The sequence below is a fragment of the Blastopirellula sediminis genome, from assembly GCF_020966755.1.
Taxonomy (GTDB): Bacteria; Planctomycetota; Planctomycetia; order Pirellulales; family Pirellulaceae; genus Blastopirellula; species Blastopirellula sediminis.
In genome coordinates, this window is sequence record NZ_JAJKFT010000010.1 from 1 (window position 1) to 922746 (window position 922746).

The window sequence follows — 922746 nt, forward strand, 5'->3', positions numbered from 1 at the left end:
GAGCAATCGCTTAACTAGACGTCTACCATGGGACAGTCTCACTCAGCTCAGCTTGGTCACAACCATATTTATACGAAACCTCACGTCAGCTAACGCTGGCGTGAGGTTTTTTTATGCGCGCTGCGAAACGTTAACCGCCGCGCTGATAACTGCGGCGATATTCGAGCGGCGTCATTCCCATATGCTTGCGGAACTGACGACTAAACGTGCTCTGATCAGAAAATTCATTTTCCATCGCAATCTGGTGGATCGACCGATCGGAACTCGCCAGGTCATGCGCCGCGGCATTCAAGCGAGTCCGAATCTTGAAATCGCGGGCGCTCATCCCAAACACCGCCTGAAATTTGCGATTCAGCTGCCGCGTCGATAACTGAGCCCGCTCGGCGATCTCTTCAATCGTCGCTTTGGCGCCGGCCGACGTTCGCATGAACTCGACCACATCCTCCAGTTCCGAAGCAGGCGCCGCCCAGCGCTGCCCTTCTTTGTAGCTTCGAATTACTCCGGCGACGCCGATGATCTCCGACCCATCCTCGCTATAGACCGGCATCTTGCTGGTAATGTGCCAGTCGAGAATCTTGGTCTCGTCGTAGAAAACTTCGACTCGATTGCGAATTTGCTCCCCCGTCTCCATAACGTACCGATCGTCGGCCCGATATTTATCCGCCACTTCGGTCGGAAAAAACTCCCAATCGTAAGCGCCGACAACGTCGTTCTCATTCGCGAGGCCCAAGCGGCGAATCAATTGCCGATTCGCCCAGATCATTCGGCTATCCCGATTCTTGGTGAAAAAAAATACGTCCGGCAGCGCGTCGTAGAGATTCTGGAGCTGATGCCGCGTCCCCATCTGCTCGAAAAATTGCCGCTGTAGATCGGTGGACATCGCCGCCTCTCGTTGAGTGCTGCTGGAATTGCTTTGAACCAGTTCTCTCCCAAGGCGAATTATGCACGAAACGCCAAATGCCGAAAACGCTAAGCCAGCCGAACCGCCGAAAGAGGGTCATCTGCGCAAAACGGCAGCCGCGATGTACTTTCCGCCGCGGTTGCCCGATTTAGGCGTCGCGACGACAATTAAGGGGAATGCGGCGCTGCTCGCCGCGAGCCCCTAGCAAGAAAATTGGTCGCGAATGTCCTCTCACAAACCTGCTTCCGATCGCATTACCGTCCCCAAGTTCGTCGCCATGAAACGGGACGGCAAGAAAATCTCGATGCTGACCGCGTACGACTATACGATGGCGCAGCTGCTCGACGAAGCAGGAGTCGATTCGGTGCTAGTCGGCGATAGCTTGTCGATGGTAGTGCAGGGACACGATACGACCTTGCCCGTCACGCTCGACGAGATGATTTACCACGCGAAGATGGTTGTCCGCGCGGTTCAACGAGCGCTAGTGATCGTCGATCTGCCGTTTCCCAGCTTTCACCTCGGCGTCTACAGCGCGATCGAAAGCGCCGGACGCGTGCTGAAAGAAACCGGCGCTCAAGCGGTAAAACTGGAAGGGGGCGTTGAACAGGCCGAAGTGATCGCCGGGCTCGTCTCGGCAGGCATTCCGGTCATGGCGCACGTCGGACTTCGCCCGCAGTTGGTGATGCAGATGGGGGGCTATAAAGTTCAGCGCGACGAAGAGCAGCTCATGGCCGACGCGCTCGCCGCGCAAAACGCGGGAGCCTTTGGCTTGGTGCTCGAATGCGTCCCGCGCACATCCGCCGAAAAAATCTCGGCGGAGCTTTCGATTCCGACCATCGGCATTGGCGCCGGCGCCGGTTGCGATGGCCAGGTCTTGGTGGTCAACGACATGTTGGGCCTCACCGGCGGCTACGTCCCCAAATTCGTCAAAGCGTTCGCCGATCTACGCGGGCAGATCTCCAGCGCCGCCAAGCAATACTGCGAAGAAGTTCGCAGCGGCGTTTTCCCCGCGGATGAACATAGCTTCAAATAAGCCCGCAATCCGCGTCAGCAAATCATCGCGTCCACAACTCCGCTGGAGAGAACAATGGCGAATCGCCTTGCCAATGAGTCGAGCCCCTATTTGCTGCAGCATGCCTCGAACCCAGTTCACTGGCGTCCGTGGGATGCGGCTTCGTTAGAGGAAGCGGTCGATGCGGACAAACCAATCTTTCTTTCGATCGGCTACTCGGCGTGTCACTGGTGCCACGTGATGGAGCACGAGAGCTTCGAGAACGCGGCGATCGCCGACTACCTGAACGAACATTTCATCTCGATCAAAGTCGATCGCGAAGAACGCCCTGACCTTGATCAGATCTACATGAACGCGGTGCAGATGTTGACCGGTCGCGGCGGTTGGCCGATGTCGGTTTTTTTGACGCCGCAGCTCAAACCGTTCTTCGGCGGAACCTATTGGCCGCCGACCGCCCGCGGCGGCATGCCCGGCTTCGACCAGGTGCTGCGTGCCGTGATGGATGCGTGGGCAAATCGCCGCGCCATCGCCCTGGAACAATCGGAGAAATTCGCCGAACGCCTGCAAGAGATCGGGCAAGCCGAAGATTCCGGTGAAGCGATCGGCATCGAACTGCTCGATCAGGCGTACAGGTATCTCGAATCGATCTATGACTTCCGCGACGGCGGTTTCGGCGGAGCGCCGAAGTTTCCGCATACGATGGATCTCGAGGTTTGCCTCCGCTATAGCCGCCGCAAACCGGAAAGCCACGCCCTGGAGATGGTCGTCCACAATCTTGACCAAATGGCGCGCGGCGGGATCTACGATCATCTCGGCGGCGGTTTCGCGCGCTACTCGGTCGACGCCGAATGGCTTGTGCCCCACTTTGAGAAAATGCTGTACGACAACGCGCTCCTCACAGGCATCTACGTCAACGCCTATCGCGTGACGAAGCGCGCAGATTTTGCCCGCGTCGCGCGAGAAACGTGCGACTACGTCCTTAACTATCTGACCGACGAGTCAGGCGGCTTCCAAAGCGCCGAAGACGCCGACAGCGAAGGGGAAGAAGGAAAATTCTACGTCTGGAGTCGCCAGGAGATTATCGCCGCACTCGGCGAAATCCGCGGTTACCGCTTCTGCGAAATCTACGACGTTAGCGAGTCGGGCAACTTCGAAGGCCACAACATCCTGAACTTGCCGCAGTCGATTGAAGCTTGGGCGGCGGCCAAGAATGTTGACGCGGTTGAGCTGCGCAGCGAACTGGACGCCGATCGCGCAAAACTGCTCCATCTTCGCGACGAACGGATTCGTCCCAGCAAAGACGATAAGGTTCTCACCAGTTGGAATGGCCTGATGATCGAAAGCCTGGCTCAAGCGGCGGGCGCACTCGGCGAACCGAAGTATCTGGCGGCGGCCGAGAGAGCGGCCGACTTTCTGTTCGACACGATGCTCGATCCGAATGGACGGCTGCTTCATTCCTATCGCCAGGGTGTCGCCAAGCTGGCCGCTTACCTGGACGACTATGCGAATCTCGCCAACGCTTGCATCACGCTATACGAAGCGACCTTCGACGATCGTTGGCTCGATCGGGCGATCGACCTGTCGAACCTGATGATTCGCCACTTCGCCGATCCGGCCGGGGGCGGCTTCTACTTCACCGCCGATGACCACGAACAGCTGATCGCGCGAAATAAGGACCTGTACGACAACAGCGTCCCAAGCGGCAATTCGATGGCGGCGGTCGTGCTGCTACGGCTGAGCGCGTTGCTGGGGAATACCGATCTGCTCGACGAAGCTCTGACCGCGATGCGCGTCGCCGCGCCGCTAATGAAGAAGCATCCAACCGCCACCGGGCAGATGCTGACGGCGGTCGATCGCTACGTCGGCCCGGCCCGGGAAGTGGTGATTCTGGGCGATCCGGAGTCGGGCGATACCCGCGATTTTCTGGCCGCTTATCGCCAGAGCTACACCCCCAAGAGCGTCATCGCCTGCGTTTCGCCGGGAACGACGCCTGAGGAAGATGCCCCGCTGGCCCCGATCTTTGCGGGCAAATCGCCGCTTCCAGACGCGGACGGTACCGTTTTCATTTGCGAGAATTTCGCCTGTCAGCGGCCGGTGACCGCGAAAGAGGCGGTCGCCAATCTAGGCTCCTGATTGGGGGCGAACCGCGGGGCAGGGGGCGTGTCCCGATCGAGGATCGTTCTTTAAAATGAGCGATTCGCTTCGACTTTTTTCCTCCATTTTGACGCCGATAGGGTAACCAACCATGCCGACCGTGCCGCAATTCCAAACGTTTCGCACCGAAATCGCCGGGGTCTCCGTTGTGGATTTGGCGGCGAAATACGGCACGCCGACCTTCGTCTATGACGGGGCGAAAATTGTCGAGCGGATCAACGACCTACGGAAGTTCGACGTCATTCGCTACGCCCAAAAGGCTTGCTCGAATCTGGCGATCCTGGACCTGGTTCGCCGCAACGGCGTGTTGGTCGACGCGGTCAGCGCTGGTGAAATCCGTCGCGCTCTCGCCGCCGGTTTCGTGCCGAAAGGAGAACCGGCGCCAATCGTTTACACCGCCGACATCTTCGACCGCGAAGCGCTGGCTCTCTGCGTCGAACATGGGCTGCATGTGAACTGCGGTTCGCCAGACATGATTGCTCAGCTTGGCGAAGCGGCGCCGGGGAGCGAAATCACCCTGCGTATCAATCCTGGCTTCGGTCATGGTCATAGCCAAAAGACCAACACCGGCGGCCAGCAATCGAAGCACGGCATCTGGCACGAACAGTTGAATGACTGCCTGCTGATCGCCGATCAACATGGCGTTCGCGTCACTGGGCTGCACATGCACATCGGTTCCGGTACCGACCTGGAACACCTGGGCCAGGTTTGCGGCGCGATGGAAAAGGCGGCGCTGGAAGTTGGTCGCACGATCACCACAATCAGCGCTGGGGGCGGCTTGCCGATTCCGTACAACTCGTCGCAGTCGTATGTCGACCTTGATCAGTACTTCGATCTGTGGAACGCCGTTCGCAATCGTCTGCAGGATGCGTTCGGCCACGCGATCTCGCTCGAGATCGAACCGGGGCGTTATCTCTCGGCCGAAGCTGGCTACCTACTGGCCGAAATTCGCGCGATCAAATCGATGGGAGAGAACAAGTTCTACGTCGTCGACGCTGGCTTCAACAATCTGGCGCGACCGATTCTGTACGGTTCGTATCACCCGATGTCGATCGCACTGGCCAGCGGCGAGACCGAAGATCGACCGCATCAGGACGTGGTCGTCGGCGGTCCGCTCTGCGAATCGGGCGACATCTTCACGCAGACCGAAGGGGGCTTCGTCGGGACGCGCAGCTTGCCTGCCGCGGGGATTGGCGATTACCTGGTGATCGAGTGCGCAGGAGCGTACGGATTCGTGATGGGCTCGAATTACAACTCGAAGCCGCTAGCCGCCGAGGTTCTGATCCAAGACGGCCAAACGCACTTGGTGCGCGAACGCCAGTCGTTCGAGAACCTGATCGCTGGCGAACACATTCCCCGCTAGTTATAAGCACTTGGCGCCACCCCGATAGAAAAGACGAGCTATCGGGGGCGCCCCAAAACTCGCTTACGCGCCGCGGGAAGCGGCGTACATCAAACGTTCGTTCTCTTCCATCGAATGCGGCATGATGCCGTGATCCCACGCCGGGAGCATCGTATCGTTTTCGATGTCTTCGATCAGGTCGGCGACCGAGTTGATCACGCGATCAGGTCGAAACGCGTACGACGACAAGTCTTCCGCACGCGAACCGCCGCTGAGCGTCAACGTCGCGTAGTAACCCATCTGCACGGCGCCCAGGATATCGGTTTCCATCGTGTCGCCGATCATCACCGTTTCCCACGAGCGAACGCCTAGTTCCCACTGCGCCGAACGCATCATCACCGGGCTCGGCTTGCCGACGCTGAACGCCGTCTTGCCGGTCGCCTTTTCGATAAACGAAACGGTAGCGCCGCAGCCGCTGCGGGTGCCGCTTTTCGTCGGGCAATTAGGATCGAGATTGGTCGCGATCAATTGCGCGCCATCCAGTACCATCTGCACCGCCGCATCAAGCATTTCCAGCGTGATCGAACGAGCTTCGCCCACGACCACATAGTCGGGCGCGTGATCGACGATCGCGTATCCATTGCGGTGCAATGCGTTGTGCAAACCACCTTCACCAATCACGAACGCCGTTCCGCCAGGCTTCTGTTTCGCCAGAAAGCGAGCGGTCGCCATCGCACAGGTAAAGATTCGTTCTTCTTCGACGTCGATCCCCATCCGATACAACTTGGCCGCCACGTCGCGTCGCGTGCGCTGACTATTGTTGGTCAGGAATAAAAAAGGGATCTGCTTCTTTTTCAGCGTTGCGATAAAGCGGTCCGCGCCGTCAATCAACTGACTGCCGCGGTAAATAACGCCATCCATGTCAATCAAAAATCCAAGGCCCATCGTTCTCTTTCCTTGTAGAGTCGAACCAGCAAACAAAAGGTAGGACCAGACTACGTTAGGCAATTGACATGCCAATTCGACAAGGCGACCGCACTCCACCTAATTACCATCTAACGGATTGGTTTAAGTGAGAATGATGGGCACTGCCTAATTCCTGCGCAGGTGCGACGGCGTTGAGTACCACGTTGCGCTTCGCTGGGCTAGCACTCTGAATTGCGCGCTGCGCACGGGAATCTTGCGTATCTTTGCGCGTGTCGGCGTTTCTTGTGCCGACTTACGTCGATCGGCCTACTAAAAAAAATGGCGAAGTAACGGGGAACTTCCCGCAGCGATTTCTGACAGGTTTTGGGGCGAAGAGCCCGGCACTACAGTCTGCAGCCCCCGAGATGTATAATTAGTCGTTTCCTTCCCACTTTCGCTAGACAAGCAAATAGCGCCATGACCACGACGCTGGAAACCCCGGCATTCGATTTCGCTCCCTACCGCTCGCTCAGCAACGAAGAGCTGACCGATCGCATCAACGCTGTCCGCAGCAAACATGGGAGCCGTCTGCTGATTCTGGGACATCACTACCAGCAGGATGAAGTGATTGCGCTCTCCGATCTCCGCGGCGACAGTTATCAGCTGAGCAAGATGGCGGCTGAAAGCGGCGACTGTCGCAACATCGTCTTCTGCGGCGTCCACTTCATGGCCGAGACCGCCGATATCCTGGCGAACCGTCCTGAGAAAGTCGCCGCCCGCAATGGACAACGGGTCGATGTGATCCTGCCCGACATGGCGGCCGGTTGCTCGATGGCCGACATGGCGGCGATCGAACAAGTCGAAAACGCGTGGGAAGATCTCGGCGAACTGATCGATACGAACGACATCACGCCGGTCACTTACATCAACTCGGCCGCGAGTTTGAAATCGTTCGTCGGCAAGCATGGCGGGATCGTCTGCACGTCGAGCAACGCCGCTTCGGTTTTGAAGTGGGCGTTCGCGCGCACCAGCCGCGTTCTCTTTTTCCCGGATCAGCATCTCGGTCGCAACACCGCGCTGACGATGGGGATCACCAACGATCAGATGCCGGTCTGGAATCCGTACGAATCGGAATATGGCGGCAACACCGAGGATGCGATTCGCAATTCGAAGGTGATTCTCTGGAAGGGTCACTGCAGCGTTCACCAGATGTTCAAGAAGGAACATGTCGCCGCGTTTCGTCGCGACTTTCCCGGCATCAAGATTCTGGTTCATCCCGAATGCATGCAGGAAGTGAACGAGATCGCCGACGTCTCTGGCTCGACCGGCAAGATCATCGAGACAGTCAAGAATGCTCCGGCCGGAACCAAATGGGCGATCGGCACCGAATTGCATTTGGTGAATCGCTTGAAGCAGGAGCACCCGGAGCAGGAGATTCATTTCCTCTCACCGGTCGTCTGTATGTGCGCCACGATGTATCGCATCGACCTGGCGCATCTTTGCTGGAGCCTGGAGAATCTCGACGCCGGAAGCCCGGTCAACGTCGTCCGCGTTGATGACGAGACCGCTGAGTGGTCGCGAACGGCGCTCGAACGGATGTTGAGCGTCAAATAGGTCTCTCGTTGTCGCACGAGATCGGGAACGCGTAGAATTCGTACAATCGGTACGACGCGCACCCGGCCGTAGGAAGATCGGCGGCAGAGAGTATCTCCGCGGAATCGATCCCACAGCGATTGGGGAACGAGTGTTAGAGTTGCCGACGTTTATACGGATCGATCCTCGGATCGAATCGCAACGATCACTTTCCCTGCGGATATCGCTATGTGGTCTCGGATCGCCTTCATCGCCGTTCTGATCGTGATTTTCGGCTCGCTTTTGACTTATAGCCAATTGCAGCACGAGCCGCTCAAGGTCTCCGGCTATATCGAAGCGCAAGATATCCGACTTGGTTCGCGCGTCGGCGGACGAGTCGCCGAAGTGCTGGCCGACGAAGGGGACATGGTCAAACAGGGTCAAGTCCTCGTCCGCTTGGAGCCGTTCGATCTGAACGAACTGCTGGCCGCCGCCAAAGCGGAAACCGACGACAAGCAGGCGCTGCTCGAGAAACTGAAGACCGGCTATCGTCCCGAAGAAATCGCCCAGGCGAAATCGCAAGTCGACGAACTCGCCGCGCGCCTCGAAATGCTGGTCAACGGTCCACGCAAACAAGAGATCGACGCGGCTCGCGCCGAACTGCAAATGGCCTCGTCGCAGTTGGAGTTGGCGCAGTCCAATTACAAACGCGAGAAGGAGGTCTTTGAAAAGGGCGCCGGCACGCAGGAAAAGTTTGATCGGGTCGCTGATTTGTTGCGGGAAGCGGAGAGCAATTCGGTCGTCCGTGAAAACAATCTCTCGCTGCTGGTCGAAGGGACGCGCAAAGAGGAAATCGCCCAAGCTCGCGCCTCTCTGGCGAAGGCGACCGAAGAATACAACCTGATGAAGTCAGGCTTCCGCAAGGAAGACATCGCCCAAGCCGAAGCGGCGGTCGCCGCGGCGAAGGCCAACGTCGCCGCAATCGAGAAACGGATCGATGAGTTAAGCGTCACCGCTCCGACCGATGCGATCGTCGAGGCGCTCGAACTGGAGCCTGGCGACCTGATGCCGCCGAACGCGCCGATGTTGACGCTGATCGATCCGAAGACGCTTTGGGTGCGGGCCTACGTTCCGGAAAACCATCTGAATATCCAACTCGGTCAAAAGTTGCCGGTCACGGTCGACAGTTACGACCAGGAGTTTCAGGGAGAGATCACCTTCATCGCGCGGAACGCCGAGTTCACTCCCAACAACGTGCAAACGCCGGAAGAGCGATCGAAGCAGGTCTTTCGCATCAAAGTGACGCTGCTCGACGGGCTCGATCAACTCCGCAGCGGCATGGCCGCCGACGTCTGGCTCGAGCCGAGAAAGTAACGCGATGAGCGAGCCGGTCATTCGAGTCGAGGGACTCTCCCGCACGTTCGGCGATCTGGTCGCCGTCGACGACGTCAGTTTTGAAGTCGGTCGCGGCGCCATCTTTGGTCTGCTCGGTCCGAACGGGAGCGGGAAGTCGACGATCATCCGAATGCTCTGCGGCGTGCTCCAGCCAACGGCCGGGGATGCGTCGGTCCTCGGCTTCGACGTACGCACCCAGCCGGAAGAGATCAAACGTCGCATCGGCTACATGTCGCAAAAGTTCAGTCTCTATAGCGACTTGTCGGTGCAGGAAAACCTCGACTTTTACGGCCGCATCTATGGACTGACCGATCAGCGTCTGACCGAACGTCGCAAAGCGGTCCTTGATCTGACCGGCCTCGGCGATCGAATCGATCAGTTGGCCGGAACGCTCTCAGGCGGTTGGAAACAACGTCTCGCTTTGGCCTGTGCTTTGATTCATGAGCCGGAGGTGCTCTTTTTGGACGAACCGACCGCGGGGATCGACCCGGTCGCCCGGCGGCAACTGTGGGACTTGTTGTTCGAGCTGGCCGCGCAAGGCGTCACGCTGTTCGTAACGACCCACTACATGGACGAAGCGGAACGGTGCACCGACGTCGGCTACATCTTTATGTCGAAGCTGCTGGTCCTGGGACGTGGCGAAGAGCTGAAACAGCTTCCCGACGTTACTCCCGCAGGGACGAAGCGGCTAGAGATCGACGTCCGTAATCCCTCGGCCGGGCTCACGAAACTGGTCCACGTCCCGCAGGTGCATGACGCGACGCTGTTTGGCGAGATGATCCACGCCCTGGTCGATGAGTCGTATACGGACGAGCAACTTGCCGCCGACCTGGGGACGACGGTCGAAAAGCTTTCGATTCGGGAGATCTCGCCGACGCTGGAAGACGTCTTCGTCACGTTGACCAAGAATGCCGAAGCGCGACGCAACAACGGCGAACCGGCCGAGACGGTCCGTTTGGACTCAATGATCGCCGACGAGGAAGCGGAGGAAGAGTCGGCGCCCTCCCCTCCTCCGCGCAAGCAACACAAGTCGACGCTGACCGGCCATTCGACCGACGGCCTGCTGGCGATCTTCGTCAAAGAGATGTCGCACATTCGCCGCCAGCCGAGCACGTTGTTCTTCATGTTCGTCGTGCCGGTGATGCAGATCTTGATCTTCGGCTACGCGATCGACATTCAAATCGAAAACATCCCGATGGTGGTCTACGACCTGGATGGTCGGCAGGATAGCCAACGGTTGATCGACGCCTTGGTCAATACGCGCAAGCTAAAGTTAATCGACCGCGTCTATGACGAGGAGAGTTTCCACAGGGCCCTATCCTCCGGTCGGGCGAAAGTCGGCGTCCGGATTCCACCAAACTACAGCGATCAGTTGACCCTCGGCCGCCAGGCCGAAATCCAGGTGCTAATCGACGGCAGCGACTCGCAAGTGGCGACCACCGCCCAAAACGCCGTCGCCTTGCTTGGTTTGAACTTGTCGATTAGCCGCGCGAAAAACGTCGCAAGTGAAGTCCAGCTTGCGCCTGCGCGCGATAAGTGGGGCGAATTAGCCCTGCCGATCGACGTTCGCCCCCGCTTGCTCTACAACCCCGACCTGGAAAGCGCCCGGTTCTTCGTTCCTGGCCTGGTTGGGATCATCTTGCAGCTAGTGACCCTCTTCCTGACCGCGTTCGCGATCGTGCGCGAGCGGGAACTTGGCACCCTCGAACAGTTGTTCGTCACGCCGGTTGGTCGGGCCGGTTTGGTGCTGGGGAAACTGGTCCCCTACTCCATCATCGGCCTGGTCGAAATGCTGCTCGTGCTGACCGTGATGGTCTACGTCTTCGGCGTCCCGATCCGGGGCAATTTGCTGCTGCTGACGGCGCTTTCGGCCCTGTTCATCGTCTGCTCGCTCGGCTTGGGATTGCTCGTTTCGACGCTGGCCAAGACCCAGGTCGCCGCGCTGCAGTTCTCGTTTTTAATCATGCTGCCGTCGGTGCTGCTCTCCGGCTTCATGTTCCCCCGCAGCGAAATGCCGCTGCCGATCTACCTGATCACGTTTGCGATCCCGGTGACCTACTTCATCGAAATCCTCCGCGGCATCGTCCTCCGCGACGCCGACTTCATCGACTTGATCCCGTCGATCGCCGGGTTGTCGATCTGCTGCCTGGTGATTTTGACGCTGAGCATCACGCGGTTTAGAAAGCAGTTGGACTAACCCGTCTTCCGACGACGCGTTTTCGTCTTCGGCGTTGCACTCTCCACCAACTCCAGTTTCGGCCGCGGAATCTTGATTCCATAGACGCGGCCGAACTGTTGGTGGAGCTGCATGAAGTTGAGCTCCAGGAACTGGTAATGGGTCCGCAGGGGCGCCGTCATCAGGTATTTGTTGGCCAGCACTCCCATTTGCTCGTCGTATTCTTTTTGCGAGTGGGAATGGGCGTAGCAGCGGCCTGGCAAGCGGCGGATGTCTCCGTCGAACTTCGGGCTGACGTGCCACAGTTCGTGGAAGATGGTGATCAGCTTTTCTTGGAAGACGAGATCCATGAACCGCGGCAGGTAGAACGTCAGGATGTAGAGCATCTCGCGTCCCCGCTCGTCGGCGAGTCTTTGCACTCGGTAGGTCCGTCCGCGGCGTTTGGTGGTCGCTGAGCCCCCTTCAAAGCGAAGCGGCGTCAGCGAGGCGAAGATCCCGTACGGAACGTCCTTGCGGGCCTGGGCGACGGCGACCGCCATCCGGCTGAGATCGATATGTTTCAGCTCAGGCGTGCGAACGACCATGTCGGCGACCAATTGGCGCATGCTCCAGGAGAAGTCGAAGCCCTGCTGCGGGTTTCGCTTCACCAGAGAGATCGGTCGACTTCGCGAAGAGGTCGAAGGTCGCATGCGTGAACCGTCCATCCATGAAAAAAGCCGTTACACTCCACGTGCGGGAGTATAACGGCTTTGGTTTGTCTGAGGCAAAGCGAATTGCGGCCGAAAATGGCCGGAAACGCTCGCTTACTCGGCCGCGGCGGCTTCGCCTTCGAAGGCCGGACGCTGGGCGGCTTCGCTGACGCGGTCCCGTTCGTTGCCGACGAATTCGATGATCGCACGCGTACCGGCGTCGCCCAAACGGGGCGTGGCCAGACGCAGAATGCGGGTGTAACCCCCTTGGCGATCTTCAAACTTCGGAGCGACCTGATCGAACAGGATGTCGACCGCCTGATGGTTGCCCAGCAGGGCGACGCAGCGACGACGAGCGGCCAACGCGGGAGCCTGGGCGTTGTTCCAAGCGACGTAGGCGTCGCTCTTGCGCCATTCTTTGTAGGCTTCGTTGACCTTGCCGTTCGAATCGTACTTCTGCAGCTTGGTCGCCAACTTCTCGGCGGCGCGAATGCTCGGCAACGCATTACGAGCGATGGTGATCACCTTTTCGATGTACGGGCGAATTTCCTTCGCCTTGGTGATCGTCGTGATGATGCGGCCCTTGACCTTCGGAACGTTACGGCCGGCGTCCGGCGTATCGGTCGAGAGGTACTCGTAACCCGATTCATTCACGTCGTCGCTACGGAGCGAGAGGAGCAGGCTGCTCGCCATGTTCCGCATCATCGCCTTGCGGTGAGGGGACGAACGTCCGAGAACGCGGCCTTTTTTTCGATGTCGCATGTTACTAACGTCTTGTAAAACTAACCGTGTGAGTTGCGAATAACGGTCGTCGACTAACGAGGCGCCGATTGAACTCGCATTCCCAAGTGCAGGCCCAGCTCTTTCAGCTTTTCCTTCACTTCGGTCAGCGTCGTTTCGCCAAAGTTACGAACTTCCATCAACTGATCTTCGGTACGGCGAACCAGGTCGCGGACCGTATTGATATTTTCCGATTCCAAGCAGTTGCTGGCACGCACCGACAGGTGCATCTCGGCCAGGCTCATGTTCAGCTTCGATTCCAGCACCGGATCCAGGCCGCTCGATTGCGTACGGCTGGGGATGCTGATCTTCGAGCCGAGTTCGTTGTATTGAACGAACGGATTGAGGTGCTTGCGGAGAATCTTCGCCGCTTCGACCAAAGCGTACTCCGGATGAATCGAACCGTCGGTCCAGATTTCCAGGGTCAGCTTGTCGTAGTTGGTCTTTTGACCAACGCGGGTTTCTTCCACTTCGTAGCGAACGCGAGTCACCGGGCTGTAAACGGCGTCGACCGGGATGATCCCGATTTCGTGTTCAGCGGTGCTGTGCTCGGTCGCCGGCACATAACCACGGCCCGATTCGACGACCATTTCCATCATGAATGGAATTTCGCCGGTGATCGTGCAGAGGTGGATGTCTTTGTTGATGATCTCGACTTCCGGATCGCACTGAATGTCGGCGCCGGTAATCGTGCAGGGGCCCTGCTTTTCGATCGTGATGACCTTGGTCATCTCGGAGTGCTTTTTGACGACGATCGCCTTGGTGTTCAGGACGATCTCTGTCATGTCTTCGACGACGCCCGGGATCGAGGTGAACTCGTGCTGAGCTCCGCGAACCTTAATCTGCGTAACCGCTGCGCCTTCCAGGCTCGACAGCAGGATGCGACGCAAGCTATTGCCGATGGTCACGCCGAAACCGCGTTCAAACGGTTCCGCAATGAACTTGCCGTAGGTTTGCGAGAGGGTTTCGGCTTCGCAATTAACGACGCTCGGCAGTTCCAAACCGCGCCAGCGAATATGCATTGGTTCTCTCCGTTCGACGAACTTCGATACAGCTGTGGGGGGGAAGAGGAAAACGCAGCGACTAGACGCGGCGTTTCTTCGGCGGACGGCAACCGTTGTGCGGAATCGGCGTGCAGTCTTCGATCGAACGAACGTTCAGACCGGCGGCGGCCAGAGCGGTGATCGCGCTTTCACGGCCCGAACCCGGACCCTTCACGCGAACTTCCACTTCCTTCACGCCGAACTTCAGCGCCTTTTCGGCAGCTTGTTGAGCCGCACATTGGCCGGCGAACGGGGTGCTCTTACGGCTACCCTTGAAGCCGCAAGTTCCGGCGCTCGCCCAGCACAGCGAGTCCCCTTTGGCGTCGGTAATCGTGACTTGCGTGTTGTTGAAGGTCGCCTTGATATGCACGACCGCCTGCAAGACGTTGCGACGAATCTTCTTCTTTACTGCCTTGGCCACTGCGCCAATCTCCTGATGTGTGAATGTTCGCTTGATCGAGGCCAGCCATCTGACGAAGGCTAACCCACCTGCAGATTAACGCAGGTCCTTCACGCCCTTCTTGCCGGCGACCGTCTTCTTCGGTCCCTTGCGAGTACGGGCATTGGTGCGGGTTCGCTGACCGCGAACCGGCAGACCGCGGCGATGACGCAGGCCGCGATAGCAAACAATGCGATTCAAACGCTGAATGTTTTGAGCGATTTGTCGGCGGAGCGGACCTTCGACGGTGTATTCCGTTTCCAGCAACCCGGCGATCTTGCTGAGCTCGTCTTCATGGAGCTCGCCCGCCAAACGGTCTTGCGAGATACCAACCTTCACGCACAGCTCGCGAGCGGTGTGCGGGCCGACTCCGTACAAGTACGTGAGCGAAACCCAAGTCGGTTTGTCGTTCGGAATGTCGACACCCATCAAACGGGGCATAACTCTACTCCTGCCAAGACGCCGAAGCGTCGAAATTGCTCTATGTGTTTAAAATTGTACGGTTTACGTGCGACAGACAGGCTGCGGATCGGTCCCAGTGCGGGAAATCTCACAACCGGCAGGTCCAGCGCCGCAGAGCGGTAGACCTATGGCCTAGCCCTGACGTTGCTTGTGGCGGGGATTCTCGCAGATCACGAAAATCCGACCACGGCGGCGGACTACTTTGCACTTGTCGCAGATGCGTTTTACGCTGGCTCGAACTTTCATCGCCTACAGCTTCCAATCAATGCTTATGGTGGAAGCGAGCCAGTATAACGCTCCTCGCGATTGCCTTGCAAGGCCCTCTGAGCAGGAAAAGCAAACGGAATGTCTACCCCAATTCCGAGCCGCTCGCCCAGTGGTAACTTGGACAAGTTCGAGCGGCTTTTTCCTGGTTTTCTGGGGATTTTTGCCAGCATTGCCGCCAGATTTAGAGCCAATCAGCGTACGCTTTTTTCAGGTCGAGCTTGTCCCCGACTTCGGTTTGCAGCACCAGCAGTCGCTGCAAAAGTGCGGAAATTCGCTCGCGCTGCTCCGGTTTGGCCGCCAGATCTTCCATTTCTTGCGGATCGGCCGTCAGGTTAAACAGCTTTACCTTCCCAATCGTCGGGTAGAGGATCAATTTGTAGCCGTCGGCGGTGATCATCCGCTGACGTTCCAGGTAGGCGCCATAAATCGCCTCGTATTGGACGTCCCGCTCGCCGTTGATCACCGGCAGCAAACTGCGGAATTCGACGTGATCCGGCTTGGCGACCCCAGCGATTTCCAGCGCCGTGGCCATCACATCCTGCAGATAAACCGGCACTTCGCACACTTTCCCCTGCGGCAATCCGGGGCCCGAGACCAGCAGCGGCACTCGGACGCTGTGGTCATACATGTTCTGTTTGCCCATCAGCCCATGGTGCCCGCAGGCCAGACCATGGTCGGCGGTGAAGAAGATATAGGTGTTATCCGCTTGGCCGGTCGCCTTCAGCGCGTCGAGGATGCGGCCGATTTGGACGTCCATGTGCTCGATAATCGCGTAATACTCGCTGCGATGAACCTGAATCGCATGCGGAGTTCGCGGGAACGGCGCTAGTTTCTCGTCACGCAGACCTTTGCCGGCGCCCATCGCTTCTTTTTCGGGATATTCCGGCAGAAAGTCGGCCGGCACGTCGGTTTTGTCGGCCGGGTAGCGATCGACAAAGTCCTGCGGCGACTGCCGCGGATCGTGCACCGCGTTAAACGCCAGGTACATGAAGAACGGTTTGTCCTGTTTGGCGGCCGTTTCCAGGAAACCAATCGCATCGTCGGCGACCACTTCGCTCCAATGTTTGCCGCCGGCCCAGAAACCGCCGAACTTCGGATCGGACGGAGACCAGTAGTCCGTGCCGTCCGCCTGCGGGCGATCATAGCCTTGATCGGTCTGATTCGGCATGCCGCCGCGGATATGAGCGCTCGTTGCAAAGGCTTTCGCCGCGTCGGCCGGCACATGCCATTTGCCGGTCATGTAGGTGTCGTAGCCGGCCGCTTTCATGTACTCCGACCAGAATCGCCCAGCGACCCGTTCTTTGTCGGCGGTCTTATAGACCTTTTCTGCATGCCAGACAAAGCGTCCGGTGTTCAGCATCGTGCGGCTGGCGACGCAAACGGCGCCGCTCCACGATCCCATGTTGTAGGCGTGAGTAAAGCGAGTTCCTTGTTTCGCCAACTGATCCAAATTGGGCGTATGGACCATCGGGTGCCCGTACGCTCCGACGCATTCGTAGCTGTAGTCGTCAGCGAACAGAAAGAGAATGTTCGGCTTCTCAGCAGCGGAGGCCAGCGACGTCGTCAGCAAAACGAAGAACAGCGAGGCGATTCTGGACATGTCGAACTCTCGGGGCAGGGCGGGGCGGGATAGGAATCCGATCGGAGATTTCCGTTATAACCGCCAGGGGAGCCGAGGGGCAAAAAGAAAACGCCGGCGAATGGCCGGCGTTTTCGGGCGAAAAGCGGATTTTTCCGGTCGATCAGGCTATTTGACCACGCCGCAGTCGGCAATGGTGATCGTCGCGCGGGTTTTACCCCCTTCTGAACCGAGCGATTCAACCTTCTTCACGACGTCCATCCCCTGCAAAACCCGGCCGAACACGACGTGACGACCGTCGAGCCAGGAGGTTTTGACCGTGGTGATGAAAAACTGCGAGCCGTTGGTGTTCGGGCCCGAGTTGGCCATGCTCAAGACGCCCGCTCCATCGTGGGTGAACTTGAAGTTCTCGTCGGCAAACTTGGCGCCGTAGATGCTTTCACCGCCGGTGCCGTTACCGTTGGTGAAGTCCCCCCCCTGGAGCATGAACTGCGGAATGACGCGGTGAAACGTGCTCCCTTTGTACGACAGCGGCACTCCGGAGCGTCCCTTCCCTTTTTCGCCGGTGCAAAGAGCGCGGAAGTTGGCGGCGGTTTTCGGGACATCTTCACCGAACAAGCCGATCACGATGCGGCCGGCTGGTTGCCCATTGATCGCAATATCGAAAAAGACCTGATCAGTCACTTTGCCCTGCGCCGCAGGAACGGTAGGAGCGGCCAACAAGGTCGAAGCGGAAAGAACCGAAAATGCAGCAATCATCGCCAAGCGCAACATGAACAACTCCGGGGAGAAAGTGTGGTGGATTATTGTGGCAGACCTACATTTTGCCTCTTTCCTCCAATTACCGCCAGACGAACCTGGCGCTGCGCGAATTGGAAGTTCCACTCCCAACATAGACAAACGCATTTTGATCAATGCCCACCTTTCCCAAATTGAATGACCTAAGCCAGTAAATGAGGAAACGGTAAAGATCGTGAGAATTTCCGTTGACGACGGTCAGCGGATCGAAGGTCATCGCCTAGAATCGCCCACTGTACGCGTTTCTGAAGGTGATAGAAGTTTGAATATGATCTCGTTATCTCCGCGAATTTACTTTGTTTTGCTCCTCCTGTTCGCCTTGTTGCATGGGGGCTGCAGTTGTAATTCCGCCGAAAGTCGCTTGGCCTCGATTAGCCTGCGACGTTCGGATGACGACGAAGACCAGCCGACGCCGCCTCCGGCTCAAACGCCGCCGCCCGTCCAACCAGCGGCGACTCCTCCTCCCGCGCAACCTGCAGCAGTTCCTGCGACTCCTCCCCCAAGCGCAGCTCCCAATACGCCGGCAGCCACTCCAACTCCAACGCCGAATCCCAATCCTCCGGCGATGCCTGCCGAAACGGCCCCTCCGGTAAATCCAAAATTTGCGTCACGTCGCGAGCGAATTGAGCAACTGGCGGAGAATCCTCCGGCCGACAAAGCCGAAGAAGCGCGGACCAAGCTTGAAATCATCGGCGAAGCCTTGGCCGACATGATCGTCGACAAGGCGGAGATTCCCTCGGCGGTTCGCAAAGATTCGCGAGGCAACACGCTGCTCGGTTGGCGAGTCGAACTCCTCCCGTATCTGGGCTACGAAGATCTGTACGCCGAATTCGCCGTCGACAAGCCGTGGAACGATAAACAAAACCTGGCGCTCGCCAAGAAGATCCCGCCGGTTTACCAATCGCCGGAGCGCCAGGACGAAGCGACCAACTTCTTAATGGCCTTTGGTCCGACGTGCGCCGCCCGAGCGTCGTCTCCCACCGGACTGGACGCGGTCGGCCGCCGATCGCTCGCCACGATTCCGCTGATCGTCGAAGCGGACGATGCGATGTCGGTCAGCTGGGTCAAACCGTTTGACCTCGAATTCAATCCCGCCGCTCCTCGTGAAGGGATGGGGGAACTCCGGGGTGGATCGATTTTCGTCGTTACCGCCGACGGCAAAGCGCACAAGGTTCCCGCCTCCGTCACGCCGACCGAGATGACTGATTTCTTTGTGCTGGCGAATGGATTCGACATTCGCAAAGTCGCCGTCGCCCAGTCGCAGCCGCAACCGGAAAATGTCGCCGCCAGCGCAACTGCGCCGGCCGACAATCAGATCGCTGCGAACATTCCAGCCAAAATGACTCCCAGCCCGTCGCCGGCTGCGGTCGAACCTGGTCCCGCGCTGGGCGGAGCGCAGCCTGCCCAAACGACGCCCGGGGTTGGCAAACTGCCGATTCCTGATCCCAAGCTGACCGAAGAGGCCGAAATGCGCATTCGCGAGATTTTCGCGAATGAGTTTCGGGGCGCTGATTCCGAAAACCGCCGCGCTGATCTGGCGAAGACTCTCGTCGACGCCGGCAAAAATCTTGGCGACGATCCGGTTCAGCAGTTCGCGATGTATTCGCTGGCCTATCAAATGGCCCAGAAGGGCAAATCCCCGGTGACTGCGAAGGACGCCTTTGACCGTTTGAACAGTCAATTTGAGTTCGACACGGTCAATCAACAGTTGCAACTGTTGCGATTCTCGGCCGAGTACGTCTCGCGCATCCCGCAAGATCGCAAAGAGGATTTCAAGCAGTTGGCGATCAAAATCTGGCAAGTGTCGTACGATCGCAATAACTTCAAAGCGGTCGACGAACTCTTCACGATCATCGAAACGTTCGCTCGCTCGCAAAACGATGCGGCGATGATGCAGCGTATTACCGGCCTGCGGGAAGATGTTTCGGAGGCTCGCAAGGTCTACGCCGACATCGAATCGCAGTTCCTATCGCTCGAACGTCCCTCGTTCAATCCGGAAGGGAACTTGCTGGTCGGACGCTATCTCTGTTTCCATCGCAACCAATGGCAACAGGGAATTCCCTTCCTGGCGAAGTCGAGCAATCAGAAGTTGAAAGACGCCGCTCTGCTCGAGTTGGAATCGCCGACCACTCCCACGCTGCAAGCCGAAATCGGCGACATGTGGTGGGAATCGGTGACCGGCTTCCCCCCGGTCGAAAAGAAGCGAATCCAACGTCGCGCCGCTCAGTGGTACCAGTCAGCCATCGCTGGCTTGCCCAACAACATCGAACGAATCAAAGTCCAGCGGAACCTCGACGAGTACAAGAAACTCTATCCCGGCGAGCCGATCCCGCCGCTCGCTCCGACGCTCGGCACGGCCAGTCGATAGTGAGGGTAGCTGACTGCTCGGTCTAGTAGGGAGGAAGTAGTCGTCGGAATCCATACCCGACGACCAGCGTCAGAAACGCAAGGTTTCTCGGCAGTTCTTTCCACCAGGGAAGTTGCGGCGGTATGTCCGTGGCGCCAGTTTCGACGCTGTCGGCCAAAGCTCCCCCTAGCTCTTTCATCCACCGCGTCGTGCGCGGCCAGTCTCGCAGCCCGGCAATCCACTCCGGTGGGATTCCCGCCGTGCCGGTTCTCGCTCCCACGATACCGCCGACAATCGCCGCCGTAGTATCGGCGTCTCCTCCGCAGCGGATCATCGTTTGGACCGCATTGCGGTAGTCGTTGGGAAAAGAAAGCCATACGTGCAATGCCGCCGGAACCGTATGGTAGACGTAACCGCTGACTCCCTTGCCAAGATCTCGCGAATCTAAAAAGTCCGTGGTCGATTCGCCCGCTTCGACGCTAGCGATCACTTTGGCGACCAAGTCAATCAGTTCTTCCGCAGGCTCGTCCGCAATCGTCTCGGTCAATCGCTGAAAAAAACGCTGCGGGGAAAGCTCCTGATCTTGCCACGAGAGGTTCGTCGCCAGGGCGATCGCCCACGCTCCGAATTCCGCCTTTGGATCGGTGTGCGTGACACGGGTAGAGACACGTACGAACTCGCGTAACTGATCCAAATCGCGAATCGCCGCCCCCAGAATCGGAGCCCGCATCGCCGGGCCATTCCCCGCGGAAAATATCCCGCTGCGCTGCGGAGAAACGCCAACCATCAACCTCGCGCAGGCGATGATGGTGGCCCGCCCAGTCCCAGCCGGAAGCAAGATCCCCCAGCGTTTTAGCCGCCGGGCGAAGTCCGGTAGAAAGCGGTCAACGTCGGTCCCTTGCGCGATCAGCGACTGGGCAACTATGCAGTTGTGCTCGGTATCGTCCGAAATCAAACCGATTCCGGGGATCAGGCGATAGCGATCTGGTTCGCCGAACAGTCGCTCTCCGCGGAGACGAGAAAGATTTTCGTAGGGGAGCCCCAACGCGTCTCCGACTGCGACGCCCAACAGGGTTCCGAGAATCGCGTCCCTTTGCGAGGGTGAATTCTCCGAGATCTCCCGGTCGCTCATGCCCGCATCGATTCCGACATGTAAGTCGCGAACGGCACGAAGATCATCAGCGGAAACCAGGCCGCCAGCGCCGGGCTGATCATGTAGTTCGCTCCCATTCCGCGGCTGGCCATCGTGACGCCGAAGAACAGGATCACGACCACGCCGCACAAGCCGATCGCCACAAAGACGTTGCGGTTGTCGTTCTTCAGCACCAGCGGCAAACCGAGCAGCAGCAGCGTCATATCGAGAAACGGCTGCGTCAGCCGGCTATGGATCTCGACCCGAACGTCGGCGCCAAAGTCGAGCGAACGATTCCGCAGCGCCGAGACGAGCGCCCAAGTCGACGCACTGTTTCGCCACTCGCGACTCGCGGTCAGCTGTTCGAACGTCAGTTCGCTGATGACGAAGCACTGATTGGGCGCGAGCCACGAATAATCTTTCGGCATCATCACAAAGACGTTGTCGTCGCGGTCGAACAGCGACGAAACTTCGGCCAGGTTTTCCGGCTCGGTCACGTTATCGAGCAAGTAACCGCTCGGACGGTCCCCTTCGGCCGGCTTATAGAAGGCGTTATCGGCGTTCAACTTCGTGCCGACGCCCGGTTGCGAACGAGGGAGCCGAAACTTGGGAGCTTCAATGCGCATCTCGTTGGCGAACGTATGATTGCCGCTGATCAGCACGTCGGTCAGGTTATCGTACTTCGGCTGCAGTTGCTTGGCCGATTCGCCAAGCCAATCCTGGGCGTTCCGGCTGAGCGCGTCGGAATATTCCGGCACCACAAACTCGCGATTTAGCGCCCCGAGCACCGCGATAAACGCCACCGCGATAATCACCGGGCGGACGATTCGCTCTTTGGTAATTCCGGCCGCCATCAGCGCGGTCATTTCGTTATGCCGCTGCAGCCAGGTGACCGTAAACATCGCGGCAATCAGCGTCAAAATGCCGCCGGTCATGTTGAAGAAGGTGAAAATCCGCGGCGTGTAGTATTCGATCAGAATCGGAAACGCGCCTCGTCCCGTTTGCTCACCATAGCGGAGGAACTCGTCCAAGTTGTTGAACGAATCGATCACCACATACAGCCCGGTGAAGCTGATGAAGAAGATCAGAAACGACTTGATGAACTGCACGAGCAGATAGCGGTCGATGATGCACACGGCCGGAACCATCTCGACGGTGGTGACGAAAACAAAGCGGAAATCGCCAGAGGGTTATACCCGCCGCACGATTTTTCCCAAAGGTGAATCGGGGACCCCATTCCCCTATACTGGGCGGCATGGCGACGCCGCACTCCCAAAACAACTGGAGAGAATTCACAAGCTGGGCAATCTGGCCTTGGCGGCGTTTGCTATTACCTGCAGCCTGTCCACTTTGTCTCGCGGCGGTGGAATCGAATGCGGCAAGCGCGGTCGAATATTGCCGAGACTGTTGCGAACAACTCGTGAAAGACGCGCTGCGTTGTCGCCGTTGCGGCAATCGCTTGCCTCCCGCGGGTTTGGCGACCGACGCCGGATGTGACTTCTGTCGCGATATGCGACCGAAGTGGGATGGGGTGATCACCCTAGGGGATCACTCAGGCCTGCTGCAACAAGCGATTATCACGGCGAAACAAGCGAGTGGAGCTCCCGTTGCAGCGGCGATCGCCAATTTATTAGCGAGCAAAGTTGCCGAGACCGATTGGCTGGGAACAATTGATCTGGTCGTACCGACGCCGATTTATTGGCTGCGGCGGATTCGCCGCGGAATTAATCCGGCCGAACGGCTCGCCGCCGCGATCGCCAGGCGGCTAAATGTAAAGTTTTGTCCCCATGCGTTAAAAATCTCGCGAATGATGCGTAAGCAGTCGGAACTACGACTTGCCGCACGTCGGGCGAACGTCCGCGACGGATTTCGCGTGAAAACTCCCCATTTGTTGAGCGGCGCAAGCGTTTTGCTGGTCGACGACGTGATGACAAGCGGCGCGACGGCGGCGGAGATAACCGGTAAAATGCGAAAATGCGGCGCCGCTCGCGTAATCGTGGCGGTCGCCGCACGTGCGCCACGCGGCGAAACAGGAAACTAACGTTTCCGGATCACTCGACCACCCGCGGACGGTCGAAGAATCTCGTGCAGTACCGCGCACTGCTAGCAACCCCCTGCGGTCAGATATGAATTCCGAAGAGCAACCCAAAAAACCAAGCGGCATCCAGTCCTTCCGCCGCGCGCTGTTGCGCGGTCTTGGTCTGGTAGCGCCGCCGTTGTTGACGGTGTTGATCCTGATTTGGGTACTCAGCTCGGTCCAGAACTACGTGCTGACCCCGGTCGAGTCGACCGCGCGCTATTTCGTGGCGATGGCGATCCGCGACGTTCAGCGGACGATGCCCGACGCGCAGCCGGGTGACCAGACCGCGATGCTGAACAACGAGGTCTACCACAAGACCCCTAATGGCGACTGGATTCCGGAGTCGGTCTACAACCTGGTCAACGAAAACCTCCACGATCAGCCGCTCCCGTACTCCGGCGCGGCGTTTTATCAGGAATACGTCCAGCTCCGCTTTCTGCGGCGGCAAATCACCATTCCGGCCCTCCTCTGCATCTTCGTGCTGCTTCTCTACTTCACGGGGAAGTTCGTCGCGATTGGGGTCGGCCGGATGCTTTGGACCACGTCTGAGAAGCAGATCCTGCATCGGCTGCCGATCGTGCGCAACGTCTACACGTCGGTAAAGCAGGTAACCGACTTCCTGCTGAACGAACGGGAACTGGAATTCACGCGGATTGTCGCCGTCGAATATCCGCGCAAGGGGATTTGGTCGCTCGGCTTCGTCACCAGCGAGAGTCTGCTCGACATTCGCAGCGTCGCCAACGAACCGGTAATGACCGTTCTGATTCCGACTTCGCCGATGCCGGCGACCGGATTCACCGTAAACGTCAAGAAAAGCGAAACGGTCGATTTGAATATTACCCTCGACCAGGCGCTGCAATTTATCGTCAGCTGCGGCGTCGTGGTGCCGGAACATCAAATGACCCGCGAAACGGCCAATCGGATCGCTACGCAAATCGCCGAGGCCAAGCAGCACGAAGAGACCGAGAATAACGACGACGTTCCTCCGAACGGCGTCCACCAGCCAGTTGTTGAATCGCCCCCCTTCGCGCAAAAATAGACCCCCACCTTTTGCGTCTCAGTCTCGCTAATTCTCGCCAATTGCGGTATTCTGTCGGGGGATACGCAAATCACGATATCAAGGGCGTCGTCCTGGAAAGGGCAAGTTTCCAGCGATGTCGCAATTCCATTGGGCCACCTAATCTCCTCGAGACATATGCCAGCAATTCGGATTGGAACGCGGGGCAGCCAGCTAGCACAGTGGCAAGCCAATTGGGTCGCCGATCAGCTCCGCACTGCCGGGGCCGTCGTCGAAATCATCCATATCGCAACGCAGGGGGACGTAACGCAAGGTCCTCTCGACTCGATCGGCGGACGTGGAGTCTTCACGACCGAGATCCAAGCGGCTCTCCTCGACAATCGCATCGACGTTGCGGTTCATAGTCTGAAGGATCTGCCGACGGAACATGTCGCTGGTTTGCGACTCGCAGCGGTTCCTCATCGCGAAGCGGACGGCGACGTCCTGATCTCGCCGAAGGCGACTGACGTTCTGAGCCTTCCCCACGAAGCGATCGTCGGCACCGGCAGCATGCGTCGTAAGGCGCAACTGCTCCACCTCCGCCGCGATCTCCAGATTCGCGACATCCGGGGAAATCTCGACACGCGATTGCGCAAGCTGGATGATGGCCACTACGACGCGATCGTCCTGGCCGAAGCCGGTTTGCGCCGGCTCGAGTTGTACGAGCGTATCCGCCACGTCATTCCCAAGACGCAGATGCTGCCGGCCGTCGGGCAAGGCGCCCTTGGTCTTGAGATTCGTGAGAACGACGCCGTCGCCGCCAACGTGCTAGCTGCGCTCAATCACGAGTCGTCCTACTTCTCCGTCCTCGCGGAACGCTCGATGCTTCGCAATCTACGGGGCGGATGTCTCGCGCCGGTTGGAGCATGGGGGCGAATTGACGGAGAGAAGCAATTGCTCCAACTCGACGGCGTCGTCGTCAGCGGCGACGGGCATCATAAGATCTCCGCTTCCGCGTGCGGACCGCCCAATCGCGCTGAAGATATCGGTCGCCAGGTCGCCGATCAATTGGCGATTCAAGGCGCCGAACGCCTGATCGCGTTCGCTCGCGCGACCGGCAGCTAGTTCGTCCGGCAAATCACGACGCTTTCGGCAACTCTTTCCGCTAGCGTCTAGCATCTCCTGCGACTCCGGCAATTTCTGCGCGTCCCGTTCGTTGCGTCTCCGCCAACCTCCGCGAAGAATCTGCACGCCGTATCTCTCTCTATTTACGGCACTTGCGACGTTCTCTCCGCGGATTCTCTTTCGCTGCGCACGTTTCGGCACACCCCTTGCTTTGATTGAGCGACGCCTGGGGGGGCGAATCATGGATGAAACGCATCAATGCCATACGGCCTATACATCGCCGCAGAAGGCGCCCAAGCCCAAGCCCAACGGGTCGAAGTGCTCGCGAACAATATCGCGAACGTCGATACCGCCGGCTTTAAGCGCGATCTGGCTGTTCTCCAAGCTCGTTACGCCCAGGCGATTGAAGACGGCAAAGCCTATCCGAACACCGGCTCGATCAACGATGTCGGCGGCGGCGTCTACGTCAGCGAAAAAGTTACCGACTACGCCCGCGGCGTTCTGAAGGGAACCAACGTTCCGACTGACCTCGCGATCGAAGGGGAAGGCTTTTTCCAAATCGACATCGACGGCCAGACCTATCTGACCCGCGCCGGCAACTTCACTTTCACCGCCGAAGGAAACCTGGTTACCGCCTCGGGCAACCCGGTTCTCGATGCGGAAGGGGAACCGGTTCAAGTCGATCCAGAGGCGTTGGCCAACCACATCGGCAACTACTTCGACACCAACGGCTTCGTCACCGTCGGCGGCGACGTCATTCCGCTGGCGATGGTGAAGCCCGCTTCGCTGAGCGACCTGGCCAAGTACGGCGACACCGCGTTCTATCCGCTCGCGGCGGTCGAGCCGCTGGAGTTGGAAGAACGTCAAACGCGTCCCGGCTTCCTGGAAGGCTCCGGAGTCAACTCGATCACCGAAATGATGACGATGATCGAAGCCCAACGCTCCTACGAAGCGAACGTCAACCTGATCAAGAATCATGATGAGATGCTCGGAAACCTGGTAAACCGCGTTCTCCGCCAAGCCTAACCGCCGGCGTCCTTCCCCCTTGGATAAGTAAGAACCATGAGCGTTCAAACCCTTTACACCGCCGCCACTGGGATGCAGTCTCTGCAGACCAAGCTCGACGTGATCTCCAATAACCTGGCGAACGTGAACACGACCGCCTTCAAGAAGGATCGCGCCAACTTCGAGGACCTGTTCTACGACAACCAGGTCTTGCCGGGGCAGCTGGACGGCGCGTCGAACCCGACCCCGACCGGCACCGCGATCGGCTTGGGCGTTCGCGTCTCGAGCACGCAGACCGACTTCCAACAAGGCGCCTTCCGCGAAACCGATCGTTCGCTCGACTGGACGATCCGCGGCAAAGGCTTCTTTCAGGTTCTCGACCCGACGGGCCAAACCTACTACACCCGCGCCGGCAACTTCTCGATCAACGCCAACGGCGAAATCGTGACCGGCTCGGCCGGCATCGGTCGACCGCTCGAACCGTCGATCGTTATTCCGCAAGACACCACCGCCATCGAAGTTTCGTCCGACGGCATCGTTTCGGTGCAGCGTCCCGGTCTCCAGACGCTGGAAGAAGTGGGCCAAATTCAGCTGGCCACCTTCATCAACCCGGAAGGCTTGCTGAAGCTCGGCGACAACCTCTACGCCGAAACGAACGCTTCGAGCGCCGCGATTCAAGGCAACCCGAACATCGACGGCTTCGGCAGCATCGAAAAGGGCTTCCTGGAAGCGTCGAACGTCGAACCGGTCCAGGAACTGATCGATCTGATCACCACGCAACGCTCGTTTGAACTCAACTCGCAAACCGTGCAGGCCGGCGATCAGATCTTGCAGTTGATCTCGAACCTGCGTCGTTAATCGTCCAACGCCTGAAAGAAACCGATTTCCATGCTTCGTCACTTCGCCACCTTCGCTCTGCTGCTGACCGGTTTGACCGGCGCCGCTAGCGGCTACGACGTCGTCCTCCGCCGCGAAGCGGTGGTCGTCGAGTCGATCGTCCGCCTGGGCGACCTGGCCGAAATCGCCGGACCATCGCAGCGTTTTGTGCAAGAGCTGGAGCAGCTGGAACTGTTTCCCGCCCCCAGCTGCGATCGTTCGCGTTTCGTCACGATCAACGACATCCGCGCCCAACTGAGCGCCCGCGGCTTTCATGACGCCGACCTCTACTTCACCGGCGCCAGCCGAACTCGCATCGTGCGGACCAGCGGTACGGCCCCGATCAGCGAAGCGGTTCGCTCAACCGGTTCCGGCGTTCAGCGAACCAGCTGGGACGGCGGCCCGCTCGCCGAAGGGGAAACCTTGGTCGTCCACACCGTTCGCCCGATTCGTCGCGGCGAAGTGATTCAAGCCAAAGACCTGACGGTGCAGCCCCTCAACATCATTCGGACCGAAGGGGACTTTGAAACGCGGATCGAAGCCCTGGTCGGTAAAGAAGCGATTCGCTCGCTGCCGGCCCAACGCCCAATCGAGTCTGGCTCGGTTCAAGAACCGATCGTCATCCATCAGAACGACGTCGTCACCGTGATTGCCAAGATCGGCGGTCTGGCGATTCGCCGCGATGCGATCGCCGTCAGCGACGCCGCCGTCGGTCAACTGCTGACGGTGCAAGCGATCTCGCCCGATTCGCGCCGAGGTCAGGAACGAGGCGAAGTGTTCCAGGTTCGCGCCATCGGCCACGGCCAGGCGATGACCCTCAACAGCGACGAACGTCCGCAGACGACCGTCACCGCTTACCAGGGAGCCCGTTAATGAACCGCACCGCGATCCTATTCTCGTTGCTCCTGACCGCCGCCTGTTCGCTGGCCGCGGCCCAAGGCCCGACTTCGAGCCTGGCCCAGCGTAGCTTGCCGGGCGACCCGTCGGTTCCCGGCGAACAAGTGCAAGGCGCCATCCGCGACCTCAGCTGGTATTACCGCGAACTGCCGCCGCCGCGCAAGATCCAAGCCCAAGACATCGTCCACATTCGCGTCGACGAAGCGGCCGAAATGGAATCGGAAGGGGATCTGAATCGCCGCAAGCAAGCGAACTTCAACGCGATTCTGGCCAACTGGGTTCACCTGGAAAACCTGAAGGCGATCGTACCCGATGAGCAGAACGACGGCTCGCCGCAAATCACCGGTCAATTGACCAGCCGCTATCGCACACAGGGAACTTTGGAAACGTTGGAAGAGGTTCGCTTTCGCGTCGCCGCGACCGTGTTGGAGATCTTGCCGAACGGCACGCTGAAGCTGGAAGCCCAAAAAGAGATCCAGATCAACAACGAAACCTGGACCTACTACCTGCGCGGGATTTGTCGCGTCGAAGACATCGATCCCAACAACGTCGTCATGAGCGAACGCCTGGCGAACCTCAGCATCACCAAACGCGAGACCGGTCACATCCGGGACTCGTACAAACGAGGCTGGGTGCTGAAGATCTGGGACGAATGGAAGTGGTTCTAAGGAGGAACGAAAACATGATCGCAACCGCCATGAAAACCGCCGCCACCCTGTCGTTCGTCTTGATCGCCGCCGCCTCGGTCGCCGCTCAAACGCAGCCGCAACCGCAACCGTTGGTCGCCGAGCGTTTCCAGATCACGCAACCGCTGTCGACGTTCGTCCGGGTCAAAGGCCAGGAAGAAAACTACCTGCAAGGGATCGGCCTGGTCGTCGGTTTGAAAGGAACCGGCGATAAGCAACTGACCCCGACCCACAAAGCGTTGTCGCTGGTCCTGAAGCACCTCGGCAGCAACTCCGGTTCGGGTCCTGATGGCGAATATCTGCCGGAGGCGCTGAAAACCGTCACGAACACCGCGTTGGTCATCGTCCGGGCTCGCGTGCCGGCCGAAGGCGCCGAAGAAGGGGATTTGATCGATTGCGAAGTGAGCGCGCTCGGCGCCAAAAGCCTTGAAGGGGGTTCGCTGGCGATCAGCACGCTGCAAGGTCCGAACCCGCACGACAAAACGGTCTGGGCGATGGCGACCGGCAACCTCGAAATCTTCAGCAAGTCGGTGCCGACCAACGCTCGCATCAAGTCGGGCTGCCGCATCGAACGTTCGATTCGCAACTCGTTCGTCTCGCCCGAGAACAAGGTCTACCTGGTTCTGAACGACGGTTACAAAGATTGGCAGATGGCCCAGGAAATCGTCTTCAGCGTCGGCAACTTGCTGCAAGTCGGCCAGGGCTCGTCTTCCAGCAACCAAATCGCCAAGGCGCTCGATCAGAAGACGATCGAAGTGCAGATCCCGCCGCAATACCAGTCCGATCCGGTCTTCTTCGTCTCGATCCTGATGGATACGCCGATCGTCGACAAACAGCTGAACAACAAGGTCGTCATCAACAAGGCCCGCGGCGTGATCGTCGTCGGCTCGGATGTCGAAATCGGTCCCGACGTCGTCACCCACAACGGCATCAAGATCGAAACGATCGATCCCGAATCGAACAAGTTCGTGCCGCTCAATACGCAGCCGGCCTATGCGACTCGCCTGAAGGACCTGGTCGACGCGCTCAATACGCTCAAAGTTCCGGCCGAGGACGTGATCGACATCATCGTCGCGATCCACGCCCAGGGCAAACTGTACGGCGAACTGGTTTTTGTGAACTAACGACCGTCTGAAAGAAGAATCATGGTCAGCAACGTCAACGCCAATCTGAACGTCGCCGCTCCGACTGCCGAGCAGTTGGAAGTGCGGGAAAAGTTCGACCAATTCGTCGGCGAGTCGTTGTTCGGCCAGATGCTGAAGACGATGCGGAAGTCGGTCGGCAAGTCCGCTTATTTCAACGGCGGCCGCGGCGAAGAAGTCTTCCAATCGCAACTCGATCAACTGCTTGTCGAAAAACTGTCCCAGGCCAGCGCTCAGGAGCTGTCAGGTCCCATGTTTGAGCAATTTATGTCGCAGCAGAATCTCAGCGGCGAATCGAACTCGAGCTCCAACTCGAACGAATCGTCGCAACGCCCCCCTCACTGGAAACAGGTCAGCTTGTTGCAGGCCGTCCAGACGTTGAACGATCAACCGAGCGCTCCGCTGTTGGACGCCTTGGCGTAAATCACCCTTTCTTCGCCAGCCGCTAGAGTAAGGTCTTCGCTATGCCTTTTACGCCCATAGACGACGCGTCGCAAACCTCGGCCGTCGACTGGGAATCGTCCACCGCGGAAGTTCTTCAGGAACTGACCAGCGTCCAGGACGAACTGATCGAAGTGCTCGGCACGAAACGGAGCCAGATGGTCGCTCGGGACATTCCCGGCATGGAAGCGACGCAACAGCGCGAGCTGGAGTTGATCAAGCGGCTCGAGCAACTTCGGGACGCGCGACATTCGCTCCTCACTTCCGCCCAACAGCACGGCTTGCCGAGCGATAGCATCCAATCGCTAGCCGAGATGGCTGATGGCGCCGAAGGAGAGAGACTGCGTGAGATAGCCAGTTCGGCGAAACTCCGGATGCGCACCATCCAGAACGAAACGCTGGTCAACTTCGTGCTAGCCCAACGCTCAGTACTACATTTGTCGCAGATTTTGCAGATCATCGCGACCGGCGGCAAACTTCAGCCGACTTATGAACAGGAGAACTCCGCGCAGCAATACAACGCTCAACAGGGAGGTTCTCTTGTGGACCTGGAATCCTAATTGGGAATTGGGACGGTCCATGGAGAATAGTCAAGGATGACTCTTTACACATCGCTTCAACAAACGAAGAACGCGCTGCTTGCCGCGCAAATCGGGATCCAGGTGACGGGCAATAACATTGCCAACGTCAATACGCCCGATTATCTGCGCGAACGAGTCATCTATACCCCTGCGCCGACGCAAAAATATGGCGGCTTGCTCCTTGGCATGGGGGTGCAGGTCGAAGGGGTCGTTCAACAGGTCGACCATTTTCTCGAAGAACGCCTCCGCAACTCGACCAGCGATCTCGCCAACGGCGAAACTCAGGAAAACGTCTATTTACAGCTTGAGGCGCTGATCGGCGAACTAAGCGATACTGACATCAGCTCGTCGCTCAATGATTTCCTGGGAAGCATCAACGACATCCTGAACCAGCCGGAAGACGTCGGCGTTCGCAACTTGTCGGTCCTCCGCGGTCAGACGCTAGCAGGCGACATCAGCCGCTTATACAGCCGCGCCAAAGAGATTCACACCGATCTCAATAAGCAAATCAAACAATCGGCCAGCGACATCAATTCGCTGCTCAACGATATCGCCGATTTGAACGTCAAAATTACGACGCTGGAAGCGGGGCCGGTCACCAAGAGCGACGCGATCGGTCTCCGCGATCAACGGCAACGCAAATTGACCGAACTGGCCAAGATTATCGACATCAAAGGGGTCGAGCAGGAGAACGGCTCCGTTTCGGTCTTTCTCGGCGGCGAATACCTGGTTATCGATGGCATTGCACGGCAGGTCGAAACGAAAACGGTCGCCGAAAACGGCCTGAACAACGTCAAGCTGACGCTCGCCGGAACCGACTCCCCGATTCAGGTCAACTCCGGCAAATTGAAGGGGTTGATCACCTCTCGCGACGATATTGTCGGCGACTTCCTGGGCAACCTGGACGATTTCGCTCGATCGTTGATCTTCGAGTTCAACCGCGTCTTCTCCAGCGGTCAAGGGGAAACCGGTTATCAGTCGATGACCAGCGAATTCTTCGTCGACGAGTCGGCGATCAACGAGCCGCTCGATCAGGCCGGACTCACCTATACGCCGGTCAACGGTTCGTTCAAGGTCTACACCCTGAACACGGAAACCGGCCTGACCAAGACGGTCAACATCCCGGTCAAATTAAACGGGTTGTCGGACGACACGTCGCTGCAAGATATCGCCGATGCGATCAACAACATTGATGGCCTGTCGGCGTCGATCTCGCTGGACGGACACCTGCAAATCGCCAGCGATTCGGAGAACGTCGAGTTCGCCTTTGGGGACGATACCAGCGGCGCGTTGGCGGCGCTCGGGCTGGGAACGTTCTTTACCGGCACATCGGCCAGCACGATCGGCATCCACGACGCGATCAAAACCGATCCGTCCAAGTTCGCCGCTAGCAAAAACGGCATCGGCGTCGACACCGACAATGCGGTCGATCTGGCCGGATTTTTGGATCGCCCGCTCGATAGCCGCAACGGACAAACGATCGACAACATTTACTCGCAATTGGTCGGCGACGTGACGCAGTCGGCTTCGGTCGCCAAGTCGGTGGCCGAAGGATACCGCGTTTTCAAGGAAACGCTGGATGGGCAAAAGCAAGGGCTCAGCGGCGTCAGCCTCGACGAAGAAGCGGTCAACCTGATTACTTTCCAGCGTCAATTCCAAGCGGCGTCCCGATTGATTTCGGTTATCGACGAACTGTTGGAAGTGCTGGTGAACCTATAACGAATCAACAGAAGTCGCGGTAATTTTTGATGAAAGCGACGCCGAAGACCGCAAATCGGCCGGCGGCGTCATTACGTACGTACCCAATTTTTTTCGACGCGTTCTAAGCGACGCATACCGCCATGACTCGAATCGTACCGGTCCCGACTACCCGCGTAAGCGACGGCAACTTGCAGAGTCGCTTGCTCTCGCAATTAGCGGCGAGTCAGGCCAGCCTATTCAATCTGCAGAACCAGCTCAGCACTGGCCGCCGTCTGCTTGCGCCGAGCGACGACGCTCCGGCGGCGATTCGCGGCATTACGCTTCAGTCGCTGATCGAACGCAAAACGCAGATCAGCGTCAACCTGACGACCAGCCAGTCGTATCTCTCGGCGACCGACACCGCGATGGCCGGCGCTGCGGACCTGCTTTCCGAAATGCGCGGCCTGGCGGTCATCATGGTCGATTCGACGGCGACCGATACGGAAGTCGCCGCCGCCAGTCAGCAGTTTCAAAACGCCCTGCAACAATTCCTGGACATCGGCAATCGCCAGTTCCGCGGTCGCTATCTCTTCGGCGGCTCGAACACGACGACGACTCCCTTTACCTTGAAGAACGGGCTCGTCACCTACAACGGCAACACGAACGGACTGAACAGCTTCGCGGACGTCGACTTGCTGTTCGACACCACGGTCAACGGAAACACCGCCTTCGGCGCGATCTCGCCGGAAGTCAAAAGCAAGATCGACCTGAACCCGGTCCTGACCTTGGACACGAAACTGTCCGACCTGCGGGGCGGCGCCGGCATCGCCAAGGGGAGCTTCGTCATTTCGGACGGCACGAATCCGGTGACGATCGACATTCGCTCGGCCGAAACGATTGGCGACGTGATCAGCTTGATCGAGCGAAATCCGCCTCCGGGACGGAAAATCACGGCGCGAATCGATAACAACGGCCTCAACATCGACATCGACGACGCCGGCGGCGGCAACCTGACGATCCGGGAAGAAGGGGGAAGTCACGTCGCCGCCCAGCTCGGAATCTTGAAGACCAACGGCAACGGCGTGAATCCGATTGAAGGCGCCGACCTCAACCCGATCATCACCAAGGCGACCAAGATCTCCGATCTGCTTGGTTCACGCGCCCAGGCGATTATTTCGTACGCCGGGAATAACAACGACATCGTTTTGAACGCCAAGAACAACGGCGCCGACGCGAACGGCGTTACGTTGAACCTGGTCAACGACGATCTTTTGCAAGCCAAGTCGGGACTCACTAAAGGGAACGAAGTCGTCAGCTTCGCCGAAGACCTGCAGCGTGCGCAAACGACGCTCGACCTGGATGGCGCCGGCAACAGTCTGCTGCTCACCGCCAACTCAACCGACGGCAGTCTCGACGGAGTCCATATCGTCTTCGACTCTTCGGCCGACATCGGCGACTCGGCCGTGATCGGTCCGACGACAACGATCAACGGCGTGAAGACGATCACCGTTCAAATCGACGATACCGACGAAACGTCGCTGCAAACGTTGTCCGACGCCTTTTTGGCGGATGGGCGGTTTTCGGTCGGTTTCGATAACTCGACCGGCGAAACCTACAATCCGTCCAGTTCGGTACTCGCGACCAACAGCTCGAACACCTATACCGCCACCGTCTCGCAAACGGGAGTGAAGGCCCGCGCCGCCCTCCCCTTGTCCGGCGGCAACAACGACTTGATTTTGACCGCCAATCAAGCCGGCATCGACTTCAACAACGTCAATATCGTGATCGACGCCTCGGGCGATATCGGCGACGCCGCGACGGCGACCTATACCGATGACGGAACGACGCGAACGTTGACGCTGTCGGTTGACGACAGCGACGAAACCTCGCTGCAAACGTTGATGAACGCGATCATCGCGGAAGGGAGCTTCTCGGTTCGGCCGGACAACTCGAACGGCAACACGTTCAATCCGTCGTCGTTCGTTTCTTCGGTCGACGACGGTCCGATCGGCAACACCGGCAATAGCGGCGGGGATGAGAACGCGATCTTCGTCCGGGTCGACGCCGATCGCACCAACGCGAATCACCTGGTCAACGCGCTGAACAACAACGCGAAATTCAGCGAACTCTATTCGGCCGAAATCGACGAACACGACACGGTCTCCGACTTTCAGCGCGGCTCCGGACTGGTTGACCTGACCGTGACCGGCACGTTTCAAGGAGGCAGCGGCGCCGACTTTGACGCCGAGTCCGGCCTGCAGATCACCAATGGCGGCGAAACGCAGGTAATCACGCTGGAAGACGCCGAGACGGTCGAAGATCTGCTCAACATTCTCAATGGCGCCGGTCTGGGCGTGTTGGCCGAGATCAACTCGGCCGGTAGCGGCATCAACCTCCGTTCCGTGGTGAGCGGCGGCAATTTCAGCATCGGCGAGAACGGCGGCACGACCGCGTCGCAATTGGGACTCCGCACCTTCAGTGAGTCGACGCTTTTGAGCTCGTTGAACTTCGGGCTGGGCGTGAATACGACCGACGGGACCGACTTTACGATCACGCGTAACGACGGCAAACAACTGGAGATCGACCTCTCCAGCGCCAAGACGGTCGGCGACGTCCTCAATCTGATCAACAACCATCCGGATAACCAGGACGGCAGCCCGGTCGTCGCCAAGCTCGCCGACTTTGGCAACGGCATCCAACTGATCGACGACAATCCAGACGGAATCGGTCGTCTGACGATTGAACGGGACAACCTGAGCACGGCGGCCATCGATCTTGGCCTGATGCCGGAAGGGGCGTTGATCGCAACCGTTTCCGATTCGCCGACCGCGACGCCGGCTGCGGCGACCGTCGAATTCACGCCTCCCGGCGACACCAACAACGCGATTCAAATCACGGCGAATCTTCCCGGCACGACCTTCAACAACGTACAGGTCGAATTCGTCAACTCCGCCGCCTCCGGCGACCAGGCGATCGTCAACTACGATCCGACGACGAAGAAGTTAACGATCGACGTCGATCCGGCGGCGACCACCGCGAATACGGTCATCGCTGCGATCAACGCCGAGGGAACCTTCTCAGCCGATCTCTCCGTTACCAACGACCCGACGAATAACGGCACTGGGCTGATCGCCGACACCGGCGTTCTCGCCGCGACCAACGGAGGAACGCCGGTCGCAGACGCCGAACCAGCCACGGCGTCGGTTTCGTTCGCATCGCCGGAAAACCTGAACACCGGGTTTACGCTCGAATCGCTTTATCCCGGCACGCGGCATAACGACGTCCAGATCATCTTCACCGACACGCTCACCTCCGGTTCGCCGACCGCCGTCTACAACTCGGGAGCGAAAACGCTGACGGTTTCGATCGACGCCGGCGTGACGACGACCGCCGATATCGTCAACGCGATCAACCTTGAAGGGACGTTTCACGCCGAACTTGACCGGAGCGTCGACACGACGAACAACGGAACCGGCACGATTTCGGCGACCGGAACCGTCGGCACGACTTCGGGAGGGACCGCGGAAGTCTTGTCGGGCAAGGACGTCAATCTGCGAGAGACGAAGAGCGTGTTCAACACGCTAATCAAACTGAACGAAGCGATCGTCGATCGCGATTACGTCCAGATCAGCCGGCTCGTCGAGTCGCTCGACGCCGATCTGTCGCGACTTAGCTTCTCCCGCGGAGAGTTGGGGGCTCGTTCGCAAAACGTCGATTTGCTGAAAACGCGGCTCGACGACGACATGATCGAATTGCAGGCCAACCTCTCCGCCGAGATCGACGTCGACTTCGTTGAAGCGGCGTCCAACTTCGCCGCTCAGCAAGCCTCTTACCAGGCTTCGTTGCAGACAATCGGTCAAATCTATCAACTCTCGCTGCTCGACTATCTCTAGTCCGCCGCGGCTCAAGAAGATTTAGCGAGCGGCCTTCTGCGCCGGATGTTCGGATTTTATGGATTCGCCCTCCCCCGGCGGCCGATAATTCAGAATGTTAGAAATTGGGTCGCCGACAGGGCGAACTGCCAGCAATGCATCACTGTTCGAGATGTTTCGACCATGGATATCTACACGGCTCGCTTCGGAAAGCTCGAAATCGCGGATGAAGACGTGATCTTGTTCGCGGACGGCTTGATCGGTTTCGAACACCTGGTCAACTGGATTCTGCTGTCGGACGAAAAGTCGGAAGATCTGGGCTGGCTGCAATCGCTTCAGCAGCCGGAAGTCGCGCTGGCCGTCGTCAGCCCGCGTCGTTTCGCCCCGGAATACCGGGTACGGATGGAAAAAGAAGAGTCTTCGCCGCTCCGTCTGACGGCCGACGACGAAGTCTTCGTGCTGACCATCGTCAGCAAACATGACGACTCTCTGACGATTAATCTACGCGCGCCGGTCGTAATCAATCTGACCAAGCAACTTGGCCGCCAAATTGTGACGACGGACGAGCAGCCGCTGCAGTTTGAAATTCAAAGCGGCGCTTCTTATTACCGCAAAAGCGCCTAGTTCGCTCGAATCTGCAGGCGAAAGTCGGCGGTACATTCGTTTCCGCCGACAGAAGTCGACCATTGCTGCGGATATTGAATGGCGACTCATCAAAGGCCGATAGATGCTACAGCGGCCGGCGCCGCGACAGCGATGCTATCCCGAATCAGGGCCGCTAGCTGACTACCGCTTAAAAGAAATGCCCTACCGTTGTCCGGCGTCGCCGTCAAACGGAATAGAACAGCGCACCGAGGAAGGAGCCTGATATGCTCGTCTTGTCGAGGCATCGTGACGAAAGCATCATGATCGGCGATAACATCGTGATCACGATCGTCGATATTCGTGGCGACAAAGTCCGTCTGGGGATCGCCGCCCCGCAAGATATCCCCGTCCACCGCCAAGAGGTGTACGAAGCGATTCAACGCGAGAATCAACAAGCGGCGCGGTTGCAACCGAACGAAGCCGCCGCTCTCCGTAAGACGAAATAGTTCCGCGCCTCTCTCGCGCAACGAACTATCCCGCCCGATCGTCTTACCTATCGTAATCCGCTCAATGGCGCCTGGCCCGGCGCCTTTCTTTGTCGCTGCTGCGACCCTTTTCTTCACCCTCAAAAGCGCAATGCGTCGCTGCGGGTATGCGCAGCCAAAACGGCAAAAACGCCGGAATTCGACACTCTGTGATGGTCGTAACGCTTGAGACTATTACGTTCTCTAATCGCGCAAGGAAAACTTAGTCAATCACCTAAAGCGTCCAAGTTCGGGTGTCGATAGTCCTTCGATAGATGATCGTGTATAGGATCGGTCGAGCGCTGGCGAGAAATTCCTTCACCAGAGCGAAGCGGCAGGATGACCTGCAGGGGCAGGAAGCCTCCTGAAATGACAAACTAGAAAGGTGTGATTTGGGCTGCGTTTGCAGCCGACCGTTCCGATCAAACTATTTCCCCAGGCGTCGGACGGGCTTCAAAGTAGTCCCTGGATTTAGGAGGGGTGACTCCCAATGACCCGCATCAATACAAACGTAAGTTCGCTAGTCGCTCAGAAGAATTTGGGCCGCTCCAATGCGGACCTCAACACGACGCTCACTCGCTTGAGCACCGGTCTCCGCATTAACAGCGGTAAAGACGATCCGGCCGGTTTGATCGCCAGCGAATCGCTCCGCAGCGATATCACCAGCGTCGAAAAGGCGATTACCAACAGCGAACGAGCCAACCAGCTGATCGCGACCGCCGACAGCGCTCTCGGCCAGGTCAGCTCGCTGCTCAACGACATTCGCGGGTTGATTTCAGAAGCCGCCAATACCGGCGCCCTTAGCGACGATCAGATTGCGGCCAACCAGCTGCAGATCGACTCCTCGCTCGAAGCGATTGACCGTATCGCTCAGGTCACCTCGTTCCAGGGCAAGCGTCTGCTGGACGGTAACCTCGACTTCATCACGCAGAACGTCAACAGCTCGGGCATCGAAGGCCTCCGCATCGACCAGGCCAACTTCGGTACGCAAAGCTCGATCGGCGTCGCCGTCAACGTCGTGAAGCAAGCCACCCGCGCCACCCTCAACTACGGCTTCGGCGCCGTTGCCGACAATCTGGTTCTGGAAATCGGCGGCGCCAACGGTACGGAAGCGTTCAACTTCGCCAAGGGTTCGACGATCGAAGAAATCGCTTCGGCCGTGAACCTGGTTTCGGACGCCACGGGCGTGGAAGCGGTCGTCGAATCGGCCGCCACGAAGGGCTCGCTCACCGTCAGCAGCTTCGGCGCCGACAATGACATCACGTTGACCGCCAACGAAGCTGGATTTGACGCGGGCGACGTCCGTATCAAGTACACCAAGGGTTCGACGACCACCACTTCGGCGACTTACACCGCTCCGGTCGGTGATGACCCGGCCAAGCTGGAAGTGACGCTCGGCGTTTCGGCCTATGTTGCGGCCTCGGTCACCGTCGACACCGCCGGTAACGACAACGCCTTCACCATCACCGCCAACCAGGCTGGCGCTGACGTCAACGGCATCCAGGTCATCCTGGACAACACCGGCGCCAAAGGCGCGGAAACGGTCGACTACGATGCCGACGCCGGCACGTTGACGATCCACAAGGCCGCCACTTCGACCGGCGCCGAAATCGTCGCCGCGATCAACAACGCCGCCACTAACACCCAGGTCTCGGAACTGTTTACGGCCGCTCTGGTCGAAACGACCGGTCCTGGCGCCGGCGCCGGCGTCGTTGCTGCGACGGGCGCCGCGGGCACCTTCGCGGGCGGCGTGGACGGGGGCGACATCATCGCCACGGCCAACGACGTGATCGCTGCGATCAACGCTGCGACCGGCAACGACAAAGTGACTGCGTCTCTCGCCGCCGGCAACGACGGTCATGATACGGTCACCGAGTTCTCGAACTACGCCTACAGCGGCGTCGCCGAAGAAAACAACCGTCTGCAATTCCTGGCGCCTGGCGATTCGCCGAACGTCCGCTTCGTCTCGAACGCCGGCAGCTCGCTCGGCATCGACACGACGACCGACCCCCGCGTCGAAGGTTTGTCGCAATCGATCATCCAGAACGACGACGCCAACGGTACGTTCTCGATCACGGCCAAGCTGAAGGGAACCGAATACGACGGTTACACGATCAGCTTCGTGGACGACGCCAACCTGGCGGGCGGCGGCGACGAATTCGTCGTGCTCGACAAAGAGAATAAGACGATCGAGATTCACGCCGTCGATGGCGCCTCGACCGCCCAGAACGTCGTCGATGCGATCAACAACGACACCTACGTCAGCGACTTCTTCGAGGCCGAAAACTTCGGTTCCAGCGACGGTAGCGACGTTTTGGACTACTCTGAACTGACGATCCCGGCGGCGACGACCGGCGGTCTGGTCAGCGAAGGGACGTTGATCATCAACCTGGAAACCGATGAAGACGGCAACATCAAGACGACCGCCAACGACTTGATCGCCTTCTTCGATGATCCGAGCCAATTTATCTCGGACGCTGGCGAAGCCGCTGCGGCCCTCGCCTACCTGCAAGATCGCGGCATCAGCGTGACCAACGTCGGCGGCAGCGACGGCAGCGGCGTGTTGGCTCCGACCACGTCGGACATCTCGTTCGCGACCAGCGGCACCGAGCTGGAAGACGCTCAAGCCTCCGGCACGACCTATGCGGTCAACGGCGCCACGGCTCAGCTGACGTTCACGGCGATCAACTCGGGCGCCGACTACGACGGCGTCACGGTTCAGTTCGTCAATGACGCGACCGTCACGGCCGGCGTCGACGAACGTGGCGAATATGACGCCGCCTCGAAGACCCTCACCTTCTACATCGAAGAAGGGGTCAGCTCGGCGGACGACATCAAAGCCGCCCTCGACGGCGACTCGACCCTGAGCCTGCTGTTCAGCGCCACCTCGGGCGGTACCGGCGTCGTCACCACCGACGACACCGCGACCCTGACCGGCGGCGTGGTCGACAACGGTTCGACCGACGGCGCCGCGTTGCTCGGCAACTCGGACCTGGAAAACCTGGGCCTGACGTTCCAAGCCACTAAGTTCGGTTCGGATTCGTTCGTCAGCGTGAAGGCCCTCAGCGGCACCTTCAGCCTGACCGACCAGAACGGAACGACCGGGGTCGATCGTTCGACCGGCACCGACGTCGATGTCCGCATCAACGGCATCCAGGCGATCGGCGACGGCTTGAAGGCCTCGATCAACACCTCGTCGCTCGACCTGAGCTTCTCGGTCGGCGCCGATGTGGAAGACGGCACCAACTTCGACTTCCAAATCGTCGGCGGCGGCGCCTTGTTCCAACTCGGTCCGGACGTGGTCAGCAACCAGCAGGCCCGCCTCGGTATCCAGAGCGTCAGCACCGCCACCTTGGGCGGCGTCAGCGGCCGCTTGTTCGAGCTTCGCTCGGGCGGCAACAAGAGCCTGACTTCCGACGTCGGCGGCGCCGCGAAGGTTGTCGATGAAGTCATCAACGTGGTGACCTCGCTCCGCGGTCGACTGGGCGCCTTCCAGAAGACGACCCTGGACTCCAACATCTACTCGTTGAACGATACTCTGGCGAACCTGACCGAAGCCGAAAGCTCGATCCGCGACGCCGACTTCGCCACCGAATCGGCCAAACTGACGCGAGCTCAGATTCTCGTCCAGTCGGGCACCTCGGTGTTGGGTATCGCCAACCAGAACCCGCAAAACGTGCTCAGCCTGCTCCGATAAGTTTCGGGCTGAACAACGCGAAATTACGAAGGCCTCCGCCAACTTTGGCGGAGGCTTTTTTGTTGCGCCATACCGCTTACCTAATCGTAATAAGCTGAAGATCTTACCGCCCGAACGTCGATAAACGATGATGACGCTATCTGTCCATTTGACGTTAACGCAGGCCGCTTGGGCCGCCTGAGAAAGCGACGATCTCCCCCATGGCAGGGATTAGCAGCACTACTGGTCTTATTTCCGGCATCAACATTGTTGATACGGTAACGCAGCTGCTCAAGATTGAAGCCCGACCGCGCGACTTGTTGATCTCCCGCACGACGACAGTCTCGAACGAACAAGGCGCACTCAGCAAGGTCACCGCGGCGATCCTTAGCTTGCAGTTCTCGGCGCAAGCTCTCGGCAAGACTTCGATTTTCAACACGCGCACCGCGCAGACCAGCAACTCCACCGCACTTTCCGCCACGGTTACCGGCACGCCGCGGGTCGGCGTAACGCAAGTTACTCCGGTACGTACGGCACAGGCGCAGCAATACCTCAGCTCCGGCGTCTCCTCCCTCACCGAGGCGCTCAGCGCCGGCTCGATCTCGTTCAGCGCCGCTCCGCGACTCGACAGCGGGATCGAACTAAACCGGCTCAACGGCGGCGACGGCGTCGGGCCTGGCAAGATCAAGATCACCGACCGAGCGGGGGATACCGCCACGATCGATCTTCGCTACGCGACCACGATCGACGACGTCCTCAACGCGATCAATAACAACGACGACATCGACGTCACCGCGACGATCGAGGGCGATCGGATCAAGCTGACCGACAATACCGGCCAGACGACCAGCAATCTGATCGTCAAAGAAGTCTCCGGCGGATCGACCGCCGCCGACTTGGGACTGCGCGACGTCAACGTCGCCGCCAGCTCATACGTCGGCAACGATATTTTCTCGCTCCATAGCGGCACGAAGTTAAGCGAACTGCGCGACGGAGCGGGCATTCGTCTTAGCAGCGACTTAGACGACCTGACGATCACCTTTCGCGACGGCACGTCCCAGAACATCGGCCTGCGGCAGACCGCTCAACCCGAAGCCGCCGCAACCGCTTCGACCTCGACCTCCGATCCGAAATTCAGCATCACGGCCAACAATGCCGGCGACGCTTACGATGGGGTGTCGGTCATCTTCCAAGACAACGGGTCCGTCACCCAGGGTAGCGAAACGGTCGTCTACGACGATTTGGCGAAGACCATTACCGTCCAAATCGACAAAGGTTCGACCACGGCCGCCGACGTCATCAGTGCAATCAACAACGACGCGTCGGCCGGACTCTATTTCACCGCTGCGACGATTGACGGCGGAACGGGCAACGGCTTGATCGACACCGTCGATACCGCGATCACCACCGGCGGAACGGCGCTCTCTTCCGCGGTCACGACGGCAGCCAACGCCAACGCCAGTATCGAGATCAGCGCCGTCAACGCCGGTGGCGACTACGACGGCGTACAGATTCTCTTCGTCGACGATCCCGGCGTCAGCAAGGGAAGCGAAACGGTCATTTATGACGACAGCGATCCCGGCAACAAGACGCTGACTGTCCACATCAAGGCCGGCGAAACGACCGCCGATGACGTGATCGCGGCGATCAGCGGCGATCCGTTGGTGAGCCCGCTGTTTACCGCGGCGAACGTCGTCGGCAGCAACGGCGATGGCTTGATCGACGTCTCCGACACCGGCACGACAAGCGGCGGAACCGCCAACGCCATCGGCATTTCGACCGCTCAATCGGTCGACAGCGTCGTCAAGCTTACGGCCAAGCAATTGGGGGGAGAGTACGACAACGTAACGCTGCGATACGTTAACGACCCGGCCGTCACCGCTGGTAACGAAGTCGTCGAATATGACGACAGTGATCCTGACAACATCACGCTGACCGTCCGCATCCAACAAGGCGCGACCACGGCCGATAACGTCATCGCCGCCATCAACGGCAACGCCACGACGTCGGCTCGCTTTACCGCTGCGACCGCGACCGGCGGTAGCGGAGACCGGATTGTCGACGTCCTTAGCACCGCCGTTACGTCGGGCGGAGCCGCACGAGAGGAACGCTCGCCCCAATCGTTGGGAGACCTGCTGACGATCTTCAATGAAGTCGATCCGACGCGATTGCAGGCGCAAATCTCGGCCGATGGCGATCGCATCGAATTGATCGACCTCTCGACGGACAACGGCGGATCGTTTTCCGTCAGCAGCTTTGGCGACGGCCACGCGGCCGAGGATCTCGGAATCGCGTTTTCGACCGCCAGCGACACGATTTCGAGCGGTCGCTACATCGGCGGGCTCAACTCCAAGTTGATCAGTTCGCTGAACGGCGGCAAAGGTTTTGACCTAGGATCGATCAAGATCACCGACCGCAGCGGCGCGACGGCGACGATCGACCTGTCTGGCGCCGAGACGGTGCAGGACGTCTTGACCGCGTTCAACGATTCGGGACTGGGCATAGAAGCCGAATACAACACAGCCGGCAACGGCATCACAATTCGCGACACGACTGGCCAGTTCTTCAGCAATTTCAAGATCGAGAACGCCGACGCCACCAATTCGGCGACCCAGTTGAACATCGCCGTATCGACCTCGCAGACGAAAGTCGAATCAGGCTCGCTCCATTTCCAATACATCAGTGAGCAGACGGAACTTGATTCGTTGAATGGCGGCAAAGGGATCACGCGCGGCAAGTTCATCATCAAGGACAGTGCCGGCGGCGCCCGCGTTTTTGACCTCTCCGGCGACACGATTAAGACCGTCGGCGACCTGCTCAACGCCATCAATAGCCAAACCGGCGTCAAGGTCACGGCCGAAATCAACGCCACCGGCGACGGCATCAAGATCATCGACCAGGCCAACGGATCTGGCGAGTTGCGGATCCAGGACTCAGGAACGACCGGCACGGCGACTTCGCTCGGCTTGCTCGGGACCGGTTCGATCGCCCAAGGGGACTCGAAACAGAGCATCGTCGGCACGTTCAACAAGACCATCCAGATCGAAGCCGGCGAAACGATCAACGACGTAATCACCAAGATCAACGACCTGGACGCTGGATTCTCGGCGAACGTCTTCGATTACGGCGCCGGTTCCGAGCGATATCGCATTTCGCTCACTTCGGACAAAACCGGCAGCGGCGGCAATTTCCAGATCGACTCTTCCAACTCGCAATTCGAATTTGATGAGACGGTGCGTGGGCAAGACGCCCTGCTCCTGTTCGGCTCGAACGCCAATGGATCGTCCGGGATTCTGACCACTTCGTCGACCAACACCTTTACCGGCGTCGTCGAAGGCCTTAGCGTCACGATCAAGGAAGCGACGAACACGCCGGTCAACATCACCGTTTCCGAATCAGACACGGCGTTAATCTCCGCCGCCAACTCGTTCGTCACGCAGTACAACGCGCTGGTCGACTTGATGGACGACTACACCTCGTTCAATGAGGCGGACAGCTCAACCGGCATCCTGTTCGGCACGAACGTCGCGAACCGGATCGACACGGAACTTGGCGAAATCCTCACAAAGCGTTACGCCGGTCTCGGCAGCATTCAATCGCTGCAGCAGCTTGGCTTCACCTACAACGATAGCGGCAAGCTGACGCTCGACACGACGAAGCTGCAACAAAAGTTTGCGGAAGACCCGGAGGCGGTCGAAGAGTTTTTCTTGAAAGAACAGACGATCAGCGGCGAGAAAAAGAAAATCGGGTTCGCACAACAGTTTGACGACCTGATGGAAGCGTTCGCGGGGGCGAATAGCTCGCTGCTTATCAGTCGAATCGAAGCGTTGCAAAGCAAAATTGATTTGAATCAGTCGCGAATCGACGCCTGGAACGAAAAATTGGAACGTCGCCAGACAGTCCTGCTGAACCAATTTTATGACTTGGAGTCGACGCTCGCCAAGATCCAGACCAATACGCAGTACCTGAGTGCGATTCAGCCAATTACGATCCCCGAAAACTAGTCGCGGATATTCGCACAAAGCCTGACGCTCGAGCGTCCGATAGATATAGCATCCCGCAAGCGAAACTTCTCGAAACTCAACCCGGCGGAACTCATGTTCGAATACGGCGCAACCAATTCCTATCTCGAAACGGAAGTCCTGACGGCTACCCCGCAAAAACTTCAGATGTTGCTGATCGGCGGCGCCATTCGCTTCGCTCAACAAGCGCAACACCTGAAAGACGCTGGTCAGGACGAAGCCGCTTGGGAAGCGCTGCTCCGTTGCCGCGGCATCATCACCGAGATCCTGATCAACATCCGCCCGCAGGTGACGCCGCTGGCAGGACAAGTGGCCGGCATCTATCTCTACTTGTTCCGCGAACTGTCGGACATCCAGATCTCGGATCAGTATGAGAAGATCAGCTCGCTGATCCCGGTGCTGGAAGAAGAACGAGAAACCTGGCGTCAGCTCTGCGAAGCGATGCCCGAAGCTCCCGAAATGCCCCGCGAAGAGGTGAAGGAAATCACCGCCGCCAACTCGAAGCATTTGCTGGGCAATCTCAATGTGGGGCAAGCCCCCAGCGGCGCCCATTGGGGATCACACTCTCCGGCCGCCGGCGAATACGCCTCGGGTCACGGCTCCGGCTTCTCGCTTGACGCCTAGTCGAGCGACATTCGACCTCGCGGCTCGAAATCGGCAAATCTGGTTGCGCTTCCCGGCAACCTGCGGTTCTCTCGATAAGGTCGCCCATCTTCCCCCTATGCCCCGGTTGCGTAGGTCGGGCAGATCGGCGACGATTGAGAGATTCCCCTGCACTTTGCGATTTGACCCGGAGGTTTCCCTTGACCACCTCGACTCAACTGATTCGCGTCGGCCATAGTCCTGATCCCGATGACGCCTTCATGTTCTACGCGCTCGCCGCGGAGAAGATCGATACCGGCGAATATCGTTTTGAACATGAGCTGGTCGATATCGAGACCCTCAATCGTCGCGCGTTCCAGGGTGAATTGGAGCTGACCGCGATCAGCATTCACGCCTACGCCTTCCTGGCCGACAAGTACGCGATCTGCTCGTGCGGCGCCAGCATGGGGGACAACTACGGCCCCATGGTTGTGGCCAAAGAAGCCTGCTCGATCGAAGACCTGAAGTCGAAGACGATCGCGGTGCCTGGCACGCTCACCTCCGCCTTCTTGGCGCTCCGCCTTTGCCTGGGTTCCGACTTTGAGCACGTCGTCGTCCCGTTCGATCAAATCATCGAAGCGGTCGCCGCTGGCGAATACGAAGGTCAGAAGCTCGACGCTGGTCTGATCATTCACGAAGGGCAGCTCACCTTCGGCCGCGAAAAGCTCGAGCTGATCGTCGACCTCGGCGTTTGGTGGCATGACCTGACCGGCGGTTTGCCGCTGCCGCTCGGCGCCAACGGCATTCGCAAGGATCTGGGCGAAGAGAACATTCGCGAAGTGACCCGACTGCTGAAAGAAAGCATCGTCTTCGGCCTGGAACATCGCCAGGAAGCGCTCGACTACGCATTGCAGTTCGGTCGCGGTCTCGACAACCAACTCGCCGACCAGTTCGTCGGAATGTACGTCAACGACTGGACCGTCGACTTCGGCGAAAAAGGACGCGAAGCGGTTCGCCTGTTCCTCCGCATGGGTTATGAAGCTGGCGTGATTCCGACCCTGATCGAACCGGAATTCGTCTCGTAGCGGCTCGCTAATTGGCGAACTGCTCCAAACCGCCCAAACGATAAAAAGGCTCCTTCGGGAGCCTTTTTTTATGCCTGTTTTGCAGCGTTTACAGCGGCACAATCTCCCCCCAAAATGCTACAGTAAATCAGGAAAGATTAACTTTTCTCCATTTGCCGCATACTCTTTAGACATGATCGAACGAGCCTGGCAATCCGAACTCGCCGCCCTGATCTCGGCCCAAGAGCCGAAGTGGATCGAATTTCGGCGACGACTGCATCAAAACCCGGAGCCATCCGGGCATGAGTATCAAACGAGTCTGGCGATTTACCAAGAGCTGAACTCGCTGGGGATCGAACTGCGCATGGGCCCTGAAGGGCGCGGCGTGTTGGCCGAGTGGCGAACGCCGCATGCCGAATCGCTGCCGCAAGCGATCGCGTTGCGCGGCGACATCGACGCATTGCGGATCCACGATCAGAAAGATGTCCCCTATCGCAGCCAATGTCCCGGGCTGATGCATGCCTGCGGACATGACGCCCATGCGACGATGGCTCTGTGGGCGACGTCGCTGGTAGTTGAACTCGATCGCGCTGGCGCCCTTCCCTGGCCGGTCCGACTGCGCACGATCTTCCAACCGGCGGAAGAAACATGCGTCGGGGCGCTCGAGATGATTTCGGTCGGCGCTTTGAAAGAAGTGCGTGAGATCTACGCAACGCATGTCGATCCGTCCCTTCCCACTGGCAGAATCGGCTTGCGCGTCGGTGCGCTGACCGCCAGCTGCGATGCGGTCCGCATCATGATTCATGGTCAAGGAGGACATGGCGCTCGTCCGCACGAGTCGCGCGATCCCATCGCCGCCGCGGCTCAGCTGATCAACGCCTTGTATTTGTCGATTCCGCGCGTGACCGACAGCCAGGATGCGGTCGTGTTGTCGTTCGGCAAGATCCACGGCGGCGAGAACTTGAACGTCATTCCGGAACAGGTCGAACTGTTCGGCACCCTCCGCACCCTCGACTTGAAAGTGCGTCAGCGGACGATCGATCATATTCATCGCATCATCGAAGGGGTGCAGCGTGCGACCGACACCACGATCGAAGTTCGCTTCGACGTCGGCACGAGCGCCGTCATCAATCAGGCAGGCTCCATCACGCACCTGAAAACGGCGATTGTCGAGGCCTTCGGCCATGAAGCGATCTACGAAATCCCCCGAGCCAGCATGGGAGGCGAGGACTTCGCCTTTTACCTCGAACATGTCCCCGGCGCGATGGCGCGGCTCGGTTGTCGGCCTCCCGCCGCCGAACGTGCGCCGCTGCTGCATAGCGCGCTGTTTGATATCGATGAAGCCGTATTAGCGATTGGCGCACGAATGATGGCCAGCGCCGTCATCCATGCGTTTGAACCGAAAGACTAGTCCCCGACCTGCATGCGACCTACTTGATTCCGCTTGAGGAAAACGCCCCGTCATGAGCAAGCTAGTTTTCACCTCCAACGATGCGTTCACCGTTGGAATCGAGCTGGAATTGGGCATCGTCGACGCCAAGACGATGGCTTTGGCGAACTCTGTGCAACAATTGCTCGAAGCGGCGCCGGCCGAGATCGCTTCGCGCATCAAGCCGGAACTGATGCAGTGTTGTATCGAAATCAACACCGAGATCTGCTCGACGATCGATCAGGCCGACAACGACCTCCGCCGCAAATTGCTGTCGGTGCAGACGGTGGCCGATGAACTCGACCTGCGGCTCTGGTGGGGATCGACCCATCCCTTCTCGCATTGGTGCGATCAGAAGGTGACGCAGAACGAGCGTTATTTGAATCTGGTCGAGCTGCTGCAAGAGATGGCGCGGCGCCTGGTCACCAACGGGCTGCATGTCCATGTCGGCGTCGAATCGGGCGACAAGGCCGTAATGATCTGCGATCGGATCATGCAGTATCTGCCAGTGCTGCTCGCATTGTCGACCAGCAGTCCCTTTTGGGAAGGTCGCGATACCGGGCTCGCTTCGCATCGCAGCAAGATCATGGAAGGCTTGCCGACCGCCGGCCTTCCGCCGTTGATGCGCAACTGGAGCGAATACGTCTGGTTGGTCAATCACATGGTCGACACCGGCTTCATCAACACGATTCGCGAGATCTGGTGGGACGTTCGCCCGCATCATAACTTCGGCACGGTCGAAGTTCGCGTCTGCGACATGCCTGGCAACCTCGACGACTCGCTGACCATCTCGGCGATGATCCAGTGCCTGGTCAAGCATCTGTCGGACGAGATCGACCTTGGCGCCTATCAGCACGACTGCCATCCGATGATGGTCCGGCAAAACAAGTGGCGAGCGTGCCGCTTCGGCTCCGACGCCAAGCTGGTCAACTCGTACACCTACGAGGTCGAGTCGGTCAGCACCGTCGTCGCTCGTTTGATCGAGCGTTTGACGCCGTCGGCGATTGAGCTCGGCTGCGAGCCATATTTGCTGCGCGCGCAAGAAATTGCCGACCGACCCACGTGGGCCGATCGGCAACGATTGATTCTGAAAGAAACTGGCGATCCGACTGAAATCGTGCGACGAATGACCGAGCAGTCGCGCATCGAAACGTCAGCAGCCGCTGAATAGCCGCCTTACAGGCCTTACAGGTTGATGCCCTGCGGCTTGAAATAATCTGGTTCCGCGCCGGGGATCCATTTGATGTTGCAGCCGATGCTGGGCGCCTGATCGTCGCTCGGAGTGTCGCCGGCCAGGACGACGTCGACCGCTTTGCGGAGATCTTCGCCGGTCACCGGAACTTCGTTGCCGGGACGGCTCGGATCGAACTGCCCGCGATAGGCGAGCTTCTGATCTTTGTCGAAGACGTAGAAGTCAGGCGTGCAAGCCGCTTTGTACGCCTTGGCGACCGCTTGCGTTTCGTCGTAGAGATAGGGGAACGTGTAGCCCCGTTCTTCCGCTTCGGCGACCATCTTCTCCGGCGAATCGGCCGGGTAGTTGCTCACGTCGTTCGGGCTGATCGCGACGACGGCGGCGCCTTTGGCTTGATACTCTTGGCCAAACGCGGCCAGGTCATCGGCCAGGTGTTTGACGAAGGGGCAATGGTTGCACATGAAGATGACGACCAGCGCCGGGGCTCCGGCGAAGTCGGCGAGCGAAACGGTTTTTCCGTCCACATTGATGAGCGAAAAATCGGGGGCTTGCGTACCGAGCGGCAACATGGTGCTCGCGGTTTTGACCATCGGTCAGACTCCTCTCGTGTTACTAGAAACTAGCGACTCACCCGGTATTGTAGCGCAATCGACGTAGCGCGGAAACCAACCCCGCGTCCCACGCCGCTAATCTCTCCCGACCCGGCGAAACAGTCGATAGGCGTTTTCAGTCGTCAGATTCGCAAATTCTGCGAGCGATTCCCCCCGAGCCGCCGCGACGCAAGCGGCGGTATGAGCGACGTACGCAGGCTCGTTCGGCCGTTTTCCCCGGACCGGCTCGGGACTGAGATAGGGGGAATCGGTCTCGATCAAGATCCGATCCTTCGGGACCATCGTCGCCACTTCCCGCAGATCGCCGCTCTTTTTGAACGTCACCATCCCGGCGAAGCTGATGTACATATCGAGGTCCAAGCATTGCTGCAGTAGCGCTGGCTCACCGGTAAACGAATGCATCACGCCCCGCAGCGGGCCCCGCTTCGCCGCCTCCTCAAGCATCACCACAATATCGTCGCCGCAGTCCCGCATATGGACGATGAACGGAAAGTCACGCTCTTGCGACAACCGCAGATGGCGATCGAAGTAATCTTGTTGCACGTCAAACGGAGCATTGTCCCAATAGCGATCGAGTCCCGTCTCACCGAGCGCGACGACCTTCGGATGCTCCAGCATCTCCACGATTCGCTCCCAATCGCCCGGCTGAACTTCGCCGCAGTAGTTGGGCTGGATGCCGACGGTGGCGAAGATCTCCGGGAAACGCTCGGCGATTTCGATCGCCTTGGCGCTATCTTCGGCCGTGGTGCCGACGACCAACATCCGCGAGACGTTGGCCGCTCTCGCCCGAGCGACGACATCATCGATCTGAGAAATCAGCGTTTCGTCAAAGAGATGGGCGTGGGTATCAAACAGATTCATGAACTTTCGACTCTTCGTTAGGAGGACGCCAGATCGATGGCCGTCTCTTCCAGATTCTTCAGATGTCCTTTGGCCAGTCCAAGCGCCTCTTCGGCGAGCGCTCGCGGCAGCGGTTCATCCGGCAGTTCGTCGACCAGGTCTTCCAACCGTTTGACGAACCCCTTTTGAAAGCGGAGCGACCGCTTCACCAGGTACTGAATCGACAGATCATGCAGCCCGGTATAGTCCATCGGGAAGTTCCCGAGGTGCTCGTCCTGCCCGGTCGCTTCGAGCTGCGTCATGATCTTGTCGACCACGTACTGATGATCATGCGCGATCTGTCGCAACACCTCGACCGCGTCATCATCCTGATATCCGGCCCACGGATGCGTGTAGCTCAGATAGGAATGCAGCGAGTTGCGATGTAGCGCCGCTAGTTGATTCAACAGCCGCGCAGTTGGCGAGGAGATCATGCGACGAAGACTTCCGCGGTTAGGTCAGAATTTGCGACACGGCTTCCAACAGCCAGGCGTTGAGAAAATCCCAATTGAACATCAGCAGCACCAGCGGAGCGGTAACCAGCGCCAAGTATCCGTTTTGAATGATGCCGATCGGCTGCTGCATCGGCGCCGTGTCGTCCGATTCGCCGTCGATCGTCATCACCTTGGCGATTCGCAGGTAATAGAACAAGCTGATCGCGGTGTTCAAACCGCCTGCGATCAACAGCAACATCAAAAAGGGATACGACGTCGCATTCCAGGCCTGGGCGATCGCCGCGAACACTGCGAACTTGCCGATAAAACCAGCCAGCGGCGGCAGCCCGATCAAGCTGACCAGGATCAGCGTCAAGCAGACCGCCACGGTCGGACCCCGCCGCAACATCCCGGCGTAATCTTTGATCTCGTCGCTGCCGACCGCCTGGCGAACGAACGCCACCGCCGCGAAGGCGCCGAGATTCATGAACAAGTAAATCACCACGTACAGCGTCAAATAGGCGATCGCCTGACGGGCCGCATCTTTGTCGACTTCCGCCACCGCAATCGCCGCCGGAACCGCCATCATCATGTACCCGGCATGCGCGATCGTCGAATAGGCCAGCAGACGCTTGATGTTCGTCTGCGCGTAAGCGGCCAGGTTGCCGAAGGTGCAAGTCACCACTGCAATCACCGCGATCAACAGGCAAACAAACTTACGAGCCGGCGAGAGCGGATCGACGGGTTTCGCTTCATCCGCCGCCACTTTCGCATCGACGAAGTTCACCAGTTGTACGTTCGCTTCATCCGCAGCTAGTTGCTCGACGGCGGGAACAGTTTGCTTCGCCACTGCCTCTGGCTGAGCCGGCAGCGTCGTGAAGCCGATCGCCACTCGCACGAGCAGCGCCAGAGCCGCCGCTTTCGATGCGACTGACAAAAACGCGTTCACCTCGGAAGTCGCCCCTTCAAACACGTCAGGGCACCAGAAGTGAAACGGAAACGCCGAGAGTTTGAACGATAGCCCGACGCCGAGCATCAAACCGCCCAGGGCCAAGACCAACACTTCCGATCCGTGGGTTTCCGTGGCGAGCAGTTCGCTCAGCCGGGTCGCCATTGTCGGCAGATGGGCCGAGTTCAACACGCCGCAGAGCAAGCTGATCCCGTACAACATCACGCCGGCGGCGCCAGCGCCGTAGACGGCGTATTTGAGCGCCGCTTCAGAAGCTTTCTTATTCCGTCGCTGCAGCGCCACCATCGCGTACGACGGCACGCTCGCCATTTCGACCCCCATGAAGATCATGATCATGTGGTTCGACGCCACCATCATGAACATCCCGAGCGTCGAGCCGAGCACCAGGACCACAAAGTCGGCGCTGTCATATCGCGGGGAAAGCCGTGTGATCTTCGTCAGCAAAAAGAACAGGAGCAAAAAGAAGAGCAGCAGCGCTTTAATCGCGATCGCAAAACCGTCATGCGTCAGCATGCCGGTGAATAGTTCCGTCGGTTGCAGTGCGCCCATCGAAATCGGAGTCGGCCCCTCGGCGCCGATCGACCAGGGCTGAAACGGCCGCAGCGCGACGAGTGCGGCGATCACGCCGCCGATCCCGAGCCAGACCGAGTCGATCTTCTCCAGCCCCGGCAGCATGCGGCAAAACAGAATCAGCACGATCGCGATCGTCAACGTCAACTCGGCGCCAATCAGAGGCAAGCTCTGCTGGAGCGTGTCGATTCGGAGTTGCTCGATCAGTTGATAAAACATTCGGGCTAGGCCTTGAGGTCGTTAAATTTCGCCGTCCGCCGCGACAACATCGGCCGCTTGCTTATCCACTCCAGGTACGGCGACCGCGGCCGTCTTCTCTTGTTCCGCTCGCTCTTTTTGCAGACGCGGAATCTTCGTCTCCTTCGTCCACGCGGCCAGGTCTTGCACCTGGGCGTCGACCGTCGCATCCATGTAGCGGAAGACGGTGTTGGGGAGCACGCCGAACAAAATCGCCAGCACGCAAAGCGGAACGGCGATCGCCATCTCGCGGAGGTTGATTTCGGTCAGCTCCTCTTCATGCTTCCCTTTGTATTCCGGTCCCAGGTAGACCCGTTGAACGGCCCACAAGATATATCCGGCGGTCAAGATAACCACGAACGCCCCCGCGACCGCGAGGATCGCACTGAACTTCCAGACCGAGAGCACGACGAACGCTTCGCCGATGAACCCGCACAGCCCCGGCAAACCAAGACCCGCGAAGAAGACGATGATCGCCATCGACGTGTAGATCGGCATCTTGCCGAAGAGCCCGCCGAACTCGTTCAGGTTGCGATGATGGACCCGGTCGTAAATGACGCCGACCATAAAGAACATCCCGGCCGAGCTGATCCCGTGCCCAATCATCTGGAACAAGGCGCCTTTGACCCCCATGTTCCAAGAGACCGGATCGCCGACCACCGTCGCGCTCCAAACGCCCAGGCCTAGCACCACATAACCCATGTGACTGACCGAGCTATACGCGACCATCCGCTTGAAGTCGTTCTGGGCGAGCGCCGCAAAGGCGCCGTAGATCATGCTCAACACGCCGATGAAGCAAACGACCCACGCCAGGTCGTAACCGGCGTCGGGACAAATCGGGTAGCAGATCCGAATGATGCCGTAACCACCCATCTTCAGCAGCACGCCCGCCAGGATCATCGAGATCGGCGTCGGCGCCTCGACGTGGGCGTCCGGCAACCAGGTATGGAACGGGACCGACGGCACCTTAATCGCGAAGCCGACAAACAGCAGCACAAAGGCCCACCACTGCAGCGACTTGCCAAAGAGCGCCTCTTTGTCGAAGACTTCCGTATGCTGGCCGAGCTGCTGCAGCGCCAAAATGTTGAACGTGTGGACCGGCGTTTCTAAAGCCGAGATCGTCTCGTGATACTTGGTCGCCGCGGCCAGATGCTCATCCGGCGAACCGATCTGTTCGACCCCGGCCAGGCGGACGTTGCTGTCGACCAACTGCTGCGGCGTCAGTTGCCGCAAGTCGCTGCTGAAGTAGATGATCAGGATCGCAACCAACATCAACACGCTGCCAAAGAGCGTGTAGAGGAAGAACTTGATCGCCGCGTATTCTTTGCGCGGGCCCCCCCAGACGCCGATCAAGAAGTACATCGGCAGCAGCATCACTTCCCAGAAAATGTAGAACAGGAAGAAGTCGAGCGAAACGAAGACCCCCATCATCCCGCCAAGCAGCACCAGGTAAAGGACGCAGTAACCTTTGACATGCTTGTCGATCGTCCAGCTGGCGCCCATCGCGAGCGCGCTGATCAGCGCCGTCAGCACCACCAGAGGAAAGCTGATGCCATCGAAGCCAAGGAAGTAGTCGATGTTGAACGACGGAATCCAGGGATGGCTGACGACGTTCTGCATTCCCGCTTCCGAGATATCGAAAGCGATCGCCTCGTTGGTCGAGAAGGTCATCCCGAACAGCACGACCCCCAGCAGCGCCACCGTAGCGAACAACGTGGCGAACCGGATCGCGTTCTTTTGATCGCCGGGGATCAGCGCTATCAGCGCAGCGGCGGCCAACGGAAAGAATATCAGCGCCGACATGAAGAAAGTGACGAGATCCATAATTCCAATTCCCGCGGCGACAAAACCTCGGAGCAAGCTGCTTTACGTAAACGACTAGCGAGCGAAACCGTATGACCAAAAACTCATCAGCACAAATAACGCCAACGTACCGACGGCGATAAACATCACGTACTGCCGCAGACTGCCGGTCTGCAAGCCGCGGAGCGAACTGCCGGTCTCGTACGTCTTCGCCGCCAGCCAATTGACGGCGCCGTCGATGACGCTGCGATCAACCCACAACTCGCCGGCGCGAGCCAACTGCCGCACCGACCAGGCCAGCCAATTCAGGAACTGGTCGATGCACTGCGTATCAAACCAGGCGGCGCAAGCGGCGATCCCTTTCGCCGGACGGACGAAAAGGTAATCGTACGCTTCGTCGAACCACCACTTGTGAACCAAAAACTTGTAGACCGGCGTAAAGGCTCGCCGGGCGTCGTTCGGGTCGAGCGATCCCCACAGATACATCACGGTCGCCAAAAAGATCCCGCTCATCGCGGCGCCAAACGCCATCAAACCGACCGGCGTCCGAATCTCTTCAGCGTGACTTTTCGACTCATGCAGCCAGACGTAACCCCCGTCGAGGCTCGCCATGTCGGACCAGAGCCCAACCGGACGTCCTTGCTCGATCAGGTTCGCCAATCCATAGTTGCCGAAGATCGGCCACGCGACCGTAACCGCCATCACCGCAAGCACAATCAGCGGCACGTACATGATGCGAGGCGATTCGTGGGCGTGGTGATAACGCTCTTCGTCACGCGGTTCGCCGCTGAAGGTGAGGTACCACATCCGGAACATGTAAAACGCCGTCACCGCTGCGCCGCCGGCCGCCGCATAGAAGAAGATCGATCCCCACAGCGGATTGGCCGAGCGGAACAGATAGGCCTGCTCCAGCATCAAGTCTTTTGAGTAGTAGCCGGAGAAGCCGAACGGAATTCCCAACGCCGACGGCACGCCGACCCCAGCAATCGCCAAACAGCCGATCAGCATCGTATAAGCGGTGTACGGCATCTTCCTCCGCAGCCCGCCCATGGCGGTCATCTCGTTGGTATGCACCGCGTGGATCACTGAGCCGGAGCACATAAAGAGCAAGCTCTTGAAAAAGGCGTGCGTCACCAGGTGCATGACGCCGGCCGTCCAGCCGCCCACCCCGAGCGCGAGCATCATATAACCGAGCTGGCTGACGGTCGAATAGGCGAGCACCCGTTTGATGTCGGTCGCAACGATCGCGATCGAACCGCCGATCAACAGCGTAATGCATCCAATACAGGCAATCACCAGCAACACTTCCGGCGCGAAAACCGGATAGAACCGGGCGACCAGAAAGACGCCGGCCGCGACCATCGTCGCCGAGTGAACCAGCGCCGAAACCGGCGTCGGACCTTCCATCGCATCGGGGAGCCAGACATGCAGCGGGAACTGAGCGCTCTTTCCGACGCAGCCGCAGAAGATGCCGATCCCGGCGACCACCAGCAGCCAATAGCCGTAATGGGTCGAATCCCCTTCCGCTTTGCCGTCACGCCACAGCGGCACTTGCGCCAAGATTTGCGTCTGCAGCGACTCGGTCGTCGTCCCCGGTTCGGCCGAGACGATCAGCTCTTCGACCTTCCCTTTCGCCCCTTGCAGCACCATGCCGTCGGGGACATGCAGCTCATGCAGCCCCTCTTCGCCGGCTGGTCGCAGCAGCGAGAACAAACCTTGCTCGCTCGCCGCGATCGTCCCGTCGCCGTTGCGATCGACGTCCCCAAAGTTGAACGTCGCCAGGCTCGCCCAGATCGCCATCAAGCCGATCAGCATGCCGAAGTCGCCGACGCGGTTGACGATCATCGCCTTGTTGGCGGCGGTCGACGCGCTCTGACGCTCGACGTAGAAGCCGATCAAAAAGTAACTGCAAACGCCGACCAACTCCCAAAAGATGAAGGTCATCGCGATATTCCCCGAGATCACCAATCCCAACATGCTGAAGCAGAAGAGAGAGAGGTACTGGAAGAAGCGGGGATAGCGGCCGGGGCGTTTTAAGTGATGTCCGTTGCGCAGCTCCACCTCGTGATCGGTCACCTCATGCAGCTCTTCATGCATGTAACCGGTCGCGTAGAAGTGAATGCAGGTAGCGATAAAGGTCACGACGCAAAACATGACGATCGTCAGTGCATCGATGTAATAGTTGATCGCGATTTCGGAACCGTAGAAACGGCCGAGCGAATACCAATGCCCCGTGTAGACCGGCGGCATGAAGTGAGGATTGACCGCATGCTCTCCATGCGGATGATCGTGACCATGATCGCCGTCATGCAGCGCCGTGAGCTGCACCGACGGGCGACTGACGGCCGCATGCGCTTCTGCATGATGCGGCGCCGGAGGCGTATGCTTCGCCACCCAGATCGCGCCAGCCGTGAGCGAACACATCGCTGCGGCGGCGATCGCGCCGGTCGCGATGTACGAACCAAGTTGATCGAGCCGCTTGCCGAACAAGAAAATCACGACGAACGAAACGAGCGGGAACAAAACCGCTAGTCCGAGCAGGAACGGCAGACTGTCTTCCGGAGTCAGCATCAGCCCTTCAACTCATTCGCCTTGTCGACGTCAATCGTGGAGTGGTTGTTGTAATAGTTCAGAGCGATCGCCAGCGCGACCGCCGCTTCCGCCGCCGCCAACACAATGACGAACAGCGCCAGCAAACTTCCTTCCAGGCCGAGGTTCTCTTCCCGGAAGTAAGGGCTGGCGAACGCGACGAAGTTGACGTTCGCGCCATTGAGCACCAGTTCGACCCCCATCAGCACGCCGAGCGTGTTCCGCTTGGTCGCCATGCAAACGACCCCGGTCGCAAACAGGAAAGCGCCGACGGCGAGGAAATGGGAGAGCCCGACCGGCTCGGTCAAAAAGTCCATTAGTTCCCTCCTTCGCCGGCAGCGGACGGAACGCTCCGCTTGGAGCGAGCCAAGTAGGCGGCGCCGACCAGCACGACCAGCAAGTGGACCGACACGATTTCAAACGGCAGCAAGTAGCCGACATAGCCCGGCGAATCGAGCTCTGGCTTGTCAGCGCGAACGCCGACGAGCCCCAGGCCGACCTGCGAGGTCAGTTCCGGCTGGCCATACTTCACCTTCGCCAACAGCGGGCGAAGCTTCGCTTCTTCGGCCGGCGTCATTTCGGTTCGATTGTCGGCAGCCATCGCGGCGATGATCTCTTCTTCCGCCGCGGTCACTTCGGCTCGCAAGCGAGCTTGATAGTCGCTCGTCCGCCACGACGGTACGCTGAAGGCGATCTGCGTCAGTAAGGCCAACAGCGACCCGCCGACGATCAGCGCCAGGATCCAGTCGCCCGCTTTCGTCTTCATACTGATGAACGCCTGCTGCGCGGTCAGCATCACGCCGAAGATCAACAGAACCACCGTCCCGCCGACGTAAATCATCAACTGCATCGCGCCGACAAAATGGGCCCCGGTCAAAAAGATCAACCCGCTGGTCGCCGCCAGGCTGATCACCAGGAAGAACGCCATCCGGACGACGTTGTTCGAGACGACCATCGCCAGCGCGAAGCCGCACGCGGCGAACGCCACGAGGTAAAAAAAGACAGTGTGCCAGTTAATCTCGGCGGCCAGTAATAGCGGAAGATTCATCATCGCGACTCCTCCGTCTCATGAGTCGAAGAGAGGGCGACCCGATCGGCTGAATCGTTCTCGAGCGAAGTCTGCGCCTCTTGCTGCGGGCCCCCTTCGACGGCCGAGTTCAGCTCGTACGCCTGAAGCGCGAAGCGTTTTTCCAGACGCTGCATTTCGTCGTCGATATCCTGCACCCATCCTTCGCGAATGTCGGCGCGAGCTTGCATCGGCGCCAGGTCGTTCAAGAAGGGAATGTGCAGTGCGGTCCACATCAGCGAACCCAGAAAGCAGAACGCCGCGATCGGCACGCAATACTTCAGGCACATCGTAATGACCTGGTCGATCCGGAGCCGCGGCAACGTCCAGCGGACCCACATCATCACCAGCACGCCGATGACCGCTTTCAAAATGAAGTTCGCCAGACCAACCAGGTTGGCGAGCGTTTCGAGCGTGAAGTTGTCTTCCGGCACCCAGAAGAAAATCGGGATCGGGCCGTTCCAGCCCCCAAAGAACAAGATGGCGGCCAGCCCGCTGACTAGGAACATCGAGCCATACTCGGCCATGAAGAACAAGCTCCAGCGGATGCCGGAGTACTCGGTCAAAAAGCCGGCCACCAATTCGCTTTCCGCTTCGGCCAGGTCGAACGGGGCCCGATTCACGCTGGCGATGCCGCACGTGAAGTAAACCCAGAACAAGATCATGCAGAACGGATCGTGGAAGAAGAGCCAGTTGCTGAACAGCCCTGACTGCTGATCGCCGATCGTCACCAGGTCCATCGTGCCGGCGATCATCACCGGCACCACAACGCAGATCCCCAGCGGCACTTCGTAGCTGACGACTTGGGCGGCTTGCCGCATCCCGCCGAAGAGCGACCATTTTGACCCCGAACCATACCCGGCCAGAATCACGCCGAACACTTCCAGGCCCAAAACCGCCACGATAAAGAAGAGACCGATATTCAGTCGCACCCCCACCCAGTCGCTGGCGAACGGCAAAGCCATAAACGCGGCGAAGCTGGAAGTCAGCGAGATGTAAGGGGCGAGCTTGAAGAGTAAAGGATCGGCGTCCTTGGGCATCAAGTCTTCTTTGCTGAGCAGCTTGATCCCGTCTGCCAGCGTTTGCAGCCAGCCGAACTTGCCGCCGGTGCGGGTCGGTCCGAGTCGGTCTTGAATACGACCGGCGACCTTCCGTTCGAGCCAGATAAAGAAGACCGCCCCGACCGCGATCACATGCAGCAGCAAGACCGCTTGAATGAGCGCCGCTATCAACCAGCCGAGCCAATCCCAACCCTCTGGAAACCAGGTTGAAAAATAGTCGGCCATTCGTGGGCGATCCTTCCGTTTTGCCGCGTTAAAATTGGGGAAATCTGGGAGCCGTACGCTGCGGATATCATAACGCTCGCCGCTTTCGCTCGAAACCGGCACAAGGGGTAAATCGTCGCCAAAACGCCGCTTTGCGTCTAGCGATCGATCTCACCCATCACGATATCGAGCGAACCGACAATCGCCGGCACGTCAGCGATCAAACAACCGCGGCAAAGTTGCGGGGCGACCGACAGATTGCTAAAGCAGCTGCTACGTGCCCGCGCTCGCAACGGAATCGGTCCCGTACCGTCGCTCACGATGTAAAAACCCATCTGCCCACGCGGGCACTCCGTTTCGAGGTAGGCCTCCCCTTTCGGGAGCTTGGTCGACAACTTGATCGGCGTGCCCCAGTCTCCGGTCGCCTGGCTGTACTTTTCGATTCCCTGACGGATCAGCGCGATCGCCTGGATCACTTCCAGCATCCGGACGTAGAACCGATGCCAACAGTCGCCGAGAATCGCTTCGGACGGAACCGGCGGGTAATCATGATCGCGGGGATAGCTGCCGTTCTTTTCGACGATCACCTCAAAGGCGTAGTCGGCGTAGAGCGACGTGTAGCGCGGATCGCCATCGCGACGCAGGTCATAATCGACCCCCGATCCGCGCAAAACAGGCCCCGAACAGCCATAGTCGATCGCCATCTCCGGCGTCAGCAAGCCGATCCCCGCGGTTCGCTTGATGAAGATCGCGTTGGTCGTCAGCAGCGCGTGATAGTCGAGAATGACCGGCTCAAACTGATCAAGAAACCCCGATAGTTTCTGAACCCAACCCGGCGGCAAGTCGGCCGTCGCGCCGCCGACCGTGATGTAGCTGTAAGTCAGGCGAGCGCCGCACGCGTCTTCCAGCAGATCGAGAATCTTCTCGCGTTCGCGGAACGCATACAGGAACGGGCTGAACGTGCCGAGATCGAGCCCGTACGTTCCCATGCCGACCAGGTGGCTCGCGATCCGGTTCAACTCGGCGATGATCACGCGCAGGTGACGCGCCTTTTCTGGCAGGTCGTAGTTGAGCAGCTTTTCGACGGTCAGCGCCCAGCCGAGATTCATGTTCATGCCGGCCAGATAATCCATCCGGTCGGTGTACGGAATCCATTGCCGCGGCGTCAGGTTCTCGCCGATCTTTTCGGCGCAGCGATGCAGATAGCCGATGTGTGGCGTCGCTTCCGAAACGACTTCGCCGTCGGTGCGCAGCACCAACCGCAACACGCCGTGCGTGCTGGGATGTTGCGGGCCCATGTTGACCAGCATTTCGTCCGTGCGGACATCGATCTCTACAATGCCCGATGTAGGCGCCGTCGCCATAGCCGCTTCGCTCCGCTGATGCCAACCAATTGTGTTCTGTGTCGGTACCGCAGTACCATGCCGGCCTTAGCGCCCGCGAATGCCGTGATACTCCAGCGGCATTTCGTAATCTTTTCGCAAGGGATGCCCGACCCAATCTTCCGGACACAAGATCCGCTCAAGGTTCGGATGCCCGGTAAACCAGACGCCTGACAGATCGTACGCTTCCCGCTCGTGCCAGTCGGCGGTGCTCCAGACGCCGGAAACGCTGGGAACTTCCGGTAGCATTCCCTGCACGTCATCTTTCCAGCGCGGCAGCATCACCTTCACGACGAACGTCGTCTTGTACTGAATGCTGGACAAGTGATAGACCACCTCCAGATGCGGCTCCCAGGCCGACTTGCCCCCCGGTTTCGCATTCGGATCGCAGTAGTCGACGACCGAGATGGAGTTGCAGTAGTTCAGCCGCAACTCTTCCGCGTCGCGCAGATAGCGGCAGACCTCGACCAAACTGCTGGGACTCACTTCCACCCACGGATCAATCGCCGCCGGCTCGACATGCGTCAGCTGATCGCCGAATCGCTTTTGCAGCCGCTCGATCGTTTGTTTTCCGCTCATTTCCGTTCGCTCGTCTTCCTGTCGTCTTTATGTTCGTATCTGGGCAGCTATCGCGACTGGGCCGCTTGTTGCCGCCGGGCCGTAGTGGAGCGAACCGCAGATTCAGGCCCGGCTCGCGTCGCTTCGGTGATAGCCCGCACCCAATCGAGATCACCCCGCTTCCACACGTAGGCGAACCCCATTAACAGGACGGCGAAGAAAACGCCGATGTCGGCCAAACAGGTCCACAAAAGCGAGCGGGCGCCATCGCGCACCGTATTGGTCGAAACGGTCCCGGCGGCGACTTCGTCATTCAGCGATTCGGGCAAACCGAACTCGCGATGCAAACCGATGACCGCCGGCGCGAGGGTCACTCCATTCTCCACGCTCTCGTTGACCACCGGAGCGCTCGGATCGGACAGCTGCGCCGACTTCCCAAAGACAACCGCCCAAGGAAAGAAGAACGCGACTTCGACGTCGAAGATGATGAACAGCAGCGCGACCACATAAAAACGAAGGTCGAACTGAACGAAGCTCGAGCCGATGGTCGGTTCGCCGCACTCGTAGATTTCCTGCTTTTCCTCGCTCGGATTGTTGGGGCGCAAAAACATCCCCAACACGATATTGAAGAGGACGAACCCCATACCGACGCCGCCAAACAACAGCAGGTAGCCGACGATCGTCGTAGAAAGTGTCATTAGGAGTCCAGCGAGGGCGAATTAAACTTGCTTCGCCCGGGGCGTCGATCACCGCGACAAGATCGCCGCAAAGATCGCTACCAGCGGGAGAAGCAATTCAACCCGGATTGTAGAACTACCGGGATTCAATGCAACTAGCCGGCGCTGACGGGTCGCGAATTTCCCGCGGCAGAATGGCGGCCTTCGCCTAGTTCTCGACGACGCAATCGGTCGTGATCGGCTGGCGCCCCGCGAAGCCGGCGTCCATATCGTGCCAATGCGACACGGTCGGCTCGCCTAACTTCCAGCAAAGATAGACCGACTTGCCATTGATGACCGCCGGGAAGTCGACCAGACCTTCCGGGCCGCTCTTCGGTTCGACGCCCAGATCGCGAAGTTCTTCAACGTAGCTCTGCAGCCGTTCCGAATCGCTTTGCAATTCGTCCTTCACCAACCGCAATTCTTCCGCATAAACGCGCGGCGCATTGTCATAGTTGGCCCGACGCTCCAGGTCGACGATCCGTTCGCGGCGCGAGATCACGTCGCGCGAGAGTTCAACGATATCCGCCACGATCGCCGACACAAGCGGCAACATCGCGTTCGCCTGGGCAACCGTGAATACGCGAACCGACGGAGCGGAGGATGAAGTCATCGAAAAACCCGATCGCTGTTCAAGACAAGACTGACTTACCCAAGTCTAAGCCTCGTTAACGGACTTGAAAAGCGACCTACCGCGCTTTCTTGAGCGGAGAGCCGAAGGTAACGATTCTATTGATTGGGACCACCGTGGACCGGCTGGACGATTACCTTCGACTCGGCGACGGCCGTCGGATTCAAGGTGCTTCTCCCCCAGGCGATCTCGACCGGCAGACGCGAGAAATCGACGATCGCCCCGTCACGGCTATAGCTGCTCAGGTCGAGCGTCCCCCCCATGAAAATACAGTCGACCGGGCAGGGCTCGACGCAAAGTGCGCAAAACATGCACTTCGTGTAGTCGATCGTAAAGCCGGTAACGGCAAACCCCTTCGCCCCTTCGACCCGCTCTTTGCCAATGTAGATGCAGTCGACCGGGCAAGCTTTCGCACATTGGTCGCAGGCAATGCAGGTCGTCAGGTCAAAACGGTGAAAGCCGCGATAGCGGGGCGAGACATGGACCGGGAGTTCGGGATACTCGTAGTGCTCGGTAAACGCCTTGCGGTTTTTATCGTAAGTGCTGAACCAATAACGAATTGTAATGGACAGACCTTGGGCGACCGTCACTACCGCGGCGTAGACGTTGCGGAACCAGGTCAACATGACGGATGCATCTCCTTACCCGTATTACAGCGAGCGCGCCCTCAAGATATCGCCATTAGGGTCAACTGTCACGCGTGGACCGGACAAAATGCGACGATTAATCGGGCTCAATTGATTCGTACGCAAAAGGCCTTTGGCGGGCCAGCGCAAACTCGCAAGATCAACTGTAGCAATAACTTAGCAGTTTGCCGCCTGGATAATCCTGGAGAACTGGCGAAGCGCGGCGATTTGTACTAAATGTGCTTTTCCCCTGAAAAAGATTCCAGGTTTTCCTCCGAATGGGCGAGCGCCGTCGCTTGACGACGCACTTTTAGCACGTAGAGTGAAGGGGAAGCGTGTATGCGCACAGGCCGTGCGACGCCTGAGAAGATCGCCTTGGCGCCTGTTGGCTTTCGGCCCCGGCTGATCGGAATTCTTCAGATTTGAATTCCATCAACTGCGGCCGAACCGATTCGGTTCACCAACGATCCAGGTAATTTAACGCAGTCGGGTTTGCCCATCAAGCGCCCGACAAAACCCAGTCGCCAAAAATCGTTCACTCCCCGGTGCTACAACTGGCGACAGTGGAGAAGTAGGAAATGTTGGTTCTCTCAAGGAAAAAGAACGAAAGTATTGTCATTAACAATGACATTACGATCGTGGTCGTGGAAATTCGCGGCGACAAGGTACGCCTGGGCGTAGAAGCTCCCAAGGAAGTCCCGGTGCATCGCCGCGAAGTTTATGATGCGATTCTTCGCAACGAGGCCCAGGAAAAAGCGGGCGCCGATTCGCCCAGTTCCGAAGGCTAGTTGTGAGGTTTTACGCGTTGTAAATTTCCGCTGCGATACTGCACTCTGTGCCGTATTTTTTCCCGTTTCTTGCCCGAACCATCTTCTTTTTTCCGCATCTACCCAGATAAAGCCGTCTCCCGCCTTCACACAGTTGGGACGAGACGCTATTTTAGACCTTTTCGCCTAGGGGCCCCATCGTCTAGTGGCCTAGGACTCCGGCCTTTCACGCCGGCAACACGGGTTCGAACCCCGTTGGGGTCACTCAAAAAATAGCCCTTCTCCACGAGAGGGGCTATTTTTTTGCGCTTGTCGGCTACAACTCTAAAACAGCGAAAACAGCCCTCCCTGTAGCCCCTCGATCGACCATGAAATACGACGCACTCCTCGTTCAGTCGTTTGGCGGCCCGGAAGGTCCGGATGACGTCATTCCATTCTTGGAGAACGTCCTCCGCGGTCGCAACATCCCCCGCGAGCGTCTGCTTGAAGTCGCTGAACATTACCAGCATTTCGGCGGCGTCAGCCCGATCAACCAACAAAACCGCGACCTGATCGCCGCTCTCGAAGTCGAACTGAAAGAGCACGGCATCGACCTCCCGATCTATTGGGGCAATCGCAACTGGTCCCCTTACCTGGTCGATACCCTGACCCAGATGAAAAACGATGGCGTTAAACAGGCGCTCGTCTTCGTCACGTCGGTCTTCAGCTCCTACTCCGGCTGCCGGCAATATCGCGAGGACATCGCCAAAGCCCAGGACGAAATCGGCGCAGGGGCTCCCCGCTGCGACAAGATCCGGACCTACTTCAATCACCCCGGCTTCATCGAAACGATGACCGCCTGCGTCGAGGAGTCGCTCGATCAAATTCCGGCCGAACGGCGCGATGCGGCGGAACTGGTCTTCACCGCTCACAGCATTCCGCTCGGCATGGCGGACAACTGCAACTACGTCAAACAGTTGGAAGAAAGCTGCCGTTTGGTGAGCGAAGCGACCGGTCACGCCAAGTGGCGCTTGGTTTACCAAAGCCGTAGCGGCCCGCCGACGCAACCTTGGCTCGAACCGGACGTTTGCGACGTCATTCGCGAACTTGCCGCCGCCGGCGAAACCGACGTGATCGTCTCGCCGATCGGTTTTATCTCGGATCACATGGAAGTCTTGTTCGATCTCGATACCGAAGCGAAAGACGCGGCCGAAGAAGTCGGACTCAACTTTATTCGCAGCGGAACGGCCGGCGTTCGCCCGCGCTTCATTCAGATGATTCGCGAGTTGATTGAAGAGCGACTCGATTCGAGCCAACCGAAACTGGCCGTCGGAACGATGGCCCCCTCGCACGACTTTTGTCCCGCCGATTGCTGCTTGTACACGCCGCAGCGGCCACGTCCCGGTTAACGCAACCCCAGGGTGACGCAACATGGAACGCCGTCAAATCGCCGACACTTCGCTGTACGTCTCGCCCGTCGCGCTCGGTTGCTGGCCCCTGACCGGCATGACCAGCCCCGGCGTTACCGAAGCGGACAGTCGCGCCACCGTCGCCGCGGCGCTCGACCTGGGGATCAACTTCTTCGACACAGCCTTCGCCTACGGCGCCGCCGGCGAAAGCGAACGCTACATCGCCGAAGTGATTGCTGAGCGTCGCGACGAATACGTCATCGCCACCAAGGCCGGGCTTCACTGGAAAGACGGCAAACAGCAGCGCGACGCTCGCCCCGACACGATCCGCCGCGAAGTCGCAGAGTCGCTACGCCGTCTGAAGTCCGACCGAGTCGAGATCCTCTATCTGCACGCCCCGGACCGAAGCACGCCGATCGAAGAAACCGCCGCCACGTTTCGTCATCTGCAAGAGCAAGGCGCGGCGATCGCCATCGGGGTGTCGAATCTTACGCTGAGCGAAACGATCGAGTTTCACCAGGTCTGCCCGATTCAGATCATTCAGCCCCCGTACAACATGCTGTTTCGTGGGGCCGAAGTCGACCTGATTCCGTGGTGTCGCGAAAACAACGTCGCGGTCGCTTGTTATTGGCCGCTGATGAAGGGCCTGCTCGCCGGCAAAATGACGCTCGATCAAAAGTTCGAATCGTTCGACAGCCGCCCGAAGTATCCATGTTTTCGGGGCGAAGAGTACGCCAAGAACCTGGAACTGGTCGAAAAGCTGCGGGCCATGGCCGAACGGATCGGCAAGACCGTTTCGCAGCTCGTCATTCGTTGGACGATCGATCAGCCGGGCGTCACCGCAGCCCTGTGCGGAGCCAAACGGGTCGATCAGCTAGAAGAGAACGCGGGCGCACTCGACTGGGAATTGTCGTTGGCCGAAGAAGCGGAAATCGCACTCCTCTTGCGCGACCGCGGCATGCCGTACGTCGTCGCCACCGAATAGCGAGTCACGCGGATGAAACGGATCCTGGTCACCGGCTTTGAGCCCTTCGGCGAACTCGCCACCAACTGCACCGAGCTGGCGCTGCGCGAGTTGACGCTGGCCGATCTGGCGCCTGACTTCGAAGTAGAACAAATCATCCTACCCGTCGACTACGCCGCCGCCGGTGCCCAACTCGCCGATCTCTATCGCGAAAAGTCGTACGCCGCGACGCTCCACTTCGGCCAGTCCGGCAAGGCACGTCAGGCCGAGTTCGAGATGTTCGCGATCAATTGGAAACATGTCGGCGCCGCCGAACCCGGCCCGCTCGACCAGGCCGGTCCACATGCGTTTCGCACCGGTCTCGATCATCCGAGTTGGCTCGACGCAATGCGTGCGGCCGACGTCCAAGGGGAACTCAGCTTTCACGCCGGCACCTATCTCTGCAACGCGGTTTACTACTGGAGCCTGCAGCAGAGCGAGCAGATCGGCAATCCTGGCCACGCTCTCTTTGTGCATGTTCCCTTGGCGGCCGAACAGGGTCCGCTCGCCTCAGGCGAATGGCCGGTCGCGCGGATTCAGACGATGATGGCGGCGACGTTCGTTTGGTTGGCGGATCAGGTCGCGTAGCGGTATAGGCGTAGGGCAGGCCGTGCCTGCCGATGTTTCGCACCAGAATCTTATGGGTGCCCCCCCAAAAAAATTTATGTATTCGCGAGTTCCGCCATGTATTGCCGGAAGTTGGTCAGCCATTCACCTCCCACGAAGACCCGGCGCAAACGTGATGTCGAAGTAAAAAAGCTACAAGAATTGACGCCAATCCGCCCGCCCCCTAAAATAACTATCCCCTCAAAATGTACCTGTTCGACTACGCGGAGGCACCATCTCGCATCAAGTCGCCGAGCAACGACTTCAATCAATGAGACATACAAAGGCGAGCCAGACAGTTCCTAACGGAGTGCGTGATTATGAAGATGCATGCGTTTCAGATTTGCTGTCTTACGGGTTTTATCTCAGCATTTACGTGCGTACTTTCCTATGGTCAAGAAGCGCCGCCGATACCGTTGGTCGCCCATAGGGACGCTAACGGAATCGCAATTGAATATCGCCTTGGCGTCCAAGGTGAGTTCAGCCAAGCAGGAGGATTGAAAATAAGTTGGGTCGATGATAACGGGCCATGTCAATGGATGAGGGCTGAGCAGGGAAACGGGTACTCAGCGCTTCAGGTGGGCGACACCATTCTGAGTGTCGACGATACCATCCTTAGGACTCTTGATCAGACGCGGAAGTTGGTTACTCAGGGAGCAATCGACAACTCTGGAACAGTTCGCGTTACCGTGGTGGACGAAACGACGAAACGTCGTTCTCGATATATTGTTTCCCCTACTCGGCTGAAGTTCTTACCCGAAGCCAAAAGAAAGATACCTGAAAACATTCGCGCTAGCGGCGTGCGCATGATAATTGTAGGACAATCGTCCGATCCGGACATTGGTGTCGCGGTCGAGACAAGCGTCGGCAAACTGATCTCTCTTCTGGAATTTGATCGCAACAGGATCGTAAATCGCGACTTAATGCCGTTTGGAGAATCCGTCGCCCTACCAGAACTAAAGGAAATTGCGTTGCTTACAGGCGACCAGGCCGCCGCAGGGACGATTGTTCAGACTATTCGAAATATGAACGTCCAGCCCACCGAAGCATTTGTATTTTTCTATTTTGGTCATGGCGCTTTTAGGCCGAATGCTCAGCCGGACGACCCGTCTGGTGGTCATTATTTCGCAATGCGTAACACCACGGGTTCGGACCTGCCCAGAACAGTGGTAGCGAAGGAAATATGGAAAAAGGGCGCAAGACTTTCGGTACTGATTTCGGACTCATGCAACGTCGAGGCTCCAATCGTATCACCTTACTATCCGCCGCAAGACTCATATTCGGGCGACAATTGGGCGCTCGGAAATCTTTTCCTCGACCATGCTGGAGGGATAGATATAAACAGCGCTTCACGAAATTCATTTGGCTGGGCCGACGACGGAACAGGCTTGTGGTTTACGCATGCATTCTGTCAAGTCGCCGACCCAACTAAATACGGCGACGCGGATTTTGTGGGATGGGGTACTTTTTTGATGCACGTCGCGAGCGTTTCCGACGCATATTTTCAAGAGAGGAAAAGGGGCGCTCCTAACAATCAAGCATTAAGCGAGCAAGAAAACTTACTGCCTGAAGCGTTCAATATCAGCTTGATCCGCACCGATGGCAAAAACTATTAATAATCCCCTACGAGCCATGACCGGGCAACACGCCGTGAAACTGGCGAACATCAAGTAGGTCAGAGAGAGCACTTTTCACATGGCGAATACTTGGAGGAGCGATCGAGAAAGCCGGGGGCGTTTGCCTGAAAACGCGTCGTTGCTCGGCATACGAGTGATAAATGCTCAGTCAACTTGGTTCCACGCATTCGCGAGAGATCGCAGGCGGTATCCAGTCCTACGGTTACTTGCGAACGCATTCCCTCGCTTGCGCTGCGGGCTAGTGTCGGAATAAAAAAAACGCCGCTTGGGTGAGCGGCGTTTTTTTGTTTCGCTTTTTGCGAAGTTCGTCGCTTAGACCTGGAACTGCGAGACCAGCGATTGCAGCTTGCTCGAAATTCCGGCGAGTTGATCGCTTGAGTTTTTCGTCTTTCCAGCGTCTTCCGACACCTTCTGGGCGCCACGATCGACCGAGACGACGTTTCGCGAAATCTCTTCGCCGGCGAGGGCCGACTCTTCCACCGCTTTCGAGACCTGGCGAGCGGCCGAGCTCGACTGGGCGACGTTGTTGGCGATCTCTTTCGTCGCGACCGATTGCTCTTCGATCGCGGCGGCGATCCCTCGCGAAATTTCGCTCAAATTATTGACCACACTGCGAATCGACTCGATCGATTCGACCGAGCCGAACGACGCTTGCTGCATTCCTTTGACGCGAGCGCGGATATCTTCGGTGGCGCCGGCCGTTTGACGGGCCAGTTGCTTCACTTCTTCGGCGACCACGGCGAATCCCTTTCCGGCTTCGCCGGCGCGGGCCGCTTCGATCGTCGCGTTCAAAGCAAGCAGGTTCGTCTGTTCGGCGATGCCTTGAATCAGTTCGACCACCTTGCCGATTTCGTTGGCCGCATCTCCCAACTGTCCAAGTTGGCGACGGCTTCCCTCGGCCAACTGGTTCGCTTCGCTGGCGACCAGATTGGCCTGTTCGGTATTGCGAGCAATTTCGTTGACGCTGATCGACATCTCTTCGACGGCGCTGGCGACGGTATCCATATTGGCCGACATTTGCGTCGCCGACGCCGCGATCGCCCGCATATTGGCCGACATCTCCTCCGAAGCTCCGGCGGCGGAAGTCGATTGCGTTTTCGTATCGTTGGAGACCGACGCCATGCTGGCGGCGGTGTCGTTCATCTCGGTGGCCGAGCGAGCGATCTCCTGGGCGTTGGCCGCCAAATCGGTCATCGCCGCTTGCAAACGCTTCACGACCGTATTCAGCGAGTTGGTCATCGCGCCGATTTCGTCCTCGGTTTCGACCTTCAGCTGCTGCCGCAGATCTCCCTGGGCGACCAGATTCAAAACGCCCATCACTTTGCGAATCGGCAAAATGATCGAACGGCTAAGCAAGATCGAGATCACGACGCCGATCACTAGCGCCACGCCGCTGACGACGCCGACCATGACGAGCGTCGCCTGATTGGAGGCCTGCAGTTGCGGTCCCAGCTCGTCCTGTTCGTCCGTGATGGCGTTCTTCAGCGCGGCGGCTTTCATCGCGACGCTCGGCCCGATGACGTCCAAACGGCCGGTCATCAATTGACGTTCCGTTTGCAGCGCTTCGGCCATCGACGCATAGGCCGTTGCGTACGACTCTTGCGACTGCCGGGTCTTCGCCAACAGTTCGCGGCGGTGCGGATTTTGCAAGTCGGCGTCGAGCTTGGCCAACTCGCCGTCCATCTTGGTCAGGTATTGGTTCGTTTTTTCCTGATGTTCGATTTGCGCAGAATCGAGATACTTATAGACGCTCAGACGAACGCCCATCAGCGTATCCAGAACGGCGCCGGCCGCGGCGGCCGCTTCGGCGTCTCCGTCCGCTTGGGACGAGTTCATGATCTCGACCAGGCAGGTCGACATCTGCGGCCCCTGCACGTCGAGCACGTCGCGCTGCTGGGCGTCGCGCAGACGACGATTGGCGACTACTTGCGTGAACGACTCGTCATATTCGCCGACCAAGGTTTCGATCTCATCGACGATCGCCCGACGCTCCGGCAGATCGATCCGCGACTTCGCTTCCTCAAGCAGTCCCGTGATTTCGCGAGAACGCGCGTTGAATTTTTCAATGTCGCCGTCGCGGCTATAGATGTCGAAGTTCTTGGCGGCGAAACGGGCCATCATCATGCAGTCTTGCAGATTCGAGCAGAAGTTGGAGTCGCGCGCCAACTGGCGATAACGGACGAATCCGGTCGTTGCGTTGCTGAGTCCGTTCCAAGCGACGCCTGCGGCGATGAGCATCAACAACAAAACGGATGCGAAGCCAAGAATGGTCCTCTTGGTCAGGCTCAATCGATTCAACATCTTGCCCGGGCCCTTTGTCTTTCGTACCTGATGTTTCCACTAATAACGAGGTCCTTGCCCCCTCGATCGGCGTGGATTTGCGCCTCAGCAAAAGTAGGCCGCAGTTAACCGCAGACAAACGGCAACTCGCAAGATAGCAGTTTAGTGAAAACGTGCGTTCGATCTCAAAACACGCGCACAGGACGAAACAGCGTCATTGCATTCAGTTAAAGAGACGCTATTCGCCAAAGAAGGATGCCGCGGCAACCCACGCAAAAAGAGGGAGCTCCCCATCACTTCCCGAATAACCGGTACCACGAAACGCCGCCTTGCTTGAAATGCGCGGGCACGGGATGAGAATCTTGCGGCTTGCGAGGATGTCGTCGGAACTACGACGGATCGTGTTCGTGAAGGCGTTTTTCAAACTCGCTGATCTTCTCGATCCGACGAGCGTGACGCCCTCCTTCGAATTCGGTGGTGAGCCAGATTTCGACCATCCGATCGATCAGGCGTTCTCCCAACATGTCGGCCGACAAGCACAAGACGTTGACGTTGTTATGACGCCGGCTCATTTCGGCCGTCAGGTCATCATGGCAAGTCGCGGCGCGGACGCCGGGGACTTTGTTGGCGACGATCGCCATGCCGATGCCGCTGCCGCAGATCAGGATTCCCCGATCGACTTCGCTCGCGGCGACGCTTTGACTGACCGTCGCCGCGATATCTGGGTAATCGACGCTACCGCAATCAAACGCGCCGACGTCATGCACCTCGTGCCCTAGTCGCTTCAGCAACTCGATGATGCTATGACGAACGCTGACGCCGCGATGATCGCTGCCAATGGCGATGCGCATGTTCTGGTTCCCTCCCCTTTTCGCAAAACTTCAGGAGGTCGCCGGCAATTGATCAAGATCAATCGCTCTCACGCGAGCGATGACTTCCGCCTCGATCTGGTCGGCGCACTGTTGGTAGACGACTTCGGGATGACCGATCGGGTCGGCCACGTCGAACCCGTCCAAGCAAAGATTGTGAGTGTAGTCCGCGGCATCGGGCCACTGCGCTATTATCGCGTCCCGATGGCTGCTAGTCATCGTCAAAATCAAATCGGCGTGCTCGATCAGCCGGTCGCTGAGCGGCTGGCTGGCATGGGCCGACAGGTCAAGTCCGCGGTCTCCCATCACTTTGATCGCTTCGGGCGCCGCCCTTCCGCCGGGGAAGGCCGCCAAACCGGCCGACGCCACGATAAAGCCCCGTCCGTCCAGCTCTTCGATCTTGCAACCGAACCGCTCTGCGGCATGCTTTTGCATCAGGACTTCGGCCATGGGACTGCGGCAGGTATTGCCGGTGCAGACGAACACGACGCAGTAGCTGCTGAGACGCTTCAAAACTTTCTCCGAGACGACGCCAGAACGCAAAATCTCTACTTTGTTGCCGACCACGCGGACTACCGTCGACGGCTGGGCGTAGCGGCACTTCCCGCAGTCTAACACCAAACCGAGGGCGTCGCCCAGCGCTTCGGTCACTTCCGCCCCCCGAACGGCGTCCGGCTCGCCGGAACGATTAGCGCTGGTCAGCGCCAAAGGACCAGGCAAAAGCCGCATCGCTTCCTGAATCAGGTCGTGCGAAGGAATCCGAAGTCCGACAAAGCCGCTGGGGGCGATCGCCGGAATCACGCTCGGCGGCAGGCTTTGCACCACGCTGCGCGGATCGTCGCAGGGCAAAACCAGCGTCACGGGTCCCGGCCAACATCGCATCGCCAGCCGTTTCATCAGCGGCGTCGCTTGGGGGACGTAATCGAGCAACTCGTCTTTGCTGCGAATCGCCAGGGCGAAGGGCTGGTTTTTGGGACGCCCTTTCGCTTCCATCAAGCGATCAATCGCGCTCGCATTGAGCGCTGAGACGGCGACGCCGTAGACGGTTTCGGTCGGAAAGGCGACGATTTGCCCTTCGGCAAGCGACTGAACCGCACGGTGGATGACGTCCCGGCGGTCTTCCGCCGCCTTCACGTCGATAACCCGAACTGCCATGCTACGCCGCTTGCGCTCCGCTAGGGGCTTGATCGCCCGAAGTTATTGTCTAGCCAAAAGTTAACTATACGGAATTCCGACCACGCTCCACAAGTGGAAGCCCCAAATCGGCAGAATTATGGCCGAACCGTTGCCCTTATCCCCCTTTTCGCGAAATAATAGGCGGATGATTCGTAAATTGCTCCTATTCTCTGCGCTGCTTGGGCTGCTCGTCGGTTGCGTTCCTCGCTTGGAATCGCCCGGCGGGCTCGAAACGGTTTGGGGCGAGCGCGGCATCTCCAACGGCAAGTTTGAAAAGCCGCGCGCCGTCGCGATGGATGCAGACGACCGCTTGTACATCGTCGATATGACGGCCCGGATCCAGGTTTTTGACCGGGACGGGTCTTTCTTACGCGCCTGGCAAATTCCGGAATACTATCGCGGTCGCCCATCGGGCCTGTCGTTCAACAATGCCGGCGACCTGCTGATCGCCGACACCCACTACAACCGGATGCTGGTCTACGCCGCCGACGGCCGCAAGCTGGACGAGCAGACGATCGGCGGCGTCGAAGGGCACGGTCCCGGCGAATTCGGCTTTGTGACCGACGCCGTGCAGGACTCGCACGGAAATTACTACATCGGCGAATACGGCCAATTCGATCGCATTCAAAAATTCAGCCCAGATGGCGAATATTTGTTTGAATGGGGTGGGCATGGAAGCGAACCAGGACAATTCGTCCGTCCGCAAAATATCGCGATCGACGCGGACGATCGAATTTGGGTCGCTGACGCGTGCAATCATCGGATCCAGGTTTTCGATGCGACCGGCGACAAAGCGGTCCTCGTAAAGATGTGGGGCATCCAAGGCGAAGAGCCGGGACAGCTCAGTTATCCGTACGATCTGGCGCTCGATGGTCAGGGACACGTCTACGTGATCGAGTTCGGCAACCATCGCTTGCAGAAGTTCACGCTGGATGGCGAAAGCCTGGGCGTGTGGGGCGGCAACGGGCGTGAACCGGGACAACTATTTTGCCCGTGGGCGCTGGCGCTCGACAGCCAGGGTCGCGTCCATGTGATCGACTCGAACAATCATCGCGTCCAGCGCGTATCGTTGTAATCCAATCAATTTTTCAAACCGCCTAACAGCTATCGCTTTGCGCTTTTCCAAGCGGTACCATAGGGGGAATAAGCCACCACCTTTTCTGAGATCTCCTGCGGCGCTGCTGCGACGTTCTCCGCGTCAGGCAGTCGCGTCCGTTTCATCACCACCCTTTTCCTTAGCCAAGCGGGCGCACTATGTTCGGAATCGACATCGCGTTCAACAAACCGGCTTGGTTATGGTTGTTGGCGACGCTGCCGCTCCTCTGGTATTTCAGCTACCGCAGCCTGGCCGGACTCGGCCCGGTTCGCCGTTTGATGGCGCTCGGTTTGCGCTCGGCAGTGCTGGTGATGCTGATTTTCGCCCTGGCCGAAGCGCAGTTCCTGCGGGTCAATCATCGGCTGACGGTGATCTACGTTCTCGACCAGTCCCTCAGCATTCCCGAAGAACAACGCGCCGCGATGGCGCAGTACGTCGCCAAGGAAGTCAAAAAACATCGCCAACCGTCGCGAGGCGATCGGGCCGGCGTGATCGTCTTCGGCCGCGAAGGTGCGATCGAAGTTCCCCCGTACGAAGATGACGTGCCGATCGGTCGCCGCCGTCTGATCGGTTTGGATCATATCAAGCAAGACGCGACCAACCTGGAAGCGGCGCTGAAGCTGGCGCAAGCGTCGTTCTCAGAAGACGAAGCGAAACGGATCGTCGTCGTCACCGATGGGAATCAGACGCTCGGCGACGCGCAGCCGATCGCCCGCGCATTGGCCGCGGCCGGAATCGGCGTCGACGTCGCGCCGATCGAACTGTCGAGCCGCTCCGAAGTCGCCGTCGAAAAAGTGACCCTCCCCGACGACATTCGCAAGGGTGAACCGATTCGCACCTCGGTCGTGATTAACAACATGACCGAGCCGACCGAGGATAACGACGGCGTCGTCCGAGGCAAGCTGGTCGTCGTCCGCCGAGCCGGCAAGAACGAAGAAGTGCTCGCCGAACAGCCGGTCGAAGTTCCGCCGGGGAAGAAGGTGCTGACCTTTGAGCATGTCATCGATCGCCCTGACTTCTACACCTATGAAGCGCGATTTCTGCCCGACGAGCGGACCGACGACTCGATGCCGCAGAACAACATCGCCACCGCGTTCACCCATGTCCGCGGCAAGGGGAACATCCTGCTGATCGAAGACTGGACCACTCCCGGCGAATACAACTACCTGGTTGACCGCCTTCGCGCGAACAACCTGGAAGTCGACGTGATGCCGACCAACGAGTTGTTCACGACGCTCGCCGAGCTCCAGCGTTACGACTGCGTCATCCTGGCCGGGACGCCCCGTTCCAGCGGCGCCGAAGCAGGCGACTTGGCCAGCTTCAGCGATCAGCAGATCGAAGTGCTGGTCCGCAACACGCAGCAGATGGGCTGCGGCCTGGTGATGCTCGGCGGACCGCAGGCGTTCGGCGCCGGCGGCTGGGCCAATACCGAGCTCGAAAAAGCGATGCCCGTCGACTTTACGATCAAAGACGCGAAGGTCGTCCCGGTCGGCGCGTTGGCGATGCTGATGCACGCCTCCGAACTGCCGCAAGGCAACTACTGGCAAAAGGTGATCGCCCGCGAGGCGCTCCAGGCGCTCGGCAACTCCGACTACTGCGGACTGATCCACTACGCCAACACCGACCAGTGGCTCTGGACCAGCAACGGGAACGGGCTGATTCGGGTCGGTCCGAACCGGGCCGGGATGCTCGCAAAGATGTCGCGTATGACTCCCGGGGACATGCCGCAGTTCGATCCGTCGCTGCAAATGGCGCTGCGAGCCTTCAATCAGCTCCCGCCGAATGAAGTCGCCGTCAAACACATGATCATCATCAGCGACGGCGACCCCTCCCCTGCCAATCCCTTCACGCTGAGCGCGATCTCCAAAGCCGGCATCAAAGTCACCACCGTCGCGATCGGGACGCATGGTCCGGCGAACAGCCTGGAACTGAAAAAGATCGCCACCGCGACCGGCGGCAAGTATTACGAAGTGACCAACCCGAAAGCGCTCCCCCGCATTTATCAGCGCGAAGCCCGCCGCATCGCTCAGCCGCTGGTCAAAGATCATCCCGGCATGGTTCCGCTCCAGCGTTATCCGCACGAGATGACGACCGGCATCGACGGCTTTCCGTCGTTCGACGGCTACGTGATGACCTCGGTCAAAAACAACCCGCTGGTCGACGTCGCGCTGATCGCCCCTGATCCGGCGCAACATCCCGAGAACGCCACGCTGCTGGCCAGTTGGACCTATGGCCTGGGCCGCTCGGTCGTCTTCACCAGCGACGCCGGACATCGCTGGACCAACCAATGGACCGGCTGGGATGGGTACGACAAGTTCTATACGCAGATGATTCGCTGGGCGATGCGTCCCAGCGGCAACGAAGGAAAGTTCACGATCGCCAGCGAGGCGAAAGATGGCAAAGTCCGCGTCGTCGTCACCGCGATCGACCAGGACGATCAGTACCTGAACTTCCTGAACATCTCCGGCAACGCCGTCGATCCGCGGATGGAATCGCGCGACTTCCGCTTAGAGCAAGTCGCCCCGGGCCGCTACATCGGCGAGTTCGACGCCGACGAATCAGGCAGCTACTTCCTGTCGCTGGTTCCAGGCCCCGGTCAGGCGCCGCTCCGATCTGGGGTGAACGTCCCCTACTCCGCCGAATTTCGCCAACAATTCACCAATCGCAACTTGCTGGAGTCGCTTGCCGAGCTCCAGCCCGCTGGGGGCGAAAAAGGGGCGATGATCGAAGGAAAAATGGCCTTAGGGCGCGTCGACGATCTCCTGGAGGTCGACACCTTTCGGCACAATCTGGCCAAAGCGATCAGCAGTCAGCCGATCTGGCCCCTGTTGGTGGTAATCTGTGCGATCGCTTTTTTTCACGACGTTTTCATCCGCCGGGTTACGATAGGATTACAGTGGCTGAGCCCGGCGTTTAAGTATGTCGGCCGGATGCTCGGCTTCGGCAAGGAAGAAAAGAAAGACGACCGGCTCGAACGGTTGCGGATGAGCAAAGAGAAGGTCGCCTCCGACATCGATCAGCGTCGCGCGAGCACCCGCTTCGAGTCGGACGCTTCCGCTCCCGAAGCCGGAGACGCCGTGGCCGAAGAGCTCGCCTCCAAGACCCCCACCGCGCCGCGCCGAGAACAACCCAAATCTAAGCCAACCGAAAGCGAAGAAGATAATTACACGTCCCGACTGCTCAAAGCGAAGCAAAAGGCTCGCAAGCAACAAGGACGCCCCGGCGATACGCCGCCCCCCAAAGAATAACGCGACCGCTACCACAGCGCGTCCAATGAGACTCGTCATCCAATCACCCGTGAGGAATGCGACATGAGCGTCGGCGAGACGATGCAACAACAAGCGGAAGAATTCCGCAATCGATATAACGCAGTGCGAGAACAGATTGGTCGCGTCATCGTCGGCCACGACGAAATCGTCCACGGGGTTCTCACCTGTCTGTTCGTCGGCGGTCACTGTTTGCTGGAAGGGGTTCCGGGGCTCGGTAAAACGTTGCTCGTCCGGACGCTGGCCCAGACGCTCGACCTGCCGTTCAATCGCATTCAGTACACGCCCGACTTGATGCCGGCCGACATCCTGGGGACCAACATGGTCATGGAAACCCCCGAAGGTCGCCGCGTGTTCGAGTTCCAAAAGGGCCCGATCTTCACCCAGATCTGTCTGGCGGACGAAATCAACCGCGCTACGCCGAAGACCCAATCGGCGATGCTCGAAACGATGCAGGAATTCTGCGTCACCGTCGGCGGCGTCCGCTACGAATTGAAGAAGCCCTTCTTCGTCCTCGCGACGCAAAACCCGATCGAACAGGAAGGAACCTATCCGCTCCCCGAAGCGCAGCTTGACCGTTTCTTCTTCAAGCTGGTCGTCGGCTACTCGACCGCCGAAGAGCTCGCCACGATCATCGATCGGACGACGAAAGGAACCTTCGTCGAGCCCGAAAAGGTGATGGACGGCGAAGAGATCATGAAGTGGCAAAAGCTGATCCGCGAAGTGATCCTGGCCAAGCATGTGCAGGATTACATCGTCCGTCTGACTTTGGCGACTCATCCTGACGGCCCGATGGCCTTGCCGGTCACCAATCAATACCTGCGTTGGGGATCCAGCCCCCGCGGCGCCCAAACGCTCGCCCTCGCCGCGAAAGTCCGCGCCTTGCTCGACGGCCGCTACAACGTCAGCTTCGAGGACGTTCGCCGCGTCTATCTGCCGACGATGCGGCACCGCGTCATTTTGAACTTTGAAGCCCAGGCCGAAGGACTCGATACCGACCACGTTCTGCTCGAAATCCTCGAAAAGCTGCCCGAGAAGAGCGACGACGAGCCGATCACGGCCCGCGTCGTCAGCCGCTAACCGCGGCGCTCGTTCGCTTTCCGTTCGCCGAACCTGGACCCAAGGACGCTACAAACGCGCATGCCTGCCACGACGACTTCCCCTGCCGATCTGCTATCTCCCAGGATGCTGGCCCAACTCGAACGTCTCGAGCTGGTCAGTCGGAAGATCTTTCGTGGGCGGATGAAAGGGGAACGACGGAGTAAGCGAAAAGGACAAAGCGTCGAGTTCGCCGACTTCCGCAACTACGTCCACGGCGACGACCTCCGGTTTATCGACTGGAACACCTTCGCGCGGCTCGACAAACTCTTCCTGAAGCTCTTTCTGGAAGAGGAAGACCTCCACTTTTTCACGTTGATTGACGCCAGCACGTCGATGGACTTCGGCGACCCGACCAAGCTTTTCTTTGCCAAGCAGATGGCGGCGGCGCTCGGTTACATCGGCCTCTGCCGGGCCGACCGCGTTCGGATCGAATCGTTCGGCACGCCTCTTCGCAAACCAGGCCCCGTGCTGCGAGGTCGTCACAGCCTGATGCGGATGCTCGATCATGTCCATCAGATTGAGCCGGGCGAAAACGTCCCGCTCCTCGATGCGGTGAAGTCGTTCTGTCTGCGGAACCAAGGAAAAGGAGTCTTGGTGCTGCTGACCGACTTGATGGACAAGTCAGGCTACGAGGCCGCCTTCCGCTTTTTGACCGCCCAACAGATGGACGTCTATGTGATCCATACCCTCTCGCCGGTCGAACTGAATCCGGAAGAGCAATTGAAAGGGGACCTCCGCCTGGTCGACGCCGAAGACGCCGACGCGGCCGAGATCACCGTCAGTCGTCCGCTGCTCGAGAAGTATCGCAAGACGCTCAACGCGTTTGTCGAAGGCGCCCGGTCGTTCTGCACCAAGCGCGGCATGACCTACATCCTGGCCAATACCGACACGCCGGTCGATCAAGTCGTCTCCTCGTATCTGCGACAGAGAGGACTGGTGCGCTAATGTTTTTGCCGACGCTAGGTTGGTTGGGTTGGACGTTGCTGGCGATCGTGCCGGCGGCGATCATCGCCCTCTACTTCTTGAAGCTCCGCCGTCAGCCGCTCGAAGTCCCCAGCACCTATCTCTGGAGCCGGACGATCGAGGACCTGCACGTCAACAGCCTCTGGCAGCGGCTGCGGCAAAGCATTTTGCTCTTCCTGCAGTTGCTGTTCGCGGTGCTGTTGATCCTCGCCTGTTTGCGTCCCGGCGTACAAGGACAAAAGCTGATCGGCGACCGCTTCGTCTTTTTGATCGACAACTCGGCCAGCATGGGAGCGACCGACGTTACCGATGCGAAAAACCGCCTCGAAGAATCGAAGCGTCGCATCGCCGAAATGATCGATCAGATGCAATCCGGCGACGTGGCGATGCTGGTCAGCTTCGCCGATCGCGCCAAAATTGAACAAGCCTTTACCGACGACCGCCGGATCCTGCAGCGCAAACTAACCGCGATCGAACTGACCAACCGGGTCAGTAACATCAGCGAAGCGCTCCGCGTCGCGTCCGGCCTGGCCAACCCGGGCCAATCGGCCTTTAGCGAAGGAGACGCAGGCGTCGCCGACGCCAAACCGGCGACCCTCTACATCTTCAGCGACGGACGCTTCCCGGCGATCACCGACTTTACGTTCGGCAATCTCGCGCCGATCTACGTGCCGATCGGCGATCCGCTGACCGGCAACGTCGGCATCGTCGCCTTCAGCACGCAGCGCAATCCCGACCGCAATGATGAGCTGCAAGCCTACGCGCGGATCGAACGTGTCGGCGACGCTCCCGAAGAAGTGGTCGCCAACCTCTACTACAACGACGACCTGCTCGACGCCCAAACGGTCAAACTGCCGGCCGAAGGCGCCGCAGGCATTCAGTTTGAACTCGGTACGCTTGAGGCCGGCAAACTCCGTCTGACCCTCGACGTGAAAGACGTCCTCGCCGCCGACAACATCGCGTATGCGGCGATCAATCCGCCTCGCAAAGCGAACGTGCTGATGGTCAGCACCGGGAACGACTATTTCCGTCTCGCGATGGCGACCGAAGCGATTACCCGTCTGGCTCGCGTCACGACGGTTGATCCCAGTTACCTGCAGGAAGATCAATACAAACAGGAAGCGGCGACCGGCGTCTACGACCTGATCATTTACGACAACTGCTCTCCCGAAGTGATGCCCGAGTCGAGCACGCTCTTTTTGGGCGCTGTTCCGCCGGGCGACGCCTGGAAGCTCGGCGAAGAGGTCACCGTCCCGCAGGTGATCGACATCGCGCATTCCCACCCGCTGATGAACTTCATCGAAATGACCAACGTCATGATCGGCTACGCCAATCCGGTCGAAGTGCAGGGGGGAACGACGCTGATCGACTCGCAGCATGGCCCACTCTTGGCGATCGCTCCCCGCAAGGGATTTGAAGACGCGGTCCTCGGCTTCCACTTCCTGATCGAGAAAGACGGCTCGACCTTCTACAACACCGAATGGCCAAAGCGACAAAGCTTCCCGGTCTTCATCAAAAACGTCGTCGAGTATCTCGGCGACGTCCGCCAAGGCGCCGCCGATCTATCAGTCCGCCCCGGCTTACCGGTCGAACTGCGCACCTCCACGCCGGTCGAAGAAGTGAAAGTGACGCCCCCAACCGGACGCGTGCGAGAAATCGGCCGCGAAGGGAAGAACCTCTTCGCCTTCAGCGAGACCGATCAGCTCGGCACGTACGACGTCCGCGAAGGGAACGGCCCCGACGTCACGCAAAGCTTTTCCGTGAACATCTTCGACCCCCAGGAAACGAACATCCTGCCGGCCGAAGCGATCGCCACCGACTGGGGCGAACCGATCGCCGGCCAAAACAGCTGGGAACCAGTCCGCGTCGACTTCTGGAAATGGATCGTCGTCGCCGCGATCGTAGTCCTGCTGCTCGAATGGTGGATCTACAACCGCCGGGTCTATCTATAAAACGCGAGCCCGCAGCGAATGCGCGCCCAATAGTAGCCCGAAGCGCAAGCGAGGGAAATGCGGCCGCAAGCAAATGACGAATGTCGAAGCTCGAATGACGAATCAAGCACGAAGTCGCCAATGACGAAGGCGGGCAACTCCCCACACTAACCCGAGGCGCAAGCCAAGGGAATGCGGCCGCAAGTTCTGCAAAAGGGTGGCCCAGCCAGTTCCCCACAGAACTGGCTGGGTTGCGCAGCAACAAGATGCAGCGCCATCCGGTCGCAAAGCAATCGCACGTTTGCCAACCTCCAACCGCATGGCGCAGCATCTTGTCGCGAAAGCGACCCAACCAGTCGTGACCGACTGGTCGGGCCACCCAGGCCAAGAAATCTCTCTTGCAAAACGCACTGGCGTTTTGTATACTACACCCCTCAAGATGCGGGCGTCTGATCAACCGTCCGCACATTCATTTTCTCTCCGCCTCGAGATCGGACCGAGGCCTCTTTTTTCCAAAGCGCGAAACTCTCGCCGGGATGGCCGTGCGCGCTTGTTTGAGGAAAACGCCAATGCGAAAGGCCCGAATCCGGCGCCTCGGCGCCCTGCTGCGCGCGAAGCAAAAGAAGAAAAGCAAACAGGCCAACAACACGTCGGTGCATGAAGAGCTGATCGAAGCGCAGTGGCTGGCCTGCATGATGACGTACCCCGAGCGGCTGAGCGAAGACGCCCTCCCGCTCCAAATTTTCCAGGTGCAATATCATCGCGACATCTACTCGGCCCTCCTGTCGCTGCACATCACCGGCGACACCGATCAAGACGCGCAGCAGCTCCTCGCCGACCTGCTCACCTACGGCTACGACAAGCTGACCGCGCCGGCCCTGATTCAAGCGGTAATGCACTCCGGCGGTCAGATCGCCAGCATCTCCGACTACGCGGCTGCCTTGCGAAAGCGGCTGACGCCGGAGCCGGTCGAATTGCCGCCGGATGGAGAAATCGTGCGACTTGAACTGGGCGGCGGAAGTTCGTTTCGAACGCTGACCACCGAAGAGCTGTTCGCCGAACAAAAGCCGCGCGAATGGCTGATTGCCAACTTTCTTACGCGCAACGAACCGGCGGTGCTCGTCGGCCCGAGCAAAACGCTGAAGAGTTCGCTCGCGGTCGATCTTTGTGCAGCGCTCGCCAGCGGCGGAAAGTTTTTGAATCATTTCGCCGCCGAAAAACCAGTGCGAGTCGGCTTCGCCAGCAGCAGCCAGCAACAGCAAACGCTGAGCGATCTTACGCAGCGGTGGGGCGAAGCTCGTCAGGCAGCACCAAATCGGAACAATCTGATGTGGTTACTGACCACCGACGATCCAGCCGATCCCGAGACCTTGGGAAAACTCCGCGATTGGATCACGACGCACGAGTTGGAAGTGGTGGTGATCGATGCGATTCGTCTAAGCTCCACTGGAAAACGAAAGCAAGCCGAAGCGCTGCGGACGCTCGCGCAGTGTTGTCTCGACAACGGCGCCACGCCGATTCTTTGCGTGCAAACGCGGAAGGAAATGAAGCCTGGCAAACTCGACGCTGCGATCCTCGCCGGCAGTCTCGACTTCGCCCAGCAGTGGCTCCTCGTGAATCGCCGCCAAAACTATGCGCCGGGGAGTGGAGAGCATCGGCTCTGGTTAACGCTCGGCGGCTACGCCGGCCAAGGTGGCGAATGGGGCGTCGATGTCGACGAAGGAAGATTGACCGACGTAGGGCAGGCCGTGCCTGCCGAAATGGACAGACTCGCAAGAAGAGCGGCAGGCACGGCCTGCCCTACGACTACGACCGGGCGACGCTGGAAAACGATCGTGCACGACGCGGATGCGCTGCAAGACGAAGCGGAACGCTGGAAAGACGCCGCGATGGACGAGCGGATGCGTTCCCGAATTCGCCTGGCGATGACTGACCTGGGCGAGGCGCATGCGACGAAGTTGCGAGTCCGCGAGAACTGCGGCATGAACGGGACGAAGTTCGCCCGGGCGTGGGATCGGATGGTTGCGGCGGGGGAGATTGAAAAGATCGTCAACGAGAAACAGTTCTATTATCCGCGGTATCGATTGATCACGCCGTCGACCGACGAAAAAAAAGAAGCGTCCGAGTCCACTCCCACGATCGAAAAAAATCGCGTCAGCGGTCCAGTCGATCCGAAATCCTCAACCGACGCTCTTCAAAATGCCCCAACGGGGCGATCTAAACGGGATCGATCAATTCGCGTCGTCCATGCGAGAAAAAAATCGTCGTCGCGGTTCAGTCGGTTGGTTTTGACCGTGCACCAGCGCCCGGTTAGAGCGCCCCTTTGGGGCTTCGGAAAAAATGGAAGATCGTGACCCAGGGCTGCGTCGCCGTTGGCGACTGACCCTGGGCTAGGTTAGTTCGCCCCGTTGGGGCGGATGGAAGAGGGTGCGCTGTTTGGCAATTTGGAATTGTTGCGCTGCGGCGTGCGTTGGTTGCTTGCGGCCGCATTCCCTCGGCTTGCGCCTCGGGTTAGTGTGGGGAGTTGCTCGCCTTCGTCATTGGCGACTTCGTGCTTGATTCGTCATTCGAGCTTCGACATTCGTCATTGACTTGCGATCGCATTTCCCTCGCTTGCGCTGCGGGCTACTATTGGGCGCGCATGCACTGCGGGCTTTCTCTGGCCGTGTTCTTACCGTGACTCGTCCGTGGCTTCCGTGTTCTATTTCTTTTTCCGCTACGCTTTGCGGCGCAGAATCAGTCGCGTGATTTCGGGGCGGCAGCGAATTCGCAAGGGGACCGTTCCGCAGAGGCCGCGGGAGACGTGCATGAGGGTGGGCGCTTCGTAGAAGACTCCGCTGGCGTAGCGGACGCCGTAGTGGCTGGGGCTGATCATCGGGCCGATGACCGGCAACCGGATCTGACCGCCGTGATTGTGGCCGGCCAGGACCAGGTCGAAGTCGTGCTGCCGCGCGAAGTGAAAACGATCGGGCGTATGGGCGACCAGGAAGCGGAACAGCCGCTCTCCATCAATTTCCGTCGGGCAAGCGTCGATTCCCTGCACCGTCGACATCCAGGGGGCTTCATCGCCGGCCAAGACGATCGTCTGGCCGCGGATCGTCTTCGGCATCCAGCGTCCGCCGAGATCAACCAATCCCAGTCGCGTCAGTTCGGCTCGAGCCGGCGCGACGTTCTTGAGTCGGGTGTCGTGGTTCCCGAGGACGAAGTAAACCCCTTCCGGCGCCGACAATTTGCCAAGCGTCGACTCGCTCCACTCAATGCAAGAATCGACGTCAAAGATGTCGCCGCTGATGACGATCATCTCCGACTTCAGATCGTTGGCGGCGTCGAAGGCGATCTGATAGAACCGCGGCAAAAACTCGCCGGTCAGATGGAGATCGGAAAGATGCGTGACCGTGAAACCGTCGAGCGCCTTCGGCAGTCGCGGCAACCGGAGCTCTTTCTCCGTCACGACGTATTCGAGAATCTGATTACCAGGAAAGCGATTGGCAAGTTGGACCTTGGGGACCGCCAAATGTTCAACCGGGATTTCGCGGGTCAGCTGGGCCTCGCCGATTTGCTTCGAAGAAAAATAGCCTGCCGCGTGTCGTTCGTCCAAACGATGCTGCACCCACAGCCCAAACGCGATCACCAGTGCGATCCAACAAGCCCAGAAATAAAGGAGCGGAAACTGGAACCAGATCTCGCGGCTGTTCCAATCGATCGCCGGGCCCCAGAGGAAATGGGCGACGAATGCGATCGGCACGATGCCGGTGATCAAGATGATCCCCAGTTCGAGCCAGTCGATGAGCGTCTGCTTCCAGGGGAGCGAATGGACGAAGCAGTGGACGCGGGACCAGAGGGCGATGTGCCCGGCCAGCGCCAGGAAGATCAACAGCCAGATGAGCGGAGAGAGGGCGGGAAACGATGGCATGGGGCAAAGTCGCTGGGCTGGGCGGCGAGCGGCGCCGGACAACAGAAACCCCGCGAGGGAAGCCTTTCGCCCGCCAAGTCGCCAGGCAAGTTATTGCGAAGCGGCTTGGGGTTGGCCGGAGTAGGCTTCGATGATTCGTTCCACGGTCGCCAACAAGTCGTCCAAGCGGAACGGCTTGTAAAGAACGGCGTTCGGCAAGAGCCCGGTCTGGCGCGCCTTGACGATCGAGTGCCCCGGATCGTAGCCGAACCCGGTCATCAGGATCATCGGCACCGGGTTCACAATGTCTTTCAGACGCTGATACAACCGGTTGCCCGACATGTCCGGCAGGTGAACGTCGCAGATGATCGCGTCATAGCCGGCGCCATGCAGACCAGCGCGAACCATGCAGAGCGCTTCGGCGCCGTCATGGGCCGTTTCGATGTCGCAGCCGTAGCGATCGAGCAACGCGTGAGCGGCGCTGCGGACCGATTCGTCTTCGTCGACGACCAGGACGCGGGCTCCTCGCAAGCGCGGGCGAACTTCGGCCTGAACCGAAGCGGGAACCGCTTTGCTCGGCGTCATTCGTTCGCCGACCTTTTGGATCACGCGTTTGATGTCGCGACCGTTTTGAATGATGCGGCGGAGACGATCGACCACTTCTTCGTCGTGACCGATGTACCGTTCCATGACGTTGACGGCGTCATTCAAGATCTCGTCGACCGGCAGCGCGACGGCGCTATGGATCGCTTCGACGCTCGCCTGGGCGGTATTGGCCTGCTGAGCCGACAACAACTCGAGCGTGTTGAGGGCCAGGGCCAGATCGCGGCAGAAGATTTCGAGGAACTGCAGGTCGCTTTCGGTGAAGGCCCGCGGTTCGGGGCTTTCGACGTTGAACGATCCGATCACGGCGTCGTGCAGAATCAGCGGCACGGTCAGCGAGCTCTTCGCCCCTTTGAATCCTTCGAGATAAAGCGGATCCGACTGGGTGTCTTCGCAAAGGTAGCTTTTGCCGGTCGACGCGACGAAGCCGGTCACGCCGTTGTTGGTCGATTGAGCGTACAGCTCACGTTCGGCCGCTTCCTTATCAATGCCGACCGAAAGGAGCGGGACCAGCTCGCCGGTCCGTTGATCGAGCAAGCGAATTTCGATGACGTCGAAATTGAGCAGGTCTTTGGTGTAGTGAAGAATGTTCGACTTGAGGAGCTCGATACGCTCCGAGACCTCCATGTTGAAGATCTCTTCGGTCGTCAGATCGGCCAGTTCGATGCCGGCCTTGTGAATCGCTTCCAGCTTTTGCCGCTGCAAGACCTCTTCGGTGACGTCGCGGATCGTCACGATCAAGTTCTTCGGCGTCGCGTTCGGATTGATGACCGGCGCGGCATGCACCTGATAATACTGATTGTCTTCCGTACGCAGCGTCGAAGTGCTTGGTCGCCCCGACGTCAGGGCGGTGTGGAACGGACAGAAGTCGGGGCCCAGAATTTCAGGACTATTGAGGGCGCCATAAAAATTACGGCCGACTACTTCATCGCAGCCGGCCCAGCGCTGCAAACAGCTGTTCGCCCAGAGTACGGTGTTGTCGCGATCGAGCATCGCAACGCCGTCAGGCATCCCTTCCAGGATTCGCTCGTTCTGCAGAAGGTTACCGATTCGAGAAGAATCTTCGAAGTAATCGGTGCAGATATAGACCCCGTCGAATTCATGATTCTTCAACAGGGCGAAAGTACGGAGCGGCGTCTGCACTTCCGTGATGTCGTAGTCAGTGCGCAATTGCTCCAGGACCGAGTGTTGCCCACCTGGTGCACACAAACAGAGGATCTTGGGTTTACCAGCCAACCCGCATTACTCCTACCGAAACACCTTGACGTTGTAATTATAAGGTCGGTTAAATTTGAAACAACGTCATCGCCTGGGCGTTTCCTTACATACTAAGGTCGGAAGCGACGCCCGCAAACCTGAGAATGCTTTGCCTGACGGTTAGAATCGGAAAAGTCTGCCGACCCCTCCTTGGCCTAGTGATCGGCCGTCGACTCCATGGCGCCGGTGTCAAAATGAAGAGAGAGTTCTTCGAGAGAGAGGTCGGGCTGGAAGTGTTGGAACAGCTTACCGCCTAGAAATCCACCTCTATACTCTTGCTCTGGAGGCAAGACCGACACAGCGACATCTTGCAGTAGTGCAGGCCCCACGCGGAGAGCCGCGATTCGCCCCCGGCGAACCCGCACTTTCTGCTTTTCCAGCACAACCTCAACCCCTTCTTCTGGCGTGTACTGGACGCCAGCACTTTGGGCCATATTGGCGGTCAGAATGATTTCTTCCCCTTGGGGATTCCAGGTAAATATTTGTGGATTGTCCTGATCCAAAACGGCGGCAACCCGTGGCTGACCGTTCTGCAGGAAAATTGGGAGACGCTCATGATTGGCCAAACGCTCGAAGCGAGCGAGCCGGCCGAGTCGTCGTGACAGTGGCTCAAGCGGGCCGATTACCCCCTGCTCTTCCTCGGGGAGTTGGCCGCGAATCTCCGCGTACTGCTGATCTAGATTCACCATATCTTCGCGCAACTGGACCGTGCGCGTCGTCAGGGTCGCCAACAATTGCGCCTGTTGCATCAACAATTCGCGGACATTTGGCAGCGCCGCCAACTTGGCTGGCTCGACGGCGTCGCCGCCGCTGGTCGCCATTTTGCGGAGTCGCTCGATCTCCTGGGCCAGTTCCTTCTCTTGATCGCTGCCGACGGCATGCTCTTTCAGATGCTTCGCCAAGCGATCGATCCCGGCGAGAGTCGCCTGCTTTTGCTTCCATTGGCGAGCGTTGTCGTCCTTCGCCAAGGTCACTTGCCGCTGCACAAAGCTGAGTTGTTGTTCCAGCGAATCGAGCTGCCGCAGCTCCGGCCCGAGATTGGTCTCGGACTGCAAGATCCAGCGTCGTCCGTATTTCACCAACCCGTGCTGCTCGAATAAAGCGTCCGACTCCTCTTGCGCCAGCAAGGGAATGACGGAAAAAAGCAACATGGCCAGGGCCAGGTAGTGTGCGAATCGCGGCAACGAGCTGTCCTGAATGGACTGGTTTTGGATGAGAGCCTTCCATGATGCCGTAGTCAGGCAAAAAACGCAAATACTCAGACAGTTGTTTACATGATGATCGGACGCAACGTGGTTGCCTTTTGACGACGCTAGCGAAACCGATGTGTGGCGAATGTGCATCATTGCCACGCGAGCGTTCTGAAGTAGCGAAAATCGCAAGTCTCAATACTCCAAACACTTACAGACCGGCGAGGCTCTTTTTCGAGTTTTGGCCCGACGCGTGCAATGGATTGGTTTCGTCGCCTGATCTTGCTCCCCTTCCCTCCCCAGGCAAGCTGCGGTCGGTCGCGAGAGCCCTTGTCCCCTCGGGCTCTCGCGACCTCTTTTTTCCTGCCATCCAACGACGCCTGAGCTGAAGAACAACCCACGATGCACTCACGAGATCAAGTTCAATTGGCTGCCCTGCTGGCCACGCACGCTCCGATCCAAATCCGCACCATGCAGCAGATTTCGGCCAAGGGGCTGGAGCAATACTGGACCCACTCCAAGGCGCGACTCGATCGCTGGGGCCGGCTGCTCAAAGACCACTCCGAAAACATCAAAGAGGCCCCCACGGCTGAACTTCCGCGGCATTGGAATTCGATTCGGCCGATCCTCGAAGAAATCCTGATCAGTGACGTTCTGACCCGCATTTGGACCTCCCTCTGCATCGCCTTCGATCGTATCCACCGGAGCGACTCGGCCGAAGCGACCGTTCGCAGCGTTTTCATTGGGCATTTGGAGGCCCGCAATCGGGCGTTGAACCTGATGGTTTACGGCCGCGGTCTCGACGCCGACATGGCGGTCAAACTCAATCGTCTTCGCCGCCGGACCGAACGTTGGACCGACATGCTGCTTGGCTATGTGGCGGTCGCCACCGACGTCCGCAACATGGGCTTCGATAACGAACGCGTGCAGGAGTTCAGCCGCGACATTCGCGAGCAAGCTCGCGACGGTTCGCACAGCGCCGGCTGGCCGCTCCTTCTTTCCTCCGCACTCGACGCGTTCCGCACCAGCACGATCGATACGCCGGCTCACCCCCATCTCAACAAGCAGATCACCGCGGCGATCATGTCCTGCTTCGGGCCGGAGCTATTTGATTCAACCGGCGTAATCCGCCCCTTGTGGGAACTGCGGATCTCCAACTACGCCGACGACACGCAGACGATGGTCGAACAACTCCTGTCGCTGGAATCGCCCGATGCGAGCCTGCCGACCCACTTGGGTCCCGACACCCCCACCCCCCGCTTCTAGCGGGAGTCAGAGCAACGGCCGCACGAAAATCGGCAACAGAAGTATCTTAGGGCGGGATGTCAGTGTAAAATTCGGGTCTGGGTTGTGATTTCTTACGCCCAGTCTTTTACTGTCGATTCCCCCGCTATCCCGCCCTTCATCTGGAGCATCCGTCGTGCGCCGACTGCTTCCCGTTTTGTTGTTGCTCGCTTTCACTGCGCCGCTGTTTGGTCAATCGGTTCTCGTTGAGGCCGAAAGCTTCGACCAACCCGGCGGTTGGAAACTCGATACGCAGTTCATCCGCGAGATGGGTTCTCCCTATCTCTTGGCTCACGGACTTGGCGCCCCGGTCGCCGACGCGACCACCAAGGTCACCTTCCCCGAACCAGGCGAATACAAGGTCTTCGTCCGCACGAAGGATTGGGTCGCTCGCTGGAACGCCCCAGGGACCCCGGGCCGCTTCCAGTTACTCGTGGGCGACAAGCCGCTCGCCGAAACCTTCGGCACGAAAGGGGCCGAGTGGGCCTGGCAAGAAGGGGGCAGCGTGAAGGTCGACGGGAAAGAAGTCGAACTGAAGCTGCATGACCTGACCGGCTTCGACGGTCGCTGCGACGCGATCTACTTCGCCAAAGATGGCTCGACGCCTCCGAACGACGACAAGATTCTCTCGGCCTGGCGCCGCGGTAAGCTTGGTCTCGACGAAAAGCCGACCGAAAAGAGCGGCTACGATCTGATCGTGGTCGGCGGCGGTTACTCGGGCATGGGCGCCGCTCTCTCGGCGGCTCGCCTGGGCTGCAAAGTGGCGCTCATTCAAGATCGCCCGGTCCTCGGCGGTAACGGTTCGAGCGAAGTTCGCGTCTGGGCGATGGGGAACATTCGCCGCGGCAAGTACCCGCGGATCGGCGAAATCGTCGAAGAGTTTTCCGACCACGCGAAGAAGTCCCCCGGCACCTACGAAGAGTTTGAAGACGTGAAGAAAGAAGCGCTCGTTCGCGCCGAGAAGAACATCGACCTCTTCCTGAACCACCATGCCTTCAAGGTCGACATGGATGGCGAAAAGAAGATCGCCGCGGTCCATGCGTTTGACACCCGCTCCAGCGAAGAAAAGCGGTTCACCGGCAAGTTGTTCGTCGACTGCACCGGTCACGGTACGCTCGGCTATCTGGCCGGCGCCGACTTCGAGATGGCCGAAAAAGGTCGCATGGGGATGAGCAACATGTGGGCTTGGGCCGAAGGGGATACGGAACAAAAGTTCCCGGAAACGCCCTGGGCGCTCGACCTGACGATGAAAGACTTCCCCTATCCGCGCGACCATCATGGTCAGTGGTTCTGGGAAAGCGGTTTCGACAAAGATCCGCTCGGCGACGCCGAAGGGATCCGCGACTGGAACCTGCGAGCCGTCTACGGCGCGTTCAATGCGATGAAGAACAAAGATGGCGCCGCCGATCACAAGTCGGCCTTTCTGACCTGGATGGCCTACGTCGGCGGTCCGCGCGAATCGCGTCTGCTCCGGGGCGACGTCGTCCTGAATCAAGACGACATCGTCAGCAAACGAGACTTTACCGACGGCTGCGTCCCCAGCACCTGGTCGATCGACCTCCACTATCCAAAGAAGCAATTCGCCGAAAAGTTCCCCGACAACCCGTTCATCTCGATCGCGGTGCATGACCAACGGGTCGATCGCAACTTCGGCTACCCGGTTCCGTACCGCTGCTTCTACTCGCGCAACATCGACAATCTCTTCATGGCCGGTCGCTGCATCAGCGTCGATCACGAAGCGCTCGGTACCGTTCGCGTGATGAAGACCTGCGGCATGATGGGAGAAGTGGTCGGCAAAGCGGCCAGTCTCTGCGCCACCTACAACTGCACGCCGCGTGAAGTTTACGAACGCTACTGGCCCGAAATGGACGAGTTGCTGAAGCTCCCCGGTAAGGCCCGTCGCGACAACCTGGCGGATGAAATTGAAATCCCGGCGAACGTTCCGGCGCTCGCCGGTCCTTACGGTCCGCCGACCGGACTCGATCCGGCGAAGTTGGCCGGCACCGTCGTCGACGACGCCGAAGCGGAACGGATCGGCAATTGGACCTCCGGCACTGGTCTGCCAGGTTACGTCGGCTACGGTTATCTCTACGCGGGCGCCAACAGCGGCGGCGCCGTTCGCTTCGCGGTGGAAGCTCCCGAAGCTGGTCTGTACGACATTCGCTTCGCCTACCAGCCGCACGAAAACCGCGGCAAGACCGTGCCGATCGTCGTCGAAACGAAGAACGAACGGATCGAAAAGACGATCAATCAGCAAGCGACTCCGCCGATTGAAGGAGGCTTCATTTCGCTGGGCGAATTGAAACTCGACAAAGGGGAAGTCGTCACCGTCGTCGTCGCGACCGCCGGAGCCGGCGGTAACGTCCATGCCGACGCGGTTCAAATCGTCCCTGTCAAAAAGTAAATGACGGAGCCGCAAACGCGCCGCCCGGCCTGGCGACCTTTCGTCCACGCCGGGCGAGTGCTGATTCTGGTCGCCATCGCGCTGATCATCCACTTGGCGGCGACCCTACATGCGCCGGTCGATGACGGCCCGAGTCCGACCGTCGACGTCGCCATTGTCCAAAAGCTGTTTCCGACCGCCGCCAAGATCGACGACAGCGGCGTCCTATTGGACGAAATGGGGCAATCGGTCGGTCGGGTGGTGCAAACTTCTCCGGCCGGCGACAAAGCGATCGGCTTTTCCGGCCCAACCAACGTCCTGATCGGCTTTTCCCCGGAGGAAAAGATCGTCGGGCTCGAGATCCTATCGAGCCGCGACACCCGCGAGCATGTCCGCGAGATCGAGCGGCACGCAACGTTCCTGCATAGCCTGGATGGCTTGACGCGTGACGAAGTCCTCTCCAAGACCGACTTCGACGCCGTCTCTGGCGCAACGCTCACCAGCCTGGCGATGATCGAAGCGATCCAGCGGCGTCTCGGCGGGGTGCAAAAGTCGCTAAAGTTCCCCGATCTACCGGAGCTGAAAGTTGTCCGCAAGCTTTTCCCGGATGCGGAGACGCTGGAAGTCGATGTGGCTTACCCTGCCCTACTCCATGTGAAAGACGCTGCCGGAACTTCACTCGGCAAGTTGCTTCGTACGTCGCCGGCGGCCGACAACCTGGTCGGCTACCAAGGGCCGACCGACATGCTGGTCGGCCTCGACGCCGACGAAAAAGTGATCGGCTTGGCTCTTTCACGTAGTTACGACAACGAGCCTTACGTCGACTACGTCCGGACCGATGATTACTTCCTGGGTCTACTCAACGGTCAGTCGATCGCGGAGCTCTCTGCGATCGATAACGAAACGTTGCAGATCGAAGGGGTCTCCGGGGCGACCATGACCAGTCAAGCCGCGGCGACCGGCATCTATGAAGCAGTGGATGAACTGGTCCGCGCTCGCCAGGAAGAGGAATTCATCGAAGCGAAAGTTCCCTGGATCTATCGGCTTCCACTCCCCCAACTGCGCGAGCGCGACTACAAGACGATCGCCGTCGTCATCGTCGGCGTGTTGCTCGCCTTCAGTCCCTGGCGCGGTAATCCGTGGGCCCGCATTCCGTTTCAGATCTTGGTCTTCGTCTATCTCGGCTTCGCCAATGGGGACTTCGTCTCGCAGGCATTGCTCGTCGGCTGGGCGCAGAACGGCGTGCCGTGGAAATCGGCGTTTGGCCTGGTGCTGCTGGTCGGCGCGGCGCTGGCGCTGCCGATCTTCACGCGGACCAACGTTTATTGCAGCCACCTTTGTCCACACGGCGTGGTGCAGCAATGGACCAAGCGTCGCATCAAGTGGCAATGGAAACCGTCGAAGCAGTTGCTCCCCTGGCTGAAAGCGATTCCCAGCGTCTTGCTCGCTTGGGTCGTGTTGGTCGCGGCGGCTCGCTGGTCGTTTAGCCTGGTCGATATCGAACCGTTTGACGCCTACGTCTGGCACATCGCCGGCTGGGGAACGATCGCCGTCGCCGTGGTCGGGCTGATCGCCTCCCTCTTCACCCCGATGGCCTATTGCCGCTTCGGCTGTCCGACTGGCGCCCTGCTCGACTATGTTCGCTACAATGGAAAGAGCGAATTCTGGACGCGGCGCGATTGGGTCGCCGTCGGTCTGCTCGCTCTCGGCGCGGTGGCGCTGTTGTTCTAAACCCGGCAATCAGGAGGGAGTCCGTGGCGCGCAAAGGAGGCGACTGGCCGCTGCATGCGATCTATCTCGGCGTGATCTTGCTGCTGGCCGGCATCACGCTGAAGTCGGTCGAGTCATTCACGCTCACGCCCACCGCGACCCGTCTGTTGTCGCGTCACGCCGGCCCCTCGACCGCCACCACCGAAGGGGCGATCCAAAGCATGATCGTCGAAAACACCGACCAGCGCCACATGATTCGCCCGCAGAGTTGGGTCGGGTGGTGCCTCCTGTCGGCCGGCGCAATCCTCGTTGCGCACGGCGTCATTCTGAAGGTGAAGTGAGGCCTGATTCGGGTCCTGCGCAATGTGACGGTTTCTCCGCCGCAGATTCGGCTGCAGGGCCGCCTTTACGCGATTTTCATTCGCACGCGTCCAAGTTCTCCGCGAAAATCGCGAATAGCCGAGCAGAACAACGAGAGAAAACATCGGGGGAAGAACTATGAATCTGCTATCGCTATTGATGATCGGGGCGGGCTTTGTCGTCGAAGTACTGGGGGTGCTGTTCTGCGTCGTCAACTCCGGCGATGCAGGGATTAATATGCCCCTTTTGTTCGGCTTCTTGGCGATCGGCTCGCTGCTGACCGTTGGGGGCGTCTTTTGGCACATCTTGAGCAAGCGGCTGTAGCCGCCCCGGCGGCGAATCTACTGGCCGATTCCCACGGCAGTCTGATAAACTAGGCGGAGTGAGTCTCGAAGCTTCCGCCCCTTTTTCGTCCTAGAAAGATCGCCGATGTCCCAGGCCATCGCCGGAGTCGCCCCCAGTGCGAAATCGGAGTCGACCGTCATGACCGTCTGGCCCTCCAATGGAGCGTCAAGACTCGGGCGTTTTTTCGGGCGCTTGTACGAAATCGAAACCGGCGTCGGCTTCCTTACCGTCGGCAACTTGCTCGCCCTGGCGACCAGTCCGATCGGCGCCGCGATTTATCTCTGGCATGCGGCGCCCGGCGTCGGCACCCACTATCGTCTGACGAATCGCCGCGTGGTCATTGAGAAAGGGCTTGACGGCAAGCCCGATCGCTGGGTCGATCTCGATCGCTTCAACCGGATCGAAATCGAAGTTCTGCCGGGCCAGGCCTGGTACCATGCCGGCGACATGATCTTCTATCTCGACGAAGTCGAGACTTTCCGCTTGAGCGGGGTTAGCCGTCCCGAGGCGTTTCGTGCTGCCTGTATGAAAGGTCAGCAGACTTACGTCGGCGTTCGCCAGGCGCTGCAGCGTGAAGCGCAGCTTGCCCGGGCTCGGAGTTAGTTTTAGGCGCCACGTTAGGGCGAAGACATGTTTCAAGCCGGCGAAGACGCCGCAAGAGCATGGCGCCAGTTGTTCGTGTCTAAACCGGGACGATGCTGATCTCTAGCGACGGCAAGTCGACGATCGCGATCGTATGACGGCTGGCGCGGTAAAGAGCGCCCGGATTCAAGACGCGGGTTTGGCCGACGAGGTAGTTGGTCGCCTGATGCGTGTGACCATGGCAGACCAGATCGTACGCGCCGGAGTTGATCGTCGCGGCGAGTCGCGCTTCGTCATGACCATGCAGGAATGCGATCTTCCGCTCTCCCAGGCTCAATTGCCCAAACATTCCATGAAAAGTTTGCCCGGCGGTTTTGATCGCGGCCTGGAGTCCTGCGTGGTCGAAATCGACGTTTCCGACCACGTAATGGGTCGGCCAGGGGGCGAAAAGATCGACGATCGCGTTGCTGCCGATGTCGCCGCAGTGGATCACCTGTTCGACCTCAAATGACTCCAACATTCGAATCGCGGCCCGAGTGAACTCGACCTGACCGTGAGTATCGCTCACAATTCCTATTTGCATCTTCGGTTCCCTGTCCCTGATTCAAATTGGAACGCCGCGTTGTCACGCGACATCATCTCAGCGATTTTTCTGACGGCGCTCTTGGCGATTCCGACCCTCTGGTGGCTGGCCAATTGGTCGCGGCGCGTTTACACGTTTCCGCGCTACATCCTGGCTTGCTTGAACATTGTTCTGGCTCGCGTTTGGTGGCGCACGTCGATTCCGCCAGATCTGCCGATTCCGATCGGCCAAGGCGCCGTTCTAATCGCTAACCATCGTAGCAGCGCCGATCCCTTCTTTATTCAAGTCGCCGCGCATCGCGTCGTCCACTGGATGGTTGCCAAAGAGTTCGTCGAACATCCAGCCCTGGCGTGGTTTTTGCGCCAATCAGGCGCTATCGGGACGAGTCGCGGCGGACGGGACACCAAGGCGATTCGGGCCGCGATTGACCTCCTGAACGCCGGCGAACTGGTCGGCGTGCTGCCGGAAGGTCGGATCAACATGACCGACCAATTGATGCTTCCCTTTCGCCCCGGCGCGGCGATGATCGCCCAACATGCCGGCGTCCCGATCGTGCCGATCTATATCGAAGGGGCGCCGTACGACCGGTCGCCGGCAAGTCCCTTTTTGATGCCGGCGCATGTGATCGTCAAAGTGGGGGAGCCGATCGACTCGTCGACCGGCACGCCGCAAGAGCTGATGGAGCAAGCGACGCGGGCGATCGCCCATCTCGCCGGGTGCGACGACTTCCAGCCGCAGTTGGCCGGACGAGACTGGAAACCGACCCCCGCCGATCTGGAAGCGGCGATGGCCGCCGCCAAAGAGCGGAAACGAAATCGCTAGTTCGACGAAAGCTCAAATTTCAAATCGCCTGCGCCGCTGTCGCCCACCTTCGCCGAGAGGGTCGAATCGGAGTTGTATTTCGCCGGGATGTAATTCATCTGCCGCTTCGGTGCGTCAGCGCCGTACATCGCCACGGCAGTCGGATCGGGCTTTTCTTCCCGAATCGCCGAGATCTCGATGCGGTACTCGCCGGGCATCGCTTCGCCGCTGAATTTGCCGTCGGCGATATCGACGCTGAAGAACTCTCCGTCGGTCCGTCGCAAGTAAATCGAGCCGTCGGGAAGTGGAGTCCCGTCGAGCGTCACGACTCCTTGAATCGGCACTTTGGCCTGTCCGGCCGGCGTACACCCAATTGCAGATACGACCAAAATCAAAGCGGCGATGGTCGCAGTCGCCGCATATTGTTTGCTGTGCATACGGAATGTTCCCCAGATGAATGCGTTCGTCGTCAATTCCTTCGGTCGTTACGATCCGGCAAGAACCTGACCGTCATCGCGGGTCACGATCTTCGCTAATTCCTGCAGCGTTATCGTTTCTGCGGTGAAGTGAACCGAACCGTCGACGTACAACATCATCAAGCCGCCGGGATGGGCGCTATTGAGCGGGATGTTATTGCCGAAGTTGTTGCAAACGCCGGTCGACATGCAAGTGCCGTCGCCGTTGTCCCAACCGGTCTTTTGATTCAGCTTGTAGCGAACCGTCGTTTGATTGAAGGTGCGAGCGTCGCTGCCGGGAAAGTAATTCGGCGGCTTGCGATCGTTGTTGTCGCCATGTCCGCCAATGAAAAAGCCATGCGGCTGACCACCGCGCCAAGTCTTCTTCGAGTTGTCTTTGGTGGTCATATAGTCCCCATGCTCGCCGACGATCGCGACGTTGCTCGTTCCGTCTTGAACCGACGCCATCGTTAGTTTGCCAAATGGAAACAGCATCCCGCCGCCGCTGACGATCCCGCCGGAACAGCAACCTTCGACGCCGGAAGCGCCGCTGTTAGTTCGCGATTCGGTATAGCCGGTGATCAGGCCGTTGATTGCACCAGAGATGCCGACGTAAGTTGGCGAAGTGACGTCGCCGGTCACTCCAGGAGTGAAAGCGCCGGGATTGTTGGCGACCGCTTCAAACGGGGCCGAAGGGCAAACGTAGGTTTCGATCTTGGCGCCCTTCATCGCGTCGACGTTGTTCACGTTTCCCCAGCCGGAGTTCCCCATGTTGAATTGGAATTTGTCGTGCAGATTGTTTTGCTCGACGCCTGGCAACAGAAAGACCAGCCAAGAGGGACCATATCCGCCGCCGGTATCGCGCTGGCCGAACGGGCGTTTGTCATCCGAACTGCCGGGCGGAAAGCGGAGGTAGGTGTCGTGGAAGTTGTGAAGGGCTAATCCCAGCTGACGCATGTTATTGGTACAGCTTGAACGCCGGGCCGCTTCGCGGGCCTGCTGCACCGCGGGGAGCAACAATGCGATCAGCACGCCGATGATGGCGATCACCACTAATAGCTCTACCAAGGTAAAGCCAAATCGATATCTGCGACCCTGCATAAAACACCCCTACAGAAGTAGATGAGAATGACAAAGGGAGTTAGACGCCCACAGAATATCACGCAAAGGACGAATGAATCCAGAAAAATCCTTTTCTGTGCTTATTTTTTCTTCCAAAATTTTATCAAAGCCTGATTCTGGTCAGCGGAGCAGTGCGACTCGATCGCGAAGTTGGCTTCTTCCGTGGCGTAGCTGCGAAGCGACGGCGCCTGGCGTCTCACCGGAACTGAGAAGAGTGAGGATCGGCCCGGACCGGACCATCGGGGAGCCAGGCATAGGAATGTCGGCGATCGCTAGGTTCGAGTCACGAATCGCTTGCTCCAGCGTTTCGCTCCAAACGAAGTCATTGGGAGCGTAAACAAACAACTTTCCGCGTACCTGGTCGGCGGAAGACGCGGGCGTTGCGTTTTCGCCTCGCCATTCTGGAAGCCAGGCCGATAGATGGAGCCGCATCAAGTCGACCGGCAGCAGTTCCATCGCCGCTGTAAACCGCGGATTGATCTCCAGCATCCAGAGCTGATCGGCGTGCAGGACAAAGTCGATGCCGAATAGTCCTTGCAGTTGCGTCGATGCGAGCAGGAATTCAGCCAGACGCTGGAGCGTTTCCTGCACGTTATCAGGCAATGGGATCGGCCCAATCGATCCGGCATATTGAAACGGTTGCGGCGCTCCCCATTTTCGCCCGATCAGTTGCCGCGTCGCCCCTAAAAACCGGGCCTGACCGTCGATTGCGACGAACGCCGCTCCGTACGATCGTCCCGGAATAAAACGCTGATAGACGACTTCTTCGTTATCCGCAGGCTCCGTAAAGCGGCGGATATTCAAGCCGCCGGCCGATCTGCGCGGCTTGATGAGCCAACGTCCCGCACGCGGCGGCGCGGTCACCGTCTCGGGAAAAAGGAAGCCTGCGGAGCGGAGCGTTTGCTGTAAGAGCAGGGGATCGCGAATCGGCGGCAGAGCAGGGGAGGGGACGCCCAACAGCGGGCGAATCTGGGCTGCGGCGGCAAGAACATCGGGATGATTCTCAAGCCCGCCGACGTAAATCCAATGCGTCGCATCGGAGTCGGCCAACCAAACGGGAATGTCGCTGGGAAAACGACTTAGCTGCGTTGCAGGGGCCATCCGCCGCAGATCGGCGTCGGCGAATTGATCGGCGGCGACGGCCGAGATCCCGCTCCGACGTAAACAGGCGACCGCGGCGCGACAACTGCAGCCGACGACGGCGATTCGCGGGGGGAGGGGAGGGGGACTCATGGGAGGTTCAGACCGATTTTTGCGATTTTTTTTCTGAGAGCCGACCCGCAAGAAAATCTCAAGCTATGGTTTCCATTGGGCAAGGACACACTATTTCCATTTCGACTGAACTTTTCACGATTCCCATTGATGCGGATGGCTTCGGCCAAACGCTGCCATATCGCGACGATTCCGCACGAGGCGGTTCGTAGCAAAATCTCTCCCCACCAATTTGTCCATGATAACCGCGTCAGCGCCCAAAGGTCGGCAGCTGCGCTCATTTGCCCAACTACCAGGAGAGTCGAAATGTCGTCGCGTCGCCGTGATCGAGAAAAACCAATCGCAGTACGTCCCGCGCTAAGACGCGGTGTGATCGTCGTGCTGTCCGCCGTGTTGATGATCGTGATGATGGGGTTCATCGCGCTTAGCGTCGACGTCGGCTACATGTTCACCATGCAATCGCAATTGCAGCGTTCGGTCGACGCCGCCGCACTGGCCGGCGCCGGAACGTTGATTGAAGGGGAAGACGTCGCCACGGCGAAAGTGCACGAGTACCTGACTCACAATCCGGTCGGTCTGCAGTGGAAAGAGTTTACGGACGGGGACACCGCCGCCAACGTCGATCTATTCCTCTCTAAATATGGCGACGGCTTGGAACTGTCGCTGGGTCAATGGAATTCGTCGACGCAACGAGTGGAATCAGTCGAAGAGGGCCCAACCACCGTCAGCGTCCGGATGACCTACCAAAACATGCCCTTCTTCTTCGGGCATCTGCTGGGACGCGATTCGTTTGATATTACCGCCGAATCGATCGCCACCTATCAAAACCGCGACATCATGCTGGTGCTCGACCTTTCGGGCTCGATGAACGACGACAGCGAGTTCAAATCGATCGGCCGCTTGGGCTTGGAACACATCTACACCAACTCGCAGCAGATGTACGCCGATCTCGGCTACCCGGTTTACGGGAACCTGACGTTTGATCCGGCATACGCAAAGGCCACTGGTACCGCACCGATTTCGGACGGTCAAGCCCGAACCTCGGTCACCTACCGCGGCCCATCGGCGGTGGTTACGTCGGACAAAGCGATCAGCAAAGTCACCGTGCGAACCAGCGGTGGATCGACCTACAACTACTATCCCAGCGGCGCCACTTCCTATACGGCCAGCCCGAACCAGGAAATCCGCTACGTCTGGATCACCAGCGGCAAAAACGCCGACAACTCGGACCAGGTCCACTCGTTTGACTTTGACGGCAATCGCCTCGCGACGATTCGCAAAGCCCTGGCCCTGGATAACGTCGCCTATCCCTATCCGCAAGGAAGCTGGAACGACTACCTCAACTACTGCCTCGGTACGGGTCAAAATAACGACGCCGGCTACCGCTATAAATTCGGCTACATGAGCTGGATCAATTACTTGCTGGAAAAACGGTACTCCTCCGATGCGACGCCTGACCTGTGGAAGGCCAGCGCTCACCCGATCACTGCGGTGAAAAACTCGGTCGACCTGTTCATTCACTTTATGCAAGAAGGGGATGGACGCGACCGGGTCGGTCTGGCGGTTTACAACGCTCCGAATGGAAACGGTCTGCTCGAATCGACGTTGACCGAAAACCTCGGGTTCATCATGTCTCAAACTCGTCAACGACAAGCAGGCCACTACCACAACTACACCAACATCGGCGGCGGCATGACCACTGGCCGTGAGGAATTGCAGGCCCGTGGCCGCGAAGGCTCGGTCAAGATGATGGTCCTGCTGACGGACGGTCAGGCGAACTGGGTCAACGGCGGCGTGAACAGCACCGCTGCGAAACAGTACGTCATCGACGAAGCGTATCTCTGTAAAGATCAAGGCTTTAAGATCATCACGATCAGCCTTGGCGCCGGAGCCGACACCGCCCTGATGGACGAAGTCGCCCGGATCACTGATGGCGTCCATTTCAACGTTCCCGGCGGCCAATCCGTTGCGGAGTATTCCGAAGACCTCACCGAAATCTTCCGCCAGGTTGCTGGCGCCCGTCCCCTGAAACTGGTGAAGTAGCGTTCACCGCCCCGCCTTTCTCGTGTCCTGCCTTGCTCCGACCGCCGCGCGGCTTTGTGCCTCGCGGCGGTCTTTTCTTTGCGCATCAAGGGGGGAGAGTCTTCCATGGTTGCAATCGCGTGGGGGTTTGATAAGTTTTGCTCTACGGCAATGGCCCCGACCCGATGCTTTTCGCGCTCTGATTTCGCGAAGATGCGCTGCCAGGGACGCCGCCCCCCAACGCCTTTCCTCGAAGCGGCGCCCACTTCGGGACGCTCCATCCAATCTTCACTTTCGGGAGAAACTACGCATGTCGATGTTCATTGGCGAAGCGCTCGCCGGCGATGGCAACGAAATCGCCCACATTGATCTCTTGATCGGTTCCAAGACCGGTCCCGTCGGCGCCGCGTTCGCCAGCGCACTGGCGACCCAAACCGCCGGTCACTCGAACCTGCTCGCCGTGCTCGAACCGAACCTGCTGGTCAAACCGGCGACGGTCACGATCACCAAGGTCACCATCAAGGGCGCCAAGCAAGCGACCCAGATGTTCGGTCCGGCTCAAGCCGCCGTCGCCAAAGCGGTCGCCGATGCGGTCGAAGCCGGCGTCATCCCGAAGGATCAGTGCGAAGACCTGGTCATCGTCTGCGGCGTCTTCATCCACTGGGAAGCGGCCGACGACAAGAAGATCTTCGACTACAACTACGAAGCGACCAAACAGGCGATCGTCAACGCGATGACCGCCAAGCCGACCATCGACGAAGTTCTGGCCGGCAAAGAAAAAGCGGCTCACCCGTTCCGCGGCTTCTAAGCTGCCGACGGCGCTTTCGCTCTTTCGATAACTTCCGAAAACCGTCCCCACCAGGGCGGTTTTCTTTTTTTCGCCCCAAGAGTTCCTCGCATGCCAACCGCTAAAATCCTGTTGCAGCTCGATCCCGACCCGCAAATCAGCACGTTTGACAGCGTCGTCGCCGTCGACTCCGGCGTCGATCAACTCTTTCGCCACGGCGCCGTCAGCGCTTCGCAGGTACGCGATCTCGTCTATGGACTGATCTTCACGCGTTCCCCAGCGGAGCTGAAGAACTCGGCGATCTTCATCGGCGGCAGCGACGTGACGAAGGCCGAAAGCCTGCTCAAAGCGGCGGTCGGCAGCTTCTTCGGTCCCATGCGAGTTTCGATTCTGTTTGATCCGAACGGCGCCAACACGACGGCGGCCGCTGCAGTTATCGCTGCTGGACGCCATCTGGAGTTGGCCGGCGCCGAAACGCTCGTTCTCGCCGGAACCGGACCTGTCGGGCAACGTGCGGCTCGTCTGCTGGCGAGACAAGGAGCGCGTGTCCGCATCGCTTCACGAAAACTCGACAAGGCGACTGCCGTTTGCGATGCGCTGCAAGAGGACGTTGGCGAGGGAACGTTCGTGCCGTATGCGGTAAGTGATGACGCTAGTCTGACGACCGCGCTGGATGGGGCGGCGGTTGTGATCGCAGCCGGCGCGGCGAACGTTCAACTGGCCAGCCAACAGACGCTCAGCCAGGCGAGCGATCTGAAGGTCATGATCGACCTGAACGCCGCTCCGCCTGTCGGCATCGAAGGGGTCGATCCGATGGACAAAGCGAAGGAGCGCGATGGGAGAATCTGCTACGGCGCGATCGGCGTCGGTGGAACCAAAATGAAGATCCACAAACAAGCGCTTGTCCGGATCTTTGAGCGGAACGACCTGGTTCTGAATGCGGAGGAGGCCTACGAGATCGGACTCGGCCTCGAGTAACCCTCGCCGGCATAACCGGCAAGACCGTTACCACCCTAACAGACCGTCGAAAAACGGGGCGACGGGAGGATCAGCGGTCAGCCGAGTGGGACGCAAATGCCGATGCTAGAGAGGAGTCGCACTCGGGGCGACGATTCTCATTGCTGTAAGGCCACGTTCCATGATTCGTACACTGCTGGCATCCCTGACGCTTTGCCTCGCTATGGCGGCGATTGGCCAGGCCGCTCCCCCTTCGTACCTGATTCTGACGCCGCAGAAGTCGAACGCGGCCCCGTACTATGGGCACTACTACCATGGGTACGGCTACTCGGTCAGCACGCCTGCCTACAGTTACGGATATTTCGGCGCGTGCTCAGCGCGCGACACGTGGACCGGGCATACCGGTTACCATCGAGAATACTTCGAGTGGCGCACCTACTAGCCGTCTCTCAACTGACGACTAGCGAGCGTAACCAATGAAGAAGCTGAAGACCTGCGTGCGGTCGCTGTCAGCCTTGTTAACCGGGAACGCAAAGTCGAGCGCGATTGGAGCCTGACCCAACGCCGGAACCGAAATGCGAAGACCGAAACCAGGCGCCACGTCGAATTCATCCCAGACCAGCTTCGTCGATTCTTGGACGGTACCGACGTCGGTGAAAATCACCCCTTTCAACATGTCGTCCGCCGTAATCGGGAAGAGGTATTCGACCGATCCCAGCACGCGGAACGGACCGCCGGTGTAAACGCCCCCTTCGACCGGACCGACGCCGCGGAAGTCGAAACCGCGCAGCGTCGAGTAACCGCCCGCAAAGTAGTTCTCGAAGATCGGCGTATTCGAGCCGGAGAAACCTGCACGAGCCGACAAGCCGAGCGTATGTCGCCCCGAACCGTCCGCACGTTCGCGCAGCAGGAAGTAGCGACGCATGTCGACTTCAGCACGCGGGAAGTTGTAATCGCCGAACGCTTGCTCGAAACTCATTTCGATCAAGTGACCTTCGGTTGGCGCGAACGGCTGATCGCGCGTGTCGTGCGTAATCGTCAACTGGCCGCTGAACAGGTCATGGCTGCCGAGCGCCGCGTTCAACGATGGCGAGGTGTTCAAACGGGGATCCGAGATGTCGACGTTTTCCATTCGGAGGTTGGCGCCGATCGATAAGTCCGGCGTCAAGCGGTAGCCAAGGCCGACTCGACCGCCGACGCGGTTTTCATTCCAGTCGCGATAAATGCGGTCGAAGTAGTAAGCGCTCAAGTTCATGCTGATGTTGGTGCGGAACAGATACGGCTCGGTGAAGGTCGCCATGTAGCGCTGCACCTGCGTACCGGGAAGAGCTTCCAAGCGGAACCCCTGCCCTGCCCCGCGGAACGCCCGTCCGTTCCAGACGTCATCCCAACTGGTCGGAACCGCCGCATAGTCGAAGTTGCGTTCGTCGACGACGATCGAGCCGGTCACGCCCGCGTCCGAGTTCACGCCGACGCCGAACTGGAACCGACCGGTTTGAGCTTCTTGCGCGTTGACCAAAATGTCGGCCGTTCGCCCCGGCAAAAACGGTTGGCGACTCGGATCGTAGACCGGATCGGGACCGACGATCGCATCCGGGCCAAGGGGCGGATTGTAGATCGGGGCGCCGCCGAAAGGACGGCCTAGCGGAGCGACCGAAGCCGGCGGCGGCAACGTTTGCTGTTGAACGTAACCGTTGGAGACCGCTTGATCGTAGGCGTTGGGATTGTAAGGAGCGCCGCCGACGACGGTCGACTGCGGATAGGCGGTAGCGGCCGGCGCGGTGGTTTGACCGGCGACCGGAGCTTGCGGCAGCGGCGGAGCGGTGTACTGCACCTGCTTGATCGGCTCGCCCGAAGCGGGCATTCCATTGCGGTATTGATTGTCATTGCCCGGCGACGATTGGCGATTGGCGCCATCGTCGGTCGCCAAAGCGGCGTCCTGAGCGCGAACGATCGGCGGCTTGCCCGCAGCGACGATCGATTGATCCGTAGTCGGCCCAGTCGAAAACGTTGACGGTATCGCCGCGACCTGCGCACCTGGAGTGGTGCAGCCGACCGCCGCAAAGACGGCGGTAAGCATCGTCAGGCTTGTGAGTTTCCAGCTATATCTCACGAAGGAATCCTTCTCGACCGGGGGGAGGTCGCCTATATCAATGTCGCAGGCTTCAAGGTTACCAAGGCGCAGCGGCAGGAGCCGAGTACCGAGACGGACGGAAGTCGGGTGGAGCGACCTGAGTTCCCATCTGAACAGCCGGAACTTGCGGCTGCTGATACTGACTCGGCTGTTGGTTGTACGTCGGCTGCTGGTACTGAACCGGTTGGCCATAGTACGCAGGCGGCGTCGCAGCTTCAGGACTTTGTCCTCGATAAGTCGGATCGGAAGCGTCACCCCGTTTGTCGGCGATGTCGCTGACTTCCGGCGGTTTCACCTGAATCGTCGGTTTGATTCCGCGATGCGGTTCGTTGACGAACAGCTGCGACGAGACCAGTCGTCGTTCGCTGTCGCGAATCTTGCGAATGTCGATGATGTCGCCCGGAACCAGGTCCAGGCGGTTCAGCACGACGTCGCGTTGCGTATGCGGATATTCGCCGTCGATCTTCACGTCGATGCGACCGACGCGATACTGCTCCCCTTCCCGAATGTCGTAGACCAGGTCAATCTGGCCCGGCTCTTCCAGGAAGCGAGGTTCGGCCTGTACGTCAGCGTGAATGTAACCTTGGGCTCCGTACAAGTCGGTCAGGGCCGCGAGGTCGGAGTTCATCTTCTTCTGATCGAAGAACTGCCCCTCGGTCAGCTTCACTTGCGTGGCGAGTTGCTCTTCGTTGAATTTGGTTTGTCCCACGAAGGCGACGTTGCGGACTTCATAGCGCATCCCTTCGTCGACGACGAAGGTGATGTTCACCCACAACCCCGACTCGGTGTACTCCATGATCCGATTGACCTGGGCTTGGAAGTAACCGAGACCGCGATAGTAAGACGTCAACGCTTCGACGTCCGCTTCGACCTGATCCATGTCGACTTTGCCGCGCACGTACCAGAGGAAACCGGGCTTCGATTTGACCTGGGTCTTCAGACGACCATCGGACGAAATCGAGTTGCCGACGAAGCTGGTCGAAAGGACTCGCGCCAGCGGTCCTTCATGAACCATGAACGCGACGCCGTTGGCGTCGGCGTCCAACCCTTCGACGATCGTCACCGAAGCCATCCCATGACCGCGCGTGCGGTAATATTCTTCCACGCGTCGTCGCGCGTCTTCGACAACAAAGCGATTGAGCGCGCCGCCAACTTCCAGTCCCGATTTTTTCAGCAGCGCTTTGTCGGTCGCCGACTCGTTGCCGATGAATTTCACGTATTGGATCGAGGGACGTTCGAACACTTGGAAAGTGACGACGACCCCTTGCGCCGACTGTTGCGTCAGAATCTTGACGTCTTTGAAAAGCCCGGACTCGGCCAACTTGCGTACGTCGGACTGAATCATTTCCGGATCGAACTCGCGATCGGCTCGCGAACGAATCATCGAGCGAATCTTCGCTTCTTGCGTGTGGTTGTTGCCGGTGATCCGCAAATCGACGATCTGCGGTCGCGTTGGAATCGCGCCCGGTTCGGCCGGGACCGGCGTCAACATCGCCGGATCGATGTTCGCAGGATCAAAACCTTGGGCGAGACTGGTTTCGCTACTCGCAACGAGGAGCGAAAGACCGCACCCGAAACCGAGTGCGAACGCAGCTATTTGGCGGCAATTTAGCACAATATCGTCCTTGAATTCTGGCCCGTCGCGCGATCCGTGCGCGGCGATAGGCGACTAGCCTATGTAAGCGGTTGGGTAGAGATACTGAATGAGCGACGCTACGGCAAGACGGATTCGGCCTTGTTTGCGCAACTGTCAGCAACGCGATACGTTACGCGAGGTCTGGCAAATCGGTTCAGATCGATTTACGCCGCCAGGTGCTAGCTGCTGGCGAACTCGGTCCAGACCCCAGCAATCCGCCGCTGGTGGGGCAAAAACGACGCTTTGTAGCTCATGTGGGGCGACTCGGCGATGTAGAAGCCGAGGTACAGATAGCGTCGGTCGGTCTCGCGACAGAATTCCCACTGTTTGAGAACCGAGTAAGTTCCCAGCGACAAATCGCTCTCGTTCGGGTCATAGCAGCAATAGACAGCTGATAGCGAGTCATCCCCTAAATCGGCGGTCGCCGCCGCCACGAGTCGCTCTTCCAGGTAGTAGCCGAACTCAACCGTCTCGCAACACGACTCGACCAGGAACTCGCCGTACTGATGAGCGTTAATCGCCGCCTGACCGTCGTCAGAAAGACCGCGTCCTTCTTTGTGCAGGTTGTAGATCCGCGCATGCTCCTCATCCGCGATCGGAGCGCCGACGACCGTCCTCAGTACGGCGTCCCCTTTTGCTAGCACGCGACGATGCCGCCGACGCGGCTCAAACTTCTTCACGTCCAACCGAATTGGTTCGCATGCCCGACAGGCGCGGCAGCAGACATGATAGAGATAGATGCCGGCACGACGCGCACCTTGCGAGAGGGCGAGATCGACATCAGCGCCAGACATCGCGGACAAGGGATAATAGAGGGGAAGCCGTGCGCGGCGTCCCGCCAAATAGGGACACTTTTCTTCGTGGTCCCAAACCTTGAATCCGAGGATCTGATCCATGCCGGCGCTCTTCGTTCGCCTTTGCCGATGCAGTCCGCTTTAAAACTCGCCCCCGCCGTTAAAGGCTGAGAAGTCGTCCGGCTCGCGCTCGAACGCGTTTTCAAAGCGGGTAAAGTCGCGGAGCCAAGTCAGCTGAACTTCGCCGACCGGACCGTTACGCTGTTTGGCGATAATGATCTCGGCCTTACCGGCGAACTGATCGCGCTCCTCTCCATGATGATAGTACTCTTCACGGTGTACGAACATCACAACGTCGGCGTCTTGTTCGATAGCGCCCGATTCGCGGAGGTGGCTGAGCTTCGGTCGGTTGTCCTTCGAAGCTTCCGCCTGGCGGTTCAGCTGGGCCAGACACAAGATCGGCACGTCCATTTCACGCGCCATCCCCTTCAAACGGCGGGCGATCTTCGCCACTTGTTCCTGACGGGGGTCATTGGAGTTATCGGGCTCGATCAGCTGCAAGTAGTCGATCACGATCATCCCCAGACGACCATGACGACGCTTGATGCGTCGGGCGCCGGCCGCGATCTGCGAAACCGTACGCGAGGGGGAGTCGTCGACGAATAGGGGCGATTCGGCGACCAGGGCCGACTTCTCGACCAGGCGGCGACGGTCGTCGGCCGAGATCGTTCCGTTACGCAGGCGGTGACCGTTCACCTTGGCGACCGAGCAGAGCAAACGATCGCAAAGTTCGATCGCCCCCATTTCGAGGCTGATGAACAGCACCGGCGTCTTGTCGTGGACGGCGACGTTTTCGGCGATGTTCATCGCGAACGCCGTTTTACCCATCGACGGACGAGCCGCGAGAATCAAAAGCTCTGAACCATGGAAGCCGCCGGTCATGCCGTCCAAATCGGTGTAGCCGGTCGCAACGCCGTCTTCCAGATGTTCGCCGCGAAGACGCGCGTCGATACGTTCCATCGACGCGGTGACGATGTCGCTCATGCTCGACATCGAGTTCGAACTACGGGTGTCCGTAATCGCGAAAATCTTTTCTTCCGCCCGGCTCACCAGGCGGTCCGACTTGTCGTTTTCCTCGTAGGCGTCGCGGAGGATGTCGGTCGCGGCGCCGATCAGATTGCGATTGATCGCTTTGGCGGCGACGATCTGGGCATAGTGCTCGGCGTGGGCGGCGTTCGGAACGCTGTTCAGCACGCGGGCCAGATAGGCGGCGCCTCCGATGAACTCGAAGTCGCCGTCCGCTTTCAGCTGCTCGGCCAACAGCGTCAGGTCGACCTTGCGACCGCTGTCGTGCAGACGAACCATATGTTCGTACAGCTTCTTGTTCGCCTCGTCGTAGAAGTCGTCAGGCCGGACGATCATCACCACTTCGTCGGCGCAGTCAGGGAGCAGGAAGATGCTGCCGAGCACCCCCATTTCCGCTTCCAGATTGCACGGCGGCTGCCGATCGAAGATCTCGCTCGTCGGCTGCTGTTCGCGGTCCGCCTTATCGACGCGTTTGAATTTCGTCTTCATGAGCACCTTCCCTGATTAGCGGTCGATCCGGCGCGGCCATTCGCCGCGGGATCAATCATACTTGGGCGATGTTGGGCGGCAATCGAGCGGCGACCTCAAGCCGCAAAGTCGCGCCGTAAGTCGAACCGCCGCAACGCGCCGCGGCGAAAATCGCGGCGTGAATAACCTGTCGAAAAAAAGAGCCGTCCTGTTGGGGACGGCTCTTGAGAATCGCTTTTGCGGATCGACGGATCGCGGACAATCGCCCCTGCGATGCAATTATTCGTCGCCGGTGACGGTCGGAACAACCCACACTTTGAGTTCCGATTCGATTTCGGCGTGCAGGTGAATCTTGACCGTGTAGAGACCGAGTTCCTTCAGCGGACCTTCCAGGCGAACCTGATCGGCGGTGATCGTGAAGTTCTGTTCCTTCAAAGCCGAGACGATGTCGGCCGGACCAACGCTGCCGTAGAGGTGGCCTTCGTCGTTGGCGTTGGCTTCGATCGTGACGCTCTGGCGGTTGAGCAGGTCGGCGATCGCGCGGAGACCGGCCAATCGCGACTTTTCGATTTCGAGCAGCTTAGCGCGGTGCTTTTCGACCATCCGCTTGTGGTGCGGGGTGGCGATCGTGGCCAGACCTTGCGGGATCAGGTAGTTGTTGGCGTAGCCCGGACGGACTTCAACGACGTCCCCTTGCTTGCCCAGGTGATCAACCGATTGGATCAGCAGCAATTCGATACCGCCGTGCTTCCCTTTGGGGAGACGCTTCCAAACACGTTCACTATGCTTTTCGGCACGAATGCTCGCCATGATCGAAATTCCTCTTGCGTTTCACTCTGCCCAGCGAACTGCGTTCGGGGCGTCTGTTCGGATAATGTAAGGTTGTTTGTTTGGATTAGAACGGGATGTCGTCCGACGAACCGCCGAACGAATCGTAGTCGTCGCCGCCGCCGTAGCCGCCGCCAAAATCGTCGCCGCCACCTTTGTTACCGCCGCCACGATTGGGCGCCGATTGCGGTTGACGACGTTGACCGCCGCCACCACCGCTGGACGGGCCTCCTTGACCAGGGCCGCGAGCGCTGAGCATCTGCATCTTTTCGCCGACGACGCGAAGCTTCGATCGCTTCTGTCCGTCGGTTTCCCAGGTATCGAGCTTCAAGCGACCTTCGACCAACACCGGCGAGCCTTTGCTCAGGTATTCGCTGGCGATCTCCGCCGTCCGGCCCCAGAGCGTCACGTCGACGAAAGTCGTTTCGTCGACCCATTCGCCCGAGGCGGTCTTGCGGCGATCGTTCACAGCCAGCCCGATCTCGGCGACCGCCGAACCGCTTTGGATATAGCGGACTTCGACGTCGCGGGTCAGGTTGCCGACCAGAATCACCCGGTTAAAACTCGCCATGTGTCGATCTCCACTGTGCTTTGTCGGTTCCAGCGTCACCTAAGTAGTGAACGCTTGTTAACCAACAGCCTACCAAATCGGCGCGCCTCGTGCGACTTGCCGTCCCGCAAAATTGCGACTTAGTCGATGTCGGCCGTGGCCGCTTCTTCTTCGTCGGCGGTCGAATCTTCGTCGCTCGGAGCAGCTTCCACCGCGCCGGTCGCGTGGGCGATCAACATGTCGATAATTCGCGGATCGTGCTTCACGAACATGAAGCGGACGAAGTTATCGTTGATGTTGCACTGGTAGGTCAGTTCGGTCAGCTTGGTGCTTTCCAGGCTGAAGTAGGTCAACCAGTAGGTCCCTTTGCGGTGCCCGTTGATCGGGTAAGCCAGGCGTTGTTCGACCCACATGCGGCTCACCAAGAGTTCGCCGCCGAGCTTTTCGACGTATTCCTGAATCTGACCAGCGACGCCGCCCGGATCGCGAGCGTATCGGTTGGAATCCAGGATAAACAGCCCTTCATAAACGTTGGCCGCCAATGTCGATCTCCTAAACGTGATTTGAGTTGTTGCTAACCGAAGTCGGCGTTAGTTGTATTGGTTCATGCAGTACTTGAGGTCGTGAGCGATCCAATCCGCTATGGCCCGCGTCGCGCGGTCTAACGTAAAGTCGATCTCGGCCCGCTCTTGGGGAGCAAACTTCCCCAGGACGAAACTGGATACGTCCCGTCCTTGGGGCAACGGCCCAATTCCGATTCGTAACCGGGGAACTTCGTCCGTCCCCAATTTGCGAAGGATGTCCGACAGCCCTTTCTGGCCGCCCGAGGAGCCTCCGCTGCGAAACCTCAGCGTGCCGATCGGCAAATTGAAGTCATCGCAAACGACCAGCACCGACTCGCAGGGCACTTTGAAAAAATCCAAGGCGGCCCGGACGCTTGTCCCGCTGTTGTTCATAAAGGTGTGAGGATAAAGAAGAATCGTCTTCTCTCCCCCCACGCCAAGTTCGATCACGTTGCCGTTGAACTTGGCTTTTGGCGTTACTCCGGAATTGGCGGCGATCCGATCGAGCGCCTCAAATCCGACGTTGTGCCTTGTTTTTTCGTATTTGGGCCCGGGATTTCCCAGCCCCACTACCAATTTCATGCCACGCCCAGACTTGGCTTTTCAGCCAGCTTAGCGGTAAAAGTCGATGTGTTGGACTTCGAGGCCGTAGGTGTCCCACTGGATGTCGCGCATCACCACGTTGCCGGTAATGTCGCCAGCCAGCTCGATGTTCTTCGCCTTGTGGCGAACAACCGCGGCGAACTCTTCGGCACAAACTTCCAGCGAAATCGACTCTTGCCCGTTGCCGTACAGCACAGCCGGGATTTTGCCAGCGTTACGCAGGCGACGGTTGTTAAGCTTGCCCGTCAGCTCACGCTTTTTAACGTTCAGCACTTCGGCCATCGGAACCCTCGAAACTCGATTGTCTTCTATGGATATTCCGCCGCATTTTACAGCTTCGGCGGAGTCAGGAGCTTCTCTTGCGACTCTTGGGAGAATCGGAAACACGTTATTTTGCCAGATGTTTTGGGGTTTACAAGCCCAAACAAGCGGCTGGGGTGGGAAAACGCAATCGGTTTTCATTTTCTCCGCAGCAGCAGCTAAGTGTTTACGCAGTCTGGCGATAGGGCCGGCCAAGCCGATTTCCCCCTTCTTTTTATAAAACTTTACCCCTGCGTCGCTCGTCATTTGCCAGAGACGGCAAGCGTGGATAGGCTAGATAATTAACGCCGTATCAATGCACCATATTGAGGGGAATTTGTGACCGCACGCGGCCGAGCAGGCTTTACGCTGGTCGAGCTTTTGGTCGTGATCGCGATCATTGCGATCCTGATTGCGCTTCTCCTCCCCGCCGTCCAGATGGCACGCGAAGCGGCTCGCCGGATGCAGTGCACCAATCAGCTGAAGCAAATCGGCCTCGGCTGGCACAATCACCACGATACGTTTCGCTTTCTCCCGACCGGCGGCTATACCGCCAACGTCCATCCGACCTTTACCAGCGGTCGACCGGAGGCGGGAGAGCGCCAGGCAGCCGGCTGGGCGTTTCAGATCCTTCCTTATCTCGAACAGCAGGCGATTCACGAAGGGGCAGGGGGGACGACCACTCTGGAGCAGTCTTCCAACGCCATCGCCGGGGTCATTCCGGGCTATTATTGCCCATCACGACGTTCCGCCTACGCCAAAGGGGAAACAAACGACTGGTTTTGCCGCGTTGACGCCACTGGCGCCTACTTGCCGCGATCGTTCGCCAAACAAAAGCATGGTCAGATCGATTACGCCGCCTCCAACGCCAATGGAACCGGCGTCCTCGCACGCAACTGGTCAGGCACATTCACTTGCTCTTCGTCGCTGACCCCCAGCATCAAGAAGTCGCTACTGCGAATGGCGGACGCGACTGACGGCACTTCCAACACGCTGGTTGCGGCGGAAAAGAAGGTCAATCGCTCGATCATCGATAGCTTGACCGACCGCGAGCAAGGAGACAGCGCCGGCTATGTTTCTGGCTGGGACGGTGCCAGTTCGTCTCTCACCTTCGACACCGTCCGCTCGACGACGCTCGATCCGCAGCCGGACAAAATCAACACCGACGGCCAACAACGCTTCGGCTCGTCCCATCCCGGCGGCTTCACTTCCCTCTTGCTGGACGGCAGCGTCCGCTTCATTCCTTTCACGGTCGATCTGACCGTCTTCTCCAATCTCGGCAACCGCAGCGACGGCAACCCGGTTACGCTCGACTAAATCGAACGCCAAAAACTAGCCCGAGGCGCGAGCCGAGGGAATTCGGTGGGAAGCGACGTTCAGGAACGCCTTCGGCTCCGCGTGCGAATCTCCGGTCGGCGTTTCTCTGCGAATCCAAGCTCTTTCCCTCGGCTCGCGCCTCGGGCTACGATTTCATTCTCACACGCGCGCAAAAAAAGAGCGCCGTCCAAAATGGACGACGCTCCGAATCGCATTGAACTTTGCTTGACTGGACTCGGCGTTACTCACGCATACGCCCACCACGTCTTCGGCCCCCTCCGGGACCTCCCTCCATCATTTCGGGAGACTCGGCGCCGTAACCGTACGGATCGTCAGTGCCGGACGACGACGTTTTCTTGACTTCCGGCGGAGTGAAGTCGAACAGCGAGAAGTCGGTTCGATCCTTCAACTCCTTATGAATCTTGATGTTCCCCTTGGAATCCATCACCAGGATTTCGCCGGGGCTCACCAAACCTTCGTTGACGGCGGGATCACGATATCGACCAGGCAGCCCGTCGCCCCCTCGGATATCGAGCACCACCGCATTGGTATTCATTTGGTAGTCTTCCTTCTTGTCAAACATCAGCGTGCCGGGATTCAGCACCCACATGTCGTCCTCGTCGTTGACCGAGTCGCCTCGTTCGAGCGTGATCTTCTTCGAGGCCAAGGTTCCTTCGGCTTCGTCCCAGGTCACGCCCAGCACGGTCGCCTTCGACTCGCGAGTCGCCATCAGTTGATTGCTTTGCGAGCGAGTGTCACGACCAGCGGCCACGCTGCCGGCGATCACCGACGAATCGATGATCGTCTTCACAACCGGGCTCGGGGCCGAGTACTCGGTTTCGAGACGCGAAGCTTTGCTCAACTTGACCGGATCTTTGCCCGCTTCGGCCTTCTTCAGCGCGACGCGTTCTAGCGTTTCGCGACTCAAGGTCATCGCGGCCGGAGCCAAACCGGGTCCGCCCGACATGCCAGGCTGGCCCCCTTGAGCCGCTCCCATCGGGATCGCCGGGTTATTCGGATCTTCGAGCCAGAGGTTGACTTGGTACTGGTACTGGGTGTTCGGCTTCACGGTGGTGTCGTAGAAACGGAACATCTTCTCTTTCGAGTAGCCGGCGCCGCTCATGCCGCCACCGCTGCTCATACCCCCTTCGTACATCATTCCGCCGCCAGGCATTCCGCCGGCCATGGCGCCGCGACCGCCGCGGCCTGGACGACCACCGGTCATCATGCCGCTTCCGCCGGGACCGCCGTAACCTTCCATACCGGGGTAACCGCCCATCATGCCCGGGTAACTGCCCCCTTCGCCGGCCATTCCCGGCATGCCTGGCATTCCGCTACCTTGCGTGCCGCCAAATCCGGGGAAGAAGTTCGAGTCAGCGTTAAACTCCGGCAGCTTCTGCTCAGGCGCTCCGTCCGGCGAAGTCATTCCGCTGGGATAGCCGCCCATGCCGGGATAACCTTCGCCGAGCATTCCGCCCTGCATCATCGCCGGAGTCCACTTCGGCACTTCCGAATGCCGAGCGTAGTCGGCCGGATCGACCAACAGCATCGGGGCGATCGGGAAGGTGAGGAGCGGATGCGTGTATTCCGGGGGAACCACTTCTTCCGGTCGGAAGGCCCATTTCATCGCATCGGCGAACGCCATCTGCGGGACGAGGTCTTTGTATTGGCTCCAAGTGCCGTCCGGCAGCATCTCGCGACGACGGACGCCGAAACCGATGTATTTCGGCACGTCGCGCTGCGGATCGTAGCCGGCGGCGTCCAACAGAGCCGCATCGAATTCATCCCATTGCTTTTCGAGCGGGATCAATGCGGTCAGCACCACAAAGTTTTTCCATTCGATCCGCGTTCCAGCGGTCGCGCGAGCGGGGCCGAATCGCTTCTGCTGCTCCGGAGACATTACCGGAGGCATATCTTTCTGTTGGGGTCCGCCCGGGCCGCCATAACCGGCGGGACCGTAGCCTCCCTCCATCATGCCGCCGCCGTAAGGGGCGCCATAGCCGCCGCTTTCCATCATGGCAGGACCGCCGGGACCGCCAGATAATGCGTTCATCCGTTTGTCGTCATAGACGAACGGAGCGGCGCCGGCCATCGCCTCCAGCTTTTCGAGCGTCAGGATCTTGGGGTCGGTTCGCTTTTGAATCGACTGATACATCGGCGGGCCGAACTCGGCCATCGCGGCGTAATTGCTGATGTTGATCGGGTTCTGCGCCAGCTCAGCTCGCTGTTCGTAAACCGGATCGGTCCAGCGTTTCTTCTCGACCGGAGTCCACTCCGAATTGTTGATGTTCGCGTTGGCGCTGTCAGCCGCTTGCTTGACCTGATCCGGCGTCACGGTGATCCCTTCACGCTGAGCGCCGAAGTAGATAAACGTCACGACCAGCAACACCGCGACGGCGAAGACGATCTTTTCAACGTGCAAGATCAACTTCGATTTCATGCCGCCGTTTTGCAAATCTAGCTTTTGCATGTCGTAGTTCCCTCACCTTTATGGGAAGCTGCTTCCCGCATGTTCCGTAATATTCGCTCGCCGCGTGGGCGCGTTACAACTAAGACTAACGAACCGCCCGCGATCGCATCGCGGTTTCGCCGTCGGCGCCCAGACCATCTTCCGATTCGCTTTCGTTGGTAATGCCCAACAGCTCTTTGTTCACGGGATTGTAGATGTACACAATGCCGTAAACTTCGATCGGCACGTCGTACCGATTGTCAGCCTTCACCTGGCCGCCCGGCATGCCAGGCATGCCGGCGCCGTACGATTCCGTTTCGTATCCGCCGCCGCTGGGGCCCGCATCAAAACCGCCGCCATAACCGGCGTAACCGCCGCCGTAGGCTCCGCCGGCTCCTGCCGTCGGGTTCAAACGGAGCTGACGCACTTCCAGCATCAGGTCGGCGTTACCGCACTCGACCAGCAACTTGTCGATCTTGCGCTGGTCGATGGTGATCCGCATACGAACCGGCAACCGCTTGGCGACCGCCAGGTAGTAGTCTTCGGTCGTCGGCGTGGTCATCGCCGTCTTCAGGGTTTCGGAGTCGATCTTCTTGTAGTCTTTGTCGACGTAGCGGAACTGAGCCGGGTCAACCGGAGCCATCGCTCCCCCCATGCCGCTACCGTCGCCGTAGGGGCTCTCCATCCCCATACCTTCCATCCCTTCCATGCCCTCCATGCCTTCCATGCCTTCCATCCCCTCCATGCCTTCCATGCCCATTTCGCTACCCATGCCCATCATATCCATCCCCATGCCGTCTTCGCCGGCGCTGGCGAGCATCGGGGGACGTTCGAGTTGGATGCGCTGGTTGGCGACGCCTTTGCCGAGTTCAATCGCTTCGATCCGTTTGATCGCGGCGAGGTGATGCTCGGTCGTGTCGCCGTTGACCGCTTTGATGATGCGCATCAGGTTTTCCAAGACCCAGAGATCTTCCTGAGCGTACAACACTTCACGCGGCGAGGGACGATTATTCGGACGCTTCGACCAGTCGAAGCTCTTGGACTGAATCATCTGCTGATTGGTCGGATCCCAGTCGACGACGGGACGCTTCTTGACGACGGCGCCAGGATTCATGCCCCCCATCGGCATCGCCATAGCGCCCCCTTCGAAACCGCCCATTTCCATGCCTCCGCCGCTGGCATAACCGCCGCCGGCGTTTTCGGCCACGTTCCATTCGGCGCCAATGCTTTCGGCGAGTTTCGGCAGTTCTTCTTTGATGTAGTCGCGATAGAGTTCGCAGAGGGACGTGGTCAGACCGGTGCGTCCCTTGACCAGCTCTTCATCCGGCACCGCTTCAATCGGGCGATTTTGCAGGACCGAATTGACCGTCGCGGCGTAGTCGATGCGGCCGGCGTTCAATTCCTTCGGCCAGACCAATTCTTTCTGCTGCGATTCCCACTGATATTGCCAGCTCTTCGCGATATCTTCGCGATAGCGCGCCAGCCACTTTTCCATTCCTTCCGCGAACTTTTCGTTCGGGTGCTCTTCGGTCGACGCAATCTGCTGCGCCGAGCTTCGCTTCGATTCGATCTCCGACTTTTGTTTCGCCAGATCGGCGTCGATCGTCATCGACGCATAGAGCCAAACGCCCAGCGATGCACACAACACGACCCCGGTCAAAACCCAGAAGCCGTACTTCTTCATCGCGGCGAGAAAGACGCGCATCTTATCCATGGTCTAAAAGCCCTCCTCTGCTGATGCTGCCGCGGCGGCTGCTTCCGCTGCGGCTTCGGCTTCAAGTTTCTTGTTTTCGATTCGCTTGCTCACCGGCGTTTCCTGCCAGCAGAACTGCACCGTGAACTCATAGACTTTGACGGGGATCTTGGCCGGAACGATTTCAACTTCCGTTCCCATCGGATTCATAGGTCCCATGGGCCCCATCCCGCTCATCGGTCCCATGCTGGGAATCATCCCCGTTTCGCCGCCCACGCCCATGGTCGCCGGATCGAAGTCAGGGTTGTCGACCTGGACCGTTTTCGGCACCGAGTCGAGCACGATCACCGGGTGCGAAATCCCCAATTCTTTCATCGAGACTTCGATCATCTGACCGCTGCCGTCATCGAGCGCGATCATGCCGGTGTCGAGTTGGTGGATCAGCGTATTACGCACATATTGCGGACCCGAGTTCTGACGGGCCTTGGTGCTGTTGTGGTAGTGCTTTCCTTTGAGCTGAATCACCCAGCCGCTTTCGGTCGGACCGGCCAGTTCGTCGACGACTTCGCCGTCTTCACCGACCATTTCCATCGCCTCTTCTCCTTCGGCCGGAGTCATTTCTTCTTCCGGTGCAGCAGCGGCGGCGCCAGCGGCCGAGCCCATCGGATTGGCGGCGGCAGGATCGGCTCCATCTCCGGTCGGCGCGACCCCTTTTTCGTCAAGGTCTTCCGCCGTCAAACCTTCTTCGGCCGCTTCTTCCAAGCGTTTGCTGTTGTCGACCGTCTGGCGGTAACGTTCGCGGAGAGAGTCGGAGTACCAGACGCTGACGTCGGGGTAATACTTCGATTCAACGCTATCGATGTACAGGAACGGCCGCTCTTCGATCGGCATCTTCCAGATATCTTCCGGTTTGCCTTCGTAGGTCGGCAGCGAAGCGGTGACCGCTCGCAACAGTTCCGGCCAGAGTCGGCGGTTTTCTTCATTACCGACGACGTAGTTGCCGATCGCCTTCAGGTTTTCGGCGTCGGTCATCGCTTGATCGTCGGCCGACTTGTGCGAACCGCTGATCTGAACAACGCTTTCGACTTGGCGCATCGCACCGGCAAACTTCTCCGGGTCGGCCGTGTTCCAGGCCTTCCAGTGGAAGAAGAAGTTAACCGTGCAGGCCAACAGCAGCGCGGCGACGGCAGCGACGGCCCACGGCTTCTTTTCGCGGATCAGTCGGTCGATCAAGATTTCCTGCGGCAGCAGGTTCGTCTGCAAGCACGACTTCCGCAGCCCTTGCAGACACATGCCGTAGCAGGTCGCAAACGACATGATGTTGTCGCGGAACGCGGCGGACGAGGTGACCTCTGAACCGGAGAGCTTTTGGAAGCCGTCGATTTCGACCGCTTCGTAGCCGAGGTTTTTCGAGAGGTACGAAACCAGGCCCGGCAGCTTCATCGCGTTGCCGACCGGCACGATCCGCGAGATCTTCGCCTTACGGTCAAGGGTCTGGAAGAAGCCGATCGAACGCTGGATGTCGGTGACCAGTTCATTGAACTTCGGCCGCATCGACTGGAAGATCAACTTGGCGTCGTCCGCTTCGCGAGCGTGACGCTTCAGGTGTTCCGCCTTGGCGAAGGTCAGCTTCAGGTCTTTGGTCAGCTGTTTCGTAAAGTGGTTACCGCCGATCGGCAAGCTACGTTGCCAGACGCGGAAACCGTTGGTGATCACCAAGTCGGTCGTTTCGGTCCCCATCGAGAGGATCACGTACGACTCGGGCTGATTGGCCGGATCATATTCTTCTTTGGTCGGGTTCACCGTCAGCAGGTCATGCGCGACGAAGTTGTAAAGCGCGACCGGCGACAGTTGCACGAAGTCGACGTCGATCCCCGCGTCCAAAAACGGCTGCAGCGAGCGGAAGACCTGATCCCGCTTCATCGCGAAGATGCCGATTTCGGTCTCCAGCGAGATCCCTTCTTCGACATGGGCGCCCGGCATCGGCTGGTAGTCCCACACCACTTCGTCCAGCGGGAACGGGATCTGTTGCTTCGCTTCGTATTTAACGATGTCAGGGATGCGTTTAGCTTCTACCGGCGGCGCCTTGAAGAAACGGGCCAGACCGGCTTGCCCCGGAACCGAGATCGCGACCTTGTCGTTCTTCAGCTCGTTACGGGACAGAAATTCCTTCAGCGCATCCCGAATCATTTGTTCGGGGTTCGCGTCCGGAAGCGTCAACAGCTTCGGATATTCGATGTAATCGAAGGCGTCGGCGACAAGCCAGAAACCATCATCATGCACCGTGCATCGCAACGCTTTGATCGCGGCATGCCCGATGTCAATGCTCCAAACGCCTTTCCCAGCAGCCATGTTGGGTCCTCAATTCACTCGAAATGTGCGCAGAAACTGAGCGGTAATATAGCGAAGTCGAACAGGGATTTCCCCTGTACTACAGAAAAGCCAGCCGCCACGTGCTGATCACGAAAAGGATATTAGAACGAAAGATGAGAACTATCGCCGCAGCAGTACTGGGCGGCAGCGTAGTTAATTCTAATGTGGCTGATCCCGTAGTGTCAATGAATTTGCAAGCGACAAAAAACACCGTAAGATACTGGCATCAAAAGAGATACGCCGCAATCTCCTACTCCCGCAATTCGATTTTTTAAGAATTTGCGTCCCCTCTCGCCCTTGAATTGCGCGCAGCGGTTCATGCTGTAACACGTTTAACGACAATAACTTCCGACAAACTAGACCTCAGCGGCGGATGTCGCCCACCACCGTGCGTCGGCTATAATGCCGACTCGTCCGCCTCTGTTCGACGCATCACCACCTGCTGAAGAGCCGCCCCGTTGATGTACCAAGAAGTCTACATTCTGATTCCGTGCCACAGTTTTGAGGACTTTCCGACGCATCATCGCGGAGACGAAGCGACAAGCCTTCTCGCCTGCTGGTCCGCGATTTGGCGTCCGGAGCTAATCGCCGGCACCGGCAAAATGCCGCAATGGGCGCGGATTGATTCTCCGCCCGATGCGCTCGAACAGCGCCTGCTGGTGATTCCGCTGGTCAGCGAAAAAGATATGCAGGCCGGCTTCTCTCGCCGTGCGAAAGAGGCGGGCGCAAAGGTGGTTCGCAAAATCGTCGATCGCGACGAAGCGATTACGGCGGTGCTCGAAGGGCTCGAAAAGCCGGACAATCTGGACGAAGAACTCGCCGCCGACTTCGTCGCGCTTGGTTACTGCTATCTGCAGACCGAACTGTTGACGCGGCAGATGCGTTACTCCAGTAATCTCGACGAAGTCTACTTCAGCGAGAAACTGGTCGCCGCCGCACAGTCGGCCGTGATCGGCGAAACCGAAGCGGCTCGCGTGCTACTGCAAACTTGCTTCGACGTTTTGGCCGAAGAACGAAACAGCTTCTACCCGGTCGACTCCTATTTTCTCGACCTGACGCTCTGCGCTTCGACCACCTTGGGCGACTTGTCGCACGAACTGGCCCAAACGCAGCCCTGTAACGTGGTGGCGAGCGGCGAAGTAATTGAGCAACTGGCCAAGTCGCATCCTGAAACGACGGCGACGCTTCGCGAAAAGCTGAAAGCGAAACAGTGCGGACTCATCGGCGGCGAATACCGCGAAGGACCACTGCCGCTGTACGATCCCGAAACGCTGTTGGCCAACTTTCAGGCAGGACTGGCCGCTTACGAGAAGCGCCTGGAGCATCGCCCGACCATCTACGGTCGTCGCCGCTTCGGCCTCTCCTCGTTTTTGCCGCAGGTGCTGAAAAGCCTTGGTTTTCACGGGGCGATTCATGCGACGATGGATGACGGCAAGTTCACTCACTCGAGCCAAACAAAGGTTTCGTGGCAAGGAAATGACGGCTGCAAGATCGACGCCGTCGCCCGTCCGCCGCTCGACGCCAGCACGGCCGACAGCTTCATCGCCCTCTTCCAACGCTTGAGCGAAGCGATGGACTCCGACCATGTGGCGACGATCTGCTTCGCTCATTGGCCCGGCCGCGTTTCGCCGTGGTACGAAGACTTGCGCCGGATCGCACGTTATTCCAGCGGACTTGGCAGCTTCATGACGGCGGAACGCTACTTCGCCGAAACCGAACTTCCCCCGTATCACGACACGTTCAAAGACGTTCGCTACAACTCGCCGTATCACAAGCAAGCGGTCATTCGCCGCCAATCCGCTCCCATTTCGTCGCATCGCGATCGCGCGGTCGCGAACGCTAAGTTTGACGCAGCCGGCAACATCGAAGCGATTACGGCCCTCGTCTCCGGCCACCCTGGTCCGCGACACGAACTGCATCGCGCCTGGCAGGAACCGGCCGAAACGTCGACCGATACGACCAATGCCGACGCAATCGTCGAAGGGGCGTTGACCCACTTCGCCGCGAAACTGCCGCGTCGCAACGACTCCGCTTCGCCGGCGCTATTGATCGCCAATCCGTACAGCTTTACCGCAGTCGGCGGCTGCGAAACCGATCAACTCTCGTCGCTTCCCGGCGGAAAGGCCGTACTGATCGCCGCCGCAGACAAGAGCGGCCCCCATGCGGTTTGGGAAGCGCCGGCTTGCGGGTACGCCTGGCTGCCGGATGGAGGATCACCGCCGAGCGGCAAATCGCAAACGCTGATCAAGGATGGCATGCTCCGAAATGAGTACATGGAAGTCCATTTCGATCCGATTACGGGCGCGCTCCAATCGATCTACGATTACAAGAGCCGCGGCAATCGCTTCTCACAACAGCTCGCTTTGCGACTTCCGGGCGAACGCCCATCGAGCGGCTCGCGTTACGTCGATCCGGACGAAACGGCGATTTACTCGGTAATGGCGGCCGATTCGATCGACGTCGTCACCAACACGGTGGCGGAAGGGAAAATCAAGGTCGCCGGGCGTTTGCTCAATACGGCGGGACATACGCTCGCCCAATACGAGCAAGTCTATACCCTTTGGCGATCAAGCCGCGTCCTGCAGATTGATATCCATCTGACGCCGCACGAAGAGCCGAAGATGGAGGCGTGGAACTCCTACTTCTGCGCACGCTTCGCCTGGAGCGACGGCTCGGCGTTCCTTTATCGCGATCAACATTGGCAGCGCCGCCGCGTCGACTCGAAGCGGATCGAAGCTCCCAACTACGTCGAGATCGAAAATGGCAAAGCCCGCACGCAGGTCCTGACCGGCGGTCTGCCGTTCCATCAGCATGTGCGGGGACGAATGCTCGATACGATCTTGATCCCGCGCGGCGAAACGGCCCGCAACTTCCGGTTGGGAATCGGCATCGACTTGCCCTATCCGCTGCAAGAGGCGCGACAGCTTACCTATTCGCCTCCGCCACGACTCGAAAGGGCGCCGTCGCCAGCGCCAGGGGATACCTCCTGGGCGCTGCATCTGGATGCGAAAAATGTCATCATTACGTCGTTGAAGCCGCTAACCGTTGGCGAAAATGTGGTCGGGTTTTCGGCGCGGCTGCTTGAAACCGAAGGTCGCCCGGCGAAAGGGAACCTCCGCTGCTTCCGGAACGTCGGCAAAGCGGTGTTGATGGAATTCAGCGGCGAGGCGACCGGCGGCGCGATGACCAAAGAAGATCGCGTCCAGTTCGAGCTGCACGCCGGTCAGTGGCGGCAGATCGACGTCTATTGGGATGGAGAGGCGAAGGGCTAACAGGGAATGATCGTCACTATTGATGGGCCTGCCGGCGCCGGCAAGAGCTCGATCTCGCGCCAAGTCGCCGAGCGGCTCGGCTTCGAGTTCCTCGATACCGGCGCGATGTACCGCGCGGTCGCGTGGGCCGTTCTCCGTCAGAATCGCGAGTTGACCGACGAGTCGGTTGTGGCCGACGTCGCCAGTAAAATCGACATCGACCTTTCCGGCGGACGTGTGTTGGTCGACGGCGTCGATGCGACCGATGAGATCCGTTCCCCCGATGTGACCCAAGCGACCCGCTACGCCGCGTCGAACGTCGCCGTCCGTATGCACCTGGTGGAACTTCAACAACAGTTCGGTCGTGAGAAAGACCTGGTGACCGAGGGACGGGACCAAGGGACGGTCGTCTTCCCGCATGCCGAGTGCAAAATCTTTCTGACCGCATCGCCGGAAGAACGCGCTCGTCGCCGCGTCGCCGATCTCGCGACGCGCGGCGTCTCCGCCGAGTACGACGACATTCTCGCGCAGCAGAATCGCCGCGATGAGGAAGACTCGAGCCGTACCGTCGGCCCCTTGCGCAAAGCGGACGACGCCGTTGAATTATGCACCGACGGCATGACGCCGGAAGAAGTGATCCAGCGTTTGATCGACATCGTGGAAGAGCGACGAGTCTCACTTTGATATGAGCAAAGAAGAAGCGAAGCACGAGCGTTCGTTCGCGAAACGGCTCTGGTATGACGCGCTGCGAGTGATTTCGAGACTCGCGGGGGTCTGCCTGTTTCGGATCCGCGTCTACGGTCGTGAAAACTGGCCGACCGAAGGGGGAGGGCTCGTCTGCCCGAACCATCAAAGCTTTCTTGATCCGCTGCTGGTCGGATTGACCTGCGATCGACGACTGAACTTCCTCGCTCGCCGCACGTTATTCAAGTTTCTGCCGTTTCGGATGTTGATTGAGTCGCTCGACACCATTCCCATCGACCGCGATGGCTCCGGCCTGGCAGGGCTGAAGGAAACGCTCAAACGCCTGAAGCGGGGGGAACTGGTTCTGATCTTTCCCGAAGGGACGCGCACCTCTGACGGCGAACTCCAGCCGCTAAAAGGGGGCTTCATTCCGATGGCGCGTCGCGGCGGCGTTCCGATCATCCCGGTCGCGATCGATGGGGCGTTCGACGCGTGGCCTCGATCGGCCAAATTCCCGCGCCGCAGCGTGATCCATATCCGCATCGCGCCGCCGATTTCGACTGAGATGCTCAACTCGCTCAGCGATGATGAACTTCTGGCGGAACTCGACCGGCGGTTAGCGGAAGCGTTTGCGGCGATTCGCGAAACGCGTGCTCTAGCGTAGACTGGTGCCATGCTCTTGCGGCGTCTTCGCCGGATGAGCATGTCTTCGCCCCGGCAATACGCATTGAAGACATGCTCACTCGGCTGTCGCCGTGAGAGCATGGCGCCAAAGGAATTACGCGACCGGGTCGCGCTGCAAGGAGAGCGGGGCAGGGGAGGCCTCGAGCAGTTCCAGCAGACGCTGCGTGCCGCGGTTCTCGGCCATCTTTTGCTCAGCGGCCGTGATCGGGATCAGAAAAAGAAAGCGGGGCTGTTCGCCGGCGATTTGCGGCAACTGAATCGGCGGCAGAAAGCTGGCCGTTTCGGCGGTCGCAAAGTGGGTGAACTGTGGGGCGACGTCGGCGAACGCTTCGGTCGGAATCGTGTGCCCGTGATCGAAATGAGTCGCATAGCGCCACGGATAACGAGCCAAGCCGGAGAGGGCGCGGCAGGCGTTCTCATCGGCCTCCGACGAGTCGCAGAGGATCCCCAGCTCAATTCGGCGCGAACGCGTATCGCTGTCATCCGCTTCGGCGCCAGGCATCGGCAAAATCGCCATGCCGGCGGTCGCCATGAAGCTGCGACCTTCTTTACTAGACAGGGTGATCGCCAGCGGGGGCCACTTTCCTTGGTCGGCGGCGAAGTAACGCATCGGGTCGGTGTGGAGCGACTTGTAGCTGTCGAGCAATCCTTGCTGGATCGTGCGCCACGAGTCTTCGCCCCATTGACGCAAGAATTCGTCTTCCTGAGTGAAACGCTTCAGCAACACATTCTCGTCGGTCAACGGCCAAGCGACCGGCGTTTCCCCTTTGCAACCGATCGCAAAACCCGGAAAACGATTGGCCGGGCCCCACGAAGGCATGATCGCCACGATCCTATCAAGATGCCAAACGGCGACGCTTTGCTGATCGAGACTCCAGCGGACGTCCCAGTTGTCAGGCTCCAAGTCGGCGATCAGCGCCACCTCGTTGATGTCGGCGTGGGGCAAACGAGGAGGAAGCGCCGCCCGCATTTGCTCTTCGACCTGAGCCGCATCGCGATCGCTGCAGTTGGCGACCCAGAGCGCATGCATCTGATTCGGCGTCTGCGGCGGAAAGACGTAGAGATAGATGCTGTCGTTGTCGCCGTCCGCTTCCAGGATGGCGACTTTCGTTTCGAACAAGTTCGGCTGTTCGCGAAGGATTACAGAGTCTTTCATCCGTCCCTCTCCAGACAGCGGATTAGTACTTGATCAGGCTGAAGCATTCGTGCGGCGCAACTTTGGCGGCGCCTTCCAGGAACTCCAGCTCAATCAGGAAACAGCAACCGGCGACCGTAGCGCCGATCTTCTCGACCAGGTTCGCACAGGCCTTGATCGTGCCGCCGGTTGCGAGCAAGTCGTCGACCAGCAGAACGCTCTGACCTTTGGATACGCCGTCGATATGAATCTCAAGGGTGTCCGTGCCGTACTCCAGTTCGTACTCAAACGAGTGCGTGTCGAACGGCAGCTTGCCCGGCTTGCGAACCGGAACGAAGCCGACTCCTAGCTTCAGCGCCAGCGGCGCCGCGAAGATGAAACCGCGGGCTTCCGCCGCGACGATCACGTCGATCTTCTTCCCTTCGTAGTGGGCCGCCATCTTATCGATGACTGCGCCAAACGCCGTCGGATCGGCGAGCAGGGGAGTGATGTCCTTGAACAGGATCCCCGGCTTGGGAAAGTTGGGAATGTCGCGGATGAAATTTTCGAGTTGGATTTGATTCATCGATTTCGCTGCGCGCAAAAAAAACCACCTGAATGACTAGCGCTCAGGTGGTGAATATACGCGGTTTATCGAAATGGCGAAAGCCAGGGCCGGCCGACCGCCAAAGGAACTAGCGGCGAACCAGGCGGCGCCGGAACGGGCCTTCCAGTTCACGTTCGCGAGGATCCTGGAGACCTTCGGCCAGTTTGCCGAGCGCCTCGGTCTCGATCTGGCGGACTCGTTCGCGGGTCAGGCCGAGCTTCTCGCCGATTTCCTTCAGCGTGTGCGGCTCCATTCCCTCCAGGCCGAAACGCATCCGCAGCACGGTCGCCTCGCGGCCGTCCATCGTCTTCAGCATCTGCATGACGTTCTTCAGATCGTCATGTTCGACCATCTCTTCTTCCGGGTTCTTCAGACGGTCGTCCATCACCATCTCACCCAGCGACCAGCCGCTGTCGGCCTGATCGGTTTGCGGGGTCGAGTTGTAGATTTTGATCGCCTTCTTGATGATCGGCAGCTTCTTCTTCGGCAGGCCGAGGACGCGAGCGATCTCTTCCGGTGTCGGCGTGCGGCCGAGCTCTTCGGTCAAGCGATTGGTCGCGCGACGCCACTTCGAAAGCAACTCGACCATGTAGGCCGGAATGCGGATCGTTTTCGCACAGTTGATCAAGGCGCGTTTGATCGACTGTTTGATCCAGTAGCTGGCGTAGGTGCTGAATCGCGTTCCCATCGCAGGGTCGAAGCCTTCGACCGCTCGCAACAAGCCGAGATTGCCTTCTTCGATCAAGTCCTGCAGGCCGAGTCCTTTGCCGGTGTATCCACGTGCGATGTTGACCACCAAGCGCAGATTCGCCCGAACCATGCGGTCCCGCGCGTTGACGTCCCCTTCGCCGATCATGCGGGCCAGCTCTTTCTCGTCTTTGGCCGAGAGGAGAGCGGTTTCGTTGATCTCGCGCAGGTACGTCTCCAGCGGGCTCTGGACCGTTTCTTCCTTGATCTCTCGTTTCGTATTCGTCGCCATATCGTCCGATAGCTCACGGTGCGGGGGAGGGCGTTGCTGGCACTTAGGGATGCTATCGTCGATGTTGAGCGCAAATCTCAACCCTACGGCAAAACGGCGCAGGTGGACCGAATGTGCGGGAGGTTCGGGCAGGCGCAAAAAAAACGACCCCAACGATTGACTCGTTGGGGTCGTGCTACTTCTAGCGATTGTCGCCCCGAAAAGAGGCGATCGGCTATCCGGATGCTCCGGTTTTAGCCTTCTTCCGATTCGTTGCTGGTGCCGAACAGCGGGCCAGAGGAGCCGAGGCCGCCCTTCAGCTCTTGCTGTTCCTTTTCGGTGGTCGCTTCGGCGGCGGCGGCAGCCGCTTCGTCTTCGGCGGCCCACTGAACACGCTTACGCGACAGACCAATCTTGCGCTCGTCGGTGTCCACGCGGAGGATCTTCACCTCGATGTCGTCGCCAACTTTGACGACGTCTTCGGGGTTCTCGACCTTTTCGTCGGCCAATTCCGAGATGTGGAGCAGGCCTTCCAGACCATCTTCCAATCCGACGAAGACGCCGAAGTTGGTGATCTTGGTGACCTTACCTTTGACCAGCTGGTTCGGCTGGTACTTGTCCGGAATGCTGCTGGCCCACGGATCGAGGTCCATCTGCTTCAGGCCGAGAGCGATGCGGCGACGGTCTTCTTCGATGTTGAGGACCTTGCATTCCACTTCTTGGCCCTTTTCGAGCATTTCGCTCGGGTGACCAATCTTGCGGGTCCACGACATGTCCGAGACGTGCAGCAAGCCGTCGATACCTTCTTCCAATTCGACGAAGGCGCCGTAATTGGTAAGGTTGCGAACCTTGCCCTTGACGATCGAGTCGACCGGGTAACGTTCTTTGATGTTTTCCCAGGGATTCGACTGGGTCTGCTTCATGCCGAGCGAGATTTCCTGCTTCTCTTTGTTGATGCCCAACACGACGACGTCGATTTCATCGCCGATGTTGACCACTTCGCTCGGGTGGCTGATGCGCTTGGTCCACGACATTTCGCTGATGTGGACGAGACCTTCGATCCCTTCTTCCAGCTTCACGAAGGCGCCGTAGCTCATCACGTTGACGACCTGACCGCGAACCTTCGCGCCGACCGGGTACTTGGCTTCGACGCCGTCCCACGGGCTCGGCTGCATCTGCTTCATGCCGAGGGCGATCTTCTGACGTTCGTGATCGATGTTCAAGATTTGAACTTCGACTTCGTCGTCGATCTTCACCACTTCGGTCGGGTGGCCGATGCGGCCCCAGCTCATGTCGGTGATGTGCAACAGACCGTCGATGCCGCCCAGGTCGACGAACGCGCCAAAGTCGGCGATGTTCTTGACGATACCCTTGCGGCGCTGACCGACTTGCAGCTCTTGCAGCAGCGAGTCGCGATCCTTCTGACGCTTCTTTTCGATCAGCGAACGACGGCTGACCACGATGTTGCGGCGTTCTTCGTCGATCTTGAGAACTTCGCACTCGACCTTCTTACCGATGTAATCGGCAATATCGGACGGACGGCGAATGTCGACCTGGCTGGCCGGCAAGAAGACGTTGACGCCGATGTCGACGAGCAGACCGCCCTTGATCTTGCGGACGACAGTACCTTCGACGACGTTCCCTTCCTGGATTTCGGACATGGTCCGATCCCAGTCGATGATCTTCTCAGCCTTTCTCTTGCTGAGGGTGATCATGCCGTGCGGGTCGTCGGTGCGGCCGAATTCGTCTTCGATGTCTTCGACGAGAACCTTGATTTTGTCGCCGGGCTTCGGCGCGTCCTCTTCCTCTTCATCCCACTCGTCGCGGGGAATGCTACCTTCGCTCTTACCGCCGACGTCAATCAGCACGAATTCGTCGTCGACCCGCAGAATGGTCCCTTCGACGATCTTGTTTAGCTCGACAGATTCTTCACGCTCAAATTCCGGCTCAAACGCTCCCGCGTCTTGAACCCAGCTATCGATCAGCGACGTCAACGAATCGTCGCTTTCCAAATTACGAATGAGATTACGATTTACCATGCGAAAAAGAGAAACACCTAGCCAGAAACTTGCGGTCGACCCGGCCTGCCGCTCGTTCGGCTCCAAAGGGTTAGAAACGACTTCCCCGACGTGAGGCGACGCTGCATAGCGCCTTACCAACCGTCAACAATCGGGCGAGAACAGGAAAAAATAGCAAATTTGTCAAGGCCAATCAACTGCGCTACCCCCTCTCAGGTCGCGAATCGAGCATGATCGGCAATAAGGTGGGAAAACTACAGCCGATTTGACGCCCTGCGGAATCCCCTTTCCCTCGCATCTCTCCTAAATTTCTCGCAAATCTTCCCCGCAAATTCTAAAACCGAGCCAGAAATCGAGGGGGATTCAGGGGAAAGGAGGCCAGGCTAACCAGTCGCGACAATTTCCCGCAATTGATCGCAGCCGCGTGGCACATACCAGAGCCCCAAGAGATAGACGACTCATTCGACTCCTTCGATCCGCAAAAACGGGGTGAGAGCCATACGACGCGTTCGGTAAGTGAGACGGAACATGCATTACGGCTCAGCTTTCCCATTCACCTGACCGTCCTCCCAGACTCCCGCTGATCCCAGCAAGAAACGAAAAAGGGCGTCGAAGCATTCCCTTCGACGCCCGTTGGTTAACTAAGTCCAGGCTCTTACTTACCGCCCGGAGCAGCAGGACTATCGGCCATGTCAGGATTGGTGGTATCGACCGTCGATTCCGGCTTCTTTTCGCCGCATCCCAAGACCAAGCAAATCGTCAACATCAAAACAATGGAAGCGAGAAAACGCATATCGAATCCTTCAAACATCGAAATAGGGTGAATATCAAACCATGCCGGCGAGCCGACGACTCATCTAGTTGTCGAACGAACGAGCGTGGCTGTCCGCGACTGCATTTAAACAGAGGTAGGTGCCGTAATCCATTGTGTCCGGAATCGTGTGGACCGACGCATCTCCCAGCAGGCAATTCACGATGCCAGGATGGAAGCTGCCGGGGCCTTGCCATTCGTTGTTAATGTGACGATAGGCGATGTACGAAGGAGTGAAGTAGTACGGGTTGCTGCCGGTCTTGTTGAACCAACCGTCGGCCGTGGCGGCTGCGCCAGCGGGATCGGAGAACGGAGCACGGCGGCTGTAACCAGCGTAACCGGTGAAGACGTAGGCGGGACGTACAACCGCTTCTGATGTGGCCAAACGTGGAACGCCGGCTCCACCCTTCAAGCGATCGCCCCCGTTTTTGTAACCGCTGGCGTTCGTCTCTGAAGCGACGATGGTGTTGCTAGTTCCGTCGACAAAGCTAGCGAAACGAATCTTGCGACCAATCGTAAACGCCCCCGAAAAATCATTGCCCGAGGTGGACGACGAGAAACCGGTCTGCCCCCAACTGGTCAACGTAGCGTCGCTGATACCGGCCGTTTGCCACCAGTGATAACCTTCCGACCCAATGTAATTGGTAATCGAAACGCCGTTAGTCTGGGTGTTGTCCATGTACGTTCCGTCCGAAGGGCAGAGCAGCACGGATGCGACCGGCGCGGCCTGCAAATTGCCTCCGCCGTTGGGAAGCGCCTGATTCCAGGCCGGAGCGGCGAAATTGAATTGTGCATGGAGGGCGCCTTGCTCCAACTGAGGCAGGATCAGCGCGATCCACGTAAAGCAACGAGCCGCTTGAGGATTGCCGACGCCATCCCCCAAAATCGCCAGCGGCGGGAATTCTTTGAACGTGTCGGCGTAGTTGTGCAGCGCCAAACCGATCTGCTTCATGTTGTTGGTGCACTGCATGCGACGTGCCGACTCGCGGGCTTGTTGTACCGCCGGCAATAGCAGGGCGATCAACACGCCGATGATCGCGATCACGACCAACAACTCAACCAAGGTGAAACCAGCACGATTCTGAAAAGTGTGCCGGCGAAACTTTCCTAGACTCATAGTTTCCTCCGCGAATGGTCGACGAGCGCCGACCGACATAAAGATGGAATAGAACGATGACGAAAGGAGCTGCAAAAACGAAAAGGGAGTGCGAAAGCTGGTAGAAAAGTGGCGTGCGCAGCAGCAGAAACTGGAAGGGCCTTGCCAACTCGCCAGCTCGCCGCAATAGCCGAAGATTACACCCCTCATGGCTTGCGAGTCAATAAAATACTATCAAATTGACTTATTTTTAAATTTCGCGAGGGGTCGAGAAATAAAAAAGTCGCCGGAAAAGACATCCAGCGACTTCCTGTCTAACGCAACCATTCGGCCATAAATCGACAGCTATCGACCCTTAATGTCAATCGGAATCTCATTCGCTCCGGCCTAGAACACTCCGGTCAACATGCCAGCTGTTGGATCGGCGTTTTTGCGTGATAGCACGTTGCGATCGGACATGACGCGGAATTCCCCGTCGTCGCCCGTCGCTCCTAATGAGACGCGACCGCCGGGATCTGGATGCCTTTCAATAGATCAAAGTAACGACCGCGGAAAGCTATTCGACTTTCGGAACTAGGCTTGGAAGTTGCCGCTCGACTTCGCCGATGATCGACTCTTCGATTTCGCCGGCGAAAACTTGCGGATGATCGTACCAGATGCGTGAGCCGCCCCCTTCGTAGCCACCTTCTTTAAGAACGCGGGCGGAAGGAACGTACGTACGAACGTCATTGGAATAGGCGGCGACCCAAAGTTTTCCGGCCGGCGCCATTCGCTTGAGACGAAGCGAATAGTCGACCGTCACTTCGCCTCCCAGAAAGACGATCGTCAGATCGTCGGCGAAGGTCCAACTTTGAACCGGGTAGTCGAGATGAGTCGGAATAACTTCCCCTGCTTCAATTCGCTGGACGTACTTTCCAGCATAAAATCCATTGATGCCGCTCTCCTTCGCCATTTCGCGCCACTGATCAAGCGTCGGCAACTCGGCGAAACGGAGCGGTATGTTTTCCAACTGCGTCGAAATCTCTCCGTTGATCGGCCGCATCGGCTCGCCCATCAAACGCACGACTTCATCCCGAATCGCGTGCCCATATTGCTGCGCGAATTCAAGTTTGCCGCGCGGATTTGGGTTCTGGTCGCCGCCGCAACCGATCACGGCCAACGCGACAGCGCCGGGGTATTCCCGTTCCAGGTATTCCGCAGCGTAGCCAGCCCAATCGCCGATAAACGCCGGCGTCGCCGCAATCGTGGTGCAGTGGCACGCATAGCCGACAACCAGCGAGCGGACTTTGTCGTTTGCGTCATAGACGGTCAAAAGCGGCAACTGATGATCGGTGGGACCGCCGGCGGTCCGACGATTCGCAGCGAAGCCGACTTCGCCGATCGCAAACTCCAGCCGAGCAGGCTGTCGGCTCTCGATCGCCACGCTGGCCGCTTTCACAAGCGCCTTCACAAACTCGTCGGTGTAGCGATCGATCGCTTGCTGTTTCTCCGGCGGAATTGGCCGCGCGGGCAAATTCTGCAAGACGCCCGACAGCATCGGCGCATAGTGCGTATGGGTTGCGCAGACCGCCAAGTTCGCGCGAGGAATCTGGTACTTCGCCATCAACTCGCGCGAGACGGCGTCGCTGACGCTCGCCGGCACGCCGCAGTTGTCGACCATCATCAATACGACCGGTAGTTTACCTGGTTCCCCGACGGCCAGTGCACGAGCGTACAACGGCTGAATCGTCTCCGAGACCTCCTGCAATCCGCGTGAAGCATAGCCTGACAACATGATCGGATAGTCAGGCGTAATTTCGACTTTCGCCGTGCCTGCCAAGTAAGGAAAGTCGGCGGCGAACAGACGCACAGTCAGCGAAATCGACAACAAGAACCAAACGGCGAGCACGCCCGGGATTCGGTAGGCCATTAGAAAGACTCTTTTCAGACAGGGGGGAGGAAGGGGCAGGGTGTTTTGGCGGCTAAGTCGGTAAGGAACTGCCGCTGATGAAAAGTGGAAAATGCATTTTAGCGCCTGCTGCGGCTATCCGCGAACCCTTTTTTCTACTCGCTGTTCTTCTGACCAGGGAAAGCGAAATCTCGCAAATTCCCCGGAAAATCCGAGTCAAAGTGAAGTCTATTAACAACCTAAGCAGCTGATTTTATAAGACGAGTCAACGTTGCGATGTGAAATATCAAAGGCCCGCAGCGCAATTGTTCATGGACTCATCTAGATTTCGAGCGATAGTTTAGGGAAATAGCTTGGCGCATGAATTCGGCGGAAACGAATTCGCCAATCTTCGCAGCACTATCAGCGACTTAACGGAGCCGAAAATCGAATCGCGACGATTTGCTCCCAGCTCCGCTCTTGGCTGCCAACGTTTTGCGACTTAGTCGTTCTTTAGATGCCGATTGCGGATATCGATGAGAACGAAGCGCGGTTTAATCTCTTCTTTTATATCGGTGATTTATGAACAACATTATTAGCATCCCAACTTTGCGACGTCGGCGTGGTTTTACGCTAGTCGAACTTCTCGTGGTGATCGCCATCATCGGCGTCTTGATTGCGTTGCTGCTTCCCGCGGTTCAGCAAGCGCGGGAAGCGGCGCGCCGCATGCAGTGCACCAACCAGATGCGACAAATCGCTCTGGCCATGCACAACTTCCACGACACCTATCGTGAACTGCCGCCGGGCAGCCAAGGGAACAATCCTTGGGGACGCGACTCCTATTCGTACTACTGCTTCATCCTGCCGTTCATCGAAGAAACGGCGATGTACGAACAAATCGACTTCACCAACAAGATCAATGGCGCCACCGGACGGGGCGGTCAGGCTCGCATCGCGTTGCTCGACACGATGATTTGCCCGTCGGACGATACCAATATCCAGGAAGAAGGGATTCTGCCGTGGCAAAACGCGCTGCACAACTACGTCGTTTGCTACGGCGACTCGAACTACAACTCCGGCACTCCTTGGAACGTGGTCGACGGCTACGCCGGTCATGCGGGGATGTTCGTTCCGGAAAAGCGAGCCAAGTTGCGCGATGCGACCGACGGTTTGTCGAACACGCTGCTCGTCTCCGAGATCATCACGCCGACCCAGCAAGACATCTGGAGCTCGATGGGTCGTACGCAGGTCGCGATGGGCGCCGGGTTCACCACTTACCTGACTCCGAATGCGGACGCTAACGATCGCACCAATCGTTGCCATACCAACCTGGGCGGAGCTCTCGGCGCCAAGTGCACCGCGCACGCCGACTGGGACTGGGGCGCCAACGTGGTCGCCGCTCGCAGCTGGCACACCGGCGGCGTCAACGCGGCTCTGGCTGACGGCTCGGTCCGCTTCGTCTCCGACACGATTAACGTCACTACTTGGCGCAACCTTGGCGCCCGCAGCGACGGTCAAGTGATCGGCGACTACTAATCGTCTTCTACGAATCTGCCCCATAACGCGAAGCGAATCTTCGCTTCGCGTCTAACTTCGAGGAGTTGCCCACGATGGCGATCACCCCTGCGCACCTACTATCGATTTGCCTCTCCGCACTGCTGCTCGCCGCATCGGTCGGATGCAGCGGGGATGGAAAAACGACCGTGCAAGGAGTCGCAACCTTTAATGGCCAGCCGATAGAAAAAGGCTACGTCGAACTGGCGCCGGTCGGCGGCGTCGGCCAATTCGCCAGCGCTGAAATCAAGGATGGTAAATTCACGCTGCGAACCAACCCTGGTATGCGACAAGTGAAGGTTACCGCTCAAAAGAAGATCGGCGAAACCGCGCCGACCGAGCGAATCCCAAATCCGGAACCGATCTACTTTCAGTTCCTGCCTGCGAAATTCAACACGCAGTCGGAATTGCAGATGGATATTCAAGGATCAACGCTCACGCTCGACCTGCAAGGGGATGAGCTGACGCCCCAGAAGCCTTCCGTCGCAGATATGCAGCGGAAAGCGAAACAAGGGGGAATGTAAACCGCGTTGCCGCGTCGCTGCTATGTTCTAGACGTAGTGCGGCGCGGCCTCTTTTTTTCTTGCGACAGGATTTACATCAACAGCGTCGCCGTCTCGTCGCATTTTTCCCACGGCACGCCGTGACCGCATTCCTCGAGAATCTGCAAGGTCGCGTTCGGTAGATGGGCGGCGTAATACTCGCCGTGGGCCAGCGGAATCATCTTGTCATGCCGCCCCCAAACAATCGTCGTCGGCTGCGTCACGCGATGCAGATGCTGGGGTAGCTTGGGATCGTGCAAATACGGATTCCAACCGACGCGGGCCGTCGCTTCTCGCGCTCGGAGCCACATCAACATCTGCGAATCGTCCGGATTGCGGGGAGTCGTCTCCAAAGCGGCGGGGCTTTCGGGATTAAAGAAGATCAGCTCGCGCAGCTTGTTGAAGTCGTCGATAAACAGCTCTCCCATCGGCGAGCCTTCGACATACAGTCCCGCCGCGGCGATGATTCCCAATCGACTGATCAATTGCGGACGCAAGATCGCCAGCTCCAGCGCCAACCAGGCGCCCAGCGAATAGCCGATCACCGGCACATCTTCCAATTCGAGCGCCGCGAATAAGTCGACGTAGTGCCAGGCCAGGTCATGGATGTCGAGAATCTCGTTCAGCCCTTCGCTCAGCGCAAATCCGGGATGGGCCGGCACGTAGACCGTGTATTTCTCAGCCAACTTGTGATGAAACGGGATCGCTTCGGTTTCGCCGCCGGCCGAGTGGAGATAAACCAGCGGCGGACCTTCTCCCAAAGTCATCAACTGCGTCTTCTTTCCCCCAACGTGGAGGAAGCGATGCTGGACGTTCGCTGGCATGTGCGATCCTGTCGTCAGATCCAAGATAAAGAAGGGGAAGGTAACCGCGTCTAAAGTTTGCCGATCGCCCGCAAGTGCGGCATCACCTGTTCGGCGAACAGGGTCATGTTCTTACAGGCCAGTTCATGCGGCAACGTTCCGAGCTGAAACAGTCCCAGCAAGTTGCCGACCCCTAACTGGTGCGCGTAGGTCTCTAGCTTCTGGCGCACTGTTTCAGGAGAGCCGACGACCGCGTAGCCGCCGCGCTCGATATCTTCGCGAGTTTGGCAAACCGTCATGAACTGCTGGAGCCCGCGCTGAATGCCGGCGATCGAGCGAGCGCTGGTATAGCCTGGCGGAAAAATGACGAGCCCTTTCAGCAAGTTGCGGACGAAGTACCAGAGGTGCTTTTCGTATTCCTCCCACGCCTTCGCATCGGTTTCGGCCACATAGATCGGGAGGAGCCAACCAAGTTGCTCAGGATCGGCCGTATAGCCGTTCTTCTCGCAAGCGTCGCGGAACATGTCAAAGTTCCGCTGAAAGAAGTCGAGATGAAAGTAGGGAATCCCCATGTAGGCGAACCGCCGCTCAGCGACAAACTGAATCGTCTCACGACTCCCGGCGCCGGGGATCCAGATCGGCGGATGCGGCTGTTGAATCGGACGGGGCCAGGGGTTTACGTACCGCAGTTTCCAATGCTGGCCGTAATGCTCGAACGGACCGTTCTCGGTCCAGCAACGCAGCACCAGGTCGAACGCTTCGCGATACATACTGCGAGCATGCGTCGGATTGACCGAGAAGCTGAAATATTCGGGCCCCCCGCCGACGACAAGCCCGGCGATCAATCGCCCGCCGCTGATGCAGTCGATCATCGCGAACTCTTCGGCGACGCGAGTCGGCGAGTTGTAAAACGGCAACGCATTGCCGACGACGGCGATCTTTACCCGCTTCGTTTGCCGAGCCAGGATCGACGCCATCAGATTGGGACTGGGCATCGTCCCGTAGGCGTTCTGATGATGCTCGTTGACGCAGACGCCGTCGAAGCCCAGCTGGTCGGCCAAGACCAGTTGGTCAAGATAATCGTTGTACAACTTGCCGCCATGCGGCGGATCGTACAGCGAGTTGGGAATCGTCGTCCAAGCGCTGTCATACCGCTCCGCAAAATCGGCCGGCAACCGATCCCACGGCATCAGGTGAAACGCGAAGAATTTCATAGCTGCATCCTGCGTGACGACAGTCTCTTCTACCGGCCCTACCATTTACCTTCGCCCAAGCGGCGCGAAGTTGCAAGATCCAGCGGCGACTCGTGGCAATTTGCCAGGGCGGACGTCCTACGACCGTTCGTCACAGTGATTTTGCTGCAGTTCTCGCCAACGCGTTAATAGCAGGCTCAAAATGGAGTCGGCGGCTCGAACCGTTCCGACCATGTCTTGCGTGCTATTCGGCTGTGCGTTGGGAAACTCCATCGCAATGTTGTTGACGAACTCCGAACGGTTCAATCGCCAGGCAGTTAGCCTCCCACGTATGCACTGGACGTTCCACAGTTCCTGGCTGCGGAAAAACTCTTTCACCGGTCCGCTGAATAGCTCCCCCAGCAGCTGTGGGTCCGGAGCCAGTAGAACATAGGACCAATCACCATGCGGCGTCGCTATTTGCGCTCCCGGAACTGCTTCCTCGATGAAGTAGTGCATCCCTCCGAACGGCGTCAAATAGAAGTCGGGAAGCCCAACGTCTTCTTGACACATCATCACCGTCAACGGACAGATCGATTTCTTGCGTTCGGCCGGGCGTTTCGCAGCGATGCGGGCTCGCTCTCCGCTGGAACAGCAAAGGTCCGATTCGCTCATTTTCACTCGGAAGTGCTGCACCTCCCATGGTCGCTGCGATAGAACGCCGCGCATGACCCGCCAGATACTGACGACGTCCCCTGGAATTACCAACGGGTGAACTCGGAACACGGCCGGCCGACTTGCCAACTCGAACTGAAGGTATTCCCAACTGAGTTGTTCGGCTGCGCTAGCTGCAACAAGCGTCTGGCCTTGGGCATCCTGAACGATCAAGCTGCAGAGGATCCAGGTCGCCAGGGTCGTGAAAATCGGCAACATTCCAACGACGACCGCCATTACGTTGATCCAAATTTCCATCGCAGGATCGGGATTTAGATCCTTAAATACCATCGGCCAAAGAAACGGAAAACTCCCCCAGCAAACCACGAAACTCGCGGCGCTGATAAACGTAGTCCACTTTCGAACAAAGCCGGGTCTCAGTTGCGGATGTTTTAGCGCTCCGCAGTAAAACTTGTTTTCGCAACGGAGAACATCGCAACTGGTGTGGTGCCGGCAATGAAACTTGGTCGGCTGTAGCGCGACAACTAACGTCGAGACCGGCAACGGGGCGTCGGCTGGCTCGGCCGCGATGATATCGTCACTCAGGCCCTGGTCTGCCGGTTCTGCGGGACGTGACAGAAAGCTTGACGCTGAAAAAGATTCCGTTTCCGTCGTCGGTCGCTCAGCGATGATTTTTTTCAGCCGGGCTCGTAGCGCTGCCGCGGAATGCTCCGCCGACTCTTCCACCTTGGGCTCGGAAGATGGCGTATCGACGGCGTCGCTGGATGCGGCGACGGAATCTTCCGCGTCGAGTTTCGCTCGACAGTAGGGGCAAACAGTACGCGGAATCCCACTTAGGCCGACATGATGAAAATCCGAATTGCATTTCGGACAGTGAAGCGACGCCAAGATTCAGTCTCTAGTGGGACAAGGTCGTTTCGCCCGTTTCCGCTGGCCGAGCCTACTCGCGGCAACGACGCTTCGCATTTTAGTTCGGGCTTAACACCCACAAAACACCCCTATTTTCCAGCCTTTTTCGCAGTTCCGTTTTTCTTGCCCAGCGCCCCAAGTAAGCGTTGCGATCGTCGAATCCGCCCTTAAGAATGGGCGCATTGGGTTGGCAATCTTCTCTCCATTCGATGCAGTATTTGAGGCGAAACATGCTGGACTGCGATATCGACGGCTGGGTAGCCATCTGGATTGGATCGTTTCCGAAGAAATCCGATTTCAACGCGTACCTGAAAGAGACGTACAGGGACCCGGATGACGATCTGACGCCGATCAGTCAGTTTGCGGTCGATTTGAAAGAAACGTTCTACGACCACGACTTCGTCTTTGGCGAGTGGCATCGAGGAAAGCCGAAATCGGTCGAAACGCTGCTCAAGCCATGGCGTGCCGCCGATTCATTTCTGGAAGCGGCCGTCGCCGCCGCGAAGAAAAAGAAAATCGCTGACGGCAACACCGTAATCATCGCCTACGACCATCAGTACAACTCTAGTCGCTGGCCGAAAGACTCGCCGGTCCGCTTTCTCGGCAACTTCCCCTACGACGAAACTCCGCCGGCGCCGCAGCATGCAGGACATTCCGACGAGGTGGCGACCGTTCTCTTTTCGCCCGATGGAAAGTACGTGGTCAGCGGAGGAGACGACGGGCGAGTCGGAGTTTGGAGCGCCAAGACCGGCGAAATCGTCGTCCCTCCGATCACCGCGTTCAAGGCCAAGCTTGACGACGTCGACTTCCTGGCGTTCTCGGCGAATGGGAAACGGTTGGTCGCCAGCATAGTGAATCAAACTTGCATCTGGGATCCGTTTCCGGAACCGCCGCAAACCACGAAGCCGACTAATTTCGGCACGCTCTTGGTCTCGGCGGATGGCAAATACGGTTTCTATTGCGCGTACGGAAAGGTGCTGGTCTTCGATCTCGACGCCGGTAAGGAAGAGAAGAACCTGTCAAAGAAGATGCCGGCCGAAAACGTGCGCGTCTTGCCGAACGGCAATCTAGTCACCGTCACGCCGAAAAAGCTGTTGCTGTGGGAGCTTGCCAAGACGAAGCAACTGGCCGAGCTCAAAGCCCCCTTCGAACAGCGGGATCTGCTGGAGGTTTCCCCGCAAGGAAAATATGTCGTTACCTGCGGCGGCAACCTGGCGGCGATTTGGGACCTGGCTGGCCGCAAGCTCCAGGCTCAGGTCGAATTCAATTCGGCGGTCGGCGAGTTCGTATTACCAAACGAAGAGGAATTCAGCGTACGGCTGGGGGACAAGAGCATCGTCGTCTGCTCCCTCAAGACCGGGAAGGCGACCAAAACGCTGGAACCAACGTCGAGTCGCTACTTCCGTGTGCAGGCCTCCGCGAAGGGTGACCTGGTCGGTTTGAAAAATGGGCGTCAGGCATTGGTCTGGAACCAGAAGACAGGCAAATTGCTCGGCGAACTCCCCCCGGGCTCGACGGCCGACGACGGCGCGGTCCGTTCTTTTGCGTTCTCCCCCGACGGCAAGCGAATCGCCTTGGGACACCATGACGGCCGGATCTCGATTTACGCAATTGCGGCTGGGAAATTCTCGCTGGTTTCTAAAGGCAGTTAGCGCGTAAAGAATCAGAACTGGCCGTCCGCCAACCAATCAAAATCATTCCATTTTTACGATTATTGGCATTTCTGTTCGGTCCGCGTTATCTTGAAGGGTCACAGCTTCCCTTCCAAAATTCCTTTCCCGCCGCAGGTAATCGCTTATGCTCCGAACAGTCCCATTCCTTACCGTCGCGCTATTTCTGTGCGCCAGCAGCGTCCTCTTGGCTCAAAATAAAGAACGCCAGAAGTTTACGATCAAAGGGGAAATCGTCGGCATGCAAGGCAACGTGCTGCAAGCCAAAGCGTCGGACGGTGCGCAATGGTTGCTGAAAGTGGAAGTGAAGCCCGAAGATATGCAGCTTTCGGGTACGGCCGAAAAAGGATGGCTCGCTCCAGGCATGTTCGTCAGCTTCACCGGCAAGTTTGACGGCCGGGGGAATTCACAAGAGCCGATCGCCGAAGTGACCGTCTTCACGCCTCGTGAAGGAACGCCGCTCGGCGTGACTGAAGAGGCTTCGCTCGGCGGAGTTGGCAACCTGTTCGGCGGTGACGGAGGCGAAGAGGGTAGCAAACCTCGTAAGAAGGCGGCCGACGAAATCTCGACCTACTCGGTAAACGGCCGCGTCTCCGGCGTCTCGCGCGACGGCAAGTTGAATGTCGTCGCCGGTGGAACGCGTTTGACCATCGAACTGGCCGACGAGACCGAAGTGAAGGTCGTCGTCTCCGATCCGCGTCTGATTCGCCCCGGCGACAAGTTTGAAGCGGATGGCTGGTATTACCAGAAAGGGCAGGGGATCGTCTCCGGCAAGTTCATGGTCGAAGCCCAGCCGTTCACCGCTCCCGAAGATCCGAAGCAAGCTCGCATCCGCGCTCGTGAAGAAGCGGAGCGAGGCCGCCGCGGCGGCGACGCGCCGAAAGACGAAGGACGTCCGGCCGCAGAAGGAGAAGGGGGCGCGAAGCCGGAAGCAGGCTAATCGCTTCCGCTAACTCGCCTGACGCTTCGCCTCGCGAAGCGATTCGAACAACTCCAGATGCCTGGTCGCTGCGGCGGCCAGGCTATATTTTTCGGTCACCTCCAAGCGGGCCGCTTCTCCCAACTTGGCGGCCGCCGACGGCTGGTGGATGACGTTGACGATCTCGGCCTGCAAAGCCACCACGTCGTCGACCGGAAAGAGCAGTCCATTGCGACCTGACTCAACCAGCTGACGATTGCCAGGAATATCGGTCGCGATCGCCGGCAAGCCGGCCGCCATCGCTTCGAGCAGCGAGAGCGACATTCCTTCTTCGTGCGACGGCAACAAAAAGAGATCGGCCGCGTCGAGCAAATCCGAGACGTCGTCAAAGACGCCGGGTAAAAAGACCCGATCTTGCAGACCGAGCGACGTGATCCGCTCGCGCAGCTGCGCCTCTTGCGGGCCTTCGCCAACCAGCAACAACTTCGCATCGGGGAAACGCTGCAAGACTGCCGGCCAAGCGTCAATTGCAGTGAGCAGCCCTTTCTTCGGATGAAGTCTGCCGGTATAAACCGCCAGCGGATTGTCGTTGTTGAGCGAGAACGACGGCTGCGCGCTTTGCAGCGCCATGCGTGCGTCAAAGCGTCTTTGCTTGGTGCGAGCCGGCGGAATCGACACGCCGTTCGGGATGAAGTGGAGCTTCTCCGGATCATAGCCGGCCGCCAACAACTCTTCCATGATCGCCGGACTGGGCGCGACAATCGCATCGGCTTGCTGACAGACGCCGCGGATGCGGAGCCCGAAGTTCGCCTCTTGTTGCCAGCGACAATCGCCGGTCTCCCCTCCCCCTTCGGCCCGCAAGATAACCGGCGTCGACGTCTTCTTCAGTCGTTCGACCGCCATGTATGCGCTATGCTTCAGCATCGAGACGTAAACGGCGTCCAGTTCCGGCTGATGCTTTTGCAGGTACTTCCCCAGCGACATCATGTATCGCAACGTTCCCCAGCCGCGCAGCTGCGGATTGGGCAAGCGGAAGATGGGGATCTCGCGATGGACGATCCGTTCGGGCCAAGTCTTGTGCCAGCGCGCAGTCACGATTCGAACGTCGACCTTTTGACGGCGCAGCTCTTGGGCGAGCTTCGCCATCACCATTTCGGCGCCTCCGACCATCGGCCAGAATCGCCGCGTCACCAGGGCGACGCGCATTCCGCTCATTGCGCCCCGGCCGCGATCTCTTCCGGATCGAGCGCCGCCACAAAGGGAAGATTGCGATAGTGGTCGTCGTAGTCGAGTCCGTATCCCACCACGAATTCGTTCGGAATATCGAACGCCGAATAGTCGGGACGATAGTCGACTTCGCAGCGTCCCACCTTGGTCAGCAAGACCATCGAGCGGACCGAAGCGGCGCCGCACTCGTGCATACGACGAACCAGTTCATCCAGCGTGCGACCGGTATCGAAGATGTCGTCCAACAGCAGGACTTCGCGCCCTTCGACCGCCGGCATCAGGTCGATGTTGACGACCAATTCTCCAGAGGTGGTCGCTTCTCCACGATAGCTGCGAGCCTGCAACACGCCGACGCGCAGCGGCATTTCCAACTGCCGGATCAGGTCGGCCATCAGGACGACGCTGCCGGTCAGCACGCCGAGCACCGTGAGGGGGCGACTGTCGTATTGCCGGTTCAACTGGGCCGCTAAATCGCGGACGCCAGCTTCCAATTGCGACTGGGAGATCAGAGTACGCACGATTGATTACAATATGCCGATGAAAGGTCCGATTGGGCCGCAACCTCCGCGACCGGTCGCTATTGTAAGCGAGCCGAATCGAAACAGTAACGCCCTTCGAGCGACCATTTGCGAAAGCGCTGTCCGCCATGACGACCGACATCGGAAATTGGAGCGAAACGACGATCGCCGGGCACCGGTGCTTTTTGTTTGAGCCGGAACAACGAAATCCGCACGGATACGTCGGAATTTATCTGCACGGAGTCCATCTCGGCCGACTGCAAGACAAGATCGAGTTCGTCTCGCAGTTCGAGAAATATGGGCTGCCGATCGTCGCTCCGGTCACCGAGCGCAGCTGGTGGACCGATCGGATCTGCCCCGAATTTGACGCGAATATCTCGGCCCAGCAGCACCTGCTCGAAAACGTCCTGCCGTTCATCGCCGAGAAATATGACGCCCGGCCGCCGCAAATAGGACTGTTCGGAACCAGCATGGGAGGGCAGGGGGCGCTCCGCTTGGCCTACAAGTTCCCCGACAAATTCCCCGTCGTCGCGGCGATCAGCCCGGCGATCGACTACCAAGAGCGGATGCGCCGCGACAGCGAAGATCCCCTCTGGCAGCAGTACGAAACGACCGAAGCAGCGCGGCAGGATACCGCGACGCTCCATATTCACCCGCTCAACTGGCCGCGGCACCAGTTCTTCTGCTGCTGTGCGGAGGACGTCGACTGGTGGGAAAGCTCCGAGCGGCTCCGGATGAAGCTCTACTCGCTGGGGGTGCCGCACAGCTGCGAATTGGAAGTCTGCGGGGGTGGCCACGGTTTTCCATACTACGGAATGATGGCGTCGCGGGTGATCGAGTTCGTCTACGAAAGCCTCGAGAAAGATCGGCGTCGGATCGTCTAGAGCCGAGGGCTCGGCTCCCCCGCTCTCGCGGCGATTGTGATATCGTAGAGCAAACGCGAAGAAGTACTGGAAAGCTTGCTGCATGAAGCGACTGCTGCTGATCATTCCCACGCTCGATCGAGGGGGCGCCGAAAAACAACTGACGATGCTGGCGACCGGCTTGCCGCGCGACCAGTTCGACGTCCACGTCTGCTTACTGACGCGGACCGGTCCGCTCGAAGAAACGCTCCGCGCCCATGACATTCCGATCATCGAGATCCACAAACGCCGCAAGCTCGATCCGCTCGCCTATCTGCGGCTGAAGAAAGAGATCAAGCGGCTCGCGCCCGATATCGTTCATACCTGGATCTTCGCCGCTAACGCCTACGGGCGTTCGGCCGCACAAGCGGTCAAAGTTCCGCACATCATCTGCGGCGAGCGGTGCGTCGATCCGTGGAAGCAGGGGTACGAACTGGCGATCGATCGCTATCTCGATCGCAAGACCGATAAGATCGCCGTCAACAGCTCCGGCGTGGAGCAGTTCTACGTCGAGAAAGGTCGCGATCCGAAGAAGTTCGTCGTGATTCCCAACGGAATCGACGCAACGCCGCCCACTCCGCAGCTAAGCCGCGAGCAACTGATGCGGCAATTGGATCTCCCTTACGACTCTCGCCTGCTCGTCGCGGTCGGTCGCCTTTGGCCGCAAAAGCGTTTGAAAGAACTCATCTGGTCGATGGATATCCTGGGCCGGATTCGCAAAGACGTCCATTTGCTGATTGTCGGAGAAGGCCCGCAGCGCGAACGGCTCGAAAAGTTCTCCCGCCAGGCGAACACAGCCAACTCCGTCCACTTCCTTGGCGCTCGCAACGACGTACCGCAGTTGATGGCCCATGCCGATTGCTTCCTGCTGGCGAGCGGCTACGAAGGTCAGTCCAACGCCCTGATGGAAGCGATGGTCGCCGGCGTGCCAGCCGTCGTTAGCGATATCCCTGGCAATCGCGACCTGGTTATCCCTGAGAAAACCGGTTTTCTGGTCCCCCTAGGGCAGCGGGCTGAGTACTCTCGCTACGTAAACTTCGTTTTGGAGGACGACGACCTGCGCCGGCGACTCGGCCAGGCCGCTCAAGAGCGGATCGCCGCCGAATTCTCGATTCCGCAGATGATCGAGCGGCATATCGCCCTCTATGACGAGGTTGCATCCGCTTAACCCCCCGCCGACGGTGGATTTGGCCCATTTGAGGCGCCGCGAGGGATTTCGAGTTACAATTGCTGAATTGTTTCCGCATTGAGATAAGGACGTGGGAGCGCTGCATGCTCATCGCCAATTGCCCGCACTGTAACGACCCGATCCGCATTCCCGGCGCCGCCAACGCTTCGTCACGCGTTCGCTGCCCCTGGTGCGAAGAGACCTATTTGCTGGCTGACGTCTTCGAACATCTGCCGCCGTTGGTCGAAGTGTTGGAAGGTCCCGGCAGCCAAGGAGAGATCTCGGTCGACAGCGACGGAGACGAATACCAACTTGCCGGCGTTGCGGCAGCGCCCGATTTCAACTTCAAAGAATCGGAAAGCACCGGCTCCAGCTCGCCGGCGCCGATGGCTCGCGTCGAAGGTCGTTCGACCGCGTCGGGACGTCGTCCCGCCAAGAATGGCTCAAACCCTGCGTGGGAAGCGTTCAAGGTGGTCGGCGGCGGCGTCTTCGGGATCGTCATTGCGATGTTCGCAGTGATGTGGATCTCGGGAGACGACAAGTTCCACATCGTGCAGTTCATCCCCTCGTTCGCCTACTTCGCCGTTCCGGAAAACCTCTGGACCGAAGACATGAAGACCGCGGCCGGCAGCAAAGCGGAAGAGTCTCCCGGCGAAACGGAGAAGCCGACGAAAATCGAAGAGCCTGTGAAAGCGGAGAAGGTTCAAGAAGAACCGGCCGCCGCCAATGACGGCCAGGTCAAAAATGCGGTCGACGAAGGAATGAGCAGCTTGAGCGCTGCGTTTAACGAAGCGAAGAACCGCAGCGAAAAGCCGGCGCCCGATCTCGGCAAGCCGGAATTTGAACCGCCGCCGGAACCGCCGGTCGTGGTGAAGCCGAGCCCGAAAGTCGACGCCGCCATCTCCGCCGAACTGGCGAAAGTGACCGCCGAGATCGGTCCGATCGGCGCCGAACTGCCGAGCAAAGAAGAACCGGAGCCGCCGGCACGCCGCGAGCCGAACGTGTCGCTGGCGCCGGAAGGAAAATAGTCGCAGCGAATGCTCGAATCACGAATGTCTAAAGAAGCCCAAATGTCGATTGCATTTGGGCTTTTGTCATTGTTTAGGCATTCGTCATTTCTTCCTGGTCCTTTTTCACATAACAATTATCTGGTGCCATGCTCTTGCGGCGTCTTCGCCGCATGAGCATGTCTTTGTCCTGTCAGATACGCATTGAAGACATGCTTATCCCGCGAAGACGCGGCAAAAGCATGGCACCAACTAACCGAAAGTCTTCGTCTGACGTTGCACTAGTATCCAGCCGCTCCGCCGTCCGGACGGCGACGATCGACGCCACCTTCCAGCTGTCCGGTCTTCGCGTTGACCACGATCACTTCGGCCGAGCCTTGCTTGTCGATCGGATAGAGTTCGTGACCCAAGCCGCGTAAGATCGCGAGCGTATCGGGCGAGAAGCCTTGGTTTTCGTACTGAATCCGCGACGGCAGCCATTGGTGATGGATCCGTCCGGCGTCGACCGCTTCCTGGGCGTTCATCTCGTGATCGACGACGTTCAGGATCGTTTGCAGCACGGTGTTGATGATCGTGCGACCGCCGGGGCTGCCGGTCACCATGAAGAGTTCGCCATCTTTGACCACGATCGTCGGCGACATGCTCGAGAGCATTCGCTTCTTCGGCAACGCGAGATTCGGCTTGGTGCCGATCAAACCGCCGGTGGTCGTCATACCTGGCGCTGCGTTAAAGTCCCCCATCTCGTTGTTCAAGATGAATCCGGCGCCCGGCACGGTGATCGCCGAACCATACGCATACTCCAGCGTGTAGGTCATCGACACCGCATTGCGATCGCCGTCGACGACCGAAAAGTGCGTCGTCTCATCGCTTTCATACGCCCACTCGAAACTCTCCGGAGTCGAGATCGACGCCGCCGATTCGTCAATCGTCTTTCGTAACTCGGCGGCATGCTCTTTCGAGATCAGTCGCGCGACCGGCATCTCCGGATTGAAGTCAGGATCTCCCAGGTATTGGGCACGATCGGCGAAGCTGCGACGCATCGCTTCGGCCATGCGGTGCAGATTGGCGGCCGATCCGGCGCCGGCGGCCCGCACATCGTAACCTTCCAGGATATTGAGCATCTCGATCACGCCGACGCCGCCAGAGCTTGGCGGGCACATGCCGATCACGTCATAGCCGCGATAGGTACCACGCAGCGGCGTACGCTGCTGCGCCGTGTACGACTTCATATCTTCCAGCGTGATCAGGCCGCCATTGGCCTCCATATCTTTGACCAACAGTTCGGCCGTTTCCCCTTCGTAGAACCCGGCCGGTCCTTGATCACGAATCCGCTCCAGCGTTCGCGCCAGATCAGGTTGCTTCAACAGGTCGCCAGCCAGGTACGGCTTGCCATCCTTGGTGAACTGCGCCAGCGAAGCCGGGTATTTCTCAAAGCGATCGATCTGCTCTTTCAGCGAACGCTCTAGCCCATCGCCGACGACAAATCCATCGGCGGCCAGGCGAACGGCCGGTTCGACCAGTCGTTTCCAGGGCAACTTGCCATGCGTCTTCCAGGCCAGGTGAAGTCCAGCGACCGTACCAGGGACGCCGACCGCTTTGTGGCTTTCATGATGCCGCTGGTAGTCGTATTCCCCTTTTTCGTTCAGCCACATTTCAGGATGAGCGGCGGCGGGCGCTTTTTCGCGAAAGTCGAACGCCGTCGGCTCGCCGTCATTGGGGCGGAAAATCAGGAAACCGCCCCCTCCAATATTGCCTGCGGTCGGGTGAGTTACCGCCATGGCGAGTGCGGTCGCGACCGCCGCATCAACGGCGTTTCCTCCCTCCTGCATCACTTCGACGCCAACTTGCGATGCGATGTCGCTTTGCGAAACGACCATCCCGGTCCGGACGCGCGTTGGATCGTTCCCCCCGTTCGCACTTAAGACGAAGTTCAGCAGCATCAATACAGAGAGCGGCAGCGCAACAAGTCGCGACATCGGGCGATACTTTCCTGTCGATAGAGAAGTCGGAAAGGGGCTGTGCAGGTGGTTTTAGGGGATGAGTGGGGTCTCTTTATCATACTCCCCCTCTGCAGATTAAACTGCGGGAAGAAGCGAATTTCGCGAATCTGGCATTCTCTCTGGCGTCGTTTGTTGAAAAACCCTACGATTTACTACGACTAGGGTCGTCTGTGTGCCAGCGCCGGCGACTTCTGCTGCCCCCCCTGATTTCCTCAACAGGACCTCCTCGTTATGCGTAAATCACGTCTTTCCGGCATCTGGATCGGTTTCGCCATAGGCGGTTTGTGCGGCGTCGCCGCGGTCGCCGGCGTTTTGCTGTCCCGTCCGTCCGCCCCCGTTCTGGAAATCCCGGTTCAAGCCAGCGCTACCCGAACCGATACGATGGCCGCCGCCACCGGCGATATCGACTCGAACGCTGACGGGCTCTTCACGCTCGACTTCCTGACGGGCGACTTGCGTTGCTTCGTCATCAATACCCGCAATCAACAGGCCCCGCCCAGCGTTTTCGGCCGCAACGTGATGGGCGACCTGCAGATCGATCCGACCAGCAAGCCGCAGTTTATGCTGATCGTAGGTCGTGCGATGTTCCAAGGGGGCCGCACGGCGAACGCTCGCCCGGCCAACTCGGTTTGCTACGTCATCGACTCCGTTAGCGGCAACTACGTCGGCTATGCGATTCCGTGGCAGGAAAACGTCGCTTCCCGCGGCGGATCCCAGGTTCAGGAACTGATTCCGATCACCAACGGCTCGGCTCGCAACGCGATGATTCGCGAACGCTAATCTGGCCGCGAAACAGCTCGAAATTCGAAACCCCGCGTCCCGTTCGCGGGGTTTTTCATGCGCAGAGGGTTCCTGAGCGGTGGTTGTCGATCTTTTCCTCTCCCCCGTACAATAAACGGCCTATCCCCCCTTTCTCCGCTTCGCAAATACGACATGAAGATTCGCGTTAACGCCGCCGACCATGAAGCGCCCACGGGCGCTACCGTGGCCGACCTGATCGCCCAGCTGGGGATGAACCCCAAGTTTGTCGCGGTCGAATTGAACCAGCAGCTCGCTCCTCGCAAGCGGCACGCCGAGATCCGGCTCGCCGAAGGGGACGAGGTCGAAATCGTCACGCTGGTCGGAGGGGGCTAATGAACGCAATCGCTACGCAGCAGTTCGATCAGCCGCTGAAGATTGGCACGCACGTCTTGAAGTCGCGGCTGATCGTCGGGACCGGCAAGTACGAAACGTTCGAGGTGATGCAGCAGGCGCTGGAACTCTCCGGCTCCGACTGTTTGACCGTCGCCGTTCGCCGCGAACGTCTTTACGATCCGCACGGCCGCAACATCCTCGACTACATCGACCTCGATCGTTACACGCTGCTGCCGAACACGGCCGGTTGTTACAACGCTCGCGATGCGGTCCGCACCGCACGGTTGGGACGCGAGATCTTGGAGGGACTCGAGAACCCCGGCGCTGACTGGGTGAAGCTCGAATGCCTGGCCGATACCAAGACGCTGCTTCCCCATCCGGTCGAAACGCTGATCGCGTGCGAAGAGCTGGTCAAAGATGGCTTTCAGGTTCTCTGCTATACGACCGACGATCCGGTGATCGCGCGGCGTTTGAAAGACCTGGGCGCCGCGGCGGTGATGCCGGCCGGTAGTCCGATCGGATCAGGGCAGGGGATCCTCAACCCGAACAACATCCGCATCTGTCTCGAATACCTCAAGGATGGCGATCCCGACTATCCGGTGATCGTCGACGCCGGCGTTGGCGCCGCGAGCGATGTCGCGGTGGCGATGGAACTGGGAGTCGATGGCGTACTGCTGAACACTGCGATCGCTCATGCCGAAGATCCGCTTCGCATGGCGGTCGCGATGAAGTGCGGCATCGAAGCGGGACGAATGTCCTTCCTGGCGGGACGCATTCCGAAACGGCTCTACGCTTCGGCCAGCAGTCCCGAAGAAGGAGTCATTGGCCAAAAACCAGCGCCGCGCTGGGAAGCCGCTCACGACTGACAACCCAAGTCAAAATGGTGCCATGCTCTTATCGCGTCTTCGCGAGAAGAGCATGTCTTGGTAGCGTTACGCAGGGCAAAGTCATGCTCTTCCGTCGAAGACGCCGTAATAGCATGGCACCGGGTAAATTTAACTAGCGCTAACCGCTGCCGCGAAAGAAACTATGTCCGCTTCCAAACCAAAATTCGCCGCAGCCCTCTCCACGCACGAACTGACCGAAGACGCGATCGCAGAAGTGGTCCGTACGGCGCTCGATCAGCTCTCGGCCCCAGTCGATCTGGCCTTCGTCTTCGTCTCGCCGCAGCATGTCGATCATCTCGAAACGATCGCCACGCAGCTCTGCGGGCTACTCGGCACCGAAAACCTCTTCGGTAGCACCGGCGAAGCGATCGTCGGCGTCGGCCGCGAGATCGAGCATGCCCCGGCGATTTCGCTCTGGCTGGCGCATTTGCCCGGCGTCGAGATTACGCCGATGCACTTGGAGTTTCAGCGTACGCCGGATGGCGGCTCGTTCATCGGTTGGAGCGGGAAACTGCCGCTCCAGTGGCCCGAAGAATCGTCGCTGATTCTGCTTGGTGAACCGTTCAGCTTTCCGGCCGACGCACTACTGGCTCGCATGAACGAAGATCAGCCGGGCGTGCCGATCATCGGCGGGATGGCGAGCGGCGGACATGCTCCCGGCGAAAACCTGCTGATTCATGGCCGCGAAGTGAAGAAGACCGGCGCCACCGCGATTTATCTGCATGGCGCCATCCGTGTGCGGACCGTCGTTTCGCAAGGTTGTCGCCCGATCGGTCAGCCGATGGTGATCACCAAGAGCGAACGGAACGAGATTCATTTGCTTGGCGGACGTCCGCCGCTGGAGATCATCCGCGAGATCTTCGCCAAGCTGCCGACCAGCGACCAGCAACTGGTCAATCGCGGGCTCCACATTGGCCAGGTAGTCGACGAGTATCGCGAAAAGTTCGAGCCGGGCGATTTCATCATTCGCAACGTGATCGGCGTCAACCAAGAGACCGGCGGCATCTCGGTCGGCGACTATGTTCGGCCTGGCCAAACGATTCAATTCCACGTCCGAGACGAACATTCGGCCGACGCCGACCTAAAGCAACTGCTCGCGAAAGAGGCGGGCGGCAAGCCGCTTGGCGCATTAGTCTTTACCTGCAACGGCCGCGGCTCGCGTCTATTCTCGACTCCGGACCACGACGCCGCGTGCATTGAAGCGGCCTGCGGCGATATCCCGTCAGCCGGAATCTTCGCCATGGGCGAACTCGGCCCGATCGGCGGGCAGAATTTTATGCATGGGTTTACGGCGAGCTTGGCGCTGTTTGAGGAAGCTCCTGACGCCTAATTCTCGGCAGAAATCTCGCCAACGGCATCCGCACTCTCTTCGTTGGATTCCACCCGCTCTGGCGCCCAGATGAGCGGCAAGATGGCGATCGTCAAAATCACCGTTTGCCCAATTACCGCGGCCGCGATCCTCTTCTTGTCGTCCGGCCCTGCACCCAAAAAGTGCCTGGTCGCCAACTCGTAGAGCGCGTTGTTGAACGAAGCTAACAGCAGCGCCGCCGGGACGGTCGCAAACAGGGCAAGGCGGCGCAGACGCAGGTCCGGCGAATCGAACGCGAACATCGGTAAAATCGCGCCGAATACTGAAAGCAAAACCATTCGCGGATAGATCGATTGCCAAAACTCTTGGATCGCAACCAGGCTTCCCAGCAACAAGATCACGACCAAAAACCCGAGCAAGAACCGCATCCGATAGCGAAAGTCGGTCATCGGCTCCCGCCTTACGACCGAACGGACGCCATGATGCACCATCGCCATTAAAACAAACTGAAAAACGGCCAACCGCATCCAGTACCACATCGCGTCCCTATTCCCGCTTGAGCTGACCATATAGCCAACCGCTAGTGAATAAAGGATCGCGATGGCGATGCTGCCGAAAACCCGTAGCCAGTCTTCCCCGGCGTCGGTCGTCGCGACAATCGCCAGCAGGCCAACGGTCGCCAACGCCAGACTCTCGACGAGGGGAACATAGTCGTATTGCCCTCGATCGAACGGATCTGTCAGCAGCAATAGCGCGAAGGTTGCGACCATTGGTAGAGCGATCGCAATCGCATACCGCCAGTTTTGCGACTTGCGGGCAGCAGCGCTGCTTCCGCCGCCAAACAGCAGCGGGCCCAGCCCGATTGTCGTCAGCGCGAACTGGATCACCAGGCAAAAATTCCAATCCCAGGTCGTCGTTCCGACTCGGCCCGACGTCGCCCACTCCAGCGCAATCTGGCACAGAAATCCAATCCCCAGCGTCGCCGCCACGCCAACCAGCACAACCAGCCAGCGAATCCGTCGCGAGCGCCAACACGCGGCCAGGGACGGCGCCAGACCAGCCAAGGCCCCTCCACCGCAAAGAATGAGAAAGATGATCGCGCCGTGGGTGACCGTCTCATAGCTGGTCCACCGCATCCTGACGAACAAGGGCCTGGCTCCGGCCGACAGTAGCGCTACCCCAGAGACGATCATCATTAGCGTCAGCAGCGAGAAGTGCGACCGCGGCTCGGTGGCGTCGCGGCGAATCAGCGAAAAGGAAAGCCGCACCGTCCCGGACAAAACGGCGGCCAGCGTCGCTTGCAGCAACAGCGACACGAAGATGTACGTCATTTCAAACGTAAAGGCGGCGGTCTCGATGTAGGCGCCAAAGCAAAAGAAAATCACGGACGTCGCCATCGCGATCGCAGCAAAACCGCACGTTCGCTTCCAAGATATCCCCGGCATCGCCAAGACGATCCCTGCAAAATTGGCCAACGAACTGATCGCGGCGAACGTCATCACCAGCCGATCGAGTCCCTCGAAATGCAGCCCCACCGAACTGACGCAAACCAGACCAATCGCCAGCGTCTGTAGAAAAATGCCCCAACATAACTTGGAGGTGATCGCCGCCGCGCGCGGATCCAGTTCGGCCGCATGCGCGGCTGGCTCCATCTCGTCGGCGGCTAGTTCGGCACTGGTCATGGCTCTTGTTGTAACACGTCGACCACCTGCGGAGGCGATTTTTGTTGCGGAATCGGCTTGCCGGGCGCAAGGAGGATCGGCAACAAGCTCAACGCAATGCTCACCTCTTGAACCCCGACAAAAAAAGCCGCCTCGTAATGGCTCATCACCCTCTCGTCTGGAAACAACATGCTGTGGAGCCAGAGAATGCCGAGCGTATACAAAATCGCTTGCGGCAGGCCGATGACCAACAGCAACACGCGATACCCGGTTCGCTGCGGTACGAACGCTTGTATCGGTCCAATCGCGGCCGTCGCGTTCATTAGCGCTACGGTGAAAAAGCTCGAGACGCGACTGTCGGCCCAATCGTCCCAACCGACGTCGAGCGCTGACGCGATCGCTCTCACCACCCCCATCCCGACGCAAACGGCGGTGACGATCAGGATCAGCGTCAACAAGGAAAAGTGACGCGATTTTGGGGCGCGTAAGTCAAACAATTGCGTCACCACCGCACTCAGCACGGCGACCACCGTGTATTGCAACGCAATGAGGAGCAGCCAGAGATGGAATTCGCTCGAATCGTAGCTATCCCAAAAATAGAGGGTGATGACCGAGGTGACGAGCAACATCGCCAGACTCACCGGCAAACGAATCGTTAATGAGAGGAGCGGGAGTGAGACCAGAGTCCCCAGCAGACTGATCGCCGCGAAGGAACCGGCATAGATCATCAAGATCGCGATGATCATTCCTGGTTGGCCGAACCAGGCGATCAAAAAGAGCAGCCCCCAGATCGCCGCCATCACGACGATCGAAAGGAGAAATCGCCACGACGCGACGTGAGCCGCGTACGGTGCCGGCGTTCTTTGATCAACCTCGGCTGATTCGTTTGCCTCGATTTGGCCTGACACGATTCCCCCGCTTACCCAAACCGTCGAAATCCCGCCAACTCGAGCCCAAAAGCACCATATATTGTGTTGCACGATCCAGAATAGCACCATATATTGAATGCGGAGCTACAAATGATCCGCCAGTCTCAATCCCCATCTCAACCGCCGGAACCGTCGATTCCTTCGCCGCTCAAAGTCTCTCCGTCCTTCTGCCCCAGCGATGTTGCGACCCCGTACGACGCGTTTGCGTGGAGTCGCCGCGACGCGGTCATTCAGTCGTCAGACGGCGAGCCGATCTTTGAGCAGTCAGGCGTCGAGTTTCCCGAGCACTGGAGCCAGACGGCCGTTAACATTGTCGCCAGTAAATACTTCTTTGGCGAGCAAAGAACGGCCGCGCGGGAAAATAGTCTGCGCCAATTGGTCGATCGAGTCGTCCGCACCATCACCGACTGGGGCGTCGCCGACGGCTATTTGAGTCCTGAGGGGGGCGAGATTTTCTATCGCGATCTGGCGTGGCTTTGCCTCGACCAGGCGGCGGCGTTCAACTCGCCAGTTTGGTTCAACGTCGGTCTGCACGACGCCTATGGCGTCACCAGCGATCGCTCGGTCTGGCGGTGGAATCCGTCCGCAGGAAAAGCGACCTGCGATGCTGACGCCTATGTCTATCCGCAAGCGTCGGCCTGTTTCATCCAAGGGGTGCAGGACGACATGCAGTCGATCATGTCGCTGGCCGCCTCCGAGGCACTGCTGTTCAAATATGGCAGCGGTTCGGGAACCGACCTGTCAACGCTTCGGTCGCGACGTGAGGTCCTCTCCGGCGGCGGCAAGCCGTCGGGGCCGCTGTCGTTCATGCGGGTCTACGACCAAGTCGCCGGCGTCGTCAAATCAGGCGGCAAGACGCGCCGCGCCGCGAAGATGCAATCGCTGAAAGTCGAACATCCCGACATCCTCGACTTCATCCAGTGCAAAGCGAAGGAAGAGGCGAAGGCCCAAATCCTGATCGAGCACGGGGGCTACGACGCCGACTTTAACGGCGAAGCGTACAACTCGGTCCTATTCCAGAACGCCAATCTTTCGGTCCGGGTCAGCGATCCGTTCATGGAAGCGGTTGAGCAGAATCTGCCCTGGAAGACCCACTGGATCACGAAGCCGGAAATCGAAGGCCCAACCTATTCGGCTCGCGAACTGCTGAAGCAGATGGCCGAGTCGGCCTGGCAATGCGGCGACCCTGGCGTCCAGTACGACACGACGATCAACCGTTGGCACACTTGTCCGCAGTCAGGCCGAATCAACGCGAGCAATCCCTGCTCCGAGTACATGTTCCTCGACGACTCGGCCTGCAATCTGGCGAGCCTGAACCTAATCCGATTTCGGGCCGCGGACGGGACATTCGACGCGCCACGATTCGCTGCCGCTTGTCGGCTGCTGCTACTCGCCCAGGAGATCCTGGTCGACCGTGCTGGTTACCCAACGGCGACCATCGCCGAGAATAGCCATCGCTTCCGCCCGCTCGGTTTGGGCTACACGAATCTTGGTTCGTTGCTGATGGCCAGCGGCTTGCCCTATGACAGCGACGAAGCTCGCGGGACGTGCGCGGCGATCACAGCGATCCTGCATGGCGCAGCGCTGCGCACCAGCAGCGAGATCGCCGCGGCGCATGGCCCATTCGCCGGCTTTGCCGACAACCGCGACGCCATGTTGGCGGTGGTCGACGACCACGCGGCGGCTCTCGACAAGGTACAACATGCGCCCCCTGCCCTGCTGCAATACGCCAAGGCGCTCTGGAGCGAAGTGAAAACCGCGGGAGAGCGCGACGGCTACCGTAACGCTCAGGCGACGGTCCTGGCGCCAACTGGGACGATCAGCTTTTTCATGGACTGCGACACGACCGGAATTGAGCCGGAACTGGCCCTGGTCAAAACGAAGCGACTCGCTGGCGGCGGAACGTTACTGTTGGTCAACCGAACGGTGAAACAAGGGCTGAAGGCGCTCGGATATGAGCCCAATCAGGTCGACGCAATCACCGAACACCTTCGCACAACCGGTTCGATGGAAAGCGCTCCTCACTTGCGCGAGAGCGACTTGCCGGCCTTCGATTGCGCGTTTCCGGCGAAGCCTGGCGGAAGGTCAATTCCGTGGCGCGCTCACATGGAAATGATGGCCGCCGCGCAGCCGTTTTTGTCAGGCGCCATTTCCAAAACGGTCAATTTGCCCGAGGCTGCAACGCCGCAAGACATCGCCGACGCCTACCTATGGGGCTGGCGGCTGGGACTGAAATCACTGTCGATTTACCGCGACAATTCGAAGCGCAGCCAGCCTCTTTCCAGCGGCCCAGCCGATGCGTTTGCGCCCCATCGTCAAGAGCCAAGTCGTGAGCATTTGCCCGACACGCGGCGCTCGATCACGCACAAGTTCAACGTCGCCGGACATGAAGGTTATTTGACCGTCGGACTCTATCCGGACGGTCGTCCCGGCGAGTTGTTTATCACGATGGCGAAAGAAGGAAGTACGATCGGCGGTTTGATCGATTGCTTTGGAATCGCCTGTTCGATCGCGCTGCAATACGGCGTTCCGCTCGATGTACTTTCGCGCAAATTCTCGCACGTTCGGTTCGAACCGATGGGCGTCACGTCAAGTAGAGAAACGCCAATTGCGGCAAGCGTTGTAGATTACATTTTCCAATGGCTAGCCAAACGATTTACGAACGGGTATGGTAACGACTTCGTAAAAACGAAGCTTGAAGACGCATCCGGAGTTGAAGTGGATGCGTCGCAAACGAAGCATGATTTGCAGCAGTGGTCCGACGCCGGGATGAACGTCGGTCAACATGGTCAGGGAAAGGCCGATAGGAGCGAAATCGCGCCGGCTAGGGAGTTGCCGGCGTTTCACCCGAGGGCAAGGAACGCGGATGCCGACCCAGTGGATGGGACGAACACGGCGCCGCAAATTGACCAGGATTCAGCCAAAACAATGGGGGGCGAACCGTGGCTCGTCAGTCGAACGGAAGTCGCATCGCGAACGACGTTCGGAAGACCCAGCGCGGAGTCGCCTTCAGACGCTCCTATTTGTGATCGTTGCGGCAGTTTGACCGTTCCTTCGGGAACATGTTACGTCTGCCGTAACTGCGGGAATAGCTTGGGATGCTCGTAATGGAATTGTGGGCGGACGTCCCGATCCAACAAGTTCGACAAGCGTGAATGAGAACGTACGCGTTTTTCGGTCCGATTCGGTAAGGGAAACGACGCCTCGAGCATTCCACGCAAAAAATTAGCGGATGTCGCCGGAATGCAGTCCCGACGACATCCGTTTTTTTCTGCGCTATTCTGTTTTACGGCGTGCCGGTTAGCGGCCGGTGAAGCGAGCGTGTGCTTTCGCAACATTTTCACGCTCGTTTGGGGATAACTTGTTGGTCGCGCGTCGATATTCGGCGCTAACCCGCGATGTCGTTCTCCAGCACGATCCGATAGCGGGCTTTGCCAGCCTTCAAATGCGCTAGTGCGTCGTTGACTTTCGACAGCGGGAAAGTCTCGATCTGCGGTGCGATCTTGTGCCGCGCACAAAACTCCAGCATCTTGGCGATCGTCGCCGGACTGCCGATCGGCGAACCGCCGATGGCCCGCTCGGCCATGATCAGCGACATCGCCGGAACCGGAATCGGCTCGAGCACCGCCCCCACCATCATCAGTTTCCCCTTGGGCCCCAGAGCGCTCAGGATCACCGGCCAATCAAGCGGCACGTTGACCGTCGAAAGGATGAAGTCGAGCGAGCCGGCCAGTTTCGCCATCGCGTCCGAATCGCGTGAATTGACGACATGGTGAGCTCCCAGCTTCATCGCTTCTTCCCGCTTCGACTCGCTCGAAGTGAACGCGGTCACTTCGCAGCCCCATTTGTTGGCGAACTGCAACGCCATATGACCGAGCCCGCCGATGCCGATGATCCCAATCCGATGCGTCGGCAGCACGCCATATTGCAGCATCGGATTGAAGACGGTCACGCCGCCGCAAAAGAGCGGGCCAACGTCGGCCGCATTAAGCGAATCGGGGAGCGGCACCGCAAACTGCCAGTCGCAGCGAACCTTGTCGGCGAATCCGCCATGATGGCCGACGATCGTCGCCGACGAACTGGGGCACAGATTGTGATCCCCGCCCATGCATTGCGGGCAAGCCATGCAACTGCCTGACTGCCAACCGACTCCGACCCGCTGGCCGATTTGCAGTCCTTTTACCTGCGAGCCCATCTTCACGATCACGCCGGACGCTTCATGCCCCGGGACCAGCGGATAGGTCGACATGCCCCACTCATTGTCGATCATCGACCAGTCAGAGTGGCAAATGCCGCAGTGGGTTACTGCGACTTCCACCTGATTGTCGAGGAGCGGACCGGCATGATACTCGAACGGCTCCAGCGGAGCGCCGGCCGACGGCGCTGCGAACGCATGAACGACTTCATTCATGGCGAATTCCCTCCTGGTTGTAGAAATGCGAGATTCGCACAGGCGCAGCAGCCTGCGTCGCTGAATTATCTCACATCCGCAGCGAGAGCACTACAATCGAATTGCGTGAAGATTCGTTAGGCCAGCAGCGCTTCGATCGGCCCCGACGAATCGGCGAAGTGGGTCGCCGGCGACCCGATCGCTTGCAGCATCGTCAGCAGCAAATTCGACATCGGATTATCGCGGGTTGATGCGATATGCTGCCCTTGCTTCAAGCGACCGCCCCCTTTCCCACCAACCAACAGCGGCAGATCGTGCGGGTTGTGGGAGTTTCCGTCGCGAAGCCCCGAACCGAACAGAATGACGCTGTTGTCGAGGACGTTGCCATCCCCTTCCGGCGTCGCTCGCAGCTTTTCGAGCAGATAGGCGTACTGCGCGACGTGCCACTTGGCGATCAGTTCATACTGGGCCAGATTCTCTTCTTTCCCTTGGTGGTGCGACAGCTCATGGTGCGATCCAGTGACCCCATCCAGGAACGCAAAGTTGATCGAGCTGACCGAGTTGCCGAACATGAATGTGGCGACGCGGGTAATGTCGGCCTCGAACGCCAAAGCGATCATATCGAGCATCAACCGGGTTCGCTCGGCGTGATCCTTCGGATCGCTGACCGGCGCGGTACGGCCTGAGAAATCGACTTTCGACTTCCAGGTGTTTTGCGACTTCGATTCAACCATCTCCAGCCGCTTCTCGAGCGAACGGACCGATTCGAGATATTGATCGAGACGATGACGGTCGTTGTGCCCCAGTTTGTTTCGGAGCGAGTTCGCCTCGGCGCTAACGCGATCCAGCAGCGGACGGTTCGATCGCCCGTCCGACTTTCCGCTGGCGATCATCGTCATCCGATCGAACGCCAACCGGGGATTAATCTCTTTGGCCAGCGGCTGCGTCGGGGTCCGCCACGAAACGTGGGCGCCGTAGACGCGGGTATAGCCGACCGTTCCGTCGACGCCTGAACTGACCGGCTCGGTCCCGAGTTCCATCGACGGCAGCGGCGTGTACTTGCCGAGCAGATCGGCGGCGACCTGATCGGCCGAGACCCCGCCGCTGTTCAGATTGACGCCGGTCGTTTTGGTGATCGTCGTACCAGTGAGCCAGGCGGCGTCTTTCACGTAGTGACCGTCGCCGGTGTTCGTCGCTTCGTGCCACAAGCCGGAGACGACCGAGACGTCCTCTTTGATGCCAGCGAGCGGTTCTAGCTGTCGCGGCAGTGCATAACCGGTTCCGGTCTCAGCTGGCGTCCAAACTTCCTGACGCACGCCGTTCGGGAAGAAGAGAGCGGCGAAGCGTCGCGGCGCATCGCCGGCGTCCCCTGCGGCGAAGGCAGGGCTCATCGCTTCGAGCCAAGGAAGCGCCAAGGCGGCGGCGCCGGCGCCACGCAGAACAGTTCGACGAGTGATCTTGGGCGTCTTCATTGGCTGATTCTCTTATGTCGAAAGGGCTCGCTCGTCACGATCGCGAGCACTAGTTCCTGGGAACGATAATCATTGTTTTGCAGCCGCTCGACGATCGCCTCGACCGTAGCGACGTCATTGGACGCCAAACCGCGCGCGAGCGCGTAGCCGAGCATCTTCTGCGTCAGGTGGCGCACGAACTGCTCTTTGTTGTCCAGCAGGTATTTCTTCAGACCGGCCTGACCGTCGATCTTCACGCCGCCAGGCAGTACCGCGACCGGATCGATCTTTCCGCCGGAGTCGCTATCGCGCCAGCGGCCGATCTCGTTGAAGTTTTCGAGCGCGAACCCGATCGGGTCGATCCGATTGTGGCAAGTCGCGCAGGCCGGGTTTTCGCGATGCTGCTGCAGCCGAGCTCGTAGCGTTTGCTTCTCGGCGACTTCCTTCGACTCTTCCAGCGGCGGAACATTGGCCGGCGGCGGAGGCAGTTCCACGCCCAGCATCTTGTCGAGCACCCAGACGCCGCGCAGCACCGGGCTGCTGCGACGCGGATACGAGGCGATCGCCATCACGCCTCCTTCCCCCAGGACGCCGCCGCGATAGCGATACTCTTCGGGCAGTTTGTAACGCTGCAGCCGCTGATTGAACTCCCCTTCGATCTTCTTCCGATCGAGCTGGTACATGTCGCACAGTTCGGCATTGAGGAAGGTCCAGTCGGCGTCGATCAGGCTAAGCAGGCTATCGTTCTCGCGCAACATTGACTCGAAAACGTAGACCGGCTGATCGCGCAGCGACGCGACGTGCTGATCTTTCATCCAGCGATGCAGTTCCGGATCGACCTTTTTCGTGTTCCCGAGGTCGGCTGTTCCCAACCACTGACCGACGAATTGGGTCAGCGAATCGTTGAGATTGGTCCCCCGCTCTTTGATCATGCGAATCGCCTGGCGTTTCAGCTCTTCGGGATCTTGCAGCTTGCCGGCGTCGGCCGCTTCGCGCAGCTGCCGGTCAGGCATCGTCGCCCAGAGAAAATAGCTGAGCCTCGTCGCCAACTCATGATTGGTGAGCGGAACCGTCTTGTTCGGCTCACTGGGGGCATCCTCAATCAGGAAGAGGAAGTTGGGGGAGATCAACACGCCCCGCATTGCGTAAAAACAAGCGGCGTCAAAATCAAGCCCATCAGCGCGGGCTTCGTCATACGTCTTCAAGATGGCCGCAAGTTCGTCTTCGGTGGCTGGTCGACGAAACGCACGGTTGGCGAACTCTCGCAAGTTTCGCTTCGCCGCTTCTTGTTCCGGCAGCTTGTCGCTGGGACGTTCGCGCAGCAGTCGCTTGCGCGATGAGGAGTCGTGCGCCGCATAGTCGAGCGCCGTGACCGCGGCGTCGACATACTTCTCGGCGTGAATTGGCGAGATGATCAGCGTCTCGGCCGCGTTGTTAAAACCTTCTCCGCCGGCGGAGTCTTGCGGCAGTCCATTGCCGGCGTCGAAGTGAGCGCCGAGCAAGTCGCGAATCGTGTTCGAGTATTCATGCACCGCCATCCGGCGAAACATCGGCGGGCCGGCGAGCTCTCCTTGCTGACGCACGGCATCCCGCGTCGCCTGCTTGATCCAGTCGACCAGTTTCAGACGAGCGTCGGCGTCCATCGGCTCGGCGTCGTCCGGCGGCATCGAGTGATCGGCCAGCCGCTGACGCAGATTCATCCACTCGTCGTAATGCGTTCCCATCGCACCGGAGTCGGTAAGTTTACTGAGGGTGAAGCCCCCCTCCCTTTCTTCGCCGCTGTGACAATCGGCGCAGGAGACCTCCAGCATCTTCTGGGCGACGACGAAGTCCATCTTCGGCGCTTCGTCCGCGAACGCTTGGGCCATGCAGACCGCGACGCTCATCGCGCCGAAAGCGGCGAGACGAACGAGTCGAGCGCAAAGCTGGGAGTGGAGTTGCATGGAGATCGACTTCAAACGCGAACCGGGAAGGTAACCGCAGCCGCGATTGGGTTGGGTGGGAAAGGGCGAGACGTCAGGAAGTCCGCCGGTGGGAGGGCATTCCTATTGTCGATACAGGCCGGCTTTCGTCAATAGAATGGCGGCACTCCCGTTAGGGGGAATGCTCGCCGATAATGGCGGCTAGCATTAGATTTACGACGATCGATATAAGCTGCCGCTTTCGGTCGATTCAGACGCGACTTAGGCGACCTCGGCGACTACTTCGAGTCGGCCGTCATCAGGCCTTGCCGGGCGGCCTGAACTTCGTCGTACATCTGAGGATTTTCATCGTAAAGGGAGACGATCCGGCGATAGATCAGCCGGGCATGATCGCGATCCCCCTTTTCGAGCGCCTTGTCGGCGAGAACGAGGTATTCGTCCACCGACGAGATTTCCTCGCTCGGCTTCACAACCTTGCGGTTCTTCAGCGTTTCTAGCTCTTGCTGGGCGATCAGGTAGTAGGGGCGCTCCTCGCGCGAATCAGGATGCAGCTTGGCGACCATTTCGTCATATTTCGTCCAGGCAAGAAGCTGACTGCCGAGCGAATCACACTTGCGGGCGGCGGCCAACATTTCTTCGCCGGTGCTACTGTACTGCTTGCCGAGTCGTTCTTTGGTACGCAACCGCGATTCAGCGTCGCTGATCCAGATCTTGTCGACCAAGGCTTGCGCTTCGGCGGCGTGCGGACTGTCAGGATACTTTTCTAACAGCGGCGACAAGTAAGTCTCTTCCGCGAGTTTCCAATCAGTCTCCTTGTCCGATTGCATCAACTTCGCGCCGCGATCAAACAGCTGCTGCTCCGACATCGGCAGGAACGCAAAACCGATCATCCCGATGACCAGCAGCAAACAAAGGACAAGAAACCACGGGCGTTCGTAAATCGGCCCGGCCGGCCCCTTTACCACTTTCTGTTTCAGCAGACGACGCGCGTCTTCTTTGGCGACGCCGGTTGCAATGTTGCTGTTGCGGCCGGCGTTGCCGACGACGGCATGTTCGAGCGAACTGGTTCCGGCGGCGACCGCCGAGCGAGTTTCTCGTAGCGCCGACGCGACCGCTTCCATCGATGCGGGTCGTTTGGCCGGATCGACCTCGATCATCTGCATGATTATCCGGTCGAGCCAGATCGGGCAATCGAGCGCCAACGTCGCAATTCGCGGCGGTTCGATCGCAAATCGCTCGACAGTTGCGTTCGTTTCCCCTTCGGCGATTGGGAAAGGTACGCATCCCGACAAAGCGCGATACATGATGCAACCGAGCGAGAAAACGTCGGTGCGAGCGTCGACGTTCGCTTCGAGATCGAACTGCTCAGGCGCGAGGTATTGTTGGTTTTCGAGCGACGGTTCGGAGACCGGTTCTTTCCGCCAGGCGACGCCGGCCCAGAAGTTGGTCAGCTTTACTTCTAGCGGCAGATCAGGATGCTTCAGTCCTTCGCCGGCCAGCAAGACGCAACAAGGATTGAGACGGAGATGAAAGACGCCGCGCGAGTGCGCGAATTCCATGCCGGCGCAGACCTGCTGAGCGATGTCGAGCAAGACGCCCCACATGATCGTCATCCGGTCGTCCATGTACTGGGCGAACGATTCTCCTTCGACCAGTTCCATCGCCAGAAACGCAGTCGACTCGTCGATACCTGCGCCATAACAACGGACGATATTGGGGTGGTTCAACTTGCGAAGGAGTTCGCTGCGAGCTTGCAGTTGCTTGCGGCCGACCGGATCGGCGGCGTAGCGCGCCGGCAAGATTTGAATTGCGGCTTGGCGATGCTGTTTCAGATGAACGGCGCGAAAAATCTCGGTGTCATGACGACGGTCGAGACGGTTCTCTAGCGCGAAGGGGCCAAGGCGAGACAGAGTTACCATGCGTTTTCTTCAACCTCTTCTCCCCGGTCTTCGGAGAGACTCATTGCGCTTTTTAGGCAACGTATTGGCATCGTGGGTGGTCCCGGTTGCGATCCTTCGCAAGCCGACGCCGGTTGTACAGTATCAAGCTGGGCGTTTAGCTGGCAGCGGCCTTGACGCTATTTCTAGGACGCCGCAACTAGTTCTATCGTTGCGAAATTCGGGCCAAATCCTCCAATTTGGACGATTTTATCACTAACTCCTTATTTTACGCCCAAATTCGTGCGGGAAAGCGCCTCGAAATGAGAAGTGCGCCTCGTCTTGAGACACGCTTCGACGTTGCTCTGTTCGCGGAACCTCAATAGAATCAACCCGCTCTACTCCGCGCAAGTAGCGGAAGAATCTTGAAAATCCCCCTAACTCGTTGGGAAATTGCCATGGATGGCGCCGCCCTACGACTGACGGCTGAGACTCCGCAGGAAGAAATCCTCCGGTTTGGCCGGACAATCATTCAACAAGAAGCCAGCGCGCTCACGGCGATCGCCGAGCGCCTCGACGATCGCTTTTGCCACGCGCTCGAACTGGTCATGCAGTGCCCCGGTGACGTGATCGTTACCGGCATGGGGAAAGCCGGGCTAATTGGTCAAAAAATCGCGGCCACCTTCGCATCGACTGGTACGCCTAGCCATTTCCTCCATCCTGCCGAAGCGATCCATGGCGATCTCGGACGAGTCGACCAAAATGACGTGATCCTCGTCTTTTCGCAAAGCGGCGAAACCGAAGAAGTGGTTCGCTTGCTCCCGTCGCTGAAGTCGCTGGGCGCCCGAATCGTGGCAGTCACTGCCAACGAAAGCAACACGCTGGCTCGCGCCGCGGAAGTGATCCTGCCCCTCGGACCAATCGTCGAAGCCGGAGCCAATCGCCTGGCGCCAAGCACCAGTACAGCCGCGATGCTCGCGATCGGCGACGCGCTCGCGTTAACTTGCAGTTGGCAGCGCGGGTTTCGACCGGAAGATTTCGCGCGTTATCATCCCGGCGGAAGCCTGGGACGCAAACTTGCGCTGGTCGACGAGGTGATGCGTCCCCTCCATGAATGCCGTATCGCTCGCTGCGATCAAACGGTCCGCGACGTCTTTGTCGGCGCATGTCGTCCCGGCCGACGTACTGGCGCGATCATGCTGGTCTGTTCGGAAGGGAAACTGGAAGGCCTGTTCACCGACAGCGATTTGGCTCGCATTTTCGAAACCGGGCGAACGGAACTGCTCGATCATGAGATTTCGAGCGTGATGACCAAGTCGCCCAAAACGGTTACCAGCGGCGTCCGCGTGCAAGCTGCACTAGAAGCGATCGCCAAACTGAAGATCAGCGAGTTGCCGGTCATCAATGCCGCCGGACAACCGATCGGCATGATGGACATCACCGACCTGGTTGAACTCTCACCGTCCAACGCCGGTGAAGAAGCGACCGCCGAGAAGCCGGAATCGCCCTGGACCGTTCCCTTTCCGAACCAGAACGGGGGACCTGCGTAGATGAAACTGGAAGAACGCTGCAAGTCGATTGAATTCATCGTCTCGGACGTCGACGGCGTCCTGACCGACGGGGGCGTCTTGCTTGACAACGAAGGTATCGAAACGAAGCAGTACCACATTCGCGACGGACTTGGCATCAAGGTCTGGCGGAAAGCAGGCTTTCGATTCGGGATCATAACCGGTCGAAACTCGCAAACGGTTCGTCTCCGTTCGTCGGAACTCGGCATCGACGTCGTTCGCCAAGGAGTCGACGACAAACTGACCGTCGCCAACGACTTCCTGAAACACTTCGGTCTGACCACGCAGCAAATGGCCTACATCGGCGACGACCTGCCCGACTTGCCGGTAGTTCGCGTCGCTGGACTGGGGGTCGCCGTCAATGACGCCGCCGCCGAACTGCGGGAAGCGGCCCACTACGTGACTGCCGCGCCAGGCGGACGGGGCGCCGTTCGCGAACTGGTGGAACTGATCCTGAAAGCGCAAGGGCGCTGGGCCGATATCGTTCGCAGCTTCTAAATCGATCGTGATCGTTTTCCTTGACTCCCACCTACCCTATCGACGTAACCCGGCGACAGCGCGATGTTGAATAAGCTCAAGCGAATCGCCATCAGTCTCGCCGTTGTGGTCGGCGCGTACGTTATGTACGCCGTCGCGGTAGTCCCCTGGATTGAGCCGAACCTGCGCCGCGTCGATACGACCGATCAGACCTACATCAAGCCGGACATCGTCGGCCAACAGAAGGAATTTCTGGCGAAGTTCTTTCCTGAGGGCTCGTGGCAATTAGGACGTACGAAGGTTCTCGAAAGCAAACGCATCATGCTGTTGATGCGCGACTTCAAAGAACTGGAGTTCGACGAAAATGGGAACAAACAACCGAATCGTTTGAAGCTGGAACCGGTCACGATCCTGGTTTTTTCGACCGACGATCGCCAAGAACGAATCAACGAACCGCCGCTAATCCTGGAAGGAAAAGAGGCGATCCTCAACTTCAGCGAATTGAATCTCTCGTTCGGCAAGATCGGCGATCTGAACGGCGGCACCTTGGCCGGCGACGTCACCATCCGCCGCGAACCTTCTTCTCCCCAGGCCCGCAACGGAATCGCGATCAAAACGCGCGACGTCGAGATGCACCCTGGCTGGATCGAAACCAAGGCGCCGATCCAATTCCGCTACGGCGGCAGTTCCGGCAGCGGTCGCCATTTGATCGCCAAGCTGGATGAAACGTCGAAGAAGCCGGGGCAAAAGCCTTCGGCGGTCGGCGGCCTCCAGTCGTTGCAATTGAACCACGTCGATCGCGTGCTGATCGCGTCGCAGGGAGGACTGAACGATCCGATTGGACCAAGCGCGGGAGCTCAGCAGGCCAATGCGGCGCCGCTCGAAATCACCTGCAATGGTCCGTTCCTGTTTGACGCCGCGCACAAAATTGCGAGCTTTCGCGAACGTGTCGTCGTTACGCGGCCGACCGAAGCGACGACGCCCGACCAACTGCGCGGCGACTTGATCGAGGTCTACTTCACCGAAGAAGATGAGGAGAAAGTCGCTCAAACGGGCGGCAAGCCGGCCGACGATTCGAAGTCGATGGGCAAATTGAAAGTACAGCGACTGGTCGCCGTCGGTCAACCGGCGACGCTGCAAGCTCCCAGCGCCGGCGCACGTGCGACCGCCCAGCAGTTCATCTACGACGTGATCCGCCGCCGCATCGAAGCGAGCGGCGATCAAACGACCGAACTGGCGAAAGACCAGTGGGTCGTTCGTTCTCCCAACGTTCAGTACGAAATGGCCGAGAACAATCGCGACCTAGGCCGTCTCTGGGCGGCTGGTCCCGGGACGTTTAGCGGCCAACTTGGCAAAGACAACAAGGCGGGCGACGCCGTCCGCGTCGGCTGGCGCGATCAACTGCGGGTCGAACCGAACGAAGCTGGCGAACATGTCATGACGCTGGCCGGCGACGTTTCGGCCGGAGTCGACGGTCGCGGCCAGATCCAGGCCGACAACCTCTACATCTGGATTCGTTCCCTCAGCATCCCAGGCAAGCGTGACAAACAGCTGCTGGCCGATCGCATGCACGCCAACGGTCGCGTCGATATTCGTTCGCCGCAACTCAATGGGCAAACAAAGGAACTAAAAGCCTGGTTCCAATATCCGGAACTCAACGCGGCGCAAAACCTCGATCAACCGAATGAGCAATCGGTGACGCTGGTCCGGCCGGGCTCGAACGTCGTTTCCCCTTCGCCGCCATCGAATCCTTCCGGCATGAACGTTTCGCTCAATCGGAACGAGCAGCCGCAGATGTTGCCCCCGATCGCCTTCGGCGGGGAGTCCGAACCGAACAAAGAACCGACCACGAAGTTCGACATGCAGGGAGACCTGATTCAGTTGGTCTTCATGCGTTTGGCCGAACGGATGCTGGTCGAAAACGCGACGATCTCCGGCCATGTTGAAGTGAAAGAGACGTCGTCGACCGAACCGAACAAGCCGCCGCTGGTCGTCACCGGCGACGTCATTCAGATCGAACACGCATCCTCCCCCAATGCTTACGCCCATGTCGTCGGCGCGCCAGGGATGATTTCGGGACGCGGCATTCAGCTCTTCAGCAATCACCTGCAAATGGATCAGGCCCGCAATCGGGTCTTTTCGCAAGGTCCCGGCGAACTGCTGCTGCCGATGGATCGCGACTTTGAAGGACGCAAGCTGGCGCTGCCCGAGATCTACACGGTTACCTGGCAGGGGAGCCTGGAGGTGATCGGCGATCGGATCATTTTCGATCGCAACATCGCGGTGAGAGGTCGCCCGATGCAGTTCCAAAAAGGACAGCTCGGCCTGGTCACCGAACAACGCCAGCTCAACACCGGTCGCATGGAAGTGGTGCTCGACCAGCCGGTCGAATTCCGTCAGCTCGGCAAAAGCCGCAATCCAAGCGTTCGCCGAATCGAATGCAAACAAGGTTTCAACGCTTACAACCCGACCGTCGAATTTGGGAAGCTGATCAGTATCGACGAGATGCGGGCCGACAACCTGAGCATCGACCAAGTCACCGGCGACATCGTGGTCAGCGGCGCCGGCGCGGCACGCAGCACCCGAATCGGCTTCCGCGGGTTCGATGCGACGATGCAACAAGGTCCCTCCCCTGCTCCGCCGAGCAATCAGCTCACCTTTGTCGAAGTTAACTTCCGCCAAGGGGTTCTGGGGAACATCCATCGCCGGCAGATCTCGTTCCGCGACGTGCACCCGGCGATTTACGGCCCGATCAACAATTGGGGAGAAGCGATCGCTCCCAACTCGCTGCAAGGGCTGCGTGAGAACGACGTCGAACTGGCTTGCGAGGAGTTGACGATCGCACAGCTCGCGTCTCCAAGCGGCACGACGCAATCGATCGAACTGATCGCCAACGGCAACGCCAACGTTCGCGGGCGACTCTATTCGGCGACTGGCGAGCGGTTCACCTACTCGAACGAAAAACAGATGATCGTGCTGCATGGGAGCGGACGCTCGATGGCGCAGCTCTCGTACCAGCAGCAGCTTGGCGCGCCTCGTCAAACTGCGTCGGCCGGGACAATTCATTTCTGGCCGAAGGAACATCGCTTTGAGGCGAGCAACGGTCGTTCGATCGAAGTTTCCAATTTGCCTAAATAGAGCAGCTTGCGCTTTGCATATTTGGCTTCCAATCAGCACGTAGCGTCGCGAATAAAAATGTTCGTGAATTCTGCCTGCTTCGTGCGGAAATTCACTATCACGGCCCGCTCGGCTAGCCCATAACAAGAGTCGCCGCTTCTACCTTACGATCATCTTCTCCGGGAGCCGAAACCCAATGGCAGAGTCGCAATCCGAATCGGAACATGTTGAAAGCTCGCCCGCTGCGGCGCCTCGTCGCAATTGGTTGGCAGCCGTGGGCAAGATCGCCCTCTACTCGTTCTTGCTCTTGAGCGCGGGGACGCTCTTCGCCGCCCAATACGTACCGGAGGTCGCCAATGCGTTGTCGTTCCTCTTGCCGGAAGAAGAGCCCCATAGTTGCTGTTCTCAGAGAAGTAATCCATGTCCTTCGACCATGACGGCTGATTATGCGTCGTACAGCGACGGGGCGAGTTGCTGCCCAAGCAGCAGCGGATGCCCCGCTTCTGGCGGCTGTCCCAATGAAATGCTGGTCACGGAAGTGGATTCGACCCCAGAAACCGATCCGCAACTCGCGAAGGCAGACAATCCACCGATTCCGCCGGTGGTCGACTAAATAAGACCGTTTTCAGAACGATTGTTAGAATTAAAAGAGACGGGCCCAGTCGGGTCACGTCTCTTTTTCGTATGCAATCTTTAGATGTGCCCCATTCGCAAACCGATGGTTAGCAACAGAATGAATAGCCGAAATCATCGTTTTTTCAAAAAATGATTGAAGCCGGGGCCCTGATTATATAAAATCCGTCGTATTCCTATCGTCCGAGTCGCGACGATAAGTCACCAAGTTAGAGAGAACTACCGTGGCAAGCGCAAACGAAGTCCAACATGGGGCCCGCCGTCAGAAACTTGTGAGCGATATTTTGCTTGTCCTGTTTGAAGGTAAGTTCGCTCCGGGACAGCGACTTCGCTTGGAACACCTTGCCGAGCAGTTTGAAGTCAGCGTCACGCCGGTTCGCGAAGCGCTGGTCGAACTGGCCGGTATCGGCGTGGTCGAATTGCAGCCGAATCGGGGCGCGGTGCTCCGCCCTTTCGGTCCGCGCCAGGTCGAAGAGATCTGCCAGGTTCGCCGCATTCTGGAATGCGAAGCGGTTCGCAGCGTCTGCGGGCGGATCGCTCCGTTTGAACTGGAACTGCTCGAATCGCAATTCGCCGAACTCGACTCCGCCAAACGCAACAAACGTTGGTCGCAAAAGACCCGCGAGCAAGACTCGCAACTCCACGAACTGATCGCCGAACGCTGCGGCAGCGAACGCCTGGCGTATGAGATTGGTCGCTATAAGGTTCTGTTCCGCACGCTGCGCGACGCGCGCCACTTGCGCCGATCGTCGCGCGACTACTACGCGGAAATGAACGAAAACGCCGAACACCTGGAGATCGTGCGCGCCATCAAAGCGAACGACTCCAACCGAGCATCCGACGCGATGGCCTATCACATCGAAAAGTCGGTCGAGGCCCTCATCGCCGATTTGTTTGATCCGCAACAGATTGCCGCCGACCGACGCGAGTCCTTTTTAACCCGCCAAACCGTTTCCTCCTGAGGAGCGAATCGTCTGTGAAATGCCTACCTTTTCTCTTCACGACGCTAGTTGCCCTTTTCCTTCCTTCCTCCCTCCTACCTGCCGCTGAAAACGAAAAACCTGTCGATTTCGAGCAGGAAGTTGCGCCGCTCCTTTCGCGGCGTTGCGTCTCGTGCCATTCTCCCAACATCAAAAAGGGAGAATTGTCGCTCGCGAGTCCTGACGACTTGTTGACCAACGGTTTCGTCGTCCCTGGCGATGCGGCCGGCAGCTATCTGCTGGAAGTCGTCGTTCCCGACGGAGACAAACGCCCGGCGATGCCCAAGTCGGGCGAAGTCCTCAGCGAAGCGGAAGTCGACCTGCTCCGCCGTTGGGTCGAACAAGGCGCCGTATGGCCCGAGGGAGTCGTCATTCACGAAGCGTCGAAAGCGGACCGCTCGTGGTGGTCGCTGCAACCGCTGGCGGAAGCCAAACTGCCTGCAGCCGACGAAGCTCCCGACGCCTGGAAACAGAATCCGATCGATCGCTTCGTCTGGGCGAAACTGGCTGAAGCTCAGCTGAAGCCGAATCCTCCGGCCGATCGTCGTACGCTGATTCGCCGTGCGACTTTCGATCTAACCGGCTTGCCGCCGACGCCCGAAGAAGTCGAAGCGTTCCTCGCCGACAATTCGCCGGACGCCTATCCGCAACTGATTGAGCGGCTCCTCGCTTCCCCTCGCTATGGGGAACGCTGGGGTCGGCATTGGCTCGACGTCATTCGCTTCGGCGAAAGTCGCGGCTTTGAGCGGAATCAGATCATCACGAACCTCTGGCCGTTCCGCGATTACGTCATCCGCTCGATCAACGAGGACAAGCCGTTTGATCAATTCATTCGCGAACACTTGGCCGGCGACGTGATCGCGCCAAACACGCCCGACGTCGAAATCGGCGCCGCGTTTCTGGTCGCCGGGCCTTACGATGACGTCGGCAATCAAGACCCGGCGCAAGCGGCCCAGATCCGGGCCAATACGATCGACGAGATCATTCGATCCTCCAGCGAAGCGTTTCTCGGCCTGACCGTCGGCTGCGCCCGCTGCCATGACCACAAGTTCGACGCGATTACGCAGAAGGACTATTACGGTCTGTACGCCACCTTCGCCGGCATCAAACATGGCGAACGCCCCGTCGCCACCGAAGCGGAGCGCAAGGAACGCGAGGAACGGCTTGGCGACTTGCAAAAGCAACAAGCCGATCTGACGCGTCAACGAGACGACATCCAAAAGTTCGCCATCGCCCGCGGTGATGCGAAGAAAGAACATTACGACCAGCTCTGGTCCCGCCCCGCCGTTTCGCGGCAAACGACCGAAGAACGTTTTGCGCCGGTAGCCGCCAAAATGGTTCGCCTGATTGTCGAAGGCCAGGAACGTAATCCGAGCGCGAACAACGGCTACGGCATCGACGAGTTCGAAGTCTGGACCGCCGGCGATAATTCGCAAAACGTGGCGCTCGCCTCGTCGGGAGCGACGGCCGTTGGCGATTCGCGTCATGCCGGCGACTTTGACGCCGCCTACAGCGCCAATCTCACGATCGACGGGAAGTTTGGAGCCCGCTGGCTCGCCGCTGGCCCGCAATTGACGATCACCTTGGCCGAGCCGCAATCGATCGATCGGGTCGTATTCTCCAGTGATCGCCCCGGCGCCGCCGCCGATCATGGAGTCGCGAATTTTGTCAGCGAATACCGCATCCTCGTATCGAGCGACGGCGAGAAGTGGACCGAAGTCGCCAATTCGCACGATCGTCAGCCGGTCAACGAAGCGCATCGCCACAAGCGTCTCTTGGCGGCGGAACTGACCGACGAAGATCGGGCCAATGACGCGGCGCTCGCGGCCAAACTGGCCGAGGTCAACAAGGCGATCAGCCAGGTCCCGCCGCTGCCGGTTTGGTGGGTCGGAACCCGCGACGCCGCGATGGGACCGTTTCATTTGTTCGTAGGGGGAAGTCCTCAGCGAAAAGGAGACGCGGTCACTCCCTGCAGTCTCTCGGGACTCTCGGAATCGGCCCCGACCTACGAACTTCCCGCCGACGCCGCCGAGTCTCAGCGTCGCTTGGAATTGGCCGATTGGATCATCGATCCGCAGAACCCGCTCCCGCAGCGCGTGCTGGCCAATCGCCTCTGGCAGCATCACTTTGGAACCGGAATCGTCGATACGCCGAACGACTTCGGCTACATGGGCGGAGCTCCTTCGCACCCGCAATTGCTCGATTGGCTGGCCGGCGAGTTGGTCAAAGATGGTTGGCATATCAAGCCGCTCCACCGCCAGATCATGCTCTCCCAGGCCTATCAGCAATCGAGCGACTATCGAGAAGATGCGGCGAAAATCGACGGCGACGCCCGGCTGTTGTGGCGATTTCCGCCGCGGCGACTTTCGGCCGAAGAGGTCCGCGACGTGATCTTGCAGATCTCGGACAAGCTCAATCTCGAGATGGGAGGCCCCGGCTTCCGCCTCTACCAATACCTGCAAGACAACGTGGCGACCTATGTGCCGCTCGACGAGCATGACGCGTCGACCTATCGCCGCGCGGTCTATCACCACAATGCTCGTGCGGCCCGTACCGACTTGATGACCGAGTTTGACAGTCCCGACTGCGCCTTCTCGGCGCCGCGTCGCGATGAGACGACGACGCCGCTTCAGGCGCTGACGATGCTCAATCACGACTTCACGCTCGACATGTCGCAGTTCCTCGCCGAGAGACTGCAAAAGGAAGCGGGCGACGATCCGCAAAAACAAATCCAGCGGGCCTACGCCCTCTGCTACGGTCGCGCCCCGACCGAAGCGGAAACGAAAGCCTGCGTCGCCTTGGCGGCCGAACATGGCCTGCCGGCGCTATGCCGAGCACTGCTGAACACCAGCGAATTGATCTACCTTCACTAATCACGGCTGACTCCCCGAGTGCAACGATGAACGCCTACGCCGAACTATCGCGACGCGGATTCTTGGGAAATATCGTGACCGGCCTTTCCGGCGTCGGCATGATCGATCTGCTGTCGCGCAGTGCGCTCGCCAATGAAGCGGCGCCGCAGGTTCAAGCTCCCCACTTCCCCCCCAAGGCGAAACGCGTCTTGCAGGTCTTCTGCCCCGGCGCCGCCTCGCACATGGACTTGTGGGACTACAAACCGTCGCTCGAGAAAATGGCGGGACAGCCCCTTCCCGGCGAGGAGAATTTTCTCTCGTTCCAAGGGAAGAACGGCAACCTGATGCCGAGCCCGTGGGCCTTCAAAGAATCGGGCCAGTGCGGCAAGCCGATCACGACGATGCTCCCGCATCTGTCGCAGCATGCGGACGAGATCGCCTTCATCCACTCGATGCACAGCAAAACCAACACGCATGGTCCCGGCTGCGTCTTCATGAACACCGGGCATACCAGCGAAGGTTTTCCGAGCGCCGGCGCCTGGCTCAGCTACGCCCTTGGCAGTGCGAATCAAAACTTGCCGACCTACGTTGCGATTCCGGACGTCCGGGGCGAACCGCCGAACGGCAAGGCGAACTGGTCGAACGGTTTCCTGCCGGCACGTCATCAAGCGATCGTCATGAGCGATCAGCAGCCCATCCGCAATCTGGCTCGTCCTGATCGAATCGCGGAAGCGGAAGACGCCGCCGCGCGTGCGCTGGTCGCCAAACTGAACCGCGACTTCGCCGACCAATACGCGGCCGAAACCGAACTGCAGGCTCGCGTCGCCGCCTACGAGTTGGCGGCCCGCATGCAGATGTCGGCGCCGGAGGTCTCGAACCTGGCGAGCGAAACCGAAGCGACGCATCAGCGATACGGCACCAGCGACGCTAATCCGCTGAAAGCGGCGTATGCTCGTAACTGTTTGCTGGCTCGGCGTCTGCTGGAACGTGGGGTGCGTTACGTCAACCTTTATTGCGCGTCACGCGCTTCGGGCGTTGACGGTCTGTTGAATTGGGACGCCCACAAGACGCTAAAGCCTGACTATGAGCGTCACTGTCCGATTCTGGATCAACCGACGGCGGCCCTGCTGACCGACCTGAAACAATCGGGGCTGCTCGAAGATACGCTCGTTTTGTGGACGACTGAGTTCGGCCGCATGCCGACCCATCAGGCCGGCACCACCGGACGCGATCACAACCCGGATGGCTTTACCTGCTGGATGATGGGCGCCGGTGTGAAAGGGGGCGTCAGCTACGGAGCGACCGACGAGTTCGGCCGCCGTGCGGAAGTTAATCCAACCACTGTCTGGGACTTCTATGCGACGGTGCTTCACCTGCTTGGCTTCGATCACGAAAAGCTGACCATCTACCACAACGGGCTCGATCGCCGATTAACCGACGTGCATGGTCACGTGATCAAAGAGATCTTGGCGTAACGCGACCGTTCGACTTACTCGGCGTCCGGGACGAAGAGTTCGTTCTCGACGCCGATCTTATCCGTTCGACCAGCAATTGAGGAAGCCGCTCGATCAACCGATCGTAGATAACGTCCAATTCCGCCGATTCCGACGATGGGCTTGGATTCTCCTCATCCTCCGCCAGACGTTCAAAGACCTCGTTGACGCTCTCTTCGGAGAGCGGCGTCTCGCCGAACATCAAATGCCGGGCCTTCGCAAAGTCGTCAGCGATGTCGTTGTAGCCGCACGCTCGCAACAGGCGAAGGTCGTGGTCGTATTCGAGGAAACGTTGGTCGAAATAACCGAAGATTCCGTTGACCATCGTTTCGCCGTAGATGCTTGTCAGGCGGTAGATGAGTTCGTCTGGCCCGCAGAGCGTTTCCTGCTCGTCGAAGACTCGATGAACGAGATTGGTCCAGTAGGTTTCAAAATCCATGTTCATCTTTCCTACTGGGCGTTTAAGCCCGCCGCTTACAGCAAGCTTTCCATCAGCAGCCGCATTTTGCGCATCTCCGCCATCTGATCGACGTCCGGCAGCGGCGGCATGTGGATGGTGAGGGCTCGCTTGTAGTTGACCGATTCGAGCTGCGAGATCACTTTGCCGAATTCGATTTCCCCTTGGCCGACGCGAACATGCATCTGGTTCTTCGTCGTGTCGCGCAAGTAGACGTGGCGGACGTAGCCGAGGATCTTTTCGTAGTTGGCCGGGCTATCTTCGCGGCAGGTGAAATGACTGGGATCGAGCGTGACGCCAAGTCCCTTCACGTTGTCGCAGAGGACTTTAATCGTGTCGGCGTCTTGCGACAAGCAACCGACGTGGGTGTGCATGCTGACGACGATCCCTTCGACGGCGGCGATCGCCACCAACTCACGGAGATGCTCGACCTCTTCATTGAACGGCGTACCGAATTCGCCGGAGGGAACCGTCAGGGACGAAACCTTGACCGCCTTGGCGAGCTTGCAGATCGCTTCAAACTGGCGATAGTGCTCTTCTTTGACGGCGTCGATCAGAACGCGAAAGTTCGAGATGTTCAGGCGCTGCGTATCGCGGCAGATTTCGAGGGCGCCTTCCGGGTCGTTGGCGACCAGACTCGGCTTGAGGTGCTTGCTCGACTCGCTGATGGTGAGATCAACGTTGCTGAATTCGAGATCAACAAGCTTTTCCATGCACTCGCGCATGGGAAGATCAGGAAAACACTCGCTTGAAGCCGAGACGAACACGAGAAGCTCCTTCCGGTCGAAAACATCCACGACGCATACCGAGCGTCGCCATTACGCCTAGTTTTCCCATCTCGCCGCAAAGTCCCGGCGGGGGAAGCGAGAAGCTTACCGAGCAGGGCGACCGAGGACAACAGCAACGTTTTTGGGCGTCGCTAGCACAAGCAGCGCGATATTGGCCACGCCACGGCGAATTGCTTCCAGCCGTCAAAATCCTAAAATATGGCGCAGTCGTCGTCCATGGGGAGCCCTTCCAGGGCGTGACGGCGACCACTTTCCCACTCGGGGGCGACTCACGTCTTATTCTTCATGCGTAAACCGCATGACCCCAAAGCATTGCGGACGGCGCTTGCCGGCCTGCCGGATCCCACATAGAAGGTAACTCGATGAACAACGGACAAACTCCTCCCCCCCAGCAGCCGATCATTATCAAACAAGGCGGCGGCTGGTTTTTGCGGATCATCGCCTTTCTCGGCTGGATGGGCCTGATGTTCGCCGGCCTGATCATCATCGTGCAGCTTGCCGCAACCGCGCAGTATTTCAACGAAGAGGACGGAGTCACCGAGAAGTTCTACTCCGGCGATAAGCTCGCCTCCGACAAGATCGCCCTGATCCGCGTCGAAGGGCTGATCATGGAAGGGGAAGGATACATCCGCAATCAGATCGAACTGGCTAAGAAGGACAAGAACGTCAAAGCGATCGTGCTCCGCGTCGACTCTCCCGGCGGATCGGTCAGCGCCTCCGACTACATCTATCACCACCTCAACGAGCTGCGTAAAGATCGTGAGATTCCGCTGGTCGTCAGCATGGGCTCTTCCGCGACTAGCGGCGGCTACTACGTTGCGATGGCGGTTGGCGACGAAAAAGACGTCATCTACGCCGAGCCGACGACGATCACCGGCTCGATCGGCGTGATCATTCCGCATTACGACGTCACCGGCTTGCTGGAAGAGTATCACATCAAGGACGACTCGATCGCCAGCCACGAGCGCAAGCAAATGCTGAGCATGACCCGCACGATGTCGGCGGATCAGCGTGACCTGGTGCAAGGCCTGGTCAACGATATGTTCACCCGCTTCAAAGACGTGGTGAAAACGGGGCGCCCTGCCTATGTTGCCGACCCCGCCAAGCTGGACGAACTAGCGACCGGCGAAATCTACATGGCGGACCAGGCGGTCGAACTCGGCCTGGTCGACAAGATCGGCTTCGTCGAAGAAGCGATCGGTCGCGCCGCCGAACTCGCGAAGCTCGACGTGAAAAAGACCCGCGTCGTCGCCTACAAAAAGCCGGCGTCGCTGTTCAGCATCGGCTCGGCTTCGGCCGCTAGCCCGACCCAGTCGCTGATGAAAGCGGTCATCGACACGACCTCGCCCAAAGCCTACTTCCTCGACTCGAGCCTCCCGGCGCTGACCGCCGGACTTGCGTCGCCTCAGTAACTTCGGGCGATCGCCTGACGAACAGAGAAAGCTCCCTTGCCGCCGGCAGGGGAGCTTTTTTCATTCTTGCCTTGCGACCAGGCCAAGAAATGGGAAAAGCCGCCTCGCAGGTGCGAGACGGCTTTCGGAGGATGACGTGCTTCGTACTTGGCTTACCAGATGAACTGGCCGCCGAGGTAACCGCCGTGCAGGATCACATCGCCGTTGGAGGGTGTGCTGGCGACGATTCCCAGGTCTTCAAAGTTTTGCGGAATTTGCTCGGTGGCGAGAGCGACGCCCGAGACGCCGACCACGCGGTAGCCGATGTTCATCGAGAAGTGTTGCGTCACTCGGTAGTTGGCGCCGAGGTCGATTTCGCCCAGGAAGCTGACGCGCCCCTTGGTGCCCGAGACGTTGAACGACTGTCCGTTATTCGGGCTGAGAGCGTTGTCGATATAGGCGTAACCGAGGTTGCCGTACATGGCCGAGTCCTGCGAAATCGCATTTCCGTAGGCGCCAAACTTGGTCTTGGCGTACAGGTTCAGGCGATTCCAGTTGTAGTTCATAATCATGCCGAGCTGGGCGCCGATCAGGTTGTTGTCGACGTTGATGTTGTAGTGCAACTCGTCGTCCGCTCCGGTGAAAACGCCGTCGCTCGGATCGGTCGAAAACGACATCGCTTCGCGGAACTTGAAGTATCGCAGACCGGCCAAGGCGCCGAATTGGAAGCAACCGCCGCCATAGTTGCCCGAGTAGAGCGTGGGATCCTGGAACACGTTCAGTTCAACGTTGTAGAAGTCGTAGCTACGTTGCAGACGGTGGGCGGCCGCGTCATTGAAGTAATCGTCGACATTGCTGCCGTCGTACGTCAAACCCTGGAAGTTAGCGTCCAGCGGCGTATCGAGCTGACCGACCAGACCGGCATTGGTGACGGTGTGTTCGTTGGTCCCGCGCACCGCCCAGAAGTCGACTCCCCACGCCCAGTTGCAGCAACCGATGCGACGACCAAAGCCAAGCTGATAGCCGGCGTTCCAGCCCATCGCGGCCGCTTCCGTACCCATCACGCGGGCCGCGTAGTCGCCGCTGTCGTTGGACAACCAGACTTCATTGCCGCGATCGCGCGTCATCGCCAATGCGCCGGCGTAGGCGAACCAAGTCGGGCAGAAGCAATCTTGAAAGCATTCGTCGTAGCAGCTTCCGGTCGAGCAATCGCCGGAATAGCCGTCGGCGGACGGCGCCAACATGCCGGGCTCGAGCGATTCGGCGTACATCTTGTCCGCCGCCGGGGCAGGAGCGTCTTCCGTCAAGGAGACGGGGTGATTGTTTTGTCGCCACAGTTGGGCCGGGCTCTTTTCAGGAGCGAAATAGCTCGGCCGATCAAGCGAACTGGGCTGATCGAGATTGATGGGCGCTGCAAACAGACCGGACGCCGAAAGCGTCAGCGCCAGCGCGGCAGGGAATCGAGAAACCAACATCTCCGGAACTCCTTCAATTTTTTTGGCCCACACGCTGCCTCCAAATTGCAGCCGTGTATTTCCGTTGGCCGTGTGTCAGGTGGAGTCGGACATCCGTTCCGAACAAGCTGACGAGGGGCAACTCTGTCAGCCACTATGCGACACGTCGCTCCATGCGACCTCCGCTACATGCAAGCATCGACGTCGCTAGCAAGACTTGATTGCGGTTTTTGCCGTTGCCTAAATAAAAAACCGGAGATGCCGCTGATGCATCTGGTACAGACGGCAAGACCTGAACTTGAAGCTCCCGCTCCAATCGTCAAAACAAGACAACTCTCCACCACCGCTCACTTTGGGGGCGAAATTTGCGCGCTAATCGCAAGATAGGCCGCAAAAATTGAAAAGCAAAATTCCGGAGGAAAATTTTTCCACCGGTCGTACGAAAGTGCATCCGAAGCGGCACTATTACTTACGACGCATGATATTCTCCCTTCGTCCCCCCAAAGATCGAAACATGGCGATGCGACTCACCTTACGCGTGCTGCTGGCCTACATGCACGGAATTCTCAGCGAAGCGGACGCCGCCGAGATGGACAAAAAGGTCGCAGAAAGCGAGTTCGCCCAGAAACTGATCAACCACATCCGCACGCGGGTAATGCGCAAAGAGCTCTCCGCCCTGGCGGTGGAGGGGGACGGTATTGGCCGCGACGCCAATACCGTGGCCGAGTACCTAGACCACAAACTCGATCCGCAACAGGTCGCGCAGCTGGAACTGCTCTGCTTCGAGTCGGATCGCCATCTGGCCGAAGTCGCCTCGGCCCATCAAATCTTGACGATGGTTTTGGGGACGCCGGCGCACGTTTCGTCTTCGCTCCGCAAACGGGCGTATGGGCTGCTCGGGAACTCAGCGCTACTGCAAACCGATTCCTCGACCGATCTCAACCAGATCCTGACCCCCGACGACCAGCGCTGGAACACCACGGACGAAGCACCTCCCGAAACCGATGACGATGAGCAACATCACATGGCGACCGCCGAGTTGCCGATCGCGATGGTGCTGCCGGAGGAGGAGAGCGAGGAAGAAGAGGTCGACGAAGACGAACTGGCGACCGCCGAGAGCGGATCCGGTTTTCCCAAATGGCTGAGCTTCGCCGCGGTCGTCGTCTTGGCGCTCGCTTCCGGCTGGTTGATCGCCGCCAGCGGCTGGATCGCGCCGCCGCAGTGGCTTACCGGCGGGCCGCAGAAAGTCGCCGATGCGACCGACGGGGAAGAGCCTGCGACCGCAGAGTCGCCGGACGAGAAGAATCCCCCGGTCAAACCGGGCGGCAACGACGTTTCTCGCAATGTGATCAACTCGCTGGATGATATCCCGGCCAAGCCTGAAACCGGGACCGACACAACGCCGCCAACCACGACCGACCCCGGCATGGCGAATTCACCAACTCCCAATACGCCGGCGACGACCGGCCCAGGAACAACCCGGCCGCCGGAAGCCGATATGCCATTTGACAACGTCCCTGGCGTAAAGCCCGGCGGGGCGGAAAATCTCGAAGCGATCGATCCGGCGCTGTTAGAACCTGGTCGACGCGGCGTCTTCCTGACTCACGACATTCAAGCGAACAGATACGCCGCTCCGCCGCACGAAGCGGTACTCAAGCCGTTTCAGCGTTTGATCGTCGGCCCCGGCAGTTATTTCGCGACCGGCGATGATAACACGGCCGCGATGGTCGTCGTTGGCCCGGCCGATCTGCTGCTGACTGACGACAGCCGCGTGATGATTAACCACGGGCAGATCTCGCTTCCCGCGTCGGATAAGCCGATCACGCTCGAGATGGTCGGCGGACTGACCGTTACGATCTCAAACATCACTGGGGAAGGGGAAGTGAATGTCGAGATCAATCGGTTCATGACCGCCGATCAACCGCCGAAATCGCAGGGCTGGATCAAGATCTTCTGCGGCGGACAGTGCGACGTCTCCGTCGCAGACGTCACGCTGACGCTGCTTCAGGCGGACGAACTGATCATGTACTCCGATAAACCTCCCGTATTGAACCATCGCAAACTGGCGCCATCGTGGAGCGTCCTCTATCCCGCGCCGGCCGCCGATTTTGTCCGCTTCAAACTGGACGAGGGAGCAAGGCAGGGAATCGATCCGCTCACCACGCTGCAGCGAATCGCCCTGTCGAACGCCTCGCCGGGCGCTCGGAGCGAAGCGATGCGTCTGTCTGCGGCGGCAGGGCAGGTAGGTCCGCTGGTCGAATCGTTCCACGATCCAACCCTCAGCCAGTTCTGGTCGGCTCATTTCCGCGATCTGGCCGAGCTTTGGTCCCGGGCCGAGCCGAACGAAAAGCCGCAGATCATCGCTGCGCTGCACGCGTTGAGCCCGCAGTTCGGCGACGCGCTGGTCAATCAGCTCGACGCCTACTGGCTCGAAACGTTGACGCAGCCGGAGGCGGTGGAGCTGATCGTGAACCTGGGGCACAACGACGCAGCGATGCGATTATTCGCCTTTGAACGGCTGCAACGGATGACCGGATACACCTTGTTGTACCGGCCCGAAATGAATGAGGCCGAACGAGAAGGCCCGATCTCTCGCTGGTGGGGACGCCTGAGCGCGGGTCAGCTGGCTGGGCGTACGGTCGAGCGGATGCCGAAATAATGGGGCAAATTCCGCTACGGCAGTCCGCAATGCGATAAGCGTGCATCTAGAAGCCGAACCCTCCCCTAGTACCGGTTTGGGGCGTATCGGGGCGGCACAACCGTCTCCGATCTTACCGTGCTTCTCTGTTTCCCACGCATAGCCCGGTTGAATGGGCTTTGTCACGACGCATAATTGTCGATAGAATATCCCGTTTCCATCTAACTGAAGCCTCTCCCATAGAGAGCCCGGTTCCATGGAACCGGTCTCGCTGGAACACGTTTCGAAGGAGTTTTCGTCGTGCAAGTCAATATTTCTACGCGACATGGCCATTTGAGCACGGACTCGCAAGAGACGATTTCCGAAAAAGTACAGAAGCTGACCCGCTTGTTTGAGCGCATCACTTCAGTTGACGTCACCGTCGACCTGGAGCACAACGACAAGCCGGGCGTGGAACTCCGTGTTACGGCCGAACGAACCGACGATTTCGTCGCCGCCGATAGCTGCTCGAGCCTGCTCGGAGCGCTAGACAACACGATCCACAAGATGGAACAGCAACTCCGCAAACACAAAGAGCGGCTGAAAGACCATCGCGGCCCCGGTCTGAAAGATCAGGCCGCCGCTAGCAGCCCCGATTCCGAAGCCTAAATACACGCACCGTCGGAGCCCGATTGCCGGCAAAAGTGCAGTCGGAACGCCGATCCGAGGAAAGGAAACGAAACGTGAAGTTTGCTGACTTCATTTGCGTCAATGGGATCAAACCCGAGCTGGCCGCCCAAGACAAGGAAGGGGTCATCCGCGAACTCGCGGAGAGCCTCGTCGCCGCTGGAGCGATCCAAGCCGAGAACGTCGACGGCATCATCAAAGCGATCATGAAGCGTGAGGAGCTCGGCAGCACGGGCATCGGCCGCGGAATCGCCGTCCCTCACACCAAGCACCCGAGCGTCGAAACGCTGGTCGGCACCGTCGGCGTAAGCAGCACTGGGGTCGAATTCAGCAGCCTGGATGGAGAGAAAGTCCATCTCTTTTTCTTGCTGGTCTCGCCTCCCGATCGCCCCGGCGACCACCTGCGAGCGCTCGAAAACATCTCGCGTCAACTGCGAGACGACATGTTCTGCAAGTTCCTGAAGCAGTCGAAGACCGTCCCGGACATTCAGCAACTGCTGGAAGAAGCGGACAACAATCAATTCGGCTCGTAAGTTCCGCTCTTGCGTCTCCCCGCGGAGACGCCGCGGCATGAATGAGCCGAAGCCGGCGGCACACTTATTGAGATGATCGGTTCGGCCGCCGCCGGTTCGAACGATAATTTTCTGTTGGCGAAATGACCCATCAGCAAGCGACTCGACGAATCGTAATCAAAAATCAGCAGGGGCTGCATGCGCGTCCTGCCGACGCTTTCGTCAAACTAGCGAATCAGTTTCAATCGAATATCGAGATTGAACGCGATACGCTACGCGTCAGCGGCAAAAGCATTCTCGACCTGCTGACCCTTGTCGCCGAACAAGGGGTGCAGTTGACGATTATCGCCATCGGTCCTGACGCCGAAACTGCGGTCGACGCCTTGGCGGCGCTGGTCGATTCGTTCGTCGAAGAAGACGATCAGCCTGACATTCAACCCGACTGAACCCGCTCGGTCCTATGCGTATCCTTCAAGGCATCGCCGTTTCGCCAGGAGTCGCCATCGGCGAGGCCGTCGTTATTGACGACAAAGGGTATCGTATTCCTCGCCGATTCATCGCTCGCGGCGCCGTCGAAGCCGAGATGAAGCGGCTAGAAAGCGCTTTCGCCGCCGTCGGCAAGCAGATCGAGCAAAGCCGCGACGAAATCGCCGGCGAACTCGGTCAGCAATACGGCGCCATCTTCTCCGCTCACCTGCAGATGCTGCAGGACTCGAAGCTCCGGACCGAGATTGATCATCTCGTCAAACAGCGGCACTATTCGGCTGAATACGCGATCACGCGAGCCCTCGGCAAATACAGCAAGTTCTTCGAGAACCTGCCGAACGCCTATCTGCGCGAACGTGCGAACGACGTTCACGATATCGAACGCCGCCTGATGGGCGAGTTGATGGGGAATCGCCGCGAAGCGCTCGAAGAGATCAAATCGCCGGTCGTGGTCCTCGCCAACAATCTGACCCCCAGCGAAACGGCCAACCTCAACCGCGAAATGGTCCTCGGCTTCGTCACCGAAGTGGGCGGCCCCGGCGGTCACACGGCGATCGTCGCCGAAGCGCTCGAAATTCCGGCGGTAGTCGGCGTCGGCGACTTTCTGAACGAGATCTCCGGCGGCGACCTGGTGATCATCGACGGCGACCAAGGGCGGGTCATTTTCCAGCCCGACGACGAAACGATCGCTCGCTACGAGCAAGAAGTCGAAGAGCACCGCAGCTTGGCGGCGCGGCTCGACTTGCTTCGCGATTTGCCGGCCGAACTGCTCAGCGGCGAGCGGATTCACCTTTACGCAAACATTGAATTCCCCCACGAGGTCGACTCGTGCCAGCAGCGCGGGGCCGAGGGAATCGGGCTCTACCGGACCGAATTCCTCTACCTGGGCCAGGACCAGGAACCGACCGAAGAGGACCACTACCAGGTTTACGCCAAGGTGGTCCAGGACCTGGGGGGCGCGCCGATCGTGATTCGCACTCTCGATCTTGGCGCCGACAAAATTGCCCGCAGCGTCGGCGAAAGCCGGGTCGCGGAGTCGAATCCCTTCTTGGGACTTCGCAGCATTCGACTGTCGCTTCGCAATATCTCCTTATTCCGTACGCAGTTACGGGCGATCTTGCGAGCGAGCACCTTGGGGGAAATCCAGGTGATGTTCCCCCTGGTCAGCACCCTGCACGAATTGCGGCAGGCAAAGATGTTGCTGACCGATATCATGGAAGACCTCGACGAAGAGGGTATTCCCTACGACCGCAACCTGAAAATCGGCATGATGGTCGAAGTCCCATCTTCGGTGATCATGCTCGACCATTTCGCCAAGGAGGTCGATTTTATCAGCATTGGCACGAACGACTTGGTCCAGTACACGCTGGCGGTCGATCGTAGCAACAAGGAAGTAGCGGCGCTGTACAACAACTGCGATCCGGCCGTGCTCCGTTTGATCGAAATGACGGTTCGTCTGGCGAAGGAAGCCGACATCAAGACGACCCTTTGCGGCCAAATGGGGGGAAATCCAATCTATGCCATGTTGCTGATTGGGCTCGGTTTGCGTAGCTTAAGTATCACGCCGAGCGCCATTCCCGAGATCAAAAAGGTGTGCCGGAGCGTTTCTCTCGCCCAATGCGAGGAAGTCGCCCGCCGCGTTCGAGAAATGGAAAACGCCCGCGAAATCAAACGCTACCTGCGTGAGGAAGTCCGCAGGGCGGTACCCGAATTATTGATGTAATGCGGACGAAAACGTCCGCGAAAACCGAACACACTACACTTAGTTTCACGACCATTCGACGCAGATAGAGAGTTACGACGTAGCGGGAAATAACGCACCGCCAGGCAGACCGACGCGACCTTATTCGCGAAACTGGGCCAGTTCCTTAAAACGCCGCCCATCGATCATGACGCCAAACAGCCGACTCTGAGATCCATGCGACCCGATCGGGCGATTTCTGTAGATGGAACGCCGCCGACGTCGCTCCCACGGCCTTTTGACGCCGCTTTGCAGTAGCTGACCGACAGAAATCCCCGCATGGAAAACGTCGCAGTGCGACAGTCCCAGCCGCCCCCTTCATGCTGGCGCCTGACTGCCGCGTGACGTTTCGTTTCCGCTTTTCGTCGCTGCTCCAACCGCGCCGCTCCTTACAGCGGCTGCAGGCCGATTCTTATCGGCTCTCCATCTCTGCGCAGAAGGTCGGTCGTGGGACGCAACACACGAAAGACCAGAATGAAGAAGGAAATGCTGATCAACGTATCGCAGCCGGAAGAATGCCGGATTGCGATCGTCGAGGACGGAATCCTCGAAGAGTTCTATCTCGAGCGAACCAGCCAAGACAATTACGTCGGCAACATCTACAAAGGGGTCGTCGTCAACCTCGAGCCGAGCATTCAAGCCGCCTTCGTCGACTTCGGCGTCGGCAAGAACGGCTTCCTTCACATCAGCGACGTCGAACCGCAATACTTCCGCCAAGGAGGCTATGACCCGGCCGAGCAAATCGACGACGACTTCGGCGGCAGCTACGGCGGCGCCTCGGCGGCCGATTTCAGCGACGACGATGACGAACCGGCCGACGAAGAGATCAGCGACTCGGCCGACGACAAAGAAGAGGGAGAAGAAGGTGACGCTCCTCCGAAGGCTCCGCAGCCTCGCGGTCGCGGCCAACGTCGCCCGCAACGTCGCCAACGCCCCGGCATGCGTCCCCGCGTCAAACCGCCGATCCAAGAGATCTTCAAGCGCGGCGACGAAGTCCTCGTCCAAGTCATCAAAGAAGGGATCGGCAGCAAAGGGCCGACCCTCTCGACCTACATCAGCATCCCGGGCCGTTACCTGGTGCTGATGCCGGCCTTGGGCCGCGTCGGCGTTTCGCGCAAGATCGAAGACGATCAGGTTCGCCGCCGTCTCCGCTCGACCCTGCTCGAACTGAACCCGCCCAAGGGGCTCGGCTTCATCGTTCGCACCGCCGGACAAGAACGAAACAAGAAAGAACTGTCGCGCGACATGGCTTACCTGTTGCGTCTTTGGAAGGTGATCGTTCGCCGTCTGAAAAACTCGGTCGGGCCGTGCGATATCTACGAAGAAAGCGACATGATCATCCGGACGATTCGCGACATCTTCTCGTCCGACGTCGACTCGATCTACGTTGATAGCGAACCGGCCTACGAACGCGCCAAAGAGTTCCTGCAGCTCGTCATGCCGCGTCACGTCAATCGCTTGAAGAAGTACGAGAGCAAAGACCCTCTCTTCCACAAGTATCGCCTGGACGAGGAAATCGCGCGAATCAACCAACGCGAAGTTCCGCTGCGTCGCGGCGGTTCGATCGTGATCGACCAGACCGAAGCTCTCGTGGCGATCGACGTCAACAGCGGCAACTTCCGCTATGACGGCACCGCCGAAGAAGCGGCCTACCAGCTGAACATGATGGCCGCCAAAGAAATCGCTCGCCAATTGCGTCTCCGCGACCTCGGCGGCGTGGTGGTCAACGACTTCATCGACATGCGTCGCGAGAAGCATCGCCGCAACGTCGAGCGAGCCCTCCGCGACTCGGTCAAGCGTGACCGGGCCCGGACCAAGATCCTGAAGACGAGCCCGTTCGGCCTGATCGAAATGACCCGTCAGCGGATTCGTCCCAGCCTGAAGCGAAGCGTCTTCAAGGACTGCCCCTGCTGCAAGGGACGCGGCGTGGTCAAATCGGCCGAAAGCATGGCGATCGAAGTGGTCCGCATGCTACTGGCCGCCGCCCATCACGATGGGGCCTCGCATGTGACGATTCGGGTAAACGACGAAGTCGCGACCTACCTGAACAACAAGAAACGCCGCGAATTGGCCCGGATCGAGGAAGATACGAACATCGTGGTTCAGATCTACGGCAGCGAGTCGTTCTATCCGGAGCACCTCGAGGTCGAATGCGTCGACGCGGACGGCCGTAAGCTCCACTTTGACGACCGCCCGGCGGGCAATGGATCACGCCACTAAGTCGTGGGGATATAAAGAGTTACCCCGCTTCGCCCAGAATTTGGCGAAGCGGGGAACTTGGGCCCTCGACAAACAGGCGTCATTTTCATATCTTTGAAGGTTTCCCAAAACGAGTTTGGCCGCTCTAGGTAGTCGTCCAAATTCGTCATCACCAAACAAATCACTGATTTGGCAAGTTCTCAGGTTCCGGCCATGTACGCGATTATCAAAGAAGACGGCAAGCAGATCAAAGTTGAAGAAGGCCAGGAACTGCGCATCGACTACCGCGCCGACGCCACTGCTGGCGACCAGCTGACCTTTGGGTCGGTCCTGTGCGTCTCGGGCGACGAAGGGGTGAAGCTCGGCAAGCCGGTCCTCGACGGCGCTTCGGTTACCGCCGAAGTGGTCGGCGTCGTCCAAGGCCCGAAGCTGGTCGTCCAGAAGTTCCGCCGCCGCAAGAACTCGCGCCGCAAGACCGGCCATCGCCAGCTTTACACCAAAGTGAAGATCGGCAAGATCTCGGTCTAAGCCCGCGCCGGGTCGCACTTCTCGCGATCCAAGCAAACAGACACTCGCAAATGCCAAAGTCAAAACCGACTTTGGCGTTTTGCATGCGCACTCAGTTTGCATAGGATCCGCGATGCCGACCGAGGCCCTGCTCGATCACTTGCAAGTCCAACGACGTTTCCTTTGGTCCGCACAACGGACCCTACGGGTGATTCGCTTCTTTGGCGAAGACGATCTCTTTTCTCGCGCGATCGATTCCGACCAGGCCGCCGGTTACCGGATCGACGGCGATGCCTTGCCCCGGAAACGGCGTCGCGACCGTTTCGATATGTTCCAGCAGTTGGCCTTCTTTCGGTAGTCGCAAGCGATAGATCACGCGTTTGTCATGCCCCGTCGCCAACAGCTCGCCATTCCGCCAGACGCCGCCGGAGATGCTCATGGCGCCAAGGTCGCTGATGACGCTTTCCGGAAACTTCCAGACGCCCAACTCGCGCCACTGGTCGTCGAACTTCACCAGCGCCGTCTCGGCGTTCGCTCCTGTGCCATAGATGGCGAAGACGCACCACCATGCGTCCCCTTCGTGCAACACGACGGTCAGACTTCCGTGCGGCGCCGCGCCGAACGAATGAAAGTCGGTCAGTTCCATCGTCTGCGGATCGTAAACTTTGATCTCGCTCTTCTCCGGCTTCTTCGGAAAATTCGAGTGAGCGCAGTAGAGCTTCCCCTGGTGGAAAAAGCCGCTGTTCAAATGATGCGCTTCGCCGCTGCTGCGACCAACTAGCTTGCCCGAGGCCCGATCGTATTTGGCGACTACCAAGTTTTCGATCGCGTAGGCGAACTTCTCGTCGACCGCCGCCGCTTGCAGCGCCTCAGGCGCCGGCAGCGTCGCCGTCTTGATCCAGCCGATACGCGCGTCAACCGCTTCTTCCACCGACAGCGTCACGGTAATCGCGATCATCAACGTCAGCGCGGCGACGAGAATCAGAGAGAAGAACTTGCTGCGATTGGTCATGACGGCTCCGAAGGTTGGTTTCTCCTAGTCTACTTCCCTCTAGGGACATCAACGACAAGATGCAGCGCCATCCGGTCAGAACTCTCGTCCATCTTTGTTTCCTCAAACGCGGGGAACCTAGCGAGAATTGAGAACGGCAATCACGATTGCAGCCCCATGGCGCGGCATCTTGTTGCTGCGCAACCCAACCAGTTCTGGCGAACTGGATGGGCCACCCGTTGTTTGGGTACTTGGTTGACGCAGGCATTTTCCTACTTGAAGATAGCCAAGACCCTAACTGCCATTTGGAGGCTCAACGCGTGTCCAAGATTCTCATCCTCTACCACAGCAATAGCGGCAATACCGCCAAGATGGCGCAAGAAGTCGCTGTCGGCGCCCAACAAGTCGTCGGCGCCGAGGTTCGCCTGGTCTCGATCGACGAGGCGACCAGCAGCGATCTCGATTGGTGCGAAGGGATCGCGCTGGGGAGCCCCACCAACTACGGCACCGTCAGTTGGCAGATGAAAAAGTGGTGGGACGAACAGCCGATCGAGAATTGGGGCAAACGCGACGGGCGAATCGGCTGCGCGTTCAGCTCGGCCGCATCCTGGGGCGGTGGACAGGAACTGACCTGCATGACGCTGAACGCGATTCTGATGAACTACGGATATCTCGTCTTCGGCGTCACCGACCTGACCGGCCCGCAGCACACGCTCCACTACGGCGCAATCCAAGCCGGCGAACCACGCCAGGAGAAAGAAATCGCCGGCTGCCGCCGACTTGGTCGCCGCCTGGCCGAATGGGTCGCCGTCTTCTTCCATGGCCGCAAGGATCTGCACCCGCTGGAGCAGGAGTATGATCGCTTTGGGCATTTGAAGTAGGGCGACCGGAATGAACGATATCAAGTACGACAATCCCTTCCAATCGCCAACGACGCCGTCCGTTAGTGCTGGCGAAGCGGAACCGGAGATCGTCGCCGCGGGGACGTTGAGCGTCGATGATATCTCTACCGCGCTGCACACGATCCATTCGTATTGGCCGTCGCCGCTCGCTTGGTTCGGGTTTGCGATCACCGTCATGATGGGCCTGCTGGGAGCGTTCGATTCGATTCTGATTCCCTGCCTGACGATCGGCGTCCCATTAATTGGATACGCAGCGTTTGTCGTGATTTCGCGGCAGCTCGCTTATCAGAGCCCCGCCTGGCAATCGCTCTTTCAACGTTTTGGCGATGCGCCGCAGCCGCTACGCATCCGAATGGCTCCCTACTACCTCGAAATCAACTCCCCTAGCCTGAGCGCGATTCTGACCTGGAATCGAATCATTGACATTTTCAACGCCCCCCGCGAATTGATCTTGGTCTTTGAGCCCCAATTTCTGCTCCCGATCCCAGCGCATTTTTTTGAGTGCGAAGCGGACTTTATCGCCGCTGGAAGAATGGCTTATGACAAGCACATGGACCACTCGCGGCGCGATTTAGAACTGCTAATTCCCAAGGGGGCGATCCCGTCACTAGCAACCGCCAATCCCCCCGCCGATGCAGTTGTCGGACTTGGACGCCCCACGTGGCCCGAATTCTATGCAACGGCGACGCAGCTCATGTGGCCCAAGCCAGGGACCTGGTTTCAAATTGGCTCCCTCCTGATGGCCAGTCACCTTGGCGCATTGGCTTTCCTTGAACCCAAAACAAACGTGCTTCACTCGGGCGCCGTCTTCTTTCTTGCGATTTTTGGCTTGATCGCACTTTTTGTCGCCGCTCGTAAGTATTACGTCATCGCGAAGCAATTCCGGCAACAGTCGCGCAGCGAACAGACGCAATGGATCGTCACCGCGGATCAATTGCGTATCGCCACGAGTAGCCTGGCTCTCACGTTTCCGTGGACCTACGTCAGTCGCATCGACGCTCGCAAGGATTGTCTCCTCTTCGTTTTTCAGCGTTTCTATACGGTCTCACTCGCCAAGCGATATTTCTCATCCGACGAAGACTGGCGACAGGTCGTCGCGTGGGCCGTCGAAGCGAAACGACAACTTCAGGAGCGGTAAGTGGTTTCCCCCGTTGAAGACAATCCGTTTCAGTCCCCGATGGCGCCGCAGGCCTCGTTCAGCCAGTCGAGCCAAGACATTTCCGCCCAGGGGAGACTGGACGCGAAGGGAGTCGACCTCGCATTTCAGGCCGTCCATTCCATTTGGCCATCGGCGGCGAGCTGGCTCGGAGTGGGCTTGCTGTTCATGTTGGGCCTTCCCCTCCTAGGAAAGTCGCTAGTCCTGGGGCTTTTGTTGATGGCGCTGCCGTCGACGATCTATGTGGCGAGCGTCGCGACGACTCGATACTTCGCCTATCGCCACCCCGCTTGGCAATCAATTTTGCAACGAGTCTCGGACTCGCCCGAAACGCAACGCTTTCAGATCAATCCGGAGTTTCTCAAAATCGAGTCCCCGAGCTACAGCGTTTATGTCTGGTGGAGCCAAGTCGTCTCCGCCGTCGCCGATTCCAACGTGATTGTGCTGAAGCTCGCATCGGGTCGCCTTATTCCACTCCCAATCTACTTCTTCTCCAGCGACGATGAATTTCATACTGTCAAAAAGTTGGCCCGTTCGCCCCGTCGATACTCCAATCGCACGGCGCAGGCCTCCGTTCCTCCGCTAGAGATCGCCGCTCCGCCTCCAGAGGCAATCATTGGACGTGGAACCCCTAAGTGGCGCGAGTTTTACGCCGGCAAGTCGCGACTCGATCTGGCCCCTCCGCACATCTGGCTGCTGATTTCAGCCATACTTCTCGGCGTCGCCGCCGCCGTCCCCTTCATCCAGATGGATCGTGCGATCGACTTGCGTTGGATGGGCGTCTCGATCGTCGCTTCCAGCTTTACAATCTTGATCACTCTGGACTCCATCATTCGTCTGACGCAGCTTTATTCGGAGTACCGAAGGCAAATTCGGTTCGCGAACACAGAGTGGATCGTCACTGCCGATGAAGTGCGCTACGTGTCGCCTGAATGTTCCGAGGCGTTCTCCTGGCAACATCTCAGCCGCAGCTTGATTCGCCGCGACAACATGATCATCCTCTTCCAACGGAACTACGCCCTCTCGCTTGCGAGGCGCTACTTCGCAACGGACGCCGATTGGGAACAAGTCGTCGCTTGGTCAAGCGACCGTAGCGTCGATTCCGGGATCGCTAGATGAATGGACCACACAACGACAATCCGTTTCAGTCGCCGGTAATCGAGCAGGGCTCCGACGCACCGGCCGGAGAAGCCATCGTCGCCGAAGGAACATTCACGCAGCGCGATCTAAAAGCGACCTATCGCGCCCTCGTCTACAACTGGCGGACCGTCGCGGTCCTGCTCGTCATTTCGCTAGTCATGTTCAGCGGGACGCTCGGTCCGATCGCCGGCAATTATTGGACGATTGGCGCGGCGATCTATCCTCTCTTCTGCCTGGCGCCGCTGGTAGTGATGCTGGAGATTCTTTTTTACGCTCAAACCTATTGGCGAACGAAAAACGCAGAACTGAAGAAAGAGCCGGAGCAGCAGCGAATTACGCTCGACGAGCAGGGAGTTCATTTTGAGTCGCTCAAGATGACCTCGTTTCTTCCCTGGTCCCGTTTCACACGGCTCCAGAAGCGGCGGCGGTTATTGGTCCTGGTGCTGAAACCGTTCGGCTTCATCTCGCTGCCGTCCCACTACTTTGAGAGCCAAGATGCGTTTCTGGCGGCGCGGAAGTTGATCTCCGAGCGGATAGGAACGACCAGCGACGTCGAACCGCCGCCAACCGAAGAATACGTCGATGTCGAAATCCCCGGCGCTGTGAGCGCCGCCGGCACGCTGACCAAGAAAGAGTTCTACACGACCTGCTGGCTACTGGTCCGCAGCGGCATCCTGACGACGCTGCTAATGGTCGCTGGGCTGGTCGGCATTGCGTGCTACTTCGTCGCAGCCGACTTAACGTCTGGTCGAGTGCAAAGCGTACCGGGATCGCTTATGTTTCTCTTCGCGGCGGCGATCTTCTCGATCCGCTGGATCCGCTACTATCTCGGCATCCGCCGAACCTATCGCGACGTCACCAGTCGCGCGCGGATGCGTTGGACGATTACCGCCGAGAAGCTATTCGCCACGTCCGAGACCTTCAACTTGAACATCGGCTGGACCGAGATCAACCGCGTGATCTTTCGCGACGAAGCGCTGATCTTGGTCTACCAGAAAACGCAAGCCTTCACGCTACCGCGACGTTTTTTCGCCTCGGAAGAAGATTGGCTCCAAGTGAACGAGTGGGCGCGGCGACCGGCGAAATCGACGCAGGGTGAGAACGCATGACCGCTGGCGAAAACCCGTTTCAGTCACCGGCCGATATCCCCAATCCCCTGGGTGAAGAGGAGCCGCTGGTTGCCGAGGGAATCCTGACCGCTGCCGATCTGCACGCCGCCTATCGCTTGTTGACCTTCAACCCGAACATGCTGGCGATACTGCTGACCGGCTGCGTCATCGGCGCACTGTTGTTGGGGACGATCCACCCCGAACTCTTCCGCATGGAGTGGGTCGCATTTCATACGATTACCATCGCCGCGTTAACACTGGGGACCCTCAGTTCCCTCTACTTCGTGTTCCCGTACTGGCGGCGCATGCGTCGGCAATTGCTGGCCAGCCCGGAGCGTCAGCGACTTACGCTGACCGCCGCCGGGATTCGCCTGGAAAGCGCCGGCACGGTCGTCAACATTCCCTGGTCGCAGATTCAACGCGTTCGCGCGAGCCGACGAGTCCTCTTTCTGCAAACGAGCACCGGCCGGATGATCTTTGCGCCGGCCCACTTTTTTGAAAGCGAAACGGACTACCGCGTCGCGCGACGTAAAATCGCCGATGGGATGCGCTTCGCCGCGTCGGCGCCAGCTTGGACGCCGCTGGAAGTGGATGCAGCGGCGCCGGTTGGCGACGATGCGATCGTAGCCGAAGGGGAAAACTCGTGGAGGGACCTGCTCCTCTGCTATTGGCATCTTCTGTGGCTGCCGATCTTGTTGTTGCTGCCGATCATCAGCCTGCTGGCCGCCGGCGGATTTTGCCTGCTGGTGCTAACCCTCTTTTTGTTAGAGCCTCATCCTGCGCTCCCGGCGCTCATTCTGCTCCATCTGGCGATCCCGGCCCTGCTCCTTTGGCTCGCGGCCGTCTACTACCGTACGATCCGCCGACAATATCAATCGCAGGTCGCCGGCATCCATCGCAAGTGGACGATCACGAAAGAGTCGCTGGAAGAAACGACGCCGCACGAAAAGACGGAGTATCGCTGGAGCGACGTGACGAAGCTGGTTGAGTACGACGACCGCCTGCTGATGATCCAAAACCGCCGTGACGCCCATTGCTTGCCGCGGAGGTTCTTCGCCTCGGACGACGACTGGCGTCAGGTGCTGGCCTGGGCGCGAGAGAAGAGGGGCTGAGCGAGCGGAAGGTGGGTTGCGCAAGCAAGTATCGCTTGTCGCGCGAAACGTCCTTTCTGCGTTTGCTTCACCCACCCTACATCGAAATCGCTCTCCTACCGTGCTCGTCCGCGTTCTTCGCCGTGGCTTCCGTGTTCTATTCTTATCTACCGGCACAAAAAAACCGGCCGCTGGTTTCCCGGCGGCCGGCTTCTGGTTTATTTCAGGTAAGCGAGGTCGCTTACTTGATGAACAGCATTTCCTGGTAGGTCGGCAACGGCCACAGGTCGTCGGCGACGTAACCTTCCAGTTCGTCGGCGGCGGTGCGAACGTCGGTCATCAGCGGCAGAACGTCGAAGCAGAAGTACTTCGTTTCGGCCAGCAGATCGCCTTCCGGATGCGAGTTGAGCTTCGACTCCAACGCGTTGATGCTGTCCTGCAGCGACTTGACGAGCGTGGTCATCTTGTCGAGCGTGTTGGTGTCGAAGTCGTAACCAAGCATCTTCAGGTTCGCACAAGTCGAGGCCAATTCGTTCTGGTAGCGAACGGCGGCCGGGAAGATCATGGTGCGACCCATCTCGATCATCAGCGACGCTTCGACCTTGATGGTCTTAACGTACTGTTCGAGATAGATGTCGTAGCGGCTTTCGAGTTCACGTTCCGTCAGGACGTTGTACTTCTCGAACAGCTCTTTGACTTCGGATTTTTCGAGGAACGGCAGAGCGTCGGCGGTGGTCTTCAGGTTGAGCAGACCGCGCTTCTCGGCTTCCGCGTGCCATTCGTCCGAGTAGCCGTCGCCATTGAAGACGATCGAACCGTGCTCGGTGATGATCTCGGTCAGCAGCTTCTGCAGTTCCGAGTTCAGCTTCGACGGATCGCCGCCGGTCGCCTTTTCCAAGCGAGTGGCGCAGTAGTCGAGCGATTCGGCGACGATGGTGTTCATCGCGACCAACGGCCCGGCGATCGACATGCTGGAACCGACCGCACGGAATTCAAACCGGTTGCCGGTGAAGGCGAACGGGCTGGTGCGGTTGCGGTCGCCGGCGTCTTTCGGCAGCGGCGGCAAGGTGTCGACGCCGACGGTCAGCGTACCCTTCGGAATCGAGCTGCTGGCTCCGCCCTGTTTGATCTGTTCAAACACGTCGGTCAGCTGATCGCCGAGGAAGATCGAGATGATCGCCGGAGGAGCTTCGTTGGCGCCCAAGCGGTGATCGTTGCTGGCCGAAGCGACGACCGCACGCAGCAGACCCTGGAACTTGTGCACGGCGCGGATAACGGCGGCGCAGAACAGGAGGAACTGAGCGTTTTCGTGCGGGGTGTCGCCCGGATCGAGCAGGTTGCCCTGGCTCTTGCTGCCCATCGACCAGTTGACGTGCTTACCCGAACCGTTGACGCCGGCGAACGGCTTTTCGTGGGTCAGGCAGGTCATGCCGTACTTCTCGGCGACGCGACGCAGCGTCAGCATGATCAATTGCTGATGGTCGGTCGCAACGTTGGCGAATTCAAACAGCGGCGCGATTTCGTACTGCGACGGCGCGACTTCGTTGTGACGCGTCTTGATCGGCACGCCAAGCTTGAACAGTTCGCGTTCGACTTCGAGCATGAAGGCGAGGACGCGATCCGGAATGGCGCCGAAGTAGTGATCTTCAAACTCTTGGCCCTTCGGCGGCTTGGCGCCAAACAGGGTGCGACCCGAGGTGAGCAGGTCAGGGCGAGCGAAGAAGAAGTTGCGGTCGATCAGGAAGTATTCCTGTTCCGGACCAGCGGTCGACGAAACCAAGGCGCCGTCGGTGTGACCGAACAGGTTCAGGATGCGTTGGGCCTGGGTGTTCAGGGCCTGCATCGAGCGAAGAACCGGGGTCTTCTTGTCGAGCGCTTCGCCGGTCCATGAGACGAACGCGGTCGGAATGCAGAGCGTGGTCCCGTTCGGGTTTTCCAGGATGTAAGCCGGGCTGGTCACGTCCCAGATGGTGTAACCGCGAGCTTCAAACGTGGCGCGGATACCGCCGCTCGGGAAGCTGGAGCCGTCCGGTTCGCCCTGAATCAGCTGGCTGCCGCTGAATTCGGCGATCGCGCTGCCTTCGCCGTCCGGCGTCAGGAAGCTGTCGTGCTTTTCGGCCGTAGCGCCAGTCAGCGGATAGAAGACGTGAGCGTAGTGGGTGGCGCCCTTTTCGATCGCCCAATCCTTCAAGGCCGAAGCGACGATGTCCGCGATCGACGCATCGAGCTTCGATCCAGTTTCGATCGTCTTCAGAACCGACTTGAAAACCGGCTTCGGCAGGCGAGACTTCATTTCGGCTTTGCCGAAGACGTTGGCGCCGTAGAGCTGTTGGGTCGTCGTCTCGATGAAGTTCATCGGAGGGTTGGTGGGCTTGTAATTGGTAACCGCCGAAATCGCCGCCATGCGGGGCGAACCGCCAATGGTCAAGGAGTTGCCCGCAACTGCAAAGCTGCCGGTGCCTTTTTCTTTAGACGTGCTGCTCACTACAAATAGCCTTAAATTAGAGAGAGAGGGTTGGGGCTACGCGAAATCGAAAGAGGGCGCCCTGCATTCGTTTCGCCTGAAATTTGAACCGGCGATTCCCCGCTCGTCGAGCAGGGATTAGCCAATTTCTCATAAGTGGTCAAGAAAGAGCAAATTTTGCGCCAGAGCTAGCTGCTCTTTTTTTCCCGAGAATTGGACAAAGCGGCTCGCTGCAACGCCGAACTTGCGCGCAGGTAGTGCTTAGAAATGCCGCAGATGGCGCTCAGCGCGTGTAGCTCCAGTGGCTACCGCCGAATCGATATTCAACCCCGGTAGTAAACGAGAAATTGTGGGTGGTCGGGACGCTTCCCGAGCCTGTTGCGATGTTGTCCATCAGTTCGCAGCGAAAAGCGAGCCAAGGGCGAAAAAAATGTTTCAAACCGATCCCAATGGGGATCGAGAAGTTTGATTGATCCCGATTCACCCCGTTCACGTCATCGTAGCCGTAGTACGTAGCGCCGAGGCCGATCGTTGCATAGGGACGCCAGACCGAGTCTCCCCAAGGGTAGTAGAGGAGATTCGTATCGAACATCATCAGCTGCGCACTACCGTCGATCAGCGGATTTGCGTCGTAGCGCACCTTGCCGTCCCCATAGGCGAACCGGATTTCGGTCCCCCAGTAGTGGTCGAAATCGTAGCCGAGCCGAATCCCCTGCAGCAGCGTGCTGCGTAGCTGGATTTCGTTTCGCTCCAGATCGTTCGTTTCGACCACCCCAAATAAGTAGTCGAAGTGGTAAGGGCGATTTCGCCAGCTGGTGCCGTAGAGCGGTCGTCCGACTCCTTGATGTCTAGCGGGATCATCAGGATTGGAGTGATAGAAGCCGAATCGTTCGTAGATCGCTTGCCGTGGGACCTCGCCGTCATGCACCCAGGGGGGAACTGCACTGTCAGCCCCTTGCGGCATCGTTCGAAAACTGCCGAACTGCGAGAAGTCGTGCCCTTGAGGCTCGAACTTGGCCGCGTCGGTCGGAACCGGCGGGGCCGCCGAAACTTCTTCCTGAGCGCGCGAAGCGGCCGTAATTACGAAAGCTATCGTAATTGCCAGAGAAGCGACGGCGATCGGCAAGCTTCGGCGCATGGTCCTCGTTTCTTGATCCAAAGGGCGGGGGATTGTGATAATTTCGCCGACAGCCGTCAAGATGAAGTAGGTAGAACGGATAAGAAGAGACTGCCGATTACGCTGTCGTTGGCTGTGAAAATGCGCAAACTGTCAATGTATCTGGGGGCTTCCTACGGTTGTCTTGCGTCCCAACTTCGAGAAAATAAAGACAGAACCCCGGCGCTCGTGTCGAACGGCGGGGAGCGACCCGTCTCTAGAGAAGGATCTTTGCGCAATGAACACGCCGTTTTCGGATTTTCGCTCCCCATCGGCTATGGCCTACGCCGAAATGCAACGCCAGCGCCAGATGACGTTGGGCGACTTGCTGTTGGAAAACCGGATCGTCTTTCTGCAAGGCGAGATCTACGACGGCAACGCCAACGAACTGGTGATGAAGCTGTTGTATCTGCAAAGCGAAAACCGCCGGAAGCCGGTTCACTTTTACATCAACTCGCCGGGGGGCAGCGTCACTTCGACGATGGCCATCTACGACACGATGCAAGTGATCTCGTGCCCGGTTTCGACCTACTGCGTCGGTCTGGCCGCCTCGGGCGGGGCCGTCTTGTTGGCTGGCGGCGAAGCGGGCAAGCGGTTCATTCTGCCGCACGCCAAAGTCATGATTCACCAACCGCACGGCGGCGTCGGCGGCCAGGTCTCGGATATCGAAATCCAAGCGGACGAAATCCTGAAGACCCGCGATGTGCTGAATCAAGTTCTCGCTTCGCACTGCAAGCAGCCGGTTGAGAAGATTGCGAAGGATACCGATCGCGACTTTTACATGGACGCCGACGCCGCCAAGGCTTATGGCATCGTTGACGAGATTTTGACCAAGCCGCCGGGCGAAATTGCTGACGAAGAATAGCAAGTTATCGCATCCGCCTCGCGCTTTCATTCAGTCATCTTGAACGGAGTTTCCTTACGATGCCCTTGATTCCTTACGTCGTTGAAAAAAGCGGTCGCGAAGAGCGCGTCTACGACATTTATAGCCGGCTGCTGAAAGATCGCATCATCTTCCTGGGCACCCAGGTCAATGATGATATGGCGAACTGCATCGTGGCCCAAATGTTGTTCCTGCAGTCGGAAGATCCGGCGGCCGACATCCATCTGTACGTTAACTCGCCGGGCGGTAGCGTCAGCGCTGGTCTGGCGATTTACGACACCATGCAGTTCATCACCTGCGACGTCGCCACCTACTGCATTGGCCAAGCCGCGTCGATGGGCGCCGTGCTGCTGACCGCCGGAGCTCCTGGCAAACGTCACGCGCTGCCGAACGCTCGCGTCATGATTCATCAACCGCTCGCCGGGATGCAGGGTACCGCCGAAGAAATTTTGATCCACGCCACCGAGTTCAAGCGTATCAAGCAGAAGCTGAACGAAATCCTGATCAAGCACACCGGTCACACCATCGACCGGATCGAGAAAGATACCGATCGCGATCGATTCATGTCGGCGGAAGAAGCCCGCGACTACGGCCTGATCGATCACGTCATTGAAAAGATGCCGGGCAAATAAGCTCGGCTTCGAGCCTTGGAAAATGGCCAGTCCGGCCGACTTAGTTCAAGCCATGACGCAATTGCACGACACCGCGGCGACATTTTCGGGTCGCCGCGTGGCGTTTCTTGGCAAGTTGGCCGGCATGTCTCGCAAAGACGCCGCCGCACTTCTGTCGGCGGCTGGCGCCAAAGCGGTCGAACGTCCCACCGCCGACATCGACCTGCTGGTGATCGGCGAGAACGACCTGCCGATCTTCGGCGAGATCGACTTTCCCTCCAGCGCCATCCAGCAAGCGGCTGCGGACGGGCGGATCGAGATCATCCAAGAGACGACCCTGTGGGAACGCCTTGGCCTATTGGAAACGCAGCAGCGCATTCAACGTCTCTACACGCCGGCGATGTTGGCCGACTTGCTCAGCGTCTCGAAAGCGATCATCCGTCGTTGGCAGCGCCGCGGTTTGATTCGTCCGGTGCGTGAAGTTCGCAAGCTGCCGTACTACGACATCCGTGAAGTCGCCACCGCGCAAAAGCTCGCGCAGCTGCTCGCATCAGGAACCTCGGCCGACCATATCGAAAAGCAACTCGCATCGCTGCAAAGCTTGTCGAGCTGCGTCGATCGTCCGCTCGAACAACTTTCGATCATTGTCGAAGGGCGCAGCGTTCTGTTGCGGCAAGGCGAAGGTCTGGTCGAACCAGGCGGGCAAATGCGGATCGACTTTGAAAAGCTGGAGCCCGATTGGCTGCCGGAACTGACCGACTCGCCGCCGACCAAGCCGCGCCGCTCGCCTGCGGAACTGGTCGATCTGGCCGCCGAGTACGAAGACGCCGGGCAGTTCAACGCTGCGGTCGAAGCGCTCGAAGCGGCCGCGGCCAACCTGGAAGAATCGGCTGAACTCTATTTCCAACTGGCCGAGCTTTATTACCGTAGCGGCAAGGCCGACTTGGCGGTCGAACGGTACGCCGCGGCGATCGACCTAGAGCCGGACTTCGTCGAAGCCCGGAGCAACCTGGCCTGTACGCTGGTCGAGTTGGAGAAACTCGACGAAGCGGTCGCCCAGTTCCAGGCCGCCATTGCGATTTATCCCGATTATTTCGACGCGCAGTACCATCTGGCCCGGCTTTTGGACCAAATGGGACGCTCGGCCGAAGCGGTTCCCCACTGGGAAGCTTGCCGCTTTTTGGCGCCCGACGACGCCCTGCAGGACGAGGCGGCGGAGCGACTTGCCGGGCAGTCCTGAACCGTCAATCTTGCCCTTCGGCCATTCCCCACTTAAAGTGGTAAATGGAACAGAGATTTGGCGCACGGCGACCAAGCCAGCGGTCGTACACCCCGGGCGCTCTATACCTACGCGCCGCTCTAAGGCGTCGCCTCCGAGGATATTAGGCCCCAATGAAGCTATTGGACAAGTTGGCGGCGCTCTTCAAGTCGAATCGACTCGATATTCCCTCACGTTTTGAGCGAATTCGAGAGTCGATCACCGGCACGATGAGCGAATTCATGGTCGTGCGCGAACACTCGACAGGGCGCATCTACGGCCTGAAGATTCTCGACAAAGAAAAGCAGGAATTCTTCGATTCGCGGTTTGTCGGGCTCAAACGCCCCTGCGAAGGAGAAATTGCCTGCTCGATGAAGCACCCGAACGTCGCCGAGGCGTACGAGCATGGCCTGCTCACCACCGGTCAGCAGTACGTCCTGATGGAAATGGTCGATGGTCGCGGTCTCCAGGCGATGTGCAACGACCATGACCCGCACCTGGAAGGGGAACAACTCAATCTGCTGCGGCAGATGTCGGAAGCCCTGATTTACGTCCACGAGCGGGGCTTTATCCACCGCGACATCTGCAGCCGCAATTTCATCGTTTCCCGCGACGGGAAGCATGTGAAACTGATCGACTTCGGACTGACGTTGCCGGCCAAGCCAGAGTTCATGACGGCGGGCAACCGCACCGGAACCCCCAACTACATGTCGCCCGAGATCGTCCGCCGCCGCCCGACCGACCAGCGATCCGACATCTTCGCATTTGGCGTAACCGCTTACCGTTTATGCTGTTACGAGTTCCCCTGGCCCGCCCAAACCGGTACCGGCAAGGATGCTCTCCAGCACGATACGGTCCCCCCGACCGATATTACGAAAGTCCGCCCTTATATCGATCCCCGCCTGGCCGCGGCGATTCATGCCTGCATTAAGGTCAATCCGAAGGACCGTCCTCAGACAATGCGGGACTTTTTGACGATGATTGCCGGGATTAAGGAGATCGATACGCGGTAGTAACCGCGGCGATTGGCCCTTGCCCCCGGGGCGAAAATCAATAAACTGAGGAGTTTCCACGCGACCAATTTACGGCTCTAGAAGATGATTCGGGCCGTTTCCCAATACCGGAGATAGAACCGTGACCATCGACAAAAGCCTGAAAGTGAAGCGCGGCGGGATTTCGACTCGCAGCGTTTTGACCCGCGTCGAACGCCTCGAAAAGATGCGTGCCGACGGGAAATTCAATCCCGAAACCGATTCGCCGATCGGCATTCCGAAGACGCGCGTCGTCAAAATCTCGATGAAGAAAAAGAAGAAGACGAAGGACGAGTAGTCGTCGCTTCTGCGTCACACGCACAAACAAGAAGAGCCTGGGCCTGTTGGCCTGGGCTTTTTTTGTGCGCCTAGCGAAATGTGGTAGATTTCAATCGCTCCCATTCTTCCACTCCGTCCCAGGAAATAGCCCCGCATGAAGGTCAAGTTGGAATACGGTCGCGTCGGCCTGGAAGCCAATATCCCCGACAACGGCAATGTGCGCACTCTAGCTTACAAAGATGCGCCGCCGCTGGCTGATCCTCATGCAGCGCTCTTAGAAGTTCTGGCCCGTCCCAACGGAGCGCCGCCGCTGTTCGAGCTAGCGCAAGGGAAGAAAGACGCTTGCATCGTGATCTGCGACATCACGCGACCCGTTCCGAACGAGATGATCCTGCGGCCGGCGCTGGAACTGCTGGAAGCGGCCGGCATCGCTCGCGACAAGATCACCATTCTGAACGCGACCGGTCTTCATCGTCCCAACCATGGTCAAGAACTAGTCGAGATGGTCGGCCAGTACATTGTCGATCACTATCGGATTGAAAACCACGACGGCGAGAACCGGGAAGAGCATGTTCACCTGGGAACGAGCCCCAACGGCGTACCGATCTGGATCGATCGCCGCTACGTCGAAGCCGATCTGAAAATCACCGTCGGTCTGATCGAGCCTCACTTCATGGCCGGCTTCTCTGGCGGCCGCAAGTTGATCTGCCCCGGCATCGCCCACATCGACACGATCCGCGCCTGGCACTCGCCTCGCTTTTTGGAACATGAAAACGCGACGATGGGCTGCCTGGTCGACAACCCGGTTCACATTGAGAATACGTCGATCGCCAAAACGGCTGGCTGCGACTTCATCATCAACGTGGTGATCGACGCCCATCGTCACCCGCTGAAGTTCGTCGCTGGCGACATGATCGCCGCGTTTGAAGAAGGGGTCGAGTTCGTCCGGAGCGTCGTCGTCGACACTCTCGACAAACCGGCCGACATCGTCGTCACCAGCAGCGCCGGCTATCCGCTCGACACCACCTTCTACCAATCGGTCAAAGCGATGGTCGCCGCCGCCAAGGTTGTGAAAAAAGGAGGCACAATCATCGTCGCCGCCAGTCTGACCGAAGGAATCGGAAGTCCGCCGTTTACTTCCCTCTTCAGCAAGTACGACAACCTCAACGCGTTCATGACGGCGATCCTCGATCCCGATTGCTTCACGATGGATCAGTGGCAACTGGAAGAACTAGCCAAAGCGGCCCGCCAGGCGAAGATTGTTATGGTATCAGACGGGATTCCGGCCGAACGTCTGAGCGAACTGTTCGTCGAACCGGCTGTGAGCGTCGAAGCGGCGATCGAGAGCGCACTGGCCGAACATGGGAATGACGCATCGATCGCGGTGATTCCTAAAGGGCCTTATGTGCTCGCGCAGTTGGCGTGATGTGTGCCACTGCTGGCTTGTCCAGCAGTGCGAACCTTCCACTAATCTTCCACTGCTGGACAAGCCAGCAGTGCCACCCAATTTTTCACTTGTCCATCGATGACAAACGATGCAGCCGCCGCTTGGCGCCCGACCTGTTCGCTGGAGATGCTCCGTGCACGCAGCGAACTATTGCAGCAAATCCGGCAGTTCTTTCTGTCGCGCGATTTTCTGGAAGTCGAGACGCCGCTTCTCTCGCACGACAGCGTGATCGATCGTCACTTGGATCCGCTCAGCGTGACGCTGTTCGGCGATCCCCGCACGCCGGACGTCGGCAAACAAGCGTGGCTGCAAACTTCGCCAGAATTCGGCATGAAGCGACTGTTGGCGGCAGGCGCCGAGAAGATCTTTCAGCTCTGCAAAGCGTTTCGCGGCGGAGAAGTGGGCCAGCGGCATAACGTCGAGTTCACGATGCTCGAGTGGTATCGCGTCGGCGACGACTATGCGGCCGGTCGAAAACTGTTGGCCGACCTGGCGAGCGAGATCCTCGGCAGCGACATCGAGATGCTCACCTATGCCGAAGCGTTTGATCGCTATGCCAAGATTGATCCACATCGCGCTAGCGGCGGCGAACTTTTGGAGGCGGCCCGCAAGCGACAAATTACAATGCCCGAGTCTTACGACGACTCCGACCGCGATCTGCTGTTGGAATTGCTGCTGACAGAACTGGTTGAGCCGCATCTAGGCGAAAGCGTTCCGACAATCCTTTACGACTATCCCGCGTCGCAAGCCGCTTTAGCGCAAGTCTCTGGCGGAGTTCCGCCGGTCGCCGAGCGTTTTGAGCTTTATGTGCGCGGCATTGAGCTGGCGAACGGCTATCATGAATTGCTCGATCCGCAGCTCCTCCGCTCGCGAAATCAGGCGAACAACCGCGCCCGCGGCGAGGATGGCAAATACCTGTTGCCGGAAGAGAGTCGGCTACTGAAAGCGATGGAGCATGGCTTGCCGGCCTGTAGTGGAACGGCGCTAGGGGTCGATCGACTGCTGATGGTGAAGACCGGCGCTGCGGCGCTCGCGGACGTGTTGACCTTTCCGATCGATCGGGCGTAGGGGTTTCGAAGTTCGAGAAGAATGGAACACGACGGGTGGCACTGCTGGCTTGTCCAGCAATGGGAGATTGGTACCCGGTTCCCGCTGCTGGACAAGCCAGCAGTGCCACCCCAACCAATGCCTCATTTTCTTCGACCGTGTTTATCCGTGTTCTTCATCGTGGCTTCCGTGTTCCATTTCTTCGCGGCAAAAGGCAAAGGGGGCAATCGTCATGAAAAGAATTCCGATCGTCTCGCGCGAGTACAAGGTGATGCTCGAGTCGAACAAATTCGGCGATCTGGATGACGCGGTCACCGACTTTTGGGTCGACCTTTGCTTTTTCGCCCATGGCAATTCGCGTGACGCGACGAAGTCGGCGCCTCTTCGATTGCAGGAAGAACGCGAGATCGTCTTCCTCGATTCTCCCGACCACGAACTACGCAAACATCATGGCTACGTCTTCCGCCGCCGCCAGACGTGCGGCAGTAAAAAGGCGGAGTACACGTTGAAACTACGCGGAGTCGATCGCTATGTCGCGGCCGGCGCTAACGTCGGCGCGGCGGAGAAAGTTGCGGAAAAGCAAAAGTTTGAAGAAGATCTCATTCTTCTTTCCAACAGCGCCAGCAAAACGCTGGTGCAGCATAGTCGCTTTTCGCACAGCGGCGCTGCGACCACCGGCAGTCGGCGCAAGACGCCGACCAACGTCTCCGAAGCGGCCCAACTTTTTCCCGGACTGAAGGGCCTTCCCTGGAGCGAGAAGAAACGGAAGCGGATCCCCCTTTGCGTCGTCAACGACCTCCATCCGCATGAACGGGTCTACGGAGGCGCCGAGTTCGTTTTTGGCGAGAAAAAAGGGGAGCGTGTCAAAGCGGAAGTCGCGGTGATCCTGTGGACGGCCGGAAAAGGGGGGAAGACGATCGCCGCCGAGTTCTCGTTCCGCTACCAGGATAAACGAGAGAACTATCCGCCCGTGGGAGCCGAAATGGCGAAAGATTTTTTTGAAGCGCTGGTGCAACTTTCGGCTTGGGTCCGGCCGACGGCGCCGACCAAAACGGCGATCGTGTACGGGGGCGACGGCGCCTGATGACGGGCCGGTTTTCCCCTTCGGTCGCCGGCGGTAAGATGACGGAGAGCAGGCCGAGTTTCTCCGTCGCCCGGCGCCAATTCCCCCAAGTTTCTTCTGGAAAACTGCAGCCATGTCCGAATTTCGCATCGAAAAAGACTCGATGGGTGACGTTCAAGTCCCCGCCAACGCTTACTACGGCGCCCAGACGCAACGGGCGGTCGAGAACTTTCCGATCTCGGGCTGGAATTTGCCCCCGGCGCTGATCCACGCGATGGGGTGGGTCAAACATGCATGTGCCGTCGCCAATCGTGATCTCGGCAAGCTGACCGGCACCGGCAAGAATCCGCTGAGCGATGAGCAGGTCGAAGCGCTGTTAAACGCCGCCATTGAAGTTCGCGAAGGGAAGTTCGACGGCGAGTTTCCGATCGACGTCTTCCAGACCGGCTCCGGCACGTCGAGCAACATGAACGTCAACGAAGTAATCAGCAACCGCGCGATCGAGATGCTCGGCGGCGATCGATTTGATCAGAAGAAGCCGGTTCACCCCAACGACCACGTCAACATGGGGCAGAGCACCAACGACACCTTTCCGACGGCGATCCACGTCGCGGTCGCGATGCAGATCGAAAACAATCTGTTGCCGGCGCTTGAACGACTGCACGAGTCGCTCGCCAAGAAGGCGATGGAGTGGGACAAGATCATCAAGATCGGCCGCACCCACTTGATGGACGCCACGCCGCTTCGTCTCGGCCAAGAGTTCGGCGGCTTCGCGCGTCAGATCGAACTGTCGATCGAACGGGCTCGCGTCGCCCAAGACGCCGTGCTGGAACTTCCGGTCGGCGGCACCGCGGTCGGCACTGGGATTAACACCCATCCAGAATTCTCGAAGCGCGTCGCGGCCGAGCTCGCCTCCGGCACCGGCATCCCGTTCATCGAAGCGATCAATCACTTTGAAGCGAACGCCCAGCGCGACGGCCTGGTCCAGTGCCATGGCATCCTGAAGACGATCGCCAACACGCTGTTCAACGTCTCGAATAACATCCGCTGGCTCGGCAGCGGCCCGCGTTGCGGTTTCTTTGAAGTGGTGCTCCCCGATCGTCAGCCGGGGAGCTCGATCATGCCGGGCAAGGTGAACCCGGTGATGTGCGAAAGCATGATGCAGGTCTGCGCTCGCGTGATCGGCAATGACGCTACGATCACCATGAGCGGCGCCACCGGCGGCAACTTCCAGCTGAACATCATGATGCCGGTGATGGGACAGACGACCCTCGAGAGCATCCACTTGCTCGCCAGCAGCTGCAACGCCTTTGTCGAATTCTGCAGCGACGGCCTGGAAGCGAACGAAGAAGCGTGCAACGCGTCGGTCGAACAAAGCTTGTCGATGTGCACCAGCTTGAACCCGCTGATCGGCTATGACAAAGCGGCGAAGATGGCGAAGGACGCCTTCAAGACCGGCAAGACGATTCGTGAACTGGCGAAAGAGCAGGGGGAAATCGCCGAGCCGGACCTGAACAAGGCGCTCGATCCGTGGCGAATGACCTTCCCACACGAATAATCGTTACCCCCATCGATTTGCCGAACCAAACGTCCCGACATACGGTAGTGAGTAGAGTAACTCCGCCGATTCGGGACGTTTTTTTATGTCGACGCTTCGCAGCGTGGCCGCCATCTTGACGCTATTGCTAGCGGCGAGTCCCGTCTGCGCCGAGCCGAACGCGTTTCTCTCTGGCGTCGCCAAGTGGGTTACCCTCGAAAACATCCCCACCACCTACAACGACGAGCGGAAATGGGGCGGGCAGAAGGAATTCACCCAAGGGGTAAAGTTCCGCGGCAGCTTCAAGGACTTCAAGGTCGAACGCCGCAAGAAACCGGTCAACCATGGCACTTGGAAACGGTATCACGTCCAGATCCTCAATCCGAAAGACGACATCCAGGTGTCGGTTGAATCGATCGAAGTCAAAGGGGACAAAATCACCACTCGGCTCAACGTCATCGTCAAAGCGACCGCCGAAGCGGAACTGCAAGAGTGGAACCGGGGCGTTCGCCTGATGGGAGTCTCGGCCGTCGCCGATGCGACGATCCGGATGACGCTCGACGCCGAGACCAAGGTCAAATGGAACACGCTCGGCTTTATAGTCGCCGGCGAATTGCAGCCCCAAGTAGTCGCCGCCGACCTGACGCTCCTCCACTTTGAGCTCCAGCGCGTCGGCCTGGCCAATGGCCAACTGATCGAGAAGCTTGGCCATGAGTTGAAAGACGAAGTGGCCGAAAAGATCGATAGCTACGAACCGAAACTGGTCGAGAAAGCGAACAAGGCCCTCGACAAGGAAATCGCCAAGGGGACGTTCAAAGTTGACCTGGAAGAGTGGGTCCGCCAGCAGTTCTAATCGGCGTCATCTTGCGGAGGCGGAATTTCTTCCGACATCAGCGGCGGCTTTACTAGGCGGGCGCCGAGTAATGCCAGCGGTAAATAGAGAAGTAAATCGACATACCCGAACCAATCAGGATGCGGGATCTCGCTCAGATTCATGATCCCGCCGGCCATTGTCGTTAAACCAACGATGAACGCCGACGTATATCGAAACGGCCGCGCGATCGACGCGGCTACCCAACCGCCGACAAAGCTATGCCCCGCATGCGCCGCGAGGGCCAACAAGAAAGCGCCAGCCGGGAGCCCGCCGATAAACTGCGCGACCGCCGCTTCGTCGTTCCAGTCCATTCCTTCCGGCGGAACATAAAACAACAGCGACGCGAGGACAATCAGCAGGTTGACCAGTGAGCCAACCAGGAACCCGGCGAAGACGCCGATGATGATCCAGAAGATCGTTTTCCCGTTGAGCATGGCGTTACCTACTCTTCTTCCAGGCCATGAGGCCGAGCTTGCAGCCCGGCGATGATCAGCGCGGCCCAGCCTGCTAAATAGGCCATTCCGCCAAAGGGAACGAGCATCACGACCGCTTCGTTTTGCGTGAACGCGATGTAGTACAGGGTACCCGAAAAGGCGAGAACGCCGACCAGAAAGCCGAGCGCCGCAATCAGCGCGAACACGCGTCCCCGATCGCTGGCCAACAGCAGCACCCCGACGCCGAGCAGCGCGGCTGCGTGATACATCTGGTAACGGACGCCGATTTCCAAACGTTCCCGCGGCTTGTCGACCTCGGTGATCTGATTCGATTCGAGATACGACTGAAGTGCGTGATCGCCGAGAGCTCCGGCCGCCACGCCGGTTAAACCGCAGATCGCCGCCAGAACAAGTACGAATTTCGCCATGCTTCCGCCCTTAGTAGAGGTAAACTGCCTAACGCTAGTTTACACCAAATTCGGAGGGCGCAAAAAGACGCCGCCGTAGCCGCACTACAAGAGTGCGACTAACGGCGGCCGGAGGTCACGCTGCTTAATATCTGCTGTCGACTAGGAGCCGATGTCTCCCAGGCCGAGTTTTTCTTCTTCTTCCTCTTGAATGATGATACGCGGAGTCACCATCATCATGAGGCTTTGCGTCGAGCGACCGATACCGACGTTGCGGAACAAACGGTTGATGTAAGGCAGTTTGCTCACAACCGGCACGCCCGCTTCGCGGCGTTCTTCGCTGAGACGCTTGATGCCGCCGAGCAACACCGTACCGCCGTCCGGCACGCTGACCGTCGTGGTCACGGTGATGATCGAGAATTCCGGCTGCTGAACCGTCGTACCAGTCGAAGTCTCTTCTTCCGAGTCGTCGGTCGTACCGCCGTCAGCCGCGTCCGGGTCTTGGACGCTCGAGTCGGTACGCGAGGACGAGGTTCCCTCGAAGGTGAACTCTTCGACGTCGCCGATCTGGCTGAACATCGGAATCAGCGTCAAGCGGACGAAGCGACGATCCGCGGAGACGACCGCTTGAACCGTGAGCGAGGTTCCTTCATTCAGAACCACGATCACCGGCTGCTGGGCCGCGGCGAAGTCGCCGACCACCGGCGTAACGCTGGTGACGAACGGACGCTGCGTCGAGTCAGTTACGAACGCCGTCTGACCGTTGAACAACGTCACCTTCGGAGCTTGCATCACGTTCGACCGCAAGTCGCTTTGGGCGGCCTGCATGACGAAGAACGCTTCAATGTCGCTGAGCATGGCGAAGCCGAAGCTACCGCCGATCGAACCGGCCGCGGCCCCGAGACCGCCGATGGCGGGCACCGTATTGCCGAAGCTGTTCTGCGAGAATGACAAGTCGAGGTCCGACGTCGGGTTACCTTCCTGGTCGAGACCGATGGTGATCGACGGGCTACCGTCGCTACCGCGGTTCACGCCGATACCCGCCGTGTTGTCTTTGATGTCGAGATCGAAGTCGATACCGATACGTTCAAAGAAGTTGTCGTTGAGGGTGATGAAGCGAACTTCGATCGTCACCTGCAAGTCTTGCAGACGACGCAGCTGTTCGAGCAGGTCCGCGATCTTGTCGTGAACTTCCTGAGTCTGGCTAACGACCAGGCTCAAGTTGGTCGCGAACGGCTGCACGGCGCCCGGACCACCCAATTCTTCCCACGATTCCGGTTCAATGGTCGTGGTGATCAACTGGATGAGCGAGTCGAAGTCAGGCTGGACGCCGCCGCCCATGCCGCCCGGACCGCCCATGGCCGGGAAACCGAAGTTCCCACCTTGCGGAACGCCGGACTGCACCTGGCCGCTGCCACCCATACCAACGCCCGGGATCAGACCCGGCGGCAGGTTTTGGCCGAGGACCTGGCCATTCGGGCTCGGACCGCCGCCGGCGAAGGTCGACAGGCCGTTCGGCGCCGGCAGCGATTGGATGCCGCCGTAACCGATCGTTTCGTAGGCCGATTTCAAGGCGCCAGCCAAACCAAGGTTGTAGCTGGGCATGAAGTTCGGAATCGGAATCACGAGGTCCGCAACCTGATAGGTCTGTTGGATCATCTTGCGGCTGCGGAACGACTCGCCGGTGATCTTCAGGGCTTCCCCTTCGATCACATAGGCCAGACGCAGCGGCTGCAGGATGTGCAGCAGAGCACTTTCCAGGCGAACCGGCGTGTTCATGTTGATCGTGATCTCGTGGCTCGGGGTCACCCCTTCGCTACGCAAGCCCGCTTCATCGATGATGATGTTGATCCCGACGACGCTGGCCAGCGTGTCGACGACCGTTTGCAGCGGCTGCTTGTTGAACTTCAGATCGACCGGCGATTTCAGAGCCTTGCGAATCCGCTGCTCATCTTCGCTCATCTGCATGGTGCGAGCGTCGTACTTCTTACGCGACTCGGTCAGTTCGCTCCATTGCTTCGGATCCGAGAAGGTAATCGGGTTGTTGTCGTCGTACGGAATCGCCGAATGTTCGACGTTGTCCATCGCCGTCCAGAAACCCTTTTCCTTCGCCTCTTGCAGCAACATGTTGCTGTGCATGCGGCGAGCGGTCGTCGCTTTCCACAGCATGTTCTGCACGATCGGCTCGTTCGGAGCGATTTCGCGGGCCTGGCGAGCCAGAACTTCCGCTTCTTCCCACCGGAGCTGATCCATCAGTTCATTGAACTGGTCGGTAATCTTGACCAGGCGAGCTTCCACTTCGACGTGCTGCTGACGGCTCGCGCGGATCGACTCGTCGACCATGCGATTCTGCTCGTCCAGTTCGATTTGAGCGCGATTGATCTCGATGAAGTTCTTCAGCCCGTCCGTGCTGCGATCAACGCGAGCGAGCAACTGATCCTTCACCTTAGAATCGACCGCCGATTCGGCGACGCGAGTGCGAAGCTTTTCCAGCAATTCCAGGGCGCCCTTCGGATCCGATTCACGCATCCGGTCGGCGGCCGACTGCTCGCGAGTCACCTCGGCGAACAGCTGACGCTGCAGGACCGCTTGTTCGGCGTCGACGGCGTCCAGCGCCGACGGAGCGGTGCTGGTTTGCTTGATTTCGCTACCCAACGGCTGCGTGCTGTAACGCAGGTAGTCTTGCAAACGTTGACGGCTTTGCGGATCCAGCGCGTCTTTGTGGTTCCAGGCCGCCTCAAACAGTTGGCGGGCGCGAACCTTGTCTCCCATCTTCAGCGCGAGTTCGCCGTCTCCCAGCAAACGGAAGCCCGGGCTGTCGCCGCCGGCGTTCCACTGGGCGTTCATGTCGCCGCCCATCGGCATGTTGGCGCCGGCCGGAACGTTACGCGACTGGTCGAATTCCGGCTGATAGATGCTTTGCGAACCGGCGAATCCGGCGGTCTCTTCGCCCGAAGCCTGACGGACTCCGCCGCGAGCGCGGTCGAGTTCCATCATCATGATTTCCGGACGCAGGTCGCCGGCGACGTATTCGCGAGGATTGACGCGAATCGTTTTGGCTTGTTCAAAGTACATTTCGGCGGCGGCCATGTTTCCGCCGTCCATCGCAGCCTTGGCCTGAGCCAAAACGGCTTGTTGTTGATCGTGAGCCGAAGCTCCCGCAGGCACATTCGCCGGCGGCAGGTTACCAACCGGTCCGGCGCCGACGTTTTGCGAACGACGAGCGATTTCGCCCTTCAGCTGATCCGGCGTGAAACGGGCTTGGCTGTAGTCGCCGCCGAGTTGTTCGGCCTGGCGAATCAGTCGTTCGGCGTCTCCCAGTTGATCGTAGGCGATCAAACCGGCCGCTTGTTCCAGCATGACGGCGGCGAACATTTTGCCCGCTTCCGGTCCCGGCGGATTACGATAAACCGCTTCGGTGCGGCGAATCAGATCTTCAATTTTCTCGGGCGAATCCTGGCCAGCCGGAAAGACGACTCCCAGGTTGCGAGCTTGATCGACCAGTCGATGAGCGACGGCCATGTTGCTGCGAGCCAGTTCGCGACGAGCGTCCAACATCAACCGCTTGGCCGAGTCGCCGCTCGACGCTTGGAAGCTGTTGGGGCCGTATTGATCGGCGTAGGGGTTGTCCATCGAAGACGGTTCGGCGACCGGCGGCGTCCGCATCGGAGCGGCTTGGGCCATCAACATGCTCGGCTGAATGCCGGCCGTGATCAGGTCTTCGCGAAGACGATCGACGTCATAGGCGCCCGGCGGCAGCTGAACGTTCAGCTTGGCGGCCTTGTGGTACAGTTCGACCGCGGCGAGCGATTGCCCGTTCGCCAGAGCGGTGCGAGCCTGCCCGATCAAGGTCTCCGCTTCCAATTGCGGATTGCCTCGCATGGCGGCGGTCAGTTCGTTCTGCCCTGGCATTTTGGCGAACCGCATCTGCTCGAGCGTCGCCTTCGCCTTTTCGGGCGTGTCGCGAAACTTGTCATACAGAGGATCGTTCGGCGCCTGGAGCTGCGAGGCGCTGTTGATCAGCGACTCCGCTTGGTCCAGATCGCCGCGCCGCATCGCCTGACGAGCATCGCGAAGCATATCTTGCTGTTTTTGCAAGTCGGCTAGATTGCCGAAGTCTTGCGCCTGGGCGGCGGACCACATCAATGCGGTCGCAACCAGGCAGTACGTCAACGATTTCACGGCGGAATTCAACGCGACTCTCCTTGTCTGATTGAAATGATTGGGGCGTACAGCCGCCCGCCAAATCATCTGAGGAATTCCATTTCTCATAGGTTTATCTCACGCCCCCCAACTACAACTCGCCTTCCGTCCCGCAACATCGGGCAAGCCGGTCCAATTCCCACCGTCGTCGACCCGCAACGCGACTCGACGTCCGACGGAAAAACTCCGTACGGGTGTTGGTTGCGGTGGGTTAAATACGGATTTTCCAAAACCACGTCAAGCTCACCTTGCGCGCAATCATTGCAAAACTGCAGGGCAGCTTTTTCGTAGTCGCTAGCAAACTTCCCAGCCCATTTCTGGCGCCCAAAAGTTCGCGGCAGGTAAATACCGGCAATTCGCCCTACGCCGCAAGGCCAGTTTTGAAAATTTTTTTCGTCCGGCCTATTTCTTCCGGAATTCGTACCAGGTTCGTAATTCGCCCAGTTTGAAGCGTGTCGCCGCAGTCATTACAATGTTCGTTTGAACGTTGTTTCATTCCACGATCGCCCGAGCCTTCTCCCATGCGGCGTTTTTCCGTTTCCTGCGTTCTCTATCTCGCATTTGCATCCGTCGCCTGCGGCGCCGAAACGGAGTCGCTCCATCCGGCGCAAGACTATCGCGCCAAGCGCAGCGAACCGGTTCAACATGACGTCGATTTTTCCATCGTCGTGACCCCTCCTTACCACACGCATAAGTTGCAAGTCTGGGTTCCGGTTCCGCAGACAAGCGCTGGCCAAGAGATTGGTTCCAGCGAGTGGTCGACTTTTCCGCTGGACGTAACGCCGACGATTCACGTCGAACCGAAATACGGCAACAAGTTCGCCTACTTTGAATTCGATGATCCGCAAGGAGCGCAGATCATTCGTCACCGTTTTCAAGCCAAGGTCTGGCAGCTCGATTGGAAGATTGATCCGCTACAAGTGCGCACCGTCGATTCATGGCCGACGGCCTTCGACAAATATCGCGGCGGCGAATCGCAAGCGGTGGTCGTCGACGAGCGTTTCAGCAAACTCGCAGAAGAAGTCGTTCCGACGCTCGGCAATCCGCTCGACAACATGGAATCGATCATGGACTACGTGATCCGCGACTTCCGCTACGATCATGTCGACGCTTCGCTACAAGCCAGTTCGCTACACGCCCTAACGAATCGACATGGTCATTGCAGCGACTACCACGGTTTTTGCGCTTCGATGGGAAGAGCGCTTGGTTATCCGACGCGCGTGACCTACGGACTCTCCCTCTTTCCGAAGAACTCCCCGTCCCACTGCAAGCTCGAAGCATTCTTGCCTCCCTATGGCTGGGTCAGTTTCGACGTGTCGGAAACGCAAAAGTTAATGGCGTCGATTCAGCAGGACGAAATGATCGGCGCAGAGGAGAAGAATCAATTGCTCGCCGCCGCAAAGAATCGGCTGACAAGCGGCTTCCGTGAAAACGCTTGGCTCCTGCAAACCCAAGGGACCGACTATGAATTGGCGCCGAAAGCGAGTCGCCCCGTTCCGGTCGTCCGAACCGCCTATGTCGAGGCGGATGGCGTGCCGCTGCCGGAACCCGATCCGGCCAACGTTGAGAAAAAGGAATTCGCCTGGATGACGGCCCACAAGTACGTCGCCGATCGGGAAGTCGTCAATTCATTCAAAGATCGGGAAACGCTAAACGCCTACACGAAGTAGGGCAGGGGAAACGTGCATTCTGGCCAGTTTCCAGTTAGACTGGAACGATCCTACCCCGAAATCTGCGATCGACGCCCCATGAACGCACGCCAAATCTTCACGACGCTCTTCGTTCTGCTCACCCTTGTCGGAATCAGTCGCGCTGAGCGTCGACCGAATGTGGTCATTTTCCTGGCCGATGATCAAGGTTGGGGAGACCTCAGCTACAACGGCAATGCGAATCTCGCAACTCCCAACATCGACGAGATCGCCAAACAGGGAGCGTCGTTCGACTATTTCTATGTTTGCAGCTTGTGCGCTCCGACCCGCGCCGAGTTCCTGACCGGGCGATTTCATGCTCGCGGCGGCGTCCGCGGCGTTTCGACCGGGCAAGAACGTTTGAACGTTGACGAGCAAACCTTCGCCGAAGCCTTCCGCGACGCCGGTTACGCAACCGCGGCGTTCGGCAAATGGCATAACGGCATGCAGTTTCCTTACCATCCCAACGCGCGTGGGTTCGACGAGTTCGTCGGATTCTGCTCGGGGCATTGGGGGAACTACTTTGATCCGCTGCTGGAGCACAACAACCAACTAATCCGCGGCGAAGGTTTCATCATTGATGATCTGACCGACCGCGCGATGGCGTTTATCGAGCAGCACAAGGACGAACCGTTCCTGTGCTACCTCCCTTACAACACTCCCCATTCGCCGATGCAGGTTCCAGACAAGTTTTACGACAAGTTCAAAGACGCCGATCCAAAGATGCGGAATCGCGATCCGGAGAAGGAAGATCTTGATATGACCCGTTCGGCGCTGGCGATGGTCGAAAACATCGACTGGAACGTCGGCCGCGTGTTGAAGAAGCTTGACGAATTGCAGCTGACCGACGATACGATCGTCGTCTACTTCAGCGACAACGGCCCGAACAGCTGGCGTTGGAACGGCGATATGAAGGGGCGTAAAGGCTCGACCGACGAAGGGGGCGTCCGCTCGCCTTTGTTCATTCGCTGGCCGCAGCGCATCTCGGCTGGCATGCAGGTCGAGCAGATCGGCGGCGCAATTGACCTGGGTCCAACCTTGGCCGAATTGTGCGACGTCAAGTTCCAGCCCAAAAAGCCGCTCGACGGTCGCAGCTTTGCGCCGACTCTGCTGAGCCAGGACAAACAGCCGTTGTACGATCGCTACCTCTTTTCGATCCCGATCAACAAATGGCAAAACGTCAGCGTCCGTTCGCAGCGTTTCCGCCTCGACGCGGCCGGCCATCTCTATGACATCGCCAAGGATGCCGGTCAGCGTAAAGACGTCGCCGCGCAGCATCCGAAAGAGGTCGCCGCCATGAAGAAGGCGGCCGATCAGTTTCGAGAGGAAATTCGGGAGCAGATGGAAGCGGAAGACCGTCCGTTCACCGTCGGTTATGCGCATAGCACGCAATTACCGGCTCGGGACGGCAAACCGCACGGAAATATTCGTCGCAGCGCGCCGGCGCCTAATTGCTCCTATTTCACCGGTTGGAAGAGCGCGGATGACAAAATGACTTGGGACGTTGAGGTTGGTCAGGCCGGCAAATATGAGCCAATCGTCTATTATGCCGCCCCCAAGAGCGTGGTTGGTACGACGTTGGAACTGAGCATTGGCGACAAGAATGCAAGCGGCAAGATTGTCGCTGAGCATGACCCGCCCAGCTATGGCCCCGAACTCGATCGCGCGTCGCGAGGGAGCGAATCCCCGGTAAAAGACTTCGCTCCGCTTACTCTCGGGGTTATCGAGCTTCCGCAAGGTACTGGTCAATTGACGCTCGCTGCGCCCGAAATGACCTCTGCAGAGGGTCCCGAAATCCGCATGCTGATCTTGCGTTGTATTCCATAAACTTCGCGGCCGTCCGCGAACTTCAGTTTTCTCTCGGTCTTTCTTGTGACCGCCACGGTCGTACCAACCGGTACGACCGTGCGCCCTTTCGCGGTTTCTCCCATTTTCCCTTGCGTTGCAAGTTGAAATTCGGGGTCTATATTTCTGCAGCCTCAAAGTCCGGGATCACGGTGGACTTATGCATCTGGGGCGAAACCGCAGTGAACGGCATGAATTCCAACGAACGACGCATCCTACATATCGACGATGATCCGACGGTCACTCGTATGATCCAGGCTCGTCTTGCGCAGCACGACTATATCGTCGACGAGCTGCACGATCCGACGTGCTGGCGTGGTGCGCTAATCAATGGCGGATATCGCGTTGTCCTGCTCGACATTGAGATGCCGCAGCTGAACGGACTTGAGGTCCTTCAACAGATCAAACAGTTCGATATCGGCGTCGCCGTGATCATGTTTACCGGCAAGCTGAAGATGAACCTGGTGTTCGAGGCCCTTGGATACGGAGCCGAATACTGTCTGTTCAAGCCAGCTGACGATCTGCGACCGATGATCGATGCGCTTGAAGCGTCGTTTTACCGAATCGAACAATGGCGCCAAGCCGCCGCCTTCGCCGCTCGCCAATTGCGCATCGCGCAGAAGACCTCGGAAATCAAATCGAAGCTGCGAGCGAGCAATTCACCCTCACCCTCCCTCGCCAGCGAATTGCCCTCTGGGTTCGAGTGGAGCAATTTTGAGAACTACCTGATTCTGCGCGGCGCGATCTCGCCGCAACTGCTGGAACTTGCACGCTCCGCCTACGCTCGCAGCGTCAAACCGATCGGCCAGATCGCCCTGCAGTCGCGCCATATCACCGTCGCTGGACTGATGCAGGTGCTGCAGCGTCAAGCCGACACGCAGTTGAAGTTTGGCGAAGCGGCCGTGGAGCTCGGCCTGCTAACGACCGACCAGGTGCAAGAGTTGCTGGAACAGCAAAAACACCTTTCGACCACCCCGCAAGATGCGATCTTCACCGTCGGCGCGATGACGCCGGCGAACTTGAATCGCTATCTGGCGGAATACCTTCGAGAGATGGAATCCTCCTCTTCCTGGGCGGTCCCTTCGCCCGAAGCGGCCCTCCATCATCCCCAAGTGACGGCGACTTTTCCGTCCAACATGGTTCAGGAGCACTGTTAGATTATGTACGAAGACAATGAACTAGTCGCCGAGTTCGTGATCGAATCGAACGAACATCTCGCGAACGTCGAATCGCAGCTGTTGGCGATCGAATCGGGCGGCGAGAGCGTCGACGTCGATCTGGTCAACACCGTCTTTCGTGCGATCCACTCGATCAAAGGCGCCGCGGGGTTCCTCGGACTGCGCAACATCAACGACCTGTCGCACAGCCTGGAGAACGTCCTCAACAAGCTCCGCAACCTGGAGCTCGTGCCCAACTCGGGAATGATCGACGTCATGCTCCGCGCATCGGATCAACTCCGCTCGATGATCAACGACGTCGAAAGCTCGGACGAAATGAAAATCGCCGACTTCGTGAAACAGCTTGACGAGATCGCGGCCGGCGTCACGCCGACCCCGTCGACGCCAGCTCCGACAGCGGCTGCTTCTGCCCCGGTCGAAGTTCCCTCGCCTGCCGCCATCCTCGAAGCGCCGACGCCGAACGAAGTCGAAACGCCGGCCCCGGTTGCTGTAGCGCCGACTCCGGTCGAACCGACTCCGCAACCGGCTGCCCCGGCTCCGAAAGCGGCCAGCGAAGAAACTCGGTCGGAAGGTTCGACCAATATCGAAGCGAACATTCGCGTTCCGGTCAGCGTGCTCGATCGCCTGATGAACTTGACCGGCGAACTCGTCCTTTGCCGCAACCAGGTGATGCAAGCCATTTCGGGCAAGCAGGACTCGGGCCTCGAAGCGGTCGCCTCCGGCTTGGACCAGGTTACCAGCGAGTTGCAGGACGCGGTCATGCAGACTCGCATGCAACCGATCGGGCAGGTCTTCAATCGCTTTATCCGCGTCGTTCGCGATCTGGGCGCCAAGCTCGGCAAAGAATGCAACCTGCACATTGACGGCAAGGAAGTGGAAGTCGACAAGTCGATCATCGAAGCGATCGGCGATCCGATGACCCACTTGATCCGCAACTCGATGGATCATGGTCTGGAAACTCCGCAAAAGCGCGTCGCCAACGGCAAGAGCCCGACCGGCAAGATCAACCTTCGCGCCTATCACCAGGCTGGCAAGGTCCGCATCGAAATCGAAGATGACGGCCAAGGGATCAACCCCGCGATCTTGAAAGAGAAAGCGGTCTCCAAGGGAGTCATCACGCAAGATCAGGCCGAGCAGATGACCGATCGCGACGCCGTTCGCTTGATCTTCCACGCCGGCTTCTCGACCGCCGAAAAGCTGACCGACGTCAGCGGACGCGGCGTCGGCATGGATGTCGTTCGCAGCAACATCGAAAAGCTGGGCGGCACCGTCGACGTCGAATCGACGATCGGCAAAGGAACGAACATTCTGATCACCCTGCCGCTGACGTTGGCGATCATTCCGTCGCTGATCGTCGAAACGAGCGGCAGTCGCTTCGCTATCCCGCAAGCGAACATCTCGGAACTGGTCCGCGTCCGCGCCGATGACGAGCAACGCCTGACCCGCGTCAAAGGGGCCGAAATGCTCCGCCTTCGCGGCTCGCTCCTGCCGATCGTCCGCATGCAGCGGATCCTGCACCTTCGCGGCGACGCATCGAAACAATCGAACAGTAGCAGCATCATCGTCGTCGAAACGGGCCGCGCTCGTTACGGTCTGGCGGTCGACGGCCTGCACGACTCCGAAGAAATCGTGGTCAAGCCGCTGGGACGTCACCTGCGAGGTTGCAAGTGCCTTTCAGGCGCCACGATCCTCGGCGACGGGCACATCGCGCTCATCCTGGACGTCTCCGGCATCGGCGCCGAAGCGAAACTCGACCTCACCGACCAGAGCGAACTGGAAGCGAAGCGGATCCAGGAAGATCTGCACGCCGGCGAAGAGTCGCAGTCGCTCCTGATGTTCACCAACCATCCGCAAGAAAACTTCGCGATCCCGATGAGCGTCGTGCTTCGCGTCGAGCGAATCCGCGTCAGCCAGATCGACACCGTCGGCGGCCTGGAAGTGCTGCAATACCGCGGCTCGTCGCTGCCGGTCATGCGATTGGAAAACAACATCAACGCTCGCCCGGCTCCGTCCGAGTTGGAAAGCGTCTTCGTGGTGATCTTCGACATCAACGGATATGAAGTCGGCTTGATCGCTCCGCAGTTGAAAGACATCCAGAACGTCGCGATGCACATTGACGCCACGACGTTCCGCGAAACCGGCGTCTGCGGCTCGTTCGTCTACGACGGCCAGGCGATTCGCTTGCTCGACATCTTCAAGATCGTCGAAAAGCATCGCCCCGAATGGTTCGAGCACCACAAGGTCGCCGCCGAAACCCGTTCGCATGACCCGATCGTCCTGCTGGCCGAAGACTCCGACTTCTTCCGTCGCCAGGTGCGTGGCTTCCTCGAAGAGGCCGGCTTCCAAGTGGTAGACGCCGAAGACGGCCAGGTCGCCTGGGAAACGCTACAGCAAGGGGAATACCACTTCGACCTGATCGTCACCGATATCGAAATGCCTCGCATGAATGGCTTCGAGCTGTCGCGCAAGGTTCGTAACTCGGACAAGTGGAAGAACATGCCGATCGTCGCTTTGACCTCGCTCGCTTCAGACGAACATCGTCGCGAAGGGGAAGAGGCCGGCATCGACGACTACCAAATCAAGATGGATCGCGAACGCCTGTTGTCGTCGGTTTCTCGACTGACGCAGACCGACGTCGAAACTCTCCGACGTCAAGCGATGCGTGACGGAAAAGCCCGAGAATTGTCTACCGCAGGAGTTTAACCAATGTCTGGTAACGAAAAGAAAAGCGTAATTTCGGGCGAGCAGCAGTTCGTCACCTTTTACCTGGGCGATCTGTTGATGGCGATTCCGATCGGCTGCGTCCAGGAAATCAACCGCCAATTGGAATGCACGCCGGTACCGCAGGCTCCGCCGTACGTTTGCGGCGTCGTCAATCTCCGCGGCGAAGTGGTGACGGTGGTCGAACCGCGGCACATCCTCCGCTTGGAGCCGGGCGAGCAGACTCGCGAGAGCCGCAACCTGATCATCAATTCGCACGGGGAAGCGGTCGGGATCGTCGTCGACAAAGTGTCGGACATTCTGACGCTGACCGACGAAGACGTGACCCCTCCTCCGGCCAACCTGAAGGGTGTCGAAGGGCGTTTCTTCATCGGCGTTCACCAACGCGATGAGGACGTCGTTGTGCTGCTCAACATCGACGAGATGTTGAACGACGCCAACGAATTCGCGGCGATGGCCTAACAAACGCCGCCTGAGGTTCGAGTCGCCGCTGGCGGCTTGAACCGCCCCTGCGGCCAGGGAAGAGCGAAGTAGGAAACCATGAGCGAGGAAGATCGCATTCGCGTACTGGTCGTCGACGACTCGGCGTTATACCGCAAGTTAGTCCGCGACATCCTTGCGCAGATCCCTCAAATCGAAGTCGTCGGCGTCGCCGCTGACGGCCGCATCGCGCTTGACAAGATCGAATACTTGCAGCCCGACCTGATCACGCTCGACGTCGAAATGCCAACGATCGACGGGCTCGGCGTGCTGCGAGAAATGAAACGCTTCGCCCACCAGCCCGGCGTGATCATGTTGAGCGCTTTGACCGGCGCTGGCGCACAAGCGACGATGGCTGCGCTGCAGTTGGGGGCGTTCGACTTCGTGCTGAAACCGGCCGGAACCAGCGCCGAACAAAGCATGTCGATCCTGTCGGAAACGCTCCGGCAACGAGTCGACGCATACCTGCGTCGGGTCGTCCGTACGACTAGACCAATCGCCGTCGGCGCTACGCATCGCGCCGCTTCGCCGCCGCCGAAACCGGTCGAAGCGCCGAAGCCGCCGCATCCCACGTCGCTCGTTTCGTCGCACGATCTGACATTTCGTTCGCCGATCGAAGCGGTTGCGATCGGGATTTCGACCGGTGGACCTCCGGCCCTGACGTCGCAACTCCCCAACATTCCCCAAAACTTTCCGGTTCCGATCTTCGTCGTTCAGCACATGCCGCCGCTGTTTACCAAGTCGCTCGCCGAAGACCTCAATCGGCGCTGCCAGGTGGAAGTGGTCGAAGCGAGCGACGGCGAAGACGTGCGGCCCGGCGTGATTTACATCGCTCCCGGCGGACATCAGATGAAGGTCGAACGGGATGGCGTGAAGACGCGCGTGCGAGTCAACGACGATCCGCACGAACGAAACTGCCGCCCCTCGGTCGATTACCTGTTTCGCTCGATTTCGCATGTTTACGGCGGATCTACGCTCGGCGTGATCATGACCGGCATGGGAGACGACGGCACGGTCGGTTGCCGACTGCTGAAACGCCTGGGGGCGAACATCATCGCACAAAATGAAGAGAGTTCGGTCGTCTACGGAATGCCGCGGAGCATCGTCGAGGCCGGCTTGGCTGATTTGATTTGTCCACTTAACGACGTCGGACGGGAAATCGTCAATTGCGTCAAACGGAGCAGGGGTTAGGGGAATATGACGCCTCAAGATATTGACGCTGTTTGCGGGCTGGTCTACGACCTGTGCGGAATTGCACTCGACAGCTCGAAGGATTATTTGATCGAGAGCCGTCTGGCCGATCTCGTGAAACGAGAAGGTTGCGCCAACTACGTTGAATTCGCGGTCCGCGCTCGCAACTCGCATGGCGACTTGAAGCGCGACGTCATCAACGCGATCACCACCCGCGAAACGCTCTTCTTCCGCGACAAGTCGCCGTTTGAAGCTTTGATGTTCAAAGCGATTCCGGAACTGGTCGACGAGAAGTCGAAGCACGCCTACGATCGTCGCATTCGCATTTGGTCGGCCGCTTGCAGCACCGGGCAAGAGCCGTACAGCATCGCGATGACGCTGATGGAAACGCTTCCCGACTATCGGAGCTGGAACATCTCGATCCTGGCGACCGACATTTCGGACGATGCGTTGGCTCGCGCCAGCCGCGGACTTTATCCGCCGATGGAGACGTCGCGCGGCCTGGAAGCGAAATACCTCAACAAGTACTTCATTCCTCAAGAAGGCGGACATCGCATCAAGGATGAAGTCCGCTCGCTCGTTTCGTTCGAGAAGGTCAATTTGCTGCAAAGCTTCGCCCATCTCGGCCGCTTCGACATCATCTTCTGCCGCAACGCGATCATCTACTTCAATGCGGAAGATCGAAAACGGACCTACGTCAACCTGGCGAACCAGTTGACCGACAACGGTTACTTTTTCGTCGGATCGTCCGAATCGCTGATCGACCTCGGTCCGCGGTTCCAACCGCAGCACCACTGCAAGTCGGTCTTTTATCAACCGAACCGCCAATTGCCCGATTTTATTTTGGCGAACAAGGTTGGAAGTACGACCGCTCCAACGATGGCCAGCGTCCGCTAGCAGATTCGCTCTTTGGGCATCAGCCCACTCGGCGTAAAATTGGCCACGTCAATCGATCGTCCAAGGAAGGATTCGTCATGCGCGTCGCCTCGCTCGTTAGCTCGCTTCTCCTGTTCGCCGTCATGCTGGGTGGAGTTTCCGCCGAAGAGCCGATGGCGCCGGTCGGTGGCGGGCCGACTGCCGAAGAGCTAAAAGAAATCGCGAAAATCCGCGCCGCCCTCGGTCCCGAATTCCATATCGCCTCGCAGGCGTTTGGCGCCGACGTGAAAGTTCCGGCCATGGAGGAGGCTCCGAAATCGGAATCGGCCGATGTGTTGGCGGCCGACTCGGCTGCTAGCACCTTCTTCTCCAGCTTGACGCCCCCGTCGCTCGAGCGAGCGGCGAAATTCCTGACGCTGGCCAAGTCCGATCTCCACACGCTGTCGGCCTCTACCACTGACAACACCCCCGCCGAAGCGGCAGAACTGCGGGAGATCGAAAAGAAATGCCGCGAACTGGCCGACCAACTGGAGCGTCTAGCAAAGTTAAAGGCGCAGAAAGCGACGCAACTGCGGTAGATCACCGCATTTAGGCCGCAGCTCGCCGCCGACGGCGACCGAGCGGCATTGTTCGTTTGGCGGACTGGCGCTATAATCCGGAATTCGTAACTATTTACGAACGTTCCCTTTGTGACGATTTTAGCGTCTTGCGAGCAATCTACGGCATGTCGGGCTACAACATCACTCACTTGCGTCAGTTGGAAGCGGAAAGCATTCACATCATTCGTGAAGTCGCCGCCGAGTTCGAAAACCCGGTCATGCTCTATTCGATCGGCAAAGACTCGTCGGTGATGGTGCAGCTGGCGCTCAAAGCGTTCTATCCGGCGAAGCCGCCGTTTCCGCTGATGCACGTCGATACGACGTGGAAGTTCAAGGAAATGATCGACTTCCGCGAATCGTACGCTCGCGAGGAACTCGGCCTCGACCTGATCGTTCACATCAACGAAGAAGGTCGCGCGGTTGGCATCGATCCGTTTGAAGACAGCGTCAAACATACCGACCTGATGAAGACCGCTTCGCTGAAGCAGGCGCTCAACAAATACAAATTCGACGCGGCCTTCGGCGGCGCTCGCCGTGACGAAGAGAAATCGCGAGCCAAAGAACGAGTCTTCTCGTTCCGCGACAAAAACCATCGCTGGGACCCGAAAAACCAGCGTCCCGAGCTCTGGAACGTCTACAACACAAAGGTCAACAAAGGGGAAAGCATCCGCGTTTTCCCGCTGTCGAACTGGACCGAGCTCGACGTCTGGCAATACATCCACCTCGAAAAGATTCCGATCGTTCCCCTCTATTACTCGGCAAAACGACCGGTCGTCTGGCGGAATGACATGTGGATCATGGTCGACGACGATCGCTTTGTGCTGCAGCCGGGCGAGAAGATCGAAGAGAAGATGGTCCGCTTCCGCACCCTCGGCTGTTATCCGCTGACCGGCGCAGTCGAATCGGAAGCGACGACGCTCCCTGACATCATACAGGAAATGTTGCTGACCACGACGTCGGAACGTCAGGGGCGCGCGATCGACAAAGATCAAGGCGCCTCGATGGAAAAGAAGAAGATCGAAGGTTACTTCTAACGCGGCTCGGCGCGTGTCGCGCTCCGCTGCGTTTCTCCCTGCAATTTGCCCGATTTTCCCGAGAAATCTCGGGTTTTGTCGACTAGCCCAACGCATATATCCATGTCGCACCAATCCGATCTAATCGCCACCGACATCAACGCTTATCTCGCACAGCACGAGAAAAAAGAGCTGCTCCGCTTTATCACTTGCGGTAGCGTCGACGACGGCAAAAGCACGCTGATCGGCAAGTTGCTGATCGAAGCGAAGGCGACCTACGAAGATCAATTGGCGGCCATCGAACGCGACTCGGTCGTTCACGGCACGGTCAGCGGCGAACTCGACCCGGCTCTGTTGATGGACGGGCTGAAGGAAGAACGCGAACAAGGGATCACGATCGACGTCGCCTATCGCTATTTCTCGACGGCGAAGCGCAAGTTCATCATCGCCGACACTCCCGGCCACGAGCAGTACACCCGCAACATGGCGACCGGCGCTTCGACCGCCGACCTCGCGATCATTTTGATTGACGCTCGCCACGGGGTGATGACGCAGACCAAACGTCACAGCTTCATCACGTCGCTGCTTGGCATCAAGCACATCGTCGTCGCCATCAACAAGATGGACCTGGTCGATTACAGCCAGGAAGTCTTCGACAAGATCAAGTCGGACTACGTCGAATTCGCCGCGAAAATGGCGGCCGACGACGTCCACTTCATTCCCCTCTCGGCATTGAAAGGGGACAACTTGGTCAACCTGAGCGCGAACATGCCCTGGTACGAGGGGAGCACGCTCATGCACTTGCTGGAAAACGTCTACATCGGGTCGGACCGCAACCTGCACGACTTCCGCTTCCCGGTGCAGTTGGTTAACCGCCCGCACCTCGACTTCCGCGGTTTCTGCGGCACGATCGCCTCCGGCACGATTCGTCCCGGCGAAGAAGTGATGGCCCTGCCGTCGAAGAAGACGAGCCGCGTCAAATCAATCGTCACGATGGACGGCGACCTTGAAGAGGCTTGCCCGCCGCTGTCGGTCACGATCACGCTGGAAGACGAAATCGACGTCAGCCGCGGCGACATGCTGGTTCGCCCCGGCAATCAGCCCCTGGTCGACGATCGCTTCGACGCGATGGTCGTCTGGATGGACGAAGACCCGATGGTTCCCGGCAAAGAATACCTGGTCAAGCAAACCTCGATCACGACGCCCGGCTCGATTTCGACCTTGCGTTACCAGATCGACGTCAACACGCTCCATCGCAAAGACGCGCCGACGCTGCGACTGAACGAAATCGGCCGCTGCGAAGTTCGCCTGAACCGCCCGATCGCCTTCGATCCGTACCCGAAAAACCGGACGACTGGCGCGTTTATCGTGATCGACCGGATCACCAATCGGACGATCGCCGCCGGCATGATCATCGACCGCAAAGAGAAGAAAGTCGCCCACTGGGATGACGAGCCCTCCTTGTCGCCGACCGGCGAAGGGGTGCAAAGCGTCACTGCCGGCCAACGCGAAGCTCGCTTCGGCCAAAAGCCGACGACGCTGCTGCTGACCGGTTTGACCGGCGCCGGCAAGACGACAATCGCCTACGCCTTGGAACGCCGCTTGTTCGACGAAGGTCGCGCCTGCGTCGTCCTCGACGGCCAGAACCTCCGCGGCGGCGTTAGCAAAGACCTCGGCTTCACCGCCGAAGAACGCTCCGAGAATCTCCGCCGCGGTAGCGAAATCGCCGCGCTGATGAACGGCGCCGGTTTGATCTGCATCTGCGCGTTTACCGCTCCGAACGAAGACGTTCGCCAGAAAGCGGCCGAAGTGGTCGGCAAGGAGCAATTCCTGGTCGTTCACCTCTCGGCGCCGATCGAAGTCTGCCGCCAGCGCGACGACAGCGGCTTGTACGCCAAGGCCGACACGGGCGAAATCGCCAATTTCCCCGGCGTCAGCTACGAATTCGAAGCCCCGGCCAGCCCTGACCTGGTCCTGCCAACGCACGAACTGGAAGTCAGCGAATCGGTCGACCAGATCATCGCGCTGCTGAAAGATCGGAAGATCATCTAAGCCAAACGCAAAATCTCTGTAACGGGCGCCACTGCTGGCTTGTCCAGCAGTGCCACCTTGGTACTCGGTTCACACTGCTGGACAAGCCAGCAGTGCCACCCCAAGAGACGCTCTCTACCCTTTCACTTCCGGCAGCTTCGCCACCACGACGATCCCTATCGTCGAGACTCCCGCGATCAGCGCCATCACCAGCGGCTCGGGTTGCGTCACGGCCAGCGTCGCCGTAACGCAGATGCCGACCAGCAGCATCGCTTTGATCTTCACGTTGCGGCGGACGCCCCGGTGTTCGTTCCAGTCGCGCAAGATTGGTCCGACCAAGCGGTTTCGCAAGATCCGCTCGTTCAGCCAAGGAGAACTGCGAGCGGCGAAATAGCTGGCCAACAGCAGGAAGGGAGTGCAGGGGAGCACCGGCAAGATCGCCCCCAGAATTCCCAGCGTCAGAAACAAGAGCGCGGAGGCGACGAAGATCACGCGTCGCAGTCCATGCGTCGCGACCGGAGCCTGCTTGGGCTGCGGCGATGACGCGAGAGGAGATGCGCCATGGATGCGCAGTCGCCGCTTGGTCGTCGTTTTGATCGTTTCCATCCCCAATCCTCCCCCTTGGACGCTCTCCTATTGCTAACTCTATGTCAGCAAAAGCGGAAAGCGGCATAGTCTGGTCATCGGCCATTTGGGGGAAAACCTGCATGGTTAGGAAAAACGAATCAGTTGCTATCGTTTTGCGGGTTAGTCGCCCCCAGAAAGTGCTTCCATCTCCTTTGGGGGTTGGCTATGCTATCGCGAAACTCCAGAAAACCCACATCAATTCAGAAGGCAAGCAATGGCACTCGTGCTTGGTATCGCCTTGATTATTTTCGGTTGCCAAGCGTTCACTCGCACTGGGCTGCCGCTGCTTCCCGGATTAAACATCACCGGGATTCCAGCAAAGCTGATTGGAGGCTTCTTCCTCCTGTTCGGCATCGGCTGTTGCGTCGTCGCCGCGGTAATCGACTATTCCTTGTATGCCTCCTTCACTAAACCCGAATAAAGAGAGCAGCATGATCGCGGTCTTGCTGGGGGTCATTTTTCTTTCGATTGGGGTCCGTGCCTTTACCAAAACGGGGCTACCCCTGGCCCCTGGCCTCTCAATCACGGGCGTTGCGGCGAAAGTTGTCGGCGTCTGTTGCTGCCTGTTGGGCTGTGCGATTATCGGCTATGTCTTTTACGCAAACTTCATCTTCGCCCAGGAGGCGGCCCGCCTGATCGACGAAATGGAAGGGCGTTAACTTCGCCCAGTCGGACTATCGCGGAAAACCCCAAGTAAATCTTACGTAACAGGCGGGAATTCTAGGCGGTTTACGGCGTCTCGCGACTTGTTGCGGCCGTCTCTAGTTCGCTAGAATAAGGCTTCCTTTTACAGCGCCATTCCCCTCTTTAGGGAACGGCTGCCGCACACGCGGCAGTTGCAATCGGCGGATTGGGCGGCATCTCGCACGGAATAAAACATGGCGCTCTTGAATTGGGTCCGGGGACGCGTTTTCAACCTGGTCCATCAAAATAACCTCGTTTACAACACCTGCTGGGAAGATCCTCGCTTGGATCGCGTAGCGCTCGACCTTGAGCCCCATCACAACGTGATGGTGATCACGTCGGCCGGGTGCAACGCGCTCGATTACGCTCTGGCAGGCGCCAATCACGTTTACGCGGTCGACATGAACCCGCGTCAGAACGCTCTGCTCGACCTGAAAAAGGCGGCGATTCGCGAACTGGAGTACGAAGACTTCTTCACCATGTTCGGCACCGGCCGCTTGCCTGACTTCAAGCAGGTTTACGAACAAAAACTGCGTCACGCTCTGCCGGAATGGTCGCAGTCTTACTGGAATCGTAAGATTCGCTACTTCCGCCCCCGCAAGAAGCGCAGCTTCTACTTCCGCGGCACCTCCGGCTCGTTCGCGCGGATGATGAACATCTACGTCGATCGGGTGTTGCGGCTCCGTCCGCTGGTGCTCGAACTGCTCGACGCCAAGTCGATCGACGAGCAAAAGGAGCTGTACGAAAAGATCCACGGCCGCCTGTGGACGAAGTCGCTGAAGTTCGCCATGAGCCGCGACACCACCTGGTCGCTGGTCGGCGTTCCCCGCGCTCAGCGTGAGTACCTGGAACAGCACTACGAAAACGGCATCGTCGACTTCGTTCAAGAGAATATGCGGGCCGTCTTCGCCGAACTGCCGATTCAGGACAACTACTTCTGGCGGGTCTACATCACCGGCGAATACACCCCGGCTTGCTGCCCCGAATACCTGAAGCCCGAAAACTTCCAGCGGCTGAAGGATGACGTCATCCATCGCGTCAGCACCCACACCGATTCGGTCGAGCACTTCCTGCGGAAGCATGACGGCACGCCGATTCACCGCTTGGTGCTGCTCGATCACATGGACTGGCTGACCGGTTCGCTTTACCCGTATCTCGTCTCCGAATGGCAGGCGATCCTTGATACGACTCGCGAACATGGCGCCCGCATCCTGTGGCGCAGCGGCGGCATGGATACCCAGTTCGTCAACGAAGTCCCGGTGACCGTCGACGGCCAAAAGCGGCAAGTGGGTGAAATGCTGCAGTACCACCACGAGACCGCCGAGCAACTTCATCCGAAGGATCGGGTTCACACCTACGGCGCCTTCCGCATCGCCGATTTGGCCGCGTAAAGCCGCCGACCTATTGTTTCACCTAGGGGAACACGGGTGGCACTGCTGGCTTGTCCAGCAGTGCGAAGCGGGTACCAAGTTCCCACTGCTGGACAAGCCAGCAGTGCCACCCCATCGTTTCCCCCCGTACACGATCGCTTTTTTCGACCGAGCGCCATGGGCATCGCCTCCGATCTCAAAGTTCTTTACCACCTGGCGGTCAAACCGGTCCGTGGCGAAAGCCACGCCGAACGACTGGAAAGCTTCTACGGCGGCCAGGCCGAAGCGTACGACGACTTTCGCAAGCGATTGCTGCAAGGACGCGAAGAGATGTATGCGTCGCTTCAGCTGCCGCCTGAGGGCGTCTGGGTCGACATGGGGGGCGGTACCGGCTCGAACCTTGAGTACCGCGGCGAAGACATCCCTAAGATGAAGAGTGTCTACGTGGTCGATCTCGCGTCGTCGCTGCTGAAGGTCTGCGACGAACGGATCAAGGCCCGCGGCTGGGACGGAGTCGCCAAGACGGTCGAAGCGGACGCCACCAAGTTCACCCCGGAAGAAGGCGCCGCCGACGTCGTCACCTTCTCCTACTCGCTGACAATGATCCCCGACTGGTTCGCCGCGATCGACAACGCCCTGCGGATCCTGAAGCCGGGCGGACTGATCGGCGTCGTCGACTTCTACGTCTCGCGGAAGTACCCGCAAGAAGGCCGCTTGAAGCACGGCTGGTTCAACCGCAACTTCTGGCCGGTCTGGTTCTCGTCCGACAACGTCCACCCGTCGGCTGATCACCTGCCATATCTGCAACGTCAGTTTGAAACGGTGCAGCTCGAAGAACGTCGGGCGAAGGTCCCGTACCTGCCGCTGGTCCGCACGCCGTACTACTTCTTCATTGGCCGCAAACCAAGCGAACCGGCGTAGGGTCCGCTGTGCGGACCAAAATGCGTCTGGCAATTCAATGAGGTTTGCGCCGCGCAATACTAGCCCGAGGCGCGAGCCGAGGGAATGAGCCAGGACGCAACTAGAGCGTTCCCATCGGATTCATGCCGCTCAACCGGGGCGACGTTTCTTCGCAGTTCCGAACGCTTTCCCTCGCTTGCGCTGCGGGCTAGTGTCGGGTGTCGCCTCTACGTCGCATTCGACTACATCGGCGGGCCGGTCAGAATCTCGACGCCGTCACTGGTTAGAGCCAACGTGTGTTCAAAGTGGGCGCTCAGAGAACCGTCGCAGGTGACGACCGTCCAGTGGTCTTTGGTCACCTTCGCTTCCCGTTTCCCGGCGTTGACCATCGGTTCGACCGCCAGGACCAGACCGGTGCGAAGCGGGAAGTCGCCATCTTTGGCGAAACGTTTCGAGTAGTAGTTCGGCACTTGCGGCGCTTCGTGCATTTCGCGGCCGATGCCATGTCCGACGAAGTCGGTCACTACCGAGAAGTCGGCCGCTTCGACATACTCCTGCATCTCGCGAGCGACTTCGCTCCAGCGGCTCTTCTTCGCCATCTGCTCAATCGCGATCTTCAGTGCGCCTTCGGTCACTTCGAGCAGCTTCGCCGCGAGCGGCGAAACGGTTCCGACCGGATGAGTCACCGCAGCGTCGCCGCACCATCCGCCAACCTTGCAACCGGTATCGAGGCTGACGATGTCCCCTTCGACCAACTGCCGCTGGCCAGGCATGCCGTGAACCACTTCTTCGTTGACCGAGACGCAAGTCACCGCGGGAAACGGCGTCTTGCCGGGATAGCCTTTGAAGAGCGACAACGCTTCGTGCTGGGCGAAGACATTCTCAATCGCGGCGTCGATTTCGGCGGTTGTGACGCCTGGCTTGACGAGAGCACCGGCGGCTTGATGCGCTTCCCAGACGACGAGGCCCGCTTTGCGCATGAGCCCGATCTCGCGGGCCGATTTCAGAGTAATTGGAGGCATGACTCAAATCGCGTTAGGCGTCGTCGCCAGTCTGCCCACCGACTTCATCGACGATGGCCTTGATTCGATCGAAGACTTCGGAGGGGGTTCCCATGCCGTCGACGTGACGCAAGATTCCCTTCTGCTGGTAGTAGTCGAGCAGCGGCGAGGTCCGCTCATCATAGATCCGCATCCGTTTGCGAATCGTGTCGGGCGTATCGTCGACGCGACCTTCTTTCAGCGACCGATCAAGCAAGCGGCGGAAGAGCTCTTCTTGATTGACGTCGAGCGTCAGCACAAGGTTGAGATCTTTGTTCTGCTGATGCAGATACTCGTCCAGCGCCTTCGCCTGACCGATGGTGCGGGGAAAACCGTCGAGCAAGACGCCACGCTGACAATCAGAGCGATCAAGCCGCTCGCCGACGATCTGCACGACGATCGGATCGGGGACCAATTGGCCGTGATCCATGTGCAGCGACGCCAGCTTGCCTAACTCGGTCCCGCGTTTCTTGGCGTCTCGCAGCATATCCCCCGTAGCGACGTGGGGGATATTCAGATACTCAACCAAGTTTTGAGACTGGGTGCCTTTGCCGACGCCAGGAGGTCCAATAAAGATTAACCGCATTATTGCATCATTGACGTGATCAACTCGGTGGCGGGCCGGCAAGGCGCGGCGTAATAGGAAGGCAGGTCTGCGGCGGGATCGGCGGAAGCGCCGAGTTCCCCAAAACTACGCTTCCAACAAGCCCTTATAGTTTCTCATGACGAGGTGGCTGTCAATCTTTTGCACCAGGTCAAACGCGACGCTCACGGCGATCAAAAGCCCCGTACCGCCGTAGAAACTCGCGATCATCGGACTGACGCCCATTCCGGAGGAAATAAGCGTTGGAATAATCGCAATCACGACCAGGAAGCTGGCGCCGACGTAAGTGATGCGAACCATCACTTTTTCCAAATATTCCGCAGTACGGCGACCCGGACGATAGCCCGGAATAAACGAACCGAAGTTGCGGAGGTTATCGGAGACGTCTTTCGGATTGAAAGTAATCGCAGTCCAGAAGTAGCAGAAGAAGTAGATCATCACGATGTAGCAGAGGTTGTAGATGAACGACGACCCCTGACCGAAGCTGCGGGCCAATTCATCGTAAACCGAGTTCCCCGTCCAGCTCGCGAGAGCCTGGAAGATGATCTGCGGGAACATGAGCAAGCTGCTCGCGAAAATGATCGGCATGACGCCCGCCTGATTGATGCGGAGCGGCAGGAACTGCTTCGTACCCCCGTAGACCTTGCGGCCGCGGACGTGCTTGGCGCTTTGGGTCGGAATCTTGCGCTGAGCCTGGGTGATGAAGACCACCCCGGCGACGACCAGCACGAAGAGGACCACCAAGGTGATGATCGTTTCCAGACCGTACTCGCCCGGCGAGAAGTTGGTCAACTGGAAGGTGGAGTTTTCCAACAGGTCGAGGCCCGCCATCGGCATCTGGGCGACGATACCGGCCATGATCAACAAGCTGATGCCGTTGCCGATGCCGTACTCGTCGATCTGTTCGCCCAGCCACATCAGGAAGATCGTACCGCTGGTCATGATCATGACCGCGACGAACTGCCAGCCGAGCGTTAATGTTGGATTGTCAGCACTTACCCAGAAGGCGGAATTCACGATCGTCTCGCCGTCAGCGCCGGGTAATAACATCATCCGGACGTAGACGAAGCTCTGGATCAAACAGAGAACGACGGTCGCGTACCGGGTATATTCATTGATCTTCTTGCGGCCGGTCTCCCCTTCCTTCTGCAGGTCCTCGATCGGCTTGTAGACCGTACCGAGCAGCTGGAAGATAATCGACGCCGAAATGTACGGCATGATCCCCAGACCGAAGATCGTCATCTGTTGCAGGCTGCTAGCGCTGAAGACCGACACCTGTTGCAGGAACTGCGAGAAGGTGTCGTTCTGTTCTGCCGATTGACGGGCGATCGCATCGGCGTCGACCATCGGCAGCGTGATCTGCCAGCCGACGCGATAGATGGCTAGCAGAAACAGGGTGAGCAGAATCCGCTTACGCAGTTCCGGAACGGTGAATATGACGCGGATCTTTTCCCACATGGTTCCGTATCCAAATCGACGGAACCATGTTCGGCAAAATTCGCTTTCCGCCGTAGTTCCGTGCGAGGCAGTTGCAATGAAAGACAGCAGTATAGATCACCGACTACGGTCGGCGATAGATTACTTCTTCGCTTCGCGAGCCGCTTTCTTCTTTTCTTCCACAGGCGTTTTGCCCGGGATGATCACGCACGAGCCGCCAGCGGCTTCGATCTTTTGTTTGGCCGATTCGCTGAAGCGGTGAGCCGAAACGGTCAGCTTCTTCGTCAGGTCGCCGGTTCCCAGCACCTTCAGTTCGTCATAGCGACGCTTGGCCAGCCCCTTAGCACGCAGAGTGTCCGGGGTGACTTCTTCACCAGCGGCGAACTCACGTTCCAGGTCGGCGACATTGATCGCGACGACGGTCGGAGCGAACTGGTTGAAGAAACCTCGCTTCGGAACCCGACGAACCAGCGGCATGGTACCGCCCTGGAAGATCGGATTGCGCGAGTAACCGGCACGGCTCTTGGCGCCCTTGTGACCGCGACCCGAGGTCTTACCGTGGCCCGAACCAGGTCCGCGACCAATACGCTTGCGTTTGCGGTTCTTTTGGACACCGCTGTGAACTTCGTTGAAATCCATTAGAGGGCGACTCCTCGCAGGCGTTGAATGTCATCTCGAGTGCGCAACTGCTTCAGACCTTCGATCGTGGCTTTCACCAGAATGACCGGGTTGGTCGAGCCGAAGCTCTTCGTCAATACGTCATGGATGCCGACCGCTTCGCAGACGGCGCGGACGGAAGCGCCCGCGATGATCCCGGTACCCGGACGAGCCGGAACCAAGACCACTTTACCGGCGCCGTAGCGCCCAACCACTTTGTGCGGAATCGAGCCGTTGACGACGTTGACCGTCGACAGCGAACGTTCGGCTTGCTTAACGGCCTTTTCGACGCTCGGCGGAACTTCGTTCGCCTTGCCGTAGCCGCAGCCGACTTTGCCTTTGCCGTCGCCGCAGACGACCATGGCGGCGAAGCTGAAGCGGCGACCGCCCTTAACCACAGCGGCGCAACGCTTGATCTTCACGACCTTTTCCACAAAAGCGCTTTGGCGGGCGTTTTGCTTCTCTCCGCGTTGTCGATTTTCTTTCGCCACGATTGGCTCCTTTTCGCCCCGACGATGCTGGTCAGGGAGTCGATCAATATTCTTGTGGTTTAGAACTGCAGGCCAGCTTCACGCGCGGCGTCGGCCAGCGCGGCCAAGCGGCCGATGTATCGATAATGTCCGCGATCAAAGCAGACCTGGGTGATGCCCGCAGCGGCCGCTTTGCCGGCGATCGCCTTGCCGACCGAAGCGGCGGCGTCGCAGTTGCCGCCGGCGACGTCGCTACGCAGATCCTTGTCGCGGGTCGAGGCCGAAGCCAGGGTCACGCCCCGTTCGTCGTCGATCAGCTGGCAATAGATGTTCGCGTTGGCGCGGAACACCGTCAGACGGGGACGCTCAGCCGTACCACGAACCTTTTTGCGGTTATGGCGGCGACGACGAAGACGTTGCTTGTTGATAAACTTTTCGTGATTCACGTTACGCTACTCTCCTCGCTGGGCTCCGCTTCAGCAGCGGCCATACGATCATAAACGCGTTAATTACTTGGATGCGGCCTTACCAGGCTTCAACTTGATCTGTTCGCCTTGGTAGCGAACGCCCTTGCCCTTATACGGCTCCGGCTTACGTGCCGAGCGGCATTCGGCGGCGAACTGACCAACGCGCTGCTTGTCGATCCCCTTGATCACCACGTGGGTTTGATCCGGGCAGCTGACGGCAAGGTCCGACGGAATCTTCTTGTGGATTTCGTTGGCATAGCCGACGCGCATTTGGAGGACGTCGCCCGCGATCGCCGCGAGGTAACCGACCCCGACGATTTCGAGACGCTTCTCGTAACCTTTCGAGACCCCTTCCAGCATGTTGGAAACCAGGGCGCGGGTGAGGCCGTGGAAGGCCTTGGCGTCGCGCGAATCGCCTTCAGCGGCGACGACAACTTCGTTGGCGTCGGAGTTGACGGTAACGGACACTTCGGGGCGATGCTCATAGGAGAGCTTGCCCAAAGGACCTTCAACGTTGATTACGCGGTCAGCAACCGAGACGGTTACTTTCTCCGGAATCGCAACGGGTTTTTTGCCGAGTCGTGACATCGGAAGGATAATCCTGTTTCGTCAGTGGGCTCCCCAACACTACGTGGGAGCCCGATCTGTTTTGGAGCGTGTACCGGGTAGCGAATCGCTTACCAAACTTCACACAATACTTCGCCGCCGACGTTCTTTTGTCGGGCTTCGCGATCGCTAATAACGCCTTGGCTCGTGCTGATCACGCTGATGCCCAGGCCGTCCAGAACGGGAGCCAGGTCTCGGCCCTTGCTGTAAATACGGCGTCCCGGCTTGCTAACGCGACGGATCGATTGGATCACGCGTTCGCCGTTCGGGCCGTACTTCAACTCAAGCCGGATTTGGTTGGCCGGTTCGGCCTCAATCACTTCCCAGTCCCAGATGTAGCCTTCGCGCTTCAGCACGTCGGCGACGCCTTGTTTGACTTTGGAAGCGGGCATCTCGACATGCGGATGTTCCACGCGAACCGCGTTGCGGATGCGAGTTAGCATATCGGCGATCGGGTCAGTCATCATCGTCTACGGTTCCCCTTTACCAGCTCGCCTTGCGGAGTCCAGGAATCAAGCCGCGGTCGGCCAACTTGCGAATGCAAATACGGCAGACCCCAAACTTGCGATAGACGGCGCGCGGCCGGCCGCACAGATTGCAACGCCGTTCGCTGCGCGAGGAGAACTTCGGCTCCCGCTTCGCTTTCGCGATTTTGGATTTGCTCGCCACGGTACTATACCTGTGTGGATAAAAAGTATCTTGTTCGTTTCGAGAGCGTTACCGACGGACGGGCGCCTTCGACTTCTTCTTGACTTTACGCTTCGCGTCTTTCGAGAACGGAAGCCCCAGGAGCGTGAGCAGCTCCAGCGACTCGGCATCGTTCTTCGTCGAGCAGACGAAGGTGATGTCCATTCCCTGAGGACGCATGTACTTGTCCGGGTTCAATTCCGGGAACACCAGCTGTTCGCTGATGCCAAACGTGTAGTTGCCGTTGCCGTCAAAGCACTTCGGGCTGATGCCGCGGAAGTCGCGAACCTGCGGAAGCGCCAGGGAAACCAGGCGATCCAGGAATTCGTACATCCGCTGGCGACGCAAGGTCACCTTGCAACCGATCGGCATCCCTTCGCGGAGGCGAAAGTTCGCGATGCTTTTTCGAGCGCGGCAAACCAGCGGCTTTTGGCCGGTGAATTCGGCCATCGCCGAAACCGCCTCATCGACGTGCTTCTTTTCCGAGACGGCAGTACCGACGCCCATGTTGACGACGATCTTCTGCAGTCGCGGCAGCGACAGTCGATTGGTACGACCCAGCTTCTCGGCCAAGGCCGGCAGCACTTCGTTTTCGTACTTTTCTTGTAAACGGGGTTTCATCGTTTACTCTTTCCCTCCGCGGTTGCGGAGGCACATGTATCAGTGATGAAATTAACGATTTGGTTGGCAGCCTGAGCGACGAGTCGCTGAGACTACTTGCTCTTGCGGGCCGGAGCGATTTCGCCCTGGTCGGCGTTGCACTTCTTGCAAACGCGAACCTTCACGCCGCTATCGAGCAGTTTGGAGCCCAAACGGGTACGCTTGCCGCAAGCGCTGCAGACGTACATGACGTTCGACATCTGGATCGGAGCTTCGCGAAGCAAACGTCCGCCTTGCGGGTTACGCTGCGACGGCTTCACGTGCTTGTACATCTTGTTGACCCCTTCGACGACCACTTTGCCGGCCGAGGGAAGGACCTTCAAAACGCGACCTTGAACCACTTTGTCAGCGCCTTTGGCGGGGCGAGAGCGGTATTCGCCGGCGATGATCTCAACGCGATCATTCACTTTAATAAGCATTACAGCACCTCGTTGGCCAGGCTGACGATACGCATGAACTTCTTATCTCGCAATTCGCGAGCGACAGCGCCGAAGATACGGGTGCCGCGGGGGTTGCCGTCCTTGTCGACGATCACCACAGCGTTGCTGTCAAAACGGATGTAGCTGCCGTCAGCGCGACGCGTCGGCTTCTTGACGCGAACGATCACGGCACGCACGACCGCCTTCTTCTTAACGTCGGCGCCGGCAATCACTTCTTTGACCGAGCAAATGATGACGTCGCCCAGCCCGGCCGTTCGCTTACGCGTACCGCCCAGAACCTTGATGCACATCACTTCCTTGGCGCCAGTGTTGTCAGCGACAGAAAGTCTGGTTTCTTGTTGGATCATGACTGTTTCGTCCTACTACCCGCTATATCCGCGGGAGACTTGCCTTACGATTCGGTCGCCAAGTTTTCGGCAGCGTGTTCGCGAGCGGCCTTCAAGGCGGCGACGTCGACATCGCGGCTCTTTTCAATGATACGAACGAGCGCCCAACGCTTCGTCTTCGACAGCGGTCGGCTCTCGATAATCTCGACCATGTCGCCCAGTCCCGACTCGTTGTTCTCGTCGTGGACGTGGCAGACCATGCGGCGGGAGTAGTACTTACCGTACAGCGGGTGACGCAAACGACGAGTGATCTCGACGCGACGCGTCTTATCCATCTTGTCGCTGGTCACTTTCCCGACCAAAACTTTCTTGGGCATCGTATCTATTCCGAAGCTGAGTGGTTGACGAACCGAGAGTTAGCTCGCTGACGCAGCGGCACGCACTCGTTCGTTTTGAATCGTTTTAATGCGGGCGATCAGGCGGCGACGACGACGGAGCTCGGTCGGAGCGTCGAGTCGTTCGGTCTGAGCCTGCATCTTCAAGCGGAAGATCGACTCGGCCGCGTCCTTCAAGGTCGCGACCAGTTGGTCATCGCTCATTTCCCGCAGTTCGTTCGCGTTCATCGTTAAATCTCTGACGTTAGCTGGAGCTTAATTACGCCTCGGCGGCGGTCAGCAGGTCAGGACGCTTCCGAACGAAGCGGCAACGGACCGGCATCTTGTGAGCCACGCGAGCCAGGCAAATACGAGCCTGCTCTTCAGTCACGCCCGACAATTCGTAAAGAATCGTGCCGGGCTTCACGACGGCAGCCCAGTAATCGACTTCGCCCTTCCCCTTACCCATACGGGTTTCGAGCGGACGAGACGTTACCGACTTCTGCGGAAAAATCCGAATAAACAAGCGACCGATACCACGGACATACTGTTGAGCGGCAATACGACCGGCTTCGATCGTAGCTGCCTTGATGTATCCCGCTTGAGTCGTCTGAAGGCCGTAATCGCCGAGCACCACGGTATTACCGCGGGTGGCATTACCTCTTATACGTCTTCTTTGACTTTTTCGGTGCTTGACCCTCCGCGGCATTCGCGACATCGGAATCATCCCCTTCGTAAAAACCGTTGTTTATCCAAACCTGGACCCCGATGTGTCCCTGCGCTGTTTTCGCTTCGGTGAAGCCGTAGTCGATCTTCGCACGGAGCGTCGACAACGGAATCGAGCCTTCGATCGCCTTTTCGCGACGGGCCATTTCGGCGCCGCCCAAGCGACCGGCCAATTGCACCTTAATGCCCTTGGCGCCGGCTTCCATCGTCGATTCCAACGCACGTTTCATCGTGCGGCGGAAGCTCGAACGCTTCGCCAATTGATCGGCGATATCTTCCGCAACCAGCTGAGCACGCAGCTCGGGGCGGCCGATTTCTTCGATCTTCATGTTGATGCGGCGGCCGACGAGGTTCTGCAGCTCTTCCTGCAGTCTCTCGACTTCTTGACCCTTCTGACCAATGATCAGACCCGGTCGAGCCACAAACAACGTTACTTTCACTTCGTCGCGAGTACGGTCGATTTCGATGCGATCGATACCGGCGTTGCGATACTTCTGACGAATTTTTTCATCCGGATGATCGCCGATGAACTTGCGAATCTTCTGATCTTCGAGCAGAAGTTCCGCATAGTCCTTCTTGGACGCGAACCAGCGGCTTTTCCAGCCCTGCATCACGCCAGTACGGTAAGCGATCGGATTAACTTTTTGACCCATGCGTCAATGTCCTGGTCGAAACCCAAACGGCAAGCCGCTTAGACCTCGATCTCCTCCAAGGTGACGTGAATATGACAGGTACGCTTCAGAATCGGGTAAGCGGTGCCGCGAGCCCGGGGGCGGAAGCGTTTAATAATCGGTCCGCCGTCGACGCGAGTTTCCGCGACGACGAGGTTGTCTTGCTTCAGCGACTGCCCGCGATTCTGGCTGACGTCCTGAGCGTTACCCAGGGCGCTTTGAATCACCTTCTCCAGCATTCGAGCGCCGCGGTGCGGCTGGTAACGCAGGATGTCGAGCGCCTCATCGGCAAACTTGCCCCGCACCAGGTCCGCCAACGGACGCACCTTGCGGGCGCTGATGCGAGCCAGCCGGTGGGATGCTTTAAATGCCATGACGATTCTCCGAAAAAACTTCGCTGTGGCGAAGCTTGCACAGGGCTACGTGTTATTTCTTCTTCTTGTCGGCGCCGTGACCACGGAAGGTGCGGGTCGGGCTGAATTCGCCCAACTTGTGACCGACCATATCTTCGGTCACGTACACCTTCAGGTGCGCTTTGCCGTTGTGAACCATGAACGTGTGCCCAATGAATTCCGGCACGATCGTGCAGGCGCGGGCCCAAGTTTTGATGGGGTCTTTGCGGCCGGACTCTTCCATCTTCTGCACTTTGTAGTACAGCTTCGGTTCGACGTACGGGCCTTTTTTCTGGGATCGACTCATTTGTTGGTCTCGTTAGGCGATATCTGCTTTCGCAATCTGCACAGCGGCTTGTTACTTGATTAGTTTCAAGACGCCATACCGACGAGAACGACGGCGACGAATGATCGCCTTGTTCGAAGCCTTCTTCTTGTGACGCGTGGCGCCACCCTTGGTCGGCTTGCCTTGCGGCGTAACCGGGTGACGACCGCCCTTGGTACGACCTTCACCACCACCGTGCGGGTGATCGATCGGGTTCATCGCGGTACCGCGGACGTGCGGGCGACGACCCAACCAACGCTTACGACCAGCCTTACCCAGCTGCACCTTTTCGTGCTCGGGATTGCTGACCTTACCGATGGTGGCTCGGCAAGTCGCCGGGACACGGCGAATTTCGCCGCTCGGCAAAGCGAGCTGGGCCCAGTCGGCTTCGTACGCCATCAACGTGGCGCTGGAACCGGCGCTTCGGCACATGGCGCCGCCGCTACCCGGGGCCAACTCAATGTTGTGAACGGTGGTGCCGGCCGGAATCTTGTTCAGCGGCAAGCAGTTGCCGACGGACGGAGGCGCTTCCGGACCGCTCATGACCGTTTGGCCTGCAACCAGACCATCGGGAGCGAGGATGTAGCGCTTTTCGCCGTCGATGTAGTGCAACAAGGCGATGCGAGCCGAGCGGTTCGGATCGTATTGCACCGAGTCAACCTTCGCGGCGACGCCGTCCTTGGAACGACGGAAGTCGATCACGCGGTAACGACGCTTATGACCGCCGCCGCGGTGACGAGCGGTGATTTTACCTTGGTTATTGCGACCGCCGGTCTTCGTCATCTTGCGAAGCAGGCTCTTTTCCGGCGAAGCGCCCTTCGTCAATTCGGCGAAGTCGCTAACGGTCGCGTTGCGGCGCCCAGCGGAGGTCGGCTTGTATTTGCGAATTCCCATTGTCTTTTATCTCGTAGGCTGAACAGGCGCCGTGACGCCATGTCGCTCGTGATTGAACCAGGTTTAGAAGAAGTCGATGCGGTGTTCGGGATCGAGGGTCACCAAAGCCTTCTTCCAGGCCTTCGTCATGCCGGTACGGAAACGGTACCGACGAGTTTTTCCTTTTCGCGTTTGCGTGTTGACCTTCGCGACCTTCACTTCAAACAGCGTCTCAACGGCGCGTTTGACGTCTTCTTTGGTCGCCTGCGGGCTCACTTCAAAAGCGTATTGATTGTTTTCCGTCGAACGCTCAACCCCTTTTTCGGTGACGAGCGGACGAACGAGGACCTGATGCGGGTCCAGCGTCAGTTTCGAGTTGTTCGTGGTAATAGCCATGGCGGCCTCTACGTGATAACGAAGCTGATTCGTTGCGTGTTATTTCGTTACGCCTTGGCGGTTTTCGCCTGGGCCTTTTCTTTGATCGCGTCCAAAGCCGACTTGGTGACGACCAAACGCTTCGGCGACAGGATCTTCAGGGCGTTCAGTTCCGAAACCGGGCTGACCGTGACCTTGTCGATGTTGCGGGCGCTCTTGTAGACCTTTTCGTCCAGAGCGGCGATCGTGATCAACGTCGAACCGCCGTAGACCTTCAAGGCCTTCAGCGTGTCGGCGACCTGCTTCGTCTTGACTTCCGACAAGGCGAGGTCATTCAGGACGACGACGCTGCCGCTTTGAATCTTCGAAGCGAAAGCCATACGAGTGGCCATCTGCAACGCCTTGCGATTCAAACGGTACGAGTAATCGCGGGGACGCTTGGCGTGGATGTGACCGCCGCCGCGACGAACGCCGCTACGCTTGTGACCGGCACGAGCGTTACCAGTACCCTTTTGGCGATACATCTTCTTCGTCGAACCGGCGACTTCACCGCGGGTCTTCGAGCGGTGCGTGCCTTGACGCAGGTTCGCCTGGTACATAACGACCGCGTCGTGCAGCAACTGCTTGCTGATGCGCGGGGCAATGTCGGTCGACTCAATGTCGTACTTACCGACTTCTTTGCCAGTGGTATCAAAAATGGGCAAACTTGGCATGACTCGTGACTCTTTCGGGTTTCACTGAATCCCTGCATTCAGGCGAACCTGGCCGCGGGATCGGAAACTTAAACCATGTTCGTTGCTTTGACGACGACAAAACCGCCGTTCGGACCAGGAGCAGCGCCGTAGACGAGAATCAGATTGTTCTCTTCGTCCACTTTCACAACCTTCACGTTCCGCTGCGTAACCTTGGCGGCGCCGTACTGGCCCGACATACGCATGCCCTTGAACGTGCGGCTCGGATAGGCGGAGCAACCGGTACCGCCGGTGTGACGGTGAACCTTCTTCACGCCGTGAGTAGCACGCTGACCAGCGAAGTTATGACGCTTCATCACGCCCGCGTAACCGCGACCCTTGCTGGTGCCGACGATATCGACCGACTTGACGTCAGCCAGAATGCCGACCTTCACTTCTTGACCGAGCTCGAAGCCTTCGATCGACCCACGCAGCTCGCGAACGAATTTCTTCGGCTCGCAGTTCGGCTTGGCCGAAGCTTCGACGCCCGCGGCGGCTTGCTTCTTGGCGCGTTTGCTGGAGAGAGGAGCGACTTGACCACGTTCGCTACGACTGGCAAGGCGGCGGGGCTTGTCTCCAAATCCCAACTGCACTGCTTCGTAGCCATCGCGCTCCTGCGTTTTCAGCTGGAGCACGTGACACGGACCTGCTTCGATGACCGTGACCGGGACGACGTTGCCAGATTCGTCAAAAATCTGGGTCATCCCGACCTTGCGGCCGAGTATGCCTTTTGTCATTTTTCGTATCTCTGTGTGGTCTGTCGCTTTGCCTACCAGGATCGACCGGACGGCCGATTACCCGAGAGGCTTCCAGCCATGCAGATACATCCGGGTAAAAAAATGAATGGGAACCGCCGCGACTATCGCGAGGTCGCCTTGATCTTGATATCCACGCCCGCCGGCAGATTCAGCTTGTTCAAAGCTTCAATCGTCTTGGCGGTAGCCTGCACAATGTCGATCAAACGTTTGTGCGTGCGAATCTCGAACTGCTGACGAGCTTTCTTGTCGACGTGCGGGCCCGAGAGCACGGTGTAGCGCTCAATACGGGTCGGCAACGGAATCGGGCCATGGACTTCCGAGTGAGTTCGCTTGGCGGTATCTACGATTTCCAGAGCACTCTGATCCAGGATCGAGTGGTCGTAGGCTTCCATCCGAATGCGAATAACTTCTTGGGCCACGGAACCGTTTCCTTCGCTGCAAAAAGCTCGACCTGACTTGGGCGTCGCAGTCGAGTGAATCTCTCTTTAAGGACCCCAGCAGGTAACTGGGAAACCGCCAATCTTAGAAATTGAAAAGCCGGTCGTCAATGGGCCGCGAGAAGATTGGGGTTGAATTTCGTTCGATTTCCGAAAACCCGTATCCCTCGTGGGGAAATCTCGTCGCTAGCGAGGCCTTTGCCCCCATAAAACCCATCAAAATCAGCCCAAAATCACATCAAAAACGTGTTCGCGACTTCCTGCGGAGCAGCCGCATATTTCAGCGGTTCCATCGAAGAACTCGCTCTTCCTTGGCTCAAACTCCGCATGGCGCTCGAATATCCGAACAATTCGGCCAGCGGAGCGTGCGCTTCGATCAGCGCCTCGCCATTGCGGGTTTCCGTTTTCGCGATTTCGCCACGGCGTTTCATGATGTCGCCGACGAAATCGCCGAGATTTTCCTCCGGAGTCACGATCTGGAGCTTCATAATCGGCTCCAACAGCACCGGATGGGCCGCTTTCATCGCTTTTTCGAAGGCGTCCCCGGCCGCGATCGCAAATGCGGTGTCGTTCGTGCCGACTTCCGCCATTTCGCCGTCGAGAACCGTGATTTTGATATCCCCGAGCGGAAATCCGCCGATCACGCCGCCGCCGGCGCCCCGCTGCCGCAATTCCTCCATCGCCGATTCGATTAGGTGGAACGGGAGCTTTTCCGGGTTGCACTTGGTGATCACCGTGACCGGTTGAGCCGGATTATCGACATGCTCCAGCTGAATCGTCACCTTGCCGAACAACTGCTGGCCGCCGACCATGCGATGACATTCGCCGGTCACCTTCGCCGAGCCGCCGACCGTCTCGCGGTAACTGACGCGCGGTTTATGGACCTTCACGTTCAACTTGAAATCTCGCAGCAAGCGGTGGCGAATCACTTCCAGGTGAAGTTCGCCCATGCCGCTGATCACCGTCTGCCCGGTTTCCTTGCTTTCGATCGCGCGGAACGTCGGATCCTGACGCTTCATCATTTCGAGCGTGTCGCTCAGCTTGTCCCGTTCGGCCGAAGATTCCGGCTCGATCGCCATCGAGATGACCGTCTCCGGAAACTCAATCGACTCGAGCAAAATCGGGGCTTTCGTATCGCAGAGCGTGTCGCCGGTCACCGAGTGACGCAAACCGATAACGCCGACGATATCCCCAGCGCCGGCCGTTTCGACCTGGTCTTTGCGCGACGCTTGAATGTGCCACAGCTGAGCGCAGTTCTCTTTGATATCCTGGCCCGGATTGAGCAAACGCGAGTTTTGCTTGAGCGTGCCGCTGTAGATCCGCACCCAGGTCATGTCGCCATGCTTGGCAGGCAGGATCTTGAAAACAAGCCCGCAGAACGGTTCGTCCGGATCGGGAGCACGCGTTTCCTTCGTGTCTTTCTTGGTCGGGTTGGTTCCTTCGACCGGCGGAATATCTTGGGGGCTCGGCAGGTAGTAGGTCACCGCGTCGAGAACCGGCTGAACGCCGATCCCATCGAGCGCCGAGCCGCACAAAACCGGCTGAATTTGATGGGCGAGAGTCGCTTGACGCAGCACGCTGCGAATCAAGTCGGCCGGAATTGGCTCTTCGGCCAGGCTCAACTCCATCAGCTCTTCACTGAAGTCATAAAGCGGTTCCAACATCTTGTCGCGCCACTCTTGAGCGCGATCGAGCTGATCTTCCGGAATGTCGGTCAACTTCACGGCCGGGGGCGAGACGTCGTTGTCGAACGTCAGTTGCTTCATCTCGACCAGGTCAATGATTCCGCGGAAAGCTTCCGCCAGGTGAGGCGGGCCAGCGCCGATCGGGATCTGAATCGCGACCGGGTTGGCCTTCAGGCGATTGCGGATTTCAGCCAACGCTCCCTCGAAATTCGCCCCTTCGCGGTCCATCTTGTTAATGAACGCGATGCGAGGAACTTTGTAGCGATTCGCTTGACGCCAAACCGTTTCGCTTTGGGCTTCAACCCCTTCGCGAGCACTGAACACGACGACGCCGCCGTCGAGCACGCGCAAGCAGCGTTCGACTTCGGCAGTGAAGTCGACGTGCCCCGGCGTATCAATCAGGTTGACGACATGATTGCGCCAATGGAACGTAACGCACGCCGAGTAGATCGTGATGCCGCGCTCGCGTTCTTCTTCGTCAAAGTCGGTTTCGGTCGTACCTTTATCGACGGCGCCGACCCGATGGGACGCGCCGGAGTAATAGAGCATCCGCTCGGTCACCGTCGTCTTGCCGGCGTCGATGTGGGCTATCACCCCGATGTTGCGAATTGTCTCAAGCTTGCGGTTCATGTCTCGAAATCTCTAGCCAGCCCGTATCATACGTAATCGGTCATTTTCAACGTCTTCGCCGTCAGCGACTACCCCCTCCCATACGAAGAAACGCATCTAGAAGGACAAACGACGTTCGCTGAGCGCATAAAAAAAACCGCGCCGACAGACATCGGCGCGGTTTTAATTGTTTCGTAGCAATTACCAAGCGAAGTGGGCGAAAGCCTTGTTCGCGTCGGCCATGCGGTGAACGTTTTCGCGACGCGTGACCGCGGCACCTTCGCGGTTGTAAGCGGCGTACAGTTCGTCGGCCAACTTCAGGTGAGTCGGGCGCCCCTTCTTGTCGCGAACGGCGAGCAGCAACCAGCGAATCGCCAGCGATTGCTGACGCGTGCGATTGACCTGCATCGGCACCTGGTAGGCGGCGCCGCCGACGCGCTTCGAGCGGACTTCGATGTGCGGCTTGACGTTCTCGATCGCTTGCGTGAAGGCGTCCAACGGATCGACTTCCGGCAGCTTCTTCTTCAGTTCGTCCAGGGCGTCGTAGAAGACGTTCTGCGCGACGGTCTTCTTGCCGTCGTACATCAGGCAGTTGATGAATTTGCTGACCAGCAGCGATCCGTATCGCGGATCGGGTTTCAGGGTGTCGCGGCTGGCGGTAATCCGGGCCATGTTTCTTTCCTAAGCGTTTGTTCGGGTGTGGCGGAGCGTTAGCTCTTCTTGGCGCCGTAACGGCTGCGAGACTGCTTACGGCCGTTCACGCCCAGGGCGTCGAGCGAACCGCGGACGACTTGATAGCGAACGCCCGGCAGGTCGCGAACACGACCGCCGCGCACCAGCACGATCGAGTGTTCCTGCAGGCTGTGGCCTTCGCCCGGGATGTACACGGTGACTTCTTTGCCGTTCGACAGACGAACGCGGCAAATCTTACGAAGAGCCGAGTTCGGCTTCTTCGGGGTCATGGTACGAACCTGAAGGCAAACGCCGCGCTTCTGCGGGCACTTTTCAAGGACCGGCGACTTCGAGAACTTGCGCTTCTTCTTACGCGGTCGCCGAATCAACTGGTTAATCGTGGGCATCGAAAGTCCGTATGGCTGCTGCTACTATTGGAGCAATTGAGTGCAGTGGAAACCAATCAAAATACCGGATCGAGAGCGACTGTCAAGCGGTAATCGCTGCTCCGAGCCGGGCAAAAGCGGAAAGGCGTGCCGCCCGAACCGAAATTCGAGAACACGCCTAGCTGCAAAGCTTTGCTGACTGGCATTTTGGGGAAACGCAACGTGCGCTGCCCCGTTTGCTTATCTTTTCTGCGAATCGCGGATTACCCGCGATTCGCCCTGTTTTCATTGCGACTGGAGCGGCAATTAGCCGTCCAGATCGTCGTCCATGTCGGCCGACGGATCGTAAATCGTCGGTTCGGCTGCCGGACCAGACGGCATTTGACCGCCACCCAGCAGGTTTTCCAGAGCCGACGGAGCGCCGCCGCTTCCTTCGTCCATGAGCAGCGGGAAGCTCTCTTCGCGGGTCTGTTCGCGACGGAAGTTCTGAGCCATTTCGGCCAACGCTTCCGGATTGATGCGAACTTCCGCTTCCTGGAAGCTGCGGAAACCGGTACCGGCCGGGATCAAGTGACCCAGGATCACGTTTTCCTTCAGACCAACCAGGTGGTCGACCTTGCCCGCCAGAGCGGCTTCGGTCAGCACCTTCGTCGTTTCCTGGAAGCTCGCCGCCGAAATGAAGCTGGAGCTTTGAACGGCCGCCTTGGTGATGCCGAGCAGCTGCGTCGAAGCAGTCGCCGGTTTCGGCTTCGATCCCTTGGCCGGCTTGCCGCCGAGGGCTTCGATCTGGGCGTTCTCTTGTTCCAGCGCGTCCTTCGGAACGATCATCCCTTCGCTGAACTGCTGGCTGTCGCCAGGATCGCTAACCTTCAGGCACTTCGACAAGTGTTCGTTCGCCAGGCGGAACTCGATCTTGTCCATGACCAGACCCGGCAACAACGTGGTATCGCCCGGCTTATCGACCATCACCTTTCGCAGCATGCGAGCGACGATGATTTCGATATGCTTGTCGTTGATTTCCACGCGTTGGCTGCGGTACACGCCTTGGATCTCGTGAAGCAGGTACTGCTGCACCGCTTCTTCGCCCGAGATTCGCAGGATGTCGTGCGGAACCAGCGGACCGTCGATCAGCGACTGACCGGCCCGGACGATATCGCCCGAGTGGACCAGGAAGCGTTTACCGTGCGGAACCAGGTGTTCGCGTTCGACGCCAGCTTCGTTGCGGACGATGATCGTACGCTTGCCGCGTTTCTTTTCGCCGAGGATTTCGACGGTACCGTCGATTTCGGCCATAACCGCCGGGTCTTTCGGCTTGCGAGCTTCGAAAATTTCGGTGACTCGCGGCAGACCGCCGGTGATGTCCTTAATACCGCCCGATTCGCGCGGCGTATTGGCGATCACGGTACCGGCCGTAATGATGCGGCCTTCTTCGACTTCGATGTTCGCCTTTTCCGGCATGTAGTAAACGTCGAGCGGCTTGCCGTCTTCGTCTTCCACAACCAGCTGCGGATGGAGATCACCCTTGTGTTCGGTGATCGTACGACGCGTGGTGCCGCTGGTATCGCGTTCCAGACGCATCGTTTCGCCTTCGACGATGTCTTCGTACCGGACCTTACCGCTCACTTCCGACAGAATCGGAATCGCGTGCGGGTTCCAGGTGCAAAGGACGGCGCCGGTGGCGACTTCCTCGTTTTCATCGACTTCGAGGATGGCGCCGGTCGGAACCGAGTAGTTCTCGATTTCACGTCCCTTGGCGTCGACGATCGCGATTTCGCCGTTGCGGGTCAGCACGACGTTCTTGCCTTCGTCGTTCTTCGCCAGACGCAAGCGGGTGAACTTGACGATACCGCCGCGGGTCGAGCGCTTTTCGTGCTCTTCGGTGTCGGTAACCGCCACACCACCGATGTGGAACGTACGCATCGTGAGCTGCGTGCCCGGTTCGCCGATGGACTGGGCGGCGATGATGCCGACCGCCATCCCTTCTTCGACCATCGAGCCCGACGACATGTCCATGCCGTAGCAAGCTTTGCAGGTGCCGAGGAAGGCGTCGCAGGTCATCGGGCTGCGAACCTGAATCTTTTCCAGGCCGAGCTTTTCGATGCGACGAGCCGTTTCGAGCGTGATCATTTCGTTTTCGCGAACGATCACTTCGTCGGTAATCGGGTGAACGATGCTCTGGCGGCTGACGCGACCCTTGATCGCATCGGCCAAGGCGACTTCCACCTTTTCGCCGCGGTAAATGACCCCCTTGGTAATACCTTGGGTCGTACCGCAGTCGTCCATCGTGATGACCACGTTCTGGGCGACGTCCGCAAGCTTACGAGTCAGGTAACCCGAGTCCGCCGTCTTGAGCGCGGTATCGGCCAGACCCTTACGGGCGCCGTGCGTCGACGAGAAGTACTCGAGCACCGTCAAACCTTCGCGGAAGTTCGACTTAATCGGGGTTTCGATGATTTCGCCTGACGGCTTGGCCATCAAACCACGCATACCGGAAAGCTGACGAATCTGTTCGGTACCACCGCGGGCGCCGGAGTCGGCCATCAGGTACACCGGGTTGATGTAGCCGTGACCGCCGCGATCGTCGTTCTTCATCGCTTCCATCATCTCGGCGGTAATCTGTTCCCGAGCGTGAGTCCACGCGTCGAGCACCTGATTCTTCCGCTCTTTGTCGGTGATGATGCCGCGATCGTACTGCTTCTTGAACTTGAGCGCCTTCTTATCGGCTTCGGCGATAATTTTCGGCTTCGTGTCCGGCGTCACCAGGTCGTCGGTGGCGAACGACAGACCGCTGCGGGTCGATTCGCGGAAACCGAGTTGGTTCATATCGTCGAGCAGTTCGATCGTGGCGCGACGGCCGAGACGCTGGTAGCAGTCCGAAATGACCTTCGACAGTTCGCCCGAACCGAGCGAGTGGTTGTAGAAGTCCATCCCCTTCGGCAGCATCGAGTTGAACAGGATGCGACCGTAGGTCGTTTCGACCAGGCTCCCTTGCTTGGCGTCGTCTTCTTCCGACTTCAGCTTTTGACCTTTCGGCAGGCGGACCTTGATCTTGGCGTGCAGATCAATAATGCCTTGGCTGAAAGCGTAATCGGCTTCGTCGGTCGACGAGAACGCCATCCCTTCGCCGGGACGATTGGGGAGCGAAATCGTGATGAAGTTGCAACCCATAACCACGTCTTGCGACGGGCTCATGATCGGCTTGCCGTTCGACGGCGCGAAAATGTTGTTGGTCGACAACATCAGCGTGTGGGCTTCGACCTGAGCTTCGATCGAGAGCGGCAAGTGGACCGCCATCTGGTCGCCGTCGAAGTCGGCGTTGAAGCCTTTGCACACCAGCGGATGCAGGTGAATCGCGTTACCTTCGACCAGCGTCGGCTCGAACGCCTGGATACCCATGCGGTGGAGCGTCGGAGCGCGGTTGAGCATGACCGGGTGATTCTGGATCACCGATTCCAAGATGTCCCAGACTTCTTCGTCCTTCCGCTCGAGCATCTTCTTGGCGCTCTTGATCGTGTCGGCGTGACCGAGCACTTTCAACTTGCGGATGATGAACGGTTGGTACAGTTCCAGGGCGATCTTCTTCGGCAGGCCGCATTGGTGCAGCTTCATGCGCGGACCGACCACGATCACGCTACGAGCCGAGTAGTCGACGCGCTTACCGAGCAGGTTTTCGCGGAAACGACCCTGCTTACCCTTGATCATGTCGGTCAGCGACTTCAGCGGGCGATTGCTGCTGCCGAGAACCGGACGCTTGCAACGGTTGTTGTCGAACAGAGCGTCGACCGACTGTTGCAACATCCGCTTTTCGTTGCGAATGATGACTTCCGGCGCGTTCAGGTCGACCAGCTTCCGCAGACGGTTGTTGCGGTTGATGATGCGGCGATAGAGGTCGTTCAAGTCGCTCGTCGCGAAGTTGCCCGAGTCGAGCAGAACGAGCGGACGCAGGTCCGGCGGAATGACCGGGATCACGTCCAGAACCATCCACTCCGGCTTGTTGTCGCTGTCGCGGATCGATTCGACGATCTTCAACCGGTTGGTCAGGTCCTTCTTCTTTTGCTTCGAACCGGTCTCCTGCATTTCCTTGCGGAGATCGATCGACAGCTGGACCAAGTCGAGCGAAGCGAGCAGCTTGCGGATCGCTTCGGCGCCCATGTCGGCGTCGAACGAACCTTCGCCGTACTGCTCGCGAGCTTGACGGTATTCTTCTTCTGTCAGCGTCTGGAACTTCGCCAGTTCGGTGGTGCCCGGATCGATGACGACGTAATCCTGGAAGTAGATCACCTTTTCCAGGCTCGAGGTCTTCATCGCCAACAGGTTGCCCAGTCGGCTCGGCATCGCCTTGAAGAACCAGATGTGGACGATCGGCGCGGCCAGTTCGATATGGCCCATGCGCTTGCGGCGAACGCGGCTGTGCGTGATTTTCACGCCGCAGCGATCGCAGATCATCCCTTTGTACTTCATGCCGCGGTACTTGCCGCACGAGCACTCCCAGTCCTTTTCCGGACCAAAGATGCGCTCGCAGAACAAGCCGTCCTTTTCGGGACGGTAGGTGCGGTAGTTGATCGTTTCCGGCTTCTTCACTTCGCCGAACGACCAGCTGCGGATGTCGTGCGGCCGCGCCAGGCTGATCTTTACGGCAGTGTAGTCGTTAATCCGGTCATACGAGCCTTCGAGAATGCTCATGTGCCTGTGCTCCTTGATGTGTTCGCCGCAAGCGGCGCTGGATAATTCAGGGGGGAGGCCGCTGCAGATACTCGCAGCGGCCTACGACCGGACTTCATTACATGCGACGCTTTTCGAGCTGCATGTTCAAACCGAGACCACGAATTTCGTTGGTCAACACGTCGAAGCTGGCGGGGGTGCCCGCTTCCAGCGTGTTTTCTCCCTTGACCATCGCTTCGTAAATCTTCGTTCGCCCTTCGACGTCGTCGCTCTTCACGGTGAGCAGTTCCTGGAGAATGTAAGCGGCGCCGTAAGCTTCGAGCGCCCACACTTCCATTTCCCCGAAACGCTGACCGCCGAAGCGAGCCTTGCCGCCCAGCGGTTGCTGGGTAATGAGCGAGTAAGGACCCGTGCTGCGGGCATGCACCTTGTCGTCGACCAAGTGGTGCAGCTTCAACATGTAGATGTAGCCGACCGTGGTCTCTTGGTGCATCAGTTCCCCGGTACGGCCGTCTTTCAGACGGATCTTGCCGTGCCGCGGAAGCCCCGCTTCTTCCAAGCAGTTGTTGATGTCTTCTTCCGAGGCGCCGTCGAACACCGGAGTGATCGATTGGAAGCCGAGCTTGGCGCCCGCCCATCCCAGGTGCGTCTCGAGAATCTGACCGACGTTCATACGGCTAGGCACGCCCAGCGGGTTGAGCATGATCTGAATCGGAGTTCCGTCCGGCAAAAACGGCATGTCTTCGACCGGCAGGATCTTCGCGATCACACCCTTGTTACCGTGACGCCCGGCCATCTTGTCGCCGACCGAAATGCAACGCTTGGTGGCGATGTAGACCTTGACCATCTGCAACACGCCGCTGCGGAGTTCGTCGCCGCGCTTCATGCTGTTGAGCTGACGATCGCGAACGTCGAGAGCCGCTTCGACCATCGGCCAGCCGGTCGCGTAAGCTTCACGAACGTGCTGGATGCGGTCTTCGCTGCGGAGATGCTCGAGGATCTTCTTCAGGCGGAACTGCTGAGCTTGTTCCGCGATGAACTTCGGATCCTGATCCTGCGTCAGCGGCGTGCCGTCGTCGTCGGTCAACGCCTTGCCGAGAATCTTCTCGAACTCGCCGATCATCGCCGAAAAAGCTTCCGCGATCTTGGCGTTACCTTCGGTTTCGACTTCCTTCAGGCGCTTCTCAAAGGCCTTTCGTTCGTCGTCCGACAGGCTCATGCGGCGAGCGAACTTCTCGGTGTGGATGACGATCCCTTCGATACCGGAGGGAACTTCCAGCGAGTCGTTCTTCACGTCTTCGCCCGCACGACCGAAAATCGCGTGCAGCAGCTTTTCTTCCGGCGTCAGTTCGGTCTTCGACTTCGGCGAAACCTTACCAACCAGGATGTCGCCCGGTTTAACGTAGGTGCCGACCTGAACCACGCCCCCTTCGTCCAAGTTGCGAAGCATCTTTTCGCTGACGTTGGGGATGTCGCGAGTGAAGTCTTCGCGGCCGAGTTTGGTTTCGCGAATTTCAACGTCGAACTCTTCGATGTGCAGCGACGTGTAGACGTCCTGCTTCACCAGCTCTTCGCTGAGGATGATCGCGTCTTCGTAGTTGTAACCGTCGAACGACATGAAGCCGACGAGCACGTTGCGACCCAAGGCCAACTGACCGTTGTGAGTCGCGGCGCCGTCCGCCAACACGGTACCGACTTCCACCTGTTGGCCCATCTTCACGATCGGGTTTTGGTTCAAGCAGGTACGTTCGTTGAGGCCGACGAACTTACGCAGGACGTAGTTGTCGGTGCGGCCTTCGGTCGTCTTCACGGCGATCCGTTCGGCGTCGACGTATTCGATCACGCCGGCACGCTTGGCTCGGATCATCATGCTCGAGTTGCGAGCGACTTCCGTTTCCAGACCGGTACCGACGATCGGCGGTTCGGCGATCAACAGCGGCACGGCTTGCCGCTGCATGTTGGATCCCATGAGTGCGCGGTTCGCGTCGTCATGTTCCAGGAACGGGATCAAGCTCGCCGAAACGCCCACCATCTGGCACGGCGCCACGTCGATGTATTGAACCGTCTTCGGATCGACCAATTCGAAGTCGGAGCGGTAACGAGCGATAATCAAATCGCCCAACAGCGTTCCCGAGGCGTCGGTCGGCGTATCGGCCGGAGCCACGAACGCGTCCGACTCCTCATCGGCACGCAGCCAGACGACTTCGTCGCTGATCTTGCCGTTGCTGATCGAGCGGTACGGCGTAATCAGGAAGCCGTATTCGTCGACCGCCGAGTAAATCGCCAGGCTCGAAATCAAACCGATGTTCGTACCTTCCGGCGTTTCGATCGGGCAGATGCGACCGTAGTGCGAAATGTGAACGTCGCGGACTTCGAAGCCGGCACGCTTACGATTCAAACCGCCCGGGCCGAGAGCCGACAGACGACGTTCGTGCGTCAGCATCGAGAGCGGGTTTGTCTGGTCGACGACCTGCGACAGTTCGCCGCGGCCGAAGAAGTATTCAATCGCCGCCGAAATCGACTTCGGGTTGATCAGGTTGCGGGGAGTCATGTCCTCCGCGTCCTTCAGGCTCATGCGTTCTTGAACCGTACGGCGGAGCTTCAGGAAGCCCTTGCGCAGTTCATCGCAAGCCAGTTCGTCGATCGTGCGGAGACGACGGTTACCAAGGTGGTCGATATCGTCTTTGCGAGCGGTGCCGTCCCCATCGAGAATCGACATCACGTACTTGATCGAGTTGATCAAGTCGCTCGGACGCAGGGTTTGTTCCCCTTCGTTGACTTCGATGCCGAGCTTGCGGTTCATACGGAAACGACCGACGCGACCCAAGCGGTAGCGGTTGTCGTCGTAGAACTTCTCGTCGAACAGGGTCTTCGCCTTTTCCAGCTGCGGCGGGTTGCCCGGACGCAGACGCTGGTAAATGCGGAGCAACGCTTCTTCGTGGCTCGAGGTGTTATCTTCAGCCAGCGTGTTGAAGATGATCGGGCTCTTCGGCGGATCCATCACTTCGATCGGATCGGTCAGACCGACCGAGCAGATCAATTCGGCCGTGTTCCGGCTGATCTTCTGCCCCGCTTCGACGATGATTTCGCCGCCGCGATCGCTATCGATCGGGTAGACGACGTCGTCGACGGCGATTTTGCCTTCGATCTTCGTGATGCTGCGACCATCCTTCACCTGGACGGTGGTCGTGTCGTAGAAGGCGCGAATCAGCGCGGCGTCTTCGCTCAGCGTCGGATCCATCGCACGCAGCAGGGTCGTCGCGGCGAACTTACCGCTCTGGTCGATGCGGACCGTGAACGAATCCTTCTTCGTGATGTTGATCTCGATCCAGCTTCCGCGTTCCGGAATGATGCGGCAACTCGGGAGTCGGCGATCCGAGGTCGTTTCGGCCTCTTCGACGAAGTCGACGCCGGGGCTGCGGTGCAGCTGGCTCACCACGACGCGTTCGGCGCCGTTGATGATGAACTCGCCGCCGCCCAGCATGACCGGCATGTCGCCCAGGTAGACTTCTTCCTCAATCGGCTCTTCCTTGTTCAGGCGGAGCCAAATGCGGAACGGCAGGCCGTAAGTCAGACGGAGCTGCTTGCATTCCTGCGGCGTATATCGCGGCTTCCCCAATTCATAACGGACATAGTCGAGCTGGACCGTGCCGTCATAACTTTGGATCGGGAAGATCTCGCGCAGCACGCTTTCGATACCAATTTCGGGGTCTCTCGAATCGGGATCGACTTCCTCTTGGAGAAACTTGGTATAGCTGTGCGTTTGAATCGTCGTGAGATCGGGGGGCGACATGTAAATCGACCCACTACCGAAACGACGAACTTCCTTGGTTTCGAGACGTCGCTTGTACGATGTAGCCATTGGACGATGCTACTCCTGGGCAAGTTCGGAGATCGAACGACTGCGCTGCTAGCAGTGCGACGCGCAGGAAAGAATTCCCGGCGCCAGACGTGCGAGCGAGCAAAGGGGGAGTGAAAGACGCACGCGTGGACAAGAATTAGCCGATGGACGGGACACCGCCCGTTTAAGGGAAGCCACCCATATACGGGACGCAGCCCCCTCCCTGCCGTTCACTGCGCGCACCACTCCCTGGGAATCGTCCATGCGCAGGAGAAAAGTAGAGAAACCGGTTAAATTCAAGACCACACCTCGCGACGTCGCCTCCTAGTATACGGGAGGCGACGTCGAAGTGAATACAGGGATTCCGTCAAATCGAATTCAAGAGTCGTAAATCGACTACTTGATTTCGCATTCGGCGCCGGAATCGACCAGTTCGGCCTTGACCTTTTCGGCATCTTCCTTCGAGACGCCTTCTTTGACCTTGCTCGGAACGCCTTCGACCAGGTCCTTGGCTTCCTTCAGGCCCAAGCCGGTGATGCCACGGATGGCCTTGATCACCGCAATCTTGTTGCCGCCGAAGCTGGTCATGATGACGTCGAATTCGGTCTTTTCGGCGACTTCTTCAGCAGCCGCAGCCGGACCGGGCATCATCATCATGCCGCCGCCAGCGGCAGCTTCGATGCCGTGAGCGTCTTTGAGGTAGTTGCCCAGTTCGACCGCTTGCTTCAGGGTCAGGGTGGCGATCTTGTCGCCCAGGGTCTTCAGTTCTTCCGAGATTTCGATCGTGGCGGTTTCTTCGGACATCTTCGTGTCGATCCTTTCTCAACTTGCGCCCGACCTGCGGACGGGCAAAAAATCTATATTGCTTATTTCGTAACGGGTTTGGCGTAACAGCCGTGTGCGGACAGTTGGGCGAGAGACGGGTACTAGGCCCCTTCTTCTTCTCCCAGCTTTTTGATCTGACTGGCGAGCTTGGCGCCCGGGCCTTTGATCTGAGCGGCCAGGGTGCGTCCCGGACCAAGGATCTGACCAACCAGCAAAGCAAGCTGCTCGGCACGGTTCGGCCATTTGCTCACTTCAACCACCTTGTCGGCAGTCAAAGCCTCGCCGTCCATCACGCCACCTTTGGCCGTGAATTTCGGCATTTTCTTGTCTTCGTGCAGTTTGACGATCTCTTTCGCCAGGTCGACGATGTCTTCGCCGCCCCACACGATCGCCGCACTGCCTTCAATGTCGCTGAAAGCCGGACCGAGCGAGGTCCCTTCGCAAGCGCGACGGGCCAAGGTCTTCTTCACGACCAACAGGCTAATGTTCCGTTTGCGGAAGGCGCGACGGACTTCGACGGTCGAATTGGCGTCGAGACCGGCGACATCAACCACCAAGAGATCCGACACGCCGTCCAGACGGCTCGAAATCTCTTTCGTCACCAACTCTTTTACGAATTTGCTCATAACTGTTCTGCTTTAAGTGAGGTCCACCGCGCGGCGGACGACGAAGTGAACCGGCTTACAGCGCGACGCGGACGCCAGGACTCATGGTGGCGGCGATCGCGACGCTCTTCACGTAAATGCCCTTCGCGCTGGCGGGCTTCATGCTCAGGATCTGATTGGTGAACGCGCGGATGTTGTCGACCAGCTTCGCTTCGTCGAAACTAATCTTGCCGACCACCGCGTGCACGATGCCAGTGGCGTCGTTGCGGAACTCAACCTTACCCGCTTTGTATTCTTTGACGACGCGAGCGACGTCCGGGGTGACCGTGCCGGCACGCGGCGACGGCATCAAACCACGCGGGCCGAGGACGCGACCGAGCGGACCGACCAGACCCATCATGTCCGGGGTCGCGATGCACGCGTCGAAATCAAGCCAGCCTTCTTTGATTCGCTTGGCCAGGTCGTCCGAACCGACCGCGTCGGCGCCGGCTTCTTCCGCCAGACGAACATTGTCGCCCTTGGCGAACACGACGACTCGCAGCTCTTTACCGATGCCGTGCGGCAGCACGATGGCGCCGCGGACCAGTTGGTCGGCCTGCTTCGGGTCAATACCCAGACGCATGGCGCAGTCGACGGTCTGATCGAATTTGGTGGTGTTGAAGGTCTTCAACAGCGCGACCGCCTTGTCGAGCGGCATGACTTCTTCCGTGGCCTTGGCGGCAAGGGCGCGATAACGCTTCGAGTGCTTTACCATCGTCGGACTCTTTAAGTATCTGTGCGGTGTGTTGCGTATCAGTTGCAGCGCTGGGCGGGTTGGCCGCGAACGCTTATTCGGTGATTTCGATGCCCATGCTGCGAGCGGTACCGGCGATCATGCGGCGAGCATGTTCCAGGTCGCTGGCGTTCAGGTCGTCCATCTTCTGCTTGCAGATTTCGTCGACCTGGGCCATCGAAACCTTGCCGACCTTGTCGACATGGGGACGACCGGCGCCGCTGGCGATCCCGGCAGCTTGCTTCAGCAGCGCGGCGGCCGGCGGGCTCTTGCAAACGAATTCAAACGAGCGGTCGTTGTAGACGCTCACGACGACCGGAATCGGCATGCCGTTGAATTCCTTGGTCTTGTCGTTGAACTGCGTAACGAATTGACCGAGGTTGACGCCGAACTTACCGAGCGACGTACCTACCGGAGGCGCCGGGGTAGCCTTGCCGCCGGGCACTTGAAATTTCGCTTTTCCAACCAGTTCCTTCGCCATGTCTCTTTTCCTCGGCGGCGAACGCACGGTTCGCCGTGGATTACTGAATTACTTGGGTGTTCGGTGGGTCGAAAACGACAGTCCGGCAGTCGCCAGGAGAGCGACGCGAGAGGCTGTAGGAATCGACAGGCCGACGACTCGCGATGGGTTACACCGGCTCCATTTGCCAGTGTTCCATCTCGACCGGAGTCGTCCGACCGAAGATGTTGATCATGACCGTCACGCGGCCATTCGTTTCGTCGATTCCTTCGACATCCCCTTCGAAGTTCTCGAAGGTTCCTTCGGTGATGCGAACGTGATCCCCCAGCTTGAAGCGAATGTTGGTTTTGACCGGCTCTTCGCCCGCCTCTTCGCTTTCCGCCTTTTTGGTGATCCGCTCAACTTCGTGCGCCAGCATCGGAGTCGGACGTCCCGCGGCTCCCGTGAAGTCGCCGATTCCGCCCGTTTCGCGTACCAGGAACCAGGTGTCATCGTTGATCGCCATGTGGACGACGATGTACCCAGGGTACAGCTTGCGCTTGGTGATTTTCTTTTTGCCGTTTTTGAATTCGACGATGTCCTCAGTCGGGACCATGATCTGATCAAAATACGGCTCGAGGCCCGCCATCTTCACACGCCGCCAAAGGTTCGCGCAGATCGACTTTTCGCGATTGCTCTGCACCTTCAGGATGTACCAGTCCATCTCGCCGACTTCAGCAGGAGCTTCCTCCTCCTCTTCAATCAACTCGAGCGGACCGCGATTGCGTTCCTTTTTCGGACGAGCCGGTTTCGGCTCTTCCGCCGGGGCTTCTTCAGCGGCGGGCTCTTCCGAGTCTGCCGCGACTTCCACCGGCGATTCCACTTCGGCGGCTTCGGGCTGGGGCGCGTCGGACGACTCAGCCGCTTCCGGCGCAGCGCCTTCGGCGGTTACGTCCTCAACGGGCAGTTCGTGTTCGTTTTTCGACTCGTTTTCCACAGCTCGATCCCTTGGCCAAACGCCTTACTAGTTAAACGCGTAACGCAGAAACGCGATCCAGTGCTTCAGCACGTACTGCCAAAACACGTCGTACGCAAACAGTACGGCCGCCAGGGCGAACACAAACAGGATCACCACGGCGCTGGCCCGAATTAACTCAGCCCGCGAAGGCCAAGTCACTTTGTTCATTTCCGCTTCGACCGCGATCAAAAAGTCGGCGAACACCGGCCAGTTGATAACGCGATAAGCGATCCAAAATCCCGCGATCACCACCAAGGCAGGCAAGCCGACTTGCAGCCAGCGTTCTTGCCCCTGGTTACGCAACACGTCGTACAGTTGCCATCCCGCTACGCCGACCAGCGCCCACAAAGCGAGCATCGTCGCTTGCCGAGCGGTCCGACCTTGCGAACGCTTGTAACGTCCGGTCTGAGCCAGCTCTTGGACGAAGTTTCCGGCGGAAGCGGCGGCCTTTTCTTTTGCCATCGCTGCGTGACTTTCTTCCTAAAACGTCGCTGGCTGCGCCATGGACGATGACTTGGTTTGACGGAACGACGAATCGATCAAAGCCAAAAAAGGCCGGAGATCAACCGACGAAAGCAGGGGCGGAGGGAATCGAACTCTCAACCTCTGGTTTTGGAGACCAGCGCTCTGCCAATTGAGCTACGCCCCTAAAACTGCGGACGCCCGACCCATTTTTTCGGGCCGGGCGCCGCAAAATTTACCTCAGTCTCGCTTAGGCGAGAATCTTCGTAACGACGCCCGAACCAACGGTGCGGCCGCCTTCGCGAATCGCGAAGCGAACGCCGTCGTCCATCGCGATCGGCTTGTGCAGCTCGACTTCGATGCGGACGTTGTCGCCCGGCATGCACATTTCGGCGCCGACCAGGTTGGCGGTGCCGGTCACGTCGGTCGTACGGAAGTAGAACTGCGGGCGATAGCCGGAGAAGAACGGGGTGTGACGACCGCCTTCTTCCTTCGACAAGCAGTAGATTTCCGCTTCAAACTTGGTGTGCGGGGTGATCGAACCCGGCTTGGCGAGCACCTGGCCGCGCGAAATGTCTTCACGCTTGACGCCGCGGAGCAAGCAGCCGACATTGTCGCCCGCATGACCCTCTTGGAGGATCTTGTTGAACATTTCGATACCCGTGACCGTGGTCTTGGTCGGGGCGTCGTTCAGACCGATGATCAGAACTTCTTCACCAACCTTCACAACGCCGCGTTCGATACGACCAGTGGCGACGGTACCGCGACCTTCGATCGAGAAGACGTCTTCGATCGCCATCAGGAACGGCTTGTCGGCTTCGCGGGTCGGTTCCGGAATGTACGAGTCCAGGGCGTCCATCAGGTCGCTGATGCACTTGCTGGCGGCCGGATCAGCCGGGTTGTTGTAGGCCGGCAGCGAGGCGCCGCGAATGACCGGGCAATCGTCGCCAGGGAATTCGTACTTGCTGAGCAGTTCGCGAACTTCCAGTTCGACGAGGTCCAGCAGTTCTTCATCGTCGACCAGGTCGCACTTGTTCAGGAAGACCACGATGTACGGCACGCCGACCTGACGAGCCAGCAGAACGTGCTCCTTCGTCTGCGGCATCGGGCCGTCGGCAGCCGACACGACCAGGATCGCACCGTCCATCTGGGCGGCGCCGGTGATCATGTTCTTCACAAAGTCGGCGTGACCCGGGCAGTCGATGTGGGCGTAGTGACGGGTCGGGGTTTCGTATTCGACGTGGGCGACCGCGATGGTCACGGTCTTGGTCGCGTCACGGACGGTACCGCCCTTGGCGATGTCCGAGTAAGCCTTGTGCTTCGCCAAACCTTTGGCCGCCTGAACGGCGAGAATGGCGCCGGTCGTGGTCGTTTTGCCATGGTCAATGTGGCCGATAGTGCCGACGTTGACGTGCGGCTTAGTTCTTTCAAATACGTCCTTGGCCATGTTCTTAGTCTTTCGTAATCCCCACTGAATCAGTGCAAACTTGGAGCAAGCGGAAATAAACAACTAGCGAAGAGCTGCTGATGGGACTTGAACCCATGACCTCTTCCTTACCAAGGAAGTGCTCTACCACTGAGCTACAGCAGCGACATACGCGGTGTGCGCATGACCGCCACAGATTTTCCGAAACGGACAACAAGTCCAATTCGGGCTGCGGCTTGGCGCCGCCCAAGCGGGTGAAGGGAATCGAACCCTCGTCTTCAGCTTGGAAGGCTGTTGCTCTACCATTGAGCTACACCCGCGGTTCACCTTGCGACTATCACCGCCGACGCGCGGTTGTGATCTTCGCCATTCTCATCTTTTTTGGTCTTGTTCCGCCAGCGGGCATAAGCCGGCTTGCGTCATTTTTTTATAAGTGGGGGGTACAGGATTCGAACCTGTGAAGGCATAGCCAACAGATTTACAGTCTGTCCCCTTTGACCGCTCGGGAAACCCCCCGCACTTATTCACTGCAACCCACGCCCTTATCGCCGCATTTTTTTGGTGCTGCGATCGCCCGCCCGAAGGCTGACGCGGATCCGCATGAGTACGAAAAGCCGCTTCGCGGAAGCTAGCGGTGGGAGTCGAACCCACAACCTGCTGATTACAAATCAGCTGCTCTGCCAATTGAGCTACGCCAGCCCGTTAGTCGGGCTATAATCGAAAACAGACTAATATACCGAGTTGGTCCGACCCCGCAAGTCGCCTTCGGCCGCTGGCCGACAAAAATTCGCGAGGAAGTTTTCGGTAGCCTGCCAGAGTCTTCCTGGCTTGCCAAAAAGCCGCGAAAATCGCCTGTTTTCGCCCCACTTTCTACCAGACTTCTTCTCTCCACGAGAGGTTCATCGCGCCGCCCCGATTCGCAAATTCGAGTCAGAATTCGGCGCTAGCATCGTCCTCCGTCAATCGACCGACGTCTTCGCGACCATTTCGGCCCGCTGCGCCGCGATCTTGGTCGCCCAGCTTCTTGGCACAGATGGCCAAACTTCGGGCATATCTCGCGACATCATCGGAAAAACCACGGTCCGCGGCCGTAGGATTTTATAAAAAGTGGAAATTCTTGTCGCGGTCAAATGGTTGCCGCCCAATGCTTTTCGGCGGTGAGCCCAGCCTTAAACGGATTCAGCCCCCTCCGAGTGGCCTCTTTTTTGCTAATTCCCAGCTTCGGTCTTTTCATTCATTGCCGCCGGGACGGCGTCTGTTCGCGCGGGACCGATCACGCCTGGCTATCCCTCCCCTCTTTCACGATTAGGTAGGTCGACATGAGCCATCGAGGCCTTACTCGGAACTACGGTTTCACGCTGGTGGAATTGCTGGTCGTCATCGCAATCATTGGCGTTTTGATCGCGCTGCTGCTTCCCGCAGTACAGCAAGCGCGCGAAGCGGCCCGGCGGAGCCAGTGCACCAATAACCTGAAACAACTGGGGTTGGCGATGCACAACTATCACGCCACCTACGGCACCTTCCCGATCGGCAACACGCTCGGGCAGAAAGGGGCCAGCTGGAAAGTTCGCCTTCTTCCTTACCTCGAACAGTCGGCCGGCTACGACCAAATCAGCTTCAACGCCAGCTTTTGGGGCCATTCGGGCCTGCAATCGATCCTCGTCGGTCTGACGGTTCCCGGCTACGACTGCCCCTCGAGCCCGTTTGATAACCGCACCTCCGAAACGCTGCTCACTTACTCCGGCGGAACGCAACTGCACGACTACGTTGGCATTTCAGGCGCCGTCCCCAACTCGACGGCGGGCGGACAAACCAGCGATTGCACCGCCTCCAATGCGGTTCAAGGAGGAACCTACTGCGAAAACGGCGTCCTGATCGCGTTTCGCCCCATCAATATGGCGAAACTGGTCGACGGGACGACCAACACGATGATGATCGGCGAGCATTCCGGTCAGGTAAACGGCAAGGAATACACCTCCAATCCGCTCGGCGGCTGGTTTGGCCTGGTCACCAATACCGTCGCCACGTCGACCGGTTCGACCGTTTGGAATGAGAGCACGAAGGTTTCCGACATCACCTACAGCAGCGGATATACCGGCGGTCTGACGACGTTCCGCCATCCGATCAACAGCGCATGGCTTTCCGGCGCTCCGACCTCGGCGAGCTCGATTTTCGAGGTGAACTACATCCTGAACTCGTTCCATCCGGGCGGCGTGAACGGGGCTTTGTCGGACGGTTCAGTTCGCTTCCTGCCGGAAACGGCCGACATCAACGTCCTGCTCAACCTCTGCGCTCGTAACGACGGAAACACCCTCGGCGAACTCTAAACGGGAGCTACGAACATCGGCTGCTCCTACTGACTCGCCGTTCACGTTTCCTGGGATGTTTTCCAATGAACTCGTTTTCCAATCGCCATTTCCTCTCGGCGATGCAAAAGGGAGGAGTCGTCGCGCTGCTGATTTGCGGCGCCATTGGCTGCGGCCATACGCCACGATCGGGCATGACCCGCGGCGACGTTCAGGTCGTCGTTAAGTCGGGGGAAACTCCGCTCGATGGAGCGCAGATTGACCTCTCCAATCCAGAAAATGGGGAAGCGTACGGCGGCACGATCGACGCTGCCGGAATCGTCCATGTCGATGACGTGGCGATCGGCCACTACATCGTGACGCTCTTGCCGCCGGACGGAACTCCGCCGGTACCAGGCCTCGAAACGACGCCGGCGCCCAAAGCGAATTGGAAGCTGCATCGCCAGTTCCAACGGCCCGAAACGACGCCGCTGCGTGCTGAGGTGATCGAAGGGCTTAACAAGTTCGAGTTTGACGTCGAATCGTTCCCAGCGCCCAAGCGGAGATAGCCCGGCAACAAGCAGGCGCCATGACAAGAAACAAAAAAGCCAGAGACCTTAGTCTCTGGCTTTTCGCATTTTCGGAGAAGCGAACGACGCCTAGAGCGTTAGTTCACTTCGGGAATGTCGAGCTTCGCTTCCTGGGCGGCGACTCGCAGCTTGTTGAGCGCTCGGGCTTCGATCTGGCGAATCCGCTCTTTGGTGACGCCCAACTCGGCGCCCACTTCTTTCAACGTTTGCGGTTCGTGATCGTGGTCCAGGCCGTAGCGGCGGATGATGATCTTTTGCTCGCGTTCGTCGAGCCGATTCAAAATCCGCTGAATCTGGCGTTCGCGCTGCTGCTGCATCGCTTCCTGCTCGTACTGATCGCTGCGGGTGTCGACCCGACCCTGGAACAGTTCGTCCAAACTGGTGCGGAATCGATCGCGATGCTTGAACTCGACCGGAATCGTCCGAGCGAAGTTCTTCATGATCGCCCAGCTGCAGTACGTGCTGAACTTGTTGCCACGCGAGTAGTCGAACTTTTCGACCGCCCGGATGAGCGACATATTGCCGTCGCTGACCAGTTCAAAGAACTCGTCGGCGGCGCCCAAGTGACGCTTGGCGATCGATACGACCAGACGCAGGTTCGACTGCACGATCTGGTTTTTCACGTCGACCGCCGCTTCGTACAAGCGTTCGATTTCGTCCATGACGCTCGCCTTGGCTTTGCTCGCCTCAACGCCGTCACGCAACTTCGCCGCTTTGTACTTCAGGTAGTTGAACTTGCGGAACAGGTGGTATTCCTGCTCGCGGGTCAGCAAGGGAGCTTCGTACAGCGAAGCGAGATACGAGGGCAAACCGGACGGCGGTCGCGTACGACGGGTCGCCGTTTCGGCCGCGGGAAGCGGGCCCAGGATCTCGTCTTCCATACTCGCATCGTCGAACACCTCGTTGTAGATGAAGTCGAGCGGCAGCTCTTCGATGTGAGTTGCACGGACTTCATTCACGACGCGATAGACGCTGTTCTTGGTCCGATGATAACGCTCGGCCAGACGATCGACCGAAGTCCCGTCGCGATAGGCCTGGAAGATCCCTTCCTTGGCGTCTTCGCTGAGCGGACCGGTCGAGCGCGGGAAGACCGCGGTCTCGGCGTTTTTTTCATCGTAGTTTTTCAGCGTGTAGCGAATCGTCTCGACGCTACGACCCATGCGGGAGGCGATGCGGCGAGCCACTTCCGAAGGACCGCCGCCGGCGCGAGCCAGACGTCGGGCACGTTCGATGATTTCGTCTTTTTCCTCTTCGGTCAGCTGACTGAATTGCCGGCCCCGTTCGATCCGTTCGGAGTTGGTCCGGACGAAGCGTTCGACGCTGCTCTTCAGGAAGCCGACGCGTTTGCGTCCTTCAAACAGGAAGCGGCGGCTGACGAGGCCTTGGGCTCGCCAACGAGAAATCGTTTTGGTCGAAACGTTGAACTTGCGGCTCAAGTCTTCGACGGTCAGCACTTCTTCCCCGGCCAATTCGACCGGAATGTCGGCCGAGTCGGAGAGGTCTTCGACGAAGAGACGAAGGTCGTGCTGCGTTTCGGCGCCTTCGACCGTTCCCTTCGGATTGTCGTCCGGGCGGAAATCGGTGATGCGGTAGTAAAGATATTCGTAGGGATAGGTTTTCTTCGGGTCGATTTCGCTCAACAAGCGCTCGGCTCGGTTGGCCTGATCCACCTTCTTATCGCGCGGCGCGAATCGGACCTGTTGGTCGCGAAACCGTCGCAAGCTGTCGGATTTGTAGTTCGTATTCACGGTGTCCCTCACTAGGTGAGCTGCCAACAGCGACTATCCCTGCGAGTTACTCGCACGCGTCGGACTTTGGTGGTGCAGCGTCCTTCCCGGACGCACGTCACTCAAGCACTGGGACTGAAAACCTGCAAAGCAGGGGCCTCTTTCCTGTCAAAATGCTTGTCGCAGTCGAAAAGATCTAAAATTTCACCTCGTTTTTATTAGTGAACCTTAAGACTATTCGTCAGCGAATTGTTCATTGGTTTATACGCAGATAAGTGCGAAAAGGTTGCGGAAATGTTCGCAGTTTTTTTCAAGTTCGCGTTTGGGATATGGGAATTCTGGGAAAAGAGCTGATGAGGTAGGAACCGTTAAACGGTCGCCTGAATTAACTTTACGTCAATTTTTGGCTTCCGGTTCGTTCGCTATCTCACAAGCCCGTTTTCGTCAACTATTGGAACAACCCCAACATCCCGCCCAATCTGTTGGATTTGGGCGCCCGATTTTGACGATCCTAACGAAGGATCACTTCTTTCTAGCGCGCCCACCGGGATTTCGTTACATGAACTTCGATGCACGAATCGCACTATTCGTTTCGCTTTCCTTTTTCGCGCCGGGAATTTCCGCAGCGGCCGAACAAAGCGTCGAAATGAAGGTGGATCCCGCCACCCAAAACCGTGTCGTGAAAGTAGTTATGGAGGTGGAAGGGACCGTTCGCGTCAATCCGGACGGAACCAAACTTCGCGAATTTCCGATGGCGCTGACCGGCACCCTCCAATATGACGAACGAATCCTCGGTTCGGGCGCTCCGATTGCGGCCATCCGCAAGTACGACGAAGCCTGGGCCGACATGAAGCTCAACGGCCAGGATGAGCGGACGACGCTCCCTGCTTCGAAGACGCTAGTCGCCGCCGAGCTGGATGGGGGCCGCCAAAAGTTGTTCCTGCCGGAGGGGCATTTCACCCGCGGCGAACTCGATCTGATCAATGTCCAATGCAGCAGTTTGCTAGCGGGACATTTCCTGCCGAAGACCAAGGTCAAAGTTGGCGACGTCTGGACCTTTGAAAACGACCGCCTGGCCGAGCTCTTCCTGCTCGACGCCGTTTCGCAAAATGACATGAAGGCCAAGTTGATCCAGATCACCGACACCCAGGCCAAGATGGAACTGAACGGCACGATCGCTGGCGCCGCCGGCGGGGTCGCGACCGATCTCTCGGTGAAAGCCAAGATCAACTTCAACCTGGAACATAAGACCGTCGAGTGGGTCGCCGCCGCGATCGACGAAAACCGCGCGATCGCCCACAACGCTCCTGGCTTCAAAGTTAAAGCGGTCATCCGAATGCTGTCGCAACCGGTCGAAGCCCCGGTCGCCGCTCTCTCGGACGCGCAACTGGCGAAGGTCGACCTGACGCCGAACTCCGGCAAGATGCTGCTCAGCTACGAGTCGAAAGAAGCAGGCTTCGGTCTGCTGCTGGAACGGGACTGGACGATGATGAGCGAAACCGGCAAGCAGTCGGTCTTCCGTCTGGTGAAGCAGGGGGACCTGATCGCCCAGTGCAACGTGACCCACATCAGCAACCTGAAGGCGGGCGAACAAATGACGCTGGAAGCGTTCCAGCAAGAGGTGCAGAAGTCGCTCGGCAAGAACTTCGGCGAGTTCGCCGACGCCTCGGAAGGGGTCACCTCGAACGGTCTGCGTCGACTGCGAGTCACCGCGCACGGCGTCGCCGAAAGCATGCCGATCGAATGGATCTACTACCTTTTCTCGGACGATTCGGGACGTCGCTATTCGATCGTCTTTACGCTCGAAACGTCGCTGGCGGAGAAGTTCGCCGAAGGAGATCGCAGTTTCGCCGGCGGCTTTGAGATGCTGGCGCTGCCGGAACCGAAGGCGACCGCCGCGTCGGAAGGCGACGCGGCTGACCAGCCGGCGCTGCGAGCTGCAAAAACGCCGGAAACGAGCGTCCTGAAGAAGTAGTTCCGCTTAGGCGGAGCTCTTCGGCAGCTTTCGCGGAAACGGCGAAGGCTGCAACGGAGGGAGAGGCTGCCCCGTCTCCTCTTCCCAGCCGTGCCGTTCTTCTTCGCTCGCATAGTAGCGAAGCCAAACGTCCGGATTGTCATCCGGCGGTGCGCAGTTGAATGAAAGCGTATGCGACGGCAAGTCGACCATCTTTTCGTACGACGTCAAAATGTCTCGCTTGACGATGCAGTACAGCTGCCGGTCGCTGAGGTGGTCGGTAAAGTCGAGATAGATTCTCTTACTTGCTAGCATTTGAATCGCGTCCCACAGCTGACGATGAACTTCTTCGTCGGAGAGCGATTCAGGATTGGGGAGCTGCAGGGGAGGGGAGAACCACTCGCCGAGCGGCAAAATCGGTGCACGTTCCCAGGCCAGGATGGCGGTCAGGAATTCGTTTTCTACCTGTAGCGGAACGCGTCCGTTGTCCAGGCACGCGATTGACTCGTCGAAGTAGGGCTCCAACTCGTCGCGCAACTGCGCGTTGAGCAGAAGTTGATCGACTTCGTCAGGATGCGGGCGGCGAATTCTCACGTTGGGCAGGCCTTCTACAAAACAGCCAGGCAAATTTCACTTGATGCGCTTCGTGTTGCACGTTCTCCATGACTTTAACAACAACGGATTTCGCTTCAAGATTTTGACGGCAGTTGCCGGGGCAGAATTCGGGCAGTTCTGAAAACCGATCACGTGCGATCGCTACAATCGCGACAGCTTTCCCGTTACAACCGTTTTAACCCGTCGAGATTCAGCGTTTGCTCAAAAGATTTCTGCAAGAATAACTGGACTTGCCGGAGCTAGCGGTCGACTACCGGGGGAGTCGCAGCCAGAGCGCCATTTTTTCCTCGAATTCTTCCCCCTTCCTCTTTCTGCGACCATGACGCCGCCGCGAGGGACTCTCCCCGGGCCGTTTTGACGCCGGGATGGGATCGCTCCAAAAACGGCTTGCCCCGGCAAACTGTCAACAAGTTTTCCCGATATGACGCCCCGGTTTTGCGCGATTTACGTCATCGCCTTTCGCCTAGTCTCGCAGCGCCGTCCCCGGCGTGCTGAACGACGTCTCAAGCGTGATGAACGCCGCTACCTCGTTTGATAGGGGCGATTGATGCGACTAGCGACGCTTTCGCCCCTTGCCGAACGGAAGTAAGGAGCGACAGAGGAATCGTTTGGAATCAAAGCGAGGAGCGGAAATGACGGGACAAACCGTAGAACCTGGGTTGGCGATTGCTAGCCCCGCGTCATACCATAGAAAGCAGAGAGCTCACTGATCTCGCTCCCCAGGCAGCCAGCGTTGTGCCCTACGTTCAGCCCACCCAACTCATCCGGCAGTTACATCTCGCCCCGAATCAACTGGTGATGGCAGTCACCGGCGGCGGTAGCGAAGCGATCAGCAGCTTGCTGCAAGTTCCCGGCGCGTCGCAAACCTTGCTCGAGGCGATCGTTCCTTATTCCGGCGTCGCTCTGGCCGATCTGCTCAAGCGACCGCCGGAACAATACTGCAGCGAGGCGACTGCCCGCGCGATGGCGGTCAGTGCGTTTCTTCGGGCGCGCAAGTTGTGGCGAAAAGCGGCGGCGACCGGAGCGGTGAGCGGCGAACAACCGCCGCTGATGGGCGTCGGATGCACCGCCAGTCTGAAATCGCACCAAACGAAGAAAGGCCCGCATCGCGTTCACCTGGCGATTCAAACGCCGGAAGCGACGACGGTGGCGAACCTGGTGCTGACCAAAGAAGCTCGCACGCGCGACGAGGAAGAGAAGCTGACTTCGGAGCTGATTCTCGATCGCATCGCCGCCGCGGCCGGCCTGACCGAAACGATCCGGATTAGCCTGCTGCCAGGGGAACAGATCGACGAAACGGTCTATCGCGCCCAACCAAAGTGGCGAGAACTATTGCAAGGCGATATCCGCGCCTGCATCGGTTCCGGCGAACCGGCTTCCCCCGCCGATCATTCCGGCGCGATCATGTCAGGCGCGTTCAATCCGCTGCACGAAGGTCACCTTGAGATGGCGGCGGTCGCCGAGCAGATCTTGGGTCGCCCGGTTGAGTACGAGATCTCGATCGAGAACGTCGAAAAGCCGCCGCTCGACTTCGGCGAAATGGCCGAGCGAGTCGACCAGTTCGAGCCGCCGCAGCGTTGTTGGTTGACGCGGGCTCCGACCTTTGTGGAAAAGGCGAGGATTTTTCCGGAAGCGACCTTTGTGGTGGGCGCCGACACGATCGTCCGGATCGCGGACACTCGGTACTACAACGACTCCGAGAAAAAACGGGACGCCGCCATCCGAGAATTTACTGAACAAAACTGCCGATTCTTGGTTTTCCCCCGCCAAGTGAAAGGGGAGTTTCTGACCCTGGAAGAGATCGAACTTCCCACTGCTTTGCGCAGACTGAGCGATGGTGTCAGTCCCGAACTGTTCCGCGCGGATATTTCGTCCACCGAAATTCGTCGCCGCCTCAGCGAGTTGGGTTAATCCCAGTTCCGCACTCAATTTTGATGATTGTGACTCGGCGGGCGCTTGCCTATAGTAGCTTTGTCCTTCTGGTTCCTCGAACCGGTTGCGGACGACGAATTTGCAAGCGCCTTTCTGGACGATTTCCCACCCGTGACGACTCCTCCCTTCTTCTTCGGCGTTGATGTTGGCGGCACCAACATCAAGATCGGCCTGGTAGACGACGAAGGCCGTACCCTGGCCTACAAGAAGATTGCGACCGACGAACATCACGGTCCGGCCAGCGCTATGCGGCGCGTCGGCGTTGAGTTGCATGCGATGCTCGCCGAAGTGGGACTGACGATGGCGGAAGTCGCGTCGATCGGTTTGGCGACTCCCGGGACGATGGATCTGGCCAACGGCAAGCTGCTCGAAGCGCACAATCTGCCGCACTGGTTCAACTTTCCGATTCGCCAAGCGCTGGAAGAAGAGACGGGCGCAACCGTCGTGCTAGCAAATGACGCCAACGCCGCCGCCTTTGGCGAGTATTGGCTTGGCTCGGGACGCGAATTCCACAGCATGGTTTTGCTGACGCTCGGCACCGGCGTCGGCGGCGGCATCATCGTCAACGACGCGCTGATCGAAGGAGATCACGGCTTCGGTTCGGAATGCGGCCACATCATCATCGACTTCAATGACGACGCGCGTGCGATTCCAACCGGACAGCGCGGTCACCTCGAAGCCTACGCCAGCGGCACTGCGATCGTGAAGCGAACGCAAGAGGCGATCGACGCCGGCGAAAAGAGCTCGATCATGGCCCGCATGAACAACGGCGAAAAGCTGACGCCGCTCTTGGTCGCCGAAGAAGCGGAGCGCGGCGACGAACTCTCGTTGTTCATCGTGATGGAAACGGCGCGCTATCTCGGCATCGGCGTCGTCTCACTGATGCACACGATCGATCCCGGCGCGGTCGTGCTCGGCGGTGCGGTTAACTTCGGCGGCGCCGATTCGCCTCTCGGTACGATGTTCATCGAACGCGTTCGCGAAGAAGTCAAACGCCGCGCGTTTCCGGTTCCGGGCAAGAAGACGGCGATCCGCTTCACTTCGCTCGGCGCGAACGCCGGCTATCTCGGCGCCTGCGGTCTGGCGCGTCAAGCTTACCTGCGCGATCATCAAACGCCGGTTACTTCGTAGTCGGCTACTCTTCCAAGAATCGGAAGTGATAAAACCCGACCGCGTTGATCTTGGGCTCGGGGATCGCATCGCTCACTCCTTTAGCGATCGCGTTGCGGACCGACTCTAGTTCCGGCTCGTTCAACTGCGAGCGGGTGAACTCGCGGATGTTCAGGATGATGCCGTTGCGGAGGCGATGCTCTTTCAAGGCGAACTCGGCCTGGAACGCTTCTAGCTGATACTTCGGCATGATCACGTAGGCGTGGAAGTCCAACATGATCGTGCTGTTGGTCTTGTCTTGCGGAATCGTGATATCAAACGAACCAAGATCGAACTCGGCCGGGTCGGTCGGTTTCGGCAGGTTTTCTACGTCGCGAAACTGGATCGGCACTTCGCCGCAACCAGATGCGACGAGGAGCCAACAGATCGCGGCGAGATAGATTCCGCTTCGAGTCATCACTTTGCCCATCCAACAGAAAACGCGCGGTACGTTTACTAATGTAGAACGTCATTTGCGCGAGGCTTGGCGATGCGACCGGCACAACCGTTACAACCGCGACTTTGGGGGAAAATCCGCTTCCCATCGCTGAATTGCGATCCATATTTCCAAGTCGTCCGACGGGACACGTCTCTTCTCTTCTCTCAATTCGAAAACGTCATGTTCAGCTTTTCGTTGCACAAACTGCTTTGGCTGATCGGCGGTCTGGCCGCTTTGGCTTCGGCCTTCGGCTGCGGTTCCAATAAATCGCAGAAGACCACCTTCGAACCTTGGATCGAAGAGAAGGTGAGCTGGGTCGAGATTGAGTTAGGAGAGTTTTCGATCACGGTTCTCGCGGCGGACGATCCGACGCGGATGCCGAACCTCGATGAATACCAAGACAGCGTCGCGATTCACTTCAGCCTTCACTGCCTGGTCGATCCGGCCGACGAAGCGAAAGTGAAAGAGTTGCTGGAAACCAAAAAAGGGCGGCTATCGGACGAAGTGATTCGGACATGCCGCAACGCCAACCTGATTGACCTGGCGGATCCGGAACTGCGACTAGTCCGCGCTCAATTGCGAGACTTCTCGGATCGGTTGATCGGGCAAAGCTTGATTAAGAGGTTCGTATTCACCAATGTTACGCTCGAACGCTATTAATCCGCTCTTGTGGATCGCCTGCGTCTGCATGGCGCTCGCCGCCGGCTGCGCTACCGAGTCGTCGGCCGAATTGGCCGAGGCGGAAATGGAGAACGCGCCCCCCATCGAAATGGAGATCGGCGACTTCCGCTTCCGCATGTCGGACCCGACCGCCGGCACGACGACCAAGTTCAACTTCACCCTGTATGGACTGGTGCCAGCCGATCAGGTGGAAGACGTCAAAGTGGCGCTCGTCAGTCGTGAGCAGCGTCTCCGCGATCGCGTCCTGCGTACCGCGCGGGAAACGAGCGCCGTTGAACTGGAAGATCCCGATCTGCAGATGTTTCGCAAGCGGATGCTGCTCGAGGTTAATCGCGAGCTGGGAGAAAAGTACTTCCAAGAGCTCTATCTCGACCGTTATTGGGTGAAGACTCGCTAGTTGAGACGCCCAGGTCAGTTTCGTGCCGCCGCTCACTCGCCGCGGCCGGCGAGTTTGCTAAGATGACAGGGATGACTGACAGCTCCCCCCCTGAACCGACGCCGCACGAAACGCTCGATTCGTATGAATCGGTAGCGACCGCTCCGGCTGTTCCCCGCGCTGAGACGACGCCGACCAAGGCGCCTCCGCGTCCGGTTCGTCAGCGCCGCGTGCTGCTGCCGATTGTGCTTTTCATCGCGACCTGTCTGTCGACGTTCTTCGTCGGCTGGACTCGTTGGCAACCGACGATGTTGATGGGGGGGATGGTCGACGCGGAATACGATCCGCTGCTGTCCGATCCGCTGGTCGAAGGTATCCGTCTCGTTCAGCGCAACGTGAGCGTCAGCGATGGCCTGATCTACATGGCCTGTCTGCTAGCAATCTTGTTCGCCCACGAGATGGGGCACTTTCTGATGACGGTTCGCTACCGGATTCACGCCAGCTTCCCCTACTTCATTCCAATTCCGATTTCGCCGATCGGCACGATGGGCGCCGTGATCGGGATGGATGGATTGAAGGCGAATCGCAAACAACTGTTCGACATCGGCTTGGCCGGACCGCTGGCCGGGTTGGTCATCGCCGTGCCGGTGTTGTATGTCGGCATCGGGCAGCTTGATCTAACCAAGACGGCGCCGTCGTCTTATTCGCTCGACATTCCGCTTGGCCTGGCCATGGCGATGTCGTGGTTTCAGGTCCCCGGCTACTCTTTTGGCGATCCGGTCGCGCAAGCGCAGCTGAATCCCTATTTCATGGCAGGCTGGGTCGGCTTGCTCGTCACCGGTTTGAACATGTTGCCGATCAGTCAGCTCGACGGCGGTCACGTCGCCTACACGCTCTTCGGAAAGTGGTCGTATTATCTGGCCTGGGGCGTGATCATCACCGCAGTCACCGCGATGACGCTTGGCGCCGGTTGGACTTGGATCTTGATGCTGATTCTGGTGCTGTTAATTGGCCCGGCTCATCCGCCGACCTCGGACGACACAGTGCCGATCGGACCGCTCCGCTGGACCATCGGCTTTTTGTCGCTGGTGATTCCGATCCTTTGCTTTCCTCCTCAGGCGATCATCACGTAACGCCGCGCTCGGCGCCGCCACAGTTACGCATGAACTACTTCGCACACGGCCGACTCTTTCTCGATCGCCCTTACTTTTTGGCTGGCACGGCGGTCCCCGATTGGCTGAACGTCGTCGATCGCAAGATGCGAGCCCGGTCCAAAGGAGCTTTGCCGCATTGCGAATCGGACGAGCCCTGCACCGCCGAAGTGGCCCGCGGCATCGTCCAGCATCACCAGGACGACGATTGGTTCCATCGGACGAAAGCGTTCGGCGAACTCTCGTGGCGGTTCACCGTCTGGATCCGAGACCAGGTTGGCGCCGACGACGGCCTCCGTCCCAGCTTTTTGGGGCATATCCTGGTCGAGCTGCTCCTTGACGCCGAGCTGGCTGAGCGAAACCCTGGTTTGCTCTCGGCCTATTACGACGCGTTGGCGAAAGTGGAGCCGGCGAAGGTCGAAACCGCCGTCAATGCGATCGCTACCCGCAGCAGCGATCGGCTGGCCTGGTTCATTGAGCGATTTCTGGAAGTCCGCTTCCTGGAAGACTATGCGGACGATGAAAAGCTGACCCTCCGCTTGAATCAGGTCCTCCAGCGCGTCAAACTACCGGCACTGCCGAGCGGCTTCGCTCCGCTGCTGCCGACGATGCGAGCGGAGGTGGCGGAACATTACGACGATTTGCTTTCCCCCCGAAGCTGACTCTTCCCTATCGATCCGCCCCGTTGAAACGAAAAGACTTGGAGAACACCCATGAAGTTCGGCATGAACCTGCTGTTGTGGTCCGGCGATCCCGATGAGAGCCTCTTGCCGGTGATCGAGAGCCTGAAAGAAATGGGCTTCGATGGCGTCGAAATTCCGCTCTTCAATCTCGATGTCGACAAGTGGGGCAAGTATGGCGAAAAGCTGAAGGACCTCGGTCTCGCCTGCACGGCGGTCACCGTTCGTAACGAAGGGGACAACCCGATCAGCCCCGACGCCAAGATTCGCGCCGAAGGGGTTCGCCTGACCAAGCAGACGCTCGATTGCTGCCAGGCGCTCGGCGCCGAGACGCTCGTCGGCCCGTATCACTCGGCGATCGGCATCTTCAGCGGCAACGGTCCGACCGCCGACGAATGGAAATGGGGGGTCGATTCGATGCGTCAGGTCGCCGAATACGCCGGCGAAGTGAACGTGATGCTGGGGGTCGAAGCGCTCAATCGCTTTGAAACCTACCTGCTGAACACGCACGCCGACTCGGCTCGCTTCGCACGGGAAGTGAATCATCCCAACTGCAAAGTGATGTACGACACGTTCCACTCGAACATCGAAGAAAAAGATATCGCCCAAGCGATCCGCGATTGCTCCGACGTGCTGCACCACGTCCATATCTCGGAAAACGATCGCAGCACCCCGGGCCAAGGGCACATCCACTGGGACACCAACTTCGACGCGCTGAAGGAAGTCGGCTACGACGGCTGGATGGTGATCGAAGCGTTCGGTCTCGCCTTGCCCGAAATCGCCGCCGCGACGAAGATCTGGCGTAAGATGTTCTCGACCGAACTCGACCTGGCGAAAGAAGGGCTCGCCTTCATGAAGGGCGAAGTCACCAAGCGTTGGGGCTAAGACCTCTGTAGAGTCGCCTATGAGCAGCAGCGAACTTCCACCGGATGACGACGACTTCGGCGACGACCTGGACGAAGGGTTGTCGCTGGAGAAGCTGAGCGCTGCGTTCGCTGCTGCGATGGGAGGGGACGAGCCGTACGAGTCCGGTGAGGAAGAAGAGCCGGCCGAAACGGAAGAAGAGGACGAATCGTCCGAAGAGGCGGTCGCCCGCGTTTTGGCGACCGAAGAAGAGCCGGACGACTGCGAGCTTTCTCCCCGCACGATCCTCGAGGCGATGCTCTTTGTCGGCAGCCCCGACAACTCGCCTCTGTCGGCCGAAAAAGGCGCCGCCCGGATGCGCGGCGTCGCCGTCGACGAAATCGCCGACCTGGTCGAAGAGCTGAATCAGGCCTATCGCGAAGAAGGTTGCCCTTACGAGATCGTCTCGTCTGGCGGCGGCTTCCGGATGTCGCTCCGCGACGACTTCGGACGACTGCGGGAAAAGTTCTACGGCAAAGTCCGCGAAGCGAAGCTATCGCAGCCGGCGGTCGACGTGCTGGCGCTGGTCGCCTACAACCAGAACATCACCCGCGAAGAAGTCGACAAAATGCGGGGCAAACCGAGCGGCCCCCTGCTCAATCAACTGGTCCGCCGCGAACTGCTGCAACTCGAGCGGACCGGCAAGGGAAAAGAGAAGCAAAAGACCTACTCGACGACCGACCGCTTTCTCGAAATGTTCCGCCTGACGTCGCTCGAAGACCTGCCGCAACCGCAGGGATTGGATTTGGAGGATTAGTCCTCCCCGCTTTGCACAAACGGTTTTCGCCCTAAGTGCTAGCACCGTACGGAATTGATCTTGGCCAACGCGGGGGAGTCGCTATACTCCGCCGCGCCTTATTTTCTCGCTCTGCGCTGCGCATGCGCCAGCAGTCGCGGGCGTACTGACCAAGTTGCAATTGAGGACAGTTCCCATGTCCATGGCGAAAACCAGTTTTGTCATCCTCGTTTGTTTCGCGATTGTAGGGACGTTTTCCGCGCTGCCGCTGCGTGGCGAAGAAACTCCGTCCGCTGCTGCGCCGACCGATTCGGGACAAAACGACGTTGCGCCCACGCCGACTCCCAGTACGTTCAGTTCGCCCAATCGGTTGCCTCAAGCGCCGGAAAGCGGCGAATCGGTGCTGCGGATCAAAACGCCGCTCAACAAATACCCTGACACGAAAAAGAGTTCGACGTCGAGCGACGGTCCGCTGAAAATCTCGCGAGTAATCGACGGCGACGCCGCGAAACCGAAACCGACGCCTCCAGAACCAGTGGCGACTCCGGTCGAACCGCAACCGGCTCCTCCGGTCAAACCGGCTCCGGCCATGCCCAAACCGGAACCGGTCGCGCCTGCTCCGGCGCTCACGACAGCGGGCGGTCTCTCGAAGTTGGTCGCCGGAGAGTCGCAGCTAGGCCAAGTGATCGAGCTCTGGGGCGCGCCTGTCAGTCAATCGATCGTCGACGGACGCAAATTGCTGGTCTTCAACACAACGGGCTTTGAACGAGCCGAAGCGACTTTCCAAAGCGACACGCTCGAATCGCTCTTCCTGGTTCTAAAGGCGCCAGCGCCGGCTGACCAGGTTCGTCAACAAATGTCGATCGTCGAAAGCGAAGGGGCGAAAGTCCACGATGAGTTCGGCGTGTTGCTTGGTCTGGTTTTTCCGGAACGAGGCGCCTTGTTCAGCTTCGCGCCGCAGGAACGACAGTTCCTGGTCGAAAGCGTCGTCGTCCAACGACCGACCGCCGAAGCGTATCTGATTCGCGCCAAGGGTTACCCGGCCGATCGGATTGAAGCGAAGCTGGCCGACCTCAACGCCGCCATCAAGCTGGAATCGTTCAACGCCTCCGCGTGGCACGAGATCGCGCTGCTGAAGCGTCGCCTGGGCCAACTGCCCGACGCTTTGTCGGCCGCCCAAACTGCCGCCTCTGGCGCCGGCGCCAAACCGGAATACCGCCTGACCCGTGCGTTGATCCAAGCCGAACTGGGCCAATATGACGACGCGTTGAACGTCTCCAAATCGATTGCCGAAAACGTCGCGCTGCCGAAGGAAGTTCGCGCTCGCGCGTTCTGCCAATGGGGCGACCTGGTCGCTCGCGGACCGAGCGAAGACGTCCGTTCCGCCCTCTCGCATCATCAGACGGCGATCAAGCTGGCGGCCGAAGAGATTCGCAATCCGCTCGACGACGTTCGTCGCGCCGCGAAACTGGTTCTGGTCGACGCCCACCTGGCGGTCGCTTCGGACCTGGCCGCCGGTCAGTGGCAGAATCGTGAATTGACCGTCCCCAAGTGGGTCGACAGCACCGACGCCTTCGTCACCAACCTGGTTGAGAAAGAAGGGTTCTCGCGGGAGCTGGAACTCGCTCGTTTGCAGAAAGCGATCGCCGCCTACAACTACTTCGAGTCGACTTACGACACCAGCGACTCGGTCGATGCGATTTTGAGCGTCGGTCGCGAACTGTTGTCGCAAACGAAAGATCCCTCGTACCAGGTCGTGGTCGAATGGGAGATGAGCCAGGCGCTGATTCAAGCGGCGACCATCGAGCAAAACCGGGGCGAGTTTGACGACGCAATGCGAATCGCCCGCGAGACTGCCGCACTGTTGGAGCATGCGACGCAAACGCGTCAGCTTTCGATCGGCGACCGGATGACGCTCGGCAACTTCTACTTCCGCGTTGGCGCCGCTCAGGTCGTCAGCAAAGGCGATCACGAAGAAGCGATTCAGTGGTACGCCGACGCGGAGAAGCAGTTCAAGCATCCCGATCTGGCCAACGTCGCTCTCGGCCAGCGCGGCGAAGCGCTCGCCAGCATGGCCGTTTCGTACTGGGAGTCAGGTCGCCAAGAGCAAGGCCTGGCCCTTACCGAACAAGGCGCTAACCTCCTGAAACAGGGGGTCGACGCCGGCGAAAACCAACTCGATTCGTTGGTCGCTCCGTACGCCAACCTGGTCACGATGTACGAGAGCCAAGGGAACGCCACCAAGCAGGCCGAATACTCCGGCAAGCTGGCCAAGCTGCCGAAACCGGCCGAAGAGCAGACGCCCCGGCGCTAGTCGCGGGGCCTTGAAGCGGGGCTAAATCTACTTCCGGCCGCGGGGGCGATCCCGTATCATGAACCGGACATTTTCCGGTCCATCACCGTCGTTCCGCACCTCCATGGAATGAAGGCCTCGCTTCCCCCATGGTCTTTGAGCACATCGAAAAGCTAAAGCGCGAATACACCGACAAGTACGTCGTCGTCGACCAGGATCGCCCTGAGTTGAAACGCTTCGCGTCGATGACCGGCATCGTTCGAACCGTCAACATGAGCGGGCGAGCGCTGGTCGAGTTCGATGGTCTGAACAACACCGGCTGGTACGACATCAACGTCGACTTTCTGAAAGTGGTCGACAAGCCGAAGCCGAAACCGGTCGCCGAGAAGAAGCCGGCTGCCGAAAAGAAGCCCGCTTCGCCCCAAGCCGGCGCCAGCGCCGCCGATATTCTCGCCGCCGCGCGAGCGAAAAAAGGGGAAGCCCCCGCGAAACCGGAAGCGAAGAAACCAGCGGCCAGCGGCAGCACCGCCGATATCCTGGCAGCCGCTCGAGCCAAAAAAGCCGCGCCGGCCAGCACGGCTGACATTCTCGCCGCAGCTCGGGCGAAGAAAGCCGAAGGTGCGCCCCCAGCCGAGGAGAAGCCCGCCGCCGACAAACCGAAAGCGGCTCCCCTGAGCACCGCCGATATCCTGGCGGCGGCGCGGGCCAATAAGGCCGAAAGCGGCGAAGCTCCAGCAGCGAAACCAGCCGCGGCGCCGATGAGCACGGCCGATATTCTGGCCGCAGCGCGAGCGAAAAAGGCTGCCGCCAGCGAACCTGCGGCCGAAAAACCGGCTCCTGCTGCGATGAGCACCGCCGACATTCTGGCGGCCGCCAGGGCGAAGAAAGCGGCGGCGGAAGTCGCGCCGCCGACCCCACCGGCCGAAGAACCGACGCCGGAACCTGCGGCCCAGGAAGCGGCATCCCAGGAACCAGCGACTCCGGCCGAACCTGTCGTTCCGCCGAAAGTCGAGAAACCGGCTGCCGGCTCGCTGCCGACGACGACCGCCGAGATTCTCGCCTACTGCCGCGAGCATGACGCGTCGTAGTCGGTTTCGGCCGATTGGCGTAAAATGGCGGGGGCTCTGTGCCGATTTTGCCCTCTAATTTGACCGACGCGCCCATGATCTTGCTGATCGATAACTACGACTCGTTCACCTATAACCTGGTTCAGCGTTTGGGTGAAATTGACCCGGCGCTTGATCTTCGCGTCGTTCGCAACGACAAGATCACGGTCGAAGAGATCGAGAAACTGGGGCCGACCCATCTGATCGTCTCGCCTGGTCCTTGCACGCCGACCGAAGCCGGCATCTCGGTCGAGTCGATCCAGCACTTCGCCGGCAAGTTGCCAATCCTGGGAGTTTGCCTCGGCCATCAGTCGATGGGTCAGGCCTTCGGCGGCGTGATCGTCCGAGCCGAGCGTCTGATGCACGGCAAGACCGACGAGATTCATCACGACGACAAAGGGCTGTTCGCCGGCATGCCCAACCCGTTCATTGCGACTCGCTATCACAGCTTGGTGATTCGCCCCGACACGCTCCCCGCAGGCTTTGAAGTTTCGGCTTGGAGCTATCTCCCCAACGGCGAGAAGGAAATCATGGGGATTCGCCATCGTGAGTGGCCGATGGAAGGGCTGCAATTTCACCCGGAAAGCTTCTTGAGCCAAACCGGCACGCAGATGCTAGAGCGTTTTTTGCAAATGACCTCTCCGCAAACCGCATAGAGTTGCGATGATCTCGATTTCTGAAGCGCTCGGCCTGATTGATCAACACGCCGCGCGATTGCCTGCGGCGCCGATGGCGGCTCTCGATGCGATTGGTTGTCTGCTGGCCGAAGATGTCGCCAGCGATATCGACTCGCCTCCGTACGATAAAGCGATGATGGATGGTTACGCCGTTATCGCCGCCGATCTGGCGAGCGGCGTCGCCGAACTGGAAGTGATCGAAGAAATCACTGCCGGCAATGTGCCGACGAAGACGGTCGCACCCTCGCAAGCGGCGCGGATCATGACCGGCGCGCCGATTCCTGAGGGCGCCGACGCCGTCGTGATGATCGAGCTGACGCAAAAGCTGGACGACGGTCGCGTACGGATCGAAGCGCCTGGCATTAGCGTCGGCAAGAACATCATGCCGAGAGCGAGTTCCCTCGCGTGCGGCGTCACCGTCCTGCCAAGCGGCAAACGCTTGCGAGCGCTCGAAGTCGGCATTCTCGCCGAAGTGGGACGTGATCAGGTCACCGTGATTCCCCGGCCTCGAGTCACGGTACTATCGACCGGCGATGAACTGGTCGACGTGACTGAAATGCCGGGGCCGGGACGCATTCGTAACAGCAACGGTCCGATGCTGATGGCGCAGATCGCGGCGGCCGGCGGTTCGGCAGAAGATCTCGGCATCGCGCGAGACGTTCGCGCAGACCTCTCGGCGAAGATCGCCCGCGGTCTGGAAGCGGACATCCTGGTTCTCTCCGGCGGCGTTTCGGCCGGCGTCCTCGACTTGGTTCCGTCGATTCTGGCCGAGCAGCAAGTGACGCAGATCTTTCACAAGGTGAATCTGAAACCCGGGAAACCGATCTGGTTCGGCAAGCGGGACTCCGGCGGCAAATCGACGCTCGTCTTTGGACTTCCCGGCAATCCGGTCAGCAGCCTGGTCTGTTTCGAGCTATTCGTCCGGCGTGCGATCGGTCTGCTCGCCGGCCTGACCGCGAATGATCTTCGCAGCGCCGAAGTCGAACTGGCCGAGCCGTTCGTTCATCGCGGAGATCGCCCGACCTTGTTTCCAGCTCGTTGGGGAGACGCGACGCAGCGAACGGCGACGCCGCTCGCATGGAAAGGGTCGGCCGACCTGGCGGCAATGGGCGCCGCCGATCTTCTCCTCCAATTTCCGGCGGGGGACGCCGAATACCGAGCGGGGGATCGCGTCTCCGCCATCGTTTTGTAGCGCACACCCCTTCAGGTCGGTGACGGTAGTCACCGAAGGTGGTAGGATGGCCGTGATCGACAATAGTCGGCCACTTTCGGTCAATACCAGAGAAATCCGGGGGCAACAACTCATGGAACAGGTCAAGGCGCTCGCACGTCGATGGTTTGAAGAAGTTTGGAATCAGCGCCGCGATGAAGCAATTCAAGAATTAGCCGCCCACGACGCCATCGCCCATCTGGAATCAGGCGTCGTCATCAACGGCGCAGAAGTCTTCAAGTCCTTTCGCGACAACTTGCTGGCCGCCTTGCCTGATATGAAGGTTGAAGTCGAAGCCGTCATCGCCGATGGAGACGCCGCCGTAGTGCGTTGGAACTTCGTCGGCAGCCACAAGGGGGAAGGCTTCGGCTTTAAACCGACCGGCCGCACGATCCAAGCCCGAGGTCTTACCTGGTTTCGCTTCGAAGATGGCAAGATCGTCGAAGGGTGGGATAGCTGGAATCAGAGCGCGACTTTCCAGCGGATGATCGGCGACGATCCGGCGTCCGACTCGGCGTTTCGCGCGATCTGATCAAAATCCGACATGGCCAGCCTGCGGCGAAGCGCCTATCTTATCTCACTCCAGCCGCTCGCTAACTTTCGACGATGGCCGTCACGTGAATGAACCTGAACCTTCCAGCGACCAGACCGCGCCTGCGACCATGTCGCTGCGCTGCGTCGCCGGCTGGAGTCTATTCAGCGCGATCGCGCTTTACCTGGCGTTTCCTCCGGCGGGACTCTGGCCGTTGGCCTGGATCGCTCCGCTTGGTTGGCTCGCGATCGTCCGCGTCGAACGATTGCCGCGTCGTGCTGGCCTGACGCTCTATGCGTCGGGCGCGATCTTTTGGCTCGCGTTGCTGTATGGCGTCGGCAATTCGCACTGGGCGACCCGTTTGTTTGGTTGGCCGGTGTTGTGCGCTTACTTGGCCGTTTACACGCCGCTGTTCGTCTTCACCTGTCGGACGGCGGTTCATCGGTTCAAGCTGCCGCTGACGCTCGTCGCGCCGATTTGTTGGGTCGGTTGGGAATTCGTCCGCGCTCACTTCGCGACCGGTTTCGCCGTCGGCCTGATCGGACATACGCAGGTCGTTCAACTACCGCTGATTCAAATCTCGAATTTGGTCGGCGCCTATGGAGTCAGTCTGATCGTCGTGGCGATCGCCGCTTCGCTCGTCGACGCCGGCGCGCTCGACCGTTGGATCCGACCGCAGCCTTCTTCGCCGTCGCTCGCATATCGAGTCTCGATGTTAGTCGCCGCGGTGGTTTTGCTTCTCGTTTCGCTCGAATATGGACGTCGCCAATTGGCGCAGCCCGAACCAGAAGCGCAAGAGTCGCTCCGCGTGGCGCTCATTCAAGGCTCGATCGACACTTCATTTGACGATCCAACGCAACCGGAGCGGACGTTTGAGCAGTACGTTAAATTGACCGACGAGGCGACGCGCAGCCGGGAAGACCTCGACATCATCCTCTGGCCCGAAACGACCATGGGGAACAACGCGCTGATCGAAGTCGATGGCGTCGTCAACATGCCGCCAGGCGCCACGATGTCGGCGGAACGATATCGCGAGTTGCTCCTCCGTTCGCGCGAAGACTACCTGGCGATGATCGACGAGTTGGCCAATCGCCGCTGGCGGACGCCGCTGTTGCTCGGGACGTCGACCCTGCGATTTGGCGATCAGGGGATGAAAGTTTTTAACTCGGCTCTTTATGTTCCGCTCGATCAGGCGCCGCAGCTGCGGTATGACAAAACGCATCCGGTGATGTTCGGCGAGTATGTCCCACTCGGCGACATCTTCCCCTGGATCTATCAGCTGACGCCGATGGGCGGCGGTTTAACGCCTGGCGACGGTCCGGTAGCGATCGACGTTGGGGACAAAGTGCGGCTGATCCCTTGCATCTGCTTCGAGAACACCGTCCCGCACCTGGTTCGCCGGCATTCGGCGGAAGCAGCCGATCCGACCAAGACCGAGATCCTGGTCACCCTGACCAATGACGGCTGGTTTTGGGGATCGAGCGTTCTCGATCTTCACTTGATCTGCGGGCAATTCCGTTCGGCCGAACTCCGCAAGCCGATGCTGATCGCGGCGAATACCGGTTTTTCGGCTTATATCGATCGCAGTGGCCGTGCGGTCGACGTCGGACCGCGGCAGCAAACAAAAGTGATGGTGGTCGACGTGCCGCTCACCACCGCTCCCCCCACCTTCTACCAGCGCTATGGGGACCTCTTGGCTGGCTTCTGCGGCGGCGTGACGCTCTTACTGCTGGCGGTCGGCGCCTTCTTCGCTTGGCGAAGCCGGAAATCGCCTACTCCTTCTGGTGGGACCGGCGGCCAATAATGGGCCGTTTCGGGTCTGCAGATCCGTCATGATCGAGCGGCATGCCGTGTTTGGCCTCAAGAAGCTTGATTATCGCCGACCGCAAGATTAGTTGTATTCTATAGTTATCACGAAATCGGGCTGTCGATTTCCCGGATGAGTCGGGAAATTCGGCTTTCGGCCGGGCCGAGCCGAAACTTCAGCGTCGATTTTGTTGACACTCAAGAATGGCCACAATTATACTGGGCTTGCAACTTGCGTAATCTCCCCAACTTCCGCAGTGCTTATCCTCATTCGGCATATGCTTTTGCGGCGGTTGTCGAACATCGTGAGTCAGGCTCTTCGGTTGTTGTTCCCTTCCACTTTTCGTAGCGCCTGCGGCGCGTCCCGAAGCGTCCTTTTTCGGGTTTGGCGTGAGCCACAAAGGAGTCGAATTCGATGAACCTCATCGGCAAGATCTTCACGGTACTCATTTTCGTGATGAGCTTCGTGTTCATGGCGTTCTCAGTCGCCGTGTACGCCACGCACAAGAACTGGAAGGAACAAGCCCAGACGTTGACTACGACCAACCAGTCGTTGTCGGCTCGGCGCACCGAACTGGAACAAAAGCTCGCCGAAACGACGCAGATGCTCGAACAAGAGCGAGCCGCGCGTCGTTACGCGTTGTCGGCCGTTCAGGTTCGCAGCTCGCAATTGGAACGCCAATTGGCGACCCTGCAAGCTTCGCTCGACCAGAAGGTGAAAGAGCTCGATCAGAAGGGCGCCGCCCTGGATCAAGCGAGCAAAGTCGCCGTCGCCGCCGAGACTCGCAACACCGAACTCGAATCCAAGCTGCAAACCGCGATGCAGAACCGCGACACGATGTTCGCCAACGTCGTCTCCACGAGCGATCGCGTGCAACAGCTGCAAACCAACGAAGAACGCCTGAAGGAACGTGAAAACCAGCTGGCGACCCAAGTTGCTCGCACCACCCGCGTTCTCAACGCCAACGGCCTGACCGAATTCACCAACGTCGACGGCATCCCGCCGAAGTTGGACGGCCGCATCACCGCGGTCGGCGCCAACAACTTCGTCGAAGTTTCGCTTGGCAAGGATGACGGCATCAGCATCGGCAACACGCTCGACATCTTCCGCGGCGACCAATACCTCGGACGCATTATCATCAAGAAAGTGAGCCCCGATCGTTCGGTGGGAGAGATCCAACGCGAATATCGTAAGGGCGAAGTTAAGAAGGGCGATTATGTCTCCACAAAGCTCGGGTAATCCCCCGAAACAAAAGGTCAACATCTACTCGATGATGTTGATCCTGTCGTTCATCGCCCTGTTGATCGGCGCGATCCTGATGTACATGGAGCTGAGCCGCTTCGGCACGTTCCCACAGTGGAAGGTCTCGCAGGCTGCTCCGGCCATTTCGGTCGCTCTCCCGGCTGCGGGCCCTTCGGCGCTCGGCTAGGTTGGCGCTGGCGCTGGTCGCCGAATTTCGTAAGCTATCGCGGCTGGTCCAAAAACGGACCAGCCGTTTTTTATTGCGCTGAAAGGATTCTCCGCATGATTCGGCTTTCGCGAGAAAACCTGGCGATCGACCTCGGCCCGGCCAACACGATCATCTGCCGCGGCGACGAAGGGGTCGTCCTCGACCAACCGACCGCCGCCGCCGTCCAAACCAGCACCGGCCGGATCTTGCACCAAGGGGTCGCCGTCGGGCGGCTCGCTCAAGCGCTCCGTGATCGGACTCCCAGCGAAGTGTCGATCGCCTATCCGCTAGCACAAGGAAAAGTCGCCGACCCAGTTCTCTGCCAGGCGATGATGCGGCAGTTCCTCAGCAAATGCGCCACACGGCGATCGTTCTTCGGCCCGCATGTCGTCTGTACCGTTCCAAGCGGTTCCACGCTCGTCGAACGCGCGGCTCTGGTCGCTGCAATGCGCGGCGCGGGAGCGGCGTCGGTTGGCTTGATTTTGCGCAGCGTCGCCGCAGCGATTGGCGGCGGAGCGCCCGTCTTGGAAGCGACCGCGGCATGCGTCTGCGAGATCGGCTCCACGCAAACCGACATTGCTGCGACTTGCCTGGGCGAAGTGTTGGCCGAACGTCGTCTTCCCATCGGCGGCAGGACGCTTGATCAAGCGATCGTCGACGCCGTCCGAGCCGATTTCAATTTACGGATCGGCTTAAGCCAAGCGGAGACGATACGGATCGAGTATGGCGCCGCATTTCCCCGTGACGAAGAAACGGCTTTGGAAATCCATGGATCCGATGGCATTACTGGCTCTCCCCGCACTGCCCAAATTACAACGCAGCAACTGCGCGAAGCGCTGCAAAAACCGCTGGCCGAAATTGCAGCTGGGATCCGCGAATTAATCCAACCGCTAGCTCCGGAACTTGCAGGCGACCTCGCGCAGCAAGGAGTGCTGCTCTGCGGCGGCGTGTCGCTGACGCCGGGGATCGCCCCTTTCTTTTCTCAAACGATTGGAGTTCCGTGTCGCGTCGCAAGCATGCCGCGCGAAGCGGCGGCGCTCGGCGCAGGAATTGTTGCGACCGATTCTGATCGCTGGCGCGGAATTCTGCTGTAGAATAACGGACGATCGACGTAACATCTTTTTTGCTGGCATGCGCTTCCTTTGGTGCGTCAAATTGACGCAGGGAATTACGTAACTTTCGCCACCGAATCGACGTACAGTAGAAGTAGAGAGATACAAGGAGACGCAGCCATGAAAATGAACAAGATTCTCTTTCCGACCGACTTTTCGCACTGCGGCGATGCGGCGATGCGGTTGGCGACCGCGATCGCCAAAGACTTCGGTTCGACGATCATCATCGTGCATGTCGAAGAGCCCCCGACCTCGTACGGCGGCGGCGAAATGTACTACGGAATGATGGAGCCCTCACTCGACGAAGTGAAAAAGATGCTGCACGAAGTCCGACCAACCGACGCCGCGGTCCCGTGCGTGCATCGGCTGGTCAGCGGCGATCCTCCGCATGCGATCCTCAGGATGGCCGAAGAAGAGCAAGTCGATTTGATCGTTATGGGAACGCATGGACGAACAGGACTATTGCACTTACTGATGGGAAGCAACGCCGAAACGATCGTTCGCAAGGCGAAATGCCCAGTGTTAACCTTCCGCCAACCAGACAAGGTTGCGGAGTAGAATGCGCTCGCCGCCACCCCAATCATGCGACGAGCTAAGGGAGGCGTAAGATGAACGGTAACTCTTATCTCAATTGCAGTGACGACGGCTTTCGTCACCATCTGCAAGAAGAGCATCGTCAGCTCAACGAAGAGCTGGACGAGCTCAACGCTTGTTGTCTTGGACAACGAAACTGCGACGTGCAGGCCGATTGGAACAAACTGCGCGATCGCGTTCATCGCCTGAAAGACAACATCGTCCACCACTTCCGCGAAGAGGAAGAAGGCTCGTGCTTGGATGAAGCGGTCGCACGCCGACCTACCTTGGCGGCCGAAGCCCGCGAGATCGAGCAAGAGCACCCCGAACTGCTCGCGGAGCTCGACGGCTTGATCAGTTGGCTCGACCAGGAGCCGGCGATGGAAGCGACGCTGCAAAACGCGAAGCAGCGGCTGAATTCGTTCGCCGATAATCTGCGACGACACGAGTGGCGTGAAGACGCGCTCATCCGTCGCGGCGTCGGTGCGTTTGGAGTGGATGACTGATGACGATGACGATTCCGTTCATCTCCTCTCTTTGATCCAATCCTAACGAACTTATCAATTGAGCAGGCTGACGAAGATTTGTCGGCCTGCTAGCACCGTACCGCCGATGAGTGACGAAGGACCTTCCTCCATTCGTCCTCTCGACTGACGGTATGCTGATGCCCACCCTAAGCAACATTCTGCTGCAAAAAGAAATTTTGCTGGAAAGCGGCACGAATGAACTCGAAATCCTCGTATTTCGCGTTGGCCGCTTCCTCTTCGGCATTAACGTCGCCAAGGTGCGTGAAGTCCTGCCGCGTCAGGAAATGACCGCGCTGCCGCAGGCCCATCCATCGGTCCTAGGCGTCTTCCAATTGCGAAATAACGTCGTCCCGTGCGTCTCGCTTCGCAAGCACCTGCAGGTCGAAGACGACCCCGGCAGCGATCAGCAGATGATCCTGACCGACTTCAACCGGATGCAAACCGCGTTTACGGTCGATGCGGTCGCCAGAATCCATCGCATCAGTTGGGAAAAGATCTTGGCCGTCCCCGCGATCATGGCGACCGGCCGCACCCCGGTAACCGCCGTCGCGCAGATCGACGGACAGCTCGTTTCGATGCTCGATTTCGAGATGATCGCCGACCAGGTGACCGAGAAAATCTTACGCGAAGACGCCGTCTCGAACCCGCACCAATTGCCGCGCGAACAACTGCGGATCGTCGTCGCCGACGACTCGGTAACGGTCCGCCAGGCGATGACGACGATGCTGGCCGGCAGCGGCTATACGCAGATTCAAGCCTTTGAGAACGGCCGTCTCTGCTGGGAATGGCTCGAAGCGCAGTGGCAAGCCAAACAAAACCTGGCCGAGATCGCCGACTTGCTGATCAGCGACGTCGAGATGCCGCAGATCGACGGCTTCCACCTGACCAAGCGGGTCAAGGATCATCCCGGTCTCGGCCGCTTGCCGGTCCTCCTCTATTCGTCGATCGTCACTCCCGACAACGCGAAGAAAGGAGAAGCGGTCGGCGCCGACGCCCAGATCTCGAAACCGGAACTCCACCGCGTCGTCGCGATCGCCGACGAATTGATCCTGAGTCGAGGCGCCCATAACGGCGATGCCGCTCCGACCAAGCCGGCTCCGCCGCAACCAGCGCCGCCGAAACCTACGGTCGCCGCCGCTCCGCTGGTGCTGCCGGAACCGCCGCCAAGCGTTCCCTCGGCCAGCTACGAATACGCCCCGCCAAGCGGAAGTCTCCTGGACACCTTTCTCGTTGAGCTGCGGGAGCGAACCGAAGAACTGCGAGATTGGCTCGCGGATACGTCGTATGACCGCCGAGCCTTGTTGCGGACGCTGCACAGCATCAAGTCGGCCGCGCAAGTCGTTCCCGTTCACGAAGTGAGCGGCGCCGTCCATCAGATGGAAGAGATCGCGCTCGACAACGCGCGAGAGACTGTCGCGATCGTCGCTCCGCTCGCCGATCTGATCGATTGGCTGCATAGCCTCTCGCACAATCGACGTCGCTACGCTGAGCTCTTGGGTCAATGCCCCGATCTTGGTTCGGCGTTTCCGTCGTAAAACGAAAAGAGGGACGACGATTGTCGTCCCTCTTTCTTTGATTTCAGCTTGGATCCGGCATTAGTTCGTAGCGGCGGCGGAAGTGCGGCGCCCGCGAAGAGCCGTTTGCCAACGGACGAAGCGTTCGAACTCTTGTTCGACCAGCTTGATCAGTTCCGCTTTATCAAGCGGCTTGAGCAGGAAGTCCGATGCGCCGTTCTCGATCGCTTCGGTCACGCGGTCCCACGAAGAGTGGCCGGTGAGGAAGATCACCTGCGTCCACGAGTTACGGCGTTTGGCGAAGATCAGCATCCCCATCCCGTCGATGTCGGGCATCTCGATATCGCTGATCAGCAGATCGCAGCAGTTTTGATCGATCCAACGCTGCGCTTCGTGGGGATCGGTAAACGCCCACAGGTTCAAGCGATCGCCAAAATGGCTCACCAAGACCTGCTCCAGAAGACGCTTCATGGAGGGGTCATCGTCGACAATCACAGCGTTAAGCTTGCGAACCGGCGAATTGCTCATTGCGGTTGACTCACAATTTGGACTCAAAAGAACGTTGCGAAAGTCTAGAACACGCTCAAGCGCAAGATTCCCATTTTTTTCTGGTTACGTAATGACCGCAAATCGGCGTATGAGCAACCGTTACAGTCAGTATGGCCCCGTTTCCCGCCATCCTCTAAACTGGCGGCGTTTTCTCCCTCTCACCTGCTAGCACCTGAGAGTCCAAGGATGGGCAACAGCTACCGCCAAGCGTCAGGTTGGATCGCAACAATCTTCCTGGTTTTCACCGCGGCGCCCCTCTGCGCTGCGGGAAATTACTCGGGAGACGCTACGCTCCATGACGTCCACTTCCAGAACCCCCAAACAGGCCTGGCGGTTGGCGATCACGGCGTGATCTGGAGCACCAACGACGGCGGAAGCCACTGGACCCAGACTCCCTCAGGCGTTGACGTCGAACTTCACGCGATCGCATTCGCCGACGCTGAAAAAGGGTGGATCGTCGGCGGTCAGATCTCTCCCTACAGTCGAATCTCTCGCGGCGTCGTCCTGCGCACCATCGACGGCGGTCGCAATTGGCGCGAAATCCCGAATCTCGGACTTCCCCGTTTGCATGACGTCGCGTTCGTTGACGCCAATCATGGCTACGCCGTCGCCGATCCTTCGCCGACCTATCCGACCGGACTTTTCGAAACGCGTGACGGCGGTCGCAGTTGGCGGTCCTTGATGGTCGAAAAACCGCATCCATGGCGTTCGCTTGCACTCCTTCCCAACGGCGGGCTGCTACTGACCGCCGCCGACGGCGCGACCGCCTGGTTTGACGAAGGGGTTTATCGCGAATCAATCCCGGCCGACGCCAATCGCCGGACGCACCAGGTCGCTCTCGATCCGCAAGGAGCTACGGCGCTCGTCGGCGACTCCGGTTTGGTGATGTCGAGCGGCGACCGCGGCATCTCGTGGAACTTGCGGACCAGCGAATTGCCCGGCGGCATGGGACGTCAGTTCGACGCTCGCGGCGTCGCAGTCAACGGCGATCGCGTCACCGTCGTCGGTTCGCCTGGCTCGATCGTACTGACGTCGCTCGACGGCGGCGCCCATTGGCTATCGGCGACGACCGGCCATCGAGCCCCTCTTACCGCAGTGACCTTCGCCGACAATATGCATGGCTGGGCGGTTGGTGCGTTTGGCACAATCCTCGCCACAACCGACGGGGGCGCCAGTTGGTTCGCTCAGCGCCGCGGCGGCGAACAAGCGGCGGTATTCGCCGCCTACCGCAACGGCAAGCGGCTTCCGTGCGAAGCGTTCAGTCGACTCGCCGCTGCAGACGGTTACCTGACGGCGGTCGAAATTCTCGGTCGTCCCGAAACCTCTTCGCCGCTCGAACTGCAATACGACGATCAAATCCGCGCCGCCTGTTTGCAATTGGGAATCTGCGAAACCGACTGCGCCGCCAGCTTTCCGCTTCCGAGCGACAAGCTGGGACTCGACGGCCGGAAGATCGTCGAAATCTGGAACAAAGCCAACGACGGCGAGGCCTTGAAGCGGGCCGAGGAACGGATGGTGCGACAATTGCGCATCTGGCGTCCGCAGGTAGTGCTGACCGAATACGCCGATCCCCGTGGAACCGACGCGACCGGCTACCTGATCAACCAAATCATGCTGTCGGCCGTGGAGAAGGCGGCCGACTCCAACGCCTATCCAGAACAGTTGGAGTCGCTAAGGCTCACTCCGTGGCAAGTGAAGAAGGTTTTCGCCGCTCTGCCGAAGGGAGTCGACGGCACGATCACAATTGCCACCGCGCAAATCGCACCGCAGTTGGCGATGTCGTTCAACGAACATGCCGCCGCCGCGCGTAGCTTACTGCACGAAGACGAGACTCCGGCTCCGGCCGCAATTTCATTCGAGCTGAATCGCAACTCGCTGCCGAACGAATTCGGCGACCGCGACTTTTTCTCCGGCATCCCGCTCGACTCGGGCGGCGTTTCACGTCGCGCCGAGCGTCCCCTCGCTTCGAGCAATCTCGATGAACTCCGCCGCTTGGCGCAGCGCCGTCACAATGTGCAGCGAATTGTCTCTTCGGCTCGTTTGCGTCCCAATGGCGGCGCCGCGTGGCTGGCGCAGCTCGGCGATCTGACCAGCGACTTGCCCGGCGACACCGGACCGCAAACCCTTTATCAACTTGCGATGCATCAGAACGCCTCGGGACATGGACCGCTGGCCGCCGAGGTAATGACGACGCTGATCGATCGTTTCCCGGAACACCCTCTCTCCGAAAAGGCGGTCGCCTGGCTGCTTGTCTTCTACGGCAGTCGCGAAGTCGCCGACCGTTTCGCCAGCGATGATGCGATTCCGGATGCAGCCCCCTTGGCCGCCGAAATTCGCCCAACCGCGGTGACGCCGGCCGCCGCATTCTTGCCGACCAACGAACCGTCTCGCCCTGGTCTATTGCCGAACAGTCAGGCGGTCTCGATCGAGCGGAATTTCTCGCGAACCGCCGCGAAGCTGGCGCAAGAGTACAATGTTAAATATCCGCACGTCGTCGCTCGCCCGGAAGTCGCTTTCACCGTCTCTCGCGCTCTTAGCAGCGAAGGTTCCGGCCGATCGTCAGAGAACCTGCTCCATCGCCTGGTTGGACGCGGAGAGAACGATCCCTGGTCCACCTGCGCTCAGTCGGAGTTTGTGCTCGGCCGCAACGCCGGCATTCCTCCTAAGACGATTGCGATGTGCCTGCAAGTCGCGGCTCCGCCGAAGCTCGACGGACGTCTCGACGACGCGACCTGGCAAGGCTGCGAACCGTTTGAACTGGTCAGCCCCAACCGCGGCGACGGCAGTTGGCCGGCCGCCGTCTTCTTCGCTTACGACCGCGAGTATCTCTACTTCGCGATTCGCGCCAAACATGCCCCTGGCGCCAATTACACCAACAAACCGAACAGCGCCCGGGAACGTGACGCCGATCTCTCGAAACGGGATCATGTCGAGATGTTCTTCGACGTCGATCGCGACTACGCGTCGTTCCACAAGATGTCGGTCGACTGGTGCGGCTGGACCCATGAGTCGAGCTTCGGTGATCCGACCTGGAATCCACAGTGGTACGTTCAAGCGGACGACGCCGCCGGCGTGTGGACCGTCGAAGGCGCCATCCTGCTGACCGACCTGGCGAAAACGCCGCCAACCTCCGGCGACACCTGGAGCGTCGGCTTACAGCGGATCGCCACCGGTTGCGGTTTCCAATCATGGACGATTCCGGCCCAGCCTGACGTGCAGCCTGCCGGCTTCGGGCTCCTCCGTTTTCAATAGTTGACGAGCGAAACGCATGGCCTGGTTAATCGGCGTCGACGAAGCGGGGTACGGGCCCAATCTCGGTCCGCTGGTGATCGCCGCTACCGTTTGGCGGACGCCTGATTCGCTCTCGGGCAACGAATTGTACGACGTCCTGACCGACGTGATCGCCGTCGCCAAGTCGCACTCCCGCGACGCTCGTCTCTTGGTCGCCGACTCGAAGCAACTCTTCACCGCGCAAAAGTCGCTCGCTCCACTGGAACGCGGCGTGCATGCCGCGGCCAAGCTATTGAAGCGCAACATCGCCGCCTGGCGTTCGCTGGTCGCCGAGATCGGCCAGGCCGGGGACGACCGCCTGGCGCCGATTCCTTGGTTCGCCGACTTTGATCGGGAGCTACCGTGCGACGTTCCTCAGGCGGAAATCGACCAGATCGCCGAGAACCTCGAAAGGACGTTCGATCGAACCGAAATTCGGCTGGTCGACATGCGGGCAGCGCTCCTCTTCGCCGGCGAATTCAATCAGCGTCTCACGAGCGGCAACAAGAGCCGAGTCTTGTCCGAGACGACGCTCGGCTTGGTTCGTGATCTTCTACCGACCGAGCCCGGCGACGTCTTCATCGTTTGCGACAAGCATGGCGGACGAGATCGTTACGCCGGGCTGCTGCAAGAAACGTTTGGCGATCTGTTGTTCGCCGTCCGGGAAGAGTCGCGCAAACGGAGCTGTTACGAGTGGCGGAGAGAGCAGGGGAGGGGACTCATTGAGTTTCGCCAAGGCGGAGAAGAGTTCCTGCCAGCGGCGCTCGCATCGATGACCGCTAAGTACCTGCGTGAAATGACGATGGAGGCGTTCAACGCTTACTGGTGCAGTCACAATCCGGAACTTCGTCCTACGGCCGGTTACCCGGTCGACGCGAAACGCTTTCTCAAAGAGACTGTCGAACTGCGGAAACAGCTCAAGATCGACGACGACCTCTTGTGGCGGCAGAAGTAGCCGCGCGTCAGTCGTTCCGCATCCGCCGCAACAGCCAACGGACTTCGCCGAAAGCGAGCCCGATGTAGACGACCACGCCAAACAGGATCGTCAAAGCCAGCGTCACGATCGGCGGCAAAGTCGCGTAACGCAGCAGCAGCCACTGCAACCCGAAGGTGAGCAGTCCCATTCCGATTGCCGCCAAAATCGCCGGTGACATCGTCCAGGCCATTCGTTTGCCGTCGGCGTCGCTCACCAGGAAGCAATACGCTAGATAGAACGGCGCGACGAGCAACGTTCCGGCCGCGTAGGCGATCGCCAAACCGATCGTCTCCGCCATGTCGCCGTCCGCTTGCCTGGCGATCGCGACGGCAACGGCATAACCGATCGCCAGCACCACGCTGATCGCCGCGGCGCCCAGGGCCAATCGCTTCGCCTGACCAACGGCGGCCAGCAAGCTGCCGCAGATGTTAATCAAACCTTGGGCCAGCGCCGCCAGCGCCATGATCGACAGGATGAGCCCAGCAGTTTGCCACTCGGGACCGCCCAGCACCACCATCGCCGTCTGACCGACAACCGCCAAACCAGCGGAGCAAGGCGCCAGGACGATCGCAGCGAAGCGATAGAACTCGGCCGCCGTATCGCGGAAGTGGTTTTGATCGTCACGCGTCGCGGCCAAAGCCGGCAACATCGCCGACGCGAGCGGCACGGTCGTCAGATAGACCGGCTTCATCATCTGGTTGTAGGCTTGGCTATAGAAGCCGATCAGCCGCTGTCCCGCTTCGGTATGTCCGATCAGCAGGGCGAGCAGCACTTTGTCCAGGTTCTGCGCCGCGGCGAACAGCAGCCCGCTGAGGGTGTAGTAGCCGCCGAAGTGGAGGAGCGGCGAAAGAGTCGGATCTTTCCGCGGCGCGTCGGGGCGCCAAGGTTCGATCCACCAAACGCCGGCCGTCAGTAGTAGCAGTTCCACGTACTGCTGCGCAATGAGCGCCCAGATTCCGCCGCCGCCAAAGGCGATTGCAATCGAGACGACGCCGGCGAGCAGTTGCGACACGAACCGCGCAACGGCAAGCTCTCCCAAGCGGAGTCGCTTCTCCGCCATCGCTTGATGTTGCGTATAGAGATTCGCGGCGAGCGCGGTGCCGGACATCGCCAGCGCCGGAATCAGGACGTCTGGCGCGGCATAGAAGTAAGCAAGGGCCGGGGCGATCGCTGCGGCGACGATCGTCAGCGCCAAGCCGGCGAAGATCTGGATCCAAAAAAGAGCGGACGCTTGCGACTGCGACAGATCGCGCTGCTGGACCGCGGCGACGTTCAGGCCGAGCGTCCCGACGCTCCGCAAGAGCAACGTCACCGGCAGGATCATGCCGAGCAAACCGAACTGGCTCGGATCGACCAGGCGATAGAGAGCGGCCAGCACGATGATCGATACGACTTGCCCTGCCAACTGCAGGCCGATCACCGCGCGGGCGCCGCGACGGACTTGTTGCGAAAGTTCGTCGGGCTGGTTCATCAATATCGGATCACGCACCACAGCGCACGGAAGCCGTCGCGCCAGCCAATCTTCTTCCCTTCCGAGTAGGTGCGCGGGAAATAACGAATCGGCACCTCACGCAACTTCAGTCCCTTGATCCGCGACAACTTGGCGGTCAGTTCCGGCTCGATGCCGAACCTGCGTTCCTTGAGGGTCGGACCGATCTGTTGAATGATGTCGCGACGGAAGACTTTGTAGCAAGTCTCCATGTCGGTCAGCAGGAAGTTGGTGAAGAGGTTCGACCACCAGGTGAGGATCTTGTTCGGCAAGTAATGCCGCAGCCGCGGGACGTTGCGCGAGCCGGGGATGAACCGGCTGCCGTAGACGACGTCGGCGCCTTCCATAACGATCGGCTGCAAAAGCGCGCGATAGTCGTCGGGCGAGTATTCGAGATCGGCGTCTTGAATGATCACCGCGTCGCCGGTCGCCTGGCAGAAGCCGGTTCGCAGCGCGGCGCCCTTCCCCTGATTCTGCTCATGGAAGAGGATCTTCAGGTCGGACTGATTGCGCCAGCCGTCGAGCATCTCACGGGTGCCGTCGGTGCTGCCGTCGTCAACCAGAATGATCTCGCAGGCGACGCCGCTCTCGCGGATCGCCGCGATCAACTTCGGCAACGTTTCGACTTCGTTGTAGACCGGCACGACGACCGACAACACAAAGTCGTCCGGCAGGCGATAGATCGCCAGCTGACGACAAGCGGCTCGTCCTAACAGATGCGTCAAAAACTCTACCCGAATCTCTTCATTTTCGCAGAGCGATTCGAGCAATTCGCGCACTTGGCCAATTGGGGCCGGTGTGGATTCAGTCGCACCAGGCGACTGGGAAGAAGTGCTCATGCGCGCAGGCTTTCCTTCGGCGGATTCGGGGTTAACTGTAGTATAACATGCGATAACGGGTTGGCGCGACGAGGAAATTGGACTTCTCCCGCCACTAAGCCCCCCTTTTTTGAGGATTCTGGCATGACTGATCCATGGGTTGCAGCCGCCGTGCAAATGAACGCCGGCGAGGATAAAGAAGCCAATCTGCAAACCGCCGAACGACTAATCGCCGAGGCCGCTGACAAGGGGGCGCAGCTGGTCGTGCTGCCAGAATTGTTCAACTTTTTAGGGCGACTGGAAGAGCTAGCGGAACAAGCCGAACCGCTGGACGGAATCACTGCAACCCGCATGCGGGAAGCCGCGCAAAAGCATCAAATTTTTTTGGTCGCCGGCAGCTTCGCCGAGCGCCGCGAAGCGGACGACCGCGTCTACAACACGAGCCTATTCTTTGATCCGAAGGGGTCACAAATTGGCCTCTATCGCAAGATCCATTTGTTCGACGTTGAACTCCCCGACGTTCACGTCCAGGAGTCGAAATTCGTCGCTCCCGGCGAGCTGTCGTCGACCGTCGAAACGGAGCTCGGCGGCGTCGCGCAAGCGATTTGCTACGACCTTCGGTTTCCCGAACTGCCACGTAGTTTGGAGCTGGAAAAAGTGGCTTGTTTAGCGCTGCCGGCGGCGTTTACCGCCAAGACCGGCGCAGCGCACTGGCAAGTTTTGATCCGCGCTCGTGCCATTGAAAACCAACTCTTCGTCATCGCCGCTAATCAGTTTGGGCAGTACGTCAGCGGCATTCAAAGCTACGGCCATTCGTTGATCGTCGATCCATGGGGAACCGTATTGGCCGCAGCGAGCGGCGACGCCGAAGCGGTAATCACTGCCGAAATATCGCTGGCGAAACTACGCGAAGTTCGTCAGCACATGCCGACGCTTCATCATCGACGCCTTCAAAAATAACGCCGCCAAACCGTCGCAAGTCAACATGACTTTGTAACAAGTTCACCGCGCTTGCGCGGGTTGCGAGACCTCTTGCAAACACTTTTTTGATGACAATTCAAGCAGGTTTACTCGGCGTTCTACGAGCGAATCGAATGTGAGAAAAAAAACATTCTCTTGGTTGCTTGACAATTCGTCTCGCCTCCAGAAAATGGTGCCTTGTGATGACTGAAACCTTTAGCGGATGTTGCTAGTTTTTTCCTTTCGACTTGCTGCTTACCGACTCACTGGATCTCCTCAAAGTCGCTCTGACGCATTTGTCATCGCAGCTAAATTCGCGATTCCCATCGTGGCGAAGCTGCGCGCTGACTGCTGGACGGAACTCAATAAAGCTTCGCATCCAACTATTTGATACCTACTTCAATTTGCATTGCCCCGGCCGCGTCTGGCGAATGGAATCTCCGCGATAGGACGCACTCAGCTGGTAGCAATATAGGGCGTGAAGGGCGACGACTGACTGGAACGACAGTCGACCTTAGTGTGGAACGGATGCCCCCTTTATGCTTTTTCTTTGGTAGGTAGCGGTACGAGATCGCCGCGTCGCGTTAGAATGGGAGTTTCCCTCCCTGCCTTGGTCCGGAACAGCGGCGGATGCCAGACTCGTTAATCGCTTTGGGCGCCAATCTTGGCGATCGTCGACAGACGCTTGATAGTGCCGTCGACCTGTTGCGCAGCACCCCCGGCGTTACCAATCTGCAAGTCAGTCGCTACTTCGGCACGCAGCCGATCGGCGGTCCCGACGGACAGCCCGAATTCCTCAACGCGGCCGCTCGCTTCTCAACCTCACTCACCGCCGAAGAAGTTCACGCGCGGCTGATCGAGATCGAAGAAGAACATGGTCGCGTGCGGGTCGAGCGCTGGGGCGCACGCCGACTCGATCTCGACCTGCTGCTGTATGATCAGCGCGAGATCCTGACCGAGTCGCTGGAGGTTCCGCATCCGCGCATGACCTTCCGCCGCTTCGTGCTGGAGCCTGCCGTGGAAGTGGCGGCCGACATGACGCATCCGATCTGTCAGCGAACCCTCGGCGAGTTGCTGACGCAACTGAGCGCAGGAGAGCCGGTCGTACAGATCGTCGCTCCCGAGGCTGCGAACGTTGAAGCGCTGATTGAGAAAGTCGGCCAGACGTGCGACTTCCCGCTGCAGCGCGCCAGCGATCCCACAACGAGCGCCGCCGCGCAACTCCTCGTCTTTTGGCAACTGCCGAAATCGACTTGCGATCGGTGGCGACCGCATGGCCCTTACCTGCCGATTCCCGCCGCCGATCTGGATGCGGCCGCAACCGAAATCACCGCGGCGATCGCCGCCATGTCGTCGACCTAAGCGAAACTGCGCATGAGCAATTCTCCCAAGCTGACGCCCGAGCTGATTCACTCTCCCAAAGAAATGCGGGCCAAGGTGATCGAAGCGCAACGAAGCGGCCTGAAAGTCGGCTTCGTCCCCACGATGGGCGCGCTCCATGAAGGGCACCTCAGCCTGGTCGGCCGCGCTGCCGCCGAATGCGATATCGCCGTGGTCAGCATCTTCGTCAATCCGACGCAGTTCGGACCGAACGAAGACTTCTCGAAATATCCGCGAACGTTGGACTCGGACGTCGAGATGTTGTCCCAGTATCATCCGGTCTGGGTTTTCTGCCCGGAAGCGGCCGACATGTACCCGCCCGGGATGTCGACGGTCGTCTCCCCTCCCAGCGTCGCGCTGCCGCTGGAAGGAGAATTTCGTCCGACGCACTTCGCCGGCGTGACGACGATCGTGCTCAAGTTGTTCAACATCGTTCCAGCCGACATCGCCTACTTCGGCCAGAAAGATTACCAGCAAGCGTGCGTCCTGCGGCAAATGGCGATCGACCTCGATGTCGCGACTCGAATCGTCGTCTGCCCGATCGTGCGTGAAGAAGACGGCTTGGCGATGAGCTCACGCAATCGTTACCTTTCGCCAGAAGAGCGAACCGCGGCGCTGTCGATCTCACGCGCGTTGCGGGTTGCGACCGAACGCCTGGAAGCGGGCGATCGCAACGCTGCGTCAATCGCCGCGGGCATGCGAGCCGAGATGAATGCGGCCGGGATTCGTGAGATCGATTACGCAGTTCTCGCCAATCCGCAGACGTTGGAAACGCTACAGACAGCGACCGATACAGTCGTTATTCTGATTGCTGCCCGCGTCGGCCAGACCCGACTGATCGACAACTGCGTCGTGAGTCTCACGCCGACTCTATAGCACTTCCCTCCGCCGCCAGAAGAGAACTGGGCCCGTGCGTCAAACGCTGTTTCTAATCCCGCAAGAGTTCTTCGGACTGCCGTTGGCAGGCTTCGGTTGGCTGCTCATTCTGTGGACGATCATTTCGCTCGTGCTGCTAGCAGTCTTGATTCGCCGCCAAGGGTGGAACAAGGAGACCGCGAGTTACCTGCCGATGATCATCATCGTCGCGGTGGTGATTGCGTTTGGTCTACCGATGTTCGTCGCACAGCACGGCGGCATCCCGATCCGCGGTTACGGCGTGATGCTGCTCGCGGCAGTCGTGGCCGGCGTTAGCTTTGCTGCGCATCGTGCGCAGAAGATGGGTCTGCATCCCGATGCGATCTATTCGCTCGCCTTCTGGATGTTTATCCCCGGCATTCTGGGCGCTCGCGTCTTCTTCGTGATCCAATACTGGAACGAACTTTTCTACGTTGAAGGAAACTGGAAAGCGACCTTCTTCAACGCGATCAACTTTACCGAAGGGGGTCTGGTCGTTTACGGCTCGCTGATCGGCGCGGCGATCGGCTTCCTGGCGTTTTGTTATCGCTACAAGTTGCCGGCGCTGGCGCTGGCCGACTTGATCGCTCCCAGTCTGTTTCTCGGGCTCTGTCTGGGACGGATCGGCTGTTTGTTGAACGGCTGCTGTTACGGCGGCGTCTGCGAATACCCCTGGGCGATCTCCTTTCCGGAAGGCAGCCCGCCCTATCAGCGTCAGCTTGAAAACGGCGAGTTCTTCGGCGTTCGCTTGACCCAAAACAATCGGGGCGACATCGCGATCGGTAAGATCCGCAAAGATTCGGCCGCGGCGGGGACCGCTCTCTCAGTCGGCGACGTCATCGTCAAGATCAACGGCGTCGAGCCGAAGGCCGGCAAGGATAAGAAGGGGTCGGAATACACCGCGCTCGATGCGGCGAACCGCTTGATGCTCGACTCGTCGCGCGAAGGCTTGCTTCGTTTACAAAAGTCGGACGACACGCTCGTTCGAATCCTGATGCCGAACGCCAGCAAGTGGAGCCTCCCGGTTCACCCCACGCAGATTTATGCGAGCCTTAACGCACTGATCCTCTTTTTCTTCGCGGCGTACTACTATCCGACGCGCAAACACGACGGCGAAGTGATCGCGATTTCGCTCGGCATCTATTCGATCACGCGTTATCTGCTCGAGTTGATTCGAACCGATGAACTGTCGTTTGCCGGGACCGGTTTGACGATTTCGCAAAACGTCAGCATCGTGATCTTCGCGCTGGCGCTCGTTGCGCTCCTTTACATTCGCCGTAAGCCCCCGCACACGGTCTGGCCTCTCCAATCAAGCCAACCGGTGAGCGGCGACAAAGTGACCGCCAAGTAGCGTTTTTTTCCTCCTTCATTTCGCCAGGGAATCAATCGCATGCCCCGTTTGATCGAGTCCCCCAGCGTGATCGCCGCCGCCGGCAACAAGCCGAAAAAAATCGAAGAATTCATCGGCCGAGTTAATTCAGAAACTTCCGATATTAGCATTGCGCGCATGACCAGTCCCGGCGGCTGGGTCGAGCCCGGGCAGACGCCCGAATTTGACGAATATACCGTTGTTTTGGCCGGCGAGTTGCAAGTCGAGACCAACAGCGGCGTCATAACCGTTGGGGCCGGTCAAGCCGTTATCGTCGCGGCCGGGGAGTGGGTTCGCTATTCCACGCCGCATCCTGAAGGCGCCCAATACGTCGCCGTCTGTATTCCAGGTTTTTCGCCCGAAATTGTCCACCGCGACCCTTCGTAATCGCATTCTCTGGCGGGGCGTCTCCTCGTATTGTCGATTGGTTTGGAATACGATGAGCATTACGCGTTTCGCCGCATCGTGCGGGCGTTAATGGGGCTTTTCGGAATACTCGTCAAGGCGGCGGTCCCTGCGGCGTCGCCGTCCGCCAGCACCCTCTCGATCCACTTCCTACTTGCACAGCATTCGTGGACGATAGCCAGCTTATCGAGCAAATCCTCTCCGGCGACACGGCGTCGTATGCGCAGCTGGTGCGCAAATACCAAGACCGCCTCTTCAACACGCTGCTGCACTTTCTCGGCTCGCGCGAAGACGCGGAAGACGTCGTCCAAGAGTCGTTCGTTCAGGCCTACTTGAAACTGGCGACCTTCCAGGGGAACAGCCTGTTCTACACCTGGCTCTATCGGATCGCGTTTAACGTCGCCGTCAGTCACCGCCGCCGCCGCAAGCCGGTCTATTCGGTCGACCTGGGACGCGAGATCGCTGGCTGCGAACCGGTCGACGGCGCCGGCAGCCCCGAACAACGGCTGCAGCGTCACGAGAACGTCGAGCAGGTCCGAGCCGCCTTGGAGACGCTCAGCGAAGAGCATCGCGTCGTCCTGGTCCTCCGCGAAATGGAAGGGCTGGAATACGATCAGATCGCCGAGGTTTTGAATACCCCCATCGGCACGGTGCGCAGCCGGCTTCATCGCGCACGTGCGCAACTTCGCGATCATCTGCATTTTCTGATTCCTGAAGACCAACGCGAAATGTTGCCGTAGCGGCATTTCTTCACCTCGCCAAGCGGCGCCCGACGAATAATTGGTCGACGCGCAGACAGTTCGCAACGTCTGCGGTAGAATTCACCGGCATAAGGTCTGCCAGGAATAGGCCTCGTCTTTCGAGAGTAGGGAATATGTCGGAAACCAAGATTCGCATTCGTGACAATGGACCGTTCCTGGTCGAAGGTCCCGTGACGCTTGAGGACGCCGAAGGGAACACCTACACCATCGACAAGCCGACGATCGCCCTCTGCCGCTGTGGGCACTCGGCCAACCGCCCGTTCTGCGACGGTTCGCACAAGGGGTGCGGTTTCGAATCGACCGAGCGGGCCTAGGCTTCCTCATATCGTCGACGATCGGTCGACAACTTATCCCCGACTGACCGGGGCTCTTCACGCCGATTTCGCTTTCTCGAAATCGTGTCGCCGAAACGATTTGCCGTCGCCGTCCGGAATTCTCGCGAACAATCTTGCTGCGCGCCCCGTTTTCTAGCTAGCGGCAGGTACCTAGAATCCATCCCGCTCGTTTGATGAGCCGTCTTCAAGGCGGCGCTTGCAGTCTTTTATCCGAGGAATCTCAGGGCATGGAAGAACAATCGCCCGAATCCCAGCTGGATTCGATCGAAGCTTCGGCAGCGGACTTTAACGATCAGGAAATCTCATCGGAAGAAATCGCTCGACTCAATACCGCCTCGCAACCTTACGTCGGTCGCTGGAACTCGTTGGTCTCGACCACCAACTGGGAAAAGGGCCGGATTATCGCCCAGTGGCGTCAATCGCTCTCCGAACAACAAGTCCCGGCGACCGAGTACTCGGATGAAGCCTGGGCGAGCCGCGTCGGTTCAGTCACCGGACAGCACGTCGGCCGTCTGCGTCGCGTCTACGAACGTTTCGGCGACGTCTACGAGAAGTTCGACAAGCTCTTCTGGAGCCACTTCCAGGCGGCCATCGACTGGGAAGACGCCGAAATGTGGCTGGAAGGCGCCGTCCAAAATGGCTGGTCGGTCGCGACGATGCGGGGCCAACGTTGGGAAACGATGGGCAGCCTCGAAAACGAACGTCCCAACGACGCCGACGTCGTCGTCACCGAGCTGGACGAAGACTTCGAACCGCACGCCGAAGGGGGCGACTCGGAACTGAAGGGAAGCGTCGGCGAGATCGAACCGCACGACGGTATGCCGGTTCCGGAAGGTCCTGACTTCGGCGATGAAGACGCTCCAGGCGCTTTGCCCCGTGAAGTGTCGCAAACCGGCGACGACTCGGAAGCTCCTTTCGAAGAACAACCGGCGCTGGTCAAACCGTTCTCCGAAATCGGCAAGCTGCCGGAAGACGTCCTCGACGCGTTCGACGCGATGAAGCTGGCGATCATCCGCCACAAGGCGATGGGTTGGACCGAGATCAAGTTGGAAGAAATGATCAGCTGCATCGAGTCGCTGAAAGTTCTCGCCAACGCTCCGAGCGGCGAACCGGTCGTCAAACCGCGTAGTGAAGAGAGCGACGACGACGCGCCGGAAACGGAAGCGGAATAGTCCGCAACTCGATTACAACTTCAAGAAACGCGAAGAGGCGATTCCCTGGCGGAATCGCCTCTTCTGTTGCGCTGACGTGACGCGGCAGCACGTACGCTTATTCCGCCGGGGCGGACTTTGTCTTTTCGATGCGGCCGAACAAGTGACCGCTCACTTCGCCATGGGTCCACGTCCCGGCGTACTTGTCGCCGTCGATCACCACGTGAGCGCTAAAGGTTCCGAGGCCGGGAATCGCCACGTTATCGAGCGTGATCACCGGAGTCTTGCCCGCCCACTTCACTTCCAGCGGCATCGGAATGACCGCGTCTTTGTCCCCATACTTCACGCGGGCGTTGAACAGCCAGAGATCGGCTTCTTCCAGTTTGTGGACGCTCTTGATGTCGTAACGTTCTTCTTTCGGCGGCATGTCGCGGCCGACGATCGTGAACTTGCCGATCAACGTCGAACCGGTGAGCGTCTCCGAGAACTTCTCGAAGAGGGCCTGCTGGTCCGCGGTAGGCTTCGCATCTTCGGCGAAGGAAATCGCCGGAGCGAGTAGAGCGATCGTGAAAGCGAACAAGCCGAGCAGGGGAGTGGTGCGAGTCATAGCGTTCATCTTTCCAGAAGAATGCGGGGCGGCGAAACCATCGGCGCCATGCTCTAACCGCGTCTTCGTGGGAAGAGCATGTCTTCAATACGTGTTACCAGGGCAAAGACATGCTCATCCGGCGAAGACGCCGCAAGAGCATGGCACCATCTTATTGTGCCCCTTTCGTCCGGCCTGGGCAACGCGCAAAAAAAGAGACCGCCTTAGGGAAGACGGTCTCTTCTGATATTCGCGGGTAGAATTTCGACCTTAGACCAGGCCGCGGCGAACGGCCCAAACGGCCGCTTGCGTACGATCGGTCACATCAATCTTGCGCAAAATGTTTTGCACGTGTTCTTTCACCGTTTCGATGCTGATGTTCAGCGAGCGGCCAATTTCACGGTTGCTCAGACCGAGGGCCAGGTGACGCAGAACCTGCATTTCGCGGTTGGTCAGCGGAATGTCGCTGTGCTTCGCTTCTTGACGCTTCGACATGGCGCCACGAACGCGATTCATCAGGCTATCTTCGGCGATCGGTTGATCAGCGGCGGCGTTTTCGATCGCGGTGACGATCGTTTCACGCGACGACCCCTTTAGCACGTAGTCATGAGCGCCCAGAGCGACGCCGCGTGCGATATAGGTCGGGTTGTCGTAGGTCGACAACATGATAACGCGCGTGTTGGGGGAGGCCTTTTTGATCTTTTCGAGCGCGGCCAGGCCGTCGGTATCCGGCATGCGGATATCCATCAAAACCACATCCGGATGGTGGGCGATCGTCTTTTCGACCGCTTCGTCACCCGTGGAGGCTTCGTCCACGATGCTGATTGCCGTCCCTTTGAGCAGACTTGCCAAACCGCTGCGGACCACTTCGTGATCATCCGCAACAACGACATTAATACCCATTACTAGTTCTCCACAACGAATTTGAGCGATGCCACCTACCGAGTGCTGCCCAAGATCAGCAGGTAATGTGCAAGATTGGGCGACGAGTCCGCGAATGCCCAGTCAAACATTAGTTGGCTAACTTCAGGCTATCTTAACGCGAACGGTGTAAATAGCTAGTGCTTTTGGTGGGGTCATGAGCGATTTGCGGCGTTCCCCGCCGTAAGAAAGACGTAAATGGCCGTTTTTCGGCCGTTTTTACGCCTATCCCGCAGGATAGTAATTACCGCAGTGTTGCGATTCCGCATCAGCGCGTTGACTTCTGGAAAGGCGTAACCTAGATAACCTTGTCGGCGCCATCTCCAGATTCGCCTCCGTAAGCCAACCCTCCGGTCGCCACGAACCGCCTGTACCAAAGTGTGAAAAGCATGAGTCAGCCCCAAATACTGCTGGTCGACGACGATCGTCATGTACTCGATTCGATGGGTATGTGGCTCCGCGAAATTGGCTATGCGGTCTCGACTTCGCCTGGTTACCACGATGCGATTTCGCAACTGGCCGAACGGAAATTCGACCTGGTGCTAGCAGACGTCCGTTTGCAGGATGGGGACGGCTTCGACGTACTGCGCTACGTCCAGAAGACGCAGCCGGAACTGACCGTCATTTTGATCACCGGTTACGGCACCGCCGACGACGCAGTCGAAGCGATGCGATTGGGCGCGTTCGACATGCTGACCAAGCCGCTGATCGATCGCGAACTCGAAATGGCGATCAACCGCGCCTTGTCGCAACGCCAGGTGCTGGCCGAAAACGAAAAACTGAAAGAGCAGCTCGATCTGCGCTACGGCCTGGAAAACATCATCGGCCACGACCATCGCATGTTGAAGATCTTCGACATGGTCGAAAGCGTCGCCGACACCCGCGCCACCATTTTGATCACCGGCGAAAGCGGCACCGGTAAGTCGCTCCTCGCTCGTGCGATCCATCGTCGCAGCAACCGCCGCGAACGCCCGTTCGTCGAAGTCGCTTGCGGCGCCTTGCCCGAAACTTTGCTCGAAAGCGAATTGTTCGGTCACGTCGCCGGTTCGTTCACCGGAGCGACCACCGACAAGATCGGTAAGTTCAAGCAAGCCGACACCGGCTCGATCTTCCTCGACGAAATCGGGACCGCTCCGCAAAGCATGCAGGTCAAACTCCTCCGCGTGCTGCAAGAGCTCGAATTTGAACCGGTCGGCGGCACCAAGACGATCTCGGTCGATACCCGCGTCATCCTGGCGACCAACGAAAACCTCTCGACTCTGGTCGAACGGGGTGAGTTCCGTCAGGACTTGTATTACCGCGTGAACGTCATCAACCTGGAATTGCCGCCGCTGCGTCAACGGATCACCGACATTCCGCGACTCGCGAATCACTTCCTCGACGAAGTCCGCCATGATACGGGTCGCCAAATCCGCGGCTTTACCGAAGAAGCGCTTGCGGCCATGCAACGTTATCAGTGGCCGGGCAACGTCCGCGAACTGCAAAACGTCGTTGAACGTTCGGTCCTCCTTTCCAAGAACGAAATGATCGGTCCAGGCGAACTGCCGGCCGCAATCGCCTCGGGCGCCCCGGTCTCGGTCCAGCGGACCAACGGCCGCACGCTGAAAGAAGCGCTCGAAGCGCCGGAACGTCAGATCATTCTCGAAACGCTCGAGTCGAACGGTTGGAACCGTAACCTGACCGCCGACGAGCTGGGGATCAACCGCACGACCCTTTATAAGAAGATGAAGCGTCTCGGCCTGGAAGATCTGGCCGGCGCCCGCTAAACGCAAAAGCAATTGCTGATTCGTAAGGCCGCACTCGTTGCGGCCTTACCTGTTTCTTGACGCTGGCGACGCGATTCTGTGCGCGCCCCCGCCGATGCGGCTTTTAGTTGAGCGGCGCTGATGCTCCGTGATATCATGCAGGTCGCCAAACGTCTCCCTTCTCCCTCCCCCGCCGCAACCGCCATGACCACGCTTCGTCTGCTTGCCGTTCTCTGCGCGCTCAGTCTGACCACGGTCGCCTATGCCGCCGAAAAAGCGACGCCTCCTCCCAACGTCGTCTTGATCGTTTCGGACGATCAAGGCTTCGCCGACCTTAGCTGCATCGGCGACAACGGGGTGCGAACGCCAAACCTGGACAAGTTGGCGGCTGACGGCACGCGGCTCACCAGCTTTTACGTCTCGTGGCCGGCCTGTACGCCGTCGCGCGGTTCGATCATGACCGGTCGCTATCCGCAGCGAAACGGCACCTACGACATGATCCGGAACGAGGCGCCCGACTTTGACTATCTCTACAAGCCGGAAGAATACGCCGTTACCGCCGAACGGATTCTCGGCACCGACGTCCGCGAGATCTTTCTGGCCGACGTCCTGAAGAAGCAAGGCTATACTTCCGCCGTCTTCGGCAAATGGGACGGCGGACAGCTGAAGCGTTTCCTGCCGCTCCAGCGCGGCTTCGACGAGTACTATGGTTTCGCCAACACCGGCGTCGACTATTTCACGCACGAGCGGTACGGCGTCCCGTCGATGTTTCGGAACAACCAGCCGACCGAAGAGGACAAGGGAACCTACCTGACCGATCTGTTCGAGCGAGAAGCGATTCGCTTCGTCGACGAAAACAAGAATCGCCCCTTCTTCCTCTATCTGCCGTTCAACGCGCCCCATAGTGCGTCGAACCTGGATCGTTCGATCCGCGGCTTGGCTCAAGCGCCGCAGGAGTACCTTGATCACTATCCGTCCGACGACAGCAAAGCCCAAAAACGGCGGCAGCACTACCTGGCGGCGGTCGAATGCATGGACGACGCGATCGGCAAGGTCATGCAGCGGCTGGAAGAGCACCAGATCACCGACAACACGCTGGTCATCTTCCTCTCCGACAACGGAGGCGGCGGAGGCTCCGACAATTCGCCGCTGCGGGGAGGCAAAGCGAAGATGTTTGAAGGGGGGAACCGCGTTCCCTGCATCGTTCGCTGGAAAGGAAAAGTTCCGGCCGGCAAAGTGAGCGACGAATTCCTCACCTCCCTCGAAATCTTTCCGACCGTCGTCGCCGCGACGGGAGGCAAGCTTCCCGCGGACGTCATCTACGACGGCTTCGACATGCTGCCGACTTTGAACGGCGGCAGTTCGCCGCGACAAGAGATGTTCTGGAAACGCCAGGGAGATATCGCCGCACGCGTTGGGGACTGGAAATGGGTCGACAGCGCCGCCGGCAAGGGTTTGTTCAACCTGGCCACGGACATCGGCGAGAAGAACGACCTCTCAAAAGAACATCCCGAAATGCTCGCCAAGCTGAAAGAGCGGTTCGCCAACTGGACCGCCGAAATGGAAGCGGCCGAACCGCGCGGTCCGTTCCGCGACTACTAATCTCCTCTCCCTTCGATCCATCCCTCCGAGAAGTTTGATGACTTTGAATCGACGCTCTTTCCTGCGGGCAACCAGCGGCATCGCTGGCGCGCTTTCGTTTTCTCCCTGGCTTTTGGCCGCCGCACAAAACAGCGACGTCGGAGCCGACGTGGTGATCATCGGCGGCAGCTTGGGAGGGTGCGCTGCGGCGATCGCCGCGCTCCGGCGCGGGAAGCGGGTCGTAATGACGGAAGAGACCGATTGGCTCGGGGGACAACTCACGTCGCAGATCGTGCCCCCAGACGAACATGGCTTTATCGAGACTCGCGGCGCCAACGCGTCGTATCGCAAGTTTCGCAATGACGTCCGCGACTACTATCGCCAGAATTATCCGCTGACCGACGCCGCCAAAGCCAAGCCGAATCTCAACCCCGGTAACGGTTCGGTATCGCGGCTTTGTCATGAGCCGCGCGTCGCAGTCGCCGTTTTCAACGAAACGCTCGCTCCCTACCTGCAAAGCGGCCAGCTGACGCTGCTGCTTGAGCATGTTCCGGTTCAAGCCGACATGGATGGCGATCGGGTTGGCAGCGTGACCGTTCGTTCATTGAAAAGCGGGGACGAGAAGACGCTGACTGCTCCCTACTTCATCGACGCGACCGAGCTCGGCGATCTGCTCCCGCTGACCGGGACCGAATACATTACCGGCGCCGAAGCGAAGTCCGACACGCACGAACTGCACGCCGCCGAAGTCGCCAATCCGGCCAATCAACAAGCTTTCACCGTCTGCTTTCCATTGCAGTATGTCGCCGGCGAAAACTTCGTCGGCGACAAGCCGGCCGACTACGACTTCTGGCGCGACTATGTGCCGGCGCTGACGCCTCCCTGGTCAGGCAAGTTGCTCGATCTCAGCTATTCGTCGCCGCGCGATTTGAAACCGAAGAAGCTCGGCTTCGATCCAACCGGCGCTGCAACCGCCGGGACGCTCAACCTCTGGAACTACCGCCGGATCGTCGACGCCAATAACTTCCTTCCCGGCAGCGTTCCGGGCAGTACGACGCTGGTCAACTGGCCGCAAAACGACTATGTGCTCGGCAACTTGATCGACGTCTCCGAGGCGGAAAAGCAGAAGCATATCGCCCAGGCGAAGCAACTCAGCCTTTCCCTCTTCTATTGGCTGCAGACCGAATGTCCGCGAGCTGACGGAGGCGCCGGGTTCCCTGGCTTGCGTCTGGTTCCTGAAATGGCCGGCACGACCGACGGGATGGCGAAGTATCCCTACGTCCGCGAATCGCGCCGCATTCTCGCCGAGTTCACCGTCACCGAACTCCATGTCGGCGCCCAGCAGCGTGCGGAAATCGTCGGCAAGGCGGAGAAGAACATGAAAGCGGCGCCCTTCGCCGATTCGGTCGGCGTCGGTTCGTATCACATCGACCTTCATCCGAGCAGCGGCGGAAATAACTACATCGACTTCGCCTCGCTCCCGTTTCAGATTCCGCTCGGATCGCTGATTCCGCGTCGCGTCGAGAACCTGATCCCGGCCTGCAAGAATATCGGCACGACCCACTTGAGCAACGGCTGTTATCGCTTGCATCCGGTAGAGTGGGGAATCGGCGAAGCGGCCGGCTGTTTGGCCAGTTATGCGCTCGAGACGAAAGCGACGCCGCGGGCGATTCGCGCGTCAGCCGATAAACTGGCCGACTTCCAGCGCGGACTGGTCGCAGAAGGAGTTGAAATCTCCTGGGAACAGTCCTAGATCGTCGCGACAAACTCGCGAAGAACTTGATATCCAAAGACGGCGCAGGCCATCAAGGCGCCGATCGCAATCGTCAGCCCACAGCCGATCGTCGCGACGATGCGGGCATATTTGTCATTTTTTTCCGACATGATTCAGCTCCTTGGTGTGAAACGAAGTTGGGGCGTCAAAAATAGGCCCGTAGTGCGATTCGGCTGAGGGCGAGGAACAACGCTGCGATAGCGATCAGTCCCAAGAAGACTCCACAGGTCGGTCCCGGCGGTCTCCGGTCCATGACGGGTCTCCCAAGTTCGCATTACGACGTCAGCGACATAACCAGCGTCTCGGTCGCCGTCAGCGCCCCCAGCGTCGCCCAGATCAGCATTTGAACCGCGGCCAGCCCGGTAACGGCGGAAAGGGCCCAGAGGATTGCGTTATTCAGCGTGACGGTCGATTCCCAACTATTTTTCATCGCTTTCCCCGCTCAGTGAAGTCTCGAATCCGCCTGCCAACTAATTAGGCGGATTCGAAGCGGGTAAGAGGTCAAAAAAAAATGGGAGACCGAGCAGCCGGTACGCTTAGAGGGCCGTCTGATCGGCCGCCGCTTCCTTTTCGTCGACGTTAATCACGTCGGCGGTCGTCAGAATCCGCGCTTCGGTCTCCAGCGGGGGAGCCGGGACGAACTCGACCAGCGTCTCAGGATGGGCGTCGCGGTACTCCCTTTCCCACTTCTCCGGTAGCCCTTCGATGTGGGCTTCGTGGGGGAGCGACATGTCGAGCAATAGCAGCCGCGAACGCCCCGTCATCGCGTGGCGATAAATCTCCAGTCGTTCGACCGGAATATCGGCGTCGGTCGCCATCGCCAAATAGGCGCATAGTTTGGGCAGATCGTGGTCGCTGAACTCGGGATTGTCGATCGAGATGCAGAGCCCGTTTTCCCCATATTTGTAGGAGCCGCCAAGCAACTCGATATTGCCGAGAATGCCGGCCCGATGGTTCGCGATCTGCAGCTTGCGATCGTAGTTGGCCGCAGCGAAAAAGAGGGCGATGCAGGTCGAAAGGGTGACGATCTCCACCGTCGTGATATGGACCCGCCTTTCCTCGCGCCAGCGCAATCGAATCTGGCCAATAATGTCGATAATCCCACCGAGCAGGATCGACATGCTGAGCGGAAAACGCCAATAGACGTGCCCGGTCGCCATCCAGAGAATGAAGATGGCGATCAAAAAGTTGAGGAGCGCTACCCCAGCGGGTAGACGCTTCGCTTTCCAGAAATTGGCAAATTGCATCGCTCTTGGGCCCAAAACAGCGAATTGGCGCCCAAGAGCATAAAATGCGTAATCGCCTTCCCCCCTACTGGAAGGCGGCCTCGAGCTCTTTCAGCACCTTTTCTTCTTTATCGGAAATTCGGGAGCCGAAACGTCCCAAGATTCCGCCAGTTGCGTCGGCAACTTTCCGCGCGCGGCCGATCGTTTCGTCATGAAACGCTTTATCCTGCTCAGGCGTCAGGCTATCGCGGATTGCGCGGACGTACGCCTGCCAGACCGGCATGCACTTTGCTTGCGGCGGGTGATCGAGCCAGTTTTCCAGCACGTCGTAGCTGGCATGCCCTTTTTCGACATGCAGGTCAAGCGCGGCCTGCAAAATCGCCGCTTTCTCTTCAACCTGCATAATCCCATCGGCCCAGGCGACAGCCATCAGCGGATAAAGCGCCATAGCGGTCAGGTTGTCCGCGGTCACGCCGATTTCGACGAAATGCTTGAGGAGCGCGTCGTCTTTGATCCCCGTCGCCTTTTTCAGCTCGGCGATCTGTTCCTCTTCTTGAATCTGCTCCCAGAGACGCTCCCACAACTCTTGGTTCTTGGGAACGAACATCGAGTCCAACAAGAGGCGGAAACTGGGGGTTTCCTGGTGGTGCAGATGGTTTGGTTCGTTTCGATCAGTCACGGTGCGCGCCTTCGCAGCTTACTTGCAGTGAAAGAAGAGGTTCCATTACTACCCGCATTTTATCCCTATTGCCCCGCGGGAACCACTACAAGGTTTTCCCCCGCGAGAAACCAACGCGGGCTGGAATCAAGACTCGTTTCGTGGGATATTGGCGACCCTCTGGCAGCGCACGCGGCGAACGCCGAAACACTCTAAGAGCCGAAGATGAAAAGACTTGCAGTCGTACTTGCCGCCGGCAAGGGAACACGCATGAAATCGGAGCTGCCCAAAGTGCTCGTTCCGGCCCTCGGTCGACCGATGATCGAATACGTCCTCGACGCTTTGGCCGCCGTCGGCGTCGATCAGGTGCTGGTCGTCGTCGGACATCGGGCCGATCTGGTCCGAGAAACGCTCGCCGATCGCCCCGGCGTCAGCTTCGTCGACCAGACTGAACAGCTCGGAACCGGCCACGCCGTCATGGTTTGTCGCGATCACCTGGCCGATTTCGCCGGCTCGGTCGTCGTTTTGACCGGCGATTCGCCCCTGGTACAGCCCAGTTCGCTCGAAAAACTTCTCACTCGCTTCGAGCAGGAACAAATGGCCTGTTTGCTGGGAACCCTCGAAAAAGAAAATCCGACCGGTCTGGGACGGATCGTGCGGGACGCTGAGGGTCGATTTACCGGCATTGTCGAAGAAAAAGATGCGACTGACCAGCAGCGGCAAATTCGTGAGGTGAATATGAGCACCTACGTCTTCGATTGTCAAAATTTGCTGCAAGCGCTCGAAAAATTAACCAACCAGAACCGCCAGCGGGAGTATTACCTGACCGATTGCCCGGCGATTCTGAGTTCGATGGGACTCTCGGTCGACGCTTCGCCCGTTTTGGCGGCTTGCGAAGCGTTAAGCGTGAATTCGATGGAGGATTTGCGTTTGGTGGAAGAAGAGATGAGCCGTCTCGGTTACACTAAGTAATTCGCCCTGGCCCTTGGGCCCTCGTACTGAACGCCCCTTCGGATTGGATCGTGCATTCCGCTTCGAAAATGAGAGAGATCAAAATCTTTAGCGGTCGCGCGAATCCGCGCCTGGCCGGCGACATCTGCAAGTTCCTGAATATTCCGCTGGGCCGCATTACCCTGGGGGAATTCCCGGACGGCGAAAACGCCTGCAAGATCGAGGAAGACGTCCGCGGCCGCGACGTCTTTCTGATCCAACCGACCTGTCCTCCGGTCAACAACAACATCATGGAGTTGTTGATCATGATCGACAGTTGCCGCCGCGCGAGCGCCGAGCGAATCACCGCTGTGATTCCGTACTTCGGCTACGCTCGCCAGGACCGCAAAGACGAAGGTCGCGTGCCGATCACCGCCAAGCTGGTCTCGGACGTCATCACCGCCGCCGGGGCCGATCGCGTGCTGACGATGGACCTGCACGCCGCTCAGATCCAGGGCTTCTTCAACGTGCCGGTCGATCACTTGTACGCCGCGCCGGTGCTGAACCACTACTTCCAGATGCTCAACATCCCGGAAGACGAGCTGGTAATCGTCAGCCCCGACGCCGGCAGCATCAAGCGCGCGGTCAGCCATCATCGCCGCCTGGGCGGTCGTTTGGCGATTTGCGACAAGCGTCGTCACAGCGCCAGCGATACGACGCAAGAGAACATCATCGGCGGTCCGGTCGAAGGACGCACGGCGATCATCTTTGACGACATGATCAGCACCGCGGGCTCGATCTGCGGCGCCGCGAAGACCACCTTCGAAGCCGGCGCCAAAGAGATCTACATCGCCGCGACCCACGGCGTCCTCTGCGGAGACGCGATCGCCCGACTGCAAGCCGCGCCGATCAAAGAGATCATCCTGACCGACACGATCCCGCATCAGTCGGGCCATTTGCTGCCGAACACGAAGATCCTGACCGTCGCGCCGCTGCTGGGCGAAGCGATCAAGCGTATCCACAACGACGAGTCGATCAGCGCGATCTTCCGCGAAGATTTCGGCGCGTTCCAAGGTTAGGAAGGCCGTTACTTACTTATGTGCGTGTGCCACTGCTGGCTTGTCCAGCAGCGTTTGAGCGCTCCAAGTAAGAAATGGCGGAAGCTCCGATTCATCGTAACGGCGTTATCGCACTTCTTGATCAAATCCGAGTCGCTTGGGCATTCCGCACTGCTGGACAAGCCAGCAGTGGCACACAAAGCCCAAGACTACTTCCGCTTCTTGCTCCGTTTCGCCAGCTTCAAAACGGCGTCCCACTCGTTCTTCGTCACCGGTTGGACCGAGAGCCGCGAGCCTTTCCGCATCAGTTCCATGTCGGCCAGCGCTGCGACGCCGGTCAGTTGATCGCGGCCCAGCGGCTCTTCAAACATCTCGGTCAGCTGGACGTCGACCATGAACCACCGCGGCGCGTCAGGCGTGCTCTTTTCGTCGTAGTGATGATCCTTCTTGTCCCACGACGTGTGGTCCGGGTAACCCTCTTTGACGATCGTCGCCGTGCCGACAATCGCCGGCGGGCTGGCGTTACTGTGGTAGAAGAACGCTTCGTCCCCAACTTTCATGTCGTCCCGCATGAAATTGCGGGCCTGATAGTTGCGAACTCCGCTCCAAAAAGTGGTCTGCTTCTTTTCGTTCGCCAGATCGTCGATCGAATACGATTCCGATTCGGTCTTGAGCAACCAGTAACGCTTGTCGGAGTTGGACTTAGCTGCTTTTTTGGCCACGACGATCGACTTTCCGCGATAGCAAGAAGGAAATCGGGTTGGGAGAGTTTCGTTTCATCATCTAAAATCAGCTAAATGCCGCAAGATAGGGAAGGGGATGTAAGGGGATTTCCGTTTGGCAGCGGGCCCGATTTCCGCTAATTTGCAACCGATTCTGGCGAATACCTAGTCACGAAGAACGATGAATATCGATCCTGACAGCAAGACGCTCCAACTCGACCGGTTTCTGGCCGTGCCGATGTTCTGCGCGTCGATGTTGTTCCTGGTCTTCGTCGCTGCGGCCGTGCAGGAATTCACTTCCGAGACGATTTATCAGTCGGTCGAAGCGAGTCTCTACTTCTTCGAGCTGACGCTGTTGATGTTTCCCCTCTTCCTTGCTGAGGCGCTGGCCCATTTCTGGATCGGCAGCCCACGCTGGAAAACGGCGTTCCTCCGCTCGCTCCTTCCCCCGCTTCGTTTAGCGGCTCGCGATCACGAGACCGGCACGACGATGTGGCTGCCGATGCTCGGTTGGCGCGAAGTGGACGACGACTTGCACGAAGAGGTAGAGCGCGCCTTCAGCGGCCCGATGATGGTGGTCGCTCTGATGATCTTGCCGCTACTCGCGATCAGCTTGGTCTGGCACTACCGGATCGATATCGGCCAGTATCCATGGCTCGAAGCGATCGTCGAAACCGGCTACAGCATCACCTGGCTGGCCTTCACCGTCGAGTTCATTGTGATGTTCTCGCTGGTCGATAAGAAATTCGCCTATGTCCGCAAACATTGGGTCGATCTGCTGATCATTTGCTTGCCGCTGGTCGCCTTCCTGCGCGTCCTGCGCGTTTCGCAGCTGTTGCGACTTCAGCAAGTCACCAAGGCGACGCGGATCTATCGGCTGCGTGGACTTGCCCTGCGACTGTGGCGCGGGATCGTCGCTCTCGACATGTTGTCGCGACTGATGCGTCTTGATCCCGAGCGACGGATTGAGCTGCTGGAAGAGTTGATCACGGAGAAGGAAGAAGAAATCGAAAAGATTCGGGAACAGATCTCCGAGCTTCAAGCCCGCATCGCCACCAAAGCGAAGGTAGCGCCGCCGCAGATCGCGCCCGAAACGCCAGCCAAAGATACGGAAGCGGCTTAACAATGACGCGACGCCCGCTGGCCTGGCTAGAAGAAGAACTGCAGACGCTCGATCAGTTGCACATGCGTCGTCATTTGCGCACCCACTTCGGTCCGCAAACGGCGGAGCAAACGGTCGACGGCCAGCGCTTCGTCAACTTCGGCGGCAACGACTATCTCGGTCTGGCCGCTGATCCAAGGCTCGCCGCCGCCGCAATCGCCGCGATTGAAAACGAAGGCTGGGGTTCCGGCGCTAGTCCGCTGGTCACCGGACATGGCGCATCGCACGCAGCGCTCGAAACTTCGCTGGCCGAACTGGAAGGGACCGAAGCGGCGCTCCTCTTCTCCTCCGGCTTCGCCGCCAACGTCGGCACGATTACGGCGCTCGCCGGTAAGGGAGACGTGATCTTCAGCGACGCGAAGAATCACGCCAGCATTATTGACGGGGTCCGCCTCTGCGGCGCTCGCCCCCAGATCTACCAACACCTCGACGTCGATCATCTCGAAAAGCTGATCGCCCAGGCCTCGGCGTTTCGCCGCCGCTACATCGTTACCGACACTCTTTTCAGCATGGACGGCGATTTCGCCCCGCTGGTCGAACTGTGCGAACTGGCCGAGCGCTACGATGCGATCGTGATCGTCGACGAAGCGCACGCGACCGGCGTCTTCGGCCAACATGGCCGCGGCGTTTGCGAACATCTGGGGGTCGAAGAGCAAGTCGACGTCCGGATCGGCACCCTCAGCAAGGCGCTCGGCGGACATGGGGGCTTTGTCGTCGGCAGCCAAACGCTAATCGACTGGCTCCTGAACCGGGCCCGCAGCTACGTCTTTTCGACCGCCGCGCCGATGGCGGCCTCCGCCGCAATGATCGCCGCACTCCAGATCGTCCGTGATGAACCGGAACGCCGTCAATTGCTTCTGGAGCGAGCCGCCAACCTCCGCGAAACGTTGCGCAAACAAGGATGGCAAGTCGGCGGCGAAAGCCAGATCATTCCGATCCTGATCGGCGAACCGGAGCCGACGATGCAGGCCTCGCATCGTCTGCGTGAGCAAGGACTGTTCGTACCAGGCATTCGTCCTCCCAGCGTTCCGAGCGGCGAATCGCTGTTGCGGATCAGCCTCAGCTATGCGCACACGCCGGAGCATCTCGATCGCCTGATCGCGGCGCTGGCTGATCTGCGTCAACGTCTGCTGTAAGATCTCCTCACTCAATTGACCAACTGCGACGAACCTCGATGGCGACCTATTTCGTAACCGGCGGCAGCGGCTTTGTCGGCCGACATCTCTGCCAGCGTTTGGCGGCCGAAGGGCACACGCTCCGCTGCGCCGTGCGCAAGAGTTCGGCCACCGCACATCTGCAAGAGCTGGGCGCCGAACTGATCGAAGTCGATCTGACCGCAGGGGGCGACTTGCGCTCCGCACTGGAAGGCTGCGACGGCATTTTCCATTCCGCCGGCTTGATCTCTCCAAGGCGGGAGGAACAGCTCCTGCGCGTCAATCGAGATGGAACCCGTTTCCTCTGCGAAGCGGCGGCCGAACTGCCGACGCCTCCTCCGCTGATCTACGTTTCGAGCATCGCCGCGGCCGGTCCCGCGAAATCAGACGAGCCGCGGCGTCCCGCCGATTTTCCCAAACCAGTCTCCCGCTACGGCGAGAGCAAACGGGCCGGCGAGCGGCAATTGGAAATGGTCGCCGATCGCGTGCCGACGACGATCGTTCGCCCCGGCATCATCTTTGGCGAAGCGAATCGCGATATGTTCCCCATGTTTCGGTCGATTCGCCGCTTTGGCGTGCACGCGATGCCGCGAGCCGATCTCCGCCTCTCGTTGATCTATGTCGGCGACCTGATCGAACTGCTGATCCAGGCGCTCGCGCACGGCCGGCGAATCACTCATCGCGAAGATCCGCAGTCGAAGTTCGACGGCGTCGGGTATTACTTTGCCGCTGACGCAGAGCAGCCGACCTATCAAGCGCTAGGGGAGATGGTCGCCGAAGCGGTCGACGTCCCCCGTCTGCGCGCGATTACGATGCCCAGTCCGCTCGTCTGGACGACTGCAACCGCTTCGGAACTATTCGGCAAAGCGATTGGCCGCCCCAATATTCTCACCCGCGATAAGATTCGCGAAGCGATCGCCGGCGACTGGACCTGCGACATTTCTACCGCCGTCGATGAGCTGGGCTTTCAGCCGGCGCAGTCGCTGCAGACAGGCCTGTGCCAAACGGCCCAGTGGTATCGCGCCGAAGGCTGGCTGTAGTCGCTAGCGGCGACGACGACGGAGCTCCACCAGGATCAGCCGCTGATTCGCGAGTCCCGAAAACCCGATCCCTAAGATCATCCAACCGAAGAAGAGCATCATCACCGGCGGGTGAACCGGGATGAACATCATCGCGCCGGCGGTCAGCATCCCCAAGCCAAACGTGGTAATCGCCAGCAAGATGCAGGTCGTGCGCCAACCATCGGCCAGACTAAGCAAAGAGTCTTGCGGGGGAAGCTCGCGCAGTTCGACGACGGTCATCCCTTCTTCCGCTTCCAGAGTCCGCCGCGCCGACTCTTCGTCGTAGGCTTCCACTTCCCGGCGTTCTAACTTTCCCGTCGAGTCTTTCAAATAAGCGGCGAACTGCATAAGACGACACCAGGCGAGTGACGAGGCAAACGATGAGCGGGGATACCGTTGATCTACTAGTATACCCGTAGATCGTTTTCTGCCTATGCCAATGCGGCCCGGGTTCTCTCGACCAGACTGTTATCCCGCGCGCCGGAGCCAGGCAGATTAAACATACTAAGCCCCAGATAAAGGTCCCGCCACTCGGGCGAAACGTGATAAAAGTCCTCTAAAACGGCCGAACTGAACTTATAGTCGTGGGCGTCGTTCCCCTTCAAAAAGACCAGCACCCGGGCGGCGTCCATCAATTGTTGGGCGCCAGCAGTGCCGGTTTCCGCCAGATAGGCTCGCGTCTTTCGCGCAGCGGTCATTGGATCGCGGCTGAGATCGGCGAAGATCTGCTCGGTCGCCGCCGAGCCGTCGTCCAGCTTCTCCGGCGTCAGATCGTCGATCGTGATCTCCTTTACTTTCCCGCGTCCCTTCATCGCCCCACGGAACATCGGCAAGAAGGCGACGTTCTGCAGCAGCATCAGCCGCCGAGTTTGATCGTCGCCGGAAGTCTGATAAGCGTAGTGAAGCGCATTGGTCGAAGTCATCGCGTGAAGCGCCACAATCCCCGGCTGCTGCATCAACATCTCGCCGGCCGTCAGATGAAGCGCATCCCAGACCGATTGCGGCGAAGCGCCGCGATTGAGCAGCTCAACCGTCAGATCGCAAGCGTCATCGTTCGACGCGCTCCGCAGCGCCGTGATCAACTGCTTCGTCGCTTCTTGGTCGAGCTCGCCATCTTGCCAGTCCGCGCGGATCTTCCCGGCGACTTCCATGTTGCGGCGATACGGTCGATCCGCCTCGTCGTCGCGCTCGGCCGGGTTGCTTCCTTCATGCATCAGCAGCGCGTAAGCGAGCGACCGGAGGACCGGCTCGGCATGATCGCGGCCGACGAACTGCAGCGTTCGTTGGCTGTTGGCGACGAAGATCGCCTTGTGCCCGATCGAGCGAAAATCGCGTGCACCGTAGCGATAGAACTGTTCGTAGATTTCGTTCATCCCGGCGGATCGCGCTAGGGCCGCAACCGCCGTATCGGCGGCCGCTTCGTCCCAGTCGTCCATCGCTTCGGCGAACGTCCTTCCGGCGACGTGGGGCCGCGGCATCTTTCCTTCGGCGACTGCCGGCATCACCCAGTCGCCCCGTTCCTGCACATCGCGCGCGGCGGCCGACTTGTAGTGGTCGAGCGCCCAGAAGATCGGCAGCCAGCGATGCTCGGCCGGCGAAGCGATGCTCGCCAGGTGCGCCGAGTTGACTACCAGCACCGCGTGAAACTTGTGCCCGACCGATGGCCGGGGCTCAACGTTCTTCACGCCGACCAAAAGGAGCGCCGCGAGCAGTTCTTGATAGCTGAGCCCCTTGTTAATTCGAGCGCCGATCTCTTCCAACAAGCGCTCGCGGGGCGTTTCTTCGATCAGCTTGACCAGCGGCTCAATCTCCGGCTGGAGCTGGACATGCGCCAGGTTGACGTTCGCTTCTTCGGCCGAAACGGGACGGAGCCCGTTGAGAAAAGCGAGATTCCCCAAACCGACGACTGCCCCGGTTTGCAGAAATCCGCGCCGCGATTGCTTGCCGAACATGTGCTCCGCCTCCTTATAAATTTGCCTGCGATCCGCGCACTGATCGATTCCTCTTTTATCCCTGCTCAGCCGCCGAGAAGCAAATGGAAAAGAAGCGCGCCGCCACCCAATTGCGGGCAAGAAAAAGCGACGCCGGCCACTTCTGGACCGGCGCCGCAGGTTACGCAGTTCGTTTTTACTGAATTCCTGGTGCCATGCTCTTGCGGCGTCTTCGCCGGATGAGCATGTCTTTGCCCTGGTAACACGCATTGAAGACATGCCCTTCCCACGAAGACGTGGTAAGAGCATGGCGCCAGTCGATCGACGGTTACTAACCGACAGTGATCTCGGCTCGCTTTTCGGCGATCAGTTTCAGTAGTCCCTTTTGCGGGTTGGCGAATTTCGCGATCCCTTCTTCCATCAGCGTCTTTTCGAGATGCTGGTAGTCGACGTGTTTGTCGAGATCGGCGAGCACCGCATCGCTCGGCATTTCGTCGACCTGGCGAGTAATCGTGACGCCGCTGGCCTGGACCTTGTCGTTGGTCCCCGGCGGGTTCGTTTCGATGTCGCTGCCAGCGAACGCGGCGACGTACTTCCACGGCGGATCTTCCGGCTTTTTGGTGCCGGTCGACGCGAAGATCATCTCTTGCTGCTGCTTCACCGGCTTGTCGCTCCAGAACTTCTGGTTCATCTGCCAGATCCGCTTGGCGTTGACGATCCCCAGTTGTCCCTGGGCGGCGGCGGTCAACTGCGGAAGGTGCTCTTCGGTATAGACGTCGACCCGCGAGACGAAAATCGAGTAGACGCTCTTGAACCCGTCGAGATTCGCCCGACGTTGCGCACCGCGCCAGACGGCGTCGCGAGCCGCTTCGTATTGGCGTTCGGTAAAGATCAGCGTGACGTTCAGCGTGACGCCGGCGGCGCACAACTCTTCCACCGCGTCGAGACCGGCCGGAGTCGCCGGAACCTTGATCATCCGGTTCTTCTGACCTTGGGCCCAATGCTTGCCCAGTTCGATGTACTTGGCGACCCGCTCGTCGTGCGGCATGTCGACTTCCGGGTCTTCCAGCAGCGGATCGACCTCGAAGCTGACGTAGCCGTTGTTCCCTTCCGCTTCTTCCCAGACCGGCAGAAAGACGCTTTGGGCGTCGGAAACGAGTTGGTTGGTCAACGTCCAGGCGACGTCGTTGTCGGAGAGCCCTTGTTCGATCAGCTCGGCGATCTTGTCGTCGAAACGGCCCGTCTTGATCAGGTCCGAGACGATCACAGGGTTCGAGGTCGCCCCGGTCGCGCCGAGAGCGAAGTTACTGCGAACCAGGTCAGGATCGATCGAGTCGAGCCACAGTTTCGTGCCGGAAGCGATCAGCGATTCGAGCGGTGAGGCCACAATGCCCTCCTTTGTTGTTGTTTGCGAAAGCACATTTTTCAATTCTAGCGGATTCCCGCGACGAGGCCAGCAACAGTTAGCGGGGCGGAACTGCTCAAAAAATGCCCACATGTGGATTCTTCACTTCCTTTAACTTGATTTTCGCCGAATTCTCCCTGCCGCATTGATTTGCCTCACCATATTCTTTATTTTGATTAATCAAACTTCTGCACTCTTGAACAACAAAACAAAGATTTCGGCAGTCATGAAAGTCAATGACCAACGCCCCTCGCCATCCGGCTTTACGCTGGTCGAACTTCTGGTCGTTATCGCGATCATTGGAATCCTGATCGCGTTGCTCTTGCCGGCGGTGCAGCAAGCCCGGGAAGCGGCCCGGCGGATGCAATGCACCAACAACCTGAAGCAGGTCGGGATCGCGCTGCACAACTACCACGACGCCCTCGGTTCGTTTCCGTCCGGGTACGTCTCGTACGACAAATACGGCTCCATCAGCAGCTTGCCCTCTGGGGACTACGACGCGACCACTTGGGACGCGTCGCCTGGATGGGGTTGGGGCAAACTGCTGTTGCCGTTTGCTGAACAAGGCAACGTCGCCGACGCCCTCGACAATCGCCGCAAGGTGTGGGACGCGGCGCATCAAGCCGCCGCGCAGACGAAGCTGGAGATGTTCCTCTGCCCGTCGGCGGCCGGCCCGACCGACCCACTGCTGGTCGTCGACGCGTCAAATAGCCCGCTCAACAAAGGAAACGGCTCGATCTATCTCGGCCGGTCGAACTATGTCGCTAGCCACGGACAGGAAGAATGCTGGGGAGACGCCAGCGGCCCGAGCGGCGGCTATGGCGGCGACGCCGGCAAAATCGCCGACGGCCCCTTCTATCGCAATTCGCACACCCGGTTTCGCGACGTGGTCGACGGCCTTTCCAACAGCGTCTTCTGCGGCGAGCATACGTCGCGGCTGAGCGACAAGACCTGGGTCGGCGTCGTCCCAGGCGCCATGGTTCATCCGCGGATCAACTCCCCCGACAATGCGGTTGAATCGGCCGCGACGCTCGTCTTGGTTCATAGCGGTCCGGCGATCGGCGAACAGGACGCCCTCGGCAACCCGATCATCCACCCGCCGAACTTCCCCACGCTCCACGTCGGCCAGATGCAATCGGAACATCCCGGCGGCGCCAACGTGCTGCTCGGGGACGGCTCGGTCCGCTTCATCTCGGAAGTGGTCAATCGCCAACGATTCGCCGCGATGACCAGCATCGCCGAAGGAGAGGTCGTCAGCCATGACTAAGTACCTCTACGCAGCGCTGCTGCTGCTGCTGGCGATCGGCTGCAGTCGTTACCCCGAAGTGAGCGGCAGCGCCTACGAAATGGCGGAGACCCTGTCGACCGTCTGCAACCTGAAAAGCGACCAGCAACTGAAGCAATACCGCACGCTGATCGACGACCGGCTCGCAGCGAGCGAAATCACCAGCAGCGAACATGCGATGTTGACGCAGATCGCCGACATCGCCGAGTCAGGCGATTGGCAAGGGGCCGAGCTAGAAGCGCGGCAATTGATGCTGGATCAAGCCGGGCGTTAATCTCTCGGACTACGCTTCGCCATCCAGCTTGATCTCTTCGTTGAACTGCAACGTGTTGTGAAACGGATCGACTACCTTCATGCAAAGCGAGTTGTAAAACGTCTTCTCCACGCTCGGACAGTTGTAGGCATATCCCTTGGCAATGAGCTCGGCGTGCAGCGCTTCGACGCCGGTCATCCAGATGAAGACGTTCGCGCCGGGGCTGCTATCGCCATGATGTTCGCTGAGGTGCAAGATCAGCCCGGCCCGCGAGACCTGCATGTAGAGCGGCGCCTTTTCGTGAAAGCGATGCTCCCAATCGACGGCGAACCCGAGGAAGTCGACGTAAAACTCCTTAGCCTTCGCGACGTCAAAGATCCGCAGCACCGGAATCGTTTGCTGAAAAACGATATTCATCGAATTGCCCGCGACATAAGAGAGACATGGGAAAGCGCTTTTAGCGTCCGCCATTTGGGGGCCAATGTCAAATCTTCCTCAAATCCCTCCCTTCTTACCGTGTTCTTCCGTCCTCTTGCCGTGGCCTCCGTGTTCCATTCCCCTCTGCCTCCCTTCCTATTCGCAATTTCCCAGCTGTTGGGTTACACTTCATACAACGAGCTGGCCCGAAAGCAGGCGGAGTTTTCACCAGCGGCGAGGGGTCCGTGGCGATCGCAAGGCAAGGCGATGGCGACGTCCTCCTTTCCCGGTGCGCATTCCTGACCCTTTCCCCGCTGGCGACTCGAATTTCTGTGGAATCTGACGACCCTTTCCACCATCACGAGGACCCCGAGCGTCCTAGTCCGTTGTCGGCGCCTATCCGTAAGATGGTCACCGGCGCCGTGCTGTTTCTCTTGATCTGCGTCGTCGCGGTCATTGGGTACGTCTCGGCCGGCTGGGACCTGGCCGACTCGATCTACATGGTGATCATCACCATCTTCGGCGTCGGCTACGGCGAAGTGCAGCCGGTCGAATCGATTCCGCTCCGGGCGTTGACGATCATGGTGATCATCGCCGGCTACGGAGCGGTCATCTATACCGTCGGCGGGTTCATGCAAATGGTGGTCGACGGCGAATTGCAAAAGGCGTTGAGGTCACGACGAATGACGAAAGAAATCGAACAATTGAGCGGCCACACCATCTTGTGCGGCGTCGGGCGAATGGGCTCGATCCTGGCTCGCGAACTGCACGCCGAAGGGAAACCGTTCGTCGTGATCGACTCGGACGAAGCGCGACTCGCCGCCGCCGAATCGCTCGGCTACTTGATCGTCAAAGGGGACGCGACCGAAGAGTGGGTCCTGGAGCAAGCCGGCATCGAGCGAGCCGGAGTGCTGGCGACCGTCCTTTCGGCCGACGCGACCAACGTCTTCGTCACCGTCACCGCCCGCGAAATGAATCCGAACCTGATGATCATCGCCCGCGGCGAAAACCCGCGGACCGAAAAGAAGCTGATCGGCTGCGGCGCCGACAAGGTCGTCCTGCCGACGGCGATCGGCGCCAAGAAGCTGGCCCAGATGATCATTCGCCCCTCGGCCGAGAACATGCTGGAACAGCTGACCCACCGGAGCGACCTGAACGAAGAGCTCGGCCGGATCGGTCTGCACTTCGACGAACTCGAAGTCGCCTCCGGCTCGTCGCTCGTCAACAAGCCGCTCGGCGATATCGAACTCCGCAGCAACCACGGTTTTCTGATCGTCGGCATCCGCCATCCCGACGGCTCGACCGTGCTCAATCCTCCGCCAGAAACGCGTCTGATCGCCGGCGACATCGTAATCGTGCTGGGCCACGACGACGACATCCCGCAACTCGCCGAACGCTTCAGCAGCACCAAAGGCAAAATCATGTACCGCGGCGCCATGATCGACGCCGACTAAACGAAACAGCGGAATCGGAAAAGCGGAGAATCGCATCCCACTAACCCGAGACGCCAGCCGTGGGAATGCGGTAGACTAATTGGGATCGCTCAACATTCCTCGATCCCGATTGCCCCATGACCTCCATCGCCGCGACGTTGGCTCCACTCTTCCAACAAACTCCGCCGGAAGACCTCGTTCGCTATTTCCAGCACGTCGAAGCGGGCGACTTCTCCGATCATTTCGAGTGCCAGGTCAATCTGTTTCCGGTCGAAACTGCGGTCCGCGTCACGCAGGAATTTCGCGACTTTGAACCGCGCGTCGGTAATCTTCAGGGGATTGTGCTGGATGACGCCAATCTCAGCGACTGTCACGTCTACCTAACCCATCCCGCATGCTGCGGCATGGTGATGTTTCTAAGGCACGACGGCGACTCGCACATGATTTTCGCCAGCGTTGACGAGTTTCTCGCAGCGGCCAACCACGCGATCGCCGCTGCCCAGCCCCTCCGCTCCTACGAGCGCTCGCCAATCCTGCTACCAGACGACGAGGCGGCCAATCAACGGATTCGCGAAATGCTGGCCGGCGAGACCGAATACGATATTGAGGGAGCGATCGATACCCTGCTCGCCTCGATGAATCTAACCGATTTAGAACTGCTCTCGTCGCTGGCCAGCAACGAAGACTTTTTCATCGCCGAATCGGTCGGCGTCGCGATCGCTCGCCGCCCTCGCGCTGAGTTGCTGCCGATCGCCAAGCTGGTAAGCGGCCATCCTGACTCTCAGGCAGCGAACGCCGGCGCGATAGCGATTCGCGCCATCCATTCCTGCCAATAGTTTTCTTACGGATCAACGATCCACTTCTGCAAATTCTCCTCGCTGCTTGACCCATCCAGCATCGTCGTCTTCTTGCTCAGTCGTTTGACGAACGTCTCGATGATCGCTTGCTGCTTCTCATCAACCGGTCGATAGCTTGGATAGCGAATCTCAAAGACCTGATCGTCGACCTTCACGTAGCGGGTCGGATCCAACTTTCCAAAGCTTTGGCTTGAGGTCATCTCTTTGATTTTCTCTGCATCCCGAACCGAATAGCCGACAACCGGCTTGATCCATAGTTCCCAGTCGCCGCGAAACCTCTTTCCAAATGGCAAGTTGGTCTTTCCTCGTGCGTCAAGCTCCTGCTCGGGCAGCGACAGGATCAAGTAAACGCCGGCGCCGCTCGCTTTCACTTTGCATTGCATTTCCTGCGGCATGATCGCCGTGATCGGCTCGGCGAATTCAAACAACCGCGCATCCGCCTCCGGCGTCTCTTCCTCGGCCGCGACCGAAACGCCGCACAGCGTCGCCAAGACGAGCGCCGCCAGCGCCAACGAGTTGCACTTCATCGGAAACGATCCTTTCCCCAGGAAAAACCTTTGCCGCCGACCGACCATCGCAACCTAGCAAATCGGGACGAATCTCGCCGCGAAATTGCCGAAAAAAACGAATGCGAGCATTCGCCGCAGAAACCACCTACAATCAGCCTTGCCGTTGGGAGTCTCCTTCGTCTGAGCGCTTCGTCATGACCACGCTGCGAAAATGGATGTCGTTCGCGCTAACGCCGCTCTGGCGTTGGAAGTGGCTGTTGCTTCTGCTCCTTGGCGTCACCATCGGCTACGCCCTCTTCTCGCGCGGGCATGAGTATCATTACCAACCCTGGCCCAACCCTGGCGCTTCTTGGGTCGTTCCTCCTCCGCCGCCTCATACCGAGTGGGGTCATGGCTGGCCGTGGAAATATGAAGAACGAGAGATTCCAAAGCCGCAAATTCCACAGCGTTGGGCGATCTGGAGCGACGTCGCCAGGTTCTACTGGGTGCGATTGGTCGCCAATCTGGCAATTGCGGTTGGACTTAGTCTGGCGTTTACCTATCTGATCGCATGGCGTCTTTCCGGTTCGAATCGCTGGCGGTTTGGGCTCCGTGATCTCTTGGCGGCGACCATGATGCTGGGAGTCGTTTTCGGAGTCGCACGGCACTACGAAAGCGCTTACCAAGCCGATCAGGTCTACATCACCGAAATAGCAGAACAAGGCTGGCGCATCGAGACTCAATTCGTGCCGATCGAGCATCTCCGTCCCTTGCACGACCTGGGACTGCTCAGCGACGGCGCCGCTCATGCCGTCTACGTTCGTCACAGTCGACAATACCCGAGTTTCGAACGAGCCGAGACTGCGCGCATGGCCTTGATCCGTGACGCGAATCAAGGGCGGCGTCTTTATCACTCGCAGCTTGCCCTCTCGACCGGCGATATCCGTGTCGATGATGAGACCATCGCCGCCCTGGCCAAGTGGGCGCCCAATTGTCAACACCTTCACCTCGGATATGACGGCATCCTCTCCGACCGCGGCGTCGAGACGCTCGTCGCCGCTTGGCCAAATCTGCAGACCCTGAAGATCGGTTCCTCCTTTCTCACTGCAAAATCGCTGAACGCGCTCAGCCAACTCTCTCAACTACGCCGCCTCGACCTCCACAACGCTTCGGACGCAATTACGGCCGACGATCTCATGCAACTTCAATCGGCGCCGCAACTCAAAATGTTCGCGTACTCGGACCGGGTAGCTGAGCAACCCACTCCCCAACAACAAGAAAGTTGGGATCGTCGCGGAATCGTGCTGCGCTCTGGCCGTTTCTTTTTCATCTCGGAAGAAGACTGGATGTACCGATGAAGCGACTGCGGACAATGTTGACGTTCGCATTCACGCCGCTCTGGCGATGGAAGTGGCTCTTCCTTTCCTTGCTGATCGCGACGGTCGCGTACGGAATTTGGTCGGTCGAATATACCCATACGTACAAGGAGAGCGGGACGATCATCGCCAGTCAGGCCTATCGCGATACCTTATGGAGGCAGATGTCGCACGGGTGGCCTATTTACTATGGGCATCGGTCTTTTGCAGCGGCGGAGACAGCGTCCAAGCGCTGGACCATCTGGAGCGACTGGGACATGTTCTATTGGGGATGTCTCGCCGCCGATCTCGCGATCGCCGTCGTGCTGAGCGCGCTGTTGACCTATCTGGTCGCCTGGCGGTTTTCGCTGTCGGGGCGTTGGCAGTTCGGCCTGCGCGACGTCTTGGCGGCGACGATTGTCATCGCCGTTCCGCTCGGTATCGTCCGCAGTTTTGAAAACGCCTATCGCGCCGATCAAAACTACCTCGCAGGCCTCCGGTCGTACGGATTCGAATGGGGCAAGCCGTGGGAAGAGATGGCCTGGTATCAGCGTCCCTGGCAAGACCTCGGTCTGCTCAGTCCCGCAGCGACCTCCCCGCAGCGGCTGGCATTCCATTCGCCGCCGGCCGCTGTCGAGAACTCTTCTCCGGCCAACGCCAACTTCGACCTCAATCAATTCCTGAGCGCAGAAGTCGCCACAGGGGGACGACTCCAACGCCCACTCTCCCGATTTACGCTCCGAAACGCGAACTTGAGTGATGAGGGAGTCGTGGCGCTGACGCGCTGGGCGCCGCGCAACGAACGCTTGTTCCTGATCGGCGACAACCAGTTTTCCGATGCCGCGGTCGCCACGCTGGTCGACGCCTGGCCGTCGCTGATTTGGCTCACCTTCGGCTCCGAGAAACTGACGCGCGAGTCGATCCCTGCGCTGCGACGGCTAAAGCGGCTCGACTCGCTCGACTTCACCAATTGCTCGCACGACCTTGATTTCGCCGATCTCGAACCGCTGGCCGAACTGCCGGATCTAGCGGTCATTCGAGTTCCCCAACGGCTGTTCGAGACGCTCACTCCGGAGGAGGCCGAAGCGTGGCGGCGACGCGGCGTGGTAATTCGCGCTTCCGCCTATGAGTTCGAGGAATCCGACGAAACGGAGTCGCCATGAACAAACTCCGCCAATGGACGACGCTCGCTCTTTCGCCGCTGTGGCGATGGAAGTGGCTCTTCGTTTCCTTGCTGATCGTGACAATCAGCTACGGTCTCCTTTCGGTTAGTTCGGATTTCGGCGCTGGCGGTTCCGCCGATGCAAACACGAATGGGTTTTGCTTGTTTGTTCCGCTCCGAATCGATCATGGCTGGCCCTGCTCCTATTCGATTCGCTTCAGCGAGAAGTACGCGCCGCTTCAGCGCTGGACCATTTGGACCGACGTACATTCGCTCTCGCTCGGCAAGCTTCTCGTCAACGTCGCAATCGCAATCGGCTTGAGCGTCGCGGTGACCTATCTGGCGGCTTGGCGGTTTCCGCGGTGGCAATTTCGGATTGGCGATCTGCTGGCGGCGACCGTCGTTGTCGCCGCGGCGTTTGGGGTCGCATGGCGCGTTGAAACAGTTTATCAGGCCGATGAAGCCTATCTGGGAGGATTGACGGCCTACCAGTGGGAAGCGTATCGAATCTTTACGGAACCTCGGTGGCAGATCCGCCCTCTTTGCGATCTCGGCCTGGTAAGCCGCGAAGCGGCCAAACCGCTACAGATCCAATGCATCGCCGATTGCGGCGACGAGGAAGTCGCCGGGCGCGAATGGAACGCCGAGCAATTGCTCCTCCACGAAGCAAGTCTTGATCATCGCGTTTTCGGCCCCATCCAATCCATCGAGATTAAAGATCACAGTTTGACAGACCAGGGAGTCGCCGCCCTGGCGAAGTGGGCCTCCTCCTGTCAACAGCTCGAAGTCTTTCCCGCCGATACGTTATCCGATGAAGCGACCGCGACGATCGCCCGCACCTGGCCACGGCTGCAGCAGTTGCGAATTGGCTCGCCAAAGCTGACGACGGAGTCGCTCCATTCGCTGCGAAACTTGCGGCAGTTGGAAAAGCTGGCGATCTGCGATTGTTCGCCCGAAATCAAGCCGGCCGATCTCCAACTTCTCGCTGCGCTTCCCAACTTAAAACTTTTAGGAGTCCCCAAGTCTTTGCTGCAGCAGATCAAGCCGGAGGAAACCGAGGCCTGGAAGCGGCGCGGCGTTTTGCTGCATGAAGCGAGTCACCTTGGACTTTCTGAGATCGAGTGGGAGAACTTGTGACCAAACTCCGCCAATGGACGACGTTCGCCTTCGCGCCGCTCTGGCGGTGGAAGTGGCTCTTCCTCATTAGCTTTCTCGCCACCAGCTACTGCGCACTCACCGCGATTCGTGACGAACCTTTCCCCGGCTACCTCGAACAAGGCTGGCCAAAAAGGTACTCGACGCGTCTATCGGAACCAGCGGAACCGTCTCCTTGGCTCGCGTTTACCTGTCTTGAAGAGCTTGACTTGCCGGCCCTGGTCTTCAACCTTTCCATCACGCTGACTCTCAGCCTGGTGATCGTCTATGCATGGCATCGGCATTGTGAGCGTCACGGATCGTGGCGGCAATTTGATCTGAAGGAGTTGATGCTGATCACCTTGCTGCTGGCGACCGGGATTGGGATGACCATCCACTGGCGAAGTAGGTTCCTCGCGGACCAACAATACCTGCACGAAATCTCGGACGTCGGCTGGCATCCTCACCTTTCCCAAAAGAAGACCCCTCCTTGGTATTTGCAGCCGCAATATAGTTGCGGATTGTTGGGCCAGCGGAATTGGTCGCACCATCATTGCATCGTGTGGGGCCCAGTCGCCGAGGTTCCCGATATCAACAGAGCGACCAAGCTATTGGTCGAACGCGGCGATCGGTTGCCAGCCCACGTTACCGATTTGATTCTGAACGACTCCAACTTGAATGACGACGGAGTGGCGGCGCTCAGCCAGTGGGCGCCGAATTGTCGCGAGCTCCGCATCGACAGCACCACGTCCATTTCCACTGCCGGATTTCGGCAGATCCGAGAGCGAATGCACCGCCTGGAGCTACTCCTCGTCAATGGCGATGACAAACTCTCCGACGAATGCATTCAAGAGATCGGCAAGATGCGCAGCCTGAAATTCTTGGTAATTGTCGACACGCAAGAGAAGACGCATGTCGAATCCCTGCGATACCTTCGCAACCTGTCTCACCTAGAATACGTACAACCGCCGGAGCATTGGGAGATCCCTCCGTCAGATCGGGACGAATTCGCGCAGCGGGGCGTGCAGTTCTTTCACATCGGCCGCTCGCGTTCCATGCCAAATTAGTGGCGGGCCAACCGACAAACCCATTACAATTCTTGGCATCTCTTGTAGCTTCTTCCGAATCCTTCTGGGCCGCCGTGACCAAACTCCGCCAATGGACGACGTTCGCTCTCGCGCCGCTCTGGCGGTGGAAATGGCTCTTTCTCCTCTGCCTGGCCGCTACGCTCAGCTACAACCTCTTCGCCATCAGCGACGAGACCAGCTACAATCCCGATCAGGTCGCTAATCTAAGTCGGCTGCAGCCTTGCCCTGTGGCCAGATACGCCAGCTATGGCTGGCCGCTCCATTTTGAGCGGCGAATGTACTCGAACGTTTTTTCCACTTCGCGGCGAGCCATTTGGACCGACGTCATCTGGTTCAGCACCTGGCGCGGCTGCGTCAACGTGGCGGTCGCCATCGCGATCAGTTTGCTAGTGACCTCGATCGTCGCCTATCGGTTTGCGAGTTGGCGGCGGTGGCAGTTTGGCATTCGCGATCTCGGCGTGCTGACGATTGCGATCGCTCTGCTATTCGCGATCGGCCGTCACTGGGAATCGGCTTACCAGGTCGATCGCCGTTATTTGGAATCGCTCCAGCCGCATGGGATTCAGGTTGGTCGCGACTACACCGAATCGTTCTGGTTCCGGCGTCCGTGGCGCGACGCTGGCCTGATCAGCAGCGATGCGGCGAGCCCGGCGACGCTGTACTTCCAATTGCCGTCCAAGCACCGCCCCGGCAGCGTCGATCCCGACATGAATCAATTGCTGCTTGACGCCGCGGCGCAACGACGCCAGATTCGCCATCCGATCCGCTGGATGTCGTTTCAAGACGTTCCGCTGAACGACGCAGGACTCGCAGCGCTGGGCCAAATCGCACCGTCGAGCGATCGACTCCACCTGACGCCAAGCGACGACCTCACCGATCAAGCGACCGCAACGATCGTCCGCGCCTGGCCGACCTTGATCGACCTCAAGTTCGGCTCTCCGGCGCTGACTCGGCAAACGCTGGATACGTTGCAAGAGCTGCCGCAGCTCGAACTACTGGCGATCGCCGACTGCTCCGGCGACGTTACCCCGGAAGATCTGCAGCTGCTGGAAGAACTGCCCCATCTGCGGAGACTCGGGCTCTCCGAATCCTTGCTCGAGCGGATGTCGCCGGCGCAGCTCCGGCGCTGGTCGGACCGCGGAGTGGAGCTCTACCGGGCATGGTACTTTCACTCCTATTGGTACGACATCGCTTATCCCTGACGGCGCCCCGATCTTTGTCTGTTGACAAAGCGCACGGACTTGGGGTCGACTACAAGTCGCCGCGCAGAATCTGCGTCGCAGCGGAAGCGCCACAGCGTCGCTGTTTGACAATTGAGTTTTGTTGCAAGAACCGTGCGCGCAGGGCTGGTCCGATTTATCGACCAAGGAACGATCGCGGAAAAAAAATCGCGCAGTCCAGTCCACTGTTCGTTTACGTGCGAAGGATTTCGACTCCCATTTGGATCGAAAGTGATCGTTCCAGCGCAGAAAAAACGGGCGTGGTCCGGTCCTATTTTTTGAATCGTCGTATCGGTAGGAGCAGGCTCGGGTTAGGTCGGCATGGCTGCAGTTTTGGACAAAAATGGGACCGGTCCGCTGCGGTCCCCAAAATGGGACTGCGGTCCAGTCCACTGCGGATTGGCGATGCGATTCAAAAAAATCGCCGGTGCGGTCCACATGATGTAGAGACTAGAGAGTTTGGGAAGAGGCACGGCTCGTAGAGCCGTGGCACGCGGGATGAAAAAAAGTTGCGATCCGGTCCAGTCCACTGGTTCGCGATTCGAGCTTCGACATTCGTCATTGATCGCCGGCCGGATTCCCTTGCTTGCGCTGCGGGCTAGTTTGGGAGTGGGTGCGCGGCGCGGGATTGAGAACCTGTGCGCATAAAAAAACCTGCGTGCGGGCGCAGGTGGGGTCGAAGGATTGCTCGGGTTGTGAGCCGCGTGGTTAGGCGGCGGCTCGATTGCCTTGCGACGAACTAGTCGGACGCTGCGGCATCCGGATCGTCGCCGGCGAACTGTGACGTTCGATATCGGCTGGCTCCAGCACGACAGGTCGTTCGCCGCGGGCGCCGCTGAGGTGTCCCATCAGCACGCCGATCGCTCCCTTCGGATTCGGCAGCGATTTCATCGCCTGGGCGAAAACCTGGTTCCAGTAGCCGCTGGTCTCAAACTGCTGCGGATGGCGAGCACGGATCCGCTCGGCGGCGGCGGCCGTGGCGAAATCGCGCTGCGGCTGCAAAGCGTGCTCTTTGACAATCAGTTGCGACGCGGCGGTCGGGCGGCTCAGCAGACCTTGCGCCTTCAGCGAGTAGGCGATGTCGAGATCGGCCGCTTCGTCGCCGAGCTGTGCGGCGGCGGTCAAAAGCGGTTCGAGCCAAGTCCGGCGGTAAAACCCAGCCAGGCGACTCGGTCCGACCAGCGACTTCCCTTCGGCCAGCGGCAGGAAACGACGATAGCCAAGCGAATCGGCCGCGACGCCGATCGACGCGATTTCGTCTCCGGTCCGGAGCGCCGGCGAAACGGACGCGACCGCCGGATCGGCGAAGAGCGTACGAACGCCGTCAGTCCAACCGGCGGTTGCAACCACGCCGGAGGAGAGGAGGTGGACGATTTCGCCGCTGGATGCGGCGGCGCCGATCATCCAGCATTGAACTTCGCTAATCGCACTACGTGCTTCGACAAACTTCACTTCGCCGGCCAGTTCGTACGGGTCGGTGTAGAACCCGGTATGAACGACAACAACATCGGCGTAAGCGGGGCGGTTTTCGAGCACCGACAGCATCGTCTCTTCAAGCAGCGCTGCGTCATGCAGCGCCGGGATGATGATCGAGAGTCGCACAGATATTCATTCCTTCCGGCTTCGACGCCAAGCGTCGCATGTCAGGGGTGGCCGTAAGCATTGCCGGCATGCTCACGTGATGAATCTTCGGAACCGAAGGGCTCGGGAGTTTACCTGTTTCACCCAAAAACGCTCGACGTGCCGGAAACGAGTGATGCAACGCTAGCGGCGCCATCACTTCTTCTCGGCCCAGACCCCAACAAGGGAGATTAAAAGTTCCACTGCCTTCTCCATTTCATCAAGACAGGCCCATTCCAAAGGGGAGTGTGGATTATGTTGCCCCGTTGAGAGATTTGGAGTCGGCAAACCTTGCTCGGTCAGGATCGAACCGTCGGTTCCGCCGCGGATCACTTCCAATTTGGGGGTGCGAGAAAGCCGCGTGTGGGCCTCAATCGCGTAGGCGAGGGCCCGCGGCTCTTTCTCCAATCCTTCCCGCATATTGCGGTACTGGGGAGACGTGACGACCGTCAGCTTGCATCCGGGCAAATCGGCTTCGACGCTGCGAGCGGTGGAGTTCAGCAGGTCTTCGTGATTTTCCAGTTCCTGGGTATCGAACGAGCGGAGAATGAATTGAATTTCGACCTCAGCGACCCCGCCGCTGACATGGACCGGATGGATAAACCCGTCGCGCCCGGCAGTCGTTTCCGGCGACATCATGTCGCGCGGCAAGCGATCAAGGAACATCCCAGCCGCACGCAGCGCGTTGACCATCCGTCCCTTGGCGATCGAGGGATGAATGTTGACGCCGTGGACCGAGACGACCGCCAGGTCGGCCGAGAAGGTTTCGGCGTTGATTTCGTCGGCGCCGCCGCCGTCGAGCGTGTAGCAAACGTCGGCCGCGAGACGCTTCAGATCGACATGGTCGACGCCGTGGCCGATCTCTTCGTCGCAAGTGAGCAATATCTTCACCGGACCATGCGGAATCTGCGGATCGGCCATCAGCCGCTCCGCCATTTCCAGGATCACGGCGATCCCCGCTTTGTCATCGCCCCCCAGCAGCGTCGTGCCGTCGGTGGTGATCAGCGTTGCGCCGTGCAGATCGGCGAGTTCCGGGTTCTCGCTTTCGCGAATCACTTTGCTCGGATCGCCGGGCAAAACGATATCGCCTCCCTCGTAATTCTGGATGACCTGCGGTTTAACGTTCGCGCCGGTCGTCTCCGGCGAAGTGTCCATGTGAGCGCAAAACGCAACCGCCGGAGCGTCCGGCACATTGCCGGGGATCTCAGCGTAGATGACGCCGTACTCGTCTTGCTCGGCGTTGGAGATGCCGAAGGCGCGGATTTCCTCGGCCAGCAATTTCCCCAGCTGCAATTGCCCCTTCGAACTCGGATATTCCTTGCCCGGAGATCCAGCGGTCGTATCGACCTGAACGTAGCGGAGAAAGCGATCCAACAATCGTTTGCGAGTCATGGGAGACGAGTCTCAGAGAAGGAGGAAACAAAGCTGGGCTGTCGCTCTATTTCACCCGCAGATGACGCGAATGACAACCTACCAACGGACGAGAGCGAGGAGGCGCGATCTCGATTTTTCCGGGGTACGCCTCCCTATAATGCAGTAGTGCCCTATTTCTGGCGCGAAACGGGGGCCCGCTGGAGAAGCGAGGGATTCGAGGGAGAGGAGAACTCCCCGTCAGAAACCGCTTCTGACGGCCCCGTTTCGCGATGTTCCCGACCGAGCGACGCAATGCAGGGCTCGCTTCAGCGGGGGATTACGTCAGGAACATGGGGACCGCAATTGGTAGCCCGCGGCGCAAGCGAGGGAAATGCGTTGGGAATAATGTCGAATGACGAATTCGGGCGAGTTCGTTCCTCCAGATTCGCCCTTCCTTCAGACATTGGACCTTTCCTTGCGTCCGCATTTCCCTCGCTCGCGCTGCGGGCTACGAAAGAGTGGGGAAAACGCTGGGAGACTTCAAGCTCATGGGGTGGCGACATGGCGCGGAATGTAGAAATCAAGGCTCGCGTTAGCGACATGAAGCGACTGCGCCAATTGGCGGCCGACATCGCGACTGAGGGACCGTGGACGCTCGATCAAGTCGACGTCTTCTTTCAGGCTCACCATGGTCGCTTGAAACTGCGCACGATCAACGACGAAGAGTCGGAATTGATCTTCTATCATCGCGACGACCGCGATGGTCCGAAAACGTCAACCTACGCCCGGACGGTCGTGCCTGATCCTGAGGGTCTACGTCAGATCCTGTCGGCCGTGCTGGGAGAACTGGGAGAAGTTCGCAAACGCCGCACGCTGTACCTGGTCGGCCAGACGCGAATTCACTTGGACGAAGTGGAAGACCTCGGCAACTACATGGAACTGGAAGTCGTGCTGCGCGACGACCAGTCGGAATTGGATGGAGAAGACATCGCCGAAGACTTGATGCTCCAGCTCGAGATCCGCCGCCGCGACTTGTGCGACGGCGCGTATCTCGATTTGTTTGAATCGTCGCTCGTTCGCCGCGCGGCGGATGAGTGACGCTGCGGCGTTAATTAGTTGTCATCGTAGGCGTAGATGTCATAGATCCCCAGGATCACGTATTGACCATTCTCTTCGCCAATTTCGAGCGTCAGCGCCAAACCTTCTTTCGTCGATGGATCGACGTAATAGATGTCAGCGAAACCGCGATAGAGTTCATGGGGAGCGCCAATGTCCTGCAAGACGTCTTCGCCGACTTCGTCGACCAGATCGGAAGTGTCGTAGGCCGTATATTCGATTTCCGCTTTGCTCATCGAGCCGGCTTGCTCCGCCTCACCACCATACGCCTCTTTCGCCTTTTCCGGAGTCATTTGAGCGCCCGACCAGTAAAGCGGCGCGATCGCTGGCCAATCTTTGTTTTGCAATGCGACTTGCAACTTGCGGGCAAGTTCGTCGACCTTCTGTTTCGTCTCCGGCGAGACCGGAGGAGAATCGCTCAGGTCGCTAAAGTCGGTCGTCACAATGCAACCCAAAACGGCCGACAAAAGTAGGCAAACGCCGGTCAATCGAAACATCGCCAATTCCCCCAGATGAGCAGTTCGGACACTACAACAAAATATGGGTATCAGAGTTTGCCTGGGAAAGCCAATGAAACTTGCTCATTCCCGACTAATTGCGTCCGAATCAATCGTCGACCGGACCAACTTCTTGAGGTATCCTGGCAAATGACCTTCCGCCGGTTCCCCACATTTCCCGCCGAGCATCTCATGCCATATCGCCTATCCGCATCGCTCTTTCTACTGCTTGCCTTGTTGGCTCCGATCGCCGCCGAAGAGATCCCGCCGGCGCTGACTGAGTACCAAGGGCGGACGATCGCCCAGACGATGCACTACCTGGGCGCTCCGTGGCTGATCCGCGAATCGCGCGAACGGGAAGAAGATTGCACGACGATGTTGAAGCACCTCGGCCTGAAGCCGGGGATGACCGCGTGCGATATGGGATGCGGCAACGGCTTTTACTCGCTGAAGTTGGCCGAAGCGGTCGGCGAGCAGGGGAAAGTGCTGGCGGTCGACATTCAGCCGGAGATGCTTCGGCTGCTGCAGGCTCGGGCCGAAGAGGCCGAGATCACCAACATTGAGAAGATCCTGGGGGACGTCCACGATCCGAAGCTGCCGGTCGGCCAGGTCGACCTGATCCTGTGCATCGACGTCTACCACGAGTTCTCGCACCCCGAGCAGATGCTGGCCGCGATGCGCAAGTCTCTGAAACCGACCGGGCGGCTCGTTTTGGTCGAGTTTCGGGCCGAAGACGACAATGTGCCGATCAAGCCGCTGCACAAAATGAGTAAAGAGCAGGTCAACAAAGAGCTGACGGCCAACGGTTTTCGCCTGGCCCGGCAGTTCGACGGGCTTCCCTGGCAGCATATGATGTTCTTCGCCCGGGACGACGCCCCCGAGGAGCCCCCCACAAAGACGGAAGCCCCTACCCAATAGAGATTTACGTTGCGACTACCACGTTAGCCGGGTCTGGCCTAGAATAGTGTTTTGCGCCCCCCACCGTCGTCGCTTGGCTCTATGGAAATCGATCAACTTTCCGACTTACTTGAGAAAGACGCCAACCTGGCCTCTTGGCTCCAGCAGTTGCGTATCGCGGACGTCGCTCGGGGACGCGACAACATCCGGAGTCTTGCCAGCCATTCGATTCCGGCCGATCTGCTCGTTTTTCTGCTGAACCAGTTAGAGCGACTGCTGCCGATTTCGAGCGATCCAGACATGGCGCTCAACAATCTGGAGCGGCTCTTCCAAGCCAGCCGCAGTCCGCTCTCGATGGCGAGCCTGTTCGAGCGCGATCTCCGTTCGCTGGAGACGCTGCTGCGGATCTTCGCGACGAGCCAGGCGCTGGCCGACCAGTTGATCTACGATCCTGAAAGCTTCGAGCTTCTCCGCATCACCGACGGCCAACCGATCGCCCGGCAAATGCTGGTCGACGACGTCGTCTGCGAAGTGAAGGCGCTCCAAGACGAAAAAGCGATCATGACGGCGCTCCGCCGCTTTAAGCGGCGCGAGACGTTGCGGATCGCTTACGGCGACGTCATCCGCGAACAATCGATCAGCGTCGTCACGCGGCAGATCTCGTATCTGGCCGACGCGCTGCTCGAAGCGGCGGTCGCCGCCGCCTATCGCTTGATGCAACCGCGGTACGGTCGCCCGATGGTCAAAGCGACCGGCCCCAATGGTCGTCGTCCCGCACGCTTCGTCGTGCTGGCGCTCGGGAAGCTAGGTGGCGTTGAGCTGAACTACTCCAGCGACGTCGACCTGATTTTCGTCTATGACGAAAACGGCATGACCGACGGCGAGAAGAAAATCACCAACGGCGAATTCTTCGATCGGCTCTCACAGCGCGTGCTGAAGCTGCTCGGCGAACCGACGGAACTCGGCGCGCCGTATCGCATTGATATGCGACTCCGTCCCGAAGGAAGTCGCGGGCCGCTGGTCGTCAGTCTCGAGTCGGCGCTCCACTACTACGACGTCCTCGGCCGCACCTGGGAACGCCAGGCGTTCGTCAAAGCCCGCAGCGTCGCCGGCAATCATGATCTCGGCGAAGAGTTGCTGACGCAGCTGGAACCGTGGATCTATCGCCGCTATTTAAGCCGCGCCGACATCTCCGGCATCAAGGCGCTGAAGCGCCGGATCGAGAAGCGGGCCGAGCGGGAGACGACCGACGACACCAACGTGAAGACCGGTCGCGGTGGGATCCGCGACATCGAATTTGTGATTCAGTTTTTGCAGCTGCTCAACGGCGGCGACTTGCCGGGCATTCGAACCGGCAACACGCTAGAAGCGATCGCTGCGCTCGAAGGCGCCGGTTGTTTAACGCAGCAAGAGCGAACGATCCTGGAAGAGAACTACGCCTTCCTCCGCAAGCTGGAACATCGTCTGCAGATCATGTTCGACCTGCAAACCCACACCCTGCCGAGCGACGAAAAGGAACTGACGAAAGTCGCGCTCCGCATGGGTTACGAACATGGCGAAGACCAATCGGCCCTCGCCGCGTTCCAAAAAGACTATACCGAGAAGACTGAGCTGAATCGGAAGATTCTCGATCACCTGCTGCATGACGCGTTTCCCGGCGACGACGACACCGCACCGACCATCGACCTGGTGCTCGATCCCGAGCCGGGCGATGAGATGATCGACGAAGTGCTGACCGGCTACGGATTTCATTATCCGAAGAACGCCTACGACAACCTGATGGCGCTGACGACCGAGAAGGTTCGCTTCCTCTCGACCAGACGCTGCCGTCACTTTTTGGCGGCGATCAGCCCGCAGTTGCTCGAAGCGATTTCGACGACGCCTGATCCCGACTCGACGCTGATCAACCTGGCCCAGGTCAGCGATTCGCTCGGCGGCAAAGGGATCTTGTGGGAGCTGTTCAGCGCGAACCCGGCGACGCTTAACTTGTATGTGCGGCTCTGCGCCGGCAGTCCTTACCTTTCGAGCATCCTGATCAGCCATCCCGGTATGATCGACGAGTTGATGGACTCGCTGATGCTCGACAAGCTGCCGACGCGAGAAACGCTCGACAAGACGCTGACCGAACTTTGCCGCGGCGCCGAAGACATCACCCCGATCCTCCACAGCTTCAAGAACCTGATGCACTTGCGCGTCGGCGTGCTCGACATGCTGGGGAAGAAGGATCTGCAAGCGCGGCTGGAAACGCTCTCCGACATCGCCGAGATCTGCGTCAAGCGAATCGTCGAGCGGGAATACGATCATCTGAGCCAACGCTTTGGCGAACCATGGTTGCCGGAAGATCGCCGCTGCGAAATGGTGATCGTCGGTCTTGGCAAACTGGGGGGGCGCGAACCGAACTACCATAGCGATCTCGACCTGATCTTCCTGTACGAAGGGGAAGGGCAGACCCATCCGGTCAATGGCAAGGGACGCCCCGGCAGCGCGACCAGCAACCAACACTTCTTCGGTCAGCTGGCGCAGCGCATTTTAAAGTCGATCAGCGAGCTTGGTCCTTATGGGCGACTTTACGAAACCGACGCTCGGCTGCGACCGACCGGCAAGCATGGTCCGCTGGCCGTCTCGTTCGACGAGTTCTATCGCTACCACGTCGAAGGGCTCGGACAGCTGTGGGAACGTCAGGCGCTCTGCAAGGCGCGTCCTGTCTATGGTTCGCCCGAAGCGTGCCGGAGCGCCGAAGACCTGATCCGTAACGTGATCTTGGCGAAGTCGTGGCAACCTGATTACGCCGTCGAGATTCGCGACATGCGGCGACGGATGGAAGAGACGGCGACCAACGCCAACTTGAAGCGCGGCCCCGGCGGTACCGTCGACATCGAGTTCGTCGTGCAGATGTTGCAAATGGCGAGCGTCGCCGAACAAGGGGAAGTGCTCGTCCCGAATACGATCGACGCCCTCAACGCTCTCCATGAGGCAGGTCGCCTGGCGGACGACGACTACGCGCACTTTCATGATTCGTACGAGTTTCTGCGGATCGTCGAAGCGCGACTTCGTTTGATGAATACGACCGCGCGACACGATCTGCCGAAAGAACGGCTGGAAGTAGCAAAGCTCGCTTATCTGTTGGGCGATATGAATGGCGCCCAGCTGTTGCGCGAGTGCCGCAAACTGGCCCGCGAAACGCGACGCCGCTTTGAGCGGATTTTCAGCGAAGCGGCGCAGCTAGCGCCTGCTTCGTCGTAGTTGATTCGGTTCCAAAGATTTTTCTGCGCAGCGCTCTCTCTCCTCTGCGCAGATCGCCGGAAAAACGAGCGAAATCGCGAACCTTGGAGCGTATGATCGTCTCACCACTGGCCTGTGAAGTTTCGCGGTTTTCGCGCTAGTCGCGCCAAAACGCTTTACGACTCGCCGCTCACCCTTTCATACTGAAGCGAATATCGCTGCTCGATCGTCGCTGCTTGCAGCTTTAGAAACCTTGGAGACGCACGTGAAACGTTCCCGCTTTCTCTGGATGCTTTTGTTCTGCTTCGCCCCTATTCTCTCGGCGACCGCCGCCGAGCCTGACGCCGCTCCTCCGCTTCAACTCTACCAAGGCTTTGAAGGGTACCAGCGCGACGTGACGACCGATTCGGCCGAAGCGCAGAAGTGGTTCAATCAAGGCATCCAACTTCTCTACGGCTTTAACCACGACGAAGCGATTCGCTCCTTCGAGAAGGCGGCCGAGATCGATCCGTCGTGTGCGATGGCCTGGTGGGGCTCCGCCTATGCTCGCGGCTTGCACATCAACAATCCGCAAATGGGGGAAGAACAAAGCAAACTAGCCGATAAAGCGGCCGCCAAAGCGGTCGCGGCGCTCGATCAAGAATCGCCGGTTGAACAAGCGCTCGTTCGCGCCTTGCGTACGCGATACGCGGTGCCGGTCCCGGAGGATCGCCGTCCGCTCGACGAAGCGTACGCCGCCGCGATGAACAAGGTCTGGCGGCAATTCCCGGACGATGCTGACGTCGGCGCTCTCTATGCCGAGTCGCTGATGAATCTGCAGCCCTGGGATCTTTGGACCGCCGATTCGGCGCCGAAGGGACGGGTCTTTGAGATCCTGGCGGTGCTCGAAAATACGCTCGCCAAAGCCCCCAACCATCCCGGCGCCAATCATTTTTACATCCACGCGATTGAAGCTTCCCCCTGGCCCGAGAAAGGGCTCGACGCGGCGAATCGCCTGGCCAAGCTCGTCCCAGGCTCCGGCCATTTGGTTCACATGCCGTCGCACATCTACATTCGGACCGGCAAATACGCCGAAGCGACCGACGCCAACGCCACAGCGATCAAGGCGGACGAAGCCTACTTTGCGAAAGCGCCGAAGCCCGACTTCTATAGCCTCTATTTCATGCACAACGTTCACTTTCTCGCTTACGCGGCGATGATGGACGGGCGTTATCAAACGGCGATCGACGCCGCTCGCAAGATCGAAGAGGTCATCCCGCCTGACTTTTTGAAGAACTACGTCAAAATGGCGGACGGGTTCATGCCGACCACGTTGCACGTGATGATCCGCTTCGGGAAATGGAAGGAAATTCTCGACGAACCGGAGCCGGACGATTGGCGGATGTTCAGTCGCGCCGAACGTCACTTCGCGCGCTCGGTCGCTTACTCGGCCCTTGGCCAAACCGACAAAGCGCAAGAGGAGATCGACCAGCTCGATCAGATCGTCGCCGAGATGGGGGACGACTGGAAAATGGGGAACAACCCGGCCAAAGACGTGCTGGCGATCGCGCGGAAGATGGCGGTCGGCGAACTCGCATTTCGTGATGGGCGAACCGATGAAGCGTTCGCCGAACTACGCGACGCGGTTGCGATGGAAGAGAAGCTGACCTACGACGAACCGCCGGGCTGGATGCAGCCGGTGCGACATGCGCTTGGCGCGCTGCTATTGGCCGATGGTCACGCGGACGAAGCGGAAGAGGTTTACGTCGCCGACCTGGAAGATCATCCTAACAACGCCTGGTCGCTGCTCGGACTGCAACAAGCGATCGGTCGCCAAGGTCGGATCGAAGAAGCGGATGCGATGAACGATCGTGTGCAAACCGCTTGGGCCCGCGCCGACGTCAAACCGATCGCCAGCTGTTATTGCCATCCTGACGCGCGAGCGCAAGGCGCCGATTAGTCAACGCTTGAGTGAACGTGCGGGTAGGGTTCTAGATGGACCAATACGTCGCGCAGCTGGGCGAACTGGCCGATAAGTTTGTCCTTCACGAGATGTCCGATCCGATGCCCCTCTTCGACCGTAAGACGGGCGTCGACTTCGATGTGAATATCGGCGAGGAATTCGATACCGGTCTTGCGCACCCAGAGCTTTTCAACCGCGCAAACCCCCTCGACCTCTTCCGCAGCGGCGCGAATTTGTTGGATCAGTTCGGCGTTGGCCTGCGGATCAAGCAATTCGCTGGTGCTTTGGAGAAAGATCTGGCCGGTGTTCCATAGAATCGCCGCCACCACAATCAGCGCCGCAGCTTCGTCGGCCCACATGTAATCCGGGCCACCCCACCGAACGACCGCCAAGCCGATCAACACCGCAAGCGAACAAAGGGCGTCGCTTCGATGATCCCACGCCGCAGCGGCGATCGACAACGATTGCGTCCGGCGACTGATCGTTATCTTGTACCAGAAGAGAGACTCTTTGATCACGATGTTGGCCGCCGCGATCCACATCGTCCAAATTGCCGGGACCGGGTGCTCCGATCCCAAACGACTAATCGCCTCCCAGCCGATAAACAAAGCGGAAATCATGATCAACATCGAAACGTTGGACGCTGCGACCGCCTCGGCACGCGTATGACCATAAGGATGCTCATCATCCGCGGGCCGCTGAGCGTACCAGAGTCCAAAGATCACCACGATCGACGTCAGCGAATCGCCGAGCGAGTTCACCGCGTCAGAGATTAGCGCGAACGAACTTCCCAACACGCCGCCGACCAACTTCACAATCCCCAGCGACAAGTTCACGCTCAATCCCAACCAGGCGGCGCGCGATGCGCTGCGGTAAAGATGAGCGGGCGTAGAGTCAGGGGCTGGATTCAAGGTATGGGGAACTCAAAGGGAGTGAAGCGACTTTTTCATTAGTAGGCCGAAGCGCAAGCGAGGGAAATGCGATCGCAAGGAAATGACTAATGTCTAATCCCTAATGAAGAACGAACTCGCAATTCTTCGATTAGACATTAGGCCTTAGTCATTCGACGTCTTCCTAACGCACTTCCCTCGCTGGCGCTTCGGGCTACTATTTCGGGGCTCGTCTATCGTGGCGGAAGGTAGGTAAAAAGAAAAGGCCGGCGGAGCGAATTTCTCGCCTCCGTCGGCCTTGGATTGCCGCAGTTTTCATTCGCTAGGGAGCGAGTTGATGTTCGCCATGAGCGAACTTGGTGTGGCAAGCGTTGCACTTCTGCAGCATCGCCTTGTAGGCGGTTGTCGCAGCGGCGTAATCTTTCTTTTTGGCGGCGCGATACAGATCACCACCCAGTTCTCGCGTCGCGATCGAATATTCATTCCATTCAGCAGCGCCTTCTTCCGGAGCACGCGACAGGAGGAGATTACCGCTCTCGGCCAGAATCAGCGACGTCGATTTGATTTCTTTCCAGACGGCGTTTTCTTTCGGCTCGGCCGCCATCGCGGGCTTCAGGCGTTTGTAGGTCGGCTGATAAACGTATTCCATGAATTCGTGCATGTCGCTTTCGACCGGCTTCGGCTCCGCCGCATTGGCTTGACCGAGCGAGCAGCACAACGCTGCAGCGACGCAGCTCAACAAGCAAAGTTGATATTTCATTCCGGGGTCACTCCTAGCAATTTGGTGAATTCTTCGACGCGAATGCAGCGGGACGCATCCCGAATCGCGACGATTGATAGTCGAGCAGAACGCGCAATAAGCGACGTCTTTGTAACCTTAGTTCTCGCCTGAATGAGTGTCAATGAAGGGGAATCCCCTACGACTCGGTCCAGCGGCGCAACAGATAGCGTTCCGTCAGGTTTATCCCGACAAAGACGAAGACTCCCAAGAGCGTGCAGCAAATCATCGCCGCAAACAGCTCATCGGTCTTGAGATTGTCGCTTGAACTGCGGATGTAATACCCAAGGCCATGTTGCGTACCGCTATAGCCGACGAAGAATTCGCCGACGATCGCGCCGACCACCGCCAAGCCGCTGCTCGACTTCATCCCGGTCACCAGGTAGCGAATCGCAGCCGGAAATTGCAACTTCCATAACGTCTGCCACCGGGTCGCGCGATGGAGACGAAACAGTTCGTCCAAGCCGCGATCGACCGACAACAGCCCTGTGGTCGTACTGGTGATGATTGGAAACAAGCTGATGATCGTCGCCACCACGATCACGCTCGGCAGACCATAGCCGGTCAATGTCACGATCCAAGGCGCGATCGCCACGATCGGCACGGTTTGAAAGAAGATCGCGTAAGGGTATCCGCTCAGCCGGATCAGTCGCGACTGCGAAAAGAGGAGCGCGACGAGCGTTCCGATAACCACCGCACTAGCGAAGCCGGCCAGCGCCGCCACGCCGGTGAGCAGCGTGCCGTTCCAAAGCTCGTTCCCTTTCCGCCAAAACGCGGCGCCGACTTCCGTAGGACTGGGAAGCAAATAGGGAGGAATCTTCGCCTCGGAAACAAGGGTCTGCCAAATCGCCAGCGCAATCAAGAGCGTGGCCACCGGCAACAAGACTCGCTGGATCGTTTCGCGCATCACGCCGCTCCTTGTCGCAGGTGATGCGAAACGACGCCGCACTGAGCGGCGAATTCGGCGGTCGCGCGCAAGTCGGCGTTACGCGGCGCGTCAAACGCGATCGGCACATCGGCGATGATACGTCCGGGGCGAGCCGACATGACCAGCACGCGCTGACTGAGGAAGACCGCCTCGGCGACGTTGTGCGTGATAAAGACGCCGGTCCAGCGGCGATCCTTCCAAATGGTAAGCAGCTCTTCGTTCAGTTGTTGACGCAAAATGTCGTCGAGCGCCGCGAACGGTTCGTCAAGCAATAGCACCTGCGGATCGGTCACCAGCGCTCGCGCCAGCGACACCCGCATCCGCATCCCGCCTGAAAGCATCCGCGGCAACTTGCCGGCGTCTTCCTGACGGAGTCCGACCAGCTTGATCGCGGCAGGGATCTTGGCGAGATGCTGCGCGTCGGCCTGACCGAGCAACTCAAGCGGCAAGCGGATATTGTCCTGCGTCGTCCGCCACGGCAGGAGCGTCGGATCTTGAAAGACGAATGCGGTCTGCGTCTTCTCTGGCGGCTGCTGATCGATCGTGACCTGGCCGCTGGTGACCTGTTCGAGCCCCGCGATCAGCCGCAACAAGGTCGACTTGCCGCAACCGGACGGCCCGACCAGCGAGACGAACTGCCCGCGCTCGATCGTCAGATCGGTCGGTGCAATCACCCGCTGATCGGCGAACGATTTGGCGACGTCGGAGAGTTGGATCATGACCTGGGACCAGCACGGAACGGTTAGACGAAGTCTCTAACAGTGTAGGTTAGTCCCAAAATCTGAGGAGAGGGCAGGGGCGCTTTTCCTGGATTCGCAGGCTACATTCCCGTAGCGGCGACAGCCAGGGATCGCACCACGCCGGTCATGGGCAGCAGGAAGCCGACATACATAAAGATGACCAACATGACCGAGAAGCAGAACAACACCAACGAATAGATGATTGCGAGTTGGTAACTTGGCCGCGGCCGGAAGACGAAGGCGGCCAGGATCGCGGCATCGATCATCACAAACAGGAAGAAATCCAGATACCAATACTGGATAAAATGATGAGCGATCGCGAACGATATCCGCGACATGAGGGAGAGCTGCAGCTCGAACTCTTCCAGCTTCTGCACGAGCATCGGCATTACGACCACCGCCACGAAGGTCAACGCCGACGCATATGCCAGATGAATTCCCAAGATCACAAAGAACCCGGCCGCCCGCGAAGCGCCTCGCGTACCGGCGCCATCGCTGACGATGGGCGCTACAAAGTCTGGGCCTTCGGATGACATAACGCGTCCGCCTTGCGTCGGTTTAGATCGACTTGTCGACCGGCTCATTGACCGGGATCGTCAAGTTCTGCCGCACCTCCAGGCCGTTGACCGTCATCACCGAGACGCCGGCGCCGGTAACGGAGCTGGAGTCGAAGATCGCCGCCGGGACCTTCACGTCGGCAAGCCATTTCAGCACGTTTTTCCATTGCTGAACACGGAAGTATTCGGACAAGCGGGCCCCTGGGGGAATGCCGCGAGTGATCAAATCGGCATGCGTCTTTTCCCGAATCTCGTCGGTCCAGACCAGCTTGCCGTCTCCATTGGTGATGCGCAGCGCGCCGACCACTTCGGTAACCTGGATTGATTCGACGAAAAGCTGACCGATTACCCGCAGACGGAGCGACTCCGGCGTCAGTTTCTCTCGCACTTCAATCGTCAGGACGTACTGCGCGTCAGGATCGGGATTGTAACCGGCATTCAGAGCTTTAGCGACGAAGAGGTCCTGCAGCTCTTTCGCCAGGTTGTTACGTTGCAAGTCAAGCGTGGGAACTTCCGCGTCGACGCGAATCCCGAGACGATCGCCGCTCGCTAACATCGGAGCCAGCGGCTGCAGATCGTCGATCAACTCGGCGTCTTCCGGCTGCGGCAATTGAACGGCGCGAACCGTTGAGTCGGTTTGATTCGTATCGCCGGCGACGTACCACTGCCGTCCGTCCGACCCACGGAATCCGACGGCCCCGAACGGTAGCAAATAATTCCAACCGATCCGCTCCGACGGCAAGTGAATCGCGACCAGGTGGGCGGCGACGGTCAATTCTTTGATCCGGGAAAGGACGCGAACCAGCACCACGTCGTCCGATCCCCACGAGATATCAAGCGGCTTGTAAGGAAACGGGAACGACTTCTCCACGTTGTTGGCGACCAGATCCCAAACGAGAATCCGCTGAGCGTCTTCGCCGACGTAGCAAGCCATGACCAGCTTGCGGCCGTCGTCGGAAAAGGCCAACTTGCCGGCCGCGGTGAATTTTTCGACCCCTGGACTGGCGAGCGTTCCCAACATCGCGCCCGAGTCGGCGTCCAGCAATTCCATCTTCTGCGGCGAGGCGACGCAAAGCGTGCGACCGCTGGGCGAGGATTGCAGACGGGTCGATTTGCCGTACATCCGTCGCGCAACGACGCGACATTCCGGCAGTTTCCACTGCGTCAGTTCGCCGTCAACCGAAAGGACCCACAGGGTCGAATTGCCCGAACCGAACTCCAGCGCCGCGATCTGGCCGCGACTGTTTTGAAACGGACGAAACGCGACCGCCGGTTTGCCGGTCGTCAGATCGAAGAGATCGACCCGCTCTTTGTTGTCCTTGTCGGCGAACGCCGCCCAATCGCCGGTTGGCGCGATCGCCATCAACTGGGTTGCGAACGGCAGCTTCGTCCGCATCAGCGGCTTGCCGGTTTTCAAATCGACCAGGTCGAAGTATTGCTCGTCGATGATCGACATGTTTCGCAAGCGACGACTCTCCTCCGGTTCGCGCAGGCCAATCAAGGCGCGATTGGAAGGGCGGCACACATACATGTGCCCCAATTGCGGAAAGTTCGCCAAGACTCGGGCGCCGTCATGCAGCGTTCCGTCGGCTACCGTCGGCGCCGCATCGGGTTGATACTTCCATTGAATGTCGGTGACGATCTCCTGGATTCGGTCATCGACGATCGGGGTCAGCGGCGGCAAACCTTGATCAAAGGCAGTCGCGCCGCTGGCGATCATTTCGCGATTCGATTTCAACGTTTCGCTGGAAATCTCTCCCAGCGTCAATGTCAGTTTGCGATCGGCGTCGTGATTGAAGTCGAGAAAGCGGTCGTTATCGACGAAGCGTCGCGGCTGCCCCTGACCGGTGGTGGTTTTGGTCGTCGTATCGGCCCAGACAATCGCCGGTGAGGTCCGCTCGACGAACACCCTGCCGGAAATCAACCAGCCGCTCCGATCGAAACGCCATTCCAGCGGTCGATCGCTGTAGTAAGAACTGCCGGTTCCCTTGCGGCCTGGATCTTCGGGAAAGTTCAGCTCTACCCCTTTTTGACCCGTTCGCATGTCCCAGGTAATCAGATGTTTGCCGCTGCCAAGGTTGGAGTAGAGGAGCAGCTCTTCTCCATCGGGAGAAAAGCTCAGGTATTTTCCAAACGCCCAGTTAGGGATTTGCCCGGCGCCGCCGACCTGTCCCGCTTCGATCCCGGTACGCAAATCGTAGATGCGCACGGTCTTGTCCGTTGTGGAGTTGAGTGCGGCGTAAGAACCGCCAGGACTGACGGCCAGCAATTCGTCTTGATAGTAGTGGTCGATCGATACTTGGCAAAGCTTGCGGCCGGTCGCGATATCAAAACATTGGAGCGAACGGTCGCTCGCATTGCCAATCAGAATCCGGTCCGGGCCGACAAAACGGACCGAAGTTAAAGAACTGACCGAGTCGCCGGAAGTGAACGCACGAACCATGTGGCCGGTTGCAAACGACCAGACTTGAACTTCGAGTTTGTTGGTTGCAGAGTTGCGAACCGTAGCGGCGAAGTAGTGACCATCAACACTATAAGCGATGTTTTGATAGAGCGACGAATTGAAGTGAAGCGAGCCAGCCAGCTTCTGCGTCGGCAGATGGAACGCGAAAAAGTTCTTCGAGCTTTCTTCAAAGAAAACGAAATGGCTCGGGTGCTCGGGGAATTGCGGTTTAAGCGAATAACTTTTCTGCGGCGCACTCGATTTGACGGTCTTCTCTTGCGGAAGCGCAAACACGAACGGATTAGGATCGGCCGAAGCTTGCCAATCGAGTTGCTCGGTAGTCGCCGGCGGCGGCGCTTGTGCGTCGGTCCGCGGCATCGTCGGATAATTTCCCAGGTCGTCCTTCGCCGAGAACGAACCGACAGGCGACGCCGGGTTGGCGGCGGCCGGCGTCATCGCCGGTGAGGAAGTCGCCGGTTCATTGCTCGGCGCGCGCGGCGGCGAAAAACCAGAGGAGGAAGGCGCTCCGGCAGCTGGCGCCGACATGCCGCCGGTGATCGCTTTGGTGAGTCGTTCGAGCTCTGCGTGGACGAAGCGCACGTCTTCCAGGCTCAGCTTGTCGAGCGGCACCGAGATCTCTTGCCCGTTGTCGTCCCGCTTTAAAACGGCGGCGCCATTTCGAACGTCGACCAGTTCCGCTTTGACCGAAAAGCCTCCTTCGCGCGCATGCCACTCACGGGCTGTCGCAGGGACGGCAAAACCAAGCAAGAGAAGGGAAAAGAGAAACCCGCGCACGGCCAACTGCCCCGATTTGAGATAAGAAAAGATGCCTCGGGGGCAAGCTGGCTACTCTGCCCCCCACCCGATGGTAACCCATTGCAAGGGGCAGGTCAAAAGGAGTGTTTCAGCCGTCAAACATCGGCAATAGTGACCGCCAGCGGGGACGGCCCTTCGCCTATCGGCAAGATCCCGCCTACTGGCCGTCCGGCTTGGCGGAATGGGACCGCTTTAAGAAGTTCGGAACGCGGACCTTCATCGCTGGATTGACGGTCTTGTCGCCATGCTGGGCGACGTGATCTTCCAGCATTTTTAATATTCGCGTGTTCGATTTGTAGGCGACGTCAAACAGGTCGCCGACCAACGGAACGACGCCGACGAGCATGTCGAGGAAGACGTATCCAACCATCCGCGCCCGCTGACTGAACGACATCCCCAGACGACGCGCTTCCCATAGCAATACAAAAGCCGCCGTCGCGGTGACGAAATCGCCGAGACCTGGAATAAGCCCCAACAACGCGTCGAGGCCAACGCGGTACCGCGTGCCGGGTATGCGAACCGCATTCTCCATGACTTCAACGAATCGTCGCATGCGTTGCATCCGCGACGACGGTGGACTCAGTCGCTTGGTTGGTTCAGCGGGCATTCGAAATCCGCCTTCTTTAAAACAACAGAATCATGGCGACCATCAGGGCCAACAACAGGCCGAACATCCCTGACGGGAGTCGCATGGTTCCGAAACCGGGAACTACGCCCAACAGCGTCAGCCCCAAAGCAATCAGCATCAATTGGTGAATCATCGTTATGCCTCCCTGCGATCATTCGTTTCCTGCCGAGGGTGTAACGCAGGCGGCATGCCACGGCCCAAAAATCCGAAAAAATTCGCTGTAAGACCTTTAAATCAAGTGACTTACAGAAACGCCTCCCAGAAGCTTCGTTCACGAACGGAGATTTTCGTGATTGGTAGGCGGCCGCGCAACACGGGCTCAACTCGGCCAAGAACGGCACGAAAAAGGGCCGCGATCTAAATCGCGGCCCTTTCGAGTTTTCGTTTTAGTGGCTGAGAAAGCGACTTAGCCGTCGAGTCCGCCGAAGAGCGGCGTCGAGATATAGCGTTCGCCGAGGCTCGCCATGATGACGGCGATCCGTTTTCCCTTCATATCGGGACGAGCCGCCAGTTGCGCTGCCGCCCACATGGTGGCGCCGCTGCTGATGCCGGCACAGATCCCTTCCTGCTTGGCGAGTTGGCGTCCCCACTCGAACGCGTCCTCGTCGTCCACTTTGATCACTTCGTCCAGGACCGACGTATCGAGGTTCTTCGGCACGAAACCGGCGCCAATCCCCTGAATGCGATGCTTACCGGGCGCTCCGCCGCTGATGACCGGCGAGCTGGCCGGTTCGACGGCGACCGCTTTGAAGTCGGGATTCTTCGACTTGATGAAGCGAGCGACGCCGGTGATGGTGCCGCCGGTGCCGACGCCGGCGACGATGGCGTCAATGTTTTCGCCAGAGTCTTCCCAGATTTCGGGACCGGTCGTCGACTCGTGAATCGCCGGGTTGGCCGGGTTATCGAACTGTCCCGGCATCCAGGCGCCCGATTCTTTCTCGACCATTTCAGCGGCGGCGTTGATCGCCCCCTTCATCCCTTCGGCAGCCGGAGTCAGAACCAGGTTGGCGCCCATCGCACGGAGCAAAGCGCGACGTTCGAGCGACATCGACTCAGGCATCGTCAGCGTCAGCTTGTAACCCTTGGACGCACAGACGAAGGCCAGTGCGATGCCGGTGTTACCGCTCGTCGGTTCGATGATATGGGTGTATTGGTTGACTTTGCCGCTCTTTTCGGCGTCAGCAATCATTGCGTAGCCGATGCGGTCTTTGACGCTGTTCAGCGGATTGAAGAACTCGCACTTCGCAAAAACGGTCGCGTGCCCCTCGGGAACCAAGCGATTGATCTTGATCATCGGGGTATCGCCGATGGCGGCGCAAGCATTGTCGTAAGACTTGCCGCGTGGCATGACTTTTCCTTCCAAACAATGTCGACGGTGAAGTATTGCCGGCGGGGCCTGCTGCAATCCGGTTGACGCGTCTTCCTTATTCAGGAATTCCCCGGCAGGCAAGTAGAGAATTGCTCAAACTACGAGAATCCCGGAATGATGTCAACCTGGACAAGCTGCGTCCGGTTTTCAGCGTTTGTTGGGTAAAACGATTGTCGCCTGATCATGAATCGGCGTCGCGCTGGCGCCGCTCCCATGAAACCGCCCGCTCGAACCGCGCGAGCCGCTCCGGAGCACGAACCCCCACATCAAGCCGGCGACGGCGGCGATGATGGCCATCGCGCTCACCCCGGCGGTCGCCAATTTCTTACCCAGCGAATGAATCGGCCCGACGGCGGAGTCCTGCTTTTCCTGCACGAGCACCACCAAACCGGTTGAGCGAGGTTCGGTCTCGTCGCCAGGGGTGATCTTCACCGACTGCGTCGCGGCGATCCAAGGCCCGGCCAACTTTGCCCCCGCCGGGTCGTGCGAAAGCGGATCGATATAGTCGTACACTTCACGGCCTGCGATCGAATCGAACTTCACACGCAAATTGGGATCTTCGCAAAACTGATCCGGCAGTCGGCTTTCGTCATGCAGCAGTTCGTCGAACAGCGGATGCTGCAGGATCATTCCGTTTTGCGGACCGGGGCGTTCGTCAATCAGCACGGCGAACTGTTCCGGCGAACCTTCGAACCGCGGAAAGTTACCGACGTTGATCGTCAGCGAAGCGACGGCGACCGTTTCGCCATCGACGCGAATCGGCGCCGAGATGGCGCACTTCCACGTGTTGCTGGCGGTACTTAAAAAGACGGCCGAGAGATGCGGACGATCGGTGGCCGTCGGATAGATGCCATCCGGCGGCGGAACCGACGCATGGTAGCGCGGATCGATCGCCGGATGATCGAAGTCCTCTTCGCCTCCATGAAAATAAGAACGATAGCCGTAATAACCGCCGACCGGCGAATCGACCGCTTTGCCGGCGGACGACGCGATATGAAACCCATATTTGTCGAGCAAGAACCAGCTGGCGTAACGACCGTTGCCTTGTGCCCAGCGCTCGATGACCAAATCTTGCAGCGGTTCACGCGCCGCATGCTCTTGGAACTGATGGACCAGTTCGGCCCGCTTGCTCATCTCCAGATTCGGATCGCGGAGTTTGGTCAGCAGATCTTTCAGCTCCGGATTGTTGAGCGTCGCTTGTAATGTCGCCAAAACGTCAGGACGTACGGCGAAATCTTCCGCGTCGTCAAATAGCGTTTCGATATCGTGGGCGACGTTAGTCGCGGCTAACTCAGCGGCGAACTGATTGCTGACCCAGCTCTTGGAAGCGAGCGCTTTCGCCGATTCGCTGACCGCTTCGGTATAGCCCCAAAAACCAAAGCCCAACATGATCGCCAGCAATACCGCCGGGGCGAAGATGCCCAGCCAGACAAGCGCGCGGCGATCGCGATGGCGTTGTCGCACTTGCAGCGCGTCGAGCACCGCCTGGACGTTGGCGAACCGTCGCTTGGGATTGACCGCCAACTGTTGATCGACGATGTCGACCAGCTCTCGATCGACGCCCGGCACGTCGCGATGTGCGACCGGCATTTCGGCCCGCTCGATGATCTGGCGATAACGATCAAGCCGCGCAGTGAGTCCCGCCGCCGAATCAATTGCGCCGACGGCGTCCGCGCTTCGAAACGGCGGATCTCCGGTCAGCATCGTGTAGAGAATCGAGCCAAGCGCGTAGACGTCCCAGCTGACGTCAGGGACGGCGTTCAATTCCGCCTGTTCCGGCGCCATGTAAAAGAGCGTTCCCAGGGCTGGCTTTTGTTCGTGCGAAAGTCGCGACTGGCCGAAGTCGGCGAGTCGGGCTTTGCCGTCTTGATCGAGCAAGATGTTCGCCGGCTTCAAGTCGCAGTGGAGAATCCCTTTGGCGTGGGCATGCAGCAGACCGACCACCACGTCCTGAAAGACTTCGACCGCGCGATCCACCGGCAACGGGCCATTCCGCTTGAGCAGGTCTTCCAGCGACCCGCTCTCGACGTACTCCATGATGTAGTACGGGGGATCGGAATCCCAGCCGACGTCGAGCAGCTGCACCACGTAGCGGTCGGCGGAGAGAAAAACGAGCTTTTCGACCTCGCGGGCGATCAAACTGTCCTCAAGCGAAGCCCGATGATTGTAGAATTTGATCGCGACTTGCCGCCCCGTATTGGTGGCGATCGCGAACCAAACCTCGCCGTAGGCCCCGGCGCCCAGGAAACGCTCAATTGAGTAGCCAGGGATTTCCCTGGGGGGGCGAGTCCGGCGGCGGCTTAATTCCTCCGAAGCCTTCAGGTCCACATCGGATTGCAGTTCAGTCCGTTCCAAATTCATCCGTTAGCCGCAACGAGGTAGGCGAAATATCAGACTAGGTGAAGCGAATTCATTCTAGGGGCGCCTGACGCGCGAGTGAACTCGCCAGGGCGAGTTCCCCTTTTCCGTCCCGGTCCTAAACTTAGTAGTAGTCCGACAAAACGGGACGGAAACGTAGTTTCCACTTTTTGAGAGAAATTGAGTGCTGGGAATCCTTTTAATCCTGTTCATCTTGCTTCCGCTGGTCGAGTTGACGCTGCTCCTCTTTTTGGCCAGCGCGACCGACCCCCTATTTACGCTGGGGCTGGTCCTGGTCACCGGCGTCATCGGCTCGATGCTAGCAAGAAATCAAGGTTTTGCGACCTACCGCCGAATCCAATCCGAATTCTCCAGCGGTCGAGTGCCGACCGATTCGTTATTCGACGCCGTATTGATCTTTGTGGCTGGGGTCCTGCTCATCACTCCGGGCATTCTGACCGACATGACCGGATTTGCGCTGCTCGTCCCCTTCCTACGCACGCCGATCAAAGCCTGGCTGATCGCGTGGGCGAAAAAGAACTTCCATGTTGCGACCGCCACGACGGTCGATGGGTTCACGACGACCGCTTCAACGTCGCCGCACGCAGGGAGCAGCGAGATCCTCGACTCTTACGTCGTTGAGTCTCGCAAAGAAGATTAAGCGTTCGAAACGAAAAAAGCCCCTGCATCGACCGACGCAGGGGCTTTCGTTTTCTAGCGAAGCGAGGGACGACTAGATCGCGTCGTCGTCGCTTTCGGTGTTGTTGTCATTGTTGTTGCCGCGCTGTCCGCGTTGGCCACGCTGACCTTGCGGTCCACCTTGGCCGCGACCGCCGGGTCCACCCGGGCCGCCCGGACCACGCATCTGCGAACGATCGAGTTCAAAGTCGATGGCGATCAACTTTTCGATCTTCGCCTTCTGTTCGGCGGTCAAAACGCCGTTCACTTTTTCTTCCATGGCCGTGCGGAATTCAGCCATCTTTTCGCGGCGTTCTTCCTGCGAAGCGTCACGGAGTTCGGCGAACAGTTCACGCATTTCGGCGCCAGCTTCCTGGCGAGCGGTGGCGATCTTTTCGAGCTGTTCGTCGCTGATGCCGAGTTCGGCCTTAACCAGCGAATCGTTCAGAGCGCCGGCCAGGTCGGTCTTCAGCATGATGCCGACCAACTTGGTCTTCTGGGCGTCGGTCAGAATGCCGGCCAGCTTTTCAGCCGTTTCCGACATCATCTTGGTCATCTTTTCGCGGCGAGCTTCGCGATCTTCGTCATCGCCGCCACGCTGGAACAATTCACCCATCGCCGAACGAGTTTCTTGCTGGATCGTCTTGATTTCTTCTTTTTGGTCTTCGGTTAGATCCAGGGCGCCCTGAACTTGTTCGTTGCCCAGCAGCATCCCGGCGTTCATGCCGAAACCGCCGCCGGGACCGCCTGGTCCACGACCGCCGCGTCCACCGGGACCGCCCGGACCTTGGGCGACGCTGATTTGAGTCATTGCGGCAACCAAGCAAACCGCGGCCAGACAGGCCAACCACTGATTCTTCCAGACGTTCATGTGCATTTCCTAATGGGTAGCAAGGGAAAAGGGGTTGAGCGGATCGCGGGAGATGCGACCGCCGAAGATTTAAGGGTTTTGATAGCTGTCGGTGTCCCCCTGAGGAGCACCACCGGTCGCGACGAACTAGTTAAACCCAGCGGTTTTGTCAAAGTAACGGCAAGTTTTCGGAAATTTACTCGCGACGACGCCGACGCCCTGGTCCCCTATAATGCCGGTCGGCCCGAACCCGATCTTCGCCGCAAGCGGGAGAGTTTGTGATTCATCGTTTCGCTACCCGCTGGGGCGTCCGTTTTTGGAACGCCGTCCAGCATTCGTCCAAACGGGATGCTGACGTATATGCCGCCTGCATTGCGTTTTACGTCTACATGTGGATGCTGCTGGCCGGAATCGTCTTCTTCGCGACCGCCCGTTCCTTAGTGCGCGAATCGATTACCCAGCAGGACCTGCGGGTCGAATTGCAAAACTGGATCGCCGCCGAAAGCTCGGAAGAGACCGCCGAAAGCTTTATGGGTTTCATCCGCGAAGGAACCCGAAGCGACACCGCCGTGATCAGCTTTGGCTTGATGGGTTTACTGCTTGTGGGGGCGACGGCGTTCGCTTGGCTCGAACGGGCCTTCTCCCGGATCTTCGACCTCGAATACCCGACCAGCGAAACCTGGCGGCAGCTCTTGTGGCGGATCGTCTTTTACCGGCTCCGGGCCTACGTCTTTGTGATGGTGCTCGGGTTCATCGGCGTCGCCGCCCTGGCGCTCTTATTCGCTTGGAAGCAGTTTTTAATCCGGAACGGATCGACCTTGGCGTTGTCGGTCTTCCTGCCGTCCCAATACGCGGCAAGCTTGTTGTTCAACTGGATGCTGATCACGTTGATCTTTTGGCAACTTCCTCGCACCAACGTCAGCTTTTGGCATGCAGTGCGCGGCGCGCTTCTCTGCACCATCATGTGGGAAATCTGCCGGATCCCGATCGACATCTTCGTCGTCACCGGCAAGATGTCGACGTTCGGAATGGTCGGCTTTTTGATCGCGAGTATGCTCTGGCTCTACTATGCGATCTGGATCGTCTTGTTTGGCTGCGCCTATGTCCGCTTTCTCGCCGAGCCCTATCCGCCGGAGTCCGAAACCGCGCAATAAAGATGGCGCCCTCGTCCGCAGAGAAGGGCGCCAAGTCGGTTTACCAGATTATCAACTTACGCGGCGGCTTAGATCGCGCAGCCGCAAGCGGTGCACTCGCACGACGCGCAACTGCAAGCTTCGCCGTCGCAGCACTGGCATCCCGCTTCACACGCGCAAGCGGTTTCGCACGGGCAAGCCGAGCAGGCGGCGGCAGTCGACGTTGTAGTCGTCGCCGCATCTTTCGTCATGTCGCAACCGCACTTCTCGCACTTGCAAACGTCGCACGAGCAAGTGACGCCGTCGCAGTCAGGACATGCGCAGTTGACGCACTCACACTTCTTCGCGGCGGAAGCCGTATCGGCCGCAGCCCAAGAAAACATCCCCAGCGAAAACGTGAAGAGCGCAGCCAAAACCAGCAAACTTTTCATGGTAAAAATCTCCAAGAGAAATCGTTAAACAGAATCAAAATCGAAGTTGTCAGCGCAACGTTCGATTTAATTCCGCCAACGACAATGGAGAACTTGCAGAGAAACGCCGCCGTCGAGCAAGCCTGCGTCGCGATCATTGGTCGGCAGCGTCCGTGACGCTGGATCCAAAGCGACGGGACTCGTCCAGGCGAACAAATCGACCGGCAGATGAACTTCGCTGGCGGAGGCCGGCGCCAACGGCATTTCGGCCGGTTCAACGCAACAAGAGCAGCCGTCGCAGGTCGGTCCTGCGAGATTTTCTTCCGTGGTCTGTTGGCAGCAACTTCTTTCCACAACGCCGCAGCAGGAACGGACCGAGGTGCTGCAGCAAGAAGCGGCCGTGCTATGGCCGCAACTGCAAGTCGTTTCGCCCGGCGCCGCACAGAGGGGCGCAGCGCTCACCAGGCTGTTGGTCGAGCCCAAAGCGAGCCCCAACATAACCAGCAAGGTGACGACGAAACGAAACATACGAAGATCCAGACAGGACGGATTGCTCTCGGACGGCAGAATCGTACGCACTGTCCGTCACAGAGGCAATCCAGATTTGTCGAAGGACGCGACTAGCGAGGCTGTCGAGGCATTTTCTCGCCCAAGGTTTCAATCAGATGGGCCGCTTTAGAGTACGGCTTGGCGCCGCCTCCGGTTCGCGTCCCCCCTTCCGGCAAACCGATGTCGTCGCCGGAAACGCGCATTTCCCAGTAGATGTCGGTATTGCGCGGGATTTCCGCGAAGCTCAATACCGATACCCGCGGCAAGTGCGTCGCCATCATCCGCCACAAGTGGGAACGGAGGTCGATCGACGTGACCAGCGCCGTCGGCTGTTGCTGTTCTTCCAGTTGATGGAAGCTGTCGATCAGGTTATCCATCAAACGTTCGACCCACGGGCGCGCCTTGCGGCCGGCGCTGGCGTCATTCAGTTCCAGCAGGCGTTCTTCCAGTTCCGGTTCCAAACCGATCGCGTGAACCCGACCGTCACGGTCCAGGTAACGCTGGCAAATCTGGCGTCCCAGACGAACGCGGACCGCCGCGACCAATAGTTCGATATCGCCGGTCCGAGCGCCATGGCGAACGAGCGTTTCCAGAATGCGGGAGAAGTTCTTGATCGAGACCTGCTCTTCCAGCAGCCGCACCAACACGGCGTGGATTGTCGACAGCGAGAGCGGGCTCGCTCGCAGTTCTTCGACCTCGGCCGACTGCGCGTCGCGCTGCATTTCGATCAGGCTGCGAACGTCGTCCAGGGTGAGCATCTCGTGAGCGAAGCGGCGAAGCGTCTCTTGCAAATGGGTGACCAGCAGCATCCCCGGTTCGATGACCAGGTAGCCGCCTTTCTCCGCTTCGCGCTGTTGATCGGCGCGAATCCAAATCCCTGGCCCCCCAAACGTCGGATCGACGCCAGGCGTACCCTCGAGCGTTTCGGTCGCGGTTCCCATGTCGAGCGCGATATGGCGCCCCGGGCCAAAGCGGGCGCGGGCGATTTCGTTTTCGTCAATCAGGAACCGGTATTCGTTGTCTCCCAGCTGGCGACTGTCGCGCATCCGAATCTTCGGCACGACGATTCCGAGCGAATCGGCCAACTGGCAGCGGACGGCGGTCATCCGGTCGAAAAAGTCTTTCGACTCGGGAGAGATGATCGAGACCAATGACGGCCCAACTTCCAGCGTCAGCCGATCCATTTCGAGGTAAGAACGCCACGGATCGGACGTTTCGGGAGCGGCCGGCACGACGTTCTCTTTCTCGTCCGCTTCGGTAAACCAGGAAGGCTTACCGTGGTCGGGGACGACCGGAATGTCGAGCAGCTCTTCGTCGCCGCAGCTGATCGCGACGATGTGATGAAAGTGAACAAGCGCTTCCTGGCCGTGATGATCGCCATCGACGCTCCAAGAGACGTCGTCGGCGTCCCCCTGAGTGCTGGCGTTAATCAGCCGGACGCAGTCGTCGTAGATCGCGGCGACTTCGCCGCGGAGCTTGATATGACCGAAGGTCGAGACGCAAACTTCCCTGCCGATGTATCGTGAAAGAATCGAGGAGTAATCCATCGATGCGCCCCTACCTGTCTTGACTAGGAATCTGCAGTCGTTTCGCAAACGAAACGTTATCAGTGATTCTAGTTACAACTCGAACGGAGCGGCAACCTTTTGCTTGAGCCAAAATCGGCTGGGCGTACGATAATCGGGAACATCGCGTTCCGTTTGCGACGATTTCACCGGCCAACCGGGTTAAAAAAGATACGAAGAAATTTACTGGTTCGTATGGACAATTGCCGCCGTAAAGCCTTAGAACATGGGCATCAGTCAGACGACGCCACGCGATGCGGCTCTCCGCCGCTTGCATGCTAGTTTGCTGGCGCCGAACTAATCCCACATGGAAGTAACGTCGTCGACGGACGATGAAGGGAGGCGAAATGAGAATTCTTCGGCTATCCGGGTGAGTTGGATTTGACCGTCTAAGGAACTGTCAATCTAGTTTCGCTCAGGATCAAAACCGTATGATTGATCACGTGGGCCAACAGCTTCCGAAGCTGTTTGTGCTGGACACCAACGTCCTTCTTCACGACGCCAAAAGTTTCCGTAATTTTGAAGACAACGATGTCGTTATCCCGATCACGGTCCTAGAAGAGCTGGACCGATTCAAAAAAGGAAATGAAGACATTCATTTCCAAGCTCGCGAGTTTCTCCGCCAAATCGACCTGCTCACAGGCGATATTCTCTCAGAAGCCGGCGCCTCTCTCGGCGAAGGATGCGGCAAGTTGCGAGTGGTCTTCTGCCACGAACAGGACGCCCGGCTTAATCGCGTCTTTATCTCCGATTCTCCCGACAATCGCATTCTTAACACGGGTCTCTTTTTACAACGCACGTCGCCCGAACGGCGCGTGATCCTGATTTCTAAAGACACTAACCTGCGGATGAAGGCGAAGAGCCTTGGCTTGCAAGCGCAAGACTATATCAACGACAAGATTGAAAGTTGCGACAAGCTCTACACAGGTCGCCGCATCGTCGAAAACATTTCGACGGAGCAGATCGATCGTTTCTTCCAAAATGGCGGCGCCGTCGACGCCGTCGATTTCCCGGAGGTGCAACAGCCGACCGCCAATGAAAACTTCGTGCTCCGTAACGGCTCCAAATCGGTGTTGGCAACGTTTAACGCCGGCAACCAAATCCTGCAGCGCGTCGAGAAATTCGCCCCCTACGGGATCAAGCCGCGCAACGCCGAACAGTTGTTCGCCATCAAGGCGCTGCTCGACGACGATATAAAGCTCGTTACCCTCGCCGGCAAAGCGGGGACCGGGAAAACGATCCTGGCGCTCGCATCAGCGCTCGAATGCTCTTCCCAATATCGGCAGATCTTGTTGGCCCGTCCGGTCGTTCCTCTTTCCAATAAGGATCTCGGTTACCTCCCCGGCGACATTTCCGCCAAGCTTGATCCCTACATGCAACCGCTGTTCGACAATCTCTCCGTGATTCGACATCAGTTCGGCGAGAACGATAAGCAAGCGCAAAAGATCAATCGCATGCTGGAAATGGAAAAGCTGGTGATCACGCCGCTGGCGTACATTCGCGGACGCAGTTTGCAGCGGATGTACATGATCGTCGACGAAGCGCAAAACCTGACGCCGCACGAAGTGAAAACGATCATCACCCGCGCCGGCGAAGGGACCAAAGTGATTTTGACCGGCGACGTCCAGCAGATTGACCACCCGTACCTCGATTCCCTTTCCAACGGATTGTCGTACCTGATCAATCGGATGGTCGGCCAACCCCTTTACGCGCATATCAGCCTGGAGAAGGGGGAACGGTCCGATCTGGCCGATCTAGCGAGCGAACTGCTGTAGTCCCAAATAGGCCAAAAACTGGCTCATAGCAGGTAGTTTTACGGTCGTCGTTCGACTATTCTGAAGCTGCGTGGAGAGACGCTTTCTCGCCACGCAGCTTTTTCTTTTCCCGCCGAAATTGCTAGAGACCCACCGATGCGACTTCTCCTTTCGCTCTCTTTTGCGCTGACCCTAGCCATGCCGTCGTTCGCTCAAGACATCAAAGTTCTCTACGACGAAGCGGAACTTCCCAAGTTCACCTTGCCCGATCCGCTGGTCGCCCAGGACGGAACCAAAATCACCACGCGTGAAGCGTGGGAAAAAATTCGTCGTCCCGAACTGTTGCAACTGTTTGAAACCGACGTCTACGGCAAAGCTCCCGCGGCGCCGCCGATTGCTAGCCGCGTGATCTCCGAGCGCGAAGTCTTCGGCGGCAAAGCGACCGAACGCCAAGTTCGCATCTTTCTGACCGGCAAAGAAGATGGCCCCTACGCCGACTTGATCCTCTTCCTGCCGAAGAGCGACAAACCGGTTCCGGTCGTCACGGCTCTTAACTTCAAAGGCAATCATTCGCTCAGCGATGATCCGACGATTCCGCTGCCGCAGGGCTGGATGCGAAACATCGCCGCCGACGGCATCAAAAACCACACCGCGACCGAAGAGTCGCGTGGGGCAGCCAAGTCGCGCTGGCCGCTGGAGCGAATCCTTGATCGCGGCTATGCGGTTGCGACCGCTTACTATGGCGACATCGATCCCGACTTTGACGACGACTTCCAAAACGGCATTCACGCCGCCTTCAAAAAGGAAGGTCAAGCGAAGCCGGCCGCCGATGAGTGGGGCAGCATCGCTGGCTGGGCGTTTGGTTTGTCGCGCATCGCCGACTACCTGGAGCAGCAAGACGCGATTGATCATGAACGGATGATCGTCATGGGACACTCGCGACTCGGCAAGACTTCGCTCTGGGCTGGCGCTACCGATACTCGCTTCGACCTGGTGATCTCCAATAACTCCGGTTGCGGCGGAGCGGCCCTCAGCCGACGTCGCTTCGGCGAATCGGTCCGTCGCATCAACACGTCGTTCCCCCATTGGTTCTGCGACAACTTCCTGAAGTACAACGACAACGAAGACGCCTGTCCGGTCGATCAACACGAACTGATCGCGCTGATCGCCCCTCGTCCGGTCTTGATTTGCAGTGCCCAGGAAGACCAATGGGCCGATCCGCACGGTGAGTTCCTCTCGGGCTTGTACGCCGATCCGGTTTATCGCTTGCTTGGCACCGACGGCCTGGCGGCGACCGAAATGCCGCCGCTCGACAAGCTGATCAACAGTCGCATCGGCTACCGCATTCGCCCCGGCAAACATGACGTGACGCCGAGCGATTGGGAAGCGTATCTCGATTTCGCCGACAAACAACTGGGCGGCAAGTAACGCCTCACGGCAAAAGGTAGTATGCGTCCTCGGGCCTCCACGCCGCACGTCGCATTGCTGATTGAAACCTCGCGCACCTATGGGCGCGAGTTGCTGCATGGCGTCCGCCAATACGTCGCCGAACGTGGCCCCTGGTCGCTGTTGGTCGAATCCCGTTCGCTCGAAACGCCTCCGCCGCCATGGCTTCCGGCGTGGCAAGGCAACGGCATTCTGACTCGCAGCGGTTCGCAACAGATGGCCGACGCCGTCGGCCGGGCCAAGCTGCCGACGGTCGAACTTCGCTCGACGCGACTGAAGCATTCCTTTCCCTTCGTGGGCGTCGACAATCGCTCGCTCGGAAAACTGGTCGCCGAGCATTTCCTCAGCCGCGGCTTCCGGCACTTCGCCGTCTATCAACTTGGCGCCGAGGAATACTTCCAGCAGCGCTGCGAAAACTTCGTTCAGACCGTCGCTGACAACGGCTACGAAGCGTTGCGTTACCATCCTCGCAATCGCCGCGAACAGCCGACCGAGTGGGAACAGGCGCAGCAGGAGCTTGCCGATTGGGTGAGCAAGCTGCCGAAGCCGGTCGGCGTGATGGCCTGCACCGATCAGCTCGGCTTTTGGCTGCTCGACGCATGTCGACGGTGCGGCGCGACGGTCCCCGAAGAAGTCGCCGTCGTCGGAGTCGAGAATGACGCGTCGCTCTGCAGCATGGCCAGCACGCCGCTTTCGAGCGTCGAACTGAATGGCATGGCGGTCGGCTATCGCGCCGCAGAACTGCTCGAGCATCTCATGCGCGGGGGCAAAGCTCCCAAAAAGCCGATCCTGATCCAGCCGCTCAGCGTCGTAACCCGCCAATCATCCGACATCGTTGCGGTCGACGATCCAGAGCTCGCGGCGGCTCTCCTCTTCATGCGCGAGAACGCTTGCCAAGGAGTCTCGGTCTCCGATGTTCTGAAGGCGGTCGCGATCTCGCGCAGTTCGCTCGAACGTGGTCTCCGCAAACTGCTCGGCCGTTCCCCCAACCAGGAACTGCTCCGGCTCAAACTGAATCGAGCCGAAGAGTTGCTGACGCATACCGACCTGACGCTGGCCACGATCGGCGAGCGATGCGGCTTTCGCCGCACGCAACATCTGGCCGAAACGTTTCGCGAGTTCTATGGCGTTCCCCCGGGCCAGTATCGTCGCGAACGCCGGAAAACGTAGTCTCCACGTCAGACGATCTGACAAAATAACGGAGGAACTCTACGCATTTGCGGATTGCAGGCGTCCGCCACTCCGGCGAGGATAAGGGGGTCGCGTCATCCGCTGACGTCACTCATTGCCATGCTTCGCCCCCGTCCGATCTCGCCTACTCGGAGCCCTTCATGCCCAAGCCGACCCTCCATCGTCGTGACTGGATCACGCAAGTTTCCGCCGCGGCCTCTTCCGCCTTCGTTTTCGGCGGGCTCACCGCAGCGCGGGCCGACGAAAAGCCGCGCGACGCCAACTCGCGGATCGGCATCGGCGCGATCGGCCTCCGCTACCAAGGTTCGGTCATCACCGAAAAAGCGGCCGCGCACGGCGACATCGTCGCCTTGGCGGACGTTGATCGCGAGATCTTGGAAAAGGCGAACGGCGACTTCGGCGGAAAGTCGGCGCTGCTGGAAGACTACCGCGATCTCCTCTCGCGCGACGACGTTGACGTGGTGATGATCGGCACGCCGGACCATTGGCACTCGAAGATGGTGATCGACGCATGCCGCGCCGGCAAAGACGTCTACTGCGAAAAGCCGCTAACGCTCACCATCGACGAAGGAAAGAAGATTCGCGATGTCGTTCGCGAAACCGGCCGCGTCGTTCAGGTCGGTTCGTGGCAGCGCAGCGACAGCCGTTTTCGGACCGCGGTCGAAATGGTCCGCCAAGGTTGGGTCGGCGATCTCCAGCGCGTCGATATCGTCCTCGGTAAGAACCAAACTGGCGGCCCCTTCGCCAAGCAGCCGGTTCCCAAGAATCTGAACTGGAATCTGTGGCAAGGCCAAACGCCTAACGTCGCTTACATCCCGGAACGTTGTCACTACACCTTCCGTTGGTGGTATGAATATAGCGGCGGCCAGATGACCGACTGGGGCGCCCACCACATCGACATCGGTCAGTGGGGCGCTGGCGCGCTGCCGGTCGAGATCGAAGGGACCGCCAAGATGCCCGATGTCGTCGACGGCTACAACGTCGCAATCGACTATCACGTCCGCTACAAGCTCGACAACGGCGTTGAGATGACGGTCGCCGACAACGGCCGTAACGGCGTCATGTTCACCGGCGACAAAGGACGCATCTTCGTCAATCGCGGCTCGCTGGAAGGAGCTCCGACCGAAAAGAAGCTGCCACGGGAAGACTTCACGCTTTACAACTTCGACAACCGTGAGCGTCCCGAACGGGCTGGCAAGCTCGACGCGATCATCAACCACATGGGGAACTTCTTCGACTGCGTCGCCGCCCGCAAGCTGCCGATCTCCGACATCGAAGGGCAACACCGCAGCGTCAGCACGTGCCACTTGGGGAACATCTCGATGAAGCTCGGTCGCAAGCTGACATGGGACCCGAAGAGCGAAACGTTCGTCGGCGACGACGAAGCGAACCAGCACCTCAGCCGCGAGCAACGCGCCGGTTTCGAAGTCGCCTAGCCCGTTCACCTTTTCCGCGAGTCTCCATCATGCCCCACTCACCGCTTATCAGTCGTCGCGGCTTTCACGCGCTGACGGCCGGCGCGATCGGCGCTGGCTTGGCCGGCGTTAGTCGCGCCGCCGAGAACGACGCTTCGTTCCACTTGAACTACATGCTCCCTTCCTGCATGTATGGCTACTCGAAGCTGGAAGAGATCTTGCCCGAGGCGAAAAAGATCGGCGCGACGCATATTGACGTCTGGCCGAAGGTTCACGGCGATCAACGTGAACAAATCGAAGAAATGGGGGAAGAAAAGTTCGCCCAATTGCTTCAGCAGAACGACGTCAAGCTTGGCTGCGTTACGCAGTACAAGCTTGGCCCGTTCGGCTTACAAGATGAGATGCGGTTGGCCCAGCGCTTCGGTTGCCAACTGATGGTGACCGGCGGTTCCGGCCCCAAAGGCCTGGAAGGCGCCGAGCTAAAGAAAGCGGTCGGCGATTTTCTGGAGAAGATGAAGCCGCATCTCGAAGTCGCCGAGGAGACCGGCGTCACCATCGCGATCGAAAACCACGCCAACAACTTGATCGAGTCCCCCGACTCGCTCCGTTGGCTGCTGGAACTGCGTCCGTCGAAAAACCTGGCGATCGCTCTCGCTCCGTATCATTTGCCGCAGGACGAAAAGTTCCTCGCCCAGCTGATTCATGAGTTGGCCGACGGTTTGCAGATGTTCTACGCATGGCAACATGGGGACGGCGCCCATGATCCGATTCCGACCGAGCGGCAATTGTTGCAGATGCCTGGTCGCGGGCCGCTCGATTTCCAGCCGCTGATCGCCGCCCTGGCCGCGATACAATACCAAGGCTGGACCGAAGTTTTCATGCACCCCGTCCCCCGCGGCGTGCCGATTCTCCCCACCGTTTCAGAGACGACCGCCGAAATCGTTCGGGGTCGCAATTACTTGGACCACTTCGTCGCCCAGAGCGCCAAAGGGAAATAACGTGTCGAACAAAGTTCTCATCATCATCGGCGACGCGTCGGAGACGCTCGACACCCTCTACCCGTATTATCGATTGCAAGAAGGAGGCTACGAGCCGGTCGTCGCCGGGCCGGAAAAGCGTCTCTACCAGATGGTGATGCACGAGATAAAGCCGGGCTGGACCATCACCAAAGAATGGGAAGGGTACACGCTCAACGCCGAGATCGCCTTCGCCGATATCGTGCCGGAAGACTACGCCGGGATCATGTTGAGCGGCGGCCGTGCGCCGGAATACATTCGCTACGATCAAAACCTGGTCAAAGCGACGCGCCACTTCGTCGAGTCGGGCAAGCCGGTCGCGTGCGTCTGCCACGGCGTCGAGATCTTGGCTTACGCCGACTGCGTGAAAGGGCGCCGCATGGCGACCGTGCCGAAGTGCAAGTTCGATCTCGAAGTGTGCGGCGGCATCTTTGTGGACGAGGCGTGCGTCGTCGACGGCAACATCGTCAGCGGACGCACGTTCCACGACAACGGCCGCTACTTTGGCGCCTTCATGAAGCAGTTGGACGAAGCCCGCGACCGAGAAGGGAGCGGAAGCGAAGCCGCTACTCCACTGGCCGCCAACGGACGTTGCTAACGACCTCGCACATCGAAAAAAAACGCCGGCTCTGACTAGCCGGCGTTTTTCGTTTCTTGCGGCAGCTATTCGTCGCCGGACGGTCCATAGACCCCAGGGACCGGAACGTCGTTCAGCCGCAGATAAACGCGGAGCGTTGCGCGGTGATGGACCATGTGGCTCAGCGCCCATTTCCGCAGCGTGGCGCCTTTGGTCATGGTGAACATCACCTGGCCCCCCATCATGAACGCCCAGTCTTGCGAGAAAACCTCGTCCGGCGCGTTCTTCAGCACTTCTCGCGCGGTCCCCACGTTCTTGTCGAACAGCTCCAGGATTTCTTCGATCGACTCCAGACTTGGCGACTTCCAAGGAGTACCGTCAACCGGCGCGATGTCGAGCGAATCATGATTCAGCATGAACTCGATCCAGCTCGGAATATCGGCCAGGTGATTCGCATTCCAGCCGATCGTGTTCGACTTGTGGTGCGGTTTCCAGTTGAGCTTGTCATTCGGAATCGCTTCCAGCGTCTTGCGGGTCAGCGACATCTCTTCGTCAAACTCAGGCAACAAGGTTTCGGCAATCGTCATCGATACTCTCCGTCTTGGAACGTCGCAGGAAGGGGAGAAAAGGACCGGCCTGCGCGGATCCGCAAGCCACCAACCACCAAGTGTACAAATTTGCACCTTTGTTACCAGGGGCTTGTGAGTGAACTCTTCACTTCCTAGGCAACATTTGCCACTGCGTTCGAATCGAACGATGCGAGTGCGAGCAAAAATCCTGAAAGTAGTTTTCTTCAAAACCGCTAGCAGTTCTCAAGCAAAACCTGGGTGCCTTTTCTCTCTTTCGGGTCAACGCTCAAACCGCCGTCAGCGATCGCCAAATGGGGACCGGATTCTGACCGTCGCCTCTGATGCGACGCTGGCGCCATTTCTTTGCAAGAGAAATACGCCCCCTTATTTGCGAAAATCTAGTGAGGATTGTCGCAAATTCTCCCCAAAAACCAAAACCCAACTTGTCGACTTGCCGATCCATGGTGAGAATCGAAGGCGCCCTCTCCCACCGCTTCGATCGTCGACGAACCGTTCGCCAAACGTGCGATTTTGGCCGTCGACGACGCCCGCCTGAGAAGAACCTTCCACTATTAGTTGGGATCTGTGATCGCAAATGGATGCGTCCGCTGCCGCTGCGTTTGAATCGTCTGTTGGACCTGCCGCAACCACTCCACAAAACACCGGCGCCGCGCTGGTCGCCTTGGGGCTGGGAAGCTTCGCCCTCGGTACCACCGAGTTCCTGCCGGTCGCCTTGTTGCCGACGATCGCCGGCGACCTGGAAGTCTCGCTGCCGGCCGCTGGCCTATTGGTCTCCGGCTATGCGATGGGAGTGACGCTGCTGACGCCGATCTTGTCGGCTCTCTTCTCCGGCTTGCCGCGCAAAGGGATGCTGATCAGCTTGATGGCCCTCTTCTTCGTCACGAACATGGCGTGCGCCTTCGCGCCCAGCTACGGATTCCTGCTCGGCGTACGCTTCTTCACCGCGATCTCGCACGGCGTCTTCCTGGCGGCGGCGACCAACGTGGCGGCGAAACTGGTCGGCCGCGGGAAAGAAGCGCACGCAATCGGCGTCGTCTTCGCAGGACTTTCGATCGCGATGGCGACGATCGTTCCGCTCGGCTCCTTGCTCGGACAAACGCTTGGCTGGCGAATCGCCTTCGCGGGGACGGCGTTTCTCGGCTTGATCGCAACGATCGCGCAAGCTCGTTATTTGCCGAAGCTGCCCGCGCCGACCAAACGGATGACGCTGGCCGCTCAGGCCGCCGTAATGAAGCAACCGCGCGTGCTGCTCGCCTTGGGAATGACCGCGATCGGCTATGCCGGCACGTTCGCCACGTTCACCTACATGACGGCGATCCTGGAAGAGATCTCCGGTTTCCATGCAGTCGCGGTAACGCTGATCCTCGGCGTGATCGGGCTCTGCATTACTTTCGGCAACATCATCGGCGGCAAAGCGGCCGACCGAAAGATTTACCCGGCCTTGATGGGCCTGTTCTGCCTGGTCGTGGTCGGCATGATCGGCCTTTGGCTGGCGGCGCCCTTCAAGATCGCGATGATCGTCGCGGTGATCTTCTTTGGCATCTTCATGTTCAGCCCGGGCGCCGGACTCCAACTGTTGGCGGTCAATCAAGCTCGCCGCTGGACCCCAGGCGCCGTCGACGTCGCTGCCGGTTTGAACCAATCGGCCTTCAATCTTGGCATCGCCTTGGGCGCTGTGATCGGCGGCCAGGTGGTCGCCTCGCCGCTTGGTCTGGGAGCAACGCCGTTGGTCAGCGCTGGCGTCGTCGTGTTGGCGATCGGCCTGATCGCGATTGGCTGGCGGATGGATCGCAACGTCGATCCGCAGCCGGAAGAAGTCGCCGTCGAACCGGAATCGGTACGCGTCATCGTCGAACCGGCGGCATCTGCCGGCTAGGCGAATGTAACGCAGCCTGGATCGCCGGTTGCGACCTAGAAGTGTTCGTCCGACTCAGCGGCCAAACGGGACGCTTCGTTGGCGGCCGGGTCGTGCAGCACCTTGCTGAGATCCAAGCGAGGCGCTTCGGCCCACAGATCTTCCAGCGAGAAGTAGTCGCGCGTCGGCTCGTCGAAGATGTGAATCACGACGTCGCCGTAGTCGAGCAAAATCCAGCGCGAGTCGTCGTACCCTTCGCGACCGAGACGCGTATCACCCAGTTCTTTCTCGAACTTGTTGTCGATTTCGTCGCTGATCGCGTGCAACTGACGGCGGCTGGCGCCGGTGGCGATCACAAAGTAATCGAAGGCGGCCGTCAGCTTGCGCATGTCGAGGACGACGATGTTCTTCGCGCGATTTTCTTCCGCAACGACGGCGGCTGCATGGGCCAATTCCAGACTGCTAGCGGTCGTTTGCGAAGCGCGTTTTTTGGGGGAAGTCGTCTCCGACACGTCGGTCCTCTGTAGGGGCTAAAAGCGAAACATCTGCGGAGGGAAAACGGCCGCGATCGTTCGAAAAGGGGCGTTTCCCAGTGCATGCATTCTACTGACGATTGCGGGGTCGGCTAGACGCGACCCGCCAGGGAAAGGCGCAGTCCGCGGCCGAGAGGTTCGTTTGGAGGGGCAAGCGGGCAAAAATTCACGGAAGCAGGCAACGGCGACAAGCAGACGCAAGTGACTATAGCTGTTGGACTTACGAATCACCGCAGTTTACCGCGAACCGGCGGCGATTTTTTCGCTTCCCCCTTACGAAGTCGCCGAGAAGGGCGTACAATCTTGGGTTTTCGACCGTTTCCAAACCTTCCTTAGAGAGAAAGTGGGTCTAACGATGCCAAAGATGAAGACGCACAAGGGAACGAAGAAACGGTTCCGACTGACTGCCAAAGGTCACATCAAGCATCGCCAATGCGGCACCAGCCACTTGGCCACTCGCCTTTCGCCGAAGCGCACCCGCGGTCTCCGTGGCACCCGCGTGCTGGCCGAAGTGGACGAGCCGATGCTGATCAAAGCCCTGAACGGATACAGCTACTAGTTAGCGATATCCTCGTCGGAATTGTGGATTCGAGTTTTTTTATTCCCAGTGCACGGGCAAAAACGCTTCGCCGCCAATTGAGCGAAGGGCCTAGTGGACGAAACGAGGTGACAAGATGAGAACGACTTACGGAGCCGCTCGGCACAAGTCGAAGAAGCGTCTGTTTAAGAAAGCCCGCGGTTTCCGCGGCGGCCGCGGTAAGCTTCTGCGTACCGTGAAAGAAACCCTGGTCCGCGCCGGCGTTTACGCCTATCGCGACCGTAAGGTGCGTAAGCGTGAATTCCGCAAGCTGTGGATCGTGCGTCTGAACGCCGCCGCCCGCATGCGTGGCATCCGCTACAGCCAGTTCATCTACGGTCTGCGCAAGGCCGGTCTGGAACTGGACCGCAAGACGTTGTCGGAAATGGCGATCCATGATCCGCGCGCCTTTGACGAAGTGACCGAGCTGGTGAAAGCCGCCCTGGCCGCGTAAGGCGCACGGAGACGTGCAATCAAAGCCGAAACAACATGAGCCGCCGGGACCTCTCGGCGGCTTTTTTACTTTCTAGGATCTGCCGCGAGCGAGAAAGCGATGTCGCTAAACGATTTCATTCGCGAATTGGATACTCTGGTCGACTCGGCCGTCGAACGCTTCAACGAAGCGGTCGACAAGTTTGACGGCGACGTGCTGGAAGCGGCGCGCGTCGAGTTTCTGGGCGCCAAGAGCGGAAAGCTCAAGTCGGCCCAGAAGGGACTCGGCACGGTCAGCAAAGATGACAAGCCGGCCGCCGGCAAACGCTTTAACGAAGTCAAACAGCGGATCGAAGAGCTGTTCGAAACGGCGGTCGCCAAGCTGAGCGAAAGCGGCGGCAGCGGCAAGTCGTCGGAAGCGTTCGACGTCAGCTTGCCCGGCACGATGCTGCAGGTCGGTCACGTCCACCCGATCACCGAGACGATCGAAGAGTTGAAAGACATCATGGGCCGGCTCGGCTTCTCGGCGGTCGAAGGGCCCGAGATCGAAGACGACTGGCACAACTTCGAGGCGCTCAACATCCCGATGGAGCACCCGGCTCGCGATCCGCTCGACAACTTCTACCTGAACGCCGCCGCCAAAGCGGCCGGCGGCGACATGCTGCTGCGTAGCCAGACCAGCACCGTGCAGATCCGCGTGATGGAGAACACGAAGCCGCCGGTCCGGATCGTTTCGCTCGGCCGCGTTTATCGCCCGGACGAGATCGACGCGACCCACTACGCGATGTTCCATCAGATCGAAGGTCTGATGATCGACACCGACGTCACGATGGCCGACCTGAAGAGCGTGCTCCACCTCTTCGCCAAGACCTATCTTGGCCATGACGTCGAGATTCGTTTCCGTCCCTCGTTCTTCCCCTTCACCGAGCCGAGCGTCGAAGTCGACATGCGGTGGAACGACACGTGGCTTGAGTTCGGCGGCGCCGGGATGGTCGACCCGAACGTGCTGCGAGCGGTCGGCTACGATCCGGAAGAAGTGACTGGGTTCGCCTTTGGTCTCGGCGTCGAGCGGCTGTGCATGCGTCGCCACGGGGTGAACGACATTCGGCATTTGTACAACAACAACGTGCGATTCCTGTCGCAGTTTTAAGAGCGGAGAGAGCAGGGCGCCATGTTAGTTTCCTGGAAGTGGCTCAACGATTATCTGCAGCTGGACGTTTCGGAAGCGGAATTCTGCGACCGCGTCACGATGGCAGGCCTCAACTACGACGGATCCGAATCGGTAGGCGACGATCGCCAGCTTGATCTGGAAGTGACCAGCAACCGCCCCGACTGGCTCGGCCATGTCGGCATCGCGCGGGAAGCGTCGGTGTTGTTCGATCTCGACCTGAAGATCCCGCCGGCCGAGGTCAAAGGCGCCGGCCAGCCGATCAGCGACTACGTCACCGTCACGATCGAAGACGAAGCGTTCTGCCCCCGCTATATCGCCCGTGCGATCAAAGGGGTCAAAGTTGGCCCGAGCCCCGAGTGGCTCGCACGCCGCTTGGAAACTCTCGGCATCGCCGTGATCAACAACGTCGTCGACATCACCAACTATGTGCTGATGGAGATCGGCCAGCCGCTGCATGCGTTCGACCTGGCCAAGATCGACGGCGCCGGCGTTACCGTTCGCCAGGCTCGCCCCGGCGAGAAGTTCATGGCGATCGATCACAAGACGTACGACCTGGAGCCGACCGACTACGTCATCGCCGACGAAGTGGGCGCTGTGGCGATCGCCGGCGTCATGGGTGGCGCCGATTCGGAAGTGACCGAAGCGACGACCGACCTGCTGATTGAAGCGGCCCAGTTCGCCGCGCTGCCGGTTCGCACCACGTCGCGCCGCTTGAAGCTGAAGAGCGATTCCTCCTACCGCTTCGAGCGCGGCGTCGATCCCGAAATGATCGACTGGGCCAGCCGTCGTTGCTGCGAGCTGATCCTTGATCTGGCCGGCGGCGAACTCGCCGAAGGTTCGATCTACGCCGGCAGCAAGCCGCAGCCGCGCAAGTCAGTGACGCTCCGCCTGCCGCAGTTGAAACGGATCCTGGGGATTGAAGTTCCGCCCGCCGAAGTCGAGCGGATCCTCTCGCGTCTGGGGAACGAGATCGAATCGGTCGCCAGCCAGAAGATCACCGTCATTCCGCCGAGCTGGCGCCGCGACATTGATCGCGAAATCGACCTCGTCGAAGAAGTCGCTCGCATCCATGGCTACGACAAGATCCCGCAAGACGCCGCGGTGAAGATGTCGGCCTCACACCGCAGCGACGCTGATCGCGTTCGCTCGCGGATCCGCACCCTGATGGTCGCCGCTGGGATGAACGAAGCGGTCACGCGGAGCGTCGTCAGCCAAGAGTGGTCGGCGGCGTTCCATGGCTGGAGCCAGGCCGAAGCGCTCACCGTCACCATCCCGATGGTCCGCGGCGAAGATTGCCTGCGGCTGAGCCTCATTCCGAGCTTGCTCGGGGCTCGCCGCATGAACGAGAAGTTCGACAACTCGCCGATCGAACTGTACGAGATCGCCAAGGTTTACCTGCCGCGGAAAGACGAGCTGCCGGATGAACGGTACGTCGTCAGCATGACCAGCGGCCGCGACTTCCGCGGGCTCAAAGGAGTGATCGAGACGCTCGTCCATTCGCTCAACCCGGACGTTCGCGTCACCGCGTCGCGGTTCGCCGATTCGCTGCTCGACGTCGAACAAGCGTGCGAGCTGAAGGTGGGCGGCAAGACGCTCGGCTTCCTCGGCCTCTTGAGCGCCTCGGCCCAGAAGACGTTCGAGCTGCAGCAGCCGACGACCGTCGCTGAGCTTGACCTCCGCGTGTTGGAAGAGCTGACCGTCCTGATTCCGCAGCACCACGAGTTCAGCACTTACCCGGCGATGACTCGCGACCTGAACCTGATCGTCGACGAGACGCTCACGTGGGATCAGTTGGAAGCGACCGTCACCGCCTCGGCCGGCCCGTTGCTCGAAAAGGTCGAGTTCCGCGAGATCTTCCGTGACACGAAGAAAGACGGCCCTGGCAAAAAGCGGGTGCTGTTCACCATCACGCTGCGAGCGGCCGATCGCACCCTGACCGGCGAAGAAGCGGACGCCGTCCGCAACGCCATCGTCGCCGCGTGCGAAACGCAGCACGCAGCGAAGCTGTTGGGTTAATCGACCGGGTGCCATGGCCACGTCTGCGTGGCCATGATTGCGGCCGGCGATCATTCGGCGTGTTGTTAAGCGAAAACGGCAACCATTCCTTTTGCCGTACTTGCAGGGCAGCCTCGAACGGCCAATCCAAGCACATTCATTGCCACGAAGACGTGGCAATGGCACCCCAACATATAGGCGTCACTACGCCTTCTTCACAAACTCCGACTTCAACTGCATCGCCCCAATCCCATCGATCTTGCAGTCGATGTCGTGGTCGCCGTCGACCAGGCGGATGTTCTTCACCTTGGTGCCGACTTTGACGACCAGGGAAGAGCCTTTCACCTTCAGGTCTTTGATGACCGTGACGGTGTCGCCATCTTGCAGTTCATTGCCGTTGGCGTCGCGGATGATCGCGGCGGCGGCAGCTTCTTCGGCGGCCGCTTTGGTCCATTCGTGCCCGCAGCTGGGGCAGATTAATAGATCGCGGTCTTCGTAGGTAAACTCCGAAGCGCATTCGGGACAATTCGGTAGATCGCTCATTTTAATACGCTTCCGCCATATCGCGGGCATGATAGCTAGAGCGGACGAACGGGCCGCTGGCGACCTGCTTGAAGCCCATCTCTTTCGATTTGCGGCCGAACATCTCGAACTCTTCCGGCGGGATGTAACGTTCGACCTTCAAGTAACGCTGTTCGTCAGGCTGCAGGTACTGGCCAAGCGTCAGGAAGTCGACGTCATGGGCCAGCAGGTCTTCCAGCACCGCAAAGACTTCTTCGTGCGTCTCGCCTAGGCCCAGCATCAACCCGCTCTTGGTTTTGACCTTCGGGTTCAGCTCTTTAACCCGCTTCAGCAGGCCGAGCGTCCAGGCGTAATCCGACGTGACGCCGCGAACTCGTTTGTAGAGCCGCGGAACCGTTTCGGTGTTGTGATTGAAGACGTCGGGGGAAGCTTCGACGATGATGCGGTCGAGCGCTTCCCGGCAGTGGATGAAGTCGGGCGTCAGCACTTCGACCGTTGCGCCGGTTCGCTCGCGGACGGCGGCGATGCAGCGGATGTAGTGATCGGCGCCGCCGTCGGGCAGGTCGTCACGGGTGACCGAGGTGATGACCACGTGCTTCAGGCCCAGACGATAGGCCGCTTCGGCCAAACGATCGGGTTCGTCGCCCGATAGCTCTTCCGGCTTACCGCGGGGGACCGAGCAGAAGCTGCAGGCCCGGGTGCAGACGTTCCCCAGGATCATGAACGTAGCGGTCTTCTGCGAGTAGCACTCCATCCGGTTCGGACATTTGGCGCTATCGCAGACCGTTTCCAGCTGCAGCTCTTCCAGCAGACTCTGCGTAAAGTGATTGGCGTTCCCCTTGGGGACGTTTCGCTTCAGCCACTTCGGCAGACGTTGTTTCGGATGGGAACCTGGGGCGTCGATGACCGGTAATTCGACGACGGGACGGCTAACCAACTCGTGCGAGTCGCTCACGTTGATGCTCGGAGATTTCAAATAGCAAGGGATGCCCCTCGTACCAACGCCGTTGGACGCAGTCGAAGGAATCAGCCAGCCGTCGCGCTGCGACTCGGGCCACAGTCTCAATTCTAGCTGGTTGATCCGTTTCTGACAGCAGGCTCCCCATAATGGGCGAATCGCCCGGGGCCGCCAATTCGGGCGGGTTCGCCTCGACGAACGACTGCGCGTCGCCGCTGGCGTGAATGTTCAGGAAGGCCCCGTGACTGGTAATCCAGTTCTGCACGGCGGCGCCAACCGCCGCTAACAGGCCGCTTTTTCCCCATATTCCATAGCGGCCCGGTCGAGCATAGGCCGGCACGCCATGCGAAACGGCGGTCGCGACCAGCGCTTGCTGCAATCGCTCCAAATATTCGCCGACGGTCCAATTGCGGCTTTTCAGCGGTACAATGGGGTAAATCGCAAGTTGGCCAGGGCCATGCAGTACGCAACCGCCCCCCCGTCCGACCCAGCGAACCTGCCAGCGAAGCGTATCGAGCTCGTCCTGCGTCAAGCGAATGTGCTGCCGCGAACCTGCACGGCCGACGGTGATCATACTGGTATGTTGGCAGAGCAGGACGACAATCCGCCCGTCGTCGCGTCCCCCGGCTTCATAAACCAGGCGGCGCTGTAAAGCGAGGCACAAGTCGAAGTCGATCATTCCCAAGTAGTGGAAGTCGACGCCTGTCGAATCGTAGTAGTTTTCGTTACGAGAAGACACGGATTATCGTCACCGCAAGAGGCTAATTTCTGGCTGCGATCAAGGACGGGGAGAGTAGCAATTCCCTCCACTCGGGGAAAGGCCAGCCACGGAGCCTGACAGCAGCTAAACCCGTAGCCGATAACGACTAGCAAACGAAGCGGCGATTTTCCGCTTCGCAAGATCAATTCATCAAAAACCGCCCCGCCGCTAGCGGCCCGAGCGAAAGCACCCATGGCGAAAAAAAAAGAGTCGAAAGAAGACGAAAAGAAGAAGCTGGAGCGTCCGATCGGCGAGAATCGGAAGGCCCGGCACGACTATGAAATCATCGATACGCTCGAGTGCGGCATCCAACTGGTCGGCAGCGAAGTGAAAAGCCTCCGCGACGGCAAGCTGTCGCTCACCGAGTCGTTCGCTCGCGTCCTGCGCGGCGAGGTCTTTCTGGTTAATTGCGAGATCCCCGAATACCGCAACACCAGCATGTTCCTCAACCACGAGCCGAAACGCCCCCGCAAGCTGCTGTTGCACAAAAGCGAAATCGCCAAGTTCGCCGGCAAAAGCGAAGACAAAGGTCTGAGCCTGGTCCCGCTCAAGATGTATTTCAAACAGGGACGCGTCAAAGTCCTGCTCGGCGTCGGCCGCGGCCGCAAACAGCACGACAAACGCGAGAAGCTGAAGTCGCAGGATGCGAAACGGGATATCGCAAGGACGATGCGGAATCGCGGGTAATTCCTGAGCTCTTCTTGCCTTAGGCCCAACGGGCCGTTCTAAAGCAGCCCAGGGTCAATCGCGTCTTCGCGATGCAGCCCTGGGTATGCATTCGAGAATCAATCGTTGACGTTTGACATGGCGTTGCCGGTGGATAATCAAACGCCGGCGTCTTTGTTGGTACGTAATCCCAGGGCTGCATCGCCTGCGGCGATTTACCCTGGGCTAGGTTAGGACGGCCCGTTGGGCCTAAGAGGATGAGACTGGAAGTTGTCGATATGGCGACATCGTCCGCTGTTATCCGACCGCATTCATTGCCACAAAGACGTGGCAACGGCACCCCTGTTTTCTACAACTCAAACGCCAGCCCGTCCAACTCCCGTGACAACCGCGTCGCGTAGTTGTCGGTCATCCCGCTGACGAAATCCATCACCTGGCCAAGCCACCACGCGTGCGGTTTGTCCAAGTTTTGTTCGACGTACTCTTTGCTCCATGCCAGTTCGGCACAGTTTTTCGACAGGAAGTGGAGTTGGCTATAGTTGCTTGCGTTGCCGATCGACTCGGCCGTCTTCAGCAGCGCTTTCAGAATGCGTCCTAGCACGTGATACGCGCCTAGCTCGGTGACGATCTTCTTCCGATGGCCGAAGATCTCTTCGTACATCTCGGCGACTTGCTGCAAATGCCCTTTGAACTCGTCGGGCAAGGAGGACTTCAAATCGTCCTGGCGCTGGCCGCGCATGATCGCTTCGTAGTTGCTTTCAAAGACCTTCCAGAACTGGTCGACTAGTTGGTTAATCGCCTGACCGCGGAGTTGGGCTAAGCCCATCCAGTGGTTTTCCTGGTTGCCGGTGATTTCGAGCAACAGCTGGTGAACCCGCTTCTGCTCGAAGATATGCATCGCGACCGCATCTTCCAGATCGAGGATCCGGTAGCAAATGTCGTCCGCCGCTTCGGTCAAAAACGAAAGAGGATGCCGGCAATAGCTGCCGTCCGCGCGAACGAGTCCCAGCGTCTGGAAGGCGTCGGCGAAGATCTGTTTCTCGTGCGAGTGAAAGTTGTGCTTCCGCTTGCCGAGTCGCTTCGCGTCGATCGAACCCCACGGATACTTCACCACGCTTCCGAGCGTCGCATACGTCAGTCGCAGATAGCCGGCCTGCGGATTGTCGCGCCGTGATGCGATCCGAAACCCTTGGGCGTTTCCTTCAAAGATCTCCCAGTCGGCCCGGATCTCGGCCTCTTCTTCGGCCGTCCAATGCCCGGCGAGCGACTCGGGAAAGATGTAGTCCCAGTGCTTCTGCGCCCAGGTCCGGATCACCTCTTCGCCAGCATGGCCGAACGGCGGGTTGCCGATGTCGTGGATCAAGCAAGCCGACTGGACGATCCAGTCGATCGACGTCAGTTGCTCGGTCGAAAGCTGCTCCGACTGCGAGATGAGGTTCGACACCCGCCGGGCGAACGAACGAGCGACGCTAGCAACCTCGATCGAATGGGTCAGGCGGTTATGGATATGGTCGTTGCTGGCCATCGGATGGACCTGCGTCTTTTTCGCGAGCCGCCGGAACGGGGGCGAAAAGACGATGCGGTCGTAATCCTGCTCAAACGGAGTCCGCCGCTCGCCGTCAGGTACCTTTCGCGGCGGCGACTTCTCGTCGCTCGACTCCCGCCGTACCCGCTGGCTCGATAACAGCGTCGTCCAATTCAAAGGGAAATCCATCACTATCCGCCTGTCTCGATTCGAGGTTATCTCAGCAGTATAGCGAATCGGGCGGCGCCGCTGCCTGGCCTCCCAATGCTTCCTGTCGCATTCCCTTGCTTGCGCTGCGGGCTTGTTGGGGAGAAAGCGCATGAAAAAGGAGCCTGCGATTGCAGGCTCCTTTTCGGTCGTTTTCTCGAAAGCGTTCTAGGCCCAGACGCGGGTTCCGCGGGCTCGCAGCAGGTTCGCTTCTTCGTCGTTCACGAACTCTTCTTTCACCGGGTCGATCGTCAGTTTGCGACCCAAGATCCAGCTGAGCGCCGCGGCATGGCAGGCGATGTGCGAACGGCGCATCACGTTCTGGTTGGCGGCGGTCAATTCGCGCGAACGGATGCAATCGAAGAAGTTACGAGCGTGGGTCGAGACGTCGAGCCCGTTGACTCGCTTCTTCGCGTCGGGAAGTTCCTTGGCGAGCGATTGAGGCTCGATTACGATCTCGCCGCTGTCGCCGGTTTCGACCCAACCTTCTTCGCCGACGAACCGGACCGGGCAGGTGCCGAGTCGCGTGATGTAGTGCGGCTCGCGCTTGCCGAACGGTTCCGGCAGGAAGTCCATCACCAGCTTCACGGCGTTGGCGTAGAGACAGGTGATGTTTTCTTCGCCGGGGATGTACTCGATCGGCATCGTGTCGTCCGAGTTGTTCGCCCATTGGCAAATGTCAAGCGTATGGGCGCCCCAGTCGAGCAAACGAGCGCCGGAGTCAAAGTCCCATTGGCCGCGCCATTTGCCGTTGACGTAGGCCTGATTGAACGGACGCCACGCGGCCGGGCCAAGCCACATGTTCCAGTCGCAGACGTCCTTCGACGGCTCTTTCTCCTGCGGCAGCCAGGTGTTTTCCAGCGTCGGGCGATAGACCGAAGCGTGGAGCGTATGAATCTTGCCGAGCTTGCCCGACTGCGCGATCTCGACCGCCTTCGCGTAGTTGGCGACGCTGCGGCGCTGCGTGCCGGCTTGGAAGACGCGCTTTTCGCGATTCATCGTATCGGCCAGCTTCTGGCAATCGGCGACGGTGATGCCGCACGGCTTCTCGCTGTAGACGTCTTTGCCTGCTTCAGCGGCCAGGATCGACGCGGCGGCGTGCCAACGATCGCCGGTCGCGATCAGCACAGCGTCGATATCTTTGCGATCGAGCAGTTCGCGGAAGTCGTTGTAGAGAACCAGGTCGTTGTTGCCGTAGTGCGAATCGACCAGCTTTTTGCCGGCGTCGCGGCGGCTGGCCTGAACGTCGGCGATGGCGACGCACTGAATGTCATTAAACGGCAGCATCGACTTCAGGTCGTAGGTGCAGCGCGGACCAATGCCGATGACGCCGAGATTGATCTTGTCGTTCGGAGCAGTCTGGCCTTCGGCGCCGAGCACATTCGACGGGACGATCGTCGCCAAGGAAGCGGCAGCGGCGGCCGCCGTAGAAGCGACGAGAAAATCACGTCGCGTTGATTTATCACGCGAGGCCTGATCGGGTGAACTCATGGGGGCGGGTTCCTTGCGGGGTGTGGGTGATTGCAGGAAGCATGAAGATCGTCGCCGGAACGGCGGCGGGAGAGACCGCGACCGACGCGTTCCTATTCTACTGAAAATCGATCCTTTCTCCAGAAATTTCGGAAAAGGGCGAAAATCTGGGCGTTTCGGCCCGGCAATCAGGTCAAATGCCGCGCTTCGACCCGACACTGAAACAGTTTCGCCAGGTCGATGGCCAGCGGCTGCTCCTCGGTCCAGCTCCGCGGGCGCCCTGCGTGAAAAAGATCGCCGTACTGGAATTCGATCATCCCCCACGGATGTCCAACCGTCGCGTCATACGGAATTTCGATCAGTTCGATCGGCCGCGAAAAGAGATGGATGTCGAGCATCGGTGCGATGATCTCGTCGGGATCGAGCCCCTCGGCCACCTCTCCATTGGGCCAGGATTCAGCGATAGTCACCGCTTGCGTCAGCGGCTCGATGTCGCGGCGCAAGCAACGCGGCTCAAACGCCAGGTGATGCCACTGGAGGGTCGGATCGGCCCAAACCAACTGATCGCCGCTGCGCGTGAAGAGATTCTGCGTCGCGTAAGTCGCTTCACGCGAGTGCTCTGGCGGAACGAGCGGCTTATGGAGGTAACCATGCTCGACGAAGAAGTCGACGATCTGGTGTGCGGTCCGCTCAAGATCAAGCGTCGCTTCCGGACGAGGAGGGCGGGGACGCGGCGTCGCGCCGAAGAAAGTTCGCGAAAACCAACCGGGCTCGTACGGCTCTTCCGTAATGATGACGAAGCTTCCCAAAACGCCGACCTTCCGATTGCTGATGTGCGCTGCGTGGACTACGGCGATCCATCTTAACGCGCAATCGAAAGAGGCGCAAAACAGAGACGCCCGACTTGGACAGCCTCCGTCCACCTGCTGACTTCTCGTCTAGCGGACGCTTATTCCTTGGGAGTAGAGTCGAGATGTTTGCTGAGGAAGGCAAACGTTCCTTGGCTGTGGATTTCATGACCGCCGATAAAGTGCTCGATCTCGGTTCGATCGGTCAGGTGAAGTTTCCCCTGGTAAAGGAAGATCACCTTGCCGAATTCCCAGCCGATGAATTCGTCTTCGCCGCAGCCGTCAAAATGTCCGCGCTCGACCATAAAGGGTCGCGGGCAAATCAGCGCCGCCATCTCGGCGTAGTTGAACGTGCTGCCGAGATCGAACTCGTAGATTTCATACTCGCCGGTCCAGACGTAGCTGAACTTGTGTCGCGAGCTGGCGGTCTTCAACACCCAGTCGTTGAAGTCGCCGGAGCAGATCGACAAGCAGTAGTCGGTCACCAGCGCCGGAATCCGCATCGCCGACTTGCCGCCGTAGCTGAGCCCGTAAAAGGCGATTCGTTCGGGATCGACGCAGGGCTGCGTCTTCAGCCAATTGACGATCTGCTGATGCTGCGGCACGATCGTCGAGAAGAGGGTTTTGCCAAGGGCGTTCGACTTTCGCTGCAGCGTGCGGAAGTCGTCCTTGCCGATGTAGGGGTTCTGCGGCGCGAAGACGATGTAGCCTTGTTCGCATAGGTCGGAAGCGAAGTTGTTGTACGCTTTGTGTGAGCTGTCGAAGCAGTCAGTCGGTCGCCCTTCGAGCCCATGCTGACAAACGACCACCGGCCGCTGCTCGCCCGGCTTCAGGTCTTTCGGCAGCAAGAGCACGCCATAGGCGAAGACGTTCGGAAAGACGTCGAGCTTCACTTCATAGCCGACCCATTTTTCATTGTCCCACGACTTGCGCGACTGAGCGTTGAACGGCAACAGCGGGCGATCGAACCGCCCGATGACGTCGTTGTAAAAGATCTCGCGGTATTTCTCGGCGCTCGCTTCGTACGCTTCGACCGACGACGTATTGAGCCCTTTCATGAAGTCCTTGCGGACGAACTCGTTCACGGCGAGCAGCCCCTGATCGTAGTCGTCCATTTCGGTCATTTGCCGCGTCTGGCGCGCGGCGGCGTCGATTATTTGCAGCACATCGACGTTGCCGTCGCCGCTGGCCAGGGTCGCTTCTTTCGGCAAAAAGGCTGCCAACATCTGCCCGAACGGCCGCGACGCTGCGTCTCCACTCGTCGGTCCAACCACCAGATGATCCGACTTCGCGACCCGGGCAAGTTCGGCCGAGACCGCTTCGTCCGTCGGCGTGCTGATCTGACCAGGAGCGCCCCCTTCGCCGGGCAGCGTGACCGCCGGATGAGCCGCACGTTCGATCACGCATTTCCGCGGCCAGATCATGCTGACCAGTTCGGCATCGCCGTAACGTTCGAGCCGCCCGAAGACGTTTCGCGCGATCGGCTCTTGCCAGACCGCTTCCCGCGGCGCGAAATATCCGCTGACGCAGACGCGATCAATGCGCGGATCGAGCGCGGCGCTATACAGGGCGAGCATTCCCCCTTCGCCGTAACCAATCGCGCCGATCGGAACGTCATTGCCCGACGGCTTGGCGAACCAATCGACGCAGGCGAGGATCTTTTGAATTTCAAAGCCGATCACGTGGCGTCCTTGCACGAACGACGAGCGATAGACGTACTCGCGATTGGAAAGATTCGCGCGGCCGTTCCGTTTGGACATCTCGCGGCTGACCAAAGTCGGAATGATCACGCGGCAACCGCTTTCGGCCAAGCGGCGAGCGAACTGCGACTCGGCCGGAACGCCGGCGGCCAGACCGGCAATTTGTTCGGGCGTTTGATCGGCGTCGGGAATCGCGACAACGTCGGCGACCACTTTTCCTTTTGTCGGAACGAGCAACAGCCCTTCGCCGTTGATTCCTTTCAGCACGGGCCAACGGACGGCGTAGACGTCGAAGTCGTCGCCTTGTGCGACCAAGGCCGACGTTTCGGCCGTCGCTAGTAAGCTGGGAGCGTCGAACGGCTCGCGCGTTTCACGCACGCCGAGCAGTTGAGCGAGTCGCGCGCGATTCTCGGCGATCGCTTGCTCATGCTTCTCGGGCGAAGAGAAGTCCCATCGCCACTTGTCATTCCGAGCGGCGACCGACGCGTCGATTTCGTCCAACAGGAACCGATCGATCCCGGCGACCATCTGGGCGGCGATATCCCCGTCCATCGTCAGCGGCTCGGTACCGGAATAGGTTTCGGCCGCACAAAGAGGCGTTTGACCAGCGACCAGAACCGCCAACAGTCCCGCAGCGAAAATCTTCGTCCACATCGGTGGGCACTTTCTTGGGGAGGAGAAATCAGCGTCTCCGAGCGACGCTGCGGATAATACCTCGTGATATCTCCGCCCATTCTAGCCGACCGCCGGAACAGGGAACCTCGCACCTATTGCCCGCAACCTAGCGTTTGTGCGCGCAAAAAGAAAGGCGACTCGCACATCGCGAGTCGCCTTATCTTGCTAACGGTAACCGCTCGAAGCGGGCTTACTTTTCCAAATCGAAGTTCAGGTCCTGCTGATTTCCTGCGACTTCGATCGTCAGCTCCGATTCGAAGTTGTGTTTGCGCGGAATGAATTCCGCCACTTCTTCGACGATCTCTCCCGGATTCGCTTCGATCTTGCGACCAGTCTTGCGCGTCGCGCGGACCTGGACGATCTTCTTGCCAGGCGTGACGTCCATGGCGTAACCGCCGTTGACGATTTCGGCCCGCACGCTCGGAAACTTTTCATCAAGATCCCGCAGGATAATGGCGCCCTCTTCCACCGGCTTGCCGTCGTATTTCACATGGCCTTCCACGTGATACGAGGCCGGACCGCCGCAACCGACGCCCGCCGCCAAGAGGACAAACAGACACAGATATTTACGCATGGTTGGTATCGCTTTCTGATAAAGAACGCCGCGCTAGGGAACCGGCGGACTAGTTGCTGGGAATCACCTCGCCGTTGCTGCACGTACCGAGGGAATGCCAGATGGAAAGCGTGAGCGTATCGCTGTAGAACGAAACCGAACCATCCGCCAAGGTCGCCATCACGCCGCCGGGATGGTAGCTGCGAGCGAAGTTGACCTTGGTGTTGGAGCTGGTGACCGAGACGCAAGGGGCTCGATCGTACGTCGTCGTCTTACACTGATAGACTTCGTCGGGCAGTTTGGTGTTGGGGCCTTCCAACGTGGTGAAGCCATACGAACCGTGCGGCGCGCCCCCCCAATATCCGCCAGCGTCGCCCCAGCTGGTCGAAGTTCCGCCCGGCTTGCAGATCGATTCGCTGAAGACCAGCGTATTGCTCGTACCGTCGGTAAAGCTCGACATCTTGGTCTTCGACAAGCGGAAGAACGGACCTCTCATGTAGCTGGTGTTCGAGACGTTCGTGCCGGTATAGAGCATGAGGTCGTTACCGCTGCACGCGACGTAATTCCCTTGAAAACCGTAAGACGGATCGCTCGTCGGACGCGCATCGCCGTTGCCCCCTTGGGCGTCTTGCTCCGCTTCGGACGGACAGCGGAACGCCGGGATTTGCAGCCCCTTGATCGCCGACGGCACGTCCATCACGTACAACACGCCGGCCGCGCGATATTGATCGTAGACGTTGTTCAATTCGATGAACGGCAGCAGCGTCTGCATCCAGGTCTCACGATTGTTGATCGTGCTTCCACCGTCAAAGTAGCCGTATGGAAAGACGAGATGCGTGTCGTGATAGTTGTGCAGCGCCAGCCCGAGCTGCTTCATCTTGTTGCTGCAGCTCATTCGTCGAGCCGCTTCGCGCGCTTGCTGCACCGCGGGGAGCAGCAGAGCGATTAAGACGCCAATAATGGCGATGACCACCAAAAGTTCGACGAGCGTAAATCCGCTCGATCTGCGCACACTCATCCAACGCTCCTAAAGAAAAAAACAGCAGGAAAAGATAGAAAGGAATATGTCGGTCGCAGCGTAATCAGCCTGCTGCGGCGTTTGCTCATCCTGAAGAGCAGCTGTCGCCAAAAGTGGGGACGCTGGTTGATTTCTCGTGCAATGATCGAGGTATTTGTAGTCTATCGGTCACAACTGAAGCCGCTCCCCGGCCATTCGCGAAAACTGCGCATTTCTTCGCGAGACGCGCCGCTCAAATTTGCCTATTTCGCATGCGTTTTGCCCTTTTGCGCATTCATTGCCCAAATCTGTCGCGCAGAGCATCTCCTGCAACCCGCCGCCGTCGCCAAAAGTTTCTCGTGCGGCGCTGTAGCGAACCGGGGGATGCAGTGATTACGATTTTGGCAGAACTTTCTCCACCTCACCGCCCATTGGAGTGCGTATGCCCAAGGATGACGCTTCGCAATCCTCCGCTCCCCAACGTTCCCCTTGGGGTCCGGCGCTGCGCCATCGCAACTTCCGCTACTTCGCCGGCGGCCAGGCGATCTCGCAGACCGGCACCTGGATGCAATACACGGCGATGGCCTGGCTCACGTACGAGCTCGGACATTCGACCTTCGTCCTCGGTCTGGTCGCGTTCGCCGGACAGATCCCGACCTTCTTCCTGGCGCCGATCGCCGGCGTTCTTTCCGACCGCTTGAACCGCCGCCAAACGATCCTGTTGCTGCAGTGGATCGCGATGCTCCAGGCCGGGACGCTGTCGGCGCTGGTCTGGACGCGTCAGATCAATCAGTGGGAGATAATCGCCTTCAGCCTGATCCTGGGAATCATCAGCGCCTTTGAAGTCCCGCTTCGTCACGCCTTCGTGGCGGACCTGGTCGACGATCGAGAAGATCTCCCTGGCGCGATCGCGATCAACTCGGCCATCGTCAACGGCTCGCGTCTGATTGGCCCGTTCGTCGGCGGTCTGCTGCTCGCGACGATGGGGGAAGCGTTTTGCTTTCTCGTCAACGCGCTGACGCACTTGCCGGTGATCGCCGGTCTGTTTCTGATGCGCAATCTGGCGTCGCCAGAGCCGGCGAAAACGATCGCCGTCCGCGACGGCATTCGCGAAGGGTTTCGCTACGCGATTGGACTGCCGCCGGTTTACTCGCTGCTGCTGTTCATGTGCCTGGTCAGCGTGATGGGGATGCAAGGTTCGGTCGTGTTGCCGGCGATTGTGGAAGACCTCGTGCATGCCGGTCCTGATCTCTACGGTGAGATGACCGGCGCGACCGGCGTCGGCGCGATCCTGGCCGGCGTTTACCTGGCGATGCGTAAGACGATCGCGGGAATCGGCGTGCGGATCGTCTTGGCCGGTTTCGTCTACGGCGGCGGGATGCTGCTGTTTACGTGGACCAAAACGCCGGGGCTGATGCTCTCGATTTTGGCGATCACCGGGTTCGCCCTGATGCTGATCAAAGCCGGGGGCAACATCGTGTTGCAAACGCTGGTCAGCGAAGAGATGCGCGGCCGCGTGATGAGCTTCTACACGATGGCGGTTCTCGGCACGGCGCCCTTCGGCAGTTTGATCGCCGGAGCGATCGCGCAGTTTTACGGTCCGCTGACGTCGATCACCGTCAGCGGCATCTGCTGCATCGCAGGGAGCGCGGCGTTTGCCTGGATGCTTCCCTTCTTGCGGCAAGAGGCAATGGAAATGGTCGATCTCGCCGCGGCCGATCAGCCGCTCGGCGATGCTCTGGAAACCCCGGCCGAGTTCCCTCTTCCTCCCACCGAAATGCAGCTGCCGCCGCAGGAAAAGACATAGTAATTTCCGTTTATGGGAACTGCGGCGCCAGCAAACATGAATGAAAGTTCATCCAGGCGATCTTGCCCCGCCTAGTTTGCATGCGAATTATTCAAGAAATACGCCACGCAGTTCCACTTCTAGCAGGTCAAGTCGCACGCCATGGCCGGCCAACTCACACGATCGTCCAGCGCCCCAACCGGACCTGGCGGGATTGTGCGCGCCTTGGCGCATCGCAATTACCGCTTGTTCCTACTAGGGCAAAGCGTCTCGCTGATCGGTACCTGGATGCAGCAAACGGCGCTCGCGTGGCTGGTCTACGAGATGACCAACTCGACGCTCCTGTTGGGAATTGTCGTGTTCGCCGGTCAGATTCCGACGTTTTTTCTCGCGCCGGTCGCCGGCGGGCTGTCGGATCACTTCAATCGCCGCCGCACCTTGCTCGTGACGCAAGCGATCGCGATGACGCAAGCGGCGCTGCTCGCGCTGTTGATGTGGACCGGGCACATTGAAGTCTGGCAGATCATCGTCCTGAATTTGATCCTGGGGGCGACCAACGCCTTCGACATGCCGACCCGTCAGGCGTTTCTAGTCGACATGGTTCCGGATCGCAACGACCTGCCGAACGCGATTGCGCTCAACTCGTCGATCGTGACCGGCTCGCGACTGGTCGGCCCGTTCGCCGCGGGGTTGTTGCTGGCGGCGCTCGGCGCAGTTCCCTGCTTCTTGTTCAACGCGGTCAGCTATGTGGCGGTGATCGGCGCTTACCTATTGATGCGCGACCTGCCGAAGGTGCGCCGCGCACCCGGCGCCAAACTAGGCGCGGGGATCATCGAAGGCTTTCGATATGCGTTTGGCTTTCCGCCGATTCGGACACTGCTGTTGCTGCTTGCGCTGATCAGCATGATGGGAATGCCGATGTCGGTGCTACTGCCGGCAGTGGCGAGCGACGTGCTGCATGGTGGGCCTGAGCTGTTTGGTTTACTTACCGGAGCGACCGGCGTTGGCGCGCTTGGAGCGGCGATTTATCTCGCCTCGCGCAGGACGGTGCTCGGACTGGCTCGCCGGATGGCGCTGGCCGGCGCCGTTTACGGCGTCGCGATGATCACATTCGCCTTTTCGCGCAGCATTCCTCTCTCGATCGGCCTGCTGATCGCCACCGGGTTCACAATGATGATGCAGATGGCCGGCGGCAATACGCTGCTGCAGACGATCGTCGACGAAGACAAACGGGGCCGCGTGATGAGTCTTTACACGATGGCGATCATGGGAACGGCGCCGATCGGCAGCCTGGTCGCCGGCGCCGTCGCCCATCGCTTCGGCACGACGTTCGCCATCTCCTTCAGCGGCGCCGCATGCCTGGTCGGAATCGCCGCTTTTGCGTGGATGCTGCCGCGACTGCGTGAGCATGTGACTCCTATCTATCGGCGCAAGGGAGTCTTGCCGGAAATCGCCGAAGGCTTGGAAGCGAGCGCCGAGATTCAAATTCCGCCGGAACGCGCGGCGTAAGCGGTTCTCGCCGACGTTTCGTGCCAATTTTCACAGCAACTTCCGCCCGCCGATCGCGTAGAATTAACTATGGAGACGCCCCATGATCGTACGCGACGCGGTAAACAAATTCGGTGAGCCGGTTTATCAGCTCATTTTTCAAACGGCCCATGCGCACGTTTCGGGGCGTCTTGCGGAAGCATGGGGCGCCGAGCCATTTATCGATCTCCCTTGCCGCTTCAACACGCTGCCGGCGATCTATCATCATGACGACGGCTGGGACCAGTGGGATCCATTGCCGCGCGTCGATCGTCTGGCGGGGCGACCAATGTCGTTTCTCGACATGCCGCACACCGAGGCCGAGTCGATCTGGCGACATTCGATCGACGCCGTGGCGCCGTGGGGACCGCTCGCGCAATACGTCGTCGCGCGACACTTCTCGATCCTCCGGGCCGAAAGCCATTCGGCCAAGACCCCTGGCGGCCAGGCTTTTCTTCACCACTACGAAAAGAAGTGCGAGTTCTGGCTCGCTCAGTGGATGGTGAGCGATCGCGACCGCACCAAAGATCGCGCCGAGCGAGCCTTAGAAGAATTACGGTTCTTCGACTGGATCAGTCTCTGGTTCTGCATGGCCGATCGGACGGAGCCGCACAAAATGGATACCCCGGACCATATCTCGCTACAGATCGTGCCCGAAGGGGGAGGGCGGTTTACGATATCGCCTTGGCCCTGGAAGGTGAACGAGATCGACCTGTCGATCATGGCCCGAGAAATCCCGCTCCGGCCGTACGGCGGCGACGAAGAGCTGCAAGCCGAGCAAGGGCGGATTACGACCCTCCGCTGGGAACTGGTACCTGGGGCCTAGATGACCGATGGAGGCCATTCGCCCCGGTCGACGAATCGCCCCCGTTTTCCTTATAATCAGCCCTTTTGCTGGGCGTCTGTGGTCAAAGCGGGCGCGATTGGCGTCGTCAGTCCCTCTCTTTGGAAACCATCGTTATGCCACTACTCGTCGTCGGTTCTATCGCCCTGGATAGCGTTCATACCCCCACCGAAGTCCGTGAAGACGTCCTCGGCGGTTCGGCCGTTTACTTCTCGTATGCGGCCAGCTATTTCACCGGCGTCAAACTGGTCGGCGTGGTTGGCGAAGATTGGCCGAGCGCTCATACCGATCTGCTGAAGGCCCGTAACGTCGACACGGCTGGACTGGAAATCGTCGAAGGGGGCGAGACCTTCCGCTGGACCGGCAAGTACCAGTCGAACATGAACGACCGCGACACGCTGGAAGTTCATCTGAACGTGCTGGAAAACTTCAGCCCGACCTTGCCCGACGATTACCGCCGCAGTCCCTTCTTGTTCCTGGCCAACGGCGCTCCGTCGACCCAGATGAAAGTGCTGGAGCAGATGACCGGTCCGAAGCTGGTCGTCGCCGACACGATGGACCTCTGGATCGAGATCGCTCGCGACGACCTGGAAGCGATGCTGAAGAAGGTCGACGGCCTGGTGCTGAACGACAGCGAAGCGAAGAAGCTGACCGAAGATGAGAACCTGGTTCGCGCCGGCCGCAAAGTGCTGGAGATGGGGCCGAAGTTCGTCGTGCTGAAAAAGGGAGAACATGGCGCCATGTTCTTCTCGGAGCACGAAACCTACGTGATGCCCGCCTTCCCGACCGAAACGGTCGTCGATCCGACCGGCGCCGGCGACAGCTTCGCCGGCGGCATGATGGGCTACCTGGCCGAGAAGAACGACTTCTCGCCGGCCTCCCTGAAAGAAGCGATGGCGTACGGCACGGTCGTCGCCAGCTTCAACGTCGAGGACTTCAGCCTCGAAAAGATGAAGAAGATCGAACGGGCCGACGTCGACGCCCGGTTCGCCGAGTATCGTCAGATGCTCAGCTTCTAACGAAGCTGACAAGCGCCAACTGCGTCTCATGGTCCGCTTCCTTCACGGAAGCGGATCTGGAGCAGCCGAGAACCCCGCTATGAACGTCACGCGCTGCTTTATTGCGATGGCCGTCACCGACGAAGTGAAACGCCGCGCCCAGAACTTGATTAACTTGCTGGCCGCGAGCGAAGCCGATGTGAAGTGGGTCGAAACGCATAACATGCACATCACCCTCAGCTTCCTCGGCGACGTCACGCCGGAAGAGACGGTCGAAATTAGTCGCGCGGCGATGCGGGGAGCCGAGAAGGTCCCGTCGTTCGACTTCACGATCGCCGGCGCCGGGGCGTTCCCCGATATTGAACGCCCCCGCACCTTATGGCTCGGCATGACGCATGGCGCTGACGAATTCTGCGCAATGCAAAGCGCCATCGCCGAAGAGTTGGCCGAGATCGGCTACCCCGAAACGGCCCGCAAGTTTCACCCGCACCTCTCGCTGGGCCGCATTAAACGCCCAACGCCGCAGCTAAAGAATCTAACCGAGCTGCTGAAAGAACACGCCGACTACGAAGCCGGCGTCAGCCCGGCGATGGAGGCCGGGATCTACGCCAGCCAGCTGGAACGACGTGGGCCGAAGTACACGCTGATTGGGCATGCGGAGTTGGGGTGATTTCCCGGCGTCGTTCCATTGCGTAAGGTTGATTACTGAGGACGTCGCCCAATCGCTCGACTTCGGGCGTTCTCGCTTATTCTTCCCGGAGAAGGACGCGTGAAAGGCCCACGGCTCGTAGCGACAAAGATTGCGGTACTTCTCTCGATTTGCGCTCTATTCGTATGCATCGCGCTGGAGAATTTGCCACGCTGGAACGAACGCCGCGAGAATTCGCACGCTTTGTCCAAGAGGGTAAAAGGGGGCGATTATTTCCCGAGCCAGGTGATCCAACCAGACGATGATTTCCATTTTCGCTTCAGCTTCGGCTCCGGCTGGCATGGCTATGACCAACTGTTAGCGTCTGGCAATGGCAATGCGAGATATGTATTTCGCGATCGTACGTCGCAACTTCCGGTCTGGAAACTTGCGACTCTTCAGCTATCGCGAAAAGAAGTCGATCAACTTTGCGAGGAGCTGCGCCAAATCGATTTCGGCAATCTCGACGCCGAATACCATGCCGATGTTCACGATGGGACTCAAATGGCGGCGTCGTTGCAGTGTGGGGAAAAGTATAAACACGTCTATTGCAACAACTACTTCCCCAGTGGAATACTCCGTTTGTCAAAGCACGTGCACGAAGAGATCTTGGCGCAACATCGCGCCGAGATTGACGCGGCTGTTTCACTAAGCTTTGAAGAAATGCGAGAATTCCAGAAAACCGCCGATAAACCCAGCCCCCCATCTACCGACATGGGCAAGCGTCAGTAGCGTAACGCAAATCAAGGCGCCTTAATCGCGGGCGTCATCTTCGAAAAGTTCGCTATTGCATGTTGCGAATACTATAATCCGAGTGATCCGATTGCCCCGACACTCACGCCACAAGAGATCCCCCATGCGGTTCCGCCATCTATTGCTCTGCGCGCTCATTCCATTTTCTTCCTTCGCGCTCGCCCAGGAAAAAGACTTCGCCAACCTCACCCCCGCAGAAACGCGAGCCTTCGAAATCGAAGTGATGGAGAAGATCGCCGATCTCGCCCTCATTCCGCCGACGCTCAATACGAAGCCGTTGCCCGAGTATGGGCTCGATAAGCTCGACTACGGGATGACGATCGGCATGTCGCGGACGCCGGGCGGTCGGCTCTGGGCTTGCTGGGTCGCCGGGGGCGATAGTCCGAAGGCGTTCTTCGTACTGGCCAGCAGCGACGACGATGGCGAAACCTGGTCGCCGCCGCGATTGGTTGTCGATTCGCACTCGCCGAACTTGCCCCGCGACCGAAGCATTTTGGTTGGCAATCTCTGGACCGATCCGCTGGGGCGACTGTGGCTGATCTTCGATCAGTCGATCGATATGTTCGACGGCAGAGCAGGGGTCTGGGCCACGATCTGCGACAACCCTGACTCGGACCAGCCGGTCTGGTCGAAGCCGCGCCGCATCTGGCACGGTGTGACGCTCAACAAGCCGACCGTCCTGTCGACTGGCGAATGGATGCTGCCGATCTCGCTCGATCAGCGCGGCGGGTTCGGCCCGTTCAAAGGCTGCTTTACCGAGCTTGATCCGCTCCGCGGCGCTAACGTTTTCGTCTCGAAGGACAAAGGGGAAACATGGGAGCGCCGTGGCGCCGTGACCCTCCCCAATCCGGATTGGCAAGAACATATGATCGTGGAGCGAAAAGATGGTTCGCTCTGGATGCTCGCACGCACCGCCAAAGGAATCGTACAGACGACGTCGACCGACGGGGGCAAGACCTGGGCGACGCCGACCGAACCGACCGGCATTCGCCAACCGAACGCGCGTTTTCATTTTCGCCGTTTGGCCAGCGGCAAGATCTTGTTGATCAAGCATGGCGATAAAGCGGACGCCCACGAAGGCCGCGTGCAACTGTCGGCCTGGCTCTCGGACGACGAAGGAAAGACTTGGACCGGCGGGCTCGTCCTCGACGAACGAAAGGGAGTCAGCTACCCCGACGGAGTTCAGGCGCCAGACGGTACGATCTACATCTCCTACGATCGCAACCGCGCCACCGACGGTGAGATCCTGATGGCCCGCTTCACCGAAGCGGACATCGCCGCCGGGAAGCTGGTGGATGAGAAATCGAAGCTGAAAATGCTGATCAGCAAACCGTTGGGTGGGAAGAAGTAGCGCAGGCACGACTTGCGATGCGTCTCTTCCACTAGCCCGCAGCGCAAGCGAGGGAATGCGGGTAGCGCGATAAGTAAACAGACCATTCTCATGCGGCCGCACGATGATTTGCGGCCGCTTCTTTTTTTACAGCGCACATTCCCTCGCTTGCGCTGCGGGCTAGTGTTCGGACCTAATCCGTTTCCGGCAGCTGTTCGACTTCGCGTTGCGGCTCTTCTTCGTCCCGCTTCTGGGCGTGGTAGATGCTTGAATTGCCGCTCAGGAAGTACGACAGGAAACACGCGACCGCCGCGTAGACGACGAAGCCGCTGCTAAGCAGTTCGCCATGACCGGGCCCAAAAAGTTCGATCGCCATAATCGTGCAGGCGAGCGGCGTGTTGGTCGCTCCGGCGAAGACGGCGACGAAGCCGAGACCCGCCATTAGATCGACCGGGGCGCCAAGAGCGACGCCGAGGACGCTTCCTAGCGCTGCGCCGACAAAGAACAACGGCGTCACTTCGCCCCCTTTGAATCCGCTGCCAACCGTGACCGCGGTAAAGAGGAGTTTCCACCACCAGCTAAGCCAATGGGCGCCGCCGACGTGAAAGCAGGACTCGATGCAGATTCGATTCGCATCCGGTGGATGCGACGAAACGCCAAGCCCGAGGTAGTCGCGCGTTCCGACCAGCCAGACAAGTGCGATCACCACGCAGCCGCCGATCGCGGGGCGCATCCAGGGTACCGGGATGAATCGTTTCGCCGTCCAGCTAATGCCGTGCGTCAGCTCGGCGAACAGTACGCTCGCCAGGCCGAAGAAGATCGCCGCGATCGCCACTTTGCCGGTCAGCCCCCAGTCAAGCGAAACGGCGGAGAGACTGCTGGTGATCTCGGTCGAGAAGGCGATGTGATAATGCGTGTGCCCGATTCCCCACGCGGTGTTGACCTGGTCGCCAATCACGCTGGCCATCAGACAGGGAATGATCGCCTTGTAACTCATCCGGCCAATCGCGATCACTTCGACGGCGAAGATCGCGCCGGTCAGCGGCGTACCGAAGACGGCGCCAAAACCAGCCGCGACGCCGGCCGAGAGCAAGATCCGCATTTCGTCAGGCGTCAGTTTAAGGAGTCGTCCAATGCCACCGGCGAGACTCCCCCCCATCTGCACCGCGGTCCCTTCACGACCGGCCGATCCGCCGAAGAGATGAGTGATCAATGTCCCGATCAAGACCAGCGGCGCCATCCGCAGCGGCACGCCGCCTCCAGGCTCATGGATTTGCTCCATGATCAGGTTGTTTCCCCCTTCCGCTTCGCGGCCGAGGTAGTGGTACATCAGCCCCGAGGCGATCCCGGCCAACGGCAGCAAATAGAGGAGCCAGGGGTTATCCCACTGGGTCAGGGTCACCACATTGAGCGACCAGAGAAAGAGAGCGACCGCCGATCCGACGACGATCCCCACCGGCAGACAGATCACCAGCCATTTCAGCACGAACCACGCGAGCGAGACGTGCTGCCGATAGTCCCAACGAAATGGCATGTAGCGGAATCTCCTGCGATCGATCGCAAGCGACGAGGAGCCTGCGTTGGATGCAAGAGTAATTGAGCCGCCTCGTTACGACAAGGCGAAGCGGCGATCATTCGCTGATCGAGCCCGATTGAACCTCCTCCCGCAGCAGATTAAAGTCAGCCTCCAGCTTCTCTTGAATCGAGCTCCCCATCAACGGCGCCATGACGCAAGCGATTCCTTTGTAGTTCGCAACCATGTCAAGAGAGACAGTCGTTTCGCGCCCGTTCGGCTTAAGCTGATAGTCGCTGACAATCACAAACATATCGCTGGTCAGCTGTACCTCCAACTCTTGATTGGGGACTTCCTTCAGCAATTCGCTTTCCATTTCAAACCGGTCGCCGTTGGCTTCAACGACAACAGCGGCGGTCGCTCCCACCTGATGATCTTCGCCAGAAATAGGCCGGACTTCGACAACATCGGTCATCCACTTCACCAGCAAGTCAGGCTCGGTGAGGTAGGGAAAGATTTTTTCCGGCGGCGCCAGGATCTTCACTTCGGCGCTGTAGTGGATCGGGCGACTGCCAATGAAATAAAGGACGCAGATCATCACGATCGCCAAAACGGCGACGGCGGAAATCGTTCTCAGCCAGCGGCCGACAGCGGTCGACGGAGCGGCGGGAGGTGCGTTTCCTTCGCTTAGAGCTTCGCCCGCGGGAGCAGAATCGTTCATGACGATCTCCCAAAAAACGCATGAAGTGGTGCAATTCATCATACACCCGCCGCTGCGCCGGCAAACGTCAAATCTCATGTCGGACGTTAAAATCCGTTACGTTTCGCCAACATGCGAATGGCGGTCGACGTAGTTCTTGACGAACTCCATCAGCTTCGGCTTATCGCATTGGAAACCCATTCGCTTGGCTTGTTCCAACGTCTCATCTCCTGACATCCCGTGCTGGCACGCCTGGCGCATCATCACCATCGCACCGGCCCGTTTTCCGCTGGCGCAATGAGCGTAGATCGGCTTCGGCAGATAGGGGTACTTCTCCCGAAACTCGTCGACCGCTTGGGGAGACATCCCTTGAGGCGAGACCGGCAAGTGCAGGTACTCCATCTCCGCGGCGACCACCCACCCTTTTTCGTTCAGCAGCGCGCTCGGCTGATTGTCTTCCCCATCTTCGCGGAAGTTGACAATGGTCCGGAAACCTTGACATTTCAGCTCTTCAATCTCCGCTTCGTTCGGTTGCGGACCGACCGTCACTTCATCGTTGATCTTAATGCAATGGTTCATGATGAGTCTCCTTGAACGCTTCTGACGCACTCTGGTTACCGCGCGACCGTGATCTTCGCCCAAACTCGTCGTAAATGGGGAGATCACGACGCATCAGAAGGAACCGCAAATCGAATGCCGAGTCCGGTAATTGCCGGTACCCGGCCGACTTTGCGGCGAAAGCTTGCTTTCTCCTCCCTCCGCACGCCACAATCGAAGCTGTTCTGCTCCTCCCCTGCTTTGCCGGAACGCCCCCAGATGTCACGTTTGCTCCTCTCGCTGCTGGTCTGCTCTGGATTGACGGCCTGTAGTCATGAATCGGCTCCGGTAACGACTCCGACGGCAACGGCGCCGGTCGCGCCGATGATTTCAACCACAAGCGGCGCCGCGGCAACAACGGCCGCGGATCCCCAAACGGCTCAGCAAATCTTCGTGCAGCGGATCTTGCCGATCTTTCAATCGAAGAATCCTTCGAGCTGCACCGAGTGCCATCTGAGCGGAGTCCACCTGCAGGATTACATCCTGCCGAGTCAGGAAGCGACGTTCGCCAATTTGGTCGCCGCCGGATTGATCGACGCGAAGCGTCCGGATGAATCGAAGATCTTGAAGTTCATCCAGCGCACTCCGCCAGGTTCGCCGCTGATCAACCAGAAGGTGCGCGAGCAGGAATATGCCGCGTTTCGCGAGTGGATCATTGCCGCGGTCGCGCAGCCTGATCTATTGAACGTGGCGGCCGATGGTCAGCCGATTGGACCGCAGGCGCCGATCGAGTCGATTCGCCATGCGCGCCGCGATCAGGTTCTGGCCTCGTTCGTCGACAACATCTGGCACGAAGTGGGACGCTGCGCCGCGTGCCATTCGCCCGATCGAAATCAAAAGCAAGTCGCCGAGCATGGCGAACAAGTCTCGTGGATCGTCCTCAACGATCCTCAGGCGACGCTCGATCGCATGCTGAACGCCGACCTGATCAACGCCACCGAGCCGGAAAAGAGCTTGCTGCTGCAAAAGCCGACGCTGCAAGTTGAACATGGCGGGGGACAAAAGGCAGTTGCCGGCGATCGAACCTACAAACAGTTTCGCCGCTTTATCGACGACTACGCGCAGATGGCGCACGGCGGCTATGCGACTGCCGCGGAAATCCCCCAGCCGTCGGACGAAGTTTCCTACATCACCGAAATCTGGCTGAAGCTCACCGGCGTCCCTGCCAAGTACGACAAGCAACTGCTGCAAGTCGATCTCTATCGCGCCACCGATTCCGGTTGGTCGACCGAGCGGGTCGCCACTTCCGATCGGCTCATTTTCGGACCGCAGAACCTGTGGCAACACTCGCTCAGCTTGATCGCACCGCGCGACAGCGCCGCCGCCAAGGAGATCGCTTCGCTAAAGCTTCCCCCAGGCAAATACCTGGCGAAGATTTACGTCGATCAGACCGGCAAACTGCAGCAGGACTATAGCGCCGAACTCGACGCCTCCGACCTGGTCGGTGAAGTCGAAGTGACCAGCAAGTGGCCGGCCGGTTACGGCAAGATGACGACGATCGCTTTTCCCTCTTCGCCCCAGGAGTAATCGCCATGAACCGCTTTGCCGCCATCTTCCTCACCAGCGCCGTTGGGCTGCTCAGCTGCGCAGCCTTTGCGACGGCGATGGAGCCGATCAAAATCTCCAGCGACGGGCATGGCTTCGTCTATGCAGCCTCCGGAAAGCCGTTTACCCCGTGGGGATTCAACTACGACCATGATGGCCAAGGCCGGCTGTTGGAAGATTACTGGAACGACGAGTGGAAAACGGTGGAAGAAGATTTCGCCGAGATGAAAGCGCTCGGCGCCAACGTCGTTCGCATTCATCTGCAACTTGGCCGATTCATGGAAACGGCGGAGAAGCCGAATTCGCAAGCGCTGGCGCAACTGACGAAGCTGCTGGAACTAGCCGAGCAGCAAGAGCTTTATCTCGATCTGACCGGGCTCGGTTGTTATCACAAGCAAGATATCCCCGCGTGGTACGACGAAATGGACGAGGCGACGCGGTGGAAAACGCAGGCCGCGTTTTGGAGCGCCGTCGCCGAAACCTGCGCCGCGAGCCCGGCGGTCTTTTGCTACGACCTGATGAACGAACCGGTCGTCCCCGGCGGCAACAAGCCGCAAGAGAATTGGCTCGGGCCAGGACTGGGCGATAAGTTCTTTGTGCAGTTCATCACCCGCGATCGGGCCGATCGCGAACGTCCCGACGTGGCGTTGGCCTGGATCAATACGCTGGTTGCCGCGATTCGTGCGCACGATAAGACGCACCTGATCACAGTCGGACTCGTTCCCTGGAGTCTCGATCGACCGGGGCTCACCTCCGGCTTCGTCCCCGCAAAGGTCGCCGGCCCGCTCGACTTCATCGCGGTCCATCTCTATCCCAAGCAGGACAAACAAGCCGAAGCGCTCGAAACGCTGGCCGGCTTCGCCGCGATCGGCAAACCAGTCGTTATCGAAGAGATGTTTCCGCTCGCCTGTTCGCCGGAACAACTAAGCGAGTTTATCGACGAGTCCAAACCGCAAGCGAGCGGCTGGATCGGCTTCTATTGGGGCAAGACGCCGGAGGAATATCGCACCGGCGAAAAGACGATCGGCAATGCGATCACGCTGGCATGGCTAGAGCTATTTCAGAAGAAGGCGAACGCCCCCAAAAACTAGCCCGCCGCGCCAGCAAGGGCATGCGGTCTTCAGCTAATATTGGTATCTCTGCTTTTAGCCAACTTCGATCCACATTCCCTCGGCTCGCGCCTCGGGCTATGATGCCATGCCGTCGATCCTAAAGCCAAGTGACGCCGCGATCCAAGCCTTTCTGCAAGCGGCCGCCGCATCCGATCTGACGTACAATGCGGTCGGCGCGACTCTCGCGACGCCGCCGTCTGGTTACCAAGTTGATCACACGCGCGTCTTGTTAGGCCGCGGCGAAGCGGCGTTCGTCCAAGCGATCGATGGGCTCTTGCGCTGGAAACAGTTTGATCTCGGCTGGGTCGCCGCGATCCCAGCCGAGTTCGAACTCGAAGTCGGCACGCCGGTGGCGATCGTCGCTTGGGCCGGAGGCTGCTGGTGGCTGAACGCCTGCCGCATCGTTCGGACGATCGAGTTTAAGGAGGATACGTCTCGCTTTGGTTTCGCCTATGGAACGCTCGCCGCACATGCCGAGTCCGGCGAAGAGCGGTTCCTGGTCGAAATGGACGACGACGGCGCCGTCTGGTACGACATCCTCGCCTTCTCGCGTCCGCACAGTTTGCTGGCGAAAGCGGCTCATCCTTATATGCGGCGATTGCAGAAGCGTTTTGCGCGGGACTCGGCGGCGGCGATGCAGAAGTGGGTAAATACCTGCGGGAATGAAAGCGGCGGTTAGTCGAAAAAGACGTTGTAGTAGGCCCGCTTCGTATCCCGGTCATAGTACAACTTGAATCCGTTCCCTTCCTCGGACCAACCAGCGCGCAGGCCATTTTTAATAGTGATCGAAGTTGGCCCAGAAAGTTCGCCTGGACGGTCAACGCTTAAAAAGAGACCACTTTCTCGCAACTTCACACCTAGCGACTCGTCCTGAAAGGCAAGGTCGCCTGCCTCGAACCATTCGATCAATTCCGGCTCGTCAACGGTGAACTCAACCCACCGACCGCTACGAATACGACAATGGTACGAAACGTCGCTTGCTCCAGGCGGCAGCCGAAAGGGTGCGTAGCTGGCGGCGACATGCTCGGCGGTTTGCGGGTGCGAATGTCGAATCGCATCCACAGCGACAGCCAAGGTAACGCCGAAGATTCCCGTAAAGACCACAAGCTCTAGCAATGTGAATTGATAGTTCGAGCGGAGCGAGACTCCTTGAGCGGCGGCGCGTTGCAAGCGATCTCGCCAAAAAAAGTTGAGCGGAACGCCGATCACGCAGAAGACCCCCACGGCTGCCACCCATACGACGTCCATTGAATGGTGAACGAAATACGTCGGGCCGATCAACATTCCAAAACATGCGATTACCGTATGACAGAGTGCAGCTTGCAGCGCGCACGTCGCATTACGGCGAAAGGTACCTCGGTATTGCGCTAATACGAATAGGATGCATGGCGTCCCGAGCAAGACGGCGGCGATCTTATCGCAGGGATTCCAACTAGCGACAATCGTCGCTGCCGCAATCGCAACAAACAAAAGCGCTGCGCCAATTGAGATCAGCGAATGCAATACAAGCCAAACCGAAGGGCGGGGGAGAGGCTCTTCACTACTCGCGGCGTCAACGTTGCTGGAATTCGTCGTCATGCCATACGCCAAATGGTCGTCGAGCCTATTCGTCTGGCCAAGGCCTGACCTACAAATCGGATTCCGTGTTTATGCGCCGTGGCGCGCCCAGAGCTTCTTCAACAACCAGATTTCTCCCTTGTGCGACGCTTCGTCCTGAAAGCCATGCAGGATGAGATGGCGTGCGGTTCGGTCGGGGCGTTCCGCGAGCGGTGCGGAGAGTTCCGCATCGCTAAACTCTGCGAGCATCTCGCTCAAACGGACATGTTGCGATTGTAGTTGCGGGACCACTTCGCCAAGAGGCGGAAACTTCTCCGGCGGCGTTTCGCCGGGGCGGCTGTCCCAGCCGAACAGGTCGATCCAGCCCTCGGGTGCGATCGGCTCGCGGCCGAGGGGCTCCATCGTCAAGCGTTCGACGACGACGTAGATATGGCCGGCATGCCACAGGATGGAATTGGATAGTCCCGGCGGCGCGAAGCGCGACTCGGCGTCGGTCACTCCTTCCAAGTGACGGAGCGTCATGGTGCGGACTTCGTCCAGCATCAGCAGCAACGAGGTATCAGCCATCGATTCCACTTCGACTGAAGGAGCGGTTCGCCGCAGAATTCGAGCCTGCGGAGAAGAGGGAAAAAAGAAGCCATTATCGCACGCGAAAAGAGTGGGCAACGACATTTCATGCCAACAGGCTTTTTGAAATAGTTCCGCTACTTTCCGCTTGATGACAATTACCGCAATAAACCCAAGGTTAGAGCCAATTCTAACGAGAATCCGTTATTTATATTAACCAATCCCTTACGTTTGTTTGCGAATGATCGCAGGCCCAATAGCCGACGACCAGGTTCCGCGTCGGCACATGAGGCCTGCCAAATCGCTTGCCTCTTGTTTGGGCGCCGCCCTCCCCGTAGCGTCATTCCATTGTTTCATTCCCGTGAGAGTCTACTGTGAAGTCTACCAATTTCCGCAAAGGTTTTACGCTGGTCGAACTGCTGGTCGTGATTGCGATCATCGGCGTCTTGATCGCACTGCTCTTGCCAGCTGTGCAACAAGCCCGCGAAGCGGCCCGTCGGATGCAATGCAGCAATCATCTGAAGCAGCTCGGCATCGCGCTGCACAACTATCACGACACGCATCAACAATTTCCGCCGGGACATTTTGCGACCAGCACCAGCAGTCGTCCGGCGAGTTGGTTGGTTCGCCTGTGGCCGTTCATCGAACAATCGGCGGCGTATGAGCAATGCACGTTCGTCAACAGCGACTGGACCGGTATTGGCTTTGACCGCAACTGGCGCGTGACGACGACGCTGTACGTCGATTCGCTCGTTTGCCCGTCGAACCCAATGGAACATCGAAAAAAGCAAGCCGCGTCGAGCGCGATGCAATCGGACGGCTGCCCGGCTGAAGTCGAATATCAAGTCGCCGATTACGTCGGCGTCGCCGGCGGCTACAACGGCCCTACTCCTCCGTCGCACTGGATCGGCTATCACGGAATGAACGACTACAACGGCATCTTCGTCGCGCTCGATCAATGGAACTCACGAACGGTCGCGTTCAAGGACGTCACTGACGGCACGAGCAACACGCTGGCGATCGGCGAAGAGTCGAACCAGATTAAGTCGCTCGATTCGTCCGGCAACGTCACGCTGTACGATTCGCGCGAATACCTGCATCGCGGCGGCGCGTGGAGCGGCGGCGGCGGTCACAACGGCAACGGATCGTGGTACGGCAACTGGGAAGGACTCTCCTCCATCCGCGTCGGCATCAACTACGCCCATACCTCCGGCTACAACAATCCGCTCGGTACCGGCAACAATCCGACCTACGGCGGTCGCTCGGGACACCACACGATTTTCACGTCGGCTCACCCCGGCGGCGCCCAGTTCGTCTATGGCGACGGCTCGGTCCACTTCGTCACCGAAAACACGAACTTGACGACGCTGAAGAATCTGGCCAATCGCTGCGACGGCAACGTGCTCGAAGAGTACTAATCTGTCTTCGTCGATAGTCCTGCCGCCGCCGTCGAAGCGCTGCGGCCGCAGGCTGGTGTTCTTCCTGAATCATTCATCCTTCGCAGGAAAGTTCATGATCCAACGCACTTCCACCGCGGCGCTGATCGCCGCGACCCTACTGGCCGGCGGATGCTTTTCGTCATCCGGGCCAGGCCTGCATAAAGTGACCGGCACAGTCACCAAAGATGGCGTTCCGTTTGTCGGCGCCAGCGTCGAGTTCTCTCCGGTTGGCGATGGCGCAACGTCGTACGGCCATACCGATGAGAGCGGCAACTTCTCTCTCTTCTACTCGACCGGCAAACCGGGCGCTGTTCCCGGCACGCATCGCGTCGAAGTGATCGGCGGCGCCAAGGCCGGCACGGCGAAAGCCGCCGAGCTGGATCCCCAGAAACCGGCGCCGGCCCCGGTCGAAGCGAGCAAGGGAAAGACGATCGAAGCGGTCGTCGGCGAAGGGGGCAACAACCATATCGAGATCGAACTGTAAGCCCGCACCCGGCGAGCGAACCGAAGCTCGCCGCGACTCGGCTAGTTCCGCGGATAACCGGACTCCTTGGTCACCGACCAGGGAGTCTTTTTTTATGCGCTGGCCCGGCTGGAATGACCTGCACAACCGCTACCAGTCCCGCTCTTCTCCCGCAAAGTGCATAAAAAAAGGCCGCCTGCGACTTATCGCAAACGACCTTTTTAGTGGAGGATACAGGGATCGAACCTGCGACCTCTTGCATGCCATGCAAGCGCTCTCCCAGCTGAGCTAATCCCCCGGCTGTTTTGCAGCTGGAAACAGTTGAACTGTTCGCCATCGACTTCGGAAGTTACCTTACGTCGTCAGCAAGTCCAGCGACAAAGAACTAAAATTATCAACCGACCCGGTCAGTGTCAAGGACGCCAACGGGGCAGAATCGCTCTCGGCGAAATTTTTTAACTCGTTACGTGGACCTGAGTTTTGTTTAAGAAGACCCTTTTCGCCCTGCTGAAGTTCGCGGTTCCCGCAGGAATTTTGACCTATTTGATCCGCGATCTGGTGGTGCATCACGGCGCCGAACTGCAACAGATCGTCGATTCGCCCAAAAACTGGGGACTTCTGACGCTGGCGTTCTTCCTGGCGATGACCGCGCTCGTCTGCACGTTCCTTCGGTGGCGACTGCTGGTGGTTGCGCTCGAGATGCCATTTCGGGTGACCGATGCGCTCCGGCTCGGGTTCCTGGGCTTTCTGTTTAACTTCGTCGGCGCCGGCAGCGTCGGGGGGGACCTGTTCAAGGCGATCTTCATCGCCCGCGAGTATCCCCAAAGCCGCGCCGCCGCCTTTGCGACCGTCGTCGTCGACCGAATGATCGGCCTTTACGCGCTGCTGGTCGTCACTTCGCTGGCGACGCTGGCGATCGATCGCTCGTCGGCCGACACCGCGATGCTGACCGCCCTGAACATCATTTACGGCCTGACGATCGTCGGCGGTCTGGGAGTCGGCATGATTCTGCTGCCCGGCTTCACGCGGGGAAGCGTCTCCGAGTTTCTCCGCAGCCTCCCGAAAGTCGGCCCGAAAATCGGCAACGTGATCGACGCGATCCGGCTCTATCGCCGCCAACCGATGGTGCTAACCACGATCGCCGTGATCAGCTTGTCGATTCACTGCCTGTTCGCACTCTCGCTCTTCTGCATCGCCAAAGGCCTGTTCGCCGACGCCCCCAGCTTGCTGGAACATCTGGTGATTGTGCCGCTTTCGATGCTCTTCGCGGCGCTGCCGATCGCTCCCGGCGGGATGGGAACGTTTGAACTAGCGATGAACTATCTCTACCAGCATGTGCCGACTCCGCCGGCGACGGACGGAATGGGAACGATCGTGGCCCTTGGCTATCGCGTGATCACGATCTTGATGGCTCTGGTCGGCGTCGTTTACTACTGGATCTACCGCAAGGAAGTCGGAGTGCTAATGCACGAAGCGGAAGAAGAGCAGGAGCACCCGCACAAAGAGGAAGCGTACGTCGACATCCCGACCGAATGCTCGGCCGTTAGCGAGTAATCACGTCAAGGTGCAGCAGCGTCTGCTGCAAATAGTTGACTTGCGCCCAATCGGAGTAGGTGGGCTCTTCGTCGCTCGGCATTTCGGCCGACGCTTGTTGCACCGCCGGTGGAAGAGGCTCATAGAGTTGACCGTCAACGATCACCGTTCCCCCGACGCGATCAATCGCAGGGGCGGTGTTATCGAGCAAATCGCTTCCTGAAATCACCACGCGGCAGAAGCCTTCGGTACGGACCTGGGCGACGCCGTTGTTGCCGACCAGCGCGTCGCGAATGGTAACCCGCGAAGCGCCGCCGACCGAGATGCCGCTCCGTCCGTTGCCGCGAGCGGTGATCCCGTTCAGATCAATTTCAAACGCATTGTCATGGGCGTTGATGCCGTCGAGCTGAAAGCCTTGCACGGTCAGACCGCGGATTTCGACGAACCGCACGTCATACAAGGTGATGCCGACCGTCAGCCCGGTGTAGGTCAAGCGATACCCGCCGAGACCAAGGTCCTTTTCCGACTTGAAGTAGATGTACCCTTCGTGCAGCGCCCATTGCATCGGCTGCATCTTGGCGAGATCGGCGTCGCTCTGCACATCCGCTTTTTCGAGCGGCTTGTTGTCGAGGAACAGGATGTTGTACGCTTTTCGCCAGGGGCTGAAGCGATAGAGATCGGGCCCGGCCACTTCCCACGCGTCGATCGGCACCAGCGCCGAACCGTCCAGCGTCGCGCCGTTCCCTTCCAGAATGAAAGGACTGCCGGGATAGAAGCCGCTGTGGCGTTCCGACTGGAAGGTAATCGACTCGCGATAAGGGATGCCGTTATTCTTCAGGACGATCCGGTCCCCCATGCACGCAATCCGCAGCGCTTTGCAGATCGAGCGACATGGCCCGTCGGAGTTTTCGCCCAGTTCCGGAGAGCGTCCCGCGTGATGATCGTCGCCGCGCAGATTATCGACGTAGATATCGCGAGCGGCGCAGGCGCTAGCAAGCGTCGCAACTGCCAGAATGGTCAGGCCCACAAGGGTCAGGCATTGTCGCATATCGGCGGTTCTCATCTGCTTACGGGCGAATCTAGATTGGGTCATCTCTCTCATCGGCAGAAATTTCGCTTCGACCCAATTAAGTCTTAAAATTGGCGTAATCAAACCGACTGGCGCAGGGAGAAGTTTAATGGAGAGAAGATGGGGAAACCAGCGTATTGAGCTAACTATTGGCGACATTACCGAACAAAACGTCGACATCCTCGTCAACGCGGCCAACAGTCGGCTGGCTGGCGGAGGGGGCGTTGATGGGGCCATCCACGCAGCCGGGGGGCCTTCGATCATGGAAGAGACGCGGCATCGCTATCCCCACGGCTGCCCCACTGGCAGCGCAGTAATTAGTTCGGCTGGAAACCTTTCGGCTAGGTATGTGATTCACGCCGTTGGGCCAATCTGGCAAGGGGGCCACGCCCATGAAGAGAAGGAACTGGAATCGGCCTACAAGCGCTGCTTCGAGCTGGCCGCAACGCATGACGCCACGAGCATCGCTCTGCCGGCCCTCAGTTGTGGGGCTTATGGATATCCGCTCGATCTGGCGGCCGAGATTGCGCTGAAGACGTCGATCCTATGGTTCAAGTTTCACACGCAGCCGCGGCTGATTCGCTTCGTCCTTTACAGCGAAGGGCCTTACAGCGTTTTTGCCGACGTGCTGGAAGAACTGACCGGCCCCAGCGGCAAGCCTCACAAAGAGACTGAGGACGACGACGTCTGAACTTGCAGTTAATGACTGCCGTATCCCCTTTCTACTTTGACCCGCCCTCCTTAGGCGGCTACGATGAGGGGAAATCGGCGGCCTTCCGCTCGATTCCCACCTCGGCCCTTTTCGCCTTCCTCCCGCCTGACGAGTCGCCGCATGTCGCGCTGCATCGCCGCTTCGTTGTTGATTTCGCTCGCCGCACTTGGGGCGACGCCTGGCACGGCCGCCGAGCCGGCGCCTGACTTCCCCGAAGCTGACGTGGAGTTCTTTGAAAAAGAAGTCCGTCCGCTCCTGGTCCGTCACTGCTACGAATGCCATAGCGCCGACGCTGAAGAAGCGGCCGGCAGTCTCCGTCTCGACTCCCGCGCCGCCATCCTGGCCGGCGGCGATACCGGCGCCGCGATCGAAGCCGGCAATCCCGAGAAGAGCCTCTTGATCGACGCGATCAACTGGGGCGAGCTCTACGAGATGCCCCCCAAGACCAAGATGCCCGACGCCGAGATCGCCGTCCTCACCCGCTGGGTCAAAATGGGCGCCCCCTGGCCGAAAGAAGAGGCCGCGCCTGAGTTCGTCAAAAAGGCGTTCGACATTGACGCTCGCAAGTCGGAGCACTGGGCCTGGCAGCCGCTCTCGCATCCGCTGCCGCCGAAAGTGACGCACGCCGATTGGCCGCGGGACGACATCGATCGCTTCATCCTGGCGAAGCTCGAACAAAACAAATTCCAGCCGAATAGCGTCGCCGACAAGCGAACCTGGCTCCGCCGCGTCTACTTCGACCTGATCGGCTTGCCGCCGACGCCGGCCGAGATCGACGCGTTCCTCGCCGACGAAACGCCGCAAGCGAAAGAGGTGGTTGTCGATCGTCTCCTCGCTTCGCCGCAGTATGGCGAGAAGTGGGCCCGCCATTGGCTCGACTTGATGCGCTACGGCGAATCGCGCGGGCATGAGTTCGACTATGACATCCCCAACGTTCACGAGTACCGCGACTACGTCATCCGCGCGCTCAATCTTGACCTGCCGTACGACCAGTTCGTGATCGAACATCTGGCCGGCGACCTCCTGGAGCAACCGCGTCTCCATCCGGACGAACAGTACAACGAGTCGATCCTGGGGACCGGCTTCTGGCATCTCGGCGAATGGGTTCACTCGCCGGTCGACATCCGCAAGGACGAAGCCGATCGCTTTGACAATATGGTCGACGTGATGGGCAAATCGTTCATGGCCCTGACGATCGCTTGCGCTCGCTGCCATGACCACAAGTTCGACGCGATCTCTCAGGCCGACTACTACCGTCAGTTCGGCTTCCTGCAAAGCTCGGAGTATCGCCAGGTCCGCTTCGAGACGATGGAGCAGAACGGCCAGGTCGCCGCCAAACTGACCGACCTCGATCGGCATACGCAAAGCGGGCAAAACTCGCTCCTCCGTGAAGCGGCCGCCGCTCGCCAATCGAACTGGAAATCCCTCTTCGCCGCCGCAATCGCCGTGCTGAAAACCAAAGACGCCGACCGCGCCAAAATCGCCGAAGAGCATGGGGTTCGCGTCGAACAGCTTTCGCCGCTCGTCCGCGAATTGCAACAAGCAGCGGACAATCCACAGCACCCCCTCCATCCGTTTGGCAAACTCGCCAGCGCTGCTGAAGACCAGCGAGCCGAACTCGTCGGCTCGTTGACCACGCCGGCCGCGCAATCGGCCGCTGACATGCAGCAGGTGATCGACTTCGCCACCGCGACCGAAACGCAGTGGCGCGCCAATGGCTACGCCTTTGGCACAGGGCCGCAGCGAATCGGCCAGTTGGAACTTTCGGCCGAAGGGCTGCCGCAGGGAGTTCGCACCGCCGGCGCCGCCGTTCGGGACGCTCGCTGGAACCAGCTGGCTCGCGGCGATGGGGTGCAGCCTGACCAAGGGAGACTCTCCGGCTGGGATCAAGGGGGACGCACCTTCCGCACCCCAACGTTCGAGCTGACCGATGGCCGCGTCTATTACCTGGTTCGCGGCAGCGGCCTCGTCTTCGCCGTGATTGATTCGCATCGCATGATCAACGGTCCGCTGCATGGCGCGTCGCTCCATTCGTTCAACATCGATCCGAAAGAAGGCCCGCGCTGGATCACGCAGGATCTTCGCGACTATCAAGGACATCGAATTCACCTGGAGTTTACTCCCAAGGACGATCAGCCGCTCGAAGTGCTGCAAGTCGCCGAAGGCGCCGTGACGCCGACCTACGCGGCGCCATCCACCGGTTCGTTCGTCGCGGCGAAACTGGCCGGCCAACCGCTGACCGACGAAGCGCTCTCCGCAGCGTTCGCCGCTTCGCTGCTCGACGCGATCGGCAACGCCCAGCAAACCGCCGCAGCGCCGCTGGCCGATTGGGTCGTGAAAAACCGCGCTCTCGCTTTCGATCATGATCGCGACCTCGATGTGAAACTCCGACAACTTGCCGCCGATCATCAAGCGAAACAGACCGAACTGGTCAGCCAGATTCGCTTCCGCTCGCGGATGGCGCCGGCGATGTGGGACGGATCGGGCGAGAACGAACGAGTCATGATCCGCGGCGCCACCCGCAATTTGGGCGACGAAGCCCAACGTGGCCTCCCGGTCGCACTCGGCGGCAGTCACGAGTTTGACGCCCTCGGCAGCGGTCGGTTGCAAATGGCCCAACAGATGATGTCGCCCGACAATCCGTTCGCGTCGCGGGTGATCGTCAATCGCCTCTGGCATCATCTTACAGGTCGCGGCATCGTCGCTTCGGTCGATAACTTTGGCGTGCTCGGCGAAGAGCCGACGCATCCGGAGCTGCTCGATTACTTGTCGAACGAGTTCATCGCCGACGGCTGGTCGATGAAGCGGATGATCCGCCGCATCGTGCTGACGCAAACCTACGCCATGTCGAGCGAGCCGGGCGGTCCCGAGGAAACGCTCGATCCTGACAACAAGCTCCTCCACCGGATGCGGATTCGTCGCTTGACCGGCGAAGCGATCCGGGACGAAGTCCTCGCCATCAGCGGGCGGCTTGATCGGCAAATGTACGGACATAGCGTGCCGACCTACCTGACCGAGTTCATGCAAGGTCGCGGTCGTCCGGCCAGCGGTCCGATCGACGGCAATGGCCGCCGCTCCGTTTACCTCTCGATCCGCCGCAACTTCCTCTCGCCGACGATGCTCGCCTTCGACGTGCCGCAACCGGCTTCGACCGTCGGCAAACGGAACCAATCGAACGTCCCTGCCCAGGCGTTGATCCTGCTGAACGATCCCATGATCTACGCCGAAGCGCAGCGCTGGGGCGCTGCTGTCGCACGGCAAGAGGCGCCTCACTGGGATTCTGCCGTCGCACATCAAGAGGAGTCGCGTGAAAAACGGATTGAAGCGATGTTTGTAACCGCGCTTGGTCGTCCGCCGTTCGACGCCGAAGCGGCGGCCGTTTCCGCTTACTTCGCCGAGCGAGCCGAGCAAATGCAGCTTTCGCCGGAAGCGGCCAGCGCCCATCCCGAGATCTGGGGCGACGTCGCCCACGCCTTGTTCAACGTCAAAGACTTCATTTACCTCCGCTAGTCAGAGCCGTTATGTCGCATTGCCATCGATTTCGTTCGCAGCCGCTCACGCGTCGCGCCTTGCTGAAATCAGCCTCGTGCGGGTTCGCGTCGGTCGCGCTCCATGCGCTGCTCGGCGACAAGGCGTTCGCCGGTTCTGACCATTCGTCGGCCCCGCATCACACCGCCAAAGCGAAGAACGTCATCTTCCTCTACATGGACGGCGGGCCTTCGCAGGTCGACACCTTCGATCCGAAGCCGGAGCTGGCCAAGTACGACGGCAAGCCGTTTCCGACCAAGACCGAGCCGACGCAGTTCAACAACAACGGCGCCACGCTGGCCAGTCTCTGGAAGTTCAATCAGTACGGCGAGAGCGGGCTGCCGATCAGCGATCTCTTTCCGCATCTCGGCACGCAGGCCGACAAGCTGGCGATGATCCACTCGATGACCTCCGAGTTTCCGGAGCACACCAGCGCCAACTACTTCCTCCATACCGGCAGCGGTCTGCAAGGTCGCCCCAGCATGGGCGCCTGGACCACGTACGGTCTCGGCAGCGAAAACCAGGACCTCCCCGGCTTCGTCGTCCTCAACGCCGGGCTGATTCCGCCGGGCGGCATCGACAATTTCAACAGCGGCTTTTTGCCCGCCGCCTATCAAGGCTCGATCTTCAATCCGGGCAATCCGCCGGTCGCCAACATTCGCCCTGCCGATCGAACCGCCGAGTTGCAAAAGAGCAAGCTCGGGCTGATCGAGCGAATCGATCGTGCATCGCAGGCGAGCGCCGGCGGCGACGATCAGCTGGAGTCGGCGATCCGCAACTACGAGCTCGCCTACCGTATGCAAACCGCGGTGCCGGAGCTGATGGACATCCGCGACGAGACGCCGGCGACGTTCGAAATGTACGGCATCAACGACGAGTTCAAAAACACGCAGGTCTACGGGCGGCAATGCTTGACCGCGCGTCGCCTGATCGAACGCGGCGTTCGCTTCGTCGAGCTGACTTGCCCGGGCGGCAACGGCGATCGCTGGGATCAACATAGCAACCTCAAGGATGGGCACGAGAAGAACTCGAAGACGGTCGACAAACCGATCGCCGGGCTGCTGCAAGATCTGCAGCAGCGGGGCCTGCTCGATTCGACGCTGGTCGTCTTCGCCGGCGAGTTCGGCCGGACTCCATTCGCCCAAGGCGCCAACGGCCGCGATCACAACCCATTCGCATTCACCATCTGGATGGCCGGCGGCGGCGTCAAAGGAGGCGTCCGCTACGGCAAGTCAGACGAGTTCGGCTACAAGACGGTTGAGAACCGCCTGATGATCCACGACCTGCACGCGACGATGCTCCATCTGTTGGGCGTCGATCACGAACGCCTGACCTTCCGCTTCAGCGGCCGCGACATGCGCCTGACCGACGTCCACGGCCACGTCATCCACGACATCCTGACGTAAAACGAGCCCCTGGTGACTGGTGCCATGCTCTTGCGGCGTCTTCGCCGGATGAGCATGTCTTCTCCGAGAGCCATGTCATCATCTGCAGCGGGTAAAGCCCCCCAACACCGGAGGGCAAAAACCCCTTTTTCCGGAATTCGTCCCCAGTGCGAACCCGGCATTCCCGTAATTTCTCCATTGGATAGCCCAGTGGAGCAGCCCGCCCCCTTGACGGTCCACCGAATATCGCAAAAACTGGCATGTTTCCCGCCCGAGGTTGTAGCTCAGTCGGTAGAGCAACGGACTTTTAATCCGTAGGTCCTGGGTTCGAGCCCCAGCAACCTCACTTCTAACTCGTTTAGAATCAACCACTTATGGCGACACATGCAAAACGCGTGTGTCGCCTTTTTTTGTTGAATTGGATACGAGAAGTTTTCCAAATTAGATACAGAGACACTTTGCCAAACCCCGGCATTCAGTGCACAAAACGCCTCTGGTCCATTTACCGGATTCCTCCGGTCATGGGCGGCACCGAGCGTCGTTATCAGAAACGGCGTTTCCGTTGGTGAATCTCGCCGGCACTAAAACGCCAAATTCCAATCTGAATGAGTACCAACTTGTCTCGTTGGAATTACTCGACCTTCCAATGGGTGACAACTAGAATGTCACCCGAGCTAGTAAATCCTGAGCCCATAGAATCTCGACACTAAGCCCGATGGCCAAAACACCTGCGCACAACACCAAGACCGTTCTCAAATACAAAAAAGACTACCTGGTAAAAGTCATCGCTCGAATTGACTTCGCAGAACCGCTTGGCCTTCAAAAAGAAGGGCCAACGCGTGACGTCGTGGCGACATTTAAAAAGAAGTTCCCGATTCCGGAATTGAAGATCTCCACACAAAAGGAAATCGGCGTTGGACTCAATCAAGAGATACTGGAGAAAACCAGTGAAATTCGAGAGTGGGAGTTCAGTAGCAAATCTCGCCACCAAAAGATTGCCATCTCCGAGAAGAGCTTCGTTTTTTCCTGCAAGAAGTACAACAAGTACAGTTCGCTTAGAGCCGACTTTCTGAAAATGGCCGACGCAATCTTTGCTGCATACCCGGAAGCCAAAGTGAAGCGTTTAGGGCTCCGGTACGTCGACCACATCGACTTGGATGAACCGCATCCTACAAAGTGGGAGAAGTACTTACACAAAGACTTGCTTACGATTTTTAATCTCGCTGATGAACCGCGTTTAATTTCCAGAGCATTTCACGTATTGGAAATACAACACGACGACGAGACGCGTCTTCGATTTCAATACGGCATGGCAAACCCGGATTTTCCAGCACGAATCAAGAGAAAGGTCTTCGTGCTCGACATTGATGTATTTTCGACATTGCTCCTGGAGCCAAACGAGATACCTGCCCACCTCGACTTATTCCATCACCGAACAAAAGCGGCGTTTGAGCAAGTAATCACTGACGAACTGCGAAAAAAGATGGAGGTAGTGTATGGCTGACGCTGAACCGTTCTCATCGGAATACGTCACTCCGGGCGACTCTGTTATTGCGCCGCGCGCGTCCAATGTGGCAACCACCAATGCCGCGATGCTCAACTCCGAACAAGAGATACAATCGCAAGCGGAACAACACGGAACCAGCAAACCAAGACGCGTGACTATCAACGCGGAAATCTGTCATGATTAGAGTAAACCGGAGCAAGGGGTCGAGGATTTGTCAGGGAGATATTTTTCGAGACGTTGACCTAATCGAAAGCGTCCATGAGTCAAACGGCCGCCTGAAGATTAGCAAAATTGCCTTTCCGCTTGCGATTGTGCTCACGCAAGATTGCGATCTTGCCCAAGACTACACTGATCGGTTCTCAAGACGGCAGGTATCGAATCAGGACAAGCGACTGTTCTCGGTCCTGGTTGCGCCGCTCTACAATATTGAGCATTTCTACAATGGAGAGCACCTAAGCGAGCTCGGCATGAAGATGCAGACCGTCAACAAGAAGAAAACCCAGGGAGACTTCCTCCACAACAACCAAACCCCGCGATACCACTATTTGAAGTTTGGTGATGACGTCCCGATCGTTGACTCGGTAATCGATTTCAAGCACTACTTCTCGGTAAGCGTTGAGTATTTGAAAAAGAAGAAGAACGGTAAGGACTGGGTCTGCAAAGTCTCCGACCTGTTTCGAGAAGATATTTGCCAACGCTTCGCTGCGTTCCTATCGCGCATTGGCCTTCCAGATCCGCCTCGGCCAAAATTAGAAAAAAAATAAGCCTGAGTAGTTTTGCCCTCGCGACCTCGATTGTGGATTCGACCCCCGCCCCCACCCCTTAACGCCGCTCGACCGGCGTCGACTGTAAAGTATCAGCCCAACGCCGCTCCCACCTTAGCGAGCATGCTCTTTTCCGGCGTTCACGCTTGCTAGCGCCATGCCTCAATCGTAAAGTGTGGGGCATACCAGCGATTTACGTTCGATCTTTGGAGAGAATATCATTACGGCATGTCATCAATTCCATTCCAATATCTTGCTTACGACTACTTCGATCCCAATAATCTCAGGCTGATGTCGCTCTTAGACGCCGCCTTCCATCTCAATCTCGCCAAGATTGGACGACCATGAAACAAACGTGGGACAGCGTCATCGCTATCATCGACGAAATGCTGAGTAATTTGCCGAGGCAAACGACGCACCTAAACGAGCGGCATTTGCACCACTATTTTTCGCACGCGATGCAGTCCGAGCGTCTAATACTGGCGCCGACAATGGATGCGACGTTCCATCCCGAATGGCCCACTTACAAGGAATCCGCCGGTATCAGATACGGAAAATACATAAAGGTGAAAGAGCATTACATGCCAACGACGAATGGAAAGCAGGGCGGATTTCTTGACTTCGCGATTGGAGGCTATGAAGCTCCGGAAATCGCGATCGAGTTCAAGCTGCTCGCGAGTTGGAAAGGAGAGCCTGTCGCCTTCGATTTTCTCAAGCTACTGGATCGAAGGAACCCGTTTAAGCGCGTCGTTCAGCAAACCGTCGTGCTCCGGCCGAAGGGCGTTTCGCAGGCGGGCAGCAAGGCTTCTTTCAAACGCGCAATCGAAGCAACCTATGAAAAAGCCTCCGAGCGATTGGCGGATGACTTTGACAACGCGCGCCAACGACATTTTGTAATAACTGAACTTGGCAATGACGTACGACATTGGCGCCTAGTGAACGACGGCAAGTTCGTTGAGTCCTAGAGACGACAGTCTTATCGCGCGAAGGTAACAAAATCGGTAAAAGAAATGGGTAGAAATTACGAAGCGGCGATCGCCGGATTGAGAGACGCCGGTTGGGATGTACAGGAAACTGCCGTTGATCGTCCACTGCCCGATTTTTTTCTCGCGCGGTATCCGTGGCTACCTTCCGACATTCGGCAGTTTATCGCCGGTACGATTCGGGTCGTTTCGCCTGACGAAACTTCTTGGTTTATGACGAGCGCGGAACTCGCAGGAGACTCCGGCTCTGCGTTTCTCTGGAACCAATGGGAACTCGACTCCCTGGAGGTCGCGGCGGAGGACGCCGATTGGCGACAATCCATCGTCGAATTCTGGGACAATCATTGCCCGCTGATATTGTCGGTCAAAAACGGCTACGCCCATCTCAGCGTGCGAAAGCGCGACTTGGCGATCGTAGCGGGCGGCGAACCGGAGTATGAGGAAGTCGCGGTCGTAGCGGATAGTCTCGATGCGCTACGACAAAAGATCACGCAGAGGGATGAGGCGATTTCGCTTTACGTTTAGCAGTGGATGGTAGGGGAAAACTGGCGAAATTGTTGCAGCCGCTAACCACTATAAAATTGCCAAAACAATGGACGGCGGAGTGAACGTCGCGATAGACTGCCCCTAGAGAAACTCCCCCATCCATTCGTTCTGAAACGGTATAGCGATGAGTGCCCAGCGAACCTTCTTCGCGGCGATGCTGTCGCTCGCATTCGGACTGTTGGCGCCGCTCGCCTCCGCCGAGCCTGATTCCGCCCCGAGCGATCAAGCTCCCAGCATCCTCGCTCAGCTGGCCAAGTCGTCGGCCGAAGCGGCGCAGAACTTCCCCAAGTCCGACAATCCCAAAGCGGACTACGGCGTGCAAGCGGATGCTGGATGGAAGATCGTCCAGCAATACCTTGATAGCAAAGATCGGAATGACGATCGGCTGGTCGAGGAACTTCGCCTTGATTTTCAGCGCAATCAATATCGCGGCGTCAGAAACGACATCCTCTTCGCCCTGATCGCGAAGGACGACGACGCAGCGCTGACTGCGGTTTTGGCGGTCAATTGTCCGGAGGATCGGATGGGACTGGGTCAGGCGATTGAAGGGGCGATCGCCATTTCGGACCAGCCGGCCATGAAGCGACGAGGAATGCTGGTGCTGTGCGATGCGTGGGAACGCTCGAAGTCGGAAGCCAATCGCGAGCGGATCGTCGCTGCGCTGCGGCGCGGCTTTCGGCCGATGGGGCTGAACGTGGAGAAGGACGCGCCGTTCATCAAGAGCGTGCGTCAGTGGGTCGCCAACGAACAACCAAAGTTCGCGTTTAATCCCGACTACGCGCTCAAAGGGAGTGCGCCGTTCATGCGTCCGGACGAGATTCCGCTCTATTTGCCGGCGTCGGCGATCAAGCCGCCGCCGACGCGAACCGTTGCGCCGCCGACCTTCACGAAGTAGGCTGCGTGGGACGATGGGTTTGCGACCGCATTTCCCTCGCTTGCGCTTCGGGCTACTATTGGGGCGCGTTGTTCGGTTTCGCCGGCGGCAGCGCGTAGTACGCTACCTCCGCAAAGAAGAACTCCGCCATGTTTAGTTTGGCGTAGTCGTAATGGCGGATCGCGGCTTGGACTGGTTCGTACCCTTCTTCGTATCCGGCCAGGGCGATGATTGCGGCGGCGGCCAGCGGGTTTCGCATCCGGGCGACTTCGTAGTACTTACGCTCGCCCAGGACTTTCGGGTCTCGCTTGGAGGCCATCTTTTCGGCGTCGGCTTGGGTCGTTTGGGGGAACCAGTCGGGATAGCCTTCGCGCCAGCGAGCATGGCCGAAGACTTTGTCGTCGTTGTTGTCGAACGTTGCGTAGTCGCCGATCACGGCCTGGGCGCCTTGGGCGTTGATGGCGAGCGCGGCGCGGTATTGACTTTGAACCTGTTCGTCCGTTTCCCACTCGGCGAGTTTCGCCAGCGCTCCTTGCGAACCGACGTAGATCCAGAGCTGGCCCCGATCGATGTTCTTGATCTGTTCGCGGTCGTAAGGATAGCCGGCGGCGCAGACTTCGATGCGGGTCTTGCCGCTATCGACGAATCGTTCTTGCGCGGCGGCGTGATAGCGTTCGAGCCAGACCGGTTCGCCGGTGACCTGGTGCATCGCTTTCAGAATGTGGAGATACATGACCGCCCCATGATGTCGGTCCAGCTTGAAGTCGCCGCGAAATTCCCCCGCGAACGCCCCATCGCACGGGCACTTCCAGTCAGCCGCTTCCAACGCATTGGCGACTTCAACCATCTTGGCGACGACGACCTTACGCTCTTCGTCCGTAGGAATGCCGCTGTTGGCGTACGCTTCCATCCCATAAAACCAAGGGTGGGTCTGATCCTGCGAGCCGAGCGGGTAGTGACACTTTCCATCGGTTCCAACGCCGCGAGCGATAAAGCCAGGAACGTCTGAGACCGACGCACACTTCAATAATCCCGTGGCCAGTCGCTTCGCCTCTTCGCGATCGGCGGCGGCTCCAGTGCGGCGAGCCCGCTCGCAGATCGCCACCAGATAGGTGCCGGTGAACATCGGCCCGTTCTCAATCGGGCTCCACCAGCCGATCGAGTTGGGGCGGCCCAACTCACAATCCTCAGGCGTCGGCAACTCCCCCACGTAATCGTGGATCAGCCCATCGGCGACGATGAACTTGCTCCAGAGCGTCGCGTGAGCCTGCTCTACTGCGGCGCCAACCGTCCTTGTTGACGGCTCATCCGCCAAGCCGGACTGACACAGAAGCGCCGCTACGGCGAACAGGAAGAATAGGCGTTTCATGGATTCCATCGCTTCTGAAGGGAATGTTGCCTGGGCTTTCTAGAATGCGCCGCTAAGCGGAAGTCGAACCTTACTCACCGGCCGTGGATGCCAGGTATGCTTCCAAGTTGGTGTACCCGTCCGCATCGCGATCGAGATTGCCGTCGGCTGCGTTCTGCGGATCGAGCTGATTGGCTTGCTCCCACGCGTCGGGCATCCCATCCTGATCGGTATCCCAGTCGGCGCCGCGGCGGACGACGGGGTAGTCTTCCCAGCCGCCGACATCGGCTTGCGAATCGGGGAGGCCGGGCAAGTCGGTCTGGCTGCCGCGATAGCGACACTCGCCCGTTATCACTTCCTGAATGATCCGGGCGTCATGCTGATCTGGTTGTGGGCGGTTACAGCCGACGTCGGCCAGCACCGACTCGTAGGCTTCGGCGGCCGATTGCGTACGAACATGCGGTTCGAAGAAGGGGTGATCGACCACGTAATCTTCAAGCGGCGTCTTCGGCCACGGGTAAAAGCCTGCGAGGGGATCGCCCGCTTCCGCGTGTCCCGGCAAAACGTTTCCGGCGATGAAGTATTGTTGCGGTCCGTAGAGATGCACCCACTCAAGCTCGGGACGAATGGCGAAGAACTTCTGCGTCGCCGGCCCCGGCTTGTAGTAGTTATTGACGAACTGCACGCGAGCCGCACCGCCATCGGTGGCCCGATCCTTCCAGTTGAAAACGACATTGTTGCGGAGATCGAGCCAGCCGGTATGCCGCTTCGCTTTGTCGAGACCGCCGGCGAGACTCCAATTGCGACCGGCGCAATCGGCGAGCAAATTGTGATGAAAGCTTCCGATCATGCCGCCGATGCTCGCGGCGTAACCATGCTGCGTCCCCGGCGGATATTTGCGGTGTCCGGCGGCGTTAAGCGCTTCGGAGATCAACGTCCGCTGCAGCGTAATGTTCTTCGCGCCGCGCGAACTGAACGCTTCGTCGATCGTCCAACTGATCGAGCAGTGATCGATGATGCAATGATCGCTGTAGGCCATCCCCATCCCGTCGAGCGTTTGGCCAGAGATGTCGCCGGGACGAACTCGCAGGTGGCGAATGATGACATCATGCGTGCCATAGAGCCCAAAGTTGTACTTCCGCAGGCAGATCCCTTTCGCCGGCGCGGTCTGTCCAGCGATGGTCAGATACGGATTGCGAACGACCAGCGGCGACTCGAGCGTGATCAGCCCTGAAATGTCGAAGATGACCGTACGCGGACCTTCCGCTTCAACCGCTTCGCGCAAAGTGCCGGGCCCATGATCGTTCAGATTGGTGACGTGCAGGACGCGGCCGCTGCGACCACCTTGGGCGAAACGCCCGTAGCCTTCGGCGGTGGGAAAAGCGAGCAAGGTTCGCGGCGTCGAGTTCGCATCGCCGCTACGAGAGACCTTCGCATCTGTGAGAAAGTCTTTTAGCGAACAGTCCTGCAGCCCCTGAATGCCTTCCACGACGCAGGCCGCGTTGATAACGGCGCCGGGCTTGGTGGTGTGGGTCCAGTCTTCTTTGGTAAACAGATCCGCGTCGACCTTCGCTTCGCCGAGCTGTTCGTAACGGGCGGCGACCAATTCATTCAGGTCGAGAAAGTGGGCGCCGGCTTGCTGCGCGGCTTCGCGGGCCCAAAGTCCGTAGTCTTTGTCGGCGCGAATGACGCGGCCCTTTTCCCAGCGATCGCGGGGAACGGGAGAGAGTACGATCGGGATCGCTCCTTTCGCTTTGGCGTCGGCGATGTACTTGCGGAGATACCAGCCGTAGCTGTGGACCGTTTCCTGCTTGCCGGTCGCTTCGACGACGCCGTCCACGCTCTCGTCGCCGTTCCCTTTGATCGAAGCGCGGGGGCGATCACCCTTGAACATCTCGCCGCTGTCGTTGTGCCCGAACTGCATCATCACGAAGTCGCCGCCACGCAACCGAGCGAGCGACTTCTCCCACAGCCCTTCGGTCAGATAGGTGCGACTGCTGCGGCCGCCGAGGGCGCGGTTCTCGATTTCAATCCGTTTGGTATCGAAATGGGGAGCGATGACCTGGCCCCAACCAAACAGCCCGCCGTCTCCCTTGCCGCTCCCGTTCTTTACGGTCGAATCGCCGATCAAGACGAGCCGCGGCAGAGGATTGTCGTCGGCGCGACAGGTCGTCGCGAAGAGAGAGGCGACGAATAGCGAGAAAACAATGTTCCTGGCGAAGCGGACCATCGTCGACTCCTGAGCTGAGGGGCTTTGAAACTTGCGCGTTTGGGGCCCCTCTATTCTCGGCTCGATGGTGGGCGATCGCAACATGGCGATGATATTGCGCCGGCGGCTGCGGTGGGTTGCAGCCGCATTTCCCTCGCTTGCGCTTCGGGCTACTATTTCGCGCGGCGGCGTTTTTCACTTACGCGGCGCTTTTTAGCCACTCTAGTGCGTCTTCGTATTTCGCCTCGGGGAAGTGTTTCACTTCCGGGTGCAACAGTCGCCCGACGAATCGGGGGAATTCTTCCAATAGCAGGTTGTCGCTAACGACGGCGATGCGGGAAATATTCTCCTGATGCGCTTCGATGAAGTGCATGTGGGCGAACGCGGCGTCGAGGTTTTCCCAGCCGGGGAAAGCTTTGGCGTGGATCATCAGGCCATGGAGTCCGCCGTGCTCGGCGATGTAAGGGTCGATCTCATGGGCCAAGCCCTCGAAATCGGCAACTTCGAGCGGAACCTTTGGTTCCAGAATCATGATCCCATCCGTGGGGAGAAGTTGATGATCAAGCATGGCTCTTCCTCCTATGTAGGAGCCGTGCGACGGAAACATGCCGCTGCACCATGCTAGACGTCGCAAAGCCGGGATGTGGCGTTTTCGTCTAAGTCCTTTTTAGATTCTTCGCCGCTGGAGTCGCCGCGGCAAGCGAGCGATCATCGGTCGCTCGCTTGCGGGCGCATTTCCCTCGCTGGCGCTGCGGGCTAATGTTGGCGCGAAGCAGGTTAGCGGGGCGCACGGCTCATAGAGCCGTGGCGCCCGCTTTTCGCTTCCGCTTTCCCGTTTCGGCCTTCCGCTTTTCTTACTTGCCGCCAATCGGTTCGGCGCGGCCGGTCGATTCGGCTTCGATCACTTCGACCTTCAGCGGCGTCTTGCGAGCGTCGCGGTCGATTTCCAGGGTGATTCGCTTTTCACCTTGGGGCCAATCGAAGGTCATCTTCTTTTCGATCGGGGTCGGGCTTTGGCCGTCCCACAGCTTCAGGCCGGTCACGTCGCCGAAGTCGATCGTGATCTTGCCCGCTTTGGCGACGTTCAGGTTGAAGCGAACGAACGACAAGTGGGGGCTGATGCTATGGGGCTGGATCTGCGGCAGCTCGTCGAGCGGCAGCGAGCCGTCGACTTTGCTGTAACGCGAGCTCCAGGTCAGGGCCGCGTCGTCTGTCGACGCGGTGTCGCTGCTGGTCCGGTTCAAACGGCTGTGCCCTTCCTTGGTCCAGTCGAGCGCTTCCCAGCGGCGAACGATCGGAGCCGGGCTGATCGAGTAAGGCCCAACCTTGCCAAGCTGTGCGAGAAATGCGGCGAGGTCGACGATTTCTTCGGTCGTCAGCTGATCGACGGCGCCGGCCGGCATCAGCGATTGCCCATCACGTTGCTCTTCGATCGCTTCGATCGGCACGGCGACTTCCTTGTCTTCGGCGTCACGCAGGAAGAGCTCTTCTGCAGTCCGACGAACCGGAATGCCGCTGACGACGCGACCGTCGTCGAGCAGCAGAATCAGCGAGTTGTAGTTCTCCTTCAGCTTGGCGCTGGGGCGGAGCAGTGATTCGACCACGTAGTCAGGCTGAGCGCTGGCGCCGAGGCTGATCAGGTTCGGGCCGACCAGACCGCCGGCCGGGCCAATCGCATGGCACTTGGTGCAGTTCAGTTCCGTGTTGCGGAAGATCAACTCGCCGCGAGCCGGATCGCCGCCTGGAAGAGCCGCGGTGATCGCGGCCAACTCCTGGTCGGTCCACTGCTTCGCGTCTCCTTGACCGACGCCGCCCGACTTGCCGAGCGCGGCGATCAGGCCTTGTTCCGGCTGCGGAGAAGTTCGCACGGCGCGAATCGCCATCTTGGCGACGTCGCCGGGGAGTTTGGCTTCGGTCAAAGCGCCCGCCAGGGTCGCTTGACCACCTTTTCGCATCAGGTACGGAGCGACGATGCCGGCGACTGCGGCCGGTTTGGCGTCTGCGAGCAGAGCGACGGTTCGCTTGGCCGCTTCGTTCGGCGCCACGCCGACCAGCGCGGCGGTCGCCGCTTCCCGCAGCTGCATGCTTTCCGACTTGTCGGCCAGCGCGATCAGGTCTCCTCGCGCTTTCAGCTGGGCGAGGGCATTGAGCGCGGCGGCTTGAATCGCGACCGAGTCGGTCGTCGCCAAAGCGGCAAGTTCGTCGCGCAGATCGGCGACTTGCCAGAGACCGACCGCATTGGCGGCGGCGATCGCGACGGCGTCATTGTTCGCGTCAAGCAGCTCGCCGACCGAAGTGAGATCGCCGGCCGGTTTCACCTTCCGCTTTTCGAAGGCGGACGAAAGGGTACTGAGGAGTTCCGCACGACGCGCGGCGTCAGCGTTGGCGGTGTCGTCGAGGACGATGTCGAGCAAGCGACGAAGCTGTTCGGGATTGCCGCGCTGGGCCGCGAGGTCCAAGGCTTGGCGACGAGCGTCATCCGAAAGTTTCGGTGCGTTCAAAATCGACAGTGCCGGAGCGACCACTTCGCCCGACTCGACCGCGGCGAAGGCGTAGAGCCATTTCTCCGGCGACTTGTCGAGCGCGACTTCCCCTTTGACCGCCTTCGGCAGCCAGACGGGGGAAAGCTCGTTCAGCGTGCTCCACAAGGCGAAGTCGAGGAAGCGGTCCATCGGATAGTCGAGGGCGAGCAGCGCCGTTTCGGCGGCGTCGAGGCTGTTCAGCTTCGACAAGGCGCAAACCGCTTCCAGGCGAACGCGCGGGTGGGGATCAGTGACGGCGACCTCCAGCGCTTCGAGCGTGTTCGGCAACCGGTCGTCCCATTGCGACAAGACGCGAACGGCGGCAGCGCGGATGTTGTGATCGTCGCAGACCAGCAACTCCGAGAGGATCGCTTCGTTCGGGATGTTCAGGTTCTGGTAGATCCAGAGGACCTCCAGTTTCTTTTGCAGGTAAAGCGGATCGTTGCCGTCCAGATTGGCGACCCACGGTTCCAGTTCCGGCAGCACCACTTCGGCGCCACGGGCTTTCAGCGTCAGCTTGGCCCAAAGACGAACCCATTCTTCCTGGGCGGTCAGCAGCTCGAACAGTTCGGGCTCCGTCGCGCCAACGATCTCTTGTCGCTGCAGCGGCGTCATATCTTTGCGGGTGACGCGCCAGATGCGGCCGTGCGTTTGGTCACGACGTTCGTCGCGGAAGTCGACTTCGCCGTGCTGGATGATCGGGTTGTACCAGTCGGCGATGTAGATGGCGCCGTCGGGGCCCATTTTGACGTCGACCGGGCGAAACGCGACGTGCGACGTCTTGATCAGCTCTTCTCCCTGGCGGCTCGAGTAACCAGAGCCTTCTTCATCCAGGATGAAGCGGCAGACGCGGTGAGCGCGGAAGTCGTTCGTGATGCAATTCCCTTGCCAATCTTGCGGCAAGGCGCCGCCGCTGAGGATCTCGAGCCCGCAATGCTTCGGCGAACCGGGGTTCAAACCATTCACCAGACGGCGAGCGTTGGGAGACGAAACGAAGACCGAGTCGGGGAAGACGTAATTGATCCCTTCCATGTAGGCACCGTCGGTGGCGAAGTTGGCGCCGTACCGGTTGAAGTGATGCCCCCACGTATTGACGAATCCCTTGCAGAGGACGTCGAGCTCCATCGTCTCGGGACGGAACCGCCAGATGCCGCCGCCGTCGAGGCGACGAACGCCGTACGGGGTTTCGACATGGCTATGGATGTAGATCGATTGGTTGAAGTACATGTTGCCGTCATGGCCCCACCGGAGCGTATGCAGGATGTGGTGGGTGTCTTCGGTACCAAAGCCGGAAAGAACGACGCGGGTTTGATCGGCTTTGCCGTCCCCGTTGGTGTCGCGCATGTGGAGCAGTTCGGTGCTGTTGGCGACGTAAACGCCGCCGTCGCCGGGGAGCACGCCGGTCGGGATCAAGAGACCGTCGGCGAAGACCTGGCTCGTCTCGGCGACGCCATCTTTGTCTTTGTCGATCAGGACGACGATCTTGTCGTCGGCCTTTTGGCCCGGTTCGATCTGCGGATAGACGCTGCTGGAAGCGACCCAAAGGCGTCCTTCCGCGTCGAAGTTCATTTGAATCGGCTTGGCGATCGCCGGATCCGAAGCGTAGAGGTTCACCTCAAAGCCGTCGGCGATCAGGAAGGTTTCGAGTTCTTTGGCCGGATCAGGATCCGGGATATCTTTCAGGTCGCGCTGAGCGAAAGCGTTAGCGGTCAGGACGAGCCCGATCAGGCAAGAGGCGATACGTTTCATAGGATTAGCGTCTCGAATCGACGTTGGGTTGTGTGGCGTAAGACGGGGCAGGGGAGAGGGCGCGGTTACTGGGCCGGCGCGAGCGTGATCGTCAACTCGAGCGGTTGGCGCAGCTTGGCGATGGTTTCCTCTTTCACGGCGATCAGCGGATCGAACTGCGGGATTTCGACCGCGTTGTTTCCTTGCTCGTGCTTACGGAAGAGGAAGAGGTAGGTTTCGTTCTGCGGGCGATAACGGTGGAAGAAGAGCTCGTTCTTGCCGACGATTTCTCTGCGCAGCATCTCCGCGGCGTCGGCCAGTTTCGGCACGTTGACGCCGATGCCGGTCTTCCACTGCGCGGCGGCGGCAGTGCCGAGCTTTTGCTCGTCGACGATCAGGTCGAGCGTTCCTTCCAGCGGCGCGGTCGAGCGGACGATCATGTCGGGAGCGACGTCCTGCACTTCGTCGTCATAGCTGACCGAGTGAGTCGGCAGCGAGACGGCGGCGTTCAGCGGTACGGCAGTCGTCAACGTCGGCTTGTCGAGCGTAACGACCGGGGTCGGCTTGCCGAGCGCCTTGGTAATGACGCGGGCCGCTTCCCAATAACCATATTCGGTCAGATGGACGCCGTTGCTGGTCAGGGTCGCTTTCCCTTTGACGCCGGGCTCAAACTTTTCTCCCAGGCCGGCAAAGAGATCGACGAACGCAAATTGACGTTCGTAGGCGAGATCGCGAATCGCGGCGGTGTACTTGGCGAGGTCGGTGTTGTGCTTCGTTGGATCGGGAAGCGGTCGTCCCAAGTCTTCCAGCGGCGGCGGCGCGAGAAGCATGATCTTCTTGGTGTGCTTGCTGACCGCATCAAGCAAGCGCGCGTAACCGGTGCGAAAGTCATCCAGCCCAGCGTCGCCAGCGAACGCGGCGTTCGACCCATAACAGATGATTACGGCGGTCGGCTTGGTCAGGTCAAGCGACGCATTGAGATGATTCCAACCTTCGTCGACGTTGCCAAAGCGAGCTCGCGAACGACCGTAGACGTTGTCGCCGCTCCAGCCAAGGTTGCGGAAGGTGATGTTGCGGTCGGGGTAAGCGGCGGTCAGCGCGGTTTCGATATAACCGTCACGCTGTTCTCGTTCGATGAACGTGTTGCCGAGAAAGACGACCCGTTCGCCGTCGACGAGTCCGTCTTTCCAGCTTTCGGGAAGTTCAGCCAGCGCGCTGTTGGCGGCAAATAGCGTTACGACAGCCCAGGCCATTGCCCAGGCGAAAGGGCGAGAAGAAGTCACGGAGGGATCCTTGGTGTTCTCTGGATGGGGGGACGAGCGGATTGCGGAACAATTTCTCAATTTTTCAGTTTACCTTCCCCCAACCGGCTTTGCCACGCTCCCGCGTGCGAACATCCGGGGCGGTTGCCGCGTCTGGCGGGGAAAGGTAGGTTATCGGTTTCCCCTTTCCAGACCATTTACCTCTGTACTACTGCAAATAAACGATGAGCGATCCGTATTTTCAGCAGCTGTTCGCCGACCGCATCGGCGGCGCCAACTATGGCAAAGGGACCGAGATTTACAAGTTTGAGAAGATCAAGCGGGCCAAGCGCAAAGCCCTGGCCGATCATCCCGAACGGAAGCTCATCGACTTCGGCATCGGCGAAAATGACGAAATGGCGCCGGCCTCGGTTCGCCAGGTGATGGCCGACGAAATCAACAAGACCGAAAACCGGGGCTACGCCGACAACGGCATCGCCACGTTCAAGGAAGCGGTCGCCCGGTTCATGCAGCGAATGTTCGGCGTCACGCTCGACCCGACCACCGAAATCAACCACTGCATCGGTTCGAAGACGGCGCTGGCGATGATGCCGGCTTGCTTCATCAACCCGGGCGACGTCACGTTGATGACGGTCCCCGGCTATCCGGTCGCCGGTACGCATACGCGTTACTACGGCGGCGAAGTCTTCCGTCTGCCGCTCTTGGCCGAGAACAACTTCTTCCCCGACTTTGACGCGATCCCGGCCGACATCCTGCGTCGCACCAAGTTGCTGGTGATCAACTATCCGAACAGCCCGACCGGCAAAGTGGCGACCAAAGAGTTCTACGCCCAGGTGGTCGAGTTCGCGAAGAAGAACAACATCGTCGTGATCCAAGACGCCGCGCACACCGTGCTGACCTACGAAGGGGAGCCGCTTAGCTTCCTGTCGGTCCCGGGGGCGAAGGACGTCGGCGTCGAGATCCACTCGCTGTCGAAGGGTTTCGACATGATCGGCTGGCGGATCGGTTGGGTCTGCGGCAATCCTTTGCTGGTCCAAGCCTTCTCCGACGTCAAAGATAATTGCGACTCGGGCCAGTTCATCGCGATTCAAAAGGCGGCCGCCGCGGCGCTCGACGACGAGTCGATCCCGGGCCGCACCAAGGCGAAGTATCAGCGCCGTCTGACCAAGCTGGTCGACATGCTGAAACGCTGCGGTTTTGAATGCGAAATGCCGGGCGGCACTTACTTCCTGTACGCGAAGAGCCCGAAAGGCATCGTCGGCGGTCCGTCGTTCGACTCGGGCGAAGCGGCGTCGCAGTACTTGATCACCGAGCATTCGATCTGCACCGTGCCGTGGGATGACGCCGGAGCGTTCCTCCGCTTCTCGGTCACCTACGTCGCCGCCGACGAAGCGGCCGAAGATGCCCTGATGGCCGAGACCGAATCGCGCCTGAAAGAGATTCAGTTGCGGTTCTAAGCGAGTGCGACAATCAGAAAAACGAAGAGCGGCCGAAACTCAATCGGCCGCTCTTTTTTTGCGTGTATCTACTGATCCTTGGCGCCATGCTCTCACGGCGTCTTCGCCGAGTGAGCATGTTTTCAATGCGTTTTGCCAGGGCGAAGACATGCTCATCCCGCGAAGACGCGGCAAGAGCATGGCACCAATAGTAGTGTTGGAATCTGTCGTTCTTCGCCGGTCGCCGTGTTACAGTAGTAGGTTCTGGCGATACGCCCCTTCGCTACCGCTCCTCGAACACCTGAGAACCTCATGCGCCTCCTCGCCCGCTTGCTCGCGCTCGCTCTGCTCTTGAACTTCTCCGCATTGGCGCTGGCCGCCGATAGCCAGGCCGATCTGCGGATCGCCGACTTTGAACAAGAGACATATGGCGAGTGGAAGACGACCGGAACCGCGTTCGGCGACGGACCGGCTGTCGGCACCTTGCCAGGGCAGATGGCGGTCTCCGGCTTTGAGGGAAAGCGGCTCGTCAATTCGTTCAAGGGTGGCGACGCTCCGACCGGGACGTTGACTTCGCCGCCGTTTACGATCGAGCGCGACTATCTGAAATTCCTGATCGGGGGCGGGGGCTACGCCGATCAAACCTGCATGAAGCTGTTGGTCGATGGCCAAGAAGTTCGCGCGGCAGTTGGTCCCAACACGCAGCCAGGCGGCAGCGAGTCGCTGGCGCCTTCGTCTTGGGACGTGAAAGAGTTGCGGGGCAAGACCGCGACGATCGCGATCATCGACAACGCGAGCGGCGGCTGGGGGCATATCAATGTCGACCAGATCGTGCAGTCGAACAAAGACGTCGACGTTCGCCCGCGCAGCCGCGAGTTTACGTTTAACCAACCTTACTTGTTGTTGCCGATCAAAAACGGCGCGCCCAAGGTCAACGTCGAATTAACCGTCGCCGGCACGCCGGTTCGACGATACTCGACTGAGTTGGCGGTCGATCCGAACGACGTCGACTGGTACGCCTACTTCACCATCGATCGCTATCGTGGGCAAGAGGCGACGATCGCCGCGTCTCGCGCCAGCGAAGAAGCGTTTGCTTTGATTCGCCAGGCCGATCGCGTTCCGGCCGGAATCAATCCGTACGAAGAAAAACTTCGCCCGCAGTTTCACTTTTCGCAGTTGGTCGGCTGGATCAACGATCCGAACGGGATGGTCTATCTCGACGGCGAGTGGCATCTTTACTTTCAGCACAATCCGGTCGGCGTGCAGTGGGGAAACATGACCTGGGGTCATGCGGTCAGTCGGGACCTGGTCCATTGGAACCAGCTGCCGAGCGTTCTCTTCCCCGGCACGATGGCCAAGGGCGCCTGCTTCTCAGGCGGCGCGGTCGTCGATCGCAACAACACCGCCGGCTTCAAGACCGGCGACAAGGATGTGCTGGTCGCGTTTCTCACCGATACCGGCGCCGGCGAGTCGATCGCCTATAGCAATGACCAGGGAAGAACCTTCACCTGGTACGAAGGGAACCCGGTCGTCAAACACAAGGGGCGCGATCCGAAGGTGATCTGGTACGCCTACGACGAGCAGGACAAGCCGATCGACGACACGGCCAAGCAGCGTGGCGGCCACTGGGTGATGGTTGTATACGACGAATCGGAACAGCTGGGACAGAACACCGCGTTTTATACGTCGAACGATTTGAAAGCGTGGACGCTGCGCAGCCACCTGTCAGGTTACTATGAATGCCCCGAATTGTTCGAGTTGCCGGTCGAAGGATCGGCCGATGAGTCGCGGTGGGTCACCTTCGCCGCGGACGGCAAATATTCCCTCGGCGCCTTTGACGGCCAAACGTTCACGCCGGCGCACGAAGGGAAGCGTCAACTCTTTTACGGCAAGTTCTACGCAGCGCAAACGTTCGACAACGCGCCCCACGGACGTCGCGTCCTGATCGGCTGGATGCGGATGGAAATGCCGGGGATGCCGTTTAATCAGGCGTTCACCTTTCCGCATGAGCTGACGCTGCGCGAAACTCCGGAGGGAGTGCGGATGTTCTCGGCGCCGGTGGCCGAGATCGAGAAGCTGTACAAGAAGGAAATTCGCATCGCCGACAAAGAACTGGCTGCGAATGAGGAGATTGCGGCGATCGTGCATGATGGAGAACTGCTCGATATCGAAGCGACGATCGATCTGGGAGAAGCCAAGGCGATTCGCCTGGAGGTTGGTGGCGAGAAGATCGTTTACGACGTCGCCAAACAAACATGGCAAGGCGTTCCGGCCAAGGCGAAGGATGGCCGTGTCAACGTTCGCGTGTTGCTTGATCGCTCGCAACTAGAGATCTGGGGAAACGACGGCGCGGTATCGATTAGTGAAGGACGCACCAAGCCGGGCGCGAATTCAGCGATTACGATCGTCGCCCTCGATGGAGCGGCAAAACTGGTCGATTTGAAAATCCGCGAACTATCGCGGGGCTGGTTCGGCCAATAGCCGTTTATTCCATCCCAAACACCGGTTGCGGACGCTTCGCAAAGCTCAACCCTTACAACCGGCGCCGGCGGCGTGCCCTTTTTGTCCTGCGAAACCATCTACGCGAAACCGCAAGCTACAGTCGCGATAGGTCGGCCTTGGTCTGGGCCAACCATCCCCTGTTGTGAAGGCGTTCGTTATGGATCGTTGGAATCGTCTGATTACGTCGGTGGCGTTTTGCCTGGTTCTTGCCGCTCCGGTTTGGGCGGAAGAAGAAAACGAAATCTACGGCTTCCCCGCGGCGAGCAAAGAGTGGGACGTGTTCACGCTCAACTATCCGGCCGGTCGTTGGACAATCGAGACGCTGGAGAAAGCCGAAAACCGGCGGATCTTCAAGTTGACCTCGACGGTCAATCAGAGCATCAGCTTGACCGTCATCTTCTCGCGCGGGCTGCCGACCACCGACCCCTTCTATGAAAACAATCCGAACATGACCAACGTCGCGGTCCTGTTGCCGATCGCCCAAAAGATGGCGGCCGGAGACGACTCGAAGATCCTCTTTTCGACCGGCACCGCCAACTTGCCCGCCTATAGCGACACCACCTCGCGGGTGGCGATCCTGATGGAGGAAGAGAACGTCGTCAACATGGAAGCGTGCCACTTCCTGCTGCCGGAAGAAGATGATCAATCGAAACTGGCGATCGCCATCGTCACCACGGCTTCGCAGCGCGGTAAAGTCGACGATTCGCCCGAGTCTCCGAAGCTGGTCCAGGAAGCGTATGCGATTGTCCAAGGAATCGAGTACCCGGGACTGGATGACGAAGAAGAAGACGACGATGAGGACGAAGACGACGATCAATAGTCGCCCAGGGAATCACGAAGCGGTCGAGAAGATCTCGGCCGCTTTTTTTATGCGCCTTCGCTTTGGAGCAAATTAAGGCCGCTTAATCCCCCATTCCGCCGGAAACTCGCGGTCAAGGAGGAGGGCCCGGTCTTCGCGGACCGCTTTTGAGAAGTTAAGCTGGGGGATTGCTTATTGGCCCGTTATCTACGCTGCTCAACCAGAACCACTATGAACAAAAAACTCCTCCTCCTCCCCGGCGACGGGATTGGTCCTGAAATCATTGCCGAGGTCCGCAAGCTGATCTCCTGGATCAACGCGCATACCGACCTGACGATCGATACCGAGGAGGACTTTTTCGGCGGCGCCGCGATCGACGCCTATGGCGTGCCGCTGCGTGACGAAACGCTGGAAGCGGCTCGCAAGTCGGACGCGATTCTCATGGGCGCCGTCGGTGGTCCGAAATGGGACAACGTCGACTACAGCATTCGCCCGGAAGCGGGCCTGCTCAAGATTCGCAAGCAGCTCGACCTGTTCGCCAACCTTCGCCCGGCGATCGTCTTTGACGCGCTAATCGACGCTTCGTCGCTGAAGCCGGAAATCGTGAAGGGTCTCGACATCCTGATCGTCCGCGAATTGACCGGCGGCGTTTACTTTGGCGAACCGCGCGGGATCGAAGACCTTGGAGGCGGCGAACGCCGCGGCGTCAACACGCAGGTTTACACCACCAGCGAAATCCGCCGCGTCGGCAAGGTCGCCTTCGAGATCGCCCGCAAGCGCAAGGGGAAAGTGACCTCGTGCGAGAAGGCGAACGTCATGGAGTCGGGCAAGCTGTGGCGGGAAGAGATCACCCGTCTGCATGCCGAAAGCTACTCGGACGTCACGCTGGAGCACATGTACGCCGACAACGCTGCGATGCAGCTTTGCCGTCGACCGTCGCAGTTTGACGTGATCGTCACCGACAACCTGTTCGGCGACATCCTGTCGGACGAAGCGGCGATGCTGACCGGCTCGCTCGGCATGTTGCCTTCGGCCGCGCTCGGCGCCCCGGGCTCGCCGGGCTTGTACGAACCGGTCCATGGTTCGGCGCCGGACATCGCCGGTCAGGGAATCGCCAACCCGCTGGCGACGATCCTCAGCTTCGCAATGCTGCTGAAGTACTCGCTCGACTCGGTCGCGCTCGGCGAACAAATCGAAGCGGCCGTTCAAACCGTGCTGGCCGAAGGGCTGCGTACCGCCGACATCATGGTCGAAGGTTGCAAGAAGGTGACGACGGTCGAAATGGGCGACGCCGTGATCGCGGCTCTGAAGGCGTAATCGCGACGCTTCACACCTTTCCAGCGAACCATAAGGGGCCCGTTTACGACGGGTCCTTTTTTTTGCGCACTTCCAGCATAACGAGAAGGCATAGTCTGGGGTTCTTAAAAAGGGGCGCATCAGCCGCCAATCTCCCCTACAATCAAAACACTCGTCTCGCGTTTTCCAATTCGCTCATGACTGGTGAGAAGTCATGTCGGTTCCCAAACGCCGTGAAAGTTTCGCCATCGTTCGCCCCGTGCGACTGACGCTTGTTTTGTGCGCGCTGCTGGCCTCCTGCTCTTCCGTCGGTTGGGCGAAGACGCTCACGAAGAACCCTCCCTTTATTGATCTGCAAAAGGCGCAAATCACGGAGACCTTCTTCGACGGGCCGACGTTCGTTGCGGGGATCGTGAAGAAGGTCGAGTACACCGGCAAGCAATCGCAGAAAAACGCAACCGTACGGACCGACTTCGAGATCGAAATTCAGATCGAAGTTCTTCGCCACTATTGCGGGGCGGAGGTCGACGGCGACCCGATGTCGATCAAATCGGTCTGGTATCGCCCCAGCAAGTTCCTCATCGACGGCGTCCCCAGCAAACCGGAACCGGGGCAACGGATCTTCTATCTCGCCTCCAAGAAGGGCTACCTCACGCAAGCCGGCGCCTGGATGGACGGACGAATCGCGCCGGCCAGCGACGCCGAACTCGACCGCTATGATCGCATCTTTCAAATCATGGCGTGCGAAGACGGCGACCTGGCGGTCGCTCAGCTGCGAGCAGGTTGTTTCGCCGCAGATGCGCAATATGCGTCGTGGTGTTTGAACGCTTTGGTCGAAAGCCATCGCGTCGCGGATCACGTGCGACCCGAATTTCACAAACGAATTCGCCAAGCGATGAAGTGGGAAGAGGTGCTGGATCTCTCGTGGCGCGTCGTGCAGAACGTGCGAACCCCCTATGACGCCTATGAAAATGCAGACCGAAAGCTGACGACGCTTCGTCTCGGCGATGCGGAAATGCAAATTCGCCACCACTGCCATATGCGGCGGCTCGCGGAAATTGCCGCCGTCGGCGATTCCGATCCCTTGGAAAAGGAGATCGACGACGAGTTGAGATATCTCATCCGCGTCGCCTATCCCCAGATGCCAGCCCCCATGCGAATCGAAGCGATCCAGGAGTTAACGCGGATTGCACGGCCCGGGGGATCGGCCGTTTTTCGTAGTTCGGCCCTTTATAGCGCACCCTATCTGTGGGTCAGCCCCTACGAGGCCGAACTGCGCAGCGCAATACTGGCGTTCTATCAAAAGCTGGCTCCGATCGATCTTTATTGTCGCTACGCTTACTTTCGCGGTCTGCGTTCGGTCATGCAGACCGACAGCGTCCACTCCAAAAAGCTCTGTCGCGAAGGACTCTCGCTATTTGAGCTGGCGGTGATTACCCCCAACGAGCGGAACGCCCAGACCGCCGCCTCAGAGCTGACGTACTACTGCAAACATTGCCGCGAGCGAAAGATCGAATGGGAAGCGTTGCTGAAGTTTACGGAAGAAATGCGAGACGCGACCTCATCGGCAGCTGCGCGAGCACATTTATCTAAATCGCTCAAGAGTTGGGGGGTCGAAGAGAAACGGCTCGACGAGTCGTGAACCGGCTTCGAATCCGAAAAGCGGCGGCGTCCAAGGACGCCGCCGCATGACTCGCTAGTTATTGGTAATCCCACTTCATGACCCACGGGTCATGAAGTCGTTTCTGGTCCGCTTTCAGCTTCGCTTTGTATTCTTCCAGCGTGCTGGCGTAGGCCGGATCGCCGGCCAGGTTCTTCGTTTCGTTCGGGTCCCGTTCCATGTCGTAGAACTCGAATTCCGGACGCTGGATGTACTCACCGACCGTCTTCTTGCCGTACGGCGCGTCGAGCCCCTTCTTCCATTGCGCTTGCCAGCTCGATGCGGCCCACAGGTCGGACGCAAACGGATAGTCGAGCTTGTAGGCGATGTTCCAGATCAGCTTGTACTGCTTGTCGCGATAGACGCGCATCGGATAGTACATCTGGATCTCGTGGAACGTGTGCGACGCCGAGATCGACTTATGATGTTCGGCGTCCGGCTTATCAAGGATCGGAATCCACGACTTGCCATGGTAGACGTCGAACTTGTTGCCGCCGTTGCGATTTTCCGCGAGCGCTTCCCCTCGTTCTTTCCAGAATTTGTTGGCGTTGATCGGACGCTTCGGAGCGTTCTTCTCACGATCGAGCGCACCGGCGAAGTCGAGCAGCGACGGGGTAATGTCGACATGGCTGATCATCGCGTCCGAGACGACGCCGCGGCGTTCCAAATAAGGATCGCGAACGATGAACGGAACTCGCAGCCCTGGTTCGTAAACGGTCGTCTTGCCGCCGGCGAAGGCCATGCCGTGATCGGCGGTGAAAACGATCAGTGTTTTGTCGTAAACGTCGGCGTCTTTCAAGATGCGAACGAGATGGGCCAAGCCTTGGTCGATGCGAGCGCAAGCCTGGTAATACTGGGCCAGTTCTTCCCGCGTCTCTTGCGTATCGGGCAGAAACGACGGGACGACGACGTCGGCCGGATCGTAGAAAACTTCATGCACGCCGGGATAGCTGCCGCGGTTCGGCTTGTTCCCAAACAGATTCGGTTTGAATTCCGACTTCGAGTTTTGATCTTCCGGCCCACCGCGATGCGGATCCGACAGCGCGAAGTACAAGAAGAACGGACGGTCATCCTCTTTCGTCAGGAACTCGCGGCAGTTCTCGGCCATCTGCACGTCCGATCGGCTGTCGCCGGGGATGACGGTCTCGAAGTGAAAGACCGCTTCGGGAGCGACGTGGTACTTGCCGCAGCGAGCGGTTCGATAGCCGGCGCCTTCCAACAGCCGCGGCAGCGCGAGCTGAACGACGTCGTGATACGACGAGAACTTGTGGTAGTGATGCGTGTGGCCGTACTGCCCATTCATATGATTGTGCAGACCGGTCAGCACCACCGAACGACTGGCGCTGCAGCTGGCGGTCGTGGCAAACGCGTTGTTGAACCGCGTCCCATCGGCCGCGATCGCGTCAATCGCCGGCGTCTTTGCGGCCTTGTCGCCATAGCAACCGAGCGTTGGGCTTTCGTCGTCGGTAATGAAGAAGACGATGTTACGTTCAGGGCGTTCGGCACGCAGCGGCGTGGTGACCAATAGCGCGACGACAACGGCCGCCGCGAACGTCGACATGCGCGCGAGCGGCGCGAAGTACGTTTTCATTCGATCTTTTTCCCGGGGTGTGCAGGCTGGAGTGATGGGGGACTAGCGCCTAGTGTCGCACCGGTACGATCTCGGTGGGAGCGGGGGGGGCGTTATTTTGCCTCAATTGATTAATCTGACTCGGCGTGAGGGCCCCGTCAAATAGATACATCTCGTCCAACGTGCCGTAAAACGTCGAAAACGCCTTCTGCGCTGCAGGTTCGGCCAGAAATCTTCCGAACGAAACCTGTTCGCTTTTTTCGGAGATTTGCGTGTTCACCTTGCCGTCCCGATAACCGGAGAGGGGTTCCAGTTGGCCGTCGACGTACATCCGGATTCGATTGCGAATGTCGCCGCGCGTCTCTTCTTCGGTCCCGCCCAGATAGACGATCCCAATATGATGCCAGCGTCCGTCGCGGAGATCATTTTGGCCAATCACATAGCCGCCGGAGATTTCGGTTCGAATCGCTCCTTGAACGCCAGCCTTGATCAGCTTGCGCGAATTCCAGCCAACCTGAAACTTGCCCCCCGCTTTCGACCAATCTCCCCAACTGATCATCGAATAGGCGTGCTCCGGCTGCGCGTCCTTCGGAATCCGCACCCAAAAGCAGATCGTACGCGGATGATCCTGGGCGATGCCGGGAAGCTGCGTCTCGAGATAACCGCCCCGTCCATTCATCCAGACCGCGCGTCCAAAGACTCCTTCGACCGAACGGATGACGACGCCGGTCGCATTCTCTTCCTGCTCGGAGAAGGCAGGGAACGTTTTCTGATCCGGGTTCCAACCTTCTTCCTTCCACGTCCCCATCGCGTCATTCGCGTCAAACCGCCACAGATAGTACGGAACGGAATCCTCCGACTGAAAAGAGCGGATCGGCGATTGTTGCGATAAGCCGGCCGGAACTTCGATCGGTAGAATCTCCGGTTGATCGATGCGAACGCGGACCGCCTCATTCACGGCGACGATCTGCTCTTTCGGGTCGAGTCCTTGTCGCGAGCCGACGCGAACTTCCCCTTCCAGCACGACGATGTCGGAATCGCCGGTCTTCGATACGTCGACCGCGAACCGCGTCCCCAAATCTTCCACTTCGGCGGTCGGCGTGTCGATCGTAAAACCGATCGCCGGCGTCGGTACGTCGGCCCAGGCCTTGCCGTAATGGAGCGTCGCGGCGAAGGTCGAATCAAGCGTCAGCGCCGCAGGCCCGACCAAGGTGACCGCAGCGCCGCTGTCGAACGTGATCTCGACCTCGCCTGATTCCAATTCCAGCCGCCGCGGCTCCAAAACGCGGCCGATCGCCAGCGGCTCATCGTCGCGCCAATTCGCTTGTTTCGCCTGCGTGATGCGAGCGAGGAACAGTTTTTCCGCACCTGTCGCCGATCGCTCGACTTGCAGCGGTTGTTCTGGATCGTTTTGCACCACCGGCGTTTCGTCGTGCGCTTTGTTTGTGGTGAACAGAATCCGGAAGAGGCCGATGGCAATCAGCAACGAAAGGGCCAGCGCCCACGCTACGCCGGATCGTTTCCACCACACTGGCGGCGCCGACGTCGGTTGCGAGAGGCCGGGCGACGTGAGCGTCGTTCCGGTTAACTCAAACTGGTCCTTGCACTCGCGGAGCGACGCATGGAGTCCGATCCGATCAAGGTATTCGTCGCGCGCCTCCGGCGATTCTTCCAGAATCTTCACCAGCGCATCGAGCTTCGCGGAATCAACCGACTCAGAGTCGACCAACTCCGAGATCAGGCGATCAAGTTCCGCCGCTTTTTGGGGATCGAGCGTCATTTAGGCTTTTTCGTGCGCCAGCGTTTGACGTACGCAGGCGCGAAGTTGTTTACGAATTCGGAAGAGGGCACGTTTCAACGCATCGACGGTTCGGCCGATTTCCAGCGAGACTTCGGAGAGCGTCTTCTCGCTCCAATAGCGTCCCCGCAAGACCGACTTCTCGGCGTCATCCAGCTTTTCAATGCACGCTTTCAGCGCTCCCATTTGATCGGCCTGCGCCGGATCAATTTCGAGCGACCGTTCCAACAGCGAGTCGACCAGCTCAGTATTGAACAACAGCTTGTGCTCGCGCTGACGTCGTTTGCAGTAGGCCAACGCTTGCCGCCGGACGATCTCAAACGCCCAAGCCCGCAAGTTGGTTCCCTGCTGAAACTCGTTCGCTTTTTCCAGGATCACCCGATTCGCCTCCTGGATCACGTCCTCGACCCCTTGATCGCCGGCCAGGATCGAGATGCAAAATCGCTTCATCGAACTCTGGATAGCGGTCAGCTCTTCGACGAATGCGACCTGACTGGGCGAAAGTTTGTGAATTGGATCGTTCAACGGATTTTCCTGTGCTGGGAGATAGCCGACGTCGGAGCTCGGTGCGCGAAAATCACCGAAGTTTTCGCAATTTGCCCGTAGTCGCATGCGTCTTTCCCCTATTGCAAACGATTCTCCCGGCGATTTCTTGTCGCTTTGCCCGCGACTTGCGGAATTCTTCGACTTTTCCCTAGTTCGGCGCCCTCGCTACTACCCGACCTGCAGATGAGCGTCGCCGACGCCAGTATCCCCATTTGGTGGAAACGATCGCCCTGTTTGGCGCGAGTCCTCCACGATCGCTGGTCGACGTCTGATTCAACGCGTCCTCGCAATCGTTGACGACGAAAAGCGACCAATCGTCGCATCGAGCCACCCCCTGATATCAGGCGAAATCCTCCCAAAATACCCCACTTTTCGGATAGTAGATGCGTTATGCCGACTAGGCGTGATTAAAACGATACTTTGTTGCCAAAAATGGGGAATTCGCTGCAAAGAAAGATTGCATCGCTTCCCCATCAGAGCGAAAATCACCGCTATCCCGCCTCCCGCCTTACCCAATTGCCACTCCCATCCCCCAGGCGCCGGACATGAAGCACCGGACACTTCTGCTTCTGTTTTCGCTACTGACTTGCGGCGTTTACGTCTCCGCAAGCGTCGGCGACGAACCGATTCCCAACCACGAGCGTCAGTTCTTCGAGGAGAAGATCCGTCCGCTGCTGGTCGCACATTGCTACAAGTGCCATTCGGCCGCAGCGAAGGAGGTTGGCGGTAAACTCCTGCTCGATAGCCGTGACGGAATGATGCGCGGCGGCGAGTCGGGGCCCTCGGTCGTTCCCGGCGATCCTGACGCCAGCTTGCTGCTGGACGCGCTGCACTACGAAACGTTCGAGATGCCCCCGGATAAACCGCTGCCGGAAGCAGACGTGCGCGTGATCGCCGAGTGGATCAAGCGTGGCGCCTGGGATCCGCGTGGGACGGCCGCTTCCCCCGAAGTGCAGACGAAATGGAAACCGGAGGAGCTCTGGTCGTTCCAGACGCGCCATGCCGCGACGCCTCCCAACGTGGAGACGTCCGCTTGGCCGCAATCGGACATCGATCGTTTTATCCTTCATCGCATCGAAGCGGCAGCTGCACGTCCTACCGCAGACGCCGACCTCCGCACGCTGGCGATTCGTCTGCACTACGATCTGATCGGCCTTCCGCCGAGCGTCGACGAAATCGACGACTTTGTGCAGGCCGCCGAGAAAGATCGCGCCACTGCGACCGCCGCGTTTGTCGACAACTTGCTCGCTCGTCCGCAGTTTGGCGAACATTGGGGACGACATTGGCTCGACGTCGCTCGTTACGGCGAGTCGAACGGCAATGACGGCTTGTCGCGCAACGCGACGTTCCCCCATGCCTGGCGTTACCGCGACTACGTCATCGACGCGCTCAACCGCGACATTCCGTACGATCGTTTTTTGACCGAACAACTGGCCGGCGATCTGTTGCCGGCGACCACCGCCGACGAGCGAAATCGCTTGCTCGTCGCCACCGGTTTTCTGGCGATTGGCTCGAAACCGGCCGTCGCGATGAACTCCGACTTTGCGATGGATATCGTCGACGATCAGATCAACGTCGTTAGCACCGCCTTCCTGGGGTTGAGCGTCGCCTGTGCTCGTTGTCACGATCACAAGCACGATCCGATTCCGACGAGCGACTACTACGCGTTGGCCGGCATTTTTCAAAGTAGCGAAACGCTCTATGGCCTGGCCGCCAACGAAAAGCTGACCGCGCCGCCGACCGAGCTGCACATCTTGAGCTCGCAGCTTCCGGAAGATGACGCCCAGGCCGAGCAGCGACGAGGTCCGCTCCAATTGCCGGCCGCCTACCAGGAAACCGTTCAGCAACTCCAGCCGGAGATTCATGTTTCGCTTGATCAACTCCCGGAAGGCTGGGAAAAGGTCGGGGAGCCCAGCTTCTCGGCCGAGCAATTTGCGACGTTGAAGGAATCGTACGTCCAAAGCGCCGCTGCAAGCGCCGCCGCCGACTACTCCGTTTCGTTCTGGTTCAAGAACGATCTCGACAATCTTGCGCGACCGATCACCGCCTACTTGTTCACTCGCGGCAAGCCGGGGGACAAGCAGATCCCCGGCGATCACCTCGGCATCGGCGGAAAGCATGAGCCGACACGAAGCGGCCGACTCTTCGTCTTCAACGGCAACCAAAAGAAAACCTCCATCGGCGGATCGACCGTCATTCCGGTTGGAACGTGGAATCACGTCGTGCTGACCCGCAAAGGCAAGCGTGTTCGCGTTTATCTCAATGGCGCGAACGCTCCCGAGATCGACGCCGACATTGATCCGACGTTCGGCGAAGAGGCTCGCTTCAGTCTCGGCGGCCGCAGCGACAACTTCGCTCCGCTGCAAGGGAATCTGGCCCACTTCAGTTGGTTCTCTAAATCCCTCACCGCCGCCGAAGCGCAGAGCCTGCATGACGCGTCAGGACAACCGCGCGGCGCACAGCAACTGGGCCTGGCGATGGGGGTCCGCGACAAGGCGAAGCCGAGCGACTGCAAGATTCATATCAATGGCCTCGGAGCCAAGCTGGGCGCCGTCGTTCCCCGCGGCGCGCTGACCAGTTATCACGTCGCCCAAACGAGCGGCGAATCCACATCGCAATTGCCCGACCTGAACGTCCCTGACGCAGCGAGCGGACGCTTGGAACTGGCCGCGTGGCTGACTGATCCACGTCATCCGCAAACCTCTCGTGTGATGGTGAATCGGGTCTGGTTGAACCTCATGGGGGAAGGGCTGGTTGCGACGCCCGACGACTTCGGCGTTTACGGCGCTCGGCCGACCCATCCGGAACTGCTCGATTGGCTCGCCGACGACTTCATCCGCGACGGTTGGTCGCTCAAGCGACTGATTCGCACGATCGTCCTCAGCCGCACCTATCAACTCTCCAGTCAGTACGACGAACATGTCGCAGCCGCCGATCCTGCGAACGCCCTCTACACACGGTTCCGCCAACGCCGCTTGTCGGCCGAACAACTCCGCGACTCAATCCTGCAGGCCAGCGGAGCGCTCGACCTGCAGCCCGCCGCAGGAAGTCCGATCCAGGAGATTGACGCCCTCATCAATATGCCGCCCCACGAAGCGTCGACATTGCACCAGCCGAGCGATCACCGCAGCGTTTACCTCTGCATGATGCGCAACGCGCCGCCGCCGGAACTCGCGGCGTTCGACCTGCCGACCGGACTGAAAACAACCGGGCGGCGTAGTCAAACTGTCTTGCCCGCCCAGTCGCTGTTCCTGCTCAATAGTCCCTTTGTGACCGAGCAAGCGAAACGGCTCGCAGAGCACGTAAGCGCCGACTCGAACGCCTCCGATGAAGCGAAGATCACGCTGGCCTTCCAGCGAACGCTCCTCCGCAATCCGACCAGTGCAGAGCTCACCGCCGCGCTGAAGTTTCTCGCCGAAGCTTCTAACGCCAGCCAACCGAGCGACAGCTCCGCCGACACGCTCTCACGCTGGGGAGCCTTTTGTCAGTCGCTGCTCGCTTCCAGTGAATTTCGCTACATCGACTAATCCCTTTCCCGTAAGCCGCACCCAATACTCCGCAGAGGTTTCGCATGCTGCCAACTCGAAGAAGTCTGCTCAAGGCGACGTCGTGCGGGTTCGGGTACCTGGCCCTCTCGGCCCTATGCCAACAGTCGCTGCAAGCCGAGTCGACCGATACGCTGCAGCCGAAGGTTCCGCCAATGCGGCCGACGGCGAAGCGGGTCATCTTCCTCTGCATGAGCGGCGGTCCCGCGCAGCTCGACATGTTCGACTACAAGCCGCAGACCGGGCAGAAAAAACACCCCGGCTCGGTCTATCCGTTTCAACAGCGCGGCGAGAGCGGCCTCTGGATTTCGGACTTGCTCCCTGAGACCTCGCGTCACGCCGACAAGCTTTGCGTGATCAACGGCATGTACGCCGACACCGGCAATCACGCTCAGTCGTTTCTGCAGCTGCACACCGGCGAACGCCTCCGCAGTCGGCCGAGCATGGGCGCCTGGATCAATTACGGCCTGGGAACCGAGAACCAAAACCTCCCCGGCTTTATCAGTCTGCATACCTCAAAGCCTTCCGTCTTCTCCAGTTCGTTTCTGCCGCCGATCTACGAAGGAACCCCGATCGGCGTCAACGGCGAAAGCATGACGACGGCGTCGATCAGCAACATTCGCGGCACGCAACTGACGCCCGCCGAAAAGCGGCGGCAGCTCGACTTCATTCAAACCCTCAATCGCGAGCATGCCCAGCAGAGCCCCAATTCTGACAAGCTGGAAGGCGTGATCGAGTCGATGGAGCTCGCCTTCCGGATGCAGTCGAGCGCACCGGCGCTGCTTGATACCAGCACGGAGTCGGAGGAAACGCTGCAGCGGTACCGCGTCGGCAAGTCGCTGTCGGTCGGCACCTGCAAGCCGTCCGACTTCGGTCGGCAATGTCTGCTGGCCCGCCGCTTCGCCGAAGCCGGCGTCCGCTTTATCGAACTGAACCACGGCAGCTGGGATCAGCACACCGACCATCGCCGCGACCTGGAAGCGAACTGCGAAATGACCGACGCCCCAATCGCGGCCCTGCTGGACGACCTCGAAATGCGCGGGCTGCTCGAAGACACGCTGGTCGTCTGGGGCGGCGAATTCGGCCGCCCTGGCCTGACGCCGGACGACGGCAAAAACGAAACCGGTCACAACCATCGCGGCTTCACCTTCTGGCTCGCCGGCGGCGGCGTTAAAGGAGGCTACGCCCACGGCAAAACCGACGAAACCGGCTCCCGCGCGGTCGAAGGGCAAGTCCACTTCCGCGACCTCCACGCCACCATCCTCCACGCTCTCGGCCTGCAGCACGACCAACTCACCTTCCACCACGAAGGCCGCGACCACCGCCTGACCGGACCGGAAGGTGGCAAAGTGGTGCACGAACTGTTCGCCTAGCCCGGCGCCATGCTCTTACTACCGGCGCCAGGTGCCATGCTCTTATCGCGTCTTCGCGAGCTAGAAGCATGTCTTCTAAATCTAGACTGGACTGAACCACATAAAAAAATCACGAATGTCGAAGGAAGCCCGAGCCCGGAATGACGAACAGGCCGGACAATAGTTAGGGTCCAAACGGACAGTGGACTGGACCGCGCGTTTTTTTTCGCCCGCCTTGAATCGCCCCAATCCTCCTCAACGCATCTCTCCTAAACCGCGCATCATGTGGACCGCGGCGCGCATTTTTTTTGCGGAGACTGGACTGGACCGCCGCGCATTTTTTTTCCTCCGCGCTGAATCGCCCGCAGCCCCCATCGCTCCCTTCCTAATCTGCGCATTATGTGGACCGCGGCGCGCATTTTTTTTAAGCCCGATCCACACTCCCTCTGGTTCCATTTGCATCCGATCGACTGGACTGGACCGCGATCAAATTTTCACGGCAGCGGACCGCAAGGATTCATCCGCTCGGCGCGCTTCGCCGCACCCCGAAATCGACCACGATTGCGTGCGCTTTGTCAACAGACAAAGTTACGGGGGAGTTTTGGGATAAGATGGCTTCTTAGAATTGACCGGCCAGGCTCATCGCGTAGCGTCAATTCTCAAACGCTCCTTTCGCCGCTCGGAGGTCAAACCGTGCTCGCACTTCTTTGCGTTGTCGCGCTAGTTGCGATTAGCCTGATCATTCTCTGCGGATGGCCAGCGACGCAAAAACCAGCGCTCGACAAATGGCCCCCATTTCGGAAGACGAATTCATCCGGCGGTGCGGGCCCGGCGTCAATCGCGAGCGAGGGCTGAAGGTGCGCCGGATCGTTTCGCAGCAGCTCGGCGTCGACTATGATCGGGTCTATCCCGAACAGCGATTTGTCGAAGACCTCGGCGCCTGATCGCTCTGCAGACACCCGCGTAAAGGAGCCGCGCTTGCTCGACAATTCCTTGGGGGAAGCCGACTATTACGACGAGCGCGACTACATCGGCATCCTCCGCCGTCTGGTGATTTATGCGATCGACATCTTTGTCCTGCTGATGCTCGGCGTGGCGGTCGGGATCCCGATCACCATTACCGCGGTTCTGGAAATTCTCCCCCTCGACCCCGGCATCACCTTCTGGCTGGTCTACCTGCTGGCGATCTGGACCTACCTTGCCCCGATCAAACGAACCCGCTTCGGCACGCTCGGCTACCTGATCTGCGGCGTCAGAATCGTCTCCGCCACCGGAGCCCCGCCGTCGCTGCTGGTGATGACGACGCGCATGGTGTTGTGGATCGCCAACCCCTTCAACACGATCACCGACCTCTGCTGGATCGGCCTCGATTCGGAGCGGCAAATCTTAAGAGACTGCTACCTGGGGAACTACCTGGTCAATAGAAACGCCCAGCCAATCGGAAGCGGGCCGGTCCATCTGACGCGGTACTTTGCGATGGGGTTTGCGATGGCGTACCCGCGGGTTTGTCGGGGGAAACTGGGCAGCTAGAGAGGTAACGTGGTTGGCCCCGCATGGGCTGCCCCCGATGAAAAAAGTGCCCCCGGGAGGAATCGAACCTCCGACCTGCGGTTTAGGAAACCGAGAGGGGGATGACGTAAACTCTATACCTACCAAAGGCTTAGGACAGGAAACGCAGGCACCTTGCATCAGAGCTTGCACCGATGATTTTCAACTTCAGGAGATTGCGGCGATATGGAATGAAGTTCCGCTGGAAGTCCGTAAGGCGATATTGGCGATTGTTCGCGCCACAGCGAGATTGCAAGCCCCCACGGCCCGCAATGCCATTTGCGGCGGCCTTCCTGGAAATGACTGATGCCAACACAATCGCCTTCCGCATTCATGCCACGTAAGACCGTGGCAATGGCGCCCGTGCCACACGTTTTGGATTACCGCAAAAGGGCACCAGCGGCACTCAAAAAACACTCTCAAAACAGCCACCTCACCATTTGTCTATTTTTTCGCGTTCGCATTCATGTTTTCCCATTCATCAAAGCGTTTTTGTCGCTCCTCTCGATTCAAACCCTCAAGGACATTTCCCTGTTGGTCGTAGAAAATGATTCCACCAAGTGAAACCTGACCTTCGATGTAATCCCCTTTCCAATAAACTGCTCCATCGGGGTAGTAACCCTCGGCGGGGCCATCTTCCAAATCGTCTTTCTTCTCGCCAGAAAACTTACAGACGCCGTTCTCGTAAGAGTAGCGATACGGCCCATGCTCGATCCCCGGCCTCGTTGCATCAAAAGTCCGTTCACGGCCGGGTGGCACTGCTTGATTTATTTTTCTTCGGGTGCCACTGTCGTCTGCGACAGTGTCTTCATTCGGCATGCGGCGTGTTTACTTCTCCGACATCCCAGACCTCGACCCGAATTCGCCTTCGTCGTTCGCCGTTCGTGCTTGGCAAAATATGACATCAGCGGAGTGAAGTCAAAGAAGTTGTTGCAGTCGTTAATGGGACGCCGAATTGAGATAATTCGGAAAGAAGACCACTGTCGCAGACGACAGTGCCACCCATGAATCGCTACCCAAAACAAGAAAAGTGCCCCCGGGAGGAATCGAACCTCCGACCTGCGGTTTAGGAAACCGTCGCTCTATCCCCTGAGCTACGAGGGCAAATCGATCTAACTACTTTATTTCAAATGACTTGCGATCTGTCATTTTGAATGCCTGGTCTTGCTTTGACTTGGGATCCCCGGTTTGGATACCTCCAGCTGCAATTTGGCGTAGAACCTGTGCATACGTGTGAGACACGAGGTATCCACAGGGGTGATCTTACCCGTTCGAGGGCATCGGTCGCTAGGCGGCGAGACTAGCAGGCGAAGCTTCAAAAAAGCCAAGTGCAAAGCCTTTGCTTTTCCTCGCCGGGCCGCAAATCTTGCAACGGAGCACATCCATCGTTTACTTGGTCCGTTTCCGCTTTCATGGGAGACGCGCCCCATCGACTTTTCTCGCACCCTCGATTGGTCTCGACTATATTAGGTTACCCCTCGTTGAGAAAGGATCATGATGCGACCAACAATCATCACTCTTGCGACTGCCTTCTTGGCTCTTTTCACGACCGTTTGCTTCGCCCAAACCGTTGAAGTCGAAGTGGAAATCAAGTCCGTGAACTCAGAAAAGAGAACGATCACCGTCGAATATAATGGTAAAGCGACCGAACTCGATTTGAGCCGGAAAGCCGTTATTACCATTGCCGACACAGAGGCGGAATCGTCGGCCCTGATTCCCGGCGACAAAGCCACTGTCGAATACAACAAAGAACTTGCCATCGTCACCAAGGTTGCCGCTGCGGGATCGAAGCAAGGCGGTTGGCGTTTCTATGACACTTTCAATAAAGGCGTCGATCCTCAACGAGCTTTTGTCGTTTCTCGTGATGGCCGATTGGTAGTCAACGGAAATGCCGGCGGCTTCTGCATCTCAACTCTCACTGAATATTCCGAATACACGTTCAAAGTTGAATTTCAGTTCCTTGAGGACAACCTCGCCGCCAACCCATTCATTGCTATCGCCTCGACGCCCCCAAATCCCGAGGCCAAAGACTGGACGGAGCAGATTCCTCATGGGATTGAAATCAAACTAAATCCCAAGAGCATCGGCGAAGTGGTACTTCCGAACGAGAAGTTCAAGGTTGAACTTCCTCTTGGGCAGCTACGAGATGGTCGCAAAGTCGTTCCCCTCCGTCCGGCAGAAATGAAGTCCGGTAAGTGGAACCAATTAGAGATCACCTGCGATCAGCACAAGAACATCACCGTCAAGGTGAATGACACCACGGTGAATGCCGTCGCCAAAGCGGAAAGCACAACCGGCTACATCGTCATTTCGCCGCTCAACGCCGAGATTCATCTTCGAAATCCCTTGCTGAAGATCGACGAGGAAGAAAAGCCTCTGTCATTCGAAACGATTATCACTGAATAGATGGATCGCAAAGACAGGAGGTGAGTCGGTTTGGAAAACCGTCGCTCTATCCCCTGAGCTACGAGGGTCTGTCAGAATTGCCGCCGCTTCCTCTTTGATCGGCGGCGGGGAGGGTTCTATGGTACTGGTCGGGCCTGCTTCCTTGAAGAGGGACCGACTGGCGCCGGCGTTCGCGCGGTTACTCGAGGATCAAGCAGCCTCGTTCGTCGAACTTCCACATCGCGCCGTGGGCGACTTCCCAGTAATAGCCGTCGGGGTCGGTGAAATAACCGCTATAGCCCCCCCAGTCGGTTTCGTGCGGCGGTTTCACGATTTTCGCCCCCACGATTTCAGCCTGGGCCATGACATGGTCGACTTCGTCCTTGGTCCGGGTGTTGTGGGCCAGGGTGATTCCGCCGAAGCCGGGCTGCGGGACCGGAACGTCTGGGCCGATGTCGGCGGCGAGCTGGTCGAGCGGAAAAATCGACAGGACGATCCCTCCGGCCGAGAAAAATGCGATCGGGTCGGTCGGCTTGGCCGTCGTTCGGAAGCCGAGATCGCTATAAAACTGGTACGATCGGGCGAAGTCGCGAACACCCAGACAAACGATGCTCATGCGGGATTCCATCAAAAACTCCTTCGGTTCGCGGGAAATCGCGGCTGGGGCCGCCTGACGTAAGCCGGTGCCCGGATTATCCTTAGAATCATACGCCCACGCCAGTCGCCGCTAGCAGGTTGCCGATGAACCGGTTGCGGCGAATGATGAAGGCGAACCAATCGCGAGTTACCCTACCCCCCAATGCTCTCTGGCATTTCCATCCTCTGCTTTGCGGCCAGCTACGGCGTCGCACTCCTGCTCGAGATCGTGCGGCTCTTCTTCCGTGCGCAGGTGCGGGCGATCCTGTCGGTCGGGTTCATGGCGGCCGGGCTGTTGGCCCACACCATTTATCTGGTCGGCGAGCAAAACGGGCTGGTCGAAGCGGGGCCGATTTCGTCGTGGCATCACTGGTGCCTGATCGTGGCCTGGGTGTTGGCGGCGACTTACCTGGCGATGTCGCTTACCCATCCGAAGACGGCGCTCGGGCTGTTCATGATTCCGCCGGTGCTGCTGCTGTTGGGGATGGCCTATTGGATGGACCAGGTCGCGCCGTTTGATCCAGAGAACCGCGTTCGCCCACTGCAGATCATCCATGGGGTGCTGCTGTTGGCCGGCACGGCGGCGGTCTTCCTCGGCTTTGCGACCGGCGTGATGTATCTGATCCAGTCGTATCGGCTGAAACATAAGATGCTGCAGCGGGAAGGATTTCAGCTGCCGAGTCTCGAGTGGCTGCAAAACTTCAATCGCCGGACGATGATCGTTTCGACCTGCCTCTTGGCCGGCGGTCTGCTGGCAGGCGTGCTGCTGAAGATCGATCGCCAGACGAGCAGCTTCCCGTGGAGCGACCCGGTCGTCTGGAGCTCTGGCTTGCTCTTCCTGTGGCTGGTCGCGGCGACGACGTTTGAACTGATCTACAAACCGGCGCGACAAGGGCAAAAGATCGCTTACCTGACGCTGGCCAACTTCCTGTTTTTGGGATTGGTGCTGGCGCTGATTCTGTTCGGCCCGACGCAGCATGCCCGGAATCACAAAGACCAGGCGACTTCCTCTCCCGCGGCTCCCCTCGAATTCAGCGAGGAGCCGTCATGATGAAGTTGCAGATGATCGGCCTGAGCCATCACAACGCGTCGGTCGAAGTCCGCGAGCGTTTGGCCTTCAGCCCGGACCAGGCGCAAGAGGCGCTCCGCTCGTTCCGTGATCGTTATCCCGAGATCGAGACGGTCCTGTTGTCGACCTGCAATCGGACCGAGATCTACACCGCGGCGATCGACGGCAACGTCTGCCCGACGCATCACGACATGGTGCAGTTCTGGGCCGACTTCCATCACCTGGAACCGCAGGACGTTTTCGACAACGTCCTCGAGCGGACCGGCGAAGATGTGGTGCGGCACTTGTTCACGGTGGCGGCGAGCCTCGACAGCATGGTGGTCGGCGAAGCGCAGATTCTGTCGCAAGTGAAGCAAGCCTACGACCTGGCGACGCAGACCGACAGCGCAGGCACATTGACGCACAGCTGCTTCCAAGCGGCGATCCGGGTCGCCAAGCGAGTCAGCAACGAAACGACGATCCACAAGAAGCGAGTCAGCATTCCGAGCGTCGCGGTCAGCGACTTTGCGAGCAACGTCTTCGATCGCTTTGACGACAAGAAAGTGCTGATCATCGGCGCCGGCGAAATGGCGGAAGAGACGTCGCGCTACCTGATCGACGTCGGCGCGAAGTCGTTCACCGTCGTCAATCGCAGCTTGGAACGCGGGGAACGCCTGGCCGCGAACTTCAACGGGCGGGCCCTCAGCTGGGACAAGCTGCACGAGGCGATCATCGAAGCGGACCTGATCGTTTCGACGACCGGCGCCACCGAGCCGATCATTCGCCTGGAAGAGTACAAGCAATTGGAAGCGGCCCGCTTCCAGCGAACGCTGTTCGTGCTCGACCTGGCGATCCCGCGCGACTTTGATCCCCGCATCGCCGAACGGGTCGGCGTCTATCTCTTTTCGATCGACGACCTGCGTCATACGTGCGATAAGAACCGCGCAGCTCGCGAGCGGGAATGGCCGAAGGCGGAGCGGATTATCGAGGAAGAGACGGCCAAGTTCATGGCCGACTTGAATCATCGCGCCACGGCGCCGACGATCCGCCGCTTGAAGCAACGCTCGGACGAGCTGAAAGAAGAGGAACTGAAGCGGCTGCTGAACAAACTGGGGGAAGTCGATCCGAAAGTCGCGGACGAAATCACTCGGTCGTTCGATCGCTTGGTGAACAAACTGCTCCATCCGCCGCTCGAATCGCTGCGCGACGAAGCGGGAAGCGGCTCGACCGAAGGGTTGCTCGACGCACTGAAGCGACTGTTCCGGCTCTACGATTAATGGCCGCGAAATTCTTCACTCAATCTTATTCTTCGCAGTTTTTCGCCGATTCACGTGCTGCCGGCGATTGAACCTGCGCTGCCATTGCGGGACAATTCGGTCGTACCCTCTTCTTTGTTGACGACGACCACGATGACGGCCTTCAAGTTCGTACTAGGATTGGCGGCGGCGTTCCAGATCGTTTCGGTCTTGTTGGCCTTGCGGCTCAATGCCATTTATCGGCGGCGATTTGCGTGGCTCTTTATCAGCGGCGCCGCGGTCTTGATGGCGGTCGGTATGCTCGCGTCGCTGTGGCGCGTTTGGGATCTGACGAATAGCGTCGAGTTCCATCCAGCTCTTTGGGCCGAGTCATTGGCGACCTTGATGATGGCGATTCTCTTCTTCGCCGGGATCGCGACGATCGAGCCGATCTTCAAAGAGAACGAAGAGGCCCGCAAATTGGCCGAGCGTGAGAACGAGCGGCTTAACGCGGCGGTGCAGCACACGATGGAAGAGATGATGATCGCGCGGCAGATTCAGCAGAACTTTCTGCCGAAGAGCCCGCCCGAAGCGGAGGGTTACGACCTGGCGGCGATCAGTCTGCCGGCCGAGTGGACCAGCGGCGACTACTTTGATTTTCATCAGACCGAAGATGGGAAGTTAATCGCGGTGATCGCCGACGTCTCGGGACATGGCGTTGGCCCCGCCCTCTTGATGTCTTCGGCCCGCTCTTACTTCCGCGAGATCGTGCAGCATTACGACGAGCCGGGGGACATCCTCGCGCGCTGGAATCAGATCATCTGCAGCGAGATCAAGTTCGGCGATTTCATTACGGCGTGGGTCGCCGTGATTCATCCGGAACGTCACGTCTTGAAGTTCGCCGGGGCAGGGCACAACGCGTGGCTCCTCAATGGCGATGGAAGTGCGCATGAGCTCGAAGGAGAAGGCCCGCCGCTTGGCGTGATGGGCGACTTTCCGTTTCGCGGCTCGGGCGAAGTTTCGCTCGACCATGGCCAGATCTTGCTGATGGCGACCGACGGGATTCCGGAAACGGAGAACCTGGAAGGAGAGCAGTGGGGGAACGAGCGGATGCTCTCGGTCATCCATAACCGCCGCAGTCAGCCGGCCGAACGAATTGTGGACGACATGGTGGATACGGTTTCTGGGTTTGCCGGCGATACGCCGCGCCGCGACGACGTGACGGCGATTGTGATGAAGGTGGCGTAGGCTACTTCGCGACCTCTATCGGTTACTTGCAAGCGCATTTCCCTCGCTTGCGCTGCGGGCTACTATTTCGACTTCGACGCCTTTTTGAGCGATTCGGCGATGATCTCGAAGTTGGCCGCGTAGTTGGTTTCGATCCCGGCGACTGCGTCGTCGATTCGTTTCTTGGCGGCGGGAAAATCGTCGGCGATCGCTACCACCGCGGCGGCGACGTCGTCGCCGGTCGTTTCTTCGATCGGAAAGTACCATGCGCCGAGGCCAACGTCGCGCCACATGTTTCCTTTGATCCCATCTTCCGGTTGGTGCAGATACATGCAGGGGGTTCCGACCGACGCGGCGATGATCGGCGAATGACACTCACAGCTGATAACCGCGGCGGCGTCCGCATAAAGCGTCGAGGCGTCGTCGGTGATCCAATACTTCTCGTGCAGCACAACGTTCTTCTTCACATCTTCCGGCAGCGGATCGAAGAGGAGGGGACGCATGATCTCGACCTGGTAGGTCATTTCGGGGCAGAGGACCGCTTTGCCGCCGGTCTTGCGCACCCAGGCGACGATCGCTGCGCGGAGCTTGGCGTGGTCTTCTTCGGCGTGCGCTTCGTTGACCGCTTCGCGACGGGCGATCTCTTGTTCGCTTTGCCCGGTCTTTCGAATCTTGTGGTACGGCGTATAGCGGAGTCGCGGCACGCAAACGATAAACTTCCGCGGCTCGAGTTCGTTCTCCTCCATAAACTGCTTGATCCCTTCCTTCTCCTTCAGTTTCAAGTGGAAGGTGCCGTCGGGGGCGAAGCCGAGGACCGGTCCGGTGACGCCGGCATCTTGGACGTTTTGCAGCGAGTTCTTCTCGCGGGTGAAGACGAAGTCGGCGCCGCTGAGCAGGTCTTCCAGTTGCGGCGACAGTTTGCCGCTGGCCGCTTCGCCTGCGGCGCTGATCGTCACGCCGAGAATGCCGTACGGCTTGCCGGTCGCTTTCCGCCAGGCGGCGACATGCGACGCGGCGACGACGCTGGGGCCCGATCCATGCAGCAGGAAGTCAGCCTCGTCAAACGCTTGCTGCAGCTCTGGCGTCGTGAACTTCCCGTCGCTACTGACGTTGCCGCTGACGATTTTCAAATTCGGAAAATTGGCGAGCAACATTTCTCGCACGCCGCGGTCGAGCGCATTCGACCAGAGGATCACCTCCACGTTCGGCAGATAGTCGCGAAACAGCTGCAGCACGCCGGGCGTATGGGCGATGTCGCCAATGTTGACCGTTTGCCATCCGCTGCGCAACAGGACCGTACAGCGAACGTCGGAGACCTCTTTGGCCGCCAGCGCCGAGGTGACGAGCGGCAAGGTCGACAGTGCGGCCAGTTGAGCGAGACAAGCGCGGCGAGAGATGTTGGGCATGCGTCTATGGGCTTTTTAGGAACGATTTTCAAGCAGGCGAAGACCCTTATTTTGGCTAGAGAGTCGCGGAAAGTAAATTCGCCGGCCTCGATCGGCGGCGGTTTCTGCGACGCGACTCCTTCACGCCCGCCCTAAATTGCCGATAATCGATCCATAACGCATTTCGTTTTCACCAACCAACTCGCAGATTTCGGCATGTCTGACGATCCGCAAGCTCATCTCCGTCGTGCGATGCTTCAGCAACTGCGCGATTGGCAATCGGCCGGGGTCGATGTTGCGCCGCATGGCCGCGTGTTGGAAGTGCCGGAAGAACTGCTCCGTGCGGAAGTCCCCGCGGCGCCGATTGCCGCTACTCCGGCTCCGCCTGTTGCACCGCAGACCTCAGCGCCGAAAACAAGCGCACCGCCGCCGGAACCAAAACGGCCGACGGCGCCTCCTCCGACTCCGCGGCCTGCGCCTGCCGCTGCTATTGCTGACGGTGATAAGCAACAGCAGCTGGAGATACTCGCGGCCGAAGTGGCGCAGTGCGTGAAGTGTCAGGAGTTGGCCTGCACGCGGACGCAGACCGTTTTTGGAGTCGGCAATCCGAACGCGCGCATCTGCTTCTTTGGGGAAGCGCCAGGCGCTGACGAAGACAAGCAAGGGGAACCGTTCGTCGGCCGCGCGGGACAACTGCTGACGCAGATCATCGAGGCCTGCACGTTCCGCCGCGAAGACGTCTACATCTTGAACACGCTCAAGTGTCGGCCGCCGGGGAATCGGAATCCGACGCCGGAAGAGAACGCCAACTGCATGCCGTACTTCGTGAAGCAGTTGGAGATCATTCAGCCGGAATACATCGTCTGCCTGGGCAAGTTCGCCGCGCAAAATCTGTTGCAGACCGAAGCGGCGATCGGGCGGCTGCGGGGGACGTTTCACGAGTACAACGGCGCGAAGGTGATCGCGACCTATCACCCGGCTTATCTGCTGCGCAATCCATCGGCCAAGCGCGACGTCTGGGAAGACATGAAGATGATGCTCCGCGACATGGGCATCTCGATCCCCGGCGCCAAGTAAGCTGCGGTAACTACGACTTGCCACGGCGACGAATCGGGCTACTATAGTCGGATTCTCTAAATTTGAACTGGCATTTCGCCCCGGACGAGACGCGCCGTACCCGGTTACGCAAAGACGACGCCTTTACCCAAAGGAGCGTCTCATGGCGTGGTTCATTCTGATCGTAGCGGGGCTGTTGGAAACGGGTTGGGCGATCGGGCTCAAATATACCGAAGGCTTTACGCGTCCCATCCCTAGCCTGCTAACTGGCGCGGCGATCGTGGTCAGCATGTATCTGTTGTCGGTCGCGGCCCGGACGCTTCCGATTGGCTCGGCCTACGTGATCTGGGTCGGAATCGGCGCCAGCGGAGCGGCGCTATTGGGCGTTTGGCTGCTGGGAGAAACGATGTCGCCGGCCCGCGGATTCTTTCTGCTACTGTTGGTCGGGTCGATCATTGGGTTAAAATTGACTTCCGGTCATTAACCCTCTCTAGGCGGAGAGCATTCATGCAAGAAGAAGCGACCTACGTCTGCGACGCATGCGGCGAAGAGATTGTGATTCCGATCGATCTATCGCAAGGGCACAGCCAAACCTACGTCGAAGACTGTCCCGTCTGTTGTCGACCCAGCGTGATTCATATCGAGCTGGATGAAGATGGCGGAGTTCAGGTATGGGCCGAGCAAGAGCAGGACTATCACGACTAGCGACGTCGCTTGCCTGCGTCTAATATCGAAGCGCCCAACGCGCGATCGCTCGCCCAGCCAACTATTGCCGGAGTCTTCTCATGCATGCGCTACGTCCCCGGCTCTACTGGCTCGCGGGGATCGCCGTTTGTTGTCTGCTCGTGGGCTGCGGCGTGCAGTCCAACGTCAACGGCGACGTCCATTCGTACTCGCACGATCCGAAAGGAATCGCCGCCGCCATCATCGGCGGGATTGCGCTGACGGTCGGCGGCTGGTACGTCGCCCCTTACTCGCGGCAGCTTCGCTTTGCGATGATGCTCGCTGGAATCGTCATCGCACTGCTGATCGCGCCGGCGATCTTGTTTGAAAAAGGGACCGTCAGCAAAGACGCGTTTACCTACCAGGGAGGCTTCCTCGGAACGTCAGGGGCAAGCGTGAAGCTGGACGACCTGAACGCGATCTCTATCGAGACGACGATCCATACCCGCAACGGTAAAGACTCCTACTCCGACGAGATCGTCTGCATCAACAACGACGGAACCGAAGCGAGTTTCTATTTCAACAACGCCGTCCAGCAAGCGGCATGCTTCGACTTTTTGCGAAACGCCAAAGCTCGCGGCATCATCATCGACAAAAAGGGATGGGTCGCGCATCCGAAGAACGAACCTTGGCCGTAACGGGCCTGCGTGAAGAATCGGCGACTCTCCAAGAATTTCCTGGACTCCCCTGCAGAGGTAGATAAAATCATCCGCACAGGCGGATGCGCTGGGCGCCGTTTTGGCGTCCAGCGTTCTCTTTTCTCTCCTCTTCTGATCCTTGGGAGAACGACTCATGCTGGGATCTTCGCGACGACTTCTATTGGCGTTGGGTCTTTTGGCGATCGCGGTCTGCGTCGGCTGCAATGTGCATGTCAGCGACCGAGGGGAGACCTTCAGCTGCTGCAACAATCCGCTCGAATCGGTCGGGTTTTTCTTCGGCGGACTGGGACTGGCCGGGCTCGGCTGGTTGTCGACGTCGTTCTCTTCTCGACTTGGCTTCGTGATGATCATCCTGGGAGCGATGGGGGTGCTCTACATGGCGCCGGCTTCGTTTTTTGAAAGCGGCAAAGTCGACGCCGAGGGGTATCGTTCTACGTCCGGTTTCTTGGGGCTTTCTAAGGAGTCCGTGAAGTTCGACGAAATCGAATCGGTCCAACTGGTGACCGAAGAATCGCGCGGACGCCGCGGCCGGATCAACTACGACGACTACATCGTCTGCCGCCTGAAGGATGGCGCCGTGACGAAGTTCGACTACGACGCGAAGGTGCAGCACGCCGCCGGCAGCTTTTTCTTGAAGGCCTGCCAGAAAAAGGGAATCACCGTCACCGAGCAGCGCCCCGGCAATCGCCAAGACAACGACTGGCGGATTTAGCCTGAATGTGGCGAAATCGGGGAACCCTTCGCCAAGCGGACCAGATTCTCCTAAAATAAAGTTACGCTGTGGACGAATAACCTTCTGCAGCGGCCGGCCGAGAGGATTCGCCGGCCTTCGCTCGTCTCCTCGTCTTGAGAAATCTGATGACCGATCCGCAACGCGAGACCCAATACTCAGAGTCGTTGCCTCTGAAGCCGGTAGTCGACTACGTGATGCTGACCCGCTGGCCGCAGGATGGAGACGAATGGATTCATCCCGAAGATCGCAGCCTGGCGGCCGGCATGATCCCCAGCGAACGGATCTTTCGCCGCGAACTGCAAGCGGACGGCTACTACGAACTGACCTACGGCCCGCGGAAGATTCGCGTTCGTCCGGTGATGTTTGAAGACGCGCCTCACCCGGTCTTCGAGATCGGCCAGTTCGTCAAACTGAAGATGGCGTTCGAGTCGGACCGGACCGAAGTGGGCCGCATCTACGCGATTCGCTACAGCCAATACCACGACGCGCCGCAGTATTATCTGATCCGCGGCGACCTGAAGAGCCGCACGCCGTACCTGGCCGACGCGCTGGAGTTGTTCACGCCGGAAGGGCGACTGCGCGAACATGACGAGTACGAACAATGGAACCCGCCGCCGCAGCAAGGCGGTTAAGATTCGGCGGTAGAAGCTGTCCTCTTAACCGTAGACTAGCTTGGCGCCATGCTCTTGCGGCGTCTTCGCCGGATGAGCATGTCTTAGAAGCCGTATCCCTTCAGCGCTGATTTGCTGCGGTCGGAAGACATGCTCTTCCCGCGAAGACGCGGTAAGAGCATGGCACCAGCGCCAGTAGGTTACCAGCCTTACTTCCGCTTCAGCTGGCGATAACGGGTGATCAGCGCGTTGGTCGAGCTATCGTGCTCCAGCGGCGGTTCGTTCTTCGCGGTCAGTTCCGGCACAATGCGGTTCGCCAGCACTTTGCCCAGCTCGACGCCCCATTGATCGAACGAGTTGACCCGCCAGATCGTGCCGAGGGTAAAGACCTTGTGTTCGTACAGGGCGATCAGTTTGCCGAGCGCCGCCGGGGTCAGCTTGTCGATCAGGATCGTGTTGGTCGGACGATTGCCCGGGAAAGTGCGGTGCGAAATCTGGAACTCGGCCACCCCGTCCGCTTTCACTTCTTCGGCCGTCTTGCCGAACGCGAGCGCCTCAGGCTGGGCGAAGAAGTTGGCCATCAGCTTGTCATGGTGATCGCCGAGCGGATTGAGCGATTGGCAGAAGCCGATGAAGTCGCACGGAATTAGCTTCGTCCCTTGGTGGATCAGCTGATAGTAGGCGTGCTGGCCGTTGGTGCCTGGCGTTCCCCAGACGATCGGTCCGGTCTGGTAATCGACCGGAGTGCCGTCGAGCGTTACCCGCTTGCCGTTGCTCTCCATGTCGAGCTGTTGCAGGTACATGCTGAACTTGCCGAGGTAATGATCGTACGGGAGAACCGCTTGGGTCTCGGCGCCAAAGAAGTTGTTGTACCAGAGATTGATCAGGGCCATCAGAACCGGCAGGTTTTGAGCCAACGGCGCGGTTCGGAAGTGGGTATCCATCTCGTGGAAGCCGGCCAGCATTTCTTTGAACTGCTCGCCGCCGATCGCGATCATCAGCGAGAGCCCAATCGCCGAATCGAACGAATAACGTCCGCCGACCCAATCCCAGAACTCAAACATGTTCTCGGTATCGATACCGAACTTCGACACTTCCTTGGCGTTGGTCGAGAGGGCGACGAAATGCTTGGCGATCGCCGATTCGTCCTTCAGCGTCTCCAGACACCAGAGCCGAGCGGTGTGGGCGTTGGTCAGCGTTTCCTGCGTAGTGAAAGTCTTCGACGCGACAATGAAGAGGGTTTCTTCCGGGTCGAGGTCATGAATCGCCTCGGCCATGTCGGTGCCGTCGATGTTCGAGACGAACTTGAAAGTCAAATTGCGATCGCTGTAGTGCCGCAGCGCGTCGTACGCCATCGCCGGCCCCAGGTCGGAACCGCCGATCCCGACGTTGACGATGTTCTTGATCGGCTTGCCGGTAAAGCCGAGCCAATCGCCGCCGCGGATCTTGGCGGCGAAGGCCGACATTTTGTCGAGCACGTCGTGGACGGCCGGGACGACGTTCTCGCCATCGACGTTAATCACCGAGCCTTCCGGAGCCCGCAGCGCGGTGTGCAAAACGGCGCGATCTTCGGTGACGTTGATCTTCTCGCCGCTGAACATCGCTCCGATCCGCTCTTTCAGCCCGGAGGCCTCGGCCAGCTCGATCAGCAGCGAGATCGTTTCGGCGGTCAGACGGTTCTTCGAGTAGTCGAGATAGAGCCCCACGGCGTCGAGCGACAACTTCGTCCCGCGGTCCGCTTCGGTGGCGAACAGTTCGCGGAGGTGGACGTCGGCGATTTTGTCATAGTGGGACTGGAGAGCCTTCCAAGCGGCGGTTTGGGTCAGCGAAGGTTGGGCCGTCATGGTACGAATCTCCCGAAGGTGCGTGCGAGCTCGATGTTTACGTCATTCGCCAGCCGGGGCACGTTACGCCCCGCCGCCGACATTTCCCTAGTTTAGCGATCCCCCCGCATGCGTCGAAGCGGGCAAGCGGAAAAAGAAACTCGCTTGGGGGATGCCCACCAGGCCGAAATCCTGACTCACTTCCCCTCGTGATATTTCGATGTATCATAGGGAAAAATGGGCACTGGCCTCTGAAAGGCGGTTTCTTTTCCGGAACCGATCCCCCAATCTTCACGAGATCGTCATGACCGCCGTTTCTGCAAAAGTCCCGCGTCGCGACTTTCTGACCCTATCGGCGGCCAGCATGTCCGCCGGAGGGTTATTGGCCAACTCGGCGCCGGTCCAAGCGGATCCCCCTTCGCCGACCGCTCCGTGGATTGACGTCAACGTTTACGTTTCGCGTTGGCCCTTTCGCCGACTGCGATACGACACGCCGGGCGAGCTGACTTCGCTGCTCCGTCGCCACGGAATCACGCAGGCCTGGACCGGCAGTTTCGACGGCGTCTTCCATAAAGACATCGGTGCGGTCAATCGGCGGCTGGTCGAAACGTGCGGCAAACAGGGGGACGGACTGCTGGCTCCGTTCGGCTCCATCAACCCGCTCCTTCCCGAGTGGCAAGATGAGCTGCGTCTCTGCGCCGAGCAGTACAAAATGCCGGGGATTCGGCTCCACCCGGGTTATCACGGCTACGATCTGAAGACCCCAGCATTTGCCGAATTGCTGAAGCAGGCCGCCGAGCGAAACCTGATTGTTCAGCTCTGCGGATGGCTGGAAGATCCGCGGACGCAGCCGGCTTTGATGCGCGTGCCGACGGTTGATCTGACGCCGTTGACCGAGCTGGCCGCGGCGAATCCTGATGCGAAAATCGTACTGATCAACGGCGTTAACCTGGTCGGCGGCAAGGCTCAAGCCGAACTGCTCTCGCTTCCCAACGTCTCTAGCGACATCGCCCAGCTGGAAACGAGCGAAGGGATCACGAAGCTGATGAAAGTGATGCCGGCCGAGCGGATCTTGTTCGGCTCTTACTCGCCGATGTTCTACTTCGAGGCGGCGCGGCTCAAGTTGCTGGAGTCGGTCCTGACCGCCGAGCAAGAGACCGCGATTCGTTCCGCTTCCGCCCAAACGCTGCTTCCCGCCTAGGCTTTGAGAACGTCATGAAAATCTGGGACATGCATTGCCATCTGCCCTCGCCGCAACTTTCGGGCGAAAGCTTGATGGAGCAAGCGGAACAGCTGCTGGCAATCGCGGGGCGAGTTGGGATCAGCAAGCTCTGCTTGTTTTTGGAAGTGGGCAAAACGCTTGGCCCATTTAGCGACGACGAGATCGTCCGCGTGCTCGAACGTTACTACGATCGGCTCTACGGGTTCGTCTGGTGCGATTTGCAGAAGACGACCGAGAGCGTCGACCTGCTGCAAAAGTGGGTTGGCGACGGACCGATGGTCGGCCTGAAGCTGGGAGGCTACAGCGGCGTTTGCAGCAAATCAGAATACGCGCCGGTTTTTGAAAAGGCGATCGATCTGAAAGCGGTGATCTTTCAGCACACCTGGCTGAAGGTGACCGGCAACTTGCCGAACGAATCGACGCCGCAGGATGTCGTCACGCTAGCCAATCGCTATCCCGACTATCCGTTCATCTGCGGCCACTCTGGCGGCGATTGGGAGTTGGGGATTCGGACCGTCGCCGAGGCGCCGAACGTCTCGATCGGCATCGGCGGTTTTTATCCGACCTCGGGCGTCGTGGAGATGGGGGTGCGCCAGTTGGGCGCCGATCGGGTCGTCTTTGGGAGCGACGCGCCAGGGCGAAGTTTCTCATCGCAATTGGGGAAAGTCCTCGGCGCCGATCTCCCCGACGAGGCGAAGCAGAAGATCCTGTACGACAACTTCGCCCGGCTGATGGACCCTATTTCCCGTGCGAAGGGCTGGACCAGTTAGTGCGCGAAATTACAGCCTTGTCGTGGCCATTTTTCTCTGGTGGCGTTCAGATCGGGTGAAACTCCCGAATTCTCGGTAGATCAGGACGCAAAATAACTCGCTTTCGCCGATATTCTTGGTAAGATCACCGGTTAGCGTCCCCTACACCCACAGACGCTGCCTCCCGCCCCGCCGATTTGCTGCAACCCCAGCCAAACACCTACCTTACGGCACACCCACGCCATGGCGCGATTGATCCACATCGCAACCGAAATGCGCACGTTCAAAACCTGGACGGCTTCCTCCGCGCTATCGCTGTTCGTTCTGTCGACGCTAGCAACTGTGGCTGCCGCCGCGACGCCTGCTCCGCCGAAGACGCCGGAAGAGATCAAGCAGTTTGTAAAGACGAACTGTTACGACTGCCATCAAGGCGCCGCTTCGGAAGGTGGGCTCGACTTCGAGCAGCTTTCGTTCGATCTGCAAGACCATGCCGTTCAAGATCGCTGGGTCCGAATCTTTGATCGGGTCGAATCGGACGAAATGCCGCCGACCGAATATGGCGAGACCGACGGCGACCAAAAAGAAAAGTTCCTGGCCGCGACGCGACTTCATCTTCGCCGCATGCAGATCGAACAGCAGGAGAAGCTGGGCCGCGTTCAAGCCCGCCGACTGACTCGCCTGCAAGTCGAACGTTCGCTGCAAGACTTGCTCGGAATCGACATTCCGCTGACCGATTATCTGCCGGAAGAATCGCGTTCGTTCGGCTTCACGACGGTCGCCGACGGCCAGTCGATGTCGCACTTTCAGCTCGACGCCCATCTGAGGACGGTCGACACGGCGCTGGACGAAGCGCTACGTCGGGCGTTGTCGGCGGAAGACGTCTATGAGCGCGACTTCGACGCCCAAGGCGTGTCCCGCACCAATCCCAAACGTCGCTGCCGCGAACCGGAGATGCGCGAAGGGAAAGCGGTGATCTGGTCGTCCGGCTTGATCTACTACGGCCGCATCCCGGCGACGACGGCGAACCACGACGGCTGGTACCACTTTGAAGTGACCGTCTCCGGCTTGAAGCTGCCGAAGACCGGCGGCGTCTGGTCGACCGTCCGCACCGGCCTGTGCGTTTCGACCGCTCCGCTATTGCAAGACGTTACCACGTTCGAGGCGATGGAAGAGCCGAAAACGATCGCGTTTGACGCCTGGTTGCCGAAGGGGCACATGCTCGAAATTCGTCCCGGCGACGACTCGCTGAAGAAGGGACGGTTTGAGGGTGGCCAGGTCGGCGTCGGAGAAGGTGAGCCGCAAGGTCTCGCCGGGATCGCGTTCGACCGGATTACGATGAAGCGGATCCATCAGAACGGCGACGACGCTCACGTCCGTCAGCTGCTGTTCGGCGATCTGTCGGTCGTTCCTCACAAAGACAAGCGGCAGCCGTACCAAGTCGTCACCAAGTCGCCGCGGGAAGATGCGGCTCGCTTGATGCGGGCCTTCGCCAATCGTACGTTCCGTCGTCCGACGACCTCCGACGAAATCGCGCCGTACGTCGCAGGCGTACAAGCTGCGATCGATGGCGGCGACGACTTCGTCGCTTCGCTGCGGATGGGTTACCGGGCGCTCCTTTGCTCGCCGCGGTTCCTGTACTTCTCGGAAGTTCCCGGTCCGCTTGACGATCATGCGATCGCCACGCGGCTCAGCTACTTGCTGACCAACAGCACGCCTGACGAACAACTGCGTCAGTTGGCCGACGCCGGTAAGCTACACAACAAACAGACGCTGCAAACCGAAGCGGCTCGTCTGCTGAGCGGCGACGAGGGACGTCAGTTCATTCACGATTTCGCCGGCGAATGGCTCGATCTCGATCAGATCAACTTCACCACCCCCGATCGTAAACTGTACCCGGCGTTCGACACGGTCGTGCAGCAGTCAATGCTGTACGAAACGGAGACCTTCCTGGAAACGATGCTCAACGAGAATCTGAGCGTCGACAAGCTGGTCGACGCCGATTTCACGTACCTCAACAGTCGGCTCGCTCGCTTCTACAAGATCGACGGCATTGAGGGCGATGAACTGCGTCGTGTGACGCTCGCCCCCGAAACGCATCGCGGGGGGCTCATCACCCAAGGCGCCATTTTGAAAGTGACCGCCAACGGCTCGAACACTTCGCCGGTGCTGCGGGGCGTTTGGATGATGGAGAAGATCCTGGGCGAAGCGGTTCCTCCGCCGCCGACCAATGTGCCGGCCGTTGAGCCGGACATTCGCGGCGCGACGACCATTCGCGAACAATTGGCGAAGCATCGTTCGCAAGGGGACTGCGCCAGTTGTCATGCGAAGATCGATCCGCCGGGCTTCGCGCTCGAAAACTTCGACCCCGCGGGCCAGTGGCGGAGCAATTACATCTCGATAGCCGGGACCAAGAAGAAGGTGGGCCCGGTGATCGACGCCGGCTACCAAATGGCGGACGGCACTGAGTTCAAAGACGTGGAAGGGTTCCAAGCGTTGACCGTCAGCAAGCCGCGGAAGTTGGCCGCGTGCGTCGCTGAGAAACTGCTCGTCTATGGAACCGGCGCTCCGATCGCGTTTGTCGATCGGGACGCAGTCGAAGCGATCGTCGACGAGTCGGCGGCCGAAAATTACGGACTTCGTTCGATCGTGCAAGCGGTCGTCGCCAGCCCGGTCTTCCTCTGCAAATAACGTTTTCACTTCAGATACGAAAGACGGTGACCTATGTCGCACCAGGTTCACTTCAGCTTTGGAAAAAAACTGAGCCGCCGAACCATGTTGCGCAGCGCCGGCGTGGCGATGTCGATGCCGTGGCTGAGCGCCATGAACCAAGCCTTCGCCGGCAGCGACAAACCGGCCGCTCCGCGCCGCTTTGTGGCGATGACGCTCGGTCTTGGTCTGCATGCCGAAAACCTGAATCCGACCGGCGTCGGCAAAGACTACGAACCGTCCCTTTATCTGCAGGGCCTGCAAGACATCCGTGATCGCTTCACGGTCATCTCCGGAACTTCGCACCCCGGCGTCAACGGCGGCCACCGCGCCGAAGCGAGCCTCTTGAGCGCTACGCCGATGGGCAGCGGCGCCCAGTCACGCACCACGATCTCGGTCGATCAGTTGCTCGCCAAGCACTTGGGAAATCAGACGCGATTCCCATCGCTGGTCCTCAGCTCGGCCGGCAGCAACAGCCCGTCCTACACCGAGAACGGCTCGATGATCCCGGCCGAAAGTTCGCCGGCCCGCTTGTTCCTGCAGCTCTTTGTGACCGACTCTCCGGCCGAACAGAAGAAGCAAATCCATCGTGCTCGTCAGGGGCAGAGCATCATGGATCTGGTCGCCGAAGACGCCAAAGCGCTGCAGCGCGAACTGGGGGACAGCGACCGCGATCGCCTGGACGCCTACTTCACCAGCGTGCGTGAGTTGGAGAAGCGGATGGTCGACGCCGAAGAATGGGCCAATCGCCCGAAACCGGAAGTCGACTACGCCAAGCCGATCGACATCTCCAACCCGAACGACTTCATCGGCCGCCAGCGGTTGATGAACGATATGATTCGCTTGGCCTTGTCGACCGACTCGACGCGGTTCGTTTCGTATCACCTTGGCGGTTCCGGCGGCGTCGTGCCGATCAAAGGGGTCGACGAAGGGTATCACTCGCTCAGCCATCACGGCCGCGACGAAGAAAAGCTGGCCCAGTTGGCGCTGATCGAAACCGAAATCGTCCGCGCCTACGGCGACTTCCTCCGCGGTTTGGACAAGACCGAAGAAGATGGCGAAACGCTGCTCGATCGGACTTCGGTCTTGCTGACCAGCAACCTCGGCAACGCGTCGAACCACGACAACCGCAACATGCCGGTCCTCTTCGCCGGCGGCGGTTTCCGCCATGGTCAGCACTTGGCCTTCGATCAAAAGAAGAACTACCCGCTGCCGAACCTCTATCTCTCGATGCTGCAAAAGACCGGCCTGGAAGTCGATCAGTTCGCAACCAGCACCGGCACGATGACCGGCCTGGACGGCTAAGCGTCGAATCAAACGTAGGGTGGGTGGAGCAAGCGCGAACGCGTTCGCCTTGCTCGCGAAACGCAAATCGCTTGCGCAACCCACCATTCCCTTGCGCACGCATTGTTGGGTTTCGCTGCGCTGCACCCAACCTACTTTCGTTTTGTGCGTCATTCCGCTCCGATAGCAGATGCGCACTTTTGAAACAGAACTGCGCAATTACGCATGTCCTCCGCCCCATCTGCGTGGTACTGTCGAGTAGTCGGTTTCGTTGGCGGCGTCGCTCGCTTGACGTTCCGCCCCCATCCCCTCGTGCATTTTGACGCATTGATTCCTTATCTATTCCCAATGCAGCGAGATCGCTATGAATTCGATTCGTCCTCATTCACGTGGATTTACTCTGGTAGAGCTGTTGGTGGTGATCGCCATCATCGGCGTCTTGATCGCTTTGCTGTTGCCGGCCGTGCAGCAAGCGCGGGAAGCGGCGCGGCGAATGTCGTGCAGCAACAACCTGAAGCAGGTCGGCCTGGCGATTCACAACTATCATGACACGCACTTGAAGCTGCCGATCGGAGTTCAGTACTACTGGCACTCCAACTTCCTGGTTCACCTGCTGCCGTTCCTGGAGCAAGGAAACATCTATGATCAGCTGCAGTTCAACAATTCGTCGGCGATGCTGTTCGACTCGACATCCCTGTCCGGCTACCGTTTGGCGAATTACAACGTGATGAAAGGATTCAACGCGCCCGCCTACCAATGCCCGTCGAGCCCATTGCCCGAGTGGGCCGAGAATCCTGGCGGCCCGGTCGAGTGCGGCACCACTTCTTACATCGGCGTCGCCGGCGCCCCGACGAGCGCCACCAGCGTGACCGATCCGACAGGGCAGGGGCGCTGTATCGCCGCCGGACAAGGCTACATCTGCAGCAACGGGACGCTGATCCCGAACGAATCGATCAAACTGGCGTCGGTCACCGATGGGACGACCAACACGATCATCGTCGCCGAGCAATCGAACTGGACGATCAGTTCGACCGGCGCCACGATCGACCAGCGCAACAGCAGCCGCCGCGGAGCGTGGATCGGCGCCTATCTAACCGGCTATCCCGGCGGGCCGAACGGCAGCGCGTGGAATACCGGCAACGCTTACAACATTTCGACGATCCGGTATGGAGTCGGCTTTCGCACGCTCGCTTCGGGGAGCGGCGGCAATCATCAGACCGGCACCAATACTCCGATTCATTCCGCCCATCCCGGCGGAGCGATGGTGGTCCGCTGCGACGCCGGCGTTAGTTTTCTGCCGGAAACGATCGACTGGGGCGTACTTCGCAATCTCTGCATTCGGGACGACGGCAACGTGATTACGCCTAATCCGCTGTAGTCAAAATCGCTGGCGTCGTTCTTATTCGCAGAAGATCTTTCGGAGTTTTCGTCGAATGTCCAACTACCCCAAAAAGTCCCTTCGCCGGTTGGCGATTTTGGCCGGCGTCGTCGCGTTGTTTCTGACCGGCTGCGGTTCCGGTTCCGGCGTACCGATCGCGGCGGTCCGCGGCAAAGTGACCCGCAATAACCAGCCGATCACCGAAGGGCTCGTCTGTTTCATGTCGGAAAATGGCTTCGGCGCAACCGCGCCGCTGCAGCCCGACGGCAGCTACCAACTGCACAGCCAACATGGCGCCGGCATTCCGCACGGCGCCTACAAAGTGATCGTACAGCCGCCGGAGTTGGAGTTCGTCGAGAGCGAACAAAACGCGCCGAAAGCTCAAAAGTCGAACATTCCGCTCAAATACCAAGACTTCGGCACGAGCGGACTCGAACTGGTCATCGGCGACTCAGCCCTTACCTTCGATATTCAACTCACCCCCTAGCGGCGTTTGCGCCTTGTTTAAGAGATCCCGCCTGTGACGACTCGCATTTCCTCCTTCGCCCGCAACGTGCTGACGTTCGTTTCGCTTCTGCTGCTGGTTTCGGCCGTGATGGGCGAAGAGCCCTCGAAAGTTCCCTCCGATAACGGCGTGACGCGCAGCTTTGAGCGGATGGCCGATTCGCTGAAACCTGATTTGGCGTGGGACGCGAAGACGCCGGCCGAGCATGACGTGTGGCGTGCGAAGATGCAGCCGGCGATCGTCGGGCTGTTGGGAAAAATGCCGGAGCGCGTGCCGCTGGAAGTGGAGTGGGCGGAAGAAGAGAAGTTCGAGAAGTACACGCGCTACAAGATCTACGTCCGAACCGAGCCGAACTACTGGGCGCCGGTTTATTACTTCGTACCGCACGAGCGCAAAGGAAAAGTCCCGGCGTTGATCTGCCTGCACGGACACAGCGGCATTGATCCCTATATTCGCCTGAACGAAACGCCGGAGCAAAAGAAAAAGACCGACGAGCACCAACTCGACTACGCCTGCTACATGGCCGAGCATGGTTACGTCACTGCGGCGATGGTGGTCCGGGGCTGGAACGAAACGTGCGGACGGCAAGATCGTGGCGTCAAAACGCCGCCGCGCAGCTGTCATGAAATGAGCATGAACGCGCTGCTGCTCGGCATGACGCCGCAAGGGATTCGCTGCTGGGACGCGATGCGGGTGGTCGACTTTTTGCAAACGCGCGAGGAGGTCGATCCTGACAAGATCGGCGTTTGCGGACTTTCCGGCGGCGGTACGCTGACGATGTACATGCCGATCCTCGACGACCGGATCAAGCTGGCGATGATCGCCGGCGCCTTCTCAGACTACAAGACGTCGATCTATTCGATCGATCACTGCATCTGCAATTGTCTCCCCGGCGTGATGGAACATGGGGAGATGGCCGACGTCGTCGCGCTGTTTGCGCCGCGGCCGGTCTTGCTGATCAACGGCATCGACGATCCGATCTTCCCAATCGACGGCGCCCGGGAAGGATTCGGCAAACTGAAGGAGGTTTACGGCGTGCTCGGCGTGCCGGACCGCGTCGACGCCGACTTCTTCGCTGGCGGCCATCAGTGGTCGAACAACAAGACGATCAGCTTCTTGAAACAGCACTTCGGTCAGTAGGCGGCGCTAGGGGCGCAGATTGACGACGCGCTGAATGTCATCGCCCCCTCCATTTTCATGGCGGCCATTTCCACCAATGCTCCGCAGGATGAGCGTTTGAGGATCGTCATGTAGATAAACCAGCGGCGCCTCCCAACAGTCGCGTCCCTCGGCGATCGCATCTCTTGGAGGGGCGCTAAAGTCGACGCCAGACTCGGCGAGGGTGCGCAGCGCTTCGTCCAACGTCTCGCCCGGTAGTCGATCATGCTCGTCGACGTACTCCTGGATCAGCGTCTGAAGATGCTCGAGCCGCTTGGCCGTCATCAGCGTCGGCGGCGGCGGCTTTACCGTGCTGTTGATCCCCCACTTCATCGTGTTCATCAGCAGCGTCAGAACGACCAAGCCGACGACGACGGCCGCAAGCAACCACGAAATCCGCGATGCGGACCGATTTGGCGACGCGGCGGCCGTCGGAGCTGCGGTCTCGGTGGACGTATCAACCATTGCAGATCGTTTGGGGGGACAATAGCCAGCCAAAGGATCCAAATTAGCGGACGATCCCCGATTGTGCTATCGATTGGTCGAAATTTGCAGGCGATTACCTCGTTCATCAGGTCGGCGCAATAAAAAAGGGACGCACGTGCAGGTGCGTCCCTTCCCGTTCGTTTTCAATTCGCCCCGTTAGCGGCGAGCGGCCGGGTGCTTCAGCGGCAACCAGGCGCCGCCTTCTTGACTGCTGGCGACGCATTGCTGGATGAAGTACATCCCTTCGACGCCGTCGTAGACGTTCGGATAGACCGTGTCCTTCTTCTCGAACTTCTGACCTAGCGCTCGGGCCGCCATCGCGTCGTAAGACGCGCGATAGACGTTGGCGAACGCTTCGAAGAACGCTTCCGGGTGACCGCTCGGCAAGCGGCACGAAGCGGCGCCCAGTTCGGTCATGTAAGGAGCGTTCGGGTCGCGGGTATAGATCTTGTGCGGCTCGCCGTTGGCGCGAACGATCATTTCGTTCGGGTTTTCCTGCCGCCACTGGAGCGAACCTTTGGTGCCGTCGATTTCGATCGACAGGTCGTTTTCGCGGCCATGGCTGATCTGCGAAGCGGTAACCGAACCGAGCGCCCCGTTTTCAAACTTCACGATCGCCGTACCGTAGTCGTCGAGCGCGCGGCCCGGAACGAAGGTCTTCAGGTGGCAGCTGATTTCTTCCGGCAACAGCCCAGTCATGTAGCGTCCCAGGTTGTAGGCGTGAGTCGCGATGTCGCCAAAGCAACCGGCGGCGCCGCTCTTCTTCGGATCGGTACGCCAGGCGGCTTGCTTCTGGTCGCTATCTTCCAACTTGGTGCGGAGCCAACCTTGGATGTACTGCACGCGAATCGCGTTGATCTCGCCGAGATCGCCATTCTTGATCATCTGGCGAGCCTGACGAACCAACGGGTAGCCGGTGTAGTTGTGAGAGACGGCGAAGACCGAGTTCGACGTTTCGACCACTTTGAGCAGCTCTTCGGCTTGCGCCAGGTCAAAGGTCATCGGCTTGTCGCAGATGACGTTGAAGCCGGCTTGGACCGCCGCTTTGGCGATTTCAAAGTGGGTGAAGTTCGGCGTGGCGACCGAGACGAAGTCGATCCGCTGATCTTCGGGAAGCGCGTTTTCTTTTTCGAGCAACTCGGTGACGCTGCCGTAGGCGCGAGCTTCCGGAATGTCATAGTCCGGCGCCGAGGCCTTCGCCTTCTCCGGGTTGGAACTGAGCGCCCCTGCGACCAAGGCGGCGCGATTGTCCAATACCGCCGCCGTCGCGTGAACTCGGCCGATGAACGAGCCAGAGCCGCCGCCGACCAGGGCCATGCGCAGCTTGCGGTTGAGATCTCCGTTGGTTGCCATGCTCAATATCCTTCGCGTTACAAGTTGGGGTACATGTGGGGAGTGGGCGGCGGTGGGCCTCGTAAACTGCGTGTTTTATCAGATCGGCAAGCTCCTGTCATTCCGGCAGGCGGTCGGAATTCTGGGTGGCGTCAAAATGGAAAGTCTGATACCGATAGGGAAGCCATTATGCCAGCAGACGATTCGCCGCTGGCTGAAGGCGCCGAGATCGCAGCGTAAAGTTTTGCGATTTCGTAATTTAAGACGGGCAATACGATAAATTTTGGTTCGCGGGCCTTCCGAGAAGATAAATAGGGAAATCACCGCCCAAATTGGAACGCTGTCGCTGCTAGCATCACGCGGGGTCGAATGTCGACGATCGAATCTAGTCAAAGCAAAGGGGTGTTGCCGCTCCGCGCCGCCGATCCCGGCGGAAACGAGCCGCGTACTCTGAAGCAGGCGATCTGGCGTGAGCGGTGGTCGATTCTGGTCCCCTTGGTCTCGCTGCTGGCCTTCACCGCCCTCTGCTACGTTCTTCCGGTCGATATGACTTGCTCGCGCTATTATTACGTGAACGGGTTCTACGGTTGGTATGCGGAAACGTGGTTCATCGAGAATCTCTTTTATTCGCTCAGTCCCATTCCTGGCATCGTATTGGGAGCGGGAGCGATCATCGTGCTGGTGGTCGGTCGCTGGTCTCCGGAGATCGCAGTTCGCAAACCGGTCGCTCAGTTTTTGTTGCTCGCGGTGCTAGCGGGCCCCTTACTGCTGGTAAACACCTTGATCAAACCGACGATTGCTCGTCCCCGTCCCAATCAGCTGGAAGAGTTCGGCGGCGATCGCCCGAAAGGGGTTGAGTACGTTGCACCGTGGCAACTGTCGGAAGTTAACGGCAAATCGTTTCCGAGCGGCCACGCTTCGATGGGCTTTATCTGGATGGCGCCAGCTTTCCTTTTCTGGCGGCGAAATCGGCTAGCAGTCGCCGGCTGGCTGACGCTAGGAATCGCATTTGGGGCGGCGATTGGATTTTTCCGCGTTGCGGTCGGCGCACATTTTCTCAGTGATATTGTCTGGTCATGCGGAATTGTCTATTTTTCCGGCCTTGCTGTGTACCTTCTCGTAGGCGGCTGGCGTGACGGAGCTTTCCAAGCCCAGCAGCCCGACAAGGGAAACGAGATCACGGCCGCATCGGAAGCGGCTGCTCAGGGCCTGCAACCGGAAGCAAAAGCGGCTTAGTCCGCACCGCATATGAGGACGATTCAAACGTACGTCGTGTGGGAGGTCTTTAAGATCTTCTTTCTCTGTCTGCTCGCCAGCGTCTTATTGATGGTGGTCGGCGGCGGCTTGAACGAAGGTCTGAAGAAAGGACTCCCGCCGGGCATCATTCTCGGAATGATGCCTTACTTCGTGCCGGAAATGCTCCGGTTTACGATCCCCGGCTGTTTGCTGTTCGCCATCTGCACCGTCTTCGGCCGGATGGCCGCCTCCAACGAAATCGTCGCGCTGAAGTCGGCCGGCATCAATCCGATCGAAATCATCTGGCCGGTGTTGGTCGCCACTTACGGACTTAGCTTCGTCACCTTCGGACTGTACGACGTCTGCGCGGGGTGGTCTCGCCCGAACATGCATCGGATCATCATCCAATCGCTCGACGACACCGCCTACAGCATGCTCCGGACGCAAAAGTCATTCAGCATGCGGGGCTTCTCTGTACGGGTAAAGGGGGTCGATGGACGTCGCTTGATCGAACCGTTCATCACCGTGCAGCCGACCGGCGGCGGTCCGGAAGTGACGCTGACGGCCGAAGAAGCGCAGCTCGAATCAAACCCCGAAACGGGCGCGCTGCAGGTCGTCTGCCGCAACAGCTTCATCGAATCGGGAGACGGCACCAGCTTTTGGCAAGCCGAACCGTTCGTCCAACAGATCACGCAGCTTGGCACGCTTGATCAAGACTTGAATAGCGCTTCGCCGGCAGCGCTGACGCTGCAGAACATTCCTGCGCAAATCGCCCGCGAAGCGAAGCTGCTGGAAGATACGATTTACTCACTGCAGATGGGACGCGATCCCGATTCGGTCGCTAACGAGGCGGAATCGCATCAAAAGCGACTATGGCGATTGCAGGCCGAACGCCAACGACGATTGTCGAACGGGCTCGGCTGTTTTTGCTTCGCCTGCGTCGGCATTCCGGTGGCGATGTGGCGGAAGACGAGCGACAACGTGACGACGTTCTTCCTCTGCTTTTTGCCAATTTTGGGAGTCTACTATCCGCTGCTGGTAACCGGCGAAACGATGGCGCGCGATGGAGTGTTCGCCCCGTATTCGGTTTGGCTAGCCGACGTCGTCCTGCTGGCGATCGGCGGATTGTTACTGTGGAAATTAAACCGCAACTAAGCGATTGATAGATATGACCGCGACGAACATGGATGTTCCTGCGACCGAACAAACGACGACCACCTTCCCCTGGCGAAAAGCGACCTGGATCCTGATCGCGGGGCTGTTGGCGTTTCGTATTCTCTACACGGCGTTTGTGCCGCTCGACCTGGTTCACGACGAAGCCTACTACTGGGATTGGTCGCGCCAGCTCGATTGGGGCTACTACAGCAAACCGCCGATGATCGCGTGGATCATTGCGCTTTCGACCAGCGTCTTCGGCGATACCGAACTGGCGGTCCGTCTGCCGGCCGCGGTTCTCGGCACGTTGGGACTGGTCTTCGTCTTCCTGCTGGCCGAACGCATGTTCGACGCCAAGTGCGGCTTCTTCGCGGTGTTGTTGTCGGCGCTGACGCCGGGCAACGCGGCGCTGGGGCTGTTGATGACGATCGACGCGCCGTTCCTCTTCTTCTGGGTTGCGGCTCTTTATTTCTTCTGGCGCGCCTTGGAAGAAGATGCGAACACTTGGGTCTGGTTTCCGCTCACGACCCTCGCGATTGGACTCGGCTTACTTTCGAAACAAACGACCTTCGGCTTTTTGGCGCTCGGCGGTCTGTTCATCCTGATCAGCCGCAAAGATCGCGGGCAACTGGTTCGTCCCGGCTTGTGGATTTGCGCGATCGCGGCGCTCGCCTTTTTGACGCCGGTGATCATCTGGAACGCCCAGCATGATTGGATCACCGCCCAACATACCTCCGAACATTTCCAGGCCGAGCCGTTCGGGCCGGTCAAACGAATCTCGCTCGCCCTGGAATTCATCGGCGGGCTCTTCGGCGTCGTGTCGCCGGTCACTTTCTTCCTGTTCGCTTCGCTGTCGTTTACCGGGCTACTGTCGATCCGGTCGCTCAATCGCCGCGAACAGTACCTGCTTTGCTTTAGCGCGATTCCGCTGACGCTGATCCTGATTTTGAGCCTGAAGCAGCGAATTGAACTCAACTGGCCGGCGCCGGTCTTTCCGGCCGGGATCATCCTGTGCGTCGGTTGGGCGCTGCAAAAGGCGTCGATTCCGTTTCCATTGGCGGCCGGATCGTTTCACCTGCGCCGCGCTGTCGTGGCCGGAGCGATCTTTACGCTAGCGACCTACGCGCTGCCGTTCGCCCTCGGCATGTTTGGCCTGGTCGGCAGCAAGGTCGACCCGATCGTGCGCTTGCGAGGCTGGGAACAACTGGGACAAATCGTCGGCGCCGAAATTGAGAAGGCGGGCGTCGAAGATGCGCTGATCATCACCACCGGCGGCCGCGTTTCGACCGCCGAGTTGGCCTTCTACCTGCCGAATCAACCGCGGGTCTACGCCTGGAAGGGGGACGATCAGGTAATGTCGCAGTACGACGTCTGGGGCGGCCCGACGCAAGTGGCTGGTCGCACCGCGGTGTTGGTGACGCCTGTTTATCAGAATGTGCCGCCAGAGCTAGCGGCGGCGTTCTCGAGCGTCACGAAGATCGGCCGCGTGACGGTTGCGATCAACGAGACGCGTAAGCATGAGTTCGACCTCTATCGCGCCGACAACTTCGCCTACTGGCCGGGACCGCAAGGACAGCAGACGATGGTCGCCAATCGCCCGGGTGATCCCAAAGCTCGCTAATCGGGGCAAGTCGCTCTAGACGCGCCGCTAGGCAATTCCTACTATTCGCCGTCGCCCATACGTTTGGGGGCGATGAAATCATTTCAGCGCTGCGCGAATAGGAGACCGATCGGATGACGTTCTTGCAACACCTCCATATGTTGGCCCGTTGTTGGCGTTACCGGTTGCGCAGCGAGGCGGCGGATCTCGCCGAGCTCGCGCGGCTTGACCTGAAGGGTCGCACGGCGATCGATATCGGCGCTAATCGCGGCATCTACTGCTATTGGCTAAGCAAGTTCGTCGGTCCGCAAGGGAAAGTGATCGGCTTTGAGCTGCAGCCGGAATTGCACGACGCGCTCGAAGGCTTCAAACGCCGCAGTTCGATGCGGAACGTCGAAGTGGTGATGCAGGGACTCTCGAACAAGAGCGGCCTCATTCGGATTCATCGCAGCCACGCGGGCTCAACCGGCGCTTGCGTCATCGGCGAGACGACCGCTTCCACCACCGCGGAAATCCCCGAAGGTTACGGCAAATTGGCTCGTCTCGACGACTACTGCCGCGAGCACAACATCCGCAACGTCGCCGTGATCAAGTGCGACGTCGAAGGACATGAACGCCAGGTCTTTGAAGGCGCTGAAGAGACGCTTCGTCGCCACAAGCCGGTGCTGCTATTTGAAGCGTTCAATTCCCTTATCGAAGAAGACGGACTGTTCGACTACCTAGGGAGCCTCGGATACGCCGGCTACTTCTTCAGCGAGGGGAAGCGTTACGACGCCAAGCAATTCAAAACGGCGCCGTTCCGCCGCGCCGATTGCGTCCACCGCAACTACTTCTTCACCCCGACCGCGGAAGCGCAAAAACTGCACCCGGCGGCGGTCCGGTATTCACGCTCGTATCCGGTCTCGGCGTAAGACCAGACAATAGTAGCCCGAAGCGCAAGCGAGGGAAATGCGGCCGACGATTCCGTGTCGGCCGAGAAGCGATCGCAGGGTGGGTGAAGCAAGCGTGAAAAAGATTGCGATCCCACGCGGAGGTCATTCGCTTGCGTAACCCACCGTGAACTTGCAAACGCATTGTTGGGTTGCGCTTCGCTGCACCCAACCTACTCTGGAACGTCGGCGTTATCGAAGAGACTTGGCCTGCATAGAATGGCTGGCCGCATTTCCCTCGCTGGCGCTTCGGGCTACTAATGAGAGACGCCTGCTGGCGACTACTTCTCGTCGCCGGTTTCCAGCACCGCCATGAAGGCTTTTTGCGGGATATCGACCGAGCCGATCGACTTCATCCGCTTCTTCCCTTCCTTCTGCTTCGCCCAGAGCTTGCGTTTACGCGTGATGTCGCCGCCGTAGCACTTGGCGGTCACGTTCTTGGCGAGGGCGCGAACCGTTTCGCGAGCGATGACCCGCGTGCCGATCGCCGCTTGAATCGCGACTTCGAACATGTGCCGGTCAATTTCCCCCTTCAGCTTCTTGACCACTGCACGGCCGCGACGATCGGCGTCGGCTCGGTTGCAGATGATCGAGAGGGCGTCGACCCGCTTGCCGTTGACCAGGATGTCGAGACGAACCAGGTCGGCCGGCACGTAATCGCGGATTTCGTAATCCATCGTGCCGTAACCGCGCGTGGCGCTCTTCAGCTTGTCATGCAGGTCGTAGATCACTTCCGCGAGCGGCAGATCGTAGACGAGCATCGCACGGGTCGGCGAAAGGTATTCGGTCCGAACCTGCACGCCGCGGCGTTCGGTGCAGAGCTGCATCACCGGGCCGATATATTCGCTCGGCTGGAGCAAGCTGACGCGGACGATCGGTTGCAGGAACTCTTCGATATCGCCCGAGTCCGGCACATCCTGCGGCTTGTGGATCTCGACCAACTCACCCTTTTTATTGACGATTTTGTAGGTGACGTTCGGCGCGGTTTGCACCAGGTCGACGTCCGATTCCTGCTCCAATCGCTGCTGCACGATTTCCATGTGCAACAGACCGAGGAAGCCGCAGCGGAATCCGAAGCCAAGCGCGTCGCTTGTTTCCGGTTCGAAGATGAAGCTCGGATCGTTGATCCGTAACTTGTTGAGCGCTTCGCGGAGTTGTTCGAAGTCCTGGCCATCCGACGGATAAAGCCCGCAAAACACCATCCGCTTCGGCTCTTGATAACCGGGCAGGGCCGGTGCGGCGTCGGGACCAGGAATGCTGATCGTATCGCCGATGTTGACCAGTTCCAGCGACTTGATGTTGCAGATTAAGTAGCCGACCTGGCCGGCGCACAATTCGTCGCAAGGGCGCGGCTGTGGAGCGAACTGGCCGACTTCAACCACGTCATGCGTCGTCTCTCCTTTGAGGAAGCGGATCTTGTCTCCCTTTTTCACCCGACCGTTCATCACGCGGACGTAGGTGACGGCGCCGCGGAACTTGTCGTAGTGCGAGTCGAACACCATCGCTTGCAACACGTCGTCACGCGAGCCGGTTGGGGCCGGGACCGATTCGATGATCGCGGCCAGCAGCTCTTCGACGCCGGCGCCGGTTTTGCCGCTGATCGCCTGGACCTCGTCCGGCATGACCGCCAGCGTCTGCTCCATCTCCTCGATCACTTCCTTGGGGCGAGCGTGATTCAGGTCGATCTTGCTCAAGCAAGGGATGATCTTCAGGTCATGTTCCATCGCCATAAAGCCGTTGGCGACAGTTTGAGCTTCGACCCCTTGGAACGCGTCGGCGAGCAGCACCGCCCCTTCGCAGCAGCTGAGCGAACGGGAGACTTCGTATTGGAAGTCGACGTGCCCAGGCGTATCGATCAGGTTCAGCTCGTACTCATGCCCTTTGTACTTGTAGCGCATCGCGACGGCTTTCGCTTTGATCGTGATGCCCCGCTCGCGCTCCAGCTCCATGCCGTCCAGCAGCTGCTCTTTCATCTCGCGCGACGTGACCGTCCCCGTCTTTTCCATCAGACGGTCGGCGAGGGTGCTCTTGCCGTGGTCGATATGGGCGATGATGCAGAAGTTGCGAATGTATTTTTGGTCGATCGAGGCCATGGATGATCCGTGCGAAACTAACTGCGGAAACTGCCCAATCGGGGCGCCGCGTTCTTCCTGCAGTGCGCCTTGGTGAGAGCTTGCCGGCGCATAGCGTCCCCAGTGCGGTGGGGAGAATGATTCATTATACACGTCAGGCCGTTTCAGCCGATAGGCGGACGTAGAAGCCGCTGGCAACTCCCGCCGCAGGGCTTAGGCGAATCAATTCGCCCGCAATCGCCGTTAGTGGAGTACCGAAACGAAAGTCACGTGGTACCAACGACATCGGTTGACAACACCGTTACAGTAGAGGCGTTTTCTGGTCATCCCCGCCGCCATTTGAAGCGCCGTCATGATTTCGACCAAACTCCGCTGCGTCACCCTGTTAGCCATCAACACGTTCGCCGTTTTCGCTTTCAGCGTCCCCAGCGCCGTCTGGGCCGCGGCGGCCGATTCGCAAGCGGCGCCAACTCCCATCCGCATCCCGGCGATTCTGGTGCTGGCTGGGGTCGTCTCGTTCGGCTTGCTGCTGGGCCAGGTCTCTCTGTTTGGGCTGACGCTCGGATCGGCTGGCGTGTTATTCGTCGGGCTGATCGCGGGACACTTCCAACTGCTTGTCCCCGGCGGAACCGGTGAGATCGGCCTGGCGGCGTTCGTCTATTGCGTCGGCCTGGGGGCTGGCCCCACCTTTTTTCGCTCGCTGATGCAGGATGGGCGGACCTTGGCCCTGCTGGGCGCCGTGATCGTCGCAAGCGGAACGGTCACCGCCTGGGGCGTCGGCAAGCTGCTGGGGCTTCCGGCCGAGTTGACCGGCGGGGTCTTCGCCGGAGCAATGACCAGCACGCCGGCGCTGGGGGCTTTGACGACCGCACTTCCCGATAGCCCCGACGTGGCGGTTGGTTTCGGCGTCGGGTATCCCTTCGGGATCATCGGCGTGGTCGCCTTCGTCCAAATCTTGCCGAAACTGCTGGGACGCGACTTGAAGTCAGCCGCGGCCGGCGATCCGAACGCCGCCGCGACGCAGATCATTCGCAAGCTGGTTGAAATCCGCAACCCGGCGATCGTCGGCAAACGTCCCGGCGGCGTGCCGATGCTGGAAGCGTGCAACTGCCAGACGCCGCGCGTGCGGGACGGAGAACTCCTCCGCCCAACCCCGCATGATTTTCATTTCGCCCTTGGGCAACAGGTGATGCTGGTCGGCCCGGAACGCAACCTGGCCGGCGTGCTTGACATGCTGGGAACAGAAGTCGAAGGCGCCGACCAACTGCTGCTCGACGCCGAACGGCAGCGACGACAGATCGTTGTGACGTCGCCGGAGTTCGTTGGGAAGTCGCTCAAAGAGCTTCACCTGTTGTCGACCTATGGCGTGACGATCACACGGATTCGCCGCCACGACGTCGAGTTCGTTCCGTCGGCGATCACGCGGATCGAGTTCGGCGACATGCTGACCGCCGTCGGCGAGCCCGAAAACTGGCCCGAAGTGGAACGTCTGGCGGGACATCGTCCCAGCACGCTCGACCAATCCGACATCTTGTCGCTAGCAATCGGGTTGCTGATGGGAATCAGTCTTGGCATGCTGCCGGTTTCGATCGGCAATCAATCGATCCAACTTGGTCTGGCCGGTGGGCCGCTGATCGTTGGCCTGATCTTGGGACACTTCGGTCGACTTGGTCCGATCGCTGGGCATCTTCCTCGCAGCGCGCGAATGCTGCTGATGGAAGCGGGGCTCGCTCTCTTTCTGGCGAGCGCCGGCGTCTCGGCCGGCGGCAACTTCGTCGAAGTGTTGCGCTCGCAAGGGATCTGGCTCTGCGTTGGCGCTGCAGCCGTGGCGATCGTTCCGCTAGCCGTCGGTTTTCTGCTCGCCGATCTCGTCATGAAGCTCCGCTTACTCAAGTCGCTTGGCGCCATTTGCGGCGGTATGACTTCGACGCCGGGCCTCGCGGCGATCACTTCCGCGACCGACGCCGCCGAACCGGTAATCGCGTATGTCGCCGCTTATCCGATCGCCCTCTTCCTGGTGACGATCCTGGCGCCGATCTTGGTCGAATTGTTGCGGTAGCGTTTGCGAAACGTCGTTGCGAAAACGCAACGCGTCGCCGATCTGGCGCCAAAAACAACGCTTCTCCTTGAGAAGCGAAACGAGTCACCAGCGGGCTTCGCTTCCCCCGCGCAATCGCTTCGATAGCGCGAGACGATCGCCGGCATGTTGACGAACGTCAACGCGCGATGATTCTGCGAAACATTATCGATTGGGTTGAGTTGCCTGCGCTGCTATCACAAGCTGCAACGATTGCCGGGAAAATAAGGATAAAGCGCTCGGCAGACAGCTGGAAAAACTTGAAAGAATTTCTACTCGCGTAAATCCCGGCGACGTATGATTTTCCAGCGATAAGACGACCCGAGTCGCAAAATAATCCGTTTGAATTGGGCGCTGAATTTTGGCAATCTTGTAGTAACGAGTTGCCTGAAAACCAGGCCGCCCGGCGACGGACTTGCCGCGGCTCGTCAAGCGAGAGGGACTTTGCCCAGAGCACCTCTGGTCGTTTTGATGACCCCCGGTCGAGGAACCGAAATCATGAACCGCATGTTCTCCAAATTCGTTTTGACGGCGCCCCTTGTGGCTGCCGTCGTGTCGCCGACCTTCGCACAAAGTTGTTGCGAACCTTGCTGCACGCCGGCTTACAAAATCATTCAGCAGACGGTCTACGAAGATCAGCCGGTCACGGTCCGTCGTCTGCAGTACCAACAGGTTCAGGTCCCGCGCGAAGTGACGACCTTCCGTCCTGTTTGGGAAACCGAGATGCGTGAGCGTCGTTTCACGGTCGCCAAGCCGGTTACCGAAACGAGCGAACGCGAAGAGCGTTTCCGCGTGATGAAGCCGGTCTGGGAAGAAGAAATCCGCGACCAGAGCTTCAACCAGGTTCGCTACGTCGAAGAAACCGAAATGCGCGAACGCCGCACGACGGTCCTCCGCCCGGTCTGCGAAACGACCTTCGTCGAACAGCAAGTTCGCGTGCAGCGTCCTGTGACTGAAACGGTCATGCAGACGCAGACCACCGTTCAATACACTCCGAGCACCACGCTGCAAACGCAATTGGTGCAACAGAACCAGGTCGTCAATCAAACCGTTTACGAACCGGGGCCGACTCGCAATCGTCTCCGTTGGCTCCCCGGCACCAGCTACGTTGATCCGGTCACCGGTCGCGCGATGTGGGACCGAGCCGGTTTGCACTGGGTTCCGACGCAACGTCCCGGCACGTTTAACAACGTGCAGACGATCGTTCCGACCACCGTCGCCCAGCAAGTTCCGGTCACCACCTTCCTGCCGCAGCAAGTGACGCAGCAGATTCCGGTGCAGCGAATTCGCTATGACGAAGAAATCCAAGTTCAACGGATTCCGATGCAGACCACTCGTTACGAGTCGGTCGAACAGGTCCAGCAGATTCCGGTCACGGTTCGCCGCCCGGTGATCGAACGGGTCGAAAACAAGGTTCCGGTGAAGGTTTGCCGTTGGGTCGAGGAAGAAGTGGTCCGCAAGGTTCCAATCACCACGACTCGGATGGTTTACGAAGAAAAGGTGGAACAGACGCCGGTTCGCGTGCAGAAATGGGTCTCGGAAACGAGCACCGTTTATGACACCAAGCTGGAACCGGTCTGGACCGAACAGCAGATGGTCAAGCGAACCCCGCGCGTCGTCACGATGCGTGTCCCGCTCAACTCGTCGGCGAGCGTGATCGTCCCGTCGCCGAGCACGACCATTACGCAGTACGCTCCGCTCTCGACCACCCCGTCGGTGATCGTCCAACCGACCCCGACCGAAGCCAAGAAGCCGGCGGCCGAAGAAGAAAAAGAAGAGTCGTCGGAAGAGTCGGAAAGCCCGATGGAAGACATCGGCCAGGGCGGCCCGATGACCCCGATGGACGACGCGAAGCGCCCGTCGCTGACCGACGAAGAGCCGAAGGACACCGATCCGACCGGCAAACCGTCGCTCAACGGCGCCAACTAAGAACAATGCAGGTAAATGCCCTCGTGGCATTTTCCTGGGACGCGAGGGTATTTCGCCGAAACCCACGTGGCCGACCGCAACCAAGTTGCGGTCGGCTTTTTTTATGCGCGGTACGCCCCAACGGCGCGCTTGGCTTGACAGATATGGTTGTGAGAACAATTATTGTTCGGTGCGACCATACCTCTTACGGAAGCCGCCGGCGTGTCCAAATCGATCCTGCAGCAACAGCTGAAAAAGTCCGCTCCGTTCGACTCCTTGCCGCAGGAGACGTACTTAAACCTGCTGCGCACGCATAACATGGTCGCCGCCGCGCCCAGCCAATTGTTGAAGCAGCATGGCCTTTCGAGCGCCCAGTACAACGTCCTCCGCATCCTGGAAGCGGCCGAGCCGCCGGGGTTGCCATGTCTCGAAATCGTCAGTCGGATGGTGACTCGGGTGCCGGACATCACCCGCCTGATCGACCGACTGAAAGAGGCGGGCCTGGTCTCGCGGACTCGCTCGCAGACTGACCGCCGCGTGATCCGGATCAAGCTGACGAAAAAGGGGGAGGCGCTGATCGCCGAACTCGCCGCTCCGCTGGTCGACATTCATCAACTGAACCTGGGTCACATGACCAAGGCCGAGCTGGTAGAGTTAAACCGCTTGCTCGTCAAAGCCCGCGAATCGGCGGAGAACGCCGCCGCCAAATAACGGTGCGCTATGTCCTCTCGGCTCGAACTCATCGCTCGTCACGCTCTCGCACCGGCGATATTGATCGCGATTTTCCTGGGCGTCAGCTATGGCGTCGAACTCCTCACGTTCTCGAATACCCATGCGATCTTTTTGTGGCTGCATGATACCGGCGAATTTGGATCGGTTCCGCACACCCATCGTCTCGCGATTCCGCTCTGGATGTTTCCGTTCGTGACGCTCGCGACCTTGGCGCTGCTGACTTTTTTGAGCTACGGGCTGACGCGTCTCTGGGCGTCGAAACGAACTCCGCCCGCCGATTTTTCTCGCACCGCGGAGCGCGACCCCATAGAATAGCCGGAAGCTTTCCTTTCCGCTCCGAACCGCATGGAGGTCCGCCGCATGAAATTGGGAACCCTCGTTCTGGCGCTCCTTGTGACGCTCCAGTTCGGCGCCTTCGCCCAGGCGGACGGCTGGGGAACGATCAAGGGAAAGTTCGTCGTCGACGGCAAGATCGCGCCCGCGAAGGCGATCCCCGTCCCCATCTTCGGCGCTCCAGTCGGCGCAGTCCCCAACCAAAAGCTGGTCATCGGCCCCAACGGAGAATTGCCGAACGTCGCGCTTTGGCTCGCGGTTCCCAAAGGCGATGCCTATCCCGAACCGCATCCCAGCTACGCAGCGTCGGCCAATGACGTGGTCGAACTTACCTGCCGCGGCTTCATCCTCCATCCGTACCTGGCCTTCACTCGTACCTCGCAAACGGTGAGGTTCAAAAACCTCGATCCTGCCGCCGAGGAATTGGCGATCAACGCATTCTTCAATCCCGCTTTCCGTCCGCAGCTAGCCGCGAACGGCGGCCAGGAGGATAAGCGCTTCGAGCTCGAAGAGCGCACGCCGTGCGTGATCAACAGTCGGATCCATCCCTGGGTCGAATCGTATCTGATCGTGCGCGAATCTCCTTACGTCGCGATCTCCAATGAGAAGGGAGAGTTCGAGATCGCCAATGTGCCGGCGGGAACGTGGACGTTTCAGTTCTGGCATACCGCCTGCGGCTACGTCAATGAGTTCAAACTGCTCGGCCAATATCAGAACGAACGGAAAGGATTGCACCAGATCGAGGTCGTCGCCGACCAGGTAACCGACTTGGGCGTGATCCAAATTCCTTCGCGCCGCTTGGACAATTAATCGTTCGCCGAGCTTGCCGCTAGCGTGGCAATTTCTTGCGTTGGTCAATCGCGTCTTGCGATCGCTCTTCTAATCCAACGCATCCGCCGCCCCCCTTCGGGAGCGCATGGACTCATCGAAAATGAAAAATTTCCCGAAATCCTGAATAAATTTTGCCAATTCGTCTAATAAAGATTAGGGGAACCTGTAGAATCTTGAGATCTCTTCTGCGCGGTTGTCTATGGGCCTGATAAACGCATAGATGCAACCTTATGCCTTGTATTTGCACATACGGGAAACCCGAAATCTGACCCCTTTCCGTCATCTGCCACCATTCTGATGGTCGATGACCGGAATAGTCTTGATTTCCTCCCGGATTTTCACTGGACACGCGTCCCTGCTTCGACAGTTGCCGCGCTACTGCTTTTCATTCTTTTTTCTTCTCTCTTCCACGTTTGAGGTGTCTGTATGTCCGTTTCGTTGCTGCAGCGGTCAGGTCGCCGGTCGGCGTTCACCTTGGTCGAACTGCTCGTCGTCATTGCGATTATCGGGGTATTGATTGCGCTTCTGCTGCCGGCCGTCCAACAGGCTCGCGAAGCGGCTCGTCGAATGTCCTGCTCCAACCAACTGAAGCAGCTTGGCTTGGCGCTGCACAACTACCATGACACCACCAAGAGCTTCCCATACGGCTCGCGCGGCAGCAGCAACATGGTCGGCTGGCACGTCGCCATTTTGCCGTTCATCGAACAGACGAATCTGTTTGATCAGATGGACATGACCGTCAACTACGACACCGGCGTTAACGCGCCGTTCCGCTCGACCCGGATGGAACCGTTCCTCTGCCCGAGCGGTTCGTCGGAAAAAGCGGACGACAACTCCGCCTACTACACCACGCACTACTACGGCGTGATGGGCCCGACCGGAACCAACCCGTCGAGCGGCGTCGCCTACAAAGAAAACACCAGCGGCAGTCACGGCGGTTTCTCAAGAGAAGGGGTCTGGTACCACGACGAAGTTCGCAAAATGCGCGACATCACCGACGGCACCAGCAACACGCTCTTCCTGGGCGAAATCTCGTGGAACGCACGCAACGGCAACGCGACGCGTTATCGTCCCTGGTCGCGCGGCGGCAAGTCGAACGACTTCATGGCGCCTTGCAAGAACGTCGCCCAGCCAATCAACGCCGACTACACGGCCCTGTTCAACGACATGAGCTACGGCAGCAATCACCCGGGCGGCTGCTTGTTCGCCTTGGGCGACGCTTCGGTCCGCTTCGTCGGAGAAACGATCAACTATGACGCTCTGCTGTCCGCGGCCAGCTGCGGCGGCGGCGAAACGCTGACGCTCGACTAACGATCGCTCGCCAGCGCACTCTTCCTGAAACTTATCCACGTTAGAGACGTTACTATGATAACTCGCTTTTGCGTCGTTGGCGTCCTCGCCGCTGCGGCGATCCTGTTGGGAAGCGGCTGCGGTTCGTCGGAGCCCCCGGGCTTCGTCGCCGCCGGTAGTGTGACCTACAAAGGAAACCCGGTTCCGCAGGGGACGATCCTCCTCAGCCCCGATTCGTCCAAAGGTCATAGCGGACCTGCGGTCTCGTCGGCGATCGTCAACGGCTCCTTCGATACGAAAGATGCGAAACAACGTTTGTCCAGCGGCGCCTATCGCGTCCGGATCAACGGCTTTGACGGCAACGCCAAGCCTGATCAAGAGCTGCCGTACGGCAAGCAGATTTTCGCCGAGTACACGACGACCATTGACGTGAACGATCAAAACGCCGGAAGTCTCGCCATCGACGTTAAAACGAAATAGCCTCGGATAGCGACTTGTTCGCTTTTCGACCTAGGGAACGCCAGCATGGCGTTCCCTTTTTTGTGCGCCGGCCTTATGCGAGCCGCGTCACAACTTCGGTCAGCGACTGAATGGTCGCTTCCGCTTCGATGTCTTCCGGCACGTTGCCGTCGCGCGTCAGATACAACGCCTGATAGCCGGCCGCCGTGGCGCCGTGATAGTCGTTGCGCGCGTCGTCGCCGACCAGCAAGATCTGATGCGGCTGCAGCTGGAGCACTTGGGCGATCAGCCCGTAAAAGAGCGGGCTCGGCTTCGCCCAGCCGACCTCAGACGAGACGAACAGCATCGCATCGGCCAGGCAGGGCCAATGCCCGGCGATTCCTCTTAGGCGTTGATCGAAGTTCGACGCCAGGCCGATTCGGTAGCTGGGGCCCAGTTTCTCCAGCGTTGGCAGCGCATCTTCATAGACGCTCCAGCTGTCGTCCTGGGCGAAGTGATTCCAAAGTCGCTCCAAGATTGCGTCAGGCCTTTCCGATTCGGCGAAGACGTGCGCGACGATCTGCCGCCACCGTTGGCGTTCCAGCGTTTCGTCCGAACGAAGATCGGCCGAAACCGAGTAGTGCACCAGCGCCTCGCGAAACCGCGTCCGGATCGTCTCGATCGGCAAATCGCATCCATTGGCGACGCCGGCCGCCTGATAGACGGCTGCGACGCTGGGATGCGGATAGATCAACGTCCCCACTGCGTCAAACAAGACGCAGCGGACCAGATGCGGAGAACGAAGCACGTTGCTCTTACCCCGTGATCCAAGGCAGGAAGCGATTGATATCGAGCCCGATCACGCAGATCATCAGCAGCAACACGAAAGCTAAGCCGGCGAAGGTGAGCCGCATCATCCATTTCTCGTCGAGCGGTTTACCCATGATTCCTTCGTACAGCAGAAAGACCATGTGCCCGCCGTCGAGAACCGGAATCGGCATGAAGTTGATCACCGCCAGGTTGGCGCTGATCAGCGTCAAAAAGAGCAACAACCGTCCGAGCCCTTGCGACGATTCGCTGGTCGCGACCGCCAGGATCGTTCCCGGTCCGCCAAACCCGGCGAGCGGCACTTTGCCGGTCACCAGCTTGCGAAGCATCGCGAAGACCTGGCCCATTCCGCTGCCGGTTTCCTGGAAACCAAGCGCGAACGCTTCGCCAAGCGATTTGGCGACGTACTTCGGGCTGGGCGAGACGAAGACGATGTAGCGATGTTCGATGAACTGATCTTTGGAGTCGACCGGCGTGATCAACGCGGTTTGCGTTTCGTTGGTCCCTTCCCGGTGGAAAATCACTTCGACCGGAACTTCGGCCGGCAGATACTGGAACGCGGCGTTGAACGCGTCTTGCCAATCGACCTCGTCTTCGATCAGCTTCAGCGGTTCGTCGCTCTTCGGCCACGAGTAGCCCGATTCCTTTTGCGAGTCGGTCGGCTTTAGCTTCAGCGTGCGGATCTCGTCTCCCGCTTTCAGGCCGGCCGCTTCGGCGGGACTTCCGGCCAAGACGTCGGCGACGCGATTGGTCAGCGAATAGGAAACGCCCAGCATGTCGACCGCCAACTCGCTGCCGTAGCCGCTTTGCGTGTTGTACTGCAGCGGCCGACGCATCGGGATCAGGAAAGTCTTCTCTTCGCCGTCGCGGGTAATTACCACGTCGACCGTCTGCCCGGCGTACTTGGCCGAACGGGAAGCGAGCGTATAGCCGTCGGCGGCCGTAACGTCGCCGATCTTCACCAGCTTGTCCCCGGCCTTCAAACCTTGCGTTTCGGCCGGCGAACCAGCTTGCACATGCTCGATCGGCGTCATCTCCATCACCAGACCGGTCTGGCGATAGGGGGTCGGCGGCAGTTCGATGTCGTAGGTCGACTTCTTCGCAGCGTCGCCGGAACCTTCGGTCCGCTCAAACTTCAGCTTCAGCGTATCGGCCGGGCGAGTCGCGAGGATGTTTTCCCACTCGACGTAATTGGCGATCGGCTTGCCGTCGACTTCGACCAGCAGGTCGTCGGTTTGCAGTTGCTTCATCCATTCCGGATCGCCGACCAGCATCGCGTACTCTTCGCTCGGCTTGGCGACTTTCAGCGTGTTTTCGGGGGAGATTCCCAACAGCGGGAAGTCGGCCTTCGGGAACGGCTTCTTCGGCTGGACGTCAAAATCGAGGAGCTTGTCGTCGCGGCGAATCACGATCGGCATCGCCTTTTCGTCGCCGTTCATCACGACGGCGAGCGTCAGGTCTTTGCGGAACCGGAGGTTCTCGTTCGGCTCGGCGCCGGGGGTGACTGACAAGATCTTGTCGCCGGGACGAATACCGGCGATCCAGGCCGGTCCGCCAGGCTGAGCGTAAGCGACGTCGCACGGCGTGTAGCTGACGCCGATCATGTAGGCGATCGCGGCGAAGATAACCGCCGAGATGACGTTGAACGTCACGCCGGCCGAAATGATCATCATGCGCTGCGGAACCGACTTGGCCAGGTAGCTGCGCGGGTCATGTTGACCACCTTCGCCCCCTTCCTTGGATCGAGCGATTTCTTCTTCGGCGGCGGCCGGATTGTCGTCCTGGCCGAGCATCTTGACGTAACCGCCGAGCGGAATCGTCCCGATGCCGTATTCGGTTTCGCCCCACTGCTTTTTCCAGAGGGCGCTGAACTTCCAAGGGCCGATCGAAATCGGAGCGTCAAACCCGACGTAGAACTTTTCGCACTTCACGCCGCAGGCCTTCGCGGCCAAAAAGTGACCCAGCTCGTGAATGAAAATCACGAGGCCCAGTCCAGCGACGCCCATGGCGAAAAAGCCGAGGTTGGTCAGAATGCCCAGAAAATTCGTCTCGGCTAACAGCACGTAATCCACGCGGAAACCTCCCTACGCGCCCATGCGTCGAGCGCGAGTAGTTGATCAATCGTTGGGTTCGGGTCAAAGTCGTGGCTGTCCAGCGCAGCACGACATGCCCGGGATATGTCGGTGAAAGAGATCTCGCCGTCGAGAAAACTCTGCACCGCCGCCTCGTTGGCGGCATTCAAGACCGCTCCGGTCGTCCCCCCGCGTTCGGCCGCCTCTTTTCCCAACAACAACGCGGGAAAGCGGTCGAAGTCTGGAGGCTGGAACTCCCAAGCGGACGCGATGGTGAAGTCTAGCCTTCGAGCGGGGCCAGGGAAGCGCTCGGGATACGACATTGCGTATTGTATCGGTAATTTCATGTCGGGGGGGCTCAATTGCGCCATCACCGACCCGTCGACGTACTCGACCAGCGAATGAACCACCGATTGGGGGTGGACCACCACGTCGATCTTTTCGGCCGGCATATCGAACAACCAGCGAGCCTCGATCACTTCCAGCGCCTTATTCATCATGGTCGCTGAATCGATCGTAATCTTAGGCCCCATTTTCCAAGTTGGGTGATTTAGGGCCTCGGCGGTCGTGACTTGCTCCAGCTGCTCAAGCGTGTGATGTCGAAACGGCCCGCCCGACGCGGTCAAAATGATCCGGGCCACTTCGTTCGATTTGCCCGCCTGGAGCGCCTGGAAAATGGCGCTATGTTCGCTGTCGACCGGCAGAATCTGGGCGTTTCGCTCGGCGGCCAACCGCATCGCCAGCCCCCCGGCCAGAACCAGCGTTTCTTTGTTTGCAAGGGCGACCCGTTTGCCGGCTTCCAGGGCGGCCCAGGTTCCTTCCAGTCCCGCTCGTCCGACAATCGCCGCGACGACGATATCGACGTCGTCATGCGCGACCAATTCGGCGATCGCATCGGGGCCGATTCGCAGTTCGGTATCGGCCGGCAGATCGGACCAATCGCGACTTGCCGCCGCTTCGGCGTCGGTGGCGACCACATACCGGGGAACAAACTGTCGCGCGGCGGCGGCAAGTTCGTCCAGTTTTTGATGCGCCGTCAACAGATAGCACTGATAGCGACCGGCCGACGCGGCGATCACATCGAGCGTGCTGCGTCCGATGCTACCGGTAGCGCCAAGCAACGCAACATTTTGAGGTGCGGCCGTCATGTCGACGATTCGATCGATGGAGTTGGAAGTTGGGGAGACCGCTTGCGACTTCGCCCCTGAGCGGCGCAATCGCTACTAGCCGTCCAAGCGGACCGGGTAGGAAAATGCTTTTTGCATTCTACGACAACCGAACGGCCGCGCCTTGGGCTGCGAGCGATGCGCACATCTCTAGATGCGACAAGTACTTGCGAAGCAGGGGAATTCTAGGAAGAATCTCCCATCGCAGCAAGTCGAGCCGTTTTCGTCAAACTGGGCAATCCATTGGCTCGAAACATCGCGTTGTATAATAGCGGCTGACCCTCGAATCCTGGAATTCTCCGGCTCCCCGCCGCGACACTCTTACCTGGTTGCTCATGGATAATCACGACGAACCCCCTCGCCGTTCGGGCGACTCTCGCGCTAACAACTCGATCCTGTACATCGTTGTGGCGATCGTCGTCGCGTTTTTCATCGCGATTTACTTCATTCGCCCCTCACGCGATACGATCACGCCGGCCCAGCTGGTCGACCTGATCGATGCGCATGAGCCCGACGCCTCCGGCAAGCCGGTCGGCAGTCTGTCGATCGAAAACTCGAAGGGGAAGAAGATCCTCTATTCGAATTTTCGGAACGCGACCGTCAGCAAGTCGATGGTCAGCGCGGTTGTCGATCGCGAAGATCTCGACGCCGACAATAAAGACATCGCTTCGAGCAAGCAAAAAGGGGTGCCGATCGTCACCTACTTGCCCGGCGACGAGCAGAGCCTGAACGAAATCACCGACGCCCTGAAGGCGCACGGCTTTAAAGACTACAGCGGCGATCCGGGAGACGGCTTCCTCGAGATCTACGGCGGTCTCCTCTTCATGACCGCGTTGATCGTGATCCTCTTCTACCTGATGATGCGTCGTCTCGGCGGCGCCGGCAGCGCGATCGCGTTCGGTCGCAGCCGCGGCAAGATGCACATGCAGGACGACCTCAACATCTCGTTTGAGGATGTCGCCGGCATCGAAGAAGCGGTCGAAGAAGTCAAAGAAATCGTCGACTTCCTCCGCTCTCCGGACAAATACCAAGAGCTGGGCGGTCGCATTCCGAAGGGAGTGCTGCTGGTCGGTCCTCCGGGAACCGGCAAAACGCTCCTCGCCAAGGCGATCGCCGGCGAAGCAGGCGTCACCTTCTTCAGCTTGTCCGGCTCGGACTTTGTCGAAATGTTCGTCGGCGTCGGCGCCGCGCGTGTTCGCGACATGTTCCAGCAAGCGGCGGCCAAAAGCCCCTGCATCATTTTCATCGACGAACTCGACGCCCTCGGCAAGACCCGCGGCTCCGGCATGGTGGGCGGGCATGATGAACGAGAACAAACGCTCAACGCCCTCCTCGTCGAGATGGACGGTTTCGACTCCAACAGCGGGATCATCATCATCGCGGCGACCAACCGTCCCGAGATGCTCGATCCGGCGCTGCTTCGTCCCGGTCGTTTCGATCGCCAGGTGCTGGTCGATCGTCCCGACGCCGCCGGTCGCGCCGACATTTTGAAGGTCCACGTCAAATCGGTGAAGCTCGACGAATCGGTCGACGTGAAGAAGGTCGCTTCGATCACCGCCGGTTTCGCCGGCGCCGATCTGGCCAATCTGGTCAACGAAGCGGCCCTGCTCGCCGCTCGTAAAGGAAAGCCCGCCGTCTCGATGGAAGAATTCGACGAAGGGGTCGAACGGGTCACGGCCGGTCTCGAGAAGAAACAACGCGTGATGCAGGAAGAGGAAAAGAACCGCGTCGCCTACCACGAAAGTGGACACGCGCTGGTCGCCTACTGCCTGCCGAATACCGATCCGGTTCACAAAGTGTCGATCATTCCCCGCGGTCTGGCGGCGCTTGGTTACACGATGCAGCGTCCGACCGAAGATCGCTTCCTGATGACCCAGGGAGAGCTCGAAAGCCGCATCCAAGTGCTGCTGGCCGGGACCGTGGCCGAAGAGATGGTTTACGACGAAATCTCGACCGGCGCCTCGAACGACTTGGAACGCGCGACCGAATTGGCCCGCGGCATGGTGACCGACTACGGCATGAGCCGATTGGGCCGCGTCAACTATCGCCAAAGCGGACGTTCCGCCTTCATTCCGGAAGCCTCGGATGAACGGAGTCGCTCGCACAGCGAAGAGACGACCCGCGAGATCGACATCGAAATCAAGCGGATCCTCGACGAAATGCTGCAAAAGACCCGCTCGCTCCTTTCCGACCGCCGCGACGCGCTGATCGCCCTGGCCAAACGGCTGATCGAAGTCGAATCGGTCGATGGCGAAGAACTGCGCCGCGTGATCGAAGAGCATTCGCACGGTCCCCGCATCGTCCCCGGCACCGACGCGCCGAAGCGAACTCGCGTTACCGGCGAAGCCGAGAAGCAGGACGAAGGGGATTCGTCGACCGCCGAAGGCGCCAGCTAACTGCAGACGCGGTCAAAATTCGTTAAACTAAACAAGGTCGCCGGTATCCATGCCGGCGGCTTTTTTTATTGCGAGGAGGCGCCAAATGCTACGAATTGTGATGATGGGAACCGGTCCTTTCGCCGTGCCGAGCTTCCGCCGCCTCCTCGACTCCCAGCATCAGGTCCTCGCCCTGCTGACGCAGCCGCCGCGCGTCTTGCGCGGCAATCGCCAGCCGCCTCCCAGCCCGATGCGAGCCGTCGCTGAAGAGGCGGGCCTGCCGGTTCATTGGCCCGAAAGCGTCAATACGCCCGAAGCGCACGAAATCTTGCGCAGCTACGACGCCGATCTGTTCGTCGTCTGCGACTATGGCCAGATCTTGTCGGCTGAGTCGCTGTCGCTCGCCAAGTTGGGCGGTATCAACCTCCACGGCTCCTTGCTTCCCAAGTACCGCGGCGCCGCGCCCGTGAACTGGGCGATGCACAACGGCGATCCGGAGACCGGCGTCACTGTGATCCACATGACGCCGAAGCTCGACGGCGGTCCGATCCTGGCGGTCGCCAAAACGCCGATCGATCCGGACGAAGACGCCGTCGAACTGGAAGAGCGACTCTCGCAACTCGGCGTTGAGCCAGTGATGCAGTCGATCGCGCTGCTCGAAGAGCATGGCCTCAACCCGCCGGGCGAGTTGCAAGACCCGGCGAAAGTCACCAAAGCGCGACGCTTGCGGAAAGAAGATGGCGATCTGCCGTGGGCTCGCACGGCGCAAGAGATCTACAACCAGCATCGCGCCTTCCAGCCGTGGCCCGGGACCTTTACCCATTGGCTGCGCGACGGCGCCGAACCGCTGCGGTTAATCGTCAAACGCATGACGCCGCTGGCGAGCGACGCTCGCGTCGCGCCGGGACAAGTCGCTGCGGTCGACGACGGCCGTTTGGTCGTGGCGACCGCGGCGGGACAGATCTCGCTCGACGAAGTCCAACCGGCCGGCAAGCGAGTGATGCAAGCGGCCGAGTTTTTGAACGGCTATGGAGTCCGCCCCGGCGACTTCTTCGGCTCATTCGAGCCGATATCCGGCGAAGATGGGGCTCCGCCGACTAGTCACGGCAATCGAGCGTAATCTTGCCGAACTGCGTCGAGTGACGCATCTTTTCGAGCGCTTCGTTCACCGCATTAAGCGGCAGCGTTTCGTCGACGATCGGCTTGATCTTGTGTTCGTTGACGAAGTGGAGCATCTCGGAGAAGTCGCTTGGCGAACCCATCGTCGAACCGATGAGATGCAGTTGCTTCCAAAAGACCTTGAACAAGTCAAGCTTCGGCGGAGGACCAGCCGTCGCGCCGTAGTTCACAATTCGCCCACCAGGCGCCGCAAGATCAAGCAAGCTGCGATAGCCCACGCCGCCGGCGCTGTCGATGATCAGGTCAACCAGCCCAAATTCGGTGGTCGCTTCCCCGACCCAATCGGTCCCGTTGTAGTTGTAGCCATACTGAGCGCCGTAGCGGATCGCGCTGGCGATCTTCTCCGCCGAGGAAGACGTAACGATCACGTCGGCTCCGGCTGCACAAGCGAACTGGAGCGCTAAAGTTGCGACGCCGCCGCCAATGCCGCTAATCAGCACCTTTTCCCCGGGCTGCAACTTTCCTTGCGTGAAGAGGGCGCGATAGGCGGTAAGCCCGGCCAGCGGCAGCGCCGCCGCCTCTGTGTAGTTGAGATGACTTGGCTTCTCGTGGAGGTACTCGGCCGGCACAAGGATCTCGGTCGCAAAGGTTCCATCGATCGGCATTCCCAGAATCTCGAACGCGGAGCCTTGAGCGCGCGGATCGTTTCCCCATTTCCAACCAGGATTGATGATTACTTCCCGCCCCATCCAGCTTGCCGCCGGCGAGTCGCTCGCTTTGCTCACCACCCCAGCGCCATCCGATCCCAGAATGGCTGGAAACTGGATGCCGGGGTACATCCCCTGGGTGATCCAGAAGTCTCGGCGGTTTAGCGCAGCGGCGTGCAACTGAACGACGACGCTGTCGCCGCTGGGCGCCAAATCTTCGCGCTGCTCCAGCGTCAGGGGGGCATTCAGTTGCGTCAGTACGGCAGCCTTCACAGAGCGAACTCCCACTCAAATATCAACAAGTAGTGCGGACTGGATGCGAACCCGCAAGCGTTCCGCAACCGATCAAACTTCCACATTCGAAACCAATCGCCATTTCCATTTTTCTCGTCCAATAAATGGAAGAAAATGCGAACGCCCGCAATGGAGTTTAAGGCCCGCTTCTCGCACTTTTGCGCTCTACGTGCCACCCTTTAGTGCTCCATTTTGATCAGTAGATGGATCGCGATATCGGGGGGCGGGACAATTCCAGTTTTTTTTCGGGGAACCTGGAATAACGTCGCCGCGACGAAACGAATGGTTTCCTTAGTAGATCACTCGGTACGTCCTATTTGCGGCGTCGCCGGTTATCCATAAGCCAACGAAGCGCGACGGTCGGAAATGTCATCTTTCGGGATGCTTTTCGACCGTCTCTTTTTCTTGTCGCTTCCGCTAGGGGCCCATCCGAACCCCTCTGTCTGGTCGCATGTCTGCGATAGAATCGGGCCGCGTGACGAGAATGTCGCCGCCAGCGTCATCTCGCCCAGCAAGCCCCGCTGCGGTACAATCCTCGGTTCGACTTGCCCTAACTCTCGGCAGGAAAACGACTTCAACGGTTCTTCCATGACTGCGCGACGAATTCTCGTAACTTCCGCACTTCCCTACGCCAACGGGCCGATCCACATCGGTCACTTGGTCGAGTACATCCAGACCGACATCTGGGTCCGCTTTCAGCGCCTGAGCGGCAACGATTGCCGCTACTTCTGCGCGGACGACACGCATGGCACCGCGATCATGATCAGCGCCAAGCGGAACGGAGTGACCGAAGAAGAATTCATCGCCAAGATGAGCACCGAACACCAGGCCGACTTCGCCGGGTTCGACATCGAGTTCGACAACTACGGCTCGACCAACAGCGACGAGAATCGCGAGCTTTGCGCCCAATTCTGGAAGTCGCTTCGCGATGCCGATCTCGTCCTCGAGAAGGAAGTCGAGCAACTCTTCGATCCAGAGGCCAACACCTTCCTGGCCGATCGCTTCGTCCGCGGTACGTGCCCCAAATGCGGTCGCACCAATCAACCGGGCGATAGCTGCGAATGCGGGCACACGTACACGCCGGTCGACCTGATTGATCCGGTCAGCGCATTGTCCGGCGCGACGCCGGAGCTACGTAGTGCGACGCACTTGTTCGTCGCGCTAGAAAAGCTCCATCCGTTCCTCGAAGAATGGTCGCAATGCGGCGAGCATCTGCAAAGCGAAGTCGCCAACTACCTGAAGGGGCACTTCCTGCACGAAGAGCTGCGCGACTGGGACATTTCGCGTCCTGGTCCCTACTTCGGCTTTGAGATTCCGGACTGCCCCGGCAACTACTGGTACGTCTGGTTCGACGCGCCGATCGGCTACATCGCTTCGACCTGGGAGTGGTGTAAAAGGAATGGCGAGTCGCTCGACAAATGGTGGAAAGATCCCGAGACCGAGATCCACCACTTCATCGGCAAAGACATCACCTATTTCCATACCCTCTTCTGGCCCGGCATGCTGAAGACGGCCGGCTTCAATCTGCCGACCAAGGTGCACATCCACGGCTTTTTGACCGTCGGCGGCGAGAAGATGTCGAAGAGCAAGGGGACCTTCGTCAAAGCGGCGAAGTACCTGGAGCATCTCGATCCGGCCTACATCCGCTACTACTACGCGACCAAGTTGGGCCCGCGTCTGGACGACCTCGACCTGAACGTCGAAGAGTTCGCCGAGAAGATCGACAGCGACCTGGTCGGCAAAGTGGTCAACATCGCAAGCCGCTGTGCGAAGTTCGTGCAGTCGACCGGTCTGTCGGAAACGTATCCCGAAGACGGCGGGCTGTTTGAACAGGCCGCCAAAGCTGGCGCCGAAATCGCTGCTGCGTACGAAGCTTGCGACTACAACCGCGCCATGCGTTTGATTTTGGAATTGGCCGACCGCGCCAATCCCTACATCGAAGGGAACAAGCCGTGGGAGCTGCGAAAGGATCCGGCCAACGCGCAAACGCTGCAAGACGTCTGCACGGTCGGGATCAACCTCTTCCGCCAGATCATCGTTTACTTGTCGCCGGTGCTGCCGAAGTTGGCGAGCGAAGTCGGCGCCTTGCTGAATGATCCGATCACCTCCTGGGATCAGTCGCAAACGCCGCTGACCGGGACGGCGGTCAACAAATTCGAACACTTGATGAAACGAGTCGATACGAAACGAGTTCTAGCCATGATTGAAGAAAGCAAAGAAGAATCGGCCGAAGGCGCCGCGAGCCCCGCGGACGAAGTCGCCGCCAAGTACAACGACAGCGCCGACGTGCTGGCCGCCGAACCGCTGGCCGAAGAATGCACGATCGATGACTTCATGAAGGTCGACCTCCGCGTCGCCCGCGTGTTGCATGCCGAAGAAGTGCCCGAAGCTCGCAAGCTGCTAAAGCTGACGCTGAGCCTCGGCGGCGACGAACGTCGCCAGGTCTTCGCCGGGATCAAAGCGGCCTACAAGGCGGAAGATCTGATCGGCCGCTTGGTCGTGATGGTCGCCAACCTGAAACCGCGGCAGATGAAGTTCGGTCTGTCGGAGGGAATGGTCGCCGCCGCCGGAGAAGGGGGCGCCGAAGTCTTCGTTCTGACCGTCGACGAAGGCGCCAAACCGGGGCACCGAGTCCACTAAGCGAACTTCGAAGTTCGTGCCGAAATCAAGCGACGCCGCAGGCAGACTGCGGCGTCGTTTTTCATGCGCTGCTCCTTAGTAGCCCGAAGCGCAAGCGAGGGAAATGCGGCCATCCATCCAGCGAAGGGCGGGAAGCGTACGTAGAGTGGGTGGAGCAAGCGCAACGTCGATAAAACTCGCCGAACGCATTTCCCTCGCTTGCGCTTCGGGCTACTAAAGAGGGGACGTTTAGAGCACGCCCAGCTCGCCGTAGAGTCCTTCCACCGTCTCCGCATCAATCTGCGGCAGATGTTGGGCGGCGCCGGCCGTCAGGCTCAGATTGAGCAGCTGCGTAACGCGGCGGGGGGAACCTTCCGCCAGCGCATGGATCCGAGCGATCGCCGCTTCGTCCACTTCGGGGAAATCCTCCTGCTCCAGCAGCGTCGACTCGACGAAGTCTTGCGTCTCTTCGACGGTCCACGGCTCGAGATCGACTCGCAGCTCGCACAGTTCCAGAATGCGGCGATCGATCTTGCGGAGCGATCCTTCCTGCGCCGCTAGCACCACCGTCAGCTTCACGCCGTCATGCGCCGGAGCGCGAAGCAGCTGGAGCACGACGTTAGTGGCGTCCATCGTCATCTCGTCGGCGTTGTCCAAAAAGAGGACCGCGGCGTGACGCTCCGCCGTCAGAACCGACAGCTGATCGGCCAGGGCGATGGTCGGGTACTGCGCGGGCTTCAGACGGCCTCCCCACGCTTCGACCAGCATCGTGGCCATGTCGTAGGCGGCCAGTCCAGTCGCGGCGATCTGAGCGACCGCAACGTGCTTCTTTTCCAACTGGGCGCCGTAGCGAGCCAACAGCGTCGACTTGCCGACCCCCGACGGTCCGATCACCACCGCGCAGCGCCGGTTCGACTGCCAGACGTAGTCGAGCCGTGCCCAAGCTTCGGCAAACGGCGCGCTACGGAGCAATTGCTCGTCGCTCAGGTGGTTATTGGGATAGTCGTTTGGGGACATCGGCGATCATACGCTTCGGAGGGTATTCGTCCACCTTCGTTATTCGGTAAAATCGGCACGCACCCTGTAGGCATTCTCTCAACCAAACTGAGCTAGCATCCCGCTCATGTCGCATCGATTTTTCCTCGAAGCCCCAATTACTGCAGAAACCGTTGATATTGAGGGGCCAGAGGCCCATCACCTGCTTCATGTGATGCGAGCAAAAATTGGCGATAAAGTGACGCTGTTCGATGATAGCGGCGCTCAGTTCGCCGCCGAGATCATCGCCGTCGGCCGCAAATCGGCGACTGCCCGGATCCTGGAGCGGCAGGAAGTAAGCCGCGAGCTTCCAGTCTCGCTCACGATCGCCGCTGCACTGCCGAAGGGAGATCGCCAGCGGTGGCTGGTCGAAAAGTGCGTCGAGCTAGGGGTGACCGATCTCGTGCCGCTGGAGACCGAACGGAGCGGCTCGCTGAAAAAAGAAAAGTCGCTCGACAAGCTTCGCGGCTACGTCATCGACGCTAGCAAGCAATGCGAGCGGAACCGCTTGATGCGAATCGGCGAGTCGGCGTCGCTCCCATCTTTTTGGGAAGCCTCACCCAGCGCGCTGCGGTTAATCGCCGATCCGGTCGCCCAGGAAGCTGTCAGTGACCTTTTGCCGAGCGTGCCGACCGACGTGATCATCGCGGTCGGTCCCGAGGGAGGTTTTTCGCCGGCCGAGTACGAAGCGGCGCTAGCAGCCGGGTGGCGCGGCTTCCGCTTGGGCAAACGCATCTTGCGGATTGAAACGGCAGCGCTAGCGGCGGCAGCGGCAGTTGCGGCCGCCTATGACCAGCTAGACCCCGATGCGGCCTAGCGCCAAATGCAGGAAGTGCCGTGACGGGCGCTTCGGCGCCGGCTCTGACAGCAGAGTAGAGGAGCGATTCTGCAGGGGCCCCTTGGTTGGCTGAATGCGCAGCACATCCACGTACTGCCGCGTCGTCTCGATGCCGCACGACAGTCCCATTCGCTTTTTCAGCTGAAATAGATCGATGGCGTGGCGATCCAAACTTGGCCCCCCAAGGGTTCGCTGGCGCCGAAACCCGATTTCGGCTGCCGCATTCTCAGGTATCGTCCCGCTTTGCCGGAACGAATAAGCCAATCGACCCTGCCCGCATCTTCCCACCGCGCGTCAATATTGACGGGGGAGCAAAAACGGAGGGGTCTGCTCGACGCCGCTCCCGGCAACCATCTTCTCGTAGGTCGCCAGGTCGAATTTGTCGGCCGTCAGCACGACGTTATCGGTCTGCTCGATCGTCTCGGGATTCGTGCTGTTGTAACGAAGCGGGGGAATCGCGGCGTCGCGGCAGACCAAGACGTTGCGGCGTACGAACATCTCTTGCGCCTTATGGAAGCGTAAGGGGGAACGATCGATGTTGTAGATCAGGTTTCCTTCGATCGTGATCTGATCGCTTCCTTCATCGAGGAACATCCCGTTCGACTCGGCCCGACCGGCGTTCAGCGGAATGTCATGAATGTGATTGCCGGCCAGACGCGTGCCTGGCTGTCGTCCCAGCGTATAGATGCCGCCCCCATCGCTCAGCTTCTGCATCACGTGATGGATATGATTCGCTTCGACCACGTTCTTTTCGACCGGGGTCGGCGTCGGATTCCAAAGCCAACCGACCGAAACGCCGGAGTAGGGGAGGTCGGTGATTTCGTTGTGGACCACTTTGGTCTCAGCGGCGAACGCCACCCAGACGCCGATCGAGCCGAAGAACTGGCGACCGGTGCGGCGAATGACGCAATTCTCCACCCGATTGCCGCGGGCAATTTGCTGCGGCGCCGCTTCGCTCCACGGCTTTCCATCGACGCGACGATTGCGGTCTTCGCCGATGTTCACGCCGTTGCCGCTGATATCCTCGATCAGGCAACGCTCGATGAAACAGTTCTTGGTGCGCGAGCCGAACCAGACGCCAGAGCAGCCGATGTTGGCGATCCGGCCGTCGACGATCGAGCAGTTTTCCGCCATTTCAAACAAGATCGCCGCCGGCATGATGCCGCGAGAATTCGACCGGGGAGACGCATCGCGCGCTTCATGCATGGTCGCTTGCGACGACGCGTAACCTTCCGCCGGCAACGGCCAGGCGGCATGTTGAAACTCGATAAACTCAAACCGAACGCCGCAAACCGGTTTCTTGTCCGTTCCACGCACCACCACCAATTGCTTCGCCGCCGGTGCGATGAACTCCGTGTTTTCCAGCGTCTCTCCTTCACGCGGCAGATAGGTCAACTTGCCGGACGCTTCGTCCAGGTACCATTCGCCCGGCTGATCGAGCAGCGCCAGAGAGTTTTCCAGGTAATAGCGCGGGTGGGGCTCGAAGTGGTCAATCGCGTAATGCGCCGCCGACGGACCGATCGAAAACTTCGTCTTCAGCGTGTGGGTCGCTTCATCGATCGACGCGATATCGATCCGCGACATCGACCAGTCATGCAGAAAGACGAGCTCGGCGCCATTGGCCGCAGCGGGAATGTCCCCAGGCTTAAAAGTGAAACCGCTGCGGCGATCCGGAAGCGACTTCTCGATTCGGAAATAGCCTTCGTTCGGATGACGGGCCCGCGTCGCCGGCGCGCTGTTGACGAACAGTTCGCGAAATCGCCACTCGCCCTGCTTTACTTCCGGAATTTCGGTCGTCCAAGCGCCGTTCTCGTCGACCGCCCAGCCGGTGATCTTGCGTCCGCCGCTGATCGACGGCCAGGCTCCACGCGCCGCGCGAAACAAGATTTTGCAACCAGCCGGCTGATGCTCAGGCCCGACGACGATCGGCTCTTCTACGTGATAGACGCCAGCCTGCATGACGACCTCGACATCGCCGTCGGCATGCCAACCCTTCAATCTCTCCAGCACGGCCGGGAACGACTTGAGCGGCGCGGCGGCAGTGCCGTCAGCCGTGTCGTCGCCATTGGGAGACATGTGAATCTCGAAGGCGAAGGAAGCTGCGGTCAATGCAAGCGCGATGAGCAGCGAACCAAGCGTTTTCATGGCACGATCTCGACGGGGAAGGTGAGCTGGGGGGATGAAACAGGGGGACTTCCATCTTACCAGTTATTACCAACGCCGCCAAAAGGAGCGCGAGCCTCCTTAAAAATCGTTGAACGACGGACTGCCGACCTTTAAGATGCGATCCGATTCGCCCCTCTTCAATTCGCCCTTCGGACGCGTCCTCGATGACACCCTCGAAAATCGCCGATCCGCTCCGACCTTGGCTCAGCCATCCGATCGTTCGCCGGCAAGTCCCCCTCTATCCGAAGGACCAGTATGAGGTCTTACTTCATGACGGCGGTCCACATCCTAGCAAAGCCAAACCCGAAGTCCGCCTTGTCGAGTTCGAATCGATGCCGGAGGAGAACCTTTTCGTGGGTCGCGTCCAAGATCCCGTCGAACATCTGAAGTCGGTCAAACAGGGAGATCGCATCTCATTCATCATCTCGTCGTCGACGTTGTGCGGCGTCATGATCTCGAAGCAGTACTGGAAAGAGCGACCCGATTGGACGATTTGCCGCTGCGAAGGGTGCGACTTCGACGAACTGCTCGCTCCCCCTTCGCAACTGATGTCGGAGATCTATCCAGACCTTCCTAGTGGTACAGCGCCCGCTAGCTTTACAACCGCATGCGGCGTGTGCGGAGAAAAGCAACTGGTGACGCATGGCGTGCTGAAGATCCAATCCAAACGCAAGGCGAAGCGCGCTCCACGCTCGACCACATCGATCACGTTGACGGCGTTACTGTGCGCCGCGATTGGAGCGGCCCCGGGGTTGATCATGTTCTTCACCATCTGGCAGGCGACGGCGCCGATCGTAATCGCGTTGCTGGGCGCCATTATCGGCGGCGCGCTTAGCCTTCCCGGCGTTTCGGGAGAGCGGGTCGCGACCGGCCTGGCGGCTATGACCATCGCCCGCAACATTCCAGTCGCCGGAAGCCAAATCGCGGACAAGATGATCCAACCGCCCGCACAAGGAGACGTCGATCCGATCTCGAAATGGGCGACTGAAAAGCTGCTCCACTTTTTGACGCCCGAATGCCAAGCGCCGCACAACTGGATCATGTTCACGGGCCTCGCTCTCGGATTATTGATAGGCGGCGGCGTTGCGGCGCATGACGTCTCGGCAATCGGGCAAAGAAATGAAGGACTCGTTCTGCCGCTGCCGGGCTCGAAGGATTCCCTCCTGACCCAAGGGGTAATGGTCGCGATCGCCTTCGCCGTGTGGGGAGGCGGACTTGGCGGGTTGATTGCTTCCACCGCTTATCGCCGCTTTGTGATCGTCGGCCTAATGGTCGGCGCCATCGGCGCTCTGTTCATGTGGCTGCTGCTCTTGGCCGGAAACGCCGACAATGGTTATCTGGCGGTGTTCTGCATCGCGAGCGTACTGTGCCTCGCGGTCGCATTGTTCGCAGGATTCCTGTACGCCAACGCTAAAGTGGATCAGGACTTCTCTCTCGAATTCGATGACGACTCGGAAGAAGACGACTAGATATAGAACATATCTTCGACGGTGCTCCCCGCCTTTTCCGCCATGTCGGCCAGCGTCGCCGACGAGAGAATTTCGCGCTGAGCCGCCGCCGCTTCGCAGCAAAGGCTCTTCAGCGCCGCCGCGGCCGGAGTCGGCTTTTGCAGCGCGCCGCACGGTTGATCGTTGTCGCCTTCGATCACCCGATGAATGTCGTAGATCGAGATCTCACTTGGATCGCGGGCCAAGCGATAGCCGCCGGTCGAACCGCGGGTGCTTTGCACCATCCCGGCGCCTTTGAGCTGCAGCAGGATCTGCGTCAGAAAGTTGACCGGAATGCCATGCGTCGCCGCCAACTCGCGAACGCGAACCGGTTCGCCAGATTCGTAGAGCGCCGCCAATTCGATCATGGCGACGCATGCGTATTCGGTTTTGGCGGAGATGTTCAAAACAATTCACGCGGCCGTTACGCCGCAACATGATGGCGATTACTTGTTCGTGTCGTCGTCCAGCGTGTGCAGTCCGCACTCGGTCTTCGCAAAACCGCTCCAGCGTCCCGCTCGTTCATCTTCGCCGGCGGTGACGGCTCGCGTGCATGGCCAGCAGCCGATGCTGGTGTAACCCTGGTCATGCAGCGGGTTATACGGGATGTCATGGTCGGTGATCATTTTCCAGACCCATGACTTCGTCACGTTGGCCAGCGGATTGACTTTCACCAAGCCGAACTTTTTGTCCCAGCCGACGATCGACGCACGGGCTCGGTCATCGCTTTGATCGCGGCGGATCGCGCTGATCCAGGCATGCTTCCCTTCGGCGCCGCGCTTCAGCACGGTAATCTTGCGATCGAAGCAGCACTGCGTCGGGTTCGTTTTGTAGAGGGGCAAGCCGCCGGTCTGCGCTTCGTACTCTTCGACGGTCAGATCGGGCTTCATCAGTTCGACCTCGATCCCGAGCTTCTCGGCGATCCGATCGCGGAGCTCTAGGGTTTCGCGAAACTGGTATCCGGTGTCGAGATTGAAGACCGGCGTCTCGGGGGCGATCTTCGAGAGAATGTAGAGGATCGTGCAACCTTCGGGACCGAAGGCGGTTCCCATGGTCAACTTCGTCCCAAATCGCTCGGCCGCCCAAGCGATAATTTCTTCCGGAGTCGCCGATTCAAGCTCTTCGCTCTTCGCAGCCAATTCGGCCAGAAGCTCTTCGGTCGGCTCAAGTTTTCCGGATTCGGTCAGCACTTGCGTCTTCATTGCCGGCTTCAAAATATCGGAAAGTCGTTTTCTAACAGGGTTTTGCGTTGGTTTGACGACTGATTTCTCCACGTCGTAACTCCACATCCGTGCTGAGCCAACTCAAATCTAAACCATGTTGACCAACTTAGTCAACAATCCTTCCGATGCCAACTCTCTTCATCGGTTACAAAGCGGGCGGAACTTCAGATTGGGACGATTTTGTCGATTTTCGGAGGGAATTACCCCGCCACAGACGGGATCGATGGTGCCATGCTCTTGCGGCGTCTTCGACGGATGAGCATGTCTTCGCCCTGGTAAACCGCATTGAAGACATGCTCATCCGGCTATCGCCGCAAGAGCATGGCACCAGGCGGTTACCACCTAGTGAGGCGCCAGGTCGAGGGAATCGACCATCGTCAGCAAGGCGCTGGCGACGTGCGACTCTTCGTCGATCGCCAGGTCGGCGCCCGAGGCGGTTAGCCGCCCGCGCGTTTCCAGATAGCGGCAGCGTGCCATGATCGTCGCCTTTTTGTTCAGCTTGCGGATCGAGCGGACGATCGCCACCGCCGCATCATCGCTGGGGACCGAAACGAGCACCAACTGCGCGCGATCGACTTCCGCTTGCTCCAGCGTCTTCATCTTGGTCGCGTCGCCGGTCACAGTTCGAAAGCCGAGTTGCTCCAGCGGATAAGTGTTCACCGCGTTCATGTCGACGAAGCAGACCGAGATCCCCAGCATCTCAAACCGCGACGCAACCTGCTTGGCGATCGGACCGACGCCGATCACTACCGCCTCTTTCACGTCGGACGGGGGGCGTTTCAGCTTTTTGACATGCTTGACCACCTCCGACAGACGATCCCCCACGGCACGAATGCCGTACTTGATCATCGCCGGCGTCAGCAGCAGCGTCGCGATCGCTAAGACCAGCATCTGGTTGTATTGGTCGTCGCTGATCAGCTTCAGTTGCATCCCTTCGGAGAGAAGCAAAAAGCTCAATTCGCCGACCTGCGACAAACCAAGCCCAAAGCAGAACGCGACGGGCCAGCGGACGCCGACCGCTCGCAGCGCTAAAGCGCCGCCGATCGTTTTCAGCAGCAAAATCACCGGCAAACCGATCAAAACGAGCGCCGGATCGCGGACCGCTTGCTCAATGTGGAGCAAACCGCCGAGCGAGATAAAGAAAATCGCCGCGAACGTTTCGCGGAACGGCAAGATCAACGCGTCGACCTGCTGCGTCAGGCGATTGCCCGACAAAATCAGCCCCGCCGCAAAGGCGCCCAGCGCCGCCGGTAGATCGAGTTCATGGGCGAGAAAGCACATCCCCCCCAGCACCGCCAGCGCAAACAGCACGAGCAGTTCGCGGCTCCGCAGTCGCTGCAGCACCGGAACGCCGATCCTGCGGACGATGCTTCCCGAGACCGGGATGATCGCCAAGAACATCAGCGAATAGAGGCCAAGTTTCGCCAGATCGAGTCCTGATTTTTCGCTCGCTCCGGCCAACAGCGGGACCATCAGCATCAGCGGCACGATCGCCATGTCTTGGAAAATCAGGACGCTGATCGACGACACGCCGGCGACCGACGTTTGCACGCCTGCTTCTTTCAGCGCACGGAAGACGAGCACCGTCGAGCTAAGTGCGATCGCCGACCCCAACAGGATGGCCGCCGACCAATCGAAACCGAGCCCACGAATGATCAGCGCTGCCGGGACCGAGACCGCAATTAACTGGATCGGCCCCCCAACCAACAGGCGGAAGGCGAACTCCTGGACCTCGTCGAGCGAGATTTCCATCCCGATCGAAAAGAGGAGGAAGAGGGCCCCTATTTCGGCCAGATGGGCCAGCACTTCGCTTTCGCTGGTAAACAGCCCCAGCCCACCGCTGCCGCAGATGGCGCCGATGATCAAATAGCCGACCAGCGACGAAATATGAAACCGGCGGCAGAAGGCGCCGGAAAGGGCGCCTGCCGTCAGAATCACGATCAGGTCGAGAACGACTTGTTCCGCAGTCGTCGGTTGCATGCAATCTCCCAGAGGTCTATCCGTCGCCTAATGTAGCATCCACAGCGAAAAAATGCGGGGGGCGTCACAGAGACGCAAAGTCCGCGCACTGGTTCGGTAGGTAAATTGCAGCCGCTCCGAATAGGCTTTAAACTGAGCCGCCGGAAGACTTAGCGAAAATCCCCCCCATGCAAAGCGAAGATTCTGATGGCGACCAAAACCTATTTAGCAGTTGATGTCGGCGCCTCGAGCGGCCGCGTTCTCGGCGGCGTATTCGATGGCGAGCGAATTCGCCTGGAAGAACTCCACCGGTTTGAGAATGGGCCGACCCACGCCGCCGGAGGCATGTACTGGGACTTGCTCCTCCTTTGGAAGAACATCAAGGAAGGGCTGAAAGCGGCCAAAGCGAAATATGGGGATGACATCGTCAGCATGGGGGTCGATACCTGGGGCGTCGACTTCGCCTTCCTGGGAGACGACGGCGAGCTGCTCGGCAACCCGCGCCATTACCGCGATCCCCGGACCAAGGGGATCTTCGACGACGCCTTTCAAATCGCCACGCGGGAAGAAATCTTCGCCGAAACCGGGCTGCAATTTCTCGAATTTAATTCGCTCTATCAGCTCTATGCGATGCGTCGGGCGCAAAGTTCGATCCTCGACGCGGCGGAAGATTTTTTGATGATGCCCGATATTTTTCATTGGCTGCTGACCGGCGAAAAAGGGAACGAAGTTACCAACGCCACCACGACGCAGCTCTACAATCCGGTCACCAAGGGCTGGTCGAAAAAGCTGATCGACAAGTTCGGCCTCCCCAGCGTCTTCAAAGAGATCCTCCCGACCGGTACGAACCTGGGCAAGCTGCGAGCCGAAGTCGCCGCCGCGACCGGCATTCGAACCGCCGAGGTGATCTTGCCCGGCACGCATGACACGGCCAGCGCCGTCGCCGCCGTTCCGGCCGCACAGTCCTCCGGCAAAACGCCCAACTGGTGCTACATCTCCAGCGGCACGTGGAGCTTGATGGGGGTCGAAACGACCCACCCGGTCATCAACGCCAAGTGCGCCGAGTACAACTTCACCAACGAAGGGGGAATCGGCGGCACGACCCGGCTGCTGAAGAACATCGGCGGGCTCTGGCTGGTACAGGAATGCCGCCGCATCTGGAAAGAAGCGGGGCACGAATACAGCTGGTCCGAACTGGTCCGCATGTCGGAAGCGGCCACTCCGCTCGCGTCGCTGATCGATCCCGATCATCCGAGCTTCTCGGCCCCGGTCAACATGCCGCAGGCGATTCGCGACTTCTGCACGCGCACCGGTCAAAAGCCGCCGCAGTCGGAAGGCGAAGTAATCCGCTGTGCGCTCGAAAGCCTGGCGATGCGTTACCGCCAGGTCCATGGTTGGCTGCAAGAGCTGACCGGCGGCGAGATCGACACGATTCATATCGTCGGCGGCGGGGCGCAGAACACGCTGCTCAGCCAGTTCGCAGCCGACTCTTGCAAATGCCGCGTCGTCGCGGGTCCGACCGAAGCGACGGCGGTCGGCAACTTGATGACGCAAGCCGTTTCGCTCGGCGACATCGGCAACTTGTGGGAAAGCCGCGAAGTGGTTCGCAACAGCTTTGCGGTTACCGAATTCCAGCCTCGCAACACGACCGCATGGGACGAAGCGTACGGTCGATTCCTCAACCTACTCAACAAATAACGCCGCGGCGCATCAAGCGCTCGGCGACCCTCAACTACTCTCGAAAGCTACAACAGGAGCAAGCAAACCATGATTCGCGTTGGACTCGTCGGCGTCGGTTTCATGGGCTGGATTCACTATCTGGCCTACCAAAAAGTTCGTTCGATGAAACTGGCCGCCGTCAGCTCGCGCGATCCCAAACGTTTGAAAGGGGACTGGCGCGGCATCAAGGGGAACTTCGGTCCTCCCGGCGAACAGATCAATCTGAAGGGGATCGCCGGCTACTCGACCTACGAAGAGCTGCTGGCCGACGACTCGATCGACATGGTCGACCTCTGCTTGCCCCCGGCCATTCACGCCGATTACACCATCAAGGCGTTTGAAGCCGGCAAGCACGTCCTGGTCGAAAAGCCGATCGCGGTGACCGTCGCCGACGCCAAGAAGATGGTGAAAGCGTCGCAAAAGACCGGCAAAATGCTGCTGACCGCTCACTCGCTGCCGTTCTTCCCGGAATACAACTTCGCCCTCAAAGCGGCTCGTAGCGGCCAATACGGCAAAGTCCTCGGCGGCAGCTTCAAACGCACAATCTCCGACCCGACTTGGGTCGACGGCTTCTGGGATCCGGTCAAAGTAGGCGGCCCGATGGTCGACTTGCAGATTCATGACTCGCACTGGATCCGCTTACTGTTCGGCATGCCGACCGCAGTCACCAGCCAAGGTCGCATGCGGGGCGACGTGGTCGAATACGTCAGCTCGCAGTTCGAGTTTGCAGACAAGAGCCTGGTCGTCAACTTGAACGCCGGCGTGATCGATCAGCCGACTCGTTCGTTCGCCCATGGCTTCGAGATTCACTTTGAAGAAGCGACGATGCTGTTCGACTTCTGCGTGATCGACGACAAGCCGGTTCTCTCGATGCCGCTGACCGTCATCCCGAAGAAGGGGAAATCGAAGCAGCCGAAACTGGCCGGCGGCGATCCGGTCGAAGCGTTCATCGCCGAGATGAAAGAAGCGGCCGCGTCGATCGAATCGGGCACGCCGTCCGAAATCCTCTCCGGCGAAGTCGCCGCCGACGCGCTGTTGCTCTGCTACAAGCAAACCGAAGCGGTCGTCAAAGGTCGCAAGGTGAAGGTCTAGACGTATTTGGGTTAGGCCCAGGTAGCGGAAGCTACCTGGGCTAACCGTTTAAATCTATCGCACCTCAGGTAACCTGATGAATCTTGACGAGGCCGCCGCTTTGTTGGCGGAGCTATCTGGCCAGGAAGTCCGTCCCTACGCGACGCGTGATTTTGGTCGCGATCAAAACCCGGCAGCGCGCTCGGTCGCCGTTTCGCTCGACGACTCGTTCGAGATCCTTGGTGAGATTCGCCCGCAACTTGGACCGGGGATTCTGGCTTTCGTCGGCTGCACGCGCTCGCTGGCGGAAGGGGCTGATCCCGAGGGGAGCGAAGTGGTGGTCGCATGCGGCGACAATCAGTTCGACATCTTGCGGATCGCCCAGACTGATGCGGCGAACTTCGACATGGATACCGAAGATCTGGTGCGGAAGCTGCAAGAGTACGATGCGAAATTCGGCATCGACATCTTTCATGCCGAGACCGACACGATCCAGTTCCGCCTGTTGCAGCTACCCGACGATATGCCGGCGTTTTGCTCGGACTTGTACGAGTTCTGCCCCGATATCGTCGACCAGGGAGTCGAGTCGGAGGAAGAACTGGGGCGGATCATTTCGGAGTCAAGCGTCGTCTATCTTTGGTGGGACTGACGCGAGCGGTTTCCGCTTCGCCTCCAACTCAATCACGATTGGCGACGAAGAACAAATAGAGCAGACCCGGCAAAGCTCCCAGGCCTCCGCCTAGCATCAGTTCCAACTTAAAGAACGGCCAACCTTCAAGTAGCATCGAACGGGCGATAATGTACGCATGAACGCCCAGGACGGCGCCAACTCCGATGATGACGCCGGCAATCGTTCCGTGTAGCCAATTTTGCGTGTAGATCGCGACGCCGATCGCGCCGCCAAGACCGGCGATCGCCAGCCAGACTACATAGGGCAGGACGTTCCAGTCAGGCATAAAGCCGCCGGAGATGAGCGCACAAATCGTGATCACGATGACGGCGACCCAGCCGCCGATCTGTTCGTTCAGGGTTTCGCCCTCGTCACTCATTATCGCTTCCTAACAGGGGAATCTAAAAACACGATCGTCGCCGCCCAGCGGACGAACCCGGCCGATAGCAGGGGTACTCTACACCGCTACCTTGGACAAAAAAAGTACAGTCCATCGATGTGCTTTGACGCTCCAGTTGCGACTGCGTTCCCAGTGTCTGCCCAAAAACTTCGGTAGAACTTGGTAATCGCTCCGGCATTAACCACCTGGGAGACGGATCCATTGGCGCGATTCTCCGCTTTACTGAATCTAAAGTCTTGCATCGGGGTTGGTGAGCGGTTAAATTTTAATGCACGCGACTGAGATTTAATCTCAATACCAACAAGCCCACCTGATTACTATGATTCCTCTCGACATGCTACCGATCGGTCAGACGGCCGAAATCGCCGACGTCCTGGGTGACCTGAACGACGTGAAGCGTTTGGCCGAGATGGGAATGCGATGCGGAGCCGTCGTCCAGGTGGTCCAGCAAGGAAGTCCTTGCATCGTCCGTGTGAATGGATGCTCCCTCTGTTTCCGTGAGTGCGCCCACCTGCAAGTCTTCGTTCAGCCGGTCGCGACCGTCGCATGAAGACCCTCTCTGGCTTCAAAGTGGGTGATCGAGTCACCGTCAGCTCGATCGAAGGGGACGACGACATCTCGGTTCGCTTGCTCGAGATGGGTCTGGTGCCAGGGGTTGAACTAGAGGTCGTTGGTTACGCTCCGCTGGGGGACCCGATTGAGATCGAGTTGATCGGCTATCGGTTGTCGCTCCGCAAGTCCGAAGCGTCGCGCGTTCTGGTCACCGATAAATTCTCGTAGCCGCTTCTTTCCTGAGTTTTCATGTCGATTCAGCAGCAGACCGAACCAATTGCCGTCGCCCTGATCGGCAATCCAAACACCGGAAAGTCGACGCTATTCAACGCCCTCTCCGGCGTTCGTCAGCGGACCGGCAACTATCCGGGCGTGACGGTCGAAAAGAAACATGGAACCTTCCGCATCGACGACAAAGCGATCGAGCTGATCGACTTGCCCGGCTCCTACAGTCTGGCCCCGCGATCGCCGGACGAAATGGTCGCCGTCGACGTGCTGCTCGGCCGCTTACCGGCCGAACGGAAACCGCAAGCGGTGCTGGTGATCCTCGACGCCGGCAATCTTGAGCGCAACCTCTACATCCTCAGCCAAGTGCTCGAGCTTCGTCTGCCGACGATCGTCGCGCTGAACATGATCGACGCCGCCGCCGAAAAAGGGGTCACGGTCGATGTTGAGCTGCTGTCGCAGCGGCTCGGCGTTCCGGTCATCCCCACCCGCGCCAACCAAGGGGAAGGGGTTCAGGATCTCCGCAAAGCGCTCGCGAATATCGAACACCAAGCGCCCCCTGAGTACCCAAGTCCTTTTCCGCCGGCGTTTCGGGAAGAAGTGGCCGGACTGCAAGGACAACTCGTTTCCCGCAACGTCTCGGCGCCTCGATACCTGGTCGAGCGACTGCTGCTCGACACCAGCGGCTACCTCGAATGCGAACTTAAGCTCGGCGGCGAAGACTTTCACCAACTCATTGAAGAGGCCCGGAAACGTCTGAAAGAATCAGGCGCCCCGGTTCCTGCGGTCGAAGCGATGTCGCGCTACGGCTGGGTCCGCGAAACGCTGCGCGGCGTGGTCGAGCGGAAACCGGTTCCGCCGCCGCTCTCGGATCGAATCGATCGGGTGATGACCCATCCGATTTTCGGCACCATCTTCTTCGCCCTGCTGATGATGCTCGTCTTCACCACGGTCTTTAGCGACTATGTCGCCGGCGTGCCGATGGGGTGGATCGAAGCGGGATTTGAATGGCTCGGCGAACTGGTCGGCTCAAACCTGGCGGAAGGCCCGTTCCGCTCGCTGCTAGTCGACGGGGTGATCGCCGGCGTCGGCGGCGTGCTCGTCTTTCTGCCGCAGATTTGCATCCTGTTCTTCTTCATCGCGATCCTGGAAGACTGCGGCTACATGGCCCGCGCCGCTTACCTGATGGACCGCTTGTTCTCGAACATCGGCCTCAGCGGCAAGTCGTTCATTCCGCTGCTGTCATCCTTCGCGTGCGCGATCCCCGGCGTCATGGCGACCCGCGTAATCGAAAATCGCCGCGACCGCTTGGTGACGATGTTGATCGCGCCGCTGATGAGCTGCTCGGCTCGCATCCCGGTTTACGTGGTGATGATCGCGGCGTTCGTCCCGCCTTACTCATTCGCCGGCGGTCTGATCAATTCGCACGCGCTCACCTTCGCCGGGATGTACCTGGTTGGGATCGTGGCGGCGGTGATCGTCGCGTTCGTCCTGAAAAAGACGATCCTCCGCGGCGCGACTCCGCCGTTCGTGTTGGAATTGCCGTCGTACAAATGGCCGTCGATGAGCACCGTTGGCTTGCGCGTCGCCGAGAAAGGGTGGTCGTTCATTCGCCGTGCCGGGACGCTGATCTTTGCGTCGTCGGTATTGGTCTGGGCCGCCGCCTACTATCCGCACAACGAAGCGATCGTCGCTCCGGAGCTGGAGCGTCTGGCTGCGGTCGAAACCGAACTGGAACAAGCGACCGACGAGGAGAAAATCGCCGCGCTGGAAGAAGAACTAGCCGCCCTCGACCACCGCATCTCCGGCGCATTGCTTCGCGATAGCTATCTCGGTCGGGCAGGGCGGTGGATCGAACCGGTCGTTCGCCCGCTCGGTTGGGACTGGCGGATCGGCTGTGCGACGCTCGCGTCGTTTCCGGCTCGCGAAGTGATCATCGGCACGCTCGGGGTGATCTTCGACATGGGGGACGAGGAAGAAGCGGAATCGCTTCCACTGCGTGAGAAACTGCAGGCCGCCACCTGGGACGATACCGACAAACCGCTGTTCAATTTGCCGGTCGCGCTCTCGGTAATGGTCTTTTTCGCCCTTTGCGCCCAGTGTGCGGCGACCTTAGCGGTGATCAAACGCGAAACCAACTCTTGGCGATGGCCAATCTTCACTTTCGTCTACATGACGACGCTGGCCTACGTCGGAGCCTTCGCGATCTACAGAATCGCCGCTTTCTTGACCGAAACGCCGATCGTCTCCGTATAATAAGAGTCGTAGCAGGACCACTTATCTCGAGGCGTAAGCATGTCAGACGTATTACAGAACGTCGGCGTTCTCCTCTTTATCGCCGGTAGCGGGATTTACCTCACCATCTTGATGTGGCGTTCCGTCGGCAAGGAAGAGCCCGGCTGCGGCAGCGGATGCAAAAGCTGCACCTCCAAGCACCGCGGGCCGCACATCGGCACAACGCTGATCCAACTCGATACCAAGATCGTCGAGCCGAAAAGGTAGTCGACGATTTTTGCTCCAGCAAATGGCGCCATTACGCACAGGCAATGGCGCTGCGGCGCGAGCGACTCTCTCTGGCGCCCAGCTCGCGCCGTTTTAGTCCTTCTCTTCGCTTTGCGAGCGAATTGCCGCCAGATCTTCGACCGCTTGGAAGTAGGCGATCACCGCCTCCGCGCCGATCCGCAGCCCCAGAATCTTCAGCAGGGCGATAATGCCTCCAACGAAAAAGAAGGCGACAGCGCCGCCAACTGCGGCCATCAGTCCCTCGTTCGCCATTCCTGCGACGAAGATGACGCCGCTGATGCCGAGCCATCCCAGAACGATCAGCGCCAACCCAAGGTAGTAAACAATCTTGATCACCGACGGGGCGATCATCGTTTTGAAGCTGAAGAGCCCGCCGAGTCCTCCGCCTGAACTGGAACTGCCCGACGCGGCGCGCGCAGCCCGCCCCTTCCCCTTTTTCTTCTTTCCCTTGCCGGCGCCCTTTTCGTTGGGCGCGACGGAGATCATCTCCGAGATTTCCGGTTCCTCGCTCTTCGGTTCGACCGCCACGGCGACTGCGGCCGGAGGCGCCGGTGGCGGCGGAGGAGGCGCTGTGATCGACGGCGGGGTCGGCGTATCTTCATCGAAGGCGCGCGGCTCATCCCCGAGCGACGGAAATTGCGCTTCGCCGGTACTGCCGGTCGGATCAGGAAGTCGTGATGGAAGCGAGATCCCGTGATCGTCGTCCGCGGTTGTCGGAATCGAGGAGGTCACCTCGTCGGTCGGCGTCACCGGAATCCCCATCGGCACTTCGCCGGCAGCAGGTGTGGTCGGAGCCGCCGCAACCGGAGGGGCTGCGACCGGCGGCGGACCGCTTGGCAGCTCCAATCCGCGGACGCTCGACGCATGAACCCACGAACTTTCCCCCCTTCGCACGAGGGTCTCGGGCGTAATCTGCCCAGCGGCGGCAAGTTGCCGCATCTTCTTCGACGAAAACGGGCCTGTCTCCGGCGCATTTTCGTTTGCTTTCAGGTAGAATTCTTCGGCCATGAGTTTTCTCGGGGTGGGTCATCACGGCCAGAATGCCGGAGCGCCCACTCTGTGCCGTCCATCCATCTTGAACGCCGCGCTGCGTCAAGTCAAACAAACAATGGACCTGCTCGGTACAAGAAACCCAATGGTACTACTGCTCTTCGCCGCTAGACGCACTCCCGGTCGGCGGTTACGTTGAGCCGAGCGTGAGAAGAATCCGCGAGCCGTCCCACCTTCCCCATTTTCGACCATGGATGATTTTTCGAACTTCTGCCTCCCCAATCCCAACCTGGATGAGGTAACGGCAGAATACGCCACGCTCAAAACCGAGCTCGAGCTCGCATTAAGCGGCCCGGATACGTCCGATGATGCGCTACGAGCGGTCGTGTGCAAATGGGATCAGACGCGCCGCCGGCTGGAGTCGTGGAGCAACCTGGTCGAGATTCGCTTCAATCAAGAAACGCACGACCCCGACTTCAAAGCGGCGCAAGACTACCGCGACGAAATCGCCCCGAAGCTGACCGAGCTGAACGTCAACATCCAAAAGATGCTGGTCGAAACGCCGGTGCGGCCGCGGCTCGAAGCGATCTTCGGCGCGCATGCGTTCCAGCTGTGGGAAGTGCAGAACAGCACGTTTGATCCCTGCATCCATGACGACCTGGTTCAAGAGTCGAAGCTCGTCTCGCGCTACAACGAACTGACCGCCGGCGCGAAGGTGGAGTTCCAGGGAGAAGAGTACAACCTCTCGAGCATCTCGAAGTTCGAAGAGCATGCCGATCGGGACGTCCGCTACGGCGCGGCCCGCGCGATGTGGCAATGGTTCGCCGCCAATCGGGCCGAACTTGATCAGGTCTACGCCGATCTGGTCGCGATTCGCCACGGCATCGCCCAAAAGCTCGGCTACGACAGCTTCGTCGAACTCGCCTATCGCCGCATGTCGCGCACCGACTACGGTTCGGAAGACGTCGCGCGGTACCGCGAAGAAGTGCGCGAGCATGTCGTCCCTCTCTGCCGCGAGATCCACCGCACGCAGGAAGATACCCTGAATCTCGAGGACTTGATGTTCTGGGATGAAGGGCTGTTCGATAGCGCCGGCAATCCGGCGCCGCTCGGCACGTACGAGCAGCAGATCGAAATGGCGCAGAAGATGTTCAACGACATGAACGTCGATCTCGGCAAGTTCTTCCAGGTAATGTGCGACAAGAACCTGCTCGACCTGAAGATTCGCCCCTGGAAGGCAGGCGGCGGTTTCTGCTCGAGCTTGCCGAGCGAAGAGCTGCCGTTCATCTTCGCCAACTTCAACGGCTCGAAGGGGGACGTCGAAGTCTTCACGCACGAGATGGGGCATGCGTTCCAGTGCTACAGCAGCTTTGACGGCGCGGCCCTGCTCGAACATGTCTGGCCGACCTACGAAGCGTGCGAAATTCACTCGATGAGTCTCGAGTTTCTCACCTGGCCGCACATGGAAATGTTCTTTGGCGACGCCGCCGAACGTTTCCGCCGCATTCATCTGCTGACGTCGCTCTTGTTCCTGCCGTACGGCGTGGCGGTCGATCACTTCCAGCATGCGATCTTCGCCGAGCCGGACGCGACGCCCGAACGTCGGCATGCGATCTGGCAAGAGATGGAACGGCTTTACCTGCCGGACACCAACTACGGCGACTTGCCCCACGTTTCCAGCGGCGGCCGTTGGCAGCAAAAGCGGCACATCTACATGTCGCCGTTCTATTACATCGACTACACCCTGGCCCAGTGCTGTGCGCTCCAGTTCTGGGTTCGCTCAGAACGGGACTTCGCCACGGCGATGCACGACTACGTCGACCTCTGCAAACGGGGCGGAACGATGCCCTTCTCGGGCTTGGTCGACAGCGCCGGTCTGAAAAACCCGTTCAAACCCGGCAGCTTGAAGGAAGTGGTGCAGCAAGCCCGCGAGTACTTGAAGCTGTAATCCCGGCGAGGGTGATGGAAGTTGAGTTTGAAACCAACGATGCGGACCGGCTGGCTTTTCAAGAAGCGGCGCCTCCGCCGTCGTGGTGGATGGAGCTCGCCGTCTTTTTCGGCCTGTTCCTCGTCTACTGCGGTCCGGCGTTTCTCCCTTACTTTGTCAGCGGCCGCCCGATCTCGGGCGCCATCTTCCTGGCCATCTTCTCCGCGATCTGGATCTGGATGCTCATTCACGCCAAACGGCAAGAGCGAAAGAAATTCCTCACCGGCAACCGCATTCGCATCCACCTTGATCCGCGAGGGCTCGTCGAGGGAGAAGAGCACGCAACGTCCTGGGTCGCCTGGTCGCTGTTTGAAAAGGTCAATACTTTACCTGGCGCCATTCAGCTGCTGTTGAAGACCAAAACGCATCTGTTGATTCCGACGCGCGCCTTCGCCTCGGAAGAAGAGAAAACGCGATTCGTCGAACTCGCGGAACAATATCGTGCCGCTGCGAGCGATTCGCCGGGAGCAGATTTTCCGTCCCAGGAAGACGAAGGCTTTCCGACTTGGGCTCGCGGAATCACGCAATCGATCGACTATCAGAACAAGGCCGACGAACTGGCCTTCGTCGCCAATAACGGCGTCCCTCCCACCAAACGACCGAACGTCTATGTGAGCACGCTCCTCAGTTTCGCCTGGCTCTCCGGCGCCCTTGGAGTTTTCGCACTGGGGATAGCGTATCCTGCGCCGACCGCTACCGCGTCCCCTCCGGCTCGCGACTTGGGGGGCGACTTCGGCATTCTCATGTGTTTTGCGTCGGTCGTCTGGTTTGTCGCCGCGCTGATCGGCACTTCGACCGTGGTTCGGTGGGTGAATCGCATCCGCATGCCGGCGACGTTCCTGACGCCGCGACGACTGACGATGGGGGCGAAAGGCTACTTCCTCCAATCCTCCCTGATGACCCTCTGCGGCGATTGGAAGAACCTGTCGCAGGTCGATCAAAACGTCGAGTTTCTCGCCTTGAAGAATCAATATCAGCAGCACATCTGCGTCGTCCCCAAAAAAGCCTTCCCCACGCCGCAACTGGCCCAAGAATTCGCCGACGAGGCGCAGCTATACTGGCAGGATGCCCAACAACCGGAGGAAGCGGAAGTCGCCGACGACGCGATTGCGGCGGAAGCGGCCGACGGCGATAACCCGTTTCGATCTCCCCATGCCTAAATTCAAAGCCTTATGCAAGTCGAGTTCGAAAGTCATTCCCACGATGCGGCCGCCATCTCGGGCGTCGGCAGTTCGCAGCAAACCTGGCGGACCAATCTGCTGTTGATCGTTTGCGGCGTGCTCGTAGGTCTTCCCGGCGTGATCCCGTCCCTGGTGCTCGGATTTCGCTGGGTCGCGCTGATGATTGGGATCGTCTATTTCAGCGTGCTGTTTCAATATGCGAAGCGGCTATTGCAGAAACCGGATGACGTTTACGCGCCGGCCGCCGGCGTGATCCGCTTTCGTTTGAATCCCAACTACCTGGAGCATGAGTTCCAGTGGAACCGGGGCCGGACCGCCTGGTCGCATATTCAAGAGATCGTCATTCACGACAGCTTCCTGCACATCCACGTCGACTCGGCGATCTCGTTCGTCATTCCACGGCGTGCGTTCGGCGCGGTTGACGACATGCGTGAGTTCGCCCAGACGGCTCAGTCGTATCTCGCCGCCGCCCGCACCGCGTCGTTGCCCGCGATCGGCTTGTACGACGACGACTTCTTCGTCGCCTGGACGCGCGAAGCGGGCCTGAGCGTCGAGTATCAAACCGCTCGATCCGACTGGGCGTACGCGCTCGAAAAGGGAAGCTCCGATCCGAACTGGCGCAGCTGGATTTCGCGAGTCGCGCGGAACTCGTTCTACCTGGTCCTATTCGTTGCGATGATGTTCATGGCGTTCAACGTGCAGCACATCGGCTTCGCCGCGTTTTCGCTCGTCGCCTCGGCGATCTTCTGGTACGTCGGGACGATTTCGCTGCTGTTCCTTATGCGAGAGAAGCGCCGGGAACGTACGGTTCCCGATCAATGGCTGGCGAAACAGAACCTCTTCATCTCACCGGCCGGCGTCATCAGCATGACGTCGTTCGCCATCTATTGCTCGAACTGGCAGTATTACGAAAGCATCCTGCACGATACCGGGTTCATCTACTTCGTCGCCGACGGCCAGGTCTGCGTCCTCGCGCCAAAGGACTCGTTTCCCACCTACGGTCAGGCCCAACATTTCGCCCAGGAAGCGATCGTGTGGCACGAGACGGCGCTAAAACCCAAGCAGGAAGAAGAGCCGACCGACGATTCGCCCCTGGTGGATGAAGAAAACCCGTATCGCTCTCCCAAAGCTTGAGCGGCGCCGCGAAGTGGGGCACAATGGCGCCACCCCTTAGGCGGTCCTCTTCTCCTTTCGCTGGCAGCTCGTGATGGAAGTCATATACGAAAACCAACCGGAAGACATTCAATACGCCCTCCGTTCGCAGTCGAAGTGGAAGGTCCTCGAGGCTCGGTTGACCGCGCCGCTGCTGGTCTTCCTCTCCGCCGCGCCGGCCTGCAGTCTGCTCATCGCGTCGCGATTTTCGAGCGTCGGCTTTGTGATGTTGTTCGCGATGACGGGGAGCGCGTTTTGGATCCTCTGGAAGACGCGGCTCCTGTTTCGGGCCGGCAAGGTGACCCGCGGTCGCATTCGGATGTGGATCACTCCCAGCTTCCTTGAACTGGAACATCCCGAGTTTCGCTCGCGGCAAGCGTGGCAGTCGCTCGAATCGGTGCAGCGCGTCGACGACGCCATCGTCATGATGCAGCCGTTGGGGCGGGGCTACATCATTCGCGAGCATTATTTTGAATCGCCGGAAGCGGCTCAGCAATTCTTGGAAACGGCCAGCAGCTATCTCGCCGCGGCGAACGAGATCGATCCGGCGATCGGCGATCGCTCGATCCTCCCCGCTTGGACCAATGCCCAGACGCACCATTCCGTCTCGTATCAAAACACGATCGCCCAGTGGACCTGGTCGCTGAAGACGTTCGGCAAGGCGAAAAAGTCGTGGCTCGGCTACCTCTATCCGATTTCCTTCGCAATTCTCTCGACAGGCTTGCTCGCCTTTTTGGTGATCCGCGATCTGCAAAAGCCTACAGGCCAGGCTCCCTTCTCATCGCTGCTGGAGATGCTGTTGCTCCTCTTTCTCCCCTTGGTCTCGATCGCCTATACGTTTTCGACCCTTTTGCTGCTGCGCGAACTGGCCAATCGCCTCCGAATTCCTCCCTCCTGGCTGGAGCCGCGTACCCTCGAGATTTATCCGCAGGGATTCGTCTCCCAATCGCAGCGGGCAATGTCGGCCATTCGCTGGCCGGTCGTCGGCGACGCCGTTCGCAACAACGAACTTCTTTGCATCAACGACGTAGCAGGGGTTCCGGCGATCATCGTCCCGGTATCGGCCTTCCCCGACGAGTCGGCGGCCGAAGCGTTCCTGGACGATATGGTGGCATGGAACAGTTCGGCGATCGAAGCCGCCAATGTGACCGACGATGAATTGGTCACCGCGGAAATCGTCGACGACGCGAATCCTTTTCGTTCGCCGCATGCCTAGGCGAAACTCCGATGGAAGTCGAATTCGAGAACCAGCCGGAAGACGTTCGGCATTTGGCTAGGGCGTTACCAAAGGCGACAGTCGCTGCGTCTCTGCTAACCATGCCTCTGTTCGCGTTGCTCTCCGCAGTCCCGGCTTTCGCGATTCTCCCATCCTCGCGTTTCTGGGCAATCGGCGCGACCGGACTTGCCGTAGCCTTCTATTTGGCCGGTTGGCTCTCTTTCCGGGCGCTGAATGAGCTTCGCAGAACGACGTTCGTGCCCGGAAAAGTGCGAATGCGAATTTCGCCCGATTTCCTGGAATTGGAACATGTTGACTTTCGCGTGCGCCAATCGTGGCTCGCCATCGACTCGGTGTCGCATGTCGATCACGCGCTGGTGATCACTTACCCGCTAGAACGCTACTACATTATCGAAGATCGCCATTTCGTCGCTCCCGAAGCGGCTCGCGAATTCGCTGCGGCGGCGCACGCCTATCATGCCGCAGCGCGCGACATTCCCACCATGGATGATTCCTTCCTGCCGGAGTGGACTCACGACGACCAACGCTTCTCAGTCACCTATAGCAACGTCGCAACCGACTGGACCGGGGCGATGAAATCGGTCGGTATCTCGCGGAAAACGATTTACGACTACGGTGTCGCGTTTTTGTTTTGGGCCGCAAGCAATGGACTTCTCGCCTATCTGTCCTATTTCGACTTCGGCCAACGCTTAAAGAGCGGAGTGATTACTCCGTTCCACGCATTACAACAATTCGCATTAGTCGCCGTGATCCTGGTATTCGCCTATGGAACTTCATTCGCGATGTTGATGCTGGTTCGAGAGGTGATCAATCGCTGGCGAGTCCCCGCTACGTTGCTAACGAAAAGAACCGTCGAAATTACGCCGCGAGGTGTGGTCGAGCGTAGTCCATTGTCGATCGTCGCATTGCGCTGGCCTGCCGTGGGGCAAGTCTCCTTCCCCTTCAAGTTGATTCATATCCGAGACCTGCAACAAAAGTCGGCGATCCGCATTCCGTTCGACGCGTTTCCCGGTCTCGCCCAGGCCAGCGACTTTTCCGCTCACGTGGACGGTTGGAAGCGGCGAGACGACCTGACGCACGAAGAGGAAAAGGACTCGCTTCCGCTCGCTCCCATGCCCGACGACGAAAATCCTTACCGTTCTCCTCAAACCTGACCGCGATTGCGCGAGTAGTGTTAGTAGCCGACTCCTCGCCGAATCGGTCGTAACGATTGCCCCGTTTGCAGCAATCGGGCCGGGCCGATTGTCGGGGGTCAGGGACCTTCTGCGTGTCCCTCTCCCGCGACGACGTCATTTCCATGCCATGTTGAAGATGGAAGACGTCCCTCCGCGGCGTCCCGTATTTGTCGCTTCGTCATGGAGAACTGGCCGCCATGTTGCGTCTTACTTCACTCTCGATCACCCTTGCTCTTCTGCTTGTCGCTCCGCTCACCGTGGAAGCGGGGCCGCGCGGCGGCGCTCGTCCTTCCGGCGGCGGCAATCTCGGTGGCGCTCGGCCCTCAGGCGGAAGCTTCAGCGGCGGCAACTTTAGCGGCGGCCAAAACCTCAGCAATCTTTCGCGACCGAGCGCCGGCGGCAGCAACCTGGGAAGCGGCGATCGCAGCCTGCAAAACCTGGGCGGCAACTCTCGCTTGTCGAGCGCCCTGGAAGGGAGCAACCTCGACAAGTTCCAAGGAAGCGGCGCGTCGCTCGGCGATCGCAACGCCATTGGCAGTGGTCGCCCGAGCAATGATCAGCTCAACAACTTCCTCGGCTTGGACGGCGCTCGCGACAATGTGAACCCGGCCAATCGCGATCTGAGCGACCGCAATCTGACCGAAAACAACCTGAACCTGACCGACCGCAATGTGACCGATCGCGACGTCGACGCTCGTCAGACGAACATTCGTCAGAACAACACGAACGTGAACGACCGCAACGTCAACATCAACAACAACCAGATCAACGTCAACGCTCGCAACGGGCAGATCTACAACAACGTCAGCGGCTACTGGAACAACGGACCGAAACCGTTCTCCCCGGCCTGGTACGCCGGCCATCCGAACGCCTGGCAGTACAAGTATCCGCACGCCGACGCTTGGGCGGCGGCCAGTTTCGGCGCTCTGGCCGGCTGGATCGTCGGATCTGCGGCGACGCCGACCACCTACGTCTACAGCGACTCGTACTACTACCCAGAAGGGGCGACCGTCGAAGACCAGACCGCCTACGCCACCCAACAAGCGGCCGACGCTTCGCAGTTGGCCTCGACCGCGAATGAAGTGGGCGCCGACGACGGCGAACAATGGATGCCGCTGGGGGTCTACGCGATCGTCGACAGCCCCGACGCGACCTCGTCGAAGATGCTGCTGCAATTGGCGGTCAGCAAGTCGGGCGGGATCGCCGGAACCTACTACCACGCGTTGACCGGCAACAGTCAGCCGGTCCATGGCGCCGTCGATCTGAAGACGCAGCAAGTCGCCTGGCAGATCGGCGACAACCAAAGCGTCACCTTCCAGACCGATCTGGATAGCCTGACGAAGGACCAAACCCCGGTCCTGATCCACTACGCTAGCGGCCAGACCGAGAAGGTCGAGATGGTCCGGATGCCGGACGATTCGACAAAATCGTAAGGCGGACCGCAAACCCTAAACTTAAAAGGGGAGCCGTTTACGGCTCCCCTTTTTTTATTGCTAAAGATCCTGGCGACTCTCGCCGCCCACATGCGCAGCGGTTAGGCATTTTTCTTCATGAACCGCGAAAAAGTCGCGCATTATCAATTTCACCGATAGTGTCTGCGACCTAGCTTCTGAATTTCTTATTTTCCGCAAGCCATTAGCTGCTATCGGTTAACGACCGGACTTCGGCAGCCCGCATACGAATTGGCATAGATTTCGCCATAGCATTCTTCGCATGCGGCATTACGTCGCTGAGTCTCGCCGACCCTTCGCCGCTATCGGAACAGGGCGAGGGGTATATCCCTCAACCAAGGATGGATGAAAGGACACGAGCATGAATAGTCTCATCGCTGCGGGCCTTCTAACGCTCGCGATCGCCGGGGCCGCTCCCCAGGAAACGGCCGCCGTCGATAAAGTTGACCTGATTGAGGTCAACCACCTTTACGATCAACAAGGGCGTCATGTGATCGACCAGCTCATTTTTTATGACTGGGACAGTTCGCACGGCCGCTTCCAGGTTCGCGCCTGGCGGCTGATCAAAAGCCCCGGCCAAATGCCGCAGCGCGACTGGAGCAAAGACGCCTACGTCAGCTACTGGCGCGACATGCACGTCATGCGACGGGTCTACGCCAGTCGAATTCGGGAAACATGGACCACTTACGATCCGGAGGTGCTCGAGCGGGAAGTCTTGCCGATCGAATACCGCCAGGAGCTGAGCCAGGCCGCGCCGACCAGGCGCCGAGTCGCGGCGAACTAGCGTCATTCTCGTCTGCCGAGATTCCTCTTATAATTCCGTAGGAAACGAGATATTCGCCTACGGAAAGGGGCAGATGGCCGACACCAACAAAATCCTGATCGCCGACGATAATCAAGCCAACGTTGAACTGCTGGAAGCGTACCTCGCCGGGGTCGATTGCGAGACTGAAATCGCCGTCAACGGCCAAGATGCGCTCGACAAAGCGGCGTCGTTCAAGCCCGACTTGATCTTGCTCGACGTGATGATGCCGAAGCTGAGCGGTTTTGAAGTTTGCCAGAAACTGAAGAGCGACCCCGCCACCTCGCGGATCATGATCCTGATGGTGACGGCGCTCAACGAATTAGGAGACATCGAACGTGCGGTTACTGCCGGAACGGATGATTTCCTCTCGAAGCCCGTCAACAAAGTCGAGCTGCTCAAGCGGGTCTCGAACATGCTCCGCATCAAAGACATGCAAGACGAAAACGAACGCCTCCGGCGGTACATCGAAGACATGGAAAACGAATCGGGACACGAACCCGAAGGGACGTGAGCCGAAGGGGGACGCGTAAGGCGTTCACCCAGAAAAAACGCCCCAACATGGCGAACCATTCGTAGTTCGCCATGTTGGGGCGTTATGCGTTTGTTCGTCGTTCCCCATCGCCGTTAGCAATACGTCTCTTCATACTGCTGCCGCCGTTCGGCGATCTCTTCGTCGGTCGGCAATCCGCCGACATCCTTGCGACTCTTGTAGTCGATCACGAACTCTTCGATGTCGTAGGCGATCTCTTGCAGCGCGGCCGGTTGCATCCGGTCGAAGAACATGATCCCGTCCAAGTGATCGGTTTCGTGCTGCACGACGCGGGCCAGCATGCCGTCGATTCGCTTGCTGAAGAGTTGACCTTGCAGGTTGTAGGCGTCGAGCTGGATCTCGGCTGGGCGCTTCACCGGTCCATAGACCTGCGGCAAGCTCAAGCAGCCTTCTTCCCCTTCCTCGTTCCCTTTCGGGCGCGAGATGACCGGGTTGATGAAGACCAGCTCTTCTCCTTCCCCCTTCGTGCCGGAGAGGTTCACCACGAACAGACGAATCGGCAGGTCAACCTGGTTGGCGGCCAGTCCGATGCCTCGGTTCTCGTACATCAGCTCGAACATCTCGTCGACGATCTTGCGCAGATCAGCGTCGACCCGTTTGACCGGTTTCGATTTGTAACGCAGCGTGGGATGCGGATAATGAACGACTTGCAGCGGCAACGGACAACTCCTCAAAGAGCCACTTTCCACCTCGGGAAAATGGGGACGGCGATAATCCTTGAATTATAAGGGAAATCTCCGCTCGGGGGAGGATGCCCAGCAACGTCGGGCGCTCGGATCGTCCCCTTTTCGCGGCAATCGCGTCATCCACGCGGGGAAAACCATGGTCAGTCTCACCGGGCAGTTCTCCTGGCGCCAGTTTTTGCAGCGATACGCAGCGGCGTTTCTGCTGTCGGGCGGTTCGTTGGCGACGGCGATCGTCTCGCTGACTGGCAATTTTCCGGGGCAATATCTCATCGGCGGCATGACCCTGATCATCGGCGTCGCCGGGTTGCTGACGATCTTGATCTGGATCATGAGCCTGCTCACCTGGTTCGAAGCCGACGAAACGAACCTCACCTTCACCCGGCCGCTTCGCGCGCGTCGGTCGGTTCCGCTCGATGACGTCGTTGATATGCCGGCCTGGGAAACCAATCAACACGGCGTCCGCATTCGACTGCGCGACGGCAGTTCGATCTACATCGACTTTCGCTCGCTGGAGAACGGCCTGGAACTTGCCAAGCTTTGTCTCGCCCAGGTCCAGCGCGGCAGCGATCGGCTGGAAGGGAATCTCGACATCGCGTCGGTTGCGACCGTAATGGTCAAACAGATCTTCGTCGTCATCTTGCTGATCGGACTCTCCCTCTTCGGCATGATGATGCTGGCGCTCGGCATCGGCCGACCCGGCGTGCAGATGCAAACGCCGTGGGTCTTTCTCGCGCTCGCCGTCGTCACCAGCGGGCTGAGTCTGACCGGCGGCTACTATCTGGTGCTGCGTCCCTGGCTTGGGACGATTCGCTGGTTCCGGCTCGAGAATGAGCTGCTCAGCTTTCGGACCGTTCTGTGGCCAACGGTCCACCAGCAATACTTGAACCAACTGGAAAGCGTCAAAACGCATCGCCCTCATTCGTCCGGTTCCGAGACCGACGTCCGGACGGCGATCCACTTTCGCGACGGCATGCAGGTACGCTTGCCGGTCGGTTTGCTCCCAGGCGCCGAACGGCTGATCGATCTCTTGAAGTCAGAACTTGAGCAGCGCGATGCGGCTCACCTGCCTCCCGCCAAAGAAACGCCGCTGACGGCGCATCCCCTTTTGCCGCAAGTGCGCCCCCATCTGCAACCGGGCGAAGAGGTCTACTACCTCGGCCGATCCGACCTGAACAAGCAGTGGAGCGAAACGCTCGGAGAGATGGCGTTTGGCGGCATCCTGGCGATTGTGGGCGGAGCCGGAGCGGTCATTTCTATTTGGACGGCGATTGCCGAACAGTCGCCGTTCGTTCTGATCATGACGCTTGTCTCCAGCCTCTTCATCGCCGTCGGCTGGCGGGGCCTGCTCGCTCCCTATTTCAAAAGACGACTCCAGGAAAAGATGCTCTACGCGGTCACCAGCCAACGAGTCCTGGTTTTGAATGGCTGCTTCTGGGGAGACGTGACGGCGCCGATGTTAGCCGACGAGGCGGAACGGACTTTCACCATCGACGAAGTCCGCAACTACGAAGTCGAAACCAAGGGACGCGACATCGCCTTTAGCGGGCGGTGGATCAGCGGGCGGAAGAATCGCAAGTATTGGGTTCACCAAGGGTTTCTGGCGCCCGACAATTTCGACGCCGCCCTCTCGGCGATTCGTCGCCTGCTCTCCGAAAACCCCCGCGATTGCGACAAGCCGACCGCCGTTTAGATGGCTCGCGCTTCCTCGAAATCGGTTCCCCTCCCCAAAATTGTTTCAAAATCCGAAAACGGGGCATAATACGTAAGTGGGACGACGCCGCTAGCAGCGGTGATGGCTTATCCAACGTTGACCCCAGGTAAGCGTCCCTCTAGAATCCGCGCCGAGAGCGCGTTTCTCCTTTTCCCAACAACAACTTACGACCGTCCGATGATTACGCCGATCCATCCGCCTGAGGCCGAGAGCGAGAAAGCCGCGCGCCGCTTTGCGATGCCGGCTTGGGCGATGTCGATGCTGGTCCATGTGACGATCATCGTAGTGTTGGCGATCACCATCCGCACCACACCTCGCGGCGCGGCGAGCGAACCAAGCCGCAGCGGCGGCATCGTGCTGGCCGAACGCTCGGACGGCCGGACTGAATATGTCGACGGCGATTCCGATGACAACGAGTCGGCCGCCAGCTCCACGTCGACCGCCGATTCGTCCCTCTCCGAAAGTTTACCGTCGGTCGATCAGCCCCCGCTTGATATGGCCGGCTTCCTGCCGACCGGCGACGCGGGAGACGCCGCCTCGCAGACGTCAGGCTTGCCCAGCGCAAGCGGACTCACCGGCGGTGGAGGAGGAAGCAAAGCGGGTCTCGACGGCGCCGGCAAGACGCGAGTCTTCGGCATCGAAGGAACCGGCAGCAAGTTCGCCTACGTCTTCGATCGCTCCGGCAGCATGGGGAACTCCGCCGGACGTCCGCTCGCCGCGGCGAAGAGCGAACTCCTGACGAGCCTCCGCGATCTCGACAAGCTCCATCAGTTTCAAATCATCTTCTACAACGAAGAGCCGCGCGTCTTCAATCCGCTCGGCGGCACGCCGCGGCTGATGTTCGCGGACGATCAAGGAAAAGCGCTCGCCGAACAATTCGTCGGCAGCATCTCGGCGACCGGCGGGACCAACCATCTCAAGGCGCTCCACATGGCGCTGCAGATGAACGCCGACGTCATCTTCTTTTTGACCGACGCCGACGGTTCGCCCACCGAAGAGGAGATGGCCGACATCCGCCGCCGCAACCGGAGCGCCGTGATCAACACCATCGAGTTCGGCGTTGGCCCGTGGGACGGACGCCGGAACTTCCTGGTTCGCCTGGCCGAGGAAAACGGGGGACAACACGCCTACGTCGATACCTCGAAGTTGAGGCCGCGCCGTTGAACCTCGTTCGCCTTAGTCTGATCGCACTGCTGACGCTCGGCAGCGCCGTCGTCGCCGTTGCGGAAGATCGCGTCTATCTCCAGCGCAGCGTCGAATCCCGCGCGCCCGAAGTTTACGTCGGCCAGATCAACGATTACACCGGCGAAACGCTGACGATGACGACTCTCAGCGGGCGCCAGATCGAGATCCCGGCCGCCAAAGTGGCGAAGGTCGAGTCCGACTGGTCCGAGCAGATGCGCCAAGCGCAAGCGCTGTTCGCCCAAAAGAAATTCGCCGAGGCCGAGATCGCGTTCCAAGAAGCGTATCGCGCGGAAATGCGGCCGTGGGTCAAACGGCTGCTGATCGCCGAGACCGCACGTTGCCGGCGCAATCTCGGCCGTAACGACGCCGCCGGCGACGCCTTCTTGGCGTTGGTCGCGTCCGATCCCTACACGCCGTACCTCGATGCAATGCCGCTTGCCTGGAAGACCGGCGAGCCGGACGTCAACTTGCATCGCGCCGCGATCGGCTGGCTCGAGAGAAGCGATTCCCCCTACGCCCAGTTGATGGGCGCCAGCTTCCTCTTGAGCGCCGCCGAACGAACGCAAGCGATCGCCGTGCTCCAGAGATTAAAGACGTCGGCCCCGGCCGAATTGGCGATCCTGGCGGACATGCAGCTCTGGCGGACCGAACCGCCGGTTAAGGACGCCGACAAAGTCGCCGCCCGCCGCAAACAGCTTGAACGTCTGCCGTCCAACGTGCAAAGCGGACCACGACTATTGCTAGGCGACGCGCTGGCCCGCGACGATCAACACGAACAAGCGACGATCGAGTATCTACGGATCCCGATTCTCGACAACGTCGACCGACCGCTGGCGGCCGAAGCGCTGCTGCGAGCCGGCAAACAACTCGAAACGATGGGACGCCCCGCCCAAGCGAAGCGTCTCTATCGCGAAATCATCACCGACTACCCCGCCGCTGGCGCAATTGGGCGCGAAGCCTCTGCGCGGATGGAAAAAGCTGGCGACGAAGCGCCGTAAGGAGACGAACTTGGCGAACTTGACCCGTATTATGATCTGGTCCCTCGCGCTGATGCTGATCGGCGGCGGCTACTGGTTCACCACGCAGCAGCCGTCGGCCGCCAACTTGCTGATGGCGCAAGACGCCGCAGCGCCGGCTGGCACTACGCCAGTCGAAACGGCGCCGGCCGCGCCGCCGCAAGGGACCGGCTTTATCGACATCCTCCTCTCGGGCGGGATCGTCGGCAACTTGATCATGCTGTTGCTCCTTGCGCTGTCGCTCACCGCGGCCTACCTGGTGTTCGAACATGCGATGGCGATTCGCCACAAAGAGCTTTCCCCGCCCGGAGTCGCGGACGAAGTGCGCGATCTGCTGGTCGCCGGCAACGTGAAAGAGGCGGAGAAAGTTTGCCACGCCCATCCCAGCTTCCTCACCTTCGTCCTGCTCAGCGGCATCGCCGAACTCGACAGCGGCTGGAGCGGCGTCGAGAAGGCGCTCGAGGACTCGGTCGCCGAGCAATCGGCGCGGCTCTTCCGCAAGATCGAGTATCTCTCGGTGATCGGCAACATCGCGCCGATGGTCGGGCTCCTCGGCACGGTAACCGGGATGATCTTCGCCTTCCAGCAGGTCGCCAGCACGCAAGGCGCCGCCGGCGCTGCCGACCTGGCGGAAGGGATTTATCAAGCGCTCGTCACCACGGTGGGCGGGCTTCTCGTCGCGATTCCATCGCTTGGCGCCTTCGCCGTCTTCCGCAACTGGGTCGACGAACTGGTCGCCGAATGCGCGTACGAAGCGCAGCAGGTCTTCACTCCGCTCAAACGTCGCCGTCGTCAGGCGGCCGCCGCCGCTCCGGGGAGAACGTAGCGGATGAAGATCCACGCCAACCTGCGGCCAGGACAATTCGATTTCAACATGACGCCGATGATCGACGTCGTGTTCCTGTTGATCATCTTCTTTCTCGTCTCGAGCCATTTGGCGAAGCAGGAAAGCCAGTTGCCGCTGCCGCTGCCGACCGCCGAAACGGGAACCGAGATCGTCGACGATCAAAGTCCGCGGGTGGTGGTTAACGTCGAGCGCGATGGAAAAATCTTGCTCGCCGGCAAAGCGGTAACGCTGGAAGAGATCGGCAAGCGGCTGGAGTTTCAGCGCGGCCAGTCAGGCGACGACTTGGAAGTCCGCATCCGCTGCGATCGCAACGTGCCGTATGAATACGTCAAACCGATCATGCTGGCCGCCGCCGAGGCCGGCGTCTGGAACGTCAACTTCGCCGTGATCCGGAAGGAGGATGCTCGCTGATGCGCCGCGTTTCTCCTTACATGGACCGCCAAAGTTTGCAGATCGCGATGACGCCGATGATCGACGTCGTCTTTCTGCTGCTGGTCTTCTTCCTTTGGACCGCCAGTTTCCAAGTAGTCGAGTATTCGCTCCCCAGCACGATCACGCCGCCGATGGGGACCGGCGCCAACGTCCAGCCGCCGCCGGAGATGGCCGACTTCGAGCAAGTGGTGGTTCGCCTGACGATGGAAAACGATCGCCTGGTCTGGAAGGTGAACGATCAACCGCGCTACAAGCTCCCCGAAGTCCGTCAGCTGATGCAAGTGCTGGCCACGATCAAAAACGACGTGCCGCTGGTGATCGACGCCGACGGCACGGTCGGCGTGGGAGACGTGATCGACATCTACGACCTGGCTCGCGAACTCAACTTTCAAGACATTCAATTCGCCGTCGACGCGAAAAGCTAACCGATCGTCATGCTGCAACTTCGGATAATTCGCCTTTTCGTTTGCCTGGCGCTGCTGTTCTGCGCTGGCGCTACTTTGGCGGACGATTCGGCCAACGTGCGATTGATCACCGGTCTGAGACAACGGCAACTTTATGAGTTGGCGGAAAAGTACGCCGCCGAGCAGTTAGTCGCGCCCAATCAAGATCCGGCCGAGCGGGCCGTTCTGGCAGGCGAGTTGATCCGTACCTTCGCGGCCCATGCTCTCAATTCGCCGACCGGCGAGCGAAACCGTTGGTGGGACGCCGCGCAGCGCGTGCCGGCTGAATTCGCGCGGCAGTTCGGCGGCGATCCGCGGCAAGTGCTGGTCGAAGCGCAAGCCGCGCTGGCGAACCTCACCCACGCCGAACAGATTCGGCAAGAGTCGGAACTTGGCGCCCCTGGCGCCGAGCCGGTCGAGCAAACGCAGTTGCTTCTCCGTAAATCGATCGCTCAGTTGGAAGGGCTGATCGCCGAAGCGAAACGGCTTGGCATCGCCGCCGAAATGCAGCGCGGCACGCCGGGGCTATCGGCCGAAGAGCTGACCGGTCTGTCGCGCAACTTGCAGTTTGAACTGGCCCGCGCGCTCGAGAATCAGGCCCTCACCTATCCGCCGGAAAGTCTCGATCGGCAGAACTCGCTGTTGCTCGCGCTGCAGACGCTCGATCCCCTGACAAAGCTCGGCGACAAGTCGCCGATTACCTGGCCGAGTCGCTTGGCCCAGATTCGAATGCTACGACTGTTGGAACGCTATGCCGATGCGGACGGCGCCATTACGGCGCTCGCCGCCGATTCTCCGCCGGCCGAAGTGCTGCTGAAAGCGAAGGCGGAACAAATCCTGTTAGCAATCGACGCGGGGCAACTCGACGTCGCCCAGAAGTTGATCTCGCAAGGACGGACCCTGCAAGGGGTCACTTCGCCGGAGCTCGACTTCGCCTACTTCCAGACCTACATCGCCCTCTGGCAAGCGGCGGCCAAAAACGGCGACGCCACCGCGCAGAGGTGGCAAACGCAAGCGTCGGCGGTCATCCGCGATCTCGAACAATTGTACGGCCCCTACTGGTCGCGTCGCGCCGAACTGCTGCTGACGCAAAACGCCCAGTCGGCCGGCACCAAAGATATCGATCTCTTGCAACGAACCGCCGACGGCTACTATCGCCGCGAACAATACGAAGACGCAATCGCCACCTACGATCGTGCGGCCGCGGCCGCCGCAGAAGAAAAGGATTCGGCCCGCGAGTTTCAGCTGCGGCAAACTTCGGCCGCCGTCCTGGCGAAACTACAACGCTACGGCGACGCGTCGAAGCGCCTCCGACAGCTGGCCAATCTCTTTCCGTCGCAGGAAGGCGCCGACGAAACGCATCTGACCGCCGCCTACTACCAGTCGCTCGCGATGCGAGCAGATCCGAGCATCGACGGCAAAACGTACGTCGATCAACTGCGGGAACAATTGATTCATTGGCCGACCGGCGCCGCGTCGTACACGGCGCGAATCTGGCTCGCCCAATATCAATTGGCCGCCGGCGAGCCGCGAGATGCGTTCGATACGCTGTTGCCGATTCCACCCGACTTCGCCCAAGCGGCCGATGCGGCGATCCTGGCGGCGACCGCCGTGCGCGATCAGTACGCGAAAGGGGGCGCCGCCGGAGAAGTCTTGCCGCGTGACGTCGCGAAGGCGCGCAAGTTTTTAGAAAGCTACGCACTCACCTCTCCGTCGATCGAAGCGCGACGTACCGCGGCCGAATCGCTCGCCGAATTGCTTCTCTTCTACACGCCTGACGGCTATCCGACGGCGCAAACGACGATTCGTCTGGCGTTGCAAGCCGATCCCGACGCTCCCGCCGATTGGCGCAGCCGGATGCAATCGCTGCTGGTCGTCGCGCTGGCCGGCGGCGGAGATCAACAAGGCGCCGCGGCGGCCTTGTCCGAAGTGAGCGGCGGCGAGCCGGAGAAGCTGTATCAGATGATCGCCGCGCTCCAGCAGATCAGCCAAACCGCCGGCGGCGACGCCAAACAGAAACTTGCGCAGCTCGAGCTGCAAGCGATCCAACAACTCAAACCGCGCGCGGCTCAACTTTCGCCGACCCAACAAGCGCGACTGCAAAAGTTCGAAGCCGAAGCGCTCGCCGCCTCTGGCGATCGAAACTCGGCCCTCACCGAAATGCGCGGCGTCGTGGCGGCTCGGCCAAAGGATGTGCAGTTGCAAGTCGCCCTGGCCGAACTTCTCGCTACCGACGGAACCGCCGCCGAGCAGCGCGAAGCGCTCGGCATCTGGCGCCTGATCGGGTCTCGCATGAGCCAACCGCAATCCGATCGCTGGTACCAGGCCAAATACGAAACGGCCCGGCTGCAAATCGCTCTTGGCGAAAAAGAAGAAGCAGGCAAACTGCTCCTCTACCTGCAAACGCTCTACCCCGACCTCGGCGGCGCCAAGTGGAAGCCGAAGTTCCAGCAGTTGAGCACGTCGTTGAAGTAACCGTCATTGGTTAGCCGCGACAGCTCCGCTGTCGGGGCGGCGTAGCCGTCAGAAGCATCAAAGCCCGGTCGACGCTAGTGGAGATCGGCAAAGTCGATTGATCTAGTGAACCGCCGAAAAACCGCGTACCGCGGCTCGATGCTTCCTGCCGACGATGTCGGCCCCGATAGCCGCAGCTATCGGGGCTAACCATTTCGTTTAGAAACCAGGGTCATCCCCCAGCGCTCGCGGATCGTACGATTTCACGTTCGTCTTGAGCGGGCCTTCCAATTCGATCTTCAGCGAATCGGTCGGACCGTCGACTTTGGCCGTCAGGCCAGAGGTCGACAGATCCTGGTATTTCTCGGGGATCAGCGAAGCCGGATTGCCGCCGCGTCCGATCGCATTGACCGTCACGCTCACTTCATGCGTGCCGACGACCGCGCCATCCCCTTCTTCGTACGTCGTTAACGTAAAGCGGCCGGTACTGCCGTCGATCTTGCCGATCGCCGGGCGACCGCTGGGAGGGGCGAGCGTGATAAAGCCATCCACGCCCGCTTTCATCGGTTCTCCATCGACGAATACCGTCCCCGAGACGGGGACGATCTTTTCGGTTCTACCGCCGCAGCCGATCGCCGCAATCGCAGCCAGCGCGATCGCGGACCACATAGTCATTCGCAACATGGATCGTTTCCCTTTCCGCCTTAGTACGACTTGGGCACGCCCGAGTCGCGACGACCGAGATTGCGATAGACGGTCAGGTTGATCGTTTCGGCAATGAAGGAGACCGAACCGTCGCCAAAGCCGAAGTTGGCGCCGCCCGGATGACGGCTGGCGAACGCGGCGTTCAGCGGAATGCCGTAGGGGCTGGTCGTTTCGCCTAGGCCCGGGTACGTGTTGACCGGGTTACGAGTCGAACGGAGCGAATCTTCCAAGCGACCGGCGGTCGCCCAGCGATTGCGGCCCCGCTGGTCATCGCCGTCGACGACCTCACCGATGACGAAGACGTTCGTCAAGCCGTCGGTCGCGTCGGCAATTTTCTTCGAGTCGCGATAGATGAACATGCCGCTGTTTTCCCACTTCACTTTCGAGCCGATCCCTTGGTCTGGACCGTAGTGACCCGAGCAAAACGCATAGCTGGAGGTCGCCCAATCTTTGCCGCTCAGGTTGACCGTTTCCGGCATGATCGAGCTGGGGCAGACGAAAGCGTCGGGACGCTGCGACAGGACGGTCGTCGAGAGGTTCGCGGGATACGCACTGCCCGGTCCATAGGGAGCGAACTGATCGTATAGATTCTGTTGTTCCAGCTGCGGCAGCAGTAACACGAAGCCGCTGGTGCCGGGGCCGTTGGTCGGGCTGCAAGCGCCGTCGCACCCTACGCGTCCGGTCGGGAAGACCTTGAACGAGGACTCGTAGTTATGCAGCGCAAGCACAAGCTGTTTGATGTTGTTGGTGCATGACATGCGCCGAGCCGCTTCGCGGGCCTGCTGGACTGCCGGAAGCAACAAAGCAATGAGGACGCCAATGATTGCGATCACAACCAACAGCTCCACAAGCGTAAAAGCGTTTCTTTTTTCCATAAACGAGCCTACGGGATATGAGATGAACATAGAAAAGGCAGATTCGCGCCGATTATTGTGACTCTTCTCGAAATCAGATAGGCAAAAAACTCAACCAATCAGAACTTTTGCGGGAATTACCCCGTTCGGAGGAGCTTTGGACACAAAAAAACGGGAGTCGAAAAGATCGACACCCGTCACAGGCAGTATAAGCTTGCTTTTGATTCCCCCTATTTTGACGAACGTTTACTCTCCTCATTGGGGGCTGGGAAGTCGACCGGAACCGGCTGCGTCACCTTGCCGGTGGCGGCCCATTCGGCGCCGCGGCAGAGGGTCGTAATGAAGCCGACGCACTCCATCGAATAGTCGCCGTGCCCCATCGGCGTGTGGAAGATTCGTCCGTCGCCGTAGTCGATCGTCATCAGCATCGGTTCGTGCCGGCCGCTTCCTCCTTTGCCTGGATCGGCGTAAGCGGTCGCCAGGATGTGCATGTTCTCGCCGGGGCCGCGGAGCAGATCGTAAAGTTCGTCCTGCGTGTGCATCCAAGCCTTGGGCATTCCCTTGGTGATCGGGTGCTCGGCGTCGCGCACCACGATCTGAAACGGATGCTGTGCGCCATGATGGCCGCCGCCGCCGGCGTCGGTATTGCGGACCAGCTTTTCCTCTTTGTCGAAGTAGACGTAGGGGCCGGACTTCTCGTTGCGTCCGCCCCAACCGCCGAGGCCGATGATCCGATTGTATTCGGGCCAATCGCCGAAGGCGTTGTTCGCGGCGTGCACGACGACGAAACCGCCGCCGTTCTTCACGTAGTCGACAAACGCTTCTTGCGTCCCTTTCGGCCAGGCCTGACCGTTGTAGTTGCTGATGACGACGTCGTAGTTCTTAAACTCCGGCGCGTAGCCTTCCGTCGATTTCGGCTCGGTCGTCGCCACATCAACGGTAAAGAGTCCCGTCGCGATCAGATCGGCTTTCATCATCTGCGTCGTCTTCGGCCAGACGCCATGATTGTTTTGCCCGTCGAGGATCAGCGCTTTCAGTTTGGCCTCTTCCGCGAGTCCCGGCGCGGCGAGCGCCAACAGGCAAAGGAGCGAACAAAGAATCCGCATGGGGAAACTCCAAAGTGCAGGGTAGGGGGGGGAGGAAATTGAGCTGGCCCGCGACGACTATCGTCGCGAACGTTTGTACCGAATATTGCAACCGATCGCGATCGTCTCGGTTTTCTCCGGACGCTGGCCCTGAAGCGCCGCGTCGATCGCCAGTTGCACGTAATTGGTCTTCGCCTTGTCGGTGTCGGTCGAATCGTCGAGCGCGCCCATGTAGACGATCTCGCGTTTTTTGTTCAGCACGAAGAACTCCGGCGTCCGCGTCGCCCCAAATTGCTTGCCGCTCTCTTGCGAAGCGTCGGTCAGATAGGCGAACGCAAACTTTTTCTCTTCCGCGCGTTCTTTCATCGCGTCGAGCGAATCGTCGGCGGTCAAATTGCAGTTGATCGAAACGACGGCGACTGGGCTGTCAGCCGCGGCGTACTTCGCCGCTAGTTTGTTCAAGCGATCTTCGTAGTCGACGGCGTAGGGACACGTGTTGCACGTGAATGCAACGACGATCACTTCCTTCGCGGCGAGATCAGCGAGCGAGTGCTTCTTGCCGTCGACGCCGGGGAGTTCTTTCCACTCGGGCGCTTTGTCGCCGATGTTCTTGACCGGGTTGTACTCGCCGGCCGAGAGGAGCGAAGCGAAACAACAGAGCGCGATCAAACTGGCGGTACGAGGGAACATAAGCGTCAATCAAGGCGGGAAGCGAATCGGTGAGCCGTTGGTCCCAGTTTAGCCGCTGGCCGCGACAATTTCACCGTCGGCGCGGGGCAAGAAAGACAAAGGCCGCCCTCAGGACAGGGCGGCCTTTGCCGGCAACGGGCAACACACGCAACAAGACTTCGCTTCTTTCTCTTTTCTGCCGGTCTCCAGGGAGGATGGCCGGCGACGACCGAAGTCGCCGCCGACCATCCGGCAGGACACGTCTCACGCTAGTTCGTCTCAAGTTCGTAAACCAATTGCGGCGGCGGAACCTTGGCCGCAATCTTTCCGAACGCGTCTAGCAATTGTTCTTGCATCTCGGCGACGGTCGATCCGCCGGGAACTTCGATGTGAATTCCGCCGCCGGCGTTGGCGATCGCCGACATCAAAGCTCGATCGGCGTCGAGGCCGACGCTCATGGTATGAATCGTCACGCCGTTCTTGCGGGCCTGGACCGCTTCGTAGAAGGCGTACTGTTTCGATCGGTCGCTGGTCGAATAGTCGGCGACGCCGTCGCCGTCCGTGTCGGCGTAATCAGCCCAATCCCAGTCGTACGGCAACGTCCAGTTACTGGGATAACGATTCGCCAGGCCGTCGGTCATGACTAACATGGTCGGGCGCGCTCCGTCCCGCGATTGGCCCGCGAGCAACTGCTTCGCCTCGCTGACGCCATGCCCCATCCCCGTGTACGAACCATAGTGGCCCGCTTGCTTGTGATGTTGGATCAGGTCGAGCGTCGCATAGTCGTCGCTGATATTGTCGCCGCCGAGCGTCGCGTAAACGCCATGCTCGTTGAGCGTATGTTCGACGCGCGAGTTTTCGTCGTACGAGACGATCCCGACCTCGTCGCCGAAATCAAGATCATCCAGGAACGTCAGGAAAAGCGAAAAGCCGTTCTTCACCGCATGGAACGGATAGTGAGGCGCCTTCCAGAGATCAGCCGTTTGCCACGAGTTGTACTTTTTCGCCAGCCAGAAATTGGCCAGCGTAATTCCCCCGTACTTGTTGCGATAACCGGCTTTGATGACGTCCGCGTCGTGGCGGCAATAGTTGATGTATTCGTCCCAACTGCCCGACGCATAAGGATACGGCACATTGTTCACCTGGAACGCCGTTTTCACGGCGGCGTTGGTATCCGCAAACAGCTCGCCGTATCCGCTGCCGTCGCTGGCTTCATTACAGCCCGACTTCACCCAGCACTTGGTAATCACGCGGCCGCTGTAGCTGCCGACGCCAGCGAAGGTCCCCGTCGTTCCCTGGTGCAGGTCATCGAATTTGTAGCGGTAGCCGTCGTCAAACTCCAAGACGACGTTGGATAGGTCCTTCGTCGACTCGGCGTAGATCTCGGTCCCTTTGAACGTGACCTTGATCTGCGGCATGCAACCGATCGTCGGCGCCGCGCCAACAATGGTCAGGTACTCCGGTTCGACCGGAAAGCCGCCGACGTTCGGATTCATCGAAGTGAAGATCTCACGCAGGTTTTCCGTAATCGCCGGCTCGCCCAGGCGATCGATTGCCCGGAACTGGCTGTCGTCGTTCATCGAACCGGAGAAGTCGAGCACGACCACCAGGTCCCGGGCTTCGACGAAGGCGGTGGCCTTCGTCACAAGCGGCACCGACGGCACGCCGACCGCCCAACCAAACGCCAGCGGCACGCGACCGTCCGGAGCCGTCAGGTCAGTCTGATCGCGATGCGCTTCGACCTTCACCACGTTGTATGGTGCAGCGTTCCAAGCGTACGTCCACTCGCCGGAACTTGCGTCGTAAGTTCGCTTACCGAAGACGATGTCGCGATCGGCGTTCAGGTAAACGCCGTTCGCCGCAGCGACGTCGACCGCCATTTGCTTGGCGTGCGTGATGGAAATCGAATTGGGGTCGTTCCCATTTTCGCCCGCGTCGGCGACGGCCGCCGTAATCTCTTGCGACGCGGCCAGGGCTGCGGCGTCTACGCCGTTTTGCATCCGGGCCTGTTCGAGCGAAATCAGCCCCGTGTCGATCCCGAACGAAATGAAGGCGAAGAGAACGACCAACACGATAGCGGCCAACACAACGAACACCCCTTTGCGAGGCGTTCGGCGGCGGCTCTCGTCAGATGCGAAACGCGGCGTCATGATATTTCCCCCAGTTGGCTTATGAAAAAGGACGTGTCGGCAACAACAAGCGATTACTGCACGATCGTGCTCTTGGCGTTGCGAAATACGACCTTGCTGACCATTTTCAATGGGTTGTCGGCGTCGGTATCGGAAGGAACCAACGGAGTGAGCGGCACTTCAATTCGCAGTTCAAACAATTGCAAATCGTTGGCCGGATCATCCAGATCGAATTCGGCGCCTGGCTGGTCGGGAAACTCAATAAACACGTCGATCTTATCCGGATCGAATCCAGCGGCCGTCAGCGTATTTTGAACGTCTTGCTTGACCTTGTCGTTCGACGCGATCCCTTGCGATAGCCATTCCGAACGATCCATCGAGCCGAGACGAGCGCCGTCGCGGGCGGCTTGCGTCATCACCGCTTGAGAGTCGAATAGCCGACCTCCCTGCAACAGTCCGATCAGCATCAGAAAGAAGAGCGGGGCCATCACGGCGAATTCGACGGTCGCCGTTCCGCGGCGGTTTTCCGGGGGTTTTCGACGTTTGCGTACCATGAGGGCTCTCCTCTGCGAGTGCGGTGTTCGTGACGACGTAAGCGATCGAGCTATTCGTGCCGGGTGATCGCCTGACCGCCCAGGACTACATCCGCCAGCCAAGGCTGGGGAAAGATCGTTACGTCGCCATAACGGACGGTAGCGCGGACCAGAAACATCTGCCGCGTTTCGGCTTCAGAGAGTTCGATGTCAGGCAGAGCGGCCCATTCATCGGAATCGGCGGGCAGAACGCCGCCGTCATCGAAAAAGCTGGCGTCTTTGATCTGTAGCGTCACGGCGTCCAGATTGACCGCCGACTTCATTTGATTGCGAGCGTAGTCGGCGACCTCGTCGGTGGTCGCACCGCTGGCCGCTCCCCAGCGAGCCGCGTTTCGGCAGGAGTTCTTCAGCACATTCGAGACCATCGTCGCGTGGCCGAATTCCATGATCGCGAATACGAACAGGAAAAATACCGGCAACACGAAGGCGGTTTCGACAATCGTCGCGCCGCGACGATCAGCAGGTCGTACTTTACGTACTCGAAGCATGCGAAGCGCGTCTCGGAAAAGGAATCGACTCAGAAAAGGGACGCCCACCAGCGAGCGCCGGCGGCCAAACTGACCGCCATCAGAAACGTAGGTCAATTCGCCGCCGAAAGTCGGTGAAGAATGGAGAAAACTTGATAGATTTCCGCTTAGCCGGGTTGTAACGATTGTGCCGGCGGAAGAATGAGGATCGCACGCGCAATCAATCGTAGGGTGGGTGGAGCAAGCGCGAAAGCGTCGCCAAGGTTAACGAGGTTATTCGCTTGCGCAACCCACCTTCGGCATCGCACGTCGCAAGGTGGGTTGCGTAAGCGTGGCGAATTGTTCGAGAATCGACGCTCCTTTCCGCTTGCTTCACCCACCCTTACAAATAGTGCCGAACAACAAAAAAACGGCGCCAACCGAAGTTGGCGCCGTTTGCGACGTTCGATATTGAAAAGCGGCTCTTAGCCCACCTTCTTCAGCAGCGAGACCCGCCCGCCGACGACCCATTCGGCCAGGTAAATGTTGCCGGCCGCGTCGAAGGTCGCGCCGTGCGGGTGAACGAATTTGCCGTCAACCCATTTGTCGCGCTGCGAACGAACGCGGCGACCATTGGCGTTGACCGCGCTGCGCCACTCGGCGTCGTCGTCCAGATAGGTGATGACGTTGTTGTCTTTGTCGAGCAGCGTCAGACGCGAATCGAGTTCGCCGACCAGCAGCACTTCTCCCTGCACGTCGAGCGACGACGGGTAGACCAGGTTGTCGACGTAGCTGATGTGCTCGCCATCGAGCGTGAAGTATTGCAGGCGATTGTTGGCGCGATCGGTCACGCAAAGCGACGGCTCGCGACCCGGACGCGTATCGACGTACAACCCGTGCGGGCAATTCAATTGCCCCGGCTGACTTCCGCGACCGCCAAAGCTGCGGACCCAGTTGGCGTCGGCGTCATACTGGTGGACGTAGTTCGAACCATACCCGTCGCCGACATAAAAACCGCCGTCGGCCGCCAGCGCGATGTTGGTCGGCGTGTACTTGCCGGGGTTGTCATACTTGCCCGATTCCGTCGGGAAACCCTTCTTCCACACGATTTCGCCGTTCAGATCGAGCTTGGCGATCTGGTGATTCTTGACGTCGCTCAGATAGAGGAACTCTTGGCCGTTTTCGGCACGCAGGTCGAGACCATGACCGCCGCCGTGGAATTCTTTGCCGAACGAGCGAACGTATTTGCCGTCGGTATCAAACGCCACGATCGCGTCCATCACGTTGGGACCGCCGTTCTGGTGCGTAATATAAATGAGGCCGCTTTTGTCGATCGCCACGTCGTGCGTCGCGCCCCACTGGATGCTGCTCGGCAGTTCGCCCCAGTAGTGATGGCATTCGTAGACGAATTCCCCCGAGCCGACCCGCAGCGGGGCCGAGCCCGACTTGTTTTCGGCGTGAAGAAACAGCGGAGTCGCGGCAACCGTTGCGGCGGCGGCGGTCGTTTGAAGAAATTGTCGTCGAGTCGGTGAAGACATGCGGCGGGAATCCTCTCTGCGGATAAACTTAGGAAGGCGTCTAGGCCGGTGGTAATCCAGAATTTCTGTACGCAATCTTTCATTTTACGAGAACTCGCCTGATGGCCAACGCCCAATTCCCGCAAGTTCGCTTCCGCGGAAAATTGCGCCCTTCACAGCAAGATGTGGTGGACATTGCCCGCAAAAGCCTCGACGCAGGCGAGCGTCAGCTCTATGTGGTCGCCCCGCCCGGGTCGGGAAAAACGGTACTTGGCCTCTATCTCTGGGCTGAGTGCGTGCAGCGTCCGGCGCTAGTTCTCTCTCCCAATTCGGCCATTCAAATGCAATGGGCCGCCCGCACCGACATGTTCGATCAGTCTCCGCCTGGCGGTGAATTGGCCAGCACTGATCCCACGGCGCCTGGTCTCCTCACGTCGCTCACCTACCAATCGGTCACGCTGCCCCGTCGCGGCGACGATGGGCTTGATGACGCGGCGTTTGAGCTGTGGCAAAGTCGCCTGATCGAAAAAGACGCCGCCCGCGATCCAGAGGAAGCCCGCATCTGGATCCGCGATCTGAAAAAGCACAATCGCAACTACTACGACCAACGTCTCTCCGCCTATCGCAAAGAAGTCCGCGACGAAGCGAGCCTGCGGGGCGAAACGCTCGACATGCTCCATCGCTCGTCGCTCGCGACCCTCGATCGGCTCAAAGCGCAAGAGATCGGGCTGATCATTCTCGACGAATGTCATCACCTGGTCGGTCACTGGGGACGGGTCTTGGCCGACGCCGCGGCGATGTTCAACAATCCGGTCATCCTCGGCCTGACGGCGACGCCCCCCGACGTCGACAACAAGTCGCCGCAAGACTTTGAGCGCTACACCACCTTCTTCGGCCCGATCGACTACGACGTCCCGGTTCCGGCAGTCGTCAAAGATGGCTTCCTCGCGCCGTATCAAGACCTGGCCTACTTCGTCCGTCCCAGCCAAGACGAACTCCGCTATGTCGCCAGCGCCGATGATCTGCTGCACGAGATCGTCGCACTCGCCAGCGGAACCGAGAAAGAAGTCGCGCCGCCGGTAAAAGCCGCCGCGCGCAAGCCTGCCAAGCCGCCGAAGCCGGTTTCCAGCGAAGAAGAAGAGGCGCCGATCAAGCTGCTTGATCTTTCGGACCTGCAAGTGATCGGTTCGGCCGAAGCGGCATACACTGAAGAGCCAAACGCGGAACCGACCGTCGCCACCGATCCCGTTGCCGAGCCGGCCGAAGAAGTTGAGACGGTGCCTGGCGCTCCGCGCGTCCCGCCGCTGCCGACCTGGCTTTACAACAGCCTGGCCGAAAAGAAGCATGCCGCGCAGAAGTACAACAACTGGTCGGCGTTCGAACGCCGCGATCCCGAATTCGCCGCGGCGGCTCGTCTCTTTCTGCAAATGCGCGAGCTGGAGCTTCCGCCGGACGTTCCGCCGGCCCAGTGGGATCCAGCCGCCGAAGCGCCGGAGATGGCGATTCTCGTTCCGGTCCTCGATCGCTACGTCCGGCACGCGCTCCGCCGCTCGGCCAATGAAGAAGACCATCAACTCGGCCGCGATATCATCGCCCGCTTGCGGATGCTCGGCGTGCAGATCACCGAAACCGGCTGCCAGGCCTGCGCTTCGCCGGTCGGCCGCGTGTTGGCTTACTCGCGTGAAAAAGCCCAGGCCGTCATTCCGATTCTCCATGCCGAGATGAAGGCGCTCGGCGATTCGATCCGCGCGATCGTCGTCGCCGACTACGAGAAGACCGCCGCGGTCATGCCGGAGACCGCCGATCTGCTCGACGAAGAAGCCGGCGGCGCCGTCGCCGCCTTCCGCACGCTGCTCAAGGACGAACAAACCGATCGTCTGCAACCGATTCTCGTGACCGGCTCCAGCGTCCTGATCGACGATGACCTCCAGCCGCAGTTTGATCATGTCGCCCATGCGTGGCTGCAGAAGGAAGGCTTTCAGGTCAATCTCGACTACGCCGAAGAAGAAGGATTCTGCGTCGTCCGCGGTGAAGGCGCCGACTGGTCGCCGCGGGTTTACATCGAGATGATCACCGAACTTTTCCAGCAAGGGGTGACCCGCTGTCTGGTCGGCACGCGCGGTTTGCTCGGCGAAGGTTGGGACGCCAACAAGATCAACGTTTTGATCGATTTGACGACCGTCACGACCAGCATGTCGGTCCGCCAGCTCCGCGGGCGATCGTTCCGGCTCGACCCGGCCGTTCCCGAGAAAGTCGCCAACAACTGGGACGTCGTCTGCATCGCGCCGGAGTTCAGCAAAGGGCTGGACGACTACGCCCGATTCCGCAAAAAGCATGACAACACCTTCGGCGTCACCGACGACGGCGAGATCGAAAAAGGGGTCGGCCATGTTCACGCCGCGCTGACCGATTTGCGACCGGAGCTGCTGGAAGACTCGATTCCGCTCCTCAACGGCGACATGCTCAAGCGGGCCGAAATGCGAGCCACCGCCCGAAAGCATTGGAAGATCGGCGAGCCGTACCATGGCGAACCGCGGTCGACGCTCGAAGTCAAACTCGATCGCGACGAACGCGAGAACGGAGGCTTCCCGCCGTTCAAGTCGAAGGGAGAAGTCTGGAGCGACGACTCGCTGGTGATGAGCGTCGGAACCGCGATTCTCTCGGCCCTGGCCGAAACGAAACAGATCTCTCCCTCCGCGCGACCGAACGTCAAGTCGCGGGCCGGCGGATACGTCCGGATGTTTTTGGAAGATGCGTCAGAAGAAGATAGTCAACTATTCGCCGCGTCGCTTCGCGAAGCGCTCGGTCCGCTACTTCGCCCGCGCTACGTGATCCCGCGCAAACTCCGTTACTCGCGTCCCACCTTCTGGTCGAAGCTGTTGCCGGAGTTCCTCGGCCAATACCTCGAACAAAAGCATGACGAGATGGTAATGCTCCACGCCGTCCCCACAGCATTGGCGAAGAAAAAAGAGATCGCCGAGGTCTACGAAAAGTACTGGAACCAATTCGTCAGCCCCGGCCAGGCGCTCTACGCCCTCCGCGGCGAAGGAGAAGACCTCCGCATCAAAGCGGAAAAGAAAGGTCTAACCCCACGCGGAACCTACCACGAAAAAGAAGTCTTCTCGTAAACTAGCGCCAATAGTAGCCCGAAGCGCAAGCGAGGGAAATGCGTCCGGAAGAATAGAACACGGAAGCCGCGGCGAAAGAGCACGGATAAACACGGCAAGAGAATAAAAAATACTAGCCCGAGGCGCAAGCCAAGGGAATGCGATCGGCCTCGCCGGAAAAGAATCCCAATAGATCTAAGCCGAGAACGAACAACATACTCTCATCGTAGACCCGTCCGCATTCCCTCGGCTTACGCCTCGGGCTACGATTGGGACCTTCTTTTCCTATCAGCATTGACTCCATCGGCCGTATGATAAAAGACAACCTATTCTCTCTCTGATCGGAGGACTCGGATGCGCCTCTCCATTCTCTCAGCGCTGCTGATCCTGGTCGCGTTACTATCGGCCGGCTGCGGTAAGCCTGCTCCGCCGACCTTGGCCACGAGCGGCGGAACGGTTTTGACCTACAAGATCGTGCAGGAGCTTCCCGACGTTTCCGCGGCGGAATTGCAAAACCGGATCGCCGCGCGGATCAAAGGAGATTGCTTCTTCGATCATGCAACGGTCCAAGTCGCCAATGGAGTCGTGCGAATCGAACTTCCCGGCGGCGACCTGCAAAAAGTCGACCGCATCAAAGAGATGCTCCGGATTCCGGGGCAACTCAGCTTGAACGTCGTCGCGCATCCCGGCGATGATCAGCAGCTGTTCGAAGCCGCCGCAGAGAGCGACGAACGGTTGGTGACGGCGCCCGATGGGCGTCGCGGAATCTGGACGCGCTGCGCCGCCGACCTGACGTTCGATCCCGAATGGGTTCGCGAAATCGACGGAGAGCGATCTTGCTTGCTCTTATTGCAAAAAGGAAATATTGAAGGCCCGCACTTTGCGGACTTCACGCTTTCGCTCGATCCCAACGGTCAGCATGCGCTCAACTTCTCGATGACCGACGAAGGGGCGCGGCGACTGCAATACCTGACCAAATCCTACCAAGGACGCCAGTTGGCGATTGTCTTCGATCACCAGGTAATCTCCGCGCCGGTGATCCGTTCGACGATCAGCAAGTACGGGATGGTGACCGGCAACTTTTCGAAAGAAGAGGTGACGAAACTCCTCCGCACCGGCAAACTCGCCATCTTCGGCGAGCTCCCGCCGTTGGAACTGACCAGCGAAGAAAAGCTCGATCCCCAATAGCGAACCTCCCCGCCAACATTCCCCCAACTAGCCCGCAGCGCAAGCAAGGGAATGCGGCCGGAAGAGATAGAACACGGAAGCCACGGCGGAAGAGCACGGACAAACGCGGCAAGAGAATGAACGAATCGTAGCCCGAGGCGCAAGCCGAGGGAACGCGATCGCAAGCGAAGATCGATTGTCGAAATACGATCACCTCTCTTGTGGCCCAACGGGCCAATCCGATCTAGCCCAGGGCGCAGCCCTGGGTTTGCGCAACAATTCGTCGATTGACGTTGGATTCGCGATTCACGATCGCCCCGTTGGGACTCGTTATTTGCTTTGCATCGTCGTTCGCACTTTGCGAGCACATTCCCTCGGCTCGCGCCTCGGGCTACGATTGGCGCGCGTCGATACGATGCCTCCAACATTTGTCTGTTGACAAAGCGCACGGATTCGTGGTCGATTCCGGGGTGGCGAAGAGAAACCGCGCGTCGCGGGCGGAAGAAACGAAGTAGCGGATGCGTCCAATCCGGTGAGCGAAAAAAAACGCGCTGCGGTCCAGTCCACTCCGTTTGCAAAAAAAAATCGTGACGGGCGGTCCATCGTATCGTCATCGACGGATGGGTTGGGATGCGTTGGACTGAGTGATCCTGGCGCGTTGCGTTTGGCCAGAGAGAAATAAAGTGGCGCTGGAGTCCACTCCGCTCGGAAACAAAAAAATTCGCGCAAGCGGTCCACATGATAGGTGGACAGGGGAAGATGCGGCGTAAGTTGATGTTCTAGACGAACCGATCAGAGTCTCCGGTTGCGCCGAAGAAAAAAACGTTGCGATCCAGTCCACTGTCCGTTTGGGCGCTAACTATCGTCCGGTCCGTTCGTCATTCAGAAATTCGTACTTGTTTCGACATTCGCTCCTTCGTCATTCGTCATTTACTTCCGGCCGCATTCCCTTGCTGGCGCGGCGGGCTAGTGGGAGAGGGAGAGACGCCCAAAATGCCCTCAAAACAGGATCATCCCTGGATGCGTCATGCCGGTAAGTATGCCCCGATTGGCGGGTTCTGGAGAGGAATTTGTCTCTAGCGGGGCGTTTGCTTGTGTTGGCCTTCTGGCGCAACTACGATATACGCTGGAAGTTGCCGCTATTTTTCAGGGTGCAATGGATCGCCGGAGCCGGCCTTTGGGCCCCTCTTTTCTCAGGATGAGTTTCGCCTGCGGTCCCTTCCAACAGCCAGGCCTCGTCCAACTTGGCCTGACCTTTCGCTTATCTGCATGTCACATCCACTGCTCCGCTTTGAATCTGTAGGGAGATTCCTTTGATGACGAGGAACGTTATCTCGGCGTCGGCCGTCGCCGCACTGCTGTGGTTCGGAACCCCATGCATGCTCTCGGCTCAAGAGCCGATCGTCGTCGAGCTCTACGGCCAAGGGGTTCACCAATACAATCGCGGCGAAATGTCGGAGGCGTTCAACACCCTCTCGACCGCCATCGAACAAGGATCCAAAGATCCCCGCGCTTACTACTATCGCGGGCTCGCTCTTTGGAACATGGGTCGCCCGGAACAAGCCGAACTCGACTTCGCCGAAGGCGCCAAGCTGGAACTGAGCGCCGACCGCTCGTACAACGTCGGCAAGTCGCTTGAACGCGTTCAAGGCGCCGCTCGTCTGAAGCTGGAAGATTATCGCCAGAAGATTCGCGTCGAGCAGTTCATGGCTCGCCAGGCGTGGGAACGCCAACGCTATGAAATGCGAAAAGCGGCCGAAGAAGAAGTGCTCCGCGGCAGCGCCGCCGCCAAGGCGAGCGCCAATCTGCCGGTCGAACCGAAAGCGTCCGATCCGACCGATCCGTTCGGCGGCGCGGAAACGATCGAACCAGGCGCCCCGGCCCCGGCGACTCCCATCGAACCCGAAATGACCGCTCCGCCGGCCGACAATCCGTTTGGTACGCCGGCCACTCCGGCGAGTGAAGATCCGTTCGGTACTCCGTCGACTCCTTCGGCCGATCCGTTCGCCGCTCCGACCAAACCGGCGATGGAATCGGCCCCGGCCGCTCCGGCCACCAACGATCCGTTCGCCGCTGGATCGAACCCGCCGCAAACGACCGAACCGGCCGCGATCGAAGCGGCGCCGGTGAATGACACCGATCCGTTTGGCGCTCCGGGCAAACCGGCGATGACCGAACCGGCCGCTGATCCGTTCGCCGCTCCGGTGGGCAATGCTCCGGCCGCCGGCGAAGACGCGCTTGGCGCTCCGCTGCCGCTGAAGACCGACCCGTTCGCCGCTCCGACTGAACCGGCGATGGAATCGGCTCCGGCCGCTCCGGCCACGAACGATCCGTTCGCCGCCGGATCGAACCCGCCGCAAACAACCGAACCGGCCGCGATTGAACCGGCCCCGGTCAACAGCACCGATCCGTTCGGCGCCCCCGCTGCTCCGGTCAAACCGGCGATGCCGGCCGAACCGGCCGCTGACCCGTTTGGCGCTGATCCCGCGGCCGCTTCGGCTCCTGGCGCTCCGGCGATGACCGAACCACCGGCCGATCCGTTCGCCGCTCCGGTGACCGACGCTCCGGCCGCTGGGGAAGACGCGCTGGGCGCTCCGCTGCCGCTGAAGACCGACCCGTTCGCCGCTCCGACTGAACCCGCGATGGAATCGGCTCCAGCCGCTCCGGCCACGAACGATCCGTTCGCCGCCGGCTCGAACCCGCCGCAAACGACCGAACCGGCCGCGATTGAACCGGCCCCGGTCAACAGCACCGATCCGTTCGGCGCCCCCGCCGCTCCGGTCAAACCGGCGATGCCCGCCGAACCGGCCGCTGACCCGTTTGGCGCTGATCCGGCCGCCGCTTCGGCTCCGACCGCGCCTGGCGCTCCGGCGACTCCGGCTGCCCCGGCCACTCCGGCGGCGGATGACCCGTTTGCCGCTCCGGCTGCTCCGACCAAACCGGCGATGGATCCGGCTGCTGCCGACCCGTTCGCTGACCCAGCCGCCGCCTCGGCGCCGGCCAGCCAAGATCCGTTTGGCGCTCCGGTCGCTCCGGCGATGCAGCCGACGCCCGGACCGGAACCGGCCGTCCCGCCGAAGACCCCTCCGGCCAGCATTGACCCGTTCGCCGATCCGTCGGCCGCTTCGGCTCCGGCTGCTCCGACCGCCCCGGCGGCGCCTGGCGCTCCCGCGGCGCCAACGACTCCGGCCGCTCCGGCCACTGGTGCGATGCCGGCTCCTGCGACAAGCGACGACCCGTTTGCGACTCCGGCTTCGCTGGTTCCGACGCCGAGCCCGGTTCCGGCGCTCGTCGCCCCTCCGGCTCAACCGGCGATCAACAATCCGTTTGGCACCGGCGCTCCGCTTGAAGACAACTTCGGACCGGCCGTCACCCCGGAGACCACCAACATGGTTCAGCCGGAAGACGAAGTGGCCGACAACAACAACGCCGGCCTCAACCGACCGACGAAGCCCGCGCCGAAGACAGCGCCGGGAACGACTCCGGCCGCCCCCGCGGCCCCGCCCGTTCCGGTCGTGCCGGCTCCGGCTGACCCGTTCGCCGATCCTTTCGCCGAGTAGGCCCCGCCAAGATTTTGCGGGACTCAAGCGAAAAAATCGACTAAAATGCAGGACGTCGGGAACAACCCCCGGCGTCCTTTTTTTTCGCTCCCACCCCATCTCCCGCCTGTCCCAAATCTTCGCAGAGAGCCCAAGTCATGCTGCGCGCCGCTACGCTTTCGCTCGCCTTCACGCTCTTCGCCTCGCTCGCTTGGAGCGCCCCCGCGATTCAGAACGTCACGCCGCGCGGCTTGCAGATCGGCGGCGTCACCCGGATCACGATCACCGGAACCGACCTGGCGCCCGAGCCGAAGCTAATCTTGCCTGCTGGCGGCACAGCGACGCTGGTCGGCGAAGCGAAACCGAACCGCCTGGAGTTTGACGTCACGCTGCCGGCCGATGCGGCCCCGGGGATCCATACGCTGCGGATCGCGAGCGACGGAGGGATCTCAAGCGCTGTGAAGGTCGGCGTCGACGACTTGCCTCAGGTTGCGCTGGCCGACCAGATCGAACAACTGCCAATCGCGATGACCGGCAACCTCGCCGGCGCTCAACTGTTGACGACGATGCTGACCGGCAAGCAAGGCCAGCGTCTGGTTGTGGACGTCGAAGCGCAGCGACTCGGCGGCAAGCTGCGGCCTGTGATTCGCTTGCTTGACGATCGCGGCTCGCAGGTCGCCTTCTCGCCGCAGCACGAATCGATCGGCGACGACGCGCGACTCGACTTCGTCCTGCCGCACGACGGACAATACGTCATCCAACTGCAAGACGCCCTCTACAAAGGCGCGAATCCTGGCTACTTCCGGATGAAGATCGGCGACCTGCAATACGCCGACCTTGCGTATCCGCTCGGAGTCGCCCGCGAGTCGAGCGTCGAAGTCGAACCGGTCCTCAGCAGCTTGGGAGAGGCCAAACTAACCAGCGGCGCGATGACTAGCTTCGCTCCGATCACAGCGGCGAAGATCGCAGCGCCTCACTTCACTGGCGACGCGCCTCGACTGCTGGTTAGCCAATCGGCCGAGTTCCTCGAACAACGTCAGAAACCAGGCGAGCGCATCGAAACTCCGCCCGCGCCGGTGTCGATCAACGGCCGCTTCAGCGGCGAGAAAGAACGGGACGAGTACGTCGTGCCGGTTGAGCCGGGCAAGAAGTACCGTGTGGAAGTCTTGGCCCAACGACTCGGTGCGCCGACCGACGGCGTGTTGGAAGTCCACAAGTCGCAAGGGGGCGGACTTGGCTCCAGCGACGATCAGGCCGCCACCGCCGATCCCGGACTGACCGTCGACGCTCCGGCCGACGCCGACAAGCTGCTGATCGTCCTCCGCGATCTTCAGGGACGCTACGGGCCAGAGTTCGTCTACCGCATCGAAGTGACGCCCCTTTCGGTCGGCGACTTTACCCTGACCGCCGACACCAACCTTTGGAACGTTCCCGCCGGCGGCGTCTTGACGATCCCAGTCAACGTGCAGCGTCGCGGCTACGGCGGCCCAATCGAACTGTCGTGGGACGGGGAAGCCAGCGGTTTCACGCTTACCGGCGCCACGATTCCGGCCGGCGCGACGTCGACGCTCCTGTCGGTCGCCTCCGCGGCGCCGGGACAGTTCGCCGTCACGCGGCTGATCGGCAAAGCGAAGATCGGCAGCACGGAAGTCGTGAAGAACGTCGTCGTTCAGCCGAGCGAAGCCGGCTACGTCACCGCCGAGCAAGTCGAAATCGGCCTCGGTACCCTCAGCAAGCCAAAAGTCGGCGTCGCCCTGGCGAGCGCCTACTCCAGCGACAAGCTGACGCTCGGCGATGTGATCACCGCACCTGTTCAGATCGTGCGGGGCGAAGGGGTCAAAGGCCCGGTTCGCCTGAAGCTGCTCACCACGCAAATCGCGCCGCAGAAGGAAGTCACCGATCCTAACGACAAGAACAAGAAGATCAAGGTCGACGACGTCGAACGGATGCTTCGCCTGGCGGCGGACGTGATCATCCCGGCCGAGCAATCGGACGCGCAAGTGACGATCGCTGTGCCGCAAGACTTGGCCGATCGGAGTTGGGATCTGGCGATTGCGGCGGAGCTTCTCTCCGAAGATCAGAAGAACGTCCTCGCCACCGCGACCACCACTGCGCAGCGATTCACGCTCACCTCGCCGATCTTCCTGCAGCTTGCCGGCGAGACGACCTATCGCGTCAGCGGCAAGCTGGTTCGCTCCGAAGGCTTCAAAGGAGCGGCGAAGATCACGCTTGAAGGCCTGCCGGTCGGAGCCACCGCCGCCGAAGTGGAAGTCCCCGCCGACAAGAGCGACTACGTGATCGAAATCAAGCTCCCCGCCGGCATGACCGCCGACGCGCTGGCCGACGTCAAACTGATCGCCAAAGCGGCCAAGGGAGGCGCAGAGGTCGCCAGCAATCAGGTTGTTCTTCCGCTGCGTAGCAGCCCCTAAAGGATACGTTGATTCCCCCCAGCATCTAGGATAATCTGAATCGACTCCATCCCTTTTATGCTTTCGCTTCGATTCTCCAGCTTGGGGCATTCATGTTCATGCACCGCCGTCCGATGACAAGCGTCAAGCGATCGCTTTTCGCGTTCTTGCTCCTCGTCGTCGGCCTCCTGCTAACAAGCAGCGTCAGCTTCTCGCAGGAAGCGCGCACTTGGACTGACAGTACCGGCAAGTTCACGATCGTCGGTAAGCTCGCATCGCATGACGACAAGTCGATCCGCATCGAAAAGAGCGACGGCCAAGTGATCTCCGTTCCGCTCGACAAGTTGAGCACAGCGGATCAGACCTTCATCGCGAAGCTGGCCGAGTCCAATCCGTTCCAACCGGAGGACGAAAATCCGTTCAAGCAGGAAGAAGAAAGCCCGTTCCGCCCCGAAATGCCGGCGACGCAAAAAGCCGCCGACGCAGATTCGGCGAAGGCCCCCTTCACAGCGTCCGCCGATGGCCAGCCGCGAGAGATCCAACTCGACTACGACGCAATTCGGAGCGTGTCGATGACGCCGACCAAGCTTATTTTTGGCGTCGACGTCACTCCAGCGGCAATTCCGAGTTTCACGGCCGATTCGATCCCCATTCGTTCTACCCTCTGCAAATGGGATGAAATGGTAGCGATGGCGGTCAATGGAAGCGGCCGCGTCGCTCTCAACTTTGAATGCAAAATGAGATCTCTCCGTTTCGCAAAGAAGGAGGGACTTGTCGAGGGAAATGTTGACGACATCATCAATCGTTTCGTGATTGCCGATGCGATCACCGGCAAAGTCGTCGGCAAAGGGATGTACGTCGGCGACAAATCGTTTCGGATGTTGGCGCTACATGACGACGGCGTGCGCTTCGCCGTTCGCCGCAACGGATTTGGTTCAGGAAATTCCGGCGTTCTGGAACTCTGGGCGCTGGACGGCGCGGACTCCATCGTGCGAGGCTTTCAGGTCACCCCATTCGTCAAGAAGTCGAGGCTCGACGAGACCGATATCGAATGGGCGGAATTTGTCGGGGACCTGTTGCTTGTCGGAGCGTCGGAACGAGTCGTCGCGTTTCGAGTCGCCGACATGCAGCCGCAGTATGAATTCACGCTGAAAGGGAATCTGCAGATTCTCCCCGACAAAAAGCATCTCGTCTTTTGGCGCGAGGACCAACTCGCCGTTCTCGAAATCGCCAGCGGCAAGGTCGTCTGCACGACGCCACTTAATTCGCTTTACTACCCGAGGCTGCAAGTCGATCCGACCGGAGAACGCCTGATGGGCGTTTCCCACTCAGAGCGAGAACTTTCGATCATCAGTCTCCGCGACGGCAAGCTCCTGTCGAAATTCGAGATCCCAGAGTCGACGCCGATCGAAGATGGCTTACTGCTGAATGATCGCTACTTGCTGTCGCCGAAAGGAGACTTGATCGACGTCCGGAGCTTCCGCAAGGTTTGGACTATCGCCGGCGCTCAGGCGATTCGTCTGTGCGGCGATCGGGCGATTTTTTACCGAAGTGAGCGTGACGAAGGTCCCGGAGCGGTCTTCTGTCGGCAATTGCCCGGCGAGGCGCTGTCGCAACGCCTTGATCAGTTGACGCCGCAATCGGACTTTTTGTGCTTGGAACCTGGGGCGAAAGTCCGCATCGACGTCACTGGAATTCCTGATCGGGACCAGAGAGAGCCGCTTCTCCAGTCTCTTTCTCGCAAGCTGGAAGCGAGCAGTTTTGTCGTCGACCCAATCGGTCCCGTCACCTTGCGAGCGTTGGTGGTCGATAAGGGGCCGGAAACGGTCAATTATCGTTCCGGTTTCGAGGAGGATGACGTCGTCATCCACAAGTATGAGTCGAGGCTGGAATTCGTCGCCGAAGGAAAGGTCGTCTGGTACCGTTTCAGCGACAACATCCCGCGGACCCTGAAATTTGACGTAGAAGAAGGAATCAAGGCCGCCGCAGCCGAAGCAAGTCGCCCAAGCTACGAAATCTATCGTACCGTCTCTCTCCCGCAAAAAATGGCGGTCCCCAATGACGGCAAGGGATTCGGACAAACGAACGTTACCGTCACTGGGCTGGAATAACCGGTCGTGGAGCCTGACGCCGACAATTCTCGAGGACAACGCTGGAAGTCATTTCCCTTCGAATTGCGCCCTGTTGAGATTTCTGGGGTCCTCTGCGCCGTAGCCCTCCGTGGAAACGTTGATTCCCCCCTCCAATTCAGGTAATTTGGGAACTAGCAATTCTCTCCTCTCTCGATAGTCATGTCAGGGGCAAACATGCATACCCACTGCCATTCGGCCGGCTCGTTCCGGCTCCCCATCCGCACGTTTTTGCTTTCGCTGGCGGCCTTGCTGGTCGCCGGAAACGTCAGCTTCGGCCAGGAGTCTCGCACCTGGACCGACAGCACCGGCAAGTTCACGATCGTAGGAAAGATTTCGTCGAACGACGGCAAGACGCTCCGCATCGAAAAGAGCGACGGCAAGGTCGTTGCGATTCCGGTCGACAAGCTGAGCAAAGCGGACCAGGAGTTCCTCGCGAAAGCCGCCGCCGAGAATCCGTTCCAGGAAGAGGAAGCGAGTCCGTTTCAACCCGAAGCGCCGGCGATGAAAAACGATGACGCCGACGACGATCCATCCCCCGCCGCGGCCAGCGGCGAACCTCGCAACGTCAACATCCGCCTGAACAACGTTCGCAAAGTGGCGATGCAGCCGCAGAAGGATGAGTTCGGCATCGAAGTGACGCCCCCGGCGGCCGTCAAGTTTCGCACCAAGCCGACGAGCGTTCCTCCCACACTGCAGTTCTTCGATGGTCTCGATGAGATGGAGGTTAGCGCCAACGGCCGCGTCTTGCTGAGCTTCGGGTGCGACGTTCGCCATATCCGCCGTGACAATCCCAGACTGGTCGAAGGGCTTACCGACGATCAGCGTATTCAGCGCTACGTGCTGATCGACGCCGCCAGCGGCAAGACTTTGTCGGAAGGGAAGTACGCCGGCGATTCGTACAAAGTCTTCGCGCTGCATGACGACGGCGTCCGCTTCGCCGTTCGCAAAACGGTCTGGGGCCATGGCAAGTCGGGGGTTCTCGAAATCTGGGCCTTCAACGGTCCCAAGACGATCCTGCGTGGGTTCCGCTTAGAGCCGTTCGCCGAGGTCTCCTGGGATCCTGAAAAAGACGTCGATTGGGCCGAATTCGTCGGCGACCGCTTACTGGTCGGCAACGGCAAAATTGTGATGGCGCTCAACGCCACCGACTACCGACCGCAGTACCAACTGGAAATGAACGGACGGCCGACGATCACGCCGGACAAGAAGCATGCGATCTTCTTTAAGGACAAGAACCTGGCCGTGCTCGACGTCGCCACCGGCAAGATCGTTTGCGCCATGCCGTTCGACTCGAACTTCGCTCCCACGATGGGAATCGATCCGCAGGGGAAATCGCTCGTCTGTCTCTCGGGCAACGAACTGACGAAGTTCAACTTGCAGAATGGACAAGTCGAGATGCAATTCACGACCACCATGTCGGCGCAACAGGCCCGTGGGTTGATCGTGCTGAATGAGCGTTACTTTCTGACCCCCAATGGCGAATTGTTCGACATGCAAGATCAGATCAAGGTCTGGTCGTTCACCGGCGCCGCCAAGATTCGCCAGCTTGGCGATACGACCATTTTCTACAAGGGAGAAGGAAACCGAGCCGACGGCGCGATCGTCTGCCAACAGTTGCCCGGCGAAAAGCTGGCCGCTCACTTGGATCAGTTGACGAAGCAGCCTGGCTTTTTCTGCCTGGAGCCTGGCGTCAAAGTCCGGCTCGACGTCGAAGGACTTCCTGATCCGCAAAAGAAGCAAGAGATCCTCGCGTCTCTCTTCAAGAAGCTGGAAGCGAACGGCGCCATCGTCGATCCCAACGGCCAGGTGGTCTTGAAAGCGTCGGTCGAAAGCAAAGGACCGAAAGAAGTCCGCTTCTTCGGCGGCGGCAACGTCACCTTCCAAGAGTTTTTGTCAAAGCTGGAAATGACTTTCCAAGGAAAGACCGTCTGGTCGCGAAGCGGCAACAACATCCCCGGCATCTTGCAATATGACCAGGTCGAAGGGATGGCGGCCGCCGCGGCCAAACATAATCACCCCAGCTATTACCTCTTTGAACACGCGGTGATCCCCCGCAAAGTAGCCAGACCAGCGGAAGGAAACGAAGTTGGGGCGACGAAGGTTACGGTCAACGGCCTGCAATAGCCGAATCGGCCTAAAAATGACGATTCTTGCGGGAAACGGGTAACGCCGTTTCCCGCCTTTTTTGGCATCATGTTGTGTACAAAAGCACGTTCTCGTGCCAAGATTGAACTGCGGAAACTTGTTTCCTCACCCCCGCAAAATGCCCCCCAGACGGCTGGCTTTAGAATTAAGGTCAGCCCCTTTGTTCAATCGACGCAACCGTAGGAGCGCGTGGATGTCGTATTCGGGAAGACTGCGTCTGGCCGCAGTTAGTTGTCTGTTACTTTGCGCCGCTTCGACATTCGCCCAACGTCCGGCCGCTTACAAGCTTGAGATTCGCCCTCACTGGTTCGCCGGCGACGCCTACTGCTGGTACAAGAACGATCTCGCCGACGGCAAATCAGAGTACGTGCTGGTCGACGCCGAGAAAGGGGAGCGCCGCGCGGCGTTCGATCATGCTCGCCTCGCGACCGCGCTCGCTGCGGCCGGCGTTAACAACGCCGCGGCCGATCGGTTGCCGCTACAACGACTTTTCTTTTCCGACGACGCACAACAGATCTTCTTCCAGGCGGGGGACAAATCGTGGAACTGCGACCTGACGACCTACGCGCTGACCCCGGCCGACGCCGCACTGTTTAAGACTGAACAAGAAACCGAACGCCGCATGACGCGCTCTCCGAGCGAACACTCGGAATCGTCGATGACGTTGACGTTTCGTAATCGTCTCAACGAACCCGTGGAGATCCTCTGGATCGACACCTCAGGCAGCCCCGCGCCGTACGGTATCCTCGGTCCTGGCGAAGAGCGGGCGCAACAGACCTACGCGGGACACGTCTGGGAAGCGCGGACGCTCAAGGGAGAAGTCGTCTCCATCTTCAAAGCGGCGCGTGATGCGACCACCGCGACCATCCAGCGTACCGAGCGTCGCTTTCGGGGTGGTCCCTCACGCGGCGATCGTACGCCGCGCGACCGTTCTCCCGATGGTAAGTGGACGGCGTCGATTCGCGATGGCAACGTGATTCTTCGCAATGCCGAAAGCGGCGAAGAGACGGCCCTCACCTCCGACGGAGACGTCCAGGTTTCGTACGGTCAGTTGCAATGGTCGCCTGACTCGCAGACGCTGATCGCGATGAAGATCACCCCTGGCGATCGAACGGAAGTCCATCGCGTCGAGTCTTCTCCCAAGGAAGGTGGTCAGGCCCGACTGCATACCGATCGTTATCCTCTTCCCGGCGACAAGTTCGACGCGTTCAAACTGCACCTGTTTGACGTCGCCAAAAAGCAGGAGATCCCCTGCGACGCCGATGCGGTCGACTTCGGCATGCCGCGGCTCCGCTTTCATGGCGAAACGGCGACCTACGAGCAAGTCGATCGCGGGCACCAACGTTTCCGCCTGGTCGAAATCAACTTGCGGACCGGCGGCGTTCGCAATCTGGTGGACGAAAAATCGAAGACGTTCATCTGGACGATTCATACCGAAGGGAATGGCGTTCGCCCGATCACGTGGCTCGGCGATGATGAGTTCATCTACTGCTCCGAACAAGATGGCTGGCGGCATCTCTATCTGTACGACGCCAAGTCGGGCCAGCTGAAAAACCAAATCACCAAAGGAGAGTGGGTCGTTCGCGGCATCGATCGGATCGACGAAGAGTCGCGACAAATGTGGTTTCACGCCAGCGGCATGAACGCGGGACAAGATCCCTACTTCGTGCAATACTACCGCATCAATCTCGACGGAACCGGCCTGACGGCGCTGACCGACGGGAACGGCACGCACGATATTCACTACTCGCCAACCAGCAAGTATCTGATCGATCGCTACTCGCGCGTCGACATGCCGCCGAAGCACGAGCTGCGCCGTGCGAGCGACGGGTCGCTCGTCTGTGCGCTCGAAGAGGGAGACATTTCGCAGCTGCTTGCGGATGGCCTCCGACTACCGCAGGCGTTCGTCGCCAAAGGACGTGACGGCCAGACCGACATCTGGGGCAACATCTACTTGCCGCGCGACTACGATCCGATCAAGAAGTACCCGGTGATCGAAGACATCTACGCCGGACCGCATGACTTTCACACTCCCAAGAACTTTAGCACGCGGGAATACTATCGCGATTTGCATGACCTCGGTTTCATCGTCGTGAAGCTCGACGGGATGGGAACCGCCGGTCGCTCGAAAGCGTTTCATGACGTTTGCTTTCATAACCTGAAAGACGCCGGCTTCCCGGATCGCATCGCGTGGTTGAAAGCGGTCGCCGAAAAAGAGCCGGGGCTCGATCTGTCGCGCGTCGGCATCTACGGCACCTCGGCCGGCGGACAGAACGCCGCTGCGGCGGTGCTGTTCCATCCCGACTTCTACAAGGTCGCCGTCGCGTCATGCGGGTGTCATGACAACCGGATGGATAAGGCTTCGTGGAACGAACAATGGATGGGCTATCCGGTCGGTCCGCAGTACTCGGCCTGCTCGAACATCGACAACGCCGCCAAGCTGCAAGGTTCGCTGATGCTGATCGTCGGCGAGATGGATAGCAACGTTCCGCCGGAGTCGACGCTTCGTTTCGCCGATGCGCTAATCAAAGCGGACAAAGATTTCGATCTGTTGGTCATCCCAGGCCTGGGACATTCGGATGGCGGTTCCTACGGCCGCCGTCGTCGCAATCAGTTCTTTGTCGAACATCTGCTCGACGAGAAACGTCCCAACCACAACGCCCAGACGAAAGCCCCGCAGCCGGACTATGCGATCGACTGGAAGCGAATCGAAGGCGCCGCCAATCGGGTCGGCCGGCTCACCGAACGTTTCAATGCGGACCAGGGAAGCCTCCGTCGCCGCTACACGCTCCGCGAATCTCCCGCTCGTCAGCAGCGGATGCTCAGTTTCTACAGCGATTGGCTGAAAAAGCTCGACGCGTACGACGTGAAGAACCTGACGCCGGAAGAACAGGAGCCATTCGCCCACTTGCGTGGCGAAGTCGCCTCTCGCTTGGACGAAGTCGCCAACGACCAGCGTGATTCGACCGAGTTGGCGGAGCTCTTCCCCTTCGCCCCGACGATCATTCCGCTGGTCGAAGCCCGGCAAGCGTTTGAAAAAATCGATCCGCAACAAGCGGCGGCCGACGTCGTGCGCATCGCCGAGCAAACCGAAATGGCCCGTCAGCAAATCGCTCCCAAGTTGGCTTCGTACGAACCGCGACAGGTCGTCTCGGCCTATCACCGCGCGATGCGATTGCAAGCGGCGCTGTTGGAATGGTATCAATTCTACGACAGCTACGATCCGCTCTTCACCTGGTGGGTGAAACAGCCGATGGCCGACGCTGAGGCGAAACTGACCGCCTACGTCGAATTGTTGAAATCGGCTGCGCCGGAACAAAAAGAGAACGACGTGAAAATGGCGAGCCCTGCGCCGGACGATGCAGCCCTGCAAGCGATTGTCGCCGCCGCTCCGGCGGTGCAAGACGCACCGGCGATGGAGCCGCTCTTGGCGCCGCCGGTCGGACGTCTGGAAGCGGCGATTCGCGTCTATCGCCAAGACGCTTCACACTGGGGCGGGCGACGCAACAAGGAGATGAGCGACAGCGAACGTGCGGCGATGTTCGCCCAGTGGCGGGAAACGCTCGATCAATTCCAATTCGAAAGCCTCTCGCATGACGAGCAGATCGACTACGTCCTCTTCAAGAATGAACTCGACTATCAAATCCAACTCGCTGATCTAAAGAGCCGCGGCGTCGATACGCTTGGTTCGGAAAGCGCTGACGAAAGCGGCATCAAGGGAATCCCCGTTGGACGCGAGCGACTGTTGCTCGAACTGCAGCACGAGATGATTCCCTACTCGCCCGAACAATTGATGGAAATCGCTGAGCAGGAATATGCCTGGTGCCGCGCTGAGATTTTGAAGGCGTCGCGCGAGATGGGCTGCGGCGACGATTGGCAAGCGGCGGTCGAGAAGGTGAAGCGGATGCATGTCGCCCCTGGCGAGCAGCCGCAGTTGATCAAGATGCTCTCTGACGAAGCGATCGCGTTTTTGAAAGAGCAGGAGCTGATGTCGATTCCGCCGCTCGCCGAAGAGACCTGGCGGATGGAAATGATGACGCCGGAGCGGCAGCTCGTGAATCCCTTCTTCACCGGCGGCGAAGTGATCAGCGTGTCGTTTCCGACCGACACGATGACGCACAAAGACAAGCTGCAAAGCCTGCGCGGCAACAACATCCCGTTCGCCCGCGCGACTGTCCATCACGAACTGATCCCTGGCCATCACATGCAGGGCTTCATGAACGATCGCTATCGCTCCTATCGCGAAACGTTCCGCACGCCCTTCTGGCTAGAAGGCTGGGCGCTCTACTGGGAAATGCTCCTCTACGACAAGGGCTTTCCCAAGTCGCCTGAAGATCGGATCGGCTTCCTGGTCTGGCGTTCGCATCGTTGTGCGCGAATCACCTTCTCGCTCGGCTTTCACCTGGGCAAGCTGACGCCGCAGCAATGCGTCGATCTGCTGGTCGCGCGAGTTGGCTTTGAACCAGCGAACGCCGCGGCCGAAGTGCGGCGTTCGGTCGGAACCGGCTATCCGCCTCTTTACCAGGCAGGCTACATGCTCGGCGGCTTGCAGTTCCGTTCGCTCCATCGCCAGCTGGTCGATTCAGGCCAGATGACCGATCGCCAGTTCCACGACGCAATCATGCAGCAGAACTTCGCCCCGGTCTCGCTAGTCCGCGACATCCTGATGCAAAAAGAACTGACCGCCGAATATCGCCCGGCGTGGAATTACTACGAGTTCGAGAAAACGGAAACGGCGGCGAATTAACTCCGCCGCCGTCGTAGATTCTGCATTCAACTCGTAGGTTGGGTGCAGCGAAGCGCAACCCAACAATGCGGTCGCCAGGGGATCGTGGTCTAACGTCCCAGAACCGGCTCGAGCCACATCGCCCAGTCGTTGTCCTTGCCGTCGCCGCCATCTTCGACGACCAGTTCCAGCCGTGCGACGTCGACCACTTCGACCCAGAAGTCATGTAGCCGCCCTGGTTCGATCTTTGGGCTGCGGTAGAGTTCTTTGCCGTCGGCGTTGATCACGAAGACGACCGAGCCGCGCGTTCCGGCGATGCCGACCGTTCCCGAGAAATTCTGCCAGGCGCCTCCCAGGTCGTACGTATGCTGCGCCGGAGCATGCGCCCAAATGCCGTGGCGGAAAATTCGGCCGCGAGCTTCCAGCAGCAGTTGATCGTTTGGAGCGTGATCGTAGGCGGGAGGACCATAGCCGACATGCGCCGTCTCCGGTTGGCAATCGGAAAGCGGAACTTCGGTCACTTCCTTCGGCACGTAGAGAGGCGAGATGTGGGGACGTTTCGCTTCGCGCGGCGCCGCCAAACGCTTGGCGACTTCGGCGACCAGCGAGTCGCCAGAGCCTTGCAGCTTCTCGCAAATCTCAGCAATCTGCTTCTTGTCGCGCGACTTGACCGCTTCGATCAGCAGCGTCAGTTCCAGCTTTTGCTGGATCGTGTGCAGCTGCGGCTTCCCTTTTCCATCGGTCGTCAGGTCAAAGCCCCAACGCGAGCTGTCGCCGGCATAGGTCGAAGCGGCGCCGTTCACCTGGCAGACGTCGATCCGAATCCGGCCGTGAAAATTCGGCTTCAGCGGACGATAGCGCAACGTGAACTCGCCCGCTTCGTTCGGCACGGCGACCGCGGTGAACGCGTCATAGTTGCTATGTCCGTCCGGATCGAGATATCCGAGCACGGCATAGGGGGGCGGATTCGCCGTAACGCGACCGGTCAGTTGCACCGCGCCGTCCACTTCTTCAACCTTGACGATGTCGACCTTCGCGTCGCTCTTCGCGCTGAGTCCTTTGATCGAACCGGAAAACTGCGGGTGCGAAGCCAACTTCAAGCCATTGGCCAACGTCAAGAAGGTGCCGCGACCTTCGCCGCGAAGGTTGTCGCCGTAGCTGCGATTGCCCGATCCCATCAGCGCGGTGCCGAACATCTGCTGTTCGTCCGGACGCTGCTGACAGTGGGGGAGTCCCAGCGCATGTCCCAGTTCATGGCAGACGCCGCCGATGAAAATTGAGTTGTACTTGCCGATCGAGATGTTTCCGTACTGACCGTCGCGAACGTTGTCTCCTTTGTTGGAAAGCGACTGCAAGTCGAGAATCGGCGAATCGACTTGCCACGCGTTGCCGCCAGTCGGCGTTCCGCTAGCGTAGTAGGGACTGTTCTGGCGAATGGTCCGCTCTTCCGGATTCCAGTTCGACATGTTGCAGAAGATGACGATCGTCTCTTCGTCCGGATTGATTCCGGCCTCACGCAGAGGAGGAACGCACTCTTGGCGAATGCGTCGACCATCGGGCGTGTCGTATTGAGCGTAAGGACCTTCCCCCGTCACGACATGAATGTTAACCAGGCCGTCCTCTTTCAGATCAAACTGAATCGTCCGCTCGCCGAACCCGAGTCGCTTCATCTCGGTTGCGTAGAAGTTTTGGATATCGAGCAGGATCGCCGACAGACGCTCGCGATAGAGCGGGGCCGGTTCGCGATCGTTGGGAGTCCAGTAGACGACGTGCAGCTTGCGATTGCCGGCGACCGGTTCTTCTTGCTCCCACTTCTCCAGGATCTTCATCGCCTGGGGAACGAGCAGGTCAATCTCCTCTTGCGGAGTCGGATCAGCGGCCGCGACCAGCGACGCGAGGGTGATAACAAACGGAGTGCAAAACGCGACAATCTTGGTTCGCAGCATGACTATTTCTGGCGAAGGTGGGGAGGGCAATCAAGGAAGGCAGGAGGCGGGTTCCGGACCGCCTACCGTTCATTCTACGTCCCACTTCATTTCCAGATAGTTTCTTCTCAACGCGGTTTGTCGCGACTTTCTCTCTATTAGGCCGCCATTTGCGCCAATTCCGCTCCCGTTTCTCAAGTTGGGGGTTCGTCTTTGCGGGAAAGGAGGGACGCCCGCTAGAAGTCGACCCCGACGTGCCACTTCACGTCGTGCCGCTCGGCTCGCTTGAGCAGCGCTTGCCACTCGCGGAGTTCGATTGCGATTCTGTCGCTGTCGCCGACGCAGTTCGGCTGCGCGATTACATGCGCCAGCAAAGCGGCGATCGTCGCCAAACCTTCCGCCGCCGCGAACCAGGTTTCCTGAGGGAGGTCGAACTCTTCCCCCAGTTCGTCTTCGTCATCCAAAAAGAAGTCGGTCTCGTCGGCGCCTTGGCCAAAGAAATCGGCGAGCGGCGTCACTCCCAGCGCCCGCGCGATTACGGTCAGATCATCTTCACGCTCGGTCAGCGCCTCGCCATGGACGTAGGGAAGAATGTCGGGAATCTCGCGGCGGAGGACGATCATCAGGGTGGGCATAAGGAATCGCAATTGCGAAAGAAGATAGTTGGAGCGAACGAACGCCTCCAAATTTACCCGATGGCCCGCTCTTCGTCAGGAGGAATCAAGAAACGGAAAAGGCGCCGGGAAACCAAGGTCTCCCGACGCCCTTCAGATTTACAACAGGTTCACGATCCGATCGGCCAAACCGCGTTCGCCGACCACGACGTTCAACTTGCCCTCGGCGGCGATCTTCTCCAAGACCTCCAGCTCACGCAGCCGCATGAGCGTTGGGTTCTCGGCCAATAGCCGTGCGGTGTTCGCCTGGCTGCGCATTGCGGCCGTCTCTTCCCGTCGGAAGATCAGGTTCGCTTCCGCCGCCTTCTTGGCCTGCGTCACCTTGTTCAGCAGGTCCTTCATCTCGCCAGGCAGAATCACGTCCCGGACGCCGACCGTGATCAGCTCCAAACCGAGCGTTTCGGCCCGGCGGCGCGTAATCGCGGCGATCTCATCGGCGACGTTTTCCTTCTCCGCCAAGAAGACGTCCAGCTCGCGAGCGCCGATGACCGCCCGTGCGGCCAGCTGCGTTTCGCGGTACAGGGCCTGCGCTACGTCAATCGTCGCAGCCGCCGCCTTCAGCGGATCGACCACGCGGTAGGTCGCAACCAGGTTCAGCCGCAACGTCACCTTGTCGGCCGTCATGATCTCTTGACCTGCGACGTCAAGCGTTTGCTCACGCAGATCGATCTCGACGACGCGAGCGTCGACCGTTTCGCGCCAGAACGCATAGACGCCAGGCTCCAGCGTCTCTACGTACTTACCGTCGTAGAACAGCACGCCCCGGTGGAACCGCTGCACTTCGCAGACGTCGAGCGCCGCGCGAACCAACGGCTCCCGCGCAATGCGCGATAGGTGGTTGCGCTGCAGACGAACATCCCGCGCGTCGTAGCGCTCGATCTCGACCTTCCGCTGACCATTCCAGTAGACGTACAGGCCTGGCTTCAGGATCCGGTCGAAACGACCGTCGATCATGACGATCGCCCGCTCGTGTTCGGTCAAGTCAATGACGACCGCCTGGTCGCCTAGCTTGCCGCTACGCGCGATGACGTCGAGCTTGTCGTGACGCAGCCACGGATCGCGGCGCGAGACGACGTCAACTTGCTGCTTGCGGAGGATTCCAAACAGTCGATGACGACCTGGGGCGAGCACGCCGACAAACTCGCCGTCGACAAAGTGCAGACCCGCTTCGTAGGTTTGAATGAGAACTTGCTGGTAGAATTTCATGGTCGTCATTACTCCTGTTCCGCTCGTCGATTAACGCATCGGAATCGGCTCCTAAAAAAACAAATGGGTGAAAAGTACGAAATTCAATTCGGTCGTGATTGTGCGTGTACGAAAAATGCCTTCCAGGAGGCGAACGTTCGCCGCGATCCCATCTTTTGCAACGGGGGATCGTCGGTGCGCACCGTGCGCCAACGGCGTCGTCCTGCTTGGTGCGCACCCGTCTCCTCGAAAGGAGAACCAGGCGTGCCGGCCGCAGAGTTCGGCCAGAGGCGGCTTCGATGCGGACCGTTCGTCCCGCAGAGCCGCAAGCAAATGGCGCCGCCGACAAAGCGATCGTCATTCTCGGCATCTCCACCAGGCGGCCGAAGCCAAATGGCGTAGTTGCGTTGACCGACAAGGCGCCGCGTCGACGACTGATCGTGGGAAAGTCGCATCCCTTCAGGCGGTTGTGAACCGTGCAAGATTCGAACTTGCTACTTCCAGATTGCTTGTCTGGTGCTCTACCAATTGAGCTAACGGTAATGGTCTGGCGCGCTCTTGGCGCACCAGGGGAGCAGTGGGCGGGATTCAAACCCGCTACCGGCTTCCTTAGCCGACGTCCTCATATTGGACACCACACGAGAAACGCGACCGTCGAACCCGTATTCGCGGAACAGGGTCGGCCCATCTGAACAAGAGGCCGCCGCGCCGCCGGAGCATCACGCTTCTCTATGCTTGCATCAAAAAAACGTCGGCGGGAATCGAACCCGCGGTTCAAACCGTTTTGCAGACGGTCGGCTGGCCATCAGCGGCGACGTTGAAATAAAGCGGCTCACCCAGGAGTCGAACCTGGCCTACGACCTTCGCGGGATCGCGTGCGAATCCAACACACTCGCAAGCCGAAAAGAGGAAATGACTAATGCCTAAGTCCTAATGTCTAACGACGTTTCGTAGCATCCTACGACTATTCGCTGCGGCATCCCGAATATTGGAGACGAGCGAAAAAAGGCGGATTGCGGCGTCTAAAACAGAAGACATTTCGACGAAGCGCGGGGCAACAGCTCCGGCATTAGACATTGGTCATTAGACATTAGGCATTTATAAGTCGCGGACGCGGGAGTCGAACCCGCTGCCCGAAGCTTATGAGACTTCGTCGAGCTCCGGCTCGTCCGCAATGAAAAGTTGTGAAGGGAAGGGGAGTGCGCCGGGACGGAGTTGAACCGCCACAGTTCGAAAACGAGTGGTTTACAGCCACTGGGGCTCGCCGATGCCCAGCCGACGCATAGTTGTAGTGGCACGAGTGAGAGTCGAACTCACAAAGTCACGAAGTTCTGAGCTTCGCCGCTTTGCCAAGGTTTGCGTACCGTGCCTAATTAATTGAGCGGAAACTGTTGCAATTTGTTACCGCTTTTTCTGCAGCGCCCCTGACGGGATTTGAACCTGCGACCTCCGCCGTGACAAAGCGGCGAGCACTCCGGGCTGCTCTACAGGGGCGTTTTTTTCGTAGGATCTCCGATGCGTCGCACCGCAGCACACTAGCCCGAGGCGCGAGCCGAGGGAAAGCGGCCGTGACGCAATGTCGAAACCAGAATGACGAAAGCGGCGTCACTTTCTTTCTTCCGCTTTCAGCGATCTTCCCAACGCATTCCCTCGGCTTGCGCCTCGGGCTAGTGTTGGACAAGAGTTAAATTGGTCATCGCATTTGGTCCGCACAGCGGATCCTACGAGGCTGCGAGAGCTGGAATCGAACCAGCGTCAACCTGATTCAAAGTCAGGCATCACTACCAACAGCGAACCTCTCGCAACATCAATCACGAACCGAATTGTCAAAGATCAAAATCGCCGAAACGTCGTTTCGGACCTCGCGGCGCGCTCCCCCCGCATCATCCCACCACTGGAGCGCGCCGCGTCAGTCGCTAAATCACGTCAAAGTAGTCGGCCGACACCTCTAAGGCGCGGCGTCCGCCGCCGAGTCGCAGTTCAAAGGCGTCCTCGCCGATACCGCTGGGACGCAGATCGACGTCCAACTCTTGGCCGCCGCGGAACTGTAAACGCTGCGGCTCGTCCGCTTCCTGCGGTCCCAGCACCACGGCGTAACGCTGATCAGCGCCGCCCCGGAAACGGATCCGAGCCGAGCGGATCGCCGGCCGGCTGGGAATTTCAAAGCAGGCGGCGATCGCTTGTTGAAACAGGGGTTGGCTATTCATCGTCAATCTCCTGACAGTGGACGAGGGAGCGCTCGAATCTCCGTCTTCTGGTTTTCAGCCAGACGCTACTCCGTCTCAGCTACTCGTCCAAAGTGCACAAAAAAAGCCCGGCGTCTAAGGCGACCCGGGCTTGTGCAGAACATCCGCGCAAGTCATCCGCGTCACCAGCGAAAATCGAGGTACAACGATTGCATCAGACAATTGCCTGAGGTCAGATCGCATTCGGGTTGTCGCTGCATAAACGTCATGGCGGAAAGTATTACTCGCAAAAGCTTTGGGTTTCGTTTTTAGGAGCCCGCTAGCGGCAGTCGCACAAGCGGTACGAATAGGTAGACGACGTAGCGGGCAAAAGGTTCGAGGCGAGTGGAAAAAAATTACGGAAATGCGAATCCGCGATTATTCCCCCGCGTGCGCAAGCCCCATTTCTTTAGTAGCCCGAAGCGCAAGCGAGGGAAATGCGGCCAAGAAGTATCGACCAACGTTACCCTAAGAACGAAGAGTGAAGCGGCTCGTACTCTTTCTTTTTTTCGCACTCTATGTTTTTCCCACCGCATTTCCCTCGCTCGCGCTTCGGGCTATTAATGAGGAAGAACGAGCGGCGAAATGCGCATAAAAAAAGCCTGCTCTTTTGGAGCAGGCTTTCTCGTACGTTTCTCCAACCGAAACTACTTCGGCAAGCGACTGGTTTCGACCGTGGGGAAATCGCCGGTCAACGCTTCCATGAACGCGACCAGGTCCTTCTTGTCCTGTTCGGTCAGGTCGAGCTTCTTCACCTTGTCGCTCAGGTACGGATTCGGGTGGCCTCCCTTGGCGTACCATTCGACCACTTCCATCAGCGTCTTCTGGCTGCCGTCATGCATGTACGGGCCGGTCTGAGCAATGTTACGCAGGGTCGGGGTCTTGAAGGCGCCTTTGTCCTTTTCTTCCTTGGTGATTTCATAGCGGCCGAGATCCGGCTTTTCGACGTCCATCCCAACGCCCAGGTTGTGATACAGCTCGTCGGTAAAGTTAGCGCCGGCGTGACACGCGGTGCACTTTCCTTTTTCGCTGAAGAAGATCTCGCGACCGCGGCGAGCCGACTGGGACATCTCCTTGGCGCCTTTCACGGCGGCGGCATACTTTTCGTACAGATCCGGATCATCTTCCTTCAGGAACTTGATGTCGTCGCCAAGTTGGTTCTCGAAGGTGCGCTGCACTTCGTAGTAATCGTACGGCGCCGGACCGGTGACGACGGCTCGTTCAAACGTCGCAATCGCTTTGCCGACGTTTTCGATCGTGATGTTGTCGTCGCCAAAGACCTTCTTGAACTCCAACTTGTAGCCGGGGATCTTGTTCAGATCGGCGACGCAGGCGTCATGCGTAAAGCCCATTTCGATCGGGTTGGCGATCGGTCCGATCGCTTGGTCTTCAAGCGTCGCAGCGCGGCCGTCCCAGAACTGCGGACCGCTCAAGATGCGGTTGAAGCTGACCGGGGAGTTGCGATTCCCTTCCTGACCCAAGACGCCGACGCCAAATTGCGTTTCCTTCGCCCAGCCATGGTTCGGATGATGGCAATCGGCGCAGCTGACCGTTTGATCGACCGAGAGACGCTTGTCGAAGTAGAGCTGGCGACCAAGTTCGATCTTGGCGCGGGTCATCGGGTTCTTGTCGAGCCCGGTGATGTTGCCGGCTTGAGCGGCGATGCCGTAGGGAAGCTCCACTTCCAACGTTTCGCTGTTGGCGGGATCAGCGAGGTACTTTTCGATGTCGGCGACTTCCAGCGGGCCTTCGCCCGGGATGCCGGCGGTCAGCGACGGATCGCCGAGCGTAACTTTGTTCGATTTCGCGGCCGGTTTGTCGGCAAATAGAGTCGTGGAACCAGCGATCAACGCGATCGCTAGCGCGCCCGTTAGAAGGCGTTTCATGGGAGAATCTCCTAGGCGGAACAAGAGAGGTCGGGTGGGGAGGGAATTGAGGAATATCCCCTGCGAGAACTCGCTATTGGGATATAGGTAAAAAAAGGCGTCGGAGCAAATGCCGACGCCTTTTTCGTGGTTCATCCGTGACCGATACGTCGAATCGATTGCGGCGTGAGCCGCGCAATCGATCTAGCCGGCGTATTCGGCGCCGAAAAATTCTTTCGAATCGTTCACGGTCGGTTTGATCGTGCGGGCGCCTTCTTTCCAGTTGGCCGGGCAGACTTCGCCGTTGATTTCGAAGAACTGCAGAGCCTTGACCATGCGGAGCGCTTCGTCGACGCTGCGACCCAGCGGCAGGTCATTGACCACTTGGTGACGGACGACGCCGTTTTTGTCGATCAGGAACAAGCCGCGAAGCGCGATGCCGCCCGGCAGCAAAACGTCGTACTTGGTCGCGATGCTCTTATCGAGATCGGCGATCAGCGGGTATTGAATGTCGCCGATACCCCCTTCCCCGCGAGGCGTGTTGCGCCAGGCCAAGTGCGAGAAGTGGCTGTCGATCGAGCAACCGAGAACTTGGACGCCGAGCGCCTTGAAGTCTTCGATGCGATCCGAGAAGGCGATGATTTCCGTCGGGCAGACGAAGGTGAAGTCGAGCGGATAGAAGAAGAGCAGAACGTACTGGCCCTTGTAATCCGAAATGCTGACTTCTTTGAACTCGCCGGTTTCGGTCACCGCGGTGGCTTTGAAATCGGGGGCTTCTTTCGTGACCAATACGCTCATGATACTTGTCTCCGTTTCCGAATGTGTTCTATTCGCCGGAACCTTCTCGCTACGGCGAGACTGGATTGGCTGTTGGATATGTCCTACTATCATGACGCGTTGCAGACCGATCCGACAAGTGCCTAATGCGCTATGTCTGCGATAACTTTTGGTAATAGGAAAAACCCTGACGCAATTAAAGTGAATTAACGAACCAGCGGATGTGAAAAAAAGTCAATCGAGATACTCTAATTGCGTATCGCGAGCTCTTAACCGTCGGAGATTCTTCACATGACGAACGCGGATCGAAAAATTGGTTGCCTGTTGGGACTCGCCGTCGGCGATGCGCTTGGCGCCGCCGTCGAATTCATGTCGCCTGGTTCTTTTCCGCCGGTTACCAAATATCGCGGAAACGGACCGCATCGACTCGATCCCGGAGAGTGGACCGACGACACGAGCATGGCGCTCGCGCTGGCCGATTCGATCTTGTCGGTCGGCTGGGATCTGAATGATCAGGCTGAGCGCTATCTGAAGTGGTATCGCAACGGCGAATACTCGGTGAACGGCCGCTGCTTCGATATTGGCAACGCGACCCGCGCGGCGCTGCAGCGTTATGAACGGAGCGCCGATGGCAGTACCAGCGGCGATCCTTCTTCGTACAGCAGCGGCAACGGATCGATCATGCGACTAGCGCCGGTGCCGATGGTCGCCGCCGCCTTGCTTTCGAAGGACGTTGCGCGTCTCGTTGAGCTGGCGGCCGAGTCGAGCTTGCCGACGCATGCCAGTGAACAATGTTTGTCGGCGTGTCGCTATTTCGCGCTCGTTCTCGCCGGCTTGATTAATGGCGAAGATCGCGACGTCGTTTTGGCGAGCGACTGGGCGCCGCTGGAGACGTTGCGCAAACTTCATCCGCTGCACCCCGAAGTAGAAGCGGTAGCGGAAGGCTCGTTCCGCCAACTTCACCCGCCGCAGATCGAAGGTAGCGGGTACGTCGTCAAATCGCTCGAAGCGGCTCTCTGGGCGATGCATGACGCCGCCGACTTTCGCGAAGCGGTCCTGCGTGCGGTCAATCTCGGCGACGACGCCGACACGACCGGCGCCGTCTGCGGACAACTAGCCGGCGCCTATTGGGGCTGGAGCGGAACGCCTGACGATTTGCGCGATGGACTGGCACAGTCCGACATGCTGCTCGACTTCGCGCAGCGACTGTCGGAAACGTCGGCCGAAAATTTCTAGCAAGCTGGCGACCAAGAAAGACTAACGCCGCCCACACGAAAAAACTTCGCATGAGCGGCGGCGTAGTGCGTGCGCGAGTGGTGTGAATCTTAGCTGAAGAGCTCCGCGATGGGGTGTCCGCCGTCGGTGATCGGGACCGGGCGGTCGCCGGCGTACAATTCTTCGTAGGGGTTGATGCCGAGGGTCTGGTAAATCGTCGCAAACAGGTCGGGGACCGAAACGGGGCGATCTTCGATCTTCATCGCCAGTTCGTCGGTCACGCCGATCGCTTTGCCGGTTTGTAAACCGCCGCCAGCGAGGACAACCGTGAAGGCTCCTCCATGATGACCTCGACCGCCGCCGCCGTCAAATTGGGCCGGGCGACCAAATTCGCTCGAGATGACGATCAACGTCTTGTCGAGCAATTTTTTCTCCTCCAGGTCGGTCACCAGCGTTGAAATAGCGCCGTCCAACTCTTGAATCAGCAAGTGCTGGTTCAGCTGGCCTTCGTTGTGCGTATCCCAGCCGGTGCCGTTGACGAAGTTCAAATTGTGCGACACTTCGATGAAGCGAACGCCCCGTTCGACCAGGCGGCGCGACAACAAGCAGCGTTGACCAAACTCGCCGCCGTACTTATTGCGGAGCGAGTCGGGTTCATTCTTCAGATCGAACGCCTTCATGAATTCGGGGCCCGAGAGTCGGAGCGCCGCCTGACCCGCTTCGGCGTAGTCGGTGACCAGCTTCTTCTCTTCGGCCTTAGTCAGATAACGGCTGCGGAGCTTGTCGAGAACGTCCTCACGACGTGCGGCGCGAGTGTCCGAAATGTGCGGCATGCGAGCCAGGCCGTTCGGGCCTTGGTTGGTGTCGGTCAGATAGACGTAACCAGCGCTAGAGCCCAGAAAGCCGGGACCGCGAGTGACGTTCGGATAACCGATCAGCATGTAGGGAGGGGCGACATCGCTGGCCGCGCCGCGCTGGTACGCGACGACCGAACCAATCGACGGATAGACGATCGTGCCGGAGGTGTTGCGGCCGGTGTGCATCTGATTGGTCGCCGCGGCATGTTCGTCGATCACGTCATGATTGACGGTACGGATCGGATTGAACCGTTCCATCAACGGCGCACAGCGCTTCAGATGTTCGCAGACCTGCAGGCCGGGGACAGCCGTATCGATCGCGTCGTAATAGCCGCCGGCTTTCTTCGCTTTGGCGTCCCCTTTCGCCTTCGGATCCCAGGTATCAATCTGGGCGGCGCCGCCGCCGAGCCAAACCATGATGCAATGCTCGGCTTTCCCCATCGGCACGACAGGATGCGCCTTTTCGCCTTCATTGGCGAACAGCGGAACTCCGCCGGCCATGGCGAGCGCGCCGGCCGCAGCGGCCGATTGCTTCAGGAAGTCGCGTCGATTGGTATTGTGCATGGACATCAGCAGGCGTCCTTGTTTTGATCTTGGTGGAAGGCGAATGGAGTGAGTAGCGACTAAGGAACGAAGACGAATTCCGGCGTATTCAACAACGCCCAGAGCGCGTCTTCCATTCGGGTGCGCCACTCGGGCGTCAGACGCTGCGTCGGCAAATCCCCTTTCCGCACGACATGTTCCAGTTCGACGACAATCTCGTTCGCACGAGGATTCAAGTGATTGGTCCAGGCGACCAGTCCGCGCGGCAACGGATCGCGTTTCACGATCGGCGCATCGACGCGTCGCTCCTGAAAACCAGGCGAAAGCAGTTCGCGGAAAATCGCCAACTCTTCCGCGTCCGGCTCACGGGTCAACACCCGCAGGAAGAGCCGACGGGTCAACTCGTCCAGCGTGACGTCTTCCAACGCCATTTTGGTGAAGACGTTGTCGTCGCTCAAACGGGTAAAGCGTTCGCCCAACTCGCCGTTGGCCAGAATCGCCGGTTGCAAAACGTTCGGTTCCTTTTCCCGCTCGGCAATCGGATTCTGACGAGATCCAGTCCAACCGAACGACTCCAACGTCACAACAAACGGAGCGGCGAACGGCTTGGCCAGGCTAGGGCGATCCCGCTCGTTCGTGAGCGAGACGAATTCCCACGCTCGTACCGGCACGCCGAAGTCGGTCGAAATATCGGCGTTTAGCGCGCCATCGATATCAATGTTCAGCGACCCCGCGTCGAGCGGTTTCTCGCACGCCGCGAAGAGGGAGTCGACGACCTGTTCGGCGGTCATTCGTCGCGTCGCAGGACCGGCAAAGTTAAATCCAAACGGCGACGGCTCAACCGTGCTCCGCTGATAGGCGTCGGACGAGACGATTTGTCGCGTCAGATGCTTCATGTCGTATCCATGCGCGATAAAGTCGCGAGCCAGGTACTCGAGCAGTTCCGGGTGAGTCGGATCGGCGTTTTCCCAATCGTCGACCATTTCAACAAAGCCGCGTCCCATCAGACGCTGCCAAACGCGGTTGACGATCACTTGGGCGAACCGGGAGTTCTCCGGAGCGGTCATCAGCAGCGCCAGTTGTTCGCGCGAATCGTCGGCGTCGTTCAGGTACGCTTCATCCGGAGCCGCTTTCAATTGCTCGAAGGCCCAGTGGGGCGAGATCTTTTCGCCCGGCTTCAAGACCGACTTTACGGTTCCTTGGCGTCCGCCGCCCGGCACGGTGCTCGATTTCGGCACCGAGATCTGGCTCCGGTTGAGCATCGCTCCCATGCCGAAAAGGTCGGCTTGGGCGATATCGTGATACGGAGCGTCATGGCAGCGAGCGCACTTCATCTGCACGCCGAGGAACGCCTGACCAAGGACGAACGCTTTGGCCGCCATCGGCGAGTCGTTTTGCGAAGCGATTCCAAAGCCGGCCGCGCCACCCACACGAGCGCTTCCTTCCATCATCACCAGTTCCGTCACGATCCGATCGAACGGCTTGTTGTCGAGGAACGCTTCGTACAAATACCAGCGGAAAGGCCCGGTGTTATTGAGCGTCGGTTTCACGAGGCTCGGGTTTTCGGCCAGCGTGTCTTGCCAGTAACCAACCCAGTTGTCGGCCCAGCCTTGGTCGGCCAACAGGCGATTGATCGCCCAGGTGCGACGCTCGCCTGCGGGTTGCTGTTGGTATTGGGCGATCAGTTCCGGCGAAGGAATCTGTCCGACGATGTCGAGCGACAAGCGGCGGAGGAACGCCAGGTCGCTGATCGGGCCGGTCGGCGGTTCTTCCGCTTCGGCCAACTTTACATTCAGGAAGTGGTCGATGTCGCCGTGAACCGCTTTCTTGTACGGATCGGCCAGATCGGCGAGCGACGGAACTTCAATCGCTTCGAGCCCGGCGACATATTCTTTCGCATGGGCGTGACGCTTTTCCCAGTAAGGACGGGCTTCGTCAATTTCGGCGCGACGGCGGAAATCAAGGTCGCGATACATTTGTCGCTGATCCGCGGCGAACGGCAGCCACGTCTCATCGGTCACCGCGATTTGGAATTCGTCCAGCGGCGACAACAGGTGAAAGTCTCCCTCCGGCGTGGCGAGGCTGACCGACGATTCGCCGAAGGTCTGACGACGACTGCCGCCGCCGACGATCATCTCGTAAGCGACAACATGCTCTTTCCCGTCGCCGGTGATCGTGATCACTTTTTCCTGATCGCCACGAGCCAGGGGGCGGATGTTGGGCGCCAGCGATCGATCGGGATCGAACACCGTTCCATGGGCCGAGCCGCTGATGTTGTGGAACGGCGTCGTCGCTTGCAACTCGCCGTCGATAAAGACGCGAGCCGAATTGCGGGAGCGAACCAGCAGACGATGTTCCCCTTCGGGCAACGTCACTCGACCTGCCGCACGCAGCAAATAAGGATTCGGACGATCGACCCGGACGCCGTCGCCATTGTACTTCTGACGAGCGTCGAGGAAGGCGAACGCCGGGATCTCATACGCTTCGATAAACCGGGGCTCACGGAAGTCCCATGACTTACGATTCGGGATTCCTTCGTACAATTCGACCCGCACGGCGTCGAGCGGAAGCTGAGCGACGTCGAAGGTCGGCTTCGGCGCTTCGTAGCGGAAACGCGTCTTGATCGCGTCGGCCGGAAGGACGCTGCGATAGAGCGCGACTTCGTCAATTTGACCATGGAACGAGCTGCCAGCCTGGCCACCCATCGCCGAACCGATCCAGACCTGGTCATCGTCGACCAGCGGCGCTGCGCCGGTGTCGCCACCCATGTCCCATTTGCCTTTGACCGGCTGACCGTCGACGTAGCCGTGCAGCGAACCCTTTTCGCCAAAGACGTAGGTAACCGCGACATGGTGCCAACCGTCGCCGACGGCGATCACTTGTTCGCTATCCCAACGGTGATAACTCGCGTTGTCGGCGTCGCGATACAAAAAGCTGATGCCGACCGAGCTGTTGCCGCAAAGGCGCAGCGACCAATTCTGGTTGTCGGGCGAAAACCCGGCGCGGTGGGTGCGACCTTTGCCAATGATGTAGAAGTAGCTGCCGGCGCGATGCTGCGGCGAGACCCACGCTTCAATCGTGATCGGATCGCCGGCCGCAAAGTCGAGCGGGCTCTCGGCGCCGGGATCTTCAATCACATAGCGGCCCGGCTCTTTCGCCAGTTCGAGGGCCCGATTGTTGACGTCAAACAGCGGATATTGCGGCGCCGCGGCGCCAACGGTCAGCTTGAGCGGGCCATGTTCGGCGGCCGAAAACTGGGGCCCCTCTGGCGCTTCGTTCTGGATCTTACCCAGCTCGTCCGCGTCAAAGGACAAGTACAAGACCGGACTATCCGTCTCGATCAGTTCTCGGTAGGTCGCTCCCTGGCTGACGACGGCTCCCAAAACGAGGAAGCAAACGGAAGTCATAAGGAGGGATAGACGGCTTCTAAGCGGCATAATCACTGCCCTGATGGTCAGATTCGGAACATAGGTGGGCTGTAAAGGCGGGCATCGCTAATTTGGCGATGGTTCTCAATTCTATCAAAAATCCTTTCGCGTGACCAAGGAAAATCCTCTACAAACGAGGACAGATTTTCCGCACCGACCATCCGCTAGCGTCGGGTGGTTGACCCTGGGGCTGCCAAGGCCGTAAAAAGGCGAATTGGCACACCCCTTCCGTAGACGAGCAGGGAGCTCTGGAACGTTGAATCCTCCGATCAAAAGCGCACTTATTAGCGTCAGCGACAAGCTTGGCCTGGCCGACTTCGCTCGCGGTCTTAGTTCCCTCGGAATCACGATCTATTCGACCGGCGGCACACGCAAACACCTGGAAGCGGAGGGAATCGCCGTCCGCGACGTTTCCGAATACACCGGTTTTCCGGAAATGATGGATGGTCGCCTGAAGACGCTCCATCCGAAAATCTTCGGCGGCATCCTTTGCCGGCATGACCGCGACGACGACATGCGAGCCATCGACCATCACCGCATCGAGGCGTTCCCGCTGGTCGTCGTCAACCTTTACCCGTTTGAAGCGACGATCGCCAAACCGGGCGTGACGATGCCCGAAGCGATTGAGCAGATCGACATCGGCGGTCCGAGCCTGGTTCGCGCGGCGGCCAAGAATCACGCGTTCACCTCCATCGCGTCGCGACCGGAACAATACGCCGAGATCCTCTCGCAAATCGAAGCGACCGGCAGCACGACGTTTGAACTGCGGCAGAAGCTCGCCGCCGAAGCCTTCTCGCACACTGCGGCCTACGACCGGGCGATCTCCGACTACTTCGCGTCGCAACTTGCTCCGGAAGCGTTCCCCGCGACGATGCACATCTCGCTGAAGCGCGAAGAGATCCTCCGCTACGGCGAAAACCCGCATCAGCAAGCGGCGGTCTACAGCAACCCGCGCGAAGTGGGCGCCAACCTGGTCACCGCTCGCAAGCTGAACGGCAAAGAATTGTCGTACAACAACCTGCTCGATCTCGACAGCGCGTTGGCGATCGCCCGCGGCTTGCCTGATTGCGGCGTCAGCGTGGTGAAGCACAACAATCCGTGCGGCGCCGCTTCGAGCGACAACATCGCCGACGCTTGCCGCAAGGCGATGGATGGCGACCCGGTCAGCGCGTTCGGCAGCGTCCTCGGCTTCAACCAGCCGGTCGACGCGGCGACGGCCGAGTATCTGTCGACTCCGGGCCTGTTCGTCGAAGCGATCGCAGCCCCCAGCTTTTCGGCCGAAGCGGTCGAGATTCTGACCACCAAGCCGAAATGGAAAGCGAACGTCCGCTTGATGCAGGTAGGCGAATTCACCGATCGCCGCCCTGACTGGCAAACCCGCTGGATCGAAGGGGGCCTGTTGGTTCAAGGTACGGACTTCTGCGACGATCCCGAAGCGGAATGGACGGTCGTAACGGAAGCGAAGGTCGCTCCCGAATTGATGGCCGAGCTGAAGTTCGCGTGGGCGGTCTGTCGATACGTGAAATCGAACGCGATCGTCCTGTGCAAGGATCGCGCCCTGGTCGGCGCTGGCGCCGGTCAGATGAGCCGCGTCGACTCGGTCGAAATCGCGATTAAGAAAGCGGCCGATCGCGGCCCCGGCAGCGTGTTGGCCAGCGACGCGTTCTTCCCGTTCCCGGACTCGATCCACGAAGCCGCCAAAGCGGGCGTCGCCGCGCTGATTCAGCCGGGCGGATCGAAACGGGACCAGGAAGTGATCGACGCGTGCAACGAGCACGGGCTGCCGATGATCTTCACCAGCCGCCGTCACTTCCGCCACTAAACCGCAGCAGGAAACGTGCTCCGTGTCGACAGTTCTCGATAAAATCGTCGCTACCAAACGGGAAGAGATCGACGTCGCCAAGGAGCAATACCCGGCGGAATTGCTGGAGAAGATGCTGGAAAAAGCGCCCCCGGTGCGTGATTTCTTCGGGGCGCTGGCGGCGGAAGGTCCGATCAAACTGATCGCCGAAGTAAAGAAGGCGAGCCCCTCCAAGGGGATCATTCGCGAAGACTTCAATCCGGTCGAAATCGCGCTGGCGTACGAAGCGGCCGGCGCGACTTGCATCAGCTGTCTGACCGATGAAGTCTATTTCCAAGGCTCGCTCGACTACCTCCGCGAAATTCGTAAAGCGGTCGGCATTCCCGTTCTGCGGAAAGACTTTATCCTCGATCCGTATCAACTGCTGGAAGCCCGCGTCGCCGGCGCCGATGCGGTGCTGCTGATCGCAGAGTGCCTGGATGACGAGACGTTGCGGACGCTACTCGACGGTACGCATGAGCTCGGCATGACGGCGCTGGTCGAACTCTACGAGCCGGAAAACATCTCCCGCGTGCTGGCCTCCGGCGCCAAGTTGATCGGCGTCAACAATCGCGATCTGCGAAATTTCGAGATCGACCTGAATCACACCGTCCGCTTGCGTCAGCAGATCCCGAGCGAAAAGCTGCTGGTCGGCGAAAGCGGCATCTTCACGAACGACGACGTTCAACTGCTGGCCAACGCCGGCGTCGACGCGATCCTGGTCGGCGAGAGCTTGATGCGGCAGAAGGATATCGGCGCCGCAGTCAAAACGCTGCTAGGGACGAACTAGTCGACTGCGATCTCTATCGAAGGTTAGCCGCGATAGCTCCGCTGTCGGGGCTAACCGTTAGTTATCTAGTGCCCTGCCGATTCTTCGATGGCCTGCTTCTTCCCTTTCGCCACCGATTTCATCCGCAGGTTGAGCATTTCGACAATCAGCGCGAACGCCATTGCGAAGTAGACGTATCCCTTGTCGAAGTGGGCGCCGGTTCCTTCAGCGACCAGCATCACGCCGATCAAGATCAAGAAGCTGAGGGCCAGCATTTTCAGCGTCGGGTGACGTTCAACGAAGTTCGAAATCGGGTTGGCGAACGTGATCATCACGCCGACCGCAGCGATCACCGCCGCAATCATCACGTAGATGCCGGGGATGACGCCGCCGATCGAGCCCTTCACCATCCCAACCGCGGTGATGACCGAGTCGAGCGAGAAGATGATGTCGAGCATCATGATCTGCAGGATGACTCCCCAAAAGGTCACTTTCTTCTTCGGCAAGTCCTCGCCGTCGCCATGCGGCTCATGCTCCAGCTTCTCATGAATCTCGCCGACGCTCTTCCAAATCAGGAACAACCCGCCCCCCAACAAGATCAGGTCCTTGATCGAGACGTGATTCAGCTCTTCGTGCTCCAGCAAATACTCCGATTGGATCCCCAGGTCGGTCCAACTGAAGATCGGGAAGGTCGCCTTCATCACCCACGAGATCGTCATCAGCAGTAGGATCCGCATCACCAGCGCCGCTAATAGCCCCAGCTGACGAGCCTTCGGACGCTCGGCCTCTGGAAGTCTCCCAGAGACGATGGCGATGAAGACGATGTTATCGATCCCCAAGACGATTTCGAGCGACGTCAGCGTTACGAGGGCGATTAGGGCTTCGATCCAAGCGTCCATCAAGCGGCGATCCTGTTAGCGCGGATAGGAGTTTGAGCGGTTGTTCGTCGACGGAGCGGCGATCTTGGCCCCCTCCGACGCGAGTATCATAGCCGAGACTCTCTGCTGCGCATACGGACGGCGGCGGCGTTGAAATCGCCCCTGCGTCGGTTCAGAATAGAACGATTCCCACCTGACTTCCCGCACACCCTGGAAACGCCTGCGATGTCCTACCAACTCGATCGACGCGACGCTTTTCGCTTGGCTGGCCTGGCCGGCGCCGGATTCTGGCTTGGCGCTTCAAGCTCCCTGGCGGCCGAAACTACGGCAGCCGGCGATCATGGCATTCGCTTTTGTCTGAATATGTCGACGATTCGCGGGCAAAACCTGCCGCTCGACCAGGAAATCGAAATCGCCGCCAAGGCGGGCTACAGCGGCGTCGAACCATGGATCAACAAGATCGCCGCCTACCAAGACGCGGGGGGCAATCTCGACGATATCCGCAAACGGATCGCCGACCACGGCATGCAGGTCGAAAGCGCCATCGGCTTCGCCCAATGGATCGTCGACGATGAAGCGGCCCGCAAGAAAGGGCTCGAAGACGCTCGCCGCGACATGCTGCTGGTCAAAGCGATCGGCGGCACGCGAATCGCCGCTCCGCCGGCTGGAGCGACCAAAGGAGAGAAGCTCGATCTATTGGTGGTCGCTGATCGGTATCGCGCATTGTGCGAAGTGGGAGAAGAAGTCGGCGTGACGCCGGAACTGGAGCTGTGGGGCTTTTCGGCCAACCTCAGCCGGTTGGGTGAAGTCGCGTGCGTGGCGACCGAAGCGGCTCACCCGCGCTCCTGCATCATGCCGGACGTCTATCACATCTACAAAGGAGGCTCCGACTTCGCCGGGCTTCGCGTGATCAACGGCGCCGCGATGCCGGTCTTCCACATGAACGACTATCCGGCCGCTCCGCCGCGGAGCGAAATCAACGACAGCTTCCGCGTCTTTCCGGGAGACGGCGTCGCCCCGCTGACGCAGATCATTCAGGATCTGAATGCAGGCGGTTTCCGCGGCGCGTTTTCGCTCGAACTGTTCAACGCCGAATATTGGAAGCGGGACGCCCTGGAAGTCGCCAAAGAAGGGCTGACGAAGATGAAAGCGTCGGTCGATAAGGCGCTCAGCTAGGACGATCGAGCGATCGCCTACTGATCGTTAGCGAAGCCGATATTCGAGACGTACCACTCGTAGTCGACATTGCTTTCCTTGCGCCCGGGCAACCGTCCCAACTCGATCCCGATCTCGCGATGAGCGTCGCCGCTGGTCGCCTCAAAGACGCATGTCGGAAACGGCTTGCCGTCGTCGTAGCGGATTTGCGCCACACGCAGGAACCGGAAACGGGGCTTCGGCTCTTTGTGCTCTTGCAGCCACTTCACGGCGACATTCCCCATGAAATCGCCGTACTGTTCCAGCGCTTCCGGATTTTCGCTGTAGTAAACGTTTAGGTCGCTGTCGAGCGGTATGCGTCCGTTGGCCGAGATCGTCAGTTGGTGCGCCTCTTGGGGACTATCCACCGCCAACGGCAACCAGGCGGCGGCGAACTTCTCGGCGTTGCTTTCGATCGCTTGGGCGGTGATCAGACTATGAGCGACGCCGGCCGATCCCAGCACGCCGGAGAGAATCAATCCGAGCATGGCGATTCCTTTGCCGGTCAGGTGATCGCTGTTATTGATGTTGCGCAATGCGATCAGCGCGACGATGATCCCAACGATCGGCACGAACCAAAAGATCTGGTTCGAAATCGCCAGGATCGATGCGAACCCCAAAACGACCGCTGCGATCGCAGCGCGGCTCGGCTCGCGATAGTTGACGAGGTCTTCGTTTCCGGCGGACAGTTCTGGCGAAGAGAATTCGGTCATCAGTCTACAAACTTACAAGCGATGGAATCGACTACGGCGTGTCGAACAAGCCCTTCTTCGTCTTCAGTTCGGCGTTGCGTTTCAGGCGCGACTCAATGTACTTGTCGGTCTCAAATGGCTTGCCGAGCAACCCCATTCCCAAGGTCGACGGAAGCTGAACGTACCAGCCGCCGAAAATGGCCCCGCTCGCACTGAAGGCGCTTCCGCGCATCATGTTTTGAAAGCCTTCGGCTCCAATCGGCGCCGCAAAGAACGAAAAAGCGCACCACGCTAAAAAGATGGAGGAGGCCCAACCGCAAAAGACGTAGTCGAGAATTTGTTCGCGGGTGCCGCCCCCGATCCGAACCGGCACCGGCGAAAGCTTTTCGGTAATCGCGCGGGTGATCGCAAAGAAGATGAGGAACAAAATCCACATCGACAAGAATTCGGAGAAGTAGAAGAGCCCATCGTACAGGCTGACCAGCAAATTCGCCAACGGCGTCGCGTAATTCGCCGCCATAACCCCTGCGAAAGTGATGTTAAACATCATCAGGGCGCAGGTCCAAAAGCCTTGACTGAAAGTCAAGGCGAAGAACGCCACCTGCAAAATCAGCAGGACGAGGTAGTTCATATTCATGGCGTAAACGCCTTTCTGAGCGTGTTGGGCTCTGGGTTGTCTTATTCTTTAAGTGCGCGACCGATTTCTTCCAGCGACGTAACGCCGCTGACCGCCAGCAGAATCCCTTCCTCCTGCATCGTGCGATTGCCGGCCTGTTTGGCGGCGGCTCGCAACGTTTCCAGTCGCGGCTGCGACACCAGCGCTTTGCGGAAGGCGTCGTTCACTTTCACGAATTCGAAGATGCCGACGCGACCGTAGTACCCAATGCCGCCGCACTTGGTGCAAATCGACTTCGGATCTTCCGGATTCGGCTTGCCGGCGCGATAGAGCGTATCGACGCGTCCGGCCGGAATCCCCAACTTCTGCAACATCTGCGGCGTCGGCTGGAACGGTTCACGGCACTTGTCGCACAAGCGACGGCAAAGCCGCATATTGAGCGAAGCGCTGATCGCCTGGGCGAACGCTTTCGGCTCGGCGCCGATCGCCATCACGCGCAAGATCGCTTCGACCGCCTCCTTGGCGCGGGTGGAAGTGAAGACCAAGTTCTTTTCAGCCGCTTGGTCGATCAGCACTTCCATCGTCGTAGCGTTGTCGATCTCGCGAAACACCAGCACGTCCGGTTGCTTGCGAAGCAAGGTCGGCAGCAATTGCTCTTGCGCCTGGTTCTCCGGATCGTAGGTCATCAAGTTGACGTTCAGAATCTCCGGCTCTTTGGAGGTCGTCTTTTCGAGACCGGCGAAGTCGCGAATCAAACGGTCAGTCGAACCGATGCCCAGCGAATAGAGCGTCGAGAGACCGCCTTCCGGCCGCGCCGAAAAGATGAATAGCCCATGCGGCTCGAGCATCGCTTGCTTGACTTCTTCCAGCAGCTTTTCTCGCATTCCCAAGTCGATCAAGGTGGTCAGCTTCGGATCGTTGCCGGACAATTCCAGCAAGACTCGTTCGCCGGTCGGAACGCCTTGGCTCGAGATCTTGCAGGTGTACTTCGCCTTCCCGTAATTGGCGCCAAACGTTCCCTGCTGTCGCGAGCGGCGATCTTCCGGCTTCAGAGCCGAGATCAACTTCATCAGCGCCAGCATCAGATCGCTCGATTCGCGATCCCGGGCTTCGCCGGCGTGCCAGACGCCGTCGATGAAGTACTTCATCTGTACGTTGTCTTTGCCGTAGTCCATCAAAACCTTGGACGCGCGGCGTTCATGAATTTCGGCGATCAGCTCTTTGACCCAGACATAAGCGTCCGGCGCCTTCTTCGCGTTGTAGAGATTGGCGGTGTTCTGTTCGCCGCTTCCCCCTTTCGGGATCAGTTCGACGCTCGGTCCCATGTCCCACGGCTCTTTTCGCTCCGCCGCCACTTTTCCGCCCGACATTTGCGACATCACAAAGCGGATGTGGTCCGGCGTCATCACGCGCAAGTGAGGATCGAGCATCGCGTTCCGCTTGTTGATATAAATCCAGAGCGGCACGACGTAGAGGGCGACGGCGAAGAAGAAGCCGAGGAAAAACGGCACCAGCGCGATGAACGCCCAGCTCAACAGGAAGAAAGGCCAGAAGTTGGCCGAGACCCAGCCGGCTTGCGACAGCTTCATGCGTTCGCTGTCGACGCTGACCCAGGTCGTCGAATAGACCCAGCAAAGATAAAGCCCCCACGCCATCAACAGCATGACCGGATTGACGAATCCGTAGTCGCCCGGCTCGCCGATTCTTGGCCCCGATGGCGAAGCCGCCGGAGTCGATGCGGCCGGAGCGGGCGCTGGCGCAGCGGCGGGCGTTTCCGTGGCAGGCGCCGTCGCGGGCGCTGCGGCCCCTTCCTGGGCGGATAGGTAGACCGGCGCCGATAAGACGACCGCCAGTGCGGCCGTCGCAAGGATAAGCGAAGAGATGCGCTGCATTAGACCATACCAGGTTGCGAAACATTGATGCCCTTGAGCGACATCTTCAAAGCTTCCAAATTCGGCGCGACGGCGAACGCAGTCTCGCGATCGATCAACTCCTCATCGATCAGCCCCTTCAGACTCATCGTGAAGTCCTGCATACCATCGTCCTTACCGACTCGGATCGCGTCAGGCAGCTTGCTGTCCTTCCCTTCCAGAATCAGCTTTTGAATCATCGGGCTGAGGGTCATGATCTCGACCGTCGGCACGCGGCCGACGCCCGGCTTGATCGACTTCAACAGCTTTTGGGCGACGATGCCGCGCATGTTGAACGCGATGGCGCTGCGAATCGAGCCATGCATTTCTTCAGGGAACAAGTCGAGAATACGACCGATGGTGCTCGGCGCGCTGGAGGCGTGAATCGTACCAAACACCAAGTGCCCGGTTTCCGCCGCGTGAATCGCCGTGAGGAACGTTTCCTGATCACGCATTTCGCCGATCAGGATGATGTCGGGGTCTTCACGCACCGCGTGCCCCATCGCGATTTCAAAGTTCTTGACGTCCTGCCCGATTTCGCGCTGGTTAATCAAGCACTTGTCTTCGGTGTAGACGAATTCGATCGGGTCTTCCAGCGTCAGGATGTGCTTGGAATAGTTGCGGTTAATCCAGTTGAGCATCGACGCGATCGTCGTACTCTTACCGGAACCGGTCACCCCGGCGAGCAGCACCATCCCCTGGTCGAACTTGCAGAGCGACTCCATCACCGGCGGCAAGTGGAGCCCTTCGAAGTTCGGAATCCAGTTGCTAATGCGACGAGCGACCAGCCCCAGGTTGCCGAGCTGCGTCAACATGTTCACGCGGAAACGCCAGCGAACGCCGTCGACGTCAATCGAATGCGCGAAGTCCGCCCCGCCGTTTTCTTCCAGAATCTTCTTGTTGCGTTCGTCGAGCAGCGGAATCAACAGGCGAACCATTTCTTCGCCGTCGACCGCTTCGCGATTCAACTCGCGCAGCGTACCGTTGATGCGCACGATCGGCGGGCGCCCGACTTTCATATGCAAGTCGGAACCTTCCAACTTCACGCAGGCTCGGAAGATCTTGTCGACCTCCAGCTCTACTTTCTTCTTCAGGTATTTTTCTTTGAGTTCCGGGCCATCCGACATCTGTTCGTTCTCCGACTAGTCCGCTAGATCCGCACGGCGACTCCGCGCTCGGCCATAATCCGTTTTGTTTCCGCAATCGAGTATTCGCCGAAATGAAAAATGCTGGCCGCAAGGGCCGCGTCGGCTTTCCCCAGTTGAATCGCATCGGCCAGGTGCTCCGGCTTCCCTGCGCCGCCGCTGGCGACCACCGGAATCGAGACCGCTTCGCTGACCGCTCTCGTCACTTCAAGATCGTAACCATCTTTCGATCCGTCGCAGTCCATGCTGGTCAGCACAATCTCGCCGGCGCCGAGCTCTTCGACCCTTTTGGCCCACGAGACCGCTTCCAGTCCGGTCGGCGTCCGACCGCCGTTGATATGCACTTCCCAGATCTCTTCCCCCGCTTCGTTCTTCACCCGCTTCGGGTCGATGTTGACCACGATGCACTGGCTGCCGAAGCGTCTGGCCGCTTCTCGTACGAATTCCGGGTTCTTACAGGCCGCCGAGTTGATCGAGACCTTGTCGCTGCCTGCGTTGAGCAAGGCGCGGATATCTTCGATCGTGCGAATCCCTCCGCCGACGGTCAGCGGCATGAAGACTTGCTCGGCCGTTCGCTTCACGACGTCGAGCATGATCGCTCGCTCTTCGTGGCTGGCGCAGATGTCGAGAAAGACGAGTTCGTCCGCCCCTTCTTGCTCGTAGCGCGAAGCGACTTGCACCGGGTCGCCGGCATCGCGCAGGTTGACGAAGTTGGTTCCTTTCACGACGCGACCGTGGTCGACGTCTAGACAAGGAATCACGCGATGAGCCAGCATCGGCGACTTTCGAGTTAAATAGTTGCGTAAACGGGAGTTCCGACCAGTCGCCAGCAGAAGTTTGGCGACCGAAGAGGTGCAAATCTACTGTAAGCCGGGCAAGGGAGAGGGTCAACTAACCCAGCCGCTCTACAGATGCCGATCTTTCCGATTTGCCGAGGGAGAATCCGGCGATTTGACGGCCAAACCCGCCGCGGCGACTCCCCCCGGTCGGAGCCGGCGCAAAAAAAAGGCTCGCGAGCGCCACCTGACGCTCGCGAGCTGAGTTGTCCATCGTTCGATATCGCCCGTTCGCTGGAAAAGGAACAGGCGAGCCGATTAATATTCGCCGATCGTCTGACCGTCGTTGCGGATACCAAGCTTTTGGTAAACGCCGAGCACGGACGGGGTCGGGATCGTCGGCGACAGGTTCACCGGATCGCTCGGGGCTTCGATGCTGGTCAAAGCGATGTCCGAGTTGCCGAAGTTGATCGTTTCCGCAATGAACTTCACCGAGCCGTCGCCGAAGGCGAACTGGGTGCCGCCCGGGTGGTTGCTGCTGAAGCCGTCCCACATGGTGCCGGCGGCGCCATAGGTGGTCGCGGTCTGATCTTTGTAGTTCGGCGGAACGCTGACCTTGCCCATCGAGTTGGCGTTGTAGCTGGTGGCGTTGGCGTTCATCGCGGCGACGCCAGCCCAGGTGCCCACCCCTTGGTATTCAGCACGTTCGCCGACCAGGAAGGTGTTGCTGGTGCCGTCGGTCATCGACTGGAAGCCGGTCTTGCTGTTGTTGAAGATGATCCCGTTGTTCTTGAACACCTGGGTGTCGTAAACGCCCGAGCAAGCGACGTAGTTGGTGGTGCTGGTCTGCAGGAAGACCGGAGTCGGGGTACCGCCCGCGAAGGCGCGGACCGAAGTGCCGGAGGCGCAGCCGGTCTGAGCGACGCCGGTCGTCGGGTTCTTGACGTTGCGGCAGCTCGGCAGAACGCTGGCGGTGTCGCTCGGGCAACGGAAGGCGTCGATTTCAGCGACCATGCCGAGGTTCGTCGCGCTGTTGACGGCGGTGCTCAGCGGGGTGTTCATGCTGTTCTTGGTGACGCCCATCAGGTCGTACAGGTTGTTTTGTTCGAGCTGCGGCAGGACCAGCGAGCCCCACGACCAAGCGTTGACGTAGCCGTTGCTGCTGCTCTGGACGGCGCCCGACGGAAACGTCTTGAACGTGTCCGCGTAGTTGTGGCAAGCCAAACCGAGTTGCTTCAGATTGTTGGTGCAGGACATACGACGAGCAGCTTCACGAGCTTGCTGCACGGCCGGCAACAGAAGGGCGATCAAGACGCCGATGATGGCGATCACGACCAGAAGTTCGACGAGCGTAAAACCTCGACGGCGCATACCTAGAGCGATAGACATTGCCTCTCCAAAAGAAAGCGAAGGGAAGAACTGTTCCGTGTGTGCGGATGATTAAACGACGAGATGCGTTTTAGGTTCCGTTGGTGCCTCTCAGATTTCGCTGAAGAATCGGACCCTATTTGGTTAATTCAAGATTTGAACCCCAGGTATGTCAAGCGAGCGGTCGTGAAAAAACTTTAATATGCAATCCCCAATAAACGCTGCGAATTCTTACGTTTTTTCTATCCACAGTCGCCGTGCCCTGAATTAATAATTCTTTGCTGAAACGGACGCGAATTTCGCACATATTGCTGGCTTGGTCGCCACTAGGACCGCTAGATCACGCGGAGCGAAACTGGGAATTACGGGAACCCGAGAGACGAAAAATACTTTTTTTCTGTCATGCAAATGAGGGGGTCGCAATCGCTTAATTTCAACGCCAAAACGACGATTTACCCCGTTAGCTAGCTCGAGGAGGCGATCAACGGAAAACCGGCGGCGTGATCGAACGCAAGCTTATCCCAGATCGTTTCGCCTAATTCGGCGCATAAAAAAAGCCCGGCGAGCCGTCGCCAGGCGTTTTTTTGAGATCTGCGACTCGCTCGAAGGCGAGTCAGTCGCACGTTAGCTCGCCTTGGGAGCGATGGTGCACATCATGCGGCGTCCCATCTGCTTCGGCGTCGACTCGACCTTGCCGTATTCCTCCAGCAGCTCGATCACTTGATTCATGACGCGCTGACCTTCGTCAACGTGCGCCATTTCGCGACCGCGAAATTGGATCGAGACTTGGACTTTGTCTTTGTGCTTCAGGAAGGTAATCGCCTGCTTCACTTTGAATTCGATGTCGTGATCCCCGGTCTTGGGACGCAAGCGAATCTCTTTGGTTTTCGCGTGATGCGAGTGCGATTTGTGTTGTTTCTTGTTTTGCTGGTATTTGTATTTGCCGTAATCCATGATGCGGCAAACAGGAGGATTCGCCATGGGGGCGACTTCGACTAGGTCCAGTCCAGCAGTACGCGCACGACTCAGCGCTTCTTCCGTGGGAATGATCCCGAGTTGTTCTCCTTCTTCATCAATGACGCGCACGGGAGACTTACGAATTCTCTCGTTAATGCGCGTTTGATCGCGTTCACGTTCGCGATCCCGTGAATTCCGGTCTAAGATGGCAGTTGATCCTTTTTCGTGGATAGAAATGGGAAAAGCTGGGCGCACAACCCAGCCGCTAGTTTTGACAAGTCTAGCATTGTAGCTATTTTCGGTACAGTTTGCCTCCCGTTTTTAAGCTCCCCCAAAAATAACGAATTTTTCGACCTTTCTTGGTGGGAGGGGGGCCTCGGCCGTCGGATCGACGGCCGCCTCTACTTGAGGGAATCTTGGGCAATTCCCCGCGATTTCTCAAAATTGTCTTCGATTGACCTTGTCCGACTTGCCCCGGAACCCGACATTGGTCCGACCTCGCGAACGATCGAGGCAAGGATGCTATCACGTTCGCACGTTTCAGGTACCGCATTGGGCGTCTTTTTCGCCCCCACGATCCAGGGAGGGACGCGATGAACGCAGTCTCCGCGCTATTGTTGTCGGTTGCGCTGGCCGCCGCTCCGGCTGATGATTCTCAATCGCCAGTTCTCTACTATGTGACCGCCGATTGGTGCGTCTACTGCCGCGAAATGAAACCGACCGTTGAGCGGCTCAAAGCGGCCGGCTACCCGGTCGTGATCGTCGATCAGACTCGTGAACCGGACATGGCGCAGCGTCTCGCGGTTCGCGGCCTCCCCGCGTTTCGCATGGTCCACCAGGGCAAAATCATCGCCCAAACCGAAGGGCGAACCAGCTATGACGAGTTGGTCGCCATGTTCCCGCAAAAACCGGTCGCCAACCCCAATCCGGCTCCGCAGCCAGCCGCTGCGTCGCAAGTCGTGCGGGGGCAATCTCCTGGCGCCATGATGACTTCCGGCAATTCCTCAGCCGCTCGCCAAAAGGCCCTGGCCGCGACGGTTCGCCTGAAGGTGATCGACCCCAACGGTTTTTCCTACGGCACCGGCACCGTGGTCCACTCGCATCACGGCGAAGCGCTCGTCCTGACGTGCGGTCACTTGTTCCGCGATTCCAAGGGCGCCGGCGAGATCGAAGTCGAATCGTTCGCCCCCGGCGCCAGCGGCGCAATCTCCGGTCGCCTGCTGAGCTATGACCTCGATCGAGATGTCGCGCTACTCACTTTTAAGCCGAATTTCCCGCTCGAAGCGGTCACGATTCGCACCCCGGATCAGCCGGTTACCGTCGGCGAAAAGGCGTTCACCGTCGGCTGCGACAAAGGGGCGGACGCGACGATCCGCGAAAGCCGCATCAACAGCATCAACCGCTACCAGGGTCCGGATAATCTGCAAGCCGCGGGCGCTCCGATTGACGGACGTAGCGGCGGCGGTTTGTTCAACGACGCCGGCCAATTGATCGGCGTCTGCAACGCAGCCGACCCCGAATATGACGAAGGTTACTACGCCGCGCTGAAGACGATCTTCTCTCTGCTCGAAGAGAAGCAGATCGCCCACCTCTTCACCGGCCATGCCGCCCAGCCGCAAGTGGCGCAGAACGCCCCGAGCCGCAACCCGGCCGGTCCGTCGATGCCGGAAATGCCGCGGTCGCAGCCAAGCATGCCGTCACCCTCTGGCGCCGACGTCGCCATGGCCAGCGGGATGATCTCGGGAAGCAGCGATCTGACCCCGGCCGAACGAGAAGTCCTGGAATACATTCGCCAGCACGGCGGAGAAGCGAACATCACGCTCTTGTTCCATTCCAAATCGAACCCCAGCGCTCAGCCGGCCGCGTTTACCCTCCCGAACCGTCCGTCGCCCCAGTTTTTGCAGCACGTATTGAGCGCTGCGGCGGGGCAAAACGGGGGAATGGTGGTCCGCGGACAGAGCCAATAATTCGGGTTATTTTGCCCGCAAATCCCCACTGAATTGCGCGGACCTGTCAAATATTCCGCGCGTCAGCCAGATTTTAGGGAAACGGTTTCCCGTATGGCGCAATTTGGGCAACCTCGATACCTGCGAGCTATGTTTTCTTCGCAGCCTACCTAAGTAGCTCGATAAAACAGCCCGTCTCGAGGACATCCGTTGCTCCTGTTTGCGCTAATCTCCGTTCTGAATCTCGCCCTGGGCTTCGCCGCTGCTGTGGCGCTCGGCTATGGCCCGCGCCCCTGGTGGGGAATCTTCGCCGAAGCGGGAACGACGGGAACGGTGCGGATTGAGAAGCTTGAGGACGAACCGGCCCCTCCGACCGACGAATCAAACGAAGCGGAGCCGGAAGAGGACGACGAGGAGGACCACCTCGACGACGAAGACGATTCCGAACCAGGGGACGACCTGGATGAGGAGCCGGAAGAGGACGACGAGGCTCTGACCAAGGCGAAGTTGGCCAAGCTCCAGGAAATCAACGCCAACAAACTGGCGAAACGTCTCGAAGAAGAACAACGCCGCGCGCCGACCAAGAACGCCAAAGACAAGGCGAAGTCTCCCCCAGCGGCCGAAATTGCGAACGCGCCGGAAGCGGTCGACGAAGAGGAAGCGGCGGAAGAAGATTCCTTCAGCGTCTCCAGCATCATCGACGATGACGATCTGTCGTCCATGATCGGAGAAGCGGCGGACGAGGAAGAGGTCATCGTCCCCGATGACATGGAAGAACTGCTGGGCGCCTCCGAGTCGCACTTCGCCGACGATGACATCGACGAGTCTCTGGACGAAATCGAGTCGCTGCTGAAGGCCGCCGGCCAACTGGAATCAGACATCGCGGCCGCAGCGGAAGAGGACCTCGAGACCGAGGAAGACCCGGTCATGGAAGTCGCCGAGCAAGACGAATCGGAGCCCGCGGATATAGAACTGACCGCGGACGAAATCGAAGCGATGTTCAAGCTTCAGTAGTGCGCGACGGCTTCCGTTCAGTTCGTAGTTAGCGAATCTGCGCGATTTCTCTTTTAAAACTCTATTTCGGCCGACGTTTTACGGTGACCCGTTCCGCACAATTCCTGCGGAAAAACAAGGCTAAAATCCGCCAAACGCCTGCTTCCGCACTTCGTCGGGATATTTCAACCGCCGCCTAATCGCGGTAGTTTAGTACGCGCCCCGGTTGATCTTGATTTACTGTCAAACCTCATTGGAAAAACGAGGTCCAGGCGGAATGGCGATTCGTAATCTCTCCAAGATTTTCCACCCGAAATCGGTCGCGGTGATCGGCGCTAGCCGCACTCTGGGGAGCGTCGGCAACACCGTCGTCAAAAACCTGATCAGCGGCGGGTTCCAAGGGAAGATCTATCCGATCAATCCCAAGTACGACACGATCGAAGAGCTCCCCGCCTTTGGCAAAGTCGCCGATCTTCCGGAGGCTCCGGATCTGGCCGTCATCTGCATTCCGGCCGCCGGCGTCCCTGCGTTGATCGAAGAGATCGGCGCCAAGGGAACTCGCGGCGTGGTGATCATCTCGGCGGGGTTCCGCGAAACCGGCGCCGCCGGCATCGAACTGGAACGTCGGATTCTGGCCGCCGCCGACAAGTACGACGGGCTCCGGATCATCGGTCCCAACTGCTTGGGCGTGATGTCGACCGCCGTGAATCTCAACGCCAGCTTCGCGGCCAGCAGCCCGCGGCCTGGTCGCGTCGGGTTCATCTCGCAATCAGGCGCGCTCTGCACGTCGGTCCTCGACTGGTCGCTGCAAAAGAACATCGGCTTTTCGCACTTCATCTCGGTCGGCAACATGCTCGACGTGCAGATCGGCGACTTGATCGACTACATGGCGAACGATCCGCACACCGACTCGATCATCATGTACGTCGAGTCGATCAGCGACTCACGCGAGTTCATGTCGGCCGCGCGGGCATTTGCGCGTCAAAAGCCGATCATCGCCTACAAAGCGGGGCGGTTCGCCGAATCTGCCCAAGCCGCCGCTTCGCATACTGGGGCCTTGGCCGGGGTCGACGCCGTCTACGAAGCCGCCTTCAAACGGGCCGGCGTCGTCCGCGTCTTCGACAGCGATAACATGTTTATTTGCGCCGAGCTCCTCTCCAGCAAAAAGCTGCCGACCGGCGATCGCTTGGCGATCGTCACCAACGCCGGCGGGCCCGGCGTGATGGCGACCGACATGCTGCTCGACCGGAACGGCCGTCTGGCGAAGCTAGCCCCGGAGACCATCGACTCCCTCACGGCGATCTTGCCGGCCGCCTGGTCGCACAGCAATCCGATCGACGTACTGGGAGACGCCGACGCCCATCGCTATGCCGAAGCGCTGAAAGTCACCTTGGCCGACAAGAGTGTCGACGCCGCACTGGTGATCCTGACGCCGCAAGCGATGACCGATCCGATGGGAACCGCCATCGAGGTCGCCAAGATCGTGCAAAAGAGCCCAAAGCCGGTCCTCTGCGTCTGGATGGGTGGAGAAATGATCCGCGCCGCGGTCAATCATCTCGACGAACATGGGGTGCCGACCTTCACTTCGCCGGAACTCGCGGTTCGCTCGTTCATGCATCTGGTCTCGTACGCGCGGAACCAGGAAATCCTGTACGAAACGCCCCGCGATATGCCGGTCAAGTTTCCGCTCGATCGCCAGAAACTACGGGCCGTCTTCAACACGATCCTCAGCGAAGGACGCGAGATTCTCTCAGAAAGCACTTCCAAGGCGCTGCTGGAAGCGTACGAGATTCCGGTCACCAAGCCGCATGTCGCCTGGTCGAAAGAAGATGCGGTGATCCTGGCCGAACGGCTCGGCTATCCGGTGGTGATGAAGATCTTCTCGCCGCAGATCACCCACAAGACCGACGTCGACGGGGTGAAGCTCAATCTGTCGAGCGCCGCCAAGGTCGAAGCGGCCTTCGACGCGATGATCGCCTCGGCGAAAGAAAAACGCCCGGACGCGATGATCGAAGGGGTGACGATCCAAAAGATGATCTCGGCGCCCAACGCCCACGAGCTGATCGTCGGCGCCAAGCGCGACGACGTCTTCGGGACCGTGCTGATGGTCGGCGCCGGCGGCATCGCAGCCGAGATCTTCCGCGACAGCGCGCTCGAACTGCCGCCGGTCAACGAACGCCTTGCGCGGCGGATGCTTGAATCGCTCCGTAGTTGGCCTTTGCTGGAAGGGTATCGCGGGCGAAAAGGGGTGAACGTCGATCGCTTGATCGAAACGCTGATGCGGATTTCGTACCTGGTCGCCGACTATCCGGAGATCAAAGAGCTCGACATCAATCCGCTCTTGGCGACCGACAAAGACGTGGTCGCGCTCGACGCGCGGATCATCCTCGACCGCAAAGCGTTCCTCGATCCGCCGCGGCCTTACTCGCACCTGGCGATTCGCCCTTATCCGGAAGAGCTGACCCGCACCGCTTATTTAAGCGACGGGACCGAAATCCTCCTCCGCGCGGTCAAACCGGAAGACGAACCTCTCTGGATCGATCTACACGAGAATTGCTCGGAGCAGACGATCTGGTTCCGCTTCCGTTACTTGTTTAAAGAAACGACGCACGAGATGGCGTCTCGCTTCTGCTATATCGACTACGACCGCGAACTGGCCCTGGTCGCCGAATTGAACGAAAACGGCCAACGCAAACTGATCGGCACCTCCCGTCTAGTCGCCGACCCCGATCGCCGCGAAGCCGACTACGGCGTGCTGGTCTCCGACGCCTACCAAGGCCGCGGGCTAGGCTCGATCCTGACCAACTACAGCCTCAAGATCTGCAAAGACTGGGGAATGAAAGAAATGGTCGCCGAAACGACGCCGGATAACTCGCGGATGATCGAGATCTTCCGAAAGTGGAAGTTTGAACTCGATTTTAAAACGGCGGACGACGCGGTGCTGGCGCGCAAGCAAGTGAATTAAAAACTGGTGCCATGCTCTTGCGGCGTCTTCGCCGGATGAGCATGTCTTCGCCCCGCCGCTACCGCAACAAATCCGAACCAATATCGTCATCCAAGTAAGTCAGCGGCGGAAATCCAACGTCAACAAGCCGTCCGCTCGCGAGTCCCAAGCCAGGGCGCTCGACCAAGGCCAATCGATCGTGCGTGAAACGAGTCCGCGCCTTACCGGGTTTTCATGGACGTACCGAAGCTTCCGGTGAACTTCTAAAACGGAATCGATGTTTCGATCATAGCCGCCTCCTCGCTGCCAAAACCGAAATGTACGAGATCCGTTTGGCTGCACGTCCTCTAGTCGCGGTAAGAAATCGGGAGCGTTGTTTCGTAACCAAGTGATCGCCTGACGCGAAGTTGACATCTTCGTCGTCTTCAGAATATCGCCGACCAAAGTTCCCGGATGCGGCCAGAGAAGCAAATGAACATGCTCCGGCATAATCACATATCCCCACAGATCGAACGGATGCTGCGACCGACTGCTGTTGATGGCGTCGAATAGAAACCCTCGCGAGCGGTCACGAGTGAGGAGGGGTAATCGGCGAAAACAAGAAAAGGTGAGGAATCGGGCGTCGCCGGGAATCTCGTAGCGACGGAGAGTTTTTCGATGCTCTTCCATGCGCCCAGTATTGTGGTGGGGGTAGGAGAGTGCAACAGTTTTCTTTGGAGGTAATGAGCGGGACGAAGACATGCTCATCCCGCGAAGACGCGGCAAGAGCATGGCACCAGTTTTGGGAAAAATCCGCGTTCCCGTCGTCTCCGTCCCTCTAACCCGCAATCGCACAAACCGCCTCAATCGCCGCGGGCACACTGGTCGAGAATAGCTCCTACGGAAAGTCTTCACATTAGCCAAGCTGCTCCGGTTGCAACAACTCTGGGCAGGTTTATGCCTGATTTAATGCACCGTCCGGGGCGAGGTACGCGCGAAAGTCGCTCCCTGCCGAGCGAACGCTCCCTTCCGCGGAGATTGGCATATCGTTTGCTTTCCTAATCCCCCGGAAACGCCGAATGGATGCGTCCGGTCGTTCGTCTTCCCAGGCGACGCCGCCGACCTAAACCAAGCTTCATCAAGGAAAGACTTGACATCGCTTGCGTTCCATTCGCTACACTGAGGGCGGCGCATTTGCCATACGTCAGATACGGTTTCCTCTCCCACTCTCCGACAAAACCGAGTTCGAACGTGCACAAACCGATGATCGAGTCTTCCGACATCAAGACGATGGAAACGCGCCAAAAGGCGCTCAGCGTTAACCTCGACCCCCGCCGCTACGGCACCTTCGCCGAAATCGGCGCAGGCCAAGAAGTGGTTCGCTGGTTCTTCCGCGTTGGCGCCGGCGCCGGCACCATCGCCAAAAGTATGTCCGCCTACGACATGCAAGTTAGCGACGCGATCTACGGACGCGCCGCTCGCTACGTCTGTCGCGAACGCCTCCAGGCGATGCTCGACCAAGAGCACGCGCTCAACCTGGAACGCTTGACCGAAGCTCGCGGCGAAACGAGCACCTTCTTCGCCTTCGCCGACACGGTCGCCGCTCGCGGCTACAAAGGAAACACCGACTGCCACGGCTGGATGGGGATCAAGTTCCAAGCCCATCCCCGCGACGAAGATAGCCAGATCATCATCCACGTCAAAATGCTCGACAACGAGACCGCGCTGCAGCAAGAAGCGCTCGGCATCGTCGGCGTGAACCTGATCTACGGCGCGTTCGCCTTCAACCACGAGCCGGAACTGCTGGTCGATTCGCTCCTCGACGGGCTGTCGACCTCCCGCATCGAAATCGACATGATCGAGTTCTCCGGGATCGCCTTCCGCCGCGTCGACAATCGCTTGATGAGCTTGAAACTGGTCGAGCTGGGCCTCAGCGGCGCCGCAATGTTCGCCGCCAACGGCACCGTGCTCCAGCCGTCCGAATTCCTCTACCGCAAACCGATCCTGGTCGAACGCGGCAGCTTCCGTCCGGTCTGCAACGTCAATGTCGACATGCTCCGTTGCGCCCACGAGAAGTTCTCGGAACTGCCCGACGTCAAAGGGAAAGAAGTCGCCCAGGTGATGGAAATCACGATGCGGAATCTGAAAGCGCAAGGCGAAATCGATCGCCGCGACTTTCTCGCCCGCGCCGACGTCATGGCCGCGTGCGGCATGAACGTGCTGATCTCCGACTACTTTGAATACTTCCGTCTGGGCGCCTACCTTTCGCAATGCACGAAAGAAAAGATCGCTATCACGATGGGCGCCGCCAGCTTGAAAGAGCTGTTTGAAGAGAAGTATTACACCGAACTGCCAGGCGGCATTCTCGAATCGTTCGGCCGCCTCTTCAAGAACGACCTGAAGATCTACTGCTATCCGTTCCTCGATCCCAAGACCGGCGAATTGACGACCGCCGACAATCTGGAGATCAAACCGGAACTCGCGCCCTTGTACAGCTACCTGCTGGGACGAGGCGGGATCAACAACATCGACAACTACGACAGCGAATGCCTTGGGATTTTCTCACGCGAGGTGTTGCGCAAGATCGGCGAATGCGATTCGAGCTGGGAAAAGATGGTCCCCGAACCGGTCGCACGGGTCATCAAAGAACGGAAGTTCTTCGACTACCAATGCCCCGACACCGAAACGTGCGCCGTCCCGTCGAAGTAAAACCAGCAAACTAAACTCGAAGGTCTAGCGTGTAGGGCAGGCCGTGCCTGCCGAGGTGGAAAACGTCTCCATTTCGGCAGGCACGGCCTGCCCTACCCATTTCGAACGCGAACAAACTTCAAATGATGTTCGCTATGCCGCAAGTGAAAGCCGATCCACTGGTCGTGCGAAAAACCGCCCAGCACAGGATGGGGCGGATGCGGTCCTTCATGACGCTCAAATCGCTCAATGGCTTGAAGTAGCCGCGCGTGTTGCTCCGCCAGATCGGCGTCCTTGGGGGGCGCGAGTTTGTCGGCGATCGACGCTGGGATCGGAATCCCCCACGGAAAACGAACCCGCGTCACAAACCAGCGAAACGGCCGCAGCACCGACCGCGCGAAAAAGTTGTACCCGGGCGGCAACCCTTCGACCGAACCTTCAAACGCCGCCGCCAGATGATAAAAAATCTGCGCCGCAGTCCAGCGACCGGTCATTTCATGCGGCGACTGGGCGATTTCCGCCAGACGCGTTTTGAGTTGGTCAAGATCTTTGATTTGCGACATACCAGGATCAGCTCGACAAAAAACCTTGCGCTATTGAGTATAGAAGCGATTCGCCGGCTGACGACAGCACCGTCATATTCGCGCAAGCGATTGGCCGAATCGCTGCGGATTGGGGAACCAGCGAGAATTCCATTGGCGATCGCGTCGCAGAAGGTAATACTACGTCGAGTAGCCCCTTTTCTGCTTGGCCCGTCCACCAGCGGCGCAATACTTCGCCCCCTAACGCAAGCGAGAGCCCCATGAACGCCAAAGTTCGCAAATTTCTTTCCGATACCGACGACTACCGGGTCGCGTTTGAAACCTTTCTCGCCAACACCGATCAAAAGGTGAACGCCCGGGCCTGGATGGATGCGGAGATTCAGAAGCTGGACGACACCGACGTCTTGGTTGACGCGGGCGCAGGAAACGGCGAGCTGACCAAGTACCTGGTTGATCGCTTCGGGTCGGTGATCGCCATCGAGCCGAATCCGTATCTGCTGGAGCAACTGAAAGTCGATTGCCCCGACGTGCTGACGATCGCCGATGGCATCCTCGGCGCCAAGGTTCCGCCGCAGTCGGCGAGCCTGGCCGTTTGCTCGCATGTCTTCTATTACATTCAGCCAGAGCTGTGGCAAGACAACCTGCAGCAGATCGCGTCGTGGCTAAAGCCGGGCGGCAAGGCCTGGATCATCCTCCAGCGTCCCGACACCGACTGCATGAAAATGCGTGATCATTTTGGCGAGCAAACGTTTTCGCTGCAGCCGCTATGCGATCAATTTGTAGAGTCGCACGGCGAAGACTTTGACGCCGTCATGCATTCGATCGACGCCTTCATCACCACCAAGAACTTGAAGGACGCTTATGTGATCGCCGAGTTCATGATGAACATGCTGCCGCTGGAGTCTCCGCCGGACGCCGCCGACTTGGAAGCCTACGTCGAACAATACTTCGCTGAGTCGCCGACCAGCTATCGGTTTTCCTGCACGCAGAATGTGTTGGAATTGACGCGAAAAAACAGCTGATGTCTTCCAGAGACTGACAATGCCCAAGTCGACCGAACCTGCGAAAATTAATATCGAGACGATGATTCCGGGAATCGCTTCACAGGCGAAAGTCGCGATACGTCTTCATCCGACGCCGTGCGACAACGTGCCGGAGGACGTCTCCAAGATCGGAGGTCGCTTTGTCTGGCCGAAGGCGGAAGCCTGGCCCCAATGCCATGACTCACGGCACGAATATGCAACCAAGCCGCCCATATTGGCGCCGGTCGTTCAACTTCGCGCGGCCGATTTTCCAGAGGTCGAATTTCGCCCAGGCAGCGATCTGTTTCAACTTTTGTGGTGTCCCGTCACCGAGGACGCCTGCGACGAGCTGATGGCGCCAGCGCCGTTCGCATTCTGGCGCAGTCTGGACGATATCGTCGAACGACTTGACTTTGAACCGCCGACTGACGCATCCGACGTAATCGAATCATACCTTCTGTTTCAGCAATGCATTCCGCAACCTTGCGCTATTTCCCCGGAACGTGTGCGAGAGTATCCGGTAATCAGCATGTTGCCCGACGAACTGCTCGATCCGCTGCCGGAAGAAATGTGGGATACCTATCAGCAAGAGGAAGTCGGTCCTTGTCCTGCGACGAAGATCGGAGGACATCCCTATTGGATTCAAAACGATGACACGCCGACTTGCGACTGCGGCGCGAAAATGGATTTCTTGCTGCAACTGCCCGACTGGGAATACACCAATATGGACGCATACCAGCGCTGGATCCCGTTGGAAGATCGCTGGGCCGTCAACGCATATCACTCCGACCGAACGCAGGAAGCTATGCTCGACGTTTTGAAACCGATGCGGTTCGACTTCAATCATTTCACGAAGTACGTGTTCGTATGTCGAGCGTGCGAGTCATGGCCAGTCAAACTGATTGAGCAGCACTAGACTTGGCCGATGCGATTCTCCCACAGCTTTACCTTCGCCTAGGCCGCGAACCTGACGCTCCCTTTTCCGCTCCGAAGCACGTGGTCCCCACGTTCTAATTCTTCGCCGGGAAACGTCGATGTCCATTCGCCAGGTCGATGCGCTCTGCGAAGCGCAACTCGTTCAGCTCACAGAACTCTTTCAAAACCTCTGGTGGACGCCCGGTCGTCAGCTGGAAGACGTTCGCATCGCCGTGGGCCACAGTTCTCTGGTTATCGCCCTGATTGACGAAGCGGCTGACGACCGGCTGGTCGGGTTCTGCCGTTTGCTGACCGACTTCACCTACCGGGCGATGCTGTATGACGTCGTCGTCGATCCCGCCTACCGCGGAAAAGGGCTCGGACAGCGTCTGATTAATGCGGTAATTGCGCATCCGCGACTAGCTAGCGTCGAGACGATTGCCCTGGCCTGCGCCGCGGATATGGCCCCGTTTTACGAGCGTTTTGGCTTCCAAACGCAGGATTCGGAGCTTCTGACGATGCGGCGAAAAAAAATCTTGTAACAAACGCCGACCTCTTTCGCTTCGCGAGATAGGCCCTGAAGGCGGGCGAAAACCCGACGTATCCGGCCGCAAGCGAACTGGCCAGCTTCGCTGCGGTCAGATCCGTCGCCAAATCGTGAACGGGAGAAAGTGATGTCGACAGCGATGGAATTGGATTCGGCGAAAATGGAATCGTTCGCCGCTCGTTTTTTGGACGCGATGAACGGCGCCGCGATGATGCTGATGTCTTCGATCGGACATCGGACCGGGCTATTCGACACGATGGCCGAAATGCCGCCGGCGACCAGCGAAGAAATCGCGTGGGCCGCAGGGCTGAACGAACGCTACGTCCGCGAATGGCTGAACGCCCTCGTCGCGGCCAAGGTGATCGACTTTGATCGCGCAGATCGTAGTTATCGCTTGCCGGCCGAACATGCGGCGCTGCTCACCCGAGCCGCGACGCCGTCGAACCTGGCGTCGGTCGCCCAGTGGATCGCGGTCCTTGGTTACGTCGAAACGCAGGTCGTCGACAAGTTCACCCACGGCGGCGGCGTCTGTTATCACGAGTTCCATCGCTTTCATGACGTGATGGCCGAAGAGAGCGCCCAGACGACCGTTTCGGCGATGATCGATCATATCCTTCCGCTGGTCGACGGCTTGCATGACAAGCTAGAGCAGGGGATCGACGTCCTCGATATCGGCTGCGGCTCGGCCAAAGCGCTGATCCTGTTGGCCGAACGGTTTCCGAACAGTCGCTTCGTCGGTTATGACCTCTGTGCCGACGCAATCGTCGCCGGTCGCCGCGCAGCGGAAGAGAAAGTCTTACCGAACCTGATCCTGAAAGTCCGCGACGTATCGCAACTGGAAGAAAAAGATCGCTTCGACCTGATCACCGCGTTCGACGCAATCCATGATCAGGCCTATCCCGACAAGGTGCTGCGAAACGTATCGAGCGCCCTGCGTCGCGACGGGATCTTTTTGATGCAGGACATTCGCGCTTCGAGCTTCGTCGAAAAGAACATCGACCAGCCGCTGGGCGCGTTCATTTATACGATCTCGTGCATGCACTGCATGAGCGTTTCCCTCGCCCAGGGCGGCATGGGACTAGGCGCCGCCTGGGGCGAGGAATTGGCGGAAGAAATGTTGATCGCCGCGGGATTCGCCCAGGTCGACATCCGCCAACTGGACCACGACATCATCAACAACTACTACCTCGCACGATTGGGATAACGAGGAAAAAGACTGCATACATCTCGGCGCTTTGGGGGAAGGCCGGTTGAAACAAGGGGGAGCTGCAAAGCTCCCTCTTGTTTTTTTATGAATTCGCCCAAAAGCGACTTTTCGCCGCTCGCTTCGTCTGCTCGAATGCCGCTAGAGCCCCTTTTTCCGGGTCGCTGCGCCGGATTCGGACCAACCCGCGGCGCGAGAATCTGTTGCGAGTCGAGCGATGCGAAAATATATCATCATGGGCGTCCAAGGGTGCGGCAAAGGGACCCAGGCCAAGCTCCTCTGCAAAGCGTACGATCTGGCGCATATTAGCGTCGGCGACATCTTTCGCTGGAATATCGCCAACCACACGAAGTTGGCGGCCCGCGTGCAGCGATTGATCAGCCATGGCGAACTGGTCAGCGATGATATCGTCGCCGACGTCGTCAAAAGCCGCCTGGCCGAACATGACTGGAACTTTGGGTATATTCTGGACGGCTTTCCGCGAAACGCCGTTCAGGCCGAATTCTTTCTCGAATCGTACGACATCGACGCGGTGATCCATATCGTCGTGCCGGACGATGTGGTGCGCGAGCGCGTGCTGTCGCGGCGTCTCTGCAGCGGCTGCGGGCTCGACTACAACCTGATCCACCATCGCCCCCGCAATATGGACATCTGCGACGTTTGCGGCGCTCCGCTGACGCAACGTCCGGACGATACGCCGGGCGCCGTCGCCGATCGGCTGAAAACCTACCACGAGAAAACGGCGCCGATCCTCGATCTGTTTCGCCGCAAGGAGCTGGTCCTGGAAGTCGACGGCATGCAACCGGCCGACGCGGTCCACCAAGAAATCCAAATGCAGCTCGGCCTCAAGTCTTCCTGGCGGTAGCGCATAAAAAAAGGGAGTTCTCATCGGGGAAAAGAGAACTCCCTTGCAGCAGCAGAGCGTGACCTCCGGCCGCTGTTTTCACTCTTCGTTGTCGGCTATCGCAACATCGCTCCCGAAATCTGGCGGGCGATCGCCTGCTGATCTTCTCCGAAAGAGAGGTCAGCCATGTTTTGCAGTTCGTGCGGGCGAATCGTCACGACGACGCTGCCGCCGCTCGCCAAGGCGCCGCTGACCGCTTTCGCCCACGAGTAGAACCCTTCGCGGGACGGCGCCGAAGACTCCAGCACTCGATCCTTCAGCGTCATCAGCTGGCGAAGCGAAGCCAACGCCGAGTCGACGTCGCGGCTGCTGGCCGAAATCTCGCTCCGAAGCGAAACCAGTTCGTCCAGCGTTTCGCGGGCTTCGTAGCTGTCGCCGGCCTGGCAAATGAGTTCCGCTTCGATTCGCATCATGTCGCCGGCCACCTGGCGAGCTCGCATCGTCATCGGCGCGGCCATCACCAGCTCTTGTTGCAGGGCGAAGATGTTCTGTTGGGCGATGTCGGCGGCGATCGCATTGGTGCGCGACTGGACGATGTCGTCGTTCAAGCGAAGCATGTTGCCGAGGACCATGTCCGCTTTCCGGGCTTGCGGCGCCGCGGCGACGATTTCATCCTGAATCCCCAGCATGTTGTGCAAAGCGTTGTCGGCCTGACGCGACTGGGGGAGTGCAGCGAGCAAATCGCCTTGCAGGCCCAACATGTTACCCAGGACCATGTCGGCCCGACGTCCTTCGTTGGCCGAACGAATGATTTCTTCCTGGCGAGCGAGCATGTTCTCTAGCAACATGTCAGCCTGACGCGATTGCGACTGCGAAGCGAGCACCTTGTTGAGCAGCTGCGACAGCGAACCAAGGTTGTTTTCCAGGCTGGCGACGTAGTCATGCTGCGAGACCTTGGCCAACTCAGCCGGAATCGCCAGCACGTTGTCGATCAGCATATCGGCCTGCTGCATATCGCCGGCGGCGCCGAGCGTTTTGCTCTGCAGTCGCAGCAAACCGTTTACGGCGCGGTCGGTCGCGGCCAGATCACGATTGGCCATCGCGATTCGCGACTGGGCGTTCAGCATTTGGTTGAGCGTTTGTTCGGCGGCCAGGGCGGCCGGGTATTGATCCTGCATGCGGCGATGCAGTGACGCAACCCGATCGAGCGTCACTTCGGTACGAGCCAGATCGCTTTCGACTCGCTGGGCCTGGCTGCGAAGGTTGTCGGCGTTGGTTAGGGCCGCGATCGCATCGAGGGTGAGCGCATCTTGTTCGAGCAGGGTGCGGTGGATGTAGTCGATGTTCTCGACGACGCGGACGGACGCGGCGGCGGCCTTAGCTTGATCATTTAAGCGTTGCTGCAGGCGATCAAGCCTTTGAAGGGCCACCTCGACTTGTCGGAAATCAGTTTGGCTGGCGGCCAGTTGGCAGCGGATGTTCTCTAGCGATTCGAGCGAAGCGCGAGCGGCGGCATTTTGCTCGGCTTGCTGTTGGAGCGACGACATCAGGTCGTTCGTCTCCTTCACGCTCGACTTAAAGGCGACCAATTCCTTTAAGGTGCGATCGAGTCGCGAGATCCGCATTTCCAGGGCCTGCGAATCGCTTTGCGCCGGACGCACAATCACGATGTAGAGCAAGACCACGCCAAAAATGATTCCGAACGAAAAGGCGCCCCACGAAAAAGGCTCCTGCTGGTTGACATTCTCGCTATGTCGTCCTGCCTGGTTTTCCGCCGCCACGTTCCGTCTCCTACCGGTAATTCAGCTGTTGCGCATCTCCACGCAAACTTCCCTGCTTACCTTATCGACTCCCTATCACCAATTTTCCACCCTTTCTTATTCGATTAAGTCGGTGCTAGCACAATTGCGGGAATTCGACTCGGAATACGATTCGTCTAGGCGCGCTTTCCAGAGGTTGCTACGCTCCCGGGCCGATTGAATCGGGCGACTTTGCAAACAAGGGAGCGAGCATGACAAATAACTTCAATTTCTTTCAGTGGATGCGCGACGGCGTGAAGCAGGCGGTCCTGCTCGGCGTGAACGACGCGGTTGAGCAAATCGGAATGCCGGTCGAACAGGAACAAGGGAAGAGCGACTTCCTGGGCCTGATGGGCAATGTCGGCGAAACGGCTGCGGCGCGTAAGTCGATCAGCGCTTCGACGACCGGTACCGCCACGGCTGGCCCGCGTACCAAACGTCTGGGACGCAGCTTGAAAGACATCAACACCGACAGCAAGTAAGAAGGCTGTCGCAAGAAAATGAAAAGGGCGCCGCAGCACATCGACGCCCTTTTCACACACACATCAGAACCCGGCAGAAAAACCTGCGTTCTGGAAACTTAGTTCTGCGAAGGCGGTCGTCGCTCCAACGGATGGACGATCGCGATCTCATCATCTTCGTCCAATTCTTGGCCGCAATGATCGCAGTGAATGTGATCGTTAACAGGTCGCATCGAAGCGACGACAGTCTGGCATCGATGGCATCGATACCACGCGGGAGAACGATCCCGCTTCCCCACAGTTACAATCCGCATGCCCCTATTCCCCAAAAGAGCCATTTGAATCAATTACGAAGTTGGCTTCCGTGTGGCCTACTTATCTAAGCGGATCCGCAGGGAGATGGCGGACAAAAAAATTTGTCCGCAGGGGAAAATACGGCGAATTTATATAAAATCAGTCGACTTGGGGGGCCTTACTGCCTGCAAGAAGAACTTCAAACTCTTCCTCTGTTAAGACTTTTACCCCTAATTGTTGGGCCTTGGTGAGCTTGCTCCCCGCCTTTTCTCCGGCGACGACAAAGTCCGTTTTCTTCGAAACGCTCGATGAAGCTTTGCCTCCGTGCTTCGCAATCAGTTCTTGGATCTCGTCTCGACCATATTTCACCAGCGTTCCGGTCACAACAATGGTCTTGCCGGCGAAAACCGCTGCGGCCAAGGCGCCCGCGTCGGGGACATCCTCGCTCATTTTGAGACCAAGTTCGCGGAGATCGGCGATCGTCTCCTTCCCGAAGTCTCCCGAGAAGAAATAATGAACGCTGGCCGCGATGATCGGGCCGATTTCGTCAACGGCGGCGATTTCCTCTTCGGACGCGCTGATCAAGGCGTCAATGGTGACGAAGTGCCGCGCCAAGAGTTGAGCGACTCGTCCGCCTACGTGGCGAATCGAGAGCGCATTCAGCAATCGGGAGAGCCCCCGCTCTTTGCTTCCTTCGATTGCGGCGACCAGGTTATCGCTCGACTTTTTCCCCATCCGCTCGAGACTCGACAGCTGATCCGCGGTCAGTCGATAGATATCGCCATAACTACTTACTAATTCGTCGACGACCAGTTGGTCGACCAGCTTGTCTCCCAGCCCTTCGATATCCATCGCGTTCCGCGTCGCAAAGTAACGGATTCGCTCCTTCAGCTGGGCCGGGCAAGACTCGCGATTGGGGCAGCGGATGTAAACGCCCCCCTCGTCTTTCACAAGCGTCGTGCCGCAGATGGGACATTCGGTCGGAAACTCGAACTTCGGCAGTTCCTCCTTCCGCTCGTGCATTTCGACCCGGACGATATGCGGAATGATCTTCCCCGCTTTTTCGACCACCACGACGTCGCCGACCCGAATATCAAGCCGCTCGATTTGCTCCGCATTGTGCAGGCTCGATCGCGAGACGGTCGTTCCGGCCAGTTCGACCGGTTCGAGTTCCGCAACCGGCGTGATCGTCCCGGTCTTGCCGACCTGGACCCGAATCTCATTCAGCGTGGTGATCGCTTCGTACTTTTCAAACTTGTAGGCGATCACCCACCGCGGGCTCTTGGTGGTGCTTCCCAGACGTTCGCGCTGTTCAAAGCGATTCACCTTCAGCACGAGCCCGTCCACTTCAAACGGCAAGTCCTGCAGCGTCTCGACCAGCGCCTCACAATGCGCGACCGCAGCGTCAAAATCGGGGAACGCTTCGACATTGGGAGTTGGGGGAAGACCGTACCCTTTCAGCTCGTTCAGAAACTCAATGTGCGATTGGCTCTTGAGCCCTTCGACGTAGCCGACGCCGTGGGTGAACATCCGCAAGTTGCGCTCGGCGCAAATCCGTGGATCGAGCAAGCGAATGCTGCCGGCCGCGACGTTGCGGGTGTTCTTGTAAAGCGCTTCGCCGGCGGCGGCCAGACGTTCGTTGATCCGCGATAACTCGTCGTTAGTCATGTAGATTTCGCCGCGCACTTCCAAAACCGGCGGCACGTCGTCGCCGACAAGTTGCAACGGAATATCTTTGATCGTGCGGACGTTATGCGTAATATCGTCGCCGACCTGACCATTGCCGCGCGTCACGCCGCGGACGAGCAACCCATTTTCGTACAACACCGAAACGGCGACGCCGTCGATCTTCAGCTCGACGACCCACTCGATCTTTTCGTCCGGCAACAGCTTTTGAATTCGATCGCCATAGGCCCGCAGCTCTTCGAGGCTGTACGTGTTGTCGATCGACAACATCGGCACCCGATGCGCAACTTGCGTCAGATGCTCGACCGGCGCATCGCCGATTCGCTGCGTCGGACTGTCGGGCGTGATCAGCTGCGGATTCTCCGCCTCCAGATGCTTCAGGCGATTAAGCAGCTTGTCGTATTCGAGATCGGTGATCTCGGGTCGCGCCTCGACGTAATACATACGGTCGTGGCGACGAATTTCGGCCCGGAGTTGATCAATCTCTTCTTGGACGGCTGCCATACGATATCCTTCGCGTGATGGAGACGAGCGATGCGAGCGTTACTCAGCGCATTCCGGCTTGGCGACGAACTGGGCGTTGTTGGCCGCGTTCGGAACCAGGCAAAGGAACTTCAGGGGAGTTTCTCCCACGTTCTGGAATTGATGGACTTCGTCCGGAGCGACGTAGATGACGTCACCTGCTTTAATCTCGCGCGGCTGTTCCCCTTCCATCACCACGCCGTTGCCGGCGATCACGTAGACTTCGTGCTCGTAGGGATGATGGTGCTTCGGCGTGTGACCGCCGGGCGCCACTTCAAACTGACGCATCGCAAAGTTGGGGGCGCCATCTTTGTCGTTGATCAACTGCCGAACCTGGCAGCCGGTCGCCCCTTCCATGTGAACCGGATTGGCGGTTGATTGCTCGAAGTGCTGAACTTTCATTCTGTTTCTCGCTGGTAGTGGTCCGTGGAGGGGTCCGCGGCGGTTTCTGGATTTCGTTTTCGGGACGCAATTTTGGTAATGCCCCTAGCCGAGGACTGGTCGGTCATGATCGCCAAGACGCTGCAAATCGCCAAGATCCCCGTTTTGGCCAACACTCGCGTAAACCCGTGCGGCTGGACGAATCGGCCCCTTTCCGCCACCCATTTAGCCACCCGGCTGGGCATGGCCCTGTAGCCGCAAGCAGCGACAGGGAAAGCGGTTCCGACGAATAGCAACCTGACGAGACGCGGGCATTGCGTTTGGACGACGCGGGTCCCGACCAGACCCTCTCTGCGACACTCTATCGGACTGCCGGGGGGCGGGCAATATGCGGGCCCAGTGCGCTACTATCTTGACCGCCGAGCCGGGGGTAAGATGAAGGATTCTATGGTCGCCGCCGACGCGCGTTGAGAGAGAGTGGGGAGGAGCCAGAGTTGCCCAACACGTCGATTCAACTCCGAGGCGTCGAAGTCCACAACCTGAAAAAAGTGGACCTCGATCTCGAACATCGCAAGCTATTCGTCTTCTGCGGCGTCAGCGGCAGCGGCAAAACCAGTATGGCCCTCGATACGTTGTATGCGGAAGGGCAGCGCCGCTACATCGAAAGTTTTTCGGCCTACACGCGGCAGTTTCTCGAACGGCTGGAAAAGCCCGCCGCCGAATCGATCGAAGGGATCCCGCCAGCGCTGGCCGTGACCCGCGGTAACGATTCGCGATCCAATCGCTCAACCGTCGGCACCGCGACCGAAACGACCGACTACCTCCGCCTGCTGTTCGCCAAGATCGGCGAGATCATCTGCCCGTGCTGCGGCGCGAAGATCCAGCGCGACACCCCGCAAGACGTCGCCCAGCGCATCCTGGAAATGAACTTCCCCGGACGGATGATGCTCACCTTCCCGGTCGCCCCCGACAAAGAAGAATCGTGGGACCAAGTCGTCGCCGATCTCCGCGAAGATGGCTTCGTCCGCGTCATCTCCGGCCAGAAGACGCTCAACCTGACCAGCGATTCGCAGCAACTGAACGGCGGCCCGGTCCAAGCGATCGCTGACCGCCTCTCCGGCGAAGGGCTGAAAGCGGAGCGTTTGCAGGAATCGCTCGAGACCGCCTTCCTGCATGGCGAAGGGGTCTGCCAACTGCTAGTCGAGTCGGAAGAGCAGAACGGCGTCGCCGACGCGAGCTCGCTCCAAGAGATCGACGGCCGTCCCTGGCGTCGACACGTTTACAGCAACCAGCTCCGCTGCGAGACGTGCAACAAAGAATTCATCGAGCCTGAGCCGCGGCTCTTCAACTTCAACAGTCCGCTCGGCGCTTGCCAGGCCTGCGAAGGCTTCGGCAATGTGATCGACATGGACATGGACCTAATCGTCCCTGACGTCAGCAAGTCGCTGGCTGACGGCGCGATCGCGCCCTGGAACACGCCGGCCTACCATCACGAGCTGGAAGAGCTGCTGGCGCTCGCGCCTGACTATGGCATTCCGACCACCGTTCCGTTCCGCGAATTGACCGAAGACCATCTCCGTCTGATTCGCGAAGGGGTGCCGGAGCGTGAATTCGGCGGCCTGAAGGGCTTCTTCCAATGGCTGGAACGGCGCAAGTACAAGATGCACCTCCGCGTCTTCCTCAGCCGCTGGCGCAGCTTCCGCGATTGCGAAGCGTGCCATGGGCAGCGTCTCCGTCCCGAATCGCTCGCAGTCCGCATCGGCGGTAAGAACATCGCCGAAGTCTCGACGATGAAGATCCGCGACGCCTACGAGTTCTTCAAGTCGCTCCCGATCTCGCCCCGTGATCAGGCGGTCGCTCGCCAGGTCCTGACGCAGTTGCTCGATCGCTTGAAGTACCTGAACGTCGTCGGCCTTGGCTACTTGTCGCTCGACCGGACGATTCGCACCTTGAGCGGCGGCGAAGCGCAACGCGTCGCTTTGACCAGCACGCTCGGTTCGAGTCTGGTCAACATGCTCTACGTCTTTGACGAACCGTCGGTCGGCTTGCATCCGATCGACGTCGAACGTCTGGCTGGCGCGATTCAAGATTTGAATCGCCGCGGGAATACCGTCGTGCTGGTCGAACACGAAGAGTCGATGATTCGTCGTGCGGACGAGATCGTCGAGTTCGGCCCCGGCGCCGGCGAACGTGGCGGCGAAATCGTCTTCCAGGGAACGCCGCAAGAGCTGCTCACCTCCGAAGAAACGCTGACCGGCGACTACCTGATGGGACGCCGTAAGGTGATCCATCTCGAAAAGCGCCGCGACACCACGCACGGACGCGTCCGCATCAAAGGCGCCCGCGGCAACAACCTGAAGAACATCGAAGTTGAGTTTCCGCTCGGCGTTCTCTGCGTCGTGACTGGCGTCAGCGGCGCCGGCAAAAGTACGCTGGTCGATAACACGCTCTACCCGGCCCTTTGCCGCCGCAAGCGAAAAGAGGCGCCGAAGCCGCTCGACTGCGACGACGTCTTTGGCGACGGTCAGATCGACGACGTCGTGCTGGTCGACCAAAGCCCGATCGGCCGTTCGCCGCGTTCGAACCCGGTCACCTACATCAAAGCGTTCGACGAAATCCGCACCGTCTTCGCCGCGACCGTCCAGGCCCGCACCCACAACTTCACCGCGAGCCACTTCAGCTTCAACGTGGCCGGCGGACGCTGCGACGCGTGCGACGGCGATGGTCACATCGCGATCGACATGCAGTTTTTGGCCGACGTCTACATGAAGTGCCCCGAGTGCAAAGGGCGGCGCTACAAGAAGGACGTGCTGGAAGTTTTGTACCGCGGCAAGAACATCGCCGAAGTGCTGAACATGACGATCCGCGAAGCGTTCGTCTTCTTCCGTGGTCAGCCGAAGGTGCAAGCCAAACTGCAACGTCTGATCGACGTCGGGCTCGATTACCTGCGACTTGGCCAACCAGCCAACACGCTCTCGGCGGGGGAAGCGCAGCGTTTGAAGTTGGCCGGCTATCTCGCTTCTTCGAAGCGCGGTCGCACCCTCTTCCTACTCGATGAACCGACCACCGGTTTGCACTTCGCCGACATCGCGCAGCTGCTCGACTGCTTCAACTCGCTGCTGCAAGTCGGTCACTCGCTGATCGTCGTCGAGCATAACCTGCACATGATGATGGCGGCCGACTACATCATCGACATGGGCCCTGGAGCCGCCGACGAGGGTGGCATGGTCATCGCAACCGGCACCCCGGAAGAGATCGCCCAGAACCAGAACTCCCCCACCGGACGCGCCTTGGCCGAAGCGCTCTTGTCGCGCTCCGGCGTACGGCTCGCTCCCAGAGAATAGAAGGAGTCGCGATGACTCCCGATTCGCTCGCCAATCCTTGGACCATCCGCCAAGGAGCCACCTCCGAGGCCCGCGTCGAACTTTGGATCGACGGTCCGGTAAACGCTGAGACGCGGATCGAAGGCCCGACCAACATGCGGGCCCAAACGCTGACCGCCAAGTATCGGGTCGAAAAGTTTGAGGGTGGACCAGCGCCGTTTCGCGCGGTCCTGCCCGAGCCGAACTTCTGGACGCCGCGGACGCCCAACTGTTATCGCTTGAGCGGTGCGCCGCAGCCGTTCGGCCTGCGCGATCTGCATGTCCGCGGATCAAATCTCTGGCTGGAAGATCATCGCTTCGTCCTCCGTGCCGCTGCGGCGACGCAAGAAGATCTGAACGACTTCGAAGCGTGGCGTGAAACCGGGCTTGCCGCGATCGTCGAACAGCCGACGCAAGCGCTTTGCGAGCGTGCTCTGCGGGAAGGCCTTTACCTGATCGCCGATCTCTCTGACGCTCGGCATGCTGATATCCGCGGTGAAGTGGCTCGATTAGCCGCGTGGGCGTCGGTCTCGATGGCGATCTTGCCAGGCAGAATCGAACTGCACGACGCCAAACAGTTCGCGCCTCACTTGCCGCTGGCTTGCCTGGGAGAAGAAGCGACGCCAGACTGGGCCGATGTGGTGATCAATTGCCTGGAAAATAACGAAGCGATCGCGACGCCAACGGTCGACGCGCCGGAGATCTTGTGGCGCTGTCAATCGGCGGCGGCGGTTACTCCGGCCGAGTTGCGACTGGAATGCGATCGATTGGCGGCCGAAGTCGTCGGGGCGTCGAACTTTAGCGGCCTCTGGGTCGGGAGCGTGCGATGAGCGAAGAGGCCGCCAAACCGGATGATCGATATGCCCGGCAGACCGCGTATTACGCGATTGGCGCCGAAGGACAGGCGAAACTTGCCGCCGGTACGGCGCTGGTCGTCGGACTCGGCGCGCTCGGAAGCGTGATTGCGGAAACGTTAGCTCGCGCCGGCGTCGGCACGTTGCGGATCGTCGATCGCGACTTCCTCGAATGGAATAACCTTCAGCGTCAGGTTCTCTACACCGAGCAAGACGTCCGCGATCGTCTGCCGAAAGCGGTCGCCGCCGAAAAGCGTCTTCGTGAGATCAACTCCGAGATCACGATCGAGCCGCACGTCTGCGACGTCGACTACCACAACATCGAAGATCTCGCCGCCGGCGTCGACGTGATCATCGACGGCACCGACAACTTCGGCGTTCGCTTTCTGCTGAACGACGCGTCGCTGAAGCTGGGCGTTCCCTGGATCTACGGCGGCTGCGTTGGCGCCGAAGGGCGAATGATGGTAATCCTGCCAGGCGAAACTCCTTGCTTCCGCTGCTTGATGCCGGAACCTCCTCCGGCCGAAATGACCCCGACCTGCGACACGGCCGGCGTCGTCGCGCCGATCGTCAACGTCGTCGCATCGCTCGAAGCGCTGGAAGCGATCAAGCTCCTCTCCGGCAATCGCGACGCCGTGCAGCGCGACCTGGTGGTGATCGACCTCTGGGAAAACCGCTGGCGCCAAGTAAAACTCGACAACTTGCAGGACAACGCCGATTGTCCCGCGTGCGGACAGCAGAAATATGAGTGGCTCCGGGGCGAACTCGGCGGCCATTCGACCGTCCTCTGCGGCCGCAACGCCGTCCAAATCAGCTTTCCCGATCGCCCGAGCGTTTCGCTTGAAGCGCTCGCCGAAAAACTCGCCGGCGTCGGCCGCGTTGAAAAGAACCCATATCTTCTCCGCCTCCACGTCGACGACTACGTCCTGACGATCTTCCCCGACGGCCGAGCGATCATCGCTGGCACGACGGAGCCGACCGTCGCCAGAACGCTCTATTCACGCTACGTTGGAGGGTAGGGCAGGCCATGCCTGCCGAAATGCGGACGCATTACATCGATGGGCGGCGTCGCGATTACGCCTCCTTAAATACCAAATCGTTGCGACTTTTCGTAATCCCGTGGTAGCTTCATGGGCAAGCCGGTCCAATTAAATCGTAATCTCTGGGCGCAGACCTCGTGGCGAATCGAGTAATCAACTCCGTGATGCTCCTATCGACCGTGCTGTTGGTCATCTCCGTTACTCTCTTTCTCCTCGGCTACGTCGTCCCCACTTCGCAAGGATTCGTCTCCTTGCAAGATGATTTTCACGTGGGCGTTTGGGGGCATGGTCTCAATTCGGAGATCATCTTCTTTAACGATGCCGAATATGGCCCGTACCACGGCAGCATCATCGCGCTGGTCGACGCGGACGGGAACACGTATCCGAACTTCATCCGCAATGAACGGTTCGGCCCCATCGCAGGCATTTACTATCGCTACTTTGAAACGGTCGAATGGAAGCTATGGACTTTGATGGTGAACCTCTGGCATCCGATACTATTCTTCTCGTTCGTTGCGGCGGCGACCTTCGCCTTAAAGGTCCTTCGCCCCATCCAAAAATCGCGAAGTACTGACACTTTCCGTTGAAGCGTAGGGCAGGCCATGCCTGCCGCAATGCGTTAGCCCAGTAGGTCGGGTACAGCGCAGCAAAACCCAACAATACGCTGGCAAGCGAAAGGTGGGTTGCACAAGCGATTCCCAGCAAGACAGCTAAATCCAGCTCTGCGCGCTTGTTCCACCCACCCTACGTTTCTTAAAAAAGGCGAATTGACGAAAACGCTCCCCCTCGCTGCTTCGTCTCCAACTACATAAGCCTTGCTGCGCGCCAAACGCAGATTCCCGATCTGCTCCCTTTTCGAGGAGAAAATCGATGCGAGTGATAGCCATTTCCCTGGTTGCTATCGGCGGCCTCTTGGTCGCGGGACTGCTGGTCTCCCTGTCGATTTCGCCAAGCGAGGCCCCTGCGGCCGAACTGGCCAACCCGCTGATCGACTACGACGGCTTTGCGAAAGAGGCCGAAGTGGTTCGTGGGATCCGGGAAAATCGTCGCGTCTCCGAGGACCAGTTTATCGAAATGGCGAAGGATCCGCAGACGGTCGTGCTCGATTGCCGTAGCGCAGAGAAATACAAACTGCTGCATGTAAAAGGGGCGGTCAGCCTTCCCTTCTCCGAAATCACCGCCGAAGCGTTGGCCAAGGTGATTCCGACCAAAGAGACGCGCGTGCTGATCTACTGCAACAACAACTTTGAGAACGCTCCCGAAGCGTTCGCGTTCAAGCGGCCGGTCGCTTCGCTCAACCTGCATACCTACAACCAGCTCCATAACTACGGCTACACGAACGTCTATGAGCTGAAACCCCTCTTGGATCGACATGCGACCAAAATCGAGTTTGCCGGACTGGAAGTGGAGGTGGAGAAGTATCGACCCGAACAGCCGCGAAGCCTGCTCGCACTGCAACCTTCTGGCGGTTTTGGGGACGCGTCGCTTGAGAACCCACGCATCGACGTCGATGGCTTCTTGAAAGAAGTGAAATTGGTCCAGGAGATCCGCGAACTGCGCCGCGTTTCGGAAGACGACTTCATCCGGATGTCGCATGATCCGGAAACCGTCATCCTCGACGCGCGGAGCGTCGAGAAGTACAAACTGCTCCACGCAAGAAGAGCAGTCAATCTGACCTTTCCTGACGTGACCGAAGAAGCGCTCGCCAAGGTCATCCCGACCAAAGATACCCGTGTGTTGATCTACTGCAACAACAACTTTAAGAACGCGCCGGTCGCCTTCGGCCCCAAGGGATTTCGAGCCTCGCTCAACATTCATACATTCATCGTGCTGCACAATTACGGCTACACGAATGTGTATGAACTCAAGCCGCTGCTCGATCGAGAGACGACCAAGATTCAGTTCGAGGGAACGGAAGTCGACGCGGCCAAGTAGGTCTCTCTTCCAACCAGCCCGCAGCGCAAGCAAGGGAATGCGGTCGCCGCTACTTCACGCAGCGAAAACCGGTGAAATTGTTCGGCGAGCGCGGCGCGGCGTGCGAGCGGTACCAGACCATCGCTTCGCTCACCCCTTCCTGTTCGCTCGATAGCCAACTGCCGCCGCGGATCACGCGCTCTTCACCATCGAGCGGGCCGGCCGGGTCGACCCGATCGGCCAGTTGATAGGCGTCTTCGGCGTAGTGGTCGCCGCACCATTCAGCGGCGTTGCCCGCCATGTCGTACAGTCCATAGCCGTTCGCGGCGAACTTGCCGACCGGCGCGAGATCGCCGTAACCGTCGCTCGCCGCATCGGCGAATGGAAATCGTCCTTGCCAGACGTTCCCGACTTTTCCTTCAGCGTCCGACTGCGGATAGTCGGCGTCAATCTGACCGCCGCGGGCCGCGTATTCCCATTCCGCTTCGGTCGGCAGACGTTTGCCGGCCCATTCGGCGTAGGCGCGGGCGTCATACCACGAGACTTGCAGCACCGGGAAGTTCTCGCGGCCGATGATCGTGCTGTCGACTCCGGTCGGATAACGCCACTGGGCGCCGTCGACGATCGACGCTTCGCCGGTCTTGGCGTCAAAGACCCACGAACGCCCGCGCCGTTCGGCGTCGGTCAGATACTGCGTCGCTTCGACGAACGCGGCAAACTGGGCGTTGGTCACTTCATGCTGATCAACGCGCAGCGGCGAAATGGTGACCTTCACCACCGGCTGCGCATCGACCGGACCGCCGGTTTTTCCGAGCAGAAACTGTCCGCCGGCCAGCGCGATCATCCCGTCCGGATCAGCGACGTCGAGCTGCGCAGACGGCGCATCGGATTCCGGCGCCATACCAGTCAGGCCGGCGATGTTCAGCTTGGGAAAGCCACCTTCAGGCGGAAAGAAATAGAAGCCGACTCCGAGGCTGAGAATCGCCAGACCGACGATCGGCAGCAAGTAAGAGCGCGAAGGCTTGTTCGGCGGCTTGCCTGCCGCCAGGCTTCGCATGTACTGCAGACGGTCGGGTTGTTTCGTCACAACGGCCTCCTTGCCGCGAGTGCGCTAGAAGCGCGGTTTAGCTATGCTTCTGCTTCATTCGCCGGCTGTACGCTTCCAGCTTCCGCTTTTCGGCCGGAGTCAAACTATCCAGTCCGTGGTCTCGAACCTTGTCCAAGACCTGCTCCGCTTCGTCGTTCGAGTCGAGATAGGGATCTTCATCCGGAGGCGTATGCACTTTCAAATTCGGCTTACGCTTCATCGATTGGCGGATTCGATCGGGCAGCCCGCCGAAGCTGAGATAGCCAAAGTTCCAACCGCCATAGAAGTAGGCCAAACCCAACGCCGCGCCAGCCAGGTGCACGGTAAACGCGACATTGCTTTGTCCATTCCCAAAGGCGCCCAGCACGTTCATCCCGATAATGATCACCCCCAACAACCAGGCCGGAATCGGGATGAGCAATTGGAAATAGATCGTGACGCGGGGGAAATTGCAGATGAACAGGATCAGGATCGTCGTCACGGCGCCCGAAGCGCCGACGACCGTACCGGCCGAACCGGTCGCCAAAGCGATGGCGGACCAGAGTACGCCGCCGAGGACGACGCTCAGCAAGTAGATGCGGAGGAACTCGGCGCTGCCGTAGCGGTCTTCGATCTGCCGTCCGAACATCCACAACACGAACATGTTGCCGATGATGTGAAAGATGTCGGTCGGGCTATGGAGAAAGCCGTACGTCAGAAACTGCCACCAGAGAAGCGGGTGAAGCAAGGTATCGCTGTGACATGCCGCCCAGCCCCCCACGTCACCGCCGATACGCGGATCGAAAGAACTGGCCGCCAGCCTTCCGCCGAAGAAGATGAAGTCGACGAAAAAGACGATCACGTTGATGATGACCAACGTGTTGACGATCGAACGCCCGCCCAGGCTGAAATTAAGCGAGCGCGGTTCGTCTTGGTAATACTCGCGGTCGTAAATTCCCATATTCCGTAACGTGCTTCAGCCACTGAAGGTCGCGCCGCCGGCATAATCGCTACCAGCGGCCGCGCTAACATCATCTTAGGCGCGAGTTCGCTCTAAGTGCAGTCCAGTTTAGCACGTTCGTACGATTAGGGCGGAGATCGTTAATCGCCGACGCCTAGGGTCACCGGAACGTCGACCTTTTTTCCCTCGCGTAAAACGCTCAGTTTGACGACTTCGCCAGGGTTTTTCCGCTCGATGGCGGTCAGCAGGTCGTCGGCCGACTCGATCGCGGTCCCGTCGACTGCGGTAATTACGTCCGCTTTGCTCCGGTCGACCCGCGTCTCCTCATAGACATACGGTCCGCGGCGCACTTGCTGGCGGACCAATTGGAAACCTTGCAGGCCTGCCTGTTCGGCGGGTCCCCCTTGGACAAGCGACGCGACTCCCAGGCCATCGTCGGTCAAATAGACGCGAGAGACGCCCAGATCAGGCCGGGTAATCTTCCCCTCCGCAATCAACTGAGGAGCGACGCGGCGAATCGTGGCGACCGGAATGGCGAAACCGACGCCGGTGTTTTGACCGGTTCGGCTCGCGATCGCGGTGTTCATCCCGATCAAACGACCGTTGCTATCAAACAGCGGCCCGCCCGAGTTCCCCCGGTTGAGCGCGGCGTCGATCTGAATGATCGCCTTCATGGTTCGCCCGCTCCGCGACGGGAGCATGCGGTTCAAGCTGGAGATAATACCGATCGTCATGGTCCGTTCCAAACCGAACGGATTGCCGATCGCGAACGCCTTTTGGCCGACGCGCAGATTCGACGAATCCCCCAGTTCCACAGGGACCAGCAGATCGGCCGGCACATCGATCTTCAGCACCGCGATATCGTTCACCGGATCCTGTCCCACCAACTCGGCGGGATAACTTTCGGCGTTGAACAGGGTGACGTCGATTTCGGTCGCCCCTTCGATCACGTGGTAATTCGTGAGGATATGCCCCTGCTTATCCAGGACCGAACCTGACCCGGAACCTTCCGACGGCGTCTCGGACATCAGCAAACCGAACGTCGTATCGCGCTGCACGCTGCGGGTCATGATGTGGCAGACGCTGCGGTTCCCTTTGTCATAGACGTAGATGTTGCGCTGCTCATCCGGGGTGAGCCCCATTTCGCTGCTGTCGGCCGGTCGCAATTGCTGCATCGGCCGCGCATCACTGACGCGGGGATCTTGGCCGGGTGAACGCCACTGGCCGGCTGTCGGCAAAGTCGCCATCGGCGACGTTGGCAACGGGGCCATCGGCTGTTGGGCGAATAAGAACGGGCCGCAAACGGCCATGACGGAAAAAGCCAGCACGCCTGGAATGAGCGAGCCGGCGGAAAACGAGGTTTTCGGCATAGGGCTGACTCCCACTCGAGCGGAAGAATACATTTGGAAATTCCAGCAAGCCTGTCGGCTTGCGCATGTCCAATCGTACGCAGTCTCGCGGCGGATGGTTCTAGGGGTGCTAGCAGCGCGCTATCGCACATCTGCTTACGCCAGACGATCTTTCGCCCGATGCAGCGTCAACGCCATCAGCGCCTGATGCGTCCCCAGTCGCGCGACTTCTGGGTCGTCTTCGCTCGGCATCAGCATCTGGTACGAGCCGTCAGGCTGCATCATCCACGCCTGGCGACGATCCTTCAGACAGATGTCGAGGATCTCCCACAACCGTTCCTTCAAGGGGCGAGCTTCGATCGGCACGATCGCTTCGACGCGCTTCGTCAGGTTGCGCGACATCCAGTCGGCCGAGCCGATGTAAAACTCGCCGTCCAGCGGCGTTTCGGCGCCGTTGGCGAAGTAATAAATCCGCGAGTGTTCAAGGAATCGTCCCACGATCGATCGGAGCCGCACGTTGTCGGTCACCCCTTCGACCCCCGGCCGCAAACAGGCGAAGCCGCGGACGATCAATTCGACCTGCACGCCGGCTTGCGAGGCTTCGACGATCGCGCGGCACAGCTCCGGGTCTTCCATCGCGTTGAACTTGGCGACGATCAGCGCCGGCAGGCCTTGCTGGTGATTGTCGATTTCGCGCTGCACCATCTGCAGGAATTTCTCCCGCATGTTGATCGGCGCGACCAGCAGTTTGTCGAAAGACGGCGAACGGGATCGCCCGGTCAGCATGTGGAACAGATTGACGACGTCGTTGCAAATCACCGGATCGCAGGTGAAGAGCCCGATGTCGGTATAAATGCGGGCCGTTTTCACGTGGTAGTTGCCGGTGCCGATGTGCGCATAGCAGCGGAGACCGTCCGCCTCTTTCCGGACGACCAGCGCGATCTTGGTATGCGTCTTAAGTCCCAACACGCCGTAAACGACGTGAGCGCCGATCTTTTCCAGCTCTTTCGCCCAGTGCAAGTTGCGCTCTTCGTCGAAGCGAGCTTTCAGCTCGATCAAACAGGCGACTTGCTTGCCCGACTCGGCCGCTTGGATCAGCGAGCGCACGAACGGCGTGTCGTCGCCGACGCGATACACCGTCATCTTGATCGCGACCACCTTGGGATCGCGAGCGGCGCGGCGAATGAAGTTTTCGACCGTCGCGTCAAAGCTGTCGTACGGATGGTGAACCATCAGATCGCCCGCTTTGATGACCGAGAAAATATCGGCCTCGTCGTCAAGCAGCGCGTTCGGAATCACCGGGTTCCACGGTTCGTCGCGGAGCGCCTTGAGGTCGAGATTGGCGATCGGCATCAGTCCCGAGTAATCGAGTTCCGACGGCAGTTCGTAGACGTCCTCTTCGGTCAACTCGAACTGGCGCATCAGCAGCCCGCGAACCCACGGGTTCGGGTTGCTTTCAATCTCCAGGCGAACGACCGGCTGGAACTTGCGTTGGCGCAATTCTTCGGCGACGACCGTTCGCAAGCTTTCGGTGTCGTCATCGTCGTCGAGTTCGACTTCCGCGTTACGCGTGATCCGGAACGAGGTCGAGTCGACGATGTTCATGCCGGGGAAGAGGGTCCCCGCGTTGTGATGAATCAGATCCTTCAAGCCGAGGTAGAACCACTTCGACTTGTCTTCGTCTTCCAGCGCGATCCACTGCGGCAGAATGTTGGGAACCTTGACCCGCGCGAAGAGGTTTTCTTCGGAGTCCGGAACCCGCAGCACAAAGCCGAGCGAGATCGACAAGTTCGACATGTAGGGGAACGGATGTCCCGGGTCGAGCGCCAGCGGCGTCAGCGCCGGATAAACGTTGCGGGTGAAGAACTCGTGCGCTCGCGTTCGCTGCGCGTCGGTCAGATCTTCCCATTGCAAAAGGTGAATGCCGTTCTCGGCCAGTTGGGGCAAGATCGCATTGTCGTACGCTTCCCCTTGTTGGGCGTACATCTCGGCGACCGCTTGCCGCAGCGCCTGCAAATGAAGTTCGGTCGCTGGGGCGCCGATCGAGTGCGAAAGTTCCGCCCGTTTGCGCGTCCGGAGTAGCGCAAGCCGCTTCATGAAGAACTCGTCCAAGTTCGACGTGAAGATCGCCAGGAACTTGACCCGCTCCAGCAGCGGGGTCCGGTCGTCCAGCGCTTGCTGCAATACGCGGCGATTGAACTCGAGCCAGCTCAGATCTCGGTCGAACCAGGCGTCGCGCCAGGTCTTAGGTTCATCAGCGACAGGAACTTCCGGTCGATCGAGCATCGCAATTCTCTAGGGTGGCTAAATAGGGAATTAAGGACTCCTAGCTGAATCCTACACGTTCTAGGGGGAACATCAACAGAGGTTTCGGCCCCAACTTTTCCAGAAAACGGCCCGGCTGGTGGGAACGATTGGTCTTGGGAACTTGGGGGGCCGCCTGCTAAAACCGCGGTTTAGCACGCAGTCCCATTCCCCGAGAGAGCGAGATGTCGAACGCTGGCGGCGCCCTGTTTTTAGATCGCGACGGCACCATTAACGTCGAACGCGAATATCTCTCCGATCCGCAGCAGCTCGAATTGCTGCCGGACGCCGCCGCCGCAATCGCCGCCGCCAACCAGGCCAAAGTGCCGGTGATCGTCGTCACCAACCAGTCGGGCGTCGCCCGGGGGATGTTTCCCGAGTCGCGAATCGCCCAGGTTCACCGCCGATTAGACGAACTGCTTGCCCAGCAGGGCGCCGCCATCGACGCCTATTACTACTGTCCGCACCATCCGAAGTCGGCCAGCGCCGTCTATCGGGTCAATTGCCAATGTCGCAAGCCGCGAGCCGGGATGCTGTTCGCCGCGGCCGCCGAACTCGGAATCGACCTGCGTGAAAGCGTGGTGATCGGCGACAAAGCGTCCGACCTTGGTCTCGGTCCCGCCGCCGAGTGCCAAACGATACTGGTCCGCACCGGTTACGGACGCGAAACCGAACAGCAACTTCCGGCGGCGGTTCCGTCGCTGATCGGGCGTTTTGACACGCTGCTGCCGGCCGTCGAATATTGGCTGCACTCCCGGCTGGAACGTTCGATCTCGGCGGCTTAGCCTTGGCCGAGGTCAATCAAGACTACCGCGACATGGCGGAAGCGCAACAGGCCTACCGCATTCGTAACGGCCGAACGGCACTGTTTGCGAACCTTCGCCGATCCTGCATTGCACAAGACGCCCCCCTTGCGCGTACTTCTTCTAGCTCCACCAGCGTCGGGGCATACCGTGAACGTTGAGATCACGCGTCATGCGTCGCCGTTCCATGCAAAACTGACGTCGAATGTTGCGTAGGATTTGTTTGCAGATGCGTCGGACATGGTACGTCCTCCAAACAGAATGAGAGATGAAAACAGATGACGGGAGGCTTTTACCTGCTCGCGAGCAAATTAGCGAATCAGACGACAACGGCGAATGCCATCTAACCCAAGAACGCCTTGCGACAATTCCCAACATGATCGGCGATCATATGCATCAGTCGCCGCAGCGAATCATTGTCGCGCAGCTTGCAATCGCATTGATCCAACAGGCCCCGGTCCACTTCCGCAACAAACCGGAAGAAAACATGGCAGGCCAAGACTTGATCGTCGCCGCTTCGCCAGGACCAGGCCTTGATCTGCTCTTGATGCTCCGGGCACGTTTCCCTCAAAAAAGCGAACTCACGATCCAGCACGCCGGACAAATCGCCCGTCACGCGGAGGAACTCGTCGGCGATCCGCCGTTCGGGAGCAATAACGCGCGTCCACTCCGCTCCCAGTTTCTGCGACGTCTTTCGACAAGCCTCATCGGCCGCATGGACCAGTCGCTTCTCCCACTCGATTCGGTCGGCCGAACTATGGATTTCGGTCCAGTGCCGCTCTGCGTCGCGTTCTAACAGAAACATCAGGTCCAAATCACGAATCGAGACGCATTCATCATGGTCAAAATGCTGGATGGCGCTTAGCGCAGTCTTTGCATACAGCACCTCCGAGAACCTCCCTTGTCCGCAGACATGCAGGTGCTCAAAAACGGCCGGAAAGACCGAGGGCCGAGCAAATCCCATCTCGAACTGCCCGAGATCGTAAGCGTGATCGAATCCATACATCGCCAACTTGCCACTCAACCGCTGCCTGTTTGGGAAGTGAATTCGCATGCGTTTTATTGATGAGAGAAGAAGGGGCCAGGCGTATTTTAGTTGCTCGGGTGGAACTGACTGCCGGGCGCCATGGCGCCTGGCTAGGCGCTTGGCGTCTCCCTGGGGTGCGGCTCTTGTTTGTAGTGGCACGCGCTACTTTTACCCACGCCGGGATCTTCTCCCACGCGCGTCAACGCCTCCTGAACCGACTTGCCAACATGAACGGCGACCAAGGACAACACATAGTTGTCCAGCAATAGGAGGGAAGGCTCGATCACGTTGCGCATCATCTGCTCGGTAAGCTCCTGACGCCAGAAGTACACGCTGTTTTTGAATCGCAACTCGCCATTTTCTGGATTGAACGCGAAACAGCCTGACGGAATCCGCACGTTGTGCAGCGTGCAGAGATCCTTCATGTTGCCGTAGTACTCTCGGTCCAGCGGAGCGCCTCCCATGATCGCGCGAAACAGGAACGCCTCCATGTTCGGATTGATCTCGGCATAGCAGTGAAACGGTATCGAACCAGCCAGGTAGGGAAAAGAAAGCGACCATTCGTCCAGGGGCTGGGTACGCCACCTTCTTTCCAGCAGATCAAGCAAACAATACATCGCCTCTTCGTGACTCATCCGCTGTATCCTGAATTTCGCTTGGCGTGATGGCTTGCCGGACCGGCGGCAATCACATTGGCTTGAACTCGTCCCGACCGCCGACTCAGCGCGCATCCGCCTGTTGTCGCCCCTAGCACTTCATTAGTGCCGTTCGGATTCGTTCACAAATCTCCTCATTGGGGAGAGCAAGAGATTGTGCCGTCTCATAAGCGTCCTTTGCACCTTGCACATTTCCAGAACTGTACAGGGCATCTCCGAGATCGGCAAAGTAATCCGGCTGATTTTCCCACAACTCGGTCGCTTTTCTGAGGCTCAAGATCGCCGCTGAGTTTCTTCCCAGTTGCAAGTTGAGTATTCCAATTGCATGAATTGACTCATGGTCCTCCGGCTCCAAGAGAACAATCGACTCAAATCTCGATAAAGCTTCCTCGAACCTCCCGATTGACTCCAACGCTCGCCCCAATTCGTAGAGCGTATCAGTATTGGTCGGATCGTTCTCAATCGCTTGAGAAAGCTCTAAGATCCGACTCTCAATCTTCTCCTGTTCGGCCATCTGTATATCTCCCGAATCAGCAGACGGAGGTCAACGGAGCGTTACCTCGCCGCTTCGCCAACTGGCTACTCATCATCGGAACTTGGTCGCATCGGCCACCAATCGAGTGACTCGCAGTCAAAATCTCCGCTTTCAGCGCTATATCCCCTATCGCGAATGTGCTGCACAAACTCGTCAGGAAGCGCAATGTTATGTGCCATGAGCATGTGGGGCAAATCGGACGACCATAACCAAATTCCATCGCTCCGCCAGGCACGTCCAGCGATGTTTTTTTGGCGACAGTATCGACAGTCGATCCATACCGGTGAAACGGCGACCGTCTTGCCATTCGCTAGAAACGAAGCGACTAGTTCTCTATCGTCCAGCTCGTAGCCATTGCGTATCGCCTCATTTAGGTCTTGATAGTCGTCACTCTTGCAATCGACCCAAACCCCAAAATACTTGTGTGGATAGCTCGCATCCCTGCCATCACGTCGTCTAGTATTCATTACTTCGCCCTAGGGAAGAGTGGTTTGAAGTCACCCAATTCCTCATGCATCGCGTCCTAGGGGCATTTCCGAATTGTGAAGAAAAGGGGCGGGGGGCTTGTTCGGCGGCGCGGCGCTTTCGACCAGTATAACCTCGGAGAGCCGCTGGTTTTCAGCCCGTCTATTCCGCGAAAGCGATCAGGAGATTAACGCTCTAGGCGACAGGAACACAACGGATTGGCACGACTAGAGGAGCACTGACTGCGGCCCGTGCCAACTCGCCGTTCGGGAAAAGAGCACTTTCGCCAACGACCTTGGCGCCCGAAGATAGAAAATCGGCCGGCGGCAGCCCGACATCCACGAGTAGTTCGAATTGAGATCCGCGAATGCACCAACCCAATCCGTCCCTTGAGACGCCGTGCACGGAACTTGCTGATGGTGAGCGGCAGACTTCGGGCCCCACGACCTACCCGGCCGTGATCTTCCTGGTTGCACTTTTGCTGTTGATCAGCCTTTCGCCGATTCTGGAAGAGACGACGCTGGGGGCGTTGATCGAGTCGCTGGTGCTGACCTTTGTGCTCGTCGCCGCTGTCCCGGCGGTTGGCGGGAGTTGGCGAACCACGCAAATCGCCGGCTTATTGGCCTTGCCGGCCATCGCCGGTAAATGGTTGCATTTTCTTTCGCCAAGCAGCGTTCCGCCCCATTTGTTTTTAGCGGCGGCAATCATTTTCGCCGTGTTTATCGCCGCGCATCACTTGCGATTCATTCTGTGGGCGCCGGAAGTCGACACCCAAGTCTTGTGCGCCGGCGTTTCCACGTTTCTGGTGATCGGGCTCCTCTGGGCGTTCGGCTATTTGTTATTGGACGCGTTTACTCCCAACGCCTTTACGGTCAGCACCCAAGCGGATCCGAGCGACCGGCTCAATGGATTCGACGCCGTCTATTTCAGCTTCGGCATGCTCTGCGGCGTCTCGTTCGGAGAAATCACGCCGGCAACCAATGTGGCGCGCATGATGGCGGTGATCGAATCGATGATGTCCCTGTTCTATTTCGCGATTCTCATTTCCCGCATCGTGGCGCTGCACACCGAACGAGCGAGCGGGCAAAGCTGAGGTGATTTGCCTGGGATGGGAATGGGACGACGTCAAGGAAGGGCGACGTTGTGTTGATGTTTGACCCGAGTAGCCACGCCCCCTTTTCTTACTCCGATTGGGTATTCGCCTTTGTTTCGAAACCTACCAAGAAGACATTGTTGAGGTCCGCACATTCGCAACTTACCGGTTCAACATGCATGACGGTAAACCACTCTTCAGGATCCGGGTGCCCGTGTGCCATCGCGGTACAGACAAATCGAACGGCTTTACTGGGGTCTTTACCAACTTGAAATAGCTGTCCTTCAACAAATCGATCGAGACCCTGTATATAGCCAATTCGAAGTCCGATCCGTCCTTTCCTACCAGGGATTGCTAGGAAACTGAAAACCGCCGCCGCAGGTGTTTCACTTGTTGTATTTTCCCCATCGCTCCAAAAATCGTAGAAGTCATTCGGGGATACTTGATACTTCATTTTCGGGTATTCCCCGTCGATTTGGATACGAAAAGGGGTGCGGGCATTTCTCACGCATCTACGTCGTCACGCGTACTAGTTCACGACTCGTTGGGCGCAGCCTTGTGAGCAACGTTGAATACCACCTGAAAGTGATGATTATCTAACGGACAGACGATTCCAGGGTGAATGCCAAATTCGTTCGCGGCCTCCCACGTGAATGCCACGATGAGGTCGCTGCCGCACTTTGGGCAGACGGCGATCTCTCCCGACTTCCATCGCTCGCAAATTACGTTGACGCTCGCATTCGCCCCTAGAGCCGTGAATCTCGTTTTTCCATCGCTTGCACTCATTGCCTTAGCCCTCCCAATCTCATCGCCGGCCATTCTATTTCGCCCGGCGTCCGCTTCCTAATGTTTTGCTGGGCCTCGGTTGCTGAATTTTCTTCGCGACATCAGTTGGAACGCACCCGGCCGCCAACAATTGTCTCTTGACAAAGCGCACGGAATCATGGTCGGTTGCGGGGTGGTTTTTGCGCGGGCGAGTTCGCAACCGTGTGTGCGAAGGGCCGGCCGGTTTTCGGTTTTGGCGATTCGTGCCGGCGGTCGCGGCTGCGCCGTGTCGATTTGGGACGTATCAGGGATGGCGAAATAAAATGTGCGCGGTCCAGTCCAGTCTTTGCGGGTCCTGAGATTGGGTTCGTCATTCAACTTGCGGCCGCATTCCCTTGCTTGCGCTGCGGGCTAGTTTTTTTTGTGCGCGGTCCAGTCCACTCCGTTGCGAAAAAAAATTGGCGCTGCGGTCCACATGCTGGGCGAACTGGGTAACTGGCGGAGTAGCGAATGGGGCGGGGTTTGATCCGGGAAAGGGTTGGTGAGTGGACGAGACAGCGATTCGAAAAAAAATGCTGCAGTCCAGTCCACTGTCCGTTTGAGCGCGAACGAATTGAGTGGGTCCAGTTGGAAAAAAATCGACGGCGGTCCGGTCCACTCCCGGGAATCGAAGACATGCTTCTAGCGCACGAAGACGCGATAAGAACATGGCGCCAGTCCGGGGAGCCGTAGGGTCCGCTGTGCGGACCAGGGGAAGCGTTCGTAGGTTGGCCAACTTGGTTGGCGCTTCGGCGGTCCGCATAGCGGACCCTACGCGGAAATTGCGGTGCAAAAAAAATGCGCAAGGGTCCGGTCCTACTTTTCAGGGCTGGCGACTCGTTAGGAAAAAACTCGGGTTTTGTTCGTCATTCGAGCTTCGACATTCGTCATTCTTCCAAAATTCCGCGACGGGCCGTAAACGTTGACCGGCCTTAGAATTCGGTCGATACTGGGGGACTCTTACGCTTGTTTCCTCCCGCCGACGTCTCCGATCTGAGATACCTCATGCACACGTTCCGTCCCCCCGTTTTCGTTCGCCTTGCCCTGGCGGCATTACTGACGACGCTGACTCTTACCAATTTCGCCGCCGCGGCGGAAAAGAGCCCGCCGAACTTCGTCTTCTTTTTGGTCGATGATCTGGGCTGGGCTGATCTTGGTTGTTACGGCAGCACTTATCACGAGACGCCGAACATCGACAAGCTGGCCGGCGGCGGGATGAAGTTCACCAACGGTTATGCGGCGTGCCCCGTTTGCTCGCCGACGCGGGCCAGCATTATGACCGGCCGCCATCCGGTGCGGGTCGACATCACCGACTGGATCCCGGGCGCACGCAACAACAAGGGGCGTTTCAAACACATCGACGATCGCGATGACCTGGCGCCGGAAGAAACGACGATCGCCGAGACGCTGCACGAGAACAACTATCAAACCTTCTTCGCCGGCAAGTGGCACTTGGGGAACGAAGGGAACTGGCCGACCGAACAAGGGTTCGACATCAACATCGGTGGGCACGACAAAGGTTCGCCCCCTGGCGGTTACTACTCCCCTTGGAAGAATCCGGTGCTGCAGGCCAAGCATGACGGCGAGTACCTGACCGAACGACTGACCGAAGAGTCGATTCACTTCCTCGAAACGCACGACAAAGCGAAGCCGTTCCTCCTTTACCTCGCTTACTACAACGTCCACACGCCGATTCAGCCGTACAAGAAACGCGTCGATCACTACCAGGAAAAGGCGCAGCAGTTTGCAGGAAAGACGCCGGTTCAGGCCGAAGGGGGCGGCAAGTCGCGGATGCGGCAGGACAATCCCGAATATGCGTCGATGGTCGCCGCAGTCGACGACAGCGTTGGCGCAATTCTCGACGCACTCGATCGTTTGAGCCTGGCCGATAACACGGTCGTCATCTTCTTCTCCGACAACGGCGGTCTGTGCACTGTCGGCAACATGGGCCCGACCTGCAACTTGCCGCTCCGCAGCGGCAAAGGTTGGTTGTACGAAGGGGGCGTTCGCGAACCGATGATCATCCGGGCGCCCGGCGTCACCAAGCCGGGAAGCGTCTGCGATACGCCGGTCGTCAGCATGGACTTCTTCCCCACCATCCTGTCGCTGGCCGGACTGCCGGCGATGCCGCAGTTGCACGTCGACGGCGAAAGCCTCGTGCCGCTGCTGGAAGGAAAAGAGCCGACCGAAGCGCGAACCTTCTATTGGCACTATCCGCACTACCACGGCTCGAAATGGACGCCGGGGGCGTCGATTCGCGACGGCGACTGGAAGCTGATCGAGTTCTACGAAGACGACCGGGTCGAACTGTTCAACCTGGCCCAAGACCCCGGCGAACAGCACGACCTGAGCAAGTCGAACCCAGAGAAAACGGCCGAGCTGCGGCAGAAGCTGAAAGCCTGGCAGACGAAAATGAAGGCGAAAATGCCCCAAGAAAATCCCAACTATAAGAAAGGTTAGCTGGCTTACACGCCATGTACCTGGGGTGAACTATCTTTTTTTGACGGGGAATCGGGGCGAATTTACGCCCCGATCGATGCATTGGGGAAAAGGGCAAACTATGAAAATCTCGCGACTGGTCGGTCTCGGTATCGTCTTCTTCGCTGCGGCGGGCGCCTTACAGGCCGGCGATTGGCTCCATTGGCGCGGCCCGCAAGATCTAGGGATCGCCGAACCGGGACAAAACCCGCCGGCCGAGTTCAGCGATAGCGAGAACGTCGTTTGGAAAACCGCGGTTCCTGGCCGCGGGCACTCTTCTCCCACCATCATCGGCGACAAGGTGATCCTGACCACCGCCGACAAAGAAAAACAGACGCAGTCGGTCCTCTGCTTCGATCGCAAAACAGGCAAGGAGCTCTGGGCGACCGTGGTCAACAGCGGCGGACTGCCGCGCGAGATCCACTCGAAGAACACGCACGCTTCGCCGACGGTCGCGTGCGACGGCAAGGAGCTGTTCGCCGTCTTCAACAACAACGACTCGGTGCAACTCGCGGCGCTCGACTTGAACGGCAAACTCCTTTGGAAGAAGCAGGGGCCGTTTCTGCCGGAGCAATACAAGTTCGGCTACGCTCCTTCGCCGCTTTTGTACGACAACCTGGTGATTCTGGCCGCGGAGTACGAAAAAGGGTACATTGTCGCGCTTAACAAGAAGAATGGTTCGATCGCGTGGAAGATTGATCGCCCGCAGATCAGCTTCTCTTCGCCGATCGTCGCCAAGATCGGCGGCCGCGATCAGATGCTGATCAGCGGTCTCGGCAAGGTGAGCAGCTTTGATCCGAAGACCGGCAAGCTGCTCTGGGCGGTTGACGGTCCGGCGGTCGCAACTTGCGGCACCCTGGTCTGGCTGGGCGATACCGTCTTCGCCAGCGGCGGCTATCCCGAGAAAGAAACGATCGCCGTCAAAGCGGACGGCTCGGGCAAGGTGTTGTGGCGGCAAGGGGTGAAGTGCTACGAGCAGTCGATGCTCGCGTCCGACGGTTACGTCTATGCGGTCACCGACGAAGGCATCGCCTATTGCTGGAACGCCGAGACCGGCGAAGAGATGTGGAAGCGCCGTTTGGGCGGTTCGGTCAGCTCGTCCCCGACGCTGGTCGGCGACAAGATCTACTTGTTCAACGAACGGGGAAAATGCTTCGTCTTCAAGGCGAACCCGGAGAAGTTCGAGCTACTCGCCGAAAACCAGCTCGGCGACGAAGCGTTCGCGTCCCCTTCGTTCTGCGAAGGGCAAATGTTCATGCGAACCGCCGATTCGAGCAGCGGAACGCGACTGGAAACGCTCTACTGCATCGGGCAGTAACTTACACTAGCCCGCCGCGCAAGCAAGGGAATGCGGTCGCGAGTAAATGACCAATGACTAATCACTAATGTCTAATGAAAGATCGTGTCTTCCGAATTAGACATTAGTGATTAGTCATTAGGCATTTTCCGAATCCATTCCCTTGCTCGCGCTGCGGGCTAGTGAAGAACTACGATTCCGGTTTGACCGGGATCTCGATCGGCTTCAGGTTGACGCCGCCAGAGGAGCGGAGGTCGAGCTCGTACGTCTTCCCTTCGATCATTTTGATGTTCGGCGTTTCGCCGTGGATCGCGCGGATCCCCTTCGCCTTGGCCGCTTCGGGATCGTTGGCGAGCTTCCAGAAGTCTTTCCAGAGTTGGTTTTCAAACTCGGTCGCTTCGGGGCTTCGGCCATAGACCATCGGGCGATCGCCGATCACATCGATGTCAGGGACTTCGCTCGGCTTTTGATCTTCGCCGAAGATCTTGCGGAAGAGGAAGATCGACGTGTTGCGGAAGGGGTCGGCCTCTTCGACGTACTTGTCCTCAAACTTGACGACCCAATACTCGACGTAGACGACGTCCCCTTTCACCACGTACTCGCGCGGCTGGCCAACCGGCTGACCGTCACGATCGATTTCCTGGAAGCGGATCTTGGAGTTCTTATCGCCGGTGTCGGGATCAACCGTCTGGTCAACCACATGAAACCGACCGATCCGATGATCGACCTTCAGCAGTTTGAGCCGGACTTCCAGCTTTTCGATTTCAGCCTGCTTCTGCGTGACCTCTTCCTCGAGCGCCGAGACTTTCGTCTGGGCCGCTTTCAGCGCGAGCTCTTTTTCATGATAGACGTTGTAGCCAAAGTAAGAGGCGATCCCGAGAACCGTCGCCACCAACAGCGCCAGCACCGTGCGGAGGGTGCTGTTAATCGTCGAGATCGTTTCCATCGTCTTGGCCATGTACGCCGCTTCCTGGTCGCTTGATTTATCGGTTCGCCTATCGAAATTGTACACCACGCCGCGACGCCGCGGAGCGCAAAAGCAGAGGGTCCCCGAAGGGCCCCTCCAACTTCATCCTGGGTAGTGCAATCTCTTTACATCTTGCGAAACGACCTGGAAGCGATGCTGCGCGTATGGGCGGCATCGTTATGACCTTCGCGCGACTGCGGATTGCGGTCATCGATGGCGCTATCGGCGCTGAAACGGATCCGCAGACGGACTCCTTGACCGTGATGGCGTTTCGCCTAGTCCGGCGAGCACCTGGTACGTCGGCCGTTCGTTATACGACCGGACGACGGAACCCGCCCACCAGCAAGCTGACGATGAACATGATCACAAAGATGACCGCGAGAAACTTCGCGATACCAGCCGCCATACCGGCGACGCCCCCAAAACCCAACAAAGCGGCGATCAGCGCGATCACCAAAAACGTAATAGCCCAGCTCAACATGGCTTTCTCCTTTGGAATGGATGGAAACGTTCGTGAGATCTTCACGAACGATTTCAGCAATCGCACGCGGCGTGCCAATTGACGCAAGTCGAGAACTAGCAATGTTTTTCCTGACGTAGGTCGCGGCGATCTGATCGAACGTCAGCCTGATAGGCAGCAAGTCGGCCGCGCTAAGAGAGTCGCGCCGCAAAGTAAGGTAGAATGAATAGTTTGCCCCATGTTTAACGCAGCCCCGGCGATCTATGGCATCCGACACGGCCTCTAATCCGCAGCGCTCGTCGATCATCCGACTGGACCATGTCGGACGCGTCTTCACCATGGGGGAAGTGAAGGTCGAAGTGCTGCGCGACTTCAGTCTCGATATCTATGAGGGAGAATTCATCGCAGTCGTCGGTCCTAGCGGCAGCGGCAAGTCGACCATCCTGAATCTGATCGGCGGACTCGACCAACCGACCTCCGGGCACATTCTGTTTCGGGGAGAAGATCTGACCACGGCGACCAATCGCCGGCTGACCTCGTACCGCCGCGATCATGTCGGCTTCGTCTTTCAGTTCTATAACCTTGCGCCGAACCTGACCGCCCGCGAGAACGTCTTGACCGCGACCGAGATCGTCCGCGATCCGGCCGACGTCGACGAAGTGCTGGAGATGGTCGGGCTGACCGATCGCGCCGATCACTTTCCGGCGCAGCTTTCCGGCGGCGAACAACAGCGGGTCGCAATCGCGCGGGCGGTAGCCAAGAATCCAAGTCTGCTTCTCTGCGACGAACCGACCGGCGCGCTTGACTATGCAACCGGGATCAAGGCGCTGCGACTCCTCGTCGACGTCAATCGCCGCTTGGGAACGACGATCGTCCTGATCACCCACAACAGCGCCATCGCCGAAACGGCCGATCGCGTCGTTCACCTCCGCAGCGGCCAGATCAGCGAAATGGTGATCCATGAGCATCCGATCGCACCGGAAGAGGTGATCTGGTGAGCATGCTCGATCGCAAACTGGGACGAGATCTCCTGCAATCGCGCGGGCTGCTGCTGGCGATCGTCAGCATCATGACGCTGGGAATTGGGCTCTTCGTCGGGATGCAATCGACTTACCACAGTTTGAGCGAAGCGAAACAGCGCTATTACGCCAACTGCCGCGTCGCCGATTTCTGGGTCGATCTGAAAAAACTGCCGCTGGCCGAAGTCGACGCAGTTCGTCGGATGGAAGGAATCCGGCAATTGCAGCCACGGATTCAATTTGCGGCGACGGTTGATCTCGATAACCGGGTCAAACCGCTTAACGGTTTGGTGATCGCGATGCCGGAGCACCGCCAACCGGTGCTGAACGACATCATGATGGTCCGCGGCAGCTATTTCACTGGACGCCGCGAAAACGAAGTGGTGATCAACGACAAGTTCGCCGCCGCTAATCGCATCTCGCCGGGCGACTGGATTCATCTGTTGATGAACGATCGCCGGCAAGAGTTTTTCGTGGTCGGCACGGCGATCAGCGCCGAGTTCACCTATCTGCTGGGACCGGGCGCTTTGACGCCGGACCCGGAAAACTTCGGGGTGTTTTACGTTCCGCAGCGTTTCGCAGAAGACGCGTATGACTTCTCCGGCGCTGCGAATCAACTGGTTGGCGCCGTCGCCCCTGGGACCAACTTGGATCGTTTGCTCGACGATATTGAACTACAGCTCAGCCCGTTCGGCGTTTTTTCTGCAACGCCGCTGAAGGACTACACGTCGAATTACTACATTTCCAACGAGATCGAACAATTGGCGACCTTCGCCACGTTTCTGCCGTCGGTCTTTCTCGCGGTCGCCGCCCTGGTGCTGAACGTGCTGATGACGCGGCTTGCGCGACAACAGCGCGTGGTAGTCGGCACGTTCAAAGCGATCGGCTACAGCGACTGGACGTTGTTCATCCACTTTCTCAAGTATGGCGCGGCAGTCGGCGTCGCCGGCTCGATTGGCGGATCGGCGCTGGGGATGCTATTGACCCAGGGAATGACCGCCCAATATCAGACGTTATTTCAATTCCCCGATCTGCACGCCGACTTCTTTCCGGCGACCCATTTGACCGGCCTGGCGGTCAGCTTATTCTGCTCGATCCTTGGTTCGCTCTATGGCGCTCGCTCGATGCTGGTTTTGAAGCCGGTCGAAGCGATGCGGAGCGATCCGCCGAAAAACTCGGGCCGCATCTGGTTGGAACACTTCCCTTGGCTATGGGGCCAGCTCTCGTCGCCGTGGCGAGCTGCGCTGCGCGGGATGTTTCGCAATCGCGTGCGGACCGCGGTGGCGATCTTTGCGTCGATGACCGGCGCGTCGATTCTGGTCGCAGGCCTGATGATGTACGAAGCGACCGACTATTTCATTCGTGTGCAATTTGAAGAGATTATCCGGAGCGATATCGACCTCTCGTTTAAAGACGTCGTCGACCAGGCGGCGATCAACGAACTGCGACGACTCCCCGGCGCCGACCTGGCCGAACCGATGTTCAGTGTCGCTTGTACGCTCGAAAACGGCGTACACACGCGCCGTAGCGCCGTGATGGGAATCGCACCTGGCGCGAGCCTGACTTCTCCACGCAACGAGGCAGGCGAACCGATCGCAGTGCCGGAAGTTGGTCTGACTCTCGATCGGCAGTTGGCGAATATCCTGAATGTCGGCCGGGGCGATTTGGTCGTTCTTCGTCCGGTGCAGGGGGATCAAACGCCGAAGACCGTTCCGGTCGCCCAGATTTGCGACGGGATGTTCGGGCTGAGTTGCTACGCCGACATTCATTATCTGAACAAGCTGCGCGGAGAAGAATTCGCCGCCAGCGGCGCACAGCTGAAGGTCAATCCGGCGCCAGGGGTCATTGATGATCTTTATCGCGAGCTGAAGCGAATGCCGGCGATCGAATCGGTCAACGCGCGGATCGACATGATTAACAACATGCGGAAGACGTTCGTTCAGGCGCAATTGGTGATGATCTTCTCGATTATCCTGTTCGCCGGGATCATCTTCTTCGGCAGCGTTTTGAACGCCACGCTAATCAATCTTTCCGAACGGGAACGAGAAGCGGCGACGCTCGGAGCAATTGGCTACACGCGCTGGGAAATCGGCGCGATGTTCTTGCGCGAAAGCATGTTGGCTAATGTGATCGGCACGCTGCTCGGCTTTCCGCTCGGCTATCAACTGGTCGTCTTGATGACGTTTACGATTGATAAGGACCTGATCCGCTTTCCGGTCGTCACGGCGCCCTGGATTTACATTGCGGGAATCGTCGCCTCGATTTCGTTCGCCCTCTTGGCCCATGCGGTCGTGCAGCGGCGAATCAACACCATGAATTTGCTTGAAGCGCTTCAAGTGAAGGAATAACCATGACGAAAACGCGTTCCGGCGAAAGCTGGATTAACAAGTGGTCGATACTGACGGCGGTGATCCTGGCGCTGGTCGGAGTCTGGTTGGCGTTTGGCCGAACCGCCGGCAAACCGGTCGAAACGGTTCGCCCGTCGCATGGACCGATCGCACAGTACGTCGACGAGCAGGGGAAAACCCGGTTGCCTCGGACCTACGACATCACCATGCCGCTGGAAGGACGGATCGAAGCGATCACGCTGGAGCCTGGCGACGCCGTGAAAAAGGGGGAAACGGTCGCGCGCCTCGTGCAAAGCGATTTGCAGAACGATCTGGATGAGGCGCAAGCGGCCGTTCAACGACTGACCGCGTCGATTGCGGAAAACGCCGATACCACGGTCGAAGATACCAGCAAAACCCAGGCGTCCCACTTCGTCGAGTCGATGAAAGCGACCGTCGAAGCGGCCAAGTCGCGAATGGTCGCCGGCCAATCGCGCGTCGACTATGCGAACACGTTCCTGGGACGGGTCGAGAGCCTGATTCCGTCTCGCGCAAAAACGGAAGACGAACTTGATCAAGCGCAGCTGCGCAAGGTGGAGGCCGAAACCGACTATCAGCAGGACGTGCTGATCTTCCAAGCGATGAAGTCGATCGACGCCGCGACGATGCTGCTGCCAACCTTGGTGCAACAGTACATCGATCGCAAAGACTTGACGATCGCCGTCCTGAAACAGGAAAAAGCGGAAGCCGAAGCGCGACTCCGCCAAGCGAAAACGAACCTGGAGCGCGGCACCATGACGAGCCCAATCGACGGCGTCGTCCTGGAACGCGAGATCGTCGACGAACAGCAACTCTCGGCCGGTGCGGCGCTGCTCTCGATCGGCGATCTGCGTGAACTGGAAGTCGAAGCCGATCTGCTAAGTCAGGATGCGGTCAACCTGCGCGCCGGTTCGCGAGCGCTCATCTATGGCGCCGCGGTGGGACGAACGCCGGAAGATGGCCTGGAGGGAGTCATCGAACGAATTCGTCCCGCCGGATTCACGAAACGCAGCTCGCTCGGCGTCGATCAACAGCGGGTGAAAGTCATCGTCCGGCTGCGAAGCGGCGAACTCGAAAAGGTCGCCTCCGATCGGACGCTGGGTGTCGACTATCGCGTCCAGGTTCGCGCGATTGAACAAGAGAAAAGCGACGCACTGACGATCCCCCGCGCTTGTCTGTTTCGCGCCGCCGACGGCAGTTGGCAAGTGATGGCGGTACGCGACGGAGTCGCGCGGTTAGTCCGCGTTGACGTTGGCCTGATCAATGATCGCCTGGCCGAAATCACGGCCAATTTGGGAGCGGATGAAATGGTTATTTTGGCGCCAGAATCAAGCCTGCATGATGGGGATCGCGTGCGAGCGATCAATAACGACTAGCGTTGCCGGCGCCTGTTGACAAGAAAAAGAAAAACCCCCACAAACGGGGCAGAGTCTGTGAGGGCCTCCCGGTCGCAAGCGACCAAGGATATTGAGTGCTGACTACAAGAATCAGCGCTTATTTCGAATCAATCGTTGCTTTATAAAGTTCGTTGCATATCACTTGCAAGCAAAAAATCGGGGACTTGATTGGAATCCCACAACGCGCGTCGACAGATAATTTTCGGTAAGGGCAGTCGACGGGCGATACACATTCTTAGAAGATACGCCGCGTCGACTTTATCCACTTCGACGCACTTTGTCATCTCCAACGTCGATCGAAACGCATCGGAAAAATTTGCATGTCCATAACCATCGAACCGGTCGTAACGCGACGCCAACAAAAGCAATTCATGCAGCTCGCCTGGGACCTCTACAAGGGGGACCCCAATTGGGTACCGCCGCTGCGGCAGACCCAAAAGGAGATGCTGAACTTCGACCCGGATCCGTTTTACGAGCACAACGAGATCCAATGCTTCCTCGCGCTGAAGGATGGGAAACCGGTCGGTCGCGTCGCCGCGATCATCAACAACGGACACATTGAGCGCTACAAAGAACGGCGCGGCTTCTTCGGCTTCTTTGAGTCGATCAATGACCAGGAAGTCGCTAACGCGCTATTCGATGCGGCTCGCGCTTGGCTGAAGGAGCATGACATCCTGCTCGTCCGCGGACCGACCAACCCTTCGCTCAATCATGAGTGCGGGCTCTTGATCGAAGGCTTCGATTCGATGCCGACGTTCATGATGACCTACAATCATCCCTATTACCCGGAACTGATCGAAGGCTACGGCTTCCGCAAAGTCGAGGATCTGTACGCCTACTGGGGCGATCTCAGCATGCTCGAGTCGCTCGATCCGAAGCTGAAGTTCGTCGTTGATGAAGCGAAGCGTCGCTTTAACCCGGTCCTGCGTCCGATCAATCGGAAGAAGTTCTCGCAAGAAGTCCGGATGTTCCTCGAGATCTACAACAAGTCGCTGGTCGCGACCTGGGGCTTCGTGCCGATGTCGGACGCCGAAATCGACCACATGGCCAAGGGTCTCAAACATCTGCTTGTGCCGGAACTGACCACCGTCTGCGAAGTCGACGGCAAACCGGTCGGCGCCGTGTTCGGTCTGCTCGACTACAACCCGATCATCAAGAAGATCGACGGCCGGCTCTTTCCGTTCGGCTTCTTGCGTCTGTTGTGGGGCAAGAAGAGCCTGAAGCGCGTCCGCTTGATCAGCACCAACGTGCTGCCGGAATTCCAGCGCTGGGGCATTGGTCTCGTTCTATTGGAACGTCTGATTCCGGACGGCTTGAAATGGGGCATGCAAGAAGCGGAATTCTCTTGGGTGTTGGAAAGCAATCACCTGTCGCGAGCGACGCTCGAGCGCGGACATGCGAAGAAGGTGAAGTCGTATCGCATTTACGATTACGCGCCGACCGAACCGGTCAAAGAAGAAAAGAAATAGCTCGTAACGCGCCGCTTACGCTGCTCGTAAAGATAGACAAGAGGACGCATTTGCGTCCTCTTCGTCGTTTACGGCCGGCTGACTCTCTTCCGGCCAGCGCGATCCGCAGGCGATCAAAACGACCAATGCATCCCTGTTGATCGAAAAATAGGTCGTCGGCTTAAGCCCTGGCAAACATAAGAGTTTCGCATCGTTTTCGCAATTATCGGCCGCGTGGCACGACCATTGCGATTGTAGTTGGCTCACGTCGCGGCGCTTCTGCGCCGTCGAGACATGGATCAAGCTACGAAAGGTTCTCTCGAAAGGAGAAACAACGATGAAACGTTTATGGATGACCAGCGGCCTGGCCGCCGCTTTGCTGATCAGCGCCCCGGTTTTGGCTGACGATGCAGTGCCGGCAGCGGACCCTGGGGTGAGCGTCAAAGTCAACGCCGAGCGTGACGTGGACGTCGATCGACAATCGACCGAGACCAAGGTCCAGACCGGCGCTGATTTAATCGGCATGACGGTGAAGAACTCGGAAGGGAAAAGCCTCGGTACGATCAACGACGCCGTCGTCGACTTGCAGTCGGGCAAGATTCGCTACGTCGCGGTCAGCTTTGGCGGCTTCGCCGGCATCGGCGACAAGCTGTTCGCCGTCCCATTCCAAGCGGTAGCGGTCCACCAGGGCGATAAGCCGTTCGTCGAATTCGACGTCACCGAAAAAACGCTCGAAAACGCCCAAGGCTTCGACCAGGACAAGTGGCCTGACTTCGGCGATGCGAAGTGGGTGATGATGAATGATCGCGCCTACGATTTCGAGCGGAAGAACGAAGTCAATGACGGTAGCCTGGCGACCGCCGACTCCAACTCGCCGGTCGATGTGACCGCGATGCGTCTAAGCACGCTGGACGGCATCACCGTGAAGAATACGGAGGGGGACACGATCGGTTCGATCTCGGACGTCGCGCTCAACATGAAGAAGGGTCAGGTCGAATATGTCGCGCTGTCGTTCGGCGGTTTCGCCGGGATCGGCGACAAGCTGTTCGCCGTGCCGCTGGAAGCGCTGAAGTTCCAGAAGGGCGAGAACGAAAACTTCCTGGTGATGAACGTCACCGAGAAGCAGTTGGAAGATCGCCAGGGCTTCGACCAGTCGAACTGGCCGCACCGCGCCGACCAGACCTGGTCGGGCAAGACGCTGATCAACAAGGATCGCAAGATTGACATCAACGTGAACGTCGACACGAAATAACGTCGACCGTCGCGCTTCGTAAGAGAGAGGGACACCCTCAGTGGAGCCGGCGCATGTTGCGACATGTGCCGGCTTTGCGTTTTTGCGGCGGGCAAAGCGATAGCAGTGACGGCGCCGGTCCGATTATTCCGGCGTTTCCGCGGTAAAACCGCCGGACGGCCGACCGGCTTGGCCCCTGTTGACAGGTCCCAAAGGGAGCGGCATAATTCGTGATTCCTACAGGAGACGTGACCCCTTTAAGGGAAACGGATCGCGTAGGAGGGAGAAATCCCAGCGGATGGACTCCAGGGGCGGTTGATTCATCGTCCACTTGGCGTATAATCCGTTGTTTCCACTGCTTACGGTGGGCCGTTTTGTGCGGGTGTAGCTCAGTTGGTAGAGCACAACGTTGCCAACGTTGTTGTCGAGGGTTCGAATCCCTTCACCCGCTCTTTTTTCGATTTCGCTCGGAAATGCCCGAGCTCAGGACTCTAAGCAGCCGCAGCGGAAGCGTTTCGATCGTCGCTTCTCTTGGATAGAAACTTGTCCGGCGCTCGGCGATCCGCAATTCTCAGCGTCGCACGCCGCTGTCGCTTCGAGCGGGTCTTCTTCGTAAATACATTACCCAACCTCAGTATTTGGCAAGCATTCAGATGACGTCACCGGATGAAACCACGGCGGTCGAAGCCGAGCAAACCGAAGAGCCGAAAAAGCTGTCGCTGGAAGTGAAGGTCGAAAGCCCCAGCTCCTGCCAGCGCCACGTGACGGTGACCGTCGCGAACGAAGACGTCGAACGTTACTTCGACAAGGCGTTTGACGACATGGCCCCGACGGCGGCCGTTCCCGGTTTCCGCCCCGGTCATGCTCCCCGCAAGCTGGTCGAAAAGCGCTTCCGCAAGGAAGTCGCCAACCAGGTGAAGGGCTCGCTGCTGATGGACAGCATGGCTCAGGCCAGCGACGAGCAGAACTTCTCGGCGATCAGCGAACCCGACTTCAAGTTCGACGCCGTCGAACTGCCGGAAGACGGCGGTCCGCTGACCTTCGAATTCGATATCGAAGTTCGCCCGGAATTCGACCTGCCGAAATGGAAGGGGCTGGAAGTCAAGAAGCTGGTCAAGACCTTCGAGAAGGCTGACATCGACAAGCATCTGGCCAAGGTGCTGGATCGCTTCAGCGAAATCGCCCCGGTCGACGGCCCGGCCGAGATGGACGACTACCTGACGGTCAACATCGTCAGCAAGCTGGACGGCAAAGAAATCGCTCGCGCTGAAGACCTCAGCGTTCGTCTGCGTGACACGCTGAGCTTCCAGGACGCCAACTGGGAAGAATTCGGTAAGACCGTCGTCGGCGCCAAGGCGGGCGACAAGAAAACCGGCAAGGCGACCGTCAGCGAAGAAGCCGAAAACGAAGAACTGAAGGGGAAAGAGCTCGAACTCGAGATCGAAGTCCTGGAAGTGAAGCGTCTGGAACTGCCCGAAATGGACGGCGAGTTCCTGAAGAAGATCGGCGGCTTCGAAAGCGAAGGGGATCTCCGCGACTTCGTCAAAGGCGACATGGAACGCCAGTTCGAGTATCACCAGCAGCAGCAACTGCGTGCCGCGATCACCGAACAGTTGACCAAGGACGCCAACTGGGACCTGCCGCCGGCTCTGCTGCGTCGTCAGGCTCGCCGCGAACTGGAACGTGCCGTTCTCGACCTCCGCTCGTACGGTTTCGACGAAGACACGATCCGCGGCTATGAAAACACGCTGCGTCAAAACAGCCTCCGTTCGACCGAGAAGGCTCTGAAAGAGCACTTCATCCTGGAACGGATCGCCGAAGAAGAGTCGATCGAAGACGCCCCGGCCGATTACGAACGCGAGATCATGCAGATCGCCGCGCAGAGCAATCAGTCGCCGCGTAGCGTTCGCGCTCGCCTCGAAAAGCAAGGCCTGATGGATACGCTTCGCAACCAGATCATCGAACGCAAAGTGATCGAACTGATCACCAGCGAAGCGAAGCTCAACGAAACTCCGGCGGACGCCGAAGCCGCCGCGAGCGTCGCTCCGGTCGAATTCGCCATCACCGGCGTTCCGGCTGAAAATGCAATTCCGGAAGCTCAGGAAGAAGGCAAAGAAGAAGCGTAAGCTCTTCGACGCAATCGATACAAAAAAAGCCGCCGGCAGATTTGCCGGCGGCTTTTTTGCTTTCTTGTCGGCTCTCGGGTGCGCTTACATCCGCGTGACGGCGACGATCAGCATCGTCAGGACCGCGGCGCCAAGTCCAGCGTAGCCGAAGATCGTCAGCCAGTTTCGCATTCGATCGCGACGTCGCGCGTCTTCGGTCCAGCTGACGTAGTTCTGGGAGTTGAATACCAACGTCATCACCCCGGGCAGAAACCCTTGTTCGGTCAGCGGATCGCTTCCAGTCGCGGCCAGGTACCAGCCTGACGGAATCCAATCGCCGTGATGTTCCGGATAGAGCCCCCGCGTCAGGATCCGCAGGATCGCATCGCTGCGACGATCCAGCGAGCTGACGAACTGGTAAAGCATCCGATTGCTTTCGATCTCGCGGCGCTGGTCGCCGTGGAACGTTTCGCGTTGGGCGAAGATGCGGTAGGCCAGGGCGGAGGCGAGCGAACGATTCACCCACTCGACGCCGCGGCGGAGAATCTCTTTGATATTGCCGAAGTCGGCCGCTGGGATGTTCGGCAGCTCGGCGCCGAAGCGACGACGGCGATGTTCTTCCGGAAAGCGACGGAGAATTTCGTCGCAGCCGCTGATTTGTTCGGCGTCGCAGAAGATCGCGGTAACGGCGCCGGCGACTTCGCTCGCCTGGCGAACCTGTTGCAGATCATGCTGCATCAAAACGGCCGTCTGTTGGGCGACGGCCAGGTTTTCGGTCGCGTCCCCAGGGACCAGCACGATCACCCCGTTGTGCGTGCAGTACGGAGCGCGGGCATGTCGAATCAGATCAATCACGTAGTCGAGCCGATCGAGCGCTTCGTCGATCTCTTCTTTCGAGATTTCGACGGTCGACTTCACCTCGGCACGCGGCGCCGAGCGAATTCGAGCGGCGGCCGACGGTTCGGCGAAGGCGAGCGCCAAGTTTGATTCCGCTTCGTCCAGCTTCGTTTCGGCTGAAGCGGCGATTGAGTCCAGGTTGCGCTGCTTCGACGGCATCACGGCGACGGTAGGACCATCGACGTTGAGGAAGTCGGCGTAAACCGGATCGCTGCCGGGATCATTGCCGGAAACGACTACTTCCAGCGGGTTCGCTTCTTCGGCGGCGCGGGCCAGTTCCTGCAAACGGGAAGCTTGCAGTCCTAGCAGCGAAGCGCCGCGGAGCGAAACGAAGACGCCGCGTTCATCAGCCCAAACGCGCAACGGAGCGTCGGCGCCGCGCGGAGTCGGCGGCTGCGTCAGCGACAAACCGGCGGCGCTGCAAAAGTTGGCGTCCCCGGCAGCCGTTTGCCCCAAGACCAAAAAGAGCGGTTCGTTCACCAGCGAGACGCTGTTGCGCATCAGTTGTTCGGTCGCTTCGCTCCAGGCTTGATCGAGGTCAGGGTAGGGGGAGACGCTGACGCGCTGGCCAACCAAACGCATCATCCACCAAACCTGCCAGCCCAAGGCGTAGCCCAACAAAAACAGAATCGGCAGCCAGCTCGAGCGAACGAAAGCCGACGGAAAGCGAACCGACTTCTCAAGCTCTAAATAGTCGTTCAGCCACCACAGGCCGACCAGGATGCCGATGATCGCCAACCCGTGGACCAGCCACAGCAGCAAGCGAGCCGTTCCTTGAGCGCGAGCCGTCGCAGCGACCGGAGCGGTGATCAGGTTGCCGAGACTCGCCAGGCCCTGCCACATCGAACCTAAAATCTTCATCAACATCGCGTACGTTCCGATATTACAGGGTTAGCGACCGAACCAGTCGACGACGACGAAGGTGAGAAACGGAGCGGCGACCAGGCCGACGACGCACGCGGCGGCGATCATCGTTTGCATGCGGCGTTCCCCCCGCAGCGGACGAGCTTCGCAGGACGGCGGCAGTTCGGCTTCGAGCGAAACTTGCAGGTCGTCGATATCTCCGACCGCAACGCGAGCCCGCGAGATCCACGAACTGAGCTTCTCCGGTTGCGACCGCATTTCGCCGCGGAATCCGAGGGCGACGCAAAGGTAATAGACTTCGAGCGGATCATGATCGCCGCGACGCAGGGCAAGCTCCGCTTCGTGCCAGAACCGCCAGGCCCGATCGTTGGCGCCAAACAGGTGCATTTCCACCTTTTGTTCGTTCCACGCGGCGGTCGACTGCGGGCAATCGGTAAAGATCTCGTCGAGCCAGCAGGCGAGCGCGTATTGCAGATTGACGGCTTGTTCGTCGCGGCGCGAGTTGGAAACGGCGACGATCGCATCCCGTTGCAACAAATCGAGCAAGACCGCCTGCTCGTATTCGAGATCGACTTTCTGCTGCGTCTCGAGTCGGCGGAGCAGGTCGAGACCGTAGTCGACTACGGCACGTACGTCTTCTGCCAAGGGGGATTGCATGGCGCGCGTCTCGTCTGGGTGGGTAAGGGATTCGTAGGCGGCCGACCCGGCGATGGGAAGACCGTTCTTTAAATCCGTTACAAGCGGCGGAGCCGGTTTCGGCGACGGCATCCGCCGTTTGTAACGAGCTGTCAGCATTTCGGCGATTGCCCCGCCTCCTTCGAAATGAAGTGCGGCGCGACGGATCGTCAAAAACGCTACGGCTGCGGTGGGTCTGTATCGTCGGCAAGGCGCGGCGACAAATCGGCGAGATCGCTACTGCGCTGCTTGGGGGTGAGTTCGTTGCAATATAGGTCGCAGTAACGCGCCAGACTGGGGAGAGAAAAAATTTCGCGGTTTTTGCTCCGCGCGTATTTCTGACCTAGCTTTTCCGGAATTCGATCCACAGCCCTTTTAGGGGTCAGCGATCCGCACTCCCTCACGACGTCGCCCGCCTAATAGCGACTCCTTCCCCTAACACTCCCCAGCGAATATGGCCGAAGTAGACGTAGCCGAACTGATTTCGCCCGTCTCCGACGATCGCCCTGCCGGCGATCCGGACGCCTATTCGCATCGTTTGCACGATCAATTTCGGGAACTGCGCCGCGAAGAAGACGCCGACGATTTTGACGACGTCACGCGTCCCGCCGTTCTCAAGCAGGCCGATTGGGCCGGTATTGTCGATCTTGCTCGTAATTCGCTTTTGCACGACAGCAAAGATCTCCGCGTCGTCTGCCATCTGATCGAGGGACTGGCCCGCACCGAAGGGATCGACGGCATCGCCGCTGGTCTGGATCTGCTAAAGAATCTGATTGAGCAGCGTTGGGATTCGCTCAATCCGCCGCTCGAAAACGGCCCGGAAGCCCGTCTCGCTCCGCTGGCCAATCTGCTGGACGATGAAGATCGCGGCGTCCTCTTTCCGCGAACCGTCCGCCGCGTCCCGCTTCTCTCGAACAGCCAAGGTCAGCTGACCGCCGTCGACTGGACGCAGTGGCAACAATCCAAAAACCAGGAAGACCAGGCTCGCTTGTCGCGGATTCTGACCGCTGCGACGCGCGAAGACGTCGAACATGCTGCGCAGGAAGCGAAGCGTTCGCACGAAGCGGCTCGCGAGATCGCTCGCTTGCTCGACGAACGTCTCGGCTGCGACGCGACCGCCTTGCTCAATCTGCAAAAGGCGCTCGAAGAATGCCAGCGGCTGCTCGCCGCCGAGTTGGCGAAGCGACCTGCCGCTGTCGAAACCGCACAACCGCAGAGCGCGGCGCCGAGTACGGCCGCTGCGCCTAGCGTGAACTACGGCGCTGGCGCGGACGTGGGCGACATCGTCGTTCGCCGCCAGGAACTCTACCGGCAGCTTTCGGCCGCAGCCGACCTGCTGGAGCAAATCGAACCGAACAGCCCCGCGCCTTTCCTTGTGCGTCGCGCCGTTCAACTGGGTCAGCTGCCGTTCCCGCAATTGATGCAAGCCATCGTTCGCGAGCAGGCGGTGTTGGACGAATTGCAAAGACAAATTGGCGGCTCGCAGACGTCTGCGACCGCAAGTTGATTCTCCGTTATCGTTTCGACGGCGACTGGACGCACCGCAGCAAGAGAGGCGGCTGCGATCGCCAGGTCGCCACCAAACCTTTAAGGAACCTGACTGATGAGCGAAAGCCTGCAACACAAGCTTGATCGCGTGCGTCCTCCGCGCGTGCAGATTACGTACGACGTCGAAACCGGCGGCGCCATGGAAGTGAAAGAGCTTCCGCTGGTCGTCGGCGTGATGGCCGATCTCTCGGGTCAGCCGAAAGAAGCTTTGCCGGGCATCAAGCAGCGCAAGTTCGTCCCGATTGATCGCGACAACTTCAACAGCGTCCTGGAAAAGAGCGGCGCCCGCGTCGCGATGCAGGTTCCGAACGTGTTGGAAGACGACAACACCAACCTCAGCGTCGAGCTGAACTTCAAAGACATGACCGACTTCGAGCCGACCGCCGTCGCTCGCCAAGTTCCGGTTCTGGCCAACCTGCTCGAAATGCGCGATCGCCTGAAGCAGCTCCTCAGCAAGATGGAAGGCAACGACGCTTTGTGCGGCTTGCTGGACAACACCCTGAGCGACGATTCGGCTCGCGACGAAGTCAGCAAAGACCTGGGCGTCGAAGCTCCGACCGCTTAGTTCCCGTTCCGCAACAAACGCAACACAAGCAACGCAAGTAACTGGAGATAATCGATAATGGCTGCTGAAAACCAAACCAACGCCGGCGGAGCGGCGACCATGGAGCTGACGCTCCTGGATCAGATCCTGGAAAACACCCGTCCGCTCGACGACGCGGAAATGGAATTGAACAAGTCGTACATCGAAGAATTCGTTCGCCAGGCCGCCGGTGACCAGACCAAGGTCTCGAAGGACGCCGCGACGAAGATCAACTTCTGGATCGCTGAGCTCGACAAGAAGATCTCGGCCCAGCTGAACGAAGTCATGCACGCCGAAAAGTTCCAGCAACTGGAAAGCACCTGGCGCGGCCTGCACTACCTGGTCCACGAATCGGAAACCGGCACCTCGCTGAAGATTCGCGTCATGAACGCGACCAAGCGCGACCTGCTGAAGGACCTGGAAACCGCGGTCGAATTCGACCAGAGCGCGATCTTCAAGAAGATCTACGAAGAAGAATACGGCCAACTCGGCGGTCAGCCTTACGGTCTGCTCATCGGCGATTACGAGTTCTCGCGTCGTCCGGAAGACATCAACCTGTTGAAGCTGATGTCGAACGTCGCCGCTGCGGCTCACGCTCCGCTGATCTCGGCCGCTTCGCCGTCGCTGTTCAACCTCGACAGCTTCTCGGACCTGCCGAACCCGCGCGACCTGGCCAAGATCTTCGAAGGCGCGACCCACACCTCGTGGCGTTCGTTCCGCGACAGCGAAGATTCGCGTTACGTCGCTCTGACCCTGCCGCACGTCCTCGGACGTCTGCCGTACGGCGAAGAGTTCAAGAAGGTTGAAGAATTCAACTTTGAAGAAGCGGTCGACGGCAAGGACTACACCAAGTACTTGTGGATGAACGCCGCGTGGGCCTATGGCGCTCGCATCACCAATGCGTTCTCGAAGTACGGCTGGTTCGCCAAGGTTCGCGGCGTCGAAGGCGGCGGTAAGGTCGAAAACCTGCCGGTTCACACCTTCCCGACCGACGACGGCGACGTCGCCATGAAGTGCCCGACCGAAATCGCGATCAGCGATCGTCGTGAATTCGAGCTGTCCAACCTCGGCTTCCTGCCGCTGTTGCACGCCAAGAACACCGACTACGCCGTCTTCATGGGCGCCCAAAGCTGCCAGAAGCCGAAGGTTTACTTCGACGAAGACGCCAACGCCAACGCCGAACTGTCGGCCCGCATCAACTTCCTGTTGTGCGTGTCGCGTTTCGCCCATTACCTGAAGGTCATGGCTCGCGACAAGATCGGCTCGAACCTGGAAGTCGCCGAAGCCGAACGTTGGCTCAACAGCTGGATCAGCAACTACGTTTGCGATCCCGCCACGGCCGGCGACGAAACCAAGGCCAAGTGCCCGCTGGCCGACGCTCGCGTCGAAGTCCGCGAAGTCAAAGGCAAGCCGGGTTGGTACGAAGCCGTCGCTTGGCTCCGTCCGCACTTCCAGCTCGAAACGCTCGAAGCCTCGATGCGTTTGGTCGCCGAAGTGCCGAAGCAAGGCTAGTTGAAAATCGCGCGGATCGCGCCGCCTGACGCGGCGCGGTCCCCTTTATCCTTCTAAAGAAACTTCACGCATAACTACGGAGCCACAATCATGGCAGTCGATTACTTTTTGAAGATCTCGGATATCGATGGCGAATCGTCCGACTCGGTGCACGCCAAAGAAATCGAAATTTCGGAATTCAACTGGAGCGCCACCCAGACCGGCACCTTCGCTCAAGGTTCGGGCGGCGGCGCCGGCAAGGTCAAAATGAACGATTTCGAGTTCATGACCCGCACCGGTAAGGCCTCGCCGAAACTGATGCTCGCCTGCGCCAAGGGGGATCACATTCCGGAAGTGACCCTCACCTGCCGTAAGGCTGGCGGCGGTCAGCAAGAGTTCTACAAGATCACGATGAAGGACGTCCTGGTCGCTCACTATCAAACCGGCAGCCATCGCAACACTGGTTCGACCGAAGAAAACGCTGGCTACGATGACGGCCTGCCGCGCGACTTCGTGAAACTGAACTTCGCGAAGATCGAATGCGAATATCGTCCGCAGAAGGACGACGGCAGCATGGACAACCCGGTCAAAGCCGGTTACGACCTGAAGGCCAACAAGCCTGTCTAAGCGAACCTGGTTCGTTTGACGCAAACCACGGAAATCAGGCGGATCGCCGCCGCGGCCGCCTGATTTTCCTTTTTTCCCGCTCGCCTCGACCGACGTCCGCTTCTTGACCCGCCGCTGGACGTTCCCCAATCCCTCCGCTCCCCTTCGGAGGCGTGGACATGCCGAGACCGACCCTCACTCCTGATTTGACGCCATCGATTTACGATCGATTGGTCGACGCCTGTTTCGAAATGGAGCCTGACAGCCGCTCGATGAGCGTGCGCGGCTTCGTGCTGGGCATCTGTCGCGACCTCGAAGATCTGCTGAACACCTCCGCGTCTCGCCCGGCCGACGAAGTCGAAGCTCCGGCCGTTCGCGATTCGGTCTATTGCTACGGCGTTCCCGAATTGACGCTGCACGACGGCGCTACGCGAGCTGACATGCTCGCCCTGGCCGCCGATATCGAAAACACGATTCGTCGCTTTGAACCGCGTCTTGATACGGTTCGCGTCAATCTCGACGTCGAGAAGCGCAGCATGTGGAACCGCATTTCGTTTGCCATCGAAGGAACGTCCAAGGCGTTGCCCAACGCGCGCATTCGCGTCGAAGCGGCGCTCAACCCCACCAACCGTCGCATTGAAGTGACGCCGAACGAATCATGAACGACACCCTCTTCCCCTACTACGAACGTGAACTGCTGCTCGCTCGCGAACAGTCGCAGCAATTCGCCCGCAAGCATCCAGCCGCCGCGGGACGTTTGCTGCTGGAAGCGAACCGCAGCCGCGACCCGCACGTCGAACGGCTGATCGAGTCGTTCGCACTGATCGCCGGCCGGATCCAGAAGAAGCTGGACGACGATTTTCCGGAAGTGACCGACGCGCTGCTGGAGGTTTTGTATCCCCACTACCTTGCGCCGATTCCGTCGCTCGCCACGGTTCAGTTTCAACCCGATCCGACCAACCCACAAGTCACCGGCACCAAAATCGCCCGCGGTAGCCAACTCCGTACGCAGCGCGTCGGCGACGGCCCCTGCTTCTTCCGCACTTGCTACGACACCACCGTCTGGCCGGTCGAAGTCGCCCAGGTCGACACGCATACGCCTCCCTGGAACACGACGATCGACGTTCGCCGCGATGCGATGGCGGCGATCCGGATTCGTCTCCGCTGCCAGGCCGACGCCACCTTCAGCAAACTGCCGCTCGATTCGCTCCGCTTTCATTTGCACGGCGGCGACCAGGTTACCGCGGTCCTGTACGAATACCTGCTGAACCATTGCAACCGGGTTTCGATCGTCGCCGCCGGCGACAAGCCGAATCAGAAGTGCGTCAACTTCGATCCGAATGCCGTGATCAAGCCGGTTGGTTTCCAGCCGGAAGAAGCGTTGATGCCGTCGGCCGCCCAAGGCCAGGCCGGCTATCATCTGCTGACTGACTTGTTCGCCTATCCCGAGAAATTCCTCTACTTCGATCTGCATGGCTTCCAACGCGCCGCTTCGGCCGGTTGGCAACAAGAAGTCGACATCTGGTTCTTTTTCGACCGAGTTGAACCGCTGATCCATGGCGCCGTTCATGCCGACACGTTCCGGCTCGGCTGCACTCCGGTTATCAACCTATTCGACAAGATCTGCGAACCGGTCTCGATCGACCATCGCCGTAGCGAATATCGGATCACCCCTGACGTGCAGCGACCGAACGAAGTTGAAGTTCACTCGATTCGCAAAGTGACGGCGCAAGGAATGGACGGCGACATCGAGTTTCGTCCGTTCTACGCGATTGGTCACGCGAGCAGCTGGAATCCGGCCGCGCCGGACGAAGCGTATTGGCATTTGTCGCGGCGTCCTTCGACGCAGCCGGGGGATGAAGGGGACGACGCCTTCCTGCAATTGGTCGACCTCAACTTCGATCCTTGCCGTCCTTCCGACGCCGTCGCAACCGTACACGCGATTTGCTCGAACCGCGACTTGCCGACCAATCTGTATAACCAATGGGGGACGGCCGAGTTTCAATTGCAGATTCCCGCGCCGATCAAAGGAACGCGCTGCTTGCGTCAACCGACGCCGCCGCTGCGTCCTCCGGTCGACAACGGCAATCGTTGGCGTTTGATTACCCATCTGTCGCTCAACCATTTGTCGCTAACCGACAAGCACGGGATCGACAGTCTCCGCGAAATCCTCCGTCTCTACGACTTTTCGACCGACGGCAACGGCCACGAACGGGCGATTCGCAACCGCCAGATGATCGAAGGCTTGCAGACCCTCCGCTGCGATCGGACCGTCGCTCGCATTGGCAGTTCGCTAAAAGGGGGCTTCTGCCGCGGCCTTGAAATTCGTATCGAACTGGACGACCAGAAGTATCACGGAGTCGGCGCCTATTTGTTCGCCTCGGTATTGGAACGTTTCCTGGGACTCTATGTAAACATCAACTCGTTCACGCAATTGGTCGCCGTTACGCAACAGCGCGGCTTGCTGAAGCGCTTTGAACCTCGCGCCGGGGAGGCGATGCTGTTATGATCGCATCGACCCAACCGTCGCAATTGCGGGCTCCGGCCGGCTCGGTCCTGGAGCGGCTTTACAAAGATCCGCAGACGTTCGACTTCTTCCAGGCGGTTCGCCTGTTGGAACGAAGTAACCGTGCGCAGAAGCACGAAGAACGCCGCCCCTGCGTCCGGTTCCGCGCTTACAATTCCTCGTCGTTCCCGGCGAGCGAAATCTACGACCTCGTCCAATCGCCCGACGATCCGCAAGCGACCGAGATGACGGTGACGTTCCTCGGTTTGACCGGCCCGAGCGGGGTCCTGCCGCATCACTACACCGAGATGCTGCAGCGGCTGCATCGCGAACTGCGCGGCGAGCACAAGTTCGCCCTGCGAGACTGGTTCGACCTGTTCAACGATCGCCTGACGCGGCTGTTTTATCGCGTCTGGGAAAAGAACCGCTATTGGGTTCCCTACTCGCGGCGTGAGTTCGAACAAAAGTCGCCGGACGCGTTCACGCAAGGCTTGCTCAGCCTCAGCGGCTTTGGTCTGCCGACGCTTCGCGATCGCCTGCAACGCGAGGACGACAATGCCGGCGTCAGCGACCTCGCCCTGCTGCGCTACAGCGGCCTCTTCGCCCAGCAGCGCCGATCGGCCGAAAACCTTCGCCGCATATTGGTCGACTACTTCCACATTCCGATCGAAGTGAAGCCGCTGCAAGGGCAATGGCTCTCGCTCGATCAGAGCCAACAAACCAAGATCGGCCGCTATCGCCACAACCAGCAGCTAGGCAAAACGGCGGTCGTGGGACGTCGCGTCTGGGAACTTCAACACAAGTTCCGCCTGCGACTTGGTCCGCTGACGCTCGAGCAATTCCAAGAATTCCTGCCGGCGCCGCCGGCGCTCGACGCCGCGTCGCATCGCCACACGAATGCGATTTGCGGGCAAGGGCAGTGGTCGCTGGGTCAGTTGACGCGAGTCTTCGTCGGGCCATCGCTCGACTTCGACATTCAGCTGGTGCTGAAAAAGGAAGAAGTGCCGCAAACGCAGCTCTCGGGCGATCCGCGCAAGGCCTCGCGCCTGGGCTGGAACTCGTGGATCGGCGCCAAGCCGGCGACTGCCGATCGAGACGACGCCTGTTTCGCGATTGAGAATTAGCCAGCAAGAAAACGAAAACGGGCGACAGTCGTGGCAACCGTCGCCCGTCCTCTCACCCCGTTATAACGGAAGGCTTGCTTATTTCTTCAGCGTTTTCGTCGCTTGGACCAGCTTCAGGAACTCGCCCCGATAGCTGTCGTCGCCAACGTTGTTGCTGACCAGCTCGGTGATCTCGTCCAGATTCACTTTGGCGTCCTGTTCGTCCCCTCGCAACAGCATGCCGAACATCGCTACGCCGGTGGCGAATTGGAAGTCGCCGGTCGCTTCGCCAAAGCGATGTCCCGAATCTTTCACGGCGACCGACATCAGCGTGCTTTCGTCTTCGTCCGGCTGCTTGTAGCGAATCTTCAGCGTCAGCAGTTCGTCGCTATCGGCCGCTTCGGTCTTTTCGCGAGTCGACTGATACTTCAAATCGTCGACCTTGGCGGTCGAGACCGGCGACTCGACTGAGGCGGGAACGATTTCGTAGAAGGCGGTGACGCAGTGACCGGCGCCAATTTCGCCGGCGTCCTTCTTGTCGTCATTGAAGTCCTCGTTGGCGAGCACGCGGTTTTCGTACCCGACCAGGCGATAGGCCGAGACCTTGTTCGGGTTGAATTCGATTTGGATCTTCACATCCTTGGCGATCGTCGTCAGCGTGCCGCTCATCTGTTCGACCAGCACCTTTTTCGCTTCCTGCATCGTGTCGATAAACGCGTAGTTGCCGTTCGCTTTGCCCGACAGCTCTTCCATCATCGAGTCATTGTGGTTGCCGATGCCGAAGCCCATCACGCTGAGGAAGACGCCCGACTTCGCTTTTTCGGCCGCCATGGTGACCAGGTCGCTGGTGCTGGTGACGCCGACGTTGAAGTCGCCGTCCGTGCAAAGGATGACGCGATTGACGCCTCCTTTGATGAAGTTCTCCATCGCCGTTTGATAGGCGAGCGCGATCCCCTGACCGCCGTTGGTCGAACCGCCGGCTTGCAGACGATCGAGCGCTTCCATGATGGTCGACTTGTCGTCGCCGTTGGTGCTGTTGAGCACCATCCCAGCGGCGCCGGCGTAGACGACGATCGCAACTTTGTCATTTTCGCCCAGCTGATCGACCAGCAGCTTCATCCCTTGCTTTAGCAGCGGCAGTTTACGGGGATCATCCATCGAGCCCGAAACGTCGAGCAGAAAGACCAGGTTGCTCGCGGGGCGATTGGCGTTGTCGATCTCTTTTCCCTTGATGCCGATCCGCACCAATCGATGATCGGGGTTCCAAGGGCATGCGGCCACTTCCGTATTCGCCGCGAAAGGATGCTGGTCCGTGGGAGCCTGATAGTTGTACGTGAAGTAGTTGATCAACTCTTCCACGCGAACCGCCCCTTGCGGCGGCAGTTGGTTGTAGTCGACCAGGTAAGAGCGAATCTTCGAGTAGCTCGCGGTATCGACGTCGATCGAGAAGGTCGAAAGCGGCTCGTCCGCGACGGCGCGGAACGGATTGACTTCGACATGGGCGAACTTGTCGCCGCTCATCCCTGGACCTTCCCCTTGGCCTGGAACCGGAACAGGATTGTTCACGATCGCCGCTAAGGGCGCTTCTTCCGCGGCTGGTTGCATACCCGGTGCGCCCGCCGACATCTCGCGAGGCATTCGCCAATGCACGACGCCTCCCTCCGGCCCCGAAGCGACAGACGAGGCCGGGGTCGCCGCATAGGCGTTCTTCTTCGCTTCCGATTTCATATCGGAAACGGACATCGGCTCGAATTCCGCCATCTCTAGCTCGGTGATCGCTTCGTCCGTCTTCCCCGCGACCGCGCCGCTCGTGACGGCTACCGCGTCATCCTGCGGTTGCGGCCCGGAATTGTTGTCCGCGGTCGGTTGGCGGCATCCGCAGAGGGCCGCGAGAGCCAGCAGCAATACAAACTTCGAAACTCGCATCGGATTCTCCCTGGAATAGCTGGAGCTGCACCGACGCCAGAATCAGACGCGGGCAGAGGTTGTCTTGGTTCAACCAGCTAGACGAGAGATCCCCCGCTACGGTTTTTCAGATTTTTCCCGAGCCGCTTTTTTCGCCAGCAGCGCCGCGACCAAGTCAGGCTCGCTGGCAGCCAGGTTCTCGGTTGGGTCGGCCGACTTTTGCACGTCGTACAATTCGGTAATCGGCTCCTTTCCTTTCCCTTGCTTCATGATCAAACGATGCGTCGGCGAACGGATCGAAGTCGCTCCGCCCCAATAGCTTAGCGAAACGTCATGCACCTGATCGGCCTGGCCGCTCAGGATCGGCCGCAAGCTGACGCCGTCGAGCGAATGCGCCGTCTGCGTGAAGCTCGGATGGCAAAGGTCAACCAGCGTCGGATAGAGATCGATCGAATCGACCAAGGCGTCGCTAACAACGCCCGGCTTGGTGACGCCGGGAACGCGCAAGATGAGCGTACTGTTGAGCGTTCGCTCATACGGCGCATGCTTCCCCCAAATCGCCGACTCGCCTAAATGCCAACCATGATCGCCCCAGACGATCACAATCGTATCTTCCGCCAGATCCAATCGATCAAGTTCGTCCAGCACTTTGCCGATCTGACGATCGACGTAGCGGACGCACGCGAGATAGGCTCGCTTGGCGGTCAGCGCATCTGCGGTCGCTAGCGGATTCGATTTTTCGTAAGGAGCGTCATACTTGTAGAACTCTCCGCTATTGTGCCAAAACGCCGACTTCGGCTTCTCTGGCGCCGTCGGCGGAGCGACGTCCAACTTGCTGATCGCTTCCCAGTCTTGCTTCGTCGCAACGAACGGCAGATGCGGCTTGATGAATCCAACGCCGAGGAAGAACGGCTCTTTCCGCGCTTTCAACTCGCCCAGCGATTTGATCGCCGCATTGGCCAGCATTCCGTCCGGCAGATCTTCGTCGCGCGTCGCGGTGAACTCCATCAAGTCTTTGCGGCCCGTTCCATCTTCGCGATGGCTTCCCCCTTCATAACCAAAGAAGACGCCCCAGCCGCGCTTCCAAGGTCCATACGGCGTGGCGAGTTCATCCCAAGCCCCAGGCAACTCGTCGCGACCATCTCCCTTGCCGTTGTACTCAAACACTTTTCCATCGGCGGTGTGCGAGATCTTCCCGATGCAAACGGTGTGATAACCGCTGCGGCGGAACAGCTCAGGCATCGTTTGCGCGCCAGGCAATTGTTCTGGCGACAGTTTGTTCTTACCGGCGTAGAAGGCGGTGTTCGCCAAAGCGCTAGTCTTCGCTGGACTTCGTCCCGTCAGCAAAGAGAACCGCGACGCGCCGCAGGTCGGCACTTGCACATAGTGATTGCGGAACAACATCCCTTCCGCCGCCAACTTGTCCAAGTGGGGACTCTCGACGTACGGCAGCCCATAACAGCCAAGCTCGGTCCGCAGATCGTCGACCGCGATCAGCAGGACATTGGGTTGTTTTTCCGCCCCCCAAAGCGACGAGGCGAACAGGAGCGTAACGACGAGCGGCAGGACAGACAGGCGTGAAAACATGCGAGACTCCGCAGCATGGTGGGACCGAAGGGTTCCGCTATCTTAGTCAAATTGTCAACGAAAGTCGCGGAGCAGGGGGGGATGCACCCGGAAACGCTTGTAGGAAGGGGAAAGAGCGCGTAGAGTTGAGCGGCGCCGTTGTTTTTTTCGCCGCAAGAGCTGACGCCATGACGACCAAATTTATCGACTCATTGATCGCCAACCCGATCGGCGCCTATCCGGCGGCGACCGTCGCTTGTTTCGATCCAACCCGCGGCGATTTGCCCCGCCGCCAACTCGATCCGGAGCGTCTAGTCGCCTATCTCGAAAACTTGTCGCATGCCGGCGCCGGCGCGGTGCTGCTCGCCGCTTCAACCGGACAAGGACATCTGCGAACCGTCGACGAATTGGCCGAGTGGTTTGCCGCCGCCGGCAACGCGAAGGTCGGCCCGATGGTGAAGATGGCGCTGCTGCGTCCCGAGGATGGCGAAGAGGCGAACGCGCGGCTGCTCGACATTCTGGTCGAACAAGAGATCCCAGTCGTCTTCATTCGCCCCGGGACGAACTTGCCGTCCGGCGCCTCGGACCACGACGTCGTTGAGAACATGGCGCCGCTGCTGAAACAAGCGGCCGACGCCGGTCGCGCGATCGGCGTTTACTCCATCTCTGACGTCAGCGGCGTTCCGCTCACTGCTGCCGCGACCGAACAACTTCTCTACAAGCCCGGCGGAGATCGGATCGTCGCCGCCAAGGTGACCGAAGCGGACTACGCCGCCAGCACGCAGCAGTATCTCGACAGCCCACAGCTGACGCGGCTGAAGATCGTGCAAGGCTGGGACCCGCATCTCGCGCAAGCGCTGCAAGACGGGCCGAAGTACGACATCGAAGGACGACAACGGGTCGGCGTCACCTCGGGCCCGATGTCGCTCGCCGTCTACCAATACAACTATTTGCTGAAAGCGGCCGCCGCGCAGCGCTGGAACGAAGTCGCCCAGTCGCAAGCCGCCGTCTCGACGATCTTCGCCGCGATGCAGGACGATCCCAACAAGTTCGCCGACCTACAACGCGCCAAAGTGATCATGGGACTCGGACAACCGCTGACCAGCGAAGTGACCGACGAGCAAATCAACCGCGTCTTCGAGGCGCTCGAAAGCCTCCCCCGCGGAGAAGACCGGCGCCGTCTGGCGTGGAGCCTCGACCTGATGGAAGATGGACCGTATCACGAACGGCTGATGGCGCTCGCCGCCGCGACGTAATCAGAATGTGTGATCGCGATGCAATACTAGCCCGAGGCGCAAGCCGAGGGAAAGTGGCCCCAAACTTCAAGAGAAGTCGCTTGGCTTCTGCATCCGGAATCGAAATAGAAGAACTTACGACGCACTACGATGCTTTCCCTCGGCTTGCGCATCGGGCTAGCATGTTAGTTGCTTGCAACCGCATTCCATCCGCTTCGCATCAGGCCAATTCCCACCCCGCCCAGGATCGATTCGATGAAGATAAAACTCGCGATCATCTGCGCCGCCATGTTGTGCGTTTCCGCCGTCAGCGCCGCCGAACCGCTGAATACGGTTACCGTTCAATTTGAGAACGAACTTCAGCCGACAGCCGCGGCAGGCATTGGCCCCGGGATGGATGTGTATCGCGATGGCGAGCATCTCTTCGTGCTTCAGCAAAAAAACCTGGCGATCCTTTCGATCAAGGATCCGGCTCGCCCCGTCGTGGTCGGAGAACTGAAGAACATCGGGAACCTTCGGCAAATTGTCGTCCAGGACGATGTCGCCTATATCACGGCGCGAGAAGACGGTCTGTTTGTCGTTGACGTTTCCAATCATGCCGCCCCGAAAATATTGTCTCACTACGACACGATTGAATTCGCGACCGGCATCGCTATCGAGGGGCATTTCGCGTTTGTCGCCCAACGCTGGTTCGGCGTAGAAATCATCGATATCTCGAATCCGCAGCAACTGCGTCACGTTTCCTCAGTGCGAGTAGGCGAAGCGCAGTCGTGCGTCGTTTCCGATGGCTACCTGTACGCTGGCGCCTGGGCGGAATGTCGCGTGGCGATTTGCGACGTTCGTAACCCGGCCGACCCGAAGCAGGTCGCCGAAGTCAAGCTGAACGGTCGCGGCGACGGTCTGTGCGTCGAAAACGGAGTTCTCTACGCAGCCTACGGACATCATCAGCCGGGAGCGAAACTTTCGCTGGAGGATCCACGCTACGGCGCCGGTAACGGAATGGACTTGTTCGACGTCTCCAATCCTGCCGAGCCGAAACCGTTGTCGCGCGTGCAGTTCGCATGGCGATACTATTACAGTTATCCGGATACCTGGCGGGTTAAACTCTCCTTTCCCTACGCCTATCTGTACCACACGCACAATGGCGTTTTCATCTTCGACGTTTCCAATCCCCGGCAGCCGAAAGAACTGGCCCAGATTCGCATTCCCCTTGCTCCGGGCGAGAAGGGTTTTCAAAAACTGAAGATGGAGGATCCCTCCGGCACGCGTCCCAAGGCTTTACCGTTCGACCCGGAAAAAGTTTGCTACAGTCCGGTTTGCGGATTGGAAGCGGTCGACGGTTACTTGTATTTCACCGGGCTCTTTTCCGATTTGCATCTGCTGAAGAGCGATTTCGCCAAGGCGCCGGTCGACGCGAACGACGACGCAAGTCTAACCGCCAGCGGCGACTTCTACGCCCCCGAACAACTGGCCTCCTTTGACCTCAAGAATCTCGCCGTCTATCGCCCAGGCGGGCAGGTTTACGCGGCCGTCGAGAGCGACGGATACATCTACGCTGCCTGCGGATCCGATGGCATCGCGGTGCTTAACGAACAATTGGAGCTCCAGAAAAAATACCCAACTACCGGCTTCGCCATGGACGTCCAGTTGCTCGGCGACAAATTATTCGCCGCCCAAGGCTCGGAAGGCCTGGTCTGCTACAACGTCAACGGCGCCGTCCTCGAGAAGGCAGGCGCGTATCAAACCAATCAATCGATCCGACAGGTTCGCGTCGCCCCCAATGGCAAGTTCGCCGTCGTCCATGCCGGCGGAGGAGGTTACGAGATTCTTGACGTCTCGAACCCGAGCGACATCCGTCTGGCGAAGAAGGAACTTGGTTGGGGCGGGCTCGTCTATTACCGCCAACTCTGCAACGGCTTCATCGCCGACAACGTCCTCTGCGGGACCTGGTGCGGCGGTCGTACGTTCATGTCCGACTTGAGCGGTGACAAACCGACGAATCTGCCCGATCCAATCGGCCTGTTACCAGACATGCAACGGGGCGGCTACGCTTCCTCCGGAAATTACGCCCTGTTAACCCGCGGCGGTGGATATTCGCTCTACCAGCCGCTCAAAGAAGGTGAGTACGACTTCGACCTTCCCATCTATCGAATTCAAGGGGGCCCCAATTTTTACGGCAAGCCGACCGTTCGCGGCGACGTCCTGGTTGCCTGCAATCGGATCGACGGAGACGTCACACTTGTCGACATTAGAGATCCGCAGAAGCCAAAGCTGATTCGCCAGTTCAAGCTGCGCGGCAATCCGGACCTCGCCTATATCGGCAAGGACTATGTCTTGATTCCGGCCGGTCGCCAAGGATTGATCAAATTCGAGCTTTGACGCGAGCGCGCTTCGCAAATACTTGTAGGCTGGGTCGAGACCCAGCACTTGCGAACGTTGCGTACTGCGCTGGGTCTCGACCCAGCCTACGGAAGATTGAATTGCCGACCGCATTCATGGCCACGTAAGATCGTGGCCATGGCGCCCAAGCAAATCTACTTCTTCGGAATCACGCCTAACGTGTAGTGCGCTTCGGCCGGGAACAGCTTCTTTCCTTCGCCGGCGACCGACGGATCAATGTGCAGTTCATAGACGAACCCAGCTCGTAGTTCCGGCAACCTTAGGCGAACTTCCTTCTTGTCGGCGCTGACTTCAATCGCGTCAATGATCTCCGGTCGCGAGTCGATATCGTCGCCGCCGTAGGCCGGGGTCGATTCTCGGCGATAAGAGTTAAGCGTATAGTTCGACTTGTCGGCGCCTTTTGGGGCGTCGATCGGCTGCGTGAAGCGAACGAGAAAGCCGTCGCTCGTGGCGCAAACTTCATCGACGCCGCTCGGCATTTCCTGCTGCAGCGGCAGCATCGTGACGAGCGAGCCGACGTTGGCGCCGCCCCCCCAACCGCCGTCGCGCATGTTGCCGATCACCAGTTCGCCGCTCGGCGACACCGCGCAGACGACCGGTCCCAGCAGCGCGTTCTTCACCTCGTCGCCGGGGTCGTAGGTGAACGGATAGATCGCGCCTTGGATCACGCCGTCGACATGATCCAGACTCATCCGGACCAACCGCCGCGTGTCATACTCGCAGCCAATCAGATCCCCTTCAAACGGCCCGAAGGCGTTCGGCACGTTCGGCGGCGATTCGAGGAAGCAAATGCCGTTGACGCTGCGCGTCCAGGGATGCGGAATCGCGATCGCCGGCGGGGTCTCTTCCGGCGCAAAGCCCGGCTTTCGATCAATCTTGTTGATGAACCCGTAACGCTTGCCGGGGATGATGTGGTTCAATTCGTTGAACGGGTTGTAGTTCCCCTGGTTGTCCGTAACGAACAGTTCCCCTTCCTTGTTCCGAGCGATGCCGATCGGGAAGCGATGCCCGGCCGTCAATTGCTCGATCGTGAAATAACTCGGGTCATCGGCAGTCGGCTCGCGCGGGATCAATTTCATCACCACGCCACGCCACTTGGCGGCGACTTCCGAGCGACCATCTTGCTGACAAGCGGTGGCGATGTAGTAGTTGCCGTCGGCGTCGCGCGGCAGCCCCATCGTCCAGTCGTGATAGTCGGTGGTATGTCCCCAACCGTCGACCAACGTTTCGACGCGGCTGACTCCGCCAGCGTTGTCATAAAAGATGCGAAGCAGCGCATACTTGTTGGTGACGTCGAGATAGCCGTCATATGCGGCCAGGCCAAACGGCGCCGCCAGTTCGACATCAAGCGGAATCAGCGTCTCCCGTTTTCCATCACCATCCGCATCACGGACCAGCCAGATCCTTCCCTTCAGCGAAGCGACCACCATGTCGCCATTGGGGCTCCACGCAATCGCCGTCGGCATCAGCTCGACCGTCAGCGGCAAACGCTCAGCCGACCAACCCGGCGTGATCGAAAGCTCGGCCGCTTCCGCGATCGCCGGCTCATTTTGCGGGCGAGGCAAATAACGATCGGCCGGTAGGCCCGAGAGATAACGAGCGGAGAAATTCGCTTCGCTCTTCTGCGGAGTGATCTGCACGATACCGGACGAGAGGAGCTTCGCGTCGCCGCCGACCGAAATGATCAGTTGCTTCTTCGCCAGCGTTAGCGAGTCGCCGCTGATCTCGGCGGTTGGCGCCTGTTTCGAATCGACCAGCCGCATCGCCAACTGGTACCCTTCCGGCATGCCCTTTACCTGGAAGCTGCGGACGAAGCCATGTTTCCCTTGCTCATCCCAGATCGGCGTGACCGTCTGCTGCACCACGATCGTCTGCGCATCGTCCTTGCCGAACTTCAGCCGATAGTCGGCCGTGATTCCGCCGTCGCTGTTGCGCCGCCAACGGTCGAAACTGGTGATGAACTGCCCGGTCCGCTGTGGCACCAGCGTTTTGCCATCCGGTCCAACCAGCGCCAGTTCGGGCGAATCGTCGAGTTCCGTCAATAGCTCAGCGCCCCCCAGTTCCCAGAACCAGGTTTTTCCTTCGCTTCGTTCGTACGCCGCATCTCCCAGCGTCCAATTCGCCAGCCGTCCCGTCTCGAGATCGAACAGCACGTTGTGACGATTCGGCAAGCCGACCAGCAGCGGCTTGATGAATTGCTTCTTGTGATCGACGTCGCGGAGGACGTCGGTCAGGATCAGCGCGGTTTGATTGTCGGCCGCGATGCCGCTCCGCCGCGCGATGCGAACCGGGTTCGGCTTGGGCGGCTGGAAGCCCGGCGTATTGAGCACTTGCCAGACGGCGGCCAGCTGATCGTCGATCTCGTCATGCAGCACGCCGCTGACCGGAACAGTGACGCTCGGCATTTCCATCTGCGGCACAATCCGGGCCGGCTTCCGCACCCAGCGATCGAACCAATCGCGGCGGATTCGGTTGCCCAGCATCGACAATGTCGGCCCCTTGGCGTTCAGCGGCGCATCGGACGGAATCCAATCGCCGACTTGATGGCAACTGGTGCAGTTGAAACCTTCGCCCCCGACCAACCGCTGGCCGGCGACAGCCAGCGCCGCCGGATCAACTTCCGACGGCCGACCGACCAGCGGATGCTCCGGAATTCGATCTTGTTCAACCAGATAGTCCTTCACCGCCGTCAGCTCGTCATCGCTCAAGCGGAACCGCGGCATCTGCACTTTCAGCCAAGGACGATGGACCGGGTCTTTGCGGAGAATAATGTCGATCAGGGCCGCGTCATGCAGTTTGTCGCCGACGCTGTTGAGCGACGGCGGCAACAACGTCGGCAGCACGGCGTTCAATGCCGAATCGCCAGTCGCGGCTTGCGTTGCGATCGGCGCCAGCCCCTTGCCGATGCCGCGGGCATGACACGACAAACAGTTCCGTTCACGCACGATCTGGGCGCCGGTAACGTCTTTCGCGGCGACCTGCCGAACCGGCGCCTTCTCACGCAAATAGGCTTTGATCGCCTCTTGCTCTTCGCCTCCGAAGGCGTAGCCTGGATGTTTTTCCGCTTCAGGCGCCGCCAGACAAGCTTCGCGCCACAGACTGCCGCCGGTCAGGGCCGGAAGCGCTTTGCGTTTGCCATCCTTTAAATCGCCCGGCAAGCGGTGACATGCGTCGCAGCGATTCGCGAGGATCAGCTCGCGCCCTTGCTTGATTTTCAGTTCGCTTTGCTTCTGCTGCGGCGTCGAGGCGAGTTTTCCCGAGGACGTTAGGGTCGCCAGGTAAGCGGCCAGATGATTACGTGATTCGCCGTCGATCTGATAGACCGGCATCCGGTGATCGGCGTTCAGTGCGGCCGGGTTTTCGAGCCACTTGGCGAAGAAATGGGGGGGACGCTTTGCCGCGATGTCGCTCAAGTCGCCGCCGCTGAAAGGACCTGCCGCCCCTAGTTCGCCGACGCGATGACAGGCCAAACAACCGAGCGACTCAAACATTCGTTTCCCGGTACCAACGTTTCCCTTCTTGTCGGGCTTGCTCTTTTCGCCCACCCCTTCCGATTCGGCGATCAGATAGGCGGCGATCGCTTCAGCGTCGTCCATACGCAGGTTGTAGTGGGGCATCTTGCGCGTCGACGAATCTCCTTCGCTCGTCGCCGTCGTCAGACGTTCCACGATCCACGGCTGCGACAAATTGCCGGCGACGCGATTGAGCGCCGGCGCTGGAAGTTCGGTCGTGCGATCTCCCCCATGGCAAGCGGCGCAGCGATGCGCGCGGACCAGATCGCGGCCAACGTTAAACGGTTGCTCGAACGTGTCGTCGATTTCGTGGAAGTACCACTCCGGCGTGATCGGCTCGAGACCAAAGTCCGGACCAGTCCAGTAGATCGCGATCTGCGCGTTGGGCGAGGTCTTAGTGAAGTCGACTTGAAACGGATGCCAATCGAACTTCAGGTCGATCGGCTTGGCAGTTAGCCACGAAGGGGTCTTCGCTTCGGCGTCGAGGACCACCTCGTCTTCGATCTGAATACGGACCTTTCCTTGGGCGTAGACGTACAGCGTGTACGGCCCTGGCGTCTTCGACAGCAGCAGCCCATCCCAATGGACGGAGAACTTGTCTCCCGTCAGACGGGGATCGGGGGACGCGGCGCCGTAATGAAACGCAATCTGCGAATCGATCCGACGACACTTCGATCCGTCGGCCGAAACGTAGTCGGCGATCAAACCGGAGGCGAATTCGTCTTCAAACTGCGCCGCGGCGCTCGAAACCAGGCACAAAACGAGCAGACCGGCGGCGGCGAGAATGCGATGGAGTGGCATGAAAGACCGCAATCCAGGATGGAAGGGAAGAAGGATTCAGGGCGATTCCAGTCTACTGCGCCGCCCGGCAATTTCCAGTTGATATCTCGTGATATGTAGAACAAATATCCCGCCCGAAAACGGGTAAATTCGCAAAGAGGTTCGGCTTGAGCTAGACTATCGAGCGATGGTTCGCCCCAACTTCTTGAATCCTCGCCGATAATGAGCATCCCATGAAGCGCATTCCCCCCGCATTTGCCCTGCTAGCCGCACTGCTGTTCTCCGGCGTCGCCGCGGCCGCCGACAAGCCGAACATTCTGTTCATCATGTCGGACGATCACGCCTACAACGCCCTAAGCTGTTACGGCAGCAAGATCAACAAAACGCCCAATCTCGATCGCATCGCCAACGAAGGGATGCGTTTCGACAACTGCATGGTCACCAATTCGATCTGCGGTCCCTGCCGCGCGGTGATCCTGACCGGCAAGTACAGCCATTTGAATGGTTTCATCGACAACCGCAGCCGCTTCAACGGCAAGCAACTGACCTATCCGAAATTGCTGCAGAAGGCGGGCTATCAAACGGCCGTCGTCGGAAAGTGGCACCTGGTCAGCGATCCAACCGGCTTCGACTATTGGGAAGTGCTGCAAGGACAGGGTCCCTACTACAACCCGAAGATGCTGTCGAGCAACGGCGTTCATGATTACACCGGCTACACGACCGACATCATCACCGACCTGGCCCTCACCTGGCTGAAAGAGACCCGCGATCCGAACAAGCCGTTCCTACTGGTCTATCAGCATAAGGCGCCGCATCGCAATTGGCAGCCTGGTCCCAAGTACCTGAACATGTACGACGGCGAGACGATTCCGGAACCAGAAACGTTGTTCGACGACTACGAAAACCGCGCTTCGCCGGCCGGAGAGCAAGAGATGACGATCGCGCGTCACTTGTCGCCTGACGATCTGAAGCTGACCCCGCCGCGCAACCTGACGAAGGAACAACTGGCGACCTGGAACGCCGCTTACGAACCGAAGAACAAAGAGTTTGAAGCGGCCAAGCTGACCGGCGACGACCTGGTTCGCTGGAAGTACCAGCGTTATATCAAGGACTATCTCCGCTGCGTCGCTTCGGTCGACGACAACGTCGGTCGCGTCCTCGATTACCTCGACGAGTCAGGCTTGGCCGAAAACACGATCGTCGTCTACACCTCGGACCAGAGCTTCTACCTCGGCGAACATGGCTGGTACGACAAACGCTGGATGTACGAAGAGTCGTTCCGCACGCCGCTGATGGTTCGCTGGCCGAAGAAGATCAAAGCCGGCACGACCAATGACGCGCTGGTGATGAATCTCGACTTCGCCGAAACCTTCCTCGACGCCGCCGGCTTGCCGATTCCGGCTGAAATGCAGGGACGCAGCTTCCTGCCGATGTTGGAAGGGAAGGAGATTCCCGATTGGCGAAAATCGGTCTACTACCACTACTACGAGTATCCGCAGCCGCATCGCGTCGCGCCGCATTACGGCGTCCGCAACGCGCGCTACAAGCTGATCCATTTCTACAACACGGACGAATGGGAACTGTTCGACCTGGAAAACGATCCGCACGAACTGATGAGCGTCTACGACGATTCGGAGTACGCGGAAATCAAGAACGAGCTGAAAGCCGAACTGAACGAACTTCGGAAGAAGTATGAAGATGACGGCACCGTCGTCCAGTTCGACAAAGAAGGAAACGTGAAGAAGTCGTAGCTTCCGTTTCGATCGCTGAAAACGAGACCAGGGCGCCCTTTGCGGCGCCCTGCGTCGTTTCTTGCCAGGCTTTCCGTTAGAACTCGGCGGCGAATCGACTATCATACGGAAAGTCGGGTTCCCCATCCGGCCGCCGATTCTTCGGCTCAAAATCCCACCTCCTCCAGTTTGGCAGACGCGATGACGACCGACCGTCGAACCCCTTCCTGCTCTCGTCGTAAGTTTCTCTCGCTGGCCGTCGCCTCAGCGGCGGTCGCAGGAGTCCGACCTCTTTTCGCAGCGCAAAACTCGGCCGCGCGCGATCCGCTCCTTCTTTCGCAAAACCCGGTGATCGTACGTGCGCGGGAAAGCGGCCTGGAGGTCCTTAAACCGACGCCGGCCGAGTTGGAAGCTGGCTTGACGCTCCACCGGCAATCGCTCGTGTTCGATGCTTATGGTTTCGCTCCGCGCGCGGCGCTCGATGCGCCCCGCATGACCGCCGCCATCGAAGCCGGCGCCTCCGACGTCGAAATGCAAGACTTACGCGAAGATCTGAGCATGACCCAGGCGACGGTCGATCCCGCCGAACATGCTGAGTTCGTCGAAGCGATGCAATGCAGCGGCGTAACCGCGATCTTTCAAAACGCCGGCGAGGAAGGGCAGGACCCACTGCGGCTGATGAAGCGACTCGCCCGCTTTACCTATCTGACCGATCGCATGCGCGGCGTGCTGATGCGAGCGACCGTTCCGGCCGACATCGAAACGGCCCAGCGCGCCGGCCAGCATTGTCTTTATCTGACCGGCAACGGCGTCCCGCTGCCGGCGACCTGGATCAGCGTTGAAGAGGAGCTAGGCTACGTTCGCCTCTTCTACCAGTTGGGCGTACGGATGATGCACGTTACCTACAACCGGCGAAATCTGTTGGGGGACGGTTGTGCGGAAACGGCCAACGGCGGGCTCAGCGATTTCGGTCGCGCCGCGATCGCCGAGATGAATCGGGTCGGCGTGATCGTCGACGTCGCCCACAGCGGCTGGAAAACGAGTCTCGAAGCGGCTCAAACGTCGCAAAAGCCAATGGTCGCCAGCCACACGGTATGCGCCGGCCTGCGAGACCACATCCGCGCCAAACCGGACGAAGTGATCAAGGCGATCTGCGATACCGGCGGCCTGATCGGGATCTGTTGGATTCCGACGTTTCTGGGCGGCAGCGGCGACATTGCGGCGCTGCTCGATCATATCGACTACGCGGTGAAGCGTTTCGGCGTCGACCATGTCGCTATCGGTACCGACGTCGCCCACTCGTCGCAGCACGCCGGCAAAGCGAATCAAGCGATTCCGAAACAGCCGCACTACCGACGACGCTACGAGGCGCTCTGGCCGGATGGCGCCCTGGGAGGACACTGGCCCCGATCGGCAAGTTTGGGCTGGACCAATTGGCCGCTGGTAACGGTCGGCCTGGTTCAACGAGGCTACAAAGAGGAAGAGATCCGCAAGATTCTTGGCCAAAACATGCTGCGCGTCTGTCGCGCCCAAACCAACGCCGAGCTGACGAACGAATAGCGGCGCGCAAAAAAATCCCTCGTTCGGCATGGCGTGCGAACGAGGGATTTATGAATTCAAAGGCATTGCGGAATCGCCGCGTGGCCGATCCAGCCGTCGACTAGCGTCGGGGCAGCGGATTCAGGATCGGCAACGACGCTTCTTGCGGATGAAGCAACGACGGTTCGTCCAATTCCTTCGCTTCGAGTTCAACTTGCTTCGGCTCGCTGGTAGCGACGCCGTCTTGTTCTTCCATCTCTTCGACCATCGGCTCCCCATCTTCGTCGGTGATGACGATCATCGGGGGTTCGTCGATGCTCGTGATTCCTTCGTCAGCGGCGGCGCCCGGATAATCTTGCGAGCTCGCGACGCGGCCGTCCGGATTCCAGCTCATCCAATGTCCGACCTGAACGCCGTCTTTGAAGGCGCCGTCGGTCTTCTTCAGACCGTTTTCGTGCCACCAGAGCCAGCGACCATCTTCTTTGCCGGAAACGTACGAGCCTTGGATCGCTTTCTGACCGTTCGGGTACCACCAGATGAACCGGCCGACCGGCACGTCGAATTCATATTCCCCTTCGACCTGAATCTGACCGTTGGAGTAATAGGTGATCCACTTGCCGTGACGTTCGTCTTTGCCTTGCGGTTCATAGACGGCCAGTTGGGCGTCCCACCAGCTGTCTTGGGACTTGGCGATCTGCGGAGCGTGAAGGTAAACCCCTTCGCTCTTCTTGCGGCCGCCCTTCTCCTGATCGACTTTCGCGGCCAGTTTTCGGCCTTTGATGTACATCGAACGGCTCGGCTGCTTAGCGCCCCGAGCGTATTCCAGCACTTCGCCGTCGAGCAAACCGTTTACATAGTTCGCTTCCTGCAGCTTCGTGCCGTCGACGTTGTAGAAGTTTGCCGGTCCGTGACGTTCGCCGTCGACGAAGCTCACTTCCATGATGATTCGCTGATTGGCGTCATGGATGCCCCACACGCCGTGCAGTTCCCCTTCCTTGAAGCTCGCAGTCGAGACGAATGGAGGCTTGAACTGGTTGAACGGCGCCGTCCGAAAAATGTTCGACTCGCCGCCGCGATACCATCGCGACCAGACGCCGTCCCGCTTGTTCTGCACATATTGGCCCTCGGCGAGCATCGTTCCGCTTTCGTCCAGATGCTTCCAATAGCCGTGATTTACGAAATTCCCTTCGTCATCCTGCGTCACTTCCCGTTCGATCTTGATCGAGGCGTTGGGGTAACGCTCTTGGATGAGTTCGACGTCGCCCATTCCGGCTTGAGCCGGCGAGCATAGCGCGACGCAACCCAGCAGGGCCCACGCAGTCGCGTTCATCGTTCGTCGCATTTTGCACTCCTTTGCATTTGATCGTTCGTGAGGGGCGTCTATCATCGCTCTCGGTCTGTCGACCTCTCCCTGGTCGACGATGCGGACGAGACGTTTCCCTCGGCGCCCGTCTCTTGACTCCAGTCATCCTGGGATGACCGCCCCATCAAGATTCGTCCTGATTTCTGTTTCGACGCGATCGGTAGGAATTTTCATTTCGTTCCGCTCCAGACGAATTAGCCGCAAAAGCGCAACGCTTCGACTGACCGTTACGAATTACCGCATCCGATCCAAACTGCCAGCCAGAAGGGGGGCGAAAATCAGCGCATGCGTCTGGCGCGTCAAACTGTTACGATAAGGCTGTGGTTCCCGCCTGATTCCTCCGCGAATTCCCCTATGGTTCGACAATCCCTGATCTGCATGTTGCTACTCCTGCTGACAGGCAGTGTTGCTAGCGGTCAAACCCTTTCCGACTACCGTTCGCCGGTCGACATCGCCCTTTCGCCGCAAGGTGATTGGATGCTGGTCGCCAATCAGACCTCCGGCACGCTGTCGCTGGTCGATCTGGCGAGCGCGCGTGTCCTCGATGAGATCCCGGTCGGTCCGCGCCCCAGCTACGTGCTGATTTGTCCTGACGGCAAAACGGCGCTCGTCAGCGCCACCGACGCCGGTCAACTGGTCAAAGTTGCAGTCGCCGACGGAAAGCTGAATAAGATCGCCGCGATCGACGTCGGTTTCGACCCGCACGGGGTCGCCGTCATGAAAGATGGAACCCGGGCCTTCGTCGCCCTGCCCAGCGGACATGCGGTCGCGGTCGTCGACCTGGTGCAAAACCGTTTAATTGAGCATTCGTTTCCCGGCAAGCTTCCCCGCTATCTCGCTCTGACGCCGGATGATTCGCGTCTGGCCGTGGGACTCTCCGGCGACGGCAGCGTCGCCGTGATGGAGACCGTCGGCAACTCCACCCTTTATGCGACGCGGATCAAAGGGATGAATGTCGGCCATATGAAAACGTCCGCCGATGGAACGCAGGTCTACTTCCCGTGGCTCCACTATGGCGAGAACATCCCGTCTCCCGGCAACATCCGTCGCGGCTGGGTCCTCGGCAATCGCTTGGGACGCGTTGATCTGACCGCAGACAAGCTGGACGAAGTTCTCTCGCTCGACACCGAAGGAAACGCGGTCTCCGATGCGTTTGGTCTCGATCTGACTCCAGACGAGTCGCACGTCGTCATTTCGGCGAGCGGCACGCACGAACTGCTCGTGCTCCGTTTGAATGACCTGAAGATGTACACCGTCGGCTCGACCGAACATATCGATCAAGAGTTGCTCGACGATCCTGCTCGCTTTGCCCGGATTCCAGTCGGCGGACGACCGATGGGACTGGAGATCACCCCCGACGGGCAAAGCGTCTACGTGGCGAACTACCTGCTCGATGCGGTACAGGAAATTGATCTCGCCAGCCGCACCGTGAAACGGATGATTCCGCTTGGCCCGCCGGTCGAGATTTCGCTCGCACGTCAGGGCGAAGCCCTCTTCTACGACGGCGACAAAAGCTTCGACCGCTGGTACAGCTGCCATAGCTGTCATTACGACGGCGGCAGCAACGCTGAGATCTTCGACACCCGCAACGATCGGACGGTCGGCACCTACAAGACGGCGCCGGTCCTTTGGAACGTCAGCAAGACGTTTCCCTGGACGTGGCATGGTTGGCAGGAAGATCTCCGCAGCGCCATGCAGACGTCATTTACCGAAACGATGCAGGGGAAGAAACTGCCTGAGGACGAATTCGACGCGCTGATCGCCTATTTCGATCAGTTGAAACCGCCTGCCAATCCGTTTGCTCGCGACCAGGCGAACTCCGCCGCTGTCGCCCGCGGCAAAGCGATCTTCTTCAGCGACAAAGCGGCCTGCGGCAGTTGTCACTCGGGCGAGCATCTGACCGACGGGCAATCCCATGATGTCGGCACCAACCAAAAGCGCGACTACTATGACGGCTACAACACGCCGTCGCTGTTGGGGGTCTATTCCAAGGTTCGCCTGCTGCATCACGGCCGAGCCAGGACGCTGGAAGAACTGCTGACCGAGCATCACGCTCCCCAGGATATCGCCGGCGAAAAGCTGACCGAGCAGGAAACGCGTGATCTGGTGGAATACCTGAAGACGCTCTAAGCCTCTACCGGCAAGCGTCAATCCGCCGCCCATCCTCTTCTACCGCTCGATTTCTAGCGCTGCGGGAACGCACGCGCAGATTTTTCAAAAGAATTTGCGTCCGCTTGTCGCTCTCTTTTCCGTTTTCACCATTAGGTACCAAGGGGCCCCTTTCCGGTTCAAGCGCCTTCGAATCGCAGCAATCGCCAGCACGGCCTGTGAAGCTAGGAAAGAGAGCACAGTTCCGTTTGCAGCCGAAGGACGAAACCAGCCGGATCACACCCCCTTACAGACGTCTCTTACTTTGCGTGCAAGGGAATTTGAACTTCTCCGCCGCTGATTGACTCCCCAAATTTGGAGTCATAGATTGACGTTAGCAGATATTTGCACCCACGAATCTCTTCGGCATGAATCTGCCTTCCAGGGCAAGGAGGATGATGATGCGATCTCATCGATTTATCGCAACCAGTCTCGCGTTGTCGTTGGCGTTCCTCGGAACGTCGTCTTTATTCGCACAATTCCCGTTCGGCGGGTCGTCGCAAAGCGGCGGGTTATTTGGCGGCTCTTCGTCCAATCGCTATCGAGGCGAAGGGAATTATCCACCGAGCAACAACAACTCAAATCTCGAAACCGAGATCGTGAAGGGCATCTTCGGCGCGCTCAACGAAGGAATCAAAGCCGGCAATCAGGGCAACAATAACAACAACTGGCGCCCGGAATACAACCGTCCGCGCCCCCAGTATTACCCACAGCCGCAATACTATCCGACCCCAACTCCGACTCCGGCGCCCGCGACGCCGAAAAACGTAGCGCCGAAGAAGAACCCGGCGCCGGTAAAAAAAGTCGCCGCTAAGAAAAATAACGTAATGAATACGTCGAAGTTCCTGTCGCTGACCAGCCAGGACATCGATCGCGCCAACGAGAAGTTGAAAGACCAACAAGACGAGAAGTTGGACGACATCGAAGATCAGTTGGCCGGACAACTTCCCCCCAGCGACACCGATCTCGTTACGCAATTGGGGAACGCCGGCATTGCCGATCCAACGGTCCAGCAGCAGATCTTGGACGCGAAAAATCGCGGCGATGCGGCGACGGTCCAGATCCTTTATAACGCTAACGCGATGCCGCCGAATCCTGGGGCGGCGGCCGACCTGGCGAACAAGATCAATCTGCAAAACGATCTGAACGATCTGCGTCAGCAAAACCAGGATGGCAAGTTGCGTCCCCGCGATATCGACCGCTTCGTTGATAAGACGAAGAACATTTTCCCGCCGGGAGCGCAGCGCGACGACTACCTCGCCAACCTGGATGACATGAAAAAGACGGCCGAAGTGCAAGATTTGCTCGCCGGCGCGACTCCCAACCCCGGCATGGGCGGACTCGGCGGCGGCACCGTCACCGTGATCCACAACCCGAATCTTCCCCAGGGGACGGTCATTAACCTCGGCAACGGTTCGGTCATGGTCGGTACCGGCGGCCAAGGAGATCTGAACGTCGGCACCTCGTCACTGGCCGAAGCGATGGGTTTGCCGGTCGCTTACTCGGAGCCGGTTCCTGAATCGGACGCGACGATTCCGACCAGCGGCGTCGTCCTGCGAAATGGCGCCGACAACGAAGCCGAAATCTCGTACGTGATCAACGACAAGTACGAGTACACCATGAAAGCAGGCCACATCCAATCGCTGGGCGAAGGGAAGTGGGTCGTCCGCTTCGATCGTGGCGACACGTACGGCGAAGCGAAGTACACGCTGACCGATGGAACCTACGAGTTCACCCCCAGCGACAGCGGTTGGGCTCTCTTCACCAAGAAGTACGACGTCACGATCGACAACTCGGAGAACCCGAACGAGTTCAACTACGTCGTCAACAACGTCCCGGCCGTCATCGAGCCTTACGGCACGAAGACCCACAACAGCAAGTACCCGCTCGAAGTCCGCTTTGATCGCGGGGATGGGAAAGGGGAAGAACGCAAAGTTCTGGACGGCGGCACGTTCATGGTCGCGGTCAGCCCCCAAGACAACCTGTGGGATTTGTACTCGACCGACGGTTCCTCGGTGCTGCCAGGTGGCGGCGGCGGCGGAATCAACCTGTTCGGCAATTAAAGCCGAAGCGAGATCTGTTACGAAATCTGACCATGGGCGTCGCCATGCGACGCCCATTTCTTTGCGCGCAAGGGAAAATTTCTGTAACGTTCGCCCCATTAAATGGCAATATAGTGCGTCTCCCATGCCGTTTCTGGTTATCCGTTTCGGTTTAGGCTAGACTTAGGGTTAAACCTACAGCGGCGATCCCTCCCGACTTGCCGCACCTGATGGCGCTATGCACCCCCGCGCCCTTCGCTTCCCCCATCTAATCCAGTTAACTTCACGAGAAAGACCCCATGAAGAAATCGCCTGGTCTTCTTCTGTTCGTTGCGATTTTCGCGACGACCTCGATGATTTCGGTCGCTGCGGCCGAAGAAGGTTTCAAGCCGATCTTTGACGGCAAGACGCTCAATGGCTGGCGCGGCAAAGAGCAATTCTGGAGCGTCAAAGATGGCACGATCACCGGCCAGACCACCTCGGAAAATCCGACCAAAGGAAACACCTTCCTGATCTGGGATCAGGGAACGGTCGACGACTTCGAGTTGAAGCTGAAATACAAAATTGTCGGCGGCAACTCCGGCATTCAATATCGCTCGACCGACCTCGGCGATTTCGTCGTCAAAGGCTATCAAGCTGACATCGACAGCGGCGACACCTACAGCGGCATCAACTACGAAGAACGTGGCCGCGGCATCATCGCCAATCGCGGCATCAAATCGACCATCTTCGACAAGAACGAAGGGAACAAGAACGAACGCTTCGCCGAATCGGCCGACATCCAAGCGAAGATCAAAAAGGAAGATTGGAACGAATACCACATCGTCGCCAAGGGGAATCACCTCACGCACTACATCAACGGCGTGAAGACCTCGGAAGTGATCGACGAAGGCAAGAAGGACAATCGCACGAGCGGCATCCTGGCGCTGCAGCTGCACGCCGGACCGCCGATGGTCGTCCAGTTCAAAGACATCGAACTGAAACGGACCAAGCTCGAAGACGGCAAGAAGAAGGTCGTCTTCGTTCCCGGCAAGCCGAGCCACGGTTGGGGCCAGCACGAACACTCTCCTGGCTGCCGATTGCTGATGATCGCGCTGATGGAAAACGTCCCGAACATCGAAGCCTCGATCTATCCCGGCGGCTGGCCGGAAGATCCGACCGCCTTTGATAACGCTGATGCGGTCGTCGTTTATTGCGACGGCGGCGGCGGACACCTGCTGAACGCTCACCTGGCCCAGTTCGACGAACTGATGAAAAAGGGAGTCGGCCTGGCCGCCATTCACTACGGCGTCGAAGTGCCGAAAGGAGAGCCGGGGGACAAGTTCGTCGACTGGATCGGCGGCTACTTTGAAACCGACTGGAGCGTCAACCCGCACTGGACCGCCGACTTCAAGGCGATCCCCAGTCATCCGGTCGCCAACGGCGTAAAGCCCTTCTCGATCAATGACGAGTGGTACTACAACATGCGGTTTCGCAACGACATGGAAGGGGTCACCCCGATCCTGACCGCGGTTCCGCCGAAGTCGACCCTCGATCGTCCCGATGGCCCACACAGCGGCAATCCTCACGTCCGCGCCATGCTCGGCCAACCGCAGCACGTCGCGTGGGCTGCCGAACGTCCCGATGGCGGACGCGGCTTTGGTTTCACCGGCGGTCACTTCCACACCAACTGGGGTGACGACAACTTCCGCAAGGTCGTCCTGAACGCGATCGTTTGGGTCGCCGGCGACGAAGTTCCGGCTGGCGGCATCGAATCGAAGTCGCTCACCAAGGATGACTTGGAAGGACTCCTCGGTCCCAATCCGAACGAAAAAAAAAAGTAACTGAGGTTCAGACCGCAGCGGCTAAAGAGCCCGCCAAGAAAAACGACAAGGCGGGCCAGCCGAAGTTCAAAAGCCAAGTCGTGACCACGCGTACGCCTGGTCACGCGGTCGACATCGACGTCGACATTACCGGCGCGAAACAGCTCTACCTGGTCGTGACCGACGGCGGCGACGGATTCTCGTGCGACTGGGCCGACTGGATCGATCCGAAGTTGACCGGCCCGGCCGGTGAAAAGAAGCTGACGGACCTGAACTGGAAGTCGGCCGTCACCCAGTGGAAATCGGTCAAGAAGGACCGCAACGTCGAAGGGCAACCGATGCACGTCGACGGCAAGTTGGTCGTCAACGGCATCGGCACTCACGCCAACTCGATCATCGCCTACGATCTGCCGGAAGGTTATACCCGCTTAACGGCGAAGGGTGGCCTCGACAACGGCGGCAGCGGACAACAAGGGGGCCAGGTCACCAGCGTCGCTTTCTCGGTCTATACCGAAAACCCGCCGGCTTTCTCGAACATCTCGTCCGGCGACACGGCGCCCAGTCATGAGGCCGAAAACGCCCTCTCCGGTCTCGACGTCTACGAAGGACTCGAAGCGACTCTCGCCGCTTCGGAGCCGACGCTGAAAAGCCTGACCAACCTGGACGTCGACCATCGCGGCCGCGTCTGGGTTTGCGACGTGATGAACTATCGCGGCAACAGCGGCTCGCGTCCCGAAGGGGATCGCATCCTGATCCTGGAAGACGAAGACGGCGACGGCGTTTGCGAAAAGACGAAGGTCTACTATCAAGGTCGCGACGTCGATACCGCGATGGGGATCTGCGTCCTCGGCAACAAGGTGATCGTCTCGGCCACGCCGAACATCATCGTCTTCACCGACACCGACGGCGACGACAAGCCCGATCAAAAGGAGATGCTCTTCACCAAGACCGGGCAGCCGCAGCATGACCACTCGGACCACTCCTTCCTGTTCGGTCCCGATGGCAAGCTCTACTGGAACTTCGGCAACACCGGCCGCCAGGTCTTTGATAAAGATGGCAAGCCGGTCGTCGACATCCATGGCCGCGAAGTGGTCGACAACGGCAAACCGTTCTTTGGCGGCATGCCGTTCCGCTGCAATCTGGACGGCAGCGAGTTCGAAGTGTTGGCCCACAACTTCCGTAACAACTACGAAGTGACGGTCGACTCGTTCGGTACGCTGTGGCAAAGCGACAACGACGACGACGGTAACCGCGGCGTCCGCATCAACTACGTGATGGAACAAGGCAACTTCGGTTACCTGGATCAGATGACCGGCGCCGGCTGGCGCGAACCCCGCACCGGCATGAACGAAGAGATCCCGCTCCGTCACTGGCACCTCAACGACCCCGGCGTCGTTCCCAACTTCGTGCAAACCGGCGCCGGTTCGCCGACCGGGATCTGCGTTTACGAAGGTCGTTTGCTGCCGAAGATCTTCTGGGACCAGGTGATCCACTGCGACGCCGGACCGAACGTCGTTCGCGCCTATCCGGCCGAAAAGGATGGCTCCGGCTACAAAGGCGAAATGGTCAACATCCTGCATGGCGCTCGCGACAACTGGTTCCGCCCGGCTGACGTCTGCGTCGCTCCGGATGGCTCGCTCTTCGTCTCCGACTGGTACGATCCCGGCGTCGGCGGTCACGGCCAACGCGATCTCGATCGCGGCCGCTTGTTCCGCGTCGCGCCGAAGGGGGTCGGCTACAACGTGCCGAAGTTGAACTTCGACACGATCGACGGCGCCCTGGCCGCGCTCGAAAACCCCAACCTTTCGGCTCGCTACATGGCGTGGACCGCGCTCCACAACCAAGGCGCGAAGGCGGAACCGGGGCTGAAGAAGATGTTTGAAACCAACGCCAACCCGCGCGTTCGCGCTCGGGCCTTGTGGCTGCTTGGCAAGATCGAAGGCCGCGGCCCGGAATATGTCGAAGCGGCCCTCAACGACAAGGACGCCGACATCCGGATCACCGGCATCCGTCTGGCCAAAGAGCTGAAGCTGCCGGTCGAACGAGTCGTCGCCAAGGTCGTGAACGATCCGTCGCCGCAAGTTCGTCGCGAAGCGGCGATCTCGCTCCGCTGGGCCGATAGCCCCGCGGCGGCCAAGCTGTGGGCGCAACTCGCCGCTCAGCATGACGGCAAAGATCGCTGGTACCTGGAAGCGCTCGGCATTGGCGCCGACCTGAACTGGGACGCTTGTCTCGCCGCCTACCTCAGCGAAGTGGGCGACAAGTGGAACACGCCGGCCGGTCGCGACATCGTTTGGCGCAGCCGCGCCGAGCGGACGCCCGGCATGTTGGCCGCGATCATTCAAGATCCGGCGACGCCGTACGAAGCTCTGCCGCGTTACTTCCGCGCCTTCGACTTCCAGGCGAAGGGAGACGCGAAGAGCCAAGTGCTGGCCGACCTCGCTTTCTCCGGCGCCGGCGCCGATCCGCAGGCCCAGTCGTTAATCCTCAGCGAATCGATTAGCCGACTTGGCGGGTTCGACATCGCGAAGAATCCGCAGCACGCTGCGGCGCTGAAGTCGGCGCTCGAAAAGCTGGCCGGCACGCCGATCTTCGTCGACCTGGTCGACAAGTTCAACGTGACCGATCGCTACGAAGACCTGCTGGCGATCGCCCAAGCTCTACCGAGCGAAGCGACCGGCGCCGCCGCGATGAAGGTGCTGCTGGAGAAGAACCAACGCGACCTGGTGTTGAAGGCGATCGACGGGAAGGACCTGGCCAAAGCGATCGCTACCACCGAAGCGGTTGGCAACTCGGCCGCTGGTCCGTCGATCGGCATCATGCAGAAGTTGGTCGACGACGGCTCGAAGGACCTCGCTCTCCGTCGCATCGCCGTGAAGACGCTCGCCGCCAACCGCGGCAGCGCCAACAAGCTGGTCGCGCTCGCCAAAGCCGGCAAGCTCGATCCGGCGCTGATGCAAGCGGCAGCCGCTCCGTTGACCGCCTCGACCTGGCAAGAGGTGCGTGACCAGGCCAACGCGATCTTCCCGGCCCCGCCGAGCAAGGACAACAAGCCCCTTCCGCCGCTGTCGGAATTGGCGAAGATGCACGGCGACGTCGCCAATGGCAAGAAGGTCTTCGCCGGCGAAGCGACTTGCTCGAAGTGCCACGTTGTGAACAACGAAGGAAAAGAGGTTGGTCCGAACCTGAGCGAAATCGGCTCGAAGCTGAGCCGCGAAGCGATGTTCGAATCGATCCTCTATCCGAGCGCCGGCATCAGCCACAACTACGAGAACTTCGCGATTCTGCTCGACAACGGCACGGCGATCACCGGGCTGTTGGTGAGCGAAACCGACGAAAAGGTGACCATCAAGAACCAAGAAGGTCTCGTTCGCAGCTTCTCGCAAGACGAAATCGAAGAGATGAAAAAGCTCCCGACTTCGCTCATGCCGGCTGACCTGCAAAAGCTGATGACCGTCCAGGAACTGGTCGACGTGGCCGCCTACCTGGAAACGCTGAAAAAGAAGAACTAACGTCCAGCGACGTTACGCTCAAACACTAGCCCGCAGCGCAAGCGAGGGAATGCGGTCGCCACATCCAGGCGACCGCAACCCTCGACTCGCACTGCGGGCTAGTTTGTTTTCTTGTCGATGGTATTCGGAACTCTGTTCTATTCCTCGACCGCATTCCCTCGCTAGCGCTGCGGGCTAGTGGTTTGTTCCTTCGGCAAATGCCGCATCAGCGTTTCCATCTCCGCCGCGACTTCTTTCGCCGTCGTCTCATCCAGCAGCGCCGAGACATACTGATGCCGAGGATCATTCGGCGTCTCTTCCCATTGGTGCGTCCCATTGGCAAAGATTTTGTTCCGCCCCTGGGTGACGAGCTTCCAAGGCGCTCCGCTCCCCCGGGCAGCCACCATTACCGCGATCTGATCGGCGCTATGTCGATTGCGGGCGGCGCCGCCAAAGTAAAGCTCATAGACGCGGCGAACCGGATTGTCCTTCGGCAACTCGGAAAGGGTCTTCCCGGTCGCGACCGAATCGGCGAAGGCGCCTCCGCCGGTAAAGGTAATCGTCGTCGGCCAATTGGCGATCGCCTTCTCGGTCGACTCCGGATCCATTTTGAAATTGCCCCAAGGGTTGGGATCGAGATCAGCTGGATAGCGGCTCCCCATGCAAACCCACTCCTTCACCTTCGCCGCGACCAGCTCGCGACCGCCAAGGGGCGAAACGTCATCAGCCGTCGACTCCAGCAAGTAACGTAAGTTCGTCAGATCGCCGACGGTCACTATCACCACGCTCTTGTCCGGCTGGGCCGCCAAAACCTGGCGATAAACGGTCACCGCGTCAGGCGCATCATTCCCTTCCGGAAAGTCATGCGAGAACTCCTCGGAGATCCGCTTCGCAAACTTCGAGCCTTGCCGGCTGGCGCTCTTCGCTTTCGAAACGCCGATCGGCAAGTCAGGGCGGCCAAAGTAAGTGTTGATCGCGTCAACGCAGGCGCCCGACCAAGGGTGACTGGAAGAGACAAGCGCTCCCAGAAGCTCCACTTCCCCGGCGTCCGCCAACGCATGCAAGATCGCCAGCGCCCCGGCGTCGTCGCAATCACTGTCCATGTCGGTATCGAACAAGATGCGTACCGATGGCGCCTCCGCCGCCGTTGCGACCGATTGCCAGACGCAAACCAACAGAAGCGCAAACAGAAAAGAAATGGGGCATTTCATGGCAGGTTTCCCGGAGAGCCGATTTCCTGGACTCCACCCATCGTAGCTTGAGCCGCAAGCCGTGGGAAACGCGGCCTCCCCCTCCATCCGCCCCAATCTTCACGAAACTCTTACCAAGATTTCGATCCGAGCGGCAAAGTCGCCGTGCGCGTCGGGATATACTTGAAAGCGTCCCATTCCGCGCCCGATCCATTTTCCGCCGCCGACCGCCAGGTGAAACCGCTCGTCTCCGTCGTGATGCCGGTATTGAATCCGCATCCGCGTCACTTTCGTGAAGCGGTCGAGAGCGTTCTCGCGCAGACCCTCGCCGACTTTGAGTTGATCATCGTCGAAGATCCTTCTCCCCGCGACGGCCGCGAGCTAATTGCCGACCTGCAAGATCCGCGCATCGTTCACGTTCGGAACGAAAGTCGGAGTTGCCTGCGCGATCAACTGAATCAAGGTCTGCGGCTCGCCCAGGCCGATCTGATCGCCCGGGCGGACGCCGACGATATCTGTTGCCCGCAACGTCTTGAGTCGCAAGTCGCCCGGTTCGCCGCCGAACCAGAGCTGGACGTCCTCGGCAGTCGATTAGAGATCATCGACGACAAAGGGCGACAGCTAGGCTATCGCAACTACCCGCTGACGCATGAAGAGATCGTCCGCGCGATGCGCCGCTTCAATCCGGTCGCCCATCCGTCGGTAACCTTCCGCCGCTCTACAGTTCTCTCGGCCGACAGCTACGTCGCCGAGGTCTATGTCGAAGATTACGATCTCTGGTGCCGACTCGCCGCCTCCGGCGCTCGCTTCGCCAACGATCCGCAGCCGCGCGTCCGTTATCGCATTCACCCCGAAGGAATGAAGAGCGAAAAGCTGAAGCAGATGATCGCTGCGACGGTCGACCTGAAGCGGCGTTATTTTCACGGCGAGATGACGCTCGCCGAACGAACGCGACTGCTGGCCGAGCGCGGCCTAATTTGGATGCCGCGACAATTGGTGCTGTGGCTGTTCGCTCGCACGGCGTTTTCGCGAACGTTGGCCGAAAACTAGGTTGCTTTACCCGCGAACCCATGCATCAAAACGTTGTCGCCCAACGTTTCAATCGTGACGTCGGTCAGCTGCAGCGCTTCGCTCATGTCGGCCCAGCCGGCGCCGCCGATCGGGCTGGGAGCGCCGCTGCCGCCGATCAGCTTCGGGGCGACGAACGCAAAGACTTCGTCGATCTGCCCGAGCTTCAAGAATTCGCCCAGCAGCCCGGCGCCACCTTCGACCAGAATATTGGTCAAACGCCGTTTGCCGAGCTCAAGAAGCAGCGAATCAAGCCGCGCCGCATGATCCGAGCCGGCACACGGGAACACTTCACACCCGGCGTCGCGTAGCGCTTCGCAGCGCTGGGCGTCGGCGTCCATCTTCACCGCCACGAGCACCGGCGTCTCGTGCGCCGTTTGCACCAGCTTGCTCGTCAGCGACAGCGACGCTTCGCCGTCGACGACGATCCGTAGCGGCGTCCTGGCGCCCGGCGGCCTGACCGTTAACAGCGGATCATCGAGCAATGCCGTATGACTGCCGACGACGATCGCATCCATTCGACCACGAAGACGATGAACGCGCTCGCGGGCCAGTTCATTCGAGATCCAGCGGCTATGCCCGGCGTAGGTCGCCAGTTTGCCGTCGAGCGTCATCGCCCATTTGGCGATCACCCACGGCCGCTGCAACGCAAGCAACTTATGATACGGCGCGTTGAGCCGCTTCGCTTCCGCTTCGAGCAAGCCGACTTCGACGGCGATGCCGGCCTTTTTCAGCAGGTCGATTCCGCCCCCATCGACCAGACCGAACGGATCTTGCTGGGCGATCACCACCCGGGCGACCTGCGCTGCGATCAAAGCGTCGGTGCAGGGGGGAGTCTTGCCGTGATGGCAGCAAGGTTCCAGCGTGACGTACGCGGTCGCGCCGCGTACGTCTTTCCCTTTGCAGTCGGCCAGCGCCGCACGTTCGGCGTGCGGGCCGCCATACTTGGCGTGGTAGCCGCGGCCGATCACTTGACCCTGCTGAACCAGCACGCAGCCGACCATCGGATTCGGTTCGGCGGCGCCTTGTCCGAGCGAGGCCAACTGCAGGGCCTCACGCATATATCGCTCGTCATCGGCGGAAAATTGCATCGCTTCTCACCGCGCTGGCGGTTAGTCCATGCCGGGCATCCACAGTTTCGACTTCTGCGCTTCGCCGGCCGGAGCCGCCGCGCCCGTCGGATTGTCCGGAGTCCAAAGTCCTCCGCCAGCGGCAGGCTGAGCCGCAGCCGGAGCGGGAGCTCCGCCCGGAGGCATGTTGGTCGGACGACCATCCGGACCGATGATGCCGAACTGATATAGCAGCTGCATCAGCGGACGAGCCACTTCCGCTTCCTGCATGTGATTGCGGGTTAGGTCGTTCAGCAACGCTTGCGACTCTTGCGGTTCGCGGCGTTCCAGTCGGAGTCCCAGTTCGGCCAGCTTCCACATGCCGGGGGATTGGCCGTCAGCGACCGCAGCGGCTTGCGCCTTTTTCAGGTACTCGATCGCTTTGTCCGAGTCGCCGCTGTTGCGGGCCAGCTGACCATACAGCTCACCCTTGTCGATCTGAGCCGCGAGCGACTCACGGCCCAGCAGCGCTTCGGCGAAAATCCGAATCGCGGCTCGTTCGGCGGAGATGACCGAGCGGCCGTACGCTTTGACCAATCCGGTATCGTCCAGCGTCGCCGGATCGATGCGATAGAGCCGGACGCTCGGCAGCGAGTCGACATCGACCTGCGTTGCGTCGAGCTTCTCGAGGGTCGGCAGTTGTAGCTTTTGACGAAGCTCGTTGAAGTCGAACTTCCACTGCTGCGCCTGACCGGCGTTTTCCAGCACCAATACGGCGGCGGCCAGCTTCACGCGAAGCGCGGCGTCGCCGATCGCATCCAGCGCCGTTTTGCCGTCGAGCGCCGGCTGCGGCTGTGCGGTCCACGAATCCAATAGCGCCTGACGACGACGTTCATGGGTGAGGGCCTGCTTCTGCGCGGCGGTCACCGAGTCCGGCAAGCGCCAGCTCCAGGTCAGCGACGATTCCGCCTTCGGGATTTCGCCCAACTTCTTCTCTTCGCCGGCGGCGCCGATCGTATCGCCGCAGACTTCGCGCAGCGTCGCGACGGTTTCGTCGAACTTGTCGTTCTTCATTGTCGACAGTTCCAGTCGCGCGTCGCGGTCGGTCTCTTTGCCGAAGACGAGCATTTCGCCCAGCACGTTCGGCGCGGCGTCGACCGTCAATCCTTCGGCGGACGTCGGCACGGCGCGATCGAGCAGCCAATAGGCGACTTTCGGCGGCGGGTTATCGCCGTCGGCCAACTGCGACACGTCGATCGGCAGCACGCTGGCGCGATCATCGACGCGGAGTTTTTCGAGCACCCCTTCCAGATCTTGCACGGCGAACGGCACGTTGACCATATCGAACTGCGGACCAGGTTCGTCCGACAGCAACTGGGCGAGCGACTCCGCTTCGACCGCCGATTCAAAATCGCTTCGCTCGGCCGCGGCGGCGTAGGAGTGGAGATAACCGATCGCCGCTTCGTTGTAACCGAGCGTCGCCGACAGGACCGCCAGGTTTTCGAGCAGCGCCACGTTGCGCGGCGCTGCTGACTTCAGCTGTTCAAACAGGCTGATCGCTTTCCGCCAGCGACCGCCGCCCGCTTCGACCAGCGCCGCTTCAAACTCATCCTTCTTCGGGAAGTCGCTCGGGCATTCGGCCAGCGTCGGGTCGGTTTTTAGCAGCGACGGCAGTTCGCGCGACGAGTTGATCCGCATCAACAACTGCATCGCCATATCGTCGTCTTCCGGCGCGATGCTGCTTTGCAACATCAGGTGAGCCCGCGCAGCTGGGATCTTGCTGTCCATCAGCAAGGCCTGGCCGACGGCGCCGAGCGCCTCGTAGACGGTAAAGTGCAACTGCTGCGGCGACAGCTCCAGCGCGGTCTGCAACTCTTCGACCGCTTCGTTCGGCTGACCGCCGGCGGCGAGGAACGACGCGTTGAGCGCGTGCGCGGCGGGGTTTTGCGGATGCTTGGCCAGAAACTCGCCGATCGCGGCCGCAATCTTCTCTTCGGTTCCGACCTGCATTTGCAGCACGGCCCGATAGAACAGGGGAACCGAGTGATCCGGGTAACGGTCCAGCAACTTCTGCACGACGTCGAGCGCAGCGACGCGCTGGTCACCGGCGACCATTCGCTCGATCTTCTCCAGATCGGGAATCATCTCCGGGCAGTAAAACTTGATTTTCTTATCCGTTCCGCAAGGGGAGTTCGAATAGGGATCAATCGACATGACGACTCCGCGTGTGGATCTGACCTCGTTCCGCCGACGCCAAAAGCGACGTGCTAAACCCGAAATGCTAACACACCTTACGCTCGCTGACGAGCAGCGAACCGCCTTCCGGGTTAGCCGCCCCCCTCTTTCAGCTTCGCGGCGAATTTCCGCCGAAACTTGTCGACCTTGGGGGCGATGACCGCCGCGCAGTACGACTGATTTGGATGGGCGGAGAAATAGTTTCGGTGGTAGTCTTCGGCTGGAAAATAATTGATCAGAGGGGAAATCTCGGTAATGATCGGATCGGCGAACGCCCCCGACGAATCCAATTGCTTCACAAACGACTCGGCCGCCTCTTGTTGCGCGGCGTCGTGATAGAAAATCACCGAGCGGTATTGCGTGCCGACATCGGCCCCTTGCCGGTTCAGCGTCGTCGGATCATGCGTCTGAAAAAATATTTCTAATAACGACGCAAAATCTACTACCTCGGGGTTGTACTCAATGCGGATCACTTCGGCGTGCCCCGTCGTACCGCGGCAAACGGCTTCGTAAGTCGGATTGTCGGTCGTTCCGCCGGAATAGCCCGGCTCGACATGCGTCACCCCGTTCAACCTAGCGAAGATCGCCTCGGTGCACCAAAAACAGCCGCCGCCAAACGTCGCTTCCGCCATATAGATCTGCTCGCACGAGATGAGGATAGATGGACCCTAGTCGCTCCCTATTTATATCGCGTCTGGCTCAGAAAGAAGTCGGCCGTCAGGGGATGCCTGACAGGAGCATTGTCCAAATCGCGCAAATTGCCGCAAAACACACCGCCTTTATGCAATATGAAATCCATTGCATTTTTATTTTATTTATTGACACCAATAACTACCAAGGCTTAGAATCGAGGGACTTTTCTGGCTAACGCGCAATTATCTGTCGTAATACGTTATCTCATAACGCTTTCTCTTCCTTTGACGAGGCCCATGAAAACATCTAGACATTCTGGTTTTACGCTCGTAGAGCTGCTGGTGGTGATCGCCATCATCGGTGTGCTCATCGCGCTGTTGCTCCCCGCCGTTCAGCAAGCTCGCGAAGCGGCACGTCGCATGACCTGCTCCAACCACATCAAACAACTTGGGTTGGCGCTCCATAATTACCACGACACCAATCGGGTTTTCCCCCCCGGCACTTTCGCCGCGCAACTGAACTCCTCGCTGGGGAGCAACCCTGGCTCGATGTCGTGGATGCCGACGATCCTGCCGTTCATCGAACAGGGACCGTTGTCGGATCAACTCACTCCGTACATGAAGACGCGTAACTCGGCCTCGTTCCCGACCGCGCTCATGAACACGGTGATCGAAACTCTCGAGTGCCCTTCCGATCCGAACCGGGGTCAAACCGGCGAAGTGCATAACCCGAGCAACACCGATCCGCCGCCGGACTATGACGACGGCTTCCACGGCAACTACTTGCTGTGTCATGGCGCTGAAGAAGTCACCGTTGCGAACAGCAAAAACACCAGCGGGATGTTCTATTACCTGTCGAAGACGACCTTCGCCAGCGCGACTGACGGCACTTCGAATACGGTCTTCGCCGCCGAGATCCTGTTGGTTCCCTCCAACGTCGCCGGTAAACGTGATTGGCGCGGACGCTATTATCGTTCGGATCACTTGAGCAGCATCGTCAGCACGCTGCTGCCGCCGAACACGACCGCCTCCGACAAATGCCGCACGTGCGAAGGCTCTCCGGCTAGTCCGCTCTGGGCGCCCTGCACGGCCAGCACCGATCCTCAGGTCATTTACGCTCGCAGCCAGCATCCGGGCGGCGCAATGACGATGTTCGGCGACGCCAGCGTGCAATTCATTCCAGAGACGATCGACACCGTCACCTGGAATCGACTCGGCACCCGCGCGGGCGGCGAAGTCACCGGCGATTACTAATGCTCGTAGAACCGAACTCGAAGAAATTCCAAGCGACTTTTATTTAGCGAGCGTTTCGTCATGAAAGCAACCTATTCGCCAGGCTGGGGCGTCGTCGTCGGCCTGTTTGCGATCTGCCTGCTCGGCTGCGGCGAAGCGCCGCCGAATATGGCCTCCGGCGTCGTCACGATGAATGGGACGCCGATCGAAAAGGGTGAAATCATGTTCCACCCGACCGATAGCAAAGGTACGGTCGCCGCCGGACCGATCGTCAATGGGGAGTTCTCGATCGAGTGCGCCCCCGGAGAAAAGAAGGTCACGATCACGGCGACCAAAGAGCAGGGGCTCGCTCCCGACGGCTTGCCCAACCACGTGTCGTACATCCCGAAGAAGTACAACACCGAAACGACCCTCACCGCCAAGGTGGAAGAGGGGGGCGAAAACAAGTTCACGTTCGACTTGAAATAAGCGGGCGCGACCAGCAGATATCTCTCTCCAGGGCGGAGCTCGGTTTGCCGAGCTCCGCTTTTTTCTGCGCCGTTAGTCGCGAACCAGCTCGCAGACGCCCCAAGTGCTGGGATCTTCGTCAAACGGGAACTGCGTACCGACGCTGAAGTTCTGCCAGCCCAGCTCGCGATCCATCACCGCGTAGTAGAACCCGATCCGATCGTATTCGCTGGGGTCGTATCCGGTCAGCGCCGTCGCCGGAACGCAGCACTCAAGGAAGTAGCCGTCCGCTTTCATTAGGCTGCGGATCCGCAGTTCGCCGGGACGGATCGGCTTGGCGTTTTCGCGGGCTCGATTGATCAACAACTGATCGGCGGCCGGTTCGCGCAGCGAATGCCCGCCGCCGGTCGGCAAGAAGACGTACCGATGACAGAACTTGGTCGCCCGGTGGACGTTGTTGGTCGCCCGGGTGTCGATCCAGATCTGCAGACCGTCGCTTTCGACGGCGCGACTTTCGCGACACCAGGCGGCTTGCCGCTTGCCGGTGACGTCGACCGAAAATGCGATTCCCCGCTCGTTCCACGCCGCTCGAATGTCGGCGTACTGGCGTCGTCCCTCGAGATGCCCAAACGACTGCAGCCGATATTCTTCGCCGAACGCCAACGACTTATCGCTCCAGATTTTCTCGCGATAGCGAAGCGGCACCGAAAAGCGAAACAGGAAAGGGGGAGATAAAACGGTCGACATGCGTTTTGGTCGTGGAACAGGAAATTCGGAAACCTTCGTTCTACCGGCCGATGGCCTGCGCGAGAACACCCCCAAAGGCGGAGTTATCCGTCTTCTTGCTGAGCATGGGGGCGACGAAACTCGCCTGCACGCTTGTCCGACGACTGTGATCGTTTTGACAGATTCCCTCGTTTCGCCCTGGGATACTGAAGGTTATGGGGGTTTGGCGCTTCGCGTCCCCCAAGGCCCAGCGAATCTCGCGGGGGGCGGCGGAAAACTTGTAACCGCATTTCCCCCGGGTAGAATCAGAAGGATTGCGAGCCGATATGGCTCGTACCTGCCTATCCCAAGTCACCCCTTTTCGCCAGCGTCGACAGTTGCGGCGTGCGGCCATTCCTTTGGAGGATATTGCGATGATGCGAGTCTTGTTCAGCGGCGGAGTCTTTGCCGCGGTCTTCGCCCTGGCTTCGATTGCCTCGGCGTCCGACACGTTGCTCGAAGGCGAAGTCCAATCGCTCAGCGGCGACAAAGTCGATCTCTCGAAATACAAAGGCAAAGTCGTGTTGGTCGTCAACGTCGCCAGCAAGTGCGGTAAGACCCCGCAGTACAAACCGCTGCAAGCGCTGTACGAAAAGTATCACGACCAAGGTTTGGAAGTGGTCGGCTTTCCTTGCAATCAGTTCGGCGGACAAGAGCCGGGCAGCCCGCTGCAGATTCGTGAGTTCTGCACCGAAAAGTACAACGTCACCTTCGACATGATGGACAAGATCGACGTCAACGGTCCGGAGACCGCCGAGATCTACAAAAAGCTGAAGAGCTTCCCCCGCGATCCGGGCGACGTGAAATGGAACTTTGAAAAGTTCCTGATCAACCGCGACGGCGAAGTGGTCGCTCGCTTCCGCACCAAGGTCGAACCCGATTCGGCCGACGTCGTGAAGTCGATCGAAACGGAACTGAAGAAAGACTAACCGTTGCGCGAAATGCGTAAGAGTCATCTTGTTCGCCGTGCGCCCGTCGCACGGCGACTTTTTTTATGGGCGCCAACAACAAGAAAAAAGAAACCGCGTCGTCAGCAGGTTCGACGCGGTTTCGCTCGAATGAGGGGCAGCACATCCGAGTTGTTAGTGATTTAGAGTATGAAACGACGATCCGCAACTGTCGGCGCAGCAATTGCCCCGTTTTGACCCGAAAAAACCGGGTTATTTTTTTCCGTTGTCCACCTGCGAGCGTTTAAACGCTTGTTACGGTTTCCGACGTGCGCGTTTTACGCGACTGCCTACGCAATTACTTTAGGCGCCGTACTGGTGAATCAGTTCAGGATGAGACAATCCTTCGTTGACGGCGAAGATCAACAATTCGTTGAGCGACCGCAGCGCCAACTTCTCCTTCAAGTCGCCGACCTCCTTGTTCACGGTCCGTTCGCTCAAGTCGAGCGTTAGCGCGATTTCCAATTGCGTCTTACCAGCGGCTAACTCGCGGAGGACCGAGATCTCACGATGCGTCAGCGTGGCGATCCGCGACATCGGCTGCCCCGCTTGAAGCTCGATCAAGCGTTGAGCCAGCTCGGGCGAGAAGTAAGTATTGCCGGCGGCGACATGGCGAATCGCCAGGGCGACGTTGCGAATCGATTCGGAGTGCTTGGAAACGACGCCGGCCGCTCCGCTGGCGATGCAACGATCCAAGTACTGGTCGCGCGGAAACGCCGTGTAAAAGAGAACCTGGCAAGTCCCATTCAGCGTCTGTTGGATTTCGCGGCAAGCGAGGAACGGATCGGCCCCCGGCATGTGGATGTCCATCAAGACGACGTCGGGCCGCTGTTCGCGCACCAAGAGGACGCCGGCCTGGGCATGATTGGTCTGACCGACAATTTCGATATCTTCGTCCAATTCCAACACGCGCCCTACACAGCGCATAATCGCTTCATCGTCATCTACGATTACGACCCGGGGCCCGCGCAGTTGCGTACGCTGTTTCGCCAGATCCGCATTCATATCCCGCCCCTAGACTCTTTCCGAAGACAACTGCCCCAACTCGCTCGTCGCGAAAACGACCAAGCGACGCTTCTAAGCAACAGTAGGACGGATTCGCAACGGCGAATTCGCTTTGCGGCGAAACGCATTCGCCCCGTAGCGGCTGTTACGGTTTGATCGTAATGAAGAAAACGATTACGCCGCTCTGATGCGGGAAAGTCCATGCATTTGGCGGACAATACAGTTTTCCCCGTAGCTGCAAATTGACTGTACGTCGCCGTGAACTAAGTAAATAGAGTCAACTTCGCGTCCACGTGAGACGCGCTGGACGCACTCTCCAGAACTGCACTCGGAAGATCGCATGAGCGTCTTTACCATCGACATCCTATTGAGCATCGGCTGCACGGCCATTGGATTGGCGTGCGGATGGTTCCTATTTGGCAATCATCCGTTGTCGCCGATTCGACAGTTGGCCAGTTCGGTAGATTCGCTCCTCAACCACTTGCGTGAGCAGCGTGAAGCGAAGTCGGCGCAGCAGCCAGTCGCTCCGATCGCCATCCCCGCGCTCGAAAGCGTATCGGTCGAAGCGAAGCCCGAGACCGGCGACGACGCGATCGCGAATATCACGCAGAAGGAACTGCGCAAACTGCTCGAACAAGTTCACGAACTGACCGAATCGGTTCGCAGCGACGTCGGCGAACATACCGATCGCATGGCCCGCATCAACGAAGGACTCGCTGCTCGTTCGACCGACGCCAACTCGGTGACCGACGCCATCTCGCAGCTGATCGACGCCAACAAGTCGCTGGGCGATCGTTTGAACCAGGCCGAGATGCGCCTGCTCGAACAATCCCAAATCATTCAATCGCAAACGGTCGAAGCGCGAACCGACGCGCTGACCGGGCTCCCCAACCGCCGCGTCTTCGATCACGAGATGTCGCGCCGGATGCAGGAATTCCAACGATCGCGCCGTCCTACGTCGCTGATCATGCTCGACATCGATCATTTCAAGAAATTCAACGACACCTACGGCCACATAGCTGGGGACGAAGTGCTGAAGCATGCGGCTCGCACCTTGGAACGGGTCGCTTCGACGATCGGCGGCGCCGCGATCCGATTCGGCGGCGAAGAATTCGCAATGATCCTGCCGGGCTCCAACATTTTTGACTCGCAGATCGCCGCCGCTCGCGTCGTTCGCGCCATCGCTTCCATGGAAATCGTCTTCGAAGGCAAACTGCTGCAGGTGACGACCAGCGTCGGCGTGGCCGAGTTCGGCCGTAGCGACGACGAAGCGAACTTGCTTAAACGAGCCGACTCGGCGCTGTACGCCGCCAAGAATGCCGGCCGCAATCGCGCTTATTGGAACGACGGCGAGAAGTCGCGGCCGGTCCTGAGCGAGACGCAACGCGCCGACGAAGCCCCGGTCGAAACTCCGCCGGCCGAAGAGAAGCGAGCGTTCGTGTCGCAAGCCGAAGAGTTCCGCGGCGACATTCACCGCCGCTTGCACCAATTCAAACGAGACTCGCTGCCGATCTCGCTGATCCTGTTGGGCGTCGACCGTTACGACGACTTCGTCGCCAACAACGGCAAAGGCGTCGTTAAAGCGTTCAACGATACGCTGGAACGAATGCTGATCGCCGCGATGCGAGACATGGACCACGTCGGTCGCATCGCCGAAGGTCGCTACGGCATCCTTCTGCCGTCGGCCAGCATCAACCGCGCGGCCGCCGTCTCGGATCGGTTACGGAAAGCGGTCGAACGATTCAAGATTCGCAAGGACGACGACGTTCGCCAATTCACCATCTCGTGCGGCGTGACCGAAGCGCTCTCGGGAGACGGCTTGGATCACCTCTTCCTGCGTGCCGAAGCGGCGCTAGGCAAAGCCATCGAAGCGCAAGGCAATCGCGTCGCGCTTTGCGGCAGCGAAATGGAGATCGACTCTCCGATCTTGATTCGCACTTCGCCAGCCGCCGAACGCAGCGAACCGAACACGGCGCCGGCGTCCCGCTAGTCCCGAGAGAACGCAAGAGCGAACACGCTAGCGAAAGTCGCATGCAGCACGCGTGCGACTTCTTTTTTTCTTGAGCGAAAATCGCCCTTGACCCGATTTCTGAGATGGAATATCTTGCCGCCTCACGACGCGAGAGGCAGTCGAATAATGTTCCGCGAACAGCCTTCGACGGCAGCTCGCCGCGCTTGAAAAGATAGAGTCCTGCACCGGAATACTACCTGGTAGTTTTCTGCGGATCGCAAGTCGAACTATCTGCACGGATGCGGATGGCGAGATTTGAAATCGGCTCAACGCGTGTAGCTTGTGAATAAAGACCCGCAACTTGGCCGCGTCAAGGATGACGCCGGCCCAGTAGCATCCAATCGCTCCCGGAAGAGCAACGGATCCTAAGCCCCCCTGGGATACCGAGACTTTCCGGGGGCCTTTTTTTTTGCGCTCGCCGTAAGTTTCTTTGCGCCACGGTCGGGCAGCAGATTCTCTTGAGCCCCGCTCCCTGCGCGAACATAATGGGGCGTGCCCTATCGGCGACGTCCCTTCTCCACCATCACGATTCGCCGTCCCTATGTTTGACCTCTCCAGCTATCGACAGCGACGCTGGTTGCTAGCGGTCCTTCTCCTAATTTTTTTCTCCGCCGCTGCGCTGCCGGCGCGAGAATGGAAATCGGGCGAAGGACAACTTCTGGCCGACGGAAAATTGCTTGCGGCCGACTCTCAGCAGATCACGCTCAAGTTGAAGGATCAGAGCGTGACTGCAATTCCGCTCGCGTCGCTTTCGCGAGCCGATCGTGAGTTCGTCGATGCGACGCTCGCCAAGTCCGATGCGATGCGGGCCGCTTTCTACAACCAGACCCACCCGCTCGTGCAAAACGTCGAGCGTCCCGTGACGCCTCCTAACGGCAAGTGGCGTTCGGCCGTCGACCCGCCGCAGGTGCAATTCGCCATCCCGGCTGGCGTCAAGATTCCGTTCACGGTTGATCCCAACGACGGTCATCCCGATTCGGACGAAACCTTCATCTTTCCGACGGGGCCAAGTCCGTTCCTCTTTCACGCGCCGACCCGGACCGTCTGCGACTTGCGCAGCGGCTCGACTCAAATGCTCAGAAAGGCGCCGGCTCAATTCTCCGCTTCCGCGATTTCGCCCGACGGCAAACTGCTCGCCCTGTTGTTCACCCGCGCCGTCGGCGCGCAAGAGATCTGCGTCGTCTTGTGGGACATCGCCGCCGATTCGCTGGTCCGCACCATCACGCTGCCGACTCTCGACGATGATGATCCCCGCATCGATCTGTTCGCCTTCGCTGGCGCCGATCGCATCGTGGTGAAAGAATTCTCAGCGCAATTCATCCTGAACATCACGGTTAGCGACGGCGCCCTAAAGCGCCTCCCGTGCGATCGCGACTCCGCGACCCGCGGCGGTTTCGCCCTCAGCCCCGGCGGGCAGTTTCTCTTCTTCTATCCTGACGTCGGCCAGTCCGATCGCGTCTTGGTTTACGATCTGATCACTGGCAAGCCGCACGGACACCTTCTGATTCCGGCACATCCCCTCGGCCCGGAAGAACGGACGATCTCCCACATCAACATGGAGTCCGGGGTGAATGAATATCGCCGCGTTCGGCTCTGGATCGAACAGGCCGACGGAATGTCAGTTTCTTCCAGTGGTCGCTACTTATTCTTTTTCTACTCTCGCCATTATCAAGGGGAGATCGTTTGTTACGACCTGGATCGAGGCGGGATCGTCGCCCATCACGTACTGAAAGATGAGTTGGAACCCCGTACGACCTCTTGGTGCGGCGACGACTTTGGCTGCCTGGTCGACGGCGAAACGCTTGTCGCTCGCAAGACGTGTGAGGTCTGCTTTGAACGCCGGCAACTTGACGGCGAAGCGAATCGTACCGCCCGCTTCGTCGATACCGACAAACTGTTCTACGCCGATCGGCAGGCGATCCACATCGTTCGGATGAGCCAGTGGGATATCGACAAAGGAATCTACAACCACATCGCCGGCGCTACCGATCGCGACGAGGGACTACCGCTTTTAACCGCCGTCCCAAACCCGGCGCCCCCGACCGCTTGGCGCGTCCCAGGGAACCAGCCGCTGACGGTTGCGCCGTCCACAACCTCGGCGCCGCCGCAATCGGCCGCCTTCGCGCCCAACTCCTCCAAGCTTCGTATCAGCGAATCGTATGCGAACGACGCGGGACGAATCGTCGGCAGCGACGAAGGGTATGGGGCGGCCAGCTTCGACATGGCGACCGGCCGCATGGCCCGCTACGTTCCGCCGGAGTCGACGCGCTCGATTGCTCGGGACGTTTCGGTCAGCGGCCGCTATGCGCTCCTGACGCTGGACTACGACTCGAAACTGCGTCTCGACGTTTTCGCGGCCGAGACGATGGAACCCTACGCGTCGCTCCGCATGAGTCGCTCTCGCACCGATCAGGCCAAAGAGGTCATCTGGGGCGGACTGGTCGACGATCAACATCTTGCGGCGGTCACCCAAGATGGCGTCCTCACCTGCTGGACGCTGCCGACTTGCCATCAGGTTTACAGCGTGCAACTGCCGCTCGTTCCGACCGGCGCCTTTTTCAGTCCGCAGCGAGATCGGATCTTGCTCGCCGGCGGCGCCAACGATGGGATCGCGATCGTCGACTCGGCCAGCGGCGAAGCGATCGGGCGTCTGCACGACATTTCGTTGTCGAGCATCTTCGGCGAACTGAAAACCGGCGCGTTCTCCTCCGACGGCAAGACGTTGTCGGTCGCCTACGACATCGGCCCCGGCAATCGTTTGATCTCCATTTGGAGCCTGGAAACCGGCCTGCCGATCAAGCATGTCAAAAGCGACTTGCTCGTCGAACGGCTCGTCTATGCTGATGGCGACCAGTTGATGGCGATCGTCGGCAAGTCGCCGCAGTCGGCGGTGCGGTTTCTCAACGGTTCGCTCGGCGCTCCGGAAACGATTCAACCTTCCATCTCTGGTCGCACTCAACCAGAACTGATCGTCGTCGGCAGCAAGATCTGGTTTCTCGATGGAGATCGTCTCTTCTCCTTGCGAATTCCAGCCAACGCCGCCGGCGCGGCGCCAGGAGGATCGCAATGACGCGGTATTTTCTGCTGATCGCGACGGTCTGCGGTCTGATCTTAGGCGGCGAATCGCAGGCTCGCGCCGAGTCGCATCACTGGGACTCGGTCGACGGCAAGTTTTCGATCGACGGCGAACTACTACGCGTCGAGAAGATCGAGTGTGTGATTCGCACCGACGACGGGCGCGAAATCCGTGTTGGTTTCGGTCAGCTCAGCTTGACCGATCTGGCGTACGCGGCCGATTGGCAAAACGGTACCCTCCCCAAGCCGAAGACGCCAACTCAACCGACGACGCCGGCTCCTTCCGCAACGCCTCCCATCGAGTTTACGCCGCCCCGCGTTCCCACTCGTTCGATGAAACCAACGATACCGTCGCCAGAATCTCCTGCCGCAGTTCCGCCTCCGACGCCACAACCGGAACCGGACGCGACGTCTAGCGCGCCAACAGATAGATCAGCATCCCGCCGCCGACCGCAAAGCACCACCACGCAAAATAGTGCAGGCGTTTCTTCTCCAGCACGCGGATAAGCAGCGCGATCGAAACGTAGCCGATCACCGCCGCGATCAACGCCCCGCCCAGCAACTCGCCGAGCGAAAGCTGCGGACCTGCTTCCACATCGCGGACGCGCTGAATCACTTCCCACGTCACCGCCCCCAGAATCGCCGGCAGCGCGAGCAGGAACGAAAAGGTCGCCGCTTGTTGCGGCTTCAAGTCGGTTGTCAGGCCTGCGGCGATCGTCGTGCCGCTACGTGAAATGCCTGGCAAGATCGCCACCGCTTGCGCGACGCCGATCCCCAACGCCTGCAGCCAGGGGAGTTTACGGTAATCCGCGTCGCCGCCGGTTTGGCGACTAGTCCATAAGAGCATCCCCCCAGTTGCTAGCAAGCAAACGGCTGCGACGAGCGGACTCTCGAGCATCTGATCCAAGTCAGTCGCTTTCAGAATCAGCGCCGCGGCGACGGCCGGCAACGTCCCCAAAACCAACAACCCCACCACGCGACGGTCTTCGGTTAGGAGCCGCAGGATCTCGCGCCAGTAGTACGCGATGATCGACGCGAATGTCCCTAAGTGAAGAAATATGTTCAGTTCGACCACGTCGAATTGCTCCGGCGTGACCCCCAACAGCGTCGCCAGAATGACTACATGCCCGGATGAACTGATAGGGAGGAACTCGGCGATCCCTTGCACGATCGCTAAGGCGACGATTTGCCAAAAGGACGTATGCATTCGGGCTTATCAAGACTGAGGGTTAGGAAGAATAGGAAAACATAGCATCCACCGAAATGCGGGGAAGGTACCTCTGCCGCTAGCGATTGGCATTTACCAACCCCCTTGGAAACATTAGTCTGGAACGTCTGATTGTGGTGGGAAGTCGCACGCTTTTAGAGTCAAATGTGCTGATAGTGCGCTGATCGTTACGATCGGTGCAATTCGTAGCCGCCCCGCACCGCCACATTGATTCCTTTGGCGCTGATGTCCATGCAAGATCGCCGTCCTACGTTTTTCCAACGTTACTCTCTGCTCATTTTGATGGCAGTCTTCTTCCTGATTCCGTTCGCCCTGCGGGGTGCGCGGCTCTCTCTGGAACGGATGAAGAATGACGTCAAAGATTGGCTGCCGGACGACTTTAGCGAAACGAAAGACCTCTCCTGGTTCCGCGATCACTTCCTCGGCGAACAGTTCGTGCTGATCAGCTGGGAAGGGTGCTCCGCCGACGATCAACGTTTACAACTGCTGGCCGAAAAACTGGTCCCCACCGCGCCGACCGACGGCGATAAAAAGTTCGGCGCCCAAGTCGCCGGGCATGACCAGAACTTCGCCGGCGATCGCTACGGACTCTACCTCACCGGCAACCTCTACGAAAACTGGGGCGGCGAGGAAGAAAAGTGGTTTAAGGGAACCGGCGAAAAATGGTACTACCTCCTTCCCGATGGCGAACTGCGCAGTTGGAACGGCGGCAGCACCATGCTCGGCGCGATGTATCGCAGCGGCGAACGTCTGCTGACCGGCGGCAATAAACTCTCCGGCGAATACGCCGCCACCGTCGACAAGAAGTATTACAAGCGTCCCGCGACGCTCCAGGCGCATCTCTTCAAGTCGGTCGTCACCGGTCCGCAGGTTCTGGCGCAACTCGCCGAGCCCGGCGGCTCGCTTCTTCGCGATGAAGAGAACGCCAATGGTGAAGATCTGGCCGAAGCGAATCGGATCGCCCACGAACGACTGCAAGGCGTGCTGTTTGGCCCGGACGGCGAACAAACTTGTTTGATCGCCACCTTGAGCGACGCCGGCAAGGTCGACTTGCGACGGACGCTCGGTCGCGGCTTCATGGGACGTCCGCTTGGTCGTCTGCGCGAGCTCGCCATCGAAGCGGGCATTTCGCAGGACGAACTCCATCTCGGCGGTCCGCCGGTCGACAACGTCGCGATCGACGAAGAAGGGGAAATCACGCTGGCTCGTTTGGTTCTCTTCGCGGTCGCGGTCGGCGTCTTCCTGTCATACCTCTGCTTGCGCAGCATCAAGCTGACGATCATGGTCTTCTTCGTCGGCGGGGTGAGTGCGATCACCAGCATGTCGCTCGTCTACTGGCTCGGCAGCGCACCGGATGCGGTGCTCATGTCGATGCCGGCGGTGGTTTACGTCCTCGGTCTGGCGGGTGCGATCCACATCATCAACTACTACAAAGACGCGGTCGAAGAAGAGGGCCTGGATGGGGCGCCTGAAATGGCGGTCGCCCACGGCTGGCGTCCCTGCTTGATCGCCGCACTGACGACCGCGCTTGGTCTTGGATCGCTGGCGACCAGCAACATCGCCCCGATCAAGAAGTTCGGCATCTTCTCCGCCCTCGGCGTGATGGCGACGTTGGCGCTGTTGTTCACCTATCTGCCCGCCGCGCTGCAGCAATGGCCGCCCAAGCTGAAAAAGTCAAAAGAGGGCGCCCTGCAAGCCAAGTCGCCGCTGACCGTCTGGATGGAAAACTTCAGCCTTCGCGTCGCCGATTTTATCGTCGCACGCAGCACGCTGGTCGCCGGGCTCTGCTTCCTGTCGTTCATCATCTTCGGCTATGGGCTGACCCAGATCAAAACGTCGGTCCAGCTCTTGAAGATGTTCGACGGCGGCTCCGAAATCATCCAGGACTACGCCTGGCTGGAACAGCACATCGGCAAACTGGTGCCGATGGAACTGGTCGTTCGCGTCGAACCGCAGCTACAGGGAACCAGCGGCAACGAACCGCCGGCCGATGCGGAACAAGTCGCGGAAGAAAAATTCAAATACACGTTCCTCGAACGGATGGAGATGGCCCAGCGCGTGCAGAACGCGGTGGAAGATGTGCTGGGGCCGCAAGGGCGCGACCTGGTCGGCAACGGCATGAGCGTCGCCACCTTCGCTCCCGAACTGCCGGAATCGGGCGGCACGACGCGCGACTTCGCCATCCGGGGCGCTTACAACCGCCGCTTGGAAGAGCATCGCGAAGAGTTCCTCAAGACCGACTATCTCCGCCAGGAAGCGGACGGCGCCGAGCTGTGGCGCGTCAGTCTCCGCTTGGGGGCGCTGCAAGATATCGAATACGGCCGCTTCGTTACGGATCTGCGCGAGATCGCCGAGCCGGTGATGGCCGCCTATCGCAAGCGGGACGAAATCTTGCGGACGATCGACAAGGCGAACGACGGCAAAGGTTTCGTCACCGAACGCGTGACCATCCTGGGCCCCAACTTCATGGCCTATGACGAACAAAAAGCAAAGCGCGATGCGGGCGAACCTGTCGCGTACACGCTCGATCCGCAACAGATCTACGCGATGACCCTGCGCGATTTGCTGATTAACGCCCGCTTGAGCGTCAACTACTTCGACCCGATCGGCAACGCCGAGCATCCGGATGGAAACTCGCAGGCGCGACTCGACTTGCTAATGAAGCGGGACCAGTACTTCGTCGTCGTCGCCGATTCGCCGAAGTATGACCTGGACGCGATCAAAGCGGCCGGCAAGACGCTGATCTACGCGACCGAATATCAATACGATCCCACCGCGCCGCAATACGCGGTGACCGATCCGGATCTCCCTCAGCTCACGATCGTCTACACCGGCGTCGTACCGGTCGTTTACAAGGCGGCCCGTACGCTGTTGTCGAGCTTGGTCGAAAGCACGCTTTGGGCCTTCGGCCTGATCGCGCTGGTGATGGCCTGGGTGCTGAAGAGCGTCCGCGCTGGCATCGTTTCGATGTTGCCGAACGTCTTCCCGGTGGTGCTGATCTTCGGCTTCATGGGGATGGCCGGCATCGAAGTCGACATCGGTACGATGATGACCGCCAGCGTCGCGATGGGGATCGCGGTCGACGATACGATCCACTTCCTCACCTGGTTCCGCTGGGGCCTCGATAAAGGCTTAAACCGCGGCGACGCGATTCGCGAAGCGTACCGCCGCTGCGCCGTCGCGATGATGCAAACCACGATCATCGGCGGTTTGGGGCTCGCGGTCTTCGCCGTCAGTTCGTTTACGCCGACGCAGCGTTTCGGCTACTTGATGGTTTCGCTCCTTGCAGCGGCGCTCTTGGGCGACTTGGTATTCCTACCGGCGCTCTTGGCAGGCCCGCTCGGCTCGATGTTCCGTCCGGATAGGAAAGCCCACCTCAGCGGCGGTCCCAGCGATGGCGAAACGCCCAGCGAACCGGAATCGGACGACGATCTCGACGCGCCGGCCGTGATTCCGGTCGCAATCCATCGCGGCGAAAATGGCCACAACGAAAACGGCCACAGCGATCCGAGCAAACGAACCGACTCGCACTACCGCAGCGGCAAAAGCGGCTAACAGAGCTCACACTAACCCGAGGCGCAAGCCGAGGGAAAGCGTGACGGAGCGTCGAACAAGAGACGATTCCAGTTCTGGCCACAATCGAACGGTCGGCTTTCAGTGATCATGGAACCGCATTCCCTCGGCTTGCGCCTCGGGTTAGTGTGATTACCCTCACGCCGCGCAACTAACGCACGCGGCGGTTGCCTTTGATCGAGATAAACCGTTCTTCCGGCAGCAGGACGTTGGTCACGCGCATGCCGAACTTGTCGCCGATCTTCACCGCTTCTCCTTGGGCGATGCGGTGTTCTCCCACTTCCAGATCGATCGACTCTTCGCACGATTTGTCGAACTGAATGATCGAGCCGATCCCCAGTTCGGTGATCTCGCTGATTCGCATCTTCTTCGTCGCCAGCGTGACGTTCACTTCGACGGCGATCTTCAGCAAGCTCTTCGCATAGTTAGGAAGCTGGTGATAGTCGGCCGCTCCCGTTCGCTGCGGCGGCGGAGGAGTCGCCGCAGCCGGTTTCGGCTTTTCTTCGACGTTCAACTTCGGATCGTTCTTCGGGGTGTCGGTCGGTTGCTGCGGAGCGGCGCTCGATTTAAAGATCGCATCTCCCTGCGGCGCCGGCCATACGAGGAGCGCCTCGCCCGATCCGTTTTCGCCCGAGAGCGGCAAACTGACGCAGGCCGAAGCGTCGCCGCAGCCTGCCTTCTTCAAACCGGCCCGGATGTTCTCGATCTTCCCCGCTTTGAAGTCGAGCGGCATGAACTCTTCCGGCAGCAGCAGCATCCCCAGCTCTTGGGCCAGAGTCGCCAGCTTGCTTTCGCCGGTCGGATCGGGCGCCGCGTACCAATCAGGCAACAGCCCGCTCGACTCCGGAATCAGGATGACCGCCGCTTCCAGATCGACCTTCAACAAGATCGCCAAACCGGCTTCTTCCTGGGCGACGGCGGCCGAATAGGCCCCGGCTTCGCCAACTTCCAGCGTCATCGAACTTCCCAGCGCACGGCTCAGCGCTTCGCTCGCTTCATCTTTGCCAACCTGGCAAGCGGCGACGACTTGTTCCTTGATCTTCGCGGTGAAATCAGCCATGCGTTACCAAGAATTCGATTAGGGGGCGGCGACGGGGTACAATAACGGCTCGTCTTCTTTTGATCGACCCGCGGACCGCCAAACTTTACCCAATCCGCAAAGTCGGCAAATTCCGCTAGCAGTCGAGGAGTTCCGTGAACCAACCGCCGGAAGAGGAATTCGACTCCGCTAGCAGCCCGTCAGACGTGACCCCCTCTCGTTATCAGTTTACGTTGCGTCACTTGATGTTGCTGATGATGCTGGTCAGCGTGATCGCCGCCTTCTTTCGACTCCTCCCTTACAGCGAGGAGTTCTTCTGGTTCTACGCGATCTACTTTGGCGGCGTCGCCCTCTACGCCGTCGCGCATATTCCGCTGATCAACAGCGAGCTGATGCGAATGCGCCGCGCCGCTGCGCGTCAAAGAGAAGAGGCGATCGCCTACGCGGAAGAAGCCCGCCGACGCAAGAGAGCAGGGGAGGGAAAGTGAACTCTACGCGTCATGCTCTCACGATCTCTTCGTCGCAAGAGCATGACGTAGATGATTCCTACTTCTTCAACAACTCATCCAACGCTTCGATCACTTTCTGATCGTGTCCGTCGACTTGGACCCGTTTCCAGACCTTCGCAACTTTGCCGCTGCCGTCGATCAGGAAGGTGCTGCGCTGAATGCCCATCGTCACCTTGCCGTACATGTTCTTTTCGCGCCACGCGCCGTACTTCTCGGCCACCTTGTGATCGACGTCGGCCAGTAGCGGAAAGTTGAGCTGGTACTTGTCGCGAAACTTGACGTGGCTCTCAACGCCGTCGGGGCTGACTCCGTAGACCTTCGCGCCGCGCTTGGTCAGCTCTTTCTTTTGATCGCGGAAGGCGCACGCTTCTTTGGTGCAGCCAGGGGTGTCGTCCTTCGGATAGAAGTAGAGAACGACCGGTGAGCCGGCCAGGTCAGCCAGTTTCACTTTCGTGCCGTCATCCGCAGCGAGCGTAAACGCAGGGGCTTTTTTCCCTTCTTCAACCCAATCGGCCATTGTTGGACTCTCCATGTTGAATCGCTTTGGTTTGGGAACACGGGTGGCACTGCTGGCTTGTCCAGCAGTGCCACCCATTATCGATGCGTTTTTTCGTCGGTCTGCCTTATCGTAGCGACGAGGCGCGATACGAACACCCTGGGAGGACCCGAAAATTCTAGAAGAAGCGGATGCAGAGGGGATACCGATACCATTCCCCTTGGTTCGCTTTGACCGCTGCAATGATCGGCATCACGATGGCGAAGGCGCCGATCGCCGGGAGCAACAGGAACCCCACGTACGCGCAAATCAGAACCACGCCGATCGTCACGTAAATCAGAATCGACAGCTGAAAATTGATCGACTCGCGGCCATGGTGATCGATGAACTCCGACTCCTCCTTTTTCATCGACCACAAGATCAGCGGCGCGATGACCGCCACCAGCGGAATCGGGATGACATAGCCGGAAAACGACAGCAAATGGCAGAGCATCGCCATCGTACGGTTTTCGGGAGTGGGAATTTCCGCTTCCATGGGGTCTCTTCAAGGGGAGATTTCGACAATCGGAAGGAGATTCGTCGCGGCGGTCAAAATCTTGGAGGAAAAAACTTTGGCGACTTCCGCTATACTTTAACCCTAAACCGACCCGCAAACAAAACGCTTCTCCGCTTCGCATGGACGCTCTCGCCACCCCTCTTCCGACGTTGCCCAACACGGCCTGGCTCCGCAAGTTTCAGCGGCAAACGCTCGCTTGGTACGCTGGGGCCGCCCGCGATCTTCCCTGGCGGGAAAATCGCGATCCCTACCGGATCTGGATCAGCGAGATCATGCTCCAGCAGACCCAGGTCGCTACCGTCCGGGCCTACTTCCAGCGGTTCGTCGCCGCGTTCCCCACGGTCGCCGACCTGGCCGCCGCCGACGAAGCGGAAGTGCTGCGGCTCTGGGAAGGGCTCGGCTATTATCGCCGCGCTCGCCAACTGCACGCCGCCGCCCAACAGATCGTCGAGCTGCACGCTGGCCAATTCCCCCGCGACTTCGACGCGGTCCTCGCGCTCCCTGGCATCGGACGGTACACCGCCGGGGCGATCTGCTCGATTGCGTACGACGCGCAAGCGCCGATCCTCGAAGCGAACACCATCCGTCTCCACGCGCGGCTCTTGGCCTATCGCGAAGATCCGACCAAAACGGCCGGCCAGCGACTCCTCTGGCAATTCGCCGAGCATATCCTCCCCAACGAAAACGTCAGCAGCTTCAACCAGGCGCTGATGGAACTCGGCAGCGAGATCTGCACTCCGCGCAATCCGCAGTGCGAAGTCTGTCCCGTCGCCACCCTCTGCCGCGCGCGGCAAGAGAAAGGGGTCGCCGAGATCCCGGCCGCCAAAAAGAAGATGCAGTACGAAGACCGCTTGGAAGTGGCGATCGTCGTGCGGCGAAAGAAAGAAGTCCTGCTTCGCCAGTGCGGTCCCGACGAACGCTGGGCCGGGCTTTGGGATTTCCCCCGCTTTCACGTCGCCAGCGAAGCGGAGCTCCTCAGCGGCGAACTCGCATCGCAACTGCAAGCGCGAACTGGGCTGACCGCCGCGATCGGCTCACGCCTGACGACGATCAAGCATGGGGTGACGCGCTACCGGATCACGCTCCACTGCCACGAAGCGGAAGGAGCGTCGGGCCGCCTGCGCAAAGATGACGCCGCTCCGCTCGTCTGGGCGGCGGTCGCCCAGCTGCATGACTTCGCCCTCAGCACGACCGGGCGAAAGATCGCGCGGCTCTTGGCGAAGTAAAAAAGGTTGGGTGCAGCGAAACGTTCTCCAGCGATTCGCTTGCGACGCCTGCTGATCGACGCAAACGAACGACGCTTTAAGACAAAGCCTGAGCTGTTCCCCGCCTGCCGCACCCAACCTACGAGTTCACTTGAGATCGAAGTTGAGTTCTTTGTTATCTTCCGGCAGAATCTCGCAGGTCAGCGTCGACTGATCGTTGTATTTGGAGGGTATGTACCAGTCGAGCGACTCGTGCATCACCCCCATATCGTCCTTGACCATTGGACCAGGCCGGCTCGCTTCGACGTAGACCCGCATTACGCCGTCCGTCGTTTTCCCGGCGTACTTGCCGTCGACAATCTTGACTCCCACCTGAGCGCCCCCGCCCGGCTCGGTCGGGAAAAAGACAATCATGCCGTCGGGAATCGGATCTCCTTGGTAGGTGACCATTCCCGATACGGGATACTTCGGCGGGCCAGAATCATAGCTGCAGCCGAACGAAACCGTCGTGGCGACCGTCAGCAGCCACAAGCAAAATCGGTATGTTTTCGTCATCCGTCGGTACTTTCGAATTACATTTTGCGGCGCCGTCGATGGTCGGTCACCGCAAAACAGCAGGGAGAAAAGGAAAACGCCTATCGCCTTAGTTGCCTTGCGGAATTTCGCCACCCGCACGCGTTCCCAGCGCAGCCCAGATCGGATTATCAACCGTTTCCGCGATGAATCGAACCGAACCGTCGGCCATCGTGACGTTCACGCCGCCAGTGTGGTAACTGCGCGATGTGCAACGATAGAAGCCGCCGCTCGTCGGGCCGGCGCAAGGCGCCCGTTCGGTACTGATGAAGTTGCCGGACGCCTGACGATCCGAAGAGGTCGGCGCCTTGGAGTTCGGATTGAAGTAAGTTGTGAGGATCAGATTGCCGCCGCCGGTCGTGCCGACATAATAGCTGCCGCGGCGATCATGGCTGGTTCCTTGATCCGGAACTACCAAGATCTCGCCGACCAGCGCCGTGTTGGTCGTTCCGTCCAGAATGTCGGCGAATCGGGTCTTCGAGGCGCAATAGAAGATCCCATCTTCATCCCGACCGAGGTTATACAGACCATCGAGCCCAGAGAAAGCGAGATAATTGCCGGCGAATCCGTAGCTTCCGTTGGTAATCTTCCCACCGTTGGGATCCGAAGGACAGAGAAAACCTTCGATCACGTTCGCGCGGATCGAAGTCTCCCACGCATAGACCGGCGAAGCGCCATGCACTTCTTCCATGAACTTGTCATAGATCGCGGTCTGTTCCATCATCGGCAGGATCACTTGCATCCAGCCGTAACGCATCTTGTTGGAATGTCCGATGCCCGGCAACCAGTTATTGATGTCGACGAACGATCCCGGCGGAAAGTTGAGATGGGTGTCGTGATAGTTGTGCATCGCCAGCCCGATCTGCTTCTGGTTGTTCGTGCACGACATCCGCCGAGCCGCTTCCCGCGCTTGCTGCACGGCCGGCAACAATAGAGCGATCAACACGCCGATGATCGCGATCACGACCAACAGCTCAACGAGCGTAAAACCGCCTCGGTTTTTCGAGGGTGTCATAGAAAAGTCCCTGCAATTGAAGAGAAACTAGAATAAGGCCCAAAAGATGGATCAATACTTAATCCACCGCTCCTCTCGGAATTCCCCCTCGCTTTTTCTTCTTTTTTCCGTTTGACTGCTAATTAATTGGGCGGACGGCAAGTTTTTGTCCAGAAGCGCAAGGGTGCGCGGGGAATTCGACGCTGGCGCGGAGAATAATAGGGAAGGCCCGCCGCTGGCCGATTTTTCCCCGATCAGACAAATTGCCAGTTCATGCCTGACCCTTCCGCCGAACATCCCGATCCGACGCCGTTCGTCGAGTTGATCGTGAAGCACGAGCGGGCGCTGTCGGGCTACATCCGCAGCATGCTTCCTCGCATCGACGATGTCGAAGAAGTCTGGCAAGCGACGGCGATCGAGTTGTGGGAAAAGTTCGACCAGTACGATCCGCAGCGGGAGTTCCTCCCCTGGGCGCAGAAGTTCGCCTACTTCGAGGTCCTCAAGTTCCGCCGCAAAGCGGCGCGCGACCGGATGGTCTTTTCGGAAGAGGTGCTGCAAGCGGTCGCCGACACCCACGCCGCATCGACCAGCAAACTGGAAGCCCGCAGCCGCGCCTTGCAAGGCTGTATGAAAAAACTATCGGCCGACGAGTTGAACCTGCTCCGCACGCGTTACGAAACGACCACCACCATCGGCATGATCGCCGACCAACTGCAAACGACTACCAAGACTCTCTATCGCCGACTCGATCGCATCCGCGATCGTTTGGCGCAGTGCGTTCGCCACCATGCGGCGCTCGCCGAAGAATAACCCCCGGGCTTTCATGCAACCGAATTCTCGCCAACTCGATAACGAAGCGCTCGCCGCCGCCGCACGTCTCGCCTCCGGCGACTTGTCGGCCGCCGAGTTCGCCGCGCTCGAGCAGCGTCTGCTGACCGACGATGCGTTTCGCCAGGCTTACGTCGAGCAGGTCGATCTCGACGGCGAAATCGAACGTCACCTCAGTTCGATCCCGGTCGATTGGCCCAGCCCGCCGCAAACGCCTCGTTACGTTTGGCTCGGAGCGCTCGCCCTCGCCGCTTCGTTGCTGCTCATCACCACGATGTTGGCGCTGGTCCTGCTCCGCGAAGATCGCGTGGCGAGCACAGCGCCGCAGCTCGAATATGTCGAAGCGCAGCTCCGCGGACTACGTGCCGTCGCCGTCGCGACGCAGCTCGAAGGCGAGCTGACAACGGCCGACGAATCGATCCAAGTTGGCGCCCGGGTGAAACCTGGTTCGCTGCGGATCGGCGCCGGCGCACTGCAAATCGAGTTTCTCTCCGGCGTCATCGTTCGCCTCAGCGGTCCCGCCGAAATGCATCTGCTGACCCCGGACAGCGCCACGCTGATTTACGGCAGCGCGGCGGCGGTCGTTCCTCCCGACGCCGGCGACTTTACGCTCAACGGTCCTGTTTCGGCGATCGCCGCCAGCGGCAGCGAATTCGCCTACTCCGCTCCTGATGCGCACGCGGCGACGATCGACGTCTACGAAGGGGAGGTGATGACCTCGCTCTTGGGAGAAAGCGGCGATACGCTGCTCAATGAACTGGTCAAAGCCGATCAGACCGCCCGCTTCGCCGACAAGTCGATCGAGGTAACCGCCGCTTCTTTCGCCCAATCGGATCGCGTGCGAGTTTTGCCGATCGACGAAATGTCGCTGAGCGTCACTGACGAATACGCCGCCGCGATTCTCGCCGATCGTCCGCTCGTCTATTGGCGTTTCGAGCCGCAGCAGCAACAAGGGGACCTGGTCCGGAACGTCGTATCGGATCGTTACGCCGGTTTGGTGCGCAGCGACGACGACTCGGTGAAGGTTGAGCGCGGCTCGCTCCACTTTGAGCCGAGCCCTCGCAGCCGCTATTTCAAATTGACCGAACCGCTGGCAGATTTGAACGCCGGCGATTTCACCCTCGAAATGTGGGTCCGTCCCAATCGAATGCACTGGGGGACGATCCTCGGCCTCTTGCCAGATGGACAAATGGCGGTAAACCGAGAACGCCACCTGGCGGTGCTCGAATACGCTAACCATACGAACCTGGTCCATCGCCCGGCGACGATGCGGTTTTTGTACCGCTATCCGTCGAACTCGTACGACGGCGGCATGAACGTCTTTAGCGCCGAGAGCTGCACGCCGGGGCTATGGCACCACCTGGTTGCGGTGAAGTCGGCAGAGGGGATCGCCCTCTATCTGAATGGAAAGTTGCGTCAGGTTTTCGATACCCTTACGATCAAAGATGAAGAACCCTACACCGCCGTGCTCGGTCAGCTCGATACCCTTCGTCCCAGTCGTCAATTCGACGGCCAACTCGACGAAGTGGCGATTTATCCTGCGGCGCTTTCGACGGCAGACGTCGAGCGTCACTACCAGATCATGACCGGCGCCTCTTCCCGCCAATAAGCTCCTTCCCGATCCATGCCCATGAACTCTCTTGCTCGAATCGCTTGCGTCACTTTTGCGGTGCTGATCGCATCGCCGGCGCTGGCCCAGAAAAAGCTCGACTACAACCGGGACGTGCGGCCGATTCTCTCCGAGAATTGCTTCTACTGCCACGGTCCCGATTCGAAGCATCGCCAGGCCGATCTCCGCCTGGATGACGAAGCCTCCGCCAAAGAGTACGCGATCGTCCCCGGCGATCTCGACGGCAGCGACTTCTACCAGCGGATCATCAGCACCGACGCCGACATGCAGATGCCCCCGCACGAGTCAGGCAAAAAGCTGAAGGCCGAAGAAGTCGCCCTGCTCAAACGCTGGATCGAAGAAGGCGCCGAGTTCGCGCCTTATTGGGCCTATGTCCAACCGCAGCGGCACGAAGCCCCGAACGTCGATAACGTCGCCTGGTCGCATACCGAGATCGATCGCTTGCTCCTCAACAAGATGCAAAGCGTCGGGCTCACTCCCGCCCCGGCGGCCGACAAAGTGACCCTCCTTCGCCGCGTCACCTTCGACCTGACCGGCTTGCCCCCGACTCCGCAGGAAGTGGCCGACTTCGTCGCCGACCAGTCCCCCGAAGCGTTTGAGAAAGTGGTCGATCGGCTTCTCGCTTCACAGCACTACGGCGAGCGGATGGCGATCTATTGGCTCGACCTCGTTCGCTACGCTGACACGGTCGGCTATCACGGCGACCAGGACCACAACATCTCGCCTTACCGCGACTACGTCCTCGACGCGTTCAACGACAACCTCCCGTTCGATCAGTTCACCCGCGATCAACTGGCCGGCGACTTGCTGCCGGAAAGTTCGATCGATCAGAAGATCGCCACCGGCTACAACCGCTTGCTGCAAACGACGCACGAAGGGGGGCTCCAGCAAAAGGAATACTTGGCGATCTACGCCGCCGACCGCGTCCGGAACGTTTCGCTCGTCTGGATGGGCGCCACCGTCGGCTGCGCGCAGTGCCACGATCACAAGTACGATCCCTACACGATCAAAGACTTCTACGCCCTCGGCGCCTTCTTCGCTGACGTCGATGAAGCGAAGCACTTTACGCAAGGGAGCAACGCCCTGCCGACCAAGCGTCCGCCGGAGATCAAGGTCAACACGCGCCGCGAACGGGCCGAACTCGCTCGCCTGGAAGCGGAACTCTCAGCGCTGCGTCAAACGCAAGCAGCCGAGCACAAAGAGACCGAGACGACCGAAGTTGCCGTGAAAGCGGACGAGAAACAACAAAAGGAAGCGGCGAAAGAACCACCGATGTCGCCGGCAGAAAAGAAGCTGGTCGACGCGATCAAACAGCTGAACGACGCCGCTCGGCTGACGATGGTGACCGAGTCGATCAAGCCACGGGAGATGCGCGTTTTGCCGCGCGGCAACTGGCTCGACGATAGCGGCGAGATCGTGACTCCGGCCATTCCGGAGTTCATGGGCCAAGTCGCCGCGGGCGGCGAACGGGCGACGCGCTTGGATCTGGCCAACTGGTTCGTCGACGTCGAAAACGGCGCCGGCGGACTGACCGCTCGCGTGATGGTCAATCGCCTCTGGTACTTGTTCTACGGCGTCGGTTTGTCGAAAAGCCTTGACGATTTCGGCGGCCAGGGAGAACCGCCGGTCCATCCCGAACTGCTCGACAACCTGGCGATCGACTTTGCGACCGACTGGGACGTCAAGCGGATCGTCAAAGAAATGGTGATGACCGCCGCCTATCAGCAGTCGTCGCAAACGACCGCCGAGGTTCGCAGCGCCGATCCGTACAACCGCTACTACAGCCATCAATCGCGACATCGTCTGCCGGCTGAAATGGTTCGCGACAACGCCCTGGCGATCAGCGGACTGTTGAATCTGCAATACGGCGGTCCGAGCATTCGCCCCTATCAGCCGGAAGGCTACTACCGTCACTTGAATTTCCCGCAGCGGAAGTACCACGCGAACGACAACGAACGGCAATGGCGCCGCGGCGTTTACATCCATTGGCAGCGTCAGTTTTTGCACCCGATGCTGAAGGCGTTCGACGCGCCGAGTCGCGAAGAATGCACCGCACAGCGTCCGCAATCGAACACGCCGACCGCGGCGTTGGTCCTGCTGAACGATCCAACCTTCGTCGAAGCGGCTCGCGCCTTCGCCGATCGCATTCTGACCGCAGGTCCGCAAGAAGACGCTCAGCGCATCAACTTCGCCTATCAGCTGGCGTTGTCGCGCGACGCGCAGCCGCTGGAGTTGGAAGTGCTGACCAAGGTGCTGGCCGACAATCGCGAAATCTACCAGGCCGATCCGAAAGCGGCGGCCAGTTTGTTGAACGTTGGAATCCAACCGCCTGACAAGAAGGCGAACGCCGCTGAACTTGCCGCGTGGACGCAGGTTGCCCGCGTGATTTTGAACCTGGACGAAACGATTACCCGGAACTAAGTCGCATGAACCTTTACAACCACGCCCAAGCCGCCGCCGTTTCGCGCCGCACGTTTCTTTCCAATGTCGGCTTCGGTCTCGGTACGACTGCACTCGCTTCGCTGATGGCCGGCGACTCGCTCGCCGCCGGCAGCGCGCCTGCCGCCGGCATCCCTGGTCAGCCGGGACTTCCCCACTTCCAGCCGCGGATCAAGCGGGTCATCTTCCTCTGCATGTCCGGCGGTCCGTCGCAGTTCGAGACGTTCGACAACAAGCCGGAACTGACTCGCCTGGATGGTCAAGCGATGCCGGAGTCGTACACCGCCGGCCAACCGATCGCGCAGCTGCAAGGGCAAGAGCTGAAATGCCTCGGCGCGATGACCAAGTTCAACAAGTATGGCGAAGGGGGCGTGGAGATCAGCGACTTTCTGCCGTACCACGCCAAGATGGCGGACGACATCTGCGTCGTTCGCTCGATGGTGACCGAGCAGATCAATCACGACCCGGCCCACACTTTCATGAATACCGGCACCGCGATCAGCGGTCGGCCGTCGATGGGCGCCTGGATCAACTACGGGCTCGGCAGCGAAACGAACGAACTCCCTGGCTTCGTCGTGCTCAGCAGCGTCGGCGGCCGCAACCCGCAGCCGATCGCGTCGCGACAATGGGGAACCGGCTTCTTGCCGAGCCGTTACCAAGGGGTCGAGTTCAGCTCCACCGGCGATCCGGTCAGCTACGTTCGCAACCCGCCCGGCGTCAACGTCGGCCAGCAGCGACAGATCGTCGACGCCGTCGGCCAGCTCAATCGCAACCGGCTCGATCAGTTGCAAGATCCTGAAATCGCCACCCGCATCTCCGCCTACGAAATGGCGTACCGAATGCAGATGTCGGTCCCCGAACTGACCGACATGTCGGACGAACCGCAAAGCGTCCTCGACATGTACGGCGCCAAGCCGGGCGACGGTTCGTTCGCGTCAAACTGTTTGCTCGCTCGCCGACTGGCCGAGCGCGGCGTCCGCTTCATTCACCTCTATCACCGCGGCTGGGATCACCACGGCGACCTGAAGAAGTTCATGGGGGTCTGCTGCGGACTGACCGATCAGCCGACCTACGCGCTGGTGCAAGACCTGAAGCAGCGCGGCATGCTTGAAGATACGCTGATCGTCTGGGGTGGCGAATTTGGCCGGACGCCGATGTTCCAAGGCAAAGGGGGCGTCGGCCGCGATCACCACATCAAAGGCTTCAGCATGTGGATGGCCGGCGGACCGATCAAAGGGGGAACCACCCACGGCGCCACCGATGACCTCGGCTACAACGCCGTCGAAAACGTCGTCCACGTCCGCGACCTCCACGCCACGATGCTTCACTTGCTCGGCATCGACCACCACCGCTTTAGCGTGAAGTTCCAGGGCCTCGACATGAAGCTAACCGGCGTCGAACCGGCCCGCGTGGTGAAAGAAGTGATCGCGTAGCGACCCAATAGTAGCCCGAAGCGCAAGCGAGGGAAATGCGGTCGCAAGCAAATGACTAATGACTAATCACTAATGTCTAATGAAAGATCGCGTCTTCCGAATTAGACATTAGTGATTAGTCATTAGTCATTTCCGAATCCATTTCCCTCGCTTGCGCTTCGGGCTACGATTCGGCTAAAAGCTTCCCACCGGGCTCAGCAAAAACTCCGGCGTCTCCGGCGTGGTCGCTTGCTCTTCGTCATCGCCCCGGTCGCGGTAGATGTGCAAGATCCGGGCGCGTCCCAGGTACTGGTAGCTCGGCTCGGGATACTTCGTCTTGCGAGGCGACTGGTCGATGGCGAATTCGTGGATCAGGACTCGGACTTTCGGCAGCCCGGAGAAGTGAACCTCTTCCAGCGGACGCTTGCCGCCGTCGATGTCGTATCGCTCGAACATCACTCGCAACACGCGCCGCACTGCGTAAAAGTCGACCCCGTCCTCGACGAAGATCAAGTCGACTCCCAGCCCTTGGCAGATCTCAAAGAAATGATGCCGCGCAGCGCGGGGCATCACGTCACGATAGAGCGGCGGAATCACGTCGAGCGAGTTGGCGTCGTCAGTCGACACCACATCGCGAGTAAGTCCCGGGAAGAACCAGAAGTGCGGAGCGAGCCAATAGCCGCTCCCGTCCCGTCCCTTGCGAGCCGCCGCGCGGCGGAAGATCAACTCGATCCCTTTCACCAGCACGCGGCGTTTTTGCACCTGATCGCGCCGCCGGATACGGGCCAACGTCTCTTCCGCTTTCAGATCGTCCAAGTGCAAGCAAATCACGTTGGAGTCGCTCGCCCCGGTCGTCGACTCGGCCACTTGCAGTCGAACGTCCAGCCGCTCCGGCGCCGTCGGCGAAAAGCGAACGCGCCAACCGTTCTTGCGCGCCACCTGACGCAGTTCGCGTCGCTGACGCGGCCGATCAACGCCGGCGAAGTGCAGCTGCAGCGGCGCCTTCCGCGAAGGATCGCTCACCCGGGCGAGGAAGTAGTGCGATTCCATCAGCAGCGTCGACGACAAAAACGCAAACGTCCCGTACCAGATCGCCAGCCGTCCCAGTCCGGTGCTGATCGGCGCCGACTCAAAATGGGACGGCAGCCCGATCACTTCGCCCCCCAAGGCGATCGCCACTGGAATCGCCGGAACGAGCGCGATCAACAAATCGGTGACCGTCAAAAAGACGTACATCGGCATCGCGCGGACGTCGCTGCCGTTCTTGCGCCACAAGCAATCAGGCCGCCAGGCCGGGGTAAACCAATTGGCGCCTAAGCTCAACATAAGCGTCACGCCCCAGATCACGGTCGCGATCCATGTCGGCGCGAGCAGCGTCAGCGCCAACACGCCTCCGGCGACCAGCGACGCAAACGCGATCGACAACCGAAACGACTCCCGCTCGGGCCGTTTGCCATAAACCAGCAGCGCGTCAAACAGCACAAAGCCCGGCGAGAACGCGGCGCCAAACACCATCACCAACAGCGCTCCCCAGACCACCGCCGTCGGCGCCAGGTAGGCGAGATAGCTGATCAGCGGAACGGTCTCGCGGAGCGTTACTCCGGTCAGAAAGCTGAAGAGGGTCGCAACCACCAGCGCCGCAGCCGCCAACAACGGCGCGAGCAAAAAGAGCCGCGGCAATCCGCGCGCGATCGGGGGCGAACGACGCAGGTCGAGTCCCCAGTCGTAGCGCACCGCCGCCGTCGTCCGGTTCCAGAGTCGTCGCATTTGTCGCGACAACGAGGAAGCCCACCGCACGCGGCGGCAGAAGTAGCGGGAAAAGACCAAGCGAAACGTCGTCGCCAATAAGATGGCGCAGGCGAGGTCTTTCAGTTCGGTTGATTCGGTCCGGCCGACCCATTCAATCAGCGCCAGGATCAAGACGACGGCTAGCAAGGTCGCCGTCTCGCGCACGTTCCACGCCGACGTCCGGTGGACGCCTGGGCGTTTTCGGAAGATCGCCGCCAGCAAGCCTTTGACCATCGTCATCCATTGGTTTGGAACAAGGCGGCGCGGCGGCGGCCTCGGTTACCGCGCAGCGGAACCAGGCTTGTCGCCCGTGCAGCAGCCTTCTCTCGGGCTCGGTCGGGTCGCCTTGTGAACGCGACACTCCAGCGACGGACTGAGCCTGCGCCGGTATCCGCCGCCTATCGATAATACCGTCCAATAAAGGACCGTGGCCAGACACATTAAGAAATAGCAACCTAAAACCACCAGGCTTATCGTCATCCAGAACATGATCAGGGCGTCTCCATGGGAAAGAATCTTGGGGGGCGGTATTACAAGTATTCGGCGTTTCGGCGAATGAGTACAGGCGCACAAAACGCGATTTGTTACCATGACAGATGAGGTTTTTACATCTGTCATGGTCCGTCTCGCGGGGAACTGTCATGCCTGACGACGTAGCGTCGCCAACTGCCGACCAGTTACGCCTTTACGACCAGGTCGCCGGTCACATCGCCCGGCTGGTCGAGCAAGGAACCTTGCGTCCCGGCGATCGCATTCCCTCGGTTCGCCGCATGAGCGGGCAAATGTCGGTCTCGCTATCGACCGTCACGCATGCGTATCGCTTGCTGGAAAGTCGGGGTTTGATAGAAGCACGACCCAAATCGGGCTACTTTGTTCGCGATACGGCGATCCGCGTTCCTCCTCCCCCCAAAGCGTCCCGCTCCAACATCCGCCCTTTGCGGGTGAACGTCTCTCAGCTCTCCCGCCGCTTACATGACGTGCTGGCTTCCCCCGAAGTGATCAAGCTGGGCGCCGTCGTTCCGGACGTCGAACTACTGCCGATGCAGCGGATCAACCGCTTGCTGATGCAAACCCTGCAGCGTTTTCCTGAAATGGGACATCGCTACGACATCCCGATGGGACACGCGCCGCTGCGTCACGAAATCGCTCGCCGGATGATCGACGCCGGCGCAGAGGTCGCCCCTGACGAAATCGTGACCACCACCGGGGCCAGCGAAGCGGTTTACCTGGCGCTGCACGCGGCGCTGCGGCCTGGCGATACAGTCGCCGTCGAGTCCCCCAGTTATTTCGGGATTCTAGAAAAGCTCGAAACGACCGGCATTCGCGCCATTGAAGTTGCCTGCGATCCGGAAGTCGGGGTCGACGTTGATGCGATCGAGCGGCTCGCCCAGGAAGGCCGCATCCAAGGCGCCGTCGTCGTCGCCAACTTCAACAACCCGCTCGGCTGCCGCATGCCTGACGACGCCAAACGGCGGCTGGTCGAAGTGATGTGCCAACATCAACTGCCGCTGATCGAAGACGACATCTTCGGCGAACTCCACTTCGATTCCGGCATGCGTCCCAAGGCGCTCAAAGCGTTCGACCGCGACGGGTTCGTCCTTTATTGCAGCTCATTCAGCAAAACGATTTCGCCCGGTTTGCGGGTCGGGTGGTGCGCCCCCGGCGTCTACCAGGACCGTTTCGTCCAGGCGAAAATCGCGATCAATCCGGCCGGGTCGATCGCGATGCAGGCCGCCGCGGCCAAATACCTGGAAACGGCCGGGTACGACCTCCATTTGCGGCGTCTGCGCCGGACCCTGCACGAGCGGACCCGCAAAGTCGCTAGCAGCGTCTACGAATATTTTCCGGAAGAAACTCGCGCCACCGCACCGCAGGGCGGTCAGGTATTATGGGTAGAACTTCCCCGCGGCTTTGATAGCGTCCAGCTATTCGAAGAAGCGGCGCAGCGCAACATCAGCGTCGCGCCCGGCGTGTTGTTCTCCCCCGGCGATCGCTTCCGCAACTTCGTCCGCCTGAACTGCGCCATCCAGTCAAGCGAACGGGTCGAACAAGCGATCATCGAACTGGGACGTTTGGCGAAACGACAACTGACGACTTAACCCTTACCGGAACGATCTCCGATGAACGCAACCACCATCCCCTACGCCATCAAAGAATGGGACGTCGTCTGCGAGGCGCTGCGCGCCGGTCGGCAGCATCTCTTGTTGCGCAAAGGTGGGATTCAGGAAGAGGGAGATCAGTTCCGCGCCGAACATGACGCGTTCTGGTTTTGGCCGACCCGTTTCCATCAATCGCCGGATCAGCTGAACGACGCAGGCCAACAGTTCCTCCAGCAGCTCGGCGAAAAACACTCCGGCGGCAATCGCTTCGCCGTCGATTTGCTCGCCCAGGTCGACCAGGTTCGCTACGTCACGCAGGAATCGAAGCTCGCCGAACTCGACGATTTTCATATCCTCTCCGCCGACACCGTTCGGATGCGCTATCACTATCGCGAGCCAAGCGTCTATCTCTTTCTGGTCCGCATTTACACTGCGCCGCACATCAAGGTTTACGTCGAAACGCCAGAGATCGCCGGCTGCAAAAGCTGGATCGACTTGCCCGAACCGCCGTCGGCCGAAGGAGTAAAGCCGGTCCTCACCGACGAACAATTCGCCGCGGTCAAAGAAAAGTTCGAAGCCCTCTTCACGTAGGGTCTGCTCTTCACTAGCCCGCAGCGCGAGCAAGGGAATGGATTCGGAAATGTCTAATGACTAATCACTAATGTCTAATTCGGAAGACACGATCTTTCATTAGACATTAGGGTTTAGACATTAGTCATTTGCTCGCGGCCGCATTCCCTCGCTTGCGCTGCGGGCTAGTGTTCGGCGCTCACCGATTCGGCCGGCTTTCTCAGCGCCCGATAGGTCGTCACCAGCAGCGTGATCACCGTCAGCGGAACCGCAAATCCCAGCATCATCACGCCCAGCGGATGCGACCAGCTTGAATTGACCGCGACCAGAACCAGATAGGTCGTGTAGGCGACGTAATAGAAGACGAACAAAATCCCTTCCCATCGCGCGATCGTGTAGCCGGTAAAGAAGATCGGTAGACACGCGACCGCCACCGCGATCATCACCGGGATATCAAACTTCAGCGCATCGGGCGAAACCGGAATGCCGCTTGGCGGCGCGAGGGCCGAGAGTCCCAGCACGCAGCAGATATTGAAGATGTTGCTGCCGACGATATTGCCGACGGCGATATCGCGCTCGCCTCGGATGCTGGCCATCACCGACGCCGCCGCTTCGGGCAATGATGTCCCCGCTGCGACGATCGTCAAACCGATCAACAGTTCGCTCATTCCAAACTGCTTCGCGATCGTGCTCGCCCCATCGACCAGCCACTGCGAACTGAAGGTCAGCGCAACCAACCCCGCCGCAATCAGCGCCAGTTGAATCGCTAGTCCGGCGAGCGTCAGCTTTTCCTGCGTACCGAACTCTTCGGCGAACTCATCCTGCACCGCTTTCTGTTCGCGGCGGCTTTGATAGATCAGCCAACCGAGATAGACGACCAGAATGCCGAACAAGATCCCGCCGTCGAGCTGGCTGATTTCGCCATCCAGCCCCATCAGTAGCACCAAGAAGGAAAGGGCCACCATCAACGGCACGTCAATCCGCACCAATTGGCTGGAGACGACCAGCGGCGCGACCACCGCCGACATGCCGAGAATCGCCAGCACGTTAAAGATGTTACTGCCGACGACGTTCCCGATGCCGATGTCCGTGTTTCCCTTCAAACTCGCGCTCAGCGAAACGGCAAGCTCCGGGGCGCTCGTCCCAAACGCCACCACCGTCAGCCCGACCACCAGCGGAGAAATCCCGGCGAGCGCCGCGAGCTTCGCGGCTCCCCGAACCAGCAATTCCCCTCCAACCACGAGTCCGACCAGCCCCACAATCATCCAGACGATTGGCCATAACATGGCGCAGCAGCTTTCAGCAAAAGGAAACGGCAACCGTCCGTCAGTCTGGCGACGCCGCCAAAAATCAGCAAGCCGCCTGGGAAGAGGATTCGCCGCCTGGGACCGTTTCTTGGGAGCATGTCGGCGCCGCGCCAGAAACGCAAAACACTAGCCCTCAGTGCCAGCGACACCGCAGGGACGTTCCAAGTTTGAACTCGCTGCGCGTATGCCAATGACGCCAACCGGAAGGTCCTGCTCATGGTGCTTCAGCGACTTTGGCGGCGATTTTTCGTCAGGCCAAGGCCTGACCTACCCCCCGACTGGCCTGCCAGCTTGGTCCAGATACGCCATTTCCAGCTGAATTATCGAGAAACTTGACCCTTGGCAATTTAGGCAAGTATACTTGAAGGCTTGGGTTGCGCTATTTTTGCGCCCCAGCTCGTCCGCTACTAATCGATATCGCTTCCGTCTCGCCTGGAATTACCAGCATGTTGCGTCGTACCAAGACCGTTGCGCTGCTTTTGTTCGCTCTCTGCGCCGCACCGCTAGCAATGGCTCAGCAGCCTGGTTCTCGCACGATGGAGGTCAATACGGCGTCGCAACCGGCGCCCGCCGCAGCGGATAATCCGCACAATCCGCCTCGCCGGGTCTTTGCGGAAGGGGTGCTGACGACGATCCCGACCGACCTGCGGGCCGAAGAGACCTTCACCGGTCCGGAACCGATCCTCGAAATCATCCAAGGCGCCCAGGGACTCGATTGGGCCCCCAAAACGCTTCCCAGCACCCGCACGCTCAAGGCGATGGCCGAAAACGTCATCTATCGCCGAACGATCTGGGGTCTGGAGTTCGCCTTCAAGCCGATCCGCATGATCGAGGTCGACGTCCCGCAGCCGACCGGCAAAATGCAACGTAAGACCTTGTGGTACATGGTTTACCGCATTCGCAACATGGGGAACCCGCTCGAGTCGAAGGCGACCACCTTTGAAACCGGCGACACCGTCTACGAAGCGACCCAATTGAGCAGCTCGACCCAGCCGATCCGCTTCATCCCGCGGTTCATCCTCGAATCGAGCGACCAGAAGAAAGAGTATCTGGACCGCCTGGTTCCGGTGGCGATGGCCCCAATCGCAGCTCGCGAAATGGGTGGAACTACTTTGTACGACTCGGTTTCGGTAAACCGCTTTGACGTTCCCGTCTCGTCCGAAGAGGTCGACAACGCAATCTGGGGCGTGGCGATCTGGGAAGATATCGACCCCGATACCGACTATTTCTCGATCTACGTCCAGGGGCTGACCAACGCCTATAAATGGACTGACGACGCCGAAAAGGTCGTTCCGGACAACATCGGCGGCCAGCGAGCCTTCACGCTGAAGACGCTGAAGCTCAATTTTTGGCGTCCCGGCGACCGCTACAACGAACACGAAGACGAGATCCGCTTCGGTGCTCCTGGGCAGGTTGACTACGAGTGGGTTTACCGCTAAAAAGAGAGTTTCGACGCGCCCCTTGTGCGTCGTCAGGTAGATCGCACATTCTCGCCTTCCGGCGGAAATCCCATATACCAGGAGTTAGGTGACATGGCCCATAAGAAAGGTCAAGGTTCGAGCCGCAACGGTCGTGACTCGAATCCGCAGTATCGCGGCGTCAAGAAGTTTGGCGGCGAAGTCGTTCGTGCCGGCAACATTCTGGTTCGCCAGGTTGGCACCAAGTTCCGCCCGGGCAAGAACGTCGGTTGCGGCAAGGACTACACCCTGTTCGCCCTGTGCGACGGCTCGGTCCTGTTCGATCAAGAAGGTCGTCGCGTCAATATCGTGCCGGCCGCTGTCGAAGCCAATTAAGCTTCGAGCGCATCGATTCGCGCTCGAGTATCCGTAAAATGCCAGGGATGATCCAATTCGGGTCATCCCTGTTTTCGTTCGTAGGCTGACGATGTTTGTTGATCGCGTACAAATCGAAATTGAAGGGGGCGCCGGCGGCGACGGCTGCATGAGCTTCCGCCGCGAAAAGTACGTCCCCAACGGCGGTCCCGACGGCGGCGACGGCGGCAGCGGTTCGAATATCATCCTGCTCGCCGAAGAAGGGGTCGACAGCCTCACGGCCCTCGCCCACGTCAAGCATTGGCGCGGCGATCGCGGCTCCAACGGCGGCCCGGCCAACCGGACCGGCAAGTCGGCGCAAGACATCATCATCAAAGTGCCGATCGGCACCGTGGTGATCGAAGCGGACGCCGGCTTTGTGATGAAGGACCTGAACGTCGCCGGCGAACAGATGATCGCCGCCCGCGGCGGCGCCGGCGGCCGCGGCAACCTCAGCTTCAAGAACTCGACCAACCGCGCGCCGCGTCAATCGACTCCCGGCGGCAAAGGGGAAAAGCGGCGGCTGATCCTCGAGTTGAAGTCGATTGCCGACGTCGGTTTGATCGGCAAACCGAACGCCGGCAAGAGCACCCTCTTGTCGCGACTCTCCCGCGCTCGCCCGGAGATTGCCGACTATCCGTTCACGACGAAGTTCCCGAACCTCGGCATGGTGCAGATCGACTACGACAAGACCTTCATCCTGGCCGACATCCCCGGTTTGATCGAAGGCGCCTCGGAAGGCGTTGGACTCGGGCACGAGTTCCTCCGTCACGTCGAACGAGCCGGCATCTTGATTCACCTGGTCGAACCGGCGCCGGTCGACGGCACCGACCCGATCGAAAACTACAAAGCGATTCGCCACGAACTGACGCAATACGACGCCGACCTCGCGGCTCGTCCCGAGATCTTGTGCGTCACCAAGGCCGAACTTCCCGAAGGGAAAGAGGTGCGCGATCAGCTGGCCGAACTGACCGGCGGCGAAGTGCTGCTAATCTCGGCCGTCACCGGCGAAAACCTGAACGTGCTGCTGCGTCGTGCCGGCGAAGAACTCGACCGCGCTCGCAGGCAGGCCCAATCATGAGCGGCGTTTGGGGAACGGTCGATGTCGGCAACACGTCGATCCACATCGGCCTGTTCGCAGCCGCCGACTCGCGCCCCTTGCCGGCTCCGACCGTCACGTTCAGCGCCGCCTCGCACGAGCCGGACTTCACTTCGCTCGAAGCGCTGCTCCCCAGCGACTCAGTCGCATGGCATGTCGTCAGCGTCAATCGCCCCGGCCAAGCCGCGTTCGAAGCGTGGCTGAAAGCCAACCGCCCCGGCGACTCGTGCCGCATCCTGGCGCACACCGATTTGCCGCTGCAAATCTCGGTCGCTGCGCCACAGAAAGTCGGCATGGACCGCTTGGCCGCCGCGGTCGGCGCCAATGCGATTCGCGACCCGCGTCGCCCGGCGATCATCATTGACGCCGGCAGCGCGATCACGGTCGACATGGTCGCCGCGAGCGGCAGCTTCCTCGGCGGCGCGATTGTCCCAGGGATGAGGATGGCGGCGCGAGCGCTTGCCGGACAAACCGATTTGCTGCCGGAAATCACGGTCGACGTCGGCGAAGTTCCAACCGCGATCGGAACCGACACCCTCGCCGCGATGCGGAGCGGACTCTACTACAGTGCAGTCGGCGGTGTCCGCGAGTTGATCGCTCGCTTCACCGCAGAGCTGATTGGCCCGTCGCCGCAGGTGATCTTCGCCGGCGGGGACGCGGCGAAACTTGCGCCGCAAATGCGAATCGAATGCGTAACGATCGATCACCTGGTCCTCGGCGGCGTGGCGATCGCCGCGCGTGCTGCGAAAGGTTCGCGATGAGCGAAACGATCGCCGCGCTCATCACGCCCGGCGGACGAAGCGCGATCGCCACGATCGTCGTCGCAGGCCCCAAAGCCGGCAGCGCCGTCGATCGACACTTCTTCCCACTCGGCAAGAAACAAGCCAGCACATGTCAAATTGGCGACATCCTGGTCGGACACTGGCGCGATAGCGCCGAGGATGCCGGCGAAGAGCTGGTCGTCAGCCGCACCGCCGCAGATCGAATCGAAGTTCACTGCCACGGCGGCATCGCCGCGTTCCGCCGGATCCTGAATCACCTGGTCGCCGCCGGCTGTCGTGAGATCGCCTGGAGCGACTACGCCCACCAGAGCGAATCGTCACCAATCGCCGCCGCCGCACGAATCGCCCTGGCCGATGCGCGAACGTCACGCACCGCCGGCTACTTGCTCGATCAGTACAACGGAGCGCTCGAAGCCGAACTGACGGCGATTCTTGGCCTACTAGATGCGCAGCAAACGAGCGACGCACAGTTGCGATTGCAGTCGCTGCTGGCCACCGCCAACTTCGGCATGCACCTGACGAAGCCGTGGAAGGTGGTGATCGCCGGTCGTCCGAACGTCGGCAAAAGCAGTCTGATCAACGCGCTGGTCGGCTATGAACGGGCGATCGTCTTCGATCAGCCGGGCACGACTCGCGACGCCGTAACCGCTGCGGCGGCGTTCGACGGTTGGCCGGTCGAACTGGCCGATACCGCAGGCCTCCGCGAAAGCGACGACGCAATCGAGCGAGAAGGAGTCGCCCGGGCTCGCAAGCTGCAAAGCGCCGCCGATCTGATCCTGCTGGCCCTCGACCAATCGGCGCCCTGGACCGACGAAGACCAGCAGCTCCTCGCCGCCTATCCCAATGCGATCGTGATCCACAACAAATCGGACCTGCCGGCCGACGAGAGCAGCCAACGTCCGGCCGGTCTAAAAGTCTCGGCCCAGCGCGGCGACGGCATCGAGCAGCTGAACACGATGATCGGGCACACCCTCGTTCCCACGCCGCCGCTGCACGGCACGCCGCTGCTGTTCACTGGGGAACAAGTCGCCGCCGTTCAGCAAGCGGCCGCGCAGCGGCCCGACGCCGCCATCCAGACGCTGCGAACGCTGCTCGCTTAGCGGTCCTTCAAGTACTGATCGATCGGCAACGCGTACTTCGACAATAAGAGATCCGAAATCGGCTTGCTGAAAGTGACCCGCTCACGTTCGTCGCCGCCAGTGAAGATCAGGTAGAACGTCGCCCGGCCGGCCAACATGTCGATCCGACTCACTTCGCAGGTGACGCTGACCTTCACTCGCTCGTCGAAGCGGGTGAGAAACCCGTTGTACTGCTTTTCGAAGCCATACTGCGAGGGAAACTCCTCGATGTTGACGACCAGCAATTCCGCAAAGGCGCTGAGGGCCGGCTCGGAGATCTTTCGCTCCGCCTGGGGAACTCCCAAGCCGCGGCCTTGGGTCACATTGTCCGTACTGAAAATCGAAAAAACCCGGTCGTTGGCCACGTCAATCAGGACGCAGGATTCGGCCGTCATGACGCCGACGAATTGACCAAGGCCGCGAAGCTGATAGCCAGCCAGGACGCAATCGGGACGATCGGGACAAGGAACCACGACCAACTCGGCGATCGCCTCCGGCTGAATCGTCTTCAACTTGGAAAGGGGTGCGTATCTATGCGTTTCAGCGAATATCTCGATTTTGGCGCCGTCCGCCGACACAACTTGCGAGTGCCGCGAATACTCGGGCGGAACCGGTGATCCGAGCCGCGCGATGATTTCGTAGTACTGACGCGGCGTTGAAATCGAATCGCGTACATCGGCGGCGAAGGCGACGCTACATAGGGTCAAAGCGATTGCGTGCATGTCAGGCTACTCGCTTATGGATATCGGCTGAGCCGTTTCGGCAACCGGCGGCTTGGCGAAATAATCAGCCGCCGATTGAGCGATCGTCGTCGAAAGCAGCTTTTGCATTTCGATCGATCCGCTGTAACTCACTTTGCGATCGTCGGCGGAAAGCTCAAAGGCGGCCGCCATACCGATCACGCGGTCCCAATCGGACGCTTTGGGCGGATACGCAGGCGGATTGCCCGCGGCCCCCAGGAAAGCGACTTTGACCGCCACTTCTAAAGGCGGCAGCTGAATGAATTGGCGTCGAAACGCTTTGTATTCGCCCAAGAAGGGAGCGACGCTCGACTGTTCTCCCATATGCTGAAGATAGTCGCTCCAGATCGCTCCGCACTGCAGTTGAACCACATCGACTTGCTCTTTGTTGAGGAACAGTCGCTGACTCGGATCATCCAGCGGCACGACGATATTGCGATCGGTATCGATCAAAACGCAAAAGCAGTGGCGCAGAAATCGCGTTTCCGTACCCGATGATCGATCAAAATAGGGATCATCCGACGTCGATTCATATCCTGCCAACAAAAAATTCGGCGTGCCGGGAACCGTGACGATTTTCAGTTGGTACTCGCCAAAAACGTAACCGCTGACATTTCCTTGCGATTGCACTTTTACCGGCGTCGGATTTTCCTTGGCGGGACGAGCGTTCTCGTCCCCTTCTCGGTTGCACGCATTTAGCGTAACGCCGTCCTCCGAGAATTCGATTTGCTCGAACTTGTCGATGGCGTAAGAGTTATTGATTACCTCGAACAACGCACGCGGAGTCGGAATCGTCTCCCGCGCACCCGCCCCCAGAGCGACCGTGCAGAGCACCAAAGCGATAGCGTTCATTCGACTTCCTTTCCTGCATTCTGCGGGGCGGTGAAATACTTAACGGCAGGTACCGCGACCGACGTATCGAGCAACTTGCTTACGTCAAACGAAGCGCTGTGGTTCGCTTCGCAGCCATCGGCGGAAAAGGTGATCGTCACGTAAACGCCGTTAAAGCGCTCCTCTGGTTTGTCCCGGCTGCGGGTAAACCGCGTCTGGGCGGTCGCTGTGATCGGGGGAGGCGAGACGAATTGCTTTTGAAAGTCCAGATACTTGTCGACGAAAGGCGCCGACTTCGGTTGCGACGCGATGCGCTGCAAATAGTTGTCCCAAATGACGTTCATGCCGGCGGAGAGCGCCTCATGGCGAGCTTCGTCCAGATACAACCGAGCTGCCGGCTCATCGAGCTTGATGACGACGTTCTGGTCGACGTCGAGTAAGACGCAGAAGGCCGTTTTAAGACTCTTCTCGGTGATGCCGGTCAACTCATATGGCTTTAGCGTCTCGCTATCAAATCGGACGTACCCTGCCAGGAACATGCTGGGACGACTGGGACAAGAAACGACCCACAATTGATACTTGTCGATCAACAGGGAATTGCGATAGAGGGCCATCGGCATTCCCTGGGGAATCGTCCCCCGCAGACCTGGTGACCCCAGATCGAGATTTCCACTCGTTTGCAACCAAGATCCATCGCCAACCAGATCGACGTGGTTGATCTGATCGATGTCGTAAGTGCGATCGATAAGCGCCGAAAGAGCCTTCACGTTGGGAATCGTATCCCGCGCATCGGCGCCCAGAGCGACCGTACATAGCACCAAAGCGATCGCGTTCACTCAACACCTTCCTTTCGTACCGCGGCGTTTTTCGACGCGAAGTATTCCGCGGCCGGCACGGCCAGCTCGCTCATCAGCAGGTCACTAAATTTGAAATTGACGGCCTTCTTCAAGCGACGATCTCCGCCGGTAACTTGCAAATGACTGTAGAACGTCATGTCATTCATATTGAAGTTGTCGAGGAGACACTCAATCGTGATGGGAGGCGGATTGATGAACGTTCGCTTTAGATCTGCCCGCATGAACGACTTGTCGTGCTTCTCCGGATTGGCGGCGATCCGATCGCAATACTGTTGTCCCAGCCGCTCCAGTGCGCGGGCGACGTCCTCGGCCTCTTGCGCAGGAATCATCGTGTTGAGGCGGTGATTGGTAATGATCGGTGAGATCAAGTTGCGATCGACGTCGATCAAGGCGGCGAAGCTCGTCAGACCTTCGTAGTGATTGATCTTCTGGTCGCCGGACGGTGGAACGACATGCCCGGCCAGGATCAGATTCGGATGCCCAGGGCAGGGGACGATCACCAGATGCGACGTGATCTTTTGCGTTTGATTCTGGTCGAAGTGAAGCGTCGACTCCATGACCGCGCCCGCTTCGAGGAACTTCCAGGTCACTTCGCTGGTTTGCTTCGCCTCGCGCGTCAGCAAATCGGACAGCGCCTGGGGCGTCGAAATCGACTCACGCACATCGGCGCCGGCAATCGTAACGCACATCAAAAGAACGGCAGCATGCATAACATCGCCTTATCAAATGAAGAGTCCAACGGTTCGCGCACCGCCCAATGTAAGCCCCACGCCAGAGCACGTCCAGCAAACAAAAGGGGAGGGAATTCGCCGAGAAAATCGTGACAGGCGGGCGTGTGCCGCTAGCGGCGATTCGCTTGCGCCCAGGCGAGAATCGCGCGTGTGAAAACCGAGAAAACGCCTTTCCTAGCAACTTCGAAGCGAGGTCGTTGGGAAAAAGTCGCCTTGCCAAAGTGGTTCGATTTTTAGTATAAATATGTTCAGGCGTGCCGATTGTCGCAGCAACCGGCGCTCCCAATCTTGCCGGCGCGCGGAGACGCGTCGTGATCTCAATCCGACTGACGTTTTGCTGTCAGGAATCAGCCGAAAGTCAGCGCGTCTTACGTTTCGACAACCGCTTCCATGCTGCGCGAAACTGAGGCGATCTTCCGCTGCGACGGCGAACCTTGATCACTCGCCGTGGCGGCAAAAATGAAACCAGGTTTGGTCCAGTCCCTTTCCACCAGCGAAGGGCCCGGCCAGACAAACGCCCAAAATACGCATCACGTTCTTGTGGTTGCAGTCACCAAAGAACCAGCGCGGCGACGTGCGAGGAATAGCCTCGATTACGTCACCACGCGAGGCCGATCGGTCGTTCTTGATTCGATGCGCGCAAACGGGCCTGGCGATCCTCGCGCGACGCAAAAAAAGTTGAGTGGTCCAGTCCACTCCGCTCCAACACTAACCCGTGGCGCAAGCCGAGGGAATGCGGCCAATCACCCAGCAAAGGTCCGAAGAAAAAAAACGAGCGCTGCGGTCCAGTCCACTCCGCTCCGACACTAACCCGAGGCGCTAGCCGAGGGAATGCGGCCAACCACCCAGCGAAGGTCCGAAGAAAAAACGAACGCCGCAGTCCACTCCACTCCGCTCCAACACTAACCCGTGGCGCAAGCCGAGGGAATGCGGCCAATCACCCAGCAAAGGTCCGAAGAAAAAAACGAGCGCATGCGGTCCAGTCCACTCCGCTCCAACACTAACCCGAGGCGCAAGCCGAGGGAATGCGGCCAACCACCCACCAAAGGTCCGAAGAAAAAACGAACGCCGCAGTCCACTCCACTCCGCTCCAACACTAACCCGAGGCGCAAGCCGAGGGAATGCGGCCAACCACCCAGCAATGGTCCGAAGAAAAAAACAAGCGCTGCGGTCCAGTCTTTCGAGACCGAATGGCGATTCCTTACCTTGGCGGCGGCTTGCGGACGCATTCCCTCGGCTTGCGCCTCGGGTTAGTGCGTTGGCTGGTTGGAGATTCCTGGTCCGCACAGCGGACCCTACGTAGACTTCGCTTTCGAAAAAAAGAATAGACGCTTGCGCGTCTATTCCTTTTGGCGACGAGGAGGGAGTATTCGTCGCCCTGGTGGTTGCTCGGTTGGCGTTCGCGTTACGCGACGTGTTCGCGTTCGGCGCGGACCATGCTTTCGACGGCGTCTCCTTTGGCGATCACGACCACTCCGCCGGAGCTGATCGTGAAGCCGCGGCGGCGATCCATTTCGAGATCAAAGCCGATTTCGGTCCCCGGCGGGATATGCACCCCTTTGTCGATGATCGCGCGGCGGATGCGGCTGTGCCGGCCGATATTGACCCCTTCAAACAGGATCGAATCTTCGACATGGCAGAAGCTGTTGATCCGCACTTCGGGTCCGATGATGCTCCGTTCGACTTCGCCGCCGGAGATGATCGAACCGCCGCAGACGATGCTATCGAGCGCACAGCCGCGACGTCCTTCTTCGGCATTGCCGGCGAAGACGAACTTCGGCGGGGGAACGTTCGGCTGATACGTTCGCAGCGGCCAATCGCGGTCGTACAAGTTGAGCAGCGGATCGACGTGGACCAGGTCCATGTTCGCTTCAAAGTAAGCGTCCAGCGTACCTACGTCCCGCCAGTAGGCGTCTTGCTTCCGGTTCTCGTCGCGGAACGGGAAGGCGAAGACCCGCTGCGAGTCAATGATCGACGGAATGATGTTCTTGCCGAAGTCGTGCGCGCTCTCGCGACGCGTCGCGTCCTGACAAAGCTGCTCGAACAGGAAGTGAGCGTTGAAGACGTAAATCCCCATCGAAGCCAGGCAGTGCTCCGCATCGCCGGGAATCGTCTTGGGGGTGGGGGACTTTTCTTCAAAGCCGATGACGCGTTGATCGGTATCGACCTGCATCACGCCGAACGCCTTCGCCTCTTCGGGCGAAACGCGGAGCGCTCCGATCGTCAGGTCGGCGCCGTTTTCGATGTGATAATCGATCATCGACGCGTAGTTCATCTTGTAGATGTGGTCGCCGGCCAGGATCAGCACGTAGTCGGGACGATGCTTCTCCATCGCGTAGATGTTTTGGTAAACGGCGTCGGCGGTACCTTGATACCACTGCTCGTCGATCCGTTGTTGCGGCGGAATGACGTCGATGAATTCGCCCAGCTCGCGGCAGAAGTAGCGCTGCCAGCCGACGTTGACGTGGCGATCGAGACTTTGACCTTTGTACTGCGTCAGCAGCTGGATGTGCCGCAGTCCGCTGTTTAAACAGTTGGAGAGCGCGAAATCGATGATGCGATAGACGCCGCCAAACGGAACGGCCGGCTTGGCGCGATCCCGCGTCAGCGGTTCCAATCGCGACCCTTTTCCGCCAGCCAAGATGACGGAGAGTACGTTTTGCATGGGGAGGGCGCTCCTAATCATGAGATGCTGGAAGGAGGAGCCGGGCGGGTCTGGGGCGCGCCGTCACGACTTCCGAAATATTTTATCGACGCCTCCTAATTCCTAAAACAGAAATTGAAACCGCGAACGATCCAGATTTCGACGCGATACGTCTTTCGCGCCGTTGATACCGATTATGATCGCGCGCAACGCCGTCGCTGGCAACGCGCGCTTATGCGTTCGCCATGCGGATCTTGCGCACCACAAAGTACTGGATCATGCCGAGCAGCAAGATCGAAAGCGTCAAACAGATCGTCCAGTGAATGTCGAGCGGCCGATCGCCTGGATAAAAGATGGCGAACAGCACATGCAAGTAGTAGCAGACCAGCGAAATCGTAGTGACGTACCCGACGAGCCCCTTTTGATAGAGCGCACCGCTAGCCGCCACTAACAGCAGATAGCCTAGTACGAGGGGACTCGACACGCCTTTGGTCGAAAAGAGCAGCAATGTCAGCAGCGCCACGTTCATCGTCATCCAGGCGAAGATTGCGGTCGTCCGCGTGCGAGGACGTTCGTACATTCGCTGGAAAAACCATGCGCCAACTGCGTAAACCACCGCGGTACCGATCGAGATCGCTTGAAACGTCGGCTGCGACGATACGGGATCGTGCAACACCCAGACGCAAAACAGGTGATAGGAGTAAAACAGCACCACCGCCGCCCAGTTGATCGCCAGTCCAGGACGACGCCGCGCCCAATAAACCAAGCGTTCGAAAGGAGAGAGGGGGCGAGCCTGAATCGGTTCGTTGTTGAGAAACGCTCGCAAGTCAGCCGCCAGGTCAGCCGCTCTGCGATACCGGGCGTTGGGCGTTTTGTGCAAGCACTTCAAACAGATCGTTTCCAACTTGCGTGGGATTTGCCAATTGCTTTTGCGCGGCGGCGTCACGTCAGAGAAGCAAATCTGATTGATCGCTTCCAGAAAGTTAGCGTTTTCAAACGGCGGCTTCCCGGTCAGCAGCGCATAGAGAATCGCCCCCAGACCGTAGACGTCGGTCGCAGCCCCAATTTGATGAACGCGGCCAGACGCTTGCTCCGGCGACATATAGCCGGGGCTCCCCATCACCTGACCGGTGCAAGTCAGATTTGACTCGTCGTCGACTCGCTTCGCCAGGCCGAAATCGGTCACCAGAGGACGCCCATTCTCGTCCAGCAAAACGTTCGAAGGCTTTAGATCGCGATGAATCACTCCATGTTGATGCGCGTACTCGATCGCTTCGGCGATTTGCCGCACCAGGTCGGCCGCTTGCTCAGGAGTGAACGTTTCGGTTTTCAGCGCGACGGCCAGGCTTTTCCCCGGAACATATCCCATGGAGAAATAGTGACGGCCGCTGTGACTGCCGACTTCATAGATCGGCACGATGCCAGGGTGATTCAAATTGGCGGCAGCTTCCGCTTCGATCCGAAAGCGGGCGACTTCGTCCCGCGATGCGAATTGTCCGGTCAGGATCATCTTCAGCGCGACGGTTCGATTCGGATTTTGCTGACGGGCCCGATAGACGACCCCCATTCCTCCGCGGGCAATTTCCTCTTCGACCTGATAACCGTCAATGTGAATATGACGCGGGGGAAGGAGGGCGTTGCTATCGCTCGCGTCGAGCGCAATGGTTGGGCTATCCGGCGTCATCGCCGCTTCCAGAGGAGACCGATCCAAACGACTGTCGTCGGCCTGATCGAGCATCGCCGCGACCTGCTTCCGCAAGTCGCTCCGCTCTGCAAACCGCGCAGCCAGCCACGCGCTGCGCTCCGCCGGCGGCAACTGGCTCGCTTCCTCAAAAGCGTCGCAGACAAGTTGATAGTCTTCAGGAGTCAAGGGAATGCGTTTGCTGGTAGAGAAGAGAATCGAAACGCGGGGACGGACCACATATCCCACACTAACCCGAGGCGCGAGCCGAGGGAATGCGGTAGGAAGCTGAACAAAAGCGACAACCGACTCTCGGCTCAACTTGAATCGACGCCTTCTTCATTGGGCAGTGCTCATTCCCTCGGCTCGCGCCTCGGGTTAGTGTCGCATGTTGCTTGCGGATTCGGCGCCTGTCTATTCCGCTTCTTCGAGTTGCGTCAGCAACCACGCTTTGGCGGCGCGCCAGTCGTTTTTGACGGTGGAAGGGGAGACGTCAAGCGCGGCGGCAGTTTCCTCGACGGTCAATCCGCCAAAGTAGCGGAGTTCGACGATCCGCGCGTGTCGCGGATTGAGCGCGGTGAGTCGTTCCAGCGCATCGTCGAGCGCCACCAGGTCGACGTCGCGCGACGTTTGATCGGGGGTCAGGTCTTCGTCGATCGCGATCTTCTGGGCACCGGCGCCTCGCTTGGCGGCGTTCTTTTGGCGAGCGTAATCGACCAGGATCCGCCGCATGACGTTGGCGGCGATCGCACAGAAGTGAGCGCGTCCTTGCCATTCGACGCGGTTCTGATCGATCAGCTTCAGATAGGCTTCATGCACCAGGGCGGTCGGCTGCAGCGTATGATCGGCCCGTTCGCGCTGCATCTGCCGCGCGGCGATCCCTTTCAGTTCGTTGTAGACAAGCGGCAACAGCTTCTCGGCGGCGTCGGTCTCGCCGCGCGATAGTGCCGCCAGCAGCTGAATGGTTTCGTCGCTCACGCGGGCGATCCTCCTGGGACGGAAACGGGCTAACTGATAGCTTAGCACGCCGCCGAACCGGGAGAAACGGACGCCCGCGATACGCCGCTATTTCGCCGTTACCTCGAACTTGAACTCATTCGGGCCGGCCGCGGTCACATCCGCCGTCAGCTTGCTTTTGGCGTTGTACTTGGCCGGAATGTAATTCACTTCCCCAGCGTCCATCCCCGGGGTCCCCCCGCTCGCCGCGCGGAAGGCGGAGATCTCGACGCGTCGGGCGCCAAGCTCGGCCTTACCGGCGAACTTGCCGTCGACGATATCGATGCTGTCGATCGAGCCGGCGGAGACGGTCTTGAAGTGAATCAACCCTTTTTCGAGCGGCTTTCCATCGATGGTGACTTCGCCGCTGACGTCGGCTCGGGCCGGTTCTTGCTTGCCAAGCGAACAACCAATCGCGACGGTTGCGAGCGCCAAGAGAATCGCCGTAGCGATACGTTTATACATAGCCTGTTCCTTCAACTTCCAATGTGCGTGTGTAGTGGCGCAACGAGATCGCTGATTGCGGATGCAATCGCTGCGAGAACGCGAGCGGCCGAGGCGCGCCGCTCGCGATTACCAAGAATGGTCGAACGAGCTCTTAGAACTCCCCGATCACCTGACCGTCGTCGCGGGTCGCGAGACGAGCCAAAGTATCGAGCGCGGTCGTTTCGGCGATGAAACGGACCGAGCCGTCGCCTAACAGCGCGTTAACGCCGCCGGGATGAGCCGAGTTGAGCGGAATACTCGCGCCGCCGTCGTTGCCGACGCCGGTATTCGCTTCGTCATCCGCCCAGCCGGTCGTCTTGTTGATGGCGTAGCGAATCGTCGTCATGTTGAACGTGCGATTGTCGCTGTTGACCGTCAAGGTCGGCGGAGAGTCGGAGCTCTTGCAGCCGATCGCCCAACCCCACGGCATGCTGGCTCGCCAGTCGACCTTCGTGCCGGAATTGTTGGTCAGGTAGTTGCTGTGTTCGCTCACGGCCATCGTATTGCTGGAACCGTCAACCATGTCCGCAAACCGGGTCTTGCTGTTGTGATACAGCATTCCGCCGGCGCTTTGGTTTCCTCCGCGCGACGTGTTGGAGATGCGGGTTTCGGTATAGCCCGGGATCAAACCGTTGTCGGCGCCGGCGATGCCGACGTAGTTGACTGCCCACGGGGCGACGGTAATCGAGCTATCTTTACTGGTGCAAAGTTCCGGCAGCGGAGACGACGGGCAAAGATAGCCTTCCATCTTCAAACCGCTGATCATCCCCATGTTGTTGTCATTGAAGACGCCGGAACTGCCGTAGAACTGCCAGTTATCGTACAGGGCGCTCTGTTCGACGAACGGCAACATGTAGACCAACCACGAGCTTCCCCAGTTCGTAGTGGCGGTCGCATCGGTCCCAAACGGCTGCTGATCTTGCGCGGCGCCCGGCGGAAATCGCTTGTAGGTGTCATGGTGATTGTGCAAACCAAGCCCGAGTTGCTTCAGGTTGTTGGTGCACTGCATGCGTCGAGCCGCTTCGCGGGCTTGCTGTACCGCCGGCAGCAAAAGGGCAATCAATACGCCGATGATCGCAATGACCACCAGCAGTTCGACCAGGGTAAACCCCCGCCGAAATGGCTTTTGAAACTTGAGCATGATAAAGCCTCTTCACAATTGAGAAAAACAGGATGGGATGAGTAATCTCGCGTTCCGGAATCGGTCGCAGTCAGAAGCCAAGAGAAATAGCCATCGAGTCATCAACGAGGTGTTCCGCGCCCCAATGCTCAACAGCTTTATTTCTCAAACAAAACAATAACTATATCTATCAACCCGCAATTCAGTGGCAAAGACCGCGGGATGGTGAAATAAATACGCCCAATAGAAATCACCGCTCCTTTGGGGACTGTCACAGGAGCGCATACGATCACAGCCTGCTGCCCAGAGAACACCACCTACGGCCAATCTTATCTATGCCGATCGAACTACAAACCTAAAATGCGCAACATTGTTCCGTTTTTTGCACTGATTTTTCAATATTTCCATTTTTCGCCTCAAAAGAGTTTCTCGCCCCACCTAAGCGAGAACCTCTCTGTAGGTGCGCAGCATTCCCCTCATTTGGCAAAACCAATGATTGCGTCTTTTGCACGATAAAGAGCAGTAGGATGCTCAGTTACCCGCGGACGACCTGGCGATTGCCGTCGTAGCAAATCTGCTTTTGACGCCGTGCGACCATGTCCCAGTCGAAGCGGTGCGGGGGCTCAAGATAGTTGCGGTAAGCGGCGGCCATTTGGCGTCCGGCTTCAGTGTGGGAGACTCCGCCGAAACCGCAGCCCATCGCGGGAAACGCAACCGTTTCGATCTTCTTCGCACTCGTCACGTTGTGGCGATAGATCGCGACCAGCGCGGCGAATGTCGCCGCATAGACCTTGTCGCTTCCTTCGATCGAGCCTGGTACGCGCATCGTTGGAGCGTGAACAATGAAGGGATAATCTGGCAGTTCGGTCTCGACGACCAGCGCCGTTCCGATCGGCTGTTCCCCCAAATATTCGTCGAGAATCCGCGACTGAATTCGCTTCATCAGACCTTCGCCGTGAACGGCGATTACAGCGGCGTCGATGCCGGCGGTCATCATGCCGAAAGAGTTGGCCGCGGTCACAAAGCAGTCGTGCGGCGGCAAATTTTCAAAGCGACAGGCCTGCGCCGAAACGCCGGGCAGACCGTCAAAACGAGATAGCAGGATCTCGCAGATGGCAGGATCGGGATGAACCAACCACAAAGTTAATGGAAATGGCATCGCGAGATTCTAGCGAGGCCAACTCAACCAGGCAAACGAACACGATTGCCGGCTCTATTTTTGCAAAATCAGCTTTCCGCTGCGGGTCTCGCGAAGTCGATAAACGGCCCCTTTGTGCGAGATCAGGATCTCGTTGCTCCCTTCCATCAAGTCGTTGGAATCGACGATCTTGGCGTTGATTCCGGATAAGGCCTCGTCAGGCGAAAGGGGAGCGTTTTGAACTTCGTCAGAGCTGTGCGAGGGCTCGCTGTCCATGGTTCGTTCCAGGTTGAAAACACGCGGGAAGAAGTTTTTTCGAGGCTAGTCGTTGACAACGCGGCTGATGGGCAGCTAAACTTCGTGCATCGATATTGATACTCGATCTCAGTTTCAGTTGCAACGCGTACCCCGAGTTTTCTCGCAAAAATCTGCCAACCGTTCGCCAGCTCTCCTGCCAGCCCACACGGTCGACAACCGTTTCGCGTTGCGGAATCCCCCCTAATTCCGCCGAAGGGCTAGTTCAAAAGGAGAGCCGACCATGCGTCGCAAAGGTTTCACGTTAGTCGAATTGTTGGTGGTCATCGCCATCATCGGGATCTTGATTGGGCTTCTCTTGCCCGCAGTTCAGCAGGCCCGCGAAGCGGCTCGCCGGATGTCATGCAGCAACCAGCTGAAGCAAATCGGCCTGGCCACGCACAACTTCCATGACACCTACAAAGAATTCCCATACGCGGTCCAAGATCGCCAGGTAGGGGAAACGACCAATACTTACGTGACCGGCTGGATTCAGATCATGCCGTTTTTGGAAGCGGACGCGATCGCGAGTCGCTGGGATCCCAAGCTGACGCGTAACAGCACCGTCGATAACGACGGCGACGGCTGGACCAACGCACTGCTGCAAAAGGAAATCATCCCGACCTATCTTTGCCCCAGCATGGAGCTTCCCAGCGGCGCACTCTCGGAAGACCGCGCGCCGAGCAGCTACCAATTTTGCACTGGGACGCCGAATATTGGCGACTTCCATTACGCCGCTGCCGGCAGCGAACCAGTATTCAACGGCGCGATCGTGCCGATCAAAAAGGCCGACCCGGCCGGCGCCTACTATCGTGATCCCACCAAGTTCCGCGATGTCGTCGACGGCACTTCCAATACGTTTCTCGCCGGCGAAACCGACTTCAAACCGGCAGGCATGCCCTCCACCTCGTACGGTTCGATTTGGTCGTACGGATATCTGTATGGTTGGGGATCGACCTATTACAAGCTGAACAACCACGCCCAAACGAGCACCGTTTACGGTGCGTTCCGCAGCGAACATCCGGGCGGAGCGATGTTCACGCTGGTCGACGGATCGGTTCGCTTTGTCGCCGAAACGATCGATGTCGACACCTATGACGCCTATGGCACCCGGTCCGGCAGCGAAGTCGCCAGCCTGGACTAACGACGTTTGGCGCTCGCCGAGCGATCTCGGCGAGCCCTTTCTCCGTAACACGAAACTCTTTCGTTGGGTGAAATCATGGTACGCGTCACTCGAATTACAAATTCGTTCGCAAAAGCGATTCTCGTCGCCTCGTGCATTGCTCTACCGGTCGCGCTGGTTGGCTGCAGCGGCGAAACTTCCCAGCCTGTGGTTCAGTTAGATTCAGGTCCCCTGACGGTCGAACAATGGAAAGCTCTTCCGGCCGACATCAAGTTCGAGGGGGATACGATGGATCGCTTGCGAATGGGAGACAAGAAATGGGAGAACGAACGCCTTTGGCAACACTTTGTGAAAAAGGTCGTCATCCCGGCTCATCAGACCGAAGTGCCCAAGGTCGGACGCGACGGCTCTATCTTGGCGAACAAGTAAGCGAGCGATAAGGAACAAGCGGACAATCGCCGCTCGCTTTCAACCCGACTCCTAGCAGCAGTCGTCGTGACGTCTCCTTCGGGCGGCGTCGCGGCGGCTCTTTTTTTTGCGTTCCGGGGTCATTCCAGATAGGCGTCGCATCTCACGGCGGCATCTTCTACGATAAAGAGGCTGTTGCGGCGATTGCGCCGCATGTTGTACGTTCGACCTGAGCACGCGCCGCCGTCATGCAACTTCATTGTCTCGGCGTTTCCGGCTATCACCCAAGCCAGACCCGACAAACCGCCTGTTTTATGTTGCCGGAGATCGGCGTCGTCTTTGACGCCGGGACAGGCTTCCATCGCGTGCGCAGCCGGATCGCTACCCCTGAGTTGGACGTCTTTCTGTCGCACGCTCATCTCGACCACGTGATCGGCGTGACGTTTCTCTTCGATACGCTCTACCAGAAAGAAACGAAGGTCCGCGTCCATGCCGAGCAGCCGAAGATCGACGCGATCTGTCAGCACTTGCTGTCGCCGCTCCTCTTTCCGGTCGCGCCACCGTGTCAGTTCGTGCCGCTCAAGGGAGAAGTCGCACTTTCCGGCGGAGGACGACTTCGTTGGTTTCCGCTAAAACATCCCGGCGGCAGCGTCGGCTATCGAATTGACCTGGCCGATCGCTCGATGGCCTACGTCACCGACACCACCGCCGCGCTCAACGCCGACTACATTGAACAGATCCGCGGGGTCGATCTGCTGCTGCACGAATGTTATTTCCCCGATGGCCTCGACGAGTTTGCGCTAAAGACCGGCCATAGCTGCGTCACGCCGGTCGCGCAGGTCGCCAAAGCGGCCGGAGTCGGACGTTTGGTACTGACCCACGTCAATCCGCTCGACGATATCGACGACCCGATTGGCCTCGGAATCGCCCAGAAGATCTTCCCCGAGACGGTGCTGGCGGAAGACGAAATGGTGATCGAGTTCTAGCGATACTAGCCCGAGGCGCAAGCCGAGGGAGAGCAGTCGCAAGTGAATGACTAATGACTAAGAACTAATGTCTAATGAAGAAAAGAACAGATTCTTGGCATTAGACATTAGTTCTTAGTCATTAGACATTTCCATCCGCATTCCCTCGGCTTGCGCCTCGGGTTAGTGTTGCGCGTTCAACGGCTTGACCGCATCCATGCGGCTGACAATCTTTCTGAGCCTCTCGCGATAGGCGTAGTAGTCAACTTCCAACAAGTGCCGCGGCGAGGCGACATATTCCTGCCGGTGAGGAAGTCCCAGGCCGCTGGAATGCTTCAGCGCCCGAAACCAACTGGCGATTTCCGGATTGGTCGTCTGCGCGGCGATGAAGCGGGCCATGATCTTGGCCTGTAGTTCGGTCAATGGCCACTGGCCGCTGTTCGGCTGGATCATCCCGGCGACATATATATTGTCTCGATCGGGATGAAACGCGTGCAAAAAGAGTCGCGGCGTCCCGTTTTGCGGATGCAGTTCCTCCAAATCAATAAACGGAAACGACAACTTATAGCCAGTCGCAAAGATCACCAGGTCAAACTCTTGGCGGCGATCGTCCGCGAAGACAACTTCCCGACCGTCGAACTTCTTCACGTCGGGAAAGACCTGGACGCGGCCATGCCCGACATAATAAGGAAGCTGCGAATTGATGATCGGATGGGTCGCAAAGATATCGTGGTCAGGGTGGGGGAGTCCGTATTTCTCGGGACGTCCCAGCGCAAACGCGATGGATTGCCGCACGATCCAGCGTTTCCACGCTTGAGGAATCGGCCACGAGCGAACGCGATCGCCGACCACATCTGATGGTTTGCCGCGAATGAACTTCGGAACGAAGTGATAGCCGCGCCGCATGCTGATCGCGGCCGACTCGGCATGAATCGCCGCTTCAACGGCGATATCGCAGCCGGTATTGCCTGCGCCGATCACAAGTACGCGCTTGCCGCGGAGCTGCTCGCTGAACTTGAACTGGCGAGCGTGCATCGTCTCGCCGGCGAAATCGCCGGGGATTTCTGGCAAAAGCGGATCCCAGTGATGGCCGTTGGCAATGATGACTCCGGCGTATTTTCGGGGCTCCGACTCGCCTGCGACGTGCACTTCCCAGGCGTCCGAGCCAACGGAAGCGATGTGGTTTACCGTAGTGCGGAATTGAATGTGCGAATAAAGATCAAACTCGCGCGCATAACTGCACAAATACTGCAGCGCTTCTTGATGACTCGGGTAGGACGAAAACGACTCCGGCATCGGGAATTCTTCATAAGCGGTCATCCGCTTGGAAGAGATGAGATGAGTCGATTGGTAAACGCTGCTCGACTCCTTTCCGAAGCTCCAGTTTCCCCCTAGGTCTTCCTCACGTTCCAGCGCGTGACATTGCACTCCAAATTGCAAAAGATTTTTGAGGACCGTCAGTCCAGACGGGCCTGCGCCAATCACGCAGTAGGTGGGCTGGTTCGTCGGCGTTGATATTGAACTTACGGACAAGAGTTTCCCTTAACAGCAAATGCTTGGTCTCAATAGGGGGAGTCAGGGGGTAATTTAATCGACACGCAAACGAATTCATTTTTCGTTTCGTCAATTCAATTTCGCTTGACATCCTAACAAACCAGACGGACAATCCATTTCACAGTTGCAAGGTGGTCTTTTACTCCACTCGACTTTCCACAGACCAGGAAAGCGTAGGATATTAACACTTTCGCAACAATTCTTGAGCTTGTCATCCTAAGAGGCGGAGGCAAGATTTCGGGATTACGCACCATCAATTCACTGGACAACTTCTTTGAATTAGCGAAGATTAATTATTACTTTGCTGACAAAGCAGTAATTCCGGCACGCCCTCAAGCGGTTCGTTGAGTCTCAATAACAACGAATTCCTGAGACTGTGCCGACCGGAACAGAAACGCGATTTTAAGAGGAGCAGACCATTATGATGCGAGTGACCAAGGTCGCATCGGCGGAAGATTACCAACTTATTAGTAGCTTCGACGAAGTAAAGCGAACGCTGCTAGACGAAAGCAAATTCCAAGATCGGCTCGAAAAGCCGTTGGCCTACTGGGCGTTGCCGAACGATCGTCGTTTGCCGCTCGCCTTCCTCGGACGTTCGCTCGGCGACCTGCTGTCGACTCCGTTTGAAGAGTTGTCGGCCACTCCGGGCATCGGCCAGAAGAAGATCAGCTCGCTGGTTCGTCTTCTGCACCGCGCCACCAAGGAAGAACCCCATTCGACGCCGTATGGCGCCCAAGAGCAAGCTCCCCCGACCCAGGGCGACGAGATTCTCGGGATGCCCTGCACGCCGGATGGTCAATTCGACCACACGCTGGTTTCGGAACTGTTGTGGGCCAAATGGCGCGAATCGGTTCGCGTTCATAACCTGCAGCACGAGAAGCTCGGTCGTCTCGCTTCGTCTCTGGCCGAAGTGCCGACCGTGATCTGGAACACGCCGCTCAGCTTCTATCTCGACTACACCGTCGCCGAGATCCGTCGCCTGAAAACCCACGGCGAAAAGCGCGTTCGCGTGGTGCTGGAAGTCTTCTTCCGCATTCACCAGATGCTCGAAAACGTGAAGCCGCAGCAGCAGTTCGCTCTGAAGTTGCAGCCGAATTTCGTCCCGGCCGTCGAACGCTTCGTGCTCGATCGCCTGGCCGACGAAAATCAACCTTCGGAAGATGACGTTCGCGCCTACATCGCCGACGCGCTGCTGAAGCAAATCAAGCTGGACGCCGGCGACACCGTCTTCGACCTCGCGGTCGGACGTCTCGGCCTGGGTGGCAAGCCGCAAAGCGTTCGCATGCAAGCTCGCATGCTGGGCGTCACCCGCGCTCGCATCTACCAGCTGTTGGAAGATTGCAGCAAAGTGATGAGCGTTCGCTGGCCGGAAGGTCAGGCCCTGCTCGCCACGTTGGTTCAGAAGGGAATCAACGCGGGTCACTCGCCGATCGAACAGCGCCTGCTGATCGCCGTGCGTGAGCTGTTCTTCCCGACCAAGCTCGAATCGTTTGAAGAAGATCCGCAAATCTAAGCGATCGAAATTCAACGTTAATAAACGCATAAAGGCTCGCCTATTTCAGGCGAGCCTTTTTTTATGCACAAACCAAAGTGCCCGCGACGCGAGCGAATGCGCATTGGCTATTCCAGGGGCAGCGTGGAAGTGGCTAGGCGCCTTCCGTTCATCTGCGCCGCGGGCGATGGGGGCGATCAATCCGCGTGACGGAAATTGCGTCATTCCAACGGATCAACCGCGGGGCCATATCCATTCGCTACGCTTGGTAGGGCCCGCTGAGCGGACCAATCGAAACGCCTACGTCCGTCCGTAGTCATAGGGGACGAAACATGCTACCCCGGTACGTCTCTTGCGTCTCGTTTGGTCCGCTCAGCGAACCCTACCTGTTTTCCAATTAGGCGACGCTGCAAGTATTCGCCGGCGGCTCGCCCTTCACCTGGTTCCACGGCATGCGCGCCAACATCATCGCCATACCGCAGGTATCGGTAACGCCGGCGAAGATCAGCCCCGCTCCGACGAAGGCCGAAATGCCGATGAAGTACGGGTGCACGGTTAGTCCCAACACGGCGCCCAACAACACCAACGATCCGGCGGCGATACGAACCTGACGTTCCAGCGCCATCGCTTTCTTTCCGCGAACGACCGGCAACTTGGCCGCTTCCCAGGCCACAGTTCCCCCTTCGACGTTCACGACGTTTTCATAGCCAGCGGCCACAAACTTGCGGCAGGCCTGATCGGCCCGCTTGCCGCTGCGGCAAATCACGTAGAGCGGCTGCGTCGCCTCAAGCCGACGAGCTTTCAACACGCCGTTGACGTCAAGCGATTCCAGCGGCGTATTCCGAGCCGAGGAAGCATGGACCTCGCGGTATTCGGCCGGCGTACGGACATCGATCAACTCGATCGGCTGGCCCGACTTCTCGCGCTCGGCCAATTGGGCGGGCGAAATAGTAAGGATGTCGGACATGATAAACGCTCCTTCTCGCAGGAAATGTTCCACAACAACAAGCAAGGTCAGCTGGCGCACTGCCGGCGATTGCCCTCGCCTCATAACTTCAATATATCGCTACCTTCCGACATGTCAATAGGAAAATTAATTCTTTCTGGTCCCCAAATACCGTATATTGAAGCTCTTCTTTCCTCCCGCTGGAGTATGGTCTGAATGTCGAATGAAGCTGTCGCTGCGCTGCGAGCCGCGCTAGAAGTTTCCCCCAATAACATCCCGCTCCGCCTGCACTTAGCCAAAACCTTGGCCGATATGGGGCGGACGGCGGAAGTGGAGACGGAACTGAAAGAGGCGCTCACCTACGATCCGCACAATGCGGAGCTAAAGCTGGCGCTGGCCCATCATTTTGTGCGGACGGCGAAATCGAGCCACGCGCTGGTGATCCTGGAGGAACTTGTCGCCCGCGGCGAAGCGACGCCTGCCGCTCGGGTCGTCCTGGCCCGTTTGCTCCTTTCGGATGGCGAAGTGCGCAGCGCCGTCGCCCACTACAAAGAGGCGATCGACGCCGATCCGGACGTCGAAGATGAGGAACTGTCGGCCAAGCTCGGCGTCGGCGGCTCGTGGCAAGATTCCGACGTCGTCGAAGGACGCGTCCGCGAGATGCAAGGGGCTCAGCCCGATCCAGAACCTGACGCGCCGGAAAGACCGAAGATCAAATTCGCTGACGTCGGCGGGATGTCGGCTGTCAAAGAAGACATCCGGATGAAGGCGATCTATCCGCTGGAGCAGGCCGAGATGTTCGCCGCTTACGGCAAGAAGGTCGGGGGCGGCATCCTGATGTACGGCCCGCCTGGTTGCGGCAAGACTTATCTCGCTCGCGCCACGGCCGGCGAAATCAATGCGTCGTTTCTGTCGATCGGCATCAACGACGTCCTCGAAATGTGGATCGGGCAAAGCGAACGGAATCTGCACGCGATCTTTGAACAAGCCCGCCGCAACGCTCCCTGCGTGCTGTTCTTCGATGAGGTCGACGCGCTTGGCGCACGTCGCAGCGACATGGTGAGCGGCGCCGCGCGACAGATCATCAATCAATTCCTCGCCGAGCTGGACGGCGTTGATTCGGACAACGAAGGGGTCGTCATCTTGGCGGCGACCAACGCCCCGTGGCATATCGATGCGGCGTTTCGTCGCCCCGGTCGCTTTGACCGCGTCATCTTCGTTCCGCCGCCGGACGCGCCGGCCCGGGCCGAAGTGCTGGAAGTGCAGCTCCGCGGCAAACCCCAAAAGAACATCGACGCCGCCAAAATCGCCAAGCTGACCGAAGGGTACTCCGGCGCAGACCTCAAAGCGATCGTCGACTTGGCGATCGAAGCGAAACTGGCCGAAGCGATGCGGACCGGCGTCCCGCTGCCGCTGACCACTGAAGACTTGCTAGCCGCACTGAAGCGAGTGAACGCGTCGACCAAAGAATGGTTCGCCACCGCGAAAAACTACGCCGTCTTCTCCAACCAAGGCGGCGTCTACGATGACATCCTGAAGTACTTGAAACTGTGAGCTTCGCTCCTTTCTTCTCTCTCCTTCCTTTCGACTCCCAATCGCCTACAGTTCGCGAATGATTGAAGCCCAAATCCAGCATGCCCGCTTGCTGATGCAGCAAGAGCGTTACGACAAAGCCGCCGAGTCGCTCCAAGCGGCCCTCTCCCAACAGCCTGACAACCCGCTCGCCCATGCGCTGATCGCCGTGTGCCTGGGACAAGAGGAGAAGTTCGACCAGGCGACCCACCACATCCAAGAAGCGTTGCGGATGGCGCCGTCGGTCGCGCTGGTGCATGCGATCCAAGCCGACTTGTTCTACAAGCGAAACCGTCCCGAAGAAGGCCTGGAAGCGGCCAAGCGGGCGGTCGAACTCGAACCAGACTCGCCGGCGAATTACGCCGCCTGCGCCCGCGGCTTCATTTTGCTGAAGCAATGGGCGAAAGCGCAAGAATGCGCCGAGCTTGGCTTGGCGATCGACGCGGAAGACGTCGGCTGTTTGAACCTTCGCGCCGTCGCTCAGCGTCAGCAAGGAAAGACGGGAGACGCCAACGAGTCGCTGCGAACGGCAATGGAGCGCGATCCGGACAATCCCTACTCGCACGCGAATCTCGGTTGGTCGCTCTTGCAGCAAGGGAACCGAGAGGAGGCGATCCAGCACTTTGGCGAGGCGCTGCGGCTGGAGCCGGGTCTGGAAATGGCTCAGGCCGGCCTGATCGAAGCGCTCAAGTCGCGCAACACCCTCTACGCGTGGATGCTGAGGTATTTCCTCTGGATGGCGACTCTCTCCGGTGGAAAGCAATGGATGATCCTGATCGGCGGCTACGTCGCCTATCGGGTCGTTTTTAGCTTCACGAAGAACAATCCCGACTGGGCGCCTTACTCCACCCCAATCTTGGCGCTGTACATCGCGTTTGCAGTGATGACCTGGATTGCGAGCCCGCTGTTCGACTTGGTGCTCCGACTCGATCGCTATGGGCGATTGATTCTCACCAAGGAGCAAATTCGAACCTCGAACATGATCGGGCTCTGCCTGATCGGCGTCTTGGCTGGGCTGTTGCTCTATCCCTTCGCGTTAACGCGTTTGCCGCTGAGCGTCGCCTGGTTTCCGACGCTGCTCGTTTCCGCATCGTTCGGCGTATTGCTGCCGGTCCTGTCGCGCATCTACGCGTGCGACAAAGGTTGGCCGCGGAACGTGACGATCGCGATGGCGGCCGTGTTAGGTCTCGGCAGCTTGCTCTGCATCGCCGCCGGAACGATCTCGCTCTTCTTGCCGGCCGAGCAGATGAATATGGTCCTCGTCGCGATTTCGTCGCCGTTTTATCTCCTCTGCGTCGGAGCGCTCATCTCGCAATTCGCGCTGAACTATCTCGTCGGCGTGCGTGTGCGACGTTAGCGATGAACGACGAAACTCTGCAGCGGGCCAACTTGTTGATGCAGCACAATCGCTTCGATTTGGCGATTGAAGCCTATCGCCAGGTTTTGGCCGATTCGCCGGAACATGCTGTCGCGCACGCATCGCTCGGTTGGTGTCTGACGAAATGCGGGCGACTGGACGCGGGAGAATCCCACATTCTGCAAGCGGTCCAACTCTCGCCCGATAAAGACTACGTTCATCAGATCCATGGTCTCCACCTGATTCAGCGTCAGCATTATGCGGAAGCGGAAGCGGCAATCGCACGAGCGCTCGAGATTCAGCCGGAATACGCGCCATACTACGCGCTGTTGGCCAGCACGTTGAGCAGCCAGGGGAAGTTCGCCGCCGCGGTCGCTGCGGCGCAGCAAGGGATCTCCCTATCGCCTTCGAACGTTCCCTGCGTAATCGAAAAGCTGCTGGCGCAAATCGACCTGAACGATTTCCCTGCGGTCGAAGAGACGATTCAATTGGCGCTGCGGCTCGCCCCGGAGAGTTCGGTCCCCCATGCGGCGCAAGGTTATGTGCTGCTCAACCAGAAAGAGTTTGCGTCGGCGGCCGACGCGTTCCGCGAAGCGCTGCGACTCGAACCGCAAATGCTCTGGGCACGCAACGGGCTGGCGCAATGCCTCAAGGAACGCTTTCCCTGGTACGCCAAAGCGGCCGGCTTTCGACTTCTGACGCTTTCTAAGCACGCGTTGCGATGGTATGTGATGTTTGCGGCGATCGCGATCTACGGACTCGTGCGTTACGCACTGGCCGCACCGCCGAAGCCCGCCTACTTTCTGGAACTGCCGCTGCTGATCTTCTTTACGACGGTGTTTCTTACCTTTTCGATTGAACCGCTCGCGGTCTGGTTGCTCGCCTTTGATCGAGAAGGCAAGCACTTGCTGCTGCCGCAGCAGATCCGCTTCGCCAGTGCGGTCGTCGGTTTGCTCTCGCTGGCGATTCTCTTTTGGATCGCTGGCTTCGTCGCCTTCCTGGGGCAGATTTCTTACGACGCGTGGCCCCTCTATATGATGGCGTTCAGCGTCGCTTCGCCGATTCCTCCCTTGTCGAAAGCATTCGAATGCGAATTTGGTGGGGCGTCGGATTCGATCTGGAGCGTGATCGGAATCGCCGTGGTCGCCGGTCTGATTTGCTTCAGCCTAGCCGCGTGGAGCTTATTGGGATCGTTTCCCCTCGATGCGAACTACTACACGTGCCTTGGGCTGGTCATCGTCAACATGGCCACGTTGGGCGCATCGGTCTTGATGCCGCTCACCCGTTTTCCGCAAGGAAAAGCAAAGTGAATGACGCCGACGCAACCCACGAAGCGATCGGAACCGTCATCGGCTTCGCAGCCGGCTGCGTCGTGGTGCAACTGTCCGACGGCAGCGAAGTCATCTGCCGCGGCGTGAAGCGAATCCATCGCATCTACGGCTGCTTCACTCCGCGGATCGGACAGCGTTTTCTGATTCGCTATTCACGCGGGCCGGCAAGGCTTCCGCTGCTGATCAAAGTGTTAGACGACGATTCGGCGAAATGATCGCCCCCCTTACGCCCAGTCGAACCACTTCTTCAGCGTGTGGAACGTCGCGTCGCGGCCGACCTTGGCGATGCTGCGGGTCAGCGGGATATGCTTCGGGCAGACGGAGACGCAGTTCTGGGCGTTGCCGCAGATCTGGATGCCACCCTCGGCGGTGATCGCGTCCATCCGTTCGCGCTTGTTCATTTCGCCGGTCGGGTTCATGTTGAACAGAACGACCTGGCTGATGGCGTGCGGGCCGACGAAGTTGGCGTCGTACGTTTCCGCTTTCCGTTCTTCGAAGGCGTCGTGCGATTCGCCCGACTGTTGTTCCAGTTCGATCTTGGCGAACTGCGGGCACGATTCGACGCAGCAGCCGCAGGTCATGCATTCCGACAGCGGATAGGAAGCTTCCTGGGCGGCCATCGATTGCTTCGGACCAGGGCCGAGATCGTAGTAGCCGTCGACCGGCACCCACGCTTTGACCTTCTTCAGCGCCTGGAACATGCGGCTGCGATCGACCATTAGGTCGCGGACGACCGGGAACTTGCTCATCGGGCGAAGTTCGATCGTGGCGCCATCTTCGTCGAGCAGGCGATCAATCAACGCCGAGCAGCTTTGGCGAACGCGACCGTTGATCACCATCGTGCAAGCGCCGCAGACTTCTTCCAGGCAGTTGCAGTCCCAGCAAACCGGCGAGCACTTCTTGCCGCCATCTTCTTCGCTGCGAGCCGCGATTTTTTGCAGCACGCTGATGACGTTCAATTCGGGTTCGTAGGGAATCGTGAAATAGGCCCAGTAGCTCGGTTGACCGGGACCGTTTTTCCGAAGCACCTTCACGGTGAACGACTGCGGCTTGGGTCGGTTCGGCTTTTCTTCAGAGTGAGCGATCATGGCTTACTGGCGACTCCTCGGAATCGATTCAGCGCCGCGGCGCGACGCTTGGTATGACAGTGGTTTGTGCGAGTTTGGTACGAGTTGCGACTAGTTGACTGCGGCCGGCTGTTGGGCTGCGGCCGCTTTCTTGGCGGCACGCTCCTTCCAGACCTTTTCGATGATGTCGGCGCCGACCAGCCCGTACAAACGGGGGCGCGGCGGCAGCAGCGACGTGTCGACTTCTTCGTAAGTAATCGTCGGTTCGCCGTCAGCGTCGCAAGTGGCGATCGACGACTTCAGGAACTTATCGACATTTTCCTGGAACTTGTCGCACCACGCTTCGGCTTGTTGGTGACGTTCGTTGTAATCTTCGGCGGTCAGACCGGGGAGCTCGAACGCCGGCTTGTAGTGGGCGCCGCGGCATTCGTCACGCAGCAAGGCGCCCTTCAAAATCGCCTTGGCGATCGGGAACATGTCTTGCAGCGCCTTGGTGAACAAGACGTTTTGGTTCGACCACGAGCCGGTATCGGACAGCGAGCAACGCTTCACGCGTTCCCCCAGGTCGTGCACGACGCCGATCGCGCTTTCGAGCTGTTCGTTGACGCGAACCACGGTCGCCGCTTTGGTCATGATGTTCCCCAGCTCCTGATGGATCAGGTAGGGGTTTTCGCCGCCAGTGTTCTTCAAGAGCGCTTGGTGACGATCCTTTTGCTTGGTCAGCGCGGCGTCGAACAGCGACTGCGGGCGATCGGCGGCCGATTTGCCTTCCGGCATGTTCTTCAGCAGCGTTTCGAGCCCCGGCGCCAGGAAGAGCCCGGAGAAAATGCAGCTGAGGAGCGAGTTCGCTCCCAAGCGGTTGGCGCCGTGATAGTGGTAATCAACTTCGCCGATCGCGTAAAGATTCGGAATGTTGGTGACCTGGTTCTTCGGCGAACCGGGCATCAGGCCGCCTTCGGCGGTCCGCTGATAGTCGGTCCAGAGACCGCCCATCGAGTAGTGAACCGCCGGGAAGATCTTCATCGGCGTGAACCGCGGGTCGACCCCTTGGAACTTTTGATAGATGTCGAGAATGCCGCCCAGCTTGCGGGTCAGTTCGTTCGGCTCGATGTGCGTCAGATCCAAGTAAACGCACTGGCGATCCTTCTCAACGCTCAACCCTTCGTTGACGCAGACGTTGAAGATTTCGCGGGTCGCGATGTCGCGCGGCACCAGGTTGCCGTACTTCGGATAACGTTCTTCCAGGAAGTAGTAACGTTCCGATTCCGGAATCGCCTTCGGGCTGCGCGTGTCTTGCGGCGTCCGCGGAACCCAAACGCGCCCCCCTTCGCCACGAGCGCTTTCGCTCATCAGACGCAACTTGTCGGCGCCCGGAATCGCGGTCGGGTGAACCTGGATGCATTCGCCGTTGCCGTACTTGGCGCCAACTTGCATGCAGCGGCTCGCAGCGCTGCCGGTGCAGGTCATCGACATGGTCGAGCGGCCGTAGATCAAACCGCAACCGCCGGTCGCAACGACGACGGCGTCCGCTTTGAAGATCCGCAGCTCCATCGTCACGATGTCTTGGGCGATGGCGCCGATGCAGACGCCCGCTTCGTCGAGCACGGGGCTCATGAAGTCCCACGCTTCGTACTTCTTGACCAGCCCTTCCACTTCCCAGCGGCGGACCTGTTCGTCGAGAGCGTAGAGCAGCTGCTGGCCGGTCGTGGCGCCGGCGAACGCGGTTCGCTTGTAGAGCGTCCCGCCGAAGCGACGACGATCGAGGAACCCTTCCGGCGTTCGGTTGAAAGTCACGCCCAAGCGATCCATCAGGTCGATCACTTTCGGCGCCCAGTCAGCCATTTCTTTGACCGGCGGCTGGTGGTTGAGGAAGTCGCCGCCGTAGATGGTGTCGTCAAAGTGCTTCCACTCGTTGTCGCCCAACTGCCGCGTCTGATCGTTGACGCTGTTGATCCCACCTTGAGCGCAAACGCTGTGCGAACGCTTGACCGGGGTGATGCTCATCAGGTCGACCGCGATGCCGAGTTCGGCCAGTTTCATCGTGGCCGCCAAACCGGCGAGTCCGCCGCCAACCACCAGAACGCGTTGCTTCGCCATGCCAGAATTTCCCTCGTATCAAGTCAAGCCGCACCAACGCACGGCCGTTGTAAGCGTTGTGTAGTCTCTCGCCGCGGGCGCGTTACTCGCTGGCCGCCGGCTTCTCGGCCGCATCTTCTTTCGGAGCGGCGCTGTTAAAGGCGGGCGCTTCTTCCAGCGGTTCCCCCTCCGGCAGATCCCGTTTGTGCTCGCTCGGCGGAATGTCGCCGATCTCGACCAGCAGTTCGTAGGCGGTGTTTTCCTTCTCGCGAATCTCCGGCAAATCCTTCAGCGTCCAGAGGCCGACGATCGACGTGATGCCGACCAACGCCAGACCAAGACCGAAGATGCTGGTCACGCACTTGGCGCCGATCTGCGCTTTCGGGCTGACCCAAATCCCCCACGTGATCCCCATCGTGAACAAACCGTTCGAGAGGTGGAACACGCAGGCCAACACGCCGATCGTGTAGAAGATCGGGTACAGGACCGAGGCCTGCATCGCAAGGGCGGCCGAAGTGGCGGCGTTGTATGGTTTGAACATCCCGCCCCAGCCGTGGATCAGCTGCAGCCAGGCTTCGTTATGAATCCAGCCGTGCATGTGGAAGACGTGCCACGCGATGAAGACGAAGGCCAGCAGACCGGTCGCTCGCTGCATCGTGTAGCGGAAGTTGCTGTTGTAGCGGTACTCGGTGTAATTGGGAGTCGCCCCCATCGTGAAGGCGAGACCGAGAAACGCGTGGAACATGATCGGCAGGAAGATGAACGTCCATTCGACCAGCGGCAGCAGCGCCCCCAGCGAGTGAATGGAGAAGACGTTCCGCTGGAACGTCTCGGGCGAAGCGGCGACGCTCGCATTCACCGTCAGGTGGACGATCATGTACGCGCCGACCGGTACGAGACCTGTCAGCGAGTGGAGCCGGCGAATCAAAAATTCGTTACGAGCCCAGAAACCGGGTTTGTTACTCACCTGCAACCCTCATTGGCGGCGGTCCGCGACCAACCCTAACTGCCAAAGCAGTAAGGATTTAGAACGCAATCCAGACATCTGCCGGTACATAACCGGCGGGAAGAAAACTCATCATTGCCTGATGCGTTCTTGTTTATACCGCAAACGGAATCGGCATTTGAAGTACCCTCGCCGACACCATTTACGCAAAATTCGTCCGAATTTGCCCGTGGTGGCAATCTAGGCAATCGCCTGTCAATTCGGCAGCAGTTCGGGGACCCGTGATTTAGGGGTTAATGACGCTAAATCACTACACGGCCCAGATTTACTACGAAGATGACAGCATTGCGTGAAATTGGAATTAAAATTGCTCTATTGGAAATCAGCATCTGTGCATACAACGATGCCTGCAAGTCCGTCACCCTCTTTCACCGCAAAGCGGCAGAAGATGAAACGATGGGGATCGTCCAAACCCCAAACTTGTTGATCACCGACGACGACCGCGGCTTCCGAGAAACGCTGGCCGAGGTTTTCGCGGCTCGCGGTTTCCAAACCCATCTGGCGAAGGATGGGATGGAAGCGATTGACGTCGTCCGCTCGACTCGGATCGACGTGGCGCTCTTCGACTATCACATGCCGCGCAAGACGGGGCTCGAAGCGATTGTCGAATGTCGCACCGCCGTCTCGCAGCTGCCGTGCATCCTCCTGTCCGGCAATCTGGACGAAATGATCCGCCAGCAAGCGATCTCGGCCCAGGTCTTCTCGATCCTGTCGAAGCCGGTCAGTCTGCCCGATATCACCTCGAAGGTGCGAGAAGCGCTCCAGCAGCGTTTTCCGGAACGTTACGGCTCGCCCGAGAACTAACGGCCGGCGATTCACAACACTAGCCCGCAGCGCAAGCAAGGGAATGCGCTCGGCTATCTCGAATGACCAACGCTTCCAAAGTCGTCATTCGATTTTGCTTAGATGTTCGCGCTTCGAAATTCGTCGCTTACTTGCACGCGCATTCCCTTGCTTGCGCTGCGGGCTAGTATCATAGCGCGATCGCTACGCGATTCGCTTGAGGACGTAGACGACGTCCTCGCTCTTTTCGCTCACCACGATCGGCTGCTCTTGATCGTAGGTAAAGTCATACGTTTGGGCGATTTCCCAGCCGCCGGCCGTTTGCAACGTCTGCTCCATTTGCTCGGCGGTGTAGGTCCGAAAGCTCAGGTCGCCGGTCACTTGCAGATCGCGATCTTTCGCGGCGATGTCATAACTGAGGGAGGCCCGTTCGATCCGAGAGTCGAGATCGCGATCGTACGTCTCCAGATGGCACGTGACGGTTACGTCGTCGCGAGTAGCGACCCAAGTTTCCTCTTCCAGCGGATCGCCGATCGTCGGCGTCAGATGAAGGCCGACCACGTAAATTCCGCCGGGGCGGATCACGTCGGCCATGCAGCGAAAATGCGAGACCGCCTTCTGCTCCGACAACAGATGTCGGACGCTGTTAATCATATTGAAGCCCGCGTCGAACGGCTCGGGCTGTGCGAATTGCGCCAGCTGAAAGTTGGACATGTCGCCGGCCAGCAGATCAGCGCTCGGGCACCGCTGGTGGCAATAGCGAGCCATCTTGGCGTTTAGCTCGACCCCGGCGACGTCGTATCCGGCCTGATCAAGTTCGACGAGCAGTCTTCCCGTTCCGCACGCAGGCTCGAGCAACCTTTGTGCAGGCCCATCGACGTAGCGGTCAAAGCAGAAGCGGAGGAATTCAAACTCCGACTCCCAGTCGTCCGCAAAGATGATGTCGTAATACTCAGGCAGATCGTAGATGTCGGCGATGTTGGGATCGTTCATGGCCGACGACTCAAACTTCGTGTCCTTCGAAGGACTGAATCAACGCTCGGATGTCATCCGGAATGCGAATCGCCTGTTGATTCTTGTAGTCGAAATAAACGACGCCCGACTCGCCGTCGGCGACGATCTGCTTTTGATTGACGCTGTAAATCGCGTGGCTGATGCGGATGCTCGTTCCGCCGAGCCGCGTCGCTTTGGCGCCGACGAGCATCGTGTCAGGAAAGCGAACCTGGCGGCGGAAGTTGCAAGTAACCGAAAAAAGAATCGGCCCTGTTCCGCTCTCCGCCATCTTGCCGTCCAGCTTAGCGGCCGAGAGATACTCGACGCGTGACGACTCGAACCAACGCAGGTAAACGGTGTTGTTCACATGCTGGAACGAATCCATGTCCCCCCACTGCACCGGAATCTGCGCGACGGCGTAGTAGTCGGCCAGTTCCGGCGGTTTCTCAAAACTCACAATGCGCTCCTTTAGGGAGACGGGTGACGAAGGGGGCTTCGCCTATTCTATCCAGGCGGTTGAAAAAAGACGAATAGGACCACGCAACACTAACCCGAGGCGCGAGCCGAGGGAAAGCGTTTGAAAGTAAGAAAGAGGCCGTCGTTTACCTTTCAACGCAAAACGACGGCAATCGCTTATCGCTGAATTTGACCACATTCCCTCGGCTCGCGCCTCGGGTTAGTTTTTGCGACGTAGGGTTGGTCCGCGTACGGGCTCCGACCTAGTCCAACCACCGCTGCTCTTCCAGCCGCTGCGGGACGTACTCTTCGGTCACGTAGCTCAGTCCTTGACTGATGAGCGCTTCCACTTCCAATTTGAAGCCGTTTTCCAGCAGCTTGGCGATCTCTTTCTGCCAGGTCTTCTTGTGCTCAAACCACGGGTACTTGGCGATCTGCTTGGCCCGTTTGCGGTCGGTGTCGTTCAGCGCGATCTGGACGCTGGGATTCAGATTGCACCGTTCGTAGTCGACCGCGCAAAGCCCCAGGAACTTCGCATCCGGCACCGCCATTCGCTTCGACTCGTAGGCCAGGTTGATCGAGCCTTGCTTGATCACGCTGTAGATGTAATATCCCCACGGATCGTTATCGAAGACGCAGTAGATCGGCAGCTTTAATTCGTTGTTCAAACGATGCAGCAACCGCCGCACGCCGCGCGGCGGCTGTCCGCTACCATGCGTCAAGATGCAGTTATGTTTCTTCCAGAACTTGTCTTCGTTGAAGCGCTGCCAGACCGTATCTTTTTCGACATGCAGGACGAAGTCGGCGCCGCACTCGACGAACTGGATCACATCCTCTTCCACAATCGAGGGAATCCCGTAACCGCCGCTCCCCATACGCGAGCAGTCGATCGTGTCTCCCTTGTCGTTCAGGATGATGTTTCCGACCATGCTGCCGCGCTGCTGGGCGTACAAGTGAAGCTCTTCGCGCAGCGAGTTGAGCAACACTTCCAAGTCTTCGATGATCGGATCGCTTTCGGCCTGATCGCTGAAGGTCTCTTCTTTCGTGCCGGCGATCGTATGCTTCATCAGGTAGTAGAGACCTCGGATGCTGGTCGTCTTGCCCGATTCGACCAATCGCTTGCAGCCTGACGCGGCGAGCATCGTCTGCATGTAGCTCTTCGCCTGGTTCAGGTTGAACAGCTGACGCGCGGTCGTGTTTTTGCCCATCTCCAGAATGCGCTGCGACTTGTTGTAGCGAACGTTGGAGAGACTCCGGGTCGGTATCTCAAGCTTCGGGTCGCGGGTCTTCTGCGCGGCGGAAACGACCGAGTCAGCCAGGTTCGTCAGACTGCCGATCGTCTTCTTGTCGCGCGGCGTCAGCTTGACCTTCTCCGAACTATCACTGCGAGCCGGTTGGGCGACTTTCTTCGCGGTTTTCTTCTTGGCCATGGCCTATGTCTATTTTGATTTTTGTGATTCAGATTCTGGGAGCCGCGTCTTCAACGCACTGCTTATTCGTCTTCCATTTCCTCGAATTCTTCGAGGGAATCGTCGCTAGCGACGGAGCCATTGGACGAAGGACGATTGAGCAAATCTTCGGTCGTCTTTTCGACGATCAGGACGTTGTCGCCAAAGTCTTCGGTCTCTTCGACCAGCTTGCCCGACTCGGTCAGCTTCATGTCGGCTTCGGCCGTCTTCTTCTGTGCGACCGCCATCAGGTTGTCGTACACCGTCTGGCGATCCGAACCGTTGATCTCGCTCACCGCCGTCGCCACTTCGCCGAGATAACGCAGGAAGATGCTGCGGCGATCGGCTTGCTGTTTGACCAACTGCCGCTTGCGGAGGAACATGCCGAGCTTGCGTCCGACCGCCTGCAAGGCGAGCCGCAGTTCTTTCTGAATTTCAGGATAGCTGGCGACCGCTTCTTTCGATTCGCTGGTAAAGGGAACCCAGACGCTCGCCATATGAACCATCACCGTGACCGGGCCGCTCGGCAAGTTGCCGCGCGACTGGGTGAGCCCGTAGCTTCGCCAGTTCATGCCGGTGATCGACTGGGTAATCGCACAGGCGCTTTGCGAAAACTGCAGCGGAACGCGGTTGGCGTAACGGAGCACGTTCATCGACTGACCTTCGCTGATGTTGACGTTCTGCATCGCGTCGAACAGCACGTCAATCTCGCGCGGCTTCAGCTTGCCGGGGCTTTTGCGAGCGCCGAGCTTCGAAGCCTTGGTGATTCGGTCGGCCGCATCGGCGCCCAATCCGCTGAAGGTGTTGATCAGGAACTGACGAACGGTCCGCGCGTCGCTTTCCGACAGCAGTTCTTTCAGCAGGTCCTTCGTAATCTTTGTCGTTTCGACCGAACCGCCGTAGGCGAGCGCCACTTCGATCAAAAACGGGTTGCCGCGATAAACGGCCGGCGGTCGAGTCGCGGCGCAGTAGAACTCGGCCGGCACCACCTGGTGCATCCCTTTGAGCAGCAACTCTTCGCCGATCGGCACGATACAGTCGGTCGACGGGTTGCTGATCTTGGTTTCCTGAATCGAGTGGTAGAGCTTCTCGATCTCGTCGCGGTTCAGCTTTTTGGCGTGCGTCCGCGTGCCGATCTTCGCCCCGTCGCAGATCTGCTTGGCGATCCCGTTGGAGACGCGCGAAAACGCGCTGGTCAAAAAGCCGGAGATCGTCGTTTCGCTCGTATCCTTCAGCATCGTGATCAAGCGGCCGACTTCGACCCCGTACGGGTGCGGCTTGATTTCGATCGGTTCCGGCGGCAGCTGTCGCGTCGAGCGATTGTAGGTCCGCAGGTTGTTTTCCGGATCCATGTAGTGGATCGTGACGTGCGGGTTCGCGATCGCCGTCTGTTCCAGGTACTCGTCGACGCTGCCGCGGCCGCGCTGGTACTTCGCTTCCAGTTCGATCGTCACGCGGGTGCCGCTTTGCAATTCCTTGCCGGTTTCTTCCGGAGCGTCGCCAGGGTAGTGCGAGACCCATTCGATCCCATGCTTGGCGATGTACTTGTGCCCTTCCTGGCCGGCCGGGATATCTTCCCCTTCCCCTTTGTTGTTGAGGATTTCGGGGTCGTTGGTCTTGGTGTTGATCCGCAGCTCGTAGTAGTGAGCCGGCTTGCGGATCGAGACCTTCGAGACGATCTTCACCGGTTTGCCGGTCGTCAGCAGGCCGTACATGCCGGCCGCGCTGATGCCGATACCCTGCTGACCGCGGCTCATCCGGAGCCGGTGGAACTTCGACCCGTAGAGGAGCTTGCCGAAAATCAGCGGGATCTGCTTCTTCAAGATCCCGGGGCCGTTGTCCTGGATCCCCGCCTTGTAGCGGTTCGGTCCGGTCTGTTCGACATGGACCCAGATTTCCGGGACGATGCCAGCCTCTTCGCAGGCATCCAGCGAGTTGTCGACCGCCTCTTTGATGGTGGTCAGCAGCGCTTTGCGGGGATTATCAAAGCCGAGCAGGTGGCGGTTCTTGGCGAAGAACTCGCTGACCGAGATCTCACGCTGGCTCTTGGCCATCGTTTCCGCGGTCGCACGGCGCTTGGACTTGGGGGCTTCCTGGGTGGTCATTTCCGCCTCAATCGTCGACAAAACAGGCGTTCCTTTCGGGGTGTGGCAGCGTCAAATCCGTGACAGGCTGGGGAAGAGAAATGTTTCGACAAACATCGGCGCGAAAGCGTCCAAACTTCCGTCTGCGGCGTAATTTCGCCAACGTGCGGGCCGATCGCAACCCCGGGGACCCTCGGCAGGGCAGGGGAGCGGCGGCCATCCGCGGTCGACGTGACGCGAGCCAAGACAATCGGCCGATTGTAGTAAACTTTGCCGATTGCAACGACAGGACAATCCGCGAGTTTGCGGAAAAGCCGGAAGCATCGTCACATTAGGGGCATTTGGCATAAACAGGGCAGAAACATTCACGCGCCGCCTAAGGAGTTCCGAATAACGATTGCAGCAGTCGAAACATTGCGCCCCTGCAAAATCGGGGATGCGCGCCAATACCAAACCGAACATTTTTTACTGCTCGACGGCGGCCCGATGAGCCGCATGCCGAAGGAGACGATGATGCAAGCTTTCGCCATCCGGGCGCTGATCTGCGGCTTTGTTTTGGCCGCTGGCCTGACGGTCGCCGCCGATAACGCGTCGGCCCAACAGCCGTTCACGCAGTACTACGTCGCCGATCCCTACATGGGCGTCCACGCCGAGATGTACGTCTCGCCGGTTCCGACCCCGCCGCTGGTCGGTCATACGTCCATTACGTATCCGCCGCTGGCTCCGCACGAGTGGTTGTACCCGCACACGCGACGTTACTACCAAACCTACAACGGCGGACGCGGCTGGAATCGGACGACCGTCCGTTGGTACGGCGGTCACAACTGGCTATCGCCGGCTAATCCGTTGTTCTAAGTCGGCCCGACGACCAAGCAAGTTCTAAGCAAGGATCCCGAGCGATGACCCGTAACCTGATTTTCGCCGCGCTGCTGGGCGTCACGGCGATGGCCGCGATCGCGGCCAAAGCGGAAGCCGGCTGGCCTGTCACCTATAACGGCGCCGCCGTTATCGCCGCTGAAAATGCGGCTGGCTATCCGTGGCATGGTGGATACTACTATCAAGACTGGCACACGCCGGTCGCGTTGGTCGTGCCGCCGACCGCCTCGATGCAGACGCACTACAGCTGGGGCGTTCCGTCGAGCCGCGTCACGCCGATCAACCATCAGTTCACTCCGATCAATCCCGGTCCGGTCGGCGACGTTTCGATGCTTCGCCCGACCCCGTACTGGCCGAACAACACCTATCAGTTCGGCGTGTATTACGTCCGCGGACCTTGGGAACATCGCGAACCGAACCCGTACAGCTCGTGCCATCACGGCGGCGGCGGGATTTGCCATGGCCTCTTGAATCGGCTTGGCTCTGGCTGCGGAAACGGCAATTGCAACGGCAACTGCCCGAACTGCCGCTAAACGAATCAACGTTTTCCTTGAAAAAGGGGGGAGCATCATGCTCCCCCTTTTTTTGCGCTTTTGCGGCGGCCGGCGGAACCCCACGTTGATCTTGACGATCCCCCGACTGTCGCCGACTATCCGCAGGCAGACATCCCACATTCGGTCGCAGTTTTCGGAGCCCCACCCGATGCGTCTTCGCCCTCTCCTAACGTCGCTCGTAATCGCCAGCGTCATGCTCGTTTCGACCGGATGCCTAAGCCTCAGCTTGGGAGGCAGAACGTGCACCGGCAACAGTCCCGAAACGATGGCCCGCATCGCGGCGCTCGAGCAGCGGGTCAATGCACTGGAACAGATGCTGCCGCCGCCGGTCGAAATGGTAATGACGCCGGCAGGGCGCTAAGACAGCGCTGGATAGCGACGTTGACGAATTTACCAACTCGGTATCATGCGGCGTCTCGCATTCAAGCGCGAGCCGGCTTGCGTCTTGATAGTTGACGGGTATGTTTCGCTGGACGAATATTCGCCAAATTGGGTGCGCGTCGAACGAGAATGTTGTTTCGCCCTGGGAAAGCGGCCACAATACGAACGAATGTCAGAGGGGTCGCCATACGCCGCATTCAAGCGACCCCTGCAAGGCGACAGGAACGCTTTGACGACATGGGGCAAAACGTAAGATGGCGAAAATGACCGGGTCGGTCGGTTCTACCGACGACTTCACGATTGATATCGAGATCTGTCCGATCGCGATCATGCTGGTTTCGTCAGCCGGGAAGATTCTGCGCAGCAATCGGCGTCTCGATCAACTCTTTGGTTACTCGACCGGCGAACTCCACGGACAATCGGTCGAAGTTCTCGTTCCCACGCACGTCCGCCCCTACCATTCGGACCTGCGTAACGCCTTCTTCGAGGTCCCAACCAGCCGTCGCATGGGGACCGGTCGCGACTTGCATGGCGCTCGCAAAGACGGCGTGATGATTCCGGTCGAAATCGGCCTCGATCCGGTCCAAGTCGACGACGACGTCATGGTGATCGTCTCAGTCCTCGACATTCGCGAGCGGAAGAAAAACGAGGCGATGATCCTCCGGGCGCTCAACGCCGCTGCCAGCGCCATGATCCAGGTAAGCGAAGCGGGCGCAATCGAACTGGTGAACAACAAGGCCTGCCAGCTGTTCGGCTACAAGCACGAAGAGATGATGGGACAGCCGATCGAAATGCTAGTGCCGGAGCGTTTCCGCCGCAAACATGCGGTCTATCGCAACAGCTACAACAACGATCGCTACGCCCGGAACATGGGCGCCGGACGCGACCTGTTTGGCGTACGAAAAGATGGGACCGAATTTCCGATCGAAATCGGTCTGACGCCGGTCGAGGAAATGGAAGGGAAGTCGACGATGGCCACCATCATCGACATCACCGACCGCAAGTCGAAAGAGCATGACATCGCTCAGAAGGCGATCCAACTGGAGCGGCTGAACGAAGAGCTCAATCAATTCGCCTACAGTGCGTCGCATGATCTGAAAGCGCCTCTCGCTTCGATCGCCGGCTTGTTGCACGTTTGCGAAAGCGATCTGGAGCTAGGCGACTTCGAGGAAGTGAAGCTCAACATTCCAAAAGCGAAAGCGCTCGCCGAACGCCTGGCCGCGCGGATCGAAGTGGTCCTGTCGCTGGCGAAATCGGACCTCGTTTCGATTAACTGGGAAGAGGTCGACGTCGAGCAGCGATTCCAAACGATCTGGTCGGCGCTCAAGCACGAAGGAGTCGACGTCGAAACCGACTTTCAGCATGCCGAACCGGTTTACAGCATTCCGGTCCGCTTTGACGTAACGCTCGAAAACCTCCTCTCCAACGCGATCAAGTATCAAGACCCGGCGCAAAAGAACCGTCTGGTACGGATCAAAACATGGACCGCCGACGATCAATTCTGCTTGTCGGTGGCCGACAACGGCGTTGGCATTCCCGCCGAATTCCACAATCGCGTTTTCAAACTATTCCAGCGTTTTTCCGACGACGACAAAGCCGGCAGCGGGATTGGGCTCGCGCTCGCGAAAAAGTACATTACCCAGCTAGGCGGCACGATTACTTTCGAGTCCGCCAAAGGAAAAACGATATTCTCGGTCGTCTTACCGCAGAATAACCGTCTCGCAAATCGATAGAGAAGCAGGAGCCGAGATGACCGTTACGATTGCCGTGGTAGACGATAGCGATGTCGATCGTTACCTCGTACAGCGCGTCGCCAAGTATTTGGAGATGGACGCCAAGGTGATCGAATTCGAAGCAGGCGATCACTTCTTCGACGCGATCATCGACGAACAACGGCGCGCTACCGATTTCGGCGACTTCCCGCCGCCGGTTCTGATCTTGCTCGACATCAACATGCCGCGGATGAACGGCCACGAAGTTTTGGAGTCGATGCAAGAGAAGTTCGGCAAGGAGTACAACTTCATGGTCGTCGTGATGTACTCGTCGTCCGATTTCGCCGAAGACAAACTGAACGCCATGAAGTTCCCGTTCGTCAAAGACTACATCGTCAAACCGATCACCAAGGATCAACTGCAGCAAGCGATTGATCGCTATTGCCTGGCGACGTGATGCGATGTTCGATCCGAATCTTGAAACCGGCCTGATCGGCGGCGTCGAACGGCGCGAGATTCAGATCGTCGACTACCAACCGGATTGGCCAGAAACGTTCGCCGCTCACAGCCGCCAGATCCAAGCCGCAATTCAGGGCGCGGCGATGCAAATCGAGCATATCGGCTCGACGTCGGTTCCTGATCTCGCAGCCAAGCCGATCATCGACATTCTGCTGGTCGTCGCCAACTCGGCCGACGAGTCGAGCTATCTGTCTCACTTAGAACAAGTCGGCTATCAGCTGCGCGTTCGCGAGCCCGATTGGCATCAGCATCGGATGCTTCGCACGCCCGAGAGGGACGTTCACATCCACGTCTATTCGACCGGCTGCGTCGAGATTGACCGCAACCTGGCTTTTCGCGATCGACTGCGTCAGTGTGCAGAAGATCGCATTCGTTATGAACGCGTCAAACGGGAACTCGCCCAGCGCTCGTGGGACGATATGAACCAGTACGCCGCCGCGAAGACCGAAGTGATCGAAAGCGTTCTCTCAGCGGCCGGCGACGCGACGAACTAGTCGTCGTTCAACTCGTTCAGCATGTCGCTTTCCGATCCGTCCGCCAGATCGCCGTCATGCGGACTGATCGAACCCTCGCCCCCTTCGCCGTCTCCACCTTTGAAGTCGGCTTCCTGGCGGCGATGCAGATAGAGCTTGATCGGCACTTCGCTAAAGCTGACGTGATCGCGAAGCATCGAAAGCAGATAACGGCGATAGCCGTCGCTGAACGCCTTCGGCGAGTTGCACTTCAACACGATCGTCGGCGGCTGAGCGCCGATCTGCGTGGCGAAGTAGATCTTCGGGCGACGCAGCTTGTAGAGCGGCGGCGGCGACTTTTCGAGAGCGAAGCGAATGATGCGATTCAATTCGCCGGTCGAGATGCGTTCGCGCGACTGCTTGTACAGCATCTGCGCGTGGTTGAGCAGCGCTTTGACGTTCTTGCCGGTCTGACCGGTGATGAACGCAACCGGCGCGTACGGAATGTTGCGGAAGGTGTCGTGCAGGTAGGTCGCCCAGCGATCGGTCGGCATCTTGTCGTGGTAGAGATCCCACTTGTTGACGACGAAAACGACCGGCTTGTAGTTCTCAGCGATGTAAGCGACCAGCTGCTTGTCGACCTTGCTGATCTGCTGCGACGCGTCGAAGAACATCAGCACCACGTCGGCCCGGCGAATGCTTCGCTCAGCGCGATGGGTGCTGTAGAAGTCGATATCGGTCTTCACGCTGACGCGGCGACGCAAGCCAGGCGTATCGATCGCGGTGAACGACTTGCCGTCGAGCTCAAAGCGGATGTCGACGCTGTCGCGGGTCGTGCCGGCCACTTCGCTGACGATCATTCGTTCGGCGCGGGCCAACGTGTTGACGAAAGTGCTCTTGCCGACATTGCGACGGCCGACGACGGCGATCTTCATCTCCGGTTCGCCGCTGGAAGCTTCTCCCTCTTCGGCGTCGGGCAAACGATCGGCGATGACGTTCAGCAGGTCATCTTTGTTTCGGTTCTGCAGCGTGCTGACCGGGACCAACATTCCCCGCCCCAGTTGATAGAACTGGTCGGCGTCATGGTCCATGTGCGATTCGTCGGTCTTGTTGGCGACCAGCACGATCGGCTTGTTGACGTGCCGCAAACGTTGGGCGACTTCCTGATCGAGCGGCAGAATCCCGTCACGAGTATCGACCACAAACAAAATCAAATCGGCCGAGTCGATCGCGATGTTGATCTGTTGTTCGATTTCGTCGGTCAGGTCGTCGACGTCGTTAATCCCGATCCCGCCGGTGTCGACGATTTCGAAGTAGCGATCGCGCCACTGCATCAGATAGGTCATGCGGTCGCGGGTGACCCCGGCCACGTTGTCAACGATCGCCAAACGCCGACCAGCGAGCCAATTAAACAGGCTCGACTTCCCCACATTAGGGCGACCAACGATGACGACTTGCGGCAAACTCATGGGATTTCTACAGACTCAAATGCCAGCGGCGCGCCCCGCAAGATTCCGACGGAAACCTTCCTGATTCCCCTCGAACTCATCCCCCCCGGTCAGAGCGGCGCCTAAGTAAACACCCAGTGTAGACGAAGACGGTCGGGAAAGCACGGCGCCCCAGCCGCAACCGATCGGAAACTGCCGTTCTGCGGGGATTGCCGGAAAGCGGGGTCTGGAAAAGGGCGAAACGGAGCCCCATACCCCCATTTTGCGGCTAAGGAGGCGGCGAAGAGCCGATTCCAAATTGAAGGCGCCTTTCGGTCGTCAGAGAATTCGACAATCAAACGATCAGAAGCGGCGGAAGACGCGACCGCGTCCACCAACTGGAACTCCCAACGCCGCGACTCGCTATTCGGTTGTCGCGAAGATGCTAAAAGCTTCTCAGCGAGATCTTCAAGCGATCACTCGACTCCCCACCGTGCGCAAGCGGGGAAATCGAGTCGTCAAGGTTTCGTGCTGCGAAGCCGGCTTAGGCCCAGACCTTCCACCACGGACGTTTCGCCTTCGACTTCGGGATCGGTTGGAACTTCTTGTGCTTCGTACAGGCGTTCTTCGCTCGCTCGATCAGCGTGCCGCTCATGTTGGCGTCATGCATGTCGGCGTCGGTGAAGTCGGCGTCGTCGATTTTGGCGTTGCTCAGGTTGGCGCCAACCATGATCGCGCCGCGGAGGTCGGCTCGCGTTAGATTGGCGGACGACAGGTCACACCGCAGGTCGCACATGCTGAGGTCGGCTTCGACCAGCCGCGCCGAAGAGAGATTGCCCCCTTCCAGCTTGGCGTAACGCATGTTGGCGTTGGTCATGTTGGCGCCGGTGAAGTTCGAGCGCTGCAATAGGGTGTCGGTAAAGTTGGTCTTTTGCAGATTCGCCCCGGTAAAATCGGCGTCTTGCGCCGAAGCGCCGATAAAGGAAGCTCCTTCCAAGTCGGACCCGGCGAAATTACAGCCGTTCATACTGTCGCTGTCAAAAACGCAGTCGCGGAGGACGCGATTGGAAAGGTCGGCCCCTTTCAAATTCTTGCCAACCAGTTTTTGCCCCTGGAGGCAATCGGCGTCCATTTCAAAAAGAATGTCGCCTGATTCCCGATGCTTGATTTGAATCATAATAGCCCGTTGCCCGCTTTCTAGAAGTTTAGAGATACGACAACCGCGCTTTCCGATGACCAAACACCGCCAAGCCGAACAGGTATCGCTTCCGCCAAGCGGTACGAAAAATTCGGCGACGGCCCGAGGAGGAATGTACCCCTGCGGCAAGTCTGCGGAAAACGCTTCGCAATAATGCCTTGCTAGTCTCTGCGCCTACTTCTCTGCTGCGCTCATCTCTATTACGCCGTCGGCCTCTGTCGCCTCATTCCATGGCGTTTCTGTTCCTGGTCGATTGGGGTGACGTCACCAAGCAATCGCCCTTAAAGCGATGCGAAGGTAAGGCCGTCTTCCCCAATTGCATGCGGGTAAAAGATCTGACCAGTTACTTATGATTCTAGAAAAGCAGTAGTTACGCCCCAAGAGAAAAATTGCAACTTTCTTGGTGCAGATTCGGTAAGATGCGAAGTATCGTCGCTCAACTGGGTGGAAACTTTACTTCCAAACTTTCCACCATGGGCCCTTTGGCTTGCTTGGTCGACTTTGCATTTCCTGCATCGCGCCATCGAGCAAAGTACCTTTGAGAATTGCGCCGGTAAGCTTCGCACCCACTAGTTTCGCACCATCAAGATTTGCGCTCGTAAGATCGGCGCCCATCATGATCGCGCCGTCGAGTTGCGCGTTGCGCAAGCTCGTTCGCCGCAGCGCCGCGCCGGTCAAATCGGAGGAGCGCATGTCGCAGCGATTCATCTTCGCCGAACAGAAGTCGCCGCGCAGCGTCGCCATGCTGAGATCGCAATCGGACATCGACGCTTGGGTTAGTTTCGCCGCGGTCAGGTCGGCGTATCGAAACGAACTGCGGGTTAGCGTCGCTTCGACGAACGACGCGCGATGCGCCTGGGCGTTCGAGAAGTCGGCGCCTCCTCCTTCGCACCCATCCAAATTGGCGTCGGCCAGGCTGGCGTTTTGCAAACTGGCCGACTCGAGTCGAGCCCCGCGCAGGTCGGCATGCCGCAAGTCGGCGATGTCGAGATTGGCGCCGCGCAGATCGGCGCCAGCCAGGTCGGCGTAGGCGAGCGCCTTGCTCGACAAATTCGCCCCCCGTAACGTATCGGCCGCTACTTGGAACAGCGGCTCGCCGGTTTCCCGATGTCGAATTTCGATGGGCATAGCGTTATCGGCGCCTACCAAGAAAAAAGTAAGCCGAATCGATCTCCCCTTTTCCAGCCAAATAGGGGAAAAGAGGCGGTCGAGGCGCATGCCGCAGGCGAGTGGTCGCGACATTCCAGCCAAAATCGGACCGTATCCATCTACCGCAGAGGTTGGGTAAATCCGAATATAGAGAGAGCTCTGGCCACGCCCTAGAGTTTCTGCTTTAGTTTTTGATGAAGTTTTGGCGTCGTTTTCGCGTCACCAGTTCGCTCTCGGTACGAAAGAATCCGCATGAAATTCAAGGTCGACATCGACGTTTATCGCGGTCCGCTCGACCTGCTACTTTACCTGGTGCGCAAACATGAAATCGACATTCGCGACATCCCGATCGCGATGATCACCGAGCAGTACGTCCTGTATCTCGACATCCTGCAGCAGATGGACGTCGACGCGGCGGCCGACTTTCTCGAAATGGCGAGCACCCTGGTCGAGATCAAATCGAAGCTGCTCCTCCCCGGCGTCGAAGCGGACGAAGAGCTGATCGACGACCCGCGCGAGCAACTGGTCGAACGCCTTTTGGAATACAAACGGTTTAAAGACGCGGCCGGACTGCTCGACGATCAAGGGCGGGCGTGGAACCGCCGCTTTTCGCGACTCTCCGACGATTTGCCGCCGCGACGGATCGATCCCGCGCAACAGCCGATTCACGAGGTGGAGCTATGGGACCTGGTCAGTGCGTTGACGCGCATCGTCCGCGACAGCAAAACGGTCCAGCCGACCAACATCGTTTACGACGACACGCCGATCCGCGTCTACATGCAGCGGATCCATCAGCGAATCGTCGACGAAGAAAAGGTCTCGTTCACCTCGATGTTCGAAGGCGCCGTGCACAAGGTAGTGATCATTGGTCTCTTCCTGGCGGTCCTCGAACTGGTCCGACACTGCCACGTCGTTGCGCAGCAGCCTGAGCCGCACGGCGAGATCTATCTCTCAGCCGGCGACGGTTTCAGCACCGAATTCACGCTGACCGACGTCGACGACTACTCCTCTTCAGCGGCGGAGCAAGAACCCCCGTCCGACCCACCTGAGAACGCTTAGCCGACATCGCGCTGACGTCGCTCCGCTTTTGATAGCGCGCTGAAGGTACGCGCCGACTCAAAAATGGGCTTTCCCTACCTCTTGTCGATTCCCCTGCGCAAACGTGCCGGATTCATGCGCAAAAGCGAGATTATTTTTCCTTCGGATTTCCACGGTGATTTCGCGTCGTACTGCGGCGAGTTTAACGGCCAGCTTCGGCGCTTCCTGGCAATACAGAAATGGACAACACAGACCCTATACTAGCGGCTGACTATCACTCACAAAAATTGCGCCATTAGCCATTGATGTATTTGCCTTTTAGAAAACGACGGCTCCAAAAGTCTTCACGAATTCTTCAATGAATTCGACGTTAAGAAGCCTCTTGCCCACCGCCAGCGGTTGCTACCTTGGTCCGCTTTACAGCACGACTGATTAGCACGCTAAGCGAAATCAACGTCGCGCTGACGTTGAACATCGCGGTTTCAGGGACTTTTAAAGAGGCGTCCAATTCATGAAGCGTTCCCAACAAAGCGCCGGGTTTACCCTGGTCGAACTCCTCGTCGTCATTGCGATCATCGGCGTGTTGATCGCATTGTTGCTGCCGGCCGTGCAGCAAGCTCGCGAAGCGGCTCGCCGCATGCAGTGCACCAACAACTTGAAACAAGTCGCGCTGGCGACCCACAACTTTCAAGACACTTACGGCTACATCGTTTTCGGCGGCCGCGACGGCTCGCTGACCGATCCGATCGACTCTTGCTGCAGCTCGTCGACCGTCGAAGGTTGGAACTGGTCGTTTCACCTGACGCCGTTCATGGAACAGCAGAACATCTATGAGTTGGCCGACTACAGCAATCCCTCCGGTGCGCTGAACGTCGTCGCCGCGTCGGGCGTTCCCGCTTACTACTGCCCTTCGCGTCGCGCTCCGAAAGGCTACGGCAGCGGACTCTACTATCGCTGCGACTACGCTGGAAACGCCGGCGAACGGACGCAAGGAGATCTTCGAGCTCCGGGGAGCGTTGGCGAACACGGCGTGATTCGCAACCTGGCGACCAACAAAAAACTGACGATTGAAAAGATCCGAGACGGTTCGTCCAACACGATCATGTTCGCCGAAAAGGCGCTGAACGCCGACTCGCACGGCAGCGAAGGGGGCGACAACGAACGCTGGAACAACGCCGGCTGGGACGAAGACAACATCCGCTACGGCAGCCACCGCGACAGCAGCGGCAACGTCGTTCCGCTGACGCCGATCTCCGACGACTTCGCTCCGTACGCCGATCGTTCGGGCACGTGGAACTTCCATCTCAAGCCGGCGCTTGGCTTGGGTCTCTACACCAAGTGGCATCCCTATTTCGGCGCTTCGCACACCGCGGGGATGAACGCGGCGTTCGCTGACGGTTCGGTTCGCTTCATCGCGTTCAACATCGACGGCGAAATGTTCCGTCGCGCCTGTCATTCCGACGACGGCGAAGTCCTGCAACTCGACTAAGCGAGTCGACTGATTCTCAGAACTGCGCGGTCTATTTGCATCTCAAAACAAACTCCAATTCAACAAGGCGATACCAAGATGGCTATTTTACGCTTCGCACTCCTCTTCTCCGTCCTCACGTTGGCGCTCGGTTGCGGCGGTTCGTCCGCTTCCAATCCTCCGGAGCTGACGCAGGAACTGCAGGAAAAGATCAAAGCGGAAGACGCGGCGGTTGAAGACGCAGAACGCGCGGCCAGCGATTCCTACAAGCCGGCCAAAAAGAAATAACTCGCTTTGCGCCGCCGATTTCGGGCGGCCAGCGTGAGATCTTTCCTTTCATTCCTACCTACAGAGGTCTTCCCCCTATGATTAGCAAACGTAACCCGCGCCGCGCGTCGGGCTTTACTCTGGTTGAGTTGCTGGTCGTGATCGCCATCATCGGCGTTCTGATCGGCCTATTGCTGCCGGCCGTGCAGCAAGCTCGCGAATCGGCGCGTCGCACCCAATGCAGCAACAACCTGAAACAGCTCGGCCTGGCCGCGCACAACTTCCAAGCGACCTATGGTCGCCTGGTTTGGGGCGCGCGAGACGGCCAGCTGACCGACTCGACCACCGCGTGCTGCAACGCGCTGACGGTCGAAGGTTGGAACTGGAGCTTCCACTTGCTGCCGTTCATCGAACAGCAAAACCTGTATGAGCTGGGCGATTACAACAATCCGACCGGCACGCAAGACATTGTTGCGCAAAACTTCGTGGCAGGGTTCTTCTGCCCCACGCGTCGCGCTCCGGAAGCTTATGGGTCGGGCCTGACCTACCGCTGCGACTATGCCGCCAACGCCGGCGAACGGTCGCAGGGAAGCATTCGCAACTCGAGCAACCTGGGCGAACATGGCGTCATGCGTCACCGCAACAACACCAAGGGAGAATTAACGGTCGAACGAATCCGTGACGGATCGTCGAACACCATCATGTTCGCGGAGAAGGCGCTCCACCCTGACGCTCATGGCATCGAAGGTGGAGACAACGAACGCTGGAACAACGCCGGTTGGGACGAAGACAACGTTCGCTTTGGCAGTCACGTCGACTCGTCGAAAAACGTCACCGCACTCCCGCCGATCAGCGATCGCGACGCTCCGAATCCCAACAACAGCTGGCAGTTCGGCAAAGCGGGCCTCGACCTCGGCCTCTATGGCGAATGGCATCCCTACTTCGGTTCGTCCCACAGCGCCGGTCTCAACGCGGTTCTGGCCGATGGCTCGGTCCGGTTCATCGCCTACACGATCGACGGCACGACCTTCCAAAACGCTTGCCTATCGGACGACAAGCAGACGATCTCGTGGGACTAAGCGATTGTTTGAAGTTGCAATTCCAACGCCAAAAAAACAAAAGACTCGCCTCTTAGGCGAGTCTTTTTTCATGCAGAGCAGGGGAGTGCGTCACTCGATCCAACCGCCTCCGAGCACCTGATCGCCGTCATAGCATACGACCGCTTGTCCGGGCGCTACTCCGCGGCGCGGCTCGTCAAAGATGACCGCGATCCGTCCTTCCGGAAGTCGCTCGACCGTCGCCGGCGCGTCGTCGCTGTTGTAGCGAATCTGGGCGCGGCAGCGGACAGGGCCTTCCGGCAAGTCGACCAGCCAATTGCAATCGCGAGCGGTCAGCTCAAGCCGGCCAAGCTCTTCTTTTTCACCAATCACCACGCGGTTGGTATCGGCTTCGATCCGGACGACGAACCGTGGTTCGCCCATTGCCACACCCAAACCTTTGCGCTGGCCGATCGTGTACTTCTCGATCCCGTCATGCGTACCGACCACTTCGCCGCTGGTCGTAACGATCTCGCCAGCCGTTTGCAGATCGGAGCGGCGAGCTTTGATGAATTCGTCATGCTTGCCGGAGGTGACGAAGCAGATCTCCTGACTGTCCTTCTTGTCGGCGACCCGCATGCCGATTTGCCCCGCCAGCTCACGAATCCGCGACTTTTCAAAATGTCCAACCGGCAACAACATTCGCCGCAGATATTCGCGCTCGATGCCAAACAGGACGTAAGTCTGATCCTTGCCGGGATCGACGCCCCGAACCAGACGCGGCAAGTCGCCCGGCTGATCGGTCAATAAGCGGGCATAGTGCCCTGTAGCGACGTACTCGGCGCCGACGCTGTCGGCGTAGTCGAACAGTTTGCCGAACTTTATCCAGTTGTTGCACATTACGCAGGGGTTCGGCGTTCGCCCGGCGACATACTCTTCGACGAAGTAGTCGATGATCCGTCCAAATTCACGTTGCAGGTTGAGCGCGTAAAATGGGATGCCCAGGTTGTCGGCGACGCGGCGTGCATCCGCCGCATCGCTAGCACTGCAGCAACCCTGCTTGTGGTCGGGACGATCGTTCAAGATCGGCAGCGCCGACTGGCCGTCGATCTGACAGCTAGCAATCGGAGACTGTTCTCCATGACGCATAAACACGCCGATAACCTCATGCCCCTCTTCTAGGAGAAGGTGTGCGGCGACGCTGCTATCAACGCCCCCCGACATGGCTAGAACAACTCGCGCCATCCGACGTCAAACCTTACGAAATTGCCGCAGACCGCCTACACCGCCAGTCTAGAGGCCTTTTATGATCAAACCTTTGAATTATACAGGCTATTCCGAATAATGCGGCCGATCACAGTCAGCCGATAACCCTCCCGTCGAGATTGTTCTTTGTCCGATCTCTCTTGAAGAGCGCAATCCTCACCTGGCGGCCACCCCCCTGTTTTGCCGCTGCTCGGACAAGCCAAGCCACGACACTTAACCCACAACCAAACATGATACGACTCCCGGAAGCCCGTGGCTCGCGCCTCGCACCTTTGACCGGCATGTCCGCCGAGGCGCTCCATCTATGGAGTATCCCGCTTCGAGCCGGCAAGTCGCAGGTCGCCCAGCTGCGCGCAATGCTATCGGCCGCGGAGCGTGAAAAAGCGGACGGCTTTCTGTTGGAAGCTCAGACCGAGCGCTACATCATCTGCCGCGGCGCTGTCCGCCAGATCCTGGCCGAGTACCTGCAATTGCCCGCGACTCAGCTCTCGCTGACGGCCGGAAAATACGGCAAGCCGCTCGTCGAACACCAAGATTCGCTCTGGTTCAACGTCAGCCACTCCGGCGATCTGGCGGTGCTGGCCGTTTCAACCATCGGCGAAGTCGGCGTCGATATCGAACAGGTCCGCGAAATTCGCGGCCTTCCCCGGATGATCGATCGCTGCCTGGCTCCGTGCGAACGCCCAGAAGTGCTCCGCTTGCCGTCAGCCGAGCAGAATCGTCAGTTCCTGCGGTACTGGACGCACAAAGAAGCGTATTTGAAGACCTTTGGGGTCGGAATTCGCCGTCCTCTGGAAAAGTTGGAAATCGACCTGGTTGCGCCTCCTGCACGACGCGTGATCGACCATGGCGATCGTTCTCCCGAAGAAATGGGCGCTTCCATCACCGAATTCTGCCCGGCTGAGGGGTATGTGGGGGCGATTTCGGTCTCTGGCTCGATTCCGGACGAAATTGCCGCTCAGGCGTGGGTCGGTGGTCGCTTCCGGGCCCAACGTGTAGGATAAATCCATTACGTAACGACGTGAGAGGACCTACATGACAAGCGACAAATCGGCCGCTGGCGCTTCTGCCACGGCGGAAGAAATCCAAGAGTGGATGGTCGCCTATCTTGCCCGCGAGCTGGATACGGCGCCCCAGTCGATCGACGTAACGGCTCCGTTCGAATCGTTTGCGCTCGATTCGGCGGCGGCGATCGGTATGACCGGCGACCTGGAACAATGGCTCGGACGCCGCATCGACCCGACCGTCGTCTACGACTATCCGACGATCGAAGAATTCTCGGAATACCTGGCCGATCGGCGATAAACGCCGCTGATGGGCACGGATGCAAGCGGCGCAGGTTAAAAGGCGCAATATCGCTACAATAATCGTCAAGGCTTGCGCCGCTCGCCAGTCCGATCCCCTTCCGGACGAGCCCCTACACGGCCGTCATTCCCAAGCCACGACGTAGATTGATAACCGCGATGCATCTACCTCACTCGCCGATCGCCGTGGTGGGCGTCGGTTGTCGTTTCCCCGGCGCCGCCGATCCGGCCGCCTATTGGGAGCTCCTCGCCGGCGGCGTCGACGCGATTCGTCAGACGCCGGCCGATCGCTGGGACGTCGACGCGCTCTACAGCAGCGAGCCGGCCACACCTGGCAAAACCAGCACCCGCTGGGGCGGCTTTCTGGACGACGTCGCCGACTTCGATCCCGCCTTCTTTGGGATCTCTGGCCGCGAAGCCGAAAAGATGGATCCGCAGCAACGCCTGCTGTTGGAAGTAGCGTGGGAAGCGCTCGAAAACGCCGGCATCCCGGTCGATAGCCTCGCCGACTCGCCGACCGGCGTCTACGTTGGCATCAGCAACAGCGACTACGCCCGACTGATGTTCCGCGGGCTCGAATCTCTGAACGCCTACAGCGCGACCGGGACCAGCCTCTCGATCGCCGCCAACCGACTGAGCTACGTCTTCAACTTCCGCGGCCCGAGCGTCGCGATCGACACCGCGTGCAGCTCTTCGCTGGTCGCGGTTCACCTGGCTTGCCAAAGTCTGCAGAGCGGCGAGTCGAATCTCGCCCTCGCCGGCGGCGTCAACATGATCCTGACGCCGGAAGGGACGATCACCTTCTCGCAAGCGCGGATGATGTCGCCTGACGGACGCTGCAAGACGTTCGACGCCAAAGCGGACGGCTACGTCCGGGGCGAAGGATGCGGCATGGTCGTGCTGAAACGGTTGGAAGACGCCGAACGCGACGGAGATCGCATCCTGGCCGTCGTCCGCGGTTCGGCCGTCAATCAAGACGGTCTCACCAACGGGCTGACTGCTCCCAATGGTCCGTCGCAGCAAGACGTCCTGCGCGCGGCGCTCGCCGATGCGCACCTCAATCCGCATGACGTCGAGTACATCGAAGCGCACGGTACCGGCACTTCGCTCGGCGATCCGATCGAAGTCCGTTCGCTGAAGAGCGTCCTGGCCGTCGATCGCCCTGCCGAAAAGCCGCTCCGGATCGCGTCGGTCAAAACGAACATTGGCCACTTGGAATCGGCCGCCGGCGTCGCTGGTCTGGTGAAGTGCATCCTCGCCCTCTCGCACGAGAAGATCCCGCCGCATCTGAACTTCAGCGAGCTGAACCCGTACATCGATCTCTCCGACGCGCCGATCGAAATCCCGCTTGCGCCGACCGATTGGAAATCGGAGCGCGGCCATCGGATCGCCGGCGTCAGCGCCTTCGGCTTTGGCGGCACCAACTGCCATGTGATCGTCGGCGACTACGTCAACCAAAAGACGAAAGAAACCTACGCCAACTTCCAGCGCCCGCAGCATGTGGTCACGCTCTCGGCCGCCAGCGCAACCGGTTTGGCCGAAGTTGCGACCCACTATGCCGACCTGCTGGCGGAACATCCCGATCTCGATGTCGCCGACTTCGCCTATTCGGTCAACGTCGGACGCTCGAAACTGGAAACTCGCCAGGGCTTGATCGTCGATTCGCGCGAAGCGGCGATCACGCAGCTTCGCAAGATCGCCGGGACTGCGCCGAGCGAAGAGAGCGGCGCCAAACGTCGCAAGCTGAAGACCGCCTTCCTCTTCACCGGGCAAGGCTCGCAGTACTTCGGCATGAGCAAGACGCTGTACGAAACGCAGCCGATCTACCGTGCGACGCTCGATCGCTGCGCCGAGATCCTTGCGCAGTACGACGTGCCGCTGCTTGAGATCCTGTTCGGCGCCGACGCCGACGCGGTCAACCAAACCGCTTACACGCAACCGGCCCTGTTCGCCGTCGAGTACTCGCTGTACGAACTCTGGAAGTCGTGGGGCGTCGAGCCCGACATGGTGATCGGGCACAGCGTCGGCGAATATGTCGCCGCCTGCGCCGCCCGCGTCTTCTCGCTCGAAGATGGTCTGAAGCTGATCGCGCTTCGCGGCAAGCTGATGAACTCGCTTCCGGCTGGCGGCGGCATGGCCGCGATTTCGGCCGGGCCGTCGGTCGTCGATCCGCTGATCGCCGCCAACCCGACCAAGCTCTCGGTCGCCGCTTACAACAGCCCGCAGCAGACGGTGATCTCAGGCGAAATGGCCGCGCTCGATGCGGCGATCGCCGAGTGCGAAAAGCAGGGAGTTCGCGCCACCCGCCTGACCGTCTCGCATGCGTTCCACTCGCCGCTGATGGATCCGATTCTCGATGAATTCGAGAAAACGATTGGCCAGATCGAACTCCATCCGGCGTCGATTCCGCTCGCCGCAAACCTGACCGGACAATGGGCCGGCGACGAAATCACCACGCCCTCTTACTGGCGCAACCATCTGCGCGAAGCGGTCCGCTTTGGCGACGGAATGGCGCTGCTGGGTAAGAAGGGCGCCAAGGTCTTTATCGAGGTCGGCCCGAATCCGATTCTAACCGGGCTCGGCCGCGCGACGCTTGATGGCAAAGATCTGAACTGGCTCTCGTCGATGCGCGCGAAGCGCGACGAGTGGCAAACGCTCCTCGGTTCGCTCGCCCAGCTGTTTGAACTCGGCGGCAAGATTGACTGGCACGGCTTTGAAGCAGGCTACGCGCGCACCAAGATCGAGTTGCCGACCTACCCATTCCAGCGCTCGCGCTTCTGGGCGCCCGACAGCGCCGGTCCTGCCGATAGCGGCGGCTACGTCAGCACGGCGGCGACGCCGGTCGTCGGCGGTCATCCGCTCCTCGGCGTACTTCATCCGACGGCGCTCGATGAGAAGCTGTACGAGTCGACACTCTCCGCTTCGCGCCCCAACTACCTCCGCGATCATCAACTGTTCGGGCAGCCGGTCTTTCCGGCGACCGGTTACATCGAAATCGCGCTCGCCGCTGGCCGCGAACATTTCGCCGCCACCAACGTTGCGGTCGAAGGGCTGAACATCCATCAGCCGTTGGTCCTCGACGACGCGCTCCGCTCGGTGCAAACCTTGCTCACCCCCGGCGACTCGGTTTGCGACTTCCGTATTCTCAGCCGCGAAGCCTCCGGCGAGACCGACGCCGTCTGGAAGCTGCACGCCTCCGGCAAGGTCGCGCTGACCGACGCGGCGCCGGAAGAGCTGAAGCTGCAAGACGTCTACTTCAAGATGGAAGGGGAAATCGAAGTCGAGCCGTTCTACGCCGCGTGTCGCGCGAGCGGTCTCGATTACGGTCGCGCCTTCCGCGGCATCAAGAAGATGGGAACCGGCGGCGACGACGCGCTGGCCGAAGTCTCGCTCGCCGCACAGCAGAAGAGCGACGCGTCGCACTACGCGCTCCATCCGGCGCTGCTCGACGCTTGTTTGCAGACGGTCGGCGCCTTGGTCGCTGATCAAGTCAACGCCGACTCCACCTTCGTCCCGATCGGCGCCGCCGCGGTCCGCGTCTTCGCCCCGCATTCGCCGGCCCATGTGATTTGCCATAGCTGCATCACCGAGCGGAAGAGCGGTCGCTCGCCGCAAGTCGTCGCCGACGTCTTCCTCGCCAGCGAAGAAGGAGAAGAGCTCGCCGAAATCCGCGGCCTCCGTTTGATGCGGGTCTCGCGGCAAGATTTGCAGCAGCGGCTGCATCACCATGTCGACGGCTGGCTCTACGAAGTGATCTGGCGCGAAACGCCCCGGATCGGCTCGCCGCTGTCGGTCGACGAAACGCAAACGCCCGCGTGGCTGGTTTGGATCGCAGACAAAAAGAGCCCGCTCGCCGCGTCGCTCCACAAAGAGCTGACCGATCGCAAGCAGCGCTGCGTAATTACATCGCCGGGCAAGAAGCTGAAAGTCACCGCCGACGCCGCCGAACTCGCGACCGGCGATCCTGCTCAGTTCGATCAACTCCTCACCGAGTTGAAGCTTTCGGCCGCAGCTCCGCTCCGCGGCGTAATCGTGTTGGCCAATGACGCCGCCGCGACCGACACGCAGGCCGTTCAAACGACGCTCCACCTGACGCAAGCGCTGCTGAAGCTCGACGATCAATCGCCGCAGTTGACCCTGGTGACGCAAGGAGCGCAGCAAGTTGCCGCCGATAGCGGCGTCGCCCAGCCTCCGGGAACAGCTCTGTGGGGACTGGGCCGCGTCATCGCCGCCGAAGCGCCGAAGCTCTCCTGCACGCGGATCGATCTCGATCCGGCTGGCGCCGAAAACGCCTCCCGCTTGTTCGGCGAACTATGGGTTCCCGACAAAGAAGTTGAAATCGCCCTCCGCGGCGACAAGCGTTATTCCTCACGGCTCGTTTCGGCCGCCGACGCCAAGCGCGGTCAGCTGGCGATTCCGTACGGACCGTACAAGCTCGGCCTGCAAAAGTTCGGCCTGATCGATCAACTTACGTTGCGCGACCTGGCCGTCGCCGAGCCCGGCGAAACCGAAGTCGAAATTGCCGTCAGCGCCGCGGGCCTCAACTTCCGCGACGTGCTGCGCGCGCTTGGCATGCTGCAAGAGTACGAAAAAGAGATCGGTATTCTGAGCGAAGCGGACGTCACGTTCGGCTTTGAATGCTCCGGCGTCGTGACTCGCGTCGGCGGCAAGGTGAAGTCGTACCAGCCAGGGGACGCGGTGATCGCGCTGGCGACCGCCAGCATGGCGAGCCACCTGACGATCGACCAGAACTACGTCGCGCCTCGTCCGACCAAGATGTCGCACGAAGAAGCGGCGACGCTGCCGCTCGCCTATCTGACCGCCTATTACGGCCTGGTCAAACTGGCGCAGCTGAAGAAGGGGGACCGCGTCCTGATTCACGCCGCAGCTGGCGGCGTTGGACAAGCGGCGGTCGCCATCGCCCAAGCGGCCGGCGCCGAAGTCTTCGCCACCGCCAGCCGCGGCAAGTGGGACTTCCTCCGCTCCCTCGGCGTCGAGCATATCTACGACTCGCGCACGACGAGCTTCGCCGACAAGATCGCCGCCGATACTGACGATCGCGGCGTCGACGTCGTCCTCAACAGCTTGAACCAGGACTTCATTCCGAAGAGCGTCGAAGTCTTGGCCGAGAAGGGGCGTTTCGTCGAGATCGGCAAGATCGGCGTCTGGACGAAGGAACAGTTCGCTGAAGTTCGCCCGAGCGCCAAATACTTCCCATTCGATCTGGGACAGGAAGAGCGCAACGACGTTGGCCTGATCGCTCGCTTGTTGGATGAACTTGGCCCGCAGTTCAACTCCGGCGCGCTTCGTCCGCTGCCGATGGAAGTCTTCCCGGTCGAAAAGTCGGTCGAAGCGTTCCGTCACATGCAGCAGGCCAAGCATCGCGGCAAAGTTGTGATCGGCATGGCGCGCCCGCTAGGGGAAACATCGCTGGTCAGCGCAAGCGGAACCTACCTGATCACCGGCGGTCTCGGCGCACTTGGCCTGGAAGTCGCTTCGTGGCTCGTCAGTCGCGGGGCCAAGCATTTGGCGCTCGTTAGCCGCAGCGGCAAGCCGAACGAAGCGGCCGCCGAGCGGATCGCCGCCTGGCAGAGCGAAGGTGTCGCCGTCGACTGCGTCGCGCTTGACGTCGCCGACGCGAAGAGCGTCACCAGCGCCGTCGCTTTGCTGAACACTCAGAACCCACTGGTCGGCGTCATTCACGCGGCCGGCGTGCTCGACGACGCGACTCTGCCGCATCAATCGTGGGAGCGGTTTGAAAACGTCTTCTCGTCGAAGGTCGACGGGGCGTGGAACCTGCATACGGCGACCGCCGAACTACCGCTCGAGATGTTCGTCACCTTCTCGTCGCTGGCGGCGGTGATCGGTTCGCCGGGTCAATCGAACTACGCGGCTGCCAACGCCTTCATGGATGGTTTGGCCACGTATCGCCGCAGCCTTGGCTTGGCCGGGCTCAGCATCAACTGGGGTCCCTGGTCAGGCGGCGGCATGGCGGCCAATCAAGATCATGCGAAATGGGCGAAGCTCGGCGTCGGCGTCATCTCGCCGCCAGAAGGTTTGTTCGCGCTGGAGCAAATCGTCAGCGATCGCCTTAGTACCAACGTCGGCGTCTTCCCGATCGACTGGAGCAAGTTCCTCAAGCAGTTCTCGCGCAACAAGCACCCACGACTCCTCGATCAACTCGCGACCCTCCATCGCCGCGAAGCGGTCGCCGCTGCAGGCGCCGTCGCCGGTGGATTGAAAGGTCAGCTCGCCGCCGCTGGCGAAGAGAAGCGTGCTCGCCTGGTCGCCGATTACGTCGCCGAAGCGGTCGGCAAAACGCTCGGCGTCGCCGCCGCGCAGCTCGACCGCAGCAAGCCGCTCGCCGACATGGGGCTCGACTCGTTGATGGGGATCGAGCTGAAGAACGGGCTCGAGTCGGAACTCGACATCGAAATTCCGATGGAGAGCTTTTCGGCCGAAACGACCGTCAACAGTCTGGCCGGCGCCGTCCAAGCGGTCCTTGGCGTCGAAGGAGACGGCGCCACTGATGCAGGTACCGGCGCAGCGCAAGCTCCACAGGCCAAAGCTCAGCAGAAGCGGTCGATCGACGAAATCGGTCCCGGCGACTACGACGTCCGCGAGTTTCCTGAGATTCGCGAGCTCGAAACGCGGCTCGAAACCTTCGCACGCATGGGGGTCGAGAATCCCTACTTCGACGTCCACGAGCGGGTCACCAAAGATACGACTGTGATCGCCGGTCGCGAGATGATCAACTTCTCGAGCTACAACTACATCGGCAGCAGCGGCGCCCCTGAGGTAAACGCGGCGGCCCAAGCGGCGATCGAACAGTTCGGCACCAGCGTCTCGGCCAGCCGCGTGGTGAGCGGCGAAAAGACGATCCACGGTCAGCTGGAGAAGGGGATCGCGAAGTTCCTGGGGGTTGAAGATTCGGTCGTCTTCGTCGGTGGTCACTCGACCAACGAAACGACGATCGGTCACATGATGAACCCCGGCGACCTGATCCTACATGACGAACTGTCGCACAACAGCTTGATCCAAGGGTGCATCCTATCCGGCGCCCAGCGCCGCTCCTTCCGTCACAACGATTTCGAAGCGGTCGAGCGAATGCTGGCCGAATCGCGCGGCAACTACCGCCGCGTCTTGATCGTGGTCGAAGGGGTTTACAGCATGGACGGCGACTACCCCGATCTGCCGAAGTTCATCGAACTGAAAGAAAAGTACAAAGCGATGCTCTTCGTCGACGAGGCTCACTCGATCGGCACGATGGGCAAGACCGGCCGCGGCATCTGCGAACATTTTGACGTCGATCCGAATCGGGTCGACATGCTGATGGCGACCCTCAGCAAAACGTTCGGCAGCTGCGGCGGTTACATCGCCGGCCGCCATCAACTGGTGAAGTACCTGAAGTACACCGCGCCTGGCTTTGTCTTCAGCGTCGGCATTCCGCCTTCGAACGCCGCCGCGGCCCTCGCCGCGCTGCAGCGACTGGAATCGCATCCCGAGATCGTCGCCCAGTGCGCCGCCAACTCCGAGCTGTTCCTCCGCCTGGCGAAAGAACGGAAGCTGAACACCGGTCTCGGCCGCAACACGCCGGTCGTGCCGGTCATCACCGGCAACTCGATGCGAGCGCTGAAGCTGTCGCGCAACTTGTACGCCCGCGGCATCAACGTGCAGCCGATTCTCTATCCGGCGGTCGAAGAAAAAGCGGCCCGGCTCCGCTTCTTCATCACCTCGGAACACAAAGAGAAGCAAATCCGCGACACGGTCGACGCGACTGCCGAAGAGCTGGCGAAACTGGAAGCCCAAGCGTAACGCTTCCTTAGTAGCCCGAAGCGCAAGCGAGTGATAAGCGGTAGGTCAGGCCTTGGCCTGACGATTGCGGTTGGATGACCAATTCAAGCGTGACCACTACGCGGAAGGTAGCTCTTCGTTGATCAACTGTTTGTACTGCCCTTCAAACCACCGCGCGACGTCGCTTTTGTAGAACGTCGAAAAACGACTTTCGCTCGGGCCGCCGGGCAAGTTGGACCAAGCCTCGCTGGTCGCCATATCGGCGACGAAGTGATAACTCGGCGCGAAGGTCGACGACCGTTTCGCCGTTTGCAGGACGTGCCCCTGGAAGATCGTCGCGAAGTTCCCCGGCATCGGGTAGGGCCGACTTTCAAAACCAAGCAGTCGCCCGACGCTGATGCCGCCGAAGAAGCGATCGGTGAAATGGAAGTTGTTCACTTCGGACCACGGCTTCTCCACTTCCAGCTTCAGCTTCTCCGCCGCTGCGCGGATCAGCTCTCCTTTGTCTCGTCCCTTCCACCAGAGCGACTCCTCCTTTTTCAAGATCCGATCGACCGCGGCGATCACCATGCTCGAAAAGCCGACCCGCGATGCGACGTACAACACGCGGCGACGTCCGAGTCCTTCGGCCTGGCCGAAGATTTCTAGCAGGGTGTTGCGATAGAGCCGCTGGAACAGGACCGCCTCGTGGCTGTCGGGCGAATAGTCGAGGCTCCAATTCTCCAGCCGCCGAACGATCGACTTGTCGGCGACGTGCGGCAGCAAATAAGGCAGCAAGTCCCGCGCTTGCAGACTGACCAGGTCGTACTGCAGCGCCTGCATCTCTTCGACCGTCACTTCGTCGGCGTAGGACAACTGCTCGACGATGCGGCGTTTGCGATAGTCGGGGAGCGTTTGACTGGTGACCCGCACGCCGTCCACTTCCGGCTGCTCTTCGTTGGCCGTCGCAACGAAGCCGCACTCTGGATTGTAGATGCTCGGCAGGTACTCGGCGGATAGGAAGCCGTTCCAATGATTCGCTTCGTCCCACGCGGCGAGCGGCGCTAGTCCTGTCGCGCCGCTACGACGTACCGGAAAGCGGCCGTTCCCTTGCATGCCGATGTTACCTTCGGCGTCGGCAAAAACCCAGCAGAGCGTCGGCTGCGGACATTGCTCGGCCACTTCCATCGCCGACACGACGTCAGACGACGCGATCACGTCGAGCCACGAACCAATCGCAGTGCCGCTGCCGGGCGTCGTGCCGCTCCACGCGAGCGAGAACTGATAGCCCGGCGTCAGCGGATCGGCGTCAAGCGTTCCTTGCGGATTCTCAAGCACGATCATCGTTTCGGCGTCGGCCCCTTTGCGGCCGAGAATTTCCTCGCGAACTTCAAAGTCCATCCAGGTATGCGCGCCGCGGCGATATTGCCACTGACCCGTCGGCGACACGCGACAATCTTCGATGAAGATGTCGATCGTATCCCCTTTCATGTAGGTGACGCCCCAGGCGAGGTTCGACGTGCGGCCGACGGCGACCAGCGGACAGCCAGGGAGCGTCGCCCCCATCACGTAGTCGTCTCCCCAGTTCAGAACCGCTTCGTACCAGATCGCCGGCAAGCGATTGATTTCGAGATGGGGATCGGAGCAGAGAAGCGCTCCGCCCGAGGCGGTTCGCGACGGCGCGACTGCCCACGCGTTGCTGCCGGCCAAACGCGGCAAGTCGGCGAGCACTTCCAGCGCCTCGTCCGACATCCGCGGCAGCGAAGGAACATGCCGGATCAAATCAAAGTCGACATGCTCCAGCCGGCCTTCAAACATTTCGCGGAGCGCCGCTTCGCTGGCGCCGGACTGGATCAATTCGACGACGATCCGTTCGTTCTCGAGCTGACTGACGGCGAGCCCGCCGAAGCTGAGAAGATTGCCGATCAGCAGCACGCTGACCGGGTCCCACGGCTCCGACGCAAAGCCGGTCGCCCACATCGGCCACGATTGCCCGACCGCCATGGCGCCGTCGTTGACCCCGGCGGCGTAGTGAACGATTTGCTCGTGGATGTGAGGCTGCAGCAGCGTCACTTCGCGGTGATGATTGCGATGCAAACCGATCCGGCGAAAAAATCGGTCGGTTTCGCGCAATTCTTCCTTGTCGGCGATCAATTCCGACGCCCGACCGGCCGAAACCGCTCGCGCAAACATGATTTGCGTGATGCGGTCGGTCGCATGCATATAGCCGAGGCCATAGAGCGCATCGTCGCGAGATTCGGCGAAAACATGAGGAACGCCAGCTTCATCGCGAGCAATCCGTAACTTTCGCTGGCAGTTCGGCGTCGAAAGGGGAGTTAATGTCATCGCTGGCGCGGCTATGTCGGGAGTGATCGGGTGGTATTCGTATTATCGACCGCCGGACATGTCCCAGTTGACCGCCAGCGGCGTTACAATCGTGACGCCAGTCTCTCCCCCTACCGAGAAACTGATTCAACCCCTGTTTTTATTACCCGCTTGTTCCTCGTTAGCCAACCGTGAGGCGGCGTGAGTTCGACGCGAAATCGTATTGCAGGCTACGCATTCGCCAGCCCCTGGCTGGTTGGGTTGGTGCTGTTATACCTGTTTCCGTTCGCGGCGTCTTTGTATTGGAGCTTTTGTCGCTACGACCTGATCAATCCGCCCCAGTGGATTGGGGGAGAAAACTACGCCCGAATCGCGGAGGAAATCGCCACCGGAACCGGCTTCGGCCAGGCTCTCTGGAATACCGCGTATTACGCCGCCGTTAGCGTCCCCCTCTCGATACTGCTCGGAATCACGCTGGCGGTGCCGCTATCGCTGCCGGTCCGCGGACAAGCGATTTTTCGGACCCTCTTTTTTCTCCCGTCGGTGATCCCAGTCGTCGCGGCCAGCATTTTGTGGATGTGGCTGCTTGATCCGACCGACGGGATCGTCAACTACGGGCTCTCCAGCGTCGGCCTCGGCCAACCGAAGTGGCTCGAATCGCCGGGGAACGTCTTCGCCGCGTTTTGGCAAACCGGCAGCTTCGCCCCTGGTTCGAAAGACGCGCTCGTCTTGATGAGCCTGTGGGGGGTCGGCAACTTTATGGTGATCTACCTGGCGGCGCTCGGCGACGTGCCGAAGTCGCTCTACGAAGCGGCGCAGCTCGACGGCGCTGGTCCCTTGCGCCGCTTCGTGCATATCACGCTCCCGATGCTCACCCCGATTATCTTTTTCAATTTGGTGATGGGGCTGATTCAATCGGTGCAGGCCTTCACGCAGATCTACATCGTCAGCGAGGGACGGGGCTCGCCGGCCGGATCGACGATGATGATCAGCTTGCAGCTTTTCCTGAGCGCGTTTCAGCATCTTGATATGGGATACGCGTCGGCGATCGCGTGGCTGTTGTTCGTTCTCTTGCTCGCGGCGACGTTGTTGCTCTTCCGCACATCGCATCGCTGGGTCTACTACGGAGGATGACGATGAGCCGCAGCACTTTGCAAATCGCCGCGATCGTTCTGTTACTGGGCGTCGTCGCCTACGCGGCATCGCTCGGCGACAACCAAGAAGCATCAACGCCGCAGGGTCGGAGCGAAGTCCTCTTCTGGCATTTCTGGGGAGGCGCCGATCGGGCGACGGTCGAAGAGATCGTCCGCCGCTTTAACGAGTCGCAGGACGAACACTACGTTCGCGCAATTGCGATGCCGGGGAACAACCTTGACCTGAAGTTTTTTCTCGCCGTCGCCGGGGGCGATCCGCCCGACCTGCTGAATATTGACGATCCAGTCATCGCCGACTGGGGTGCACGCGGCGCAATCCTGCCGCTCGACGCCTTCGCGCCCGCAGAGGAAGTGCGACAAGCGGAGAAGTGGCTCTTTCCCGCCGCACGGCGTCTGGCGACTTACGATGGTCGCTTGTATGCGTTACCCAATGGTCTCGATATACGAGCGCTCTACTATCATCAGACGCTGCTCGATCAGTACGGGCTGAAACCGCCGGAGACGTTGGCCGATCTCGACCAGATCGAAACGACAATCGCGCCGCCGGGACAAAAGTCGTACCAGCGGCATGGCTATCTGCCTGACTCGCGACGCTTGTGGCCGTGGGGATATGTCTTCGGCGGACAGTTTTACAACAAGGAAACGCACCAGGTGACGGCCGATGACCCGCAGATCGTCGCTTCCCTTGAGTGGATGGTTGGATTCCGCCAGCGTTATGGCCCGGCCGAGATTGCCGCGTTTCGTTCCGGCGATCAATCGCTCCCCGGCAAAGCCTTTCCGCTGCTGGCTGGTCGCTATGCGGTGATGATGGATGGCCAGTGGCGCGTCCGCGACATCCGCGCGTTTCAAGCGGCGCAAAGAGAACGAGGCGAGCCGATCACGCAGTTCGGCGTTTGCCCGTTGCCGCCTCCGCCGGGAGGAAAAACGCGAGCCGGCTGGGTGAACGGCAACAACTTTGTCGTCCCCCGCGGCGCGAAGAACGCAGCCGGAGCGTGGGCCTTTATGAAGTTCTGGAGCGGCCTGGGACACGAAACGGAAGCGGCCCAGACCTGCGTTGCCGGCGGCTGGATTCCAGTCTCGGGGCAGGTCGTGCAACAGCCGCAGTTCCAAGCTTTCCTGAAAGAAGAGCCGATGTTCGCTCAGTTCGTCGACTTGGCCGGCAGCGAAAACCAATACCCAATTCCCGTCGTTCCGGCCGGCGCCTTTTTCGATAGCGAGATCAAGAACGTCGCCGAGCGAGCGATGCTACGAACCGAAGAGCCCGACTGCGCGGCGATGCTCAAAGAAGCGACGCGCGTGATTCAACGCCAGATTGACGCCGCGCGGGAGTCGGTCGAATGAAGTTGAACCTGTTCGAAAAAGTGCTGGCCTATTTGGCTCTGCTGTTCGCGGCGATCCTGCTCGCTGGCCCGCTGTTGATCATGGCCTTCTCGTCGCTGAAAACGCCGGCCGAGATTCAAACCGATCCGCACGCAATTCTGCCGCAGTCATGGCGGTGGAAAAACTACCAAGACGCGGTCAGCGCGATGCCGTTCTTCCTGTACCTGCGAAACACGCTGTTGATCTGCATCGGCTCGGTGATCGGCACAGTGATTTCGTGCTCGATGACGGCGTACGCGTTTTCAAAACTGAATTGGCCGGGGCGAAATCTATTGTTCGGCGTGCTGATCGGCACAATGCTCCTGCCGTGGCATGTGACGATGATTCCCCGATTCTTGTTGCTGCGGGAAGTCGGACTTTACAACACGCTCGGCGCGCTGATCATTCCCACATTCCTGGGAGATGCGTTTTCGATCTTTTTGCTACGGCAGTTCTTTCGCACCATTCCGGAAGAACTGAGCGAAGCGGCTCGCATCGACGGGCTGAGCGAATGGGGGATCTTCTGGCGAATCGTGTTGCCGCTGTCGAAACCGGCGATCGCGACCGTCGCGCTGTTCCAGTTTATCGCCGCATGGAACGACTTCAGCGGCCCGTTGTTGCTCTTGAGCGACAAGCGGAACTTCCCGCTGGCGTACGGGCTAGAGCAGTTCGTCAGCTCGTATAGCGATCAAACCCACTTGCTGTTGGCGGCGGCGACTTTGTTCACGCTACCGATTGTGGTTCTGTTCTTCCTGACGCAGCGAACCTTCTTGAAAGGGATCGCAACGACAGGACTGAAGTAGCCAGAATCCTTGGTGCCATGCTCTTGCGGCGATAGCCGGATGAGCATGTCTTCAATGCGTGTCACCAGGGCAAAGACATGCTCATCCGGCGAAGACGCCGCAAGAGCATGGCACCATTAGAAACGGGGACTACGAGCTACTTTATCTCGCGTCCCTGCTCGTCCATATTGTTCTTCAGATCATCCACGATCACCCCACGAACGTCGCCGGGGTCGTCGTACTGCCAGACTTTGACCGACGCGAACTTGATCGACGCCGTTTTCCACGGCGCGGGGCCGGCCCAATCGGGGAGCCAAATCCCTAGGTTCAACTGCGCCGCCATCGCCGGAACGAAGCGATGATTCTCGGCAATCTTTTTGCCGTCGAGATAGTGAACCGCGTAATCGCCGGTATAGACGGCGTAGCGATCGGGACCGAGACGCTTGAGCGGATTGCCGAGATAGTCGTCAAACGGAATCGACTTCTCCTGGATCCAGTAATAGCCATCCTGCTCGGCGACCATCGCATCGGTGACGCTCGGGAGTTCCTTCAGTTTCGTGCGCCACTCGGTGACATACGTGTGGTAGTCGCCGTCGATCACGTGCGAAACGTCCCACAACAGCGGCTCATGCCGACTCTGACAAAACGTGTTGTACATCGCCTTGGAGAAGTCGCCCCCTTTGCCGAACTCAGGGAAGTCGAGCTCCGACCAATATTCGTTCGCGCCCAGGCCGTACGCTTTCATGTGCGGGTTATACATCGGCTTGTCGGCCACGAACTGCTCGACCGGCTTGTCGCTGACGTGAACCCAGCGATAGCCGTAGGTCCACATCGCCGGAATCGCGCCGCTTGGCTCGCGCGGATTCTCGGGACCGCCGTCATACGGTTTCGCCTCGCCCACCTTAGCGACGATTTCAATCCGTCCCGAGGCGAAAAACGGCTTCGAGACGATCACGCCGCCAACGCGATCTTTCCGTCCCCACATCCCGACGACGTCGCCGTCGTACTGATCGCCATGGCCAGTGCAGACCAGGACGTTTTTCGTTTCGCCATGAACGTCGTCCGGCGCCACCGACACGTTCTCCGGCACGACCCCATGATTGCCGCCGCCCCATTTCTTTCGCAGCACATACCACTTTTGCGGGTCGATCTGCCCCGACGACCAGTCTTCCGTAAAGACGAGTCGAGCCTCTTTCGGCGGGGCCGGTACGCTCTCGGGCAAGTCGGCGGCCAGCGACCAGGTCGCAGCGCAGCAAGAGAATACGAGAACCGGCAACAGACGGCGCATGACGAGGACTTTCGCACAGAGAAGGAAGCGATGAGCGGCTTACCTTGCTATGATAGTCCGCAGGGGACAGGTTACTCCCAAACTAGAAAAACTTCCTGCGGCCGGGCGCATCGACGATGAAAGAAGACTTCAGCGGCTTTTGCAACGCCGGACCCGAGAACGCCCAACGAGCGATCGAAGAAGCGCATCAGGCGGTGCTCGAAGAGCTGCAAATCGCGCTGGAAGAAGCGACCGACGACGCCGAACGGGCCGACATCGAACAGGCGATCGCCGATGCGGTGGCCGAGAAGGAACGAGTCTTGAAGCAGTTGCTGGGACCGAAGAACTGCACGTAACGCAGCCGGTGAGACTGCGAAAACCGGCAAATTAATTTTGAAAACTTTGTCACTTGTTTCGCAAGTTCGCTTTCGATCAACTGGAATCGATCCGCGAATGCTTGAGCCTCTTCTCTTCGCCAGAACATGAAATACCAGCATCGAATCGGCGCGACGACTTATTCGTTCCCCGATCTCAAATGCGTGCTCGCCAAAGCGACGCCAGAACGTTCCGGCGACAAGCTGGCCGGTCTGGCGGCCGAGAACAACAAAGAGCGGCTCGCCGCGCGACATGTGCTGGCCGATACGCCGCTGTCGCAGTTTCTCGATGAGCTCATCATTCCCTACGAGCTCGATGCGGTTACACGGCTGGCGGTCGATCAGCTTGACGAAGCGGCGCTGGCCGAGGTTCGTTCTCTGACGGTCGGCGAGTTTCGCGATTGGCTTCTCGCCGCCGAGACCGATGGCGCGACGATCTTGCGCGTCAGTCCAGGCCTGTTGCCGGAAATGGTCGCGGCGGTCAGTAAGTTAATGTCGAACCAGGATCTGATCCTGGCCGCGTCGAAGATCCGCGTCGTCTCGCAGTTTCGCAACACGCTTGGCCTGAAGGGACATTTCTCGACCCGCTTGCAGCCCAATCATCCGACCGACGATCCGAAGGGGATATTGGCCAGCACCATCGACGGGCTGCTCTACGGCGTCGGCGATGCGGTGATTGGGATCAACCCCGCTTCGGACGATCCCCGCGCCACGCGAACGCTGCTGGAGATGCTCGATGAACTGCGTACGCGTTTCAACATTCCCACGCAGACCTGCGTCCTTGCCCACGTCACCACGACGATCGACCTGATGGAAGCTGGCGCCCCAGTCGATCTGATCTTTCAGTCGATCGGCGGCACTGAAGCGACGAACGACAGCTTTGGCGTTACTTTGGAGTTGCTCGATCAGGCGTATCAAGCGGGTCTGCAACTTGACCGCGGAACGGTTGGTCGCAACTGCATGTACTTTGAGACAGGGCAGGGGAGTTCCCACTCGGCTAACGCCCATCATGGCGTCGATCAACAAACCTGCGAAGTGCGGGCCTATGCCGTCGCCCGTAAGTATCGCCCGCTACTGGTCAACTCGGTCGTCGGTTTCATCGGTCCCGAGTATCTGTACGACGGCAAGCAGATCTTGCGCGCCGGCCTGGAAGACCACTTCTGCGGCAAGTTGATGGGGCTTCCGATGGGGTGCGACGTCTGCTACACGAATCACGCCCAGGTCGATCAAGACGACATGGACAATCTCCTCTCGTTGCTGGCGCTGGCCGGTTGCAACTTTGTGATGGGAGTCCCCGGCGCCGACGACGTGATGCTTCATTACCAAAGCACCTCGTACCACGACCAACTCTATCTGCGGCAGTTGCTGGGGCTGAAACATGCCCCGGAATTTGAACAGTGGCTGCAAGGGATGAACGTCATCGATGATCAGGGACAGATCCTGGAAGAGACGCCGCGTCACCGGTTGATGTACCTATGAACCAGGACGACATTTGGGAAAAGTATCGCCAGTTCACCCATGCCCGCATCGGCTTGGGGCGAACCGGCAGCAGCATGACGACGCGTCAGATGCTCGCGTTTCGGACCGATCATGCGCTCGCCAGCGACGCCGTTTGGGCCGACCTGAATACCGACGCCGTCCAGGCAGAACTGCAGAACCTGGGGCTCGATTCGATCTTGCTCAACAGTCAGGCCCGCGACCGACAGCAGTATGTCCAGCGACCTGACCTGGGACGCATTTTGAGCGAATCGTCGCAAGCGACGCTTCAGTCGCTGCCGCGGGAAGAGTACGAGGTCAGCATCACGCTGGCCGATGGGCTGTCGGCGATCGCGATCGAGCGAAACGCCGCGCCGCTGCTTGCTCATTTGATGCCGCTTTTGAGGCCGTATCGCGTCGCGCCGATCACCATCGTCCGACAAGGCCGAGTCGCCATCAGCGACCCGATCGGCGATCTGCTCGGCAGCCAGTTGTCGGTGATCTTGATCGGCGAACGCCCCGGGCTCACCTCTCCCTACAGCATGGGCGCCTACCTCACCTACGCCCCCTGCAGCGGCAATACCGACGAACGCCGCAACTGTATTTCCAACATTCGGAGCGAAGGGCTGCCGCATGAACTCGCGGCGCAGAAGCTCTGCTTTTTGATCGGCGAGTCGCTGCGCAAAAAGCTCTCCGGCGTAAAGCTTAAAGACCTCTTTCACGACGATCGGCTCAATGACGCAGCCCAATAACGAACTGAAAAAGACGCTCGGCCCGTTCATGCTGTGGGGGCTCGGCGTCGGCTACGTGATCTCCGGGATGTACTTCGGCTGGAACCTTGGTCTCGCCGAAGGGGGAACGCTCGGCATGGCCGTAGCGACCTTGTTCATCATCGTGATGTACGTGACGTTTACCTTCAGCTACACCGAAATGGCCTGTGCGATTCCGAAGGCTGGGGGAGCGTTCGACTACGCTCGACTCGGCTTGGGAAAGCGGTGGGGCTATTTGGCCGGGATCGCGCAAAGCATCGAGTTCATCTTCGCCCCGCCGGCGATCGCCTTTGCGATCGGCGCCTATCTCAACGCCTTTCTGCCGCAATTGAGCGTCACCGCGATCGCGATTATCGCCTACCTGATCTTCACCGGACTCAACATCGTCGGCGTCCGCTCGGCCGCTTACTTTGAGCTATTCGTTACGATTCTCGCGGTGCTCGAACTGCTGCTGTTCGCCGGCGTCAGCTACACGGCGTTTCGGTTCGAGAACTTGACGATCAACGCCCTGCCTCATGGCTGGGGAGGCGCGTTCGCGGCAATTCCCTTTGCGATCTGGTTCTTTCTGGCGATCGAAGGAGTCGCTAACGTCGCCGAAGAGGCGAAGAATCCGCAGCGGAACGTGCTGATTGGTTTTGGCTCGGCGATCGCGACCCTTGTCGTTCTCTGCATCCTGGTCTTTACCTCGGCGGTCGGCGTCGCTGGGTGGGAAGCGATCGTCTTCCCCGAACCAGGAGCGGCGCCCTCCGATTCGCCGCTGCCGCTCGCGTTGGCCAAGATCGTCGGTGAGGGAAGCGCTCTCTATCACCTCCTGATCACGATCGGACTGTTCGGCCTGATCGCGTCATTTCACGGCATCATTCTCGCGGCCGGACGATCGACGCTCGAACTGGGGCGCGAACGTTACGTCGCTCCGATCGTCGGCGTCGTTCACCCGCGAACGAAGACGCCGGTCAACGCGCTGATCGCCAACATGCTGCTCGGCATTATCGCCCTACTGACCGGCAAGACCGCCGAGATCATTACGCTGGCCTGCTTCGGCGCGCTGACGCTCTACATCGTCTCGATGATCGCCTTCTTCGCACTGCGGAAGAACCACGCCGATCTGGAGCGTCCGTTCAAGACGCCCCTCTATCCCTTCTTCCCGGCGATCGCGCTAATCATCGCGGCGGCGGCGCTCGTCGCACTCAGCGTCTACAACTTCTACCTGATGCTGATCTACGTCGGCATCGTCGGGATCGGCTACGTCGCTTTTCTTTGGCATCAAGCGGCCGCGGCGAGCGAAACGGAGCTGGCCGCGGAGAGCGAATAGTCGCCGCGCGGTTTTAGTACGGCTGCGGAATAAACCGGCGTTCGCCCCGCAGGCTGTTCTCGTACGGGTGCTCCTCGTCCCGCTTCGGCAGCTTCACCTTCTTGCGGGGAATGTCTTGATAATTCCCCAAACTGAGCAGGTGCGAGATGCAGTTGAGATGGGCTCGACGTTTGTCGTCCGACGGGACGACGTACCACGGCGCTTCCGGAATATCGGTCGCCGCCATCATTGCGTCGCGAGCCTTTGAGTATTCGTACCAGCGCTTGCGGGCCTCGATATCCATCGGGCTGAATTTCCAGCGTTTGTCAGGCTGGTCAAGTCGCTTCTGGAAACGGCGTCCTTGTTCGGCGTAGCTGACGTTGAACCAATACTTGATCAAGTTAACGCCGCTGCGGATCAACATCCGTTCGAACTCCGGCGCGCTGCGGAGGAACTCTTGGTATTGATCGCCGGTGCAAAAGCCCATCACCCGTTCGACCCCGGCGCGGTTGTACCAACTGCGATCCATCAGCACGATTTCCCCGGCCGACGGCAAGTGGGCGACGTACCGCTGAAAGTACCACTGCGTCAGCTCGACGTCAGACGGTTTGCTGAGAGCGACGACGCGACAACCGCGCGGATTGAGCCGCTCCGAGATCCGCTTGATCGTGCTCCCCTTCCCGGCGCCATCGCGCCCTTCGAACAACACGACCAGACGAGTCCCTTTTTGCTTGACCCACTCTTGCGCTTTGACCAACTCGATCTGAAGTTTTTCGAGCTCCTTCTCGTAATCCTTCTTCTTCATCCGATCGTGAGGATCAAGTTCGACGTCCAAGTCGTCTTCGTGTTTTTTGCCATGATCCGATTTCGACTTGGAAGAGCGTTTGTTCATCGTGGGGACTCTCAAAGCAGCGGGGCGGAGGGCGCCGTACGACTGGCCGGCGTCTTTCTTAGAAATGGTAGCATACGCATAGGGGGATTGTCGTGCGAATCGTGCCGGTCGTAACGACGATGACCGTGGGCGTGTCGCCAGCCGCTCCGCTGACTGATGCGCTCTTCGCGCCGCCGACGCAATCGCAGACGAGTAGGAAGTTCCACCAGGCGAAAAACGATCATTCTCCACGAATCGTTCATTCCATTCCTTTCTTCGGAGGAAACGTTCTCTTAACTAGCGCCCGCTCACTCCCATTGGACGACCGTTTCGGCCAACGCGAGCCCGCTTAAAAAGGCGCCTTCCACTTTGGCTTGTTGACACCAATCGCCGCCGATCGCCAGATGCATCTCGGCGTCCGACAAACAACCGACCGACAGCGGCTCCGGCGGAATCGAATACCGCCAACGATGGGCCGTTTGGTAGGCGACGCCAGGGAGCGACACGCCGGTCGCTGCGGCGAGCGCGGCCAACATCTGCGGCGCGACCACGTCAGGCGATTCTTCCACGTGCCGAGCGCTCCACGCTTGCGTCGCGTGCAGCACCCAACATTCCTGCTCGGCGCTTCGCCCTGGCTTGCTGCTGTCCCGCGCAATCCAGGAAAGGGGCGAATCATGGACGAACGCGCCATCCAGCTCCAGCGGCAACCGCTGCGTAAACTGGACAAGGGTCGCCCAGCAAGGGTTCAGCGTCACTTGCTCGACTTGCGCCGCATAGGTCGGCGCAACGTCGCGCAGCAGCTCCGCCGCTTGCGCCGTCGGCAACGTGCAGACGAGCCCGTCGAACGGGCCGAACGTTTCGCCGCGCTCGCTGGTCAGCGACCAGCCGGCGTCGGTACGCGCAACCGTTTGAATGCGCTGCGAGAGATGAACGGTCTGGCCTTCGGCTAAATACTTGGCGGGAGCGTTCATTGCCGGAACGCCGACATAGCGATCGGGACTGCCGGCAGGCTCCGAGATTTCGCCGCACTGGAGAACGCCGATCGGGCCGGTCCAAGCGGCCGCGACGCCGGCGGCGATCCACGCATTCACTTCTGCCTGAAAGCGGGGATCGCGAGCGGTGAAATACTGCGCGCCGTGATCAAAGCGGAGATCCGGATCGACGCGGCGAGTCGACATGCGGCCCGCGACGCCGCGGGCCTTGTCGAACAATCGGACATCATGTTGAGAAGAGAGCTCGCGAGCGCAAATGAGGCCCGACAATCCAGCGCCGATGATTGCGACTTTCAAGCTCTGTTCCCCTTCTGGCTACTTCTTCGACTTGAATCGATAGAGGGTGCCGAACTCGCCGAAGATGGCGCTGACGATCACATCGCCCGATTCATCTTGGCCGAACGTCACGACCGGCGGGTTCGACGAATTGGCGATGCGATAGTTGCCCTTCACCTTCTTCGCTTCCAAGTCATAGTCCAGCGCCCAAACTTTACCGGTCACGTAGTCGGCGTACAAGTATTTTCCGACCAATTCCGGCACGGCCGTTCCGCGATAAACGACGCCGCCGGTGATCGACTTCCCTACATTGTGGTCGTATTCCCAGATCGGATCCATCATTTTGTCATTCGCATCAACGCCGCTGTTCTTGAACTGGTGGAAGCCTTCGCGCTTGTTCCAGCCGTAGTTGCCCCCTTTGACGATCAGGTCGATCTCTTCCCAGATGTCCTGACCAACTTCGCCGCACCACAGGACGCCGGTCTTGTGATCGAAGCTGAACCGCCAGACGTTACGCAGACCATAGGCGTAGATCTCTGGGCAAGCGTCCTTCACGCCGACGAACGGGTTGTCGGCCGGGATCGCGTAGTTCTTGCCGTCGGCCTGGTGATCGACGTCGATGCGCAAAATCGAACCGAGCAGCGTCGAGAGGTTCTGGCCGTTTCCGTTCGGATCGCCGCCGCTGCCGCCGTCCCCCAGACCGATGTAGAGATAACCGTCGGGGCCGAACTCGATCGTGCCGCCGTTATGATTCCAGAACGGCTGCTTGATCGTCATGATCACTTTTTCGGAAGCGGGATCGGCCTTGTTCGGATCGTCCTTCGAAACCGAGAACTCCGAAATCACCGACAGCTGCGGTTCTTTTTCGGTGGTGTAGTAAGCGTAGAACTTGCCGTTCGACTTGTAGTCCGGGTGAAACGCGAAGCCCAGGAAGCCTTCTTCGTTCTGACGCGGATTGAAGTGAACGTTCTTTTCGATGTCGAGGAAGACTTCGGTCGTTTCCCCTTCCGCTTCATCCTTCGGCATGATGTGAATCACCCCTTGCTGTTCGGCGATGAACAAGCGGCCGCTGCCGTCGCCGGCGTTGGTGATGATCAAGGGACGACGGATGCGCAGGTTCTTGAACGTGCGGACCATCTCAACCGTGTCGAGCGGCGTTTCGGAGAAAGCGACCGGCGCGGTATCTTCGGCCCGCAGCACGGCGGCGAACATTGCCAACAAGACAAACAGCGAAAAAGTTCGGCGAAGCGGCATGGATGCGACTCGTGGGTTGGAAGGGGGGAATCGGATACGGGGATATTCTAGCCTCCGCAACCGCCCCTTTCTATGAGCCGCCCCACACGAAATCAGGCCAATCCGCCCGATTCGGGGGCGACCGCCGCAGTCGGCTCGGTCGCTAGTCGCGAAGCGAGACGAACCGCTTCGATCAGGCTCGAAACGCCCGCTTTGCCTTGCCACGCGATATCAAAGGCGGTCCCGTGATCGACCGAAGTCCGGATAATCGGCAGTCCCAGCGTGATGTTTACCGCGACGTCGAACGCGAGCGCCTTCAGCGGAATATGCCCCTGATCGTGATACATGCAGATCACGCAATCGGTCGTCGCGCGGCGCTCGCGCAAGAAGACCGTATCCGGCGGCAACGGCCCACTGATTTCAATGCCAAACGCTTGCGCATCGGCCACCGCCGGCGCGATGATCCGCTCTTCTTCCGAATTGCCGAACAGGCCATGTTCGCCGGCATGCGGATTCAATCCGCAGATCAGCATCTTCGGCGCACGTCCTCGAATGCGGCGCATCGCCTCATGACAAAGCTCGATCACTTCAACGATCCGCTCACGGCTTAATAGTCCCGGCACTTCGCCATAGCCGACGTGCGTCGTCACAAAGCCGCACGTGATCTCTTCCGACGTCAGCATCATGCAGATCCGCGCCGAGTCGGTCTCGTCCGCGAAGATCTCGGTATGCCCCGGATAGTTCACCCCGGCGGCGTGCAACGCTTCTTTGTTGATCGGGCCGGTGCTGATCGCGTCGACTTGCCCCGCTTCGGCGGCGCGAATCGCAGCCAGGATGTATTCGTAACACGCGCGTCCGCACTCAGCCGCAATCTTGCCCGGCAAAATCGCCGCCGCGTCGATCGCGTGCAAGTCATAGATCGCCGGCGTCGTCAGCGAGCGGAGCGCATCGGCGCCATCCGCCACGTCGACGATCGTTTCGCACATCGGCAGGTCGAGCAGCTCCGCAACGCGGCGCAATAGCTGGGCGTCGCCAAAGACGATCGGCGTGCAATACTCGGCAACTTCAGCGTTGGCCAACAAGCGTAGGGCGATCTCCGGACCAACTCCGGCCGGATCCCCCATCGTGACGGCAATTCTCGGTTTCATGGCGCTCATGGCTAGGTAAGAAAGACAGCGGCTTCTCTTTATTAGAATCAGATCGCCGCTCGACCGCTAGGAAGGCGAACCTGCCAACCGGCTCGCTTGTCGAGGGAAGAGTGGAACCCGCACCCAATCCCAGAGAGTCTGTTATGCCCTTTCCGCTCTATCAGATCGACGCATTTACATCCCAGCCCCTCTCCGGGAATCCGGCCGCCGTCTGTTGGCTGCAGCAATCCTGCGAAGATAGCTGGCTGCAACGGGTCGCGGCGGAAATGAATCTCTCCGAAACGGCTTTTCTCTGGCAAGAGAAAAGCCGTTTTCGTTTGCGCTGGTTCACGCCGACGGTCGAAGTCGATCTATGCGGACACGCCACCTTGGCGGCGGCTCACTTTCTGTGGGAAACCGGCAGAGCGTCACCGACTGCGACGATCGAGTTCAACACGCGCAGCGGAGTTCTAACGGCGGCTAGAATTGACGAGCGAATCGAACTCGATTTTCCAATCGATGAGATTGAAGTCTGCCCTCCGCCAACCGGACTGATCGCGGCGCTCGGATGTAAAGCGATTGCGACGGGCCGCAATCGCCGCGACGTGCTGATTGAAGTCGCTTCGGAAGAAGAACTGCGAAGCGTGACGCCCGACTTTCGCCGGTTGGCCGAGATCCGCGCACGCGGCGTGATCGTCACTTGTCGCGGTGATGGAGAGCGATACGAATTTCTCTCTCGCTTTTTCGCGCCGGCCTGCGGTATCGACGAAGATCCGGTCACCGGGTCAGCCCACTGCGCGCTGGTCACATACTGGGCGCCGAAGTGGAAAAAAGAAACGCTGCGAGCGTTTCAATGCTCGCAGCGCGGCGGAGAGTTGGAGGTGACGCTCGATGGTGATCGCGCCAAACTGCGCGGCGCGGCGGTCACGGTCTTACGCGGCGAACTCGACGCGTGAGATTTATTCGAAAGAGAAGTCGTATCGATTGGCGGCTTTGGCGTTTCTCACCGTCAGTCCCGTCGTACGGAAATCGCCAAATTTATCGGGGATCTTCACGCCGCGGACGGTTACTTTAAATTCACCCTCAGGAAAGCTTTCGCCCGGTTCCATTTTCATGACGTATTTCCCCTCTTCGTCCGTCACTCCGCTCGCTTTCGCTTTACCGCCGCGGCCATACATCGTCACCTTCGCGCCGGCGACCGGCTGACCACGATAGACGACGACTCCGCTCATGCTCCAAGCTTTTGCGTTCTTCGCGACCGGCGTTTTCTCACTATCCGCATCTTTGGCGTTGGTCGTCGGCAGCCATTTCGCCAGCCGTTTTTTCACCGCGTCGTTTTCCGGCAAGTCGGCGACGTTGGTCCATTCCTGCGGATCTTCCTGATGGTCGTACAGTTCTTCGCTCCCGTCGGCGTAGCGAATGTAGCGCCAGCGCTCATCCCGAACTGCATGGTTGTTGCGACCATGCGTGGTAACGGCTGGTCGATCCCACGCGGCGGTCGGATCCTTTAAGAGCGGCGCCAGGCTCTTTCCTGCGACTTCCTTCGGCGGAGTGAGTCCGCACAAGTCGGCCAGCGTCGGATAGAGATCGAGCAGCGTCACCGTTCGCTCGCAGCGCTGCTCCGGCGTGGTAACGCCCGGGGCGACGATCAGCAGCGGCACTCGATCCGCTTCTTCCCACAAGGCGAACTTTCGCCAGTGGAGTTTCTCTCCCAAGTGCCAACCATGGTCGCCCCACAGAACGATGATCGTATTGTCGGCGTAAGGGCTCGCTTCCAGAGCGGCGATCAATCGGCCGATCTGAGCGTCGGCGAATTCGATGCTCGCCAGATAACCTTGCACCGCTTTGGCGTAGTTGTCGGTTTCAATCACCTTCTTGTGATCGCCGCTTGGCTTGGCGATCTTCACGCCGGCCTCCGGCACATCGGCCAGGTCATCTTCTTTGATTTGCGGCAGTTGAATTTGATCGAGCGGGAAGTGATCGAAGTATTCCTGCGGCACATACCAGGGAAGGTGAGGGCGATAGATGCCGCATGCCAGGAAGAGCGGCTTGTCATGCTTCTTCTGCAACTGCTCGATCGCGAAGTCGACCATCTGGTAGTCGCTCATCTCGGCGTCTTTGGCGTCGATCGGTCCCCAATCGAAATGGGACGTGTTCGGAATCCCGTTAACCGGCGTCTGCTTTGGCTTCGGATCGCCTGTCTGCTTCAGGTACTCGTCGAAACCTTTCTCTTCGCGATACGAACCGTGGAAGAGCTTGCCGCAACCGATCACCTCGTAGCCGTTCTGTTGATAGAACTGCGGCAGCGTGATCGCATCCGGCATCGCCGGGCGCCACGGTTGGTCGTTGTGATAGACGCCGGAGGTGAACGGTGCGATCCCGGTCAGCAGCGAAGCGCGCGAAGGATTGCAAGCCGGCGCCGAGCAATAGGCTCGCTCAAACAACATCCCCTTCGCCGCCAGACGATCGACGTTCGGCGACTTCGTCTGCGGATGCCCACCAAGGCAATGCACCCAGTCGTTCAAGTCATCGACGGCGATGAACAAGACGTTCGGCTTGTCGGCGGCGTGGGCCAGCGACGCAAGCAGCGGAAAAAGTGCGACAGCGCAGGCGATCAGGCGAAGCATGGGGGGAAGCTCCAGACGCAGAATGAGCGGGTGGTTTGCGCAAGGATGCGCCGGGAGCCTGCATTATTGTCGAAAACTTCCGCCGTTTCAGCCGAATCGGCGGAAATTCAAGTTCGCTTAGTAATCCCGCAGCATTTCGGTCGCGGCATTCTTGCCGGCCGCCCCCATCACCCCGCCGCCTGGATGGCTGGCGGCGCCGCACAAATAAAGCCCGGCGATCGGCGTCCGATGATCGGCCCAGCCCGGGACCGGTCGCGTCACAAAGAGCTGATTGAAGTTCATCGCTCCCTGCATGATATTGCCGCCGGTGATGCCGTAGGTCCGCTCCAGGTCGAGCGGCGACAGAACCTGGCGATGCAAAATGGAGCCCGGCACGTTCGGCGCATATTCGGCAAAAACTTCAATGCAGCGATCGGCGAACGATTCCTTGATATCGTCCCACGATCCTTCCTTCAATTTGTACGGAGCGTACTGCACGAACATCGAGAGGATATGCTTTCCTTCCGGCGCGATCGTATCGTCGACCGAGGTCGGCATCGTCATTTCCAAGATCGGACTGGCGCTCGGTCGGCCATACTTGGCGTCATCGTAGGCCCGTTCAATGTAGTCGATGTCCGGCGAAACGTGCATCGTTCCATGATGCTGCGGGCAAACGCCGGTCGAGGGGAGGGCGGTGAAGTTCGGCGGTTCCGACAGCGCGAGATTCACCTTCGCCGAAGCGGACGCATAGTCGATGTTTTTCACCGCCGCCAGGAACTCCGGCGGAAGTTGATCGGGATCGAGAAACTCTTCAAACGTCCAGTGAGCGTCGACGCTCGAACCGACGCATTCCGCTTCGATCGTGTCGCCGCTGACCAACTGCACGCCGCGGACTTTCCCCTTGTCGACCAGGATCCGTGAGACCGGCGCTTCGCGGCGAATATCAACGCGATACTGACGACACGCGTTTTCGAGCGCCGTAGCCAGGCCTCCCATCCCGCCGCGAACATAACCCCAAACGCCTCGTTTGCCGCCGGCTTCTCCCATCACGTGGTGCATCAACACATACGCGGTTCCCGGCGCCGAGATCGACGCGAAGGCGCCAATGATCGCGTCGGTGGCGAGCGTCGCGCGAAGCGGTTCGCTTTCAAACCAGCGTTCGACGATCGGACGGGCAGCGCCAGTCAGCAATTCCAGGGCGGCGGGGAGATCGGTCCCCAGTTTCCCCAGTTCGCTATACATGTCCCACAGCCGGCCTGCATCGCGCAGTCGCTTCGTGACGCCGATCTTGCGCCAGCTCTTCGGCATCGGTAGCGGATCGGGGGCGGTCCGGGAAAGGAGGGGCTCGATCACCTTGGCGACGTTTTCGAGCAGCTGGTTGTATTTCGGATAGTTCTCCGCGTCGCGCTGGCTGAATTTGGCGATTTCCTTTTGGGTCGCCAGTTCGTCGGGCCCCATCAGTAGGGAACGGCCATCGAGCGTCGGCGTGAACGAGGAGGGATTACGCGGCAAAATCGCCAGGCCGTGCGACTTCAGCTGCAAGTCGCGAATGATCTCCGGCAGAAACAGGCTGATGACGTACGCCGCGGTCGAGACCTTAAAACCGGGCCATAGCTCTTCGGTGGTGCTGCATCCGCCCAGAACGTGACGACGCTCCAGCACGCAGACTTTCTTCCCCGCCTTGGCGAGGTAAGCGGCCGTGACCAGCCCATTGTGTCCGCCGCCGATAATGACGCAGTCGTAAAATTGTCCGCCAGCCATCGCCGCTCCGCCGAGAGGAGAAATGTTATCCTAACTTCAACGGCTAGCATCGCCCCGACGCCGCCTCAAAGTCGAGCGCAGTTTTTCTGGCCGTCAGAATCGGCACGATCCGACCAGGCCGCTTTCTTCACTCGCGCGGCTCGGCTTGTTACGATAGATCGTTCCTCTTTGTTCCCGCATGCTCAGCCTTCAGGAGACTCGCCGTTGTCCGCCAGCCCCTATGACGAAATTCGGAGCGCCCTCGACGAAAAAGGCGCCGAGGCGGCCCTCGAACGTCTTTCGGACCAGTTGCGACTCGAAAAGAAGCATTACGAGCTGTTCGAATCGCTCAAGATGCTCGCGCGACTGCGGCTCGGCTTGCCGCTCCTCTACAACGACATCGGCGACGAACTGACCGAAGAGAAGCGGAACCAGCTGGAAGACGCGCTGATTGAAGTTTGCCGCGAAGTCGGCACGCTCCTCTTGGACGAAGGGCGGATTCGCGAAGGTTGGTACTACTTGCGTCCGGTCGGCGACAAAGAGCCGGTCCTGCGGGCAATTCAAGAAGCCGACCTGCAGGAAGAAGATACGCTCGACGACGTGATCGAAGTGGCCCTGCACGAAGGAGTCGATCCGGAACTCGGTTTCGGTTTGCTGCTGGAACATCACGGCACCTGCAATGCGATCACCACCTACGAACAACAGTTCTCGGGGCTTCCCCCTGCCAAGCAAAAGCCGCTGGCGGCGAAGTTGCTAAAACATCTGCACGAGGAACTAACGGCGACAGTCAAAGCCGACATCTCGCACCAGGAAGGAAGCGATCCGACCGAACCGACGCTGGCCGAGATCATTGAACCGCGCGAATACTTGTTCAACACCGGCGGTTATCACGTCGATGCGAGTCACCTGGCGGCGACGGTCCGTTTCGCGCGGGTGCTGGACGATCCGGAACTGATCCGACTGGCGCTCGACTTGACCGCTTATGGGCGGCGTCTCGATCCGCAGTTGCAGTACGAGCAGCCGGTACCGTTTACCGACACCTATCCCCACAATGCCCTCTTCTTCCAAGCGCTGTTGGGAGAAAACTACGAAGCGGCGATGAAGCACTTTCGCGAGAAAGCGGAAGCGAGCGACATTCGCCGCGAAGGTTCGTTGGCGATCGAGACCTACATCTCGCTGTTGGCCCGCACCGGCAAAGCGAGCGAAGCGCTCGACGTCGCGCTCCGGATGATTCCGGAAGGGGTCCACACGATGGGAATCGCTCCGACGCTGGTCGAGCTCTCGAACGCCTCGGGCGACTACGAAAAGCTGGCCGCCTTTTGCCAAAAGCGAAACGACATGCTCGGCTTCATCACGAGCTTGCTCCAGTCGAAAGCTCGCTAGTCGCTACTTGCGCTCGATCGGCAGGGCGCCGTTCCAGCCTTCCGTTGGAACAGGGCCCACCTCGGCGATGTACGCTTCGATTAATTTGCGCAAGGGATGCCCTGCGCCAGTTCGGCGGAACGCTTCGAGCGACGCAGACCAGTCGCCGCGATCGAACGCTTCGAGCGCTGGCTCCAGTTCCGAAAACTTCGCCGGCGTGTCGGAAGAAGAGAGAGCGTAGACCGCCGTCGCCTCTTCCATTCCGGCTGGCTGCACTTTCAGCAACCGCTCGAATCGCAGATCTTCGCAGCCGGCCGCTTTAGCGGTCGCTTCGTCGACCAGCGCCGGCGAGGCGAACTGCTTCGTGAGACTTTCCAATCGTGCGGCCAGATTGACCGGCGGACCGAGCGTCGTCACCTTCACTTGATCCTGACTGCCGATCTTGCCGGCGACGGCGCCTCCTGACGCAATCCCGACTCCCACGCGGTACCGACCATCTCGATCGGCCGCTTCCAAAATTTGCATCGCCGCCCGACAAGCGGCTGACGCGTCATCCTCTTTGGCGACGGGCCAGCCCCAAAAGCCCATCACCGCGTCTCCATGAAAGTCGCCGATGACCCCTCCATGCCCGAGGATGGCGGCGGTCATCATCCCAATCGCGTCGCTCACTTCGGCCAGCAGTTGCAGCAAACGATCGCGCTGCAGTTCGGCACGGCGGCTGAAACCGCGGAGATCGCAGAATAGCACCGTTACGTCAGCGATACGCGGCTTGAGCAGATCTTCCCAGTCATCTTGTTGGATCAGCTGCTGCAAGCTGGGGGAGAAGAACTGGGAGAAGGAGGCTTGACGCTTTTGCAACTCGCGAGCGTTCAGCAAATTGCCATAGGTCGCGGCGGCCAGCAACGTAAATTTCAGGTCGTCTTGTAACGTCGCCACTTCGGTCGCCTGTCCGATCAATCGTGGGCTGACCCCCGAGACGTAAAGGACCGCCGGCAACGAACCGATCGGCACGCCAAGCGCCCACTCCGCATGTGGATCGACCGTAATGCCGGAAGAAGGCTGATCGTCCCCTTTCTCCCAGACGTGAATCGTACATTCGCGACTCTTGAGCGTCTGAAAGATCAGCTTCGCGCTCGGCGTCATCGGAACCGACTCGTCGCGTAAATGAATCGCCGACGTGACGATCGGGTCCCCACGCTTTTCGAAGATCGCGGCGCCCTTGGCGTGCGGAATTCCCTTGAGGACGACTTCCAGCGTGCGAGCCGCCAACTGTTCGTCGCTGACCGCTCCGGCGACTTCGCTCGCCAGTTTCGAAATCGCGTCGATGCGTTCTCCCGCAACGCGGAAGGGTGCGGCCTGTAAACGAGCCGGGGCCAGAGTGACTTCGGCCTGGGGGCTGGGGGACTCGATCGTCGCGTCAATTTCGTGCGGAACGACGTGAAACTCGGTTCGACCGATCACGAAATACTGCCCAGGCGTGGCGGTCAGAGATTCAGTCGCACGCCCCTGAAAGAAAATCGGGTTGGCGGCGGCGGCCAGGCGACGCACCTTCAGCGCTTTGCCGTCCCAAGTCGCCTCCGCATGTTGCCCGGAAATTTTGACGTCCCACGGCGCCGCGAATGGTTCCGTTTTGCGGCCAATCAGAAACGGTCGGCCAATTTCCAAGGGACGGCGCGCGCGGCGATTCGATTGCGTATCGCGGACGAACAAATCAAACATGCCAGTTCCAGTCGCCAGACAGAGGTGAAGGATCGACTGCGACTAAGGATACCAGAATTGCCGAGCGGAAGTCATTTCGGCTTCGCTAGCAGATGATTCGCCGCGGATGCGCCCAGCCGGAATTGCACCAGAACGATTACGCCGCCTCTGCCGGTTTCGGAACGCGTCTCAGTTCCCATGAAGAGAATTGCCGCAAAGGGACGACGGTACGACTACGCAATTGTCCTCCAGGCGACTCGGATTTTGACGGTCGATCTCATTTCGTCAATAATCCGGGCAACCTGTATTCCGTCCCCTGCGCCTCTACTGTCCATCGCCCTCGCAAGCATGTTACGCAAATACCTTCTGCTGGGGATCGTTCCTGCACTTGCCGCCGTCGGCCTGGCGATGGTGCTCAATTACGTCATGACCCGGACGCTGGTGTTGGAGGAAATCGAGCAAGTCCAGCAAACCGAACTCCAGTTGCAGATCGAACGGATCGAAACGTTTTTCACGCGACTGGTCGTACGTTTGGAAACGCTGGCCTCATCGCCGGAACTACGTGGGGGAAATCTGGAAGAGATCATGCCCTACCTGACGGAGGAGCGTCATGCGCTAGGGGATAGTGTTGAAGCGATGTTTTTCAACAACGCCGCTGGCGACGTTTACGGAACGGATGGCACCGAGTTCAACGTTCGCGATCGCGATTACTTCGCGCGCATCTCCGCTGGCGAAACGGTAATCTCCCGGCTCTTAAAAAGTCGTGGTTCGGGGGAAGACATCGTCCTGGTCTTGGTCCCCACGTACGACTCCAGCGGAATGCGAAACGGGGCCGTCGGTTTGACGATCCTGGAAAAGCACCTCGTCAATTACATCAACAACGCCCAAGTCTCGCACGAAGCCAAGCTGTTTTTGGTCGACGATCAAGGGCGGTTGATCGTTGGCGATCAGAAAGCCAACCTCGCCGCGTCGACGATTAAGGGGGGGGAGCGGAGCTCAATCACTGACGACAAAGGGGGAGGGCAAACGGTAGTGATCGGCGAAGTGCCGAACACCGGTTGGTCGCTCGCGCTGATCTATCCCGACGAAACGACCTTCCTGCCGATCTTTCGCCGCCTGCGCTGGGCGCAGTTAGGCGGCGCCATCGTCGGCCTGGCGGTTGCGATCGGATTGGGGATGCTGTTCACGAATGCGGCGATGGCGCCGATCAAAAAAATCTCGGACGCCCACTCGCGCTACGCCAAGGGAGACAAGAGCGTCCGTTTGCCAGTCGACGAACTGAACGAGTTCGCCCCGCTGGCGCAGTCGTTCAACTTTCTCGCAAGTCGCATCTCGGCGGTCGAAAGCGAACGGGAAAAGCATCTGGCCGACGTCGAAGCGAGCGAATCTCGCTTTCGCGCCCTGTTTGACGCCGCCGCGGATGCGATGTTCCTGGTCGATACCGATGCACGGATCATCAACGTCAACGACGAGGCGTGCCGCAGTCTCGGCTATACGCGTGAAGAGTTGCAGCAACTGCACTCTGACGACATCGAAGTGCAGTGGAAGCGAAAAGAGATCGTCGATCTGCACGACTCGCTCGACGATCGCGAGCCGTTATCGCCCCAAATGGGTCGACATCGACGCAAAGATGGGACCGAGTTTCCGGTCGAAGTCCGCATCGGACGCTTCGTCGAAAATGGCCAACCGCTCTTTATCGCGATCGTGCGCAACGTCGAACTCCGCTTGCAGCAGGAAGAGATCATCCGCCGCGAAAAGGCGATGCTCGAACGCGTCATGCAGGCCAGCGTCGCCGCCATCACCATCGTCGATGCGCATGACAAAACGCGCTTCGCCAATAAACGAGCGGTCGAACTGCTCGCCCTGACGCCGACCGAAAATGGCTTCTCCGAACCTGCATGGCTCCGCTTTGACCTGAACGGCAAGCCGCTCGATTCTGAAACCCAAACCGCCTACGCGACCGTCAAACAGACCAACGCCCCAGTGTACGGCGTTCGCTACATCCTGGAACGGGAACCGGGAGATCGCCGTGTTCTCCACATCAACGGCGCCCCGCTGCAAAACGAACAAGGAGAGTTCGACGGCGCGGTACTGGTCATTGACGACGTTACCGACGCCTACCATGCCGAACGCGCCCTGAAGGCGAGCGAAGACCGTTTTCAGTTGGCGGTCCGCGGCGCCCAACAGGGGATCTGGGAATGGGACCTGGTGGAAGATCATATCTACTGGTCCGACCGAATGTTTGAACACTTCGGCCTGTCCCCCTTCGACGGCCCGCCGCCGCGAGAAATCATTAACAATTGGGTCCATCCCGAAGATCGCCAGCGCGTCGACGCGATGTTTGAAAAGTTCATGGCCAACGAAGGGGCGTTCGACGCAGAGTGCCGTTTCCGCAACTCCTCGGGCGAATATCGCTGGTTTCGAATTTCGGCGGATGGCGAGCGCGACGCCCAAGGAAAAGTCGTTCGCCTGGCGGGAGCGCTAACCGACGTTACCGCGCGCAAACAAGCGGAACAGTTCGTGCGCGAAAATGAAGAGCGCTATCGAGGGATCTTTGAAGCGGCGGTAAACGGCTTCTACATCTTTACGCTCGACGGCAAGCTCATCGACGTGAACCCAACCGCATGCCGGATTCAAGGGTTTACGCGGGAAGAAATGCTTGAGATGGGGCCGCACAATTTTATTCACCCGGACAGCCATGCGGCATTTGCGGAATTCCTTCAAGTGGTCGCGGAAGGTAAACATTTCGAAGCGACGGCGCTCGGCATCCGTAAAGGGGGGGGAGTATTTTACTGTGACGTGATCGGCGTCCCGTACTACATCGGCGGTCGGATGTTGGCCCTCGCTTCCGTCCTGGATGTGACCGAAGCCCGACTCGCGGCCAAAGAACGCGAAACCTTGATCGCCAACCTGGAAGCGAAAAACACGGAATTAGAGAGATTTACTTATACGGTTTCCCACGACCTGAAATCTCCGCTGATAACGATCAAAGGATTTCTAGGGGCGCTCGCCCAGGATATTGATCGCAGCGATATGCCAGCGGTCCAGGAAGATATGCAGATCATCAGTGATGCGGCCGAAAAGATGAAGGATCTGCTGGACGACCTCTTGGAATTGTCGCGTATCGGCCGGGTCTGCAATCCCAACGGCTACGTCGACGGCCGACAGCTGGTCGACGCCGTTCTGACCTTTTTGGCGGGGCGGATCGCCGAAAAGCAGGTCCACGTTGCAGTTACGTGCGACGATAGTCAGTTTTACGGAGACCGGGTGCGGCTTCAGGAAGTGCTCCAAAATCTTGCCGAAAATGCGGTAAAATATTCGGATCCAACTGATCCACGCGTAACAATTCAATTATCCTCCGATAAGAAGTACACGACCTGTTGGGTACGAGACAACGGGCCAGGGGTCCCCGAGCACTTCCGGGAGAAGATCTTCGGCCTGTTTGAAAAACTTGATCCGCATTCCGATGGAACGGGCATCGGGCTTGCGATCGCCAAACGAATCATTGAGTTTCACCATGGAGAAATCTGGGTAGAGCCGAATCCGGTCCAAGGCTCTTGCTTTTGCTTCCGCATTCCGCGGGAACCCAGTTCCCCATTGTTATCGACTGCTACGCCAGGTTAAGTAAACGATGCAAGGACGACCTATCAAGGTTCTGTTGGTTGAAGACAACGCAGCGCATGCGAAGCTCGTCATGCGCAGTTTCCGCGAACATGCCGTCGCCAATGAGATCGTCCATGTCGACAACGGCGAGTCGGCCCTGGAATACATGTTTCAGATCGGCCAATATCAAAACGTCGAAACGCTTCCGGATCTCGTGCTGCTTGATCTGCGGCTTCCCAAGTACGACGGTCTCCACGTCTTAAGCGAGATCAAAAAGAACCCTTCGACCGCCAACATTCCGGTCGTGGTGCTTACCACCAGCGACGCCGAAGCGGACGTCAATCAGGCGTACGGCCACCATGTGAACAGCTACCTGGTCAAACCGATTGATTTTATCGAGTTCTCCAAAATGCTTAGTGATCTCGGCTTCTACTGGCTGGTTTGGAACGAGCCGCCCAAACGACGGTAGACGGAGTCTGGTTGCGAGAGGACCTGCCTGTGCCCGACGAATATCGCATCTTGATCATCGAAGACGAACGCGCTCACGCGATTTTGATGAGTCGGGCGTTCAATACGTTCTCTACGCAATTTGAAGTCGTCATCGCCTCTTCGCTGGAAGAGGCGCGTCGCGAAATCGATGAGCGACGCCCTGACCTGGCGCTGGTCGACAACATGCTCCCCGACGGTCGCGGCGTCGATCTGTTGTCGCATCGCCGTCCTGAAGACCAGCAATTCCCGATCGTCGTGATGACCAGTTACGGCGACGAACGAACCGCCGTCGAGGCGCTCAAACGGGGCGCCATCGACTATGTCGTCAAAACTGAACATTTCTTCGAGGATCTGCCGCGCATCGCCGAACGCGCGATTCGCCAATGGCAGTTGATCTGCGACAAAAAGGATGCGGAACTAGCGCTGCGCAACAGCGAACGCCGCTATCGCGCACTGGTCGACAATTCGCCGGTGCCGATCCTGGTTCACAGCATGGAAAAAGTCGTGCTGGCCAACGAGAAGGCGGTCGAATGCCTGGGCGGCACGTCGGACGCCGACCTGATCGGTCGCCCGATCGACGACTTTATCGTGCCGGATGAGCGGGAATTCGTTCGCCGACGTATTGAAATGCTCTACGCCGGCGAGCCTACCACGGCTGCCGAACAGCACATGTTGTGCGTCGATGGACGCATCATCGACGTTTCGGTCGCCGGCACGCCGATCGACTACCACGGCAACCCGGCCTGCCAGATCGTGTTCCTTGACATCACCGAGCGGAAACGGGCCGAGCTGGCGTTGAAAATTCGCGAACGAGCGATCGCGTCGACCACCAATGGCGTCTTCATCGTCGGTCTCTCGGATAACGAACCGCAAATCGTCTACGGCAACCCGGCGCTCGAAGCGATGCTTGGCTTTGATCCCGGAAAACTAGAGGGGAAAAGCCTCGACGTGTTCCGCGCCGACCCGCGCGAAGCCGATCAATTGCGGCAACTGCGGTGGGGCATCGTCAACGGCGTGGCGATGCAAGAGACGCTTCGCTTGGCCCGCGCCGAAGGGGAATTCGGCTGGTGCGAGATTTCCATTGCTCCGGTTCGCGGCGAAAAGGGAATCGTCACGCATGTCGTCGGCGTGGTAAACGACATCGCGGAGAAGATCCTCGCCGACGACGAGCTGCGCCGGAGGAATATGGAATTGGCGCACGTCGCCCGACTGAGCACGCTGGGCGAAATCGTGGCCGGCATCGCGCACGAAGTGAATCAACCCCTCTACGCGATCTCCAACTACGGCAGCACTTGCCTGAACTTGTTGAAGTCGCAGCGCGAAGACCGCGAAGAGAACATCGCCCACTGCATCACCCGGATCGTCGATCAGGCGACCCGCGCCGGCGAAATCATTCGCCGCTTGCGAAACTTCGCCAGCCGGACCGATCCGAAGCTCGAGAATCGCGAAGCCCATGAACTGATTCATGATTCGGTCGAATTGATCGCCCCGATGATTCGCGACAACGACGTCTTTGTACAGTATGATCTTCCCGAGAAGCTCCCCCGGGTCGCAGTGGATGCGATCCAGATCCAACAGGTTCTGATCAACCTGGTGACCAATGCGTGCGAAGCGATGAAAGCGATTCCCGGCCACAAAATTGTGACCATTAGCGCGCAAGTCAAGGACGACCTGGTCGAGTTTTGCGTACGCGATTCCGGCCCAGGTCTCCCGGACGGAGTCGATATTTTTGAAGCGTTCCGCACGACGAAAGAAGGCGGAATGGGGATGGGATTGGCAATTTCTCGCTCGATAATCGAGCTCCACGGCGGTAAGATTTGGTGCCAGCCGTCCGCCGACGGAGCGGAGTTCCGATTTACATTGCCGACTGCAACTGAACCTACGGAAAAAGAAAATGCCAACGACGCCAACCGTGTTCATCATTGATGACGATCCCGCCGCGCGGGAATCGATCGGAATGCTGATTGATTCCTTGGGGCTGAAGACCGAGCAGTTTTCGTCGGCCGAAGAATTCCTCTCCGCCTTTTCCGCCGATCGCTGCGGCTGCGTCATTACCGACGTGCGAATGCTGGGGCTCAGCGGAGTCGAGTTGCAGGAACGCCTGTTGGCGGTCGGATACCGAATTCCGGTAATCCTGATCACCGCGCATGCCAACACCCAGACGACCGTCCGCGCGATGCGCAACGGCGCCGTGACCTTCCTCGACAAGCCGTGCAAAGAGCAGGAAATTGTCGACGCGGTCAATGAAGCGATCGCCCTGGACGCCAAGTGGCGGGCCGAAGACATCGACAAGGAAGAAGCGGAGAGGCTCTACCAGACCTGCACCGAAGGGGAAAAAGACGTCATGCGCCTCATGGTGCAAGGCAAAGCGAATAAAGTGATCGCGCGCCGTTTGGACGTCAGTCTACGAACGGTCGAAGCGCGACGCCATAACGTTTTCAAGAAGATGGGGGTCGACAACGTTCCGGACCTGGTCCGTCTGGCGATTCGCTTGGAGCAGGACATCGACTCGACCGGCGGTGAGGATGACGACGCCTCCTAGTCCCTCTGCGGTCGATTGCTACGACTATCCGCAGTATTGGGACCTCGCGTTTCGAGACGAGACCCTCTTTGAAGCCGACTTCGTCGAGTCGGCTTTTGAAAAGTACGCGCGACTGCCGCTCCGGACCATTCTGGAACCAGGCTGCGGCGGCGGTCGCTTGATGGTCGAACTCGCCAAACGGGGTTACCAAGTCAGCGGCTTCGACCTGAGCGAGCCCTCGGTCCGCTACGTCCAGCAACGCTTGCGCCGTCGCTCGCTGCCGGGCGAAGTCTTCGTTGGCGACATGACTGACTTTACGCTTGCGAAACCGGTCGATTGCGTCGTCAACTTCGTAAATACGTTTCGCCACCTGACGACGGAAGAAGCCGCTCTGGCCCATCTGCAGCATGTCGCCGCCGCACTTCGCTCCGGCGGACTTTTCCTGCTTGGCTTTCACCTGATTCCGCTCGACGCCGATCCGGAATGCACCGAGCGTTCGACCGCTCGTCACGGCCAGACGAAAGTCACCCTGACCCTCCGGGTGGTCGACTTCAATCGCCGCCGCCGGCTCGAACGGATCCGCTTTAACCTGCGAGTAAAGAGCGGCCAGCGCGACCTGAAGCTGCAATCCGAGTACGACTATCGGCTCTACACGCGCAAGCAGTTTCTTCAGCTGCTCGCGAAAGTTCCCCAACTGGAGCTCTGCGGCACGTTCGATTTCAACTACGACATCGACGAGCCTGTCCCGCTGGATGACGAACTTTCGGACGCAGTTTTCGTGCTACGAAAACGGGACGAATAACGGCCGGTTCAAGAGAAAAACCGGCGAAAAAGAGGTACGGACGGAGGGACTCGAACCCCCAACCCTCGGTTCCGAAGACCGATGCTCTATCCATTGAGCTACGTCCGCACGTAGGAAGCAGTGCGCATACGGGCCATCCGCCCGCGGTGCAGCACCGCAAATAATACCATCTTGCCCGCTCGCAGCAATGGCGCCAGCACAGGGAAAAGCCCCGTTTCGGCGCTATACTCGTTTTTAAGCTCGGCTTGCGCAATAATAGAGGGCTTTCCTGGACTTGGGTTCACCAACGCAGCAAATTCTTATCATGGCGCTGGTTACATTACGCATCATCGACGGCGCGGATCGCGGTTCCGTGTTTGACCGTCTCGAAACGCCGGTCACGATCGGTCGTGAGGAGGGGAACTCCCTCCAACTGAAAGACGAACGCGTCAGCCGCTTTCATATCAAGATCCAGGAAGACCATGGCAAAATCGTCCTGGTCGACCTCGAGAGCACCAATGGGACTCGCGTCAACGGCGAGGACATCCATCTCCGCATCTTGCGGTACGGCGACATGATCCACGTCGGCCGCTCGGTGATTCTGTACGGCTCGGAAGACGAAATTGCCGATCGCTTGGCCCAGCTCCGTTTGCAGCGACAAAAAGAACGGGGCGAAGAAGATCAAACCAATGGTCCTCAGAGCCCCAGCGACAGCGCCTCGTCGCTCGAGTTTGAGCTGAACTGGAACAACCACGAAGAGGACATTCAGGCGGCGATCTATACGCTCGAACCGCCGGAACTGCCGGAGCGTCTCAGCCCGGCCCAAGCGGCGCAACTGGCCGAATTGCTGGAATACATCCACATTCGGATTCGCCATTTGCTGCTGTCGGTTGAAGTGAACGACGCGGCCGAAAAGGTAGCGCTCGACACTCGCGAATGGCAAAACCTGCTCGACCTCCAGGCCCGCATCTCGGTCCTGCTCCGTCGCATCGGCGATCCTGGACTCTAATCCAGCTTCGCCGTTCGCAAACGCAGCGAATTCCCAATCACCGAGACCGAGCTGAAACTCATCGCCGCCGCTGCGATCATCGGATTGAGCAGCAAGTGATGCGAAAGGGGATAGAGCACTCCGGCCGCGATCGGAATTCCAATCACGTTGTAGGCGAACGCGAAGAAGAGATTCTGGCGGATGTTCTTCATCGTGCGGCGACTCAGCTTTACGGCCCGCACGATCCCGCGCAGATCTCCTTTGACCAGCGTCACGCCGGCCGATTCGATCGCCACATCCGATCCGGCGCCCATCGCGATCCCGACATCGGCGGCAGCCAGGGCAGGGGCGTCATTCACGCCGTCTCCCGCCATCGCCACGACATATCCTTCGTCTTTTAACTGCTCGACGCGCTGCTGCTTATCCTGCGGACGGACTTCGGCCGTAAAGTCGTCGATCCCCAACTGCTTGGCGACCGACGCAGCGGTTCGCTGATTGTCGCCGGTCAGCATGATCACCTTCAGCCCCAAGTCATGCAGTTGGCGAATCGCCTCCGGCGTCGATTCCTTGATCGGATCGGCCACCGCAACCAGACCGGCCAGCTTGCCGTCGAGGGCGACCAGCATCATCGTTCGTCCTTGCCCCTGAAGTTCGGCGACGCGGCCGTTCATCGCGTCTCGCTCTTCGACGTTTCGCTCTGCCAGCAACGCGCTGTTGCCGATCAAAACCTGTCGACCTTCCACTTCGCCGCTGACGCCGCCGCCGGGGATCGAATCGAAGTTGGTCACGCTCGGGACCTCGATCTCCTGCTCTTCGGCGCCGGCAATAATCGAGCGAGCTAAGGGATGCTCGCTGTTCTGCTCCACCGCCGCCGCCATCCGCAAGACGCCGCTCGGCGAAAGCTTTTCGAGCGACTCGAACTCCGTCAGCTTCGGTTTGCCGGCGGTTAAGGTCCCCGTCTTGTCGACCACGATCGCGTTCACCTTTTCCATGTGCTCCAGCACTTCGGCGTCTTTGATCAGCACCCCTTCGGCCGCTCCACGACCAACGCCGACCATGATCGACATCGGCGTCGCGAGTCCCAGTGCACAGGGGCACGCAATGATCAGCACCGCCACAGCGTTCACCAGCGCCCACGAGAACGCGTAATCTTTCGGCCCAAAAATTGCCCAGACGATAAACGTGATCACCGACGTCGCCAACACCGCCGGCACAAAGTACCCCGCGACCTGGTCGGCGATTCGCTGGATCGGGGCGCGGCTGCGCTGGGCGCTGGCCACCATGTCGACGATCTGCGACAAGACGGTGTCTTCGCCCACCTTCTCCGCTTCCATCAGGAACGAACCGGTGCCATTCACCGTGCCGCCGATCACCTCTTCGCCTGCTTGCTTCTTGACCGGGTTCGGTTCGCCGGTCAGCATTGACTCGTCGACGCTACTCTCGCCTTCAGTCACACGACCATCGACCGGGATCTTTTCGCCCGGCCGAACGCGAAGGAGATCGCCGGACTGCACTTCGTCGAGCTCGACGTCGACTTCCTTCCCGTCGCGCACCAGGTGCGCCGTCGGCGGCGCCAGCGCAATCAACGCTCGAATCGCGCCGCTCGTCTTCTTGCGAGCCCGCAGTTCCAGCACTTGCCCCAACAAGACCAGCGCCGTGATCACCGCCGCCGCTTCAAAGTAAACATCGACGCGGCCATTATGTTTGAACGCCTCCGGAATCAGGTCAGGCGCGAGCACTCCCACCAAACTGTAGAGATACGCCGCGCCGGTACCGACCGCAATCAGCGTGAACATATTCAAGTGCCCAGTCAAAAACGAGCGGCCGCCGCGCACAAAGAAAGGCCAACCGGCCCACAGCACAACCGGCGTGCTGAGCGCCAACTGCACCCACGAATAGGCCGAACCGAGCCACTCATCAAACGGCACTCCGACCATCGGCCCCATCGCCAAGATCAACACCGGCAGCGCCAGCGCCGTCGCGATCCAAAATCGCAACGTCATGTCGTTCAGTTCGTCGTCTTCGTGCTCGTCGCTTTCCGTGGTGACCGTCTTCTTTTCCAGCTCCATGCCGCACTTGGGGCATGTCCCGGGAAGATCTTGCTCGATCTCCGGATGCATCGGACAGGTGTAGATCGTCTTTTTCGTCGCGTGCTTTTTCGCCGACGGATTCGGTTCCAGCGCCATCCCGCACTTCTGGCAAGAGCCTGGCTTGTCGCTCTCGACGCCGGGGCACATCGGGCAAATGTAAGCGGCGGTAGAAGGCGCCGATTTTTTGGCCGGCGCGGTCGACAGTTGCGTCAGTTCCATTCCATGGCCGCCGTGCGCAGGACTATGGCCGTGACAGCAGGAATGCCCCGACTCTTGCGCAGCGGCAACCGGAGCCCCTGATTCTTGTGCTGCGAACTTCGTCCGGCAATGCTCGCTGCAGAAGTAATAGGTCTCGCCGTCTCGCTCCAGATGGAGCCCCGTGTTGGGATCTACGTCCATTCCGCAGATGGGGTCTTTCGCCACGCTGTCGGCTCCTTCAATCAAATGCTTCCCGGCTAGCTGCTCTCGTTGCGCTTATTGTTTCCGATGCCGGCGACGAAGACGAGGTTGCATCCCGGGCCAAAACGCGCAAAAGCCGAGACTTACGTCTCGGCTTTTGCAAAATTGGTCAAAATTCGGGCGATCTACGCCGCTGGTCTAGAAACTAAGGCAGCAGGGCGGCGAAACGAGCGTTTCATAAAATCGCTCGGCCAGCGGAACCTTGGGCGCCGTCGCTCGATCGTAGACCACCTTGCCGTCGACAATCACCGCGACGACGTGGGTCGTCTGTTCCAGCGGATCGCCGTCGTACAGCACGATGTCGGCCACCTTGCCCGCTTCGAGGCTTCCGAACCGATCGTCGACTTTCAAGATCTTGGCCGCATCAAGCGTCAGCGCTTTCAGCGCCTTCTCAAACCCAAGCCCATGCGCCGCGGCGAGTCCCGCTTCCAGACGCACAACAAATGACTTCGGCACATAACCTTCAAAACCGCTTCCCAGCGCCACCGGGATCTCCTTTTCAGCCAAGTAGGCGGCGTTGGTCGTCAGCGTGTTGATCTTGCTCAGATCGCCGTTCTTCTGCTGCGTCGGATGGACCAGCACCGGCACATTGGCCTGCTTGATCATCTCGGCCACGCGAAACGCTTCGGTCCCCAGGCCAAATTGCAGGTCAAAGTGAAACTCTTCCGATAACCGGAGCGCCGTCTGTAGATCGTCAGCCCGATCGGCGACGAAGAGAGCCGGCAGCTTCTTATCGAGCAAGTCGGCCAACGGATCTTTCGACATGTCCGGCTCGACCGTTTCTCCCTTGTCGAGTTTCTTTTGGCGGTCGCGACGGAAGTTGCCGGCATCGGACAACGTCTTCCGCAACCCGGAGATCACCCCCATCCGCGTATCGCCCCCGCCATGTCCTTTGGCGGCGTTGCCGATGTTGAAGACGATCGCCTGCGGAAAGCGAACGGTCATCTCCGTCACGTCGGTCCCGTGCGTCCGGTACAAGCCCGACTGCCCCGCGATCACATTGCGTCGCCCAGGGCAAGAATGAACCAGCGTAATTCCGTTGGCCAGCAGATGACGCAGCAGCGGCTCGGCCGGATTGAAACCGTCGGTCGCGCGGAGATCGGGATGCATCGCGCCTCCCTTTTCGTCCGCTTCCTGATCGGCGTCGATGTTGATCATGCCCGAGAGCGGCACCGAGCTATAGGCGTCGATCAAGCCCGGCGTGATCGCGCTCGCTTCGATGACCGGCGCCTCTTTCGGAAACTCGAACCCTTTGCGGGGGCTGACATGTGCGATCTTTCCATCCTTTACATGAACGACGCCGTTTTTGATCGGCTCGCCAGAGACGGTATGAACCAGCCCGGCGACCACGACAAACTCGGCGGCGGCTCCGTCAGGACGCTTCGCATTTTTCGGCGCCTTGGGCGCCGGATGCGCCGCGGTCGGCGGAGCGATCGGCTCGTAGAAAGGCACTTCAGTCGAAGCGTTCAAGGCGAAGCCGCCGATCTGATAACGCTGCTCTTCTCCGTCGCGCAGATCGAAGACCGACTCGCCGTTGATGTACGTCTGCAAGACGCGGGTATAGATGCTGAACGGTTCGCCGCTCAGCACGACGAAGTCGGCGTCTTTCCCCGCTTCAAGCGAGCCAATCTTCGCGTCCAGGCGCATCGCCTGGGCGGCATGCAGCGTCACCGCGCGCAGCGCGGTCTCTTCTGGCAATCCACCCCGAACGGCGGTCGCCGCCGTGCGAAGCAAAAAGCGGCTGTCGGTCACCGGGTCGTCGGTGTTGATGACGATTTTGACCCCAGCTTCGTTCAGCATCGCGGCCGTTTCGTCATACCACTCGATCGTCTCCGGCTTTCCGCCGGGACTATCAACGATGGTGTGCGAGACGATGGCGCCTGACTTGGCGATCTGATCGAGCACCTTGAACGCCTCGGTCCCGTGCTGGATCACCAGTTCAAAGCCGAACTCTTCTTTTAGTCGCAATGTGGACAGGATGTCGTCGGCGCGATGGGTGTGGAAATGAACGGTGCGGCGACCATCGAGCACTTCCATCAGCGGCTCCATCGCCAAGTCGACGGTCGGCGGATCAGGCGATTCGCCTGCCGCTAGCTTCTCGCGGTACTTCGACCACTTCTCGCGATATTGCTGCGCCTTCAAAAACTCGCTCCGCTGCATCGCGGCGACTTTCATCCGCGTCGCCGGCGACTGGCCGCGACCGCCATAAACTCCCTTCGGATTGTCGCCGTTGGCCATTTTCAGCCCACCGAGGTTCTCAGGCGTTGCTAGCGACATCGCGGTCGGGCTGTGACCGTTGAGTTTGATGTAGATCGTTTGGCCGCCGATCACGTTGGCGCTTCCCGGCATGATGTTGGCCGTGGTAACGCCTCCGGATTGAGCAATGCGAATGCTGGGGTCAAACGGATTGAGCGAATCGAGGGCACGCACGCTCGACTGAACCGGCCCGGTCGTCTCGTTGGCGTCGTTCCCTGCGCCGGGTCGGCCGAAGAGCCCGATGTGCGAATGGGTGTCGACCAGGCCCGGAATGATCACCTTGCCGGCGAGGTCGATTTCGGTCGCGTCTTTGGGGGTTTCGATCCGCTTGGAATCGCCAACCGCAACGACTTTCCCTCCCGATACGATCATGGCGCCGGGATCGTAGGTTTGGCCGGTCGCGGTCAGAATCTTGGCCCCACGATAGACGATCGCCGACTGGTCGGCGGCAAGCAGGTTACCGGCCATCATCGCTAGCGCCAGCATCGCGCCCCAAATCCGCATGATCTACTCTCCAGGTGGTATTTCCTAAGTGCAATCCTCTAGTGTAGTTCACGCCCTGTCCGGGCGCCTCCTGGAGGGCGAAAGTTCGGCATCGGCGTTGTCGGGTTTGCGGCATTTTTGTATAAGCCGACGCCTCGCCGAAGTCCGGCCGAGATCAGTCCCGGCCCCAGCGCCGCGGATTGCAAGCGGATCACAACGAACCCACAAGGCCCACCGAGATCTCTGCTTTACTACGCGAAAAACCTTGCAGAGACATTTGAGCACCCATGATCTCTCGATTTGTACAAATCTCGACCTGGCTCCTGCTGACATGCATCGTCGCAAATGCGTACGCGCAAGATGTGACGAACGCCTACGCCGAAACGACGTCGCAGTCGCCGCCGCCGGAAGTTAACGTGGCTGCCATGTTCATCGACGGCGATTTCGCCCCCGAGACCCTGCTCTGCAATTTCGAGTACGAACCGATTCCGATTCCTGACGTGAACGCCGACGTCGGCGATATCGAAGCCGAAGCGATCGGCGATCCCGACTACGGCTATCTCGGCTACGTCCCCGGCGGCCAGTACGTCCACATCGACTATTGGTTTGGAGAGGCCAAGTGGGACAGTTCGGTCGAACTGGGGATCAACGGTCAGACCGGCAACACCGAATCGCTCAGTTTGCGATCCGGCGCCAAGGTCAAACGCGTCGGCGCGGCGACGACCACCATCGCTGACATCATCTACGCCCGGACGAGCAACAACGGCGTCCCGACGCAGGACAACGCCTTGTTTAACGCCAAGATCGAATGGCCGTTTGTGAACAAGCGTTGGCACATCTACGCCAAGAACGGTATGGAATACGACGCGTTTAAAGACTTCGGACTACGCCTCTGGGTCAGCGGCGGTATGGGCTACGAGGTCGTAAAGACGGACGACACCGATCTGACGGTCGAACTCGGTTCTGGTTTCTCGAAAGAGTTTGACAGCCCAGACGACGAGTACAAGCCGGAAGGCGCCATGACGATTCTGTTCGATCACAACTTCAACAAGCGGCACTCGTTTGAAGGGAAGTACGAATACTATCCCGAGTGGCAGGAGTTCGGCGAATACCGCAGCATTTCGGACATCGGCTACAAGATCCTGCTCGACGACACGGCGAATCTGAGCCTGAAGTTTGGGGTGATCAACCGCTTTGACAGCACCCCGGGCGTCGACAAAAAGAAGAACGACACCAACTACTCGATCTTGCTGATCTGGAAGCTGTAAGGGGACAAAAAAAGGACGCTGCGAAAAATGCGGCGTCCTGCGGATAAGTGAGAGTTTGCCGGCTTCTGAAAGTATTCCGGCGCCCACTCTTTAGGCTGCGGGCGATCTCGCGTCCGAATAATTAGCGCTCTTGGCGAATCGACTTGCCGAGCGAATTCTTGGTTACGTACGAAGCGAACTTCAGCTCGAGGTCGGTCAGTTGCTGTTCCATCCAAGCGTCGACTCGCTGGATGGTTTCGGGCTGGGCGACGATGACGGTCTCGGCGAGAAGCGTCGAAGACGAATTGCGAACTTCAGGATGGATCTTGCTGAACGATTTCATGGCGTTGGCCTCCTGAGTAGGTATTCGCAAATCGGTGCTAACTCTTAATCGCTAGGCGAGCACAATCCAGGACAATGCAACCGGTGCGCCATGTTCGCGGGTATTTTCCGCAATTGGCCGTTTTTGGGCCGCAACCTGGGAATTTGTAAGCACTTCTGCAATTCTGACTACGCTTTTCGGCTGAATGCCGTTCGGATCAGGTGTGCCTAAAAGACATCAAAGTGCCATTTTGGTCAACATCGACCGCTGCGCTTTGCGGCGACTTCGGGGCCAGCGGGGTCGTTCTAAGGCCAAGATCGCCCTGTTTTGAGAACCCGTGGCGGTCAATCCGATTATTCCTGCTTCTGGGGGAGAATCTGATAGCAGCATGCCCCCGGCTGGGGAGCCGTTTGGATTTCCCAATTTTTTTCTCGCCGATCTGCGCGAATCTCCCAATATCGCCTCAAGTGCTGCGAAGACTTCCTTATGTCAGGCGTTTCTGTTCCGGAGGCAGGGAATGAGCGAAACCACAAACAAAGCTTGCTTGCACGATCGCTGCCGGCAGCTCCGCAGTCACTGGGAGGGTTTTTCGATGTTCAAAAAAATGATTCTTGTGGGCGCCGGTTCCGCGATGGCGCTCGGACTACTGTTTGGCCGCGACGCCGTCAGCTACGTCGCCACCGGGTATGGTCGGCTCCACGACCAAGTGAAACAAAACGTGCCGATCGAGTTTGAACTCGAACGCGCCCACCGGATGATCAATGATCTGACTCCGGAAATTCGCAGCAACATGCATCTGATCGCCAAGGAAGAGGTCGATGTCGACAAGCTTCAGCGTCAGGTCGAGAAGCTGAACCAAGGCCTCGCCCAGGACAAGCGCGAAGTCCTTCGCCTGAAAACCGACCTGGACGACGGCTCGCAGACCTATCAATACGCCAGCCACCGCTACACCCGCGATCAAGTGAAGGCCGATCTGGCCGGTCGTTTTGAACGCTTCAAGACGCAGGACGCGACCCGCGAAAAGCTGGAAGGGATCCTCAGCGCTCGCCAGAAGGGGTTGGAAGCCGCTCGCGCCAAGCTGGACGGCATGTTGGTCGCCAAGCGTCAGCTGGAAGTTGACGTCGAAAATCTGCAGGCTCGCCTGAAGATGGTCGAAGTCGCCCAAACGACCAGCGCCTTCAAGTTCGACGACAGCCAACTGTCGCGTACCGAGAAGCTGCTGGAAGAGATCTCGACGCGGATTGAAGTCGCCGAGAAGCTGGTCTCTTCGGAAGGTTACTTCGGCGAACAGATCCAGCTGGACGAAGTCGAAGTGAAGGACGTTTCGGACGAAGTCGCGGCTTACTTCTCGGGCGGCGACGCCGAGGAAATCGCCGTCGACCAACGCGTTCCGACGATCGAACTGACCAGCAAAAAGCCGGCCCAGCCGAGCTTGAACTAACGATTATTCCGGCGCCCGGCAAGAAACGCCCGGCGCCGACGAATGACAGGATGGATGGGATGCGATGCGAAGAGGGTGAAAGCCCTCTTCGCTGCGTCGCATCGGGCCACGGAAAGCAGGCCCAGCGTAGTCGTGCTGCCGCCGAATGGGATCGACGGCGAAAAGCGCGTGTTCGAGGGCTTCCCAACGAACTAAATTAGTAATGAGACGCCAGCCGCAAAACTCGCCGGACTCGGACTCGCGAAAAACGCGTCCCGGGCAAGTTTGGTTGAGCCACGGCGACGTCTCTTACGCGTCGGCCGTCCTGGAAACTCAGGTCGGCGACAAGACAGCACGGGAACGGGTCATGAATCGATCATCGGCGGAACCATTGGCTGAAGCGCCTTCGCGGCGTCAGTTGTGGGTCGATGGAGTCGGCGGTTTCCTGCTGCTGACTTCGCCGGACGTGTTGATCGGCCAGGCGACGCCGCAAAGCGGAGTCGACCTGCCGATCTTGGGAGACGTCAGCCGGCGGCACGCTTGGATTCGTCGCCGCGGATCGGAATATGTGGTCGAGCCGCTGGCTGAAGTTCGCCGGCGCGGAAAACTACTCGACCAGCCGACCGTCTTATCGGATGGAGACCTGATCCAGTTGGGGCGAAGCGTCGTCCTCAGCTTCCAGAAACGGCATCCGCTGAGCGCCAGCGCGGTCCTGCGACTGGAAAGCTCGCAGCGGACCGAACCGGCCGCCGATGCGATCGTGCTGATGGCCGAAACCTGCATCCTGGGCCCCAAGGGTTGCAACCATGTGGTCTGCGGCGGTTGGAAACAGGATGTGGTATTGTACAAGCAGGGAGAGGGGCTTCATGTCCGCTCTCCTGGCGCATTTCAAGTGAACGGCGCCGCGGTGAAAAACAAATCGCCGCTGGTCGCCGACTGCTCGGTCCAGGGAGAAGACTTTTCGTTTTATCTGGAACGACTGGCCGCCAGCGCGTGACCGAGAGCGCGGCGAGACGCGGGGAACGTCTCTGACGGCCGAATTGCGGGGAAACAATTCGATGCGCGATGACGCAGCGACGATAGAGCCGGAAGAGGAGCAGCGGCACACAGCCGACCTCTCTCCGCAGGCCAATCATCGCCCGCGAGGGGGAACGATGAAATTTACCTATGCCAGCGGATCGAAGCCGTTAGAGGGCTTCACCATTAAACGAGGCGTCGGCGCCGGGGGCTTCGGCGAAGTCTTCTACGCGCTAACCGACTCCGGCAAGGAAGTCGCCCTCAAACATATCCAACGCAACCTCGACATCGAGATGCGCGGGGTCAAGCATTGCTTGAACCTGAAGCACCCGCATCTGGTCGCGCTCTTCGACATCAAGTTTGACGACGCCGGCGAAGGCTGGGTCGTCATGGAATACGTCCGGGGCGAAAACCTGAAGGAAATCCTCGATCGTCGCCCCAGCGGCCTGCCGCCGGAAGAAGCGATTCGCTGGTTCCGTCCGATCGCGGCCGCCGTCGGCTATCTGCATGACCATGGCATCGTTCACCGCGACCTGAAGCCAGGCAACATCTTTAACGACGCCGGCACGATCAAAATCGGCGACTACGGCCTCTCCAAGTTCATCTCGGTCAGCCGCCGTAGCGGACAAACCGAAAGCGTCGGGACGTTCCACTACATGGCGCCCGAGATCGGCAAAGGGGTCTACGGCAAAGAGATCGACATCTACGCCCTCGGCATCATGCTTCATGAGATCCTGACCGGCCATGTTCCCTTCGAAGGGGAAAGCAGCCAGGAGATCATCATGAAGCACCTGACCGCCGAGCCTGACCTGCGCGGCGTGCCGGAGCCGTTCCGCTCGACGATCGCCAAGGCGCTGGCGAAAGACCCGGCCAAACGAACCGGCACCGTCGAAGAAATGCTGGCCAACCTCGGCCTCTCGAAAAACGAGACGGTCGTCGAGTCGCTGCATGACGACGTCAAGATCGAACGTCCCCGACAATCGGCGCCGCAAGCCGAAGATCCGATCGTTCCGCCGCTCAACAGCGCCGAACCGGACGAGCCGGTCGCTCGTGCGATCTCCGGCGGGATGCGTTCGCTGAATGACTGGTGGAACAACGACAACATCAGCTTGCTGCCGAAGATCTTGGTGCTGGTTCTCTGCTCGGTCGCGCTGATCGCCAACCTTGGTTGGTTGATACCGCTCGGTCTGTTGGCAGGGGCCGCCTACATGGTCTATCTGCTCGGCCGGACGATCTACCTTCACATGAACGACACGCCGGCGAAATCGTCGGCGACGCAATATTCGACGTACCATCCGGTGGTGATGACGCGCAAAGAGCGCGCTCAGGAAAGGCGAACGCAAAAGATCAGTCGTCGTGAGCGCGAACGGAACGCGCTCGCCGCGATCCCGCTCGACCTGCGGATGAAAAGCCTGGTCGGCTCGTTCCTGGTTAGCGCCGTTTCGGCGGCGGTGATCTCGCTGCTGGCGCTGATCTTGGGAGGAGTCTCGCTTGAAGCTGCGCCTGCGACTTGGGCGCCGCTCTTCGGCTGGTTGACCGTGATGACGATCTGCGGTTCGTGGAGCGTCCTGTTGGTCGGCAAACTTTGGGAACGGAACGAGGGGGATCCTTGGCTTCGCCGCTTCGCCATGGTCGGCGTCGGCTTGACCTTGGGCCTGATCGGCTTCGCCGCCGGCAACGCGCTGTTGCTGGAGATGCCTGCCCCGGGACAAGGGGCGGTCACCGGTTGGCATGAAAACCTCGACCTCCGCGATTGGTTCGAGACCCTAAAACGAGGCCCGTCGCTAACCACGTTCGCGATCGTCTTCGGCGCCCAGTTCGGCTTGCTCCGCTGGTGGCGTCAGGCCGATCCGCTCCGCAAGACGCGACTTAGCCTGTGGACGCTCGCCGTTACGGTGATGACCGCCGCGCTGATCAACTACTTCACCCCGTTCATTCAGCCATGGGGCCTGATCCTGGTCGGGGCGATCTCGCTGGTCGTACAGATCTCGGCGCCGTGGTACAGCCCGCAACAGCGCGAAGCGCTCCGTCATCAACAACAAGCGCTCGCCGAAACCTCCGCTTCGGCGTAGCGACCAACAACCGGTCCACTCATCATGGCAGCAGAACCAACCTGGGCAATGAGCGTTTTATTACTCCTAGGAATCGGCGGTGCGTTGGCCATCATTGCGATCATCGCCGTGATCGTCATCGCCGCCGTGTCGCGGCGCAGCTAGGAAGGTGGCCGCGGTGATGGGAATTGGTTTGCAAGAGTTGATCGTCATCGGCATTGTCCTTATTTGTCCCGCGACGATCGCACTCGGTGTGATCGCGGCCGTTATTTACTTGGTGAAAACGCCGCAGCGTCGAGATTAGTTCCACTTCTTTCTTTGGAGAAGCCACCGTGGCATTTGGAATCTTCGAACTTCTGATTATCGGCGGTATCGTCCTGGGGATGGCCCTGGCGGTCGTCGGCCTGGTCGTTGTCATGGCGGCGGTGTTGAGTCGTTCGCCGAAGAACTGAGTTTTTTAGCGCGTAGCGCCAAGATTCGCCTCTGAGCGGCGAATTGGCGCTAGAGACGCAGTAGTCCACCAATGGGATCAATCATGTCGCCGGCAATCCAACTCGCTCAGTCCGTCGCCTGGTTGGGGCAAATGCAGCAGCCGATGCCAGGCCCCGCCGAGACTCGCATGATTCCATTGGCCTTCCTGTTCCTGCTGGGGCTGTTGGCTTTCGGTTTTCTGGCAGGCCTGCTGGCGACCATTTTTGGCCGCTGGAAGGTTCTGGCCGCCCTCTTGCTGTGCGGCGCCTTTGGACTAGTCGGCATGGTACTGGTCGCCTACTTGGCTCTTCCGGTCCGTGTCGAGCACGCTGAGGTCACCAGCTACTACGACGCATCGCCGCAAGTGGCGGATACGAATATCGCCTATGGACCTGCCCCAAAGGTAAGCCCGGCGCCGCCGATCGAACTTCCTCCGCCCGCTTCCGCCGGCGATTCTTCCGCCACCAACGCGACGCTTGTCAAAGCGGTTGGGGGCGCCCTGTTTGACGCCTTCGTTAAACCGGCCGTCGACTCGGCCGTCGACGCTGGCGCCTCGAAGATCATTCCGCCGGGACGTCCGGAATGGGTCGATCAAGAGCCGGAGTCGCGCGACGGGGTCGACTACGTTTCGATCTCGACCGGCCCCTACACCAGCTCGACCGAGTGCTACAAAGTTCTGAAATCGCTTACCAACGAAGCGGTGCAGGAACAAACGGCGCGCCTGCTGGGGAGCGAAACCAAGGCCGCCCGCGTGCCGCTCGACGAGCAGTTCATCGCCGACCACATTTATTTGCAAACCTACAAAGAATCGCTCGACACCACCGTTGGCCCGATGCAGCAATGGCACGCCCATCTGCAATTCAACGATCAATATCGCAGCGAGGTCGAGCGCCGCTGGATGCAAGTGCAGCAATCGACCCGTTTGACCTATGCTGGCGCTCTGTTCGCCGGCGTTCTGGCGGTGCTGAGCATTCTTTACGGGGCCCTTTCTTACAATGCGGCGACCGGCGGACGGCACCAGGCAAGGTTGCAGACGGTCGCCGGGGCGGCGATACTGGGGGTAGTCGGTGGGGCGATCCTGCTGACGCAATGGTTCCCGCCGGTTTAGTCGGCGCAGCGAACGTCCCCAAGGGCGGCTGCGGCGGCGCACACGGCCGCTCCTCTTACCGTCCAAAATGCCGCCTATGTCTGAGGTTTCTGAAACCGACGTTCTGCTGATCGATCGGATTCGCACCGGCGACGCTGACGCGTGGACCGATTTAATCGGCCGCTACGAAGGTCGCTTACTCGCCTTCGCCGAAAGTCGTTTGCGTCGTCGTGCGCCTAGCGAAGACGTCGTGCAAGAGACGTTCATCGGCTTCCTGAACAGCTTGCCCAACTACGACGGGAAACGCTCGCTGGAGAGCTACCTCTTCGCGATCTGCGCTTACAAGCTGACCGACCACCTGCGCCGCGAAGGTCGCCGTCCGACGTTGCCGATTCATTCGAGCGGAGAAGGTTCGAGCGACAACTGGGAGCTCCCTGGTCCGCAGCGCGCCGCGTCGAGCATCGTCCGTAGCGGCGAACGTCGCGACCTGGAAGAAGCGGCCCTGGTCGAAGCGATCCAAGGCCAAATCGAACATTGGCGCAGTCGCGGCGACTGGGTGAAGATCCAGTGCCTGGAGTTGCTGCTGGTCCGCGGCTACGCCAACAAAGACGTGGCCGATCTCCTCGGCCTGACCGAACAGAACGTCGCCAACTACAAATTCGACTTCCTGGCGAAGCTGCGCGCGGCGGTGCGTAAACAAGGCCTCAACGAGGAGATCTTCCCAGAACTTTACGCATCCAACTAAGATCCGCTCACTTACCGCGAATAGTCACCCATGCGGTAGTCGTTGCCCGGCAAACGCAACGTCGCCGCTTCTCATCATCGCACCTAATCAAGATCCCCGGGGGAAATCATGAGCACTGCTGACGTCGCCAACCGTTACACCTTGCGCGAATTTGTCGAACAAACCCGCCAACGAGATCGCGGACAGGGAATCTTCGAAATGGAGAGCCCGCGTCTGCTGGAAGTCAATCTGAACGGGATGATCTGGACCAAGATGGGCTCGATGGTCTCCTACTTGGGGAATATCAAGTTCGAGCGGGAAGGGGTCTTTGAAAAAGGGCTTGGCGGCTTCTTGAAGAAAGCGGTCACCGGCGAAGGCGCCCGGCTCACCAAAGCGACAGGGCGGGGGAAGCTCTATCTGGCCGACTACGGCAAGAAGGTGCAGATTCTCAAACTCGAAAACGAAGCGATCGTCGTCAACGGGAACGACATCCTCGCCTTCGAGCCGACCGTCGACTGGGACATCAAAATGATGAAGCGGGTCTCGTCGATGCTCGCCGGCGGCCTGTTCCAGGTTCACCTGCGCGGCACCGGCATGGTCGCGGTCACCACCCACTACGAACCGCTGACGTTGGTCGTTACGCCTGATTGCCCGGTCTACACCGACCCGAACGCGACGGTCGCGTGGAGCGGCAGTCTAGAACCGAGTTTGCGGACCGACGTCTCGCTCAAAACCTTCTTCGGTCGCGGCAGCGGCGAGTCGTTCCAGATGGAATTCCGCGGGAACGGCTTCGTCGTCATTCAACCGTTTGAAGAGGTCTACCACGTCGAAGGGTAGCCTTCACGCGCTATTCAGGAGAAACTGTCGTTCATGACGCGACCTATCAGCAAAACCGATCTCGAAGCCTATCTCGACGAGGCGCTCCCCGCCGAGCGAATGGCCGAAATCGAAGAGACGCTGCGCAAGCAGCCGGAACTCGCCGAACAGCTTTCGCAAATCAACGGACGTCGAGACGCCGGCGTCCACACGATCGGCGAGATCTGGCGGCGGCATCGGCTGACTTGCCCCAGTCGCGAAACGCTCGGCAGCTATCTCCTGCAAGTCCTCGACGATGAAGAAGCGGCCTATATCCAGTTTCATCTCGACACGGTCGGCTGTCGCGTCTGCCAGGCCAACCTGCAAGACCTCGCGTCGCAGCAGGACGCCAAGTCGGAAGACGCCGCGCCGCGCCGGCAGAAATACTTTCAGTCGTCGGTGGGACGACTGAAGAAAGAGTAGGCGCATAAAAAAACCGCCGGCATGGCTGGACGCCGGCGGTCGCGACTATTGGCGGATCGTCGCAGATTCTTTATAGCTGAAAGTCGGCGGTCGTCGTTCCGTCGGCCGTCACTTCGATCTCCATACTGCCGTCAATCGCTTTGGCCGGCAATTGAAGCGGCGGCTTCTGGGCGGCGGCCGGATCATCTTCCGAACGCTCTTCCATGCGGACGCGGATCACGACTTTGTGTTTGCCGATCAGCGCGCCGTCGCGCGGCTCGTCGTCGGTGGTTCGCAGCGTATATTTTCCGGCGGCGTCGGTGACTCCCATCGAACCTTTGCCCGCCTCCAGCTTGCCGGTCTGCGGCATGAAGCTGACGACCAGGTTCGCCTGCGGTTTTCCTCCGACGGTGACCGTTCCCGAAACGGGAGCGGTCGGTGCGCCTCGCGCGCCGCAGCCGACCAGCGCCGGCGTGCAAGTCGCCAGCGCTAACAGCAGCAGGGCGCCGTGGTGAATTCGTGATTGTTTCATATTTGGTTCGCTCTTGATCGTAGCGAGGTGCGGATTCGGTTCTCGCCCTCCGCACGCCGATCCCTTCGGCATGCGGACCAGGCGACCAGGATAATGACTTACAGCTGCGAAACTTCGCCTCCCCCCATCGTCGCCAGACCGGCGAAGATCGTCAGATCAACCGTTTCCGGCACGAACGAGACCGAGCCGTCGGCTCGCGAGAAGTTGAAGCCCCCGGGATGATGCGAAGCCCACGCACGACGGCAAACGCCGATGTTGCTGGCGACCGCCGCACAGTCGTTATACTGATTCCCAATGATATACGGCTCGTTGATCACCATGCCGATGTTGTAGCCCCAGTACGAGTTGCCCCAGAAGGCGCCGCGGGCCGGTTGATCCTTCGGCTGATGGTATTCGCCGACCATCAGGGTGTTGGAAGTGCCGTCGGTAATTGAGGCCATCTTCTCAAAGCCGAGCGTCTGACTGTGCCCCGTTCCGACCGTGTGAAAAACCCCTTTCCACGAACCGTTGAGACCGCTGATCTCGGCCAGGTGATCCCAGTTCTTCGCCCCGTTGTTGCTGTAGCCTCCCATCGCTTTGTACGAGATGGCGTGCAAGTCGTAGCTGTAGCCGGACGCCGGTCGGATGATCGGCGAAGTCATCGCATCGCTCGGGCAGATGAACTCATCGACGCGCGTTCGCGCTACCGTCGCATTGGCCGACGTGTTGCAATGGGTCGTGTGGTCATATTGGTTGTACAAGTTCTGCTGCTCGATGAACGGCAAGATCCCAATGCACCAGTTCCCATAGAAGGTGTCGTTGATTTGCACGTGCCCTGACGGGAAGACCAGATAGGTGTCGTGATAATTGTGCACCGCCAACGCCATTTGCTTCAGGTTGTTGGTGCATTGCATCCGCCGGGCCGCTTCGCGGGCTTGTTGTACGGCGGGAAGCAACAGCGCGATCAAGACGCCGATGATGGCGATCACCACCAGCAATTCGACCAGCGTAAAGCCGGCCCTTCTGCGCAGCGAATTCAACGGAAATCGCATGACGAGGTTTCCTTGTCGAGAAGACGATAAGTAAAGATAAGAACGGAAATCGATAAGTTGACGCGTCGCATCATTGAATGGGACGGCCAGAAAAGTTCCGATCGATTGGCGCTGATTCAGATCGAGCGTTTGCGCCTTGGGCATCCTGCCGCATGCAGAAAAGTCAGCCGCCAATCCATCGCATCCACTGCGACTACAAATAGAAAATTTAGAGAATTAAACTGCAAAAATCGTCGCAATTCGGGTTTGCTCGCTGCGGAGATCCTTACTCCGTTAAATCATCGCCCGCGAAATTAGTGGACGGATGGCTCACCAACGGGACTCCACCGACGCTCTGCGCGAACAAACTTTCGCCCAATTCGCCAATAGCTTACGGGCACAAACTCCATGCTCGTTGCATAGTTTTGTACGCGTAACGTTCGGATATTGAACTTAAACCGGCGCCGGCAAATCTCGTCGACAGAAGATCCAATGACCGAGTGCGAAGGTCGCAGCGCCTCCCAGCAAGAGTCCGCTGACAAGCGACAGTCCGCCGAGCGCCAACTCTCCCTTGTTGTTCTCAAAGTAGAAGGTCCAGACTTCGGTCGGATAGCGGACGCCGTACGAGGTCAACACTTCCGGCTCGTAGAGCGTGAAGATCGTGAGGTACTTCAGCCAGTGGGCCGTGTCGACCGCCAGCGAAACGACGCGGACGATCATCTGCACGATCAGAAACCCGGTCACGATCCCGATCGTCCGCCAGCGATAGCGATCCCACGAACTCATCCAGGTCGTCAGCCCCGCAAAGAAGACGCCGAGGCAACCAAGATTGATCGCCGACGGAATGAACAAGCTGGTGTCGACGAAGTCGGCCAATGGAACGCGAACCGGCGCCTCTTTCACTTCGGTGAACGGGACCTCGATCTTCATGTTCAAAACCGGCAGCTTGATCGCGACCGGCGGCTTCTCTTGTTTGACCTTCGTCGTATGCACGCCGGTATGCGTCCCCAGCCACGCGGCGGTCGCGATCACCGCGCAGCCGACGACCGTCACCAGGCTTTTGGAAAAGAGGAGCTGAAAGCGGCTGATCGGTTGCGCCAGCATCATCTCCATGGTTCCCCGGCCCAGCGGTCCGCTGACCGAATCGCTGCCGCGAGCGATCGCCCAGGTCACCATCAACAAGACGACCAGCGGCTCGTTGAACGTCACGCCGACTCGTCCTGGATAGGTGAAGAGCTGCGCGACGTCGACCGCCGAGTAACGTTCGACCTCGGGGCGGAGGATCTCCACGATGTTTTGAAAGCGGCTCATTTCGACCCGGCCGACAATCCAGGCCCGGATCATGCAAAAGCCGAAGATCGTCACTACCGAACCGAGCAACAACCAACGCGCCTCGCGAAACGATCGCACCAACAGCGCCGTGTTCATGCTGAAACCGCCTCTGGCTGCTCGAAGTGATACCGGTTGTAAATCGCTCGCAAGCCAAGCTGCGAAATCTGAATTTGCGACGTCGGCAGATTGGCGATCCAGGCCAGTGCCGGCTGCAAGTCGCCGTCGGTCTCAATCTGGAACGTCTCCGCCGTCTGCCGCACGTCGACGACGAGCGAAGTCAGTTCGTGAGGAACTTGCGGTAGCGGCTCTTTCAACACGCCGCGAATCACATGTCGCCGCCGCATCGCATGCAAATCTTGATCATGGACGATGCGCCCTTGTCGCATGATCACCGCTCGCTGACAGATGTCTTCGATCTCCGACAACACGTGCGAACAGATGATGACCGTTTTGCCCCGTTGATGGGCGTCGCCGATCATTTGCACCACTTCGTGCCGGACGTTCGGATCGAGACTGGTCGTCGGCTCGTCGAAGATTAGCAGCGGCGCGTCGATCGACAGAGCGATCGCCAGCCCCAACTTTTGCCGCATCCCGGTCGACATGAACGCGACGCGGCGACGGAGATCCAGATCCAACCGCTGGGCCGTCTCTTCGGACCGCGTGCGACTCCCATGCGGGTGGACGTCGGCGAAGAACCGCAGGACCTCGCGCCCCTTCATTTCGCCAAACAGGCGGACGTCCCCCGGAAGGTAGGAAAGTCGGCGATGGACGTCCAAACTGCGTCCGTGACAATCCATTCCATCGATGGACGCACTACCGGAAGTGGGGCGTAAAAATCCGAGGATCAGGCGAAACATCGTCGTTTTTCCGGCGCCGTTGGGCCCGAGCACGCCGCAGCACTGCCCGGTCGGGACGTGCAGAGTCACCCCGTCCAGCGCCAGGAAATCGCCGTATCTTTTGGTAAGTCGGTTGGTTTCGAGCATAAGCTTCTTACTTCCGAGGACCGCCATCGGTTTTGGAAATTAACCGATTCTTCGGAGCGGCGTGCACGCAGCGCCGGGAGAAACTAGAATATCAGAGAAGTCGGGCGCCAGCGCCACGGCTTACCCTATTCAACATCTCGCCCCACCCTCCTAACAGCTGAGATTCACCATGCTGCGTATCTGGATGATTGGCTTGCTAGCCTCCTTCGCTCTCGTTACCGTTTCGCGCGCCGAAGACGCCGTGAAAGAACCGACGGCCGTGACCTCGGAATCGCGCAACGACCAGAAGTGGTGGAAAGATCGCCACGAACAAAAGCTGGCCGCCGCCAAAGCCGCCGACAAGATTGACCTGCTGATGATCGGCGACTCGATCACCCACGGCTGGGAAGGGAAGGGGAAGGAAGTTTTTGAAGAGTTCTACGGCAAGCGCAACGCCCACAACATCGGCTACGGCGGCGACCGCACCGAACATGTGCTGTGGCGTTTTGAACATGGCGAACTCGACAACATGCATCCGAAGCTCGCGATCCTGATGATCGGCACCAACAACACCGGTCATCGCAAAGACCCGTCGGAAAACACCGCCGCCGGCATCAAGAAGATCGTCGCCAAGCTGCGTGAGAAGCTGCCGGAAACGAAGGTCCTGGTCCTGGCCATCTTCCCCCGCAGCGCCAACAAGACTGACGAGATGCGTAAAATCAACGACGGCACTAATGAGATCATCAAAGATCTGGCCGACGACAAGATGGTCTTCTTCTTGAACATCAACGACAAGTTCCTGACCGAAGACGGTACGCTGGCCAAAGAAGTGATGCCCGACCTGCTGCACCCGCACGAAAAAGGCTATCGCATCTGGGCCGAAGCGGTCGAACCGACCGTCGCCAAACTGATGGGCGAACAGCAGTAAGGACCGCTCGATGCCCATGTATCGTTCTCTAGTTTTGTACGCGACCATCCTGCTTGGGATGGTCGCCGCCGCGAACGCCGTCGCCCAAGAGAAGGCCCCGGCCGTAGAGCAAAGCGTCAAACCTGGCGTCAACGCCAACTTTCTGGATGAGTCGCTCGACGTTAACGCGTGGATTGAGCGGTTCGAAGTCGAAAGCCGCGAGGTTTACCATGCCCGCGAAGAAGTGTTAAAAGCGGCCGGCATCAAACCAGGCATGCGGATCGCCGACGTCGGCGCCGGCTCCGGTTTTTACACCCGTCTGTTCGCCCGCGCCGTCGGTCCGACCGGTTGGGTCTACGCCGTCGACATCTCTCCGAAGTTCCTGCAGCACGTCAGCAGCAGCAACGCGGAGTTGGGCCTGAACAACATTACCTGCGTTCTCGGCGGCGAGCGTTCGATTCAGCTTCCGGCCGACTCGGTCGACCTCGTCTTCATCTGCGATACCTACCATCACTTTGAGTATCCGCAGTCGACCCTCGCTTCGATCCATCAAGCGCTTCGCTCGGACGGGACGCTGGTGGTGATCGATTTTGAGCGGATTCCTGGCGAGTCGCGAGACTGGACGCTCGATCACGTCCGCGCCGGCAAGGAGACCTTCCGCCAAGAGATCGAGCAAGCCGGCTTCACGCTGGCGGAAGAGCCGAAGATCGAGTCGTTCAAGGAAAACTACTTCCTGCGGTTCCGGAAAAAGTCGGCCGAATGAGCGATCGCCGGGCGTTCGGCCTCTGGACTCTGACGTTTCTGGTGGTCGCCAACATGATTGGCGCCGGCGTCTTCACGACGTCGGGCTTTACGCTCGCCAGCGTCGGATCTCCCGGCTGGGTCGTTGCGGCGTGGATCGTCGGCGGCTTTATCGCGATCATGGGAGCGATCAGCTACGGACAGCTGAGTCGCGTCATGCCGGAATCGGGCGGCGAGTATCTCTTCCTCTCGCAAGCGCTCCATCCCGCCGCCGGTTTTGTCGGCGGGTGGATTTCGCTGATCGCCGGCTTCACCGGCGCGATCGCCTACGCGGCGATCACGCTCGAGAAGTACGTCACCCACAGCATTCCCCTTCCGCTGCTCGACGGCTCGATTGCGATCGTCACCGTCGGCGTCTGCGGTTTGTTGCATGGCTTGGGGGCGCGACTTGGCGCCGGTCTGCAGAACGTAGTGGTGCTGCTTAAACTGGCGCTGCTCGGTCTCTTCCTGTTCCTGGCCCTCACATCGGACATCGACTGGCAAGGAGCGCCCCTTCCGGCAGCCGAACCGCTGACCGGCTGGGGTTTAGCGCTGGCGCTGGGCAACTCGCTGGTCTGGATCGCGCTTAGCTATCTGGGCTTCAACGCCGCCGTGTATGTCGCCAGCGAAGCGAAGAGCGCCGGCGACGTGCCGAAGTCGCTGCTGATCGGCACGCTGATCGTCACGCTCCTCTACGTCCTGTTGAACGCCGTCTTCGTCTACGCTCCAGAGCCGTCGGCGATCGTCGGCAAGCCGGAAGTCGCCGCGATCGCGGCCGAAGCGATCGGCGGCGAACCGTTGTCGCAACTGGTCAGCGCTACGATCGTGATCGCCCTCTTCACCTCCGTGATGAGCATGATCATGGCCGCGCCCCGGGTGTATGCGAAAATGGCGGACGATGGGTTTTTGCATCATTCGTTCCGCGCCCAAGAGTCGGCCCCGCAAACGGCGATCGCGCTGCAAAGCGTCCTGGCGATTGGAATGATTTTGTTTTATTCGCGGCTCGAGTCGCTGCTCGGCTATTTGGGGCTGACCCTCTCGCTCTGCGCCGCGTTGACCGTGTTCTGCGCGCTGCTGCCGTCGGTTCGCCCCGGGCCGCTGGTTAGTCTCCACAGCCTTCCCCCGGTACTATATTTGATCGGCACCCTCGTTTCGGCGGTGCTGATGTCGATCAATCAGCCGTGGGCTTTACTGCCGGTGGCGATCACGTTTGGGGTCGGTGGCGCCGCCTATTGGGCGATTCGCAGCCGAACCGAACCAGCGATCGAGGGTCCTCCGTCACCATGACGCCTCCTTTGGGGGGAATAACAACGGTCATCAACCTTGCCTCTGGCTCGACTCAGCGGTTATTCTGAGTGAGTAAATCTTTGCAGCTAATCCAATTGCGGAGGGCTCCTATGGGCGGCCGCCTGGTACTTGTACTTCTGCTTGCGCTTTTCTCGACCTTCGTGTCGCGGCCCGTTTCGTTGGCTGCGGCCAATGAAGACCCGTCGCGCGATCGGATCGATCAGCTGATCCAACAGTTAGGGCATAAGAATTTCGCGATTCGCGAACGGGCCCAAAACGAACTGTCGGCGATCGGCGTCGCCGCGTTTGACCAGGTCTACGAAGCGATGAACCATCGCGATCTCGAGATCGCTCGCCGTGCGCAGTACCTCGCTCGCAGCTTGAACGTCAACTGGGCCCGCGAAGATTACAGCCCGGAAGTCCGCGCCTTCCTGACCCGCTACAGCAAACAGAACGAAGACCAGCGGAGCAGCCTGATCGGTCAACTGGGCGAGCTCACTTCGATGGATGCGATCTCGGCTCTGTCGCGGATCAGCCGTTTGGAAATCTCGGAGCGTCTCTCGAAAGAAGCGGCCCTCGTCATCGCGTTGAATCAAGGGATTGGGCTCTCTCCTGATTCGATCCAGCAACTGAAGGAAACGATCAACGAAGAGATCGGCAACAGCGAGCGAACCGGTCCGGTCTGGTTGCGACTGTACGAGAAGAGCCTCGACGATCCGGCGCCGGCTATCGATGCGCGCCAAACGCTGATCGAACAAGAGCTGCAAACGTTCGCCGGTCGTCCCGAACGGACGACGCGGCATATCGTGCAGGACCTGTTGCGCTGGCAAGTCGAACAGCAGCGCAAACTGGGTCGCGATGACGACTCGCTCGAAACGATGCGGCAAGTGATTCGCATCAGCCAACCCTCCAGCTCGGAATTGATCGACATCACCACATGGCTCCTCAATCAGCGCGGTCCGCAGATTGTGGAAGAGCTGGCCGCTCACTACGCCGATCCAGAGCAAAAAGAAAAAGAGGGAGTCGTGACCGGGCAATTCGTCGATGACGCAAACCTCCTCTACCTATTGGCCGAAGCGAAACTGGTCCAAAGCAAAATCGACGAAGCGACCGCCGTCGCCGATCAGGCGCATCACATGAACGACGCCCTGGTCGACAACGTCTTTCTGACAGCAGCCGCGCTCCACAATCGGGGGCTGATCCGCTGGGCCGAGCGCGAATATCGCCGCGTGATCGAGAAAGAAGGCGCCCTCAGCCCGCGCTATAGCGCCTGGCCGACGCGTCAGCTGGGCGAAATGCTTTCGGATCGCAAACGCTACGCCGACGCCGCCGCAATCTACAAGCCGCTGATCGATATCTACGATGCCGAAACGAAACGAGGCAAGACCTCGGACGAAGCGGAAGGAGATCGTTCGCGCTACCACTACTTCCTGGCTCGCGCCGCCGAACAGAAGGGCGACGTCGAGTTGGCCAAAACGGAACTGATCAAAGCGAACGAACGGGACCCGTTTGAAGTCGACGTGCTGATCATGATGCACCGGATTTCCAAGGATTCGAAATGGCTCGAATCGACTCGCCCGAAAATCGAAGACGCGCGGGCCGAGTTCAAGAAGACGGTCGAAGACTTCCAGAAGCATTGGGACTTCTTCAAGCGGAACGGCCGCGGCGTCGAATTTCTCGGCAGCGACCTTCGCACCTACACGCGTGAGCTGAACCAATACGCCTGGCTGGTCGGCAACACTTACGGCGATCTCGATCACGCGATCGAAGCGAGCCTGTTGTCGCTGGAACTCGCCCCCGGCGAAGGCGCCTATCTCGACACCTTGGCTCACTGCTACTACGCGAACAAGGACTACGCCAAAGCGGTCGAATGCCAGACCGAAGCGGTGGAGCAGATGCCCCACTACACGGAAATCCGCGAGAAGTACAACAAGTTCGCCGACGCCTACGAAAAGAACGTCGGCCCGCTCGTCCGCTGGCAGCCGCCGGTCGATCCCGAATCGTTCTTCCCGGACGAAAAAGAGAAGGGCGACAAGTGAGCGATTCCGTAGAAGCGATCGACGCGATTCCGCTGGAGCAGTATGAACTCGTCGAGTCTCCCGAGCGTGCGTCCCTCACCTTTCACTGGGTGATGCTCGCGATGTCGTCGGCAGTGTTGATCGCTTCGTTCGCACTCAACTTTCAAGCCGGCGAAACGGTCTATCTACCCTTCAGCGAGTTCGCCGTTCCGCCCAGCTGCGGCATGAAGCTCTTCTGGGGCGTCGATTGCCCCGGCTGCGGCCTGACCCGCAGCTTTATTCTCCTCGCCCATGGCGACTTGGCAGGCTCACTCGCCTACAACCCCTCCGGCATCCTGCTGTTTGCGGTGGTTCTGTTCCAAGTGCCGTATCGCATCGGCCAGCTCTGGCGAATTCGTCAGGGGCTTCCCACCTGGAACCTGGGGACTGCGTCCGCAGTTGGCTTCTCGGCAATCTTCGCCGTGATGCTGATTCAGTGGGTTGTGAAGCTGCTCTAGTCGTCGCCTCGTGTAGGTCAGGCCTTGGCCTGACGAACTGTCACGCGATTGCGTCAGGCCAAGGCCTGACCTACGACTGACCTAGATCCCCAGATACTCTTCCAGCGTCTCGCGGATCATCGCCACGTCCGCTTCATTGCCGGTCCAGATGCGGTAGTTGAGTGCATGGACTTGGGCGGCGATCGTCAGGCCGTCGTGCAGCGTCGCTTCGGTCGACAGAACCGCGTCTCCCAGCGCGTTGCTCGGCGTAATCGCCAGGTCGACGATCGTCATCTCTTTGGTGATCGTCGCCGGATCGAAGAGGAGCGTCTCCTCGGCGTCGCCGGTCTGGATCACGATGTCGACGTCGGACAGCGGCAACGGCTTTTCGGCCAGTTCGTACGCCGTTTCAACCGAGAAGTCTTCGTGCAGTCGATGTGCGAGCGATTGTCCCGGCTCGTCGGCCGCGGCCAAGATCGTCATCTTCTGCGGCGACATCGCCGCCAATTGCGCGGCGATCGCACGTCCGCGGCTACCGGCCCCGGCAATGACGATCCGCTTCTCCGTCACGTCCCCCAAGGTCTTGGCGACGGCCGCCGCTTCGGTATTCTCGCCGAAGAGTTTCCCTTCGCGAATCGAGACGCAATTGACGATTCCGCCGATTTCGACCACCGGCGTCTTCTCATCCAAAAGCGCGACCGCTTCTTTCAAGAACGGAGTCCCAACAGAGACTCCCAGAAAGCCGAGCGCTCGCGTTCCGCGGAGCGCCTCAGCGAAGTCGCCCAGCTCCACCTCCAGCGTCAGACATCGCCAGTCGCAGCCGGCGGCCTCAAAGCACTTTTCCATGACATACTGCGTCGGGTTTCCCGCGGCGGGATATCCGAGCGAGCAGACGATCTCTTGGAGCGTTTCGTGCGTCATGGCGTCGAGGAGGGAAAAATCGTTACGGCCGATACATTCTGAAGCGTAATCGGCCGCCTTGCAACGACCCCGGCGACCGTAGCGCTTCCCTTCGCCCGCAGCCGCAATCATGCTGAAAGGCATGACTCCCCTCCGTTTGCTACGTTTGCTCTTCCTCGCGGCCACTCTGGCGGTCGATGCGGCCTTTTTCGCCGCGGCCGAAAAATTTGGCGCACGCAGCATGCCCGGAGTCCTGCTGCTCGGCGAAATCCTCGCCCAATGCGGGGCGGCGGCGATCTACCTGGGGCTTTCCCCCAGACGGCAACTGACCTTTCGCCTGCTCGCTTGCTCTGGGGCGACGGTCATGGCGGCCATGCTGATGGCCCGGCTCACGCCGCTCGCCTGGCAAATCTGGCTCGCATCCCTCTCGGCGATGGTCACGATGATCGCCGTGCCGATTTTGGCGAGTCGCCTCCTGACCGCTTCACGACGGCAGTTTTCCCTGGCCGAAATCTTGGGTCTGACGACGCTGATCGCCGTGTTCTGCGCCGCGTTTCGCTCGCTCCCGCTTCAGATCGAATATGCGGGCCTGCTGCTCGGCTGCCTGACCGCTTTGGCGACAATCACCTGGCTGGCCGCCTGGTTGATTGCGACCGAAAGAAATGGCCCGCTGTCGCAAGCCGTGTTGATCATCACGGCGTTTGGGCTGGGACAACTGATGGGAGCGATCGACGCGTCACCTGCAGCTGGCTTTTTTGCGTCGACCATTTTCACCGCGATGGCGGTCTACTTTTTGATTTGGATGTTGGTCGAAAAACATGGCTCGCGAACTAGAGAGGCGGAGCCGCCGGTCGAGGAAGTCGACGCGGACGCCGAGCCAGTATTGCTGCCGCTAGCAAGAGACGCGGCGCCTTCTATTCGCTGATCTGCAGGAAGCGCAGGATCGCCGCCATCGGCGTGCTGGCGCCCCAGCTGCAACAAGCGACCGAGTGATTTTGATTTTGCCCGGCCGGCGGAGAAAGCCCGTCGAGCGGCGCTCCGAGCATCGCCGCAATCGCCAACAGCCCGGATCCTTCGATCAGCAGCATGTTGGCGAAGCCTCGCAACGTGGACGCCGATTTACGCGTTCGACCCGATCGCTGCATAACGCCTATTCCTCCGTAAACATGGTTTCCGCGGCGCTCCTTGCTGCCGCGGCCTTTCTACGGAGGCTTGTTCGGTTGGGTTCTAAACAGTCTGTTGATTTTCTGCTTCGATAGCGAGTTGCTGAGACAGGACCGAGTGCAAGGCGTGAATCCGCAGGCATATCCAATAGATATGTCGAGGAATTCACAACGCCGCAATCGGTTCTGTCTCAGCAACGTAGCCGATCCGAGGAAATCGACAGGCTGTTAAGCCGTTTCGTAAAGAACGACCAAAATGACGTCGGAGGGGGGAAATCGGAGCGGGCCCGACGAATTGCCCGGCGGATCGCCCAACGGCGCCGTCTGCGGAGCGATATTGCCGAAAATCTGCAACACCCGCACGCCGCTTTCCCGCAGCCACGCGTTCACTTCCGCTTCGGTTTGCGAGACTTCGTTTTCGACCGACATGAAAATCTTGATTTGTTGCATCGGGGCGATTCCTGGTAGAGAAGCTCGGCGTCTCATCAAAGCATCGCCCGGCGGCGATGGATTCCTTCGTGTTGCCTATCCGTTACACTAAAGCGTGACGCTCCTCCTCGCAATCCTTTCGCCAACTCCTCTGACCAAATGTCGATCGAACCGACGCGCCCCCAACGAGAATCGCTCCTCTCGCATTTCGCCGTCATGATCTGCGCGCTGGTCGTGATGTGCGGCGTGCTGGCGGCGATCGGCTGGGGAATCTCGCTGGCGATGACTCCCGCGCCGGTCGAAGCGGAGCGAACTGACCAGAATGAAACGGTCGCCAGGTTTCGCGAGATCGGACTCGAGATCGGCCGTAACGGCGAAGACCAGATCCAAGTCGTCGCCACGCGATACCCGCTGCTATTGACCGACCAGGAGTTGGCGATCGTCGACGGGCTTCCTCACCTTGAAGTCCTCGATCTCCGTGGGGCGCCGATTACCGATCAAGCGCTCGTCCACACCGAAAACCTGCCGAACCTTCGCGAACTCTATCTCGGCGGCAGCATCATCACCGACGTCGAACAAACCCTCTTTCGCACCACCATCACCGACGCGGCGATTCCGCACATCACGAAGCTGAAAACCTTGCGCGTCCTCAGTCTCGCCAGAACCGGAATCACCGACGCCGGCATCGCGCCGCTTTCGGAGTTGCCGAATCTAGAATCTCTCTACCTGGTCGACGTCCAAGTAACCGACGACGCCATCGAAGACCTGGCGAAATTGAAGTCGCTCAAACATCTCTATCTGCACGAAACGCCGATCACCGCCGAAGGAGTGAAGCGTCTACAAGAGCTTTTGCCAGGCACCGACGTGCAGCACACGCACTAGTAGAGCCCAACACTAGCCCGTAGCGCAAGCGAGGGAATGTGGATGGAAATCCCTAATGACTAAACCCTAATGTCTAATGCCAAGAATCTGTTTCTCTTGTTCATTAGACATTAGGGCTTAGTCATTAGTCATTCAGTTGCGCACGCATTCCCTCGCTTGCGCTGCGGGCTAGTATTAGCGCCACGCGAACAACTTCACCCGATTCCCATCCGGGTCGGTCAGCTTCAGTTCGCGAAACCCTTCCCGGTTTTCCTGGGCGACCAGCGGGACGCTTTTGCTGTTGAGGGATTCGCGCCAGACGTCGAAGTCATCCACCTCAATTGCCAGGCTGACGATCGCTTGCCCCTGGATCGCGTCATCGCGAGAGAGCAGGGCGATGCGATATCCGTCGCCCACGAGCAGAGCGTATCCCTCTTCCTGCTGCCGAATGCCGACTTTGAGCTGCAGTACGTTTTTGTACCACTCGAGCATCGTCTCGAATTCCGCGGTTCGAATTTCGACGGCGAAGAGCTCCGCTTTCATGACGCCGCCGTTTGTGAGTCGAGCGCCGCCAAAACCTCCGACAGCTGGGGAAAATCGGCCGAGTGTCGCGGAGTATGGACGAGCCGGATCACCCCTGTTTCGTCAACGACGAACGTCCCTTGCAGTTGCACCAGGTCATCCCCCGGCGTACCAATCCCGCTCCGCAGCACGGCGCTCAGCCCCGGTAGCCAAACCCGCGGTCCGGCGATCTCCGAGAAGCCTCCCCGCGGAACGCGAAACGCCTGATAGGCCGAGCGATGCGGATCAACCAGCACGTCAAACGGCAGCTGCATGCTTTCTTTCAGCTGTTGCGCTCGTTCGTGCGGCCCCATCGTGATGAAGACGACGTCGCCCCGATGTTTGGCGATCTCGGCGTAATCGAGCTTCAGCTGTTGCGCTCGATCGCGGCAAAAAGGACAGCCGAGATGCCGCGCGAATTGAATCAACAGGGGCTGGTCGCGCCAACGATCGGCCAACTGGACCGGCTCTCCCTGACATGTTTGCACCGTCACATGCGGCGCCGCGTCTCCAATCTCCAAGCTGTTTCTCGCCGACATCGATTCAGTCTTTCCGTTCGCTTTACTTTTTCGCCGCCGGCTTCGCTGGTTTGGCCGGCTTGTTGGCCTGCTCGGCCGCTTGTTGTTCAAACAGCTGGTACTCGCGCTTCATGTAGTCCCCGAGCTTCACCCGGTCGACGCCGTACCAGGTTTGATTCGGCGTATTGGCGTCCAGCTTCAGCCGCTCGTCGTACAGCTTCGCCATTTCCGTCAGCAACTCTTTCTTCAGGGCCGGATCTTCGGCCGAGGCCAACTCGGCTTGCAGCTGCATCGCTTTCGCATTGAGGTAAAGCCCGCGCGGTACCTGGTTCTCTTTGGCCCGCTGCTCCATGTAATCGCTAAAGAGCCGGAGCGAGTCGAGCTGCTGCCGCGCCAGGAAGTGCATGTAGTCGGACAAACCGTTCGGCAGCGCATGCGGGCCCGGCAAGACGCGCACCTCTTGCGCGAAGGCGCCGCCGCCAATCAACAGCGACAACATGACCGTCAGTCCCAGAATCGAAATGCCGCGCCGCATCACATCACTCCTTCGCTTTTCCCACGAAACTCCCTCTAACGGCATTGTATCGGCTGAAAGAGTCGCGGCGCGGAAAGAAGAGGAGCCCGCGGTACAATAAATTCCGCCTCTCACTACGAACCGGATTAAAGGAGCTTCCCCTCCCCAGGCGAAAAGGAACAAGCGGGCCTCCTTTCCTGAGCCCGGCTCGGCCATGGTCGACCCGGGGGCAAAATTCGCCAAAAACTCGTCTCGGCAAATAGAATAGAGAAGCCGGCCTCCACCTATCGGGCGGCTCGCCTCGCAAGCTAACTAGTTATGCAATAATGACTTGCGAGCCTTTCGGCCTCCCGCAACCCTCTTTTTGAGTACTATCGCCCGTTTCGGCCGCTTCTATGAGCGAACAGCCAACCGATTTGACGAACGCCGCGTCTCAGGCGACCCGCCTGATTCAGACCCACCAAACAGGGGTCTGGCGGTATTTGCGTTCGCTAGGCTGCGACGATCACGAGGCGGAAGACCTGACGCAGGAAACGTTTCTTCGAGTCCTGCAGAAACCGTTTGACGACTTTGATCGAACCGCCACCGCCGCTTACCTGCGACGGGTCGCCCACAACCTGCTGATCGATCTGAGGCGCCGTCAGAAGCGTCTGATCGTGACCGACGAAGTCGAAAAGATCGACGCGTTCTGGCAGCAAGTGACTGCGACTGATCAAGGGGAAGAGGTTCTCGCCGTCTTGCAGGAATGTTTGGCGTCGTTAACCGCCCGGGCCCAAACGGCGCTGCGAATGCGATTTGAAAGTCGCAAGTCGCGGCAAGAGATCGCAGACGCACTCGGCGTCGGCGAGCATGGAGCGAAAAACCTGATGCAACGCGCGAAGACGCAACTACGCGAATGCATCGAACGAAAATTGCGTCTTGAAGACCACGTGTCGACTCGTAAGTCATGACCGATCGCGACGATCCACTGATCGACTCTCTGCTCGACGAGCTTTTCCAACAGAAAAGCCCGCCCGATCTGACCGCGCGCATCCTGGCCAAACTTCCGTCGCAGAACGGCGCCTCGCATCCGGCCCCCATTTCGGCCCCGATCTATGACGCCGCGCTGCAAGCGACGGCGCCGGTTGCGGAAGCGGACGTCACCGAGTCGGGCGTCACTCGCAGCGAACTCGCCCGCCGCCGCACCGTCTGGGCTCGTCGTCGCCAGTTGGCCGCTTCCGTCGGGATGTCGATCACGCTGTTGGCGCTCGTCGCCTTCGGCGCCTGGGTGATTCGTAGCAATCAGCTGGAACAAGAACGTCTGGCCAACGAACAAAAAGCCAACCCCGCGGCGACCGTCGAACCGGTCAAAGTCGCGACCAACGACAAGCCGCTCGAACCGATCGAGCCGGCTCCTCCCAAGACGCAAGTCGCTGACAACAGCCCGGCGCCGGCCGTCGCGCCGTCGATGCCGAAGATCGATGCGCCGCCGCAAGTCGCCGCCAACAACAATCCGCAGCCGAACAAGTCGCCCCGTCCGCAGATCATCGCCGAGCCGATTCCGTCGCTCGCCAAGACCGACGCCCAGGTCGTGACCGAAATCAATGACGCGCTCGCCGCCGGCTGGAAAGAGTCAGGCGTGAAGCCGACCGATGAAGCGACGCCGGAAGAATGGTGCCGCCGCGTTTATCTCCGTCTGCTCGGCCGAATTCCGACCGTCGACGAGATCAAACATTTCGCGTCGCAGCGTGGTCGCGATCGCAACGAGAAGCTGGTCGACGAAATCCTGTATGGCGAAGCGCATCGCGCTGAACTGTCGCAGTACTGGGGCTCGCGTCTGGCCAACACCTTGATCGGTCGCGCCGTTGGCATGAACGACGACAGCGATGTCGATCGCACCGCGTTTGAAAAGTATTTGGGCGAAAGCCTCGTCTCTGGGAAGTCGTACGATTCGCTTACTCGCGAACTGCTCACCGCTTCCGGCAGCAACAAACCAGGCTCCGCCGACTACAACCCGGCGGTCAACTTCCTCGGCGCGCTGCTCGACCAAGACGCGACCCTCGCCACCGCGAAGACGTGCCAGGTCTTCCTCGGCCGTCAGGCGCAATGCTCGCAATGTCACAATCATCCGTGGGATGCGTTTGATCAGCGACAATACTGGCAGCTGAACGCCTTCTTCCGTCAATCGCATTCGGTGAAGGGGAAGGATAGCCTGCAAGTCGTCGACAAGGACTATGCACCTCCGGGCGACAAGCCGGATCAAGGCTTCGTTTACTTCGAGCGCAACAACGGCGTCGTCGACGTCGCCTATCCGCAGTTCCCCGGCGAGCAACCGATTCCGCCGAGCGGACGCGTTAGCGAAGTCAATCGCCGCGACTACCTGGCCGAGTACGTCACCCACAGCGACATGTTCGCCGAAGCGACCGTCAATCGCATGTGGCAGCACTTCTTCGGCGTCGGCTTCACGCCGCTGGTCGACGACATGGGAACGCACAACCCGCCGTCGCATCCGGAACTGCTGAAGGAACTCTCAGGCGACTTCGCCGCGAGCGGTTTCGACTTGAAGCGGCTGATGCGGTGGATGGCGCTGACCGACGCTTTCCAGCTTTCGAGCCAAACTTCCAACGACCAAATCGCCGATCAACCGTATGCCGGCAAACCCCTGTTCGCGCACTACTACACGCGACAGATGGAAGCCGAGCAACTTTATCAATCGCTGGAGATGGTCGCTCAGTCGCGCCGTACGCCGGCGCTGATCGCCGATCCGGCCGCTCGTCATCAATGGCTCGGGCAATTCGCTCGCGAGATGGGCGACGACGAAGGTTCGGTCGAACACGCCCTCGACGGCTCCTACGCGCAGTCGCTCGAAATGATGAACGGCCGCTTGATGGAAAACGCGACGCGGCTTGATAGCGGCGTGCTGAAGAGCGTCATCAACAGCAACATGTCGCCCAGCGAAAAAATCGATCACCTCTTTTTAGCGGCGCTCGCGCGCAAGCCGAACGCCCGCGAACGAAAGTCGATCAGTCAGATTTTGACTGCTCGTAAAGATGAAATGCCTGCCGCGTTGCAAGACGTCTGGTGGGCGCTGTTAAACAGTAACGAGTTTTTGCTCGATCACTAAACGAACACCGGCAAGGCTTATCACCCTTTTTGAGACGGAGAGAGAACATGTCCATTCCCACCGGGATGTCGCGACGTCACTTTATGAAGCATATGGCGGGCGCCTCGGCCATGGTCGCTCCGGCGATGATGATGGGTCAGTCGATCCGCGCTCATGCCGCTGATCTGACCAGCCGCGGCAAGAGCTGCATCATGCTCTGGATGGGTGGCGGTCCGAGCACCATGGACATCTGGGACCTCAAGCCGGGCCAAACGACCGGCGGTCCGTTCAAGCCGATCTCGACCTCCGGCGACCTGCAGATCTGCGAACACATGCCGAAGACCGCCAAGGTCATGAAGCACTTGTCGGTCGTTCGCTCGATGAGCACCCGCGAAGCGGACCACAACCGCGGTCGCTACTACATGCACACCGGCTACGTGCCGAACCCGAACATCGAACACCCGGGCTACGGTTCGGTCATCGCGCACGAACTGTTTGACCAACGTCCCTACCTCGAAATCCCGCCGTTCGTCTCGGTTGGCGGCGGTAGCGTTGGACCGGGCTTCTTGGGCATGACCTGGGCCCCGTTCACCGTCAGCAGCAACGGCCAGGTTCGCAACCTGAAGATGCAAGGCATGAGCGACGAAACGCTCGGCAAGCGTCTCGAGATGCTGAAGCTCGTCGAAAACGGCTTCATCAGCCAACGCCGCGGTCCGGCCGCCGAAGATCACGCCAAGATCTTGAACAAGACGGTCAACCTGATGACCAGCGAACAGATGAAGGCCTTCCGCGTCAGCGAAGAGCCGGAAGCGATGAAAGAGCTGTACGGCACCAACGGCTTCGGCCAAGGCTGCTTGCTCGCTCGTCGTCTGGTCGAAGCGGGCGTCCCCTTCATCGAAGTCGACCTCGGCGGTTGGGACAACCATGCCAACATCTTCAACACCCTTTCCGACACCAAGCTGCCGGTCATGGATCAGGCGATGTCGGCCCTGGTCACCGACCTCGAACAACGCGGTTTGCTCAAAGACACCACCATCGTCTGGATGGGCGAATTCAGCCGCACCCCGCGGATCAACGGCAACACCGGCCGTGACCACTGGGCCCGCAGCTGGAGCACCGTCGTCGGCGGCGGCGGCATCAACGGCGGCATCGCCGTTGGGAAGACCAGCGAAGATGGTACCCGCGTCGAAACCGAACCTTACTCGGCCGAAGACTTGATGGCGACCGTTTGCCGAGCGATGGGCATTTCGCTCGAAACGACCTTCACCAGCAAGAACGGCCGGCCGATGAAAATCGCCAACGGCGGTAAGGTGATCAAGGAATTGGTCGCCTAGTAACGAAGCATTGGCTGCATGCACATTCCGCGTCGCGGAATGTGCATGCTCGCCCGGCCGATCGTTTCCCGTGGGAAATCTTCGGCTGAAAGCGCCCAAGGACGGATGGCGCTGCACCACGCCCCACGGGCCCAGCAATCTTTTTACACTTCTTTCGTCAGCCGGAGTCTTCGGAAAGACTCCGGCTTTTTTTCTGGCTGCAGCCGACGCCTTGCCGATTGGGTACCATATTTTCTGTACCGAGCGCAGCAGGGCGCCGCCATCTTCCCAATTTGGCCAGATAGACCTCGCTCATGAATTCGATCGAAATGCTTCCCGCCGACGAATACAACGCGGCGCTGGTGAATCATGTCCATCCGCCCGATTGGAGCAACCCAATCCCCAGCGGAAAGTACAACTTGATCGCGATCGGCGGCGGTTCGGCCGGCATCATTGCGGCGCTCGGCGCCGCCGGCTTGGGAGGAACCTCGGCCCTGATCGAACGGGGACTGCTCGGCGGCGACTGTTTGAACTTCGGCTGCGTACCGAGCAAAAGCCTGATTCGCTCCGCCCGCGCAGCGCACGCGTTTCAAACCGCTCCGTCGTACGGCGTGAATCCGGTCTGCGATCCGCGGGTTGAATTCGAGCGCGTGATGGAGCGAATGCGGCATGCCCGCGCCGATATCTCGCGCCATGATGCGGCGCAGCGGTTCTCCGACATGGGGGTCGACGTCTACCTGGGAGCGGCCAAGTTTACCGCACCTGACGCCGTTCAAGTCGCCGGGCAAACGCTCAAGTTCGCCCGCTGCGTGATCGCCACCGGAGGTCGCCCGCAAGTTCCGCCGATTCCTGGCCTGGAAGAATCCGGCTATCTGACCAACGAAACGATCTTTTCGCTCACCAAGTTGCCGGCCCGTCTGGCGGTGCTCGGTTTGGGTCCGATTGGCGCCGAGATGGCCCAGACCTTTCGCCGCTTTGGGAGCGAAGTCCACGCGATCGAAAAGGAATCGCGTCCTTTGTCGCGCGAAGAGCCGGCCGCCAGCGACGTGATTCGGCAACAACTGCTGCGCGAAGGAGTTCACCTTTACTTTCATCACCTGGTGACGCGGGTCGAAAAGAACGGCGACTCGATCCGGGTGACGATCGATGCGGCCGGCGATACGCAAGTGATCGAAGTCGACGCCATCCTGGTGGCGCTTGGCAGACGGCCGAACGTCGAGGGGCTGAGCCTCGATAAGGCGGGGGTCGAGTTCAACAAGAAAGGAGTGATCGTTAACGATCGCCTGCAGACGACCAATCCGCGCATCTTCGCCGCTGGAGACATCGCCGGCAGTTATCAGTTCACGCACGCCGCCGATGCGATGGCGCGGGCCTGTCTGCGCAATTCGCTCTTCTACGGCAACGAGCGGCTCTCGAACATGATCATGCCGCGCACGACTTATACCGATCCGGAAGTCGCCCATGTCGGTTTGACGCCGGCGCAAGCGCAGGAACAAGGCTTGCAGATCGATAGCTATCGCGAAGAGATGAGGAACGTCGACCGTGCGGTGGTCGACGGAGAAACGGCCGGCTACGCCGTCATTCATACGCGGCGGGGATCCGGCACAGTGGTAGGAGCTACGATCGTTGCGCCGCATGCCGGCGAAATGATCGGCGAGGTCGCCCTCTTGATGACCAGCGGCCGGAAGTTGGATACGCTTTCCAGCGTGATCCATTGCTACCCGACGCAGGTCGAAGTTCTTAAACGAATCGCCGATCAATATCGCCGCACGAAGCTCTCTCCTCTAGTGAAAGCCTTGTTCCAAAAATGGTTGGCTTGGCATCGTCGTTAACAACGGCTAATCGCCGACGCCGATGTCGACGTCGAACGCACGTTGCACGAGCGAGTTCTCATGATGCTCGTGATGCAGGTAGCGTTCGGCGAACTTCCGGAAGCGACCTCGCAGGTCGGCGCTGTATGGCGCCTCCTGATAGTCCGCCTCGCGGCGACATTCTCTTACTTCCAACAAAAATAAAGGGTGTTCGCCTGACAATCTTGCGGCCTCATCCGCCAAGTGAGGTGCGCGACGGAGCACGTCGCTCATGTAACCGCCATGTTCTTCGGCTAAAAAATGCTCGTACAGACGATCGTAAAGTTCGTCCAACATGCCGGTCAACGAAACCCGCTCCATTCGTCCATTGTCGTCCGCGGAAAGGACGTAATGGATTTCGCGAAGCAAGTGATGCTCCATTACTAACGCATGAAAATCTAAGCGAACTGCTTGCTCTGTCATCGTCCATCCTCCAGCCCAGGAAAAGGATTCAAGTGAGCGGCCATGGGTCGCACTAAGGCGACGTCGACGACAGTGATCAAAGGCAGGGCGTGCCCAATATTATAAGCGTATGCGCGGAGAGATATTACCTGATATTTCTCGAAGAAAATGCAAAATAGACGCCGCTAACCTGCTTAGATTTCGGCCGCTAAATTCGCAGTGCGCAAACGGTTCGTCTACAATAAACGAACCCGTTTTCGATCGTCGTCGGCGACGTTTTTTTGAACCGCTTCGCCGCAGTTCGCACCACTATCGCTCCTAGGAATTTAATTCGGTGGAAGCCGCCAAAGCATACGTCGTTCGCCTCCTCTATCGCTCGCGTCCAACGCTTCGTAAGTCAGCGATTCTTGCGAAGCTGGAGAATTATGCGCCCGATTTTACGCCACTAGACGGGGACCGTGATGAGGGGCTGCTAGCTTTCGTCCGGAGCGAGCCCCTTTTCGAAAAAGCGCAGTGGATCGCGACCCCGGCCCCGTTTGATGAAGCGACTTGCGACGAAGCGTGGACCGAAGGCTTGGAGCAATCGTGGAACTGGCCCGAAGCGCGCGACGTCGCCGCCGAGTGCAAATTTGAAATCCAAGTCGCCGACGTCCGCGCCCTTGATCTGCCAGCGGCGCGTCGCCTGCGGATGATCCAACAGGTCGTTGCCGCGATCCTCCATTCGGCGCCCTGCGACGCGATCTACTGGACCGCTTCCCGATCCTTCGTTTCCCCCGCCGAGTTTCTGGCCGCGGTCGATTCGCTCGAAGAGCACCCATGGCTCGCCCCCGGCGCGATCCATATCCGCCAGTTCCGCGTGGTTGAGTACGAAGATGGCGCCGACGCCAACCTCCAAGACGCGCTGCTCGACAGCGTCGGGCTCAACACGCTTGGCTTGCCGGACGTGCAGTGTCACTTTCGCGGCATCGACGCCCAGTTGATCGTGCCGCTCCTCTACCGCGCCGCGTGCACCCTGTTTGAAACCGGCAGGGTCGCCGCCGGAGATGCAGTCGCCGGAATTCGCCCCGGGCAATTTTGGCGCCATCGGGGGGAGAAATCGCTCGCACCGCCGCTCAGAACCGTCGTTGACATTGCTCCTTCCGGGGGGCACAAAGCGGGCGTCAGGGACTGATTTGAGGTGATATTGGGCGAATTCACGCGCTATTTCCCGAAAAATCCAAGATCTCGTGTGCATACGTGCCCAGTATGGCTATCTTAAAAAGAGAGCCCCAGAAATCGCAAACCCACGCGTAGACAGCTGTCGTGACGATTGCATTTGAAAAACTCGTTCCGCCGCCTGGACATTCATTTCGCTGCTTTGAGCGCTCGGCGCTTGAGACTCCGGCGAAGTGGCACCGGCACCCAGAATTGGAAATCACCTTCGTTCCTTATGGGACGGGCACGCGGCTAGTCGGCGACCATGTCGCTCGCTACAGCCCTGGCGATCTCGTCTTCTCTGGCGAGAACCTGCCGCACACGTGGCTTTCTGACGACTTCGTCGGCAAGAAGTTCGACCGGCACATCGCCTACGTCATTCAGTTCAGCATCGACTTCCTCGGCGCCACGTTTTTCGACGCGCCGGAACTGACCGACGTCCGGATGATGCTGCACAAAGCTCGCCGCGGCCTCCTCTTTGGCGCCGAAACGACGCACAAGGTTGGCGAGATCATGAAGCGGATGCCCGAGCAACAAGGGCTGCCGCAGCTGATCTCGCTCTTGGAATGCCTGAACCTGCTCGCCGAAGAAGGGGGCGAAGTCCTGGCCAGCGAAGGCTACACGCCGGGCTTCGACAACGCTTCGGACTGGCGCATCGACAAGGCCTGCAATTACATCAACGAACATCTGGAAGATCCCGAGCTGTCGCACGCTGCGATCTGCAAAGAAGTCGACATGAACCCGTCGTCGTTCAGCCGGATGTTCAAGCGAGCCACCGGCCGCACCGTGACGCAATACGTCAGCGAACTGCGGATCGGCATCGCTTGCCGCCTGCTGATGGAAACCGGCGACAGCATCCTGGACGTCAGCCTGAAGTCAGGCTTCGACAACCTGTCGAGCTTCAACCGCAGCTTCCGCAAGATCAAGCAGATGACGCCGCGGGAATATCGCTCGACCTTCCTCGAAGCGAACAAGACGACGGCCGTTCCGGTTTAGTTCGACGTTGCCGTATCAAGCGGCGCGCCAGCGCAACACTAGCCCGCAGCGCAAGCGAGGGAATTTGCGCGGCGCAATTGTCAGAGCTTCCCTACGCGTGGAGCCGAAAACATAGGCCCAGCTCTTCGCCAGATTCCGACCGCATTCCCTCGCTTGCGCTGCGGGCTAGTGTTGGGCAATTGCGAATCGCCAACTACGTCCGGTCTGCACAACGGACCCTACAAGAAGCAAGCCGACGAGCCAATAAAAAAAGCCGATCCAACTTGGATCGGCTTTCTTTGTTTCTTGCTTAAGCGGGGAACGCTTAGTCCCACCACCATTGGCCCGGGGCGAGTTCCGGAACTTTGATTTCGGCACGTTCCTTCTCGAGGGCGCCATTTTCGTCTTCGATCATCTGTTCCGGCAACAGGGCGTACTTCGGTTTGATCGAGACGCCGCCGCCGATCGGCGTGACCAGGCGATTCCCCTTCCAGACCGCGTTGACGGCGGTTTCGACCTGGTTCGGAGCGTTGTAGACTTCGACCGGGTAGCGGCTTTCGTCGTTGAAGACGCCGAGGTTCCAGTGGGCCTGACCGTACAGGTCGTACTCTTGGATGTAAGCGGCCGCGATCAGCATGTCGATCTGGTTACGCATCTGAGCGTAGACCGGCGAACGCTTGGCCAGTTCGGGATACGCCTTGGTGAAAGCCATGGTGAACATCCGGCTGGCCGGATCTTCGCCGCCCGACTGCACGCGACCGCCGTCGCGGGTCACCATTTCGTTTTCGCCAATCAGCTTCACGCCTTCGCCGACCAGTTCCATCGCCAGGCCGTCTTCGCTCAGCTTCACGCATTCGTAGTTCGGGGTAAAGAACCAACGCTGCAGAGCGTTCTTCGAACCGCCGCGCGACTTTTCGGTGTAGCTCGGAATCCGAACCGGAGGACGTTCCAGGCCGATGCCGATCAACTTCATGCGATAGTCCGCTTCGACCAGCGTCTTGGCGAAGTTGGTCTTCGGCGAGATGCCGGTGACGGTCACGTCTTGCTTGCCGAGGGCTTGCTGCATTCCCGGAACGAGCGTCGCCACGTTGATCTTGGCCAGGTCGGTCCCGACGCTGCGGAGATACTCTTGGTAGTTCTTCAAACCTTCCTTGGTCGGGTCAATCGAGACGCCGACGAAGTTCACTCCCTTGGTGCCAGGAGCGTAAGCACGCAAAGCGACGATCATATCGTCGAGCGATAGAATCGCTTTCCCGCTCGTCGTACCGACGGCGCGACCAGTAAGATCGCTGACGAATCCTTCCGCCGGACCGGCGATCACAATGTCGCCCGATTCGGGATAGAAGAAGACGTACTTCAACTGGGTCAAGCCGGCGAGATTCTTCATCTCTTCCGGAATGGTGTTGTTTTCTTCGGTCGCCTTGGCGAGCGCCGCTTCCAAGCGATTGAGCGAGATCATGCGAAGTTCGCTCGGCTTGGTCAGTTCCGGCGCCAAGGTCGCCTTGGCGGCTTGCACGCGCTGACGCATCAGTTGGCCGGTCGGATCCGAAGCCTGCTGCATCCGCAACACGCCCTGCGCGTCGACGTAAACGCCTGACTGCTGGAAGTTGTTATTGTTGTTGGTTTGAGCCGCGGCCGGCGCGACCAACAATCCGACTGCGAACGTCGCTAGCAGCAAGTGAAACAGCCGGGTCGAGCGGGATTCCATGTCTGATCCTTGGTCCAAATACGCAGCAAGAAAGGGTAGGCGCGAAATGCTCGCCGCTGATTCCAGCAGCGAAAGATGAGCGGGCAATAGCCGTTACAGTTAACCTAGGGCAAATTGCCGTAAGTAAGCTGTCCCTTTGATCTTAATTTGGGAAAATAGGGAAGGCAAGCAATCGGTAAAAAAGGCTCCGGCCGTGCCGATTTTTCGACATCGGCGGCCACAACCCTGCCTTCATTGCGCGCAAGCTATTTACAGATATAGACTTGCGCTAATTCTTGCTCGCCCGCCGTGCGTTTGGCGGGGCGGTGATCAGTTTGAAGTTCCCCTCTCCTAGCAACTGATCGACCCGATCTCGCATCTCCAGCGAGACGTCGACCCGGCGGGAAGTTCGCAACAGAGCCGCATGACCATCGGTCAGCTGCAGAACGAGCTGTAGATCGCAATCGCCCGGATAGGCCCGGAGAATCTCGTTCAAACTCGGCAGAATCTCGGCGCCATGGTGCGCTTCGTCGATCCGAATCCGGACCCCTTTGGTATAGCGGGCATGGGCGTCTTCGATCGGCACCAGGTTGTTGACGATCATATTCGCCTCGTCGTCACCCCCTCGTTTGTCGACTCGTCCTTCGACGATGAAGACCGCTTCCGTTTTTACCAGATCTCCGAAATTTGCGTATTGCTCCGGCCACATGATGCAGCGGATCGCGCCGTTGACGTCTTCCAGGTCGAAGTTGGCGTACTTCGTGTTGTTGCTTCCTGGACGAGCTCGCTTGGTATGGGCCAGCTTGATCGAGGAGATCATCCCCCCCATCACGACATCCTGCTTGTCCTTCATCTGCGGAATGTCAGTCGACGTGTGCGAGCAATAGATCGCGAACGACTTTTCGTACTCGGCCAGCGGGTGACTGGTGAGGAAGAAGCCGAGCACTTCCTTCTCGTAGAGCAGCTTCTCGCGTTCGTTCCACTCTTCCACTTCGGGCAGCTTCACCGCTTTGGGCGCCGAGCCGTTGGCTTCTTCCATGGCGGCGAACAAGTTCTTCTGCCCCGCTTTGCGATCGGCAAGCGCTGCGGCGCCGGCCGTGATCGCTTTTTCGAGCGCTGCGACCATCTGGGCGCGGACCGGATGAAGCGTGTCGAAGGCGCCAGCCTTGATCAACGTTTCGATCGCCGCACGGTTGCACTGCGACGTATCGACTCGTTCGCAGAAATCGAAGATGTCGGTGAACGGACCATCCTTGCGCCGCGCGGCGACAATCGATTCGGCCGCGCCGCCGCCGCAACCCTTGATCGCACTAAGCGCAAACGGAATTTTGCCGTCGACCACCGAGAACTCAACGTCCGACGTATTCACGTTCGGCGCGAGGACCTCGATCTGCATCCGGTCGGCGTCTTCCATATGCTCGACAAGCGAGTCTTTCGTCTTGAAGTTACGCCCGGAGATGTCGCCCGAAAGGAGGGCCGCCATGAACTCCTTGGGATAGTGGGTCTTCAAGTACGCGGTCTGATAGGCGACCAGCGCGTAGGCGGTCGAGTGGCTTTTGTTAAAGCCATAACCGGCGAACTTGACGATCATCTCCCAAAATTCTTCCGCTTCTTTCTGGGTCAGACCTTTCTCCGTCGCACCGATCATGAACTGTTCGCGGTTCTGCTGGATCAGCGACTCTTTCTTCTTGCTGATCGCCTTAATGCAGGTGTACGCTTTGGCGAGCGGAATGTCCCCCAAGCGATTCAGAATCCGCATGACCTGTTCCTGGTAAACCATCACGCCGTTGGTTTCAGCCAGGATCTCTTCGAGCACTTCGTGCTTGTATTCGGCCGCTTTGCGACCGTTTTTCACTTCGATGTACTCGTCGACCATGCCCCCTTCGAGCGGACCAGGTCGATAGAGCGCATTGGTCGCGATGATGTCGAGGAAGCTGTCGGGACGCATCCGCCGTAAGAGGTCGCGAATACCGCCGCTTTCGAGCTGGAACACCCCCTTCGTTTCGCCGCGTCGCAGCAATGCGAATGTCTCTTCGTCGTCGAGCGGCATCTTGTGGATGTCGAACGGCTTCCCTTCACGCTGTTCGATCAGATCGATCGCGTTGCGCAGAATCGTCAAGTTGCGCAAGCCCAGGAAGTCCATCTTCAGCAGACCGGCCGCTTCGACGTCGTTCATCGACCACTGCGTGATCAAGTCTTCCTTGCCGGTCACGCGGCAAAGAGGGACATATTCGGTCAGCGGCTGGTCGGCGATCACCACCGCCGCCGCGTGCGTACCGACGTTCCGCGCCAAGCCTTCGATCTTCATCGCCAGCGTCAGCACTTCGCGGGCTTCGCTGTCATGCTCGTAGGCGTTCTTCAGCTCTTCGCTCGCTTCGATCGCCGCCTTCAGCTTGATGCCGAGCGTTTCCGGCACCATGCCGGTAATCGCATTGACGCGATCAAGCGGCAAGCCGAGCGCGCGGCCGACGTCTTTGATCGCCGCGCGAGCCGCGAGCGTACCGAACGTACCGATCTGCGCGACGTTGTCTTCGCCGTACTTGTCTTTCACGTAGCGAATGACGAGCCCGCGCCGCTCTTTGTCAAAGTCGATATCGATATCGGGGGCTTCCAAGCGGTTTTCGTCGAGGAACCGCTCGAACAGCAAGTCGTACTTGATCGGGCAAACGTGGCTCATGTAGAGCGCATAACAGACGATTGCGCCGACGCCGCTACCGCGCGCGGTGGCCGGAATGTTTTGCTTCCGGGCTTCGACCACAAAGTCCCACACGATCAGGAAGTAGTTCGGGAAGCCAAGTCGGCTGATCACCCCCAACTCGCGGTCGAGTCGCGTCATGACGACGTCCGATAATTCGCCGCCGGGACACATCTCTTCGTTCCCTTCGTACCGCTCTTTGAGCCCTTGGATGCAGAGCTCGCGCAGGTATTCGTCGGCCGTCTTCTCCGGCGGCAGAGCGAAGGTGGGGAAGTAGCGTTTGCCCAACTCCAGGTCGATGTCGACCGTGTCGGCGATTTCCTGACTGCGCGAGACGGCATGCTCCAGCCCCGCGAAGTCGGCGTACATCTGATCTTGCGAACGGAGGAAAAACTGATCGTTCTCCATTCGCATCCGGTTGGTGTCAGTCCGGAACTTGCCGGTGTTGATGCAGAGCATCACGTCTTGCGCTTCGGCGTCTTCCTGATCGACATAGTGGGTGTCGCTGGTCGCAACCAACGGCACGCCGATCTTGTTGGCGATGTCGACGGCGCCTTCCAGTTGCATCCGCTGAATGTCGAGACCGTTGTTCATGATCTCGATGAAGTAGCGATCGCCGAAGACCTTCTCGAACCAACCCGAGATGTTGGCGCCTTCCTTCATCAAGTCTTCGGTCGACGTGCCGCGGAGGATTGCCTTCGAAAATTCACTGCTGACGCAACCGCTGAGGCAGATGATCCCCTCGCTATGCTTCTGCAGCAGCTCTTTGTCGATCCGCGGCTTGAAGTAAAAGCCTTCCAGGTAAGCGGCCGAGGCCAGCTTCACCAGGTTGCGAAAGCCAGTCCGGTTTTGCGCAAGCAGGGTCAGGTGATAGTTCGAGTCGCGCTGGCTTCCCGATTTTTCGAACCGGCTGCCCGGCGCGATGTACGCCTCGTAGCCGATGATCGGGTTGATTTCGTTCGATTTGCACTCGCGATAGAACTGCAGCGCGCCGTGCAGGTTACCGTGGTCGGTAATCGCCAGAGCGTTCATGCCGTGGCTCTTCGCCCGAGCGACCAATCGCGGAATCGACCCGGCTCCATCGAGCAGGCTGTAGTGCGAATGGCAATGCAGGTGGACGAAGCGGCGATCGCTCATCATTCCCTCCCAGGCGAAAAGAGCAGGCGTTCCTTCAGTGCGGCGAAAGCGTCGCCGCGGTAGACAGCTTTGATTCTAACCTGACGGCCGCAGGTTGATAACCATCAAGACTTTTTTGCGGGACTTCCCCAAACAATTTTTGCCGCACAGCTTGCCCAGCCGGCATCTTGGGTTCCAATAGAGATCTCTCCCGTTTTGCACATCCCTCGGAGTTCCCACCGGTGTCTCGATTTCTCTCGCTCGCCTGTTTGGCGTCGCTGCTGCTATTCCCCTCGTTTGTCCTGTCGGCGGAAACCAACGACGCTATCCGCGTGATGTCGTTCAACATCCGCTACGGCTCGGCCCAGGATGGCGAAAACCACTGGGACATCCGCAAGCCGCTGGTGGTCGAAACGATCCAGCGCTACAACCCCGACCTGCTGGGGACGCAAGAATGCCTACCGTTTCAGGAAGCCTACCTGCGTGAGCAACTGCCCGAATACGACTGCTATGCGGTCAGTCGCGAAGGGGAGGGGACCGCAGGTGAAAAGTGTGCAGTCTTCTTTCGCAAGTCGCGGTTTGAGTTGCTTGAAAAGGGGAGCGTCGCGCTGAGCGAAACGCCCGAGAAAATCGGCTCGGTCAGCTGGGACTCGTCGCTGCCGCGGATCGCGTCGTGGGTGAAGCTTCGCGACAAGGAGTCCGGTAAGACGTTTACCTTCTGGAATACCCACTTCGATCACCGCGGCCCGAAGTCGCGCGAAGAAGCGGCCAAGTTGCTGGTCGCCCAAATGAAAGCCGCCCCCGATAGCGGCCCGGTCGTTTTGACCGGCGACTTCAACACCGACGCCGGCTCGGCCCCCCATAAAACGTTGGTTGCCTATTTGACTGACGCGTGGGACGCCGCGAAGTGGGAAGGCTCGACCTGGACCTTCAACGGCTGGAAAGATCAAACGAGCGGAGCCCGGATCGACTGGATCCTCCACTCCGCCGGCTTCACCGCGGCCGATACGACGATCGACCGCTGGAAAAGCGACAGTGGCCACTACCCGTCGGATCACTGCCCCGTGACGACGACGCTGACCTTTACGAAGAAATAGCGGCCTACGAGCACCACAACGGATGCGGCGCATCCAACAGATGCGCCGGCTCCTTCGCCAGCGACCGAATCGATTGCTCCATCTCGGCGACCGCTTCAGCATTCGCATGGTAGGCGAGTTGAATCTCGAAATTCACTTCGCCGCCGGGGGGCAGCTTCACCACGCGATTCTGCTTCCCTTCAAACGACCGCGGATTCGGGAAATTGGTCGCCGGCTCGAGTCCCGTGACATAGCCGTCCGCTTCCGCCGCCGTGTTTTTCCAGATGGTAAAGCAAGGAAGCTGCCGCGCGTCGTAGGCGACCGAGATCCCGCGATCGCCGGCGCCGTTCTTCAGCATCGTCGGCGTCCAGCCATCTTCCCCGTGCGCGTTTTCGCAGAAGTAGACCATTTCCTCGAAGCCGACCTGCGGCCCGCGGTAGCGATCCCAGTTGCCGATCTCGCCCGCCGAGTGATCGTTCCGCGGGACAACCTTCTTGGCCGGTACAACCACCGTCGCTCCCTCGGACAAAACCGGGTCGCCCAGGTTGATGTGATACAGCATCTGCGCTTCGGCCGGCTTGGCCGAAAGATTGGTGATCGTATCCTTAAGGCGGAACCCTCGTTCGCCGCGGGCAATGCGGTACTCGACCGTCAGCTTCAAGTTGCAGAAGAACAAGCGGGTCTCGTAGACTTCGCCGCGAACGATCACTTCCCCATCTTCGGTGATCTCGGCGGTTACCTTCTGCGCCGGCTTGTTGGCGATGCGGCCATGCAGCGGATAAAGAAGGCGATGCGTCTGCGGATCAAACTCCGGCGCGCCGTTGCTTTCCAAACCGCAGCGGACCAGCAGTTCATCAAACCCTTCCAGCCAACCGATGCCGCTTGGTTCCGAGATCGGCACAAACGCCGGATGAACTGGTCCCGGCGTCGGCGAGCTCCAACCGATCCGCTGGCCATCGTAATGCGCATCCCAGACGCCCATGCCGCGCGTCGGCAAGATGCGCATCCGGAATCCGCCGCTCGTCACTTCAACGACGTCGACCCCTTGGGACATGCCGCCAAGCAACGTCCACTTCCGAATCGAAACGTCGCCAAACGGCTCACGAGCGAGCGTGGCGACTTCGCCGTCGAGCGTATCCAAAGCAAGGTTGTTTTCGGCGTCGAGTAACGTCCAAACCATGCTCGTCATCGCGGACCCCCAAACTGATTAGTGTGATCAAGACATTTTTTTGGCGCTTTACGACATCGCGATCACGATATCGCACTAAAGATAACCATTCCAGCACTGACCCGGCGTTAAGGGAAGCCCGTTTACTTGCGACTGCAAAAAAACCTGCTAAAACAGGCGTTTCGCGCGTCGCCGCCGATGCGTCCCCAGGGGCGCTGGACATGCCGCGCGACGCCGTCATTGGCAATGGAAATTTGTCCGCCCCTGACGTCAGGAAATCGCCGCACGAGGCGCTCCATCTTACACCGAGAATCAAGAACGCGATGATCGAAAACGTGGTCAAAGGGGACAGCGTCGCCGCCATTCTGGATCGTGCTTTAGACGCTGGCGAAGGTCTGCTGCGTCTCTCGCCGAACTGGGTGCCCCGTAGTTTCTTGCATCCCGGCAAGCGCATCAAGCTCCATCCGGACGACTGGTACGCCTACGGCACCAATCGCGGCGGGATCGACGAACGTTGGTTCGCCTGCACCACCGACGCCGCGAACGAAGGTCGCGTCTGGTACGAAGGTCAAAGCTTCGCGCTGTTCGAAGGCCAGCACTTCCTGCTGAAAGAGGCCGTCGCCGAACTGGGCGATCGCTTGATCGGCAAAGAGATGTACGCCAAGTACAATCGCTGGCCCATTTACTCGAAGTTCTTCGACAACATGGGCCCGATCCCGCACCACTTCCATCAAAGCCACAAAGACGCCGCGCTGGTCGGTCAGGAAGGGAAGCCTGAAAGCTACTACTTCCCGCCGCAGCTGAACAACGTCGACAACAACTTCGCCTACACCTTCATGGGTCTCTCCCCAGACACCACCAAGGCCCAGCTGCGAAAGTGCCTGGAAGATTGGAACAAGGGTGACAACGGCATTCTTTACTTGTCGCAAGCTCATCGCCTGAAGCGCGGCACTGGCTGGTTGATTCCGACCGGCGTGCTCCACGCTCCAGGTTCGCTCTGCACCTACGAACCGCAATGGGGGAGCGACGTCTTCGGCATGTGGCAGTCGATCGTCGAAGGACGCGAAGTTCCCTGGTCTCTCTTGGTCAAAGACATGCCGCCAGAGAAGCACCACGATCTCGACTACATCATCAGTCAACTCGACTGGGAAAAGAACGTCGATCCGAACTTCAAAGCGAACAACTACCTGGAACCGATCGTCGACGAGTCGTGCAGCGGCAAGGGTTATACCGATCGCTGGATCGTCTACGGCACGGTCGATGGCGAACAGCTCTTCAGCTCGAAAGAACTGACCATCGAGCCCGGCGCCAAGTGCACGCTCAAGGACCCCGGCGCTAGCGGCTGGATCACGGTCCAAGGGAGCGGCCGCATGGGCAAGCTGAAATTGCAGACCCCGGCGATGATTCGCTTTGGCGCCGAGACCGAAGACGAAGTCTTCATCTCGCACGAAGCGGCCGCCGCAGGCGTCGAAATCGAAAACACCGGCAGCGAACCGCTGGTTGGGCTCCGTTACTTTGGTCCGAACGTCCACGCCAACTTGCCGGCGATGGGCGACTTTCGTAAGACCTAATGCCGCCTGCTTATAACCAGCCCCGGAGCGTTCACCCCGGGGCTTTTTTGTCGATCAGAAGCAACGCCACCCACCTCGTCACCCAATCTTTACTCCACCGTAAAGGGACCCAAATATGAGCGACTCCTCTCACACGATGCCCAAGCTGCACAACGCGATGTGGCCCGGCCTGGTTGGCAAAGAAGAGGGCACCGATCACCCGCCGATCAGCCTGGATCACATGCTCGAACTGACCGCCGCCGCCGAAGTGAACGGCCAGAAGTTCGAGGGGATCGACTGCTTCCTCTTTCACCCCCACACCGATCCCGATGCGTCGGAAGACGAACTGAAGGCGCTGGCCGACAAGGTCGCTTCGTACGGTTTGAAGATCGGTTCGCTCGTCGCTCCCGTTTGGCCCGGCACCGTCGGCGCTTCGGCGATGGGCAGCGCGGAAGATACCGAGAAGTTCAAGCTGGCGATTGAAAAAGCGTGCCGCATCGCCAAGATCTTCAACGATCACGGCGTCCGCGAATATGGCGTGATTCGGATCGACTCGGCCACCGGGACCGAAAGCTGGTTTGACGATCCGGTCGGCGGGACCGCCAAGATCGCCGCCACCTTCCAAGAAGCCGGCAAGATCGCCGCCGGTTATGGCGAACGCTTGGCCGCCGAAGGAGAAATCTGCTGGGCCGGCATGCACTCGTGGCGTGACGTGTTGAACCTGCTCGAAGCGGTCGACATGCCGCAGACCGTCGGGTTCCAAGCCGACCTCGCCCACACCTATCTCTACCTGATGGGCTACAACGCACCGGAACACGCCCTCTTGAAAGATGGCTACAGCGACGAAGAGTTCTGGGCCGCTTACAAGACGATGACCGACGCGCTGCGCCCCTGGACGATCGACTTCCACGTCGCCCAGAACGACGGCACCGTCCACGGCACCGGCGCCCACGACAAGACCGGCCGTCACTGCCCGGCCGACGATCCGAACGGCAAGCTCGACATCACCAAGTGCTCCGGCTACTGGCTCGAAGGCGCCAAAGACCGCGGCATCAAACACATCTGCTGGGACGGCTGCATGTTCCCCAACGAAATGCTGGAACAAAGCACGACCTGGAATACGATCCTGGATGCGATGGTCAAAGTCCGCGGCGCGCACGGCTGGGCGTAAATGACGAATGTCGAAACCAGAATGTCGAATGAATGACGAAGCACGAAAGCCCGACTGAAGACGATTCCTCCTCCAAGCGAGTATTCGACTTGGAGGAGAGGACGGCACGCTTCGGCGAAGCGGTAATCAAATACGCTCGGTCTATCCCAGAGAACTCCGTCACTCGTCCTCTCATTCAACAGGCGGTTCGATCGGCCACCAGCATTGGCGCCAATTATTGCGAAGCGGATGACTCCGGTTCGAAGAAAGAGTTCAAATACCGTATCAGCATTTGCAAACGAGAGTCGCGTGAAACGAAGCATTGGCTGCGAATGCTTGCAACGGCGATTCCCGAACGAAAAGACGAATGTCGTGAGTTGTGGCAAGAAGCGAAGGAACTAAACCTGGTGTTCGGAAAGATATTTCGCAATTGCTAGTATCTGGTTCGTGCTTCTGGTTTCTTTCGTCATTCGTCCTTCGACATTCGTCATTCACTCCCAAACGATCACAACCCTTCAGAAAGGTCCCTAATACATGTCGAAGAAGCCCCTCAACATCGGTCTCGTTGGTTACGGGTTCATGGGTCGAACTCACACCAATGGCTATAAGCGCGTCGCCGATTTTTTCCCCGAGCTTGGCATCACCCCAGTCCTGAAAGCGGTCTGTGGACGTAGCGAAGAAAAGACCAAAGCGTTTGCGGAGCAGTGGGGATACGAGTCTTACGAAACCGATTGGGAAAAGCTGATTGCTCGCGACGATATCGATGCGATCGATATCTGCACGCCGAACGATACGCACGCTCCGATCTCGATCGCCGCCGCCAAGGCGGGCAAGATGATCCTTTGCGAAAAGCCGATCTCGCGCACCACGGCGGAAGGGGAAGAGATGGTCGCCGCCGTTGAACAGGCCGGCGTCCCCAACACCGTTTGGTACAACTATCGTCGTCTGCCGGCGGTCACCTTGGCCAAGCAGATCATCGACAGCGGTAAGCTCGGCAAGATCTATCACTATCGCGCCAACTTCCTGCAAGACTGGACGATCAGCGCCGATCTGCCGCAGGGCGGCGCCGCTTTGTGGCGTTTGGATGCGGCCGCGGCCGGCTCCGGCGTGACCGGCGACTTGCTCGCCCACTGCATCGACACCGCGATCTGGCTCAACGGCGGCATCACCGACGTCAGCGCGATGACCGAGACCTTCATCAAAGAGCGGATGCACCAGCTCACCGGTAAGGTCGAAAAGGTCGGCATCGACGACGCGTGTGCGTTCATGTGCCACTTCGCCAACGGTTCGCTCGGCTTGTTCGAGTCGACTCGTTACGCTCGCGGTCACAAGGCGCTCTACACGTTTGAAATCAACGGCGCCGACGCTTCGCTCCGCTGGGACCTGCACGACCTGAACCGCTTGGAGATGTACGATCACTCCGACGAAGGTCCGCAGCGCGGCTGGAAGTCGATTCACGTCACCGACGGCGAACATCCCTACATGAGCCACTGGTGGGTGCCGGGCCTGATCATCGGTTACGAACATAGCTTCGTCCACCAGGTCGCCGACTTCCTGAAGGCGCTCGAAGAAGGCAAACCGTGCGAACCGACCTTCAAGTCGGCGCTCGAAACCGCCAAGGTCTGCGACGCCGTCCTCGAAAGCGGCAAGACCCGCCAGTGGAAGAACGTCTAGTTCGCCCCACGACCAAACAGCAACCCCAGAAAAGGCTCGCCCCCGGCGAGCCTTTTTTCCTGCGCGAGTCACTCTTACTAGCCCGCAGCGCAAGCAAGGGAATGCGGCCGGAAGAAGAAATAGAACACGGAAGCCACGGACAAGTCACGGTAAGAACACGGCAAGAATAGTAGCCCACAGCGCGCCCAATTGTAGCCCGAAGCGCAAGCGAGGGAAATGCGTCCGCAAAGAACAGCGGAAAGCGGAGAACCGAAAGCGGCCAAGAAGCAAAACACTAACCCGAGGCGCAAGCCGAGGGAATGCGTCCGCAAGTCCTCGTAGGTTGGGTGCAGCGCAGCGAAACCCAACAATCCGCGTGCAAGCCCAAGGTGGGTTGCACAAGCGAACAGCGTTTAACAAGCCAAACGCCCCCTCCGCGTTTGCTCCACCCACCCTACCCGGACCATAAATCTCGCTTGCAAAACATACTGGCGCTTTGTATACTACACCCCTCAAGATGCGGGCGTCTGATCAACCGCCCAGCATCCCTTTTTCTTCACGCCTCGTGATCGGACCGAGGCCTCTTTTTTCCAAAGCGCGAAGACGTCGCCGGGATGGCCGTGCGCGCTTGTTTGAGGAAAACGCCAATGCGAAAGGCCCGAATCCGGCGCCTCGGCGCCCTGCTGCGCGCGAAGCAAAAGAAGAACAGCAAACAGGCCGACAACACAACGGCCCACGAAGAGCTCGTCGAAGCCCAATGGCTCGCCTGCATGATGATGTACCCGGAACGACTCAGCGAAGATGCGCTCCCGCTGCAAGTCTTTCGCGTCCCGTGTCATCGGGACATCTACTCGGCCCTCCTCGGGCTGCACCTCACTGGCGACGAAGATCGAGACGACCAGCAGTTGCTCGCCGACCTCCTCACCTACGGCTACGACAAGCTGACCGCGTCGGCATTGATTCAAGCGGTGATGCATTCCGGCGGCGACATGAACAACATTGCCGACTACGCGGCGGCCTTACGAAAACGACTGACGCCGGCGCCGGAGCAAGTTGAATTGCCGCCGGACGGCGAAATCGTCCGACTCGAACTGGGCGGCGGCAGTTCGTTTCGCACGCTGACGACGGAGGAACTATTCGCCGAACAACAGCCGCGCGAGTGGCTACTTGCCAACTTCCTCGCGCGCCACGAAGCGGCAGTGCTCGTCGGTCCGAGCAAAACCTTGAAGAGTTCGCTCGCCGTCGATCTATGTGCAGCGCTCGCGAGCGGTGGAAAGTTTCTTGGCCACTTCGCCGCCGAAAAGCCGCTACGAGTCGGCTTCGCGTGCAGTAGCCATCAACAGCAGACGTTGACTGATCTCGCAGCGCGTTGGGGCGAAGCTCGGCAAGCGGCGCCAAGTCGAAACAATCTGATGTGGTTACTGACCACCGACGATCCAGCCGAACCGGAGTGCCTGGGGAAACTCCGCGACTGGATCACGAAGCACGAGTTGGAAGTGGTGGTGATCGATGCGATTCGGTTAAGTTCGACCGGCAAACGAAAGCAAGCCGAAGCGCTGCAGACGCTCGCGCAGTGTTGTCTCGACAACGGCGCGACGCCGATTCTCTGCGTCCAAACGCGAAAAGAAATGAAACCGGGCAAACTCGACGCTGCGATCCTCGCCGGCAGTCTCGACTTCGCCCAGCAGTGGCTGTTGGTGAATCGCCGCCAGAGTTATGCGCCAGGCAGCGGTGAGCATCGCCTCTGGCTAACGCTCGGCGGCTACGCCGGGCAAGGGGGCGAATGGGGCGTCGATGTCGACGAAGGGAGATTGACCGACGTAGGGCAGGCCGTGCCTGCCGAAATGGAAACACTCGCAAGCAGAGCGGCAGGCACGGCCTGCCCTACGACTACGACCGGGCGACGTTGGCAAACGATCGTGCACGAAGCGGATGCGCTGCAAGACGAAGCCGAACGCTGGAAAGACGCCGCGCTCGATCAACGGATGCGGTCGCGAATTCGCCTGGCGATGACCGACCTCGGCGAGGCGCACGCGACGAAGTTGCGAGTCCGCGAAAACTGCGGCATGAACGGCACGAAGTTCGCCCGGGCGTGGGATCGGATGGTCGCGGCGGGGGAGATCCAAAAGATCATCAACGAGAAACAGTTCTACTATCCGCGGTATCGATTGACCGCGCCGCTAATTGAAGAAAAAAAGGACGCGGTCGAGTCCCGTCCGACGAACGAAAAAAATCGCGTCAGCGGTCCAGTCGATCCGCAATCCTCAACCGACGCTCTTCAAAATGCCCCAACGGGGCAACCTAATCTAGCCCAGGGGAAGTCGCCTTTGGCGACGCAGCCCTGGGTCGGTACGTGCACGAATGACATAAGCCCCATCGGGGCGATCTAAATGGGATCGATCAAGTTGCGTCGTCCCTGCGAAAAAAATTGGCGTGGCGGTCCAGTCGGTTGGTTTTGACCGAACGCCGGCGCCCGGTTAGCGCGCCCCGTTGGGGCTTCGGAAAAAATGGAAGATCGTGACCCAGGGCTGCGTCGCCGTTGGCGACTGACCCTGGGCTAGGTTAGTTCGCCCCGTCGGGGCGGATGGAAGAGTGTGCGCTGTTTGGCAATTTGGAATTGTTGCGCTGCGATCTGCGTCGCTTGCTTGCAAACGCATTTCCCTCGCTTGCGCTTCGGGCTATTATTGGGCGCGCATGCGCTGCGGGCTTTCTCTTACCGTGTTCTCCGTGCTCTTCGCCGTGGCTTCCGTGTTCTATTCTTCTCTTCTTCGGCCGGCCGCATTCCCTTGCTTGCGCGGCGGGCTAGTGAAGGGAGATTCGCACGTTCGTCATTCGAGCTTCGACATTCGTCATTTGCTTGCGTGCGCATTCCCTCGGCTCGCGCCTCGGGTTAGTGCATTCCGCTTTCGGCTCTCCGCTTTCCGCTTTTTCTGCTAGTGCCGGACCTTCGTGTCGATCAATTCGACGGCTCGGGCGAAGCGGTATTCTTTCCAGAGGCCGCGGCGGAAGACTTCGGCGTTTTGCTGGGCGCGTTCGAATAGCTCTTCCATATCGAACGGCCGATCGGCGCAGTTGGGGCGATAGATCGTCAGCCCTTGAAAAACCAGGTCGATGTTTTGCGACGTGCGGCCCCAGCCGGTACGCTCGGCTGGCTTCAGACCTTCCCACATGCTTTCTCGATCGATCAGATAGTCGGCCCGCTCGTCGAGATAAACGGCCGGGAACTTTCCTTCCTCTTGGCAGAGAGCGAGTCGGATGCGGAACTTTTTGTCGAGGAGTTGATTGACGGCCTGTTGTTTGAGCTCTTCCTGCATTTTCACCCACGCGGCGTCTTGGGCGACGGGCCATTCATGGAACGGCGCGACCGAAGCCAGGCGTACGTGCGTTTGCTTGTCGCCGAAGCGGATGGTGATGTCGTCGAGATCCTCGACGCGGGTCACTTTGATTTCGCGTTCGGTTTGCACGCCGAAGATCTCGCGCAGCGTGACCTCTTTCGGTTTCGACGACTGAGCGAAGGTGGGATTCGAAATAGAAATAGCGCTAGCAATGGCGAACGACGTCGCCCATACGAGACGATGCATGATGAGTCTTTACTGGAGAGGAGCGCGAAAAGGAGCGTGGCGCCATGCTGGCCGGCGCGATGGAATCGACAGAAGAGAGAGTGGAGGAAAAGTCAGGTCGTCATTATGTGCGCGAGACGACGAGGTTATCAACTACCGCTGCGCCGATCGAATCGCCAAAAACGTTGACGGTGGTGCGCAAGCGATCAAGGAACCAGTCGATCGCCAGAATGATTCCCACCCCTTCGGTTGGGAGTCCGACCGCTTGCAGCACGATGACCATGGTAAAGAGCCCCGCTTCCGGGACGCCGGCGGCCCCTACTGCAGCGAGCGATGCGGTCAGAAAGATAACGAGCAACTCCCCAATTCCTAGCGGAATTCCGAGGCTTTGCGCGATGAAGATCACGGCGACCGCTTCGTAAAGCGCAGTGCCGTCCATGTTGATCGTCGCCCCCAGCGGCAACACGAAGCCGGCCGCTTTCGGCGACACGTCATTGTTTTCTTCGACGCATTCGATGGTGATCGGCAGCGTCGCCGAACTGCTCGCGGTGCTGACCGCCGTAAGCAGTGCGCGCGCCATCCCCATCGTGTACTTAATCGGGTTCTTCTTGCCGTAGTACCAGACGATCAACATCAGGACCAGCGCATGCAACAGCAAACCGATCGAGACCGCCGCCACGTACCAACCGATACGCTGCATCTGATCGCCGAACCCGGCGGCGCCTCCATGCTTGGCGATATTGCCGGCCACAAGGCCAAAGATGCCGACCGGCGCAATCGCCATCACCATGTGCACCATCTTCATTACCGCTTCGTTTGCGGCGCGGAAGAAGCGAATGACGATTTCTCCTTCTTCGCCGATGGTGGTCAGCGCCGAACCGAAGACGATGGCGAAGACGATCAGCGCGAGGACGTTGGTCGAGGTGGCGGCCTGGAAGATGTTGGCCGGAAACATGCCGCTGCCAGGATCGCCCGGCTTGCCGCGGACCACTTCCAGCAGCTTTTCGATCGGCGTTCCTTTTTCCTTCGCCGAGACCGACTCGCTTTGGTAGGCGAACGTATCGTCCGACTTGGTCCCCGGCTGAATCACCAACACCAGGATCAAGCCGATCAGCACGGCGATCGAAGTGGTGATGAAGTAATAGGTGATCGCATAAACGCCGACGCGTCCGACTTTGCGAATGTCCCCCAGCGAGGTAATCCCGGTGATCATGCTGGTGATGACCAGCGGAATGACCAGCAGTTTCAAGATCTGCAAGAAGACGTCGCCGCAGAATTCAACCAGCATCCAGACCGTTTCGGCGAAGTAGAGCTGACCGGCCGCGCGCTGCTTTTCGGTATCGGCGGCGATCGTTTCCATCTCTTTGAGGCGATCGCCGACTTTAACCGCCTGGGCGGCCAGGCGATCCGCTTCCTTTTGATGCTTCGCCTTGGCCTGCGGATCGTCGGTGGCGGCGGCCGCATCCGCTTCGCGCTGCGAGAACTGCTGCTTTTGCGCCAAGGTTTTTTGCAGAGTTTCAACCGCTTTGGTCGGACCGTGCGCGGCCCGCCACATCGTTTCGCCGTAGAAGAGCCCCAGCAAAGCGCCGGCAAAGATGCCGACCAGGATCAAAATGAGGCCGGTGAAGCTTCCGCCTGAGGAAGAGTGGGACGGCTGCGGTTCTTCTGCGGTCATCGAATCCCCCGTGTTTACCATATTGTTCCTTCTTCGCCGCTGGTTAAAGATAGCGAAGAAGCTTGAGCGAAACTACTCAGCTTCCGGGGCGACAGCTTGTAGCGATGGAATCAATTAGTCGAATATCGTACTTCGCGCAACGTGGCGAAAAAACTACGCAACGCAAAATTCGTGTGCTAATTTTTCATCGAATGACGTCGCATTCTTGATACCGGGATAATTCAGACCATGAACCTACGTAAGTTGCACCTTCCGTTTTTTGTCCTGCTGACCGTCGCTTTCTGCCTGACCACCGTCGGCGAAACCAACGCGGCCTGGTTTGACGTGGTCGTCACGACCGAAGCGCAGCGCGAAGTGATTCGCGCGCAGCCGCTGCTGCAACGCCCGAATCGTCCTGGCCATGTCTATGGCAACACGGTTCGTCGCGTCCATCACTTCCGTCACGGACGCTAAGCGGATTACCCAAAAAAGAAAGGATGACCTGATCGCAGGTCATCCTTCTCTTGTTTCTTGGGCTGAATCGAGTTTCCGTTAGGAAGTTTCGACTTCCTCTTCGGCCGGCTCTTTCAGCAGTTCGCGAACCAGCGTCCGCAGTTGCCGCACCTTGATCGGCATCAGCATCACGGCGCGATGTTCGCCCAGCTTGGCGTCGTTCTTCCAAGCGGCTTGGCGCTCTTTGAGGAGCAGGATCGCCGGAATGTTGACGGTGTGCGGGTCGGTGGCGAACTTGTTGAACGCTTCCAGAGCGACCGAACCGAGATCGACGGTGCTGAACAAGCACAAGTCGGCGGCGCGGGTCCCTTCTTCCGCGAAGCGAGCCATCGCTCGTTCCGGATTGCTGATCACCAACACGCGGTAGCCATACGCCTTCAAGCGATCGCGGAGCACGTCCTGCATTTCCAGGTTTTGCTCGACGACCATGATGGTCTTGTTCATCCCTTCCATGAACTTGGCGACCGGACCGCCGCCACCTTCCGCTTCGAGCTTGGCGCGGATTTCGCCGGCAGCGCCGTCATCGCCCAGTTCCAAGCGACGCGCGGCCAGTTTCAAGTCGTTCAGCATCGCAGCGGCCGACTGGTAACGCTTGTCGGGGTTCAGTTCCATCGCTTTCATCGCGACGGCCGCAACCGAGCGCGGCAAGTCAGGCGCGACGCGGGCGATCGGCTCGTACCCGGTATAGCGAATCGGAGCGAGACGTTTCTGGCGATCGCGCGTTTCGTACAGCGGGGCGACGCCGGTGAGCATTTGGTAGTAGATCGCGCCGGCGAAGTAGATATCGCTGCGATGGTCGTCGCGCGGGGCGTTGGTCGCCATTTCGAGACCGGCGTAGTCGACGGTTCGCGGGTTGGCGGCGGCGCCGTCGTCTTGAACTTGTTCGGCGAAAGCGGCGAGACCAAAGTCGACGAGCTTCGCGCGACCGCGGCTCGAGATGAGCACGTTCGACAGCTTCAAGTCGCGATGGGTCAAGCCGCGCTCTGCGGCGTAGGCCAGACCGCTGCAGATGTCGATCATCAACTTGGTCGCGTCGGCCGGACTGAACTTGCCCCGGATGCGGAGCAGGTCGCGGAGGTTTTGACCTTCGATGAATTCAATGATCAGAAAGTAGTTCGTACCTTGTTGATACAAATTGCTTTCGGAGTGGACTTCGTAGATCGGGCAGATGTTGGGGTGCCGCAGCGCTTTGCCAAGTTCCCCTTCCTGCATGAACTGACCCGAACGTTTGGGATCTTCGCAAAAGCGTCGACGTAACACTTTGGCGGCGACCACCTTGCCGGTGTCCTTGTGTACAGTTCGGTAGACCCGGGCGAAGGTCCCGGTTCCGATCATGTAGAGCACCTTGTAGTTGCCGTAGAAATAGCCGTTCTTCAGCCCTTTCAAGAGACGCTCGACCTGGTAGTTGGTCAGGATCTCTCGGCGCAGCAAGACGTTCTGAAATTCTCCCAAGGAGACTTCGCGTGTACCTAGTTGGCCCCAGATCGCCTCCAATTGAGCAGGTTCGATCAGACCGTAATCGAGGACACGCTGCGCAAATTCTTCCGCAGACAGGTCAGCCATAGCGCATTAAGGCGCAAAATACGCGCCTTTACCCTCTTCTCGCGTGACAAGTAAAAAATCGAATGAAAAGTGCCTGTTCCTACTCGCACAATTTACTGGAGCGAAGGAGGCGAAGCAAACGTCTGTTCCGAGTTCGTCGCTTCGAGGCAGGCTGGCTCCCTTAATGTTACCACGTTCACAGAAAGTTCCGAGACAAAAAAACTCGGCGCGAGGCCGAGTTCCCATAAATCAAAGTACACCGATTGGTGTTAATCTTCGTTCGATCCCGATTTGTAATGATCTCGTTCACGGCGGGTCGCTTCGAGGTCGAACATCAGGTACTTCATGTCGAGCCGCAACTGGCTCAAAGCTTCCTGAACCAGGGTGTAAATCCGGCGGCGGCGACGGCTATTGTCGATCACCTTGTTCATGATCGGTTCCAACTTCATCCGGACGTCGCCGGGCATCTGAGCAATCGCGATCGCCAGTTCGACCAGGTCTTTCGGCAATTCGTCTTGGGCGGCTTCGTCTTGACGCTGGGTTTTGGGCGCTTGGCTCATGGTGGTTCTCTTTCTTCCGGTTCTAGCGGCGACAGGCGACGGTGGGTTTCGCCAGGGATTATAAGCACCCACCGTGCCGAGAATGCCGCGAGAACGCCACATGTCGCCGCAAACCAAATAACCACAAGCACTTACAAAAATCCGCTTTTTGCGGCACGCAGGCAACACGTTGCCAAAACACCACACGATTGATCTGGCGATATCGCCTAAATCCAGGTACAAGCCCACCTTATGCGCGACAACATCGATTTCGCGCGACGTTGCGGTTTCGCCACACTTTTTACATCTCTGATGTTGTATGCGTTATTCGTTGTTGCTTGGAATCACCGTCTGCGTCGTAACGGCCTTCTCGGCCGCTGCGCAGGCGTCGTACCAAGAGGACTTCGAGGGAGCGCAAACCAGTTTCCAACTGCTCGATCTCGACATCAACTTCCGGGTCACTCGTCACGAGCGAACGCAAGATGTCGTCCGCAGCGGCCGAGGCGCCGAGACGATCGCCTTTGAAGGAACCTCCGGCACCAAGCTGATGTTCGGCGCGGCGGTTCCGCATAGTACGGTCATCTCCGACCTGAAGCCGAGCCTCTGGGTCAAAGGAGAACGCCCCGGCGCCCAGATCGTCGTCCGGATCGTCTTCCCCCGCTTCACCGATGCCAACGGGATCCCGGCGACAATGCTCCTCGGCGGTTCCACCTATCAACAAGCGGGCCGTTGGCAACAGTTGACGATGGGAGACCTGAAAGCGGACGTCGAGCGCCGTACCGCCGCACTCCGCGCGCAATATGGCCCCGAGTTCGATCCGCGGGAAGCGTACGTCGACATCGTCGGCCTTAACTTGTACGCCGGGCCGGGGCTCACCGAGTATTGGTTTGACGACCTGGAACTGACCGGCCAATTGACGCCGCAAGGAGAAAAGTCGACGGTCAGCGTCAGTCTTCGCTCAGGCTCACCGCGCATGGAAGAGATTGGCACGCCGCCGGTTTCGGTCGTCTCTCGCGACGGCAACTTGCTGCTGGTCGACAATCAGCCGCTCGCGCATCGCGTGATCGACTATCACGGCGAACCGTTGCCCCTGTTGCGGCAGTTGGGCTTCAACGCGATTCGCATCAACCGGAAACCGGACGAAGCGTTGCTGTACGACCTGCAGCGGAACGGGATGACCTTCATCGCTCCACCGCCGCCGCAGGGTACGCTTGACGGCGCTTACCAGCGCCTACTCGCCTGGCAGATTCCGACATCGGAACGTGCCGAAGACTTTCCTGATTTCGCGCTAACCGCCGACGACGTTCGCCGCGCCGATCAAGGCGCCAATCGCCCGATTCTGGCCGCTCCGACCAACTCTCTCTACGAACACAGCCGCTTCGCCGACATCATCCTGCACAATGTGCCGATGATCGGCGGATCGTCAGCGCCGGCGGAACTCTCCGGCGAAATCGAAAAACGTTCCCTCTTCTGTTCGCAGACGACGGCCCACTGGAGCGTGATTGAAACCGACTATCCCGACGAAACGCGGCGTCAGCTCCAGGCCCTTTCGTCGCTGCCGCAAATCTCGGCCGCGATCGAAGCCGATCAGATGCAGCAACAGCTCTTTTTGGCGGCGAGCGGCGGAGCTCGCGGCTTCATCTACACGAGTCGCTCCTCCTTGGCCGACGAACGCCCCGTCAACGAATATCGCCGCGCGGCGCTGGAACTGGCCAATCGTCGGCTGGCATTGGTCGAACCATGGATCGCTGCGGCCGATCAATTGACGTCGATTCCGACTGTTAATCCAACCATCCAGGCGACGCTCCTTTCGACCCCGACCGCCAAATTGCTGATCGTCGTTCGCTCGGTCCCCGGCGATCAATTCACCGTCGCCCCTCCTTACGCCAGCGCACTTGAGATTCAGGTCCCAGGCATACCGACCGACAGCGAACCGTATCTGCTGCACAGTTCCGGCCTCCAGCAGATGCAGCATTCGCGCCGCTCCGGCGGGATGCGTCTGGTGCTGCATGATCAATCGCGTGTGGCGTTGATCGTGCTGACGCAGGACCCGATCGTGCTCCGCGACATGCGACGCCGCATCGAAGAGAACGGCCGCCGCATTACCGAACTGCAATACGAAATCGCTCAGCAGACGCTTGAACTGGCTCGCGACGTGACGGCGCAATTGCGAGGCGGAGACCAGGTCGCCAACACCCAGATCGCCTCCGCATGGGGAGACCTTCGTGAAGCGCAACGCGGGCTGGAAGTCGGCAGCATCGCGTTGGCCGAAAAGAAAGTCAACGCGGCGATGAACTCGCTAGAGCAAGTGCAACGTCTTCAATGGGAACGGACGATCGCCCAGTACTATTCGCCGCTCACCAATCCGCTGACGATCTCGTACGACCTGCTGCCGCTCGCGCTGCAGTTGCAATCGCGTCTGGCGATCATGGAACCTTCGGCCAATCGCCTGGCTGGGGGCGACATGGAAGATCTGACCTTCCTGCTGGCGACCGGCTGGCGACAGACCGAGCATCCCAGTCCCGGCGTCAAACTGCTGTGCGAACTGACCAGCACCGACGTGAAGGATGGAAACTACGCGCTCCACCTGGGGGTCTTCCCCGAGAACGAACTGACGCCGGTCTTGGCCGGCGCGGCGCCGCTGAAAATTGACTCCGGCGTCGTCGACGTCCAGCCGGGACAATTGCTGCTGATCCGCGGCTGGGTGAAGGTCCGCTCGAAAACGACGCCGGGGAAGAACGCGCTATTGATCTACGATTCGCTTGGCGGCAAACGGCTCGGACTCCATTTGCCGGCGATCGACCAATGGCAGGAATTCTCGCTGATTCGCGCCGCCGATCAGCCTGGCACGATGCGGCTCACCTTCGAGATGACCGGTTTCGCCGAAGCGACGCTCGACGACGTCACGGTCGAATTGTACGAACAACGCCGCCGCCAATCCCGTCCCACTCCGCAAATCGACAACGAGGCGTACATCGACGACGCCTGGCTGCGATAGCGGCGATGGTTTGCAGTCGGCGCAGGGGAAGCTACGATACGTTTACTTCGGCTCCCATCCTTTCCCGCCACTTGCTCGTCCTGTCGCCCGATGCCGGTCTTATTTCTGCAAGTTGAACCCGAGACGACCGCTTCGTGGTTCGACTACGTGCCGTCGCCGGTTCTGTTGGGAGTCTTGGCCGGAATCGCGGTGTTGGCGTATGCCGCGCTCCGTTGGCTCCGTCCGAAACCGGCGCCTCCGCCCGACCGAAGCTCCACCCGGATCGATATCGAACGGGGCGTGACGCAAGGACCGCGGACCCTGATCGGGCCGCGCGTCGAAGTCTATCACGTGCCGGTCCGGATCATCGCCATCGTGATCGCGCCGGCCGGTCGCAATCGTCCGATCCCGGACGAAGACCAGCTGCGCAAGATCATGGAAGCGTTCGCTCCCGGGATGATGCAGATCGTCCGCTCGCACCGCCCGGACTTTTTCCGCTGGCCCGGTCAACTGAGCGTCAGCGGTTTCGCTCAAAGCTTCTTCGTCGAAGCGGCCCTCCCCGGCGAAAAAGGGGCAGGGACTCCGTGGTGCGCGGTCGCCGGACGTTTCGACTCCGGCGGTCAGCAATACTTGATCGGGCTGGTTTGCTGCGCCGACGAAGAGAACTCCCTCAGCCACATTCAAGTCGATCGCTCACAGCAGTGGCTCGACATCTTCCGCATTCGCGAAGCGGGGACGAAGTAATCCGATGAAGCGCACCGCAGCGCAACTGCAAGAAGATCTGCTCGCCATTTGGCGAGCCGGCGTCGACGCCGTCGATAGCGAACGTCTCTTGCGCGAGAACGTCGAACTGGTCGGCAACTTTCTCCGCCTGGCCGATATCGAACTCGATCTTGCCGAAATCGATCGAATCTACGTCGTCGGCGCCGGGAAAGCCGGAGCCGGCATGGCGGCCGGTCTCGAAGCGGCGCTTGGCGCCGACCTGATGCAGGCCAAGCAAGTGCGCGGTTTGCTCAGCGTTCCGGAAGATTGCGTTCGCCGCTTATCTCGCATCGAGCTCCGCGGCGGTCGTCCGGCCGGAGTCAACGCGCCGACTGAAGCCGGCGTCCAAATCGCCAGTGAGATCCTCGACGGCGTCGGTCGACTGAACGAACGAGACCTTTGCATCGCCCTGATCTCCGGCGGCGGTTCGGCGCTGTTGCCGGCCCCGATCGCCGGCGTCACGCTGGCCGACAAACAAGCGATCACCAAATACCTGAGCGGCGCCGGCGCCGACATCGTCCATCTGAATACAGTCCGCAAACAACTGAGCCGCATCAAAGGGAACGGTCTGGCGGTTGCGTGTCGCGCGGGCTATCTCGTCTCGATGATCATCTCGGACGTGCTTGGCGATCCGCTCGACGTGATCGCCTCCGGGCCGACCGTTCCCGATTCGTCCAGTGCCGCCGATGCGCTGCAAATCTTGCGAGACTTTGGCGCCGCTGGCTTGCCGCAGTTCGCCGCGATCGTTTCCGTGCTGCAGCAGAAACAGAAGTCGGCGCCGCAGCCGACTTGTGACGTTTACAACTTCGTCATCGGCAACAACGCGGTCGCGGTCGACGCGGCAGGGATCGAAGCGGAACGCCGCGGCTATTCGCACGCGATGACCTCGGCCCGGCAAAGCGAAGGTCAGGCCGAAGCGGTCGGGCGCCATCTAGCCGAGATGACGCTCCGGATGCGCGACTCGAAAGGGCCCGACTGTCTAATCACCGGCGGCGAACCGGTCGTACAGCTCGCCGACGAAGCGGAGCGGGGGATGGGGGGTCGGAATCAACAGCTGACGCTCGCCGCTTACAAGCGACTTTGCGAACTCTCTCCAACCGATCCGATGCAAGGAATGGCGATCCTGAGCGGCGGAACCGACGGCGAAGATGGCCCGACCGATGCGGCCGGAGCCTGGATCGACGCCGCGGGCTCAACGCAGGCGCAAGAATTACAGCTTTCCGCCGAAGACTACTTGCGGCGTAACGACGCGTATCACTTTTTTCAGCCGCTCGATCGACTTCTGAAGACCGGTCCGACGCATACCAACGTCTGCGACCTGCGCGTCGCAGTGGTCGACCGGATCGAAACCGCTTCTCGCAAGTGAAGTCCTATGTCGGAATCGCTGAAAATCATCTTGATGTGCATCGCGGCGGCGATTCTGTATGGCGTTTGCCATGACATGATCACCACGCGGATTTGTCTGGAATACTTCACCGTTTTCCATGCGCCGGTTTGGGGCGGCGCGACCGATCCGACCGTCTTGGCGCTCACCTGGGGAGCGAAAGCGACGTGGTGGGTTGGCCTGATTCTATCGATCCCAGCCGTGCTGTTGGCGCGAGCCGGCGCTCCGCCGAAACTGGCGGCCCGCGATCTGGTTCGCCCGATCGGCTACTTGCTGCTGACGATGGCGATTGGTTCGCTGGTCGCGGGATTGGTCGCTTGGCGACTCGCCGAAGGGGGCGTGATTTGGCCGGCGCCTGATTTCGCCCGCTTGATGAAGCGGGAAGCGCACGTCGGATTTCTGATCGACGCGTGGGCCCATTCAGCCGCGTACGCTTTCGGCTTCTTTGGCGGCATCGCCGTATGCATCTGGATTTGGATGCAGCGCCGCATTTTACGCGGGCGAGAAGCGCTCGCCGCACGAGAAGAAGAAAGTGCGAGCGACTAAGCTCGCTTCAAGGCGACCGCGGTCACTTGACCGGTTCGGTTTTGCGTCAGGCTCAACACCGCCTTCATCGAAGCGGACAACGGCTGGCCATGGACGACGTTGACCGGGCAGGTCGGATCAGGCGTTTCGTAGTTCAAGGTCTGCGGAATCAGCGACTCTTGCAGCATCATCGTCGCGGTCACCAGATCGATCGCACCGCACCCGGCGCCGATGTGCCCGGTCATGCTCTTGGGAGCGGTCACCGGAACGTCGCCGAGCGTTTCGGCGATCGCCGCCGCTTCGAGCGCGTCGTCGTCTCGCATGCTAACCCCATGCGCGATCACGGCGCCAACATCCTTGGCTGACAACTTGGCTTCTTCAAGCGCCGCTGCAATACTGCTGGCGACGGCGCCGGAGGTGAACGGTTGATTCTTTTCAGTCCGAGCGAAACGGCAAGCGTCGCCGCCGACGACCGCCAGGATCTGGGCGCCGCGGGCTTCGGCCGTCGCTCGGCTTTCCAGCACCATCGCAGCGGCGCCTTCGCCATGGACCGAACCGTCTCGATCTTTGTCGAACGGTCGGCAGGCTTTGCTCGGATCGACGTCTTTGTGCGAGAGGAGTTCCGGACCGCGGAACATCAGGGCGTTAATCGCGACCCGCGAACCGGTTCCGCCGACGATCATCGTGTCGACATGTCCGCGGCGAATCTGCGACGCCCCTTCCGAAAAGGCGACGTGCGACGAAATCGAGTCGCTACAGATCGTATTGTTGTGGCCGCGGCCGTCAAAATAGATCCCGACATGACAGGCCGGCATGTTCGGCAAGTACTTGAGCATCCAGAGGGGGTTAATCTCAGAGGTAAACGCATCCCCCCAGTTCTCAAACAGGAACTCGCCATCTTTCAAGCATTTGGCGTAGGCCGAGATCATGTCGTCGTAGTTCGAGAAGAACATCTCGCTGCCGTAGACGACTCCCAGCCGATCGGGATCGACGCTTCCCGGCTCGAGACCCGCTTGCTCCATCGCCATGGCGGCGGCCGAGAACCCGGTCTGGATCTCGCGACACATCACCTTCAGGCTTTTCCGCGGCTTAACGTAGATCTTGGGGTCAAAATCGCGGATCTCTCCCCCAAAGTTTGCGGGGAAACCTGGCGCAGCGAACTGCTCCAAGGGGGCGATGCCGCACTTTCCCTCGAGCAGCGCGTTCCAGAAAACCGGAACGCCGATGCCGGTCGGGGCGACGACGCCTAGTCCGGTGATCACAACTTCGACAGGTTCTGCCATGAGGGGTCCGAAAAGCCCGTTGGGAAAAATTAGCGGTAACGGTAGTTAATTCGGGTCAACCGCGCGAAAAATGCCGCCCGATGGCGAATCTACTGATTGTCGCCGTTGTAGTAAATGCGCAAAGGCCCGCTTCCTTGCTTATCTACCCGAACTTCCACTATTCTAGTCACTCTGGATAAAATAAAACGACTTTACCGATCACGGAAACTTTGGTATCCCGACTGGTGTCATCTGCCGTTAATTATGGATAGTTTTCGCCGAACCACTCAACCCGATGTAGGATGGTTTCTACGGAGGGCTTGGATTTCTCGCATTTGATCGCTGCGAAAAAGGTAAGCATCCAATGAGTCTCGCCGATACGCGTTCATCGATTTCGCAAAAACGCCCCGCCGCTCGTCCCGAGGTTTCGCTGGCCAACGCCCGGCGAATTGTACACGACCTGCTGAAGCCCAACCCGGTCATCTATTGGACCGACATGCTGGTTTCGTTCACGATCGCGGCGACCGCTTTTCACTTCGTAAGGGTCTGCCCCCCCTTCTCGCTGGCGCAGATCGGCCTCTTCATGCTCAGCTGCCTCATGTTCTATCGCCTGGCGATGTTCATTCATGAAATGGTGCACATGCGGGCAGGGTCGTTCACTTACTTTCGCATCGTCTGGAACATCTTGATCGGTATTCCGTTCCTGATGCCTTCATTCGTTTATTACACCCATCTCGATCACCATCGCCGCAAGCATTACGGCACCGACAAAGATGGGGAATATCTGGCGCTCGGACAAAATGGGCGCTGGCAGATGATCGGTTTCGTGTTGAGCAGCGTCGTCGTTCCGATCATCGTCGTCTTTCGCTGCCTGGTGCTGACGCCGCTAACCTGGTTCAGTCCCAAGCTGCGCAAATTCGTTTATACGCACGCGTCGTCCATGGTGATGGACCCGACCTACATTCGCCCCCTGCCGACCGAACAAGCGCTCCGCATCATGCGTCTGCAAGAGACCGCTTGCTTCCTCTGGTGCCTGGGGTTTGCGATCGGCGTGCTGACCTTCGGTAAGTTTCCCTTTCCCGTCCTGCTGCAAGCTTACTTGACCAGCGTGACGGTTCTGACGCTCAATGCGATCCGCACCTTAGGGGCGCATCGGTTCGACAACGACGAAGGGGAGATGACCTTCCTCGAACAATTGCTCGATTCGATCAACTATCCATACCGTCCTTGGATCACCGAACTGTGGGGCCCGACGGGAACGCGCTATCACGCGCTGCATCATCTCTTCCCCTCGCTGCCGTACCACAACATGCCGGAAGCGCATCGCCGCTTGATGGAGCAACTACCGGAAGATGCGCCGTATCGGCAAACGAATCGCGTCACGCTGATTTCGGGGATCATCGACCTGTGGCGCCGGTCCAAAGAGGTCGAACGTCGTCACGCCGCCGAGCGCCGCGCCGCTCGCCAGGCAAAGGTCGATTCGACCGTCGGCTAACGGCGAAACCGACTTTAACACGTACGCCGGCGAGTTTTTGACCAGGGTGACTTCGTTCCCCGACTCGTTGAAGATCACTTCGTCGACGAACGTATGGATCAACACCAGGCCGCGCTTATCGGCCTGGATAAGACGCGATGGATCAAGCTGCACGTCGGGCAATTGCCCCAGATCGAAGCCGTTCCCTTCGTCTCGAATCATGAACCGCGCCTGGTCAGGCGCCAGATTCGCACGGACGTGAACGCGGCGCTGGTTATACGGCGCTTCTTCACGACGAACGGCGGCCGCTTCGTCGGGATGATCCAAATGACTCGACGAGATCTCGAGATTGCCGTGGTAGATCGCGTTGCGGATCGCTTCGGCGATCGCTTTGCCAAGCCGAATCGAGCCATGCTGATCGACGATCCCGAACTCGATTGTCGACTGCTGCAGCTTGGTGACGAGCGGACCGACCAGACTGACGTCGTTCTCGATTTCGTACCGCAGCTCTTCGTACTGAAGGCAATGCGATAACCGCTTTTGCGGTCGCTCTCGATCAGAGATCTGCAGTACGCTTTCGACCGAGTGGGCTAACTCTTTGGCGAGCGTATCTTTCGGGACGTAATCGGCGGCGCCTTGCAGCAGCGCTTGCAGCGCGATGTCTTCGCTCCCATGCCCCGTGATCAGAATCGCCGGCACCGTCGGGTAGTGCTCACGCAGTTTCGCCACCAGTTGCATGCCGTCCATCTCGGGCATCTGCAAATCGGTGATCACCGCCAGCGGCAACTTCGCTTCGATCTGCTCTAACGCGTCGAGTCCATTGGATGCGTATTCGACTTGGTAATGGGTTTGGCTTTCCAACAAGCCGCCGACCAACTTGCGATCGACCGCCGCATCGTCCACGACGAGCAGATGGCTCATAGCAACAATCTCTGCATGTAATCAAAGTTCGATGAAGAACCCCGATTATGGAGATACGATCGTCATTACGGCCAGCAGTCGCGACAAATCTTCACGAGACGTTCACGGGAACGTTACTTTTTGGCGGTCGCCCGTTTCTTGGCGGTCCGCTTTTTCGGTTTGACGTCGTCGACGTGTCGGCCATTGGCGGTGCTGGGGGCGCTCATGGACGGTTCCGGCGAACCAGTCAGCGGATCCCCCGACTTGACCTCTTCGATCCGCGACTGAGCGGCCGCCGCATACTCCTGCGACATCTCGAATCCCAAGTAGCGACGTCCCAATTTCTTGGCCACGACCAACGTCGATCCACTGCCGGCGAACGGGTCGAGGACCGTTTCCCCTTCGCTGCTGGAGACCTTGATGATCCGGCCAAGCAGCTGTTCCGGCATCTGGCAGCCATGGAACCCGGCTCGTTCTTTGAACGTCCCCGCCACCCGCGGAAAGTGCCAGGTATCCTCTTCGGACTGGAAGCTCTCTGGAATGTCTTGGGGCCGCAGGACCCAGGTATCATCCGGAACGCGCCCCTTCGGATTGGCGCGACGATCGCCGTAAACGAGCATCCGCGCCGACGGGACCCGAATCGACATGTCGTTAAAGGTGAACTTCTCCGGATCGCGGACGAAGTAGAAGAGGTGGGTATGGCTACGGGTGAACTTCGCTTTGCAGTGCATCCCGAAGGTGTAATACCAGACGACCCAGTTGCGGCAATGAAGTCCCAGATCGCGCGTCGCGAGCACCTTCAGCTCGGCGGCGAAGTCGTCGCCGATCGCCAGCCAGAAGCTGCCGTCCTCTTTCAGGACGCGCACCACCTGCTCCATCCAGCCGCGGCTCCACTCCAGATACTCGTCGGCCGAGCGACGATCGTCGTAGACGTCGTACTTATAGCCGATGTTGAACGGCGGATCGGCGAAGACCAAATCGACCGAGCCGTCAGGCAGCTTCTTCATCCCCTGAATGCAGTCTTCGTTCTTCAGCTTATCGAGCGCGACCTTCGGCAAGGGATGGCCCTCCTGGCGATGAATTCAATTGGCGATTTGGTATGCAATATGATAACCGGCGCGGCGTTTCGCGCCAGCCTTTGTCTCGGCAGTTTCGCGATTTGCCGGGCGGTTTTGCAGCCAATTGTCGCCATTAATAGCCCGAAGCGCAAGCGAGGGAAATGCGCTGGGCAATTCCCATCCGTTTCGAGGCGGCCGTCCGCAATTCCCTCGCTCGCGCTTCGGGCTACGAAAGAAGTGGGCTACGCGCCTCTGGCGAGCGCCAGCCAATCGATCTGCCCCGGCAGTTCCGACGCCGCGTACGGCACGTGCGCGAGCATCGGCGGGACGCAGCGCTGCTGCAGCTGGTCGAAGTTGCTGGCGCGGCTGATATCGTCCGGCTGCGGCGCGATGTCGTTGAGAATCACGCCGGCGATCTCCAAACCGTTGCGAAAGACCGACGCTGTGATCAGCGTCTGGAGCGTTTCGTTGATCACCCCCAAACGATTGGCCGCGACGACAATCAGCGGATAGCCGAAATCATTGGCGAGGTCGGCGACGTACTCTTCGTCCGCCATCGGAGACATCAGCCCCCCGGCGCCTTCGACCAGCAGCAAATCGCACCGATCGATCCAAACCTCGGCGCCGCGGCGGAGGAGTTCCGTATCGAGCTCTTTCCTCTCGGCTCGCGCCGCCAAATGGGGCGCAAGGGGAGCGGCGAACTTCTGCGGGCAAACTTCGTCGAGGGTTCCGGGCCGACCAGCTGCTTCCCACAGCTGGACCGCATCTTCGGCAACCAAGCCCCCCTCTTCGAGACGGCAACCGCTCGCGGCCGGTTTGTAGACGCCCAAGCGGATTCCGGCGGCGGCGATCTGACGCGCAATCAGCGACGCGACGTACGTCTTGCCGACCTCGGTGTTGTTGCCCGTAATGAAAAGCCCTAGCGGCGGTTTGCGGATCATGAAATTAAGCCTAACAAGCCGAGCGGCGCTCGGCGACGCCCCCTGATCGAAACCGCCGCCGGCGGTCTATAATCTCTGGCTATGACGGGCAAACGAAAACCTCGATGGCAGCTTCCCAGCGGCGTAACCCGCGGCACGATGGACTACGTCGAGTCGCCGGCGATCGCGGACGACTACGACGAGTATTTCGCCTTCAGCGAACTCTTCCAGTTTGACGAAGCGGTCGTCGCCGAGTCGATTCCGCCGACCGGACTGGTCGCCGATCTGGGGTGCGGCACCGGCCGAGCGCTCGTTCCGCTGGTCCGTCGCGGCAATCGGGGCCTGGCGGTTGATCTATCGGCCGAGATGCTCCGCGTCGTCGCCGAGAAGGCGAAGCTCGACGATCTCGACATTACGTGCGTTCAGGCCAACCTGGTCGATCTCAGCGCGATCGAAACCAACTCGGTCGATCATGCGATCTGCCTCTTCAGCACGATGGGGATGATTCACGGCGCCGAGAATCGCGCCCAGTTTCTGGCCCATGTGAAGCGGATCCTCAAGCCCGGCGGCAAGTTCGTGGTCCACGTCCACAACTTCTGGTTCAACCTGTTCGAGCCAAGCGGCTTCAGCTGGGTCGCGCTCCACCTGTTTCGGTCGCATGTGCTGAAGTGGCATGAGCGCGGCGACAAGTACTACGACTACCGCAACATCCCGAACTTCTTTTTACACGTCTTCAGCCGGGGCGAACTGCTGAAAGCGCTCCGCTCGGCCGATCTCGAGATTGATCGCGTCATTCCGCTGGCGATGAACCGTCAGAATCGGCTGCGAGCCAGTTGGCTACTCGGCGGCTATCGCGCAAGCGGCTGGATCGTGGTCTGCTCGGCCTAAAGGGTTAGCCGCGAAAGCTCAAACGGCAAAACGCTCGCCGCAAACGCGCCGGCCGCGGATTGACGCTTCTTGCCGACTTCGTCGGCCCAGATAGCGGGAGCTATCTGGGCTAACCGGTTGGTTTCTACTTATAGACGGCGACTGGTTTGCCGAGCACGTCAAGCTTCGGCGTGATGCCGAGACCTGGTTCCTTCGACGCCGCCATGCGTCCGCTGACGCGCTGCGGCGCTCCTTCGGCGATACTCTTGGTGACGTAGCTGTTAAAGTCGGTCGACGAGAAGAGGAACTCGGTCGGCGTGCTATGAGCGAGATGCGCGATCGCGGCGGTGACGATATCGCCCCCCCAGGTATCTTCGATCGTCATCCCGATTCCCAAGGACGCACACATGTCGCGGGCCTGGCGCGCCTTCGTCAGACCGCCGAGCTTGCTGATCTTCAGATTGACGACGTCAGCCGCGCGATCGCTCGCACATTCGACAATCCGATCGATGCTGTCGATCACTTCGTCCAGGATGAAGGGGAGGGTGGTCCGTTCGCGAATCACGCGACAATCTTCGTACGAAGGGCAGGGCTGCTCGATGTAGACGTCGACGTCGCGAACGGCGTTCACCACGCGGAGCGCCTCGTGCTTGAGCCACCCGGTGTTGGCGTCGGCGACCAGCTTGTCCCCTGGCTGCAACATCTCGGCCGCTTCGCGGATCCGCTCGATATCTTCGTTCGGATTGCCGCCGACCTTCAATTGGAAGCGACGATACCCTTCGCCTCGATACATCGCGACGTTCTCGGCCATCTCGGCCGGCGGTCGCTGCGAGATCGCGCGGTAGAGCGTCACGTCTTCGCCGTAGCGTCCCCCGAGCAGCGTGCAGACCGGCAAGCCGGCCACTTGCCCCAGAATGTCCCAGCAGGCGACGTCAATCGGCGATTTGACGTACGGATGCCCCTTGAGCAGGTAATCCATCTTCCGGTTCAGCTTCGCCAGTTCCGTCGGATCGTCGCCAATCAGTTGCGGCGCAAGTTCGGCGATGCCAGTTCGGACCCCAGCGGCGTAGGCAGGCAAATAAACCGGCCCAAGCGGGCAAGCCTCGCCGTGGCCAATGATCCCTTCATCGGTCTCGACTCGCACGACCGTGCTGTCAAAGACGGAGACGCTTTTTCCTTCGCTCCACGCGTAGTTCCCCTCGCGTAGCGGCAAATCAACCTGGTAAACGGATATCGACGTGATCTTCATGACGGGGCTCGATAGGAGGTGGCGGAGCAGGAAGGGAAGACGCTTCGATTATAGCGTACGGACTCAGCATTTGTACACAATAAACGCGCCGGCTAGGTGAACCAGAAGGAAACCAGCCTTGTCGAAACAGCAGTACAATACCGGCAACGCGGCCTACCCTAATCCTAGCACGTGAGCGTAGAAAAATGAGCGAAGCGGACGACATCGCTTTGGTCGCCAAATGGCTGGCCGCGTCAAAATCGACCGTTCTGTTTACCGGCGCCGGCATCAGCACCGAGAGCGGCATTCCCGACTTTCGCTCCCCCGGCGGCGTTTGGACCCGCTATCGCACGATCTATTTTGACGAGTTCTGCCGTTCTCCGTCCGCACGCCGCGAGTACTGGGAACAGAAGGCGGAAGCCCATACCGAATTCGCCGCCGCCGCTCCCAACGCTGGACACCAAGTTTTGGCCGAGTGGGAATCGCGCGGAGTCGCTCGCGGGGTCATCACGCAGAACATCGACGGCTTGCACCAAATCGCCGGCAATCAAAACGTGCTGGAATTGCACGGCACCGCCCGGGCGGCGACCTGTCTCGACTGTTCGGCCCGCTTTGATATCGAGCCGCTGATCGCCGAGTTTCGACAGACCGGCCAGGTTCCCTTGTGCCCCAAGTGCGTCAAAGGACGTTTGAAGCATGCGACCGTTTCGTTCGGTCAGATGCTGCCGACCGACGTCTTGGAGAGGGCGTACGATTGGTGCGGCGAGGCGGAGCTGATTTTGGCGATCGGTTCTTCGCTGGTCGTCACGCCAGCCGCCGACTTGCCGGTCTACGTGAAACGAAACGGCGGCCGCATCGTCATCTTGAACCGCGACGAAACGGGCCTCGACTCGATCGCCGACGTCAAACTGACCGGCGGCATTGGCGCCACGCTGTCGGCGATTGACGTGGCCCTTTCCGGCGGCGCTTAGAAGAACGCGTTGAAGCCGATCGCGAAGACGATTAGTGCAACATAGAAGGCGAATATCGCCATGATAATCGCTTGAAAGATGGCGGCGACCTTAATCGAAGTCGCCAGTTTTTGAATCGACATTTGCAGCAAACGACTATCCTGCAAACGGTGCGCTTCGGAGATCAGCGACGCATGTTGCCACAGGAGCACTCCCGCCCAGATCGGCAGCCAACCGACGATAATTCCGGAAATCGAAATGATGAGCAAGATCCCCACCAGGATCATCGCAACCGCGAAGATCTTCGACCAGACGCCGATCTTTACTAGCGGCTGCAAGATGCCGAGCGAACCCAGCGATTCGACGCCGGTCGTCGAGAGGGAAGAATCGGCTTCGGCAGGAGAGGCGAAAGGATTGTCCGACATGCGGTCCACTTTCTACGAAAGAGCGAGTTAGTCGCCGCTGTCGGCGACTAACTATCGTGACCCAATCGCAACGTGACCGCAATCGTTCGCGAACTAAGCCGCTGCGCCGGTACGGTCAAACGCGCGATGCAGATTGCCAAAGTAGTATTCGATCGCGTCGGGATGCTTCACCACTTCGTCGGGGCGTCCTTCGCACAAGATCTTGCCGCGATGGACGACGTAGCAGCGGTCGATAATCTCGAGCGTCTTTTCGGCCTGGTGGTCGGTGATCAAAATCGAGATCCCCCACTGCCGCAGTTCTTTAATGATCAGCTGGATGCTGTCGACGGTGACCGGATCGATCCCGGTGAACGGTTCGTCGAGCATGATGATTTCAGGATCGGAAACCAAACAGCGTGCGATTTCCAATCGGCGACGTTCGCCTCCAGAGAGAGACGCGGCGCGCGACTTGCGAATGTGGGTGATGTCGAACCGGTTAAGCAGCTCTTCGCACCGTTTGCGGCGCGTCTTGCCGTCCATCCCCAGCAGCTCCATCACGCCGAGCAGGTTCTGCTCGACCGTCAGCTTGCGGAAGACGCTGGAGTCCTGGGCCAGGTATCCCATTCCGCCGTCGCGGCAACGCTTGAACATCGGCCAGTCGGTGACGTTCTTGCCGTTGAGATAGACCTTTCCCTTGTTTGGTTCGATCATACCGCAGGTCATGCGGAAGCTGGTCGTCTTGCCGGCGCCGTTGGAGCCGAGCAAACCGACAATTTCGCCGCGACGGACGTCAAAGGTGACTCCATCGACCACTTTGCGTTTGCCGTAGACCTTTTCCAGGTCGTTGGCTGACAGAATGAGCTCTTCCATGGTCTCGCTGCGCATCCATGCCGCGTCGAGAAGCGATCGAGCGAGTTACTCGATGAACTTCATCCGACGGAAATTAGGAAAGTAAGGAATCGGTTTGTGCGTTGAGTGGGGCCAGTAGACGAACAGCGCCTTGCCGATCAGCAAGTCGCCGGGGACGTACTGTTCGCCGATCGGCCACAGGCGGCCGTCCAGGCTCGCCGCGCTATTATCCCCCAGGGGGAAATACTGCTCTTCTTCCATCGTGAACGAGACGAGCGCCCGCATGTCCCACAGCTCGGAAGAGTTCCAGAGGTGAGGACTACGCATGATCTCTAAAATCTGATTGTCGGCCTGCGGACGATCGCCGCCCGGAGTGTGATAGTCGAGGATCGGTTCATGACTGCGCGATCGACGCGTCTGGGTCGAATCGGCGATGTAGTAAACGTCGCGTTTGATTCGCAAGCTCTTCGCCGACAACTCGACGCCGCGCGAGCCGATACCGACCGGCAACAGGTCGCCGGGGTCGTCTTCGCTCCAGAACGGCTTCACGTTGCGGGGAGAGACGAAGGTCGCCGGCGACGACAAGGTAACCAGGCTGTCGTCGACCCAAAGACGCAATTCGTCATCGCAGTTGGCGAAGCGAACCGAATGCTGCCCCGGTCCGCGAACCGCGGTCTGGGCGGTGATCGTCGGGCCGTCGGCGGCGTCGAACGTGATCTTGTCGCCGATGATCGACAGCGTCGCTTTGCCGGTCGCCACGTCAAACGTGCAGCGGAATTTATGCTGTCCCTCGACCAGTTCGAGAATGACCTCGCCGGAATTGGACTTGATGTTCAGATCCGCTTCCACCGCCAGATCGCCCACCCAATGCATGCCGTAGTCGCGAGCCGGCAAGCCCGGCGTTCCGGCGTAGGAGGCGGCGTTGTAGACGTTGAAGTCGGTGATCAAGCTGCTGTCGTCTTCGCGAGCTCGTTCGGCGTTCACCTTCTGCCCATGCTTGGCCGAATTCCAATCGGACGAATCGGGGAAAATGTTGCGATAGCGGAGCCAGTCAACTTCGCCGCCGCTCGGATTGCAGACGTACGGGAACTCGGCGTCATCCTGCTTTTGCCAAGCCGTGCTGCTCAGCGGGAACGGCTCAAAGCGATTGGGGTAACCGGCTTCTTCGAGATCGGGATTCGGAAAGTCCGAATCATACACCATCTGCAATAGCGTCAGCTGTTTGCGGGGAGGCTTGCGAGCGATCTTGCCGACTTCATCTTGCGGATCGTCGGAGATGTAGATGTCGCCGTGCCAGATGTGGACCGTTTCGCCGGGAAGACCGATCAGACGCTTGATGTAGTTGACGCTTGGCTCTTGCGGCTGTTTGAAGACGATCACGTCCCAGCGCTTGGGCGAGAAGAACTCGTAAGCGAATTTGCTTACCAGGATTCGATCGCCAGGGTACGACGGCATGTTTTCGATGTTCTGCACCGTGTGGTACAGCGGATCGATCGTGCCGATCAGATTGTGCCCTTCGATCTCTTGTCCGGAACTTGCGTTGACTTCTTCACTGGCGCCGACGTGATATTCGTAGCCGGTCTCTTCGTCGAGGACGTCTTTGTGCCGACCGAACAAGGTCGGGGCCATCGATCCGGTCGGAATGATGAACGCTTCGGCCTCGAACGCGCGGAACAACAGCGCCAGCACGATCGCGATCGCCACCGATTCGATGAACTCGCGGGTGATCGCGAAGTTATCGGCCGCCGACTTTTTGGCCGGAGCGGCCTTCTTCGGCGGCGGCATCGGAGTAGCGCCTTCGGGAATCGCGGATTTGGTTCGGTTCTTACGGGCCATGCACGTTCTCAGACAATTGGGGCGCTCGACGGGGGCGCCGGAAGCGAAACTATACCGGATTTGCCGATCCGAAGGAACTTTAGTCCGGCCTGCTAGCGGGGACCATCCGGCGGGCGTCTTTCGCCGAAATCGGGCCGAAATCACGCGAATCTCGCGAAGCCAGGACATTATCCCCCAAAACGAAGTACGCGTCAGCAGGGATCTCGGTTTCAGGAAAATCGGCGTAGCGGAGATCCCGGTAGATTTTTAGCCCTTTCACCTGGCCGCTGCCTGCCAGGATCCGAACCGGCACGGCGGAGCAGTTGGCGAAATCCAGTTCCGTCGGCAACTCAACCCCACTGGTGCGTCCTTCCCCACCAAACTGTAGTTTGCCGTCGCAAAGCGCCGCATGGACTGCCAACTCTGGCGGCGGCGAGTGGCCCGAGCCCGATGACTCCAACGTGGTGGGGGGAGGTTCTTCGCCGGCTAAAATCCAGCGATACGTGGTTTCGAGGGAAGGATTGCTGCAAATCTGCTGGTCGTATCCATCAAAACCGAATCTCACTTCCAGCAGTCCGGCGGCTTGCCAGGTAAACGTGCAGATCAGTTCGTCGAGCGGATGGAGTTTGCCTGGCAAACCTTGGTTATAGGGATAGTCGTCCAGCGGCGGCGCGGCGCCTGCGATCTGAATTCCCTGGCTATGAACCTGGTGATGATATTCGGTCCAGCCGTCGCTCGAAATCTTGATTCGTGGGTCGTCGGCCAGAGGATCGCCAGCCTCGTAAATCGGAATCATGACCCGCGACAACTCTTCCCACGATTTGACGTATCGCTCGCCGTTGATCCAGAGATCTCCGTCGCGACACTCCACCGTTTCGCCCGGAAGTCCTACGACGCGTTTAACGACTTGCTGCGCGGGATTCTCGGGATCGGGAAACATCACCAGATCAAATCGCTCGATCTCGCCAGCTAGGGGCTTGATCGCGTCGCCGGGTTTCACATCGCCCGTTTTCACGGGAGCTCTGGCGCCGCAGTAATCGCAAACCGCCGTCGGAATCGGTCCGCGAGTCGCGTCGATCGCGAAAGTGTGCCCGCACTCGGGACATGCGACGTCATAGTGCGGCCCCAACAAAGCCGGCGCCATCGACGGCCCAGCAATGCGATAGGTCGGACGCTGCGCATAGCCGACGTACCAGCCGGCAACGGCCGCGATTGCGAAGAGTACGCCAAGTGCGAGGAGTCGTTTCATCTCTTCGATCGTAGCCCGAGGCGCAAGCCGAGGGAATGCGGAGCGAAGAAAAGCGGAAAGCGGAAAGCGGGGATCCGAAAGCGGCCAAGACCCCAAACACCAACCCGAGGCGCGAGCCGAGGGAAAGCGTTGTGCGGCGACGAAGGGGAACGAGTTCAATTCCAGCCGCGAACCGTAGAAAGTCATTACTCGCTGATCTCACCCACATTCCCTCGGCTCGCGCCTCGGGTTAGTAACCAACGCAAAACGCCCTGGTCGTGGGACCAGGGCGTTTTTCAGTTTTACAACTGTGGGTCGTGAATCGGCGCTGCGATTAGAACAGCTTGGCGTCGCGCATCTTGGCGGCCATGCCGGCTTGGCCGAAGGCGGTCATGCGGGCGATGCAGACTTGCTTCATCGCTTCACGGGCCGGCTTCATGTAAGCGCGGGGATCGAATTCCGACGGCTTTTCCATCAGCACCTTGCGGATGGCGCCGGTGATCGCCATGCGGTTGTCGGTGTCGACGTTGATCTTGCGAACGCCGCTCTTGATGCCGCGTTGGATTTCTTCGACCGGCACGCCGAAGGTTTGCTTCATCTCGCCGCCGTACTTGTTGATGATGTCCTGCAGCTCTTGCGGAACCGACGAGCTGCCGTGCATCACCAGGTGGGTGTTCGGCAACTTCTTGTGAATCGCTTCGATGCGGTCCATCGCCAACACTTCGCCGGTCGGCTTGGCGGTGAACTTGTAAGCGCCGTGGCTGGTGCCGATCGCGACGGCCAACGCGTCGACGTTGGTCAGCTTCACGAATTCGGCCGCTTCATCGGGATCGGTCAGCAGCTGATCGTGCGACAGTTCGCCGACGGCGCCGTGGCCATCTTCCGCTTCGCCGGTGCCGCTTTCGAGCGAACCCAAGCAACCGAGTTCCCCTTCGACGCCGACGCCCTTGGCGTGAGCCAGTTCGACCACCTTCTTGGTGACCGCAACGTTGTAATCAAAGTCGGCCGGAGTCTTGCCGTCTTCCTTCAGCGAGCCGTCCATCATCACCGAGGTGAAGCCGTTTTCGACGGCGCTCATGCAGGTTTCCGGGCTGTTGCCGTGGTCCTGGTGCATGACGATCGGAATCTGCGGATAGAGTTCCGAGGCCGCGATCATCAGGTGACGCAGGTAGTTGTCCTGCGAGTAGGCGCGGGCGCCGCGGGAAGCTTGAACGATCACCGGAGCGTCGATTTCGGCCGCAGCCTCCATGATCGACTGGATCTGTTCCATGTTGTTGACGTTGAACGCGGCGACGCCGTATTCGTTTTCGGCGGCATGATCGAGCAGGGTGCGGAGCGTAACCAGAGGCATAGACTTCTCTCCTCAGCAGAACTATTCGGACGCGCTAGAAGCGAAATTGCCGCTCGTTTGCGCCCTGTGGTAAGTAATTTCCGTGATTGAATCGCTCGATTATCAAACTGCAGGAGCGTTCCGGTCAATCCCCCGGAAATTAATCAAACCTCACGGAGCTATAGCTTTCCGTAGACTCTGCTTTAACGGGCGAAATCTCCCCTGGCTCGGGAGTTTTTTCTACTTCGCCGGCAAAAAGTCCGTCGGTTTGGCTCGCCGCCAACCGGATCAAGAGTACCTGACGGCGCCCATCGGAGCGGGTAAAGAACGATTTGCCGACCCCACGCAGCTCGTCGGTGGCGCCCAAAATGAGCGTCTCGCCGGGGGACATGATCGCCTTCATCGTCAGATCGGTGAGAGGTTCCGAGCGGGGTTTGGCCGCCAATTGAAAGACGCCGTCGCCGCTGGAGGAGAACTCGCGCTGCGGCTGGCCGTGTTGGATCTCGGGAATCAGTTCAATCAGGACGCGACCGTCTCCCTGCGGATAGGTGAGAATCGCGAAGCGGCACTGCGCCTGGTAATAGGTCTCGCCGGTTACGGCGTCTCCTTCTTTGACGAAGCAGGTCAGCTCCGGCATCACGTCCGACGCGACCAGCTCGCCCCGTTTCCCTTTGCGGAAACGGCGCTGTTCGGCGATCGGGACTTCGCCATCTTTGATTAAGACTGACGATTGTCCGTTGAGACCTTCCTTGCCGGAACTCGCCGCCAACAGATCGCGGATTTGCTGCGGCAAGTGATAGTTGATCAGCCCGACGCGAATCCCGTTTTCATACAGACGGCTGCGCATTGTGGCCGGCATGAATTGCTCATCGACTTCCAACCACATCTGCGCGACGGCGTCTTCCTGCACGGTCGGAATACGGACCTTGGTCGTTTCGAGGATAACGGTGTCGTCAGAGAGATTGCCGGAGGGCAACGTCGAGGGCTCGGTCGTCTTGTCGTTTTGCCACAGCGCGCAGCCGCACACGCAAGTCGCGAGCAGCGCCACAATCGACAAACGATAGACCGGCGGGAACATCCTCGGTTCAATCCAGGAGACAAGGTTGCTAGCTGCAATGGGAATGAGTTCACCATGCGGCCGGAAAACCGCCGCAGCGAAATCTCGCGAGGAGAGTACGTCCCCAAGCGGAGTTGGGTCAACAGCAACCGCCCCGAAAACATCAATAGTGGGGGATGTAAGATGCGACGCGCCGGTTGGCGTTTCGGATTAGAAGTCGCTCTGCTGGAAATCTTGACCGGTCGAGCTGCTCCAGCGATCGCTGCTATCCGCGGCGCTATAAGCGCCCCCCAAGAACCACTCGCAGACCGCGCAGCCAGGCAGCGTGGTGAGAAGGAGCAGCAGCAGAATGACGAGCGTGATTTTCGACATAGGGGGATCATCGGCATATGCGAGGGGGAAATCAATGGGAATCGCTCCCTCAAACGCCGCTGCTAGCGAAGATTTCTCTGTTTGCCCTGCAACCCAAACCGGGTAAATTGCCGTACCAAACGATGGGAGACACCCAGTGCGACGAACAAGGAGGATTCGCATGAACTATGCAAACCTGACGCTAGCGGCTCTTTGCACGGTCGCCCTGTCGGTCGGTACGCCGGCCATGGCCCAATCGCTCGAATCGCAAACGGTCGTGCAAGCGACCGGCGTGTTGAATGAAATCATGCAGATCCCGGCCAAAGGGATCCCACATAAGATGCTCGCCGATGCCCAAGGGCTGGTGATCATTCCGAACATGATCAAAGGGGGCTTCGTCGTCGGCGTCCGTCATGGCAACGGCGTCGTGATGGTTCGTGATGCGAACACCGGCGGTTGGACCGCTCCGCAGTTCGTCAGCATGACCGGCGGCAGCGTCGGCTGGCAGGTCGGCGTTCAATCGACCGACGTTATCCTCGTCTTCCGCACGCAGAAAAGCGTGCAAGGTTTGCTGCAAGGGAAGTTCACCTTGGGAGTCGACGCCGCGGCGGCCGCTGGTCCGGTGGGACGTCAAGCTTCGGCCGGCACCGACCTGGAGCTGAAGTCGGAGATCTACTCGTACAATCGGAGCCGCGGGCTCTTCATCGGCGCGTCGCTTGACGGCAGCGCGTTGCAAATGAACCAGGCCGCGACGCAGGCCTACTACGCCAACGGCGTTCCGCCGGAAGCGAACGAACTGGTCGCGACGGTTCTCAGGTATTCGGCGCCGGTCCCGGCCGGCATGACGGTCGTTGGAGAACAACAGCCGCAGATGCAGTTGAGCGGTCCGTCTCCGGCCGTGGAAACGGTCGGCCAAGCCTCGGAGCATCTGAACCAGTTGCAAGCCGAAACCGCGTCAGCCTCGCAGCGTCTGGCCGCCGTGCTCGACGACAACTGGCGCCGCTATCTGGCGCTGCCGGCCGAAGTCTATACGCCGGGTCGACAACCGTCGCCGCAAGCGCTGGCCTCGTCCCTGGAAAACTTCCGCCGCGTCATGGCAAATCCGGAGTACGCCCAACTGTCGCAGCGGGCCGATTTTCGTTCGCTAGTCGCGTTGCTGGAGCAGTACGCGGCCGCTCTTGCCCAGCCGGTCGCTGATAATGGGCTGCAATTGCCTCCTCCACCGATGTAATCGAGCGTAAAGCGACAGAACTTCGCGGAGATCCGTACCCCTCGGGGTACGTAATTCCGAAGACTTGCGGTTAGAATGTTAGGTACCCTTTCCCCAACATGCCGCCGCAAGTTCGATTAACGCCGTGGATTCGCAAAACCCCGAAAATCTCATCGCTCAGCTGCGCGAGCGGTTGAATGAAGCTGAGTCGAACCGCGCCGAACTGGAGCGCGAGAACCGCGAGCTGCGACAACAAGTCGCAGCGCTCCGCGGTTTGGCCGACAATCTTCCCTGCTTCCTCTTCCAGACGAAGAACAAAGTCGACGGCAGCGAGCTCGAAATGCCCTTCGTCGGCAATGGCATTACGCGTTTCGGCTATACGCCGGAGCAGGTCTACCAACGTCCTGAGTTGATGATCGAAATGATCCATCCGGACGATCGCGAGCTCTACTTCGCCAAGGCCGACGCCTGCTTGAAAGATCCGAGCCTGCCGTTCGCGATCGACATGCGAATTGTCGCTCCCGACCAAAGCGTCCACTGGGCCCGCGTCCGCTCCAACGCGATGCGTCTTTCGGACGACTTTCTTTCGTACAACGGCGTCTGCATTGACGTCACGGAAGAGAAAGAAATTGAGGCGGCCCTGGCCGAATCGCAGTCGCAATTGAAGTTGGCGCTGACTCCGCCGCACGTCGGGGTTTACTTTTGGGACATCCCGACGAACAAGGTGACGATTACCGGAAAGCATTTTCCCGTTTACGGTCGCCAGTTCGAAGACGATGCAATGAGCCTTGACGACTTCTTCAATGCGATGCATCCGGAAGATCGCCCCAGAACGAAAGAAGTCCTGAAAGAAATACTCGCTAACCAAAACACGTATGAAGTGAATTATCGGGTCATCTGGCCGGACGGATCGATTCACCACCTCTCTGATCGCGGCGTCGTCATTCGCAATGACAAAGGCCAGGCGGTGCAATTCTGCGGCGTCTGCTGGGACGTGACCCATCTCGAACAGTCGCGCGGCGAACTGGAAACGAAAGTGGTGGAAGCGAGCGCCGAGATCGACGCGATGGCTGCACGCTGGCAAGCGATGAGCGACTGCTCGCCCGACTTCCTGATGACGCTCGATCGCAATGGCCGCACGCAATACATCAATCGAACGGCGGCGGGAGTGACGCGTGAGCAAGTCATCGGCAGCCCTATGATCGACTTTGCGACGCCGGAAGATCGAGATTCGATCTTGGAGAATCTGAAAGCGACGCTCGAACGGGGCGAAATGAAGCAATGGGAAACGAGCTTTCCCTACGAGGGGGGCGTGCTCGACCTGCTTGTCCGCTGCGGACCGCTGATCCTTGACGGCGAAATCCAAGGGGCGGTGATCGCTTCAACCGACGTTTCGGAACTGCGGCGAACGCAGCGAAGATTGGCGCACGACGAACAACTGCTGCGTGAGCTCTGGCAACTGCAGGAAAAAGAACGCCAACTGACGGCGCTGGAGATTCACGACGGGTTCGTGCAGTATGTCGTCGGCGCCCAATTCGCGCTCGACGCCGTTCGCTATCGGTTGCAGGATGAGGGTCACCCGGCTTTGGAAGATCAAGCCAAAGGACTGGAGATGCTCCGTTCGGCGATCGTCGAAGCCCGCCGCACCATTAGCCGTTTACGTCCGCTGGTGATCGACGACGACGGTCTGGTCGAGGCGCTCCGCTACTTAGCGGCCGAGGAGCAGGATCGGTACGGATTCGACGCCACGATTGACTGCGAGGGAAAATTCGAAGACCTCGATCCGTTGCTTACCGGCGCCATGTTCCGCATCGTTCAGGAAGGGGTCTCCAACGTCCGTCGACACAGCGGTACGTCGCACGCCGACGTCGCGGTGCGCCGGAAAGGGGATCGCCTCGAAATCGGAATCAACGACCGCGGTAAAGGCTTCGACCTGAAGAAAGTCTCCAACGAACGCTTTGGCGTTCGCGGCATCATCGAGCGTGCGCGACTCTTCGGCGGATCGGCGAAGATTGACAGCTCGCTCGGCAAAGGGACGCGGATCTTCGTGCAACTGCCGACGCTGGCGCGGCAAACCGAGTTGCACGCGCTTCAGCAATCGATGACGCAGAAGTAAGACTAGTGCTGCGGAGCCATCGGCGGACGAATCGGTCCCGGGCCGCCGCCGAACGGCAACCGCGGATTCTGAATCATCTTCACCGGTTGTTCGCTCGCTGCGCGCGATTGCAGTTCGGTGCGAAGGCCGTCTCCCGTCGGTATCGGTTGCGGTCCGAAGCCATACCCGGCGCCATAACCAATTCCTGCCGGATAATATCCGCCGGGATAGCTGTAGGGGACGCCGTATCCGATCGGTCCGTAACCAATTGGCCCGATGCCGACGAAGCCGCCGTATCCCAGGCCATAACCGCCGCCCCAATAACCAAATCCCGGTCCGTTGCCGAAGTCGCCCCCCCAGAAATTCATCGCCGGCATCGGCGCGTTATAGGGCGCGAGCACTTCGGGCGTTTTGCCGCGGCGTTCTTTGTCGGACTGGCCCGCCATCATGAACGAGTAGAAATTGTCGTCGCTTTTGGTGGCGTCGCCGTCTTGCGCAAAAATTTCTGCCGACCAAAGCAGCGTCATCGCTACGCAAAAAATCGCAATGCGGTTTTGAGTCGCGAACATGATTGTCGTCCCGGTTGGTGAAAAACTACCGTAGGCGAGGGTGATTTCCCCTCTATCGAAAGCTTAGCTCGCAGTTTGCGCGCAGGTCGGAACAAATCGATTTTTCCGGAGACTCCTTTAATTTCCTGTCCAGTGCGCCCGTCTTGGCTATGATCAGTATGATCTTTGCGCGGTCTATCCTCAGGAACAGGGAGAAACGTCTCGTGATCTTGCGTACTGCTTGCCTTACCTTGCTGCTGTCTCTGACTCTGGCGCCAACCTATTGCCGCGCCGCCGAAGACCTCGCGAAGAAATGGTATCCCGCGACCGCCAAGGCGCCGATCACGCCGCAGTTCGTATTGGTCGCCGACGAAGCAGGCGACGACGAACAAGCGAAAGCGTGGGGCGAAGAGGCGAAGCGACTGTGCGATCAATGGTTCCCGATCATCTGCCAGTTGCTCGACACCGAAGATTGGACGCCGCCCGAGCGCGTTGAATTGGTGCTGAAGAAACAGCAAGACGCCCCCGGCGTGACGATCGGCCAGAACATCTACATCAGCATGCCCTGGATCAAATCGCATCCCGAAGATTTTGGGATGGTGATCCACGAACTGACGCACGTCGTGCAGTCGTATCCGCGGGCTCGCAACAAGCCGGGCTGGCTGGTTGAAGGAATCGCCGACTACATCCGCTATTGGAAGTACGAAGCGGAACGCCCTCGCTATCCGCTGAATCGCGATCGAGCCAAGTACACTGACGGCTACAACAACACCGCCGCGTTCCTCGCCTTTCTGACTTGGAAATACGATCGCCGCATCGTGCCGAAATTGGACGGGGCGCTCCGCGGCCGCGAGTATAACGAGAAGATGTTTGAGGAGCTGACCGGCAAAAGCCTTGACGACTTGTGGGCCGACTTCATGGCCAACAATCCCATGGCGTAAACTGAAGCGGAATCGCGTTTTGGCGGGGCGAATCTACGCGTACAATAGGCGAGATTCCGACTTCTTCGATTTGGACTTACCCTGGGACTTTTGCGATGCGTTTGGACTGTCGACTTCTCCTCTGCTTCTGTGTGCTCGTTAGCGCTGGTTGCGTTCCACCCCAGCGCGCTTCTTCGCCCGCCGCCTCCGCCGTCGCCATGATCAACGAAACGGCGGTGCTGACCGAATCGGGGGCCGCGTGGGGAAGAGTGATGGGGCCTTGGTTCCAGGGAGAAGCGGTCGACCTGGACGCCGCCGACCAGGCGCAAGCGAACCTGGACACGACGCTAAGCGGCGTCCGCGCCAAGATCGAAGCGATGCCGGCGTCGAACGACGCCGGAGTCGCCAAGTTCCGCCGTGACATGCTGGAGTATCTTGAATTCCAAGCGAAGGTGAACCGCGAAGTCGGCAGCTATGTTGCGATCGCCCACGAAGAAAACCCAGCCTCGCAGGCGACCAGGGAGCAAGTGTCGATTTCATTCCGTGCGATCAACGACGAGGAAATCGCGTGGAAGAGCCGGCTCCACGACGCCGCTCGCAACTTGGGCGTCACGATTATGGAGTGATTTCTCCCTCATCGCTTCGCCTCTTGCCTACGTGGAAAACCTACTGACGACGAATCTGCGTCGTCAGCGAATAAACGTGCCCTCCCAGCTCGTAGCGAGCTTCGGCGTACATCGCGATAAAACCTTCCGCCGGAAGATCGACGCTGACCATGTAGCCCCCTTCTGTCGCTTGGATCGGCGTCGCCGACCACTTCGACGGGCGAAAATCGCCGTCGCTGGAGGTCGCGGACCAAAGACGAACTTCCTTCGGCGTCACGTCGCTCTGCACGTTCAGCGTGATCTTGCGATCGGCTTCGCCGTATTGCCACTGCAAATCGGGCATCGGCTTTTCATCGGCCACATGTTTGACGAAGGCGACCAGCGTGGTTAGCGCCGTTTCGACTCCTCCCTCTAGTCCATGCCCGGCGTTCGGGATGTACAGAATGTGCTTTTGCCCGGACAAGCCGTCCCAGTAGATATTGAGGGCGTCGACGACCCAGTACGGATCATTGGTGCCGTTGATGATCAGCTTCGGCAGCGTCAACTGCGAGCGATAGGTGTAGGGATCAACCCATCGCCAAAGGGGAACTTCCGGTTGCTCCTGCATCACGCGGACCAGACCTTTGCTGGTGTAGTCTTCGATCTGCGGGCTGTACTTTCCCCAGACGTCGATCTGGTGCTTCATCTGCGGCTGGAAGTTGAGAGTATCGATCACGATCGGCGCAATGCCGGCGACGCGCGGATCGGCCACCGCCGTCAGCCAGGTGGTCCAGCCGCGCTTTGACGCGCCGGAGACGACGAACTTCTCGACCTTCCCATCCCACTCCTGTTTGGCGACGGCCTGCATTACGTCCATCGCGCGAACGGCGCTCTTGGCCATCGGGAAGAGGAGCGGCCATGTAGCATCTTTGGAATCGAGATACCGCAGGAACGATTCGGTGATCAGGTCATCTTCCACACGATCGCCGAGCAGCGGTTGATTCGGCACTTGCAGCAAATAGCCGACGCAAACCCCGCCGGCGTTGGCCATGCGTGCGCCGGCGATCATGTCGCCGCTCCGCAACTTGCCGCCGATTCGGCCGCCGGTGATGAAGAGGAGGGCATGTTCGGGATGGGCGAGTTCTTTTGGTTCGAAGATCGCCAGCGTGTGAGTCCAGGAGATCCCTTGCCAGGTTTGCGAAGTGAATTCGACCTCGTGCAGTCGCCCCATCGCCAACGGCAGTTCAGTCGTTTTGACCAACTTCCAGGTAAAGCTGTCGTCCGCTTTGGCGACATAGTCTTGGAGCGCCGTTGGGGTCGGATCGGCGATCGACTCGGCCCAAAGATGCCGCGGAGCGGCGAATGCGAACGTGAGCGCGACAAACCAACAGACGACCCGGAGGCGAATCATAGACGGACTTTCCAACGAAGGAGGGAAGAATGCGGCGAAGCGGATTGGGAGCGTTTGCGACGACGCTTATTTCGTCGTCAGCGCGATCGTCCCCATGTCGATCGGCTGGTCATCGGCGATCGACAGTTTGATGGGAGACTTCTCTGGTTTCATGTAGCGGTTCTTCAAGCGATCAGGACCGACGAAGCCGGCCGAAATTGCGTTGTACTTGCCCCAGAAAAACGTCAGCGAATAGTCGCCGGGAGGAACACCATCCCCATCTTGATAGGTCGACAACTGAAACGCTCCGTCCGGACCGGTCAGCGCTTGCGTGACCGAAGGATGCTCGGGATCGATTCCGTCGGCCGGGTGACACTTGATCACGATGGGACTGCCGGGGGCGGCGCCATCCACGGTAACCTTACCCAAGACTTTGGTCGTCGGTTTCGCGTAATAAGCGTGCTCTTGATGGCTGCACCCACCGGGGAAGAGAGCTGCGCCGGCGAGCAGCGCAGCGAATTTCCAATTGCTCATTCAACCTTTCCTCAAGGAGGTGAAAAACGGCAAAGTAAGAGAGGCCGCGCGCTACGGCAAATGACTAGTAGTCGCCGATGACTTCCCCATTATTCAGCGTCACCAGCGATGCGAAGGTATACGACGCGATCGTCGAAGGAATAAAGCGAACCGATCCGTCGCACATCAGGAAATTGGCGCCGCCTGGGTGAAACGAGTAATAGCCGACGCTTCGTCCGTTGGAGCAATTGATGATGCACGGGCCGCCGCTGCCGGTAAACGAACCGTCGTACAGCGAGCCTTGCGCCCAATGTTCGCCGATCAAGATATCTCCCCAAGCTCCCCCTTGCGCCGGACCAGCCGCCGCAGTAAGAGTTGCGTCGATCTTTCGCAGCTTGTAGACGTTCGATCCGCCAAGTCGTTCGCCGACCAGAAAGGTGTTCGACGTGCCGTCGACAATATTTGCGATCCGCGGACACGAGCTCTTGCCGCCGTAACCAGTCTGCCAAAGAACGCCGCTCCGATTCGTCGCCGGATTAGACGCATATGCGACCGCGGCGAAATCGCCCCGAATGCCGCTGGTCGCACAGTAATCGCTACGCGCGGCAGTCCAGGTTAGATCGAGCGGCGGAACGCCGGTATCAAGCGAGCCGGCCGGAACGCCGTAGTTATGGATGGTTTCTTCGGCCGCGGAGGGGCACATGAACGCATCGATCGGAGTCTTGATTACCTCCAAGTTGGCGGTCGCCGCAGCCGCCGGAAAGCCGATTGCAGCGGCCTGGTCCATCGCCGGAACGCGCGAGTCCCATTTGTCGTCCAGCGCCGTTTGTTCCAAGTAGGAAAGGATCTGAAACGGCCAACCCGATCCATTCAAGTCGCCGGTAATGTTCCAGCCGAACGGGAAGCATTTGTACGTGCCGTGATAGTTGTGAAACGCCAGACCTTGCTGCTTGAGATTGTTCAAGCATTGGCTGCGCCGCGCCGCTTCGCGGGCTTGCTGCACCGCGGGCAACAAGAGAGCGATCAGAACTCCAATGATCGCAATCACCACCAAGAGTTCGACCAACGTAAAACCGTTACGTCGGTTCACGGAAGCGCACGCGCGATGCCAGATCATAACGCCGTTCCTTGATCAAGTTGTAAGGAGAAGAGAGGGAGAATAGCGGACAAAACGTCACACGACCGTGAGGCCCCGCTTCGCTTTCGCCTTTGGCTATTGAAGGGAATCGTTTGAAATTGAGCAAGCGAAATCTAAGCGCACTGGATCAAATTGATTCATTTCAAACCGAATGCGGCGAAACTTAACAAGATCCATGCGTGATCGTTTCATTAGAAACAATTCGCCTGCATCACAAACGCTTCCTGGTTTGCGATGTACTCAATGCGCTCACGAAGAAGAAGAGGCGACGTCAAATACCACGTTTCGGGCAACGTGAATCGTCATCGTCGCTGCGCTTTCCACGCAATTAGAAGTTGGAGGACGCGCAAAAAAACAGGACGTGCGAAAAGCAAGCTCTTCGCACGTCCCGATTGAAACCAAATCAGATCAAAAAAGGATCCAATGTGGCAGTGGGGCGCCTACCGGCAACCCGCCGGCAGCCGTTAGGCGTCACCACCTCTTCGGCTAATACAGACAGATTCCACTGAACCACCTCCTTTCCACTAAAGCCACCCCAGCCTCTGCCGATTAAGCCTGTTAGACGGCGTCGGTCTGGGCTCTAGTAAATTGCGTCGCGTCAACGCAACCCGATAACTCAACTTTGCACCACTTGGTTGTCTTCTGCAAGAGCAATTTTCGCAGTGGCACTTACGTAGACAACCCAACTTGGGATGGGTTCGCGCCCGCGGAGAAATCTTTCGCCGAACGTAACTGCCAATCTACCAACGACTTTCAAACAGCTGGGCAAATCCGCGTACAGAAAGTTCGTTTTCATCAGACAAATCGAAACGGCAGCATCCTCCACAACCGCTGATCCCGCAGATAGAGCCCGAGCCAAGCCATGACCGGCAGGATCACTTGCATCGTGAAGTCTTCTCCCTTCAGCCAATGGACGCAGATCGCGCCTCCCATGTATCCGGTCAGCAGAATCGCCCCCAGCATCGAAGTCGGCGGAATCAAATAAAGGACCGCACAGGTCGTTAGCAAGATGCCGAGGGGCAGCAGTTTCTCTACCGGGAAACCACCTTCCTCCATCTGCTTGACCACTTCCGGATCCAACTCTCCGCCCAGCGCCATCGACAGCTTCATCACGCCGGCCGCCAAAAACGCCAACCCCGCCAGAACGCTGATCACGCGTCCGATCCAGACGGCGATCATGTTCGGCTTCGGTTTCTCCATCGCAGTTTCCGATTCGCTCATCTTTATGCCTTTGTGCGTGAAGGGGATGATCACTGAGCAGCAGGTCCCGCAGTATAGCGAGCGGGGAAAGCGCGACGCAAACAAACGGAACAACGGCTTTTCCCGTAATTCTCGCTCGCCGGCGCGAACCGGTTGCGGCACGTTCCTCTCTCTCACCTTCCTGTACATTGCCGACTTCGGATCTCGCTGGTGAGGTGACCCCATGAACTACAACCCAGACGCATATGGATATCGGTTGGCCGACGGTTCGTACCAACTCGAAGGCTTCTCGTTCGATTTCCACGGCGGCAATGCGACTTGCAGCGTCGTCCCAGAAGGTCTCGCCTGGGGCGAGATCGGCAACCAACCGCAAAACGTCGTCTACTTGACGCTTCGCCTTTCAGGCGACGAACTGGACCACAACAACAACCTTCGTCACCTGCAATATCATGCCGGGATCGACCTCCCGTTCTATTGCTTGAACAAGTTGCTCGAAGATATCGATGCGCTGCGCAGCGGCGAAATGGAAGAGTTGACGTTTCCATCCAACGTCAAGCAGTTGGAAGCGCGGACCGAGTTCGCGATTCGTCATGACCCGCAGTGGGGACATTCCTGGATGCTGCATTTCAGCAGCAGCTTCCCGGTTGATTGGAAGAAGAGAAATGTGCCGATTGCCTGGGAAGTCGATCAGCCTCCAGGACCGGAAGAATCGCGACACGATCCGTTCGCACTGAAGTTGCTCGTTCGCTTTCCAATCGACGACGAATCGTTGGCGATCGCGCGGGATCGTTTGCGGCACTTCATCCATTGGATTGGCGATAAGGCGCCAGGCTGTTAACACAAAAAAAGAGCCCCAACACGGGGCTCTTTTGCTGCCTACTTGCGTCCACTATTCCAATTCAAAGACCAGGTCATCGTTCCGCGCCGGCTCGACGTCGACCTTGAGTTTGCTTCCTTCGTTATGCTTGCTCGGGATCGACGCTCGCTTTTTGACGTGGCCGGTGCCGTCGTCCATTTTGATCATCTGGTCAGTTTCCCACGAGCCGTAGATCTCGATCTTCTTCACCCCGGCGGTCGACTCGCCGCTGAACTTGCCGGCGACAATTTCACAGGCGCAAGTCGGCCCACTCCCCAGTTCGGTCGTATCCGGAACAAAGATGATGCGCCCGCTTTCGACCGGCTTTCCTTGGTAAGTCACCAGACCGGAAACCGGATAGGTCGACGGACCGCTCTTCGTCTGGCAACCGCTCATCAGCAGCACCGCCGCCAACATCATCGCGACGCAATATTTCCCCAGCGTCATGAATTCTAAACTCCCCAAGTTGCGAACACGGACTGGAACGACTCGGCTTCGGCGACCTTACAGTTCGCCGAGCACCTGGCCGTCATTACGATTGCCAAAGCGATTCCAGGTCGTCAGATCGACCGTGTCGCCGACAAAGCTGACCGACGCGTCGGCCCGGCCAACCAGCACGCCGCCGGGATGATAACTGCGAGCGTTCATTCGCAACCATTCGTTCGAGTCGACCGCCGGAGCGTGCGGCAGGTAGTCGACCAGCGCTGAGAAATTACCGGCGTCCGGCGCAGCGCTGTTCGGCGTGTCGCGCAGCGCGAGCGTCGCGTTGGCGGTTCGCCAGCCGATCATGTAGTAGGCGCCGCGACGATCGACGTCGTCGGGAACCAGCACGATCTCGCCGACCATCGCAACATTGCTCGTCCCGTCGATCACGTCGGCGATTCGCGTCCGCGAAGCGACGTAGAACATGCCGTTGGCGTTACGTTCGTTATCGCGGGCCTTCAAACTTTGACCGCCCCCGTGCGCGACGACGTAATTGCCATGAAAACCGCGGATTGAACCAACCTTCGGATTCGCCGGATCGGACGGACACATAAAGCCGTTGACGACCGTCGCCCGTTGGGCGAATTCCCACGGAACTCGGCCCGCCTTGATGTCGGTTTGAACCGAATCGGAGAGGGCGGTCTGTTCGACGAACGGCAAGATCGTTTGGAACCAGCAATAGCGGAGCGGATTGTCGTCCGGGTCCGAGTCGTCGAGCCCGACGAAATATCCCGGCGGAAAACGACCGTTGACGTCGTGATAGTTATGCAGCGCCAAACCGATCTGTTTCAGGTTGTTCGTGCACTGCATCTTGCGAGCCGCTTCGCGGGCCTGCTGCACCGCCGGCAACAACAGCGCGATCAACACGCCGATAATCGCAATCACCACCAGAAGTTCGACTAGGGTAAACCCAGCCTGACGCCCCATCCGCGAAACCATGATGCTTCTCCCCAGCCGACACGCGAAAACAGGAATGAGATAAGTCCGTTGAGAGCAGGGCGTAGATAATACAGATCGCCTCTAGACTCTCTTTAAATCGAAAAAGATATTAACAAAGCCTTGTTTGCCGCGGAATGAAGAACAAGCTCCGTTGCGAACGCCGATCACTCGGAAAAATGCCCTTAGAGAGACATTCAGCGCCCTTGTCGCGCGACGACAGCGCAGATTTGAACTCTGAGTTTGGCGCGTTCTGCGCTAGAGTCGAGTTTTCGCCGGTTTAATGTGGGGAGAAGCAACCTAGATCGCCGTTGCGCAATCCTAAATTCACGAAATTTTTCCGTGACAAACCGAGCAAAGTATTTCCCGCAACACAAAAAAAAAGAGCCCCATCACGGGGCTCTTTTCGTTGCGTTCAAGTTTGTCGTTCGAGCGTTAGCTCATCTCAACCGGAGCGGCCGGAACAGCGAAGTTCTTGCAGAGCTCCAGCACTTCGGCGCGGATCGCGGCGTGGGTCTTGTCGTCTTCCGGCGACTTCAGCGCCTTCAGGATCCACTCGCCGACCTGCTTCATTTCGGCTTCCTTCATGCCGCGGGTCGTCAGGGCCGGCGAACCGACGCGGATGCCGCTCGGGTCCATCGGTTTGCGTTCGTCGAACGGAATCATGTTCTTGTTGACGGTGATGCCGCAGTGATCGAGCACCGCTTCGGCGATGGCGCCGGTCGTGCCGATCGAGGTGACGTCCATCAGCATCAAGTGGTTGTCGGTACCGCCGGTCATCAAGCGAACGCCGCCGCTCATCAAGGTTTCGGCCAGCGCCTTGGCGTTGGCGACCACTTGCAGGGCGTAGTCCTTGAACGACGGCTGCAGCGCTTCGCCGAAGCAGATCGCCTTCGCCGCGACAATGTGCATCAGCGGACCGCCCTGCGTGCCGGGGAAGACGTTCCGATTGATCAGCTTGGCGTGCTCTTCCTTGCAGAGGATCAAACCGCTGCGGGGACCACGCAAGGTCTTGTGGGTCGTCGTGGTGACGAAGTCGGCGTACGGCACCGGGCTGTTGTGGACGCCGCCAGCGACCAGACCAGCGTAGTGGGCCATGTCGACGAACAACTTGGCGCCAACTTCCGCGGCGATTTCGGCGAACTTCACGTGCGGGATTTCACGCGGGTAGGCGCTCGCGCCGGCGACGATCAGCTTCGGCTTGTGCTCACGCGCCAGCTTGGCGATCTGATCGAAGTCGAGACGCTGCGTTTCGCGATCAACGCCGTAGCTGATGAAGTTGTAGAGCTGCCCTGAAACGTTCAGCTTCATCCCGTGGGTCAAGTGACCGCCGTGGGCGAGGTCCAAGCCGAGGATCGTGTCGCCCGGCTCAACCGCGGTCAGATAGACGGCGAAGTTGGCCTGCGAACCGGCGTGCGGCTGAACGTTGGCGTGTTCGGCGCCGAACAGCTCTTTGGCGCGGTCAATCGCGAGTTGTTCGACGACGTCGACAAATTCGCAACCGCCGTAATAGCGACGGCCCGGGTAACCTTCGGCGTACTTGTTGGTCAGAACCGATCCGGCGGCCTGTTGGATGGCGGCGCTGGTGTAGTTTTCCGACGCGATCAGTTCGAGCCCTTCCGCCTGGCGGCGCTGCTCGTGAGCGATCGCTTCCCAAACCGCGGGGTCATTCTGCTTAATGAAATTCATGGCGCTTTGAAGTTAGCGGGGCGAAACGAAAAGGTCGCGATTGGCCTTAAGCGTCCTAAGCAGCGACCGAGGAATCCGTCATTGTCGGGGGGAGGCCCCGATGCGTCAATCGCCCGGCCGGCGGGAAAAGCGGCGCAGTCGCCCCGAAAGTCGAGGAGAACAGACGCAAATCGCCCAGAAATTGCAGCTTCCTTACTTCGCTTCGCCCCAGATGGCCGGCGCCTGGTAGTCTTTCGGCTGCGGACCGGCGTTTTTGGCCGGAGCCGCAGCGGCGGCCAGCTGGTCGAACTTGGCTCGCAACTGCTCCAGCTTTTTCACGTTGGTCTTCGCCAGGTTTTTCTGCTCTCCCAGGTCCTGGCTCAAGTTAAACAGCTCCACCTTTTCCTTCGGCTTGCCGATGTTGTGGACGACCAACTTCCAGTCTCCCACACGAATCGCCCCTTCGGTCGGCGTGATGTTGCAGACGATCAGGTCATGGGGCGAAGGTTCGCCGGCGGTGATCGTCGGCCAGATGTTCTTCCCGTCGAGCGGTTTTGCCTGCTCGAGCGAACCGCCGGCTAGTTCGATCAAGGTCGGGTACCAATCGACGATATGCATCGGTTGATCGACCACCGTTCCCGGCGCGATCTTTCCTTTCCAGGATGCGAACGCACAGACGCGGACGCCCCCTTCATACAGTTCATGCTTGCCGCCTCGCAGCGCTCCATTGTCGGTCAGCTTCCCTGGCTCTGGTCCGCCGTTGTCGCTGCTAAAGATGAAGAGGGTATCGTCGAGCATCCCTTGCCGCTTCACTTCGTCGACGATCTGGCCCACTGCTTCATCCAAAGCGGCGACCATCCCGGCGTACGCCTTCCGTCGCTGCTTCATGTCGCCATACGGTTCGGTGTAGCTATCCGGAACTTGCAGCGGCGAGTGGACCGCATTAAACGGCACGTAAAGAAAGAGCGGCTTCTTCTTGTCGCGATCTTGAATCAGGCGAACCGCTTCCTTCGCAATCAGATGCGTCGCGTACCCTTCGTCTCGATTGACCTGGTCGTCTTTGTGCCAATCATGGCCCCCGTCCCGATCGTGGGTGAAGTAGTCGAGCGCGCCGTTGTAGTGACCATATTGATGATCGAACCCGCGCTCGGTCGGCAGGTAGTCGCGGCTGAGATGCCCCAGATGCCATTTGCCGACGATCGCCGTTTCGTAACCGGCGTCATGCAACGCTTCGGCGAGCGTCCGTTCTTCGAGCGGCATTCCATAGTCGGCCCAAGGACGAATCACGCCGACCTGCAGGCCATACCGAATCGGATAGCGCCCCGTCATCAGCGCCGAACGCGTCGGCGAGCAAACCGGCTGCACATAAAACTGCTCGAGCTTGGCGCCGCTGTTGGCGAGCGCGTCCAACTGCGGCGTCTTGATCGGACTACCACGCCAACTGACGTCGGCCCCGCCCAGGTCATCGGCCAAAAGAAAGATGATGTTGGGGCGAGGAGCGTCGGCGGCGAATGCGACGTTGGCGCCAATCAACAGCAACAGGACGACGGCGAAAGGACGAGCGAGCATGGCAAGTCAGCAGAGCAGGGGAGCGGGACGGGGAATTCTTCGACTCCAGTCTAAACCGCCCATCGGCGGAAAAGTAGCGGCACGCTCGCGGCCAACCTACTTCAACGCCTCCAGAACGTCATCGGTCGTCAGTTTCTTAAAGTTCCCCCGTCTTCCTTTTCGGGCGTCGTCGATCCAGTGATCTTGAGCGACCACTTTGAATTCGTCCGGGGCAACCGGCTCGTTCGCTTCCAGCAAAACGATCTCATGAAAGGCAAGACGTTCGATCTGCCCGTCGGCATTGTATTTCGCCCTGGCCAAACGCTGCGGCAGCGCGACTCCTTTGTGAACGACTTGCCCGTACTGGTAATACTCTTCCACGACCTTCCCGTTGGCATCAAAACGCTTTCCGCTAAGCGGAACGTTCGTTTTGTTGTCGATCGTCCACTCGTATCCCTGGGCGGTTACGCGACTTTGCTGGTCGTCGATCGGCGTTACGGTCAACTGACTTGGGTCGGCATTCAGATCGCGGTAGCAAAGATCGCGCAGCTCGGGGTTGTGGCCGCTGAATCTGCCGCCGGCGTCTTCGATCATGATTTGATGCGGCTCATCGAGCTTCAGCAGCGTCGTCTTCGGATCGAAATAGAGCGTTTGCTTTTCCCCCTTATGAATCACATCCAACCGCAACCGATCGCCGGCGACGGTCATACGGACGTATGCGGTATAGAGATAGGGCGATTCACGAAACTTCGCCGTGACCAGGTCCGGCAGTGTCCGCTCCATCGCGCCGGGAGCGCCAAAGACTTCCCGAAATCGGGTCGCGTTCGGCAACTTGCCTGGGGGCCAATCTTCCATCGTGCAGAAGTAGCGAAACTCGACCGTCGCCGACTTCACCTCGGTCTGCAGCTTCTTCCAACTAGCGGCGACCTCTTCCGCCGTTGGGGGCGCAGCATCGGCCGCTACGGTCAGCAAAACAAATGTCGCCAGGAAAGCGAAGATCCGGAACATCGTTCACCCTTTCGGTTTCGGGAAGCGGTCAGAGCGTCGGCTCGGTTCAGGATACCCGACCTCACGTTCGATCGGCCAAGTGATTTTGCCGGAAAGGGGGAAAAGAAAGCCGCCCAGGCGTCAAGAAAAAAAGAGTGTTATTAACACGAAATTGAGAATGGTTTCCGTCGTTTGAAGTTCTTTGTGGGATTGGACTTGCAAAAAACCAATTCTTTGCCGATACCCGCAACTTTCGGCTTGGACTTCATCCCTTTTTGGTTTCCAATCGCTATAAAATAGACTACGTTGAAGGTCACCCACCGCGATTATGATCCCGCCTAAATTCACCGCAGCATTTGATCGCCCTGCCTTCCAAGCTGCGGTATTTCACCGATTTCTAGGAAGCGCTATGTATCTTCGCATCCTGTTCGCCGTTCTGCTTAGCCAGACCCTGTTGGCCGCCGCCCAGGCCCAAGAGATCGTGAACTTTGCGCGCGACGTCCAGCCGATTCTGGAGGCGCGCTGCATCGAGTGCCACGGCCCCGACAAGGCGAAGAACGACTTCCGCGTCGATGAAGAAGATTCCATGACCTCGTACGTCGAAGCCGGAGACGTCGAGTCGAGCTCCCTCTGGACCGACTACCTGGTGACCGACGACCCCGACATGAAGATGCCGCCCCCCTCTCCGTCCCATCCTGACGGCTTGTCGGCCGCCGAATTGGCGACGATCAAGCTGTGGATCGAAGAAGGGGCGAAGTATGATTGGAAGACCGCAGCCCCTGTCGCTCCGACACCGGTTGCGGCGACGGCGGCCCAAAGCACGATGGAAAAGCTCTTCCTGCTGCACGGCATGTTCCACCCCGCTTCGACCCACTTTCCGATCGCGCTGCTGTCGATGTCGATGGTCTTTTTGGCGCTGTCGTTCATCTTCGGCAAGCCGCTTGAATCGGCGGCGTTCCATTGCCTCTGGGTCGGAGCGCTGACCGCGATTCCGGCCTGCGTCATGGGTTGGGCCTACGCCGCACATGAAGGGTACGGCAATCCGTTCTCGCTCAACTTCATGGACAGCGGCATCGACCGCCATCGCTGGCTCGGCGTCGCCGTCACGGTCTTCGCCCTGGTGATGATTCCGGTCGCGTACTCCGCCTACAAGCAGGAAGGGAATTTCCGCAAGAAGATGATCTGGTTCATCGGTTGCTGCCTGGTCGCGATGGCGACCGGCGCGGTCGGTTTCCAAGGGGGCGAATTGGTCTACGGCGAAGGGCACTACCTGAAAGAGTACGATCGCATGTTCCCCGCCGCACAGCCGACCGCCGAAACGGAACAAACCGCCGCCGCAGCGAATACGGTCGCCAAGCAGGACTAGTCACCGCGATCTGGGTGCCGTTGCCACGTCTTCGTGGCAATGATTGCGGTCTCCAACGCGAATGATCAAACCTCGGGATTTGAGCTGATAAAGGGATTCAACCTTAATCTCTAACTCACGCTCATTCATTGCCACGAAGACGTGGCAACGGCACCCTTTAGTCGTTCTTCTTCGCCGACCGCTCTAGCGCCTGACGGCGAATATCCGCACGAGCCTTATCGAGCCGCTCCGGCCATGCGAACTTCGGAGCGGCGGTCGGATCATAGCCGGCCAGATGGTCTTTCAGACGAGTTAGCGGCTTGGTGTAGACCAGCTCGGTATCGCCGAACGCCTCTTCGCACATCTTCGCGAGGCCTGGATCGTACTCACGCAGCTCTTCGCGGGTGTCGACATAATTGTGATCATGGTCCGGCGGGCGATTGTTGTTGAACCACGATTGCACTCCTTCGGCGAAATACTCGTGGTGATTCACCGACGCGTATTTCCCTTCCCACAGTTTCGCCTCCATCGCTTGCTGGTACGTCGCTTTCAACCGGTCGTCGAAGGTGGGATCAACCCGGACCAGGCCCCGCAGATGCATGTTGTGGGCGAATTCATGGATCAAGATGCACTCGGCGACGTACGGATCGCCGGGGTAGCCGAGCAGGTTTTCTTCGCCGCACGTGCAATAAGGATCGGTCTGCGAACCGCCGGTGCCGCGGGCTCGCGCGTCCCAATAATCTTTCGGCTCGAAATGGGCGAACTCCGGCAGGTCGGTCGTGTATTGATCGCAACCGATGATCAGCATCCGCGACCCGCTGCTGATCATCGCGTTCTTCACGTCGGGACGATTCGCCAACATCTGATCGATCAAGAACGCCGCTTCCTTCAGTGCGTAGTCGCTGACCGACGCCGCGGCCAAGATCGGGTAGCCGCCGGCGTCGACATACTTGCCATAGAATGGATCGGCCTTCAGCTCCGCAGGGGGCGCGGTAACGACATACCCTTCGCCGCTCCATGCGGTCGTCGGCGCCAGGGCCGCGATCAAAAGAAAGGCGGCTTGAACTCGTCGCATCATCGGTCCTCTCTTGTCGGGGCGGCGAACCTTCCGGCGGGAAAGCCGCCGCGTTCGCCAAATGGACATTGTCCACAATAGCATAGAAGAATAAAACGAACTGGCTTCGATGTCAAAACTTGGGGCCGGTTTCGGTCCGCTGCCGCCAAATCTACAATGCCTACACAGCGATTCGAGGTCACCACGGAGAGCGGCATGGGTTGGGGGGATTGGTGGAAGCGGCTCTTTGGAGGGTCGGCTTCGCAAAACGAAACCGTCCTGTTCTACGACGTCGAAGTGGGAAGAGCAGTCTGCATCCCGAAGCGTGAACTCCGCCCCGGCGCCGTCGAAGTCCAAATCCAAGGGATGGACGATCTGGTCTGGATCTTGCCGGACCAAGTCAGCGCCGGCCCGATCCTGCACGAGCCGTTCGACGAAGAAGTTCGCGACTGCATCCGCGAAATCCAAGCGACCTTCGCCGAACATTACTCGCTCAGCTTCGACCAGTGGGAAGAAGGTTTCCGCCGCGATACCAACCCGGCCCAAGAGATCGCCCTCTGGCTGCACGCTGGCGAAGTCTATCGCCACTTCGCCGCCGACGAACCATCAGCCGATCGCCGCCAAGACATTTACCGCTGCATCGCCGCCTGTTTGACGGCGAGCGCTGACAACGTCTGGAACGTCCTCGAACCGCAAGTGCTGACGCGCGAGGAAGCGGAGCAGGTGGTGAATCGGTATTACCAGAAATCCCCTTAGGTTGGCGGATGCGGGTGCGTCTGGCGCTTGGATTTCGAGCCGATCCAGCTTATAAGGAGTTGGTCCTTTCTACTCGCGCGGCAAGCGTCCATTCACGCCGATCACGGCAGCAGAAAAATTCATGGTGAAATGTAATTTCTTGGCGATCAGTTTCTGCGCGCTAGTGCTACTGACGAGCGTCAATCCGCTGCTATCCGCCGACAGTTCAACGCACTGGTGGAATGCCGACGTCGACAAGGCGCTAGCCAGCGCCGGAGAGAATCGTGCCGAGCTTCAGCAGGCGCTGGAGCAAGTCCCCGCCGAGCAGCGCAAGGGGATGGCGTTTCTGATTGCCAACATGCCGGACCAAGATCTTCGCGAACTGCCGAGCAGCTTCCTGCTGACGAACTGCCGCTTGGCCTATGAAACGCGAAGCGCCGCTCCCTGGGGCAAATCGATTCCGGAGGGTGTCTTTCTGAATGACGTTCTCCCCTACGCCAACTTGGATGAAGAGCGCGACGATTGGCGACTTCGCTTGCACGCGCTCAGCATGCCGATCATTCAAGGTTGCAAAACTCCCTCTACGGCGGCGCTGAAGTTGAACAAAGAGTTGTTTCCGCAACTCGAAGTGAAATACTCAACCTCTCGACGCGCTCCCAACCAGGGGCCGGCCGAAACGATGGAAAGCGGCGTCGCCTCGTGCACCGGGTTGTCGATCCTGCTGGTCGACGCTTGTCGTGCGGTCGGGATTCCGGCCCGCGTCGTCGGCACTCCGCTGTGGACCGACAAACGGGGCAATCATACCTGGGTCGAGATCTGGGACGACGGTTGGCACTTTACCGGCGCTTGCGAAGCAGGCGACGCCAACAGCTTGGACGAGGGCTGGTTCGTCGGCGATGCGGCGAAGGCGCAAGAGGATGTCGCCGAGCATGCGATCTATGCGGCCAGCTTTCAGAAAACGCAAACCCCTTTCCCCATGGTGTGGGCCGACAAAAACAACAGCGTGTCAGCCGTCAACGTGACGCGCAGCTACGCTCCCAAGCAACCGGTCGAATCCAAGACCGCGAAACTTTGGGTCCGAGTGGTTCGATCGCCGCGCGAACGAGCCGCCGTGCCGGTCGAGATTCGCGTTCCTGACGGCAAAGAACCGCTGCGAACAGGGATTTCCAAAGACGAAACCGCCGACCTGAACGACTATCTCGAATTTGATCTCCCGCCTGGGCGAGAGTTCGCCATTCTCGTCGCAGGAACGCGACGCGTCATCAAGTCGCCGGCCGCCGGCGCAAGCTTGCTGATTGAGATTCAGTTGCCGACCGATTCGAAGTAGTCGCCGCTTCGCGTTTCATTTCCTCTCTTTTTCAGAAACGTCGCTGATGCCATCTCGAAGTTGGATTGCTCTCACGTGCGTCGCTTTCGCTTTGGCCGCAGTTGGCACAAACGTCGCTGCGGAAACGTCGGCGGAAGCGGTCGCCGCGCTCGAGAAGCGATTGAAGCCTTCCTTAGAGTCGCTCGCCGCCTTAAAGACCGAAAGCTTCGCCGAATCGCCGCTCTCCAAGCGCGACGCCGCCGTCGCTCGCAAGCTAATCTGGAACGCGTATGCGGAAGCGGTTCGCAAAGAACGAACCCAGGAGATCCAGGACAAAGTCATCAAAGACGGCGACTTGGAAATGCGTTTCGATCTGAAGACCTTCGGTAAGAAACCTCGCTCCGGTCATAGTCTCTGGATTTCGCTGCACGGCGGCGGTGGAGCTCCCGCGGCGATGAATGACCAGCAATGGGAAAACCAAAAGCGGCTCTATTCGCTGGAAGAGGGCGTTTACGTCGCCCCTCGTGCCCCGACCAATACTTGGAACCTGTGGCACGAACCGCACATCGACCGGATGTTCAATCGCCTGATCGCAGACCTAATCGTGACGCACGACGTCGATCCCAATCGGGTCTACCTCCTGGGTTACTCGGCTGGCGGCGACGGCGTTTATCAACTGGCGCCGCGGATGGCCGATCGCTGGGCGGCCGCTTCGATGATGGCCGGGCACCCCAACGGAGTCTCGCTCCTCTCGCTGCGCAACACGCCGTTCGCAATTCACATGGGAGGAAACGACGCCGCCTACAATCGCAACAAGGTGGCGGCGGAGTATGGCCAGAAGCTGGACGCGTTGCAAAAGCAAGATCCCGATGGGTATGTCCATGAAGTCCAGATCTACGAAGGGAAGGGGCACTGGATGGATCGCCTCGACGGTCAAGCGTTGCCCTGGATGGCGCAGCGTACCCGCAATCCGCTTCCCACGCGGGTCGTCTGGAATCAAACCGGAACGCCGCATCAACAATCGTATTGGCTCGCCGTTCCGAGCGGCGCCGAAAAAGTCGGCAGCCTGGTCGTCGCCGATCGCCAAGGCCAGACGATTGAAATCACCCAAGCGGAGAACGTCCCGAATCTTCTGGTCCGTTTGGACGACCGGATGGTCGATCTCGATCAGCCGATCGAAGTCAAACAGGGATCGCAGACGATTTACCAAGGGGTCGCTTCACGAACGATCGGCACGATGCTGCGCACGCTGCTCGACTACGGCGATCCAGAACTGACGTTCGACGCCGAAGTCAGCGTTCAACTCGCCAACTAGCGATCTCGCGTACTCCATTTACCTTCACGCCCTTTGCAGGCGATTTTCCTGATGAACATTTTGAAGTCGCTGGTTACGCGGACGGCGATCGCCGTGGTCGCTCCCCTTACTCTTTCCTTCGCGACGATCGCGCTGGCCGAGTCGCCGTTCACGCTGACTCCGCGGGGCTATGTCGTCTACCGAGCCGCCGCGGCGCCCAAGATTGACGGCAAGCTGAGCGACGACGAATGGGGCAAGGTTCCGTGGAGCGAACCGTTTGTCGATATCGAAGGCGCCGACCATCCGGCCCCAACGCACCAGACGCGGATGAAGATGACGTGGGACGACGAGGCGCTCTACATCGCCGCGGAACTTGTCGAGCCGAACGTCTGGGGGACGTTGACCGAACATGACTCGGTGATCTTTTACGATCCGGACTTTGAAGTCTTCATCGATCCGGACGGCGATAACCACATGTACGCCGAGCTGGAGCTGAACGCGCTGAACACGACGTGGGATCTGCTGCTGAACAAACCGTACAAAGATGGCGGCAAGGCGGTGAACGGTTGGGAGATCATGGGCCTCAAGACCGCCGTCGCGATCAACGGCACGATCAACGATCCAAGCGACGTCGACCAAGGGTGGACGGTAGAAATCTCCTGGCCGTGGAAGGGACTGCAAGAGTTGTCGACCGCGAAGTTTCCGCCGCAGGATGGAGACCGACTGCGTATCGATTTCTCGCGAGTCGAATGGGACGTCGTTACCAAAGCGGGAAAGACGGAAAAGGTCCCTAATCGCCCCGAGCACAACTGGGTCTGGTCGCCCCAAGGGGTCATCAACATGCACCGTCCCGAGACCTGGGGCGAAGCGCTCTTTAGCACCCAAAACGTCGGCGCCGTCACGTTCAAGCAAGACCCGGCCCGCCCTTACAAGACGCTGCTCCATAACGTTTACTACGCTCAAAAGGCGTACCACGAACAGCATGACGCTTACGCCGCCGATCTATCGCAGCTCGATCTCCACGTCGACGGCCTGAAGCAAGTGACGCTACACGCGACGCCCCATGCGTTCACCGCTTCGATCAAAACGCCGGAATCGGCAGGCGGAAAGAGCTGGGTGATTGACCAGGATTCGCTTCTTTTAACGCCGGAACCGCGGCGCTAGAACAGCACGCGCTCCGTCATCTTCGCCAGTCGCCGCCGCGCCATCTCGCAATACTCGGGCGATTGATCGACGCCCAGATAGTGTCGTCCCAGCTTGCGGGCCACGACGCCGACCGTTCCGCTTCCCATGAAGGGATCAAGCGCGATTCCTTCCGGCGGACAGGTCGCGAGCAAACAGGTTTCGACCAGTTTCTCCGGGAAGACGGCGAAGTGGGCTTCGCGGAATTTGGAGAGGGGGATCGACCAGACGGTTCGTTTGTTGCGTCCTTGGGGATGGAACGCTTGATCCCAGCGGCCGTCGTGCAGGTTTGAGGAGCCGCCGTTTTTGCCTGCCTCCGGCGTGCTGCCGCGCTGATGGAAGTGGCGGCGGCCTCCCTTCATCTGGCTCTTTTCGCTGAAGGTGACGTGCGGCTCGCGGATCGCGTCGGCGTCGTAGTAGTACTCTTTGCTCTTGCTGAAGAAGAAGACGTACTCGTGATCGGTGGTGGGGCGTGTCTTCACGCTCGACGGCATCGCGTTCGGCTTTTGCCAGATGACGTCGCTCCGCAAGATCCAGCCGGCGTCCTTCATCGCCAAGGCGAATCGCCACGGCATGCCGAGCAGCTCGCCATTGACGTATTTGTCCCCCAGCACCACCCAAAGGGAACCGCTCTCCTTCAGCGTTCGTTGCACTTGAGCGAAGAGGGCGACCAGACGCTCGATATACTCAGCCGGCGTTTTCTCCAGACCGATCTGCTCGTCGCCGGAGTAGTCGCGCTGCTGGAAGTAGGGGGGACTCGTGACGACCGCGTCGATGAATTCGTCGGGCCACGCGGCGATGACCTGCGTCGCATCGCCGCACTCAATCGAGTCGAGCGGGGGAGGGGAGAGCTTCCCCGATTTGGAGGGCGAGTCCTTTCGCGACATTTGGCTCACATTTTGTCGACGGTCGAAATCCCGAGTAACGCGAGCCCCTGTTGTATCACCCGAGCGGTCAAATCGCAAAGCAATAGCCGGCTCTGCTTCTGCTCGTCGGTCTCGGCCTTCAGCACCGGGCACTGCTCGAAGAAGGTCGAATACGACTTGGCCAGCTCTTCAAACAAGTAGCTGGTCAGCTGATTGGGGCGATAATCGGCGATCGTATCTTGCAGCGCTTCGGGGAGCCGCAGCACTTTCATCGCCAGCGCCCGTTCGGCCGGAGACGAAACGCCGATCTTGGCGCCGCTGGTGCGGAGCGCCGCAATATCGACTTCGCCGCGGCGGAAGATGCTTTGCACGCGGGCGTAGGCGTACTGCATGTACGTCGCCGTGTTCCCATTGAGCGCCAACATCTTGTCGTAGCTGAAGACATAGTCGGTCTCGCGATTCTGCGACAAGTCGCCATACTTCAAACCGCCGATCCCGACCCGCTGCGCGACGTCGGCGTACTGCTCTTCGCTGAGCTGTCCATCTTTGTCGTTCTCGCGGACGATCTTGTCGGCGCGGGAAACCGCTTCGTCGAGCAAGCCTTCGAGCCCGACCGTGTCGCCGGAGCGCGTCTTGTACGGCTTTCCATCTTCTCCCATCACCGTGCCGAAGCTGACATGCTTCAGCTCGATGTCGGCATAACCCCACTTCTTCGCCGCGGCGAAGAGCTTGTCGAAGTGTTCCCCCTGGCGGAAGTCGACCACGTAGAGGATCGCGTCAGGCTTCCATTCGCGCATCCGATATTCGATCGTCGCCAGGTCGGTGGTCGCGTAGAGGAACGCCCCATCCTTCTTGCGGATGATCATCGGCGCTTTGAAACCGTCTAGGAAGACGCAGAGCGCGCCTTCCGACTCTTCAGCGAATCCTTTTTCGATGAAGTCGTTGACGACAGGGCCGAGCTGATTGTGATAGAAGCTTTCCCCCAGTTCGTAGTCGAACGTCACGTCGAGCCGCTGATAAATCCGCTGAATGTCTTCGCGGCATTTCGGCAGGAACTCGTGCCAGAGGGCGAGGTTTTCTTCGTCGTCGGCGTGCAGCTTGGCGGTCTCGTTCAAGACGGCCGTGCCGATGTCGGAATGTTCGGCGGCGATCTTGGCGAACTCCGGATCGGCGGCGAGCGCGCTGAGCTTCGCTTCGTCCTTCACCAACTCTTTGCTCGCATCCTCGGCTTGACGCTGCAACTTCTCCAGCTCTTTGGTCGCCTTCTTGTCGGCCGCTTTGTCGCCGGTCGGCGGCATCGCCTTCCGCTCTTCGATTTCGGCCGCCATTTCCATCAGCTTCGACTTGCGAGCCGGCAGCGACTTCTGACCGTCGATGTAGTCGATGATCTTCCGGACTTCGCGATAGAGCCGCGACAATTCGGCGACCGGGCTTTCGTGATACGCTTCGTTGTTGCGGAAGTGCTTGAAGCCGTAAATGATCATCCCGAACTGCGTCCCCCAGTCCCCCAGGTGGTTGTCGGTGATCACTTCATGCCCCAGGAAGCGGAGCGTCTTGGCGAGCGAGTCGCCGATCACGGTCGAGCGGATGTGCCCGACGTGCATCGGTTTGGCGACGTTCGGCGAAGAGAAGTCGAGGACGTACTTCTTCGGCGCTTCGACCAGCGGCACGCCGATCCGCTCATCGGTCACCGCCGCGGCCAGTTGCGCTTCGATCCAGGCGTCCTTCAGCTTGATATTGATAAAGCCCGGCCCGGCGATTTCGAGCGGCTCGCACATGTCGGAGAGGTCGATTTTCTCGACGATCTCCGCGGCGATTTCCCGCGGATTTTTCCCCAACTTCTTGCCGAGCGGCATCGCGCAGTTGGCCTGATAGTCGCCGAATTTGGGGTCGTTGGTCGGCCGAATCATCTCGAGCAACGGCGCCGTTTCGTCGACCAGCGGGGACAAAACAGCGTCAAATCGACCACGCAGGACTTGCAGAATGTTCATACGGCGTAAGGAGTTGGGTCCAAAAAACGAGAGCGCAAACGGCCATTTTCAGACGATTTCCGGCATTTTACAAGGGCCGGGGAATAGAACACGGAGGCCACGGCGGGGAACGCGGCAAGAGACACGGTAAGAGAGAGGAAGGTATTTAGACGCTACCGGCGAATAACCGAACCTTCAAATCCTCGCTATTTCTTGCGGCGTTTCTTACCGTGCCGAATCCGTGGCCTCCGTGTTCCATTCCTCGACCTTCCCCTGGGCGCTGAGGCGATCAGCAACGACACTCAAGTGTGAAAAAGGGGTCAGGTCTCTTTTTCACGTCTTACGCCTCACTCCACCAGACACGCCGCCGATGTACTTGTTCGATCTCACGTTGCCGACGCCGGAGGAGAATCTGGCTCTCGACGAAGCGTTGCTCGAAGCCAACGAGGCTGGCGAATTGGTCGGCGACGTTTTGCGGCTATGGGAACCGACCGGGCCGCTGGCGGTGATCGGCCGCGCTTCGAGGATCGCCGAAGAGGCGAATCTGCCGGCTTGTGCGGAGCGAGGCGTGCCGGTCTTTCGCCGGACCAGCGGAGGCGCCGCGATCGTCGCCGGGCCAGGCTGTTTGATGTACGCGGTCACGCTCAGTCTGGCCAATCGAGAACATCTCCGGGCAATCGATCTCTGCCATCAGTACGTGATGGAGAAGATGCTCGCCGCGCTGTCGCCCTATGTCGAAGGGGTCGCGTTCCAAGGGACGTGCGATCTGACCTGGAACAATCGAAAGTTCAGCGGCAACAGCCTCCGCGTCAAGCGCGACCATGTCCTTTATCACGGCACGCTCCTCTATGACTTTCCGCTGGAGCTCATCGCCGATTGCCTCCGCCACCCGCCGCGGACGCCTGACTACCGCGAGCAGCGCGACCACACGCAGTTCGTCACCAACTTGCCGATTTCGCGCGAGCAGCTGAAAGCGGCGCTGATCGAAACGTGGGGCGCCGACCAGCCGCTCACCGAATGGCCGCAGCAGCGAACCGCCGATCTGGTCGCCGAGCGGTATGCAACCGATGAGTGGAACCAGATGCGGTAGCGTCACGCGCAATACTAGCCCGAGGCGCGAGCCGAGGGAATGTGCGCGAACCTATCGAAAAAGACACTATCCAGCGCCAGCCGCAAATTGGTTGCGACCTCTTCCCCGCAACCCACCGCATTCCCTCGGCTCGCGCCTCGGGCTAGTATTTCCCCGCTTTCCCCATTCCAAAAAAACTTTTCCCTTGCAGAAAGGTTTTCCGCTCTCGCGTGTCTTACCATAGGAGGGCAATCGCCTTCGCTCGCTCTTCTCCCACGCATGAAGCGACTTAAACCTTGCCGCCACTTCCAGATACGCGCGAAACGCTGATCCGCCGGCTGCCGGACGCCGCTGATGTGGAAGCGTGGGACGCATTTATCGAGATTTATGAGCCGCTGTTGTTTCGGCTCGCGCGGAGCAAAGGGTTTCAGCAAGCCGACGCCGAGGACTTCGTCCAGGAAGTGCTAGCCGCGGTCTCCAAAGCGGTCGGGCGATGGGTCGACGACGAAAATCGCGGTACGTTCAAGGCCTGGCTGTTTCGCATTGCGCAAAACATGGCGATCAACTTCATGACTCGGCCGCGGCATCAACGACTCGGATCGGGCGACAGCCAAATCGCCGGCCTGCTTGCTCAGCATCCTGATCCCAGCAGCGAGTCGACGCAGATGTTCGCCCTCGAATATCGCCGCGAACTCTTTCGCTGTGCGGCGGAGCAAGTTCGCACGCAAGTCAACGAGCGGCAATGGCAAGCGTTCTGGAAGTCGAGCGTCGAAGCGCAGCCGATTCCGGAAGTCGCAGCGGAGTTAGAAATGAGCGTCGGCAGCATTTACATCGCGCGGAGCCGGATTACCAAACGGATCCGCGAAAAGATCTTCTTCCTTGAGGAGCAATCACGATGACGATCGGCTCTTCCCACTGCAGCGACGAACATTTTTTGCTGTTGCTCGACGGAGATGAAACGTCATTGGAGTTTCGCACCGCGGCCGAGCATGTCGAACATTGCCCCACGTGCCAACAGCGTTTGACGGAACTCTCCGGCGATCATGACTTCTGGCAGACGCAGCGTCAGCTCTTGAGCCCGGTCGAAGATGATCAAACCAACACCGGCGAGCTCTATCGTTACCATTCGATCGAAACGAATGTCGCCGAACGCCGCGGCGCCGTCGAAACGCTGGTCCGCGACATGCTCCAGTCGCCATCCCATCCCGAAACGCTCGGGCGACTCGGCCGCTATGAAGTGGAACGAATCATCGGCGTCGGCGGGATGGGGATCGTGCTGAAAGGGTTCGATACCGAACTGCATCGCCCCGTCGCGATCAAACTGCTGGCGCCCCATTTGTCCCGGATCGGCGCCGCGCGGCAGCGATTTGCTCGCGAAGCCCGCGCTGCGGCGGCGGTCGTGCATGAGCATGTCGTCCCGATTCACAACGTCGAGTCGAACGTCGACCATCCTTATCTGGTGATGCAATACATCGCCGGGCAATCGCTGCAGGCCCGCGTCGACGAGTCGGGCCCGTTAAGCGTTTCCGAGATCCTGCGAATTGGCATGCAGGCCGCATCGGGACTCGCCGCCGCTCACGCGCAAGGTTTGGTTCACCGCGACGTCAAGCCGGCGAACATCTTGCTGGAGAATGACGTCGACCGCGCGTACCTGACCGACTTTGGGCTCGCCCGCGCTGCGGACGACGCCAGCTTGACCTATACCGGCGTCGTCTCCGGCACGCCTCATTACATGTCCCCCGAGCAAGCGGACGGGCGGCCGCTGGATCATCGCTCTGACCTGTTCAGTCTCGGCTCGGTCCTCTACTTCATGGCGACCGGTCACCCACCGTTTCGGGCCGAACGCCCGATGGCGGTGCTCAAAAGAACGTGCCACGACCCGCATCGTCCGGCGATGCAGGCCAACGCCGAGATCCCGGAAGAGCTGTCGGAAACGATCGATCGCTTGCTCGAAAAACAACCCGACCGTCGCTTCGCCACGGCCGCCGACTTGCAGAAGAAGCTGGAGCGGATGCTGGCCGACTTGCAGCAAGGGAAGCTGCGACTAAGACATGCACCGCTTGTTCGCCCTTGGATACTCGGCAGCGCAGCCATAACGGCGCTGGCGCTGTTCGTGCTGATGGGAATAACGTTCTACATTACCGCCGGTGTGACTCGTCGACCGGCCGATCCAGGACGCCGTTATCCGATCGTCAACGACAGCGTCGAGTCGATTCAGGCTCGCCTCCAAGCGTTGGAAGGACCAAGCCAAGTCGAGTTGGACTCGCTTCGCTTTCAATTGAACTCACTGGAAGAGATCCCATTCCCCGAAACGGATTTGCAGGAACGAAATGATGCTCAAAACTAAGTGGAATCGTTGGGTCGCGGCGGCGACGTCGTTGTTACTGGTCGGCGTTACCTACGTCGCACTCTTCGCCCAAGAGCAAGATGCCAAGCCAACGGCAACGCTGACCGCCAAGACGTTGACCATCCAAGGTAAACCGAACGAGCCTGACACGTTGATTTTCGTTTCGGGCGAGGAGGGGGGCATTACGCTCAAAACCGAGCAGTCGCCGACTGCGGCGGAAGACGAAGCGGTCATCCGTGTGCCGCTCGATTCGAACACTTTTCCCGGCGAGTGGCTGAATCACAACAAAGGGAATCGAGCGATCTTTCTGTTCGCCGAAGGGACCGGCATCACCAAACAATCGGTGGGAACCCATCGGATCGGCAGCCTCTATGAGATTCGAGAGTTCACGCCGAAGTCGCCCAGCGATAACGTCTTGCTGGTCACATTGGAAATCGTGCATCAAATCAATCCCAAGACCGCGGCGCACATCGCTGCCGGCGAGCAGAAAGAAGTCGACGACTATCACGCCAAAAAGTTCCGGTTTCTCCTCCGCGGCCTTGTGCCGTTGGGCGAACCAATTCCGGATGCGACGGCGCCGATCAATTACCCACGCGATCCCTCGGCATTTCCACCGCAGATGATGCCGATGCCACCAGCTGCTGCTAGTCCGAACTTTTCGATTCCGGCCTCTGGATTTCCGACGACTTCTCCGCCGATTACCGCGGCCGTTCCCCAACAGAAGGCATGGTTTGAAATGCGCCCGAAAACGGAATTGCCAGCGACGGGAACCGCCGCGCCGCATACGTCGGGTCGTTGGGTACCAGGCGAAGTGGCGCCTCCCCATCTCGTGTATGAGCCAAAGTCTCCGCCGGTCTCCCATGCTCCTCCAACGTCCTACGCAGCGCCGATCGCAGTCCCCACCAATTTTCCGGCGTCCGCAACCCTTCCCCCGTCCCCCTACGCAACTCTCGGGCAATATGGTTCGCCCCCTGTCTACTTCCCGCACGCCGCGCCGATGTCCCCCTCCATCATTCCTTCACCGCGGGGCAACGCGATGCAGGCCGCGATCACCAAGTTAGAAGGGGCGAAGTCAGACGAGGAAAAGGAAACGGCTCGCACCGAACTGCGTAAGGTCCTGACCGAAATCTTCGCCGCCGATATGCAAAATCGGGACAAGCAGGCGGCCGACATCGAAGCTCGCGTCAAGAAACTGCGCGAGCAGTATGACGCTCGCGAGAACGCCAAGGACGAGATTATTGAGCTGCAACTGAAGCTGCTTGAGAAACAGGCCGAAGGGCTGGAGTTTCCTGGCAGCGGACCAGCGCGGTAGCGTAGCGAAAAAATAGTAGCCCGAGGCGCGAGCCGAGGGAATGTGCGCGAACCTATTGAATAAGGCGTTATCCGTTGCCGGCCGCAAATTGGTTGCGACCTCTTCTCGGCTACATGCCACTTTCCCTCGGCTCGCGCCTCGGGCTACGATGTGTCCGGCTTCGCTTGCGAAGCCGGCATTTTTCTTTTCTTGGGCAGCTTGATGGCGCATCGACATATTCAACCGCGGAAGGATGAAACGTTTCTCTCCGTCGAGGAAACCAAAACGCGGTTATCGCTGGCGTTCCCGGAATGCGTCTTTGATGACCAGCAAGGAACGGAGATCGCCGACACGATGATCGCCAAGCTCGAGCAACTGCGCGCTCCGGCCGACCTGCTCGCCTTTTATTACGACCGCCGCGACGAAGCGACGCGGTGCTTTGTGTCTGACTCGTCGATCTCTGCGGAAGGGGTTCAGTTCACCCTGTGGCGCGACGGGCCCCTCTTCATCGGTTTCCATTCGGCTTCGCACGAAGAAGCGACGTTGCCGCTGCTCGATCGAATCGCCGCAGCGCTCGACTATGAGGTGTCTTGGTAGTGGGGCGCCAGGCGCAGGCCGACGCCGATTTGATTTCACGTTCCAGTTAACGGCAAGATTTTTCGCCTCACAGGGGGATCGAGGGGGCTTTTCTCAATTATTTGCGCGTTTTAACCCGTTGTCTGATTGCGGGTTACGTCAATGCCTCGTTCAGGGCGCTGACTCGCTGTGTGGCCGTTGTTACAATTGGCCGAACTGGAAATGTCCCGGAGTAACGTAGGCTTTTAATTCCTTTACGGCAGTTTACGCAGTCGTCCCCCAACTTCTTTACCCAGCGTCTTAGCCTACAGACCGGTTTCGTCACTTGCGGCGAATTGAGCAAACCACATTTATCCTGACGCACTAGCTTCTTAAGACATATGTCACGCGACCACCTAGCTCAGCTTCGTGAAGCTGCGCCTGTTATTCTCCCCTCGCTCTTGTTGTGCGACTTCGCCAACTTGGAGCGTGAGGTTGAGCGCTTGCTAGCAGCCGGCGTGAAAGCTCTGCATCTGGATGTGATGGACGGCATATTTGTCCCAAACATGACCTACGGAATGCCGATTGTCGCCGCGTTCCGAAAATTGACCGATCTGCCGCTCGACGTTCATTTGATGATCGAGAAGCCGCAGCAGTACATCCGACAATTCCATGAGGCAGGCGCCGACGTGATCACCATTCACGCCGAAGCTGTCGATGACGTCGCTAGCACCTTGCGAGAAATCCACTCTCTGGGCTGCGGCGCCGGCGTGGCGATTAATCCCGACACCCCGGTCGACGTCATCTTCGACGCCCTGCCCGAGGCGGATCTCGCGTTAATGATGAGCGTCAACGCCGGTTTCGGCGGTCAGTCGTTCAATCCGGTCGCCCTCGACAAAATCCGAGAGGTACGGCGGATCAATTCCGACGTGCTGATTGAGATCGACGGCGGCGTAAATTTGGATACTATTGGGCGCTGCACGGAAGCGGGCGCAGACTTGTTGGTAGTCGGGTCGGCCATTTTCGGCAAACCGGACTACATCACGGCAGTCCGCGACCTGAATTCGGCCGCGGTCGCCGCCTCCTGATCAGCATAGGTGTAGCTTTTATATGTTGCGCGTTGCGCTCATTCGTCCCGGCTGTACCGACTACGACATACAAGGCCGGATCCGCGGCACGTTAAACGTTCCGCTTAGCGACAAAGGTATTACTCAGGTCCAGCACGCGGCCCATGAGATGGCCGATCTCTCGATCGACGTCGTCTACTGCGGCCCCTGCCAACCGGCGGTGCAAGCGGCCGAAATCATCGCCAAGGTCCACATGGCCAAGGTGAAAAAGATCGACAAGTTTCGGAACCTGGACGTCGGACTGTGGCAAGGGAAACTGATCACCGAAGTGAAGCAGAACCAGCCGAAAGTCTATCGACAATGGCAGGAAAACCCGGATGGCATCTGCCCACCTGAGGGAGAGATGCTAGCGGACGCTCGTAGTCGCGTACGGACCGCCCTGGACAAGATTTGTAAGAAATATCAAAACTCAAAAAGCGTTGCCGCGATCGTAACGCCCGAGCCGATCGCGTCGGTGATTCGCTGCGAATTGCTACATCACTGCATCGGCGACCTTTGGAAAGCCGAAGAAGGTAACTGCGGCAGTTGGGAACTGATCGAAATCTCCCCCCAACCCGCCCTTCGTTAATTAGAATAAAAGTACCGCCACTGTCGGCGGCAACAGCCAGAAGGAAATCGAATGTCGTCGACTACGCCTGAGTTCGCCGCCGCTGCAGCCGCCGCCGAAGGTGTCAAACGTGCCAAACGCGGAGTGCCGGAAGGTCTGTGGCAACGCTGCCCCGGATGCCAGGCGGTGATCTTCCGCAAGCAAGCCGAAGAATTGCTCAGCGTTTGTCCCGAATGCGAACATCACTGGTACGTCTCGGCCGCCGATCGCATGGAGCAAGTGCTCGATAGCGGCACCTTCGAAGAGTGGGACGCCGAGCTGATGCCGACCGACCCGCTCAAGTTCGCCGACCAAAAGAAATACGCCGATCGCCTGGTCGCGGAACAAAAGCGAACCGGTCTGCGTGATGCGGCCCTGACCGGCTGCGGCATGATTCGCGCTCGTCGCGTCGCCATCGGCGTCACTGACTCGGCCTTCATCATGGGAAGCATGGGTTCGGTCGTCGGCGAACGTCTCGCTCGCCTGGTCGAACGAGCCGCCGATCAAAACCTGCCGCTCATCATCATCAGCGGCTCCGGCGGTGGAGCTCGTATGCACGAAGGGATTCTCTCCCTGATGCAGATGGCCAAGGTAACCGCCGCGCTGGCTCGCTATCACGAAATGGGCGGTCTGTTCATTTCGGTTCTGACCAACCCGACCATGGGCGGCGTCGCCGCCAGCTTTGCGTCGCTGGGGGACTTGATCTTCGCCGAACCGAAAGCGCTGATCGGCTTCGCCGGCCCGCGTACGATCAAAGCGACCATTCGCATCGAACTGCCGGACGGCTTCCAGACCAGCGAATTCCTGCTGGAACATGGTTTCGTCGACCGCATCGTCCCGCGTGCTCGCCTGAAGAGCGAAATCGCCCGCGCGATCGACTACTGCGGCAAGTAGTCGGTAGGGCAGGCCGTGCCTGCCTTTACAAACACGCGTTCAAAACAAAGGCTGGGTTTCGACCCAGCCTATTTTTTTGCGCGGGAAGGAAACAACCTGCCTGTCAGTCGCCGCGAGATTTCCCAGACAACCACTTCAGATTATGATGGCCATCGCTCGGTACTAATTCCGCCAGGGAAATCGCTCATGCGAATTGCGATCTCAACCGCCGTCATCCTCGTCGCCGCGCTCTTACCATGGATCGGCGCGTGCAATATGCAGTCGGACGAACCGACCGACGAAGCCGAAACTGTCGCACCATCAGCTGTGCCCGATTTTCCTAAATCTCATCGAGTCGCGTCGCCTGACGAAATCCAGACGCTGATCGACCAGCTTTACGTTCCTGGCGACGATCGTAATCGAGTCTCGCGTGTAAAGTCGCTTGGCACGCAAGCCATCCCGCTATTGATCGCAGAATTGAGTTCGGAACGGGCATACTCTCAAAAGTTTCCGATGCCAAAATTCCCTCTGGATGACGAGTGGGCGTTCACTCGCCTTTGCGACGCCCTGGAAGAGACTTCTCCATCCGCCGCGGCGAAACCGCTTGCCAGATTTGCAACGCATCCTGCCGCGGAAGTCCGACGGAACGCGGCCATTCTGCTCGGAAAGATCGGCACGGAAGAATGCGTCAAGCCGCTTACGACGCTGCTGGCCGACGATGATGACCAGGTTCGCGGCTGGGGAATGCTGGGAATTCAACGTGGGCTCGAGGAAGGACGTCGTGACGAGAAGTTTCTGCAAGCGATCTTCCCGGCGCTAGAGCCGCTACTGGCACTAGAAGATAGTTCGGTAGATGACGAAGCGCCTGGACTGCTGTTGACCATCGATCGTCAACGCGCGGTCGCCGCCATCCTGAAGAGTGAACGGTTCAATTCGGCGAACATCCAGTTCGCATCCAATCTAAAAGCGCTGAATGAGCTGCAAATATCGGTCCCACACGAATTGTTGTTGCCGCAACTCTCGCAGCTGGAGCCAATCAGCGGCGAATTCCCCCACATGTATAACTTTTCTGAGGCGCTCATCGCTTACGCCCGCAACCCAGACGCGAACGCCAAAGCGTATTTGCAGAAGCAGCAGAGCGAAAACGAAGATGAAATGGTTCGCGAATACGCCGCCAAAGGATTAGCGATCCTGGACGGCGTCGACGACGCGGAAGAGTTCATTACGCTTCACTACTACGACGTCGGCTTTGAAAAGTTAACGGCGGAACAGCAGAACTACATCGCGGTGCGGAACTACGAACTGGAGGTCGGCAGCGGCGGACATGATCAGTACTTCGTCAATACCAGCGGCGATGAAATTCAAATCGCCCATCGGGGCCTGATGGCGATCGGAGCGATAAAAAAGGGGAAGGTGCTTGCGGCGGCAATTGCGTTGTTCGGTCCGTCCGGCCCTGCCGTCGATCAAGATGCGAGAATTGAGCAAATGGAGCGGTTTTCGCCAAAGCAAGATGAGCAATTCAACTCGCTTGACGATCAGTTCTATGAAAACGAAGAGGTGATCCCTGAGATGCTTGCGGATTACGTCTTGGAAAACAAATCCCACTTCGCTCCCGCGAAATAGCGCAGCTACTGCGTTCTCTATCCTGTTTCTCTACCGCCGATGTCGGTTTTCATCCAATAACCCCAAGCGGTTAGCGAACTACTTGATGGTTTTTGGGAAAGCGTAAAATGATTCTAGGCGCAATGGCTTCGCAACATGGCAGTTGATGCAATGGTCGAAATCACGACTCGCCCGATGAACCAAGCGGAGCGGGACCTGCTCCAACGAGAGTCTCGCTCTCTGGGAATGGGGTTCGCCATCGTGCTGTCGTTTCTCGCCTTGCTAGGGGGCGGTTTTCTCTCGGCGCTGTTGCGGGGCATCGGTCAGCATTTCGGGCCGACGCACTCGCTATTCGCTTACTGGATCGGCTGGGCGATCGCGGTCATTCTCGGCGCCTTCGCGGCGCGGGCCTATTTCGCCGGCGAACGGCATCGGACCGAAGAGGCGCGGCTCGATCTGGAGAACAGCCAGGTCGAAGAGATCCTGGTGATCGACGCCGATGTGGTCGAGATCAGCATCGACGCGTTGGAAGAGCCGGCCCTCGTCTTTCGTCTCGATGAAAGACGTCTGCTGCTGTTGCAGGGGAACTGGCTCTTCAACGGCGAAACGTACGGAGCCGACTCGGATCGCAGTCTGGACGATATGGACCCGGAGTTCTTCAACGGACTGCGCACTCCCCATTCGTTTCCTTCTTCCAGCTTCGTCGTGACGCGTTTCCCACTTTCGCGACAGATTGCCGCGATTCGAGTCGATGGAGAGTATGTCGCGCCGCGCACTCTTCGTGTGAAATATGCGGAGAAGCATTGCTCGGTGCTGAGCGACTGCGAGATTTTCCCCGGCACGCTCCACTCGTTAGAACAGTCGCTTGCCGACGCCCACGACGCCGTCAGGAACGAAACGTAACATGTCGAAATTTCATCGTCGCGCTGCGACGGAACAGGAATTAAAAATCCTGGCCAAGCAAGCGGAAACGGGCAAAGTGTCGTATGGCTGCATGACGGTTCTGTTTCTGATCGTCCCGGCAGCGATCCTCTATTTCCTCGGCGATTGGTTCGGCGCCATCATCAGCCCGGAAGCGGCGAGAATTGGTCGCTGGACCTTGCCGACGCTCGCGCTGGTTCTATATCTGGTCATCCTCCGCGAAGTTATTCAGTCGGCGAACAAACTCCGCGCGCAGATTCAAAGGGATCTGGATCACCAGGAAGTCGAAGAGATCCGCGTCACCAACGCGGACGTCGGTTTGATCGGATCAGCCCGACCGAATAGCAACCACGCTCTCGTCTTCGGCATGCCCGATCGACGGCTGCTGTATGTGAAGCTGCTGCCGGAGCTGTTCGAACCGACGACCTATGGCGCGAAAGACGACGCCGCCGTCGCCAAAGGAGACGTGCTGAATCGTCTCGCGGCGCCCTATTCGTTTCCCAGCACCGAGTTCGTCCTCCGTCGTTTCCCTTATTCCGGGGCGCTGCTCGGAATCGATGTCGAAGGAGACTACGCACCGCCGCGCAACTTGCGACCGAGTCTGCGCAACGTGCAGCTCTTCCGCCCCTCAGAGATATTTACGGGGGCGATCGACAATATCACCGAGGTGATTGAGATCGAGCAAGCGCAGCGGAAGCGGGGCGATTCGCTATAGATCCGCAATCATTAGTAGCCCGAAGCGCAAGCGAGGGAAATGCGGTCTCGATGAAATGACAAGTGCCGAAGCTCGAATGACGAACCCTCTCTACCTCATCATTCTGATTTCGACATTCGTCATTTAGCCAAACGCATTTCCCTCGCTTGCGCTTCGGGCTACTATGCGCGGAGTTTAACCCAACACTTCCGGGTTTCGCACATTCTCCGGCGTGCGTCCTTCCAGCCAATCGACCACTTGCTTCGTCGCGCGGCCGCGGAGGTTCTCCAGCGATTCGACCGACACGAACGCTGCGTGCGGCGTTACGATCACGCGGGGATCGTTCATCGGGGCCTTCGACAGATCGGGCGGTTCCGGATCTTGCACGTCGAGCGCCGCGCCGGCGAGTTCGCCTGCTTCGATCGCCGCGGCCAGCGCCGCTTCGTCAATCAGCGCGCCACGCGCGGTGTTGATCAGATAGGCGGTCGGTTTCATCTTCTGGAACTGCTCGGCGCCAAACATGTGCCGCGTTTCGGCAGTCGCAGGGACCAAGAGCGAGATGTAGTCCGATTCGCTCAAGATCCGTTCCAGATCGACCGTTTCGACGCCCGGCATCGTCTTGCCGCTGCGGCTGGTGGCGATCACGCGCATGCCGAGCGCCAGCGCTCGTTCGGCCAACAGCGTGCCGATCTGTCCCAGGCCGACGATCCCGAGCGTTTGTCCGCTTACTCGCCGCATCAGCGGACCGGCCTGCAGTTCGTACCGCCCGTTCTGCGTTTCGTAGTGGTACATCGCAATCTTCCGGGCACACGCCAACAGCAGCGCCAGCGTATGTTCGGCGACTTCGATCACGCAGTAGTCAGGGATGTTGGTGACCGGGATCTTTTTCTCGGTGCAGTAGGCGACGTCGATGTTGTCGAGCCCGATGCCAAGCCGCGCGACGATTTTCAAGTTGGGCGAAGCGGCGATCACCTTGGACGTAACCTTGGCCCAGTTGGTCATGATCGCGTCGACTTGATGTTCGGCGGCGAGAGTCGCCAGCGTATTCTCATCGGTCTGCGTGGCGACGATCAGCTCGACGTCCGCCTTGTCGAGCGTTTGATGCTCGATCTCAAGATCTTTCCAGGCAAAGTCGGTCAGCAGCGCTTTGAATTTCGGCATGGCTCGATCGGCAGGGTAGGGGAGGATGGGGTCAAGGAGCCCATTCTAGCGGATCGCCGCCGTCGATCCTACGCGGCGAAGCGTTACTTCAGCCCTTGAATGTAGCGCAGGAAGCGGGCTTCGAGCATCTCCCAGTTGCTGCCAAACGCCGATTCGAAATCGGCGATCCGCTGCGCTGCAGAATAGTCCGATCCCGGCGGTCGGGCTGCGACGGTCGAGAGATAGCGGGCGAAATTGCGGGGATCAGTTTCGACCAGGTAGAAGCAGACCGCCCACGATTCGCTGTAAGCGATGTCGGGACGTTTCCCGAAGATCTTGTCCGACTCAATCAGCGACTTCAGCGAGCCGCTGGGGCGCGACTTCGCAGCGTAGTCTTGAAACCAATCAAGTCGACCACGATTGATCCGATCGCTCGCACGGCGATAGACTGCCGAGTTCCAAACGCCCGGCGCTTCGAACATGGTCGCCAACCCTTCGACAACCCACTTCGGCTGGATCGCCGTCCGGCTATGGATGCCAGCGTTGAACGCCGTTTGGTGGGTCGCCTCGTGGACCATCGTCGCGGCGTTCTCTTCCCAGAATGCGTCATCCTCCTGGCCGGCCGAGATGTCGTACATCAACACACGGTTGGTCCGTCCCGAATAATAGCCGACCATCCCCGGCGTCACGCGGACCCCCAGCTTGGCCGAATGCTTGGCATATTCGGCGAAGGTCGGAAAGACGACGGCGACCAGGGGAAACTGAGCCGGAGCGACCCGAAAGCCGCGGCTGGTGAAATATCCCTGGAACGAGCGATGGAGCTCTTCAAAGCGGTTGGCCCAGCGATCTCGCTGCCCCGGAGGGTGAACCACCAGGTAATGGCCGGTGCCGGTCACTTCAAACTGGTTCCCAAACTCCCGGAGAAGCTCTCCACGGACCTGCGACTGGCTGAGGGGAGTAAATCCGTCCGCGACCTTGGCGTAACTCTCCGCCTCGCTGGGAGCGAATTCCCAAATCTGCCCATCTACCCCCAGCACCAGCACCTTCTCGGCTGAGTTGAATAGAGAGGTTCCCACCACTTCCTGACCGTCCAGGTCAAATCGGAAGGTCCATGACTGGGCATCGACCTGGCTGCTGCTCCCTAATCCGGCGATTAGTGGCAGAAAAATAAACAGCCACTTATGGGGGAGAAGTTTTTTCATGATTTATGGCTCGTAGGACTCGAAGAATCACTTCACAAATGTAGAATGCAAAAAACCCCCTCGAACGGAGTCTGTGGGATTCTTGTGGAGAATTGCGGCGGCGCCGGTATAATGCGTAGCGATTCTCTCCTCTGCGAAACATCTCCTCCCTACCATTTCGGACTTAAATCAGTGCGCAGTATTCTGTTAGCGCTCACGATTCTCTGTAGCTGCGCGGTCTTCGCGCGAGCGCAAGACGCATCGTTGACGGAAGCCTCGCAAGCGGATGAGTCACAAGCGAAGTTCTCAAAACAGGTCGCTTACCTGGTACGGCAGCTCGACGCCGGCAGCCTTGCCGAACGGGATGAGGCGGAAGCGGGCCTGATGGAACTCGGTCCGAAAGCCCTCGATGAGCTTCCCGAAATCACCGATCGGACGCCGGCCGAAGTAAAGGCGCGACTCGAAAGGATCACCGCTGTTCTGCAAAAGCTTCAAGCCGACAGCGTCACGCAGCCGCAGTTGGTCACGCTCGATTTCAAAGAAGCGCCCCTCAGCGAAGTGCTGGCCGAGATTGAAAAACAATCGGGCAATCGCATCGTCGACTTCCGCGGGAACTTCGGTCAACAAAAGACCGATCCGAAGATCTCGATCCAGTGCGACAAGGCGCTCTTCTGGGAAGCGATCGATCGCGTCTTCGCCGACGCCAACATCACCGCTTACCCTTACGCCGGCGAAAAGAACGCGCTGGCGTTCGTCAATCGCGACGCACCTGGTTTGCCGCTGAACCTGGCGACCTATAGCGGCGTCTTTCGCGTTGAACCGACGCGGATTGAAATGCATCGCAACTTGGCGCCGCCGATTTCGGACGGCATGCGAATCAACTTGCAGGTGACGTGGGAACCGCACCTGACGCCGATCCTGGTCAAGTTTCCGTTCGACGCGCTCGTCGCGGCCGACGATCAAGGGACCGACTTGAAGCTTGCCGACGGCCCGGTGACGTACGACGTCGCGGTCGACAGCGGTCAGACGTCGGTCGACTTCGTCATTCCGCTCAACGTGCCGCCGCGCGGTTCGCAAACGATCGAGTCGCTAAAGGGGAAACTCATCTCGCTCGTTCCCGGACGAGTCGAAACGTTCCGCTTTGATCGCCTGGCCAATACTCGCGGCCTGCGTCAGGAAAAAGGAGGCGTGCAAGTCGCACTCGAGCAGTTCCGCAAGAACCGCGACTTGTATGACGCGCGAGTCGTCGTCCGTTTCCCGGGCGGCTCCGAAGCGCTGCAGTCCCATTTGGGCTGGGTCGATTCCAACGAAATCTATCTCGAAGCGGCTGACGGCGAACGCCTGGAACATGCCGGCTACGAGCGATTCCTCGAAGATTCCGACGCGATCGGGATCGCCTACAAGTTCATTCTCGATGATCGTGAACCGAGCGATTTTACGTTGGTTTACAAAACGCCAGGTTCGATCGTGTCGTTGCCGGTCGAGTTCGAGCTCGACGATATCCCCCTTCCTTAAGGGAACGCTTTCCCCAGGAGTCGCTTTCGCCCGAAAGCCGCTCTCGAAACAAGCGCCGCGCTTCGTTGAAACTTTTGTTCCTCGCACCGTTGGGCGAGATAGCGATATGACATTTCAGATTTGGCCCGGTCACCTGGTACAACTTGCCGTCGTATTCGGTCTGTTGTTCTTGCCCGATACGCTCGGCCGCTCCGGGCATTCGGAAAGTGGGGCCGACGAAGAAACTGGGTATATGGACCCTCGTTTCGAATCGATGGATCGACCCGCCGGCGTTGAGATCGAAGCGTTCGTCAACAACGCGCCGATTTACGACGTCGACGTCGAACGGGCCGCCGCTAAGGCGTTCGGTTCGGCCGGTAGCAGCGATCATGATCTGCCGTTCGGTTTGAAGTCGTCGGTCCTCAATCGCCTGATCGATCGCGAGCTAGCGCTGCAGTACATCGAATCGACCGACTTCCGGCCTTCTTCGTCCGAGATCAGTCGCGAAGTGAGCCGCATCAAGAAAGAGCTAGAAGCCCGCGGCAAGTCGCTCGACGCATTCCTCACCGACAATCACACCGATATGCGGATGCTGCGGCGGAAGATCGCGTGGAGCATCGCCTGGCCGCGCTATGCCGACGCATGTCTGACCGACGACAACCTGCAGCGCTATTTCGACCAGCATCGTCGCGACTTCGACGGTACGCAGCGCAAGTTGTCGCAGATCTTGCTGGCCACCAACGAAAACGAACCGAGTCAAATGATCGAACGCCAACGGGATATCGGCGCGCGACTGCGCGTGCAGATCAAACGAGGCGAAATCGAATTTGCCGAAGCGGCGCGGCGTTACTCTAACGCTCCTTCCAGCGAGCAAGGAGGAATCGTCGGCTGGATCGGACGTCACGACCAACTTCCGGAAGAGATTCACAATGCGGCGTTTGACGCGCCGATCGGCGAAGTCGCCGGGCCGATTCAGACTTCCTTCGGCATTCACCTGATCTGCGTGACCGAAGAAAAGGCTGGCGCCATCCCCTGGGACCAAGTGAAGCAGGAAGTTCGTGTTGCGGCTGAGCGTTATCTCTTCACCTATACGGCCGATCGTGGACGATCGCAGGCCGAAGTGAAGTACCGCAACTCGTACGAGTACCCAGAAGAATACCGCGATTACATGTCCCCGTACCCGGAGCCGCGACGGATGTCGGCGCCTACCTCGATGAAACGAGAAGGGATGTAGTCGGAAGTCGACTTTAGAATCAGCAAAAAAACCAAAGCGGGCGACACTAGCCCGCTTTGCTCTTTTCTTGCATCTCTCGCAGCTCTTTGCGGCGCAGCTCTTCGTTTTGGCGATTCGACGCTAGGCAAACCGCGAAGACTCCCAAGACCACGAACAGCGAGACGAGGATGTAATTCAACACCCAGCTCGGTCCCGCTTCCGCTTCTCCGCCAGCTTCCTGGGCGAACAGAGCCGTCGCCGGACCCAGGACGAACAACATCGTCAGACAGAAAGCGGTCAAAGCGGCCCAAGCATGGCGAATTCGCGAGATCATCGGCAGTCGGTGCGGCAATCGAGGAGCGAAACGGGAAGAGGCGTCGACGGTCAGCCCGCGACGTCGTTGTCTTGGCATTGTACTCTGACGGGCGCTCGTCAGCCAAACGGGGCGGCGACCGAGCCGCAAAAAGCCCGCAAAAATTCAAGGTCGCATATCCGCCGCGACCGGCTGAGCCAGAGGAAGTGAAGCAAAATTTCTCAATAACGCAGAGGAAAAACTCCTTGCCGTCGGGCGGGGATTTATTAGGCTGAACCGTTTGCCCCCGCCCCCCATCTTTTGCGCCTGAGCATCCGCCCCCATGGAAACGCTGATCACAATCTCTTCCTTCGTCTTTTTCACCGCGCTGGTCGGCGTCGTCACGATCATTTTGACGCGTGGCGACCAACATGGCACGTCGACCGGTTACTTTCTCGCCGGCCGTACGTTGACCGGCGGGTACATCGCCGGGTCGCTGATGCTGACCAACCTCTCGACCGAGCAATTGGTCGGGCTCAACGGCGACGCCTATACCGACGGCATCAGCGTGATGGCGTGGGAAGTGATTGCGGCGATGTCGCTGGTGATCATGGCCCTCTTCTTTTTGCCCCGCTACTTGCGACAAGGGATCGCCACGATTCCCCAATTCCTGGAATCGCGGTTTGGCGAATCGACGCGCTCGATCACGTCGTTCATCTTCATCATCGCCTACGCCGGGATCTTGCTTCCGATCATTCTCTACACCGGCGCCAAAGGGATGATCGGCATCCTTGATATGGAAAACAAGCTGGGACTGAATGAGATGCCGGTGATTCTCGGCATGTCGAGCAAATGGCTTTTGCTCTGGGTCATCGTCTGGCTCATCGGCATCATTGGTTCGATCTACGCGATTTTCGGCGGTCTGCGAACGGTCGCCGTTTCGGATACGCTCAACGGCTTTGGGCTGCTGGTCGGCGGTTTTCTGATCGTGTGGTTCGGCTTGCAGGCGGTCGACCAGGGAAATCCCCTCACCGCGCTGGAAACGCTGCAAACCGCGCATCCCGAGAAGTTCAATTCAATCGGCCCCGAGGATGGCAAAGTCCCATTCACCACCCTCTTCACCGGCGTTTTGTTGTTAAACCTCTTCTACTGGAGCACCAACCAACAGATCATTCAGCGCACCTTCGGCGCTTCGAGCCTGAAAGAAGGTCAGAAGGGGGTGCTGCTGGCTGGCTTCTTGAAGATTCTCGCGCCGGTCATCCTCGTCTTGCCGGGCATCATTGCGTTTCACCTGTTCGGCCATACCGAGCTGAAACCGGTCGAAGCGTACGGCAAACTGGTGCAAACGGTGTTGCCGGTTTGGCTCGCGGGATTCTTCGCCGCCGCGATTATGGGGGCGATTCTCAGTTCGTTCAACTCGGCGCTCAATAGCACTGCGACCCTCTTCAGCCTCGGCGTTTACCAACACCTGGTGAATCCGAACGCCACCGAAAAACAGGTGATCAGCTCGGGCAAGTGGTTCGGTACGATCATCGCCGCGCTGTCGATGACGATGGCCCCGATGCTGGAAGGACAAGAGAGCATCTTCGGCTACCTGCAAGCGATGAACGGCCTTTACTTCATCCCGATCTTCTCGGTCGTCTTGATCGGTCTGACGACCAAACGCGTGCCGGCGATCGCCGCCAACATCGCGCTAGTGGTCGGCTTCGTCGCGATCGCGACCGGCTACTTCTGGCCCGATTTTGCGGCGTTTTTCAAAGACAACAACTTCCGCACGTTCCACTTCCTGGGGATTGTATTCGCTTCGCTAATCGCCATCATGTTGATCATTGGTCAGATCAAACCGATGGCCGTTCCGTACGAGGCGAAGGATAGCGGCGAAGTCGACATGACCAGTTGGCCTCTCGCGTGGCCGATTGGAATCGGATTGGTCCTGACGGTGCTGGCGATCTACGCCTACTTCGCCGATTTCAGCGTCCTGTGGACCGTAGCGAGTAACTGATGGATATTTTCAACCTGAACGAAGTCCCCTCGTTCACGACCAAAGACAGCTCGGAGATTCGCGAGCTGTTGTCGCATCGCAATTCCGCGATCCGTCAGCAAAGCCTGGCCGAAGCGCGAATTCCGATCGGCCGCAAGACGATCGCTCACTATCACAAGCGGACCGAAGAGATTTACTACATCACGCAGGGGACCGCCGAGATGAAAATCGACGGCGAAGTCCGTAGCGTGACGGTCGGCGATGCGATCGCGATTCCGCCGGGGGCGACCCATCAAATCACCAACACCGGATCGGTCGAACTTCGTCTTCTCTGCTGCTGTGCACCGGCGTACGAAGATCACGACACGGTGCTGCTCGAAGACGTTTAGATGCCCAGTTAGCCCCGATTGCTTCGCTATCGGGGCTATCCCAGGATTGGGCTCGCTACGAAGCCGACGCGGTCAACGCGTTGGCGGCCGACTTCAGCGTTTCCAACTGCGCTTTCAGCTCGGCGTCGCCAGCCTTCGCTTCGTACATCGATTGCAGCTTCTTCGCTTCGTCGCGCACCTTGACGAATTCTCCGCCCCGTTCGGCGGCGCCGTCGAGCGATTCCAGCATCAGGTCGAGTCTCCCCTTCGCGGACTTCGGCGACTTCGCGGCGCCTTCGACGAATTCGACCACCTGATTACTGACCGTTTGAGCGACTTCCGGATCGGTAACGCCAACTCCCTGACTTCCTTGTCCAGACGGACAGCCGGTGAAGAAGACCAAACAAGCGAGTACGAAAAAGAGGCTTCGAATATGCATGGAAGGGGTACCTGTTAAGAGCGAACTTGCCAAAGAAGAAAAGGAACCGGCGTTTCCCCAAAACGGAAACCCATCTGCACGCATCACGCGGCAGATGGGTTTGAAGAAGACGTTTCCGCAAGAGCGACGTCTGCGGCGTTACGGTAGCGAGGTCGGGTTTCCATCCGCGATGGAAAGCGCGTTCGAGTAGACCGTCGAGTCGATCGTTTCGCCGACGAAGCGGCAGCTCGCATCGCCCAAGCACATGATTACGCCGCCGGGATGGAAGCTGCGTGCCGCGACACCAGCCGTCGAAGCCGCGTCCGGATTCGTGTTCAGACCGAATACGGTTTGGTTCGTGGTGTTCGCCGAGTAGTGGCTCGCGTCCATTCGGGTTTTCGTGTTTGGCGTGATGATCACTTCCGGCGAAGTGCCTGCATTGCGGCCGCAGAAGGTCGCTCCGGTGTTCCAGCCCCAAGCGCCGCGATCGTCCCCGCCGCTGCTCAGATTCATGATTTCGCTAAGAATCACGGAGTTGGACGTTCCGTCAGTCATGTCGCGGAACTTGGCGCCATACTGCCCCACCACGTTAAACGCTCCTTTGCGGGCGCCATTGTTGAAGTCGCCGCGGTTCAATAGTTTTCCGGCGCCTTGGCAGACTGCGTAGTTGACCTTCGCGAAACCGTCGTAGTCTTGGTTCAGTCGCGTCGTCACCGTCGGATGACTCGGGCAAAGGAACGCTTCCGGTTGCTGGCGAGTAACCAAGTTGTTGGTCGTATCGCGAGCAATAACGCCAAAGTTGTACTGCGAGTGCAAGTTGTTCTGTTCGATGAACGGCAGAATCATCAGCGCCCAAGTAGCGCCCCAATTCGCATCGCGGCCGTTTTCCGGAACGGTGGTTCCCGTTCCCAGCCAAATCGCCGCCGGTGGGAAGCTGCCGAACGTATCGTGGTAGTTGTGCATCGCCAGACCAAGCTGCTTCTGCTGATTGGTGCAAGTCATCCGGCGTGCCGCTTCGCGAGCTTGTTGAACGGCGGGAAGCAACAAGGCGATCAACACGCCAATGATTGCGATCACGACTAGAAGTTCAACGAGGGTAAACCCTGCGCGTCGATTACGCATCTGTGAGTACTCCTGATGGAAAAGATGAGATGAAAAGGACGCGATGAGACCGCAAACATGAACAGAGATTAAGCGATTCATTGCGCAAAGTAAGCCTCCATTGTATCGACACTCTTGAGATCCGTTACGGGGAGGACAGCAAAAAATCTCTATTTTTTTGTAAATGCAAGAATTCGCCCATTGCGCTGACAATCAGAGGAAAGAAAGGCCCATTAAATTGCATAAATAGTCTGTACTTTCTTGCCTTCGTACATCTGGCGACGGGTACGCCAAGAGGAATTCAGCCAAATCAGCAGATTTCGGAGTCGCCGACTTGGCTCGA

766 protein-coding genes, 19 tRNA genes, 1 pseudogene and 1 riboswitch are annotated in these 922746 nt (G+C 59.3%); of the genes and pseudogenes, 437 read left to right on the forward strand and 349 right to left on the reverse strand.

The genetic code is table 11. The annotated features are described in order from the left end of the window. Positions 1-130 precede the first annotated feature (130 nt). A complete protein-coding gene (locus tag LOC68_RS11435) occupies positions 131-880 on the reverse strand; it encodes an AraC family transcriptional regulator (RefSeq protein WP_230218601.1) in 750 nt (249 codons plus the stop codon). A gap of 61 nt (positions 881-941) precedes the next feature. On the opposite strand from LOC68_RS11435, the gene LOC68_RS11440 reads away from it, so the two are divergent. The 4 genes from LOC68_RS11440 to lysA all read left to right on the forward strand — a co-directional run bounded on the left by LOC68_RS11440 (position 942) and on the right by lysA (position 5430). Further along, positions 942-1106 carry a hypothetical protein gene (locus tag LOC68_RS11440; RefSeq protein WP_230218603.1) on the forward strand — a complete coding sequence of 55 codons (165 nt, stop codon included), beginning with the start codon at positions 942-944 and terminating at the stop codon, positions 1104-1106. Positions 1107-1124: 18 nt separating this feature from the next. Further along, positions 1125-1934: a 3-methyl-2-oxobutanoate hydroxymethyltransferase gene (panB, locus tag LOC68_RS11445; RefSeq protein ID WP_255670851.1), complete on the forward strand. Its 810-nt coding sequence runs from the start codon at positions 1125-1127 to the stop codon at positions 1932-1934. Positions 1935-1988: 54 nt separating this feature from the next. Continuing rightward, complete coding sequence (locus LOC68_RS11450) at positions 1989-4046, forward strand: thioredoxin domain-containing protein (protein WP_230218604.1); 2058 nt, start codon at positions 1989-1991, stop codon at positions 4044-4046. Positions 4047-4158: 112 nt separating this feature from the next. Continuing rightward, positions 4159-5430, forward strand: a complete 1272-nt coding sequence (gene lysA / locus LOC68_RS11455; protein ID WP_230218605.1) for a diaminopimelate decarboxylase — start codon at positions 4159-4161, stop codon at positions 5428-5430. Between the two features lie 63 nt (positions 5431-5493). Here lysA and LOC68_RS11460 read toward each other — a convergent pair whose 3' ends face one another. Beyond that, complete coding sequence (locus tag LOC68_RS11460; RefSeq protein ID WP_230218606.1) at positions 5494-6354, reverse strand: HAD-IIA family hydrolase; 861 nt, start codon at positions 6352-6354, stop codon at positions 5494-5496. Positions 6355-6792: 438 nt separating this feature from the next. Between LOC68_RS11460 and nadA the strand changes: the two genes are divergently transcribed. The 3 genes from nadA (at position 6793) to LOC68_RS11475 (ending at position 11479) form a co-directional block, all read left to right on the forward strand. Beyond that, the gene (nadA, locus tag LOC68_RS11465; RefSeq protein ID WP_230218607.1) at positions 6793-7929 is read left to right on the forward strand and encodes a quinolinate synthase NadA; all 1137 of its coding nucleotides are present in this window, start codon (positions 6793-6795) and stop codon (positions 7927-7929) included. 207 nt (positions 7930-8136) lie between these two features. After that, entirely contained in the window at positions 8137-9261 is a 1125-nt protein-coding gene (locus LOC68_RS11470) for an HlyD family secretion protein (RefSeq protein ID WP_230218608.1), read from the forward strand. A gap of 4 nt (positions 9262-9265) precedes the next feature. Next, a complete protein-coding gene (locus LOC68_RS11475) occupies positions 9266-11479 on the forward strand; it encodes an ABC transporter permease (protein ID WP_230218609.1) in 2214 nt (737 codons plus the stop codon). Here LOC68_RS11475 and LOC68_RS11480 read toward each other — a convergent pair. From LOC68_RS11480 to LOC68_RS11515, 8 genes are all read right to left on the reverse strand, one after another. Continuing rightward, positions 11476-12147 carry a hypothetical protein gene (locus tag LOC68_RS11480; RefSeq protein WP_230218610.1) on the reverse strand — a complete coding sequence of 224 codons (672 nt, stop codon included), beginning with the start codon at positions 12145-12147 and terminating at the stop codon, positions 11476-11478. The genes LOC68_RS11475 and LOC68_RS11480 overlap by 4 nt on opposite strands. Positions 12148-12261: 114 nt before the next feature. Further along, a complete protein-coding gene (locus LOC68_RS11485) occupies positions 12262-12909 on the reverse strand; it encodes a bL17 family ribosomal protein (protein ID WP_230218611.1) in 648 nt (215 codons plus the stop codon). Positions 12910-12962: 53 nt separating this feature from the next. Further along, positions 12963-13949, reverse strand: coding sequence for a DNA-directed RNA polymerase subunit alpha (locus LOC68_RS11490; RefSeq protein ID WP_230218613.1), 987 nt, complete (start codon positions 13947-13949; stop codon positions 12963-12965). A 61-nt stretch (positions 13950-14010) separates the two neighbouring features. Next, positions 14011-14391, reverse strand: a complete 381-nt coding sequence (rpsK, locus tag LOC68_RS11495; RefSeq protein WP_230218615.1) for a 30S ribosomal protein S11 — start codon at positions 14389-14391, stop codon at positions 14011-14013. Positions 14392-14466: 75 nt separating this feature from the next. Beyond that, positions 14467-14838: a 30S ribosomal protein S13 gene (gene rpsM, locus LOC68_RS11500; RefSeq protein WP_449243695.1), complete on the reverse strand. Its 372-nt coding sequence runs from the start codon at positions 14836-14838 to the stop codon at positions 14467-14469. Between the two features lie 165 nt (positions 14839-15003). Then, a complete protein-coding gene (gene rpmJ, locus LOC68_RS11505; RefSeq protein WP_002655270.1) occupies positions 15004-15117 on the reverse strand; it encodes a 50S ribosomal protein L36 in 114 nt (37 codons plus the stop codon). 202 nt (positions 15118-15319) lie between these two features. Then, positions 15320-16738, reverse strand: coding sequence for a sulfatase-like hydrolase/transferase (locus LOC68_RS11510; protein WP_230218618.1), 1419 nt, complete (start codon positions 16736-16738; stop codon positions 15320-15322). Between the two features lie 147 nt (positions 16739-16885). Next, positions 16886-17491 carry a peptidylprolyl isomerase gene (locus LOC68_RS11515; RefSeq protein WP_230218620.1) on the reverse strand — a complete coding sequence of 202 codons (606 nt, stop codon included), beginning with the start codon at positions 17489-17491 and terminating at the stop codon, positions 16886-16888. 292 nt (positions 17492-17783) lie between these two features. On the opposite strand from LOC68_RS11515, the gene LOC68_RS11520 reads away from it, so the two are divergent. Beyond that, on the forward strand, positions 17784-19883 hold the full coding sequence (locus tag LOC68_RS11520; RefSeq protein WP_230218622.1) for a DUF1559 family PulG-like putative transporter: 2100 nt from the start codon (positions 17784-17786) through the stop codon (positions 19881-19883). 22 nt (positions 19884-19905) lie between these two features. On the opposite strand, the gene LOC68_RS11525 is transcribed toward LOC68_RS11520, so the two are convergent. Next, complete coding sequence (locus LOC68_RS11525) at positions 19906-20994, reverse strand: ADP-ribosylglycohydrolase family protein (RefSeq protein WP_230218624.1); 1089 nt, start codon at positions 20992-20994, stop codon at positions 19906-19908. Continuing rightward, complete coding sequence (locus tag LOC68_RS11530) at positions 20991-22130, reverse strand: LptF/LptG family permease (RefSeq protein ID WP_230218626.1); 1140 nt, start codon at positions 22128-22130, stop codon at positions 20991-20993. The genes LOC68_RS11525 and LOC68_RS11530 overlap by 4 nt, the downstream gene beginning before the upstream one ends. A gap of 284 nt (positions 22131-22414) precedes the next feature. Between LOC68_RS11530 and LOC68_RS11535 the strand changes: the two genes are divergently transcribed. From LOC68_RS11535 to LOC68_RS11630, 20 genes are all read left to right on the forward strand, one after another. Further along, on the forward strand, positions 22415-23035 hold the full coding sequence (locus tag LOC68_RS11535) for a ComF family protein (protein ID WP_230218628.1): 621 nt from the start codon (positions 22415-22417) through the stop codon (positions 23033-23035). Between the two features lie 85 nt (positions 23036-23120). Continuing rightward, complete coding sequence (locus LOC68_RS11540) at positions 23121-24113, forward strand: DUF502 domain-containing protein (protein WP_230218629.1); 993 nt, start codon at positions 23121-23123, stop codon at positions 24111-24113. 156 nt (positions 24114-24269) lie between these two features. Then, positions 24270-25196 (forward strand): hydroxymethylbilane synthase, encoded by a 927-nt coding sequence (gene hemC, locus LOC68_RS11545; RefSeq protein WP_230218631.1) that lies wholly within the window; start codon positions 24270-24272, stop codon positions 25194-25196. 258 nt (positions 25197-25454) lie between these two features. Beyond that, positions 25455-26222 (forward strand): flagellar hook-basal body protein, encoded by a 768-nt coding sequence (locus LOC68_RS11550; protein ID WP_230218633.1) that lies wholly within the window; start codon positions 25455-25457, stop codon positions 26220-26222. Between the two features lie 36 nt (positions 26223-26258). Further along, positions 26259-27059 carry a flagellar basal-body rod protein FlgG gene (gene flgG, locus LOC68_RS11555; RefSeq protein WP_230218635.1) on the forward strand — a complete coding sequence of 267 codons (801 nt, stop codon included), beginning with the start codon at positions 26259-26261 and terminating at the stop codon, positions 27057-27059. Positions 27060-27089: 30 nt separating this feature from the next. Next, complete coding sequence (flgA, locus tag LOC68_RS11560; RefSeq protein WP_230218637.1) at positions 27090-27950, forward strand: flagellar basal body P-ring formation chaperone FlgA; 861 nt, start codon at positions 27090-27092, stop codon at positions 27948-27950. Continuing rightward, positions 27950-28642, forward strand: a complete 693-nt coding sequence (locus LOC68_RS11565; RefSeq protein ID WP_230218638.1) for a flagellar basal body L-ring protein FlgH — start codon at positions 27950-27952, stop codon at positions 28640-28642. Before flgA ends, LOC68_RS11565 begins: the two co-directional genes overlap by 1 nt. 14 nt (positions 28643-28656) lie before the next feature. Further along, a complete protein-coding gene (locus LOC68_RS11570; protein ID WP_230218640.1) occupies positions 28657-29784 on the forward strand; it encodes a flagellar basal body P-ring protein FlgI in 1128 nt (375 codons plus the stop codon). A 21-nt stretch (positions 29785-29805) separates the two neighbouring features. Next, positions 29806-30225, forward strand: coding sequence for a rod-binding protein (locus tag LOC68_RS11575; RefSeq protein ID WP_230218642.1), 420 nt, complete (start codon positions 29806-29808; stop codon positions 30223-30225). A 41-nt stretch (positions 30226-30266) separates the two neighbouring features. Beyond that, a complete protein-coding gene (gene flgN / locus LOC68_RS11580) occupies positions 30267-30803 on the forward strand; it encodes a flagellar export chaperone FlgN (RefSeq protein ID WP_230218644.1) in 537 nt (178 codons plus the stop codon). 36 nt (positions 30804-30839) lie between these two features. After that, entirely contained in the window at positions 30840-32543 is a 1704-nt protein-coding gene (gene flgK / locus LOC68_RS11585) for a flagellar hook-associated protein FlgK (RefSeq protein ID WP_230218646.1), read from the forward strand. A gap of 122 nt (positions 32544-32665) precedes the next feature. Then, a complete protein-coding gene (flgL, locus tag LOC68_RS11590; protein WP_230218647.1) occupies positions 32666-36397 on the forward strand; it encodes a flagellar hook-associated protein FlgL in 3732 nt (1243 codons plus the stop codon). 162 nt (positions 36398-36559) lie between these two features. Then, entirely contained in the window at positions 36560-37000 is a 441-nt protein-coding gene (fliW, locus tag LOC68_RS11595; protein ID WP_230218649.1) for a flagellar assembly protein FliW, read from the forward strand. Between the two features lie 245 nt (positions 37001-37245). Next, entirely contained in the window at positions 37246-37467 is a 222-nt protein-coding gene (csrA, locus tag LOC68_RS11600) for a carbon storage regulator CsrA (RefSeq protein ID WP_105339260.1), read from the forward strand. Between the two features lie 508 nt (positions 37468-37975). After that, positions 37976-41182 carry a flagellin N-terminal helical domain-containing protein gene (locus LOC68_RS11605; protein ID WP_230218651.1) on the forward strand — a complete coding sequence of 1069 codons (3207 nt, stop codon included), beginning with the start codon at positions 37976-37978 and terminating at the stop codon, positions 41180-41182. Between the two features lie 200 nt (positions 41183-41382). Then, positions 41383-45165, forward strand: a complete 3783-nt coding sequence (fliD, locus tag LOC68_RS11610) for a flagellar filament capping protein FliD (RefSeq protein WP_230218653.1) — start codon at positions 41383-41385, stop codon at positions 45163-45165. A gap of 93 nt (positions 45166-45258) precedes the next feature. Beyond that, a complete protein-coding gene (locus tag LOC68_RS11615) occupies positions 45259-45807 on the forward strand; it encodes a flagellar export chaperone FliS (protein ID WP_230218655.1) in 549 nt (182 codons plus the stop codon). A gap of 179 nt (positions 45808-45986) precedes the next feature. Continuing rightward, entirely contained in the window at positions 45987-46850 is an 864-nt protein-coding gene (locus LOC68_RS11620) for an MqnA/MqnD/SBP family protein (protein ID WP_230218657.1), read from the forward strand. A gap of 172 nt (positions 46851-47022) precedes the next feature. Continuing rightward, a complete protein-coding gene (locus LOC68_RS11625; protein WP_230218659.1) occupies positions 47023-48240 on the forward strand; it encodes a M20 metallopeptidase family protein in 1218 nt (405 codons plus the stop codon). Positions 48241-48292: 52 nt separating this feature from the next. Beyond that, entirely contained in the window at positions 48293-49429 is a 1137-nt protein-coding gene (locus tag LOC68_RS11630) for a carboxylate-amine ligase (protein WP_230218661.1), read from the forward strand. 14 nt (positions 49430-49443) lie between these two features. On the opposite strand, the gene LOC68_RS11635 is transcribed toward LOC68_RS11630, so the two are convergent. The 14 genes from LOC68_RS11635 to LOC68_RS11700 all read right to left on the reverse strand — a co-directional run bounded on the left by LOC68_RS11635 (position 49444) and on the right by LOC68_RS11700 (position 63787). Then, positions 49444-50040 carry a thioredoxin family protein gene (locus LOC68_RS11635; RefSeq protein WP_230218662.1) on the reverse strand — a complete coding sequence of 199 codons (597 nt, stop codon included), beginning with the start codon at positions 50038-50040 and terminating at the stop codon, positions 49444-49446. A gap of 96 nt (positions 50041-50136) precedes the next feature. After that, on the reverse strand, positions 50137-50922 hold the full coding sequence (locus LOC68_RS11640) for a TatD family hydrolase (protein WP_230218663.1): 786 nt from the start codon (positions 50920-50922) through the stop codon (positions 50137-50139). Positions 50923-50939: 17 nt separating this feature from the next. Further along, entirely contained in the window at positions 50940-51374 is a 435-nt protein-coding gene (locus LOC68_RS11645) for a hypothetical protein (RefSeq protein ID WP_230218664.1), read from the reverse strand. A 19-nt stretch (positions 51375-51393) separates the two neighbouring features. After that, positions 51394-53133, reverse strand: a complete 1740-nt coding sequence (locus tag LOC68_RS11650) for an NADH-quinone oxidoreductase subunit N (RefSeq protein ID WP_230218665.1) — start codon at positions 53131-53133, stop codon at positions 51394-51396. A gap of 21 nt (positions 53134-53154) precedes the next feature. Beyond that, positions 53155-54975: a complex I subunit 4 family protein gene (locus tag LOC68_RS11655; protein ID WP_230218666.1), complete on the reverse strand. Its 1821-nt coding sequence runs from the start codon at positions 54973-54975 to the stop codon at positions 53155-53157. A 54-nt stretch (positions 54976-55029) separates the two neighbouring features. After that, positions 55030-57525: an NADH-quinone oxidoreductase subunit 5 family protein gene (locus LOC68_RS11660; RefSeq protein ID WP_230218667.1), complete on the reverse strand. Its 2496-nt coding sequence runs from the start codon at positions 57523-57525 to the stop codon at positions 55030-55032. Further along, a complete protein-coding gene (gene nuoK, locus LOC68_RS11665; RefSeq protein WP_230218669.1) occupies positions 57525-57860 on the reverse strand; it encodes an NADH-quinone oxidoreductase subunit NuoK in 336 nt (111 codons plus the stop codon). The genes LOC68_RS11660 and nuoK overlap by 1 nt, the downstream gene beginning before the upstream one ends. After that, a complete protein-coding gene (locus LOC68_RS11670; RefSeq protein ID WP_230218671.1) occupies positions 57860-58594 on the reverse strand; it encodes an NADH-quinone oxidoreductase subunit J family protein in 735 nt (244 codons plus the stop codon). Before LOC68_RS11670 ends, nuoK begins: the two co-directional genes overlap by 1 nt. Next, positions 58591-59895, reverse strand: a complete 1305-nt coding sequence (gene nuoH / locus LOC68_RS11675; protein ID WP_230218673.1) for an NADH-quinone oxidoreductase subunit NuoH — start codon at positions 59893-59895, stop codon at positions 58591-58593. Before nuoH ends, LOC68_RS11670 begins: the two co-directional genes overlap by 4 nt. 137 nt (positions 59896-60032) lie before the next feature. Next, positions 60033-61238 carry an NADH-quinone oxidoreductase subunit D gene (locus LOC68_RS11680; RefSeq protein WP_230218674.1) on the reverse strand — a complete coding sequence of 402 codons (1206 nt, stop codon included), beginning with the start codon at positions 61236-61238 and terminating at the stop codon, positions 60033-60035. 66 nt (positions 61239-61304) lie between these two features. Continuing rightward, entirely contained in the window at positions 61305-61835 is a 531-nt protein-coding gene (locus LOC68_RS11685; RefSeq protein ID WP_230218675.1) for an NADH-quinone oxidoreductase subunit C, read from the reverse strand. A gap of 47 nt (positions 61836-61882) precedes the next feature. Then, positions 61883-62512 (reverse strand): NADH-quinone oxidoreductase subunit A, encoded by a 630-nt coding sequence (locus tag LOC68_RS28780; RefSeq protein ID WP_230218676.1) that lies wholly within the window; start codon positions 62510-62512, stop codon positions 61883-61885. Positions 62513-62699: 187 nt separating this feature from the next. After that, positions 62700-63143 (reverse strand): DUF2203 domain-containing protein, encoded by a 444-nt coding sequence (locus LOC68_RS11695; protein ID WP_230218677.1) that lies wholly within the window; start codon positions 63141-63143, stop codon positions 62700-62702. Positions 63144-63259: 116 nt separating this feature from the next. Further along, the gene (locus LOC68_RS11700) at positions 63260-63787 is read right to left on the reverse strand and encodes a NuoI/complex I 23 kDa subunit family protein (protein WP_230218678.1); all 528 of its coding nucleotides are present in this window, start codon (positions 63785-63787) and stop codon (positions 63260-63262) included. Between the two features lie 578 nt (positions 63788-64365). Between LOC68_RS11700 and csrA (LOC68_RS11705) the strand changes: the two genes are divergently transcribed. From csrA (LOC68_RS11705) to LOC68_RS11730, 6 genes are all read left to right on the forward strand, one after another. Then, entirely contained in the window at positions 64366-64575 is a 210-nt protein-coding gene (gene csrA / locus LOC68_RS11705; RefSeq protein WP_230218679.1) for a carbon storage regulator CsrA, read from the forward strand. A gap of 170 nt (positions 64576-64745) precedes the next feature. After that, positions 64746-64818 (forward strand) — tRNA-Glu (locus LOC68_RS11710). 104 nt (positions 64819-64922) lie between these two features. Beyond that, the gene (locus LOC68_RS11715) at positions 64923-65942 is read left to right on the forward strand and encodes a ferrochelatase (RefSeq protein WP_230218684.1); all 1020 of its coding nucleotides are present in this window, start codon (positions 64923-64925) and stop codon (positions 65940-65942) included. 22 nt (positions 65943-65964) lie between these two features. After that, positions 65965-66927 carry an aldo/keto reductase gene (locus LOC68_RS11720; protein WP_230218686.1) on the forward strand — a complete coding sequence of 321 codons (963 nt, stop codon included), beginning with the start codon at positions 65965-65967 and terminating at the stop codon, positions 66925-66927. 12 nt (positions 66928-66939) lie between these two features. Continuing rightward, the gene (locus tag LOC68_RS11725; RefSeq protein WP_230218689.1) at positions 66940-67533 is read left to right on the forward strand and encodes a pyroglutamyl-peptidase I family protein; all 594 of its coding nucleotides are present in this window, start codon (positions 66940-66942) and stop codon (positions 67531-67533) included. 338 nt (positions 67534-67871) lie between these two features. Then, positions 67872-69167, forward strand: a complete 1296-nt coding sequence (locus LOC68_RS11730) for a PDZ domain-containing protein (RefSeq protein WP_230218698.1) — start codon at positions 67872-67874, stop codon at positions 69165-69167. Between the two features lie 333 nt (positions 69168-69500). On the opposite strand, the gene LOC68_RS11735 is transcribed toward LOC68_RS11730, so the two are convergent. The 3 genes from LOC68_RS11735 to LOC68_RS11745 all read right to left on the reverse strand — a co-directional run bounded on the left by LOC68_RS11735 (position 69501) and on the right by LOC68_RS11745 (position 73492). After that, positions 69501-71489 (reverse strand): methyl-accepting chemotaxis protein, encoded by a 1989-nt coding sequence (locus LOC68_RS11735; protein ID WP_230218700.1) that lies wholly within the window; start codon positions 71487-71489, stop codon positions 69501-69503. A gap of 368 nt (positions 71490-71857) precedes the next feature. Further along, positions 71858-72319 (reverse strand): ribose 5-phosphate isomerase B, encoded by a 462-nt coding sequence (gene rpiB / locus LOC68_RS11740; protein ID WP_230218702.1) that lies wholly within the window; start codon positions 72317-72319, stop codon positions 71858-71860. A gap of 30 nt (positions 72320-72349) precedes the next feature. Beyond that, on the reverse strand, positions 72350-73492 hold the full coding sequence (locus tag LOC68_RS11745; RefSeq protein WP_230218703.1) for an L-threonylcarbamoyladenylate synthase: 1143 nt from the start codon (positions 73490-73492) through the stop codon (positions 72350-72352). A 166-nt stretch (positions 73493-73658) separates the two neighbouring features. Between LOC68_RS11745 and LOC68_RS11750 the strand changes: the two genes are divergently transcribed. The 6 genes from LOC68_RS11750 (at position 73659) to LOC68_RS11775 (ending at position 84224) form a co-directional block, all read left to right on the forward strand. Then, entirely contained in the window at positions 73659-74588 is a 930-nt protein-coding gene (locus tag LOC68_RS11750) for an NHL repeat-containing protein (protein ID WP_230218704.1), read from the forward strand. A gap of 179 nt (positions 74589-74767) precedes the next feature. Next, positions 74768-77857 (forward strand): VWA domain-containing protein, encoded by a 3090-nt coding sequence (locus tag LOC68_RS11755; RefSeq protein ID WP_230218706.1) that lies wholly within the window; start codon positions 74768-74770, stop codon positions 77855-77857. Between the two features lie 63 nt (positions 77858-77920). After that, positions 77921-78955 (forward strand): AAA family ATPase, encoded by a 1035-nt coding sequence (locus LOC68_RS11760; protein ID WP_230218707.1) that lies wholly within the window; start codon positions 77921-77923, stop codon positions 78953-78955. Positions 78956-79015: 60 nt separating this feature from the next. Then, positions 79016-79921, forward strand: a complete 906-nt coding sequence (locus tag LOC68_RS11765) for a DUF58 domain-containing protein (RefSeq protein WP_230218708.1) — start codon at positions 79016-79018, stop codon at positions 79919-79921. Next, the gene (locus LOC68_RS11770; RefSeq protein ID WP_230218709.1) at positions 79921-81891 is read left to right on the forward strand and encodes a vWA domain-containing protein; all 1971 of its coding nucleotides are present in this window, start codon (positions 79921-79923) and stop codon (positions 81889-81891) included. Before LOC68_RS11765 ends, LOC68_RS11770 begins: the two co-directional genes overlap by 1 nt. A gap of 548 nt (positions 81892-82439) precedes the next feature. Further along, positions 82440-84224: an AAA family ATPase gene (locus LOC68_RS11775; protein WP_230218710.1), complete on the forward strand. Its 1785-nt coding sequence runs from the start codon at positions 82440-82442 to the stop codon at positions 84222-84224. A gap of 362 nt (positions 84225-84586) precedes the next feature. Here the strand turns inward: LOC68_RS11775 and LOC68_RS11780 are convergent, their stop codons facing one another. The 3 genes from LOC68_RS11780 to LOC68_RS11790 all read right to left on the reverse strand — a co-directional run bounded on the left by LOC68_RS11780 (position 84587) and on the right by LOC68_RS11790 (position 88773). Further along, complete coding sequence (locus LOC68_RS11780) at positions 84587-85783, reverse strand: metallophosphoesterase (RefSeq protein ID WP_230218711.1); 1197 nt, start codon at positions 85781-85783, stop codon at positions 84587-84589. 90 nt (positions 85784-85873) lie between these two features. Then, positions 85874-87601, reverse strand: a complete 1728-nt coding sequence (locus LOC68_RS11785; protein ID WP_230218712.1) for a hybrid sensor histidine kinase/response regulator — start codon at positions 87599-87601, stop codon at positions 85874-85876. 176 nt (positions 87602-87777) lie between these two features. Next, positions 87778-88773: a hypothetical protein gene (locus tag LOC68_RS11790; RefSeq protein WP_230218713.1), complete on the reverse strand. Its 996-nt coding sequence runs from the start codon at positions 88771-88773 to the stop codon at positions 87778-87780. Between the two features lie 441 nt (positions 88774-89214). Here LOC68_RS11790 and LOC68_RS11795 point away from each other — a divergent pair, with 441 nt between their 5' ends. The 6 genes from LOC68_RS11795 (at position 89215) to LOC68_RS11820 (ending at position 95497) form a co-directional block, all read left to right on the forward strand. Continuing rightward, positions 89215-90078: a hypothetical protein gene (locus LOC68_RS11795; RefSeq protein WP_230218714.1), complete on the forward strand. Its 864-nt coding sequence runs from the start codon at positions 89215-89217 to the stop codon at positions 90076-90078. A 115-nt stretch (positions 90079-90193) separates the two neighbouring features. After that, a complete protein-coding gene (locus tag LOC68_RS11800) occupies positions 90194-92500 on the forward strand; it encodes an FAD-dependent oxidoreductase (RefSeq protein WP_390623422.1) in 2307 nt (768 codons plus the stop codon). Further along, positions 92501-94210 carry an FMN-binding protein gene (locus LOC68_RS11805; RefSeq protein WP_230218716.1) on the forward strand — a complete coding sequence of 570 codons (1710 nt, stop codon included), beginning with the start codon at positions 92501-92503 and terminating at the stop codon, positions 94208-94210. 23 nt (positions 94211-94233) lie between these two features. Beyond that, a complete protein-coding gene (locus tag LOC68_RS11810; RefSeq protein ID WP_230218718.1) occupies positions 94234-94530 on the forward strand; it encodes a hypothetical protein in 297 nt (98 codons plus the stop codon). A gap of 157 nt (positions 94531-94687) precedes the next feature. Beyond that, positions 94688-94873, forward strand: a complete 186-nt coding sequence (locus tag LOC68_RS11815; RefSeq protein ID WP_230218720.1) for a hypothetical protein — start codon at positions 94688-94690, stop codon at positions 94871-94873. Between the two features lie 105 nt (positions 94874-94978). Further along, on the forward strand, positions 94979-95497 hold the full coding sequence (locus LOC68_RS11820) for a PH domain-containing protein (RefSeq protein ID WP_230218721.1): 519 nt from the start codon (positions 94979-94981) through the stop codon (positions 95495-95497). Between the two features lie 79 nt (positions 95498-95576). Here the strand turns inward: LOC68_RS11820 and LOC68_RS11825 are convergent, their stop codons facing one another. Then, a complete protein-coding gene (locus LOC68_RS11825) occupies positions 95577-96059 on the reverse strand; it encodes a YfcE family phosphodiesterase (protein ID WP_230218723.1) in 483 nt (160 codons plus the stop codon). A gap of 39 nt (positions 96060-96098) precedes the next feature. Here LOC68_RS11825 and LOC68_RS11830 point away from each other — a divergent pair, with 39 nt between their 5' ends. Continuing rightward, positions 96099-96881 carry a lysophospholipid acyltransferase family protein gene (locus tag LOC68_RS11830; RefSeq protein WP_230218724.1) on the forward strand — a complete coding sequence of 261 codons (783 nt, stop codon included), beginning with the start codon at positions 96099-96101 and terminating at the stop codon, positions 96879-96881. On the opposite strand, the gene LOC68_RS11835 is transcribed toward LOC68_RS11830, so the two are convergent. The 3 genes from LOC68_RS11835 to LOC68_RS11845 form a co-directional block, all read right to left on the reverse strand. Beyond that, complete coding sequence (locus tag LOC68_RS11835; protein WP_230218725.1) at positions 96878-97297, reverse strand: hypothetical protein; 420 nt, start codon at positions 97295-97297, stop codon at positions 96878-96880. The two genes, LOC68_RS11830 and LOC68_RS11835, sit on opposite strands and share 4 nt — an antisense overlap. Positions 97298-97345: 48 nt before the next feature. Next, positions 97346-98416, reverse strand: a complete 1071-nt coding sequence (locus tag LOC68_RS11840; RefSeq protein ID WP_230218726.1) for a DUF1559 domain-containing protein — start codon at positions 98414-98416, stop codon at positions 97346-97348. A 141-nt stretch (positions 98417-98557) separates the two neighbouring features. After that, entirely contained in the window at positions 98558-99670 is a 1113-nt protein-coding gene (locus tag LOC68_RS11845; protein WP_230218727.1) for an ATP-grasp domain-containing protein, read from the reverse strand. A 285-nt stretch (positions 99671-99955) separates the two neighbouring features. Here LOC68_RS11845 and LOC68_RS11850 point away from each other — a divergent pair, with 285 nt between their 5' ends. The 4 genes from LOC68_RS11850 (at position 99956) to LOC68_RS11865 (ending at position 103857) form a co-directional block, all read left to right on the forward strand. After that, complete coding sequence (locus tag LOC68_RS11850; protein WP_230218728.1) at positions 99956-101692, forward strand: pilus assembly protein TadG-related protein; 1737 nt, start codon at positions 99956-99958, stop codon at positions 101690-101692. Between the two features lie 289 nt (positions 101693-101981). Continuing rightward, complete coding sequence (gene fae, locus LOC68_RS11855; RefSeq protein WP_230218729.1) at positions 101982-102479, forward strand: formaldehyde-activating enzyme; 498 nt, start codon at positions 101982-101984, stop codon at positions 102477-102479. A gap of 90 nt (positions 102480-102569) precedes the next feature. Further along, positions 102570-103436 carry an NADP-dependent methylenetetrahydromethanopterin/methylenetetrahydrofolate dehydrogenase gene (locus LOC68_RS11860; RefSeq protein ID WP_230218730.1) on the forward strand — a complete coding sequence of 289 codons (867 nt, stop codon included), beginning with the start codon at positions 102570-102572 and terminating at the stop codon, positions 103434-103436. A 160-nt stretch (positions 103437-103596) separates the two neighbouring features. Next, entirely contained in the window at positions 103597-103857 is a 261-nt protein-coding gene (locus tag LOC68_RS11865) for a hypothetical protein (RefSeq protein ID WP_230218732.1), read from the forward strand. An 18-nt stretch (positions 103858-103875) separates the two neighbouring features. Here the strand turns inward: LOC68_RS11865 and LOC68_RS11870 are convergent, their stop codons facing one another. The 9 genes from LOC68_RS11870 to LOC68_RS11910 form a co-directional block, all read right to left on the reverse strand. Beyond that, positions 103876-105528, reverse strand: coding sequence for a BamA/OMP85 family outer membrane protein (locus LOC68_RS11870; protein WP_230218739.1), 1653 nt, complete (start codon positions 105526-105528; stop codon positions 103876-103878). A gap of 58 nt (positions 105529-105586) precedes the next feature. After that, entirely contained in the window at positions 105587-107041 is a 1455-nt protein-coding gene (locus LOC68_RS11875) for a BamA/OMP85 family outer membrane protein (RefSeq protein ID WP_230218741.1), read from the reverse strand. Positions 107042-107364: 323 nt separating this feature from the next. Then, positions 107365-108081 carry an arginyltransferase gene (locus LOC68_RS11880; RefSeq protein ID WP_230218743.1) on the reverse strand — a complete coding sequence of 239 codons (717 nt, stop codon included), beginning with the start codon at positions 108079-108081 and terminating at the stop codon, positions 107365-107367. Positions 108082-108120: 39 nt separating this feature from the next. Next, positions 108121-109554, reverse strand: coding sequence for a replicative DNA helicase (gene dnaB / locus LOC68_RS11885; RefSeq protein WP_230218745.1), 1434 nt, complete (start codon positions 109552-109554; stop codon positions 108121-108123). A 258-nt stretch (positions 109555-109812) separates the two neighbouring features. Continuing rightward, positions 109813-110343 carry a 50S ribosomal protein L9 gene (gene rplI, locus LOC68_RS11890; RefSeq protein ID WP_230218747.1) on the reverse strand — a complete coding sequence of 177 codons (531 nt, stop codon included), beginning with the start codon at positions 110341-110343 and terminating at the stop codon, positions 109813-109815. A gap of 85 nt (positions 110344-110428) precedes the next feature. Then, complete coding sequence (gene ssb / locus LOC68_RS11895) at positions 110429-110932, reverse strand: single-stranded DNA-binding protein (protein WP_230218752.1); 504 nt, start codon at positions 110930-110932, stop codon at positions 110429-110431. Between the two features lie 119 nt (positions 110933-111051). Then, a complete protein-coding gene (gene rpsF / locus LOC68_RS11900) occupies positions 111052-111453 on the reverse strand; it encodes a 30S ribosomal protein S6 (protein ID WP_230218753.1) in 402 nt (133 codons plus the stop codon). Between the two features lie 48 nt (positions 111454-111501). Next, entirely contained in the window at positions 111502-112056 is a 555-nt protein-coding gene (gene pth / locus LOC68_RS11905; RefSeq protein WP_230218760.1) for an aminoacyl-tRNA hydrolase, read from the reverse strand. 30 nt (positions 112057-112086) lie between these two features. Then, positions 112087-112359: a hypothetical protein gene (locus tag LOC68_RS11910; protein WP_230218762.1), complete on the reverse strand. Its 273-nt coding sequence runs from the start codon at positions 112357-112359 to the stop codon at positions 112087-112089. 357 nt (positions 112360-112716) lie between these two features. On the opposite strand from LOC68_RS11910, the gene LOC68_RS11915 reads away from it, so the two are divergent. Then, positions 112717-113694: a DUF1559 domain-containing protein gene (locus LOC68_RS11915; RefSeq protein ID WP_230218766.1), complete on the forward strand. Its 978-nt coding sequence runs from the start codon at positions 112717-112719 to the stop codon at positions 113692-113694. Positions 113695-113935: 241 nt separating this feature from the next. Here the strand turns inward: LOC68_RS11915 and LOC68_RS11920 are convergent, their stop codons facing one another. From LOC68_RS11920 to pilM, 3 genes are all read right to left on the reverse strand, one after another. Further along, complete coding sequence (locus LOC68_RS11920) at positions 113936-116164, reverse strand: hypothetical protein (RefSeq protein WP_230218767.1); 2229 nt, start codon at positions 116162-116164, stop codon at positions 113936-113938. Between the two features lie 85 nt (positions 116165-116249). Beyond that, positions 116250-117857: a hypothetical protein gene (locus tag LOC68_RS11925; RefSeq protein ID WP_230218774.1), complete on the reverse strand. Its 1608-nt coding sequence runs from the start codon at positions 117855-117857 to the stop codon at positions 116250-116252. A gap of 3 nt (positions 117858-117860) precedes the next feature. Next, a complete protein-coding gene (pilM, locus tag LOC68_RS11930; protein WP_230218782.1) occupies positions 117861-120188 on the reverse strand; it encodes a pilus assembly protein PilM in 2328 nt (775 codons plus the stop codon). 482 nt (positions 120189-120670) lie between these two features. Here pilM and LOC68_RS11935 point away from each other — a divergent pair, with 482 nt between their 5' ends. The 3 genes from LOC68_RS11935 to LOC68_RS11945 are packed head-to-tail and all read left to right on the forward strand — an operon-like array spanning position 120671 to position 124808. Continuing rightward, positions 120671-123481, forward strand: a complete 2811-nt coding sequence (locus tag LOC68_RS11935) for a glycoside hydrolase family 38 N-terminal domain-containing protein (protein ID WP_230218783.1) — start codon at positions 120671-120673, stop codon at positions 123479-123481. A gap of 6 nt (positions 123482-123487) precedes the next feature. Next, positions 123488-124144, forward strand: a complete 657-nt coding sequence (gene cmk / locus LOC68_RS11940; protein ID WP_230218793.1) for a (d)CMP kinase — start codon at positions 123488-123490, stop codon at positions 124142-124144. Between the two features lies 1 nt (position 124145). Further along, positions 124146-124808, forward strand: coding sequence for a lysophospholipid acyltransferase family protein (locus LOC68_RS11945; protein WP_230218796.1), 663 nt, complete (start codon positions 124146-124148; stop codon positions 124806-124808). Positions 124809-124922: 114 nt separating this feature from the next. On the opposite strand, the gene LOC68_RS11950 is transcribed toward LOC68_RS11945, so the two are convergent. The 7 genes from LOC68_RS11950 to LOC68_RS11980 form a co-directional block, all read right to left on the reverse strand. Then, positions 124923-125984 (reverse strand): suppressor of fused domain protein, encoded by a 1062-nt coding sequence (locus LOC68_RS11950; RefSeq protein WP_230218797.1) that lies wholly within the window; start codon positions 125982-125984, stop codon positions 124923-124925. A 22-nt stretch (positions 125985-126006) separates the two neighbouring features. Further along, a complete protein-coding gene (locus tag LOC68_RS11955) occupies positions 126007-126528 on the reverse strand; it encodes an adenine phosphoribosyltransferase (protein ID WP_255670849.1) in 522 nt (173 codons plus the stop codon). A 109-nt stretch (positions 126529-126637) separates the two neighbouring features. After that, positions 126638-127528: a sigma-70 family RNA polymerase sigma factor gene (locus LOC68_RS11960; protein ID WP_230218799.1), complete on the reverse strand. Its 891-nt coding sequence runs from the start codon at positions 127526-127528 to the stop codon at positions 126638-126640. Between the two features lie 233 nt (positions 127529-127761). Continuing rightward, a complete protein-coding gene (locus LOC68_RS11965) occupies positions 127762-129546 on the reverse strand; it encodes a 30S ribosomal protein S1 (RefSeq protein ID WP_230218801.1) in 1785 nt (594 codons plus the stop codon). Between the two features lie 634 nt (positions 129547-130180). Further along, the gene (locus LOC68_RS11970) at positions 130181-130318 is read right to left on the reverse strand and encodes a hypothetical protein (RefSeq protein ID WP_230218803.1); all 138 of its coding nucleotides are present in this window, start codon (positions 130316-130318) and stop codon (positions 130181-130183) included. A 64-nt stretch (positions 130319-130382) separates the two neighbouring features. Further along, complete coding sequence (locus LOC68_RS11975) at positions 130383-131453, reverse strand: DUF1559 domain-containing protein (protein WP_230218805.1); 1071 nt, start codon at positions 131451-131453, stop codon at positions 130383-130385. Between the two features lie 535 nt (positions 131454-131988). Next, positions 131989-133341, reverse strand: coding sequence for a neutral/alkaline non-lysosomal ceramidase N-terminal domain-containing protein (locus LOC68_RS11980; protein ID WP_230218815.1), 1353 nt, complete (start codon positions 133339-133341; stop codon positions 131989-131991). Positions 133342-133908: 567 nt separating this feature from the next. Between LOC68_RS11980 and LOC68_RS11990 the strand changes: the two genes are divergently transcribed. Further along, positions 133909-134835 carry a DUF1559 family PulG-like putative transporter gene (locus tag LOC68_RS11990; protein WP_261360161.1) on the forward strand — a complete coding sequence of 309 codons (927 nt, stop codon included), beginning with the start codon at positions 133909-133911 and terminating at the stop codon, positions 134833-134835. Positions 134836-134909: 74 nt separating this feature from the next. Continuing rightward, positions 134910-135377, forward strand: coding sequence for a hypothetical protein (locus tag LOC68_RS11995; RefSeq protein ID WP_230218817.1), 468 nt, complete (start codon positions 134910-134912; stop codon positions 135375-135377). A gap of 71 nt (positions 135378-135448) precedes the next feature. On the opposite strand, the gene LOC68_RS12000 is transcribed toward LOC68_RS11995, so the two are convergent. From LOC68_RS12000 to LOC68_RS12010, 3 genes are all read right to left on the reverse strand, one after another. Further along, positions 135449-136219: an alpha/beta fold hydrolase gene (locus tag LOC68_RS12000; RefSeq protein ID WP_230218819.1), complete on the reverse strand. Its 771-nt coding sequence runs from the start codon at positions 136217-136219 to the stop codon at positions 135449-135451. Positions 136220-136269: 50 nt separating this feature from the next. After that, positions 136270-137412: an LLM class flavin-dependent oxidoreductase gene (locus LOC68_RS12005; protein ID WP_230218821.1), complete on the reverse strand. Its 1143-nt coding sequence runs from the start codon at positions 137410-137412 to the stop codon at positions 136270-136272. A gap of 117 nt (positions 137413-137529) precedes the next feature. Continuing rightward, positions 137530-138342, reverse strand: coding sequence for a hypothetical protein (locus tag LOC68_RS12010; RefSeq protein ID WP_230218822.1), 813 nt, complete (start codon positions 138340-138342; stop codon positions 137530-137532). Between the two features lie 842 nt (positions 138343-139184). Here LOC68_RS12010 and LOC68_RS12015 point away from each other — a divergent pair. Then, positions 139185-140606 (forward strand): immunity 22 family protein, encoded by a 1422-nt coding sequence (locus LOC68_RS12015; protein WP_230218824.1) that lies wholly within the window; start codon positions 139185-139187, stop codon positions 140604-140606. Between the two features lie 145 nt (positions 140607-140751). After that, on the forward strand, positions 140752-141564 hold the full coding sequence (locus LOC68_RS12020; RefSeq protein ID WP_230218828.1) for a hypothetical protein: 813 nt from the start codon (positions 140752-140754) through the stop codon (positions 141562-141564). 9 nt (positions 141565-141573) lie between these two features. On the opposite strand, the gene LOC68_RS12025 is transcribed toward LOC68_RS12020, so the two are convergent. Further along, positions 141574-142758 carry a glycosyltransferase family 4 protein gene (locus LOC68_RS12025; protein ID WP_230218830.1) on the reverse strand — a complete coding sequence of 395 codons (1185 nt, stop codon included), beginning with the start codon at positions 142756-142758 and terminating at the stop codon, positions 141574-141576. After that, on the reverse strand, positions 142755-143288 hold the full coding sequence (hpt, locus tag LOC68_RS12030) for a hypoxanthine phosphoribosyltransferase (RefSeq protein ID WP_230218832.1): 534 nt from the start codon (positions 143286-143288) through the stop codon (positions 142755-142757). The genes LOC68_RS12025 and hpt overlap by 4 nt, the downstream gene beginning before the upstream one ends. Positions 143289-143416: 128 nt before the next feature. Between hpt and LOC68_RS12035 the strand changes: the two genes are divergently transcribed. The 3 genes from LOC68_RS12035 (at position 143417) to LOC68_RS12045 (ending at position 146386) form a co-directional block, all read left to right on the forward strand. Continuing rightward, complete coding sequence (locus tag LOC68_RS12035; RefSeq protein ID WP_230218834.1) at positions 143417-144172, forward strand: YqiA/YcfP family alpha/beta fold hydrolase; 756 nt, start codon at positions 143417-143419, stop codon at positions 144170-144172. A gap of 82 nt (positions 144173-144254) precedes the next feature. Then, positions 144255-145358 carry a glycosyltransferase gene (locus LOC68_RS12040; RefSeq protein ID WP_230218835.1) on the forward strand — a complete coding sequence of 368 codons (1104 nt, stop codon included), beginning with the start codon at positions 144255-144257 and terminating at the stop codon, positions 145356-145358. A gap of 104 nt (positions 145359-145462) precedes the next feature. Further along, entirely contained in the window at positions 145463-146386 is a 924-nt protein-coding gene (locus LOC68_RS12045) for a hypothetical protein (protein WP_230218837.1), read from the forward strand. Positions 146387-146646: 260 nt separating this feature from the next. Here LOC68_RS12045 and ggt read toward each other — a convergent pair whose 3' ends face one another. Beyond that, entirely contained in the window at positions 146647-148341 is a 1695-nt protein-coding gene (gene ggt / locus LOC68_RS12050; protein WP_230218839.1) for a gamma-glutamyltransferase, read from the reverse strand. A gap of 255 nt (positions 148342-148596) precedes the next feature. Between ggt and LOC68_RS12055 the strand changes: the two genes are divergently transcribed. The 4 genes from LOC68_RS12055 to LOC68_RS12070 all read left to right on the forward strand — a co-directional run bounded on the left by LOC68_RS12055 (position 148597) and on the right by LOC68_RS12070 (position 151716). Next, on the forward strand, positions 148597-149145 hold the full coding sequence (locus LOC68_RS12055; protein WP_230218841.1) for a hypothetical protein: 549 nt from the start codon (positions 148597-148599) through the stop codon (positions 149143-149145). A gap of 153 nt (positions 149146-149298) precedes the next feature. Beyond that, the gene (gene thiS / locus LOC68_RS12060) at positions 149299-149499 is read left to right on the forward strand and encodes a sulfur carrier protein ThiS (RefSeq protein WP_230218849.1); all 201 of its coding nucleotides are present in this window, start codon (positions 149299-149301) and stop codon (positions 149497-149499) included. After that, positions 149499-150365, forward strand: a complete 867-nt coding sequence (locus tag LOC68_RS12065) for a thiazole synthase (RefSeq protein WP_230218851.1) — start codon at positions 149499-149501, stop codon at positions 150363-150365. Before thiS ends, LOC68_RS12065 begins: the two co-directional genes overlap by 1 nt. 163 nt (positions 150366-150528) lie before the next feature. Beyond that, positions 150529-151716 (forward strand): FIST signal transduction protein, encoded by a 1188-nt coding sequence (locus tag LOC68_RS12070; protein WP_230218853.1) that lies wholly within the window; start codon positions 150529-150531, stop codon positions 151714-151716. Here the strand turns inward: LOC68_RS12070 and LOC68_RS12075 are convergent. Continuing rightward, positions 151713-153377, reverse strand: coding sequence for a hypothetical protein (locus LOC68_RS12075; protein WP_230218854.1), 1665 nt, complete (start codon positions 153375-153377; stop codon positions 151713-151715). The genes LOC68_RS12070 and LOC68_RS12075 overlap by 4 nt on opposite strands. After that, the gene (locus LOC68_RS12080) at positions 153374-154264 is read right to left on the reverse strand and encodes a hypothetical protein (protein WP_230218855.1); all 891 of its coding nucleotides are present in this window, start codon (positions 154262-154264) and stop codon (positions 153374-153376) included. Before LOC68_RS12080 ends, LOC68_RS12075 begins: the two co-directional genes overlap by 4 nt. A gap of 111 nt (positions 154265-154375) precedes the next feature. Here LOC68_RS12080 and LOC68_RS12085 point away from each other — a divergent pair, with 111 nt between their 5' ends. Continuing rightward, on the forward strand, positions 154376-157393 hold the full coding sequence (locus LOC68_RS12085; RefSeq protein WP_230218857.1) for a vitamin B12-dependent ribonucleotide reductase: 3018 nt from the start codon (positions 154376-154378) through the stop codon (positions 157391-157393). 280 nt (positions 157394-157673) lie between these two features. On the opposite strand, the gene ahr is transcribed toward LOC68_RS12085, so the two are convergent. From ahr to LOC68_RS12105, 4 genes are all read right to left on the reverse strand, one after another. Continuing rightward, a complete protein-coding gene (gene ahr, locus LOC68_RS12090; RefSeq protein WP_230218859.1) occupies positions 157674-158696 on the reverse strand; it encodes an NADPH-dependent aldehyde reductase Ahr in 1023 nt (340 codons plus the stop codon). A 116-nt stretch (positions 158697-158812) separates the two neighbouring features. Next, on the reverse strand, positions 158813-160147 hold the full coding sequence (locus tag LOC68_RS12095) for a DUF1552 domain-containing protein (RefSeq protein ID WP_230218861.1): 1335 nt from the start codon (positions 160145-160147) through the stop codon (positions 158813-158815). Further along, the gene (locus LOC68_RS12100) at positions 160144-162069 is read right to left on the reverse strand and encodes a DUF1588 domain-containing protein (RefSeq protein WP_230218863.1); all 1926 of its coding nucleotides are present in this window, start codon (positions 162067-162069) and stop codon (positions 160144-160146) included. Before LOC68_RS12100 ends, LOC68_RS12095 begins: the two co-directional genes overlap by 4 nt. A 257-nt stretch (positions 162070-162326) precedes the next feature. Then, positions 162327-163967, reverse strand: a complete 1641-nt coding sequence (locus tag LOC68_RS12105) for a serine/threonine-protein kinase (RefSeq protein ID WP_230218865.1) — start codon at positions 163965-163967, stop codon at positions 162327-162329. A gap of 416 nt (positions 163968-164383) precedes the next feature. Between LOC68_RS12105 and LOC68_RS12110 the strand changes: the two genes are divergently transcribed. The 7 genes from LOC68_RS12110 (at position 164384) to LOC68_RS12140 (ending at position 175027) form a co-directional block, all read left to right on the forward strand. Further along, positions 164384-165475 (forward strand): KpsF/GutQ family sugar-phosphate isomerase, encoded by a 1092-nt coding sequence (locus LOC68_RS12110; RefSeq protein WP_230218873.1) that lies wholly within the window; start codon positions 164384-164386, stop codon positions 165473-165475. Then, on the forward strand, positions 165476-165991 hold the full coding sequence (locus LOC68_RS12115) for a KdsC family phosphatase (protein ID WP_230218875.1): 516 nt from the start codon (positions 165476-165478) through the stop codon (positions 165989-165991). Positions 165992-166054: 63 nt separating this feature from the next. Next, entirely contained in the window at positions 166055-169108 is a 3054-nt protein-coding gene (locus LOC68_RS12120; protein ID WP_230218877.1) for a hypothetical protein, read from the forward strand. A 175-nt stretch (positions 169109-169283) separates the two neighbouring features. Further along, positions 169284-169700, forward strand: a complete 417-nt coding sequence (locus LOC68_RS12125) for a hypothetical protein (RefSeq protein WP_230218878.1) — start codon at positions 169284-169286, stop codon at positions 169698-169700. A gap of 244 nt (positions 169701-169944) precedes the next feature. Then, on the forward strand, positions 169945-170682 hold the full coding sequence (locus tag LOC68_RS12130) for a GntR family transcriptional regulator (protein ID WP_230218879.1): 738 nt from the start codon (positions 169945-169947) through the stop codon (positions 170680-170682). 14 nt (positions 170683-170696) lie between these two features. Further along, positions 170697-173573, forward strand: a complete 2877-nt coding sequence (locus LOC68_RS12135) for a DUF1553 domain-containing protein (RefSeq protein WP_230218881.1) — start codon at positions 170697-170699, stop codon at positions 173571-173573. 26 nt (positions 173574-173599) lie between these two features. Further along, positions 173600-175027, forward strand: coding sequence for a DUF1501 domain-containing protein (locus tag LOC68_RS12140; RefSeq protein ID WP_230218883.1), 1428 nt, complete (start codon positions 173600-173602; stop codon positions 175025-175027). Here LOC68_RS12140 and LOC68_RS12145 read toward each other — a convergent pair. Continuing rightward, positions 175008-175484: a hypothetical protein gene (locus LOC68_RS12145; protein WP_230218885.1), complete on the reverse strand. Its 477-nt coding sequence runs from the start codon at positions 175482-175484 to the stop codon at positions 175008-175010. The genes LOC68_RS12140 and LOC68_RS12145 overlap by 20 nt on opposite strands. 35 nt (positions 175485-175519) lie before the next feature. After that, the gene (locus tag LOC68_RS12150) at positions 175520-176215 is read right to left on the reverse strand and encodes a sugar phosphate isomerase/epimerase family protein (protein WP_230218887.1); all 696 of its coding nucleotides are present in this window, start codon (positions 176213-176215) and stop codon (positions 175520-175522) included. A gap of 437 nt (positions 176216-176652) precedes the next feature. On the opposite strand from LOC68_RS12150, the gene sppA reads away from it, so the two are divergent. Next, a complete protein-coding gene (gene sppA / locus LOC68_RS12155) occupies positions 176653-177702 on the forward strand; it encodes a signal peptide peptidase SppA (protein ID WP_230218888.1) in 1050 nt (349 codons plus the stop codon). A 152-nt stretch (positions 177703-177854) separates the two neighbouring features. Here the strand turns inward: sppA and LOC68_RS12160 are convergent, their stop codons facing one another. After that, positions 177855-179156, reverse strand: a complete 1302-nt coding sequence (locus LOC68_RS12160; protein WP_230218893.1) for a BBP7 family outer membrane beta-barrel protein — start codon at positions 179154-179156, stop codon at positions 177855-177857. A gap of 493 nt (positions 179157-179649) precedes the next feature. On the opposite strand from LOC68_RS12160, the gene LOC68_RS12165 reads away from it, so the two are divergent. The 7 genes from LOC68_RS12165 (at position 179650) to rplU (ending at position 187905) form a co-directional block, all read left to right on the forward strand. Further along, positions 179650-181794 carry a hypothetical protein gene (locus LOC68_RS12165; RefSeq protein ID WP_230218894.1) on the forward strand — a complete coding sequence of 715 codons (2145 nt, stop codon included), beginning with the start codon at positions 179650-179652 and terminating at the stop codon, positions 181792-181794. Between the two features lie 279 nt (positions 181795-182073). Next, on the forward strand, positions 182074-182421 hold the full coding sequence (gene hpf / locus LOC68_RS12170; protein ID WP_230218895.1) for a ribosome hibernation-promoting factor, HPF/YfiA family: 348 nt from the start codon (positions 182074-182076) through the stop codon (positions 182419-182421). Between the two features lie 74 nt (positions 182422-182495). Further along, positions 182496-182972 carry a PTS sugar transporter subunit IIA gene (locus LOC68_RS12175; protein WP_230218896.1) on the forward strand — a complete coding sequence of 159 codons (477 nt, stop codon included), beginning with the start codon at positions 182496-182498 and terminating at the stop codon, positions 182970-182972. Between the two features lie 122 nt (positions 182973-183094). Then, positions 183095-183397, forward strand: a complete 303-nt coding sequence (locus LOC68_RS12180; protein WP_230218897.1) for an HPr family phosphocarrier protein — start codon at positions 183095-183097, stop codon at positions 183395-183397. Positions 183398-183411: 14 nt separating this feature from the next. Next, entirely contained in the window at positions 183412-185160 is a 1749-nt protein-coding gene (gene ptsP / locus LOC68_RS12185) for a phosphoenolpyruvate--protein phosphotransferase (RefSeq protein WP_230218898.1), read from the forward strand. 492 nt (positions 185161-185652) lie between these two features. Next, on the forward strand, positions 185653-187398 hold the full coding sequence (locus LOC68_RS12190) for an Rne/Rng family ribonuclease (RefSeq protein ID WP_230218899.1): 1746 nt from the start codon (positions 185653-185655) through the stop codon (positions 187396-187398). 192 nt (positions 187399-187590) lie between these two features. Then, entirely contained in the window at positions 187591-187905 is a 315-nt protein-coding gene (rplU, locus tag LOC68_RS12195) for a 50S ribosomal protein L21 (protein ID WP_230218901.1), read from the forward strand. Positions 187906-188086: 181 nt separating this feature from the next. Here the strand turns inward: rplU and LOC68_RS12200 are convergent, their stop codons facing one another. Then, a complete protein-coding gene (locus tag LOC68_RS12200) occupies positions 188087-188896 on the reverse strand; it encodes a hypothetical protein (protein ID WP_230218902.1) in 810 nt (269 codons plus the stop codon). 299 nt (positions 188897-189195) lie between these two features. Here LOC68_RS12200 and LOC68_RS12205 point away from each other — a divergent pair, with 299 nt between their 5' ends. From LOC68_RS12205 to LOC68_RS12225, 5 genes are read left to right on the forward strand one after another with little or no spacing between them, the layout of a single operon-like run. Beyond that, complete coding sequence (locus LOC68_RS12205) at positions 189196-189756, forward strand: flavodoxin family protein (RefSeq protein ID WP_230218903.1); 561 nt, start codon at positions 189196-189198, stop codon at positions 189754-189756. Between the two features lie 10 nt (positions 189757-189766). Beyond that, a complete protein-coding gene (locus tag LOC68_RS12210) occupies positions 189767-190915 on the forward strand; it encodes a hypothetical protein (RefSeq protein WP_230218904.1) in 1149 nt (382 codons plus the stop codon). Continuing rightward, positions 190916-192052, forward strand: a complete 1137-nt coding sequence (locus tag LOC68_RS12215) for a hypothetical protein (RefSeq protein WP_230218905.1) — start codon at positions 190916-190918, stop codon at positions 192050-192052. Further along, positions 192049-193182 carry a YcxB family protein gene (locus LOC68_RS12220; protein WP_230218906.1) on the forward strand — a complete coding sequence of 378 codons (1134 nt, stop codon included), beginning with the start codon at positions 192049-192051 and terminating at the stop codon, positions 193180-193182. The genes LOC68_RS12215 and LOC68_RS12220 overlap by 4 nt, the downstream gene beginning before the upstream one ends. Next, a complete protein-coding gene (locus LOC68_RS12225) occupies positions 193179-194294 on the forward strand; it encodes a YcxB family protein (RefSeq protein WP_230218907.1) in 1116 nt (371 codons plus the stop codon). Before LOC68_RS12220 ends, LOC68_RS12225 begins: the two co-directional genes overlap by 4 nt. Before the next feature lie 220 nt (positions 194295-194514). Here LOC68_RS12225 and LOC68_RS12230 read toward each other — a convergent pair whose 3' ends face one another. Both LOC68_RS12230 and LOC68_RS12235 read right to left on the reverse strand, forming a co-directional pair. Next, on the reverse strand, positions 194515-196758 hold the full coding sequence (locus LOC68_RS12230; protein WP_230218908.1) for a glutamine synthetase III family protein: 2244 nt from the start codon (positions 196756-196758) through the stop codon (positions 194515-194517). Positions 196759-197020: 262 nt separating this feature from the next. Beyond that, positions 197021-197875: a porin family protein gene (locus LOC68_RS12235; protein WP_230218910.1), complete on the reverse strand. Its 855-nt coding sequence runs from the start codon at positions 197873-197875 to the stop codon at positions 197021-197023. Between the two features lie 256 nt (positions 197876-198131). Here LOC68_RS12235 and LOC68_RS12240 point away from each other — a divergent pair, with 256 nt between their 5' ends. From LOC68_RS12240 to LOC68_RS12285, 10 genes are all read left to right on the forward strand, one after another. Beyond that, the gene (locus LOC68_RS12240; protein WP_230218912.1) at positions 198132-198758 is read left to right on the forward strand and encodes a ClpP family protease; all 627 of its coding nucleotides are present in this window, start codon (positions 198132-198134) and stop codon (positions 198756-198758) included. Between the two features lie 59 nt (positions 198759-198817). Further along, the gene (gene clpP / locus LOC68_RS12245; protein ID WP_230218914.1) at positions 198818-199408 is read left to right on the forward strand and encodes an ATP-dependent Clp endopeptidase proteolytic subunit ClpP; all 591 of its coding nucleotides are present in this window, start codon (positions 198818-198820) and stop codon (positions 199406-199408) included. 52 nt (positions 199409-199460) lie between these two features. Beyond that, positions 199461-200627 (forward strand): tetratricopeptide repeat protein, encoded by a 1167-nt coding sequence (locus LOC68_RS12250; RefSeq protein WP_230218916.1) that lies wholly within the window; start codon positions 199461-199463, stop codon positions 200625-200627. 152 nt (positions 200628-200779) lie between these two features. Further along, positions 200780-201658, forward strand: a complete 879-nt coding sequence (locus LOC68_RS12255; protein WP_230218918.1) for a serine/threonine-protein kinase — start codon at positions 200780-200782, stop codon at positions 201656-201658. A gap of 121 nt (positions 201659-201779) precedes the next feature. Continuing rightward, positions 201780-201974: a small basic protein gene (locus LOC68_RS12260; RefSeq protein WP_230218919.1), complete on the forward strand. Its 195-nt coding sequence runs from the start codon at positions 201780-201782 to the stop codon at positions 201972-201974. Positions 201975-202109: 135 nt separating this feature from the next. Continuing rightward, positions 202110-203381, forward strand: a complete 1272-nt coding sequence (gene larA / locus LOC68_RS12265; RefSeq protein WP_230218927.1) for a nickel-dependent lactate racemase — start codon at positions 202110-202112, stop codon at positions 203379-203381. A gap of 99 nt (positions 203382-203480) precedes the next feature. Continuing rightward, the gene (gene epmA, locus LOC68_RS12270; RefSeq protein WP_230218929.1) at positions 203481-204470 is read left to right on the forward strand and encodes an EF-P lysine aminoacylase EpmA; all 990 of its coding nucleotides are present in this window, start codon (positions 203481-203483) and stop codon (positions 204468-204470) included. 211 nt (positions 204471-204681) lie between these two features. Next, the gene (locus tag LOC68_RS12275; RefSeq protein WP_230218930.1) at positions 204682-205533 is read left to right on the forward strand and encodes a hypothetical protein; all 852 of its coding nucleotides are present in this window, start codon (positions 204682-204684) and stop codon (positions 205531-205533) included. Between the two features lie 112 nt (positions 205534-205645). After that, complete coding sequence (locus LOC68_RS12280) at positions 205646-207070, forward strand: class II fumarate hydratase (protein WP_230218933.1); 1425 nt, start codon at positions 205646-205648, stop codon at positions 207068-207070. 85 nt (positions 207071-207155) lie between these two features. Further along, the gene (locus LOC68_RS12285; RefSeq protein WP_230218935.1) at positions 207156-207902 is read left to right on the forward strand and encodes a hypothetical protein; all 747 of its coding nucleotides are present in this window, start codon (positions 207156-207158) and stop codon (positions 207900-207902) included. Here LOC68_RS12285 and LOC68_RS12290 read toward each other — a convergent pair. From LOC68_RS12290 to LOC68_RS12300, 3 genes are all read right to left on the reverse strand, one after another. Beyond that, positions 207899-208357, reverse strand: a complete 459-nt coding sequence (locus LOC68_RS12290) for a hypothetical protein (RefSeq protein WP_230218937.1) — start codon at positions 208355-208357, stop codon at positions 207899-207901. The genes LOC68_RS12285 and LOC68_RS12290 overlap by 4 nt on opposite strands. 8 nt (positions 208358-208365) lie before the next feature. Continuing rightward, positions 208366-208785, reverse strand: a complete 420-nt coding sequence (locus tag LOC68_RS12295; RefSeq protein ID WP_230218939.1) for a DUF423 domain-containing protein — start codon at positions 208783-208785, stop codon at positions 208366-208368. A 141-nt stretch (positions 208786-208926) separates the two neighbouring features. After that, on the reverse strand, positions 208927-212946 hold the full coding sequence (locus LOC68_RS12300; RefSeq protein WP_230218941.1) for a general secretion pathway protein GspD: 4020 nt from the start codon (positions 212944-212946) through the stop codon (positions 208927-208929). Between the two features lie 542 nt (positions 212947-213488). On the opposite strand from LOC68_RS12300, the gene LOC68_RS12305 reads away from it, so the two are divergent. The 10 genes from LOC68_RS12305 to cysN all read left to right on the forward strand — a co-directional run bounded on the left by LOC68_RS12305 (position 213489) and on the right by cysN (position 226610). Next, on the forward strand, positions 213489-214637 hold the full coding sequence (locus tag LOC68_RS12305; protein WP_230218943.1) for a transglutaminase-like domain-containing protein: 1149 nt from the start codon (positions 213489-213491) through the stop codon (positions 214635-214637). A 78-nt stretch (positions 214638-214715) separates the two neighbouring features. Next, positions 214716-216482 (forward strand): sulfatase-like hydrolase/transferase, encoded by a 1767-nt coding sequence (locus LOC68_RS12310; RefSeq protein WP_230218945.1) that lies wholly within the window; start codon positions 214716-214718, stop codon positions 216480-216482. A gap of 209 nt (positions 216483-216691) precedes the next feature. Next, positions 216692-217657, forward strand: coding sequence for a response regulator (locus LOC68_RS12315; RefSeq protein WP_230218947.1), 966 nt, complete (start codon positions 216692-216694; stop codon positions 217655-217657). 3 nt (positions 217658-217660) lie between these two features. Further along, the gene (locus LOC68_RS12320) at positions 217661-220381 is read left to right on the forward strand and encodes a hybrid sensor histidine kinase/response regulator (RefSeq protein WP_230218948.1); all 2721 of its coding nucleotides are present in this window, start codon (positions 217661-217663) and stop codon (positions 220379-220381) included. Between the two features lie 3 nt (positions 220382-220384). Continuing rightward, positions 220385-220861, forward strand: a complete 477-nt coding sequence (locus LOC68_RS12325; RefSeq protein ID WP_230218950.1) for a chemotaxis protein CheW — start codon at positions 220385-220387, stop codon at positions 220859-220861. Between the two features lie 78 nt (positions 220862-220939). After that, entirely contained in the window at positions 220940-222070 is a 1131-nt protein-coding gene (locus LOC68_RS12330; protein ID WP_230218952.1) for a protein-glutamate methylesterase/protein-glutamine glutaminase, read from the forward strand. 6 nt (positions 222071-222076) lie between these two features. Beyond that, entirely contained in the window at positions 222077-222967 is an 891-nt protein-coding gene (locus LOC68_RS12335) for a CheR family methyltransferase (RefSeq protein ID WP_230218958.1), read from the forward strand. 77 nt (positions 222968-223044) lie between these two features. Next, positions 223045-223524, forward strand: coding sequence for a hypothetical protein (locus LOC68_RS12340; protein WP_230218959.1), 480 nt, complete (start codon positions 223045-223047; stop codon positions 223522-223524). Between the two features lie 146 nt (positions 223525-223670). Next, positions 223671-224579 carry a sulfate adenylyltransferase subunit CysD gene (gene cysD / locus LOC68_RS12345; protein WP_230225136.1) on the forward strand — a complete coding sequence of 303 codons (909 nt, stop codon included), beginning with the start codon at positions 223671-223673 and terminating at the stop codon, positions 224577-224579. 102 nt (positions 224580-224681) lie between these two features. Beyond that, a complete protein-coding gene (gene cysN, locus LOC68_RS12350; protein WP_230218961.1) occupies positions 224682-226610 on the forward strand; it encodes a sulfate adenylyltransferase subunit CysN in 1929 nt (642 codons plus the stop codon). Positions 226611-226724: 114 nt separating this feature from the next. On the opposite strand, the gene LOC68_RS12355 is transcribed toward cysN, so the two are convergent. Next, a complete protein-coding gene (locus LOC68_RS12355; protein ID WP_230218963.1) occupies positions 226725-227195 on the reverse strand; it encodes a YbaN family protein in 471 nt (156 codons plus the stop codon). Between the two features lie 235 nt (positions 227196-227430). Between LOC68_RS12355 and LOC68_RS12360 the strand changes: the two genes are divergently transcribed. The 4 genes from LOC68_RS12360 to LOC68_RS12375 all read left to right on the forward strand — a co-directional run bounded on the left by LOC68_RS12360 (position 227431) and on the right by LOC68_RS12375 (position 230191). Continuing rightward, entirely contained in the window at positions 227431-227637 is a 207-nt protein-coding gene (locus LOC68_RS12360; RefSeq protein WP_230218965.1) for a hypothetical protein, read from the forward strand. 10 nt (positions 227638-227647) lie between these two features. Next, a complete protein-coding gene (locus LOC68_RS12365) occupies positions 227648-227875 on the forward strand; it encodes a hypothetical protein (RefSeq protein ID WP_230218967.1) in 228 nt (75 codons plus the stop codon). Between the two features lie 219 nt (positions 227876-228094). Next, positions 228095-229291 (forward strand): DUF3419 family protein, encoded by a 1197-nt coding sequence (locus tag LOC68_RS12370; protein ID WP_230218969.1) that lies wholly within the window; start codon positions 228095-228097, stop codon positions 229289-229291. Positions 229292-229447: 156 nt separating this feature from the next. Next, complete coding sequence (locus tag LOC68_RS12375; protein WP_230218977.1) at positions 229448-230191, forward strand: class I SAM-dependent methyltransferase; 744 nt, start codon at positions 229448-229450, stop codon at positions 230189-230191. Positions 230192-230412: 221 nt separating this feature from the next. Here the strand turns inward: LOC68_RS12375 and map are convergent, their stop codons facing one another. The 40 genes from map to LOC68_RS12575 form a co-directional block, all read right to left on the reverse strand. After that, entirely contained in the window at positions 230413-231192 is a 780-nt protein-coding gene (gene map / locus LOC68_RS12380) for a type I methionyl aminopeptidase (RefSeq protein ID WP_230218979.1), read from the reverse strand. A 13-nt stretch (positions 231193-231205) separates the two neighbouring features. Then, the gene (locus LOC68_RS12385) at positions 231206-231796 is read right to left on the reverse strand and encodes an adenylate kinase (RefSeq protein ID WP_230218980.1); all 591 of its coding nucleotides are present in this window, start codon (positions 231794-231796) and stop codon (positions 231206-231208) included. Positions 231797-231901: 105 nt separating this feature from the next. After that, entirely contained in the window at positions 231902-233272 is a 1371-nt protein-coding gene (gene secY, locus LOC68_RS12390) for a preprotein translocase subunit SecY (RefSeq protein ID WP_230218981.1), read from the reverse strand. 120 nt (positions 233273-233392) lie between these two features. After that, on the reverse strand, positions 233393-233890 hold the full coding sequence (gene rplO / locus LOC68_RS12395; RefSeq protein WP_230218982.1) for a 50S ribosomal protein L15: 498 nt from the start codon (positions 233888-233890) through the stop codon (positions 233393-233395). Beyond that, positions 233890-234342, reverse strand: a complete 453-nt coding sequence (gene rpsE / locus LOC68_RS12400) for a 30S ribosomal protein S5 (RefSeq protein ID WP_390623425.1) — start codon at positions 234340-234342, stop codon at positions 233890-233892. Before rpsE ends, rplO begins: the two co-directional genes overlap by 1 nt. A 116-nt stretch (positions 234343-234458) precedes the next feature. Then, entirely contained in the window at positions 234459-234824 is a 366-nt protein-coding gene (gene rplR, locus LOC68_RS12405) for a 50S ribosomal protein L18 (protein WP_230218987.1), read from the reverse strand. A gap of 63 nt (positions 234825-234887) precedes the next feature. Further along, on the reverse strand, positions 234888-235433 hold the full coding sequence (gene rplF / locus LOC68_RS12410; protein ID WP_230218988.1) for a 50S ribosomal protein L6: 546 nt from the start codon (positions 235431-235433) through the stop codon (positions 234888-234890). Between the two features lie 89 nt (positions 235434-235522). Beyond that, complete coding sequence (rpsH, locus tag LOC68_RS12415) at positions 235523-235918, reverse strand: 30S ribosomal protein S8 (RefSeq protein ID WP_230218990.1); 396 nt, start codon at positions 235916-235918, stop codon at positions 235523-235525. A 16-nt stretch (positions 235919-235934) separates the two neighbouring features. Further along, the gene (locus LOC68_RS12420) at positions 235935-236120 is read right to left on the reverse strand and encodes a type Z 30S ribosomal protein S14 (RefSeq protein ID WP_002655461.1); all 186 of its coding nucleotides are present in this window, start codon (positions 236118-236120) and stop codon (positions 235935-235937) included. A 48-nt stretch (positions 236121-236168) separates the two neighbouring features. After that, entirely contained in the window at positions 236169-236759 is a 591-nt protein-coding gene (rplE, locus tag LOC68_RS12425) for a 50S ribosomal protein L5 (RefSeq protein WP_230218992.1), read from the reverse strand. A 92-nt stretch (positions 236760-236851) separates the two neighbouring features. Then, positions 236852-237217 (reverse strand): 50S ribosomal protein L24, encoded by a 366-nt coding sequence (gene rplX / locus LOC68_RS12430; protein WP_230218993.1) that lies wholly within the window; start codon positions 237215-237217, stop codon positions 236852-236854. Beyond that, positions 237217-237585 carry a 50S ribosomal protein L14 gene (gene rplN / locus LOC68_RS12435; RefSeq protein ID WP_230218994.1) on the reverse strand — a complete coding sequence of 123 codons (369 nt, stop codon included), beginning with the start codon at positions 237583-237585 and terminating at the stop codon, positions 237217-237219. Before rplN ends, rplX begins: the two co-directional genes overlap by 1 nt. Positions 237586-237629: 44 nt before the next feature. Continuing rightward, entirely contained in the window at positions 237630-237941 is a 312-nt protein-coding gene (gene rpsQ, locus LOC68_RS12440; protein WP_315858800.1) for a 30S ribosomal protein S17, read from the reverse strand. A 39-nt stretch (positions 237942-237980) separates the two neighbouring features. After that, a complete protein-coding gene (rpmC, locus tag LOC68_RS12445) occupies positions 237981-238187 on the reverse strand; it encodes a 50S ribosomal protein L29 (RefSeq protein WP_230218995.1) in 207 nt (68 codons plus the stop codon). A gap of 31 nt (positions 238188-238218) precedes the next feature. Beyond that, a complete protein-coding gene (rplP, locus tag LOC68_RS12450; RefSeq protein WP_315858998.1) occupies positions 238219-238665 on the reverse strand; it encodes a 50S ribosomal protein L16 in 447 nt (148 codons plus the stop codon). Beyond that, entirely contained in the window at positions 238595-239317 is a 723-nt protein-coding gene (rpsC, locus tag LOC68_RS12455) for a 30S ribosomal protein S3 (protein ID WP_230218997.1), read from the reverse strand. Before rpsC ends, rplP begins: the two co-directional genes overlap by 71 nt. A gap of 38 nt (positions 239318-239355) precedes the next feature. Next, entirely contained in the window at positions 239356-239709 is a 354-nt protein-coding gene (gene rplV, locus LOC68_RS12460; protein ID WP_230218999.1) for a 50S ribosomal protein L22, read from the reverse strand. 52 nt (positions 239710-239761) lie between these two features. Next, positions 239762-240034, reverse strand: a complete 273-nt coding sequence (gene rpsS / locus LOC68_RS12465; RefSeq protein ID WP_230219000.1) for a 30S ribosomal protein S19 — start codon at positions 240032-240034, stop codon at positions 239762-239764. Positions 240035-240085: 51 nt separating this feature from the next. After that, positions 240086-240946 carry a 50S ribosomal protein L2 gene (gene rplB, locus LOC68_RS12470; RefSeq protein WP_230219002.1) on the reverse strand — a complete coding sequence of 287 codons (861 nt, stop codon included), beginning with the start codon at positions 240944-240946 and terminating at the stop codon, positions 240086-240088. Between the two features lie 63 nt (positions 240947-241009). Further along, a complete protein-coding gene (rplW, locus tag LOC68_RS12475) occupies positions 241010-241321 on the reverse strand; it encodes a 50S ribosomal protein L23 (protein ID WP_230219004.1) in 312 nt (103 codons plus the stop codon). A 47-nt stretch (positions 241322-241368) separates the two neighbouring features. Then, a complete protein-coding gene (rplD, locus tag LOC68_RS12480) occupies positions 241369-242013 on the reverse strand; it encodes a 50S ribosomal protein L4 (RefSeq protein ID WP_230219006.1) in 645 nt (214 codons plus the stop codon). Positions 242014-242081: 68 nt separating this feature from the next. Continuing rightward, on the reverse strand, positions 242082-242735 hold the full coding sequence (gene rplC, locus LOC68_RS12485; RefSeq protein ID WP_230225138.1) for a 50S ribosomal protein L3: 654 nt from the start codon (positions 242733-242735) through the stop codon (positions 242082-242084). Between the two features lie 155 nt (positions 242736-242890). After that, positions 242891-243208 (reverse strand): 30S ribosomal protein S10, encoded by a 318-nt coding sequence (gene rpsJ / locus LOC68_RS12490; RefSeq protein WP_002655475.1) that lies wholly within the window; start codon positions 243206-243208, stop codon positions 242891-242893. 251 nt (positions 243209-243459) lie between these two features. Next, on the reverse strand, positions 243460-245541 hold the full coding sequence (fusA, locus tag LOC68_RS12495) for an elongation factor G (protein WP_230219008.1): 2082 nt from the start codon (positions 245539-245541) through the stop codon (positions 243460-243462). Positions 245542-245721: 180 nt separating this feature from the next. Further along, the gene (gene rpsG, locus LOC68_RS12500; protein ID WP_230219010.1) at positions 245722-246192 is read right to left on the reverse strand and encodes a 30S ribosomal protein S7; all 471 of its coding nucleotides are present in this window, start codon (positions 246190-246192) and stop codon (positions 245722-245724) included. 38 nt (positions 246193-246230) lie between these two features. Next, positions 246231-246599 (reverse strand): 30S ribosomal protein S12, encoded by a 369-nt coding sequence (gene rpsL, locus LOC68_RS12505; protein WP_002655479.1) that lies wholly within the window; start codon positions 246597-246599, stop codon positions 246231-246233. Between the two features lie 285 nt (positions 246600-246884). Beyond that, positions 246885-251261: a DNA-directed RNA polymerase subunit beta' gene (gene rpoC / locus LOC68_RS12510; RefSeq protein ID WP_230219012.1), complete on the reverse strand. Its 4377-nt coding sequence runs from the start codon at positions 251259-251261 to the stop codon at positions 246885-246887. A 97-nt stretch (positions 251262-251358) separates the two neighbouring features. Further along, a complete protein-coding gene (rpoB, locus tag LOC68_RS12515; RefSeq protein WP_230219014.1) occupies positions 251359-255102 on the reverse strand; it encodes a DNA-directed RNA polymerase subunit beta in 3744 nt (1247 codons plus the stop codon). A gap of 375 nt (positions 255103-255477) precedes the next feature. Then, a complete protein-coding gene (gene rplL, locus LOC68_RS12520) occupies positions 255478-255885 on the reverse strand; it encodes a 50S ribosomal protein L7/L12 (RefSeq protein WP_230219016.1) in 408 nt (135 codons plus the stop codon). A gap of 122 nt (positions 255886-256007) precedes the next feature. Then, on the reverse strand, positions 256008-256532 hold the full coding sequence (gene rplJ / locus LOC68_RS12525) for a 50S ribosomal protein L10 (RefSeq protein WP_230219018.1): 525 nt from the start codon (positions 256530-256532) through the stop codon (positions 256008-256010). 55 nt (positions 256533-256587) lie between these two features. Beyond that, complete coding sequence (rplA, locus tag LOC68_RS12530; protein WP_230219020.1) at positions 256588-257265, reverse strand: 50S ribosomal protein L1; 678 nt, start codon at positions 257263-257265, stop codon at positions 256588-256590. A gap of 73 nt (positions 257266-257338) precedes the next feature. Then, a complete protein-coding gene (gene rplK, locus LOC68_RS12535; protein ID WP_230219022.1) occupies positions 257339-257764 on the reverse strand; it encodes a 50S ribosomal protein L11 in 426 nt (141 codons plus the stop codon). 148 nt (positions 257765-257912) lie between these two features. Further along, complete coding sequence (nusG, locus tag LOC68_RS12540; protein WP_230219024.1) at positions 257913-258719, reverse strand: transcription termination/antitermination protein NusG; 807 nt, start codon at positions 258717-258719, stop codon at positions 257913-257915. 27 nt (positions 258720-258746) lie between these two features. Then, positions 258747-259202: a preprotein translocase subunit SecE gene (gene secE, locus LOC68_RS12545; RefSeq protein ID WP_230219026.1), complete on the reverse strand. Its 456-nt coding sequence runs from the start codon at positions 259200-259202 to the stop codon at positions 258747-258749. A gap of 114 nt (positions 259203-259316) precedes the next feature. Next, positions 259317-259389: transfer RNA gene (locus LOC68_RS12550), tRNA-Trp, on the reverse strand. 63 nt (positions 259390-259452) lie between these two features. After that, complete coding sequence (gene tuf, locus LOC68_RS12555) at positions 259453-260649, reverse strand: elongation factor Tu (protein ID WP_230219031.1); 1197 nt, start codon at positions 260647-260649, stop codon at positions 259453-259455. Positions 260650-260721: 72 nt separating this feature from the next. After that, positions 260722-260793: transfer RNA gene (locus LOC68_RS12560), tRNA-Thr, on the reverse strand. An 84-nt stretch (positions 260794-260877) separates the two neighbouring features. Next, positions 260878-260948, reverse strand: a tRNA-Gly gene (locus LOC68_RS12565). 114 nt (positions 260949-261062) lie between these two features. Next, positions 261063-261144 (reverse strand) — tRNA-Tyr (locus tag LOC68_RS12570). A gap of 110 nt (positions 261145-261254) precedes the next feature. Further along, positions 261255-261327, reverse strand: a tRNA-Thr gene (locus tag LOC68_RS12575). Between the two features lie 620 nt (positions 261328-261947). On the opposite strand from LOC68_RS12575, the gene LOC68_RS12580 reads away from it, so the two are divergent. Together LOC68_RS12580 and LOC68_RS12585 are read left to right on the forward strand one after the other, a co-directional pair. Then, positions 261948-262955 (forward strand): DUF1559 domain-containing protein, encoded by a 1008-nt coding sequence (locus LOC68_RS12580; protein ID WP_230219032.1) that lies wholly within the window; start codon positions 261948-261950, stop codon positions 262953-262955. A gap of 65 nt (positions 262956-263020) precedes the next feature. Continuing rightward, a complete protein-coding gene (locus LOC68_RS12585; RefSeq protein ID WP_230219033.1) occupies positions 263021-263482 on the forward strand; it encodes a carboxypeptidase-like regulatory domain-containing protein in 462 nt (153 codons plus the stop codon). Between the two features lie 98 nt (positions 263483-263580). On the opposite strand, the gene LOC68_RS12590 is transcribed toward LOC68_RS12585, so the two are convergent. Then, entirely contained in the window at positions 263581-265251 is a 1671-nt protein-coding gene (locus LOC68_RS12590) for a sigma-70 family RNA polymerase sigma factor (RefSeq protein ID WP_230219035.1), read from the reverse strand. Between the two features lie 538 nt (positions 265252-265789). Here LOC68_RS12590 and LOC68_RS12595 point away from each other — a divergent pair. After that, the gene (locus tag LOC68_RS12595) at positions 265790-267205 is read left to right on the forward strand and encodes a hypothetical protein (RefSeq protein WP_230219037.1); all 1416 of its coding nucleotides are present in this window, start codon (positions 265790-265792) and stop codon (positions 267203-267205) included. 6 nt (positions 267206-267211) lie between these two features. Here LOC68_RS12595 and LOC68_RS12600 read toward each other — a convergent pair whose 3' ends face one another. Further along, on the reverse strand, positions 267212-267778 hold the full coding sequence (locus LOC68_RS12600) for a hypothetical protein (RefSeq protein ID WP_230219038.1): 567 nt from the start codon (positions 267776-267778) through the stop codon (positions 267212-267214). A gap of 756 nt (positions 267779-268534) precedes the next feature. On the opposite strand from LOC68_RS12600, the gene LOC68_RS28535 reads away from it, so the two are divergent. Both LOC68_RS28535 and LOC68_RS12610 read left to right on the forward strand, forming a co-directional pair. Next, entirely contained in the window at positions 268535-269710 is a 1176-nt protein-coding gene (locus tag LOC68_RS28535; RefSeq protein ID WP_230219040.1) for a hypothetical protein, read from the forward strand. A 132-nt stretch (positions 269711-269842) separates the two neighbouring features. Beyond that, positions 269843-270862 carry an ROK family protein gene (locus LOC68_RS12610; RefSeq protein WP_230219044.1) on the forward strand — a complete coding sequence of 340 codons (1020 nt, stop codon included), beginning with the start codon at positions 269843-269845 and terminating at the stop codon, positions 270860-270862. Positions 270863-270866: 4 nt separating this feature from the next. Here LOC68_RS12610 and LOC68_RS12615 read toward each other — a convergent pair whose 3' ends face one another. Beyond that, positions 270867-271301 (reverse strand): hypothetical protein, encoded by a 435-nt coding sequence (locus LOC68_RS12615; protein ID WP_230219046.1) that lies wholly within the window; start codon positions 271299-271301, stop codon positions 270867-270869. Between the two features lie 198 nt (positions 271302-271499). Between LOC68_RS12615 and LOC68_RS12620 the strand changes: the two genes are divergently transcribed. The 18 genes from LOC68_RS12620 to LOC68_RS12705 all read left to right on the forward strand — a co-directional run bounded on the left by LOC68_RS12620 (position 271500) and on the right by LOC68_RS12705 (position 288668). Continuing rightward, on the forward strand, positions 271500-271979 hold the full coding sequence (locus tag LOC68_RS12620; protein ID WP_230219048.1) for a hypothetical protein: 480 nt from the start codon (positions 271500-271502) through the stop codon (positions 271977-271979). After that, a complete protein-coding gene (locus tag LOC68_RS12625) occupies positions 271957-272397 on the forward strand; it encodes a hypothetical protein (RefSeq protein WP_230219050.1) in 441 nt (146 codons plus the stop codon). Before LOC68_RS12620 ends, LOC68_RS12625 begins: the two co-directional genes overlap by 23 nt. 71 nt (positions 272398-272468) lie before the next feature. After that, the gene (locus LOC68_RS12630) at positions 272469-273509 is read left to right on the forward strand and encodes a site-2 protease family protein (RefSeq protein ID WP_230219052.1); all 1041 of its coding nucleotides are present in this window, start codon (positions 272469-272471) and stop codon (positions 273507-273509) included. A 29-nt stretch (positions 273510-273538) separates the two neighbouring features. Next, a complete protein-coding gene (locus tag LOC68_RS12635; protein ID WP_230219054.1) occupies positions 273539-274189 on the forward strand; it encodes a hypothetical protein in 651 nt (216 codons plus the stop codon). 51 nt (positions 274190-274240) lie between these two features. Further along, a complete protein-coding gene (locus LOC68_RS12640; RefSeq protein WP_230219056.1) occupies positions 274241-275092 on the forward strand; it encodes a sugar phosphate isomerase/epimerase family protein in 852 nt (283 codons plus the stop codon). A gap of 19 nt (positions 275093-275111) precedes the next feature. Beyond that, positions 275112-275867, forward strand: a complete 756-nt coding sequence (gene scpB, locus LOC68_RS12645; RefSeq protein WP_230219058.1) for an SMC-Scp complex subunit ScpB — start codon at positions 275112-275114, stop codon at positions 275865-275867. A 175-nt stretch (positions 275868-276042) separates the two neighbouring features. Continuing rightward, positions 276043-278160: a hypothetical protein gene (locus LOC68_RS12650; protein ID WP_230219060.1), complete on the forward strand. Its 2118-nt coding sequence runs from the start codon at positions 276043-276045 to the stop codon at positions 278158-278160. A 128-nt stretch (positions 278161-278288) separates the two neighbouring features. After that, on the forward strand, positions 278289-279227 hold the full coding sequence (locus LOC68_RS12655; RefSeq protein ID WP_230219062.1) for a hypothetical protein: 939 nt from the start codon (positions 278289-278291) through the stop codon (positions 279225-279227). A 74-nt stretch (positions 279228-279301) separates the two neighbouring features. Then, positions 279302-279901, forward strand: coding sequence for an anthranilate synthase component II (locus tag LOC68_RS12660; protein ID WP_230219064.1), 600 nt, complete (start codon positions 279302-279304; stop codon positions 279899-279901). Positions 279902-279908: 7 nt separating this feature from the next. Continuing rightward, a complete protein-coding gene (locus LOC68_RS12665; protein ID WP_230219066.1) occupies positions 279909-281114 on the forward strand; it encodes a molybdopterin molybdotransferase MoeA in 1206 nt (401 codons plus the stop codon). Between the two features lie 112 nt (positions 281115-281226). After that, positions 281227-281664: an ester cyclase gene (locus tag LOC68_RS12670; protein WP_230219068.1), complete on the forward strand. Its 438-nt coding sequence runs from the start codon at positions 281227-281229 to the stop codon at positions 281662-281664. Between the two features lie 85 nt (positions 281665-281749). Next, complete coding sequence (gene lnt / locus LOC68_RS12675) at positions 281750-283468, forward strand: apolipoprotein N-acyltransferase (RefSeq protein WP_230219070.1); 1719 nt, start codon at positions 281750-281752, stop codon at positions 283466-283468. 417 nt (positions 283469-283885) lie between these two features. After that, entirely contained in the window at positions 283886-284710 is an 825-nt protein-coding gene (locus tag LOC68_RS12680) for a hypothetical protein (RefSeq protein WP_230219072.1), read from the forward strand. Continuing rightward, the gene (locus LOC68_RS12685; RefSeq protein ID WP_230219074.1) at positions 284688-284900 is read left to right on the forward strand and encodes a hypothetical protein; all 213 of its coding nucleotides are present in this window, start codon (positions 284688-284690) and stop codon (positions 284898-284900) included. The genes LOC68_RS12680 and LOC68_RS12685 overlap by 23 nt, the downstream gene beginning before the upstream one ends. Before the next feature lie 95 nt (positions 284901-284995). Further along, on the forward strand, positions 284996-286015 hold the full coding sequence (locus LOC68_RS12690; protein ID WP_230219080.1) for a rod shape-determining protein: 1020 nt from the start codon (positions 284996-284998) through the stop codon (positions 286013-286015). Positions 286016-286153: 138 nt separating this feature from the next. Continuing rightward, positions 286154-286591, forward strand: a complete 438-nt coding sequence (locus LOC68_RS12695) for a universal stress protein (RefSeq protein WP_230219081.1) — start codon at positions 286154-286156, stop codon at positions 286589-286591. 50 nt (positions 286592-286641) lie between these two features. Next, a complete protein-coding gene (locus LOC68_RS12700; protein ID WP_230219084.1) occupies positions 286642-287112 on the forward strand; it encodes a hemerythrin domain-containing protein in 471 nt (156 codons plus the stop codon). Between the two features lie 152 nt (positions 287113-287264). Beyond that, a complete protein-coding gene (locus LOC68_RS12705) occupies positions 287265-288668 on the forward strand; it encodes a chemotaxis protein CheW (protein ID WP_230219085.1) in 1404 nt (467 codons plus the stop codon). A 60-nt stretch (positions 288669-288728) separates the two neighbouring features. On the opposite strand, the gene LOC68_RS12710 is transcribed toward LOC68_RS12705, so the two are convergent. Further along, positions 288729-289175 carry a response regulator gene (locus LOC68_RS12710; RefSeq protein WP_255670843.1) on the reverse strand — a complete coding sequence of 149 codons (447 nt, stop codon included), beginning with the start codon at positions 289173-289175 and terminating at the stop codon, positions 288729-288731. Between the two features lie 207 nt (positions 289176-289382). Between LOC68_RS12710 and LOC68_RS12715 the strand changes: the two genes are divergently transcribed. Together LOC68_RS12715 and LOC68_RS12720 are read left to right on the forward strand one after the other, a co-directional pair. Next, positions 289383-292448 carry a YCF48-related protein gene (locus LOC68_RS12715; protein WP_230219098.1) on the forward strand — a complete coding sequence of 1022 codons (3066 nt, stop codon included), beginning with the start codon at positions 289383-289385 and terminating at the stop codon, positions 292446-292448. 16 nt (positions 292449-292464) lie between these two features. After that, positions 292465-293421 (forward strand): hypothetical protein, encoded by a 957-nt coding sequence (locus LOC68_RS12720; protein WP_230219099.1) that lies wholly within the window; start codon positions 292465-292467, stop codon positions 293419-293421. Between the two features lie 7 nt (positions 293422-293428). Here LOC68_RS12720 and LOC68_RS12725 read toward each other — a convergent pair whose 3' ends face one another. Both LOC68_RS12725 and LOC68_RS12730 read right to left on the reverse strand, forming a co-directional pair. Further along, positions 293429-294913 carry an oligosaccharide flippase family protein gene (locus LOC68_RS12725; protein WP_230219102.1) on the reverse strand — a complete coding sequence of 495 codons (1485 nt, stop codon included), beginning with the start codon at positions 294911-294913 and terminating at the stop codon, positions 293429-293431. Further along, positions 294913-295770, reverse strand: a complete 858-nt coding sequence (locus LOC68_RS12730; protein ID WP_230219104.1) for a glycosyltransferase family 2 protein — start codon at positions 295768-295770, stop codon at positions 294913-294915. The genes LOC68_RS12725 and LOC68_RS12730 overlap by 1 nt, the downstream gene beginning before the upstream one ends. A gap of 123 nt (positions 295771-295893) precedes the next feature. On the opposite strand from LOC68_RS12730, the gene LOC68_RS12735 reads away from it, so the two are divergent. The 8 genes from LOC68_RS12735 to LOC68_RS12770 all read left to right on the forward strand — a co-directional run bounded on the left by LOC68_RS12735 (position 295894) and on the right by LOC68_RS12770 (position 303025). Next, on the forward strand, positions 295894-296709 hold the full coding sequence (locus tag LOC68_RS12735; protein ID WP_230219109.1) for a carbon-nitrogen hydrolase family protein: 816 nt from the start codon (positions 295894-295896) through the stop codon (positions 296707-296709). Between the two features lie 630 nt (positions 296710-297339). Then, positions 297340-298071 carry a 2-amino-4-hydroxy-6-hydroxymethyldihydropteridine diphosphokinase gene (gene folK, locus LOC68_RS12740; protein WP_230219110.1) on the forward strand — a complete coding sequence of 244 codons (732 nt, stop codon included), beginning with the start codon at positions 297340-297342 and terminating at the stop codon, positions 298069-298071. Between the two features lie 12 nt (positions 298072-298083). Further along, positions 298084-298965, forward strand: coding sequence for a pantoate--beta-alanine ligase (gene panC / locus LOC68_RS12745; RefSeq protein WP_230219111.1), 882 nt, complete (start codon positions 298084-298086; stop codon positions 298963-298965). A 34-nt stretch (positions 298966-298999) separates the two neighbouring features. Beyond that, positions 299000-300334, forward strand: coding sequence for a prolipoprotein diacylglyceryl transferase family protein (locus LOC68_RS12750; protein ID WP_230219112.1), 1335 nt, complete (start codon positions 299000-299002; stop codon positions 300332-300334). 66 nt (positions 300335-300400) lie between these two features. Then, entirely contained in the window at positions 300401-300739 is a 339-nt protein-coding gene (locus LOC68_RS12755) for a cupin domain-containing protein (protein ID WP_230219114.1), read from the forward strand. A 185-nt stretch (positions 300740-300924) separates the two neighbouring features. After that, positions 300925-301497, forward strand: coding sequence for an RNA polymerase sigma factor (locus tag LOC68_RS12760; RefSeq protein WP_230219116.1), 573 nt, complete (start codon positions 300925-300927; stop codon positions 301495-301497). Positions 301498-301631: 134 nt separating this feature from the next. Continuing rightward, positions 301632-301832 (forward strand): CDGSH iron-sulfur domain-containing protein, encoded by a 201-nt coding sequence (locus LOC68_RS12765; protein WP_230219117.1) that lies wholly within the window; start codon positions 301632-301634, stop codon positions 301830-301832. A gap of 248 nt (positions 301833-302080) precedes the next feature. Beyond that, positions 302081-303025, forward strand: a complete 945-nt coding sequence (locus tag LOC68_RS12770; RefSeq protein ID WP_230219119.1) for a hypothetical protein — start codon at positions 302081-302083, stop codon at positions 303023-303025. Between the two features lie 97 nt (positions 303026-303122). Here LOC68_RS12770 and LOC68_RS12775 read toward each other — a convergent pair whose 3' ends face one another. Next, positions 303123-303611 (reverse strand): hypothetical protein, encoded by a 489-nt coding sequence (locus LOC68_RS12775; protein WP_230219121.1) that lies wholly within the window; start codon positions 303609-303611, stop codon positions 303123-303125. A gap of 249 nt (positions 303612-303860) precedes the next feature. Further along, the gene (locus LOC68_RS12780; RefSeq protein WP_230219123.1) at positions 303861-304493 is read right to left on the reverse strand and encodes a response regulator; all 633 of its coding nucleotides are present in this window, start codon (positions 304491-304493) and stop codon (positions 303861-303863) included. A gap of 407 nt (positions 304494-304900) precedes the next feature. Between LOC68_RS12780 and LOC68_RS12785 the strand changes: the two genes are divergently transcribed. The 3 genes from LOC68_RS12785 (at position 304901) to LOC68_RS12795 (ending at position 309590) form a co-directional block, all read left to right on the forward strand. Then, positions 304901-306277 (forward strand): sigma-54-dependent transcriptional regulator, encoded by a 1377-nt coding sequence (locus LOC68_RS12785; RefSeq protein WP_230219124.1) that lies wholly within the window; start codon positions 304901-304903, stop codon positions 306275-306277. A gap of 120 nt (positions 306278-306397) precedes the next feature. Further along, positions 306398-307858: a sulfatase-like hydrolase/transferase gene (locus LOC68_RS12790; protein WP_230219125.1), complete on the forward strand. Its 1461-nt coding sequence runs from the start codon at positions 306398-306400 to the stop codon at positions 307856-307858. A 37-nt stretch (positions 307859-307895) separates the two neighbouring features. Continuing rightward, the gene (locus LOC68_RS12795) at positions 307896-309590 is read left to right on the forward strand and encodes an FAD-dependent oxidoreductase (RefSeq protein ID WP_230219126.1); all 1695 of its coding nucleotides are present in this window, start codon (positions 307896-307898) and stop codon (positions 309588-309590) included. On the opposite strand, the gene LOC68_RS28250 is transcribed toward LOC68_RS12795, so the two are convergent. From LOC68_RS28250 to LOC68_RS12810, 4 genes are all read right to left on the reverse strand, one after another. Further along, positions 309587-309721: a hypothetical protein gene (locus LOC68_RS28250; RefSeq protein ID WP_255670841.1), complete on the reverse strand. Its 135-nt coding sequence runs from the start codon at positions 309719-309721 to the stop codon at positions 309587-309589. The genes LOC68_RS12795 and LOC68_RS28250 overlap by 4 nt on opposite strands. A 164-nt stretch (positions 309722-309885) precedes the next feature. Then, positions 309886-310041 carry a hypothetical protein gene (locus LOC68_RS12800; protein WP_230219127.1) on the reverse strand — a complete coding sequence of 52 codons (156 nt, stop codon included), beginning with the start codon at positions 310039-310041 and terminating at the stop codon, positions 309886-309888. Between the two features lie 106 nt (positions 310042-310147). Next, positions 310148-310858, reverse strand: coding sequence for a hypothetical protein (locus tag LOC68_RS12805; RefSeq protein ID WP_230219128.1), 711 nt, complete (start codon positions 310856-310858; stop codon positions 310148-310150). Between the two features lie 64 nt (positions 310859-310922). Then, entirely contained in the window at positions 310923-311516 is a 594-nt protein-coding gene (locus tag LOC68_RS12810; RefSeq protein ID WP_230219130.1) for a hypothetical protein, read from the reverse strand. 204 nt (positions 311517-311720) lie between these two features. Here LOC68_RS12810 and LOC68_RS12815 point away from each other — a divergent pair, with 204 nt between their 5' ends. Both LOC68_RS12815 and LOC68_RS12820 read left to right on the forward strand, forming a co-directional pair. Beyond that, positions 311721-312467: a sugar phosphate nucleotidyltransferase gene (locus LOC68_RS12815; protein ID WP_230219132.1), complete on the forward strand. Its 747-nt coding sequence runs from the start codon at positions 311721-311723 to the stop codon at positions 312465-312467. A gap of 68 nt (positions 312468-312535) precedes the next feature. Next, positions 312536-313504: a ribose-phosphate diphosphokinase gene (locus LOC68_RS12820; RefSeq protein WP_230219134.1), complete on the forward strand. Its 969-nt coding sequence runs from the start codon at positions 312536-312538 to the stop codon at positions 313502-313504. A gap of 188 nt (positions 313505-313692) precedes the next feature. On the opposite strand, the gene LOC68_RS12825 is transcribed toward LOC68_RS12820, so the two are convergent. Beyond that, positions 313693-314205 (reverse strand): EVE domain-containing protein, encoded by a 513-nt coding sequence (locus LOC68_RS12825; RefSeq protein WP_230219135.1) that lies wholly within the window; start codon positions 314203-314205, stop codon positions 313693-313695. A 181-nt stretch (positions 314206-314386) separates the two neighbouring features. On the opposite strand from LOC68_RS12825, the gene LOC68_RS12830 reads away from it, so the two are divergent. From LOC68_RS12830 to LOC68_RS12840, 3 genes are read left to right on the forward strand one after another with little or no spacing between them, the layout of a single operon-like run. After that, positions 314387-315328, forward strand: coding sequence for a hypothetical protein (locus tag LOC68_RS12830; RefSeq protein ID WP_230219136.1), 942 nt, complete (start codon positions 314387-314389; stop codon positions 315326-315328). Between the two features lie 2 nt (positions 315329-315330). Beyond that, the gene (gene bioF, locus LOC68_RS12835; RefSeq protein ID WP_230219137.1) at positions 315331-316503 is read left to right on the forward strand and encodes an 8-amino-7-oxononanoate synthase; all 1173 of its coding nucleotides are present in this window, start codon (positions 315331-315333) and stop codon (positions 316501-316503) included. Between the two features lie 38 nt (positions 316504-316541). After that, positions 316542-317561 carry an NAD-dependent epimerase/dehydratase family protein gene (locus LOC68_RS12840; protein WP_230219138.1) on the forward strand — a complete coding sequence of 340 codons (1020 nt, stop codon included), beginning with the start codon at positions 316542-316544 and terminating at the stop codon, positions 317559-317561. 3 nt (positions 317562-317564) lie between these two features. Here the strand turns inward: LOC68_RS12840 and LOC68_RS12845 are convergent, their stop codons facing one another. The 3 genes from LOC68_RS12845 to LOC68_RS12855 form a co-directional block, all read right to left on the reverse strand. Continuing rightward, a complete protein-coding gene (locus LOC68_RS12845; RefSeq protein ID WP_230219139.1) occupies positions 317565-317930 on the reverse strand; it encodes a hypothetical protein in 366 nt (121 codons plus the stop codon). A gap of 83 nt (positions 317931-318013) precedes the next feature. Next, positions 318014-319534: a hypothetical protein gene (locus LOC68_RS12850; RefSeq protein ID WP_230219140.1), complete on the reverse strand. Its 1521-nt coding sequence runs from the start codon at positions 319532-319534 to the stop codon at positions 318014-318016. Positions 319535-319844: 310 nt separating this feature from the next. Next, complete coding sequence (locus tag LOC68_RS12855; protein WP_230219141.1) at positions 319845-320900, reverse strand: transaldolase family protein; 1056 nt, start codon at positions 320898-320900, stop codon at positions 319845-319847. Positions 320901-321144: 244 nt separating this feature from the next. Between LOC68_RS12855 and LOC68_RS12860 the strand changes: the two genes are divergently transcribed. Together LOC68_RS12860 and LOC68_RS12865 are read left to right on the forward strand one after the other, a co-directional pair. Then, positions 321145-322185, forward strand: a complete 1041-nt coding sequence (locus tag LOC68_RS12860; protein ID WP_230219142.1) for a DUF1559 family PulG-like putative transporter — start codon at positions 321145-321147, stop codon at positions 322183-322185. Next, positions 322178-322477: a hypothetical protein gene (locus LOC68_RS12865; protein ID WP_230219143.1), complete on the forward strand. Its 300-nt coding sequence runs from the start codon at positions 322178-322180 to the stop codon at positions 322475-322477. Before LOC68_RS12860 ends, LOC68_RS12865 begins: the two co-directional genes overlap by 8 nt. Before the next feature lie 9 nt (positions 322478-322486). Here LOC68_RS12865 and LOC68_RS12870 read toward each other — a convergent pair whose 3' ends face one another. Next, the gene (locus LOC68_RS12870; RefSeq protein WP_230219145.1) at positions 322487-322873 is read right to left on the reverse strand and encodes a glyoxalase superfamily protein; all 387 of its coding nucleotides are present in this window, start codon (positions 322871-322873) and stop codon (positions 322487-322489) included. A 332-nt stretch (positions 322874-323205) separates the two neighbouring features. Between LOC68_RS12870 and LOC68_RS12875 the strand changes: the two genes are divergently transcribed. Next, entirely contained in the window at positions 323206-324327 is a 1122-nt protein-coding gene (locus LOC68_RS12875) for a potassium channel family protein (protein WP_230219147.1), read from the forward strand. 116 nt (positions 324328-324443) lie between these two features. Then, complete coding sequence (locus tag LOC68_RS12880; RefSeq protein WP_230219149.1) at positions 324444-325142, forward strand: hypothetical protein; 699 nt, start codon at positions 324444-324446, stop codon at positions 325140-325142. A gap of 5 nt (positions 325143-325147) precedes the next feature. Here the strand turns inward: LOC68_RS12880 and LOC68_RS12885 are convergent, their stop codons facing one another. Continuing rightward, a complete protein-coding gene (locus LOC68_RS12885) occupies positions 325148-325690 on the reverse strand; it encodes a hypothetical protein (protein WP_230219151.1) in 543 nt (180 codons plus the stop codon). A 176-nt stretch (positions 325691-325866) separates the two neighbouring features. Between LOC68_RS12885 and LOC68_RS12890 the strand changes: the two genes are divergently transcribed. The 5 genes from LOC68_RS12890 to LOC68_RS12910 all read left to right on the forward strand — a co-directional run bounded on the left by LOC68_RS12890 (position 325867) and on the right by LOC68_RS12910 (position 331592). Further along, on the forward strand, positions 325867-327009 hold the full coding sequence (locus LOC68_RS12890; protein WP_230219153.1) for a hypothetical protein: 1143 nt from the start codon (positions 325867-325869) through the stop codon (positions 327007-327009). Positions 327010-327023: 14 nt separating this feature from the next. Beyond that, complete coding sequence (locus LOC68_RS12895; protein ID WP_230219155.1) at positions 327024-328169, forward strand: hypothetical protein; 1146 nt, start codon at positions 327024-327026, stop codon at positions 328167-328169. Then, complete coding sequence (locus LOC68_RS12900; RefSeq protein ID WP_230219156.1) at positions 328166-329305, forward strand: hypothetical protein; 1140 nt, start codon at positions 328166-328168, stop codon at positions 329303-329305. Before LOC68_RS12895 ends, LOC68_RS12900 begins: the two co-directional genes overlap by 4 nt. Beyond that, entirely contained in the window at positions 329302-330369 is a 1068-nt protein-coding gene (locus tag LOC68_RS12905; protein WP_230219157.1) for a hypothetical protein, read from the forward strand. The genes LOC68_RS12900 and LOC68_RS12905 overlap by 4 nt, the downstream gene beginning before the upstream one ends. A 74-nt stretch (positions 330370-330443) precedes the next feature. Next, the gene (locus LOC68_RS12910; protein WP_230219158.1) at positions 330444-331592 is read left to right on the forward strand and encodes a hypothetical protein; all 1149 of its coding nucleotides are present in this window, start codon (positions 330444-330446) and stop codon (positions 331590-331592) included. 726 nt (positions 331593-332318) lie between these two features. Here LOC68_RS12910 and LOC68_RS12915 read toward each other — a convergent pair. Together LOC68_RS12915 and pepT are read right to left on the reverse strand one after the other, a co-directional pair. Further along, entirely contained in the window at positions 332319-333212 is an 894-nt protein-coding gene (locus tag LOC68_RS12915) for a hypothetical protein (protein WP_230219159.1), read from the reverse strand. A gap of 174 nt (positions 333213-333386) precedes the next feature. Further along, entirely contained in the window at positions 333387-334622 is a 1236-nt protein-coding gene (pepT, locus tag LOC68_RS12920) for a peptidase T (protein ID WP_230219160.1), read from the reverse strand. Between the two features lie 522 nt (positions 334623-335144). Between pepT and LOC68_RS12925 the strand changes: the two genes are divergently transcribed. Continuing rightward, positions 335145-335681 (forward strand): class IV adenylate cyclase, encoded by a 537-nt coding sequence (locus LOC68_RS12925; protein WP_230219161.1) that lies wholly within the window; start codon positions 335145-335147, stop codon positions 335679-335681. A gap of 14 nt (positions 335682-335695) precedes the next feature. On the opposite strand, the gene LOC68_RS12930 is transcribed toward LOC68_RS12925, so the two are convergent. Further along, the gene (locus LOC68_RS12930; protein ID WP_230219162.1) at positions 335696-336196 is read right to left on the reverse strand and encodes a hypothetical protein; all 501 of its coding nucleotides are present in this window, start codon (positions 336194-336196) and stop codon (positions 335696-335698) included. 192 nt (positions 336197-336388) lie between these two features. Here LOC68_RS12930 and LOC68_RS12935 point away from each other — a divergent pair, with 192 nt between their 5' ends. The 3 genes from LOC68_RS12935 (at position 336389) to LOC68_RS12945 (ending at position 342254) form a co-directional block, all read left to right on the forward strand. Next, entirely contained in the window at positions 336389-337114 is a 726-nt protein-coding gene (locus tag LOC68_RS12935) for a class I SAM-dependent methyltransferase (RefSeq protein ID WP_230219164.1), read from the forward strand. Positions 337115-337195: 81 nt separating this feature from the next. Further along, positions 337196-340336 (forward strand): bifunctional [glutamate--ammonia ligase]-adenylyl-L-tyrosine phosphorylase/[glutamate--ammonia-ligase] adenylyltransferase, encoded by a 3141-nt coding sequence (gene glnE / locus LOC68_RS12940; protein WP_230219166.1) that lies wholly within the window; start codon positions 337196-337198, stop codon positions 340334-340336. Positions 340337-340580: 244 nt separating this feature from the next. Beyond that, positions 340581-342254 carry a tetratricopeptide repeat protein gene (locus LOC68_RS12945; RefSeq protein WP_230219168.1) on the forward strand — a complete coding sequence of 558 codons (1674 nt, stop codon included), beginning with the start codon at positions 340581-340583 and terminating at the stop codon, positions 342252-342254. Here LOC68_RS12945 and LOC68_RS12950 read toward each other — a convergent pair. The 10 genes from LOC68_RS12950 to LOC68_RS12995 form a co-directional block, all read right to left on the reverse strand. Next, positions 342251-343168 carry a cation diffusion facilitator family transporter gene (locus LOC68_RS12950; protein WP_255670839.1) on the reverse strand — a complete coding sequence of 306 codons (918 nt, stop codon included), beginning with the start codon at positions 343166-343168 and terminating at the stop codon, positions 342251-342253. The genes LOC68_RS12945 and LOC68_RS12950 overlap by 4 nt on opposite strands. A 301-nt stretch (positions 343169-343469) precedes the next feature. Further along, positions 343470-343907, reverse strand: coding sequence for a hypothetical protein (locus LOC68_RS12955; RefSeq protein WP_230219171.1), 438 nt, complete (start codon positions 343905-343907; stop codon positions 343470-343472). Positions 343908-344064: 157 nt separating this feature from the next. After that, the gene (locus tag LOC68_RS12960; RefSeq protein WP_230219173.1) at positions 344065-344832 is read right to left on the reverse strand and encodes an ABC transporter permease; all 768 of its coding nucleotides are present in this window, start codon (positions 344830-344832) and stop codon (positions 344065-344067) included. Then, positions 344832-345572, reverse strand: coding sequence for an ABC transporter ATP-binding protein (locus LOC68_RS12965; RefSeq protein WP_230219174.1), 741 nt, complete (start codon positions 345570-345572; stop codon positions 344832-344834). The genes LOC68_RS12960 and LOC68_RS12965 overlap by 1 nt, the downstream gene beginning before the upstream one ends. A 101-nt stretch (positions 345573-345673) precedes the next feature. Next, the gene (locus LOC68_RS12970) at positions 345674-346129 is read right to left on the reverse strand and encodes a hypothetical protein (RefSeq protein WP_230219175.1); all 456 of its coding nucleotides are present in this window, start codon (positions 346127-346129) and stop codon (positions 345674-345676) included. A 22-nt stretch (positions 346130-346151) separates the two neighbouring features. Then, complete coding sequence (locus tag LOC68_RS12975) at positions 346152-349388, reverse strand: SHD1 domain-containing protein (protein ID WP_230219178.1); 3237 nt, start codon at positions 349386-349388, stop codon at positions 346152-346154. A gap of 178 nt (positions 349389-349566) precedes the next feature. Then, the gene (locus LOC68_RS12980; RefSeq protein WP_230219180.1) at positions 349567-349962 is read right to left on the reverse strand and encodes a DUF4112 domain-containing protein; all 396 of its coding nucleotides are present in this window, start codon (positions 349960-349962) and stop codon (positions 349567-349569) included. Between the two features lie 70 nt (positions 349963-350032). Continuing rightward, positions 350033-350170: a hypothetical protein gene (locus LOC68_RS12985; RefSeq protein ID WP_230219182.1), complete on the reverse strand. Its 138-nt coding sequence runs from the start codon at positions 350168-350170 to the stop codon at positions 350033-350035. Positions 350171-350443: 273 nt separating this feature from the next. Further along, the gene (gene cysK / locus LOC68_RS12990) at positions 350444-351385 is read right to left on the reverse strand and encodes a cysteine synthase A (RefSeq protein ID WP_230219184.1); all 942 of its coding nucleotides are present in this window, start codon (positions 351383-351385) and stop codon (positions 350444-350446) included. A 168-nt stretch (positions 351386-351553) separates the two neighbouring features. Then, positions 351554-353767, reverse strand: coding sequence for a serine/threonine-protein kinase (locus LOC68_RS12995; protein WP_230219185.1), 2214 nt, complete (start codon positions 353765-353767; stop codon positions 351554-351556). Positions 353768-353948: 181 nt separating this feature from the next. Here LOC68_RS12995 and LOC68_RS13000 point away from each other — a divergent pair, with 181 nt between their 5' ends. After that, on the forward strand, positions 353949-354425 hold the full coding sequence (locus LOC68_RS13000; protein WP_230219187.1) for an FxsA family protein: 477 nt from the start codon (positions 353949-353951) through the stop codon (positions 354423-354425). 72 nt (positions 354426-354497) lie between these two features. Here LOC68_RS13000 and LOC68_RS13005 read toward each other — a convergent pair whose 3' ends face one another. Beyond that, entirely contained in the window at positions 354498-355313 is an 816-nt protein-coding gene (locus tag LOC68_RS13005; RefSeq protein ID WP_230219189.1) for a hypothetical protein, read from the reverse strand. Positions 355314-355570: 257 nt separating this feature from the next. On the opposite strand from LOC68_RS13005, the gene LOC68_RS13010 reads away from it, so the two are divergent. Together LOC68_RS13010 and LOC68_RS13015 are read left to right on the forward strand one after the other, a co-directional pair. Then, positions 355571-356446: a YihY/virulence factor BrkB family protein gene (locus LOC68_RS13010; protein WP_230219198.1), complete on the forward strand. Its 876-nt coding sequence runs from the start codon at positions 355571-355573 to the stop codon at positions 356444-356446. Between the two features lie 90 nt (positions 356447-356536). Beyond that, positions 356537-356884, forward strand: coding sequence for a hypothetical protein (locus LOC68_RS13015; RefSeq protein ID WP_230219200.1), 348 nt, complete (start codon positions 356537-356539; stop codon positions 356882-356884). A gap of 38 nt (positions 356885-356922) precedes the next feature. On the opposite strand, the gene LOC68_RS13020 is transcribed toward LOC68_RS13015, so the two are convergent. After that, positions 356923-357363, reverse strand: coding sequence for a hypothetical protein (locus LOC68_RS13020; RefSeq protein ID WP_230219202.1), 441 nt, complete (start codon positions 357361-357363; stop codon positions 356923-356925). A 92-nt stretch (positions 357364-357455) separates the two neighbouring features. Continuing rightward, on the reverse strand, positions 357456-358931 hold the full coding sequence (locus LOC68_RS13025) for an FHIPEP family type III secretion protein (RefSeq protein WP_230219203.1): 1476 nt from the start codon (positions 358929-358931) through the stop codon (positions 357456-357458). A gap of 449 nt (positions 358932-359380) precedes the next feature. On the opposite strand from LOC68_RS13025, the gene LOC68_RS13030 reads away from it, so the two are divergent. From LOC68_RS13030 to LOC68_RS13055, 6 genes are all read left to right on the forward strand, one after another. Beyond that, positions 359381-360724: a PhoH family protein gene (locus LOC68_RS13030; protein WP_230219205.1), complete on the forward strand. Its 1344-nt coding sequence runs from the start codon at positions 359381-359383 to the stop codon at positions 360722-360724. Positions 360725-360859: 135 nt separating this feature from the next. Then, a complete protein-coding gene (locus tag LOC68_RS13035) occupies positions 360860-362131 on the forward strand; it encodes a glucuronyl esterase domain-containing protein (protein WP_230219207.1) in 1272 nt (423 codons plus the stop codon). A 21-nt stretch (positions 362132-362152) separates the two neighbouring features. Continuing rightward, complete coding sequence (locus tag LOC68_RS13040) at positions 362153-363319, forward strand: AraC family transcriptional regulator (protein WP_230219209.1); 1167 nt, start codon at positions 362153-362155, stop codon at positions 363317-363319. A 161-nt stretch (positions 363320-363480) separates the two neighbouring features. Further along, the gene (locus tag LOC68_RS13045) at positions 363481-364776 is read left to right on the forward strand and encodes a Gfo/Idh/MocA family protein (protein WP_230219211.1); all 1296 of its coding nucleotides are present in this window, start codon (positions 363481-363483) and stop codon (positions 364774-364776) included. A 29-nt stretch (positions 364777-364805) separates the two neighbouring features. Next, a complete protein-coding gene (locus LOC68_RS13050; RefSeq protein ID WP_230219212.1) occupies positions 364806-365753 on the forward strand; it encodes a sugar phosphate isomerase/epimerase family protein in 948 nt (315 codons plus the stop codon). 1 nt (position 365754) lies between these two features. Next, positions 365755-366369 (forward strand): DJ-1/PfpI family protein, encoded by a 615-nt coding sequence (locus LOC68_RS13055; protein WP_230219213.1) that lies wholly within the window; start codon positions 365755-365757, stop codon positions 366367-366369. 65 nt (positions 366370-366434) lie between these two features. Here LOC68_RS13055 and LOC68_RS13060 read toward each other — a convergent pair whose 3' ends face one another. After that, positions 366435-366935, reverse strand: coding sequence for a DinB family protein (locus LOC68_RS13060; RefSeq protein ID WP_230219215.1), 501 nt, complete (start codon positions 366933-366935; stop codon positions 366435-366437). A 577-nt stretch (positions 366936-367512) separates the two neighbouring features. On the opposite strand from LOC68_RS13060, the gene LOC68_RS13065 reads away from it, so the two are divergent. Next, positions 367513-368814, forward strand: coding sequence for an MFS transporter (locus LOC68_RS13065; protein WP_230219217.1), 1302 nt, complete (start codon positions 367513-367515; stop codon positions 368812-368814). A gap of 35 nt (positions 368815-368849) precedes the next feature. On the opposite strand, the gene rsfS is transcribed toward LOC68_RS13065, so the two are convergent. Then, positions 368850-369305: a ribosome silencing factor gene (gene rsfS / locus LOC68_RS13070; protein ID WP_230219218.1), complete on the reverse strand. Its 456-nt coding sequence runs from the start codon at positions 369303-369305 to the stop codon at positions 368850-368852. Positions 369306-369681: 376 nt separating this feature from the next. On the opposite strand from rsfS, the gene rpmI reads away from it, so the two are divergent. The 4 genes from rpmI to pheT all read left to right on the forward strand — a co-directional run bounded on the left by rpmI (position 369682) and on the right by pheT (position 373522). Continuing rightward, positions 369682-369885, forward strand: a complete 204-nt coding sequence (gene rpmI / locus LOC68_RS13075; RefSeq protein ID WP_105333458.1) for a 50S ribosomal protein L35 — start codon at positions 369682-369684, stop codon at positions 369883-369885. Between the two features lie 115 nt (positions 369886-370000). Continuing rightward, positions 370001-370357: a 50S ribosomal protein L20 gene (rplT, locus tag LOC68_RS13080; protein WP_230219219.1), complete on the forward strand. Its 357-nt coding sequence runs from the start codon at positions 370001-370003 to the stop codon at positions 370355-370357. 99 nt (positions 370358-370456) lie between these two features. Further along, the gene (pheS, locus tag LOC68_RS13085) at positions 370457-371485 is read left to right on the forward strand and encodes a phenylalanine--tRNA ligase subunit alpha (RefSeq protein ID WP_230219222.1); all 1029 of its coding nucleotides are present in this window, start codon (positions 370457-370459) and stop codon (positions 371483-371485) included. 21 nt (positions 371486-371506) lie between these two features. Continuing rightward, complete coding sequence (gene pheT / locus LOC68_RS13090) at positions 371507-373522, forward strand: phenylalanine--tRNA ligase subunit beta (protein WP_230219224.1); 2016 nt, start codon at positions 371507-371509, stop codon at positions 373520-373522. A gap of 183 nt (positions 373523-373705) precedes the next feature. Here the strand turns inward: pheT and LOC68_RS13095 are convergent, their stop codons facing one another. The 3 genes from LOC68_RS13095 to LOC68_RS13105 are packed head-to-tail and all read right to left on the reverse strand — an operon-like array spanning position 373706 to position 375720. Then, entirely contained in the window at positions 373706-374044 is a 339-nt protein-coding gene (locus LOC68_RS13095) for a zinc ribbon domain-containing protein YjdM (protein WP_230219225.1), read from the reverse strand. A 1-nt stretch (position 374045) separates the two neighbouring features. Continuing rightward, positions 374046-374927, reverse strand: a complete 882-nt coding sequence (gene lipA / locus LOC68_RS13100) for a lipoyl synthase (RefSeq protein WP_230225139.1) — start codon at positions 374925-374927, stop codon at positions 374046-374048. A gap of 25 nt (positions 374928-374952) precedes the next feature. Beyond that, positions 374953-375720, reverse strand: a complete 768-nt coding sequence (locus LOC68_RS13105; RefSeq protein ID WP_230219227.1) for a lipoyl(octanoyl) transferase LipB — start codon at positions 375718-375720, stop codon at positions 374953-374955. Between the two features lie 213 nt (positions 375721-375933). Between LOC68_RS13105 and smpB the strand changes: the two genes are divergently transcribed. Beyond that, positions 375934-376428 carry an SsrA-binding protein SmpB gene (gene smpB / locus LOC68_RS13110; protein WP_230219229.1) on the forward strand — a complete coding sequence of 165 codons (495 nt, stop codon included), beginning with the start codon at positions 375934-375936 and terminating at the stop codon, positions 376426-376428. Positions 376429-376756: 328 nt separating this feature from the next. On the opposite strand, the gene dgt is transcribed toward smpB, so the two are convergent. From dgt to LOC68_RS13140, 6 genes are all read right to left on the reverse strand, one after another. After that, positions 376757-378121: a dGTP triphosphohydrolase gene (gene dgt / locus LOC68_RS13115; RefSeq protein WP_230219231.1), complete on the reverse strand. Its 1365-nt coding sequence runs from the start codon at positions 378119-378121 to the stop codon at positions 376757-376759. A 186-nt stretch (positions 378122-378307) separates the two neighbouring features. Then, positions 378308-379630, reverse strand: coding sequence for a Gfo/Idh/MocA family protein (locus tag LOC68_RS13120; RefSeq protein WP_230219233.1), 1323 nt, complete (start codon positions 379628-379630; stop codon positions 378308-378310). A 167-nt stretch (positions 379631-379797) separates the two neighbouring features. Then, positions 379798-380418 carry a hypothetical protein gene (locus LOC68_RS13125; protein ID WP_230219235.1) on the reverse strand — a complete coding sequence of 207 codons (621 nt, stop codon included), beginning with the start codon at positions 380416-380418 and terminating at the stop codon, positions 379798-379800. A 140-nt stretch (positions 380419-380558) separates the two neighbouring features. Further along, on the reverse strand, positions 380559-382811 hold the full coding sequence (locus tag LOC68_RS13130) for an alpha/beta hydrolase family protein (protein WP_230219237.1): 2253 nt from the start codon (positions 382809-382811) through the stop codon (positions 380559-380561). A 211-nt stretch (positions 382812-383022) separates the two neighbouring features. Then, positions 383023-383406, reverse strand: coding sequence for a hypothetical protein (locus LOC68_RS13135; protein WP_230219239.1), 384 nt, complete (start codon positions 383404-383406; stop codon positions 383023-383025). A gap of 49 nt (positions 383407-383455) precedes the next feature. Further along, entirely contained in the window at positions 383456-384403 is a 948-nt protein-coding gene (locus LOC68_RS13140; protein WP_230219241.1) for a DUF1559 domain-containing protein, read from the reverse strand. 421 nt (positions 384404-384824) lie between these two features. Between LOC68_RS13140 and LOC68_RS13145 the strand changes: the two genes are divergently transcribed. The 7 genes from LOC68_RS13145 (at position 384825) to LOC68_RS13175 (ending at position 392329) form a co-directional block, all read left to right on the forward strand. Then, positions 384825-386189, forward strand: coding sequence for an MFS transporter (locus tag LOC68_RS13145; protein WP_230219243.1), 1365 nt, complete (start codon positions 384825-384827; stop codon positions 386187-386189). 195 nt (positions 386190-386384) lie between these two features. Then, positions 386385-387677 (forward strand): MFS transporter, encoded by a 1293-nt coding sequence (locus LOC68_RS13150; protein WP_230225140.1) that lies wholly within the window; start codon positions 386385-386387, stop codon positions 387675-387677. 82 nt (positions 387678-387759) lie between these two features. Further along, complete coding sequence (locus LOC68_RS13155) at positions 387760-388521, forward strand: DUF3891 family protein (RefSeq protein WP_230219245.1); 762 nt, start codon at positions 387760-387762, stop codon at positions 388519-388521. A 134-nt stretch (positions 388522-388655) separates the two neighbouring features. Next, complete coding sequence (locus tag LOC68_RS13160) at positions 388656-389558, forward strand: PfkB family carbohydrate kinase (protein ID WP_230219247.1); 903 nt, start codon at positions 388656-388658, stop codon at positions 389556-389558. Between the two features lie 79 nt (positions 389559-389637). Continuing rightward, entirely contained in the window at positions 389638-390207 is a 570-nt protein-coding gene (gene thpR / locus LOC68_RS13165) for an RNA 2',3'-cyclic phosphodiesterase (protein ID WP_230219249.1), read from the forward strand. 99 nt (positions 390208-390306) lie between these two features. Next, on the forward strand, positions 390307-390957 hold the full coding sequence (locus LOC68_RS13170; protein ID WP_230219251.1) for a hypothetical protein: 651 nt from the start codon (positions 390307-390309) through the stop codon (positions 390955-390957). A 124-nt stretch (positions 390958-391081) separates the two neighbouring features. Further along, a complete protein-coding gene (locus tag LOC68_RS13175; RefSeq protein ID WP_230219260.1) occupies positions 391082-392329 on the forward strand; it encodes a sialidase family protein in 1248 nt (415 codons plus the stop codon). A 172-nt stretch (positions 392330-392501) separates the two neighbouring features. Here LOC68_RS13175 and LOC68_RS13180 read toward each other — a convergent pair whose 3' ends face one another. From LOC68_RS13180 to LOC68_RS13190, 3 genes are all read right to left on the reverse strand, one after another. Beyond that, positions 392502-393842, reverse strand: coding sequence for a voltage-gated chloride channel family protein (locus tag LOC68_RS13180; protein WP_230219261.1), 1341 nt, complete (start codon positions 393840-393842; stop codon positions 392502-392504). A gap of 97 nt (positions 393843-393939) precedes the next feature. Further along, positions 393940-394542, reverse strand: a complete 603-nt coding sequence (locus LOC68_RS13185; protein WP_230219262.1) for an SRPBCC family protein — start codon at positions 394540-394542, stop codon at positions 393940-393942. Between the two features lie 96 nt (positions 394543-394638). After that, positions 394639-395100, reverse strand: a complete 462-nt coding sequence (locus LOC68_RS13190; protein ID WP_230219263.1) for a beta-lactamase hydrolase domain-containing protein — start codon at positions 395098-395100, stop codon at positions 394639-394641. Between the two features lie 237 nt (positions 395101-395337). On the opposite strand from LOC68_RS13190, the gene LOC68_RS13195 reads away from it, so the two are divergent. The 3 genes from LOC68_RS13195 to LOC68_RS13205 all read left to right on the forward strand — a co-directional run bounded on the left by LOC68_RS13195 (position 395338) and on the right by LOC68_RS13205 (position 398454). Continuing rightward, a complete protein-coding gene (locus LOC68_RS13195; protein ID WP_230219264.1) occupies positions 395338-396645 on the forward strand; it encodes a hypothetical protein in 1308 nt (435 codons plus the stop codon). Between the two features lie 5 nt (positions 396646-396650). Further along, positions 396651-397754, forward strand: a complete 1104-nt coding sequence (locus tag LOC68_RS13200) for a cellulase family glycosylhydrolase (protein ID WP_230219266.1) — start codon at positions 396651-396653, stop codon at positions 397752-397754. Positions 397755-397860: 106 nt separating this feature from the next. After that, on the forward strand, positions 397861-398454 hold the full coding sequence (locus tag LOC68_RS13205) for a DUF1990 family protein (protein ID WP_230219268.1): 594 nt from the start codon (positions 397861-397863) through the stop codon (positions 398452-398454). Here the strand turns inward: LOC68_RS13205 and LOC68_RS13210 are convergent. Both LOC68_RS13210 and LOC68_RS13215 read right to left on the reverse strand, forming a co-directional pair. After that, on the reverse strand, positions 398451-399008 hold the full coding sequence (locus LOC68_RS13210) for a hypothetical protein (RefSeq protein WP_230219270.1): 558 nt from the start codon (positions 399006-399008) through the stop codon (positions 398451-398453). The genes LOC68_RS13205 and LOC68_RS13210 overlap by 4 nt on opposite strands. A gap of 414 nt (positions 399009-399422) precedes the next feature. Beyond that, positions 399423-399899, reverse strand: a complete 477-nt coding sequence (locus tag LOC68_RS13215; protein WP_230219272.1) for a DinB family protein — start codon at positions 399897-399899, stop codon at positions 399423-399425. Between the two features lie 374 nt (positions 399900-400273). Between LOC68_RS13215 and LOC68_RS13225 the strand changes: the two genes are divergently transcribed. Both LOC68_RS13225 and LOC68_RS13230 read left to right on the forward strand, forming a co-directional pair. Then, the gene (locus LOC68_RS13225) at positions 400274-401317 is read left to right on the forward strand and encodes a DUF1559 domain-containing protein (RefSeq protein WP_315858799.1); all 1044 of its coding nucleotides are present in this window, start codon (positions 400274-400276) and stop codon (positions 401315-401317) included. Between the two features lie 94 nt (positions 401318-401411). After that, entirely contained in the window at positions 401412-401822 is a 411-nt protein-coding gene (locus tag LOC68_RS13230; protein ID WP_230219274.1) for a carboxypeptidase-like regulatory domain-containing protein, read from the forward strand. Positions 401823-402026: 204 nt separating this feature from the next. Here LOC68_RS13230 and LOC68_RS13235 read toward each other — a convergent pair. Beyond that, positions 402027-402099: transfer RNA gene (locus LOC68_RS13235), tRNA-Ala, on the reverse strand. A gap of 182 nt (positions 402100-402281) precedes the next feature. Here LOC68_RS13235 and LOC68_RS13240 point away from each other — a divergent pair. Further along, on the forward strand, positions 402282-403355 hold the full coding sequence (locus tag LOC68_RS13240; RefSeq protein WP_230219276.1) for a lysylphosphatidylglycerol synthase transmembrane domain-containing protein: 1074 nt from the start codon (positions 402282-402284) through the stop codon (positions 403353-403355). On the opposite strand, the gene LOC68_RS13245 is transcribed toward LOC68_RS13240, so the two are convergent. Continuing rightward, positions 403345-404427 (reverse strand): right-handed parallel beta-helix repeat-containing protein, encoded by a 1083-nt coding sequence (locus LOC68_RS13245; protein ID WP_230219278.1) that lies wholly within the window; start codon positions 404425-404427, stop codon positions 403345-403347. The genes LOC68_RS13240 and LOC68_RS13245 overlap by 11 nt on opposite strands. Positions 404428-404512: 85 nt before the next feature. Here LOC68_RS13245 and LOC68_RS13250 point away from each other — a divergent pair, with 85 nt between their 5' ends. The 10 genes from LOC68_RS13250 (at position 404513) to LOC68_RS13295 (ending at position 414723) form a co-directional block, all read left to right on the forward strand. Beyond that, a complete protein-coding gene (locus LOC68_RS13250; RefSeq protein ID WP_230219279.1) occupies positions 404513-405094 on the forward strand; it encodes a macro domain-containing protein in 582 nt (193 codons plus the stop codon). 141 nt (positions 405095-405235) lie between these two features. Further along, positions 405236-408625 carry a PSD1 and planctomycete cytochrome C domain-containing protein gene (locus LOC68_RS13255; protein WP_230219280.1) on the forward strand — a complete coding sequence of 1130 codons (3390 nt, stop codon included), beginning with the start codon at positions 405236-405238 and terminating at the stop codon, positions 408623-408625. Positions 408626-408636: 11 nt separating this feature from the next. Beyond that, positions 408637-410049 (forward strand): DUF1501 domain-containing protein, encoded by a 1413-nt coding sequence (locus LOC68_RS13260; RefSeq protein WP_230219283.1) that lies wholly within the window; start codon positions 408637-408639, stop codon positions 410047-410049. Positions 410050-410301: 252 nt separating this feature from the next. Further along, a tRNA-Lys gene (locus LOC68_RS13265) sits at positions 410302-410374 on the forward strand. Positions 410375-410743: 369 nt separating this feature from the next. Further along, positions 410744-411532 (forward strand): TIGR04255 family protein, encoded by a 789-nt coding sequence (locus LOC68_RS13270; protein WP_230219285.1) that lies wholly within the window; start codon positions 410744-410746, stop codon positions 411530-411532. Next, positions 411525-411719 (forward strand): hypothetical protein, encoded by a 195-nt coding sequence (locus LOC68_RS13275; protein WP_230219286.1) that lies wholly within the window; start codon positions 411525-411527, stop codon positions 411717-411719. Before LOC68_RS13270 ends, LOC68_RS13275 begins: the two co-directional genes overlap by 8 nt. Then, positions 411712-412299, forward strand: coding sequence for a hypothetical protein (locus tag LOC68_RS13280; protein WP_230219287.1), 588 nt, complete (start codon positions 411712-411714; stop codon positions 412297-412299). The genes LOC68_RS13275 and LOC68_RS13280 overlap by 8 nt, the downstream gene beginning before the upstream one ends. A 344-nt stretch (positions 412300-412643) precedes the next feature. Beyond that, a complete protein-coding gene (locus tag LOC68_RS13285) occupies positions 412644-413264 on the forward strand; it encodes a hypothetical protein (RefSeq protein ID WP_230219288.1) in 621 nt (206 codons plus the stop codon). 45 nt (positions 413265-413309) lie between these two features. Then, a complete protein-coding gene (locus LOC68_RS13290; RefSeq protein WP_230219291.1) occupies positions 413310-413807 on the forward strand; it encodes a hypothetical protein in 498 nt (165 codons plus the stop codon). A 145-nt stretch (positions 413808-413952) separates the two neighbouring features. Next, entirely contained in the window at positions 413953-414723 is a 771-nt protein-coding gene (locus tag LOC68_RS13295; RefSeq protein WP_230219293.1) for a hypothetical protein, read from the forward strand. A 55-nt stretch (positions 414724-414778) separates the two neighbouring features. Here the strand turns inward: LOC68_RS13295 and LOC68_RS13300 are convergent, their stop codons facing one another. From LOC68_RS13300 to LOC68_RS13320, 5 genes are all read right to left on the reverse strand, one after another. Beyond that, positions 414779-416071, reverse strand: coding sequence for a hypothetical protein (locus tag LOC68_RS13300; protein WP_230219295.1), 1293 nt, complete (start codon positions 416069-416071; stop codon positions 414779-414781). Between the two features lie 70 nt (positions 416072-416141). Further along, positions 416142-418280, reverse strand: a complete 2139-nt coding sequence (locus LOC68_RS13305; protein WP_230219297.1) for a GDSL-type esterase/lipase family protein — start codon at positions 418278-418280, stop codon at positions 416142-416144. Positions 418281-418458: 178 nt separating this feature from the next. Then, entirely contained in the window at positions 418459-418827 is a 369-nt protein-coding gene (locus LOC68_RS13310; protein ID WP_230219299.1) for a SpoIIAA family protein, read from the reverse strand. A gap of 286 nt (positions 418828-419113) precedes the next feature. Continuing rightward, complete coding sequence (locus LOC68_RS13315; RefSeq protein WP_230219301.1) at positions 419114-422530, reverse strand: PVC-type heme-binding CxxCH protein; 3417 nt, start codon at positions 422528-422530, stop codon at positions 419114-419116. Between the two features lie 65 nt (positions 422531-422595). After that, positions 422596-423792, reverse strand: coding sequence for an SGNH/GDSL hydrolase family protein (locus LOC68_RS13320; RefSeq protein WP_230219302.1), 1197 nt, complete (start codon positions 423790-423792; stop codon positions 422596-422598). A 203-nt stretch (positions 423793-423995) separates the two neighbouring features. Here LOC68_RS13320 and LOC68_RS13325 point away from each other — a divergent pair, with 203 nt between their 5' ends. From LOC68_RS13325 to LOC68_RS13345, 5 genes are all read left to right on the forward strand, one after another. Further along, the gene (locus LOC68_RS13325; RefSeq protein WP_230219304.1) at positions 423996-425228 is read left to right on the forward strand and encodes an LL-diaminopimelate aminotransferase; all 1233 of its coding nucleotides are present in this window, start codon (positions 423996-423998) and stop codon (positions 425226-425228) included. A gap of 291 nt (positions 425229-425519) precedes the next feature. Continuing rightward, entirely contained in the window at positions 425520-427688 is a 2169-nt protein-coding gene (locus tag LOC68_RS13330; protein ID WP_230219306.1) for a glycoside hydrolase family 32 protein, read from the forward strand. A 178-nt stretch (positions 427689-427866) separates the two neighbouring features. Then, positions 427867-428529 (forward strand): hypothetical protein, encoded by a 663-nt coding sequence (locus LOC68_RS13335; protein WP_230219313.1) that lies wholly within the window; start codon positions 427867-427869, stop codon positions 428527-428529. 210 nt (positions 428530-428739) lie between these two features. Next, positions 428740-429825, forward strand: a complete 1086-nt coding sequence (gene leuB / locus LOC68_RS13340; protein ID WP_230219327.1) for a 3-isopropylmalate dehydrogenase — start codon at positions 428740-428742, stop codon at positions 429823-429825. Positions 429826-430018: 193 nt separating this feature from the next. Then, positions 430019-431446 (forward strand): hypothetical protein, encoded by a 1428-nt coding sequence (locus LOC68_RS13345; protein ID WP_230219334.1) that lies wholly within the window; start codon positions 430019-430021, stop codon positions 431444-431446. Positions 431447-431504: 58 nt separating this feature from the next. Here LOC68_RS13345 and LOC68_RS13350 read toward each other — a convergent pair whose 3' ends face one another. The 3 genes from LOC68_RS13350 to LOC68_RS13360 are packed head-to-tail and all read right to left on the reverse strand — an operon-like array spanning position 431505 to position 435357. Beyond that, entirely contained in the window at positions 431505-433055 is a 1551-nt protein-coding gene (locus LOC68_RS13350) for a sulfatase family protein (protein WP_230219336.1), read from the reverse strand. Positions 433056-433104: 49 nt separating this feature from the next. Next, the gene (locus tag LOC68_RS13355) at positions 433105-434814 is read right to left on the reverse strand and encodes a LamG-like jellyroll fold domain-containing protein (RefSeq protein ID WP_230219337.1); all 1710 of its coding nucleotides are present in this window, start codon (positions 434812-434814) and stop codon (positions 433105-433107) included. Continuing rightward, entirely contained in the window at positions 434815-435357 is a 543-nt protein-coding gene (locus tag LOC68_RS13360; protein WP_230219338.1) for a sigma-70 family RNA polymerase sigma factor, read from the reverse strand. Between the two features lie 566 nt (positions 435358-435923). On the opposite strand from LOC68_RS13360, the gene LOC68_RS13365 reads away from it, so the two are divergent. The 4 genes from LOC68_RS13365 (at position 435924) to LOC68_RS13380 (ending at position 441805) form a co-directional block, all read left to right on the forward strand. Further along, the gene (locus LOC68_RS13365; RefSeq protein WP_230219340.1) at positions 435924-438905 is read left to right on the forward strand and encodes a DUF1553 domain-containing protein; all 2982 of its coding nucleotides are present in this window, start codon (positions 435924-435926) and stop codon (positions 438903-438905) included. Between the two features lie 44 nt (positions 438906-438949). Next, complete coding sequence (locus tag LOC68_RS13370; RefSeq protein ID WP_230219341.1) at positions 438950-440296, forward strand: DUF1501 domain-containing protein; 1347 nt, start codon at positions 438950-438952, stop codon at positions 440294-440296. Between the two features lie 764 nt (positions 440297-441060). Continuing rightward, positions 441061-441219: a hypothetical protein gene (locus tag LOC68_RS13375; protein WP_230219342.1), complete on the forward strand. Its 159-nt coding sequence runs from the start codon at positions 441061-441063 to the stop codon at positions 441217-441219. A gap of 34 nt (positions 441220-441253) precedes the next feature. Beyond that, on the forward strand, positions 441254-441805 hold the full coding sequence (locus LOC68_RS13380; protein ID WP_230219343.1) for an RDD family protein: 552 nt from the start codon (positions 441254-441256) through the stop codon (positions 441803-441805). A gap of 47 nt (positions 441806-441852) precedes the next feature. Here the strand turns inward: LOC68_RS13380 and LOC68_RS13385 are convergent. The 3 genes from LOC68_RS13385 to LOC68_RS13395 all read right to left on the reverse strand — a co-directional run bounded on the left by LOC68_RS13385 (position 441853) and on the right by LOC68_RS13395 (position 442927). Continuing rightward, a tRNA-OTHER gene (locus LOC68_RS13385) sits at positions 441853-441935 on the reverse strand. A 332-nt stretch (positions 441936-442267) separates the two neighbouring features. Then, on the reverse strand, positions 442268-442642 hold the full coding sequence (locus LOC68_RS13390) for a hypothetical protein (RefSeq protein WP_230219344.1): 375 nt from the start codon (positions 442640-442642) through the stop codon (positions 442268-442270). A 212-nt stretch (positions 442643-442854) separates the two neighbouring features. Continuing rightward, positions 442855-442927: transfer RNA gene (locus tag LOC68_RS13395), tRNA-Arg, on the reverse strand. Positions 442928-443317: 390 nt separating this feature from the next. Between LOC68_RS13395 and LOC68_RS13400 the strand changes: the two genes are divergently transcribed. Further along, positions 443318-444229, forward strand: coding sequence for a family 16 glycoside hydrolase (locus LOC68_RS13400; RefSeq protein ID WP_230219346.1), 912 nt, complete (start codon positions 443318-443320; stop codon positions 444227-444229). Positions 444230-444407: 178 nt separating this feature from the next. On the opposite strand, the gene LOC68_RS13405 is transcribed toward LOC68_RS13400, so the two are convergent. Further along, positions 444408-444824: a VOC family protein gene (locus tag LOC68_RS13405; protein WP_230219347.1), complete on the reverse strand. Its 417-nt coding sequence runs from the start codon at positions 444822-444824 to the stop codon at positions 444408-444410. Between the two features lie 183 nt (positions 444825-445007). Here LOC68_RS13405 and ccsA point away from each other — a divergent pair, with 183 nt between their 5' ends. The 3 genes from ccsA (at position 445008) to LOC68_RS13420 (ending at position 448375) form a co-directional block, all read left to right on the forward strand. Beyond that, a complete protein-coding gene (ccsA, locus tag LOC68_RS13410) occupies positions 445008-445895 on the forward strand; it encodes a cytochrome c biogenesis protein CcsA (RefSeq protein WP_230219348.1) in 888 nt (295 codons plus the stop codon). Beyond that, positions 445892-447169, forward strand: a complete 1278-nt coding sequence (hemA, locus tag LOC68_RS13415; RefSeq protein WP_315858798.1) for a glutamyl-tRNA reductase — start codon at positions 445892-445894, stop codon at positions 447167-447169. Before ccsA ends, hemA begins: the two co-directional genes overlap by 4 nt. Before the next feature lie 132 nt (positions 447170-447301). Next, on the forward strand, positions 447302-448375 hold the full coding sequence (locus LOC68_RS13420; protein WP_230219349.1) for a PP2C family protein-serine/threonine phosphatase: 1074 nt from the start codon (positions 447302-447304) through the stop codon (positions 448373-448375). 62 nt (positions 448376-448437) lie between these two features. On the opposite strand, the gene LOC68_RS13425 is transcribed toward LOC68_RS13420, so the two are convergent. Then, positions 448438-449760, reverse strand: a complete 1323-nt coding sequence (locus tag LOC68_RS13425; protein WP_230219350.1) for a polysaccharide pyruvyl transferase family protein — start codon at positions 449758-449760, stop codon at positions 448438-448440. A gap of 195 nt (positions 449761-449955) precedes the next feature. On the opposite strand from LOC68_RS13425, the gene LOC68_RS13430 reads away from it, so the two are divergent. The 6 genes from LOC68_RS13430 (at position 449956) to LOC68_RS13455 (ending at position 453542) form a co-directional block, all read left to right on the forward strand. Next, positions 449956-450816, forward strand: coding sequence for a uracil-DNA glycosylase (locus tag LOC68_RS13430; RefSeq protein WP_230219351.1), 861 nt, complete (start codon positions 449956-449958; stop codon positions 450814-450816). 58 nt (positions 450817-450874) lie between these two features. After that, positions 450875-450940: riboswitch (guanidine-III (ykkC-III) riboswitch) on the forward strand. A gap of 18 nt (positions 450941-450958) precedes the next feature. Further along, positions 450959-451279, forward strand: a complete 321-nt coding sequence (locus LOC68_RS13435) for a DMT family transporter (protein WP_230219352.1) — start codon at positions 450959-450961, stop codon at positions 451277-451279. A gap of 23 nt (positions 451280-451302) precedes the next feature. Beyond that, on the forward strand, positions 451303-451500 hold the full coding sequence (locus LOC68_RS13440; protein ID WP_230219354.1) for a CPXCG motif-containing cysteine-rich protein: 198 nt from the start codon (positions 451303-451305) through the stop codon (positions 451498-451500). Between the two features lie 80 nt (positions 451501-451580). Beyond that, the gene (locus tag LOC68_RS13445) at positions 451581-452156 is read left to right on the forward strand and encodes a hypothetical protein (RefSeq protein WP_230219356.1); all 576 of its coding nucleotides are present in this window, start codon (positions 451581-451583) and stop codon (positions 452154-452156) included. A 154-nt stretch (positions 452157-452310) separates the two neighbouring features. Continuing rightward, positions 452311-452889 carry a hypothetical protein gene (locus LOC68_RS13450; RefSeq protein WP_230219358.1) on the forward strand — a complete coding sequence of 193 codons (579 nt, stop codon included), beginning with the start codon at positions 452311-452313 and terminating at the stop codon, positions 452887-452889. Between the two features lie 146 nt (positions 452890-453035). Continuing rightward, positions 453036-453542: a hypothetical protein gene (locus LOC68_RS13455; RefSeq protein WP_230219360.1), complete on the forward strand. Its 507-nt coding sequence runs from the start codon at positions 453036-453038 to the stop codon at positions 453540-453542. 188 nt (positions 453543-453730) lie between these two features. Here LOC68_RS13455 and pgi read toward each other — a convergent pair whose 3' ends face one another. Next, positions 453731-455365, reverse strand: a complete 1635-nt coding sequence (gene pgi, locus LOC68_RS13460) for a glucose-6-phosphate isomerase (protein WP_230219368.1) — start codon at positions 455363-455365, stop codon at positions 453731-453733. 283 nt (positions 455366-455648) lie between these two features. On the opposite strand from pgi, the gene LOC68_RS13465 reads away from it, so the two are divergent. The 7 genes from LOC68_RS13465 to LOC68_RS13500 all read left to right on the forward strand — a co-directional run bounded on the left by LOC68_RS13465 (position 455649) and on the right by LOC68_RS13500 (position 464328). Then, positions 455649-456545: an amidohydrolase family protein gene (locus LOC68_RS13465; RefSeq protein ID WP_230219370.1), complete on the forward strand. Its 897-nt coding sequence runs from the start codon at positions 455649-455651 to the stop codon at positions 456543-456545. 14 nt (positions 456546-456559) lie between these two features. Further along, on the forward strand, positions 456560-457336 hold the full coding sequence (locus LOC68_RS13470; RefSeq protein ID WP_230219371.1) for an amidohydrolase family protein: 777 nt from the start codon (positions 456560-456562) through the stop codon (positions 457334-457336). A gap of 222 nt (positions 457337-457558) precedes the next feature. After that, positions 457559-460003: a DUF1592 domain-containing protein gene (locus LOC68_RS13475; RefSeq protein ID WP_230219373.1), complete on the forward strand. Its 2445-nt coding sequence runs from the start codon at positions 457559-457561 to the stop codon at positions 460001-460003. 33 nt (positions 460004-460036) lie between these two features. Further along, on the forward strand, positions 460037-461326 hold the full coding sequence (locus LOC68_RS13480; protein ID WP_230219375.1) for a DUF1552 domain-containing protein: 1290 nt from the start codon (positions 460037-460039) through the stop codon (positions 461324-461326). Between the two features lie 343 nt (positions 461327-461669). Continuing rightward, positions 461670-462683: a DUF1559 domain-containing protein gene (locus LOC68_RS13490; protein ID WP_261360162.1), complete on the forward strand. Its 1014-nt coding sequence runs from the start codon at positions 461670-461672 to the stop codon at positions 462681-462683. Between the two features lie 55 nt (positions 462684-462738). Next, positions 462739-463170 (forward strand): hypothetical protein, encoded by a 432-nt coding sequence (locus LOC68_RS13495; protein ID WP_230219378.1) that lies wholly within the window; start codon positions 462739-462741, stop codon positions 463168-463170. Between the two features lie 33 nt (positions 463171-463203). Further along, entirely contained in the window at positions 463204-464328 is a 1125-nt protein-coding gene (locus LOC68_RS13500; protein ID WP_230219380.1) for an alpha/beta hydrolase family protein, read from the forward strand. Positions 464329-464334: 6 nt separating this feature from the next. Here LOC68_RS13500 and LOC68_RS13505 read toward each other — a convergent pair whose 3' ends face one another. Both LOC68_RS13505 and LOC68_RS13510 read right to left on the reverse strand, forming a co-directional pair. Further along, positions 464335-464811 carry a hypothetical protein gene (locus LOC68_RS13505; protein ID WP_230219382.1) on the reverse strand — a complete coding sequence of 159 codons (477 nt, stop codon included), beginning with the start codon at positions 464809-464811 and terminating at the stop codon, positions 464335-464337. 177 nt (positions 464812-464988) lie between these two features. Next, on the reverse strand, positions 464989-466185 hold the full coding sequence (locus LOC68_RS13510) for a Gfo/Idh/MocA family protein (protein WP_230219384.1): 1197 nt from the start codon (positions 466183-466185) through the stop codon (positions 464989-464991). Between the two features lie 348 nt (positions 466186-466533). Between LOC68_RS13510 and LOC68_RS13515 the strand changes: the two genes are divergently transcribed. From LOC68_RS13515 to LOC68_RS13530, 4 genes are all read left to right on the forward strand, one after another. Further along, positions 466534-467400, forward strand: coding sequence for a phosphatase PAP2 family protein (locus LOC68_RS13515; protein ID WP_230219386.1), 867 nt, complete (start codon positions 466534-466536; stop codon positions 467398-467400). 12 nt (positions 467401-467412) lie between these two features. Further along, a complete protein-coding gene (locus LOC68_RS13520; RefSeq protein ID WP_230219387.1) occupies positions 467413-468555 on the forward strand; it encodes an LptF/LptG family permease in 1143 nt (380 codons plus the stop codon). A gap of 13 nt (positions 468556-468568) precedes the next feature. After that, positions 468569-470176, forward strand: a complete 1608-nt coding sequence (locus LOC68_RS13525; protein ID WP_230219389.1) for an ArnT family glycosyltransferase — start codon at positions 468569-468571, stop codon at positions 470174-470176. 113 nt (positions 470177-470289) lie between these two features. Beyond that, on the forward strand, positions 470290-471066 hold the full coding sequence (locus LOC68_RS13530; RefSeq protein WP_230219391.1) for an FkbM family methyltransferase: 777 nt from the start codon (positions 470290-470292) through the stop codon (positions 471064-471066). Positions 471067-471365: 299 nt separating this feature from the next. Here the strand turns inward: LOC68_RS13530 and lepA are convergent, their stop codons facing one another. After that, positions 471366-473177, reverse strand: a complete 1812-nt coding sequence (lepA, locus tag LOC68_RS13535) for a translation elongation factor 4 (protein ID WP_230219399.1) — start codon at positions 473175-473177, stop codon at positions 471366-471368. Between the two features lie 460 nt (positions 473178-473637). Between lepA and LOC68_RS13540 the strand changes: the two genes are divergently transcribed. From LOC68_RS13540 to LOC68_RS13570, 7 genes are all read left to right on the forward strand, one after another. Beyond that, entirely contained in the window at positions 473638-475215 is a 1578-nt protein-coding gene (locus LOC68_RS13540; protein WP_315858808.1) for an aspartate-alanine antiporter-like transporter, read from the forward strand. 516 nt (positions 475216-475731) lie between these two features. Then, complete coding sequence (locus tag LOC68_RS13545) at positions 475732-477162, forward strand: hypothetical protein (RefSeq protein WP_230219403.1); 1431 nt, start codon at positions 475732-475734, stop codon at positions 477160-477162. Positions 477163-477363: 201 nt separating this feature from the next. Further along, a complete protein-coding gene (locus LOC68_RS13550; RefSeq protein WP_230219405.1) occupies positions 477364-477852 on the forward strand; it encodes a MarR family winged helix-turn-helix transcriptional regulator in 489 nt (162 codons plus the stop codon). 9 nt (positions 477853-477861) lie between these two features. Further along, positions 477862-478188: a hypothetical protein gene (locus LOC68_RS13555; RefSeq protein WP_230219407.1), complete on the forward strand. Its 327-nt coding sequence runs from the start codon at positions 477862-477864 to the stop codon at positions 478186-478188. Positions 478189-478233: 45 nt separating this feature from the next. After that, positions 478234-479016, forward strand: a complete 783-nt coding sequence (locus tag LOC68_RS13560) for a hypothetical protein (protein ID WP_230219409.1) — start codon at positions 478234-478236, stop codon at positions 479014-479016. Between the two features lie 447 nt (positions 479017-479463). Continuing rightward, a complete protein-coding gene (locus tag LOC68_RS13565; RefSeq protein ID WP_230219411.1) occupies positions 479464-480348 on the forward strand; it encodes a DUF1559 domain-containing protein in 885 nt (294 codons plus the stop codon). Positions 480349-480402: 54 nt separating this feature from the next. After that, entirely contained in the window at positions 480403-480807 is a 405-nt protein-coding gene (locus LOC68_RS13570) for a hypothetical protein (protein ID WP_230219413.1), read from the forward strand. A gap of 73 nt (positions 480808-480880) precedes the next feature. Here the strand turns inward: LOC68_RS13570 and LOC68_RS13575 are convergent, their stop codons facing one another. The 3 genes from LOC68_RS13575 to LOC68_RS13585 are packed head-to-tail and all read right to left on the reverse strand — an operon-like array spanning position 480881 to position 484813. After that, the gene (locus LOC68_RS13575) at positions 480881-481573 is read right to left on the reverse strand and encodes an HAD-IA family hydrolase (RefSeq protein ID WP_230219415.1); all 693 of its coding nucleotides are present in this window, start codon (positions 481571-481573) and stop codon (positions 480881-480883) included. 7 nt (positions 481574-481580) lie between these two features. Continuing rightward, complete coding sequence (locus LOC68_RS13580) at positions 481581-483665, reverse strand: site-2 protease family protein (protein ID WP_230219417.1); 2085 nt, start codon at positions 483663-483665, stop codon at positions 481581-481583. Further along, complete coding sequence (locus tag LOC68_RS13585) at positions 483647-484813, reverse strand: 1-deoxy-D-xylulose-5-phosphate reductoisomerase (protein ID WP_230219419.1); 1167 nt, start codon at positions 484811-484813, stop codon at positions 483647-483649. Before LOC68_RS13585 ends, LOC68_RS13580 begins: the two co-directional genes overlap by 19 nt. A gap of 353 nt (positions 484814-485166) precedes the next feature. Between LOC68_RS13585 and ftsH the strand changes: the two genes are divergently transcribed. Together ftsH and fmt are read left to right on the forward strand one after the other, a co-directional pair. Beyond that, positions 485167-487227, forward strand: a complete 2061-nt coding sequence (gene ftsH, locus LOC68_RS13590; RefSeq protein WP_230219421.1) for an ATP-dependent zinc metalloprotease FtsH — start codon at positions 485167-485169, stop codon at positions 487225-487227. 85 nt (positions 487228-487312) lie between these two features. Next, complete coding sequence (fmt, locus tag LOC68_RS13595) at positions 487313-488326, forward strand: methionyl-tRNA formyltransferase (RefSeq protein WP_230219423.1); 1014 nt, start codon at positions 487313-487315, stop codon at positions 488324-488326. Here the strand turns inward: fmt and LOC68_RS13600 are convergent. After that, a complete protein-coding gene (locus LOC68_RS13600) occupies positions 488304-489305 on the reverse strand; it encodes a quinone oxidoreductase family protein (RefSeq protein ID WP_230219425.1) in 1002 nt (333 codons plus the stop codon). The genes fmt and LOC68_RS13600 overlap by 23 nt on opposite strands. A gap of 609 nt (positions 489306-489914) precedes the next feature. Between LOC68_RS13600 and metG the strand changes: the two genes are divergently transcribed. Further along, positions 489915-491966 (forward strand): methionine--tRNA ligase, encoded by a 2052-nt coding sequence (gene metG, locus LOC68_RS13605; RefSeq protein ID WP_230219434.1) that lies wholly within the window; start codon positions 489915-489917, stop codon positions 491964-491966. A gap of 228 nt (positions 491967-492194) precedes the next feature. Here metG and LOC68_RS13610 read toward each other — a convergent pair whose 3' ends face one another. Beyond that, positions 492195-492962, reverse strand: coding sequence for an ATP-binding protein (locus tag LOC68_RS13610; RefSeq protein WP_230219436.1), 768 nt, complete (start codon positions 492960-492962; stop codon positions 492195-492197). A 106-nt stretch (positions 492963-493068) separates the two neighbouring features. On the opposite strand from LOC68_RS13610, the gene LOC68_RS13615 reads away from it, so the two are divergent. Continuing rightward, positions 493069-493797 (forward strand): 16S rRNA (uracil(1498)-N(3))-methyltransferase, encoded by a 729-nt coding sequence (locus LOC68_RS13615; RefSeq protein WP_230219439.1) that lies wholly within the window; start codon positions 493069-493071, stop codon positions 493795-493797. A gap of 315 nt (positions 493798-494112) precedes the next feature. Here LOC68_RS13615 and LOC68_RS13620 read toward each other — a convergent pair whose 3' ends face one another. After that, positions 494113-495963, reverse strand: a complete 1851-nt coding sequence (locus LOC68_RS13620; protein WP_230219441.1) for a right-handed parallel beta-helix repeat-containing protein — start codon at positions 495961-495963, stop codon at positions 494113-494115. A gap of 185 nt (positions 495964-496148) precedes the next feature. Between LOC68_RS13620 and LOC68_RS13625 the strand changes: the two genes are divergently transcribed. Next, complete coding sequence (locus tag LOC68_RS13625; RefSeq protein WP_230219443.1) at positions 496149-497453, forward strand: hypothetical protein; 1305 nt, start codon at positions 496149-496151, stop codon at positions 497451-497453. Here the strand turns inward: LOC68_RS13625 and LOC68_RS13630 are convergent. From LOC68_RS13630 to LOC68_RS13640, 3 genes are all read right to left on the reverse strand, one after another. Then, entirely contained in the window at positions 497450-497878 is a 429-nt protein-coding gene (locus tag LOC68_RS13630; RefSeq protein ID WP_230219452.1) for an RrF2 family transcriptional regulator, read from the reverse strand. The two genes, LOC68_RS13625 and LOC68_RS13630, sit on opposite strands and share 4 nt — an antisense overlap. 39 nt (positions 497879-497917) lie before the next feature. Continuing rightward, positions 497918-498673 (reverse strand): phosphoadenylyl-sulfate reductase, encoded by a 756-nt coding sequence (locus tag LOC68_RS13635; RefSeq protein ID WP_230219460.1) that lies wholly within the window; start codon positions 498671-498673, stop codon positions 497918-497920. Between the two features lie 363 nt (positions 498674-499036). Then, positions 499037-500674, reverse strand: a complete 1638-nt coding sequence (locus tag LOC68_RS13640) for a cation:proton antiporter (protein WP_230219462.1) — start codon at positions 500672-500674, stop codon at positions 499037-499039. A gap of 186 nt (positions 500675-500860) precedes the next feature. On the opposite strand from LOC68_RS13640, the gene LOC68_RS13645 reads away from it, so the two are divergent. From LOC68_RS13645 to LOC68_RS13655, 3 genes are all read left to right on the forward strand, one after another. Continuing rightward, positions 500861-502351, forward strand: a complete 1491-nt coding sequence (locus LOC68_RS13645) for a rhamnulokinase (protein ID WP_230219470.1) — start codon at positions 500861-500863, stop codon at positions 502349-502351. 69 nt (positions 502352-502420) lie between these two features. After that, positions 502421-503464 carry a Gfo/Idh/MocA family protein gene (locus LOC68_RS13650; protein WP_230219484.1) on the forward strand — a complete coding sequence of 348 codons (1044 nt, stop codon included), beginning with the start codon at positions 502421-502423 and terminating at the stop codon, positions 503462-503464. A gap of 76 nt (positions 503465-503540) precedes the next feature. Next, positions 503541-504092 carry a DUF4253 domain-containing protein gene (locus LOC68_RS13655; protein ID WP_230219486.1) on the forward strand — a complete coding sequence of 184 codons (552 nt, stop codon included), beginning with the start codon at positions 503541-503543 and terminating at the stop codon, positions 504090-504092. 28 nt (positions 504093-504120) lie between these two features. Here the strand turns inward: LOC68_RS13655 and LOC68_RS13660 are convergent, their stop codons facing one another. Then, positions 504121-504492 (reverse strand): hypothetical protein, encoded by a 372-nt coding sequence (locus LOC68_RS13660; protein ID WP_230219488.1) that lies wholly within the window; start codon positions 504490-504492, stop codon positions 504121-504123. A 340-nt stretch (positions 504493-504832) separates the two neighbouring features. Here LOC68_RS13660 and LOC68_RS13665 point away from each other — a divergent pair, with 340 nt between their 5' ends. From LOC68_RS13665 to LOC68_RS13680, 4 genes are read left to right on the forward strand one after another with little or no spacing between them, the layout of a single operon-like run. Beyond that, the gene (locus tag LOC68_RS13665; protein WP_230219497.1) at positions 504833-505063 is read left to right on the forward strand and encodes a FeoA family protein; all 231 of its coding nucleotides are present in this window, start codon (positions 504833-504835) and stop codon (positions 505061-505063) included. After that, positions 505060-505293, forward strand: a complete 234-nt coding sequence (locus tag LOC68_RS13670; protein WP_230219499.1) for a FeoA family protein — start codon at positions 505060-505062, stop codon at positions 505291-505293. Before LOC68_RS13665 ends, LOC68_RS13670 begins: the two co-directional genes overlap by 4 nt. Before the next feature lie 21 nt (positions 505294-505314). After that, positions 505315-507546, forward strand: a complete 2232-nt coding sequence (feoB, locus tag LOC68_RS13675) for a ferrous iron transport protein B (RefSeq protein WP_230219501.1) — start codon at positions 505315-505317, stop codon at positions 507544-507546. A gap of 39 nt (positions 507547-507585) precedes the next feature. Beyond that, the gene (locus LOC68_RS13680; RefSeq protein WP_230219509.1) at positions 507586-507792 is read left to right on the forward strand and encodes a hypothetical protein; all 207 of its coding nucleotides are present in this window, start codon (positions 507586-507588) and stop codon (positions 507790-507792) included. Between the two features lie 93 nt (positions 507793-507885). Here LOC68_RS13680 and LOC68_RS13685 read toward each other — a convergent pair whose 3' ends face one another. Beyond that, positions 507886-508821, reverse strand: a complete 936-nt coding sequence (locus LOC68_RS13685) for a DUF4282 domain-containing protein (RefSeq protein ID WP_230219511.1) — start codon at positions 508819-508821, stop codon at positions 507886-507888. 232 nt (positions 508822-509053) lie between these two features. On the opposite strand from LOC68_RS13685, the gene LOC68_RS13690 reads away from it, so the two are divergent. From LOC68_RS13690 to LOC68_RS13725, 8 genes are all read left to right on the forward strand, one after another. Beyond that, on the forward strand, positions 509054-510751 hold the full coding sequence (locus tag LOC68_RS13690; protein ID WP_230219513.1) for a M3 family oligoendopeptidase: 1698 nt from the start codon (positions 509054-509056) through the stop codon (positions 510749-510751). Positions 510752-510765: 14 nt separating this feature from the next. Beyond that, entirely contained in the window at positions 510766-511950 is a 1185-nt protein-coding gene (locus LOC68_RS13695) for a hypothetical protein (RefSeq protein WP_230219515.1), read from the forward strand. A gap of 12 nt (positions 511951-511962) precedes the next feature. Further along, positions 511963-513105, forward strand: coding sequence for a YcxB family protein (locus LOC68_RS13700; protein WP_230219517.1), 1143 nt, complete (start codon positions 511963-511965; stop codon positions 513103-513105). Between the two features lie 73 nt (positions 513106-513178). Beyond that, complete coding sequence (locus tag LOC68_RS13705; protein WP_230219519.1) at positions 513179-514339, forward strand: hypothetical protein; 1161 nt, start codon at positions 513179-513181, stop codon at positions 514337-514339. 275 nt (positions 514340-514614) lie between these two features. Then, on the forward strand, positions 514615-515514 hold the full coding sequence (locus tag LOC68_RS13710; RefSeq protein ID WP_230219521.1) for a hypothetical protein: 900 nt from the start codon (positions 514615-514617) through the stop codon (positions 515512-515514). Positions 515515-515732: 218 nt separating this feature from the next. Further along, positions 515733-516968 carry a hypothetical protein gene (locus LOC68_RS13715; protein ID WP_230219523.1) on the forward strand — a complete coding sequence of 412 codons (1236 nt, stop codon included), beginning with the start codon at positions 515733-515735 and terminating at the stop codon, positions 516966-516968. 379 nt (positions 516969-517347) lie between these two features. Beyond that, the gene (locus LOC68_RS13720; protein WP_230219526.1) at positions 517348-517770 is read left to right on the forward strand and encodes a hypothetical protein; all 423 of its coding nucleotides are present in this window, start codon (positions 517348-517350) and stop codon (positions 517768-517770) included. Positions 517771-517843: 73 nt separating this feature from the next. Next, positions 517844-518302, forward strand: coding sequence for a response regulator (locus LOC68_RS13725; protein ID WP_230219528.1), 459 nt, complete (start codon positions 517844-517846; stop codon positions 518300-518302). A 113-nt stretch (positions 518303-518415) separates the two neighbouring features. Here LOC68_RS13725 and def read toward each other — a convergent pair whose 3' ends face one another. Then, positions 518416-519000 (reverse strand): peptide deformylase, encoded by a 585-nt coding sequence (gene def / locus LOC68_RS13730; protein ID WP_230219530.1) that lies wholly within the window; start codon positions 518998-519000, stop codon positions 518416-518418. Positions 519001-519163: 163 nt separating this feature from the next. Here def and LOC68_RS13735 point away from each other — a divergent pair, with 163 nt between their 5' ends. From LOC68_RS13735 to LOC68_RS13765, 7 genes are all read left to right on the forward strand, one after another. After that, the gene (locus LOC68_RS13735; protein WP_230219532.1) at positions 519164-520717 is read left to right on the forward strand and encodes a hypothetical protein; all 1554 of its coding nucleotides are present in this window, start codon (positions 519164-519166) and stop codon (positions 520715-520717) included. A gap of 198 nt (positions 520718-520915) precedes the next feature. After that, positions 520916-521902 carry a hypothetical protein gene (locus LOC68_RS13740; protein ID WP_230219541.1) on the forward strand — a complete coding sequence of 329 codons (987 nt, stop codon included), beginning with the start codon at positions 520916-520918 and terminating at the stop codon, positions 521900-521902. Continuing rightward, positions 521899-522921 carry a tetratricopeptide repeat protein gene (locus tag LOC68_RS13745; RefSeq protein ID WP_230219543.1) on the forward strand — a complete coding sequence of 341 codons (1023 nt, stop codon included), beginning with the start codon at positions 521899-521901 and terminating at the stop codon, positions 522919-522921. The genes LOC68_RS13740 and LOC68_RS13745 overlap by 4 nt, the downstream gene beginning before the upstream one ends. A 10-nt stretch (positions 522922-522931) precedes the next feature. Next, positions 522932-523765 (forward strand): MotA/TolQ/ExbB proton channel family protein, encoded by an 834-nt coding sequence (locus LOC68_RS13750; protein WP_230219545.1) that lies wholly within the window; start codon positions 522932-522934, stop codon positions 523763-523765. A 3-nt stretch (positions 523766-523768) separates the two neighbouring features. Further along, positions 523769-524197 carry an ExbD/TolR family protein gene (locus tag LOC68_RS13755; RefSeq protein WP_230219547.1) on the forward strand — a complete coding sequence of 143 codons (429 nt, stop codon included), beginning with the start codon at positions 523769-523771 and terminating at the stop codon, positions 524195-524197. Beyond that, complete coding sequence (locus LOC68_RS13760; RefSeq protein ID WP_230219555.1) at positions 524197-524643, forward strand: biopolymer transporter ExbD; 447 nt, start codon at positions 524197-524199, stop codon at positions 524641-524643. The genes LOC68_RS13755 and LOC68_RS13760 overlap by 1 nt, the downstream gene beginning before the upstream one ends. Before the next feature lie 9 nt (positions 524644-524652). Beyond that, complete coding sequence (locus tag LOC68_RS13765; RefSeq protein ID WP_230219557.1) at positions 524653-527136, forward strand: hypothetical protein; 2484 nt, start codon at positions 524653-524655, stop codon at positions 527134-527136. A 198-nt stretch (positions 527137-527334) separates the two neighbouring features. On the opposite strand, the gene LOC68_RS13770 is transcribed toward LOC68_RS13765, so the two are convergent. The 8 genes from LOC68_RS13770 to LOC68_RS13805 form a co-directional block, all read right to left on the reverse strand. Continuing rightward, on the reverse strand, positions 527335-527799 hold the full coding sequence (locus LOC68_RS13770) for a hypothetical protein (protein ID WP_230219559.1): 465 nt from the start codon (positions 527797-527799) through the stop codon (positions 527335-527337). A gap of 20 nt (positions 527800-527819) precedes the next feature. Then, positions 527820-528725, reverse strand: coding sequence for a DUF1559 family PulG-like putative transporter (locus LOC68_RS13775; RefSeq protein ID WP_390623364.1), 906 nt, complete (start codon positions 528723-528725; stop codon positions 527820-527822). 179 nt (positions 528726-528904) lie between these two features. Continuing rightward, positions 528905-529780 carry a ThuA domain-containing protein gene (locus tag LOC68_RS13780; protein ID WP_230219563.1) on the reverse strand — a complete coding sequence of 292 codons (876 nt, stop codon included), beginning with the start codon at positions 529778-529780 and terminating at the stop codon, positions 528905-528907. Between the two features lie 57 nt (positions 529781-529837). After that, entirely contained in the window at positions 529838-530449 is a 612-nt protein-coding gene (locus LOC68_RS13785; protein WP_230219565.1) for a thioredoxin family protein, read from the reverse strand. A gap of 248 nt (positions 530450-530697) precedes the next feature. Further along, on the reverse strand, positions 530698-532578 hold the full coding sequence (locus LOC68_RS13790) for a pilus assembly protein TadG-related protein (protein WP_230219572.1): 1881 nt from the start codon (positions 532576-532578) through the stop codon (positions 530698-530700). A 53-nt stretch (positions 532579-532631) separates the two neighbouring features. Further along, positions 532632-533111 carry a TadE/TadG family type IV pilus assembly protein gene (locus LOC68_RS13795; RefSeq protein ID WP_230219574.1) on the reverse strand — a complete coding sequence of 160 codons (480 nt, stop codon included), beginning with the start codon at positions 533109-533111 and terminating at the stop codon, positions 532632-532634. Between the two features lie 50 nt (positions 533112-533161). Next, complete coding sequence (locus LOC68_RS13800) at positions 533162-533638, reverse strand: TadE/TadG family type IV pilus assembly protein (protein ID WP_230219576.1); 477 nt, start codon at positions 533636-533638, stop codon at positions 533162-533164. A 443-nt stretch (positions 533639-534081) separates the two neighbouring features. Next, positions 534082-535134 carry a twin-arginine translocation signal domain-containing protein gene (locus LOC68_RS13805; RefSeq protein ID WP_230219578.1) on the reverse strand — a complete coding sequence of 351 codons (1053 nt, stop codon included), beginning with the start codon at positions 535132-535134 and terminating at the stop codon, positions 534082-534084. A gap of 101 nt (positions 535135-535235) precedes the next feature. On the opposite strand from LOC68_RS13805, the gene LOC68_RS13810 reads away from it, so the two are divergent. The 7 genes from LOC68_RS13810 to LOC68_RS13840 all read left to right on the forward strand — a co-directional run bounded on the left by LOC68_RS13810 (position 535236) and on the right by LOC68_RS13840 (position 554358). Continuing rightward, complete coding sequence (locus LOC68_RS13810) at positions 535236-538241, forward strand: DEAD/DEAH box helicase (RefSeq protein ID WP_230219580.1); 3006 nt, start codon at positions 535236-535238, stop codon at positions 538239-538241. Positions 538242-538574: 333 nt separating this feature from the next. Next, positions 538575-539408 carry a SecDF P1 head subdomain-containing protein gene (locus tag LOC68_RS13815; protein ID WP_230219582.1) on the forward strand — a complete coding sequence of 278 codons (834 nt, stop codon included), beginning with the start codon at positions 538575-538577 and terminating at the stop codon, positions 539406-539408. A gap of 1295 nt (positions 539409-540703) precedes the next feature. After that, positions 540704-542947, forward strand: a complete 2244-nt coding sequence (locus LOC68_RS13820) for a tetratricopeptide repeat protein (protein ID WP_230219584.1) — start codon at positions 540704-540706, stop codon at positions 542945-542947. 137 nt (positions 542948-543084) lie between these two features. Next, entirely contained in the window at positions 543085-545355 is a 2271-nt protein-coding gene (locus LOC68_RS13825; RefSeq protein WP_230219586.1) for a hypothetical protein, read from the forward strand. Positions 545356-545453: 98 nt separating this feature from the next. Further along, positions 545454-547445 carry an SHD1 domain-containing protein gene (locus tag LOC68_RS13830; protein ID WP_230219588.1) on the forward strand — a complete coding sequence of 664 codons (1992 nt, stop codon included), beginning with the start codon at positions 545454-545456 and terminating at the stop codon, positions 547443-547445. Between the two features lie 195 nt (positions 547446-547640). After that, on the forward strand, positions 547641-549590 hold the full coding sequence (locus LOC68_RS13835; RefSeq protein ID WP_230219590.1) for an SHD1 domain-containing protein: 1950 nt from the start codon (positions 547641-547643) through the stop codon (positions 549588-549590). Positions 549591-549804: 214 nt separating this feature from the next. Continuing rightward, positions 549805-554358 (forward strand): DUF885 family protein, encoded by a 4554-nt coding sequence (locus LOC68_RS13840; protein WP_230219592.1) that lies wholly within the window; start codon positions 549805-549807, stop codon positions 554356-554358. 89 nt (positions 554359-554447) lie between these two features. On the opposite strand, the gene LOC68_RS13845 is transcribed toward LOC68_RS13840, so the two are convergent. From LOC68_RS13845 to LOC68_RS13905, 13 genes are all read right to left on the reverse strand, one after another. Then, positions 554448-556283 (reverse strand): NPCBM/NEW2 domain-containing protein, encoded by a 1836-nt coding sequence (locus LOC68_RS13845; protein ID WP_230219594.1) that lies wholly within the window; start codon positions 556281-556283, stop codon positions 554448-554450. A 215-nt stretch (positions 556284-556498) separates the two neighbouring features. Next, entirely contained in the window at positions 556499-556897 is a 399-nt protein-coding gene (locus tag LOC68_RS13850; RefSeq protein ID WP_230219603.1) for a hypothetical protein, read from the reverse strand. 138 nt (positions 556898-557035) lie between these two features. Continuing rightward, complete coding sequence (locus tag LOC68_RS13855) at positions 557036-558151, reverse strand: slipin family protein (RefSeq protein ID WP_230219605.1); 1116 nt, start codon at positions 558149-558151, stop codon at positions 557036-557038. Between the two features lie 440 nt (positions 558152-558591). Further along, positions 558592-558662 (reverse strand) — tRNA-Ala (locus tag LOC68_RS13860). A 205-nt stretch (positions 558663-558867) separates the two neighbouring features. Next, positions 558868-558940 (reverse strand) — tRNA-Cys (locus tag LOC68_RS13865). Positions 558941-559321: 381 nt separating this feature from the next. Further along, positions 559322-559403 (reverse strand) — tRNA-Tyr (locus LOC68_RS13870). A 10-nt stretch (positions 559404-559413) separates the two neighbouring features. Continuing rightward, a tRNA-Leu gene (locus LOC68_RS13875) sits at positions 559414-559491 on the reverse strand. A gap of 49 nt (positions 559492-559540) precedes the next feature. Continuing rightward, positions 559541-559615, reverse strand: a tRNA-Asp gene (locus LOC68_RS13880). Positions 559616-559850: 235 nt separating this feature from the next. Continuing rightward, a tRNA-Gln gene (locus tag LOC68_RS13885) sits at positions 559851-559925 on the reverse strand. 112 nt (positions 559926-560037) lie between these two features. Then, the gene (locus LOC68_RS13890) at positions 560038-560328 is read right to left on the reverse strand and encodes a hypothetical protein (protein WP_230219607.1); all 291 of its coding nucleotides are present in this window, start codon (positions 560326-560328) and stop codon (positions 560038-560040) included. Between the two features lie 17 nt (positions 560329-560345). Further along, positions 560346-560417 (reverse strand) — tRNA-Phe (locus LOC68_RS13895). 576 nt (positions 560418-560993) lie between these two features. After that, positions 560994-562232 (reverse strand): cytochrome-c peroxidase, encoded by a 1239-nt coding sequence (locus LOC68_RS13900; RefSeq protein WP_230219609.1) that lies wholly within the window; start codon positions 562230-562232, stop codon positions 560994-560996. Positions 562233-562415: 183 nt separating this feature from the next. Then, positions 562416-563009: a peroxiredoxin gene (locus tag LOC68_RS13905; RefSeq protein WP_230219611.1), complete on the reverse strand. Its 594-nt coding sequence runs from the start codon at positions 563007-563009 to the stop codon at positions 562416-562418. Between the two features lie 270 nt (positions 563010-563279). Here LOC68_RS13905 and LOC68_RS13910 point away from each other — a divergent pair, with 270 nt between their 5' ends. Further along, entirely contained in the window at positions 563280-564224 is a 945-nt protein-coding gene (locus tag LOC68_RS13910; protein ID WP_230219713.1) for an ADP-ribosylglycohydrolase family protein, read from the forward strand. A gap of 89 nt (positions 564225-564313) precedes the next feature. Here LOC68_RS13910 and LOC68_RS13915 read toward each other — a convergent pair whose 3' ends face one another. Further along, a complete protein-coding gene (locus LOC68_RS13915; RefSeq protein ID WP_230219715.1) occupies positions 564314-565630 on the reverse strand; it encodes a DUF1501 domain-containing protein in 1317 nt (438 codons plus the stop codon). A gap of 53 nt (positions 565631-565683) precedes the next feature. Continuing rightward, positions 565684-569010: a DUF1553 domain-containing protein gene (locus LOC68_RS13920; protein WP_230219717.1), complete on the reverse strand. Its 3327-nt coding sequence runs from the start codon at positions 569008-569010 to the stop codon at positions 565684-565686. 277 nt (positions 569011-569287) lie between these two features. Here LOC68_RS13920 and purH point away from each other — a divergent pair, with 277 nt between their 5' ends. After that, the gene (purH, locus tag LOC68_RS13925) at positions 569288-570853 is read left to right on the forward strand and encodes a bifunctional phosphoribosylaminoimidazolecarboxamide formyltransferase/IMP cyclohydrolase (protein WP_230219719.1); all 1566 of its coding nucleotides are present in this window, start codon (positions 569288-569290) and stop codon (positions 570851-570853) included. 22 nt (positions 570854-570875) lie between these two features. Then, positions 570876-571661, forward strand: a complete 786-nt coding sequence (trpC, locus tag LOC68_RS13930; RefSeq protein WP_230219721.1) for an indole-3-glycerol phosphate synthase TrpC — start codon at positions 570876-570878, stop codon at positions 571659-571661. Between the two features lie 65 nt (positions 571662-571726). On the opposite strand, the gene LOC68_RS13935 is transcribed toward trpC, so the two are convergent. Next, positions 571727-572539, reverse strand: coding sequence for a TerC family protein (locus LOC68_RS13935; protein WP_230219723.1), 813 nt, complete (start codon positions 572537-572539; stop codon positions 571727-571729). A 204-nt stretch (positions 572540-572743) separates the two neighbouring features. Here LOC68_RS13935 and LOC68_RS13940 point away from each other — a divergent pair, with 204 nt between their 5' ends. After that, on the forward strand, positions 572744-573694 hold the full coding sequence (locus LOC68_RS13940; protein ID WP_230219725.1) for a sugar phosphate isomerase/epimerase family protein: 951 nt from the start codon (positions 572744-572746) through the stop codon (positions 573692-573694). A 17-nt stretch (positions 573695-573711) separates the two neighbouring features. Here LOC68_RS13940 and LOC68_RS13945 read toward each other — a convergent pair whose 3' ends face one another. The 7 genes from LOC68_RS13945 to infC all read right to left on the reverse strand — a co-directional run bounded on the left by LOC68_RS13945 (position 573712) and on the right by infC (position 581431). Beyond that, positions 573712-574425 carry a DUF4190 domain-containing protein gene (locus LOC68_RS13945; RefSeq protein ID WP_230219727.1) on the reverse strand — a complete coding sequence of 238 codons (714 nt, stop codon included), beginning with the start codon at positions 574423-574425 and terminating at the stop codon, positions 573712-573714. Between the two features lie 31 nt (positions 574426-574456). Next, complete coding sequence (locus tag LOC68_RS13950; RefSeq protein ID WP_230219729.1) at positions 574457-575041, reverse strand: CvpA family protein; 585 nt, start codon at positions 575039-575041, stop codon at positions 574457-574459. A gap of 41 nt (positions 575042-575082) precedes the next feature. Beyond that, positions 575083-576912, reverse strand: coding sequence for an ATPase, T2SS/T4P/T4SS family (locus LOC68_RS13955; RefSeq protein ID WP_230219731.1), 1830 nt, complete (start codon positions 576910-576912; stop codon positions 575083-575085). Continuing rightward, a complete protein-coding gene (locus LOC68_RS13960; RefSeq protein ID WP_230219733.1) occupies positions 576912-578057 on the reverse strand; it encodes a type IV pilus twitching motility protein PilT in 1146 nt (381 codons plus the stop codon). The genes LOC68_RS13955 and LOC68_RS13960 overlap by 1 nt, the downstream gene beginning before the upstream one ends. 23 nt (positions 578058-578080) lie before the next feature. Beyond that, complete coding sequence (gene hisF / locus LOC68_RS13965) at positions 578081-578851, reverse strand: imidazole glycerol phosphate synthase subunit HisF (RefSeq protein WP_230219742.1); 771 nt, start codon at positions 578849-578851, stop codon at positions 578081-578083. Positions 578852-579169: 318 nt separating this feature from the next. Then, on the reverse strand, positions 579170-580240 hold the full coding sequence (locus LOC68_RS13970; RefSeq protein WP_230219744.1) for a DUF1559 domain-containing protein: 1071 nt from the start codon (positions 580238-580240) through the stop codon (positions 579170-579172). 603 nt (positions 580241-580843) lie between these two features. After that, positions 580844-581431 (reverse strand): translation initiation factor IF-3, encoded by a 588-nt coding sequence (infC, locus tag LOC68_RS13975; RefSeq protein ID WP_315858797.1) that lies wholly within the window; start codon positions 581429-581431, stop codon positions 580844-580846. A 338-nt stretch (positions 581432-581769) separates the two neighbouring features. Here infC and LOC68_RS13980 point away from each other — a divergent pair, with 338 nt between their 5' ends. The 3 genes from LOC68_RS13980 to LOC68_RS13990 all read left to right on the forward strand — a co-directional run bounded on the left by LOC68_RS13980 (position 581770) and on the right by LOC68_RS13990 (position 587080). Next, positions 581770-583143 (forward strand): trypsin-like peptidase domain-containing protein, encoded by a 1374-nt coding sequence (locus LOC68_RS13980; RefSeq protein ID WP_230219748.1) that lies wholly within the window; start codon positions 581770-581772, stop codon positions 583141-583143. 189 nt (positions 583144-583332) lie between these two features. Beyond that, positions 583333-584136 carry a hypothetical protein gene (locus tag LOC68_RS13985; RefSeq protein ID WP_230219755.1) on the forward strand — a complete coding sequence of 268 codons (804 nt, stop codon included), beginning with the start codon at positions 583333-583335 and terminating at the stop codon, positions 584134-584136. Positions 584137-584392: 256 nt separating this feature from the next. Next, positions 584393-587080, forward strand: coding sequence for a bifunctional acetate--CoA ligase family protein/GNAT family N-acetyltransferase (locus tag LOC68_RS13990; RefSeq protein WP_230219757.1), 2688 nt, complete (start codon positions 584393-584395; stop codon positions 587078-587080). A gap of 99 nt (positions 587081-587179) precedes the next feature. Here LOC68_RS13990 and LOC68_RS28835 read toward each other — a convergent pair whose 3' ends face one another. Next, positions 587180-587830, reverse strand: a complete 651-nt coding sequence (locus LOC68_RS28835; protein WP_449243697.1) for an REP-associated tyrosine transposase — start codon at positions 587828-587830, stop codon at positions 587180-587182. Positions 587831-588301: 471 nt separating this feature from the next. Here LOC68_RS28835 and LOC68_RS13995 point away from each other — a divergent pair, with 471 nt between their 5' ends. Continuing rightward, positions 588302-589747: a TonB-dependent receptor gene (locus LOC68_RS13995; RefSeq protein WP_230225144.1), complete on the forward strand. Its 1446-nt coding sequence runs from the start codon at positions 588302-588304 to the stop codon at positions 589745-589747. A gap of 92 nt (positions 589748-589839) precedes the next feature. Here the strand turns inward: LOC68_RS13995 and LOC68_RS14000 are convergent, their stop codons facing one another. Beyond that, positions 589840-590289, reverse strand: coding sequence for a DUF1569 domain-containing protein (locus tag LOC68_RS14000; protein WP_230219759.1), 450 nt, complete (start codon positions 590287-590289; stop codon positions 589840-589842). Between the two features lie 239 nt (positions 590290-590528). Here LOC68_RS14000 and LOC68_RS14005 point away from each other — a divergent pair, with 239 nt between their 5' ends. The 5 genes from LOC68_RS14005 (at position 590529) to LOC68_RS14025 (ending at position 594821) form a co-directional block, all read left to right on the forward strand. After that, complete coding sequence (locus LOC68_RS14005; protein WP_230219761.1) at positions 590529-591290, forward strand: class I SAM-dependent methyltransferase; 762 nt, start codon at positions 590529-590531, stop codon at positions 591288-591290. A 19-nt stretch (positions 591291-591309) separates the two neighbouring features. After that, positions 591310-592206 carry a DUF1963 domain-containing protein gene (locus LOC68_RS14010; RefSeq protein ID WP_230219763.1) on the forward strand — a complete coding sequence of 299 codons (897 nt, stop codon included), beginning with the start codon at positions 591310-591312 and terminating at the stop codon, positions 592204-592206. Positions 592207-592324: 118 nt separating this feature from the next. Further along, positions 592325-592747 (forward strand): GNAT family N-acetyltransferase, encoded by a 423-nt coding sequence (locus tag LOC68_RS14015; protein WP_230219764.1) that lies wholly within the window; start codon positions 592325-592327, stop codon positions 592745-592747. 132 nt (positions 592748-592879) lie between these two features. After that, positions 592880-593956 (forward strand): class I SAM-dependent methyltransferase, encoded by a 1077-nt coding sequence (locus tag LOC68_RS14020; protein ID WP_230219766.1) that lies wholly within the window; start codon positions 592880-592882, stop codon positions 593954-593956. Positions 593957-594173: 217 nt separating this feature from the next. Beyond that, complete coding sequence (locus LOC68_RS14025; protein ID WP_230219768.1) at positions 594174-594821, forward strand: adenylate kinase family protein; 648 nt, start codon at positions 594174-594176, stop codon at positions 594819-594821. Between the two features lie 95 nt (positions 594822-594916). Here LOC68_RS14025 and LOC68_RS14030 read toward each other — a convergent pair whose 3' ends face one another. Further along, positions 594917-596581 carry a hypothetical protein gene (locus tag LOC68_RS14030; protein ID WP_230219770.1) on the reverse strand — a complete coding sequence of 555 codons (1665 nt, stop codon included), beginning with the start codon at positions 596579-596581 and terminating at the stop codon, positions 594917-594919. 230 nt (positions 596582-596811) lie between these two features. On the opposite strand from LOC68_RS14030, the gene LOC68_RS14035 reads away from it, so the two are divergent. Continuing rightward, positions 596812-597081 (forward strand): hypothetical protein, encoded by a 270-nt coding sequence (locus LOC68_RS14035; RefSeq protein WP_230219771.1) that lies wholly within the window; start codon positions 596812-596814, stop codon positions 597079-597081. 432 nt (positions 597082-597513) lie between these two features. Here LOC68_RS14035 and ligA read toward each other — a convergent pair whose 3' ends face one another. Continuing rightward, positions 597514-599544 carry an NAD-dependent DNA ligase LigA gene (gene ligA / locus LOC68_RS14040; protein WP_230219773.1) on the reverse strand — a complete coding sequence of 677 codons (2031 nt, stop codon included), beginning with the start codon at positions 599542-599544 and terminating at the stop codon, positions 597514-597516. A 39-nt stretch (positions 599545-599583) separates the two neighbouring features. Then, positions 599584-599964 (reverse strand): cupin domain-containing protein, encoded by a 381-nt coding sequence (locus LOC68_RS14045; RefSeq protein ID WP_230219775.1) that lies wholly within the window; start codon positions 599962-599964, stop codon positions 599584-599586. 78 nt (positions 599965-600042) lie between these two features. Between LOC68_RS14045 and LOC68_RS14050 the strand changes: the two genes are divergently transcribed. The 6 genes from LOC68_RS14050 to LOC68_RS14075 all read left to right on the forward strand — a co-directional run bounded on the left by LOC68_RS14050 (position 600043) and on the right by LOC68_RS14075 (position 607134). Further along, the gene (locus LOC68_RS14050) at positions 600043-600198 is read left to right on the forward strand and encodes a hypothetical protein (RefSeq protein WP_230219777.1); all 156 of its coding nucleotides are present in this window, start codon (positions 600043-600045) and stop codon (positions 600196-600198) included. A gap of 239 nt (positions 600199-600437) precedes the next feature. Beyond that, complete coding sequence (gene uvrA / locus LOC68_RS14055) at positions 600438-603287, forward strand: excinuclease ABC subunit UvrA (protein WP_255670835.1); 2850 nt, start codon at positions 600438-600440, stop codon at positions 603285-603287. A gap of 11 nt (positions 603288-603298) precedes the next feature. Continuing rightward, complete coding sequence (locus tag LOC68_RS14060) at positions 603299-604135, forward strand: hypothetical protein (RefSeq protein WP_230219779.1); 837 nt, start codon at positions 603299-603301, stop codon at positions 604133-604135. Then, on the forward strand, positions 604132-605178 hold the full coding sequence (locus LOC68_RS14065; RefSeq protein WP_230219793.1) for a ThiF family adenylyltransferase: 1047 nt from the start codon (positions 604132-604134) through the stop codon (positions 605176-605178). The genes LOC68_RS14060 and LOC68_RS14065 overlap by 4 nt, the downstream gene beginning before the upstream one ends. A gap of 158 nt (positions 605179-605336) precedes the next feature. Further along, entirely contained in the window at positions 605337-605786 is a 450-nt protein-coding gene (locus LOC68_RS14070; RefSeq protein WP_230219795.1) for a hypothetical protein, read from the forward strand. A 283-nt stretch (positions 605787-606069) separates the two neighbouring features. After that, on the forward strand, positions 606070-607134 hold the full coding sequence (locus tag LOC68_RS14075; protein WP_230219797.1) for a rhodanese-like domain-containing protein: 1065 nt from the start codon (positions 606070-606072) through the stop codon (positions 607132-607134). 49 nt (positions 607135-607183) lie between these two features. On the opposite strand, the gene LOC68_RS14080 is transcribed toward LOC68_RS14075, so the two are convergent. The 4 genes from LOC68_RS14080 to ppk1 all read right to left on the reverse strand — a co-directional run bounded on the left by LOC68_RS14080 (position 607184) and on the right by ppk1 (position 612775). Beyond that, positions 607184-608200, reverse strand: a complete 1017-nt coding sequence (locus LOC68_RS14080) for a formylglycine-generating enzyme family protein (RefSeq protein WP_230219799.1) — start codon at positions 608198-608200, stop codon at positions 607184-607186. Between the two features lie 37 nt (positions 608201-608237). Continuing rightward, a complete protein-coding gene (locus tag LOC68_RS14085; protein WP_230219807.1) occupies positions 608238-609140 on the reverse strand; it encodes a rhomboid family intramembrane serine protease in 903 nt (300 codons plus the stop codon). Between the two features lie 140 nt (positions 609141-609280). Then, a complete protein-coding gene (locus tag LOC68_RS14090) occupies positions 609281-610510 on the reverse strand; it encodes a S1C family serine protease (RefSeq protein ID WP_230219809.1) in 1230 nt (409 codons plus the stop codon). A 135-nt stretch (positions 610511-610645) separates the two neighbouring features. Further along, positions 610646-612775 carry a polyphosphate kinase 1 gene (gene ppk1 / locus LOC68_RS14095; protein WP_230219811.1) on the reverse strand — a complete coding sequence of 710 codons (2130 nt, stop codon included), beginning with the start codon at positions 612773-612775 and terminating at the stop codon, positions 610646-610648. A 203-nt stretch (positions 612776-612978) separates the two neighbouring features. Here ppk1 and LOC68_RS14100 point away from each other — a divergent pair, with 203 nt between their 5' ends. Beyond that, positions 612979-613578: a D-glycero-alpha-D-manno-heptose-1,7-bisphosphate 7-phosphatase gene (locus tag LOC68_RS14100; RefSeq protein WP_230219814.1), complete on the forward strand. Its 600-nt coding sequence runs from the start codon at positions 612979-612981 to the stop codon at positions 613576-613578. Positions 613579-613939: 361 nt separating this feature from the next. On the opposite strand, the gene LOC68_RS14105 is transcribed toward LOC68_RS14100, so the two are convergent. The 3 genes from LOC68_RS14105 to LOC68_RS14115 form a co-directional block, all read right to left on the reverse strand. After that, positions 613940-614620, reverse strand: a complete 681-nt coding sequence (locus LOC68_RS14105; RefSeq protein WP_230219816.1) for a hypothetical protein — start codon at positions 614618-614620, stop codon at positions 613940-613942. Positions 614621-614733: 113 nt separating this feature from the next. Beyond that, entirely contained in the window at positions 614734-615258 is a 525-nt protein-coding gene (locus LOC68_RS14110) for a hypothetical protein (protein WP_230219818.1), read from the reverse strand. A gap of 112 nt (positions 615259-615370) precedes the next feature. Continuing rightward, entirely contained in the window at positions 615371-615793 is a 423-nt protein-coding gene (locus tag LOC68_RS14115; RefSeq protein WP_230219820.1) for a tetratricopeptide repeat protein, read from the reverse strand. Between the two features lie 853 nt (positions 615794-616646). On the opposite strand from LOC68_RS14115, the gene LOC68_RS14120 reads away from it, so the two are divergent. After that, positions 616647-617372 (forward strand): potassium channel family protein, encoded by a 726-nt coding sequence (locus tag LOC68_RS14120; RefSeq protein ID WP_230219821.1) that lies wholly within the window; start codon positions 616647-616649, stop codon positions 617370-617372. Positions 617373-617460: 88 nt separating this feature from the next. Here LOC68_RS14120 and LOC68_RS14125 read toward each other — a convergent pair whose 3' ends face one another. Beyond that, positions 617461-617826 carry a hypothetical protein gene (locus LOC68_RS14125; protein WP_230219823.1) on the reverse strand — a complete coding sequence of 122 codons (366 nt, stop codon included), beginning with the start codon at positions 617824-617826 and terminating at the stop codon, positions 617461-617463. A gap of 1355 nt (positions 617827-619181) precedes the next feature. Here LOC68_RS14125 and LOC68_RS14130 point away from each other — a divergent pair. After that, positions 619182-620636: a sulfatase gene (locus LOC68_RS14130; protein WP_230219825.1), complete on the forward strand. Its 1455-nt coding sequence runs from the start codon at positions 619182-619184 to the stop codon at positions 620634-620636. Between the two features lie 100 nt (positions 620637-620736). After that, entirely contained in the window at positions 620737-621972 is a 1236-nt protein-coding gene (locus tag LOC68_RS14135) for a PQQ-binding-like beta-propeller repeat protein (RefSeq protein ID WP_230219827.1), read from the forward strand. 169 nt (positions 621973-622141) lie between these two features. Here LOC68_RS14135 and LOC68_RS14140 read toward each other — a convergent pair whose 3' ends face one another. Beyond that, on the reverse strand, positions 622142-622909 hold the full coding sequence (locus LOC68_RS14140) for a hypothetical protein (RefSeq protein ID WP_230219829.1): 768 nt from the start codon (positions 622907-622909) through the stop codon (positions 622142-622144). 319 nt (positions 622910-623228) lie between these two features. Beyond that, positions 623229-623399, reverse strand: coding sequence for a DUF1328 domain-containing protein (locus LOC68_RS14145; RefSeq protein ID WP_230219830.1), 171 nt, complete (start codon positions 623397-623399; stop codon positions 623229-623231). 242 nt (positions 623400-623641) lie between these two features. Here LOC68_RS14145 and LOC68_RS14150 point away from each other — a divergent pair, with 242 nt between their 5' ends. The 7 genes from LOC68_RS14150 to tig all read left to right on the forward strand — a co-directional run bounded on the left by LOC68_RS14150 (position 623642) and on the right by tig (position 632965). After that, the gene (locus LOC68_RS14150) at positions 623642-624376 is read left to right on the forward strand and encodes an ABC transporter ATP-binding protein (RefSeq protein ID WP_230219832.1); all 735 of its coding nucleotides are present in this window, start codon (positions 623642-623644) and stop codon (positions 624374-624376) included. Between the two features lie 2 nt (positions 624377-624378). Continuing rightward, complete coding sequence (locus tag LOC68_RS14155; protein ID WP_230225146.1) at positions 624379-626745, forward strand: ABC transporter permease; 2367 nt, start codon at positions 624379-624381, stop codon at positions 626743-626745. 2 nt (positions 626746-626747) lie between these two features. Beyond that, entirely contained in the window at positions 626748-628139 is a 1392-nt protein-coding gene (locus tag LOC68_RS14160; protein WP_230219834.1) for an efflux RND transporter periplasmic adaptor subunit, read from the forward strand. A 341-nt stretch (positions 628140-628480) separates the two neighbouring features. Beyond that, positions 628481-629629, forward strand: a complete 1149-nt coding sequence (locus LOC68_RS14165; protein WP_230219836.1) for a GNAT family N-acetyltransferase — start codon at positions 628481-628483, stop codon at positions 629627-629629. 316 nt (positions 629630-629945) lie between these two features. After that, on the forward strand, positions 629946-630860 hold the full coding sequence (locus LOC68_RS14170) for a PRC-barrel domain-containing protein (protein WP_230219838.1): 915 nt from the start codon (positions 629946-629948) through the stop codon (positions 630858-630860). Between the two features lie 357 nt (positions 630861-631217). Next, positions 631218-631290 (forward strand) — tRNA-Gly (locus LOC68_RS14175). 202 nt (positions 631291-631492) lie between these two features. Next, complete coding sequence (gene tig, locus LOC68_RS14180; RefSeq protein WP_230219847.1) at positions 631493-632965, forward strand: trigger factor; 1473 nt, start codon at positions 631493-631495, stop codon at positions 632963-632965. Positions 632966-633049: 84 nt separating this feature from the next. Here the strand turns inward: tig and LOC68_RS14185 are convergent, their stop codons facing one another. After that, the gene (locus LOC68_RS14185; RefSeq protein WP_230219849.1) at positions 633050-634708 is read right to left on the reverse strand and encodes a type VI secretion protein IcmF/TssM N-terminal domain-containing protein; all 1659 of its coding nucleotides are present in this window, start codon (positions 634706-634708) and stop codon (positions 633050-633052) included. Between the two features lie 24 nt (positions 634709-634732). Further along, entirely contained in the window at positions 634733-635362 is a 630-nt protein-coding gene (locus LOC68_RS14190; RefSeq protein ID WP_230219851.1) for a DotU family type IV/VI secretion system protein, read from the reverse strand. Positions 635363-635834: 472 nt separating this feature from the next. Between LOC68_RS14190 and tssA the strand changes: the two genes are divergently transcribed. The 7 genes from tssA (at position 635835) to tssG (ending at position 643238) form a co-directional block, all read left to right on the forward strand. Next, positions 635835-636887 carry a type VI secretion system protein TssA gene (tssA, locus tag LOC68_RS14195; RefSeq protein WP_230219853.1) on the forward strand — a complete coding sequence of 351 codons (1053 nt, stop codon included), beginning with the start codon at positions 635835-635837 and terminating at the stop codon, positions 636885-636887. Between the two features lie 96 nt (positions 636888-636983). Next, entirely contained in the window at positions 636984-637493 is a 510-nt protein-coding gene (gene tssB, locus LOC68_RS14200) for a type VI secretion system contractile sheath small subunit (RefSeq protein ID WP_230219855.1), read from the forward strand. 57 nt (positions 637494-637550) lie between these two features. Then, positions 637551-639023, forward strand: a complete 1473-nt coding sequence (tssC, locus tag LOC68_RS14205) for a type VI secretion system contractile sheath large subunit (protein WP_230219857.1) — start codon at positions 637551-637553, stop codon at positions 639021-639023. 90 nt (positions 639024-639113) lie between these two features. After that, on the forward strand, positions 639114-639629 hold the full coding sequence (locus LOC68_RS14210; protein WP_230219859.1) for an Hcp family type VI secretion system effector: 516 nt from the start codon (positions 639114-639116) through the stop codon (positions 639627-639629). Between the two features lie 158 nt (positions 639630-639787). Next, positions 639788-640270, forward strand: coding sequence for a type VI secretion system baseplate subunit TssE (gene tssE, locus LOC68_RS14215; RefSeq protein ID WP_230219861.1), 483 nt, complete (start codon positions 639788-639790; stop codon positions 640268-640270). Further along, positions 640267-642117, forward strand: coding sequence for a type VI secretion system baseplate subunit TssF (gene tssF / locus LOC68_RS14220; protein WP_230219863.1), 1851 nt, complete (start codon positions 640267-640269; stop codon positions 642115-642117). The genes tssE and tssF overlap by 4 nt, the downstream gene beginning before the upstream one ends. Beyond that, positions 642114-643238, forward strand: coding sequence for a type VI secretion system baseplate subunit TssG (tssG, locus tag LOC68_RS14225; RefSeq protein ID WP_230219865.1), 1125 nt, complete (start codon positions 642114-642116; stop codon positions 643236-643238). The genes tssF and tssG overlap by 4 nt, the downstream gene beginning before the upstream one ends. Before the next feature lie 78 nt (positions 643239-643316). On the opposite strand, the gene LOC68_RS14230 is transcribed toward tssG, so the two are convergent. Both LOC68_RS14230 and LOC68_RS14235 read right to left on the reverse strand, forming a co-directional pair. Continuing rightward, positions 643317-645143, reverse strand: coding sequence for a vWA domain-containing protein (locus tag LOC68_RS14230; RefSeq protein WP_230219867.1), 1827 nt, complete (start codon positions 645141-645143; stop codon positions 643317-643319). Positions 645144-645239: 96 nt separating this feature from the next. Continuing rightward, positions 645240-646709, reverse strand: a complete 1470-nt coding sequence (locus tag LOC68_RS14235) for a sulfatase (protein ID WP_230219869.1) — start codon at positions 646707-646709, stop codon at positions 645240-645242. Between the two features lie 167 nt (positions 646710-646876). Between LOC68_RS14235 and LOC68_RS14240 the strand changes: the two genes are divergently transcribed. Both LOC68_RS14240 and LOC68_RS14245 read left to right on the forward strand, forming a co-directional pair. Next, on the forward strand, positions 646877-647944 hold the full coding sequence (locus LOC68_RS14240) for a hypothetical protein (RefSeq protein WP_230219876.1): 1068 nt from the start codon (positions 646877-646879) through the stop codon (positions 647942-647944). Between the two features lie 234 nt (positions 647945-648178). Then, entirely contained in the window at positions 648179-650302 is a 2124-nt protein-coding gene (locus tag LOC68_RS14245; RefSeq protein ID WP_230219878.1) for a hypothetical protein, read from the forward strand. A gap of 155 nt (positions 650303-650457) precedes the next feature. Here the strand turns inward: LOC68_RS14245 and LOC68_RS14250 are convergent, their stop codons facing one another. Next, on the reverse strand, positions 650458-654636 hold the full coding sequence (locus tag LOC68_RS14250; protein WP_230219880.1) for a c-type cytochrome: 4179 nt from the start codon (positions 654634-654636) through the stop codon (positions 650458-650460). A 212-nt stretch (positions 654637-654848) separates the two neighbouring features. On the opposite strand from LOC68_RS14250, the gene LOC68_RS14255 reads away from it, so the two are divergent. Further along, positions 654849-656366, forward strand: a complete 1518-nt coding sequence (locus LOC68_RS14255) for a sulfatase family protein (RefSeq protein WP_230219882.1) — start codon at positions 654849-654851, stop codon at positions 656364-656366. A 180-nt stretch (positions 656367-656546) separates the two neighbouring features. Then, the gene (locus LOC68_RS14260; RefSeq protein ID WP_230219884.1) at positions 656547-657905 is read left to right on the forward strand and encodes a dipeptidase; all 1359 of its coding nucleotides are present in this window, start codon (positions 656547-656549) and stop codon (positions 657903-657905) included. 100 nt (positions 657906-658005) lie between these two features. On the opposite strand, the gene LOC68_RS14265 is transcribed toward LOC68_RS14260, so the two are convergent. Then, on the reverse strand, positions 658006-659226 hold the full coding sequence (locus LOC68_RS14265) for a toxin-antitoxin system YwqK family antitoxin (protein ID WP_230219886.1): 1221 nt from the start codon (positions 659224-659226) through the stop codon (positions 658006-658008). 375 nt (positions 659227-659601) lie between these two features. On the opposite strand from LOC68_RS14265, the gene LOC68_RS14270 reads away from it, so the two are divergent. From LOC68_RS14270 to LOC68_RS28540, 4 genes are all read left to right on the forward strand, one after another. Beyond that, complete coding sequence (locus tag LOC68_RS14270; protein ID WP_230219888.1) at positions 659602-661377, forward strand: cytochrome c peroxidase; 1776 nt, start codon at positions 659602-659604, stop codon at positions 661375-661377. Between the two features lie 419 nt (positions 661378-661796). Further along, entirely contained in the window at positions 661797-663458 is a 1662-nt protein-coding gene (locus LOC68_RS14275) for a hypothetical protein (RefSeq protein ID WP_230219890.1), read from the forward strand. A 278-nt stretch (positions 663459-663736) separates the two neighbouring features. Beyond that, positions 663737-665260, forward strand: a complete 1524-nt coding sequence (locus LOC68_RS14280) for a DUF1080 domain-containing protein (protein ID WP_230219892.1) — start codon at positions 663737-663739, stop codon at positions 665258-665260. 80 nt (positions 665261-665340) lie between these two features. Then, positions 665341-668751 carry a PVC-type heme-binding CxxCH protein gene (locus tag LOC68_RS28540; RefSeq protein ID WP_230219894.1) on the forward strand — a complete coding sequence of 1137 codons (3411 nt, stop codon included), beginning with the start codon at positions 665341-665343 and terminating at the stop codon, positions 668749-668751. 161 nt (positions 668752-668912) lie between these two features. On the opposite strand, the gene LOC68_RS14290 is transcribed toward LOC68_RS28540, so the two are convergent. After that, positions 668913-669941 (reverse strand): nucleoside hydrolase, encoded by a 1029-nt coding sequence (locus tag LOC68_RS14290; RefSeq protein ID WP_230219896.1) that lies wholly within the window; start codon positions 669939-669941, stop codon positions 668913-668915. A 162-nt stretch (positions 669942-670103) separates the two neighbouring features. On the opposite strand from LOC68_RS14290, the gene LOC68_RS14295 reads away from it, so the two are divergent. Continuing rightward, positions 670104-670970 carry a glycosyltransferase gene (locus tag LOC68_RS14295; protein ID WP_230219898.1) on the forward strand — a complete coding sequence of 289 codons (867 nt, stop codon included), beginning with the start codon at positions 670104-670106 and terminating at the stop codon, positions 670968-670970. Here the strand turns inward: LOC68_RS14295 and ribD are convergent. The 3 genes from ribD to msrA form a co-directional block, all read right to left on the reverse strand. Continuing rightward, positions 670967-672079: a bifunctional diaminohydroxyphosphoribosylaminopyrimidine deaminase/5-amino-6-(5-phosphoribosylamino)uracil reductase RibD gene (gene ribD / locus LOC68_RS14300; protein WP_230219900.1), complete on the reverse strand. Its 1113-nt coding sequence runs from the start codon at positions 672077-672079 to the stop codon at positions 670967-670969. The two genes, LOC68_RS14295 and ribD, sit on opposite strands and share 4 nt — an antisense overlap. 21 nt (positions 672080-672100) lie before the next feature. Beyond that, positions 672101-674251, reverse strand: coding sequence for a tetratricopeptide repeat protein (locus tag LOC68_RS14305; RefSeq protein WP_230219902.1), 2151 nt, complete (start codon positions 674249-674251; stop codon positions 672101-672103). A 113-nt stretch (positions 674252-674364) separates the two neighbouring features. Beyond that, the gene (gene msrA, locus LOC68_RS14310; RefSeq protein WP_230219903.1) at positions 674365-674904 is read right to left on the reverse strand and encodes a peptide-methionine (S)-S-oxide reductase MsrA; all 540 of its coding nucleotides are present in this window, start codon (positions 674902-674904) and stop codon (positions 674365-674367) included. Positions 674905-675201: 297 nt separating this feature from the next. On the opposite strand from msrA, the gene LOC68_RS14315 reads away from it, so the two are divergent. Continuing rightward, entirely contained in the window at positions 675202-676158 is a 957-nt protein-coding gene (locus LOC68_RS14315) for a DUF1559 domain-containing protein (RefSeq protein WP_230219905.1), read from the forward strand. A gap of 60 nt (positions 676159-676218) precedes the next feature. Next, positions 676219-676605: a hypothetical protein gene (locus LOC68_RS14320; protein WP_230219913.1), complete on the forward strand. Its 387-nt coding sequence runs from the start codon at positions 676219-676221 to the stop codon at positions 676603-676605. 72 nt (positions 676606-676677) lie between these two features. On the opposite strand, the gene LOC68_RS14325 is transcribed toward LOC68_RS14320, so the two are convergent. Further along, the gene (locus LOC68_RS14325) at positions 676678-677331 is read right to left on the reverse strand and encodes a sugar-binding protein (protein WP_230219915.1); all 654 of its coding nucleotides are present in this window, start codon (positions 677329-677331) and stop codon (positions 676678-676680) included. 392 nt (positions 677332-677723) lie between these two features. Between LOC68_RS14325 and LOC68_RS14330 the strand changes: the two genes are divergently transcribed. Continuing rightward, positions 677724-678278 (forward strand): glutathione peroxidase, encoded by a 555-nt coding sequence (locus LOC68_RS14330; RefSeq protein ID WP_230219917.1) that lies wholly within the window; start codon positions 677724-677726, stop codon positions 678276-678278. 321 nt (positions 678279-678599) lie between these two features. Here LOC68_RS14330 and LOC68_RS14335 read toward each other — a convergent pair whose 3' ends face one another. Next, positions 678600-679301: a response regulator transcription factor gene (locus tag LOC68_RS14335; protein WP_230219919.1), complete on the reverse strand. Its 702-nt coding sequence runs from the start codon at positions 679299-679301 to the stop codon at positions 678600-678602. A gap of 340 nt (positions 679302-679641) precedes the next feature. Here LOC68_RS14335 and LOC68_RS14340 point away from each other — a divergent pair, with 340 nt between their 5' ends. Together LOC68_RS14340 and LOC68_RS14345 are read left to right on the forward strand one after the other, a co-directional pair. Further along, a complete protein-coding gene (locus LOC68_RS14340; RefSeq protein WP_230219932.1) occupies positions 679642-681291 on the forward strand; it encodes a GGDEF domain-containing protein in 1650 nt (549 codons plus the stop codon). A 562-nt stretch (positions 681292-681853) separates the two neighbouring features. Further along, on the forward strand, positions 681854-684382 hold the full coding sequence (locus tag LOC68_RS14345) for a hypothetical protein (RefSeq protein ID WP_230219934.1): 2529 nt from the start codon (positions 681854-681856) through the stop codon (positions 684380-684382). A gap of 417 nt (positions 684383-684799) precedes the next feature. Here the strand turns inward: LOC68_RS14345 and LOC68_RS14350 are convergent, their stop codons facing one another. After that, the gene (locus LOC68_RS14350; RefSeq protein WP_230219936.1) at positions 684800-685594 is read right to left on the reverse strand and encodes an undecaprenyl-diphosphate phosphatase; all 795 of its coding nucleotides are present in this window, start codon (positions 685592-685594) and stop codon (positions 684800-684802) included. Between the two features lie 252 nt (positions 685595-685846). Between LOC68_RS14350 and LOC68_RS14355 the strand changes: the two genes are divergently transcribed. After that, positions 685847-689170: an efflux RND transporter permease subunit gene (locus tag LOC68_RS14355; protein WP_230219938.1), complete on the forward strand. Its 3324-nt coding sequence runs from the start codon at positions 685847-685849 to the stop codon at positions 689168-689170. Positions 689171-689339: 169 nt separating this feature from the next. Here LOC68_RS14355 and LOC68_RS14360 read toward each other — a convergent pair whose 3' ends face one another. Continuing rightward, positions 689340-690248: a FliM/FliN family flagellar motor switch protein gene (locus LOC68_RS14360; RefSeq protein WP_230219940.1), complete on the reverse strand. Its 909-nt coding sequence runs from the start codon at positions 690246-690248 to the stop codon at positions 689340-689342. A 134-nt stretch (positions 690249-690382) separates the two neighbouring features. Here LOC68_RS14360 and LOC68_RS14365 point away from each other — a divergent pair, with 134 nt between their 5' ends. Further along, positions 690383-690715, forward strand: a complete 333-nt coding sequence (locus LOC68_RS14365) for a hypothetical protein (protein ID WP_230219942.1) — start codon at positions 690383-690385, stop codon at positions 690713-690715. 58 nt (positions 690716-690773) lie between these two features. Here the strand turns inward: LOC68_RS14365 and bcp are convergent, their stop codons facing one another. Both bcp and LOC68_RS14375 read right to left on the reverse strand, forming a co-directional pair. Continuing rightward, a complete protein-coding gene (gene bcp, locus LOC68_RS14370) occupies positions 690774-691253 on the reverse strand; it encodes a thioredoxin-dependent thiol peroxidase (RefSeq protein ID WP_230219943.1) in 480 nt (159 codons plus the stop codon). Between the two features lie 157 nt (positions 691254-691410). After that, the gene (locus tag LOC68_RS14375) at positions 691411-691767 is read right to left on the reverse strand and encodes a DUF4870 domain-containing protein (protein WP_230219945.1); all 357 of its coding nucleotides are present in this window, start codon (positions 691765-691767) and stop codon (positions 691411-691413) included. A gap of 140 nt (positions 691768-691907) precedes the next feature. On the opposite strand from LOC68_RS14375, the gene mutY reads away from it, so the two are divergent. Then, complete coding sequence (gene mutY / locus LOC68_RS14380; RefSeq protein WP_230219947.1) at positions 691908-693014, forward strand: A/G-specific adenine glycosylase; 1107 nt, start codon at positions 691908-691910, stop codon at positions 693012-693014. Between the two features lie 126 nt (positions 693015-693140). Here the strand turns inward: mutY and LOC68_RS14385 are convergent, their stop codons facing one another. Beyond that, complete coding sequence (locus LOC68_RS14385) at positions 693141-693548, reverse strand: hypothetical protein (RefSeq protein WP_230219949.1); 408 nt, start codon at positions 693546-693548, stop codon at positions 693141-693143. Positions 693549-693636: 88 nt separating this feature from the next. Beyond that, on the reverse strand, positions 693637-694581 hold the full coding sequence (locus LOC68_RS14390) for a DUF1559 domain-containing protein (protein ID WP_230219957.1): 945 nt from the start codon (positions 694579-694581) through the stop codon (positions 693637-693639). Between the two features lie 252 nt (positions 694582-694833). Between LOC68_RS14390 and LOC68_RS14395 the strand changes: the two genes are divergently transcribed. From LOC68_RS14395 to LOC68_RS14410, 4 genes are read left to right on the forward strand one after another with little or no spacing between them, the layout of a single operon-like run. Next, positions 694834-695370, forward strand: a complete 537-nt coding sequence (locus LOC68_RS14395; protein ID WP_230219959.1) for a sigma-70 family RNA polymerase sigma factor — start codon at positions 694834-694836, stop codon at positions 695368-695370. Between the two features lie 13 nt (positions 695371-695383). Further along, on the forward strand, positions 695384-696997 hold the full coding sequence (locus tag LOC68_RS14400) for a LamG domain-containing protein (RefSeq protein WP_230219967.1): 1614 nt from the start codon (positions 695384-695386) through the stop codon (positions 696995-696997). A gap of 21 nt (positions 696998-697018) precedes the next feature. Further along, positions 697019-699439, forward strand: coding sequence for a PSD1 and planctomycete cytochrome C domain-containing protein (locus LOC68_RS14405; protein WP_230219969.1), 2421 nt, complete (start codon positions 697019-697021; stop codon positions 699437-699439). A 5-nt stretch (positions 699440-699444) separates the two neighbouring features. Then, complete coding sequence (locus LOC68_RS14410) at positions 699445-700890, forward strand: DUF1501 domain-containing protein (protein ID WP_230219971.1); 1446 nt, start codon at positions 699445-699447, stop codon at positions 700888-700890. A 174-nt stretch (positions 700891-701064) separates the two neighbouring features. Here the strand turns inward: LOC68_RS14410 and LOC68_RS14415 are convergent, their stop codons facing one another. Beyond that, positions 701065-702897 (reverse strand): hypothetical protein, encoded by a 1833-nt coding sequence (locus tag LOC68_RS14415; protein ID WP_230219973.1) that lies wholly within the window; start codon positions 702895-702897, stop codon positions 701065-701067. A gap of 401 nt (positions 702898-703298) precedes the next feature. Here LOC68_RS14415 and LOC68_RS14420 point away from each other — a divergent pair, with 401 nt between their 5' ends. Continuing rightward, on the forward strand, positions 703299-704756 hold the full coding sequence (locus LOC68_RS14420; protein WP_230219975.1) for an aminotransferase-like domain-containing protein: 1458 nt from the start codon (positions 703299-703301) through the stop codon (positions 704754-704756). A gap of 21 nt (positions 704757-704777) precedes the next feature. Then, positions 704778-705347, forward strand: coding sequence for a DUF1802 family protein (locus LOC68_RS14425; RefSeq protein WP_230219977.1), 570 nt, complete (start codon positions 704778-704780; stop codon positions 705345-705347). Positions 705348-705511: 164 nt separating this feature from the next. Here LOC68_RS14425 and LOC68_RS14430 read toward each other — a convergent pair whose 3' ends face one another. Then, positions 705512-706612: a calcium/sodium antiporter gene (locus LOC68_RS14430; protein ID WP_230219979.1), complete on the reverse strand. Its 1101-nt coding sequence runs from the start codon at positions 706610-706612 to the stop codon at positions 705512-705514. A 467-nt stretch (positions 706613-707079) separates the two neighbouring features. Here LOC68_RS14430 and LOC68_RS14435 point away from each other — a divergent pair, with 467 nt between their 5' ends. The 5 genes from LOC68_RS14435 to LOC68_RS14455 all read left to right on the forward strand — a co-directional run bounded on the left by LOC68_RS14435 (position 707080) and on the right by LOC68_RS14455 (position 711425). After that, on the forward strand, positions 707080-708072 hold the full coding sequence (locus LOC68_RS14435) for a hypothetical protein (protein ID WP_230219980.1): 993 nt from the start codon (positions 707080-707082) through the stop codon (positions 708070-708072). Positions 708073-708165: 93 nt separating this feature from the next. Next, the gene (gene rpmA, locus LOC68_RS14440) at positions 708166-708426 is read left to right on the forward strand and encodes a 50S ribosomal protein L27 (protein WP_230219982.1); all 261 of its coding nucleotides are present in this window, start codon (positions 708166-708168) and stop codon (positions 708424-708426) included. A gap of 91 nt (positions 708427-708517) precedes the next feature. Continuing rightward, the gene (gene obgE, locus LOC68_RS14445) at positions 708518-709525 is read left to right on the forward strand and encodes a GTPase ObgE (RefSeq protein ID WP_255670834.1); all 1008 of its coding nucleotides are present in this window, start codon (positions 708518-708520) and stop codon (positions 709523-709525) included. Continuing rightward, positions 709522-710304, forward strand: a complete 783-nt coding sequence (locus tag LOC68_RS14450; RefSeq protein WP_230219984.1) for a type III pantothenate kinase — start codon at positions 709522-709524, stop codon at positions 710302-710304. The genes obgE and LOC68_RS14450 overlap by 4 nt, the downstream gene beginning before the upstream one ends. After that, positions 710301-711425, forward strand: coding sequence for a GTPase (locus tag LOC68_RS14455; RefSeq protein WP_230219986.1), 1125 nt, complete (start codon positions 710301-710303; stop codon positions 711423-711425). The genes LOC68_RS14450 and LOC68_RS14455 overlap by 4 nt, the downstream gene beginning before the upstream one ends. On the opposite strand, the gene LOC68_RS14460 is transcribed toward LOC68_RS14455, so the two are convergent. From LOC68_RS14460 to hemP, 11 genes are all read right to left on the reverse strand, one after another. Next, positions 711422-712165, reverse strand: a complete 744-nt coding sequence (locus LOC68_RS14460; protein WP_230219988.1) for a hypothetical protein — start codon at positions 712163-712165, stop codon at positions 711422-711424. The two genes, LOC68_RS14455 and LOC68_RS14460, sit on opposite strands and share 4 nt — an antisense overlap. Before the next feature lie 6 nt (positions 712166-712171). Next, positions 712172-713035, reverse strand: coding sequence for a hypothetical protein (locus LOC68_RS14465; protein WP_230219989.1), 864 nt, complete (start codon positions 713033-713035; stop codon positions 712172-712174). Then, positions 713032-713850, reverse strand: coding sequence for a hypothetical protein (locus LOC68_RS14470; protein WP_230220004.1), 819 nt, complete (start codon positions 713848-713850; stop codon positions 713032-713034). The genes LOC68_RS14465 and LOC68_RS14470 overlap by 4 nt, the downstream gene beginning before the upstream one ends. Then, a complete protein-coding gene (locus tag LOC68_RS14475) occupies positions 713847-714581 on the reverse strand; it encodes a hypothetical protein (RefSeq protein WP_230220006.1) in 735 nt (244 codons plus the stop codon). The genes LOC68_RS14470 and LOC68_RS14475 overlap by 4 nt, the downstream gene beginning before the upstream one ends. A 1426-nt stretch (positions 714582-716007) precedes the next feature. Next, complete coding sequence (gene glgC / locus LOC68_RS14480) at positions 716008-717267, reverse strand: glucose-1-phosphate adenylyltransferase (RefSeq protein ID WP_230220008.1); 1260 nt, start codon at positions 717265-717267, stop codon at positions 716008-716010. 211 nt (positions 717268-717478) lie between these two features. Beyond that, positions 717479-719116 (reverse strand): serine/threonine-protein kinase, encoded by a 1638-nt coding sequence (locus tag LOC68_RS14485; protein WP_230220010.1) that lies wholly within the window; start codon positions 719114-719116, stop codon positions 717479-717481. A gap of 225 nt (positions 719117-719341) precedes the next feature. After that, on the reverse strand, positions 719342-719905 hold the full coding sequence (locus LOC68_RS14490) for a sigma-70 family RNA polymerase sigma factor (protein ID WP_230220012.1): 564 nt from the start codon (positions 719903-719905) through the stop codon (positions 719342-719344). 87 nt (positions 719906-719992) lie between these two features. Then, on the reverse strand, positions 719993-720388 hold the full coding sequence (locus LOC68_RS14495; RefSeq protein WP_230220014.1) for a hypothetical protein: 396 nt from the start codon (positions 720386-720388) through the stop codon (positions 719993-719995). A 133-nt stretch (positions 720389-720521) separates the two neighbouring features. Beyond that, a complete protein-coding gene (locus LOC68_RS14500) occupies positions 720522-721550 on the reverse strand; it encodes a DUF1559 domain-containing protein (RefSeq protein ID WP_230220016.1) in 1029 nt (342 codons plus the stop codon). Between the two features lie 514 nt (positions 721551-722064). Continuing rightward, positions 722065-722688 (reverse strand): macro domain-containing protein, encoded by a 624-nt coding sequence (locus LOC68_RS14505; RefSeq protein WP_230220018.1) that lies wholly within the window; start codon positions 722686-722688, stop codon positions 722065-722067. A gap of 54 nt (positions 722689-722742) precedes the next feature. Continuing rightward, positions 722743-722943: a hemin uptake protein HemP gene (gene hemP, locus LOC68_RS14510; RefSeq protein WP_230220020.1), complete on the reverse strand. Its 201-nt coding sequence runs from the start codon at positions 722941-722943 to the stop codon at positions 722743-722745. A 262-nt stretch (positions 722944-723205) separates the two neighbouring features. Between hemP and LOC68_RS14515 the strand changes: the two genes are divergently transcribed. From LOC68_RS14515 to LOC68_RS14525, 3 genes are all read left to right on the forward strand, one after another. Then, positions 723206-724105, forward strand: coding sequence for a DUF1559 domain-containing protein (locus LOC68_RS14515; RefSeq protein WP_230220022.1), 900 nt, complete (start codon positions 723206-723208; stop codon positions 724103-724105). 186 nt (positions 724106-724291) lie between these two features. Next, entirely contained in the window at positions 724292-724513 is a 222-nt protein-coding gene (locus LOC68_RS14520; RefSeq protein WP_230220023.1) for a hypothetical protein, read from the forward strand. 227 nt (positions 724514-724740) lie between these two features. Next, positions 724741-725478, forward strand: coding sequence for an MBL fold metallo-hydrolase (locus LOC68_RS14525; protein ID WP_230220025.1), 738 nt, complete (start codon positions 724741-724743; stop codon positions 725476-725478). 162 nt (positions 725479-725640) lie between these two features. On the opposite strand, the gene LOC68_RS14530 is transcribed toward LOC68_RS14525, so the two are convergent. Beyond that, positions 725641-726942, reverse strand: a complete 1302-nt coding sequence (locus LOC68_RS14530) for a flavin-containing monooxygenase (protein WP_230225147.1) — start codon at positions 726940-726942, stop codon at positions 725641-725643. 490 nt (positions 726943-727432) lie between these two features. On the opposite strand from LOC68_RS14530, the gene LOC68_RS14535 reads away from it, so the two are divergent. Then, on the forward strand, positions 727433-728524 hold the full coding sequence (locus LOC68_RS14535; protein ID WP_230220027.1) for a hypothetical protein: 1092 nt from the start codon (positions 727433-727435) through the stop codon (positions 728522-728524). Between the two features lie 376 nt (positions 728525-728900). On the opposite strand, the gene LOC68_RS14540 is transcribed toward LOC68_RS14535, so the two are convergent. Next, a complete protein-coding gene (locus LOC68_RS14540; RefSeq protein ID WP_230225148.1) occupies positions 728901-729461 on the reverse strand; it encodes a rhodanese-like domain-containing protein in 561 nt (186 codons plus the stop codon). Between the two features lie 204 nt (positions 729462-729665). On the opposite strand from LOC68_RS14540, the gene LOC68_RS14545 reads away from it, so the two are divergent. From LOC68_RS14545 to LOC68_RS14560, 4 genes are read left to right on the forward strand one after another with little or no spacing between them, the layout of a single operon-like run. Then, positions 729666-731003 (forward strand): ATP-binding protein, encoded by a 1338-nt coding sequence (locus LOC68_RS14545; protein ID WP_230220029.1) that lies wholly within the window; start codon positions 729666-729668, stop codon positions 731001-731003. A gap of 58 nt (positions 731004-731061) precedes the next feature. Next, on the forward strand, positions 731062-732378 hold the full coding sequence (locus LOC68_RS14550; RefSeq protein WP_230220031.1) for a tetratricopeptide repeat protein: 1317 nt from the start codon (positions 731062-731064) through the stop codon (positions 732376-732378). A 2-nt stretch (positions 732379-732380) separates the two neighbouring features. Continuing rightward, positions 732381-733688 (forward strand): tetratricopeptide repeat protein, encoded by a 1308-nt coding sequence (locus LOC68_RS14555; RefSeq protein WP_230220033.1) that lies wholly within the window; start codon positions 732381-732383, stop codon positions 733686-733688. Then, on the forward strand, positions 733685-733924 hold the full coding sequence (locus tag LOC68_RS14560; RefSeq protein WP_230220035.1) for a hypothetical protein: 240 nt from the start codon (positions 733685-733687) through the stop codon (positions 733922-733924). The genes LOC68_RS14555 and LOC68_RS14560 overlap by 4 nt, the downstream gene beginning before the upstream one ends. A gap of 9 nt (positions 733925-733933) precedes the next feature. Here LOC68_RS14560 and sdhB read toward each other — a convergent pair whose 3' ends face one another. The 3 genes from sdhB to LOC68_RS14575 form a co-directional block, all read right to left on the reverse strand. Further along, complete coding sequence (gene sdhB, locus LOC68_RS14565; protein WP_230220037.1) at positions 733934-734797, reverse strand: succinate dehydrogenase iron-sulfur subunit; 864 nt, start codon at positions 734795-734797, stop codon at positions 733934-733936. A gap of 90 nt (positions 734798-734887) precedes the next feature. After that, positions 734888-736873, reverse strand: a complete 1986-nt coding sequence (gene sdhA / locus LOC68_RS14570) for a succinate dehydrogenase flavoprotein subunit (RefSeq protein ID WP_230220039.1) — start codon at positions 736871-736873, stop codon at positions 734888-734890. Positions 736874-736955: 82 nt separating this feature from the next. Continuing rightward, positions 736956-737819 carry a succinate dehydrogenase cytochrome b558 subunit gene (locus LOC68_RS14575; RefSeq protein ID WP_230220041.1) on the reverse strand — a complete coding sequence of 288 codons (864 nt, stop codon included), beginning with the start codon at positions 737817-737819 and terminating at the stop codon, positions 736956-736958. A gap of 435 nt (positions 737820-738254) precedes the next feature. Between LOC68_RS14575 and LOC68_RS14580 the strand changes: the two genes are divergently transcribed. Beyond that, on the forward strand, positions 738255-738662 hold the full coding sequence (locus LOC68_RS14580; RefSeq protein WP_230220043.1) for a response regulator: 408 nt from the start codon (positions 738255-738257) through the stop codon (positions 738660-738662). A gap of 183 nt (positions 738663-738845) precedes the next feature. Here LOC68_RS14580 and LOC68_RS14585 read toward each other — a convergent pair whose 3' ends face one another. From LOC68_RS14585 to LOC68_RS14600, 4 genes are all read right to left on the reverse strand, one after another. After that, positions 738846-739634, reverse strand: coding sequence for a class I SAM-dependent methyltransferase (locus LOC68_RS14585; protein WP_230220045.1), 789 nt, complete (start codon positions 739632-739634; stop codon positions 738846-738848). Between the two features lie 10 nt (positions 739635-739644). Beyond that, positions 739645-740091, reverse strand: a complete 447-nt coding sequence (locus LOC68_RS14590; protein WP_230220047.1) for an acyl-CoA thioesterase — start codon at positions 740089-740091, stop codon at positions 739645-739647. 262 nt (positions 740092-740353) lie between these two features. Beyond that, positions 740354-741520 (reverse strand): DNA topoisomerase IV subunit A, encoded by a 1167-nt coding sequence (locus LOC68_RS14595; protein WP_230220049.1) that lies wholly within the window; start codon positions 741518-741520, stop codon positions 740354-740356. Positions 741521-741582: 62 nt separating this feature from the next. After that, complete coding sequence (locus LOC68_RS14600) at positions 741583-743664, reverse strand: DNA topoisomerase VI subunit B (RefSeq protein ID WP_230220050.1); 2082 nt, start codon at positions 743662-743664, stop codon at positions 741583-741585. Positions 743665-744108: 444 nt separating this feature from the next. Between LOC68_RS14600 and LOC68_RS14605 the strand changes: the two genes are divergently transcribed. The 6 genes from LOC68_RS14605 to LOC68_RS14630 all read left to right on the forward strand — a co-directional run bounded on the left by LOC68_RS14605 (position 744109) and on the right by LOC68_RS14630 (position 748158). Next, positions 744109-744477, forward strand: a complete 369-nt coding sequence (locus LOC68_RS14605) for a hypothetical protein (RefSeq protein WP_230220052.1) — start codon at positions 744109-744111, stop codon at positions 744475-744477. Between the two features lie 44 nt (positions 744478-744521). Beyond that, complete coding sequence (locus LOC68_RS14610) at positions 744522-745031, forward strand: hypothetical protein (protein WP_230220054.1); 510 nt, start codon at positions 744522-744524, stop codon at positions 745029-745031. Positions 745032-745200: 169 nt separating this feature from the next. After that, positions 745201-745413, forward strand: coding sequence for a hypothetical protein (locus tag LOC68_RS14615; RefSeq protein WP_230220056.1), 213 nt, complete (start codon positions 745201-745203; stop codon positions 745411-745413). A 274-nt stretch (positions 745414-745687) separates the two neighbouring features. Next, the gene (locus tag LOC68_RS14620; protein ID WP_230220058.1) at positions 745688-747166 is read left to right on the forward strand and encodes a sensor histidine kinase; all 1479 of its coding nucleotides are present in this window, start codon (positions 745688-745690) and stop codon (positions 747164-747166) included. Between the two features lie 16 nt (positions 747167-747182). Continuing rightward, complete coding sequence (locus LOC68_RS14625) at positions 747183-747602, forward strand: response regulator (protein ID WP_230220060.1); 420 nt, start codon at positions 747183-747185, stop codon at positions 747600-747602. Positions 747603-747606: 4 nt separating this feature from the next. Next, positions 747607-748158 carry a GrpB family protein gene (locus LOC68_RS14630; RefSeq protein WP_230220062.1) on the forward strand — a complete coding sequence of 184 codons (552 nt, stop codon included), beginning with the start codon at positions 747607-747609 and terminating at the stop codon, positions 748156-748158. Here LOC68_RS14630 and der read toward each other — a convergent pair. The 3 genes from der to LOC68_RS14645 form a co-directional block, all read right to left on the reverse strand. Beyond that, positions 748155-749585 carry a ribosome biogenesis GTPase Der gene (gene der / locus LOC68_RS14635; RefSeq protein ID WP_230220064.1) on the reverse strand — a complete coding sequence of 477 codons (1431 nt, stop codon included), beginning with the start codon at positions 749583-749585 and terminating at the stop codon, positions 748155-748157. The two genes, LOC68_RS14630 and der, sit on opposite strands and share 4 nt — an antisense overlap. A 502-nt stretch (positions 749586-750087) precedes the next feature. Further along, positions 750088-750720, reverse strand: a complete 633-nt coding sequence (locus LOC68_RS14640; RefSeq protein ID WP_230220066.1) for a pentapeptide repeat-containing protein — start codon at positions 750718-750720, stop codon at positions 750088-750090. A gap of 474 nt (positions 750721-751194) precedes the next feature. Continuing rightward, positions 751195-751869, reverse strand: coding sequence for a pentapeptide repeat-containing protein (locus tag LOC68_RS14645; RefSeq protein ID WP_230220068.1), 675 nt, complete (start codon positions 751867-751869; stop codon positions 751195-751197). Positions 751870-752142: 273 nt separating this feature from the next. On the opposite strand from LOC68_RS14645, the gene LOC68_RS14650 reads away from it, so the two are divergent. From LOC68_RS14650 to LOC68_RS14665, 4 genes are all read left to right on the forward strand, one after another. Beyond that, the gene (locus LOC68_RS14650) at positions 752143-752949 is read left to right on the forward strand and encodes a segregation and condensation protein A (RefSeq protein WP_230220070.1); all 807 of its coding nucleotides are present in this window, start codon (positions 752143-752145) and stop codon (positions 752947-752949) included. 490 nt (positions 752950-753439) lie between these two features. After that, positions 753440-754417 (forward strand): DUF1559 family PulG-like putative transporter, encoded by a 978-nt coding sequence (locus LOC68_RS14655; protein WP_230220072.1) that lies wholly within the window; start codon positions 753440-753442, stop codon positions 754415-754417. Positions 754418-754495: 78 nt separating this feature from the next. Then, positions 754496-754684, forward strand: a complete 189-nt coding sequence (locus LOC68_RS14660) for a hypothetical protein (RefSeq protein WP_230220074.1) — start codon at positions 754496-754498, stop codon at positions 754682-754684. Positions 754685-754761: 77 nt separating this feature from the next. Then, the gene (locus LOC68_RS14665) at positions 754762-755742 is read left to right on the forward strand and encodes a DUF1559 domain-containing protein (RefSeq protein WP_230220076.1); all 981 of its coding nucleotides are present in this window, start codon (positions 754762-754764) and stop codon (positions 755740-755742) included. Between the two features lie 90 nt (positions 755743-755832). On the opposite strand, the gene mnmA is transcribed toward LOC68_RS14665, so the two are convergent. Then, a complete protein-coding gene (gene mnmA, locus LOC68_RS14670) occupies positions 755833-756945 on the reverse strand; it encodes a tRNA 2-thiouridine(34) synthase MnmA (protein ID WP_230220078.1) in 1113 nt (370 codons plus the stop codon). Positions 756946-757196: 251 nt separating this feature from the next. Between mnmA and LOC68_RS14675 the strand changes: the two genes are divergently transcribed. The 3 genes from LOC68_RS14675 (at position 757197) to LOC68_RS14685 (ending at position 766085) form a co-directional block, all read left to right on the forward strand. Then, positions 757197-757970 (forward strand): 4'-phosphopantetheinyl transferase family protein, encoded by a 774-nt coding sequence (locus LOC68_RS14675; protein ID WP_230220080.1) that lies wholly within the window; start codon positions 757197-757199, stop codon positions 757968-757970. A gap of 31 nt (positions 757971-758001) precedes the next feature. Next, positions 758002-758271 carry an acyl carrier protein gene (locus LOC68_RS14680; RefSeq protein WP_230220082.1) on the forward strand — a complete coding sequence of 90 codons (270 nt, stop codon included), beginning with the start codon at positions 758002-758004 and terminating at the stop codon, positions 758269-758271. 158 nt (positions 758272-758429) lie between these two features. After that, positions 758430-766085, forward strand: coding sequence for a type I polyketide synthase (locus tag LOC68_RS14685; RefSeq protein ID WP_230220084.1), 7656 nt, complete (start codon positions 758430-758432; stop codon positions 766083-766085). Between the two features lie 96 nt (positions 766086-766181). Here LOC68_RS14685 and LOC68_RS14690 read toward each other — a convergent pair whose 3' ends face one another. Further along, positions 766182-768389 (reverse strand): penicillin acylase family protein, encoded by a 2208-nt coding sequence (locus LOC68_RS14690; protein WP_230220087.1) that lies wholly within the window; start codon positions 768387-768389, stop codon positions 766182-766184. Between the two features lie 180 nt (positions 768390-768569). Between LOC68_RS14690 and LOC68_RS14695 the strand changes: the two genes are divergently transcribed. From LOC68_RS14695 to LOC68_RS14705, 3 genes are read left to right on the forward strand one after another with little or no spacing between them, the layout of a single operon-like run. After that, positions 768570-769502: a carbohydrate ABC transporter permease gene (locus tag LOC68_RS14695; protein WP_230220089.1), complete on the forward strand. Its 933-nt coding sequence runs from the start codon at positions 768570-768572 to the stop codon at positions 769500-769502. 2 nt (positions 769503-769504) lie between these two features. Beyond that, positions 769505-770863 carry an ABC transporter substrate-binding protein gene (locus LOC68_RS14700; RefSeq protein WP_230220091.1) on the forward strand — a complete coding sequence of 453 codons (1359 nt, stop codon included), beginning with the start codon at positions 769505-769507 and terminating at the stop codon, positions 770861-770863. After that, a complete protein-coding gene (locus LOC68_RS14705) occupies positions 770860-771684 on the forward strand; it encodes a carbohydrate ABC transporter permease (RefSeq protein ID WP_230220093.1) in 825 nt (274 codons plus the stop codon). The genes LOC68_RS14700 and LOC68_RS14705 overlap by 4 nt, the downstream gene beginning before the upstream one ends. Before the next feature lie 136 nt (positions 771685-771820). On the opposite strand, the gene LOC68_RS14710 is transcribed toward LOC68_RS14705, so the two are convergent. Continuing rightward, on the reverse strand, positions 771821-772951 hold the full coding sequence (locus LOC68_RS14710; RefSeq protein WP_230220095.1) for a glycoside hydrolase family 16 protein: 1131 nt from the start codon (positions 772949-772951) through the stop codon (positions 771821-771823). A 116-nt stretch (positions 772952-773067) separates the two neighbouring features. Between LOC68_RS14710 and LOC68_RS14715 the strand changes: the two genes are divergently transcribed. The 4 genes from LOC68_RS14715 to eat all read left to right on the forward strand — a co-directional run bounded on the left by LOC68_RS14715 (position 773068) and on the right by eat (position 776862). After that, positions 773068-773286, forward strand: a complete 219-nt coding sequence (locus LOC68_RS14715) for a hypothetical protein (protein ID WP_230220097.1) — start codon at positions 773068-773070, stop codon at positions 773284-773286. 126 nt (positions 773287-773412) lie between these two features. After that, complete coding sequence (locus LOC68_RS14720; RefSeq protein WP_230220099.1) at positions 773413-774783, forward strand: ethanolamine ammonia-lyase subunit EutB; 1371 nt, start codon at positions 773413-773415, stop codon at positions 774781-774783. Further along, positions 774780-775532, forward strand: a complete 753-nt coding sequence (gene eutC, locus LOC68_RS14725) for an ethanolamine ammonia-lyase subunit EutC (protein WP_230220101.1) — start codon at positions 774780-774782, stop codon at positions 775530-775532. Before LOC68_RS14720 ends, eutC begins: the two co-directional genes overlap by 4 nt. After that, complete coding sequence (gene eat / locus LOC68_RS14730; RefSeq protein ID WP_230220103.1) at positions 775516-776862, forward strand: ethanolamine permease; 1347 nt, start codon at positions 775516-775518, stop codon at positions 776860-776862. Before eutC ends, eat begins: the two co-directional genes overlap by 17 nt. Before the next feature lie 13 nt (positions 776863-776875). Here the strand turns inward: eat and ppk2 are convergent, their stop codons facing one another. The 4 genes from ppk2 to pdxA all read right to left on the reverse strand — a co-directional run bounded on the left by ppk2 (position 776876) and on the right by pdxA (position 781361). Further along, a complete protein-coding gene (gene ppk2 / locus LOC68_RS14735) occupies positions 776876-777733 on the reverse strand; it encodes a polyphosphate kinase 2 (protein ID WP_230220105.1) in 858 nt (285 codons plus the stop codon). A gap of 287 nt (positions 777734-778020) precedes the next feature. Beyond that, positions 778021-779001 (reverse strand): NAD(P)/FAD-dependent oxidoreductase, encoded by a 981-nt coding sequence (locus tag LOC68_RS14740; RefSeq protein WP_230220107.1) that lies wholly within the window; start codon positions 778999-779001, stop codon positions 778021-778023. Between the two features lie 18 nt (positions 779002-779019). Continuing rightward, positions 779020-780234, reverse strand: a complete 1215-nt coding sequence (locus LOC68_RS14745) for a PQQ-dependent sugar dehydrogenase (RefSeq protein ID WP_230220109.1) — start codon at positions 780232-780234, stop codon at positions 779020-779022. A gap of 92 nt (positions 780235-780326) precedes the next feature. Then, positions 780327-781361: a 4-hydroxythreonine-4-phosphate dehydrogenase PdxA gene (pdxA, locus tag LOC68_RS14750; protein ID WP_230220111.1), complete on the reverse strand. Its 1035-nt coding sequence runs from the start codon at positions 781359-781361 to the stop codon at positions 780327-780329. 143 nt (positions 781362-781504) lie between these two features. Here pdxA and LOC68_RS14755 point away from each other — a divergent pair, with 143 nt between their 5' ends. Further along, positions 781505-782296: a PhzF family phenazine biosynthesis protein gene (locus tag LOC68_RS14755; RefSeq protein ID WP_230220113.1), complete on the forward strand. Its 792-nt coding sequence runs from the start codon at positions 781505-781507 to the stop codon at positions 782294-782296. A 3-nt stretch (positions 782297-782299) separates the two neighbouring features. Here the strand turns inward: LOC68_RS14755 and LOC68_RS14760 are convergent, their stop codons facing one another. Further along, the gene (locus LOC68_RS14760) at positions 782300-783967 is read right to left on the reverse strand and encodes a sulfatase-like hydrolase/transferase (RefSeq protein WP_230220115.1); all 1668 of its coding nucleotides are present in this window, start codon (positions 783965-783967) and stop codon (positions 782300-782302) included. Positions 783968-784084: 117 nt separating this feature from the next. Further along, positions 784085-785707, reverse strand: coding sequence for a phytoene desaturase family protein (locus tag LOC68_RS14765; RefSeq protein WP_230220117.1), 1623 nt, complete (start codon positions 785705-785707; stop codon positions 784085-784087). A gap of 204 nt (positions 785708-785911) precedes the next feature. Between LOC68_RS14765 and LOC68_RS14770 the strand changes: the two genes are divergently transcribed. Further along, entirely contained in the window at positions 785912-787069 is a 1158-nt protein-coding gene (locus LOC68_RS14770) for a hypothetical protein (RefSeq protein WP_230220119.1), read from the forward strand. A gap of 3 nt (positions 787070-787072) precedes the next feature. On the opposite strand, the gene LOC68_RS14775 is transcribed toward LOC68_RS14770, so the two are convergent. After that, the gene (locus LOC68_RS14775) at positions 787073-788767 is read right to left on the reverse strand and encodes an adenylate/guanylate cyclase domain-containing protein (RefSeq protein WP_230220122.1); all 1695 of its coding nucleotides are present in this window, start codon (positions 788765-788767) and stop codon (positions 787073-787075) included. Positions 788768-789094: 327 nt separating this feature from the next. Between LOC68_RS14775 and LOC68_RS14780 the strand changes: the two genes are divergently transcribed. From LOC68_RS14780 to LOC68_RS14800, 5 genes are read left to right on the forward strand one after another with little or no spacing between them, the layout of a single operon-like run. Continuing rightward, positions 789095-792370 carry a PAS domain S-box protein gene (locus LOC68_RS14780; protein WP_230220124.1) on the forward strand — a complete coding sequence of 1092 codons (3276 nt, stop codon included), beginning with the start codon at positions 789095-789097 and terminating at the stop codon, positions 792368-792370. A gap of 7 nt (positions 792371-792377) precedes the next feature. Then, the gene (locus LOC68_RS14785) at positions 792378-792818 is read left to right on the forward strand and encodes a response regulator (RefSeq protein ID WP_230220126.1); all 441 of its coding nucleotides are present in this window, start codon (positions 792378-792380) and stop codon (positions 792816-792818) included. Positions 792819-792847: 29 nt separating this feature from the next. Continuing rightward, positions 792848-794764 carry a PAS domain S-box protein gene (locus tag LOC68_RS14790; RefSeq protein ID WP_230220127.1) on the forward strand — a complete coding sequence of 639 codons (1917 nt, stop codon included), beginning with the start codon at positions 792848-792850 and terminating at the stop codon, positions 794762-794764. Continuing rightward, positions 794733-795380 carry a response regulator transcription factor gene (locus LOC68_RS14795; RefSeq protein WP_230220129.1) on the forward strand — a complete coding sequence of 216 codons (648 nt, stop codon included), beginning with the start codon at positions 794733-794735 and terminating at the stop codon, positions 795378-795380. Before LOC68_RS14790 ends, LOC68_RS14795 begins: the two co-directional genes overlap by 32 nt. Further along, entirely contained in the window at positions 795364-796161 is a 798-nt protein-coding gene (locus LOC68_RS14800) for a class I SAM-dependent methyltransferase (RefSeq protein WP_230220131.1), read from the forward strand. The genes LOC68_RS14795 and LOC68_RS14800 overlap by 17 nt, the downstream gene beginning before the upstream one ends. A 35-nt stretch (positions 796162-796196) precedes the next feature. On the opposite strand, the gene LOC68_RS14805 is transcribed toward LOC68_RS14800, so the two are convergent. Beyond that, positions 796197-796269: transfer RNA gene (locus tag LOC68_RS14805), tRNA-Arg, on the reverse strand. Between the two features lie 196 nt (positions 796270-796465). On the opposite strand from LOC68_RS14805, the gene LOC68_RS14810 reads away from it, so the two are divergent. Beyond that, a complete protein-coding gene (locus tag LOC68_RS14810; RefSeq protein WP_230220133.1) occupies positions 796466-797149 on the forward strand; it encodes an FHA domain-containing protein in 684 nt (227 codons plus the stop codon). On the opposite strand, the gene LOC68_RS14815 is transcribed toward LOC68_RS14810, so the two are convergent. After that, a complete protein-coding gene (locus tag LOC68_RS14815) occupies positions 797146-799641 on the reverse strand; it encodes a heavy metal translocating P-type ATPase (protein WP_230220135.1) in 2496 nt (831 codons plus the stop codon). The genes LOC68_RS14810 and LOC68_RS14815 overlap by 4 nt on opposite strands. Before the next feature lie 174 nt (positions 799642-799815). Continuing rightward, a complete protein-coding gene (locus tag LOC68_RS14820) occupies positions 799816-802437 on the reverse strand; it encodes an amidohydrolase family protein (protein WP_230220137.1) in 2622 nt (873 codons plus the stop codon). A gap of 266 nt (positions 802438-802703) precedes the next feature. On the opposite strand from LOC68_RS14820, the gene LOC68_RS14825 reads away from it, so the two are divergent. Continuing rightward, the gene (locus LOC68_RS14825; RefSeq protein WP_230220139.1) at positions 802704-803684 is read left to right on the forward strand and encodes a DUF481 domain-containing protein; all 981 of its coding nucleotides are present in this window, start codon (positions 802704-802706) and stop codon (positions 803682-803684) included. A 121-nt stretch (positions 803685-803805) separates the two neighbouring features. On the opposite strand, the gene LOC68_RS14830 is transcribed toward LOC68_RS14825, so the two are convergent. Next, on the reverse strand, positions 803806-804006 hold the full coding sequence (locus LOC68_RS14830) for a hypothetical protein (protein WP_230220141.1): 201 nt from the start codon (positions 804004-804006) through the stop codon (positions 803806-803808). A 496-nt stretch (positions 804007-804502) separates the two neighbouring features. Between LOC68_RS14830 and LOC68_RS14835 the strand changes: the two genes are divergently transcribed. The 7 genes from LOC68_RS14835 to LOC68_RS14865 all read left to right on the forward strand — a co-directional run bounded on the left by LOC68_RS14835 (position 804503) and on the right by LOC68_RS14865 (position 812033). Then, a complete protein-coding gene (locus LOC68_RS14835; protein ID WP_230220143.1) occupies positions 804503-805426 on the forward strand; it encodes a hypothetical protein in 924 nt (307 codons plus the stop codon). Positions 805427-805772: 346 nt separating this feature from the next. After that, complete coding sequence (locus LOC68_RS14840) at positions 805773-806402, forward strand: FHA domain-containing protein (protein WP_230220145.1); 630 nt, start codon at positions 805773-805775, stop codon at positions 806400-806402. Positions 806403-806463: 61 nt separating this feature from the next. After that, positions 806464-808494 carry a serine/threonine-protein kinase gene (locus tag LOC68_RS14845; protein ID WP_230220147.1) on the forward strand — a complete coding sequence of 677 codons (2031 nt, stop codon included), beginning with the start codon at positions 806464-806466 and terminating at the stop codon, positions 808492-808494. 514 nt (positions 808495-809008) lie between these two features. Beyond that, the gene (locus LOC68_RS14850; protein WP_230220149.1) at positions 809009-810052 is read left to right on the forward strand and encodes a hypothetical protein; all 1044 of its coding nucleotides are present in this window, start codon (positions 809009-809011) and stop codon (positions 810050-810052) included. 76 nt (positions 810053-810128) lie between these two features. Next, complete coding sequence (locus LOC68_RS14855; protein ID WP_230220151.1) at positions 810129-810776, forward strand: RNA polymerase sigma factor; 648 nt, start codon at positions 810129-810131, stop codon at positions 810774-810776. Positions 810777-810884: 108 nt separating this feature from the next. Next, on the forward strand, positions 810885-811592 hold the full coding sequence (locus tag LOC68_RS14860) for an AIM24 family protein (protein ID WP_230220153.1): 708 nt from the start codon (positions 810885-810887) through the stop codon (positions 811590-811592). 33 nt (positions 811593-811625) lie between these two features. Then, positions 811626-812033: a hypothetical protein gene (locus LOC68_RS14865; RefSeq protein ID WP_230220155.1), complete on the forward strand. Its 408-nt coding sequence runs from the start codon at positions 811626-811628 to the stop codon at positions 812031-812033. Positions 812034-812103: 70 nt separating this feature from the next. Here the strand turns inward: LOC68_RS14865 and LOC68_RS14870 are convergent, their stop codons facing one another. From LOC68_RS14870 to LOC68_RS14885, 4 genes are all read right to left on the reverse strand, one after another. Then, positions 812104-812544, reverse strand: a complete 441-nt coding sequence (locus LOC68_RS14870; RefSeq protein WP_230220157.1) for a hypothetical protein — start codon at positions 812542-812544, stop codon at positions 812104-812106. Between the two features lie 98 nt (positions 812545-812642). After that, a complete protein-coding gene (locus LOC68_RS14875; protein ID WP_230220159.1) occupies positions 812643-813575 on the reverse strand; it encodes a DUF1559 domain-containing protein in 933 nt (310 codons plus the stop codon). Positions 813576-814007: 432 nt separating this feature from the next. Further along, entirely contained in the window at positions 814008-814982 is a 975-nt protein-coding gene (locus LOC68_RS14880) for an ABC transporter permease subunit (RefSeq protein ID WP_230220161.1), read from the reverse strand. Continuing rightward, entirely contained in the window at positions 814979-815869 is an 891-nt protein-coding gene (locus tag LOC68_RS14885) for an ABC transporter ATP-binding protein (protein WP_230220163.1), read from the reverse strand. Before LOC68_RS14885 ends, LOC68_RS14880 begins: the two co-directional genes overlap by 4 nt. A 169-nt stretch (positions 815870-816038) precedes the next feature. Here LOC68_RS14885 and LOC68_RS14890 point away from each other — a divergent pair, with 169 nt between their 5' ends. The 5 genes from LOC68_RS14890 (at position 816039) to LOC68_RS28545 (ending at position 821337) form a co-directional block, all read left to right on the forward strand. Then, complete coding sequence (locus LOC68_RS14890; protein WP_230220165.1) at positions 816039-816776, forward strand: platelet-activating factor acetylhydrolase IB subunit; 738 nt, start codon at positions 816039-816041, stop codon at positions 816774-816776. A gap of 16 nt (positions 816777-816792) precedes the next feature. After that, on the forward strand, positions 816793-817518 hold the full coding sequence (locus tag LOC68_RS14895) for a class I SAM-dependent methyltransferase (protein ID WP_230220167.1): 726 nt from the start codon (positions 816793-816795) through the stop codon (positions 817516-817518). Further along, positions 817515-818822, forward strand: a complete 1308-nt coding sequence (locus LOC68_RS14900) for an APC family permease (RefSeq protein WP_230220168.1) — start codon at positions 817515-817517, stop codon at positions 818820-818822. The genes LOC68_RS14895 and LOC68_RS14900 overlap by 4 nt, the downstream gene beginning before the upstream one ends. 161 nt (positions 818823-818983) lie before the next feature. Further along, complete coding sequence (locus LOC68_RS14905) at positions 818984-820861, forward strand: tetratricopeptide repeat protein (protein ID WP_230220170.1); 1878 nt, start codon at positions 818984-818986, stop codon at positions 820859-820861. After that, positions 820858-821337, forward strand: a complete 480-nt coding sequence (locus LOC68_RS28545; RefSeq protein WP_230220172.1) for a DUF2752 domain-containing protein — start codon at positions 820858-820860, stop codon at positions 821335-821337. Before LOC68_RS14905 ends, LOC68_RS28545 begins: the two co-directional genes overlap by 4 nt. Before the next feature lie 81 nt (positions 821338-821418). On the opposite strand, the gene LOC68_RS14915 is transcribed toward LOC68_RS28545, so the two are convergent. Beyond that, positions 821419-822360, reverse strand: a complete 942-nt coding sequence (locus LOC68_RS14915; RefSeq protein ID WP_230220174.1) for a shikimate dehydrogenase family protein — start codon at positions 822358-822360, stop codon at positions 821419-821421. On the opposite strand from LOC68_RS14915, the gene LOC68_RS14920 reads away from it, so the two are divergent. Then, positions 822347-823141 (forward strand): hypothetical protein, encoded by a 795-nt coding sequence (locus LOC68_RS14920; protein WP_230220176.1) that lies wholly within the window; start codon positions 822347-822349, stop codon positions 823139-823141. The two genes, LOC68_RS14915 and LOC68_RS14920, sit on opposite strands and share 14 nt — an antisense overlap. Here the strand turns inward: LOC68_RS14920 and LOC68_RS14925 are convergent. Both LOC68_RS14925 and LOC68_RS14930 read right to left on the reverse strand, forming a co-directional pair. Beyond that, positions 823131-823361 carry a hypothetical protein gene (locus LOC68_RS14925; protein WP_230220178.1) on the reverse strand — a complete coding sequence of 77 codons (231 nt, stop codon included), beginning with the start codon at positions 823359-823361 and terminating at the stop codon, positions 823131-823133. The two genes, LOC68_RS14920 and LOC68_RS14925, sit on opposite strands and share 11 nt — an antisense overlap. Positions 823362-823607: 246 nt before the next feature. After that, positions 823608-823829: a hypothetical protein gene (locus LOC68_RS14930; protein ID WP_230220180.1), complete on the reverse strand. Its 222-nt coding sequence runs from the start codon at positions 823827-823829 to the stop codon at positions 823608-823610. A gap of 138 nt (positions 823830-823967) precedes the next feature. Here LOC68_RS14930 and LOC68_RS14935 point away from each other — a divergent pair, with 138 nt between their 5' ends. Further along, positions 823968-824690, forward strand: coding sequence for a leucine-rich repeat domain-containing protein (locus tag LOC68_RS14935; RefSeq protein WP_230220182.1), 723 nt, complete (start codon positions 823968-823970; stop codon positions 824688-824690). Positions 824691-824864: 174 nt separating this feature from the next. Here LOC68_RS14935 and LOC68_RS14940 read toward each other — a convergent pair whose 3' ends face one another. Genes LOC68_RS14940 through LOC68_RS14950 form a run of 3 tightly spaced genes read right to left on the reverse strand, consistent with a single transcriptional unit; the run spans position 824865 to position 826283 of the window. Then, positions 824865-825212 carry a VOC family protein gene (locus tag LOC68_RS14940; RefSeq protein WP_230220184.1) on the reverse strand — a complete coding sequence of 116 codons (348 nt, stop codon included), beginning with the start codon at positions 825210-825212 and terminating at the stop codon, positions 824865-824867. Next, positions 825209-825769 carry a peroxiredoxin-like family protein gene (locus LOC68_RS14945; protein ID WP_230220186.1) on the reverse strand — a complete coding sequence of 187 codons (561 nt, stop codon included), beginning with the start codon at positions 825767-825769 and terminating at the stop codon, positions 825209-825211. Before LOC68_RS14945 ends, LOC68_RS14940 begins: the two co-directional genes overlap by 4 nt. A 22-nt stretch (positions 825770-825791) precedes the next feature. Beyond that, positions 825792-826283, reverse strand: a complete 492-nt coding sequence (locus tag LOC68_RS14950; RefSeq protein WP_230220188.1) for a hypothetical protein — start codon at positions 826281-826283, stop codon at positions 825792-825794. Positions 826284-826657: 374 nt separating this feature from the next. Between LOC68_RS14950 and LOC68_RS14955 the strand changes: the two genes are divergently transcribed. The 4 genes from LOC68_RS14955 to LOC68_RS14970 all read left to right on the forward strand — a co-directional run bounded on the left by LOC68_RS14955 (position 826658) and on the right by LOC68_RS14970 (position 832489). Continuing rightward, positions 826658-827212 carry an RNA polymerase sigma factor gene (locus tag LOC68_RS14955; RefSeq protein WP_230220190.1) on the forward strand — a complete coding sequence of 185 codons (555 nt, stop codon included), beginning with the start codon at positions 826658-826660 and terminating at the stop codon, positions 827210-827212. After that, positions 827209-829365 (forward strand): DUF1549 domain-containing protein, encoded by a 2157-nt coding sequence (locus LOC68_RS14960; RefSeq protein WP_230220192.1) that lies wholly within the window; start codon positions 827209-827211, stop codon positions 829363-829365. Before LOC68_RS14955 ends, LOC68_RS14960 begins: the two co-directional genes overlap by 4 nt. 65 nt (positions 829366-829430) lie before the next feature. Continuing rightward, the gene (locus LOC68_RS14965) at positions 829431-830678 is read left to right on the forward strand and encodes a DUF1501 domain-containing protein (RefSeq protein ID WP_230225149.1); all 1248 of its coding nucleotides are present in this window, start codon (positions 829431-829433) and stop codon (positions 830676-830678) included. A 293-nt stretch (positions 830679-830971) separates the two neighbouring features. Further along, on the forward strand, positions 830972-832489 hold the full coding sequence (locus LOC68_RS14970) for a mercuric reductase (RefSeq protein ID WP_230220194.1): 1518 nt from the start codon (positions 830972-830974) through the stop codon (positions 832487-832489). 6 nt (positions 832490-832495) lie between these two features. On the opposite strand, the gene LOC68_RS14975 is transcribed toward LOC68_RS14970, so the two are convergent. After that, positions 832496-832930 carry a hypothetical protein gene (locus LOC68_RS14975; protein WP_230220196.1) on the reverse strand — a complete coding sequence of 145 codons (435 nt, stop codon included), beginning with the start codon at positions 832928-832930 and terminating at the stop codon, positions 832496-832498. A gap of 313 nt (positions 832931-833243) precedes the next feature. Between LOC68_RS14975 and LOC68_RS28550 the strand changes: the two genes are divergently transcribed. Both LOC68_RS28550 and LOC68_RS28555 read left to right on the forward strand, forming a co-directional pair. Next, entirely contained in the window at positions 833244-834080 is an 837-nt protein-coding gene (locus tag LOC68_RS28550) for a DUF4261 domain-containing protein (protein ID WP_230220198.1), read from the forward strand. Positions 834081-834211: 131 nt separating this feature from the next. After that, positions 834212-835099, forward strand: a complete 888-nt coding sequence (locus LOC68_RS28555; protein ID WP_230220200.1) for a helix-turn-helix domain-containing protein — start codon at positions 834212-834214, stop codon at positions 835097-835099. 304 nt (positions 835100-835403) lie between these two features. On the opposite strand, the gene LOC68_RS14990 is transcribed toward LOC68_RS28555, so the two are convergent. Then, on the reverse strand, positions 835404-836786 hold the full coding sequence (locus tag LOC68_RS14990) for a DUF1598 domain-containing protein (RefSeq protein ID WP_230220202.1): 1383 nt from the start codon (positions 836784-836786) through the stop codon (positions 835404-835406). A 268-nt stretch (positions 836787-837054) separates the two neighbouring features. Beyond that, the gene (gene dnaE, locus LOC68_RS14995; RefSeq protein WP_230220204.1) at positions 837055-840597 is read right to left on the reverse strand and encodes a DNA polymerase III subunit alpha; all 3543 of its coding nucleotides are present in this window, start codon (positions 840595-840597) and stop codon (positions 837055-837057) included. A 221-nt stretch (positions 840598-840818) separates the two neighbouring features. Here dnaE and LOC68_RS15000 point away from each other — a divergent pair, with 221 nt between their 5' ends. Then, positions 840819-841673, forward strand: coding sequence for an endonuclease/exonuclease/phosphatase family protein (locus LOC68_RS15000; protein WP_230220206.1), 855 nt, complete (start codon positions 840819-840821; stop codon positions 841671-841673). A 4-nt stretch (positions 841674-841677) separates the two neighbouring features. Here LOC68_RS15000 and LOC68_RS15005 read toward each other — a convergent pair whose 3' ends face one another. After that, a complete protein-coding gene (locus LOC68_RS15005) occupies positions 841678-842832 on the reverse strand; it encodes an aldose 1-epimerase family protein (protein WP_230220208.1) in 1155 nt (384 codons plus the stop codon). A 311-nt stretch (positions 842833-843143) separates the two neighbouring features. Here LOC68_RS15005 and LOC68_RS15010 point away from each other — a divergent pair, with 311 nt between their 5' ends. The 5 genes from LOC68_RS15010 (at position 843144) to LOC68_RS15030 (ending at position 849563) form a co-directional block, all read left to right on the forward strand. Then, a complete protein-coding gene (locus tag LOC68_RS15010; protein WP_230220210.1) occupies positions 843144-844391 on the forward strand; it encodes a hypothetical protein in 1248 nt (415 codons plus the stop codon). Between the two features lie 115 nt (positions 844392-844506). Beyond that, positions 844507-845541, forward strand: a complete 1035-nt coding sequence (locus LOC68_RS15015) for a sugar phosphate isomerase/epimerase family protein (RefSeq protein ID WP_230220212.1) — start codon at positions 844507-844509, stop codon at positions 845539-845541. 32 nt (positions 845542-845573) lie between these two features. Next, positions 845574-845957 carry a four helix bundle protein gene (locus LOC68_RS15020; RefSeq protein WP_230220214.1) on the forward strand — a complete coding sequence of 128 codons (384 nt, stop codon included), beginning with the start codon at positions 845574-845576 and terminating at the stop codon, positions 845955-845957. Between the two features lie 97 nt (positions 845958-846054). Further along, the gene (locus LOC68_RS15025; protein ID WP_230220216.1) at positions 846055-847194 is read left to right on the forward strand and encodes a Gfo/Idh/MocA family protein; all 1140 of its coding nucleotides are present in this window, start codon (positions 846055-846057) and stop codon (positions 847192-847194) included. A gap of 626 nt (positions 847195-847820) precedes the next feature. Beyond that, complete coding sequence (locus tag LOC68_RS15030) at positions 847821-849563, forward strand: AAA family ATPase (protein WP_230220218.1); 1743 nt, start codon at positions 847821-847823, stop codon at positions 849561-849563. A 543-nt stretch (positions 849564-850106) separates the two neighbouring features. On the opposite strand, the gene LOC68_RS15035 is transcribed toward LOC68_RS15030, so the two are convergent. Then, a complete protein-coding gene (locus LOC68_RS15035; RefSeq protein WP_230220220.1) occupies positions 850107-850754 on the reverse strand; it encodes a hypothetical protein in 648 nt (215 codons plus the stop codon). A 103-nt stretch (positions 850755-850857) separates the two neighbouring features. Beyond that, a complete protein-coding gene (locus tag LOC68_RS15040; RefSeq protein WP_230220222.1) occupies positions 850858-852408 on the reverse strand; it encodes a dicarboxylate/amino acid:cation symporter in 1551 nt (516 codons plus the stop codon). Positions 852409-852636: 228 nt separating this feature from the next. Here LOC68_RS15040 and LOC68_RS15045 point away from each other — a divergent pair, with 228 nt between their 5' ends. Next, on the forward strand, positions 852637-852861 hold the full coding sequence (locus LOC68_RS15045) for a hypothetical protein (RefSeq protein WP_230220224.1): 225 nt from the start codon (positions 852637-852639) through the stop codon (positions 852859-852861). Positions 852862-852939: 78 nt separating this feature from the next. Here LOC68_RS15045 and LOC68_RS15050 read toward each other — a convergent pair whose 3' ends face one another. Next, positions 852940-854463, reverse strand: coding sequence for a protein kinase domain-containing protein (locus LOC68_RS15050; protein WP_230220226.1), 1524 nt, complete (start codon positions 854461-854463; stop codon positions 852940-852942). 248 nt (positions 854464-854711) lie between these two features. Beyond that, positions 854712-855002, reverse strand: a complete 291-nt coding sequence (locus LOC68_RS15055) for a transcriptional regulator (RefSeq protein WP_230220228.1) — start codon at positions 855000-855002, stop codon at positions 854712-854714. 298 nt (positions 855003-855300) lie between these two features. Between LOC68_RS15055 and LOC68_RS15060 the strand changes: the two genes are divergently transcribed. The 4 genes from LOC68_RS15060 to LOC68_RS15075 all read left to right on the forward strand — a co-directional run bounded on the left by LOC68_RS15060 (position 855301) and on the right by LOC68_RS15075 (position 860650). After that, on the forward strand, positions 855301-857979 hold the full coding sequence (locus LOC68_RS15060; protein WP_230220230.1) for a hypothetical protein: 2679 nt from the start codon (positions 855301-855303) through the stop codon (positions 857977-857979). A gap of 90 nt (positions 857980-858069) precedes the next feature. Further along, complete coding sequence (locus tag LOC68_RS15065; RefSeq protein WP_230220232.1) at positions 858070-858702, forward strand: hypothetical protein; 633 nt, start codon at positions 858070-858072, stop codon at positions 858700-858702. Between the two features lie 4 nt (positions 858703-858706). Next, a complete protein-coding gene (locus LOC68_RS15070; protein ID WP_230220234.1) occupies positions 858707-860086 on the forward strand; it encodes a glycerate kinase type-2 family protein in 1380 nt (459 codons plus the stop codon). Positions 860087-860092: 6 nt separating this feature from the next. Then, positions 860093-860650, forward strand: coding sequence for a hypothetical protein (locus LOC68_RS15075; RefSeq protein ID WP_230220236.1), 558 nt, complete (start codon positions 860093-860095; stop codon positions 860648-860650). On the opposite strand, the gene LOC68_RS15080 is transcribed toward LOC68_RS15075, so the two are convergent. Further along, positions 860647-861912, reverse strand: a complete 1266-nt coding sequence (locus LOC68_RS15080) for a beta-ketoacyl-[acyl-carrier-protein] synthase family protein (protein ID WP_230220238.1) — start codon at positions 861910-861912, stop codon at positions 860647-860649. The genes LOC68_RS15075 and LOC68_RS15080 overlap by 4 nt on opposite strands. A gap of 343 nt (positions 861913-862255) precedes the next feature. On the opposite strand from LOC68_RS15080, the gene LOC68_RS15085 reads away from it, so the two are divergent. After that, positions 862256-863386 carry a fatty acid desaturase family protein gene (locus LOC68_RS15085; RefSeq protein WP_230220240.1) on the forward strand — a complete coding sequence of 377 codons (1131 nt, stop codon included), beginning with the start codon at positions 862256-862258 and terminating at the stop codon, positions 863384-863386. Positions 863387-863434: 48 nt separating this feature from the next. Here the strand turns inward: LOC68_RS15085 and LOC68_RS15090 are convergent. The 3 genes and pseudogenes from LOC68_RS15090 to bioD all read right to left on the reverse strand — a co-directional run. Continuing rightward, a pseudogene (locus LOC68_RS15090) lies at positions 863435-864286 on the reverse strand (response regulator); the annotation flags it as partial. A 113-nt stretch (positions 864287-864399) separates the two neighbouring features. Then, positions 864400-865323, reverse strand: coding sequence for a DNA-methyltransferase (locus tag LOC68_RS15095; RefSeq protein WP_230220241.1), 924 nt, complete (start codon positions 865321-865323; stop codon positions 864400-864402). A 242-nt stretch (positions 865324-865565) separates the two neighbouring features. After that, the gene (bioD, locus tag LOC68_RS15100) at positions 865566-866264 is read right to left on the reverse strand and encodes a dethiobiotin synthase (protein ID WP_230220243.1); all 699 of its coding nucleotides are present in this window, start codon (positions 866262-866264) and stop codon (positions 865566-865568) included. An 81-nt stretch (positions 866265-866345) separates the two neighbouring features. Here bioD and LOC68_RS15105 point away from each other — a divergent pair, with 81 nt between their 5' ends. Further along, positions 866346-867131 (forward strand): class I SAM-dependent methyltransferase, encoded by a 786-nt coding sequence (locus LOC68_RS15105; protein WP_230220245.1) that lies wholly within the window; start codon positions 866346-866348, stop codon positions 867129-867131. Between the two features lie 124 nt (positions 867132-867255). Here LOC68_RS15105 and LOC68_RS15110 read toward each other — a convergent pair whose 3' ends face one another. Next, positions 867256-868359 (reverse strand): cis-3-hydroxy-L-proline dehydratase, encoded by a 1104-nt coding sequence (locus tag LOC68_RS15110; RefSeq protein ID WP_230220247.1) that lies wholly within the window; start codon positions 868357-868359, stop codon positions 867256-867258. Between the two features lie 185 nt (positions 868360-868544). Here LOC68_RS15110 and LOC68_RS15115 point away from each other — a divergent pair, with 185 nt between their 5' ends. Then, complete coding sequence (locus LOC68_RS15115; protein ID WP_230220249.1) at positions 868545-869309, forward strand: SIR2 family NAD-dependent protein deacylase; 765 nt, start codon at positions 868545-868547, stop codon at positions 869307-869309. Here LOC68_RS15115 and LOC68_RS15120 read toward each other — a convergent pair. The 7 genes from LOC68_RS15120 to LOC68_RS15155 all read right to left on the reverse strand — a co-directional run bounded on the left by LOC68_RS15120 (position 869306) and on the right by LOC68_RS15155 (position 876343). Then, a complete protein-coding gene (locus tag LOC68_RS15120) occupies positions 869306-869713 on the reverse strand; it encodes a DUF5362 family protein (protein WP_230220251.1) in 408 nt (135 codons plus the stop codon). The genes LOC68_RS15115 and LOC68_RS15120 overlap by 4 nt on opposite strands. 93 nt (positions 869714-869806) lie before the next feature. Next, the gene (lptB, locus tag LOC68_RS15125) at positions 869807-870577 is read right to left on the reverse strand and encodes an LPS export ABC transporter ATP-binding protein (RefSeq protein ID WP_230220253.1); all 771 of its coding nucleotides are present in this window, start codon (positions 870575-870577) and stop codon (positions 869807-869809) included. 30 nt (positions 870578-870607) lie between these two features. Then, positions 870608-872377: a signal peptidase I gene (lepB, locus tag LOC68_RS28560; protein ID WP_315858796.1), complete on the reverse strand. Its 1770-nt coding sequence runs from the start codon at positions 872375-872377 to the stop codon at positions 870608-870610. A gap of 79 nt (positions 872378-872456) precedes the next feature. After that, entirely contained in the window at positions 872457-873605 is a 1149-nt protein-coding gene (gene lepB, locus LOC68_RS15140) for a signal peptidase I (protein WP_230220255.1), read from the reverse strand. 313 nt (positions 873606-873918) lie between these two features. Continuing rightward, on the reverse strand, positions 873919-874935 hold the full coding sequence (fba, locus tag LOC68_RS15145) for a class II fructose-bisphosphate aldolase (RefSeq protein ID WP_230220257.1): 1017 nt from the start codon (positions 874933-874935) through the stop codon (positions 873919-873921). A 139-nt stretch (positions 874936-875074) separates the two neighbouring features. After that, positions 875075-875992, reverse strand: coding sequence for a hypothetical protein (locus LOC68_RS15150; RefSeq protein WP_230220259.1), 918 nt, complete (start codon positions 875990-875992; stop codon positions 875075-875077). A gap of 189 nt (positions 875993-876181) precedes the next feature. Further along, on the reverse strand, positions 876182-876343 hold the full coding sequence (locus LOC68_RS15155) for a hypothetical protein (RefSeq protein WP_230220260.1): 162 nt from the start codon (positions 876341-876343) through the stop codon (positions 876182-876184). Positions 876344-876503: 160 nt separating this feature from the next. Here LOC68_RS15155 and LOC68_RS15160 point away from each other — a divergent pair, with 160 nt between their 5' ends. Next, complete coding sequence (locus LOC68_RS15160; protein ID WP_230220262.1) at positions 876504-877553, forward strand: lipid-binding SYLF domain-containing protein; 1050 nt, start codon at positions 876504-876506, stop codon at positions 877551-877553. A 124-nt stretch (positions 877554-877677) separates the two neighbouring features. Beyond that, positions 877678-879648, forward strand: coding sequence for a PAS domain-containing sensor histidine kinase (locus LOC68_RS15165; RefSeq protein ID WP_230220265.1), 1971 nt, complete (start codon positions 877678-877680; stop codon positions 879646-879648). 2 nt (positions 879649-879650) lie between these two features. On the opposite strand, the gene LOC68_RS15170 is transcribed toward LOC68_RS15165, so the two are convergent. Next, a complete protein-coding gene (locus LOC68_RS15170; RefSeq protein ID WP_230225203.1) occupies positions 879651-880196 on the reverse strand; it encodes a hypothetical protein in 546 nt (181 codons plus the stop codon). A gap of 203 nt (positions 880197-880399) precedes the next feature. On the opposite strand from LOC68_RS15170, the gene LOC68_RS15175 reads away from it, so the two are divergent. Continuing rightward, entirely contained in the window at positions 880400-881116 is a 717-nt protein-coding gene (locus tag LOC68_RS15175; protein WP_230220267.1) for a basic secretory family protein, read from the forward strand. A gap of 95 nt (positions 881117-881211) precedes the next feature. Then, entirely contained in the window at positions 881212-881721 is a 510-nt protein-coding gene (locus tag LOC68_RS15180; protein ID WP_230220269.1) for a hypothetical protein, read from the forward strand. A 40-nt stretch (positions 881722-881761) separates the two neighbouring features. On the opposite strand, the gene LOC68_RS15185 is transcribed toward LOC68_RS15180, so the two are convergent. From LOC68_RS15185 to LOC68_RS15205, 4 genes are all read right to left on the reverse strand, one after another. After that, a complete protein-coding gene (locus LOC68_RS15185; RefSeq protein ID WP_230220271.1) occupies positions 881762-883090 on the reverse strand; it encodes a PhoPQ-activated pathogenicity-related family protein in 1329 nt (442 codons plus the stop codon). A gap of 66 nt (positions 883091-883156) precedes the next feature. Further along, the gene (locus LOC68_RS15190) at positions 883157-883603 is read right to left on the reverse strand and encodes a hypothetical protein (protein WP_230220273.1); all 447 of its coding nucleotides are present in this window, start codon (positions 883601-883603) and stop codon (positions 883157-883159) included. Positions 883604-883667: 64 nt separating this feature from the next. Further along, positions 883668-884699, reverse strand: coding sequence for a DUF1559 domain-containing protein (locus LOC68_RS15195; protein WP_261360163.1), 1032 nt, complete (start codon positions 884697-884699; stop codon positions 883668-883670). Between the two features lie 816 nt (positions 884700-885515). Next, positions 885516-885941 (reverse strand): DoxX family protein, encoded by a 426-nt coding sequence (locus LOC68_RS15205; RefSeq protein ID WP_230220275.1) that lies wholly within the window; start codon positions 885939-885941, stop codon positions 885516-885518. Between the two features lie 202 nt (positions 885942-886143). Here LOC68_RS15205 and LOC68_RS15210 point away from each other — a divergent pair, with 202 nt between their 5' ends. Continuing rightward, positions 886144-886758: a hypothetical protein gene (locus LOC68_RS15210; RefSeq protein WP_230220277.1), complete on the forward strand. Its 615-nt coding sequence runs from the start codon at positions 886144-886146 to the stop codon at positions 886756-886758. Positions 886759-886809: 51 nt separating this feature from the next. On the opposite strand, the gene LOC68_RS15215 is transcribed toward LOC68_RS15210, so the two are convergent. From LOC68_RS15215 to LOC68_RS15240, 5 genes are all read right to left on the reverse strand, one after another. After that, a complete protein-coding gene (locus LOC68_RS15215) occupies positions 886810-887223 on the reverse strand; it encodes a hypothetical protein (RefSeq protein WP_230220279.1) in 414 nt (137 codons plus the stop codon). Between the two features lie 57 nt (positions 887224-887280). Continuing rightward, on the reverse strand, positions 887281-888198 hold the full coding sequence (locus LOC68_RS15220; protein WP_261360164.1) for a DUF1559 domain-containing protein: 918 nt from the start codon (positions 888196-888198) through the stop codon (positions 887281-887283). Between the two features lie 432 nt (positions 888199-888630). Beyond that, positions 888631-889884, reverse strand: coding sequence for a serine hydroxymethyltransferase (locus tag LOC68_RS15230; protein WP_230220281.1), 1254 nt, complete (start codon positions 889882-889884; stop codon positions 888631-888633). 192 nt (positions 889885-890076) lie between these two features. Continuing rightward, on the reverse strand, positions 890077-891432 hold the full coding sequence (locus LOC68_RS15235; protein WP_230220283.1) for an arylsulfatase B: 1356 nt from the start codon (positions 891430-891432) through the stop codon (positions 890077-890079). Between the two features lie 96 nt (positions 891433-891528). After that, on the reverse strand, positions 891529-892419 hold the full coding sequence (locus LOC68_RS15240) for a hypothetical protein (RefSeq protein ID WP_230220285.1): 891 nt from the start codon (positions 892417-892419) through the stop codon (positions 891529-891531). Between the two features lie 388 nt (positions 892420-892807). Between LOC68_RS15240 and LOC68_RS15245 the strand changes: the two genes are divergently transcribed. Beyond that, complete coding sequence (locus LOC68_RS15245) at positions 892808-893764, forward strand: c-type cytochrome domain-containing protein (protein WP_230220287.1); 957 nt, start codon at positions 892808-892810, stop codon at positions 893762-893764. Positions 893765-893921: 157 nt separating this feature from the next. On the opposite strand, the gene LOC68_RS15250 is transcribed toward LOC68_RS15245, so the two are convergent. After that, positions 893922-894821 carry a hypothetical protein gene (locus LOC68_RS15250; protein ID WP_230220289.1) on the reverse strand — a complete coding sequence of 300 codons (900 nt, stop codon included), beginning with the start codon at positions 894819-894821 and terminating at the stop codon, positions 893922-893924. 153 nt (positions 894822-894974) lie between these two features. Here LOC68_RS15250 and LOC68_RS15255 point away from each other — a divergent pair, with 153 nt between their 5' ends. The 4 genes from LOC68_RS15255 to LOC68_RS15270 all read left to right on the forward strand — a co-directional run bounded on the left by LOC68_RS15255 (position 894975) and on the right by LOC68_RS15270 (position 899296). After that, the gene (locus LOC68_RS15255; RefSeq protein WP_230220291.1) at positions 894975-895553 is read left to right on the forward strand and encodes a hypothetical protein; all 579 of its coding nucleotides are present in this window, start codon (positions 894975-894977) and stop codon (positions 895551-895553) included. 121 nt (positions 895554-895674) lie between these two features. After that, a complete protein-coding gene (locus tag LOC68_RS15260) occupies positions 895675-896859 on the forward strand; it encodes a transglutaminase-like domain-containing protein (protein ID WP_230220293.1) in 1185 nt (394 codons plus the stop codon). 46 nt (positions 896860-896905) lie between these two features. Further along, on the forward strand, positions 896906-898153 hold the full coding sequence (locus tag LOC68_RS15265) for a dienelactone hydrolase family protein (RefSeq protein WP_230220295.1): 1248 nt from the start codon (positions 896906-896908) through the stop codon (positions 898151-898153). Between the two features lie 51 nt (positions 898154-898204). Then, positions 898205-899296, forward strand: a complete 1092-nt coding sequence (locus LOC68_RS15270; RefSeq protein WP_230220297.1) for a carbohydrate-binding family 9-like protein — start codon at positions 898205-898207, stop codon at positions 899294-899296. Here the strand turns inward: LOC68_RS15270 and LOC68_RS15275 are convergent. Then, the gene (locus tag LOC68_RS15275) at positions 899293-900201 is read right to left on the reverse strand and encodes a DNA-methyltransferase (RefSeq protein WP_230220299.1); all 909 of its coding nucleotides are present in this window, start codon (positions 900199-900201) and stop codon (positions 899293-899295) included. The genes LOC68_RS15270 and LOC68_RS15275 overlap by 4 nt on opposite strands. A gap of 5 nt (positions 900202-900206) precedes the next feature. Next, positions 900207-902171 (reverse strand): arginine--tRNA ligase, encoded by a 1965-nt coding sequence (argS, locus tag LOC68_RS15280; RefSeq protein ID WP_230220301.1) that lies wholly within the window; start codon positions 902169-902171, stop codon positions 900207-900209. Between the two features lie 349 nt (positions 902172-902520). Between argS and LOC68_RS15285 the strand changes: the two genes are divergently transcribed. The 11 genes from LOC68_RS15285 to LOC68_RS15335 all read left to right on the forward strand — a co-directional run bounded on the left by LOC68_RS15285 (position 902521) and on the right by LOC68_RS15335 (position 913236). Next, on the forward strand, positions 902521-903240 hold the full coding sequence (locus tag LOC68_RS15285; protein ID WP_230220303.1) for a lipoate--protein ligase family protein: 720 nt from the start codon (positions 902521-902523) through the stop codon (positions 903238-903240). A gap of 275 nt (positions 903241-903515) precedes the next feature. Further along, positions 903516-904118 carry an RNA polymerase sigma factor gene (locus LOC68_RS15290; RefSeq protein ID WP_230220304.1) on the forward strand — a complete coding sequence of 201 codons (603 nt, stop codon included), beginning with the start codon at positions 903516-903518 and terminating at the stop codon, positions 904116-904118. Then, positions 904115-905566 carry a serine/threonine-protein kinase gene (locus LOC68_RS15295; protein ID WP_230220306.1) on the forward strand — a complete coding sequence of 484 codons (1452 nt, stop codon included), beginning with the start codon at positions 904115-904117 and terminating at the stop codon, positions 905564-905566. The genes LOC68_RS15290 and LOC68_RS15295 overlap by 4 nt, the downstream gene beginning before the upstream one ends. Further along, complete coding sequence (locus tag LOC68_RS15300) at positions 905550-906878, forward strand: hypothetical protein (protein ID WP_230220308.1); 1329 nt, start codon at positions 905550-905552, stop codon at positions 906876-906878. The genes LOC68_RS15295 and LOC68_RS15300 overlap by 17 nt, the downstream gene beginning before the upstream one ends. A gap of 201 nt (positions 906879-907079) precedes the next feature. After that, positions 907080-907454, forward strand: coding sequence for a hypothetical protein (locus tag LOC68_RS15305; protein ID WP_230220310.1), 375 nt, complete (start codon positions 907080-907082; stop codon positions 907452-907454). Positions 907455-907813: 359 nt separating this feature from the next. Next, complete coding sequence (gene rpe, locus LOC68_RS15310) at positions 907814-908500, forward strand: ribulose-phosphate 3-epimerase (protein ID WP_230220312.1); 687 nt, start codon at positions 907814-907816, stop codon at positions 908498-908500. Positions 908501-908522: 22 nt separating this feature from the next. Continuing rightward, a complete protein-coding gene (locus LOC68_RS15315; RefSeq protein WP_230220314.1) occupies positions 908523-909107 on the forward strand; it encodes a histidine phosphatase family protein in 585 nt (194 codons plus the stop codon). A 51-nt stretch (positions 909108-909158) separates the two neighbouring features. Then, on the forward strand, positions 909159-910019 hold the full coding sequence (gene accD / locus LOC68_RS15320; RefSeq protein WP_230220316.1) for an acetyl-CoA carboxylase, carboxyltransferase subunit beta: 861 nt from the start codon (positions 909159-909161) through the stop codon (positions 910017-910019). Between the two features lie 186 nt (positions 910020-910205). After that, positions 910206-911621 (forward strand): DMP19 family protein, encoded by a 1416-nt coding sequence (locus LOC68_RS15325; protein WP_230220318.1) that lies wholly within the window; start codon positions 910206-910208, stop codon positions 911619-911621. A gap of 135 nt (positions 911622-911756) precedes the next feature. Continuing rightward, a complete protein-coding gene (locus LOC68_RS15330) occupies positions 911757-912503 on the forward strand; it encodes a hypothetical protein (RefSeq protein WP_230220320.1) in 747 nt (248 codons plus the stop codon). 1 nt (position 912504) lies between these two features. Beyond that, positions 912505-913236, forward strand: coding sequence for a hypothetical protein (locus tag LOC68_RS15335; RefSeq protein WP_230220322.1), 732 nt, complete (start codon positions 912505-912507; stop codon positions 913234-913236). Between the two features lie 174 nt (positions 913237-913410). Here LOC68_RS15335 and LOC68_RS15340 read toward each other — a convergent pair whose 3' ends face one another. After that, complete coding sequence (locus LOC68_RS15340; RefSeq protein ID WP_230220324.1) at positions 913411-914376, reverse strand: C-terminal binding protein; 966 nt, start codon at positions 914374-914376, stop codon at positions 913411-913413. A gap of 83 nt (positions 914377-914459) precedes the next feature. Next, complete coding sequence (locus LOC68_RS15345; RefSeq protein WP_230220326.1) at positions 914460-915557, reverse strand: DUF1570 domain-containing protein; 1098 nt, start codon at positions 915555-915557, stop codon at positions 914460-914462. A 243-nt stretch (positions 915558-915800) separates the two neighbouring features. On the opposite strand from LOC68_RS15345, the gene LOC68_RS15350 reads away from it, so the two are divergent. Together LOC68_RS15350 and LOC68_RS15355 are read left to right on the forward strand one after the other, a co-directional pair. Then, the gene (locus LOC68_RS15350; RefSeq protein WP_230220328.1) at positions 915801-917051 is read left to right on the forward strand and encodes a hypothetical protein; all 1251 of its coding nucleotides are present in this window, start codon (positions 915801-915803) and stop codon (positions 917049-917051) included. Positions 917052-917157: 106 nt separating this feature from the next. Next, a complete protein-coding gene (locus LOC68_RS15355; RefSeq protein WP_230220330.1) occupies positions 917158-918264 on the forward strand; it encodes a peptidylprolyl isomerase in 1107 nt (368 codons plus the stop codon). A 46-nt stretch (positions 918265-918310) separates the two neighbouring features. Here LOC68_RS15355 and LOC68_RS15360 read toward each other — a convergent pair whose 3' ends face one another. Further along, on the reverse strand, positions 918311-918655 hold the full coding sequence (locus LOC68_RS15360) for a hypothetical protein (RefSeq protein WP_230220332.1): 345 nt from the start codon (positions 918653-918655) through the stop codon (positions 918311-918313). A 223-nt stretch (positions 918656-918878) separates the two neighbouring features. Here LOC68_RS15360 and LOC68_RS15365 point away from each other — a divergent pair, with 223 nt between their 5' ends. Further along, positions 918879-920537 carry a solute:sodium symporter family transporter gene (locus tag LOC68_RS15365; RefSeq protein ID WP_230220334.1) on the forward strand — a complete coding sequence of 553 codons (1659 nt, stop codon included), beginning with the start codon at positions 918879-918881 and terminating at the stop codon, positions 920535-920537. Further along, entirely contained in the window at positions 920537-920905 is a 369-nt protein-coding gene (locus LOC68_RS15370; RefSeq protein ID WP_230220336.1) for a cupin domain-containing protein, read from the forward strand. The genes LOC68_RS15365 and LOC68_RS15370 overlap by 1 nt, the downstream gene beginning before the upstream one ends. 55 nt (positions 920906-920960) lie before the next feature. Here the strand turns inward: LOC68_RS15370 and LOC68_RS15375 are convergent, their stop codons facing one another. After that, positions 920961-921323, reverse strand: a complete 363-nt coding sequence (locus LOC68_RS15375) for a hypothetical protein (RefSeq protein ID WP_230220338.1) — start codon at positions 921321-921323, stop codon at positions 920961-920963. Positions 921324-921461: 138 nt separating this feature from the next. Continuing rightward, the gene (locus tag LOC68_RS15380) at positions 921462-922424 is read right to left on the reverse strand and encodes a DUF1559 domain-containing protein (RefSeq protein WP_230220340.1); all 963 of its coding nucleotides are present in this window, start codon (positions 922422-922424) and stop codon (positions 921462-921464) included. Between the last annotated feature and the right edge of the window lie 322 nt (positions 922425-922746).

Coding starts and splice junctions, on each gene's coding strand:
- LOC68_RS14015 (WP_230219764.1), top strand. CDS start 592,325: ATGTCCATTCGCCAGGTCGATGCGCTCTGCGAAGCGCAACTCGTTCAG.
- LOC68_RS14050 (WP_230219777.1), top strand. CDS start 600,043: ATGCCCCTAGCCGAGGACTGGTCGGTCATGATCGCCAAGACGCTGCAA.
- LOC68_RS15265 (WP_230220295.1), top strand. CDS start 896,906: ATGCCATCTCGAAGTTGGATTGCTCTCACGTGCGTCGCTTTCGCTTTG.
- LOC68_RS12930 (WP_230219162.1), bottom strand. CDS start 336,196: ATGTTTCGATTGACCGGCGTTTGCCTACTTTTGTCGGCCGTTTTGGGT.
- LOC68_RS11970 (WP_230218803.1), bottom strand. CDS start 130,318: ATGCGTTTTCTCGCTTCCATTGTTTTGATGTTGACGATTTGCTTGGTC.
- rpiB (WP_230218702.1), bottom strand. CDS start 72,319: ATGCGCATCGCCATTGGCAGCGATCATCGCGGCGTCAGCGTTCGTCAT.
- LOC68_RS13230 (WP_230219274.1), top strand. CDS start 401,412: ATGATCCAACGCACTTCCACCGCGGCGCTGATCGCCGCGACCCTACTG.
- LOC68_RS12820 (WP_230219134.1), top strand. CDS start 312,536: ATGAGAGAGATCAAAATCTTTAGCGGTCGCGCGAATCCGCGCCTGGCC.
- rpsL (WP_002655479.1), bottom strand. CDS start 246,599: ATGCCCACGATTAACCAGTTGATTCGGCGACCGCGTAAGAAGAAGCGC.
- flgA (WP_230218637.1), top strand. CDS start 27,090: ATGCTTCGTCACTTCGCCACCTTCGCTCTGCTGCTGACCGGTTTGACC.
- csrA (WP_105339260.1), top strand. CDS start 37,246: ATGCTCGTCTTGTCGAGGCATCGTGACGAAAGCATCATGATCGGCGAT.
- rpsQ (WP_315858800.1), bottom strand. CDS start 237,941: ATGCCCAAGAAAGTTTTGGTCGGGAAAGTGACCAGCGACAAGATGGAT.
- LOC68_RS13390 (WP_230219344.1), bottom strand. CDS start 442,642: ATGCCGAATGAAGACACTGTCGCAGACGACAGTGGCACCCGAAGAAAA.
- LOC68_RS14630 (WP_230220062.1), top strand. CDS start 747,607: ATGTTCGATCCGAATCTTGAAACCGGCCTGATCGGCGGCGTCGAACGG.
- LOC68_RS13695 (WP_230219515.1), top strand. CDS start 510,766: ATGGAAGTTGAGTTTGAAACCAACGATGCGGACCGGCTGGCTTTTCAA.
- LOC68_RS12360 (WP_230218965.1), top strand. CDS start 227,431: ATGGCACTCGTGCTTGGTATCGCCTTGATTATTTTCGGTTGCCAAGCG.
- LOC68_RS14680 (WP_230220082.1), top strand. CDS start 758,002: ATGACAAGCGACAAATCGGCCGCTGGCGCTTCTGCCACGGCGGAAGAA.
- LOC68_RS15255 (WP_230220291.1), top strand. CDS start 894,975: ATGCCTACACAGCGATTCGAGGTCACCACGGAGAGCGGCATGGGTTGG.
- hisF (WP_230219742.1), bottom strand. CDS start 578,851: ATGCTGGCTCATCGCGTGATTCCTTGTCTAGACGTCGACCACGGTCGC.
- LOC68_RS13425 (WP_230219350.1), bottom strand. CDS start 449,760: ATGCCCAACATCTCTCGCCGCGCTTGTCTCGCTCAACTGGCCGCACTG.
- LOC68_RS13215 (WP_230219272.1), bottom strand. CDS start 399,899: ATGGCTGATACCTCGTTGCTGCTGATGCTGGACGAAGTCCGCACCATG.
- LOC68_RS15010 (WP_230220210.1), top strand. CDS start 843,144: ATGATCGAAAACGTGGTCAAAGGGGACAGCGTCGCCGCCATTCTGGAT.
- LOC68_RS14335 (WP_230219919.1), bottom strand. CDS start 679,301: ATGAATGCGGATCTGGCGAAACAGCGTACGCAACTGCGCGGGCCCCGG.
- LOC68_RS13040 (WP_230219209.1), top strand. CDS start 362,153: ATGCGTCCTCGGGCCTCCACGCCGCACGTCGCATTGCTGATTGAAACC.
- LOC68_RS11910 (WP_230218762.1), bottom strand. CDS start 112,359: ATGGCCGAAGTGCTGAACGTTAAAAAGCGTGAGCTGACGGGCAAGCTT.
- LOC68_RS14820 (WP_230220137.1), bottom strand. CDS start 802,437: ATGCGGATTTGGGGCGCGATGCTGGCGCTAGCGATGATGGCCGGTAAC.
- LOC68_RS15355 (WP_230220330.1), top strand. CDS start 917,158: ATGACATTTCAGATTTGGCCCGGTCACCTGGTACAACTTGCCGTCGTA.
- LOC68_RS14775 (WP_230220122.1), bottom strand. CDS start 788,767: ATGTTTGATTTGTTCGTCCGCGATACGCAATCGAATCGCCGCGCGCGC.
- LOC68_RS15375 (WP_230220338.1), bottom strand. CDS start 921,323: ATGCATATTCGAAGCCTCTTTTTCGTACTCGCTTGTTTGGTCTTCTTC.
- LOC68_RS14325 (WP_230219915.1), bottom strand. CDS start 677,331: ATGTCGACCGTTTTATCTCCCCCTTTCCTGTTTCGCTTTTCGGTGCCG.
- LOC68_RS12955 (WP_230219171.1), bottom strand. CDS start 343,907: ATGAAATATCAACTTTGCTTGTTGAGCTGCGTCGCTGCAGCGTTGTGC.
- LOC68_RS14810 (WP_230220133.1), top strand. CDS start 796,466: ATGGCGCTGGTTACATTACGCATCATCGACGGCGCGGATCGCGGTTCC.
- LOC68_RS11835 (WP_230218725.1), bottom strand. CDS start 97,297: ATGCACAGCAAACAATATGCGGCGACTGCGACCATCGCCGCTTTGATT.
- LOC68_RS12340 (WP_230218959.1), top strand. CDS start 223,045: ATGCGCGTCGCCTCGCTCGTTAGCTCGCTTCTCCTGTTCGCCGTCATG.
- LOC68_RS15270 (WP_230220297.1), top strand. CDS start 898,205: ATGAACATTTTGAAGTCGCTGGTTACGCGGACGGCGATCGCCGTGGTC.
- rplF (WP_230218988.1), bottom strand. CDS start 235,433: ATGTCACGACTCGGCAAAAAACCCGTTGCGATTCCGGAGAAAGTAACC.
- LOC68_RS13060 (WP_230219215.1), bottom strand. CDS start 366,935: ATGACGATTGCCGAAACCTTGTTGCCTGAGTTTGACGAAGAGATGTCG.
- pilM (WP_230218782.1), bottom strand. CDS start 120,188: ATGGCTGCTGGGAAAGGCGTTTGGAGCATTGACATCGGGCATGCCGCG.
- LOC68_RS14700 (WP_230220091.1), top strand. CDS start 769,505: ATGAGCCGCAGCACTTTGCAAATCGCCGCGATCGTTCTGTTACTGGGC.
- LOC68_RS13020 (WP_230219202.1), bottom strand. CDS start 357,363: ATGTTTCGTTTCGTCGTCACCTTGCTGGTTATGTTGGGGCTCGCTTTG.
- LOC68_RS13790 (WP_230219572.1), bottom strand. CDS start 532,578: ATGACGCCGCGTTTCGCATCTGACGAGAGCCGCCGCCGAACGCCTCGC.
- smpB (WP_230219229.1), top strand. CDS start 375,934: ATGGCGAAAAAAAAAGAGTCGAAAGAAGACGAAAAGAAGAAGCTGGAG.
- LOC68_RS15235 (WP_230220283.1), bottom strand. CDS start 891,432: ATGCTCGCTCGTCCTTTCGCCGTCGTCCTGTTGCTGTTGATTGGCGCC.
- LOC68_RS11480 (WP_230218610.1), bottom strand. CDS start 12,147: ATGCGACCTTCGACCTCTTCGCGAAGTCGACCGATCTCTCTGGTGAAG.
- LOC68_RS15180 (WP_230220269.1), top strand. CDS start 881,212: ATGCGTTTGGACTGTCGACTTCTCCTCTGCTTCTGTGTGCTCGTTAGC.
- LOC68_RS12120 (WP_230218877.1), top strand. CDS start 166,055: ATGTTGAATAAGCTCAAGCGAATCGCCATCAGTCTCGCCGTTGTGGTC.
- LOC68_RS14865 (WP_230220155.1), top strand. CDS start 811,626: ATGACGCGACCTATCAGCAAAACCGATCTCGAAGCCTATCTCGACGAG.
- LOC68_RS13820 (WP_230219584.1), top strand. CDS start 540,704: ATGACGAGGAACGTTATCTCGGCGTCGGCCGTCGCCGCACTGCTGTGG.
- LOC68_RS14355 (WP_230219938.1), top strand. CDS start 685,847: ATGCAAGATCGCCGTCCTACGTTTTTCCAACGTTACTCTCTGCTCATT.
- LOC68_RS15115 (WP_230220249.1), top strand. CDS start 868,545: ATGAGCGAAGCGGACGACATCGCTTTGGTCGCCAAATGGCTGGCCGCG.
- LOC68_RS12775 (WP_230219121.1), bottom strand. CDS start 303,611: ATGACTCGCACCACTCCCCTGCTCGGCTTGTTCGCTTTCACGATCGCT.
- LOC68_RS15015 (WP_230220212.1), top strand. CDS start 844,507: ATGAGCGACTCCTCTCACACGATGCCCAAGCTGCACAACGCGATGTGG.
- LOC68_RS11770 (WP_230218709.1), top strand. CDS start 79,921: ATGTTTTTGCCGACGCTAGGTTGGTTGGGTTGGACGTTGCTGGCGATC.
- ptsP (WP_230218898.1), top strand. CDS start 183,412: ATGCGTATCCTTCAAGGCATCGCCGTTTCGCCAGGAGTCGCCATCGGC.
- LOC68_RS14610 (WP_230220054.1), top strand. CDS start 744,522: ATGACCCGTAACCTGATTTTCGCCGCGCTGCTGGGCGTCACGGCGATG.
- LOC68_RS14345 (WP_230219934.1), top strand. CDS start 681,854: ATGTTTGACCTCTCCAGCTATCGACAGCGACGCTGGTTGCTAGCGGTC.
- LOC68_RS14100 (WP_230219814.1), top strand. CDS start 612,979: ATGTCGAACGCTGGCGGCGCCCTGTTTTTAGATCGCGACGGCACCATT.
- LOC68_RS12580 (WP_230219032.1), top strand. CDS start 261,948: ATGAGCCATCGAGGCCTTACTCGGAACTACGGTTTCACGCTGGTGGAA.
- LOC68_RS13350 (WP_230219336.1), bottom strand. CDS start 433,055: ATGAAAACGTACTTCGCGCCGCTCGCGCGCATGTCGACGTTCGCGGCG.
- LOC68_RS14615 (WP_230220056.1), top strand. CDS start 745,201: ATGCGTCTTCGCCCTCTCCTAACGTCGCTCGTAATCGCCAGCGTCATG.
- LOC68_RS13445 (WP_230219356.1), top strand. CDS start 451,581: ATGCATGCGCTACGTCCCCGGCTCTACTGGCTCGCGGGGATCGCCGTT.
- LOC68_RS15230 (WP_230220281.1), bottom strand. CDS start 889,884: ATGAATTTCATTAAGCAGAATGACCCCGCGGTTTGGGAAGCGATCGCT.
- LOC68_RS14150 (WP_230219832.1), top strand. CDS start 623,642: ATGGCATCCGACACGGCCTCTAATCCGCAGCGCTCGTCGATCATCCGA.
- LOC68_RS11670 (WP_230218671.1), bottom strand. CDS start 58,594: ATGATGAATCTTCCGCTATTACTGGCCGCCGAGATTAACTGGCACACT.
- LOC68_RS12630 (WP_230219052.1), top strand. CDS start 272,469: ATGACTGACAGCTCCCCCCCTGAACCGACGCCGCACGAAACGCTCGAT.
- LOC68_RS11570 (WP_230218640.1), top strand. CDS start 28,657: ATGATCGCAACCGCCATGAAAACCGCCGCCACCCTGTCGTTCGTCTTG.
- LOC68_RS11760 (WP_230218707.1), top strand. CDS start 77,921: ATGAGCGTCGGCGAGACGATGCAACAACAAGCGGAAGAATTCCGCAAT.
- rpmJ (WP_002655270.1), bottom strand. CDS start 15,117: ATGAAAGTTCGAGCCAGCGTAAAACGCATCTGCGACAAGTGCAAAGTA.
- LOC68_RS12145 (WP_230218885.1), bottom strand. CDS start 175,484: ATGGATTTTGAAACCTACTGGACCAATCTCGTTCATCGAGTCTTCGAC.
- LOC68_RS11470 (WP_230218608.1), top strand. CDS start 8,137: ATGTGGTCTCGGATCGCCTTCATCGCCGTTCTGATCGTGATTTTCGGC.
- LOC68_RS15210 (WP_230220277.1), top strand. CDS start 886,144: ATGAACTACAACCCAGACGCATATGGATATCGGTTGGCCGACGGTTCG.
- LOC68_RS12815 (WP_230219132.1), top strand. CDS start 311,721: ATGAAAAGACTTGCAGTCGTACTTGCCGCCGGCAAGGGAACACGCATG.
- LOC68_RS14650 (WP_230220070.1), top strand. CDS start 752,143: ATGAAATTCAAGGTCGACATCGACGTTTATCGCGGTCCGCTCGACCTG.
- LOC68_RS14495 (WP_230220014.1), bottom strand. CDS start 720,388: ATGTATAAACGTATCGCTACGGCGATTCTCTTGGCGCTCGCAACCGTC.
- LOC68_RS15300 (WP_230220308.1), top strand. CDS start 905,550: ATGATGCTCAAAACTAAGTGGAATCGTTGGGTCGCGGCGGCGACGTCG.
- LOC68_RS13420 (WP_230219349.1), top strand. CDS start 447,302: ATGACGGCCTTCAAGTTCGTACTAGGATTGGCGGCGGCGTTCCAGATC.
- LOC68_RS14550 (WP_230220031.1), top strand. CDS start 731,062: ATGATTGAAGCCCAAATCCAGCATGCCCGCTTGCTGATGCAGCAAGAG.
- LOC68_RS14060 (WP_230219779.1), top strand. CDS start 603,299: ATGACTCCCGATTCGCTCGCCAATCCTTGGACCATCCGCCAAGGAGCC.
- LOC68_RS13990 (WP_230219757.1), top strand. CDS start 584,393: ATGGCGATTCGTAATCTCTCCAAGATTTTCCACCCGAAATCGGTCGCG.
- rplE (WP_230218992.1), bottom strand. CDS start 236,759: ATGAAACCCCGTTTACAAGAAAAGTACGAAAACGAAGTGCTGCCGGCC.
- LOC68_RS13375 (WP_230219342.1), top strand. CDS start 441,061: ATGGCCCCCATTTCGGAAGACGAATTCATCCGGCGGTGCGGGCCCGGC.
- LOC68_RS14945 (WP_230220186.1), bottom strand. CDS start 825,769: ATGTCGGCGAGAAACAGCTTGGAGATTGGAGACGCGGCGCCGCATGTG.
- LOC68_RS14255 (WP_230219882.1), top strand. CDS start 654,849: ATGAAGCGCATTCCCCCCGCATTTGCCCTGCTAGCCGCACTGCTGTTC.
- LOC68_RS12715 (WP_230219098.1), top strand. CDS start 289,383: ATGGGCAACAGCTACCGCCAAGCGTCAGGTTGGATCGCAACAATCTTC.
- LOC68_RS15020 (WP_230220214.1), top strand. CDS start 845,574: ATGACGAAGCACGAAAGCCCGACTGAAGACGATTCCTCCTCCAAGCGA.
- LOC68_RS13900 (WP_230219609.1), bottom strand. CDS start 562,232: ATGAAACGCCTTCTAACGGGCGCGCTAGCGATCGCGTTGATCGCTGGT.
- LOC68_RS14360 (WP_230219940.1), bottom strand. CDS start 690,248: ATGGCTGATTTCACCGCGAAGATCAAGGAACAAGTCGTCGCCGCTTGC.
- LOC68_RS13585 (WP_230219419.1), bottom strand. CDS start 484,813: ATGACGGCCGCACCTCAAAATGTTGCGTTGCTTGGCGCTACCGGTAGC.
- LOC68_RS14885 (WP_230220163.1), bottom strand. CDS start 815,869: ATGCTCGAAACCAACCGACTTACCAAAAGATACGGCGATTTCCTGGCG.
- LOC68_RS15085 (WP_230220240.1), top strand. CDS start 862,256: ATGAGTCTCGCCGATACGCGTTCATCGATTTCGCAAAAACGCCCCGCC.
- rpe (WP_230220312.1), top strand. CDS start 907,814: ATGTCACGCGACCACCTAGCTCAGCTTCGTGAAGCTGCGCCTGTTATT.
- LOC68_RS13295 (WP_230219293.1), top strand. CDS start 413,953: ATGAGTGCCCAGCGAACCTTCTTCGCGGCGATGCTGTCGCTCGCATTC.
- LOC68_RS13685 (WP_230219511.1), bottom strand. CDS start 508,821: ATGGCCGAAGAATTCTACCTGAAAGCAAACGAAAATGCGCCGGAGACA.
- LOC68_RS14140 (WP_230219829.1), bottom strand. CDS start 622,909: ATGGCCAAGACGATGGAAACGATCTCGACGATTAACAGCACCCTCCGC.
- LOC68_RS13480 (WP_230219375.1), top strand. CDS start 460,037: ATGTCGCACCAGGTTCACTTCAGCTTTGGAAAAAAACTGAGCCGCCGA.
- LOC68_RS13450 (WP_230219358.1), top strand. CDS start 452,311: ATGCTGGGATCTTCGCGACGACTTCTATTGGCGTTGGGTCTTTTGGCG.
- LOC68_RS13025 (WP_230219203.1), bottom strand. CDS start 358,931: ATGGATTACTCCTCGATTCTTTCACGATACATCGGCAGGGAAGTTTGC.
- LOC68_RS14690 (WP_230220087.1), bottom strand. CDS start 768,389: ATGACATTAACTCCCCTTTCGACGCCGAACTGCCAGCGAAAGTTACGG.
- LOC68_RS13475 (WP_230219373.1), top strand. CDS start 457,559: ATGGCGCGATTGATCCACATCGCAACCGAAATGCGCACGTTCAAAACC.
- LOC68_RS12225 (WP_230218907.1), top strand. CDS start 193,179: ATGACCGCTGGCGAAAACCCGTTTCAGTCACCGGCCGATATCCCCAAT.
- sdhB (WP_230220037.1), bottom strand. CDS start 734,797: ATGATCGCTCACTCTGAAGAAAAGCCGAACCGACCCAAGCCGCAGTCG.
- LOC68_RS12850 (WP_230219140.1), bottom strand. CDS start 319,534: ATGTTCGGCAAGCAATCGCGGCGCGGATTTCTGCAAACCGGGGCAGTC.
- LOC68_RS12115 (WP_230218875.1), top strand. CDS start 165,476: ATGAAACTGGAAGAACGCTGCAAGTCGATTGAATTCATCGTCTCGGAC.
- LOC68_RS14165 (WP_230219836.1), top strand. CDS start 628,481: ATGTCCATAACCATCGAACCGGTCGTAACGCGACGCCAACAAAAGCAA.
- LOC68_RS12660 (WP_230219064.1), top strand. CDS start 279,302: ATGATCTTGCTGATCGATAACTACGACTCGTTCACCTATAACCTGGTT.
- LOC68_RS12625 (WP_230219050.1), top strand. CDS start 271,957: ATGTTACGCTCGAACGCTATTAATCCGCTCTTGTGGATCGCCTGCGTC.
- LOC68_RS15155 (WP_230220260.1), bottom strand. CDS start 876,343: ATGTCGAAAATCACGCTCGTCATTCTGCTGCTGCTCCTTCTCACCACG.
- LOC68_RS11685 (WP_230218675.1), bottom strand. CDS start 61,835: ATGAGCGGAAAACAAACGATCGAGCGGCTGCAAAAGCGATTCGGCGAT.
- LOC68_RS14890 (WP_230220165.1), top strand. CDS start 816,039: ATGCTGCGTATCTGGATGATTGGCTTGCTAGCCTCCTTCGCTCTCGTT.
- LOC68_RS13185 (WP_230219262.1), bottom strand. CDS start 394,542: ATGAACGATTCTGCTCCCGCGGGCGAAGCTCTAAGCGAAGGAAACGCA.
- rplP (WP_315858998.1), bottom strand. CDS start 238,665: ATGATTCCGATGTCGCGAATGCCGCGGAGGGTCAAGCACCGAAAAAGT.
- LOC68_RS28250 (WP_255670841.1), bottom strand. CDS start 309,721: ATGTCGGAAAAAAATGACAAATATGCCCGCATCGTCGCGACGATCGGC.
- LOC68_RS13030 (WP_230219205.1), top strand. CDS start 359,381: ATGATTGATCACGTGGGCCAACAGCTTCCGAAGCTGTTTGTGCTGGAC.
- LOC68_RS15190 (WP_230220273.1), bottom strand. CDS start 883,603: ATGAGCAATTGGAAATTCGCTGCGCTGCTCGCCGGCGCAGCTCTCTTC.
- LOC68_RS12805 (WP_230219128.1), bottom strand. CDS start 310,858: ATGCAATTTGCCAATTTCTGGAAAGCGAAGCGTCTACCCGCTGGGGTA.
- LOC68_RS11635 (WP_230218662.1), bottom strand. CDS start 50,040: ATGGTCAAAACCGCGAGCACCATGTTGCCGCTCGGTACGCAAGCCCCC.
- LOC68_RS11950 (WP_230218797.1), bottom strand. CDS start 125,984: ATGAAAGACTCTGTAATCCTTCGCGAACAGCCGAACTTGTTCGAAACG.
- LOC68_RS12290 (WP_230218937.1), bottom strand. CDS start 208,357: ATGCTCAACGGGAAAACGATCTTCTGGATCATCATCGGCGTCTTCGCC.
- LOC68_RS14450 (WP_230219984.1), top strand. CDS start 709,522: ATGAGCGGCGTTTGGGGAACGGTCGATGTCGGCAACACGTCGATCCAC.
- LOC68_RS12960 (WP_230219173.1), bottom strand. CDS start 344,832: ATGCGCGAAACGATCCAGCGAGTCTTGTTGCCGGTGGCCACGCTCTTG.
- LOC68_RS14425 (WP_230219977.1), top strand. CDS start 704,778: ATGAACGCAACCACCATCCCCTACGCCATCAAAGAATGGGACGTCGTC.
- LOC68_RS13775 (WP_390623364.1), bottom strand. CDS start 528,725: ATGTTCATCTCATATCCCGTAGGCTCGTTTATGGAAAAAAGAAACGCT.
- LOC68_RS12025 (WP_230218830.1), bottom strand. CDS start 142,758: ATGAGCGGAATGCGCGTCGCCCTGGTGACGCGGCGATTCTGGCCGATG.
- LOC68_RS11460 (WP_230218606.1), bottom strand. CDS start 6,354: ATGGGCCTTGGATTTTTGATTGACATGGATGGCGTTATTTACCGCGGC.
- LOC68_RS14965 (WP_230225149.1), top strand. CDS start 829,431: ATGTCGCGACGTCACTTTATGAAGCATATGGCGGGCGCCTCGGCCATG.
- LOC68_RS13700 (WP_230219517.1), top strand. CDS start 511,963: ATGCAAGTCGAGTTCGAAAGTCATTCCCACGATGCGGCCGCCATCTCG.
- LOC68_RS13980 (WP_230219748.1), top strand. CDS start 581,770: ATGAACGCAGTCTCCGCGCTATTGTTGTCGGTTGCGCTGGCCGCCGCT.
- cysK (WP_230219184.1), bottom strand. CDS start 351,385: ATGCCACGCGGCAAGTCTTACGACAATGCTTGCGCCGCCATCGGCGAT.
- LOC68_RS15335 (WP_230220322.1), top strand. CDS start 912,505: ATGTCGAAATTTCATCGTCGCGCTGCGACGGAACAGGAATTAAAAATC.
- LOC68_RS15315 (WP_230220314.1), top strand. CDS start 908,523: ATGTTGCGCGTTGCGCTCATTCGTCCCGGCTGTACCGACTACGACATA.
- LOC68_RS13510 (WP_230219384.1), bottom strand. CDS start 466,185: ATGGCAACCAACGGAGATCTCAACCGCAAGCTGCGCATGGCCCTGGTC.
- flgN (WP_230218644.1), top strand. CDS start 30,267: ATGCCTTTTACGCCCATAGACGACGCGTCGCAAACCTCGGCCGTCGAC.
- LOC68_RS14125 (WP_230219823.1), bottom strand. CDS start 617,826: ATGAAGTATCAAGTATCCCCGAATGACTTCTACGATTTTTGGAGCGAT.
- LOC68_RS13175 (WP_230219260.1), top strand. CDS start 391,082: ATGCGGTTCCGCCATCTATTGCTCTGCGCGCTCATTCCATTTTCTTCC.
- LOC68_RS12100 (WP_230218863.1), bottom strand. CDS start 162,069: ATGCAACTCCACTCCCAGCTTTGCGCTCGACTCGTTCGTCTCGCCGCT.
- LOC68_RS14045 (WP_230219775.1), bottom strand. CDS start 599,964: ATGAAAGTTCAGCACTTCGAGCAATCAACCGCCAATCCGGTTCACATG.
- LOC68_RS12275 (WP_230218930.1), top strand. CDS start 204,682: ATGAAAAGAATTCCGATCGTCTCGCGCGAGTACAAGGTGATGCTCGAG.
- LOC68_RS12220 (WP_230218906.1), top strand. CDS start 192,049: ATGAATGGACCACACAACGACAATCCGTTTCAGTCGCCGGTAATCGAG.
- LOC68_RS12735 (WP_230219109.1), top strand. CDS start 295,894: ATGACTGATCCATGGGTTGCAGCCGCCGTGCAAATGAACGCCGGCGAG.
- LOC68_RS11765 (WP_230218708.1), top strand. CDS start 79,016: ATGCCTGCCACGACGACTTCCCCTGCCGATCTGCTATCTCCCAGGATG.
- LOC68_RS13005 (WP_230219189.1), bottom strand. CDS start 355,313: ATGAACGTCTGGAAGAATCAGTGGTTGGCCTGTCTGGCCGCGGTTTGC.
- ggt (WP_230218839.1), bottom strand. CDS start 148,341: ATGTCGCGACTTGTTGCGCTGCCGCTCTCTGTATTGATGCTGCTGAAC.
- LOC68_RS13815 (WP_230219582.1), top strand. CDS start 538,575: ATGCGCCTCTCCATTCTCTCAGCGCTGCTGATCCTGGTCGCGTTACTA.
- LOC68_RS13180 (WP_230219261.1), bottom strand. CDS start 393,842: ATGCCATTTCGTTGGGACTATCGGCAGCACGTCTCGCTCGCGTGGTTC.
- LOC68_RS12620 (WP_230219048.1), top strand. CDS start 271,500: ATGTTCAGCTTTTCGTTGCACAAACTGCTTTGGCTGATCGGCGGTCTG.
- LOC68_RS14760 (WP_230220115.1), bottom strand. CDS start 783,967: ATGCTTCGCCTGATCGCCTGCGCTGTCGCACTTTTTCCGCTGCTTGCG.
- LOC68_RS14395 (WP_230219959.1), top strand. CDS start 694,834: ATGCCTGACCCTTCCGCCGAACATCCCGATCCGACGCCGTTCGTCGAG.
- rplO (WP_230218982.1), bottom strand. CDS start 233,890: ATGGATTTCAACGAAGTTCACAGCGGTGTCCAAAAGAACCGCAAACGC.
- LOC68_RS13200 (WP_230219266.1), top strand. CDS start 396,651: ATGAACCGCTTTGCCGCCATCTTCCTCACCAGCGCCGTTGGGCTGCTC.
- LOC68_RS14185 (WP_230219849.1), bottom strand. CDS start 634,708: ATGTTGATGAAGATTTTAGGTTCGATGTGGCAGGGCCTGGCGAGTCTC.
- LOC68_RS14350 (WP_230219936.1), bottom strand. CDS start 685,594: ATGCATACGTCCTTTTGGCAAATCGTCGCCTTAGCGATCGTGCAAGGG.
- LOC68_RS14825 (WP_230220139.1), top strand. CDS start 802,704: ATGATCTCTCGATTTGTACAAATCTCGACCTGGCTCCTGCTGACATGC.
- LOC68_RS12595 (WP_230219037.1), top strand. CDS start 265,790: ATGAACTTCGATGCACGAATCGCACTATTCGTTTCGCTTTCCTTTTTC.
- LOC68_RS13795 (WP_230219574.1), bottom strand. CDS start 533,111: ATGGTACGCAAACGTCGAAAACCCCCGGAAAACCGCCGCGGAACGGCG.
- LOC68_RS13470 (WP_230219371.1), top strand. CDS start 456,560: ATGAAAATCTGGGACATGCATTGCCATCTGCCCTCGCCGCAACTTTCG.
- LOC68_RS11820 (WP_230218721.1), top strand. CDS start 94,979: ATGTCCCAGGCCATCGCCGGAGTCGCCCCCAGTGCGAAATCGGAGTCG.
- LOC68_RS12670 (WP_230219068.1), top strand. CDS start 281,227: ATGGAACAGGTCAAGGCGCTCGCACGTCGATGGTTTGAAGAAGTTTGG.
- LOC68_RS14035 (WP_230219771.1), top strand. CDS start 596,812: ATGACAAATAACTTCAATTTCTTTCAGTGGATGCGCGACGGCGTGAAG.
- LOC68_RS14435 (WP_230219980.1), top strand. CDS start 707,080: ATGTTGCGTCGTACCAAGACCGTTGCGCTGCTTTTGTTCGCTCTCTGC.
- LOC68_RS15365 (WP_230220334.1), top strand. CDS start 918,879: ATGGAAACGCTGATCACAATCTCTTCCTTCGTCTTTTTCACCGCGCTG.
- LOC68_RS14535 (WP_230220027.1), top strand. CDS start 727,433: ATGATGCGAGTGACCAAGGTCGCATCGGCGGAAGATTACCAACTTATT.
- bioF (WP_230219137.1), top strand. CDS start 315,331: ATGACGCGACGCCCGCTGGCCTGGCTAGAAGAAGAACTGCAGACGCTC.
- LOC68_RS13145 (WP_230219243.1), top strand. CDS start 384,825: ATGCCCAAGGATGACGCTTCGCAATCCTCCGCTCCCCAACGTTCCCCT.
- rplD (WP_230219006.1), bottom strand. CDS start 242,013: ATGCCAAGTTTGCCCATTTTTGATACCACTGGCAAAGAAGTCGGTAAG.
- hemP (WP_230220020.1), bottom strand. CDS start 722,943: ATGGACAGCGAGCCCTCGCACAGCTCTGACGAAGTTCAAAACGCTCCC.
- rplU (WP_230218901.1), top strand. CDS start 187,591: ATGTACGCGATTATCAAAGAAGACGGCAAGCAGATCAAAGTTGAAGAA.
- rplX (WP_230218993.1), bottom strand. CDS start 237,217: ATGCTTATTAAAGTGAATGATCGCGTTGAGATCATCGCCGGCGAATAC.
- LOC68_RS11645 (WP_230218664.1), bottom strand. CDS start 51,374: ATGATCTCCTCGCCAACTGCGCGGCTGTTGAATCAACTAGCGGCGCTA.
- csrA (WP_230218679.1), top strand. CDS start 64,366: ATGTTGGTTCTCTCAAGGAAAAAGAACGAAAGTATTGTCATTAACAAT.
- LOC68_RS14715 (WP_230220097.1), top strand. CDS start 773,068: ATGAAAGAAGACTTCAGCGGCTTTTGCAACGCCGGACCCGAGAACGCC.
- LOC68_RS14420 (WP_230219975.1), top strand. CDS start 703,299: ATGCCTGACGACGTAGCGTCGCCAACTGCCGACCAGTTACGCCTTTAC.
- LOC68_RS13280 (WP_230219287.1), top strand. CDS start 411,712: ATGATTAGAGTAAACCGGAGCAAGGGGTCGAGGATTTGTCAGGGAGAT.
- LOC68_RS13305 (WP_230219297.1), bottom strand. CDS start 418,280: ATGGTCCGCTTCGCCAGGAACATTGTTTTCTCGCTATTCGTCGCCTCT.
- LOC68_RS12165 (WP_230218894.1), top strand. CDS start 179,650: ATGGCGATGCGACTCACCTTACGCGTGCTGCTGGCCTACATGCACGGA.
- LOC68_RS11755 (WP_230218706.1), top strand. CDS start 74,768: ATGTTCGGAATCGACATCGCGTTCAACAAACCGGCTTGGTTATGGTTG.
- LOC68_RS11695 (WP_230218677.1), bottom strand. CDS start 63,143: ATGACTTCATCCTCCGCTCCGTCGGTTCGCGTATTCACGGTTGCCCAG.
- LOC68_RS12330 (WP_230218952.1), top strand. CDS start 220,940: ATGAGCGAGGAAGATCGCATTCGCGTACTGGTCGTCGACGACTCGGCG.
- lepB (WP_315858796.1), bottom strand. CDS start 872,377: ATGGCCCGTAAGAACCGAACCAAATCCGCGATTCCCGAAGGCGCTACT.
- LOC68_RS11680 (WP_230218674.1), bottom strand. CDS start 61,238: ATGGCGACGGCGCCTACATCGGGCATTGTAGAGATCGATGTCCGCACG.
- LOC68_RS12985 (WP_230219182.1), bottom strand. CDS start 350,170: ATGATTCACCAATTGATGCTGATTGCTTTGGGGCTGACGCTGTTGGGC.
- LOC68_RS13365 (WP_230219340.1), top strand. CDS start 435,924: ATGAAGCACCGGACACTTCTGCTTCTGTTTTCGCTACTGACTTGCGGC.
- LOC68_RS12125 (WP_230218878.1), top strand. CDS start 169,284: ATGGCAGAGTCGCAATCCGAATCGGAACATGTTGAAAGCTCGCCCGCT.
- fae (WP_230218729.1), top strand. CDS start 101,982: ATGTCGATGTTCATTGGCGAAGCGCTCGCCGGCGATGGCAACGAAATC.
- LOC68_RS13970 (WP_230219744.1), bottom strand. CDS start 580,240: ATGTCTATCGCTCTAGGTATGCGCCGTCGAGGTTTTACGCTCGTCGAA.
- LOC68_RS12650 (WP_230219060.1), top strand. CDS start 276,043: ATGTCCATGGCGAAAACCAGTTTTGTCATCCTCGTTTGTTTCGCGATT.
- LOC68_RS11805 (WP_230218716.1), top strand. CDS start 92,501: ATGACGGAGCCGCAAACGCGCCGCCCGGCCTGGCGACCTTTCGTCCAC.
- LOC68_RS12295 (WP_230218939.1), bottom strand. CDS start 208,785: ATGGCGAAATTCGTACTTGTTCTGGCGGCGATCTGCGGTTTAACCGGC.
- LOC68_RS13855 (WP_230219605.1), bottom strand. CDS start 558,151: ATGACGACCATGAAATTCTACCAGCAAGTTCTCATTCAAACCTACGAA.
- LOC68_RS11920 (WP_230218767.1), bottom strand. CDS start 116,164: ATGCAAAAGCTAGATTTGCAAAACGGCGGCATGAAATCGAAGTTGATC.
- LOC68_RS15250 (WP_230220289.1), bottom strand. CDS start 894,821: ATGATGCGACGAGTTCAAGCCGCCTTTCTTTTGATCGCGGCCCTGGCG.
- rpmA (WP_230219982.1), top strand. CDS start 708,166: ATGGCCCATAAGAAAGGTCAAGGTTCGAGCCGCAACGGTCGTGACTCG.
- hemC (WP_230218631.1), top strand. CDS start 24,270: ATGCCAGCAATTCGGATTGGAACGCGGGGCAGCCAGCTAGCACAGTGG.
- LOC68_RS15275 (WP_230220299.1), bottom strand. CDS start 900,201: ATGTCGCGAAAGGACTCGCCCTCCAAATCGGGGAAGCTCTCCCCTCCC.
- LOC68_RS11630 (WP_230218661.1), top strand. CDS start 48,293: ATGAGCAAGCTAGTTTTCACCTCCAACGATGCGTTCACCGTTGGAATC.
- rplJ (WP_230219018.1), bottom strand. CDS start 256,532: ATGAGCAAATTCGTAAAAGAGTTGGTGACGAAAGAGATTTCGAGCCGT.
- LOC68_RS14290 (WP_230219896.1), bottom strand. CDS start 669,941: ATGAAATGCCCCATTTCTTTTCTGTTTGCGCTTCTGTTGGTTTGCGTC.
- LOC68_RS15075 (WP_230220236.1), top strand. CDS start 860,093: ATGTCGGAATCGCTGAAAATCATCTTGATGTGCATCGCGGCGGCGATT.
- LOC68_RS11540 (WP_230218629.1), top strand. CDS start 23,121: ATGAATTCCGAAGAGCAACCCAAAAAACCAAGCGGCATCCAGTCCTTC.
- hemA (WP_315858798.1), top strand. CDS start 445,892: ATGATGAAGTTGCAGATGATCGGCCTGAGCCATCACAACGCGTCGGTC.
- fusA (WP_230219008.1), bottom strand. CDS start 245,541: ATGAACCGCAAGCTTGAGACAATTCGCAACATCGGGGTGATAGCCCAC.
- LOC68_RS12980 (WP_230219180.1), bottom strand. CDS start 349,962: ATGCGACGATTCGTTGAAGTCATGGAGAATGCGGTTCGCATACCCGGC.
- LOC68_RS12110 (WP_230218873.1), top strand. CDS start 164,384: ATGGATGGCGCCGCCCTACGACTGACGGCTGAGACTCCGCAGGAAGAA.
- LOC68_RS12795 (WP_230219126.1), top strand. CDS start 307,896: ATGACTTTGAATCGACGCTCTTTCCTGCGGGCAACCAGCGGCATCGCT.
- LOC68_RS13910 (WP_230219713.1), top strand. CDS start 563,280: ATGACGAACGCGGATCGAAAAATTGGTTGCCTGTTGGGACTCGCCGTC.
- LOC68_RS11840 (WP_230218726.1), bottom strand. CDS start 98,416: ATGCAGGGTCGCAGATATCGATTTGGCTTTACCTTGGTAGAGCTATTA.
- LOC68_RS14970 (WP_230220194.1), top strand. CDS start 830,972: ATGAATTCGATCGAAATGCTTCCCGCCGACGAATACAACGCGGCGCTG.
- tssB (WP_230219855.1), top strand. CDS start 636,984: ATGAGCGAAAGCCTGCAACACAAGCTTGATCGCGTGCGTCCTCCGCGC.
- LOC68_RS14595 (WP_230220049.1), bottom strand. CDS start 741,520: ATGGCCAAGAAGAAAACCGCGAAGAAAGTCGCCCAACCGGCTCGCAGT.
- LOC68_RS13920 (WP_230219717.1), bottom strand. CDS start 569,010: ATGACTTCCGTTTGCTTCCTCGTTTTGGGAGCCGTCGTCAGCCAGGGA.
- LOC68_RS15185 (WP_230220271.1), bottom strand. CDS start 883,090: ATGATTCGCCTCCGGGTCGTCTGTTGGTTTGTCGCGCTCACGTTCGCA.
- LOC68_RS14835 (WP_230220143.1), top strand. CDS start 804,503: ATGAGCGAAACCACAAACAAAGCTTGCTTGCACGATCGCTGCCGGCAG.
- LOC68_RS11875 (WP_230218741.1), bottom strand. CDS start 107,041: ATGTTGACGCCGGTCCCGGCCGAACCGGGCGCGATTCCAACGCGACCG.
- pdxA (WP_230220111.1), bottom strand. CDS start 781,361: ATGAAACCGAGAATTGCCGTCACGATGGGGGATCCGGCCGGAGTTGGT.
- LOC68_RS14000 (WP_230219759.1), bottom strand. CDS start 590,289: ATGTCGCAAATCAAAGATCTTGACCAACTCAAAACGCGTCTGGCGGAA.
- msrA (WP_230219903.1), bottom strand. CDS start 674,904: ATGGCGGAAGCGACGTTTGGCGGCGGCTGTTTTTGGTGCACCGAGGCG.
- LOC68_RS13620 (WP_230219441.1), bottom strand. CDS start 495,963: ATGAAAACGCTTGGTTCGCTGCTCATCGCGCTTGCATTGACCGCAGCT.
- LOC68_RS11515 (WP_230218620.1), bottom strand. CDS start 17,491: ATGTTGCGCTTGGCGATGATTGCTGCATTTTCGGTTCTTTCCGCTTCG.
- LOC68_RS14870 (WP_230220157.1), bottom strand. CDS start 812,544: ATGAAACAATCACGAATTCACCACGGCGCCCTGCTGCTGTTAGCGCTG.
- LOC68_RS13530 (WP_230219391.1), top strand. CDS start 470,290: ATGACGTTCTTGCAACACCTCCATATGTTGGCCCGTTGTTGGCGTTAC.
- LOC68_RS14845 (WP_230220147.1), top strand. CDS start 806,464: ATGCGCGATGACGCAGCGACGATAGAGCCGGAAGAGGAGCAGCGGCAC.
- LOC68_RS12180 (WP_230218897.1), top strand. CDS start 183,095: ATGACCCATCAGCAAGCGACTCGACGAATCGTAATCAAAAATCAGCAG.
- LOC68_RS12255 (WP_230218918.1), top strand. CDS start 200,780: ATGAAGCTATTGGACAAGTTGGCGGCGCTCTTCAAGTCGAATCGACTC.
- LOC68_RS13095 (WP_230219225.1), bottom strand. CDS start 374,044: ATGAGCGATCTACCGAATTGTCCCGAATGCGCTTCGGAGTTTACCTAC.
- LOC68_RS11650 (WP_230218665.1), bottom strand. CDS start 53,133: ATGTTTTATCAACTGATCGAGCAACTCCGAATCGACACGCTCCAGCAG.
- LOC68_RS12860 (WP_230219142.1), top strand. CDS start 321,145: ATGAAAGTCAATGACCAACGCCCCTCGCCATCCGGCTTTACGCTGGTC.
- LOC68_RS14305 (WP_230219902.1), bottom strand. CDS start 674,251: ATGTCGATTGATCCCTATTCGAACTCCCCTTGCGGAACGGATAAGAAA.
- bioD (WP_230220243.1), bottom strand. CDS start 866,264: ATGATCCGCAAACCGCCGCTAGGGCTTTTCATTACGGGCAACAACACC.
- scpB (WP_230219058.1), top strand. CDS start 275,112: ATGAGCAGCAGCGAACTTCCACCGGATGACGACGACTTCGGCGACGAC.
- tssA (WP_230219853.1), top strand. CDS start 635,835: ATGGCCGAAGTAGACGTAGCCGAACTGATTTCGCCCGTCTCCGACGAT.
- LOC68_RS14785 (WP_230220126.1), top strand. CDS start 792,378: ATGCAAGGACGACCTATCAAGGTTCTGTTGGTTGAAGACAACGCAGCG.
- secY (WP_230218981.1), bottom strand. CDS start 233,272: ATGTGGGAAAAGATCCGCGTCATATTCACCGTTCCGGAACTGCGTAAG.
- LOC68_RS14275 (WP_230219890.1), top strand. CDS start 661,797: ATGCGATCTCATCGATTTATCGCAACCAGTCTCGCGTTGTCGTTGGCG.
- LOC68_RS15105 (WP_230220245.1), top strand. CDS start 866,346: ATGACGGGCAAACGAAAACCTCGATGGCAGCTTCCCAGCGGCGTAACC.
- leuB (WP_230219327.1), top strand. CDS start 428,740: ATGAACAAAAAACTCCTCCTCCTCCCCGGCGACGGGATTGGTCCTGAA.
- LOC68_RS11865 (WP_230218732.1), top strand. CDS start 103,597: ATGATTCGTACACTGCTGGCATCCCTGACGCTTTGCCTCGCTATGGCG.
- LOC68_RS13995 (WP_230225144.1), top strand. CDS start 588,302: ATGATCGAGTCTTCCGACATCAAGACGATGGAAACGCGCCAAAAGGCG.
- rpsS (WP_230219000.1), bottom strand. CDS start 240,034: ATGAGTCGATCCCAGAAAAAAGGCCCGTACGTCGAACCGAAGCTGTAC.
- cysD (WP_230225136.1), top strand. CDS start 223,671: ATGTCGGGCTACAACATCACTCACTTGCGTCAGTTGGAAGCGGAAAGC.
- LOC68_RS15340 (WP_230220324.1), bottom strand. CDS start 914,376: ATGCCGAAATTCAAAGCGCTGCTGACCGACTTTGCCTGGAAAGATCTT.
- LOC68_RS14260 (WP_230219884.1), top strand. CDS start 656,547: ATGACGACCGACCGTCGAACCCCTTCCTGCTCTCGTCGTAAGTTTCTC.
- ahr (WP_230218859.1), bottom strand. CDS start 158,696: ATGAATGAAGTCGTTCATGCGTTCGCAGCGCCGTCGGCCGGCGCTCCG.
- LOC68_RS13810 (WP_230219580.1), top strand. CDS start 535,236: ATGGCCAACGCCCAATTCCCGCAAGTTCGCTTCCGCGGAAAATTGCGC.
- mnmA (WP_230220078.1), bottom strand. CDS start 756,945: ATGGCGCGAGTTGTTCTAGCCATGTCGGGGGGCGTTGATAGCAGCGTC.
- tssE (WP_230219861.1), top strand. CDS start 639,788: ATGCCGAGACCGACCCTCACTCCTGATTTGACGCCATCGATTTACGAT.
- LOC68_RS13290 (WP_230219291.1), top strand. CDS start 413,310: ATGGGTAGAAATTACGAAGCGGCGATCGCCGGATTGAGAGACGCCGGT.
- LOC68_RS12250 (WP_230218916.1), top strand. CDS start 199,461: ATGACGCAATTGCACGACACCGCGGCGACATTTTCGGGTCGCCGCGTG.
- LOC68_RS12725 (WP_230219102.1), bottom strand. CDS start 294,913: ATGAACCAGCCCGACGAACTTTCGCAACAAGTCCGTCGCGGCGCCCGC.
- LOC68_RS14505 (WP_230220018.1), bottom strand. CDS start 722,688: ATGCCATTTCCATTAACTTTGTGGTTGGTTCATCCCGATCCTGCCATC.
- LOC68_RS13945 (WP_230219727.1), bottom strand. CDS start 574,425: ATGACCGAATTCTCTTCGCCAGAACTGTCCGCCGGAAACGAAGACCTC.
- LOC68_RS13740 (WP_230219541.1), top strand. CDS start 520,916: ATGATTACGCCGATCCATCCGCCTGAGGCCGAGAGCGAGAAAGCCGCG.
- LOC68_RS14170 (WP_230219838.1), top strand. CDS start 629,946: ATGAAACGTTTATGGATGACCAGCGGCCTGGCCGCCGCTTTGCTGATC.
- LOC68_RS14025 (WP_230219768.1), top strand. CDS start 594,174: ATGCGAAAATATATCATCATGGGCGTCCAAGGGTGCGGCAAAGGGACC.
- folK (WP_230219110.1), top strand. CDS start 297,340: ATGCCAGACTCGTTAATCGCTTTGGGCGCCAATCTTGGCGATCGTCGA.
- LOC68_RS14580 (WP_230220043.1), top strand. CDS start 738,255: ATGGGGATCGTCCAAACCCCAAACTTGTTGATCACCGACGACGACCGC.
- LOC68_RS14780 (WP_230220124.1), top strand. CDS start 789,095: ATGTTACGCAAATACCTTCTGCTGGGGATCGTTCCTGCACTTGCCGCC.
- LOC68_RS13690 (WP_230219513.1), top strand. CDS start 509,054: ATGGATGATTTTTCGAACTTCTGCCTCCCCAATCCCAACCTGGATGAG.
- LOC68_RS14265 (WP_230219886.1), bottom strand. CDS start 659,226: ATGCGACGAACGATGAACGCGACTGCGTGGGCCCTGCTGGGTTGCGTC.
- LOC68_RS14250 (WP_230219880.1), bottom strand. CDS start 654,636: ATGCCACTCCATCGCATTCTCGCCGCCGCCGGTCTGCTCGTTTTGTGC.
- LOC68_RS11880 (WP_230218743.1), bottom strand. CDS start 108,081: ATGGATCAGATCCTCGGATTCAAGGTTTGGGACCACGAAGAAAAGTGT.
- LOC68_RS14975 (WP_230220196.1), bottom strand. CDS start 832,930: ATGACAGAGCAAGCAGTTCGCTTAGATTTTCATGCGTTAGTAATGGAG.
- pheT (WP_230219224.1), top strand. CDS start 371,507: ATGTTAGTTTCCTGGAAGTGGCTCAACGATTATCTGCAGCTGGACGTT.
- LOC68_RS14085 (WP_230219807.1), bottom strand. CDS start 609,140: ATGGGAATTTACGACCGCGAGTATTACCAAGACGAACCGCGCTCGCTT.
- LOC68_RS11485 (WP_230218611.1), bottom strand. CDS start 12,909: ATGCGACATCGAAAAAAAGGCCGCGTTCTCGGACGTTCGTCCCCTCAC.
- LOC68_RS11925 (WP_230218774.1), bottom strand. CDS start 117,857: ATGGATAAGATGCGCGTCTTTCTCGCCGCGATGAAGAAGTACGGCTTC.
- nuoH (WP_230218673.1), bottom strand. CDS start 59,895: ATGGCCGACTATTTTTCAACCTGGTTTCCAGAGGGTTGGGATTGGCTC.
- LOC68_RS11520 (WP_230218622.1), top strand. CDS start 17,784: ATGATCTCGTTATCTCCGCGAATTTACTTTGTTTTGCTCCTCCTGTTC.
- LOC68_RS14900 (WP_230220168.1), top strand. CDS start 817,515: ATGAGCGATCGCCGGGCGTTCGGCCTCTGGACTCTGACGTTTCTGGTG.
- LOC68_RS11780 (WP_230218711.1), bottom strand. CDS start 85,783: ATGCCATCGTTTCCCGCCCTCTCTCCGCTCATCTGGCTGTTGATCTTC.
- rpoC (WP_230219012.1), bottom strand. CDS start 251,261: ATGAGCATTCTCGAAGGCTCGTATGACCGGATTAACGACTACACTGCC.
- LOC68_RS12730 (WP_230219104.1), bottom strand. CDS start 295,770: ATGAGCACTTCTTCCCAGTCGCCTGGTGCGACTGAATCCACACCGGCC.
- LOC68_RS13120 (WP_230219233.1), bottom strand. CDS start 379,630: ATGAGTTCACCCGATCAGGCCTCGCGTGATAAATCAACGCGACGTGAT.
- LOC68_RS13505 (WP_230219382.1), bottom strand. CDS start 464,811: ATGGTTGATACGTCCACCGAGACCGCAGCTCCGACGGCCGCCGCGTCG.
- LOC68_RS11825 (WP_230218723.1), bottom strand. CDS start 96,059: ATGCAAATAGGAATTGTGAGCGATACTCACGGTCAGGTCGAGTTCACT.
- LOC68_RS15245 (WP_230220287.1), top strand. CDS start 892,808: ATGTATCTTCGCATCCTGTTCGCCGTTCTGCTTAGCCAGACCCTGTTG.
- nadA (WP_230218607.1), top strand. CDS start 6,793: ATGACCACGACGCTGGAAACCCCGGCATTCGATTTCGCTCCCTACCGC.
- LOC68_RS13665 (WP_230219497.1), top strand. CDS start 504,833: ATGATTCCTCTCGACATGCTACCGATCGGTCAGACGGCCGAAATCGCC.
- nuoK (WP_230218669.1), bottom strand. CDS start 57,860: ATGGACTTTTTGACCGAGCCGGTCGGGCTCTCCCATTTCCTCGCCGTC.
- LOC68_RS13625 (WP_230219443.1), top strand. CDS start 496,149: ATGACACCCTCGAAAATCGCCGATCCGCTCCGACCTTGGCTCAGCCAT.
- LOC68_RS12105 (WP_230218865.1), bottom strand. CDS start 163,967: ATGGTAACTCTGTCTCGCCTTGGCCCCTTCGCGCTAGAGAACCGTCTC.
- LOC68_RS12880 (WP_230219149.1), top strand. CDS start 324,444: ATGACCTCCATCGCCGCGACGTTGGCTCCACTCTTCCAACAAACTCCG.
- LOC68_RS15065 (WP_230220232.1), top strand. CDS start 858,070: ATGCCGGTCTTATTTCTGCAAGTTGAACCCGAGACGACCGCTTCGTGG.
- LOC68_RS13545 (WP_230219403.1), top strand. CDS start 475,732: ATGAACCGCATGTTCTCCAAATTCGTTTTGACGGCGCCCCTTGTGGCT.
- LOC68_RS12160 (WP_230218893.1), bottom strand. CDS start 179,156: ATGTTGGTTTCTCGATTCCCTGCCGCGCTGGCGCTGACGCTTTCGGCG.
- LOC68_RS13725 (WP_230219528.1), top strand. CDS start 517,844: ATGGCCGACACCAACAAAATCCTGATCGCCGACGATAATCAAGCCAAC.
- LOC68_RS12700 (WP_230219084.1), top strand. CDS start 286,642: ATGAACGGTAACTCTTATCTCAATTGCAGTGACGACGGCTTTCGTCAC.
- LOC68_RS12800 (WP_230219127.1), bottom strand. CDS start 310,041: ATGAAAAATAGTTGGGAATCGACCGTCACGCTGAATAACGCAATCCTC.
- LOC68_RS14625 (WP_230220060.1), top strand. CDS start 747,183: ATGACCGTTACGATTGCCGTGGTAGACGATAGCGATGTCGATCGTTAC.
- LOC68_RS13640 (WP_230219462.1), bottom strand. CDS start 500,674: ATGCAACCGACGACTGCGGAACAAGTCGTTCTCGACCTGATCGTGATT.
- LOC68_RS14135 (WP_230219827.1), top strand. CDS start 620,737: ATGAAAATCTCGCGACTGGTCGGTCTCGGTATCGTCTTCTTCGCTGCG.
- LOC68_RS15205 (WP_230220275.1), bottom strand. CDS start 885,941: ATGAGCGAATCGGAAACTGCGATGGAGAAACCGAAGCCGAACATGATC.
- LOC68_RS14855 (WP_230220151.1), top strand. CDS start 810,129: ATGTCTGAGGTTTCTGAAACCGACGTTCTGCTGATCGATCGGATTCGC.
- rplB (WP_230219002.1), bottom strand. CDS start 240,946: ATGGGAATTCGCAAATACAAGCCGACCTCCGCTGGGCGCCGCAACGCG.
- LOC68_RS12280 (WP_230218933.1), top strand. CDS start 205,646: ATGTCCGAATTTCGCATCGAAAAAGACTCGATGGGTGACGTTCAAGTC.
- lysA (WP_230218605.1), top strand. CDS start 4,159: ATGCCGACCGTGCCGCAATTCCAAACGTTTCGCACCGAAATCGCCGGG.
- LOC68_RS12770 (WP_230219119.1), top strand. CDS start 302,081: ATGGAAGAACAATCGCCCGAATCCCAGCTGGATTCGATCGAAGCTTCG.
- LOC68_RS12375 (WP_230218977.1), top strand. CDS start 229,448: ATGGGCATCGCCTCCGATCTCAAAGTTCTTTACCACCTGGCGGTCAAA.
- pepT (WP_230219160.1), bottom strand. CDS start 334,622: ATGACTCGCAAACGATTGTTGGATCGCTTTCTCCGCTACGTTCAGGTC.
- LOC68_RS12005 (WP_230218821.1), bottom strand. CDS start 137,412: ATGAAATTCTTCGCGTTTCACCTGATGCCGTGGGATCGGTTGCCGGCC.
- LOC68_RS11475 (WP_230218609.1), top strand. CDS start 9,266: ATGAGCGAGCCGGTCATTCGAGTCGAGGGACTCTCCCGCACGTTCGGC.
- LOC68_RS11735 (WP_230218700.1), bottom strand. CDS start 71,489: ATGTTGAATCGATTGAGCCTGACCAAGAGGACCATTCTTGGCTTCGCA.
- LOC68_RS13650 (WP_230219484.1), top strand. CDS start 502,421: ATGATTCGCGTTGGACTCGTCGGCGTCGGTTTCATGGGCTGGATTCAC.
- LOC68_RS12095 (WP_230218861.1), bottom strand. CDS start 160,147: ATGAAGACGCCCAAGATCACTCGTCGAACTGTTCTGCGTGGCGCCGGC.
- LOC68_RS14020 (WP_230219766.1), top strand. CDS start 592,880: ATGTCGACAGCGATGGAATTGGATTCGGCGAAAATGGAATCGTTCGCC.
- LOC68_RS13610 (WP_230219436.1), bottom strand. CDS start 492,962: ATGTCCCCAAACGACTATCCCAATAACCACCTGAGCGACGAGCAATTG.
- LOC68_RS15005 (WP_230220208.1), bottom strand. CDS start 842,832: ATGGTTTGGACGTTACTCGACGCCGAAAACAACCTTGCTTTGGATACG.
- LOC68_RS11980 (WP_230218815.1), bottom strand. CDS start 133,341: ATGGCCTACCGAATCCCGGGCGTGCTCGCCGTTTGGTTCTTGTTGTCG.
- LOC68_RS14155 (WP_230225146.1), top strand. CDS start 624,379: ATGCTCGATCGCAAACTGGGACGAGATCTCCTGCAATCGCGCGGGCTG.
- LOC68_RS11730 (WP_230218698.1), top strand. CDS start 67,872: ATGAAGATGCATGCGTTTCAGATTTGCTGTCTTACGGGTTTTATCTCA.
- obgE (WP_255670834.1), top strand. CDS start 708,518: ATGTTTGTTGATCGCGTACAAATCGAAATTGAAGGGGGCGCCGGCGGC.
- LOC68_RS12970 (WP_230219175.1), bottom strand. CDS start 346,129: ATGTCATCCGAAGGCCCAGACTTTGTAGCGCCCATCGTCAGCGATGGC.
- LOC68_RS15055 (WP_230220228.1), bottom strand. CDS start 855,002: ATGAGCCAAGCGCCCAAAACCCAGCGTCAAGACGAAGCCGCCCAAGAC.
- sppA (WP_230218888.1), top strand. CDS start 176,653: ATGAACAACGGACAAACTCCTCCCCCCCAGCAGCCGATCATTATCAAA.
- LOC68_RS13335 (WP_230219313.1), top strand. CDS start 427,867: ATGGATCGTTGGAATCGTCTGATTACGTCGGTGGCGTTTTGCCTGGTT.
- pheS (WP_230219222.1), top strand. CDS start 370,457: ATGTCGCTAAACGATTTCATTCGCGAATTGGATACTCTGGTCGACTCG.
- LOC68_RS12010 (WP_230218822.1), bottom strand. CDS start 138,342: ATGGAAATTTGGATCAACGTAATGGCGGTCGTCGTTGGAATGTTGCCG.
- LOC68_RS12845 (WP_230219139.1), bottom strand. CDS start 317,930: ATGCAGTTCGCCGCTTATTTGAAAGACTCGACGGGAAAGTTAGAACGC.
- cysN (WP_230218961.1), top strand. CDS start 224,682: ATGTCGCACCAATCCGATCTAATCGCCACCGACATCAACGCTTATCTC.
- LOC68_RS13045 (WP_230219211.1), top strand. CDS start 363,481: ATGCCCAAGCCGACCCTCCATCGTCGTGACTGGATCACGCAAGTTTCC.
- LOC68_RS11935 (WP_230218783.1), top strand. CDS start 120,671: ATGTACCAAGAAGTCTACATTCTGATTCCGTGCCACAGTTTTGAGGAC.
- LOC68_RS14010 (WP_230219763.1), top strand. CDS start 591,310: ATGCCCAAGTCGACCGAACCTGCGAAAATTAATATCGAGACGATGATT.
- lepA (WP_230219399.1), bottom strand. CDS start 473,177: ATGGCCTCGATCGACCAAAAATACATTCGCAACTTCTGCATCATCGCC.
- ligA (WP_230219773.1), bottom strand. CDS start 599,544: ATGGCAGCCGTCCAAGAAGAGATTGATCAACTCCGGGCCGAAATTCGT.
- LOC68_RS14850 (WP_230220149.1), top strand. CDS start 809,009: ATGTCGCCGGCAATCCAACTCGCTCAGTCCGTCGCCTGGTTGGGGCAA.
- epmA (WP_230218929.1), top strand. CDS start 203,481: ATGACAAACGATGCAGCCGCCGCTTGGCGCCCGACCTGTTCGCTGGAG.
- LOC68_RS11700 (WP_230218678.1), bottom strand. CDS start 63,787: ATGTTGACCTGGTTCCGCAACGTCTACGCCGCGGTAGTGACGGTCGCC.
- cmk (WP_230218793.1), top strand. CDS start 123,488: ATGATCGTCACTATTGATGGGCCTGCCGGCGCCGGCAAGAGCTCGATC.
- fmt (WP_230219423.1), top strand. CDS start 487,313: ATGCTACGAATTGTGATGATGGGAACCGGTCCTTTCGCCGTGCCGAGC.
- LOC68_RS14555 (WP_230220033.1), top strand. CDS start 732,381: ATGAACGACGAAACTCTGCAGCGGGCCAACTTGTTGATGCAGCACAAT.
- feoB (WP_230219501.1), top strand. CDS start 505,315: ATGTCGATTCAGCAGCAGACCGAACCAATTGCCGTCGCCCTGATCGGC.
- LOC68_RS13135 (WP_230219239.1), bottom strand. CDS start 383,406: ATGCGTAAATATCTGTGTCTGTTTGTCCTCTTGGCGGCGGGCGTCGGT.
- LOC68_RS13315 (WP_230219301.1), bottom strand. CDS start 422,530: ATGAAACGTATCGCCTCTTGCCTGATCGGGCTCGTCCTGACCGCTAAC.
- LOC68_RS11960 (WP_230218799.1), bottom strand. CDS start 127,528: ATGGCGACGAATACGAAACGAGAGATCAAGGAAGAAACGGTCCAGAGC.
- LOC68_RS13835 (WP_230219590.1), top strand. CDS start 547,641: ATGCATACCCACTGCCATTCGGCCGGCTCGTTCCGGCTCCCCATCCGC.
- LOC68_RS14315 (WP_230219905.1), top strand. CDS start 675,202: ATGAAAACATCTAGACATTCTGGTTTTACGCTCGTAGAGCTGCTGGTG.
- LOC68_RS13435 (WP_230219352.1), top strand. CDS start 450,959: ATGGCGTGGTTCATTCTGATCGTAGCGGGGCTGTTGGAAACGGGTTGG.
- LOC68_RS14755 (WP_230220113.1), top strand. CDS start 781,505: ATGCCCTTTCCGCTCTATCAGATCGACGCATTTACATCCCAGCCCCTC.
- LOC68_RS12695 (WP_230219081.1), top strand. CDS start 286,154: ATGAAAATGAACAAGATTCTCTTTCCGACCGACTTTTCGCACTGCGGC.
- LOC68_RS15305 (WP_230220310.1), top strand. CDS start 907,080: ATGGCGCATCGACATATTCAACCGCGGAAGGATGAAACGTTTCTCTCC.
- LOC68_RS15080 (WP_230220238.1), bottom strand. CDS start 861,912: ATGGCAGAACCTGTCGAAGTTGTGATCACCGGACTAGGCGTCGTCGCC.
- LOC68_RS15370 (WP_230220336.1), top strand. CDS start 920,537: ATGGATATTTTCAACCTGAACGAAGTCCCCTCGTTCACGACCAAAGAC.
- LOC68_RS14320 (WP_230219913.1), top strand. CDS start 676,219: ATGAAAGCAACCTATTCGCCAGGCTGGGGCGTCGTCGTCGGCCTGTTT.
- LOC68_RS14075 (WP_230219797.1), top strand. CDS start 606,070: ATGCGAGTGATAGCCATTTCCCTGGTTGCTATCGGCGGCCTCTTGGTC.
- glgC (WP_230220008.1), bottom strand. CDS start 717,267: ATGCAAAACGTACTCTCCGTCATCTTGGCTGGCGGAAAAGGGTCGCGA.
- LOC68_RS14705 (WP_230220093.1), top strand. CDS start 770,860: ATGAAGTTGAACCTGTTCGAAAAAGTGCTGGCCTATTTGGCTCTGCTG.
- LOC68_RS13260 (WP_230219283.1), top strand. CDS start 408,637: ATGTCGCATTGCCATCGATTTCGTTCGCAGCCGCTCACGCGTCGCGCC.
- larA (WP_230218927.1), top strand. CDS start 202,110: ATGAAGGTCAAGTTGGAATACGGTCGCGTCGGCCTGGAAGCCAATATC.
- LOC68_RS14115 (WP_230219820.1), bottom strand. CDS start 615,793: ATGGCCGAACAGGAGAAGATTGAGAGTCGGATCTTAGAGCTTTCTCAA.
- LOC68_RS11955 (WP_255670849.1), bottom strand. CDS start 126,528: ATGAATCAAATCCAACTCGAAAATTTCATCCGCGACATTCCCAACTTT.
- LOC68_RS12925 (WP_230219161.1), top strand. CDS start 335,145: ATGGCGCGGAATGTAGAAATCAAGGCTCGCGTTAGCGACATGAAGCGA.
- LOC68_RS15295 (WP_230220306.1), top strand. CDS start 904,115: ATGACGATCGGCTCTTCCCACTGCAGCGACGAACATTTTTTGCTGTTG.
- LOC68_RS13195 (WP_230219264.1), top strand. CDS start 395,338: ATGTCACGTTTGCTCCTCTCGCTGCTGGTCTGCTCTGGATTGACGGCC.
- LOC68_RS11775 (WP_230218710.1), top strand. CDS start 82,440: ATGCGAAAGGCCCGAATCCGGCGCCTCGGCGCCCTGCTGCGCGCGAAG.
- lepB (WP_230220255.1), bottom strand. CDS start 873,605: ATGAAACGACTCCTCGCACTTGGCGTACTCTTCGCAATCGCGGCCGTT.
- LOC68_RS13515 (WP_230219386.1), top strand. CDS start 466,534: ATGTCGACGATCGAATCTAGTCAAAGCAAAGGGGTGTTGCCGCTCCGC.
- LOC68_RS14065 (WP_230219793.1), top strand. CDS start 604,132: ATGAGCGAAGAGGCCGCCAAACCGGATGATCGATATGCCCGGCAGACC.
- rplL (WP_230219016.1), bottom strand. CDS start 255,885: ATGTCCGAAGAAACCGCCACGATCGAAATCTCGGAAGAACTGAAGACC.
- LOC68_RS13905 (WP_230219611.1), bottom strand. CDS start 563,009: ATGAGCGTATTGGTCACGAAAGAAGCCCCCGATTTCAAAGCCACCGCG.
- LOC68_RS11440 (WP_230218603.1), top strand. CDS start 942: ATGCACGAAACGCCAAATGCCGAAAACGCTAAGCCAGCCGAACCGCCG.
- LOC68_RS14840 (WP_230220145.1), top strand. CDS start 805,773: ATGAATCGATCATCGGCGGAACCATTGGCTGAAGCGCCTTCGCGGCGT.
- LOC68_RS14120 (WP_230219821.1), top strand. CDS start 616,647: ATGCACCAACCCAATCCGTCCCTTGAGACGCCGTGCACGGAACTTGCT.
- LOC68_RS12190 (WP_230218899.1), top strand. CDS start 185,653: ATGAAGAAGGAAATGCTGATCAACGTATCGCAGCCGGAAGAATGCCGG.
- LOC68_RS13955 (WP_230219731.1), bottom strand. CDS start 576,912: ATGCAGCGCATCTCTTCGCTTATCCTTGCGACGGCCGCACTGGCGGTC.
- LOC68_RS13190 (WP_230219263.1), bottom strand. CDS start 395,100: ATGAACCATTGCATTAAGATCAACGATGAAGTGACGGTCGGTCCGCAA.
- LOC68_RS14005 (WP_230219761.1), top strand. CDS start 590,529: ATGAACGCCAAAGTTCGCAAATTTCTTTCCGATACCGACGACTACCGG.
- LOC68_RS13310 (WP_230219299.1), bottom strand. CDS start 418,827: ATGCTTGATCATCAACTTCTCCCCACGGATGGGATCATGATTCTGGAA.
- LOC68_RS14800 (WP_230220131.1), top strand. CDS start 795,364: ATGACGACGCCTCCTAGTCCCTCTGCGGTCGATTGCTACGACTATCCG.
- LOC68_RS11550 (WP_230218633.1), top strand. CDS start 25,455: ATGCCATACGGCCTATACATCGCCGCAGAAGGCGCCCAAGCCCAAGCC.
- LOC68_RS13845 (WP_230219594.1), bottom strand. CDS start 556,283: ATGCTGCGAACCAAGATTGTCGCGTTTTGCACTCCGTTTGTTATCACC.
- LOC68_RS14875 (WP_230220159.1), bottom strand. CDS start 813,575: ATGCGATTTCCGTTGAATTCGCTGCGCAGAAGGGCCGGCTTTACGCTG.
- LOC68_RS12335 (WP_230218958.1), top strand. CDS start 222,077: ATGACGCCTCAAGATATTGACGCTGTTTGCGGGCTGGTCTACGACCTG.
- LOC68_RS12635 (WP_230219054.1), top strand. CDS start 273,539: ATGAACTACTTCGCACACGGCCGACTCTTTCTCGATCGCCCTTACTTT.
- LOC68_RS14415 (WP_230219973.1), bottom strand. CDS start 702,897: ATGACGATGGTCAAAGGCTTGCTGGCGGCGATCTTCCGAAAACGCCCA.
- LOC68_RS13250 (WP_230219279.1), top strand. CDS start 404,513: ATGGAGAGAAGATGGGGAAACCAGCGTATTGAGCTAACTATTGGCGAC.
- flgG (WP_230218635.1), top strand. CDS start 26,259: ATGAGCGTTCAAACCCTTTACACCGCCGCCACTGGGATGCAGTCTCTG.
- glnE (WP_230219166.1), top strand. CDS start 337,196: ATGGAAATCGATCAACTTTCCGACTTACTTGAGAAAGACGCCAACCTG.
- LOC68_RS14330 (WP_230219917.1), top strand. CDS start 677,724: ATGATGCGAGTCTTGTTCAGCGGCGGAGTCTTTGCCGCGGTCTTCGCC.
- flgL (WP_230218647.1), top strand. CDS start 32,666: ATGACTCGAATCGTACCGGTCCCGACTACCCGCGTAAGCGACGGCAAC.
- LOC68_RS15325 (WP_230220318.1), top strand. CDS start 910,206: ATGCGAATTGCGATCTCAACCGCCGTCATCCTCGTCGCCGCGCTCTTA.
- LOC68_RS14465 (WP_230219989.1), bottom strand. CDS start 713,035: ATGAACGCTATCGCTTTGGTGCTCTGCACGGTCGCTCTGGGGGCGGGT.
- LOC68_RS13270 (WP_230219285.1), top strand. CDS start 410,744: ATGGCCAAAACACCTGCGCACAACACCAAGACCGTTCTCAAATACAAA.
- LOC68_RS14645 (WP_230220068.1), bottom strand. CDS start 751,869: ATGCCCATCGAAATTCGACATCGGGAAACCGGCGAGCCGCTGTTCCAA.
- LOC68_RS12690 (WP_230219080.1), top strand. CDS start 284,996: ATGATTCGGCTTTCGCGAGAAAACCTGGCGATCGACCTCGGCCCGGCC.
- tssG (WP_230219865.1), top strand. CDS start 642,114: ATGATCGCATCGACCCAACCGTCGCAATTGCGGGCTCCGGCCGGCTCG.
- ppk2 (WP_230220105.1), bottom strand. CDS start 777,733: ATGAACAAACGCTCTTCCAAGTCGAAATCGGATCATGGCAAAAAACAC.
- rpsC (WP_230218997.1), bottom strand. CDS start 239,317: ATGGGTCAAAAAGTTAATCCGATCGCTTACCGTACTGGCGTGATGCAG.
- LOC68_RS11750 (WP_230218704.1), top strand. CDS start 73,659: ATGATTCGTAAATTGCTCCTATTCTCTGCGCTGCTTGGGCTGCTCGTC.
- LOC68_RS14190 (WP_230219851.1), bottom strand. CDS start 635,362: ATGCAATCCCCCTTGGCAGAAGACGTACGTGCCGTAGTCGACTACGGT.
- rplI (WP_230218747.1), bottom strand. CDS start 110,343: ATGGCGAGCATTCGTGCCGAAAAGCATAGTGAACGTGTTTGGAAGCGT.
- LOC68_RS11995 (WP_230218817.1), top strand. CDS start 134,910: ATGGCGATCACCCCTGCGCACCTACTATCGATTTGCCTCTCCGCACTG.
- map (WP_230218979.1), bottom strand. CDS start 231,192: ATGCCTCCAATTACTCTGAAATCGGCCCGCGAGATCGGGCTCATGCGC.
- LOC68_RS12000 (WP_230218819.1), bottom strand. CDS start 136,219: ATGCCAGCGAACGTCCAGCATCGCTTCCTCCACGTTGGGGGAAAGAAG.
- metG (WP_230219434.1), top strand. CDS start 489,915: ATGACTGCGCGACGAATTCTCGTAACTTCCGCACTTCCCTACGCCAAC.
- LOC68_RS13660 (WP_230219488.1), bottom strand. CDS start 504,492: ATGAGTGACGAGGGCGAAACCCTGAACGAACAGATCGGCGGCTGGGTC.
- LOC68_RS13275 (WP_230219286.1), top strand. CDS start 411,525: ATGGCTGACGCTGAACCGTTCTCATCGGAATACGTCACTCCGGGCGAC.
- LOC68_RS12790 (WP_230219125.1), top strand. CDS start 306,398: ATGCTCCGTGATATCATGCAGGTCGCCAAACGTCTCCCTTCTCCCTCC.
- LOC68_RS12870 (WP_230219145.1), bottom strand. CDS start 322,873: ATGAATATCGTTTTTCAGCAAACGATTCCGGTGCTGCGGATCTTTGAC.
- LOC68_RS12655 (WP_230219062.1), top strand. CDS start 278,289: ATGGTCTTTGAGCACATCGAAAAGCTAAAGCGCGAATACACCGACAAG.
- pgi (WP_230219368.1), bottom strand. CDS start 455,365: ATGACGGCCCAACCTTCGCTGACCCAAACCGCCGCTTGGAAGGCTCTC.
- LOC68_RS14410 (WP_230219971.1), top strand. CDS start 699,445: ATGAACCTTTACAACCACGCCCAAGCCGCCGCCGTTTCGCGCCGCACG.
- ribD (WP_230219900.1), bottom strand. CDS start 672,079: ATGCAATTTTCCGCCGATGACGAGCGATATATGCGTGAGGCCCTGCAG.
- LOC68_RS13780 (WP_230219563.1), bottom strand. CDS start 529,780: ATGCGGATTCTTTGTTCGCTCCTTTGCCTGTTGGCGCTCGCCGCGCCG.
- mutY (WP_230219947.1), top strand. CDS start 691,908: ATGGACGCTCTCGCCACCCCTCTTCCGACGTTGCCCAACACGGCCTGG.
- LOC68_RS15360 (WP_230220332.1), bottom strand. CDS start 918,655: ATGCCAAGACAACGACGTCGCGGGCTGACCGTCGACGCCTCTTCCCGT.
- LOC68_RS14210 (WP_230219859.1), top strand. CDS start 639,114: ATGGCAGTCGATTACTTTTTGAAGATCTCGGATATCGATGGCGAATCG.
- LOC68_RS12865 (WP_230219143.1), top strand. CDS start 322,178: ATGACTAAGTACCTCTACGCAGCGCTGCTGCTGCTGCTGGCGATCGGC.
- LOC68_RS13950 (WP_230219729.1), bottom strand. CDS start 575,041: ATGAATATGAACTACCTCGTCCTGCTGATTTTGCAGGTGGCGTTCTTC.
- LOC68_RS14270 (WP_230219888.1), top strand. CDS start 659,602: ATGGTTCGACAATCCCTGATCTGCATGTTGCTACTCCTGCTGACAGGC.
- LOC68_RS12710 (WP_255670843.1), bottom strand. CDS start 289,175: ATGAGCAATTCGCCGGTTCGCAAGCTTAACGCTGTGATTGTCGACGAT.
- fliD (WP_230218653.1), top strand. CDS start 41,383: ATGGCAGGGATTAGCAGCACTACTGGTCTTATTTCCGGCATCAACATT.
- LOC68_RS13645 (WP_230219470.1), top strand. CDS start 500,861: ATGGCGACCAAAACCTATTTAGCAGTTGATGTCGGCGCCTCGAGCGGC.
- LOC68_RS14390 (WP_230219957.1), bottom strand. CDS start 694,581: ATGACACCCTCGAAAAACCGAGGCGGTTTTACGCTCGTTGAGCTGTTG.
- flgK (WP_230218646.1), top strand. CDS start 30,840: ATGACTCTTTACACATCGCTTCAACAAACGAAGAACGCGCTGCTTGCC.
- LOC68_RS12785 (WP_230219124.1), top strand. CDS start 304,901: ATGAGTCAGCCCCAAATACTGCTGGTCGACGACGATCGTCATGTACTC.
- LOC68_RS13035 (WP_230219207.1), top strand. CDS start 360,860: ATGCGACTTCTCCTTTCGCTCTCTTTTGCGCTGACCCTAGCCATGCCG.
- LOC68_RS11720 (WP_230218686.1), top strand. CDS start 65,965: ATGGAACGCCGTCAAATCGCCGACACTTCGCTGTACGTCTCGCCCGTC.
- LOC68_RS13405 (WP_230219347.1), bottom strand. CDS start 444,824: ATGAGCATCGTTTGTCTGGGTGTTCGCGACTTCGCCCGATCGTACCAG.
- LOC68_RS14475 (WP_230220006.1), bottom strand. CDS start 714,581: ATGCATGCTGCCGTTCTTTTGATGTGCGTTACGATTGCCGGCGCCGAT.
- LOC68_RS12665 (WP_230219066.1), top strand. CDS start 279,909: ATGATCTCGATTTCTGAAGCGCTCGGCCTGATTGATCAACACGCCGCG.
- LOC68_RS14895 (WP_230220167.1), top strand. CDS start 816,793: ATGTATCGTTCTCTAGTTTTGTACGCGACCATCCTGCTTGGGATGGTC.
- LOC68_RS14525 (WP_230220025.1), top strand. CDS start 724,741: ATGCAACTTCATTGTCTCGGCGTTTCCGGCTATCACCCAAGCCAGACC.
- LOC68_RS14660 (WP_230220074.1), top strand. CDS start 754,496: ATGGCTATTTTACGCTTCGCACTCCTCTTCTCCGTCCTCACGTTGGCG.
- LOC68_RS12085 (WP_230218857.1), top strand. CDS start 154,376: ATGATCCGCCAGTCTCAATCCCCATCTCAACCGCCGGAACCGTCGATT.
- LOC68_RS12070 (WP_230218853.1), top strand. CDS start 150,529: ATGTCCGCTTCCAAACCAAAATTCGCCGCAGCCCTCTCCACGCACGAA.
- LOC68_RS15195 (WP_261360163.1), bottom strand. CDS start 884,699: ATGATCTGGCATCGCGCGTGCGCTTCCGTGAACCGACGTAACGGTTTT.
- LOC68_RS13160 (WP_230219247.1), top strand. CDS start 388,656: ATGCCACTACTCGTCGTCGGTTCTATCGCCCTGGATAGCGTTCATACC.
- lptB (WP_230220253.1), bottom strand. CDS start 870,577: ATGCGCAGCGAGACCATGGAAGAGCTCATTCTGTCAGCCAACGACCTG.
- thiS (WP_230218849.1), top strand. CDS start 149,299: ATGAAGATTCGCGTTAACGCCGCCGACCATGAAGCGCCCACGGGCGCT.
- LOC68_RS14765 (WP_230220117.1), bottom strand. CDS start 785,707: ATGGCTGGCGGACAATTTTACGACTGCGTCATTATCGGCGGCGGACAC.
- LOC68_RS13560 (WP_230219409.1), top strand. CDS start 478,234: ATGAAATTGGGAACCCTCGTTCTGGCGCTCCTTGTGACGCTCCAGTTC.
- LOC68_RS14990 (WP_230220202.1), bottom strand. CDS start 836,786: ATGGAATCCCGCTCGACCCGGCTGTTTCACTTGCTGCTAGCGACGTTC.
- LOC68_RS12765 (WP_230219117.1), top strand. CDS start 301,632: ATGTCGGAAACCAAGATTCGCATTCGTGACAATGGACCGTTCCTGGTC.
- LOC68_RS13285 (WP_230219288.1), top strand. CDS start 412,644: ATGAAACAAACGTGGGACAGCGTCATCGCTATCATCGACGAAATGCTG.
- LOC68_RS15345 (WP_230220326.1), bottom strand. CDS start 915,557: ATGAAAAAACTTCTCCCCCATAAGTGGCTGTTTATTTTTCTGCCACTA.
- LOC68_RS13430 (WP_230219351.1), top strand. CDS start 449,956: ATGTCTGACGATCCGCAAGCTCATCTCCGTCGTGCGATGCTTCAGCAA.
- tssF (WP_230219863.1), top strand. CDS start 640,267: ATGAACGACACCCTCTTCCCCTACTACGAACGTGAACTGCTGCTCGCT.
- LOC68_RS14675 (WP_230220080.1), top strand. CDS start 757,197: ATGATACGACTCCCGGAAGCCCGTGGCTCGCGCCTCGCACCTTTGACC.
- panB (WP_255670851.1), top strand. CDS start 1,125: ATGTCCTCTCACAAACCTGCTTCCGATCGCATTACCGTCCCCAAGTTC.
- LOC68_RS14545 (WP_230220029.1), top strand. CDS start 729,666: ATGTCGAATGAAGCTGTCGCTGCGCTGCGAGCCGCGCTAGAAGTTTCC.
- LOC68_RS13565 (WP_230219411.1), top strand. CDS start 479,464: ATGTCCGTTTCGTTGCTGCAGCGGTCAGGTCGCCGGTCGGCGTTCACC.
- LOC68_RS12885 (WP_230219151.1), bottom strand. CDS start 325,690: ATGAAGTGCAACTCGTTGGCGCTGGCGGCGCTCGTCTTGGCGACGCTG.
- LOC68_RS13325 (WP_230219304.1), top strand. CDS start 423,996: ATGAGCGATCCGTATTTTCAGCAGCTGTTCGCCGACCGCATCGGCGGC.
- tig (WP_230219847.1), top strand. CDS start 631,493: ATGACGTCACCGGATGAAACCACGGCGGTCGAAGCCGAGCAAACCGAA.
- LOC68_RS28780 (WP_230218676.1), bottom strand. CDS start 62,512: ATGACACTTTCTACGACGATCGTCGGCTACCTGCTGTTGTTTGGCGGC.
- LOC68_RS11450 (WP_230218604.1), top strand. CDS start 1,989: ATGGCGAATCGCCTTGCCAATGAGTCGAGCCCCTATTTGCTGCAGCAT.
- LOC68_RS14460 (WP_230219988.1), bottom strand. CDS start 712,165: ATGCACGCAATCGCTTTGACCCTATGTAGCGTCGCCTTCGCCGCCGAT.
- LOC68_RS15050 (WP_230220226.1), bottom strand. CDS start 854,463: ATGGCTGACCTGTCTGCGGAAGAATTTGCGCAGCGTGTCCTCGATTAC.
- LOC68_RS15150 (WP_230220259.1), bottom strand. CDS start 875,992: ATGTTCCCGCCGGTCTATCGTTTGTCGATTGTGGCGCTGCTCGCGACT.
- LOC68_RS11715 (WP_230218684.1), top strand. CDS start 64,923: ATGAAATACGACGCACTCCTCGTTCAGTCGTTTGGCGGCCCGGAAGGT.
- LOC68_RS13355 (WP_230219337.1), bottom strand. CDS start 434,814: ATGACGCTCGATCCCCAAAAAGCGGCGGAACTTGATCGCCTGATCTCG.
- LOC68_RS11795 (WP_230218714.1), top strand. CDS start 89,215: ATGCACTCACGAGATCAAGTTCAATTGGCTGCCCTGCTGGCCACGCAC.
- LOC68_RS13490 (WP_261360162.1), top strand. CDS start 461,670: ATGAATTCGATTCGTCCTCATTCACGTGGATTTACTCTGGTAGAGCTG.
- LOC68_RS13890 (WP_230219607.1), bottom strand. CDS start 560,328: ATGAATAGCCAACCCCTGTTTCAACAAGCGATCGCCGCCTGCTTTGAA.
- LOC68_RS14880 (WP_230220161.1), bottom strand. CDS start 814,982: ATGAACACGGCGCTGTTGGTGCGATCGTTTCGCGAGGCGCGTTGGTTG.
- LOC68_RS14720 (WP_230220099.1), top strand. CDS start 773,413: ATGAAATACCAGCATCGAATCGGCGCGACGACTTATTCGTTCCCCGAT.
- LOC68_RS13765 (WP_230219557.1), top strand. CDS start 524,653: ATGCTGCAACTTCGGATAATTCGCCTTTTCGTTTGCCTGGCGCTGCTG.
- LOC68_RS12200 (WP_230218902.1), bottom strand. CDS start 188,896: ATGACCAATCGCAGCAAGTTCTTCTCTCTGATTCTCGTCGCCGCGCTG.
- LOC68_RS12900 (WP_230219156.1), top strand. CDS start 328,166: ATGAACAAACTCCGCCAATGGACGACGCTCGCTCTTTCGCCGCTGTGG.
- LOC68_RS12365 (WP_230218967.1), top strand. CDS start 227,648: ATGATCGCGGTCTTGCTGGGGGTCATTTTTCTTTCGATTGGGGTCCGT.
- LOC68_RS12640 (WP_230219056.1), top strand. CDS start 274,241: ATGAAGTTCGGCATGAACCTGCTGTTGTGGTCCGGCGATCCCGATGAG.
- LOC68_RS13840 (WP_230219592.1), top strand. CDS start 549,805: ATGTCGTATTCGGGAAGACTGCGTCTGGCCGCAGTTAGTTGTCTGTTA.
- LOC68_RS12355 (WP_230218963.1), bottom strand. CDS start 227,195: ATGGAAACGATCAAAACGACGACCAAGCGGCGACTGCGCATCCATGGC.
- rpmI (WP_105333458.1), top strand. CDS start 369,682: ATGCCAAAGATGAAGACGCACAAGGGAACGAAGAAACGGTTCCGACTG.
- LOC68_RS11435 (WP_230218601.1), bottom strand. CDS start 880: ATGTCCACCGATCTACAGCGGCAATTTTTCGAGCAGATGGGGACGCGG.
- LOC68_RS13830 (WP_230219588.1), top strand. CDS start 545,454: ATGCACCGCCGTCCGATGACAAGCGTCAAGCGATCGCTTTTCGCGTTC.
- LOC68_RS13440 (WP_230219354.1), top strand. CDS start 451,303: ATGCAAGAAGAAGCGACCTACGTCTGCGACGCATGCGGCGAAGAGATT.
- LOC68_RS11490 (WP_230218613.1), bottom strand. CDS start 13,949: ATGCATATTCGCTGGCGCGGTTTGGAACTGCCGAGCGTCGTTAATTGC.
- LOC68_RS14515 (WP_230220022.1), top strand. CDS start 723,206: ATGCGTCGCAAAGGTTTCACGTTAGTCGAATTGTTGGTGGTCATCGCC.
- LOC68_RS15240 (WP_230220285.1), bottom strand. CDS start 892,419: ATGTTCCGGATCTTCGCTTTCCTGGCGACATTTGTTTTGCTGACCGTA.
- rpsG (WP_230219010.1), bottom strand. CDS start 246,192: ATGGCCCGGATTACCGCCAGCCGCGACACCCTGAAACCCGATCCGCGA.
- clpP (WP_230218914.1), top strand. CDS start 198,818: ATGCCCTTGATTCCTTACGTCGTTGAAAAAAGCGGTCGCGAAGAGCGC.
- LOC68_RS12370 (WP_230218969.1), top strand. CDS start 228,095: ATGGCGCTCTTGAATTGGGTCCGGGGACGCGTTTTCAACCTGGTCCAT.
- LOC68_RS12680 (WP_230219072.1), top strand. CDS start 283,886: ATGAACCTCATCGGCAAGATCTTCACGGTACTCATTTTCGTGATGAGC.
- LOC68_RS15285 (WP_230220303.1), top strand. CDS start 902,521: ATGTACTTGTTCGATCTCACGTTGCCGACGCCGGAGGAGAATCTGGCT.
- LOC68_RS14160 (WP_230219834.1), top strand. CDS start 626,748: ATGACGAAAACGCGTTCCGGCGAAAGCTGGATTAACAAGTGGTCGATA.
- LOC68_RS13805 (WP_230219578.1), bottom strand. CDS start 535,134: ATGTCTTCACCGACTCGACGACAATTTCTTCAAACGACCGCCGCCGCC.
- LOC68_RS13140 (WP_230219241.1), bottom strand. CDS start 384,403: ATGAGTGTGCGCAGATCGAGCGGATTTACGCTCGTCGAACTTTTGGTG.
- LOC68_RS14930 (WP_230220180.1), bottom strand. CDS start 823,829: ATGCAACAAATCAAGATTTTCATGTCGGTCGAAAACGAAGTCTCGCAA.
- LOC68_RS14605 (WP_230220052.1), top strand. CDS start 744,109: ATGAGCCGCATGCCGAAGGAGACGATGATGCAAGCTTTCGCCATCCGG.
- LOC68_RS11575 (WP_230218642.1), top strand. CDS start 29,806: ATGGTCAGCAACGTCAACGCCAATCTGAACGTCGCCGCTCCGACTGCC.
- LOC68_RS12895 (WP_230219155.1), top strand. CDS start 327,024: ATGTTGACGTTCGCATTCACGCCGCTCTGGCGATGGAAGTGGCTCTTC.
- LOC68_RS14500 (WP_230220016.1), bottom strand. CDS start 721,550: ATGCTCAAGTTTCAAAAGCCATTTCGGCGGGGGTTTACCCTGGTCGAA.
- LOC68_RS14385 (WP_230219949.1), bottom strand. CDS start 693,548: ATGACGAAAACATACCGATTTTGCTTGTGGCTGCTGACGGTCGCCACG.
- LOC68_RS15030 (WP_230220218.1), top strand. CDS start 847,821: ATGCGAAAGGCCCGAATCCGGCGCCTCGGCGCCCTGCTGCGCGCGAAG.
- LOC68_RS15380 (WP_230220340.1), bottom strand. CDS start 922,424: ATGCGTAATCGACGCGCAGGGTTTACCCTCGTTGAACTTCTAGTCGTG.
- LOC68_RS14860 (WP_230220153.1), top strand. CDS start 810,885: ATGAGCACTGCTGACGTCGCCAACCGTTACACCTTGCGCGAATTTGTC.
- LOC68_RS11725 (WP_230218689.1), top strand. CDS start 66,940: ATGAAACGGATCCTGGTCACCGGCTTTGAGCCCTTCGGCGAACTCGCC.
- LOC68_RS15120 (WP_230220251.1), bottom strand. CDS start 869,713: ATGTCGGACAATCCTTTCGCCTCTCCTGCCGAAGCCGATTCTTCCCTC.
- LOC68_RS13940 (WP_230219725.1), top strand. CDS start 572,744: ATGTCCTACCAACTCGATCGACGCGACGCTTTTCGCTTGGCTGGCCTG.
- LOC68_RS13680 (WP_230219509.1), top strand. CDS start 507,586: ATGTCAGACGTATTACAGAACGTCGGCGTTCTCCTCTTTATCGCCGGT.
- LOC68_RS14920 (WP_230220176.1), top strand. CDS start 822,347: ATGCTGAAAGGCATGACTCCCCTCCGTTTGCTACGTTTGCTCTTCCTC.
- ftsH (WP_230219421.1), top strand. CDS start 485,167: ATGGATAATCACGACGAACCCCCTCGCCGTTCGGGCGACTCTCGCGCT.
- LOC68_RS15060 (WP_230220230.1), top strand. CDS start 855,301: ATGCGTTATTCGTTGTTGCTTGGAATCACCGTCTGCGTCGTAACGGCC.
- LOC68_RS14795 (WP_230220129.1), top strand. CDS start 794,733: ATGCCAACGACGCCAACCGTGTTCATCATTGATGACGATCCCGCCGCG.
- LOC68_RS12285 (WP_230218935.1), top strand. CDS start 207,156: ATGTCGACGCTTCGCAGCGTGGCCGCCATCTTGACGCTATTGCTAGCG.
- LOC68_RS13345 (WP_230219334.1), top strand. CDS start 430,019: ATGTCGGTTCCCAAACGCCGTGAAAGTTTCGCCATCGTTCGCCCCGTG.
- LOC68_RS15035 (WP_230220220.1), bottom strand. CDS start 850,754: ATGCATCGTCTCGTATGGGCGACGTCGTTCGCCATTGCTAGCGCTATT.
- LOC68_RS12140 (WP_230218883.1), top strand. CDS start 173,600: ATGAACGCCTACGCCGAACTATCGCGACGCGGATTCTTGGGAAATATC.
- LOC68_RS12040 (WP_230218835.1), top strand. CDS start 144,255: ATGAAGCGACTGCTGCTGATCATTCCCACGCTCGATCGAGGGGGCGCC.
- LOC68_RS13960 (WP_230219733.1), bottom strand. CDS start 578,057: ATGTCGGATGGCCCGGAACTCAAAGAAAAATACCTGAAGAAGAAAGTA.
- eat (WP_230220103.1), top strand. CDS start 775,516: ATGACGCAGCCCAATAACGAACTGAAAAAGACGCTCGGCCCGTTCATG.
- LOC68_RS12780 (WP_230219123.1), bottom strand. CDS start 304,493: ATGGGTATTAATGTCGTTGTTGCGGATGATCACGAAGTGGTCCGCAGC.
- LOC68_RS13850 (WP_230219603.1), bottom strand. CDS start 556,897: ATGCCCACCCTGATGATCGTCCTCCGCCGCGAGATTCCCGACATTCTT.
- LOC68_RS14145 (WP_230219830.1), bottom strand. CDS start 623,399: ATGTTGAGCTGGGCTATTACGTTTTTGGTGATCGCGCTGATCGCCGCT.
- LOC68_RS13525 (WP_230219389.1), top strand. CDS start 468,569: ATGACCGCGACGAACATGGATGTTCCTGCGACCGAACAAACGACGACC.
- LOC68_RS13720 (WP_230219526.1), top strand. CDS start 517,348: ATGAATAGTCTCATCGCTGCGGGCCTTCTAACGCTCGCGATCGCCGGG.
- LOC68_RS12320 (WP_230218948.1), top strand. CDS start 217,661: ATGTACGAAGACAATGAACTAGTCGCCGAGTTCGTGATCGAATCGAAC.
- tssC (WP_230219857.1), top strand. CDS start 637,551: ATGGCTGCTGAAAACCAAACCAACGCCGGCGGAGCGGCGACCATGGAG.
- LOC68_RS13330 (WP_230219306.1), top strand. CDS start 425,520: ATGCGCCTCCTCGCCCGCTTGCTCGCGCTCGCTCTGCTCTTGAACTTC.
- thpR (WP_230219249.1), top strand. CDS start 389,638: ATGAACGTCACGCGCTGCTTTATTGCGATGGCCGTCACCGACGAAGTG.
- rpoB (WP_230219014.1), bottom strand. CDS start 255,102: ATGGCTACATCGTACAAGCGACGTCTCGAAACCAAGGAAGTTCGTCGT.
- LOC68_RS15260 (WP_230220293.1), top strand. CDS start 895,675: ATGGTGAAATGTAATTTCTTGGCGATCAGTTTCTGCGCGCTAGTGCTA.
- LOC68_RS14455 (WP_230219986.1), top strand. CDS start 710,301: ATGAGCGAAACGATCGCCGCGCTCATCACGCCCGGCGGACGAAGCGCG.
- LOC68_RS13050 (WP_230219212.1), top strand. CDS start 364,806: ATGCCCCACTCACCGCTTATCAGTCGTCGCGGCTTTCACGCGCTGACG.
- LOC68_RS14830 (WP_230220141.1), bottom strand. CDS start 804,006: ATGAAATCGTTCAGCAAGATCCATCCTGAAGTTCGCAATTCGTCTTCG.
- LOC68_RS14400 (WP_230219967.1), top strand. CDS start 695,384: ATGCAACCGAATTCTCGCCAACTCGATAACGAAGCGCTCGCCGCCGCC.
- LOC68_RS13735 (WP_230219532.1), top strand. CDS start 519,164: ATGGTCAGTCTCACCGGGCAGTTCTCCTGGCGCCAGTTTTTGCAGCGA.
- rpsH (WP_230218990.1), bottom strand. CDS start 235,918: ATGATGACTGACCCGATCGCCGATATGCTAACTCGCATCCGCAACGCG.
- LOC68_RS12235 (WP_230218910.1), bottom strand. CDS start 197,875: ATGCGCCGAAGCTTGCCGATCGCCGTCGCTTCTCTGGCAATTACGATA.
- LOC68_RS13760 (WP_230219555.1), top strand. CDS start 524,197: ATGCGCCGCGTTTCTCCTTACATGGACCGCCAAAGTTTGCAGATCGCG.
- rpmC (WP_230218995.1), bottom strand. CDS start 238,187: ATGAACGCGAACGAACTGCGGGAAATGAGCGATGACCAACTGGTCGCG.
- sdhA (WP_230220039.1), bottom strand. CDS start 736,873: ATGGCGAAGCAACGCGTTCTGGTGGTTGGCGGCGGACTCGCCGGTTTG.
- LOC68_RS13130 (WP_230219237.1), bottom strand. CDS start 382,811: ATGTGGACGAAGATTTTCGCTGCGGGACTGTTGGCGGTTCTGGTCGCT.
- LOC68_RS11565 (WP_230218638.1), top strand. CDS start 27,950: ATGAACCGCACCGCGATCCTATTCTCGTTGCTCCTGACCGCCGCCTGT.
- LOC68_RS13520 (WP_230219387.1), top strand. CDS start 467,413: ATGAGGACGATTCAAACGTACGTCGTGTGGGAGGTCTTTAAGATCTTC.
- eutC (WP_230220101.1), top strand. CDS start 774,780: ATGAACCAGGACGACATTTGGGAAAAGTATCGCCAGTTCACCCATGCC.
- LOC68_RS12035 (WP_230218834.1), top strand. CDS start 143,417: ATGACGACCGACATCGGAAATTGGAGCGAAACGACGATCGCCGGGCAC.
- LOC68_RS14620 (WP_230220058.1), top strand. CDS start 745,688: ATGGCGAAAATGACCGGGTCGGTCGGTTCTACCGACGACTTCACGATT.
- LOC68_RS15070 (WP_230220234.1), top strand. CDS start 858,707: ATGAAGCGCACCGCAGCGCAACTGCAAGAAGATCTGCTCGCCATTTGG.
- LOC68_RS12055 (WP_230218841.1), top strand. CDS start 148,597: ATGCGTAAATCACGTCTTTCCGGCATCTGGATCGGTTTCGCCATAGGC.
- LOC68_RS14110 (WP_230219818.1), bottom strand. CDS start 615,258: ATGAGTCACGAAGAGGCGATGTATTGTTTGCTTGATCTGCTGGAAAGA.
- LOC68_RS11615 (WP_230218655.1), top strand. CDS start 45,259: ATGTTCGAATACGGCGCAACCAATTCCTATCTCGAAACGGAAGTCCTG.
- LOC68_RS14090 (WP_230219809.1), bottom strand. CDS start 610,510: ATGCCGAAAACCTCGTTTTCCGCCGGCTCGCTCATTCCAGGCGTGCTG.
- LOC68_RS14240 (WP_230219876.1), top strand. CDS start 646,877: ATGACGACCAAATTTATCGACTCATTGATCGCCAACCCGATCGGCGCC.
- secE (WP_230219026.1), bottom strand. CDS start 259,202: ATGGCAAAAGAAAAGGCCGCCGCTTCCGCCGGAAACTTCGTCCAAGAG.
- LOC68_RS14955 (WP_230220190.1), top strand. CDS start 826,658: ATGAGCGAACAGCCAACCGATTTGACGAACGCCGCGTCTCAGGCGACC.
- LOC68_RS14235 (WP_230219869.1), bottom strand. CDS start 646,709: ATGTTTTCACGCCTGTCTGTCCTGCCGCTCGTCGTTACGCTCCTGTTC.
- dnaE (WP_230220204.1), bottom strand. CDS start 840,597: ATGAGCGATCGCCGCTTCGTCCACCTGCATTGCCATTCGCACTACAGC.
- LOC68_RS15220 (WP_261360164.1), bottom strand. CDS start 888,198: ATGGTTTCGCGGATGGGGCGTCAGGCTGGGTTTACCCTAGTCGAACTT.
- LOC68_RS13705 (WP_230219519.1), top strand. CDS start 513,179: ATGGAAGTCATATACGAAAACCAACCGGAAGACATTCAATACGCCCTC.
- LOC68_RS11640 (WP_230218663.1), bottom strand. CDS start 50,922: ATGAATCTGTTTGATACCCACGCCCATCTCTTTGACGAAACGCTGATT.
- LOC68_RS14405 (WP_230219969.1), top strand. CDS start 697,019: ATGAACTCTCTTGCTCGAATCGCTTGCGTCACTTTTGCGGTGCTGATC.
- LOC68_RS13465 (WP_230219370.1), top strand. CDS start 455,649: ATGACCGCCGTTTCTGCAAAAGTCCCGCGTCGCGACTTTCTGACCCTA.
- LOC68_RS12315 (WP_230218947.1), top strand. CDS start 216,692: ATGAATTCCAACGAACGACGCATCCTACATATCGACGATGATCCGACG.
- LOC68_RS14960 (WP_230220192.1), top strand. CDS start 827,209: ATGACCGATCGCGACGATCCACTGATCGACTCTCTGCTCGACGAGCTT.
- LOC68_RS14280 (WP_230219892.1), top strand. CDS start 663,737: ATGAAGAAATCGCCTGGTCTTCTTCTGTTCGTTGCGATTTTCGCGACG.
- LOC68_RS13400 (WP_230219346.1), top strand. CDS start 443,318: ATGATGCGACCAACAATCATCACTCTTGCGACTGCCTTCTTGGCTCTT.
- panC (WP_230219111.1), top strand. CDS start 298,084: ATGAGCAATTCTCCCAAGCTGACGCCCGAGCTGATTCACTCTCCCAAA.
- rplC (WP_230225138.1), bottom strand. CDS start 242,735: ATGACCCAGATTTTTGACGAATCTGGCAACGTCGTCCCGGTCACGGTC.
- LOC68_RS13655 (WP_230219486.1), top strand. CDS start 503,541: ATGAATCTTGACGAGGCCGCCGCTTTGTTGGCGGAGCTATCTGGCCAG.
- LOC68_RS13155 (WP_230219245.1), top strand. CDS start 387,760: ATGATCGTACGCGACGCGGTAAACAAATTCGGTGAGCCGGTTTATCAG.
- LOC68_RS11790 (WP_230218713.1), bottom strand. CDS start 88,773: ATGTTGCTTTTTTCCGTCATTCCCTTGCTGGCGCAAGAGGAGTCGGAC.
- LOC68_RS11975 (WP_230218805.1), bottom strand. CDS start 131,453: ATGAGTCTAGGAAAGTTTCGCCGGCACACTTTTCAGAATCGTGCTGGT.
- LOC68_RS14375 (WP_230219945.1), bottom strand. CDS start 691,767: ATGGAAGCGGAAATTCCCACTCCCGAAAACCGTACGATGGCGATGCTC.
- LOC68_RS13065 (WP_230219217.1), top strand. CDS start 367,513: ATGGATGCGTCCGCTGCCGCTGCGTTTGAATCGTCTGTTGGACCTGCC.
- dgt (WP_230219231.1), bottom strand. CDS start 378,121: ATGGATTTCCCTTTGAATTGGACGACGCTGTTATCGAGCCAGCGGGTA.
- LOC68_RS13555 (WP_230219407.1), top strand. CDS start 477,862: ATGTCCTCTCGGCTCGAACTCATCGCTCGTCACGCTCTCGCACCGGCG.
- argS (WP_230220301.1), bottom strand. CDS start 902,171: ATGAACATTCTGCAAGTCCTGCGTGGTCGATTTGACGCTGTTTTGTCC.
- LOC68_RS13800 (WP_230219576.1), bottom strand. CDS start 533,638: ATGCTTCGAGTACGTAAAGTACGACCTGCTGATCGTCGCGGCGCGACG.
- LOC68_RS13755 (WP_230219547.1), top strand. CDS start 523,769: ATGAAGATCCACGCCAACCTGCGGCCAGGACAATTCGATTTCAACATG.
- LOC68_RS11625 (WP_230218659.1), top strand. CDS start 47,023: ATGATCGAACGAGCCTGGCAATCCGAACTCGCCGCCCTGATCTCGGCC.
- LOC68_RS11525 (WP_230218624.1), bottom strand. CDS start 20,994: ATGAGCGACCGGGAGATCTCGGAGAATTCACCCTCGCAAAGGGACGCG.
- LOC68_RS13785 (WP_230219565.1), bottom strand. CDS start 530,449: ATGTTCCCTCGTACCGCCAGTTTGATCGCGCTCTGTTGTTTCGCTTCG.
- rplV (WP_230218999.1), bottom strand. CDS start 239,709: ATGGCATTTAAAGCATCCCACCGGCTGGCTCGCATCAGCGCCCGCAAG.
- LOC68_RS13635 (WP_230219460.1), bottom strand. CDS start 498,673: ATGAAGACGCAAGTGCTGACCGAATCCGGAAAACTTGAGCCGACCGAA.
- LOC68_RS13455 (WP_230219360.1), top strand. CDS start 453,036: ATGACCGATCCGCAACGCGAGACCCAATACTCAGAGTCGTTGCCTCTG.
- LOC68_RS13825 (WP_230219586.1), top strand. CDS start 543,085: ATGCTGCGCGCCGCTACGCTTTCGCTCGCCTTCACGCTCTTCGCCTCG.
- LOC68_RS12685 (WP_230219074.1), top strand. CDS start 284,688: ATGTCTCCACAAAGCTCGGGTAATCCCCCGAAACAAAAGGTCAACATC.
- tuf (WP_230219031.1), bottom strand. CDS start 260,649: ATGGCCAAGGACGTATTTGAAAGAACTAAGCCGCACGTCAACGTCGGC.
- LOC68_RS13710 (WP_230219521.1), top strand. CDS start 514,615: ATGCGAATTTCGCCCGATTTCCTGGAATTGGAACATGTTGACTTTCGC.
- LOC68_RS11845 (WP_230218727.1), bottom strand. CDS start 99,670: ATGAGTCCCCCTCCCCTCCCCCCGCGAATCGCCGTCGTCGGCTGCAGT.
- LOC68_RS13935 (WP_230219723.1), bottom strand. CDS start 572,539: ATGGACGCTTGGATCGAAGCCCTAATCGCCCTCGTAACGCTGACGTCG.
- LOC68_RS12150 (WP_230218887.1), bottom strand. CDS start 176,215: ATGGAAAAGCTTGTTGATCTCGAATTCAGCAACGTTGATCTCACCATC.
- LOC68_RS14340 (WP_230219932.1), top strand. CDS start 679,642: ATGAGCGTCTTTACCATCGACATCCTATTGAGCATCGGCTGCACGGCC.
- LOC68_RS13915 (WP_230219715.1), bottom strand. CDS start 565,630: ATGTCCATGCACAATACCAATCGACGCGACTTCCTGAAGCAATCGGCC.
- LOC68_RS15160 (WP_230220262.1), top strand. CDS start 876,504: ATGAACTATGCAAACCTGACGCTAGCGGCTCTTTGCACGGTCGCCCTG.
- rplK (WP_230219022.1), bottom strand. CDS start 257,764: ATGGCGAAGGAACTGGTTGGAAAAGCGAAATTTCAAGTGCCCGGCGGC.
- rplN (WP_230218994.1), bottom strand. CDS start 237,585: ATGATCCAACAAGAAACCAGACTTTCTGTCGCTGACAACACTGGCGCC.
- LOC68_RS12840 (WP_230219138.1), top strand. CDS start 316,542: ATGGCGACCTATTTCGTAACCGGCGGCAGCGGCTTTGTCGGCCGACAT.
- bcp (WP_230219943.1), bottom strand. CDS start 691,253: ATGGCCGATTGGGTTGAAGAAGGGAAAAAAGCCCCTGCGTTTACGCTC.
- LOC68_RS13245 (WP_230219278.1), bottom strand. CDS start 404,427: ATGACCCAATCTAGATTCGCCCGTAAGCAGATGAGAACCGCCGATATG.
- LOC68_RS11745 (WP_230218703.1), bottom strand. CDS start 73,492: ATGGCAGTTCGGGTTATCGACGTGAAGGCGGCGGAAGACCGCCGGGAC.
- LOC68_RS12935 (WP_230219164.1), top strand. CDS start 336,389: ATGCCATATCGCCTATCCGCATCGCTCTTTCTACTGCTTGCCTTGTTG.
- pth (WP_230218760.1), bottom strand. CDS start 112,056: ATGAAATTGGTAGTGGGGCTGGGAAATCCCGGGCCCAAATACGAAAAA.
- LOC68_RS28835 (WP_449243697.1), bottom strand. CDS start 587,830: ATGCTCTTGCCGCGTCTTCGCGGGATGAGCATGTCTTCGTCCCGCTCA.
- LOC68_RS15110 (WP_230220247.1), bottom strand. CDS start 868,359: ATGAAGATCACGTCGATATCCGTTTACCAGGTTGATTTGCCGCTACGC.
- LOC68_RS12965 (WP_230219174.1), bottom strand. CDS start 345,572: ATGATCCAACTCTCCGACGTCGCCAAATCGTTCGCCGATCAGCGGGTG.
- LOC68_RS15040 (WP_230220222.1), bottom strand. CDS start 852,408: ATGACCGCAGAAGAACCGCAGCCGTCCCACTCTTCCTCAGGCGGAAGC.
- LOC68_RS13670 (WP_230219499.1), top strand. CDS start 505,060: ATGAAGACCCTCTCTGGCTTCAAAGTGGGTGATCGAGTCACCGTCAGC.
- LOC68_RS13770 (WP_230219559.1), bottom strand. CDS start 527,799: ATGTTGCGAATGACTATGTGGTCCGCGATCGCGCTGGCTGCGATTGCG.
- LOC68_RS14245 (WP_230219878.1), top strand. CDS start 648,179: ATGAAGATAAAACTCGCGATCATCTGCGCCGCCATGTTGTGCGTTTCC.
- LOC68_RS14685 (WP_230220084.1), top strand. CDS start 758,430: ATGCATCTACCTCACTCGCCGATCGCCGTGGTGGGCGTCGGTTGTCGT.
- LOC68_RS12075 (WP_230218854.1), bottom strand. CDS start 153,377: ATGACCAGTGCCGAACTAGCCGCCGACGAGATGGAGCCAGCCGCGCAT.
- LOC68_RS14940 (WP_230220184.1), bottom strand. CDS start 825,212: ATGAAAGCGGAGCTCTTCGCCGTCGAAATTCGAACCGCGGAATTCGAG.
- dnaB (WP_230218745.1), bottom strand. CDS start 109,554: ATGAAGACGAAATTCAAACGCGTCGATAAGGCGGACCGCGAACAGCAG.
- rplA (WP_230219020.1), bottom strand. CDS start 257,265: ATGGTAAAGCACTCGAAGCGTTATCGCGCCCTTGCCGCCAAGGCCACG.
- der (WP_230220064.1), bottom strand. CDS start 749,585: ATGAGTTTGCCGCAAGTCGTCATCGTTGGTCGCCCTAATGTGGGGAAG.
- LOC68_RS12325 (WP_230218950.1), top strand. CDS start 220,385: ATGTCTGGTAACGAAAAGAAAAGCGTAATTTCGGGCGAGCAGCAGTTC.
- LOC68_RS14640 (WP_230220066.1), bottom strand. CDS start 750,720: ATGATTCAAATCAAGCATCGGGAATCAGGCGACATTCTTTTTGAAATG.
- LOC68_RS14710 (WP_230220095.1), bottom strand. CDS start 772,951: ATGCGCCGTCTGTTGCCGGTTCTCGTATTCTCTTGCTGCGCTGCGACC.
- LOC68_RS12995 (WP_230219185.1), bottom strand. CDS start 353,767: ATGAATTTGGAACGGACTGAACTGCAATCCGATGTGGACCTGAAGGCT.
- LOC68_RS14585 (WP_230220045.1), bottom strand. CDS start 739,634: ATGAACGATCCCAACATCGCCGACATCTACGATCTGCCTGAGTATTAC.
- ssb (WP_230218752.1), bottom strand. CDS start 110,932: ATGGCGAGTTTTAACCGGGTGATTCTGGTCGGCAACCTGACCCGCGAC.
- LOC68_RS12830 (WP_230219136.1), top strand. CDS start 314,387: ATGAATATCGATCCTGACAGCAAGACGCTCCAACTCGACCGGTTTCTG.
- LOC68_RS13370 (WP_230219341.1), top strand. CDS start 438,950: ATGCTGCCAACTCGAAGAAGTCTGCTCAAGGCGACGTCGTGCGGGTTC.
- LOC68_RS15170 (WP_230225203.1), bottom strand. CDS start 880,196: ATGTTCGCGACTCAAAACCGCATTGCGATTTTTTGCGTAGCGATGACG.
- fliW (WP_230218649.1), top strand. CDS start 36,560: ATGGATATCTACACGGCTCGCTTCGGAAAGCTCGAAATCGCGGATGAA.
- LOC68_RS12385 (WP_230218980.1), bottom strand. CDS start 231,796: ATGCGGTTAATCTTTATTGGACCTCCTGGCGTCGGCAAAGGCACCCAG.
- LOC68_RS13205 (WP_230219268.1), top strand. CDS start 397,861: ATGCCGTCGATCCTAAAGCCAAGTGACGCCGCGATCCAAGCCTTTCTG.
- LOC68_RS11860 (WP_230218730.1), top strand. CDS start 102,570: ATGCCAACCGCTAAAATCCTGTTGCAGCTCGATCCCGACCCGCAAATC.
- LOC68_RS11965 (WP_230218801.1), bottom strand. CDS start 129,546: ATGGTAAATCGTAATCTCATTCGTAATTTGGAAAGCGACGATTCGTTG.
- LOC68_RS12240 (WP_230218912.1), top strand. CDS start 198,132: ATGAACACGCCGTTTTCGGATTTTCGCTCCCCATCGGCTATGGCCTAC.
- LOC68_RS12305 (WP_230218943.1), top strand. CDS start 213,489: ATGCGGCGTTTTTCCGTTTCCTGCGTTCTCTATCTCGCATTTGCATCC.
- LOC68_RS14130 (WP_230219825.1), top strand. CDS start 619,182: ATGCACACGTTCCGTCCCCCCGTTTTCGTTCGCCTTGCCCTGGCGGCA.
- LOC68_RS14915 (WP_230220174.1), bottom strand. CDS start 822,360: ATGCCTTTCAGCATGATTGCGGCTGCGGGCGAAGGGAAGCGCTACGGT.
- LOC68_RS13615 (WP_230219439.1), top strand. CDS start 493,069: ATGTCGCATCGATTTTTCCTCGAAGCCCCAATTACTGCAGAAACCGTT.
- LOC68_RS12065 (WP_230218851.1), top strand. CDS start 149,499: ATGAACGCAATCGCTACGCAGCAGTTCGATCAGCCGCTGAAGATTGGC.
- LOC68_RS14925 (WP_230220178.1), bottom strand. CDS start 823,361: ATGCAGCGATCGGGTCGAACGCGTAAATCGGCGTCCACGTTGCGAGGC.
- rpsM (WP_449243695.1), bottom strand. CDS start 14,838: ATGGGTGTCGACATTCCGAACGACAAACCGACTTGGGTTTCGCTCACG.
- LOC68_RS12210 (WP_230218904.1), top strand. CDS start 189,767: ATGAACGATATCAAGTACGACAATCCCTTCCAATCGCCAACGACGCCG.
- LOC68_RS12720 (WP_230219099.1), top strand. CDS start 292,465: ATGGCCTGGTTAATCGGCGTCGACGAAGCGGGGTACGGGCCCAATCTC.
- LOC68_RS15215 (WP_230220279.1), bottom strand. CDS start 887,223: ATGACGCTGGGGAAATATTGCGTCGCGATGATGTTGGCGGCGGTGCTG.
- LOC68_RS12705 (WP_230219085.1), top strand. CDS start 287,265: ATGCTGATGCCCACCCTAAGCAACATTCTGCTGCAAAAAGAAATTTTG.
- LOC68_RS11815 (WP_230218720.1), top strand. CDS start 94,688: ATGAATCTGCTATCGCTATTGATGATCGGGGCGGGCTTTGTCGTCGAA.
- rplT (WP_230219219.1), top strand. CDS start 370,001: ATGAGAACGACTTACGGAGCCGCTCGGCACAAGTCGAAGAAGCGTCTG.
- LOC68_RS14230 (WP_230219867.1), bottom strand. CDS start 645,143: ATGCGAGTTTCGAAGTTTGTATTGCTGCTGGCTCTCGCGGCCCTCTGC.
- LOC68_RS13570 (WP_230219413.1), top strand. CDS start 480,403: ATGATAACTCGCTTTTGCGTCGTTGGCGTCCTCGCCGCTGCGGCGATC.
- LOC68_RS14745 (WP_230220109.1), bottom strand. CDS start 780,234: ATGCCGCTTCGCCGAACTTTTTCGCTGTTTGTCTTGTTGGCAATGTTC.
- LOC68_RS15045 (WP_230220224.1), top strand. CDS start 852,637: ATGAACCTACGTAAGTTGCACCTTCCGTTTTTTGTCCTGCTGACCGTC.
- LOC68_RS12890 (WP_230219153.1), top strand. CDS start 325,867: ATGACCACGCTGCGAAAATGGATGTCGTTCGCGCTAACGCCGCTCTGG.
- LOC68_RS11945 (WP_230218796.1), top strand. CDS start 124,146: ATGAGCAAAGAAGAAGCGAAGCACGAGCGTTCGTTCGCGAAACGGCTC.
- LOC68_RS13715 (WP_230219523.1), top strand. CDS start 515,733: ATGTTGCGTCTTACTTCACTCTCGATCACCCTTGCTCTTCTGCTTGTC.
- ppk1 (WP_230219811.1), bottom strand. CDS start 612,775: ATGCTCGATCGACCGGAAGTTCCTGTCGCTGATGAACCTAAGACCTGG.
- LOC68_RS11605 (WP_230218651.1), top strand. CDS start 37,976: ATGACCCGCATCAATACAAACGTAAGTTCGCTAGTCGCTCAGAAGAAT.
- LOC68_RS13255 (WP_230219280.1), top strand. CDS start 405,236: ATGTCGCGCTGCATCGCCGCTTCGTTGTTGATTTCGCTCGCCGCACTT.
- LOC68_RS14950 (WP_230220188.1), bottom strand. CDS start 826,283: ATGCGGCGCGGCATTTCGATTCTGGGACTGACGGTCATGTTGTCGCTG.
- LOC68_RS12585 (WP_230219033.1), top strand. CDS start 263,021: ATGAACTCGTTTTCCAATCGCCATTTCCTCTCGGCGATGCAAAAGGGA.
- LOC68_RS15330 (WP_230220320.1), top strand. CDS start 911,757: ATGGCAGTTGATGCAATGGTCGAAATCACGACTCGCCCGATGAACCAA.
- LOC68_RS12020 (WP_230218828.1), top strand. CDS start 140,752: ATGCTCCGAACAGTCCCATTCCTTACCGTCGCGCTATTTCTGTGCGCC.
- LOC68_RS11655 (WP_230218666.1), bottom strand. CDS start 54,975: ATGGATCTCGTCACTTTCTTCATGTCGGCGCTGATATTCTTTCCGTTG.
- LOC68_RS15025 (WP_230220216.1), top strand. CDS start 846,055: ATGTCGAAGAAGCCCCTCAACATCGGTCTCGTTGGTTACGGGTTCATG.
- LOC68_RS11850 (WP_230218728.1), top strand. CDS start 99,956: ATGTCGTCGCGTCGCCGTGATCGAGAAAAACCAATCGCAGTACGTCCC.
- LOC68_RS12015 (WP_230218824.1), top strand. CDS start 139,185: ATGCTGGACTGCGATATCGACGGCTGGGTAGCCATCTGGATTGGATCG.
- LOC68_RS13495 (WP_230219378.1), top strand. CDS start 462,739: ATGTCCAACTACCCCAAAAAGTCCCTTCGCCGGTTGGCGATTTTGGCC.
- LOC68_RS13300 (WP_230219295.1), bottom strand. CDS start 416,071: ATGAAACGCCTATTCTTCCTGTTCGCCGTAGCGGCGCTTCTGTGTCAG.
- LOC68_RS14665 (WP_230220076.1), top strand. CDS start 754,762: ATGATTAGCAAACGTAACCCGCGCCGCGCGTCGGGCTTTACTCTGGTT.
- LOC68_RS11510 (WP_230218618.1), bottom strand. CDS start 16,738: ATGTCCAGAATCGCCTCGCTGTTCTTCGTTTTGCTGACGACGTCGCTG.
- LOC68_RS11660 (WP_230218667.1), bottom strand. CDS start 57,525: ATGCTGACTCCGGAAGACAGTCTGCCGTTCCTGCTCGGACTAGCGGTT.
- ccsA (WP_230219348.1), top strand. CDS start 445,008: ATGCTCTCTGGCATTTCCATCCTCTGCTTTGCGGCCAGCTACGGCGTC.
- LOC68_RS14655 (WP_230220072.1), top strand. CDS start 753,440: ATGAAGCGTTCCCAACAAAGCGCCGGGTTTACCCTGGTCGAACTCCTC.
- LOC68_RS12045 (WP_230218837.1), top strand. CDS start 145,463: ATGCTCATCGCCAATTGCCCGCACTGTAACGACCCGATCCGCATTCCC.
- LOC68_RS12310 (WP_230218945.1), top strand. CDS start 214,716: ATGAACGCACGCCAAATCTTCACGACGCTCTTCGTTCTGCTCACCCTT.
- accD (WP_230220316.1), top strand. CDS start 909,159: ATGTCGTCGACTACGCCTGAGTTCGCCGCCGCTGCAGCCGCCGCCGAA.
- rplW (WP_230219004.1), bottom strand. CDS start 241,321: ATGGCTATTACCACGAACAACTCGAAACTGACGCTGGACCCGCATCAG.
- LOC68_RS14430 (WP_230219979.1), bottom strand. CDS start 706,612: ATGTTATGGCCAATCGTCTGGATGATTGTGGGGCTGGTCGGACTCGTG.
- LOC68_RS14935 (WP_230220182.1), top strand. CDS start 823,968: ATGTCGATCGAACCGACGCGCCCCCAACGAGAATCGCTCCTCTCGCAT.
- fba (WP_230220257.1), bottom strand. CDS start 874,935: ATGCCTCTGGTTACGCTCCGCACCCTGCTCGATCATGCCGCCGAAAAC.